This window comes from Janthinobacterium amylolyticum (genome assembly GCF_051380655.1).
Lineage (GTDB): Bacteria > Pseudomonadota > Gammaproteobacteria > Burkholderiales > Burkholderiaceae_D > Janthinobacterium.
The window spans coordinates 111,834-816,320 of record NZ_JBNYXL010000001.1; the positions used below are offsets into that span (position 1 = coordinate 111,834).

Genomic DNA, 704,487 nt, shown 5'->3' on the forward strand with positions numbered 1-704,487 from the left:
CCTGACGCGGACAGTCCCGTGGGCCATCTGCTGCACCGCGACGTGACGCGTGAAGGGCGGCGCGTGCCTGCGCGCCTGCTGATCCGCGACCTCGAGGGCGGCGCGCGCCTGTTCGTCGGGCGCGACATGGAAGAGGGCAAGTCGATCCGCGCCCTGGTCCTGCGCTCGCTGGCGTATGGCGGCGGCGTGGCCATCCTGCTGGTGGTGGCAGGCGCCTGGCTGTTCCGCCGCCAGCTCGAAGCGCGCATCGGCCAGATCCGCCGCACGGCGGGCGAGATCGAGGCGGGGGACCTGAGCCGGCGCATTCCCGTCGCCAGCGAAGATGAATTCGGCTTGCTGAGCCGCGACATCAACCGCATGCTCGACCGCATCGAACACCTGATGGAAGGCGTGCGCCATGTGTCGAACGCCATCGCCCACGATTTGCGCACGCCGCTGGGACGCATCCGCAACAAGCTCGATGGCGCCTTGCGCCAGGAGCGCACGCTGGCCGGCCATGCAAGCGCGGCGCAGGCGGCCATCGACGATATCGACGACCTGACGCGCGTGTTTGACAAGCTGCTGCAGATCGCGGCGGCCGAATCGGGCATGCGTCCCGAGAATTTCAGCGACATCGACCTGCAGCAGATCGGTGCCGACATCGTGGAAATGTATGAGGCCACGGCCGATGAACGGGGCGTGCTGCTGGTGCAGATGTATGGCGAGAGCGTGCCGGCGCGCGGCGACCGCAACTTGCTGGGCAGCGCGCTGGCCAGCCTGGTCGACAACGCCATCAAGTACGCGGGGCAGGGCGCCACGGTGGAAGTGTCGGCCGGCAGCGATGCCGATGGCCGCTGGCTGGCCGTGCGTGACAACGGCCCCGGTGTGCCGGGCGACGAAATGCCGAAGCTGACGCAGCGCTTTTACCGGCTCGACAAGAGCCGCCATCTGCCCGGCAATGGCCTGGGCCTGTCCATCGTCGCCGCCATTGCCACGCTGCATGGCGGCAAGCTGCAGATCGAGGATGCGGCGCCGGGCTTGCGGGTGCGGCTGTGGCTGCGCTGCTAGGCGCGCGTTTCGCTCCCTGCAAGGGCTGCCTGCCGGCCCGGAGGCCGGCAGCGCATCGGCAGCGCATCGGCCACTACAAGAGAATTAAATTGCAAAAATTATAAGAAAGACATTATAATGCATTTTTGGCACTGTTATCGCCTGTGCCGCGTGCATTTTCTTCATTGCCATGCGTCCGTTGCCAGGCTGTTTATCGTTGCCATTCTCTTTCAACTGACAGGGCCGTGACATGCTTGCTGCAGGCAACAAAGGACAGGGCGTCACAAGCACGCGTATCGTCTCGCTCGACGGTTTGCGGGGAATTGCCGCCATCGTTGTGGCCGTCTACCACCTGCCCGGATTGTTTGGCGTCGCGATTCCGCATGCCGACCTTGCCGTGGACTTTTTCTTCCTGCTGTCCGGCTGGGTCATGGCCTACAGCTATGAGGACCGTATCGCCCGGGGCTTGCCGGCGCACGCCTTCTTCCTCAACCGCCTGGCCCGTCTGTATCCCTTGTACATCGTTGCCCTGGCGCTGATCTTCCTGGTCTTCCTGTCGAAAATATGGTTCGGCAAGGGCGAAGGCATTGCCGAGTTGCGCTGCGTGCTGCCGAATGCCTTGATGCTGCCGTGCCTGTTCAACGACGATGGCCTGGGCTTCCCCCTGAACCACCCGGGCTGGAGCATTTTTGTCGAGGTCGTCCTCAATGTCCTGTGGTACTACGCCGTGCGCCAGGGCTTGCGCAGCCTGGGCCGAAAATTCGCGCTGCACCTCGTTTCGTACATCGTCCTGTGGGGCATGGCTGTGTACCTGGGGCGGTATTTGTACGGCTTTAATAATAGCGACTTGCTGGAAGGCATGCTTCGCGGCGTGATGGGCTTTTCCGGCGGGGTGCTGCTGTTTCAATGCAGGAAAGATCCGCGCATCATGCTGTACTTTGCCTTGCTGACGGCCCTGGCGCTGGGCGCCATCGCCCTGCATGGCGGCGTGGACAGGGTGGCACCGCTGGCGTTGACCGTCATGGGCGTGCTGCCGATGCTGATCTGGCTGTGCGCGCGCTGGCGTCCGGCCTTGCTGGAGGGCAGGGTGTCGGCGTTCCTCGGCGATATTTCGTATGCCGTCTACCTGCTGCACATCCCGCTGTCGCTGCTGCTGCAAAAGCCGCTGCGCCTGGCATTTCCCGGTACCGATTTGCTGTCCGTGCTGCTCAAGGCGGGCGTGTTCGGCTTCGTGCTGATCATCGCCAGCAGCCTCAGCTACCGTCTGCTGGAAGTGCCGGCGCGGCGCTGGCTGGTGCAGCGCTACGGCCGGCGGCCCGTGGTCCTGGGGCAGGTCACCCCCACGTAAATGCCCGGCGCCCGCCCGCTTGCCGGCACATTACCAACTTGTAACCCCCTTCCTCGACACCTCACCCTATCATCCGCTCTACCCGTCGCAGAGCGGCTGCATGCGTGCAGCCGCCTGCGCCGGGCAGTCCGCGGCCACGGTCGCGTCTTGTTTGCCAGATCCGTCCCAGAGCCGTTCGCATGCCTACTTTTACCGTCACCGGGGAACCCGCAGCGCTGCCGCAGCCGCCTTCGCGCCAGCATGGCCACCGTCTCAAGGCCGCGCTGGGCGCGCTGGTCTTTCCCGTGCAGCGCGCGCGCTGGCAGGCCTTCATCGCCGCCACGCCGGGCCTGGCGGCGCTGGCGCAAGACCATCCCAGCCTGCTGTATAAAATCTACCGGCCCTACGCGAACCGCCGCCTTGGCTGCGCGGCCAGGGTGGACCTGCTGCGCGGGCATTACCGCTTCCTGTGGCAGGCGGGTGCGCGGCCGCTGGTGGAGTACGTGGCGCGCCGCGCCCTGGTGCTGGCCAGCATCGAGGGCAAGGATGGCGCCACCTACCGCCTGCAGCTGACGGCCCTCCACGACAGCCACCGCGAGGGCGAACTGTGTTTGCGCCTGACGCGCGACGGCGTGCCGCTGTACCTGGCCAGCTTCCTGTTCCGCCCGCAGCCTGGCCAGGCTGGCGGCGTGGCCATTGCGCTGGGCGCGCTGCAGGGCTTGCGTTCGCCCGCCGGCGCGCAGGCCGTGCGCGATGCCACGCGGGCGCTGCACGGCTGCCGGCCGAAAAACCTGATGGTGGCCGCCTTGCGCGACCTCGGCGATTTTTTTGGCTGCGACCACCTTGGCCTGGTCAGCAATGCCAACCGCATCGCGCTGAACTGGCGCCGGCGCCGCCACATCTCCTGCGATTATGACCAGGCCTGGCAGGAGCTGCATGCGCTGCCCACCAGCGACGGCAATTACCGGCTGCCGTGCGGGCCATGCCGCATGCCGGATCTGCAGCTGCTGCCGTCGAAGAAACGCGCCGATGCGCGACGCCGCGGCGCCATGCTGGTGCAGCTGGCGGCCGACATGCGGCGGCAACTGGCTGCCTTGCTGAACCAGCCGGCGGTGGCGCCGCATGGCCATCGGGCGCCGCTGCGGGCCGGCGTTTCTTGACCTGGGCGGCTTTTTTGCCGGGCGGCCCTGCGCAAGCGCCTTGATCGGCGTATACTTGCGGGCGTCCTTAACCTGAAGCCAGTTACCATGCCAGCACAATTCCCCACTTCGCGCATGCGCCGCCTGCGCGCGACCCCGCAACTGCGCGAGCTCTTCCGCGAGACCGAGATCAACCCGCGCGACCTGGTCTTGCCGATCTTCGTCGACGAAGGCGCCAGCGATTTCATCGACATCACCTCCATGCCCGGCGTGCGCCGCATTCCCGAAGCGAAGCTGGCGCAGGAAGTGGAACGCTATGCGCGCGCCGGCCTGCGTTCCGTCATGACCTTCGGCATTTCGCACCACAAGGATAGCCACGGCACGGACACCCTGAACCCGGACGGCCTGGTGGCGCGCATGTCGCGCATCATCAAGGACGCCGTGCCGGAAATGGTGGTCATGTCCGACACCTGCTTCTGCGAATACACGGACCACGGCCATTGCGGCATCCTGCATGGCGACACGGTCGACAATGACAGCACGGTGCTGAACCTGGGCAAGCAGGCCGTCATCGCGGCACAGGCGGGCGCCGACATCATCGCCCCGTCTGCCGCCATGGATGGCCAGGTGGCGGCCATCCGCAGCGCGCTCGACGCGGCCGGTTTCCAGGACACGCCCGTGATGGCGTATTCGACCAAGTTCGCTTCCGGCCTGTATGGCCCGTTCCGCGACGCCGCCGGCAGCACCCTGAAGGGCGACCGCAAGACCTACCAGATGGACCCGATGAACCGCCGCGAAGCGATCCGCGAATCGCTGATCGACGAAGGCGAAGGCGCCGACGCGCTGATGGTCAAGCCGGCCGGCGCCTACCTGGACATCATCCGCGACCTGCGCGAAGTGACGCGCCTGCCGATCGGCGCCTACCAGGTCAGCGGCGAATACGCGATGATCAAGTTCGCCGCGCAGGCCGGCGCCATCGACGAGCGCCGCGTGGTGCAGGAAACCCTGGGCGCCATCAAGCGCGCGGGCGCGGACATGATCTTTACGTATTTTGCGATGGATGTGCTGAATAATCCGTATTAAACATTTCCCCGTCAAGTCAGTGCTTATCTTTACCCCAAAAGCAGGAGCCGGGGTCAGACCCGCCGGGTCTGACCCCGGAATTTAAGCGAACAATGGCGTCCTTCTTACCCCAGCACTTGCCGTTGGGTTTATTCAGCTTCCACATGCCCCTGAAAATCTCCCGCATCCTGCACGCCGGCTATGTCTTCGAATGCGAAGGCACGGCCATCGCCTTTGATCCCATCGTTGAAAATCCGTTCAGCCGCAACTGCCACGCGTTTCCGGCCGTGCGTTTCGACCTCGATGCCGTGCGCCGGCTGCGCTGGGATGCCGTCTTCATCTCGCACTTCCACGACGACCACTGCTCGCTCGACAGCCTTGATGTGCTGGACCGCGCCACGCCGATCTATCTGTACTGCGTCTTCGACGAACTGTTCGCGATGCTGCGCGCGCTGGGGTTTACGCAGGTGCAGCGGCTGCACGTTGACGCGCCGGTGCGCGTGGGCGCCATCGAGGTGACGCCGCGCCGGGCGCTCGATGACGATGTCGATTCGCTGTTCCAGGTGCGCGCGGCGGGCATGCATGTGCTTAACGTGGTCGATTCCTGGATCGGCCCCGAGACCCTGGAGCAGCTGGCCGCCCTGGGACCGTGGGACATGGTGCTGTGGCCATTCCAGACCATGCGCGAGGTCGCCGTCATCGCGCCGTCGCTGGCAACGCGCGGCCCGGTGGAATTGCCGGACGACTGGGTGCCGCAGCTGCGCGCGCTGGCGCCCCGTTACCTCGTGCCCAGCTCCTGCCAGTTCGTGCAGGAAGACTGGTCCTGGTACAACCATGCGATGTTCCCGATCAGCTACCGGCGCTTTGCCGAGGAAATCGGCAAGGCCCTGCCCGAGGCGCACATCTTCCGTCTCGATCCTGGCACGGCCGTGCTGCTCGATGCGCACAGCATCACACCGGCCGCGCCGCTGCCATGGGTCATTCCCGTGGGGCCGCAGGATGTCGATTTCGACTACCGGCCGGACGCGCCGCCGCCGGCCACGGCCGATATCGCCCGCCATTTCGCGCCCTTGAGCGAGGCCGACACGGCGCTGGTGCTGGACTTTTGCCGTCATGGCTTGCTCGAACGCTACCGCGCCATGGAGCTGCCGGACGACAGCTACTTCCAGCCACCGCGCCTGTGGCGCCTGGCCCTGTACGGCCACGACGGCGCGGCCACCGTCCTGCACTACCGCACGCATGGCGACTTGATCGACCTCGTGCCGGACACGGGGGAGGCGCCAGGATGGAGCACCGAGGTGCCGCTGGTGAAATGCCATGCGGCGCTGGTGCTGGGCGAATCGCTGACGTCGATGTACATGCGCATCAACGATGGCGATTTCGACGCCGCCACGCGTGCCGAACTGGAAGAGGCCGACATCGTTGACGACCCGCTGATCCGCTGCCTGTTCAACGACGCCATCGGCGCCTACCAGGCGGCGCAGCTGCAGCGGCTTGTGGCCCGCCCTGAAGGAAATGGCGCGACGCGGTAAGATAGCTGCTTCTGAATCAAGGGGAAAGACACCATGGCACATGACAACGAGACCGCGATCCTGGCCGGCGGCTGCTTCTGGGGCGTGCAAGACCTGTTGCGTCGCTATCCGGGCGTGATCGCCACGCGCGTGGGCTACAGCGGCGGCGACGTGGCCAATGCCACCTACCGCAACCACGGCACGCATGCGGAAGCGATCGAGATCGTCTTCGACCCGCAAACCATCAGCTACCGCAAGATCCTGGAATTTTTCTTCCAGATCCATGACCCGAGCACGGAAAACCGCCAGGGCAACGACCGCGGCACCAGCTACCGTTCGGCCATCTACTACACCAGCGACGCGCAGAAGCGCGTGGCCGAAGACACCATCCGCGATGTCGACGCTTCCGGCCTGTGGCCCGGCAAGGTGGTGACGGAAGTGGCGCCGGCCGGCCCGTTCTGGGAAGCGGAACCCGAGCACCAGGATTATCTGCAGCGCTTGCCGCACGGCTACACCTGCCATTACATCCGGCCGGACTGGGTCTTGCCGCAGCGCGCGCAATAAGGAGCAGGCATGCGTTACTGGCGCGTCGAACGGCGGCCTGCGGAAGGGCAGCTGGACTTCGGGCGTACCCTGGAGCTGATGGCCGCCATCGGCCATGCGGACGTGAATGCCGTCGCCGGGGCCATCCTGAAGACGGTCAGCACGGCCGCGCCCATTGCCCAGTGCACCATCTTTGCCTATGAATTCGGCAACCGGCCCCGCACGGTGGCCGTGGCCGACCGGCGCGGCGGACGTTTTTTGCAAGATATTGCCGAGAGCTACGCGCGCCACTATTACGCGCTCGATGGCAACCAGCGCGTGATCGCGCCGGTGCCGGGGCTGAAAATCGATCCCGCCATCGTCTTGCACCAGCAAGCGAGCGACGAGATCGACCATCCCGGCTACCGCGCCGCCTGCTATCAAAAACCGAATGTTTCGGACCGGCTATCGCTGCTGGTGCAGCCGGCCGGCGATATCTGGCTGTCCGTCAATTTTTACCGCGATAGCAGCCAGGGCCAGTTTCAGCCCGGCGAGATCGCCGCCATTGAAACGCTGTCGCCGCTGTTTGCGCATGCCGTCAAGCACCACTACGGCTTGAAGGGGCAGGCGACGCAAGGGGTCGCACCGATGATGCTGGCACGGCTGCGCCAGCATTGTCCCGCCCTGAGCAAGCGCGAACTCGATGTGCTGCGTTGCGTGCTCGAAGGCCTCACCGCAGCCGAGATCGCCGACATCATGGGCGTGCAGCCATCGAGCGTGATTACCTATCAGAAGCGCGCGTACAAGCGCCTGGGCGTTTCCAGCCAGCGGCAGCTGTTTGCGCTATGCATGGCGCCAGCACCGGCCTAGTTCCTTTGGCGTAGCGACGACTGCGCCTTTTTGACTGTTTTGCCCGCAAAATGTCCCCAAAATGGGGACAGCCGCCGGCACCGCCGTCTGCATACTGTGTTTCAAGCCGGGATCACCCGGCCGCTCTCACCCAATAAAAACAGCAAGGGGAGGGCGACACCTTATGGAGACCAGCATGACCATCGCCACCACTGCGCCCGCTCCCGACGCGGCCGCCTACCAACTGGAACAGCAGGTAATGCGCAAGGTATCGCGCCATCTGCTGGGATTTCTGTTCCTGCTGTTCGTGTTTTCCTTCCTGGACCGCATCAACATCGGCTTCGCCGGCCTGACCATGATGCAGGACCTGGGCCTGTCTGGCACCCAGTTCGGCTTTGCCACCACCCTGTTTTATATCGCCTACATCGCCTGCAGCATTCCCAGCAACATCGTGCTGGCGCGCATTGGCGCCCGCAAATGGATAGGCAGCATGATGATTGCCTGGGGCCTGGCCTCGACGGCGACCCTGTTCGCCAGCGGCCCGGCCAGCCTGTATGCGCTGCGCTTCCTGGTGGGCGTGACGGAGGCGGGTTTTCTGCCCGGCATGCTGCTGTACCTGACATACTGGTTTCCCAGCGCCTACCGCGCGCGCGCCAATGCCCTGTTCATGATCGCCATGCCCGTGACGGCCGCCATCGGTTCGGCCCTGTCGGGCCTGATCCTGGGTCTCGATGGCCACTGGGGCTTGAAAGGCTGGCAATGGCTGTTCCTGCTCGAAGGCATGCCGTCTGTATTCCTGGGCCTGGCCGTGTATGGCTACCTCGACGATTCTCCCAACAAGGCGAACTGGCTGAGCAAGCTGGAGCAGCAGGTGCTGGCGCGCATGCTGGCCGCCGAGCACAAGCCGGTTGCGGCGCAGGACGCGCCACAGCAAAAGGTCTCTGTGCTGGCGGAAATGCTGTCGCCCACGGTATTGAAGTTCGGCATCGCCTATTTTTGCCTGGTGAACACCCTGGCGATGGTGGCCGTGTGGACGCCGCTGATCGTCAAAAGTTTTAACAGCACCGCCAGCAACACGCAGATCGGCTTGCTGGCGGCCATCCCGCAAGTGTGCACCGTCATTGGCATGATCGTGTGGGGCCGCCGTTCGGACCGCCTGCAGGAGCGCCGCTGGCACATCGTCTGGCCCATGCTGCTGTCCGTCTTTGGCTGGCTGTTGACCGCATATTCCGGCAATCCCGTGCTGCAGCTGCTGGGCGTGTGCATGGCCTCGACGGGCGCCTATACCGCCATGTCCGTCTTCTGGACCACGCCGGACCGTGCCCTGAGCCTGGGTGCGCGCGCCATCGGCATCGCTGTCATCAACGCGACGGGCAATATCGGCTCGGCGCTGAACCCTGTCGTGGTGGGCTGGCTGAAGGATTTGACACACAGCTTTTCCACCGGCCTGCTGTATGCCAGCGTGCTGCTGGTGGCGGGCGCGGCCATCGTGCTGACCCTGCCCATCGCGCGCAGCGGCAAATAAGCTAGTCGAATATTGTCGAAAGGAACCATCATGAGCGCTACATTTCACCCTTATCCCCATGTGCCGAAGGTTTATCCGCCCGGCAAACCGGCCGGCGCCGCCACGCAGCACGTGCCCGTGCTGATTGTCGGCGGCGGCCCGGTGGGCCTGGCCACGGCCCTGGGCCTGGCCCGCCACGGCGTGCGCTCGGTGCTGATCGAAGCGGACGATGGCGTCTGCACAGGCAGCCGCGCCATCTGCATCTCGCGGCGCAGCCTGGAAATCATCGAACGCCTGGGCGCGCTTGACGGCTTCCTGGCAAAGGGCTTGCCGTGGGCAGGCGGACGCAGCTTTTACCGCGAAGAAGAAGTGCTGCATTTCAGCATGCCGCAGGACGCGAACCAGAAGCTGCCGCCGATGGTCAACCTGGCGCAATACCATATCGAGCAATTCCTGCTCGACGCGGCCGAACGCCAGCCCGGGCTGATCGATATCCGCTGGCAGACGCGCGTGACCGGCGTGGCGCAGCGCGCCGATGGCGCCACGGTCAGCCTGGCCACGCCGGAGCAGACCTACCAGATCGAGACGGACTGGCTGGTGGCGGCCGATGGCGGGCGCAGCGTGGTGCGCGAGGCGCTGGGCCTCAAACTGCAGGGCACCAGCTATGAAGGGCGCTATGTCATCGTCGACATCCACCTGAAGAGCGCGCGCCCGACGGAGCGCCTCGCGTATTTCGACCCGCCGTCGAATCCCGGCTCGACCGTGCTGGTGCACAAGCAGCCGGACGACATCTGGCGCATCGATTACCAGCTGCGCGACGACGAGGATGCGCAGGCGGCCGTGCTGCTGGAAAACGTGGCGCCCCGCGTCGACAGCCTGCTGGCCATGATGGGGGAAACACAGCCGTGGCATCCCGTGTGGATCACCATCTACAAAGCCAACGCGCTGACCCTGGAGAAATACCGGCACGGCCGTGTGCTGTTCGCCGGCGACGCGGCCCATCTGGTCCCCATCTTTGGCGTGCGGGGGGCGAACTCGGGCATCGACGACGCGGACAACCTGGCCTGGAAGCTCGCGTACGTGGTCAAGGGCCAGGCGCCGCACGGCTTGCTAGACAGCTATTCCGACGAGCGCGTATTCGCTGCCCATGAAAACCTGCGCCACGGCAGCAAAAGCACGGAATTCATGGCGCCGCCCACGTTTGCCTTCGAGCTGATGCGCACAGCCGTGCTGGGCCTGGCGGGCAAGCATGCACAGGTGCGCTCGCTGATCAACCCGCGCCAGACGAGCGCCATCGCGTATGCGCTATCGGCCCTGAATGTGGCCGATAGCGAGACCTTCGCCGCCGGACCCGCGCCGGGCACGGTCTTGCCCGAGTGCCCGCTGGCGCTGTTGCAAGACGGCGCGCAGCAGGCGGGGTATATTACCGATTTGCTGAAACGCCCGGATGGCGATTTCACGGGCCTGTACTTTAGCGAGGACGGCGCCGTGCCAGCCGAACTGCTGGCGCTGGGCGATGCATTGCCACTGACGACCGTGGCGATCGCCCGCAGCGGAGCGCAAGAGGGCGCCTGGGACCACACGGCGCAGGTATTCTCACTGTTTGATGCGCAGCCCGGCAGCTATTACCTGGTGCGCCCGGACGGGCACGTGCTTGGGCGCTGGCGGCAGGTGCAGGCGGGGCAGGTGGCGGCAGCGCTGGCTAAATCCGGGGTCAGTCCCTTCGGGATCGGGACATGCCCCATTGGGGCGTGCCCCCCCGGCGGGTCTGACCCCGGCACTTTGCGCAGCGGATTAATAAAAGTTATTAAGGAGGCAGCATGACCGACATCGAACTGGATAATCTTTACACCGAGCTGTGCCACACCATGGGCGGCCTGGGCGAGCAGCGTTCACCCCTGTTCCTGGCCCGCTTTGCCCTGCTGGCCATGGGCGCCATCGGCAAGGCTGACGTGGTGCAATGCTTGCTGCGCGACGCGGCCGACGGCCTGGCGGAGCGGGCATGATAGGCGCGGGCTACCAGAGCGGCTTCGGCAACGAATTTGCCACGGAAGCCGTGCCCGGCGCCTTGCCGCAGGGGCAGAATTCGCCGCAGCAGGCACCATTGGGCCTGTATGCGGAACAATTGTCGGGCACGGCCTTCACGGCGCCGCGCGCACAGAACCGGCGCTCGTGGCTGTACCGCATCCGCCCCGCCAGCCAGCATCCGCCATTCACGCTGGCCGACAACACGCGCATCGCCAGCGATTTCCATGCCATGCCGCCGACGCCGCCAAACCAGCTGCGCTGGAACCCGCTGCCGCTGCCCGACAGTGCCACGCCGGTCGACTTCATCGATGGCTGGCACACCATGGCGGGCAATGGCAGCGCGGAAGCGATGAGCGGCTGCGCCATCCACGTGTATGCCGCCAACCGTTCCATGCAGCGCTACTTTTACTCGGCCGATGGCGAACTGCTGGTGGTGCCGCAGGAGGGCAGGCTGGCGATCGCCACGGAACTGGGCCTGATCGAGCTGGAGCCGCAGGAAATCGCCGTGATCCCCCGCGGCGTGCGTTTCCGCGTGACCCTGCCCGATGGCGCGGCGCGCGGCTATGTGTGCGAAAACTTCGGCACGGCCTTTCGCCTGCCGGACATGGGCCCCATCGGCTCGAACGGCCTGGCCAACAGCCGCGACTTCCTCACGCCGCACGCGGCCTACGAGGATATCGACGGCGCATGCGAACTGCTGGCCAAGTTCGGCGGCCACCTGTGGCGCACGACCCTCGACCATTCGCCGCTGGACGTGGTGGCCTGGCATGGCAATTACGCGCCGTATAAATACGATCTGCGCCGCTTCAATACCATCGGCTCGATCAGCTACGACCATCCCGACCCGTCGATCTTCCTCGTGCTGCAGGCGCCCAGCGAAAATCCCCTGTTCGGCGCCATCGACTTCGCCATCTTCCCGCCGCGCTGGCTGGCGGCCGAGCACACGTTCAGGCCGCCCTGGTTCCACCGCAACGTGGCCAGCGAATTCATGGGACTGATCCACGGCGTGTACGACGCCAAGGCGGCCGGCTTCGTGCCGGGCGGCGCCAGCCTGCACAATTGCATGTCCGGCCACGGCCCCGATGCGCAGACGTTCGAGAAGGCATCGCACAGCGATACGGCCACGCCCGTGAAAGTGGGCGATACCATGGCCTTCATGTTCGAGACGCGCACCATCATCAAGCCCACGCCGTTCGCCATGAACAGCGGCCTGCTGCAAACGGATTACTTCGAGTGCTGGCAAGGCTTGCGCAAGCATTTCGATCCGCAGCAGTAATGGTTAGGCGGCCCGTGCCCGCGCCAGCGTATGCGGGTTGGCGGGCCGCGCCAGTCCCAGGTGGCCGCGCAGGGTGCTGCTGGCATATTCGGTGCGGAACAGGCCGCGCCGCTGCAGTTCCGGCACCACCAGCCGCGTAAAGTCCTCGAAGCCTTGCGGCAGCAGCGGCGGCACGACATTGAAACCGTCGGCGCCCCGTTCCACGAACCACTGCTCCATCAGGTCGGCCACCGTCTTGACGGAGCCGATCGCTTGCAAATGGCCACGCGCGACCTGAAAGCGCAGCACCAGCTGGCGCAAAGTGAGATTGTCGCGGCGGGCCAACTCCAGCTGCTGCTGGAAACGTCCCTTGCCGTTTTCTGTCGCCTGGTAGGGAAGGTCGGGCAGCGGCCCATCGAGCGGGTAGCCGGACAAATCGAAGCCGCCAAATTCCAGTTTGCTGAAGTCGACCAGCGTTTGCAGCTCGCCGAACTGGTCTTGCGCCTGCTGGTCCGATCCGGCCACCACCACCGATAGTCCCGGCGTGACCTTCAATTGCTCTTCGGCGCGGCCGTATTTGGCCATGCGGCCCTTCACGTCCGCGTAATACGCCTGCGCCACGGGCAGCGAGGTAGCGGAGCAGTACACCATCTCGGCCACCCGCGCGGCAAATTCGCGGCCAGTTTCGGAATTGCCCGCCTGGACCAGCACGGGGTGGCCCTGCACGGGGCGGGGCAAGTCCAGCAAGCCTTGCGAGGCGAAGTAATCTCCGCGGAAGTCCAGCCGATGGCCCGCTGCCGGCTGGTAAAACTGGCCATTGGCGCGGTCCGGCCGGTCGAAGGCGTCGTCGTCCCAGCTATCCCACAAGGCCTTGGACAAGGCGACGAACTCATCGGCGCGCGCATAGCGCTCCCCGTGGCTGCGTGCTTCACCGATACCGAAATTGCGCGCCGTGTGTTCGCCGAACGAGGATACGACGTTCCAGCCTGCGCGCCCGCCGCTCAGGTGGTCGAGCGAACTGAATTTGCGTGCCACGTGGTACGGGTGTTCGTAATTGGTGTTGACGGTGGCGATCAGGCCGATATGCCGGGTGACGGCGGCAATCGCCGACAGCAGGGTGAAGGGCTCGAAGGGCAGGCCGATGGCGGCGCGGCCTGTCTCGGGCATGACGTCGCCGGCGCGGCCGATGAAGTCGGCGATGAAGAAACTGTCGAACTTGGCCGCCTCGGCCAGCTGGGCCGCGCGCAGCCACCAGGCCAGGTCGGGCCGCCCGCTGGCGCTGGCCGATGGATGGCGCCAGGCGGCCGGATGGTGGCCGTGGCGTTGTAAAAAAACATTCAGGACAAGCTGACGTGCTGGCATGGCAGAAGCTCCGTGGTGGGTTGGCGACATGGCGTTTCCCTATTTATATGCAAGCTTCGGGCCAGCACTGGAGCGGGAGTGGAGCAGCAGCGGAGCCGCAGCCACATATGCAAAATCCGGATAAGCTAGCGCGGCACGATTCGTTCACGCCCGGAGATGGCGCGCGGTATAGTCGGCCCATGGAACTCTTAGCCCACAACTTCAGCAGCGATTTCGCGCGCAGCGCCCACCTTGCCCGTGGCGCCAGTGCCGGCGATGACGGCGCGCTGGTCGCCTTCCGTGACGCGCAGCAAATGAGCTTGCTGGTGCGCGCCACGGCCTTTGTCTTTGCCGACCCCCGCTCACGCCAGCTGCACGAGCTGATCGAACGCATCGCGCCCAGCGAGGCGACGGTGCTGATCACGGGTGAAACGGGGACTGGAAAAGAACTGATTGCGCGCCATGTGCACGGCTTGAGCGGGCGCGCCGAGCAGACCTTTGTGGCGATCAATTGCGGCGCATTTTCCGAAACCCTGGTCGAGAGCGAGTTGTTTGGCTATGAAAAAGGCGCTTTTACGGGCGCCCAGCAGGGCAAACCTGGCTGGTTCGAGACTGCCAGTGGCGGCACCCTGTTTCTCGATGAAATCGGCGACTTGCCGCTGGCGATGCAGGTCAAGCTGCTGCGCGTGCTGCAGGAGCGCGAAGTGGTGCGCCTGGGGGCGCGGCGCGCCATTCCCATCGACGTGCGCCTGATCGCCGCCACCAATGTGGACCTGGCCGAAGCTGTGCGTGCGGGGCGCTTCCGCGAAGACCTGTATTACCGGCTGCAGGTGATCGGCCTGCCGCTGCGCCCCCTGCGCGAACGTCCGGGCGACATCATGCCGCTGACGCGCCACTTCATGGCCATCTATGCGCAGCGATTGCACCTGGGCGAGGTGGAACTGGGGCCGGACGCGCAGCAAGCCTTGCTGGCCTACCCCTGGCCGGGCAATATCCGCGAACTGGAAAACGTCATCCACCGCGCGCTGCTCGTGTGCCGCAGCGGCGAAGTGCGGGCCGAGGACTTGAGCTTGTCGGGCTGGCAGCGCGCGCCGCTCTCGTCTGCTGTTGCCGTACCCGCTGCTGCCCCGGTGCCCGTACCGGACGCCTGGGCTGGCGGCGCCGACATCGCTTATGCCACTCATGGCGCGGCGGTACAGGGTGATATGCTCGCCGCCGGGCGCTTCGCCCGCGCCTGGCAAGCCTTGCTCGACTCGGGTGAAGTCGTGGCATTCGAGGCCCTGCAGCAGGAACTGGTACGCGCCGCGTGGGAGCGCAACGAGCGTAACCAGGTGCGCACGGCCAAACACCTGAACGTCAGCCGCAACATCCTGCGCACCTTCCTGAAAAAGGCGGGCGCCATCGACTAGCCGCCCTTGCGCCTTGTGCAGCCGGACCCGCAGCGATGCGGGCTCCGGTTTTTTTATGCCTGCTGCGCGCGCAGCACGCTGCTGCCATGGGTGCAGCCAATTGCTGCCAAATCAACAGCGCAGGGTGCTGGCGGGCCTGCTGCGCATGGCATGTTTTCTGCGAGGAGAGAAGGGCAGATCGCTGCGCACGATGCGCGGCGGCCTTTTTCTCGACCCACGACAGGAGTCCATGCATGACCATCGAATTCATTTGGCAATTGCCCGCCGGCGGGGACGGCCGCTACGCGGCGCCCGGCATCACGCGCCGTGGCGAACGTGCTGCCGGCGCGCCCAGTCCCTTGCAGGCGGGCGTGAGCGACCCGCGCGGCGCGCGTCCGCCGTTCAATTATTTCGACTACCTGCACCAGATCGCCCGCGCGGCCGACCTTTCCGGCTTCGACGGCATCCAGATACGTCACGATACGCAGGGCGATGAAAGCTGGATCGTCGCAGGGTTTCTGGCGCGCAGCACGCGGCATGTGAAACTGATCGCGGAATTCGACGCGGCCTGGGGTTCGGCCGTGTACGCGGCGAAGAACGCCGTCAGTTTCCAGCGCTTCACGGGCGGACGTTTCGCCTGGCAGATCGGCCACGGCGGCGATGCCACGGTGCGCCGGCGCCAGGGCGATGCCGCGCCGGATGCGGATATCTTGCCGCGCATCGATGAATTCATTACGGTGGCGCGCGGCGTGCAGAACACCGCGCCGTTCAGCTTCAAGGGCAAGTTCTTCAAGGTGCAGGACGGCGGCTTCAAGGGGCCGCTGGCAAACCACCCCGTCAACAGCATCTATCTGACGGGGGACAGCCCGGAGGCGCTGGCCCTGTCGGCGCGCCAGGCCGACGTGCACGTGTTCGACGCGGCGCCGCTGGCGGATCTGCAGCCTGTCATCGACAGTCTGCAAGCGCAGGCGCGCCAGCTGGGCCACGACGTGGCGGCGGGCTTGCGCATCGACGTGCTGGCCCGCGAAACCTTCGAGGAAGCCCTGCGCGATGCACGCCGCTACCGCAGCGGGGCAGGATTGCCCGACGATACGCCATTCGATGCCGGTGCCGCAGCCTTCTGGCCCGGCTTTGCGCAAGCGCAGACGGGTGCCCACGGCGCCCTGGTCGGCAGCTATGGGCAAGTCGCTGCGGCGCTGGAAGCCTACGCGCAGGCGGGTGTCTCCAGCTTCGTGCTGGCAGCCATCCCCCATTTTGAGGAAGCCTACCGCGTCGGCGAACACGTGCTGCCGCTGGTGCGGGCAGCGTTGAACACGCAACGACAAGCGGCCTGAATCCCCTAATTTGAAGGAGTACCACTACATGGCAATCGATTTTTTCTGGCGCATCCCCACGCATGGCGAACCGAGTTCGCACCGCGCCCGCACGCCGTTTCGCGGCGACTGGTTTCCCGGCAATGACAACCTGCGCCAGGCCGGCCTCGGTGGCGGCGGCGCCGACGGTTTTAGCTATATCGACTACCTGGCGGAAATCGCCCGCGCCGCTGAATTATCGGGCTTCCAGGGCGGGCTGATACCGTCTTTCCCGATGACGGACGAACCGTGGGCCATCTCCGCGCTGCTGGCGCGCGAGACGCGCACCTTCCGCTTCATGATCCCGTTCCAGCCCGGCTTTTTGAACCCAGTGGTGGCCGCGCGCATGACGGCCAGCCTGCAGCGGGCCACGGGCGGCCGCGCCCTGTACAACGTGATCACGGGCGGCGGCGGCCCGGCGCAGCTGTGGTGGGGGGATTCGGCCGGCCACGACGACCGCTACACGCGCACTACCGAGTTTCTCGACGTGGTGCGCGGCGTGTGGCGCGGCGGGCCGTTTTCCTACCAGGGCAAGTTCTATCAGGTGGAAGACGCGGGCCTGGCCACACCGCTGTCGGAGCAGGATTTCCCCGAGATTTATTTTTCCGGCTCCTCCGACGCGGCCCTCGGTTCCGCCTCGAAGCATGCCGATTACTACCTGACGTGGCTGGAACCGTTCGAGCAGCTGCGCGAGAAATTCGCCCGCGTGCATGAAAAAACGGCGCTCTTGGGCCGCAAGATCAAGTGCGCCGTGCGCGTCGACATCGTAGCCCGCGCCACGGAAGAAGAAGCGTGGGATGAAGTGCGCAAGGGTTTTGACGCCGTGGACCCTGCTATCTTGCGCCAGTTCCTCGGCACCGATGGCGGCGACTCGGTGGGCGCGGCGCGCCAGCGGGACAACCGTCCGACCACCTTGAACAGCTACAAGGACTTGATCACGGCGCCGAACATCTGGTCCGGCTTCAACCTGCTGCGCGGCGGCCAGACGCAGGGCATTGTCGGCAGCTACCAGCAGGTGGCCGAACGCCTGGACGAACTGGTGCAACTGGGCGCCGACGCCTTCATCCTGGCCAGCACGCCGCACCTGGAAGAAGCCTACCGCGTAGGCGAAGAAGTGCTGCCGCTGGTGCGCGGGCATACATCGGCGTTGTTGCGCGCCGCCTGAGCTTCACACCTGTTGCCGCGACAGCAGCACCACCGCCTGCTGTCGCGCAGGCAGCACGCGGCACTGCCGCTGCTGCCAAATCAACAGCACTATCAACATGATAGCCTTCCTTTGAAATCAAGCACTTAAGTTCTCTTTTGCTGCGCTGCGGCAGCGGGCATGCGCCTTGCAATGTAAGTCATCACCATCTCGCGTTTTGACTTTACTCAAGGATAATTACCCATGCGCCGTTCGACTGCACCCGCCGCCTTCTTCCCATCTCCTCTTCATTTGACGCCAGTGCGCCGCGCGCTGCGCTCGGCCTTTGCCATCGGCGGCCTGCTGCTTGCCCCCGGTCTGGCTTGCGCCGAAACGCCTGCCGCCGATGCCGTCGCCACGGCCGACGCGAATGGCGGGGGCGAGGGTGCCGCATTGCAATCGGTGACGGTGACGGCGCAAAAGCGCGAGGAATCGGCACAGAAGGTGCCCAGCGCGATCACGGTACTGAGCGGCAAGGAACTGCTCGACACGGGCATCGGGCGTTCGGCCAGCGAAATCCTCAACTACGTGCCGAACGCCTCGGCCGGCACGCAGCAGCATGGCCGCCCCCGCTGGTGGATACGCGGCGTCGGCGCGGGCCAGCAGCAGATCGATTTCCCGAACCCCGTCGGCTTTTACCTTGACGATGTCTACATCAGCAATTCCAGCGCCACGGGTTTCCCCCTTTTCGACCTGGACCGGGTGGAAGTGCTGCGTGGCCCGCAAGGCACGCTGTGGGGCAAGAACACGACGGGCGGCGCCATCAACGTCATTTCGCGCAAGCCTTCGTTCAAGTCCAGCGGCTACGCCAAGCTTGACTACGGCAGCTACGACACCAAGCTGGCCGAAGGCGCCATCGGCGGTGCGCTGGTCGACGAGGTGCTGGCGGGGCGCTTGTCCTTCCACACGGAGCAGCAGGACAAGGGCCGCTTTCACAATCAGTTTACGGGCGAGCGCGATGGAAAGCTCAAGGACAGCGCCATTCGCGGCCAGCTCAAGGCGCTGATTGGCCGCGACCTGACGGCCAATCTGAACCTGCATTACCGCGACTACACCACCAAAGGTGCCACCACCACGGTGGCCAGCTATGGCGCTAATGGCGTCTACCGCAACGGCTACATCCCCAGTACCAACCCGGATGATGTGAGCACGAACGCGCCGGCCGACAGCGACGTACAACAGGGCGGTGCGCAGCTGAACCTGGAATACGCACTTGGCGAGCTGACCCTGACGTCGATCACCGGCTATGAAAATTTCAGGAACGAAGCGACGGGTGACAGCGACAACACGCCGCTGGAAGTGGGCCGCAGCCGTTCAAAAGCCAGCAGCCGGCAAGTGTCGCAGGAGCTGCGCCTGACGTCGCCGCAGAACGGCACCGTAAGCTGGGTGGCTGGTCTGTTTTACTTCAATGAAAAGATCGATTCCGATTCGGCCGGCGCGCGCCTGCCCAACGGCACGGTGCCGGCGCTGGCGGGCAGCACGCAACCCGTCGGCTACAACCGCAGCATTTATCAGCACAAGGCGCGCAGCGCGGCCATCTTCGGCAGCACCACCGTCAACTTCAGCGAGCAGTTCCTGTCCACGTTCGGCCTGCGCTGGACGACGGAAACCAAGGACCTGGACTTGCGGCGCGTGCAGGCCGCATCGAACACGGTGACGTTCGGCGACCCGGCCAACTGGTGGAACACGGTCCAGGGCGGCAATTACACGGCCGCCTCGGTCGCCAACAACAACTTCACGTCGAAGCCGTCAACGACCTGGAATGCGCTGACCTACGATGTGACGCCGGAATACCGTTTCAGCCGCACCCTGCGCGGCTATCTGAAATACGCGCACGGCATCAAGTCGGGCGGCTACAACACCAGCGCGACGGACGTGCGGGCGCTCAATACGGTCAAGCCCGAAACCCTGAACTCCTTCGAAGCGGGCATCAAGTCGGAATGGCTGGACGGACGCCTGAACTTCAATGCCAACGTTTTTCATTATGACTACAAGAACGTGCAAGTCAATATCACGGGCGTGTACAACGGCGACCCCACGCAAAGCGTCAATTACCTGCAGAACGTGCGCAAGGCACACGTGAATGGCGCGGAATTCGAGATCGAAGCGCAGCCGACGGACAACCTGCACATCAACGCCAATATCGGCCTGCTGCGCACGGAATTCGACGATTTCGCCATCCAGAACAATGGCGGCGACCGCTCCGGCAATGAATTCGTGCGCTCGCCTCACGTGACGGCCTTGCTGGCGGCCGACTACCGCTACCCGCTGGGCAATGGCGCGCAACTGGTCTTCAGCGGCGACGTGCGCTACACGTCGAAACAGTTCTACTATGTCGACCCGCAAAGCGCCGCGCGCGACTTGCTGAACCAGGGCGGCTTCGCGCTGGCCAACGCGCGCCTGTCGTATGTGCTCGCGGGCGGCAAGCACCGGATCACCGCGTATGCGAACAACCTGGCCGACAAGGTTTACCGCAACCACACCCTGACCAGTTTCGTGCCCGGCGCCGTGAATGGCGACACCGTCATCATCGGCCAGGGCCGCACGGTGGGGGCGTCGTACACGGTGCAGTTCTGATGGCGATTGACTGATGTGAAAAGGCCGGCGTACTCGCCGGCCTTTGCGTTCTCCCGTAGGTCGGCTTGACGCAGCGGTAGGTCGGCTTAGCGCAGCGTAAGCCGACAATACCAAACTAGGCTGCCACCCGCAGCAGCGCCTCCAGCCGCCGCTGCGCCTCGGCCAAAGGCCGGCGGTCGATCCACGCATCGATATCCACGTCGCGGTCGAGAAAACCATGCTGCAGCTGGAAGTTCTTTTGCTGGCGGAACAGCGCCACTTTGTCCTCGGACAGGTCGGGCGCCAGGGCCAGATGAAAGCCGTCCCGATAAGCTTCGGCCACGGCATCGGCGCCGGCCCGCGTCTCGCCCTGCAGGATGGCCAGCACCTCGGCCTGGTGGCTGCGGGCCCAGTGCGCGGCGCGCAGGGTCTGCGTGAGAAAGCGCACGACCAGTTCGAAATGCTGTTCCAGCATGGATGCATGCACGGTGATCGGACGCGGCGTGCCATTGTTGACGCGGAAGCGCCGGTCGGGCAGGGCGTCGATGTCGATGCCTACTTGCAGCCCCGCCGTGCGGGCCGCTTCGGCCGCCGCCGCGCCTTTGACGTACACGGCATCGACTTCGCCGCGCAGCAGCGGCGCGATGCCTTGCCACAGGCCCGCGCCCGGATTGGCAGATGCCTGGGCGTCGGCCCCCACTTCCACCAGCTGCACATCGTCGAGGGTGAGGCCGGCGGACGCCAGCACGCCCTTGTAGCCGGCCAGGCTCATGCCGCGCGCGATGCTGCGTCCGCGCCGGTTGTCGCGCAAATCCTCGGCGCGAAATGCAGGCAGTGCCAGGCGCTTGCCCTGCAGCTGCGCTGGCGTCGTGATGCCGGAACCGGGGCGCACGAGGATGGCTTGCCATTCGTCGATCCAGGTCAGGCCGATCAGCCGCGTCGGCGCTCCCTGCGCACGGGCGGGCAGGGCCAGCAGGTTGCCGCCTTCGCGCACGAGCGTGGACAGGCCGTGGTCGTAATGATGGTGCGCCAGTTCACCGCCCACTTCCTGCAGGGTTTTCAGGGCGATGCCGTCGCGGGCGAATTCTTCGTCCAGCCAGCCCAGCTTGTATGCCAGGCCCGTGGCCGTGGGCACGGGGCAGCGGGTGAACCAGACGGTATCGACGGCGGGGGATGTTGCGGTGGTCATGGAATTCCTTGGTGGTGGGAGGAAGACCGAACGCTGCACGAAACATGCCTGATGCCGGGGTCTGGCCCGCCGGGTCAGACTGCGGACGCCGCGTGCTGGCTGGCCGACAGCGGGCGTCCGCAACACTGCTGCCACGCCAGCAGCCGCTGTTGCGCAGGCAGCAGCGCTCCAGCATTTCCCCGGTGCCAGCGCTGGCACGCGTCTTGCGAAAGTAGAGGCAGGACTGACCCCAACCTCAACCCCAAAGAATGGAGCATGACATGACGGACGTGGCACAAGCGGAAGCACAACAAGTACTGGCGCAGGAATTGACGGCGGCCGAACTGGCCTTCGTGGAGCAGGTGCGGCGCGATGCGCAGACGGCCTTCGATGGCTTGCGCGAGACGGGCAGCCTGACGGCCAACGGCACGGTGGGCTTTGTCGAGCGCACCCCTGGCGGCGACAAGGTGGTGGTGGTCAACGATCCGGGGCCGTTCCGTCGTGGCCAGCCGCTGAAGGCGGCCGTGCTGGCGCTCGATGGCACGGTGATCGTGGGCGACGCCAACAACGGCGGCGCGCGTTATCTGAAACTGTTCCGGGAGCGGCCGGAAGTGACGTCGATTTCGCACGTGCATTCGCCCTCCCTGGGGGCCTGGGCACAGACGCACCGCACGCTGCCCATCCGCTACGTACCCGTGCAGCGCTTCCAGCTGATCCGCGAAATTCCCATCTATATCGACCGCCGCCAGCCGGAAGTCGATTTCATCCTCGGTGAAATCGCCCGCAACACGCATGCCACGGCCATCCTGGAAGCGAACGGCGGCGCCACCGTGTGGGGCAAGCAGGGCTTGCTGAAGCTGGCTGAATTCATCCTGCTGCTGGAAGAGGGGGCAAAAATCCAGATCGCGGCCGAAGCCATCGGCGGCTCGCGCGACTTCGGCCCCGGCGTGCTGCTGCAGCAATGGAAGATGAGCAAGCTGATCGACACTGCGCGCGCGCTGTCTTTGCTGCCCGCCACCGATTTGATATAAACCTTTCAAGAACAGGCCCACGATGTCATTGCAATTCTTACGTGTGAACTGGCGCAAAATATTCGCCAGCGCCCTGGCAGCCAGCCTGCTGGCGCCAGCCATCGCGGCGGCGGCCGAGCCATTGCCGGCTGCCGTGCGCATCGCCGTCGTGGCGCGCACGGCGCCGTCCGGCAAGACCGTGTTTGCCGGTTCGGCCGCCCAGGTGGCGTCACAAGGCTGGCTGGCTGCCGAGCTGGGCAAGCTGGGCGTGAAGCTGGAATGGGTGCCTGTCACCACCAATTCCGTGGCGACACAGGTCAACGAGGCGTTTGCCAACCACTCGATCGACCTGGCCCAGTATGGCGACTTGCCATCGATTATCGCCAATGCCTCGGGCTTGCAGACGCGGCTGATTTTGCCGGGCGGCAGCGCCAACAATACCTACCTGGTGGTGCCGAACGGTTCCACGGCGAAATCGATCAATGACCTGAAAGGCAAGAAGATCGCCTTGCACCGGGGCCGGCCGTGGGAATACCCGTTCGCGCGCCTGCTGGAAGCCAATGGCATGAGCCTGCGCGATGTGAAAATCCTCAACCTCAATCCGCAGGCGGGCGCGGCGGCCGTGGCGACGGGCGGCGCGGACGCTTTTTTTACCCTCAGCGACGCATTCCTGCTGGAAGACAAGAAGGTCGGCAAGATCATCTGGTCCAGCAAGGCGCCGCCGCAGGACTGGAAGATGCGCGCCGAGCTGTGGGCCGACAGCGGTTTCCTGAAAAGCTATCCGCAACTGGCCCAGCTGGTGGTCACAGCCTATGTGCGCGAGCACCACCGGGCTGCCGGCGCCGGCGGCGAAGACGAATATGTGCGCACCGAGGCGGCCGCGGGCCAGGTGGAAAGCGTGGTGCGGCGTGAACTGGCGGGCGACCATACGCCGTGGCAGGCGCGCTGGTCGCCGTTGTTTACGGCCAGTTTGCGCCAGCATTATGTGAGCGAGGCGGCATACGCGAAGAGCGCGGGCCTGATCGCGCGGCCCCTGCAAGTGGACAGCCTGTTCGCGCCGCAGTTCGTTAACCAAGCGCTGGCGCAGCTGAAATTGCAAACCTACTGGGCGCCATGAGTTCCATCGTCAACGCCATTGCCTTGCCGCGCGCCCAGCGCAAGCAGCACCCGCCGGCGCCAGCGGCGGCCGTACGCGCGCCATGGCTGCGCCGCTTTATCCGCTCGCCCTGGTCCGTCTGGGCGTCGCCGCTGGCCTTGCTGCTGTTGTGGACGGCGGCCACCACGTTCGAGTGGATGCCCGCGCACATATTGATGTCGCCATGGCAAGTGCTGCTGACGGCCCGCGACCTGGCCGAGAGCGGCGAACTGGGCCAGCACCTGGGCATCAGCCTGTTCCGCCTGCTGGCCGGATTCGGCCTGGGCGCCAGTGTTGGCCTGGCGTTTGGCGTCTTGCTGGGTCTGTCTCCTGGCTTGCGCAGCTATGTCGATCCCACGTTCAATGTCTTGCGCCAGCTGCCGACCGTGGCCCTGATCCCCCTGTTTATCTTGCTGTTCGGCATAGGCGAGAGTTTCAAGGTGTTTATTGTTGCCAAGGCCAGTTTCTTTATCGTCGCGCTGGCCGTGCATGACGCCATCCGCAACTTGTCTGCGCGTTACTTCGAGGTGGCGCAAGTGTATTGCTTCTCGCGCTGGCAACGCATCCGCCTGATCGTCTTGCCCGCCATCGTGCCGGCCGCGCTGACGGGCATGCGCATCGCCCTGTCGCGCTCGTGGATGGTGCTGGTGGGGGCGGAATTGCTGGCCGCCGACAGCGGCCTGGGGCAGATGATGGAAATGGGCCGGCAAATGTTCCGCCTCGACGTGGTGATGGTGGGCGTGGTGCTGACGGGCGTCATCGGCTTTGGGCTGGACCGGCTTTGCCATGCGCTGGAAGCGCGGTTGATGCGCTGGAAACGCGGTGGGGAGTCCAAATGAAGCAGCGTTTGATACTGATCTTCAAGGGCGCGCTGCTGCCGCTGGCCTTGCTGGGAGCCTGGCAATGGGCTTCCGGCCAAGGCGCGGCCGCCGCCTACATTTTTGTCTCCTTGGGCGACCTGGCGCACAGCTTGCGCGACCTGGTCTTGACGGGCGAGCTGTGGGTGCATCTGCGCGCCAGCCTGGGCCGCACCCTGGCCGGCTTGCTGCTGGGCGGCAGCGCCGGCATCGTCACGGGGGCGCTGATGGCGCAGTCGCCGCTGGCGGATAGGCTCATCGGCCCGCTGTTCCACAGCATCCGGCAAGTGCCGTTGCTGGGCCTGATACCGTTGCTGGGCTTGTGGGTAGGCAATGGCGACGGCGCCAAGCTGCTGGTGATCGCCATCGCCGCCTTTTATCCGACCGTGCTCAACACCCATGCGGGCATGCGCCAGGTGGAAGGGCGCTTGCGCGAAGTGGGGCAGGTGCTGACCCTGACGCGCTGGCAGACACTGCGCCAGATTCTGTTGCCGGGCGCCATGCCGGCCATTGTCACGGGCGTCACGCATGCGCTGGCGTTTGCCTGGCTCGCGTGCCTGGGCGGCGAACTGCTGTTTTCAGCCGGCCCCGGCATGGGTTCCTTGCTGCTCAATGGCGAAGTGTCGGGCCGCATGGACGTCGTCCTGCTGGCCGTGCTGGTGATCGCGCTGCTGGCGCAAGCGATGAACGTGGCGTTTGCGCGCCTCGCGCGTTTGCTGGTGAAGGGGCGCAGCAGTGAGTGAATCGTTGCCATTGACCGTAGACGCGGCCATCAGCGCCCGAGAAGGAGAACTGCGCGCCTTCTTGCTGCGCTTTATCGGCCTGACCTTGTTGTCCGGCGTGACCATCGGCATGAACAAGGTGCTGGCCACCTTGCTGGGCTTGCATCTGCACGTGAGCAATTTCCAGCTGGCCGCGATCAGCAGCGCGGAAACCCTGGCCATGGCGCTCGGTACCATACCGGCCGGCTACATTCTGTCGCGCGGCAACCCCAGGCATTTGTATGCTTGTGTCAGCCTGAGCCTGGCGCTGGCTTTCTGCGTGCTGCCGTGGCTGCCCGGCTGGCAATGGGTGGCCCTGCTGATGTTTTTGGTAGGCCTGTGCATTTCCCTGCGCATCGTTGCCATGAGCACCGTGTTTCTCGTGCGCCTGCCGGAACTGGGGCAGGGCAAGGCGGGCTGGTACAAGGGAACCTTGATCCTCGGCATGCAGTTCGTCGGACCCTTGTGCGGCAATTACCTGATCGCGCAGCTGGGCCTGAAAGCGGGATTTTTGATCTCGGCCCTGATGTTCGCCATCCTGGCCGTGCTGGGTTGGCACGTATTACCCAACAATACTTTGCCGAGCGGTACGTCACCGCGCAAGCACGCAGCACATGCTGGCGTGCCCGGCGCCGCCAGCCTGCGCGAACTGCTGCGCCTGCCCATCGTGCGCACCACGTATCTGTTCGAGATACTCGCCAGCTTCACGGCCTCCAGTGTGGGCGTGTTTTCCATCTTGCTGGCGATGCGCGTGCTGCACTGGCCTGCGCATCACGCCGTCTGGCTGATGGCCGTGCAGGGACTGAGCTGCGTGCTGGTGCTGCTGTTCCTGGGGCGCTTCGTGCTGGCCAGCCGCTACCGCGCGCAGCTGTACGCTGGCGCGCACCTGGCCATCATGGCGGCCTTGCTGATCCTCGGCTTGTGGCCCGGCAGCATCGCCTACCTGGCCGCCTCCGTGCTGCTGGGACTGGGGCTGGGCGTGAATAACCTCGTCAATACGGACAATATCGCCCGCGCGCCCGTCGACAAGGCCAGGGTCTCGGCCCATCTGACCCTGTTCGGCATGGTCGGCGGCACGGCCGGCGCGCTGGCGGCGGGCCGCCTGGCCGACCTGACGGGCTTGCGCAATGTGTTCCTGATCTGGCTGGCTCCCTGGCTGGCCGCCTGGCTGGTGTTCCACTGCAGCCGCTGGCTGCGCCGGGCGCCGCCCGCCGCCGTTTCTTCCCTCGCCCCAACCTCAGAGAGTGCGCCATGAATGATTTCGTTTCTCCTTCGGCCTGGTCTCCTTCAGCCCTGTCGACGCACAAGCAGCACCTGAGCGGCGGCTTGCAGGTGCAGCACGTGAGCAAGTCGTTTGCGCTGAAAGGCGCGCCGCTGCCCGTGCTCGAGGATATTGCGCTGACCATCGCACCGGGCGAATTCGTTGCCATCGTGGGCGCCTCGGGTTGCGGCAAGTCCACCTTGCTGCGCCTGCTGGCAGGCCTGGACACGGATTACACGGGCTTGCTGTTGCATGACGGCCTGCCGATTCGTGGCACCGATCTGCGCCGGGGTCTTGTGTTCCAGGACCACCGCCTGTTCCCGTGGCTGACGGTGCAGCAGAACGTGGCCGTGGCCTTCAGCAATACCAAGGTGCCGCTGGCCGAGCGCGATGCCCGCGTGGCGGCGGAAATCGCGCGCGTGGGCCTCGACGGCTATGCGGATGCCTATCCGCATCAGTTATCCGGCGGCATGTCGCAGCGGGCGGCGATTGCCCGCGCCCTCGTCGGGCGGCCCGACGTGCTGCTGCTGGACGAACCGCTGGGCGCGCTCGACGCGCTGACCCGCTTGCGTTTGCAGCAGGAACTGCGCCGTTTGTGGCAGGACGAGGGCATCACCATGGTGATGGTCACGCATGACATCGATGAAGCCGTCTACCTGGCCGACCGCATCGTCGTGCTCGATGCGCGCCCCGGCAAGGTGCGCCGGGTGCAGGAGGTGCCGCTGGCCCACCCGCGCCAGCGCGGTTCGGCTGGTTTTGTTGCCATCCGCGATGGTCTGCATGCGGATTTCAGCGACCTCGACGAGTCGAACGCGCCCGTGGCGCAGGAAGAACACCCCAGCAGCTTGTGGGATGGCAATGAATGGGCGCGCAGGATGGCGCTGTAGTTTCCTTTTTGACCGGTTCACCCACTCTGGAGATACACGATGAGCAATAACAACGCACTCGACACCCTGTGGTACACGCGCTGCCCCGTCCCGACGGGCCTGGGAATTTCCCTGCAGCAGGGATGGCTGGAAGATGCCCTGCGCGCCGACGGCACCAGCTTGCGCTCCTTGCGCGAGTCGGACCAGGAAGCCGTGCGCGAATCGCATTTCGACCATACCCTGCAAAATTCCGTGCGGCACGGCGGCAATATTCCCGCCCTGTGGGCCCGCGCGGCGGGACGCGAAACGCGCGTCATCGGCCTGTCGTGGTCGGATGAAACCCAGCTGATACTGACCCTGCCCGGCAGCGGCATCCAGACGGTGCGCGACTTGAAGGGGCGGCGTTTCGGCTTGCCCCTGTGGGCCAGGGCGCAGATCGACTTTGCGCGCGCGCAAGCCTTGCGGGGGCTGGAAAACGCCCTGAGCCTGGAAGGGCTGGCGGTTGCCGACGTGGAACTGGTCGATTATGTGGTCAACACGGGCCAGAGCGAAACGGCGCCGGAGAAGGGCGCGGCAACGAATCTTTTCAGCGGCGCGCGGCGCGGCGGCCAAAGCCCGGAATTGCTGGGACTGTTGCGGGGCGAGGTGGATGCCATCTTCCTGAAAGGCGCTTCGGCCGCGCAGCTGGCGCAGCAGTTCGGCTTGCACACGGTGATCGATACGGGCATCCATCCGGAACCCTTGATCCGTGCCAACAATGGCACGCCGCGCACCTTGAGCGTCGACGCGCACCTGCTCGACAACCATTTCAATTCCGCTGTGACCCTGGTCGATCAGGTGCTGCGGGCCGAAGCGTGGGCACGCGGTCATGCGGACGAGACACGGCGTTTCCTGGCGCGCGAATCGAATGCCAGCGAGCACTGGGTGCAAGTGGCCTACGGCAAGGATGCGCATCTGCGTCTGGACACGGACCTGGCGGAAACGTCGGTCGCCGGCTTGCAGGATTTCAGCGATTTCCTGTTCCGCTGGAACTTCCTGCCCAGCAAGGTCGACGTGCGCGCCTGGCTCGATCCCCGTCCGCTTGAGGCGGCGCTGGCGCAGACGCGCCGGGCGGCTTGAGCGGGAAGCACGTCAACAGTGGCCATGCTTGATGATGAGGAGAATGCAATGCGGCGACGTACGCTGATGGGAGGGCTGGCCTTGCTGCCCCTGGCGGGACAGGCAGTGTCGGCAGTGTCGACAGCAAAAGGGGCGGGGGCGCCGCTGGCGGCCCTGCGCATCGCCTCGACGGGCTTTGCGGAAAACGGCAAGGCGGAACTGGGCGGCATCGCTTACCGGGTGCAGCAGGAAGGCTGGCTGGCACGTGAACTCAGGCAACGGGGCGTGCGGCTGGAATGGCTGCCCGTCACGGGTGACACGGGCGCGACCATGAACGAGGCCTTCGCCAGCGGGCGCATCGACATGGCCGCGTACGGCGATTTGCCGTCCGTCATCCTCAACGCGGGCGGCGTGCGCACGCAGGTGATCGTGCCGGCGGGGCGGGGCACGGACCAGTTCCTGCTGGTGCCCACCAGTTCGCGCGCCACGTCCTTGGCCGACCTGAAGGGCAAGCGCATCAGCGTGCACCGGGGCCGGCCGTGGGAACTGGGCTTGCGCCAGCTGATCGCCGACCAGCGCATGTCGCCCACGGATTTTCGCTTGATCAATATGGATTTGAAGCCCGGCACGGCCGCGCTGGCCACGGGCGCTGTCGATGCCTTGTTCATGATCAATGGCTATCCGCTGGAAGACAAGGGCATCGGCCGCATCATCTGGTCCAGCAAGGGCTTGCCGGAACGCAAAATGCGGGCGGAACTATGGGCTCGCCGCGACTTTACGCAAGCCCATCCCGACATCGCGGAACTGGTGGCCACGGCCTGGCTGCGGGCCCAGCACTGGGCGGCGCTCGATGGCAACCGCGAGGCGATCATCAAGGATGGTTCGCGCAACGGCACGCCCGACAGCGTGGTACGGCGCAGCTATGACGATCCGGGCTTGCAGTGGAAGGAGCGCTGGTCGCCCCTGTACGACGACGCCGTCTACCGGCATTACCGCCGGGTGCTGGCGTTTGCGCAGGAACAAAAGCTGATCCGCCAGCCACTGACGGCGGAAGAGTTGCTGGAACCGCGTTTTGTCGCGGCTGGCTTGAAAAAGCTGGGTCTGGGCAATTACTGGGAGCCGGCCAAGGTGTAGTGCAGGAAGGTGGTCGCGTGGCTCAGTGCGGCAGGCACACGCGTCCCGCCACATTGATCACGTCATCACCCGCATGCGCGCGCAGTTGCAGCAGCATCAGGGCCACGCCCAGCATCAGCGCCGCGGCGCAGAGTTTCTTGTGCATCGTCTTTCCTGTTTTCACTTCATTCTGAGGCTTGCGGCCGTATTATTGCTCAAATTCACCGTGCAGGATGAGCATTTTGCCAAGCGTGCTCTACAATTATGCATACCGCGCTTCGGCGCCATCGAATTTTATGCATAGTATGTGAAGGGAATGACAAGCCTGTGACTTCCAAGCCGCTCAAGATCGCCGCCACCGTTGTCGTGGCACTCGCCGCTGGCGCCGGCATTTATACGTACACGCGTTCCGCCGCCACGGCCACGCCGCCCGCGTCCGGCGCCGGCCAGCCAGCCGCCACGCCGCAGGGCGCAGCCGACACGGCCGCCGTGGCCGCCCAGTTCCGCGACTTGCTGGCCAATTTCCGCAAGATCATCGTGCTGCTGGCCGACGAACAAAGCTTGACGGAAGGGGCGCGCGACGAAGCGCGCAAGGTGGGGCAGGCGCTGTTCCATGAAAACCAGGAACGCATCGCCAGGCTCGATGCGGCGCTCGACCAGCTGACGGCGCCCACCAATCCGGGCCGCTTCGAAGCGCTCGACACTTTATTGACGTATATCGAATCCGATCCCGGCCTGTACGACGCGGACCGCCTGGCGTTCCGCGAGCTGCTGCAAAGCATGCTGGCCGACGTGGCGAAGGACTCGTCCTTGCCGGCCATCAAGCTGCACAAGCGCATTTCCGAAGACCTCGAGGCGCTGGGAGAGATCGAGCGCAATTACGAGAAGGAAATCCGGCAAATCTTCGGCAACCTGGGCCAGCGCGCCATCGAACTCAAGCGCGAACGGTGGGACGATTACGTGGCGCAGCTGAAAAAGCTCTACAGCCGCGAACAGATTCTGAAGGAAAACGGCATTGTCGTGCCGTATGCCGTGCCCCCGGCCGGTTCTGTACCCGAAGCCAAGCCCGTGCCAAAGAAAGAGGAAGCGGAAATCTTCGGCCTGGGCTTGCCGAAGAAAACCATCGTGCTGACCTTTGACGACGGCCCGCACCGCCGCTACACGGAAGAAATCAGCGCCATCCTGAAACAGTATGGCGTGCCGGCCGTGTTCTTCAACGTGGGCCGCAACCTTGGATCGCTCGACGCGGAAGGCCACGCCAAGCTGAACGCGGGCGCGGAAGTGAGCCGCAAGCTGATGAAAGAGGGCTATGCCGTGGGCAACCACAGTTTCAGCCATGCACAGTTATCCAAGCAGACGGGCGACAAGCTGAAAGGCGAAATCCTCGGCACCGACACTTTATTAAAAGCCATCAGCCCCGAACGGGCCGCGCTGTTCCGCTTCCCGTATGGCGCGCGCAACAGCGAAGGCATGGCCGCGCTGGCCGATGCGCATTTGAAATCCGTGATGTGGAATATCGATTCGCTGGACTGGGCCGACCCCGTGCCCAGTTCGATCACCAACCGGGTGCTGGCCTCCGTCGACAAGGCGGGGCGCGGCATCATCCTGTTCCATGACATCCATGAACGCACGGTAAAGGCCTTGCCGGCCGTGCTGGACAAGCTGATCGCCGAAGGCTATCAATTCGCGGGCTGGGATGGCACGAGTTTCCAGGTGGCGAAAAGCACGGCGCCTGCGCCGGAAAAAGTGCCCGTCACCACCGGCTACGCCAATTCCTGGGCCGTGGTGATCGGCATCGACGATTATGCCAAGTGGCCGAAACTGCAGTATGCGGTGCGCGACGCGCAGGGCATCCGCGAAACCCTGATCGAGAAATTCGCCTTTGCGCCCGAAAGGGTCGTGACGCTGAAGAATGGCGAAGCGACGCGCAACAACATCCTGGCCGCCTTCCACGACAAGCTGGCGCATGGCGGCGTGCAAAAGAATGACCGCATCTTCGTCTTCTTTGCCGGCCACGGCGCCACGCGCAAGCTCAGTTCGGGACGCGACCTCGGCTACATCGTGCCCGTTGATTCCGACCCGGACCAGTTCGCCACGGATGCGATACCGATGACGGAAATCCAGAATATCGCGGAAAGCCTGACGGCCAAGCATGCGTTCTTTGTCATGGATGCCTGTTACAGCGGCCTGGGCCTGACGCGCGGCGCCGGTTCCAGCTCTTTCCTGCGCGACAACGCCAAGCGCATCGGCCGGCAAATGCTGACGGCTGGCGGCGGCGACCAGCTGGTGGCCGACGGCGGGCCGAACGGCCATTCCGTGTTTACGTGGACCTTGCTGCAAGGCCTGGCGGGCAAGGGCGATCTGAACGGCGACGGCCTCATCACGGCGACGGAACTGGCCGCCTACGTGGCGCCGGCCGTCTCCAGCGTATCGAACCAGACCCCCGCGTTTGGCAGCTTGCCTGGTTCGGAAGGGGGCGATTTCGTCTTTGAATTGCCAGGCGAGACGGAATTCCTCAGCCCGAACACGGCGCAACTGTCGACGGAAGCCATCGCCCTGAACAGCAAGCTGGACGCCAAGCCGGCCACCGCCAGCGTGACGGTGAAGGACTTGCAGGGGGGCGAACAGAAGATCGTCACGCCGGGCGCCGTGCCCACTTCGGCACGCCAGCTGGCGCAGCGGGCCAACGACCGCGGCTTGCAGCTGTACAAGGAGAAACAGTATGCGCAGGCGGAAGCGCAATTTACGGAAGCGCTGAAACTGCGTCCCGACTTTGCGCTGGCGGCCAACAACCTGGGCTTTGTTTTCTACAAGCAGGAAAAATACCGCGAAGCGGCCCGCTGGTTTGAAAACACCGTCAAGATGGATCCGTCGCGCGCCATTGCCTACCTGAATCTGGGCGACGCGTATGCCAAGGCCGGCGATGCCGCCAAGGCCAAGGCGGCGTACAAGACGTATCTGGAACTGGCGCCGACGGCCTCGATGGCGCCCACCGTGCGGCAAAAAATGGAGAAGCTGTAAGCGTGGGCAACAGCTTGCCTGTCGTCCACGTGTTTGCCTGCAGCGGGCGCTTCGCCAGCTGGGAAGCGCTGCAGGCATATTTGTCGCCCGCGTACACGGAAGATGGCGATGCCGTACCGTCGCCATTCTCCGTGGAAACGGGGCTCACGCACTATGAGCCTGCCTGTTTTGAAAGCGCCATGCTGGCGTCGCCTGCCCCGCTGGCGCAATTGCTCGATGGCGTGTCGTATCCCGACAGCTGGCTGGCGCAGGCGTGCGCGGACGCGGATGGGCAACACTTGCTGGCCGACACGGCCGTCTGCGTGTTTGCACCGAATCAGCTGGCGCATCCGGAGCGCAGCTCGCTGCGCCACGTGGGCAGCTACTGTTACTGCGTCGACTGACCGCCGTCCTGGCGCTCTTCTTGCACCAGCTTGTTGACCGTGGCCAGCAGGCTGGTGCCCGAGGTGGTGATGAAGCGGGCGCCGGCCGCTTCCGCTTCCGTGCCGTAGCTGGCCACCGTATCCTTGCTGCAATACACGATGATGGGTAGTGTTGGCTGGGCCTGGCGCACTTCGTGTACCGTGCGCACGCCCGCATCCATGATGCGCCGCCCGTTTTCCATGCGCGCCATGTCCGTGATCAGCAGCGCATAGTGCCGGCGCTGCAGCATGGCCAGCGCCTGTCGCGTCGACACGGCCTGGTCCACCTTGATATTGTCCCGTTCCAGCTGTTCCACCAGCAAGGTATTGTTGCGCGGGTGGTCGTCCAGCCACAGCACCAGGCTGGCGGGCTTTTGCGCCGTTGGCATGCCGGCCAGGGCCGTGACGGCGCCGCCGTCCGGCGGATGGGCCAGCAGCAGCTGGGTGACGGCTTCCTGCATGTCGTCGAGCGACTTTTGCTGCAAGCGGCTCAGTTCCGTCACTTCGATTTCCTTGCCGCTTTCCAGGCGTACGGACTCGTTTTTCACGAGGCTGTCCGCGCGCTTGATCATGATGGAGAGATAAATGCGCGTGAGCAAATAGCCGATCAGGAAACCATGCACGGAAAAGAACAGCATGATGCCGCCCACCACGGCCATGGCCGTTGGCGTGTCCGTGGCCAGGCTGGGGGCGATGAAGGCGGCCATGCTGCGCGCGCTGCCAGGCAGGCTTTTGAGTTCGATCAAGCCCACGCCGACAATGATTTTCGTCAGCCAGTCCGACACTTCCACCAGGTTGGAATTGATTTCCATGGGCGTGGGCGTGCCGAGGAACAGGGTATTGCTGGAGGTGGCCGCATTCGTATCGGCATTGCCGGGGGCGGCGGAGGTATCGTCCGTGGTACGGCTCTTGCCGTTGCCCCGGTCCTCGGGCGGCGCCATGTTGACGGTGCCCGAAGGCAGGGTGCGGGGGATGCCGAACAAAAAGCCCAGCAGCATGCCGCTGACGCAAAAACCCAGGCTCCACAGCAGGGCCGGAACGGCGTGGTAGTAGGGCGGCAGCATGGCACCCGCCAGCACGGCCAGGAGTCCGGCCAGCAGGATGAACAGCAGGATGTAGGGCAGCACGTCGCGCTTGCGCACGGCGGCGGCCACGGTTTTCCTTGTCTTGCCGGCGCTGTCGCTCAGGTCCACGATGCGTTCCTTTGTTTTTTGCAAAAAAGGCTGAATCCGGGACGCTATCCGTTCGCGTATATATCGGATAGGCTGTACTGGGGTGTAAGCAGGCCAGTGGCCCGTACTGACATCATAAAAACTGGAGACGCGATGCGATTGATAAAAAGCAAACGGGTGGCAGCTTGTGCCTTTGCATTGTTGAGCGTGGGGCGCCAGGCCCTGGCGCAAGGCGCAGATGCAGCGGCACCGGCTGACGACGAGTCGCGTACGGTGCGCGTGGCGGGCCACTACGATAACGCTGTCGGCACCTCGGATGCGGCCAGCCAGGGCGTCATCACTACTGAATTGATTGTCAACCGGCCCGCCTTGCGCACGGGTGAACTGCTGGAATTCGTGCCCGGGCTGATCGTCACGCAGCACAGCGGCGACGGCAAGGCCAACCAGTATTTTTTGCGCGGCTTTAATCTCGACCATGGAACGGATTTCGCCACCTATGTGGACGGCATGCCCGTCAACATGCGCACGCATGCGCATGGACAAGGCTATTCCGACCTCAATTTCCTCATTCCCGAACTGGTACAGCGCATCGACTACAAGAAGGGGCCGTATTTCGCCGGCGAAGGCGACTTCGCTTCGGCAGGCAGCGCCCGCATCCGCCTGGCCGACAAGTTGCCGCAGGGCCAGGCCAGCCTGTCCATCGGCCAGCACGGTTATCTGCGCGGCGTGGTGGCCGATTCGCTTGATGCGGGATCTGGCACCTTGCTGTTCGGCCTGGAAATGAACCGCAACAACGGTCCGTGGGACGTGCCGGAGAGCGTGCGCAAGTATAGCGGCGTGCTGCGCTATAGCCAGGGCACGCAAGACGACGGGTTCAGCGTGACGGGCATGGCGTATAAAAACAGCTGGAACGCCACCGACCAGGTGCCGCTGCGGGCCGTGGAGTCCGGCCTGATTGGCCGCTTTGGCAGCCTGGCGCCCAGCGATGGCGGCGACACCTCACGCTACAGCCTGTCGTATGCCCTGCGCAAGCGCACGCAGAACCGCCTGTTTGAATTCGATGCCTACGTGATCCGCTCGCAGCTGGAACTCAACAGCGATTTCACGTATTTCCTCGCCGATGCGCAACAGGGCGACCAGTTCCAGCAAAGCGAGCGGCGCACGGTGGCGGGCGTCAACGCCAGCGAAAGCTGGACCACCGAGCTGGCGGGCCTGGCCATGCGCAACAAGCTGGGCGTGCAGGCGCGTTTCGACCGCTTGTCGCCCGTGGGCCTGTACAACACGGTGGAGCGCATCCGCCACAGCACGGTGCGCGAAGACCGGGTGCGCGAGAGCAGCGTCGGCGTGTATGGCGAAAACACGCTGCAATGGCTGCCGTGGCTGCGTTCGGTGGCGGGCTTGCGCTATGACGCCTACCGTTTCAATGTGGCCAGCAGTATCGAGGGTAACAGCGGCACGGCGAACGACCACGTGGTGTCGCCGAAACTGTCCTTGATTTTTGGACCATGGAGCAAGACGGAGTTTTTCGTGAACTACGGCAAGGGCTTCCACAGCAACGACGCGCGCGGCACGACGCAGACGCGCCTGCCGGACGGCGAAGCCTCCACGCCCGTGACGCCGCTGGTGCCGACCAAGGGCATGGAATTGGGCGCGCGCACGGAATGGCTGCCCGGCCTGCAAAGCTCGCTGGCCCTGTGGCGCCTCGACATTGCCTCGGAGCTGCTGTTCGTCGGCGACGCGGGCGAGACGGAGGCCAGCCGCGCCAGCCGCCGCCACGGCATCGAGTGGAACAATCACTATATTGCCGCGCCGTGGCTGCTGTTCGACCTGGACCTGGCAGCCTCGCGCTCGCGCTACACGGAAAACGACCCTGCCGGCAACTATATACCCGGCTCGATCGACAAGGTGGCGTCGTTCGGCGTGACCGTGACGGACCAGGGCCCATGGTCGGGCGCCTTCCAGCTGCGCTACTTCGGCCCCCGTCCCTTGATCGAGGACAATAGTGTGCGCTCCGCCTCGACCACACTGGCGTATGCGCGGGTGGCCTACCAGCTGAACCGCAAGACCCGCGTCTCGCTCGACGTGTTCAACCTGTTTGACAAGCGCGCCAGCGACATCGATTACTACTATGCTTCGCGCCTGCCGGGCGAAGCGGCAGAGGGCGTGAATGACCGGCATTTCCATCCGGTCGAACCGCGTTCCGTGCGCCTGACCCTGGCGTATGCTTTCTGACAAGGCTACACTGTGGCATGACCGATAATGTAGTACAAACCAGCAAATTCCTTTCCCTCATCCTGCGCCACGCGCCCGAGAAAATCGGCCTGGCGCTCGATCCACACGGCTGGGCCGACATCGGCCAGCTGTTGGCCCAATCGGCCCGACATGGCCGCCGCCTTTCGCGTGAACAATTGGACGAGGTGGTGGCGCGCGACAGCAAGACGCGCTACGCCATCAGCGGCGACGGCTTGCGCATCCGCGCCCACCAGGGCCACTCCTTGGCCGCCGTCGATATCGCCTTGCCGCCCGCCACGCCACCGGCCGTGCTGTACCACGGCACGGCCAGCCGCTTTGTCGACGCGATCCGCGCCGGCGGCTTGCTGCCCGGCTCGCGCAACCATGTGCACCTGTCCAGCAACCGCGAAACGGCCGTAGCCGTCGGCGCGCGCCATGGCAAGCCCGTCGTGCTGATGGTGGACGCGGCCGCCATGCAGGCGCAGGGCCACGTGTTTTACCTGGCGGACAATGGCGTGTGGCTGGCCGATGCCGTGCCCGTGGCATTCATCGGCTTTCCGTGAGCGCCCGTAGAGCGTGAGCTTGCGTTCGGCCATCCACTGGACGATGGCAGGGTACTAGACTAGCTAATCCGCATGTCCTTGTCGGGCGTGCCAATGAATCGTCGCCGTTCAAGCACTGATCAGCTTGATATCTGCTATCCGCTCCACCAGCCACACGGCCGCCACCACGGCGATGGCCAGCGAACCGACGGTCAGCACTTGCCGGTAGAACCAGGTCTTGCGCAGCAGCCAGGCCAGGGGCAGGAACGCGGCGACGATGGCCAGTTGTCCGATTTCCACGCCCACGTTGAAGCCGAACAGGCTGGCCAGCAATGAACCCTGCGGCAAGCCCAGGTCGCGCAGCACGCTGGCAAAGCCGAAGCCGTGGATCAGGCCAAACACAAAGGCGGCCACGGGGCGCTTGCCGCGGAACAGCGGCAGCAGGTTGTTCAGCGCGGCCAGGATCACCGAGGCGGCGATGGCCGACTCGACCCAGCGCGAGGGCAGGGACACGAGCGACAGGCTGGCCAGCGTCAGGGTGATGGAATGGGCGAGCGTGAAGGCCGTGACGACTTTGAAAACGTCAATAAACGCCGCCTTCAAACCCAGAGGCAAAGTCTGGGGTCGGACCCTCAGGGTCCGACCCCAGCTCTCTGCCGTCGGGTCTAAACGGTCCGTGTCATTTGGTCTTTTCAGCAGCACGGCCGGCAGCAGCAGCGACAGCAGGAACAGAATATGGTCGTAGCCGATCCAGATATGCCAGATGCCGTGTTTCACGTACGCGCCGAACTGCGCCAGGCGGTCGGGCGCGGCCAGCGAGATGTTCTGGCGCGGGCTGTCCGGGTCGAAGATGGCCGTTTGCGTATTGTCGCCGCTGGCCAGCTTCAACAGTCCCTTGTGCTGCGGGTCGAGGTCTGCGAACAAGGTGTAGCCGATGGAAAGAGTGGCCGGCGCGGCGCCGGGGCAGGTGGCCTGGAAGCGCAGCACGTTGTAGGCGCCGTCCGTATGGCTGTCGATCAGCTGCGCGACGGCTTTTAACGGGCATACGCCCTGGTTGCTGGCCACCTGCAGGCGCTGCAAGGCATAGGCGGCGATGGCGTCGTGGCGTGCGCGGATTTCATCCCATGTCAGGGCGCCGTCGCCATTGCCATCGAGGCCGATGGCGAAATCGAGGTCGCGCAGGGCGATGTCCCACTGGCCCTCGATCTGCTGGCCATGCACGGCGAGGCTCAGGTAGCTGTCGCTGGGCTTGTGCGCCTGCGCGGGCGCGAGCCAGGCGCACAGCAACAGGAACAGGACGACTACGCGCCGCTTCACAGGACACCCGCCTTCCTGGCGGCACTCACTTTTTGTCCATCCAGCGGCCCCAGTTGCCTGATCAGGCGCTGCAGGGGCACGTCTTCCACGCCATTTGCCGCCACCCAGGCCAGCACGGGTTGCGCGGCCGCGTAGTTGCGCGCGGCCAGGGCCGCTTCCAGCAGGATGCGCATGTCCGGCACTTCCTTCTGGATGGCCCAGTTTTTCTGCGCCAGCTGCAATGCGGCGGGCAGGTCCTGCTGCAGGAACAGGGCGAAACGCGCCTGTTCGCGCTGATGCACGGTGTCGCCGCGCTGCATGGCGGCGTGGAAGCGCGCGGCCAGTTCCGCTTTCGCCGCCTGGAATGGCGCTTGCTGGCCGGGCAGCGCCTGCAGGGCCAGCGCATGGCGCAGCAATAAGGCGTCGATGCGTTGCTGGTCCTTGAGCAGCGTGACGACTTCCTGCGGGCGCCGCTGGTCGAGCAGGAAATCCGTGTAGGCACCCAGCAGATAGCTGTCGCGCGGCTGCCGCGCCAGCGCCTTCTTGTAGCGCGCCTCGGCCAGCGCCGTCTCGCCGCGCCGCGTGGCCATTTCCGCCAGCAGCGTCAGGGCCCAGCTTTCCAGCTCGGGCGCGGCGCCGGCGCTCCTCTGCAAGGTCAGGTCCAGCAGGCGCTCGCTGCTGGCGGCGCGGCCCGTGACGCTGGCCACGTTGGCGATGCAGGTGACGGTAACGAGCTGCGTCGTCAGTGCCGACAGGCGCGCGCAGCTGGCCGTCGCTTGCGCGTAGTCGCCCTGCACGGTGAGCACGGTGGCGCGCGTCAGCCACGCCTGCCCATTGCCCGGTTCCTGCGCGATGACGGCGTCGAGATCCTGCAGCGCGGGGCCGAACTGGTGGGTGCTTTGCAAGATGGTGGCGCGCAGCAGGCGCACGGGCACGGGCGGCGTGGCCTGGCGCCACCAGGGCGCCAGCGCCGCCTGCGCGTAGCCCAGGTAGCGCGGGTCCGTCTCGCTGCGCGCCAGTCCGATGTAGCGCTGCGCCAGGCCGCTGGCCAGGGCCAGGTCTTGCGGGGTGGTATTCAATTGCTGGCGCAAGGCGCGCAGTTCAAGCTGCGTGGCGTCGGCGCGGCGCGGCAGCTGCTCGATGACGGCGCCGCCGTCTTTCGGCGTGTAGGGCGCGGCCAGGGCCAGCGCGGGCAGGCAGGCGCACAGCAGGGAAATGGCTATTTTCATCGTCGGCGCAGGCGAAGGTAGAAGGTAGGGGCGCCGCAGAGTTGCCTGTGCGGCGCCCGCAGGGGCTTACAGCGGTACCGGCTCCGTGTTGTCCGGCGACGTCGCCATGATGGCGTCGATGCTGACGCCTTCCTTGTCATCGCTGGTGGTCAGGATGACGTTGCTGACGGCCACATAAAAGGCGTCGAGCATGGCCACCGGTGGCGGGTTGACGCCGCCGCTGCCGCTATCGGTGTGGCTGCTGCCGCCACCGCAGCCAGCCAGCAGGGCCGTGAGCGCCAGGGCGCCGAGTGCATGGTGCTTTTTCATCGCGTTCTCCTTACATCTGTGGCGAACCGGCCACGGGATTTTTCAGGTAAGGGAAACCGGCCGTGAACGCCGTTTCGTCGAGGAAGGCGCCGTCCGTGAAGTGCAGGCCGCCGGCGGGTGCATCGGCCGGGGCGCAGCCGATGTTCAGGGTGCACAGCTTGCCCATGGCCACGCGCAGCACCACGTCCACCACGTCGTCGCCAGGGCGGCGGCCGTTCGGGAACCCCGCGTTATCGCCGCCGATGACGCCAAGGCGGTTCTGCGCGCCGACATTCGTGGCGGCGATCGAGGTATTCAGGCGCAGCATTTCGGACGCCGTCACGGTGACGGGCTGGTTCACGCCCTTGATGCCCGTGAGGAAAGTGGCCACCAGGTCATTGCGGGGGAAGTTGGTGGGCGCCTTGGCGCCGGCCGAGCCGTACAGCACTTCCACCAGGGCGGGAGCCGTCGGATTGGTGACGTAGTCGGCGAACTGCACATCGCCCGATGGCTTGCTGGCATTGAAGCGGTCCTTGTCCTTCAGGCCGATCACCAGTTCATTCACCAGCGGCATGCCGAGGCGCGACACTTGCACCCAGGCGCCGCCTTCTTTCGACGCAGCCGTGCTGGTGCCTGGCGCCGGATTGAGCAAGCGGCCCTGGCGCAGGCTGGCCGTGGTCCAGCCGCCGATGACGGGGTCGGCGCCCGCCGTCAGGCAGGCGGTCGGCACTTCCATCTCGATGGCCGTGACGTTTTTCTTCGCCAGGTCGTCCTTGGCGGCCGATTCCGCATTCGCGGCGAATTCCGTGGCGGGCGCCTTGATGTTGATCAAGTCGAACGTTTCGCCCAGGTTCACCACGAACGGATCCTTGCGCTGGCCGACAAACAGGCGTGCCGGCGTGGCGCAGCCGGGAATATTCACGGCATACACGTGCTGCGCGGCATATGCGGCGTAGTTGGGGATGGCCTTGTTGCCGATATTGTCGACCGGCTTGTCGAACGTCGTGCCGCCGCCCGTGGCATTGGTCACGCTGCTGCGCGTGCCGCTGCGGCGGTCGCCCCGCACCACGGTGACGCTGTAGGTTTCGCGCACGTTCAGGCCGGCAGGGTTGACGGTGTCGATGGCGCCGCCGTTGATCACCAGCGGGATCGAGACTTTCTTGCCGCCCACGGTGAACTGGCCATCCTTGATGGTATTGGTGAAGCGGAACTGGAAGGTGATGTCTTCCTTGCCGTCGCCATTGTTGTCGATGTGGATTTCATACAGGGCGTTCGGGTCCATGGCGAAGTAATTCGGCCCGCCATAGGCATCCTGCAGGGGAATATAGTCGGCCACCAGGGTGGTATAGGCGCCGCGGCCTGTTTCATAGCTGCGGAACATATAGAAGTCGGTGGCGTCGACTTTCGGGTTTTGCGTGATGAACGGTGCTTCGCGGTGGCTGGAAGCGAAGGCCGATGGCGCGATGGCCATGGCCAGCAGGTTGCCGAGGATGGCGGCGCCCAGTGCGGTTTTCGAGTGGAACAAAGACATGTCGATTCTCCCTGAATTGTTATGCGCAGTGACAGGACTTGCTGGAATTACGGTGCTGCAACACTTGTACGGCGCACCAGCACGATCAGATTCAAATCCTTACGATTTATTTTAGGTAGGGGAATGAACGGCCGTCGATCGTCAGGGGCTGGCGCACCGGATCAATCTACGCGTGTATTTCAGTTCAGCAAGAATATAAGTTTTGTGGATAGGAAAAGACAGGGCTGCGGCTGCTGGCGATAGCCTGTTGCCCTATGCCGTCAGGCATGGCAGGGCTGCCGCCTGCGCGTGAAAAGGCGTGGGAATGTGTGACTTTGCGGATATGAAGTCGATAGACACGAAAAAGCCGCTTGACCGGCGCCAGCGTTGCGGCGACAGTGCGCTCACCAGGCCAGCACTCTGGGGCCGATGGCGGCGCCGATGGCGGTCGGCACCAGCATGCCCAGCACATACCAGAAGCCGACGAAGCTGGCGGCCAGTTCCGGGCAGTGCAGGCAATAGACGAGGGCGGCCATGCCACCGGCGGCAAATCCGGCAGCCGCGCCCGCCTGGCGCAGCTGGGTGGGTGCCAGCTGGCGCATCAGGCGCAGCACGGCGGCCAGGATGGGCAGCGACAGCATGGCGATCAGCAAGGGGCAACTGCGCCAGGTGGCACCCCAGAACAGCTCTGCCCGCTGTTCGGCTGGCGCTTCGTTCAGGATGATGGCGCCCAGCGCCCACATCAGGAACAGGGGCATGGCAATCAGCAGGGGCAGGGCGCGGGTGGCCGCGCCCGGCACGCACAGGCGGCGGCTCACATGCCAGGCCGCCAGGGAGATGCAGATGACGAAACCGACCTTGATCCAGAAGTCGGGCAGCAGGATCAGCTGTTCCAGGTTCGGACGCACGCCCAGCAGCATGGCCATCAGTGCCACGCTGGCCAGCACGCCTGCGCCCACAGTGGCAGCGGCGCGCCAGGGGGCGCCGGGCGGCGCGGCGGCAGCCACGTCCGGGCCGCTGGCCAGCATGGCGATCAAGTCATCGGTTTTCATGATGCATTCCTTTCATTGCTTGTTCGTATGTTGGCCGCCAGTGCCTTCAAGCCGCGATGCACGGCCACTTTGACGCTGGCTTCCGACATTCCCATGGCGGCCGCCGTGTCACGCACGGACCAGCCGTCGAGTTTGGTATGCACGATGGCATCGCGCTGTTGCGCCGGCAAGGTATGCAGCAGGACGGCCAGGTCGCGGCTGGCCTCGGCAGCGTCGGCATCGGCGCTGGAAAACAGTTCCTGCGTACTATCCTCCTCGTCATATGGCAAGTGCTGCGCTTCGCGCCGCGCATGCCGGCGCAGCCAGTCGATCAGTTTATAGCGCGCGATCGCATGGATCCACGACGTCAGCGGTACACCCGTGTCATACGTCAGGCGCTGATTGTGGATGGCCAGCAGGCATTCTTGCACCAGGTCTTCCACCTCGTCCGGCCAGCGCTGCAGGCGGCGCCGCAAAAACGCGCGCAAATGGCCGCTGGTGGCCTGCAAGAAGCTGCGATAGGCCGCCGCATCGCCATCGAGCCCGCGCAGCATCAGGCCGTGCAGCCGCAGTTCCGTGCCATGCAGATGTTCGCTTACTGGTATTCGTTGCATGCAGGCCTTTGGTGACAGGCGATGAAAAAAATAAATCGCAGATTATTTACGGGCCGCTGTAACCAATCCGCACGGGGCGGCGAATTGACAGGCAAGCACCGTTGTTCACTCAACGTTTCTTGAGTCAACGTCTCTTAATTCAATATACCGGCTAACGACCATGGATATCAAGCACCGACTTGCAAGACTTTTTCTCCCCATGCTGAGCCTGGCCGTGGTCATGCCGGCCGGCGCGCAAATGGATGCCAGCCAGCGCTGCACGGTGAAAAGCGGACCGCGGACGGCGGCGCTGGTGGAACTGTACAGCAGCGAAGGCTGCTCCAGCTGCCCGCCCGCCGACCTGCGCCTGAATGCCTTGCGCCAGGAGCTGGGGGCAGGGGCGGACGCGGCCAGCCTGGTCGTGCCGCTGGCGCTGCACGTGACGTACTGGGACCAGATCGGCTGGAAGGACCCGCTGGCGCAGGCCCAATTCGACGCGCGCCAGGCCGAGCTGCTGCGCCACCAGCCCCGTCACGTGGCCTACACGCCGCAGTTTTTCGTCGGCGGCACGGAATTGCGCGGCTGGGATACGCAGCTGCCGGCCGCCATCCGCCGCATCAATGCGACGGCCGCCGCCGTGAACATCAGCCTGTCCGCCACGCCGGGCGCCGCGGGCAAGCTGCTGCTGGAAGCGGAGGCGGCGGCGCCCGACGCGCGCACCGGTGGCGAACTGTACGTGGCCATCAGCGAAAGCGGCATCGTCTCGAAAGTGCTGCGCGGCGAGAACCGCGGCGCCACCCTGCATCACGACGCGGCCGTACGCTTGTGGCTGGGGCCGGTATCGCTGGCGCAGGGCCGCGCCCAGCTGCGCCGTGAAGTGAACCTGCCCGCCAACTGGCGTGCGGAACAGCTGCACGTGGTCGCCTTCGTGCAGCGCGCCGGCGGCAGCGCCATCCTGCAAGCCGTCAGCACGGCGCAATGCGCCAAAGGAGTGCTGTGATGTCTGCCCACGCCATCGCGACCACGACCATCCACCCCGCCTGGCTGCGCATCACGCACTGGCTCAACGCCGTGGCCGTGGTGGTGCTGGCCACCAGCGGCTGGCGCATCTATAACGCGGCGCCGTTCTTCCCCTTCGAACTGCCGCGCGCCCTGACCCTGGGCGGCTGGCTGGGCGGCGCCCTGCAATGGCACTTTGCCGCCATGTGGCTGCTGGCGGCCAATGGCTTGCTGTATCTGCTCATCAATATCGTCTCGGGGCGGCTGCGGCGCCAGTTCTTTCCCCTCTCGCCGCGCCTGCTGCTGGCCGATTTTGCCGCCGCGCTGAAGGGCAAGCTCGCGCATGCCGACCCGCGCCACTACAACATGGTGCAGCGCGCCGCCTACCTGTTCGTCATGCTTGACTGCATCGTGCTGGTGCTGTCCGGGCTGGTGCTGTGGAAATCCGTGCAATTTCCCATCCTGCGCGAGTTGATGGGCGGCTACGAGAGCGCGCGCCGCGTGCATTTCATCGCCATGGCGCTGCTGGTGGGCTTTGTCGGCGTGCACCTGGTGATGGTGGCGCTGGTGCCGCGCACCTTGCTGGCCATGCTGCGCGGGCGCTAAGGAGAAACCATCATGAAAAAAACCATCATCGTGCAGGAGCAGGGCCAGGCCATGCTGGCAGACGCCCTGCGCCAGATCGCGCAGCCATCGCGGCGCCTGTTCCTGCAGCGCGGCCTGACCCTGGGCGGCCTGTCCTTGTTGACCGGCTGCAATGTCAGCGACCAGTCCAGCATCGAGACGGCACTGACGGCCGTCTCGCGTTTCAACGACAAGGTGCAGGGCTGGCTCTTCGATCCAGGCAAGCTGGCGCCGACCTATCCCGACTCCATGATGACAAGGCCGTTTCCATTCAACGCGTATTACGGCGAGGACGAGGTACAGGAAGTCGACGGCGACGCCTGGCGCCTGGAACTGAGCGGTTTGATCACGGACAAGAAATCGTGGAGCCTGCCGCAGCTGCGCGCCTTGCCGCAGGAAACGCAAGTCACGCGCCACATCTGCGTGGAAGGCTGGAGCGCCATCGGCAAGTGGGGCGGCGTGCCGTTCTCGCATTTCCTCAAGCTGGTCGGCGCCGACACGACGGCGAAATATGTGGGCTTCAAATGCGCCGACGATTACTTCACCAGCATCGACATGGCCACGGCCCTGCATCCGCAAACCATCATGGCCTTGACGTACGACGGCGCGGAACTGCCGCCCAAGTACGGCTACCCGATGAAACTGCGCATGCCAACCAAGCTGGGCTACAAGAATCCCAAGCACATCCAGGCCATCTTCGTCACCAACAGCTACACGGGCGGATATTGGGAGAACCAGGGCTACAACTGGTTCGGCGGTTCCTGAACACGTTGAGCAGCAGCCGTAGCACAGCAACAGCTTTACCACCGGGCAATTTTGCCCATCCAACCTAGAGACAAGGATTCATCATGAAAACCACCATCACCGCCATCATCGCTTCCGCCATCCTCATGTCGGGCGCCGCTTTCGCCCAGGACGCCATGAAAAAAGACGCCATGGCCAAGGACGCCCCGGCCGACGCCATGCACAAGGATGCGATGCACAAGGATGGCATGGAGAAAAAGCCGATGGCCAAGAAGCACATGAAAAAGGATCACATGGCCAAGGATGGCATGGCGAAAGATGCCATGGCCAAGGACGGCATGAAGAAAGATGAAATGAAAAAAGATGGCATGGCCAAGGATGCGATGGCCAAGTAAGACTGGCTGCCTTGCGTCGCCTTGAGTGAGGCGGCGCGAGGCCAGTTTGCCGCCAGGCCTTGACTGCGCACACTCGCGCAGTCAAGGCCTCAGGCGCTGTTACGGCTATGATGGAAATACAGATAGACCAGGCCGATGGGCGCAATGATGGGCGCCAATATCAGGCAGGCCAGCATGCTGACGATCTTGAACGATATCATCAGGACGGCGCTGACAAAAAAGACATTATCGCCAACAATAAATTCGACCATGCTTTCATACACAAAGCGCGAATACGGATACAGCGGAACGAAGACGAGCATCCACCATGGCATGGCGCGATCGGGGTGTGTCTCATTGGCAGCGGAAAACACCCAGAACAGCAGGCCAACCATCAAGGCGGCGAAGAAAAGCTGACGAAAATAATATTGTCTGGACAAGCCGCCAAAGGTTTTTGCCAGTATTGAATACATTTTTGTCATGCAAAAGTTAAATGTTGATACTACATTGCCCAGGCAGTATTTCCAATGGGAAACTTTGGCGAAAATGAATTAAGCATGCCTGCGTAGCAGGTTCAGAGTGCCGCCAGCAGAAAAAGTTTCCATGGCAAGCGTGAAGCGGCGGCAGATCAGCCTGCCACATACGGGTTTGGTGTAAGCTGAATGCCCCTAATTTCCTCCATGCACCGTCATTCATGAGCGAACCATCTGCCACCGCGCTGTCCGCAACGGCGACGACTTCCGACAAACCCCTGCGCCGCCGCGCGCTGTTCGCCGCCTGTGGCGCGCACGCCGTGCACGACGGCCTGACGGACGTCATCTATGTGTTATTGCCGATCTGGCAAGCCCAGTTCAGCATCAGCTATGCCATGGTGGGCCTGCTGCGGGGCGCGTACTCGGGCATGATGGCCGGATTTCAATTGCTGGCCAGCCGCCTGGCGCGGCGCTGGGGACGCGAACGGCTGCTGGTGGGCGGCACGGCGCTGGCCGGACTCGCCTATCTGATCGCGGGGCAGGCGGGCGGCCTGGCCGTGCTGCTGCTGGCCTTGCTGCTGGGCGGCCTGGGCGCCAGCACCCAGCATCCGCTGGCGTCGTCCATCGTCACCGACACGCACGAGGCGGGCGGCGGCGTGAAAGAAGCGCTGTCGCACTACAATTTCGCCGGCGATATCGGCAAGACCCTGATACCCGCACTCGTGGGCCTGCTGTTGCTGGTGTGCAGCTGGCAAGCCAGCGTTTCCTTGCTGGGCTTGCTGGGCCTGGCGGCGGCCGGTTTGTTGTGGTGGCTGCTGCCAAAAGCCGGCGACATCCAGGCCAGCCAGCCAGCAGTCGCCAAGCCGATTGCGGGGAATGGCGCGCCCGCCAGCTTCCGCGCCTTGCTGGCCACCGGCACCCTGGACAGCGCCGTACGCATGGGTTTTCTCACCTTCTTGCCATTCCTGCTGAAAAGCAAGGGCGCGGGCACGGCCGGCATCGGCGTGGCTTTATCTCTGCTGTTTGTGGGTGGCGCCTTCGGCAAGCTGCTGTGCGGCTACCTGGGCGCGCGCATCGGCATGATGAAAACCGTGTGGCTGACGGAATCGATGACGTCGCTTCTCATCGTGCTGGCGTTATGGCTGCCGCTGGCTGGCGTCATGGCCATGCTGCCCTTGCTGGGGCTGGCGTTGAACGGCACCTCGTCCGTGCTGTACGGCGTGGTGCCGGAACTGGCCGCGCCCGGCAAGCGCGAGCACGCGTTTGCCCTGTTTTACACGGGCAGCATCGGCGGCGGGGCGCTGTCGCCCGTGCTGTTCGGCGCCCTGGGCGACCATACCAGCGTGCCTGCGGCCTTGCTGGCGCTGGCGGCACTGTTGCTGCTGACCTTGCCGCTGGCGTGGCGCGTGCAGAAAGGGCTGGCGCGATGAGCGGGCAGCTGGCGCAGGGCGACTGGTTTGCGCGGGAACAACTGCACCGCGCCGCGCGCGATGGCGACGTGCGCGAGATGCGGCGCTTGCTGGACGCGGGTTTTTCTCCGCAGCTGTTCGATGACCTGAGCCGCACCCCGCTGCACTATGCGGTCGAGGGGGAACACTACCGCGCCGCCGCGCTCTTGCTGGATGCGGACGTGCCCGTGAATCTGCATGAAGAAGAAAAGATCGGCGAAACGCCGTTGAGCCTGGCCGTGCAGGGCGACTATGTGGAAATGGTCGCGCTGCTGCTGCGCCATGGCGCGGACCCGGATATTCCCGGCTGGATGGGGCTGACGACACGCCTGCGCGCGCACAAGCGCAAGGACCAGGTGGGCAGGCAGATCGCCGCGCTGCTGGCGCGCCATGCGCCCGCTTGCGCCAGGAAATCACCGGCTTGACCTGCGCACTTGCCCGCCAGCCGTGCCATCGTCTACACTCGCCGCATGAAAAATTTTGAAAAGCGGCGCGACCGCTATGACTTGTTCCGCAAGTTCGACAATCCGCTCGTCAACATCAACTTCCAGCTCGACGTGCCCGACTTTCGCCCATACTGCAAGGCGAATAACATACCCGTGTTTCACTTCTTCCTGTTCTGCCTGCTGAACACCGTGAAGGAGATCGACAATTTCATGTACCGCATCTACCAGGGCGAAGTGATCAAGATCGACGATTTCCCCGGCTCGTACACCGTCATCAATGGCGACCAGAACCTCAATTACACGAGTTTTGCCATGACGGACCAGCTTGATGTATTCATCGCCCGCAGCCTGGCAGCCAAGCGCATCGCCGAAGCCAGTTCAGCACTGATCAATACGGGCGAGCATTTGAGCGAACGCGAGCAGCGCAACAGCATTTTCATCACCTGCCTGCCATGGCTGGAGCTGGCCGCCATCGAGCATCCCGTCTACCGCCACCGCGACGCGGATATCCCCACCTTTACCTGGGGCAAGTTCGGCCCGGCGCAAGAAGACGGCCGCATGCGCGTGCCGTTTTCCGCGCAGGCGCATCACGGCTTTGTCGACGGCTACCACGTGCAGACACTGGCGCAGGCCTTGGCGCAGCGTATTGCCGCCATTATTGCCTAGTCCAGATAGCCGCTGGGCGCCTGCCCCAGCACGCGCCGAAAGGCGGCCGTGAAGGCGCTGGGACTGGCATAACCGAGGTCCAGCGCAATGCGGGTGACGGCCTGGCCCCCGGCCAGACGCGTGATGGCGGCCAGCAGACATGCCTGCTGGCGCCACTGGGCAAAGCCGAGGCCCGTCTGGGCGCGGAACAGCCGGGTGAAGGTGCGCCGGCTCATGCCTGCCTGCGCCGCCATTGCGTCCACGCTGATATTCTGGCTGGGCTGTTGCAGCAGTTGCGTGCACAGCCGGGCCAGGCGTGGCTCCTGCGGCAGGGGCGCGCTCAGCGGCAGCGGCGCCATGGCGGCGATTTCGTCTAACAGCAAGGCCATCAGCCGTCCCCCGCGCGATTGCTCCACATATAAAGCATCGACGGTGACGGCTTGCTGCAGCAGCTGGCGCAGCAGGGGCGAGGCATCGAGCACCTGGCAATGGCGCGGCAAGCCCGCCGTGGCGACGGCAGCGTCGTCGATGAATACATTATGCATGGTCACGGCGCCATGCATGCGCATGCCGTGCGCCAGGCGCGCCGGCACCCAGCACGCCCGCTGCGGCGGCACCAGCCAGTTGCCCTGCGGCGTGAATACGCTGATGGCGCCCCGTGCCGCGTATGCGAATTGCCCGCGCGCATGGCAGTGGCTGGCAAAGACAGCATCGGGCGCATGGTCGCGCGCCGTGGCGATCAGGGCGCGCGGTACTTCCGTGTAAAAATCATCCATGGCCCGTACTCTACAGTATTTGACCTGGCGTCGAAGGCGGGCTGGTGCGTGCGTGTCTACCATGCAGGCTTTCTTCAAGGAGGCATATGCACAATACCTGTCATCGCGTGGGCCATGGCCCCCACGCTGTCATCGTCCTGCACGGCTGGTTCGGCGACGCGCAGGCATTTTCGCCGATGGAAACGGGTCTCGATGGCAGCGCCTTCAGCTATCTCTTCATGGATTGCCGCGGCTATGGCGGCATGCGCGGCGTGGCGGGAGACTATTCGATGGACGAGATCGCCGCCGATGCGCTGGCGCTGGCCGATGCCTTGGGCCTGGCCACCTTCAGCGTGGTGGGCCACTCCATGGGCGGCATGGCGCTGGAACGGCTGGCCTTGCTGGCGCCATGGCGCGTGCGCAAGCTGGTTGCCGTGGCGCCCGTGCCCAGCTGCGGCGTGGCAATGGATGCAGCGGCGCAGCAACTGTTTCTCAACGCCAGCGGCGGTCTGGCGGCGCGGCGCGCCATCATCGACCGCAGCACGGGCGGGCGCTTGCCCGCCGCCTGGCTGGACTGGAAGGCGCAATACTCATGGGAAAGTTCGGATCAGGCCGCGTTTGCCGGCTATTTCCTGGCGTGGAGCGAAACGGATTTCAGCGGCGAAGTACAGCGGGCGGCGTCACGGCTGCCCTTGCTGGCGCTGGTGGGGGAGCATGACCCGCGTTTCGATGCGGCCCTGATGCGCCGCACGTATCTGGCGTGGTACCCGCAAGCCAGGCTGGAGGTGCTGGCCAATGCGGGACATTACCCGATGAATGAAACGCCGCTGGCCCTGGCAGCCAGCGTCGAGGCGTTCCTGTCGGCGTAAGGGGTTTATGCCGCCTTGGCGCGCAGACGCAGCAGGCTCAGGCCCAGCAGCACGAAGGCGCCGCCGGATATGCGGTTGAACAGCTTGGCGCGGCCTGGCGTGGCCAACTGGGTTTTCAGCAGGCGCGCCAGGTTGGCATAGAACAGGTGCGCCAGCATGGCGCAGGCGACAAACGAGGCCGTCAGCACGGCGAACTGAATGCCGACCGGCTCGCCTGGCGTGATGAATTGCGGGAACAGGGCCGAAAAGAACAGGATCGCCTTTGGATTGGTCAGCGCCACCGTCAAGCCCTGGCGAAACAGTTTCCAGAACGAATTCGGATTTGCCGCGCCTGGCGCTACGGGCGCGTCGGCCACGATGCTGGTCTTGCTGCGCCATTGCTTGATGCCCAGGTACACCAGGTACAGGGCGCCAGCCAGTTTCAGCAGCATGAAGGCCGTGGCCGACGTGGCCAGCACGACGCCCATGCCGGCCATGGCCACGCCGGAAATGATGAACAGGCCGAAACCATTGCCCATGCTGCTGATCATCGCGCGGCGCGGGCCGACGGCGATGGAGTTCGAGATGGCCAGCAAGACGGCCGGGCCGGGAGAAAACGTGACGAGCAGGGCGACGCTGCAGAAAAGCAGCCAGTTCGAGAGATGCATGGGTGTTCCTGGATGGGGCCGGAGCCGGATTGAGAGTCAAAACACCCGTATTGTACGAAGTTTTCGGCTCCCGCGCCGGCCGCTTTGGCCCGCATCAGATAGCCTGTCAGGCAAACAGGCTGGCCACCACATGGTTGATGGCCGCGCCACCGGCGATCAGCCAGCAGAACAGCAGGCCAGCGAGCAGCAGGGGCTTGATGCCGGCGCGGCGGATGGCCGACATGTGCGTCGTCAAGCCGAGCGCCGCCATGGCCATGGCCAGCAAGGCCGTGTCGATATCGGTGATGGCGGCGACCACGCCGCCCGACAGCAGGCCCAGCGAATTGAAGGCAACCACGGCGATGAAGATGAAGGCAAACCAGGGAATCGCCAGCCTGGCCGCTTTTTCCTTGCCGCCGGGCCTGGCCTTGCCGCGCGCCAGCACTGCCGACAGGATGACGAGGAAGGGCGCCAGCATCATCACGCGCACCATCTTGGCGATCACGGCCGCATTCGCTGTTTCCTGTCCGATCGACTTGCCGGCCGCCACCACTTGCGCCACCTCGTGCACGGTCGAGCCGATGTACACGCCAAAGGCGGATGGCGTTACCGCCAGCACATGCCAGCCCAGGTTCAGCTGGTACAGCAACGGGTACAAAAAGATGGCGATGGTGCCGAATACCACGACGGTCGACACGGCCACGGTAACGTCCTCGCTGCGGCCCTTGACGACAGGTTCGGTGGCCATCACGGCGGCCGCGCCGCAGATCGAGCTGCCCGCGCCGATCAGGATGGCGCTATTGCGCTCCAGCTTGAAGACCTTGACGCCGAGGAACATGGCCAGGCCAAACGTGGACGCCAGCACCAGCGCATCGATGGTGATGCCTGCCAGCCCGACCTGGCCGATGTCCTGGAAGGTCAGGCGAAAGCCGTACAGGATGATGCCTAAGCGTAATAAGGTCTGCTTGGAAAACGCCACACCGGCGCCGCAGGCGGGCGCCAGGCGGCCATACACGCTGTTGCCGAGCACGATGCCGAGGATGATGGCCAGGGTCAGGGCGCTCATGCCGTGGCTTTGCATCCATTCCAGCTTGCCCAGTTGAATGGCGCCATAGGCGATCACGCCGCTCAGCAGCAGGCCCGGCAGCAAACGGCCGTAGCGGTCGCTGACACTGTTTGAATTTGTTGTTGATAGGGATGACATGCCGTACTCCGTGTTCTTGTTGCGTATGGCATGACTGTACAGTTCGCCGATTAAATGGTAAAACGGATTGTTTTTGTATCTTTAACCTGAAAAATAGGTAGATAGCATGTCGCTAACGTTACGCCAGCTGCAAATCTTTCTCGCCGTGGCGGATACGGGCAGCACCAGCGCGGCCGCCGAGCACATTGCCCTGTCGCAATCGGCCACCAGCGCGGCCCTGAATGAACTGGAAACCCTGCTGGGCGCGCAGCTGTTCGACCGGGTGGGCAAGCGCCTGGTGCTCAACGACAATGGCCGCTTGCTGCTGCCGCAGGCGCGGCAGATGCGCGACGCGGCCGCCAGCATCGAGCGCCAGTTCGCGGGCGCCGACCCGTCCGTGCCCGTCAGCCTGCAGATCGGCGCCAGCACGACCATCGGCATTTACCTGCTGCCGCAGATCCTGGCGCAGGCGGCGCAGCAAACCGGGCGCAGCATCCCGCAAGTGACCATTGCCAACACGGCCGACATCGCCGCTGCCGTGGCCGAGTTCAAGGTCGATATCGGCCTGATCGAGGGGCCGTGCCACGAGGCGGGCTTGCTGGTGGAGCCGTGGCTGAAGGACCAGATGCTGATCGTGGCCGCGCCCTCGCACCCGCTGGCGCAGCTGCGCCATTTGCTCAGTTTTGTCGAGCTGAACCAGGCGGGCTGGCTGCTGCGCGAGGCGGGCTCGGGCACGCGGGAAGCCGTGGAGCAGGCGCTGGTGCCATATTTGCACTACCTGCGCGCCGCTGGCGAGTTCAGTAATTCGGAAGCCATCAAGTATGGCGCGGCGGCCGGCCTGGGCATCGCCTGCCTGTCGCGCGTCGTGGTGGCCGATTTATTGGCCAGCGGCCAGCTGGTGGAGCTGGACACCATGCTGCCGCCATTGACGCGCAACTTTTATCTGATACGCCAGTCTAAAAAAATACTCTCGCCCCGGTTGACGGGATTTTTGGAACTGTGCAGGCATGCGTCGCGCATGGCGGGGTAGCTCTGGTGGCTTGCCGGCTTCACTTCGGCCGGGGCGACTGTAGTTGCGCGTCGGGTGGCGCCAGCTTGCCGGCGCGCAGGCGCTTGACGGCTTGCGCCACGGCGCGTGCCACGTTGCGCACTTCTTCCTGCATGGCCGTGTCGCGGTCCAGCGTCTCATGGCTTTGCGCGTAGCTGTCGTAATAGCCGATGTAGCGGTCCAACCGCGACTTGGCGCCTGCGTCGACCAGGCCCATCCAGTCCAGCCAGTCGGATAAGCCCCGCCGCACGCCTTCGATGCCGGCCACGTCGCCATGCACGACGAGGCCATAGGCGCGTCCCGCCAGGTGTTTCGGATAATCCCAGCCCTGCAACTCCAGCGCTTTCGCTTCCACGGCCTTCTTGCCGTGCGTGGACGTGGGGTCGGGATTGCCGCCATCGGCGCAGACGAGGCGGTCTATCATCAGCTTGAGCACGCTGGGCGTCTGGTACCAGTACACGGGCGTGAGGATGATGACGGCGTGCGCGGCAGTCCAGCGTTCATAGATGTCCGCCATCCAGTCGCTGGTCTGGCGCTCGCCATGGTTGGGGTAGCAGCTGCATGGCCAGTGGCACAAAGGCATGGCCGTCGAGACACAGCCCTTGCACGGGTGGATGTGCAAATCATACGAGGACGTCAGCAGGCTCAGGTCCAGCACGTCCGCTTCGATGTTGTCGGCCTGCAGCACTTCCTTGCACCATTGCGTCATGCGCCAGGTCTTCGAGATTTCGCCTGGGCAGGAACCGTCATTGCGCGCCGCGCCGCAGACCAATAGCACGCGCGAGCGCGTGGCGGGGTCTTGCTGGCGCGCCTCGGCGGCCAGCAGGCGGTCGCGCGTGGCTTTCCATTCCACCGATAAATCGTAGTCGGGGTCGGCAAAACCGGGCCCGGCCTTTTGCGTGACGGGCGCCTTGCGCCCATCCTGGTAATTCTTCCACGCCACTTCTTCCACCTGCACCAGGGCGCCGCGCACGGCATCGAACGTGGGGTCGGCAAACGAGCGGATGAATTGCAAATGGAATTCGACCCGGCCCAGCGGCGCGGGCGCCTGTCCCTCGCGCGGCGCTGGAACGGCGGCCTGCCTGGCGGCTGGCGTGGTGTCGGGGGGAGTGGCGAACATGGCTTCTCCTTGATCGGATATCGCATGTTGCGCGATACCGGCTTGCCGGTCTGTGCGTTGAGCAACGATGCGGCCCTGGTGAACAGCGTCGCTTGCTATATTTCCAGTTATGGAATAAATTCCCATATATGGAAAATGCAGATGAGAATCATACCGAGCAGCGCCTGGCGCAGCGCCTGAAACAATTGCGCGTGGAGCAGGGCTGGTCGCTGGACCAGCTGGCGAAGGCAAGCGACGTCAGCCGCGCTACCCTGTCGCGTCTGGAAAATGGCGAGGTCAGCCCGACGACCGCCGTGCTGGGCAAGCTGTGCGCCGCCTATGGCCTGGCCATGTCCAGACTGATGCGCATGGTGGAAGACGATTTTCCTGCCGTGCTGCGGCGTGCCCAGCAAAGCGTATGGAGCGATCCCGAGCTTGGCTTTCGCCGCCGCTCCATCTCGCCGCCGGCACGCGCGCTGGCCGGCGAAGCGCTCGAATGCGAGCTGGACGCAGGCGTGACGATACGCTATGTGGCTTCGCCCCGTCCCGGCATGGAACACCATCTGCTACTGCAAAAGGGCAAGTTGCGCGTGACCGTCGACGGCGCCGTCCACGATTTGCTGGCCGGCGACTGCCTGCGCTACCAGTTGCAGGGCGCCAGCGCGTTTGTCACGCCGTCTGACAGCGGCGCCCGCTATTTTCTGTTCATCGTCTGAGGCCGCCATGCAAGCATCGCTCCATCTGTTCACCGCCACCGATATTCGCGCCCGCCTGCCGGCACTGGGCGCCTTGCTGCAAGCGTGCGTGCACGACGGCGCCAGCATCGGTTTTATCCTGCCCTTCGACGTGGCGGCGAGCCAGGCATTCTGGATGGACAATGTCTTGCCCGCCATCGCGCGCGGCGTGCGCCTGCTGCTGGTCGCCGAAGTCGACGGCAAGGTGGCGGGCGCCGTGCAGCTGGACTGGGACACCAATCCCAACCAGATGCACCGGGCCGAAGTGCGCAAGCTGCTGGTCGACCCCGCGTTTCGCCGGCGCGGCATCGCCCGCCTGCTGATGCAGGCGCTGGAGGCGCAGGCGCGCGCCTTGCCGCGCAGCCTGCTGACGCTCGACACGCGCAGCAGCGACCATGCGGAACCGCTGTATGTGTCGCTCGGCTACGTGGTCTCGGGCAGCATACCCGCCTACGCGCTGGCACCAGCCGGTGACAGGCTGGACGCCACCACCATCATGTACAAACAGCTGTAGCGGGGAGGCGCGGGCCAGCGCTTGCACCCATCCTCGCACGCTGCGCGCTGGCGGCATAGCGGCACAGCGGCAGTGCGACGCAGTCACGCGCAGCCGTGTCGCGGGCCGTCGCGGAGCCGATGGCGCGCATGCTTGCCGCTGCGCTGGCGTTGCCGCAGCGCTGGCTGGCTGGCTGGCGGCGCATATCGTCATGCGCCTGGACAGCCGCGCATCAGGCTGTCCGATCGGTGTTTACGCCTTCAGCCGCGCCCTGGCGGCAGGCGGGCGTGCCGGGCGCACAGGCGCTGTATTGTCTTGCACGGCGACCAGGCTGACGCCGCGCAACGCTGGCGCCGGCAGGGCCTCATTGCCCAGCTTGAAGACAGCTACCGTATCCGACAACTGATGGGCACGCTCGCGCATGGCCGCTGCCGCCGTCGAGGCTTGCTCCACCAGCGCCGTATTTTCCTGCGTCACATGCTCCATCTGCACGATGGCCGCATTGACTTGCTCGATGCCGGACAATTGCTCGCCGCTGGCCGTGCTGATCTCGCCCATGATGTCCGTCACGCGATGCACGCTGGCAACGATATCGCGCATGGTGGCACCTGCCGTATCGACCAGGCGCGCGCCCGCATCGACGCGCTCGACGGAATCGCCGATCAGCTGCTTGATTTCTTTGGCGGCGCCGGCGGAGCGTTGCGCCAGGGTACGCACTTCGGCGGCCACGACGGCAAAGCCCCGTCCTTGCTCGCCCGCGCGCGCCGCTTCCACGGCTGCATTCAGGGCCAGGATATTCGTCTGGAAGGCGATGGCGTCGATGACTGCGATAATATCGACGATCTTTTTGGAAGACGCATTGATCGAGGTCATGGTCTCCACGACTTGCGCCACCACGCTGCCGCCTTTGCCAGCCACGTCGGCAGCCGATTGCGCCAGCTGGTTGGCTTGGCGCGCATTGTCCGCATTTTGCTTGACGGTACCCGTCAGCTCTTCCATCGAGGCGGCCGTCTGCTCCAGCGAACTGGCTTGCGCCTGCGTGCGCTGCGACAGGTCCAGATTGCCGGCGGCGATTTCGCCCGAAGCAGCGGCCATGTGCGAGGTGCCGCCGCGCACGTCGCCCACGATATGGATCAAGCTGGCATTCATGTCCTTCAAGGCTTGCAGCAGCTGGCCCACCTCATCGCTGGAGTCGACGCGGATATGTTCGCTCAAGTCACCGCCAGCCACCTTGCGCGCCACCTTGACGGCGTGGCGCAGGGGCCGCACGATGCCGCTGCTGATGAACCAGGCCGTAGCCAGGCTCAGCAGGCCGCCGACCACGCCCAGTGCAATCACCAGCACGCTGGTATGTTGCGCCCGCTGGATCGCCGCGTCGGCCGCCGCGCGCATCTGCGCCGATTGCTCGGCGATCTGCCGGTCGATGCCGGCAAGGGCTTGAGGGCTGCCGGCCTGCGCTTGCGTGGCGTTGCGCAAGCCATGCAATTGCTCGATGCGCGCATAGCGCTGATTCACGCTGGCATCGATTTCGCTGCTCACGCTGGACAGCTGCTGCGTGCTGATGAGCACTACCACCGCCAGCAGGAACGAGGTGAGCAAAAAGCCTGTCATCAGGCGTACACCGATGCGTATGTTTGAAATATTCATGTCCCCTCAGCTGTTGTCCCATGGTGGCCGCCAGCCTTGCACACGGCTGATCGCGGCGCTGCATCCCCTGAAGTTGCTGGGGTGAAATGAGTGTAGCAGCGCGGTACTAAGTAATCTATAAATATTTCCATATTGGAATTTGTTGCTGCTTATTAAGCAACAGAGGGCGAAATAATGTCGGAAAAAATCACGGCTGATAATCAGGACTTTTCCTACTTGATGACTCGGGATTGTCCGACTAGCCATTTCGCCGCCCCCGCCTACACTCCAGTCCTGGCCTGCGGCGAGCCGGCTGGCGGTGTGAGGCGACGGATTTTATTCATGACCAAGGAGGCCGAGATGGCAAATATACAATCGGGTACGGAAGGCACGGTACGTGCGGAACTGGCGGCGATGCGCTTGAATGCGCTGGACTGGATCGCGATGGTCCTGCTGATCGTGGGCGGCTTGAACTGGGGACTGGTGGGGCTGTTCGATATCGACGTGGTGGCGCGCCTGCTGGGTGTCATGACGACGGCATCGCGCACCGTGTATGTGCTGGTGGGACTGGCTGCCATCTATACGATCTACCTGTGCGTGCGCAAGCTGCCCGCCAAGCCCTAGGAGAAGCGCATGCCTGTCGGTGCCAACCCCAAGCGCGAACGCGAATTCAGGAAGCTGGAAAAGGAGTTCAAGCAGGAAGGACGCTACCGGGGCCGCGAGGAAGAGGTCGCGGCGCGCATCGTGAACAAGCAAAGGGCGCAAGCGGGTGAAACCCAGGCGGCGCAGGACGGCGGCGGGGCTCCCAAGGCGCCGCGCCGCGCCGCCGCGCGCGGCGTGCCCATCGATGGCTACCAGCACCTGACGGTGGTGCAGATCCGCGACAAGCTCGATGGCCTGTCCGCCGCCCAGTTGGAGCAGGTACGGGCATATGAGGCGGCGCACAAGAAGCGCAAGGGCGTGCTGGCGGCGCTGGACGGGTAAGGACACAAGGGGGGGGATGCAGTGGTGGGGCCAGCGGTGGGCAAGCCGGTCAAGTCCGGTCAAGCCGGGTGAGTTGGGCTGGCCGGTGAGTTGGGCGGGCCAGCCGTAAGCGGCCAGTTGGGACCGATAGCTGGCTTGCGGCTTATCTGCTGGCTTGCCGCTTGCGTGCGGCGTGTTGCCGGACCTGCCGCATTTCTTGTCGCGTTACTATGCCATGCAGCATGCGAGGCGATGCTCAGCGAATGGCCGTGATTGCCTTATTGCGTGCGCAGATAGGCCAGCAAATCAGCCACTTGCTGCGTGTTGCCGATGCCCCAGAAGCGCATATTGTTGCCGGGAATGAAATCGCTGGGGGCTTTGAGGAAGGCGGCCAGGTTTTGTTCGGTCCACACGATATTCGCGTTTTTCATGGCAGTCGAGTACCGGTAGTCGCTCGTGGTGCCCGCCTTGCGGCCGATCACGCCCGTTAGCTTGGGTCCGAAGCCGGCCCGCGCCGATGGGCCCACCTGGTGGCAGGAGGCGCACTTGTAAAACGCTGCCTTGCCCGCTACCGCATTGCCTTTCAGGGAGGAAGCAGCCGCGCCAGCCACTGGCGCTGCAGCGGCTTGCACGCTGCCGCTTTGAGCCAGCAGCATGGCGCAAGCAGCAATGGCGCAAGAAGAGCGGAAATTGGACATGAAAGTCATAGGCGAGGCAATACTGCAATGCGTGGCTGGGAATGGCACATTTTACAGCTTGGTGTCAAAAACTGCGCGCCAGCACGGATGGTGAAGACCTGCCTGACGGCATACACGACAGTCAAACATGCAGACCTGCTGATGGCAGGCGCCACTAGCTGCGCTGATGCAGCCTTGCCTCGCTGCTCGACATGTACCCATGCACGACTGCCAATGCCGCTAATGCCGAACCTGCATGACCGAAACGAACCTACTAATCTTCCAACTTTCCAACTTTCCAACCTTCCAACCTTCCAACCTTCCAACCTTCCAACCTTCCAACCTTCCAACCTTCCAACCTTCCAACCTTCCAGGCGCTCGCCTTTAACGCTTGCCGCCTTGCGCCCCCAGCGCCGCCATGGCCGAGGCGAACACGATACAGCCGATGGCCAGCCACTGGGTCAGGCTCAGCATTTCCCCCAGCACGGCCATGGCGGCCAGCGCGCTGACGGCGGGCGCCGCGCTGCTGAACATGCCGAACACCCCTTGTGGCAAGCGGCGCAGGGCGAAGATTTCCAATGAATACGGCAGGGCACTGGACAGCATGGCAATCGCCAGGCCCAGCAGCGCAATCGATGGTGCCAGCAGGGCAGTGCCCGAATACACCACGCCGATGGGCACGGTCACCAGCGCCGCCACCGTCATGCCCCAGGCAACGGCCTGGCCGCCCTGCAAGCTGGACGCGCGCTTGCCGAAAATGATATACAGCGCCCAGCACAGTGCGGCACCGAGCGCGTATGCCACACCGACCGGGTCCAGGCTGCCCGGGCTGCCTTGCAAGGGCAGCAGCAAATACAGGCCAAACACGGCGCAGGCCACGGCCAGCAAGTCGCGCGGCCGGCGCGACGACAGCATGGCCACGGCCAGCGGCCCCGTCACCTCGATGGCCACCGCGATGCCGATCGGTATCAGCGCAAATGCGCGGTAAATCAGCAAGTTCATCAGTCCCAGCACGGAACCATAGACCAGCAGGTTCAGCACATCCTTGCGCGTCAGGCTGAAACGCCAGGGGCGGAAGATCGCCAGCAGGATCAAGGCGGAGAACCCCACGCGGTACGCCGTGATGCCCTCGACGCCAATGACGGGAAACAGATTTTTTGCGATTGCCGCCCCCAGGTTGACGGAAATCTGCCCTCCCAGTACGGCCAGGGAAGGGAGCAGGATGCTGTCGGGGAGGGGGGAGGTCGAGGCAGGGGAGGTCATGGGGCGCTATTTTAATATGCCTGAGGCAGGCAGTCGCTGGCAGATTGGAAACGCCGACGCAATTCGGAGACTTTGCCCCATCCCGACGGCGATGGCCGCTGGGTTGTTAACCTGACGCGCAATCTGCGGTGCCGGATTTCAGCGGCAGCAGCGTGGGATCGTATAAGCCGGCCATGAGAAGCAGACATTCCGGTGCGCAGCTTAAAATCAGGAAGTAGATGTCGCATCTCCGTGGCATATTATCTGGCGTTGCATTTCTTTCATATATATTTATTTTCTGTCACGCATTTTGAATATGACTTTCTCTTTCCGCAGGCGATCAGACAATGCCATTGACCATGCCGGCCTTGTTTTTATTAACCGTACAGAAGGGGATTGTGCGAAAATAAAAATGAATAAAATCATAAATTACTTCAATTGCATCCGCCTTGTTGCGAAATTTTCATTTTATTAATTCTTTAGTAATTATTTTTTTTCGTAATGGCTGGCGAGCATCGTCAGTTCATCGATTTTTTCTTAAATATGATAATCAAAATGATTTTATGATACTTCCTCAAGGTAAGCCGGCAGTGATGCTGTCGCTTTCCTGATGCAACCGCGAGGTAATTATTTATTCATAAACCTTGTTGTAAAAAATAAAAAAAATAATAAACCCGTGCTGCCGACATGGGTGGCCAAGGACTTCAGCGCGGCCACGGCGGCAAGATACGCCATGGGTCGCTACGCCACCAACAGCATCAGCAATCACGACCTGCTGTATGTGCTGAGCTCGAAGATCATCGGCCGCGACATGCGCCAGCTGTTCTGGATGTATGGCATCGCCTTGAGCAGCGACGCGCAAAACTCCGTCGCCGACCTGGGCCTGCCGCTGGCGCCGCGCAGCTTTTATGCGCTGCCGGCCGGCAAGCATAACCAGCTGGCAACCGGCAAGTGGGTCGACCTGGAAAGCGCCACGCCCGCCTGGCCGTTCTGATCATTGCACCACGCTGGCTCTGCCGCGCTACGTGGAGGAGCGGCGGGCTGCTACACTCGCGCAGGGGCCGCTCAGGTCCCTGCAGACAATGTTAATGAGGAGCAGTAGCGCATGGGTATTTTCAGTATCGGCGGCACCAATTTTGCGGTGGATGCGACGAAGTCGCGCATCGGGCTCGATGCGCTGGGCAACGGCATGCTGGAGGTTAACATCGATATTCATGGCGATGACGATCTGTTCATGCGCCGGCTGGAGGCGGAAGAGGAGGAGGGAGAGGAAGAGGGAGAATGGTCGTGGGCACTCTATCCACCCGTGTTTTTCCTGCACGGCCTGCGCGTGCCGGAAGGCCTGCCGGGAGCGGCCGTCACCGGGCCGCTTGGCAAGCACCTCGATGCCGCTGAATCCGGCATCTACATGATGGAGCACGGCGACCTGTCGCTGGTTGATATCGAGGAGCTGTCGGCACGGCGCCTGGCCGTGTCGGGCATGGTTGAGCTGTATGGCAAGCGGCTGCCTTTTCGTATTTCATATTGATAAGCGCCGCAGCGGGCGGAGCGCTTGACGGGCATGCGGGGACGGATCTGCCGGGTCCGTCCCCGTTTCTGCCGCCTTACTCCAGCTGCAAGGCCCTGGCCACGTCCGACCACGCCACGTACTTGAAGTTCTGCGGTCCATCGGGCAAGCGCTTGTAGCCGTCCTGTATCACCAGCATGCCTTGCGCATACGCGCCGCCCAGGTTGGCGGAGGTCACGTCCAGGCCATCCGTTTCCGAGGTGCCGTCGATGCCGCCTGCCAAGTTAAACCCCACCTTGAAGCGGCCGCGCACCTTGTACGGCGCTTGCGCGTCAAGCACCACGTAGCTGCTGTCGCCCTGGCTGGAGACGATCAGGTAGCCGGTGTTGGCCTTGGCGCCTGGCTGGCGGTAGATGGCCATGCCTTCCACGTCGGCTGCCAGGTGCTGGCCGACCGGCAAGACCATGGACAGGGCGTCCGGCCTGGCGGCGTCGGCGGACGTCGTCCAGACGCCGCGCGTTTCCTCGCCCAGGAACAATCTGCCGTTGGCATCGTCGGCCACGCAGCCTTCCGGTTGCGAGGCAACCTTGAAGCTGCGCAAGAGGGTGGCGCTGAACTTGTTGCCTTCCAGGCCGATGCTGTATTGCTGGAAAGTGCCGTCCTTGTCGTTGATGAACGCTTGCACGCCGCCGCTGGCCGGCTGATACAGGCACATGCCGTAGATGCTTTTCAGGCCCGTAGGAAAACGGCCCGCTTCGGCCACCACGCCATCGGCATTGATGGTAAACAGCATCATGCTGTTGTCATCGCGCTGGGTGGCCACGGCCAGGTCGGCCTTGCGGCCATTGAATGCGATATTCTGGCGCACGTCCACATTGTTCAAACGGCCCACTTCCAGCAGCTGGGTTTGCTTGCCTTGCAAGTCGTAGACCAATAAGCCCTGTTTCTTGTTGGTGCCCAGGATGCGCGCGTCGGCAGGGTTGCCGGACAACCAGATGGCCGGATCGTCGGCCGCGTCGCCCTGGCGCGCCATCGGTGCCGTCTGGGCCTGCGGCGCGATGATGGCGACAGGAGGCTGCGTTTCCGCCTTGCCGTGCCACTTTAACGGCCGCGTCTGCCAACCGCTTTTGCCACGCAACATCAATGAATTGCCATCGAGCGCCAGCTGGCTGTCGCCCTTGCGCACATTCAAGGCGACAGCCTGCGGTGGCAGGGCCGTCCACTGGCTGCCCTGATGCGTGTACAGGTGCAGCTTTTCCGCCTTGCCATCGAGCACGGCCACGCCACCGGGCAGCACGGCCAGGGCCCCGGCGCCGCCGTCCAGCTGGCCATAGGGCTTGCGCAGGGCCACTACTTCGCGCTTGCCCATGCCTTCGGCATCGGCGTCATACGCCCACACGCCCATGTTGGACTCGCTGACCAGCAGGCGCCGGGCGCCATCGTCGGCCCGGCAATGCTTGGCATGCGGCGGCAAGGCCAGCTTGCGCACCAGCTGGCGCTGCTCGCCGTGCATGACCCATTGTTCCGCTTGCCCATCCTTGCCGATCAAAAACAGATGATCGAGCTGCTGGGCGTCGCGGTACAAGCACGACGCTTCCACGGAAAATGTAGGCACGGGGAACGGCGCCAGCTTGAGCAGCTTGCCGGCCTGCACATCGACGGTCACGGGCAGCGGACGCTGGGTGTCGGCCTCCAGGAAGACGGCCAGCAGCGTGCCGCCCGCGACGCGGGTGTCAAGCTGCTTGGCGCGCACGGCGATGCGGTCCTGCTCCTGGCCGCTGGCGTTGAACAGGCGCAAGCCGTGTTTGTCCAGTGTCAGCCAGCCGCCGCCGGGCAGGCGCGCCAGTTCTTCCGCCTCCTGCGTGAAGGCAGGCGCGGCGGTGGAAGCAGCCGGGGCGGCGAGCGCCACGCTGCTGAAGGAAAATGCGGCCAGCAAGGCGCTGCAGAGTACGGTTTTTTTCATAGTATTGACAATCATCATCAGAAGGCATTGGCTTTCAGGCTCACCTTGAAGGTGCGGCCATATTGTTCGTTCTGCACGTTGTATTGCTTCCTGCCCTGGTAAACATAGTATTTCTCGTTGTTCAGGTTCGCCGCCTCGAACGTTAGCTGGAACTGCTTGCTGATCTGGTAGGACAGCGAGAAATCGAGCTGCTTCTGGCTGTCGACGATATGATCCTGGCTTTGGTCGAGGATGTCGCCGCCCATTTCCAGCAGATAAGGCGACTTGTAGTTGAGGGCCAGGCGGGCGCTGACCGGCCCCGTTTCATAGCCCAGCATCAAGTTCATCACCTGGTTCGACTGGCCCGGCAGGCGGATGTCGCGGCTCATCTGCTTGTTGCTGGCCTTGTCGAAGCGGCCGATCTGCGCGCGCGAGGTGCTCAGGGTGCCGTTCACGCCGACAAGGAACTTGTTGAATGGCGCCGGCAGCATGCGCAGCGGTTGCATGTAGGCCAGTTCGATGCCCTTGACTTTTGCCGCGTCGCCATTCGCATACGAGGTGGCCGAGGTGTAGCCCGCCCACGATCCCGTGCCGGCCAGGTTGGTCGTGTAGGTGAAATTCTTGATGTCCTTGTAGAAGCCGTACGCCGACATCACGCCATCGTTGCCCAGCACGCGTTCGATACCGAGGTCCAGGTTGTTCGCTTTCAGCGGCTTCAAGTCCGGGTTGCCGATGACGGCTTCCGTATTGCTGGCCAGGCTGATGCCCGGTGCCAGCTGGCTGAAGTTGGCGCGCACCACGGCTTGCGTCCAGGCGGCCCGCACGCTGGTCTTGTGGTCGAGGTCATAGCGGGTTTGCAGGTTCGGCAGCCAGTTGGTGTACGCACGTTCGCGCGTCAAGGGCGTGGCGGCACCGGCGCTGTCCACCTGCGAACCGGCCGCCTCGAAGCTGGTGCGCTCGGCGCGCACGCCGCCCAGGATATGCCAGGCGTCGAAGTCATAGCTGTTCTGCACATACATGGCGTTGATGTCTTCGTGCATGCGGTAATCGTTGATGATCGATTCCGTGGCCAGGCGCGCCTTGGCGCGGTCCAGGCCGGCAACCCGGGCGCGTATCAGTGCAGGGTCGAGCGCCACGCCGATGTTGCCCAGGTCGTAGTCGAGGGTGTGGCCCTGCACGAAATTGCTCATCGAGGTGGCGCCAGGCCCCCAGTAATTGCCGCTGCTGGCCTTGCTGCTGTTGTATGCCCATTGATCCGTGTCATTGGTCTTTTCGCGGCGGCTGACCTTGGCGCCGAATTTCAGGGTGGCGATGTCGAACTTGCGCGCCAGGTCGATGCGAGCATGGTGTTCATTGTCCTTCGAGTAGCGCTTTTGCAGGGTGATGGCGTTGAGCGCGTAGTTGGCCGGGTCGTACAGCGAGGCGGGGCCGCTCAGCTCCGGTTCCTGCGTATCCGTGAAGCTGATGCCCGTAAAGTTGCCGGTGCCGCGGAAACGGCCGTCGTTCAAGGATTCCGGCGTGTCTTCCGTGGCGCGGCTCATGCCGCCTTTCACGTCCAGGGTCCAGCCGCCCGATTTCTGCTGCGTGCCGAGGACCAGCGAGCGCACCTGCTGCGTGTATTTGCGCTGGCGGATGCGGCGCTCGGCGCGTGCCGTGCCGCTGTCTCCTTCGGCCAGGCTGCCGCCGGCGATATTGCTGATGGTCAGGCGGTCGCGCACTTCATTGTCGGAAAACTCGCTGAGGAAAGAGCGCAGGAACCAGCTGTTGCCCGCTTCCGGACGGTAGTCGAGATTGACGGCCAGCGCGCCGCGCTTGCGCACGGGCAGGTAATCGCGCAATTCCAGGCTCGACAATTTGCCCTTGCTCCAGGAACCGCCCGTTTCCACGTCGTCCGAACCGAACGAGCGCTTTTCCGCGCTCAGGCCGGCAGCCACGCCCAGTTTGCCATCGAGAAAGCGCTGGGCCCACAGGGCGCCGCCGCTGGGGCTGGTCTTGCCCGTTTTTTCGTCGTAGCTGGCGCCCACGTTGGCCGACAGCAGCTTGCCCGGCAAGTCGAAGGCGGACAGCGATTTCACCTCCACCGTGGCGCCCAGCGAGTTGGCGTCCATTTCCGGCAGCAGGGTCTTCGACACTTCCAGGGTGCGGATCAGGCCGGCAGGCAGGATGTCCAGCGCCACGGCGCGGCGGCCCGCTTCCGGCGACGGCACCAGCGCGCCATTGATGGTCACCGCATTCAGGTCCGGACCCAGGCCGCGCACCGTGATGTAGCGGCCCTCGCCCTGGTCGCGCTGCACGGACACGCCCGGCAAGCGGGCCAGCGCCTCGGCCGCGTTTTTATCCGGCAAGCCGCCGATATCGTCGCTGCTGATGACACTGATGATGTTGTCGGCTTTTTCCTGCGCCGCGATGGCGTTGCGCAGGCTGGCGCGCTGTCCGCTGACAACCACCGTGGCGGCCGGCTGGCCATCGTCCTGGACCTGGACTTGTGCCTGAGCCTGGCTGGCGCCGCTGAAGACGGCCATGATGCCGAGCGACAGGGCGGTCAGGCGCAGCGGGGAGGGGAAGGAAGTGTGCATGGTTTTCATGAAGAGCTCGGTTAGGGGGAAGGAACCGGGCGGATTCTAGGCAGCAAATATGACGGTTGCGTGACAGGCAAAGGCTTGTCGTCCTGAAAACAACGGCGGGCGGACTTTTTCCTGCCGGAAATGAAGGGCGGTGAGCTGAAATGACCTCTCGCCGCAGGGCGCATGGACAGGCGCCTGGTGCATTTGCTGCTTGTTGTGACGCAATGGTGAGCCGTTTGCACCTGCCGCGCGCCACGCCGGCGTGTCATCGTGCCGTCATGGGCGGGCGCTATCGTGGCGGCAGCACCACTTTTAAAGGTTTCCCACATGCTGCCATTGCACCGTAACAGCCTGATTGCCGCCGCACTGGCGCTGCCCCTGTTTTTTTTGCTGTATGCCACCTTCGGGCAAGTGAAACCGTTCGCCATCTGGAAGTGGATGGACATCGTCTGCGAAGGCGGCACGGCCGTCATGGCCGGCGTGTGGTTCCTGTTTACCCTCAGCAGCCGTCCGCGCGGCCTGGTGACGAGCCTGATCGCCGGCGGCCTGTGCGCCATCATGCTGGGCTCCTGGGCCGATTGTCTGGACGAATTCTTTGCCGTCGACAAGCATGATGTCTGGGATAACTGGCTCGAAGCGCTGATCCCCTTTGGCATGCTGGTGCTGACCATCGGCATGTACTATTGGCGGCAAGAACAGTTCCGCCTGAACGAACACCTGCAAAAGCGCGAGCGCCTGTTCCGCGACCACCGCGCCTTCGACCGCATCACGCAGCTGGCCGACGCCAGTTATCTGCGCACGCAGATGCGCCTGGAACAGGAGCGCCGCCCCGGCCTCGATTGCGCACTGGTCCTGCTCGACATCGACAGCTTCCATCTGATTAACCGCGAATACGGCCACCGCGAAGGCGACCGCGTGCTGCAGGCCGTCGGCCACATGCTGCTGCTGAACTTGCGCAATGACGACTTGCTGTGCCGCTATGCTGGCGACCGCTTTGCCGTGCTGATGCCGGGCGTCTCGCGCGAGGCGGCGGCTACGCATGCGCGCCACCTGTGCAGCATGGTGGGGCAGATGCGCCACCATGCGAACGACAACCGGGAAATCCGCCTGAGCCTGCGCCATGCCTGCGCGCTTACCGATGGCGTGCCGGAAGTGGTACTGGCCGAACTGAGCCGGGCGGTGGAAACCCCGCGCGCCGGTGCCGATGCCGGCGCCGCGCCGCGCACCAGCGCCGCCGCGGCCGCCTGATGCCGCTGCTCCAGCAAGGCGACCCCGGCATCGCGGCGCGGCACCAGCCGGCGCTGGTGCTCGACTACGCGCGCAGCCGCGACCTGGACACGGCGCCGCTGCTCAAGGGAACCGGACTCGACGACGGCCTGCTGCCGTCCGAGGAAAGCCAGGTCAGCGCCGCGCAATACCTGCAATTGCTGGCCAACGCGGCGCGCGGGCTCGACAGCGCTGATACCAGCTTCATGCTGGGCCAGCAAATGCTGCCCGGCCATTACGGCGCCGTCAGCCACGCCTTGCTGCAGGCGCAGAACCTGCGCCAGGCCCTGGGCATCCTGTGCGGCTTTCATACTTTGCTGTGTCCGCTGCTGCAGCCGCGCCTGCGCGAGGCGGGCGACATGCACGTGCTGTACTGGGTCGACGCCTTTGGCGCGCCCAGCCAGCTGCCCTTCCTGGTGGAAATGCACATGACGGCGCTGGCCGCCATGTGCCGCTGGCTGGCCGGCGAGTCGCTGCCGTGGCGCTTCTGTTTCAACCGGGCGCGGCCCCGGCATGTGGAGCAGCACGAAGTCCACCTGGGCCAGGCGCTGCGCTTCGATTGCCAGGTCGACGCCATGCTGATCGATTCCAGCTGGCTGGACAAGCCCTGGCCGCGCGGCAACGCCACGGCGGCCGCGCTGGCCGTGCGCGCGGCGGCAATGGCACCGGTCCCGGCGGCCAGCCTGCTGGGCGCGCTGTACGATTATTTGCTGGCCAACATCCGCTGCGCGCCCACCCTGGAGCGCACGGCGCAGGAATTCGGCGTCAGTCCCGCCACCTTCAAGCGCCACCTGGCGCGCCATGGCACGCACTTCCAGGCCGAGCTGGACCAGGTGCGCGCGCACAAGGCGATCTACCTGTTCCAGGCGCATGGCTACGACAATGACGCCGTCGCCGCCTATCTCGGCTTTCATGATGCCACCAACTTTCGCCGTTCGTTCAAGCGCTGGACGGGGCAGACGCCACAGTTGCTGCGCCATGCGCTGGCATTATTCGTGGCGGGCTGAGGACGATTTTCCGTCAACCGCGGGGCAGCGTTGTGCGCCGGCGCCACAGCGAGTGGTTCCAGAGGGAACAATTGCCCGTTCTGCTACATCCATAGTACACTCGATCAGAGAGCGAACAGACGCGCTTCGAGGCGGTCCGGCAAGGCAGCACGCGACGCCGCAGCGCCGCCATATCGATGGTGTGCCGGCGGCAGCTGACCGGCTTGCCTTGCCTTAACCCAGTCTGGCAACCGACGTCCCATCTTGGCGCGCCGGGAACCGGGCAACTTGATAATGCTCAATCGTGTATTCACAATCGCAAATCGATCCAGTCGTCAGTTTCCGCAACACCCAGGGTGAGGCGGTGCGCGGCACGATTTTCAACTTGCAGCGCAACTCGCTGGTCATGGAAATCTACAATCCCTACTCGATTGTGCAGGTCAGCGAGGTGCTCAACGAAGTGACGGTGCGCATGGGGGCGAAGAATGCCTATGTGGGCAAGGCGGTCGTCATCAGCAGCGTCAACACGGGTTTGACGGCGATCGTGTCCGTCACCCTGATCGACGAGTGGCGCGAATTGAGCGACGTGGTGGTGGTCAAGGGCGCCGTGGCGAAGGAATCGAGCGCGTTTGTGGCGGGATGGGGCGAGCGCTTCCGCATCCGCCGCGACTACCAGATCGTCGTCAATGAAATGCGCGCCTTTTTGTCGGAAGTGGCGCGCTGGGTCGAGCAGGTCGACTTGTCCGACTCGCTGCCCAAGGAAAATGGCCGCCTGCGCCCCGATATCTTCGATGAGCTGGCCCTGCCGCTGATGGAGCAAACCCAGCTGTACCTGCGCCAGCTTGAAGCGGAAGCCTCGCTGGTCGAGGAAGAGCGGGCGCCGGCCCACCGCGCGTTTGCCCAGGCGGCGCTGCACCCCTTGATCCTGCGCGCGCCCTTTGTTTTCCGCACCTTTACCAAGCCGCTGGGCTATGCGGGCGACTACCAGATGGTCAACCAGCTGCTCGACGATCCGCGCCAGGGACCGAGCACCTACTTTCAGATCGTCAATGCGGCCTTCCTGCAGGCGGCCGTGGCGACGGCGCACCGCAACCGCATCGATATCCTGACGGAATTTTTGGCCCGCAAGGCGGCCGCCGCCCGCGAGGCGGGGCGCGTCTTCAAGGTGCTCAACGTGGGCTGCGGCCCCGCCATCGAGGTGCAGCGTTTCCTGGAAACCTGCCCGGATGCCCAGTGGCTGGCCTTCGAGCTGGTCGACTTCAGCAGCGAAACGCTGGACTGGACGCGCGCGCGCCTGACGACGATCATGCAGCGCACGGGGCGCGTGGTGGAAATCGATTATGTGCATGACTCCGTGCACAACCTGCTCAAGCGGCGCCACGGTTCGGGCGCCACGGGCTTGCCCGGCAGCTTCGACGCCGTGTATTGCGCCGGCCTGTTCGACTACCTGTCCGACAAGGTGTGCGCGCGCCTGCTGCTGCACTTCGCGTCGCGCGTGGGGCCGGGCGGGCGCCTGCTCGTCACGAATGTGCACGCCGATAATCCGGGCAAGTTCGGCATGGAGCATTTGCTGGAATGGCATTTGATCTATCGCAATGAAGCCAGTTTGTCGGCCTTGTTGCCGGAACATGCCACCGACCACCTGGTCTACGTTGATGCCACCGGTGTCAATGTCTTTGCGGAAGTGAGCATTCCTTGATGGATAGTCCAGGCCTGCACGCCGGCTATACGGCCGTATTGCGCGATTTCCGCCTGGAGTTCAGCCGCGGCGGCGCCTACACGGGCATTGTCCTGATCCTGCTGGGCATGGGCCTCGATTCGGCCCTGTATCCGGACATGCAGTCGGCCTTCACCAGCGCGCGCGTGCTGGTGTCGGCGCTGATCTTCATTGTCGTGCTGGCCATGCGCACGCAGTGGGCGCAAGACCGCATCCAGGGCCTGACTTTCGTCTGGCTGATCCTGCCGCAAATCATGATCGCGTGGATGATCGCCGTCACCGAAGGCGCCACCTCGATCTATTACGTGGGCATGACCCTGGCGATCTATTCCTCGGGCATCGTGCTGGCGTTCGGCCTGTGGCAAAACATGGTCTTCGGCGCCATTTCCTGCCTGCTGTACGTGGCCGCCTGCGTCTGGCATGCGCATGGCTTCGACTTGCCGGGAACGTTTGTCGTCAATTGCCTGTTCCTCATCATGTCGGCCAGCATCAGCGCCGTGTTTACCTATTTCAACGAGCGCGCCCGCTTCATGCTGTTCCAGCTGAAGGCGGAAGTGGCGCAAAAGAATACGCAGCTGGAAGAAACGAATAAAAGCCTGGCCGATATCAAGGGACAGATGCTGCAGCAGGAGAAAATGGCCGCCATCGGTACCCTGGCCGCCGGCATGCTGCATGAGGTCAACAATCCCGTGAATTTCTGCATGATGGCCATCGAGGTAGCCATCGAAGACCCGGCCGCCAAGCAAAGCGCGCTGGTGAGCGAATGCCTGGCCGATGCCAAGCAGGGCATGCTGCGCGTCCAGCACATCGTCTCGGACTTGAAAACCTTTGCTTACCGCAAGAGCGGCAACCAGCTGGAAACGGGCCACTTCCAGTTCCGCAGCGCGCTCGACGCGGCCATCCGCCTGGTGGGCCACGAAACGAAGAATGTCGGCATCAGCCACGACTTGCCGGTCGATACCCTGGTGCGCGGCGACGAGGCGGCCATCGTCGGCGTGCTGATCAACCTGCTGGGCAATGCCGTGCTGTCCATGCGCAAGGGCAATGCGCCGCCGTTCGAGATCCGCATCACGGCCCACTGGCACGAGGAGCGCCTGCGCATCAGCGTGCGCGACAATGGCCCCGGCATCGCCCCGGAAAACCTGGCGCGCGTCTTCGAACCGTTTTTCACCACGCGCGAAGTGGGGCAGGGACTGGGACTGGGGCTGAGCATCAGCTATGGCGTGATCGAACGCCACGGCGGCACCCTGAGCGCCGAAAGCGTGCTCGGCGAGTGGGCCAGCATGAATTTCGATCTGCAGCGCTCGGACTGGGAGGGCCGCTAGATGGACAACGACAGCCGCGCCACCGTGCTCTACGTGGACGACGAGCCACTGGCCTGCAAGTATTTCGAGCGGGCCTTTGCCGCGCACTACCGGGTGCTGACGGCCCCCAGCGTCGACACGGCCCTGGCCCTGCTGCAGGATGTGGCAGGCGAGGTCGACGTGCTCGTCACCGACTACCGCATGCCGGACCGCCTGGGCAGCGACTTGCTGCAGGAAGTGGTGCAGCGCTATCCGCACATCGTGTGCATGCTGGTCACGGCGTATGCGGACAAGGATGTGCTGCTGGAACTGCTGAATGGCGGCACCTTGTTCCGCCTGCTGGAAAAGCCGCTCGACATGGCCGCCATGCAGACGGCGCTGCAGCTGGCCGTGCAGGCGGGAAGGGAGCGCACGGCGCGTCGCCAGGGCCTGGTGGCGATGGAAGAATCGCTGGCCTTCCTGGCGCACGAATTGAATACGCCGCTGGCGGCCATCGCAAACTTTGCGCGCGGCATCGAGCGGCGCGCGCAAGGCACGGCCGAAGCGCAAGCGGAGATCGCGGAAGCGGCCGCCCTCATGCATGGCAATGCCCGCTACTGCCTGTCCGTGCTGGCCAGCTTCATCGATACCGTGCGCCTGGCCAGCAGCGGGCCCGGCATGCAGGATGGCCGCCGCGCCGGCAGCGCGCGCCAGCTGCTGGCGGCCTTGCTGGACAGCTATCCGCTGAGCGCGCAGCAGCGTGCCGCCATCCAGGTCGAGGTGCAGGAAGACTTTGCCATCGCCGAGTCGCCCAACTGCGTTTCGCTGATCGTCTCTTCCGTGCTGGGCAAGGCCCTGCGTTCGGTCGAAGAGCAGGCCGAGCCGGCGCTGACCATCAGCATCGGCGCCGGCACCATCAAGGTGCGCGACAATGGCGCCGGCATCGCCCCCGAGATTGTCGAACAGCTGCTGCTCGATCCCGTGAGCGCCGACAGTGGCGAAGGCAAGGGCTGGGGCATGGTCTTTTGCCGCCGCATGATGCAGTCGTTCGGCGGCAATCTGGACATCGCCAGCGAGTTTGGCAGTTCCACCACAGTGACCCTGAATTTTCCAGTACATATAAGGAACGAGCATGATTGACGCCAATCTGCGTTTACCGGCTCAGCGTGAGCCGGCGCAAGGCTTGCCGACGATACTCTATGTCGATGACGAGGCCAACGCCCTCAAATATTTCCAGCGCGCCATCGCGCCGCTGGCCGACGTGCTGACGGCCACCTCGGTCGAGGAGGGCAAGCGCATCCTCGACGAGCAGGCCGACCGCATCGCGGTGCTGGTCTCGGACCAGCGCATGCCGGGCGCGTATGGCAACGAACTGCTGTCATACGCCTGGGACCGCCATCCGCACATCGTGCGCATACTCACCACCGCGTATTCCGAGCTGGAACACACGGTGGAAGCCGTCAACCAGGGGCAGATCCACCGCTACATCCAGAAGCCGTGGGATATCGCGGCGCTGCGCATGGAGCTGAAACAGGCGCTGGAACTGGCGCGGCTGCGCAATGAACATGCGCAACTGCTGCGCGAAAAGCTGATGGTGCGCCAGCGGCAAGCCATCGCCAACCGCATCGGCACCCTGTATACGCTGTGCGCCAGCCTGGCCGGGCCGGAGCAGCAGCTGCCTGTGGAGGCGTACCTGTCGGCGGCCCTGACGGCCGGCGTCACGCCGCCCGAACCGGACTGGCTGCTGATGGATTATGCCGACCTGATCAGTTCGGAAGCGTTCCGCAGCACGGCGTTTGCCGCTGCCGTGCGCCAGCAGCTCGAGAGCCTGGAACGCGACCATCCGGGGCGCGGCGTGGAACAAGCTGTGGACTTGCTGGTGCCCGTGTTTGGCGCGGCGCTGCTGAACCAGGGCGGCACGGCCCTGTTCCTCGATGGCCGCCTGCTGACGGAATTCCTGGAAACGCCGACCGCCACGCCCGTGTCCGCCATCCACTCGTTCTGGCTGGCCAGCCTGCTGTGGCTGGCGCGGCGCGGCTGGTCCTTGCAGCTGAGTAAATCCGAGCAAGGCTTGCAGGGCAAGCTGGTGCAGGCCGAACCTGGCCTCACGCCCGACCACCTGGCGGCCTGGATCGAACAGTTTTAAGGCGGGCAGCGAGCAGGACAGGCGCTGGCGGCACCTGACGGCGCCACGCTGTTGTCAGGGCGCCAGTTGCCAGGCATAGCTGCTGCGCGCCCATTGCTGCACGGGCGCGCCGTCCTGCCATGCGGGTGCGAAACGGCAGGCGCCGAGGGCGGCGCGGGCCGCCTCGTCCAGCTGCGGGTAGCCGCTGCTGCGTTCCAGCCGCGCTTCCAGCACCACGCCATCCGTGCCGATCAACAAGCCCAGGTAGGTCGTGCCTTGCGCGCCCTGCGCCTGGGCGGCGGGCGGGTAGTCCGGACGGCGGCAGTGGCGGATGTCCAGGGTGACGGCGCGCACGCCGGCGCTGCCGTTGACCAGCACGGGCACCGGCGCCGGCGTTGCCATGCTGACGGGCAGCGCCAGCCACACCTTGGCGGCCTTGCCACCGGTGCGGTATGGCTGGAAACGGCATGCCAAGGCCATCGCGCGCGCGGCCGCGTCGAGTACGGCGCTGCCGCTGCTGCGCTCCAGCTGCACTTGCCCGATGCTGCCATCTTCCTGCAACAGCAGGCGCAGCTGTGCCGTGCCCTGCAGCGGCGTGGGCGTGGCGGGCACGGCGATGGGCGGGCAGTGCGGTGGCGCCATGAGGGCGTCCGTTGCATGGGCATGGCCGGCGGCGGCCAGCAGGGCGGCGGCCAGCAGGCGGCCTGGTGAATTGATACGGATCAAGGCGCTTCCAGTGGTGGTACCAGCAAAGAAAACAGGGCCGCGCAGGCCCTGTCGGTGTGACGGTGGCTGGCGCCTAACGCTCGGCCGCAGCCTTCAGGCTATTCAAGCCCTTTTCAAAGTCCTTGCCGATCATGCGGTCCATGCTGACGAAAACCGTCATGACCTTGCTGACGTAGGGGCTGGGGCCCGTCATGGTCCAGTTGACCTTGGTGCTGTCGCCTTCGGGCGTCATGGTGAAGGTGGTGGTGTTGTGGCTTTCGAACGGTTTCAGGAAATCCAGCTTGATGACGGTGCGTTCGGGCTGGGCCGCTTCCGTGATTTCCATGCGGCCGGCGCCCACCTTGTCATTGCCCGTCCAGGCGTACTGTGCGCCCAGGCCGCTGGCCGGACCGCTAAACGTGCGGCGCATGGCCGGGTCGAGCTTTTCCCACGGCGACCAGGCGGCCCAGTAGCGAAAGTCCGTGATCAGCCCGGCGATTTTCTCGGGCGGGGCCTTGATGGTGATTTCACGCTGGACACTGAAGGTGTCGGGCTTGGTGGTGGCATAGCCGAGGATGGCGGCGACGACGACAACGATCAGCAGCAGGGTTTTTTTGATCATATGCTCTCCAAATCTTGAATGGTCGATGCGAACGAATCGGGTCAATCTTAGCAGATATGTATGGCTGTGCGCGGCTACCTGGCCTTTATTTGCGCCGGCTCCGCGCAGGCCCGCATGCCTGCCCGTTTCCCCTGGCGCGCAGGGGCGCACGGCAGGATTGTGGTATGGGCTCCGCGTCCGCTAAAATGCTGGCCTGCAAAGATTTCAGAGAGAAATATGATTCAACGATCGATCGCCAGGCTGACCCTGGCGTGCGGCTTGCTGGCGTCCGCCTTTGCCGCGAACCTGGCACATGCCGATGCCTGCCCATCCCATTACGTCGACGGCCGCAAGCCGGAAATCACCAACCCCAAGCTGGACGTGGCCACCAGGGAGCTGTGCTACAACGTGTTTGGCGTCATGCATTCGGGGATCACGCGCACGCCGCTGTGGTCGGCCGAGCACTTGAAGGCGAGCAACCTGGAAGCGGCGCAGGATCTGTCGCGCGAAAACTCCTTCCATGCCGAGCGCAAGCTGCCGGCCGGCCAGCGCGCCGAGCTGGCCGATTACGCGCGCAGCGGTTTCGACCGTGGCCACATGGCGCCCAACGGCGACATGCCGGATCGCCAGAGCCAGCGCGACAGCTTTACGCTGGCCAACATGGTGCCGCAAGACGCGCGCAACAACCGCTACGTGTGGGCCGGCATCGAAGGCGCCGTGCGCAAGATGGCGAAGAAGGAGGGCGACCTGTACGTGATCACGGGACCGGCCTTCATCGGCGGCAACCTGCGCAAGGTGGGCCGCGTGATCGTGCCCAGCCATTTGTACAAGGCCGTGTACAGCCCGCGCCAGCGCGCCGGCGCCGCCTATTTCATTGAAAACACCGATACCAAGGCCTACGAGGTGCTGAGCATCGCGCAACTGGAAGACAGGATCGGCATCGATCTGTTACCGTCGCTGACGCGGCAGCAGAAGCTGCGCATGCTGAGCTTGCCGAAGGTAAATAGCAAGTCCAGGAAATAATCCGTCTCAAAGGAAACCGTATGTGCGCAAAAAAATTCGTCCCGTATGCCAATGAAAGCGATGTGCTGGAGATCGGCAACCTGACCATCGAAAACCGCATTGACCGCATCAGCATCAGCGGCGACATCGACCTGACCCTCGACAAGCCGGGCCTGGCGCTGGCGAAGCAGCTGCAAAAGCTGCTGGCCGACGTGGTGGCGCAGCTGGAAAAGCAGCAGCTGCCGGACCAGCTGCCGCCGCCCGAAGTCACATCGGTGGCCAATCCCTTCGAATAAGCGGGCAAGGCCGGCGCGCAGGTCTACTGTGCCGCTTCGGCGGCGCGATAGTAGCCCTGCCTGCTGATGTCTTCCGGCGCATTCGCCACCGTGTACGCCGTCAGGGCGATGGCGATGGCGGAATATTGCTGCGCAGCGCTGAACGGCAGCACGTTCTCATAGGTGTCGCGTACCGTGTGGTGCACGCGCGCATAGTCGAAATCGCCAAGCATGCCAAAGCGCGGCGTCGGCACGCCGTTTACCGCGAAGACGGCGTCGTCGCTGCCGCTGCCCGCGCGCATGGCCATGCCGGCATCGCGCGGCGTATCGTTGAGCGTGGTGGCGTAGCCAAACACGGGATGGACGCCATCCAGCGCCTGCTCGACGCGCCGGAATACCGGCTGCCACGCGGTGGGGATGGTGATGCCGCTGATGGCGCCGGGCCGGCCGTCGCGGTTGAGCATCATGACGATATTCTTCAATTCACCGGCATGCTGCTTGGCAAAGGCGAACGCTCCCTTGCGGCCCAGCTCCTCCGCGCCGAACGCCACCATCACGATGCTGCGGCGCGGCCTCGCATTGGCCCTGGCCAGCAGGCGCATCGCTTCGAGCATGCTGGCCACGCCGGCGCCGTTGTCGGCGGCGCCCGTGCCGCCATCGTAGCTGTCCAGGTGGGCGCCGAGCAGCACGATTTCTTCCGGCTTGTCCGTGCCTGCAATGCGCGCCACGACATTGTGATAAGCCACGGGGCCAGGATAAAACCAGTTGCGGATGTCAAACTCCAGCGTGACCGGCTCGCCGCTGGCCAGGCGCTGGCGGATGTCGGCGTATTGCGGCGCGGCCAGTTTGATGTCCGGCAGGCTCGGCAGTGATTCCCAGCTGGTGGGCGCGCCGCTGGCCGCGTACAGCGGTTCCTCGCCGGACTGGATGGTGCCCAGCGCGCCGGCCGCCAGCAGCAGGCGTGTGATGGCCCTGGGCTGGTGCACGAACTCGCCGTCGCGCCCGTCGCCGCTGTTCTCGCCGCCCACCAGCACCCACTTGTTTTTGAATTGCGCGGCGCGCTCCTGCGCCTCTTCCAGAGTGGCCGGTCCCAGGATCGCCAGACCCTGCTGCACGCCCCGGGTGCCGGCCGTGTAAGCGGGCGTGGCGATGCGCAGCGGCTGCGCCACGGGCGCCAGCATGCGCGCCGACCAGGGTCCCCGGTTAAATCCCAGCGGCATCTGGCCCGCTTCTTCCAGTCCGGCCTGCACGCCCCATTGCTGCAGTTGCGTGCGCGTCCAGCGCGCCGCATGCGTGTAGGCATCGCTGCCCGTCATGCGGCCGCCGAAACGGTTGCTCAGGATATCGAGCCAGTCCATGACGCGCGGCTCGCCCGTGCCCAGCGCCACGATGGCGCGCGCCGTCGCATCGGACGCTGGCGATGGCGCGCCGGCGAGCGTGGCATGCCTGCCGGACAGCGCCGCCACGAAAGCGGGCAGGCGTCCCTGCCGGCGCGCCGCCACGGCCTGGTCCAATTTGTTTGAGCGGTAGCGCGCATCCTGGCGCAGCAAGGTGGCATAGCCGCGCAGCACGCCTTCCATGGCGGCCAGGCTGGTGGCGGCCACGTCGCCAGCCTGCTGCGGATGGGAGATCTGGAAGGCCAGCGCGCTGGCCAGGTACTGGACGCCGGCAGCCTCGCGCATGGCGGCGGCGGGCGCGACATCGAGCCAGCTTTCCAGCGGACTGGGCGCCAGCACGAGGTCGGGAATGGATTCTATCCACGCCGCAAGCCAGGCGCCATCGCGCCGCTGCACGCCCAGCGGGTCTTGCTGCGCCTCCAGCGCCATCTGCACGACGCGGGCGCGCTCGGCTGGCGTGGAAGGGCCGCGCGCCGCCTCGCTTGCCGCGGCCGCTGCCACGGCGGCGGGCGGCAAGGCAGGCGGGACATAGCGCGCCTTGAGGCGCGTGCCGCTGACCGGCTTGGGGTCGTTTTCATCGGTTTCGACCAGGCGCGTGCCGGCCAGCACGTCGCCGTGTGCCTGCAGGGTCCAGCGTATCGTCACGTCGGTGCTGCTGTCCTTGCCATTGCGGCCCGTGCTCACGCGCTTGCCGGCGTGGCGAAAGACGGTGCCTGCCGGCCCCGGAACTCCCTGCACCTGGCGCGGCGCCGTCAGCTGGCCCCGTTCGTCGAGCCAGGCGATGCTTGCCGTCAGGCGGCCGCCGTCGTCGCTGATGTCGAGCACGCCCTGATCGATCAGGTCGACCGTCACGCCGTTATTGCTGGTGCTGCCGGTGGCGGTCTGGAAGCGCCAGTGGCCGGCCAGGGCTGGCGCCGGCGCCTTGGCGTGCACGGCGGAGGGCAGCGCGGTGGCGAGCACGCAGCAGGCATATATCAGGGGGTGGAACGAATGGAGGCGCGGCGCATGCATGGTTGTCCTTGTCATGGTTTTCCCCAGGGAGCGGGAAAACCAGTATGCGGAGAACCAGATTGTCTTGATGCTATTTTCCGACCAAGGCGAGGATAGGCGGCCTGAAGGCGTGGATAGCCGTGCTGAAATGCCGGGAAACCTCATCCGACAGCCTGCATCGGATGAGGTGGCGACTGCGCGTGTTACTTGGCGAACGCCTGCGCTGCCGGCGTGACCGTCACGGCCGATGCCGGGATGCCGAGTTTCATCGCGCCGATGACCTTGTCTTCATCGAGCAAGGCCTGCGGCTTGTTGCCGTCGTACTTGATGGGCGAAAACGCGTCGCTGACGAGCTTTTCCTTCAGGCCGGCCGCATCTTTCGCAACGATCACCACGGACAGGTTTTTCGCCGACAGGTGCTGCTTGATGGCCCGGTTGACGTCGGCTACCGTCAGCTTCGACAGGCCATCACGCATCAGCTTGGTGAACTCGGGCGTGCCATACCACTGCGAATCGAGCGCGTAGCCCAGCTGCTGGTTCTGCGTCGAGGTCATGACGAAGACATTCTTCATCAGATAGTCGCGCGTGGTGGCGAAGTCGTCCTGCGTCAGGCCATTGTCGACCAGCTTGCCCAGCTCCGTCAGGGCCACGCGCAGCGCGAAGTGCGCGTTGTCCGGCGCCACGGGGCGGATCCAGATCTCGAACAGCTGCGCCTTGCGGCCCAGGTTCGGGTCCGGGAAGAACTGGTACATGCCGCGCGGGAAGGCTTCGATATACGCGTAGTCGCCATAGTTCATGCCGCGGATTTCACGGATGCGCTGGTACAGATAGGAATTCGAGGCGCGATGCTCGCCCAGCCAGGTCTTTGCCAGCCACAGGGCGGGGAAGTCCGGGTGCGTGCGCGTCACCTCCAGAGGCAGGCCGAAGGAGATGGCCGTGGCGCGCGTGTTTTTCTCGATGATTTCCACTTCCAGGCCATTTGCCTTGCGGCCCACGGGTTTCACCGTGGCCGGCAAGCCGGGGCCGGCCGGCAAGCTGCCCAGCGCCTGCGTCAGCGAGGCCGTCATGGCGTCGGAGACGTCGCCGGAAATGCCTACCTTGACGGCGCCCTGCGCGTACGCGCTCTTCCAGAACTGCTTCACGTCGTCCAGGGTGATGGCGTCGATGCCGGCCACCGTGCCCAGCACGGGGTGGCCATACGGCGTGCCCGCGTACACATTCGTTTGCAAACGCTCCTTGGCGAATTCCTCTTCGTTGTTATCCTTCAGGTCCAGCAGCAGCGCGTTCTTTTGCGCATCCTTCAGGCGGCGGAAGTCGTCTTCGCGGAAGCCGGGCGAGAGCAGCAGCGGCAGGGCGATGGCATTGAACTGGGCCCAGTTATCCTTGTGGATGGAGCCCGTAAACGTCGTCATTTCCTTGTCCGTCTGCTGGCTGAAGCTGCCGGCCAGCGGGAACAGGGCCTGGTTGACTTCGTCGATCTTGCGCTCGGACGAACCAGCGGAGGCCACCATCGAGGCCGTCAGCGCCGCCAGGCCTTCCTTGCCTTTCGGGTCTTGCGCGGAACCGGCCGTAAACAGCAGCTTGTAGCGGATCTGCGGCAGCGCGGACTTTTGCACCAGCACGTCGAATTTGGCCGTCGACGTGGCAGGCAGCAGGCTGGCCAGTTTCGGCGTGGTGGCAATGGCGGCGGCCATCGGCTGGTTCGACAGGGTGGTCACCACCAGGCCCTCGTCGGTCAGGTATTTGCGCGCGGCCGCCTGCAGGTCGGCCGGCGTGAGCGTGTCGATCAGGCGGTAGTACTCGTTGATGGTGGCGTAGGAGCGGTCGAAATGCACGAAGGACGCCAGGGTGCCGGCGATCTGCTCGGTGTTGTCCAGGGTGCGGATCAAGCCATATTTTTCCGCCGACTTGGCGTCCGCCAGGTCTTTTTCGCTCACTGGCGTGTCGCGCAGCTGGGCCACGGTTTTCAGGATCGCATCGCGCACATAGACGGCGTCATCGATGTTTTTCACGCGCGCGCCGATCACGGCCAGGGTCGGGTCAACCCGCTCCGGCGTCATGTCGAACAATTGATCGACCTTCTGTTCGTTCTGCACCAGGCGCTTGTACAGCGGCGAGGTGCGGCCGAACGACAGCGACAGCAAGGTTGCCAGGGCAGCCTGGTCCTTGTCCTTCACGGAGAAGGCGGGCGCATGGAAGCCGATGGCGACCCATGGCAGGGTCGGCGTAGGCCAGGCCACGTGCTTGTAGACGGGGCCGCGTGGCGCTGGCTCGACGGGCACGGCCGCCTGCTGCTTGCCGCGCTGCCAGGCGCTCCAGTATTTTTCCACCAGGGCGATGGCTTTTTGCGGCTCGACGTCGCCGGCGATGATGATGGTGGTGCGTTCCGGACGGTACCAGCGGTCGAAGAAGATCTTCGAATATGCGTACTGGTTCGGCATGTCTTCGATGTCCTGGATGAAACCCATCGTCGTATGCTTGTAGGTATGCGTCGTGTAGGCGCTGTCGCGCATCACCTCGAACAGTTTCGAGACGGGATTGGCGCTGTTCTTGTTGTATTCGCCCAGCACGGCGCGCGATTCCGTCTTGAACGCGTCTTCCGCATAGTCGAGGTGCTGGAAGCGGTCCGCTTCCACCTTCAGCACGGTTTCCAGGTCATCCTTGGCAAACGTCGTGTGGTAGTTGGTCAGGTCGTCGCTGGTGTAGGCGTTCTGGCGCGCGCCGGCCTTGGTGATGATTGCCTGGTATTTCTCGGGCGGATAGGCCTTGGTGCCACGGAACATCATGTGCTCGAAGAAATGCGCGAAGCCGGACTTGCCCGGCTCGACTTCATTGCGCGAACCCGTCTGCACGGGGATCTGCAGCGAAACGATATTCGGGAAACCGGTCGGCACGATGATGATCTTCAAGCCGTTGGCCAGGGTTTTTTCCGTGGCCTTGAACGGCAGCAGCTCGGCCTTGCTGGCGCTGGCGCTGTGGGCGGCGGCCGGTTTGACGGGCGCGGCGCCCAGGTTCGACGAGGCCATGGCCGACAGGGCCAGGGCGAACGCGGGTAATAAAGCGGGCATGATTCTTGACACGAGGGCTCCTTCTTTTTTGGATGTTATGAAAGTGCAACACCGCAGCATAGAATATTCGCGCCGCCGTGCATAGGGGCAGGCGTTGTTGCGCGGAAGGACGCTCAGAAGTCGGGCCGCAGGATGCGCGCCGTCAGGTGGCTGAGCAAGTCGCGCCGGGTCGGCACAAACATACGGAGGTACACGATGCCGTGCGCGCGGTCATGGTGGTAGATGACGCGGATCTCTGCGCACAGGCGTTGCCGCACATCCATGCCCACTTCGCGGGCGGCCTCGACAGGCAAGCCGCTGTCGGGAAAGGTTTTCAGGTCAGCCAGCAATTACCGGAAGGCGGCGATGAACTGCGCATGGGCTGCGGCCGTGTGATGCGCCTTGAAGTCGCTGCGCAGCTCGTTGAAATCGGTTTGCGCGCTTTTCAGCACGACGATGCGTGCCATCTCAGGCCTGGTCGAGGCTGGACAGGAAGTCTGCTTCGGATATCACGTCGCCGCGCGCGATTTCCTGGTTGCCCATGGCGATCAGCTTCATGAACGCATGCTGTTCCTGCATCTGCCGCGCCTGCCGCTTGCCTTCCTGGTACGCGTGCATGGACAGCACGACCATCTTCGCTTCGCCATTTTGCGTGATGATGATGATGATGATGATGATGATGATGATGATGATGATGGGCTCGTCCTGGCCCGCGTCAAAGCCGTTGACGATCTCGGTCGTATTCGCCTTGAGGCAGGAAATCGGCTTGATGCGTTCCTTGGGGGGCATGGCGGCTCCGCATGTGAATAAACTCTGTGAGGACTAAATTTACATCAAATTTGGTCGTGTTTCCTGATGCTGGTATTTGCTGCTTACGTCAGCGTCGTTTCCGGCAGGCTGATGCGGTTGCGGCCCAGGTGCTTGGCACGGTACAGGGCGCAGTCGGCCGTGTGGATCAACTGCCCCAGTTCCGTGCCGGCCCCGGGCAAGGCCGTGGCGGCGCCGATGCTGACGGTGACGCAGGCAGCGTCGGCGCGCTTGCGCGGCAGTTGCAGCCGCTCCACGCGCTGGCGGATGCGCTCGGCAACGATGGCCGCGCCTTTCAGCGATTCGTTGGGCAGGATGACGGCGAACTCTTCGCCGCCGTAGCGGGCCACCAGGTCATTCGTGCGCATTTCGCTGGCCACGGCGCCGGCCACCTTGCGCAGGCACAGGTCGCCGCCTTGGTGGCCGTGGTTGTCGTTGTACTCCTTGAAATTGTCGACGTCGACCATCAGCAGCGACAGGGGCTGGCGCTGGCGCTGCGCGCGCTGCCACTCGGCAAGGATGGTGTCGTCGAAGCAGCGCCGGTTCGCCAGGCCAGTCAGGCCGTCGCGCGTGGCCAGCCGTTCCAGTTCCACGTGCGCGCGCTTTTCATCGGTCATGTCGCGCAAGGTTTCCACGACCGCGATCAGCTCGCCATTGTTGTCGCAGATGGGGCTGGCATCGACGGCCAGGTAGCGGCGCCGGCCCGTGCGCGGCATGTCGCACCAGTTCTCGGCGCACAGATTGCTGCCCGTGCTGCTGCGGTATTGCTGCTGTGCATACAGTGCGCGCAAGTCGCCGCCGCGCCCGGCCAGCAGCAGGTCGGCCAGGGTGGGGCGCGGCTGGGCGTAGAAGCAGCGGCCAGGCTGCTGCGTGCCCAGCACTTCGGCGGCCGGCACGCCCGTCAGCTGCTCGCAGGCGCGGTTCCAGATCATCACCTTGCCCTGCACGTCGAGCACGAAAGTCGGCACGACCAGCAATTCCATCATCTTGACGGCGAATCCCTGGGCTTCGCCAACTGCTGCGCTGCTGGCTGCTGCGTGACTGTCCGGCATGTAGGCATCCTTGTGTAGGGGCGTGGAAAGGGTAGAGCGCCATGATGCAGGGCGGCTGGAGGAGGGTGTTGATATAGAGCAATATTTTCAGGATTGTGCCGGTGTTTCGCCATGGCTGGCGGGCAGCGGCAGGCAGATGCGCAGGGTGGTGCCGGCGCCGGTGCGGCTGTCGATGTGCAGGCTGCCGCCGGCGGCTGCCACGCGCTCATGCATGCCGGACAGGCCGCAGCCCAGGCGCGGAGGCGAGCCGCTCAGGCCGATGCCATCGTCGCTGATGCGGCATTCCAGGGTGGCGCCGCTTTGCCGCAGGTGCAGCTGCACCTGCGTGGCGTGCGCATGGCGGGCGATGTTCGCCAGCGCTTCCTGCAGCACGTGGTACAGCAGGGGGCCATGCGCGCCACCGGCTGCGGCATCGAGGCGGTAGTCGCAGCCGCAGGCCGTGCCCGTGGTGCGGCTGAAGTCGGCCAGCAAGCCGTCGCAGGCCGACTGCAGGCCGTTGTCAAGGGCTGGCGGGCGCAAGTCGTGGATGACGCAGCGCAGCGCCGCGATGCTCAGGTCGACATTGTGCGCGATCAGGGCCAGTTTCTGCGTCAGCAGCGGCGCCGCGTCGCGCGTGCTCGTCTGCAGCATGGACAGGTCGATCTTCAGGGTCAGCAGGTGCTGGCCCAAGTCGTCGTGGATGTCGCGTCCGATGCGCAGGCGTTCCTGCGCGCGCGCTTTCTGCTGAGCGCCATCCAGGCGTGCGCATTCTGCCTGCGCGTGCAGCCGCTCCTGCGCCTGCTGGTGCAGGGCCAGGCGGTGCGCGCGCCACAGCAGCAGCAAGGCCAGGGCGCCCAGCAGCACGGCGCAGGCCGCCACCAGGTCGCAGGGCGTGCCAGACACTCCCGGTGGTTCGGCGGCATGTCCCGCATGCAGGGAAAGGGCGGCGCCAGCGCCGAGGCAGCCCAGAATGCCCAGGCGCAGCGGCAGCCGTATGTTGCGTAGCATCATCCACTTACTCCCAGATGTTTTCCAACAGGCAATGTCATTACTGAAAATATATTACCTTGAAGGTATTTATATTGTCTAAACGCAAAATCTATGCGGATAGCGCGTGGCGCGCGTGCCACTGTCGTTTTCTGGCGCGGCGGGCGATGGGGCGTGAGGGCGGCAGCCGCGGCATTTGCACGGAAAGTGTCGCGGCGGCATATAATAGAGGGTTGTCAATCGGCTTTGCGGCCACGGCCTGGTGTTTTGCGCCGTGCGCGTCCGTGTCCATGCGCCCGCCATGCGCGATGGCGCCAGCCAGCTCTTAGGAAATACTGTGACTTATAGCATCAAAGAGATTTTTTACACCCTGCAGGGCGAAGGTGCGCACGCGGGCCGTCCGGCCGTGTTTTGCCGCTTTTCCGGCTGCAATCTGTGGACGGGCCGCGAAAGCGACCGCGCCACTGCCGTGTGCCAGTTCTGCGACACGGATTTCGTCGGCACCGATGGCGAACTGGGCGGCAAGTTCAAGACGCCGGCCGAACTGGCCGCGCTGATCGACAGCCTGTGGCCTGCCAGCTATCCCGCCAGCAAATACGTGGTGTTTACGGGCGGCGAACCGCTGCTGCAACTCGATGCCGCGCTGATCGACGCCATGCACGCGGTGGGCTTTACCATCGCCATCGAAACCAACGGCACCTTGCCCGTGCCGCCAGGCGTGGACTGGATCTGCGTCAGTCCGAAGATGGGTTCCACCCTGGTGGTGCACAAGGGTAACGAAATCAAGGTGGTGATTCCCCAGTTCCAGCAAGACCTGGCCGCTTATGAACAGCTCGATTTCGAGAACTTCTTCGTGCAGGCGATGGATGGTCCATTGGCCGCGCACAACATGAAGCTGGCCATCGAGACTTGCAAAAGCAACCCGAAGTGGAAGCTGAGCCTGCAAACCCATAAACTCCTGCAAATACCTTAATAACACTTATGCTGACTATCACACGCAAGCTCGAATTCGACGCGGGCCACCGCATTCCCGACCACAAAAGCCAGTGCCGCAACCTGCACGGCCACCGCTACACGGTGGAAATCACCCTGGTCGGCAAGGTCATCGAAGCGGAAGGCAATTCCGACAATGGCATGATTATGGATTTTTCCGACGTGAAAACCCTGGCCAAGCAGCACCTGGTCGATGTATGGGACCACGCCTTCCTCGTGTATGAAAAGGATACGGCCGTGCGCGATTTCCTGGCCAGCCTGCCCGACCATAAAACCGTCGTCATCGACCGCATCCCGACGGTGGAAAACCTGGCGCGCATCGCCTTCGAGATCCTCAAGGCGGCGTTTACCGACCATTTCGGCACCGGCCTGCACCTGCATAAACTGGTGCTGCATGAAACGCCGAATTGCTGGGCAGAAGTGACCGATGACTGAAATGCCTGACAGCGCCGCGCCTGCCGCGCCTGCCGCTGCTGTCGCGAGCGCGGCCGATGCGGCCTTCATGCGGCTGGCCCTGGAACAGGCCCAGCATGCGTGGGATCTGGGCGAAGTGCCTGTCGGCGCCGTTGTCGTCAAGGATGGCGTCGTCATTGCCGTGGGCTACAACCAGCCCATCGGCCGCCATGACCCCACGGCGCACGCGGAAGTCATGGCCTTGCGCGCGGCCGCCGACAAGCTGGGCAACTACCGGCTGCCCGGCTGCGAACTGTATGTGACCCTGGAACCGTGCGTGATGTGCTCGGGCGCCATGCTGCATGCGCGCCTGGCGCGCGTCGTGTATGGCGCGGGCGATCCGAAGACGGGCGCCTGCGGTTCCGTGCTGAACCTGTTCGAGCAGCCCGCCTTGAACCACCAGACGGCCATCGAAGGCGGCGTGCTGGCCGACGAGTGCGGCGCTTTCCTGCGGCGCTTCTTTGCCGAGCGCCGCCGTGCGCAGGCGGAAGCGCGCAAGCTGGCTCAGCCGCCGGCCTGAAGCATGGCAGGAGGGCCAGGAGGGCCCGCCGGGCAGGGTGGCGCGCAGCGCGCGCCCATTTCCTCTGCGTCGCGGCCGCCTTGCCGTGCTCCTTTGCCAGCCGCCAGGCTGGCATTTTTCATAATTGTTGCGAAATAACATTTGTCTAGACCACTTTGCCATTCTCAAATGAGAATGATTCGTGTTACAGTATTGTTTTCGCCAGCAAACTTCCCTTGCGTATCGTCATCGATCCGGGTTCAAGAGCCAGCCTTCACTCTTCCACCGGACCATCATGACTACAGTGCCTCTGCAGCGCTCCGCTGCACCCGTCGTATCCCCAGCCCACCTGCCTGTCCGCCGCCATAACCTGGTGCTGCGTGCCGCCTTGCTGGGCCTGTTCGCCGCGCCGTTGCTGCCGGTGCAAGCGCAAACGGCCGCCGTCAATGCGGGCACGGCCGCCCAGGAACCGGCCAAGCTGCCCGTCTTCCCGGAAATCGTCGTCAACGCCAAGCAGGATTACGAGCGCCGCGCCGGTACCCGGACGGTGATCCGCAGCGACGACCTGGAGCGCCGTGGCGTGACGGACATGGCCGGCATCGTGCGCCATCAGCCGCTGATCAGCACACCGATGGCGGCCTCGGGCGGCGGCAGCGTGTGGGATGGTTCGGGCAATACCGGCTACAACATCCGTGGCCTGGAAGGCAACCGGGTCAGCCTGGACGTGGATGGCATATCCCTGCCGGACGCCGCACCGAAGCCGGACGGCACGACCCTGAACGCCTTCGGCACGGGCCGTGACTATTTTGATCCTGAAACCTTCCGCGAAGTGCGCATCGAGTCGGGCACCACCTCCGTCAGCGGCAGCAGCCCTGGCCTGGGCGGCGGCGTGGCCTTCATCACCAAGTCGCCCGAGGATTACCTGGGCGAAGGGCAAGACCATTACGTGGCGTATAAATACGGCCGCGCCACGGCCGACCGCAGCAATGCGCATACCCTGACGGGTGCCGCGAAGATCGGCGCCAAGCTGCAGGGCCTGGCCGTGTACGTGCACCGCGATGGCGAACAGCTCGACAGCCGCGGCACGGCGACCATCAACCCCGACGACTGGCATTCGAACGCCTTGCTGTCGAAGCTGGTGTGGGCCTTGCCTGGCGAACAGAAACTGGACTTGACGGTCGACATGTTCGAGCGCAAGAACAAGCGCGATCTGCGCAACAAGGTCAGCACGTATTACCCGACCGGGGTGCAGCAGGACTCCACCACCAAGCGCACGCGCGTCAGCCTGGGCCACGATGTGGCACTCAAGGATTTCGCCCTGTTCGACCGCCTGACGTCGAAAGTGTACCTGCAGAATGCGAAAATCGATGACAAGACGCAAGGCCGCTACACCTTCGGCAGCCCGTCCCAGCGTTCGATCGACACCAGCTTCAAGAATGACAGCATCGGCCTGACCTCGGAAGCGCTCAAGCAGCTCAACGCCGACAACGCGCTGCTGTACGGCGTGCAGCTGGAAGAAACCAAGTCGCGCCGCCCGTGGGTGGAGGACCGCACGATCATCGCCACGGGCGTGCACCAGATCACGCGCAAGAACCGCATGGCCGACATGGATACAACCAGGTTGGCCCTGTATGTACGCGACGACTACAGCTTCGACCTGGGCGGCAAGAAGGCCGTGCTGACGCCGGGCCTGCGCGCCGACTACCGCAAGCTGGCGCCGAAAAACCTGCAGAACTATGTGATCGCCGTGCCCAACGCGGCCAAGGAAGTGCGCAAGGAAAGCGATACCTATTTCACGCCAAGCCTGAGCCTGTCCGTGGAAGTCTTGCCGCAAATGAATGCCTACGCCACGGTGACGCGCGGCACGCGCTTGCCGACGGCGGCCGAGCGCACCGGCACCTACGATTCCTTCAGCTACACGGGAGCGGGCACCGGTTATGCCGTGCTGGGCAATGCAAATTTGCGCAAGGAAACCAGCCAGGCTTATGAACTGGGCTTGAAAGGCGACATCGTCAAGGGCCTGAGCATGCACGCGTCCGTGTACCAGACGGAATACAAGAACATGATCGAGTATGTGGCGCAGGAAGATGATCCCGTCAATTTCCCTACCATCGTGCAGGGTCTGTTCCGTCCTGAAAACATCGGCGATGCGCGTACCTGGGGTGGCGAGCTGAGCTTGCATGCGGAGCTGGGCGCCTGGGCGCCGGCCATGCAGGGCTACCGCGTCGACCTGGCCACGGGCGTGGCCAAGGGCCGCTCCTTCAATACCCGGACGGGCCAGAGCGGCGGCCTGGCCTCGGTGGCGCCGGCCAAGACGGCGCTGACTTTCGGCTACGACCACAGCAACAAGCTGTTCGGCCTGGAACTGACGGCCTTGCATGCCGGCGAAAAACAGGCGCCGAACGACTTGCTGATGGGCACCACCGCGCCCCGCTTCAAGGTGCCGTCGTACACCATCTTTGACTTGTCGACCTACTGGAATGTGCACAAGAACGCGAAGCTCATCGTCGGCGTGTACAACCTGACGGACCGCAAGTACTGGGATTACGCCGCCTCGCGCAGCCTGGCCGCCGGCACCACGGCCGCCAGCCGTGCCGAGATCGAGCGCTACGCCAGGCCGGGCCGCAACGTCGCCGCCAGCCTCAGCATCAGCTATTGATTGTTACCGGGGAGGGGCGGCTGCCCCTCTTTTTTTCCATGTTTGATTGAATGGTCTATCTATGAAGTTATCCAAACTCGTTCTATCCCTGCTAGGCAGCCTGCTGATTGCAAACGCATATGCGGCCCCAGCCACTTTGGCGGAACGCTGGTCCACCCTGCGCACGGAACAGCCGAAACTGCAGATCCGCGACGCGGCGCGCGCGCTGGGTGTGTCGGAGGCAAAATTGCTGGCAACCAATATCGGCAACGGCGTCACGCGCCTGCAAGCGGACGGCAACCAGCCGCGCGAAATCATGCGCGCCGCGCTGGACCTGGGCGTGGTGCAAGCCATCACGCGCAATGAAAACGGCGTCATTGAAACGACGGGCACGGCCAGCAAGTTCAAGCAGGCGGGCGACAAGTCGGAGCAGGCCGATGCCAAGCAGGATCCGGAACAGGAAGCGCGCCAGCGCAATATCGCCGGTGGCTACCTGGGCGGCGCCATCGACTTGCGCTTCCACTTTGAAAACTGGAAATACGCATTTGCCGTGGTCCAGCCTGGCCGTGACGGCAAGCCGACGCGCAGCCTGCAATTCTTTGACGCCAACGGCACGGCCGTGCACAAGATCTACCTGCGCAACGAACCGGGCGTGGCCGTTTACGACAAGCTGGTAGGCGCCTTCCGCATGCCGCAGCAAAGCGCGGAATTGAACGTGCTGGCCGTGGCGCCGAAAGCGGCCGAGAAGCCGGACGCGGAGATCGACGTCAAGGAATTCCAGCTGGCATGGAAAGACATGACGGACGTGCACCAGTTTGCGCAAATCATGCGTGAATTCCACCTGTCGCGCGAACAGGCCCTGCGCCTGGCGCCAGCCGGCGTGGTCGAGCGCGTGACGCCGGAAGCGCTGCGCACCCTGCTGGAAAACGCGGCGAAGGACAAGGTCGCCATCATGGTGTTCCTGGGCAACGAAGGCTTGACGCAGATCTACAGCGGCAAGATCGAGAAAACCATGGCTGCCGGCGGCTTCTTCAACGTGCTGGACCCGGACTTCAACCTGCACATCCGCGACACGGCACTGCGCAGCGGCTGGGTCGTCAAGCGCGGCGGCGTCACTTCGGTCGAGTTCTTCGACAAGGATGGCACGCAAGTGGTCTCCTTCTTCGGCGTGCGCGAGCGCGGCAAGCCGCAGCCGCAAGCGTGGGTGGATCTGGCCGACAGTCTGCCAAAGGCAAAATAAGGTTTTTTTGCAAGTTGATGAGTATCAGCACGTGACAGAACCGTGGCGAGCGGCAGCGAATTGTGGCTGAGAAGCGCAAGCGTACTTCAGGTACGCTGAGCATCGCTGAGCGCAAGTGGCGACGCGCAGCAGGGTCTGTCATGTGCAAGCAGAGCAACACTTCAGCATGGGTGCCGCGTGCCGGTCTCATGTCTGAAGCACAATAGTGGTATGCTGATTCCAAGGCCGCAGCGATCGTGCCTGCGTGCTGGTTCCTGGAAGAGAGGCAATCATGGCAACCATCATGGCGAACGGCCTCAACATAGCCTATGAAAGCCACGGCGATCCCGATGACCCGTGCGTACTGCTGGTGATGGGGCTGGGCATGCAGCTGATCGCCTGGCCATCCGACTTCGTCGAAGGCATCGTCGAGCAGGGTTTTCGGGTTGTGCGTTTTGACAACCGCGACAGCGGCCTGTCGAGCAAGATGGCGCTGGCGGGCAAACCGTATTTGCCGCTGGCCTACGTGAAAAACCTGCTGGGCTGGCCCCTGAAAACCTCCTATACCCTCGATGACATGGCGCAAGACGCGCTGGGCTTGCTGGCTGCCCTGCACATTACGCAGGCGCACGTCATTGGCGTGTCGATGGGCGGCATGATCGCGCAAGTGATGGCGGCGCGCGCGCCGCAGCAGGTGCTCAGCCTGACGTCCATCATGTCGAGCAGCGGCCGGCGCGGCTTGCCCGGCCCCACGCGCGCGGCGCGCAACGCTTTGTTGCAAAGACCGAAACGCAAGGCCAGCCGCGCCGAACTGATGGCGCACATGGCCGCCACCGTGCGCGTCATCGGCAGTCCCGCCTATCCTGTCTCGGAACGGCTGCTGTACCAGCGCATCGAGGCGGCGCTGGAGCGGGGCAGTTGCCCGGAAGGCGTGGCGCGGCAAATGGTCGCCATCGCCGCCTCGGGCGAACGCACGGCCTTGCTGCCCAGCATCAGCTGTCCGGCGCTGGTGATCCATGGCGCGGCCGATCCCCTGATACCCGTTGCCTGCGGCATCGATACGGCAGCGCTGATCCCGGGCGCGCGGCTGGAAGTGATCGAGGGCATGGGGCACGACATGCCGCCCCAGCTGATCGAGCGCCTGCTCGCCTTGATCGATGTGCATCTGCAAGGTAAGATGGCGCCCCAGATGCGCTCCCAGCCGGCTTGAAAGCAACTCGGGCGCGCCCACAACTTTTGAAGGCACGGGCATGTTGAATACACCTGAGATTGGCATCGCCATCGTGGCGCCAGGCGGTTATGCGCCCGACGAGGCAGCTTTGCAGCGCGGCATCGCCCGCCTGCAGGCGCAAGGCGCCACCGTGCATAATTACTATGATCCCGCGCACAAATTCCAGCGTTTTGGCGGCACGGACGCAGGCCGCCTGGCGCAGCTGAACGCGGCGGCCGCGGACCCGGACGTGCAAGTGGTGCTTGCCTTGCGCGGCAGCTATGGCATCAGCCGCATCCTGCCCGAGATCGACTTTGCTGCCATGGCGGACAGCGGCAAACTGTTTGTCGGCTACAGCGACTTCACGGCTTTCCACATGGGCCTGATGGCGAAAACGGGCCGCGCCAGCTTTGCCGGTCCCATGGTCTGCGACGATTTCATCCGCGACGAACCCGAGCAGTTCACCCTCGACCAGCTGTGGTCGTGCCTGGCCGGTCCCACGCACACGGTGACGGGTGTGGCGGCGGGCAACCCGCAAGTCGAGCTAAGCGGACAATTATGGGGCGGCAACCTGGCCATGCTGGTGCATCTGCTCGGTACGCCATATTTCCCCCAGATCGATGGCGGCATTTTATTCCTGGAAGACGTCAACGAACACCCGTACCGGGTCGAGCGCATGCTGCTGCAGCTGCTGCACGCGGGAGTGCTCCAGCGCCAGCAGGCGGTGGTGCTCGGCGACTTTTCTGCCTACAAATTGAGTCCCATGGATAATGGCTACGATTTCGACGCCATGCTGGCCTATGTACGCCAGCGCTTGCCCGTGCCGGTGCTGACGGGGCTGGAGTTTGGCCACATCCGCCGCCGGGTCACTCTGCCGTTCGGCGGCCAGGCGCGGCTGCGCTCGGATGCCAATGGCTTCAGCTTGCAGGTGGGCGACTATCCCAGCCTGGCGCGGCCCTGAACGCTCTGAACGCCGCCGCCACCACGCCCGGCAGGCTGCTGCAGCTCGACGTGCTGCGCGGCATCGCCGTGTTTGGCATCCTGCTGGTGAATATCTGGGGCTTTGCCTGGGGCACCATCTCCTTGCGCTACGGCACCTTGCCGGCGCAGCCGCCCGTGCCCGACCAGCTGGGGATCTTCCTCGTGGCGGCACTGGCGCAGTTCAAGTTCTATCCCATCTTCGCCTATCTGTTTGGCGCCGGTTTCGCCCTGCAGACGCGTTCCCTGAAGCGCCAGCTGGGCAGCTGGGAGCAGGCGCAAACGGCGTATCGCCGCCGCTTGCGCTGGCTGCTGGTGTTCGGCCTGCTGCACGGTTTCCTTGTCTGGAGCGGCGACGTGCTGACCTCGTATGCGGTCGCCGGCATGCTGATCCTGCCGCTGGCGGCAGCCAGGCTGAGCCGGGTGCGCAACCGCGCCTGGCTGGTGGCGGGCGGCTTTTTGCTGTTCATGTGCCTGCTCATTCCCGCTGGCCGGCAAGACGGCGCGCCGGACACGGCGCAAGAGCTGCAAAACTTTGCCGCCCGTTTTGCCATCTACACGCAAGGTAATGCGTGGGCCGTCGCCAAGCTGCGCGCCAACGATTTCCTCGTCTCGCTGCTGTACGCCACCGTCATGCTGCCGCATATTATCGTGCTGTTTTTGCTGGGCATCCTGTCCGTGCGCTTTGGCTGGCTCACGCGGCCGCAGCGCCACCGGCGCCTGTGGCGCTGGATCTGTGGCGTGGGGCTGGGTACGGGGCTGCCGTTCAACTTGCTGGCGGCGTGGGCCGTCACGGCGCAAGTTGTCGATCCGTATCAGCAGGTATTCGATGCGGCGCTGTTCGAGGCCCTGCTGTTCGCCGGCGGCCCCGTGCTGGCGGCCGGCTATGTGGCGGCGCTGATGCTGGCCGGCCCCGTTGTGCTGCGCTGGCTGGCTGCCTGGCTGGCACCCGTGGGGCGCATGGCGCTGAGCAATTATCTGCTGCAATCGCTGCTCGGCACCTGGCTGCTGCAGGGCTCGGGCCTGGGCTGGGGCGCGGCTATACGGCCAGCCGAGATGCTGGGCCTGGCCGTGCTGGTCATGGCGGGGCAGGTGCTGCTGAGCCGCTACTGGCTGCGCTACTTTCGGCAAGGGCCCATGGAAGCGCTGTGGCGCCGGCTGGCGCGGCTGGGCTGACCCTGTCGTGCATGTGTTGCTCCGTCATGGGCCAACGCGTAGTCGCTTCTTGTTGCGCAGCTTATCTGGCCTGGGCCTGTCATGGATTGACTAAAATGCATGCTGGTGATAGTTTCCTTGTCTTCATGATTATTCGAATAATTAGAAAATGAGAAAAATTCAGTCATGGCCAGGCAATATGGCCGTACTCGCGCTCTTCTCGGTGCTGGTAGCCGGATGCGGAAGTATGTCGAATCGCGCCGATGCCAAACTTGCCGAGCCGGCCAAAATGAAACAAGACGAGGGCTATGTCGTCATCTCGACAGGCACGAATTATGTTGATCAATTCGGGGTTGGCGTGTTTTTGACGATCGCGCCTGCGCAGGCACAATACAGGCAAGACGAATTGGCGCTTTTGGCGGTGAGTTCGCAGGTTTTGAAAAGCGATTTTTCTGACCATTTTGGCTTGCTGCATGCCGTGAAATTAAAAGCGGGCGCATATCAATACTATCAAGCCAATCTGGATGTCCGGCGCTACGCGATCAGCGTGCCAAATGTACAATTTCGAGTCGTCGCCGGACAGGTGACCTATCTTGGCGAGTTTTTCTACACAATGAGCTTGAAAACAAGGGATAGAAGCGATATGCGTGACAAGGAGCAGCGCGACATGACCTTATTGCAGCAAAAAAATCCTACCTTGGCTGCATTGCCACGTATTAAGAATATTGCCCAGTATTCAGGTTATGTCCTGAAGGACGAGGCGCCTGTCGTGTACACACTACCTGCCGAGTAAGCAAGGGCATGTCGAAGGCAGGTGCAGGCGAGCGTGCCCGGGGTTAATCTGCGCCCCAGTCGAACGCAGCTTGCGCCGCAGGCGGTGAGGCTGCCCTGGGTTTGGCGGAGGGCACCAGCGGGTTGTCGACGGCATGCCATTCGAACAGTTCCGCGTCGAGCAGGCAGGTGCGCGCCAGGTGCAGCGCCTGCTCCGGCGTCAATGCGGGGTCGAGCCAGCGCCAGGCATCCTCGCGGCTGACGGTCACGGGGCGCCGGTCGTGGATGTCGACCATGCCGCCCAGGCTGTCGGCCGTCACCAGCACGAAACCCGCTTCTTCACGGTTCAGCTTGTAGGGGCCGAAATGCGCGAGCGCAAGCAAAAACAGGGGCGCGCGGTCGTGGCGGTGGATATGCCACGGCTGCTTCGCGCCTTTTTCACCCGTCCACTCATACCAGCCATCGACGCAGACGATGCCGCGCCCCGCGCGCAGCAGCGGCTTCCAGTAGGCACCGGCAAGTTTTTCCAGGCGGGCATTGATAGCGATGGGAATTTTTTTCTTGCCGGCGGCGGGCGTGGCCGCGGCAGCCCAGGCGGGGCGGTAGCCCCAGAAGACGTCGTCGACGCGACGCACGCCATCGGCCATATGCAGCACTGGCCGGTACGTGCCGGGAGCCACGTTCAGGTGCGGCTCGGCCTCGCTGTCGAACACCGCGTCGGTCCAGCCGAAGGACGACGCCAGCACGCGCGCCGTGTCATTTTGATCGAATCGTCCACACATGGCGAAATCATACCCGAAGGTCGCGGCGCACGCGGTGCGGCAGCCACGTTTGCTGAGTGTGGTCAAACGTACAGACTGCTTGCGCGCGCCGGCGCACACTGGCCACAGTCAGATAGCAGTCAGATCCCTGGCGCTCTTTGCATCGGAGGAAATATGTCTTTTGAGAATCCCACCATCCACAAAGGTTTTACCATCAGCGCCACGGCCAGCCAGCGCCGCGACGGCCGCTGGGTTGGCTCGTTCATCAGCCTGAACCAGGCCTGCGGCGCGTATGCCGATACCTGCGATTACGATGACTGCAGCAACGAAAAAGAGGCGCAGCAAGTGGCCTTGTCGATGGGCTGGCGCCTGGCCGATGGCGTACAGATGCGCTGAGGCTATTGCAGGCGCTTCATGCCTTGCGCCGCAGCGCCACCAGCAGCCCGATCAGGGGAAAGAGCAGGACAGCCCCCAGGCGCACGGCCGGCAGCGAGGCGATCTCCACGCCCAGCACATACGGCAGCATCAGCAGCAAAAGGGGCGCGGGCACGGCAACGGCAAAGAAAAACAGGTACCACGAATAGCCATTGCGCTTGGCTAGCGAGGCGATCAGCGCGCAGGCGAGCAGGAAGACCAGCGGTAAATTCACAAATTCCATCGTTCCGGGTTTTTATCGGGGAAAGCGCGTGATTATACGCGCCGTGCCGAAGGGCTGGGCTTGCTTTCCAGGCCGGCATGGACGCTGGGTTGCTGAGCCTTAATTGCCCACCAAATCCGGTGGCTGTGGCGCCTGCTTGCCAGCGACGGGCAGTTCCGCCGGCAACAGGGCCTGGATGGCGCCGTTGTAGATGATTTCCTGGGCATAGGCGGATGCCTCGATCAGCGCCGCATGCACGGATTTGAAGCTGCTGGCCGTTTCGATCAGCACGGGCTTGGCATACACCTGTTGCGTATCGCCGCGCCTGCTAATCAAAATCATGCCCCGGTAGCGCCCATCTTTCTCCAGCGCTCCCGTCACATGATATTCATAGCCCCTGATCTGATGCTTTTGTTGCTGATCCATATTCATCCCCTCCAGCACCAATTGTCGCGGTACGGGATCAACTGCACGGTTGAAACAGAAGAGTGTTTGATCTGGATCAATACCCCAATTTTTACCCAAGATCCAACTAGCGTCACAACGCCTGGCAAAATCAAGGCGAGCGGCGGTGATTTGTGGCTAAGAAGCGCAACCGTACGTCAGTACGGTGAGCATCGCAGGCCGCAAAGCGCCCCGCGCAGCCGATTTGGCCAGGCGTCCTCATACGGCGAGCATCGCCGGCGGCAAAGCGCCCCACGCAGTAGCTTGCGGCAAGCAACCTCATCCAGCGCGAATGGCGCGGATCTGCTGGGCTGTTTCTTCGATCTCCCGATACGCCTCCTGGATATAGCCATCGATCGGATGCCCATCCATCCATTCGAAATAGGCGCGCTCGTCATGTTTAATGGCAAAAGGGACGTGGTGGTCGCGTATCGATTCGGCCGTGTCGCGTACCAGCGAGGCAAAGAGCAGCTCCAGAGTTTCCATGATGGTCACCTAGCGAGGCATGAGTGCGGAGCATTTAATGTAGCACAAAGCGGGCGCTCGTCCACTCGCACGCCTGTAGTGTGCGCGCCTGGCCTCAGGCGTCGCGCGCGTAGCGACGGCGTTCGTAGCGGATGATGTCGAGCGCGCATTCGGGATACGCCTGCTCGAACAGGTAATGGTCTTTTTCGTACACGCAAAAGACAGCCGTGCGGCGTTCTTCCTGAGTGAAATAGTTGCCGTCGACACACAATACCGTCATTTCGGGGCCGCCGCATTTGACGCGCACGATATCGCCCTCGTTAAATTGCATCGTCATCGCTTCCCTTCCTCCATGCAAGGCCAGGCAATGGCGCTGGCTGAGAGCCATCATACTCCTGTGCAAGCAGCTTGCGCACGCATTTAGGGGGTGATTGCACCGCGCCTGCCATGCATCAGCCCGGATGGCCGATATGCTCGTACAGGATCACGCAACCTATGACGATCAGCACCAGGCCACCCACCAGTTCGGCACGGCGGCCGGCCACCGTGCCCAGCACGCGGCCCAGCATCACGCCCAGCGTGACCATGACGAAGGTGGAAAAGCCGATGGCGGCGGCCGTCACGACAATGTTCGCGCCCAGCAAGGCAAGGCCCGCGCCCACCACCATGGCGTCGATGCTGGTGGCCAGGCCTGTTGCGGCCAGCACCCAGAATGAATGCGACTGCGCCGGCGCTTCCTCGTCGCCGGCATCGGAGAGCGCATTGCGTATCATCAACAGGCCGATAATGCCCAGCAGGCTGAAGGCGATCCAGTGGTCCCACGCTTCCACATAGGGGGCGGCCACGCTGCCCAGGGCCCAGCCGATGACGGGCGTGATGGCTTCGATGACGCCGAAGATCAGCCCCGTGCGCAGCGCTTCGCGCCATTGTGGTTTGTGCAGGGCGGCGCCCTTGCCCACGGCGGCCGCGAAGGCATCGGTGGACATGGCAAGCGAGAGGGCGGCGGTGGCGGCGAAATTCATCGTTGGCTTTCAGTGGAAGCTGGCTGGGATGTGCATGTCAAACTACAAACCCGGCGATTTTACCCCACTGCCAGCACGACCAAGGAAGCGGCCAGGCAATAAGCGCCAAAGAAATGCCAGCGCCCTTGCTCGAGCCAGCGCGACAGCCAGCGCAGGGCCAGCAAGCCGGCCAGGAAAGATAACAGCATGCCCAGCAGGCTGGGGGCGAGCAGGTGCGCCAGGCTGTTGCCATGTTCCAGGTGATCCAGGCTGCCATTGGCGACAGCCTGGTAAAAGCGCCAGCCTTCCTTGACCAGCACGGCTGGCGTCAACACCACGGCCAGGGCAAAGCTGAATTCCTCGGCGCGGCGTTGCGGCACGCCCATGGCGATGCCGGCCGAAATGGTGGCGCCCGAGCGGGAAAAACCGCGGAACGGCAGGCACAGGCCCTGCACGGCGCCAATCACCATCGCCTTGCCGACTGACAAAGTGCCGTGCTGGCGCGCTTGCTGGCGCGACGAGACAATGATCAGTACGCCGGCGGCCGCCAGCGCGCCCGCCATCAGTTTTGCGTTGCCAAACAGATGTTCGATTTCAAAGCCGGGCGCGGTCTTGCGCATGAAGTGGGTAATGCCCTTGAGCAAGCCGAAGCCGACGATGCCCGTGAGGGCCGTGGCGGCCACCAGCAACCAGGCATTGCTGCGGAAGGCTGGGGCCGAACTGAAATAGGTGGCGCGCCAGGATTTCCAGAAGTACACGATGACGGCGAACATGGTGCCGGTATGCAGCATCACCAGCAGCATGGTCAGCTCCGGCGACGTGGGATCGAGCCCCATGAGTTTTTCCGCCATGATGACGTGGGCGGAACTGGAGACGGGCAGCAGCTCGGCGAAGCCCTGAACGATGGAAACGATGAAAAGTTGCAAAAAGCTCATGGAGGTAGACTCAGGTGGGCGAAAAAAGCTGCCGGGAAAGGGCAGCCGATTTTACCCGCCTCGCCGGGTGGACAAGCCCGGCGCACGATTACAGTTTGTCCATGTTTTACTGGGCAGCCGGCGCTTGCGGCTTGAACACGGCGCGGAAGGCCTTCAAGGCTGCCGGATGGTAAATCGTGCCATGCGTTTCTTCCGGCATCTTTTCCACGTGCCATTGCAAGCCGGGCGGCGATTGTTTCTCCAGCACCTCGGATAGGCGCTGCACTTCGCTGGCGATGCCCGCTTCAGCGCTGGTAGCCAGATAAAGGCTGTGCTTGCCTGGCGCACCCTTGGCCAGCAGCGCTGCCGCCTGGCGCGGCAGGGCGCCATGGTTCCACCACAGGCTGGGGTCGAATGCCAGGTAGTGGTCGAACAGTTGCGGCTCCAGCAGATACGTTTCCACCACGAACAGGCCGGCCAATGATTCACCGACGATGGCCGTCTCGCCCGTGGTGCGGTAGCGGCGCTTGATTTCCGGCATCAGCTCGTCGCGGATAAAAGCGCGGTAAGCCGGTGCGCCGCTGACCACGGGGGCGATCTTGCGGTCGTCCGCGTTGTCAGTCGGGCCCGTCAAATCGCGGCGGCGTTGCGTGTTTTGCATGCCGACCAGCATGAAGGGGCGCATGGTGCCGTTGGCAACGGACACTTGCAGCAAGCCGGCGACATGGAGAAAGTCTTCTGCCACGCCGCCGTCCGGCATGTACAGCACGGGTAGCGGCGCGTCGGGCGGCGTATCCCAGGCGCGCGCCATGTACACATTGATGTGGCGTTTTTCCTTCAGCGCCTGCGAATCGATGCTGAAGCTCTCGCCGATGGTCAGCGGCGTGGCCGGACTGGCGGCAACGGCGGCTGCGGCGTGGGCCAGGTGGAGGGTGCCGCCGGAGGCGAGCAGCAGGGCGGTGCTGAGGTGCAGGGTCAAACGTGAAAGGCGCATGGTTTCCTGGAATAAGTAATAGAGAACGATGGCATGTACGCGTATAGACATGCCATCGGGCAATTCTATCTTATTCCCCTCTCTATCTTGTCTTTGCTGCAGCCTTGTTTGATCGTTATCGTTTGATCGTTATCACTTGATCGTCAATAGCTTTCGTTCGCGCACGATGCCATCCCTGTCGAGGGCATACGCGACCAGCAGGGCGCCGTCGTCCGCGCAAGCGTGGCAGGTTTTCAGGGCCGTGGAAAACAGCACGCTCAGGCCGCCATCGGCCGTGGCCGTGCTGCCCATGAAATCGGCCAGCGCAAATGGTACGGCATCCGGGTGGGCGGCGGCAAAGGCGCGCCAGGCCGGCGTGGCGCGGTCTTCCTCGCTCACGGACCCTACGTCGACGTCGAAGGCCGCGCCATCGCTGCCGATCAGCAGGGTGCCTTCATTCATGTTGGCGCGGAAAGGATAGGTGACGGTGGCCAGGGCGGCCTTGCCCAGCGGCCGCCAGGCCGAAATGAAGCCGGGATTGTTGGCTTTCACCAGCATCCTGGCGGCGGCGATGGCTTGCGGGCGGGCGCCGCTGCGCCGCATGGTGCGCAGCAGGCAGACGTCGGGCGCGGTCGTCGATGTTTCGCTGCGGCAGGCCGACAGCGAGCGTTCCTGCCACACGGCACGCGCATCGACGGGGCCTAACTCCTGGGCATGGGTCGCCGGCATGGAGGCCAGACTGGCCAGCGCCAGCACCGAGCAGCTGGCAAGGTGGCGGGTAAATCGGGTGGGCATGAGAACCTTTCAGTTGCGGAAACGATCCGTCGATTATAGAAGGCGGGTGGCGTGCTTGCGCGCACGGCTGGAAGGCGGCTGGACGCCTTGCGGCCGGCCTGCGCCTTGATTAGCGCTGCCTGGCTGCGGCCTGGCGCAGCGCCCTGGCTTCCTGCTTGTTCAGGATGTGCGGGCGCGTCGCCAGCTCCGCCTTGACGGCGGCGATGGCGGCGCCGAACTGCTGCCCGGCCTGCGCCGGGCTGGCGCCCGCATAATCGCACTCGTTCGATTGTGCGGCGCGCAGCCGGCGCAGCAGCGCCAGCAATTGCTTGCCGTGCAGGCTGGCCAGGTCTTGCTCCAGCACCTGCTTGACCAGTGCGCCGTCCACGTGGTCGGGGCCGAGCAGGCGCAGCAAGGCCATGCCTGCGGGCTGGGCGACGGGCGTCAGCTTGGGTTTATCCATCGGCGTTTGTCATTGCGTGCGCGGTTACAGGTAGTCCCAGATTTCATCGAACGTTTCGCGCGCAAAATCATTGCGCCACGCTTCCGTATTTTTCTCGCGGCTGACGGCAAACACGGCGCGCCAGGTCTGCTTCGGCGAGGACGTGTACGCCGCGGCGATCTTTTGCAAGCCGGCGACGCATTGCTCGACCTTGCAGCCGCTCTTCGCCAGTTGCTGTGAAGCAGGTGCCCAGGCGACAGCGACCTTGACGAGATGGCATTCGAAACTGACGGCGGCTGTCTGTATGCCATTGTCCACCGTCACCGGATCGGCCTTGGTGGCTTGGCAGACGGCGCCATTCTTGGCGGCGATGACATTCGCGGCCAGCGACTCGGCGGCCGGCGTGAGTGCCGCGTGCATGCTGGCGGGGAAGAGGTCAACGATCAGCTTGCCGGTTTGCTTCGGGAATTGCGCGGTGGTTTCTTGCAGGCCGCTCAACGATGCATATTCGGCCGGCTGCTGGCCCGCCAGGCGGGTGGGGCGCAGATAGGCGTTGAGCCTGGCGACGCTGGCTTCATCCTGGTTGACGATAGTCTTGATGTACAGATTGGCCACGTCGATGGGCGCCAGCTCGGCGGCGGGGGCCGCCATGGCAGGCTGGATCAGCGCGGCGGCGAACGTCGTTGCCAGCGTAGCGGCCAGCAGTCTGGCAGCGGGGTGTTTCATTTGTTGCATGTTTTCTCCACGATTCAATGTCAGGCGCAAAAGATGCATAATGGCAACTCTTGCGCTGCGCATTATAGATGGTGAAAGTCATAACGTTGCACACTTCAGGCATGGCCGTTGCCGTCCTTCTTGTGCGCCGCGGCAAGCAGGGCCAGCAGCAGTTCCTGGCGCCGTCCATCCGCCTTGCGCGCCAGCGCCGCCAGTTTTTCCAGCTTGCCCCAGATGGCATACAGCACATGTTCGACCAGATAGTCTTCCAGCGGCTGCAGCTGCTGGTACAGGCAGGCCAAATGGCCCACGTCTTCGAAGTCCGCCTGAACCTTGAGCTTCACATCGTCCGTGCAGGCGCGCAGGCAGGCCACCAGCACGGGAATGCTCTGCGGCGTGATGCCGTGACGCGCCACGAAGGCTGCCGTGAACTGGTCCTGCACGGATTGATGCTCCTCGTCCACCTGTGCCATGTAGTCTTGTACCAGGGGGAAGTGGCGGGCGTCCAGCAAGCCCAGGCCAAACGCGGCGTAGCTGCCGGGCATGCAATTTTTCTCGCCTTCCGTGTCGGCATAGAATTCATATTGCGCGATGGCCGCGCGCGCATACGTTTCCAGCGCCATATGCAGGGCGGGGAAGGCAAGGGCGTTGGCAAAGAAGCGGTGCGTATCGGACTTCGCCAGGCCCTTGACCGGCAAGTAGTCCTTGACCTTCGACTTGAGCTTGATCTGGTAGCTGGGCGGAAAACCGTTGCGCAGCAAGTGGGTGATGAAGGCCAGCGCCTGCGCATAGGCCTCGGCCTCTTCGCTGGCGATGTGGATGGTCATGGTGGCGAACACGTCATTGGCACGGCATTCCAGCAGGGTATTTTTGAGGTGCACTTCTGCATTGCCGAAGGTGCCGCTGCCTTCCTGCAGCATGCGCACGGCCCGCTCGCTGCCCAGTTCACGGGCGATTTCCAGGAATTTCAGGCCCTTCGATTTGGCATAGCTGGCATCATGGCGCAAGATCATCACCGCGCCATACAGCAGCAGGTCGATCGGCTGCAGCGCGTCCGCGCCGGTCGCGGGTGGCGCGCCCGCCTTCAGGCTGTATTCCGTGGCGCGGTAGGCGGACAGGCTGCGGTCATAAAATTGGGGAAGGAAATCATCTTCCGCCCATTGCGTAATGGCACGGATGATGTTGTGGCGGTGCTCTGCCAGGGCGTCGGGGCTGGCCTTGCTCAATGCCTGGATGCGTTCGTACTGTGCGATGGTCCAGGCCGCGTCAGGCTTGGGAAACAGCAGCGGGTCGAGCAGGTGGCGCGCCAGGAAAAAAGTTTCCAGTGGCTTTGTCGGCTGCGTGCCGTGGGCCAGCTGTTGATCGACGTAGGCGTGGATGCGCGCCAGCAAGTCCTGGCGTTTTGGCTCGTTGACATAGTCGAGCAAGGTCATATGCAGCTTGCCTTGCGCCGTCTGGAACTTGCCGCGGCAAGTAAAGCGGTAGTCGATCATCCGCGTGTCCACCAGCGGGGCCAGCCGGGCCTGCACCACGGCCGTCAGCTGTGGCACGACTGCGTCGCGCATCTGCGCCTCGTCAAGGCGCTCCACCGTCTTGCGTGGCGCGGCGTCGTCGAAGTCCAGGCCCAGGTCGATATCGTCGGCTGTCGCGCGCCCTGGCTTATAGTCGAGCATGAAGTCGTTGAAGATGCCTACTTGCAAGGATGTGCGCTCGACCGCCTGTGCCAGGTCCGTGCGCTGTAGCCGTTCATCAAACCAGGCATGGATCGCCGCGCTCATTTCCGCCGTGACCTGCTCTTGCAGTGTGCTCATCGTCTGTTGCCTCTCCATTCATGTTGCGTTTGCGTCATTCTTGCGCGGCAGTATAAAACAAGCGGCTGCCCCTCGCCGCCTGCAGTGTGCGGGTGACGGCCGGGAAAGGTGATCTTTCGCATAATGTTGCATGCCTGGCCGCTTTGCGGGCGATGCGCCGCCGCTTTTGTATTTCCGCACAGATCGTCAAGTAAATGCAGGTATGGCTGGACGGAAATGTTACATCTCGGTATTCTGCGCATCTGATACTTATTTCTATACAGAAAAAAGTAAGAATACGCTCACGCTCCAGCGGCAGGAAGGCTGGCGTGGCCAGGCACCATCAGGCACCATCGGGCAGGCAAAGATGAAGTCGTCCGCCAGCTGAGCGCAACCGTCCGGTTGCGGCTCGCGGCGGGCAGGGAAGCTGTGCTGTCATCTTAAAAAAGTAAGAGAGGTTGTTCATGAATCCAGAAAAGGCAGTTGTGTACGGTACAGAAGATTTGTTGATGAGTTTGTGTAACTCGGTCGTGCGGGTGCTCAACGTGGCGACGCAAAGCAAGGTGAATTATTCGGGCATGGTGCAACGCATCACCAAGACCGGGCTGAAGCCGGACATTGGCTGCTTCGTGATGTTCGATGGCGGCTTCACGGGCCTGGTGGTCTTGAATTTCGCCGCCGACACGGCGATGGAAATCTACGAGCGCTACATGTTGCACATGGGTATGCCAAAGTCGGAACTGGCCAGCTTTTACACGTCGGACGAAGTGTCCAACATCATGGGCGAGCTGATGAACCAGATCGTGGGCGACTTCACGGGCAAGGTACGGCGTGAGCTGCAAACGAATATCACGCAGAACCAGCCGAAGATGCTGGTACTGAACAAGCAGGTGATGCTCAGCGTTGATACGCCACTGGACCGCCCGGAAATGCGCCGCGTAACGTTCTACACGGAAAAGAACAACATTTTCTACCTGGAACTGGCCATCGACCGCACGGAATTCATCAAACTGCACGATTTCGATTCCAAGGAATACGATACCGATGCGCTGATGGCCACCGAGCACGCCAGCCAGGCCAGCCAGGCAGCATCGCCGGCAGCGGCCGCGCCGGACGAGGACGACAACTCCGACCTGCTCAAGTCGCTGGGCATGTAAGTATTACCCGGCGTGGCGGCATGCTTGCCGCCACGCCATATCGACATCCGGCTGTGCCGGCCGCACAGGCCCGCGCAGCCGGTTTGCGTTGTACGCAGACTTCATTTGGATGCAGGCGCTGGTGCCGGCAGGGACGACAGCTTCAACAGACGCCGTTCTCCGGCCATGCCAGGGTGCTTGGCGTCATCGTGCCACCAGTAGGCAAGCATGTAGACCAGGTCGCCATCGGCGACGGTCAGCGTTTCCTGCTGGCGTCCGTTGGGCGCCTTGTAGTACAGGCGCCGCGCCGGCTTGCCATCGACGGTCTGGTCGAACGACTGCGGCGAAATGCTGGCGCGGTTACCGGACTTGCCCGCCATCGACATGGCCGAGATCGTCAGGTAGGCCCTGTCAGGGCAACGGGCCAGCAAGTGTCCACCGTTCAGCACGGTGGGCTGCTCGCGCGCCATGGGGAAGCCCATCGGTTGCACGCCGACAATATCCTGGCAGCCGATCTGCTGCGCCATGGCGCTCAGCGCGGCTGGCGCGATCGCGCTGGTGAAGCGCTGTTCCGTCGTCTGCGCCTGGCCCAGGGCCCAGCGGCGCTCCAGTTCCGCCAGCGAGATGTCGGTCGCTATCGGCAGCGCTGCGGGCGCATCCGGATTGGACGCTTTCGACGCTTCTTCCTGCATGCGTGCCTCGGCAGCGCGGATGCGCTCGACCTGCTTCGTTTCAAGCGGCGCGGCGTGGGTCAGGCCGGCGAGGCTGGCGGCGATGGCCAGTGTCAGAATGTGTTTAGTCAGCATGGGACCTCGGAAATGTTGAGCGGTATGGCACATGGATATCGAGACGACTCATAGGCATTCTGGCATCGAATGCCGGCTTTGCCTATGGGCGCACGGGAGGAAGTGCGTGCATGGCGAGGCGTGCCGGCAAGAATGGCGGGCGCGTCAAGGATGGCCGCGCCTGCCGTCCTATCGCCCGGCCACCGCCGGCGCAATCTCGATTGCGCTCAGCTTCCAGCCCCACAGGCCATGACGCTTCAAGAGCAGCGCGCCATGCTTCTCGCCATCTTTCGAGCGCACGGCGAAGGTGTCCCAGGCGGTATAGCCTGCAGAATAATCGGCTTTTTCCCGTGCATCGCCAGTGCTGGCGCCGGCGCCATCGTCCGCACCCGCTTGCGGGCTGATGGCGCTCTTGTTGACCAGCGCGACGACGCCGGCGGGCGACACCATGGCGTCGACCATCTTGCCCATCATGGCGCCGGCGATGGCCTGGCCCATGGCGGCGAAGGGGTTGTCGCTGCCGCCCGCAGCCTGGACGCTGCCGGCCATGGCCGTTTGCAGCTGGGTCTTGACGCTGTCGCGCAGGGCAGGGAAGTCCACGTGGCTGGCCAGGGCGTCGGCATTACGCTCGGCCACGGCGGTCTTAATCTGATGCAAGGCGTAGTACGGCGACGCATAGGCGGTAGCGACGATGGCAATGGCGGCCACGGTGGCGGCGAGGGTGATTTTTCTCAAGTGATACCTGTTGATTAGTAGGGAAAGACGATAGGGCAAAGGCGCAAGTCAATGACCGGACGCCGTCAAGTGTGGCCGTGTCCGGCGTCGCAGCGTACCTTCAAAATAGAAATGCGGCAATAGTGTTTGTCCTGGCGCAGCATTGCCGCACATCCTGAGGCGCCCAAGGCACCGGCCCGGACGCTGTTTCATGGGCGGCTATGGAGTGGGGCATGGCCGGTGCTGTATAATGGGAGAAAAGTACTTAACTAGCTGTTTTAACTGAATAAAGACCCAATATCACATGCTATCTACAGCAAATATTACGATGCAGTTTGGCGCCAAGCCATTGTTTGAGAATATCTCCGTCAAGTTCGGCGACGGCAACCGCTATGGCTTGATCGGCGCGAACGGCTGCGGCAAGTCGACGTTCATGAAGATCCTGGGCGGCGACCTCGACCCGTCGGGCGGCAATGTCATGCTCGATACCAACGAGCGCCTGGGCAAGCTGCGCCAGGACCAGTTTGCCTTTGAAGACATGCGCGTCCTCGACGTCGTCATGATGGGCCACACGGAAATGTGGGCCGCCATCCAGCAGCGCGACGCGATCTACGCGAACCCTGAAGCGACGGACGACGACTACATGCAGGCGGCCGAGCTGGAAGGCAAAGTGTCCGAATACGACGGCTATACGGCCGAATCGCGTGCCGGCGAACTGCTGCTGGGCGCCGGTGTCGCCATCGACCTGCACCAGGGCCCGATGAGCAATGTGTCGCCAGGCTGGAAGCTGCGCGTGCTGCTGGCGCAGGCGCTGTTCTCGAACCCGGACATCCTGCTGCTCGACGAGCCGACGAATAACCTCGATATCAACACGATTCGCTGGCTGGAAGACGTGCTCAACGAGCGTAACTCCACCATGATCATCATTTCCCATGATCGCCACTTCCTGAACCAGGTCTGTACCCACGTGGCCGACATGGATTACGGCACCTTGAAGATTTATCCGGGCAACTACGACGAATACATGTTCGCCTCGACCCAGGCGCGCAACCAGCAACTGGCCAACAACGCGAAAGCCAAGGACAAGGTTGCCGAGCTGCAGGAATTCGTGCGCCGCTTCGCCGCCAACAAATCCAAGGCCCGCCAGGCGACGTCGCGCGCCAAGCAGATCGAAAAGATCAAGGTTGACGACATCAAGCCATCGTCGCGCGCCTACCCGTTCGTGCGTTTTGACGGCGAGAAGAAATTGCACCGTTTGGCCGTGGAAGTCGAGAACATCTCGAAAGGCTTCGATCGCCAGCTGTTCAAGAACTTTTCCATCATGGTCGAGGCGGGCGAACGCATCGCCATCATCGGTGCCAACGGCGCCGGCAAGACCACCATGCTGCGCTGCATCGCGGGCGAGATCGCCGGCCTGCAGCCAGACCAGGGCCGCGTGAAGTGGGCGGAAAACGCGAATGTCGGCTACATGCCGCAAGACCCGACGGAAGATTTCGCCAAGGATACGAACCTGACCGACTGGATCGGCCAGTGGACGAAAGAGGGCGACGACGACCAGGCCGTGCGCTCCATCCTGGGCCGCCTGCTGTTCGGCGGCGACGACGTGAAAAAGGCCGTCAAGGTACTGTCCGGTGGTGAAAAAGGCCGCATGATGTACGGCAAGCTGATGCTTGGCCGCCACAACGTGCTGATGCTCGATGAGCCGACCAACCACATGGACATGGAATCGATCGAATCCTTGAACATCGCGCTGGAAAAATACGCGGGCACCCTGATCTTCGTCTCGCATGACCGCGAATTCGTTTCCTCGCTGGCCAACCGCATCATCGAGATCAAGGAAGATGAAGTGGTCGACTACCGTGGCAACTATGAAGACTATCTGAAGAGCCAGGGTATTGATTGATTTGTAGCTTAACGTTGCGTCGGATTACGCGCTGTGCGCTAATCCGACCTACGCCAGATGCAATCGGTTGGCACAGGCCGGTAGGTCGGATTAGCGGGGCCGCCGAGGCGGAACGTAATCCGACAATGCCGGCCAGCTGTCACCCAGCCCCACACCGACGCGCCGCGGTCCATTCGTTCCGGCGCACCTGCTTTATTGCAATCGTGCCGGTCTATCCCGTTTTTGTTTGACACAGCCATGCAAACTTTAGCCATCAAATCCGTCGAGTATGAACATCCACAAGACGGAGCCAGCTGCACTGCCCACGCCTGGGCACGCACGCCAGCGACGCCTTCCCCGGCTGAAAAAGCCGAACTCATCGCGCGCATCAAGCGCCTGCTGACCGAGCGCGAAGCCGTGCTCGTTGCCCACTACTACGTTGATGCTGACCTGCAAGACCTGGCGGAAGCCACGGGCGGCTGCGTCTCCGATTCCCTGGAAATGGCCCGCTTCGGGCGCGACCATCCGGCCAAGACCCTGGTCGTGGCCGGCGTGCGTTTCATGGGCGAAACGGCCAAGATCCTCAGTCCGGAGAAAACCGTCTTGATGCCCGACCTCGACGCGACCTGCTCGCTCGACCTCGGTTGCCCGGCCGATGAGTTCACGGCCTTTTGCGACGCGCATCCTGACCGCACGGTGGTGGTGTATGCCAACACCAGCGCGGCCGTGAAAGCGCGCGCGGACTGGATGGTGACGTCTTCCATCGGCCTCGACATCGTGGCCCACCTGCATGCGCAGGGCAAGAAAATCCTCTGGGCGCCGGACAAGCACCTGGGCGGATATATTCAGAAGCAGACGGGCGCCGACATGCTGCTGTGGCAGGGCAGCTGCCTGGTGCACGACGAGTTCAAGGGCATCGAACTCGACTTGCTCAAGGAAGAGTATCCGCAGGCCAAGGTGCTGGTGCATCCGGAGTCGCCCGCCAACGTCGTGGCCCTGGCCGACATGGTGGGCTCGACGTCGCAGATGATCGCGGCGGCGCAAAGCATGGACACGGACACTTTCATCGTCGCCACCGACAACGGCATCCTGCACAAGATGCGCGCGGCCGCGCCAGGCAAACGTTTCATCGAAGCGCCGACCGCCGGCAACAGCGCCACCTGCAAGAGCTGCGCGCACTGCCCGTGGATGGCCATGAATGGCTTGCTGAATCTGGCCGAGACGCTGGAAAACATGCACAACGAAATCCACGTCGACGCCGCCGTCGGCCAGCTGGCCGTGCGCTCGATCAACCGCATGCTCGACTTCGCCGCCGCCAAGAAGGCCGGTGTGCAGCCGGGCGCCGATCTGGCAAAAGAAACTAAATTGTTCCAAGGAATCGGTCCAGCATGAGTACCCTCGTTAATTCTTTCGCTCCCTTTGACCCGGCCCTGGCGCGCGCGTTCGAAGGCAATTTGCTGGCCGCCTTGCTGGAAGACGTGGGCCAGTGCGACCTGACGGGCGAACTGGTGCCGCCCGACCATATCGTCACGGCCCGTGTCATCGTGCGCGAAGCGGCCGTGCTGTGCGGCGCGCCATGGTTTGAAGGCATCATGAAAAGCCTGGACCGCAGCATCGACATTGCCTGGCATTATGCCGAAGGCGACATGATGGCGGCCGACAGCGTTGTCTGCACGATTGAAGCGCCGGCGCGCGCCTTGCTCACGGCCGAGCGCAGCGCCCTCAATTTCCTGCAACTGCTATCCGCCGTGGCCACGGCCACGCGCCAGTATGTGGACGTGGTGGCCGGCACCAAGGCGTCCATTTTAGATACGCGCAAGACCTTGCCTGGCCTGCGCCTGGCGCAAAAGTACGCGGTACGCGTCGGTGGCGGCAAGAACCAGCGCCTGGCCCTGTACGACGGCATCCTGATCAAGGAAAATCATATCGCGGCCGCCGGCGGTGTCAGCCAGGCCCTGGAAAACGCGCGCAACCTCGACGCGGGCGTGCCCGTGCAGATCGAAGTGGAAACCCTGGCGCAATTGCAGGAAGCGCTGGACGCGGGCGCCGTCTCCGTCTTGCTCGATAACTTCAGCAACGACATGATGCGCCAAGCCGTGGCCCTCACCAACGGGCGCGCCCTGCTGGAAGCGTCGGGCGGCATCAATGTCGATACCGTGCGCGCCATTGCCGAGACGGGCGTGGACCGCATCTCGATCGGCAGCCTGACCAAGGATGTGCGGGCCACCGATTACTCCTTGCGCATCGTCGGCTGATGAAAAGAGCGGGGCGCTTGCTGGCCCTGGCGCTGCTGTGGCCGGTGCTGGCCACCCCCCAGCAGGCGCCGGCCCGCGAGCTGCTGGCCGTGGGCGCGCAGTTCGAGCGCGTGTTCGAATACCAGGCCAGCGGCGAATATGCGGGACTGGGCGTGGAACTGCTGCGCCTGGTGGCATCGCGCACGGGCAATACCGTGCGGTTCCGCATGGTGCCGTGGGCGCGTGCGCAAGCCATGCTGGTGCAAGGCCAGGCCGATATCCTCATTGGCCCCTACAAGGCGCCGGACCGCATCGCCAGCATGGCGTTTTCCGAGAGGCCGTTTTACCAGGACCAGATCGTTTTTTATACGCGCCAGGATGCCAGCTTTGGCTGGGATGGCGATTCCAGCGTGCTGAAGAACCGCAGGATGGTGCTGCTCAATGGCTGGGCTTACGGTTCGGACTGGGAACGCGTGCGCCCCGGTTTGCAGGTCAGCGTGGCGAACAATGTGGAAAATGGCTTGAAGATGCTGGTGCACAACCACGTCGACGTGTTCGTCAGCAACCGCCGCAATACCGACCCCGTCATCGCCCGCCTGGGCTATGGCCGTCAGGTGAAACCGCTGCCCAAAGTCATCGAAGTGCAGAATGGCTACTTTGCCTTTCCCCGCTCGCCAACCTTCGACAAGCTGCGCCTGCAGTTCGACCAGGAACTGAATAACCTGATCGAGACGGGCGAATTGAAAAAGCTGGGCAAACGCTACGACGTCAGCGTGCCCTGACAGGTCGGCATGCCGCCGCGCCGGGCGGCATGCCAGGGTTTGCTCTACAGCTGGCGCGCCTCAAACGTGTTGCACTGGGAAATCTGCCCGCTCTCGATACCCTTGCTGAACCAGCGCACGCGCTGCTCCGAAGTGCCGTGGGTAAATGAGTCGGGCACGACATGGCCTTGCGCCTGGCGCTGCAGCGCATCGTCGCCGATGGCCGTGGCCGCTTTCAGGGCCGCTTCCACGTCGCCCTGTTCCAGTATCTTGCGGTCGGCGTTGGCGTGATAGGCCCACACGCCGGCGAAGCAGTCGGCCTGCAATTCCAGGCGCACGGACATGGCGTTGGCCTGCCGTTCCGATTGCGTGCGGCGCGCATTGTCGACCTTTTCGGACAGGCCCAGCAGGTTCTGCACGTGGTGCCCCACTTCATGCGCGATCACATACGCCTCGGCAAATTCGCCGGAAACCTTGAAGCGCTGCTGCATCAAGTTGAAGAAATCCAGATCCAGGTAGACCTTCTGGTCGCCGGGGCAATAAAAGGGACCGCTGGCGCTCTGGCCCGTGCCGCACGCGGTCGGGGTGCTGCCCGAGAACAGCACCAGCTTGGGCTTCACGTAGGCGCCGCCTTCGGCCTTGAACAGGGCGCTCCAGGTGTCTTCCGTATCGGCCAGCACGGTTTTCACGAAGCGCGCCATCTCGTCGGATTCCGGCGGCTGCTGCGCCGGTGCCTGGCTTTGCTGGGTGCTGATTTGTCCGCCGCCGCCACCGCTGAGCAGGTTGAGCAGGGTGAGGGGGTTGACGCCCAGCACGTATGAACCCACCAGGGCGATGACGATGGTGCCGATGCCGATCGAGCGTCCGCCAAAACCAAAGCCGCCGCCCCCGCCGCCACTGCCGCCTTCGCCACGGCGGTCTTCCACATTGTCGCTTTCGCGATTACCTTCCCATTTCATGATATTGACTCCTGCTGCGATTGCGATTAATTGATGACGCCTCAAGATGTCTCTTCAGGCGAGTCTTATCATTATCGCAGCAAACTGCGCCGCGACAGGAGCGACAGTGTTACGCTTTGCAACTTTCCACCCTGATCACAACAGCCATGAACACGATGCTTGCCAACGATACACCTATTTCGCCCTCCACGGTGGTCCAGGCCCAACTGGACGCCTACAATGCCCATGACGTGCCGGCCTTGCTGGCCATCTACGCGGATGACGCACAGCAATTCGAGCACCCGGCCACCTTGCTGGCCACGGGCGGCGCGCAGATCGGTGCGCGCTTTGTCGCCCGCTTTGCCGCCAGCCGGCCGCGGGCGCAGTTACTCAACCGCATCGCCTGCGGCAAGCTGGTGATCGACCATGAGATCGTCCACGGCGACACGGACGATGGCGTGTCCGCGCAGGAACTGGTGGCGACGTATGAAGTGGAGCAGGCGCGCATCACGCGTGCCTGGTTCAGCTTTGGCACGTTGACGCGCTTGCGCGTCGCGTTGCCTGCCGATGTGCCGGCCATGAATGCGCTGATCGCCCGCTCCGGCGTGGAACTGAGCGCGGGCTTTTATACGCCCGAGCAAGCGGACGCCGTCACCCGCCACGTCTTCGGCGTCGATACGCAGCTGGTTGCCGACCAGACATATTTTGTGATCGAACGCGATGGCGCCATGCTGGCCTGCGGCGGCTGGAGCCGGCGCGCCACCCTGTATGGCGCCGACCGCGCCAAGAGCGGGCCGGACCCGCTGCTCGACCCGGCCAGCCAGGCCGGACGCATCCGCGCCTTCTTTGTCGAGCCCGCTGCCGCGCGCCAGGGCCTGGGCAGCATGCTGATGCGCCATTGCGAGCGCCAGGCGCGGGCCGCCGGTTTCAGCACCCTGGAACTGGCCGCCACCTTGCCCGGCGTGCCGCTGTATCTGGCCAGCGGCTTTGCCGTGACGCAGGAGTTTCACCTGGACTTGCCGGACGACATACAACTGCCGCTGGCGCGCATGCACAAGCGGCTGTAAAGCCCGGCAGGCAGACATTTAGCTTGGCTGGTGCTTCATGGCCTCGCGGTAGCTGAGCGCTGACAGCCGCTGGCGGTGCGCGTTGGCAAAGGCCGCCACGGTTTCGGGCGCGTGGCGCGCATAGTCGCGCAAGGCCCAGCCGATGGCCTTGCGGATGAAAAACTCGTCTTCATGCGCCAGCGCGAGGGCCGTGTCAAATAGCCTGCCCGCATCCGTGTCGCCGCGCCAGCCCAGCTGGTGCAGCATGGCGATGCGGCGCAGCCAGAAATCGTCATGGCGCAAGGCCTCCGCCATGTGTGCATGGCCATCGCCGCCGCGCCGCCGTTCCGCCTGCAGCACCGCGCCGACGATGCCGGCCATGCCGTCGACGCTGTCCCACCAGGCGCGCTGGCGTACCAAGGCCAGCAGGGTCGGGAGGTGGGAGACGTCCAGCTGGCGCCGGTGCAGGGCCAGCATGTCGAGCGCCACGTGCTGGTACTCGCGCTGCGGCTGCTGCCACAGCCGTTGGGCGTGTTCCAGCAAGGTCGCGGCATCGATGCCCTTCAAGCTTGCCAGCAAGCCCTTGGCGGCCATCCGCCGCTGCGGCGCGGCCACGCCCAGGAAAATGAACTGGTCGCGCATATAGGCTTGCATGGGCGCCGCGCGGCCCGGTTCGGCCGCCGCTTCCAGCGCGATTTTTAATTCTGCATGTAGATTCATGGCATCTCCAGGCGTAAAAAAGGCGCTCCGTGGAGCGCCTTTTCATCTTCAACCGATATTACTGGATTTTTGCTTTCTTCATCAATTCATCGCGGTAAGCGGCGAGTTTCTTCTGTTGCAGCGACTCGGCCACCTGGCCCTTGACTTCTTCCAGTGCCGGCAGCTTCGTCGGACGGGTTTCTTCCAGCTTGATCACGTGGAAGCCGAATTGCGATTGCACCGGCGTTTGCGTGACCTGGCCTGGTTTCAGGGCCACCATGGCGTCGGCGAATGGTTTTACGTACGACGCCGGGCTAGCCCAGTCCAGGTCGCCGCCATTGGCAGCGGAACCGTCTTTCGATACTTTGGCCAGCTCTTCGAACTTGGCGCCGCCTTTCAGCTTGGCGATGATGTCTTTCGCTTCGGCTTCGGTGGCCACCAGAATATGGCGTGCATGGTATTCCTTGTCGCCGGCTTGCGCCTTGAACTTGTCGTACTCAGCCTTGATTTCCGCGTCCTTGACGGGATTTTTCTTCACGTAGTCGGCCAGCAGGGCGTTGATGATGATGCTTTGACGGGCATTGTCGATCTGCGACTTGACTTCCGGACGCGTGCCGTAGCCTTGCTTGTCGGCTTCCTGGATCAGCACTTCGCGGCCGATCAGGTCTTTCTTGATGGCTTCGCGCAGTTGCGGCGAATCCGCTTGCTTGCCTTGGGCGACGACTTGCTTGACGACCTGGTCGACGCGCGACGACGGGATGGCCTTGCCATTCACGGTGGCCACGTTTTGCGCGAACGCAGGGATCGCTACAACGGCTACCAAGGCTAAGATCAGGCGGGCTGGCTTCAAAATCATGTTCATTCCTAATAAGTATACAAAAAACCGGTACAAAAGAATGGCCTGCAATCAGGCACATTCAGACGCAGAATACACGACCGGCGCCGAAAAGGGCGCCGGGCAGGTCAGTTCTTATTGAACTTTCGCTTTTTTGATCATTTCTTCCTGATACGCTTGCAGTTTCTTTTGCTGCAGCGACTCGGCGATCTGTGGCTTGACTTCTTCCATGGTCGGCAGTTTTGCCGCGCGGGTGTCGTCCAGCTTGATTACGTGGAAACCGTTAGGCGTTTGCACGGGGGTTTCCGTGACCTGGCCTTTTTGCAGTTTCACGAAGGCGTCCGAGAACACTTTCGGGAACGACGATGGTGCTGCCCAGTCCAGGTCGCCGCCATTGTCGGCCGAACCCGCATCTTTCGATTGCTTGGCCAGGTCTTCAAACTTGGCGCCGCCTTTCAGCTTGGCGATGATGTCTTTCGCTTCGGCTTCGGTGGCCACCAGGATGTGGCGCACATGGTATTCCTTGTCGCCGGTCTGGGCCACGAAGCGGTCGTATTCCGCCTTGATTTCAGCGTCGCTGACCGGGTTCTTTTTCAGGTAATCGCCGACCAGGGCGTTGATGACGATGGCCTGGCGTGCGTTCTCGATTTGCTGCTTGACGGCTGCATCTTTGCCGAAACCTTTGTTTTCCGCTTCTTGCATCAGCACTTCACGGCCGATCAAGTCTTTCTTGATCATTTCGCGCAGTTGCGGCGAATCCGGTTGCTGGCCTTGGGCGACGACTTGCTTGACGACTGCATCAACGCGCGACGATGGGATAGGCTTGCCATTCACAACGGCAACGTTTTGCGCAAAAACAGGTACCGCGACAACGGCGAGTAGTGCGATCAGCAAGCGGGCTGGCTTAAAAGTCATTATTAAATCCTGTTAGGGAAAGTTTCGTAAAAAACGCATGGAAAGAAAAACATGCCATGGCGCCAGTTGCGGCGCACCCAAGTGATTCGGGTACGCCAAAAACGCCATCCTTATGCTACTTCGGACGGCGCCAACGCAACAATCGCCAATGCATGTATCTCATTATGCATCATATCGTGCACGGAATCATACACCAGTCGATGGCGCATGACGAGTCTGAGGCCTTCAAATTGACTAGAAATAATGCGCAGATTGTAATGGCCTCCGCCCGAGGCGGCGCCCGCGTGGCCCCGGTGGCGCGCCGAGTCGTCTTCCAGCACGCATTCCACTGGAGAAAGTGCCGTTTCCAGGCGCGAACGGATGCGCTCCATGCGCGTTGCCGGCGCGGCCGTATTGTCGATATTCATCATGCGTCTTCCTTGATATGTTTGGCCAGGAACAGCGTTTGCGCCACGATGAAGGCAAAGAAGATGCCCGTCGCGCCAAAGGCCTTGAAACTGACCCAGGCGGCCATGTCGCCCTTGTACAGCACGAAGGCAACGAACAGGTTCAGTGCGCCGATGGCGCCAAAGAAGATGATCCATGCGGCCAGCAGCTGGTCCCACACGGCATCGGGCAATTGCACTTGCGCTTCCATGGTCTTGCGGATCAGGTTTTTCTTGAATCCCACATAGGCGATCAGCAGAGCCAGGCCGGACAGCCAGTAGATCAAGGTCGGCTTCCATTTCAGGAAGAAGTCGTCATGCAGGTAAATGCTGGCGCCGCCGAACACGACAAAGATGAACAGCGACAGCCACAGCATGCCGTCCACCTTGCGCCCGCGCAGCAGCAGATAGCTGACCTGGCAGGCCGTGGCGATGATGCCGACCAGCGTCGCCAGGATCCACGGGGCCTGGTCAGCCTTGATCAGGCCGCCCGAGACAAAGCCGGACAGATATTGCTGCACGAAATCGTGCGTGGCCGCTTCATACATGCCGCCCAGCTTGAAGGCGGCAAAGAAGGCGATCAGGGGGAATAGGTCGAATAGAAATTTCATGGCGAGACTTTACTATGATCGTGGTGTAAACATCTTAGGAATGACTTAGGAGCAACATTCGCTTCCCGGGTCATTCCCGTGGCATCAAGGCTGCGGGTCGAAGCGCAGCGAGGCCGAATTGATGCAGTAGCGCAGTCCGGTGGGCGGCGGGCCGTCCGGGAAGACGTGGCCCAGGTGGGCGTCGCAGACGGCGCAGACGATTTCCGTGCGCAGCATGCCGTGGCTGCGGTCGGTGATTTCCGTCACGTTGGCCGGGTCGAGCGCCTGGAAATAGCTGGGCCAGCCGCAGCCGGAATCGAACTTGGTGTCCGACGCGAACAAGGGCGTGTTGCAGCAGACGCAGGTGTAGATGCCATGTTCATGGTGGTCCCAGAACTTGCCCGTGAAGGCGCGCTCCGTGGCCGCATGGCGCGTCACTTCGTACTGCATGGAATCGAGCATGGCGCGCCATTCGGCGTCGGTTTTTTTGACTTTATTGGTGGTCATGGTAATACCTCAGGATGAGCAACTGACTTCAAGGTGGCTGGCCCAGTCGGGCGGCAGGGCCGCATAGTGCTGGTGTTCGGGCTGTTCGTCAAATGGCTTTTGCAAAATTTCCAGCAATTTTGCCACTTCCGTGTAATCGTGCTGCTGGGCTTTCTCGATCGCCACTTGCGCCAGGTAGTTGCGCAGCACGTATTTCGGGTTGACCAGGTTCATGGCAACTTGCCGTTCCGTATCGACGCTGTGCTCCTGCAGCAGGCGCGCGCGGTAGCTTGCCGCCCACGTGTCGAACGCGGCGCGGTCGATGAACATGTCGCGCAGCGGGGCATCGCTTTCCGGCGCCGCCACCCGCAGTGCAGACAGGCTGCGGAAGAACTGCGTGAAATCCACGTGGTTTGCCTGCATCAGCGCAAACATGCCGTCGAACAGCTGGGTATCTTCGTCGTGCGCGGTGCGCAAGCCCAGCTTGGCGCGCAGCAGGGCGTTCATCTTCGCGGCAAAAGCCGGCTGGTAGCTGTCCAGCGCCGCTTGCGCCTCTTCCACTTCACCGATCAGCGGCAGCAGGGCCTGGCCCAGCGCATAGCAGTTCCAGTGGCCCACCTGCGGCTGGTTGCTGTAGGAATAGCGGCCTTGCTGGTCCGTATGGTTGCAGATGTGCTCGGCGTCAAACGCTTCCATGAAACCGAAGGGGCCGTAGTCGATGGTCAGGCCCAGGATCGACATATTGTCCGTGTTCATCACGCCATGCATGAAGCCCACGGCTTGCCACTGCGCCATCAGCTCGGCCGTGCGCACGCACACTTCCGCCAGCAAGCCCTGATATGGATTTGATGCAGCGCGCAAATGCGGATAAAAGCCGTCGATGATGTAGTCGGCAAGGATTTTCAGCTCCTCCGGCTTCTTGCGGTAGAACCAGTGTTCGAAGGAACCGAAACGCACGAAACTGGGTGCCATGCGCGTGACGACGGCCGCCGTTTCCAGTGTTTCGCGCATGATGCCTTGCTGCGAGCCCATGATGGCCAGCGCGCGCGAGGTGGGAATGCCCAGCGCCGCCATGGCTTCCGAGCACAGGAATTCGCGGATGGACGAGCGCAGCACGGCGCGCCCGTCGCCCATGCGCGAATACGGCGTGGCGCCCGCGCCTTTCAGCTGCAGCTCCATGGGGCCGTTTTGCGTGGCGATATCGCCCAGCAGGATGGCGCGCCCATCGCCCAACTGGCCGGCCCAGACGCCGAACTGGTGGCCCGAATACACGGCCGACAAGGGGATCGAGCGCTCGGCCACGGTATTGCCGCTCAGCAGTTCGACGTAGTCAGGCTCGGCCAGGCGCGCGGCATCGAGGCCGATCAGGCTGGCGGCCGGCGCGCTGGCGGCGATGAAATACGGCGCGGGCAGGGGCGTGGGCATCAGCCGCGTATAGAACGCGGGCGGCAAGGCCGCGAATGCATTGTCCAGTGGTAAGGTATGAGCGCTGATGGCAATTCCAGTCAAAGTGGATGCGCCGGCTTGAAAAGAAAGCGCCGGCCAAAAGGCGATTTTACCGCACAGCGCCAGGGCGTGCGTCGGCTCGCCAAGGGGCGCTGGCGTAGGGTGGCGGCACGCTGCAAAACGGAATCAGAAATTCCATGCTGCATCGCAATATCGAAATGCGTTGACGATTTCCGCACGACCGTACGAAACTAGTTCATCGTCGTTAACACCCAATTAACACGCAAGAAAAAAGCGGGCCGTTCCCGGCTGCTTCCCATTCGCATACCAGGAGACACGATGTCGGCATTTCCCATGAGTCCAGTAATGGGCCAGATGATGAACCAGCCCCTGCTGATTTCCAGCATTCTCGAGTTTGCAGCGCGTCATTATGGCAGTGGCGAAATCGTCTCGCGGCGGGTGGAAGGCGATCTGCACCGCTATACTTACCGCGATTGCCACCAGCGCGCGCGGCGCCTGGCAAATGCCTTGCACGGCCTCGGTATCGGCATGGGCGACCGGGTCGCCACCCTGGCCTGGAATGGCTACCGCCACCTGGAAGCGTACTATGCCGTCTCCGGTTCGGGTGCCGTCTTGCACACGATTAACCCGCGCCTGTTTCCCGAACAAATCGCCTACATCTCGAATCATGCGGAAGACCAGGTGCTGCTGTTCGACCTGACCTTCCTGCCCGTGGTGGAGAAAATCGCCGCCGACTGCACCTTCGTGCGCCATTTCGTGCTGATGTGCGACCGCGACCGCATGCCCGCCAGCAGCACCATACCCGGCCTGCTGTGCTATGAAGACCTGATCGCCACGCACTCGGACGAGTACGAGTGGCCCGTGTTCGACGAAAACTCGGCCGCCGCCCTGTGCTACACCTCGGGCACCACGGGCAACCCGAAGGGCGCCTTGTATTCGCACCGCTCGACGGTGCTGCACGCCTATGCCTCGGCCATGCCCAGCGCCCTGAACGTGCGCGCCACCGACACGGTCCTGCCCGTCGTGCCCATGTTCCACGTGAATGCCTGGGGCTTGCCGTATTCGGTGCTGCTGTCGGGCGCGCGCATGGTGTTTCCCGGCGCGGCGCTCGACGGCAAGTCGCTGTATGAACTGTTCGAATCGGAAAAAGTGACGTTCTCGGCCGGCGTGCCCACAGTCTGGCTGGGTTTGCTGAACTACGCCTTGCAGAACGGCCTGAAGTTTTCCACCTTCCGCCGCACGGTGATCGGCGGCGCGGCGTGCCCGCCGGCCATGATGGATACCCTGATCGACCAGTTCGACGTGGAAGTCATCCACGGCTGGGGCATGACGGAAATGTCGCCACTGGGCACCACGGGCGGCTTGCAGACCAAGCACCTGGCCATGAGCAAGGAAGCGCAGCGCGACATCCTGCACAAACAGGGCCATGCGATCTATGGCGTGGACATGAAGATCGTCGATGACGACGGCAAGGAATTGCCATGGGATGGCGTGGCCTATGGCCACCTGCTGGTGAAAGGGCCGTGGATCATTGCCTCGTATTACAGGAACGAGGGCGGCGACGTCTTGCAGGATGGCTGGTTCCCCACGGGCGACGTGGCCACCATCGATGCGGACGGCTACATGCAGATCACCGACCGCAGCAAGGATGTGATCAAGTCGGGCGGCGAGTGGATTGGCACCATCGACCTGGAAAACCTGGCCATGGCGCACCCGGCCGTGCTGCAGGCGGCCTGCATCGGCGTGTTCCACCCGAAATGGGATGAGCGCCCCGTGCTGGTGGTGGTGCTGCGCCCCGGCATGGATGTCACGCGCGAAGCCTTGTTGCAGTTCTTTGAAGGCAAGATCGCCAAGTGGTGGACGCCCGACGACGTGCTCTTCATCGACGCCTTGCCCATGGGCGCGACGGGCAAGATCCAGAAGAACAAGCTGCGGGAGCAGTTCAAGGGGCACAAGCTGCCGGGGCTGTGATGCATCAGCGAGCCCATGCGTGATTGATCCGGCGGCAAGGGCCGGGGGCGGAGCATCAGGGAACCCGACAGCAAGGGCCGGGGTCGGACCCTGAGGGTCCGACCCCGGTATTTTTTACGCCCTTGGCTTAATGCCTGCCTTTCACGCCGCCTGCGGCAGCGCCGAACCCAGCTTTTCCAGCAAGTGGTCAACCTGGAACACGGACAGGGTCTGGCGCTGTTCGTCCGTGCCGATGTCGATCATTTCATCCATTTCGCTGCGCAAATCCTCATGGCTGCCCGTGCGGATGATTTGCGGCGCGGCGAAGCGCTGGCTGTCGGAAATCGTCATGATGTTGTCGACCTTGTCGACCAGAAAGCCGTAGCGCTCAGTGCCCCGTTCCACGATCAGGATCTTGCCGGCGCCCGTGTCGGGCAAGGGATGCATGGCGTACAGCTGGCGCAGGTCGATGATGCTGATCATTTGCTGGCGCAGGTTCAGCATGCCGCGCATGCAGGCCGGCATGCCGGGCGGCGTGGTGATGGCGCCGCTGAAATCGATGATTTCGCGCACTTGCCCGATTTCCACGGCGAATTGCGTTTCCACGGTAAACGTGATGTACACGCGTCGCTGGGCCTTGTGCGTGGCGGCCGCCGCCGTTTCCGTCTGGTCCGGATAGAGCCGCTTGTGGCCGTCGCGCATCTCGACGATTTCCGCTCGCGACAGGATCTCCTGGTGGTGCAGGAAAATGATGTCGCCCAGGCCTTCCCTGGTGATGCAGCCGGCAAACATGGCGGCGCGCGATTTGCTCAGCAGGGGAATCGGCAGCACTTCATCGCTGAAGAAATGCACGATGCTGTCGACGGAGTCGACAAGGAAGCCCACTGTCGTGTCTTCCAGGCGCACGACGATGATGCGCTGCTCCGGCGTCGGCCCCTTGCCGCTCTGGGCCGCTTGCAGCAGGGCAGCGAAATCGACGACGGCCACCTGGCTGCCGCGAAAATGCATGCGTCCCAGGCACAGTTCGCTATTCAGGATGGAGCTGTGCAGCTCGGGCACCTTGATGATTTCCTGGATGGCCAGCATCTCGAAGGCGAACGTGGCGCCCGCCGCATGGAAGCTGACGCACTGGCGCCGCTCGCTCTGGGCATGGTAGCGGGCCGTGCTGAGCTTGCTACCGCTCGCCTGCAGGGCCAGTACATGGGGCACGTTTTCGATGCGCAGCATGGCTTGCGGGTCAAGAATTTGCAGCAGGCGCGCGCCGCCGTCGAGCAAGATCGTGCCGGCGATCACGGCATGCGCGTCGCCGGCCGCATACTGTAGGGCGCTGCGGGCGCTGGCCGGCACGCGCAGGATTTCGCCCGTATCCTGGAAAACGATGCCGATCAGCACTTGCTGGAAATCGAGGATGGCGATCTTGTCGGTGGACACGGCGCGCGGCGCCTCGGCGCGGAACAGCCGGCCCAGGTTGACCACCGGAATGACGCTGCCGCGCAAGGTGAACATGCCTTCCAGATACGCCGGCGACAGGGGCAGGGTGGTAACTTTGGCCGGGTAATTCACCACTTCGCGGATGCAGTGGGCGGGCAGGGCGAATTCATCGCCCCCCAGGTAGAAGGAGCCGAACAGTTCCGTGGCAGCGCCGCCGTCCGCTTGCGCTTGCAAGCCCGTCGCTTCATGCATGTCCATATGCGCCTTCCTTGCGTTGAATCAAGCCGGGTTGCGCCAGCACGTCCGTGACGGCAAAGCTGAGGTGGGCGCAATCGATCAGCAACTGGCGGCCATGGCGCCCGCCCAGCGCGCAAAAACTGACCTGCAAGCCGCACTGGTCCAGGTATTTCTGTGCCGCCTGCGCATTTTGCCGACCCACCTGCAGGCGGCCGCGTCCATTGTCGGGACCGAACATGCTGGCGCCACCTGCCAGCACCACTTCGATATCGGCGTAGTCGGCCTGGCGCACGCCCATCAGGCGCAGCAGCGATGGCACGGCCTGGCTCACATAGCGCGCGCCGATGGAATGGTCGCTGCCTGGCGCTTCCGGCAACAGGCAGTGGGCCAGGCCGCAGCGATGGCCTTTCTTCCAGATGAAGCCGATGCCGATGCAGGAGCCGAGCAGCGCTTGCAGTTGTTCACCGTGCGTGCCCACGCTGAGCTGTCCCATGCCGACATGCTGCAGGGGCGCCACGTGGTCATGGCTGGCAACGATACTCATGCCGTCCCCGCTTTATAGATCATGGGAAACTCGAATTGGTAGCCGGTACCGAGGCGGGCGATGGTTTCCGACTCGCCCAGGATCAGCCGGCCATCATCCTTCAGGCTGGAACGGGCCTGGCGCAGCACCGTTTCCTGGTGTTCGGCGTCGAAATAGATCAGCACATTGCGCAGGAATACCAGGTCGAACTGCTGGCCCGGCTTGAGGGGCAGCGCTTCGAGCAGGTTATGCTGTGTAAAGCTGACGTTCTGCCGCAGTTCCTCGTTGACCTTGACCCCATACGGCGAGGGCGTGAAGTATTTGCGCAGCAAGTCCGGGTGCGACAGGCGGATGCGCTCGACGGAGCGCCCGCTGTACTGGCCGGCCTTGGCCGCGCCCAGGATTTGCTGGGAAATATCGCTGGCCAGGATCTGGTAGCGGAAGGCCGGCGTCTGCAGCTTGAATTGCTCGCACAGCATGGCGATCGAATACAGCTCTTCGCCGCTGGCGGCGGCGGCCGACCACACGCGCAGGCACGCACCGGGATGGGCGCGCGCCCAGGCGGGCAGGTAGCGGTCGCGGAAATAATCCCAGATCTGCGGCGTGCGGAAGAACAAGGTGTCGTTGGTTGTCACCAGGTCGATGAAATGCGCCACTTCATCGCGGTCGCTGGCCACCCGGTCCAGATAAGCCTGATAGCTGTGCAGGGACAGCGCCTGCAGCCGGGGCTGCAAGCGCCGTTCCAGCAAGACACTTTTTCGCGGCGTCATGGCGATGCCCGTATGCTCGCGCACCAGCGCGATCAGGGTCGTCAATACCTCGGGCGTCAGGCTGGCCGCGTGGCTCATGGCTTACACCACGAAGCCGGAGACAGTCTGGTTCAGGCTGCCCGCGCGCTCGTTCAGCCCATCCGTCGAGCGGGCGATGCTGTCGCAGTTGGCGGCTGACTTCTCCGTTTCCTCGGCGATGTACTGGATCGCCGTGGACACTTCGCGCGCCGTCAGCAGCTGCTCGTTGGCCGCCTTCGAGATATCCGAGATGGCCAGGGTGGTTTTCGCCACGCCCGAGACGATCTTGTCGAAGGCATCGCTGGCCTGGCGCGAGATTTCGCTGCCGGTAGACACGCGCTTGACGGACTCGTTGATCAGCTTGGAAATTTCCTTGGTTGCCTGCGAGGAACGCTCGGCCAGCTTGCGCACCTCGTCGGCGACGACGGAAAAGCCCAGGCCATGTTCGCCCGCGCGCGCCGCCTCGATGGCCGCGTTAAACGCCAGCATATTGGTCTGGTTGGCGATCTCGCTGATGACCTTGACGATTTCGCCGATGTCTTCCGACGAGCGGTTGATCAGGTCCATCGCCTCGATCGACTTGGCGACGGCGCGCGCGCCCGCTTCGGCTTCCTGCTGCGTGGCTTTCGCCAGGTAGTCGGCGTTCGAGGTGTTTTCCGCGATGGAATTGATGGAAAAGGTCAGGCCGTCGATAGAGGCGTTCATTTCTTCCACCGTGGCGCCCAGCGCCTGCGTGCCCACGGCCACGCCCGTGGCCCGTTCGGCGATGGTGTGCGAGGCTTCGGCAAAGCCGTTTGCCGCTGCCACCACGTCACCGATCACGCCGCGCAGGTCGACGATCATCTTGCTGATGCCGCCCGCCAGCAGATCGATCGGCTCGTCGCCTTCGGGCACGATATTGCAGGTCAGGTCGCCTTGCGCGGCGCGCGCCACGCAGGCCAGCAGGGCCTCGACCTTGCGGCTGTCATTGGCAGCCTTGGCCTGGATGCCGGTTTCCATGTTGACCTGGTCGCTGATGTCGATGGCAAATTTCACCACCTTATAAGGCTTGCCGTTGAGGTCGAGGATGGGGTTGTAGGTGGCCTGTATCCACACCACCTTGCCGTGGCTGCCCAGGCGCTTGTAGCGTCCCGTGTCGAATTCGCCCCGGTTCAGCTTTTGCCAGAATTTCTTGTAGTCGGCGCTGCTGGCGTACTCGGGTTCGCAAAACATGCGGTGATGCTCGCCCTGGATGTCGCCCAGCTCATAGTCCATGACGGAGAGGAAATTTTCGTTCGCGTCCAGCACGTTGCCCTGCATGTCGAATTCGATCACGGCTTGCGCCTTGACGATGGCGCTGACCTTGCCCTCGTATTCGGCATTGCGTTTTTTCAGCGCCGTGACATCGCTGGCGAACTTGACGACCTTGAAGGGCCGGCCTTCCGCGTCGAAAATCGGGTTGTACGAGGCGTTGAGCCAGATCTCGCGGCCATCTTTCGTCACGCGCTTGTATTCGCCCGAGTCGAATTCACCCTTGGCCAGCTTTTGCCAGAACTGCGCGTATTCCTCGCTCTTGGCATATTCGGGCTCGCAGAACATGCGGTGGTGCCGGCCTTCGATTTCCTCCAGCGAGTAGCCGACGGCCTTGAGGAAATTGTCGTTGGCGCGGATGACGGTGCCGTCGAGCTTGAACTCGATCACGGCTTGCGCCTTGCTGATGGCGTCGATCTTGCCTTCGTAATCGGCATTGCGGCGCTTGCTGGCCGTGATGTCGGTGGCGAACTTGATGACTTTATAGGGCTTGCCGTCGGCGTCCAGGATAGGGTTGTAGGAAGCATTGATCCACACCTCGCGCCCGTCCTTGGTCACGCGCTTGTATTCGCCCTGGTCGAATTCGCCGCGTGCCAGCCGGGCCCAGAAGGCGCGGTATTCGTCCGTCTTGACATATTCGGGGTCGCAGAACATGGCGTGGTGCTTGCCCTGCACGTCCGCCAGGGTATAGCCGACGACGCGCAGGAAATTGTCATTCGCATGCAGGATGGTGCCGTCGAGTTCGAATTCGATCACGGCCTGAACACGGTTGAGCGCAGTATTTATCGCTTGTAAGTCCAGATCCTGGGAGTGGCTGACATGGCTGGCTGCGTCCATAAAATATCCTTCAGTGTGAGTCGAGGAATGGGTGGCGCTAATACAGTGACAATGATATAAAACGGCTCGAAAATGATATAGACATGCGGCGATGTGATAATCGGTGAGAATCTGCGCAAGATAATGCAGGCCCTCTCCGGCAACGCCGCTGCTTAATATTAAATCAATTGCAGAGTATTGATTTGAATCAATAATTTTATTATTCCCCAGCCCCTGGCGAAAAACAAGGGGCGTGAATAAATAATGCGAAAAGTGTCGTTATTGGCCAGTGCACGGATATACATGCATATTTATCGCATAATAAAACATTGTTTTTATTATTATTCTTTTATTATTTTTATGAATATCCATCCGATAGCTGCTGCACCCGGCGGGGCGGGTGCCCGCATCTGCTCGGGCGATGCTGTAAGATGACCACCACCTGTGGCGGCGCTCCATGGCGGCGTGCCCGCCACGACAAAAATAATACGAGCGTTCTTTTATGCGGTATAGTGAAGCTTCATCCCTTGCAACCACCTCATACATTGAGTAAAACCAATAAGGAAGAGACATGAGCGCTGAATATCAAGTGAACGGTGCCGTTGCCGTCATCACCCTGGCCAATCCACCCGTCAATGGCCTGGGCCTGGCGACCCGTACGGCTGCCGTGGCGGGCATCCGCCAGGCGCTGGCCGATGCGTCCGTCAAAGCCATCGTCATCACGGGCGCCGGCAAGGCATTCTCGGGCGGCGCCGACATCAAGGAATTCAATTCGCCCAAGGCCCTCACGGAGCCGACCCTGCATACCCTGATCAACGTCGTCGAACAATCCACCAAGCCGGTGGTGGCGGCCATCCACAGCGTCTGCATGGGCGGCGGCCTGGAGCTGGCGCTGGGCTGCAACTACCGCGTGGCCGCGCCGGGCGCGCAAATGGCCTTGCCTGAAGTCAAACTCGGCATCTTGCCGGGCGCGGGCGGCACGCAGCGCCTGCCTAGAGTGCTGGGCCTGGAAACGGCCCTCAACATGATTGTCTCGGGCACGCCCGTGGCATCCGAAAAACTGGCTGGCACGGCCCTGTTCGATGAAGTCATCGCCCCTGGCGCCGACTTGCTGGCCGCCGCCGTGGCCTTTGCGACGAAAGTGGCCGAGCTGCGCCCGCTGCCGAAAGTGCGCGAGCGCAAGGTCGATTACCCGAACCACGAAGCGTTCCTGCAGTTTTCGCGCAATACCGTCAAGGCCATGTCCGGCCCGTTCCCCGCACCGCTGAAATGCGTCGATGCTGTGGCCGCTGCCGTGACGATGAAATTCGACGATGGCCTGAAGTACGAGCGCGAACTGTTCATGCAGCTGGTGCAGTCGCCTGAGTCGAAAGCCCTGCGCCACGCCTTCTTTGCCGAGCGCGTGGCCAGCAAGGTGCCCGACGTGCCGGCCGATACGCCGGTGCGCCCGATTGCCAGCGCGGCCATTGTTGGCGCCGGCACCATGGGTGGCGGCATCGCCATGAACTTCGCCAACGCCGGCATCCCCGTCACGTTGCTGGAAACGCGGCAGGAAGCGCTGGACAAGGGCCTGGCCACCATCCGCAAGAACTACGAAAACACCGTCAAGAAGGGCAAGCTGACGCAGGAGAAGGCCGAGCAGCGCATCGCGCTCGTTTCCGGCACTTTGGCGTATGAAGATATCGCGCAAGCCGACATCGTCATCGAAGCCGTCTTCGAGGAACTGGGCGTCAAGGAAACCGTCTTCAGGCAGCTCGACGCCGTCATGAAGCCGGGCGCCATCCTGGCCTCGAACACCTCCACCTTGGACCTCGACAAGATCGCCGCATTTACCAGCCGTCCGCAGGACGTCATCGGCACGCATTTCTTCAGCCCGGCGAACGTCATGAAGCTGCTGGAAATCGTCCGCGGCAAGCAAACGGGCAAGGATGTGCTGGCGACGGCGCTGGCGCTATCGAAAAAGCTGAAAAAGACGGGCGTCGTTTCGGGCGTGTGCGATGGCTTCATCGGCAACCGCATGATCGAGCAATACAGCCGGCAGGCCGGTTTCCTGCTGGAAGAAGGCTGCCTGCCGGAGCAGGTCGACAAGGCGGTGGAGAAATTCGGTTTCGCCATGGGCCCGTTCCGCATGGGCGACCTGGCCGGCAACGACATCGGCTGGGCCATCCGCAAGCGCCGCTATGTGGAAAAGCCGGAGGTGACGTATTCGAAGACGGCCGACCTGCTGTGCGAACTGGGGCGGTTTGGCCAGAAGACGGGCGCCGGCTGGTATGACTACAAGGCGGGCGACCGCAAGGCCTATCCGTCGGAGCAGGTCAACGCCATGATCATCCAGCATTCCGCCGACCTCGGCGTGGCGCGCCGCAAGATCAGCGACCAGGAAATCGTCGAGCGCCTTGTGTATGCGCTGGTCAATGAAGGCGCGCGCATCCTGGAAGAGGGCATCGCCCTGCGCGCGTCGGACATCGACATGGTGTATCTGACGGGCTACGGTTTCCCCCTGTTCCGCGGCGGCCCGATGTTCTACGCGGATAGTGTGGGCTTGCCGAACGTGCTCGGCACGATCAACGGTTACGCGCAAGGCCGCCACGGCGAAGCGTGGACCCCGGCACCGCTGCTGGTGAAACTGGCGCGCGAGGGCAAGGGTTTTAATGGCTGATGCGACGCTGCCATTGAAGCCAGCAATGTTGTCGGATTACGCGCGGCTACGCCACGCTAATCCGACCTACGTCTTATGCGCTTTTACAGCTTTTACACAAGGCTCAAGAGCCGGGTAGGCCGGATCAGCGCGCAGGCGCGTAATCCGACACGACCACCGACGCCAGCAAGATGGTCGGATGACGCGGTTGTTGTACGTGGTGTTGCGCGGGGTGCCAGAACCGGGCAGGCCGGATTAGCGCGCAGGCGCGTAATCCGACACGACCACCGACGCCAGCAATATGGTCGGATGACGCGTTTGTTGTACGTGGTGTTGCGCGGGGTTCCAGAGCCGGGCAGGCCGGATTAGCGCGCAAGCGCGTAATCCGACGCCACCGCTGACGTCAACCTCACTGCCGGATGACGCGTTTTATTTCTTCCGCGTCAGCATCTTGACCGCCTCGTTGACGATGACGGGATTGTCCTTCTGGATGTAGTAGCCGGTGCCCGTGATGCGCTCGATGGCTGGCGCGCCGGACAGGCGCTGCCAATCCTTTTCCTGGGCCCGCACCAGGTTCTCGAATGAGCCCGTTTCCTCGATGCCGAATTTGTCGCGTACCAGCAGCATGGCCGGTATGCGCAGGGGGCTGGCCATGTCGACATGCTGCAGGCACTGTGCCTGGGCGTCGAATTCCGCCGATTCCGCGCTGTTGAACATCAGCTTGCGCCGCGTCTTCAGCAGCATGGCGTAGGTGCTGGCCTCTGTCTGCATGCGGCTCCATTGCTGCGGGTGCGTGGGGTCGAGCAGCACCAGGCCCGCCACGTCCTGCGGGTACAGCCTGGCATACACATACTGGTACAAGCCTCCCAGGCCATGGCCGACCAGCACATACGGCGGCTTCAGGCCCGCCTGCGCCAGCAGGGCGCGCTGCTGGGCTGCAATGGTGCAGGGATCGCGTGGCGTGCTGGTCTTCTGGCTGTCGCCGTAGCCTGGACGGTCATACACGAGCACGCGGTGCTGCTGCGCCACTTCAGGCACGACCTTGGCCCACACATCCTTGCCATCGCCCATGGCCGACTGGAACACCACGGGCACGGCGCCGTGGCCAGCGAGCGTATAGGCGATGGTGGCGTCGGGCAGGGCGGCCGTGGCCGGCACGCCGGGCGCGGCCGGTTTGGATGGCATCAGCGAGCAGGCGGACAGCAGCAGGCCGGCACTGCCCAGGAGAATGGTGCGCGCGGGGTGGCCGACAAATAAATGATGCATGAAGTTCCTTCTTGGTTCATGGACCGGGGACCGGTATGCGTGCCAGCCATTATAGGCAAATCATGTGAAAGTGAAAATGCCGAACAGAACGGGGAATGCGCCTCTGTCAGCCGGCGTCGGCGCGGTGGCAGACGGCTTCGATGCGGTTGCCGTCCGGATCGAACAGAAATGCGGCGTAATAGCTGGCGTGGTAGTGGCGCAAGCCGGGCGCGCCCAGGTCGAAGCCGCCGTGGGTCACGCCTGCCTGCCAGAAAGCATCGACGGCCGCGCGCGTGCTGGCCTTGAAGCAGTAATGGCGGCGCGGCGCGTCGTCCGGCGCCGGGCCCAGGCGCACGGAAAAATAGCTGCGTTCAGGGTGGTCGGCATCGCTGCGTTCGCCATAGCCGATCCAGGCGTCGGCATGGTCGCTGCCCACCTTGGGCACGTCCAGGGCGGCAAAGATGGCATCGTAAAAGCGCTCGGCGCGCGCCAGGTCGGCGACGGTGAGGGAGACGTGATCGAGCATGGATACTCCACAGTAAACAAGGACGGCCATAGCATAGCCCGGATCGGGACGGCCGTGGGCATTCCTGTGGGGGAGCGACCGAGTCGCACTGGCGGCGGCAAACCGGCGGTCAAGGCCGGCTTGGGGGGAAGGAGGGAAGGAGACAGTGCCGCTCAGCGGGCGCACGAACACGGAGCCGCCGGCGTGCCGGCCGGGGCAGGCGAGGCGCAGGCGGGGCAGGCAGGCGCCGGGCGCGCCAGCCTGGCGACGATGCCGCGGCTGATCAGTTGCACTCTTGGCGCGAACAGCATGACGGCGCAAAAGGCCACGGGCCAGGCGGCAAAGAAGGCATGGCGCCAGCGGGGCAGGAAATCGGCTTGCAGGCCGATATTGAGCCAGGTGACCCAGGCGCTCATCAGCAAGGTCATTATCAGCGACATCAGGAAAGCAAAGACGAGGCGCAAGCGCAGGGCATCGGACATGGGGCACTTTCAGTTATGTGATAAAGATGGCAGCGTAACGACTTGCAGCAATCTATACTAGAGCCATATTTTTAATTTCAAATTCCATAAATGCAATCATGTTAGATGACCTGGCCCTGTTTGTCTCCATCGTCGAGGCCGGTAGCCTGCACGCTGCTGCCGTCAAGGAAGACTTGCCGGCAGCGACCGTCACGCGCCGCCTGCAAAAGCTGGAAAGCCAGCTGGGCTACCGCCTGCTGAACCGCAGCGCGCGCCGTCTGCAGCCAACGGCGGAAGGCTGGCAATACTATGAGCAGTGCCGCGGCCTGGTGCATGCCTTGCGGCAAGCCACGCGGCAGCTCGACGCCAGCCTGTCCGCCATTTCCGGCAGCATCCGCGTGCTGGCGCCCGTGAATTTTGCCAGCGGCCTGCTGACGCCCGCCTGGGTCAGCTTCATGCAGCAGTATCCGGACATCCGCCTGGAGCTGGAACTGTCGAACCTGCTGCAAGACCTGGTGGGCAGCGGCGCCGACCTGGCCATCCGCGTGGGGGCGCTCGACGATTCCTCGCTGATGCAGCGCCGCCTGGGCAGCGCCTCGCTGGTGATGGTGGCCGCGCCCGCCTACCTGGCGCGCGCGGGCGTGCCGCGCGACTTGCAGGAGCTGGAGCGGCACGAGCTGATCGTGGCCGAGCCGCTGCGCAGCTGGCGCTTGCGCCGGCCCGGCGATGGCGCCGAGATGGTGATCCAGCCGCAGGCGCGCCTGCGCGTCAACGAGATGCGCCTGGCCGTGGAGATGGCGGACGCCGGCATCGGCATCTTGCTGTGTCCGCTGCTGCAATGCCGCGACGAAGTGGCCAGTGGCAGCCTGGTGCGTGTGCTGCCCGACTGGATGCCGCAGCCGCGCCATGTGTATGCCGTGTGGACGCAGCGGCGCTACCTGCCGGCCCGCGTGCGCGTGCTGCTCGAGCACCTGGCTGCGTTTGCCGCCAGTAATCCTTTGCTGAACGAGGAGCTGAACAAGGATTAGCTGGCCAGCTGCGTTGCCAGCCAGTCCGTCATCGCGCGCAACGCGGCGGCAAAGCCGCTGGCCGGCACGGCACCGGACCGGGCCTGGGCAAGAAAATAGGCGATCTGCGCCTGCATGGCTGGATGGCTGCGCAGCAACTGCGCCGCATGCTCGTCCAGGCTGGCGGGCCAGCCGCTGTCGCCGTCCTGGCGCAGCAGGTTGCATGAGCGGATCAGTTTGCGCGACGCTTCGCGCTGCAGGCGGCCGATGACGGCAGGGTCGCGTTCCGCATCGAGACACTGCGCATAGCTGGCCAGCACCTGGGCAAAGTCGCCGTTCACGGCCAGGGCGATGGCGCGCGAAGGCGCGAACGGCGCAAAGCGCGGCGCCAGGTCGTCGCCCCACAGGCAGCGGCACTGGTGCTTGAGCCAGTAGCCCCAGCTGTACAGGTTTTCCGGCGCCAGCACCTGGCTGCGGTGGCCGATATCGAAATCGACCTTCCACACCGTGTCGTGGCGCGCCTGCAGGGCCAGACGCACCGCTTCCAGCATGTTGCCCTGCCGTGGCGTGGGCGGCAGGCGCAGCACCAGCGTCAGGTCGAGGTCGGACACGCCAGGCGTGGCATCGCCACCTGCCACGCTGCCATACACATAGATGCCGTCGAGGAAATCGCCGGCCTGCGCGGCCAGGCTGGCGCAGGCGTCCCGCAGCAGGGGAGCGAAAACCGGCTGCAGCGGCGCGCAGGGCGCCGGCGGCAGGAAGGCGGGGGGAATCGTGGACATGCCTGGCGCGGATCGGTTGAAAACCGCCACCATAGCACGCGCGGCTCTGCCGTACGCTGCCATCCTTTCCATAAAGTAATTACCGAGCGCTTGTACTTCGCGCCGGGATCGCGTTAAGATAAGCCGCTCGCTGATCCAGCGGGCAATCTGGTGTTTTTCGCGCAATCCCGTCCCTATCCATGAGAGATGCAATGAAATATCTGATCGTTCCCTTCCTGCTGGCCATTACCGGCTGCGAGGTGCTGTATGACGCGAACCGGGACAAGATCGGCGAGTACTGCAACAGCCTGAATAATTTCGACGACCGCAATGCCTGCCGCAAGCGCAACCAGACCAGCTACCAGCAGTACGTGCAGCAGCGCGACCAGCAGAAACAGGGCGCCGGCGGCAAGTAGGCTTGCAACTGCCGCCGCCCAAGAAAAAACGCCGCTGACAAGTCAGCGGCGTTTTGTTTTACGTGCCCCGGCAATGCGGCCGGGGCGGGCGGGGCATCAATCGTCCGCGTAGATATTGTTGTCCTTGGTTTCCTTGACGAACAGGGTGCCGATCACGACAGTCGCCAGGGCGACGACGATCGGATACCACAGGCCGTAATAGATGTCGCCCTTGAAGGCCACCAGCGCGAAGGCCGTGGTGGGCAGCAAGCCGCCGAACCAGCCGTTACCGATGTGGTATGGCAGGGACATCGAAGTGTAGCGTATGCGGGTCGGGAACATTTCCACCAGCATGGCGGCGATCGGGCCATACACCATGGTCACGTACAGCACCAGGATGAACAGCAGCAAGACCACCATCGGCTTGTTGATCTGGTCCGGATTGGCTTTCGCAGGGTAGCCCGCTTCCTTGATGCCGGCGCCGATTTCTTTCTTGAACGCCGCTTCGTGGGCCTTGCTGTCCGCATCGAAGTTCAGGCCGTCGGCCGTCATGACGGCGTTGAACGACGTGAATTCCTTCGTACCGATGCGCACCTTGGCCACGCTGCCTGCCGGTGCATCTTCCTTCGTGTAGTTCACCGAGCTGTTCGACAGGAAGCCGGTGGCGATGTCGCACGAGGATGGGAACTTTTTGGTGCCCGTCAGGTTGAACTGGAAGTGGCAGGAGGCGGGATCGGCCACCACCACCACTGGCGAGTTCTTCAGTGCTGCTTCCAGCTGCGGGTTGGCGAAGTGCGTCAGGCCGTTGAATATCGGGAAGTAGGTGGCCGCGGCGATCAGGCAGCCGCCGAGGATGATGTACTTGCGGCCGATGCGGTCGGACAGGCTGCCGAAGAACAGGAAGAACGGCGTGGCCAGCAGCAGGGCGATGGCGACCAGCACGTTGGCCGTTGCCAGGTCCACTTTCAGGGTCTGGATCATGAAGAACAGGGCGTAGAACTGGCCCGTGTACCAGACGACGGCCTGGCCGGCGGTCAGGCCGACCAGCGCCAGGATGACGATCTTCAGGTTTTTCCACTTGCCGAACGCTTCCGTCAGCGGCGCTTTCGAGGTCTTGCCTTCGGCTTTCATCTTGGCAAACGCCGGCGATTCATTCATGGCCATGCGGATCCACACGGAAATACCCAGCAGCACCACGGACAGCAGGAACGGCACGCGCCAGCCCCACGCTTCAAATGCCTGCTCGCCCGTCGCCAGGCGGGTGCCCAGGATGACCATCAGCGAAAGGAAGAAGCCCAGGGTTGCCGTCGTTTGTATCCACGCCGTGAACGCACCGCGCTTGCCTTCAGGCGCGTGCTCGGCCACATAGGTGGCTGCGCCGCCGTATTCGCCACCCAGCGCCAGGCCTTGCAGGATGCGCAGGATGACGAGAATGATAGGCGCGGCGATGCCGATGGAGGCGTGCCCCGGCAGCAAGCCGACGATGAAGGTGGAACCGCCCATGATGATGATGGTCACCAGGAAGGTGTATTTGCGGCCGATCATGTCGCCCAGGCGGCCGAAGACCAGCGCGCCGAACGGACGCACGATGAAGCCGGCGGCAAAGGCCAGCAGCGCGAAAATGAAGGTGGTGGTGGGGTCGCCGATGAAGAATTGCTTGGCGATGATGGAAGCCAGCGAACCGTACAGGTAAAAATCGTACCATTCAAAGACGGTGCCTAGCGATGACGCAAAGATGACCTTGCGTTCTTCCGGCGTAATCGGAGTTCCCTTGGTGGAAATCTTCCGTACGTCGGCCGAGCCGGATGGTGTTGCCATGGTTTGTCTCCCTATGTTTTATAGTGAACTGTTGCCGTGGTCTTTTAGACCATTCTTGCACCAGCTGGAGGCGAGTGTGTTCTCCGAACCTTACGTCATGCTTGCTTGAAACTTACACCAAGCTTACAGTGCGCGGCATTTTGTGCCCGCCGAAAGCGTGCGCAACTTTGCGAACGACCGTACTTAAATGTGCTATTCTGGATGTAGTGCCTGCACTGGCAGTGCTTGCACCACCTAACAATTCCCACAAGGAGACACAGCATGAATGAAGCCGTCATCGTATCGACCGCCCGCACGGGCCTGGCCAAATCCTGGAAAGGCGCGTTCAACATGACGCATGGCGCCACCCTGGGCGGCCATGTGCTGGCCGCCGCCGTCGAGCGCGCGCGCATCGAGGCGGAGGAGGTGGAAGACGTGCTGGTCGGCTGCGCCTTCCCCGAAGGCGCGACGGGCGGCAATATCGCGCGCCAGGTAGCCTTGCGCGGCGGCTGTCCCGTCACCACGGCGGGCATGACCGTCAACCGTTTCTGCTCATCGGGCCTGCAGGCCATCGCGCTGGCGGCGCAGCGCATCATCGCCGGCGAAGGCGATATCTATGCGGCCGGCGGCGTGGAATCGATTTCCTGCGTGCAAAACGAAATGAACACGCATATGTACCGCGAAGTCTGGCTGCAGCAGCACAAGCCGGAACTGTACTGGCCCATGCTGCAGACGGCCGAAACGGTGGCCAAGCGCTACCAGATTTCGCGCGAGCGCCAGGATGCGTATGGCGCGCAAAGCCAGCAGCGCGCCGCCGCAGCGCTGGCTGCCGGCCTGTTCGACGCGGAAATCGTGCCGATGACCACCGTCATGGGCGTGGCTGACAAGGCCAGCGGCATGCTGCTGTCGCGCGAAGTGACGATCGCCGCCGACGAAGGCATCCGTGCCGATACGACCTACGATGGCGTGGCGAAGATCCGCCCGGCCATTCCTGGCGGCGTCATCAGCGCGGGCAATGCCAGCCAGTTTTCCGATGGCGCGTCGATGGCCATCGTCATGAATGCGAAAGTGGCCGAAGCGAAAGGGCTGCAACCGCTGGGCGTCTTCCGCGGCTTTGCCGTGGCCGGCTGCGAACCCGATGAAATGGGCATCGGCCCCGTGTTTGCCATCCCGAAACTGCTGAAAAAGGCGGGCTTGACGGTGGCCGACATCGGCCTGTGGGAACTCAATGAAGCGTTTGCCGTGCAAGTGCTGTACTGCGCCGACACCCTGGGCATTCCCATGGACCGGCTGAACGTCAACGGCGGCGCCATCGCCGTCGGCCACCCGTATGGCGTCTCGGGCGCCCGCCTGACGGGCCACGCCCTGATCGAAGGCAAGCGCCGTGGCGTCAGGTACGTGGTGGTGACCATGTGCATCGGCGGCGGCCAGGGCGCGGCGGGCTTGTTCGAAGTGCTGTGACGGCGGACTGACGGCCAGTGTGCGGGCGGCCTTGGGCCGCCCGTTTTCGTTCGGCGACCACTTTTTGCAAGGCGCGCCGATAGCGGGTACAGTCATGCTTCATTGATAAACAACCTCTGCCACCATGATCAAGCACATCGTTTTCTGGAAACTCAAAGACCACGCCGAAGGCGCGGACCGCGCCACCAATGCCTTGAAACTGAAAGCCCTGCTCGATTCCTGCGCCGGCCTGGTGCCAGGCATACTGAAATTCGAAGCGGCCGTGGCCCAGCCTGGCCTGGAAGCGAGCTACGACATCGTGCTGTACAGCGAGTTCGCCAGCCGCGAAGCGCTCGATGCCTATCAGAACCATCCCGAGCACGTGAAAATCAAGCCGTTTTTTGGGGCGGTGCGGGAAGCGCGGCAATGTATGGACTACGAAGTGTAGTGACACCGAACCAAACCTACTGCGCGTCGGTATAGGCGGCCTGCGATGCTCACCGTACTAGAGTACGGTTGCGCGTCTCGACCACCTCTCCCTTCCGCTCGCTACGGTTTTGTTCGGTGTCGTGAATATCAATAGTAGTCATCAACTTTATTGACAGGAGCATTCATGACCACCTACCAACGCATCGTCCTCGCCTCGCGCCCCGCCTCTAATGAGGAAGTGCAGCCGGCACATTTTCGTCTGGAAACTCAAGAGATTCCCGCCATCACGGATGGGCAGTTGCTGGTGCGTAACCAGTACTTGTCGCTCGACCCCTACATGCGCGGGCGCATGAGTGCGAATAAAAGCTATGCGGCGCCGCAGGCGCTCGATGAAACCATGATCGGCGGCACGGTGGGCGTGGTGCTTGAATCGAAGCATCCGAAGTTCGCCGCCGGCGATACCGTCGTGGGGACCTTGGGCTGGACGGAAGTGGCCGTGTCCGACGGCACGATGCTGCGCAAGGTCGATACGACGCATATCCCGGCATCCGCCTACCTGGGCGCCGTAGGCATGCCGGGCATGACGGCCTGGTATGGCGTGAACCAGATCATGGCGCCGAAAGCGGGCGAAACGGTGGTGGTGTCGGCCGCCAGCGGCGCCGTCGGCAGCGTCGTGGGACAGCTGGCCAAGCTCAAGGGTTGCCGGGTGGTCGGCATCGCCGGCGGCGCGGAGAAATGCGCGTATGTCGTCAAGGAACTGGGGTTTGATGCCTGCATCGACTACAAGGCGGGCAATCTGGCGGCTGACCTGGAAGCGGCCACGCCGGACGGCATCGACGCCATCTTTGAAAACGTGGGCGGCGCCGTCTTCGACGCGGCCCTGGCGCGCACCAACGCTTTTGGCCGCATCGCCCTGTGCGGCTGGATCGCCGGCTACAACGGCGAACCGACGCCGATCGACAACGCCCGCTTCATCCTCACCAACCGCCTGACGGTGCGCGGCTTTATCGTTTCCGAGCAGCCGGAATTCTGGCCGCAAGGCCTGGCTGAACTGGGTTCGCTGGTGGCGACGGGCAAGCTGGCCTTCCGCGAATCCGTGGCCGAGGGCCTGGCCAGCGCGCCGGACGCCTTCATCGGTTTGCTGAAAGGTCGCAACTTCGGCAAGCAGCTGGTGAAACTGGCCTGATCCTCCTATGAAAAGCCAGGCCGTGCGACAATTGCGGCCTGTCTCTTTCTACCGTACACCATGACCAAGCACACCATCCGCCTCGGCGACTGGGCCACTCTGGGCCCTGACGCCACCGCCATCCGTTTCGAAGTCTTCGTCGATGAACAGAAAGTGCCGGCCGAGATCGAACTCGACGACATGGACGCCATCTGCCTGCATGCCGTCGCCTATGACACCGCCGGCAACGCCATCGGCACGGGCCGCTTGCTGCCCGATGGCCATATCGGCCGCATGGCCGTGCGCCAGCCGGGCCGCGGCACGGGCGTGGGCGGCGCCATTTTGACCTTGCTGATGCAAAAGGCGCGCGAACGCGGCGACCTGGCGGTGGCGCTGAATGCGCAAACCGTCGCCGCGCCATTTTATGCGCGCCATGGTTTCGTGCAGCAGGGGGAACAATTTGAAGAGGCGGGGATTGCGCATGTGGAGATGCGGCTGGAGTTTTAGGGTGTTGTCGGATTACGGCCTGCGGCCTAATCCGACCTACGACGTCAACGGTAGGTCGGGTTAGCGTGCAGCGCGTAACCCGACAACACCGGCACAATCAGTTCTGCGCGTGCGACTGGCGCCATTTATCCAGAATCACCGCCAGCACGATCACGACACCTTTCGCCACATACTGCCAGAACGACGACAGCCCCAGGATCGTCAGGCCATTGTTCATCACGCCGATGATCAGGGCGCCGATGACGGTGCCCCAGACGGAACCGACGCCGCCCATCAGGCTGGTGCCGCCGAGCACGACGGCCGCGATGGCGTCCAGTTCATAACCTGTCCCCCAGTTGCCGTTCGCCGCATACAGACGGCTGGCCGACATGGCGCCGCCCAGGCCCGCGAACAGGCCGCTGATGGTGTAGACAAACATCAGCACGAGGCCCACTTTGATGCCCGTCAAACGGGCCGCCTGGATATTGCCGCCGACGGCGTAGATATGCAGGCCCAGGGTCGTCTTGCGCAGGATGAACCACGTCAGCACGACGACGGCCGCCGCCAGCCAGATCAGCCATGGCACGGCCAGGAAGCTGCCGTTGCCCATCCATTCAAAGCTTGGGATTTCCGTGTTCAGCACGCTGGTGCCGTCGGCCAGCAGATAGGCGGCGCCGCGCAGTGCCGTCATGGTGCCCAAAGTTACGACAAACGGGTTCAGGCCGACGAGCGCCACCAGCACGCCGTTCAGTGCGCCCAGCAGCAAGCCGACGATGAGGAAGGTCGGGATCGAAAAGCCGGCGAACTGCGCCGACAGCGACATCAGCATGCCTGCCACGGCCGAGACGGCCAGCACGGAGCCGACGGACAAGTCGATGCCGCTGGTCAAAATGACGAAAGTCATGCCGGAGGCCAGCACGATATTGATCGACACCTGGCGGAAGATATTCATGGTGTTATTGCTGGTCATGAACGTCGACGTGCCGTCGGCCGAGAAATACACGGTCAGGCCGTACATGGCCAGGTACAGCACCACCAGCACGGGCAGCATGCCCAGGCGGCGCATCAGGTTCGAGGCATTGAAGGGGTCGCCGGCGCGCGCGGCGCCGCTGGTGGTGCTAGTTGTCATCATGAGTCTCCTGAATGATTATTTAAAACGTATTCTTAAAACGCCTGGCAAAACCGTCGCGAGCGGAAGCGAGTTGCGGTTGAGACGCGGAACTGTGCGAAGCACGGGGACGCCGAGTCAGTGAGCATCGGAAACCGCGACCCGCGACGCGCAGCAGGTTTGGTTGTGCGTTCTTATGCCGCTTCCAGCTGGGTGGCATAGGCAAGGATGTTTTCCTGCGTGATTTCCTCGCCCGTGACTTCGCCGGTGAGCCTGCCTTCGCACATCACCATCACCCGGTCGCAAATGCCGACCAGTTCGGCCAGTTCGCTGGAAATGCATAGCACGGCCGTGCCCGCGTCCGCCAACTGGTGGATGATCTTGTAAATTTCGCTCTTCGCGCCCACGTCCACGCCGCGCGTCGGTTCGTCGAGGATGAGCACCTTCGGTGCGATGGCCAGCCAGCGCGCCAGCAAGACTTTTTGCTGGTTGCCGCCGGACAGTCCGCCGACGATGCCGTCCGGCCCCGAGACCTTGACGTTGAGATTGGCAATGGCCTCGCGCGTGAGCTGCGTCAGGGCACCACGGTTGACCACGCCCGCCGTCGCATGCTTGGACAGGATATTCATCGACATGTTTTCCATGGCCGACAATTGCATGAACAGGCCCAGGCTCTTGCGGTCTTCCGGCAGGTAGCCGATGCCGTGGCGAATCGCCGCCAGCGGCCGGTGGATATGCACTTCGGTGCCGTCGAGCCATACTTGCCCCGATTGCTTCCTGTCGGCGCCAAAGATCAGGCGCGCCAGTTCCGTGCGGCCCGCGCCGACGAGGCCGGCCAAGCCCGTGACTTCGCCCGCATGCAGGGCGAACGAGGCGGGCTTGACCTTGCCGCCGCCCACGTTTTCCACGCGCAGGCGCTCGGCGCCGCGCGAGGTGCGGCGCTGGTGCGAATAAAAGTCGTCGGCGGGGCGGCCCACCATCATTTGCACGACTTTCTTTTGATCCAGTTCATCCTTGCCCAGCTCGCCCACATAGGCGCCATCGCGCAGCACCGTGATGCGGCGCGCCAGGCGTTCCACTTCGGCCATGCGGTGGCTGATGTAGAGCACGGCCAGGCCCTTGTCGCGCTGTTCTTCGATGATGCGGAACAATTGTTCGGTTTCCCGATCGGACAGGGCGGCAGTGGGCTCGTCCATGATCAGGATGCGGCTTTCGTGCACCAGGGCGCGGGCGATTTCCACCTGCTGCTGCTCGGCGATCGACAGGGTCGAGACCATGGTGTCCGCGTCGAAGCGGGAACCGAGGTCGGCTAGGATGGCGTTCGTGCGCGCGCGCATTTCGCCGCCCTTGACGGTCCAGAACGGTCCTTGTGGCTCGCTGCCCATGAAGACGTTCTGCGCCACCGTCATGTTCTTGGCCACGCTCAATTCCTGGTAGATCAGGTTGATGCCCAGCGCGCGCGCTTCGCCCGGGTTGCGGATCTTGATCGGTTTGCCGTCGAGGATGATTTCGCCCGCGTCCGGCGTGTAGACGCCGGATAAAATCTTCATCAGGGTGCTCTTGCCGGCGCCGTTCTCTCCCATCACGGCATGGATTTCGCCGCTGCGCACCGTCAGGTGCACGCCGCGCAACGCCCGCGTGGCGCCAAAGCGCTTCTCGATGCCGCGCATTTCAAAAATAATATCGTCGCTCATGACTGTCCTTCCTTGCTTTTGAAACTGTTGCCCGCCCTTCGCTTCGGAACCGGGCGGGCAACACGTGGTTCAGGTCAGGCAGATCAGTTCTTTACCCAGCCCGTGTAGGTGGCGACGTTTTCCTTGGTGATGGCCGGTGTCGGCAACAGCACCATGGTCTGCTTGGGCGTGCGGCCGTTCATGATGTCGTAGCCCATCTGCACGGCATCGGTGGCCATGCGGTACGGATTTTGCGCCGAGGTGGCGGCAAACAGGCCGGCCTTGTTTTTCAGGGCGTTCTGGCCATCTGGCGCGCCATCGACAGCCGTGATCAGTTTCACGTCCGTGCGCTTCGACTGCTTGATGGCCAGTTCCGCGCCGATGCCCGTCGGGTCATTGATGGCGAACACGCCGTCAATCTTCGGATGCGCCGTCAGCAGGTTCGACATCACGGTCATGCCGCCGTCGCGGCTGCCGCCGGCGTTCTGGTTGTCCGACAGGATCTTGATATCCTTGAACGCGGCCAGGGTTTTCTTGCAGCCATTCACGCGGTCGATCACGGACGTGACGGGCGGGCCGTTGAGAATCACGACATTGCCCTTGCCGCCGATCTGCTTGGCCAGGTAGGCGCACGAGACGTCGCCGGCCATGGTGTTGTCGGACATCACGGTGGCCGAGGCACCCACGGCGCCCACGTCGACGGCGATCACCACCACGCCCGCATTGCGCGCTTTCTTGATGGCCGGTGCAATGCCCTTCGAGTCGACGGCGTTCAGGATGATGATGTCGGTCTTGTTGGCGATAAAGTTTTCAATCTGGTCCACTTGCGTGTTCAGGTCATACTTGCTGGACACGGTGGTGACTTTCACGCCAGGGCCGCCCAGCTTTTTCGCGCTTTCTTCCGCGCCGCGGCCAATGGCCACGAAGAAGGGGTTGGCCAGGTCGCCGACGCTCACGCCGATCGATTTCAGCGGTTTGTCGGCGGCGAAGGCGCCGCAGGCGGCGGACAACAGCAGGGAGGCGGTAATGACTTTTTTCATGAGGATCTCCAAGGTTTCTTATTGTGAAAAACGAACGGTGCTACGGGTAAAAAACGATCAATTCCTTAACTTTTCAATCATGGCGTCCAGCTTGCCCGCATCGACGGCAAAGCCGCGGATGCCTTCGGCCAGTTTCTCGGTGGCCATCGCATCGTCGTTCAGCGCGTAGCGGAAGGCCGCTTCGTCATACGTGATGGCTGGCTGCTGCGCGCCCAGGTCGCCGCCCAGCGCGCGCTCGAACGGCGCATCCGATGCTTCCAGCTTGGCCAGCAGATCCGGGCTGATGGTCAGCAAGTCGCAGCCGGACAGGGCCGTGATCTGCCCCACGTTGCGGAAGCTGGCGCCCATCACCTGGGTGGCGATGCCATGCTGTTTGTAGTAATTGAAGATGCGCGTGACCGATTGCACGCCTGGATCGTTGGACAGGCTGCGCGCCGCTTCGTCCCATGCCGGACCCATGGATTTCTTGTGCCAGTCGTAGATGCGGCCCACAAAAGGCGAGATCAGGCGTACTTTCGCGTCGGCGCAGGCGACGGCCTGGCAAAACGCAAACAGCAGGGTCAGGTTGCAAAAGATGCCGTCTTGCTCCAGTTCGCGCGCCGCCTGGATGCCTTCCCAGGTGGCGGCGACCTTGATCAGCACGCGCTCGCGGGAGATGCCGGCTTGCTCGTACAGGGCGATCAGGCGCCGTCCGCGGGCCACGGTGGCGTCGCGGTCAAAGCTCAGGCGGGCATCGACTTCCGTCGACACGCGGCCCGGCACGACTTTGAGGATTTCCAGGCCGAAGCGCACCAGCACCTGGTCGACGATATCGTCCAGCGACGCATGCTTGTGCGCGGCGACCGTGCTTTCCAGCAAGGGCGCGTAGTCAGGCTGCAGCACAGCCTTCAAGATCAGCGAGGGATTGGTGGTGGCATCCTGTGGCGCGAAACGCGCCAGTTGCAAGAAGTCGCCCGTGTCGGCGACGACGGTACTGTATTGCTTCAATTGTTGCAGCTGGTTCATTACTACTTATCCTTCGCTCAGTTGGTGCAAGGCCTGCACGGCAGGAAACAAGCTACGGTATCGGCCGTAGCGGATGCTCAAGGCTGCGCTTTGCGCGGCATCGGGTAAAAAAGTGTTTTTGATCGGCAAACCGGTGGCCAGCAGCCGGCGCTCGCCGATGGCGGCAAAGCCCAGCTGGGCCGCGCCCAGGCTGGCCGACAGTTCGCTGTTGTGCAGGGTGCGCATTTCGCGGCCCAGCACATTGGCCAGCAATTGCGCCCAGTACTGGCTGCGCGCGCCGCCGCCCACCAGCATGCAGTGCGGCACCAGGGCACCGGTCGAGGTGACGGCCGCCATGGCGTCGCGCAGGGCAAAGGCCACGCCTTCGAGCACGGCGTAGCCGAGCTGTGCCGGCGTGCTGTCATGGCCCAGCTGCAGGAAGGCGCCGCGCACTTGCGGGTCGTTATGCGGCGTGCGCTCGCCCGACAGGTAGGGCAGGAACAGCGGCGCCGCTGGCGCGACGGTGCTGTCGAGGGGCAGGGCGTTTTCCACCAGGGCCAGCAGGGCAGCCTCGTCGGGCAAGCCCAGCACGCCGGTGGCCCAGCGCACGCAGCTGGCGCCGGAGAGGATGGCGCCCATCGCATACCAGCGGCCGGGCAGGGCGTGGCAAAAGCTGTGCACGCCGCCGGCCGGGTTGCCCAACGGCGCTTCGGTCACGGAAACGATGGCGGCGCTGGTGCCCAGCGAGATGAAACTATCGCCGGCGTTGACGGCGCCGATGCCCACGGCCGAGACGGGATTGTCGCCGCCGCCGGCGGCCACCACCACGTCCGATGGCAAGCCCAGCTTGTCGGCCATGGCCGCCAGCAAGGTGCCGGTGGCGGTGTCGCCTTCGGCCAGGGCCGGCATCTGTTCCGGCGCCAGGCCGCAGGCGGCCAGCATGGGGCCGAACCAGGCGCGACGGGCCTCGTCCAGCCACAGGGTGCCGGCCGCGTCGGACATGTCGGTGAGTTTGTTGCCCGTCAGTTGCAGGCGCAGATAATCTTTCGGCGACAGCACGCAGGCGATGGCGGCAAAGTTGTCCGGCTCATGCTTTTGCAGCCACAGCAGTTTTGGCGCCGTCAGCCCCGCCATTGGCAGGCTGCCCGTCACCTCGGCATAGGCGGGATAATCGCGCGCCAGACTGGCCGCCTCGGCATCGGCGCGCGCGTCGTTCCACAGGATGGCGGGACGGATCACCTTGTCGTTGCCATCGAGCAGCACGGCGCCGTGCATCTGGCCGGACAGGCCGATGCAGGCGATCTGTGCATATTCTTGCGGCCAGCCGGCGCGCAATTGCGCCAGCGCCTGGACGCAGGCGGCCCACCAGTCCTGCGGTGACTGTTCGGACCAGCCCGGTTGCGGGCGGCTGACGTCGATGCGCACGGACGCCTGGCCGCGCACCGCGCCATGGTCGTCCATCAGCACGGTTTTCAGTTCGGAAGTGCCCAGGTCGATACCCAGGGAAATGGCTGGATGCATGGTTTTCAAGCTAAAAGGTCAGGGGCAACCGCAGGAATTGCGCACGCGCAGGGCAGGCGACAAGCGCTGCACATGCTGGGCGCGGCCCGGGTTGGCGATACGCTCGATCAACAGGTCGACGGCCATGGCGCCCAGCTCTTCGAGCGGCTGCGCCATCACCGTCAAGCGGGGGCTGAAATAATCGGCCCAGTCAAAATCATCGAAGCCTGCCAGCGACACGTCTTGCGGTACCGCAATATGCGCGTCGCGCAAGGCGTGCATGGTGCCGATGGTCATCAGGTTATTGCCGGCGACGATGGCCGTGGGACGCTGTCCTGCGGGCAGGGCCAGCAGTTCGCGCGTGGCCGCGCCGCTGCGCTCCAGGTTCGAGTCGCCCGAGCGCAGCAGTGCGGGGTCAAAGACGATATCGGCACGCTGCAATGCCAGGCGGTAGCCTGCGATGCGCTCGTCCGTGGTGGACAGGCCCGGCGCACCGCTGATGAAGCCGATGCGGCGGTGGCCGTGGACGGTGATCAGATGGCTGACCAGCTCTGCCGTCGCCTGCGTGTTTTCCACGCCCACCTGGTCGAACGGTTGCGGCGACATGCGGTCGACCAGCACGGAAGCGATCTTGTTACTGTTCAGATAGTCGAGCGCGCGGTTCTGCGCATCGCCGGACGGCGCCAGCACGATGCCGTCGACGCGGCGCTGGTGCAAGTTCTGCACCACCTTGAGTTCCTGTTCGGGATCGTCATGCGTATCGGAAAACAGCATCATCAGGCCATGGCGCGTGCAGGCCGCCTCGATGGCGCGCACGGTTTCGCTGAAATAATGGTTGGTGAAGGCGGAAATGGCCACGCCGATGGTGCCCGACGATGAGCCGGCCAGGGCGCGCGCCAGCATATTGGGCACATAGCCGATCTGTTGCATGGCCGCGTTGACGGCGGCGACGGTTTTCGGGCTGACCTTGCGGGTGCCGTTGAGTACGTGCGAGACGGTCGACAGCGATACGTCGGCCGCCCGCGCTACATCTTCCATGGTGGCCATGGTGTCTCCTGATGATTTTATTATTATTGTGTGCTGCGATTGGATGCGGCTGTGTCACCGCGTTGGAATCCATCGTAAACAAAAGAAAGCGCTTGCGCAAGCGCTTTCTTTTTCGTGCGTACGGATGGATACAGGTTTTTTGATGCAGCTTGGGATGCGAGCGCAGGTCGGATTAGCGCGCCGCAGGGGCGCGTAATCCGACATCGGGGACGGTGGTGATGCCGGTTGAGTGTGGTGGCGTTGTCGCTGAGACCGCTGGTGTTGTCGGCGTACGCGCTTGCGCGCCAACCCGACCTATCCGACCTACTGTATCACCAGCTCATGCAATTCCCCTGGCGAATCGGGGAACAGTTTCACGACGGTGGACGTGCGCGTGCCGTAGCCTGGCGTTTCGATGCAGACGGCGGACAGCACGCGCTCGAGGTCGAGCGGCACGCCCGTGTCCGGCAAGCGGAAATCGGGCGCGCGCGTGGTGTCGGCCAGCATGTCGAAATAGGCGTCGTCGGGGGCGCCCTGGCACAGCAGGCTGGCGAACTGGGCCTTGGTTTTCAGGACCTTCGGCCACGGCGCGTCGAGCAGGGCGTTCGACAGGCCGTAGATGCCCGGCGCCAAAGGCTGGCCATTGCGCGCATCGCCGTCGCCGCGGTTGGAAAACCAGATCAGGGTCTCGGCGTCGCCCAGCACCAGATTGAAACCGTTGTAGGCGCCACTGCCGGGGCGGATTTGCGCGATGTAGTCCTGTGGCGACATCGTGCCTGCCAGGTAGTCCGCCACCAGGGCGCCGCGCGAGGGAGCGTCCGGATTGCGGTCTTGCGGGCTGCGGATATTCGTGATGGCGGCAAAGCGCGAGCTGCCGCTGCCGGACTGGGTAATGCCCATCCAGCTGCCGCCCGCCTGCAAGTCGCGGCCCGCGTACACTTGCGGGTGCTCGGGCCAGGCGCCGGCCGGGGCGCTGGCGCGTTCATAGAATTCGTCGCGGTTGGCGGCGGCAATCAGCGGCAGGTGCGGATTGACTTTCCAGGCAAAAACGATCAGGCACATGGAGGCAAATCCATGAACACTTCCGTATGGCGCGCGCCTGCCGTCAGCGACAGCAAGCCCGCCTCATCGCCCGCGCTGGCCAGCAGTTCGGCAAAGCCTTCGCCCACGACAGGGTAGATTTCCATCCACGTCTGCAAGCGATCCTTCGCTTCCGGACGGCGCTTGAGCTGCGGCGCCACGCCGGACGTAGCGGCCAGTTTCGCCTGCATGGCGCGCACCCTGGCTTCCAGCGCCTGCGCGTGCTCTTCTTTTACCTGATAGTAAACGTACAGATCTTTCATGGCATTCTCACAAGTCGAGTGCGTCGAGCACATAGGGCATGGGCAGGAAGTGCACGGCGGCACCCTGGGCCGAGCCGTAGCGCACGGCGCCGGCCGCGCTTGAACCTTCTGCGATCGCCCCCAGCTTCATTTCAACGAGGGCGTCGATGCCGCCCGTGCCATTTGGCGCGGCGTTGACGAGCATGCCGCAAGGCTGGTCCGGATCGCTGACGGCGTACAGTTCGCCGCCGGCCACGGCAGCCGCATCATCGATGCTGACGAGGGTGGTGCGGCGCTTGAGCTTGCCCAGATACTGGCTGCGCGCGACGATTTCCTGGCCCGGGTAGCAGCCTTTCTTGAAATTGACGCCGCCCAGCAGTTCAAAATTGACCATCTGCGGCACGAATTGCTCTTGCGTGGCGGCCGTGATCTGCGGAATGCCCGCATGGATTTCCGACAGGCGCCAGCCGTCATCGCCGCTTTTTGCCAGCTGTTCAGTCAGCTGCGGCCATGCATCGCGCGCCGTGGCGGCCGAGGTGAGCCATTGATAGCGCGGCGAAGCAAACGCATCAGCCACACGCAGCAGGGTGCCCGAGGCATGCTCGACCTTGCTGAACGGCGTGGCCGGCAGCACGGGGAACCAGGCGGACAGGGCCGCGCTGGCCTGCTTGCCGCCCAGGCCCAGCACGACCTGGTTCGCTTCATCAAGGGAAGCATCGTGCAGCTTGGCCTTGGCGCGCAGCACGAACATCTGCAAGCGCTTCTGGATGGCCGGCTGTATGCTGCGCGGCAATTGCAGATAAATGGTGGTGGCACTGCGCCACATCAGGAAACTGGCCAGCAAACGGCCTTTCGGCGTGCAGTAGCCGGCCAGGCGCACTTGCTCCAGCGTCAGGTGCTCGACATCGTTGGTCAACTGGCCGTGCAGGAAACTGGCCGCATCGTCGCCGTTCAGACCGATCAAGCCCTGGTCCGTGATGGCCGCGACAAAGCCTGCTTGCAGCTGGGGCACTGTCAGGGACTGGCCAAAATCGGCGATGGGGGCAATGGCGGCGGGGACGGTACTGTCAGGCGCGCCTTCGGGAGGGACGGGACGGGCGCCTTGCGCAGCTAAAAATTGATTCCAGTTATTCATAATTTCCATTAGATCAGCGATTAAGCATTATCATTACGGGTTCATTATAGTGATGTCGCGCGGATCGCGTCGGCAGCGGCAAGAAACACAGCATTCGTGCAGGTTTGCGCAGACTTTCTTCACAAATGAACGATCATAACTAGCAAGCGTGGAGCAGCAAGGCGCGCATAACAAGAATCGGAACAATGGCTTTCTTTAAAAAACTTGTAGTCAGTTCAGTCATCGCCGCCATCGGCGTCGGTGGTACTTTTGTGTACTGGGCGCAGCAGCCCATCACGACGGAAGGTGTAGCGATTCCGTTCACGATCACCCCGGGCAGCGGCGCGCATGCGGCCGGCCAGCAGATCGCGGATGCGGGCGTGCCCATCGTGCCCATCCTGTTCAACATGCTGGCGCGCATCGAAGGCAAGACCTCGAAGATCAAGGCCGGCTCCTACGAGCTGAAACCGGGCACGACGCCGCAGCGCCTCATCACGCAACTGGCGCGTGGCGAGTTCGCGCAGGAATCGCTGACCATCATCGAAGGCTGGACCTTCAAGCAGATGCGCCTGGCGATGGCCAACCATCCGGCCCTCAAGCACGACACCGTGGGCCTGTCCGACCAGCAACTGATGGCAAAGATCAGCCCTGAGTATCCGCAGCCGGAAGGCCTGTTCTTCCCGGATACGTATTTGTTCGCCAAGGGCGCCAGCGAGATGCAGATTTTCAAGCAGGCGCACACGGCCATGATTGGCCGCCTGTCCGAAGCGTGGGACAAGCGCGATCCTGCCTTGCCGTATAAAAATCCGTATCAGGCACTGATCATGGCTTCCATCGTGGAAAAGGAAACGGGGCAAAAGTCCGAGCGCGCCATGATCGCCGGCGTTTTCGTCAACCGCCTGAAAACGGGCATGCTGCTGCAGACTGACCCGACCGTGATCTACGGCATGGGCGACAGCTACCAGGGCAAGATCCGCAAACGCGACCTGGAAGCGGACACGCCGTACAATACCTATACGCGCGGCGGCTTGCCGCCCACGCCGATCGCCTTGCCCGGCGCACAGTCGCTGACGGCGGCGCTGGCGCCGGCCCGCACGCAAGCGCTGTATTTTGTGGCGCGCGGCGACGGCACCAGCCAGTTCTCGGCCAACTTGCCCGACCATAACCGCGCCGTGAACCAGTATCAGCGTTAATCCATCATCAGAGAACAAGAAGTTTCATGACACAAGCATATCAACCGCGCTTCATCACCTTCGAAGGCATCGATGGCGCGGGCAAGTCCACGCATATCGGCTTCGTGGCCGACTACCTGCAACAACGTGGCGTGCGCCTCGTCTCGTCGCGCGAACCGGGCGGCACCAGCCTGGGCGAAAAACTGCGCGAATTGCTGCTGCACGAAAAAATGCACCTGGAAACGGAAGCCTTGCTGATGTTCGCCAGCCGCCGCGAACACATCGCGCAAGTCATCGCCCCTGCGCTCGAGCGCGGCGAGTGGGTCATTTCCGACCGCTTCAGCGATGCCAGCTTTGCCTACCAGGGCGGCGGGCGCGGCATGGACTTGCGCAAGATGGAAGCGCTGGAAGCCTGGGTGCACCCGCACTTGCAGCCGGACCTGACGTTCCTGTTCGACGTGCCTTTGGCAGTGGCCCGTGCCCGCCTGGATGCCACGCGCGCGCTGGACAAGTTCGAGCAGGAGCAAGCCGATTTCTTTGCCGCCACGCGCAACGAGTATTTGCGCCGCGCGGCCCAGTTCCCCGAACGTTTCCGCATCATCGATTCCACGCAAAGCATCGCCGATATTCAAGTACAGCTGGCAAAACTGCTGGATGTTTTGCTCGAACAAAGCCCTGCAATACACTGATTTAAAAGAATAAAATGACCAGTTCCCTCTACCCATGGCAACAGGACGCTTGGCGGCAATTGCAGGCCCTGCGCCCGCGCATGCCGCACGCCATTTTGTTCCATGGCGCGCAAGGCATCGGCAAGGCCGACTTCATCGAGCACTTTGCGCAAGCGCTGCTGTGCGAAGACGTGCGCGCCGACGGCCATGCCTGCGGCAGCTGCGTTTCCTGCGGCTGGTTTAGCCAGGGCAACCATCCCGACTACCGCCGAGTACGTCCTGAAGCGCTGGAAGACGAAGTGGCCGACGAGGGCGACGAGGGCGAAGGCGCGAAGAAAAGCGCCAAGAGCAAGACGCCGTCGAAAGACATCAAGATCGAGCAGATCCGCAACCTGGCCGACTTCATGAACATTTCCACGCACCGGCAAGGCTTGCGCGTGGTGGTGCTGTACCCGGCCGAGGCGCTCAACACGCCCGCGTCGAACGCCTTGCTGAAAACGCTGGAAGAACCGCCGCCGGGCACCTTGTTCCTGCTGGCCTCGAACAGCCTGGACCGTTTGCTGCCGACGATTTTGTCGCGCTGCCGGAAATTTGCCTTGCCCATGCCGAGCCACGAGCAGGCGCTGGCCTGGCTCAAGCAACAAGGCTTGAATGATGCCGATAGCTGGCTGCGCGAGCAGGGCGGCGCGCCGCTGGCCGCGCTGGCACAGTCCGAATCGGGTGGCCGCGAGGAAACGGAACAATTGCTGCAGGTGCTGGCCAACCCTGGCGTGGAAGCGGCGCTGAAGGCGGCGGACAAGCTGCAAAAGGCGCCGTTGGCGCCGCTGGTGGCGTCGCTGCAGCGCTGGCTGTACGACGTGTTCTCCGTCAAGCTGTCCGGCACCATCCGCTACTACCCGCGCCACCGGCGCGAACTGGAAGCGCTGGCGGGCCGCATCAACGTCAGCCGGCTGATGGCCGCCATCAAGGCGGCGAATGAACGCCGGGCCATTGCCGAGCATCCCTTGTCGCCCAAGCTGTTCCTGGAAGACATGCTGCTTGATTATGCATCCAGCTGCCAATGATTGTGAATTAAATCAATTGCTTGCGTTGATTAGTTAATCTGATGCGTGATCAATGGAGCGGCGCTGGGGCTGGGCGGTTTGCCACGCCGGGAGCATGGTGTTAAAGTAAAGTTACTTTTTGCAAACAGCGTGGACCTTGTCCCTCAGCGGAGGCGTCACATGAAACGAGTCACTGGCATCGGCGGCATCATCTTCCGCGCACAAGACCCGGCCGCGCTGCGCGCCTGGTACCAGCGCCACCTGGGCCTCGACGTCCAGCCCTGGGGCGGCGCCGCCTTCACCTGGGCGGATGCCGACGGCAAGCCCACGGGCGGCACCACCATCTGGTCCGTCAGCGCGCCCGACAGCGAGCAATTCGCCCCCGGCAAGGCGGCCTTCATGGTCAACTACCGCGTCGACAACCTCGATGCACTGCTGCAAGCCTTGCGCGACGAAGGCTGCAATGTGCTGGACAAGGCACCGGATTCCGAATACGGCCAGTTCGGCTGGGTCATCGATCCCGAAGGCAACAAGGTGGAGCTGTGGCAGCCGCCGGCGGGGCAGTAGGCAGCAGTGCTGCCGGACATCATGTCAAACGATAACCACGCCATCTGTCCAAAGTGCCATGTCGGCACGCATGTGCGTGGCAAGAAAATCTTGATTGGCAAGGCCAGCCCGCGCATGCTCTTTGCCGACGAGTGTGAAGAGCGGGCGGGCTACCGACGTACTGACCAGCTTGCAATTGACGAGTGCACGGCAGAAGCCTTGGGAATAGCGCCGTTGGAACAGTTTATCGATGGCTTTTATTGCGCCCGGTGCGAAACTGGTTTTGTTGCTGATACCGTCCGCAAGCGCGTCAGCAGAAACTGCTAAGTTCATCTTGGTGGCACGGCGCCTACTGTAAAAAAGGCGAAAGCTGATTTATGGATCATTCGTGACATTGTGCGTGTTTTTCCTTCCGGCAATTTGTTATTCTCTACGCCGCCCCGTTCAAGCAGGGCACTTTCCCAAATGACCCCGCGCTATGCGTGCCGTTGAGAGGCCATGCCATGGTCGCTTCGGCATGGCATGGGGCTGGCCAGCCGATGTCTAACAAAAGTTATTTGCACACACAGATTTTTATCTGGAAAGAAACATATGCGTCGATTTTCAACAGTATGTATTTTTGTAACCGCGTATGTAATGCTGAGCGGCTGCGCAGCGGTAAACGATCACAATATTAAAGTTCGGCAGGGTAAGACGTCGACGGTTATCGGCTGCGCGCCCGACGATATTGCAGTTGAGTTGACTGGGCCTGCCACCTGGACCGCGACCTGTCGGAAAAAGGTCTTCTATTGCCAGATCGTTCCAGGCATATTGGATACGTCCGCGACCTGTGCGCCAAAAATGGAATAGGCCACACTGATTCAGTCGATAAGCACCATCGCAATCACCGGCACTTAGCGGGTGCCGGACGCCAGCTCCAGCACAAACTCGTGCCCATCCAAAACAACCCCATCGACCACCGCAATATCGGCAACCCCCATTCCCCTTGTAAAACCGCAGCGCTCGAGCACGCGGATGGATGCCGCATTGCCGTCGATGGCGTGGGCCGTCAGGCGCGCCAGCCGCCATTGCGTGCGCGCCAGGGTGATCAGGTGGCGCAGCGCGGCCGTGGCCAGGCCCCTGCCGGCGTGCTGCTGGCCTATGCGGTAGCCGACTTCGGCGCTTTGCCGGCCGATGCCCTTCAGGTTGGCGCGGCCCATCAGGACGCCATGCTGGTCGACGATGAGGCAGGGGTGGGCATGCCCTTGTGCATGGCCCTGCAGCAATTGGGCGATGTGTTCCCGGACGCCATCCAGGCTATAAAAGTCGCCGGCGCGCGCGTCGATGTGGCGCTCGAACCAGGCCCGGTTGTCCAGTTCGAAAGTCAGCAAGGCGCTGGCGTCGTCCGGGCGCAGGGTGCGCAATGTGAAAGTGGTCATGGTGTGGTGTCTGGGCATGGAAAGGCATGAGTCTAGTGACACGCGGCGTGGCCGGTCAATCTTGATTCCGGCAATCAATGTAAAGATGCGGATACAATCGCGGCCATGAATGAAGACCTGTCGGCGTCCGAGGCGGCGCGCATCCTGGGCGTCAGCCTGTCCACCCTGTATTCCTACGTGAGCCGCGGCTTGCTGCCGTCAATGGACAGCGGGACATCGCGGCGCAAGCGCTACCCGCAGGAGGCGGTGCTGCGCCTGGCCGCGCGCAAGGACGATGCCAAGCGGGGCGGGCAGGCGGCCGTGGCTGCCATGCACTGGGGCTTGCCCGTGCTGGAAACGCATATTTCACAGATCGCCAACGGCCGGCTGCTGTACCGTGGCGTCGATGCGGCGGCGCTGGCCCAGCACGCCACCCTGGAAGCGGCCGCTGTTTTGCTATGGAACGAAGGGCAGGCCGATTATTTCAGCGCCGGCACGCCTGCGCTGGCGGATGTGGCGGATGGCTGGTTGGCCCGGGTGCTGGCCATGGCGCCAGCCGCACCGCCCCTGGCGCGCGCCATGGCCGTCATGCCGCTGCTGGAACACCAGCTGGCCACGCCAACGCACACGCCGCAAGCCATGCTGGCAGCGGGCCCCATGCTGATGCGCGTGCTGGCTGCCGTGCTGTTGCGCTCGCCGCCCGGCGTCCTGCCGCTGCATGTGCAAGTGGCCCGCGCCTGGGGTGCGGATGCGGCCCAGGCTGAACTGATCCGCGCCGCGCTGGTGCTGCTGGCTGACCATGAATTGAATGCGTCGACCTTTGCTGTGCGCTGCGTGGCCTCGACAGGGGCCAGCTTGCCAGCAGCGCTGGCGGCGGGCCTGGGCGCGTTGTCCGGCGCCGGGCATGGCGGCGGCAGCGCGGCGGCCAGGCGCATGCTGCTGGGGGCGCTGGACTCGCCCCGGCCAGGCGACGCCATCGCCGCTTTTTATCAGGCCATCGCGCCCGAGCTTGCCGGCCTGGACCATCCGCTGTATCCGCACGGTGATCCGCGCGCGGCTTACCTGCTGGCGCGCCTGGCGCCGATGGCGCAGCACGCGCCGCGGCTGGCCGCCATACTGGCCGTGTGCGCCACGGCAAGCGAGTTGCTCGACGCCCGGCCGAATGCGGACCTGGCCTTGGCCGCGATGGAGCTGGCATTCGGCTGGCCGGAAGGGGCCGGCAGCAGCCTGTTTGCCCTGGCCCGGGCGGCCGGCTGGATCGCCCACGCGGCCGAGCAGGCCGGCAGCGGCGCCATGATACGGCCGCGTGCCCGCTATGTGGGCCGTGCGTACCGGGAAGAAGCCTGATCTGGCAGGGCTGTTGCCTGCGCCATCGGCCCTGCCAGTTTTCTCCCGCTCCGGTACAATCCCGCCTTATGTATATCGATTCCCATTGCCATATCAATTTCCCCGAGCTGGCTGCTCGCATGCCCGAGATCCTCGCCAAGATGGCGGAGAACAAGGTAACCCACGCGCTGTGCGTTTCCGTCGACTTGCCGGACTTCCCGCAGGTGCTGGCCCTGGCCGAGCAGTATCCGCATATTTTCGCCTCCGTCGGCGTGCATCCCGATTACGAGGATACGCCTGAGCCGTCAGTGGAAGACCTGGTGCGCCTGGCCAACCATCCGAAGATCATCGCCATCGGCGAGACCGGCCTCGACTATTTCCGCCTGACGGGCGACCTGGAGTGGCAGCGCGAGCGTTTCCGTACTCACATCAAAGCATCAAGAATCACACGCAAGCCCTTGATTATTCACACACGGGCGGCCAGCGAAGACACCATCCGCATCATGCGCGAAGAGGGCGCGGGGGTGGCCGATGGCGGCGTGGCCGGCGTCATGCATTGCTTTACGGAATCGCTGGAAGTGGCGCGTGCCGCCATCGATATGGGTTTTTATATTTCGTTTTCCGGCATCGTCACTTTCAAGAGCGCCAAGGATCTGCAAGCCGTGGCGCTGGAAGTGCCGCTCGAGCGCATCCTGATCGAGACGGATTCGCCGTATCTGGCCCCCGTGCCGTTCCGCGGCCGCATGAACGAGCCCGGCTATGTTGCCCACGTGGCGGAATACCTGTCGACCCTGAAAGGTATCCCGCTGGACCAGGTGGCGCGCCAGACGACGGATAATTTCTTCAAGCTATTCAATCAGTTGCCGTAATTACTTAAGGTCATACATGATGAAAAAACTCGCGTTGGCAGCCTTGTTGTGCTGGGCTTCGGCCAGCCAGGCGGCGCCGGAAGCGGATGCCTTCTTCCGCGCCGTGTCGGTAAACAATGACGGCGGCGTGCGCAGCATGCTGGCGCAGGGCATGAATCCGAACCTGCCGGACGCGCAGCGCGGCGACATTCCCCTCGTGCTGGCCTTGCGCGACGATGCGGACAAGGTCTTCGCCGTCTTGCTGGCGACGCCCGGCATCGACCTGGAAGCGCGCTCGGCCAATGGCAACACGGCGCTGATGATGGCGGCCTACAAACACAAGCTCGATGCCGTCAACGCCTTGCTGGCCAAGGGCGCGAAGGTCAACCAGAGCGGCTGGACGGCGCTGCACTATGCGGCCTCGGCTGGCGACTTGCCCATCATGAAGATTCTGTTGGACCGCGATGCCGTGGTTGATGCGCGCGCGCCGACGAATATCACGCCGCTGATGTTTGCCGCCCGCGAAGGGCAGGAAGGCGCCGTCAAGCTGCTGCTGTCGTGGGGCGCCGATACCGGCCTGAAGAGCGACCATGGCTGGACGGCCATGCAGTTTGCCCAGGCGGCCGACAAGCCCGGCGTGGTGGCCATCATCACGGCGGCGCAGCAGGCCCGCGCCGCCCGCAAGTAGACTTTCCAGCATTACTTTCCATGCCAGCGCTCAAACTGGCATGGAATTGCCTCTCACCTCAGCCCTTTGTTCCCGCTCCCGATTCACGATAATGATCGTGTCGCATTAATCAGGAGATATCTCGCATGGGCAATCACACCAACGTCAGGCGCCGGCTGTATTGTCGCCGCCCCTCGCGCAGCCCGTGCGATATCACTGCTTTCTGGAATGACAAAACCGATCGGCCATCGGAGCCAGACTCCAAGAGGACACACATGCTGAATGAACGAGAAATCGAAAGTTGTTACCTGGGGCAATTTATCCCCGTCCATTACCATCACAATATGCTGATGGACCAGAACCGCATGCATGGGTTCAAGTCGGCGATCGATTACGCGGTGAAACCCGGCATGAAGGTGCTGGAACTGGGCGGCGGCACGGGTGTGCTGTCGTGGTTTGCGGCCGCGCGCGCCGACAAGGTGTGGTGCGTGGAGTTCAATCCGGACATGGTCAAGGAAGCGCGCAAGATGCTGGCGCTCAATCCGAACGGTGAAAAAGTCGAAGTGGTCCACGCGGACGCCTTTGAATATCTGCCGCCCGAGCCCGTCGATGTGGTCATCTGCGAAATGATCCATGTCGGCATGCTGCGCGAAAAGCAGGTGGAAGTGATCGAGTCGTTCAAGCGCCGCTACCTGGCCCGCTTCGGCGGCCCGCTGCCCATCTTCCTGCCCGAGGCCGTCATCATGGCCGTGCAGCCGATGCAGCAGGAATACGATTTCGAAGGCTTTTATGCGCCCATCGTGCAATTCCAGGAAACCACGGCCATTCACCCTGGCGTGCAGGAACTGGCGCCGCCGTCCGTCTACAGCATCATCGATTTCAACCAGCCGACGGACAGCGTGTTCGGCTTTGACGGCAAGTTTGTTGTCGAGCGCAGCGGCACCCTGAATGCCTTGCGCTTTGTCACGAAGAACATCCTGGCCGTGGTGCCCGAGCGCTCGACCACCATCGACTGGCTGAACCACTACATGTGCCTGCCATTGGCAGCGCCGGTGGCAGTGAAGGCGGGCGACGTGCTGCAAGTGAGCTTCCAGTACCGCGCCGGCGGCTCGATTCCTTCGCTGGAAGCGTCGATCCGCGCGCAGGTGATCTACGACGTGACTCTGCAGCCTGTTACGCAGAACGCCGTCTACGCCTGAGTGTCATTAACGTAAAGGCAACGCCGCAGCGATTTCGTCCTGCGGCGTTGGTCCATTCAGGGTATATTTCGTCTTTTACCCACTGGACAGCTTTATTATCATGGAACAGATCGATCAGCGTTACCTCGTGCAACAGAACAAAATCAGCGACGGCGAGACCCGGCCGCCCGTGTTCGCCAAGGTAATGCGCAGCAAGGAAGGCGTGTTTGAAGGCGTGTCCTTCATCAAGTCGAAGGACAAGGCGACCGTCATGACCATCGAAGACGCCAACCAGGCCATCAAATGGGCCACCAGCAAGAAGCCGAATGCACACGAATACATCACCAAGGTGATTTGCGTCGGCCAGTAAGCCCCGTTCATTCCCGTTTTTGCACCGTTCATCCCCGTAGCACGCAGTTCATCGCACGACCGTTGCCGCCGTTGCTGCGCTTTAATATAGTGCTCTCACGGTAGCGGGGCAAGCACGGCTTGCTCCGCACATTTTATTCTGGGGGAACGACATGCTGGGATTCGTGCTGTGGCTGTTATTGCTGATGCTGTGCTGGCCACTGGCCTTGCTGGCGCTCGTGCTCTATCCGCTGGCCTGGCTGTTGCTGCTGCCGTTCCGCCTGATCGGCATCGGTGTGGAAGGCGTCTTTGAACTGCTGCGCGCCATCGTCATGCTGCCGGCCAGAGTGCTGGGCGGCGGCCGGCGCTAAACGCACTGTCTGCATAAAAAATGGCGCCCAGGGCGCCATTTTTGTTTGTATGACAGTAATTACAGATCGACCATGAAACCGGCGCCGATCGATTTTTGCGAATAGTTGTAATCGATCAAGCTCTGGCCATAGCCGGAGAACAGCTGCAGATAGCCCTTCAGGTTGGCCTTGAGCGGAAACGCCCAGCTTGCCTGCATGGAGCCATGCTTCTTGCTGAAGTTGCGGCGCGCCGTCACTGCGTACTCATGGCCCTTGTTGCGGTAGCTCAAGCGCAAATCGCCGTGCCCCATGTAATCGATGATGTCGATATTGTCATTGTCGGTCTTGCCATTGTCGAGGCGGTGCCAGACACGGGCCGTGACGGCCAGATTGTCCTTCTCCATGCCCAGCTCCGCATACAGGCGGTTCCAGCTGCGCGACAGGGTCGACGTCTGTCCATTCGACTGGTGCACCAGGCCCAGGTTCAGGTAATTGAATTCCACCCCAGCGAAATTCTTGTTGATCGGCATGACCAGCATGAGTTCGGGCTGATAGTTCGTTTCGCGGAAGGGGCTGGACGCCTTGCGGTTATACGCCTGCCAAAAACTTTGCTGCGTGTAGCCGAACCACATGTCGATCGGCGTGCCGGCGATATCTTCCATCAACTTCATCTTGAAGCTCAGCTGGAAGGTCAGTTCCACGTGCTGGCTCTTGACGCCGCCTGGCGTGAAATCCTGGAACGGCTCGTCGTTGGACGCGTCGCTGTAATTGGCCAGCAGCAGATACGTGTCGCGGTGCGGACGGAAGTTGAACAGGCCGCGCTTCGATGCATCGTTGAGCTCCCACGATTGCTGGGTACGCGAAATGGGCGCTTCGGGCGGTGCCGCGCCAGCCTGAGCGATGGCCGGAATGGCGGCGTTGACGGCTTCCGGCGTGGCCACGCCGGGCGGGCTGACGGGCGTGATGGGGGCGGCGTCGGCGGCCACGGCCAGCGCCACGGCGGCTGTCGCGGGATCACCGCCGGCGGCGATGGTGGCCTTCTCCGCCGCCTTGGCCAAGGTGTCGAAACATCCCAGGCGGGCGCTGGCGTCGCCGAGCACGGCGCAGCGCTGCATTTGCTGTTCCAGTTCGCCGGCCATGGCCAGCGCGGGAGACGCCAGCAGGGAAGAGAGAATTATTTTTCTTAGTTGGATAGTCATAGGCTGAGTGGGGCATGTCGTTGGTGCGCACCTGGGCTGCATGCCGGCGGCGTCGCCTCGCACGGCAGGATACCGTGCGTATTGATACGGATTAATCTTTGTTGATTTATTACTGATGAAAGTATAGCTGAAGCACGCATTTTCCCTGCGCACCTGACGTGTGCGAGCGTAGCAGTGTTGCGCGCATGGTAAACCAGGGGCCGCCGTGCCGCGTAAAACGATGTCTGCTACACTGGAAAACCGGCGCAAACCCTGGCGTGCCGGGGCTAGCCATGGAGATTGTGATGACCCGCAAAACACCTATCGAGCGCTACCGCAATATCGGCATCAGCGCCCATATCGACGCCGGCAAGACCACCACCACCGAGCGCATCCTGTTTTATACGGGGGTGAATCACAAGATAGGCGAAGTGCACAATGGCGCCGCCACCATGGACTGGATGGAACAGGAGCAGGAACGGGGCATCACCATCACCTCGGCCGCCACCACGGCCTTCTGGAAAGGCATGGCGGGCAACTTCCCCGAACACCGCATCAATATCATCGACACCCCCGGCCACGTGGATTTCACGATTGAAGTCGAACGCTCGATGCGCGTGCTCGACGGCGCCGTGATGGTCTACGATGCCGTCGGCGGCGTGCAGCCGCAGTCGGAAACCGTCTGGCGGCAAGCGAATAAATACCGTGTGCCGCGCATCGCCTTCATCAACAAGATGGACCGGGTGGGCGCCGATTTCCTGCGCGTGCGCCAGCAGATCGCCGAGCGCCTGAAGGGCGTGGCCGTGCCCATCCAGCTGCCGATCGGCGCGGAAGAACACTTCACGGGCGTCATCGACCTGCTGAAAATGCGCGCCATCACCTGGGACGACGCCAGCCAGGGCGTGCAGTTCAGCTATGCCGAGATTCCCGCCGAGTTGCAGGCGCAGGCGCAGGAATGGCACGAGCACCTGGTCGAACACGCGGCCGAAGCGACGCCGGAGCTGACGGAACGCTACCTGAACGGCGACACGTTTACGGAAGCGGAACTGAAACAGGCCTTGCGCGCGCGCACCATCCGCAATGAAATCGTGCCCATGCTGTGCGGCAGTGCCTTTAAAAACAAGGGCGTGCAGGCGATGCTCGACGCCGTCATCGAATACCTGCCGTCGCCGCTGGAAGTGCCGCCCATCATGGGCCATGACGAGCACGACAACGAGGTGGAGCGCCATCCGGCCGACGACGAACACTTTTCCGCACTGGCTTTCAAGATCATGACGGACCCGTTCGTGGGGCAGCTGACGTTCTTCCGCGTGTATTCGGGCGTGGTGAATTCGGGCGACATGGTCTACAACCCCACCAAGGGCGCGCGCGAGCGGCTGGGGCGCATCCTGCAGATGCATGCGAATGAACGCAAGGAAATCAAGGAAGTGTATGCGGGCGACATCGCCGCCGCCGTGGGCCTGAAAGCCGTGACGACGGGTGACACCCTGTGTGCGCTCGATCACATCATCGTGCTGGAAAAGATGATTTTCCCGGAACCCGTGATTTCGCAGGCGGTCGAACCCAGGACCAAGCCGGACCAGGAAAAGATGGGCATCGCCCTGAACCGCCTGGCGCAGGAAGACCCGTCTTTCAAGGTGCATACGGATGAAGAGTCGGGCCAGACCATCATGTCGGGCATGGGCGAGTTGCACCTGGAAATCCTGGTCGACCGCATGCGCCGCGAATTCGGCGTGGAAGCGAACGTGGGCAAGCCGCAGGTGGCCTACCGCGAAACCATCACGCGCACGGTGGAAGATATCGAGGGCAAGTTCGTCAAGCAGTCGGGCGGACGGGGCCAGTACGGCCACGTGGTGCTGAAACTCGAACCGCTGGAACCGGGCACGGGCTACCAGTTTGTCGACGCCATCAAGGGTGGTGTGGTGCCGCGCGAATTCATCCCCGCCGTCGACAAGGGCATTGTCGAAACCCTCAAGGCGGGCGTGCTGGCGGGCTACCCGGTGGTGGACGTGAAGGCCACCCTGACCTTCGGTTCCTACCACGACGTCGATTCGAATGAAAACGCCTTCCGCATGGCCGGCTCCATCGCCTTCAAGGATGGCATGCGCAAGGCCCACCCCGTGCTGCTCGAACCCATGATGCAGGTGGAGGCGGAAACGCCGGAAGAATTCATGGGCAATGTCATGGGCGACCTGACGGCCCGCCGCGGCATGGTGCAAGGCGTCGACGACATCCCCGGCGGCTCGGGCCGCATCGTCAAGGCCCTGGTGCCGCTGGCGGAAATGTTCGGTTACTCCACCACCTTGCGCTCGCTGACCCAGGGCCGCGCCACCTACACGATGGAATTCAAGCACTACGCGGCCGTGCCCAAGCATGTATTGGAGCAGGTGGCGGCCGCTGGCAAAGCGAAATAATATCGCATCAAACCTTGATGGCAGATACCGGGGTCGTACCCTGCAGGGTACGACCCCGGTCGTCGCGGTTGGGAGTAAGGCCGGGGTCAGACCCGTCGGGTCTGCCCCCGGATGTCGTTTGAGTCGTAGGTCGGATTAGCGGGGCGGAGCCCCGCGTAATCCGACAACATTGTTGGCGAAGGCCGCTGGTGATGTCGGCTTGCGCGCTTTGCGCTAACCCGACGTGCGCATCAATTCAGCAGGTTCTGCGCAATGATCGTGTCGGCGATCTTCTCCGCCTCATCCACGGGCTGGCTCAGGGCCTTGGTGGTGTACAAGGTGGAGGCGACCATCGGCTGGTCCAGGGTTGCGCCTTCGCCATGGCTGGTGTCGACCGTCACGGTGGTCGACAGGCCGATGCGCAGCGGGTGGGCGGCCAGTTCCTGCGGATCCAGGGTGATGCGCACGGGCACGCGCTGCACCACCTTGATCCAGTTGCCCGTGGCGTTTTGCGCCGGCAGCAGGGAAAACGCGCTGCCCGTGCCGGCCGACATGCCCAGCACCTTGCCGTGGTACACCACCTTGCTGCCATACAGGTCTGTTTCTATCGTCGCGGCCTGGCCCACGCGGATGTTGCGCAATTCCGCTTCCTTGAAGTTGGCGTCGACCCACAGCTGGTCCAGCGGCACGATGGACATCAAGGGCGTGCCCGGCGTCACGTGCGTGCCCAATTGCACGCTGCGCTTGGCGACATAGCCTGAAACGGGCGCGAGCACGGCGTTGCGGCGCACGGCCAGCCACGCCTGCAGCACGTCGCCCCTGGCGGACAAGACAGCAGGATGGCTGGCCAGGTGCACGCCGGCCACGCCGGACTTGGCCGATTCCGCCTGGCGCTGCGCCACGGCCAATGCCGCTTTCGCGTCATCGACGGCCTGTTTCGCATGCACCAGGTCTTCGCCGGAAATCGTGTGGTCCAGCGCCAGCGGCGCGCGGCGCGCCAGGTTGCCTTGCGCCGTGGCCAGAGCCAGGCGGCGCTGTTCGATGACGGCGTCGTACTGCGCCACGCTGGCATAGCGCTCGCGCTCCTGGCGCACCACGTTGCCGAGGCGCGCTTCCGCCTGGCTCAGGGCCAGGTCCGCATCGATGCCGTTCAGGGTGATCAGGGGCGCGCCCGCTTTGACCATTTGCGTCTCGTCTGCGCGGATTTCATCGACGTTGCCCGTCACTTGCGCCGACAAGGTGACCATATTGCCGCCCACATAGGCGTTGTCCGTGACTTCTTCCTTGGCCAGCACCAGCTGGTAATAGGCGCCCCAGGCCACGCCCGCCACGAGGAAGGCGGCCGTGATGGCGATGAGGACGGTCTTGCGCTTGCCCCGGTTGTCGGGCGAGGTTGCGGTGGAAGTGGAGGAGTTATCGCTGCTCATGATGTGTTCCGTAGTCAAATGTTGGATTTCTTATTGCTGGGCGCTGGCGGCAAAATCGCTGCTGCCCCGGTAGCCGCCGCCCAGCGCCACGGTCAGGCTGATTTCCGCGTTCTGGCGCTGGTTTTGCAGCTGCATGCCCAGGTCAACCTGGCCGCGCACGGTCATTTCCGCGTTGAGCTGGCTGGCGCGGTCAGCCAGTCCCTGCTGCATGCGGGCATTCGCGTTGCGCAGCTGCGCCTCGGCAGCGCGCAGGTTTTCCTCCTGCAGGCGCAGCTGGTTTTCCACGCCCTGCACCTTGGCGCCGGCCTGCGCCACGTCGCGCACCACGTTGAAGACATTCTGGTTGTAGTCGGCGATCAGCGCATTGCGCTCGCTGCGCGCGCCGCCGAGCTGCGCCTGCAGCCGGCCGCTGTCGAACAGGGGCAGCGACAAGGCGGGGCCGATGAACAGGGTGCGGCTGCCCGACTGCAGCAGCTTGCCCAGCTTGATGGCGTCCAGGCCGAACGACGCGCCCAGGTCGATATCGGGATAGAACGACGCCTGCGCCGCTTCGATATTGCTCAGCGATGCCTGCACCCGCCAGCGCGCCGCCTGCAAGTCGGGCCGACGCGCCAGCAATTCCATGCCCAGCTTGCCGGGCAGGGCGTGCGGCAGCGGCTGCGCCTGTTTCGGCTGCAGGGTGGCAAGCGCCGAGGCATCCGCACCCAAGGATGCTCCCAACAGCGCGCGCAAGGCTTCGCGCTCCGTGACGATCTGCGTTGCCAGCAAGGTAATTTGTTGCTGCAGCAGGCTTAAACGTGTTTGCGCGGACAGATGGTCGTCGCTGATACCGAGGCCATAGGCGATGCGCTTTTCCTTGTCGGCCACCAGCTGGCGCTGCAGGCCGACCAGCGCCTGCAGGTTGTCCATGCGGGCCCAGCCGCTTTGCATGCTGAAATAGTGGCGGGCGATCTCGGCAGCCAGCATCTGTTCCGCCATCGCGTACTCTGCGCGGCGCGCATTGACTTCGCCCAGGCTGGCGGCGATCTGCGCCTTGTGCTTGCCCCACCAGTCCAGGTCGTAATGGGCTTGCACGCCCACCGTCACCTCGTTGTAGTAACTGCCGCCGATGGGGGCCGGCATCAGGCCGTTGGCGGAATAGCGCTGGCGGCTGGCATCGGCGCCCAGTTCCAGCGTCGGGCCGCGCTGCGCATGCTGCAGGTCAAAAGCAGACAGGGCCGCGCCGATGCGGGCATTTGCCACCGCCAGGCTGGGGCTGGAAGACAGGGCGTTGTCAATCAGCCGGTCCAGCTGATCGTCGTGGAACTGATGCCACCACCGGGCGGCGGGCCAGCCTTCGCTGGCCAGGTGGATGTCGGCCGCCAGTTGCACGGTGGCCAGGTCTTGCTGCGGCAGCACGTGGGTGTCGGGTGGAATGCTGGCGCAGCCGGCTAAAGCCAGACTCAACGTTAATACGCTCAGGGAAAGCTTAATAGGTGTGTGCATGAGGGTTATTCCATCGCCGCGTGGTCGACCACGACAGGCGCATTCTTCTTCGGTGGTTTGATCAGGAGCAAGAGCGGCAGCACGAGGATGGTCAGCCACATCATCATCCAGAAGTCGTCGAGGTAGGCGATCATCGATGCCTGCCGCGTGATTTCGCCATTCAGTGCCGCCATGCCCGTGCTCGTGCCCAGGTTGTAGACGCTGGCGATGGCGGGGTCGTGCAGGGCCGGATTGGCGATGTTGATGTGCTCCGTCAAGGAGGCATGGGCGATCTGCGTATTGCGCACCAACAAGGTTTGCACGAGGGCGATGCCGATGCTGCTGCCGATATTGCGCACCAGGCTGTAAATCGCCGTACCTTCCGCCCGCATCTCGGGCGACAGGGTGGCGAACGTGGCCGCGCTCAGGGGCACGAAGACGAGGCCCAGGCCGATGCCCTGGATGATGCCGTTCCACACGACGGTCTTCGGCACCAGGTCCAGCGTAAAATTGGCCATCTGCCACAGCGAGAACGCGGTGATCGAAAAACCCACGCCCAGCAGGATGCGCGTATCGATTTTCCCCGTCAGCTTGCCGACGATCAGCATGGCCAGCATCGTGCCCAGGCCGCTGGGCGCCGTCACCAGGCCGGCGATCGCCGCCGGGTAATTCATCAAGCCCTGCAGCATCGACGGCGTCAGCGCGCGGGTGGCGAACAGCACCAGGCCGACGATGAAAATAAACAGCAGGCCGCTGACATAGTTCGCGTTTTTCAGCAGGCGGTAGTCGAGAAAGGACTTGCCGGCCGGACGCAGGGCCGTGTGGGCAATGAAGTAGCACAAGCTCATGGCCAGCACGATGGCTTCGATCCACGTTTCCGTGGAAGAAAACCAGTCATTCTGCTCGCCCCGGTCCAGCAGCATCTGCAGCGCGCCGATGGACAGGCTCAAGGTGGCGAAGCCGAACATGTCGAAAGTCATGCGGCCCTTGGGCGCATCCCTGCGGATGTAGCGCCAGATGCCATAGAAGGCCATGGCGCCGATGGGGATGTTGATGAAAAAGACCCAGCGCCAGCTGTAGCTGTCCGTCAGCCAGCCGCCCAGGGTGGGGCCCAGGATGGGGCCGATCATCACGCCCATGCCCCAGATGGCCATGGCCGAGCCGTGTTTCTCGCGCGGATTGATGTCCAGCAGTACCGCCTGCGACAGCGGCACCAGCGCCGCGCCGAACACGCCTTGCAGCAAGCGGGCGGCAACGATTTCGGAAAGCGTGCCCGACAGGCCGCACAGCACGGAGGCGAGGGTGAAGCCGGCCACGGAAACGAGGAAAGTGTTTTTCTGGCCGAAGCGGTCGCACAGCCAGCCGGTGAGCGGCGTGGCGATGGCGGCGGCAACGATGAAGGAGGTCAGCACCCAGGTGATCTGGTCTTGCGAGGCGGACAGGCTGCCTTGCATGTGGGGCAGGGCGACGTTGGCGATGGTGCCGTCGAGCGCCTGGATGATGGTGGCAAGCATGATCGAGATGGTGATCATGCGCCGGTTCAGGGTGGGATCCTGTGAAGCGGGCAGCGCCGGTGCGGCGCTGGCTGTGGCCGAACTCATGCGGATTTCTCCGTGGCCGCCTGTAACGCTTCCAGCAGCTCGGTGGCCGCCAGCAACTGGATCGGGTCTATGCCTTGCAGCAGTTCCTTGCGGAAACTGTCCGCTTCCTTGCGCACGGTTTCATACACCTGCATGCCCGCCGCGGTCAGCACCACCAGCTTGACGCGGCGGTCCGTTTCCGACGGCTGGCGCTGCACGAAGCCCGATTTCACGAGCCGGTCCAGCATTGACACCATGGTGGGGTTTTCCACCCCCAGTTGGTGTGCCAGTTCGCTTTGCGAGGGCGACTGCGGCGATTTGGCGATCATGGCGATGGCCATCCAACTGGCTTGCCCCAGGTCCAGTTCCTTCAGGCGCCGGTCGATCGCATGGCGCCAGCCGCGCGCCGTCTTGTGAAGCGCGGCGGAAAAGCGCTCTTCGATAGAGGTCATAAGGTGAGTCGTCTAATAGTTAGGTATCGAACTAATATTCTAGCATGCCGCCCGGCGCGACGTGCGGGGCTTTCCCATTTCCGGCGCGGCTGTTACATTGGCAGCCAGTCCATCATTTTCAGGAGACAGCATGACGACCGCAGAACAGCAGCAGGAAGGCCAGCACCGCGACAGCAGCGACTTTGTCATCACGCAAACTTTTGACGCGCCGCGCGAACTGGTATTCAAGGCATGGGTCGAACCGGAGCGCCTGGCGCAATGGTGGGGGCCTGTCGGTTTTGAATTGAGCGTGCTGGCACTCGACCTGAAGCCGGGCGGCGTATTCCACTATGGCATGCGCGCCGAGAATGGCTACGAGATGTGGGGCAAGTTCACCTACCAGCAGATCGAGGCGCCGGAAAAAATCGTCTCCATCCTGTCGTTCGCCGACAAACAGGGCAATGCCGTGCAGCACCCCGTCAGCGCCACCTGGCCACTGGAGTCGTTCAATACCATGACCCTGACCGAGGAGGACGGCAAGACGACGATGACCTTGCGTTCCACGCCGCACCAGGCGACAGAGGAGCAGCATGAGACTTTCAAGCAGGGGTTCGAGTCGATGAAGCAGGGGTTCAAGGCTACTTTCGGACAGCTGGCCCAGTATCTGGCGCGGGTGCAGTGAGTGTTGCGTGAGTAGCGGAGCCAGCTATTAAGAAAGGCGGGCCACACTCACGGGCCCGGGTAGCCTTTGTCCGAGCCTCGGGAGTGTTCTTGCTGCCGTTGCCTGTTTGTGCCGTTGCCTGTTTGCGTTTTTTTTGGGCGTCTGCTTTCGCCCCTTGGCAGACGTTCAAAGAAGCTCCTTAATTCGTCGCAAAGCGCGCGATCCAGCAACTGAAACTTGAGGATGAACATGGTTAGCACATGTGATGGCGATCGGCAGAAGAGCCTTTGACGGTCGCTTCTCGATTTCCATGGCAACTGCCTCACCCAGAAAAAAGTCGGCGTCATTGGCGAGTAATTGAAGCAACGGCAGATCTTCAAGGTCCAGCGAAGGCAGAAGGCTGACGATTAGGTCATTGCATTCCTGACGGTGGAGCGCGTGAATGAAATTCGCTAATGCCGCCTGGTCCCTAGGGACAGGGCTCAAACGCGGATGTAGGTCAGATACAGACAGCCCTTCGGCTTGAGCCTTACGCACGGAGTCTAAGAAATCGGTCACGCTTTCAAACACCATTCGCGAATCGCCGTCGTGCGAAAGAAAAAAAACACTTCCAGCCAATGGCTCGACCGTAATTAAAAAATGATGGTTGCTTGTGTTTTCGTCATCCAATACGTAGCCGTGGAGTTCTCGTACTGTCGGATGAAACGCAAAGAGTTTGCTCTGCTCTACCACCGTCTCCGCGTCAAAGAGCGAACTGGATGTCCAGTCGGCGCGCTTTAGCTCATCGAAATACTTTTGCAGCATAGAATCCCTTGGCGATACTGAACGCCTGAAATTGGCCGGTTACCGTCGTTGCCAGGTTCCATCACATTGCAGAAGTTCAGAGACGTTCAATCGTGTAAGCCTCAACTTCGCATCCCCAGCCGCTGAAATGACCGCAACCAAACGGCCCTTGGGGCGTACGAACAACCCCAGAAATTCGGACGCGTTTTCCCTGCCAGCGTATGAGCATTTCTTGATTCGGCTGGATACTTCCCGCATCAAAGGTAATCCAAACGCTGGATTGGTAGTACGGAGGATCTACTGCTTCCGTGATCTCCCGTCGCTCTGCCTTTGGATAATGGCCGAGAGAGTGATTCTCAAATTCAAACGTCAGCAAACCAACGATTTCGACCGGCTTACCGTCAAGCTCATCTGCGCGGTCGATTACTTCGTTGACAGATAGCACATTGCTCATCATGGGATACCGTCAAATTAAGGATGTGTGGAACGACCGCTTTTGGCCGGATGCAGTCGTCGACAAGGCTCCGTGCTAAAGCAAACGCTTTCAATGAGAAAGATCAAAACTCTCCACTGAAGAATTCAGGTGCTTAAATCAAGGCGACTGATTTCGAAATCGACGTGCCCGACGCATAATGCACCCATGTCGATAAAAAATCCTTGTACCTCGACCAGGCCATCCCCATGATCGAGCACACGCCCACGCCCACGATACGCGTAATGTCCGGTACGTTCAATCCACTCCGTAGACAATGCCTCTTTTTCGCTTTCTGGCCAGTCAGTCAGGTACGTGGCGTGGACATCTGCATCCAGAACCGATAGGCGATTTTCGATAACGTCGCCTGCTGTTAAGCTGCACGGATGACAAAAAACAACGAGTTCACCTTGCTCGCCTCGCAGAGTAACTGACGCGGCTTCTTCATCTGGCGGATCGACCAAAACTACAGTGAGCTTGTCCATTTTTCAGGTTACCTTGTATATTTTAAGGATGAGATAGAAGGCCGCTTCTGGCCGATTGCCGTCGTTCATGCGCGGCAGCTTCCGCACCAAAGCAGTCGTCCGCGACGACGAACGCATGGCAACTTTACCATTGGGAGTCGAACAGCGTCATCGCTTGAAAATGGTTTCGTTCGACTGCCCAGTCACGGGGAGTTTTGTCCCCAGCGTCTGGTACGGACGGATCAGCGCAGAAATCAAGAAGCAGTTTCGTCAGGGCGGGAACTGGTGAGGCGTCAGCGTCACCGCTATCATATCGCCGACAGGCGTCTTCGCACTCAATGTCCACTGCAATGTGTAATGCGGTCGCCATCCCTACCTCTGGGTCTCTGGCATTAACGTTCGCGCCTTGCTCAAGCAAAGATCTCGCGGCCTTAATGTCCATTTGTTCAATTGCTGCATGGAGAGCGAACATTTGCAAAGGTTCCTATATTAACTAGCCCTTAATCGAAAGGCGGTTACCTCAACTGATTAATTGAACGTCCGCTTGTGGCCACTAGCTGAAGTCCAGAGGATGAAAATCCGACATTGCTTGACGCAGAAAAGGACGAGTATATACGTCTTCATCGCTACCAATTACTTGCCCTGGCTGCACATACTCGCCTTCATCAAAGGCTTGATACACCGCCCGGGTATAGGAAGGAAAATCTTCAGGTGGCGTCCTGGCGGACAGTGCATTCATCGCACAATCAGCAATGTCGAAGTCAATCGAACCCGCAATATATCGCTCCGCAATTTCTTTCGAAAAATTGTCGGAGAACGCACTTCTTGACGCCCCATTGCGTACCTCACTGGACGGCGCCCGTGTGGTACCTGGCGGAGCGACCGATACGGTGCCTGCAGGAACCCCTCTCGTTTTTTCATTTGCCGTCAGCGCTACTTCACTTGGCGCAGCACTTCGAGGATGGCGTCAATGACGGCTTCCGGCTTATCTGCGTGTATCACGTGGCCGGCGCCCGGCACGACACGCTGCGTGCCGCGCGTGGACAGGGCGGCGATCTCTTGTTGAATGGCGGCATTCTCATCTTCCATCGCCTTGTTCAAGGCGCTCTGCGGCTTTCCCGGGACGGCATAGGGGCTAACGCCGCGTGTCAGCACCACTACCGGCAGATCACCGAACGGACGTCGATGCTTGCGTAGTTGGTCGTCGCTGATATGGATTGCTTCCCATTCGTCGATGGTGGCACGCCAGTAGGCAGGCTTGCTCGTCGCAGCCGCCACGGCCGCCCCCAGCGCGGGACCGTAGCTGTCCGCCGGATTGCCGATGCAATTCATTTGTTCTTCGCTGCCGGCCTTGAAACCCTTCTGGGCGGCGGCCAGGCAATAGTTGTTCTGCTCCTTTACCATCGCGTAGACCTTGCTGATATTGCCTTGGCTAGCCTTGTCCAGGCGCCGGGTTTCATCTTCGTGTTGCGGCTCGACGAGCACCAGTCCCTTGACCGCTGCCGGGTAGCGGTAGGCGTAAACCTGGACGTTCGCGCCGCCCAGTGAATTGCCCACCATGACATAGGGCGGCTTGATGCCAGCACCGGTCAACAGTTTGTGCAAGTCCTCGACGACGTTCTCTGCAGTATTGCTGCGCTGTGCCGGGTCGCTGAACCCGAGACCCGCGCGGTCATACACGCAGGCGCGCGTGTGTCTGGCGATCTCGGGCTGCACCTTGAACCAGTTCCAGCCGGCCTCGCCCGACGGCGCATCGAATACCACCGTGGTCGCGCCTTGCCCGCTGCAATATAGATGCATCTTGCGGCCACCGATGTCGACAAGCTGATGCGGCTTCGCAAAAACGTCTCCGGCAGCCTGTTGGGCCGTTGGTGCAGCGAACGAGGAAAAGGAAGATCCGCCAGCCAATACCAACATTGCCAGTCCGGTCAAGTGTCTGCTCATCGAGTGATTCCTTTATAAAGGCGAAAAAACATGCAAAACTTCCGTTGATCCTGAAGTCACCTGAGGACTGCTTTTATCAATCAGGACTCGAACGCTAGTTATCTCTGTGCAGATAGTCTGCCCCCCCCCTGGGAGTGGCCATCACTCATCCCGCTCGGCATCGCGCTCGCGGCAACTCAGCGACGCATAGTGGGCCTTGGGCACCTTGTTCCTGATCGCCACTTCGCGCAATGCCTGCGCAAAATCAACGTTTTCGGTGAGGGTGCAGCGGTTGGCGCGGGCGAACTGTTCCAGCTTGTGCGTGCTGCCGTGCACTTTCACGGTCACGCCCGCGCCAGGACTCACGCAGCAGCCTATGTATTGCGTGATGTATTCCTCTTCGATCAGCACCAGTTCGTGACCCAGGAAGCTTGCCGGTTTCCTCAACAGATAGTAATCGGTGTAGTCGTAGCGCTGGTTCGGTTTCTTTCCCAGCAGACCCGCATGCACATAGGCCTCGATGGCCTTGCCCGAGGTGCCCGTGCGTTCGCTCGTGCCTTTTTTGAGCTGCAAGGCATGCAGCAGGCCGCTTTCCAGTTCCTGCATGGTGGCGGCGCAGGCCAACGGGAAGCACGCCGCAAGCAAGAGGCAGGCGATAGTGTGACGAAAGTTGACAGGTTTCAGCATGTGCTTATGTTGGAGTTTGAAGGTTGCTCAGATGGCTCAGGCCTCGATATGCCGCACAGGAACGCCGTGCAGAATGGCTGCCTCGTACACGCGTTTTGCCAGGTTTTCATCGTCGATGAGCAATACCCTGTTGCTCAGTAGATTGGTTGGCAGGAAGTGCACTGTGCTGCTCGGTTCTTCCAGCACGGTCAGGCCTTGCTGGCGCGCTTGGGCGGCAATGCGGCGCGCCTCCCTGGTCTCAAATTGGCCCAGAGGGAAAAGCTTGCATCCGTGCAGCCGCGTCGTGACTTGCTGGATCGACAGTGGCTTGAATTCCTCAATCGTCTTTCTTGCGGACAGGCGCTCCTGTGCCGATCCGCCAGGGACGGAAAATTGCAGCGCAAGTCCGGTATGCTGGCTATTGATGTGCGTCAGTCCCCAGCCTGGCTGGGAACCGTCCCATAGATATTGATACGGGTGCAAGTCGTCGGCTAGCGCCATGTTCAAGGCTGCATCCCCAGCATCTGCCGTATCACCGGCAAGATCAGCTGCCATGCGTTCGAGGTCGCGGCGATCTCGTCGTAATGGCTGGCGCCGGGCAGGATCAGCACTTCCGCATGGTCGCCGGCCAGCTTGGCCTTGGCCGCGTAGTCGTGCGCCACGCGGGGCGGGGAGATGGTGTCGAGCTCTCCCGTGGCCAGCACGGTGCGGCTGCCGTTGGGCATCAGGTCGGCGGCGTTGGTGTCGCTGTAGATGTCCGGGCGGTCACTGCTGGCGCTGCCTGCCAGCTGCGCGATGTCGCGCTCGCAGCTGGTCTTGATCAAGGCTTGCTCGTGGCGCAGGTCGGCCAGGCCGCCCAGGCTGAGGATGTTTTTCACTGGCAGATACTGCTCGCGGTACAGGGGGCTGCCCTTCGGCAGTTTTTCGCGCCCCGCGATCCACTGCACCAGCTGGCCGCCGGCAGAATGGCCCATGGCCACGATGCGGCTCGTGTCGAGCTGGTACTGGCTGGCGTGCTGGCGCAGGCTGTCGAGCGCCGCGTGCATGTCCTGGTAGGTGCCTGGATAGCCGCCGCCTGGCTCATCGACGCGGCGGTACTCGACATTCCACACGGCGATGCCTTGCGCGGCGAGGGCGCCGGCCACGTTGTGCATCTGCGCGATGCCGCCGAACTCCACCGTCCAGCAGCCGCCATGCACCAGCACCACGACGGGAAACGGCCCCGCGCCGCTGGGACGGAACAGCTGCGCATATTGCGACGGCGCCGCGCCATAGGCGAGCTGTACAGTGGGCGCGGGGCCGTGCAAGGCCAGGTAGTCATCCAGGCTCATGGGAGCGGCGACGGTACCCTGGCTGCAAGCGAGCAGGGCGGTGGCAATCAATGAGGACGGCAGGGACATGGTCATGACGGCTTGTGCTTGAGGAAAGAGCAATACTCTAGCATAGGCAGGCACCACTGCCGGCGCCGGGCGGTGAAGGTGCGCCGCTTGCCGGCGTGCAGGCGACAGCGGCGGTGTCGGCGGAGGCGGAAAGCTGCTCTTTTCCCCATGAAGAGCCTTGCCACATGGTATATTCCGGGCATCAGTTTTCCGCTTATCGACACGGTGCAGCCAAACAACATCATCACATTACTGGACGCCGAGCATAATGCGCTGGGGAGCATCGCGGCCGGGGTCGACCTGGCCCATGCATTGGAACATTTATTGCTGGCGCTGCAAGGCCAGGCTGAGGACAGCGCACATGCCTGCCTCGTGCTGATCGACGAGTCCGACCGCTTTTGCGGCCTCTCCGCACCCAGCGTGCCACAGGACCTGTGCCTGGCCCTGCGCCACGGCGGCGAGCAGCCTTCACCGTTCGGCACGGCGGCCTTTTCCGGCGCGCCCGCGTATTGCGGCGACATCACGCGCGACCTGGGCTGGAGCGCGGGCCGCAAGGAAGCCTTGCTGCACGGCTATCGCGCCTGCTGGGTTGCGCCCGTGTTTGGCGCCAGCGGCCATATCCTGGGCGTGCTGGGCATGCTGTTTCCCACGCCATGCCATCCCACCCAGCCCGAGATCGAGCTGCTGGCCATCGCCGCCAGGGTCGCCTCGCACGTCATCGAGCGGGGCCAGCTGGAACAGCAGCTGCGCGACAGCCGCGAACACTTTCACTACGCCATAGAAATGAATACCCAGGTGCTGTGGACGGCCGATGTCGACGGCAAGCTGGACTATGTTGCGCAGCGCTGGCGCGAATGGACGGGTGTCAACGGCCTGGGCACCGGCTGGCTGGACGCCATCCATCCGGAAGACGTGCCGCAGTCGCTGGCGGCCTGGAGCGAATCCGTGGGCAGCGCTCAGCCTTTTGATGCGGAAATGCGGGTGCGCCGGCAGGACGGTTTGTACCGCTGGGTGCATTCGCGCGCCTATTGCCGGCTAGATGCGTCTGGCAAACCACTGAAATGGTACGGTTCCTGCGAAGACATCGATGAACACTGGCAGGCGCGCAATGCCTTGCTCGACAGCGAAGCGCAATTCCGCTCGCTGGCATCGACCATGCCCAACCAGGCCTGGCTGGCGCATGGCAATGGCACCACCTACTGGGTCAACGAGCAGGTTTGCCACTACACGGGGCAATCGCTGAAGTCGCTGGTCACCAGCGGTTTTCGCCATTGCGTGCACCCGGACGATCTGCTGACCACCCAGCACAGCTGGGAACGCGCCGTGTCCACCGCCAGCGCGTACGAGCACGAGTTCCGCATGCGCGGCGCCAGCGACGGCCAGTACCGCTGGTTCCTGGCGCGCGCCTTGCCCCTGTTCGACGAGGCGGGCACGGTGCTGCGCTGGGTGGGCACCAACACGGACGTGCAGGAACAAAAGAACGTGCTGGAAAAGATGGCCTATCTGAATTCCTCGCTGGAAGTGGAAATGGCCAACCGCACGGCCGACCGCGACCGCATGTGGCGCTTGTCGACCGACATCATGCTGGTGGCGGACTTGAGCGGCATGATCATCGCCGTCAATCCCGCCTGGACGAGCATTCTAGACCGGCCCGAAATCGAATCGCTGGGCATGGATTTCATCAGCCTCGTGCATCCGGACGACCGCATGGCGGCCTTGCAGGACCTGTCGCGCCTGGCCCATGGCGCGCCCACCTTGCGCATGGAAAACCGCTACCGGCGCCGTGACGGCGGCTACCGCTGGATTTCCTGGACGGCCGTGCCGGCGCAAAAGCTGATCCACGCCATCGGCCGCGACGTCACGGACGAGAAGGAGGCGCGGCTGGCGCTGGTGCGCAGCGAGCAAGCCCTGCTGCAGGCGCAAAAGCTCGAATCGATCGGCAAGCTGACGGGCGGCGTGGCCCACGATTTCAATAACGTGCTGCAGATCATTTCCGGCAACTTGCAGCTGCTGAAACTGACGGTGGCCGACAACCCGCAGGCGGCCAGCCGCCTCGATTCGGCTGCCTCGGCCGTCGAGCGGGGCGCCAAGCTGTCGTCGCAGCTGCTGGCCTTTGCGCGCCGTCAACCATTAAAACCGCTGGTGACGGACCTGGGGCACTTGCTGCGCCGCATGCATGAGCTGATCCGCCGCGCCCTCGGTGAGGATGTTTTTGAGGAGACGTTCATCAGCGACGGCCTGTGGCACACCCTGGTCGACCCGAACCAGATGGAAAACGTGCTTCTGAACATGGCCATCAATGCGCGCGACGCCATGGAAAAGGGCGGGCGGCTGACCTTTACCTTGAGCAATGTCACGCTGGACGCGGCCTACGCCAGCCTGCATGCCGATGTGCTGGCGGGGCAGTATGTGCTGCTGACCATCACGGACACGGGCCACGGCATGGAGCGCGACGTGATCGACCAGATCTTCGAACCGTTCTTTACCACCAAGCGCGAAGGCGAGGGCACGGGCCTGGGGCTGTCGATGGCCTACGGCTTCATCCGCCAGAGCGCGGGGCACATCAAGGTGCACAGCGCCCCAGGTGCGGGCACGACCTTCAAGATTTACCTGCCGCGTTCGCTGGAAAAACTGGCCGAGCCGCCACCGGGGCTGGGCGGGCCCGTGCTGGGCGGCGGCGAAACCATCCTCGTGGTGGAAGACGATGCCCCGGTGCAGCACACGGTGGTCGACATGCTGCGCGGCCTCGGCTATGAGGTGCTGCATGCGGACGATGGCGAATCGGCCTTGTCCCTGCTGCGCACGGGCGTGGCCATCGATTTACTGTTTACGGACGTAGTCATGCCCGGGCCCGTCAGCAGCAAGGAACTGGCGCAGCAGGCCAGGCTGCTGCTGCCGGAGCTGGCCGTGCTGTATACGTCGGGCTATACGCACAACGCCATCATGCAGGGCGGGCGGCTGGACCCCGGTGTCGAGCTGCTGAGCAAGCCTTACCGGCGCGAAGACCTGGCGCGGCGCCTGCGCCACCTGCTGGCCGACCGCCGCCTGGTGGGCGCGCCCGATCCGTCCGGACGGCGCATCCTGTTGGTGGAAGACAATGACGACGCGCGCGAAATGACGACGGAAATGCTCAACATGCTGGGACATACCGTGCATGGCGTGGCCAGCGCCGAGCAAGCCTTGCCGCTGCTGGCCATGCCTGGCCTCGATGTGCTGGTGACGGATATCAGCCTGCCCACCATGTCCGGCCTGGAACTGGCGCGCCATGCGCGCGAGCACTGGCCGCGGCTGGATGTGGTCTTCGCCTCCGGCCACGACTGGGGTGCCAGCCTGATGCAGGACGCCAGCGCGCGCTTCCTGCGCAAGCCCTTCAGCCTGGAAGAGCTGGCCGGCGCCCTGAAAGCGCGGCGTATCACGGATTGATCAGCGGTCCGGCGCCAGCAAGGCTTGCTGCAGCTGTTCGATGCTGAACGGTTTCACGAGAAAACGTGCGTGCGGGTCGCTGACGCCGGAGTTGGCCGGGGCGTGGCCCGTGGAAAATACCACTTCCAGCCGCGGATAGTCGCGCGCGGCGACCTCGGCCAATTCTGCGCCCGACATCTGCGGCAGGCTGATATCGGTCAGCAGCAACTCCAGTCCCGGCGTGCCCAGCAGAGGCAGCGCTTCTTCCGCCGTGCCCACGGCCGTCACCGCATGCCCGAGCATGCCCAGCAGATCACCCGTCATGGCGCGCGCATCCGCGTTGTCTTCCACTAGCAGAATATTCCGCCCACCCGGCCGTGCGGGTGTGGGGGGCTGTGGCGCCAGCTGGGCGCGGTACTGCTGCAGCGCCGTCACGTGCTGGCCGTTGGCCAGCAAATGGCGGATGCGCCGCGCCAGGTCTTCGCGCCGGTAGGGTTTGCTCAGCAGCTCGACGCCCGGCTCCAGCCGGCCACCCTGCATGATGGCATCCTGCGTGTAGCCCGAGGTAAACAGCACGGCCAGCTCCGGCAGCAGCAGCCGGGCCTGGCGCGCCAGTTCCGTGCTGGCCACCTTGCCGGGCATGACCACATCCGTAAACAGCAGGTCGATGGGGATGCCGCTGCCGACGATGTGCATGGCGCTTTCGCCATCGCTGGCGCGCAGCACGAAATAGCCGAGGCCGCGCAGCATGTCCACCACCGTGGTCTGCACCTGTACGTCGTCTTCCACGACAAGGATGGTTTCCTTGCCACCCAGCACGGGGCCGCTCAGCTGCAGCGGCAGCTCGGTTTCCGCGTCCAGCGAGCGCGGCAGGTAAATGCGGAAGGTGCTGCCATGGCCAGGCAGGCTGTCCACCGTCAGGTGGCCGCCGCTCTGGCGCAGGAAACCATATGCCATGGACAGGCCCAGTCCCGTGCCTTCGCCTTCGCGCTTGGTGGTGAAGAAGGGTTCGAAAATCTTGTCCAGCAGTTCGGCCGGAATACCCGTGCCCGTGTCGGAAATGGCCAGCTGCACGTAGTCGCCTGGCACCACGTCCGCATGGCGGGCCGCGTAGGCACAGTCGAGCACGCTGTTGCTCAGTTCGATGGTCAGCTGGCCCTGGCCCGCCATGGCGTCGCGCGCATTGATGGCCAGGTTGAGGATGACGTTTTCCAGCTGGTGCGGGTCGACCAGGGCGCGCCAGCTGTCGTCTGCCAGCATCATCCGCGTGTCGATGGTCTCGCCCGTGGCGCGGCGCAGCAGCTCTTCCATGGAGCGCAGCAGGTGGGCCAGGTCCGTTACCAGCGGTTTCAGGGGCTGGCGCCGGGCAAACGCCAGCAGCTGGGCCGACAGTTTCGCGCCACGCTCCACGGCGGCCGTGGAACTGGCGATGCGCTTGGCGGCCAGCGGGTCGTCGCCCACGGTCATCTGCAGCAGTTGCAGGTTGCCGGAAATAATTTGCAGCACGTTGTTGAAATCGTGGGCCACGCCGCCCGTCAGCTTGCCCAGGGCTTCGAGTTTTTGCGATTGCAGCAGCGCCGTCTCGCTGTGGCGCAAGGATTCCTGCATGCTGCGCAAGGTGCTTTCCGCCTCTTTTTCCACGGTGATGTGGCGGCCCGTGGCAAAAATCAGGTCGCCTTCGGCCGCGGCCACCCAGGACAGCCAGCGGTAGCCGCCATCGCGGTGGCGGTAGCGGTTTTCAAAGCTGGGCACGCTCTCGTGCGGCGCTTGCGCCACTTGCGCCAGGGCCTGGCGCGTGGCGCCCGCGTCGTCGGGCACGATGAAATCGAACAGGCTGCGGCCCAGCATTTCCTCGGGCAGCCAGCCCAGGATGGCGGCCGCGGCAGGGTTGACCGCGGTGAAACAGTGTTCGGCGTCAACGGCCACCATCAGGTCTTGCGCGCTGCGCCACAGCCGTTCGCGCTCGCTGTTGCGCGCCGCCAGGTCCGCTTCGAGCTTCTTTTCCACGCTGATGTCGCGCGCGCTGCAATACACCTTGTCGCCTTCCGGCACGGCCACCCACGACAGCCAGCGCCAGCCGCCCAGCTTGTGGCGGTAGCGGTTCTCGAAGCGCAGCGCCGGCTGCCCCTGGCTGGCCGCATCCCAGGCCGCATAGGTGCGCGGCAAGTCGTCGGGATGGATCAGATTGAAAAACTTCGTCGTGCGGATTTCCTCTTCCGACCAGCCCAAGGTGGCTTGCCAGGCGGGATTCGAGTGCTCGAAGTAGCCGTCCAGGTTGAGCACGCCATGCAGATCGGGGCTGACTTGCCAGGTGCGGCCAAATTCGCGCGTGCGCTCGGCGATTTTGCGCTCCATGCCGGCACTGAGCAGACGCAGCTGTTCTTCGGCCTGGGCCCGTACGATGGTGGACCAGACGCGCTCCGACACTTGCACGGCCAGTTCGATCTCGTCCGCCCGCCACAGGCGCGCCGCGCGGCTGTGCACGACGAACAGGGCGGCCAGGCGGCCATCCTTGGCGATGGGAATGTTCAAGAAGGCACGGATGCCCAGGCGCGTAAAGGCGGCCAGCGCGGCCGGCAAGGCCGTGCGCGGATCGCTGGCCACGTCGCTGACGGCCACGGCCTGGCCGGCGGCCAGCGCGTCGGCCAGGCTGGCCGCATAATCTCCCAGGAAATATTCGCCGGCCGCGCCCGGCGCCAGGCCATCGCTCCACGCATGCTGCAGGGTAGGGGCGTGCAGCGCCTGGCCGATGTCGAAACAGGCTACCTGCTGCGCGCCGAGGCGCTGGCCCAGCATCTGCGCGGATAAGGCGAGGATGCCGCCCGTGTCGTGCAGCGGGCGCAGCCGGCGCTCCAGTTGCAGCAGGAAGGCCACGCCGCTGGCGCCGCCCTGGCCATCCGGGTGCAGTTGCGTCGTCATGCCGGCCTCAGCTGCCGGCCAGCGGCAGGGTGACGCTGAACAGGGCGCCATTGCCGGGCTGGCTTTGCAGGGTGATGGCGCCGCCATGCGCGTCCACCAGCTGCTTGGTGATGAACAGGCCCAGGCCCAGGCCGCCCGTGCGGTCCTGGTGCACGACGCGCTCGAAGGCGTCAAAGATGCGCTCCTGGTCGCGGCTGTTGATGCCGATGCCATGGTCGCGCACTTCGATGACGGCGCTGTTCTGCGTATGGCCCAGGCTGATCTCCACCGGCTGGCCCTGGCCGTAGCGCACGGCGTTGCTGATCAGGTTGACGACGATCTGCTCGACGCGGAAGGCGTCCCAAAAGCCGTGGATCGGCTCGAAGGCCAGCACTTCGAGCACGCTGCCCGTGGCGGCCGCGTGCGGACCGAGGTCGTCGGCCACCCTGCGTACCAGGCTCGTCAGGTCGACGGCTTCGCGGCGGATCGACAGCTTGCCGCTGCTGATGCGCGAGACGTCGAGCATGTCGTCGATCAGGCGCACCATGCTGCGGATCTGCCGCCCGTCGCGCGCCACCATCTTGTTCAGCTTGTCCGGTTCGAAGGCGGCCAGGTTGCCCCGTTCCAGGTTGACGGTGCGCATCTGTGTTTCCAGGAACAGGGTGTTCAAGGGCGTGCGCAGCTCATGCGCCACCATGGACATGAATTCATCGCGCAGGCGCAGCGAGCGCTGCAGCTCCGCTTGCGTGGCGCGCAATTCCTTCAGCAGCGCTTCCTGCTGCTGGCGGCTGTATTCGAGCGCCTGCACCTGGCGCCGGGTCTCGCTGCGCTGCTGGTGCAGGGCGACAAACACATTGACCTTGCTTTGCACGGCATTGATGTCAAGCGGCTTGTGCAGGAAATCGACGGCGCCGCTTTCATAACCCTGGAAGGCGAAGTTCATTTCCTTGCCGGCCGCCGTGACGAAAACGATGGGGATGTGGCGCGTCTTTTCCGTGCCGCGCATCAGCTGCGCCAGCTCGAAGCCATCCATTTCCGGCATTTGCACGTCGAGGATGGCCAGCGCGAAATCGTGTTCCAGCAGCAAGGCCAGCGCTTCTTCGCCGGACGAGGCCTGGTAGACGCTGCGGTCGCTCTCGCGGATCAGCGCGTTGAGTGCGCGCAAGTTCTCCGGCAAGTCGTCGACGATGAGTAATTTGGTACTGGTTTCAGTGTTCATGTTTCATTCCTGGCGCTTGGCGTCCAGCGTAGTGGGAAGCGGCGGGCGATGGCGCACGCTTGCGGTAGAGTTTTTCCTGCCCCGCCACGGGCTCGAAATCGGTGGCAAAGCGTGTAAACTGCACGCTTTCCTTGCTGCCCAGGCCCAGGAAACCCCGGTGGCACAGCGATTCGTGGAACAGGGCCAGCGAGCGTTCCTGCAAGGTCTTATTGAAATAAATCAAGACGTTACGGCACAAAACCAATTGCGTTTCGACAAAGACGCTGTCCGTGGCCAGGCTGTGATCGGCAAAGTTGATCTTCTCGAGCAGGCGCGCGTCGAAGCGCGCCGTGGCGTGCTCCAGGGTGTAGTAATCGCTCAGCTGGCCCAGGCCGCCCGCTGCCACGTAATTGTCCGCATATTCCTGCATGCGGTGCAACGGGTAGGCGCCGCGCGCGGCCGTGGCCAGCGCCTGCGGATTGATGTCGGTGGCGTAGATGCGGCTGCGTTCCAGCAAGCCTTCCTCGTGCAGCAGTATGGCCAGCGACAGGGCTTCCTCGCCCGTGCAGCAGCCGGCCACCCAGATGGTGGGCGAGGGATAGGTCTTGAGCACCGGCACCACGTGTTCGCGCAAGGCGAGAAAAAAGGCCGGATCGCGGAACATTTGCGTGACGGGCACGGTCAAAATCTGCAGCAGTTCGCCAAAGCAGGCCGGCTCGTCCAGCACGCGCTGCTGCAAGGCAGCCAGATCCGCGCAATGCAAACGTTCGAGCGCGTGGTGCAAACGGCGCAGCTGCGATGCTGGCGAATAGTCGCGGAAGTCGTAGCTGTAGCGCTGATAGATGGCTTCCATCAGCGCCTGCAGTTGTGCGCGTTCCACATCCTTCATGCCAGTAGGCATCAGCGGTACTCCGTCCGCTGGCGTTCCCACAGGCGCGCCATCAGATGCGTTCCATCTTTGGCATCCACACGCGCAGCAGCGAGTACAGGCGGTCCAGGTCGATCGGCTTGGCCAGGTAGTCGGAGGCGCCCGCCTGCAGGCATTCTTCCTGGTCGTTTTTCATGGCCTTGGCGGTGATGGCGATGATCGGCAGCTTGTTGTAGCGGCCATCGGCGCGGATCAAACGCGTCGCTTCCAGGCCGTCCATGCCCGGCATCATGACGTCCATCAGGACCAGGTCGATATCCTCCGTGCTGTTGAGCTTGCTGATGGCTTCAAAGCCGTTGCGGCCGATTTCCACCACCACGCCTTTCTGTTCCAGCGCATTCGTCAGCGCAAAGATGTTGCGCACATCGTCGTCCACCAGCAGAATCTTGCGTCCTTCAAACACGCGTTCGCGGCTGCGCACCTGCTGCAGCATGCCCTGGCGCTCGCTCGACAGTTCCGATTCCACCTTGTGCAGGAAGAGGGTGACTTCGTCGAGCAGGCGCTCGGGCGAACGGGCGCCCTTGATGATGATCGAGCGCGAATACTTCATCAAGTCCGCTTCTTCCTCGCGGCTCAGGTTGCGGCCCGTATAGACGATCACGGGCGGGAACGAGCACAGTTCCTCGTGCTCCATGCGTTCGAGCAATTCGTTGCCCTGGATGTCGGGCAGCTTGAGGTCAATGATCATGCAGTCGAAAATCTGCGTCTTCAGCAATTCCAGCGCCTGTTCGCCCAGCGCCACGGCCGTGATTTCCACGTCGTCGTCGCTGATCAGGTGCACCACGCTTTCACGCTGGCGTTCGTCATCCTCGACCAGCAGGATGCGTTTCATTTTCTGTGTGAACTTCGATTCGAGCTTGCGGAACACTTCTTTCAGCTGCTCGCGCGTGCGCGGCTTGGTGGCGTAGCCGATGGCGCCCAGCTGCATGGCTTCCTGCATCTGGTCATTGCCGGACACGATGTGCACGGGAATATGGCGGGTCAGCGGGTTTTCCTTGAGTTGCTGCAAGACCAGCAGGCCGGGACGGTCCGGCAAGCCCATGTCGAGCAGGATGGCGTCGGGCAGGAATTCTTCAGCCAGGCGCAAGCCTTCCTCGGCGCCATGCGCCACCAGGCAGCGGTATTGCATTTCGTGCGCCAGGTCGAACAGAATGCCGGCAAACGACGGCTCATCCTCGATCACCAGCACGGAACGCTGGCCGCTTCTGGCGGCGGGCACGCTGTCGCGGTCATCCTGGAAGGTGGGCAAGGGCACGGGCTTGGCGACGGGCGCTGCTTTAGGCATAGCAGCGGTGGCAGGCGCGGCATGTGCGGCCGCTTTCGCCGTTGACTGGAACGGTGCGGGCGCCGCTGCCGGCGCATCGGCCGGCGCGGCGCGTTCCGGCATGCTGGCCGGCAGCACCAGGGTGAACGTGCTGCCCTGGCCTGGCGTGCTGGACAACTCGATGCTGCCGCCCAGCAAGGCCGCCAGGTCGCGCGAAATCGACAGGCCCAGGCCCGTGCCGCCATAGCGGCGACTGGTCGTGCCATCGGCCTGGTGGAAGGCGTCGAAGACTTTCTGCTGCTGCTCGTCGGCGATGCCGATGCCGGAATCCTGTACCTGGAAGCGCACGTTGCCGGCTGCATCGGTGCCGACGTGCAGGGCCACGGTGCCCGCATCCGTGAATTTGATGGCGTTCGACAGCAAGTTTTTCAGGATCTGCTCCAGGCGCTGGCGGTCGCTGACAAAGGCGGCGGGCGCATCGGGCGCAACGCTGACGTTGAACGCCAGTTTCTTTTGCTGCGCTTGCGGGCCGAACAGCATCTTCATGCTGCTGAGCAGTTCGTCGAAGGGCACGCTCTCTGGCGTCAATTCCAGTTTACCGGCTTCGACCTTGGAAATATCGAGGATATCGTTGATCAGGGTCAATAAATCGTTGCCGGCAGAGTAAATGGTTTGCGCAAACGTTACTTGCTCTGGCGTCAGGTTGCCGCTGCTATTGTCGGACAGCAGCTTGGACAGGATGAGCGAGCTGTTCAATGGCGTGCGCAGTTCGTGCGACATATTGGCCAGGAATTCGGACTTGTAGCGGCTGGCCCGCTGCAATTCTTCGGCGCGTGCTTCCAGCTGCGCGTGCGCCTGGCCGATGGCCATGTTTTTCTGGTCCAGCGACAGCGCCTGCACGGCCAGCTGTTCGTTCGACTGCTCCAGCGCCGACTTTTGCTCTTCCAGGTGGGCTTGCGACTGTTCCAGCACGCGCGACTGTTCGCCCAGCTCTTCATTGGCCGTGCGCAGCTCTTCCTGCTGCACTTCCAGCTCTTCATTCAATTGCTGGGTTTCTTCCAGCACGTTTTGCAGGCGCTGGCGGTACAGCGCGGCTTCCACGGAAGTGCCGACATTCGCGGCGATCAGGTTCAGCAGTTCCTTGACGCGCTGGCTGACGGGATGCGTAAAGCCCAGTTCGATCACGCCATTCACCTCGCCTTCATTATTTACCGGCGTCAAGACCAGTTCCAGCGGCGCACCGCGGCCCAGGCTGGACGTCACGGTCAGATAGTTGTCCGGCACCTGCTTGATGTGCTTGAGTTTCTTTTCGCGCGCCGTCTCGCCCACCAGGCCTTCGCCCAGCTTGAAGACCTGCTTGTCTTTTACGCCAGCATCGTTGAAACCGTACACGGCCGTGCGGCGCAGGCTGCCGTCGTCATCGGTGACATACAGGGTGGCCACGGCCACGTCCAGGCGGTTGGCGAGGAAATCGAGCACCTGCCGTCCCAGCTGCGGCAAGGCCAGCTGTCCGCTGGTGTGGGCCGCCAGCTCCGTCTGCCCCGTGCGCAGCCACGCTTGTTCCTGCAAGACATCATTGTCCTTGCCGCGCTGTTCCAGCGCCTCGTTGTAGATGTCGGACAGGCGCAGCAGTTCGCGCCGGCCCAGGTAGGCCAGCATGCCGGACAGTCCCAGGCTGAGGAGCAGGAAGACGACCACCGCCTGGATGGTGCGGCTTTCCGCCGAGTCGGCCCGTTCCTGGCGCAAACGCTGCTCCATGGCCAGGAAGGACAGGAATTCGCGGCGGATCTCATCGAATTCCAGCTTGCCTTCGCCCTGGCGCACGCGCGCGAGGAATTCCTGGTTGCTGCGGCGCTGGCCGATCACGCTTTCCGCATAGTCGAGCCATTGGCCTTGCAGCGCGCGGATGCGGCGCAGCCGGTCCACCTGCATGGGGCTGTCGGACACCAGTTCGAGCAGGGTATTCATTTCCACGGCAATCTTCGCCTTGCCCGATTTGTACGGGGCAAGGAAGGTTTCATCGCCCGTCAGCAAATAGCCGCGCATGCCCGTTTCCAGGTCCACGGACAGTTTCATGACCTCGTTGGCGTTGCCGATGACCCTTTCCGAATGCTCGACCGAGCGCAGCGCGGAAAGCAGGTAGGCAATCAGGGCAACAAAGACGAGGGCGGTGACGACCCCGATGACGAGTGGCAAGGTGACGTTGCGGGCCAGGATGCGGCGGAAGCTGAAGGAGTCGATCGGAGTCTTGGTATTCATCTTGTCCGTGGAGATATGAGCGGGTGAAATAGTTTAACTGAAATGCAATATTTTTGATGCGTTCGCGTGCGGCAGGCGCTAGCATAGCAGGCAGGGAAGGGCGCGCGCCCCTGCGCGCTCGTATCGCTGTCAAAAGATGGGAGATTTATGCGTCCAACAGTCATCGCCTGCGCGCTTGTCGCCAGCCTCGTGCCCATGGGAGCCCGGGCGGTCGTGCTTGGCAACCAGCGAAGCCAGGCGCTGGCGCAGCGGGGGCTGACCTTCGTGACCAAAGGACAGTTGCCGGAGGCGCGGGAGCAGTTCGAGCTGGCGGCCAAGGCCGATCCGCTTGCCTCGAATCCCGTGGGCTCGTTGGCCTTGCTGTATTACATCGTGTCGGATGCCAACAACCTGGACGACAAGCAGCGCCAGGCGGCCCGCAAGTCCGCTGCCGAGATGGCACGGCGGGCACTCGCGCTCGATGCGCAAGATCCACTGGCACAGGAAGTGGCGCGCCGGCTGGCAGGTGGCGGCGTGCGCGCCAAGTACGCGCCGGCTGGCAATGCCATGCAACTGGTGGTGGAAGGCGAGCAATTGTTCAGCAAGAAGGAATATGCTGCCGCCTTGCAAAAGTACAAGCAGGCCATCGCCGTCGATCCCGGCTTTGCCGATGCCTGGCTGTTTGCGGGCGATTGCTATTTTGTGCAGCGCCAGTGGGAGCCGGCCGCCGAGCACTTCCGCAAGGCGGCACAGATCGAACCCCTGCACGAGCAGGCATGGCGCTACCTCGCCGATGCCTTGCAGGAACAGCAGAAATGGCCGGAAATGGCGCTTGCGCTGGTCGGTGCCATCGGCGCCCATCCCGACCAGCGGTCGGCCTGGCAGCGGATGGAGCAATTCCAGGCCAATCACGGCATCCCCATGATATCGCTGAACTTGAAGCCGGGGGCGACGGGTGGCATCGATGCGGGGACGGGCCAGGCCACTGTGCAGATCCAGGCCGAGGCGACTGCGGGCGATGCCGATGCCGGCAGCATCGACGGCGCGTTCTGGATGGCGCTGGCGGCGGGCCAGGTGAATGCGGCGGCCGCCGTGCAGCGCGGCGACAAGACGGCGTTCCAGGCAGACCTGGAGGCCTGGAACGCCGCTTTCCTGGTTCTGGACAAGATGGCAGGAACCAGGCTGGAGCGGCTGCGCGATCCGGCCCTGCGCATTCTGCGTTCCCTTTCCTTCAAGGGCGAGCTGGAGCCGGCGCTGTTGCTGCTGCAATACAAGGAAGCCTATCGCCCCGCGCTGGAAGCATGGAAGACGGCCCATCCCGGAGGCGTCGGCAAATTCATCGACACCTGGCATCTGATGCCATGATTTGATCTGCATCAAGCGCCCGCCATGGCCATCGCCTAGCATGTATGCACCGGCATGGCCGGCCCGGGATGCGACGCTTGCGTCCGCCGCTGCCGGCCATGTGCTCACATGGACATGCCAGCAAGGAGGACATCATGGCCAATCAATTGATACACCGCGATCCACAGCGTTCGCTGGCGCGGCTTGACCCGTTCAGCGACATGGAAGAATTCATGCACGACTTTTTCGCACCCGCCTTGCGCTTGCGCGATGGAGCTTCGTCACGCATGCGCGTCGACATATTGGAAACCGAGCAAGCCTATCAGGTACAGGCGGACATTCCCGGCGTCAACAAGGACAATATCAAGGTCTCCATCGACGGCAACCGCGTCTCCATCAGTGCCTAACTCAAGGATGAAAGAGTGACGCGCGACGGTGGCGGCAAGACCGTGCGCAGCGAACGCGAGTACGGGCAGCAATACCGCAGCTTCGTGCTACCGCACGAGGTGGACGAGGCGGGCGCCCGTGCGCTCTATGAAAATGGCGTGCTGCTGCTGGATCTGCCGAAGCGGGCAGGCACGGGAGGCAGGCAGCTGGAGATCCAGTGACCGGCTGATCCAGTGCGCAGGTCAGATTAGCGCAGCGTAATCTGACAATCGTCGTGGCGGCCCTGTCGGCTTACGCCCTGCGGGCTAAGCCGACCTACGAAAAACCCCCGGACGGTGGCGGCGTTTTTGGGGTGATTTGGGGCGATGTTGATAGCAGCGCGCTGCCACCCCAATGGCCAGCATATATGCGAGGTTTCGCTGCGTAGGTCAGATTAGCGCAGCGTAATCTGACAATCGTCGTGGCGGCGCCTGTCGGCTTACGCCCTGCGGGCTAAGCCGGAAACGCCGGACGGTGCCGGCGTTTTTGGGGTGATTTGGGGCGATTTTGGTAGCGGCGCGCTGCCACCCCAATGGCCAGCATATATGCGAGGTTTCGCTGCGTAGGTCAGATTAGCGCAGCGTAATCTGACACTCTGCGTGGCGGCGCCTGTCGGCTTACGCCCTGCGGGCTAGGCCGACCTACGAAAAAAACGCCGGACAGTGCCGGCGTTTTTTTTTGGGGATTTGGGGGTGGCAGCGCATTGCCACCCCCATTGCTTCTCTATATATGTCAACCTGTCTGTCAGTCGCGGATTTCCAGCGCCCGGTTCAGGCTCAACGCAGCCAGCGAGGCGACGGCGCCCGACAACAGGTAGAAGCTCACATACGCAAGGCCGAAGTTGGCCGACAGCCCCAGCGCCACCAGCGGGGCGAAGCCGGCGCCGACCAGCCAGGCCAGGTCGGACGTCAGGGCTGCACCCGTGTAGCGGAAGCGGGCAGGGAAGTTGGCCGTCACGGCGCCGGCTGCCTGGCCGTAGGACAAGCCCAGCAGGCTGAAGCCGACGAGGATGAAGACGTCCTGGCCCGTATTGCCGCCGCCCATCAGGGTCGGCACGAAGGCGCTGAAGATAGCGATCAGCACGGCCAGCACGCCCAAGGTGGTGCGGCGGCCCACTTTATCGGCCAGCAAGCCCGAGATCACGATGCCGACGGCGGCCAGCACGGCGCCCAGCATCTGGATTTGCAGGAAATCCGAAGCCGAGCGCGTCTGGTAGACGGATATCCACGACAGCGGGAATACGGTGACCAGGTGGAACAGCGCGTAGCTGGCCAGCGCGGCAAGGGCGCCGATCAGCACGTTGCGGCCCTGGCCGCGGCCCATTTCAAACACGCTCACGGGCTGCAGTTCGCGTTCATCGAGCAGGCGCGCATATTCATTCGTCGACACCAGGCGCAGGCGGGCAAACAGGGCCACCACGTTGATGGCGAAAGCCACATAGAACGGATAGCGCCAGCCCCAGTCGAGGAACTCTTCATCCGACAGCGTGATCAGCATGAAGCAGAACAGGCCGGCGGCGAGCAGGAAGCCGACAGGCGCGCCCAGCTGGCCCAGCATGGCGTACCAGCCGCGCTTGTTTTCCGGCGCGTTCAGTGCCAGCAGCGACGGCAGGCCATCCCACGAGCCGCCCAGCGCCACGCCCTGGCCGATGCGCAGCACGGACAGCCAGATGATGGCGGCAAAGCCCAGGTGGGAATAGGTTGGCAGGAAGGCGATGCCGGCCGTCGATACGCCCAGCAGGAAGAGGGCGATCGTCAGCTTGGCGCTGCGCCCCATGCGGCGCTGGATCTCCATGAAGATCACGGTGCCGAACGGACGCGCGATGAAGGCGAACGAGAAAATCAGGAAGGCATATAATGTGCCCTCCAGGCGTTCTTCGAATGGAAAGAAGACGCGCGGAAACACCAGCACCGAGGCGATGGCGTACACAAAAAAGTCGAAGTATTCGGAGGCACGGCCGATGATCACGCCGACGGCGATCTCACCGGGGTCGATGTGTGACTCGACCAGGCCGGCCCCGCGTGCGTCGCGCAGGGAGTGGGGGGAAAAGTCAGCGGGTACATCCCCGCTGTGTATGCGCGTGCTGGACATGATGATCGTCTCCAATATAGTTTCGAGTTCGGCCAACGCGTAACATACCCCGGGTGTCTCATGCCCGGAGTAGGACTATTCATCAGGTAGTTGTAGGAAAAATCCGCTACTGCCATGTGAAAGTCCGAGCAAGGGGGTGGACAAAACGTCCAATTGCCAACGCGCTCCAGTGAGAATACAGTACCATATCTTCATCCCCTGTACTGGACTTTCCTGTATGTTTTCATTAAAAGTTCGTCGCGGACTGCTTCTTTTACCTCTCGCATTGTTGGCTGGTTGCAATACGGTGGTACTGAATCCGTCCGGAGACATCGCAGTTCAGCAAGGCAATCTGATTGTCATCTCGACATTGCTGATGCTGTTGATTATCGTTCCGGTAATCGCCCTGACCCTGCTTTTCGCATGGCGCTATAGAAAAAACAACACCGCGGCCAAATACGAGCCGGACTGGGACCACTCGACTCGCCTCGAGCTGATCATCTGGGGCGCGCCTCTGCTGATCATCATCGTGCTGGGCCTGCTGACCTGGATCAGCACCCACACCCTCGATCCGTACCGCCCATTGAGCCGTATTGACGCCAACCGCCCAATTCCTGCCAGCCACAAGCCGATGATCGTCGAAGTCGTGGCCTTGGACTGGAAATGGCTGTTCATCTACCCTGAGCAAGGTATCGCTTCGGTCAATGAACTGTATGCGCCCGTCGATCGTCCGATCCGCTTCAAGATCACCGCATCGTCCGTCATGAACTCGTTCTTCATCCCCGCACTGGCCGGTCAGATCTACGCCATGCCGGGCATGGAAACGCAGTTGAATGCCGTCATCAACAAGCCTGGTGTATACAAGGGCTTTTCCGCCAACTACAGTGGTGCCGGTTTCTCGGGCATGCGCTTCAAGTTCCACGGCGTGAATGATGCGGACTTCGACAAGTGGGTAGCCTCGGCACGCGCCGGTGGCGGCGCGCTGAACCGCGACGACTACCTGTCGCTGGCCCAGCCTAGCGAACGCGACCCCGTGCGCCGCTACAGCGCTGTTCCTAGCGACCTGTACAAGGCAATCCTGAACCGCACCATCGTTTCCGACGCCCTGTGCGTGACGCCGGTCGAGCCATACAAAATGACGGTGGCAGATAGCCCGGTAGCGGCCGTAACGGCAGTAGTCGCTAGCGATGCAGTGGTTGAAAAGGGCGTTCAAGCCAAGTAACGACTGCATGAATCCCGCAGCGCATGGTTTTAGCGCTGCAGATACTGGCGCCGCTTGCCTGGCGCCTCCCTTTTTTCTCTGAGAGTAACAATGCTAGACCATATTGATCTGACGAAGCTTATATTCGGCCGTCTGACTTGGGATGCAATTCCATTTCACGAACCTATCCTGCTGGTGACCTTTGCCATGGTTGCCCTGGGCGGTATCGCACTCGTTGCGGCACTGACGTATTTCCGCGTCTGGGGTACCCTGTGGCGCGACTGGATCACCAGTATCGACCATAAAAAAATCGGTATCATGTACATGATCCTGGGCCTGATCATGCTGCTGCGCGGCTTTGCCGACGCGCTCATGATGCGTACCCAGCAGGCAATCGCCTTTGGCGACAATGCCGGCTTCCTGCCACCGCATCACTACGACCAGATCTTCACCGCCCACGGCGTGATCATGATCTTCTTCGTCGCGATGCCTTTCGTGACGGGTCTGATGAACTACGTGGTGCCGCTGCAGATCGGCGCGCGCGACGTGGCTTTCCCATTCCTGAACAACTTCAGCTTCTGGATGACCACCATGGGCGCCGTCCTGGTGATGGCCTCGCTGTTCGTCGGCGAATTCGCCCGCACGGGCTGGCTGGCCTATCCGCCGCTGTCGGGCATCGTCGGCAGTCCGGACGTGGGGGTAGACTATTACATATGGTCCTTGCAGATTGCCGGGGTCGGGACGCTATTGTCCGGTGTCAACCTGATCGCCACCATCGTCAAGATGCGCGCGCCGGGCATGACCTGGATGAAAATGCCGGTCTTCACCTGGACCGCACTGTGCACCAACATCCTGATCGTCGCCGCCTTCCCGGTGCTGACGGCTGTTCTGGCCATGCTGTCGCTGGACCGCGTTGCCGGCTTTAACTTCTTCACCACCGAACTGGGCGGCAACGCCATGATGTACGTCAACCTGATCTGGATCTGGGGCCACCCAGAGGTCTACATCCTGATCCTGCCACTGTTCGGCGTGTTCTCGGAAGTCGTCGCGACCTTCAGCAGCAAGCGCCTGTTCGGCTATGCGTCGATGGTCTACGCGACCTGCGTCATCATGATCCTGTCGTACCTGGTATGGCTGCATCACTTCTTCACCATGGGTTCGGGCGCCAGCGTCAACTCCTTCTTCGGCATCACGACGATGATCATTTCGATCCCGACGGGCGCGAAGATCTTCAACTGGCTGTTTACCATGTACCGCGGCCGTATCCGTTTTGAACTGCCTATGCTGTGGACGATCGGCTTCATGGTCACCTTCACCATCGGCGGCATGACCGGCGTGCTGCTGGCCGTACCACCAGCGGACTTCGTGCTGCACAACAGCCTGTTCCTGATCGCCCACTTCCATAACGTGATTATCGGCGGCGTGGTCTTCGGCGTGTTCGCTGCGATCAACTACTGGTACCCGAAAGCCTTCGGCTACAAGCTCGACGCGTTCTGGGGCAAGTGCTCGTTCTGGTTCTGGTTCGTCGGCTTCTACCTGGCCTTCATGCCGCTGTACGTGCTGGGCCTGATGGGCGTGACCCGCCGTGTCAACCACTTTGAAGATCCATCGCTGCAAATCTGGACCATCATCGCCTGGTTTGGCGCCGTCTCGATCGCACTGGGTATCGGCTCGCTGCTGATGCAGTTCTATGTCAGCTACCGCAACCGTCACGCCCTGCGCGATGTCACCGGCGACCCATGGGGCGGCCGTACGCTGGAGTGGGCGACCTCGTCGCCACCGCCAGACTATAACTTCGCCTTCACGCCGCAAGTGCACGAACTCGATGCATGGACTGACATGAAGAAACACGGTTACCAGCGTCCGACGTCCGGTTTCACGAAGATCCACATGCCGAAGAACACCTGGGCCGGTTTCGTGATCGCCGCACTGTCCGCACTGGTTGGTTTTGGCCTGATCTGGCAAATGTGGCTCGTCGCCGCCATCGGCTTCGTGATCATGTTGATCACCATCATCGTCCATACCTTTAACTACAAGCGTGATTACTACATTCCTGCGGAAGAAGTCGTCCGCACCGAAGACGCTTATACTAAATTGCTGAGCAGCCATGTCTGATACCATCGCCCATAACACCGGCGCCGCTGGCGCCGCACCAAGCTCGCGCAGCTACTTCGTGCGCGAGCACCACCCGGAAAACGGCAGCCTGCTGGGTTTCTGGCTCTACCTGATGAGCGATTGCCTGATCTTCGCCTGTCTGTTCGCTACCTATGCGGTGGTGGGCCGCAACTACGCGGACGGCCCGACGGGCGCCGCGCTGTTCGACCTGCCGCTGGTCGCCGCCAACACGGCCATGCTGCTGTTGTCGTCGATTACCTACGGCTTTGCCATGCTGGCCATGCAGCGCAAGAACTTGCGCAGCACCCTGGTCTGGCTGGGCATCACGGGCCTGTTCGGCCTGGCCTTCCTGTCGCTGGAAATGTATGAATTCGTGCATCTGATCCACGAAGGTGCCGGTCCGCAGCGCAGCGCGTTCCTGTCCTCGTTCTTCGCCCTGGTCGGTACCCACGGCCTGCACGTGATGTTTGGCGTGATCTGGCTCGTGACCCTGATGTTCCAGCTGAAGAAGCATGGTCTGACCCCGGAAAACGGCCGCCGCATGATGTGCCTGTCGCTGTTCTGGCACTTCCTGGACGTCATCTGGATTGGCGTCTTCACCTTTGTCTACCTGATGGGAGTCCTGCCATGAGCGACCATACACACGGCGATAGCCACCACCATGACAACCACGATCATGGCAGCCTGAAAAGCTACGCCATCGGTTTCATCCTGTCGGTGATCCTGACGGCCATTCCTTTCTGGCTGGTGATGACGAAAGCCATCACCAACTCGGGCACCATGGGCCTGGTCCTGCTGGCGTTCGCGGCGGTGCAAGTGGTGGTGCACATGGTGTACTTCCTGCACATGAACACCAAGTCGGAAGGCGGCTGGAACATGATGGCGCTGATCTTCACCATCATGATCGTCGGCATTGCCATGGCCGGTTCGCTGTGGGTCATGTACCACATGAACCACAACATGATGCCGGATCTGATGCCTGAGTACATGCATACGAAAACGGCTCCATGATGAGTAATACGCGCCCTAGCAACACCGGGCGCGCCCCTGGCGCGGCATCGCAAGATGCCGCGCCAGGCCCACGCGGCATGGCTGTGCATTATTCAAAAATTGCACTGGCCTTGCTGGCGGGGATCGTTTTTGCCGGTTTCTGTGCCCTGGGCACCTGGCAAGTCAAGCGCCTGTTCTGGAAGCTTGACCTGATCGAGCGCGTCGAACAACGCGTACATGCGCCCGCAACGGACGCACCTGGACCCGCAGTCTGGGCCAAGGTCACGCAGCAAACGGATGAATACCGCCATGTGCGACTCTCCGGTACCTATCTCCCCATTTTCAATACCCTGGTGCAAGCGACGACGGCACTGGGCAGCGGCTACTGGCTGATGACGCCCCTGCGCCTGGCCGATGGCAGCACCGTGCTGGTCAACCGCGGCTTTGTAGCCAAGCGCACCGGCATCGGCGCCAGCACCCCGGCCGGCATCGTGCAGGTCGACGGCTTGCTGCGCGTGAGCGAAACGGGCGGCGGCTTTCTGCGCGAAAACAGTCCTGCCACGCAGCACTGGTATTCGCGCGACGTGGCCGCCATCGCCGCGTCGCACATGCTCACCAATGTGGCGCCGTATTTTGTCGATGCGCAAGCAAAATCCGAAACGGCCGTTGACGCTCCCGTCGGCGGCCTGACCGTGGTTTCCTTCCACAACAATCATCTGGTGTATGCGCTGACCTGGTTCGCGCTGGCCCTGATGGTGGCGGGCATCAGCTGGTGGATCGTGCGCGAAGACAAGCGCCGCCGCGCGCGCCGCGCCGGTAATGCTGGCAACAACACTGTGGAAAGCGACCATGCCGGGCAGGATTGAGATCCTGCCCAACCGCGAGGTACTGGAACGCGGTGCGGTGGCGACCGAGATGGAACATCCGGCCGGCCACCAGAACATGAAGCTGCTGATCCAGCTGCGCTGGCTGGCCGTGATCGGCCAGATCAGCACCATCTTCGGCGTGGGCGTAGGGCTGGGCATCGCCTTGCCCGTGCCCTACATGCTCGAAGTGCTGTCCTGCCTCATCGCCTTCAACCTGGCCAGCCTGTTGCGCTGGCATGAACGCCAGCCCGTGTCCAACACGGCACTGTTCCTCGCCCTGCTGGTCGACGTCACCGTGCTGACGGCCCAGCTCTACCTGAGCGGCGGCATCAGCAACCCCTTTGCCTTCCTGTATCTGCTGCAAGTCATCCTCAGCGCCGTGCTGCTGGAAGTGTGGTCGACCTGGATCATGGTGGCCATCACCAGCCTGTGCCTGGCCGGCCTGGCCTTGCTGCCCGGCCCCTTGATCCTGCCGATCGATCCGGAGCGGGGCTTTGCCAGCCTGTATGTGCAGGGGCTGCTGATCTGTTTCATCCTGAACGCGGCCTTGCTGGTGGTGTTTATCACGCGCATCAACCGCAACCAGCGCGCCGGCGACGCCAAGGTGGCCGACTTGCGCCAGCGCGCGGCGGAAGAAGAGCACATCATCCGCATGGGCCTGCTGGCATCGGGCGCCGCGCACGAACTGGGCACGCCGCTGGCAACCCTGTCCGTGATCCTCGGCGACTGGCGCCGCATGCCGGAACTGAGCAAGAATGGCGAACTGCTGGAAGAAATCACGGAAATGCAGGCGCAGTTGCAGCGCTGCAAGAGCATTGTCAGCGGCATTTTATTGTCGGCAGGCGAGGCGCGCGGGGAATCTTCCGTCAAGACGACGATCAATACCTTCCTCAACGACCTGGTCGACGAGTGGCGCGGCAGCCGCCCGATCCATGATTTCGAGTACGATAACCGCATCGAGCACGACGTCCCCGTGGTCTTCGATTCGACCCTGAAACAAACCATTTGCAACGTGCTCGACAACGCGCTGGAAGCGTCGCCCGACTGGCTGCGCTTTGAAGCCACGCGCGAAGCGGACGCCTTGCACCTGGTGATCACCGACGCGGGTCCCGGCTTCGAGCCGTCGATGCTGACGCACCTGGGCAAGCCCTACCAAAGCAGCAAGGGCAAGCCCGGCGGCGGCCTCGGCCTGTTCCTGGTGGTCAACGTCGCGCGCACCCTGGGCGGCACGGTGACGGCGCGCAACCGCGTGCAGGGCGGGGCGGTGGTGCACCTGGCCTTGCCGCTGGCGGCCATCAAACTGGAAAGAGAAAGCGACCACCATGCAGGATGACCGTCTGTTACTGATCGTGGAAGACGACGCCGCGTTTGCCCGCACCCTGGGCCGCTCGTTCGAGCGGCGCGGCTACCAGGTCATCCTGGCCACCAATTTCGACGAGGCCAGCGCCTTGCTGGAGCAGCATTGCCCCGACTACGCCGTCGTCGATTTGAAACTCAATGGCAATACGTCGGGCCTGGCCTGCGTGCAGATGCTGCACCAGCACGACCCGGAAATGCTGATCGTCGTGCTGACCGGCTACGCCAGCATCGGCACTGCCGTCGAAGCCATCAAGCTGGGCGCCTGCCAGTACCTGGCCAAACCGTCGAACACGGACGATATCGAAGCGGCCTTCGGCCACATTGCCGGCAATGCCGACATCGAACTGACCAACCGCGCCACCAACATCAAGACCCTGGAATGGGAACGCATCCACGAAATGCTGGCCGAGACGGATTTCAATATCTCGGAAACGGCAAGGCGGCTGGGCATGCACCGGCGCACCCTGGCGCGCAAGCTGGAGAAACAGCGGGTGAAGTAGCCGCCTCGATCATGCGTCGCGGGCACGTGCGCCTGGCGTGCAATTTCCGGCCGCCTGGCTGTCCGGGCTGCACCCAGGAGCAGTCGCTGCAGCCTGCTTGACCTTTTGCGCAGCATGCTTCTGAACGAAGTCTCTGGCTTCGGCCAGGGTGGCCGGATAGCGGACGGCCTTCATGCCGCCACATGCGGGTTCGTAGACCGAGTAAAAGCGAAAGCCATGCCCGATCAAGAACCGGATCTTTGCCCATTGCGCCGCATCCCGTGCGGGAGGTGCGGAGAATTTCCGGCTCAGCATCACCAAAGCGGCGCGGCACTGCGGGCAGCAACGTTCTTCTGTCGTGGCCGGATACTTGAATGACTTCCTGCAGTGCAGGCAAACATGGGGGAAACGAAACGCTTGTATATGTTTCAGCTTTGGAAAAAGCTGGTGATGACGATATTTTCCCATCGGCGATCTCATTAAATTTTCACGCTTGCATCCACGTGGGCGCGCTGCGCATGTCGCGCGCGCATGCGCAGGAAGATGCGTTTCTGGCAGCAGGACAATTCAGCCAGATCATGCCGCCGCCAGCCACGCCATCTTCTGCACCTGGATATGCGGATGGCTTTCCAGCGCTTCCCATTCCGGTAAAAAGACAAAACCCTGTTTCTGGTAGAACGCCGCCGCGCGCGCATTTTCCTGTGCGACGTCGAGCACCAGCCGCGCGTGGCCGTTGTGCACGGCGCACTGTTTGACGGCATCGACGAGGGCCGCCGCCACGGCCATGCCGCGATATTCTTGCTGTACCCACATGGCGATCAGGTGGCACTCGCCATTGCCGGCGACCACCTGTGCGGCCAGGCCGATGGATTGCTCGCCGTCAAAGGCGAGGAAGAAGGTGCGCTGCGGCGTGCTGACCGAGCGTTGTTGCCAGTCTGCGTCGCTAAAGCGGGCCGCGCTGGCGTGGCTGGCGCCAAAGGCGGTGGGAGCGTCGACCAGGGCGGCCAGGCGCACCGCTTTCAGGGCCGGCCAGTCGGCGGCATCGGTGGGGCGGATGATGATGTTGTTCAAACCTGTGTGATTCCTTAGCTGGTGGGCGCGGCCGTGGACGACGAAATCTTCTTGTACGCTTCAGCCAGCATGGTCACGGTGGCCACGTCGTTGACGCTGCGCGCTTCGATGACCGTCTCGCCGGAAGCGATGCTGACATCGCCGTTCGCATAGCTGGCAGGAAAGCGCCGCTCGGTAATCTTGTTGGACAGGACATTGCGCGTATAGCGCAGCGCGACAAGCCGCTCGCCTTCCTGTTTGATGACGACGTAGTTCGGTACGCTGGTACGTTCCAGTTTCCAGGTGCCGATAAAGTCTTCGACAGGGGCGGCGCTGGCATTGGCAAGCAGCACGCAGGCGGCGAAGGTGCCCAGGAGCAGTTTTTTCATGGTGATGACAGTCTATGCAAAGGTGGCCCGCAGCGCAGGAAAATACGTCACATTGCCTGAATGGCGTGCTGCTGGCAAAAGAACCGCGCCGGCCATTTAAGTATTTGATAATATTAACAGGATCGCTGCCTTCTCTGCCGCCGTTCGCACAATTTTGCTCACGCCTTGTTGCAGGCTCGCCCGGACAGTTCCAGCAACGCCTTTGCCTGCGCTGCCACCAGCAGCCCGGCGCGGTAAAAGGCATCGGATGAAGAGCTGACGTCGTCGGCCAGCACTTCCGTGATCCACACGCCGTTGCTTGCCAGATACTGCGGAAGAGCATCCTGCATGCCCTCGTGCAAGCCTTGCAGAATGGCGGCCTGGTATTCATCGGGACACGCCACCTTCCAATGGATGCCAGCCTCCTGATTGTCATGACACTGAATGCGCAATCCTGCCGCGCGGAAGCGCCCGCCGAGGTGCTGGCTGAACCAGGCGAGATGTTCTATTTGCAAGGGAATGCCGATACGCTCAGTTGTCATGACTGGTCCCATATTTCAATCGTCAACACCTGCCCGGGCACGCAGGCCGCGATGCGTTCGGGGTGCACGGTGATGCTGCCTGGCCAGCCCGTGGGCTTGTCTTGCGGGAATTCGCCATCCTGCGCTTCCGCGATGCCGGCCAGCAGCAGGGGGGCAATGTCCTCCGATAGCGCCGTGTAGCGGTTGGGAAAGCCGTTCGACGACAGCTGGGTCGCCTTGCCATCGTGGCACAGCTGTGCGATCCAGTCAGCGCCGAACAGGCCCGCTTCCCAGGTGGCGAGAAACGCTTCCTTGTTGACCTGCGTCATGTCGGCCATGCGCTCCGGCGTGTCTGTCGAGATAATGGTCCACCAGCCTGACATGGGCATTCCTTGTAAAAAGTAAAATTTAACGGGTCATGGCGCGGCGTAGCAGGTAGCTGAGGCCGTCCACTGCCGCCACCATCAGCAGCATGGCGATGATGACGGTGGCCGCGCTCTGCATCTGGAACAGCGACAAATGGTATTTCAGCATCTGCCCCAGGCCGCCCGCGCCGACGACGCCGAGGATGGCGGCGGCGCGGATATTGTTTTCCCAGCGGTAAAGGGTGTAGGACATCATTTGCGGGCTGCATTGCGGCAAGGTGGCGTACAAAAACGCCACGGCCGGGCGGGCGCCATTGATGCGCAGGGTGGCGGCCGGCAGCGGCGGGCAATTCTCAAACGCATCGGCAAACAGCCGCCCCAGCACGCCGACCGTGTGCAAGGCCAGCGCCAGGGTGCCGGCGAATGGGCCCAGGCCGGCGGCGATCAGCAGGATCGACGCCCACACCAGTTCGGGAATCGAGCGCAGCACATTCAGGACCGCGCGCGTGGCATTGCGCGCCAGGGCGCCAAAGCGGCCGCTGGCGGGCAGGGCCAGCAGCGCGCCCAGGATGGCGGCGATCAGCGTGCCGATGGCCGACATGGCCAGGGTCTCGAAGGTGGCCACGCCAACTTTGATCAGGAAGTTGGGCGCCAGTTCCGGCGGCGCGAAGCCATGCAGGAAGTCGGCTGTCGTGCGCACGGCGTCGGCACTGAAGAATTCTCCCCATTTCAGGGGCAGGGTGGCGAAGCTGGCGATGACCAGCAGCAATAGGCCGGCCAGCAAGGCCCAGGTCGACCAGCGCACGGGCACAGCGGCAGGCAATGCTGGCTGCAGGCTGGCATCCAGATGCTTCATGCCAGCCTCCGGCGCAGCATGGCGGAGACGGCGTCGGCACCAGCCACCAGCAGCACGAAGACCATCAGCATGGTGGCCAGTTCGCTGCCTGCCATCATTTTCATCGATTCATCCATGCGCTGGCCCAGTCCGCCCGCGCCGACAAAACCCATGACGACGGAGCCGCGGATCGCACATTCCCAGCGGTAAATCGTGTACGACACCAGTTCGGCGGCGGACTCGGGCAGGGCGCCATACAGCAGGGCTTGCAGGCGGCCACCGCCGTTGTTGAGTATAGCGTTGCAGGCGGCCGCATCCGACGATTCAAGGATTTCCGCATACACCTTGCCCAGCATGCCGCAATAGGTGAGGGCGATGGCGATCACGCCCGCCGTCGGCCCCAGGCCCACGATGCGCACCAGCAGCAAGGCCCACACCAGTTCCGGCACGCTGCGCAGCAGCACCAGCAGGGCGCGCACGGCGTGGCGCACGCTGGCGGCCAGCGGCGATACCCGGCCTGAGCCGATGCGCGAAATCGACAATCGCTCCGTTACCAGCAGGGTCAGCGGGATGGCGCCCAGCATGGCCAGCGCCATGCCGGCCGTGGCCATGGCAATGGTTTCCCAGCTCGATACGGCCACCAGTTGCAAAAATTCCAGCGAGTGGGCCGGCGGCACGAAGCTGGCAAGGAATTGCCAGGTAGCGGACAGGCTTTGCGCGTCGAATAAAATCCACGGCTTGAATTCGGCCTGCACCAGCATCGGCCACAGCACGAGCAGCACCACGGCGGCGTCGGCCAGGCGGCCGCGCCAGGCGGGGTCGCGCGGCATGGCGGGGTTTGCGGTCTTCAGCAACGGGGCCTCGCCGCATTGAGGTCGACATCGATGGGCTCGAAGTCGGGCGACGTGTCCATCTTGTTGCGATACAACTGCTCGATCAAGGCATCGCTGACTTCGCTGCTGGGCAAGTCGAACACGACCTGGCCATCGCGCAAGGCGATGATGCGCGCAAAGCAGGCGCGCGCGATCTCGACCTGGTGCAGGCTGCAGATCAAGGTGGCGTTGCGTGCCTGCGCTTCCGCCTGCAGCACATGGATCGTCTGCACTGCGAGAGTGGGGTCGAGCGCGGACAGCGGTTCGTCAACGAGGAAAACCTCGGCATTCGAAACGAGGGCGCGGGCCATGCCGCAGCGCTGGCGTTCGCCGCCCGACAGGCGGTCGACGCGCGCATACAGTTTGTCCTGCAGCTTGAATTTGCCCAGCGCTTCCCACGCGGCGCGCGGATCGACGGGGGCCAGCAGCGAGCGGATGGCTGTCCATAGACTCCATTGCGGCAGGCGGCCCGCCAGCACGGCGTTGACCACGCGCTGGCGCGGCGGCAGGGGCGGCGTCTGCGGCGCCAGGAACATGCGCGCGCGCAAGGCGTGGCGTTCACTACTGGCAATCTGCCATGGGGAACTGCCGAGGATATGCAGGCTGCCCGATGCCGGGCGCAGCGCGCAGGCCAGGGTATGCAGCAGGCTGGTCTTGCCGGCGCCCGAGGGGCCGATCAGGGCGATCTGTTCACCTTGGGCCACGTCCAGGCTGAGCTCGCGTAGCGCCAGTGCATGAGCAGCGGCGCCCGCGTGGTGGACGCTGACCTTGTGAAGTTGGAGTGTCATGCGATGTGTCGGTTTTTCGGTGGCGGTGTCGGATTACGCGGCTGCGCCGCTAATCCGACCTACGCCATGCAACGGCAGCGTAGGTCGGATTAGGCCGGAGGCCGTAATCCGACAACATTGTTGGCATTATTGCTGGTGTCGGCTTACGCGGCCTTGCCGCTAATCCGACCTGCGGCTAACGCATCGGCCTACATTACTTCAACAGCTTCGCATCGCGCGCGGCCGCTTCGATATCCTTGTAGTTCTCGGCCTTGGTCGGGATGAACTTGGTGGCGCGCTGCAGTTCCAGGATTTCCTTGCCTTCCGGCGTGGCAGGGTCCAGCGCCAGGAAGGCGTCCGTCAGCTTCTTGCGCACGACGGGGTTCATGTCGGCGCGCACGCTCCAGTTGTAATCGTAGTAGCCGGGAGTCGTGTAGAACACGCGCACCTTGGCCGGATCGACCTTTTTCGCTTCGACCAGTTTTTCCCAAACGGAAATGTTCAAGGTGCCCGCATCGATCTTGCCGCCAGCGACAGCGGCGACCGTGGCGTCATGCGCGCCCGAGAAGGCGATGCGCTTCATGTCGGTATCCGGGTTGATCTTGGCGGCCAGCAAGTAGTAGCGCGGCATCAGGTGGCCGGAGGTCGACGATTCCGAGCCGAAGGTGAAGTTCTTGCCCTTCAGGTCGGACAACTGGTTGATGTCCTTGCTGGTGGTGACGAACACCGAGCGGAATTTCGTGTCTTCCTCGCGCTGCACCAGCGGCACGATCTTGCCGCCGCTGCGCACGTTGGCTTGCACGAAGGTAAAGCCGCCGAACCAGACCATGTCGAGCTTGTTATTGATCAGGCCTTCCACGGATGCCGCGTAATCGGTGACGGGCGTAAATTCCACCTTCATGCCCAGCTTTTTCTCCAGGTAGCTGCCCAGCGGCTTGAACTTGCGCTGCAATTCCGTCGGCGCTTCGTCGGGAATGGCGGACACGCGCAGCACTTGCTGCGCCTGTGCGATGCCGCTGTGGATGGCCAGGGTGGCGGCGACGGTGGCCAGGATGGCAGGGAATTTGGAGAATGTGGTCATGGAACGGCCTTTGAAATAGTTGTACATTAAATTACGGAAACCCCGGTCGTGCCTTCCAGCACGTCGCCAATCACCGTGGCGTCGGCAAAGCCTTCTGCGCGGAAAATCGCCAGGACGTCCTCGACAGCTTCCGGCGCGCACGCCACCAGCAGCGGGCCGGCCGTTTGCGGGTCTGTCAGGATCGCCTTGTCGATGGCGCTCAGGCTGTCGGCCAGCGCTACTTGCGCGCCGTAGCCTTGCCAGTTGCGGCTTGAGGCGCCCGTGATGTTGCCGTTTTCGGCCAGTTGCTGCACTTGCGGCAGCAGCGGCACGTCGTTCATCGCGATGCGCGCCTGCACCTTGGCGCCGCGCGCCAGTTCCAGCGTGTGGCCCAGCAAGCCGAAGCCCGTCACGTCCGTCAATGCATGCACGCCGTCCAGCAGGGCCAGTTTCTTGCCCGGGGTATTGAGTTTGGTGGTGTTGTCGATCAAGGAGGCATAGCCGTCCTTGTCCAGCGCGTTTTTCTTCAGCGCGGCCGACAGGATGCCCACGCCGATGGGTTTACCCAGCACCAGCTTGTCGCCGGCGCGCGCGCCCGCGTTGCGTTTTACCTGCGATGGATGGACCAGGCCCAGCACGACCAGGCCATAGATCGGCTCGACGGAATCGATGGTGTGGCCGCCGGCGATGGGAATGCCGGCCTGGGCGCAGATGGTTTCGCCGCCCTTGAGGATCAGGCCGATGGTTTCCACCGGCAGCTTGTTGACGGGCATGCCGACCAGGGCCAGCGCCATGATGGGCGTGCCGCCCATGGCGTACACGTCGGAAATGGCGTTGGTGGCGGCGATGCGGCCAAAGTCGAACGGATCGTCGACGATGGGCATGAAGAAATCCGTGGTGGCGATCAGCGCCTGCTCATCGTTGAGCTGGTACACGGCCGCGTCATCGGAAGTCTCTATGCCGACCAGCAATTCCTTCGGCAGGGGAAAGCCGCCGCTGCCTTTCAGGATCTCGGCCAGCACGCCCGGCGCGATCTTGCAGCCGCAGCCGCCGCCATGGGCAAATTCGGTCAATCGGATGGGGGTATTGGGTGTTGCTGCACTATCTGACATGGGAGTTCCTGCTGATGTTGTGTACTGAAATATAAATGTTAGGAGAACATGCTTTAACCCAAGGCCAAGAACCGGGGTCGGACCCTGAGGGGCCGACCCCGGCAGTTTGCCGTTCGGGCATGAGCGGTTTCTAACACTACTCCTTGACGCCGACGATAGCACATAATGCCCGTGCGGCTTGCTCAAAAGCATGTTCGGAAATATCGGGCAGGACCAGCGGCGTGGCCTGGGCGTAGCGGCTGAAGTTGCGGGCGATCGATTGCCGGTAGACGGGATCGTAGTGCTGCACCAGCAGTTCTTCCACCAGCTCTGCCATGCTGCCCGCCGTGGCCAGTTGCTGCCAGTGGGCGATTTTCTCCTTGCCATGCAGCTGCGTCAACAGGGCAAGCTGCACGTTCAGGCCGGCCGGGTCGGCCACATAATGTGCATAGTCCTGCATCAGCAGTTGCACGCGCTGGGCGGTATCGAGGCGCACGTCGGTGCAGTCGGCCGCGCGCATCTTTTCCATCAGCGCGTCGGGCACGCGCAGGCGGCCCACTTTCTTGCTTTCCGATTCGATGAAGACGGGCAATGCCGGGTCGAAATGGCGCAGCTGCTGCCACAGCGCGCTTTCAAACGCCTTTTGCGACGGCTGGGCTTCCTCGGGCAAGCCGCCCAGCACGGAGCCGCGGTGGGCCGCCAGGCGTTCCAGGTCGATCACTTGCGCGCCTTGCCGGTCCAGCACTTGCAGCAAGCGGCTCTTGCCGCTGCCCGTCGGCCCGCACAGCACGTTGATGAAATCGAAGCGCGCGGGCAGGGTGGCCAGTTCGGCGTTGACGTGGCGCCGGTATTCCTTGTAGCCGCCGTCGAGCTGCGTGACGGGCCAGCCGATGCGCGCCAGGATATGCGCCATGGCGCCGCTGCGGTTGCCGCCGCGCCAGCAATACACGAGCGGCTGCCAGTGCTGCGCGTGGCCAAGGAAACCATCCTCGATATGGCGCGCGATATTTTTCGCGATCAGCGCCGCACCCAGCTTCTTCGCTTCGAAGGCGCTGGTCTGCTTATACAGGGTGCCGACGCGCACCCGCTCTTCATCGCCTAGCACGGGCAGGTTGATGGCGCCGGGCAAGTGGTCTTCCGCGTACTCGGACGGGCTGCGCACATCGATGATGGCATCAAATTCGCTCAGGCGTGGCAGGATATCGCTGAAGGGAAGGACTGCGGGGTATTTCATCAGGGCAAGGACGCTGGCGGGGGAAACACGTATTATCCCCGATAAACGGGGCCGGCGTGGGCAACTAGCCCAACAATTTGCCTAGCAGCGGTGCCAGCAGCACCGTCACGACGCCGGAAAAGATCATCGTCAGGCTGGCCACGGCGCCTTCTTCCGTGCCGACGCGGCGCGCCACGGATAAGCCAAAACCGTGCGCGGCCGCGCCATACGGGGCGCCACGGGCGATGCGCATGCGCAAGGGCAGCAGTTTCAGCAGCGGCTTGCCCAGCATCAAGCCGAACAAGCCCGTCATGACGACGAAGATGCCCGTCAGCTGGGCCGAGCCGCCCATGTGGCGCGACGCTTCCAGCGCGAACGGCGTGGAGACGGAGCGCGCCAGCAGGCTGCGCGCCATGTCGCCGTGCACGCCCAGCAACTGGTCCAGCAGCAGGGTGGCGGCGACGGAGGCCACGATGCCGGCGCAGCTGCCCAGCGACAGGGCCAGCCAGTGTTTGCGGATCAGCTTGCGTTCCTGGAAGATGGGCAGGGCAAACGCGATGGTGGCAGGGCCCAGCAGCCACGGCAGCCAGCGCGTCTCGCCGAAATACGTGGCGAATGGCGTCGAGGTCGCTTGTACGATAACGATCAGGATCGCCGAGGTGCAGATGGCCGGCGTCAGCAGGAAGTGCGGGTGGCGCTGGTGCAGCGCCTGGTTGGCGTAGAACAACACCAGGGTCAGCAGCAGGAACAGCAGCGACAGCAGCAAGGTGTTCATGGCGCCGCCCGCATGGCGCGCTGGCGCAGCAGCTTGTTCAGGCGCAGCTTGCGTTCATAGCGGCACACCCATTCCACCGTCAGGGCCGTGGCCAGCATCACGCTGGCAAAGCCCAGGCCGATATTCAGGAACAGGGTCAGGCCCTGGGTTTTCAACAATTCCGTAAACTGCACCACGGAAACGACCAGGGGAATGAAGAACAGCAGCATGTTGGCCAGCAGCCAGTTGGCGCCCAGCTCGATGGCGGCAGGCCGCACCCAGCCCGCCAGCAGCAGGACCACCAGCAGGGCCAGGCCCACGACGCCGCCGGAAAACGGCAGCTGCAGGGCGGACGCGGCCTGGTCGGCCAGCCACCAGGCGGCAATCAGCACGCCCACCTGCCACACGGTATGCGCCGGCTGGCGCCAGGCTGGGGCACGGGGCATGGCAACGGCGGCGGGATGGTGCAAGGCTTTCACGGCGGGCTTTCAAAACGGCAGGGGAAGGTTGCATTGTAGAGAGCCAACATCAAAAGATAAAATGACTTAAACTCATAATTATCATTCGCTTTTGGAATGCATCATGGATATCCGCTCCTTGCGCTACTTCGTCGAAGTGGTCGAGCAGAACAGTTTTACGCGGGCCGCCGCCAGGCTGCACGTGACCCAGCCGACCGTCAGCAAGATGATCGCCCAGCTGGAGCAGTCGCTGGACCTGGCCTTGCTGGACCGTGCGGGCAAGCGCTTTACCCTGACGGACGCGGGCAAGGTGGTGCTGTCGCGCGCGCATGAACTGCTGGCCCTGCACGCGGAACTGAAGGTGGAGTTGCGCGACTTGCAGCAGCTGGAGCGGGGAGAATTGCGCGTCGGCGTATCGCCGCAGACGCATGCCACCCTGGCGCCGTGGCTGGCCGAATACCACCAGCGCTATCCGGGCATCGAGCTGAAAATGTACGAGAGCGGCACGCAGGCCATCGAGCGCGACTTGCGCACCGGCACGGTGGAACTGGGCACCATGCTCGACTATCCGGGCAATGCCGCCACCTGGCAGGATTTCGAGGCGCTGCCGCTCGTGCGCTCACCGCTGTGCCTGCTGGCGGCGCCCAACTCGCCGTGGCAAGGCCGCGCCAGCGTGGCCCTGGCGGAACTGGCCGGCAGTCCCTTCATTTTCTACGGCGCCGCGTTCGCCCTGAACGAGATCGTGCTCGACGCCTGCCAGCGGGCCGGCTTCGCGCCGCGCATCACGGGCCGCAGCGGCCAGTGGGATTTTATTGCCTCGCTGGTGCGCCTGGGCGTGGGAGTGTGCTTGCTGCCCAAGATGTATTGCGACACGCTCGATGCCACGCAGTTTGACGTGATTGCCCTCGACGGCCCGCCCGTGGAATGGAATCTGATGCTGGCCTGGCGCCGTGGCGGCCGCCTGTCGTTCGCCGCCCGTGCCTGGCTCGACCTGGTCAGGGCGCACGTGGAGCGGCGCGGGCGATTACAATAGGCGCTTGCCAACCACCGCCATCCCTATGAAGAACACCGGTCACGCCAGCGTTACAAGCCGATTCAAGCGCACCGCAGGCTCCTTGCTGCTGGGATTGTCATGCACCTTGGGCCTGATGGGCGCCATGGGCAGCGCCCGGGCCGCCATTCCCGTGTATGGCTACTTCGTCAAGAATGCCTACCCGCACGATCCCCAGGCCTTTACCCAGGGCTTGCTGTTCAAGGATGGCCATTTGTATGAAAGCACGGGCCAGAATGGCCAGTCGTCGCTGCGCAAGGTGGAGCTGACGACTGGTAAAGTCTTGCAGAAAACCATGCTCGACAAAGATGTGTTCGGCGAAGGCATCACCGACGTGGGCGACGACCTGGTCGGCCTCACGTGGGTTTCGCAGACCGGCTATGTGTTCGACCGCAAGACCTTCAAGGTGAAGCGCAAGTTCAGCTACAAGGGCGAAGGCTGGGGCCTGGCCAGCGATGCCAGGGCCGTCTACATGAGTGACGGCACGTCCGCCATCCGCGTGCTGAACCCGAAAACCCTGGCCGAAGTACGCCGTTTCGAGGTCAAGGCCGATGGCCGCCCGATCGAGCGCCTGAATGAGCTGGAAATGGTCAACGGCGAACTGTTCGCCAATGTCTGGGGCGCGGACGTGATCGCCCGCATCGACCCGGCCAGCGGTAAAGTCGTGGGCTGGATCGACCTGACGGGCTTGCTGCCGCCCGGCATGCGCGGCACGGCCAATCCCGACGCCGTGCTCAATGGCATCGCCTGGGATGCGCGCGGCAAGCGATTGTTTGTCACCGGCAAACTGTGGCCGCAGCTGTTCGAGATCGAGCTGATCGAAATCCAGCGGCATTGATGTTTCCAACAGGACAGTGTTGCTAACAACGAATCGTTTATGATGGCGCGATGTTGATACTCCTTCAGACCGCGCCCTCCATGTCTTTGCTTCCTTCTCCCCTCCGCCGCCTGGCGGCCGCTGCCGTGATGGCCGCCGCCGCGATGCCCTTCCTGCCAGCAGCGCAGGCGCAGACGCCGTATGTGCCGGTGGTCAAGCATTACGGCGATTTCGTCGTCACGCAAGACCGCCATACGACGGACGTCACCCTGGCCTTCCGCCAGCACGGCTACTGGCCGGGCGGCGCGCGCGAGGTGACGGAAGTGCGGCCGCTGGCCGCCACGCGCGAAGGCCAGCCCATGCTGCTGGCGTTCACCAAGGGCTACACGGGGCAGGGCACGATATTGATCGGCGTGCAGAATGGCGAACCGCTGATGCGTCCCATCAGCCCGCTACAGCCCAACAACATGGTGCGCACCGAGCGCGACCCGGAATGGGGCGTGCCGCAGCCGGGCCGCAGCGAGGTGCTGCTGTTTTCCCGCGATGCGCGCGCGCTCGACACGCGCACGGGCGAGCTGCTGTGGTTTGACATGCCGGGCGTGGTGACGGGAAATCATGCGCCTGCCACGCTGCTGGCCGTCTCGCCGGACAACGGCCGCGGCGCGTTTCTGACCAGGACGCAGGTGCTGCTGGCCACGCGCGAGGACGGCGTCGTTGCCGCCTTGCCCTTGCCGGCCGACACGCACCAGCGCTGGCTGAAACCGCTGTCCGAAGCGGCCGATGCGCAGGCGCGCGCCGCCCTGAAGGCGGGCAAGGGCCGCACGGATGCGCAGCGCATCGAACGCGAAGCGCGCCTGGCCTGGTTTGGCCAGCAATTTGAATGGAAACAGGGAAAGAATGGCTGGCAAGTGACGGGCCTGGGCGCCACGTCCGTGCCCGTGCCACCCAAAGGAGCGCAGCCATGAAACCATTGCAACTGTTGACTGGCTGCCTGGGCGCCGCCTTGCTGGCCGGCTGCGTGCACAGCGAGATCGCGCCCAGGGATTACCTGACGCAAGACCTCGACAAACAGCAGGCGCTGGTGGAAGTGGACGTGCTCTTTGCGCAAGCGCCCGACGACAGGCTGACGTCACGCACCACCTCCCGCAACAGCGTGGAATACGCGGGCGCGCCGCATATCGTCGTGCCGTTCTACCAGAAGGGCCTGGGCTTCGACCAGGGCTTCGCCGGCACGTATATCTTTGCCGTGGTGTATCCGGTAGCCAAGGTGGAAACGGCCACGGCCAGCACCCGGGTCTTCGGCCAGCAAGTGGACAAGCAGCGCTACCGTTTCCGCGTGCCGGGCAAGGCGCAGTGGAACAGCAATGAAACCTTTATGCTGAACTTCAGCCGCAAGGGCCGCCGCGAAGCCATCACCTTCCGCTTCAGCAACGAGAAAAGCTGCCCGTCCGCCTTCAAGGCCATCACGCCCACGTATGGTTTTCCCATCGAGGTCAGCGCCAGTTTCAAGGACAACAAGGGCTGCCTGAAAGTGTGCGACAGCCGCGATGGCTACGCGGGCTTCTGCGCCTTCCAGCCGCCGCCGGCTTCCTGACTATCAGCATGCCAGCCACGCGCCGCCGCAGCGCGGCGCGCGGTGTATACACGCGCGCGTTCTGAAAAATCTATTCAATTGTCATCTTTTTGGGGTAAATCAGGCCTGTTTGCCAGCGCCGCCGGGGGCAAAATTGACGCAGGTCAATTCTTCTTTTGACGCGTAAAACTTGCCGCAAAAATATCTTTCCAAGGCGTATTATGTTTCAGCCCTTAGCCGGAGATTCCCGGCGCCACGCAGCCGGGCGCGGGCACGGCATCCCCGAAACGCATCCTTCCTGTGGAGAGACAAGAATGAAAATGCCCGTTTTAGGCAGCACCCAGCCGCTCATCACCAGACAGCCGCTGGACCAGCTGGCCACCGATACGGCCGCCGTGCGCGCCATCGCCCAGGCGGCCGTCAGCGTCGAACTGTTTACCATCCCCCTGTACATGGCCACCATGTATTCGATCCAGGGCACGCACCAGATCAACTCGAAAGACATCAGCTATTACAAGGGCCGGCGATGGCCGGGCATGAGTACCAGCGCGCATCCGGCAACGCCGGAAGAGCACGCCTTCAACATCATCTTCAGCGTCTTCATCCAGGAGATGCTGCACCTGCAGATGGCAGCCAACCTGGCCACGGCCATCGGCGCGGCGCCATGCTTCACGGGCTCGGAGCTGCAAAGCCTGGAGCACGGCTGGACCTGCTACGGCAAGGATTGCACGGTGATCCCGCACATCGTCGACCTGCAGGACACGTCCGGCTACCGCCACGTGCGCGTCAACCTGGAGGAATTGAACAGCAACCAGTGCGACCTGTTCCTGGCCATCGAGCAGCCGGAACAGCAGGCGCGCGACCAGCTGGCCGAGTTCGACAAGCACAACCACACCAAGTATTTCCCCGAAGTGCCGTTCGCGGGCTGGACGCCGGGCAAGCACGTGCACGACTTGCCCCTGTTCGGCACCATCGGCTATATGTACGAATGCTATGCCCGCTATATCAGCATCGAGTACGAGGATGGCGAAACCCTGTGGCAAAAGCTGTTCGTCAACGGCTCGGTGCAGCAGGACATGTTCAACACCACGGTCAAGGGACATGAAAAGGCGGAATTCCCCCGCTTCGACACCTGTTTCGGCAAGGACGACCAGGATGGCGGACAGATCCGCTCGTTCAACAAGGCCATCGACATGATGGCAGCCATCACCGACCAGGGCGAGGGCAGCGACACGGCCATCACGCGCTACCGGCGCCGGCTGCAGGCGCAGCTGATGGCGGTGAAACCCGACTACCGCGAAGACCTGGCGGCGCTGACGGCGGATTATCCCTCCTACACCGAAGGTGGCGAGGATGCCGATTCGCGCGACGCCAGCGCCCGCCACGACAGCGCCGAGTTCGACCATTACGAGCGCTTCGGCCAGGTCAAGGCCAGGCTGCCCATCAAGACCTGGGTGCAGTGGCACCGGGAAGGCAATCGCTGGGACGAGAAAATGCTCACCAACGCCAGCTACAACCCAGGCACGGCGCCAAAGAATATCCCCGCGCCCGAGCAGGTGGCGGGCGCCCTGAACCGCCTGAAGGACAGCAGCGACACCCTGAAAATGCTGAGCACGGTGGCCACGGGCGCCATTTATGGCATCACCTCGGTGCTCGATACCTACTGGCAAAAGCAGGACACCGCCTTCCCGTATCCGTCGATGGTGGGCGCCGGCGACCGCATGGCCATCTGCTGGGCCGTGCTGGGCCAGGCGCCGAACCTGGCGACGGGCGTGCCGAAGATCGAGAAAGACGTGCTGTACCACGCCTGCCAGGGCATGCACCTGGAAGGCGAAGCATCGGCCACGTGCGCGGCGCTGGCCGTCTACCATACGTGCAAGGGCTCGAACGGCTGCCACGCGCAGGGCGGCTGCGGCTTTGCCCAGCTCGACAAGGGCGGCGGCCAGTGCGGCGGCTCCTCGTGCGGCCATGCCGTGAAGGCAGTGGCGGCGGCAGGCAACCTGTGCGGCGCGCCGAAAGGGCCGTACAGCGCGCCGAGCGACAACAAATGCGGCGGCTTCGGCGGCTGCGCCGTGCCGATCTCGGCCTCGCAGCTGTATCCGAACACCACCAGGACGACGCCGCCCCAGTCCGCCACCATGGCGCTGTACGATTTCGGCCCGGCGCCCGAGCACCACAACATCCCGCTGGGTCAGACCATGACATTCTCGCTGGGCGACAGCGTCTACGACAAGGCCTGGGAAGCGTATGGCAAGGTGATGGCGGCGCGCGGCACGCCCGTGGGCGCGGCGCCGCCACCGACCGATCTGCGCCTGGCCCTGCCGCCATCGACTTGATGGCGGCCACCAAGCCAGCGGTGCTTCCACGCCTGGGCCTGCCACATCTGGGCCTGGGCGTGGGGCTGCGCCCGCCCCATTACACGCACATCCTCGAACATGGTCCGCAGGTGGACTGGTTCGAGATCATCAGCGAGAACTTCATCGACAACCACGGCTATGCGCGCCATGTGCTCGATGTGGTGGCGGCGCAGGTGCCCATCGTCATGCATGGCGTCTCGCTGTCGATCGGCAGCAGCGATGCCTTGAACCTGGGCTACCTGCGCCAGCTGCGCCGGCTGGCGGAGGAAATCCGCCCCGCGTGGATTTCCGACCACCTGTGCTGGACGGGCGCCGCCTCGCTCAACAGCCACGATTTGCTGCCGCTGCCGCTGGACGAGGCCAGCCTGCGCCACGTGGCGGGCAGGGTGCGGCAAGTGCAGGAATTCCTCGGGCGGCCATTAATCCTGGAAAACCCCAGCACCTATGTGGAGTTTGCCCAGTCCAGCATGCCGGAATGGGAGTTTTTGGGGCGACTGGCCGAGGATACGGGCTGCGGCCTGCTGCTGGACGTCAACAACGTGCATGTGTCCGCGCACAACCACGGCTATGATGCGCAAGCCTATATCCGCCAGCTGCCGCACGCGCACATCGTGCAGCTGCACCTGGCCGGCCCCACGGATTGCGGCGAGGTGCTGATCGATACGCACGACGCCCCCGTGCCGGCCGCCGTCTGGCGTTTATACGCGCTGGCGCAGCGGCTGACGGGCGGCGTGTCGACCCTGCTGGAGTGGGATGCGAACATCCCCGCCTATCCGCAACTGCTGGCAGAACTGGGCAAGGCGCGGGCGGCAGAGCGGGGCGAATTCAGCGAAGACGCGCCAGCGGCCACGGCCAGCGCATCCGCCGCAGTGTCGGCGCCCCTGGGTTTCCATGCGGGGGCCGTGCATGGCTGAACGCGATTTGCCTGGCGCGCCGCTGGCGCAAGTGCAGGCGTGGTTCCTGACAGCCATGACGGCGCCCGGCGGCGCGGCGCGCGGCGTGCAACTGGCGGGCCAGCGCCATGGCCTGCAGCCGGAACAGGTACTCTTGCCCGTAGCGGGCGGCCCCGCCCGCCTGCATATCTATGCGGACGGCTACGTGCTGCGCCTGCTCGAATGCCTGCAGGCCGACTACCCCGTGCTGCGCCGCGTGATGGGCGACGAGCTGTTCGGCTTTTTTGCCCGTGCCTACATCTGGCGCCATCCGTCCGCTTCCACCACCTTGTATGACCTGGGCGGCGGCTTTGCCGACTTTCTTGCCGCCAGCCAGGCGGGCGCGGGTGGAGGCGCGCAGGGCGCCGCCTTGCGTTTTCCCGTCGAACTGGCCCGGCTGGAGCGGGCGCGCGGCGAAGCGAGCCGGGCGCCTGGGCTGGAAAAAATGCCTCGGCCTGCTTTGTCATTTTTGCCATCTGGCGTGGACTTGCTGCTGGGAGACACGCGGCAATGGCGGCTGGCGCCGTGCGCGCGGCTGCTATCCCTGACTTTCCCCGTGCACCGCTATTGGCAACAGGCGCAGGCGGCGCCGGACGATGGCGTGCCACCCCAGCCGGAGGAAGCCCCGGGTTTTGTCGCGATTACACGCCTGCACTACCGGCTGGCCATGCACGACTTGCAGCCATGGCAATTCCATTGGCTGCAAGCGCTGGCCGATGGGGCGCCGCTGGGCGGCTGCGCGCAGGAGGCGGCCGAGGCCAGCGGCAGGGCGCCGGACGCCGTGCTGGCCGATGCGATGCTGTGGCTGCCCATGGCGGCCGCCACAGGTTTGATTGCTTAAAGGCAATAAATTGCACGCAAAAAAGGCCGATAAAATCGGCCTCGATGGAACTGGCGGCAAGCGGTGCTTAGCGGTAGAACGCTTCGACCTTGCCTTTCAACTTGATTTGCAAAGGACGGCCGCGGCGGTCCAGCGACTTGGTGGAAGCAACCTTGATCCAGCGTTCGCTGATGCAATATTCTTCCACGTCAAGGCGTTCCTTGTCGTTGAAACGGATGCCGACGTCGTTTTCGAACACGGCTGCAACGTGGTAAGGGCTGCTCGGGTCGATCGACAGGCGATCGGGCAATGGGGGTAAGGTGGTGGTATCGTTCATGGGCGTAATTATCGCCCAGAATGCCGATCCAGACAACGGCCTTTCGCGTCCTCGCTATCGGGCAGGCCGCGATGTGGCGGGCGTGGCAGTGTCCGTGGATGCTGGCGCGCCATGCCGCATTCCCGTCGGGTCGGCCAGCTGGATCACCGTGCCATGCTGCCACGCATCGGCGCCGGGCACGATGGCGGGCGTGGGAATATCGGCCCGCTGGCGGCGTTTCTCGGCGGAATCGACCTGGAAATGCCGGTCGCGCGCGGCCACCATGGCGGCATCGGCCTGGCCATCGGCCGTAAAGCCCATCATCAGTTGCGGCACGCCCAGCGGCAGGGTCTTGTGCAAGTCAGTATGCCAGGTGTGCCAGGTCTTGCCGTAGGTGCCGATGAGCTTTTGCATCAGCGCCTTTTCCGCCACGGCGGGAATGCCGGGCGCGATCAGCTGGCCTGATCTGACTTCATGCACATGGCTGTGCCACAGGGATTTTTCCGCCGCCGGCAAGCTCTGGTACTGCCTGGCGCTGACGATGTATTCCACGCCCATCAGCTTGGCATCCTTGACATTGCCATCGTAGATCACGCACTGGATCAGCTCCGCATTGAGAATAGCGCAATAGTGGTGCGCCTCCATCTGGCCCCGCAGATTGCCGTTGTAAAAATGAAAGCCGTCCAGGTACGCATTCAGCGCCGCGATGGGCGGCTTCGCTTGCAGCGCATCGGCGCCCGCTTCCAGCACGCGCGTGGACACCCCGGCAGATGCGCCGGGCGCGTCCACGTTCGATGCCGTATTCCTGGCACCGCAGGCGGCAAGGGCCAGACAAAGGGCCAGACAAGCCAGGATGGCCAGCGGCTTCATGATGGCCACCCTGTTTTCACCCGTCAGCCGTCAGCAGGTGGCGGCATCAGGATTTGTCGTCATTCTTGTGGCTTTGACGTCCCGCTTCCACGTGCTGCTCATGCGTGCCGCCGCGCGTGCCCGAGCCGGAGCCCGACTGGTCGCTGCCGCTGCCACTGCGGCCCTGGCCCGATTGCTGCGAGCCCGACTGCTTGTCGCCGTCATTCTTGTGGCTTTGACGGCCCGCTTCAACGTGCTGCTCGTGCGTGCCGCCCTGGGTGCCGCCCGACGATTGACGGCCTCCCGATTGCTTGTCCGACTGCTGGCTGCCCGATTGCTGTTTGTCCGATTGGGTGCCTGATTTGTCATTGCTGTTCGAAGTCATGGTCGTTTCCTCTATGGTTGTATGCGTCAACATCCGCGTACTGGAGGGCAACACGGACGCTCCTGCCTGTCATCCGGCGCTGTCTTGCACCGTTGAGGCCATTCTCGCCGTCTGCCTCGGGCTTAGCCATAGGGACACTTCTTGTCGCCACGTAGGAAAACTCCGTGGTGGCAATAAACCATTTCTCGTTTTCACTTTTATAAATGCCGGCATTCCTGCGGCGGCGCATCCCACGCGTCGTGCCGGCCATCGACAAAGGTGACGGGTAGCTGCGCCAGCTCGGCGGCAGATACATCGTCGAGGCAGCTGACGCTGATGCCGACAAACGGCCCGCTGCGCGGCGAATCACCGCGGCCGAACGGTCGCACGCCGCAGTGGCGGCAAAAATAGTGGCTTTCGCGGCGGGCGCCGAAGCGGTATTCGCCCAGGTCCGCCGCGCCGGCCAGCAGGCGGAAATCCGCAGGCGGCACCAGGCTGGCCCAGCAGCGCACTTTCAGGCAGAACGAGCAGTTGCAGCGCAGGCTGGGCGCGGCCAGGTCGATCTCGGCCGTGAAGCGTACGGCGCCGCAGTGGCAACTGCCATGGCAGGTTTTTTTCATCTGCCTACTTTACAGCGTGGCCGTACTCTCATGCAACTGCTGGAATTGCGCCAGCTGCTGCTGCATCAGCCGCGCATACTGGCCGCCCGCGCGCAGCAGTTCGGCGTGCGTGCCTTGCTGGCAAATCTTGCCGTCTTCCATGACGATGACGCGGTCCGCCTTGACGATGGTGGAAAAGCGGTGGGCGATGATGATGGTGGTGCGGCCTTGCATCAAGGTGTCGAGCGCTTGCTGTACCAGCTGTTCGCTGGCGGCGTCGAGCGCGCTGGTGGCTTCATCGAGGATGAGGATCTTCGGCGCGCGCAGGATGGCGCGGGCAATCGCGATGCGCTGCTTCTGGCCGCCGGATAACTGCACGCCCCGTTCGCCCACCAGGGTTTCGTAGCCATCGGGAAAGGCCGTGATGAAATCGTGGGCATGCGCCAGGCGCGCCGCCGCCACCATCTCGTCGGGCGTCACGCTGCGGTCCGGCACGGCAAAGCCGATATTGTCGGCGATGCTGCCGGAAAACAGCGCCGGCTCCTGTTCCACCACGGCCATCTGGCGCCGCAGCTGCGCCACGCCCAGGGTGCGCGCGTCGATGCCGTCGAACAGCAGATTGCCTGCCGCCGGCTGGTAGTGGCCGAGCACCAGGCTGGCGATGGTGGACTTGCCCGCGCCGGACGCGCCCACCAGGGCGATTTTTTCGCCCGCGCGGATGGCCAGGCTGACGCCGTCAAGGGCCGTCGCCTGCGTCCGTTCAGGGTAGGAAAAGCGCACGTCGCGCAGCACGATATGGCCTGCCAGCGGCGGCTGCGGCGCCGCTTCGGGCACGTGCCGGTGGCTGCGCAGGATCTCGAAGATGCGGTCGGTCGAACCCATGGTGCGCATCCAGGTATTCCAGAATTCACTGATCGATCCGGCCGTGTCAGTCACCATGCTGGCATAGATGACGAAGGCCGTCAGCTCGCCCACCGTCAAACGTCCCTGGCCGATCAGGTGGCCGCCGAAACATAAGGTCGTCAGCAGGGCGACGAAGGCCAGCATGCCTTGCGCGCCCTGGAACACGGCCAGCAGCCGCGTGCCGGCCAGCGACACGCCCAGCAGTTGCCGCATGGCCTGCGCATAGCGGGCCATGGCGCCGCCTTGCTGGTTGAAGGCCTGCACCAGGCGCGCGTGGGCAAAATATTCCTGCGCCACCTTGCCGCTGGCCGCCAGGCTGGCGGAAATGGCGCGCGAGCGCTGGCGATAATTACTACCTGTCAACTTGCCAAGATACAGGCTGATGGGGATGAACAGGGCCAGGGGCAAACTCAGCATGGGTGACAAATGCAGCAGCATGGCGATGCCGCCGACGAACACGCACAGCGAGCGCAAGGCATTGGCCGCGCCGATGGTCAGGCTTTCATGCAGGGCCGAGACGTCGGACGTCAGCCGGCTGTTGAGTTCACCCCCATGGTGCTTGTCAAAAAAGGCGATGGGCTGGTTGATCACCACGTCGAACAGCCGGCGCCGCACGCTCATGACGATCATGTGGCCGCCCGACTGCAGCAGATAGAAACGCGCGGACGAGGCCAGCGCATATAGCAGGCTGAAGGCCAGCATGGCGGCCAGCATGCCCGGCGTGATGCCGCGCTGCGTCACGGCGGCCACGTTGTCGATGAAATACGCGATGACTTGCGGAAAACCCAGCTGCGCGGCCACCGTCAGGAGCATGCACAGCAGACCGGCGGCGATGCGCCAGCGCACGGGGTACAACAGGCGCAGGCGTTCCAGGTGGGGGGCGATGATGTTCATGCGGCGCGTTCCTCGGCAATGTCGGCGTGCAGCTGGTCGACGAGGGCCAGCCAGTTTTCGTCGCCGATCAGGCCGGCAGCTTCGACGATGCCCTCGTGATTGACGAACAGATAGGAAGGGGAGCTCATGGTGGGATTGAGCTTGCGGTAGTCGCGCAGGGCCAGGCGCGCCGTGGCCGCCCGCAGCGCGTTGGCGGGCAAAAAGGCGCGCAGGCGGCGGGCCGGCTCTTCGCTGAGCAGCCACAGCTGCAGTCCTGCGCCGCGCGCCAACGGCAGCAGCTGCTCGATGCCGGCCAGCTTTTCCTGGCATTTGGGGCAGCGGCTGGCCAGGAACAGCAGTACGGCAGGCTGGCCAGGCGCAGCGGGCTGGAAGCGTGCGCCCCCCGCCAGCGGGCGGGCCTGCACGGCGGGCAAGGTCTCGCCCGGCACGAGGACGGCGGCGGGCAGCCGTTCGCGGCGGCTGGCGCGCAGCACGGCCAGGCTCAGCCACACATTGCCGGCGATGGCAAATGCCAGCGCCGCCAGCACGCACTGTAAAGTCGTGGCATCCATCAGTGCGCCTTTGCCAGGGTGGCGATATCGTGCAGGGAAATGGTGGCCACGCAGACGATGGATGCCAGGCCCGCGGCCAGCAAGGCCGTGGAGGCAGGCAAGACCGCCTCCCGGGCCAGCGCGAAGTAGCCGAGATTGATGCCCACCACCAGCACATTGCGCAGCAGGTCGTAGTGCGAGACGGGCCGCGCCGCTTCGCCAAAGCAGCTGCAGCGCACCACGCTCTGCGTGAAGTAGCGATAGCACAGCACGCCCGTGAGTGTGCCCAGCAGCAGCAGCGACAGCAGCATGGGCAGGTACGCGCTTCCCGGCAGCAGCGGCCCGGCCAGCAGCCAGCCGGCCAGCAACAATTCGGCCGCTACCAAAGCTGGCGCGGCAAGTGTGGCGATGCCAGGCGCCAGGCCGAACGAGGTGGCCAGGTTGCCGCGAAAGTCCGCATAGCTGCGCAGCTTGCCCACGCTGGCCGCCAGCAGCAGCAAGGCGATGACATAGCGCGCCGTATGCGACAGCAACACGGCCAGGGAAGGGCCCATGGATGCATCGGGAAATGGCGTCAGCATGCGGGCCGCGCTTCCATGCTCCACAGTGGCGCGAAGCCGCCCGGGCGCTGGCGGCGCAGCTGCACGCCATCGCGCGAAGCGAGCAGCGCGTCATTCCATGGCTCGTCAGGCGCACTGCGCAGCGCGCCGCCTATGCTCGCTTGCAGCTGCGTCGAGATGGCCCAGCCCACGCGCTCGGCATGCGCATCGCGCGTCATGTTCAAGCCCAGGCTGGCCAGCTCTTCGCGTGTCAGCGCATAGTTGTGCGAGTGGTAGCCGCCGGCCAGCTGCCCGACGATGGCGCGCCGCGCCTCGGGTGTCGCCTGCGGCAATTGCCAGGCCAGCAATTCCTCGCCGATCTGCGCCAGTTCCAGGGTGCTGCGGTAGAAGGCCGTCAGCGAGGGCGGGAAGATGCTGCCGCATAACAGGGACAGCGATTGCTGGCGCGCTTCGCTGGCATCGACGCCGAACCATTGCTGGGCCATGTCGCCGAAGCGCTTGATGTCCAGGCTGGACAGGGAGCCGCCGTCGGCGCCATCGAGCTGCGGGTCGATGGGCGAAAACAGGGCCAGGTCGCCGGCGATGATCTCGTCAGCACTGAGGGCCAGCAAAGTGGCGGCCGACTCGCAGTGGAAAGGCACGATAAAGCTCAAGTGGCGCGCATGCTGGCGCAGCAGCAGGGCGATGCGGCGCGCCGCGTTGACGATGCCGCCGCGTCCGTGCAGCACCACGTCGAGCCGGGGCACCGGGCCGATGCCCTGGCACAATTCATACAGGGCTGGCAGCAATTCCATGTCCAGGTGCGACGCGGCCAGCACGATGGCGCGGCTGTCGCGCTCCTGCTCCAGTTTGCGCAATTGCAGGGGAAGCAGGCTCAGGTCTGGCTGTGGCATAGCGCTCCTTCGATCAGGGTATCGGCCACGCTTTCCAGCAGGGGCAGGGTGGGGACCAGTTGCTGGACATACAGGAACTGGCCGACCGGATTGTTCTCCAGGAAAACATATTCGCCATCGGGCGTGACGATCAGGTCCAGCGCGCCGTATTCGAGGCCATAGCTGTGCACGAAGTCGAGGCAGCGCTGCTGTATCGCGTCCGGCAAGATACACGCTTCGTAGCGGATGGGGGCCGACATGTCGCGCGAATCGACGGCCGTGCGGGCATCGTCCTGCGAATACAGGCGGGCGGCGAACAGGCGCTTGCCGATCACGGTGATGCGCAGTTCGTATTGCTTGGCGATGTATTCCTGGAACTGGCAACTCAGTTCGCTGACGGCTTCCAGGCTGTCCAGCATGGCGTCATCGACCAGGGTCGTGCCGATGCCGCGGCTGACCCGTTCATCGCCTTCCACGGCTTCGGCGGCCAGGGTGGGCGTGGACATGGCCTTGAAAATGATGGGGCCGCCAACGGCGGCGCGCAGGGCGCGCACATCGTCGGGCACGTTGGTGATCACGCTGGCGGGCACGCGAAAGCCCATGCGCGCCGCGCGCGCCAGCTGTTCGCCTTTCCATTGCGCGCCGCGCAGGGCCAAGGGATGGCTGAGCCAGTAGCAATCGAGCGCATACAGCATGCTGAAAATGGCTTGCTGCGTTTCCAGCTGCGCATACGCGCGTTCCTGCGCCGTCAGGTCGGCGCTGGCGTACGCATATTCGGCGGGTTTGCGCAGCCACACGGCGCCCACTTGCCGCAAGTCCAGCCAGTCACCCTCAGGCAGCCGGCGCACGCGCGCGCTGGCCTGGCCAGCCTGAACCGTCTGGCTCAGCTGGTAATCGCGGGGAAAGGCATCGAGGTTGATACGGAAAGGGGCATGGTCCCGCTCCGCCAGGATGGCAGTGACCAGGTCGGCATGCAGATCGCCGCTGTGGCTGATAATCAAAATCTTTTTACGCATTCAGAACCCTGCAGCGAAAGACAATAAAAAAGCCCTGCCGTGGCAAGGCTTTCAGCGGGTGCACGTATCAGCAGAAATCTCCGCCGTCACTCGAACCGACACGCGAATAGCGGTATTGCTCTTCGCTGTCGACCGCCGTGCAGCCGGCCACGGCGACACCGTCACGTACTTTCCACGGCGCAGGCAGGACAGGTTTTTCCTGTTCCTTTTTTTCCGCCAGCTTGAATGCGAACAATTTTGTTTGATTCTGTTTCTGCATGTTTCTATCCTCTTGTGATGGATGGCATGGCGCGGGTCAGAGCGCGCACAGGAAAGCTGTGCCGCAATTGGCGCCGGATTGACTGGGCGGGAATGTGGGAAAACCCCGCGCAGGGCGGGATTGATGGCGCGGCGAGGATCAGCAATAGATGCCGGTATCGTTTGGCTTCAGGCGCGAGCTGTCGCGCAGATTGTAATCTTCAGGATTGCCGTAATACGTGCAGCCGGCCGTGGCGACGCTGTCGCGCACCTGCCATGGCTGCTTGACTTCTTTTTTAACTTCTTTTTCAGCCAGTTTAAAAGCGAACAATTTGGTTTGATTTTGCATTGTACTATCCTCTTGTAATGGTTAAGTACCGCTTTACTCATTGCCGGTGATTCGGCTTTTAAATATTAAGTTCAAAAAAATACCGAGTCAACCTGTGAATGAAATATATTTAACAGGCCCGAGATATTAATACTCCGGGCAGGGAAAAGCCGCGCCATTATCGGCGCACGGCATTTATATCGGAATATAAATATCACCCCGCCGTGGACGGGGCGAAGGACGATGCTGCGATCAGCAGAATTGGCCGGTGTCGCGGGAATTGAGCGTGGAGGTGTAGCGGTACTGGAAACGCTCGACTTCGCTGCAGCCGGCCATGGCGACGCCGTCGCGCACCTGCCATTGCGTGGGTGCCGCTGCCGGCGCTGCGGGCTGTTTATCGGCCAGCTTGAAGGCGAACAGGGTGGGTGTGCTTTGTTTTTGCATTGTAGTGTCCTCGTGTGAAGGTGACATGCCGCATGGTTGCCAACTGATAGTGCAATCAATTTGGCGTATGCGCGCCGGGCATTGCCGAGCGGGCAAGCCGCAGGAAGGCAACGCGGCGCACGCCATGCAGATGGCATCAATACGGAATCATCAGGGAATCATTAGGGAATCACATGGGCGCTGAATATAACCGCGCCAGCGGCGAGCTTATGCCGCGCTGCCGTGATCAGCAATACTGGCCGCTGTCATTCGGCTGGAGGCGCGATTCGTAGCGGAAGTTTCCGCTGCCGATCATGAATTCGCTGCAACCGGCAACGGCGATGCCGTCGCGCACCTTCCATGGCTTGGGCGGCAATGCCTGCTTTTCCACCTGTTTTTCAGCCAGTTTGAACGCGAACAATTTGGGTTGTTTCTGTTTTTGCATTGTACTATCCTCTTGTGATGGTTAAGTACTGCTTGCGCTGTATGCCATGGTGTATGGCCATTCAATATTAGCGCTGGAATAAATATGCGTCAACTTGAAATTGTGGCGTGCGCGGTGTCATATATATGGCGAATACTCACCAAATATCACGCATTACCTTGATGTTATTGGTATTCAATAAATTTTAATTGCGCCATTTAAAGATTCCAAAGTCGGCATATTATTGCGCTGCACTATCGCGGTGCGCGCCGGGCGATTATCAGGCAATGGAATGGCGGGTTTGCGGACGCCCGCACTATAATGGGGCCTGATGACGCTCGAGGAGGCGAAGGATGGCAATGGAAGTGACCGACAGCCAGCGGCGCGAGGCGCATGCGCTGGCTGCGGCGTTCGCCGCGACGCTGGACCAGCGCGATCCTGTTGCGCTGCAACGCGACTGGGCCATCCCGGCGGCGGTAGCCGGCGAGATCGCCGACATGCTGGACAGTTATTTCACGGCGCACCAGGCCTTGTCCCTGGCGCCGCTGGCGCAGGCCTTCGTACCGGGCAAGAGCGGCCGGCCCGCGGTTGACGTGTATGCCACCAGTGGCGGCACCTTGGGCCTCGAATGCCAGCTGCTGGCCGATGGCAAGCCGGGCGAAGCCATCCTGCACCTGGAAATGGCGGGCCACGATGGCGCTTTGCAACTACATTACAAATATATCGGTTCCTGAATAAATTGATGAATGACACACTGATCACCCACGAGCAGCAACGCATCTGCGACAAATACCAGTTGCCCGCCCAGCCGCCGGAACCCATGGTGGCCCTGGCCATCGGCAGCCTGGAGCAGTCACCGATCTACGGCACGCGCATCGCATTGCCGGAAAACGGCACCATCAGCTGGTTCATCCATTGCGGTGAACACAGCGAGGCACTGGATTTTTATCAAGCCCTGCATGCCACCCACCTGCAGGAAATGCTGCCGCAAGTGCTCGACTACCTGGCCTTGCCCAGCGGCGCCAAGTTCATACTCGACCGGCAAGGCTACGAGGATGTGTGGCTGGAACAGTAGTTTCCTGACCGGCAAGATTGTCGTTGACCTGGCGTGGCTGGCATGGGAAGCTATCCGTCATTTTGTCTGCCGAAAGCGGCACCTTGAACACGCGATTATCCTCGACCTTGCTCGCCGTGGCGCTTGCCGCCGCCTTTGCCCCCGGCGCCATGGCAGCCACGCCGCTGCCCGCCGACGTGGTCCAGACTGCGCAAATGCAGCAGACGGAGGAAGACATCGCGGCCTTCGTGCGCAGCGAAATGCAGGAACGCCAGATTCCGGGTTTGCAACTGGCGGTGATCCAGCATGGAAAAATCATCCTGGCGCGCAATTTTGGCCTGGCCAGCGTGCAGTACGACGTGCCGGTAACGGATGCGAGCCTGTTTTCCATCAATTCGGCCACCAAGGCATTTACGGGCGTGGCCGTGATGCAGCTGGTGCAGCATGGCAAGGTCGACCTGGCCGCGCCGGTCTCCCGCTATCTGCCAGGCTTGCCCGCGACCTGGCAAGCGGTGACGGTGACTCAGCTGCTTAACCATACGTCCGGTTTGCCCGATGTGCTGGACCAGGCCACGGGCCAGCTGGTCGGCCCGCAGCCCGACAACCACGCTGCCGCCTGGACAGCCGTGCAGGCGCTGCCGGTGGAAGCGGCGCCGGGCCAGCGCTACCGCTATAACCAGACGAATTATGTGTTGCTGGCGCAATTGATCGAGAAGCAGGGCGGCGTGCCCTACACGGCCTTCGTCCAGCGCGGCCAGTTCGACGTGGCCGGCATGCCGCGCAGCGGTTTCGGCGATGCAAAGGACGTGGTCGTGAACAAGGCCAGTTCGTATGTGCTGGGCAGCGGCGGCCAGGGCTACCGCAACGTGCTCGAGGATTTTCCACCGTTCATGCGGGCCGGGGCCGGCATCAACAGCAATGTGGGCGAGCTGGCCAACTGGCTTATCGCGCTGCAGGCCGGTCACCTGCTGTCGTCCGCCAGCCTGCAGCGCCTGTGGCAGCCGACCACCGTGAATGACGGCAAGCCGGCGCCGTGGGCGCTGGGCTGGCCCACCATCCGCCGCGATGGCCACCGCACCGTGGCCGGCATCGGCGGCGGGCGTTCCGCCTTTTATGTGTATCCCGACGATGGCCTGGCCATCATTATCCTGAGTAACCTGGCCGGCGGCCAGCCCGAGCAGCTGATCGATACCGTGGCCGGTTTCTATCTACCTGCCTTGCGCCAACAGGGCGGCGCTGCGCGCGCCACGCAATTGCTGCGCCAGAATACGGCCCAGGCCGGCTTCGATGGACTGGGCGGACAGCTGGCGGCCATCCGCCGCCAGCATGCGCTGCCCGACCCGGCCGAAAACGACTTGAATGCCTGGGGCTACCGCCTGCTGGCGCGCCAGCAGCCGAAACAGGCCATCGCCGTGCTGCAGCTGGCCGTGCAGTTGTTTCCCGCCAGCGCGAATGGCCACGACAGCCTGGCCGAAGCCTATGAGGCGGACGGCGCCACGGGGCTGGCCATCACGCATTACCGCCGGTCGCTGGAACTGGACCCGGGCAACGGGCATGCCGTAGCGCGCTTGAAAGGCCTGGAATGATGTCGAGTCTGGTCAAAGCATACCAGCGGCAGGGTAGGCATGGTCGAGATAACGATGCAGTCTGATACAACATTTTCCGGCGACACCGCCTGTCGCCTGCTATTTCCGCACGCCATGGCGCCGGTTCAGGCGGCCAGGTGCGCGCGGTTTGCCTGGCCGTGTTCGGCGCCATGCATGGCCAGGTAGCCGGCCAGGTTATCGTCGGCGATGCCCAGCGCGCGCAGGACTTCGGCCGTGAAGCTGACGGGCGCCGTGCCGGGTGCCGTGATGATACGCTGGTCGGCCACGGCCCACGGCACGTCCTGATACAGGGCTGCGCCCGCATAGCCTGTTTCCAGCAGATTCGCGGCCGAGTTGGAGGTGTGGCGCACGTTGTCGAGTACGCCTGCCTGCGCCAGCACGCGGGTGCCGTCGCAAATGCCGGCCAGCACGATGTTTTTGGCCTGCGCGGCGCGCAGCAGGGCAGTCAGGTCAGGCGCCTTGCCGCTTTGCCAGCTGCTGCCGCCGCAGACCATCAGCAAGTCGAGTTCATCGAGCGAAATATCTTCCAGCGCCAGTTGCGGCGTGACCAGCATGCCGCCGGACGAGGTCACGGGCTGGCCGCCCGGCGTGGCGAACCGGGTATAAAAGCCGTAGTACAAACGCGCCGTCGAGTTGAGCAGGGCGGTTTCCCAGTCGGCGAAGTTATCGGTAAGGATGGTGATGGCGCTTGTCATTGTGTGTCCTGTCTCAGCTTGTCATGGTGATGGTAGGGGCAGCCTTGCCCGCGTGTGGCGCCAGCATACGCGTGGGCACTGACAGTTTCTGTCAGGAGCGCCTGCCGTCAGCGGGAGCTTGCCGGCAATGGGCACGCGGGGGCACCGGCACGGCTTGCTTGCGCGATGCAGAAGGCATGCTCCTCTGGATGGGCGTGCGCCTGCCCGGCGCTGCCTTGCCGCCGCAAAATGATGGTACAACTTGCAATGGACTACGCTACAATCGCTGACCCGTGCAGACGGACCAGGCCACGCTGTTTCCCTTCCACACTGACTATTCTTGCCTCCATGCGTATTCTGTTCTGCCGTGTCCTGCTGAGCGTTGCCGGCCTGCTGGTGTTCTTCCTTTCCGATCAGATCAGCGCCAATGAATGCCTCAAGCTGGGTGCCTTGCTGGCGGCGTTCCTGCTGGGCATAGGCGGCGTGCTGCATGCCTGGCGCGTGCGTGCCAGCGCCATCACCGTGCTGGTGCGTTGCGTGGTGCCGCTGTTTTACCTCGATGCGGCCGTCAAAGGCTTCTTGCGCAGCTATTTTGGCATGCGTCCGAATCCGAATGCGGTTTTACAGGCCATGTTTGCGACAGATCAAACCGAGACGGCCGAGTTTTTCCTGCATAACCGCGTCGATCTGGTGCAGGCGGCCGCCTGGTTCGTGCTGGTGACGGTGGCCGTGCTGCTGGCCGACCGCCATCTGCAGCGCCGCCTGGCCGTGCGCTTGAGCGCCAGCGCCGCCGTGCCGGGACGGGTGCAGAAGGGCATTGCCGTGAGCCTGGCCGTGTTCCTCGTGGCGCTGCACGTGAATACCACCATGCGCCGCGAAAATCCGGCCCTGTTCTGGCCGCTGCGCTACCAGCAGTACGCCCAGCAACTTGACGCCATGCAAACGATGCAGCAGGCGCTGACGGCGGCCATGGCCGCGCCGCGCGACTGGGATGTGCGCTATGCGGGCGAAGACGCGCGCACCGTCATCCTGGTCATCGGCGAGAGCACGAACCGCGCCTCGATGTCGCTGTATGGCTATCCGCGCGCGACCACGCCGCAGCTCGATGCCATGCGCTCCAGGCTGCTGGTCTTCAATGACGTGATTTCGCCCGCAGCGAGCACGGTGGAATCGATGATGACGATGCTGACGCCAGCCGACCTGGACAATCCGGATGCGTGGATGGCCAAGCCGAACCTGCTGATGCTGGCCGAGGCGGCCGGCTACAAGACCTTCTGGGTTTCGAACCAGACGCGCAACGATGGCTGGATCGGCATGCTGGCGGGCGAGGCGGATGAAAGCGACTTCATCAATTACGGCACGGGGCGCGGCGAAAACAATTTTGATGCCAACCTGTTCCAGCCGTTTGCACAGGCGCTGACTGATGCGGCGCCGAAAAAGCTGATCGTCGTGCATCTGCTGGGCGCCCATCCCAGCTATGACATGCGCTACCCCAGCCGTTTTTCCTACTTCGACAACAAGCACGATGGCGTCAGCGCGCAGATGGCCAGCCAGGGCCGCTCAGCGTGGATACGCAGGCAGCGCGACGAGTACGACAACGCCATCCGCTATGGCGACTACGTGCTGGGCAGCCTGATCGACATGGCGGAAAAGGCCAAGTCAGACCGTCCCGCCTCGCTGCTGTTTGTTTCCGACCATGGTCAGGAAGTGGGCTACAGCCGCAATCACGCGGGACATTCGGCGTCCGACAAGAGCGGCTATGAAATCCCCATGCTGCTCTGGAACAACCAGCCCATGCCGCCATCGCCGGCCGCGCGCGCCGCGCTGGAAAGCCGGCCGTACCAGACGGACAAGCTCGACGCCACCGTGCTGGGCCTGCTGAAGATCGAGACGCGCTATTACGCTGCGCACGACGATATCCTCAGCAGCACTTTCATTCCCGTGCAGCGCTACATGAATGGCGTGCGCTACCAGCCGGGCACGCTGCCACCGCTGGCCGCCGGCACGCACGGTGTCGCGCGCTGACGGCACGCCGCATCTGGCGCCACAATGCAAAAGGCCCGGCGCCGCCGCAACGCGCGGCGGGCCGGGCCCATGGAGGTGCCGCTGAACGGCTGCCGATTACTTCTCGGCGAACGCGCGCTCGACAACAAAGTCGCCTGGCGTGGAGGTATTGCCTTCCTTGAAGCCGCGCGCTTCCAGCATTTCTTTCAGGTCGCGCAGCATCTCCGAGCTGCCGCAGATCATCACGCGGTCTTCCGCCGGGTTCAGCGCTGGCACGCCCAGGTCCTCGGCCAGCTTGCCGTTCTCGATCAGTTCCGTGATGCGGCCCATGTTGCGGAAATCTTCGCGCGTCACGGTCGGGTAGTAGCGCAGCTTGTCGCTGACCATCTCGCCGAGGAATTCGTGCTTCGGCAAGTGCTCTTCCAGCAAGTCGTGGTAGGCCAGCTCATCGACCTGGCGCACGCCGTGCACGAGGATCAGCTGGTCGAAACGCTCGTAGATGTCCGGATCGCGCACGATGCTGAGGAAAGGCGCCAGGCCCGTGCCCGTCGACAGCATGTACAGGCGCTTGCCTGGCAGCAGGTAGTCGGACACCAGGGTGCCCGTCGGCTTGCGGCCGACGATGACGGTGTCGCCCACTTGCAAGTGCTGCAAACGCGACGTCAATGGGCCGCCCGGCACCTTGATGCTGAAAAATTCCAGATGGTCTTCGTAATTGGCGCTGGCGATACTGTAGGCACGCAGCAAAGGCTTGCCATCGACGCGCAGGCCGATCATGGTGAAGTGGCCATTCGAGAAACGCAGCGACGGGTCGCGCGTGGTGGTAAAGGAGAACAGGGTATCCGTCCAGTGGTGCACGCTTAATACGCGCTCTTCATTCATCGAACTCATAGTGTTTGTAGTCTGGTCAAAAAAATGGTTAGTTGCTGGCAACTGCTGGCAAAAGTGAAACCCTGCGTAGGTCCAGACGCTATTGTACCGGCCCCTACACGAAATTGTTACCGTCTATCGCCGCCAATGCTGCCGCACGCGGTGCCGACATTATAGTGCGAATGGCAAGATCGGGCTGAAATTGGCCATGAAACACGCGGGCAGCACGCGCTCTCTTGACCTGGCTCACTTTCAGGCGGCACTGCGGGCGCGCAGTTCAGCGGCCAGCAACGCTTGTATCCCGTGCAAGAGCGCGCTTAGCGTCTGCAGGCTGTGTGCCTCCGTGCCGAAGCATTGCGCCAGGCTGGCGTCCAGTGCCTGCAGTCTGGCGAGGGCGGCGTCGATGCTGTCCTGCAAGGCATGGTGAAAAGGCGCCGGCGTACCGCGCAGCACTGCCAGGAATTGCGCCGTGTCCGGACCTTCCTGCGCGCCGGCGGCCGCCTTCAGTGCTTGCTTGTGCCTTGCCTGTTCCCAGTCGGCCCAGCTGAAGTCGCCCGTGCGCCCGCCCTGCGTTAGCGACAGCAGCCGTATGCTCGGCAGCAACTTTTCATTCATCCAGCGGAAGATATTGGCCCGCTGTTCCACGTCGCCGTCCGGCAAGACTGGGTGCAGCGTGTCCCAGTAGTGCGTGCACAGTTGCCGCATCAGTTCCAGGCCAGGCGCGAGGGCGTCGAAGCCCGTGCGCTCCAGTTGCGCTTGCAGCAGCCAGGCCGCCAACTGCAAATCCTTGCTGTTATGCGCAAGCGCCTGCGCTGCCAAACTGGCGACGCGTGGCCAGTCCGCGCGCTTGAGATCACTTTCCCAGCCGCCCATCGGCAAGCTGGCGTCGTCGTGCTGGCGCGCCTGCGCGATCGCAGCGTACACGGGCGTGTGGCGCAGCGAGTGACCGGCTGGCGCGCTGGCATCGATGGGCGCGATGAGCTGCTGGAAGGAAAGGCCGCATTGCGCCTGGAAATAGGCGTCGGCACGCGCTGCTTGCGCTGGAGTCATGGTGGTGTGCTGAAGTGTTAAAAACCATAGTTTGCCACTACTGCAAGCCCAAGCGCTAAGTTTTTGTGCCGCAGCGCTGGCAGATGCAGGCCTGGCCACGCAGTGCAACGGGCACGCGGGCGCGCGCCGCCGCATCGATCGGCTGCGCCTGGCACCAGCAGGGCGTGTTGAAACTGCCAGCTTGCGCAGGCGCGCAGCCGTTCAGGCCGCCGCACTGGGGGCAGTGGTGCGCGGCAACGGGCAGGGTATTGGTGCTTGCAGACATCGCTTATTGTACGCAGGATGGCGTTGCCGTGACAGCGGGCCGGAAGCGCTGGCGGATAGCGGCATTCGCCGGTCCGGTGACATGGCGGGCCACCAGCGCCGCCGCCAGGGCCGTCGCGGCGAGGAAAAGCGCCAGCCAAGGCAGGCGTTCAGCGTAAGCGAGTCCCGCTTTGTCCACCACGTTGCGCATGCCGGCCAGCACGATGATATGGAACAGGTACAGCTCGTAGCTGTGGCGGCCCAGCCATTGCAGCGGACCTGGCCGCCGCTGGCGGGCCGGCGCGGCAACCATGCTGCCGGTGAGGAATGCGGCGCTGGCCACGGCGATCCACGTAAAGCCGAAGATTTCATGGCCGTCGATGCCGCGCACGTACAGTAGCGCCAGGGCTAGGCTTGACAGCAGGCGCAGCCACCAGGCGCTGCGCGCGCCAAGGCGCACGTTTTGCGCCAGCAGCGCTGTCAAGCAGCCGATGGCGATGGCGTCGAAACAGGCGAGATAGCCATACATGAAGTAAATCTCGTTCCCCGCGTGCAGGCTGCGGTAGATGGGGCCGGCAACGATGGCGGCGCCGCACAGCAGCATGATCCAGTGGCGCTGGCGCAAGACGCGGCAGCACAAGGGCAGCAGCAGATAAAACATTTCCTCGACGGATAGCGACCAGTACACGTTCAGGCAGTAATTGAAATAGCCGGCGCTCTGCATCAGCAGGTTATGCCAGAAGGTCAGCACGGAAGCGATGGCGATGATGAAATAGCTGGCGGGCAAATCCTTGCCGCCGTCCGAATTGGCAAAGAAGGGTACGTCGAGCGCGCCTAGCAGCACGATGATGGACAGGGCCAGCAGCAGCGCGGGCAGCAGGCGGGCGATGCGGTAGAGATAAAACGCCGCCAGGTCGATGCGCGCCAGCTCGCCCCAGCGGTGCAGCGAGGTCGAGGTGATCAAATAGCCGGAAATGACGAAAAACATGGTGACGCCGTAATTGCCCTGGTAGGCAGCTTGTATTAGCCAGCCCGGCAGAATGCCGAGCGGGCTGTTTTTCAAGCCGTAAGCCAGTGCAAAGTGCAGTACCAGCACGCACAGGATGGCGGCGCCGCGCAGGGCGTCGATGTGGCGGTTCCTCGTATTCAATCTAGATCCTGATGCTTGGTGACTAACGGGGCAATTGTGCGACACTTGTCGCGTACGCGTCAACAATTTTGCAGATAGTTGGCACAGGGCGGCGCAACGGAGCGGGGGCGGGCAAGTCTTGCGTGTATGATATTGCCGAACAGAATTGTTGGGCATCTGTCATCTTTGAACGCGCGTGTTGAGCGCGCACCAGCCCAGGATTCTGCGCGCACCATGCCGCTTGCCACGATGCCCGGCCCACAGTGAAAGGTAACAACGATGTATAAAACAGTGCGCGACATGTTCCTGCATTTCAAGGAAGCCGTTCCCTTCCGGCTCGTGCCGGCCATCATTTGCACGGTCATGCTGGTCGGCATGCTGCTCTTGCCGGCACCGGAAGGCTTGACGCCAAAGGCCTGGGGCCTGGTGGCGATTTTCCTCACCACCATCCTGGCGATTATTTTAAAGGTCATGCCGATCGGCGTGATGGCCATGATGGCCATCGTCATCGTCTCGCTGTCGCAGGTGACGTCGACCTCGTCCAAGGGCGCCATCACGGATGCGCTCAGCAGCTTTGCCAACCCGCTGATCTGGCTGATCGTCGTGGCGATCCTGATTTCGCGCGGCCTCAAGAAGACGGGACTGGGCAGCCGCATCGGCCTGCTGTTCATTTCGCTGCTGGGCAAGCGCACCATGGGCATCGGCTATGGCCTGGCCATTTGCGAACTGGTGCTGGCGCCCTTTACGCCAAGTAACACGGCGCGCGGCGGTGGCATTGTCCACCCGATCATGAAATCCATCGCCAACGCCTTCGATTCGGATCCGGCCAAGGGCACGGAAAAGAAGGTCGGCACCTACCTGGCCCTCGTCAACTACCACGCCAACCCCATCACCTCGGCCATGTTCCTGACGGCCACGGCGCCAAACCCGCTGGTCGTCGATTTCGTCGCCAAGGCCAGCGGCCAGAGTTTTCACCTGAGCTGGACGACCTGGGCACTGTGCATGCTGCTGCCTGGCCTCGTGTGTTTGCTGGTGATGCCCCTGATCATCTACTGGCTGTCGCCGCCGGAACTGAAGGCCACGCCGGACGCCGTCACCTACGCGAAGGCCGAATTGAACAGCATGGGGCCGCTGTCGCCTGCGGAAAAAGTCATGCTGGGCACGTTTGGCTTGCTGCTGGTACTGTGGGCCAACGTGCCCGCCATGCTGTTCGGTCCCGCATTCTCGCTCGATGCGACGGTGGTGGCCTTTGTCGGCCTGTTTATCCTGATCATCACGGGCACCATCAGCTGGGACGACGTGCTGTCGGAAAAGAGCGCCTGGGATACCCTGGTGTGGTTCGGCGCCCTGGTGATGATGGCCGAGCAGCTGAACAAGACGGGCGTGATCGCCTGGTTTTCGGCCGGCATGAAGGGGGCGATCATCGCCAGCGGCATGGACTGGCTGCCGATCGCCGGCGTCCTGGTGCTGGTGTTCGTCTTTTCGCATTACTTCTTCGCCAGCACCACGGCCCACATCAGCGCCATGCTGCTGGCCTTCCTGACCGTGGGCCTGCACCTGATCCCCGGCCAGTACCACGTGCCGTTCATGCTGATGATGACGGCCGGCTCGGCCATCATGATGACCCTGACGCATTACGCCACGGGCACGTCGCCCATCATCTTCGGCAGCGGTTTCGTGACGATGGGCAACTGGTGGCGGGTCGGCTTCATCATGTGCGTGGTGGAACTGCTGATCTTTGCCGTCGTCGGCACCACCTGGTGGAAGCTGCTCGGCTACTGGTAGAGCGGGCGCGTGCGCAGCCGGCTGGCCGGTTTCGGCTCAGCCGTGCATGCGCGGCAGCCACATGCCGACGATGGCAACCGCAATGCCCACGCTCATCGCCACGGTCATCAGCGACAGCACTGCCGCCATGGTCCAGCGCGCTGCCGCGCCTGCAGCGCCGTCGCGGCAGCGCAGATATCCCTCCAGCACGGCGAGCGGCAGCAGATACTGGGCAAAGGCCAGCAAGCTCAGGGCCGGTCCCGTGAACGTGTCGGGATCGAAACCCGCCGGGCCGCCATTCAAGGCCAGCCAGAACATCAGTCCCACGCGAAAGAACCACACGCCGCTGACGGCCAGGAACAGGCGCAGCGCCCAGCGCCGGTGCGCCGCGATGTCGCCCTGCAGCACCTTCCGCAAGGCCATGCCCGCGAACACCAGCACCAGCACGGCATTCAGGCTGGTCCCCACATGTTGCGTCACATCACCCACGGCGCCGCGCCACCACAGCATGATCAGGCCGGACAGGGCAGCCAGCACGGCGCCGGCCAGGTAAACTCGCCCGTTCCAGCGGTGCAGGCGGGGCAGGTGGCGGCGCACCTGCGGCAGCAGCTGCAGCGCGCCGCCCAGCATGAGGCTGGCCGCCAGCAGCAAGTGGATGCCGGTGGCGACGTTGCCAGCGCCATCGCCGGCCACATGGCCATGCGACATAACGGCGTTCCAGCCCGGCAAATCGCCGCGCGCGGCCGCGCCGCCATACAGGGCGACGATGTAGGCGGCAAAGAACAGCTGGCCGGTGACGGTGGCGAGGAACCAGAAGCGGGCGGCCGCGGCCAGCGCCGTGGCGGCCCATGGCGTCGGCGCGGCGCGGCGTCGGGCCGTTGGGGCGGGTGAGGCCGGCGTAGCTGGTGTGGCTGAAGTTGCTGAAGTTGCGGATGGCATGGCTTTCTCCTGACGGTGTTGATCAGCCGTCAAGATAGCCAGCGGCGGCCGGCCAGTGGCGGCATGGCGCGCGCGCGTGCGACGAACAGCGGTTTTCAGGGCTTGAACGGCGGACGTATCACGGGTATCGTGGCGCCATGCCATCCACGCCCGCCACCGTCCGCCGCTTGCCCGCCATCCTGCCCACCGCGCGGCAGGCACTGATCGTGACGGCGTTTACCTTGCTGCTGTCGTGGCTGCTGCATCTGTTCAGCGGCACGGCGTACCCGGCGGTGTTCGGCCGCATCGGCTTCCTGGGCGCGGCCTTGCTGCTGGCCTATTCGGCGGCCGGCGCCTTGCGGCCGCGCTGGCTGTCCCTGTCCACGGCGCGGGTGGCCGCCGTGGTGCTGACGGCTCCGCTGGCCTCCCTGGTGCTCCTGCTGGCGACGCGCCCCGGCCAGTACGCCACGCCGATGGCGAAAACGGCCGACATCATCGGCCACGTCATCATGGTCGTGCTGGCCATTATCTTTGGCCTGCTGTTTTCCCTGCTGGCCATGCGCAGCGAACGGCGCGAGCGCGAGCGGGCCGACCGCCTGCAGACCGAGCTGGCCCAGAACACCCTGGAGCGCCAGCTGCTCGATGCCCGCCTGCGCCTGCTGCAGGCGCAGATCGAGCCGCATTTCCTCTTCAATACGCTGGCCAATGTCGAGGCGCTGGTGGCGTCCGGCTCACCCAATGCGGGCCCGGTGCTGCGCCAGCTGATCGCCTATCTGCGCGCCGCCATGCCGCGCTTGAGCGATGAAGCCGCCACCCTGGCGCAGGAGTTGCAGCTGGTGCGCGCCTACCTGGAACTGATGCACATGCGCATGCCCGACCGCCTGCAGTTCGACGTGGCAGCCATTGCGCATTCGGCCAGCGTGCGCTTTCCACCGATGGCGCTGCTGACCCTGGTGGAAAACGCCGTGCGCCACGGCATCGACCCGGGCGTCGATGGCGGACGTATCGAGGTCGGTGGCAAGCTGGACGCCGCCAGCGGCAGCATGTGCGTGTGGGTCGCCGATACTGGCGTGGGCATGGCGGAGACGGCGCAGCCGGGCACGGGCCTGCAAAACGTGCGCAGCCGGCTGCTGGCCGTGTATGGCGCCGGCGCCCGCCTCGAACTGCACGCGCTGGCGCCGCATGGCGTGCGCGCCGAACTGCATTTCACATTTACAGGAGACACCGCTTGAAACCAGCTTCCGCCCTGATCGCCGACGACGAACCGCTGCTGCGCGAGCGCCTGCGCAGCCACCTGGCCGCCCTGTGGCCGGCGCTCACGGTCATCGGCGACGCGCGCAATGGCGCCGAAGCGCTGGAACTGTTTGAACTGCATCAACCGGATATCGTCTTTCTCGACATCCGCATGCCGGGCATCAATGGCATCGCCACGGCGCGCGCGCTGGCCCGCCGCGCGCAGCTGGTGTTTGTCACCGCATATGACCAGTACGCGCTGCAGGCGTTCGAGCAGGGCGCCATCGATTACCTGGTGAAGCCCGTCGACCCCGCGCGCCTGGCAGACACGGTGCAGCGCCTGCAGCGCCAGCTGGCCGCTCCGCTGCGGCCAGGCCAGGGGCTGGAGGACGGGCTGGACCACGTGCTGGAGCAGCTGGCCAGCAGGCTGGGCCAGCGCGCGGCGCCGCCCGCATGGCTGCAGTGGATCAAGGCTTCCGTCGGCAGCAGCGTGCGCCTGATACCCGTCGAGCAGGTGCGCTACCTGCGGGCCGAAGAAAAATACACCCTGGTGGCCTGGGACGAGGGCGAGGCGCTGATACGCAAGAGCATCAAGGAACTGGGCGAAGAGCTGGACCCGGCCCGTTTCGTGCAGACCCACCGTTCCGTCATCGTCAACCTCGCGTATGTCAGCGTGGTGACGCGCGGCATCAACGAAACGGCGGAGCTGCACTTGCGCGGCAGCGCCGACACCTTGCCCGTCAGCCGCAGCTATCTGCACCATTTCCGGCAGATGTAAGGGCCTTTAGCGCAGGCGCACCACCACCTTGCCGCGTGCGCGGCCTCGCGCCAGATAGGCGAGGGCGCCTTTCGCCTCGGCAAACGGGAAGACCCTGTCGATGACGGGATGGATGCTGCCCGCGTCGAGCAGGGCGGCGAGCTGCGCCAGCTGGCCACCGTCGGGCCGCACGAAGTGGAAGGCATAGCGGGCGCCGCGCCGTTTCGCCAGGCCGATGATCTTGCGGCTAAGTAAGCCAAATACCAGTTTCAGCACCACGTTCATGCCGCGCGCGCGGGCGAAGGCGGCGTCGGGCGGGCCGATCAGCGAGACGACGTTGCTGCCGGGCTGGACGATGTTCAAGGCTTTTTCCAGTCCATCGCCGCGCACGGTGCCCAGCACCGCGTCGTAGCCGTGCAGCACCTCTTCAAATTGCTGCCGCTTGTAGTCAATCACCTCGTCCGCGCCCAGGCCGCGCACCAGCTCCACGTTGGCCGTGCTGGTGGTGGTCGCCACGTGGGCGCCCAGGTGTTTCGCCAGCTGGATGGCAAAGGTGCCAATGCCGCCGGATCCGGCCGGGATGAAAATCTTCTGGCCCCGCTTGAGCTGCATGCGTTCGTGCAGGGCTTGCCAGGCAGTCAGGCCGACCATGGGAACCGATGCGGCCTGCACGAAATCGAGCGTGGCCGGTTTCAGGGCGGCCGCATGCTCGGGTACGGCGGCAAAGTCGGCCAGGCTGCCGTGTGGCGTGTCAAAAATGCTCGCATACACGGCGTCGCCCACCTTGAAGCGCGTGACGGCGCTGCCGACTTCCACCACCACGCCGGCCAGGTCGCTGCCCAAGGTGGCGGGCAGGCGCATTTTCAAGATGGGCTTGAAGTCGCCCTTGGGTATCAGGTTGTCGATGGGATTGAGGCCCACGGCGTGCACCTGCACCAGCAGCTCATCGGCTTGCAGGGCGGGGCGGGGCACCTCGGCGAAGGCCACATGGTCGAGGCCGGCGTATTTTTTCAGTTGCAGAGCGTGCATGCTGTTCTCTTGGTCAGGTTGAATGGGATGCCCGCGTTCACGCCAGGCGCAGATCCTTGCGCAAGCCCGCGTCCATCAGCGCGGCGGGCAGGAAGCGGCGCATCAGGCGCAGGCGCGAAGCCAGTGAACCGGCCGTATAGCGCAGCCTGGGCTGGCCCGCCTGCGCCGCCTGCAGGACGGTATCGGCCACCGCGCCCGGCCCTTCGGCGCCCGCCAGGATGGCTTGCAGGCGGCGCGTGATGGCGCTGCGCACCGGCTCGTAGGCGGGCAGCGGGTTGTCCGGCTGCAGCAAATTGGCCTCGAAGGCCGTCTTGGTATAGGCCGGTTCGATGACGCTGGCGCGGATGCCCCAGCCGCGCACTTCATGGTCGAGCGATTCCGTATAGCCTTCGATGGCGTGCTTGGTGGCCGCATACAGGGCGCCGTAAGGCATGGGCAGGAAGCCCAGCACAGAACCCATGTTGAGGATGCGCCCGCTACCCTGCGCCCGCATGTGCGGCAGCACGGCCAGAGTCATGCGCACGACGCCAAAGAAATTCGTCTCGAAGATGGCGCGTGCTTGTGCGATGGAACTTTCTTCGGCGGCGGCCGGGGCCACGCCGAAGCCGGCGTTATTCACCAGCAGGTCGATGCGGCCCTCGCGCCGGATGACGGTGGCGACGGCTGCCGCCACGGATTCCTCGCTGGTCACGTCGAGCGCCAGCATGGCGTATTCCTGGCCAGGGACCTGCGCGCCGCCGCGGCTGGTGCCGTACACGGTATAGCCGGCCTGCGCCAGGCGCTGCGCGGTGGCCGCGCCGATGCCGGACGAGGCGCCGGTGACCAAAGCAATCTTGTTTTTCATGGTGGTTCCCTGAGCCTGACGGCAAGTTGTCATATGACGGTCGTCATATTGTTCTGCAAAAAAAAGCCCACGGCGCGATGGCGCCACGGGCCGGTGGGTTACTTGTCTGCCTGCGGGCATTGCGCCAGCGTGGCCGCGCACAGGGCCTCGGACAGGGCCGGCTCGTCGACGGCACGCGCCAGGATGGTGGTGCCGATCATGGCACAGACCATGGCCATGGCCTGCGCGTGCGCTTCCGGCTGGCCCCAGTTGGGCAGCTGGCGCGCGAACAGGTCGATCATTTCCTTGATGTGGATGGTGGCGGCGCGCCGCACTTCGGGCGCCTGGCGCGGCATTTCCGAACCCAGCGCCGAGACGGGGCAGCCCACGTCGATGGCGGCGATATGCGCGGGCGACAGATACGCCGCCAGCATCGCCTGCAGCGCCTGGCCCGGCGGGGCGGCAGCCGCCACTTTGGCCGCCAGCGCCACGGATTCGGCGCCCGCGCGGTCGCCGGCCTCGGCCAGCAGCGCGTCGCGCGACGCGAAGTGCGCATAGAAGCCGCCGTGCGTCAGCCCCGCTTCCTTCATGATGTCGGCCACGCCCGTGCCCGCATAGCCGCTGCGGCGGATGGCGCGCGTGGCCACCTCGACGATACGCTCGTGCGTGGCTTCCTTGCGGCTCTGCGCCGCAACTTTGCTGGATGTTCTGCTGGATGAATTGTGCATGACGGTCATCATATCTTAGTTTTGAAAACACTGCACGGCTTGCGCCAGGCCGCTGCCAAATTGACCAGCTGCACGGCGCCGGTGAATAATGGACGGTCACGGCAATGAGGCACATGCTCCCATGGATACACAGACGGTTCCCGGCACCGAAGGCTATGCAGACCATGCAGGGCAGCTCATTGCCCGCTACGGCGGCGTGCCATTCCTCGATAAATACCGGCCCGTCCTGCAGCTCTTGCCGGCGCTGCCGTGCGCCGTGCTCGATATCGGCGCCGGAACAGGCGCCGATGCGGCGTGGCTGGCCAGCGCCGGCCATACGGTGACGGCGGTGGAACCGGTCGCCGCATTCCGGGAAGCGGGCATGCGGGCGCATGCGCGACATGCCATCGCCTGGGTGGACGACAGCCTGCCGGCGCTGCCTGGCATTGCTGCGCGCGGTGCGCGGTATGAGCTGATACTCGTCACGGCTGTGTGGATGCATCTTGCTGCCCAGGAACGTGTCGAGGCGATGCAGAACGTCAGCAGGCTGCTCGATCCCGGCGCGCTGCTGGTCGTGTCGCTGCGCCATGGCCCGGCCCCGGCAGGGCGGCGCATGTTCGCGGTAACGGCGCGGGAAACCATCGACCTTGCGCTGCGCAATGGACTGCAACTGTTATTGAGCACGCAGGCGCCATCGGTCCAGGCGCGCAATCGTGACGCCGGGGTGTGCTGGTCCTGGCTGGCCTTTCAAAAATGAGGCAGCCCGGGCCTGGCCCGGCGGCTCAGGCCATCACGATGTTTTGCATGCTGAACGCGAACGGCGGCGCGTTCTCGCCCGGGCCACCTCCCGTCATGACGATGTCGGCGCTGGCGATGCCCTGCAACGACAGTTCCGTGCTGACCTCCGAAAGGACGCTCGGGTGCAGCACTTCGCCTTGCGTGACCTGCGAGGCGGCGCCGATCCAGATGCTGGGCTTGAACGCGAATGCCGCCTCCTGGTTCGGCCCCAGCTGGGTTCTCAGGGCCAGCAGGCGGCCATCCTTGTAGACGCCGGCGTCAATGGCGCCTTTCTGAAGAAAGTTGAACACCTGGATTTCACGGTTGCTGCTGGCCTGGCCTGAAGGTAACAGGGTAATGCCCGAGGGCATCAGGGCGGCGTGGTACGAGGCGCCGTGCATCGCCTCGATCTGCGGCGTGTAGCCGCCCTGGTCGTCGCTGACGGCGACGGTCATCGACAAAGGGAACGTAAACGGATGGTTGTCGCCCACGCCGCAGTAGTCGATCACGCGCCAGGCGATGGGAATTTCACCGGTGTTGCGAGCGACATTCTTCTGGAAGATGACGATCCGCGCATTGTTTGTGTCGTTGGAGCGGTTGATGAAGTTCAAGTGAACGGCCATGGCGGGATCTCCGTGGTGGTGGCGGGCGGTAACAAAAAAGTGGGCAGGCGGCGCCATCGGAACGGCGCCGCATTGCGCTGCAGCGATTCTACCGAAAGTGACCGCGTATACAACTTTTACGTGAACGCCGCCTCTACGCCGGCAACTGTCCCGCATTGCGCCGCCGAATGGACGGGCATGACAGGATCACCGGGTTTTGGCAATCACGCTGCTCATGTATTGATGCAAATCGCGGAAGTCATTCACCTTCCAGGCGTATGGCGCTATCTTGACGCCATTCTCTTTCAAGGTCCTGGGTATCAGGTCGCCATTCGGGCGCAGGATGACGGATGAGACGATAACGCCCGGATAATCCTTCAAGCGTTTCTTGAAGGCGGCTGTCGTCAGGTCAGGTGTCGGGGGACTGCTTTTATTGGCCAGGGGGCCTGTACCGCGGATATCCGCGCCGTGGCATACGGCGCACCTTTGTACGTAGAGGTTTTTCCCGTTGAGGTTTTCCGCGATGCAGAGTGGCGTTTGAATGAGCGATACAATGGCCAGTGTGGCGATGAATAAGGGTTTCATTTGGTGGCAGGTACACTTGTAGTATAAAACAGCACTGTAGCGAGGGCATATGCCGCCCGCAGGCGCGCTGTCAATTCACCGCGCGCGGGCGTGGTCCGGCGGATCATGCATTGCCAGTATGTCCGCGTGCGCGGCGGGCCTGCTGGCTGGCCGGCATTGTCCCACAAGCCATCAAAATACGCTGTTCGTTTTCGTGTGGTAGCCAGCAGCTGATGGTACGCCGTGGCAACGGCGCATCCTGGCGCGCGGGCAGAAAAATGGAGTGTCCATGGCAACCCAGACAGCAATCGAGCACCTGTTTTCCTACGGCACCTTGCAACAGGCCGGCGTGCAGCTGGCCACCTTCGGGCGGCTGCTCGATGGCCGGCCCGATGCCTTGCCCGGCTACCGCCTGTCGCAGCTGGCCATCGGTGACGCGCAAGTCGTGGCGACCAGCGGCAAGACGCATCATCCTTTGGTTTCGCGCAGCGGCGACCCTGGCGACAGCGTGGCCGGCGCCGTGCTGGCCGTGACGCCAGCCGAGCTGCAACAGGCGGACGGTTATGAAGTGGCCGCCTACCGGCGCGCGCGCGTCACCCTGGCGTCGGGCACGCAGGCCTGGGCCTACGTGGATTCCCGTGATGCGGTGCCGGGAAGCTAGCGTCCGGCACTGCAAGCGTCACCGTGCAGGCAGCGGCGCAATCAGGCAGGCTTGCGCTTGCCCGCCGCGATGCGGTTCCAGCCATAGCCGGCGACGATGATGGCCAGGATGGCGCCCTGCGCCAGCAAGGTTTCCAGTGTCGGCAGGATACCCAGCAGATCGACGCGGATGAAGTCGACGGGACTCACGCCTATCCAGCCCGCTTCCTGCAGCGCTGCCACGCCTTTGCCCATCAGGATCACGGCCAGCACGGCCACGAAGGCGGACGTCCACGAGAAGAACTTTCCGATCGGCATGCGGGCACTGCTGCGCAGCAAGGCCCAGGCGATGATCACCAGCAGCAGGATCGCCACCACGAAGCCGCCCAGCAGTGCGCCGCCATTGCCATCGGCGGCCAGCGCCGAGTAGAACAGCACGGTTTCAAACACTTCGCGGTAGACGGCGATGAAGGCCAGGGCAAACAGGCCCCAGGCGGAGCGGCGCGTCATGGCCGCCGTGAGTTTCTCGTGCAGGTATTCCTGCCAGCGCCCGGCGCTGCTCTTCTGGTGCATCCACAGGCCCACGCTCAGCAATACCAGCGCCGCGAAGACGGAGCCGAGGCCTTCGCTCACTTCGCGGCTGGCGCCGCTGATCGTCACCAGATAGGTTGCCGCCACCCACGTCAGGCCGCCCGCCACCAGCGCGCTGGCCCAGCCCGCATGCACATACGGCAGCACGTCCTTGCGCTTGGCCTTGCGCAAAAAGGCGATGATGCCGATGACAATCAGCAGCGCTTCCACGCCTTCGCGCAGCAGGATCGTCAGGGCGCCGATAAAGGTTGTCATCGGCTCGGCCTTGGCCTCGCCCAGTTCCGCTTCCACGTGGGTAAACAACTGCTGCAGCTTTTCGCCCGCCGCGTCGGCCTCGGCAACGGTCCCCTTGGCAACGGCGGAGCGGTAGGACAGCATGGCGTTTTCCACGGCCAGCAGCAAGGACTTGTTGCGCGCGCCGACCATCGGCTCGATCGGCTCGAAGCCGTCCAGGTAGGCCGACAGACCCAGGCGCGTGGCCGCCGCGCGGTCGCCCGCATGCATGGCGGCCAGGCTTTCGGCCAGGCGCAAACGCGACAATGCCAGGCCGGCAGGCTTGTGCGCCTCGGCCTTGCCAGGATGGCTGCGCAGGTAGGCCGTCAATGCACGGGCATCGTCCGCGCCCAGCTTGGCGGCCGCCGCTTCCTGCGTCAGGGTCGTGACGGCAGCCAGGTCCGGGTACAGCCCCTTGGCCCGCGCATCGTCCTGCCACAGTTTTTCGCCGCGCGCGCGCGCCGCATCGTCATGCGACATGCCGCCGATAAAGAAGGCCAGGTCCCAGCGCTCGTTCTCGGACAGCTGGCCGAAACTGGCCATCGAGGTACCCGCCACGCCTTGCGAAATGACCTGGTACAGCGCCATCAGGCTGCGGGACTGCGCCCGGTCGCCATCCGTGAAGGCGATGGGCTTTGGTTCCAGGCTGGCCGCCAGCGGGCCATCGCCGCCACCGGCCACGCCGTGGCATGAAGCGCACTGGGCCGCATACAGTGCCGCCCCGCGCGCCAGGTTCGGCAGCACTTTCGGCGCCACGTGAATCGGATACGCGGCGATCAGCAAGCCGTTCGCGTGGTGCGCCAGGCGCTTGACTTCCTCGGCATCGGCCTTGGCGACCACGGCGGTGCGCAGCTCGGCGATGGCCTTGGCCACGGCATCTTTGGAGGCATGGGCGGGCAGGGCGGTGATCTGCGTGCCAGCGTTTTCCGTAAAGTCGAGCATTTCCGCATACTCGGCCTCGCTCACCACTTTGCCGTGCTCGACCGCGCCGCCGTAGTCGACGGCGACGTAATCAATCAGCTGCCACAGCTGCTTGGCGCCATCAGCCTGTCCGGTTTCCTGCGCTTGCGCGCCGCCAGCCAGCAGCAGGGCGGCCGCCAGCACGGGGTAGCAGACGAGCCATTTCTTCATATTGATGAACATGATTCTCATTCTCATTAATTTTTTGACCCGGGGACTATAGGACAGCTATTGCTGGGTGTCAACGGTGTGGGGTGTGGCGCCCCGTTGCGGGATGCCATGACGAGGCAGTTATCCGTGTTTCATTGATCTGGATGAACGCAGTGGCGCGCGCGGCGGCCCGATGCTGGAGGCCTGTGCCAATCGTATTAAAAAGAAACAACAGAACGTTGCGAATGCATGACGATTGTGCAAGAGGAAGGGCGCTTGCGTGCCCGGTGCGGCATGGATGCCACGTTGGCGCATCGATAGGGCATCCCGCAACCATGGGGCGGCGGCGAACGCCGTGGTTTCGATGCCTGTGTTTATTGGAGATATTTTTGATTAAAAATTAAGGCATCATGCGCAGGCATTGTCCTTTATCCGATGGCATTTCCAGAAAGGCTACAATTATGTCTGCGCACCCATCTTCCAATACCGGCGGCACGCGAACCGGCATGATGTCCGGCATTTACGGCGGCGGCCCGATCTACAGCCAGGGCACAACAACGATCCCCCAGCTCAAGGCATCCGGCTTTCGGGAAGTGATCGTCTGGAATATCGCCATCAATAAGGAAGGCGACCTCAACTTCAATTATGAATTTCCGCTTGCCGCCAAAGGCGAATATGTCGGCGCCGCCAAATACCCGCTTTTCGCCAGCCAGATGGCAGCGCTCAAAGCGACGCCATCGAGCGTGACACGCCTGACTTTTTCAGTTGGCTCCAGCAACACTGGCGTCTTCCAGGCGATCAGGGCGCTGGTCGAGGTGGACGGCACGGGACCGCACAGCATCCTGTACCGGAACTTCCATGCGCTGAAAACCGCCATCCCCGGGATAGACGCCATCGATTTCGATGACGAAAACTGCTACGACCATCCATCGATGGTCAGTTTTGCCGTCATGCTCGGTAAGCTTGGATACGAGGTGAGCCTGTGTCCGTACACGAACAACCAGTTCTGGATTGACGTCGCGACCAGCGCCAATCAACAACGGCCAGGCACGGTCACGGCCGTCCACCTGCAGTGCTATTCGGGCGGTGCGGGGCAGTCGCCGTGTTCCAACTGGAACTTTGGCGCAGTCCCCGTGTATCCCGGACTCGCCAGCGACAGCAGCCCGGCCGACGTCTACGGCGCCATGGCCGGGTGGGTACAATCCTGCGCCATTCAGGGCGGATTCTTCTGGCTGTTCGACGATATCTACAAGAAGGCCGATCTGACGCAGGAGTACGCTGCCGCGATCAACCGGGCCGGCAAGTAGCGTACAGGTGGACTGTCCAGTGCCAGCAAGAAGCACCAGAGAAGGTGCTTCTTGCTGGCATGATGGCAGGTGAAAACCATGGCAACAGGTAGCAGCAAACTAGTTTCATGATCAAAAGTACCTTGCACTCCCCATCATCTATTTTACATAATATAAATTATGCGAAGTTATGGATGATTTCGTCAAATCCTCGCTTTGGCCAACAATCGGATCGCAAATGCGATTTGCGCCATTTTTCAGCGTCGGTGTCTGGCTTGTGCCGGCGCAGACGAACTGTATCCTCCCGGTGACGATGATGCAGGCTGTTTATGGCGCTCAGGTGGCTTGGCGTTTCTTGCGGTTATAAGAAATGGCCCACTGCCGCTGCGCGCGCTCGATGGCCGTGCGGACCTGCTGCGTTGCCATCTTTCTGGAATTACAGCATTCCGGCAGCTCCATGCCATGCTCATGGCCAGCGGCCGTGCCGCACCGCTCCAGTACGCAGGCATTGAACAGGAATGGCCTCAGTTCCTGACGCGTAAGGTCGCCATCGTCTGGCGATCAGCATATCCGGCTCGTATTCGTCTTTTGCGCGTTCAGTTCGGTAAATACCGGTGGGTTCAGGCTGAGCATCTGGCTGGCGGCGATGATGGACGCCGGATTATTGTCGGCACCGCCACCCGCAGGATCAGGTTAAAAACCTGGATGGCTCGCTGGAAACTGTTGGCACCCTGTGCCGCCGCAAGGGATCGGTCACGGCCGCTGCCGGCGACTCCGCCAAGAACAACGCCATGGCTGATTTATCCTTTCGCGCGTCTCCAGGCCGACAGCCGCCCTTTGCCGGGGCTGCCCGGATGATCGATGCCGCATTTGGCTGAACCTGGGACCGGGCGCGGCGGCGCGCCAGTATCGGCCTGAGCCTGATGCCGCCAGTAACAACGCGTTTACGCCCATTCTTTATCGGATCAGCACCAGGAGCAGTGCTCGCAAGGAAACTGACGCCATCGTTGGCAGTGTCAAATATGCATTACTTTTCCGCCAGGCGTGCTAGGATGCGTTTCGTTATAAATTAAACAAGGAAAAATAATGAAACTGAAGGCGACAACCGCGGCTATGCTCCTCGTGCTCGCATCGCTGCCGATGCAGCAGGCATTGGCGGCCGAGAAAACTTTCCTCGTCACGGGAACGATCGTACCGCAATTCATCATGGGGGACGATGGCTCCGGTCGGCCTATTCCTGAATTGATACCGGTCGGGACAAAATTTACGGGCAGCTTTACCTTCGACGATGCGATCAGCCCCAATGCGGCAGATGGAAGCTGGCCAATCTTTGTTTCTTCAACAATTAGTGCCGGCACTTTGACGGTGAGCACCGTCGGAGGCCAACTGGATGCTTACAATGGATCAACCGAAATGAGCCTGAGCGCTGGAAGCTATGATTTTTATACGCCAGGCACGGTATCTACGAATTTATCCGGCTGGCATGCCCCATTGGTGAGCTTCAATTTTAACAGCGCGCTGTGGAACTACCCGCCGTATACCTTTCCACGCATCGAAGAGCTATGGGATCTGAATAATGGCACGACCACGGCATCGTTCGGCCTGTTTCTCTTCTATGCGTCTCCCATCGTCAGTCCCTATACCAACGTGTCCCTGATCCTCAAGGCGAACATCACCAGCATCGTTTCGACAGTTCCGGAGCCATCGCACGTCGGCATGCTGGCCGCCGGCCTGGCGCTGACGGGTTTTGCCTTGCGCCGCCGCAAGGCCTGATGTTCACGGCAGCCCTGTCCGCGTGCTCCGCAAGGCCAAGCCATGCCATGCTGCGCAGCGGCGATTGCGTGCTGGTGCGGCTTAGCCTGGCGCCGTCAACCGTCCTCCTCCCTTCCCCACCCTGCTTCCGACGCCTTTTGCGGCGTTGGAGGCTGTTCCCACGACCATACCAGCGGCAGGTCGCCGCGCCACTGGTATGGTCGCGCAACGGCTTTCTTTCGGCATGAGGCGCAACTGGTATTGTGATCTCGCGCAAAGAATAAAACCAGTTGACTACCACCTGCAATGCTTGCACTCTGAAAAATCGGACGGTGTCCAGCCGTCCGGCCATGAAAAAAACAGACAAGGAGATGCAAGTGAACCGGACAGTCATGAACACCCTCATCATCACCCTCTTCGGCGGCACCCTGGCCGCTTGCGGCGGCGGCGACGGCTCCAGCGCCGGCGCCAGCCAGTTGCTGGCCAGCACGACGGAAGCGGTGGCGTGCTTCACGCCGTGGAACAGCAGCACCGTCTACAACGGCGGCGGCAAGGCCAGCTATAACAATGTGAACTACAACGCCAACTGGTGGACGCAAGGAAATAACCCATCCACCAGCAGCGGTGCCGCCGGCACTGGCCAGCCGTGGACGGCGGTGGGAGAGTGCGGTACCCCTACTCCAACACCGACGCCGACTCCGACACCAACACCGACGCCAACTCCCACACCAACGCCAACACCTACACCGACTCCAACGCCTACGCCAACCCCGACTCCAACTCCAACGCCCACCGGCCTGGCGAAACACGCGCTGATCGGCTACTGGCACAACTTTACCAACCCCAGCGGCGCCACCTATCCGATCAGCCAGGTCAGCGATGACTGGGACGTGATCGTCGTTTCCTTCGGCGACAACGCGGGCGGCGGCAATGTCAGCCTGACCATCGATCCGGGCGCGGGTACGGAAGCACAGTTCATTGCCGACGTGGCCGCCAAACGGGCGAAAGGCAAGAAAGTCATCCTCTCGCTGGGCGGGCAGAACGGTTCCGTCTCCGTCGGCAATACGGCCGAAGCGACGAACTTTACCAACAGCCTGTACGCCATCATCACCAAATATGGCTTTGACGGCATCGACCTCGACCTGGAAAACGGCGTGGCGCAAGGCGCTGCCATCCAGACGTATCTGCCGATCGCCGTGAAGAACCTGAAAGCCAAGGTCGGCAACAGTTTCTACCTCTCGATGGCACCGGAATGGGTGTACGTGGAAGGCGGCTACACCAGCTATGGCAGCATCTGGGGCGCTTACATTCCCATCATCAACGCCCTGCGCTCCGAGCTGACGGTGCTGCACCCGCAGTACTACAACAATGGCGACATCTACACGCCGTACGCCACGGGCGCCATCAAGGCGGGCTCGGCTGACCAGCTGGTGGCCACGGCGCGCATGCTGATCGAAGGTTTTAACTACGGCGGCAATACCTTCGCCGGCCTGCGTCCGGACCAGGTGGGCTTTGGCGTGCCATCGGGGCGCAGTTCCGCCGGCTCCGGTTTCACGACGAATGCCGATGTCAGCAATGCATTGAATTGCCTGACGCGCCTGCTCAACTGCGGCACCATCAAGCCGCTGCAGGCGTATCCGGACTTCCGCGGCGTGATGACCTGGTCAATCAACTGGGACCGCCACGACAACTATAACTTCTCCGTGCCAACCAAGGCCGTGCTGAAAACCTTGCCGTAAAGCAGAAAAACAGGGTGACGCAGGCATTCCTGCGCCACCCTGGCCCGCCTTCCTTGCGTCAGGATGGGTATACGAGCCGCTCGGAGTCGCCAATCAGACTATTCATTACGCGGTCTCGCCAGCTTGGCCTGCCGTCATGCGCCAGCACATGCCGGGCGTAAGCGCAAAACTGCGCCGCATCGAGACGGCCAGAGCGCGCTGTGCCGCCGAAACGTCGGTCTACCACGAAAAATTGCAGGCGCCAGCTGATGTCGCTGCCGCCCGGCACGGCCTCTTGACGCATGTCTTCCCGCGTGACACGGAGGAAAATCGCTTCCGCATGGCCTTGCTGCAACTGGCAAAACAGCGACCAGGCCAGCATGTCTGCCTGGTAGTGGCACGTCCACGCGCCGCGCACCAGCGGATGGCGCCCCGTCTGGCGCGCGATACGGTCGCAGGCGAACTTTGCCAGCACCGTGCGGTGGTTCCCGCCGCCATTCGTATACCAGTTGCTGCCATCGATGGAGCTGAGCAGGATGCCATTGTCGAGCTCACCGTTGAAATAATAGTCGGGATGGCGCTCGTATTGGGCAAACACGGCGCGCATCTTGCCCGGCTTGTACTGCGGCGCCAAGACCGCCTCGCGCCAGGATTGGCCCGCGTAGTGCTCCGACTGTCCCACGACCGCGCGCATGTCGACGCGCACGTCACGCCGCAGGCGCTCGAGCACGACGAAATCTTGCAGGCTGGCGCCATGTTGCGATGAAAATACGTCGGCCCACTCGGCAATCCGCTGCTGCGACCAGGGTTGCGGGGTGGCCAGGATGTCATCAAAAAGGGTCGTCACTCGGTTCTCCAGATGCGCCAGGAACTACTGGCATGGTATGTCTAGCGAACGGGTCATCAGGAAATGTCCTATTTTTCAAATACAATTAAGTACAGAGGTTTAATAGCTTAGAACTATTGATTCGGTTGAAATATTTTACTTCCTTTTGTAAATGAGAATCGTTACTATCTACTCAAAGGATAAGCGAATTCAACATAAAAGGAGCGTCCCTTGTTTACAGCCATCAAAACATTCAGTCAGGTTCTCACGCATATGTCGATCGCCTTCGGCCTCGCCTACTTGCTGACGGGCTCACTGGCTCTCGGTGGCTTGGCGGCGATTATCGAACCCGTCATCAATGTCGCCCTGCTGCCATGGCATGAAAAAGCCTGGCGCGCCATCCGCCGCCGCTACGCAACCAGCCGCCTGGGCTTTGCCGCGCTGGCCGGTGAAAAGATCAGCCAGACCTGTTTACATATGGGCGTCGCTTTCGGCGTGATGTACTGGGCCACGGGTTCCATGGCTTTTGGCGGGCTGCTGGCCGTGGTCGAGCCGATCTGCAACGTGATCGTTCTGCCCTTCCATGACCGCCTGTGGCACCGCCTGCGTTCACGCATGGAAATACGTGGCGCGGCGCGCCTGGCGGCCTTGTAAGGCTTTGCTGTCAATCCGGCATTTTTCACCCCAAGAGCAGGACCCGCCCGGTTCGCCCGGCTTTTTGCCACAGGCCGCAGCCCATAGCCAATAGCCTGGCCGCATGCCGCCGCCTGGCTTGCTGTTTGCTCTCTCTACACCTTGCCTGCCCACATAGGCGGCCGCCGGTGCGCCCACGGCGCCGCCCGCTCCAGTTGTCCGGCCAGGCGCAACAGGGTCCCATCGTTGGCATGGCCCGCCATGAACTGCATGCCGATCGGCAAGCCGTCGGTCGACTGCGCCAGCGGCACGGACATGGCCGGCAAGCCCGCCACGTTGGCCAGCGGCGTGTACGGCGAGTGCTCGAACAGGCGCGCCGTCCAGCCCAGGCCATCGAGCTTGTCCTCGTTTTCGCCATAGCGTCCCAGCGGCCACGGCAGCTCCGGCATGGTGGGCGTCAGCAAGACATCGTACTGCCCAAACAGGGCGCCGGCCTGCCGCGTGACCGTGTTGCGCACGTCAAGCGCGGCGACGAAATCCACCGCCGACACCGTCTGCCCGTAGCGGTAGCACGCCAACGTGGCTGGCTCCAGCGTCTCGGGCGACACGGCGCGTCCGCTTTCCTGTGCCAGGCCGGCTATCCACGGCACCAGGTTGGCGCACCAGATGCGCGCATTGGCTTGCACGAACACTTCCCACGGCACGTCCAGCGCGGGCGCCACTTCTTCCACGTGATGGCCCAGGCTTTCCAGCAGGCGCACGGTGGCGTCCAGCGCGGCAGCGATGGCAGGCGCGGGACGGGCGCCATTGCAGGCCGCGCGCTGCACGCCGATGCGCAGCTTGCCCGGCGCCGCGTTCACTTGCGACAGCCAGCTGTGGCCGGGCGCGGCCGTGACATACGGCTCGCCCGCCGGCATGCCTTGCACGGCGTCAAGCAAGGCGGCGCTGTCGCGCACCGTGCGGCTCACGCCCAGCTGGACGCCCAGGCCGCTGAAGATCTCGTCCATGGCGGGGCCGTTCGAGACCCGGCCCCGGCTGGGCTTCAAGCCGAACAGCCCAGTCGACGCGGCCGGCACGCGGATCGAGCCGGCCGCATCCGTCGCATGCGCGAGTGGCACGATGCCGGCTGCCACGGCCGCCGCCGCGCCGCCGCTGGAGCCGCCCGCGCTCAGCGCCAGATTCCATGGATTGCGCGTGGCGCCATACAAGACGGGCTCGGTGGTGGTGGCAAACGCCATTTCCGGCGTGCCGCTGCGGCCAAACGTGGCCAGTCCGGCTTTGCGGAACAGCGTCATCAAATGGGAGTCGGACGCGCTCACGTGGCCGGCTGCCAGGCGGCTGCCATATTCGCTGCGCTGGCCCGCCATTGTCACGGCCATGTCCTTGATCAAAAACGGCACGCCGGCGAACGGCGCAGTGCCATCGACGGCGGACAGGTCAGCCGGCCAGTGCTCGGCCACGGCATTGATCTGCGGATTAACAGCGTGCAAGGCGCGCAAGGCGGCGTCCTGCAATTCCGCCGCGCTGACCGCGCCATCGCGTACCAGCTGCGCCAGTCCAATGCCATCAAAGCTAACATATTCAGATACTTGCATGAGATTGCTCCTGTAGAGGGTGAAGATTAAAAGTCACAGGAACTACTGTAGGGCTTGCGCTATCATTGTGGAAATGAATAAAGTAAATACTAGGTATAGCCATGATTAATTTGCGTAAGCTGGATTTGAACCTGCTGCTGACCCTGAATGCACTGCTCACTGAGCGCAACGTGACCCGGGCAGCCGAGCGGCTGCACCTGAGCCAGCCTTCCGTCAGCGTACAGCTGGGCAAGCTGCGCACGGCCTTCGACGACCCGCTGCTGTTGCCCGGGCCACGCGGCATGCTGCCCACGGCACGCGCGCTGGCCCTGTTTGCACCTCTGCAAGCCGTGCTGGCGCAGCTGGAGCAAGTCTTGCAGCCGGAACAGGCGTTCGAGCCGGCAACGGCCGAGGTGCGCTGGAACCTGGCGGCGGCCGATGCCACCGAATATGCGATCCTGCTGCCCCTGCTGCCGGCCTTGCGCGCCCAGGCGCCGCTGTCGCGCATGGCCGTGTTCGAAGCCGTGCCGGAGCGCATGGCGCAGGCGCTGGAGACGGGCCAGGTCGACCTGGGCTTCCTGGCGCAGGAAGAAGCGCCGTCGACACTGCGCCACCGCACCTTGTTTACGGAACACTATGTCCTGGCGGGCCGTCACGACCACCCGCTGCTGCAGGCGCAGCCAGGTCTCGAGCAGTTTTGCGCGCTGGAATTCATCGTCGTCTCGCCGAGCGGCGGCGGCTTCCGCACGGCCGTCGATACGGCCCTGCAGCAGTTGAGCCAGAAGCGCAAGGTGGTGCTGTCCGTGCCGCATTTCCTCATCGTCCCGCCCTTGCTGGCGGCCTCCGACATGGTCGCCCTGCTACCGTCGCGCCTGCTGAAAAACGCCTTGGGCTCCCTGCGCATCTGGGAGCCGCCCATCACCTTGCCCGACTATGAAATGGCCATGGTCTGGCACGAGCGCATGCACCTGGACCCGGCGCATCGCTGGCTGCGCGAGCGCATCATGGCCAGCCTGTGAATTTATTGACGTGCCTGGATGGCGCGGCAGGCAAGCGGGCCTGCTTGTCGCGCAGACAATGCGTTCACGCTTATTTCTACGCCTGTGTATGCCAGCAAACGGAAGTTTGTGGCGCAGGCGGCAATGATGGAGCACCCTCACCCATCACAAGGAAAAGCCATGTCCGCCATTCCACGCCCGCCCGTACCGTACGACAGCCGCTATGAATTCGAGGAGGAAGGCGAGCAGGAAACCTGCGCGCAGCTGCTGCAGACCCTGCGCGGCATTTCCAGCACCACCTATGCAGACTCTGGCCACGCCACGCGCAGCGTGCATGCCAAGAGCCACGGCTTGCTGCACGGCCGCCTGCAAGTGCTGGACAACTTGGCGCCCGAGCTGGCGCAAGGCCTGTTCGCCACGCCAGCCGGCTATGACGTGGTGATGCGCATCTCGACCATTCCCGGCGACATCCTCGACGACAATGTCTCCGTGCCGCGCGGCATGGCCATCAAGCTCCTCGGCGTGCCGGGCACGCAGCTGTCCAGCCTGGACGCGGACGCTGCTGTAGCGCCGGCCAGCACGCAGGATTTCGTGCTGGTCAACGGGCCCGCCTTCCTGGCGCCGAGCGCGAAGAAATTCCTCGGTAGCCTGAAGCTGCTGGCCAGTACCACGGACAAGGCGCCACGCCTGAAACAGGCGCTCTCGACCGTCTTGCAGGGTGCGGAAAAGGCGCTCGAAGCCGTGGGCGGCGAAAGCGGCACCCTGAAAAGCCTGGGTGGCCATCCGGAAACCCATGTGCTGGGCGAAACCTACTACAGCCAGGCGCCCATTTTATATGGCGCCTACATGGCCAAAGTGGCGCTGGTGCCCGTCTCGCCGGAACTGGCGGGCCTGGCCGGTGCGCCGGTCGACCTCGATGGCAAGCCCAACGGCTTGCGCGACGCCGTCGTCGCCTTCTTTGCCAGCCACGCGGCGACCTGGGAAGTGCGCATCCAGCTGTGCCGCGACATCGACAGCATGCCCTTGGAGGACGCGTCCGTTGCCTGGCCGGAAGAAGACAGCCCGTATTTGCCCGTGGCGCGCATCACGGCGCCGCCGCAGGCGGGCTGGAGCGAGGCCCTGTCGCGCGCCGTTGATGACGGCATGGCCTTCAGTCCCTGGCACGGCGTGCTGGCGCACCGTCCGCTGGGTTCCATCATGCGCGTGCGCAAGGCTGCATATGCGATGTCGGCCCGCTTCCGCTTTGAGCGCACGGGCAACGTCGTGCGCGAACCGGACAGCCTTGACGACTTCCCGCTTCACTAAGCACGCGGGGCAAGCCGCATCAGGTACGCGGCTTGAGCATGCCTTCCACAATGCCGAGCACGGTCTGGCGCGGCAGCAGGCGCGGCAGCCAGGCCAGCAGGCGGTTTTGCCGTCCCGCCACATGGCTGCTGCGGCCCCGATCGAGCGCGCGCAAGGCTTCGTCGACCACCGCCTGCGGCGCCATGCGCTTGCCCACGGCCGCTTCCGGCGCGGCCACCACGTCAAAAAAGGCCGTCTCCGTCGCACCTGGACACAGTGCCAGCACGCGCACGCCGCGCTGGCGGTTTTCCGCCCACAACGCTTCCGAAAACGACAGCACGAACGCCTTGCTGGCGCCGTAAACCGCCATGTAAGGGTCGGGCTGCAAGGCGGCGGTGGACGCTACATTGATGATGGCGCCACGTCCTTGCGCCAGCATGTGCGGCAAGGCGCAGTGCGTCAGCTCCATGAGGGCGGTGCAATTGACGGCTACCTCGGCGGACTGGCGCCTCAGCAAGGTGTTATCAAATCTGCCATGCGTGGCGAAGCCGGCATTATTGATCAGGACATCGGGTGGCATGCCCAGCGCGCAGGCCTGCGCATGCGCGGCTTCGGCGGCGCCAGGCTGGCCCAGGTCGGCAACCAGGGCATGGGCGCGGATGCCGTGGCGCTGGGCAAGTTCCTTGGCCAGCTTGTCCAGCACGGCGCCGGAGCGGGCCAGCAGCAGCAAATGGGCGCCGCGCGCGGCCAGGGTTTCCGCAAAGACGCGGCCGATGCCGGACGAGGCGCCGGTGATGAGCACGGTCTGCCCGGAGTAGTTGAATGGAAGCATGTCAACAGTGTCGTAGTGAAAGGAATTTCACTGTAAACTGTGGTCTTTAGTCCATGGTCAAGCATGGAACGCAAAAAAGTGCGCATGCTGTGTTGCATAGCTTTGCGCCGCGCAGTTTTCGCATTGCATCAATTGCAAGAAAGGTAATGACGATGCGTATCGGAGAAATCACCCGTCTGACGGGCGTGTCGAAAGACACGGTGCGCTTTTATGAGCGCCAGGGGCTGCTCGATGCCGCCCCGCAACCGGGCATGACGAATAACTACAAGCAATACTCGGCGCAGGCGCTGCGGCGCATCGAGCTGATCGGCCATGCCAAGGCGCTGGGTTTTACCTTGAGGGAAATCGCCGAAGTCATTGCCGTGTGGCAGGAAAACGCCCTCGATGGGGAAACCAAGCGCATCATGCTGGAAACGAAAATCGCCCAGATCGACGACAAGGCCCGTTCCATGGCCGTGCTGCGCGCCGGTCTTGTCGATGCGCTGGCCAAGGTGGAGACGGGCTGCGCCGACGGCATGCAGCTTGCCAGTAATTTACCAGGATAATCAATGACTTATTACACGCAATACCGGCACCTGGCGCTCGACGGTGCCAAGCCCGCGCCCACTGCGCAGCAGATTGCCGACATCGAAACCCTGCTGGAAGCGCCCTTGCCGTCCGCCTTCCTGGCTTTTTTGCAAGTGGCTAACGGCGCTTATTTCGATTACACCTGCGACGTGCCCGACGGCGAGGGTGGCGTGGAAAAGATGGGTTTCAACACCTTTTTCAGCGCGGAGGACGGTGATTTTTGCGATGAAACCCTGGTTGGGGAAATCCGCGCCGCGCGCCAGCACATGGCCATGCCCGTGCAAATCCTGCCCTTTGCCCGTGATGGCGGCAATTCCATGGTCTTTCTTGACCTGACGCCGGAAGGCGGTGGCAGAGTCGTGAGTTTTGTGCAGGAGTTGCCGGGATGGACAGCCCGTCGCGCCCATGGCTTCATCGCCCTGGCGCCATCGTTCGATGCCTGGCTGGACAGCCTGTACATCGACCGCGACACGGTGCTTGACGAACTCGAACACAGCGTCTCGCAGCCATCCCACCTGGAAGCGATGGCGGAATGGCTGGATATCGGCATGCCCGCCTGGCGCCGCGATGCCGGCATCACAGCCTTGTTTGCGCTGAAACAGGTGGAACTGTACGCTAACGAACAGGACTAGTCCTACGGGAATGATCGCGCCTGTCCTATGGGTGTGCGCAGGCTGGAAGCTTAACATTATCTTCAGCTTGCAGAAAAAACCACTCATGACATGAAAGGACTTCCCATGCGTATTTCTACCACCAGTAGCCGCGGCCCTTCCCTGAAGCACGTGGCCATCGGCGCCGCCGTAGCACTGTTGAGCGGCATCGCCATCAACAGCATCGCCGCTGCCGCGCCGGGCGCCTACGACAAGCAGTTTCTCAGCAAGGCGGCTGACGCGGGCAGCACGGAAATCGCCGCCAGCAAAGTGGCGCAAAGCAAGAGCAGCAATGCGCAAGTGAAGACCTTCGCCGATGCCATGGTGACCGACCACACGAAAGTGGCCGACGAGCTCAAGCAATTAGCCAGCAGCAAGCAGATCGAAGTCAGCGATCAGCCCGGCGCCAAGCACAAGGCGCAGATCGACAAGTTGAGCCGCCTGGAAGGCGCGCAGTTCGACAAGGAATATGCGGCCAGCATCGGTGTCGCGGCGCACAAAGATGCCGTAAAGCTGTTCACCGATGCCAGCCAGAAAGCCAGCGATCCCGACATCAAGGCATTTGCCGCCAAGACCTTGCCAGCGTTGCAACATCACCTGGAAATGGCCAACGCCCTGCACACGGCGCTGGCAAAATAGAGCGGCAATGCGCTGAATAGGCAGCGAGATACTTGCCGTACGTGCTGTACGGCAAGTACGGCACGCTTGGAATACAATGCGGCAACTCTGTTTTTGGCGACGCCATGACCTCATGCAGCTACTCAAGAAAACTGGCCTGATTACGGCCGCCTTCCTGTTCATCGTCTTGCTGGCCGCCTGGCTGTTCATCAAGGTGGCGGCTGCGCGCAATGCCACCGTGTATGCGCAGCAATGGAACGACAAGGGCACCTGCGTGATCAAGACCTTCGTGCCCCATTACGGCAATGGCGTGCCGCATAACATCGTGCGCGCGCTCAGCACGTCGACCTTTTTCCGCGTGTACCACAAGGATGGCACCTTGCTGGAAAGTACGGAATGGGTGCTGGACATGCATGAAGACGGCTTGCTCGACCATGCCCGCTGGGGCCAGAATCAGAGCCGCGCGATCTACCCGACCGACCTCGGCTACGAGGGCTGGACCCTGCCCCAATGCGCCTGAACGGGGAGCCATGATGCCGAAAATCAGACAGACAGGGCTGCGCGGCCCCTGGAGCGACGCCCCCTACGTCCCCACGCTGTACCATTTCCTCGGTCCCTTCGACGTGTATGACCGTGAAGAAACCCTGGGCGTGGAGCTGGGCACCTGGGACATGAACGATGCGGCCCAGCGCGCGGCGCTGATACGCCGCGACATCATCTCGCAATACAAGGAACTCGGCTACCGGCACCGCTACGTGCTGGTGCAGGTGCTGAAAAAAGCGCTGCAAGACCAGGCTTACGATTTTGCCGCCATCCTCGAACATGACCCGGAAACCACCTATGCGCTGCCCGCCAAGTGGGACGGGATGGACGATCCGCGCGCCTTTTTTGCGGACATTTACCGGCTGGCACAGCAGGACTGGCGCGACGACCTTGCCAGGGCCGCGGCGGAAAACCCGGCCGACTGGTAGCGCTGGGCCCGCCCGGTGCCGGGCTGCCGCTGTGCGATATTGTCGGTACCTATCCCGGTCATTCAACTGCCGGAATGGGGGATGTCATGTTACTGCCGTTGCGGCAAGTAAGCCTCGGCGCAAGCCCGCATGCGCTTGCCAGCGGCCGCCAGTGACGGGGCCGCATCTGCCTGCAAGATCCTGCCCTGGCTGTTCTGGCTGTCGTAACTGCCGAGCATGGCCGCATACAGGGTGGCCTGATCCTGTATGCGCCAGCTCTTACTGCGTGAATTGCCGGGCGCGGCAGGCATGCTGGCGCTGAAATAACTGTACAGGCCGCCGACCTGTTTCTGCTGCAGCCATTCCATTAATTGCACGATGCGATACTGTTCCAGCAGGCTTAGTTCGCTGACATTTTCGCTGGACAAGGTGTAATACAGTTCCAGGCGGGCCATCCAGTTGCCTTTTTTACCGGCCGCCACCAATGCATCCCAGGCTGGACCGGAACGTGCGCCGCGCACGGCGCGCGGTGCAGCCATCCACGCATTGACGGCAGCCTGTTCAGGCACGGGGCCGTAATAATCGGGCGCGCGGCAGACAAACTGGCGTGCGTCGGGGCCGCCCTCCTTGAGCGCGCCGGCAATCTGCGCGGCGACCTTGTCGCCTATACGCAGCAGGCGCGCGCCATAGCTGTCTAGAGTCCAGTTCGAAGGCAAGCGGCCCAGCCAGGCCAACGCATCGTCGTTGGCCCTCGCTTGCACCGCATAGGCAGCGATGTTGGCTTGCATCTTGACTTCTTTCTGTTGCTCCGCCAGCTTGATCACCTCCTGCTCTTCCTCATACCGGCTGGTGGTGTTGCTCAGCTGAACGCAGCCCACGAAGGTCTCCGGCGCGTCCTGCCAGCATCGGGTGGCCACCTTCAGTTGCCAACGCGTGCTGACGGTTTTCAGGACATAATTTTCTTCTCCGGTTTCCCCTTTGAGATAGGCGCGGCCGTCGGCCTTTGTCACGCCTCTTGCCAGCTGCTTGCCGCCAACAGTGCTCCAAGTGTACGGGTCATCGTCTTGCGGCACGCCGGGCGCCGCATACAGGATCAGGTAGTGGCCAGCGGTGGCAGGCGCATCGGTAGCATGACTCAGCGGCGACAGCAGGGATAAAGTGAGTAAGGTTTTTCTGGGCAACAGTTTCAACATGCAACAATCGCTTCGGGAAGGTCGGTATGGCAGGCACAGTCATGCCCGCTGGCCGCCTCGGACAGGTTTTGCAGGATGGCGCAGTCTTGCGACGGCTGCGGCCGGTCGCACTGGTGGCGCAAGGTCACCAGCTGCTGTTGCAGGGTTTGCAAGTTCGCCATTTGCTCGGCGATGCGCAGGATATGATGGTCGAGTAATTCATTGACGCTCTGGCAGCCTTCCGCCGGGTTGTTCTTAAATTCCAGCAAGGCGCGGATATCCGTCAGGCCGATCTGCAAGGAGCGGCAATGGCGGATGAATTGCAGCCGTTCCTGGTGCTCTTCCCGGTATTCGCGATAGCCGGCACTGTTGCGGCCTGGCTCTTGCAGCAAGCCCGCTTTTTCATAGTAACGCACGGTTTCCACGTCACAATCTGTCCGTTTGGCCAGTTCTCCGATACGCATGGCATCCCCTTTTCATTTCAACACGCAAATTCCGCTTGACCCTGTAGCGGCTACAGGGTTTCTAATGGAAGCATACACGAATCCTGAAGGATGAAGCGATGCCACACGATAGCCACGATCACGATCACAAGCATGACCACCAGCACGATCATAAGCACGATCACAAGCACGACCATGCCCAGCCGCACGCGCACGAACCAGCGCCGGCCGCCGCAGCGCAGGCGGCAAGTTGCTGCTCCAGCAAGCACGCATGCTCGTCCACGCCAGCCGCCAGCACGGCGCCTGCCCTGCCCAGCGCCCCCATCGATGGCGCGAGCACGGCCAAATACCGCATCGCCAACATGGATTGCCCCACGGAAGAACGTCTGATCCGCAACAAGCTGGGCGGCATGGCCGGCGTCGTGGGCCTGGATTTCAACCTGATGAACCGCGTGCTGGACGTGCACCACACCCTGCCCTCGCTGGCCTCGGTGGAAGCGGCACTGCATGGCATCGGCATGCAGGCGATCCCCATGGAAGCGGATGCGGTGGTTGCGCGCGACCCGAACGAAGGCAGCCTCAGCGGCCTGCAAAAGGGTCTGCTGGTGGTGTCCGGCCTGGCAGCGGCAGGCGCCGAAGCGCTGGCGTGGACTACGCATGAAGACAGCTCGCCGCTGGTTATCGCCCTGGCCCTGCTGTCGATCGCCACGGGCGGCTGGCCGACCCTGAAAAAAGGCTGGATCGCCCTGAAAACCTTTACCCTGAACATCAATTTCCTGATGAGCCTGGCGGTTTTCGGCGCCATCGCCATCGGCCAGTGGCCGGAAGCGGCCATGGTCATCTTCCTCTTCGCCATCGCGGAACTGATCGAAGGCTTGTCCCTGAACCGCGCGCGCAATGCCGTGCAAAGCCTGATGCAGCTGGCGCCCGACGTGGCCAACGTTGCTGACGCCGGCGGTGCCTGGCCGCAAGTTCCGGTCGCCACGGTGGCCATCGGCGCCCTCATGCGCGTGAAACCGGGCGAGCGCATCGCCCTTGACGGTGTCGTGCAAAACGGTGAATCGTCCGTCAACCAGGCGCCGATCACGGGCGAAAGCATGCCGGTCGACAAGGCCGCAGGCGACGTCGTGTATGCGGGCACCATCAATGAGCGCGGTGTGCTCGACGTCACCGTGACGGCCAACAGCGGCAACAGCACCCTGGCGAAAATCGTCAAGGTGATCGAGGAAACACAGGGAAAACAGGCGCCGACGCAGCGCTTCGTCGACAATTTCGCCCGCTATTACACGCCTGCCGTCGTCGTCTTCGCCATCCTCGTGGCCGTGCTGCCGCCCTTGCTGCTGGGCGCGCCGTTCATGGACTGGATATATAAAGCGCTGGTGATGCTGGTGATCGCCTGCCCTTGCGCGCTGGTCATTTCCACGCCCGTCACGGTGGTCAGCGGCCTGACGGCGGCCGCGCGGCGCGGCATTCTGGTCAAAGGCGGGCAATTCCTGGAAACGGGCTACCGCATCAAGGCCATCGCCGTCGACAAGACGGGTACCCTGACCATGGGAAAACCGGCCGTCACCGACGTGGTGGCGCTGGACGGCAGCAGCCGCGACAAGGTGCTGCTGCTGGCCGCCAGCCTGGACGCCAATTCCGCCCACCCGCTGGCCGCCGCCATCGTCAAGGCTGGCCCGCCCGCCAGCAGCCATTTGCCTGTCAGCCAGTTTGCCGCCCTGCACGGCCGTGGCGTACGCGGCAGCATCGATGGCCAGACGTATTACCTGGGCAATGCGCGGCTGATGACGGAGTTGCACGTGCTGACGCCGGAACTGCAAACGCTGCTGGCGCAACTGGAACAGCAAGCCTACACGGCCATGGTCCTGGCCACACAAACGGCCGCGCTGGGCGTGATCGCCGTGGCCGACGTGCTGCGTCCGACGGCAGCGTCCGCCATCGCCCGCCTGAATGCGCTGGGCGTGACCACCGTCATGCTGACAGGCGATAATGTGCTGACGGCGCAGCGCATCGCGCTTGAGGTGGGTGTCAGCCTGGTCAAGGCCGAACTGCTGCCGGAAAATAAACTGGATGAAATCAAGGCCTTGCAGCAGCAGTTCGGCGTCGTCGCCATGCTCGGTGACGGCGTCAACGATGCGCCGGCCCTGGCGCAGGCGGACATCGGCTTTGCCATGGGCGCGGCCGGCAGCGATACGGCCATCGAGACGGCGGACGTGGCCCTGATGGATGATGAACTGGGTAAATTGCCGGAATTCATCAGCCTGAGCCAGCGCACGCGCGCCATCCTCGTGCAAAACATCAGCTTTGCCATCGGCATCAAGGCCGTGTTCTTCGGCCTGGCGCTGGCTGGCATGGCGACCCTGTGGATGGCCGTGTTCGCCGACGTGGGCGCCAGCCTGCTGGTGGTGGCAAATGGGCTGCGCTTGCTGCGCAAAGGCAAGACCAGCTAAACCTGTCCAGGAACAGTTTCATCTGGACAAGTCATGCAAAAAAAGCTACTTTGTGGGCTTCCACCACTGCCGCAAAGTAGCCGATGACCTTTCTGCCCCGCCTGCCCCTGCTGGCCACGCTCTTGCTGGGCGCCGGCCTGCACGCCGAACCCATGCTCTTCACTCCGTGTGCCGACACGGCCCTGCCTGGCAGCCAGTGCTCGGGCTTGAACGTGCCCGGCAGCTACGACGCGCAGGGCGGCGCCGTCGGCGACGCGGACGCGGGCGCCATGCACCTCTTCGTGCGCAAGATTCCCGCCGACCTGCCTGCCGGCCAAGCGCCAAAAGGCAGCTTGTGGCTGGTGGCCGGTGGCCCCGGCGAATCGGGCGCCTCGTTCTACAGCCTGCTGCCCACCCTGCGCCGCAGCTTTCCCGGTTTTGAATTCCTCATCCCCGACCATCGCGGCACGGGCAACTCCTCGCGCCTGTGCCGTGTGGAAGAATCCGCGCAAAGCCCCGGCGGCCGTGCCCTGGCTGGCGCCGAGTGGAGCAGTTGCTTTGCTGGCATTAACGCGATGCCCGCTTACGCGGCGCAGTTTTCCATCACCACGGCCGCGCGCGACCTGAAAGCCTTGATCGAAGGCGAGCGCACCGCGACGCGCCAGCTCAGGCAGCCGCCCGTGTATCTGTATGGCGTGTCGTATGGCACGCAACTGGTCTTGCGCACCTTGCAGCTGGGCCCGCTACCCGTGCAAGGCGTCATCCTCGACTCGCTGGTGCCGCCGCAAACGGATCCGCGCTGGGACTTGAGCCAGCGCTCGCAGGTGGTCAATGCCGTCGGCATGCAGGTGCTGGCCCAGTGCGATGCGGACCCGGCGTGCCACGCGGCACTGGGGGAACCGGCCGCCACGCTGTACCGGCGCGTGCTGGACAAGGTGCAAGCCGACCCTGCCCTGCTGGCCGGCATCCCTGGCAAGAACCTGAAAAACTTCCTGGGCGGCATGCTCGACGTGCCGGCCGCCCGCGCCCGCATGCCCTATTTGCTGCGCGAGCTGGACCAGGGCGGCGAGGCGGAACTGGCCGCCGTGCGCGCCACCTTGGCCGAGGCCGCCGCCAGCCTGGGCAGCTATCCGCAGTCGCCGCCGTCGATTCCCCTGGTGAGCATCATCAGCAATGCGGAAAACAACCTGCAGCCATCGCTGCGGCCAGGCTGGAGCGCCGCCGATATCGAGCGCAAAGAAGCGGGACTGCTATTTACCAGTCCGCTGCCGCGCATCCTGCTGGGCGGCGGCTTGCCGACGTATCCACGCGATGCCTATTTCGGCCAGCTGCCGGCCCACCTGCCGCCCACGCTGGTGCTGCAGGGCACACTGGATCCGAAGACGCCGTACGCGGGCGCGCAGGCGCAGGTGCAGGCCTTGATCCAGAGCAAGTCAGGCAAGGTGGCGCTGGCCAGCGTGCGGAACGCCCCGCATTTCATCCTGTGGACGGCGCCGGCCTGCTTCGAGCAGGCGAGCCAGCGCTTTATCGCCGGCAAGCGGGTGCGGGATTGCGGCTTATAAGGTGTCAAAACCCGACAGCAAAGTCCAGGGCACACTCGCCGGGGAAATCAGCCCCGACGGGGCCTGTTCCGATTGCGAAGGAAGCGACCCCGGCTTTTAAGCCCCGCTTGAAATGCTCACGCCGCCGGCGTCGTCACGACATCATCCTGCCAGGAGTCCCATGCACACATTCTGTTCGATACTCTCGTTGCTCTCCTGCCTGGGCGTGGCCCAGGCAGCTGCATCGGCCACGCCTGGCTCCCCGGCTCCTTCCATCTGTGCCACGCCTGAACAAGCGGTGCACGAGCAAGGCTACGTGCCCATCAACGGCATCGCGCAATGGATCACGGTCAAGGGGGCGGCGTGCCGCAATCCCGTGATCCTCTTCATCCATGGCGGCCCCGGCAACGCATTGAGTCCGTTTGCCGAGGCCATCTACGACGGCTGGGAACAGCACTACACGCTGGTGCAATGGGACCAGCGCGGCGCGGGCATGACGTATGCACAACAGCGGCCAGCGGAAGATGTCCGCTTGACGGTGGAACAGATGCGCGACGACGGCATCGCCGTTGCCAGCTATCTGCGCCAGCACCTGGGCCAGGATAAAGTCATCTTGATGGGCAGTTCCTGGGGTTCGATCATGGGCGTGCACATGGCCAAGGCCAGGCCGGACCTGTTTCACGCGTATGTTGGCACGGCGCAGGTGGTCAATGCGCGGCAGAACGAAGCCGGCATGTATGCGCAAGTCATGCAACTTGCGCAAGCGGCCAGGGACACGGCCACCGTGGAAAAGCTGACGGCGCTGGGCCCGCCGCCGTGGCGCGACCCGCGCAATTTCGGCATCCTGCGCCGCTTCGACCGCAAATATGAAGGATTGGTAACAGATGCGCCACCGAAACACTGGTGGCAGCCGGCACCGTTCTATGCCACGCCGCAAGCGCTGGCCGATGCCGAGGCGGCCGATGATTACTCGTACATCCAGTTCATCGGCATGCAGGGCGATGGCATGTTTGCCAAGGTCGACTTGCCCGCGCTGGGCACGCGGTTCGACCTGCCCTTTTTCCTCATCATGGGCGAAGCCGACTTGCTCACCTCGCCCGCCATCGCGCATGCCTACTTCGACAGCATCAGCGCGTCGAAGAAAAGTTTTACGCTTGTGAAACGCGCCGGCCACGATCCGAACCAGGCTGTGCTGGACGCCCAGTGGAAGGTCTTGCGCGAACAGGTAGCGCCGCTGCTGCCCTGAACAGCCTGCCGCTGACCCGCTGCCTGTGCGGCGGTGCCAGTGGTCAAGGCAATGTCGGGGCGTAAGCCTGCATAAATCAGGCCAGCGTAGCGACGGCGCGGCGCGCCTTCAGGTGCAGATGGCGGATGGCGAATGCCGCCGCCATCAATATGCCGGACGCCGTGGCCAAGACGACAATAAATGCCTTGTCGAAGGCCGAGCGGGCCAGTTCCGACACTTGCAGGCCCAGCTCGGCCGGCAATTGCTCGGCGGCCAGCAATGCCGCGTCCAAAGTATCGTGCACGTTGGGCAAGACTCCCGCGCTTTCCGGGATTACCAGGGTGGCGCTGTAGACGGCCGACAAGATCGTGCCCAGCACCGTCACGCCGATCACGGCGCCCAGTTCATACGACACTTCCTCGATCGAGGCGGCCATGCCGGCTTGCTGCGGCGCCACGTTGAGCATCACGGCGCTGGACGCGGCCGTCATGACGGCGCCCAGGCCCAGGCCCAGGATCACCAGGCTGGCCACTTGCGCGGACACGGCGGCGTCATGCAGCAGCAAATAGGACGCCATGCCGACACCGGACAATAACAGCGAACCCCACAGGACCATGGCCTTGTCGGCGCGCGGCAGCATGAAACCCGTCAGCGGACCGGCAAACACGGACGCCAGCGGCAGCGGCAGCAGCAGCAGGCCCGCTTCCAGCGGCGACAGTTCGCGCACCAGCTGCATGTGCTGGCTCAGCGCCAGTTCCATGCCGATCAGCGCGGCGGAGGCCACCATGGCGGCGGCCACGGCGCTGGAAAACGGCAGTTCGCGGAACAGGGCGAAGTCGATCAGCGGCTTGGCTTGCCGCTTCTGGCGGCGCACGAAGGTGAGCATGAAGATGGCGCCCACGGCAAAGGCCAGCGCGGCAAGCGCATACGACGGCTGTGGTTTGCCCAGTTCCTTGATGGCATACACGCCACCGAGCAGGCCCATCATGATTTGCAGCGAACCGGCCAGATCCCATGGCTTGTCGCGGTTGCCGGCCCGTTTCGGCAGGATGACGGCGGCCAGCACCAGGGTCAGCAGCACGACGGGCACGTTGATCAGGAACACGGAACCCCACCAGTAATGTTCCATCAAGAAACCACCGAGCACGGGACCGAAGGCGGCACCGCCCGAGGCGATGGCCGCCCACACGCCGATGGCGAACGAACGCTCGCGGTTGTCGGTAAAGGTCAGGCGGATGATGGACAAGGTGGCCGGCATCATCAGCGCGGCGCCGATGGCCAGCAGCACGCGGGCAAAGATCAGCCATTCGGGCGCGGGCGAAAACGCGGCGCACAGCGAGGCGATGCCGAACACGGCCAGGCCGGCGAGGAAAACGGGTTTATGGCCGAGGCGGTCACCGAGGGTGCCGAGGCCGGGCAGCAAGCCGGAGACGACCAGCGCATACACGTTGATGATCCACAGTTTTTGCGAGGAAGATGCCTGCAAGTCGCGCGTCAGCGCGGGCAAGGCGGTGTAGAGCACGGTCATGTCGACCACGATCAGGAACAGGGCGCTGGAGACGATGGCCAGCGTCAGCCATTTTTTCATTGAATGCATGGGTAACTCATTGATTTCTATTTAACTTTTAACAACTGTCTGTTTGGATAAAGCGAGTGCTGCGCAAATATTTACGTTCCAGGCTGCCACGGGCCTGGGCTGGTCGGGGGCAGCGGGCGTCAGCCACGATCACCACCCTTGTCATCCACGGCGGCGGCATCGACTACGTCAAGTTCACGCAGCATGACGACGGACACTTGCTTGAAGCCACGGCCCTGGAAGAATTTCTGCGCCGTCAGGTTGTGCGCGCCGCATTCGAGGAACAGGCGGGCGATGCCATGGCTGCGCAATTCGCTTGCCACCCACTCCACCAGCAGGCTGCCGATGCCGCTGCCGCGCACGGCGGGCAGCAAGACCAGGTCGTCCAGCGCGGCAAACGATTTCGAGGCGCGCTGGCGTGTGTCGATCGACACGAGGGCCATGCCGACGATGTCGTCACCGGCGCTGGCGACGGCCAGCAGGGTCGAATCGCCATGCTCCCAGTCATGCGACAGGGCGGCGCGGATTTCGCCGCGTATCACTTCAGGCAAGTCCGCGCGCCAGTTGCCCGGCGCATCGGCGCGCTCGCCTTGCAGTTCCGAATGGGAAATATAGTCGGCGCTGACGTTATCAAGGTAGAGCTTGCACAGCGCGTCTTCGGCGGTGGCGTCGTGGCACCAGCTGAAGCGGATGGCGGGGGTATGGGCTTGGGCGTTTTTCATGGCGGATCTCGTGTTATTGAATTAGTAAATGCATTTTATGTCGCCCCTGGATGGCATTCAAGTTAAAATCCATCTGTAAAACAGATAGGTGGATACCATGCAATGGACTTTGGAACAAATGCGCTACTTTGAGGCGGCCGTCGCGGCCGGTTCTTTCTCGGGCGCGGCGCGCCGGCTGGGCCGCGCGCAATCGGTGGTCAGCACCTCGATCGGCTTGCTGGAAGCGGAATTTGGCGTGGAACTGTTCGACCGTTCCCGCCGCAGCGCCGTGCTGACGGAAGCGGGCAAGGTGATGCACCTGGAAGCGTGCGAACTGCTGCGCCAGGCCGAGCGCCTGCAGCTGCGCGCGCAGCTGCTGAGCGCCGCGCCGGAAGCGCAGCTGACCCTGGCCCTGGACGAAGCCCTGCCCTACCTGGCCATCGGTACCCTGGTGAAAGAACTGGCGGCGCGCTACCCGGCGCTGGAACTGGTGATGCTCAACGCGACGGCGTCGGAAGTGGCGCAGTACGTGGAACAGCAGCAGGCCGACGTGGCGTTTCACTTCGACCGTGGCCCGATTTCCCCCGTGCTGGAACAGCAGCACATCGGCAGCGTGGCGCAAGGCGTGTTTGTCGCCAAAGGCCACCCGATGGCGCACGGCCAGGAAGTCACCCGCAACGAACTGACGCGCTACCGCCAGCTGATCATGGATTCCGAGCTGAACCGCGAACACGCGTTCAGCCCCGCCGTCTGGTTCTCCGACAGTTTTTACAGCATCGCGGAAATGGTCGCGGACGAGCTGGGCTGGGCCATCCTGCCACTGAACATCGCCAACTACGACAACTACAAGGGCTATCTGCAGGAAGTGCCCTGCCCCGCGCTGGCCCTGTCGCGCCTGCCCGTGCGGCGCTTGTCGCTGCATGGGAAAAAGCTCAGCGAAACGAGTTTGTGGCTGACGAACAGGCTGGCGGAGTTGCTGCTCGATGGGCCGAGGGGATGAATCGTCCGGCCGGTATCAGCAGGATGGCGCCCGATCCGAGTGCCGCTCTATAATCGGACTTTGGTTCTGGAAATCAAGACAATGCTCAGCAAGAATGAAGAAAAATGGCTGCTCACGATGGTGTCGACCGGCCCCATGTTGCCTCTCGATGCGCTGCACGCCTACTTCGCTGAAGCGTTAGTGCGATGGAAACAATTCCACGGTTGCCTGCCGTCAAGCTGGCCGCCTGTGCTCGGCTGGACAAGAATCGCGGGAGAACTGGAAATGCCGCGGCGGGCGATGGCCATTCTTCTCGCCTGCCCGCCAGAGCGAAGGCCTCAGATTGCACGTGCTTATCTGGCCTGGAACCGGCATGTATCGACGCGCGAACATGCAAATCCGTATGAGCCATTGCTCTCATTCTTTCACCATGGCGGCACCTGGTCACGCGTTGAAAATGGCATTCTGGATATTTATGATGGCCTGGGTCAAAAGTATGGCATTGCTATTCCGGAATCATCACCAGTATTGAAGCAAAACCCGCATGTGTAAGGATCCCCGTGCGACTGGATATCGAGAACAAAGCACCGCTCCCGGCCCCCAGCGAAAAAGAGATCAGGCAGGCTACGCAGTCATGGCCCCCATTCTTATGCTTCCCTGACCGATGAGTTAGGCAATTATGTGCGGCTTGCAGGTGGCGGCATATGTGGATGGCAGCATACTGGCTTTCGGCGGCGACGACATCGCCCTGCGGTCAGATGAATGGTTCACCCACAGCGCCGTTACCGACGTTTTTATCGCTGTCCTGCATGGCCGGCCGTGGCCTGCCGGACTGCACTGGCGCGACTTGCCCCTGCCTTGAGAGATGACTTGCGCCGACAAACAGTACCGTCACACCTTGCGCCCCTGCGTAAAGAGAGAAAGATTGACATGATTCACTCAACAGTCCTGAATAACTGGTTCGCCATGGCGCAAGACGATGCCGTGGAAATCGATCCCACCGACATCAATCACGAAGCGATCAGCAATATGTGGCGCTTTTCGCCCACGGAAGAGGAAACGCCGCAGATCACTGCCGAGGATCTGGCGGTATTTATCGGCCAGCTGATCGCGGCCCGCAGCAGCGCGCTTCAAGGGGAGGAGATGCTGTTCTATTGCTGGCACGATGCGCAATGCCGCCAGTTGCGCTTCAGCCTGGTGTCGCGCGCGCATGGCCGGCTGCCGTTTCGCTGCGAACTGCGCGAAACGCAGGACCTGGCCCTGATCGCCGAGCGCGTGGTGAACGGCGACTGGCACAACGCGCACGTCATGCAGGCGCCGCCCGAGGAAGAGGATGAGCAGGAGCAAGTGCCGTTCATCCTGCCCGTGTTCGTGGTGCCCGTGCCATAAGTCGACGAAGATACAGGAATTCTAGGCCTGGAACCGCGCAGGCCGGCAGGCGCTCAACGCCGAAGCTGGTTCGCCACCGATGATTTCCGCGCTGGCCAATTGCCCGACAATCGCCGCCAGCACCACGCCCGGATGCATGGCGCACACGTACACGCCGTCCACTTGCGGCAGATAGCCGACGACCGGCACGCCATCTACCGGCATGGGCCGCAGGCCGACACAAGCCAGTTCCGGCGCCAGAAAATCCACGCCTTCAAGCTCGCCGTGGATGGCGCCAGCAGTGCGCTGCGCCATGGCGGCGGGCTGGTTTTCAGGCGCGTCGTTCACATAGTCTTCCGCCGCCAGCAGGGTGCCATCGTCGGTTTGCCGCACTTCCATCGCATGGCTGGAAATGATGCCGCGCACCAGTCCGGGCGGTGCCTGATAGCGCATGAAGATGGCGGGTGAAGCGGCGATGGGCAGGTGCACGCCCAGTTTCTGCGCCAGCGCCGCCGTGCCCGTGCCGGCCGCCAGCACGACGAGGTCGGCATCGATGGCGTCATTCGGCGTTTCCACGCCTGTCACTGTTGTGCCCCTTACGCTGAAACCCACCACCGGCGTGTGCGTGCGGATGGTCGCGCCATGGTGCCGCGCCGCATCCAGCAAGGCATGCGTTGCCGCCACCGCATCCAGGGCGCCCTGCTCCGGCTCGTACAAGGCCTGCTCCGGCGGATGGCGCAGCTGCGGCTCCAGTGCCGCAATCTTCGCCTTGTCCAGCAATACGCACGACGGCGACACGCGTCCATCCTGCGTGCCATACGACAAGGCGCCCGTCCAGCGCACCGCCAGTCCCGGCACGTGCGTTTCGAGCCGGCGATACGCCGCGATGGCGCCGGCGCGCAATGGCGCGATGGGGTCGGATCCGGCATGCGAGGTGTTAATCCAGGCGAACGAGGTGGCCGTCACGCCGGAAGCGATGCCGTGCGCCTCGATCACTGTGACGCGCGCGCCCTTGCTGGCCAGGTGGTAGGCCAGCGACGCGCCGACGATGCCGGCGCCGATGACGATAATGTGCTTTGATGCTGCATGATGCATTGCCGCTGACCTTTTATCTGATGGTTGCTGCCGCTGTCCGGGCCTGGATTATAGCGTCGGCCAGATTCATGGCGGCGAACTCGGCTACTTGAGTGCGCCCCTGCGCAGACCGGGGTGCACAGCCACGCCCGGCCCGGCTCCTGGCAACGCTTCCAGTCCCGTCACCAGCAGATTGCCAGCACGCCTTGATTTATTACGCATACGTAGTAGTATACTTCGCATGCGTACCAATATCCCTACCCCATCCGCCAGCAGCGAAGCCGCCGACATTGCCCCCTGCCCGCTGCGCGAGCGTTCGCCGCGGCTGTTCAATCTGCTCAGCCTGGCGCGCCAGAATCTGTTCCGCTCGGCCGACGCCGTGTTTACCAGTGAACTGGGCTACTCGGGCACGCAAGTGGTGGCCCTGTTTGCCCTGAAAGGCGAAGAAGGCTGCCAGCTGAAGGATCTGGGGCGGCTGCTGCAGCTGAAAAACTCCGCCGTGACGGGCCTGGTGGCGCGCATGGAAGAAAACGGCCTCATTGTGCGTGGCCAGTCGGCGCGCGATGCGCGGGCCGGCACCTTGCACCTGTCGCCGGAAGGCGCCGAGGTACTGGCCGCCGCCCTGCCCCTGCTCGACAGCCTGAATGCCCAATTGAAAGCAGGCTTCAGCGAGGAAGAGCTGGCCATCGTCGCCCGCTTTCTGCTGCATGCTTCACGCCTTCGTTTTACGCAAGATCAAGTCAACCCGCAGGCAAAAGCCGGGGTCGCAGACTGAGGGACCCGGCGTCCCCTTCCGCCCCGGTCATTGCTGCAGGGTCAAGCATTGCCATTTCCCCCACCCCACTGGAGTTTCCCATGCACCCGAACGACATGACCGGCTTGCAACTGATGCAAGCATTCGCCCAAGGCCTGTTTCCCCGCCCTGGTATTTCCAAGACCATGCCCATGGATGCGCAAACGGTCGAACACGGCCGCGTCATTTTCACGGCGACGGCGAACGAAAGCCACACCAATCCCATGGGTGGCGTGCATGGCGGTTTTGCCGCCACCGTGCTCGACACGGTCACTGGCTGCGCCACGCACACGGTCTTGCCGGCCGGTGTCAGCTATGGCACGACCGACCTGAACATCAAAATGTGCCGCCCCCTGCCCTTCAACGTAACGGTGTATGCGGAAGGCAAAGTCATCAATGCAGGACGCAACCTGGTCATTTCCGAAGGCACCATCCGCGACGAGGCCGGCAAAATCTATGCGCACGCGACGGCCACCTGCATGATCATCCGCCCGGCCGAGCGGGAACAAGCGGCCGCATGATACGCAGCGGCAGCATCGCGGACGCGGAGGGCCAGCCCGTGGGCTGCAAGCCGGCTGTGCCGCCGAGGGTGGTTCCTTGTCTGGCTGCCGGGCGGCGTGCTGCCCGCGCACTGGCAAGCTGGCATGGCGCAACGCTTGCCGGAACGGCAGGAACCCTGGGTGCGTGAGCACGGCTTTGCGGCCATCACCGTGAAATCGATGAACCGCTCGCCGGCCATGCTGCGCTTGCTGATCCTCAACGGCTGCCGGGTCCGGCTGGCGGCGCACTTTGGCACCCCGGCCAGGGAGCGCATTCATTCCATCAAACCGCTATCCAGGAACGCCTCGTGATATCAATTTCCTGTTTTTTTCCTTTTAAAAGAGCAATAATGCTACACACTTAGCTATTCTAGTAGTCCGCTATCAGCCAAGAGCGGACACTTTCCACAGGGCAGGGACCGCTACTTTGTCGCCCAACGAATAAAGACTCTTCGCCGAGACGCAAAATAAGAGGTTTGAATGAAGGAAATACGCAGACAGAATTTCGTTTATACCTTGGTGGAAGACGACCAAGGGCGATACTTCTTTGAGTTGGTCGTGCCTGCACCAATGTGCGCATGGGCAATCTATGTGCTTAAGGTTAGAGCGTCGTCGTTTCAAAAATGCATGATAAGTATCAAACCCGACCTGGCCGACCGTATAGCAGAGCGTTTGATTTGTCAGGAGAAAGTGCGTCAGATTGAACGTTTCTAAGCGTCCGCTTTGGGGCGGAAACTGCCCACGACGGCAACCGGCTAATAGCGGACGCTGCGTTAGAGCTACACCCGGCCATGATTAACTCGACAGATATTTGCAACAAGCAAGTAACGATAGATCTTACCTACGCGAAGAACGCATTGTTCGTTCGTCAATCCGTTGCGGTCGCTTTTGGCGTACCAATCGATAGGGAAATAACTTGGAAATTCCTTCAATATCTGCTCTGTAATTCCAGTGAGTTTACATTACCTGCGCGGGTGTTAGTCTATGGCCTGCCAAGTGTTAGCGGCGCGATTGGAGATGAGATTCGAATGCTCCGCACCTTTCTCCGCGCGCTTGCGACAACGCGAAGCATCGAAGTTCAGATTGTTTTGCACGATTAAACATGTAGTGCTCGCCCCCCTACTTTAGGGCCGACAGTTGCCGCACACTGTATGGCTGAGATCGGCCAAAAGCAGCCGATGAATAATCACGATAGGGCGTAAAAGGAGATGCAATGGGAGCAATACGATTGCCATCTAGAAAAATGGCGGAGAAGGCCAAACAGCCTATCATCCCACTGACGGTGTTCCTGACCATGGTGGCGGTCGGGTTCGCGTACTTTATATACGCCTCATCTGCCCGGGTTTTGGGCGTTAGCTGTGCTTTGGTCTGTATCTTTTGCGCCTATAGCACCGTTTCGAATCGGGGTGAAAAGCAGCGTCTTCAAACCCTGGTTTCCGCACGCGAAGGCGAATCGATATGCCATTTCGCCCGCAGTTTTGACAAAAGAAGAACCGACACCTGGATCATCCGCGCGGCGCATCAGGAACTGCAAGCTTTTCTAAGGCCGTTCGTCGCGTTTCCAGTGCGAGCATCGGACTCACTCATGGGCGATTTAGGTTTGGATGTCGATGACGTGGACGATCTCATAGAGGACGTTGCTATGAGGGCCGGAAGGTCACTAGAGCACACCGAGCGCAACCCGTATTACGGCAATGTGAGTACCGTTTCTGACGTAGTGCTGTTCGTGAATGCACAACCATCGGTCGAACGAATCTAGACGTCCACATCGGGACAGAGGCCACCAACGACGCCAACCGGCCAGCAGCAGACATTGAATTTTCCCTTAAATTAGGAATCCATGACATCACCACCGCTCACCTGCCGTGAATATGCCTATCTGCGTATTACTGGACCAGGAACTCACGAAGAGGTTGCACGCATCGTTGGGATTAACCCGACGGAAGCTTGGAACGTTGGCGATATGAATCCTCGGAACGGCAAACCACGCAGCTTCATGAGTTGGCATCTAAGTAGTGGCGTTGACGACACAGTCGCGCTAGATTCACACTTAGAGGTGCTTTTTCAGAGGCTCCGCCCGAAATCCGAGGCACTCCGGAAGTTACGGGTAGATTTCGACATTATGCTTCAATGTGTTGGTTATTTCCCTGCCACAGGACATGGTCAAAGTTTTAGCCGTGAACAGATTCGACAGGCCGCGCAGCTAGGTTTATCGTTGGACCTAGATTTCTACTATGTCGAAGACCATGGACACGAGGTCTAAGGCCGAAATCGGCCAAAACCCGTCCTTCGCTGAGCGCCAGAATTTGGTGAGACGCTGCAGAGTAGGGTCCCGTATATCGAGTAGTAATGACCATAAATGACCACGCCAACATCACTCAAAAAATCGCTAGCACTTGCATTTCTAATCTGGATGGCTGTGTCGGGGGGCTACGCGTACTATTACGTGAAGAGCCGTCTCGATATTCCTGACTTAGTCGGATATGAGACCGAATGGCAGTTTCAATTACTCATGTTCTGCGTTTTCCGTCTTCCATTTCTTCTCATCTTACTTGGCGCAACTATATGGTTTCTGCTTCACCACGACAAGTGAAGGTCTGATTTTTAGCCGTTCAGCTTTGGTAGCGGACCTGAGGCGCGACCGTCCGCTATGGGGCGATAACGGACGTACAACACAACGTCACGAGCATCAGGTTGGCCGTCCCGTTCACTGCTGCAATGATGCCGGCAAGGTGTTGTCGGCCCTCTCACCTCACCTCACCTCACCTCAGCGGCTTGCTCTTTGCCTTCAACAAGCTGCCCGCCGCATTTTCTTCAAACCGTCCCGCCTCTTCTATATAGCCATGCACGGTGCCGTCGTGGCGCCAGCCGCCCTGGCGCTTGATGGCCTGGAAATCGGCACCGGCGCGGTGCGCGCTGGTGGCCATGCCGCGGCGCAGGCTGTGGCTGGACAGGTCCGGCACGTAATCGAGGCCCGCCAGCCTGGCGCAGCTTGCCAGGATGGTGTTGATGCTGCTCGCATGCAGGGCTTTGGCGCTCACGTGGCCCCATTGATTCACCGTGCGCATGAGCGGCCCGGAGGCAATCTGCGCCGCCGCCAGCCACGCGCGCAGGGCGGTGGCCGGACAGCAGATGCCGTCGCCGTACGGAATCGCCTTGACGATGCCCTCGCCCAGCTGATCCGTTTTCGAGCGGGGCAAGGTAATCACCATGCCCTGCGGCTCCCAGGCCACGTCTTCCAGCCTTAATCCCGCCAGTTCGCTGCGCCGGAAACCGCCAAAAAAACCCAGCTGCAGCAAGGCGCTGTCACGCAGGGCCTTGAGGCTGCCCACAGCGTGCAATTGCGCGACGATGACTTCCAGGTCTTCCAGCGGCAGGGCCTTGGCCTTCTTTTTCGGCTTGCCGTGCAGGCGGGCGATGCCGGCCAGGGTCTTGCGCACGGTGGGCGTCGACGCTGGGTCGGCAAATGCCTGGTACACATGCCATTGCGACAGCGCCGTCAGGCGCAGGGCCAGGGTGCGCGCGTTCAGGCTGTCCGCATATGCCAGCAGGTAGTGAATGACGCTGGACTCGTCAGCTGGCAGCGCCCCGCCCCACGCCTGGAAGTGGCGGATGGCGGAACGGTAGGTGCGGCGCGTGTTATCGGAGGTGGCGGCGGCCAGAAACGCCTGGTGGCGCGCGGCCAGCTGCGCATCGACCATGGCGCCGTGTAATGAGGCCGGGGTGGCGAGCGCGTTTTTCGTCACGGCGGCACGGCGTTTCGGGACGGGCAAATCGGGCATGGCGGCAGCGACATCACGCTTTTGTACTGGGAGGTACGCAGAATACCACGCAAAACCGCTTCATAACACGCGATAAGCGATCTTATCGAGGCTTAATTTTTAAAAAAATACTTAAAATTTATATCGTAATATTATCCAATATTACGTATCATGTAATACGTTACTAAATTTCGCTCATAGGTGGTTTTATGGCCCGCACCGGCATTCTGTACTCTGATGTTATGAAAGCAGCCCAAATCGTCGCTGCCGATGGGCGCAATCCCACGGTGGACAGCGTGCGCGCAGCACTGGGCAGCACGGGCAGCAAGAGCACCATCGCGCCCCTGCTGAAACGCTGGAAGGAAGAATTCCAGGGCGCGGTCGCCGTGAAAACGGAAGCGGGCCTGCCGGCCGAACTGATGGAAGCGATGCGCGGCGTGTATGACAAGCAGCAGCGCGACGTGGCGCAGCAGCTGGAAGCGGGCATGCAGCAGAACCGCGCCGAACTCGATGCGGCCACGGAAAAGCTGAAAAAGACGGAAACCGAGCGCCTGAAACTGACGGAGGTGCGCGCCGCCCTCACCCAGGAGCTGCGCGCCACGCAGCATGCGCTGTCGCAACTGAAGGAAGAGCACCATTTCCGCGCCGTCACCCTGGCCACCCTGCACAGCGACAATGCGGGCCTGACGCAGCGCCTGGCCGACCGGGGCGAGGAAATCGCCGCCCTGAACCGCCAGCTGGCGCAAGTGCGCTCGCAGTTCGATCATTACCAGGAAGCCTCCGCCGCCCAGCGCAGCGAGGAGCGCGTCCAGGCGCAGCAACGGATCAGCCGGCTGGAACAGGATAACGCGCAACTGCAGCAGCGCCTGCAAGGCCAGCAGGCGACACTGGTGCAGCAAGACATGCGCCTGGCGCAGCTGCAGGCGGACCAGGCCCGCCTGTCCACGGAAGCGGCTGCCGACCGCGAGGCGCTGGCAAGCGTGCGCCCCGAGCGCGACCAGTTCGAGTTTCAATATCTGCAGGCGGCAGCTTCCGCCGACGCCCTGCTGGCCAAGCTCGATACGGCCTTGCAGGCGCTCAACGACGCCAAGGTGGCGCTGGCCGCGCAAGACCGGCAGCTCGACATGCTGGGAGAGAATATGCAAGCTTCCCGGCAGAAAGCCGACAGCCTGGCGCTGGAGCGCGACGGCCTGCTGCGCGAGAACGCCGGCATGGCAGCCAGGCTGGCGCTGCTCATCGAATCGAAGGAGCAACGCGATCTTTGAGCCGTGCTGACGGTAGGGGCAATGCATGACGGGCCGCGCACGGGCATCACCCTGCACCAGGGCCAGCCCCATCATTTTTCCCGCGCGGTGACGGATGACGCACGTCGGACGACGGCGAAGACCAGGCGGCGTATTTCAGCCTGACGCCAGTCGACGAGTCGCTGCTGCCCCTGGCAAGCGGGCAATGGCAGATTTGCCGGCAGTGGGCGCAGGATTTTCATGCCGGCAAGGTCGCGCTGGACAGCCATCCGCGCTGCACGCATGCGCGTCATGCCGTGCTGGACGCGGCCATTGCCACGGCGCGGGCGCAAACGGCCGGCCGCGCGCGAATCATCACTGTGCATTGCCCCAGGCATGCTGTGCGCATGGGAAGCGCGCTGGTGGCCGTGTGTTGCCCCGCTGGCAGGCGCAAGCGTACAGTGAAGGACGTGGTCGCCACACCCGGTGCGCGCCTTATCCGCTTCGCCATACCCGCTTATTTGATGGCAATGCCCGCACCCGACCCTTGTTTGGCGGCATAAATCCTGTGTGCGCCGCGCAAGGCCAGGCGCATGAGGGACGCGGTTCTCGGTCAAGCGCTTAGTGTCACCGTCTGCCTGCGCACGGCAGGCGACGCGGCGTCGCGGGCGAAACCGCCAGCGACGCCGCATAGGGCGAGCTCTTCCTGGCAGCTCAGGTATTTTCCTGCAGTGTACATCGCTGAAGCTTGCAGCAACCTTGCATCAATCCCGCCGTGCTTAATCCTGCGGCGCCTGGCAGCGCACGCGTATCCACGCGCCAACGGCATCCACGCCGCAATCCGTGTCATCTTCCACCCACCCCGCGCGCGCATAAAAGCGCCGGGCGCCATCGTTGCGCAGTTGCGTCTTCAGGCTCAGGCGCGGGCCGTAGCGCGCCACCACGGCAGCGAGTAGTTGCGCGCCGATGCCCTTGCGGCTGTGGGCCGGGTGCACATACAGGTGATGCAGGAAATATTCGGGGGTGGCGCCCGTGTACACGGCGGCAAAGCCGGCAAGGACGCCGTCGCGCTCGGCAACGAAGATGTCTTCACCCTTCGTGGCGGCCAGGAAAGCGGCGTGGTCGGCGACACCGCTGAACGCGTCCCGTCCGGCCAGCGCCAGGATGGCCACGCAGGCGGCGCTATCTGCCGGCAGGTATGGCCGCACGACGCAGGCGGTCATGCGGGCGCCCTTGCCGAAGCGGCGTGCAAGGCGGATGTGCCAATGCCGGCAGCACAGGCATGCGCGGGGTTGAATAAGGTCATCAGCCTACAGCCGGCGATTCAGCACGCTGTCGATGTCGTGCGTTTTGACTTCGGCGTGCGCCACGCCGCCCTGCAGCCAGCAGCCCGCATCGCCGCGCTGCAAGGCAGCCATGTCCAGCGTGGCAATCGCTGCCGGAACGGCGGCGGCGAGAAAGTCCGCGACGTCGCTCCATGCGCTGTAAAACAGTTTCAGATACCAGCCATCATCATGGGCGTAGGCAATAAAACGGTTGCGCAGCACGGCGATACGGGGCTGGTGTTGCGGTGTGCCGTGACGGGCGAAATAGCCGGCCTCGGCCAGCCTGGCATCGTCCGGCGGCGGCAAGGCGGCGGCGGCATCATCGGCATAATCGGCCCAGGCATGGCTGCCCCAGGCGGCGATATCCTCGCTCGCCAGCGTGGGCAATTGCTGCCGCGGTACGTGCAGCATGCCCGTTTGGGCCACCCTGGCATCGCCCTTGAGCAGCAGCACGCCACCCGCGTCCAGCAAGGCAGGCAGGAAGTCGCGGAACTCAATCCCGGACGCGACGATCATCTGTTCGGCCGGGTCGTGCCAGATGTAAAGATAGTGTCTCAAGTGGCGGGCCGTGCTGGGGCCGATGCCGACGCCGTTTGCGAGGCGGCGGTGCAGCCGGCTGGCGTGCCATCGCGGCAGACGTCAACGGTGGTAGATGTTTGTGTCGCGGCCGCCTGGCGTTCCTGCATGGCGGAGATCGCCGTCAACCGTGGCGCGGCCAGAGGAGCGATGAGCGGGTTGCCGGTGGCGCCCAGCGCTGCGGCGCCAGGGGCGGCTGTCGCAAGAAACAGGCTTGCCACATAGGCGCCGGATGCGGCGATCACGGCAAGGCCCAGCCAGGTGGAGCGCATCATGAACCTGCCATCGCGGCAACCTTCCTTGCTGCGGCGGGAATAATAAGCCCATTCACTGCCTCCCGCCATTGTCATGCGCTCGCGGTGCCTGGCGTCGATGCGATGGCGCAGGTAGCCAAAAACCAGCACAAGTAACAGGGCAACTATTTTAAGCAATGGCATAGGGAGAGACGATGTATGAAGACGACAAGTGAATGAAAGGCGCACGGCGCCGCGCTACTTTACTTCATTTGGGAAAGATTGTCATTTGAATATGCGCACTGCATGGCCGTGGCCGGTCTGCCTTGTCTCCTTCATATGAAATTCACCCATCCCCGATAGCATGGAACCTGGCAAGGCGCTCATTGTGCAGCGCCTGCCATCGACAGGTACCAACATGAACGACATTCTCCGGCAAAGCCATCCATTCCTGCTGCGGCCAGCCGCTGGCGGACACCGCCTGAAAGCGGCCCTGGGCGCCCTGTTCTTCCCCCGCCAGCGCACACGCTGGCAAGCTTTCCTCGACAGCATGCCGGGCCTGTGCGCGCTGGCGCAGCTGCACCCTTGCCTGCGCTTCAAGATTTACCGTCCCTACGCTTCGCGCCAGCTGGGCTGTGCGGCGCGCCGCGCGCTGATTGAGGGACATTACCGTTTCCTGTGGCAGGCCGGTGCCCGTCCGCTCGTGGAACGGGCGGCACAGCAGCCTGTGGTGCTGGCCAGTTTTGCCGGCAAGGATGCGGCAACGTACCGCTTGCAGCTGACGGCCATCCACGACAGCCACCGCGAGGGCGAGCTGTGCCTGCGCCTGACGCGCGATGGCCAGCCCCTGTACCTGGCCAGTTTCCTGTTTACCCCACGCGCCGACGGTGTCTCGCTGCAGCTGGGCGCGCTGCAAGGCTTGCGCTCGGAGGCCGGGGCGCTGGCCGTCAAGGCCGCCACGCGGGCGCTGCACGGCTGCCGGCCAAAAAACCTGATGGTGACGGCACTGCGCGATTTCGGCGATTTCTTTGCCTGCAACAATGTATTTTTGGTCAGCAACGACAACCGCATCGCCCTGAATGCCCGCCGGCGCCGGCATATCGCCGCCGACTACGACCTGGCATGGCAGGAATTGCGCGCCTTGCGCATGCGCGACGGCAATTATCACTTGCCCTGCGCGGCCTACCGCCTGCCCGACCTGGCCGGGGTGCCATCGAAAAAGCGCGCCGATGCGCGCCGGCGCGGCGAATTGCTGCTGGCCATGGCGGAAGAGATGCGCATGCAGCTGGCGCGCTGGCTGGATGGGGCCTCAGCGATAGCAGGCCAACCACCTTGCCAAAACAGCCACCCGGCCTGTGAAGATGCTATGCTTTCCCTTGATTAACAACCAAGCTGACGGAACCGATCATGCTGCCACGCCTGCCCTCCTTGCTGCTGCCCATCCTGTCCCTCTCCACCGCCGGTGCCATGGCCGCGCCCGCGCTCGATGCGGCCATCCGTGAACGGGCTGAAACACTGGTGCGGGACGGCAAGCATGTCAGCCTGGTCATCGCCGTGATCGAGGGCAAGGACAGTGCCGTGTACGGCTTCGGCCGCGCGCGGCCCGGCGACAAGGTCGTGCCCGATGCCGACACCGTGTATGAAATCGGCTCCGTCACCAAGACCATGACGGGTTTGCTGCTGGCCGATGCCGTCGTGGCCGGCAAGGCCCGGCTGGAGCAGCCGGTCGCCGAGCTGCTGCCCGCCTACGCCATCCCATCCTTCGGCGGGCAGAACATCACGCTGGGCCAGCTGGCCACGCATTTTTCCGGCTTGCCGCGCCTGCCCGCCAACCTGGCGCCGGCGCAGCCGAACAATCCCTACGCCGACTATTCCACGGCGCTGCTGCGCGCCTTTCTGGCGGGCCATGCGCTGGCGCGCGCGCCCGGCGCGTCGTACGAATACTCGAATTTGGGCTACGGCTTGCTGGGCACGTCGTTGGCGGAGCAATCGCAGCTGTCATACGAGGAACTGCTGCAGGCGCGCATCTTCCGCCCGCTCGGCATGGCCAGCAGCTCGGCGCTGACAACGCCCGCCCTGCGCGCCCGCCTGGCGCCCGGCCACCTGGCCGATGGCAAGCCGGCGTCGAACTGGGATTTCCAGGCTATCGCCGGCGCCGGCGCCGTGCGCTCGAGCGCACGCGACATGGTTGCCTACATGCAGTCATACATGCGCGGCACCGGCCAGGCGCAGCAGCTGGCCGTGCAGCCGCGCCAGGTTCTGGCTGGCGAAGGCGACGGCGATGGCGTGCGGAAGGCAGGCCTGGCGTGGATACTCGACCAGATCAAGGGCCAGCCATTTGCCTGGCACAACGGGCAGACGGGCGGCTACGCCAGCTTTGCCGGCTATACGCTCGACGGCAAGCGCGGCGTGGTGATACTCAGCAGTACCGCGCGCGAGGTCGACGGACTGGGCGTCGGCGTGCTGGTGCCCGGCAGCCTGCCGCCGCTGGCCAAGGCGGGCGCGGCGCCAAAGGAAATTGCCATCGCCCCATCCGAGTTGGCGCAGTATGCGGGCCAGTACGCGCTGGCGCCCACCTTCATCCTCAGCGTGCGCCAGGGACCGGAAGGCTTGCTGGTGGGCGCCACGGGCCAGGGCGAAGCGCCCGTGTACGCCAGCGCGAAGGACACTTTCTTCTACAAGGTGGTCGAGGCGCAACTGGTGTTCCAGCGCGACGCCGAGGGCGCCATCAGCGGCGTCGTCCTGCACCAGAACGGCCAGGCCGTGCCGGGCAAGCGAAAACCTTAGCAAACAGATAAAAGTGCCATAAAACTCAGGGAGCCTTCATGTTGGCGCCGTATGCTCGCAAGGCGTGCCAGCCACCTTATCCAGGCGCTGCCGCGCATTTGGCCCACACTGGAAAGGTTCCCATGACACCTGCTTTCTCCCTCCTCCCCTTCTGCCTGCTCGGCTCCGCCGCCCTGGCCGCACCCGTGCTCGATGACGCCGTGCGCCAGCGCGCCGAAGAACTGACGCGCCTGGGCATGCATGCCGGCATCGTCATCGCCGTGATCGACGGCAAGGACAGCGCCGTCTTCGGTTTCGGCAGCGCCCAGCCTGGCAAAGCAGGCAAGCCGGGCACCGATACCGTCTACCAGATCGGCTCCATCACCAAGACCATGACGGGCTTGCTGCTGGCCGACGCGGTGGCGCAAGGCAAGGCCACCCTGGACACGCCGGTGGCGCAGCTCTTGCCCGGCTATGCCATCCCCGCCTTTGACGGGCGGCAGATCAGCGTGCTCGACCTGGCGACGCACACCTCCTCGCTGCCGCGCCTGCCCGATAATTTCGCGCCGGCCAATCCGGCCAACCCGTATGCGGACTACACGGAAGAGCGGCAGCGGCAGTTTCTCGCCGGCTACCGCTTGCCGCACGCGCCCGGCACGGCCTTTGACTATTCGAATATCGGCTACGCCGTGCTGGGAACGGCCCTGGCCCGCCAGGCGGGCGGCAGCTATGAAGCGCTGCTGCAGTCGCGCATCGCCGCACCGCTGGGCATGCGCTCGACCTCGAACCAGCCCACGCACGGCATGCTGGCGCGCCTGGCGCCGGGCCACCTGCTGTCGGGCGAGGCGACGCCCGCCTGGGATTTGAATGTGGTGGCGCCTGCCGGCGGCGTGTATTCGAGCGCGCGCGACATGGTCGCCTACCTGCAGGCGTATATGTTCAAGCCCTTGCGCCCGTATGCGCTGGCCATCGTGCCGCAGCGGCCGCTGGCCCCCGGCAGCGAGACCAAGATCGGCCTGGCCTGGCTGCTGGAGCAGCGGCAAGGCCAGGGTTACGCCTGGCACAGCGGCCAGACGGGCGGCTACGCCAGCTATGCGGCGTTCACCACCGATGGCAAGCGCGGCGTGGTGGTGCTGACGAATACGGCGCGCGATGTCGATGCGCTGGGCGTGTCCGCGCTGTTTCCCGGCACGCCCTTGCCAGCGCTGAAAAAGCCGCCGGTGGCCATGGAATTGCCGCGCGCGGCGCTGGCCGAGTACGTGGGCGAGTATCCCCTGGACAAGAATTTCACCTTGACGCTGACCCTGGGCAAGGATGGACTGGAAGCGGCCGGCACCGGTGTCGGCGCGGCGCGCGTGTTTGCCAGCGCGAAAGACCTGTTCTTCTTCCGCGCCATCGAAGCGGAACTGGCTTTTACGCGCGATGCCACGGGAAAGATCGATGGCGCCGTGCTCAGCCAAGGCGGCGAGGATGTGGTGTTGCGACGCCGGCGGCCAGAGTAGCCTTGGCGCTCAGCGGCCGGGGTCGCGCATGAATTGCTCGACCCTGGCCACGAACTGCGCCTTGCCGCGCGTGCGGAATTCGCCCAGGAATACCTCACTGCCCTTGACGGCCTTGCCGTGGCGGTCGTATTCGGCTTTCGCCATCTCCAGCACGAACTCGCCGTCCGGATCGTCTTCCGGCTCGAAATGGGAATTGAAGCAGTAGCCGCTGTCGCGGCAATAGCCCCACAGCAGCAGCGCGCTGCTGAACCATTGCATGCTGTCCGGCCCTGGCTCGACCTCGAACAGGGTGTTGACGGTGATGTGCCAGCCGCCAGGCACGCGCAGCGGCTGCAGCGGGTAGGGAAAGTTTGGAGGTTTGCGCATGGTGAAATCAGCGGTTGGAATGGGTGCTCAGGCGGCCGGCCTGACGCGGCGCGGCTGGTAAAACGCGAGGAATTCGTCCGCCGGCAGGGCTTTCGCGTACAGCCAGCCTTGGCCAAATTCGACCTTGCGTTCCAGCAAATAGTCGGCTTGCTGCTGCGTTTCGATGCCTTCGGCGACGATCAGCATGTTCAGGCTGCGGGCCATGGCGATGATGTGCGGCGTGACGCTGCTGGTGGCCGCGTCCGTGCCGATGGTGTCGACGAACGATTTGTCGATCTTCAGGGCGTCGAGCGGCAGGTTTTGCAGGCTCGACAGGCTGGAATAGCCGGTACCGAAATCGTCGATGGCCACCGCGTGGCCGCGCGCCCTGGCCTTTTCGATGGTGGCGCGGGCCGCCTCGACGTTGATGAAACCCCGTTCCGTCGCTTCCAGCCAGATCTGCTGCGCTTCGATGTGCGTGCCGTCCAGCGCCCGCTCAAGCACGTCGAGCACCCTGCCGGTCTCGATATCGCTGGCGCACAGGTTGATGGCGATGTGCAATTGGCGGTCGGCCACCAGCGCGGCGCGCATGTCGGCGATGACGCAGTCGATGACCTGGTCCGTGATCGGCAGGATCAGCTCGCCTTCCTCGGCGACGGGAATGAACAGGTCGGGGCGGATCATGCTGCCATCGGGACGGCGCCAGCGGATCAGCGCCTCGGCGCCCACGCAGGCGCCCGTGTCGAGGGCGATGATGGGCTGATAATGCACAAAGAATTCGCGCCGCTCGACGGCGATGCGCAATTCGCCCATCAGCGACAGGCGGCGGCGCGACAGCCAGACAACGATGCCGACGATAAAGGCGGCCATCAGGAGGCCCATGGGTAATAGTAATAGCTGTTCGCGGCGCAGCCTGGCGTTCAGCTTGCTGCGCGGTTCGATCATCACGGCCGTCAGGCCATCGCGGTACAGCATCGCATGGATGCTGTCGTCCGGCGCCGCGCCATGCGCCGCCGGCAAGCCGGCCAGCAAGGCTTGTACCTGCTCCGGATCGGGATGGTGCAAGGTGTCAAGCACGCCGCGCTTGCCGATGGCCATGGCCATCTGGATATCGTTGTCGACGATGACGTCGGAAAAGCGCACGGGATCGATCAGCACCTTGTGCGCGCGGTACGTCAGCCCGACCATGCGCTTGCCGCCGCTGACGACGGGGCGCAGGTTGAAATCGAGGCCCATGCCATTGCCCAGGGTGAAATCGGCGGGCGTGACGGCGATGTGCGTTTCCTCGATGCCGGTGGACGTGCACTTGAGCAAGCCATTCTCGACATAGCCGATATCGTCGATGCTGCGCGTGGTGATGGTGATGCGGCGCAACTGCTGGATATGCGCTTCCGAACATGGCGCCAGTTGCAGCGCGTCTGCGCTGCGCAAGGCGGCGCTGGCCGAGGCGATCGAGCGGTGCGCGCGTTCCAGCGCGTAGCCGGCCAGCAAGCGCAAACGTTCCTGCTCGCCCTGTTCGGCGCGCACGGACGACAGATAAAAGGCCAGGCTCAGGGGAGCGGCCACGCCGATGACGGCCACCAGCACGCTGGTAACAATAATGCGTTTTCTGCGCATGGCGCCCCTCCGATGAATCGCTGTTATATGAATGCTATGTATTGCTCGATGGCATCATATTACAAGTACAGCCGGCGCACGTGAATCTTGCTGAACAGTTACACTTTTTCGAGCGGCCTGGCCAGCACGAAGACCAGCGCCGCCGAGATGGCCGCGAGCGCGCCGGCCAGGTACAGCACGCTGGCAAAGCCGTCGACAAAGGCGTGGCGCGCCGCTTCCTGCGCCACCGCCTGCATGGCTGGCGGCAACTGGCCGAACGCTTCGCCCGCATTGCCGGCCACGATGCGGCCGATCATCTGGGGCGAGGCCGTTAAGCCGTGCAGCCAGGCCAGCTGCTCGAACGCGGCGGCCGTGCGCATGGCCAGCACGGCGCCCAGGCCGCCCACGGCCAGCACGATGCCGACGAAGCGCGTGGTGGTGCTGATGCCCGAGCCCATGCCCGTGCGTTCGCGGGGGATGCAGGCCAGGATGGCTTTTTGCGTCGTACCGTTCAGCAATCCCGCTCCGCCCCCCGTGACGATCATGCCCGCCGCCACCCAGCCATACTGCAGACTGGCGGCGGCCAGGGCGGTCGCCACATTGCCTACGGCAACAATCAACAAGCCCGTCACCAGGATGCCGCGGTCGTCCAGCCGGCGCATGGCGCGCGGTGCCAGGCGCGACAGCACCACCATGGCCACGGCAAACGGCAGCATGGCGCAGCCGGCCAGCACGGCGGAAAAGCCGAAGGCGTTCTGCAGGTACAGCGGCAGGAACGTCATCATCACCTGGGCGGCGATGGCATAGCCGAACATGCCCAGCACGGCGCCGACAAACACGCGGCGGCCAAACAGCGCCAGATCGACCATGGGCGCGCGCTGGCGCCGTTCGACGACGATGAACACGGCCAGCAGCGCGGCGCCGGCCAGGAAGCGCAGACCGGTGGCGCGGCTGGACCAGCCCGCCACGCTGGCGTCGATCAGGCCCCAGATGATGCAGAACAGGCCGGCGGAAAACAGTGCCGCGCCCAGCGGGTCGAAGCTGGCGTTGGACGCATCCTTCGACTCGTCCACGTGCTTGCGCACCAGCCACATCAGCACAGCGACGACAGGCAGGTTCAAATAGAAAATCCAGCGCCAGTTGATGGCGCTCGTGATCAGGCCGCCCAGCAGCGGCGCCACCGTCATGGCCACGCCCATGGCCGCGCCCCAGACGGACCAGGCGCGCGCCCTCTCCTTTTCCGCATGGAAGGTATGGCCGATGACGGCCAGTGCCGAGGTCAGCAGCAAGGCCGCACCGAGGCCCTTGATGGCGCGCGCCACGTTGAGCACGAACGGCGTCCACGCCAGGCCGCACAGCAGCGACGCCAGCGCGAACACGGCCAGGCCAAACAGCATGACTCTGCGCCGTCCCAGGCGGTCGGCGATGCTGCCGGCCGGCAGCAGGAACGAGGCGAACGCCAGCATGTAGGCGCTGACCACCCATTCCACGTCGACGAAGCTGGCGTTCAGGCTGCGGGCGATCGACGGCAAGGAGACGGCCACGACGTTGGTATCGAGCATGATCAGGGCGCACACGCCCGAGCAGGTGTAGAGGGTCCAGTTGTTCGTTTTCATGCGCCAATTGTAAGCATGCCGGTATTATTTCTTGTTATAAGACAGGCGACTTATAATTTACCTATGGTGAATACAGACAAAGACATGGAATTGCGGCATTTCCGCTGCGTGCTGGCCGTCGCGCAGACCCTGCATTTCGCGCGGGCGGCTGCCGAGCTGGGCATTTCGCCGCCGGCGCTGACCAAGCAGGTGCAGGAAACGGAACACCTGCTGGGCACGCGGCTGTTTCAGCGCAGCAAGCGCGCCGTGGCCCTGACGGCGGCCGGCGAACTGTTCGTGGTGGAAGCGGCGCGCGCGCTGGCGCAGCTGGAACAGGCGCAGGAAGTGGCGCGGCGTGCCGGGCGCGGCGAGCTGGGACGGCTGGAAATCGGCTATGTTGCCTCGGCTGCGTATGCCGGCGTGCTGCAAGACCAGTTTGCCCGCTTTCGCGCCAGCCACCCGGGCATCCACATCAGCGCGCGCGAATATGCGATGGAAACCTTGCCGGAACTGCTGGACCAGGGGCGCCTGGACCTGGCGTTTTTGCGCCCACCCCTGCGCTTGCCCGACGGACTGGACAGCGTGGTCCTGCTGCGCGACCGCTTCGTGCTGGCCGTGCAGGTTGCCAGCCCCCTGGCGCAAGGCGCCATCATCGCGCCGGCCGCACTGGCGCAGCAGGCCTTCATCGTGCCGGAACAGGAACTGGGCACCGTGGAAGCGGGCCGCCGCGGCGGCTTCGCGGCGCAGGTGGTGTCGCGCCCGGGCAGCCTGCTGGCCGTGCTGACGGAAGTGTCGCTGGGCGTGGGCTGCGCCATCGTGCCGCATTCCGTGATGGCCAGCGTGCAATTGCCCGGTGTGTGCTTCCGCGAACTGGCTGGACCGCTGATCAACTCGGAAATCGCGGCCGCGTACCGCCGCCACGAACAGGCGCCCGCCGCGCGCGCTTTCATTGCCCAGCTGCGCGCGGCGGCACTTGCGGTGGCGTCCACGGCGGTGGCAACGGGAATGGTAAATTAAGCGGTTGCCTGCTCAGCCCTGCTTGAGCACGGCGACGGCATAGGTGCACGGGGTGGCTGTTTCGTTGCGAAAGACGCAGTCCGCAGGCGGGCCCAGCTCCAGGCAATCGCCCGCTTCCAGCACGTGGCGAATGTCGCCTTCCAGGAACACCAGGGTGCCGGCCAGCGCCCATATCAGCTGGCGCCGCGCCACGTAGGCGGCGGCCGGCATCGCGACCACGGCGCCGGGCGGCAGTTCCACATGCACGAGTTCGAGCGGCATGTCCGAGGCGGGCGACACATGGCGCCGCACGTAGCCGCTCTGCGGGTCGATCCAGACGGGCTGGTCGGCCTGGCGCAGCAGGCGCCCGGCGCGCACTTCCGCGCGGGCGATCAGGGCCGACATGCTCAGGCCGAAGGCGCCGGACAGACGCGCCAGCAAGGTGGCCGTGGGGCTGCAATCGCCGCGCTCGACCTTGTGCACCATGGCGCGCGAGACGCCGGAACGGGCCGCCAGCTCGGTCAGCGACCAGCCCAGGCGGTCCCGCTCGAGGCGCACCCTGGCGCCGATGCGCTGGTTCAATTCGTCTGCTTTAATGGACATGGGGTCAGCGTATGCAAGAAATTTTATTGGACAAGCCGGGAGCACCACTCTATGATTTGTCCATTATAGTAGACGCCCGGCGAGGAGATCAACATGCAAGTACGCGATGCCCATGCGGGCGACATCGACGCCATACTGGCCATCTACAACGATGCCGTCAGCAACACCCTGGCCATCTGGAACGAGCGCACGGTCGACGCGGCCAACCGCGCCGCCTGGCTGGCGGAGCGCCAGCGCGCCGGCTACCCGGTGCTGGTGGCCATCGATGCGGCAGGCAGCGTGGCCGGCTATGCCTCGTTTGGCGACTGGCGCGCCTTCGAGGGCTTCCGCCACACGGTCGAGCATTCCGTGTACGTGCGCCACGACAGCCGCGGTAACGGCATCGGCCAGGCCCTGATGGTGGAATTGATCGCGCGCGCGCGCGGCATCGGCAAGCACGTCATGGTGGCGGGCATCGAGGCGCGCAATGCCGGCTCGATCGCGCTGCACAAAAAGCTGGGATTCGTGGAAGTGGGACTGATGCCCCAGGTGGGCACCAAGTTCGGCGGCTGGCTGGACCTGGCCTTCCTGCAGCTGACGCTCGACGCGCGCAGCGATCCGGACGGCATTGCGCCGTCCAGATAGGGGCTGGCCAGGGCCTGGCGAAGGTCAGGGATCGATTTCCGGCGGCGGACGGCGCAAGGCAATGTGTTCCCACACGGCCACCAGGACCAGCACGCAGCTGGTGATGCAGGCCAGGGTCAACGGCGAATACAGGCGGCCAAATGCCATCGGGATCAGCGCCAGGATGATCAAAATGCCCAGCAAGTGCGACAGCGGCGGCGCGGCGCGGTCGCTGCTGACCCATTTGAACATGGCATTGCCCAGCAGATACAGGATCGGGCCGCCCAGCAAGGCGCAGATGCCGGCATAGCTGGCCTCGTCCGGATGCACGAGGGCCAGTTCATCGGCCACGGCGCTGACGATCACGCCGCCGACGATCAGCACGTGGATATAGGTGTAGGCCTTGCGCGCGATGCGGCCCGGGTCTTTCGAGTGGGCGATGCGGTGGTGGCCCGCCTCGGCGCCCGTATCAAAATAGATCCACCACATGGCGATGCTGCCAACCAGGGCCGACAGGAAACCGAGCCAGTTGGCCGCCGTCCATTCCAGGCCCGCGAAGGTGGCGCCCGTCACCAGCAGCGATTCGCCCAGGGCGATGATGACGAACAGCGCGCAGCGTTCCGACATGTGGCCGCCATCGACATCCCAGTCAGCCGTCGAGGAGCGGCCCAGGCCAGGCATGCCGAACTGCATCCATGGTCCCGCCAGGTCGATCAGCAGGGCCGCTGCCCACCAGAAGATGCGCTGTGACGGATCGGCCAGGCCGCCGGCGATCCAGAAGATGCCGGAAAACGCGGCCCACAAGGCGATGCGCTGGAAATTGCGGCGGCGCGACAGGGTTTCATGGCGCACGGCCCACCAGGCAAACAGGGGCCGGCCCACTTGCATGGCGACATAGGCGCCGGCAAACGCCAGGCCGCGCGTGCCAAAGGCTTCGGGAATCGAGGCCGACATGATCAAGCCGCCCAGCATCAGCGCAAACAGGCTGATGCGCACGGGGATGCGTTCAGGATCGAGCCAGTTGGTGATCCACGAGGTAAAGATCCATACCCACCAGACGGCCATCAGCAGCAGACCCGTCTGCAGCCAGCCCATGGCGCTCAGGTGCGCCAGCAAGCCGTGCGACAGCTGCGTGACGGCAAACACGAACACCAGGTCGAAGAACAGCTCGATCATGCCCACCTTGCCGCTGTCCTGCCCGCCGCGCGTGCGCAACAGCGATTTTCTTAATTCCATAGTTACTCTTTCATCAATTCAATCCTGGCCGTACTGGCGCTGCTGCCACTGGGCGGACGGCTCAGGTGCGTTGTAAACGCGACCACAAAAAACCGGCCAGCGTGGCTGGCACGGCAAAAATTACTGCAAAAATCGGTAGTTCTTCGGCCACGGAATAGCCGGCCGCCAGCACGCCCACGGCCAGGTTAATGCCTGCGCCCAATAGCCACAAGGGAAGGAATGCCAGGGCCGCGTGCGCCATCGCGCCCTTGCGCCAGCCCACCAGCAGGCATAGCCCCAGCAGCGCGAAGCCCGCGCCCATCACCAGCAAGGTATGCATCGCCGCTCCTTTCTCTAATACATCGTCTTGAAATAATATGTGCGGGATGCTAACGCAATTTGCCGGCACCCGGCACGCTGGTCCGCGGAGACTATTGTTTCACCGGCGTCAGCAAAGGCTGCCCGGCAAAATGCGCCGCCAGGTTGTCCACCACCAGCTGCCCCATCGCGTGGCGCGTTTCCACCGTCAGGCTGCCCACGTGCGGCGTCAGCACCACATTGGACATGGCGCGCAAGGCGGCGGGCACGTGCGGTTCATCGGCAAAGACGTCGAGTCCGGCCGCGCCCAGGTGGCCATCCTGCAAGGCGGCGATCATGGCGTCCTCGTCGATCAGCGCGCCACGGGCGATATTGATCAGCGTGCCTTGCGGGCCCAGGGCGTCGAGTATGGTGCGGTCGACGATCTTGCGCGTGGCGGGCGTGCCCGGCGCGCAGACGATCAGATAGTCGCTTTCCTGCGCCAGGGCCAGCAGCGATTCCGCGCGCGGCACCTCGGTGCCGGCGATGGCGCGGGGCTGGAAATAGCGCACGTGGATGCCGAAAGCGGCCAGGCGATGCGCGATGGCTTGCCCGATCTGCCCGAAGCCGAAAATGCCGGCCGTCTTGCCGCGCAGGCTGGATGCGGGAGCGATGGCCTCGCGGCGTTCCCAGGCGCCATCGCGCACGAAGCGGTCGAGCGCGGCAATGTGGCGGGCGCTGGCCAGCAGCAGGCCCAGCGCCGTGTCGGCCACGTCATCCGTCAGCACGTTCGGCGTGGTGGTGACGGCGATGCCGCGCTGGCGCGCCACGTCCAGCGCCACGCCATCGAGGCCCACGCCATTGACGGCGATGATTTCCAGCGCCGGCAGCAGGGCCATGTCGGTGGCGTTCAAGCCCAGCGCCCCCGTCGTGACGACGCCACGGATGCGCGGCGCCAGAGTATCCAGCCAGGCATGGCGCTCTTCCGGCGCGACTTGCCAGGCATGGTGGCAGGCGTAACGTTCTTCCAGTTGCGCGTTGACGGCAGCCGAGGGGCTGGGGGCGAGGATAAGGATGTCGGGTGGCATGGGCGTCCAGGATGGTGTCGGCGGAAAGAGGCAAAAGAAGCGCAGACGCAACTTAGCATATTTGGCGCCCAGCCGGGGACGGCAGCCCCGCAATCGCCCGGAAAACCCTGCGGCCGGCGCGGTCTTTGCCCGCGCCATTGCGCCACCGCGTTGGTCGGATTGGCGCGGCGCAGGCATGCGTAATCCCACAACTGCGTTGGCCGCCGGTGATGTCGGACGACGCGCTTGCGCGCTGATCCGACCTACGCCCTGCTTCGGCGCACGCCACTTTCCTGGCTGGCCGGGTATTTAAGCCTGCGCTACTTGCGTAATCCGGCAACAATGTTGGCCGCTGGTGATGTCGGATTACGCGCTTGCGCGCTGATCCGACCTACGGCACACAGGGGCACGCTAAAGTGCGCAGCTTGCCGCCCGTTTGAAGTGCTCTTTGCCTGCGCCCCTGCCGGAACCGCGTTGGTCGGATTGGCGCGGCGCAGCCGTGCGTAATCCGGCAACAATGTTGGCCGCTGGTGATGTCGGATGACGCGCTTGCGCGCTGATCCGACCTACGGCACACACGCCGGACACGCTAAAGTGCGCAGCTTGCCGCCCGTTTGAAGTGCTCTTTGCCTGCGCCCATGTCGGCGCCGCGTAGGTCGGATTAGCGCGGCGCAGCCGTGCGTAATCCGACAACTGCGTTGGCCGCCGGTGATGTCGGACGACGCGCTTGCGCGCTGATCCGACGCACGACCATCAGCCGGGGCACGCCACTTTTTTCAGTTTGCCGCCCGTTTTAAAAGGATCGGCGCCCGCGCCCGGATTATCTCCCATGGCGTAGCAGCTGGCGCCGCCGGGGCTGACCACGCGCGTGGCGGGCCGTCCGTCGGCCATCAGGAAGTCTTCCACCTTGATGACCGGCCCGCCACGGTAAGCCGAGGCGACGAGCTTCTGGAATGCCGTCTCGCTCTTGAGTTCCGCCATCGCCAGCCACGGTTTGCCTTTATTCTGTTCAGCGCGCAAGGCCTTGTCGGCGGCGCCTGCCGCCAGCCGCGCGCGCGTGCGCAAGTCGGCCATGGGCGCCTCGGCAGGCTGCTCGGCTGCGGGTGCGGTGATGGCTTCCGCCGTGGCGGGTTCGGCGTCAGCTTGCGCCTGCGCCGCGGGCGCGGCGGGCGGTGCCGTGGGGCCGGGCGCGCGCGGGCGCGGCATGGGCATCGGCAAGGGCATCGGTGGCGTGCGCGGCAGTGGTTTCGGCGGCATCAGGGTCATGAAGGCCACGTCCGTATAGTGGCTCAGCTTGCGCGCCGGCAGCAGCAGGAAATACAGGCCCAATACATGCATGGCCAGGATCAGGGCGACGGCCGCGCCTCTCGCGCTGAAGCGCCAGGTGCGGTGCGGGGAAGCGGACTGATCTCGCTGAAACATGGGCAGAAAGCATCTGGTGAGCGCAATGCGCGATGCCATAGTGTAGCGAGAGTGGCTCAAACTTGTTAATCAATCCGCAAGGTATCGTCTGATGCGCCTTTTTCACGCAAAATCCGGCACCTGCGCCGCAAATTGTTGCGCCGGATACCATTTTTTTTACGCGCCCTTGCACGCTTCCACACGCTTTCCGGCCGGGAGGAATATAATGATAATCATTCTCATTATTATCGAACAACAACCATGCGCACCTTCCACCTCATCCCTACCCCGTTCGCCCTGGCCGCCTTCGTGCTGGCCAGCTCCGCCGCGCAGGCGCAGACTACCGCCGCCGATGCGCAAACCATGCCGACGGTCGTCGTGAATGCCTCGGCCGATGCGTCGGCGGAAGGCTTGTCCAAGGCCTATGCCGGTGGGCAGGTGGCGCGCGGCGGACGCATGGGCATTCTTGGTTCCGTGGACATGATGGATAGCCCGTTCGGTAGCACCAGTTATACGCAGCAATTCATCGCCGACCAGCAGGCACGCAGCGTGGGCGACCTGCTGCAGAGCGATCCGGCCGTGCGCATGTCGCGCGGCTATGGCAATTTCCAGGAAGTGTATGTGATCCGCGGCTTTGCCCTCGACTCCGATGACGTGGCATATAACGGCCTGTACGGCGTGCTGCCCCGTCAATACGTGTCGCCGGAACTGCTCGAGCGCGTGGAGGTGTTCCGCGGCGCCAGCGCTTTCCTGAATGGCGCGGCACCGGGCGGCAGCGGCATCGGCGGCGCCATCAACCTGATGCCCAAGCGCGCCGGCAACGCGCCGCTGACGGAACTGACGGTGGGCGTGGAATCGGGCGGCCATGCCTATGCGGCCATCGACGTGGCGCGCCGTTTTGGCGAAAACAAGGAATTCGGCGTGCGCGTGAATGCCGCCAAGCGCCAGGGCGAAACCAGCATCAAGCGCGAAGACCATGACGTGGGCATGTTTTCTGTCGGCCTCGACTATCGCGGCCGCAACTACCGTCTGTCGGCGGACGCCGGCTACCAGAACTTCGATCTGACGGCGCCGCGCCCTTCCGTCAACGCCGGCAACCTGGCGACCCTGCCTGGCGCACCCGATGCGTCGAAGAACTTTGCCCAGCCGTGGAGCTATTCGAAGGAGCATGATGTGTTCGGGACGGCGCGCGCCGAAGTGGACGTCGCCAAGGATGTGGTGGCCTGGGCGGCGTTCGGCAGTCGCTCGACGAAGGAATCGAACAGCCTGGCCCAACCCACGTTGACCTCGCTCAATGGCGATGCCAGCGTGTACCGCTTCGACAACGCGCGCAAGCAGGAAATCCGCACTGGCGAATTGGGCATTCGTGGCAAGCTCACGACGGGCGCCGTCAAGCACAGCCTGGTAGCGAGCTGGTCCGGTCACTGGAACGAAGCGAAAAATGCCTACGCCATCAGCGATTACGCGGGCTTGCCGACAAATATCTATCGTCCCGTCGACGTGGCCATGCCGCCTACCCTGGAGGACAACTCGGGCGGCGTGATGAGCGACCCGCGCCTGACGCAAAAGACCATTCTCAACAGCTATGCCGTGGCCGATACCATGGCCTTCCTTGAGGAGCAGCTGTTGCTGACCGTGGGCCTGCGCCGCCAGCAGATCCGCGACGCAGCCTACGCGTATGGCACGGCCGTGCAGTACTCCAGCTATGACAAGAGCGCCACCACGCCGGTAGCGGGCATTGTCTACAAGGCCAGCAAGAACGTGTCGCTGTACGCCAACTACATCGAAGCGCTGGTCAAGGGTCCCGTGGCCAGCGGTACCTATTTTGATGGCAAGGATCAAGTGGCCGTGAGCAACCTGGGCGAAGTCTTTGCGCCTTACAAGTCCAAGCAGAAAGAAATCGGCGTCAAGTACGATGGCGGCAAGCTGGGCATGAGCGCCGCCCTGTTCTCGACGGCCAAGCCTTTGCCTGCCATCGTCGGCTCGCGCGCCACCTTGTCGGGCGAACAGCGCAACCAGGGTCTGGAACTGTCCATCTTCGGCACGCCGATGGCCGGCGTGCGCCTGCTGGGCGGCCTGACCTGGCTCGATACGCAACAGCGCAACACGGACAAGCCGCTGAACAACGGCAAGAACGCCATCGGCGCGCCAAAAACACAGCTGAGCGTGGGCGGCGAATGGGATGTGCCGGGCGCGCCTGGCCTGTCGCTGAACGCCCGCACCGTCTACACGTCGACCCAGTATGCGGACCTGGCCAACAGCAAGCAACTGCCATCGTGGACCCGCGTCGACATCGGCGCGCGCTACCTGACGCAGGTGGCAGGCCATGACGTGACCTTGCGCGCGCGCATCGACAACGTGGCCGACCGCAGTTACTGGGCCTCGGCCGTCTCCTCGTTCGACGCCGGCAGCCTGGTGCTGGCCGCGCCGCGCACCTTCGTCGTCTCGGGCAGCGTGGCGTTCTGACCGATCCCGCGCCTGCCTTGCCGCCAAGCTGCCCGCATCGGGCAGCTTTTTTTTCGCGTGCGCGCCTGTGCCGTCACCGTGGCTTGAGCGACAATGCCCGCATGAGACTCCCTGCCCTGCTATTGCTGTTCGCCATTGCCCTGCCCGCCGCCGCCCAGAAGCAGGCCGCCTGCCCGTACGCCGCCTGGAAAAGCGGTTTCCAGGGCGATGCGCGGGCGCAAGCCACGTGTTTGCTGCGACCCGTGCAGCGCTATGCGCGCCTCGGGGCCAGCGCGCCGCTGCCGGCATTTCTCGCCAGCCGCGTTGGCCAGCGCACGGACATCGCGCCGGCCACCCTGCGCGCCTACCTGGCGGCGCAAGGCATCAGCGAGGCTGACGCGGGCGGCGCCATCGATGCGCCCCTGTCGCGTGCCACGGGGCGCCTGGTGGCGCCCGTGGCCCGTTATTTCGTGATCCATGACACCAGCTATCCGAATTTCCTGGCAGAACCGATTCCCGCCCACATCAACGACGCCAGCTGGGATTTCAACGATTTTACGGTGCGCAATCCGGCGCTGGGCGGCGGGCCGAAAGGCCATGTGTATGTGAATCGCCTGGGCGCATCGCTGCAGGTGCGCGACTTTGGCACGCCCGGCTACGCCAGCAAGCTGGAAAAAGACAAGCCGTCCTTGACGGGCCTGTTCCTGCACGTGGAACTGGTGCAGCCGCGCAATTCCGTACCCGGCGGCGGCAAGGGCAACGATGGCCTGGCGCCCGATCCCGGCTTTACGCCGGCGCAATATGAGCGGCTGGCCCTGCTGTACGTCGCGGCCAGCGTGCGCAAGGGCACGTGGCTGATTCCCGCCTTCCATGCCGTGCTCGATACGGGCTACGCGAATGGCCACGACGATCCGCAGAACTTTTCTCTCGCGCAATGGGATGCAGTCCTCAGCCATTTGAGCACCGTCATACAAGGCGCCGGCGCACCGAATTGAACGCCCCCCGCGCGCCAAATTGGAGGATACTTTAGGTCGCGCGCCGCAACGCGCGCATGCCGACCTGCTGATGGGGAGCTGCGATGACCTATGCCTCTGACCAGAAAATGAGCACGCTGGACCTGCCGGCGCGCACGCGGCGCCTGTTCAGCATGCGCGATGCCGTGCTGACGCAATGGGAACACGAGGTGCGCGCCAAGGTACGCGGCGCCGACGCCCTGCTCACGCCCATCCTGATTAACACCCTGCCGACCTTCTTCGACAACCTGGCTGAAGCGCTGACACCGGGCTACCCCCGTGACGATGCCACCAGCAACACGAATGCGCCGGCCGTGCACGGCAATGAACGGGCACGCATGACCAGCTACGGGCCGGAACAGGTGATCCAGGAATACCAGATTTTCCGCGACTGTTTTGCCGAGGCGGCGCTCGAGGCCGGCGTGCCGCTGCGGCGCAAGGACTGGAAGGTGATCAACGTCTCGATCGATACGGGCATCCGCGAAGCCATCCTGGAATTTACCGCCATGCACGAGGGTTTCCAGCGCCGCATCGCCGCCGGCCTGTCGCATGACATGCGCAATCCCCTGTCCGTCATGCTCAACAGCGCGCAGATATTGCAACGCCTGGCGCAGCAGGCCGATGTGCCGGCGCTGGCGCAAAAAATCATCGAGCACGGCAAGCGCCTCGACGACATGATCCAGGAACTGCTCGATACGCTCAGCTACCACCGGGGGCAAAAGCTGCCGCTGCTGCTGCAGCGTTTCGACATCCTGCCGCTGGCACGGCAAGTGGGCGACAGCGTGAATACGGGCTTGCCCGGCAAGTGCGCCGTCACGGGCTGTTCCGTCACCGGCTGGTGGTGCGAAAATTCCTTGCGCCGGGCCATGGAAAACCTGGTGGGCAATGCCGTCAAGTACGGCGACGACGGCCCCATCCATATCCACGTGAATACCTTGCGCGAACGCATGATCATTACCGTGCACAACACGGGCAGCTGCATCGCGCCCGACCAGACCGAGCGCATCTTCGATTATCTGCGCCGCGAACATCCTGGCAGCGCGCCAGGCTGGGGCATCGGCCTGCCCTTCGTGCAGAACGTGGCGGAAAGCCATGGCGGCAGCGCCATCGTCGACAGCGCCCCGGAGCGTGGCACCACTTTTACCATCGACCTGCCCATCGACTGCCGGCCCTTCGTCACGCCGGACGCTTGAACGTGCCTGCCCCATGCCGGCACTATCCGCGCAGTAATGCACCAATACGGTGCACTTGACGGATTTACGCCACAAAAATGGTCATTTTTTACACATTTTCACGTGTGCCCTACTGGCATGATTTCTGCTGAGCTATAGTCAGACCAAGGCTCAAGGGGAAATCACAACATGGCAAATTTTTTCAATGAAATGACTGCAGATGAAGTGGGCACGGACAGCAAGGTGCGTGAACACTACCGTGAATTTAACAACTGGCTGGAGCAGCAATCCCCCGACACCATCGCCCGCAAGCGGGCCGAAGCGGACCTGACGTTTCGCCGGGTCGGCATCACCTTCGCCGTGTATGGCGACGATGCCGGCACGGAACGCCTGATTCCCTTCGACACCATTCCCCGCATCATCCCCGCCGCCGAATGGGCGCAGATGCAAACGGGCCTGGTGCAGCGCGTGCAAGCGCTGAACATGTTCATCCATGATATTTATCACGCTCAAAATATCATCAAGGCGGGCATCATTCCCGCCGAGCAAATTTACAAGAATGCCCAGTACCGCCCGGAAATGCAGGGCATTGCCGTCGCCTCCGACATTTACGCGCATATCGCCGGCGTGGATATCGTGCGGGCCGGCCAAGGCGAGTTCTATGTGCTGGAAGACAACCTGCGCGTGCCATCCGGCGTGTCCTACATGCTGGAAGACCGCAAGATGATGATGCGGCTGTTCCCGGAATTGTTCGCGCGCAACCGCATCGCCCCCGTCGACCATTACCCGGACATGCTGCTCGACAACCTTCGCTCCGTCGCGCCCATGGGCGTCGATGACCCCACGGTGGTGGTCATGACGCCCGGCATGTACAACTCCGCCTACTTCGAGCACGCCTTTTTGGCCCAGCAAATGGGCGTGGAACTGGTGGAAGGCAAGGATTTGTTTGTCAACGACAATTCCGTCTACATGCGCACCACGCGCGGCCCCAAGCGGGTCGACGTGATCTACCGCCGCGTCGACGACGATTTCCTCGACCCGCTGGCCTTCCGCTCGGATTCCTCGCTGGGCGTGCCGGGCCTGCTGTCCGTCTACCGCGCCGGCCGCGTGACCCTGGCGAACGCCATCGGCACGGGCGTGGCCGACGACAAGTCGATCTATCCCTTTGTTCCCGACATGATCAAGTTTTACCTCTCGCAGGAACCGATACTCAACAACGTGCCCACCTACCAGTGCCGCAAGCCGGCCGATCTGTCCTACGTGCTGGCGAATTTGCCCAAGCTGGTCGTCAAGGAAGTGCACGGCGCTGGCGGCTACGGCATGCTGGTGGGGCCGGCGTCGAGCATGGCGCAGATCGAGGACTTCCGCCAGCGCCTGCTGGCCAATCCGGGCGGCTACATCGCCCAGCCTACCCTCGCCCTGTCCGCCTGCCCCACGTATGTCGAGGCCGGGATCGCGCCGCGCCACATCGATTTGCGCCCGTTCGTGCTGTCCGGCAAGACGATTTCCATGGTGCCCGGCGGCCTGACCCGCGTGGCCCTGGGCGAAGGTTCGCTGGTGGTCAACTCCTCGCAGGGAGGCGGCACCAAGGATACCTGGGTACTGGAAGCAACATCCGCCTTTGCAGGAGAAAAAACATGCTGAGCCGCACCGCCGATCATTTGTTCTGGATGGCCCGCTACACGGAGCGGGCGGAAAACACGGCCCGCATGCTCGACGTCAATATGCAGACCTCGATGCTGCCGCAGTCGGAACAGGACGCGGAACAGGGCTGGCGCGCCACCCTGGGGATTTCCGAGCTGCAAAGCGCGTACGACCACAAATATGGCCGCTTCCACACGCGCGACGTGCTCGACTTCATGGTGCGCGACCCGAACAACCCCTCGTCCATCCTCGCCTGCCTGACGGGCGCGCGCGAAAACGCCCGCGCCGTGCGGGGCACCCTGACGACGGAAGTATGGGAAATCCAGAACGCCACCTGGCTCGACATGCAGAAGCGCCTGAAAAGCAATCTGCTGGAAACGGACCCCAGCCAGTTCTTCGAATGGGTCAAGTACCGCTCGCACCTGTCGCGCGGCGTGACGTTGGGCACCATGCTCAAGGACGAGGCCATTCACTTCATCCGCCTGGGAACCTTCCTGGAGCGGGCCGACAACACAGCGCGCATCCTCGACGTGAAATTCCACGGCGCGCGCGACACGTCGAAAGACATCACCCAGCGCGATTTTTACTACTGGGCGGCGCTGCTGCGCTCCGTCTCCGGTTTCGAGATCTACCGCAAGGTCTACCGCGATGTCATCACCCCGGCGCGCGTCGCCGAATTGCTGATGCTGCGCGGCGACATGCCACGATCCTTGCTGGCCTGCATGGATGACGTGGTGGAAAACCTCAAGCATATCCGCAATGATGTGTCCGCCGATACGGAGCGTTTCGCCGGCAAACTGCATGCGGAACTGAAATTCGGCCATATCGACGACATCATGAAGGCGGGACTGCATCTGACCCTGACGGAGTTTCTGGAAAACATCAATGACCTGGGCAACCGGGTCAGCCGCGACTTCCTCGTTCCCCTGGCGGCCTGATGCAGCTCACCATCCGCCACGAAACCCATTACGCCTATAGTGCGCCGCTGGCCTACACCATCCAGCAGCTGCACCTGACGCCGCGTATCGAGCCGCAGCAGCGGGCCCTGTCCTGGCACATTTCCACGCCGGGCCGGTGTCACGCCTACACGGATGCCTACGGCAACTTGTCGCACATGCTGACCATTAACGGCAGCCATCAGTCGCTGAGCCTGGTGGCCCATGGCGTGGTCGAAACCATTTATCCGCACAAAGGACGGCTGAACCTGGTCGATACCCTCTCGCCCTTGCTGTTTACCATGCCGACTCCCTTGACGCAGGCCAACCCGGCCATCCTGGAACTGGCCGCCGCCAGCCTGCCCGACCGCGCGGTGACGGCCGGGACCGGCCATTTGCTGCGCCTGGCCGAGCACATCGTCGGCAAGGTGGCGTATGAAAGCGGCGCCACCATGGTCACCACCACGGCAGGCGATGCGCTGGCCCTGGGGCGCGGCGTGTGCCAGGACCATGCCCACCTGTACCTGGCCTGCTGCCACGCCTGGGGCATCCCGGCCCGCTATGTGTCCGGCTACATCGATCCGGGCACCACGGGCCACGCGGCCAGCCATGCCTGGGTCGACGCCTGGGCCGAGGACCCGGACTTCGCGGGCTGGGTCAGCATCGACGTCACCCATGCGCGCCTGATGACGGATGCATATTGCCGGCTGGCCATCGGGCGCGACTACGATTCGGCCGCGCCCGTGCGCGGCGTGCGCCAGGGAGGCGGCACGGAAACGTTGCGGGTCGATGTGCAGATCGTGCCCGTCTAGCCCCTGCAAACAGGCAGGAATGAGGCTGGCCGGGCCTCGCAGGCTGGTGGCCCGGCCCGGCTGGTGTAGAATGCTCCCCCTTTGACTGAATTTGCTACGATGACTTATTGCATAGGCGTGCGCCTGAACGAAGGCCTGGTCTTCCTGTCCGACTCCCGCACCAACGCTGGCGTGGACCAGGTCGGCACCTTCCGCAAGATGAGCGTGTTTGAAAACCCGGGCGACCGCATGCTGGTGCTGATGACGGCAGGCAATCTGTCGATTTCGCAAGCCATCCGCCAGCTGGTGTCCGAACATGTGGATGCGGATGGGCGCAGCATCTGGAACGTGGGCAATATGTATGACGCGGCCCGCATCGTGGGCGAAGCCGTGCGCACCGTGCACCAGCGCGAAGCCAAGGCCCTGGCCGACTGCGGCATCGACTTCAATGTCAGCATCATCTTGGGTGGGCAGATTCAAGCCGAGCGCTGCCGCTTGTTCCAGGTGTATTCGGCCGGCAATTTCATCGAATCGCACGATGAAAACACATATTTCCAGATCGGCGAAGCCAAATATGGCAAGCCCATCATCGACCGCGTCATCAACCCGTTCACGCGCCTGGACGAGGCGGCCAAGTGCGCGCTCATTTCCATGGATTCCACGCTGCGCTCGAATGTTTCCGTCGGCTTGCCGCTGGACCTGCTCGTCTACGAGACGGGCAGCCTGGCCGTCACGCGCTTCGTCACCATCGATGAAAAGAACCAGTATTTCCGCATGATCCGCGACACCTGGGGCGAACAATTGAAACACGTGTTCGAAGGCATCTCCGACCCCGTGTGGAACGCGGCGCCGGAAACCACGACAAATGTGCTGTCGTCCACGAATATGCACAGCAAGCCCGTGCGCGTGAGCATCCCCGAGCACGTCAGCCGCGGCGGCGTGACGCTGGCGCCCCTGCAATCGCTGGCACAGCAGTTCAGCGACGACAAACAGCATTGAGCCACCGCGCGGCGCCTGCGTGCGCCGCTGGACAAGTCGCTTTACGCGTGCTTTTATGGCAATATGGGTTGACATTCAATCCAGATTGCATTGAAAGGCAGGTAGCGCATGGACTTGATCACTTCCGCCGTCGTCGCGGCCATCGAACATGGCGCGCCCGCGCACGCGCCCGAGGCCGTGCTATCCCACTACCGCCAGATCCAGGCGGCCATCGGCAAGTTCGACAGTGCATCGGCCATCCTGGCCGCCATCGCCGCGCTGGAAGCGGACCCTGCCGATAGCCGGCTGCGCCTGGCCCTGTCAACGGCCCTGGCCTCGGCCAGGGTCCCCGACGACATGGAAACCCTGTTTGCCGCGCAAGGCTTGCTCGATGGGCTGCAGCGGCCCTCGCCCCAGGCGCCCGACGTGGAAGCGCTGCCCGCAACGGCACCCGCGCCGGTCGACAAGGGCGCAGTCGCCTCGAACTATGCCGTCGTCAAAGTGTATTTCGCCACCGACCGCCAGCGCGACGTGGGCAAGCCGCCGGCCCAGCGCTTCAGCGGCGAGCGCAGCTTCACTGCCGGCCACGGCGCCGACGATGGCCCGCTCAGCTATGGCAGCTGCGACATCAGCATTCCCCGCGACCACCGCATGGGCCAGCTGGAATCGCCCTCGCTGTGGCGCCTGGAATGGCGCGCAGACCCGGACAAGCGCGTGACGCTGCTGTCCGCCGAGGTGCAGGACCACGCCAATTTCTTTGCCGCCCTGAAAACCCAGATCCGCGCCTCGGCCGGCAAGAGCGCCTTTGTCTTTGTGCACGGCTACAACGTGAGTTTCGAGGACGCGGCGCGGCGCACGGGACAGATGGCCTACGACCTGGGCTTCGATGGCGCGCCCGTCTTCTACAGCTGGCCGTCGCGCGGCGACGTTGCCGGCTACACCACCGATGAAAACAATATCGAGTGGAGCACGCCGCATATCGCCGCCTTCCTGGCCGATTTTCTCGCCCGGAGCGAGGCGGCGCAAGTCTACCTGGTGGGCCACAGCATGGGCAACCGGGGCCTGGCGCGGGCCGTGGCCGAGCTGATGTCGGCCGACCCGCAACTGGCGCAAAGGATCACCGAGATCATCCTCACGGCGCCCGACATCGATGCCGCCATCTTCAAGCACGATATCGCGCCGAAACTGGCGCGCGCGCGCAATCCCGTCACCTTGTACGCGTCCTCGCAGGACCTGGCCCTGGCCGCCTCGAAGGCCGTGCACGGCTATCCGCGCGCGGGCGACAGCGGCGCGGGCATGCTGATCGTGGCGGGCGTGGAAAGCATCGACGCCAGCGGTGTCGATACCAGTTTCATGAAACACAGTTATTTTGCGGAAAAGCGCTCGGCCCTGTCCGACATGTTTTACCTGATACGCAACCAGGCCCGCGCCGACCAGCGCTTTCTCGACCCCGTCGATACGCCGGCGGGACGCTACTGGACGTTCAAGGCATGACGCGGCATCATGCCGGGAGGCACGCGAGAGAGCACGCATGCTAAGATACGCCCATGAGGGTGCCAAAGGCGCGGCGATGACGCCGCCAGCCCGTCCACCCGTAAGCAGGCCATATTATGTTGACATCATCTTCTACACCGCAAGCCGAATCGCTGATCCGCAACACCAACGCCCGCGTCACCAAGACGCGCGTGAAGGTGCTCGACTTTTTGATGGCGCAAAGCCGTTCGCTGACCCACCATGAAATCCAGCAGGCGCTGTCGCAGGACAGCGATATCGATTCCGTCACCCTGTACCGGGTGCTGGAATGGCTGACGGAAAATGAACTGGTGCACCGCATCGCCGGCGCCGACCAGGTGTGGCGCTTCAGCGCGGGTGCCGGCCACCAGGCGCACGAGCACGCGCATTTCCAGTGCACCAAATGCGCCAACGTCACCTGCTTCAATGAAGTCAAGCTGCCCACGCCCGTGGCCTTGCCGGAAGGCTTCAGCGGCGATGAAGTCGATTACCTGATCAAGGGCCTGTGCCCGCGCTGCAAATAAGCACCTGCAACATCACTTGAGCAGCAAGGCCAGGTGGTGCTCGTCATAAAACAGCTCGCCCACGCGCATCGAGCGCGGTTCCGTGCCATACGCGATAAAGCCCAGCGATTCATACAGCCGCAAGGCCGCATTGTTTTCCGCGTTCACACTCAGGTGCACTTGCCGGATGGCAGGGTCTTGCTCCGCCTGTTCGATGCAGGCATGCACGAGACGCCGCGCCACGCCCTTGCCCCGTTGCTGTACGTCCACGAAGACGCCCCACAGCAGGGCCTTGTGCGACAGTTGGCGCAGGGGTTCGCGCCGCAAACCGGCAAAACCGACGAGACGTTCGCCATCGAAGGCGCCAAACGCCCTGTGCTGCGGGCCGGCGGCGATGCGCTGCACGTGTTCTTCGGGCGTGCGCGCCAGTTCGTCCTCGCGTGACGAGGAAAACGAACTGGGCGAATCGAGGATGGCGCGCAGGCGCAGCGCGCAAAAGGCGCTGGTATCGGCTGGCGTCAGCAGGCGGATGGTGATCGCGTTGGCGGACATGGCGGAGCTCGGAGTTTTTTTGCATTATACCCATGGCCTGCACCCGTCCGCCTTCCGTCCGTCTCTAGCGTGCGTTGACGGCGCGCAAACCGTACAGCGTCCAGCCGTACAGGGCCGCCATCAGCAGCACCATGGCCGCGCCCAGCGCCGCCATGGTACTTTCCGGCAAACTCCACTGCGGGTCCAGCTTGCCGGCCGCCATGTAGGCGGCCATGGCCACGCAGATGGCGACTATGGGCCAGCCTAGCCGGCGCCGGAACGCGCGCACGATCTCCTCCTTGCCGGTGCGCATGACTTTGGCCGTGACCCAGCCATCGAAGGTATCGGTCACGCCCATGCCCGCGGCAAACACGGCCCCTGTCAGCAAGGCCGGCCCCATGCCGCCCAGCGCCACGGCCGCGTAGCCCCAGGCTGCCGCCTGCAGCGCCGTATCGAACACCAGCGCGAACAGCATGCCGACAAGAATGCCGCCCAGCGGGCCGGAGGCGCCGCGCAACCAGCGCGGCAGCAGCAGGCCGCGCACGCTGGCCAGTTGCGCGCCGCCCAGCAAGGTGCGCGCATTCATGCCGGCAATCAATAGCAGCAAGGCGATGGGCAGCCATTCCAGCCAGGCAAACACGGCTTCCGACGGCGTGAATTGTTGCGACGCCATGGCGGCCACGGCCACGATGGCCAGCACGCTGAGGCCGTGCCCCAGCGCAAACAGCGCGCCCATCCAAGGCGCCCAGCGCGGATGCCGCGGCAGGCTGCGCAGGGTCAGGCCATCGACGGCGGCCAGGTGGTCCGGCTCCAGGCCGTGCCGCATGCCAAGCAGAAAGATCAGCGCCAGGGCGGGCAAGCCCGCTTCCACGCTCATGCGGCCACCCCGGAAGCCGCCCCGTCCATCACTTCAGCCATCAGGCTGGCCGGGCTGGCGGCGCCTGCCACGCAACGGTCGAGGCCACGGATCAGCATATCCTGCGGCAAGTCGCGGCCGATAAAGATCATGGTGCTGACGCGGTTTTCCCCCTCGCGCCAGGGCGCGCCCAGTTCCGAGCCCATCAGCATGTGCACGCCCTGGAAGACGGCGCGGCACGGCATGTCGGCCACGTGCAGGATGCCCTTGTAGCGCATCAGCTGAGTGCCAAACAGCTGCACCACGGCATCGAGGAAATTTTCCACCTGCAGCAGATCGAGGGGCTGGGCCTGGTGATACACGAACGATTGCACGCCGTCGCCATGGCGATGACCCAGTTCACCGAGGAATGCCGGTTCCAGCTCGATGATGGCGTTCAGATTGAAGCCACGGATATTCAGGATGTCGCGCAGGGGCACGTTGCCAAAACTCAGCTTCTGCATGCCGGCGCGGCCGTTGATGGCGGCCAGGCGCTGGCGCAGCGCCGCCAGTTCCTGCTTGCTGACCAGGTCCGTCTTCGACAGCAGCAGGCGGTCGGCAAAGCCCACCTGCTCCTGCGCTTCCTGATGCAGCGTCAATTGCTGCTGCGCATGGCGCGCGTCGACCACCGTCAGAATCGCATCCAGCATGTAAAACTCGCTGACGGACGGTTCCGCAAAGAAGGTCTGCGCCACGGGGCCGGGCGCGGCCAGGCCCGTCGTTTCGATGATCACGTGGTCGAAAACGATGCTGCCCGCAGCGCGTTTCGCGTGCAGCTGGCCCAGTATGCGGATCAGATCGCCGCGCACGCTGCAGCAAATGCAGCCATTGTTCATTTCCACGATCTGCTCGTCGCTATCTTGCACCAGCAAGCCATGGTCGATGCTTTCGGCGGCGAATTCATTTTCAATCACGGCGATGCGCAAGCCGTGGTCGCCCTGCAAGATGCGCTTGAGCAAGGTGGTTTTCCCGCTGCCGAGAAAACCCGTGATGATGGTGACGGGGATCAGTTCTGTCATGCTGTCTTCCTGTTCAAGGTTAGTGTTCAAGTTCTTCGTCGTCAACGCGTTGCCACTGGGGAAACGGGTCAGGCAAGCTGCGCCAGGCCGCCATGCCCTTGCGTGTTTCCGTATAGTTGAGTTGGCATTTCTTCAAGTCCGCCTCGATGGCGGCCTGGTCCATGTCCTGGCCGATGAAGACGAGCTCCTGGTAGCGGTCGCCATACGTCTCGCTCCAGCCAGAGCGCAGCTCGGCCAGCGATTCCGCATCCGTTGGCCAGCGCTCCTTCGGCACCGAGGCCCACCACAGGCCGACGGGTTCGATATTCATCAGCTTGCCTGCGCCGGATAGGCTGGCCACCCATTCCGGGCGGCTGGCCAGCCAGAAATAACCCTTGCTGCGTACCACGCCGGGAATCGGCTGGGAAATGTAGTCGTGCAGGCGCTGCGCATGGAACGGCTCTTTTGCCCGGTAGACAAAGCTGCTGATGCCATACGCCTGCGTTTCAGGCGTATGCACGCCGGCCAGTTCCTGGGCCCAGCCCGGCATGCTGGCCGCCTGCTCCAGGTCGAACAGCTGCGTGCCGAGGATGGCGTCGAGCGGCACGACGGACTGGTTTGTCTCGATGACGCGCGCGCCGGGATTCAAGGCCTTGATGACGGCCAGCACGCGCCGGCGCTCGGCAGCATCGACCATGTCCACCTTGTTGAGGACGATGACATTGGCAAATTCGATCTGTTCCGTGAGCAGGTTGGCCAGCTGGCGGTCATCGCCCTCGCCCGCGATTTCGCCGCGCTGCTCCAGGCTGTCTTCGCTATGAAAGTCGCTGAGCAAGTTGGCGCAGTCGACCACCGTGACCATGCAGTCGATCTGCGCCACGTCGTTCAGGCTGTCGCCGTGCTCATCTTCGAAATCAAAGGTGGCGGCCACCGGCATCGGTTCGCCCACGCCTGTCGATTCAATCAGCAGGTAGTCGAAGCGGTCCTCGGCTGCCAGGCGCCGCACTTCCACCAGCAGATCGTCGCGCAGGGTGCAGCAGATGCAGCCGTTCGACATCTCCACCAGTTTTTCTTCTGTGCGCGACAGGGCCGCACCGGCCGCCTCCGCGCTTTCCTTGACCAGCGCGGCGTCGATATTGACTTCGCTCATGTCGTTGACGATGACGGCCACGCGCTTGCCTTCGCGGTTGCGCAGTATGTGGTTGAGCAAGGTGGTCTTGCCGGCGCCGAGAAAACCGGACAGGACGGTGACGGGCAGTTTGCGCTGGGGCTGGAGCTGGGACATGGGGGCATTCCTTTGGATGGTCGATGGGGGCGGCAATGGGCTGGAACTTTAAATGCAAGTCGATTGCGTTTTAAATTATAATGCAGCTCACTTGCATTTGTGCGGCAATTTTGTGCCGCCCGTTTTCCGCGCCCCTGAAAGAGAATCCATGCTCCACCTCGCCTCATTGACGTATGGCTATGCCGACGCCGCTGCCACGCCTGTCCCTGTGCTCGACATCGACGCCTTTCATTTGCCCGCCGGGCGCCACGCCCTGCTGCTGGGTCCATCCGGCAGCGGCAAGTCGACCCTGCTGCATTTGCTGGCCGGCATCCTGGCGCCCCAGGCCGGCCGCCTCGAAGTGGCGGGTACCTCGCTGCCGGACCTGACGCCGCGCCAGCGCGACAACTGGCGTGGCCGCGCCATCGGTTTGCTGCCACAGCAACTGGCGCTGGTGGCCAGCTTGAATGTCCTCGATAATGTCTTGCTGCCCGCCTATGCCAGCGGCCAGCGGGCCGATGCGACCCGCGCGGCCAGCCTGCTCAATCAGCTGGGTCTGGGCGGCAAGCTCGATGTCTATCCGCATGCATTGAGCGGCGGCCAGCGGCAACGGGTCGCCATCGCGCGCGCCGTTGCCATGCGACCGCGGCTGATCCTGGCCGACGAACCGACGGCCAACCTGGACGATGTCGCCTGCGCCGCCGTCATCGCGCTGCTGGCCAGCCAGGCGCAGCAGGCGGGCGCGACACTGATCATCGCCAGCCACGACGCCCGCGTGCTGGCAGCCTTGCCGGACGCTGCCGTGCTGCGCCTGCCCCTGATGCAGGTGGCGGCATGAACGCCGTCACCCTGGCCTGGCGCGCCCTGCGCCACACACCGCTGGCATCCAGCCTGAATCTGCTGCTGGTCGCCATCGGCATTGCCATGATGACGTTCATTCTGGCCGTCTCGGCCCAGCTGGAAGAGCGCGCCGAGCGCGATGCCACGGGCATCGACCTGGTGGTGGGAGCCAAGGGTTCGCCGCTGCAATTGATCCTGTCATCCGTGTATCACGCCGATATTCCGACCGGCAATATCCCCGAAGGCACGCTGGCGGCCCTGGCCGCGCAGCCGCTGGTGAAAAGTACCATTCCCCTGGCGCTGGGCGACAACTTCCACGGTTTCCGCATCGTCGGCAGCACCACGGCACTGGCTGGGCACTATGGCGCGCGGCTGGCGCAGGGCAGCCTGTTCACGCAGCCGATGCAAGCCGTGTTCGGCGCCCGGGCGGCGCGCGAGACGGGCGCCACCCTGGGCGCCAGCTTCGCCGGTTCGCACGGGCTGGCCGCCGGTGGCGAGCTGCACCAGCATGCGCCCTATACGGTGGTGGGCATACTGCAGCCCACAGGAAGCGTAGTGGACCGATTGATCCTCACGCCGGTGGCTTCCGTGTGGCAAGTACACGAGACGGACCCCGATGAACAGGCGGCTGGCTCTGTCGCCGCGCCAGCGGCCCCGCCCGAGCGCGAACTGACGGCCGTGCTGGTGCAGTACGCCTCGCCGCTGGCCGCCATTTACCTGCCGCGCTGGGTGAATAGCCAGGCCCGGCTGCAAGCGGCCCAGCCTGCCTTCGAAGCGGCGCGCCTGTTCAATTTGCTGGGCGTGGGCATCGATGTGCTGCGGGCAATCGCCGCCGGCGTGCTGCTGGTGGCGGCCCTGTCGCTGTTCGTCGCCCTGTACGGGGCATTGGAAGAACGCCAATGGGACATGGCCATCCTGCGCACGCTGGGCGCCTCGCCCTTTAAACTGTTGCGCCTGCTGCTGGCGCAGGGTTTGCTGCTGTCGCTGGCCGGTGCGGCTATCGGCTGGCTGCTGGGCCATGCGGGTATCGGGATACTGGAATCGATGCAGGACCTGAACCTGCAGCCCTGGCGCATTCTCGCTGCCGAAGCGTGGCTGCCCGTGATTGCCGCGGCGGTGGGCTTGCTGGCCGCCGCCATTCCCGCCGCGCGCGCCTATCGCACGGATATCGCCGCCACCCTGGCACGCCCCTGAAAGGAAGCAAGCATGTGGAATATCATGATGTTGAGCGCTGGACTGCTGCTGGCAGGCAGCGCCCTGGCCGCGCCAGCCGATGAGCCGCCGTCGTTTTTCGCGCCCTTGACGGACATTCCCGGCGTGGTGTCCTGGAAACTGCTGGGCCAGGCCACCACGGTCAAGGCAAAAAAGGGCCGCATGGTGCCGAAGTACACGCCGGAAATCAGTGCGCTCGACAATACCGAGGTAAAAGTGCAAGGCTTCATGATGCCGTTGCAGCCGGGCCAGAAGCAGAAGCATTTCCTGCTGACTGTTACCTCGGCCAGTTGCCCGTTCTGCCTGCCGGCCGGCCCGGAAGGCGTGGTGGAAATCAACAGCAGAACGCCCGTGAAATTCAGCTATGCGCCTTTCATCGTCCAAGGCAAGCTGAAGGTGCTGGCCAGCGACCCCATGGGTCTGTACTACCGCATGACGGACGCGGCCGTGGTGCCGCAATGAAAGGTCTGGCGGCGGCGCTGTTACTGCTGACAGTGTCTTGCCATGCCGGCGCCGCGCCGCTGCGCTTCGACCTGCCCAGCCTCGATGGCGCCGGCCAGCTGAAGCTTCGCACCTTCCAGGGCCGCGCCGTGGTGCTGAATTTTTGGGCCAGCAACTGCCTGCCGTGCGTGCGCGAGTTGCCAATCTTTAACGCGCTGGTCGCCCGCCGGCCGGCGCTGCCCGTGATCGGCGTCGCCATCGATGATCAACAGGCCGCGCAGGCCTTCCTGCGCCGCTACCCCGCCAGCTACCCGCAGGCCGTGGCTCGGCCCAGCTTGCTCAGCACATTCGGCAATAAAATCAAGGGCTTGCCGTACACAGTGATTCTGGATTCTCAACACCAGATCTGCACCCGCCGCCTGGGCGCCGTCGATGCGGCCTGGCTCACCACGGCCGTGGCCGCCTGCCGATAAGCAAGCATCCATGCGCGCTGCACGGCTGTCATCGCCGCGTCATATGGCGGCGTTACAGTCGCGTCCTTTGCATCTATCTGAGGGCGGCAATGAAAACAAATTGGGTCATGCTGGCGGCGCTGGCAAGTGCAGGTCTGGTCGGTTGCAACGGCAGTTCGAATACCCCGGCCACGCCGGCCATTCCGGAAGGCACGACGGTGAGCGTGGCCTTGCTGGAAACCACGGATATCCATTCCAATGTCTTGAGTTATAACTACTATGCGCTGGCCGAAGACACCAGCCTGGGCCTGGAGCGCACCTCGACCCTGATCCAGGCGGCGCGCGCGGAAAACCCGAACAATGTGCTGCTCGACGATGGCGACGTCATCCAGGGTACTTTACTTGCCGACCTGCAGGCCGTGGCTGCGCCCGTGCCGTGCAGCGGCACCCTGGCCGTGCATAAAGCCATGAACGCGCTGAAATACGACGCGGGCGGCATGGGCAACCATGAATTCAACTACGGCCTGGCCTACCTGAGCCAGATCACCAACACGGATTTCGGCATTCCCGGCGTGGCCAAGCCGACTGGCACTTGCGGCGCGCCCGCCTTCCCTTCCGTGCTGAGCAACGTCGTCGGCGTGGCCAGCGGCAAGCCCATCTTCCAGCCCTACACCCTGCTGCCGCGCGATTTCGCCGCCACGGCGCCCGATGGCAGCAAGCTGACGGTCAAAATCAATGTGGGCGTGCTGAGCTTTGTGCCGCCGCAAATCCTCGAATGGGACCAGAAGGTGCTCGCCGGCAAAGTCAGCGTGACGGGCGTGCAGGAAGCGGCGAAACAGTACGTGCCGGAACTGCGCAGCAAGGGCGCCGATCTGGTGGTGGCCCTGTCGCATGGCGGCCTGGACACGAGCGCCTACAGCCCGAAGATGGAAAACGGCAGCTATCACTTGACCAGCGCGGGCATCGACGCGCTGATGATCGGCCACTCGCACTTGATCTTCCCGAAAGGCAAGGAAGCGGGCGCGGCCGCGCTGGACGCCTCGTTTGCCGCCTTCCCCGCCAGCGCCAAGATCGACGCCGTGAATGGCTTCGTCAACGGCGTGCCCACCGTCATGGCGCAAAGCTGGGGCCGCCGGTTGGGCATCATCAAGCTGACCATGGTGTACCAGGGCGGCAAATGGGTGGTGCAGCCAGCCAAGACGACGGTGGAATCGCGCGGCTTCAAGTACACGGATGGCACGACCCTGGTAAAAGCCGACCCGGCCATCGCGCCCCTCGTTGCCACCGAGCACGCGGCGACCATCGCCTACGCCAAGCAGCCGCTGGGCATCAGCACGGATTTCGAAATGTCGGCGTACTTCGCGCTGGTGGGTGACGTCAGCGCGATCCAGCTGGTGAACCAGGCCCAACTTGATTATGTAAAAAACTTCATTGCCACCAGCACGGATGCCACCTTGTCCAGCTACAAGAACATCCCCGTGATTTCCTGCAGCGCGCCATTCAAAGCGGGCCGCAACGGGCCTTCCGACTTCACCGACGTGGCTGCTGGCGCCACGCCGGCCACGCCGATCGGCTTGCAGGTACGCAATCCAGGCGACTTGTATTTATATAGCAATAACAACCTGCAAGCCGTGAAAATCAAGGGCGCGGACTTGAAGGCCTGGCTGGAAACGTCGGCCAGGCAATTTGCCCAGATCGACCCGGCCAGCAGCGCCGAACAAGATCTGGTGCCGTCATATGGCACGATTTACAACTATGACGTGTTCTATGCGGAAAACAATGCGCTGACGTACCAGATCGACGTGACGAAAAAACCTGGCAGCCGCATCGTCAACCTGACGTACAAGGGCGCGCCCGTGGCCGACGGCGATGATTTCATTGTTGCCACCAATGATTACCGTGCCGGTGGCGGCGGCGCTGTGCCCGGCATCGACGGCAGCAAGACCATCATCAAGTCGCCGGACGCCAACCAGGCGGTGGTCAGCAACTACCTGGCGTCGCTCAGCACCAAGGGCGGCAAGGTGACGCTGGCCAACAACGGCAGCGCGCGCAGCTGGAGCTTCGTCAAGACGGCCACGGCGGGTCCCGTGATCCTGCGTTCGGCGCCGGGCCACCTGGCGCTGGCGCAAGGCAGCGGCATCAGCAACGTGGCGGCCGAAGGCGGACTCGACGCCAGCGGCTTTGCCAAATACCGCATCGACCTGAGCAAATAAGGTGCATGGGCCGGGACTTCAGGAGTTCCGGCCTGCTTTGATGAAAGGTGATCAAGATGAAACAAGCGCTGTCCCTTCCCGCCGTCCTCCTGGCGGCCACACTGGCCGCCTGCCAATCCTCGCCACCGCCCACGGCAGCCGAGATCGAAGCCGTCGCCATGCATGCGCGCCAGGCGGGCGACCACAAGGCCGAGCGCAAGGTACGCAGCTGGGCCAGCAAGGACATGCCGGTGGCCGAACGCGAACTGGCGCTGATCTACCTGGCCAGGCCCGGGCGCCGCACCGAAGCCTTGAGCCTGTTCGAGCAGGCGGCCCGCGCGGGCGACACGGAAGCCGCGTTCGAGCTGGGCCAGATGCTGCGCGCCGCCACGCCAGGCCAAGCCTGGCTGTGGTACCGGCAAGCGGCGCAGCAAGGCCACGCCAAGGCGGCACTGATGCTGGGCCTGCTGGCGGCGAATGGCGAAGGCGTGCCGAAAGACCCCGTGATCGCCGCGCACTGGCTGGACAAGTCGAGCGAGTTGGGCAATCCACACGCCATGTTCCTGCTGTACAACGCCTACCGCGAAGGCCGCGGGGTGCCGCTGGACCTGGCCAGGGGCCGCGAGTTGCTGGAAGAAGCGGCCCACCATGAATACCCGCCCGCCATCCAGGAACTGGCCATGACGGTGCAAGCGGACGACGCGCTGCGCGCCGGCCACCTGATGAAGGAAGCGACGGAGCACCGGCATAATAACTGGAACAAGTTTTAACAACGGCGTAGACAACCTGGACAAAAGGCCAGTGGCGCACGCACTGCCAGGCTTTATATACTTGCAATTTGCAAGCGTGCGGGAGCGGCTGCTACTCAGCGCTTATGATGCAAGTACGCCGCCTGAGCTTGCTCGGACGGCGTGGCAAGCCATCCTGCACAAAAAAGTTTACACTGGCTTGCATTTTAGAAATTTTACTCTGGACCAGCCCCGGTGAGTGTTCATTCAACCCAGCCAGTGTTTGAGTAGCGCCGGCGCGTCCATTGCTCTGCCTAGCCACGAAAGAAAGAGTCCAATGAAAAAGCTGACCACCGCCTTTGGCGCGCCTGTTGTCGATAATCAGAACATCCAGACGGCCGGCCCGCGTGGCCCTGCCCTGTTGCAAGATGTGTGGTTCCTGGAAAAGCTGGCCCACTTCGACCGCGAAGTCATCCCCGAACGCCGCATGCATGCCAAGGGTTCCGGCGCGTACGGCACGTTTACCGTCACGCACGACATCACACGCTACACGCGGGCGAAGATTTTTGGCGCGGTGGGCAAGCAAACGCCCATGTTTGCGCGCTTTTCCACGGTGGCAGGCGAACGCGGCGCGGCCGATGCGGAACGCGACATCCGCGGCTTCGCCCTGAAGTTCTACACGGAAGAAGGCAACTGGGACCTGGTCGGCAACAACACGCCCGTGTTCTTCATGCGCGACCCGCTGAAATTCCCCGACCTGAACCACGCTATCAAGCGCGATCCGCGCACGGGGTTGCGCAGCGCCAACAGCAACTGGGATTTCTGGTCTTCGCTGCCCGAAGCGCTGCACCAGGTGACGGTAGTGATGAGCGACCGTGGCTTGCCGCGCAGCTTCCGCCACATGCATGGCTTCGGCAGCCACACTTTCAGCTTCCTGAATGCGCAAAACGAGCGTTTCTGGGTCAAGTTCACCTTTAAAACCCAGCAAGGCATCCAGAACCTGACGGACCAGGAAGCCGAGGAGCTTGTGGGCAAGGACCGCGAAAGCTCGCACCGCGACCTGTATGACAGCATCGAGAACAAGGATTTCCCCCGCTGGACGCTGTACGTGCAGATCATGCAGGAAAAAGAGGCGGGGACGTACCACATCAATCCCTTCGACCTGTCGAAAGTCTGGCCGCATGGCGACTATCCGCTGATCGAAGTGGGCGTGCTGGAACTGAACCGCAATGCGGACAACCACTTTGCCGAAGTCGAGCAAGCGGCCTTCAACCCGGCCAACGTGGTGCCTGGCATCAGTTTTTCGCCTGACAAGATGCTGCAAGGCCGCTTGTTCTCGTACGGCGACGCGCAGCGCTACCGCCTCGGTGTCAACCACAGCCATATTCCCGTCAACGCGCCGAAGTGCCCGTTCCACAGTTACCACCGCGACGGCCAGATGCGGGTCGATGGCAACATGGGCGGCACCCTCGGCTATGAACCGAACAGCGAGCAGGAATGGGCGGAACAGCCCGATTTCCGTGAACCGCCGCTGAGCCTGGAAGGCGCGGCCGACCACTGGAACCACCGCGTTGACGAAGATTATTATTCGCAGCCGCGCGCCCTGTTCCGCCTGATGACCTCGGCACAGCAGCAAGTGCTGTTCGACAATACGGCGCGCGCCATCTCGGGCGCCTCGGAGCAGGTCAAACAACGCCACATCGGCAATTGCACCCTGTGCGACCCGGCCTATGGCGCGGGCGTGGCCGAAGCGATAGACCGCTTGAGCAAGTAACGCCGATCTGGCTAGTCAAGCAACGCCAGTCGAGCCCGGCAGCAAGTGTAAATGGCAAGGCAAGGCAAGGCAGGAAAGGCCGCCAGTAGGGTCGTTCCACCGCCTTGCGGCAGGGCTCTTGCCCAACTCGGCGGCAAGCGTTACCAAGCTGCGTCATGGCATCCGGCATGGCGCAGGCTCCACTGCAGGCAAACGGACAGGAATCCGGCCGGCGTGCATGCGCTCATGCGTGCATCCGTGCATACACGCCTGACGGCGCCAGCCAGGCCGGGTCCGGCCGGCGTTCTTACCAGCGCTGGATATCGATCTGGCCCGTGATGCTCATTTCCACCGGATAGCCCTCCACCTGCAGCGGCACGCGCCGCCTGACGGATGCATCGCGCAGGTACACGACAAGTGCTTCCTTGCCGACAGCGGTCTGTCCCAGGCTGACGCCTTCCACCCCGTCGATGGCCATCAATGCCCGTTCGTTGCGCCGTTTCGCCGCTTCGAGGCGGCCGTGCGAAGCAAGATGGCCCTGCTGCACCATGCCCGCAGCACCCTGCCCTGTGGACTCGTCCGGCAGGTACGGCATGGCGGCATCCTCGAAAACGGCGTGGGGCGATTGTGTAAATTTACTGTTTGACATGACAATCTCTCCTCATACTGTCCATGATACACCCGGGCACCGGGCGCCAGCGCCTCATTGCAGGGCTGCACCACGCATGGCTGCTGTCCGGACAAGATCATCTTCGTGCAAAAGCGGGCGTTATGCAAGGCGGCACAACGCCGGCGTCTGTTGCCGCACTCAAGTATACAAATTGATATCGAGCGCCACCACCACCCTGCGCATCTGGTTGGCAAACGTGATGTTGCCACCTCCGGCAAACAGCAGGCCGACAGGATTACGCTGCTGGTTCCAGGTCCAGATGGACGACCCGGAATCGCCGCCGGCGCTGAACGCACCGCTGACGCCCGTAATGGCGATCTGGTCCTGGAACAGCGCAATGCGGCCACCGCCGTAATTGACGTTGATGGTGGCGCCCAGGCCCGTGATGCGGCCCTGCGTCAATTGCGTGGTGCGTCCTGACTTGCCCACCATCATGCCCAAGGTGGGCGCCACCAGCGCATTGCTGATGCGGAAGTAGGCCGGCACGCCGCCGCTCAGGTACACGAGTTCGCGCCGCACGCGGTCGGGCCAGGCCCAGCCGGTGGCGCAATCGACAAAATTGACGCCGCCGGTGAAATTGATGGGCACGAAGCGTTCCAGCACCGCCACCTGGTCTTGCGGACAGCGTCCGCCATCGATGGGGCCAGGCTGCACGATGCAGTCATTGAAGACGCCGCCGTTGGAATTGGCCAGCACGTGATTGTTACTCAGGATCATCAAGCGGTTGTTGCGTGGCGCGCTGCGGCCCAGGGCCAGGCAGCCTATGGTGCCGGCGGTGATCCGGAAGTGCCCGACGGACACGCCACCGGGCGCCGGACGCAAGCGGAAACGGTGGGGCTGGGCGTCGATGACGCCCGTGACGACTATATTCACAGGCACATTGTCGCTGGCCACGGCGCGCAGGCCCATGGCGCTCACGATGGCGGCCTTGGCGCGGTCGACGGAAGTGGGCTCGGCCACATACAGGGTCAGGGCCGGCATGCCCGGTTCGCCGGACGAGCTGTCGCTGGCGCCTTCGCCCAGGCCGATCGCCACGCCCTGGATATTGCCCGCGTCGCTGAAGGCGTCGGCCGCGCGCACGTTGCCCGCCTGCAGGATCGCCTGGCGCATGCCATCCTCGATGCTGCGTTTAATTTCCAGCAATTCCATGCTGACCCCGCTCAAGGCGTCGGCCACGTCCGCCACGGACGCCGTCTCGATGTCGCCATCGCCCTCCCCCGGCGCGGCAAACTGCTCCACCGCCTCTTCATCGTCGGGGCTCTGCGCCCTGCCCCCGCCGTTCCCCGGCGGTGGGCTGAAACCATTGTCATTGCCAAACATGATGTGCTCCCGGTAGTCGCTCTGGAACTGCCAGTGTGGGCCGGTCACACTGCGGCATATTGATCTGCATCGAACCGCGCGAGGGCGCGGCGGCCATGGCAATGGGTGGAATAGATGGCTGAAATAGTTCCGTTTTCAAGCTTGCGCCAGATCAGGTGTGTGAACAGGGGCGCCATCCTATACTGGGCAAACCAGCTGCAGGCCGTGGCGCGTGGACGGCAGGCATGCTCAAGGAATGGTCGATGAATGCGCGATGAATGCGCAATGAATGGTCGAGGCATGATCAAGAGATGTCGGATGAATGTCCGACGAGTGCACGAACGGCAGGTCCTGTGGCTACGCGGTAACGCCGTGCCACGGCAGGCGGCAAGCCAGCCAGGCGACGGCCGGACCAGTGTTCCTGGCCGGGGCGTGCCAGGACCTGCGCCGCAACAGGCATGCCGCAAGGGGAAAGCGAGGATGGAACAGCGATGACGAGCTTACGCACGACCACGGATGCCGCCGGCGCGGCGGCTGCGCAACCTCCGCTGGCGGACGGCGCCGCGCCGCCGGCGGCGGCAGCAGCGGCAGACACAGCAGCAGCGGGCGAAAGCCAGCGTGGGCACTTCGTGCGCAGCATGGCGGCCTACAGCGCGCAGCACCGCCTCAGTCCCTGGCGCGGCAGTTTCGCCGACTTCATCGACCAGGTGATGCCCGCCAACGCCACGCTGCTGGCGCGCAGCGCCCACCAGTATCTGTGGGACATGATGCGCTGGAATGGCCACACCGACAGCGATGGCCATTTCCGTTGCCGCCTGTTCGACGATGAACTGTTCGGCATCGACGACGCCATCGACCGCGTGGCCGCCTATTTCAAGGCGGCCGCCGCCGGCTCCGAGGTGGGACGGCGCATGCTTCTGCTGCTGGGCCCCCCTTCTGGCGGCAAGTCGACCATGGTGATCCTGCTCAAGCGGGGCCTGGAAGCATACAGCCGCAGCGAGGAAGGCGCGCTGTACGGCATCGCCGGCTGTCCCGTGCATGAATCGCCGCTGCAACTGGTGCCGCACGGCATGCGCGCCGATTTCCGCGCCAGCTACGGCGTCGACATCCATGGCGAACTGTGTCCGCACTGCAGTGCGCGCCTGGAAGAACAATACCAGGGTGACTTCCTGCGCATGCCTGTCGAGCGCATCGCCATCTCGGAAGCGGGCCGCTGCGGCATCGGCACCTATGCACCGCACGATCCGACCACGGCCGACCTGGCCGACCTGGTGGGTTCCGTCGACCTGTCGAAAGTGGCGCAGTATGGCGATGAAGGCGACCCGCGCGCCTGGTCGTGGTCGGGCGCCGTGTATGCGGCCAGCCGGGGGATGCTGGAAATGATTGAAATCCTCAAGGTCAAGCGCGAATTTCTCTACACCCTGGAACACTTCCCCAACCACCACCGGGCGCTCGCGTCCATGGCCAAGCTGGGCCTGCGGCAAAAAAGCGCGCAGCCGCACGGCGCGCGCTACACGGTCAGCTGCTATTTCGAACGGGCCATCGCCTTCGCGCCGCACGACGTGACGGCGCGCATGGTGTACGGCAACTACCTGCTGGCCACGGGCCAGGACGCGATGGCGCTGGAACAGCTGGACGCTGCCAGCCGCCTGGCGCCCGAGCAAGCCACGGTGCAGTACAACCTGGGGCTGATGTATGTGAAGAAGAAGGAATATGACAAGGCCAGCGTGCATGCGCAAAAAGCCTATGCGCTGGGTTTTCCCTTGCCCGGCCTGAAAAACAAGCTGAAGGCGGCGGGCAAGTGGCGCGAACCGCCGCCGGCGCCGGCTGCCTCCGCGCCCACCGTCACGGCACCACCAGGCGTTGAACCAGCGCTCGCCGAACCGGCCGCCCCCGAAGCGGCTGAACGGGCCAGCCCGCCCGCCGCAAAGCCTAGCGGGGCATGACGGCCGCGCGGCCAGCCACGCTCAGCTGGCCGGTGGGCGACGCGGCCAGCGCGGCGGCCAGGTCGCGGCGCGACTGCCCCTTGTCGGCTGCCCCGCCGATGAACGCCAGCTCCGCCGGCTGCAGCACGGTGACGGTCAGCAGCATCACCGTGCCGTAGGGGGTATCGAAGGACGGGGCAATCGTGGCCGTGCCGGGGGCCAGCAGCACGCCCACCTGTTCGTCCTCGTCTTCGAGGCCTGCCGGCGCCCCGCGCACGTCGAGCACCATCGACACGCTGCCGTGGCGCTGCACCAGCAAATCAATGGAACCGTGGTCGGCCACGTTCTGGCTGACCTGGTAAATCACATCGAACAGCCACGATTGCTGGATCGCGCCGCCATCGAAGGCGGCCAGCGGCGCCTCGATGCACACTTCCAGCAAATGCCCGCGCGGCACAAACACGTCGTCGTCATCCTCGAACGGATCGCTCAAGCCATCGCTGGCAATCACGATCGAGTCGGGCCGGCGGATCACCCGCCAGGCCTGGCGCAACGAGGGCCAGCGCGGCCCCCCCATGAAGGCAGGATTGACCAGCGGCGCCAGCACGTCGCCGTCGATGGCGCCCAGGCTGGCATAAAAGGCGTCGCGCGCGGCGCAGGCCGTGGCCAGCATCAGCGCGCCCGCTTCCTTGCCGACGACGGCGTCGTCCGGTTGCGGTACTTGGGGAATATTGTTTTCAGACATGTTATCAATCTATTATTTGTGACAGCTGACAAAACCGTAGCGAGCGAAAGGGAGAGGTGGCCAGGAAGCACAACCGTACTCCAGTACGGTGAGCATCGCAGGCCGCATGTACCGACGCGCAGCAGGGTCGGTCAGGCGTCAATCAGCAGGAGGAAAATCGTGATAATTGCGCGGCAAATAGCCCCAGATGCGTGCCACCCGCTCCCGCACCTCGAAATCAAAGCCGATGCGTTCCAGTTCGGGCACGATCCACACGCCATGGTCGATGATTTTTTTCGGCAGCAGCATGGCCACGTGTTCTTCCGAATACAGGCTGATGTCGAACCACTCCACCCCCATGAAGGGAAACGGCGGGTGGTAGTCCCACTCCGTGTCCCAGCGCGAGACATAGCCGCTGACGGAGCCGTAGCGGTACGACGGCGCCCAGTCGGTGCGCCCGCGCATGAAGGCCAGCAGTTCGTTCCACTTGCAGTCGTTGGCGGCGCCGCCCAGGTTGCGCCGCGCGATGTGGCCGCGCAGCTTGCGCTTGATGTCGTCGCCGCCCGCATCGGCCTGCGGCAGTCTGGAATCGCTCATCGAGTCCGCCATCAGCGCGCGACCGGCTTGACTTTCGAGGCTGCCAGCACGGCGCGCTGACGCGCCGTGTCGATATCGTCGGCCGTCGCCAGGGCCACGCCCATGCGGCGGCGGGCAAACGATTCCGGCTTGCCGAACAGGCGCAAGTCCGCGCCCGGCACGTTCAGGGCATCGGCCACGCCCTCGAAGGCGATGCCCTTCGCTTCCAGCTGGCCGTAGATGACGGCCGAGGCGGCGGGCGAGCGCAGCGCCACGTTGACGGGCAAGCCGAGGATGGCTTTCGCGTGCAGCTCGAATTCGCTTTGCACCTGGCTGGCCATGGTGACCATGCCCGTGTCGTGCGGACGCGGGCTCACTTCCGAGAACCACACCATGTCGTCCTTGACGAACAGCTCCACGCCAAACAGGCCCAGGCCGCCCAGGTTGTCCGTCACCTTGCGGGCGATCTCGCGCGAACGCTCAAGCGCCAGCGGCGCCATGCGGGCCGGCTGCCACGATTCCACGTAGTCGCCCTGCACCTGCAAGTGCCCGATCGGCTCGCAGAACTGCGTCTCGATCTGGCCCGAGGCGGCAACGGCGCGCACGGTCAGCAAGGTGATCTCGTAATCGAAATCGATGAAGCCTTCGACGATGACCCTGCCCGTATCGACGCGCCCGCCGCTGGCCGCGTACGCCCACGCCGTTTCCACGTCGGCGGCGCTATCGAGCTTGGACTGGCCCTTGCCCGACGAAGACATCACGGGTTTCACCACGCAGGGAAAACCGATGTCCTGGCAGGCCAGCTGCAGCTCCTGCAGGCTGCTGGCGAAGCGGTAGGGCGACGTGGCCACACCCAGGGTTTCGGCGGCCAGGGTGCGGATGCCTTCGCGGTTCATGGTCAGCACGGCGGCGCGCGCGTTCGGGATGCAGGTAATCTGCCCCGCCGCTTCCAGCGCGGCCAGGGTATCGGTGGCGATGGCTTCGATTTCCGGCACGATCAGGTCCGGCTTTTCCAGGTCGATCAGCTGGGCCAGCGCCACGCCGTCGCTCATGTCGATCACATGCGAGCGGTGCGCCACCGGGTGGCCGGGCGCGTTCGGGTAGCGGTCGACGGCAATCACTTCCACGCCCAGGCGCTGCAGCGCAATGATGACTTCCTTGCCCAGTTCACCGGAGCCCAGCAGCATGACCTTGATGGCGGTGGAAGACAGGGGCGTGCCGAAAGTGCGGGGCGCGATGGTGCTGCTCGTGGTGGGGCTGGTTGTCATGGCAATGTCTGCGGGCGGATGGAAAGATGGCTGGGACTATAGCAAATGCCGGCCCTCTTGGACAGGGCGCGCCGCTGGCGTGCGCAGTACGGACAAGCAGGCGCCTGCAGGCGGCGCCGGAGCGGGACACGCCGGCACATCGGCTGAAGCCTGGCTATGGCCCACCCTGCCCGCTGCGCAGATAGCGGTACAGGCGCTTGCTGACCACAATGCAGTCATCATCCCGCATGCCGCTCGGCAACGCGGCGCATTTCGCCTCTTGCGCACGGAAAGAATCGATGGCGGACGCGTCGCGCGCCAAGCAGGAGTCTGTCACCGTCCGCGCCACAGCGGCACCGGCTGGCATGGCAACGCCTGGCGCCACGCCTGTCGCACAGGCGGGGCATATGTGCTGCAAGCTGCTGATCTGCTGCTCCAGCTGGCGTTTTTTCTCGTCACAGCTTTTCTCGTCACTGAGCGCCAATCGGCCGGCGGCCACTGCCTCCACCCATGCGGGTCTCGACGGGCGCGCCCAGTCGGCGATGACAGGCGGCCTGGCGCGCTGCGCCGGCCCGCCAGGACCAGGCATTTGACACACTGCGGGGGACGATGCCAGCAAGGCGACGCACACGGCCGACAACAGCATGGGTTTGGCCGGCATAAGTCCTCCACTAAGGTGCTGAGCTAAGTTGCCAGGCCAAGTTGCAAGCGAAGTTGCAAACTAAGTTGCAAACTAAGTGCAAGCCAGGTGCTGCGGCGTGAACGCCACGTCGCCTCACTGTGCGCCTTGTCCGCCCAAGTGGCAAATCAATCCCCCTGTTGCTTGAAGCTGGTCAAGCCTGCATCCCATCAACCCGCATACGCCCGCTTGATCTCGTCAATATTGATCTTTTTCATGCCCATCATGGCCTTCATCACGCGCTGGGCCTTGACGGGGTCGGGGTCGCCCAGCAGTTTGAGCATGATGGTGGGCACGATTTGCCACGACACGCCGAACTGGTCCTTGAGCCAGCTGCACTGCTGCGCTTCCGGCGGCCCGCCTTCGGACAGCTGGTTCCAGTAATGGTCGACCTCGTCCTGGGTGTCGCAATTGACCTGGAACGAGATGGCCTCGGAAAACTGGAACAGCGGCCCGCCGTTCAAGCCCGTGAACGTCTGGCCGTCCAGTTCAAACGCCACCGTCAGCACGCTGCCCGGCTCCTGGCCGTGGATTTCCTGGCCTTCCTCGCCGTAGCGCAGGATCTGGCCGATCTTCGAATTGGGGAAAATCCCCGTATAAAACAGGGCCGCCGCCTCGGCGTGGCCGTTGAACCATAAACACGGGGTAATCTTTTGTATGCTGTGCATGATGTCTCCCTTGGCCGGTGTGGATAGGACGCCTTAATATAGTCACTTTTGCGGCGCAACGGCGCGCGAATTACGCCCATTACCGTCCCGCAATGGCCTCCCGTCCCAGCACGCCGGCGCTGGCCAGCAGCCGCAGGCGGGCCGCGCGCCATTCTGCCTGGCACCGGATGCGCTCCTGCTGCGCCTCCAGCAGCGCCGACTGGGTAGTGAGCATTTCCAGGATGTCCGCCGCGCCCAGGCCGAACTTGCGCTGCACGCTGGCCTGGGCATCGCGCGCAGCGTCCAGCCAGGCCTGCGCGGCAGCCATGTTGTCCAGCGCCATGTCCGCTTCCGCATGCGTTTTCACCAGTTCCATCAGGGTCTGCCGCCGCACTTCTTCCACCTCGGCTTCCCTTTGCCCCGCCTGCGCCTGCGCCCCGCGCACCTTGTAGCCGCGCGCAAAACCGTCGAACAGGGGGATGTTCAGCGAGACGCCAACCAGGGTTTCGCGCGTGGAAGCGGCGGACAAGCCCTGGTTCGGGCGGCCGTTCTGGTAGAAGTTCGCCGTCAGGTCGATGCTGGGACGCCCCTCCGAACGGACCATGTCGACCCGCTCCCGCGCCGCCGCCAGCTGCGCCCGGGCCGCCACGATGGCGGGATGGCGTGCCTGCGCCTGGCCCAGCCAGGCCTGCAGATCGGCGCGCTGCCCCGCCGCCGGCACGTGCGCGTCGTCGGCCACGGTCACGCTGGCGCCGGCCGGCAGGCCCAGTGCATATATCAGTACCGCGCGCGCTTTGGCGTAGTCGCCATCGGCGCGGCTGGCTCCCAGCACCGCCTTGGCCAGCGCGCTTTCCGCCTGCAGGGTGTCGCTGCGGGAACCGAGTCCCCGCTCGGCACGGCGGCGCGTCGCCGCCACTGTTTCCTGCGCCAGCGCCTGGTATTCGCGCCGCATGCGCGTGCTCGCTTGCGCCGTCTGCGCGTCGACATACGCGCTGACGGTCGTCGCCAGGGTCTGTTGCAGCACGGCGTCGTGGCTGGCCAGCGCCGCATCGAGCAAGGCTTGCGCAGAGCGCTGGCCCGCCGCGCGGCCGCCAAAGTCGAACAGGCGCCAGGAAAAGTTCAGTGACGCCGTATTGCTGTTCAAGCTGCTGGCGGCCGTGTCGGCGCCCGGATAGGCGGTGCGGTCATGCACGCGGCTCAGGCCCGCGTTCAGCGTCGGCAGGTAGGCGGCCCTGGCCTCGCCCAGGCCGGCCGCCTGCAGCCGGATGCCGGCCCAGGCGCCATGCACCTGCGGGTTATGGCACAGGGCCAGGTCGACGGCCAGCGCCAAGGTCAAGGGCACGGCCCCGTCCCAGGATGGCGGGCATGGCGCGGCGGCGCTGTCTCCCGGCAGCATGCGGCCGCCCTCGGGCAGCTGCGGCTGCGCGCGCAGGGGATCGTCGAGGAAGCGCGACAGATCGCCGGCCAGCGCGGGCGGCGCTGCCAGCAAGCCGATGGCGACGGCGACGGCGACGGCAATGGTGAAGGCGAAGGGGCGCACACTAGCGTTCATGCAGCGCCTCCTTCTGGTGCCGCACCAGCGGTGACAGCACATATTCGATCACCCGACGCGTGCCCGTGCGGATCTCCGCGCGCACCGCCATGCCGGCCGACAGCGGCACCGGCTTGCCATCGATGACGATGGCCGGCTGGCGCAGCGTGATCCTGACGGCATACACGGGGCCCTTTCGGTCATCTTCGACGGCGTCGCGCGAGACGCTGCTGACGACGGCCGGCACCGTGCCATATTTCGTGTAGTCGAAGGCGTCGACCTTGATGGCGACCGCCTGGCCTTCCTGCACGAAGCCGGCGTCGCGGTTTTCCAGCACGGCGTCGATTTCCAGCCTGCCCTGGCGCGGCACGATCTGCATCAGCGCCTGCGCGGCGGGCACCACGCCGCCCACCGTATGCAATTTGAGCTGCTGCACCGTGCCGTCGACGGGCGCCGTCAGGCGCAGCAGGCTGCCACGGGCACCGGCGCGGCGCGCATCCTGGGCACTGGCGGCCGCCACCCGCGTGCCTTCGGCCAGCGCGTCGTAGGCATCCTTGCGCGTCTGCGCCAGCAGGGCCGCGCGTTCGCTGCGGGCCGACGCCAGCTGGCCGGCCAGGTCGATGCGCGCCTGCTCCTTTTCCAGCCACGCGTGTTCGGCCACGTCGCGCGTCGCCGCCAGCGCCTGGTAGTCGCGCGCGCGCTGCGCCGCCAGCGGCAGCGCCTGGGCGTAGCGGGAGATTTCTCCGTCGAGGTGCGCCAGCCGGGCGCGCAAGCTCGCGTACTGGCCGTCCAGGTGGCCCTGCGCTTCGGCGCGCTGGGCGGCGCTGGCGTCGCCGGGCGCCAGCAGTACCGGCCGCTTCAAGCTGTCGATGGCGGCGATCAGCGCGCGCGAACGGGCCATTTGCAGCGCGGCCGCCACGGCATCGCCGGCAGCCTTGTCGCGCTCCGCATCGGGGCCGCGGCTGTCAAGCTCCACCAGCAGCTGGCCCGCCTTCACGGCCTGCCCTTCGCGCACATGCAGGGCGCGCACGGCCGCCACGTCGACGGAAGCGATGGTCTTGGTGTTGCCGGACGGGATGATCTTGCCCGCCGCATTGACGATGATGTCGACCTGGCCAAAGACCGCCCACAGCACCGCGCTGGCCACCAGCAGCATCAGCACGCCGGCCGTCAGGCGCAGCGACGGCGACACGGGCCGCTCCTGCAGCGCCAGCGCGGCAGGCAGAAAGGCCGCTTCGTCTTCGCCGAGCACGGGGCCGCCCAGCGCGGCGCGGTGGCGCCAGCCGTCCCGCAGCACCTGGCCATAGCGTTGCATCAGCTCGCCGTACGCGGCCAGGCGGTGGCCGGCGCTCATGCGGCGCTCCCTGTCGTGCCCTGCTGCAGGCCGTACAGATGCGCGTAAATGCCGTCCGCTTGCGCCAGCAGCGCCGCATGGCTGCCCAGCTGGGCTACCTGGCCCTTGTCCATGACGACGATGCGGTGCGCTTCGCGCACGGCCGACAGGCGGTGGGCGATGATCAGCACGGTGCGTCCCGCGCAAATGCCGCGCATATTGTCCTGGATAATCTTTTCCGATTCGTAGTCGAGCGCGCTTGTGGCCTCGTCGAAGATCAGGATACGCGGATCGCCGATCAGCGCGCGGGCGATGGCGATACGCTGGCGCTGGCCGCCCGACAAGCCCGTGCCATGCTCGCCCACCATGGTGTCGTAGCCTTCCGGCAGTTCGCAAATGAAGTCGTGGGCACCCGCCAGTTTTGCCACGGCGATGACGGCCTCGATGGGCAGCGCGGGGTCGCTCAAGGCGATGTTGTCGCGCACGGAGCGGTTGAACAGGATGTTTTCCTGCAGCACCACGCCGATCTGGCGCCGCAGCGATGCCGTGTCGATGACGGCGATATCCTGCCCGTCGATCAGCACCTTGCCCCGCTCGGGCACGTACAGGCGCTGCGCCAGCCGCGTCAGCGTGCTCTTGCCGGAACCGGAACGCCCGACGATGCCGATCACTTCGCCAGGCGCGATGGCGATCGACACCTCGCGCAGCACTTCGGCCGCATCGGGCCGGTAGCGGAAGCCCACTTGCTGGAAAGCGATGGCGCCGGCGATGCGCGGCAGGCGCGCCTTCTGGCTGCCCGCTTCCGCTCTGGCGTTGAGGATATCGCCAAGCCGGCTCATGGAAATGCCCACTTGCTGGAAATCGTTCCACAGCTGTGCCAGGCGCAAGATGGGCGAAGCCACCTGCCCGGCCAGCATATTGAACGCCACCAGCTCGCCCACCGTCATTCTCTCGTCGATGACGAGGGTGGCGCCGCACCACATGATGGCCGCCGTCACCAGCTTGCTGACCAGGGTCACGCCGCCGCTGGCCAGCATGCCGATGTTGTTCGCCGACAGGCCCGCCGACACATAGCCGGCCAACTGCTTTTCCCACTGCTGCTGCCAGCGTGGTTCCACGGCCATGGCCTTGACGGTGTCGACGCCGCTGATGGTTTCGACCAGGAAAGACTGGTTTTCCGCGCCGCGGTTGAATTTTTCGCTCAGGCGGCCCCGCAGCAAGGGCGTGAGCAGCATCGACAGGGCGGCATAGACGGGAATGGAGACGAGCACGACAACGCTGAGCGCCGCGCTGTACCACAGCATGGCGGCGATGAAGACGAAGGAGAACAGCACATCGAGCACCAGGGTCAGGGCGTTGCCGGTCAGAAAGGAGCGGATATTTTCCAGTTCGTGGATGCGCGCCACGGAATCACCCACGGGGCGCGCCTGGAAATAGGCGATCGGCAAGGCCAGCAGGTGGCGGAACAGGCGCGCCCCCAGTTCCACGTCGATCTTGCTGCTGGTACGCGCGAAAACATAGGTGCGGATCAGGCCCAGCACGGCTTCGAAAACGATGGCGCAGACAAGGCCGATGGCCACCACATTCAGCGTCTGCATGGCGTGGTTGACCAGCACCTTGTCCATCACCACCTGGAAAAACAAAGGCGTGGCCAGGCCGATCAGCTGCAGCACGAAGGAAATCAGCAGCACTTCGCCCAGCAGCCTGCGGTATTTGACGATGGCGGGAATGAACCAGCTGAAGTCGAATCGGGCCGTCTCGCCCGCGAAGCTGGCCTTGCTGGTGAAAAAGATCAATTCGCCCGTCCAGGCGGAAAGGAAGGCTTCGCGACCCAGGATCTGCGGCGGCTGGCCCGGATGCTGGACCAGCACCTTGCTCACGCCGCCTTCGCCCGTCTCGACCTTGCCGAGTATAAAGAAACGCCCGTCGGTATCCATGGCGATGGCCGGCAGCGGCGACTGCGCCAGCCGTTCGGGTGCCTGGCGCACCAGCTTGGCCGTCAAGCCCAGCTGTTTCGCGGCCAGCAGCACGGTTTGCCGCGTGAACACGGCCTGGCCGAAAGCGTGCCTGAGCTGGGCGCCATCGGCGGCGATGCCATGCAGGCTGGCCATCAGCAGCAGTGACAGCAAGCCCGTGTCGGGTAACGGTGTTTCAATCGGTGGCGGATCGTTGCGGTGTGGGAGGACTGTCATCGGGCGATATCAAGGAGTCAATGGCGCAGCCAGGCCAGGACCAGCGATTCCGGCCCGGCTGCGTGAGGGTGAAGCTGCTAACTCAGGCGATCAATGCGCGGCCGCCAGCTGGATCTGCATCGGCAGGCCGCCCTTTTCGGACCAGTGCGCCGAAGCGGCCACCGGCACGGCAAAGCCGGCCAGCGCCTGCACCAGCTGCGCCGGATCGGCTTGCCAAGCGGCGCCGGCGGCCTGGCTGGCGGCACTGAATTGCTGCGCGGAGCGCCAGTTCTGCGCCAGCGACGGCGCCAGAATGGCGGCCGTGGCTGGCGGCAGGGTCAGCTGGCCGGCGGGCGGCGGCGTCAGGCCCGCCATGGCCTGCACCAGGTTTTGCACGTTACTGCCCAGCAACACGCGGCCATCGGCCGTGCGGAACTCCTCGATGCTGCGCGGCGCGCCTTCGTACCAGCCGTTCACGGTGACTTTGTCGCCGCTGCCGATGGTGCTCACTTCCAGGGCCGTGCCCACCTGGCGGAACCACAGCTGTTCGGCGCTGACGCCGGCCAAAAAGGAGACCACGTCGCGGCTGCCCGCCTCGTCCGCCTCGGAAATGCTGTCGGCGCCGTCGCCGCGGGCGAAGACATAGGTATCGCTGCCCAGCGCGCCGGCCAGCGCGTCGTCGCCCTTGCCGCCTTGCAGGGTATCGTTGCCGAGGCCGCCGCCGAGGATGTTCTTGAGTTCATTGCCCGTCAGGAAGTCATCGAACGTGCTGCCGATCACCGCGTTGAAGTTAGCCAGCACGTCGACGCCGGGACGCGCTGTCATGGTCGCGCCAACGGGTGCAAAAACGGCCGTCACGCCCGCGCTGGCGCCGTTGTAATTGAGCAAGTTGCCTTCCCCTCCCCCGTCGAGCACGTTGCCGCCGGCAGTCTTGACAAAAAAATTGTTGCTCGTGTAGGCGCTGCCCGTCACTGTCAGGCCGGCAGCGTTCAGGCGCACGTATTCGACATTGTCGGCCACCGTGTAGTTGACCGTCGTGTACACGGTATCGGTGCCGCCATTGCCCCGTTCGACAATGAAGTCGCCGCTGTGGTTGACGAAATAGCTGTCGTCGCCGGCCAGCCCTTCGAGCAGGTCGGCGCCGGCCGAACCGCTGAGGATATCGGCGTTCGCCGTGCCGACAAAGGTTTGCCCCGTCGGCTGCGTGGGACCGTTGAAGTGCCAGGCCTGGGCCAGCGCCGGCGCCAGCGCGGCCGCCGTGCCTGCCGGCAGGGTCAGCTGGCCGAGCGGCGGCGGCGTCAGGTTCGCCATCGCCTGCACCAGCTGCTGCACATCGGCGCCGCGCAGGACGTGGCCGGCGGCCGTGCGGAATTCCTCGATGTTCGGCGCGGCGGCGTTCCAGGCGCGGATGGTGATCTTGTCCGTCGTGCCGATGGTGCTCACTTCCAGGTCCGCGCCCACCTGGCGGAACCACAACTGGTCGAGGCTGACGCCGGCCAGGAAGGCGATGGCGTCGTAGCCGGCATCGGCAGCGGTTTCCGTGATGATGTCGGCGCCGTCGCCGCGGGCGAAGACAAAGGTGTCGTCGCCGATGCCGCCCGCGAGCACGTCGGCGCCCTGGCCGCCTTGCAGCATGTCGTGGCCCCGGCCGCCGATCAGGGTATTGCTGGACGCATTGCCGGTCAGCACGTCGTTATAGTCGCTGCCTTCCACCGTCGAAAAATTGACCAGTTCGTCGCGTCCCTGCTGTACCGCCGGGGCACTGTTGGCGGAGACCAGGCGCACTGTCGCGCCAGTCCTGGAACCGGCATAGCTGGCGGTATTGTTCGCGCCGCCGCCTGTGAGCAGGTTGCCGCCGGCGACGTCGACATGGAACACATTGTAGGAGCCGCTGCTGCCTGCCACCATCTGGCTGCCTGCGCTGATATGCACTTCTTCGACATTGGCCGGCAGCGTGTAGCTGCTCGTGCTGACATACACGGTGTCGCGTCCGCCGTCGGCCTCTTCGATGACCACGTCATTGACATGGTTGACGTAATAGATATCGTCGTTGCCCTGGCCGGCCATCAGGTCGGCGCCCGCCGTGCCCCTGATGATGTCCTTGTTCACGCCGCCGACGAAGGGGCCGCCATTGGTCGGCTGATCCGTCCCGTCGATACGCCAGTTCTGCGCCAGCGCCGGCCACAGGAGGCTGGCGGTGCCCGGAGGCAAGGTCAACTGGCCCAGCGGCGGCGGCGTCAGGCCCGCCATCGCCTGCACCAGGTTTTGCACGTCCGCGCCCAGCAGCACGCGGCCGTCGGCCATGCGGAATTCCTGGATGCGGGGCGCGATGCCGGCGCCATACCAGCCGCTGATGGTGATTTTGTCCGTCGTGCCGATGGTGCTCACTTCCAGCGCCGTGCCCACCTGGCGGAACCACAGCTGGTCGGCGCCGACGCCGGCCAGGAAAGCGACGACATTGTGCGCGCCGCCTTCGGGCACTTCGAGGATGCTGTCGGCGCCGTCGCCGCGGGCGAAAATATAGGTATCGTCGCCTACCGTGCCGGCAAGCATGTCATCGCCCTTGCCGCCGCGCAGGATATCGTTGCCTATGCCGCCGACGAGCGCGTTTTTGAGTTCGTTGCCGGTCAGCACATCGTCGAGCTTGCTGCCTATCAGGTTGCTGAAATTGAACAGCACGTCGGTCCCGGGCGCCGCCGGCAACGGGCCATTCGCACCCGACAGGGTGGCGGTCACGCCCACGCTGGCATTGATATAGCTGACCGAATTGACGGCGCCGCCACCGTTGAGCACATTGCCGCCTGGCGCCTGCACATGAAAGGCGTTGTTGGTCGTGGCGCTGCCCGTCACCGTCAGGCCGCTGCCGATGATGTGCACGTTCTCCACGTTGGCGGCCACCGTGTAGTTGACGCTGGTGTACACGGTATCCGTGCCGCCGTTGGCCAGTTCGACGATCACGTCGCCGCTGTTGTTGACGTAATACGTGTCGTCGCCGGCCAGGCCTTCGAGCACGTCGGCGCCGCTGGTGCCGCTGAGCACATCGGCATTGGCGGTGCCGGTGAAGCGCTGCGGGGCCGCCAGCGCGGAACTGTTCAGGTACGCCTCGATGGCGGAAATGGCGTCGCCGGAGGCTGCTGGATCTGAAGCGGGGGTTGCGGTTGCTTGTGTCATGTCGCGGTGTCCTGTCCTTGAACGTAACAAATCAGATGAATGGGCCGGCGCAAGCCGGCATCAGGGCAAAAGTGGCGGCCGCATCGGCAAGCCTGTGCAGCGCGCCAACGACGGCCCTTTCCTTTCGGTGCATGCACGGCCTTGCTATCGCAGCGGCCTGCACGTACCCCCTATTGACGCTTCAACTTGGGAAACACTGTTATTTGTCATGAAAATGTCATACGGCGCGGGTGCGCGACGACAACGGCCAGGCAGCGGCGCCCCCGGCCACAGGAGACGCGCAATAAAGGAAGAAGTACGGGAAAAAAGCGCGCTGGCTAGGCGCCAGGCGCCACGGCGCGCAGGGTGCGCAGGCGGTCCATGCCGACGCTGAAGGCCGCCAGCGCATTGTCCAGCGCCTCGCCGGGCCGGCTGGCAAGAAATGCGTTCCAGGCTGGCGCATGGCGCGCCGCTGCAGCGCTGCCATGCTGGCCATCCAGATAGGCGATGGCGGCCATGGCTTGCGTCTGCTCGAAATGCAGCTGCGGCTGGCGCAAATAATGCGCGAGATAGCGGTGCAGATAATCGCGGCTGTCCGGCGTGTCGAACACGGCCAGCGCCAGGCAGTACGCGCTGCCCGCGTAGCACACTTCGCTGGCCAGCAGCAGGCCGCCCAGCTGGTCCGTGAAGGCGGAACGCTGCGTCAATGCCGCCAGGTAGGCGCCGGCCATGCGGCTGCGCCAGTCGAATTGTCCCAGCAGCCGCGCAATCAGGGCATCGTCCGCCTGGGCCAGCCGCTGCGCGCAGGCCAACGCCTCTGGCCTGTGCAAGCCCATGTAGAGCGGCCGCACCCAGTCGTCGCGCAGCGCCGCCGTCAGCGGTTCTTGCGGCGGCAGCGGCGGCACGGCAAACGGATGCGCGTGGCCCACGGTGGCGCCGGCCACATGGCGCTGCAGCGCTGTCAGGTGTGCATCGTCCGTCATGGCCGGGTCCCATAGGTTTGATCCTGCAACTGCTGTACCAGGAAATCGATGAACACGCGCAGGCGCGGCGGCAGATGGCGGCTGGCCGGCCACAGCAGCCAGAACGCCGTCACCGGCTGCGTATGCGCGTCCAGCAGCGAGACCAGCTGCCCCGCCGCCAGTTCGCGCTGCACCGTAAAGGCGGGCAAGTACGCGATGCCCTGCCCCTGCAGCGCCAGGTAGACGCGCATTTCCACGCTGTTGCACACCATGCCGGGCGCCAGCGGGGCAGCCGGCTCCAGCGTGTCGTCCAGCGGCCACGCTTCCAGCCGCCCCGTGGCGGGAAAGCGGTAGCGCAGGCGCTGGTGCCGCGCCAGGTCGGCCGGATGGGCGGGATGGCCGTGACGCGCCAGGTAGGCGGGCGAGGCCACCAGCAGGCGGCGGAAAGTGCACAGTTTGCGCCGCGTCAGGCCGGAATCGTCCAGCTCGCCCGTGCGCACGACGGCGTCAAAGCCGTCGCTGATCACATTCACCAGCGCATCGGAAAAATCGAGATCCAGTTCGATGTCGGGATAGGCCAGCATGAAGCCGGCAATCACGGGCTCGAACAAGCCGCTGTAGCGTGGCAGACTGATACGCAGACGGCCGCTGGGCGCGCCGCTGGCCGCGCTCAGCTCCTGCTCGGCCGCTTCCACCTCGGCCAGGATGCGCTTGCAGCGCTGCAGGAATTTCTCGCCCTCGTCCGTCAGCGCCAGGTGCCGCGTGCTGCGCTGAAACAGGCGCGCGCCCAGCCGCGTCTCCATGCGCGCCACGCTTTTTCCCACGGCAGATGATGACAAGCCCAGCAGCCGTCCCGTGGCGGAAAAACTGCCGCTGTCGGCCACCTGCACAAACATGGCGATGCCACCCAAGCCTTCCATTGCGCTCCCATTCAAGACATTTATATCCGATATGTTCGGCAGTTTAGCCTCTTTTTCCGGAATGCGGGGCGCGCCATACTCGCCGTCCCTCCTTTCAGGATCTCACATGATTTATCCTTCCCGTTTGACACTTGCCCTGCAAGTGCTGGCCGCCTGCCTGAGCGGCCTGCTGATTCCCCTGTGCTTTACGGGCCCGGCCGTCGTGCTGCCCGCCCTGGCCGCGCAACTGGGCGGCAGCGCCAGCGCCCTGAACTGGGTCATCAACGCGTATATCCTCAGCTATGGCAGCGCCATGATGGTGGCCGGCAGCCTGACGGACGTGCTGGGCCGGCGCCGGGTCTGGCTGGCGGGGCTGGCGCTGTTCTGCGCGGCAACCCTGGCCATCGCCTGGGCGCCCTCGGTGGTGCTGATCGCCGTGCTGCGCTTCGTGCAAGGCCTGGGCGGCGCGGCCGCGTTCGCCGCCGCCATGTCTTCGCTGGCGCCGCTGTTCCACGGCACGGCGCGCAGCCGTGTGATGAGCGTGCTGGGCACGACGTTTGGCCTGGGACTGGCCTTCGGCCCGCTGGCGGCCGGCGCCATGCTGGAACTGGCCCGCTGGCCTGCCGTCTTTTACGCCACGGCCGCGCTGGGCGCCATCGGCACGCTGCTGGTGGCTGTCAGCGTGCCGGCCGATCCGCCGCGTGGCCATGGTCGCCTGGACTGGCCCGGCGCCCTCAGCTTCAGCGCGGCGCTGGTCTTATTTACGGTCGGCATGCTGCTGGCGCCCGAACACGGCTGGCGCAGCGCGGCCGTGCTGCTGCCGCTGGTCCTGGCGGCATTGCTGTTATCGGTCTTTATCCTGATCGAACGCAGGACGGCGCACCCCATGCTGGACTTGCGCCTGTTCGGCCAGCGCCGTTTCGTCGGTGTGCAAGTGCTGGCCGCCGCGCCCGCCTTCCTGTTTATCGTGCTCATCGTCATGCTGCCGGGGCGCTTCATCGGCACCGATGGCTTGTCGCCGCTGGCGGCCGGACGGCTGATGGTCGCGCTGGCCGCACCGCTGCTGCTGGTGCCCGTGCTGGCGGCGCTGCTGCTGCGCTGGTTCACGGCGGCGACCCTGTGCGCGGCGGGCCTGCTGCTGGCCGCCGCCGGGCTGGCCTGGCTGTCGCAGGTGCTCGGCAACGGCGCCGCCCTGGCCGGGCCGCTGCTGCTGATCGGCGCCGGCATCGGCCTGCCGTGGGGCTTGATGGATGGCATGGCCCTGAACGTGGTCGATACCGAGCGGGCCGGCATGGCAACAGGCATCTTCAATACCGTGCGCATCAGCGCCGACGGCGTGGCCCTGGCCCTGGCCGGTGCCGTGCTGGCCGGCCTGATCGGCGCGGGCCTGGCGCAGCAGCTGCCCGCCGGCCTGCCCGTGCTGGCCGCCGCCAGCCGCGCCGCGCTGGGCGATATCGGCCAGGCGGCCATGCTGCTGCCGGGCCAGGAAGCGCTGCTGCGCGCCAGTTATGACACGGCCTTCCGCCAGTTGCTGGGCGCCCTGGCGGGACTGGCCGTGGCGCTGGCGGGCCTGGTGCTGTATCTGTTGAGGCAAGAACCGCCTCAAGCGTCGAGGCCGTAAAACACGGCCACCAGGATGGCGATGTTGTTGCAGGCGCGGGCGAACGCCGTCGTCGTGTAGGCGGCGGCCACGCCCGGCTCGCGGTAGCGCAGATAGACAAAGCTGAACATGGCGCCAGATCCGAGCGCGACGATGGCGTGCAGCAGGCCGCCGCTGATGAAATGCACGATGCCCCACAAAATGGCGCCCAGGAAAATGCTCAGCTGACGGCCAGCGCCCAGGCGCTTGAGGATTTCCAGCGGCAGCAGCTGGCCCAGGAAAGTTTCCAGGATGGGGGAATAGATGACCACCCAGAAGACCAGCAGGGGCAGCGACATTTCACGCTTGAATTTGGCCAGGCCCGTGTGCGCGCCCCAGTATTCGGGCGGCAGCAGCCATTTGGTGAGGAACAGGATGGCAAAGCACAGCACGCATGTGAGCAAGCCCCAGCCGAGGCCGGCCAAGGCCTGGTGCAGCACGGGCGGCGCCGGTTTGTCATCGTCCGGGCTGGAAACATCGTTGCTGCTATGCACTTGCATGAGATGTCCTGGCGGTGATCCAGCTCTCATTGTAGCGCGTAAAAGGACAGGCGGCACGCCGCGTTTCGCCGTGCCCGCCCGCGTGCCAGGCAGTCAGGCAGCCAGGCGCAAGGGGCCGCTGGCGGGCCGCGCCAGCTTGAAGATGCCCACTTCCTGCTCCAGCTGCGCCGCCTGCTGCTGCAGTTCGTGCGCGGCGGCGGCCGCCTGCTCGACCAGGGCCGCGTTTTGCTGCGTCACCCGGTCCATGTCGACGATGGCGCGGTTGACTTGCTCGATGCCGGCGCCCTGCTCCTGCGTGGCGTGGCTGATCTCGGCCATGATGCCCGTGACCCTGCCGATGCCGGCCACCACTTCGTGCATGGTGGCGCCCGCCTGCTCGACCAGCACGGTGCCCGTGCCGACCTTGCTGACGGAATCGTCGATCAGCAGCTTGATTTCACGCGCGGCCGCGCTCGAGCGCTGCGCCAGATTGCGCACTTCGGACGCCACCACGGCAAAGCCCCGTCCCTGCTCGCCCGCGCGCGCCGCTTCCACGGCCGCGTTCAAGGCCAGGATGTTCGTCTGGAAGGCAATACTGTCGATCACGCCGATGATGTCGACGATCTTGTTCGACGAAGCATTGATCAGGCCCATGGTGTGCACCACTTCGGCCACGGCCTTGCCGCCCTGCTCCGACACCTTCGACGCTTCGCGCGCCAGGCGGTTCGCCTGCTGCGCGTTGTCCGCATTCTGGCGCACGGTGGAAATCAGTTCTTCCATCGATGAGGCCACCTCTTCCAGCGAACCGGCTTGCTGCTCCGTGCGCTGCGACAGGTCGCGGTTGCCCGAGGCAATCTCGGTCGAGGCGGTGGCGATGCTTTCCGTTCCGTGACGCACCTTGCCGACGATGGCGGCCAGGTTGTCGCGCATGGTCTTGATGGCGAACAGCAGGCTGCTGTCGTCGCCCTGGCGCGTGTGCACGTCGATGGCCAGCTCGCCCTGGGCGATGCGCCCGGCAATCGAAGCCGCGTAGGCCGGTTCGCCGCCCAGCTGGCGCAGCAGTCCGCTCGTGATGACGGTGGCGACAAAAATGCAGACCAGCACGCTCAGCGCGGCCAGCGCGCCGATCCAGCGCAGCGACTGGCCATAAATGGCGCGCGCGGCCACGCTGGCCTGTTCCGATTCGCGCTGCACGGTTTTCAGCACGGCATCGATGTCGGCGACGATCTGGCGCCGCAAGGGGCTGCACTCGTCGACGAGGAAGGTGCCGTATTGCTCCATCTGCCCGGCCGCGCGGAACTGGCGCGGACGCTGCAGTTCCTGCGCCATGGCTTTCAAGCCCGTGCTGACCTTGTCGAACTGCGCGTCGCCGGCAAACTTCGGCGCCAGGATGGCCAGCGCTTCCAGGTACAGCGCCTTCTGGCTGTCGAGGATGGCCAGCTCTTTCTCGGCGGCGGCCTGGTCGTGGAAGATGTACGCATTGCGGGCGGCCAGGCCCGTCTGGTCGAGCGCTTCGCGCGCCACGTACAGCGGTTCGAGTTTTTCCAGCTGGACTTTTTCCTGCGCCTCCATGGCGCCGGCGATGGCGCCCATGCGCAGCAGCGCGAACGCGGCCAGCACCAGCATCAGGATGACCAGGACGGCAAAGCCCGCGCTCAGGCGCGCGCCTATCGTCAGACGATTAAATGTCTTCATTGTTTTGTTATTGCCCTATTTGTAAAGTTGAATGTTTTGCCCGCTCCATGGGAAGCGGGCAATCTGCCAGCCATCGTCTTGCCTGTCGTGCCAGGGCGGGCGGGACAGGCTTCCAACTGGCGTTTTTTGGGCAGTCAGCTTTTATTTCGGGCAATCCAGACGCGCGCGGAAACCCGGCGCGGCACGTGAGCACACTGAATTATAAGCGAACGGCGTTATTTATCATTCCACACGCCCACTTTTCATGCCTTGATGCAAATCAAGACGGCGCTCAAGGCAGTAATCACGCGCGGCCGGGCGCATCGATGACGGCCATCGTGATGCGCGAAATACAGCACAGCTTGCCCTGCTCGTCGACGATGCGGATTTCCCATACCTGGCTCGTGCGGCCCCGGTGGATGGGCGTGGCGCGCCCTGTCACCAGGCCGCCGCGCACGCCGCGCAGGTGGTTGGCGTTGACTTCCTGGCCCACGCTTACTTGCAGGCGGCTGTCGAGGCAGGCGTTGGCGGCCATGCTGCCCAGGGTTTCAGCCAGCAGCACGGAGGCGCCGCCATGCAACAGCTTAAAGGGCTGCATGGTGCGGTGATCGACAGGCATGGTCGCCTCGATCCAGTCCGCGCCAAAGGCCGTGAAAGCGATGCCCAGATGGCGCATCGCCGTGCCTTCGCTGGCGGCATTGAGCGTGGCCAGGTCGAGCGGTGCGTGCCAGATATCCATGTTTCCCCCATGTCAGTGATGAAATAGGGATATTGTAGGGCAGCGCTGCCCTGCGCGCCGCTTCATGCTTCCTTCACCCAGATGCAGGATGGCGATGGCAGTAACTGGTTATAATTGCCCCATTCTTAAAAAACGAGGTTGTGTATGAAGTGGGCCTTGCTGGGCATTTTTGTGTTTTCTGTTTTACATATTCATTTCCGGGGCAAGGTGCGCCTGCCGTTTCGCCGCCAGATCTTCGATCACTCCTCGTTCATGGCGCCGCTGAACCTGTTCATGCACACCTTTTCCAAGGTGCCGGCCACGCCATACCTGTCCGTCGAGCAATTCCCGGAACTGGCGCCGCTGCAGCAGAACTGGCAGATCATCCGCGATGAAGCGCTGCGCATGCAGGAAATGAAAAAGATCAAGGCGGCGGAAAAGAACAATGACGTGGGCTTCAATTCCTTCTTCAAGTATGGCTGGAAGCGTTTCTACCTGAAATGGTACGACGCCAATCACCCGTCGGCGCAACAGATGTGCCCGCAAACCTATGCACTGCTGCAATCGATTCCGTCGATCAAGGCGGCCATGTTCGCGGAACTGCCGCAGGGCGGCAAGCTCAACCCGCACCGCGACCCGTTCGCCGGTTCCCTGCGCTACCACCTGGGCTTGCAGACGCCAAATGACGACCGCTGCTTCATCGATGTCGATGGCGAGCGCCACAGCTGGCGCGACGGCCAGGCCGTGATGTTCGATGAAACGTATATCCACTGGGCCCGCAACGATGCCGACAGCGACCGCATCATCCTGTTCTGCGACATCGAGCGCCCGATGCGCTACCGCTGGGCACAAGGCTTGAACCGCTGGCTGGGCCGCACCCTGATGACAGCCGCCGCCTCGCCCAACGAACTGGGCGACCAGGTGGGCGGCGTGAGCAAACTGTTCCAGATTTCCTGGACCATGGGCCAGTACCGCCGCCGCTTCAAGGCGTGGAACAAGACCGCGTATCAAGTCACCCGCGTGGCGCTGGTGGTGGGCATCATCGCGCTGATCTATTTTATCTAGACGCCGGCCTTGCCACGTAAAAAAACCGCCTTCGGGCGGTTTTTGCGTTTCTGCATGCCGAAAAACTACATAGCCTGCTATATTGATTCAAATTATGATAGCATGCTATATTCTTTTCACCGGAGAGTTTCCGTGATCGACTTCCAGAAGGAACAGTCCGCCGGCCACATGACCAGCCGGGCGGCGCGCCTGTTTGCCAGGATTATCGAGCGCAAGCTCAAGCTGATCGGCATGGCGCCTGGCCAGCTGCCCGTGTTTTACGAACTGGCGAACGGCGCGCAGCTGACGCAGAAAGCCCTGACCGTCGCCGCTGCCGTCGAACAGCCGACCATGGCGGCCACCCTGGCGCGCATGGAACGTGACGGCCTGGTCAGCCGTCAACCCGATCCTGCCGATGGACGCAGCAGCCTGTTCGGCCTTACCCCGGCCGCATTACAGCAGTCGCCCCTGATCAAGGAAGCGATTCATGCCAGCAACCGCGAAGCCCTCGCCGGTTTCAGCGCCGAGGAAGAACACGCCTTGCTGGACATGCTCAGCCGCATCATCGCCAATCTCGACAGCAAGACCAGCACGCTAAACTCGGGCTGAATGCAGCGCGCGCCAGGCTGTGGGCGCTTGCGCTGGATGCTACCTGAGCGGCATCGCAAACTTTCACTCTCCCACCGCACTTTGCCTGCCTGCGCCCACCCCTCGCCAAACGGGGAAACCGAGTCTTGGTTTTTAGTATTACCGGGCCGCGCCTGGCTGTCCGGCCAACAATAAAAAGGAATCATCGTGAACCCTTCCAGTTCATCCTCATCTGAAGCAGCATCGCCGCTGCGCTACCTGCCAGCCGCGCTGCTCATTTTATCCGGCCTCTTCCTCGCCATCGGCGGTGCCTGCCTCATCTACCTGGGCGGCAGCTGGTTTTACCTGCCGATGGGCATCGCCACCCTGGTTTCCGGCGTGCTCGTCTGGCGCAGCAAGCCGGCCGGCGCCGTGCTGTTCGGTGCCGCCTTCATCGTTGCCCTGGTATGGGCGCCCATCGACGCCGGCTGGAACTTCTGGCCCCTGGTGTCGCGTTTGTTCGTCTTCGGCGTGCTGGCCCTGCTCGTCGCCCTCGCCTACCCGGGCTTGCGCCGCGCCGCTGGCGCGCCCGCCGGCAAGGGCGCCTTCGCGCTGGCGGGCCTGATCGCCGTCTGCCTGGCGATCACGGGCGTCAATTTCTTCCTGCCCAAATCCGTCATTGAAGCGGACGTGGTGGCGGGCGTCACGCCCGTCGCGCCCGGCGCGCAGCAGAAAAACTGGCTGCACTGGGGCAATACCACGGCCGGCAACCGCTTCGCCGCCCTGGATCAGATCAACAAGGGCAACGTCAGCCAGCTGACACTGGCCTGGACGGCGCACACGGGCGACATCCCGCAAAGCAACGGATCCGGCGCCGAAGACCAGAACACGCCGCTGCAAGTGGGCGACACCCTGTACGTCTGCACGGCCTACGGCAAGGTGGTGGCGCTGGACGCCGACACGGGCGCCGAGCGGTGGAAATACGACCCGCAGGGTTCCGCGCCGAACTGGCAGCGCTGCCGCGGCCTGGGCTACCATGAAGCGCCCGCCGCGCAATCGTTGCCGGCCACGGCTTCCGGCGATGCCGCACCGGCCGCCTGCCGCAAACGCATCTTGCTGCCGACCATCGATGCACGCCTGATCGCGCTCGACGCGGCCACCGGCCAGCCTTGCGCCGATTTCGGCGACCGCGGCGTTGTCGACCTGAAAACGGGCATGGGCGAAGTCAAGCCCGGCTACTACCAGCAGACGTCGACGCCGCTGATCGCAGGCGAGCTGGTCGTCGTCGGCGGCCGCGTGGCCGACAATTTCTCCACCGGCGAACCGCCGGGCGTGGTGCGCGCGTTTGACGTGCGCAGCGGCGAACTGGTGTGGGCCTGGGATCCGGGCAACCCGGCCATCACGAAGCTGCCGCCAGACGGCCAGACCTACACGCGCGGCACGCCGAACGTGTGGTCGGCCATGTCGTATGACGCCCAGCTGGACACCATCTACCTGCCGACCGGCAACGCAACACCGGACTTCTTCGGCGGCACGCGCACGGCCCTGGACGACAAGTACAGCTCGTCCATCGTCGCCGTCAATGCGAAAACCGGCAAGGTGCGCTGGACTTTCCAGACCACCCACCACGATCTGTGGGATTTTGATTTGCCCGCCCAGCCGCTGCTGTACGACATTCCTGACGGCAAAGGCGGCAGCCTGCCCGCGCTGGCGCAAGTGACGAAACAAGGCGAGATCTTCCTCCTCAACCGCGTCACGGGCCAGCCCATCGCGCAAGTGGAAGAGCGCCCCGTGCCGCAAGGCAATGTGCCAGGCGAGCGCTATTCGCCCACGCAACCGTTTTCTGTCGGCATGCCGTCGATCGGCAACGCCACCTTGCACGAGTCCGACATGTGGGGCGGCACCATCTTTGACCAGTTGCTGTGCCGCATCGAATTCAAGGGCATGCGCCACGAAGGCGTCTACACGCCGCCTGGCCTCGACCGTTCGCTGCAATTTCCCGGTTCGCTGGGCGGCATGAACTGGGGCAGCGTTTCCGTCGACCCGACCACCAGCTACATGTTCGTCAACGACATGCGTCTGGGCCTGGCCAACTACATGATCCCGCGCGCCGCCATTCCAAAAGGCGCCAGCGGCATCGAGATGGGCGTCGTGCCGCAGGAAGGCACGCCATTTGGCGCCATGCGCGAACGCTTCCTGTCGAAGGCGGGCATCCCGTGCCAGAAGCCGCCGTTCGGCACCATGTCGGCCATCGACCTGAAAACGCGCAAGCTGGTGTGGCAAGTGCCGGTCGGCACGGTGCAGGATACGGGCCCGATGGGCATCCGCATGAAAATGCCGATCCCGATCGGCATGCCGACCCTGGGCGCGTCCATGTCGACGCAGTCCGGCCTGCTGTTCTTTGCCGGCACGCAGGATTTCTATCTGCGCGCCTTTGACAGCGCCACCGGCAAGGAAATATGGAAACAGCGCCTGCCCGTGGGCAGCCAGTCCGGCCCGATGACGTATGTCTCGCCGAAAACCGGCAAGCAATACATCGTCGTCAGCGCCGGCGGTGCGCGCCAGTCGCCGGACCGTGGCGACTACGTGCTGGCCTACGCCTTGCCTGACAAGCAATAAGCCGTCGTCAGTGCCTGCACAAAACCGCCTACGGGCGGTTTTTTCATGTCAGGCAGCATGGCGCGCCTGCCGCCGAGATACGCGCGTTCGCACAGCGAAAGCCAGCACCGCCCGAGGGTGGCGGCCACATCGACGCCTGCAAATCAGCGATAATAGCGGCTTCAGTCACTCTCTGCTTTCTCTTATGCGCGACATCATTGCCGGATTTCTACGTTTCCAAAAGGAAGTCTTTCCCGAGCGCCGCGAGTTGTTCAAGTCGCTGGCCACGGGACAGACGCCCAAGGCCCTGTTCATTTCCTGCTCCGACAGCCGCATGGTGCCGGAACTGGTGACGCAGCGCGAACCTGGCGAACTCTTCGTGATCCGCAACGCGGGCAACATCGTGCCATCGTTTGGTCCGGAACCGGGCGGCGTCAGCGCGTCGGTCGAATTTGCCGTTGCCGCCTTGAATGTGACGGACATCGTCATTTGCGGCCATTCCGACTGCGGCGCGATGAAAGCCATCGCCACCTGCACCTGCCTCGATCACATGCCGGCGGTCAAGAACTGGCTGCGCCACGCGGATGCGGCGCGCATGATCAATGAATCCGTCGAGCACCCGACAGAGCAGGACCGTATCGATGGCATGGTGCGCGCCAATGTGGTCGCGCAACTCAACAATATCCGCACGCATCCGTCGGTGGCCCTGGCCATCATGCAAAAACGCCTGACCCTGCATGGCTGGGTGTATGACATCGAGAATGGTTCGCTCGACGCGCTCGACGAGTCGACGGGCAAGTTCGTCCCGCTGGCCGAGCACCCGGCCTCGCAGGTATAAGCGCTGACAGCTCGCGTCAAGACGCAACTTTGCGCTTGACCTTATCAAGGCAGGAAGGTTCAAGGTAGCGGTATTCAAGCGACATCAAGGAGAACCCCGCATGCCAAAAATCACCGTCCTGCCCCATCCCGAGCTGGCCCCCGACGGCGCTGTCTTTGACGCGCCGCAGAACATGAGCATTTGCGACGCATTGCTGCTCAACAAAATAGAGATGGAACACGCCTGCGGCCAGGTCGGCGCCTGCTCCACCTGCCATGTGGTCGTGGTGCAAGGTTTCGATTCGCTCAACGAACTGGGCGACAACGAGGAAGACATGCTCGACCAGGCCTGGGGCTTGCAGCCCCACTCGCGCCTGTCCTGCCAGGCACGCCTGGCCCAGGAAGACCTGACGGTGGAACTGCCCAGGTACACGCTGAACCACGCCAAGGAATAGCCCTCGCGGTTATTCTTCTGGCCCACTGGCTTATCACTTGATCATGCGCCGCCCGTGCGGCCGGGACATCGGGCCGCCCCGCTTGATGCCGGACGCCGCGTAGAACCCGGCTGCTTGCGCGGCAGGCTGCCTGCCTGCGGCGCAGCAACGACGCTTGCACCATTGCAGGGCTCAGCGAAGCAGGAGGTCAAACAGCTCCAGGCCTTGTTTATCCTGATTTTTCAGCAGGTCTGCGAGCGAACCCGGCGTTGGCCCGCCATTGCCGGCGGCATGGTTGAAATAATTAAAATCGAGCTTGATCTTGCCTTCCAGGTCGCTCGCGTAATTGGCAGGATATTGCGATTGCTCCAGAAGGGGCAATTCATTGAAATGCGCGAGCACGGATTTGAAGAAGTTGGTCTGCTTGCCCGTGGTTGCATACTCATGCATGGCTTGCGCCAGGACCTGGGTACGCCACGCCTCTTCTTCCTGATACGCCTGCATGAAGGCGGCGCGCCGCTCGTTGATGGTAAATGTCCCGCTGTCATCGTGCGAGATGGCAGCCAATTGCTCGCGCGACAAGCCGGCAAATGGATTGGGGCCTTTCCTGTCGACATAGGCGGTCGCGGCGGCGGCCGACCTTGCCGATGCCGCGTCATTCGGTTGCGGCAGCTGCTTGGCGGCCGCCGCCTTGTGTTCCGCATCCAGCGGATACAGGATGTCGTCGGTATTGCCATTCACCCACGCCCCCAGCGCTGCATGATCGAAGCCCTGGATGGTGGCGCTGGTGGCCGCCGCAGCCTTCGCCAGGCGCCCGGCCAGGGTCGAAATCACGACATCGTCCGCCACGGCGCCGGCACCGCCTGGCGCCTGGGCAGCCTGGGTTTTCTCGGTTGATGGCTTGCGGCCTTCCGTGGCGGACAACGCCCCGCGTTGAATTGCTGCTGTATTGATATGCATCACCGCTCGCCCCGAGATAAGTAAATGTTACTATTTAAGTAAATGTTACTATAGCACAATAGATATCCGTGCCGGGCCAAGCCACTGCAAAGGGGCGCGCGGTTCGGCGCCGGCCTTACTTCACGGGTTCGAACGTCACCGTCAAACCGCTGCTGGTGGTCTGGATGCGCGTCGGCACGAACTGCACGCCCGCGTAGCGCAATTCTTCGGGTTTGAAGGTGTAGATCGGCGTTTCATGCATGAGCTGGTCAGCCACCAGGCTGGCCACCTTGGCGAACTGGCGCTGCTGCGATTCGTCCAGGGCGGCGATATTCACCTTGTCCACGCTCGCTTCGCTCAGGTAGACGGCATTGCGCTGGGCATCGAGCACCAGACGGCCGGACATGGCCAGGCTGCCGCGCCACGTCTGGCGGATGAACGGCGGCATCACGCTGGCGTCGACGCTGAGGGCGACTCTTTCACGTTCTGGCTGCAGCGACAGTTGCGGCTGCGTCAGCTTGACGTCCAGCACGGACAGCACGCGCTTGTCGATGGGAAAACGGCGCTCCAGGCCCTGCTGCATCTTGGCGAGCGACACGTTCACGTCGCGCGGGCCGATCAGGGTGGAACACGAGGCCAGGACCGCGCAGGCGATGGCGGCGATGGCGGTGGTTTTCAGCAAGGGGCGAAAAGCGGTCAGGGTCATGGTGTATCCCGGTGGAAGAATGGCGCCATCTTACACACGCGCCCGCTTTCACGCAAAAACCGGCGCCCACCTTGCAGCGGGCGCCGGTTTGTGTACCTGTTAGCGCACGAACAGGGCGATCAGGATGACGATGGGCAATGGAATACCCAGCAAGAGCAAGAGGATGGAACGCATGGCAGACTCCTAGTATTGGTTGGGGGTTAGATGCTGACGTGGCGCAACACGCGCTCGTGGTCGCGCTGGCGGCCGCCAAAGGTGGCTGCCAGGCTGGCAACGAAGGCGCCCAGCAGCAACGCGACGAACATCCACAGGGCCGTGTGGGCACCGGCCTTGCGCGCCGTTTCGGCCGCTTGCTGCGCGGCAGCCTTGGCATCGGCTGCGGCCTTGGCGGCGCGGCCGTAGACGGCATCGACGCGGGCTTCCGCTTCCGCCTGGCTCAAGCCCATGCGGCTGGCAACGATCTGGCCCAGGTAGGCGCGGTCATCGGCGGCCAGGCTGCCGGTGGACAGGCCCGTGGCGAAGATCCTGCCGATTTCCACGCGCTGCTCGGCGAGGCTGGCGCCGCTGTTTGGCGCAGGTGCGGCCAGGGTGCCAGTGGCGGCAGGCGGCAGCGTTGCCGGCGTGGCGCGCAGCAGCATGTCGGAGAAATAGTCGAGCGGATTGGCGCCGCCGCCTTCGCCAGCCTTGGCGCCGGCCGCATTGCCAGCCGCACCACCGGCAGCCGCGGCGCCGGCTCCGACGGCCGGGGCCACTGCCGCCGCCACGCCGCTGCCCGCGTCGATGGCACCGCTGAGCACGGCGCGCGTGCCGCCGGCCAGGATGGCGACGGTAACGAGGGTCGCCACGGCCCAGGCCAGCAAGCCGTGTGCCGTGTCGCGGAAGTGCACCTCATCCGTATGGATGGAGCTCCATTTCACGCGCAGGCGCCCCGCCATGTAGCCGCCAATGCCGGACGCGGCCAGCTGCATGAAGGCCAGCCAGGCGATGGTCGACACGCCGATCGCCGTCGCGTTGAACGACCATGGCGAGACGGATGACAGGCCCAGGCCCACGCCGAGGATCAGCAGAATGAAGGACAAGGCGGCGGCCGCCGCAGCCCCTGCCAGCACGGCGCCCCAGGAGACGCCCGGGTTGTTCAAGTCCGAGACGGACAGTTGTGTAGCTTGCATGGAATTCTCCCTGTTGTGTAATGTGATGGTATTCAGGCGTGATGGCATTCAGGCAGGCTGGCCCGTCAGCTGCTCCTTGCGCGCGGCCATTTCCTGGCCCAGCGCATCGAGGTCGACGGCCGTATGCCGCACCTTGGGAAACATGTCGCCCTCTTCTTCCTTGACGTGGTGCTCGATCTGCTCGGACAGCACCTTGACCTTGGCGTCATACAGGTCATCGGCCGGGTCCATGGCCATGATTTGCGCGATGAGCTCCTTGGCGCTGGCGTGCTCGACGATGGCTTCATCCATCAGGTCGCCATCGTGGATGGGGCGGCGCACGGCCGGATAGAAGATTTCTTCTTCCAGCTGCGTGTGCACGGTGAGTTCCTGGCAGATCTGGTCGGCCAGCTTTTTCTTGGTGGCAAAGGAGCGGTCGCTCAAGCCTTCATATTGGGCAAACAAAGCCTTCACGGCTTTATGGTCCTGCATCAATAAACTGATCGCGTTCATGGCGCCTCCTTGTTGTCGATGAGGCTAGGATGCGCCGAGGCCGCGCAGCCGTATGTGCGACGCCATACACAATCTTGATTTTTAATACACGTGCTTGCCTGCCTGTCTACTTGATGCCGTGATGCCCCATCAGGTCGTACAGGGTGGGCCGGCTCACGCCCAGCAGTTCGGCCGCCTTGACGATATTGCCGTCCGCGCGGGCCAGCGCCCGCACCATCACCCGGTATTCGGCCGCGTCGCGCGCCTGGCGCAGGTTGATGGCGTCGTCGGCCGGCGCCGCCTGGGCGCTGGCGGGCAGGCCCAGGTCGTCGGCGGCGATTTGCGGACCATCGCTCATGATGACGGCCCGCTTGATGCAGTTTTCCACCTCGCGCACATTGCCGGGCCAGCCATAGCTTTCGATCAGCTGCAGCGCGCCGGCGCTGAAATGCAGGTTGCTGCGCCCTTCGCTGGCGCAGAATTTGTTCTTGAAATGGTGGGCCAGCAGGGCCGCGTCGCCGGCCCGCTCGCGCAACGGCGGGATGCGCAGGACGATTTCGCTGAGGCGGTAAAACAGGTCTTCACGGAAACGTCCCAGTTCGGCCAGCGCCTTCAGGTCCTGGTGCGTGGCGCAGACGATGCGCACGTCGACGGCAATCTCTGCCCGGCCGCCCAGGCGCTCGATCACACGTTCCTGCAGGAAACGCAGCAGTTTCGCCTGCAGCCCCATCGGCATGTCGCCGATTTCATCAAGAAAGAAAGTGCCGCCGTGCGCCAGCTCGATCTTGCCCAGGGTTTGCCGCGCCGCCCCCGTGAAGGCGCCCCGCTCGTAACCGAACAGCTCGCTTTCCAGCAGGTTTTCAGGGATGGCCGCGCAGTTGATGGCGACAAAGCGCTGCGCATGCCGGCTCGACAGCGCATGCAAGCCCCGCGCAATCAGTTCCTTGCCGCTGCCCGAGTCGCCCAGCAGCATCACGCTGGCCGAGGATGGCGCCACCTTTTCCACGCTGCGGCACAGTTTCAGCATGCCCGGGTCGCGGCTGACGATGCCGGCCAGGGGCGAATCGGCCTGGGTTTGCAGCATGCGGCGGTTTTCCTGCTGCATGGCGTGCAGGTAGAAGGCGCGCGCGATGACCAGGCCCAGCATGTCGGCGTCGAACGGTTTCTGGTGAAAATCATAGGCGCCCAGCGCGATCGCCTTCAAGGCATGCGCGCGCTCCTGGTTGCCCGAAAGGATGATGACTTTCGTGTCCGGCGCCAGCGCGAGGATTTGCTGCAAGGTGGCCAGCCCTTCCGTGGCGCCGTCCGGGTCGGGCGGCAAGCCCAGGTCCATCGTCACCACGGCCGGCTGGTGGCGCCGCACCAGCGCCAGCGCCGCCTCGCGCTCGCCCGCCAGCAAGACCTCGTAGGCGTCAAAACTCCAGTGCAGCTGCTTTTGCAGGCCGGGATCGTCTTCGATGACCAGCAGTTTTTGTTTCGCCATACGATCACCTACTGTCAGTGGATGACGCTGCGGAAATTTGCGTCAGTCCTTGCGGATTGGCATGCGCATCATTGAGGCGCATTTCCGCCGGCCGGTCTGCCCCCACAGGCGCATGCAGCGGCAGGATCACGCGAAACGTCGTGCCCACCTGCGGCGCGCTGCGCACTTCCAGGCTGCCGCCCACTTCGCGCAGGTATTCGCGGCTTTCAAACACGCCGATGCCCATGCCCGCCGTCTTGGTGGTGTCAAACGGCTTGAACAGCCGCTCGCGGATGAATTGCTCGCTCATGCCCTGCCCCGTATCGTCAAGTTCGACGACAGCGGTCTGGCGTTCGCGCAGCAGCCGCACGTCCACCTTGCCATCGCTGGCGGTGGCCTCGATGGCGTTCTGGATCAAATGACCGAGCACCCGTTCCAGGCGCGCGCGGTTGGCCAGCACCGTCAGTTCTTCATCGACAATTTCCAGCCGTGGCGCGGGCGCCAGGCTGGCCTTAGCCGCCACGGCCTGGCGCAGCAAGCCGTCGAGGCGCAGTGGCACGGGCGCTTCCGGCGCCTCGCCGCGCGCCAGCTTTTGCAGCAAGGTCGTCATTTTCTGCACGGAATGCTCAAGCGTGCCCAGCATGTCTTGCTGGAACGCGGGATTGGCACGGTGCTTTTCGGCATTGCTGAGCAACAAGGACAGCTGGAATACCAGGTTCTTCAAATCGTGCACGATGAAGGTCGACATGCGGTTGAACGACTCGAACTGGCGCGACACCATCAGCGAATCGAGCGATTCGCGGTGCGCCAGGTAGCTGGCGGCCTGGCTGCCGGCAATCTTCAGCACGTCGCGGATTTCCCAGTTCAGGCCGATGGGCGTGCGCGGCCGCGCCAGCGCCACCAACGCAAACAGCTGGCCGTGCAGCATCAGCGGCACCAGCAGCCACACGTCCGGCAGCGCCAGCAGCGCGGGCGGCAAGGCCAGGCCGCCGTACTGGCGCGGGTTCTGTTGACAATCGGCCACGTCGATCACCCAGTGGCGTGCCTCCAGGAACTGGCACAGGGACCCGGACGCCGCCTCGCTCCAGGCCGGCAGCGGCCAGTTCCAGCTGGCGGCGGGCGCGAATTGCCCCTGTTCGCGCAAAATCCACAGGGCGCCGGCGCGGCTTTCCACCAGTTGCGCCACGGCCTGTATCGTGCGTTCACCCAGCGCCGGGCCATCTTCGGACAGCGCGCGCGTAAAGCGCAGCCATTCTTCGCGGTAATCAAAGATGGCATTATAAAAATGTTTATTGATGTACACCTTGAGCTTGGCGCGCAGGCTGCCGGAAAACAGCACGCCGGCCAGCAGCAGCACCGCACCGCCCAGGTAGGCCATCTGCATCAAGGCGCCCCAGGTGCCGCCGAAGTAGCGCAAATAGTAGGCGCTGGCCGCCATCGCCAGCAGGTAGATGGCCGAGCCCAGCAAGGCGGCTGAGCGGTACAGCATCTGGCGCGAGACGGACAGGCCCAGCGCCCAGGCCGGATTGCGCGCGGCCGAGATGGCCAGCAGCGGCGCGCACAGGGCGTTGACCGTGCCGCGCGCGGCCCAGATGTCGCCGTTAATCGCGCGAAACAGCAAGGCATCGCTGTACAGATAGAAATCATAGGCAAACAGGCCGCCCACGCCCAGGCAGGCAAATTTGATGCCCCAGCGCTTCAAGGGCGGCGTGTTGCGGTACCACTGTTCCACCAGCAACATGCCCAGCACGGCCAGCAGCACGCGGCAGACGCTGGCGATGTTACGCGCCGGCAAGGGCAGCGCCAGCCAGGATGAGGCCACGGAGCACAGCCAGGGCGCCAGGGCCGTCAGGGCGATGCCGGCCAGCACCATGCGCAAACGCGCAGGCGACGGCTCGATCAGCAGCAGCAAAAACACCAGCCAGGCCAGGGTGCGCAGCATTTCCAGCGCATCGCCGGCCAGCGAGACGCGCTGGCCCAGCAGCACCAGCACCACCGTGCCCGTCGCCCACGCGCCCGTCGCCAGGCAGGCGGCCAGCAAGGCACGCACATTTTGCCGCGCGCGCCAGTTGCTGATCAAGAGCAGCGCCAGCACGAAGAAGGCCAGCGAGGCCAGGCCATGGCTGAGCGCCGCCGCGTCCGCCGCCGCCAGCCAGTCCGACTGCGGCCGCATCATCGGCTACCCTTGCCAAACAGCACCACCTGCACCGTATCGAGCAGGATCAGCAAGTCGAGGAACAGGCTGTTATTTTTTACATAATACAAATCGTATTGCAGCTTTTGCACGGCATCCTCGATGGAGGCGCCATATTGATAGCGCACCTGCGCCAGCCCCGTGATGCCCGGCTTGATGCTATGCCGAATGTTGTAGTACGGAACTTGTTCCTTCAACTGCTCGACAAAATAGGCGCGCTCGGGCCGCGGCCCCACGAAACTCATCTCACCGCGAAACACATTGAGCATCTGCGGCAGTTCGTCGATGCGCAGCGTACGGATCAGCTGCCCCACGCGCGTGATGCGCGCATCGTTGGCCAGCGCCCAGACCGGCGTGCCGTCGCGCTCGGCGTCACGCCGCATGCTGCGAAATTTCAGCACCTTGAACGGCATGCCGTCGCGCCCCACCCGCTCCTGCTGGTAAAACACGGGGCCGCCATCTTCCAGGCGGATGCAGATGGCCGTCAGCAGCATCACCGGCAGCGCGGCCAGGCAGATGACGCCGCTGGCGGCCAGGTCGAACAGCCGCTTCGAGGCGGCGCGGAAAAAGCTCTGGTCGAAGCCGCCGCCATAGATCAGATAGCTGGGCTGCAAGGAATCGATGCGGATCTGGCACGCTTCGCGCTCGAAAAAAGTGGCCGCGTCGATCACCTTCACGCCGCCCAGCACGCATTCAAGCAATTGCTTGACGGGAAACGCGCCATTGCGCCGGTCGCTGACGGAAACGACGATTTCATGCGCATCGTGGCGCTGGGCCATGGCCAGCAGCGACGCTTCGGCGGGCAGCAGGGCCGAAGCCGGCACACAGCGTTGTTCGCCAGCCACGTCGATGCAGCCCACCACCGTGAACTGGTGGAAACCGATCTTGCTGGCCGCCAGCTCCATGCATTCGCGCGCCAGCGCCCCGCCGCCGATCAGGATGAGCCGCCCCTCCATCAGCGCCGATTGCGACGACTTGAACACCACCAGGCGCGCCAGCAGCACGCCGATGGCCCCCAGGCCAAAGATCAGCACGCCGCCACGTCCGAAATGCAAAGCGGGAATGAAGCGCACCAGCAAGCTCAGCACCGCAAAGCCCAGCGCGAACGACGGCAGGATGCGCAACAAGGTGTCGCGGATATCGTCGCGCGAGCGGTGCTGGTACATGCCCAGCGCACTCATGCTGAAAACGATGACCAGGGCAAAGATCAGCGACGACAGATAGACCTCGCCCACGCGCACCAGGCGGCTGCTGTCCGCCAGCCAGAGCAAGGATGTCAGCGTGGCCGACAGCAGCAGGATCATGATTTCCAGCAGCAGCAAGACAAACGCTGTTTTCGAGACGTAATGGCTGAAGATACGGATCATGGGTCCCCCTGCGGCAAGAAACAAGCCGAGCAGCGGCACCGTGCGCAAGGCGGTCTGCTACCGGTCTTGCCATCATGGCGGACTGTTCCACGCAGACATTGATGCGTCACAAGCTGCGGCCCCGACTATCTGTCGTCGGCAGAATTTATCTCAACACATTACCGATTGATGTGAAATGCACTATAGTATGCTTCCCCTAAAAGAGATAAATGTCATGAAATTTGATGTAGCGATTGTCGGCAGTGGCCTGGCGGGTTTATCGGTTGCACTGCATTTAGCTGAAACGCGCACCGTCGCGATCATTTCCAAACGCGCGCTGCAGGATGGCGCCAGCAACTGGGCGCAAGGGGGCATCGCGGCCGTGCTGGACTCGGGCGACAGCCACCAGCAGCACATTGAAGACACCCTGATCGCCGGCGGCGGCCTGTGCGACGAGAGCGCCACGCGCTACATCGTCGAGCATGGCCGCGAAGCGATCGAATGGCTGATCGAGCAAGGCGTGCCGTTCACGCGCGATGCGTCGGCCGAACTGGGCTTCCACCTGACCCGCGAAGGCGGCCACAGCCAGCGCCGCATCATCCACGCGGCCGACGCCACTGGCCACGCCGTGCAAGTGACTCTGGAAGAAAAAGTCCGCGCCCACCCGAACATCAGCCTGTTTGAACACCATTGCGCGATCGACCTGATCACCTCCGACAAGCTGGGCATGAAACCCACCCAGCGCAATGCGCAGCCGCATTGCCACGGCCTGTATGTGCAGGATGAGCAAACTGGCAAGGTGCTGACTTTTGCCGCCGAGCACACCGTGCTGGCCACGGGCGGCGCCGGCAAGGTGTATTTGTATACCACCAATCCCGACACGGCCAGCGGCGACGGCATCGCCATGGCCTGGCGCGCCGGCTGCCGCGTGTCGAACATGGAATTCATCCAGTTCCACCCGACCTGCCTGTACCACCCGTACGCCAAATCCTTCCTGATTACCGAAGCCATCCGTGGCGAAGGCGGCTTGCTGAAACTGCCGCCGGAAGCGGGCGCGGCAGCGGGCACCCGCTTCATGCTGGCCCACGATGAGCGGGCCGAGCTGGCGCCGCGCGACGTGGTGGCGCGCGCCATCGACTTCGAGATCAAGAAACGCGGCCTCGACTACGTGCACCTGGACATCAGCCACAAGCCGGCCGAATTCCTCATCGAACATTTCCCCACCATCTATGCGCGCTGCCTGGAACTGGGCATCGACATCACCAAGCAGCCGATCCCCATCGTGCCTGCCGCCCACTACACGTGCGGCGGCGTGGTGACGGACCTGTCCGGCCGCGCCGACCTGCCGGGCCTGTATGCGGTCGGCGAAACAGCCTGCACCGGCTTGCATGGCGCCAACCGCCTGGCCTCGAACTCCTTGCTGGAATGCATCGTCATCGGCCGTGCCTGCGCGCAAGATATCGAAAGCAAGGAAAAACTGGGCACGCCCTACCTGCCGGACTGGGATGAAAGCCGGGTCACGGATGCCGATGAAGAAGTGGTGATTGCCCACAACTGGGACGAGCTGCGCCGCTTCATGTGGAATTACGTGGGCATCGTGCGCACCACCAAGCGCCTGGAGCGGGCCCAGCACCGCATCGCCCTCTTGAAGGAAGAGATCGACGAGTACTACCGCAACTTCCGCATCACACACGACTTGCTGGAATTGCGCAATCTGGTCGACGTGGCCTCGATGATCGTCAACAGCGCCCTGTCCCGCCGCGAAAGCCGCGGCCTGCACTTCAGCCGCGATTATCCGGAGACCCTGCCGAAAGCCATCGCCAGCGTGCTGACGCCGCCGCATCGCTAATGTTACGCCGCAGTCCCCGCCTGGGTGCAAGCCGATAGCACCACCAAACCCACAGGCAAGGAGCCGGGGTCGCACCCTCAGGGTACGACCCTAGTCCTTGCTTTGGCTTAAATATGGCCCATCACTGCTGCGGCATCTGAAACGCGATCCCATCTTCCGTATAAGAAAACTCGGCGGACGCTCCCGTGCACTCGCCCTGCGCCACGTCGGCTACATAGCGGCATTCGCTTTCCAGGCTGCCATCCTCGCGCCAGTGCCGGGTCCAGCCGTGGCGCTCCCCATCCACATACTCGATCAATTGACGAGGCTTGCCATTCGCATGCCAGGAACGCAGCGCGCCCTCCTCGCGGCCGCCCTCGTTCCACTGTTTCTGCACCATCAATATGCCAGCCCGGCTAAAGCGCTGTTCGCTGCGCAATACGAAGTGGCCGCTGTGGCTGCGCTTGCTGGCCACTGTGCCATCCGGGTAGTATTCGACGCTGTCGCCGGCCGGCTTGTCGTCCACGTACTGTGTTGTGCGCTGCACCTTGCCATCCGGGAAATAGCCGGTGCTCGGTCCTGACCGGATGCCATTCTCGTAGCGGCTGCGGCTTTCCACGCTGCCATCTGGATAGAACAACAGCAGCTCGCCTTCCGTCTGGCCCTTGACCTGGGTCATGCGCGTGCGCAGCTTGCCGTCTTTATCAAACGACTCCACCACGCCATCGGCGCGGGCGCCGCTTGCGTACTGGCTGGCCTCGTTCAGCTTGCCCGTCTTGTGATAGGTGCGCTGTTCGCCTTCCTGCACGCCATTGCGCCACGTATTGCGCATGGAAATCTTGCCTTCGGGGTAATACAGCGTCTGCGTACCCTGCTGTACGCCGCGCCCATCCTGCTCCACCTGCATTTCCAGCTGGCCATACGGGTAATACATGCTGTAGTTGCCCACCAGCTTGCCGCGCAGGTAATCGCGATCGTTGACCTCGCCTACCAGCCGCTTCGGTTCGCCTTCGCGCGCGTGGTAAATCTCCACTTTCCAGGTGCCTGGTGTCTTGCCTGGCGGCAGCGGCAGCACCAGTGCGTAGCGCGCCTGATCCATTTCCTCGCCGCGCGACAGATTGTGGTTCAGGTACAGGCGCGCCTTGCCGTCGGCGCAGTGCGCATCGCAGCCGCGCAGCATGTGTATGACGGGAATGGCCTCGGCGCCAGCCCGGTCTGGCGCGGGGCAGGCATGCAGGCGCACGAGCAAGGGATTGCTGTCGCGTATCATGTTGGCCAGCTCGACCTTCATGACGCCATACTGCTCCTCGCTCAATCCGAGCGAGCCGGCATCCATGCGCAGCTGCCGGCCGCCGCAGCCCGTGTCATCGGCCACGCTCAGCACATCGCCGCCGATATTGGCGGGCGCGGCCTGGATGGCCGTGACCACTTGCCGCTGCACGATCTCGGCATGGGCCAGCGCCGGCAACAGCAGCACGGCGCCAAGCCAGCGCTTCAATTCAATGCGCGCCATGCCTGCTCCTTGCGCTCCAATTCCGGCGAGCGCAGCGTGTCCGCGCATACACCCTGTGCCTTGCCTGCCACATATTTGCATTCATTCTTCACGCTGCCATCCTCGCCCCAGCTGCGGCTCCAGCCGTCGCGCTGGTCATTTACGTATTCGATCGCCAGTTCGGGCTTGCCATTGGCGTACCACGAACGCGACGTGCCCTGTTCGCGCAGCTGCGTGTCCCAGTTTCTTTCCAGCACCAGCACGCCTTGCTGGGTGTAGCGCTGCACCTTGAGCAGCGCGCCATTGCCCGCATACTGCTGGCGTGTTTTTACCTTGCCGTCAGGATAAAATTCCAGCGCCTCGCCCGTGGGCAAGTCATTGAGCATTGTCATGGTGGAGCGCACGGCGCCATCGGGATGGTAATAGGTCGCCAGGCCATGGAACTTGCCCTTGCTCATTTGCGTACGGCTGGAAATTTTACCGTCAGGGAAATACGTAATGAGTTCGCCTTCCAGTTTGCCATCGCGCAAGGTCTGGCGTGTCCTCAGCTTGCCGTTCGCGTCAAAGGTGTCGACAGTACCGTCAACCTGGCCGCCATGGCGAAATTCCACGGCTTCGCGCAACTTGCCCGTGCTGTGATAGCTGCGCTGTATCCCTTCCGGCATGCCGTCGCGCCATTGGCTGCGCGACTCCAGCGTACCGTCGGGATAGTAGCTGCTGGCCACGCCCTGCTGCCGGCCCCTGGCGTCCTGCGGCACCTGTTTTTCGATCTGGCCGTCCGGGTAGTAATAAGTGTAGCCGCCCACCAGGCGGCCCGACACGTAATCAGCGGCATCGACCTGCCCCGCCAGCCTTACCCGGCCGCGCTGTACCGTGCTGAGCACCGCTACTTCCCACGTGCCCGGCAGCTTGCCTTTCGGCATCGGCAGCACCAGCACGTAGGGCGCCCTGCGCTTTTCTTGCGGGAACAGCTTTTCATCGAGATACAAGCGCGCCTTGCCGTCGGCGCAGGCGCCCGGGTCGCAGCCCGCCAGCTTGCGGATCACGGGCACGGCCGCCTCACCCGTCTCGCCCGCAGGGCATTGCGCCAGGGTGACCAGCAGCGGCGTCCTGGCGCGGATGCGTTCGGCAAGCTGTGCTTTCATCTCCTCGTATTGCTTGTCATCCATGCTCACCGAGCGCGCGTCCATGCGCAGCTGCCTCCCGCCGCAAGCGGTATCAAAGGCTACCGTCAGCACGTCGGCGCCTTCGCTATCCTGTTCGGCGGCGATGGCTGACAGCACCTGGCGCTGCACGATCTCCGCCTGCGCCAGGCCCGGTGCCAGCAAGGAAGCGCCTATCAGCGCACTTAACATCTTGATTTTCATGTGATTCCCTCATTCTTCCGGCGAGACACGCACTTCGGCCGGTACAAAGCTGACCCTGCCATTGCGGTAGCGCACCAGCACTTCCGCCTTGGCATCCTGCAACTGGCCATGCTTGACGGCCGGCAAATAAGTCCAGCGCTGGATGCTATCAAGGATGACCTTGTTCAACTGGGGTTCCATCGGCAATTGCGCCGCCGCATACGTCAGGGTGCCATCGGCGGCAATCGACAGGGTCAAACGATTTTCGCCCGTCGCCTGCTCTTCATCGAGCGCGCCATAGCCCACCGTCGTCATCGTCTCGCGCAGCACGCTGGCAGGCTGATCCGGCAACGGCGGCAAGGCCTTGAGTTTTTCCGCCAGCAGCGCGCCATCGGCCAGCGCCTTGTCCCAGCGCTTCTCGTAGGGACCCGCCTGGACCATGCGCAGCACATTGGCGGCCCGCGACATGCGCTCGGCGGTGCGCACCGCGCCGTTGTCGGCCGGTTCACCCGGTTCCGTCGGCATGGCGTTTTCCACCGCATAGCGGTATGCCGTCAACTGCGCCAGCGCCACCAGGTTGACGGCATCTTGCTCATCGCCGCCGCGCATCAGGGCCGTGGCGGCGATGCCCAGCCAGGCCACGCCATCGGTCGGGTGTGCCCACACGGCTTGCTCGAAATACTGGCGCGCCGCCTGCGGTTCGTTCAGGCTCAGGTGCATGCGCCCCATGGCAGCGGCCGCCAAGTGGTCGAGCGGGTCGGCCAGCAGCTGATCCTGATAAGTATCGGCCAGCTTGGAATCGTGGCCTGGCATCGCTCCCAGCCCTTCCATCAGGGTGGTGCGCAGCCGCGCGCGCGTGGCGTCGCCCTTGTAGCTGGATGACTTTTCCTGCGCCGAACGGTACAACAGTTGCAAACCGCGCGTGACGGCGCCATCGTCGCCCTTGCTGACTGCCTGCGACAGGCTGCGCAAGGCCTTGCGCGCGTCCGATGGCAGGTAGCCGCCCGTCTTGCGCTGGCGCCAGCCGAACACTTCCAGGCCAGCCGCCTGCCTGGCTTGCGCCTGCAGGCGTGCCCTGTTGCTGCTTTCATCGGAGGACGAGATCCAGGCCGTAAAGCCGATCAGGAACAGTACGATCAGCAGCACCACCACGGCCCAGCCTTTACCTGTGATGCCCCCGCCCGTGTTGCCGGCTAATGGGATGGGGATGGGGATGGAAACAGGCGCCTGGCCCGGCGCCGTGCGGCGCGTGCTGCGCGGCTGCGGCTGGGACCGCGATTGCGACTGCGCCAGCATCTGCTGCTGGGCAACGACGGACGCCTGCGCGGCCGCACCGATGACCTTGTCGCGCGCGCAGGCCGCGCAGCCCAGGCCCGCGAAATGCTGGTGCTCGGCATTGACGCCGCACACCACCAGCTTGCCGCCGCTGCGCTGCGCATAGCCGCGCAGCAACTGCGCCCAGTCCGCCGCCGATGGCCGCTGCGGCTTCGGCGATGGCGAAAACGCGCGGTCGAACATGGCGCGCAGTTCGGGCGGCATCAGCGCATGGCCGCTGGTGGCGTTCGGTGCCAGCAGCTTGTGGCGCTTGATGCCATACGCATAGCAGCCGTCGCGGATGCGCCCGGGAATATCGGTCGCCACTTGCGCATTGGCGGGCCGCCCGCTGTACGGGTGGATGCCAAAATTGAGCAACTGGAAGATGACCACGGCCAGGGCGAAGCGGTCCTGCGCCATTTCCGCGCCGGCCGGCATGCCTTTGCGCTGGAATTCCGGCGCCAGGTAATCGACGGTGAACTGCTCCGCAGGAAAGCGCTCCGCATGGCCCTGGATGCTGAAGCCGTCGCAGTCGAGCATGGCGATGTACAGCGAATCGCGGTAAAAACGCAGATTCACGGGTTTCAGGTCGACCACGTAATGCTGCTGCTGGTGCAAGGCATCGATGACGGCGGCCAGGTTGGCGGCCAGGGTCAGCTTGGGGCCAAGCCCCGTGGGCAAGCCGGCCGCGCGCGCCTGGCGCTCCTGCAAGACCTGCTCCAGCTCGGCCGTCTGCGCCATGTCCAGCAAGGGCATGACGAAGCCCGCAAAGCCGCCCTGGCCGTCGAACACGGCCGCCTGCGGCCAGGCGATCTGCACGTAGCGCTTGCCGTTTTCCAGCTGGTCGGGCAATTCGGGGGTCAGCTCCAGCATGGCTTCGAGCTTGCGCCGGTTGGCGGCCCGGTCCAGGTGCGGATGGTACAGCTTGGCAACCTGCGCGGGCGCGCCCGGCAGCAGATACACGCTGCCCGCGCCGCCGCTCTTGATGAGTTTACCCAGCACCAGGCTGCGGACTTTATCCAGCCAGATTTTTCCACCCGGACTCAGGCCCGGTGCCACGCCCTGCTTCTGGCTCATGGACGCATGGCCAGCAGCAGGGTCTTGTCATCGCCCGTGATCTGGTGCGTGCGCGGGTCGGCCAGGGTGGAGGCCAGCGCCGTATTGCCCAGCTCGACACTGTCGACCGTGCGCAGATAGCCTTGCACGGCATCCATGAACGGCGCGTACAGGGCACCGTTATTCTTGCTCATGGCAAAAGGCATGCAGCCATCGGACATCAGCACGACGCCGCGCACGGCGTGCGGAATCGCAAGCAGGCGCAGCTGTTCGCGCCAGCGTTCGCCGCTGATAAAGTAGGTTTCGTTCGCGTATTCGCCGTTCGCGGGCAGCGAGATCAGTTCGCCGCCGTCCGGCAGCTGCGCCACGCTCAGGCCATCGCCCAGGTGGAAAAAGAAACCGTTGTCGGCGCCCATGACCACGCCCACCACGGTGGTGGCGTAGTCATCGAGGGTGGCATTGGCGGCACTGGCAATGTCATCCAATGCGGCGCGGACCTGCGCCAGGGTGCCCGCCAAGGCGCCGTCATGCAAATCCTGCACGCTGGCGCCCTGCTCCAGCCGCCCGGCCAGCGCCAGTACGCTTTGCTTCGCCACAAACTGCGCGCCCTGCTCGCTCAGCCTGGCCGAACCGGCGCCATCGCAGACGATGGCCACCAGCACGCCGTTGACTTCCGCATACGCGTGCGCGTCCTGGCAAGCGATATTGTTGTCCAGGTGCGCCTTGCCCGTGACGGACGCGCCAAACACGCGCCAGGTATCCTGTGTTGCCTGCACTGCTGCCATCGATCAGGTGCTCACGACAGACCAGCCGTCCGTCGAGGCCAGCTGGGCCTGCGCACCGGGGCGCGACTGCGACACCACCTGCATGCTGGCGCTCAGCCACAGGAACAGTTCACGGAACTGCAGGCCTTTCAGCTGCTTTACGCCCCGCTCGCCCCGGCTGGAAAACTGGCCCAGGGAATCGATATTCGCGTTGTCGCCCACGGCAATCGGGAAGATCGCCACCTTGTTCGACTGTTCCGCCGCGCGCGCCTGCTCGGCGCCGCGCTGCCAGCGGTCCGTCGGCTCGCCGTCGGACATCAAAAACAGCCATGGCCGCGTGTACGCCACGCCGGCCTGGCGGAAGCGCTGCTTTTCCTGCTCGATTTCCGCCAGCGCCAGTTCCACGGCCGCGCCGGTCGGCGTGGTGCCATTCGCGGCCAGGAGGGGCGCCGTGAAATCCATGGCGTCGCACCAGTTGCTGGCCACCACGGCTTCATCGTGGGCGCCATATTGAATCACCAGAATGCGCACGCGCTTGGAAGCGATCACGTCGGACTTGAGTTCCTGTTCCAGCAAGGCCAGGCCTTCGTTCAGCAATGAGACGGGCTCGCCGTCCATGCTGCCGGAGCAGTCCAGCACGAGCACCAGCGGCGTGCGTTGTTCGGTGTTGTCGACCAGGGCGACGTCGGGAATCATTATTGAACTCATGGGCAATCAGTAAATGTGAAATCGGACATAGTGCGAATCTTACATCATGGGCGGCAATTTCCCGCGCGAGATTGCACTGGAACAAGATTTCCTTGGTGCCAAGCTGGCACCAGCTGCCACACCCGCGCACCCTGAGCGGCCACGCAAAAAATCCATCGCCATCTCATTCGGATGAATGATGCGCGGCGCCGCCCCCTTGCCTAGACTGGCTCCAGCCTCACGCCCCGCCCGACCGGGCGCGCGCCAGGGGCGATCAACCATCGAGGGACGACATCATGAAAACCATCATTCTGAGCACATTATTGGGCCTGGCCGCCACCTGCCTGGCGGCGCACGCGCAAACCCTGCCGCAAGATAAAACCGTCGAAGTGCCGGGCCATTCCTTGCGCATCGAGGTGCCAGCCCAGCCGCACTACATGATGCGCGACGACTTCCTGCCGTTCGCTGGCACCTATGACCTGTCGAATGGCGACACCCTGCAGCTGCGCCGCAGCGGCACGCTGATGTATGCGCGCATCGGCAACCAGGACGAGCACCGCATCGTCGCCGCCGGCCGCAACGCCTTTGTCGCGCTGGACCGCCAGCTGAAGGTGCGCATCGATCATCATGCCGACGGCAGCGTGGGCGGCGAACTGGTGATGGTGGTGCCGGCGCGCCAGCTGGCGGACGGCACGACGCAGGGCGAACACGTAGCTTCGCTGGCTTTCCCGGGCCGCTGACAGGCAGGCCGGGGCCAACAGCGCCATGGGCAATCCGCTGACAGCGCGGCAGGAAGCACTGATCGCCCGGCTGTATGACGCCGCGCTGGATGACGCCCTGTGGCCGCAGCTGTGCCGCGACCTGGCCGAGGCGTTTGGCGGCGCCGGCGACACCAGCCTGATCCTGCAAAGCGACAGCGGTGCGCAGCTGCTCAATCCGCTGGGGCAGTTCGGCAAGGACGCCACCAGCGCCTATGAAAGCTACTACTGGCGGCACGACATCTGGGCGCAACTGGCCTACCGGCTGGGCGTGGGCCAGGTGCACGGCAGCGCGGAGCACATCCAGCCGCGCGAGTTCGAGCGCACGGAATTCTATGCCGACTTCTGCCGCCCGCATGACCTGTGCCACGTTATCGGCGCCGTCTTGCCCATGGCGCCAGGCGAAGTGGCCCTGCTGGGCGTGCACCGCCAGCGCGCGCGGGGGCCGTTTGCGGACAGCGCGCTGTTGCAGGTGCAATTGCAGGCCCTGCTGCCGCACCTGCAGCGCGCCCTGCGCGTGCGCACCCGCCTGGCGCAAAGCGGCATGCAGGAACGCACCACGCGCGCCGCGCTCGACGCGCTCGGCACGGCAGTGCTGCTGCTCGACAGCCGGCTGGAGGTGGTCTACGCCAACGCCAGCGCGCTGGCCCTGTTCGGCCCCGGCCTGGAGCGCAGCCTGCACATCAGCGGCAGCGGCAGCGGCGGTCCGCGCTGTAACGCGCCGCCGCAACTGGTACAAGCCGTGCGTCTGGCCATCGGCGGCGCGCCGGGCAAGCGGGCGGCAGCGCCAGTCGCCAGCGCCGTGCGCCTGCCACGCCCGGGCGCACCTGACCTGTGCCTGACGGTGGCGCCATTCCGGCCGCAGCAGCATCGACACAATCGGCTGCATGTGCGCCCCTGCGCCCTGGTGCTGGCGCGCGACCCGCAGGCGCCAGCCGTGGCAGCGCCCATGCTGCAGCAGCTGTTTGACCTGACGCAAGCCGAAGCGCAGGTGGCCCAGGCGCTGGCGCAAGGCAGCGCCATCGACAGCATCGCCACTGGCGCCAGCGTCTCCATCAACACCGTCAAGACGCATCTGCACCACATCTACGACAAGACGGGCACGGCGCGCCAGGGCGAACTGATCGCCCTGATCCACCAGAGCAGCGGTGGCGCGGCCTGGCCCATCCCCCATTGAGCAAGGAGAGCCATCATGAAGAACCGCATCATCTCGTGCATCGTCATCGCCGCCAGCACCCTGGCCACGGCCCAGGTGCTGCCGCCGGAGCGCACGGTGGAAGTGCCTGCCCTGTCGCTGCGCATCACGCCGCCGGCCCAGCCCCGCTATATCAGCCGCGAAGATTTCCAGCCCTACGCGGGCGAATACACCTTGGCCAACGGTCAGGCCCTGCGCCTGCGCCAGTACGGCGGTTTGCTGTATGCCAAGGTGGGCGACGGCGAAGAACACCGCATCGTTGCCGCCGCGCCCAATCTGTTTGTCGCGCTCGACCGCAAGCTCAAGGTGCGCATCGACCGACGCGACGACGGCACGCTGAACGGAGAACTGGTGATGATGGTGCCGCCGCAGCGCATGGCCGACGGCAGCATGCGCCTGGAACGGGTGGCGGCGCTGCCGATCGCGGCGCGCTAGCGTTGCCGCAGGCGTGCTCGGGGGAAAAATAGTTGCATGCTATGATCGCCGCCTTCGGCGCGACGCCGCCGCAGCCATTTTCCATGGAGCACCATGTCCCAGACTGAAAAGATTCCAGCCCGCTTGCTGCGACGCACCCTGCGCCTGCTGGCCTGGCCATTGCTGGCCCTGGTCAGCGCCGCCTGCACCACCACCACGCGCCATCCGGCCAGCGAGCCCACGCAAGTGACCCTGCGCTTTACCTATGACGACGGCAAGCCGATGCGGCATGACGATTACCTGGCCAATGCGCGCCAGCAAACGTATATCAAGCACTGCAGCAAGATAGGTAGCACCACTGTCTGCGACGTCGGCTCGGATCCACTGTTCATGGGTGGCGACGCGCCGCTGGACGCCAACGGCGAAGTGCGCGTCACCCTGCACTCGACCGGCCCCATCGGCAACAATCCGACCACTCATTGTATCAAGGGCAAAGGCTACGTCTTTGATTCCGGCGACTGGCGACGCGGTCCGTTTCAACATGGCCAGGTGATAGAGATCCGTTACCGGATCAGCGAATTGGAAATGGCGTGCCCCTGGTCTTCGGGCACGCCGCCGTGGTGGGACAAGAGTTAAGTCTGGCCAGCCGGGGTTGGCTGGCTTAATAGTTACTGCAACTCGAACTCCGCCGGAGTCAGGCCCAGCTCGCGCGCGATCTTGCTGGCCACGCGCTGTTCGTTGGCATCAAAATTGCCGTCCGACGAAGCGACGGCGATAATCATGCGCACCAGCAGGCGCGACGCCTCCACATTCGACTTCATCTTGCCCAGCGCCTGATACGCCTTGGCCTCGCCGATATCCTTGTCGAATTCCAGCTGGCCGACATATTCCTGGAAAGCCTTGATCACATCGCTGGTGGTAAACACCGACAGCGCGTCATTGCTTTCAATGAATTTGACCATCTTCTGCTTCTCTTCCGCACTGACACTGCCGTCCGCCATCGCGATCAGAGCCGACCCGGCCATCGCAGCATTCAGGAAATCCTTGTTCTTGTACTTCAGCGCTTCGGTTTTCAGTTCGCTTGCTTTGGTCTTCAGCTTGGACAGAAAGGAATCAAAACTCATGGCGGTTCTCCTGGTTGGTTCGAATGAGGCAGCGCTACAGGCTACCACTCCCACATAGCTGAGGGCGCGGGGCTGGAATGCAAGCAAGTAACTACGATGGCAACGCCATTGAGGCTATTGCGCCAGTGGCGGCATGGCTCACCCCACAGGCAAAGGGCCGGGGTCAGTCACTTCGTGATCGAAATATCCCCCATTGGGGGACATTTCCCCTAAGGGGCTGACCCCAGTTCCTGCCTTGGGGTCAAAGACAGCCTACCGTACACAAACACCAAAAACACCACGAAAACCACTTAACTTGATAATTAACTTATTTGCAGTTGAAAAATAAGTAACTTCATGGCAGCATGGAATAACATTTTCTTCACTGCAAGGCTGTGATGAACAAGCAATTGCTGCAGATTTGCGCACTGACGTTCATCATCCACATCATCGGCACCCACGCCTGCTGCGTGCGCATCGCCGGCATCCGCACACGGCGCATCGCCGTCTCGCTGGCCCTATTCAGCATTTTGATATTGCTGGCGCGTACCTCAAATTCCTTTTTGCAACCATTCCTGGCCGAACGACTCGGAATAGGCATAGCCCGGCACCTGGCCGCCAGCACCTTATTGGGCAACTTCCTCTGGCTGCTACTGTGCGCCAGCCTGGCAACCATCCTCGGCGCGATACTGATCCCCACCTTCCAGCGCGCCTTCTGTCGCGCCGTCGAGCACTTCCAGATGCACAGGTCTGCACAGAAACTGCTGTTGCACCCCGTCTTGAAAGGCGGCTTGTCCTACCTCAAGACTTCCGCCAGCCTGCCCAAGCCCGAAAACGTCACGGGCCTGGGCGAAAAAACCGGCGTCTCCGTTTCGATGACCGCCATGAACGTTATCGCCACTGCCTTGTGGGCGGTGGGAGCATCTTTGTCCCCCTTACATCGCCGCCTTGTACGCAGGCGTCTTGATCCCGAGCGGGCGCCTCACCTCCATAACCCATTCCTCCATCATCAACGGCGGCGCCACCATCATGATGGCGATCTTCATCGACCCGCACATTTCGGGCATGACGGATGACGTCATCGAGGGCAAGATCGAAGAATCGCAATTCCGGCGCGCGGTAATGTGGCTGGCGGGAACGAGATTGGCGGGGACGCTGATAGCGCAGTTTTTATTGGTGCCGTCGGCGGTGGTGATTGTGGGGGGGGGGTGACGAAGGCGCTATAAACAGCATTAATGGTCAACAAATAGGAACAATTGGAGAACACCAATGGGCGAATACATAGACTCAGCAATAAATATGATTTACGAAGGTGAAAATGATCATATTGTCATTGGCTTAACTGGACGAACAGGCAGCGGTTGCTCAACAGTGGCTAAAATTCTCCAATGCAAATTAGAAGATTTACACCATAGCCTGTATAAAGGCGACAACCCTACCAGTAACGATGAAAGAAAACAAAAAATAATATATCGCCACTTGCTTAAAACTTGGCATCAATTTCAATTAATTCAAGTTAGATCCATCATAACTCTATTACTTATAGAGAGTGGCGTGGATTCGGCAATGAAATTCATAAAACACACATCATCAATCAGTGACGAACTACATAATAACACAAAAAATATACTTACCGAACTAAAGAAAAAAACAGATGATATAGATAAAAGCAGGAAATCTCAATACATCATTGATTTTTACACCAATTACTTACCAAAAAAAAGTGAAGAAATAAAGAAAACATTGGGTGAGACGATTATGGTTCCACTATATCAATCAATAGGAAAAAACATAAGACTTTCCGGATCACCTTTCGATGATAAAGTAGTAGATGGTGCATTTTTCTCAATCTCAAAAAAAATACATGAAATAATAACAAAGCTCACTAAACACAATCAAAAAGTCGGAATAAAATCATTAATAGTTGTAGATGCACTAAGGAATCCACTTGAGGCCATTTTCCTGCAAGATAGGATAACAAACTTTCATCTTGTAGCTGTATCTTGTCCAGATGATCAGCGTCTAAGTAGACTAGCATCGCAAAATTTCTCGGCAAAAGAAATAAAATCTATAGATGAAACTGAATATACAAATAGAGACATAGAAGTAGAATCCACTTATTCAATGCAAGATATTCAAGGCTGTCTACAACGAGCTGATATTTATTTAAGCAACCCAGATGGCGATAGCAAGGTTGGCAAATTAATAAATTTAACAAACCAACTAGTTAGGTTGATTTCTTTAATGAAAAGACCCGGAATAATTACGCCTACAGCACTGGAACGATGTATGCAAATTGCATATACGGCGAAATTGAACTCCGGATGTATATCTAGACAAGTTGGTGCCTTAGTAACTGATATGCATTTCTCGGTGAAAGCAGTTGGCTGGAATGATGCGCCGCATGGACACGTACCTTGCAATCTAAGAAATAGGGATGACTTGCTAAATGGCTTGGACAAAAATGCTTTTAGCAATTTTGAAAAAAATGATGAAAAATACTTGAATCACTTCAAAAAAAGAAATATTAGATATATAAAAATAGCTAGCACAGGAAGAAACGTATCATATTGTTTCAAATCTGAGTACAACTCAATAGATGGCAAAAGCAATCAAGTTCACACCCGATCTTTACATGCTGAAGAAAACGCCTTTCTGCAAATATCAAAATACGGCGGACAAGGAATTTATGGAGGATTCCTATTTACCACAGCAAGTCCATGTGAACTATGTGCGAAAAAAGCCTATCAACTTGGCATTAAAAAAATATACTACATTGACCCATATCCCGGAATATCAATAAATCACATACTTGAAGGTGGCACGTCAAACCCATATATGGAGCTTTTCTCAGGAGCAATTGGTCGATCTTTTCACAAGCTATACTCTCCAATTATGGCCTACAAAGATGAATTAAATGCGCTTGCTCCAGAGATATGATTCTGAACTTGATATAAAAAAGCCGCTGTCTCCCGACAGCGGCTTTATCATTCCTACCCCAGCAACAGCGCCTTGAACTTCAGCGCCGCCCTGAAAGCGAACTAATTACCCCACAAACTTCCGCGCATTCCTGAACATGCGCATCCAAGGCGAATCCTCGCCCCATGCCTCAGGGTGATACGATTGCTGCACCGAACGGAATACCCGTTCCGCATGCGGCATCAGCACCGTGAAGCGGCCGTCTGGCGTGGTCACGGAGGTGATGCCTTCCGGCGAGCCGTTCGGGTTGTACGGATACGCTTCGGTGGCGGCGCCCTTGTTGTCGACGAAGCGCATGGCTTTGGTGACTTGGGTGATGTCGCCCGTTTGCGAGAAGTCGGCGTAACCTTCGCCGTGGGCGATGGCGATGCCGGCTTGCGTGCCGGCCATGCCGTTGAAGAAGATCGATGGGGAATCCATCACTTCGACCATGGCAAAGCGGCCTTCGAATTTCTCCGACTTGTTGGTCGTGAATTTCGGCCAGGCGTGGGCGCCGGGGATGATGGATTTCAGGTTGCTCATCATCTGGCAGCCGTTGCAGATGCCCAGGCCAAAACTGTCGGTGCGGTTGAAGAAGCGTGCGAACTGTTCCGCCAGGCTGGCGTTGAACAGGATGGTTTTCGCCCAGCCTTCACCCGCGCCCAGCACGTCGCCGTACGAGAAGCCGCCCACGGCGATGACGCCTTGGAAGTCGTCCAGTTTCACGCGGCCGGCAATCAGGTCGCTCATGTGCACGTCGACAGCCGTGAAGCCTGCCTGGTGCATCACGTAGGCCGTCTCGATGTGCGAGTTGACGCCCTGCTCGCGCAGGATGGCGACGCGCGGACGCACGCCGGTGGCGATGAATGGCGCGGCGATGTTGTCGTTCTGGTCAAACGTGACGATCGGCGACATGCCCGGGTCTTGCACGTCCAGCAGGCGGTCGTATTCGGCGTCCGCGCAGGCCGGGTTGTCGCGCAGGCGGGCGATGCGCCAGCTCGTTTCGCTCCACAGGCGGTGCAGCTCGGCGCGCGGCTGGGTGTAAATCAGCTTGGCGTCGCGCGTGAATTCGATCACGTCGCGGTCATTCAGTTTGCCGATGATATGGCTGCAGGCGCCCAAATTGAACGTGCGCAGCACGTCCATGACGAGCGACTTTTCTTCCGCGCGCACCTGGATCACGGCGCCCAGCTCTTCGCTGAACAAGGCGCGCAGGGTCAGTTCGTTGCGGCGTTCCGCTACCTGGCCGGCCCAGTTCTTGGCGTCGCCCCAGTCGCTGGAATGCTCGCCTTCCATGGTCAGCATGTCCAGGTTGACGGACATGCCCGTGTGGCCGGCGAAGGCCATTTCCGTCAGGGTGGCATACAGGCCGCCGTCCGAACGGTCATGGTAGGCCAGCAGCTTGTCGTCGCTGTTCAATTTCTGAATGGCCGCGAAGAAGCCTTTCAGGTCTTCCGCGCTGTCGACGTCCGGCGTGGCGTTACCCAGCTGGCCCATGACTTGCGCCAGGGCGGAGGCGCCCAGGCGGTTCTTGCCGCGACCCAGGTCGATCAAGATCAAGGACGTGTCGCCCTTGTCCGTTTTCAGCTGCGGCGTGAGCGACTTGCGCACGTCGGTCACTGGCGCGAACGAGGACACGATCAGCGACACTGGCGAGGTGACGGATTTCGCCGCGCCCGTGCTCTCGTCTTTCCACGTCGTGCGCATCGACAGCGAATCCTTGCCGACGGGGATGCTGATGCCCAGCGCCGGGCACAGTTCCATGCCGACGGCTTTCACCGTGTCGTACAGGGCCGCGTCCTGGCCTGGCTGGCCGCAGGCGGCCATCCAGTTGGCGGACAGTTTGATGTCGCTGATATCGCCGATGGCTGCGGCGGCGATGTTGGTGACGGCTTCGCCCACGGCCATGCGGCCGGAAGCTGCCGCGTCGATGACGGCCAGCGGCGTGCGTTCGCCCATGGCCATCGCTTCGCCCAGGTAGCCTTCAAAGCTCATGGTGGTAACGGCGCAATCGGCCACCGGCACTTGCCATGGTCCCACCATCTGGTCGCGCACGGTCATGCCGCCCACGCTGCGGTCGCCGATGGTAATGAGGAAGGATTTGTCGGCCACGGTCGGCAGCAGCAGCACTTTTTGCGCCACGTCCTTCAAGTCCATGCCGGTGAGATCAATGGCAGGGAAATCGTTGGCCACGTGAACCACGTCGCGCTGCATCTTCGGCGGTTTGCCCAGCAAGACGTCCATCGGCATGTCGACCGGCTCGTTGCCCAGTTCCGGGTCGATCAGTTTCAGCTGGCGTTCTTCGGTGGCCACGCCCACGGCGGCGAACAGGCAGCGTTCGCGTTCGCACATGGCTTTGAACAGCGGCAGGCTTTCCGGCGCGATGGCCAGCACGTAGCGTTCCTGCGATTCATTGCTCCAGATTTCTTTCGGCGCCATGCCCGATTCTTCCAGCGGGATCTTGCGCAGGTCGAAAATCGCGCCGCGCTTGGCGTCGTTGGTGATTTCCGGGAACGCATTCGACAAGCCGCCCGCACCCACGTCGTGGATGGAGATGATCGGGTTATCGGCGCCCATTTGCCAGCAGGCGTTGATGACTTCCTGGGCGCGGCGTTCCATTTCCGGGTTGCCGCGCTGGACGGAATCGAAGTCCAGGTCGGCCGTATTGCTGCCGGTGGTCATCGACGAAGCGGCGCTGCCGCCCATGCCGATGCGCATGCCAGGGCCACCCAGCTGCACCAGCAGGCTGCCGACGGGAATGTCGTTCTTGTGCGTGTGCTGTGCCGAGATATTGCCGATGCCGCCCGCGATCATGATCGGCTTGTGGTAGCCGAATACGGCATCTTTATCAGCGCCGACGTTCTGTTCATACGTGCGGAAGTAGCCGCCCAGGACGGGACGACCGAATTCGTTCGAGAACGCGGCGCCGCCCAATGGACCTTCGATCATGATCTGCAGCGGCGAAGCGATGCGCTCGGGTTTGCCATATTGATTGCCGTATTGATCCGCATCCGTCCGGCCAGCCAGCGGCGCCGTCACGGAAGCGGCCGTTTCCCAGCTGCGCACGGCGTCCGGCAGGGACAAATTCGATACGGTGAAACCGGTCAACCCCGCTTTTGGCTTGGCGCCACGACCTGTCGCGCCTTCGTCGCGGATCTCGCCGCCCGCGCCCGTGGAGGCGCCCGGGAATGGAGAAATGGCCGTCGGGTGGTTATGCGTTTCCACCTTCATCAGGGTGTGCGTCAGTTCCGTCGACGCCGCATATTCATGGTTTTCGCCGCGCGGGTAGAAGCGCGACACGGTCGCGCCTTCCATGATCGAGGAATTGTCGCTGTAAGCGACGACGGTGCCCTTCGGCTGCAGTTCATGCGTGTTCTTGATCATGCCGAACAGCGACTTCGGTTGCGCCACGCCGTCGATGGTCCAGTCGGCGTTGAAGATCTTGTGGCGGCAATGCTCGCTGTTCGCCTGCGCGAACATCATCAGTTCCACGTCCGTCGGGTTGCGGCCGGCCTTGGTAAAGGCGGCTTCCAGGTAGTCGATTTCGTCTTCCGACATCGCCAGGCCCAGTTCCACGTTCGCCGTTTCCAGTGCGGCCTTGCCCTGCCCCAGCAAGTCGATCGATTCGAGCGGGCGCGCTTCCAGGGTGCGGAACAGGTCCTTGGCGTCGTCGGCGCTGCGCAGCACGGATTCCGTCATGCGGTCGTGCAGCAGGCCGGCCACGGCCTGTACCTGTTCGCCCGTCAATTTGCCGGCGCCGATGGCGCTGCCCAGGATGCCCGATTTCAGGTTGATGCGGAAAGCGATGCCGCGTTCGACGCGCTTGATGTGCGCCATGCCGCAGTTGTGCGCAATGTCGGTGGCTTTCGATGCCCACGGCGAGATCGTGCCAAAACGGGGGATGACGAAGAATTCTTCGGCAGCGCCTTCCGTATTGTCTGCCTGTGCCGGCTCGCCGTACGTCAGCAAGGCGCCGAGGCGCGTGCTGTCGTCGTTGGTGAGAGGCGCGCTGGCATCGATGAAATGGACATAGCGTGCTTGCACGGCAACAATCGCAGGCGAAACGGCTTGCAGTTGGCTTAACAGACGGTGGCTACGGAAATGAGACAGGGCATTGGAACCCGGCAGTATCAACATGATTGGAAGGTGGTTGATGCAGCGTGGCTGCGGGTTAAAGGTAGGTATGACAATATCTTTCGTACGGCAAATTTCCTTTGCGCGCATTATACCCGTTTTACCCCTGCTTTATTACCGGAACTTATGGCTTTGCGGCCATTTTGCCCTTGAAACCGGTAGTTTTTGCCAACTTGCAACAACCAGCGCCAGGCATGCACCAAGCGACCACGCCAGACGGCCGTCAGGCGATCACATAGCGGTTCTTGCCCTGGCGCTTGGCCAAATACAGCGCTTCGTCAGCCAGGCGGTAGCTGTGGCCCAGTTCCTTGCCGCGGTCCAGTTCGGCCACGCCCACGCTGATGGAGACGAAACGCGCGGCCAGGAACGCCTGGCTGACGGCGTCCACCAGAGCGCCCGCAAACGCGCGCACCTCTTCACGATTGCCCGCGTAGACGATGCCGAACTCCTCGCCGCCCAGGCGCCCGCACAGGTGACCGTGCGCCTTGGCAGCGATGACGGCGGCCGTGCGCACCAGCACTTCGTCGCCTGCATCGTGGCCCTGCTGGTCGTTGATGATCTTGAAATCGTCGATATCGATCATCAAAAAGTGCAGCATGCCGCCATGCGGCGCACCATGCATCTGCTGCGCGCGCTGCGTGAACATGCGGCGGTTGTTCAGGCCGGTCAGGCTGTCCTGGTAAGCCAGCCGCGTCAGTTCCTGCCTGGCGTGGTAATTGCGCAGCCGCAATAAGCTGAAGCTGACATTCAGCGCCAGGCCGAACAGCACACTGACGGCGATCATCAGCGGCGCCCACGGCTGGTCGGGCAAGCCCGCGTTGACGGGATACAGGCCATGGCCCACGTTCCACCACACGCCCGCCACCACGGCCAGGTAGCTGAGGCCGCCATTGAAGATGGAAGCGATGGCCAGGGTCATGAAGACGCCGACGGGCAAGACCCAGAAGCTGGCGTGCTCGACAGCATCGGCCATGGTGCGCAAGCCGAAGGTCAGCGCCAGCACGGCGCAGGCGCCCGTGATGGTGAGCACGGGCAAGGTGGTGCAGCGGTAGCGCGCCACCAGGCTGGCCAGCATGCCCAGCAGCGCCAGCACCGCGTGCGTCAGGTTCGGCTCGTAGGGTGGCGGCATCAGTATCCAGGTCAGGCTGTAGGCGATGATGCCCAGCAGCTGCGTGACCATGCCGACGCGGTGCAGCTCCGCGAAATACGTGTGCTGCTGTTCGCTGTTGCCGCCAAATGCGAGGGGAACGGCAACGCGCCGCAGGGAAGAAAGGTCAGGAATGCGCATGACGGGTATCGACACCAGAAAGAAAGAAGCGCCCGGTAAAGCCTTGCGCATGCCTGGCCGCAAGATTACACGGCGTTCAACATTAGTTGTAATTAGGATACTATCATGCAAGTGAACTATCTGCAGGAAAAAGCCGCGCCCGCTGCCGCGACAGGCCTGCCGGTTGTCATGAAATACAACGCCGGCAACCAGCGGAAGCGCCGGCCGCCCTGCCCTGCGTTCGATAGCTTGCATTTTGCTGGCAGTGTCGGGCGGCTTTGCAGTATGCTGATAAAAAATAGTACTAGCAGGCACATATATAAGAAGAGTTCCCGCAAATGACCGAACAGATGAACGAGAGCTGAACAATGCCAGAACATAGCGACTTATCTGTCCTGATCGTCGACCCGAACCCCAGCATGCGGGGCAATCTGCACAATATGCTGAACCAGGCGGCCATCACCAAGGTGGAATACGCAGTCAATTCCGGCACGGCCATCCGCCTGCTGACAAAGAAACCGTTCGACATCATCCTGTGCGAATACGATCTTGGTAGTGGCACGGACGGCCAGGACGGCCAGCAATTGCTGGAAGACTTGCGCCATCATAAGCTGATCGGCCTGTGGACGATCTTCATCATGCTGACCTCCGAAGCCATCCACAGCAAGGTGATCAGCGCGGCCGAGCTGACGCCGTCCGACTACATATTAAAACCGTTTACCGTCGATGTGCTGAGCGGGCGCATCGAACGCGCCATCGAGCGCCGCGCCCTCTTCCTGCCCACCTACCAGCTGATCGACAAGGGCGACTTGCGCGAAGCCGTGAAAAGCTGCCGCGCGGCGGAACTGCAGCACCCGCGCCTGGCGGCCGATTTCGCCCGCCTGCGCGCCGAACTGCACCTGACCCTGGGCGAGTGGAAGGAATCGGAACAGATCTACGCCGACACGCTGGCCACGCGCCCCATGGCCTGGGCACACCTGGGACTGGCGCGCACGCTGTTCGAACAGCAGCGCCACGAAGATGCGCAGGACGCGCTGCTGGAACTGGTGGAAGTCAATCCCCGCTTCATGGCCGCCTACGACCTGCTGGCGAAGAACCATGAAGCCATGGGCCAGCAGATGCAGGCAAAGAAAATCCTCGAAGACGCGGTGGCCATCTCGCCGCACATGGTGCGCCGCCTGCGCCACCTGGGCGGCATCGCTTTCGACACGGGCGACATCGGCGCAGCCGAACGGGCCTACAAGCAGGTGGTGACGAAGGCGAAGTACTCGGAATTCCGCGACCCGGAAGACCATGTCAACCTGGTCAAAACGCTGGTAAAAAAAGGTGACGCGCCGCAGGCGAGCGGCGTGCTGCGCGACATGGAACGTTCGCTGCGCGGCGGCGCCAACGTCGAAGCGTGCCGCGCCATCTCGGCCGCCATGCTGCATGAATTGTCGGGCAACGACATCGCCGCCGCCAGCGAGCTGCAGCTGGCCGCCGCCGCCCTCGACGGCGCGCGCGGCCTGTCGACGCAGCTGAAGGTGGGCCTGGTGCAGAGCTGCCTGAAGAACAACCTGGAGCAGGCCGCGTCCGACGTGATGATGAAACTCGTCAACGAGGCGGACAGCGAAGTGACGATGGAAGCGGCCGTGGACGTGTTCGAGAAAGCCGGCCGCCACGACCTGGCGCAAGGCATGGGCCAGCAGATCAAGAACCAGGTGCAGGAACTCATGCAGGACGCGGCCAGCAAGTCGGAAAGCGGAGAGCTCAAGGGAGCGGTATTCGTGCTGCGCCAGGCCCTGCGCAAAACGCCGGGCAACCTGCCCGTGCTGTTCGCCTCCGTCGACGCCATCCTGCGCCAGCTCAACATGCTGGGCTGGGAAGCCCCGCTGGCCGAACAGGCGCAGCACCAGATGCAAGTGATCCGCAAGATCGACCCCAAGCATCCGAAGCTGGAATCGCTGAAGCAGCAGTATGCGGCCACGCAGCACAAGTATGGTATTGCGACTTGAGTCTTGCCGGCGCCGGACCTTGGGAAGCGTGACGCCCGCGAAGCCCTCTTCCTTGGCCAGAAAGTAATAGTATTGTGGACTGGACCATGCCGAGAAATGATATCGGCCAAAGCAGTCACGTAGGTCGGATTAGCGGAGCGTAATCCGACACCATTGTTATCCCTGCAGCGTCGGATTACGCGGCGTTCCGCCACTAATCCGACCTACGCGCCGTGGCTCTGGTGGTCCATCGATTGGTACTCGGCGTCCTCAACAGGCCAACAGCAGCGAGTCAAGTAGGTCGGATTAGCGAAGTGTAATCCGACACCATTGTTGGCACTGCAGCGTCGGATTACGTGGCGTGCCGCCGCTAATCCGACCTGCGCGCTAAGCGCTATGGCTCTGGTGATCCATCGATTGATTCTCGGCGTCCTCGAGAGCCCAACAGCAGCCAGTCACGTAGGTCGGATTAGCGAAGCGTAATCCGACACCATTGTTGGCCCAGCAGCGTCGGATTACGTGGCGTTCCGCCGCTAATCCGACCTACGCGCTAAGCGCTATGGCTCTGGTGGTCCATCGATTGATTTTCGACATCCTCGAGAGGCCAACAGCAGCCAGTCACGTAGGTCGGATTAGCGAAGCGTAATCCGACACCATTGTTGGCCCAGCAGCGTCGGATTACGTGGCGTTCCGCCCCCCTCCCACAATTATCCAGGCGCATTCGGCCCACCGTTCCGCACGTAAAAACATGGACGCAGCGATCGCCGCAGGGCCACCGGGCGCGAGGCCAGTTGACCGCAGAAGCGCAAACTTGCGCTGACAGCCACTGTCAAATGATTTACAGTCTCAATGCCCATCACCTAGCCCAGGGAGACGCCATGAAAGAACAGATCATCCTCAACCTGCCCGTGAAGGACCTGGACAAATCCAGGACCTTCTTTTCCGCTCTGGGTTTCACCTTCGATCCCCGCTTCAGCGGCGAGAACGCGGCGTTCATGCACATCGCCGGCGACACCATCCAGGCCATGCTGACGACCGAAGCCTTCTTCCAGTCGCTGATCGACAAGCCCGTCGCGAATGCCAGGGAAAGCAATGAAGTCGTCATTTGCCTGAGTTGCGAAAGCCGGGAAGAAGTGGACAGCCTGATCGCCAGGGCCGTTGCCGCCGGTGGCCGCACGCCGCATCCGCCCGAGGACCATGGTTTCATGTATGACCAGGGCTTCGAGGATATCGATGGCCACCTGTGGAATTTGGTGTGGACGGCGCCGGAAGACTGAAGGGACGAGCAAATTCTCTTGCTCTTTTGACTGGCATTGGCGGAGCAGTCGGATTACGCGCTGCGCGCCACGCGCGCCACCACCAATTCAATCAGCTCCACAATCAATGCCCGGAACGTGGCCGCATTGCCGCCCTGCCCCAGCATCACGGTGCGCGTGGTCAGGTGCGAAAAGACGGCGTCGAACAAAATCTGCGGCAGGTTGGAAAACGCGGTATCGGGGGCGATGCGGCCTTGCGCGCGCTGCTGTTCCAGCAGGCGCAGGATCAGCGCGTGCCACACTTGCGGGCCGTGTTCGTACCAGGTCTGGCCCACGGCCGGCACGGCGGCCGCGCCCGTGACGACGAGACGATAGAAATCCACGTGGCGGGGGCTGGTGACGACTGCCACCAGTTCATCGAGGATCAGCTGCAAGCCCTGTTCCAGGCCAGCCTCCGAAGTATCGAGCTGGCGCAGGGCGATGATGAAATCGGCGCACAGGTATTCGACCACCGCCACCAGCAGCTCCTGCTTGCTGCCAAAGTAGCGGTAGGCGGTGGCTTTCGAGCCGCCCGCCTCGGCCACGATGGCATCCATGCTGACGCCATCGTAGCCGGAGTCAAGAAAGAGTTTGGATGCCGCCACCAGCAGCTTGCGGCGCCGCTCCTCGCTTCGGGTACTGGGGGAAGCGGGAACGGTGCGCAACTGGGGCATGAAGCAAACTCTTACTGTGTCTTGGGAAGCGCGTATGCTATCACGTAATCCCCACGGTCCGGGCTCTGGCGGGCACCACCCGCGACCACCACCACGTACTGGCGCCCCGATGTGGGCGAGACATACGTCATCGGCGTGCCTTGCGAGCCGACTGGCATGCGCGCCTTCCACACTTCACGGCCGGTGGCGATATCCATGGCGCGCAGATAGTAATCCTGCGTGCCCGCATAAAATACCAGGCCTGACGCCGTGCTGACGCCGCCACCCAGGGTCGGCATGCCCAGCGGGATCGGCAGGCTCGCGCGCACGCCGTTGATGACGGCATCTTGCACCGTCCCGGCCGGACGCTCCCACACCTTCTTCTGCGTTTTCAAGTCGATGGCGGCGAACACGCCCCATGGCGGACTTTGACAGGGAATGCCCAGCGGCGAATTGAACGCCTTGTGGTCGATGACGAACGGCGTGCCATCCATCGGATAGGTGCTGCCCACGCCGTGGCCCGAGGTCAGCTTGGCCACGTCGACCGTTTCGCGCGGCACCAGCTTGACCACTTGCGGCATGCGGATATCGTTGACGAACATATAGCCATTGCTTTCATCGACGGCCGCGCCACCCCAGTTGAAGCCACCATAGTAACCAGGGTAGATCAGGGTTTCGCGGGTAGCAGGCGCCGTGAACTCGCCCTGGTAATTGAGCTTGCGGAAGCGGATGCGGCAGGCCAGCTGGTCGAAGAATGTGGCGCCCCACATGTCGCGCTCCGTGAGCGTTTGCGCGCCGAAGGCCGGCATGCCGGTGGAGTATGGCTGCGTTTTGGCCACCCAGTCGCCGGCCGCATGCTCCTGCGGCACGGGTTTTTCCACCACTTCGGCGATCGGCGTGCCCGTGCGGCGGTCCAGCATGAAGATCTGGCCACGCTTGGTCAGCTGCACCAGCGCCGGCGTCTTGCCGCCCTTGCCATCCGGGACGTCGTACAGGGCCGGCTGCGCGGCCACGTCGTAATCCCAGATATCGTGGTGGACGGTCTGGAAGGTCCAGCGTTCGCGGCCCGTGGCCATGTCGAGGGCGACGATGGCCGATGAATACTTTTCCGTCAGCGGCGGACGCTTGCCACCCCAGAAATCGGGCTGCTCATTCCCCAGCGGCAGGTAGACCAGGCCCAGTTCATTGTCAACGGCAGGCGTGGACCACATGTTCGGCGTGCTGCGCGTGTACGTCTGCCCTTCCGGCGGCAGCTTGGTGATGGCCGGGTTGCCGAGGTCCCAGGCCCATACCAGTGCGCCCGTGTCGGCGCTGTAGGCGCGCACGACGCCGGACGGCTCGTCGATGGAGCGGCCGTCAAAGACCCAGCCGCCCAGGATGATCAGGTTGCGCACGATGGTCGGCGCCGACGTGTAGGCGTAGTACGGCACGTTGACGCGCACCTTGCCCAGGCCCGTCATCAGGTCGACGGAACCCTTGTCGCCAAAACCTTCGCACAGATTGCCCGTCTGCGCATCGATCTGGATCAGGCGCGCATCCATGGTCACTTGCACGATGCGCTTGGCGCACGCGCCGGCCTGCGGTGCGCTGGCCGTCTGCATGCCCTCAAAACGGAACGGTTTATCAACCTTGGCCGGCTCGTAATAGCCGACACCGCGGCAACGGTTCCACGTCTTGGTATTGGCTGGCCGCGAATCGTAGCTCCAGCGCTCCTTGCCCGTATCCGCATCGAGCGCGATGACCTTGCTCGTTGGCGTGCACGTATAGACAGTGTCGCCGATCTGCAGCGGCGTATTCTGGGACTCGGACGCGCCTTCGGCCAATTCGCCCATGCGGTAGCTCCATGCCACCTGCAGCTGGCCGACGTTCTGCCTGTCGATCTGCGTGAACGGCGCGAAGCGCGTGCCTGCCAGCCCATTCGCATAATGCGCCCAGTTGGCGCTGCCGTCATTGGCCAGCCCCACGGCATCCTGCTGCGGCTGCACGGTGGCCTCCAGCACGCCGTGCGGCTTGAACATGGAGGCAAAACCGGCCACCAGCAGCACGGCGAACAAGGCGGCGAAACCGCGCGACTGGCCTGAGTGCGCGCGGCCGGCCAGCCACGGATGCACGAGGGCGGCGACCAGGCCGATGACAAGGAACGGTGCCAGGCGCGGCACCATGGGCCAGAACGCAAAGCCGATCTCCCACACGGCCCACAGCAAGGTGGCGACGACCAGCGCAGCGACGATGGCGCTGGCCAGCGGTTTGCGGCGCAGATACAGCACGCCGGCGAGGGTCAGGCCGAGACCGGCCAGCAGGTAATACCAGGAACCACCGAGGGTGATCAGTTCCATGCCGCCGGCCGCCAGGGCCAGCCCCGAAAACCCGAGAAAAACGCCAAAAACGGCCAGCGCCACGCGCTTGCCCCTGGAGTCCGGCGGGATCGCCGCCGCTCCATTTTTTGTTGAAATGTCCATTTTTTATCCAAGACGCCTCCCCTGCCCAGGCAAACACGTCGGGGATGGCTGATTTTTAGAACTACGTATTGAAACTGTACTGTACGGTTTCATTTTATGCCGATTTTTGACGCAAGGAAAGAAAAATTGATCAGGGAGCTTGATTTTTGGTGGGGATGGGTGTTTTGGTGGGCTTGTCGGATTACGCGCTTGCGCGCTAATCCGACCTACCGGCCTGCCTGACTTGGCTTGGTTTAATGCGCAAAATCCGCACCCAAAGAAAAATGCCGGGGTCGGACTCTCAGGGTCCGACCCCAGTCCTTGGCGGGGTTGAGTGCGTAGGTTGGATTAGCGCAAAGCGCGTAATCCAACCAACACAGGTCGGCCGATATTACCCGGTGTTGCCTTTAAAGCATACCGGTCGGAACGCTCGAAAAATGCCCGGGGCCAGGCGCCGCCTCGAAGGCAATACGAATAGTACGGCGAGACGCGGCGACAACGCCCCGGGCTTTTTCTCGAACGTTACAAGGAGGCCATGTCGATCACGAAGCGGTACCGCACGTCGCTCTTGACGACGCGCTCGAACGCCTCGTTGATATCCTGGATGCGGATGATCTCGATGTCGGACACGATATTGTGCTTGCCGCAGAAATCCAGCATTTCCTGGGTTTCCTTGATCGAGCCGATCATCGAGCCGGACAGGCTGCGGCGCGCGCCGACCAGGCCGAAGGCGCTCACGGGCGGCACGGCGCCGTCCGGGATGCCGACGATGACCATGTTGCCGTCCACTTTCAGCAGGTTGATGTACTGGTTCCAGTCGATGGCTGCGCCCACCGTGCAGATGATCAGGTCAAACGTACCTGCCAGCTTGGTGAACGTTTCCGCGTCGTTGGTGGCGTAGTAGTGGTCGGCGCCCAGGCGCAGGCCGTCTTCGCGCTTCGACAGGGTCTGGCTCAGCACCGTCACTTCCGCGCCCATGGCGTGGGCGATTTTCACGCCCATGTGGCCCAGGCCGCCCATGCCCAGGATCGCCACCTGCTTGCCGGGGCCGGCTTTCCAGTGGTTCAGCGGCGAGTACAGGGTGATGCCGGCGCACAGCAGCGGCGCGGCGGCGTCCAATGGCAGGTTGTCGGGGATCGACAGCACATAGCCTTCCTTGACCACGATGCTGTCCGAGTAGCCGCCCTGCGTGGCCGTCTTGCCGTCCGCTTCCAGCCCGTTGTAGGTCTGGATCAGGCCTGGCATGTACTGTTCCAGGTCGACGTTGCGCGTTTTGCACGTGGTGCACGAATCGACGAAGCAGCCCACGCCCACGTGGTCGCCCACCTTGAACTTGGTGACGTCGGCGCCGACGGCGGTGACGACGCCGGCGATTTCATGGCCGGGCACCATCGGGAAGGCGGAGCCGCCCCATTCATCGCGCGCCTGGTGGATATCGGAATGGCACACGCCACAGTATTTGATCGAGATGGCCACGTCGTCGGCGCGCGGGGCGCGGCGCTCGAACGAGAATGGCTGCAGTGCGGAAGTCGGGCCCAGTGCGGCATAGCCTTTGGCGATGGTGGTCATGAAAACTCCTATGTTTATCTATGTATGTGACAGGCGGAGACGCGTGCCGTGCATGCGAAGGCACCAGTGTGCGGCAAATGCGCCGCGCGCGTTACCGCGATCCTGCAAGACCTTTGCACGATCCTCCAAATCTGCGTAAGATCATCCCCTGCCCTTCCTCGCCTGATGCATACTCGCCCACATGTCTACCCTGTCCATACAGATTCCCCCGCAAGATGAAATCGCCGCCCTGATCAGCCGCCACGCGCCGCGCAATGGCGACTACGCGACGGCCATCGGCAACCTGACCTTCCACCGCCAGTCCTCGGTCACGGAATCGCTGTTCCACGCGGCGCGTCCCAGCGTGGCGCTGATCGCGCAAGGCGGCAAGCAAGTCACCCTGGGCAGCGACACTTTCCACTACAGCCGCATGCAGTATCTGCTGACCTCCGTCGACCTGCCGGTGCAGGTGCGCGTGGTGGAAGCGAGCGTCGAGGCGCCGCACCTGTGCGTGGTGCTGGGCATCGACATCGCCGACGTGGCCGCGCTGCTCGACAGCGAAAGCGCCGGCGCGGCGCAGCAGCAGCCCATCCCCGCCACGCGCGGCATTTCCGTCAGCGACGTGTCGCCCGAGCTGCTCGACGCCATGCTGCGCCTGGTGCGCCTGCTGGACCAGCCCGGCGACATCGCCACCCTGGCGCCCCTGATCCGCCGCGAACTGACCTACCGCCTGCTGAATGGCCCCGTCGGCGCGCGCCTGCGCCACATGGCGCTGGCCAGCAGCCAGTCGCACCAGGTCAAGCAAGCCATCGACTGGATCAAGGTGCACTACGCACAGCCTCTGCGCATCGAGCACCTGGCCGGCATGGCGAACATGAGCATGTCGTCGCTGCACCATCACTTCAAGGCGATTACGGCCATGACGCCGATGCAGTACCAGAAGCTGCTGCGCTTGCAGGAAGCGCGGCGTTTGATGCTGGTCGAGCAGATCGACGCGGGTACGGCCGGCTACCGCGTCGGCTACGCCAGCGAATCGCAGTTCAGCCGCGAATACAGCCGCCAGTTCGGCCGCGCGCCCATGCGCGACGTGGGACAGGTGCGCGCCCAGCTCAGCGGCACGACGGCCTACGCCACGCCGTGATCCGCCTGACTTGCTGCAGCGGCGCGGCGTGCATTAGAATCTGCCCTCCCCACACTGGATACTGCATGAACCTGGCTCCATGACCGACTCCTGCGCCACCGGCAGACGCAAGCTGCTGCGCCGCCTGCCAGGCTTGCTGGCCATCGGCATCGTGCCGGTCCACGCGCATGACGGTCCCGCCAGCGAGCATGCGCCTAGCGCCCCCGCCAGCCGCGATACCCTGACCGTCGTCGGACCGTGGGAGCTGACAGGGTTGGAGCCGTCGCGCGGCGGCTACATGTTTACCCGCATGGAAGTGGCGCAAACCCTGCTCGATGCGGACGACCAGGGCCGTTTGCTGCCGGCGCTGGCCAGCGACTGGGAAGTGTCGAAGGATGGCCTGGTGTGGCGCTTCTTCATCGCCCAGGGCAAGCTGTTCCACGATGGCACGCCGCTGACGGCAGGCACGGTGCTCGTTTCGCTGCAGCGCGCGCTGGCCGCGCCAGGCGTGCTGCGCCTGGCGCGCATCCGCGGCATGACGGTGGCGCGCGGCGCCATTGTCGTGACCCTGGCGCAGCCCTATGCACCGCTGCCCTATTTGTTCACGCATGCGGGCACGCAGGTGCTGGCGCCGTCATCGTATGGCGCGGATGGCCGGGTGCTGCGCATCATCGGCAGCGGGCCATACAAGATCACGGCGATCTCGCTGCCGCAGCAGTTCGACGTGGCGTTTTTCGACGGCTGGCGCGGCGAACCGCCCGCCGTGCGCCGCGCGCGCTACATCAGCGTCTCGCGCGCGGAAACGCGTACCCTGATGGTGCAAAGCGGCCAGGCCGACCTGGCCTTTTCGCTGGACCCGCCCAGCATCCGCCGCCTGCTGCGCCAGCCTGCCGTGCAACTGGTGGCCGCGCCGCTGCCGCGCACCACGTTTTTAAAGCTCAACGCCGGCCATCCGCTATTGGCCGACGTGCGCGTGCGGCGCGCCATCAGCCTGGCGCTGGACCGCGACGGCATTGCCCGCGCCCTGCTGCGCGACGCCGACCTGGCCGCCACGCAGCTGTTCCCGCCGGCGATGGCGCTGTGGCATCAAGGTGCCATGGCGCCCCTGCGCAGCGATCCGGCGCAAGCGCGCGCGCTGCTGCGCCAGGCTGGCTATATTCCCGGCGCGGACGGCATCGCGCGGCGCAACGGCCAGCGCCTGGCCTTGACCTTGACCACTTTTGTCGACCGCCCGGAACTGCCGCTGATCGCCACGGCGGTGCAGGAAGAATTGCGCCAGATCGGCATCGCCATCAAGGTGGTGGTGGGCAATTCCAGCGACATTCCCGCCGGCCACCGCAGCGGCGCGCTGGAAATCGGCCTGGTCGCGCGCAATTTCGGCAACCTGCCCGATCCTACCGCCACCCTGGCCGACGACTACGGCGACCAAGGCGGCGACTGGGGCGCGATGGGCTGGCATAGTCCCGCCATCGGCGCGGCCCTGGCGCAGCTGTCCGGCGGCGGCGTGGCGCCTGGAAGCGCCGAAGCGGCCCGCCTGCGCGCGGCCATCGCGGCCGAACTGCAGCAAGGCTTGCCCGTGATTCCCGTCGTCTGGTACCGCCAGACGGTAGCCGTGGCGCGCAGGATCGAAGGCGTCAGCATCGACCCGTTCGAGCGCAGCTACCGGCTCAGCGCCATCGGCTGGAAAGCCGGCGCATGAAAATCCTCCTCAAAGCCTTGCTGCAAGCACTGCTGGTAGCACTGCTGGTGGGCACGCTGTGCTTTTTCATGACGCGCATGCTGCCCGGCGATATCGCCTACCGCATCGCGGCCGGCCGCTATGGCTATGACATGGTCGACGCAGCCGCGGCGCAAGCCGTGCGCGTCGAACTGGGGCTGCACCGCGCGCCGCTGGCCGCGCTGGCCGACTGGTGGGGGCGGCTGCTGCGCTTCGACCTCGGCATCTCGCTGGTGACGGCGCAGCCGGTCATCGATGAAATCCGCATGCAGCTGGGCCAGACCCTGCGATTGTCGCTGTTCGCCGTCGTGCTGTCGCTGCCGCTGGGACCCTTGCCCGGCGTGCTGGCCGGCCTGCGACCGGGCGGCTGGTTCGACAAGGCCAACCTGCTGCTGTCCGTGCTGCTGCGCGCCCTGCCGCCGTTTGTACTGGCGCTGCTGCTGGTGCTGGCCTTTGCCGTGCAGCTGCAGGCGCTGCCCGCCGCCGGCCACGCCGACCATGGCAGCCTGATGCTGCCCGCGCTGACCCTGGCGCTGGGCCTGGCCGCCGTGTCCTCGCGCGTGGCGCGCGACGCCATGGCCGACGTGCGCGCCTCGGCCTACTATGCCTTTGCGCTGACCAAGGGCCTCTCCGCCAGTCAGGCCTTGCTGCGCCATGGCGCGCGCAATGTCGCCACGCCCGTCGTCGCCTACACGGCCGTGCAGCTGGTGTACCTGGTCGAAGGCGTGGTGCTGGTGGAAACCATCTTCGCCTGGCCCGGCATCGGCCACGCGCTGGTGCACGCCATCTTCGCGCGCGACGTGCCGATGATACAGGGCACGGCGCTGGTCCTGGGCCTGCTGTTCGTGCTGTTCAACTGCCTCGTCGACCTGGCCTGCGCGGCGCTCGACCCGCGCGCGAGGCAGGCATGAAAAACCTTGCCGCGTCACAGCGCGCCGGCTGGCTGCTCCTGCTGCTGGTAGGCGCCTTTGCCCTGTTTGGCCCCGCGCTGGTGGGCATCGATCCGGCCCGCCAAACCCTGGCGCGCTTCCTGGAAGCACCGAGCCTGGCGCATCCGCTGGGCCTTGATCACCTGGGCCGCAGCATGCTGGCGCGCCTCGCGCATGGCGCGCAGCTGTCGCTGTCCATGGCCGTACTGAGTGTGTTGAGCGCGGCGATCCCCGGCACGGCCCTGGGATTGCTGGCCGCCTGGCGTGGCGGCTGGACGGACCGCATTCTGGGCGCGCTGGCCGACGCCGTGCTGGCCTTGCCGGGACTATTGCTGGTGCTGCTGCTGGCGGCCTTCGCGCCGGGCCAGTTCTGGCCTTTGTACCTGGGCATTTCGCTGGCCCTGTGGGTCGAATACTTCCGCGTCACGCGCAACGCCGCGGCCATCCTGCTGGCCAGCCCGCAGGTGGAAGCGGCACGCATGCTGGGATTCGGCCCGGCCTATATCGTGCGCCGCCACCTGGCGCCCGTGCTGCTGCCGCGCCTGGCCACCCTGATGCGCTTCGGCTTTGGCGGCGCCGTGCTGGCCATGGCGGCCCTGGGTTTTATCGGCGTCGGCCTGCAGCCGCCGACGGCGGAGCTGGGCGTGATGATGATCGAGCTGCTGCCGTACTACAGCGAAGCGCCGTGGCTGGTGGGCGCCCCCGTGGCGCTGCTGTTTTTCACCATGCTGGGCCTGATGCTGGCCGGACGCGCACGGAGGCTGCCATGAACGGCACTTTGTACCTGGAACTGGACCAGCTGGCCGTCATCGACACGGCCAGCGGTACGCGGCTGGTGAAAGGCGCCAGCGTCGGCGTGGCGGCCGGCGGCGTACTCACCGTGCTGGGCGAAAGCGGCTCGGGCAAATCCCTGCTGGCGCAAGCCATCATGGGCACCCTGGCCACCGGCTTGCGCGCCGAAGGCGGCTTGCGCATCGGCGAATACCGCTTCGATGCGGCCGACCAGCACTCCAGACAGGCGCTATGGGGCCGCGAAGTGGCGCTGCTGCCGCAGGAACCGTGGCTGGCCCTCGATCCCACCATGCGCGTGCGCCAGCAAGTGGCCGAGACACATGAACTGGTGGCGGGCTTGCCGCAAGCCGATGCGCGCGCGGCAGCCCTGCGCGACCTGGCGCAGCTGGACGTGCGGCATGCCGCGCCCCTGTATCCGCACCAGATTTCGGGCGGCATGGCGCAGCGCGTGGCTTTCCTGGCCACGCATGCGGCAGGCGCGCGCCTGCTGATCGTCGACGAACCGACCAAGGGTCTCGATGCCGGCCGGCGCGCCGACATCCTGGCCATGCTGCGCGCCGCGCAGCATGATGGCATGGCCGTGCTGTGCATCACGCACGACGTGTGGCTGGCGCGCGCGCTGGGCGGCGCGGTTGCCGTCATGCTGGACGGTGCCATCATCGAACATGGTGAATCGGCCAGCGTCCTGGCGCAGCCGGCGCACGCCTACACGCGCGCGCTGCTGGCGGCCGATCCTGCCAGCTGGCCTGCGCGCGCGCCGGCAACGACGCCAGACGCCATCGTCGCCACGCTCGACCAGGTGGCCAAGGGCTTTGGTCCGCGCCCCCTGTTTACGGGCGTCAGCGCGCAGATACGCCGTGGAGAAATCGTCGCCATCACGGGCGAGAGCGGCGCCGGCAAGACCACCTTCGGCAATTTGCTGCTGGGCCTATTGCGCCCCGATGCGGGCACGGTGACGCGCGCCGCCGGCTTGCCGCGCACGGCCTTCCAGAAGCTGTACCAGGACCCGGCGGCCGCCTTCGCCCCCATCGCCAGCGTGGAAACGGCGCTGCGCGATGTGGTGAAACTGCATGGCCTGGCCTGGGACAGCGTGCCGCCGCTGCTGGCGCGCTTGCGCCTGGGCGAGCACTTGCTGGCGCGCCTGCCGTCGCAAGTGTCGGGCGGCGAGCTGCAGCGCTTCGCGCTGGCGCGCGTGCTGCTATTGAAACCGGCGCTGATCTTTGCCGACGAACCGACGTCGCGCCTGGACCCCATCACGCAGCAGGAAACCTTGTCGCTGCTGCTGGACACGGCCAGCGCCAGCGGCTGCGCCGTGCTGCTGGTCACGCACGATGCCGACATCGCGCGCGCCGTGGCGCAGCGGCGCATCAATTTGCACGCTGGCTGAAGGGTGCTTGCGTCATTCCGTGCCTCCTTCAACCCAAGGAAAAAAAGGACCGGGGTCTGCGCTAGGGTGAAAATGCCGCTCAGTCGCAGGTCGCATAAGCCGGCCAAAGGAAATGCCGGCGCACGCGCTCGGGCGTCACTGCGCGCCGAAGCCGCCGCCACCGGGCGTCTCGATGACGAACACGTCGCCCGCCTGCATCTGCGTCTTGCCTATGTGCGGCAAGTGCTCGACCGTGCCGTCCGCACGCTCCACAATATTGCGCCCCAGCGCACCGGGCGCGCCGCCATCCATGCCGAACGGTGGAATGATGCGGTTGTTCGACAGGATGGCCGCCGTCATCGGCGCCAGGAAGCGCACCCGGCGCACGCCGCCGTTGCCGCCATGCCAGCGCCCGACGCCGCCGGAACCGGCGCGGATGCGGTAGCTGTCCAGCCGCACGGGAAAGCGCCATTCCAGGACTTCCGGGTCCGTCAGACGCGAATTGGTCATGTTCGTCTGCACCACGTCCGTGCCATCGAAACCGGGACCGGCGCCGGAGCCGCCTGAAATCGTCTCGTAATACTGGTATTTTTCGCTGCCAAACGTGAAATTGTTCATCGTCCCCTGCGACGCGGCCATCGCCCCCAGCGCGCCATACAGGGCATTCGTGATGCAAGTCGAGGTTTCCACGTTGCCCGACACGACCGACGCAGGATACTGCGGGTTGAGCATGGAAGCGGGCGGGATGATCACCGTCAAGGGCTTCAGGCAGCCCGCGTTCAGCGGTATCTCGTCGTCGACCAAAGTGCGGAACACGTACAGCACGGCCGCCATGCAGACGGCCGACGGCGCATTGAAGTTGTTCGGCAACTGGGGCGACGTCCCCGTAAAGTCGATGGTGGCGCTGCGTCCGGCCACGTTGACACGCACGGCTACCTGGATGCGCGCGCCATTGTCGAGATCCAGGGTGTAGCTGCCATCCTTCAGGGTCGTGATGACCCGGCGCACGGCTTCCTCGGCATTGTCCTGCACGTGGCGCATATACGCCTGCACCACGTCCAGGCCGAAATGCGCGACCATGCTATGCAGTTCATCGGCCCCCTTCTGGTTGGCCGCCACCTGCGCGCGCAGGTCGGCCAGGTTCTGCTGCGGATTGCGTGCAGGCCATCGCGCACCGGCCAGCAGCGCCAGGGTTTCACCCTCCGCCAGCTGCCCCGTGGCGCCGTCGACCAGCTTGAAATTGTCGATCAGTACGCCCTCTTCCTCGATATGCGTGGAATCGGGCGGCATCGAACCTGGCGTGGTGCCGCCAATGTCCGCGTGATGGCCGCGCGAACCCACGTAAAACAGGATGGCCTTGCCGTCCGTATCGAAGACGGGCGAGATCACCGTCACGTCGGGCAAATGCGTGCCGCCGTGGTATGGATCGTTGAGCATATACACGTCGCCGGGCCGCATGGCACCGGCATTGCGCGTCATGACGGTGCGGATGCTCTCGCCCATGGAACCCAGGTGCACGGGCATGTGCGGCGCGTTGGCGATCAGATTGCCTTGTGCATCGAAGATGGCGCAGCTGAAGTCCAGCCGTTCCTTGATGTTGACGGAATGGGCCGTATTTTGCAGGCGCAGGCCCATCTGCTCGGCGATCGACATGAACAGATTGTTGAAAATTTCCAGCATCACGGGGTCGGCATTGGTGCCGATGGCGCGGCGCTCGGGCAAGGCCGCCACCCGGCGCAAGATCAAATGGCCATGCGGCGTGACCCCGGCGCGCCAGCCCGGTTCGATGACGGTGGTGGCATTGGCATCGCTGACGATGGCCGGGCCGTCGATGGCGTCGCCGGGCCGCAAACTGTCCGCCGCATACAGGCCGCTGGGCCGCCACGCGCCCGCGCAGTACATGTCCACCGTCTGCACGGGCGCCAGCGCGCCTGCGCGCTGCGCATACGCGGGTGCCGCCGGCTGCGGCGCATCGGAAGCGCCGACGGCTTCCACGGAGATCGCCTCGACGATCAGCGCGCGCGCCGGCATCAGGAAGGAAAAACGCTTCTTGTACGCCGCTTCGAACTGCGCCTGCATGCTGGCGACCGTATCGAACAGCACCACCAGCGGGGAATCCGTGCCTTCGTAGCGCAGGTGCGCGCGCCGCAGCAGCGCAATGCGCTCAGTCGCCACGCCCTGGCGCAGCAAGTCGTTACGCGCCAGTTCGTCCAGCGCGCCGAAATCACCCGCCAGCTCCACGCCCAGCGTCGCTTCGATGGCCCGCTCGCGCATGGCGCTCTGGTCGGCCAGGCCCATGCCGTAAGCCGACATCACGCCCGCCAGACTGTGGATGAACACCGTGCGCATGCCCAGAGCATCGGCCACCAGGCAGGCGTGCTGGCCGCCTGCGCCGCCAAAGCTGGTGAGGGTGTAGGCCGTGACGTCGTGGCCGCGCTGCACGGAAATCTGCTTGATGGCGTTGGCCATGTTCCCCACGGCGATGGCGACATAACCTTCGGCCACCTGCTCCGGCGTGGAGTTCACCGTGCGCGCCAGCGCCTCGAACTGGGCCCGCACCGTGGCGGCATCCAGCGCTTCATTGGCCTGCGGGCCGAAGACGCGGGGGAAGAATGCCGGCTGCAGCTTGCCCAGCATGACATTGCAGTCGGTGACGGCCAGCGGGCCGCCGCGCCGGTAGCTGGCGGGGCCGGGATTCGCGCCCGCGCTGTCCGGCCCCACCCGGTAGCGGGCGCCATCGAAATGCAGGATGGAGCCGCCGCCCGCCGCCACCGTGTGAATGCTCATCATGGGCGCGCGCATGCGCACGCCGGCGATCTGCGTCTCGAACACGCGTTCGAATTCGCCCGAATAATGCGACACGTCCGTCGAGGTGCCGCCCATGTCGAAGCCGATGACTTTATCGAAACCGGCCAGCGCGCTGGCGCGCACCATGCCGACGATGCCGCCGGCGGGACCGGACAGAATGCTGTCCTTGCCCTGAAACGCATGCGCATCCGTCAAGCCGCCGTTCGACTGCATGAATTGCAGCGGCACGCCAGGCAGTTCCCGCGCAAGCTGGTCGACATAGCGGCGCAGAATCGGCGACAGATAGGCGTCGACCACCGTGGTATCGCCGCGCGCCACCAGCTTCATCATCGGGCTGACCTCGTGCGACACGGACACCTGCGTAAAACCGGCTTCGCGCGCCAACTGCGCCACGCGTGCCTCGTGCGCCTGGTGGCGGTAGCCGTGCATCAGCACGACCGCAATGGCGCGCACGCCGCGCGCATGCGCCTGTTCCAGCGCCGTACGCGTGGCAGCTTCATCGAGCGGCGTGACCACCTCGCCATGCGCACCCATGCGCTCATCGACTTCGATCACCTCGCCGTACAGCAGTTCGGGCAACACGATCTGGCGCGCGAACAGCTGCGGGCGGTTCTGGTAGGCGATGCGCAAGGCATCGCGGAAACCACGCGTGATGGCCAGGACAGTGGGCTCGCCCTTGCGTTCGAGCAGCGCGTTGGTGGCGACCGTCGTGCCCATCTTGATGGCGCCCAGCTGGTCCACCGGCAGCGGCATATCGGGCGCAAGCCCCATCAGCTGACGCATGCCGGCCAGGGCCGCATCGCGGTACTGGCCAGGATGCTCCGACAGCAGCTTGTGCGTGGCCAGGCTGCCGTCGGGACGGCGCGCCACGATGTCCGTAAAAGTGCCGCCCCGGTCGATCCAGAATTGCCAATCCATCGCCTTGTCCCCTGTTTAAGTGAGATGGCTATTGTAGCCGCCAAACAGGCGCGCGTTTCAGGCGTGCGCGCCTTGCCTTCCGCACCGATCGGCCTTATGTTGAACACATACCGACAAATGGAACAAACACATGCACCTGACCGACTCCGCACATCCCCTGTATTCCATCGCCGAGCTGCGCGCCATCGAACAGGCGGCGCTGCAAGACCTGCCGCAAGGCTTGCTGATGCAGCGCGCCGGCCAGGCCGCCGCCAGCGCCGCCCTGAAACTGCTGCACCGGCTGGAAGAAGGCGACAGCGCGGGCCACAGCCGGGTGCTGGTGCTTGCGGGCCCAGGCGACAATGGCGGCGACGCGCTGGAAGCGGCCATGCACCTGGCCGGTAGCGGCATCGAAGTGCTGGTGTGGCTGGCGCCCGAGGCGCGCGCCACCTCGCCGGAACGGGAACTGGCCCTGAGCCGTGCCCGCAACAGCGCCGCGCGCTTCATCGACGCCGGTACCAGCATGGCGTCGGCTGCCGTGGGCGCGGCGCCGTGGGACCTGGTGATTGATGGCCTGTTCGGCATCGGCGCTTCGCGGCCGCTCGACGGCGAATGCCGCGAGATGGTCCAGCTGGTAAACAAGCTGGACTGCCCCGTGCTGGCGCTCGACGTGCCCAGCGGCCTGCACGCGGACACGGGCGCCGTCGACGGCGCGGCCATCCGCGCCACGCACACGCTCACCTTCATCGGCGACAAGCCGGGCCTGCACACGGCGAACGGCCGCGATCATGCGGGCGAAGTGGAAGTGGCGGCGCTGGCCATCGATCCAGCCCTGCTGCCCACGGCGAAGGCGCAGCTGAACGGCCTGCACCTGTTCACGCGCCAGCTGCAGCCGCGCCGGCAGAACACGCACAAGGGCAGCTACGGCAGCGTGGCCATCATCGGCGGCGCGCAAGGCATGGCGGGCGCGCCCATCCTGTCGGCCCGCACGGCCCTGCATGCGGGCGCGGGCCGCGTCTTCATCGCCTTTCCCGACACGCCGCCCGCGTTTGACAGCGGCCAGCCGGAGCTGATGTGCCGCCGCGCGCGGGACGTGGATTTCTCGGGCCTGCACTTCGCCGCGCTGGTGGCGGGACCTGGCCTCGGCGGCGACGTCGATACGGTGGAACTGCTGCAGCGGGCGTTTGAAAGTGACAGCCCCCTGCTGCTGGACGCGGATGCGCTGAACCTGATGGCGGCCGAACCGGAACTGCAGTCGGCGCTGGCCGTGCGCACGGGCGCGGGCGCGACGATATTGACGCCGCACCCGCTGGAAGCGGCCCGCCTGCTCGACATGACGGTGGCCGAAGTGCAGGCCGACCGCCTGGGCGCGGCGCGCCAGCTGGCGGCGCAGCTGGGCGTCATCGTCGTCCTGAAAGGCTCGGGCACGGTGATCGCCGCGCAGGATGGCGGCGTGGTGGTCAACAACACGGGCGGCCCTGCCCTGGCCACGGCCGGCACGGGCGACGTGCTGGCAGGCCTGTGCGGCAGCCTGCTGGCGCAAGGCTGGCCCGAATGGGAAGCGGCCATCGGCGCCGTCTGGCTGCACGGCGCGGCGGCAGATGCGCTGGTGGCATCGGGCGCAGGTCCGATCGGCTTGACGGCGGGCGAATTGATACCGGCCATACGCAGGTTGATCAATGCATTGTCGGCGTAGCCGCGCGGTGCGGTTGTGTTGGATTATGCTGCGCTGATCCAAGTTGCGGATGTGGTGCATGATGCGCGGTGGCGTTGGATTACGCTGCGCTAATCCAAACTACGGATGTGGTGAATGAGCGCCGGGTGTGTTGGATTACGCTGCGCTGATCCAAGTCGCGGATGTGGTGAATGATGCGCTGTGGCGTTGGATTACGCTGCGCTAATCCAACCTACGGATATGGTGAATGATCGCCGGGTGTGTTGGATTACGCTGCGCTGATCCAAGTTGCGGATCTGGTGAATGATGCGTGGTGGCGTTGGATTACGCTGCGCTAATCCAACCTACAACCCCGGAAGCCGGGTAGCCGGGTAGGTCGGATTAGCGCGCAAGCGCGTAATCCGACAAGCGCACGCAGCGATTACACCAATCTGCCTGCGGCAATCGTGATGGTCCGCCCGCAGCGCGCGGCGATCGAGCTGTCATGGGTCACCAGCACCAGGGTCGAGCCCCGTTCGCGGTTCAGCTCGAACATCAGCTGGATCACGGCTTCGCCGGTGGCCGCGTCTAGGCTGCCCGTCGGTTCGTCGGCGAACAGCAGCGGCGGTTCCGTGACGAAGGCGCGGGCCAGCGCCACGCGCTGCTGCTCGCCGCCGGACAGGTATTTCGGGTAGTGCTTCAGGCGGCTGCCCAGGTTCACGCGGCCCAGCATGGCTTGCGCCTTTTCCTTCGCAGCGGGGTCGCCGCGCAGTTCCAGCGGCAGCATGACGTTTTCCAGCGCCGTCAGGTGGGCCAGCAGCTGGAAGGACTGGAAGACGAAGCCCAGTTTTTCCTTGCGGAAACCGGCGCGGCCGTCTTCATCGAGGGCGAAGATATCCGTGCCATCGAGGATGACCTTGCCTTCGCTGGGCGTGTCCAGTCCCGCCAGCAAACCGAGCAAGGTGGACTTGCCGGAACCGGAGGCGCCGACGATGGCCAGCGTCTCCGCCGTTTGCACGGTAAAATCGACGCGGTGCAGGATGGTGAGCTCACCATCGGCATCGGGAACACGCTTGGCCAGCTGCACCACTTCGATGGCTGGCCGGGCATTTTGGCTGTTTTGGCTGTTGCTTGCGGCGGGCTGCTGGGCTGCTCGCCGTGCTGCTGGCTCGGACGGGAGGAAATTGGTGGAAGTCGCTTTAGGGAATTCGGGCATGCTGATCTATCTTAAAAAATTTCGTGAACAAATAAGTGTCAAGGGCGGCGACCGCATGCGGCGGCGCACCCTGTCCTTGCTTCCTGCGGCAGCCCTGCTCCTGGTGTCAGGCATGACGAACGCCTATTCTGCACCAAAAACGCTGCTGGTGCTCGGCGACAGTCTCTCGGCCGAGTACGGGCTGGCACGGGGTACGGGCTGGGTGGCGCTGATGGAGCAGCGCCTGAAGGCGCAAAAGAACGACACGCGCATCGTCAACGCCAGCATCAGCGGCGAGACCACCAGCGGCGGCCGCGCCCGCCTGCCCGCCCTGCTGGCCAAGCAGCAGCCGGATGTGGTGCTGATCGAGCTGGGCGCCAATGACGGCTTGCGCGGCCTGTCGCTGGCCGCCACCGAGGCCAACCTGCGCGCCATGGGCGAGGCATCGAAAAAGGCAGGCGCGCAAGTCGTGCTGGTGGGCATGCGCATGCCGCCCAACTATGGCCGCGACTATGGCGACAAGTTCTATGCCATGTATGGCAAGCTGGCAAAAGAATGGAAAGCGCCGCTGGTGCCCTTCATGTTCGAAGGCATCGCCGACCAGCCACAGCTGTTCCAGGCCGACCGCATGCACCCGAACGCGCAGGCGCATCCAGCGATCCTGAAAAACATCTGGCCGCGGTTGGCGCCGTTGCTGAACGCGAAGTAAGCAAAAGGCAGGTGTTATTTCTAGCACGAGGCAGAATCCGGGGTCAGACGGGGTCGCCGAGACCCGCCGGGGGATATGCCCCAGTGGGGCATATCCCGATCGCGAAGCGACTGACCCCAGCTTTATGCTGCATATCCTGGTCAGGTCCATGGCACGCACATTCCGCAGACAAAAAAAATAGCCGCTCAAGAGCGGCTATTTTTATGCGTGCTAACTGATCACGGCGCTTCTGGCGCTGCCGCAACCGGTGCAGTCACCGGCTTGACGATCTTCACCTTGGCCTTGGCTTTCAGGTATTCGACGTAATCGAACATTTCCTGTTGTGCCAGGATGCCGCTGATCTGGTCTTTCTCTTGCTGGCGGCGCGCCGCGTCAATCTGCTCGGGCTGCTGCACCTTGGCGATACGGTAGATACCGTAGCCCAGGGCCGGCAGCTCGACGCCCACATACGCTGGCAGCTTGCTGATGTCGGCTTTCATGACTTGCGCGATGGCGGCACGGTTGATGCCGTCGAGCTTGCTGCGCGAGACCCATTGCGCGGCGCCGAAACCGGTGGCGTCACCCGAGGCTTTCAAGGCGGTCAGCTTGGCTTCGCCGGCTTTCTTCGCCAGCTTTTCCGCTTCTTCCATGGTCACGCGCTGACGGATCATCGCTTCGACTTCAGCCAGCGGACGCTTGCTTGCCGGCTTGAATTCCACCACGCGGCCAGCGATCAGCACGTTTGGTGCGACGGTCACGGCTTCCGTGTTGCGCTTGTCCTTCAGCGAGTCATTCGAGAAGATGGCCGCCAGGAACTTGGCATTGTTGAACGGTGCATTGCCCAGTGCCGGCGACGGCGTGCGCGACAGGTTGGCGACGGTTTCCACTTTCAGTTTCAGCTTGTCGGCCACCGGCTTCAGGCTGTCCGATTGCTCGTACACGGTGTTGGTGAAAGTTTCCGCCATTTCCGAGTATTTCTTCGCGGCGAACTGCTTGCGCAGGTCGGCCGTGATTTCGCCGCGCACTTCGTCCAGCGCCTTGACATGCTGTGGCTTGAGCGAGGTCACGGTCAGGATGTGATAGCCGAAATCGGAAGCGACGACATCGCTGATTTCGCCTTGCTTGAGCTTGGTGACGGCAGCCAGCATCGGCGCAGGCAGGCCATCCTTGCCGATCACGCCCAGGTCGCCGCCTTGTTCGGCGGAAGCAGGATCTTCGGACTTGGCTTTTGCCACGGCAGCGAAGCTGGCAGGCGCCTTGCGCACTTCAGCCAGGATGGCTTCGGCCTTGGCCTTGGCGGCGGCCTTGTCGGCGGCGGAAGCATCTTTCTTGACGGCTACCAGAATATGGCTGGCCTGGCGCGCTTCTTCCGTCGTGTAGGCTTTCTGGTTTTTCGCGTAGTAGCTGGTCACGTCGGCGTCGCTGACGTCGATCTGTTCGCTGGCGGCGCTGTCGTCGAGCACCACGTATTCGATCTTCGCCTGTTCCGGGATTTCAAAGAACTTGCCGTTCTTGTCGTAGAAAGCCTTGACCATGGCATCAGTCACTTTGACTTCCGATACGTACTGGGCGATCGGCAGCAGCAGTTCCTGCACTTCACGCTCTTCCGAGGTGATTTCGGACAGGCGCTTGGTGACGGCGTTCGGCGCGAAGGCGGTGCCTTGCACGGCGCCGGCCAGTTGCTGCAGGGCCAGGTCGCTGCGGCGGCGCGCATCGTACATCTGCGGCGTCATGCCTTGGGCGGCCAGCATGGCCTTGTAACGCTCCAGGTCGAATTTACCGTCCGGCAAGGTCAAGCCTGGGATTTCCAGCACTTCCTTTTGCAGCACGGCATCGCTGATGACCAGGTGGCTACGGCCCACTTCGGCGGCCACGGCGCGCTCGGCGATCAGGTTGTCGAGGATGCTCTGGCGCGCTTCCGGCGTGTCGAACATTTTCTGGTCGAACTGCTCGCCCATCATCTGGCGATAGCGGTCGATCTGCTGGCGTTGCGCCTCTTCATATTGCTGCTGCGTGACCACCTGGTCGCCGACCTTGGCGATGGTGTTCGCGCCGTCGCCGAAGCTTTGGTAGCCGCTGATACCGACCAGTGCAAAAGACGGGACGATCACCAGCATCAAAAGAAACTGCATGAAGCGTCGATGGGTACGAATAAATTCAAACATGGTCAGCCAATTCGGGATGAGTGGATCACTATAAAAAAAGGCGAACATGCGTTCGCCTTGATTTCTTCGGCGGAATGGACGGGACAGATGTCCACTTCCCCTTTAGATTCAACAACTTGGCGCTGGAACTAAAGCAGGATTCTGACGCCCAAGCCATTATCTCCTGATTCTACAATGCCCATAGCGCTATAGCAAGAGTAAATCAGGCTGCGCGCCCTGCCCCCGCGCCGCCTGCGGCGCTGCCACAGGCATTGCCGGCGCGGCGCCAGGTCCGGCCATTAAACCCCGTCCAGCTTAAAGGTGATTTAAATACGCGCGCCGTGCTGATTCAGCATGGCATGCCGGAGATTCAAAAAAGGATGGCGGGAAGATAATCGGGCGCATAAAAGAAAAACCCGCGCTACTTATTCAGCAGCGCGGGCTTCTATATTCTGGCGGAGCGGACGGGACTCGAACCCGCGACCCCCGACGTGACAGGCCGGTATTCTAACCAACTGAACTACCACTCCTTAAGAGCGTATTTTTTTGGCGGAGCGGACGGGACTCGAACCCGCGACCTCCGACGTGACAGGCCGGCATTCTAACCAACTGAACTACCACTCCGAAAAATACACAGTACTACTTGCATTTGCATCCAAGGTTGTTATTCGAAGAACCTCAACCTTGAAATCGCGGCACCCGAAGGCGCCGCCAAATGTTTCCGGTGATTGTCACCTCACCGAAGTCCGTTAGTTTACAGCATCCTTCAAAGCTTTACCAGCTTTAAATTTCGGGACTTTTGCAGCTTCGATCGTGATCGCTTCTTTGGTACGCGGATTGCGGCCGGTACGCTCAGCGCGTTCGCTGACCGAGAAAGTACCGAAACCAACCAGCGTCACGCTGTCGTTGTTTTTCAAAGTTTCCGTCACGCCGCCGATAACAGCGTCGAGTGCGCGCGCAGCGGCGGCTTTGGAAATGTCAGCTTTTTCAGCAATGTGGTCGATCAATTCAGTCTTGTTCACTAGCATCCCCAATTACAAAGGTATAAAACGTTTACCGTATCGTTGCGGCACTTTTGGCACCACAGCTGTCCGGCGAAAAAAATGTGCAGGCGTATTAAACAAGCCACACTGTATATGTGTCAAGCGCTTTGGGGGCGCAATTCACGTTTCAATATAAAACAAGCGCTCTAAAAGCGCTTGTTTGGGAAAAACAGGGGTAAAACGTTAGTGTTTTACTACCTCGCCGGCCGCATCGGGCTTGGCCGCGGCGGCCGTGACAGCCTCCACGGCTGCGACTTCCGTCAACGGTTCCGGCAGCCTTTCGAGGGCGATTTCCAGGACTTTATCGATCCAGCGCACCGGCACGATCTCGAGTTTGTTCTTGACGTTGTCCGGAATGTCGGCCAGGTCCTTCACATTCTGCTCGGGAATCAGCACCGTCTTGATGCCGCCGCGATGGGCCGCCAGCAGCTTTTCTTTCAAGCCGCCGATCGGCAACACTTCGCCGCGCAAGGTGATCTCGCCCGTCATCGCCACGTCGGCACGCACGGGGATACCCGTGAAGACCGACACCATCGCCACCGTCATGGCGGCGCCAGCCGAAGGACCGTCCTTCGGTGTCGCCCCTTCCGGCACGTGGATGTGGATGTCGCTCTTCTCGAACACGTCCGCCTTGATGCCCAGGCGCTGTGCCCGGCTGCGCACCACCGTGCGGGCTGCCTCGATCGACTCTTTCATGACGTCGCCCAGGGTACCCGTGCGGATGACGCCGCCCTTGCCCGGCATCGACACGGCTTCGATGGTCAGCAGATCGCCGCCCACTTCCGTCCATGCCAGACCGACCACCTGGCCCACCTGGTTTTCTTTCTCGGCGACACCAAAATCGTAGCGGCGCACGCCAAGGAATTTATCCAGGTTCTTCGAGTTGACGATGACTTTCTTGTCGGATTTCTTCAGCAGCAGCATCTTGACCACCTTGCGGCAGATCTTCGACACTTCACGCTCAAGCGAACGCACACCAGCTTCCCGCGTGTAGTAGCGGATGATGTCGCGCAGCGCCGATTCGGCCACCGAAATTTCTTCTTCCTTCAAGCCATTGTTCTTGATCTGCTTCGGCAGCAGGTAGCGCTGCGCGATGCTGGTCTTTTCATCTTCCGTGTAACCGGACAGGCGAATGACTTCCATGCGGTCAAGCAAGGCTGGCGGGATGTTGTACGAGTTCGACGTGGCCACGAACATCACGTCGGACAAGTCGAAATCGACTTCGATGTAATGGTCGGAGAACGTGTGGTTCTGTTCCGGATCGAGCACTTCCAGCAGGGCCGACGAAGGATCGCCACGGAAATCGGCGCCCATCTTGTCGACCTCATCGAGCAGGAACAAGGGATTGCGCACGCCGACTTTCGACAGCGATTGCAAAATCTTGCCCGGCATCGAGCCGATGTAGGTGCGGCGATGGCCGCGGATTTCCGCTTCGTCGCGTACGCCGCCCAGGGCCATGCGCACGAACTTGCGGTTCGTCGCGCGGGCGATGGACTGGCCCAGCGAGGTCTTGCCGACGCCAGGAGGACCGACGAAGCACAGGATAGGCGCTTTGAGCTTGTCGACGCGCTGTTGCACCGCGAGGTATTCCAGGATGCGTTCCTTGACCTTGTCGAGGCCGTAGTGGTCGCCTTCGAGCACTTTTTCCGCATTCGACAGGTCGTTATTGACCTTGGATTTCTTTTTCCATGGCAAGTTGACCAGGGTGTCGATGTAGTTGCGCACGACGGTGGCTTCGGCCGACATCGGCGACATCAGCTTGAGCTTTTTCAGCTCGTTGGTGGCCTTGTCGAGCGCTTCCTTCGGCATCTTTGCCGAAGCGACTTTTTTCTCCAGCTCGTCGAGGTCGGCGCCATCTTCGCCCTCGCCCAGTTCTTTCTGGATCGCCTTGACTTGCTCGTTCAGGTAGTACTCGCGCTGCGACTTTTCCATCTGGCGCTTGACGCGGCCACGGATGCGCTTTTCCACCTGCAGAATGTCAAGCTCGCCTTCGAGCTGGCCCAGCAGGTGCTCGAGGCGCTTGGCCACGCTGAAAATTTCCAGGATGACTTGTTTCTGCTCCAGCTTCAACGGCAGGTGCGCAGCCACGGTGTCGGCCAGGCGGCCGGCATCATCGATACCGGACAGGGAAGCGAGGATTTCCGGCGGGATCTTTTTGTTCAGTTTGACGTACTGGTCGAACTGCTGCACGATCGCGCGGCGCATGGCTTCGACTTCCGACTCGTCGCCCGGCTCGGACTCGAGCGGCGTCAGGTCGGCGATGAAGTGCGTCGGCGCATCGCTGATGTGGTTGATACGGGCACGCTGTGCGCCTTCGACCAGCACCTTGACGGTGCCATCGGGCAGCTTGAGCATTTGCAGAATATTGGCGACGCAGCCAATTTCATAGATATCCGAAGGAGACGGCTCGTCCTTCGCGGCTGCTTTTTGAGCGGCAAGCATGATGCTCTTGCCCTGCTCCATCGCAGCTTCCAGCGCCTTGATCGACTTTGGACGGCCAACGAACAGCGGTATCACCATATGCGGGAAAACGACGACATCCCGCAGCGGCAATAACGGCAGTTGAGTTTGCTCAGTTAATTTGGAAGTTGTCATGGCGTACCTTATAGAAAGCGTGTTTACGATGTTGGCGCTCGCTGCCAAAACACAAGACCGGCGAGAATAAATAATTCTGTGAAACAAACATTTTGTTCATTTCGCAAAACACACCCGCATGACTGTAACAAGTGCAGTCCGAATAATAAAAAGCCACGCGCAGCTAAGCGCCGCGAGTGGCTTTCCGATTGAAGCCTGCACTCATTGATTTAAATTGTACTGCCATGCATTAAGGAATCAAAACCCTTTTTATGCATTTGTCTCAGCAATAATCAATTTTCTCCGGAGGCCTTGGCAGTCTCTTGATAAATCAACAAAGGTTTGGCACCACTGGTGATGGTATTTTCGTCGATGACGACTTTCACCACATTTTGTTCGCTCGGCAGTTCATACATGACGTCCAGCAAAGCATGTTCCAGGATGGAACGCAGGCCACGGGCACCGGTCTTGCGCGCCAGCGCCTTCTTGGCGATCGCATGCAGGGCGGCCGGACGAATCTCCAGTTCCGCGCCTTCCATCTCGAGCAGCTTCGAATACTGCTTGATCAGCGCATTCTTCGGCTCGACGAGGATCTGGATCAGCGCCTCTTCCGTCAATTCTGCCAGGGTGGCGATGACAGGCAGACGGCCCACCAGTTCCGGGATCAGGCCGAACTTGACCAGATCTTCCGGTTCCGCCTGCAGCATCAGTTCGCTAGCCGTGCTTTGCGACTTGCTGCGCACCGTGGCAGAGAAGCCGATGCCGCTCTTTTCGGAACGGTTGGCGATCACTTTCGACAGGCCGTCAAAGGCGCCGCCGCAAATGAACATGATGTTGGTCGTGTCGATCTGCACGAAGTCCTGGTTAGGATGCTTGCGGCCGCCTTGTGGCGGCACGGACGCCATCGTACCTTCGATGAGCTTCAGCAAGGCTTGCTGCACGCCCTCGCCCGACACGTCGCGCGTGATGGACGGATTGTCGGACTTGCGCGAAATCTTGTCGATCTCATCGATGTAGACGATGCCGCGCTGGGCCTTCTCGACATCATAGTTGCAGCTTTGCAGCAGCTTCTGGATGATGTTTTCCACATCCTCGCCCACATAACCGGCTTCGGTCAGGGTGGTGGCGTCGGCGATCACGAACGGCACGTTGAGCATGCGCGCCAGGGTCTGTGCCAGCAGGGTCTTGCCCGAGCCGGTAGGACCGACCAGCAAGATGTTGCTCTTGGCCAGTTCGATGTCGTCTTTCTTGCCCAGGTGCTTGAGACGCTTGTAATGGTTGTACACCGCCACCGACAGGATGCGCTTGGCAGTCTGCTGGCCGATCACGTACTGATCGAGCAAGGCGGCAATTTCTTGCGGCGTCGGCAAGTCGGATTTGGTACCGGTCACCGTCTCGATGCTCGACGTTTCATCACGGATGATGTCGTTGCACAAGTCGATGCACTCGTCGCAAATGAAGACGGACGGCCCGGCGATAAGTTTCTTCACCTCGTGCTGGCTTTTGCCGCAGAACGAGCAATACAGTAATTTTTCGCCGCTAGAGGATTTTTTGTCTGACATAAGGCATTTTGGTTGGAACTGCATTAACAATATTGCAAAATCGCAAGCCGGAGTGCGGTAATTGCCCACAAAGGCTATTACCCATGGCGCAAGTCAACAACGTGCACAAGCTCCATGCTACCCGAAATAAAAGCGAAACGCCCGAACGTTTGATCGCCCGGGCGTTTACTTACATGCTTAGCAATACCGGTAGGGACTCATCAAGCGCGGCTGGTCAACACTTTGTCGATCAAACCATACTCAACGGCCTCGTCGGCGGACATGAAACGGTCGCGGTCGGTGTCCTTGGCGATCTGTTCGATCGACTGGCCCGTGCGCTCGGCCATGATGCCGTTCAAGCGGGTGCGCAGGTAAAGGATTTCCTTTGCCTGGATCTCGATATCGGACGCCATGCCTTGCGAACCACCGGACGGCTGGTGAATCATGATGCGCGAGTTCGGCAGCGAGAAACGCTTGCCCTTGGCGCCAGCGGCCAGCAGGAAAGCGCCCATCGATGCGGCCATGCCCGTGCACAGGGTCGACACGTCCGGCTTGATGAACTGCATGGTGTCGTAGATGGCCATGCCGGCCGAGACCGAACCACCTGGCGAGTTGATGTACAGCGAGATTTCCTTTTCCGGATTTTCGCTTTCCAGGAACAGCAGCTGGGCGACAACCAGGTTGGCCATCTGGTCATTGACCGGGCCGACCATGAAAATCAAGCGTTCCTTCAGCAGGCGCGAGTAAATATCATACGAGCGCTCGCCGCGACCGCTTTGTTCCACCACCATCGGTACCAGGCCGAGCATCTGTGTGTCCAGCGCTGGATTACGGTTCATACCTGTCATTTCATTTCCTTGTGAAGCAGTTAGGGGGTGCCGCCACTACCTCGCGGCGGCGGCGGCATCCGGATACCAACTGGTTTACGCTTGTGCGTTGCTTCCCATCAGTTCGTCGAAAGCAACTGCTTTCGTCGTGACTTTCGACAGGCCCAACACGTAAGTGACGACGTTTTCTTCCAATACAAGGGCTTCGATCTCACCCAGACGACGACGGTCGCTGTAGTAGTACTTCAGCACTTCGCGTGGATCTTCGTAGCTTTGGGCGAAATCTTCGATCTGCGCCTTGACTTGCTCAGGCGTTGCCTGCAGGTTGTTGTCGCCGACCAGCTGCGACAGGATCAGGCCCAGGCGTACGCGACGCTCGGCTTTTTCCGCGAACAGTTCTGCTGGGAAAGGCACGTCCTTGACGTTCATGCCGCGCTGCGCCATATCCTGGCGGGTCATTTCGGCCAGGCGCTCGGAATCCTGAGCGATCAGCGTTTTTGGCACTTCCAGCTCAGCAACTTTAATCAGCGCGTCCATGACGGCTTCCTTGTTGCGTGCTTTCACGCGGCCAGCGACTTCGCGCTGCAGGTTGACTTTGATGTCTTCGCGCATTTTGGCCAGGTCACCATCGGCAACGCCCAGCGACTTGGCGAATTCGGCATCGACTTCCGGCAGGTGCGCCCATTCCAGCTTTTGCAGGGTGATGGTGAACGAAGCGGTTTTGCCGGCAACGTCTTTACCATGGTAGTCCTCTGGGAACGACAATGGGAAGGTCTTGGACTCGCCCACTTTCAGGCCCAGGGTCGCGGCTTCGAATTCTGGCAGCATGCGGCCTTCGCCCAGCACGAAAGCGTAGCCTTCAGCTTTGCCGCCCGGGAATTCAACGCCGTCGATCGAGCCGACGAAGTCCACGGTCACGCGGTCGCCGTTCGCAGCGATCGGCTCGCCGCCGTCGCCGTGTTCGCCAGCTTCGCCCTTGGTGTGGAAGTGCACGCGCTGCTTGCGCAGGATGTCGATGGTCTTGTCGATTTCGGCTTCCGACACGTCGGCTTGCACGGTTTCGATTTCAACGGCCGTCAGGTCGCCGATGACGACTTCCGGATACACTTCGAAGGTTGCGTCGAAAGCCAGCTGGCCTTCTGCTGCTTCTTCTTTCGGCACGATGTTCGGGAAACCGGCGACGCGCAGGTTGTTTTCGTTGGCGGCGTCGTTGAAAGCGCGGCCGACTTTGTCGTTCAGCACTTCCGATTCGATCTGGTAGCCGTATTGTGCTGCGACCATTTTCAACGGCACTTTGCCCGGACGGAAGCCCGGTGCCTTAGCCGTACGGGCTTGCACTTTCAGGCGCTTCTCAACTTCCGTGCGGACGTCCGTCAGCGGGAAGGAGATCGTGATACGACGTTCGAGTTTGCCCAAGGTTTCGACTGCAGTTGCCATGTAAAAAATCGTCCAAAAAATAAGATACTGTTGTTGCGAGAAAAGAAGACCCGACCCCTTGCGCCATCACTGGCGACAAGACATGGGTCCAGCTTCACTCGCTCGCATATTCATCTGTAACGTACTGAAGGCAGGACGATGGACCTGGTCTACCCGGCATGGGGTTGCCCCCACCAGGCACCAAACAATCCGCCGCCTTCAATACCGCGACAGGGCTCCGAGCGTCCAGCCATGCGTCTAGGTAAATGCAGGGCCGGCCATCATTCGGTAAAGCGTGGCATTATAACAAAGGACTACGGAGAAGTGGCTGGCTTTGCGGCCCGGCCACAGAGGATGCCAGCGGCAGCGAACGAGTCGCTACAGCCTGGGTGTGCCCTGTCTTTACTCTTGCCCCGGCATTCTTCATTTCGCCAGAGACAGGCTTTCCAGCCTGCTTCGTTCATTAGTATATGCGAACTGTCGCCCCGTCCGAAACAAAGAAATGCGCTCCAGACGAAGATTTCAGGCAAAAAACCTTTGATTTGCCTCAATTTGGCCATTTTTCAGGCAAACCTGAGCGCTATCTCTCCCCTCCAAGTGAATTTAAGGGAGAAAACATCATGAGTGACAGCATACCCGGCGGTTCCAGCAACGCCAAAGCCAAGCTGCAAATGGTCCTCAGCCGCCTGCTCGACGGCGTTTCCGATGACGATCTGCAAAAAATCCAGACGGAAGTCGATGAAATGGAATTGCGCATGCGGGGCGATGGCCACCACGACCACGACCACCCCACCGTGGCTTGAGGCGGCCATGGCTGCGCCTGCCCTGCGCGCCACGCCACCGGACCCCGATGTGCTGGGCGCCGTGGAAACGGCGCTGGTGCGCCACCGCGCCTTCGGTGACAGCGATTACATCCGCGGCCAGCTGGCTGTCGCCTATCGGCGGCGCCTGCACAAGCTCGGCAGCCCCCTCCCCGAGGCCGCACGCCTGGCGCGCCTGCTGGACGCGGCGCCGGCCGTGCGCCAGCGCCAGCTGCTGGGCGACACGGCACTGCGCTGCGCCGTGCAGCACGCCATGCGCCAGTTGCACCTGGGCGACGACTACGGCTTGCCCCTGCCCCAGTGCGTCGCGCTGTTCCAGGCGGCTGGCACGCATCTGCAGTCCGGCTTGCCCGGCGGCCCGCTGACGGCGCACCTGCCCACCATGGCGCGCCTGCACGTCGCGCCTGCGCATCAGCAAGAGGAAAGCGCTGCCGGAGCGGGCGAGAACGGGGTGGACGACACCTTTAGCGATACCTATGCCTATAACGTCCCCTATAACGACACCTATATATGGCACGCCTGGCACCAGGGCACGCCGTATGCGACGGCCTTCCTCGCCGTGATGGAAGATAATTATGGCGCGCCCCTGGCCACGCCCACGCCGCACGAGCGGGCCCTGCTGCGCCGCGGCCTGCGCTTGCTGGAAACCCTGCTGCCCGATCTGGCCGCCAGCGCCCTGTCGCACGTGCAGCTGATCGCCCTGTTTCCCAAGCTGGGCAGCTGGCGCGGCAAGGCGTCCAGCTCGCAGTTCCGCGTCAATGGCAGCGTGTTCCTGAACCAGGAACTGATCGGCAACCCGTGGTGGCTGGCCGAGCATTTGCTGCACGAAGCGCTGCACCAGAAACTCTACGACTTTCGCCACGGCCACAGCCTGCTGGCGCCCGACTATGCGCGCGACGACGGCGCCAAGGTCTGCTCGCTGTGGAACGCGCCCGATGATGACGGCAATCACTACTGGGATGCGCACCGCGTGTTTGCCGCCTTCCACGTGTATGCGCACCTTGCCTTGCTGTGCCTGCAGGCCGAGCGGCAGGAAGCGGCGCTGGCGCCCGAGTATGGCTGCATCGGCAACAACATGAGCGGCAGCCGGCGCGCCATCGACCGGGCGCGCTACCTGGGCGAACAATTGCTCGGCACCACCTGGCCGGAACTGGGGCTGGCCGGGCGCCAGATGACGCGCTGGCTGCTTGATGTGCTCGACACAATCGACACGCAGCCACGGCCGGCAGGCGCCACCCTGCACTTGCTGCTCGACCTGTACGAACGCCAGAGCCGCAAGCTCGACACTTTCCTGGCGCGGCAACCGCCACCCCGGGACGACACCTTGCAACGGCAGGCGGAACACGAGCTGGCGGCGGCGCGCGCGGCACTGCGTTTGCTGGACAGGGAGATGCCTGTGCCAACGCCAGAAACGGAGGGGCTGGACATGGCGCAGCGCTGGCCGCAGGCGCGGCAATGCGTACTCACGGCGCTATGGCCGCTGACACACGAGGAAACACTGCTGAAAAGAACAGGCTACCCGCAGGCGCAGGCGCTGGTGACGCACATGGTGCAGGAATCGAGCCGGCAATTGGCGGCGCTGGGCGCACTGGGGTGATGACAAACTGATGGCGGGCTGACGTAGCCCTGACGACTCTCTTGATGGTGCTGCACGTCCGGGCTGGAACAACCCCGACTGGTGCGGATGGGGAGACTCGAACTCCCAAGCCGAAGCACTGGCTTCTAAGACCAGCGTGTCTACCAATTCCACCACATCCGCATTTTGTACGCAGCTTGTACATACCACTTGACTGCTGCTGCCGATTTTAACAACTCGGGAGCATTCTGGCTACCATGGACTTGTCAACCAGGCCCGCAGCAAAGCAAAGGCGGCATTCTACTGGATTTCCCAGAGGAATGCCGCTTTTTTTTACCGCCCGGCACAGGGCGCCGCCGGGCCAGCCGGCGACATTTTCCAAGGCAGAAGCAGAGACCGGGGCCGTCCCTCCAGGGTACGACCAGGCCCTTTTGCCGTCCGGGCACATGGGCGAAGGCGCCAGGCGGCCCCGCCCTGCGCCATCACACGGCTGGCGTACCCGCTTGCCGGGCGTCAGGCTCCGGCTTTTTGACCCGGAACCAGGCCGCATACAGTGCCGGCAGGAACAGCAACGTTAACGCTGTCGCCAGGATCAGGCCGCCCATGATGGCGACAGCCATCGGCCCCCAGAAAACGGAGCGCGACAAGGGTATCATGGCCAGCGCGGCGGCGGCGGCCGTCAGCACGATGGGGCGGCAGCGGCGCACGGCCGAGTCGATGATGGCATCCCAGGGTGCCGAACCATCCTTGATGTCCTGCTCGATCTGGTCGACGAGGATCACCGAATTGCGGATGATCATGCCGAACAGCGCGATGATGCCCAGGTTGGCTACGAAGCCCAGCGGCCGGCCCAGCGCCAGCAAGGCAAAGGCGGCGCCTGCCACGCCCAGCGGACCCGTCAGGAAGACCAGCAAGGCGCGCGAGAAACTGTGCAGCTGCAGCATCAGCAGGGTGAAGATGATGAAGATGGCCAGCGGCAGGTTCGCCGCGATCGACGCTTCGGCCTCGCCGCTGTCGGCCGCCACCCCTTTCACGGTGATGCGGTAGCCGGCCGGCAGCTTGGCGCGCAAGACGTCGAGCTGCGGCGCCAGCTGCGTCGACACCGTCGCGCCCTGGATGCCGTCAATCACGTCCGACTGCACGGTAATGGCCCATTCACGCTTGTCGCGCCAGACCACACCCGGCTCCCAGACGAAATGCACGCGGGCCAGCTGCGAGATGGGCACGGACTTGCCTGTTGCTGTCGGAATATTCGTGTCATTCAGCACGGAAATCGTCGCCCGCTCGGCCAAAGGCTGGCGCACCTGGATATCGATCAGTTTATTGTCTTCGCGGAACTGGCCGATGACCGTGCCCGACAGGATAGTATTGGCCGCCTGCATCACCGTTTTCGAGGTGACGCCCAGCGCGCGCATCTTGTCCTGGTCCAGATCCAGGCGCAGCACCTTCACCGATTCATTCCAGTTGTCATTCACGCCCAGCGTATTCGGATTGGCGCGCATGATGTCCTTGACCTGGTCGGCAATGGCGCGCACGCCAGCCACTTCCGGCCCCGTGACGCGGAACTGCACCGGATACGGCACCGGCGGTCCGTTCGGCAACAGCTTGACACGCCCCCGCACTTCCGGGAAATCCTTCTTGAAAACGTCGACGATTTGCTGGCGCAAGCGTTCGCGGTCCGCCAGGCTCTTCGGCAACACCACCACTTGCGACACGTTGGTCTGCGGGAAGATCTGGTCCAGCGGCAGGTAGAAACGGGGGCTGCCCGTGCCCACGTAGCTGGTCACGCTTTCCACGCCATCGAGCTTGCCGACAAACGCTTCGAACTTCTTGACCTGCTTTTCATTCGCGGCAAAGGTCGTGCCTTCCGGCGACCACAGCTCCACCATCAGTTCGGGCCGGCTGGAATCGGGGAAGAATTGCTTCTCGATAAAATTAAAGCCGTAGATGCCCAGCGCAAAGATGGCCAGGGTGGCGGCAATCGTCGTCTTGCGCCATTCCACGCACCAGGTCACGGCACGGCGGAAGCGGCGGAAGTTCGGCGTATCGAATAGTTCATGGTCGTTATGTGCGTGCGGCTTGACCTTCAGCAAGATATAGCCGATGTAGGGCGTAAACACCACGGCCACCACCCAGGAAATGACCAGCGCCAGTGCATTGACGGAGAACAGGGAAAACGTGTATTCGCCGGCGGTCGACTTGGCCAGGCCGATGGGCAAAAAGCCCGCCACCGTGATCAGGGTGCCCGTCAGCATGGGCATGGCCGTCGACGTGTAGGCAAAGGTAGCCGCGTCGAAGCGCGACATGCCCTCCTCCATCTTGCGCACCATCATTTCAACGGCAATGATGGCGTCATCGACCAGCAAGCCCAGCGCAATGATCAGGGCACCCAGGGAAATCTTGTGCAAATCGATGTCAAGCAGGCGCATGCACAGGAAGGTGACGGCCAGCACCAGCGGAATGGTCAGCGCCACCACCAGGCCGGGGCGCACGTCGATGCGCAGCGGCTTGGTATGCAAGCCCAGCGCGACAAAGCTGACGGCCAGCACAATCAGGATCGCTTCGATCAGGGTGTGCACGAACTCGCCCACGGAAGCGGACACGGCTTCAGGCTGGTTCGACACGCGCTGCAGTTCTATGCCAACTGGCAACTCGCTCGTCATGCGCGAGACGGTCTTTTGCAAGGCCTTGCCCATGTCGATGATGTTGCCGCCCTTTTCCATCGACACGCCCAGGCCGATCACTTCCTTGCCGTTGAAACGCATCTTGTCCTTCGGCGGATCGACGAATTCACGTTTCACCGTGGCAAAGTCGCCAAGGCGGAAGGTGGTGCCGTTGGCGCGCAGCTCGAGGTTTTCCAGATCCTTGACGGTGACCATGGCGCCCGTCACGCGCACTTGCAGGTTGTCCGTCGGCGTCACCAGCACGCCGGTGGCGTTGATGGAGTTTTGCTCGGACAATTGCTGCACGATGGCATCGAAGGGAATGCCCAGCTGGGCAAATTTCTTGTGCGAAAAGATGATATTGATCTTTTCATCCTGCACGCCAAACAGCTCCACCTTCGAGACCTGTCCCACGGCAAGTAATTCCTGGCGTACCTTGTCCGCGTAATCCTTCATTTCCGCGTAAGTAAAACCATCGCCGGACAAGGCGAAGATGGAGCCATACGTGTCGCCGAACTCGTCGTTGAAGAACGGACCCACCACGCCGGACGGCAAGGTGCCCTTGATGTCGCCGATTTTCTTGCGCACCTGGTACCACGCAGCGGCCGTTTCCTTCGGCGGCGCCGATTCGCGCAATTCCAGCAAGATCAATGTTTCGCCGGGCTTCGAATAGCTGGTGATCTCATCGATATACGGCGTCTCCTGCAGCTTTTTTTCCAGCTTGTCCGTCACCTGCTCGGCCATCTGCAGGGCCGTGGCGCCCGGCCAGTACGCTTGCAGCACCATGGCGCGGAAGGTAAATGGCGGATCTTCGTCCTGGCCCAGGCTGGTATAACTGAGCATGCCGCCGATCAGCAGCACGGCCATCAGGTAGCGTGTCAGCGGTATGTGTTCCAGCGCCCAGCGTGACAGATTGAAGCCGCCCTTCATTTGGCGGCCCCAACCGTGATGGCGGAAGCGACGGGCGCGGCCGCTGCGGCCGTTTCCGCCCCGAGGATGGTGACTTTCTGTCCAGGCTTGAGCAAGTTGACGCCGGCCGTGACCACGGTCTGGCCCGGCTTCACGCCCGAGGTCAGCAACAACTCGTTGCCCGCCACGCCGCCGACAGTGACGGGCACCAGTTTCACGGCGCCATTGTCCACCACCCACACGGAGCTTTGCGATTTCTCATTGAACAGGGCCGTCAGCGGCACCTTGATCTGCGGCGTCGCCGTTTGCGAGGAGAACTGCACCACGGCCGTCATGCCCAGGCGGGCTTGCGGCGCGTCCGGGATGCTGACCTTGGCCAGATAGGTGCGCGTGGCCGGATCGGCCACGGGCGACACTTCGCGGATCTTGCCCGGCAGCGCCTGTTTCGGATCGGCCCACAGGCGCACCACGACATCCTTGACCTGGCGCAAGGTATCGACCTTGTCTTCCGGCAAGCCGATCACGACTTCCTTCTCGCCGCTCCTGGCCACCACCACGACGGGCGTGCCGGGCGAGACCACCTGCCCCACTTCCGCATCGATGCGCGTGACGACGCCATCGGCATCCGCCACCAGGCTGGCATAGCCGGACTGGTTGGCCTGGCCACGGTAGGCGGCCTGGGCTGCTTCCACGTTGGCCTGCGCCGCCTTGTAGGTGGCATCCTTGCTGTCGAGCACGGCCTGGCTGACGAAATTTTTCTCGCGCAAGTCCTGATAACGTTTCAGTTCGGCGCGCGCCAGGTCGCGGTTCGTTTCCGCGCTGGCCAGCGCCGCCTTCGCCTGCGCCTGCGCCAGTTGCAGGTCGACGGGGTCGAGCTGCATCAGCAGCTGACCCTTGCGGACGGCTGCACCCACGTCAACCTTGCGCGCGACGATCTTGCCGCCCACGCGAAAGCCCAGCTGTGACGCCACGCGGGGCACGACCTCGCCCGCCAGTTCCGCACTGACGTCAACATTACTGCTGGCTAACACGATCGCGCGCACGGGACGCACATCTTCCACCTTGGGTACCGGCTTGGAACAGGCGGCCAGCGCCATGGCAACAACAGTGGCCAGGGCAGCGGCGGCGATCAGCCGCAAGGCGGGAAGAGCTGGCGCGCCGGTCTCGCGGCGCAGGGTTTTCAGGGCAAACAAGGTATTTTCCTTTACTATGCGGGCTGTTAGATTTTTACGTGAAGAAACTTTTTGCTTGCCGTAGGGGGTGAGCCAAACTTTTTTGCACGCGATATCCTTAAATTTGTGACAATATCGGTCTGGTCATGGCGGGGCGCGCTGCACCCTTAATGACTTTCTGGTTATTAATTATAATCGCGACGAAAAGTTTTTAGTGACTTTTGCGTCATTAATGTTGAAACGTACAACGTCCGGCAACACCGCGGTTTTGCGCGGCACCGGACAAAAACTGCAAGACTAGAGAAGTGTGTTCATGCCTGTAGACCATTACGAGAATTTCCCTGTAGCATCATTTTTACTGCCGCGCCGCCTGGTGCCTGCCGTCGAAGCCATCTATGCCTTCGCCCGCAGCGCCGATGACCTGGCCGACGAAGGCGACGCCACGCCGGCCCAACGCCTGGCCGCCCTGCACGCCTACGAAGAAGCGCTGGGCCGCATCGCCCGCCATGAAGGCCATGCGGGCGACGGCGCCGCCATGTTCGAGCGCCTGGCCGCCGTCATCGCCAAACACCAGTTGCCGCTGAAACCGTTCCACGATTTATTGTCGGCCTTCAAGCAGGATGTGCAGACGACGCGCTACGCGCGCTACGAAGACGTGCTCGACTACTGCGCCCGCTCCGCCAATCCCGTGGGCCTGCTGATGCTGCACCTGTATAGTGCGGCCGATGAAGAGAATGTACGCGATTCCGATGCGATATGTTCAGCTTTGCAACTAATTAATTTCCTGCAAGACGTCGCCATCGACCAGCAAAAGGAACGCATCTATCTGCCGATGGAAGACCTGACACGCTTTGCCGTCTCGCCCGCCGCCTTCGAGCGGCCCGAGGCGCACGGCAAGTGGAGCGCGCTGATGCGTTTTGAAGTGGCGCGCACGCGGGCGCTGATGCTGTCCGGCGCGCCGCTGGCCCTGCGCCTGCGCGGGCGCATCGGCTGGGAACTGCGCCTGGTGATCCAGGGGGGACTGCGCATCCTCGAATGCATCGAGGCCGTCAATTACGACGTCTTCCGCCGCCGCCCGAAGCTGGAGAAACGCGACTGGCTGATCATTTTCTGGCGCGCCCTGCGCATGTCGCGCAAAAGCCTGCGTCAAGAGACGCAAGTAAAAACGGCTTTTCCCCCGTCGCCCACTCTGTAAGGCGATAGAATAGCGGCTTCGATCTGCAACCCTTGCTCTTTTGCCTATGTCTCCCGACGAATACTGCCAACAAAAGGCCGCCCAGAGCGGCTCCAGCTTCTATTACAGCTTCCTGTTCCTGCCGGCCGAACGCCGCAAGGCCATCACGGCCCTGTACGCCTTCTGCCGCGAAGTCGACGACACGGTCGACGAATGCACGGACGAAGCCGTGGCACGTACCAAGCTGGTCTGGTGGCGCAAGGAAGTCAGGGCCATGTACGAGGGCAATCCCACGCATCCCGTGATGCGCGCGCTGCAGCCGCACCTGGACATCTATGCACTGGAAGAAAAGCATTTGCAGGCCATCATCGATGGCATGGAAATGGACTTGAACCAGACGCGCTACCTCGATTACCAGGCCATGAGCCGCTATTGCTGGCACGTGGCCAGCGTGGTGGGCATCTTGTCGGCCAGCATCTTTGGCGCGACCCGCCCGGAAACCCTGCTGTACGCGGAAAAGCTCGGCCATGCCTTCCAGCTGACCAACATCATCCGCGACGTGGGCGAAGATGCGCGCAAGGGGCGCATCTACCTGCCGATCAGCGAATTGCAGCAGTTCAATGTGACGGCGGCCGATTTGCTGAACGCGCGCCACAGCGAGAACTTTGAAAACCTCATGCGTTTCCAGGTGGCACGCGCGCAACAGGCGTACGACGAAGCCTTCGCCCTGCTGCCGGCCGAGGACCGCCGCGCCCAGCGCCCGGGCCTGATCATGGCCGCCATCTACCGCACCCTGCTCAACGAAGTCGAGCGCGACGGCTATCACGTGCTGAAACAGCGCATTTCCCTGACCCCGATCCGCAAACTGTGGCTGGCATGGAAGACCTGGGTCCGTGGCTGATCCTGGCGTGACACAGCGCTACGCCGTCATCGGCGGCGGCTGGGCCGGCTTCGCGGCGGCCATGGAACTGGCGCGCGCCGGCCATGCCGTCACCGTCTACGAAGCGGCGCGCACCCTGGGCGGCCGCGCGCGCAAGGTCGACCGAGCAGTTGGGCAAGAGCATACCGTACTCGACAACGGCCAGCATATCCTGCTGGGCGCCTACACGGAAACCCTGCGCCTGATCAAGCTGGCGGGACAGGATCCAAGCGAACTCATTCTTACCCTGCCCCTGCAGATGCGCTATCCGGCCGGCTCAGGCGGCATGGATTTCGTCGCGCCGCGCCTGCCCGCGCCGCTGCACCTGGCGTGGGCCTTGCTGCGCGCCAAGGGGTTATCGCGTGCCGACAAGCTGGCATTGATGCGCTTTTCCACGGCCATGCGGTGGATGGGCTGGCAACTGTACAACGATTGCACGGTCAGCGAACTGCTGCAGCGCTTCGACCAGACGCAGCAATTAAACCGCCTGATGTGGCATCCGCTGTGCCTGGCAGCCCTGAACACGCCGCCCGAGCGGGCCTCGGCGCGCGTCTTCATCAATGTGCTGCGCGACAGCCTGGGCGCATCGCGTCGCCGCGCTTCCGACATGCTGATCCCGAAAGCGGACCTCTCCGCCCTGTTTCCCGAGGCGGCCGCCCGCTACGTGGAACAACGTGGCGGCGGCGTGCGCCTGGGCGCCAAGGTCGATGCGCTGCAAGCGCTGCCTGGCGGGCGCTGGCGGCTCGACGATGGCGAGGCCTTCGACGGCGTCGTGCTTGCCACGGCTTGCGCGCAGGCGGCCAGCCTGCTGCAAGGCGTGCACGATGCGCGCCTGGACGCCGTCATTACCCAGATGCAAGCATTGACCCCGGAAGCGATCAGCACCTGCTACCTGCAATACGACGCCTCGGTGCGCCTGGACCTGCCTATGCATGCGCTGGCCGATGCGCCGGAGAGCGGCCACTGGGGCCAGTTTGTCTTCGACCGTGGCCAGCTCGACAGCAAGCAGGCGGGCTTGCTGGCCGTCGTCATCAGCGCCTCCGGCCCTGCCGCCGAGCAAGGCCACGGAGCGCTGGCGCAAGCCATCGCGGCACAACTGGCGCAAGTGTTACGCCGTCCCGAACTGGCGCAGCCCCTGTGGACCCAGCTGATCACGGAAAAGCGCGCCACCTTTGCCTGCACGCCCGACCTGGCGCGTCCGGGCAATGCCAGCGGCGTGCCTGGCCTGCTGCTGGCCGGCGACTACACGGCCGGCGACGACCGCACGCTCGACTATCCGGCCACCATCGAAGGCGCCGTGCGCAGCGGCGTGGCGGCCGCCAAGGCCGTGCGTGCAAGGGTGCAGGCCGGGAAATTGGCAAAGTAGACTTGACGGTGCATCCCGCCCTGGTGTCGCTGAGCCCCGCCAAATTGCATTCTGTCGCACCGCGCTGGTGCGCACTGCCGTGCTTGGGTACAGTCTGACCATCGACCAACCGCACGCCACGAGGACCACCATGCACACCACCTTGCACCTGAAAAACAGCTTGAAAGCCGTGGCGCTGCTGGCGCTCGTGGCCGTGGCCACCGTGCTCGTCATTGACGTGCAGCAAGTGCAACAGGTACAACAGACGCAGCATGCCCCCTTGCTGCTGAGCCAAGCCAGCATGCTGCTGGCGGCAGTCGGCTGAGCGGCATACGGGAGGACAGGAAAAATATGATGAACAAGCAAGACTATCTCGACGCGCTGCGGCGCGCACTGGCGGGCTTGCCACCGGACCTGGTGGCCAAGACGCTCGATTACTACGAACAGACGTTCATCGAAGGGGCTGCGGCCGGCCGCAGCGAGCAGGAAGTTGCCGACGACCTCGGTGATCCGAAGAAGATCGCCATGACCTTGCGCACCAGCACCCATCGCCAGGCCTTCGAGCAGAAAAAAAACCCCGTCAACCTGCTGCGCCTGCTCGTCTCGCTGGTGGGACTGGCCATTTTCAACCTGTTCATGGTCGTGCCCGCCGCAGTGTATGCGGCCCTGCTGGCCACCCTGTATGCCGTGGGCCTGAGCTTTTATCTGGGCGGCATCGCCATCACGGCCAGCGGCCTGTCCGGCGCCAACGAACTGGTGCTCGACGGCCCCATGCGCCACATCTTCATCCAGGACGACGATGCCGATGGCGACCCACGCCGCGAAACACGCATCACCATTGGCGACACGGGCATTCGGGTGCAGCATGTGCCCGGCCCCGTCCAGGACGACGCTGAGGCCGCATCGCCCAGCGCCTCGTCGCGCGTGATCGAACGGGCCGAGGCGCTGGCCGGCAGCGGCATCCGCATCTCGACCGACATGGACCGCGATGCGCGCACCACGCAAACCGTCTTCGGCATGGGCATGTTATTGGGCGGCATCGCCATCTTTCTGCTCAGTCTGGTGGTCACGCGCTATACCCTGATCGGCATCAGGCGCTACGCCGCCATGAATGTTTCCCTGCTCAAAGGTCACTAGAAAGGCTGCCATGAAACGCTTGCTCAAAGTTGGCCTGTCCATGTTCCTGCTGGCCCTGGTCCTGATCGCCATGTCGTATGCGGCACTGCGCGCCAAGGGCATCAGCAGTCCCAGCAGCGCTGCCGGACGGGCCGTGCGCAGTGAAACGCGGCCCATTGCCGCAAATATCACCAGCATCGACCTGGCCGGCCCCATCGACCTGGTGCTGCGCCGCGGCGCCACGCCCTCGCTGAAAGTCAGCGGCGAACAGCGCTTGCTGTCGAACGTGGACACCAGCGCCGACGGCACGACCCTGCATATCGGCCCGAAAGGCATGCTCTTCCACCATCGCCAGCCGCTGCAGGTGGAACTGGTGCTGCCCGCCCTCGTGCGCCTGGATGTGCATGGCAATGGCGACAGCAAGGTCACGGGATTTTCCGGCGACAGTTTCATCCTGGAATTGATGGGTTCGGGCAACGTCAGCTTCACTGGCCGCTACAAGCAGGTGCAAGCCACCGTCAACGGCAGCGGCGACCTCGACATCAATGCGGGCAACAGCGACAGCGTGGTACTGGAAATGGTGGGCTCTGGCCGCATCTCGGCCAGCGGCAATACCAAGTTCGTGCGCGCCGACCTGAGCGGTTCGGGAGATATCGATGCCGAGCACCTGGCCGCCGACAAGGCCAGCGTCAGCCTGCAGGGCTCGGGCCAAAGCAGCCTGTTCGTGCGCGACGCCGCCAACCTGACCCTGCGCGGCAGCGGCGACATCCACGTCTACGGCAACCCGCGCCAGCGCGAAGCGCAAAAAAGCGGTTCAGGCGACATCATCTGGCATTGACGAGGACAGCCGCTCACAATCTGCTACGCGGCGCGATTTGCGGCTGGCGATGCTCGCTGCCTCGGCGGCCCCGTACTCGCATACAGCTGCGCTTTTCAGCCACAACTCGGGGCCGCTCGCTACGCTTGTGAACGGCGTCGTGGCGCAAACGATTCAATGCCGTTGTGATTTCAAGAATTCTCTTCCAGCCAACGCACCGCCTGCTCCCCAGCCGCCTTGCCTTGCGCCAGGCAGGCCGTCAGCAGGTAGCCGCCCGTCGGCGCTTCCCAGTCCAGCATTTCTCCCGCCACGAAGACGCCCGGCATGGCGCGCAGCATGCTGCCGTCAATGCCGTCGAACGCCACGCCGCCGGCGCTGCTGATGGCTTCATCGATGGGCCGCGGGCGCTGCAAGGTGACGGGCAGCAGCTTGATGGCGTCCGCCAGTCTGGCTGCATCGGCAAAATCGGCCGCGCTCAGGCATTCGCGCAGCAAGCCCGATTTCACGCCCTTGATGCCGAGGCGGCTGTTCAGGTGGCTGGACATGGAACGCGAACCGCGCGGGCGCGTCACTTCCTCGAACACGCGTTCATGCGTGTGGTCGGGCGCCAGGTCGAGCCAGATGGTGGTGCTGCCTTCCTGCGCGATCTGCTCGCGCAGCGCGGCCGACAGCGCATAAATCAGGCTGCCTTCCACACCGCCTTCGGTGATGACGAACTGGCCCTGGCGCTTGATCATGCAGTGATCGATGTTGCGCGCCGAGATGGCCACCGTCGTCAGCGGTTCGCCCGCATGGCGGCTGCTGAAATGGCTGCTCCAGTCCACGTCGAAGCCACAATTGGCCGGTACCAGGGGCGCCACGGCCACGCCGCGCTCGCGTAGCAGCGGCACCCAGGCGCCGTCCGAGCCCAGGCGCGCCCAGCTGCCGCCACCGAGCGCCAGGATCACGGCGTCGAAGGCGCGCAGGCGCTCGCCATCCGGCGTGGCGAAGACCAGCTGGCCGTCGCGCCAGCCCGTCCAGCGGTGGCGCATGTGAAATTGCACGCCCGCTTCGCGCAGGCGGTGCAGCCAGGCGCGCAGCAGCGGCGCCGCTTTCATATCCGTGGGGAAGACGCGGTTCGAGGAACCGACGAAGGTCTCCACGCCCAGGCCGTGTACCCAGTCGCGCACTTTTTGCGGACCGAACTGGTCCAGTGCAAGCTTGATGCGCGGCGCCTGACTGCCGTAGCGCGAGACGAAGGGCTGGTAGCCTTCCGCATGCGTGATGTTCATGCCGCCGCGCCCCGCCAGCAGGAATTTGCGGCCGACCGATGGCATGGCGTCGAACAGTTCCACCCTGGCGCCCTGGCCGGCCGCCTCCTGGGCTGCCATCAGGCCGGCAGGGCCGCCGCCGATGACGGCGATGTGAAACGGAAGGGGACTGGAGTTGGTCATGGCAAGCCGGGAGGACGGTGTAAACCCCGGCATTTTAGTCGAGATAGGGCCAGCAGATGGCAATAATGCCGAAAAATGATGCATACTGCGCTGAGATGCCGCAGCGATCAGCGGCCAGACTTCACCAGACAACGAGACGACAAGAGGAGAAACACATGGGTGCAGGATTCTGGATTTCCCGCTATTTGCTGGCCAGTTCGATTTTATTCATCATCCTGACGGTGGTCGAGTACAGCAAGGGCACCACCAGCCAGGCGGACATACTCAGCGCACTGGCCTGGTCGCTGGTGGCATCGGCCATCTTCATCGGCTCGAAATACTGGCGCTACCGGAAAGCCGTTGCCTGTGCCACGTGCAGCGGGGACAAGCCGAAAGCCAAGTCTTCATGAAAAAACGGCCACTTCAATGAAGTGGCCATCTTATTTGGGGAGCGGGATCAGCCGCCCGTCACAGGCGGGAAGAATGCCACCTCGTCGCCATCGCCGATCACGGTATCGGCGCCACACATCACCTGGTTGTGCGCCATGCGCAGCGCGCGGCCCTGGGCCAGCGCGTATTCCCAGTTGCCGCCACGGGCAATCAGGTACTGGCGCACGTCGCCCACGGTCCGCAGCGGTTCGGCCCCCTCTTCCACCACCAGCACTTCCTGTGCCGTGCCCAGCAGCTCGCGCACGCTGGCAAAAAATCGCAGATTGATCTTCATCGATGCTTCCTCAGTACAGCAATTCGTTAAACGGGATAAAACGCAGCATGTCGCCGCGCGCGATCGACAGGCCCGGCGGGCAATCGATCAGGCCATCGCCCCACACGGTGGACGTCAGCACGCCTGAGCTCTGGTTGGCGAACAGTTCCAGCTCGCCGTCATCATTGATCTTCGCGCGCAAGAATTCATTGCGCTTGTCCGCCTTCAGGCGCTCGAAGGCGGCCGGCAGCTTGTAGCTGCGCGGCGCCAGCGGACCTGCCACGCCTTGCAGGCGCAGGATGAACGGGCGCACGAAGAGCAAAAACGTGACAAAGCTGGAGACGGGGTTGCCGGGCAAGCCGACAAAGAACGCGTCCTTGACTTCGCCAAACGCCAGCGGTTTACCCGGCTTGACGGCGATCTGCCACATGTTCAAACGCCCCTCCGCTTCCACGGCCGGCTTGATATGGTCTTCCTCGCCCACGGACACGCCGCCCGAAGTGATGATCAGGTCATTGCCTTCGGCCGCCTGGCGCAGCACGGCTTTTGTCGCTTCCAGGCTGTCGGGAACGATGCCCAGGTCGGTGATTTCACAGCCCAGGTTTTCCAGCAGCCCCCGCAAGGTAAAGCGGTTCGAGTTGTAGACGGCGCCCGGCGCCAGCGGTTCTCCCGGCATGGCCAGCTCGTCGCCGGTGAAAAAGACCGCGACGCGCAGCTTGCGCAGCACAGGAACTTGGGCCAGGCCCACCGAGGCGGCCAGGCCCATTTCCTGGCTGCGCAGGCGGCGCCCGGCGCCCAGGATCACGCCGCCGGCGCGGATATCCTCGCCCTGGCGGCGCACCCATTCGCCGGCTTTCGGCACGTGATTGACCGTTACCACGCCATCCATCACACTGCACTGCTCCTGCATCACCACGCAGTCGGCGCCGTCCGGAATCAGGGCGCCCGTGAAGATGCGCGCGGCCGTCCCCGGCTGCAGGGGCTGGCCCACGTGGCCGGCCGCGATGCGCTGCGACACGGGCAAGCTGGCCGCGCCGCTGGCGCAATCCTGGGCGCGCACGGCATAGCCATCCATCTGCGTGTTGTCGCGCTCGGGCACGTTCAGGGTCGACGTCTGCGCGGCAGCCAGCACGCGGCCGTTGGCGCGCATGGTGTCGACCAGTTCGATGTCCGTCACCGGGCGCGCCGCGCCCAGCATGAAGGCTTGCGCTTCGGCCACCGACAGCATCGGTTTGCGTACAGTGCTGGCGTCTGTCATCACAGTCCCGCTCATCACAAGCCCGTATTTGCGGCGATATACGCCTTCATCTTTTCCACATCGGCGTCCATCACGACGAACTTTTGCGGCAAGTCTTCGATGTTCTCGAAGCCGGCTGGGCGTTCCGCGTCCACGCCCAGCGCTTCGAGGATGGTTTCGTTGAATTTGGCCGCCAGCGCCGTTTCCAGCACGATCATCGGCACGTTCGGCTCCAGGTGCTCGCGCGCCACCTTGATGCCGTCGGCCGTATGCGTGTCGATGGTGATGCCGTAATCGTCGGCCACGTCGCGGATGGTGTCGAGACGGTCCTGGTGCGTGGACTTGCCCGACTTGAAGCCGTACTTGGCGACGAGCTTGAATTCGTCGCCGTCGCTGCCAGGTTTACCCGACAAGTCGAAGCCGCCGTGGGTTTCCACTTTGCCAAACAGCGCGCGCACGCGGTCGCTGTCGCGGCCCACGAGGTCGTAGACGAAGCGCTCGAAGTTCGACGCTTTCGAGATATCCATCGACGGGCTGCTCGTATGGTAGGTTTCGGCGGACTTGCGCACGCGGTAGACGCCCGTGCGGAAAAATTCGTCGAGCACGTCGTTTTCATTCGTCGCGGCCACCAGTTTCGAGATAGGCAAGCCCATCATGCGCGCGATATGGCCGGCGCAGATATTGCCGAAATTGCCCGATGGCACCGTGAACGAGACTTTCTGCTCGTTGCTGGTGGTGGCCGCCAGGTAGCCGCGGAAGTAGTACACCACCTGCGCCACGACCCTCGCCCAGTTGATGGAATTGACGGTGCCGATCTTCTGTTTCGCCTTGAACGGCAAGTCGTTCGACACGGCCTTGACCATGTCCTGGCAGTCGTCGAACACGCCTTCGACGGCGATGTTGTAGATATTCGGGTCTTGCAGGCTGAACATCTGCGCAGTCTGGAAGGCGCTCATTTTCTTGTGCGGCGACAGCATGAAGACGCGGATGCCCTTCTTGCCGCGCATCGCGTATTCGGCCGCGCTGCCCGTGTCGCCCGAGGTGGCGCCGAAGATATTGAGTTCGGCGCCCGTCTTGGCCAGGGTGTATTCAAACAGATTGCCCAGCAACTGCATGGCCATGTCCTTGAAGGCCAGGGTCGGGCCGTTCGACAGGGCCTGCAGGATCAGGGTGGTCGATCCGCCCTTGACGACATTTTCTTCCAGCACGCGCAGCGGCGTGATGTCGGCCGCGTTTTCGCCGGCGCGGGCGTTCTTGTAGACTGCCTTGGTATAGGTTTTCGCCGTCAGTGCCTTCAGGTCCGCGGCCGGGATATCGGTGGCGAACTTCTTCAGGATTTCGTAGGCCAGGTCGGCATACGACAATGTGCGCCAGGCGTTGAGCTCGGCACCAGTGACTTGCGGGTAGTGTTCAGGGAGATACAGTCCGCCATCGGGGGCCAGGCCGCCCAGGAGGATGTCGGAGAATTGCTGCAGATTCGATGGCGCTTTGTCAGCGCGGGTAGACACGTAATGCATAGATTTGAAGAGTCCAGTTGAGCTGAGTGCGGTTGATCATGAATGGCAGCGGATATTATAGTGCCAGCCGCCGTCCAAGGCGAATCGCGTGGCGCGGGGCTGCTCAGGATGTGACAATTGGAGAGCCTGAATATTGCCAAACAGGCCATAATGCATCAGATCAAGCCAGGCGGACATGGCTGGCGTGCGCACTGGCGCGCGCCGCCGATTTGCGCCACACTGTGCCTGCCTCCCCGTCACGTGACTATGAAAATCGAGAAACCTGGAGTCGAAAGCCGGCCATGTCGCTGAATAAAAAACCGTACCTGCAAAGCGCCGCGCTGCGTCCCGACGCCGTCGTCGACCTCGAGCACTACCCGTTCACCATCCCCGCCATCCGCGACTTCGTGCACATGGACTTCCACCGCGACGTGACGTTTTTCGTGGGCGAGAACGGCAGCGGCAAGTCCACCATGCTTGAAGCGCTGGCCGTGGCGCTGGGTTTTGGCAAGGATGGCGGCACGCGCAATGTGCGCATCGAACTGCCATCGGACGAGGAGTCGGGGCTGCACGCGCATCTGCGCCTGAGCAAAAGCTACAAGAAGCCCGACGACAGCTATTTTTTGCGCGCCGAGAGCTTTTTCAATGTCGCCACCTATATGGACACCATGCCGGCATACCTGGGCAGCTACGGCGGCAAGTCGCTGCACGCGCAGTCGCATGGCGAAGCGTTCATGGCGACCCTGATCAACAAATTGCGGGGCAAGGGTTTATATCTGCTGGACGAGCCCGAGGCGGCCCTGTCGCCGAGCCGCCAGCTGGCGGCGCTCTCCGTGATCCACCAGCTGGTGCAGGACGATTCGCAGCTGATCATCGCCACCCACTCGCCGATCCTGCTGGCCTACCCGAACGCGAAGATTCTGATGTTTACGGGCGGCGGCATCCACGAAGTGGCGTATGAAGACACCGAGCACTTCGCCGTGACGCGCGATTTTCTGAATAACTACCCGAGGAGGCTGGAGCAGTTGTTTGAGGAGGAGTGAGTTTGTCGGGAGACTGCTGTGGTGATGTCGGCTTGCTGCTGTGTTGATGTCGGCTTGCTGCGGTGGTGATGTCGGCTTGCTGCTGTGGTGATGTCGGCTTGCTGCTGTGGTGATGTCGGCTTACGCGCTTTGCGCTAAGCCGACCTACGCCGACCTGCGCCAGCCTGCGCCGACCTGTGCCGACCTGCGACATTGCCACTCGCCGTAGGTCGGATTAGCGCTTGCGCGCGTAATCCGACAACACCACCGGCGCATCAGCAAGCCGCGTGGTTGACTGTGATAACGTGGACGGCCAGCCCGCCCAGCGACGTTTCCTTGTACTTGTCCTGCATGTCCGCGCCCGTCTGGCGCATGGTTTCGATGACTTCGTCGAGGCTGACGAAATGCGTGCCGTCGCCTTTCAGCGCCAGCGAGGCGGCCGTGATGGCTTTCACGGCGCCCATGCCATTACGCTCGATGCACGGGATCTGTACCAGGCCGCCGATCGGGTCGCAGGTCATGCCCAGGTGGTGTTCGATGCCGATTTCAGCCGCGTTCTCGATCTGTTCATTCGTGCCGCCCAGCGCCGCCACCAGGCCGGCCGCCGCCATGGCGCAGGCCACGCCCACCTCGCCCTGGCAGCCCACTTCGGCGCCCGAGATCGAGGCATTGCGCTTGCACAGCATGCCGATGGCGGCCGCCGTCAGCATGAAGCGGCGCACGCCGCCTACCGGATCGCTGGGGCGGCAGTCTTCCGCGTAGTAACGCAGCACGGCCGGGATGATGCCGGCGGCGCCATTCGTCGGCGCCGTCACGACCCTGCCGCCGGCCGCGTTTTCCTCGTTGACGGCCATCGCGTACAGGCTGACCAGGTGCACGGCGTCGTGCGGCAAGTCGTTGGCGCGGTTGTCCGATTCTTTCGCATCCTGCGCCAAACGCCACAATTTGGCGGCGCGCCGCTTCACGTTCAAGCCGCCGGGCAGGTTGCCCGTCGTTTCCAGGCCGTGCGCGATGCAGTCGCGCATGACGTGCCAGATGCGGTCCAGTCCTTCATTGAGTTCCGCATCGCTGCGCTTGACACACTCGTTCGCGCGCAGCATTTCCGGGATCGACAAGCCGCTTTCCACGCCGTGCGCCAGCAACTGGTCCATCGTGTCGAAGGGGAAGACGACGCGCGCGGCGGCGGCCGATTCCACGGCCGCTTCCGCCTGCGCCTCGCCCGCTTCGCGGATAAAGCCGCCGCCGATCGAGTAATACACCTTGTCGACCCGGCTGCCGTCCGCCAGTTTCAGGGTAAACAGCATGCCGTTCGGGTGTTCCGGCAGGGATTCGCTCTTGTGCCAGATCAGACCGGTAGCGGCCGTGAATGGCACAACGTGGGTGCCCAACAGCGCGATCTCGCCAGCCGCTTCGATGGCGGCCAGCTTGCTGTCGACTTCATCGGGCGCCACGCCTTGCGGCGTCTCGCCCATCAGGCCAAGGATGGCCGCCTTGTCGGTCGCGTGGCCTACGCCCGTCAGCGCCAGCGAGCCATACAAGGCCACTTCCACGCCCACTACCTGGTCCAGCGGACCGTATTCGACCAGAAAACGCCGCGCCGCCACCATCGGCCCCACCGTGTGGGAACTCGACGGCCCGATGCCGATCTTGAACAGGTCAAATACGCTCATATCCATGTAGTGTCTCTTTATATTAGTATGTTTTTATGAATGCCGGTGCAGGACTCAGGCCGCCTTGGCAGCCTGCCCTGCATCGACGTTGGCCAGCATGTCCGTGACCATCTGTTCGACGCCGATTTGCGCCTTCCAGCCCCAGTCGGCGCTGGCGGTGCTGTCGTCCAGGCTTTGCGGCCAGCTGTCGGCGATGGCCTGGCGGCTGTCCGGCTTGTAGCTGATCTTGAAGTCCGGCACCATGTGCACGATGGCTTTCGCCAGCTGCTCGGGGTTGAACGACACGCCGGCCACGTTGTACGACGAGCGGATCTTGATCGACTCCGCCGGCGCGTCCATCAGTTCGATGGTGGCGCGGATGGCGTCGGGCATGTAAATCATCGGCAAGGTGGTATTCGCATCGAGGAAGCAGTCATAGCGCTCGCCGCGCAAGGCCGCGTGGAAGATGGCGATGGCGTAATCGGTGGTGCCGCCGCCCGGAGGCGATTTGTAGCTGATGATGCCCGGATAGCGGATGCTGCGCACGTCCACGCCATACTTGTTGAAGTAGTACTCGCACAGGCGCTCGCCGGCCAGCTTGCTGATGCCGTACATCGAGGTCGGGTCCATCACCGTCATTTGCGGCGTGTTCACCTGCGGCGTGTTCGGGCCGAAGGCGGCGATCGACGACGGCCAGAAGATGCGCAGCGGCTTGCCCGCTTCGCCACGCTCGCGCGCCAGCTCCAGGATATTCAGCAAGCCATCCATGTTCAGGCTCCAGGCCTTCAATGGCGCCGCTTCGCCCGTGGCCGACAGCATGGCCGCCAGCTGGTACACCTGGGTGATGTTCTCGTCGGCGATGATGCGCGCCAGGCCGTCCTTGTCCAGCACATTGAGCTGCGCGTAGCGCTTGGCCTGGTACAGATTGTTCGTGCCGATGTCGCTGGCGATGACGTTGTCCGCGCCATGCTGCAGCGCCAGCGCGCCCACCAACTCACTACCGATTTGACCGTTTGCGCCAATGACTAAGATGCGTTCCATGCTATTTTCCTGAATTCTTGTTAATTGGTAGTGGTAGTGGTCAGCAAACCGAGTTCCTTGCCAGCCTGCTCGAAGGCGGCCAGTACCTTGACCAGCTGTTCGCGGGTGTGGGCAGCGGACAGCTGCACGCGGACCCTGGCCTGGCCCATCGGCACGACCGGATAGAAGAAGCCCGTCACCAGCACGCCCAGTTCATACAGGCGGGCGGCGAATTTCTGCGCCACGGGCGCATCGAACAGCATCACGGGAACGACAGGGTGCGTGCCCGGCTTGATGGTAAAACCGATGCGTTCGATTTCGCTGCGGAAGAAGGCCGTGTTTTCATGCAGGCGGTCGCGCAGTTCCGTCGACTTGGCCAGGCGTTCCAACACCGACAGCGAGGCGCCGGCGATCGATGGCGCCAGGGTGTTCGAGAACAGATAAGGACGCGATTTCTGGCGCAGGGTGTCGATGACTTCCTTGCGCGCCGACGTGAAACCGCCCATGGCGCCGCCCAGGGCCTTGCCCAGGGTGCCCGTGATGATGTCGATGCGGCCCATCACATTGTGGTGTTCGTGCGTGCCGCGGCCCGTCGCGCCCATGAAGCCGGACGCGTGGCATTCGTCGATCATCACCAGCGCGCCGTACTGGTCGGCCAGGTCGCAGATCTTGTCAAGCTGCGCGATCGTGCCATCCATCGAGAAGACGCCGTCCGTGACGATGACTTTATGGCGCTTGCCGGCGGCGATGGCCGCTTTCAGCTGCACTTCCAGGTCGGCCATGTCGTTGTGGGCGTAGCGGTAGCGGCCAGCCTTGCACAAACGGATGCCGTCGATGATGGAGGCGTGGTTCAGCGCGTCGGAGATGATGGCGTCGTTTTCATCAAACAGCGGTTCGAACACGCCGCCGTTGGCGTCGAATGCCGCCGCGTACAAGATCGTGTCTTCCGTGCCCAGGAACGCGGAGATGGCCTGTTCCAGTTCCTTGTGCACGGTTTGCGTGCCGCAGATGAAGCGCACGGACGACAGGCCGTAGCCGTACTTTTGCGTAGCGGCGATGGACGCCTCTTGCGTCTGCAGGTCGCCCGACAAGCCCAGGTAGTTGTTCGCACACATATTGATCAGGGTACGGCCATCGTCGCACACCACTTCGGCGCCCTGGCGCGAGGCGATCACGCGCTCGGGCTTGTACAAGCCCTGCTGGCGCAGTTGATCGAGGTTCTGTTGCAGACCGCTGAAAAAGGTGTTCTTCGCTTGCTCGCTCATGATGATCCTTGTGTGTCCCTGTTGTATGTATGGCATCCGGGTAACCTCAACCGCCATAGGGGAAAGCAGCCGCTTGACCGGTGCGCGCACTATGCTGTACCGTGAAGCGCTGTTTGAAGTCTACACGTTTCCGTGTTTTTCCTCAAAATCCACTATTTCGAACTGAAATTCAATATAGTGGATATTACCCAAGCCTTTTGAACTTTGCAAGCCAACTGCCGATGAAAACCAGCGTTTCGACCAATTCCCCCCCTGAAGTGGGTGCCACACTGCAACGCTTGCGCCTGGCGCGTGGCCTGACACTGGAGGATTTGTCGCGCATCGCCGGCGTATCGAAGTCCATGCTGTCGCAAATCGAGCGCGAAAAAGCCAATCCCACCATCGCCATCACCTGGCGCCTGGCCAATGCGCTGGGCGTGCAGATCGGCGAACTGCTGTCCAGCGCCGAGAAAGCCGTGGAAACCATCCGCGTCACGGATGCCCACGAAACCCCCACCCTGCCCGGCGACCACGCGGGCTACGTGCTGCGCATCCTCGGACCGATGGAACTGGCCGGCAAATATGAATGGTATGAAGTGACCCTGGCGCCCGGTGGCGAACTGGCGTCCCAGCCGCACGACCCGGGCACCACCGAGCATTTGACGGTCATCCACGGCAACCTGGAACTGGAAGTGGGCACGGCGAAGAAAAAGGTCAAGAATGGCGGCACGGCCAGGTATCCGGCAGACCAGCCGCATACCATCCGCAACCTGGGCAAGACCGAGGGCAAGGCTTTGCTCGTGGTCATCCACAGATAAGCATCTCCTGCAGTGCGCAATATGCCTAAATGTCTATGCTAAGATTTTAGAATAAACAAGATTTCCAGGCCTGGATGTCTTCGCAGAGCGTCGCGGCACATCCCGGCTCGTCCAGCATCGTCCAGCAGCGCTGCCACACGCGCGGCATCCAGGCCTCCAACGCTAACACGGAGCCACAGCGATGACCATTTCCGACAGCACCACCACCTTCCACAATAAAAAAGTCGTGCAGTACGACCCGGACCTGCCGTTCGACGGCTCGCCGGACATCGTCTACCGCCTGTCGCTCGAGTACGACGACGAGCGCAAGATGGACGAGCTGATCGCCGGCTTCCTGGACAAGGCCGACAAGGGCGCGCTCGAAGCGCTGGTCATCGGCATGTGGGGCGACCCGTACGAATCGGGCGCCGACGAAGTGATGGCCGCGCTGATCGCGCGGGCCGGCGAGCTGCCCAACTTGCGCGCCATCTTTGTTGGCGACATGACGTACGAGGAATGCGAAATCTCGTGGATCGTGCAAGGCAGCTACAAGCCGCTGCTGGACGCCTTCCCGCTGCTGGAAGAATTGCGCATCCGCGGCGGCAATGAACTGGTCATCGAACCATTCGCACACCAGCACCTGCGTCGCTTCACCATCGAATCCGGTGGCCTCGACCAGAAAATCGCCGAGGCGCTGGCGCAATCGAGCATGCCGAAGCTGGAACACCTGGAACTGTGGCTGGGCACGGACGACTATGGTTTCTCGGGCGACGTGGAGCTGTACCGCAAGGTGCTGGCGCAGCTGGCCGTGCCCACCCTGAAATATCTCGGCTTGCGCGACGCGGAAATCGCCGACGACCTGGCCGTGTGGCTGGCGGAAGAGCCGCTGGTGGCGCAGCTCGACATCCTCGACCTGTCGCTGGGCACCATCGGCGACCTGAGCGCCGTGGCCGTGCTCAATCACACGCAGCTGGGCAAACTGAAACGCCTGGATCTGTCGCACCACTATATTTCGGCAGAAAACCAGGCCAAGCTGAAGGCGCTGCCGTTCGAGGTGGTGCTGGACGACCCGCAGGAAGCGGACGAGGACGACGGCGAAAGCTACCGCTACGTGGCCGTGGGCGAGTAAGCGCCAGACTAGCGGAGCGTCATCCTTGTCTTTCACTCTCACCCTGCTGGCCACGGCTGGCAGCAAGCGCGTGCGCCTGATGCAGGCGGCGCGCGCACACCTGCGCCTGCCGCCCGCGCAGGTGCTGGAGTGGCGCGACTGGCTGGCGCGGCCGGCCCTGCTCGGCGACGCGCTCAGCCAGCCTGGCCTGCTGAAGATCGAACCGCCGGGCGACGACCCCGCCGCCCACCGCCTGCTGCTCGATGCCGGCCGCCGCCTGCAGGGCCGCGCGCCCCTGCGCACGCCCGAACATGGCGAGCTGCTGGCGATGGATGCCTGGTTTGCCGGTTTTTCCAGCGCCATGACTGATCTGGCGGCGCAGCTGGCAGCCTTGCCGCACGTGCGCGTCTTCAATGCGCCGCCCGACATCATCTGCATGACGGACAAGCTGGCCTGCCAGCGCCACCTGGCCGCGCGCGGCGTGCCCGTGCCCCGGCTGCTGGGCCCCGTGCACGGCTACGCGCACCTGCAGGAACTGCTGCGCGGGCATGCGCTGGACCGCGTGTATTTAAAACCGCGCTATGGCTCGTCGGCCTCCGGCGTGGTCGCCTACCGCAGGAACAAGACGGGGCGCCAGCAAGCCACCACCTCGGCCAGCTTGTTGTGCGCGAACGGGGAAACGCGCCTGCTGAACAGCAAGCGCCTGTCGCGCTATGAAAACGAGCACGACATCGCCGCCCTTGTCGACACGCTGGCCGCGCAACATCTATATGCGGAAGCCTGGCTGAACAAGCCGCGCTGCGGCGACAGCCATTACGACCTGCGCGTCGTCACGCTTGGCGGCCGGCCCGCGCACCGCGTGGCGCGCATCGGCGACCAGATGATGACCAATCTGCACCTCGATAACCGGCGCGGCGACGCGGGCGGCCTGCTGAGCGAGGCCGACATGCTGGCGCTGGAAGATACCGCCACCCTGGCGGCGCGCGCCTTTTCCCGCAGCCACGTGACCGGCCTTGACCTCGTCGTGCGCCATGGCCAGGCCCGCGTGCTGGAAGCGAACGCCTTCGGCGACCTGCTGCCTGGCCTGTTGTGGCAAGGCGCGGACACCTACGCGGCGCAACTGGCCCAACCGCCCCACTTCACGCATCATGCCTAAAGAAACACCCAATATCCCCGACATGCACGCCATCGTGGGCAGCCACGACATCGTCTTCATCACCCTCGACACCCTGCGCTACGACGTGGCGCAAGCCCTGTACCAGGCGGGCGAACTGCCCGTGCTGGGGCGCTTGCTGCCGCCGGGCGGCTGGGAATGCCGGCATAGCCCCGCCACGTTCACCTATGCGGCGCACCAGGCTTTTTTTGCCGGCTTCCTGCCCACGCCCGCCGCGCCAGGACGCCACGCGCGCCTGTTCGCATCCGCCTTCGCGGGCAGCGAAACGACGTCACCTCACACCTTCACGTTCGAGCAGGCCGACCTTCCCGCCGCGCTGGCCGCGCGCGGCTACCGCACCATCTGCATCGGCGGCGTGGGCTTTTTCAACAAGCAGACGGCCCTGGGTACGGTGCTGCCGTCGCTGTTCCAGGAAAGCCACTGGAGCGCGGCCATGGGCGTGGCCAGCCGCCACTCGACGCAAAAGCAGGTGGCGCTGGCCGTGGCCCGCCTGGCCGAAGGCGAGCAGCGCACCTTTTTGTTCATCAACGTGGCCGCCCTGCATGCGCCGAACCGCGCCTACCTGCCCGGCTGCCGCAGCGACACTTTGGACAGCCATGCTGCCGCCCTGCGCTACGTGGATGGCGCGCTGGCGCCCTTGTTCGCCGCCTGCACGGCGCGCGCGCCCACCTTTGCCATCGTCTGTTCGGACCACGGCAGCGCGTACGGCGAAGACGGCTACCGCGGCCACCGGTTGGCGCATGACAGCGTGTGGCAGGTGCCGTACGCGCACTTCTTCCTCACGCCACATACCATTTCCCAGGAGTCCCCATCGTGAACCCTTCCGAACAGCCGGGCACCCTGGCGCAGCGCATGCGCCACACGCCCTACCAGGCGTATTCGTACTCGTATCCGCACAAGGCGGCCTACCGCGCCTTGCCGCAAGCGACACCATTGGCGCCATTGTGGGCGCAGCAGGACCGCTCCGCCCTCTTCGCCTACATCCACATCCCGTTTTGCGAGATGCGCTGCGGCTTTTGCAACCTGTTCGCCATGGCCCGTCCCAGTGCCGACATGGTCGAGCGCTACGTGCAGCAGGTGCTGGTGCAGATGCGCGCGATGGACGGCGCCCTCGGTGAGCGGCGCTTTGCCCGTTTCGCGCTGGGCGGCGGCACGCCCACCTATCTGTCGCCCGCGCAGCTCGACACCTTGCTGTGCGGCGCGCGCGACACCCTCGGCATCGATTTGCAGCAAACGCCGGCCGGCATCGAAGCCTCACCGGAAACCATCACGACCGAGCGGCTTGCCGTGTGCCGCGCGCATGGCATCGACAGGGTCAGCCTGGGCATCCAGAGCTTCGCCGCCGGCGAGATGCGCGCCCTGGCCCGCCCGCAGCAAAACGCCACCGTGCATCACGCCATCGGCCTGATACGCGCGGCCGGCTTTCCCACCCTGAACCTGGACCTGATCTACGGTATCGCCGGGCAAACCGTAGCCAGCCTGCTCGCCTCCATCGACAGCGCGCTGGCGTTTACGCCCGAGGAAATCTACCTGTACCCGCTGTATGTGCGCGAGCAAACAGGGCTTGGAAAAGTGGCGCGGCGCCAGGGCGCCGAAACACTCAACCCCATCATGCTGGCCCGTGACGGCGACAGCCGCCTGGCGCTGTACGCGGCCGCGCGCGACCATTTGCGCGCCCACGGCTACGAGCAGGTCTCGATGCGCATGTTCAGCGCGCCCCATGCACCGGAGCAGAACGGCCCATCGTACTGCTGCCAGAACGACGGCATGGTGGGCCTGGGCGCGGGCGCCCGTTCCTACACCTCGCGGCTGCACTATTCGAGCGAATACGCGGTGGCGCGCACGGAAACCATCGGCATCATCGACAACTACCTGGCACTGGACGAGGCGCGCTTCGCGCAGGCCGAACATGGCCATGTGCTGGACGGGGAAGAACAGCGCCGCCGCTACGTGATCCAGTCGCTGCTGACGCAGCCAGGCCTGGACCGCGACGCCTACGCGGCGCGCTTCGGCACGCGCTGCGAGCTTGACCTGCCGCAGCTGGCCGAACTGCACGCCCTGGAACTGGTGGAAGAAGTGGGACCATTGCTGCGCCTGAACGACCATGGCTACAGCTATGCCGACACCATCGGCCCGTGGCTGGCCTCGGACAAGGTGCGCGCGCTGATGGCCGAAGGCGGCCAGGCGTGCTGACAGCGCCGCCGGGCTTCGCGCAAGCGGGGACGCTGTCGCTGCTGTACCGGGGCACCCTGGCCAGCTGCAACTACGCCTGCGGCTACTGTCCCTTCGCCAAGAAGCGCGACAGCCGCGCCGCGCTGGCCCGCGACGCGCGCGAAGTGGCGCGTTTTGCCAACTGGGTGGCGGCACAAAAGCGGGACATCAGCGTACTATTCACGCCCTGGGGCGAAGCGCTGGTACGGCGCCACTACCGCACGGCCATGCAAGCCTTGGCCGCCTTGCCGCATGTGCGCCAGGTGGCGCTGCAAACGAATCTGTCCGGCCCCCTCGGCTGGCTGGATGACATGCCGGGACGGGAAAAGATTGGCCTGTGGTGCACCTACCACCCCGGCCAGACGACACTGGTGCGCTTTCTCGAACGCTGCGCGCGCCTTGACGCCATGGGCGTGCGCTATTCCGTCGGCGTGGTCGCGATGCGCGAGCAACTGGACGCCATCCGCGCCCTGCGCGCCGCCCTGCCCGTCCACGTCTACCTGTGGCTCAATGCCTATGACCGGCGCGGCCCCGGCTACTACAGCGAAGCTGACCTGGCCGAGCTGGACGCCATCGACCCGTGGTTCGCGCACAACCGCCGACCGTCCCCCTCGCGCGGCAAACCCTGCCTGGCGGGCGAACTGGCGCTGTCCGTCGATGGCGACGGCGAACTGGCGCGCTGCCACTTCGTGCCGCAGCGGCTGGGGAATCTGTACGCGAATGACCTGGCGGATGTGCTGCAGGAACGCCCCTGCCCGCGTTTCAAATGCGATTGCTATATCGGCTACGCGCAGCGCAAGGATCTGCCGTTCCAGGCGGAGTTTGGGGAGGGGGTGCTGGCGCGGATTGTGGACGCAGGCCGGCGTAGGTCGGATTAGCGGCGGCACGCCGCGTCATCTGACAACATTGCTGACGCCGGCACCGGCGTGTCGGATGACGCGCTGCGCGCTAATCCGGCCTACCGGTCAAGTGCTATCGGCCATGTTTTGGGCAGGTGTGCGGGCGAGAATACCCCCAGCCCCGGTCCTGGCTTAAAAGTGCTGCGACAGGCGCAAAAAAGCGCGGGTCAACCTCACCCGCGCTTTTCGATGTGCAACGGTTACAAGATTACTGCGCCGCCACCTTGGCCGGTTCCGCCGGTGCGGCTGGCGTCATCTTCAAGGAACGGCTGAGGAAGCCCCAGCGGTCCGCCACTTCTTCGATCTGCTTGGCCGTCGGCTTGCCGGCGCCATGGCCCGCCTTGCTGTCGATGCGGATCAGCACGGGTGCTGCGCCGCCTTGCGCTGCCTGGGCGGCGGCAGCGAACTTGAAGCTGTGGGCCGGCACGACGCGGTCGTCATGGTCGGCCGTGGTGATCATGGTAGCCGGATAGCAGCCGCCCGCCTTCAAATTGTGCAGCGGCGAGTATTTCACCAGCGCCTTGAACTGCTCGGCATCATCGGACGAACCATAGTCAGGCACCCAGCCCCAGCCCACGGTGAACTTGTGGAAGCGCAGCATGTCGAGCACGCCCACTTGCGGGATGGCTGCGGCGAACAGGTCCGGACGCTGCGTCATGGCCGCGCCCACCAGCAGGCCGCCATTGCTGCCGCCGCCGATCGACAGTTTCGCCGGCGACGTCACCTTGTTGGCCACCAGCCATTCGGCCGCGCCGATGAAATCGTCAAACACGTTTTGCTTGTTCAGCTTGGTACCTGCCTGGTGCCAGGCTTCGCCGTATTCGCCGCCGCCGCGCAGGTTGGCCATCACGTAGACGCCGCCCATTTCCACCCAGGCAAGATTCGCCACCGAGAAGCTAGGCGTAAGCGAAATATTGAAGCCGCCATAGCCGTACAGGTAGGTCGGGTTGGAACCGTCGAGCTTCATGCCTTTTTTCGAGACGATGAACATCGGCACCTTGGTGCCGTCGCGGCTGGTGAAGAATTGCTGGCGCGTTTCAAAGGCGTTCGGGTCGAAATCAACCTTCGGCTGGCGGTACACCGTGCTCTTGCCCGACTTCATGTCGTAGCGGTAGATCGTCGCCGGGGTGGTAAAACTGGTGAACGAATAGAACGTTTCCGAATCGCCACGCTTGCCCGCAAAACCACCGGCCGAACCGATGCCTGGCAAGGCCACTTCGCGCACCAGCTTGCCGTTCAGGTCGACGATCTTGATTTGTGTTTGCGCATCCTTGAGGTAGTCGAGCACCAGCTGATTGTTGATCAGGTTGACGGCGACCAGGGTTTCCTCGCTTTGCGGCACGACTTCTTTCCAGTCGGCAGGCGCAGGCTTGCGCGTATCGATGGCGATCACGCGCGACTTCGGCGCCTTGTTGTCGGTCTTGAAGAAGAAGACCGGGCCGTCATTGTCGATGAACGAATACGAGGCATCGAACGCTTCCAGCAAGCCCACCACCTTGGCGTTCTTCTGGCGCAAGTCCTTGTAGAAGACGCGGTTCTTGCGCTCCGTGCCTTGCGTGGCCGTGATGATCAGGTAATTGCCGTCGTCGCTGACGGTGCTGCCGCCAAATGCCCATTCCTTCTGGTCGGGACGGTCGAAGACCAGCACGTCATCGCTTTGCGGCGTGCCGATTTTGTGGAAATACAGCTTCTGGAAATAATTGATATCGGCCAGCTTGGTGGCTTCGTTCGGCGCGTCGTAGCGGCTGTAGAAGAAACCGCTGTTGTCCTTGGTCCACGAAGCGCCCGAGAACTTGGCCCACTTGATGTGGTCTGCCAGATCCTTGCCCGTGTCAATGTCGCGCACCTTCCACTCGTTCCAGTCGGAACCGGAAGCGGCCGTGGCGTACGCCAGGTATTTGCCGTTCGGGCTGATCGAGGTGCCGGCCAGCGCCACCGTGCCGTCCGACGACAGGGTGTTCGGGTCCAGCAGCAGGCGCGGCTCGTCCGCCAGCTTTTTCACCGTGTACAGCACGGCCTGGTTTTGCAAGCCGTCATTGCGGCTGTAGAAGTAACGGCCGCCCTGCTTGGTCGGCGTAGAGAAACGCTCATAGTTCCACAGCTTGGTCAGGCGCTGCTTGATCGCTTCGCGCTCGGGGATGGTGCCCAGGTACGATTGCGTCAGCTTGTTTTGCGCCGCGACCCACTCGCCCGTTTCCGCGCTGTTGGCATCTTCCAGCCAGCGGTACGGGTCGGCGATGGTGGTGCCGAAATAGCTGTCTTGCTGGTCGACTTTCTTGCTGACCGGATAGGTAACGGCGGCGCTGTCGCCAGCCGGGCAGGATTGTGCCATGGCATTGCCACCGAAAGCGGCCAGCAGGCTGAATATGAGGGTTGCACTACGTAATTGCATGGGTTGTTTGTCTCATTGTTGGATGTCGAGGAAAGCAGGCCGCTCAAGCAAGCACGGCAGCTGCCCATGGTGACTTTCGCCAAGGGAAATCATAGCGCGGATTGCCACTTTTAATGCACAGTTATCACCGGAATTTGCCATCTTTTATTTGGACAATTTCCATGTATTGCCATGATTAATCGCGCTTTCGACGTGGATCGGCAAACGCGATGTCTTTGGCCACCTGGCAAGAAACATTGTCAAAATCAAATACATTTCATCAAGCTGTCATAAATCTTCTTTACTATCGGCAACATGTTCATGGCCCGCCCAGCGGCCGTGCCGACCGCCGCCCATGCCCGCCTATGCACACTCTCGCCCTCCCAACCACCGCGTCCGCGCGTGACGCCGCGACGCCATCGAATGTGGCCTACCTGAAGACGCCGCCTGCCGGCGCCATGAGCATCGAAGGGACGGACGCCTTGCACGACATCCTGGCCGGCCGCAAGCTGAGCGCCCTGTTCCAGCCCATCATCCAGATGCAAAGCGGCGATATCATCGGCTACGAAGGCTTGATACGGGGACCGTCCGACAGCCCCCTGCATGCGCCCATGAATCTGTTCAAGGTGGCGCGCGCGAATGGCCTGACCCTGGAAGTGGAACACCTGTGCCGCCAGGTGGTGCTCGAACGCTTTGCCGAATTGCAGCTGCCAGGCAAGCTGTTTCTCAACGTTAGCCCGGAATGTCTGCTGCTGCGCAATGCGCGCCATGGCGAAACCCTGGAATACATCGAGCATATCGGCATCAATCCGGACCGGGTCATCATCGAGCTGACGGAAAACCAGCCCACCTATGACTATGAACTGATGCGCGAGGCCGTACTGCACTACCGCAACATGGGTTTCCAGATCGCCATCGACGACCTGGGCGAAGGGTTTTCCAGCCTGCGGCTATGGTCGGAGCTGCGCCCCGAATACGTCAAGATCGACATGCATTTTATTCAGGGCATCAATAATGACCCCGTGAAACTGCAGTTCGTGCGCTCGATCCAGGAAATCGCGGAAAAGTCCGGCACCCTGGTGATCGCCGAAGGCATCGAGGCGCAGACGGAATTGCTGGTCTTGCGCGACCTGGGCGTGGCGTTTGGCCAGGGCTATCACCTGGGCCGTCCCAACATGGTGCCGGCGCGCGCCTTGCCCGCCGAAGTGATGCAGGCGCTGGGGCGCCATGGCGTGGCCGTGTATCCGCAGCGCAGCAGCCTGGAAAAGAATGGCGCCAGCATCCGCAAGCTGCTGCACCGGGTGGCGGCCGTGTCGCCGGAAAAGAACAATAACGAGGTCTACGATATTTTCCTGAAGGAACCGAAGCTGATGATCATTCCCGTCGTCGACGACGGCGTGCCGCTGGGCCTGATCAGCCGCTTCGAGATGATCGACCACTTCGCCCGGCCTTATCAACGCGAACTGTATGGCAAGAAATCGTGCAGCCTGTTCATGGATGCCAATCCCCTGATCGCTGACCATGAAACGAGCTTGCAGGAACTCAGCTACACCATGGTGCAGTCTGACGCCCACCATTTGTTCAACGGCTTCATCATCACCGAGCACGGCCGCTACCTGGGCATGGGCACGGGCCACGACCTGATGCGCGAAATCACGCAGATGCAGATCAACGCGGCCCGCTATGCCAATCCGCTCACGCAGCTGCCCGGCAATGTGCCCATCAACGAACACATCGACCGCTTATTGCACAGCGGCAGCCGCTTCTGGGTCTGCTATTGCGACCTCGACCACTTCAAGCCCTTCAATGATGTGTACGGCTACCGCAAGGGCGACGACGTGATCCAGCTGACAGGTGAAATACTCAGCAGCCATTGCGACCCGAACCGCGACTTCATCGGCCATATCGGCGGCGACGATTTCATGATCCTGTTCCAGAGCGAAGACTGGGAAACGCGCTGCCAGGCCATGCTGGACGACTTCGCGGCCGCCATCCTTGCCTACTACAGCACGGGCGACTGCGAGCGGGGCGGCTATATCAGCGAAGACCGGCAAGGCAAGAAAGTATTCTACTCCCTGATCAGCCTGTCGCTGGGCGTCATCAAGGTGGAAGCGCACCAGTACTACACGCACCACCAGATCGCCACGCGGGCGGCGGAAGCGAAGAAACAGGCAAAGAAAATCCACGGCAACAGCCTGTTCCTGGACCGGCGCCAGGGCATGGGCCTGGCGCGCATGGATGCGTAGCCGGCCTGGTTTTTGCGCTGCATGCCGAGCGGCATGCGGTCTTGGCCGCGAGACGCCAGGCGCAATCGAGCGCCGGGTTCAGATGCGCACCAGCTCGCTGAAGGCATTGACGCCGCGCGCATCCGGCACGAGTGCCAGGCGGATGCAGGCGCCATCGCGCCGCGCCTGCACGCGGTAATTGCCGGCAGGTACATCGAGGAACAGGCCGCCGCACGCCGCGTCCGGCTCCAGCCCGCCGCCCGTCACGTCTTCCCCGGCACCGATGTAGATGCGGCCCGACACCACGGCCAGGTGCACGCTCGCGGCGGGCTCGGCAATTTCCGTATGCAGTTCCAGCGCATACGCGCCATCGCCGCCCACGTTGAAGAACGCCGCCTGGCCCGCATTCACGGCCGCCAGCTCGGCGCTGGGCATGCTCCACCAGTCGCAATCGTCATCGAGTTTGTGGCGCAGGACGGCCGGGTCGAACACGCACAGGGTGGCTGTGCCGGTGCTCACGGTGCAAGGGCGCCCGGCCAAAGTTGCGGCCGGCATCAATCCTCCGACGGTGCCGTCCCCAGCAGGGGTTGGGCCGCGACATATGCGGCGGCGGCATCGGTATCCCAAGGAAAATGGCCGTCGCGCGACGGCCAGACGATCTGGTACAAGGTAAAGTCATTGCCCTCGTAATACCAGCGTGCGTAGCCGACATAATCGCGGTACTGCGCTTGCGGCACGCGCACGAAGGCGCAAGCATGGCCCTTGAGCAAAAGGTCTGTCGTCTGCGTAAAATCCGCGATGCTGCCGCTGCGCGCGGCGTCGAGCGCCAGGTCGAGGATCTGCATGGCCGTGGCATACGGCAAGCCCATGATCAGGAACTCGGGCAGGCCGAAACTGTGATAGGCGCCAATGGTGAAGGCATAGCCGGGGCCTTCCTCGTCACCGCTGATCTGCACGCCATGCCAGCCATGCGTGGCGATGTCGTCTATGACTCTTTGCTCGGATGCATCCTCACCTGCCAGCCTTACCATACTCAACCTTTCAATGTGCCGAAAAATGGGCAGGCAAACAGGCCGGCAATCAAACCGGACTGTGACATGCCCAAAGGCAATTATCGCATGCAGGGCGCGCGCACGGCAGCGGCGCGTCAGTCGCGCGGCAAGGGCGCGGGCGCCACATGCGCCTGGCGCCACAGCCGCGCCCGCTCCTGCGCAGCCAGCAAGGCGTCCGGTGCCAGCTTGCCGGCCGCCGCTTCACGGGCGCTGGCCGCCGCGCTGTCGCCGCCTTCGGCCGCCAGCGCCAGCCACATGTAGCCGCACACCCTATCCCTGGGCACGCCGCGGCCGCCGTTATACATGCCGCCCAGGTTGTACTGGGCCAGGGCATGGCCCTGCTCGGCCGCGCGCGCATACCAGTGCACGGCCAGGCCGTCATCCTGCGGCACGCCATGGCCATTCGCATACATCACGCCCAGATTGTTTTGCGCGCTGGCGTCGCCCTGCTCGGCGGCCGTGCGGTACCAGCGCACGGCGCACGCATGGTCGCGCGCCACGCCATGGCCGTTGGCATACATGACGCCCAGGTTGAACTGGGCATTCGCCGCGCCCTGGGCCGCCGCCCTGGCATACCAGTCCAGCGCCTGGTGCAAGTCGCGTTCCATGCCGCGCCCGCTGGCAAACATGCCGCCAAGATTGTATTGCGCCATGCAATGGCCCTGCAGGGCGGCGCGCCGGTACCAGGCGACGGCACGGGCTTCGTCCTTGTCCACGCCCAGGCCACGCGCCAGCATCACGGCCAGGTTGAACTGGGCATCCGCATCGTCCTGCTCGGCGGCGCGCTGCAGCCAGGCGTAGGCGCGCAGCTGGTCGGGCGCCACGCCCAGCCCTTCCGCATAGGCCACGCCCAATTGCCGCTGCGCCACGGCCAGGCCCTGGGCCGCAGCCTGGCGGAACCACGCCACGGCCTGTGCATCGCTTTGCGGCACGCCCTGGCCCCGCTTGTAGACCAGGCCCAGGTTCAATTGCGCCTGCGCATCGCCCTGCAAGGCGGCCTTGCGGAACCAGGCCAGCGCCAGCGCATCGTTCTTTTTCGCCCCCAGCCCCTGCGCATAGGCTTCGCCCAGCAGCGACTGCGCGCTGGCCACGCCCTGCTCCGACGCGCGGTAAAACCAGGCCAGGGCCAGCTCGTCGCTTTGCAGCACGCCGCGGCCCTTGCGGTACATCTGCCCCAGGTTTTGCTGCGCGGAGGCATCGCCCTGCGCAGCGGCCCGGCGAAACCACAGCACCGCCTCGTCGTCGCTCTGCGCCACGCCGCGGCCATGGTAGTACAGCGCGCCCAGATGGTTTTGCGCAAACGCCAGCCCCTGCAGCGCGGCCAGGCGCAGCCAGACAAAGGCGCGCGCGTCGTCCTGCGCTACGCCTTCGCCCTTCTTGTACATCAGCCCCAGATTGAACTGGGCATAGACATTGCCCTGCTCGGCCGCCGTGCGAAACCAGATATAGGCCTGATGGCTGTCTCTGGCAATATGGTGCTTGTCCATGTGCGCCCCCATCTACATTGCGCTTGCCGGCAGCGCGCGCAAAACGGCGGCCTGGGGCGGCGTAGCGTGTGTTGCTTAAATTTTAAATTCGATGCGGGGAAAGGACTTGAGCGAACTCAAAGGAAATAACAAAATTACATCGTTTTGATGAGCCCGCTTCGAGGGGAAACGGGCTATTGCACGCCAGAACTGGCGCGCGGCTGGCGCGGCTGAAAAATCAGCGGCGCGACGGGTGTTTTTGCAGGAACTGCGGCACCTTGGCAGCGGCCAGCTTGTTCAGCGACACGAGCAAGTCGGCGTCGACATCGGCGATGCCATAGTTGCTGCGCAAGTGGCGGCCGATATGGATCAGCACTTGCGCCGCCACTTCCGCATCGGACTCGGCCCTGTGGGCGGCGCTCTTGAAAGCGATGCCCAGCTGGCTGGACAGCAAGCCCAGCTTGTAGCTGGACATGCCGGGAAACACGCGACGCGACAGTTTCAGCGAGCACACAAGCGACTGGTGCGCCGGCGCCAGGTTCAGGCGGGCGCTTTCCGCGCGCAGGAATTTCTCATCGAAGCTGGCGTTGTGCGCCGACAAGGCATCGCTGCCGATAAAATCCAGCAACTGCGGCACCACGTCGGCCACGGGCGGCGCCTTGTCCACCATCGATTGCGTGATGCCCGTCAAGCCCGTGATGAACGCGGGAATGCGCGCATTGCAGTTGATCAGGGTCACGTAGCGGTCCGTGATCTGCCCGCCCTCGATGCGCAGCGCCGCCACTTCCGTGATGCGGTCGCCCATGTCGGGCGACAGGCCGGTCGTCTCGAAGTCGATCATGACGATCGGTTTGTCAAACACATGCATGGAGCGCTCTTTCTTAGGTGCAACGATGGGAATATCGATAAAATGCGCAGGGCAAGGCGCCGCGTTGCAGACAGTACACTAGGACGGCAAGGCGCGGCAACGCCGCCATGCGCATTTTATCAGCCGAACTTGCGCACGGCGTCCAGCGCCAGACCGGCACCAATGCTGCCGAACAGATCGCCTTCGACCTTGCGGGCCGCCGGCACCAGGGCCGCGATCTTTTCACGCAGCAAGCGCACGCCGCTGGAGCCGCCCGTGAAGAACACGGTATCGACGGCTTCCGGCGCCACGCCCGCGTCGCGCAGCAGGCGCAGCACGGTTTCTTCCACGGAACCGCACAGGTGGCCGATGGCTTCGTCGAATTGCGTGCGTTTCAGCAGCAGGCTTTGCGCAGGCGACAGGCGGTCCAGCTCCAGCTGCACTTCGGCCGCGTCGGACAGGGCGATCTTGCCCTCTTCCACTTTCATGGCCAGCCAGTGGCCGGCGCGCTCGTCGATCAGCTTTTGCAGGCGCCCCATCTTGTCTTGCTCGCGCGCATCGCGGCACACGTCGGCCAGCTGCACCCAGATCTTCTTGGTGTAAGCCAGGTTGATGGTGTGCCAGGTCGCCAGGTTGAAATAGTAGCTGGACGGCACTTCGCTATTATTGTTCAGGCGGCTGCCATAGCCGAGCAGAGGCATGACGGAGGACAGGCTCAGGTATTTGTCGAAATCCGTACCACCGATGTGCACGCCGCCCGTGGCCAGGATATCCTCGCGCCGTTCCGTCTTTTTCGCCCGCTCGGGCGACAGGCGCACCAGCGAAAAGTCGGACGTACCGCCGCCGATGTCGGCGATCAGTACCAGCTCTTCCTTGTCGATCTGCGACTCGTAGTCGAAGGCGGCGGCGATCGGCTCGAACTGGAACGCCACATCCTTGAAGCCGACGGAACGGGCCACTTCGGCCAACGTGTCTTGCGCCAGCTGGTCGGCTTGCGCATTGTCATCGATAAAGAAGACGGGACGGCCGAACACGGCGGACGAGAATTCGCGCCCGGCGGACTGCTCGGCGCGGCGTTTGACTTCGCCAATGAATTGCGCCAGCAACATGCGGAACGGCAGCGCGCGGCCGCCCACTTCCGTCTGCCCGTCGATGAGACTGGTACCCAGCAAGCTTTTCAACGAGCGCATCAAACGCCCTTCATAGCCGGCCAGATAACCGGCCAGCGCCGCGCGGCCAAAACTGACTTCCTCGTCTTCCGCATTGAAGAAGACGACGGATGGTAAGGTTGTCTTGCCGTCTTCCAGGCCTAGCATCGTGCTCTGCCCGGGACGCGCCCAGCCTACCGTGGAATTTGACGTGCCGAAATCGACGCCGCAAGCATTGGCCATGTCGACCCTTCCCTGAATAAAGGGGCGTTATGTTATCAGAAGGCACGCCTTTGCACTAGCCATCCGCAAAGAAAAAGACAGAGGGCCGTGCAATTAACTTGAGCTTGCCCAAAGGCAAGCTCTCGCTGGCACCGGACGGGCACCTGCGGCGTGTGGCGACCACTTCGCCATGGCGCACGCAATGGCGGGCGCGGCAGGCGTACCACTTGCCAATTAATCATATTTTTTGCAACATGGATAAGAAAACAGTCTTGCCACTCGGCAATCTTTTACGCTATGCTCAATCTCCCGTCCTGGCTGCCACAAGCGGCCGGGCCTGCAGGAATACTTTGAGACAGGTTGCTTGCCAGACCAATATGCGAAAAAAGAATACTGTAGCCCGGATCATCAGCAGCACCGCCGCACCGCGCCCCTTGCCTGCCGCGGCACGGCGCGTCACCTCCTATGACGTGGCCCTGCTGGCCGGCGTGTCGCAGTCGGCCGTGTCGCGCTGCTTCAAGCCCGGCGCCAGCATCTCGCCCGCGACGCATGCCAAGGTCATGCAGGCGGCCATCAGCCTCGACTACATCCCCAACGCGGCCGCGCGCAGCCTGATCACGCGCCGCTCGAACCTGGTGGCCGTCATCATTTCCAACCTGGCCAATCTGTACTATCCGCAAGTGCTGTCCGACCTCAGCCAGCAGATCGCCCGCCAGGGCAAGCGCCTGCTGCTGTTTACCCTGGAGCGCGAAGCCGATATCGGCAAGGTCCTGAGCGACGTGTGGCAGTACCAGGTCGATGGCGCCATCGTGGCCGCCGGGCTGTCCGACGAGCAGATGGCCGAGTTCGGCCGGCGCGAAGTGCCGCTGGTGCTGTTCAACCGCAGCCCGCGCGGGCACGCCGTGCATGCCGTGTTGTGCGACCAGGCGGAAGCGGCGCGCCTGCTGGTGTCGCGCCTGGCCGAGGCGGGCCATCGCCAGTTCGCCATTATCGACGGCCCCGGCGACTCGGCCGTGGCGCAGGAGCGCAAGGCGGGCGTGCTGGACCGGTTGCTGAGCCTGGGCTTGCCCGCGCCCATCGTCGTCAGCGGCAACTACGATTACGCCAGCGGCGGACGCGGCTTGCGCAAGGTCATCGATCGCCTGGGCCGGGTGCCGGACGCCGTCATCTGCGGCAACGACATCATGGCCATTGGCTGCCTGGACACGGCGCGCCACCAGATGGGCATCCAGGTGCCGCTGCAAATGTCGGTGGCCGGTTTCGACGCGCTGGAAGCGTCTGGCTGGCTCAGCTACGACATCACCACCCTGCGCCAGCCCGTGCAAAAAATGGCCACCGATGCCGTCGCCATGCTGGGCGAACTGATGGAGCGGCGCGGCGGCAGCGCCGAGCGGCGCCGCTATTGCTCGTATCTGGTGGAGGGCAGCACGGCCAGGCTGACTGGCGCCCCCCTCCATTTCGGCATGATGGCCGCGGCCTAGAACGCCTGAGAAAAATGCCCGTGGCGTTGTTGCCCCTGGCGTTGTGGCTGGGTTTCGCTCACTTTTGCCGTACTCGTCGCACTGTCTTCGGCACGGCGCCTGGCAATGGGCGTTTTGCAGGCATTCTTGCTACGTGAATGTTCTTGCCGCATAAAAAAACCTCGCATCGCTGCGAGGTCTTTTTGTTTGGCGTGTGCGGGGAATCAGCCGAAAATCTTGCCCTTCAGCATATTCAAGCCCTGGCTGACCAGGTCATTGCCTTCCGGCACTTGACCGTCCGGTGTCAGCTTGTCGATCAGCTGGGGCAGCAAGGCTGCCAGGCCGCCCGACGCCGCGTCCGGGGCGACGCCGGCTTTTTCGGCGATCTGAGTGATCGTGTCGGTGCCCAGGGCATCCTTGATCTGCTCGCCGGATACGGGCGCGTTCGCGCCGGTGCCGATCCAGCTGGCCACCTGGTCGCCGAGACCGCTTTCCTGGAATTTTTGCAGCAAGCCAGGCAGGCCGCCGTGCTGGTTGACCAGTTCCATCACACTGGCCATCAATCCCGATGACGCCTCGCCATCCGCACCCTTGTTGCCCAAAGCGCTCATCGCCTGTCCTGCAAGTTGATCTAGCAAACTCATCATAATCTCCTGAACGCTGTCAAAGTAAGGCCGCACGCTGGCGGCGCCAAACATGGCGCAGATTATTCTCCGCCATGGAAAATCATTATACTATGAATAATAACAATGCTATAATTGCAATTTCGAGGCAAGCGCAATGACAGGCACAACTGTTGAGCCACCCACCTCCATCATATTTACTTCGGCATAACATGCAAGCGTAAATTGACGGTCCACAAAAACGTGTAGAATAATTTTTCCTACTTACTGAGGAGTATCAAGATATGAACATCAATAAAGCGGTAGACAAGGCCTACGAGAAAAAGACGTTCAAGGAAATCGCCGATGCCCCCGTCGATGCGCTGCAAGGGGTGAGCGAGAAGGATGCCGAGCTCCTCAAGCAAGCGTTCAATGTCAAGACCGTGCGCGACCTGGCGAACCTGAAGTATGCCAAGTGGGCGCGCGCCATCGTGACCCTGGCCGATACGGAAGAATAAGACCGGGCCATGCCCAAGGCAATCGAGCCAGCACAACCCGCCCCTGACGGCGGGTTTTTACCTTCTGGCCAGCCGGCGCCTGGCAAGCCGGTAGCCGCCATGAGCAGCGCCCTGACCCTGCCCGGCATCTGCTGGCCTTTGCACGCAAGCACGGGCGATCTGGCCGTGACCAGCCCGCACATCACCGGCCATTTTCACGCGGGCGCGGGGCTGGACGCCACCATCGGCTGCGATATGCAGCCGGCCGGCAAGTTTCGCAACGGCGCGCCACGCCACTGGTGCCGCACGCACCAGTGCTACTGGGGCACGCTGGCCGACCTGGCCGACCTGGCTGGCCCGCAGGCACAGCAGACGCCGCGGCGCTGCCGCCAGCATGCCAGCCCCATGGGCTATATTCTGTACCCCGAACTGTTCGACCCCGCGCAATTCCACGCCACCAGCGTGCGCCTGGGCGCGGACGGCTTGCTGCAATTGCGTGCCAAAGCCGACCTTGGCGGCGCCCTGCATGCGCGCGATCTGGCCGTGCTGGCCATCGATTGCCGCGCCCTGCCCGGCCTGTTTCATCCCGACATCGTGCAACTGAACATCACGCCGCCCGCCGCGCAGGCCTTCGCGCTGGCGCTGCAAGCCGGCGCGCCGCTGGGCTGCAGCGACTGCACACGCTGCGGCCATCCGCACCTGGACCTGGGCGATTTCGCGCTGGCGCCGCACCGCCGCCATACCTGCGGCCACTGCGGCCACGACGCCAGCCACAGCGCCACCGCCATCGTTTCCAGTCCCTTGTGGCGGCTGCGCGAGTTTGCCATGCGCAATCCCCAGCGTATCGCGCAATGTTTCTGAAGGTGCGCCCGCCCACAGTCAGCCTTGCCTCTGCAGCGTAGACTGGCTACCTTGACCATCACGAGGACCACGCCATGCCGCACGCTCACCCCAGGGACGACGATGACCAGTCAGGCGAGGAAGGCGACCTGTCCGACCTGCTGAGCGAACTGCGCATCCTGCTGCCCGGCGCCCAGATGCTCACCGCCTTCCTCATCATCCTGCCCTTCAATGGCGGCTTTGCAAAGATCGTGCAGGCGGAAAAGGTCGTCTTCCTGCTGACGTTTTTCCTCTCCATGACGAGCCTGGTCCTGCTCAGCGCACCGGCCATCCAGCACCGCGTCATGCGGCCCCTGCAGGACCGCGAGCGGTTTAAAAGAGTGGCCGACCGTATCATGATGTGCGGCGCATTCTCGCTGGCGCTGGCGTTTATCCTGGGGACGAACCTGGTGATGTCGGAAGTCTTCGGCCATATCGCCGGCATCATCGCCGCTGTGCTGATGGGATCGCTCATCATCTGCATGTGGTGGTGGCTGCCGCTGCACCTGAAACGCCACCGGGATATCTGACGCGGCCGCCTGACGAGGCCGCTTACTTTTGCAAAATGGTGATCTTGCCATCCGCTTCCAGGAACGCGCATTTCATGTCGGCCAGCGGGCAGTCCGCCTCGCGCAGCGCCTGCTCGACATCGCCGCCGGCCACGCGGCATTTCTTGACGACGTCATCGAAAATCCGCCCGTCGCGCCCCAGCAGCACGGGCGTGCCATCCACCAGGTCGGCCAGCTTGCGGCTGCGCGACGTGATCCACGCAATCAGCATGTTGAGGCAGATCAGGGTCAGGGCCAGTATCAGGCCGGCAGGTACGGAATCGTCGCCGCCCGACAGGGAATTCGATACCGCCTCGCTCAGCAGCATGACGACCAGCAGGTCGAAGGGCGTGAACTGCCCCACCGTCCGCTTGCCCGTCATGCGCACCATCAGCAGCAAGGCAAGGTAGATGATGACCGCGCGCACAACCAGCTCCCACACCGGCACTTGCATGGCAAACATGGCAATCCTCCCAATAGATGATTGCCTTATTTATACGTCTTTTTACGCGGCGATGGCCACACCGCTGGCCTGCTCCAGCAAGGTTGCGCGGAAGATGCCCACCAGCGGACGCAAGTTGACCTTGTGCCAGGCCAGCCACAGGGGCGTACGGTAGCTGAACCATGGCAACTCGCGCACGACAACGCCGGCCGGCGCGTGCTGGCGCAGGCTGTGCTGGATCATGACCATGCCCAGTCCGGCCGCCACCAGGCCCAGCGCCGTCAACGGCTCCGTGGCCTGCAGGCGAATATCGGGCGTAAAGCCGGCGCGGGCGCAGGCGGCGATAAAATTGTCGTGCTTCAGCACGCTTTCCTTATGCAGCACGGCAATCCACTCCTGGCCTGCCAGGTCGTCCGGGGTCAGCTCGGCCGTGGCCGCCAGCGGGTGTGTCTCCGGCAAGGCCAGCAGCATGGGATCGCTCAGCACTTGCGCGCAATCGAGGTCGGGATCGTTCGGCAACGGCGGTTCGCACAGCAGCGCGATATCCAGGCTGCGCTGGCGCAAGCCCTCGATCTGCTCGGCCGAATGCAGGTTGTACAGGGCAATATGCACCTGCGGCCGCGCGGCGCGCAAGGTGCGCAAGCCGTCCGGCAAGACGCCCGCATGCATGGCATTCTCGATATAGCCGATGCACAGCCCGCCTTCGTCGCCACGGCCCAGGCGCTTTGCCAGCGCTTCCAGACGATTTCCGTGGGTAATGAAGGCGCGCGCCTCGGCCAGGAAGGTATGGCCGTCGCGCGTCAGGCGGATGCGTTGGGCGCTGCGTTCGAACAGGGTCAGCCCCAGCTTGTCTTCCAGCTGGGCGATTTGCCGGCTCAGCGGCGATTGGGAAATATGCAGGCGCTCGGCGGCGCGTCCCACGTGTTCTTCTTCGGCGACGGCGATGAAGTATTGCAATTGACGCATGTCCAGCATATCAGACCTTTCAGGACTCAAGTTGCGCCAATTATGTCTTGGACAGGCTTAACTTGTCCAGCTATTCTGTTTTCACTCTTCCCAACATTGAAAGAAAACACCATGACAATCAAACACTTACTGACGGGCAAACTGGGTTTCGGCACGGCGCCGCTGGGCAATATGTTCCGCAACATTCCTGAAGAAGAAGCAATGGCAACGGTCGACGCGGCCTGGGACAGCGGCATCCGCTATTTCGATACGGCACCGTTCTATGGCGCCGGCCTGGCCGAACTGCGCCTGGGTGCCGCCCTGAAACAGCGCCGCCGCGACGACTACATCCTGAGCACCAAGGTCGGCCGCCTCATCCTCGACGAACTGGAAGACCCGGCAGCGCGCGAACTGGGCGAAAAAGGCGGACTGTTCGAATTTGGCCGCAAGAACAAGATCGTCGACGACTACTCGGCCGACGCCACCCTGCGCTCGATCGAGGCAAGCCTGAAGCGCCTGGACACGGACCACCTCGACATCGTCTGGGTCCACGACATCGCCCAGGATTTCCACGGCGACAACTGGCTGGCGCAATTTGAGGCGGCCCGCACGGGCGCCTTCCGCGTGCTGACCCGCCTGCGCGAAGAAGGCGTCATCAAGGCCTGGGGCGTGGGCGTGAACAAGGTGGAACCGCTGGAACTGCCCCTGGACCTGGCCGAAGCCCAGCCGGACGCCTTCCTGCTGGCCGGCCGCTACACCCTGCTTGACCATGAACGTGCGCTGCAGCGCTTGATGCCTGCCGCCGCGAAACAGAATGTCGACATCGTCGTCGGCGGCCCCTACAGTTCGGGCATCCTGGCCGGTGGCGCGCACTTTGAATACCAGAAAGCCTCGCCCGAGATCATTGCCAAAGTGGAACGCATCAAGGCGATTGCCGCGCGCCATGGCGTCAGCGTCAAGGCCGCTGCCCTGCAATTCTCGCTGGCCAACCCCGCCGTCGCCGCCGTGATCCCCGGCGCCAGCCGTCCGGAACGCCTGGCCGAAGACCAGCAAGCGCTGAACAGCGTCATCCCCGCCGCCTTCTGGCAAGACATGCGCGCCGAGCAACTGGTGTCGGCATTCGCGCCCCTGCCAACGGGCAGCAACTAATACAGAAAGGAATACCCTCATGGCGCACACCACCACCTCCATCGACATCGCCGCCACGCCGGCGCAAGTGTGGCAACTGATCGGCGGCTTCAACTCGCTGCCCGACTGGCTGCCGTATATTCCCAGCAGCACCTTGAGCGCAGGGGGCCGCATCCGCCACCTGGCCAACCCGGCCGGCGACGTCATCGTCGAGCAACTGGAAGCGTATGACAACACGGCCCGCAGCTACAGCTATTCCATCCTGCAGGCGCCGTTTCCCGCCAGCGACTACTTGTCGACCCTGCAAGTGAGCGCGATTGCCGACAGTCAGCACGCCAGGGTCACGTGGTCCGGCCGTTTCACACCCGTGGGCGTGAGCGATGAGGAAGTCACGCAACTGTTCCACGGCATCTATGTGGCGGGGCTGGAAGCACTGCAGCAAGCATTGGCCAGGTAACAGGCAAGCAGGACCATTTCCGCCACAGCCGGGCTTTCTTCCCGTCCCTGTGGCGGAATCGCGCAGATTCCGTGTTATCGTTAACAACAAGGGCATTCCTTGTGGTGTGCAGTGCAGCAGATTTTTGCCATCGCCCAGCACATCTAGCCCGAATCTCTTACAATGTTGTCTGTGGGCAGCTCTTCTGGCCCGAAATGCGGGGCGCTTGCCCGCCCCTGCCTTTCTTCACTTCGCATCCGGTGGCGCGTTGCCACCCCTGCGGCTGAGCCACAGCACGCAACTTCACCCGGTCTCACCCTTACCCAACCAATAAGAACATGCACGCCTCCGTAGATCCCCTGATTCCGCGCGTCACCGCGCCTTTTGGCGCTGGATACGCCGACCTGGCCCTGGCCATCGGCGGCCTCGCCATCGGCACGGGCGAATTCGCCTCCATGAGCATCCTGCCCGTCGTCGCCGACGACCTGGGCACCACCTTGCCACAGATGAGCCACATGATCAGCGCCTACGCGCTGGGCGTGGTCATCGGCGCGCCCCTGATCACCATTTTCCTGGCGCGCATGCCGCGCCGCTTGATGCTGATCTGCCTGATGCTGATGTTCGCGGGCGGCAACTTGCTCAGCGCCATCGCCCCCAACTACGGCTTGCTGGTGGTGGCCCGCTTCGTCGCCGGCATTCCGCACGGCGCCTATTTCGGCGTGGCGGCCCTGGTGGCGGCCGCCCTGGCCGAACCGGACAAGCGGGGCCAGGCCGTGGCCAGGGTCCTGATGGGCTTGACGGTGGCCAATATCTTCGGCGTGCCGCTGGCCACGTATATCGGCCAGACCCTGGGCTGGCGCTCGGCCTTTTTGCTGGTCGCCGCGCTGGGCTTGCTGACCATGCTGATGGTGCGCATCTTCGTGCCCATGGTGGCCGCCGGCGACTCCAGCCCGCGCCGCGAACTGGGCGTGTTCCGCCGCCTGCAAGTGTGGCTGACCCTGCTGATGGTGGCGATCGGTTTCGGCGGCATGTTCGCCGTCTACACGTTTATTACGCCAACCTTGCTGGAAGTGACGAAAGTGTCGCCGCTGGTGATTTCCGTCTTGCTGGCCATTATCGGTATCGGCATGACGGTAGGTAATCTGATCGGCGGCTGGCTGGCCGACCGCTCGCGCCTGTGGACCATCTTTGGCGTGCTGCTGTGGAACGTGGCCGCGCTGGCCGCCTTTACCTATACCAGCAGCAATGTCTGGCTGACAGCCATCAACCTGTTCGCCATCGGCGCCGGCATCGCCGTCGCCCCCGCCGTGCAGACGCGTCTGATGGACGTGGCAGGCGACGCGCAAACCGTGGCCGCCGCCCTCAACCATTCCGCCTTCAACATCGCCAACGCGCTCGGCGCCTGGGCCGGCGGCATCGCCATCGCCATGGGCATGGGCTTGCGCTCGACGGGCTGGGTCGGCGCCATGCTGGCCTGCGGCGGCATCGTCGTGCTGGGCATTTCCGTACTCGTGGAAAACCGCAGCCGCAATGTGGGCGGCGCACAGCCGGCCTGAGCTTGAGTACGGCGGCCGCGTGTCCGGGCCGCCGCCGCTTTACGCTTCAAGCCACAGGAGCACGGCTTTGCCCGGCGTCGCGCAGCGCTGCCAGTTCGCTTGCAACTCCAGCAGAAAGCCCGCCAGGTCGAAGGGATTGACAGCCGACCCCGCCCAGGGGGCCATCGCTGACCACGCCACTGCAAGCTCGTTCACCTCATCGGCGGCCAATTCGCCCAGCGCTTGCGCCATATCCTCCCTGAACATGCACAGATCGCGCCCGGCGATGTTTGCGGGCAACAGCGCGGGCGCGGCCGAGCCGGTCAGCAACAGCGCCAGTGAGGCGAAATCGAGTTCGCCCGGCAAGCTGATGCCGGTGACGGGAAAAGCGTCAACCGCCTCCGTCCAGCTGGCACACGCGCGCATGGCCGGCAGGGAACAGACAAACATATCGACTTTTTTCATCATGCGCTCAAGCATCAGCCCACATCGTGCCCGTTCGACGTCGCGCGGGAATAGCGCTGCTCAAACTCGGCGACGCTGTCCGCCCCTGCCCACAGGCCGGCGAGGTACGCGAATTCCCGCTCGAACGGCTGCACAAATTCAGGCACGTCCGTCGCATACTCGCAATTGCGGCTCAGCATGACCAGCCAGTCGGGATAGGCGAGCGCCAGATACAGCCGGGTCAGGATGACGTCGAGCGACTGCACGCTTTCGCGCCCCGCCAGATAGGCATCGCGCAGCTCCACCAGATATTTGCCAGCCAGAAATTGCTCCGACAGCCATTGCGTGCTTCCGTAGCGTTCAATGATGGCCTCGACCAGCGGCAGCGCCTCGTCTGCGCCGCGCGCGCTGGCCAGCAGGACGATATCCAGATCGTCGCCTTCCTGGTCCAGGCGCAGGCGCTCCACGGCCCAGTCGACACAGCGGTCGGGCTGGCCGTAGCCGTGGCGCAGCTGGAAATACGCCTGTTCAAGTTCTGACAATTGGTGCATTGCATTTCATCCAGGAATCGTGACGGCCACGACCTTACGTCAACTGCAGCATTTTCTGCAACACCGCATCGAGCTCATAAAAATCCACGGGCTTGGTCAGGTGCAGATCGAAGCCTGCGTCGGACGCCATCTTGCGGTCCCTGTCCTGGCCCCAGCCCGTCACCGCCACGAGGATGGCCAGTTCACCGCATGGCAGCTCGCGCAAGAGGCGCGCCACGTCGTAGCCGTTCATGTGCGGCAAGCCGATGTCGAGCAGGATGACGCGCGGCATGAAGCTTTGCGCCGTTTCAATACCAGCGGCGCCGTCGCAGGCCGTGCGCACTTCGTAGCCGAGGATGTCGAGCGCCAGCGCCAGGCTTTCGGCGGCGTCGGCGCTGTCGTCGATGACCAGCACTTTCCCTTCGCGCGTGCCGGCCAGCAGGCGCCGGTTCACCTCGGGCGGCGGCGCCAGCGGCACGGCCGGCAACGGCAGGCGCAATTCGAAGGTGCTGCCCCGCCCCACGCCATCGCTGTGCGCGCTGACCGTGCCACCGTGCAGTTCGGCCAGCCCGCGCACCAGCGACAGGCCGATGCCCAGGCCGCCCTGGGCGCGCGACAGCGCCGGTTCCAGTTGCGAAAACATGTCGAAGACGGTGTCCAGGTGCTCGGCAGCGATGCCGATGCCCGAGTCGCGCACGGTAATGTGCACCTCGTCCGCCGTGCACGCCACATTCAGCCAGATGCTGCCATCCGGCGGCGTGTACTTGACGGCATTGGTCAGCAGGTTGGCGATCATCTGCCCCAGGCGCGTGGCGTCGGCATCGAGCCAGATGGCGTGCGGCCACTGCGCCACGTGCACCTCGTGGCCGGCTTGCGCCGCCATGGCCGCCACGCTGTGCAGGGCCGCTTCCACCACGGGCGCCAGTTCCACGCTGGCGCAGCGCAATTCCAGGCGGCCCCGCGTGATGCGCGACACTTCCATCAGATCGTCGACCAGGTGCGTCATGTGGCCCACCTGCCGTCCCAGCACGTCGCGCACCCAGCACAATTGCGGGTCGTCCAGCTGCGCCAGGCGCAACACTTCCAGCACGTTGCGCATGGGCGCCAGCGGGTTGCGCAGCTCATGCGCCAGGGTAGCCAGGAACTCGTCCTTGCGCCGGTCGGCGGCGGCCAGCTGCTCGTTGAGCTCGCCGGCCTCCCTGCGCGCCAGCTGCAGCTGCTGCTCGTATTTGCGGCGGTCGCTGGCGACAAAGACGGCGATCTCGTCATAGCGCACGCCGCCATGTTCGCGCCGCACGGCGTTGAACAGCATGGGAATCGATTGCCCCTGGCGCTGGCGCATGTCGAGCAGCACTTCCGACACGCTGCCCTGCACCTGCATCAGCGGCAGCCAGTGCGTCTGATGGAACACGCGCCCGCCGATGGTCAGCAAGTCCTGCAGCGTCTTCTTGCCGATCAATTCGCCGGCACCATAGCCGAGCCAGCCGCAAAAGGTGGCGTTTGCCTGCACGATGGTGCCGTCGCTGGCACACAGCAGCAGGCCGCAGGCCGCGTGCTGGAACAGGGTTTGGGCGTCGGGCAAAAAAGGCGTGGACATGGAGTCGCGCATCACAGGTGCAGGCCGTCGAGAAAACGGCGGATGGCGCGGTAGCTGGCGTCGGGCGCGCTCATGTGCGGGCAATGGCCTATATTCTCGACCACCTGCAGGCTGCTGGACGGCAGCATCGCATGCAGGTAATCGCCCACCGGCCGCGGCGCGATGAAGTCGTCGCTGCATTGCACGATCAGGGCCGGCGTGGTGTTACGCGGCAGGATGGCCCGGTGGTCGGACAGAAAGGTCGCCTGGGCAAAATGCCGGGCGATGGCCGGGTCGGTGCGGCAAAAGCTGCGCGTCAGGTCTTCGCCCAGCGCCGGCTGCCCGGGCGCGCCCATGATGGCGGGCGCCAGCGTGCCGGCCCAGCCCAGGTAATTGCTGTCCATGGCGCTGAGCAGATCGTCGATGTCGGCGCGCGTAAAACCGCCGCGGTAGCCAGTGGCAGGTTCATCTATATAGCAGGGCGATGGCGCCAGCATGACTTGGGCGGCGAACAGCTCGGGCGCGGCGATGCTGGCCAGCAAGCCGGTCATGGCGCTGACGGAATGACTGATGCACACCACGGGACCGCCGGTGGCATCGGCCACGGACGCCACCACGGCGCGCAAGTCGTCCGCGTAGCCGTCGAGCGTCGCGTAGCGCCGCGTGTCGTAGGCGGCCAGGTCCGACTGGCCGCTGCCCACCAGGTCGAACAATACCGTACGGTAGTGCTGGCGGAACTGCGGTTCCAGGTAGCGCCACATTGTCTGATCGCAACCGAAACCATGGACAAACACCAGGGTCGCCGGCCCTTCACCAGCGACACGGACGTTGTTGCGAATCTGAATATGCATGCCCACCCCGTTCACTTGTTTCCGCAGATTGTTTCCGCAAAAATACATTTCTTATTAAATTTCTACGCAAGAATACCCCAGCCGGCCACAATGCGCCACCCTTGAGCCCGCATCAGCCACGTGCGCTTCCTCGTGGCGACAGCACGCCAGCCCGCCATCGCCTTTCTGCCAAGTGACTTTCATTTTAATAGTCACTGTCATTCCGGCATGCAGCTTAATCCCGCGCCCAGCTCCGCACATAATCCAAAACCAGGCAGATCCGGCCGCGCAGATAATGCCTGTCGTCAATACGGCAGAAAACTCACAGATATTCACACCCCGCCATTTCATTTAAGCCTAAAGCATTTTTATGCGCAGATGGCGGCCACTTCATGAAAGTTAGCGATTCCGCCTTTCGACATTCATATTTTCCGCCTCATCACATACCATAGTTTTGATAGTAAATATCTACCGAGTCACATTAAATTATTTTATTTTCATATGCGCTTTCCTTATTTTGCAATTTGAATATAGGAAATCACTTATATCAAAAATGAATGATGAAGATGATAATTTCCGTGAATATATGGAAACGATGTTTAATACTTAAGCAATTATTAAATTGCTGACTATTGGTATCTTTTTCTGCGATCAGGCGACTGTGAAATGCCGAATGCATAGGGCTTGCGACGCTTCGCAACAACATTCAGACCGGCAGCGTGCCACAACTAGAATGCACTTAGCCCCTGTCACGATCGTAAATTTTGCTCATCCACATTATGACAGAATTTTTCATTAATATTTCATACATTTCAGTACATTATTTCATCATTATGAATATTTAAAATATTTTCCATGCTTTTGATAATTACTAAAAATTACAAGTAGTTAACATGGTTTCATGGCTGACATCTGCATCTATTATCAATTTACCCACTGTCGTAACCCTGCCTTATTCTCGTGCACTGCACCATTTTTTTCCACCCCAGTATTTCTCCATCGCCGCATCGCTGCAGCCCGCATTAGGGCTTGCGCAGCTGCTAAATAATTCTTATCGGCAAGCCAGTCATTGCACCAGGATTGTGCATCCGCGTGACCGTCCGGATATTCACGTGCCGATATAAGCACCGTTTCGCGGCCTCACCGAGATTAGCAAAACAACCTTGATCATGGCGCCCGCCCGTGCGCACGAATAATCGAAAACTTAGCCAAAAAATCATTATCAGGCCCAAGTGTTGTTATTAAGTTGAAAACACCAAGATGCCCGGGAAATGAAAATCCCGATGCTATATTCGCAACGCTGATTTCCCGCCCCGATCCCGTACCAGCCTCTTTTGGCACGGACCGGACTGACTCACCGCCCCATTTTTCGGTGTACACCATGGCTCTGACAGACTATTTCGACACTCTTCGGCTAAGCCGCCAGGCAAGTGCCACGCCTGGCCCCGGCCTTCTCCCCGCCCTGACGCAGGAGCAGGCCGGCATCTGGCGCCAGCATTTGCACGGCGCCCCCGTCCTGCTGGAACTGCCCGGCGAACGATCCCGCCCGGCCCGCCAAAGCTGGCGCATGGGCAGCGTGCCCTTCGCCCTCGATACGGATACCGCCTCGCGGTTGCGGCAACTGGCTCAAAGGACCGGCACGCAGGTGCCGGCCGCGCTGCTCGCCGCCTGGAGCGCCTTCCTGTGCCGTCTCAGCGGCCAGCAAGACCTGGTCATCGGCGTGGCCGGGCATGGCGGCATGGCGCCGCTGCGTTTGCGCCTCGACGACGCCAGCACGGGCCACAGCCTGCTGGCGCAGGCCGCTGCCGCACTGGCCATGGCCGAGCGCCACCCCGTGTGCCTGGCGCAGCTGACCGAAACGCTGCAGCCGCCGCGCAGCGAGAGTTTCCACCCGCTGTTCCAGGCCGTGCTGGCCTACGGTTCGCGGGCGATGGCAGAAGCGCAGGAAACGCCGTTCGACCTGGCGCTGGTGCTGGCGGACGCCAGCGGCGATGGCCGCCTTGCGGGCCGCATCGACTTTGCGCTGGACCTGTTCGACGCGGACGGCATCGCCGGCTGGGCGCAGAATTTCCAGCAGCTGCTGCGCTCACTGCTGGCCGATCCCGCCCTGCCGCTGGTGCGACTGGACCTGCTGCCGCCCGCGCAGCGGCAGATGCTGCTGCACGACTGGAACGCCAGCGGCCTGACCCTGGGCCAGCTGCGCAATGCGCACGATTTCGTCGATGCACAGGCGGTCCGCACGCCGCAGCGCACGGCCATCGTGCATGGCGGCCATCGCGTCAGCTACGGCGAGCTGGCGCGGCGCGCCGACGGCGTCGCCGCGCGCCTGCTGGAACTGGGCGTGCAGCCGGGCGACCTGGTCGGCCTGCATTTGCACCGCGGACCGCAACTGGTGGCCGGCCTGATGGGCATCCTCAAGGCGGGCGCCGCCTACGTGCCGCTCGACCCGGCCTATCCGGCCGAACGGCTGGCCTTCATGCTCGACGATTCCGGCGCGCGCCTGGTGCTCGGTGAACACGCGCTGCAGGCGCAACTGCCAGCCGGCGCGCGCACATTCGTCGCCATCGACGACATCGCCGAGCGGGCGGTGGACGCGCCAGCCGTCAGCGTGGCCGTCGATCCCGCCTCGCCCGCCTACGTGATCTACACGTCCGGCTCCACTGGCCGCCCCAAGGGCGTGCTGCTGCCGCACCGCGCGCTGGTGAATTTTTTCGGCGCCATGCTGCACCAGCCGGGCATGACGGACGGCGACACCATCTGCGCCGTGACCACCCTGTCCTTCGACATCGCCGTACTGGAGCTGCTGCTGCCGTTCACCGTCGGTGCCACCGTCGCCATCGCCGACACGGCCACGGCGGCCGACGGCCTGGCGCTGGCCGAACTGATCGACGCCTGCGGCGCCACCCTGGTGCAAGCGACGCCCGCCACCTGGCGCATGCTGCTCGATTCGGGCTGGAAGGGCCGCCACGGCTTGCGCATCATCAGCGGCGGCGAGCCGATGACGCGCGAACTGGCCGATGGCTTGCTGGCGCGCGTGGCCCAATTGTGGAATCTGTACGGTCCCACCGAGACGACCATCTATTCGACGGGCGAACAGGTGCTGCCCGGCGATGGCCTGATCACCATCGGCAAACCGGTCAGCAATACCCAGGTCTACCTGGTCGACCGCCATTTGCAGCCGGTGCCCGTGGGCGTGCCCGGCGAACTGCTGATCGGCGGCCTGGGGGTGGCCATCGGCTACCATGCGCGGCCCGAACTGACGGCGGAAAAATTCATCGCCGATGCGTTTTCCGGCGCGCCGGGCAGCCGCCTGTACCGCACGGGCGACCTGGTGCGCTGGACGCGCGACGGCCGCCTGGACATGCTGGGCCGCATCGACAACCAGGTCAAGCTGCGCGGCTTCCGCATCGAACTGGGCGAAATCGAGGCCGTGCTGGCCAGCCATCCCGCCTGTCGCCAGGCGGTGGTGGTGTGCCGCGAAGACCGTCCCGGCGACAAGCGCCTGGCCGCTTACGTGCGCGCCGATGCCAACATGACGCAGGCGGACGTCGCCGCCTTCATCGCCAGCCTGCGCGCGCAGCTGGCGCAGGCCGTGCCGGCCTACATGGTGCCGCCCGCGTTCGTGCTGCTCGAGCAGTTTCCCATGACGCCAAACGGCAAGGTCGACCGCCGCGCCCTGCCCGTGCCTGGCCGCGCCGCGCTGTCCGGACGCCAGGTGGAAGCGCCGCTGGGCCTGCAGGAAATGCTGGTGGCGCGGCTGTGGCGCGAACTGCTGGGGCTGGAACAGGTGGGCCGGCATGACGATTTCTTCGAACTGGGCGGCCATTCGCTGCTGGCCGGCCAGCTGGTGTCGCGCCTGCGCAAGGCCAGCGGCACGGCCCTGACCCTGGGCCAGCTGTTTGGCGCGCCCACGGTGGCCGGCCTGGCCGCCCTGCTCGACAGCGCGCCCGCCGGCGCCGTCCTGCCGCAGCTGACGGCACAAGCCACGCCCGCCGGCGAACAAGTGGCACTGTCGTACACGCAGCAGCGCCTGTGGTTCCTGAACCAGCTCGACGCGGCCGCCGGCGCCGCCTACCACATGCCGGTGGCGTGGCGCCTGCGCGGCCCGCTGCAGGCCGATGCGCTGCGCCTGGCGCTCGACGCCCTGCTGCGCCGCCATGCCATCCTGCGCACGCATTTCGGCGCCAGCGACGGCGTGCCGCACCAGATAGCCGGCGCGCCGTTCGCCTTCCCCCTGCGCCAGGCGGACATTTCCCACCTGCCGCCAGGCCAACGCGAGGCGGCCGCCGCAGCCCTGCATGCGCAAGAAATCGCGCAGCCCTTCGACCTGGCGCGCGGCCCGCTGCTGCGCGCCCTGCTGCTGCGCCGCGCGGCCGACGAGCACGAGCTGCTGCTGGTGCAGCACCACATCATCAGCGACGGCTGGTCGCTGGGCATCCTGTGCGGCGAACTGGCGGCGCTGTACGCGGCCTTCAGCGCCGACCTGCCCGACCCGCTGCCGCCGCCCGCGCTGCAATATGCCGACTACGCGCGCTGGCAGCGCCATGCCGCGCATGCGGCGCCGCTGCAGGTGCAGCAAGCGTACTGGCGCGCGCAGCTCGACGGCGCGCCAGCCCTGCTGGAGCTGCCGCTCGAGCATCCGCGTCCCGCGCGCCAGAGCTACCGGGGCGCGCGCCTGGCCTTCGCCCTCGATGCGCCGCTGGCCGAAGCGCTGCGCCGCCTCAGCGCCCGCCATGGCGCCACGTTGTTCATGACCTTGCTCGCCGGCTGGAGCGCGCTGCTGGCGCGCCTGGGCGGCCAGGATGACATCGTCATCGGCACGCCCGTCGCCAACCGTCCGCTGCCCGAACTCGAAGCGCTGCCGGGCTTTTTCGTCAATACCCTGGCCCTGCGCGTGCGCCTGCACGGCGACCCCACGGTGGCGGAACTGCTGGCACGCATCCGCGCCACGGCGCTGTCGGCCTACGAACACCAGGACCTGCCGCTGGACCAGGTGGTCGATGCCGTCAAGCCCGTGCGCAGCCTGGCCTACAGCCCCCTGTTCCAGAGCGTCATGGCGCTCAACAACACGCCGGCGCCGGACGGCGACCAGCTCCTGTTCGACCCGCGCCCGCTGCCGCTGCCGCAGGCCAGCACGCACTTCGACCTGTCGCTGCTGCTCGACGACGACGGCCAGCATGTGTCCGGGCATATCGAATATGCGAGCGATTTGTTCGAGCATGACGGCATCGCGCGCCTGGCTGCCAGCCTGCAGGCCGTGCTGGCGGCCATGGCGAGCGACGAGACCATGGCCCTCAGCCGCCTGCCGCTGATGGATGCGGCGGCGCGCCGGCAAGTGCTGCTGGACTTCAACCGCGGCACGGTCGCGCCCACGCTGCAGTCCACGGTGCATGCGCGGTTCGAGCAGCAGGCGGCGCGCACGCCGCAGGCGCCGGCCCTGCGCCACGGCGCGCGCAGCCTGACGTATGCCGCGCTCGACGCGCAGGCCAACCGCCAGGCGCACGCCCTGCTGGCGGCCGGCGTGCAGCCGGGCCAGCGCGTGCTGGTGCTGCTCGAACGCAGCGATGCGCTGGTCTCCACCTTGCTGGCCATCCTCAAGGCCGGTGCCGGCTACGTGCCGGTGGAAGCGAATTGCCCGCCGCAGCGCCTGGCGCATATCCTTGCCGACGCCGCGCCGGCGCTGGTAGTCAGCAGCACCGCGCTGGCGCAGCGCCTGCCGGCCGGCGGCCCGCCGCTGCTGCTGGTGGAAGCGGGCGTGGAACTGGTGCAGGGCTTGCCCGATACCGCGCCTGCCGTCAGCGGTATCGATGCGACAGCGCTGGCCTACGTGATGTATACCTCGGGCTCGACGGGCATGCCCAAGGGCGTGATGGTCGAACACCGCAACATCGTGCGCCTGGCCGTCGACAGCGGTTTCGCGCCGCTGGCCAGCGGCGACCGCGTGGCCCATTGCGCCAACCCCGCGTTCGACGCCGCCACCTGGGAACTGTGGGCGCCGCTGCTGAACGGCGCCTCGGTGCTGGTGCTCGACCACGACACCGTGCTCGATCCCGCCCGCTTCAACCGCGCGCTGGTCGATGGCGGCGTGACGGCCCTGTGGCTGACGGCGGGCCTGTTCCATGAATACGCGGACGCGCTGGAAGAAGCGTTCGGCGGCCTGCGCTGGCTGCTGGCCGGCGGCGACGTGCTCGATCCGCAGGTGGTGGCGCGGGTGATGGGCAAGGCGCATCCGCCGCGCCAGCTGCTCAATGGCTATGGCCCGACGGAGACGACGACGTTCGCCACCACCTATGCCGTGACGGGCGCGCCGCACGAGGCGCGGGCCATTCCCATCGGCCGGCCGATCGGCAACACGCAGGTGTACCTGCTCGATCCGCTGGGCCAGCCCGTGCCGGTGGGCGTGCCGGGCGAACTGCATATCGGCGGCGACGGCGTGGCGCGCGGCTACCTGAACCTGCCGCAACACAGCGCCGAGCGCTTCATCGCCGACCCGTTTTCCCTGCAGCCGGGCGCGCGCCTGTACCGCAGCGGCGACCTGGGCAAGTGGCGCGCCGACGGCACGATCGAATTTGCCGGGCGCAATGACTTCCAGCTGAAGATCCGCGGCTACCGCATCGAGCCGGGCGAGATCGAGACGCGGCTGGCCGCCTGCGCCGGCGTGCGCGAAGCGCTGGTGCTGGCGCGCGAGGACAACCCCGGCGACAAGCGCCTGGTGGCTTACCTGACGCTGGCCGTCGGCGTCGACGTGGCCGGTTTTGACGTGGCCGGCGTGCGCGAAGCGCTGCGCGCCCAGCTGCCGTCCTACATGCTGCCATCGGCCTTTGTCGTGCTGGAACGCTGGCCGCTGAACGCCAACGGCAAGGTGGACCGCCATGCCTTGCCCGACCCGGCCGGCGTGACCGCGCCGGCGACAGCTGCCGTGCCCCTGTCGGCCGAGCAGGAGGTGCTGGCGCAGCTGTGGCGTCCCCTGCTGCGCCTGGCCAGGGTGGCGCCCGACGACAGCTTTTTCGACATCGGCGGCAATTCGCTGCTGGCGACGCGGCTGGTGGCGCGCATCGGCCAGCACTACGCCATCGATTTTCCGCTGCGCGCCATATTCGACTCGCCGCGGCTGGCGCAGATGGCCGATGCCGTCGCGCTGCAGCTGGCCAGCCAGCATGCGGACGCGCTCGACGAACTTCTCAAACAACTTGACAACCTGAGCGACGAACAGGCCAGCGCGCAATTGCAGCATGCGCCCGCGCCCGCCGGCAGCTCGCCTATCCTGGGATGATGACATGACCGATTTGAACCAACGCCTGGCCGGCCTTTCGCCGGAAAAACGCGCGCTGCTGATGCAGCAGCTGAGCAAGCAGACGGCGCCCGCCGCGCGCAAGGAAATCACGCGCCAGCCACGGCCCGCGCGCATTCCCGTCTCGCATGCGCAGAACCGCCTGTGGTTCCTGGAACAGATGGACCCGAATTCAGCCACCTACAACGTGCCGTCGGCCATGTGGATGCGCGGCCGGCCCGACTGCGCCATCCTGCAGCGCAGCCTCGATGAAATCGTGCGCCGCCATGAAGTGCTGCGCACGGCCATCGTCACCGACGACGTCGGCCCGCAGCAGCACATCCTGCCGCCGGCGCCCGTGCCGCTGCGCCGCGTCAGCCTGGAGCACCTGCCGGCCGCGCAGCGGCGCGAGGAAGCGGCCGCGCTGGCGCAGCAGGAGGCGGGCACGCCGTTCAATTTCAGCACGGGGCCGCTGCTGCGCGCCGTGCTCATCAGCCTGGACGAGGAACAGCACCTGTTCGTCATGAACGGCCACCATATCGCGCTCGACGGCTGGTCCTACACCATCATCTACACGGAACTGTGCCAGCTGTACGACGCCTATTACGCGGGCCTGCCGTCGCCGCTGGCGGACGTGCCGCTGCAATACGCCGACTACACGCTGTGGCAGAACGCCCTGCTTGACGACGAAGGCGAAACCATGCGCAAGCAGTTCGCCTACTGGCAGCAGCGCCTGGTCAGCCATCCGCCCGTGCTGGAACTGCCCGGCGACCGCCCGCGCCCGGCGCAGCAAAGCCGGCGCGGCGCGGCCTCCGTGCACCGCCTCGACCCGACCCTGTACGACGGCCTGAAACGCCTGAGCCGCCAGGAAGGCGCGACGCCGTTCATGGTGTTTGCCACCGCCTTCAAGGTGCTGCTGGCGCGCTACACGGGCCAGCTCGACCTCATCATCGGCATGGGCGTGGCCAACCGGCCGCGCCAGGAACTCGAAGCGCTGGTGGGCTTTTTCGCCAATACCCTGGCGCTGCGCACGGACCTGAGCGGCGACCCCACCTTCCGCGAGCTGCTGGCGCGCGTCAAGGATGGCACCCTGGGCGCGTACGCGCACCAGGACATGCCCGTCGAACGCCTGCTCGACGTGCTGAAGATCGACCGTTCGCTGAGCCACTCGCCGCTGTTCCAGGTGATGCTGTTCTTCCAGAACTTCCCGTCCGAGGAAATCCGCCTGCAAGGGCTGGTGCTGTCGCCGATCGAGCCCGGCGTCATCTCGTCCGGCACCTCGCGCGTCGACCTGACCCTGTTCGCCAGCGAGGAAAACAATGGCCTGGCCATGTACATCGAGTACGCGACCGACCTGTTCGACGCGTCCACCATCGCCGCCATGGCAGGCCACCTGCAGCAGCTGCTGCAAAGCGCGCTGGGCGACCCGGACCGCCGCCTGTCCGAACTGGAACTGCTCACGCCCGCCGAGCGCCGCAGCGTGCTGCATGACTGGAACGACACGGCGCGCGCGCTGCCTGCCGGCGGCCCGCTGACGGCGCACGCGCTGTTCGAGGCGCAGGCGGCGCGCACGCCGCAGGCCATCGCGCTGTCGCACCTGGGCCGCGAACTCAGTTATGCGGAACTCGACCAGCGCGCCGATGCGCTGGCGCGCCACCTGCTGGCGCGCGGCGTGCAGCCGGGCGAGCTGGTGGGCCTGTTCGTCAAGCGCTCGCCCGACATGCTGGTGGCGCTGCTGGGCATTCTCAAGGCGGGCGCCGCCTACGTGCCGCTCGACCCGATCTACCCGGCCGAGCGCATCGCCTTCATGCTCGACGATGCGCAGACGCGCTTTGTCGTCACGCAGCGCGCGCTGGCGCCGCTGCTGCCGGCCAGCGGCCCGGCCCTGGTGCTGCTGGAAGAAGCGCGCCTGAACGAAGTGGCGCCGCCGGCGCAGGTGCCGGCCGGCGAGACGGCCTACGTGATCTACACCTCCGGCTCCACCGGCCGTCCCAAGGGCGTGCGCCTGCCGCACAGTGCCGTCGTCAACTTCCTGCTGGCGATGATGGAGCGGCCGGGCATTACGGCCGCCGACCGCCTGTGCGCCGTGACCACGCTGTCGTTCGACATCGCCGTGCTGGAACTGCTGCTGCCGCTGGCCGTGGGCGCGCGCATCGAGATCGCCGACCCGGCCACGGCGGCCGACGGCATGGAGCTGGCGCGATTGCTCGACAGTTCGCAGGCCAGCATGCTGCAAGCGACACCCGCCACCTGGCGCATGCTGCTCGACGCCGGCTGGCAAAGCCGTCCCGGCATGGCCATGCTGTGCGGCGGCGAAGCGCTGAGCCGCGAACTGGCCGACCGCCTGCTGGCCGGTGGCGGCACCTTGTGGAATATGTACGGCCCCACGGAAACGACGATCTGGTCCAGCGTGGAAAAAATCGCCGCGGACGGCGCGCCGATCGCCATCGGCCGCCCCATCGCCAATACGCGCCTGTATGTGGCGGACGCCTTCCTGCAGCCGCTGCCGCCCGGCATTCCGGGCGAACTGCTGATCGGCGGCGCCGGCGTGGCGCAGGGCTACCATGCGCGGCCCGAGCTGACGGCGGAAAAATTCCTCGCCGATCCGCATTCGCCGGAACCGGGCGCGCGCCTGTACCGCACGGGCGACCTGGCGCGCTGGAGCCGCGACGGCAACATGGAAGTGCTGGGCCGCATCGACAACCAGGTCAAGCTGCGCGGCTACCGCATCGAACTGGGCGAGATCGAATCCGTGCTGGCCGAACAGCCGGGCGTGCGCCAGGCAGTCGTCATCTGCCGCGAAGACCGGCCTGGCGACAAGCGCCTGGTGGCCTACCTGCTGTCGCACGCGGACCAGGTGCTGCAGGCGGCCGCCCTGCGCGACGCCATCGCGCCGCAGCTGCCCGACTACATGCTGCCCTCGGCCTACGTGATGCTCGAGCACTTGCCGATGACGCCGAACGGCAAGGTCGACCGCAACGCCCTGCCCGTGCCCGACATCGAGGCGGCCCCCGGCGACAGCTATGTCGCGCCGCGCAACGGCGACGAGGAGCTCCTGTGCGGCCTGTGGCAGGAGGTGCTGGGCCTGGAACGCGTGGGCATCGAGGACAACTTCTTCAAGCTGGGCGGCCACTCGCTGCTGGCCACGCAGCTGGTGATGCGCGCGCAAAAAGCGTTTGGCGGCGAACTCAGCCTGCGTCTGCTGTTCGAGGCGCCCACCGTGGCGGCCTTCGGCGCGGCCCTGATGCGCAACCGCCTCGACAGCGTGGATGCGGGCGACCTGGCCAGCATGCTGGACCAGCTTGAAGGTCTTTCGGACGACAACATCGAAGCGCTGCTGGGCGGCGCACTGGAAAACACATGAGCCAATCCCCGATTCACGACGACCCGCGCCTGGCGCGGCTCACGCCGCAGCAGCTGGCCCTGCTGCGCCAGCGCCTGGCCGCCGGCGCCGCGCCGCAAATTTCCCTGCGCGACGCCGTGCGCGCGCTGCCGCCGCTGGCCGACGGCACGCCGCTGCCGCAGTCGCCGGCACAGCAGCGCATGTGGTTCTTCGAACGGCTGCAGCCGGGCACGGGCGCGTATCACCTGTACCAGCACTGCCGCCTGAGCGGCGCGCTGGACGCCGCCGCGCTGGAAGCGGCGTTTGCCGCCATCGTGGCCCGCCATGCGGCGCTGCGCACGGGCTTTGGCGAAGCCGGCGGCCAGCCGCTGCAGACGGTGGCCGCGCACGCGCCGTTCACCTTGACGCGGCTCGACCTGTCGCACCTCGATGCCGCCGCCGCGCAGGCAGCCGCGCTGGACTACGCGGGCGCCGAGACGCAGCGCCCGTTCGACCTGGCCCGCCCGCCGCTGCTGCGCGCCAGCCTGGTAACCCTGGCGCCGCAGGAATACGCGCTGGTGGTGGTGCTGCACCATATCATCGCCGACGCCTGGTCGATCAACGTGCTGTATGGCGAACTGCAGGCGCTGTACCGCGCCCACGCCTCGGGTGCGCCAGCGCCGCTGGAGGTGCTGCCAGCGCTGCCGCTGGCCTTCCCCGACATCGTGCGCTGGCAAGCCTCGCCGCCGCGCCAGGCCGCGCTGGCACGCCAGGTGGCGTTCTGGCACCAGGCCCTGGCCGGCAGCAGCGGCTTGCTGGAACTGCCGGCCGACGCGCCGCGCGGCCCCAGCCTGTCGCCCGTCGGCGAGCGCTACGCCTTTGCCGTGCCGCCCGCCCTGTCGCAAGCCGTGAAAGCCCTGGCGCAGGCCGAGGGCGCCACCCTCTTCATGGCCCTGCTGTCGGCCTTCCAGGTGCTGCTGGCGCGCCTGGCCAACCAGGACGACGTGGTGGTCGGCACGCCCGTGGCCAACCGCAATGCGCCCGAATGCGAACCGCTGATCGGCCTGTTCGTCAATACCCTGGCCCTGCGCGCCGACCTGTCCGACGATCCCGCCTTTAACGCCCTGCTGGCGCGCAACCGCCAGCACTTCCTCGACGCGCTCGCGCATGCGGAAGCGCCGCTGGAGCGCATCGTCGACGGCTTGCAGATCGAACGCGTGCCGGGCCGCAGTACCCTGTTTCAGACCATGTTCGTGCTGCAGGCGCCAGCGGCCAGCGCCAGTGAAGAAGAAGCGCAGGCGGCCTGGCACGGCTTGCGGCCCGGCCCGTTCGAGCCGCCGTTCAAGGCGGCCCGCTTCGAGATCACCCTGTCGATGATGGAAGCCGACGGCGCGCTGTGCGGCGTCATCGATTACAGCGTGGCGCTGTTCGAAGCGGCCACCATCGCCCGCATGGCGGAACAGTTCACGCAGCTGCTGGCCTCCATCGTCGAGGCGCCCGCCACGCCCGTGTCGCGCCTGGCCCTGCTGCCGGCCGCGCAGCGGGCACAGCTGCTGGCCCTGGGCGACGGCGGCACACCCGTCGATGCGCAGGACTTGCCCGATGGCGGCCTGTATGCGCTGGTGGCGCGCCAGGCCGCACGCGCGCCGCTGGCCGTCGCCATCGCCGATGACGGCACCAGCTTGCGCTACGGCGAACTGGTATTGGCCGTGAACGCGCTGGCGGCGCGGCTGCAGGCGGCGGGCGCCGGCCCTGGCAGTCACGTGGCGCTGCTGGCCGACCGCTCGGCGGCCGCGCTGGTGGGCCTGCTCGCCATCGTGGCGTGCGGCGCCGCCTACGTGCCGCTCGACCCCGCGCTGCCCGAGGCGCGCCTGCGCTTCATGCTGGACGACGCCGGCGCCATCGCCCTCGTCGCGCCGCCGGCCGCGCAGGCACAGGCGCTGAGCATTGCCGGCCAGCTGCCCGTGCTGGCCACGGATGCGCCGCCGGACGCCACGCCGTTCGCCGCGCCCCGCATTTACGGCGCCACGCCCGCCTACCTGATGTATACGTCCGGCTCGACGGGCACGCCGAAAGGCGTGCGCGTCAGCCAGGCCAATGTGCTTCATCTGCTGCACGCGTTTGCCCACGTCCACGACCTGGCCGGCCAGCGCGTGCTGATGATCCCGCCGCTGCAGTTCGACGCTTCCGTCGGCGACATCTTCCCCGCGCTGGCCGCCGGCGCCACCCTGGTGCTGCACGGCGCGCCGAACCAGCTGGGCGCGGCGGAACTGGAAGCGTATTGCGCGCGCCACGCCGTCACGGCCATCGACGCGCCGGCCGCCCTGTGGCGCCGCTGGACGGACGCCTTCGACGGCGCCGGCAATGCCACGGGCAGCGTGCTGCCCGGCCTGCGCCTGATGATGTTCGGCGGCGAAGCCGTGCCCGTGGAACAGGTGCGCCGCTTCGCCCGCCTGACGGGCAAGCGCGTGCGCCTGTGCAACCACTACGGCCCCACCGAGGCCACCGTCTGCGCCACCACCTTCAGCAGCGTGGACGGCGCCGGCCTGGAAGGCAGCGACTTGCCCATCGGCCAGCCGCTGCCCGGCGTGCGCGCGTATGTGCTGGACCGCCATCTGCAGCTGGCGCCGCGCGGCGTGGCCGGTGAGCTGGCCATCGGCGGCGCTGGCGTGGCGGCCGGCTACCACCGTGCCCCCGAATTGACGGCCGAACGCTTCGTGCCCGATCCCTACGCTCCGCAGCCAGGGGCGCGCATCTACCGCAGCGGCGACCTGGCGCGCTGGAACAGCGACGGCAGCCTGCAGTTTCTGGGCCGGCGCGACCACCAGGTCAAGCTGCGCGGCGTGCGCATCGAACTGGGCGAAGTGGAAAGCGCGCTGCTGACCTGCGACGGCGTGCAGGCGGCCGTCGCCACGGTGCTGGAAGTGGCGCCCGGCGACAAGCGCCTGGTGGCGTATTTCACGGGTCCCGGCGTGACGGCCGCCGCCCTGCGCAGCGACTTGGCCGCGCGCCTGCCGGACGCCATGCTGCCGGCCATCTTTGAACGCCTGGAAGCGCTGCCGCTGACGGGCAACGGCAAGATCGACCGGCGCGCCCTGCCCGCCCCCACGCAGGCGCTGCACGCGCTGGCGGCGCGCAGCATCGTCGCGCCGGCCACGCCCACCGAACAGCGCATGCTGGACGTCTGGCAGGCATTGCTGGGCCGCGAAGGTCTCAGCACGGACGATGAATTCTTCAGCGCCGGCGGCGATTCCCTGCTGACCCTGCCCCTGGTATTCCAGCTGCAGCGCGCCTTTGGCGTCGACGTGCCGCTGACGGCCGTGTTTTCCGCGCCCAGCATCGCCGCCCTGTCGCGCGTGGTGGACGACTTGCTGGCCGGCGTCGCCGCGCCCGCGCTGGACCTGGCCGCGCAAGCCGTGCTGCCGACCGACATCGACGCGGCGCGCGCCACGCCGCGCCATGCGGGTGCGCCACGCGCCATTCTCGTCACGGGCGCCACGGGGTTCCTGGGCGCCTGGCTGCTGCGCGACCTGCTCGACGCCAGCGCCGCGCAGCTGCTGTGCCTGGTGCGCGCCGACGACGCCATCGACGGCGCGCGGCGCCTGCGCGCCAACCTGCGGCAGTACGGCCTGTGGCAGGACAGCGATGCGGCGCGCCTGACGCCCTTGCCGGGCGACCTGGCCGCGCCGCGCCTGGGCTTGACGGACGACGGCTACGCCACCGTGGCCAGCCAGGCGGACGCCATCGTGCACAACGGCGGCCAGGTCAACTTCCTCGCGCCGTATGCCAGCCTGGCGCCGGCCAACGTGGGCGGCACGCTGGAAGTGCTGCGCCTGGCCACCACGGGTCCGCTGAAAGCCGTGCACATGGTCTCGACCCTGGGCGTGTATGTCAGCGCCGACTACCTTGATGCCACGGTGCGCGAAAGCGACGCGCCGCCCACGTCCGACAGCCAGCAAGGCGGCTACAACCAGAGCAAATGGGTGGCGGAACAGCTGGCCCTGGCGGCGCGCGCACGCGGCGTGCCCGTGGCGCTGTACCGGCCGGCCCGCATCACGGGCGACAGCGGCAGCGGCAGCGCCAACCTGGGCGACTATTTCAGCAGCTGGGTCAAGGGCTGCGCGCAGCTGGGCATGGTGCCCGACATCGCCGGCGCCAGCTACGACATGGCGCCCGTCAACCATGTCAGCGCCGTCATCGCCTGCCGCGTGCTGGCGCAGAACGGCGCCGGCGCCGACGGCACCTGGCATTTCCTCAATCCCGCGCGCCTGCCGACCAGCGCCCTGGTGGAAGGCTTGCGCGCCGCCGGCCACCCGGTGCGGCTGGTCGATTACCCGCAATGGCGCGCGGCCCTGCAGCAGGCCGTGAGCGCAGGCCAGGCAAATGCCCTGGCCAGCTTCGCCGCCCTGTTCCCCGAGCAGGCGGACGCGCGCGAGCCGGGCTTCGACTGCGGCGCCACCGAACGCATGGCCGCCGCGCTGGGCCACGTCTGCCCGCCGGCCGACGGCGCCCTGTTCGCCACCTACCTCGCCTATATGCAACGGCAGGGCTACCTGCCGGCCATCGGCGCCACACCACAAGAAAGGGCCTGCGCATGACCACCTCCACTCGCCGCTATGCGGGCTTGCGCGACTTTTTGCTGATCTGGTTCGGCCAGATGACGTCGGGCATCGGCTCGCGCCTGTCCAGCTTTGCGCTGGGCATCTGGGTCTTGCGCACGACGGGGTCGACCACCCAGTTCGCGCTGATCTTCGTTGCCATGGCCGTGCCGGCGCTGCTGATCGCGCCGTTCGCTGGCGCCCTCGTCGACCGCTGGGACCGGCGCCGCATCATGCTGTGCTGCGACATCGTCTCGGCCAGCGCCCAGCTGGTGCTGGCAGCCCTGCTGATGAACAGCCAGCTGGCCATCTGGCACATTTACCTGTGCGTGGGCGCCACGGCGCTGGCCAACGCCTTCCACGGCCCCGCCTACGCGTCGAGCATCCCGCTGCTGGTGCCGCACGGCCAGCTGAGCCGGGTCAACGGCCTGGTGCAGACGGGCGGCGCCATCGCCCAGGTGGCCGGACCGCTGCTGGCGGGCGTGCTGGTGAGCCTGATCAGCCTGCCCGGCGTGCTGCTGATCGACGCCCTGTCGTTTGTGGCCGCCTTCATCGCCATGCTGATGGCGCGCATCCCCCGTCCGCCGCGCAGCAAGGAAAGCGAGGGACAAAGCCTGTGGCGCGAAGCGGCGACGGGCTGGCGCTATGTGCGCGAACGCAACAGCCTGTTCGGCCTGCTGCTGGTCTTCGGCACCTGCAACTTCCTCTTCGGCATCGCCGCCATCACCATCACGCCGCTGGTGCTGTCGATGGCCGATCCGGCCCTGCTGGGCGTGCAGATGTCGATCGGCGGCGCCGGCCTGCTGCTGGGCGGCGTGCTGATGGCGGCATCGGGCGGCATGAAGAAGCGCATCAACGGCGTGCTGGGCTTTTCCCTGCTGGCGGGACTGGCCCTGGCCGCGCACGGCCTGGCGCCATCGTTCGTGCTGGTGACGGCGGCCGGCTTCATCTTCTTCCTGACCCTGCCCGTGATCAGCGCCTCGAACGATTCGCTGTGGCAAAGCAAGGTGCCGCCCGGCCTGCAGGGGCGCTGCTTCGCCATCCAGCGCGTGCTGTCGGAAGCGGCCATGCCCATCGGCTACTGCCTGGCGGGGCCGCTGGCCGAACACGTGTTCGAGCCGCTGCTGATGCCGGGCGGCGCCCTGGCCGGCTCCATCGGCCAGCTGATCGGCACGGGCGCGGGGCGCGGCATGGGCCTGATGTTCATCGTGCTGGGCTTGGCGATGAGCCTGGTTGCCATGCTGGCCTACAGCATCCCCGCCCTGCGCCGCGCCGACGAGCTGCCCGACGCCTGGACCCAGCCGCCGCCGGCGGCCGAAGGGGACGCGCAGCCCGCCTGATTCTTTCCCGGTAGTACCAAGCTGAATGAAAAAGCGCTGCCACGCAGCGTTGTGGGGACGCTTTTTCTTCAAAAACGCAATGCAATAACAAATAAACAACGATGTTGACCACGACCTCGCAACAACCACGACCCACTGGAGCAAGCAAGATGACTGACACAGACATGCTGCACACGGCACCGGCGCCCAAAAAGTGCCCGGTCGCCCATCACGACAACCAAGCCGCCGCGGCGCACGGTCCAGGTTACGGACTGATGCGCGTTTCCCAGGTGGCGCGCGACTATCCCAGCCATACGGCGCTGGCCAGCGTGCTGGAATGGATGCGCGCCTTCCTCGCCCGCAGCCACCCTGAACTGGGCCGCAAGGGTGCCGTTTGCCCCTTCGTGCCCGTGGCGCTGGAACAGGACAGCATTTGGATGGCCGAGATCGCCGAGCGCGAACCCACGCTCGACAGCATCTCGCGCGTGATCCTGTATTACCGCGACCTGTTCCTCGCCACCGAACCGACCAGCGGCCCGGACGCCATCAACAAGGCTTTCCTGGTGATCTTCCCCAACCTGGGCGCCGAGGGTGCGGGGGTGGTCGATGAAGTGCAGCAGCTGCTGAAGAAGGATTTCGTGGAAAAGGGCCTGATGCTCGGTGAATTCCACGCCAGCAACGAAAGCCCCGGCTTGCGCAATGCCGAATTCCGCCCGCTGCGCAGTCCCATCCCCATGCTGGCCATGCGCCACATGGTCGATTCGGACTTGCCTTTCCTGCTGCGCACGGCCTACGCGGCGCCCGTGCGGGCCGCCTATCTGCGCGCCTACCTGTTCCGCCTGGCGGGCAGCCTGGGCTGGTCGCGCTTCGAGCAGGCGCTCGACGGCGTGGTGGCCGCTGAAATCGAACAGTGGCAGGCGCGCCTGGGCGAACCCGATACCGATGCCGACGCTGCGGGAGAGATGGCATGAGCGCCGCCAACCACGTCCATCACGCCCACGACGCCCGCAGCGGCCGTATCGCCATCGTCGGCGGCGGCCTGGCCGGCTCCTTGCTGGCGCTGGCGCTGGCGCGGCAAGGCCATGGCGTCGACGTGTATGAACGCCGGGCCGACCCGCGCCGCCAGGACAGCGCAGCGGGCCGCTCGATCAACCTGGGCCTGTCCAAGCGCGGCATGCAAGCGTTGCAGATGGTGGGACTGCTGGAACAGGTGCTGGCGCATGCCGTCGTCATGCGCGGGCGGGTCATCCACGCGCCGGACGGCAGCACGCGCTACCAGGCGTACGGCAAGGATGACAGCGAAGTGCTGCATTCGATCGACCGCAACCTGCTCAACCACCTGCTGCTGGACCAGGCCGAGCAGCATCCGCAGGTGAAACTGCATTTCGAGCACCGTTTGCTGCGCGCCGACAAGGCGCAGCGCGAACTGGAACTGGAAGCGCCGGGCGGACGCCGCATCAGCGCCCATCCGGCCTGGGTGGTGGGCGCCGATGGCGCGTTTTCCAGCATGCGCCGCGAATTGCAGCACGGCATGCGCGCCGACTACCAGCAGGAATACCTGGAATGGGGCTACAAGGAGCTGACCCTGGCGCCGCGCGCGGACGGCAGTTCGGCCATCGAGCTGACGGCCCTGCACGTGTGGCCGCGCAGCCACTGCCTGTTCGTCTCGCACCCGAACCAGGACGGTTCGCACACGCTGACCCTGTTCCTGCCGTTCGAGGGCGAAGACAGTTTTGCCAGCGTGCGCAGCGAGGCCGACGTGACGGCGCTGTTCGCCAAGTACTTCCCCGACCTGCTGCCGCTGCTGCCGGGCCTGCTGGAACAGTGGTCGCGCCACCCGACCGGCACCCTGATCACCACGCGCACGGCGCCCTGGCGCTTTGGCGACTGGGCCGTGCTGGTGGGCGACGCCTGCCACGCCGTGTACCCGTTCTATGGCCAGGGCATGAATTCCGCATTCGAGGATTGCTGCACCCTGATGAACGCGCTGGAAACGGCGCAGGGCGACACGGCCACGGCGTTTGCCAGCTACGAGCTGGCGCGGCGCCGGCACACGGATGCGCTGGCGCAGCTGTCGAAATCCAACTTCACGGAACTGCGGCAAAAAGTGCAATCGCCGTGGTTCGTCGCCCGCAAGAAGCTCGACCTGCTGCTCAACCGCGTGTGGCCGCGCGGCTGGCTGCCCCTGTACACCATGATCGCCCACACCACCATGCCGTATGGCGACGCGCTGCAACGGGCGCGCCGCCAGGAAAGAGTCCTGCACGCCTCGGGCGCGCTGGCCCTGGCCGTGCTGGGCATCGCCGCCGTCGTCCTGTCCCTGACCCTGATTGGAGGTAACTGATGCATCCTGTACATTCACAAGGCCGCGCGTGGGAGCGCCTGGCCGTGGCGCTGCTGCTGTGCGCCTTCTTCGGCATCTGCGCGGCCGTCGCCGCCACTGCCCTGCAAGCGGCGCCGTCGCCGCTGGCGCTGCTGCCGCTGGCCATCGCACTGGGACTGAGCCCGGTGCTGGCCCGCCGCCTGCCGCGCGCGCTGGACGGCCTGCTGCGCGCGCATCCCGTGCTCAGCCTGCTGTGGCTGGCGCTGGCCGCGCTGGCCGTGGCGCGCATCGCCGGCGTCGCCCTGTTCATGGCCGACCCGCAGCAGCCGCAGCTGTCGGCCATCTGGTACGACCCCTTCTATGTCAACCACAGCTGCTTTTCCTCGTACTGGAAAGCTTCCGAGCTGGCCAGCGCGGGGGCGTCCAACATCTATGACAGCGCCCATTACGCAGGCAACGAGGGCCGCTTCAAGCTCGACGAGTACCTGTATCCGCCGCCGTTCCTGATCCTGCCGCAGCTGGCCGCGTCGCTGGGCGCAGGTTTTGTTGCCATGCGCGCCGTCTGGTTCGCCGTCGACGCGGCCCTGGTGGCGGCCATCATGCTGGCCGTCTGCGCCTGGATAGGCGGGGCCACGGGACGCCGCGCCGCCCTGCTGCTGCCGGCCGCCTGGCTGGCCCTGCCCACCCTGATCACCATGCAGACGGGCAACTTCCAGCTGGCCGCCATCGCCCTGGCCCTGCTGGCCATGCTGCTGTTCCAGCGCGGCAGCGACGAGGCCGGCGGCGCCGTCATGGCGCTGGCCCTGTTCAAGATCTTCCCCGGCGTGCTATGCGCCTATCTGCTGTTCTGCAAGCGCTGGCGCGCGCTGGCCTGGAGCATCGCCTTCTCGCTGCTGTACGCGGCACTGGCGTATGCCATGCTGGGCGCCCAGCCGTTCCGCGACTTCATCGGCTATGAAATGCCGCGCATCGCCAGCGGCGAAGTGTGGAGCTGGATGCAGCTTGAAGGCCTGGAAGCGGTGGTCGCCATCAATTACTCGGTGCCGGCCCTGGTGCTGAAGCTCAAGCTGTTTGGCGTCGACGGCATCGAATACCGCCACCTGGCCGCCGTGGCCCTGCTGTGGAGCGTGGTGGTGGTGGCGCTGGCCTGGCTGGCATCGCGCCGCGCCAGCGCCTATTCGCGCCTGGAACTGGCCGCCGTCTGGCTCGGCCTGCTGGGCCTGGCCGCCGTGCGCAGTCCCTTCGTGCCCGACGACTACGCGCTGTTCCCCGCCCTGTGGCTGTGGTGCCTGCTGGCCGCCGGCCAGCGCAACGGGCAAATGCACGGCGGCGTGCGCTCCGCCATGTTCGGCGTGCTGTGGCTGGCCTTTGCCATCGTCATGCCGATCGGCCTGGTGCAGCCGCAGCACCTGCCCCTGCTGCTGGCCGTCTCCACCGTCAGCCAGCTGCTGGCCCTGGCCTTCTGGCTGTGGCCCGTGCTGCGCCGCCCCGCTGCCATGCGCAGCGCCCCAAGCAATCCGTCCGCGTCGCCCGCGGCCGCCTGAATCCATTCCGAATAGAAAGCACATCATGAAACAAGCCATCCTGACCCCGTTGCGCCGCACCGCCCTGTGCCTGATGCTGGCCTTTTCCGCTCCCGTCCTGGCCGACGAGCGCCTGCAAATCCCCCGCGCCGCCCGCGCGCCCGTGCTGGCCGACTATGTCGGCAAGCTGCCGGCCGACGCCGGCGTGGAAATCAAGGGCTTCCGCCAGTACGCGCCCGGCGACGGCGAACCGTCGCTGCTGGAAACGAAGGCCTACCTGTCGTATGACGACGAACACCTGTACGCCGTCTTTGTCTGCAAGGATGACCCGGCCCTGGTGCGCGCGCGCATCGCCCGCCGCGAAGACTTGCCCGGCGACGACGCGGTGCAGCTGGAAATCGATTCCTTCAACGACAAGCAGCGCTCGTTCCGCTTCTATGCCAACCCGTATGGCGTGCAGATGGATGCCAAGCACACGGAAGGCCTGGGCGACGATTTCAATTTCGACACGCAATGGCAGTCGGACGGCAAGATCACGCCCGACGGCTATGTCGTCACCATGGCCATCCCGTTCAAGAGCCTGCGCTTCAGCCGCGCCGACGTGCAGAACTGGGGCATCGCCGTGGGCCGCATCGTGCCGCGCCTGAACGAGTTTTCCTACTGGCCCTACATCACCAAGCGCCAGGCCGCCTTCGTGCCGCAGCTGGCGCCCGTGCAGATACCCGAGCCGATCACGTCCGGGCGCAACATCCAGCTGATTCCGTACGGCTATGTCGGCCGCAGCCGCGCCCTGAACGGCCGCGACCCGGCCAATACCTTCTGGGAACGCGACGACAAGAACCAGGCGGGCCTCGACGCCAAGCTGGTGCTGGCCGACAAGTTCGCGCTCGACCTGACCTACAAGCCCGATTTCAGCGAAGTCGAGTCGGACGAGCCGCAAGTGCTGATCGACAAGCGCTATGAAGTGCTGTTCCCGGAAAAGCGCCCGTTCTTCCTGGAAAACTCGGGTTTCTTCACGACGCCGCAGCCGCTGTTCTTTTCGCGCCGCATCGCCGAACCCCGCTACGGCGCGCGCCTGACGGGCCGCGAAGGCCACTGGTCCGTCGGCGGCCTGCTGATGGATGATTTGGCGCCGGGCGAAGCGCTGCCGCGCGACAGCCGCGACTATGGCAAGACGGCGCGCATCGCCGTGGCCCGCGTGCAGAACGACTTCGCTGGCGATTCCAACGTGGGCGTGCTGCTGTCGGACCGCAAGTTTGGCCAGCAGAGCAACCGGGTGGCCGGCGTCGACCTGCGCTACAAGATCGATGAAAACTGGGTGCTGAGCAGCCAGCTGGCGCACAGCAAGTCCAGCCTGGAGGGCCAGCCCGACCACAGCGGGCGCCTGGCCTTTGTCGAAGCGAGCCGCTCGGACCGCAATTTCAACTATGCGGGCCAGTACCTGGACATCACGCGCGACTTCGATCCCGCGCTGGCCTTCATCCCGCGCACGGATATCCGCCAGACCACGCAGACGGCATCGTATTTGTGGAACTTCCCGGACGCGCCATGGCTCGTCAGCGCCGGTCCCAGCATCAAGGCCGTGGGCACCAGGGACCAGGAAAACGTGCTGCAGGACTGGTCCAGCGACGCGTTTTTCAGCGTCAACGGCTTGCGCGCCACCACCTTCGAGGCGCACAAGCTGGACGGCTTCGAGAAATACGCGGGCCTGGACTTCCGCAAGTCCGGCTACTCGCTGGCGGCCAGCACTGAATGGCTGAGCTGGCTGACGGGCTGGGTCACCGTGGGCCAGAACGAGGTCATCAACTACCAGCCGGCGCCCGGCATCGCGCCCTTCCTGGGCGACGCGCGCAGCGTCTCGGCCAACCTGAAGTTCACGCCCGTGGCCCAGTTCCGCGTCGAGCAGACCCTGTACTGGAACGACTTGCGCACGCAGGCGGGCGTGGCGGGCATGCCCACGGGCAGCATGGTGTACCGCGAACTGCTGTCGCGCACCAAGCTGCGCTACCAGCACAGCCGCTTCCTGGCCGCGCACTTGATCCTTGACTACAGCCACCTGAAGACCAACCGGGCGCTGACGGGCATCGAGGGCGGCAAGCGCCTGACGGGCGACCTGCTGTTCAGCTACGTGCTCAGTCCCGGCACGACGGCGTATGCGGGCTACACGGACCGCCAGGAAAACCTGCAGCTGATCGGCAATCCGCAGCTGCTGCAGCGCACGCGCGACCTCGACATGCACACGGGCCGCAAGGTGTTCGTCAAGTTCAGCTATCTGTTCCAGCTGTAAGGCAGGCCACCTCTTCCGGGGCGGGCCGTGCCTACGCTCGCCCGCCCCGGTATTTGCACGCAACGGGAGTTTGATCATGCAAGCACTTATTTACGCCGCCACCGGGAGCGCCCCATGCGCGCGCTGATCCGGCTGCTGCGGCCGCACCAGTACATCAAGAACGGCTTCGTCCTGCTGGGCCTGCTCTTTGCCACGCAGCGCGACGCCGCCATGGCCACCCACGCGGCGCTGGCCTTTCTGGCGTTTTGCGCCATGGCCAGCGCCGTCTACGTGCTCAACGACCTGCTCGATGCCGAGGCGGACCGCCAGCATCCGCAGAAATGCCGGCGCCCCATCGCCAGCGGCCAGGTCAGGGTGCCCGTAGCCTGGTCCGCCTGCGTGCTGCTGGCGGGCACGGCGCTGGCCCTGGGCGCGGCCATCGGCGTGGCCGTGCCGGCCCTGCTGCTGACCTACCTGGCGCTGAACGTGGCGTATTCGCTGTACCTCAAGCACGTGGTGATACTCGACGTCTTCGTCATTTCGGCCGGCTTCATGCTGCGCATCCTGGCCGGCACGGTGGGCATCGGCATCGCGCCCTCGCAATGGCTGCTGCTGTGCGGCCTGATGGTGACCCTGTTCCTCGGCTTTGCCAAGCGGCATGCGGAACTGATGCAGCTGGCCGCCGCCGGCCCCCGCGCCGGGCCGGGCGGCGCCTGCGCGCGGCCCGTGCTGGACGACTACAGCGGCGTGATGCTGGGCCAGTTCATCGCCGTCAGCGCCGCTTGCACCGTGCTCAGCTACAGCCTGTACACGGTCAGCCGCGACACGATCGCCGTGCACGGCACGGCTAACCTGATCTACACGGTGCCGTTCGTGGTGTACGGCATCTTTCGCTACCTGTTTCTGTTGCACCTGCGCGCGCAGGGCAACGACACCGCGCACGACCTGCTGACCGACCGCCACTTGCTGCTGACCGCGGCATGCTGGCTGGCGGTCACTTTCGGTGTGCTGCCATGAGCGGCGCACTGCTGTCGGGATGGCGCTACCGCGCCTTCCTGCTTTCCATCGCCATGGGCGCCGCCGGCTACCTGGCATTCTCGCTGTGGGGCGGCCTGCCCGCGCTGGGCGACGCGGCCGCGCGCGTGGGCGTGGCCGGCGCGACGCTGATGCTGGCGCTGTCGCTGCTCAACTACGGCCTGCGCTTCTGCCGCTGGCAGCGCTATTTGCGCGCCATGGGCCATGACGTGCCGTGGCGCGCCAGCGCGCGCATCTACCTGGCCGGCTTCGCCCTGACGGTGACGCCCGGCAAGGCGGGCGAGGCGCTGCGCGGCGTGCTGCTGGCGCGCCTGGGCGTGCCGCATGCGCACAGCCTGGCGGCGCTGCTGAGCGAGCGCCTGTCCGATTTGCTGGCGATTATCTGCCTGGCGCTGTTTGGCCTGAGCCAGTATCCGCCGCTGCTGCCGCTGGTGGCCGCCGCCAGCGCCGCCGCGCTGGCCGGCGTGTGGCTGCTGACGCGCGCGGCGCCGGCCCGCTGGCTGGCGGCCTGGAGTACAGCCAGGCCGGGCGACCCCGGCCTGCGCCTGCGCGCCCTGGCCGGCCACCTGGCCCGGCTGCTGCGCCAGGCGCAGGCTTGCCACGCGCCACGCCTGCTGGCCCCCGCGCTGGCACTCTCGCTGGCGGCCTGGGCGGCGGAGGCCCTGGCCTTCTACTGCCTGCTGCAGTGGCTGGACGCGGGCGCCAGCCTGCCGTTTGCCGCCCTGGCATTTGCCGGCGCCATGCTGGCCGGGGCGCTGAGCTTCCTGCCGGCCGGGCTGGGCGGCATGGAAGCGGCCATGGTCAGCCTGCTGCTGTGGCAAGGCATGGCGCCGGCGCAAGCCGTGGCCGCCACCATCCTGATCCGCCTGACGACCTTGTGGTTTGCCGTGGCCCTGGGCGTGGCCGCCCTGTCGTCGAGCCGCGGCCCGCAGGCGCAGCCGTCATGAGCGCGGCCGTGCGTTCCTGGAACGGCTTGCCGCAGGCGGCCCATGCACAGCAGCTGGCCCTGCATGCGCGCGATGCCGTGCTGCCGTCCGTTGCCGGCAGCCTGCTGGCGCACGGCAATGGCCGCAGCTATGGCGATGTATGCCTGAACGACGGCGCCAGCCTGCTGATGACGCGGGGCCTGGACCGTTTCATCAGCTTTGACCGCGCCAGCGGCGTGCTGCGCTGCGAGGCAGGCGTGCTGCTGGGGGAAATCCTCACCCTGGCGCTGCCGCAAGGCTGGTTCCTGCCCGTCACCCCCGGCACGCGACATGTCACGGTGGGCGGCGCCATCGCCAATGACGTGCACGGCAAGAACCACCATGTGGCCGGCAGTTTCGGCCACCACGTGCGCGCCTTCGAACTGCTGCGCTCGGACGGCAGCCGGATGCTGTGCGGGCCGCAGCAGCAGCCGCAGTGGTTTGCCGCCACCGTGGGCGGGCTGGGCCTGACGGGCTGCATCGTCTGGGCCGAATTGCAGCTGATGCCCGTCGCCAATGCCTACATGCTGGTCGAGGAACAGCGTTTCACGGGCCTGGAGCGGTTCTGGGAACTCAACGGCGCGGCCGAACGCGACATGCCCTACACCGTCGCGTGGATCGACTGCCTGGCGCGCCAGCCGCGCGGCATCTTCAGCAGCGCCTGCCACGCGCCGCCGCAGCAAGCCTTGCCCCTGTACCGGCACGTGCACCGCTGCATGTCCGTCACGCCGCCCGTCTCGCTGGTCAACGGCCCCAGCCTGCGCGCCTTCAATGCGCTGTACTACCACCGGCCCCTGCCGGCGTCGCCGTCGCTGCGCCATCACGGCAGCTTTTTCTATCCGCTCGACGGCGTGCGCGACTGGAACCGCATCTATGGCCGGCACGGCTTTTACCAGTACCAGTGTGTGCTGCCGCCGGCCAGCAGCCACGACGGCATCGCCGCCATCCTTGCGCGCATCGCCGCCAGCGGCCAGGGTTCCTTCCTGGCCGTGCTCAAGACGTTCGGCACGCGCCCGGCGCCCGGCATGCTGTCGTTCGCCCGGCCCGGCGCCACCCTGGCGCTGGACTTTCCCAACCGGGGCGCGGATAGCCTGCGTCTGTTCGCCAGCCTCGACGCCATCGTGGCGCAGGCCGGCGGCGCCCTGTACCCGGCCAAGGATGCGCGCATGCCCGCCAGCCTGTTCCGCGCCGGCTTTCCCGCCTGGCAAGCATTCAGCGCCTTTGTCGATCCGCAATTTTCATCAAGCTTCTGGAGAAGAGTCAACCCATGAGATCCTTGCAACGCACCGTCATTTTCGGCGCCACCTCCGCCATCGCCCACGCCACCGCGCGCCGCCTCGTCGCCAGCGGCGCCAGCGTCCATTGCATCGCGCGCAACCGCGCCAAGCTCGATTCCCTGCTGCAAGACCTGCGCGTGCGCGCCGGCGCCGATGGCCCGTACATCGGCGGCGAATGCGCCGACCTCGACGACTACGGCCTGCATGCGGGCCTGCTGGCGCGGGCCGACGCGGCCCTGGGCGGCATCGACGCCGTGCTGGTGGCCCACGGCTGCCTGCCCGACCAGCAGGCGTGTGCCGCCTCCGTGCCGCTGATGCTGGCCCAGTGGACCACCAATGGCGGCAGCGCCATGGCCATCCTGGCACTGGCCGCCAACCTGCTGCAGCCGCGCGGCCAGGGCGTGCTGGCGGCCATCGGTTCCGTCGCGGGCGACCGTGGCCGCCAGAGCAACTACATGTACGGCACGGCCAAGGGCGCGCTGGCCATCTACCTGCAGGGGCTGCGCCACCGCCTGGCGCCGCACGGCGTGGCCGTGCTGACCATCAAGCCGGGCTTTGTCGACACGCCGATGACGGACGGCCTGGACAAGGGCGGCCCACTGTGGGCCAGCGCCGACACGGTGGCGGCCGGCATCGTGGCGGCCATGCGGCGCGGCCAGGCGCAAGCCTACCTGCCCGGCTTCTGGCGCTACATCATGCTGGCCATCCGCCTGGCGCCGAACGCGGTATTTCACCGCACCCGCTTATGAACGCGGCGCGCAGCGTGCCGGAGCCGGCCGTCTTCCTGTGGCTCATCAACCTGGACGACCCGGCGCTCGACACGCTGGCGCCGTGCCTGAGCACCGAGGAGCAGGCGCGCGCGGCGCGCTACCGGGGCCACGCCTTGCAGCGCGGCTACCGGCGCGCGCGGGCCGCCCTGCGTCACATCCTGGCGCACCACACGGGGCAGCCGCCGGCCAGCCTGGCGCTGGCCGAAGGGCCGCTGGGCAAACCCGTGCTGCAACAGCATGCGCTGCATTTCAACCTCAGCCACAGCGGCGCGCTGGCGCTGGTGGCCGTCGCGTGCGTGCCCGTGGGCATCGACCTGGAGCAGGCGCGCCCGGATGTCGATGCGGCCGCGCTGGCGCCGCTCGTCTGCCACCCTGCCGAACGCGCTGCCCTGGCCGCCCTGCCGCCCGGGCAGCGCCAGCAGCACTTTTTGCAGCTGTGGACGCACAAGGAAGCGTATAGCAAGCTGCTGGGCACGGGCTTGCACAAGGATCCGTCCCTGCTGGCGTTCGGCCCGCCGCAGGGGCCGGCGCCCGTCACCGATGCGCAGGACGCCGGCTGCACGGCCTGGGTCTATCCGCTGTATCCGGCCGATGGCTACGCGGCCAGCCTGTGCCTGGCAAAACAGGGCGCCAGGCCAGTGTGGATGCGCTTTCGCGCCTGGCACGCCGCGGTGTTGCAGTCTGGACAAGCGCTTGCATAAAAGCCCCTCACCCTCGATAATGAGAATGCTTCGCATTTGTAGCCATGCGGATTTTTCAACAAGTTTTGCAGGGTTTCATCACGCATGCGCGCATTCTGGACTGTCATACACCGCTGGGCCGGCCTTACCGTCGCCCTCTTCCTCATCGTCGCCGGGCTGACGGGCGCCGTCACTTCCTGGGACCATGAGCTCGACGAGTGGCTCAACGCGGACATCATGGAAACGCCGGGCCGCGGCCCGCTGCAACAGCCATTTGCCCTGGCGCAAAAAGTGGCCGCCGCCGACCCGCGCGTGGAAGTCAACTACATCACCCTGGGCCTGGAAGAAGGCCATGCGGGCGCCTTCATGGTGCGCCCGCTAACCGATCCGGCCACGAACAAGCCGTTCGTGCTCGACTACAACACCGTGTATATCGACCCCGTCACGGCGCAGATCACGGGCACGCGCGATTCGACCGCCATTTCCCTGTCGCGCCGCAGCCTGATGCCGTTCTTGCGCCATTTGCACTACAGCCTGCACGTGCCAGCCTTCTGGGGCACGGACCGCTGGGGCTACTGGCTGATGGGCACGGTTGCCCTGATCTGGCTGCTCGACAGCATGGTGGCGTTTTATCTGACCACGCCGCGCCGCCTGCGCCCGCGCGCGCAGGACGAAGCGCCGCGCCATCGCGACGCCGCCAGCTGGTGGCAGCGCTGGAAACCATCGTGGGTGGTGCGCTGGGCGGCCGGCGGCTACAAGCTCAACTTCGATCTGCACCGCGCGGGCGGCCTGTGGGTATGGGGCATTATCGTCGTCGTGGCCTTTACCTCGTTCTCGCTGAACCTGTACCGCGAAGTGTTCTATCCCGTCATGTCGCTCGTCTCCACCACCACGCCGGGACCGTATGAAACGCAGACGCCGGCAGCGTATGGCACGTACATCCAGCCCGTCATCGGCTTCGAGCAGGCCGTGGACATCGCCAGGCAGGCGGCCGTGCAGCGCGGCATCACCTCGCCCATCGGCGGCATTTATTATGGCGGCAACTATTCGTTCTACAACGTCTCGTTTTTTGATCCCGCCGACGAATTCGGCACGGCCGGCATGGGCCTGTCGAACATCTATGTCGACGGCATGGATGGCAAGATCATCGGCCAGCACAAGCCATGGGAAGGCACGGCCGCCGACGTCTTCGTGCAGCTGCAATTTCCCCTGCACTCGGGCCGCATCCTCGGCATGCCGGGACGCATCATGATGTCCTTCATGGGCGTGATGGTGGCCATGCTGTCCGTCACCGGCATCGTCATCTGGGAACGCAAGCGGCGTTCGCGCCGGCTGCAGGCGAAAAAAGCCCGTGACATGCAACTGAATTAAGACCTGCGCCAGGCGCAAGCGGGCTGGCCGCCTCCGGGCCCCCGGCCCGCCAGCCCGCCTCGCCACACCTTGCCGCCGCATGCGCCCCCCAGCGCGCAACACGCACCACCATCCCCCCTCATCACCTTGCACCGAGTCGCTGGCATATGCCGGCCGCTTGCCGTGCGCCAATTTGGCAACTGGCCTGTCACGCCAGGCCCGGCCCCCGTAAATGCAGTTTACTTGCAATAGCGTCGAGCGCCAGCTATTATCGCAACTCACTTGCAACTCACTTGCAACTGGATTGCAAATAAGTTGCAACCAGGTTGTACGTGGATCGCCGCACGTCTGCAGCCTCCAGCGCCAGCAGCCCTTCCCGCCTTTTCAGAGAGACCTATGCGCCATCACGTATTCGCAGCCGCCATGCTGTCCACTTCCCCGCTCGCTTACGCGGCGGACGACGTCACCCTGCAGACCATCAAGGTCAGGGCGGACAGGCCCGCGACCATCGACAGCGTCGTCACCGTCGACAACGAGCAAGCCAATAACAGGACCCTGGGCGGCATGCTCGAACATGTCTCTGGCGTGCAAAGCAGCGCCTTCGGGCCGAATGCGGGCGCGCCCGTGATACGCAGCCTGAGCGGCAGCCGCGTGCAGATCCTCGAGGATGGCCAGTCCATCCTCGGCATGAATGCCATCAGCGGCGATATCAACATTCCCTTCGATCCCCTGTTTGCACGCAGCGTGACGGTCAACAAATCGTCCGACAGCGTGCGCTTTGGCGGCAATGCGATCGGCGGCAGCGTCGACGTCGATTCCGGCCTCATTTCGCGGAAGATGGAAGCCCAGGAGAAAGACGTGGAACTGGTCCTGCGCAAGGGCCACAACGATGCCGACGCCCAGGGTTTCCGCATGAACGTCAACGATGGCAAGCATTTCTCCACCAATCTGCAGATGTCCTTCCAGAAGATCGGCCATTACGACATTCCCGGCAACAGCAAGGCCGGCGTGTGCAACAGCCAGCTGTTTCCCGCGAAAGGCGGCGTCAATACCTTCCTGGCCGACAGTTGCCAGAAGGAAGCACGTATCCAGCAGGTCTACAACAAGTCCTCGCAGCCGTATATCGACCAGTTCATGACGGAAAACCCGGACTGGGCGGACGGCGATTTTTCCTTTTATACCAATGACCCGACGTCCGTCTGGCAGCGCAAGACCTACGTCAATCCCGCCAATCCCGCCTACGTGCCGGGCACGCCCAGGACGGTGCAGAACAAGATCAACAAGGACGTGACCCCGAACTACCGCAGCACCCTGGGCAACAGCTACGCCAGCAATTCCCACTTTGCCGTCGGCAGCACCTACTTCTTCAACCAGGGCTACGTGGCAGTCAGCCTCGACACCAAGGACAGCAAGTACGGCGTGCCCGGCTTTTCCATGGAGAACCAGTCGTTCGGCGCGAACTACGCCGAAGGCCAGCCTGTCGGCGTCGTCATCAAGCAGGATAAATATGCGCTGGAAGCCCTGCTGCGCGACCCGTTCCCTTACCTGGAAAGCGCGCAGCTGCGCATGTCGCGCCTGAACAATGCGTCGGGAGAGCGCCTGGGCGCAGCCAAGGCCAACGACTACCGGTTCGATACGCATCAGGCCGAGCTCCTGCTGTCGCACCGGCGCGCCGGCCCGTTGAGCGGCATGCTGGGCCTCGCCTACCAGGCCAGGGAAGTCAGCGGCACTGGGCCGCAGCTGTACCTGCCCAATGTCGACACAGGCAGCCACGCGCTATTCCTGAAGGAAAACCTCGACGCCGGCTGGGCTTCGTTCGATGCGGGGTTTCGCCATGAAAAAGTAAAACATGAGGTCCAGCAGAGCGGCTTCAAGACGGCGCGCAATGCGGCCAACGGCAAGCTTGAGGACAAGGAATTCAGCCTGAACAGCTATAACCTGGGCGCCTCCGCCAAGCTGGGCCAGCTGTTCGGCGTGAAGCTGCGCTACGCCTCCTCGGAGCGCGCACCGGAAATCAACGAGCTGTACGCCAGCAACCGCCACTATTCCATCATGACCCAGGAAGAGGGAAACCAGAAGCTCAAGGCCGAACGGGCGAAAAACACGGAACTCACCGGCCTGTTCGGCAAGGGCGGCTTTACCTTGTCCGCCACCGGCTACGTCATGAAGTATGAAAACTTCCTGTATCTTGGACATTCGGGACTGCAGACGGCCAACCGCCTGCCCCTGAAGTACTGGAAGCAGACGGATACGACGGTCAAGGGCTTCGAGGTCGATGCATCGCAGCTGATTCAACTTGGCGCCTTCGGCAAGCTGAACCTCTCGGCATTTGCCGACCTGGTCAAGAACAAGGCGGACTATCCGGACAAGCTGCGCGCGCACAACGACGGTGAATACCTGCCCAACATGCCCACCAACCGCTACGGCGCCAATGTGCTGTGGGAAAACCAGGGCTGGAAGTCCCGGCTGTCGGGCACCCGCTATGACAAGCAGAAGTATCTGGGCAAGAGCGTCAGCACCGAAGTGCCGCTCGATGGCTACACCATGGTGAACTTCCAGGTCAGCCGCGCCTTCCAGCTGCCCAATTCGCCCGTGCGGGAAATCGAAGTCTTCCTCAGCGCCTCCAACCTGCTCGATGAAGATGCGCGGCCACATAATTCCCCGCTCAAATACATCGCGCCCTTGCCGGGCCGGGGGTTTCAGCTGGGGGTGACGGGCCGGATGTAAGCACGACAGTTAGCACTTAAGTAAGCACGTCAGCAAGCACGTCAGTAAGCACGCAAGGCCAGGCGCCGGCAGCACGCCGCATGGCGCCTGGGCCATCAGCGCCTGGCTCCCCGATGCCATATACGCGGTGCAAATTTGCTTCAGTTATGCAATCATATTGCTTACCAACAAGCAACACGCTGACTATGAGCAGAAGGGAAGCAGATGGAGACAGCCGATGAAGTACGCCATATTTTGACTTATTTGCATGGCTATTTTGCCATGTTCCGTGCGCAGGACGGGCAATGGGGAAAACTCACCAGCAGCAAAGCCTTTGAAAAATTACCTGAGACTAGCGCACTAAGGAAAATTGCTGATCACACTCATCAGACCGTTCAGTATCTGAGCCGAAAGCTGTCGCACTACAGCGGCAGCTTGCAAGAGGCAAATCATCTCGACCAACTGCGGGCAATGCTCCAGCGCCTGTCCGAGCCAGCCGACCATGCCGACCTGATACGGGATGCCAAGGCGGAAGTCTTGAAAAGCAGCCAGATCGAGCTAAGGGAGACGATCATTGCTCATCACGAACACCAGGTGCAATGCTTTGAAGGGCTGCGTCGCCTGCTCGTGAACTTGACAGCGCCATCCTGAGGCGAAAGGCGCCGCGCCGGCAAGCAAGCGATGGCGGCGGATGATCCAAGGCGCTGCCAGTGCCTGCTGCCGCTTCCGCCGCCCATCCTCCCCTCCGTCCTAGACGGCGCTATCCCACGGCGCCGACAAGCGCACCGCGCAATTGATCAGCCCCACCATCGAATACGTCTGCGGGAAATTGCCCCACATTTCACCCGTCACGGGATGCGTGTCTTCCGACAGCAGGCCAAGGTGGTTGCGTGCCAGCAGCATGGTCTCGAAGATCTTGCGCGCCTCGTCCTTCCTGCCGATGCGGGCCAGCGCGTCGATGCGCCAGAAGGTGCAGATATTGAAGGCCGTTTCGGGCTTGCCGAAGTCGTCGGGTGCTTCGTAGCGGCGCATATAGGGGCCGTCGCACAGCGATGCTTCGAGCGCGTCGACGGTGGCGATGAAGCGCGGATCCATGGGGTCGATGAAGTTGACTTCTGCCATCAAGAGCACGGAGGCGTCGAGGTCGCGCCCGCCCAGGCTTTCCGCGAAGGCCTGGCGCTCCTCGCTCCACGCTTCGCGCAGCAGGCGCTCGCGGATCAGCACGGCGCGGCTGTTCCAGTGTTCGGCGCGATCGGCCAGGCCCAGCTTGTGCGCGACTTTCGCCAGGCGGTCGCAGGCGGCCCAGCTCATCAGCATGGACGAGGTGTGGACGCGCGCGCGCGTGCGCAGCTCCCACATGCCGGCGTCCGGTTCCGCGTGCAATTTGAAGGCCTGGTCGCCCACGGCTTCCAGCGCGGCAAACTCGGCTTTTCCCGCCCGGTGGAACAAGCGGTGGTCAAGAAACGCTTGCGCGGCGCCCAGCACGATGTTGCCGTAGACATCGTGCTGGAAATGTTCCTGCGCCTGGTTGCCGACGCGCACGGGGCCATTGCCACGGTAGCCGGGCAAGTGGTCGAGCATGGATTCGGGCAACTGCTCTTCCAGGCCGATGCCGTACAGGGGCTGGATGTGCCCGCCTTTCGAGCGGGCGACGATATTCGTCAGCCAGCGCAAATACTCTTCCATGGTGCCCACTTCCGACAGGCTGTTCAGCGCGCGCACGACAAAGAAGGCGTCGCGCAGCCAGCAGTAGCGGTAATCCCAGTTGCGGCTGCTGCCGGGCGCTTCGGGAATGCTGGTGGTCATGGCGGCGATGATGGCGCCCGTGTCTTCATACAAGGACAGTTTCAGGGTGATGGCCGCGCGGATGACCACGTCCTGCCATTCCAGCGGCACGGCCAGGCGCCGCGTGTAGGTGCGCCAGTAATTGATGGTTTCCTTCTCGAAGATGCGCGCCGTCTCGTCGATGCCGCCGGCCAGGGTTTCATCCGGGCCCAGCAGGAAGTTGGCCGTGCTTCCCAGCACGAAATACGTTTCGCTCAGCACATAGTTGAGCGACACATCCGTGTTCAGGCGCAAGGTCTGCTCCGGTCCCACATAGCGGATGTGGTGGCTGCCCTGCGTGATCTGTGGCGCCAGCCGGCCCCAGTCGTAGCGGGGGCGCAGGCGCACGCGGATGCGCACGGCGCGGTCCAGCGGGCGCACCCTGCGGATCAGCATCAGCGGGCGGAACATGCGGTCGCGGCTGAGGAAACGGGGGGCGAAATCCGTGATTTCCACGCCGCGCCCATCCGTGTCGTACAGGCGCGTGCGCAGCACCGCCGTGTTGGGCTCGTAGAATTGCTCGCTGCGCGCGAAGTTCTCAATGTCGATGGCCCAGACGCTGCCATTTTCGGTGTCGTCCAGCAAGGTATTGAAGACAGGATCGCCATCGAAACGGGGCAGGCACGACCAGACGACCTGCCCTGCCTGGTCGATCAGGGCGCTGAAGGCGCAATTGCCCACCACGCCGCAATTGAGCGACGCCTGCGCGGGCGGCTTGCTGGCGGTGGGCGCGTTGGCGCCGCTGGGGGTGTCATACGATGTCGTCATCATTTACTCCTTCAGGGGGGCTACGGCGGCGGCCAGCAGCGCGGTGCGCAAGGCGCCCGGGCTGGCCAGGCGCAGGGTGGCGGCGCTGGGACCGCTGCCTACTTTCACGCCCTGCCCGCCAACTTGTTGTACATAGGCAAAGCCTGCCTCGTCGGTCGTGTCGTCGCCGGCAAACACGGGACGGCGGCCGGCGAACGGCGCCTCGCCCATGAAGGCGGCGATGGCGCCGCCCTTGTCGGTGGCGGCCGGTTTGGCTTCCAGAACCATTTTGCCATGCAACAGCAAAATGCCGGGGCACGCTTGCACGGCGGCTGTCATTTCCTGCAGGCATAGCTGTTCCAGCTCGGGCGCCAGGCGGTAATGCAGGGCCACGGCGCCGCGCTTCTGTTCCACCAGCAAGCCCGGATGGCGCCGCGCCAGGGACTGCGCGCAAGCCAGCACGGGCGACACGTCCCGCGTGGGCGCCACGTGCAGCGCGCCATCGGCGCCGCGCCGTTCCACCCCATGCACGCCCGCCACCGGCAAGCTCAAGGGCGCCAGCATGGCGTCGATCTGCGCCACGGGACGGCCGGAAATCAGGGCCAGCGCGCCGCCATGGCGCTCGGCCAGCAGCGCCAGCGCTTCCACCACGCCCGGCTCCAGGCGCACGCCGTCAGGCGTGGGCGCCAGGTCGACCAGGGTGCCGTCAAAGTCGAGGAAGACGGCTGTTCCAGGCGCACTCAGCAGTTGCAGCAGGGCCGCGCTATCGTCAGAGTCCTGCGTCATCAAAGCCCCTTGCGCCGCTTGATGCGGCTGTGGGCGTCGATCTTCGTCATGACCTTGTCGCGCTGGCGCAAACGGGCCGCGTCCAGCAGCATGCGTCCGGCCCAGCGGTAGACATTGAAATGCTTCACGCGGGCACGCATGCTCTTCATGCGCTCGCGCTGCTCCACGGGCGGCATCACGAGGGCACGGTACAGCGCATCGGCGCCCTGCTCGATGTGGTAGGGGTTGATGATCAGCGCTTCATGCAATTCGCGCGCGGCGCCCGTGAACTGGCTGAGCACCAGCACGCCCAGTTCGTCGTCGCGCGCGGCGATGAATTCCTTGGCCACCAGATTCATGCCGTCATGCAAGCTCGTCACCATGCACACTTCCGAGGCGCGGAAATAACGCTGCAAGTCGTCCTGTCCATGGTGCTCGGCCTTGAGCAGGATGGGCACGTAGTTGCCGCTGCCGAAACGCCGGTTGATGCGCTCGACCATCTTGCGCACGCGCGCATCAAAACTCTGGTATTCATCGAGCGAAGCGCGGCTGGGAGCGGCGATTTGCACGAAAGTAAAATTGCCCACCATGCCAGGCTGCTGCTCCAGCATGCGCTCGACGGCCTGGAAGCGCTCGACGATGCCCTTGGTGTAATCGAGGCGGTCCACGCCGATGCCCAGCAGGTGGTCGGCTGCCACGCCCAGCTCGGCGCGGATTTGCGCGCGGCAGGTGGCCACGTCGGGCTGTCCGGGATTGTCGTCCGGCCAGGCGATGGAAATCGGATAATCCTCGACCTGCGTCATCTCGCCGCCGTAGGAAATGGTCGATGCTTCCGGTTCGATGCGCGTTTCCAGGTAGCGGTCCACCGTTTCCAGGAAATTCTTGCGGTGGAATGGCGTGTGGAAACCGAGGATGGTACTGCCCAGCAAGCCGTCGAGGATTTCCTCGCGCCACGGGCAAATGCCGAACGATTCCGAGTTCGGCCAGGGGATATGCCAGAAGGTAATGATCGTCGCCTTCGGCAAGGCTTCGCGCACCATGCGCGGCAGCAAGGCAAAGTGATAGTCCTGTACCAGCACGACGGGATTGTCCGTCTTCGCCTCGGCGATCACGGCATCGGCGAAGCGCCGGTTGACTTTCACGTACTGCTCCCAGTCGGACGAGCGGAACACGGGGCGCACGTGGGCGATATGGCACAGCGGCCACATGCCCTCATTGGCAAAGCCATAATAATAGCCCTGCTCTTCCTCTTCCGTCAGCCACACGCGGCGCAAGGTATAGCTGGGGTTATCGGGCGGCACGGGCACGTGGTCGAGCTTGTCGACCGTCTCGCGGTCGGCGGAACCGGCGCCATGCGCGATCCACGTGCCGGAACAGGCGCGCATCACCGCTTCCACTGCCGTCACCAGGCCGCTGGCGGGGCGCTGCACTGCAACACCAGCGTCTGTTTTCGTGTGGATATACGGCTCGCGGTTCGATACCACCAGCACCTGGTCGCCGGACAGGTCCGCTTCGAGCAAGGCGCGCAGCTTGTCCGGCGTCCAGTCGGACGACCAGCCATTGTCGCCTTGCCGTTCCAGGTGATACTCCTGCAGCAGTTCGCGCAAGTCGCCGATCAGCGGCTGCATTTCCGGCGGCGGCGCGGGCACGGCGGCAGGCGCCGCGGCGGCCACGGCGGGATTGTTCTTCGACAGCAGTTCACCGCGCAGGATGTCCTTGACGGCGGCCAGCCAGCCGCGCCAGCTCAGGTGCGCCACGAACACGGTCATCAGGGAAATCAGCACGGCCAGCACGGCCAGGAAGGCAAAGATAAAGCGCTTGGTATCGGTATTGCGGCGCTCGACAAAGCTCATGTCCTGCACCAGCACCAAACGGCCCAGCTGCGAGGCGTCCTGCATCACGGGTGTTTCGCTGATGTGGACTTGCCCTTGCGGCAATTGCGCCAGGGATTTGTACAGGCCGCCCGTGGAAGGCGTGCTCCAGCAGCCGATCGAGGCAGGGTATTCCAGCGAGTGGTACAGCAGATGGCCCGCGTTGTCGCAAAAGCCGATGGCGATCAGGCGCTCGTCGCGCGTGGCACCCTGGAACAGTTCGCCGATGCGCGTGGCGTCCTGCGCGGGCAGGTATTCGGTCAGGGAAGGACGGAGGGTTCCAGCGAGCAATTCCGCCCGGCTGTCGAGGTCGCGCACATACCAGCGCAGGGTAATATTATCGAGCAGGGGTACCACGATATAGGCAAACAGTCCCAGCACCAGGGCCAGTGGCAGGATGAAGCGCAAGGACATTCTCAGTGAACGTACTATCATCGATTTCCTTTGCAAAAACAAAAAAGCATGGCAAGTATGACTATGTTTCCAAGCTGGCGGCGCCCGTTTGCTTTCCGTATTGAAACGTCAACGGCGCATGGCGCAGCGCAGCAATTCATGCCAGTATCCACCTTGATGCAAGTCTTATCCGTTCGGCAACGCACGTCGCCGCTACGTCATCTGCACGTAAAATAGCCGCTTCCGATATCCATTTCACCAATACACAAGGAGTTTTCGCCTATGGATCTCAGCACGTTCCACTCGCTGATGGGAGGCCCGCTGCGCTCGGCGCTGACCGTGCTCGTTTCCGCCCTGCTCGTCACCGTGGTCGCCATCGGCGTGCACCGTGCCGGCATCAACCTGCTGAAAAGACTGGCCAATGGCCGCCCGTTCACCACCAACGCCACCCGCGTGGCCTTCCGCGCCAGCCAGCTGTGCGTGATTGTCTTCGGCCTGCGCATGGTGCTGGCCGGCGCGCCCGACGATACGCCGGGCCTCGTTGCCATGTCGCACCTCACCAGCGTGGCGCTGATCGTGGCGCTGACGTGGCTGGCCATGAAATGCATCGAAACCCTGTCCATCACGATTTCCGAAATCAACCCCGTCGACGTGGCCGACAACCTGCGCGCGCGCCGCCTGATCACCCAGGCCCGCGTGCTCACGCGCAGCGCGCACGCCATCGTCGTCATCCTGGGCCTGGCTTTCGTGCTGCTGACACTGCCCGGCGCGCGGCAGATCGGCGCCAGCCTGCTGGCCTCGGCCGGCGTGGCGGGCCTGGTGGCCGGTATCGCCGCCCGCCCCGTACTGGGCAATTTCATCGCCGGCCTGCAAATCGCCTTCTCCCAGCCGATCCGCATCGACGACGTGCTGATCGTCAACGGCGAATGGGGCAAGGTCGAGGAAATCAAGGGCACCTACGTGGTCGTGCGCGTGTGGGACGAGCGTCGTTTGATCGTGCCGCTGCAATGGTTCATTGAAAATCCGTTCGAGAACTGGACGCACAGCTCGTCTACCCTGCTGGGCACGGTATTCCTGTGGCTCGATTTCAGCATCCCGCTCGAACCGCTGCGGGCTGAACTGGCGCGCATCTGCGAAGCGGCGCCGCAATGGGACAAGCGCGTGTGCACGGTGCAAGCGACGGATTCGAACGAGCGCGCCGTGCGCGTGCGTTTTCTGATCAGCGCCGCAGATTCGGGCCTGGCCTTCGAGCTGCGCTGCATCGTGCGCGAACAGATGCTGGCGTTCATCACGGCCCACTATCCGCACGGCCTGCCCCGCCTGCGTTCCACGCACGACCCCCTCACCGTCTACGACAGCCCCTTGCCGGACGAAAAAATCAGCCTTGCCAAGCTGTGACTTCCAGCGGCGCGCTGCCCATCGCCGCGCGCCGCTAGAATGGAATGCCTGCAAGCACGCGCGAAGGGCTGGCACGCATGAGCACCACCGCCTGGTTCATCCTCATCGGTTGCCTGATGCTGGCGCGCGGCCTGGCCGCCGACAGCATCGCGCGCCTGCCCATGACCTCGGCCATGGCCTACCTGGGCGTGGGCCTGCTGCTGGGGCCGATGTTCCTCGGCCTGTTCGCCTTCGACCTGGTCGAGCAGGCGCCCCTGCTGGAAACCCTGACGGAAATCGCCGTCCTCATCTCCCTGTTTTCCGCCGGCGTCAAGATGCCGGTGCCGTTCAGCCTGGCGCGCTGGCTGCCCTCGCTGCGCCTGGCCTGGCTGTCGATGGCCATCTCCGTGGCCCTGGTGGCCGCCTTCGCCCACTGGATGCTGGGCCTGCCGCTGGGCGCGGGCGTGCTGCTGGGCGCCATTCTCGCCCCCACCGACCCCGTGCTGGCCACCGACGTTCAGCTGCGCCATGCGGGCGACAGCGACCAGCTGCGCTTCATGCTTACCAGCGAGGCGGGCATGAACGATGGCAGCGGCTTTCCCTTCGTCATGCTGGGCTTGGGCTTGCTGGGCCTGCATGAACTGGGGCCGCACGCCGGCACCTGGCTGTGGCGCGATTTGCTGTGGGCCAGCGTGGCCGCCATCGTCCTGGGCGCGGCCGGCGGCGCGCTGCTGGCCTGGCTGGGATGGCAACTGCGCGGCAAGGAGCCGAAACATGCGGTGCTGGACGACCTGGCGGGACTGGGCCTGATTGCCCTCGTGTATGGCGTGGCCACCTGGCTGCACGCCTGGGGCTTCCTGGCCGTGTTCTTTGCCGGCGTGGCCCTGCGCCAGACGGAACTGGTGCTGGCCGGCGCGCCGACGGACCGCCAGGGCTTGCTGCAGGCCGAAGAGGCGCATGCCGCCTCGGCCACCCAGGCGCACGACAGCACGGCGCCGCTCACCGTCAGCGGCGAAGCGCTGGTCTTCAAGGAACACCTGGAGCGCCTGTCGGAACTGACCCTGGTCTTGCTGCTGGGCGGCGCCGTCACGGCTGCCGCCTGGAGCTGGCAGGCGTGGAGCGTGGCCCTGTTCCTGCTGCTGGTGGCGCGCCCGGCCAGCGTGATGCTGGGCTTGCTGGCGTCCGGCACCAGCGTGCGCCTGCGCGGCCTGGCCGCCTGGTTTGGCGTGCGCGGCATCGGTTCGCTGTACTACCTCAGCTATGCCATCGCCCACGGCTTGCCGCACGGCCTGGCGCACGAACTGGCCGACATCACCATCGTCGTCGTCATGCTGTCCATCATCGCGCACGGCTTGACGGTGACGCCCCTGCTGCGGCGCTACTGGCGCAAATAGGCCCCGTCGCCGCCCCGTTTGTCATTGCTACACAGCAACGTTTCGTCAATTGGCCCTGGCTCTGGCGGAAATATTGTTAAGATAATTAAAAATGCCGCGCACGCTACAGCGTATGTGCGGATTCAACAGCAAAGAAAGAAGACTCAATGAAACGTAGAAGCGTGCTGGGACTGGGCGTCTCGCTGGCCCTGCTGCAAACGGGCTGCGCCACCGATCCCGTCAGCCTGGCCTGGGAAAAGGACTTTGACGCTTTCATGCACAAGGGCCTGGCGCGCACGGAAACGCCGGGCATGAGCGTGGCCGTGGTGCGCGGCGAACAGACGCTGTTCGCGCGCGGCTATGGCTGGGCTGACATCCAGGCGGGCAAGAAGGCCGATGCGAACACGGTCTTCCACGTGGCTTCCGTCAGCAAGCTGGTCACGGCCACGGCCGCCATGCAGCTGCTGGAACAGGGCGCCTTCCGGCTCGACGACAAGGTGGCCGCCTACCTGGACTTCCCGCTCCTGCATCCGAAGTTTCCCGACGTGCCCATCACCTTCCGCCACTTGCTCAGCCACACGTCCGGCATTTCCGACGCCGTGTACGACAAGACGGCGGCGTTTGCCGTCCAGGGCGACCCGCGATTGCCCCTGCGCGACTTCGTCAAGGGCTATCTGTCGCGCGGCGGCGCCTGGTACGACGCGGACCTGTCGTTTGCCGCCCGCCCCGGCACGGAATGGCGCTACAGCAATGTCGGCATCGCGCTGCTCGGCTATCTGGTAGGCCGCTTGCATCCCGATGGGCTCGACGCCTATGCGCAGGCGCAGCTGTTCGAGCCCCTGGGCATGGATAACACGGCCTGGAGCCTGGCCAGCCTGCCGCGCCGCGCCGTCGTCGCCACGCCATATGCGCACAAGGAGCCGGGCCTGCAGGCGCTGCCGCCTGTCGGCTATCCGGACTGGCCGGCCGGCTTGCTGCGCAGCTCGGCCAACGACTTCGCCCGTTTCCTGGCCATTTTCAGCAATGGCGGCCGGGTCGATGGCCACCGCTACCTGCAAGATGCCACCCTGCAATTGTTTTTTGCCCCACAAGCGGCTCCCGTCGTGCCGGCCGATGTGTCCGTGCGCCAGGCCCTCGTCTGGCTGCTGCGCGACGTCGACGGCAAGCCGCTGGCCACGCACAGCGGCGGCGACCCGGGCGCCGCGTCCGTCGTCTGCGTTGACCGCGCCAGCAAGACAGCCGTGCTGGCTTTCGCCAACGTCAGTGCCGATAAGGAGTTTCGCTCATTCCAGAAGGAAGTCGTGCTGCGCCTGCTGGCGCATGGCGGCAGCGGCGTGCCGGCGCGCTAGGCATGGCGTTTGTGTGAGCGGGCGCACGGTAGCGCCCGGGCAAGAACGTATGCTGTGCTGGTCAGACTTGACGCTCAACAAGGAGAACAGCATGACGAATCGCATCGGCAACAAGGACGTGGCGCAGCAGCGCAGCAAGAGCGAAAAAGCCCGCATCAAGGCGCAGAACATTGCCAGCGAGGCGGTCAAGAAAGCCGCGGCCAGCGCCAGATACCGCAACGCCGTCAAGGGCCAACCGGGCCGGCCGGGCCAGCCCGCGCCAGGCGACTAGGCGCCGAACCAGCCGCGCAGCTTGTCGGCCGCGCGTTGCTTCACGTCGGCCGTGATGTAGGTGGCCACCGTGGCGACGGCGGCCGCCAGCACGGCCAGGTCATCCGCATAGCCGACCACGGGCGTGATGTCGGGAATGGCGTCGATGGGCGAAATGAAATAGCCAAGCGCACCGTAGATGGCCGTCTTGGCCCACAGGGGCGTGTTCGGCTGCTGCGCCGCGTAGTACAGCCACAGGGCCTTCTCGATGACTTCACGCCCCGCCGTCCTGGCGAACTTGACGACCTTGTCCCAGAAGCTGTCATCCGTGTATTTTTTTTCGTACTGCTTGTCCGCCTGGGGGGCGTGGTCTTCTTCCAGATTCTTTTTTCTGCCAAACATCCGCTGCTCCTGTCTGCCGTGTACGGCGATACGAATGCGCACCTTAGCATAACGGCGCGCCATGCGCGCGGCGGGAAAGGTAAGCTATCAATATGGAAATATCTGCCACTGCCACCGCCACCGCCCGCGCCGCCGGCCTGCGCTATACGGGCGACCACCAGAGCGGCATCGCGCGATTGGGCAAGCCCGGCAAGTTCCGCTACGTGGACGGCGACGGCCAGTCCGTGCGCGACGACGACGTGCTGGCGCGCATCAAGACGCTGGCCATTCCACCGGCCTGGACCGATGTGTGGATCTGCGCGCGCGCCAACGGCCACCTGCAGGCGACGGGCCGCGACGCGCGGGGCCGCAAGCAGTACCGCTATCATGCGCGCTGGCGCCAGGTGCGCGATGACGTCAAGTACGAACGCATGCTCAGCTTCGGCAACGCCCTGCCCGCCATCCGCGCCGCCGTCGCGCGCGGCATGCAGCTGCCCGGCTTGCCCCGTGAAAAAGTGCTGGCCACCATCGTGCATCTGCTGGAATTGACGATGATGCGTATCGGCAACGAAGAATATGCGCGCGCGAACAAGTCCTTCGGCCTATCGACCCTGCGCACGCGCCACGTCGACATTGACGGCAGCGCCGTGCAATTCCACTTCAAGGGCAAGAGCGGCGTGCGCCACGACATCCGCCTGAGCGACCGCCGCCTGGCCCGCGTGCTGCAGCGCATGCGCGAACTGCCGGGGCAGGAACTGTTTCAATACATCGACGAAGCGGGCGAACGCCATGGCGTCGATTCGGGCGACGTCAACGATTACCTGCGCGAAGTGACGGGCGAGGACTACACGGCCAAGGATTTCCGTACCTGGTCCGGCACCTTGCTGGCCGCGCTGGCCCTGCAGGCGTTCGAGCAAGTCGATTCCGAAGCGCAGGCGAAGAAAAACATCGTGCAGGCCATCGAGTCTGTGGCGAAAAAGCTGGGCAACACGCCGACCATCTGCCGCAAGTGCTATGTGCACCCGGCCGTGCTCGATTCCTACCTCGATGGCAGTTTGCTGGAAGGCATGCGCGCGCGGGCGCAGCAGCAATTACAAGAGGATTTGCCGGCCCTGGCGCCGGAGGAAGCGGCCGTGCTGGCCTTGCTGCAGCAACGGCTGCAGGCACAGTCCCCTGTCAAGCCTGGCGGCCAGGCTGGCAATGCGCGGACAGCTTGAGCGCGTCGGTATTACACACTGGCAACGTAGCGTGGCCAGCCTCGCGCGCCATCGGCGCCGCACCCATGACCGCTTCACCGCCGTCGGCGGCAGGCATCAGGCTGGCCGCCAGGGTCGAGCAGGTAAACAGGCAGATCAGCACGAAAGGCTTGTTGCGGTAAATAGGCTGGGCTGGCTTGTGCATCGCATACTCCGTTCTGGCTGGTTGATTGTTGCATCATGAACACGATGATCGCGTGTTTCCGCAAGGCATACAATCAGACGGTACCGACGCAATCGGTAGGACAGCGCTGACAGGCTCAGCCATAGTCATCTGTCGGAAAATTTGACAGTCGCACGCTGGCACGCCGGCAACTCCTTGTTTTATCGGAACAATCTGTACAGGAACACTTCCTGCTTATGCTCAAGCCCGGGGTCGCTTGGCGACAAAACAGGGAGAGCGATGATGGTACGCATGCAACGGGCGCTGGTAACGCTGCTGGCCTGGCTGGCAATTCTGCTGTACGCAATACCGGCCGCGCACGCTTCCCGCATCGGCTACACGGCCACCGCACTGGGCGGCACGCAGTGGCGCTACGATTATTCGGTCGGCAATACTAGCCTGGACGTGCCCATCGCGGAGTTCACGCTGTTTTTCAGCGACAGCCTGTATGCCAATCTGCTCGCCGGGCCGGTACCGCCAGGCTGGGACGTGCTGGTAGCGCAGCCCGATGCCGGCATTCCCGCCAGCGGATATGTCGATGCCCTCGCCTTGCTGGGCGGCATCGCCCCCGGCGCCACAGCCACTGGCTTTTCCCTCACCTTCGACTACCTGGGTGGGGGCAGCCCCGGCGCCCAGCCGTTTGTGATTGTCGACCCCGTCACTTTTATTCAACTGGAAACAGGCGTGACGCAGGCCGTGGCCATTCCCCTGCCCGCCACGCCCTGCCTGCTGCTGGCAGGCGTGCTGGCCCTGGCCTGCCTGCGCCGCCGGCAGCTGGCCGCCGCCGCGCTGGCCTTGAGCCTGTGCGCCTGCGGCGGCGCGAACGACCCGCCGCAGCCGCCCACGCCGAAGATCAAGCTGGCGGCGGGCACCCAAGCGGCCGGGCCTTACGAAGTCACCGCGTTGCGCAAGACGGCGGAGCGGCGCGTCAGCCGCACAATCTACGAATACACGTTTCGCGTCAGCATCCGCAACAATGGCGGCGACACGGGCAAGCATGTGCGTGCCGTCCTTGCCGACACGCCGCCCGGCACCAGCATCATCGATGGCGAGGTGCAGGCCGGCAGCATCACGCCAGGCGCCACGGTCACGCCCGCCGACGCCATCGTGCTGCGCGTCGAGCGTACGCGGCCGTTTGTGCCGGGCGGCCTGGTGTGGGACATCACGGCCAGCGCCAGCGTGGCGCTGCCCCCCGTGCGGCCAGCGCAAGTGGTGCTGCTGCCGCTGGCGGACCTGGGCATGCCGGACGGCGCCGACAGCGTCAGGGCCAGCGGCGCCATCAGCGACGTGCTGCTCAGGGACGGCAGCGTGCGCTTTTCCACGCCCGGCGACACGGGCAGCGACCAGCACGCGCAATTGGTCGTCAGCAAGGGCAAGCGCGCCGCCGTCTTCGACGTGCTGATCCGCACGGAAATACCGACGGCCGTGCAAACCCATGTCGAAGCGCTCGACGATGGCAGCCTGCCCGCCCCGCCGCCCGCCCTTGCCATCACGGGGCTGGGGCCGAACAACAGTTTGCTGCCGGGCGGCCTGGCATTACGCCTGGCTGGCCCGCCAGCGCTGGACTTGCAGCACGACAGCGACGGCTTCCTGGCGGCGCCCGGCGGCGCGGCCATCGGCTTGAAGCCGTACTGGGTATTCCATCCGGACACAGGCAGCTTCAGCATCAGCGCCACGGCCATGTGGCAATTGCTGGCGGCGCTGCCGCCGGGCGCGCTCGACATGCACCTCAACTTCGTCTCGCGCGACGGCGCATTTGCCGCATCCTATGCCTTGACCGTCCTCCACGCCAGCAGCGTGCTGAAGGGACAGATGCGCACGCCAGCGGGCGGCAATGCCAGCGGCCTGGCAGGCAAGAAAATCTTGCTGACCGGCTATAACTTCCACCAGCGCCGCGTGGCCGTGATCGACGCCACGGGCGCCTTTTATGCCGAGGGCATCCTGCCGGATACCTACCAGCTGACCTTGAACGACCTCGAACATCCGAATGCCGTCAGCATCAGCGCCGCCGTCTTCCCCGACAGCACGAGCGTCGATGTCGGCATCGTCTATCCGTATGCGCTGGCGCAGGGCCGGCTGGCCGCAAGCGGGCCGATTGTCAGCGGCACGGTGACGCAGGACGGCGCGGCGCCGCCCGCGCGCGGCGCCGCCCGCGCGCGGCGCCGCCGCCGGGCCAGGCCCGCTATCGGCCGCCGCGCCATTCGCTGCAAGCGGCGCTGACAGCCAGGCATTTACCGCCACGGCGGGCGCGCAGAACTGGACCGTCAGCACGCCGATCGCCTTTGCCGTGCCGAAAGGCACGCGCTACGTGGGTGTCAGGATCAGCGTCAACACGGCCGAATATCCCGTGTACACGACGCAGCAGAGCCGCTACAACGACACCTGGTCGTATGCCGTGCTCGGCTTGCCCGGCGCCAGCCTGGCCGCCACGGGCGCCGTCAACCAGTCGCACTTTACGCAAGGCAGTATCGCCAGCACCGATTGCATCGATGTCAGCCAGCACACCGCGCAAGGCGCGCTGGCCATCGGCGGCAGCGTCAGCGCCACGAATATCGGCGATGATCAATTGCCGACCAGCATCCGGGTGGAGCTGAGCCTGGCCTGCACGGGGTTGAAAGTCAGCAAGGCGCAATGGCTGTCGCCCAACCAGGATGGCCATGCCGTGCTGCAGCCGCTCAAGGCGAGCGCCAACTTGCCGGGACCTTACCTTTCCATCGCCCAGGACGCGGTCACGCCGGCCCCCACCCTGCCGCTGGAACTGCAATACACGCCAGTGACCGCCACGCTGACGGACGTCAGCATCGGCATTTCCGCCAGCGGCGGCGACCCTGCGTTCAACAGCGGCAACCTGCTGGCCCAGGCCAGCATCCAGCAGCCCGGCAAGGTCACGTTCCCGGGCCTGGTGCTGCCCGCGTTCGAAGGGGGCAAGATCGACAAGAAGGCCGTCGTCACCATCCGCCTGAAGGGGCGGATCAACGGCAGCGAGGTGGTTTCCGACCCGGCCGAAGGGGGGCAGGTGGCGCTGAGGGGCGACACGGCCTTCATCCCCCTGTACCTGGCGGGCAACGCGCCGGCGCTGGCGGCGCGGCGCTACGGCGGGCGTACGCCGGACAATGCGGGCGGCGACTCGTGGGCCACGCGCCTGGCAACAGACTGGCTGCTGGACAAGCCCTACCGCTTCGGCGGCATCAGCGGCCAGCACGTGGCGCAAACGGCGGCGGGCCGCTCGCTCCTCGGACACAGCGGCCACGGCGACGGCCAGCAGATCGACATGCGCTACGCGGACGGTGCGGGCGGCTACACGGATAGCCTGGGCGGCGCCGGAAACGGCGCTGCCATCCTCCAGCTGATCAACGACGCGCAGGCGGAAGTGGCGGCCGGCGCGCCGCAAAAGCCGAAACTGGCCCGGCTGGTGGCGTGGATCGCGGCCAACCGGGCCATGCTGGCGCTGGAAGCGGCAGACGCCGGCACGCGCGTCATCTACGTCGGCCACAGCTTCGTCAAGCTGGCCCTCGTCGACGGCCGTTTCGCCGCCCCGCCCCACGCCAGGATACCGGGCGTGCCGCCGTGGGCCAAGCCCGCGAGGGTGAGCATCGACCCGGCCCACCTGGGCCACTGGCACATCAGCCTGACGGCGCATCCGTGAACGCCAGGGCGGCGGGCCTGCACGCCATCAGGCAGGCAGGTCGGACAATTCCAGTTCCGAAAACCCGGCCCGGCGCCGCGCTTCCAGGTTGAACGGGCCGCGAAGGACGGGCGCCGCGTAGCGCAGGGCCAGTTCCGCGTAGGTGGCGCGCAATTCCAGGCCGCGCTGTTCGCACAGGTAGCCGTACCAGCGGTTGCCGATTTCCACGTGGCCCACTTCATCGCGCAGGATGATGTCGAGGATGGCGGCGGCAGCCAGGTCCCCCGCCTGCGCCAGCTTGGCGCGCAGCGGCGGGATCGCGTCCAGGCCCCGCGCCTCCAGGGTGCGCGGCACCAGCGCCATGCGCGCCAGCACGTCGCCGCGCGTCTTGTCGACCATTTCCCACAGGCTGTCGTGGCCGGGGAAGTCGCCATACGTGTGGCCCAGCACCTGCAGGTGCGCCTGCAGCATGGCGAAATGCGTGGCTTCCTCCTTTGCCACGCGCAGCCAGTCCGCGTAGTACTCGGCCGGCAGGTCCGGGAAGCGCCACAGCGCGTCGAGCGCCAGGTTCATGGCGTTGAACTCGATGTGCGCGAGCGCGTGCACCAGCATGGCGCGGCCTTCCGGCGTGATCATCGAACGCCGCCCGACCAGGCGCGGCGGCACCAGTTCCGGCCGCTCGGGCCGGCCCGGCACGGCGGAGGAAGGCGCCAGCGGCGCCAGCGCATCGAGCGCCGGTGGCGCCGCGGCCATGGCCGCCACCATGGACACCTTCGTCGCCGGGTCCGGCTCCAGCAGACAGGCCAGCGCATACGCGCGCAATTCCTGCGGCGCGTTGGGGGTCAATGGGGAGGGTGCGTGCATGGTGCTTCCTTCGTGCGCTGATGCCAGTAAGGGGCGCAGTGTATCAAACTTACGCGACGCTCAAATACCGCTGTCCGAGCCACCGGTCCGCACCCCGCCCTGCCCCGCCAGCCAGTCGACCAGCGCCTGCACTCTTGCCGGCAGCGCAGCACGCGCGCTGTGCACGAGGTAATACGCTTGCGGGCTGGCCAGGGCAAAGCCGCCAAACGGCAGCACCAGCTGGCCGCTGTCGAGCCACGGCTGCACCAGCTGGCGCCGGCCCATGGCCACGCCTGCATGGTGGATGGCCGCCTGCGCGCACAGGTCGGCGCGGTCGAAACGCAGGCTGCGCGCGGGCAAATTGATGCCTGGCGCCTGCGCGTCCAGCCACAGCCGCCATTCCGCGTCCGGCGCGCAGGCGGGCCAGGCCAGGGTGTCGTGCAATACCGTCGCGCTGGACAGCTGTGGCGGCATATCGAGCAAGCCGTGCTGGCGCGCATAGTGCGGGCTGCACACGGGCGCCAGCCATTCATCCATCAGCTTGCGCGCTGCCAGGCCGGGAAAATGGCCATCGCCGTAATGCAGGGCCAGATCGGCCTGGCCGGCGCGGAAGTCCACGGCATCGTTGCCCACACGCAGGTCCAGCGTGAGTTCCGGATACCGCGCCGTGAAACCGGCCAGGCGCGGCACCAGCCAGCATTGCGCCACGGACGGACGCGCATGCAAGGTGATTCCCCCCGTGAGCGCGTCGCCGCCGGCGATGGCCGCGTGCAAATGTTCCCAGCCCGTTTGCAGGGCGGCAAAGATGCGTACGCCATCCGGTGTCAGCTTCACTTGCCGCGTCAGGCGGTCAAATAGCTTCAGGCCAAGGCCCGCTTCCAGGCGGGCGATGCGGTGGCTGACGGCGCTGGGCGTGAGCGCCAGTTCCTGCGCTGCCAGCGCGAAACTGGCGTGGCGCGCCGCCACGAGAAAGGTGTGCAGGTTGGCGAACTGGCTGGCCGTGAGCGTGGCCCCGGGCGCGGCCCTGATGAGCGCGCCAGACGGCATCACGCGGCTCCGGCCGCCAGCAAGGCGCGGCCACGCGCCACATAGGCGGCCATTTCCTGCTCCGGCACCATGCTGCCGCCCGTGCCCCAGACCAGATGCGTGCCGCCATCCAGGCTGGCTTGGTACCGCGGCGCCGCCAGCACGGGAGCAATGCCCGCAAAGCCGGCCACGGCCGACGGCTCCAGGCACAGCTGCTGCGTCTGTTCCAGCAAGGCCAGCAAACGGTACAACTCTTCATCGCTGACGGTGGCGTAGCCGTCGATCAGGCGCTGCATGGCGCGCCCGACAAAACCGGAAGGCCGGCCCACGGCCAGGCCATCGGCGGCCGTGATGTTGTCGATGCCGATATCCTGCACGCTGATCTGCTCGTGCAAGCCCGTGTGCACGCCCAGCAGCATGCATGGCGAGTGGGTCGGTTCGACAAACACGCAGTGAACAGCGTCGCCAAACGCCAGCTTCAAGCCAAACGCCACGCCGCCGGGGCCGCCGCCTACGCCGCACGGCAAATACACGAACAAGGGGTGCTGCGCATCGACCTTGACGCCGGCCGCGGCCAGCTGCGCTTTCAGGCGTTCACCGGCCACAGCGTAGCCAAGAAACAGATCGTGCGAGTTTTCATCGTCGACGAAGTGGCAGCTGGGGTCGCCCTGCGCCTGCTTGCGCCCCGCTTCCACGGCCACGCTGTAGTCGGTCGCGTATTCCACCACCGTGACGCCATGCGCGCGCAATTTGTCCTTCTTCCACTGGCGCGCGTCGGCCGACATGTGCACGGTGGCGCGAAAGCCCAGGCGCGCGCTCATGATGCCGATCGACAAGCCCAGGTTGCCGGTGGAACCGACGGCGATCGCGTACTGGCCGAAGAACGCCCGCACGGCCTCGCTGGCCAGCAGACTGTAATCATCACCCTCCCTCAGCAAACCGGCATCCAGCGCCAGCATTTCCGCATGTTTCAGCACTTCATAGATGCCGCCGCGCGCCTTGATGGAACCGGAAATGGGCAAATGGCTATCCTGCTTGAGCCATAGCTGACCGCTGGTCATGCCAAGGGCCGCCTGCATGGCCGGCAGCGGCACGACGGGCGATTCGATGACGCCGCCGCTGGCCTGGGTTTCCGGGAAGGCCCTGGCCAAATAGGGCGCAAAGCGCGCCAGGCGCGCGCTGGCCTGCGCCACATCGCCGGCCGTCAAACCCACGTCACCGAGCGCCTCTGCCGCTGGCGCGATGCGGGGATTGAACCAGCTCAAGGGCTGCAAGGCCATCAATTCTGCAATTAACGGAAATTTTTCGCGCAAGGCGGCGATGGCGGAAGTGGGCAGCATGGCAAGCTCGTAAAGGAACAAGCCATGATTAAACCGCATCTGGCGGCCGCTGGCAAAGGATGACTGATCAGGCAATGGATGACGGAGCGTCACCTGTGTTGCGGCGCTACCGCTGTTCCTGCTGCCTGGCCAGCAAGCGGGATAGTTAAATTTAATTCCCATGGGCACTATCGATTAAAGAAAAGTTTCCACAAAGGCATAAAAATAAGTTATCTTTAATGCAAACAAAAGGAGACATTTTTTCTCTTTATGACCGAGGCAAGAATGCGCTCCAAGAATGACAAACCTGTAAACAAGACTACCAGCACGAACAACAGCGCCAGCACCAGCGTCAGTCCCCTGGACTGCACGCGGCACGATGATTTGACGGCCCAAAAGGTAGAGGTCGGAATTATCTTCCAGGAAATGCTCGATACGGCCGCTGCCGCCGCCTATCTGGCCAAGAACAAGGTGCCGATCAGCACCGCGCTGCGCGTCCTGACGGGGTCGCGGCGCAAAAAGAATGCATCTGAAAACTGATGCATTGCACTTTACATATATTTGGATGAAATCCATGTATAATTTCTGACAAGCAATCCCATCACTCAGTCACAGCCCCTGACTGCCCGACTTCCTGCCGCCCTGAACCTGCCGGCTTACCGCGCTACCCTATCCGGGCAGGCAATGCAGCAGGTTCTCATGGCAAAGCAACTTCCCCCACTGCGCATCATGGTCGTCGACGATAATCGTGACGCGGCCGACCTGGTCGCCGAATTCCTCGTGTTCAGCGGCCATGAAGCCATTCCCGTGTATGGCGGCGCCGAGGCGCTGCAAGTGGCAGAGACATTTGAACCGGACGTGGTGTTTCTCGACTTGGGCATGCCCGAAGTCAGCGGATTCCAGGTGGCCTCCCGCCTCCGGCAAGCGTCCAAATTCCAGAGCACAAAGATGATTGCCTATACCGCGTGGAGCGATGAACTGACCCGCGCCAAGACCAGGAATGGCGGCTTCGACCACCATCTGGTCAAGCCTGCCACCCTCGATGACATACTGGGCCTGCTGGGCCCCGCCGCATAAAGCCGCCGCATGCGCATGTGCCGCTCGCCGCGTTACCCCGGCAAGCCCCGGGCCTAGCTGACCTGGCCATGTTCATCATACAGCTCGCCTTCGTTGCCCTGGACGACAGCTGCTAGCTGCTGGGCAATGCGCCACATTTTCCGCACGATTTCAGCGTCAGGATTATTGCAAGTGATACTGCCGCCATAAAAACTGAACCATGCCCGATCGCCGTTTTCCTGATGGGCGCAATAGGCCGTCCATACAGCCAGGCCTTCTGCTTCCATGCGTATGGTCGTGCCGTCGGGCGCCCTGACTTCGGCGTAGCCGTCGAGGCGCATTTCCCCGTCCCGCGCAAGCAGCTTGGTCCATTCCTCGATCGAGATCGCCGCCTCTCCGTGCGCAAGGCCCGCTTCGCTTCTTGTAATATGCAGGGCATATCCCATCATGGCTCCAGCGTTGATTCAACCTTGTTATTCACGTTATCCATCAGGATGGCGGTCCACCTAGCGCCAGAACAGATGGTAACTGCCATGGTAGTTCTTATCCACGTTTTCCCTGGAGTCGAACCGGAAGTCTATCTCTGGCAATTCGAGAAAAGAAAAACGCAGCTTCGAAGCGCGCAGGCATTGCGCCAACCGCGATTGTATTTCCGCACTCGTGCCATCCCTGGCATAAAGATCAATATCCACATCGTCCGCATAAAACACGCCTACACAAAAATGGCCGTCCGACCCGAGTATCTCGACATTGTTCAAGCGTAGCTGTTTCGGCCGCATTATTTCCAACACGTCGACCAGCGCCTGCTCCAGCGCAATATATGGTGGGTATGTCGTGGCCGCTGACATGGTCATCCTGTGTAATGCGTGCCTTATCTTCCAAAACCTGCCCGTTTACTTCCGCTCCCGCTTCTCGCCGCTGTGCATCGCTGTCAATTGCGCGCGCACTTTCTTCGGCACAAAAAATTTCCTGAGAATCAGCATCGGCATCAATACCACCGCCACCAGGGTGGCCCCATTGCGTTTCAACTGCAGCAGGAAAAGGATCAGCACGCCGGTTCCAATCAACCATGCCGTGGCCTTCAGGATTTCCCATCCGCCTGCAAGCGCGGACAGGCCCGCAACAAGGGCAATGACAATACCGCCAATGAGTACATCGTTTTTACTTTTATGCATCTTCACGCCTTCGTTTCGCCGGTGGCGGCATGCCCGCCATCCGCTCTCTTGTGATCGCCAGTGCGTGCATGCACGAGCATCCGCACTATTTTGAACAGCTCGAGTCCGGCAGCGAGTCGAGATCCACTTCGCCAGGCTCGACCTGATAGCTGATCAGCTCCGCCTTGTTCTCGCGCACCTGCCATACCAGTTTCTCCGTTCCCTTGCCATTCTGAAACTCGGTCTGATACAGCAGTCGCACCTGATTTGGAAAACAGGCGGCCCTGAGCTGGCGCGCCACTTTCATGGGGCCATAGATTTGCATTCCCTGTTCGGCAGCCTGGACAAATTCCTGCTCGGTCTGTTGCTGTTTCATCAGCGCGCTGCCCATGCCGTACATGGCAGAGAACTTTCCTTGCGCCGCATACTGGTGAAAAACATCGGTGGCCGCATCGGCGGTTTTCCAGTCGTTGGCAAAAGAACCAAAATGAATGTCGCAAGCGCCCAGCAAGACAGCCAGTGATAACAAGCCAATTTTTTTCATTGCCAGGGTACGCTTCCTTGATGTGCTGTAGCTTGCTGCCACGTTAATAGTTGGCCGAGTCTGGCCAGCCCATGCATGGCATCAGAAGCTGGGCCGTGCGCTGCCGGTCGCCTGGGACGGGTGACAAACACGGGTAACAAACGCAGGTAACAAACGCCAGTGGCAAACGCGGGTGGCAAAGCTGGCAACAAACAGCGGCGGCAAACAGCATAGCAAATTTCCAGGAAAAAATATGCACATATTGTCACGCGCAGCCAGCGCTGCTTGCCGCCGATGCACTCAATCAAGCATGCGCCCTCCCGTCCGGCAAGGGAAAGGCGCCGCTCCTGACGCTCGCCCTTAGAACGTCAGCTGCAGCCCCAGGTCAATCGAACGCCCCTCGGCCGGCAAGGCTTGCAGCGCCCCGCCGTTCGCTTTCAGGCCCGACAGGTAGACGCCGCCCAGCGGGTCCGCATACGCACGGTTGAACAGGTTGCTGACGCCCGCGCTCAGGCTGGCCATCTTGCTCAGCGCCACGCTGCTGCGCAGGTTGACGAGCGCATAGCCGCCCGTTTCCGGCTCCAGCCGGCGCGCGTCGACGGTGTCCTTGCGGGCCACGATCTTCGTTTCGATGCGGCTGCTCCAGGCGCCCAGCTTGTGCTCGACTGCCAGCATGGCGTTAAGCGGCATCATGCGGTACAGGTCACCGCTGTCGCTGCGCTTGCCCCGTGTATAAGCGGCGTTGCCGGTCGCCATGAAGCGGCCCCAGCGCGCGCTGCTGGTCAGTGGCAACTGCCACGCCAGGTTGACGCCGTACAGCTTGGCGTCGTGGTTGGCGAATTGCAGCAAGTTGCCCTTGGCGCCCATCTGCATGTAGGGCTTGAACGGCGCCAGCACGTCGACGTCGATGTAATTGTCGACCTTGCTGAAATACGGGTTGACGCGCAGGAACCAGCCCTCCTCGCCGCCGCCGTGCCAGTCGGCCGTCAATGCCGCCGTGTAAGCCGTCTCCGGCTTCAGGTCGATATTGCCCACATAGCCATTGCCGTCGCCAAACCAGTTGGTCATGGTCATGGCCATCGAACCGCGGCCCCACGAGTAGCGCTCGTACACATTCGGCGAGCGCACCTTGCGCGCCAGCGCGAACTCGTAGCTGCTGGCCGCGTCAGGCGTGAAGGTCGCTTGCGCCGATGCATCGATGTTCGTGTCGCGCTGGCTGCGGCTGCGCGCATTGAAGGCCCGGGCGGCCATCACGTCCGGCATGTTCATCATGTTGGTGCCATACGATTGCACCTCGCCCGAGTCCATGCGCACGGATTCGCCACGCAGGCCCAGCACGCTTGTCCAGCGCGCGTCATGGCGCGTTTCCAGCTCGCCAAACAGCACCGTTCGGTCCCGCTTGCCGTCATTGATGTTCAGATAGGTGCGCGGCCCCATCATCATGGAACCGGGCACGGCCGGCCAGTAGTCGTCGAGGCGGAAGCCATGCCACTCCTGGCCCAGGCGCAACTCGCCCGCCGCCGTCGGCAAGCTTGCCATCAGCGCATAGCCCGTGTTGCGCCCGTGCGTGATCATCGGCATCGTGCCCTTGCGCTCGGGCGTGAAGAAGCCCATTTCGTGGTCCGTCCGCTGCCAGTAGGCGCGCCCGTCGAGTACGCCCCAGGCAAATGTGCCCTGGTAAGCCAGATTGGCGAACTGGCCATGGTTATCCGTCATGTCCATGTACTGGTTGGGAAAACCCTGGTAAGGGATATGCTGCACGCCGGCGCGCAGGATCAGCTGCTGGCCATCGCCCTTGGCCGCCAGCACCATGGACTGATTGATGCTTTCGTACATGCTGGCCAGCACTTTGTTGCCGCGCCCATCTTCATAGCTGTGGCCGCGCGTGGTGGCGCCGCTGTAGCCGATGCTGAGCACGTCGCTGGCTGCCGAGACGTTGAGGCTGGTCGCCACGCTGTTGTTGACGCTGCGCCCCGAGACGGCGAAGCTGCCTTGCGTCAGCAGCGGCGCGCCGCTCTGCGCGAACACGGGCGCGTTGGACTGCACTTCGATGGTGCCGGCGATGCTGTCGCCGCCGGCGCTGACGGGGGTCACGCCCGCGATCAGGCGGATGCGCTGCACCTGCTGCGGATCGATATACGACAAGGGCGCATTCATGTGGTTGGCGCAGGCGGACGTCAGTTCCATGCCGTCGATGCGAATCTTGATGCGGTCATCGGCAAAGCCATTAATCACTGGCAAGCCGGACACGCCGCCACCGGCTGCCACGCTGTAGCCGGGCGTGCTGGAGAGCATCAGCGCCGTGTCGGCGGCGGGACGGTAGCCGTCCTTGACGCCCGTGACGATGACTTTCATTTCGGGTAAAACCGCTTCAGTGCGCGCCTGGCCCAGGGCGGGCATGGCGATGGCGAAGGAAATAAGTAATGGAAAATGTTTCATGGTGCTGCTTTCTGTCAGATAGGCAAGACGAACGGCCACAGCGCAGCACGATGCGGCTGGGCGATGGACGTTCACGGAAAAACCAGGATCAGAAAGCGGCAGGCGGCCCGCGCGGCTGGACGGGCGTCCAGGCGAACAAGGGAGTGGGCGACTGGTAAAACAGCAGGGGCAGCAAGCCCGTGATCAGTTCACCGGATGCAAGCACCAGGGTGGCGGGGATAATGTCCAGGGTGGCCGCATGCATGCTGCAGCACGGGCAGTCGCCCATGCGCATGCCGCCCTTGGAAGGATCGGGCGCCTGCTTGGAGAGCGTCGCGGGCAACATGTTCATGCCGCCCGCCACCGAGCAGATCTCGAAGCTGGGCACGGCCTTGCCGCTGGCGACAGTGAAGGCGCGCGACAGGGTTGGGGCGAGCGCGGCCATGAGGATGGCGAGACACGCGATCCACAGGGCGATGACGGCGCGGCCTTGGCTGATAAACATGCCGCCATTATAACGGCCGCCCTGCCCCTGGGCCAAGGCCGCAGATCAAGCCGTCGTGCAGGTATGGCTACAGATCGACCTTCATTGACAGCTTGATGGCGCGCGGCGCGCCCGACGCCAGGCGCGTGCCGGCGCCGGCCCAGTAGCGCTTGTCCGCCGCGTTTTCCACGTTGAGCTGCCAGACAACTGCCTTGTCCATCACCCGGCTCGCATAGCGGGCGCCAGCGCTGAACAAGGTCACGCCGCCCAGGAAAGCCTGGTTCAAATCGTTGACGGGACGGGCGCTGTAGTAATACGCGCCGCCGTTGACGGACAGGCCCGGCACGCCGTCAAACGCGTAGGCGAGGAAGGCGCTGGCCGTGCGCTTGGAGGCGTTTTCCGGCGCCTTGCCGTTGTAGTCGGCATTGATGTTGGCAAACTTGGGATCGAGCAGCTGGGCCGACGTCTGCCACGACAGCTGGCGCGTCAGCTTGCCCTGGGTCGACAGTTCCAGGCCACGGTAGCGCTGTTCGCCATCCGAGGTGAAGACATTGCTGGCATTCGTGTAATAGCCGGGGCGCGTGATGTCGAACAGGGCCGCCGACAGCAAGGTGCCGCCAGGGCTCAGCCAGCGCGCGCCCAGCTCCTTTTGTTGACTCACGCCGGGCGCCATCTTGACGCCTTGGTTGGCGGTGCCCGTCGGGCCCGTTTCACCCTCTTCCAGCCCGCGCGCCGTGGATGCGTAGAACGAGAGCTCGGGCGTGGCCTTGTAGATCAGCGAGGCCATCGGCGTGGTCTTGCTGACGTCATAGTGGCTGGCGCCCTGGTCGCTTTGATAGCTGCTGCGGCGCACGCCGATGACGCTTTGCCATTGCGGGCTGAAGACCATGCGGTCAAGCGCGTACAGGCCAGTGTCGCGCGTGTCGAGGGCGGCCGTCGTCGGCGTGGCCGGCTTGGGGCCGAACACAACATTCGTCACGGGCACGGGCTGGTACAGGTTCTGCGAGGCGATCGTGTAATTGCTCTGGTAAATCGGATCTTGCGACTTGTCCGTGCGCGAGGCGCCCAGGGTCAGTTCATGGGCGATGAACCCCGTGTTGAAATTGCCGGCCAGTTCCGCGCGCAGCAAGTCCGAGGCCGTCACGCTGTGCTGGATATTGCCCGTGATGCGGCCCGCGCCCGTCTGCACGGCGGCCGCGTTGTTCAAGCGGAAGATGGCCAGGCGGCGGTCGCGCGCCGTTTCCGAGTGGCCCGCCTCGACCGTCAAGGCCCAGCCATCGGCGATGGCGTAATCAGCGCGCAACTGCGCGTTTTTTGTCTGCGTTTCGAAGTTGGACCAGTCCGGGCCGATCAAGTTGCGCGGATCGACGGCGCGCGGCAAGGTGATCACGCCTTTCACGGCCGTGGGCAGGGCCACGCCCGCCTGCTCCGTCACCCTGCGGCGGTCATATTCCAGGTCCGCTTTCAGCAGCAGTTTGCTGGTCACGCGCCAGTCCAGCGCCGTGGCAATGAAGCGGCGGTTGCCATTGCCGACATTATCCAGGTAGGAACCCAGGGTGCCGCCGGCCGCGTTCACGCGCACGCCGAATTCCTGCTGCGCGCCAAAGCGGCGGCCGACATCGATATTCGCCACGGCACTGCCACGGTCATCGAGGCTCAAGCCCATGCTGGTGACGGGCCGGCTGCCGGCCCGCTTGGTAACGAAGTTGACCACGCCGGCCGGCGAAGTAAAACCGTAGTACAGGGCCGAGGCGCCCTTCAGCACTTCCACCCGCTCCTTGTTTTCCATGGGCACTTGCGAGAAGTTCATGATGGGCATGGAACCGTTGAGGCGGTAATTCGTGCGGTTTTCCACGGCGATGCCGCGTATCACCAATTGATCCCAGGTTTCGCCGCCGTTCTGCTGGCGCGTCACGCCGGCCGTATTGCGCACGGCGTCGTACAGGCCGGAGACGGCTTGCTGCTCCAGCAATTCGCGCGTAATGACGTTGACGGTCGATGGCACATCCATGATGTTGGCGCCACGGAAACTGCCCGCCTCGGTGGTGAGCGGTACCAGGCCTTGCGCGCGCGCCCCCGTCACCTGCACGGCCTGCATGACTTTCTCGTCGCCAGCCGTCAGCTCGTCCTGGCCGCTGGCTGCATTGGCCGCCAGCGCGGCGTGGGAAGCGAAGGCCAGCGAGAGGGCGGCGGCGACGGGAAGCAAGCGGAGGCGAGGAGTTACGGCAGGCATGAAATCGGCTTTCAATGAGAAAAAGTTGCGAATGAGAACTTACGGTTAGCGGACATGATACCGATAATGAGAATCATTATCAAGCAAGAGTGAGTTTGTGTGAGTTTTATAGAAGAAACAAGCCTCCTCCGGCGCCTGTTATCACTTGAACACGTTTGGATTTTGCAGACGAGCCCGCAAAGAGGCATACTGACAGTCACGGCGCGCACGACGCGCCGCCTAACAAGATCAAAAGGTAAGTTCGTGAACACAATCGACAAGAAAAGCGTGCAGACGAAATCATTTCGCTGGAAACGCTGGCAGCGCTGGGCCGTCGGCACAGGCTGCGTCCTGGCCGCCTACAGCGCGGCCGGCTTCTGGCTGGTGCCCTACGTCATCAAAAACCAGTTGCCAAAATTTGCCGAGAAGGAACTCGCGCGCCAGGCCAGCATCGCCGACGTGCGTTTCAACCCGTTTACCCTGCGCCTGGAAGCGGACAAGATTGCTTTCAAGGAAGCGGCCAGCGCCGATGGCAAGGGCGGCGCACCGCTGCTGTTCATCGGCGCCCTGGCCGTGCAGCTGGAATGGAAATCCATCGTGCGCCGCGCCTGGAGCCTGGCGGAAATCCGCATCACGGCGCCCCAGGCGCAGCTGACCGTCACGCCGGACGGCAAGTTCAACCTGGCTGAAGTGCTGGCCACCTGGCAGCGCAAGCACCCGGAAAAGAGCGAAGGCGGCATGCCGCGCCTGATCATTGGCCACTTTGCACTGGAACAAGGCAAAGTCGACTGGCAAGACCAGAAGGCCGGCTATGCGGACAATTTTACGCCGATCAATTTCACGCTCGACAATATCTCGACCCTGCCCGACGCCAATGGCAGCTATAGCCTCAGCGCCGACGCGGCGCGCGGCGGCAAGCTGCACTGGCGCGGCACGGCGTCGCTCACCCCCATCCGGGGCGAAGGCGAACTGATACTGAACGACGCTTCCCTGCCCGGCCTGGCCGCCTACCTGAAAGCCTACACGCGCGCCGAAGTGACGAGCGGCAAGCTGTCGGCGCGCCTGCCCTATGCTTTTTCCTATGCGGACGGCAAGCTGGAAGCGAGCCTGAAAGGCGCGGGCCTGGCCTTGCGCGGCCTGTCGCTGGTGCGCGACGGCAAAGGCGACGCTTTTACCTCGCTCGATACCCTGGGCGTCGCCGGCGTCAACGCCGACCTGGCGCGCCAGAGCGTCACGGTAGATAAAATCAATCTGTACGGCGGCAAGCTGGCCGTGCGTCGCGACAGCAAGGGCGAGATCGACGTGGCGAACCTGATGCTGCCGGGTAATCCCGCAGCCGCCGCCGCTCCGGCCACCCCCGCCGCACCAGCCAAGCCAGGCAGGTGGAAGGTCGACTTGAAGCAGCTGGTGCTGGCCAAGGTGGACGTCTCGGCCATCGATGAAACCGTCTCGCCCGCCCTGCAATTGAGCGCGAAACAGTTGCAACTGCAGCTGCAACTGGGCTTGCAGCAAGGTCAGGCAGGAAACAGCGTGCTGGTCGACAACGCCAGCTTTGCCCTGGCCGATCTGGCCATGCGACGGGGCGCGCAAACGCCATTCAAGCTGGCGCAACTGGGTTTTACGGAAGGCAAGATCGACCTGGCCGCGCGCAGCGTGCACCTGGGCGCCGTGACGGCCAGCGGCGCGCAGATCGACCTGGCGCGCAACCGCCAGGGGGAATTTGCGATTGCGCAAAAGCTGCCCGTGTTTGCCTCCGGCAAAGCCGACCCTGCCAAGGATGCGCCCTCCGCGCCCTGGTCCACCAAGGTAGACAAGGTGGAGCTGAACAAGTTCGGCGCCCGCTTCGACGATGCGGGCACGGGAATTAAAGGCAATCTGCAGGATGCCCGCCTGTCCCTGCACAACGTCAGCAACGACATGACGCAGGCGCTGCCGTTCGAGCTGGGCGTGGGCCTGCGCGAAGGTGGCTTGCTCACGGCGAATGGCAAATTCGTGCCGGGTACGGGCGCCGTCGATGCGCAGCTGAATCTGAAACAGCTGACGCTGGCGCCCGTGCAACCGCTGCTGGCACAGCACGTGAAACTCAAGCTGGCGGGCGGCAGCCTGTCCGGCAGCGGCCGCCTGACGACGGGCGGCGGTGCGCCGAAAGCACCGAAAGTGCGCTATGTGGGCGGCGTGGATATCGCGGGCCTCGTGCTCAACGAAACGGATGGCAAGCGTTTTGCCTCATGGAAAAGCGTGCGCGCCGACAAACTGACGGCCAGCGTTGGCCCGGACTTTGTCGACATCCCGGAACTGCGCGTGGTGGAACCGAACGCCCAGCTGATCATTGAAAACGACCGCAGCCTGAACGCGCAGCGCCTGCTGGTGAAAGCGCCGGAACCGGCGCAGCCCGCTGCATTGCCTGCCGCCGCTGCCGCTCCCGTGGCCACCGCCACGCCGGCCACCGCAACGCCGGCCGCTGACGCCGCCTTCCCCGTGCGCGTGCGCCGCGTGCGCCTGCAAAACGCCAAGCTGGACTTCGCCGACCTCAGCCTGAGGCCCCAGTTCGCCGCCAAGATTTATGAACTCAATGGCGTCGTCACGGGCCTGTCGACGAAACGCGATGCGCGCAGCCAGATCGAACTGGACGGCCGCATCGACGAATTCGGCCTGGCCCGCGTGCGCGGCCAGCTCAATCCCTTCGCCCCCACCGACAATACGGACTTGAACGTGGTCTTCAAGAACGTCGACATGGTGTCCGCCTCGCCGTACACGATGAAATTCGCCGGCTACAAGGTGGCCGAAGGCAAGATTTCGCTGGATTTGCAATACAAGGTGCGCAACCGCCAGCTCGACGGCACCAACCAGATCGTGCTCGACAAGCTGACCCTGGGCGAGCGCATCGACAGCCCGGACGCCCTGAAGCTGCCGTTGGAACTGGCGCTGGCCATCCTCAAGGATAGCGACGGGCGCATCGACCTGGGCTTGCCCGTGTCGGGCGACATGAACGACCCGCAATTCAGCTATGGCGCGCTGATCTGGAAAGCCGTGGGCAACGTGCTGACGAAAATCGTCACGGCGCCGTTCCGCGCGCTGGGCAACTTGCTGGGCATCAGCGCCGACAAGCTTGAATCCATCGACTTCGATCCGGGCAGCGCCGTGCTGCTGCCGCCCGAGCGGGAAAAGCTCAAGCAGGTGGCGCAGATCCTCGCCAAGCGCGAACAGCTGAAGCTGGCCGTGCCGGGCCAGTACAGCGACACGGATGCGGCCGCCCTGCGCGCCCAGGCCGTGCGCCGCGCCGTCGCCGCCAAGGCCGGCATCAAGCTGGAGGCTGGCGAAGAGCCGGGGCCGCTGAACCTGGGCGAGCGCAAGGTGCGCGGCGCCCTGCGCGAGCTGTACGCGGAACGCTTCGGCAAGGCGGAGCTGGACAAGCAGAAAAAGGCGGCGGAGGCGGCTGTGCCAGGGGCGGCGTCAGCAGCCTCGGCGGACGCTGCCACGCCGGCGACGGCGGCCAAGATCCCCGTCTTGCAACGTCTGGGCAAGCTGATCGAAGGCGAGCCGCAGGTGGCCGACACGGGCGCGTTCTACAACGGCTTGCGCGAGCAGCTGGAAGCCAAGCAGCCGCTGCCTGCCGATGCCTTGAACAAGCTGGGCACGCAGCGCAGCGCGGCCATCCTGGCGGCCCTGCAGCAGGATGGCACGCCAGCCACACGTGTCAGCGCCGGCGCGCCGGAAAAGACGGAGGCTGCGCCAGGCAAGCTGGTGGGACTGAAGCTGGGCTTGGCGGCGAAGTAAACGGGTATTGAAACGGGCATTGAAACGGGCATTGAAACGGACATTGCCGTAGCATATGTGCGGCCGTGCCATTCCGGGCGGATAATGTGTCCAGGCGCTGTGCGGCGCCTGGCACAAGCTTGATGACGTTGACAACAATGACAAGGAGACGCAGCCCCTCATGCAAATCGAAGAACGCATATACATCCCCGTCCCGCCCATGCTCATCGACCAGATCTGGAGCGAGGTCGACCAATGGCACCGCTGGGACCCGGATACGAAACAAGCCCGGCTCGACGGGCCATTCAGTGTCGGTAGCAAGGGCCGCATCGTTCCCAGCAAGGGACTGGGCATTCCCATGGTGGTCACGGAACGCTCAGCGGGCCGCTCGTTCACCGTCGAAGGCTACATCCCCTTGTTTCGCCTGCACTTCGAGCATACCGTCTCTGCCGTCGATGGCGGTTCGGACGTCCTGCACCGCGTGTGGTTTACCGGCCCCCTAGCGTTTCTGTTCGGGCCAGGCGTGGCAAAGCAGGTCAGAGAGGGGCTTCCCCGGACCATGCAATCACTGAAAGACTACGCCGAGCGACGCCACGCGACTGCCGGCAACGAAGCCTGACAAGCCAGCGCCGTTCAAGGCTTTCTCCTCCAGCTGGACCACTTCCGGCACTGGCGGCAGCATCAGCATCATGCTGCCGCCCCTCCTGCATCGCTATTTCGTCTTCGCCCCCTCCTTCACCACCGCATCCGGCAAGGCAAACGCCACCAGGCTATCGCCCATCTTCGTGCCCAGCGATCCATGGCCGCCAGCCATAACGACGACATATTGCTTGCCCGTCTTGTCGGAGACATAGCTCATCGGCGTGGCCTGGCCGCCGGCTGGCAGGCGGGCTTTCCACACGGTCTTGCCATTGCGCACGTCGTAGCCGCGGATGTAGTAGTCGAGCGTGCTGCTCAGAAATGCCACGCCGCCGCCCGTAGTGCTGATGCCGCCCAGGCTGGGCACGCCCAGCGGCAGGGCGATCGGCACGGGGGCGCTGTCGCGCGTGGTGCCATTCTTGTGCATCCATACTTTCTTCATGGTGCGCAGGTCGACGGCGGCGATATAACCCCACGGCGGCGCCTGGCAAGGGAAGCCCAGCGGCGACAGGAAGGGTTTGATTTCCACGGCGAACGGCACGCCCGTCTGCGGCTGCAAACCCATTTCCGACCCCGTGCCGCCCGGCGCATTGGCTTGCGCGCGCGGCACCAGGCGTTCCAGGAAGCCCATGTAGTCGGGATTGACCAGCAGCAACTGGCGGCCCGGATCGACGGCCGCCCCGCCCCACTCGAAGATGCCCAGCGGGCCGGGCGAAATGATGGCGCCCTTGATCTTGCCTTCGGCCACGGTTTGCGGCGTGAACGGGCCTTCGTAGCGGTGCTGGCGGAAGATGATGCGGCATGCCAGCTGGTCGAACGGCGTGGTGCCCCACATGTCCGTTTCGCTGATGTTTTTCTCGGGCAGGAAGGTCAATGCCGAGAACGGCTGCGTGGGCGACAGCGTGTCGCCAGGCGCGGCGTTGGCGGTCGGCACGGGTTTTTCCGGCGCCGGCACCACCAGGCTGCCGTCGCGCCGGTCGATCACATAGATGTCGCCCCGCTTGGTGGTGGCCACGACGGATGGCACCTTGCCTTTCGGCGTGTCGATATCCACCAGGGTGGGCTGGCCGCCGATATCCATGTCCCAGATGTCGTGGTGCACGGTCTGGTAGACCCAGCGCACCTTGCCCGTCGCCAGGTCCAGCGCGACGATGGCGCTATTGTATTTTTCGCCAGAGGGGTTGCGGTTGCCGCCCCAGGTATCGGGCGTTTCGTTGCCCATCGGCACGTACACCATGCCCAGCTTCTCATCCACGCTGGACACGCCCCAGGAGTTCGGCGAGTTGTTGGTATACGTCTTGCCGTCGGCGATCGGCGCCGTGTCGTCCGGGTTCGAGGCATCCCAGTTCCACATCAGCTTGCCCGTCACGGGATCGTAGCCGCGGATCACGCCGGACGGCTCTTCGGTGGAAAAGTTATCGGTGACGCTGGCGGCCATCACCACCACGTTCTGCGCCACGGCCGGCGGCGAGGTCGGCATCAAAAAGCCCCGCTTCTTCATGCCCATGCCGTGGTACAGGCCGATCACGCCATTTTCGCCAAAGCTTTTGCAGGCCTCGCCCGTATCGGCGTTGACGGCGATCAGGGTGGCGTCCATGGTGGGGGCGAAGATGCGGCGCGGGCATTCCATGCTTGCCGCTTCAGGCGCCGGATTGTCCTTGGCGCGGCCCGCGTTCACGTCCCAGTAAGCCACGCCACGGCAGATCATGTGCTGGTAACTGGAGGCGTCGCGGTTGATCTTCGGATCGTGGCGCCAGATTTCCTTGCCCGTGTCCGGGTCCAGCGCGATGACGATGTTATGCGGCGTGCACAGGTACAGCATGCCGTTTACTTTCAGCGGCGTGACTTCGTTGGCGATCTCGCCCGGGTCGTTCGGCCCCTTGAAGTCGCCCGTGTTATACACCCAGGCCTGTTTCAGCTGCGAGGCATTGGCCGGCGTGATCTGCGCCGCCGGCGCGTAGCGGTCGCCATAGCCGGAGCGGCCATACGCGGCCCAGTCATTGGGCGCCACGCCGGGCGCGTAGTCGCCTTCGGGCGTGGCCGCCATGTTTTCAGCTGGCACTTCGCCGTGCAGGGTGTAGTAATCCTGGAACAGGGAAAACACGCCGACGGCGGCAGTCACCACGACGGCGGCCAGCAGCGCGCTCTTGCCGGCGTCGCGCGGTTTCGCGCCAGGTGACAGGGCCGGCTCGAGACGTCGGTCGATGAAGGGCAGCAGCAGCCAGACGGCGGCGGCGAACCAGATATCGAGGCGCGGCAGCAGTTGCCACCAGTCGAACTTCACTTCGATCACGGACCAGATCAGGGTGGCGAACAGCAATAGCGCAAGAAAAGGCTGGGCGCTGCGCCGTCTTTTCCACACGAGCGCACCGGCAACTATCATGCCGATACCGGCCACGAGGTAATACCAGGAGCCGTCAAGGCTGACGAGCCAGGCGCCGCCGCCGGCAAGCGCCAGGCCAAGCAAGATGAAGATGACTGCGGTGAGGGTGAGCAAGGGTCCAGGCCGGGGAGAGGCACTCATGATGCTCCTTTACTAGGCGTTGTCATTCGGCGATGCGCACCCGCGCATCGTATTGATGGCGATCAATGAGATTCCATTTTTTCACTAATTAACAAAGCGTGGCACACGCCAGAACGCACTCATGACGTGGCGTTGCTTTTTGTCACACAGCGCCAGTCACCGGTTACGGCTGAGCTTGGCCACAAGAAAAATAAATTTCTCAAATAAAATGAATATTGCCTTAAAATGAATTAATCGTGATTTTTGTGAAAAACGTTTAATTCGCTGCAACGCGACGCAGCCGGACGTATTCAACAGGAGTTCCACCATGCGGCACGCCCTCTCCCCTTGCGCATCCCTCCGGCAGGCACTGTCATGAGCGCCTTCATCTACACCTATCTGCTGGCCCGCAGCGACGGCATGACCCTGGTAAGGCCGGGGCTGGCGTTGGCCGGCCTGTTCCTGCTGCTGGCCGCACTGCTGTGGCGGCGTCCCAGATGGCACCGCCATGCTGGCGCCACGCTGGCAGGCAGCGCGGGCCAGGGCAGCCTGCCTGCCCTGCTGCAGGCGCACAGCGCGCCGCTCGCGGCGGCCGGACACGCGGCGGCGCCAGCGCCCAGGGAGCGCCGCACGCCCCCGTTCCAGCAGGCGCGGCTCGATGCGATGTTTGGCGAAGACCGGCTGGTGCAGGGCGAGATCCTGGCACTCTTCGTGGCCGAGACGCGCGACCGCCTGGCAGGCATCGCGCATGCCCTGCGCTATGCCCGCATGGCATCGGCCCGGGTACTGGAACAGGAAATCTTCGACACCAGCACGGCGCTCGGGCTGGTGCAGCTGCGGCAGCTGTCCGGCGCCGCCGTGCATGCCAGTTTCAACAACGACATCGAAGCACAGCGGCGCCTGCATGCGGACTTGCTGATGGCGCTGGAAGTGCTGTCAAGCGCGGTAACACAGTTGCAGCAGCCGCAGCTGTACGAAGACCGCCGGCGCGACACGGAAAGCCAGCGCTGACGATAATTCATGAGATTTGGCAAATTTGATTTTCACGCATCGCCTGCGTATGATGGCCACATCCTCATCCATCCCGGCCCCCGCCATGCAAGCAGCTGACGTCTGTACCACGCAACAAGCTGCCGAGCTCCTCGGCATTTCCGTCACGTCCGTGCAGCAGCTGGTGGAAGCGGGGGTCATCGAAGCATGGAAGACGCGGGGCGGCCACCGGCGCATTCCCCTCGCCGCCGTGCATGCGTACAAGAGTGGCTACGCACAACATAGTCAGGAAGGACGCGCGCCACGCCCGTCAAGGCCGCCTGGCGACGCTTCCCCGCCCTCGATCCTCGTGATCGAGGATAATCCCATGGAACGGGCCCTGTATCAGCGGCAGCTCGCGTCCTGGGGTTTGCCCGCCAGCGTGCGCTTTTGCGAGAACGGCTACCAGGCGCTGATGGAAATCGCCCGCGACCAACCCGACATCCTTTTGAGCGACATCATCATGGACGGCATCGACGGCTACGAAGTGATACGCACCATCCTGGCAGACCCGCTGCTGGCGGACATGCATATCGCCATGCTGTCGAGCTTGCCGCCGGAAGCGCTGGAAGACAGGGGCGGCGTACCGCCAGGCGTGGTGTTCTTCGCCAAACCCGTCAATTACGACGAATTGCACGGCTACCTGCGCGCCTGCTGCGCCAGCCATGCGCGGCGCGGCTTCGGCACCTGACCTCCTGCGCCCGGGGCTACCGATGCAAACCTGCCGCCACATCGACCCCGCCCTGCTGCTGCACGCCGCCTGCCACGACCTGCCCCTGTTCCGCTCACTGTGCCAGACCTATCTGGACACGGCGCCGGCCCAGGCGACGCAGCTGGAGCTGGCCATCCGCAACGGCACGCCACAAGCCATGCTGCACGCCAGCCATGGCTTGCGCGGCAGCGTGGCGCTGCTGGGCGCCACGGCGCTGGTCAGGCGCCTGGCCGCGCTGGAAGCGCTGGCGCGCCAGCAGCACCGGCCCGAACCTGGCTGGTTCGACGAGACGGCGCTGCTGCTGGCCGAAGTGGAAACGGAAGTGCGGCGCAGCATGACTGAATACCAGGGCGCGCCGGCCTGAAGGCCGATGCGCCGAGCATCGGCAAGCGATGTTCGAATAAGCCGTGTGTTTAAAGCAATCGGATAATGGAGGCGACGATGATCTGCTACCGCGACCTGCTGCTGAAAGCCTTTATGCTGGGCATGCTGATCTTCTTCGTCGGTGAATCGCTGTCATACTGGGTACCCGACATCAAGAGGCTGCTGGCCTGACGCCGTTCTGACGCAGCGTCAGCCTTCGCGTCCATCGACACGGGGCCGCCATAGCCAGGGCGCATACACCAGCACAAACAGGGCGAATGCCAGCGACCAGCACAGCCCCGCCGCCAGCAGCAGAGGCAGGTGCAGCTCTGCGGATCCCACTGCCGCCAGCAGGCGCGCCAGCGCACCGAGCTGTATCAGCCAGTACATCCACGCCTCCGCCCTGCCCGCCTTGAGCGGCCGTCCCGTGTGGCCCAGGGTGGTGCGCGTCATCATGCCGATGATCAGGCCCGCCATCGAGCCCACCGTCAGCGCGTGAAACGCGGCGCTGGCCGGCAGCGCGCCCAGGCTGGCCAGCGCCAGCAGCGCGAAGCCGATGCCTATCCACGCATACGACAGGTGCAGTATCCACAGCAGCGGCACGCGCCAGGTGCGCTGCGGCTGCCAGGCCAGCAGGTTGGCCAGCGACAGCGCGCTCGCCGCCAGCGCCAGCGGCGCCGTGAGCCATCCTGGCGCGCCCGCCAGCCAGGCGATGCCGGCCGCCGCCATGCAGGCCACGGCGATCAAGGCCCGCCGCGGGCTGGCCACGGGCGTGCTGCCCGGCGCGCCATTGCGCGTAAACATGGGAATGACCCTGGCGCCGAGCACCGATTCGATCAGCACGATGATCAAAATGGCCGCCTGCACGGGGATGAACAGCGACAGTGGCAGCCAGTCCAGCACGGCCGCGTGGTACAGGCCATTGGCCAGCGCCAGCAACGCCAGCAAGCCGACAAGGAACAGGTTGCGCGTATTGCCCGAGCGGCGCAGCACGCGGTACAAGGGCCAGGCGGCCAGCGGCAGGAACAGCCAGTCCAGCAGCGCCGCCACGAGGCCGGGCCCGCACAGCATGGCGATGCGTCCCGCCAGCCACAGTGCCGCCAGCGCCATCAGCGGCGCGCCGTGCGGCGTGGGCAAGCCCGTCCAGTTGCGCCCCGCCGTGTATAAAAAGCCCACGACGACGGCCACGGCGAAGCCGAAGACCATCTCATGCATGTGCCAGCCCAGCCCCGCTTGCAGGCCGTCCGGCAGCAAGCCTAGGTAGCTGGCCAGCCACAGCGGAATGCTGACGGCCGCGAACAGCGCGGCCAGCAGGTAGAACGGGCGGAAGCCCAGCTGCCAGACGGGATGTGCCGCATGCCAGGGGGCGGCACGTTTGCTGTGCTCGGGACGGGTGGCTTCGCTGATGGGGATAAGGGCCATGATGTGCTCGCATTTAAAGATATATTCAATATACTACTTTAAATGCGCAAAGCCAGGCATAGGCAAAAAGGACTAGACCACTACGTGGCGACGGCCATGGGGTCTGACCAGGCGGGCATGGGGTCTGACCAGGCGGGCATGGGGTCTGACCAGGCGGGTCAGACCCCAGCTATCTCGGGCTACTTGCCCTGCCGGTGCTCCACCGCATACACGGCAGCCTGCACGCGGCTGTTCAAATTCAGTTTCTTCAGCACGTTCTGCACGTGGATCTTGACCGTGCTTTCCGCCAGGTCCAGGGTGCGGGCGATGCCCTTGTTGCTCTCGCCGCGCGACAGGCAGTCGATGATCTCCTTTTCGCGCGGCGTCAGCTTGTCGAGTTCCGACACCGGTTCCTCGCGCCGCGTGCCTGCCTGCAGCTGCGCCACCAGCTTGCCCGTCATGGCTTCGGCGATGACAACCTCGCCGGCGGCCGCGCGGCGGATGGCGCGCACCAGGTAGTCGGCGTCGATATTCTTGATCAGATAGCCGCAGGCGCCCGCGCGCAGGGCCGTGGCCAGGTCGTCGGCGTCTTCGGACACGGTGAGCATGACAATGGCCGTGTCGGGGCAGTCGTGCTGCATCAGCTGCAGCGCTTCCACGCCCGACATGCCGGCCATGTTCAGGTCCAGCAGCACCACATCGGGCTGCAGCTGGATGGCGCGCTTGATGCCTTCCACGCCATCGGCCGCCTCGCCCACCACGGAAAAATCGGTATGGCGCTGCAGCAGCGAGCGTATGCCGCTGCGGAACAGCGCGTGGTCGTCCACCAGCATGACGGTGATCGGCTTATCGGGTGTCTCCATTTTTTACTTTCAGATAGTTACTTAGGCGGCGCGCCGCTGCTCGCGCGACAAATGCAGTTCGACGGTGGTGCCGCCGCCAGGGCAGGCATGCACGTCGAACGTGGCCTCGATGCGCTGCGCGCGTTCGCGCATGATGTGGATGCCGACATGGCTGTCGCCTTTTTCCAGGACGGTGGCGGCATCGAAGCCCACGCCGTTGTCGCTGATCGTCAAGGTGAAGTCCTGGTCATCGGCCAGGCGCACTTCGACGTGGCTCGCCTGCGCGTGCTTGCGGATGTTCGACAACGCTTCCTGCACGATGAATAATAGCTGCAATTGCTGTTCGCGGGGGAACGGCGCGCCATCGACATCGGCCAGCAGGTCGGCGGCGATGCCCGTCTGGCGGCGGAATTTTTCCAGCGCCGCGCGCAGAGAGCCGATCAAGTCGTCTTCCATCAGGCGGCTGCGGAAATTCGCCAGCAGCTCGCGCACGTCTTCGTAGCTCTCCTTCACGCCGGCATGCAGGGCCGGCACGATACCGGCCACTTCCTCGAAACGCGCGTTGCGCACGGAGTCGTCAAGCATCTGCACCTGCAGGTTGAGGAAATTGAGGCTTTGCGCGATGCTGTCATGCAGTCCTTGCGCCACCAGGTTGCGCTCTTCGGAGATGGCCATTTCGCGTTCGCGCGCGGCCAGGCGCAGGTTTTCCAGGGCGATGCCCAGCAACTGGCCCAGGGTTTCCAGCAAGGCCAGTTCACGTGCGGAAAACACGCGCGCATGGCGGAAATGCAGGTTGAAGAAGCCCAGGTGCTGTTCGTGGGCGTGGATGTGGAAGACGGACACGGTGGCAAAGCCCTCGCGGTGGCATTTCAGTTCATGCGCGCGGTCGATGCGGCGCATGTCGTGCACCTTCGCCACCTTCATCTCGACGGCCGTGCCGCACAGGCAGTCGCCCACCTTCAGGCAGTGTTCCGACGCCACCAGTTCCTCGGACAGGCCCGTGTGCACCACCATGTGCAGGTTGCCGCGCTCGGCGTCGAGCACGCGCACGGTGGAGCCATCGGCCTCGAAATAATCGACGATGCGCTGCATGAAGCCGCCGCAGATATCTTCCAGCGGCTGCGGGCGCTGCAAAAAGGCCGCGCTTTCGTACAGCAGCGCCAGTTCGCGGTTGCGGTATTCCAGGGTCGCTGTCTTGCTGCGCACGCCCTCTTCCAGGTTGCCGTACAGCGCCTGCAGGCGGTCGGCCATCTGGTTGAAACCACTGGCCAGCTGGCCGAATTCATCATTGCTTTCGACGGCCAGGCGCACGCTGAAATCGCGCTCCTTCATGCGCTGCATGCCCAGGCGCAGGCGCGTGACAGGCTCGATGATGAGCATGAACATCAGGTAGATCATGCTGACCGTGCCGAGGATGGCCATGGCCAGCAGCACCATCTGCGAAGCGCGCAGCCAGAAGGTGCGCTGCTCGCTATCGTGCTCGATCAGGCGCACCAGTTGATCGACCTGGCCGACAAAGGCATCGGCTTCATGCTCGAACTGGCGTGCCTTGATGCTGGAATCGGCCGCCAGCGCGGCCGGACGCAAGGAACTGCGCCAGGCCAGGCCGATGCGCTCGAATTCCGTCTTGATGGTGGCGCTCGGGGGCAGGAACAAGGGGCGCTGCGGGTCGCCATGGCCGATCTTGGCCAAGGTGTCGTCGATCAGCAGCGCCTGCTGCTGCGCCTGCACGCGGGCGTCGCTGGCGATCAGCAGGGTCAGGCGGTAGGTCTGCATGCGCAGCCGGCCCGTCTCGTTGATGGCGGCCGAACTGCCTTCGAGCTGCCACGAGAGGAACAGGGTGCAGCCGATGGCACTCAAGGCCAGCACCAGCATGAGCAGCAGCGCGCCGACGATCTTGGTCGACAGCTTCTGCCAGGAGGAAAACATCGCCTTGAATTTCATAGATCCTTTTGCTTTAACAAGCGCACCCCAAGCGCCACGACACCTGGCAAAACCGTAGCGAGCGGCAGTGATTTGTGGCCGAGAAGCGCAACCGTACTCTAGTACGGTGAGCATCGCCGGCCGCAAAGCGCGACGCGCAGTAGGTTCGGCCAGGTGTCCATCCTAGCCACCCGTCTGCGCCATGAAGCGGATAATTTTATCCGGCTGCGTATTGAAATCATGCTGCTGCGGCTTGAGTTCGATGGCGGCGCGGATCGCCGCCTCGATCTGCGCATCCGTGGCGCCGCCGCGCAGCATGGGGCCGAGGGCGAATTTCTCTTCCTGGCCCAGGCACAAATACAGGGTACCATCGACGGACAGGCGCACGCGGTTGCAACTGGCGCAAAAATGCTGCGACATGGGCGTGATGAAACCGATGCTGGAAAGCCCATCCGCTGTCGCCAGGTAACGCGCCGGCCCGCCGCCCAGTTCGGCCGCTTGCGGCACCAGGCCGAAACGCGCAGCCAGGCTTTCGCGCACGGGGCCCAGCGGCATGTAGCTGGCATTGCGGCCCGTGCTGCCCATGGGCATGGCTTCGATCAGGCGCAGGATGAACTGCTGCTCGATGCAGAAGGCCGCCATGGCCTCGATCTGGCCGTCATTGACGCCGCGCATGGCCACCATATTGATCTTGATCGGGTCGAAACCGGCCGCCTTGCCCGCCATCAGGCCATCGAGAATCAGTTGCAGGCTGTCGCGTCCCGTGATCTCCTGCATGCAGGCACGGTCGAGAGAGTCCAGGCTGACATTGATGCGGTCCACGCCCGCCGCGCGCAAGGCCACGGCGTGCTTGCCCAATTGCGTGGCATTCGTCGACAGCGACAGGTCCTGCAAACCAGGCAATGCCGTCAGCCGCTGCGCCAGTTCCGGCAAATTACGGCGCAACAGCGGTTCGCCGCCCGTCAGGCGCACCCGGCGCGTGCCGAGACGCACGAAGATGCCCATCAGGCGCTCGATCTCGTCGAACGTCAGCCAGTCCTTCGGCTCCTCGAAACCGCGAAAGCCCTTGGGCATGCAGTAACTGCAGCGCAAATCGCAGCGATCGGTGACGGACAGCCGCACATAATCGATCGAACGGCCAAAACGGTCCTGCAACTTGACGCACCCCATGACGCTACTCCTGTTTCTTCCTTGATTGTAAAGGCTGGGGCACGATCTGGCTGTGCCCCAGAAGGCCTAGCGGCCTACGCCTTTCGGCCTACGCATTTCTACCTACTGAACCAGCGGGCTGGCCGCGCCTTCGAGCTCGATGCCGGCGATGTCGGCGCGCCCCACCAGCAAGTGCAGATACTGGTGCACGGCCCGTTGCCAGGCGGCGCGCGACAGGCGGTCGGCGATCTGCGCCTGCACGGCCTCGTAGGCGATGGCCTGGCCTTCGACCCGGCGCAGCACTTGCACGATGTGGTAGCCAAAGCGCGTTTCCAGCAGATGGCCGGCCAGCGCACCCGCTTCCAGGCGGAACAGCAGCGCGTCGAACTCCGGCACGCTCTGGCCCGGCGACAGCTGGCCCAGATTCCCCCCCAGGGCGCCAGACGGGCAGTTCGAATACTGCGCCGCCAGTTCTCCAAAGCGTTCGGGCGCCAGTTTCAAGGCGTCGAGCACGGCTTGCGCCGTCGTGCGCAGCAGTGCCAAAGGCGCCTCGGGCGTCACCTGGAACAGGATGTGGCGCGCCTCGACCAGCGCCCCGCTGCAAAACAGCTGCGGGCGCTGCGCATAAAAGCTGCGGCAAGCCGCGTCGTCGGCGGGCGGCACGCGCACTTCCTGCGCGAACAGCGCTTCGATGCGGTCATCCTCGCTGCCGCCCTGCACGCCCAGGCGGTCGGCTTCGTCCAGCAGCAGCCGGCGCAGCACCAGTTCATGCACGGCCTGTTTCAAAGGGTTGCCGGCACCATCGTGATGCGGCAGTTCCTGCGCGATGTCGGCATCGTCGATATCGATGCCATTGACGGAGATTCCCATCTTGCTTTCCTTCCATAAGTAGCCTGAAAAATCGTCGCGAGCGGGGATGAGTTGCGGCTGAGAAGCGCAGCTGTGCGGATGCACAGCGAGCATCGGAGGCTGCAAATCGCTGCGCGCAGCAGATTTTTCATGGCGTTTTTTTAGCGGCGGCGCACCAGTTGGTAAGCGCGGCCCAGGTACCCGATGGCGCCAAAGCCGCTCCACACGTGCACCAGGCGGGTGAACGGGAAGATGACGAACAGCGACATGCCCATGAACAGGTGCAGCTTGAACACCAGCGGCGCATCGACTATGAAGCTGGCCGCGTCACCACGGAAGGTCACGATGTGCTGCGCCCAGTTCATCAGCAAGACCATCATGTGGCCATCCATGTGCGAAGCCGAGACGAAGATCGACGACAGGCCCAGCAGCAAGGTCAGCAGAATCCACAGCATCACCAGCTTGTCGCCGGCCGTGGTGACGGCGCGCAGCCGGTCGTTACTGAAGCGGCGCACCAGCAGGATCAGGATGCCGACCAGGCACAGGCCGCCCATCACGCCGCCGGCCGCCATGGCCACGCCCTGCTTCAGGCTGTGCGACACGCCCAGGGTATCCCATACCCAGACGGGGGTCAGCAAGCCGGCCGCATGGCCGAACAGCAGGCCGATGATGCCGATGTGGAACAGAATGTTGCCGAGACGCAGGCTGCCACGGTGCAGCAGCTGGCTGGAATCGGACTTCCACGTGTATTGCTCGCGGTCGAAACGGATCAGGCTACCCAGGAAAAAGATGGCCAGCGCGATGTATGGATAAATGCCATACACAAATTGATGCAGATAATTACTCATGATGTACTCTCCTCATGCGGGCGCAAGCGGCCAATTAGGCAGCGCGCCGCGGCTGCGGGTGAAAATGCACGGGATGGACGCCGCCCGGAACTTGGCCTGGACCTTGGCGCAGCAGCGGCTCGACGCCGTCCGCACCGGGACCGAAGGTTTCCAGCGCTTCATCCATGTCGCGCACCGGCGGTTCGGCCAGCATTTCCGCGGCCACGGGGCTCAGGCGTTCGAGCACCGTGAAGACGGGCGCATACGGGCTGCCGTTGGCCGTCAGCTTTCGGCCGATGTGCGCCAGCACGTGGACGGCGTCGCCCAGCAGCGGCGCCGAAGCTGCCTCGTCCAGCTGCCCCAGGAATTCCAGGAACAGGGGCACGAAGTCGGGCAAGTCGTCGCCCACCATTTGCAGGCCGTGGCGCTTGTATTCCTCCATCAGGTCGACCATGGCCTGGCCCCGGTCGCGCGATTCGCCGTGGATATGCTCGAACAGATGCAGCGAGTGCGAGGGGTTGCGGTCGAACGTGGCCACGTACTGCTGCTGCAGGTCGATCAGGCTGCTGCTTTCCAGGTGCGCCAGCAAGGGCCGCAACAGCGCGTGCTGTTCCGGCACGGCCGCCAGCGCGGCATCGAGCTGCGGCAGGTGGGCGATCAGCTCGGGCTCCGGATACAGCAGCAGGCGCGAGAGGATTTGGTAGTGATGCATAGCGTGTTCCATATCAGCTCCTTAAGCGCCTGGCGCCGTTTTGCGCGACTTCGGCATCTGCATGAAGATTGCCGAACCGTGTTTTTTCTTGCCGAACAAGGTCGGTTCGCTGGTGCCGTCCGAGCAGCCGTTGCCGAAGCTGAAACCGCACGAACCCTTCTCGTTGAAGCTGTCCTCGGCCATTTCCTTGTGGCTGCTGGGGATGACGAAGCGGTCTTCGTAATTGGCGATGGCCATGATGTGGTACATGTCCTCCACCTGCGCTTTGCTCAAGCCCACCTGCTTCAGGACCGTGAGGTTTTCCACCTTGTCCACCGTCTTGCTGCGCATGTAGGCACGCATGGCCAGCATGCGGTCCAGCGCCGTGACGATGGGCTGCTGGTCGCCGGCCGTCAGCAGATTGGCCAGATACTGCACGGGAATGCGCAGGCTTTGCGTATCCGGCAGCATGCCGTTCACGCCCAGCTTGCCCGATTCCGCGGCCGCCTGGATCGGCGACAAAGGCGGCACGTACCACACCATCGGCAAGGTGCGGTACTCGGGATGCAGCGGGAACGCCACTTTCCACTCGACGGCCATCTTGTAGACGGGCGACTTGACGGCCGCTTCCAGCCACAGGTCGGGAATGCCCTGGCGGCGCGCCTCGGCGATGATGGCCGGGTCGTGCGGATCGAGGAACAGGTCGAGCTGCGCCTGGTACAGGTCCTGCTCCTGCGGCACCGAGGCGGCAGCCTCGATCTTGTCGGCGTCGTACAGCAGCACGCCCAGGTAGCGGATGCGGCCCACGCACGTTTCCGAGCACACGGTAGGCTGGCCCGCTTCGATGCGGGGGAAGCAGAACGTGCACTTCTCCGCCTTGCCGGACGACCAGTTGTAGTAAATCTTCTTGTACGGGCAACCGGAGATGCACATGCGCCAGCCGCGGCACTTGTCCTGGTCGATCAGCACGATGCCGTCGTCTTCGCGCTTGTACACGGAGCCGGACGGGCAGGACGCCACGCACGTCGGGTTAAGGCAATGCTCGCACAGGCGCGGCAAGTACATCATGAAGGTGTTCTCGAAGGTGCCGTACATCTCCTTCTGCATATTGTCGAACAGCTTATCCTTGCTGCGCTGGGCAAACTCGCCGCCCAGGTCATCTTCCCAGTTCGGACCCCACTCGATTTTTTCCATCTTTTTCCCCGTCAGCACGGAGATCGGACGGGCCGTCGGCGGCGTCTGCGACAGCGGCGCGCTTTGCAGGTGCTCGTAGTCGTACGTGAACGGCTCGTAGTACTCGTCGATGGCGGGCAGGTTCGGGTTGGCGAAGATATTCGCCAGAATCTTCAAACGGCTGCCCTGGCGCGGCTCGATCTTGCCCGCATCCGTGCGGCGCCAGCCGCCATTCCACTTGTCCTGGTTTTCCCACTGCTTCGGATAGCCGATGCCCGGCTTGGTTTCCACGTTGTTGAACCATGCGTACTCGACGCCGTCGCGGCTGGTCCACACGTTCTTGCAGGTGACGGAACAGGTGTGGCAGCCGATGCACTTGTCCAGGTTCAGCACCATGCCGATTTGCGCTCTGATTTTCATACTATGCTCCTTCTTCCTGCAACGGGCCTTCAAGCCAGTCAACCTTGTTCATCTTGCGCACCAATACGAATTCATCGCGGTTGGAGCCCACCGTGCCGTAGTAATTGAAGCCGTAGGCCAGCTGGGCGTAGCCGCCGATCATGTGCGTCGGCTTGGGCACGGCCCGCGTCACCGAGTTGTGGATGCCGCCCCGCTTGCCCGTCATCTCCGCGCCAGGCACGTTGATGATCTTTTCCTGGGCGTGGTACATCATCGTCATGCCGGCCGGGATGCGCTGGCTGACGATGGCGCGCGCCGTCAGGCTGCCGTTCACGTTGAAGACTTCGATCCAGTCGTTGTCGACGATGCCGGCAGCTTGCGCGTCCGTCTCCGACAGCCACACATGCGGTCCGCCACGCGACAGGGTCAGCATGCGCAGATTGTCCGAATACGTGGAGTGGATACCCCACTTCTGGTGCGGCGTGAGGAAGTTCAGCGCCAGTTCCTTGTTGCCGTTCGGCTTGGTGCCCAGCAGCGCTTCCGTCGTCTTCGTGTTGATCGCCGGCTTGTACACGCACAGTCCCTCGCCGAAATCGCGCATCCACAAATGATCCTGGTAGAACTGCTGGCGGCCCGTCAGGGTGCGCCAAGGGATCAGTTCATGCACGTTGGTATAGCCGGCCGTGTAGCTGACTTCTTCGCTTTCCAGTCCCGACCAGGTAGGCGAGGAAATGATCTTGCGCGGCTGCGCCTGCACATCGCGGAAGCGGATGCTGTCATGCTCGCGCGGCAGCGCCAGGTGCGTGTGATCGCGTCCCGTGATGGAGGACAGCGCGGCCCAGGCTTTCACGGCCACATGGCCATTCGTTTCCGGCGCCAGCGACAGGATCATTTCGGCCGCATCGATGGCCGTATCCAGGCGCGGCTGGCCCTGCGACACGCCTTCTTCCAGCACCGTGCGGTTGATGCCGCGCAGGACGTCCACTTCATGCCCGGTTTTCCAGGAAATGCCCTTGCCGCCGTTGCCAATGGTTTCCAGCAGCGGGCCGATCGAGGTGAACTTCTTGTAGACGTCGCGGTAATTGCGCTCGACCACCGTCATGTTCGGCATGGTCTTGCCGGGAATCGCGTCGCATTCGCCGGCGCGCCAATCCTTGGGATCGAAAGGCTGGCCCAGTTCGCCCGGGGTGTCGTGCATCAGCGGCGTGAGGATGATGTCTTGCTGGGTACCCAGCAGCTCGCCGCCGATTTCCGAGAATTTCTCGGCGATACCCTTGTAAATTTCCCAGTCCGACTTCGATTGCCACAGCGGCTGCACGGCTTCGGACAGCGGATGGATGAACGGGTGCATGTCCGACGTGTTCAAGTCGTCTTTTTCGTACCAGGTGGCCGTCGGCAGCACCACGTCGCCATACAAACAGGTGGTCGACATGCGGAAGTCCAGTACCACCAGCAGATCGAGCTTGCCTTCGGCGGCCGGGCGTACTTTCACCTGTTTCGGCGTGAGGCAGTCGTCTTCGTCGCTGAGCAAGCCGTTTTGCGTGCCGAGCAGGTATTTCAGGAAGTACTCGTGGCCCTTGCCCGAGCTGCCGAGGATATTCGAGCGCCAGACGAACATATTGCGCGGGAAGTTGGCCGGGTTGTCCGGATCGTCGCACGAGAACTGCAGCTGACCCGCCTTGATCTGGTCGAGCGCATACGCGGCCGGCTTCTGGCCTGCGGCGGCGGCGGCCTTGGCCACTTCCAGCGGATTGGTTTGCAGCTGCGGTGCCGATGGCAGCCAGCCCATGCGCTCGGCCTTGGCGTTGTAGTCGAGCAAGGTCAGGTCGCCCGTGCCGCCGGCCGCCGATGGCGAGGCGATGTCGCCCGTTTCCAGCTTTTCGTGGCGCCACTGGCTGGTGTGCGCATAGAAGAACGAGGTGCCGTTCATCTGGCGCATCGGACGCACCCAGTCCTGGGCGAAGGCCAATGGCGTCCAACCCGTTTGCGGACGCAGTTTCTCCTGGCCCACGTAATGGGCCCAGCCGCCGCCCGACTGGCCGATACAGCCGCACATCATCAGCATGTTGATGATGCCGCGATAGGTCATGTCCATGTGGTACCAGTGATTCAGGCCGGCGCCCACGATGACCATGCTCTTGCCGCGCGTCTGATCCGCGTTTTCCGCGAACTGGCGCGCCACGGTGATGACGTCGGCGCGTTTCACGCCCGTGTGCTTCTCTTGCCATGCGGGGGTGTACGGCACGTCGTCGTCATAGCTTTCCGCCACGTTGGCGCCGCCGAGGCCACGGTCGATGCCGTAGTTGGCCAGGGTCAGGTCGAACACGGTGGTGACCAGGCCCGTCGTGCCGTCGGCCAGGCGGATGGTTTTCACCGGCACCTTGCGCAGCAGCATGTCGGACGCATCCTTGCCGCCGAAGTAGGCAAAGCCCACTTCCGTGACGGCGTCGCTGTCGTTGATCATGGAGAGCATCGGCACGATGGGCGCGCCGCTGCCGCCGGCCTTTTGCTCCAGGTTCCACTTGCCCGACTCCCCCCAGCGGAAGCCGATGGAGCCGGCCGGCGCCGTGATGGCGCCCGTGGTCTCGTCGATGACCAGGGTTTTCCATTCCGGGTTATTCGTTTCGTCGAGGTTGTTGTCCAGGTGCGAAGCGCGCAGGAAGTAGTCGGGCACGAGGGTGCCGTTATGCTCCTTGAGCAACACCAGCATGGGGAAGTCCGTGTACTGGCGCGCATAGTCGCGGAAGTAGGCGCTCTGCCCTTCCGAGTGGAATTCCTTGAGGATGACGTGGCCCATGGCCAGCGCCAGCGCGGCGTCCGTGCCCTGCTTCGGCGCCAGCCAGATGTCGCCGAACTTCACCATTTCGCCATAGTCGGGGGAGATGGCCACGGTTTTCGTGCCCTTGTAGCGCACTTCCGTATAGAAGTGGGCGTCCGGCGTGCGCGTCATCGGCACGTTCGAGCCCCACACCATCAGATAGGTCGAGTTGTACCAGTCGGCCGATTCCGGCACGTCCGTCTGCTCGCCCCACACTTGCGGGCTGGCCGGTGGCAAGTCGCAGTACCAGTCATAAAAGCTCAGGGCCACGCCGCCGATCAGCGACAGGTAGCGCGTGCCGGACGCGTAGCTGACCATGGACATGGCGGGAATCGGCGAAAAGCCGATGATGCGGTCCGGGCCGTATTTCTTGATCGTCAGCGCGTTGGCGGCGGCGATGATTTCATTCGTCTCATCCCAGCTGGCGCGCACGAAGCCGCCCAGGCCGCGGATCGATTTATATTGTTTCGAGCGTTCCTCGTCCTGGCTGATCCAGTCCCAGGCCGTGACGGGGTCCATGGTCTTGCGCGCCTCGCGCCACATTTCCATCAGGCGGCCGCGCACCATCGGATATTTCACGCGCTGGGCCGAATACACATACCAGGAATAGCTGGCGCCGCGCGGGCAGCCGCGCGGCTCGTGGTTGGGCAGGTCGGGCCGCGTGCGCGGGTAATCGGTTTGCTGGGTTTCCCAGGTTATCAGGCCATTCTTGACATACACCTTCCAGCTGCACGAGCCGGTGCAGTTCACGCCATGCGTGGAACGCACGATCTTGTCATGCTGCCAGCGCTGGCGGTAGGCGTTTTCCCACGTGCGGTCTTCATCGACCACGGTGCCATGACCGTTCGAGAACGGTTCGGCGGGCTTGCTAAAAAACTTCAGACGGTCCAGAAAGTGACTCATGCTACCTCCACAATGCGCCGCGGGCAGCGGCGCCAGGTCATTAAAACGCTATCAGCCGGATGGCCCTAGCGTCGATGCAACCAGTCTAGCGATGCGCCCCGCGCCACGGTATTGGCAAGAAGTCGGTTTCGCGCACCAGGAATGCATAGATGGCTAGTCACCCGGCTAGTCACTTGTGCCTATGGGCGCGGCGCGCGCGCTGCGGTATACCTGTCGCCATCGCAATCACCATCAATCAACCAGGAGAAAAACCATGTCCATTACCGACTACGCCAGCCTGCTGCACAGCGCCCGCAGCCAGCAACAGCCGCAGCGCCTGCTGTTCACCTTTACCCAGGCGCAGGCCCAGCCTGGCGGCCAGGGCAAATCGCTCACGCCCGTGATGTGCGCCGACAAGCTGCCCGATGAACTGGACAGCTTCGAGACATTGAAAGAGGAATCGACACAGATGCAGACGCACTGGGACGTGGTCTTCGTGGCGGGCCTGGCGGGCAAGGAAGGCCAGCCGCCCGCACCGCAGGATTGCGAAGCTCCCCTGCGCGCCATGGTGACGGCCATCGAGCAAGGCCGCATCGACAGCCTGCTGGCGTTCGACCGCAGCGGGGATTTGTTGCGTTTTAGCTGAGGAAATTTGTCGGATGACGGCCTGCGGCCTGATCCAACCTACATGACTGATGTAGAGTGACGTCGGATTAGCGGGGCAACGCCACGCGTAATACGACACCATGCTGGCGGCGCCCTGTTGGATTACGGCCTGCGGCCTAATCCAACCTACATGACTGATGAAGAACGGAGTAGGTCGGGTTAGCACGGCAACGCCGTGCGTAATCCGCCACCTTGCTGGCGGCGCCCTGTTGGATTACGGCCTGCGGCCTGATCCAGCCTACATGATTGATGTAGAGCGACGTAGGTCGGATTAGCACGGCAACGCCGTGCGTAATCCGACACATTGTTGACGGCGCCTTGTTGGATTACGCTACGCTAATCCAAGCTACCTGCCTGCATCCGGCCAAGGGCGCTCATGCAAATGCCGCGCCCGCTCTATCGGGCACACGAGCGGCAAAAACTGCTGCTGGCGCGCCGAGTATGCCATCAGGGCGCCGCTGTCGATGTCGAAATACCAGCCATGCAATTTCAATGCCCCCTGCTCCACCCTGCGCTTGAGCCACGGGTAGGTCAGCAGGTTGTCGAGCGACTGCAAAATGCTGGCCAGTTCGCACGCATGGTGTTGCTCTTCCGATGAGCGGTGCGCCAGTTCGCGCCGCACGCGCTGCGCCACCGGTTCGGCGATGCGCATCCACTGCCCCACGAAGTCCGTTTCCTGGTCTTGCGCGCGCGGCTGCGGCTGCAGCAGCGCGCGGATGCCGCCGCAGCGCGCATGGCCCAGCACGATGACCCTGGCCACTTCGAGCTTGCAGACGGCGAACTCGATGGCCGAACTGACGCCGGGCGGTGCCTCCGGCGTGCAAGGCGGCACCAGGTTGGCGATATTGCGCACGACGAACATGTCGCCCGGGTCGCTGCCTGTCAGCAGCATGGGGTCGACGCGCGAATCGCAGCAGCCGATCAGCAAGGTGCTCGGGTGCTGGCCATCGCGCAGGTTGTCGTACAGGGTTTGCGGCTCGCTGAAATACTGCTGCTGAAACAGGCTGAAGCCGTTGACGAATTTTTCCAGTTCTTCCATGACTACCTCTTACGGTGTTCAACGCCGGGCAAGCAGGACTCGCCCGGCGTTCTGACGCTAACTAGCAAGGCATAGCCGCATTCTTGCGCGCATAGCACCACCAGGTGATCGCGATGCAGCTGACATAAAAGCCGATGAAGCACCACAGGGCCGCGTCCGGGCTGCCCGTCAGCGCGATCGAGGTGCCGTAGCTTTTCGGGATGAAGAAGGCGCCGTAGGCCGCCACGGCCGACGTGAAGCCCAGGACAGCGGCGCCTTCCTTGTTGGCGTCGACGATGGCTTGCTCCTGCGCCGCCTTGCCCTTGCCTGCCGCCGCGCGCTGGTGTTCCGTCAGGAAGATCACGGGGATCATGCGGAAAGTCGAGGCGTTGCCGATGCCCGTGCCGGCGAACAGCAGCATGAACATCCAGAAGAAGCCGTTGAAACTGCCACCCACTCCGGCTTGCGGCATGAAGTACAGCACGCCCAGCACGGCGCCTATCATCAGGAGGAAGGACCACAGGGTGACTCTGGCACCGCCCAGCTTGTCGGAAATTACGCCGCCGGCCACGCGCGCCAGGGCACCGACGAGGGGGCCGAGGAAGGCGTAATCGAGCGGGTTCACATCGGGGAACTGGATCTTGATCAGCAGCGGAAAGGCGGCCGAATAACCGATGAAGGAGCCGAAGGTGCCCGTGTACAGCCAGCACATGAGCCAATTGTGCTTGCGCTTGAAGATCACGGCCTGCTCCGAGAACGAGGCCTTGGCCGAGGCCAGGTCATTCATGCCGAACCAGGCCAGCAAGGTTGACAACGCAATGAACGGCACCCAGATGAAGCCCGCGTTTTGCAGCCACATTTCCTTGCTCACGCCATTTTTCACCCAGGTGAGCGACTCGCCGCCCCAGGCACCGAAGACGGCAAAGGTGATCACCAGCGGCACGACGAACTGCACCACCGACACGCCCAGGTTGCCCAGGCCCGCATTCATGCCCAGCGCGAAACCCTTGCTGGCTTTCGGGTAGAAAAAGCTGATGTTGGCCATCGACGAGGCGAAATTACCGCCGCCGAAGCCGCACAGCAAGGCCAGGATCAGCATGGTCGGGTAGCCCGTGTTCACGTCCTGCACGGCCAGGCCGATGCCGATGGCGGGAATCAGCAGCGAGCCGGTGGAAATGGCCGTCCAGCGGCGCCCGCCGAAGATCGGCACCATGAACGAGTAAAAGATGCGCAAGGTGGCGCCGGACAGGCCCGGCAAGGCCGTCAGCCAGAACAGCTGGTTGTTACTGTAGGTGAAGCCGATGTTGGGCAGGTTCACAACCACCACGCTCCACACCATCCACACGGCGAATGCCAGCAGCAGCGCGGGAATCGAAATCCACAGATTGCGCGCGGCCGTGGCCTTGCCCGTGCTTTGCCAGAAGCTCGGGGTTTCCGGCTCCCAGGTATTGATCATGTATCTGCTCATTGGTTTGTTCACAGCGTTGCTCCTGCAGGTTGAGTAGTGGGTGCCGCCGCTTGCGGCTTGAACGAGAAATGCATCCAGACGAGAGAGACGCAGACGGTGCCGTACAGGAGCATGAAGGCGCTCGAACGCACGCCCGTCAAATCCACCAGGGCGCCGAACATCACGGGCAGGATGAAGCCGCCCAAGCCGCCGGCCAGGCCGACGACACCCGAGACGGCGCCGATATTGTGGGAAAAGTCATCGCCGATGAACTTGAACACGGACGCCTTGCCTACGGCCATGGCGATACCGACGATGAACAGCAGCACGGTGAACCACAGTGGCGACAGGCCGATATGGAAGGCCAGCGGCCCTGTGACGGTTTCCACCACCATCTGCGTCTGCGGATACGAGAGCAGGAAGAAGCACACCCAGCACACCCACATCACGGCCCACGTCACTTTCGCCGCGCCGTATTTGTCGGAGATCCAGCCGCCCACGGCGCGCAGCACGCCGCCCGGCAGCGAGAAGCAGGCGGCCAGCAGCGCCGCGTGTTTCAAATCGAAGCCGTATTCGGCCACGTAGTACTTCGTCATCCACAGGGCCAGCGCCACGTAGCCGCCAAACACCACCGAGTAGTACTGGCAGTAGCGCCATACGCGCGGGTCCTTCAGCACTTTCATCTGCTGCGTAAAACTTTCGCCCGATGGCGCCAGATGCGATTTGTCCGTGTACGAAAACAGCCAGAAGATGATGGCCGTGGCCAGCATGGTTACCGCATACACCTTGGGCAGCATCTGCCAGCCGAAGGCGGCAACGATGCCGGGGGCGACGAACTTGGTCAGCGCGGAACCGGAATTGCCGGCGCCGAAGATGCCCATGGCCAGGCCGCGGCGCTCCTTCTCGTACCAGCGCGCCACATAGGGCGTGCCGACGGAAAAAGAACCGCCCGCCAGGCCGACGAACATGCCGAGCAAGAGGAAATGCCAGTAGGCGGTAGCGTAGGCGATCAGGTAAATGGGCAGCACGCTGGCCAGCATCAGCCAGAAGAAGACGCGGCGTCCGCCGTATTTGTCCGTCCAGATGCCTAGCGGCACGCGCACGAGGGAGCCCGTCAGCACGGGCATGGCGGCCAGCAGGCCGAATTGCGTTTCGCTCAAGCCCAGACTGGTCTTGATGGGGATGCCCAGTACGGCAAACATCATCCATATCGCGAAGCAGATGGTGAAGGCAAAGGTACTGCTGACCAGCACGAACGCCTGCTTGCGCCGCCTGCCCGGTTCAACCGCCTGGGGATTGTTGTTACTGTTCTTGTTGGTGCCATCTAGGGTAGCCACGATGTTTCTCCATGAATGCACTGGCCGTCTGGCCAGCCGTCCCGACCAGCTTACGTGGCGACCGCTCAAGACACTATCGGCCACAGGGTCATTCTGCGAAGGCAATCTGGATAGCCGCATCGGCAAAAGTGACTAGGCCGCGCGCTGGGCAGCTAGGCTGGATGGCGGCTGTTTTACAAAACGACACGGTTTTGGCACACTCGGCATCTGGAGAAAAAGGAGCGCCATGGAAAACAGAACGGAAGCAGACCCGATCATCACCCGCGTGGCCTTGCCCGGCGATGTGCCCGCCATGCTGGCATGCGATACGTATGCGCATATCCACGCCTGCCGGGGCGATACCGTGCGTGCGGCCGCCGGCAAGGGCCAATGCCTGCTCGCGCTGCACGCGGGCCAGGTGGCCGGCTACGTGCTGCTGCACCACGAGTTTTTCGAGCACGGCTTCGTGCCGCTGGTGGTCGTCTCGCCCGCGCAGCAGCGGCGCGGCGTGGCATTGCGGCTGCTGGCTGCCGCTGCGGCGGCATGCCGGACGGAGAAGCTGTTCACGTCGACGAACCAGTCCAACCTGGCCGCGCAACGGCTGTTCGCCAGCGCGGGCTTCGTGCGCAGCGGGCAGATCGACCACCTCGACGAGGGGGATCCGGAGCTGGTGTACGTGAAGTGGTGCCGCTGAGCGTGCTTCCTCCCGAAGGCGTATGGCGCGGCGCGGCAAAGGCGGCTATGCTGGCGCCACTTTCAATCAAGACAGCATGGACACATGGACTACCTGAGCCTCAAGCATTTCCACATGGGTTGCGCCGCCGCCAGCGGCCTGCTTTTCCTGCTGCGCGGCGCATGGATGCTGCGCGCGCCCGCAAAGCTGCAGCAGCGCTGGGTGAAAGTGCTGCCGCATCTGGTCGACACGGCCTTGCTGGCCAGCGCCATCACCCTGGCCGTATGGAGCGGCCAGTCGCCGGGCGGCCAGCCATGGCTGGCCGCCAAGCTGTGCGCGCTGGTGGCCTACATCGTGCTGGGCACCATCGCCCTGAAACGCGGCAAGACGCCGGCCGTGCGCGGCACCGCCTTCGTGCTCGCCGTGCTGGTCTTCGCCTACATCATCGCCGTGGCCATCACCAAGCAGGCCTGGCCGCTGTAAGGCCAGGCCCGCAAGCCCGTCAGAAAATATAGCGCAAAGTCACGCTGGCATTGCGCGGCGCGCCCCGAAAGCCGCGCAATGGCCTGCGTCGCGAGTTGCCTGCAAACTGGCCCCCGTCCGAAGGTTCTGGTCATCCACCTGCTGGCGCATGACCATGTTGACGGCCTGTGGCGTTTCGCGCACGGACAGGCCGAGGCCCGCGGCCCGAGGCGACGGTCGATAGCAAACACGGTTGCGGGCAGAATCACTTGCGCCCCGGGAACGGGACGCACCGCGCAACGTGCTTACTTGGCGCGGTTTCGTTCCAGAATTTCCTTGCCAAGGGCGTCCTGTAGCCACCATTCACGCACCTCGAGCGCCTTGTTCTCGATGCTGGCATTGGCCAGCAAGGGATTTTTCTTCAGGTAGACGATATCTTCCTCGAAATTGTCATGTATCGACGCCACTTCCAGGGAACGGTTGGCATCCAGACGTCCCAGGTAGATGACCTTGCCAGCCACGACGTCAAACTCGATCGGCTTCGGCGACGCTTCGGAGTACCTGGACCTGAATCCATAGTCAAGCAGCCAGATGATAACGCTGTAGCGTCCCGGCGTCAGCTGCAGCGCAAAGGTGCTGCCCTTGCCCGTAGGCACTTTTGGCAAGACATTCAGCAAGGCTACCTGGCCGGCGGGAGCATGGCTGGATAACCACAGACTTTTGCCCTCGAGGGCCGCAGGGTCGCTGCTGACAATGCCGAACCTGGCGCCATGCGCCTCGAAGACGGCGCTCTCGAACACGGTGCCGACGACAACGCCCTTGGCAAGGTCGGGTGTCGTGTAGGTAAACGCAGGCGCGCTATTGCGGCCGGTGACGCAGCCGGACAACAGCGCAGGCAGCAGGACGGCGCACGCCAGCGCGCGCAGCATGGTGGTTCGGACAAACATGGATGATCCTGAATAAAATGAAGAAATGGGTGACAAGTAATGGGCAAAGGGCAAAGGACGGCAAGCGCGCCTGTGCCTGCGTGGGCATCGAAAATATTTCTACATGGGAATATTTTCAGTGTATCCGCCTGCCACAAAAATGTCTAGTTGATAAGTAGACGAAGGACGCCGTACGCGTTCTGCGGAACGCGGCAAGCTGCACGGCAATGATAGTATTGGCAACTTCATCGACAAGGCAGCTACCCTGGCCATGCCCCTCGCCTGAAAGGCAACCATGCTCTTATCCGAACTATTGACCAAGCTGACCTGCGGCGACCTCGAAGGCGAGGAACTCGACGATGCCGTCGCCGCCATCACGCATGCCCCTTCCGCGCCGCGCGACGAGTGGATCGACAGCGATGCGCAGGCCTATGCACTGGAAATGCTCTCGCAGCTGGCCGGCCATATGGCGTCAAGCGACAAGCTCGATGAACTGCACGAGCAGATACAGGACATGTTCGACGAATTTCCCGACTTCCCCTACGCACTGCTCAAGGACAGCGCGCGTGGCATGCTGCCCTATTTCGAGTGGCTGGACACGGAACTGGCGCAGCGCGCCGTGGACGAAGGCGGCTATGACCTGATCCAGATCGATGGCAGCGGCAGCGATGAAATGGATGCGCTGGTCGTGTACCGGCGCGATACGAACGACATCATCCAGGCGGCGGCACTGATGGGCGTGACGATCAATCGGCCGCTCACCTACTATCGCGGCATCGAAGCGATGGTGGGCAAGCGGCCGGGATAAGAAGCAAGCCCTATTGCATCGGCAAGGCGCTCACGTCGACGGTGGGCGCCTGGCCCGTGGCCGGGCGCGTGAAGTTCTGGCTGGTTTTCACATAATCAGCAAAGAAGCCGCCGTTATGCAGGTAGAACTTGCCGTTTTCCAGGCCGCCCGCGTAATCCATGCGCTGCGCATTGGTGGCCGTGGCGTCGCCCGTGAACCTCCCGGCCGTCACTTCCGACCATGTGCCCGATGCATTCCTCGCCCACTGGTTGCCAAACTGGACGCGGCGCTCCGTGTAGCCCAGGGTGTCGATAAAGTTTTCGAGGAAGGAATGCACGCCCGTCAGATACGTGGAAATCGCCGGCCGCTTCCACGTGGCGATGTAGCGCCACTTGCCCGTCTCGGGCGCGAAGAACCAGGCCGAGTAGTCGCTGCCGCCATTGCCGTCGGGCCGCGCGCGCGTGATGAAGCGGTAGGTCGTGCCGGCCGCCCAGTTATACGATAAATACGTCTGCCCGCCCGTGCCCTCGCCGCCAAACGCGTTGTCAACCACGCCGGCGCCCTTGCTGACCAGGCTGGTCTTCGCGCCATTGTCCGCATCCCACACGGAGAACAGGATCCAGCGCTCGCTCGGCGATTTCACCTGGATGCCCATGTAGCCCTGGCTGAAGCCATTGGCCATGAAGTAGGAGCCGATGGCGTCCTGGCCCTTGGGAATCGTCATCTCGTTATAAAAATACTCGGTATTGGCCGGCACCGTATAGCCCATGTGCACGGAGGGTCCGCGCCGCGACCAGTAGTAGTTGGCCGGGTCGTTGGCATACGTGAGCGCGGCGTTCGCAGTCACCTTCAGCGCCGCGACGTCGCCGAACGTGCCCTTCACGCGCTTCAGGCCCTGCATGTCGACCTTCACGTAGCCGGCCGCCGGCACATTGACCGTGCCGACGGCATAGGTCTTGCGCTCCTTGCCGGCCAGCTTGACGTCAAACGGCGCGCCGTTGATCTTCACGCGGATGGTGCTGTTGCCGCCATCGGCCAGGCTGGCGTCCAGCGCCACCTGCACAGGCCCCGCTTCGGCCACGCGGAAATACGTGCTGGCGACGGCATTCGGATCGCTCCAGCCGGCCAGGCCGCGCTCGTTGATGACGGCGCCCGCGTTCGCGCTGGTGATGAAGGTGTTGCCGGCCAGTTCCACGGTGGACGTCGCGGCTGGCGCGGCCACGCTGGCGGCCCGCAAGGCCGTGTTGCCGTTGCCCGTGGCGGTGGCGCCGCCGCAGGCTGCCAGCAGCAAAGGCATGGCGGGAAGGATGGCATGGAGTAATGCACTTCTGTGTTTCATCGACGTCTCCTGGTGGTACGGCTTTGCGGCGGGCGAACAAGGGCCTGCGCACCTGCGCCGCGGTTGAAAAACGGATCGGGATGGAAAAAACCCGCTACGGCGGCAGGCGCGGTAGCGGGTTCTGAAGGTTTAGTACTTGCCGTCGAGGGCGAAGATCGGCTTGCGCGATTTCCACTGGCCGCCCGTGAAGTCGGGGAAGTCCAGGGTCTGGAAGTTGGCGGCGATTGACTGCTCGGACAGCGGCGTGATGGCGCTCCATGTCACGGCATCGTAGATGTCGATCGGCATAGGCGCGTTGGCTTTCAGCGCTTCGACAAAGGCGTGGATGACGAAGAAGTCCATGCCGCCGTGGCCCGCGCCTTCGGCTTGGGCCGCGTATTTGCGCCATACCGGGTGGTCATATTTGTCCTGGTAGGTCTTGAAGTCATCCCACTGGTGCGGCTTGCTGACGCCTTCGATGTGGATCGAATTGTTCAAGTCCATCCACAGGCCATCCGTGCCCTGCACGCGGAAGCCCAGCGAGTATGGGCGCGGCAAGCTGGTATCGTGCTGCAGGATGATGGTTTCGCCGTTTTCGCACGCCAGGGTGGTGGTGACGATGTCGCCCAGCTTGAATTTCACCTTGGCGTTCGCATGCTGCGCGCCGCCCGGCTGCTTGACGATGTAGTCGTGCAGGCCACGCGCCTTGCTGGCGAAGGCGTTGATGCGCGTAAAACGGTTGCCGCGGTTGATATTGGTATACATGGCGCACGGGCCGATGCCGTGGCTCGGATACAGTTCGCCATTGCGCTCGACCGAGTGCTGCGTGCGCCAATGTGCTTCGGACCAGCCCTTTTCGCCGAATTCCACTCCGCCGCCATACGGCTTGGCCGGATTGCCGCTGTTGAATTTCACGGCGCGCAAGTCGTGCTGGTAGCCGCCCTGCAAGTGCAGCAGTTCGCCAAACAGGCCCGCGCGCACCATCTGCAGCGCCGCCATCACGTCGCGGCGGTAGCAGACGTTTTCCAGCAACATGTACGGCGTGCCCGTCTTCAACTGCGTGTTGAGCACATCCCAGTGGTCCTGCAGGGTGATGCCGGCCACCACTTCGCAGCCGACGGCGATCTTCGCCTGCATGGCGGCAATCGCCATCGGCGCATGGAATTCCCATGGCGTGGCGATGATCACCCCATCAAGGCCGCCCGCGTCCAGCATGCGCTTGTAGGCTTGCGTGTCGCGGTCTTCGCCGAAGGTGCGCGGACGCGGCTTGCCGGCCTTGGCCACCTGGCCCAGCGCGTGCTTCAGCATGATCGGTTCGATATCGCACAGGGCAACCACTTCCACGTCATCGCGGCGCACCAGTTCCGCCAGCAGCACCTGTCCGCGCATGCCCGTGCCGATCAGGCCCAGGCGGACTTTGTCGCGGCCGGCGGCAGGCGCGGCGGCGGCTTCGCCAGGCAGCAAGGCGCTGCCGGCCATGGCGCTACCGGCCAGCGCTGCGCTGGCGGACAGGAAATTGCGGCGATTGAATTGTGTCGTCATTGGTCTCTTCTCACTTCCGTTGGTAATCATGGTCGCCAGCCCGCCGCAAGGCAGGCCGGCATGCATATTAATAGGTGTATTCAGCCGTGAAGCGGATCGAACGGGGCGCCGTGCGGCCAGCCACCTGCAGGTAGTTGCGGGCAATGGCGCCATGGTCTTCGCGCGTCTCGCTGTAGCGGGTCACGGTCTGGGTGTTGAACACATTGAATACGTCCACTTTCAGGCTCAGACCCTTGATGGCGCTGGGAGTATAGGCCACATTCATGTCCAATTGGGCTTGCCATGGCAGGCGGCCCTGGCTGCCGCGCGGCGCCGGCTTGCCATTGCAGTAGAAATAGGAATCGCCGTAGTCGTTGTCGAACTTCAGGTCATCGGGCAGCGCGCCGATGCAGTTGCGCGGCGCGCCCGAGATCAGCGTCATGTTGGCGCCCACCGTCACGTCGGCGACGACCTGCATGAAGCCATAGGCCTTGAAGGCGTGGCGATGGTCGCCCGGCAGGTAGCCATAGGCGTTGTACATCAGTTCCTTGTGATCGGCGCTGATCGTCAGGCCCACGTCGCCGCCGCCGATGCTGTCCGTCTGGCCTTCCATATTGCCCTTCAGGCCGGACAAGGTGTAGGTCAGCTTGCCGTACCAGCCATTCGTGTACGGGTGCTCGACGAACAGGTTCAAGGCGCGGTAGGTGCGTGCCGGTTTCGGATTGCCCCACTCAGCCGCCGAAATGTCCACGCGGCGCAAGCCCTTGCCGTCGTCGAAGTCCACCATCAGGCTGTTGTCGCGGCCCGGGTTGATGATGGCGCACTGGAAGCCGCTCCAGTTGCTGGTATCGACGCTGTTGCGCGTGGCCCAGGCTTGCAGCGGACGCTCGTCGCAGGTATCGTCATTGGTGTCGTTCATCTTGCGGTACAACATGCTGGCGCCGACTACCAGCTTCTTGCTCAGGGCGCGCTCGAAACCGAGCGAGAATTCATCCTGCGACAGCGGTTTCAGGCCAACGGCCGTCACTTCGCGCGCATCGCGGCTCTGGCCATACGCGTTATTGGCCGAATACGGCTTGCTGATGGCGTGAAGGCCTGTCGGCGCACCCGTGACCGGATCGACACCCGTGTAGGTAAACATTTCGCTGGTGGCCAGGAAGGGGCTGGCCATATTGCTCGACAAGTTGGACGGCACCGGCAGGTGGTAGCGCCCGCCGTTGGCGAAGAATTTCAAGGTGCCGTCGCCCAGGTAATCCCAGGTGGCGCCCATGCGCGGGGCGATCATGTTGCGCTGAGAGATAAAGGCCACGCCATCGGTGCTGTAGTTGGTGAACTGCTCGCGGCGCAGGCCCAGGTCCAGCAGCACGCGCTCCGTGACCTGGTAGTGATCCTGGATGTACTGCGCCGATTGCACGCTGGTGGGACGCGCCAGGTTGGCGTTCAGGTCCTTGCTGACGTAATAGCCCTGCGCGCCATAGCCGCCGCCCTGTGCCGGCGTTTCAAACGCGCCGTTGATGGCGCGGTTCGGGTCTTCCGCCTTGCGGTAGCTCCAGCGGTAGCCGCCGGCCAGGCTCAGGCCCACCTGCGACTCCACGTCGATGCGGTCGATGCCGCCACGCAGCGAGTGCTTGCCCAGCTTGTATTCCAGGTCCAGGCGCTTGGCCTTCTGGCGGTCTTGCGACGACGGATCGATCAGGGTGCCCGTGACGGTTTGCGGATTGGCATAGCTCAAGCCCGGCACCTGCGTCGATGCGGTCGACGAGGTCTGGGCGAAGCTCGGATCGTAGCCGTTCGGCGTACGCCGGTGCGAAGTGCGCGACTGCCCCATCATCGCCGTCACGGTCAGGTCATCCGTCAGGTAGCCCGTGTACTTGAAAATGTCGATATTCGCGCCTGGCGCAGCCGAGGAACCGCAGCAGTTGATGGTGCTCTCGCCCTTGCCGGACTGGATCCCATTGCTGGCATGCGTGTCGTAGCTGTAGCCATACGACTGGCTATCCGTTTTGGTGCGGTCGTACAGCTTGGTGTATTCGAAGTGATGGTTGTCCGTCAGGTTGTAATCGAGCTTGGCCATCATGCGGTCCACCCTGCTCTGGCTGGTGCTCCAGCCACGCGCCAGCGACGTGCCCGAGTCGGCGGCTGCTGCCACGGCCTGGCCGTCGGTGCGCGTCTGCTCCAGCGCCACGAAGGCAAACAGCTTGTTCCTGATCAGCGGACCGCTGCCATACAGGCCAACCACCTTGCTGGTGCTGCCGTTGTCGCGGTTCCAGTACTGCAAGGCACCGTCCGTGCCAGGATTGGCGCCCGTCTGCGGATAATAGGTGTTCTCGGGCGCGCCTTTCAGCGAACGGGGAATGATGGAAACCTTGCCGCCGAATTCCACCTTGTTGCCACCGCTCTTGGTGGTGATGTTGATCACGCCGCCCGTCGAGCGGCCAAACTCCGAACCGTAGCCGCCCGACAGCACCTGCATGTTCGAGATGGCGCCGAATGGCAGTTCCGAGGCACCCACCTGGGTCAGGATGTTCGTGATGGGGAAGCCGTTGACGTAGAACGCGTTTTCCGACTGGCCCGAGCCGCCGATCGATGGCGCATTGCCATACACGCTGTTGGTGCCGCGCGTGACGCCTGGCGTCAGCTGCACGATGGAGGCGACATCATTGCCGACTGGCAGCGCCTTGAGTTCCTTGGCCGTGAAGATCACGCCATTGTTGGTATTCGACACGTCGATCGGGTTGCGCGAGGCTTTCACGACGACGGTCTGCTCCTGGCCCGCTGCACCAGCCGCGCTGGCCGGGCCGAAGTTCGCCTCGGCGCCGGCGCCGATCAGGGCTTCGACTTCCTGCTTCGCTTCGACCGCACCGGCGCGCAGCACCCGCACTTCATAACGCCCAGGCGGCATGGAGTTGGCCACATAGCGGCCCGACGCATCCGGTGTCAGGGTGCGCTGCACACCCGTCGCCAGGTTTTGTAATACCACGGTGGCGCCGGCCGGCGCGCTCACTTCGCCGAAAATGGTGCTGGTGGCGTTCGACTGCGCCCAGGCCTGGCCTGGCACGCCGGCCGCCAGCGCGATGACGATGGCGGCGGCGCGGCTGATGTCGCGCAATTTGAGTCGGGTGCTATGCATGATGTCTCTCCGTCTATTTCGAGGGTTATCAGCGCCCTTCCCGCTCCGGGCGGAACTGCGGCGGGCGCCATTTTTATGGTGATCGTCGGCAGGTGCGGCCAGCCAGCCGCGCCTTCCGGAAAATCAGTCCGTGTCGGCCAATTTTCGTTTCCTTGGGAATACTTTAAAAAGAAAAATAAGTATCGTCAATAAAAAGAAAGTTATTACAGAAATTTATCGTCAAAATCATTAAAAAATGCCGTTTTATCTTTCGTTTTATTGCAGGAGATCACGCAAAACTTTCGTTACCGTGGTATGACAGATACATGAAAACGAAGAACAGCTTGTAACCAGGGCGAAATCAGCATGGCGCACAGTGAAAATACGCGTGTAAATCGCATGCTCCTCTTCCCTTGCTTACGTTTCTTCTTTCGTATTGCATGTTTCGAAATAATGTTTTTTGCTTTATGGCAATGCCCGGCCCGCGACGACGGCATCCGCCGGCGGGCCGGGGCAAGCGCTGCTACGCTGTCCTCACGCCTTAAAAGAATTTGTAGCTGGCCGACAGGGCGAACTGGCGGCCGAACAGGTCCTGGCTATGGTTGTAGCCTTCCCAGCCATTCGGGTCGTAGTACGGCTGCTTGTTGAAGGCGTTTTTCACGTTCAGGCCGATGTCCAGGTGCTTGATGGGCTTCCAGCTGAAGGCCAGGTTGACCGTCGTGTACGAGGGCGCGCCCTTGCACTGGCTGGCCGGCAGCGCCACCGAGGCGGCGGTGCAGTTTTCCGGCGTGTTGTCCTTGTCCCAGGGGCCGTAGGCCCAGCGCGTCTTGCCCGAATAGTTGATGAAGACGCTGCTGACGAAGTTGCGGTAGCTCCAGTCGGCATTCACCGTGGCGCGGTAGCGCGGCGAATCGTAGTAACCGACGGTGTTGCCCTTGATCTCGCTGCCGTCTTCGCTGTCGTGGGTGTCGCGCTTGCGGATGGTGGCGGCGATGCCGGTACTCAGCTTGCCCCAGTCGCCCAGCGCAAAGCGCGTGCGCGCGTCGATATCCACGCCGTCCATCAACGTGCGGCCGCGGTTCGAATACGAGTTGATCAAGCCGCCCAGGTTGCCCACCGAGTAGCCTGGCGCGCCGCCCGTGCACACGCCCGCGTTGGCGGGATTGGCGCACATGGCCGCCACCGCCGCGACGTTGGCGCGGTCCGCGTCCGTCAGATCGTTGCGGATGGCGTTAGGCGCGCCGGCCAGGGTCGGGCCGTACTTGTCCACCAGTTCCGTAAACAGCTCATTGAAGTCCTGGCGCACGATTTCGTCGCGGCGGTTGATGAACCAGTAATCGATGGAGATGCTCACATCCTTGGCCGGTTGCAGGACCAGGCCCACGGTGGAAATCTTGGCTTTTTCCGGACGCAGGTTCTGGTTCGGCGGCGTCAGGCCGCCCACCGTCGTGGAGCAGTTCGAATTGAGCAGGCTCTTGCCCAGGTCCGCATCCGTCGCCACCCTGGATTTCAGCAGGGCGCGCGCCATGGCGTTGGTTTCATCGCAGCGCACCGTGTCGCGGATGCCGCCCACCTGCGCAAAAACGCCGCCCGTGCCCGATTCGGCCAGGTTGGGCGCGCGGAAGCCTTCGGAATACGTCCCGCGCAGCATCAGGTCGGGCCGCGCGCGCCAGATCACGCCCACCTTGGGCGCCAGGTTGGCCGAGAAATGCGGATACTTGTCGAGGCGCGCCGCCGCATTGACTTCCAGGGTATCGCTGAGCGGCACCACCACTTCGCCAAAGACGGCGGCGATGGTGCGCCGGCCGTCGAACCAGGAACCGCCCTGCTGCGTGATCAGGCCATTGGCCGCATCCGCATTGCCGGGCGTGAGGAAGCTTTCGCGCATCACGTTGGTGCCCACGGCGGCGCGCACTTCGCGCTCGCCCAGCTTGAACAGCGTGCCTTCCACCTTGGCGTCCCACGTCATCAGCTTGGTCCACGACTCGATGGCAAAGGTCGGGTAGGCTGCGCGCAACAGCGCCGCATTCGCCTCGCTGATTTCGCCGAACTTGTAGGCGGGATTGTCCGAGATATACGTGCGGCCGCTGACAGGGTCTTTCGTGAACGGGCCGAACGCCTGCTCGAAACCCTTGATGTTGATGTTCGCCGTCTGGAAAAGGGTCGAATGGCTGCCCGCCACGCTGAGCGCCGTCTCGAAATCCCAGCCGCCGCCGATGCTGCCGCGCAGGCCGACGAGTGCGCGGTAGTTTTCATCGACATTCTTCTGGCCGAAGTGGCCTGTCGCATCCTGCAGCAGATAGTTCAAGCCGGCCGCGCCGCCCATCTTGGCCGCCATGTCGGCATCGAGCTTGCCTTTCAGGTAGACGTTGTTGGGGCTCAGGAAAGGCGTGGCAAAGGTGTTCAGGGTATTGCCGGTGTTGCGCGCGAACCAGTTGTTCGTGCTGCCGCTATTGAAGCTGGACGGGCCGTTCTCGCCGCGCATCTTGATATGGGTGAACGCCCCTTCCGCGAACGCTTCCATGTCGCCGCCGAGCTTCAGCCGGCCGCTCAGGTAGGCCGTGGCGCGCTCGGAGGTAGGGCCCGTGTCGAGCTGGTTGGGCAGCGCATTCCATACGCAGCGCGTGCCCGAGGCTTCGGTGATGCTGGTGTTGCAGCCGGGCGCGGCGCGCTGGGTGCGCGCATTGTTGCTGGCCTTGTCGAAGACAAAGAAGGTCCCCGGGTTCATCACGCCAGGCTCGCTGCCCACGCCCACGCGCATGTTGGGAATGAAATTGGGATTGTTCACATAAAAATGCGAAGGACGCTTCTGGTACGTATCGGCCAGGGCGATGCGGTCGCGCTGGTAGACATTCACGGAAGCGTAGACGTTGTAGCCGTCGCTGGCCAGGTCGCCCAGGCCATACAACAGGCTGGCCTGGCGCTCGCCATAGGCTTTCACGCTGGGCGAAAACTCGCCGTTGGCGCGCGCTTCCAGCCCCTGGTACGATTTCTTGGTGATGACGTTGATCACGCCGGCCACGGCATCGGAACCATACACGGCCGAGGCGCCATCCGTGAGGATTTCCATGCGCTCGATGGCGGCGGCGGGAATCGCGTCGATATTGACGAACATGGTCTGGAAGCCGGCCGGGGCACCATAGAACGACAGGCGGCGGCCGTTGAGCAGCACCAGGGTGCCCTGCGCGCCCATGCCGCGCAGATTGGCTTGCGAGCCGCCGTCGGAACCCGTAAACATCGAGCGGAAATCCTGTTGCGCCGGGCGGGCGGCTGGCAGGTTGTCGAGCACCTGCAGCAAGGTGAGCGCGCCCATGTTCTCAATCTGCTTGGCGTTGATCACCTGCACCGGCGACGCCGTTTCCGCGTTGATGCGCTTCAGGCTGGAGCCTGTCACCTCGACCCTCGCCAGCTTCTCCTCCTCCGCCGCCAGCGCCGTTGAAGCCAGCCCCACCGCCACCATCGCGGCCATCAGTTTTTTCAAGTGCATTCTCAACTCCCTTTATAAGTGATTTGTTTTCGGCAGGTTGCAAGAGCCCCTCCCCGGTCCGAAGAGGGGCTCTTTTTTAATGAAATGATTGAATGTCTAGCGCGGCTTGACTGTCGCGCCTTGCGTACCGGTCAAGACAGCATTGGCCCAGTTGCCGCAGACCTGGGCCGGGTGGGCGCCGCGCGCGCCCAGGGTGCGCAAACTGAGCTGGCTCAGGCCGCGCACGTCGATTTCGGGCTTGACCACCCCGGGAGCCGTGACCAGGCCGCTGTCGTACAGCAGCCGCTCACCGCTCCACACCTGGAATTGCAAGCCGCCCGCGCTGCGGCAGCTATCGTCCACGCCCAGGTCGGCGCGCAGCAGATTCCAGTTGCCCGCCAGCTGCAAGTCGATGCGGCTGGCCGGCCCCACGCCGAGGCCCTTGCGGAACCACAGCCCGTTCATGCGCATCTCGGCCGCCTTGCCGGCCGGCCGGTCTTTCGCGATATTCTTCGGCAGCGCCAGGTCCGACAAATAGCGCTGCACCTCCTCGCCTTCGGCCACGCGGTGTTCGAGCACGCGGAACTCGGACAAGGTCACGGGCGCCACGTCGGTGGCCAGCGCCGCGTCGAAGGCGCGCGCCACGGGCGCACCTTGCGCCGCCGTCACCATTGGGTCCAGGGACGCCGCGCCATCGCCTTCGGGATTCTGCGTGCTCATGACGCGAAAGCGCAGCAGGCGCCCGGCCGTGGCGGGGAAACTGATGGTCTGTGTGCCCGGCTCCAGTTTGAGCGTGCCGCGCAGCAGCGGCGCACCCCACTCGCCGTTGTTGTCGCCGATGTAGATTTCATAATCGCGCACCTGGCCATGTTTCCAGTGCTGGTCATTGCGCGGTGCCAGTTCGATGCCATCGATCAGCCTGCGCTCAGTGAAGCCGAGCACCCATTCATGCGGCCCGCTTTTCACGGACGGGCTGCGCACGGTGCGGAACCACGTCTCCGGCTTGCCATCGAAGGCGTTTTCCAGCGCATAGCCGCTTTCTTCCGCGGGACGCGCCACCACCTGCATGGCGTCGGCCGGCAAGGCGCGGCCCGGCACGGGCGCGGCGGGGAACTCGGCGTCCAGTCGCGCCACGGCCAGCGCGCCAGCCACCTGCAAGGCCAGGGGCTGGCGGATATCCTGCGCCGCCACCTTCACGTGCAAGGTGCCCTGGCGGTCTGCAGGGTCGAAGAACCAGCCCTCGCTTGCGCTGTCGTAGGCGGCACGGTCGGCCGATGCCGTGATCAGGCGCCCACCCGCCTTGACGGCGGCCGGACGCTGGCCCGCCAGCATGCGCAGCGCATAGCCGCGCCGCGCTTCCTGGCCCGCGTACTGGCCATCGACGGCGCCGATATCGACCTGCACGTCGCCGCCCGTTTGTTTCATGCGGATGATCTGCTGGCTGAAGGCGCCGCCCTGGTACTGGCGAGTGTTGCCATCGTCTTCATACAGGGTGTATGCGGAGTCGCCGTGCGGATAGACATCCAGGGTCAGCTGATCCTTCGGCTTCTGGCCGTCGTACAGCATTTCCGGATACATGGGCAGGATGGCGCCGGCACGCATGAACACGGGCAGTTTATCCAGCGTGACCTGTATATCGAGTTCGCGCCCTTGCGCGCCGGCCGTGGCCTGGCGGCCATCCCAGTAGTCGTACCACGTGCCCTGCGGCAGGTGGATGCCCTTGCGCCAGCCGCCGCTGACGGCCTGGCTGCGGTAGACGGGCGCCACCAGCACGTCGCGGCCCAGAAGAAACTGGTATTTGTAGGCTTCCGTGTAGGCGGCCGGGTCTTGCGGATAATCCCACATCAGGCCGCGCACCAGCGGCGCGCCCGATTGCTCCGCTTCGCGCACCAGGGTATACATATAGGGAGTGAGGCGCATCTTCAGCTTCAGATAGCGGCGGTTGATGTCGCGGTACGGCTGCTCGAACCACCACGGATGCTTGCGCTCGGCGGCGGCCCAGCCGGACATGCCCATCAGGACGGGTGTAAAGCTTTTCCACTGCAAGTCGCGCAGATAGGTTTCCGGGCTGCCGCCAAAGATGGCGTCGACGTCGCCCGACGCATACGCCTGGCCGGACAGGCCCGAGCCGATCAGCGTGGGAATGTGCCAGCGGATGTAGTCCCAGCTGGCGCTCTGGTCGCCCGTCCACGCCACGGCGTAGCGCTGGATGCCGGCCCAGCCCATCACCGTCCACAGGAACGGCCGGCTGTCGGAGTTGTTCAGGATGCCGTCGTAGGCCGACTTGTTCGCATCCATGGCAAACTGGTAGCCCTTGCCCGTCCACGCCACGTCCAGCTTTTGCACGCGGCTGCCCGCCTGGCCCACTTCCCAGGCGATCTTGTCGACGCCGTTTTCCGTCCACAGACCCGTGCGAAAACCGTAGCCGGCCAGGCCTTTCACGGTTTCCGGCAAGTTGGTGTAGCCGCAGCCGTAGCCGTCGTTGGGCAAAATCCAGCCGCCCGGCATGTCGTGTTCGCGGTACTGGCGCGCCACCGTTTCCACCACGTCCGGCGTCTTGCCCGTCGGGCCATCGCTCCAGCCCTTCGGCACGGAGCCGGGCTTTTTCACGTTGTCGCCATCGTTGTAGCAATCGGCGTCGCCGTATTCCAGCGCCCAGCGGGGCAGCATGCGCGCGCGGCCCGTCAAGTCCGTGTAGCGGGCGACGACGTCGCGCAAGTCCTTGCCGACAAAGAAATACGCATCGAAACGCCCTTCCGCGTGCTGCAGCGAAATCTGCTCCTGGTCGCGCAAGTCGTAGTTGCCGTCGGACCAGGTATTGCGCAGCATGCCCCAGCCGCGTGAACTCATGAGGAATGGCGCGGGATTCGGGCGGTCACCCTCTTCCCAGCCGCCCGAATACGATACGGGCACCTGCTTGCCCTTGAATTCAAAGCGGCCATTTTGCTGGCCGCCGCCAAAGTAACGCTCGCCCGGCAGGCTCGATAGCACTTGCACGCCCTGCTTGTCGTCCAGCGACAGCGGCTGCACCTCGCGCCACAGCGGCAGCGTGTCGCCCTGGCGGAACAGGGTAAGGCGCAAAGGCTTGCGATCGATGCGCAGGCTCAGGGCCGAGGTGCTGATGACAATATGGTCGGCCTCTTCCTTGACCTGGTAGGCTACCTGCGCGGCCGGCTGGCCCACGACGATGGGCGCCGCCTTGTCACCAGGGCCAGTCAAGCCGGCCTTGCCGCCCGCCTCTATGCGCAGCACGTCCACTTGCGGCAGGCTGATACGCAACTGCATGCCCGTGTCGCTGCGCAGGTCCCAGCCCAGCGCCTCGCCCCTGGCCACGTCGGCCGCCTGCACGGCGCTCACGCTGGCCAGGTTGCCGATAGGCGCGGCGTGCAGGCGTGGCACGGCCAGGGTGGCAAGGGCGGCGACGACACAGGCGGCAAGGGCGCGGCGGGGAAGCGGGAGCGGTTTCATCTGTCAGCTTTCAGAAGTGATTCAATGAAATTACTTTAAGAAAAAAAATAAATATCGTCAATCAAAAGAAAGTTAAAGCGCCAATTTATTAATAAAATGCCCAAAAATGGCGCATTTATCTTACGTTTCACCAGAATGTCACAAAACATACTTTCGTTATCGTGGCATTTCAGCGACAGGCCGCAGCGGCACACGGTTTCATGCGGCACCGCAACACGATTCAGGCCTTATAAAACGACATTATTTCGCAAGCGAGCAAACAATTTACTTTCGTTTTACTTTCGTATTTGACTTTTCGAAATTTAGTATTTATGCTTTCTCCCAACAAACACTTTACTGACCTCACATGACTACCCTTCTTCAGCGTGACATTCAAACCTGGCGCGACATCGGCGGCCTGCACACGGCCGAGGAAATCGCCCACCAGCCAGCCATCTGGCGCGCACTGGCCGGCATTTTGCGCGACGAGCAAACAGCGCTGGCCGCCTTCCTTGGCGACGCGTTGTCCAATCCGCAGCAACGCGTGATCCTCACGGGTGCCGGCAGCTCGGCCTACGTGGGCGAAATCGTCGTCGACACCCTGAACGCGGCCTGGCCCGCGCAGATCCGCGCCATCGCCACCACCACTTTGCTGACGCACCACGAGCTGTACCTGGAAGCCGATGCCCCTACCCTGCTGGTGTCGTTTGCCCGCAGCGGCGACAGCCCGGAAAGCCTGGCGGCCGTCGAATTGCTGCGCCAGGTCGTGCCCGGCGCGCGCTTCCTGAATATCACCTGCAACGCCGATGGCAAGCTGGCGCGCCAGGGCGCCAATGACAGCAATACGTATAACCTGCTGATGCCGGCCGGTAGCTGCGACCGCGGCTTCGCCATGACCAGCAGTTTCAGCAGCATGCTGCTGGCGGCCCTGTCGGTGCTGGGCAAGGACACGGACCTGGCTCGCCTGGACACCCTGGCCGGCCTGGGCGAAGATGCGTTGCGCGACTGGTCGGCGCCCGTGGCGGAGCTGGGCTCCACACCCGTGCAGCGCGTCATGTACCTGGGCAGCGGCCCGCTGGAGGCGCTGGCCAAGGAAGCGGCATTGAAAATCCTGGAATTGACGGGTGGCCGCGTGATGGCCATGGCAAATACGCCGCTGGGTTTCCGCCACGGTCCGAAATCGGCCGTCACCACGGAGTCGCTGGTGATCCTGCTACGCAGCAGCAAGCCGCTGGCGCGCCAGTATGAAGACGATTTATTCAAGGAACTGCAGCGCGACAGCGTGGCGCAGCGCTGCCTGACGGTGGGCATCGGCGGCGACCTGTCGGCCGATGCGCCGGCATGGCCCGACGCCTGGCTGGCCCCGTTGTGGCTGCTGATGGCGCAGCAATACGCGCTGCACCAGTCCGCGCTGCTGCAACTGCGTCCCGACAATCCATTCGCCGGCGGCATCGTCAACCGTGTCGTGCAGGGCGTCACCATCTATGGCCATGAGCAATTCTAATCACACCGCAGGCTTTCACGGCATCGACATCGGCGGCAGCAAGATCGAGCTGGTGGCGTTTGCCGACCGCGATGGCGCGCTGGAAGAAGTCTTCCGCGAACGGGTCGCCACGCCGGGCGACGATTTCAACGCCTTCGTGCAAGCCATCACCGGTCTCGTGGCGCGCGGCGACGCGGCCCTGGGCACGGCGGCGCCCGTCGGCATCGGCTTGCCTGGCGTGATCGACAGCGCCAGCGGCCGCCAGCTCAGCTCCAACGTGCCGGCCCTGAACGGCCGCCTGGTGGCGCAAACCCTGCAGCAGGCCTTGCAACGCCCGGTCGCCATCGGCAACGATTGCCAGTGCTTCGCCCTGTCGGAAGCACAGGGCGGCGCGGCCGACCAGGCACCCAGCATGTTCGGCGCCATTCTTGGCACGGGCGCCGGCGGCGGCTACTGCGTGGGCGGCCAGCTGCTGCGCGGTTTCAACGGCGTGGCCGGCGAATGGGGCCACTGGAGCCTGCCCGCCACCCTGCTGGCGCAGCACGGCTTGATGGATTACGCCTGCCCATGCGGCAAGGCGGGCTGCCTGGAGCGCTATGTCTCCGGCCCCGCCATGCGTAAACTCCACGCGCATTTCGGCGGTGATGGCGCGGAGCCCTTGGCCATCGTGGCCCGCGCCAACATGGGCGACGCCGTGGCCGAACGCACGGTGGCCGTGCACCTCGATTTGCTGGGCCACGCGCTGGCCGGCCTGGTGCTGGCCTACGACCCGCATGCCATCGTGCTCGGTGGCGGCCTGTCCAAGCTGCCGCATTTGTATGACAAGCTGCCGGCCGCCGTGAAGCGCCACCTGTTCCCCGGCGTGCATGTGCCGCCCATCCTGCCGCCGCGCTTTGGCGACGCCGGCGGCGCGCGCGGCGCGGCCCTTTTGATCCGACAACAAACAAAGGCTTGAGAACAATGATGCCAGTGGAAACCCCGACATTTACCTTGTCACCGATCCAGCAAGTGATCAAGGCGCACCGCCGCGGCGAGCCTGTGGGCCTGTACGCCGTCTGCTGCAGCCACCCCAGCGTGCTGCGCGCCGCCATGCGCGTGGCACTTGACTACGACACGGTGCTGCTGGTCGAAGCGACGTCGAACCAGGTCGACCAGTTCGGCGGTTACACGGGCATGACGCCAGCCGTCTTCCGCGACAGCATGCTGGCCATGGCCAGGGAACAGGGTTTCCCCGCCGAGCGCCTGGTGCTGGGCGGCGACCACCTTGGCCCGAACGCCTGGCAGCACCTTGACGCGGCCACCGCCATGGACCACGCCGAAACCCTGATCGCCGCATACGCGTCGGCCGGTTTCCACAAAATCCACCTCGATTGCAGCATGCGCTGCGTTGATGACCCTGCGGTGCTCGACGACGAAACCGTGGCAGCCCGCTCGGCACGCCTGTGCAAGGTGGCCGAAGCGGCGGCGGCTGCCGCCGGCTTCACGCCGCCCGTCTACGTGATCGGCACGGAAGTGCCGATTCCCGGCGGCGAAGCATCGCTGGCGCAAGCTGGCGCCGTCACCAGCCCGCAGGCCGCGCGCCGCACCCTGGACGTGCATTGCCGCGCCTTCCTCGACAACGGTTTGCACGGCGCCTGGCGCCGGGTCATCGCCATGGTGGTGCAGCCGGGTGTCGATTTCGACCAGAGCAGCATCCAGCATTACGACGCCGATGCCGCCGCCGAACTGTCGGCCTTTGTCGCCGAGCAGCCAGGCCTGGTGTTTGAAGCCCACTCCACCGACTACCAGCGCGAAACGGCGCTGCACGCCATGGTGCGCGATCATTTCGCCATCCTGAAAGTGGGCCCGGCCGCCACCTTCGCCCTGCGCGAAGCGCTGTTCGCGCTGTGCCAGATCGAGGAAGAACTGCTGCCGGCGCACGCCACCTCGCAGCTGATGCAGGTGCTCGACGACGTGATGGTGGCCAAGCCGAAGAACTGGATCAAGCACTACCTGGGCACGCCGGACGAGCAGCGATTGATGCGGCGCTACGGCTTGAGCGACCGTTGCCGTTATTACTGGGGCGAGCCGGAAGTGGCGGGCGCCGTCGCCAAGCTGCTGGCCAACCTGGACACCGTGGCCATTCCGCTGCCGCTGCTGAGCCAGCATCTGCCGGAACAGTATCTGGCCGTGGTGCAGGGCAGCCTGCAAGCGCAAGCGCCGGCCCTGATCGAGCACAAGATCGGCAGCCTGCTGGCGCAATATGCGCGCGCCTGCAACCGCAATGCGGCGGTCGCCGCCATTGCCGAAGCGGCAATCTGTTAAGCTCGGTCTTTTCATTTTTTTACCGAGCCCGCCACCATGCGAAATACCAGCCAACGCCGTGAATCCATCCTCCAAATGCTTGCCCAGCAGGGCTCGGTGCAAGTGACCGATCTGGTGGAAAAGCTCGGCGTGTCCGCGGTCACCATCCGCAGCGACCTCAATGCGCTGGAAGCGCAAGGCATGGCCACGCGCAGCCACGGCGGCGCGACCCTGACGCGCACGCCGCCGCCCGAGCATACGATACGCCAGAAGGATGCCATCAACCACGAGCAGAAGGAGCGCATCGGCGCGTATGCGGCGCGGCTGGTGGAACCGGGCGACAACATCATCATCGACTCCGGCACCACCACCATTTCGCTGGCGCGCCACCTGCGCGACGCCACCGGCGTGACGGTGGCGACGAATGGCCTGAACATCGCATGGGAGCTGGCCGACGCGCCCGGCGTGGACCTGATCCTGACGGGCGGATTGCTGCGCAAGCAGTCGCTGTCGATCCAGGGCAGCCAGGCCGAAACCTGTTTGCAGGCCTACAGTTTCGACAAGCTGTTTTTGGGCGTGGACGGCTTCGACCTGCAGTTTGGCGTGACCACCCACCACGAAGCGGAAGCAAGCCTGAACCACAAGATGGTGGAACGGGCAAAGAAAATCATCGTCCTCACGGACGCCTCCAAGTTCGGCCGCGTCAGCCTGCACCGCATCGTGCAGCTGGACCGCGTCGATACCGTCATCACCGATGCCAGCATCAGCCAGGAGTACCGCGAAGGGCTGCACAAGCTGGGCATCGAACTTTTTATAGCGGAATAACACATGCTGAGCGGCAGAATCCTTACCCCATCTGGCTGGATCACGGGCACCATCACCTTTGACCAGCGCATCGTCCAGATACAAGAAGACCCTGCCGCCGACAGCGCGCTGACCATCCTGCCCGGCTTCATCGACCTGCACGTGCACGGCGCTGCCGGCGTCGACATCATGGAAGGCGGCAACGCGGGCGCCACGGTGGCGCAAGTGCATGCGCGCCACGGCACCACGGCCCTGCTGGGCACCACCCTGACGGCGAAGGAGCCGTCGATCCTGCGCGCCCTGCAAGGCCTGGCCGGCGTCATTGCCGAGCGCCCCGCCAACGGCGCGCGCATGCTGGGCGTGCACCTGGAAGGCCCGTTTTTGAACTTGCACCGCCTGGGCGCGCAGCCGCCCGACGTGGTGCAGGCCAGCCTGGCGCTGGTGCAGCGCTTCCACGCCATCGCGCCCATCAAGGTGCTGACCATGGCGCCGGAAATCCCCGGCCACCTGGAACTGATCCCGCAGCTGGCGGCGATGGGCATCCGCGTGCAGATCGGCCACAGCGCCGGCACGTATGACGAAGGCGTGGCGGCGCTGAACGCCGGCGTCTCCGGTTTTACCCACCTGTACAACGGCATGACGGGCATGACGCATTACGACCCGGGCATGGTGGGCGCGGCGCTCGCGCATGCCGAGTATGCGGAAATCATCCCCGACCTGCAGCACGTGGCCAAGGGCGCACTGCGCGCGGCCCTGCGCGCCATCCCGCGCCTGTACGGCGTGACGGACGCCACTTCGGCCACCGGCATGCCCGATGGCGAATATGGCCTGGGCACGCAGCGCGTGTATAAATGCCTGGGCTGCGTGCGCCTGGCCACGGGTTCGCTGGCCGGCAGCGTGCTGACCATGGACCAGGCCCTGCGCAATTTCGTCGAGCTGGGCCTGGACCTGGCCGACGCCTCCAACCGTTTGTCACTGTATCCCGCCGACTACCTGGGCGAAACGGCACGGGGCCGATTGGCGCCGGGCGCCTGGGCCGATATCGTCGTCCTCGACGCCAATTTGCAGCCAGTGTCCGTCTTCGTCGAAGGCGCGGCCATCGATCTTTCCACTCGCTAGACCCGACCACCCACCTCAACCCCGTCCCGGAGTTTTCATGCACGACACGTCACACAAGGCCCCCGTGTGGGCCATGCGCTACCTGCTATTTATTGCCGGCATGGGGGGATTGCTGTACGGCATAGACATCGGCATCATCGCCGGCGCCCTGCCCTACCTGGAATCGACGGCCTCGGTGGCCTGGAAACTGACTGCCCAGCAGCTGAGCTTTATCGTCGCCGCCGTGCTGCTGGGTTCCGTCCTGTCATCGCTGTTCGCCGGCGCCCTGGCCGACCTGCTGGGCCGGCGCTGGGTGATGTTCCTGGCCGGCGCCCTGTTCAGCGCCAGCATTCCGCTGATCGCCCTGGCCGACGGCTATACGCCGCTGCTGCTGGGCCGCCTGCTGCAAGGCATCAGCGGCGGCTTGATCGGCGTCGTCGTGCCCCTGTACCTGGCCGAATGCCTGCCGGCGCAGCAGCGCGGGCGGGGCGCCGCCCTGTTCCAGTTGCTGCTGACCATCGGCCTGGTGGCCGCCGCCCTGATCGGCCTGCTGCAGGCGCAGACGGTGGAAACGGCCACGCAGGCGGCGCAAGCGTTGCCTGAAGCGGGCCGCGCCGCCGCCATCTTCACGGCCAAGGACCAGGCCTGGCGCAGCATCTTCTGGGTGTGTCTGACGCCTGGCCTGGTGTTTACCGTCGGCGCCCTGCTGCTGGCCGAGTCGCCGCGCTGGCTGGCGCAACGGGGCCGCATCGAGCAGGCGCGCCAGTCGCTGCTGCGCACGCGCCTGCCCGCCGCCGCCGACATCGAACTGCGCGAGATGCAGGACACGCCGGAAAATACGGCCAAGGCCAGCGGCAAGGCGAAAGATCCGCTGCTCAGCCGCCGCTACGTGCTGCCCTTCCTGCTCGCTTGCCTGATCCTCGCCTGCACGCAGGCCACGGGCATCAATTCCATCCTCGCCTATGTCGTCAACATCCTGAACCAGGCGGGCCTGTCCGGCGCCTCGGCCAACATGGCGGACGTGCTGCTGAAAGTGCTGAACGCCGTGATGACGGTGGTGGCCGTGCTGCTGGTGGACCGCAAGGGCCGCAAATTCCTGCTGATGCTGGGCACGGGCGGCATCGTCGTCTCGCTGCTGGCGGCCGGCCTGCTGTTCCGCGGCGCCGAAGCGCACCTGGCCGACGTACGCCCGGCCATCGCGGCGCAAGTGCAGGCCGATGGCCTGAGCCTGCACCTGGATGCGGCCACCCTGACTGCCCTGGGCGCGGCCGCCGACGGCACGCCGCAGCAGCTGACCATCGCCTACGCCTACGGCCCCTTCACCAACGTGAAGAGCCTGCGCAGCGACGACCCGGTGCTGCGCCAGGTGACGATTGCCCGTGAAGATGCCGTGCAGGCCGACAGCGTGATCGGCGTGTTCTTCCGCAAGCTGCATCTGAACCCGTTCGCCGATCCGGCCGCCGGGCGCGAGGCGCCGCTGCGCATCGAGAAGGCCAGCCTGGGCCCCGTGCCCTCGTCCACGCATGGCTGGCTGGTGGCCATCGCCATCTGCGTGTTCGTTTCCAGCTTTGCCGTGGGGCCGGGCGTGTGCGTGTGGCTGGCCCTGTCCGAGCTGATGCCCACGCGCATCCGCTCGAACGGCATGAGCATTGCCCTGCTGGTCAACCAGTTCGTCTCGACGGTGATCGCCGCCATCTTCCTGCCGACCGTGGGCTTGCATGGGTATTCGACCCTGTTCTTCTTCGGCGCCGGCTGCACCGTGCTGTATTTCCTGGCGGCCGCGTTCCTGCTGCCCGAAACCAAGGGCAAGACGCTCGAAGAGATCGAAGCGCACTTTGCCAAGTAAGCCAGAGTAACCAACTGTAGCAGTCTCCTTTGTGGCCCCGGTCCATCATCCCGGGGCTTTTTTTTGCCTGCAGGACAAGTTTCCAGGGCTGGCGCACATGGCACTGTACGGTTTTCCTTCAGGAATCACGGGCGCGTGGGCTAGAATCTGGCTGCGTCGTGCCACTCACGAGGCGGCAATGGCGCCATGACAAAAAACCACCAGGAGACACAGTGAGCTTATTTAGAACCAAGAATTTGGATGACATGATCGCCCACAGCAAGAAACCGGGAGGCCTGGCGAAAGTGCTGGGGCCGTTCGACCTTGTCCTCATGGGCATCGGCGCCATCGTCGGCACGGGCATTTTCGTGCTCACCGGCACGGGCGCGCTGACGGCCGGCCCCGCCCTGTCGCTGTCCTTCGTCGTGGCGGCCGTCGCCTGCTGTTTCGCCGCCCTGTGCTATGCGGAATTCGCGTCCACCGTGCCCGTCGCCGGCTCCATCTATACCTACAGCTATGCCACTTTGGGCGAGCTGGCCGCCTGGATGATAGGCTGGGACTTGCTGCTCGAGTATGGCCTGGCCGCCGCCGCCGTTTCCGTCGGCTGGTCCGGCTACTTCCAGTCGCTGCTGTCGGGCTTTGGCATCGCCTTGCCCGTCGCCCTGACGGCCGCCCCTGGCGCGCTGCCGGGCGTGACCACCTTCATCAACCTGCCCGCCCTCGTCATCATGCTGCTGCTCACCGCCATGCTGGGCTGGGGCGTGCGCGAATCGGCGCGCCTGAACAACATCATGGTGGCCATCAAGGTGGGCGTGGTGCTGCTGTTTATCATCTTTGGCGCACGCCACGTGCAGCCGGCCAACTGGCAGCCCTACATGCCCTTCGGCTACCACGGCATGCTGAGCGCCGCCGCCCTCGTCTTCTTTGCCTTCATCGGCTTTGACGCCGTCACCTCGGCCGCCGAGGAAGTCAAGAAGCCGTCGCGCGACCTGCCGATCGGCATCATCGGCTCGCTGGCCGTATGCGCCGTGCTGTACGTGGTGGTCTCGGCCATCATGACGGGCATCGTGCCGTATCAAAAATTCCTCGGCGTCGACCACCCCGTCTCGCTGGCCCTGCAGTATGCGGGCGAAAACTGGATCGCCGGCTTCGTCGACCTGGGCGCCATCCTCGGCATGACCACCGTCATTCTCGTGATGGCCTTCGGCCAGACGCGCATCATCTTCGCCATGTCGCGCGACGGCTTGCTGCCCAAGCGCCTGTCGACCGTGCACCCGCGCTTCCACACGCCGTTTTTCGCCACCTGGCTGGTGGGCATCGTGTTTGGCCTGATCGCCGCCGTGATCCCGCTTAACATCCTGGCCGAGCTGATCAACATTGGCACGCTGGCCGCCTTCACCATGGTGTCCGTGGCCGTCGTCGTGCTGCGCAAGCGCCGTCCCGACCTGCCGCGCGCCTTCCGCTGCCCCGGCGTGCCCTACGTGCCGGCGCTGGCCGTGATCCTGTGCGTGGGCCTGATGACCTTCCTCAGCTGGGTCACCTGGGTGGCGTTCTCCATCTGGCTAGTACTGGGCCTGATCATTTACTTTGGCTACGCACGCCGCCGTTCGCTGCTGCACCCGCAACAGTAATCCTCCCGCTGCGCCATCGCAGTAAGATGGCGGTCTCGCAACCCTGCAGGCCGCCATCCATGCAACGTTCCCCCGACCTCATCAAACAGCTGGACCACAGCACGGACCAGCTCAAGCGCGCCCGCCTGCGCAGCATGCAGTGGCTGGCCGTCGGCTTGCTGCTGCTGGCCGCGCTGGTATTTGCCGTGGCCCGCTCGCAGCGCGGTGGCCACCCCGCCTGGGGCTACGTGGAAGCGTTCGCGGAAGCGTCCATGGTGGGGGCGATCGCCGACTGGTTCGCCGTCGTCGCCCTGTTCCGCCATCCGCTGGGCATCCCCCTGTGGCATACGGCCATCATCCCGAACAGCAAGGCCGACATCGGCCGCAGCCTGGGCGCCTTCGTGGAAAACCACTTCATCACCGAGCAAGGCATCGCCGAACGCATCATGCAGGCCGACCCCGCCGCGCGCCTAGGCGCCTGGCTGATAGATGACGCCCACGCGCGGCAGCTGGGCATGGCCAGCGCCGGCGTGGTGAAGCAGCTGCTGGCGATGGCCGACCACGACAAACTGGGCGAGCTGCTGCGCCAGCAGGCCAGCGGCTACCTGGGACAACTGAATGTGTCAGACGTGGCGGCCGACTGCATCGACGCACTGATCGCCGACGGCAAGCCGCAGGAACTGCTGGACTTCCTGCTCGACCGCAGCGCCGCCTACCTGGACGACGAAAAACACCACGCGGCCATCGGCGACTTCGTGCTGGGCGCCTTCCAGATCGAGAACGCGCTGATAAAAAAAGCCGTGAGGGCTTACGAGCCGCGCATGATCGCCTCGCTGCAAAAGTTCGCCCTGGCCGTGCGCCTCGACCCGGCCCACCCGCTGCGCCAGCGCATCGCCGGCTGGATCGCCGACAGCGCCCTGCACCTGAAGGCCGACCCGCAGTGGCAGGCAACCGTGCGCCATTACCAGCTGCAGCTGGTGGCCAGCGACACGGTGCAGGCGATGCTGAGCGAGCTGTGGCAGCACATCCGCACGCGCGTACTGGCCGACCTGCACGCGGAACAGCCCGTGCTGGCGCAAGCCATCGCCGGCGTCGCGCGCAACACGGGCACGGTGCTGGGCACGGACGGGCATGCGCGGGCATGGCTGAACAACGCCATCGTCGCCGGCAGCGGCGCATTGGTACGCCGCTACCGTGGCGAGGTGGGCACCTTCATCGCCAGCCGCCTGGACCTGTGGAGCAAGGAAGAAATGAGCGAGCGCATCGAGCTGGCCATCGGGCGCGACCTGCAATTCATCCGCATCAACGGCACCATCGTGGGCGGGCTGGCCGGCTTGCTGATTTACTCGCTCAGCCAGGCGTTCTAAGCGGATCAACGCCGCGCGCGCATCCGGCCAAACTTGATGTAGATCATAATTTTTTAAACAAGCTCTTGCTATCCTGTAAAAAAATGACAGGAGTCGTGGATGAGCACAAGGCCGCAGGCAATCGAGGGAAAAACAGCGCAGCAGGAGCGCCAGGGCAGCGCCTGGCAAGACGTGCCGCCAGCGCAAGCGGGCGGCGGCGCGGCACAGACCCGCATCGCGCCGCTGCCGCAGGACCGGCGCTTCGACGATCCCGCCTGGCAGCGCTGGCCCTGCCACCTCCTGTACCAGGGCTTTTTGCTGCAGCAGCATTGGTGGCACCGCACCACCACGGGCGTGCGCGGCGTCTCGCCCCATCACCCGGAGATCGTCACGTGCACCGTGCGCCACGGCGACTCCTGCCTAAAGGCGGACAACTGGCAGCGCGACACGCCGCACCATGACGGTTCATGGTGGCCCGCCTGGCAAGCCTGGCTGGCCGAACGCTCCGGCCCGCAGACGGCGCCGCCGTCCATGAGCGCGGCTTTGGGCAACCCGCCGGGCAGCTACATGCCGCAGCCTTGATTGCCCATTTTCGCTCCCGACTTTCTCCACCTTCCAGGAAAACGCCATGCCCTACACCACCCTGCTGGTCCATGTAGACAATTCACGCCATTGCGCCCAGCGCGTCCGCTTCGCCGTGTGCCTGGCGATTGCCGAAGGGGCGCACCTGATCGGTTCGGCCATGAGCGGCCTCTCGCGCTACGCCTACGGCGGCGGCGTCAACGCGCTGCAATTCGCCCCTGCGCAAATGCAGGCGCTGCGCAGCCAGGCCAGCGAGGCGCTGCACGACTTCGAGCGCATCGCCCGCGAAGAGGGACTGGGCACTTACGAAACGCGCTTCGTCGACGACGACGCGCAAGGCGCGCTGCTGCTGCAGGCCCGCTATTGCGACTTGCTGATCCTGGGGCAGACGGACGCGCAGGACACGCCCTCGCGCGTCATCGCCGGCACGGCCGAATACCTGATGCTGCATTGCGGACGGCCCGTGCTGATGGTGCCGCACACGCCGGCGGGCGTACCGGCCAGCGTCGGCCAGCACCCGCTGCTGGCCTGGAATGGCAGCGCCGAAGCGCTGCGCGCCATCACCGACGCGCTGCCGCTGCTGCGGCGCGCGCGGCAAGTCACCCTGGCCGTCGTCAATTCCTACCAGCAGAGCGCCACCCACGGCGAACAGCCGGGCGCCGACCTGGCCCTGTATCTGGCGCGCCACGGCGTCAATGTCGACGTGCTGCAGCACGACACGCCGCAGGGCCAGGACGTGGGACAGGCCTTGCTGGCCATGGCGGCGCAGCGCCAGTGCTACTTGCTGGTGATGGGCTGCTACGGCCACATGCGCCTGCGCGAAACGCTGCTGGGCGGCGTCACGCGCACGGTGCTGCAGGAGATGACCTTGCCGGTGCTGGTATCGCATTGACGCACGCCGATGCCGGCGCCGCGTTTGTCACCTGAGCTGCGCCGCCGCACGCGCCTCGCCCAGACGCCGCAGCATGGCCATCACGGCCGCCATCTGCGGCGCCTGGCGCGTCTGGAAGTCCGGCATGGCCGGGTGCTCGCTGGAATAGCCCCAGAAATCCCAGCATCCCTTCGGATTGGCGGGCACGCCTTTTGACGCCATCACTTGCGGATACAGCACGATCATCGCGTTGGCATCGGCAAATTCGTTGTAGCCCGCGTGCCGATAGAAACGCTCGCCAACCTGGGACGCACCCTGCAGGCAGCCGTGGAATACCACGTGCACGGCGCAGGACTGCTCGCGGCAGGCGGCGGGAACATAGGCATACGCGCTGTCATCCATGCTGCTGCGACGGCCCCTGACGAATTCGCGCTGGTCGAACTCGATGATCCGGCCCGTCAGCTCGCCCGTGGCCGCCGGCTTGGCGCCGCTGCCCGCCAGGTGCCGCAGCAGTTCCGCCGCCTGGCTGAAACCGCAGTTGTTCATATACGGCGCGCGCGTATCGCCGCAGGGGCTGTCCCCGGCGCGCGCCGTCAGAATCGCATGGCCCGCCTGGACGTCCTTGGCATAGCGGATGGCGGCCGGTGCCACCCCGGCCAGCTGATAGTATTTCTCGACCTGGTTCACCACCACGGTCTTCACAACAGGGTCGGCCGTGCCGCTGAACAGGTACACGCGCTGGCGCGCCAGGTTGGCCACCGGATCGATGCTACCTTCCTGCGCCCGCCGCTGGGCGCTACGCCAGGAGGCCGCCGCATCCGGCACCTCCGCCGGCGAGGTGGGCTGCATGCAGACAGTGGCGGCGGTCACGAGGGGCGATTGCCCGGGATGGGTCGAAGCACAGTCATACGGCCCGCCGGCGATGACGCCCACGCCCTTGAACGTGGCGGAGTACGCGGTGGCGATCTGCGCCGCCATGAAGGCGCCGGACGACAGTCCGGAAACGGACACCTGGCTCAAATCGGCGCCCAGGCCGGGCAACGGGGCGGCGACGCCGGCGGCCAGCACGGGGTGGGCGGCCAGCGCGAGGGAAAATGGCAGGGCAAGCAGGAATGGCTTCATGGGGGACCTTTCATCACAATGCAGATGGCGCATTGTAGGATGGCGCATGGCCGCTTGCACGCAAATTATTGCCTTGTAGCCACTATTGTCGCCTCGCTGACACGCGCAACGCGCGCCGCCCGGTCAGCGTGCCGCGTGCAGGCGCCAGCATTGCCGGCACCTGCCCTTCAGCATTCATTCAGCCGCGCTTCATGCGCGCTTTATGCGCGGCGCCGATACTGGCCATGCCCTCAACCCTGCCAGGAGTCCCGCATGCACAGTACATCCGACGCCGTTCTTCCGTGCCAGGCGCGCCGCCGCTGGCTTCTGGGCGCGGCCAGCCTGGCCGCCGTTTCCAGCCTTTCCACCCTCGCCGCCTGTGGCGGCGGCGCCCGCACCTGGACCGTGACGGACCGGCAGGTCGGCGTCGCCCCCGGCGTCAGCCTGCATGTGCGCGACTGGCCATCCGCGCCCGGTGACAACGCCGACGTGATCGTCCTGCTGGCGGGCCTGGGCGGCAACGCGCACGCCTTCGACAGCCTGGCGCCCGCGCTGGCGCGCCGCCACCGCGTGCTGGCCATCACGCGGCGCGGCTACGGCGCATCGGGCAAGCCGCTGCCGGCCGGCGATGCCAGCGATTCGACCTACGCCCCCTCGACCCTGGTGGCCGACTTGCTGGCCGTGCTCGACGCGCTGCGCATCGACCGCGTCATCCTGGCCGGCCACTCGGTCGCCGGCAACGAGCTGACCCTGTTCGCCGGCAGCCACCCGCGGCGCGTGCGCGGCCTCGTCTACCTCGACACGAGCTGGGACTACCTGGCCACCGGCGGCTATGAGGAAAGCCCGCCTTCACCCCTCGATGAACCGCTACCCGGCCAGGCCGACCTGGCGTCCATGGCCGCCTCGATCGCCTTTGCCAAACGGCTCAACAAGCGCTGGTGGCCGGCACAGGAAGCGAACTGGCGCGCCAGCCTGGAAGTGCTGCCCGGCGGTGCCGTGCGCCCGACTACCCCGCCCGCCATCGCCAGGGCGATGGACATGGCCGCGCACAATTTCTCGCCCGACTACCGCCGCGTGCGTGCGCCGGCGCTGGTCGTCACCGTCGACCCAGGCAATGTGCGCAACCTGATGCCCTGGCTGACACCGCAATCCGACCCCGCAGTGCTGGCGCAAGCACTCGCGTTCCTGGAAGTTTTCCGCCCGCTGCGTCTGGCCGATGGCGAGCGCCTTGTGGCCGCCCTGCCCGGCAGCAAGCACCTGGTCATCCGCGACGGCTTCCACAGCGATTTCTTCATCGAATATGAACGCACGGTGGTCGACGCCATCGAGGCCATGCGCTGGGAAAAATAAGGCGAGACGCGTACGGCGAGACGCAAGGATGACGCTGCCACCGGCGCGCAGCAGGACTACAATGCATGAGCACCTGCCCGCCGCGCGCTGCCTTGCAGGCAAAGACAGGCAACAGCGCGGTCTCCGTCGTCCCCCTCGTCCAAGGAGTGTCTGCATGAGCAATCCAACAACCATCGTCCTCGTCCACGGTTTCTGGGGCGGTGCCGCCCACTGGAGCCGCGTCATCCTCGAACTGCGCCGCCAGGGCCACACGGCCATCCGCGCCGTGGAATTGCCGCTCACCTCGCTGGCCGACGATGCCGAGCGCACGCGCAAGATGGTGGCGCAGGTCAACGGTCCGGTATTGCTGGTGGGCCACTCTTACGGCGGCGCCGTCATCAGTGTGGCGGGCAATGCGCCGAACGTGGCGGGCCTCGTGTACATCGCCGCCTTCGCGCCCGACGCGGGCGAAAGCCCGGGCAGCATCACGCAGGAACACCCGCCCATCGGCGTGCCCAACCTGGAAGGCGACAGCGACGGCTACCTGTGGGTCAAGGCCGACAAATACCATGAGAGCTTTTGCCAGGATCTGGATGCGGAAGAAGGCGCCGTGCTGGGCGTGGTGCAAAAGGCGCCGCTGGCCAGCACCTTTGGCGATAGCGTCAGCGATCCGGCCTGGCGGCACAAGCCCAGCTGGTACCAGATTTCCAGCGCCGACCGCATGATTTCCCCCGTCAACCAGGAGCGCATGGCGGCGCGCCTGGGCGCCCGCAAGGTCATCACGCTGGACGCCAGCCACGCCTCGCTGGCCTCGCGCCCCGCCGAGGTGGCGGCGCTGATCCTGGAAGCGGCGGCGGCGATCACCACCGTGGCGGGGTAGTCGACAAAAAAAGGCTCCTGCATGACAGGAGCCTTGTGGCGTCGGATACGCCTTGCTGTCCTGGCCGGCGCCTCTGGGGTGCGGCGACAGCCGGACACGGCATCCACGCCAAGGAGGTTCAGCCATCAGCCAGCCACCGCCTTCACAGGAATGATTTCATCGTAGCAGCTAATTCGGCGGCAAAACTCTCCAATGTTTGCATGCGGCCAGCTTGCCGCGCTACAGCCAGCCATCCTTCTTCAGCCGCCGGTGCAGCAGGTAGCAGCCGACAAAGATGCCGACGATCACGGCCGGATAGCTGCCGCGCCATTTCAGCTCCGGCATGAATTCAAAGTTCATGCCATACAGGCTGAAGACCATGGTGGGCACGGCCAGGATCGCGCCCCAGCCGGCCAGGCGCTTGACGACTTCGTTCTGGCGGATGGAAATCTGTCCCAGCGCCACCTGCATGGCGGAATTGACCAGTTCGCGCATCTGGTTGGCCGTGTGGGTGACCCTTTTCACGTGGTCGAGAATGTCGCGGTAGTAGATGCGGTTTTCCTTGGGCACGATATCGCCATGAAAACGGATCAGCTGGGTGCAGATGTCATGCAGGGGATTGACGGCCGCGTCCAGCTTCAGCAGTTCCGTCTTGAGCTGGTAGAAATCCTGCAGCTTGTCTTCGGACAGGCTGGGCTTGAACAGCTGCTGTTCATATTGCTGGAACCTGGCCTGCAGCAGGTCGATGCAGGGCTGGTACTGGTCGACGATGAAGTCGATGATGGAGTACAGCACGTAGCCGGGGCCGCTGGCGAGTTTTTCCGGCACGCTTTCCTTGCGTTCACGCAATTTCGAATAGCCGGCCGAGGGGCCATGGCGCACGGTGATGATGAAGCGGCAACCGAGGAAAACGTGGGTTTCGCCATACACGATGGCCTCGCCATCCAGGCTGGCCGTGTGCAGCACCATGAACAGGGTGTCGCCGTATTCTTCCAGCTTGGGCCGCTCATGCGCCCCCTGCGCATCTTCGACGGCCAGTTCGTGCAGGCCGAACGCCGTTTGCAGCGCCTGCATGGCGGTGGCGTCTGGACTGGCCATGCCGATCCAGACGAAACAATCGGGGTCGCCAAGAAAGTCGCCCACCTTGTCGATATCGAAGTGGGCGATCTTCCTGCCATCGCGATAAGCTTCGCAATTGACGACGGCGGCGTGGTTACTGAGGTCCATGATGATTCCGGAGAGCGGCATAAGGGCCGCCAGTATAGCGGAGCGGAAATATCTGTTCCGTTCCCCAGCGCACCCTGCCGACCATCAGCCGGGACCGGACGGCATGATTAAAACACGCCGAACAGCGGCTTTTCCGGCGCCACGCAGACGACCGTCACGCACCGCGACCGTTTGCGCGGTCGCGATGAATGGCAGCAGCTTTTCGCGCAGGCTCGTGGCGCCATGCAACTGGCCTGCCAGCAAGATTCATGGCAAGAGGCGAGCGGCGAGCGGCGAGCGGCGGCATTCACCATAATGCTGGCCTGCATCTCGCAGGAGCGGCGGCATGGCTTTGACATGGGCGCATGTTGGCATACACTAGCGGCCAGACCAAAGACCATCGCAGCATGAATAACATATCAATAGACACCCTCTCCGTGATCGCCCGGCAATGCCTCGCCGTGACCTGCCTGCAGCGCTTTTGCCAGCGCCATGCGATCAGCCACCCCGCCCTGTCGGCATTCACCGAACACGTGTGGCAAATAGCACAAGTGGAAACGGGCAATTTCGCCTCCTGGGAACAAGGCTGTGCGGCACTGGCGGTGAACGGCATGGGCGACCCGTGGCCGGAGGACGTCTGCGCGGCCATCCCGGGCGAGCTGCTCGCCCCCTTGATGCGACTCACCGAGCATGTGCTGGAAACGGGCGCCGCCACCTGGTACGGCGACGACCTTCCCGCCAGCAGGCGGCAGCTGGAAGCGGTGTTGCGCCTGTGCGCCGAGCATGATGTGGGCGTGCCCGCCTTCGTCCATTATGTGCAGGCGGATGCGCGGCTGCGCGGCGGCTGGGGTCCCGTGCTGACTGACGGAGAAGTGCACGCCTGGCGGGCGCTGGTCGCGGCATAGCATTGGGGCCGGTTTTGAGCGATGGGACGACGCCATGCGCCGCCCCATGCGGTCCACATCCGTTGATGCCGCCAGGAGAGCGCGCGGCGCTGCCTGGCGCTGCTCTTAGCGCGACGCCGCCCTGGCGCGCGCCACGTGCAGTTTCTTGAAACTGTCGATCAAACGCTGGTGCCTGTCGAGACCTTCGAGTTTCATGCTCGTCGGCGTCAGGCCATAGAAGCGCACGCTGCCGTCCACGGAACCCAGCACGGCATCCATGCGCTCGTCGCCAAACATGCGGCGGAAATTCACGACGTAGTCGTCCAGTTCCAGCTCGTCGTCCAGTTCGACTTCCAGCACCACGTTCAAGGCTTGATAGAACAGTTTGCGCTCGACCGTGTTGTCGTTGTACTGCAGGAAGGTTTCCACCAGTTCCTTGGCGTCCTCGAACTGCTGCAAGACCAGCTGGATCAGCAGCTTCAATTCCAGGGTCGTCAGCTGGCCCCATACCGTGTTTTCGTCGAATTCGATACCGATCAGGGTGGCGATGTCGCCGTACTCGTCGAGCTCGCTGTTTTCCAGGCGGTCCAGCAAGTCTTCCAGGCTGGCATCGTCCAGTTTATGCAGGTTCAGGATGTCGGCGCGGAACAGCAAGGCCTTGTTGGTGTTGTCCCAAATCAAGTCCTCGACCGGATACACTTCCGAATAGCCGGGCACCAGGATGCGGCAGGCCGTAGCGCCCAGCTGGTCATATTCGGCCACGTAGACTTCCTTGCCCATCTCGGCAAGGATGCCGAACAGGGTGGCCGCTTCCTCGGCATTCGAATTCTCGCCATGGCCGGAAAAATCCCATTCGACAAAATCGTAGTCGGCCCTGGCGCTGAAAAAGCGCCACGAGACGATGCCGCTGGAATCGATGAAGTGTTCGACAAAATTGTTCGGTTCGGTGACGGCTTCGCTGGCAAAGGTCGGCTGTGGCAAGTCGTTGAGACCTTCAAAGCTGCGGCCCTGCAGCAGCTCCGTCAGGCTGCGCTCGAGCGCCACTTCCAGGCTCGGGTGCGCGCCGAACGAGGCAAACACGCCGCCCGTGCGCGGGTTCATCAGGGTCACGCACATCACCGGGTAGACGCCGCCCAGGGACGCATCCTTCACCAGCACGGGGAAGCCCTGCTCTTCCAGGCCCTGAATGCCGGCCAGGATGCCCGGGTATTTCGCCAGCACGTGCTGCGGCACGTCCGGCAAGGCGATCTCGCCTTCGAGGATTTCACGCTTGACGGCCCGCTCAAAAATTTCCGACAGACACTGCACCTGCGCTTCGACCAGGGTATTGCCGGCGCTCATGCCATTGCTGACATACAGGTTTTCAATCAGGTTGGACGGGAAATACACGACCTCGCCATCGGACTGGCGCACATACGGCAGCGAGCAAATGCCGCGCTCGGCGTTGCCGGAATTGGTGTCGATCAGGTGCGAGCCCAGCAGTTCGCCGTCGGGATTATAGATGTCCAGGCAATATGCATCGAGTATTTCCTTCGGCAGCGCATCCTTGCGGCCAGGCTTGAACCAGCGCTCGTTCGGATAGTGGACGAACGGCGCGTTGGCGATATCCTCGCCCCAGAACGAACCGGCGTAGAAATGGTTGTTGCTGAGGCGCTCGATATACTCGCCCAGGGCCGACGCCAGCGCGCTTTCCTTGGTCGCGCCCTTGCCGTTCGTAAAGCACATGGGCGAATGCGCATCGCGGATATGCAGCGACCACACATTCGGGATGATGTTGCGCCACGAGGCGATTTCAATCTTGATGCCCAGGCCGGCCAGCAGGCCGGACATATTGGCGATCGTCTGTTCCAGCGGCAGATCCTTGCCCGCGATATAGGTGTTCGCGCCGGGCGCCGCGCTCAAGGTCAGCAGTGCCTGGGCATCGGCGTCGAGGTTCTCGACTTCTTCGATCACGAATTCGGGGCCCGTCTGCACCACTTTCTTGACGGTGCAACGGTCGATCGACCGCAAGATGCCCTGGCGGTCCTTGGCCGAGATATCGGCCGGCAGTTCGACCTGGATCTTGAAAATCTGCTGATAACGGTTTTCCGGATCAACGATATTGTTCTGCGACAGGCGGATGTTTTCAGTGGAAATATTGCGCGTATCGCAATACAATTTCACGAAATAAGCGGCGCACAGTGCCGATGACGCCAAAAAATAGTCGAACGGGCCAGGTGCCGAGCCATCGCCCTTGTAGCGGATGGGCTGGTCGGCGATGACCGTGAAATCGTCGAACTTGGCTTCGAGACGCAGCTTATCGAGAAAGTTGACTTTAATTTCCATGAGGCAATCCAGTATTATGCATAAGTAAGATAGGCGCTATTATCCGTCCTTTCCGGCATACGGCAAAGGCCGCTGGCCGCAGCCCTGGCGCGCCAGAGCCGCCGGGACAGCCTGGACTGCTGAAGGCCCGATCTTTTTTTGGCGGCCTGGCAAGCGCTTGAAACGCCAAACCGGCCTGGAGACCGGTGCCGGCGCAAGAGCCAGAAGTCCGCAAGCCGATTTCCTGAGCACCAGCGTGAAAAGCTGAACAGATAATCGTGGCAATTCACCGCCACCTTCCAAGATTCAATAATGAATACTTTTTCTAATGACGAGCTATATCATTACCATCACACGACGGGCATGCCATTGCTGCAGGCGAGAGAACTACTGCACTCAATGGAACCGCTACTATGTTTGCGTGTCCTGGAGGCGCTTCAAAAAGCTGCGTGCGTGCGTAACGGCCACTTGATGGATCCGCTGGCAGTTGCTGCGGATACCAAGACCATCGTAGCCGATGCCGCGGCGGCTGCGGACGCCGCCTGCGCACTCATTATTGGTCGAGGTAAATGTCACGCCGTTTGGAAAGAGCAAGCGCGAATCTTGAAGGTAAATCACGGCCTTATATGGTTTTCGCCACAGGAAATGAATCCGCTTATCATTTATGACTGACAGGCAAGCAAGTAGGCGGGAATCAATCTGCAGCGGCGGCAAAGGCTGCGTAACGAAGAACGGCATGGCCATGAACATACCTCATGCCATGCTGCCGCTGTGAATATTGAGTCATGGTTGTGATGTAATTTGGCCCGAAAATTCAACGGTCGAGTTCCTAATGCCCAATGAGCCGCGCGCGAAAGCTCGCCCGTGCGTTTTTCAGGAAAGTCCATGCCCTTGCTCCCTTATGAAGGCTGTTATCACTGCCAGCTTTAAAACATTCCACACCTGATCGCCTCCATGAAAACTCTGCATATTACTCTTGCAACTCTTGTCGCCATTTTATTGCAGCCAGTGCTGGCCTTGGTCACCTTCTTCCCGTTAATGGGCGCCAAATTTTCCATCAGCAATTTTCCGCCCTTTGACCTCCTTGCCGTATTTGGGCTCGCGGTGATGGCCGTGTCGATACTGCCCATCCTGCTGTTCGGCATACCCTGCTTTGATGCACTGAACAAGACACGAAAACTCAGCTTCCTCAGCCTGAGCGGCTGCGCCGCCGCCATGGCGATGCTGCCTTATCTTGTCATCACCTACCCCAAGCCCATACCCGGTTTCACGGCGAATCTGTCATGGCACGGGCATGTCTTGCCATATTATGACAATGGCCAGCCCATGGCATACGCCTGGCTGAGCTATGCTGAAACGGCCCTGGGGTTCGGTGCGCATGGCTTTCTTTGCGGTACAGTTTTTTACCTGTTCTGGCGCAAATACCGGACGCAGGAGGTGTAGCCTGATGCCTTATGCGCAGGAAGCCGGGGGGCATGGCACAGACAGCCCGCCACACTCCCCGCTCACCACAGCTACGCCGTCACCTTGTCGCTGAGCCTGTCACCAAGCTTGCCAATCAGCTTGTCCAGGGTCACCGGATACGTGCGCACCCGCACGCCCGTCGCGTTGTAGACGGCGTTGGCGATGGCGGCCGCCACGCCGCAGATGCCCAGTTCGCCCACGCCCTTGGCTTTCATGGGCGAGGACATGGGGTCGGTTTCATCGAGGAAAAGCACGTCCTGGTGCGGGATGTCGGCGTGCACGGGCACTTCGTAGCTGGCCAGGTCGTGGTTGACGAAAAAGCCGCGGCGCTGGTCGACCACCAGTTCCTCCATCAGGGCCGCGCCCACGCCCATGGTCATGGCGCCGATCACCTGGCTGCGGGCCGCTTTCGGATTGAGGATGCGGCCGGCAGCGCAGACGGCCAGCATGCGGCGCACGCGCACTTCGCCCGTGTCGCTGTCGACGCCCACTTCGACGAAGTGCGCGCCGAAGGTGGATTGCTGGAATTTTTTATCCAGGTCGCCGTATTCCATGTGGTCTTCCGCGACAACCTCGCCATGGTAGGCGGCCGCCGCCAGCGGCACGCTGCGCTCGCCCTGGCTCACTTGCCCATCCGAAAAACGCACCTCTTTTTCATCGAAGCCCAGCTTGCCCGCGATGGCCTGGCGCAGGCGCACGCAGGCCGCATACACGCCGGCCGTGGAACTGTTGCCGCCCCATTGCCCGCCGGAGCCGGCCGACACGGGAAAATCCGAGTCGCCCAGGCGCACGACCACCCGCTTCAATGGCACGCCCAGCATTTCCGCCGCCGTCTGGGCGATGATGGTGTAGCTGCCCGTGCCGATGTCCGTCATGTCCGTTTCCACCGTGATGATGCCGTTGCCATCGAGGCGCACCCGGGCGGCCGATTGCATGACCAGGTTGTTGCGGAAGGCGACCGCCACGCCCATGCCGACCAGCCAGCGGCCGTCGCGCCGCGTGCCGGGCTGGGCTGGCCTGTCTTTCCAGCCGAATTCCACGGCGCCCGTGCGCAGGCAGTCGATCAGGCGGCGCTGGGAAAATGGACGGCTGGGTTTTTCCGGGTCCACCTTGGTGTCGTTGAGGATGCGGAAAACAATGGGATCCATTTTCAATTTTTCCGCCATCTCGTCCATGGCGATTTCCAGCGCCATCAGCCCCGGCGCCTCGCCCGGCGCGCGCATGGCGTTGCCTTCAGGAAGATCGAGCACGGCCAGGCGCATGGCCGTCATGCGGTTGGCGCCCGCATACAGCAAACGCGTCTGCATCACGGCCGTTTCCGGCTGGCCGCCTTTCAAGTCGCCCGACCACGATTCGTGGCCAATGGCCGTGATCTTGCCGTCGCGCGTGGCGCCGATGCGCAGGCGCTGGATGGTGGCGGGCCGGTGCGTCGTGTTGTTGATCATCAGCGGGCGCGCCAGGGCTACCTTGACGGGACGCTGCGCCGCCCGCGCCCCCAGCGCCGCCAGCAAGGCTTCCGCGCGCACGAACAGCTTGCCGCCGAAGCCGCCGCCGATGTAGGGCGAGACGATGCGCACCTTGTCTTTCGGCACGCCCAAAGTGCGGGCCAGGTCGCCACGCCCCCAGTCCACCATCTGGTTCGCCGTCCACACCGTCACCGCATCGCCGTTCCAGCTGGCAATCGAGGCGTGCGGCTCCATCATGGCGTGCGACTGGTCCGGCGTCGTATAGGTGGCGTCCAGGCGCACGGGCGCACGGGCATAGGCGCTGGCGAAGTCGCCCGCCTTGCTGTCGGGCTTGCCATCCTTCGGCTTGACGGCGCCGCTTTTCGCTTTTGCCAGGTCGAACGCACCCTGCTGCTCCACATATTTCACGTCAAGCAGCTGCGCGGCCGAGCGGGCCTGTTCAAACGTTTCCGCCACCACCAGGGCGATGGCCTGGTGGTAATGTTCGATGTCCGGGCCGGCCAGCAGCTTGGCCGTATTCATCTTGCCCTTGCCCAGCTTGCCCGCCGATTCGGCCGTCACCACGGCCAGCACGCCCGGCGCGCGCCGCGCGGCGCCGGTGTCGATGGCGGCGATGCGCCCCTTGGCAATGGCTGCGCCCACCACGTAGCCATACGCGGCGTTCGGTGCGGCGGCATGCTGTTCATACGCGTACGGCGCCGTGCCCGTAGTTTTCAGGGGGCCGTCGATGCGGTCCGTGGCGCGGCCCACGACTTTCAACTGGTCGATGGGATTGGTGGTGGCAGGTGTGGAAAATTTCATGGCATCAGCCTTTCTTCGCTTGTGCTTCAGCCATCACGGAAGCAATCGTGCGCTGCGCCAAGGTCACCTTGAAGGCGTTGTCGTGCGTCGGCTTGGCGCCGGCCAGCAACGGCTGTGCCACGGCGGCGGCGCCATTCGGCAGCGCCTGCTCGGCGCCGGCCACGCGCCACGGCTGCGGCGCGACGCCGCCCAGGGCCAGCCTGCCCGTACCGTTCGGCAAGATCACGGCCGCCACGGAGACCAGCGCGAACGCATACGAGGCGCGGTCGCGCACCTTGCGGTAGATATGCGTGCCGCCCAGCGGCGGCGGCAAGACCACACTGGTGATCAGCTCGCCCGGCTGCAGCACGCTTTCCAGCTGCGGCGTGTTGCCCGGCAGACGGTAAAAGTCGGCGATGGGGATGCTGCGCACGGCGCCGTCGGGACGCACGGTGTCGATGCTGGCGTCCAGCAGGCGCATGGCCACGGCCATGTCGCTCGGGTGCGTGGCGATGCAGGCCTCGCTGCCGCCCAGGATCGCCAGCGGCCGGCTGAAGCCGCCGATGGCGGAACAGCCGCTGCCTGGCACGCGCTTGTTGCAGGCCTGGTTCGTGTCATAGAAATACGGGCAGCGCGTGCGCTGCAGCAGATTGCCCGCCGTCGTCGCCTTGTTGCGCAATTGCGCCGAGGCACCGGCCAGCAAGGCGCGCGACAATACGCCATAGTCGCGCCGCACTGTGGCATGGGCGGCCAGCGCCGTGTTGCGCACCAGCGCGCCAATGCGCAAGCCCCCATCACGGGTAGCTTCCACCTTGTCCAGCGCCAGGCCATTGACGTCGATCAAATGCGCGGGCGTTTCGATTTCCAGTTTCATCAAGTCGAGCAGATTCGTGCCGCCGGCGATGAACTTGGCGCCCGGCGTGCGCAAGGCGGCAGCCGCCGCTTCGGCAGGCGTGGCCGCCTTCTGGTAGCTGAAGACTCTCATGCGGGCCTCCCCGCCACTTCGGTGATGGCCTCGATGATATTGGAATAGGCGCCGCAGCGGCAGATATTGCCGCTCATGCGCTCGCGCAATTCTTCCGGCGTCACTTGCGGCCGGGCGTTCAGGTCCGCGCTGACGTGGCTGGGGATGCCCTGGCGAATTTCTCCGAGCGCGGCGACGGCCGAACAGATCTGCCCCGGGGTACAGTAGCCGCATTGAAAGCCGTCATGTGCGATGAAGGCGGCCTGCATCGGATGCAATTTCTCGGGCGTGCCCAGCCCTTCGATGGTGGTCACTTTGGCGCCGTCATGCATCACGGCCAGGGTCAGGCAGGAATTGATGCGCTGGCCGTCGAGCATGACGGTGCAGGCGCCGCACTGGCCATGGTCGCAGCCCTTCTTGGTGCCCGTCAGGTGCAACTGTTCGCGCAGGGCGTCCAGCAAGCTGGTGCGCGTGTCGAGCTCCAGTCCGTGGCGCTGGCCGTTGATGTCCAGGCTGACTTTCATCAAAACCGGTGGCGCCTGCCCGGCCTGGCTGGCTGCGGTGGCTGTATTGGCCGCTTCGGCCGCTCCCGCCACGCCGGGGACGGCCACGGCGGTGGCCGACAGCGCGCCGGCGATCAGCAGGCCGCGCCTGCCGGCATTGATGTGATTAGGCTCCGTCATGTCGCGCTTCCTCCTGGCTGTGGTCTGGCTGGGTGGGCGCATGCAGGCCCGAGGTTCCAGCCTGACAGGAGGATAGCCATGCGTCTGTACGCTAACGAACGTTCAAATCACGCGGCTGGCGGCGGGCAAAAGCGGATCGCCTTTGCATCAGGGGCGGCAGCTTACACCGCAATCATGACGGCTTCGTGACATGCCGGCACCGCGTAAATTTCGTCATGCGGGACGCAGGGAACGGGCAAGATTTCGGCTACACTGGCTGTCACTCTCTCTTTCAGACGCCTGATGATCGAAAAGAATCTGCCCGAACTGGTCATGCTCAAGCGCCTCATTGACGAGGGCGGCAACCACCTGGAAGTGGCCACGGCCTGCAGCATCGCCATGGATGGACGCCAGTTTCCCGTGTACACCATTGCGCTGGGCAACCCCAGCCCCGACGTGCCCGCGCTGGGCTTTTTTGGCGGCATCCACGGCCTCGAACGCATCGGCACGCAAGTGCTGCTCTCTTTTCTGGAAAGCCTGATCGCCCGCCTGCGCTGGGACGCCACCCTGCACCAGCAGCTGGAAAGCATGCGCCTGGTCTTCATGCCGCTGGCCAATCCGGGCGGCATGTGGCAAGCCACGCGCAGCAATCCGCGCGGCGTGGACCTGATGCGCAACGCGCCGCTGAGCGCCCGCGAGCGCGTGCCCTTCATGCTGGGCGGGCAACGCTACAGCCCGCGCCTACCCTGGTACCGCGGTGCCTTTGACGCGCCGATGGAGGCGGAAAGCCAGGCCGTGTGCGACCTCGTCGAGCGCGAACTGCTGTCGCGCCAGTTCAGCATGGCCCTCGATTGCCATTCCGGCTTCGGCTTGCGCGACCGCATCTGGTTTCCCCACGCGCATACCAAGGTGCCGATCGAACACCTGGCCGAGATCGGCGCGCTGGAGGAACTGTTCAGCCAGAGCTACCCGAACCACAATTATGTGTTCGAGCCGCAAAGCCGGCAATACCGCACGCACGGCGACCTGTGGGACTATCTGTATTTGAACGGTACCGGCTACAGCGAACGCGTGTTCCTGCCGCTGACCCTGGAAATGGGCTCGTGGCGCTGGGTCAAGAAAAACCCGCGCCAGCTGTTCAACCGGGTCAGCATCTTCAATCCCACGGCCGCGCACCGCCTGCAGCGCGTGCTGCGCCGCCACCTGGTGTGGTTCGACTTCCTCATGCGCGCCGCCAGCAGCCATGGCCGCTGGCTGCCGGACGGCCTGGCCCGCAAAGCCCAGCGCCGGCGCGCGCTGGTGCAGTGGTACGAATCATGAAGCCGCCGGTCTCGCCAAGCTCGGTCTCGCCAAGCTGGGTCCTGCTGCGCGGCCTGATGCGCGAACAGCGCCACTGGGGCGATTTCCCCGCCACCCTGGCCGGCACCCTGCCCGGCGCCCGCATCATCACGCCCGACCTGCCCGGCAATGGCACGCGCCACCAGCAGGACAGCGCCACGCGCGTGGCCGGCATGGTGGAATGCTGCCGCCAGGAGCTGCTGGCGCGCGGCATCCCGGCGCCCTACCACTTGCTGGCCCTGTCGCTGGGCGGCATGGTGGCCGTGGAATGGGCGCACCGCTACCCGCGGGAAGTGGCCCGCTGCGTGCTGCTCAACACCAGCATGCGGCCGTTCAACCCGTTTTACCAGCGCCTGCGCTGGCAGAACTACCCGTCGCTGCTGCGCCAGTTGTGCTTCGGCGACGCGCGCAGCCAGGAAGCGCTGATCCTGCGCCTGACCAGCCGCCGGCATGCGGCGGGCAATCCTGCGTTGCTGGACAATTGGCTGGCATTCCAGCAGGAATTCCCGGTCAGCCGCCGCAACGCGCTGCGCCAGTTGCTGTCAGCCGCCCGCTACCGCGCGCCGGCCAGCCGTCCGGCCATGCCCGTGCTGGTGATGGCCGGCGCGCAGGACTGTCTCGTCGACCACCGCTGCTCGCAGCGCCTGGCGCGCGCCTGGCAGGCCGATTGCCTGATCCACGGCGAGGCCGGCCACGACCTGCCGCTCGACGAGGGGACTTGGGTGGCGCAGTCGGTGGCGCGCTGGCTGGGGGTGGCAGCGGCAGAGCAACACCCAACAAACACCGTACCTTCATCATGCCAATAACACACCTTACAGACTTGACGGACCAATTAACGACGCTGCTTGCGGCCGGCGTGGAACAACAGATTTTTCCAGGTGCAGCCTGGGCCGTGGGCAGCCTGGAGCACAGTGCGATGGGCGCGGCCGGGCGCCTCACGCCCGACCCCGCCAGCGCCGCCATGCGGGCCGATACCCTGTTCGACATCGCCTCGCTGACCAAGATCATCGGCGTCTGGTCGCTGGCCGGGTGGCTGGTGCACCGCCAGCGCCTGCACCTGGACGACCGCCTGGCAGACCTGCTGCCCGGCACGGCAGGCTATGCCCTGGGGCCCATCACGATTTTCCAGCTGCTGACCCACACGGCCGGCTTGCCGCTGCGTGCCCGCCTGCGCGCCAGCTATGGCGAGGTGTACGACGATATCGTGCGCGGCGTGCTGCGCGAACCGCTGGAAGGCGTGCCGGGCCAGGCCGTGACCTACACGGACCGCGCCGCCCTGATCCTCGGCTGGGTCATCGAACGCCTGCTGGGCATGCCCCTGGACCAGGCTCTAGACGAGTACATTGTGCGCCCGCTGGGCATGGCCGCCACGCGCTTCGGCCCCTTGCCGCCACCGCTCGCCCACCTGGCCGCGCCCACCGAATACTGCGACGCTGCGGGCGCCCACCTGTGCGGCACGGTGCATGATTTTTCAACCCGGCTGCTGGGCGGCGTATGTGGCATTTCCGGTCTGTTCTCCAATGTGCCCGACCTGCAGCGCTTCCTGCGGGCCATGCTGGCGGCCGCAAGCGGCCAACAGGGCGGCGTGTTTGACGCCGGCTGGGTGCGCGATTCGCTGAGGGTACAGACCGGTACCTTGAGCCCGTCGCGCGGCCTGTTCTGGCACCCGGCGGCCGGCACCGCGCCGCAGGACGACATCTGGTGCCACCTGGGCTTCACCGGCACTGCCATGTGGCTCAGCCCCCGGCGCGGCCGCTACGCGGTGCTGCTGACGAACAAGCTGTATTACACGCGCGAGTTCGACAGGATCAACGACATCCGGCGCGACTTCATGCGCTGCGCGTTCGGCGTTTAAGCGGCGGCCTGCATGCGCCGGCGCTGAAGCGGCGCCACCCGCCACACCGGCATCCTCGCCGTCTTGCCGCCTCGGCGAGCGCCGCCCCTGCACGGCTGCGGGCCATCCGCGCCGCCGCTTTTCAGAACATTCCGATTTCTTGCAGTAAACGCCCTGCCTATACTTCCTGCATCTCCAACCCTTCGGGACAACGCCATGAGCGCCTCCGTGTATGCCATTCCTTCCATCACGGTGCGCCAGCGCCTGCCCTTGCCCTATCTCTCGGTGCCGGGCGAGGCGGCGCATGACTGCAAGCAACCCGTGTACGCGCCCGGCCATCGCCCGTTGGCATTGCCTTCTGAAGCAGACATCATCCATGCCATCCATACGGGTGAAGGACTGCGCATCGTCTACCAGCCCCAGTACGACCTGCACAGCCGGCGCATCGTCAGCGCCGAGGCGCTGCTGCGCTGGCGCCATCCCCGCTATGGCGAGGTGGCGCCAGCCGTGTTGATTCCCATGGTCAACCGGCTGGGCCTGCATCTGCCGCTGTTCGACCTGGTCGTCAGGGAAGTCATCGATGTGCTGCACTACCTGCGCCGCCATGGCGCGGAGGTGCCGCTGGCCGTCAACGCCTCGATCGATACCGTGTGCGAACCGGGCATGGCCGAGCAGCTGGCCGCCAGAATGTGGGATGCCTGCCTGCCGACGCGCCTGCTGAAAGTGGAAGTTACCGAAGACTTGCCGGTACTCGATGAACTGTGCCTGTCGGCATGCCTGAACACCCTGAAGGCCAAGGGCTTTACCCTGTCGCTCGACGATTTCGGTGCCGGCTCCGCCACCTTCAACGTCCTGTCCAAGATGCCTTTCGATGAAGTCAAGATCGATGGCGCCTACATCCGCGATATGGAAAACAATACCCAGTCGCACGCCATCATCGCCACCCTGATTGCCCTCGCACAAAGGCTGAACCTCAAGCTGGTGGCCGAAGGCATCGAGAATGAAATGCAGCTGGCAGCCTTGCTGGGCATCGGCTGCCGCGTCGGCCAGGGCTATGCGCTGGCAAGGCCGCTGGAACGCGCGGACTTCATCCAGCGTCAACTGGCCAAGCCAGTGGCAATGACAGTGAAGGCGATATGACATGACCGATATGAAGCAATTACCACTGATCTTGAGCACCGATGCAACGGGTACCGGAACAGCCGTTCACACGCATGATGCCGCGGCACTGGTCGAACGCCTGCTCGCCTACATGGGATTGCACAATGATGCCTGCCTGGCACGCGAGCTAGGCGTGCCGCCCTTTGCGATCAGCAAGCTGAGAAGAGGAAGCACCGCGCTTGATACGGACATGCTGATACGCATGCACGAAGCATCGGGTCTGTCCATCGGCGAACTGCGGGCACTGTTGTCCCCCTGCCGGCATCGCTTGCCGTCCTGAAGCTCTGGAGGCCGCATGGTCATACACGACAACGCGCTCTCACCGGCGTATTGACGTTCAGTCAAGGTCTCGTTGCAAGAGCCGGACGGTGTAACGCCGAGGCACGGCTTTGACGGCCCGGTCGAATTGGCGATCGGGCCGTTCTTCATTCAGCGACCTGGTTAGCCGCTGACGCAGGCATTGCATCAAGGCTGGCAACTTGTCCTGGGAACGCACGATGGCGACCAGGGCAGCTCATATTGGATGACGTGGATCGCCAGTACAACGCTGATTTCAGTGGGATCGCATTTCACCGCCAATGCCGCTTTCGCCATTGGCCATCGACCACGGCAATGGTGCGTGCCCGCCAAGATGGTGGCAGATCCGGCCATTTTTTGCGAACCTGCTGTGCCAGCTTCATCTCGATCAGCACATCCCCCCTGCCAACGCCAGCGGTCTCCGCGTCGTATTCGATTTGGCGGGAATGATGAAGTGTCGATTATTTCCTGATCGCCCCACTCGAGCGACAAATGTTACCCCAGACGCCCTCAATCTGGCGCCGTTTGGGTCTCCGTCAAAAAATGAATCGTGTCCTCAAGCATGTCCCAGCATGTCCCGCGCGTTAGCAGCCTCTTCTGACGGTTACAACCCGGAAAATAAAAATGCCGTTCAGTCTTAACTGAACGGCATTACGCTTGCGAGTCGTTTTTTTCGTCTGGCCACCAGCCTGCGTACACGCAATTGGCGACCTTTCAACCCAGCAAGAAAGCTACTGATAATTCAGCGTGTACGTCGCCACGGCATTGGCCAAGCCGGGCGTTACCTTGGCTGCCGTTTGCAGATAGCGCGCGCTCAGCTTGATGGTCAACGAAACGGTATTGGCCTCGAGATTCGGCACGCCGACTTCCTTCGACAATATCCAGGGTTGACCTGACTCGTCTAACAGTTGTACTCCCACGCCAGTGGCAGCCCGTTTCTCCGCCGTCAGACTCAGCACGCCTTTGCTGGCATCGATCGCCGCTGCCATCGGGTCTATACGTATCTTGAGGGTATTCGGCGATCTGCTGGGGCCAATGACGCCACCATTTTGCGAAGAAAGTGCGCCACCGCCCCCGCTCGAAATACTACCAGGAAACCCTGGGCAATTGGTCAAGCGGATTTCGAAGTTGACCGCCGGCAGGGACATGCCTGCCCCTTTCAGGGGCATTATCTTGCTACGGTCAAGTGGTACGCTGACATCAGACGTCGTGCAGGTTTTACTGACAACGCGTATGCTGCCTGTCAATCCCAGTGTCACGACGTCAACTTCGTTGCTACTAGTGCTACCGGATAAATATGAAAATCGTATACGGAGAATCGCCCGGCCCAAAGCGCTTGCCTGTATAAGGCCTATGCCCACCGGTCCAGTCTTTACGAGCGCGACCCTGAAAGTAGTTGGTACTCTCACCGACCCGGACCTGCCTGTATAGCATTCAGCCCGTAAGTTGTTAGAAGGCAGGCACTTAATGGGCAAGTAAAAGTACGTACCTTTGCCGACATTCAGCGAGGTATCCGAGGTGACCTGCCACACCACACCGATGCCGGGCACCCCGGTTTCATAAATTTTCCCGGCCATTGCTGGGACAGCGCTGGAGCTGACACTGCCAAGTACGCCTGCAACATACCCGTATCCCTCGCCTTCTGACTCGATCGCATCGGTGCAGCCAATCCGTTGGATACCAGCATCGGCATTCTGAAAAGCCTGGGTGTAGAGATAAGTGCCGTTGGGTGCATCACGCGGCACGGTAAGGCTGCTGATCTGGAGGGCCATCGTTGCAGTGGTAGCAGCGCCATCGGTGATGCGGCATTCGAACGCCTGAGCCAGCTGCGGCGCACCACAAACGAGCAATACGGCCAGCAGAGACAGCACTTTACGAACGTTCATGGTTTTCTTTTTTGGTTGATTTTAAGCGCGGTGTCTTCATATTTTCTGGCTGCGGCGACCTGCAAATCCTGGCGTGGTACCAGCGCGGCCAGAAATGCAGGCGGCACCTGCAGATCGAGACGCTGCACGGCTGCCTCATGACTCCAGCTGGCGCCGGGAATCGACTGCAGCACCAGCTGGCATGGCTGCAGCAACTGCTCTTTGGAAAGCTGCACTCCATACGCCTGCAAATCAACCGTACTCATGCAAGGAGACGCATCTTGTCCCCCGGGCATAGGAAGGAACGCCACGTCGCGCCGCTCCATGCGCTGGCCATTCACGAAAATATCGACTGAATACGTGCCGCCCAGCAAGTCAGCGCTGCGTTCTTCGGCGGGCGCCGCCTTGGCATTGATCAGTTCCGGCACGCACACGGCATCGGCTTGCTGCAGCTGTCCGCCTTCGCCCTGCAACAACGACGCTGGCACCGGCAGCGAGCAGCGCTCATGCGCCCTGCTGCCCCACGAAATCGACAGTTGCCGGCTGTTTTCCTGCAGGCGCGCATACAACTGGCCATCCTGGCCCACCATGCCCACGGACTGCCCTTGCTCGTCCTTGACCGTGGCGCCAAACGGCAGCACGTCGCCGCCCGCCAGGCGCACATGGAACAAAATTGCGCGGCCCGTGCTGGTGCTGTATTTGAGGAAGACGACGGCGCCGTCGCGCGGTGCCACCTGCTGGCTCGTTTCGCGCATTTCCACGTCCATCGACGAGCCCACGGGATCGATCGCCACGTCGTTCAGTTCATATGGACGCAGATACGGCACCACCGCATTGCCGCTGGCGTCCAGCCTGAGACCCGGATAGCCGGCCACCCTGGCACCGGCGGCGCCAGGCGCATGCACCACGGCCATGGTGTCGCCACGGTGCGGCGACAACGTCACGCCGCCAGGATGGGCAACCACGCTGCCGCTCATGTTGAACGAGGCGCTCGTATAGTCCTGCCCGCGCCCGATCGAGGCGCCAACGAAGGTCCGCGCTCCCGTGTACTGGCCACTCAGGGTGCCGCTGCTGCTGCCGCTGCTGCCATCGCGGCTGAGCGACGCGCCATAGCCGAACTGGCGTTCTTCACCGGCCGTGCCGCTGACGGTGGCCAGCTGGCTGTAGCGGCCATCGGCGTTGCGCTCCAGCTGGGCCGACACGTGCGGCATGTCGACGCTGGCGCTGCTGCCCAGCGGCAGGTTGACGGACAGCAGCAAGCGGTTTTCCATGACGCCTGACGACGTCTTGCCGCGGTTGGCACTGATGCCATAGCTGATGCGCCCGACCCGCTTGTTATAGCTGAGCTGGTATTGCAAGTCCTGCCCTTCCCGGTTCCAGTAATTTTGCGTATAGCCGCTAACGCTGAGGTTGCCCCACTCGCCCAGGCTCTGGTCGGCCGTCAGCGACAGCCGGTTGCGGGGGCGGTCCAGCATGGTCGTGGCATAGCCCTGCCGCTCGGCGTCAAGCGCCTGCATGGCGTTGGCGAAATCCAGGTAGCCGCTGGTGGAAAAGCGGTAGGCCGCCATCGAAAAATTGCTGCCGGTGCTTAGGATATTCTTGCTGTACGACACGCGCATACTCTGGCCCTTGGCCTTCTCGGCGTCCAGGGCAGTCTGCGCATGGCTCAGATCGACGGACATGGCGCCGATCGGCGTGGCAAACGCCATGCCGCCCAGCAGCGAAAAATAGTCGGCGCTGGCTTGCACGCCGCCGTAGCCCGTCAGGCTGTTATTCAAGCCATATTGCACGGTGCCTTGCATGAAACCTGCCTGCTGGCTCAGGTAATTATTGCGCGTCACGCCGGCCGTGGCGCCGAAACGCAGCGTTCCCGGACGCAGCAGCTGCGTCACGGCGGCATACGGCACCACAAAGCGCTGTTCGCTGCCGTCCGCTTCGGACACGGTCACGTTCAGGTCGCCGCCATAGCCGGTGGCGTACAGGTCGTCGATGACGAAGGCGCCTGGCGCCACCGTCGTTTCCAGCAAGATATTGCCCGCCTGGCGTATCGTCACACGGGCGCTGGTGCGGGCGATGCCGCGTACCACCGGCGCATAGCCGCGCAGCGAGTTCGGCAGCATGCGGTCATCGCTGGCCAGTTGCACGCCGCGGAAGGATTGGGTGTCGAAAATCTCGCCACTGGTATTTGCGTCGCCCAGGGTCAGCTGGCTTTTCAGCGAGGTGATGTCGCGCCGGAGATAGGTGTCGAGCACCTGATAGTGGCTGCCGCCCGCTTGCTGCCAGCTCAGCGCACTCTTGTGGCGCAGACGCCAGGCGCCGAGATTGAAGCCGCCGTCAAGGCCCAGGTAGGCTGAGTTGAAGGCGCTGTCGCCACTTTTATTGTGATTGCTGTTGAAACTGTAACCGAGCATGCCGGACGTCACGCCGCTATCCCACAGTTCCGGGCTGACATAACCGCGCGCATCGCGGCGCAGCGCAATCTGCGGAATGCTGATGTCGACTTGCTGGCTCTCCGGCACGAACTTGGCCGTCGCATTCTCGATCAGCTTGCCCAGTTCGGCGCAGTTGTCCGCTTCCAGCAAGGCCGTCGCTTGCGGCGACAGACGCGTCATGTCGACGCCAAGCAATTCAAGCAGCTTGCGCGATACGCACACTACCGGATGGCTGCCGTCGTCATTCGCGTGAATCCTGATATCCTGGCGGTTTTTCAGCTGGCCGTTGAGGGCGATATCGGCACGGTAAGTGCCTGGCAAGACGGGATTGCCATTCTGATACGCGGCCAGATCCAGGCTGCGCGAGCCTGCCGGCAGGAACGCGCCATTGAATTCGACCTGATCGGCATGCGCCGCCGGCATGACCAACGCACATGAACTGAACGCCACCGCCTTGACCACGCTGCCAACGAGCGCATTGACGCCCGGACCAGGCATTACTTGAGGAAAATAGCGAATATGGCGATGAGTATGCATGATTCAGACCTTAAGGAGCGGGCCGGCCGGTGGGCGCAGAAAGGGTGCGCCGCACCGGCATCGGGACACCATAATCATTGATGGCGCTAAACTCCACCTGTGCACCGGCGCCAGGCAAGGCTTTCACGGTGGGTAGCGCAAATTGTTTGGTCTCGCCTGGCGCCACCATGCCGCCATCACTCTCGCTGCGCACGGCGCCGACCATCAGCGACAGCGACGCCAGCGACACGTGAAAGGCGGACGGGTTATATGCTTCCAGGGCAAAGCCCTTGCCATTGCTGGCGGGCACGGCACGCCATTGCAGTTGTTCCATCGCGTCGACCGGATTGCCAGCCAGCCCCTCTGGGCGATAAAAAATCTTGACGCGTGAGCGGAACGCCATCTGCAGCGAATTCACATCGGCCTCTTGCGACTTGGGCGGAATCTCCAGCACATTCAGCCAGAACACCGATTCCTTCGCAGCCGGCAAAGCCGGACCGACAAACATCAGGCGCAGGCTCTGCCCCTTGCCGGGATCGATGCGGGCCAGCGGTGGCGTGAGCACAAAAGGAACTTTGGCCGCAGCCGGCGTCGATGCGACATCGCCGGCATCGACCCACGCCTGCACCAGCGCCGGCATTGCGCCATCGTTATTGAGCTTGACCGTGATTTCTTTTTGCTTTGCCGGATAAATCTGCCGCGTTCCCGTGATCACCACGCTGGCCATGGAGGAAGAGCAAAACAGCAAGGCCAGGCTGAGCAACAACGAACTGCGCAATGAATGATATGGGGACATGGAAGACCTCAGAATGTAGACGGGAAGCGCGTCCCGCCTGGGCGGCGAGGACGTGCTTCCCTGGCGAGTGGATTACTCGTAAGTGATGGAATAGGTAACGGTGCTTTCGACCTTGCCGGCGGTGGCAAGGCCGGTGGCAATGTATTGCACGGCATACGGCAGAACCGTCTCGCCAGTCGTATTCTTCGTGACCTTGCTGGTATCGGTGACTTGCGCGAAATCACCGGCCTTGATCGGCTTGCTGTTGGTGCCATCGAGCAGTTGCAGCTGAACATTCTTGGCGCCGGCGGCGTCGTTATTTTTCAGGTTATGGGTCACCGGATCAACACCGGCGCCCGGTTCGAAAAATGCGGCAGCCGTGGTGGTGGTACCGGTACAAGCGCTGAGCGTGATGTTAAAACCTGTCTTACCTGCAACTTCTGTAGCAGTTTTCAGCTGGGCAGCCGAGATTTTTGGCAATTGCACGGTCGCAGGTGCAGGGCCGGCAGCGCCGTTGACAGCAACCGTGCAAGTCGAATCGGACAATTCACCTTTGAAAATGATCGTGCCATCGGCGGCGAAAGCGGACTGGGTTGCAGCGGCGGCCAGCAGAACGGCGAAGATACGGGCTTGGGATTTCATTGAGACTACTCCTGAAAGATAAAGGTAAATGCGCACCAGTTAATGTAGGAACGCGGCTGTTGTTGCAGATTCGTACTTTACAGAGACGCGATACTTGTCGATATGAGAATGGTCTTAAAAATCCGCCCGAGCGGATAAGATGCGCTTTTTAGGCGGCAACCGCGGACGCAAGACGCCAGCGCTGGCAATACAGCGCTGCGGTGTGACTGGACAGGAGGGGAAACGACGTGAAATGTAGCTGCGGGGAAAACCTGCAAGGCGGCGCTTGCAGGCAAGATGAAAGGCTGCCGGCTGATCAGTCTGGCAGCACCGTCTGATCGTCAGGCGTCATGATGCGCTGCGCCAGCCAGACCAGAACGGTCGCCAGCACCAGGGGCAAGACCAGCTGCAATAACACCAGCGTTGTCCAGCCGACCATCTCCTTCAGGTGGGTGAAAAGCACATCCGCGGCAAGAATGCCAAGGTTGAAGGCCACATAAAACAAGCCCACTGCCCGCATGTTCTGCATGGGCGGCACCGATTGGATCAGGGCCGCCAGAATATTGATATAGAACACGGCGGTCAGAGCAAAGCCAATCAGGAACACCAGCAGCATGAGTACCTCCACTGGCAGCTGCCATCCCAGGGAGATCAGGCCGCCGATAGCGGCCGTGATGGGCAGCGTGATCAGCAGCATTTTCACGGCGCCGTGGCGGTCCCCCAGCCAGCCAGCCAGCGGCGACAGCAAGGTGGCACTCATGGCAATGCCTATCACCACCCCTACCGTCTTGATGGGAAATCCCAGTATCTCGCGCATGTACAGGCTATACAGATAGTCAAAGTTACCCGCGCTCAATGGCAGGCATATGGCGGCCAGAAACAGCAGCAAGGGGCCGCGGGACCAGACCGAACCGACCGGGTTCCTGGCTTCAGGACGGATGAAGCGCGGCTCGCCGCTGGCGCTGATCTGCTGAAAAAAATGCCAGATCAGGAGATACAGCAGGATCAGGATGAGCATGCCCGCCAGCGCAGGTAACACAGGTAGTTCCCCCTGTTCATTGATGGCGTGCTGAATGGCGCTGAGTTTGTTCGCAAAAATGTTGCTGACTGCGGTAAAGCAGATCATGAGTCCCACCACCAGGGCGCAATGGCGGGGGAAATACGTGACCCCGATACTGACCCAGGCACAGATATTCATCGTGCATCCGATACCTCCCAGCAAACTCCAGCAGCACAGTTCAAATAGCGTGCGGGAATACAGGCCCATTAACGCAGCCACGGCCAGCAGCAGGAAGCCGGCCAGCAAGGCTTTCCTGCGCGACAGGGTTTCCGGCAGGAGTGCCAGCACCAGCCCCGTCAACCCCATGCTGACGTAAAAGATCGCCGAGGCTATCGGGATATTGCCTAGCGAAGCAGGCACGCCGAAAGGCAGGGCTTCGGAAGCCAACGGCAACTTCGTCGGATCCATGCCGGACAATACGAGAAACAGCAAGGTGGTTGGCAACATCAACGCCAGCATCCCCATCGCTTGTTTTTTATTCTTGTGCATGCTACTTGACATGTTGCTCCCTTAAGTTGAAATCAATGCTGGCCGCTGTTGCGCCAGGCGGCCACGACATGCTGCAGCAGCCCGCCGCAGCGCGCATCGGCGAGCGCTGCGTCGCTGCGCAGCAGGCTTTCCAGCTGCCCTGCCGGCTGCGCCATCTGCGTCCATTGCATGGACAGGGCTGCGCCATGCAGGCGATGCGCGGCGCGCAAGGCGGCATCGCGTTCGTGCATGGCCATGGCCTGCAGCAGCTCGCCCATGTCGCTGGCGAACGCGGCGCGCACCTGCGGCATGTCAAATACGCCGGTCGTCGCCATCGGCGGTGCCTGCAGCGCCAGGCTCACGTCGCACCAGAGTTCGACGATATCCTGCAGTTTGGCCAGGCGGATCGGCTTGCTCAAGATGCCATCCATGCCTGCTTCAAAGCAGCGTTCGGCATGATCCGCCCCTGTGGAGGCGGAAATGGCGATGACCGGGCAGCGCGCCTGTTCAAGGTCCGCTTCGCGCCTGCGCCATTCGGCCGTCAGGCTGTAGCCGTCGATGTCGGGCAAATCGCAATCCATCAGCACAAGGTCATATTCGCGCAGGCTGAAGCTGGCCAGTGCCCTGGCGCCATTCTCGGCGATGTCCGCGTCGCAGCCCAGGCTGGCAAGCTGGGCCCGCAGCACGGCCTGGTTGGCCGGTACATCTTCAACCACCAGTATCGACAGGCGCTGCGCCGCCGTGCCGCCCACCGGGATCGGACGGGCCGGCGCCACCGCGGCCGCCAGGGCGGCAGCGGGCGCCGCGTCCGCAGGCAGGGAAATCACCATGCGCGTCCCCTTGCCCACTTCGCTATCGATAGTGATCGTACCCTGCATCAGATTGACCAGTTCACGGCAAATGACCAGTCCCAGTCCCGTGCCGCCCGAGCGCTTGTAGGTGCCCTCCACCTGCACGTAGGGCCGGAACAGGGTGGCCTGCACGGCGCTGGCGATGCCGATGCCGGTATCGGCAACGGTCATTTCCAACCGCGCCTGGCCCTGCCCGTCTTCCAGCATGGCAATCTGAATCTCGACGCCGCCTGTTGCCGTAAATTTGATGGCGTTTGAAACAAGGTTATGCAGCACCTGCAGCAGCCTGGCCTCGTCCAGCATCAACGGCGGCAGGGCCTGGCGCACTGCCACATCGAGCGTGATGCCCTTCTCGCGCGCCCGCAGCTGCTGCAAGGCAACCACATCGTTGGCCAGGGCCACGACATCGACCGCATCGAGGCTCAGCGTCAGTTGACCCGCCTCCAGCTTGGAGACGTCGAGCACGTCGTCAAGCAAACGCAGCAGGATATTCCCGCCATTGCTGGCCAGGTCGACAAAGTGACGCTGCTCGGTATTGATGGGCGTGGCGCGCAGCAATTCCACGGCGGCCAGCACGGCATTCATGGGCGAACGGATTTCATGGCTCATCACGGCCAGGAACATGGCCGCCCTGCGTTCATTGCGCAAGGCGCGCCGGTGCGCGCTGAAGGCCTGGTATGCCAGGCCCGCGAGGATCAGCAGCAAGGCGGCGGCAAGGCCCACATGCTCGCCAAAGTGATCGACCGAAAACAGCATGCCTGCGTGCTCATCGCCCTCGGCCTCCAGCCAATCCTGGCGCACCAGGCGGATCTGGGCCGGGGTCATCGCGGCCAGCGATTTATTCACGATCGATACCAGCAAGGGGTCGCTGTCGCGCAGCGCCATGCGCACGTCGGACGTCATCGCCAAGGGAAGCTCGGTAAAATGCAGGTTCTCCCCCGCTTCGCGCATCAACCCCGGCATCAGCTGCGCCCGGGTGCCGATGGCAAGGTCGGCGCCGCCCTTCGACAGCAGTGCCAGCGCCTGGCGCATGCTGGGACGGACAACGATGCGCATGCCGTCGTGGCGTTCGCGCAGGAAAACGCCGAGCAAGTCCGCTTCCGCCGCCGGCAGCGCCACGGTCTTGCCATCGAAGGCGATGCCATCGGCACCCGGTTCAAGCTGTTCTCGTGTGGCGGCGATGGCCGTGGTCGAGAGGTAAGGCAGGCTGTAGTCGATACCGGGCGCCTGCGGCGGCGTGCCGATGCTGCGCACCGCAGGAAGACAGTCGATGCGCCGTTCGCGCAGCGCGGCCAGGCCATTGTCCGTGTCGGCCAGGGTCACGATGTCAAACACCAGGCCACTATGCCGTTCAATGATGTTGATGTAATCCGTGCCGATGCCCCTGCGTACCGCGCCGCGCTGGACGATTTCAAACGGTGGCCGGTTCTGCCGCAGGCCCAGCTTCAGCACCGGATGCGCGCGCACCCAGGCCTGCTCAGCGCCGCTGAGCGCAAACGCCTTTTCCTGCCCCTGCCCCTGCCCCTGCCCCTGCGCCGCGATGCAGCAGACGGCCAGCAGCAACGCGGCGATACCGGCACGCCAACGCCTCATGCTTCTCCTATGGTATGGCGGATCTTGAACAGTTCGTTGTTCGACGTAACGCCCAGCTTGCGGAAGGCGGTGGCCTTTTGCGAGCTGATGGTCTTGATGCTGCGCTTGAATTTTTCCGCGATTTCCGTCACCGTCATGCCCGCCAGGTAGCAGCGGATCACCTCGCGCTCGCGCGCCGACAGTGCCGCTCCCAGCAGCAATGCATCGGCGCCGTCATCGCCGCCGCGCGCATCGAAGGCGGTGGTGGCCTCGGCCACCCGGTACGACATTTCGGCGCTCAGGTACACGGCGCCCGACTCCACCTTGCGCAAGGCCTTGACCAGCTCCGCCATTTCCTCGCCCTTGCCGACGAAACCGCGGGCACCGACGCGCAGGGCCAGCGCCACCGTGGCCGGTTCATGATGCGTGGACAGCACGAGGATGGGGCAATCGGGAAACTTGGCGCGCAGCGCGCGGATCAGCGACACGCCGTCGAGCTCGTCCGGCCCCAGCGCATAGTCGAGCAACAGCACGTCGGCAGGTTCCAGCAGCAGGCCCGCCATCAGCTCGCGGCTGGTGCTGTAGGCGCCGACGACGGCGATATCGGCTTCGGCCGTGAGGCGGGCCACCAGGCCATGCCGCACCACCGCGTGATCGTCGAGCAAGGCAATACGTAAGCGTTTCATCGGCAAGGGCGAAGACCAGGCGCTACACGAAAAAAGGTACTTTTGATGAGGTTACTCCTATTTTTGCCATTCACATCATCAGTGATGTAATTTATCAACATTGTTGTTCCTGTGCAATAACATGGTTCCGGTGCAAGATGCACTTGGCATACGTCCCGCCGATGCTGTTTTTCATGCAGCGAGCATCGCGTTCCTCCTCACTCCAACCGCCGCCCCGCTGGGCGAAGGCGCCTTTCCTCACTTGCTGCACACGCTGTCAAAAAAGTCGCGCAGCTCCATGGGACGCGCCAGCGCATAGCCCTGGCCCGCCGGACAGCCCAGCTTGACCAGTGCCTCGATGCATGCGGCATCCTCGATGCCTTCGGCCACCACTTTCAGGTTCATCAAACGCGCGAGATGGACTGTCGCACCGATCACGGCCCGCGCCGAGGCGCTCGTTTGCATGTCGCGCACGAATGCACCGTCGATCTTGACTTCGTCGAACGACATCCTGGCCAGAAGATTCAAGGTCGCCGAACCTTGTCCAAAGTCATCGAGCGACACGGGAAAACCCTTGGTGCGCAGCGTATTGAGCGCGGCGGACAGTAACAGCTCGTCGGGGATCTGCAAATCTCCCGTCAATTCAATTTTCAGCCGTTCCGGCGGCAGGCCGGCCCGCTGCATCTTCTCGGCCAGCCGCTGCGCCAGTCCCGGCGTGCACACGGTTTCAGCCGAGGCATTCAGGGCGATGGGCAGCGCCACCTGGCGGCTCTTGAGCACCAGCAGCACGTCGATGACCCGCGTCTCGATAAAGCTGAACAGCAGCAGATGCAGGCCGAGGCGGTTGACCATCGGAATCAGCACCGATGGCGGCACCTCGCCCACGTCATGGTGATGCCAGCGCAGCAGCGCCTCGGCGCCGATGATGCGCCGCGTGCGCAAGTCGTACTGCGGCTGCAGCATCACGCGCAGGTTCTTGCCGGTGGTTAGCGCCTCGATCACATCGGCCTCCGTCGGACCTGCGGCTGGCGCGGCGCCCGATGCCTGCCGCCTGACGGGCGCGACCTGCAGCAAGGCGCGCAAGGCCTCGGTAAAGGCCGCCTTGCCGCCACCGTGAACCATGCCGACATGGATGCCGGCGCGCCGCGCCAGACGGGCATGCGCCAGCAAGGCCGTCACCGACAGGCCGCCGATGCGCGACAGCGCCGGCGTCTCCTGCGTCGCCGCCACTGGCCCATGCAGCAGGTTGAGCAGCGTTGGCTGGCCGACCCACAGCACATGCGGAAAGCGCACCAGCGGGCTGGCCGCGTCCAGCGTCTTGAGCAGGGTCGGCACCATCAGGCCGCCGTGTTCGACATCGGCCACGATCACGTCGACCTCCCCTGACTGCAAGAGCGCCGGCAGCATGCTCAAGGTACGGACTTTGCTTACATTGACAATTTCCATGGCGCTCAGCATCGTGTCCAGCCAGCGCGCGCCATCTTTGCCCGCATCAGGCGTCAAGGTCGTCACGCGCAAGGTGTTAAATTCGCTGCGCACAGGGGGTCGGAGGGTTTTCACGGCATTTTTCCTAGGGTTGAAGCGTAGGGAAGGACCAGGCAGGCAAGTGCCGCCGAACGGCATGGCGCACGCGAACGCTGCGCCAGTCCTGTGGCGGCAGGCACACCGTCAGTCGCTTTCCTGCGCATCGAGCATGCCGAAACGATTGCGGTGATCGCCCATGCATGCACGCAATTCGTAGATGCTCAAACCGCTCACCTCGTGCATGCGGATGAGGATGGCGGCACTGACGGGCAATGCGCCATGCCGGATCTTCGACAGGATGGGCGGCGACACCTGCAGTTCGCGCCCCAGGGCCGCATCGTTCTTCAAGCCGAGGAAATCGATCAGCGCGTCGAGCAGGTCGGCGCTGCGAAAGCGATTGGACTCGAGCACCGGTGGGTGGTTGCGCAATCCGGTCACGCGGGGTGGATGCTGCTGTACTTGCTTTGTCATTGCCGTTACTTTCAAATAAGGGGGTACCAGGGACGGCGCCCACCCTCCATGCCGGACGGTGAGCACTGCTGCCTTATTGAAGTGTAGCCACGGCGTTTCTTGACTGAAATCAGAACAGTCCTAAAAATGCCGATAAGAATTGAATACATGCATGCCGCGAGCGCGCATCGCGCAACATCGGGTGCGTGTCATTGCCGCCTGCCGGCCGCGTGCCTGTGCATCACTCGGTGGCGGCCCACCAGTGCGGGAAGTACAGTGACGGGGGCATGTGCGCCTGCATGGTGGCGCAGGTGGGATGCCGGACGTACGCCTGCCACTGCTGTCGCGCCCGTTCCAGCAACAGGGAAAATGCGGACCAGTCGTGGGCCCGGTACACCTGCTGGCTGTACAGGCGCAGCAAGGGGATGCCATGCAGGCGGAAAAACGCGCTTTTCATGAGGTCGTGCGTGATTTGATCGTCCTGCGCATGGTACTCGCTGTCGACTTCCAGGCCGAAGAGGATGTCCTGGCTGAGCTTGTCGATCACCAGCAGGTCCACGCTCTTCTGGCCAATTTGTCCTTCGACCTTCAGGTGGGCAAAGGCGCGCTGCGACGGCGAAAAGCCGGCAGTATCGAAGAAATGGTCGAGCGCCTTGCCGTCGATGGCAAAGATCGACGACAGCGGCACGTTGGACAGCACTTCCTGCGCCGGGGATTGCGGCATCTGCAGCAGCCGCTGGTAGGCCTGCAGTTCCACCTGCGAACAAAAACCTCCCGGCGCCGGCTCGCTGGACACCGACGGCCATGTGGCCGGCCTGGGCACCTGCCGCGCCAGCCGGGCATTCCACGCGAGCTGGCTCAGGCCAAACTGCAGGATCAACGGTGCCGAAAAGACGGTGGAGATGGGAAACTTCAGAAAATCCTGTGGTGTCATCGTGTCAATTTTCTATGCCTTGGGTGGTCCGTTACTGATCGTTCACGCAGCCAGTGGCAATCCGCATCGGGGCTGTGGCATGATCGCATGACCAGACCAGAACTGACTATGCCTGTATCGCCAGATATTCATGCGCCACCGCGAAGGCCAGCAGCATGTCCACGCCTTCCTGGTCGTCGCAGTCCAGCAGGAGCTCGCCTGCATCGAGCACTGCGGAGATCGGGAAGGTCACGTCGACCTGATCGCCCAAGCCCATGCAGAGCGTCATTCCCGGGAAAACCGCGCCCGCGGACACGGCGCCGTGCACGATGGCCAGGCGCTGATTGCCATAATCCTGAATCGACGTGCAATAAAATTGTGACTGCATATACCCTCTTGCGTTAAAAGACCGGGCCTTGCAGGCTTGCTATGCGGGCCTGCAGGCATGCGCCCGCAGCGTGCCTGCCAGCCTGGCGCCGCAGAAAACCAGCGCCGCATAAGCCACCAGGAGCGGCAGCGCCAGCAGAGCAAAGCCATAGGTCGCCACCACCACTGGCAGCCACAAGATCAGCATGCCGATCAAGGTAGCGATGGCGATGGACCTGTGCCGTGCGCGGTGGATAAAACATCCCTGCACCATCCCGATGAGCAATCCGCACAAAACAATGGCGCAGAGATTCACCGTGCCGGAGAAATGTTCCAGGCCGATATAGACCAGCCATACCGCAAGCATGCTGGCAAGGGCACTGCAAGCCCCGATGAGTCCGCTCCTGGCCGTGCTCATGTACATTTCTCCAACAAAAAATCCCGCGTCTATACCCAGCACCGCCCCCCTGGACGACGGCTGGCGTGGCCATGGACTACCTGGTGAACAGGTGCACGGCCAGATAGGCGAGCGTGGCCACCACGAGGCCGATCCCGCAGTACGTCGACCACACCATGAACTTGCCTTCCGCATTCCCCTCCTTGCTGAGCCTGGAATAATATGCCCAGGCATCGCCAGGTTCATAGGACTTGTTCTTGCGGTGCTTGTAATCGATGATCTGGTTGGGTATGCCAAAGACGATGGCAAAGACCAGTACCAGAAATTTTATCAACAGCATATCCTGATTCCTCGGCAAGGCTGATCGAATGGGACTCGGGCCGGCCAGCCTTCTTTACGGCAGCCGGTGCCGGAAGGTCGGTTCGATATGCCGCGCATGCAGCCAGCGCACGATGTCTTCCAGGGTGGCGTCCTGCAGCAGCAAGCCTGGCTGAGCGCTGGCGGCGGGAACGGGCGCGGGTACCAAAGGGGCCACGGCTGCTGGCATGTACGTTGGCACCGCAGCTGGCACGGCAGTTTGCACGGCAACATCCAGCCCCGCATGTCCCTGCAGCTTGGCCAGCGCCTGCGCGAACTGGGCCGGGTTGATGCTGCGCAGACTTTCCAGAAAGCCCAGCTGCGCGGCCGGTGGCGGCGGCATGTCCAGGCCCGGTTCGTCGACAAAGGCGGCGCCCATGCTGGGATGGATGAAGGCGGCCCACTTGCCCGCTGCCTGCAGGCACGGCGGCAGCGCCGCCTGCTCCACGTAGGCGGGCGGCGCGACGGCGAGGATGTCGGTCGATGCGGGTAAAAAGGTCGAGCGCAGCAGTTGCACGAACTGCTGCGCCTGGGCCAGAGGCACGGGCGTGGCCAGGGACAGCCACAGCTGGAACGCCGTGCCCGAGATGCTGACGGCGGGCGCCGGCAAATCCAGCTCGTGCTGCACGGCATTGGCGATCGTGCACAGCGCGCTCCAGTGCGCCTCGCCGCCGCCCTTGCCGCCAAACTCCAGCAGCAGCGTGCGCGCCAGGCCCTGCTCGCTGACCAGCCGCACCACCACCGTCTGCTCGCCTGCCAGATGACGGGCCAGCACGGCTGGCGTCAGCGGCAGCGCGCCGCCTTCCGCATCCACGTATTGCTGTTGCTCGTCGAACAGATACAGGCGGGTGAGTTCGGAAATCAGTTTATGCATGTCGGCTCCGTGATGACGTTGCGCAACACTTGCCAACGTGCCCGGATTATAGCCGAGCACCAGCGTCCATTCCGCACGCCTTCGGGCGGCGAGCCTCGTCACGCGTTCGATCGACCTCCCGCAGCAGCCTAGTCATAACTGATCGTGAATGTCGCCGAGGCGTTTGCCGGTCCCGGCGTCACCCTGCTGCCGGTCTGCAGGTAGCGGGCGCGCAGGGGGATGGAATAGCTGCGTTCGGAATCGCTCAAGGTCAGGTCGCTGCTCTGCAGGGTTGCCAGGAATAGCGTGCTAGTACCCTGGCTACCTATCTGCAGGGCAATACCGGCTGCGGAGGGAGGGCCGCCAGGGGCACCGCGATCGAGACCCAGTACGCCGTTGCCGAGGCTGGCGACCGTGCCCACGGGGTCGATGCGGTAGCGCAGTCTGTTGATTTCACGCACTCCCGTCGTTCCCGTGCCGCCCGGAGAGTTGCCGCTGTCCGACAGCCAGCTTGCAGCGATCTTGGTAAGTGTTCCATGGAACGCCGGACAATCGTTCAAGCGTATGGAGAAATCCTTCCAGCCGGTGGCGCTGTTGATCCCGGTAAAATCCTTGGATGTATACGTGCCCATGGGCACCGAAACATCCGGCGTACTGCAGGTCCGCGAGACTATCTGAAGGTTGCCGGAGATGCCCATCTGGAAGCCCAGCATTCTGGCATCGCCGAAATTGCCGAACAAACTGACGATCGGCAAGGAGCTGCCGCTCAGCACCCCGGGCGTGACCGCCCCAATCTTAATCAATATCAATTCAAAATTGGCCGGCCCGGTATTGGTGGACGGATTGGCAAAAGGAACCTGGCAGTGATTGCCCGACGTGCAAGTACTCGGCTGCGTAGAGGTCCGTCTGGGCAGCAGACCACCGGTACTATTGAAAACGGCACCCAGACCGTCAATGCTGGTTTTGTAGACCTTATTGGCATACTGCCCGGTGGACCATGCGGCCATACCCGAGCTCGCATCAACCGTCCACTCGGTAGACATCTGGAACGGCGCATACAGGCAGTCGAGTGTCACCGTCTGGCCGGACCGCGCCCTGTATGTCTGGCGATACACCTCCGTGCCCACCGGGACATCGCGTCCGACGCTGATCGCCGATGCCTGAAAAGGCATGGAGCCTTTGGCCGGCTGGATGCCGTACATATAGCTACAGCTGATGGCGAAAGCCGGATTGGCGACCGCCCACAGCAGCGCAATAGCTACCGCGGATTTGAGCAAAGAACCTATATGCATGACGCGACCTTATCTATGTTGATTGATGCAACTGGCGGACGATGGATGAAGTAATCATGGCGCTGACGACGGCACGCGAAGCTGTTGCGGCCAGGGCGAAACACTGAACGGCGCATGGGCATCAACGGCGCCGCTGGCGTCAAGGAAAGCAACCGTCACGGTGAAGACGGCGCAGCCATCGCTCGAATGGCTATTCAAACCGGCCCGTGGCACCCCGAACCGGGAATGGCCGACATCCAGCTGGAAAGCATCGCTGCGCGCAAGCGCTGCCGTGCAGTTACGGGATCAAGTGTATGGCCCCCACGGCATACGCCATATAAGAGCACTCCGAAAAACGGATACATGGCAAAAAACGTCGTGACAAGCCAGCCAGGACAGTCGATCAGCCCGCTGGCGGCGCCTTAGGCCTTACGCCATGCGCGTGCGCCCGCCAGGCAGCACGACGTGCGATTGCAAACGAAAGGCAAGGTAGCGGTGGAGGATGATGCAGGCAGCCTCGGCGGGTGCGCCTGCTTGCTGATCAACATGCCCGGCACCAGCGCGATGCCCTTGGCATCATCGCAGCGCCCGCACGCAAGCCGTTCTGCTGCGTGCCCCTGGCGCGTCCTTCATGTAGTTATTCATAACTTATCGTAAACGTTGCCGACGCATTTGCCGGACCGGGCGATATCTTGCCGCCCGTCAGCAGGTAGCGTGCCCGCAGGGGAATGGAATAGCTGGTTTCGAAGCTACTCAGGCCCAGGCCGCCGCTCTGCAAGTTTGCCAGCGGCAGCGCGTTGCCGGCCTGGGTGGCTATTTGCAGGCCAATGCCGGTGGCGGCGGGAGGACGGCCTGCGGCGCTGGGGTCGAGGCTCAGCACGCCATTGCCTGCGTTGATGGGCGTGCGAACGGGATCGATGCGGTAGCGCAGGCTGTTATTGTCGCGGCTTACGGCGCCAGCCGTGCCGCTCGGTGACGTGCCGCTTTGCGATATCCAGCTGACAGCGGTGGTGCTCACTGTTCCATAGAACGCCGGGCAATCATTCAAGTTTATGGAAAAGTCCTTCCAGCCCGTAGCGCCGTTGATCCCGCTAAAATCTTTGGCTTTATACTTGCCCATGGGCACCGCGACATCGGGAGTACTGCAGGTCTTCGAGGCTATCCGAAGGTTGCCGGAAATGCCCATCTTGAAACCAAGCATTCTGGCATCGCCGAAATTACCGAACAGGCTGACGCCCGGCAGCGTATCGCCTCTCAGCACCCCAGGCGTCACCTCGCCTACCTTGATCAGCAGCAGTTCAAAATTGGACGGCCCGTCAAAAGGAACAATGCAGTTTTTGCCTGCCGTGCAAGCGGTCCATGTCTTGCTTGACTGTCTGGGCAGCGGACCGCCGACACTGTTGAAGGCAATCCCCAGCCCAGGAAGGTTGGTGCTGTAGACTTTATTCGCATACTTCCCGCTGGACCAGTTTGCCAAGAGGAAGCCGCCATCAACCGTCAGCTCGGTATACTGTTGATACGGGGCATACAGGCAATCCAGTTTCACTGCCTGGCCGCTGGCCACTTTGAATGTCTGGCGATACACCTCGGTGCCCAACGGCACCTCGCGCCCGACGGTGATCGCCGACCCCTGCAAGGGCATGGCGCCCACGGCCGGCCGGATGCCATCCAGGTAAGTGCAGGTGACCGCGAAGGCCGGATTGCTCACCGCCCACAGTAGCGCGACTGCCATCCCCGGTTTAAGTAAATAGCCCATATGCATAACGCAACCTTTTATATATTGATGGGAGCAACTGACTGATGATGCATGAAGTAATCACGATGCCGCCGGCGGCGCCAGCACCTGTCGCGGCTAGCTAGCGCGACATACTGAACGGTACACGCTGATCAGGGGCGCTAGCGGCATCCGGGAAAGCTGCAGCAGTGATGACGGCGACGCAGCAATTGATATTGCAACCGGTCAGTGGCAACCGCGAGCCGGGAACGTCCGGCACGCTTCTGGAACGCATGCTTGCGCGCAAGCGCTCCTGTGTTGTTGCGGGATGAAGTGTAGGGCTCGCACGGTCCATGCCATATCAGAGCACTCCGAAAAACACCCACATTGCAAAAATATAATGCGCTGGCAAAGCCTGCGGCACGCGGCAGCAAAGCATGCAATGGCAAAAGCGTAGCCTTCCCAGAGGTTCATTTTCAGGCTTGAGGAAATCCTCTCCCATGACATCCCGCACTTTTCTCGTCACTGGCGCGACACGCGGTATCGGTTATGCCGTCAGCCCCCTGCTGCACCGGCAAGGTCATCGGGTCGTCGGCATCGCCCGGCACATCGAGGGCGTGGACTTTCCCTGCACCTTGGCAGCCTGCGACCTGGCAGATCTGGCGCAGACGGCGCAGGTTCTCAACGCGCTTAACCAAGAGTTTGACATCGATGGCATCGTGAACAATGCAGGCATTGCCTCGCCCCAGCCACTGGGGCAGATCGACTTTGCCACATTGTAGAATGTCTTCGATCTGAACGTGCGCGCCGCCATCCAGGTGACGCGGCAGTGCGTGGAGGCGATGAAGCTGCGCCGCTATGGCCGCATCGTGAATATATGCAGCCGTGCCATCCACGGCAACGTGAACCGCACTGCCTATTTCGCCGCCAGCAGCGCCCTGGTCGGATACACGCGTACCTGGGCCCTGGAATTGGCCAAGCACGGCGTGACGGCCAATGCGGTGGCGCCCGGCCCCGTGGAAACGCAACTATTCCGCAAGACCCGTCCCGTCGGCAGCGAGATGGAACGCCAGGTGCTTGCAACGATACCGATGCGGCGGCTCGGGCAGGCCGATGAAATTGCCGCCGCCGTCGGCTTCCTGCTATCGGAGCAAGCCAGTTACATGCCAGGCCAGGTGCAGGCGGTCGATGGCGCAGGCAGCCTGGGCGGCCGCGCCTGAGCAGCCATCAGAAAAACCAGGGCCAGCGCGACGATGGCGGCAGACTGCCCGGCGCCGGCGGCCATTTGAGCCAGCGCAAGCCTCCTTCGAGCGTGAACGGCGAATTGCGCGAACACGCATTTACCCACAGCCTGCACGGGTCTATAGTGGCGTCTTCCCCACCTGTTCAAGGATAGGATCGCCATGAAACTCTTTTACTCTCCCGGCGCCTGCTCGCTGGCGCCGCACATCCTCCTGCGCGAAACGGGCACGCCGTTCACCCTCGTCAAGGTCGACCTGGGCCAGCACAAGACGCTGGAAGGCGGCAGTTACTATGAACTCAACCCGAAAGGCCAGGTACCGCTGCTGGCGCTCGACGATGGCAGGACTTTGAGCGAAGGCCCCGTCATCGCCCAGTACATCGCCGAGCAGGCCGGCAAGCATGACCTGCTGCCGCCCGTGGGCGACTTTGCCCGCTACAAGGTGATGGAATGGCAGAATTACATCACGTCCGAGCTGCACAAATCGTTCAGCCCCCTGTTCGATTCCCGCATCGACACGGCGACCAAGGCCCTGTTCATCGAGGCACTGGGCAGGAAATATGCGTGGATCAACAGCCGCCTGGAAGGCCAGGCCTACCTGGCCGGCGACACGATGACCGTGGCCGATCCTTATCTGTTCGCCGTGACAGGCTGGGCCCCGCAGCTGGGCGTGGACCTGTCGCAGCTGACCAATGTGCAGGCCTTCCTCGGCCGCATGACCGAGCGCGACAGCGTCAAGGCTGCTTGGGAAGCGGAAGGACTGGCCAAGGCCGCCTGAGGGCCGTTGCCCGAAGTGCCCCTGGGCTGGCGCCGCGCGACAGTCCCGTGCTAAGATCGTGGCGTCGAAAAAGGTGGACCGGCGTGGTGAGCCCCGGTCAGCCGTCCGCCTGCGGACGGTGATATTCCAGCCCAGGGGGCCGCGGACCACGACGAAAAGCGGACGTGCGCCGTTTTTTCGTCGGCGTGCGTTCCGTCACCCTGCTGCCTGAACGGCGTTGCGCCTGCCGCGAAAATTCACCACGTCCTTGACTGAGTGTGCTCTGCACAACACCTGGGACGACATCATGAAACCTGCTTCAATCCACACCCCTGTACTCATTATCGGCGGCAGCCTCGTCGGCCTTTCAGCCTCGCTCTTCCTCGCCTGGCGGGGCGTGCCGCATATCCTCGTTGAGAAACACCACGGCAGCGCCGCGCATCCGCGCGCCACGGGCTTTACGGAACACACGCTGGAATTTTTCCGCGCCGCCGGCATCGCCGAGCGCATTCCACAAGTACCGCCGGGCGCCAGCGTGCGCCGCGCCCGCGTGGCAAGCCTGGCAGGACAGCACTACGAGGAATTGCCGTGGACGCCAGGCCAGCCGGAAGAGCGCGACGGCAAGGCCTCGCCCACGACCGGCGCCGCCATTGCGCAGGATCTGCTGGAACCGATACTGCGCGAGGCCGCCCGCGCACGGGGCGCCGACCTGCGCACGGGCGTGGAACTGTTGTCCGTGCAGCAGGACGCGCAGCGCGTCACGGCGCAGCTGCGCCAGCGCGACACGGGCGCATGCTATGCCGTCACGGCCGATTACCTGATCGCCGCCGATGGCGCGGCCAGCCCCATCCGCGAACAGCTGGGCATCGCGCGCCAGGGCGCCGGTCCCCTGCGCGTGCTGCGCAGCGTACTGTTCCGCTGCGCCGAGGCGGACGCCTTTCTGGAACGGGGCATCCGCCAGTTCGACATCGACCAGCCGGGCTTCCAGGGTTTCCTGGGCACGTATTCGGACGGGCGCTGGTTCCTCATGTTTGAAGAACAAAGCGACAGCACCGAGGAGCAATTGCGCGCGCTGGTCCGCCAGGCCCTGGGCAAGGACATGGCGTTCGAGCTGATCACCACAGGGCGCTGGGAGCTGGCCGGCCTGATCGCGGACAGGTTCAGCGAGGGGCGCATTTTCCTGGCCGGCGATTCGGCCCATCAATTGCCGCCCACGCGGGGCGGCTACGGCGCCAACACGGGCATCGACGACGCCTACAACCTGGCATGGAAGCTGCAAAGGGTGCTGCGCCGGCAAGCGCGCCCCGCCCTGCTCGACACCTACACGGACGAACGCCGGCCCATCGCCTGGCTGCGGCACCAGCAAACCTTCGCCCGGCCGGACTACGCGAAATGGGTCGGCGACGGCTACCAGGACACGCGCTTGTATGGCAATCTGGCGATGGAACTGGGCCAGCTCACGCGCTCTGGCGCCATCCTCGGCGCCGACGCAGCACTGCCGCCAGCTGCCCACCCGCGCGACTGGGCCGGCCAGCCAGGCACGCGCGCGCCCCACGTCTGGGTCCGGCATCGGGGCAACAGCGTCTCCAGCATCGACCTCCTGACCGAGGATTTCGTGCTGCTGACAGCCAATCCGCGCTGGTGCGCCGCCGCCGCGCATCTGCAGCTCAAGACCCTGCTGGTCGGCGCCGACGTGATTTTCCCCGCCGAGCAGCCGTTCCGCGACAGCTTCGGCACCGGGGATGACGGCGCCGTGATCGTCCGGCCGGACGGCATCATCGCCTGGCGCTCGGCCCCCGCGGCCATACCGGAGGCCATGCTGCTGCGCACGGTGATGGAAAAAATCGCCTTGCCGCACGGCTGACGGCAACGGCGGCGCCACGCTGTGCGAAAATGCCCGCCTCTGCCATTGCCGGACTTTGCCCATGCCGCACGCTGCCCTTGCCAACCCTGCCAACTTTGCCATCGTTTCCGGGCGCGACGCGCGGCGCATTGCGCGCCATGCGCCGGCAGCCGATGCGGCCCGCTTCCTGCATCCGGCCCAGCAGGCGCTGCTGCACCGGCGCGGCTGGCTAACGATGCTGGCGCCGCGCAGCGCGGGCGGCGCCGAGCTGCCCCTGCCGCAAGTGGTACGCCTGGAGGAAGCCGTGGCCGCCATCGACGGCAGCATGGGGTGGGTACTGACCCTGTGCGCGGGCGCCGGCTGGTTCGCGGGTTTCCTCGAACCTGAACTGGCAAAGACCATCATCGGCACGCCGCGCGCCTGCCTGGGCGGCAGCGGCGCGGCCACCGGCTACGCGGACGAGGCAGGCGACGGCTACCGCATCACCGGCAGCTGGGACTACGCCAGCGGCGCGCCGATGGCCACCCATTTCACCCTGAACGCCGGGCTGCGGCGCGACGGCCAGCCGCTGCTCGATGCGCACGGCAAGCCGTGCATCCGCGCCTTTCTGGTGCCGGCCGCGCTGGTGCAGCTGGTGCCTTCGTGGAACAGCCTGGGCATGCGCGCCAGCGCCTCGCACAGCTACCGCATCGATGGCCAGTGGCTGGCCAAGGAACACGGCTTTACCATTCACCCGGACGCCGCGACGGCCGGCGGCCCCTTGTACCGCTACCCGTTCTATTCGCTGGCCTACGTGACCCTGGCCGCCAACGTGGCCGGCATGGCCGCGCATTTCATGCGGCTGGCCGAGGCATGCATGCGCCACCGCCGCCACGCGCGCGCCGGCCTGCCGCTACTGGAGGTGCCGGAAGTCGTGACGTTCCTGGAAGACAAGCAGCAGGCATTTGCCGCCGCCCGCAGCCATTTTTATGCCGTGCTCGATAACAGCTGGGCAACGGTGGCAGGCGGCGCGGCGCTGGAAGAACAAGACATGCAGTCCGTGCAAAGCAGTTCCCTGGCCCTGGTCGCCGCGTGCCGCGCCGCCGTCGACGGCCTGTATCCGTATTGCGGCCTGTACGCGGCGCGCGAAGACACGGCCATCAACCGCGTCTGGCGCGATTTCCATACGGCCAGCCAGCATTCCCTGCTGCTGCCCTGACGCTCAGCGTGCCGGGACTGGCCCCGCGCGTCTGCCGCCCTTCACCCGCATGGCCGGGAGCCGGGGCGCGGACGCTGATGCATAGCGTGCAGGAGCGCAATGGCTTGTGTGCGCTGCCGAACGCCATGCCAGGCTGAATTGCCTGATAATATCGGGCATCGCTATCTTCCCGGCCCCTATCCATGCACGTCAACACGCTCAGCAACCTGGCGCAGCTCCTTGCCAGCGCCGAAACGGAAACCCTGGCCTTCCCCACCAGTATCAATACCGCCCTGCTCCTGCAAAAGGAGCTGGCCAATCCCGACTGTCATTCGGCCGACATCAGCCGCCTGCTGTTGTGCGAGCCCACGCTCTCGGCGCGCGCCGTGGCGATGGCCAACTCGGCCCTGTTCGCGCGCGGCCAGGCGCCCGCCGTCACCAGCGTGCGCGCCGCCGTCGAGCGCCTGGGCCACCGCAACCTGTATTCGCTGGCGACGGCGGCCGTCATCCGCCAGCTCAATGCCGGCATCCGCGACACCGCCTTGCGCGCCAGGGCCACCCAGCTGTGGGCACACACCGTGCACGTGGCGGCGCTGTCGCACGAAATCGCCCGTGCCGTCACCCACGCGGATGCCGATACGGCCCTCTTTGCGGGCATCGTGCATGAAGTGGCGGGCTTTTATCTGCTGGCCCAGGCCGACAAGACGCCGGGCCTGTACGCGCAGCTGGAAACGCAGATGGCGCCCGCGCTGGAAGTCATCGGCCGCGCACTGATGCAGCAGCTGGGGGTGCCACCGTCCGTGGCCGACGCCGTCAACGCCTTGCCCGGTTCGACCATCATGCTGCCGCCCGAAGGCTTGCGCGACACCTTGCTGCTGGCCAAGGCGCTGGCGCCCGTACCCTCCCCCCTGCCGCAGGCGCCCGTCACCATCAGCCGCCAGCTGCGAGCCTACCTGGACAGCGACCCCGTGCTGGAGGCGCTGCGCGAGCAACCTTCGGCCGAGGCGAAAGGCCTGATCGCGGTACTCCTCAGCTGACGGGCCATCTGCTATGATGGCGCAGGCCGGGATGGTCCCGGCGTGCACTTTGCATATGCATTTGTTATTGCCACTCAGTTGACTGGAAAACTGCCTTGACTACCTCCTTACGCATGCTCGGCCTGGCCGCGGCTCTGACCGTGGCGTGCAACGCCAATGCCGACAGCTTTGTTTCCTCGGCCTCCAGCGCCGGTTCCCAGTCCAGCGGCAGCATTTCCGATTCGCTCAAGGGTTCAAGCAACAGCTCCTCGCGCGACAACAAGGTGGCCAACGGCCCTTACCGCATCATCGACGTGGCAGCCGTGCCGGGCCGCGACGGCATGACGCGCTTGACCCTGCGGGCGGATGCCGCGCAGGCACCCGTCGTGCTGGACTTGCCGCAGGCGGCGCTGGACAAGCAGCAGCTGGCGCAAGGCGACATGGTGCATGCGCAAAACCGCGCCTACGGCCTTGAATTCTCGCGCAACGACACGCGCGCCGCCTTCTTCCTGGTGCTGGCCGACGACTGGCACGGCGAACTGGCCACGCGACCCGTCAGCCTTTGATTGCTTGCTTGACCCCGCGCTTGAGCGCGCGCCGCCTGGCGCTGCTGCTGGGCGCCTGCGCCATTGCCGGCTGTAGCGGCGCCGCCCACGCTGGCACCTCGCTGGCTTCCTCGCGCTTTTGCGACCGCGCGCAGGAACTCACGGCCACGCAGCAGGACCGTCTGTTGCGCTTTGCCGCCGTCGTGCGCGACGAGCTGGCCGCCAGCGAAGGCAGCGTGGCCCTGATCAGCCGCTCGGGCCTGGACCTGGCGCGCTTCGGCATCCGCTATTCGCATGCGGCACTGGCCTGGCGCCACGCTGGCGACGACGGCTGGTCCGCGCGCCAGCTGTACTACGCCTGCGATGAAGGCCGCCCGCGCATCTTCGACCAGGGCACGGCCGGTTTCGTCATGGGCACGGAAAACCCCGCGCTCGGCTACATCTCGCTGGTGAAACTGCCGGCGGAAACCACGCCGGCCCTGCGCCGCGCCCTGCTCGATCCATCGCGCGTGCAGCACCTGCTGGCGGGACGCTACAGCGCCAACGCTTATGCCTACAGCTTGAAATACCAGAATTGCAACCAGTGGGTGGTGGAACTGATGGCCGCCGCCTGGGGCGAACTGGCGGACGGCGCCGACTTGCGCGCCCGCGCCCAGGACTGGCTGCGCGACGCGCCCTATGCACCAGCCCCCGTCGACGTGGGCGCGCGCTGGCTGATGCTCGGCTCCCTTTTCGTGCCGCTCGTGCACATGGACGACCACCCACGCGACGCCATCGGCACGATGCAGCTGGCGGTGAGCCTGCCGGCCAGCCTGGAAGCGTTCGCGCGCGAGCGCCTGCCCGCCAGCGAGCGCGTGGAAATCTGCCACGACGGCAAGCAGGTGGTGGTGCACCGGGGCTGGGAAGCCATCGCCGACGGCTGCATTCCCGGCGCAAACGACACGGTCATCGCCCTCGACTGATCATTTGTCCGCGTCGAGCGCTTCGCCGATCGCATAAAAACGCCCGCCGGCGATGTAGTGCAGGCTGCGCCATGCCGGATCGGCATTCTCGAAATGCCAGTGCCCGTCACGGAACACGCGTGTATCGGCCCAGGCGCCCGTCACTTCGCCGATGAACAAATCGTACGCCTGCTGGTTATGCGGCTCGGGCAGCAGCCGGCAAGCCAGCCAGGCGGAACACCCGGCCACGAACGGCAAGTCAAACCCTTCCATCTGAAACAGCCGCACGCCGGCGCGCGCCAGTTTATCGGGCTGCGCGTCGAGGCTGTGCGTGCCCACCGCGTGCGTCAGTTGCAATTGCGCCGCCGTCGGCACCTGGATGACGAACGTGCCGCTGCCCTCGACCAGCGCGCGCGTGCGCGTGGCCTTGTCCAGCACCACGGTCAATTTGGGCGGGGCGAAATCGAGGGCGCAGGCCCAGGCCGCGGCCATCACGTTGTCCACGCCCGCATGGCGCGCCGAGACGAGGATGGACGGACCGTGATTGAGCAAACGGTAGGCTTTTTCCAGCGGCACGGCGGCGATATGGCTGTCAATGGATGTCATTCAATTCCTTGTGCTGGCAATGGCAATACCATGTCCCACTGGTCGAGGCCGGGGCCGATGCCGTCCGGCGTCACCTTCACGGCGGCGAAGCCGAAGCGCGCATAGAAACCCTGCGTGTGCTGGCTGGTATTCATGGTCACGCTGGTCAGCCGCGGCATGGCGGCGATGGCGTCCAGGCGCGCCTGCGTCAGCGCCTGGCCCAGCCCCTGGCCGTGCAGGTCATGCGCCACCATGCCCCAGCACAGGCAGGCCGTCACGCCGTCCGGCTCGATCGCGTGGCCGCCGCAGGCGACGATGCGCGCGCCGCCATCGGTGACGCGCTCGATGACAACATAGGGGTGCACCGATGCATCGAGCCAGGCGGCAAAGCGGGCGCGCTCCCAGGTGTCGAAAAAGCGCGGCGTATTGCCGTCGAAGAGGGCCAGGCAGGCGTCGCGGTCGCTGTCCTGGTAATCACGTACTGTCTGCATTGTCGGTACTCGCCATTAGATGAAGGCAATTATACGGGGTGCGCGCTCACAAGAGGCGCTCGGACGTCACCACGTGCAGGCCCGGCGCGGCGGCCAGCGCCGCCTCCAGCAAGGCGCTGGCGATGCGCGGCGCCGGATTGATGCGCCAGCGCGCCGGCAGCACGGGACCCAGCACGCGCAGGACGCGCAGCGCGGCGCCCTCGCCCGCGCGCGCCTCGTCGCGTTCACCGCCGATCAGGCCCGGGCGCACATGCGTGAGCGAGGCAAAGCACAGCGCTTCCAGGTCGCGTTCCAGCTCGCCCTTGACGCGGTTGTAAAAAACGCGCGAGGCCGCATTCGCGCCGGCGGCCGAATTGAGCACATACGTGCGCGTGCCGGCCGCCAGCGCCAGGCGCGCCACGGCCAGCGGATAGTCGTGGTCGACCCGCCTGAACACTTGCCGCGTGCCGGCCACCTTCATGGTCGTGCCCAGGGTGCAGATGACGGCGTCCGCCTGCCACCAGGGCGCCTGCGCGGGCAACCGGTCGAAGTCGACGACGGGCGCTTCCAGCTTGGCATGCGCCGGCAAGGCCTTGCGCGCCGGCGCGGCGACGGCGCTGACGCGCGCGTCGGCCAGGGCCAGCGCCAGCACATGGCGGCCCACCAGGCCGGTGGCGCCTATGAGTATCAATTTCATTGTTTCTCCCGCTTGCATTGGACGCCACACGATACAGCATCGGGCGCCCGTGCACTGCCTCAGGCGCCCGCGTGCGTGTGATAGATCTTGCTGACGATGCTCCACTCGCCCTGCACCTTGAGCAAATTGAAAAAGTCGGTGAAGCGGAAGCCCGAGATGTCGTCCGTATCGACGCGCGCGATGGCCGCCTGTGCCTGCGGCGATGGCCGGAAGGCGCTGTCGATGATTTCAAACAGGCCTTCGATGGGCCCGCCCGTCAGCTTGCCTTCGCCGTCGACGCCGAAAATCGTCGCCTCGCTGCTGAAGGCCGGGCGCATGATGCTGCTGTCGGCCTGCGCCCCGCCCGCATTGTATTGATTCAGCACGGCGACGATGGCCTGGTAATCCTGCACGTAAGTGGTGGTGTTCATGTTGCGCTCCTTGGGTGGGTGAAAAAAATCAGGTCGGACTGGCGGGCCAGTCGGTGTAGCCTTGCGCGCCGCCGTAATACGCCGCACGCGGCGCCTCGGCCAGCGGCACGCCATGACGCAGGCGGGCAACGAGGTCCGGGTTGGCGATGAAGGGGCGGCCGAAGGCCACGGCATCGACCTTGCCTTGCGCGCGGCGCGCCAGCGCCAGCGGCAGGTCGTATTGGTTGTTGCCAATGTAGGGGCCCTCGAACAGCGCGCGCAACGCATCGAGGTCGACGCCGTCCGGCACGTCGCGCGAAGTGGCCGTGGCGCCCTCGACAAAGTGCAGATAGGCCAGGCCATGGCGGTTCAACTGTCCGATCAAATAGCCATAGGTGGCCATCACGTCGCTGTCGACGGGCGTATTGCCCGCGTCGGGCGTGACGGGAGACAGGCGGATGCCTACCCTTGCTGCGCCCCACACGTCCACTACGGCTTGCGTTACTTCCAACGTCAGGCGCGCGCGGTTTTGAATACTGCCGCCATACGCATCCGTGCGCCGGTTGGTGGAATCGCGCAGGAACTGGTCAAGCAGGTAGCTATTGGCCGAATGCACCTCGACGCCATCGAAACCAGCGCGCAGCGCGCATGCGGCGGCATGCGCGTACTGCGCCACGATGCCGGCGATTTCCTGCGTTTCCAGCGCGCGCGGCATCGAGACGGGCTGCATGCCGCTGGCCGTGTAGGTGCTGCCCTCGGCCTGGATGGCGGAAGGCGCGACTGGCGCGGCGCCATCGGGCTGCAGGCTGGCGTGGGAAAAGCGTCCCACATGCCACAGCTGGCAAACGATCTTGCCGCCGGCCGCATGCACGGCATCGGTCACCAGCTTCCAGCCTGCCACCTGCTCGTCGGACCAGATGCCGGGGGTCAGGGCATAGCCGCGCGCCTGCGGCGAGATATTCGTCGCCTCGCTGATGATCAAGCCGGCGCTGGCCCGCTGGGCGTAGTACTCGGCGTGCATGGCGTTCGGCACGCCATCGTCGCCCATGCGGCTGCGCGTAAGCGGCGCCATGACGATGCGGTTGGCCAGGGCCAGCGCACCGAGGCCGACTGGAGAAAATAAATCGTTTTCATGCTGTTCGCTCATTGTATTGCTTTCGTGTCCAGTGAGAAAACCGGAAATAACTGACCGGTCGTCTAGTTTATAGTTAAAAAAAAACGGCTACGCCAGCAGCTGTTGCGTGGTCGACATGGCCGCGTCGAACGGCCCGCCGTTCCTGGCCACCTTGACCATCAGGGAAGCGCCCAGCCACAGCTGGTACAGCGATTCGGCCAGCACGCGCGCCGGCGTTTGCGCCGCCAAGGAACCGTCGAGGTGTCCCGCTTCGATACACTGCGTCAGGCGGGCCAGGATGGCTCCCGTGCCCTGCTGCAGCACGGCGCCCATGTCCACGGAGAGGTCGCACACTTCGGCGCCCAGCTTGACCACCAGGCATTTGCCTTCCGGCGCGCTGCCGGCCTGGGTCGCGCTCCAGTAGTCAAAATACGCCAGCAGGCGCTCGCGGGCGTTGCCCGGGCCACCCAGCAAGGCGTCGACTGTCTGCAGATAGGTGCTGAAGTAATCGTCGAGCAAGGCTTGGCCAAACTCTTCCTTCGACTTGAAGTAATAGTAGAACGAGCCTTTCGGCACGCCGGCCGCCGCCACCAGTTCGGCCAGGCCCACGGCCGTATAGCCCTTCTCGGCCATCAGGGCCTTGGCGATGTCGATCAGGTGCTGGCGCATGTCAGCGGAGGATTTTTTGCTCATGCGGCCAGTATAGCAAAAAATCTGACCGGTCGTCTAGTAAGCTATCCCCTGCTCCGCCATCACCCGAGGCGCAGCGCCAGCGCGCCCAGGGTCACGAGCAGCACGGGCACGGTCAGCACGATGCCGACGCGGAAATAGTAGCCCCAGGAAATATGGATATTCTTGCTGTCGAGCACGTGCAGCCACAGCAAGGTGGCCAGGCTGCCGATGGGCGTGATCTTCGGTCCCAGGTCGCTGCCGATGACGTTGGCATAGATCATGGCTTCGCGCACGGCCCCCTGCGCCGTCGTCGGGTCGATGGCCAGCGCGCCCACAAGCACGGTCGGCAGGTTGTTCATTACGGAAGACAGCAAGGCCGTCAGCACGCCCGTGCCCATGGCCGCACCCCACACGCCGTGCTGCGCGAAGTGATTCAGCAGGCCCGTCAGGTAAGCCGTCAAGCCCGCGTTGCGCAAGCCGTAGACAACCAGGTACATGCCCAGCGAAAAGACGACGATCTGCCACGGCGCATGGCGCAGCACGTGGCGCGTGGAAATCACCTGGCCCTTGCCGGCCACGGCCAGCAGCAGCGCGGCGCCGACGGCGGCGATCAGGCTGATGGGCACGCCCAGGTGCTCCTGCGAGAAAAAGCCCGCCAGCAGCAGCGCCAGCACCAGCCAGCCGGCGCGGAAAGTGGCCAGGTCGCGGATGGCGGCGCCGGGCGGCTTGAGCTGCGCCAACGCATAGTCGGTTGGAATATCCTTGCGGAAAAACAGCAGCAAGGCCGCCAGGGTCGCCAGCACGGCCACCACGTTGACGGGCGCCATCACGGAGGCATACTCGGCAAAGCCTATCTTGAAATAATCGGCCGAGACGATATTCACCAGGTTCGACACCACCAGCGGCAAGCTGGCCGTGTCGGCGATGAAGCCGGCCGCCATCACATAGGCCAGGGTGGCCCTGGCGGAAAATTTCAGGGCGCGCAGCATGGCGATGACGATGGGCGTCAGTATCAGCGCCGCGCCATCATTGGCGAACACGGCAGACACGAGCGCGCCCAGCAGCACCAGCAGCACGAACAGTTTCCTGCCGCTGCCGCCGCCCCAGCGCGCCACATGCAGCGCCGCCCATTCAAAGAAGCCTGCCGCGTCCAGCAGCAGGCTGATGATGATCACGGCGATGAAGGTGCCGGTGGCGTTCCACACAATATGCCAGACGACGGGAATATCCGTCCAGTGGATCACACCGGCCAGCAAGGCCACGCTGGCGCCGATGACGGCGCTCCAGCCGATGCCCAGGCCGCGCGGCTGCCAGATGACGAGGGTTAAGGTGGCGAGAAAGATCAGGAAAGCGCTCAGCATGAGGAAAAGGCCCGTGAATGCGGCGTCGCGGGCACCATGCGCCGCAGCCTGTGAATATCAACAATAATTCCATAATACTGGAATTATTGAATCAATGCAAAGCTGCGGCGCATTTCCTTACTTGAGCGCGATGGCGATATCCACCAGCCCCACCGTCCCGTTGCCGATGGCGGACGCCGCCGGCGCGGCCGCTCCACCGCTCAGCACCGCCGCGCCCGTCGCCAGGTCGATGCGGTACAGCGAGCTCGGACCCGTGGCGGAAGTGCGCAGGGCCGCCAGGACCAGGCCGTTGGCGCCGCCGGCGATATCGAAGCCGACATCGCCCGCCACGGCCACGCCCAGGGCACCCACATTCACCAGAGTGCCGTCATTCGGCGGATTTTGCAGGGCGAGCGCCGCGCTGGCCGTGTCGATATCGAACAGCATGGTCGCCGTGGTGCCGGCAAAGCTGTTGCTGTAGGCGGCAGCCGTGACGGTCGGCGTTGCACCGGCGCGGTTGACGCTACCGTCGGTGGTGGTGGCGCCCGTGTCGACATTGATGCGCAGGCTTTGCCCCGTGTTGCCGATCACGCGCAGGCGGTCGGCGACGGGGTTGAAATCGACGCCAAAGGCCGTGCCGGCAATGGCCGTGTACGGCGCGCTGGCGTCCGCCGCATCGGCGGCCAGCGTCGCCTTGACGGTGGCGGCGCCAGTGGCCGGATCGATGGTGACGATGCGCCCCGTCGACGATACCCCGTACAGCAGGCCGTCTTTCGGACGGATGTCAAAGCCCAGCAGGCGCTCGCCCGCCGCCAGGCCCGTCACGGCCACGTTGGCGTCCAGGGTATTCGGCGTGGCCGTCTTGAACGTGACGATGCGGGCGTCGTCCGTCAAGCCGTAGGCGACGGGCGCGCCAGGCCCTTTCAAGGCGATGCCGCGCAATTCCTCCGTCACGCCGATGGCCGCCACCAGGGTCGCCGGTGCCGTGGCCGCGGCCAGGTTCAGCGTGTACAGGTTGCGCACGCCGGCCACCGTCATGACGGCGTAGCCCGTATTGGTGCGCGCGTCGATGTCGAAGCCGGCCACGCCGGTGGCCGCCACGCCCAGCGGCACGGCGCTGGCCAGGGTGCCGTTATTTGGCGGATTTTGCGTGTACAGGGTGGCATTGGCCGCATCGATGACGAACAGGGTGGTGCTGGCCGTGCCGGCAAAACTGTTGGTGTAGGCCGCCGCCGTGATGGCCGTATTGGCCGCGCCACCGTTGATATTGCCATCCGTGGTGGTCGCACCCGTGTCGACATTGATGCGCAGGCTCTGGCCCGTGTTGCTGACGATGCGCAGGCGGTCGGCGACCGGGTTGAAATCGACGCCGAATTCCGTGCCGGCCAGTGCCGTGTATGGCGCCGTGGAATCGCTGGCATCGGCCGCCAGCGTGGCTTTGACGGTGGCCACGCCCGTCACGCCATTCAGGGTATAGATGCGCCCCGTGCTGCCGACGCCATACAGCTGGCCATCGGCGGGACGGAAATCGATGCCCAGCAGGTTTTCGCCGGCCTGCAAGCCCGTCACGCTGGCCGTGCTGCGGATGGTGGCCGGCGTGGCGCGGTCGAACGACAGCAGCTTGTTGCTTGTAGTCAGGACGAAGACATCGCCGGCCACCACCACGGGCGGCGGCGGTGGCGGCGGCGTGACGACTTCATCGTCATGGTCGCTGCCGCCGCCGCAGGCGGTGAAGGTCATGGCGATGGCGGAAACAAGCAGCAGCTTGGCGAATGGCAAGGATGGCAAAGTTGGCATGGTCGTGGCCCCTGTAAGAGTGAGTGGAGGTGACGCTCATGCCGCCGTTTGCGGCGAGCGCACCCCTGTACTACCCGCCATGCCCGCGTTTGGATGCAGCCATGCAAAAATTTATTTCGGCATCTTTGATACTTGTGTTTATGCAACTTTTCCAGTGTATAGTCGCAGGAACGACAACAAGCGGAAATGAACGAGTGGCGCGCATATTTCAATCAGAGACCATGGGAGAGGCCGACGTGCGGGTGGCCATCGTGCCACGCGACAATGCCGATTTGCTGGTGCACCGCGTGAGCAGCCGGGGCCTGGCACGGGGCGACGCCGTGTGGTACATCACCCGCGACCGGCAAGAGGCCACGGCCCGCGTGTTTTTTGTCTCGCAAGGCATGGCGCAGCTGAAAATCTGTTTTGTCGACAGCCACGGCGAAGCGGGCTGGCAAGTGCCACGCCCGCGCCACATCCAGCTGTAGCGCAAAAGGCCCGTACACACTGACTTGAAGGGAGCATCGCCATGGATTTGATCTTGCTGGAACCCGGCAACGGGGAACTGGTGTTCGGCAAGACGCCGGACGGCGGCAGCGGCGGCAGCCTTGTCGACAACAGCTGGCGCGATGGCGGCGCCCTGCAGCACCTCGGCCCATGCATCGAGCTGGTCTCGCTACACCAGGGCATGAAGCAGCAAATGACGACGGACGTCAGCAACCTGGCACGCACGTCGGGGCGACCCGTGATCACGGAATTTACCTGCGTCAAATATGTCGACCGCAGCTCGGTCAACTTGTACGACCTGTGCCTGCGGGCCAAGCCGCTGGGCACCGGCGCGGAACAGCCAACCAGGCTGTACATCGCCCGCCACTCGGGCGACAGGGCGGCCAGCATCATCACCATCTCGCTGCGCGATGCCCTGATCAGCGAAATCGAGCTGCAAACCCACGCCGACGACATGCCGACGGAGCAGTTCAAGCTGAGCTTTACGGAAATTCTCTGGAGCCATAGCGTGCAGCAGGCTGACGGCAAGCCCGCCGCCCGGCACACGACGGGCTGGAGCCTGGCGCGCAACCGCCCGATCGGCGCTTTTACGGCATGATAAAGATGACCTGCGCCTGCTTGCCACGGCAGTCCCGGCTTCTGGCATCTGACATCTGGCATGGCAGCCATACAGCAAACCGATACGCGACAAGGATACCCGCATGAGCAACTACATCCGCATCGCCGGCAGTCCCGCCAAGGGCATCGTCCTGCTGGGCGACGATGGCACGCTGCGCAGCCTGGCCCAGGTCGAGCGGAACTTGTACTGGCAGGACTGCACCAAGGCCCCTGGCTTCGTGCCTGGCGACACGGCGTTCGCCTGCCTGCTGGGCGATGGCGCGGGCTACACCACGCTGGTGCATGGCACGGCCATCCGTTTTCTCGCCGCCCTGGGCCAGCCGGAGGCGCGCTGGAAAGACTTCGCGGGGCCGCCTGCCGGCACCGGCATGGCCGGCCTGGCCGGCGACCACCATCACGGCGACCTGCTGCTGGCCGCCGATGACCACGGCCTGTACCGGCTGGACAGGTCGGCCAATGGCAATGGTGAGTGGAATGCATGGGAGCGCTGCGCCGCCCTGCCCCCGCCATTGCGCGGCGAGGCCACGCTGATCGCCGGCGACTGGCAGCATGGCATGCTGGCGGTGGGCGACGCCGCGGCAGCAAAACTGTCACGCGGCGGCGACGCCTGGACGGCGCTGCCGCCGCCACCGCTGGCCATCGAGATAGTAACGGGCAATTTCCACGATGGTTTCATCGCCTATGGCGAGGGGCAGCTGTGCATGCTGGACTCGGGCGCCCAGCCAAGGTGGAGCCGCCTGGGCATGCCAAACTGCGACTTGCGTGCCCTGTCCGGCGATCCCGTCCACGGCGTGGCGGCCGTGCTGGCCGATTCCAGCGGCAACGGCACCCTGGTCGCGTATGCCCTGCGTCCGGGACGGGAGCCGTGGTCGCTGGCACTGGCGCCGCCAAGGCCCGCCGCCTAACCCTACTCTTCCAGCCCGCCCCCCAGCGCCTTGTACAGCGCCACGGCCGACTTGAACTGGTCGCGCCGCACGTCGAGCAGCGCTTGCTGCGCCGCATACGACTGGCGCTGCGCGTCGAGCAATTCCAGGCGGCTATCCTGGCCCGCGTCGTAGCGCAGCTGCGACAGGCGCTGGCGCTGCTGCGCCGCCGTCACCACGCGTTCTTGCGCAGCGATCTGCTGGCCGTACGTGGCGCTGCCCGCCAGGCCGTCGCGCACTTCGCGGAAGGCCGTCTGGATGGCCTGCTCGTACTGCAGCACGGCCACGTCCTTGCGCAGGCGCGACAGCTGCAGCTCCGCGCGCAGCTGGCCGCCCTGGAACAGCGGCTGCGTCACTTGCGGCGCGAACGACCAGCTGCGCGCGCCGCCGCGGAACAAATCACCGAGCTCCGGGCTGGCAAAACCCAGCGACGCCGTCAAGGACAGGCGCGGAAAGAAAGCAGCGCGCGCGGCGCCGATTTCCGCATTCGCTGCCACCAGCGCATGTTCCGCCTGCAGGATGTCGGGCCGGCGCGCCAGCAAGTCCGACGGCAGGCCGGCCGGCAGCCGGGTCAGCACGGGCTGGCCATCGAGCGCGCGTCCAGCGGGCAAATCGGCGGGCGGCGGCGCGCCGAGCAGCAACTCCAGGTTGTTGCGCGAAAGTAGACTGGCCCGCTCCCGGGCCTGCACGTCCGCTTCCGCCGTGGCGGCCTGCCCTTGCGCTTGCGCCACGTCCAGGCCGCTGCCCTGCTGCGCGCCGTGCAAACGCTGCGTCAAGACCAGTGCCTGGCGCCAGTCAAGCAGCGTCTGCCGCGCCAGCGCCAGCTGTTCCTCGGCCAGGCGCTGCTCCAGGTAGGCGTCGGCCACGGCGCCGATCAGGGCCATGTGCGCGGCGCGCTGGCCCTGCTGCGTGGCCAGGTAACGGGCAAACGCCGCGTCAGACAGCGAGCGCAGGCGGCCGAACAGGTCGATCTCGAATGCGCTCATGGCGATGCCGGCACTGAACTGGTTCTGCGTCAGCGCATCGGCGCCCCGCTGGCGCACGCCGCCCGCATTGGCGCCGATGGCCGGAAAGCGGCCCGCATCCTGGATCTGGTACTGTGCCCGCACGGCTTCCACGTTGAGGGACGCCACGCGCAAGTCGCGGTTGTTTTCCAGCGCGATATCGACCAGGCGCTGCAGGCGCGCATCGAGCAGCATCTGGCGCCAGCCCAGGTCGGCCGCAGTGCCGCCCATGCCTGGCGCGGAAACCTCCGCATACGCGGCAGGAATAGGCGCCGCCGGCTTGACCAGCGGCGGTGTCAATGAACACGCCGACAAGGCCAGCGCGGCCAGGGGCGCGATAAAGAATAAACGCATTACAACTCTCCTTCCACCGCTTTCACCGCGGCGGCTTGACTGCTTTTCTTGAAATAGCTGCTTGCCTTGTCGACGGCGCCCAGCACCACGACAAAGAACACGGGCACGAAAAACACGGCCAGCACGGTGGCGGTGATCATGCCGCCAAACACGCCCGTGCCGATCGCGTGCTGCGTCTCGGCGCTGGCGCCGGTGGCCAGCATCAGCGGCACCACGCCCAGCGCAAACGCCAGCGACGTCATCAGGATCGGGCGCAAGCGCAAGCGGGCCGCCTCCACCGTCGCCTCGACCAAGCCCTTGCCTTGCGCTTGCAGCTGGCGCGCATACTCGACGATCAAAATGGCATTCTTCGCCGACAGGCCAATGATGGTGATCATGCCCACCTTGAAGAACACATCGTTCGGCATGCCGCGCAACATCACGGCCAGTACGGCGCCCAGCAAGCCCAAAGGCACGACCAGCATCACGGACACGGGAATCGACCAGCTTTCATACAGGGCCGCCAGCACGAGGAAGACCACCAGCATCGACAGCGCCATCAGCATGGGCGCTTGCGAAGCCGATTCCTTCTCCTGCAGCGACTGGCCCGTCCACGCCAGCGCGAAACCCGGTGGCAGCTGCTTCACCAGGCGCTCCATTTCCAGCATGGCGTCGCCACTGGAAACGCCCGGTGCCGCGCTGCCCGAAATGCGCGCCGCCGGATAGCCCTGGTAGCGCACCAGCTGCAGCGGCGATTCGCTCCACACGGGACGCACCAGTTCACCCAGCGCCACCATGCCGCCCGCGCTGTTGCGGATGCGCAGTGCCAGCACGTCGTTCAACTGCATGCGCGACGGCGCATCGGCCTGGATGATCACCTGCTGCATGCGGCCGGCATTCGGGAAATCGTTGACATAGGTCGAACCCATGGCCGCCGTCAGCATGTCGGCAATGGCCGTAAACGACACGCCCAGCGCTTCGGCCTTGGTGCGGTCGATGTCGAGGCGCACGCTGGCGCCGGGTGGCAAGCCGTCCGGATACACACCGGCCACTTTGCTGCTTTGCGCGGCCAGGCCCAGCAGCTGGTTCTGCGCCGCCTGCAAGGCAGCGATGCCCTGGTTGGCGCGGTCTTGCAGGCGCATGGAAAAGCCGGACGAGTTGCCCAGTTCATCGATGGCGGGCGGCATCAAACTCATGATCACGCCCTCCTTCGCCTGCGACATGGCTTCCTGCGCCAGCGCCACTTCTTCCTGCGCCGTGGCGCCGTTGCGCTCTTTCCAGTCCTTCAGCATGGTGAAGGCCAGGCCAGCGTTCGGTCCCGCGCCGGAAAAGCTGAAACCAAGAATAGACTGGTTCACTTCGATGCCGGGGCGCGTGGCCACGTGCTGCTCGTACAGCTTGACGACATCGAGCGTGCGCTCCATGGTGGCGTCGGACGGCAGCTGGATCGAGGTGATGAAATATCCCTGGTCTTCTTCCGGCAAAAAGGCCGATGGCAGCTGCATGAAAGCGACGCCCAGCGCGGCCACGATGGCGCCATACAGCACCATCGAGCGGCCCGCGCGTTTGACCATCGCCACCACGCCTTTTTCGTAGCGCGCCGTCATGCGCTCAAACTGACGGTCGAACCACAGGAAGAATCCCTTCTTGTCATGGTCGTGCGGACCGATCGGTTTCAACATGGTGGCGCACAGGGCCGGCGTCAGGCTCAAGGCCAAAAACGCCGAGAACAGGATCGACACGGCCATGGCCAGGGTGAACTGGCGGTAGATGGCGCCCACGGAACCGCTGGCCAGCGCCATCGGAATGAACACGGCCGTCAGCACCAGGGTGATGCCCACTACCGCTCCCGTGATTTCGCGCATGGCTTTTGACGTCGCTTCCTTCGGCGACAGGCCTTCGGTGGCCATCAGGCGTTCCACCGCCTCCACCACGACGATGGCGTCATCGACAATGATGCCGATGGCCAGCACCATGCCGAACATGGTCAGCACGTTGACGGAATAGCCGGCCAGCAGCATCACGGTAAATGTACCCATCAGGGCGATCGGCGCGACGATGGCGGGTATCAGGGTGTAGCGTATCTTTTGCAGGAACAGATACATGACGAGGAACACCAGCACCATCGCTTCGAGCAAGGTGACGATCACCTTTTCGATCGAGATCTTGACGAACGGCGCCGTATCGAACGGCACCGAATACTTGATCCCGGCCGGCATGGTGTGCGCCAGTTCGGCCATGCGCGCGCGCACGGCGCTGGCCGTCTGCACGGCGTTGGCGCCGGGCGACAGCATGATGGCGGCGCCCGACGCGGCCTGGCCGTTTTCGCGGATGCTGAAATTGAAGCTTTGCGCGCCCAGCGACACCTTCGCCACGTCGCCGATGGTCACTTTCGAGCCGTCCGCATTCGCGCGCAGCACGATGGCGGCAAATTCGGCCGGCGTTTGCAGCTGGCCCTGCACCGTCAGCGGGATGGTCACGCGCTGGCCTTCCACGGCCGGCGAGTCGCCCAGGCGGCCGGGCGCGATCTGCGCATTTTGCTGCGCCACGGCCGCCGTCAGTTCGCCCATGGCGATGTTGTACGACACCAGCTTGGCCGGATCGACCCAGATGCGCATGGCCCGTTCGGAACCGAACAGCTGCACCTTGCCCACGCCGGGAATGCGGCGCAGCTCTTCCGTCACGTTGCGCGCCAGGTAATCGCCCAGCGCCACTTCATCGTGCTGGCCGGTGTCGGAAATCAGGCTGACGATCATCAGGAAGCCGGACGACGCCGACTCCACCGTCAAGCCGTTTTGCCGCACGGCCTGCGGCAGGCGCGGCTCGATGGCTTTCAAACGGTTCTGCACGTCCACCTGCGCCATTTCCGGGTTGGTGCCCGGCTGGAAGGTGACGGTGATCGAGGCCGAACCCGAGGTATCGGTCGACGACTCGAAGTACAGCAGGTGCTTGACGCCGGACAGTTCGCGCTCGATCAGGCCGACCACGGAATCGTTCATGGTTTGCGGCGTGGCGCCGGGATAATTGGCGCTGATGCTGACGCTGGGCGGCGCCACTGAAGGGAAGCGCGCGATCGGCAATTGCGGTATGGCGATCAGTCCGAAGAGGACGATGAAGACCGCCACCACCCACGCAAAGACGGGGCGGTTGATGAAAAATTGAGGCATGTCGTTAAACTTTCAAGGTATTCAAGGTGGGCATCAACGGGCCTTGGCGGCAGCCGCCGTTGCCACGACGGCCGGCTTCCACGGCTGCGGCGCGGCGCTGGCGCCCGGCTGCAGACGTTCCTGGCCTTCGATGACGACGGTGTCGCCCGCCTGCAAGCCGCCGCTGACCACGTACTGGTGGTTGACGACATCGCCCACGCTGATCGGTTTCAGGCTGGCCTTGTGCCGGGCATCGAGCACCCAGGCCTGCGCCTGGCCATCGCTGCCGCGCAAGACGGCTTGCTGCGGCAGCAGCACGCCGTTTTCCTGCACGGCGCGGGCGATGCGGGCGCGCACGAACATGCCAGGCAAGAGCTGGCGCTGCGGGTTGTCGACCAGTACGCGGATGGTGGCGTCGCCCGTGCCGGCATCGATGCTGATGCCGGAGAACAGGATGCGCCCCGTGACGGGGTGCGGCTGGCCATCGGCGCCCAGGATGGTGACGGGCAGCTTGTCGGCGCCGCCGGTCCCCGAGGCTTGCAGCGCGGCCAATGCGGCGGCCGGCTGGCGCACGTCGACATACACTTTGTCGATCTGCTGGATGCGCGCCATCGGCGCCGCATCCGTCATGCCCACGAGCGCGCCTTCCGTCACCAGCTCGGAGCCGATGCGCCCGGCAATCGGCGCCTCGACGCTGGCAAAGGCCAGGTCCAGGCGGCGCCGCGCCAGGGTCGCGCGCGCCTGCGCCACGGTGGCCACGGCTTGCTCGCGCTGTGCCACGGCATCGTCATACGCCTGGCGGCTGATGGCGTCCGCCTCGACCAGCGGCTTTAACCTGTCGGCCTGGCTGCTGGCGCGCTTCGCCGTGGCCACCGCATGCTGCAGGGCGGCGGCGGCCGAATCGACTTCCGCCTGGAATGGCGCGGGGTTCAGCTGGAACAGCTTCTGCCCCGCTTTGACGTCGGCGCCCTGCTCGAACTGGCGGCGCAGCACGATACCGCCCACTTGCGGGCGGATGTCGGCCGTGCGGAAGGCGGCCACCCGGCCCGGCAACTCGTCGCTGAGCACGACGGGCGCCGCTTGCAGCTTGAGCACGGTGACGGCGGCGGGCGGCGTGGCCGCCTCTTCCGGTGAGGGTTGGGAACAGGCGGCAAGGCTGAGCAGCGCCGCGGCGATCAAACTATTTTTTTGGGTGAAGAAGCTCGGATGCATGGTCTTTCTCTATGGCAGATCCCAACCGGCGGTCCGGTCGACAGATAAGCGCAGCATAAAAGCCTTGCGTGGATGTTCCGTCAAAGAAATGTGGAGATTCGATGGAGACAGCGAAGAATGCTAGACTCCGCGCATGAACTATCTCCACAGCGCCAGCCAACCGTCGTTCCTCGCCACCACCCCGCCCGCCGCCCTCGTGCTGATCGCCGAAGATGAACCGCAGATCGCGCGCATCCTGGCCGGCTACCTGGAGCGCGACGGCTACCGCACGGCCTTCGCGATGGATGGCCAGGAGGCGCTGCAGCAGCACCTGGCGCTGGCGCCCGACCTGCTGCTGCTCGACGTGCAGATGCCCAGGATCGACGGCTGGGGCGTGCTGACGGAAGTGCGGCGGCGCGGCGAAACGCCCGTCATCATGCTGACGGCGCGCGACCAGGATGCCGACAAGCTGGCCGCCCTGCGCGTGGGCGCGGACGACTACATCATCAAACCCTTCAATCCGGCCGAAGTGGTGGCCCGCGTGGCCGCCGTGCTGCGCCGCTCGCGCGTGCGCCACCACCCGGTGGGCGGCCAGCGCCTGCGCTGCGGCCCCATCGAGATCGACCAGGAAACCTATGTGGCCAGCGTGCTGCGCGATGGCATGGCCCAGCCTCTCATGCTCAGCCTGACGTTGACTGAATTTCGCCTGCTGGCGCACCTGGCGCGCACGCCGCGCCGCGTCTGCACGCGCCTGGAACTGCTGGAATCGTGCATGCCCGAGAGCAATTCAATGGAGCGCACGGTGGACAGCCACGTCAGCAAGCTGCGCAAGAAGCTGGAGGAAGCGGGCGTGATGAACATGCCGGCCAGCCTGCGCGGCGTCGGCTACCGCCTGGAAAGCGACTGATGCGTTTCACGGGCCTGAACCGGCAGATCATCCTGTCGATGTCCGTGCTGATGGTCAGCAGCATCCTGATCATCTGGATCGGATCCTGGATGTTTTTTGCCATCGCCTTCAAGATCGACCCCGGCATGCTGTCCGAGCCGGACGACTGGTCGCCCAGCACCGTCGAGTGGCTGTGGATCTTCGCCATCACCATCTTCGGCCTGCTGCTGGCCGCGTTCTTCGCCATCAAGCTGGCCTCGCGCATCCTGAAACCGATCAATTCCGTGATGGACAGCGTGCGCCGCGTGGCCCACGGCGACCTGTCCGCGCGCGCCTTCGCCGGCGACCGCAGCCTGGGCGAGACGGCCATGCTGGTCGACGATTTCAACAGCATGGCCGAACGCCTGCAGCGCGCGGCCAAGGAAAGCGAGACGTGGAACGCGGCCATCGCGCACGAGCTGCGCACGCCCGTGACCATCCTGCGCGGCACCTTGCAAGGTGTCGTCGACGGCGTCTTCAAGCCCGAGGAAGTGCCGTTTTCCAGCCTGCTGTCGCAAGTGGAAGACCTGGGCCGCCTGATCGAGGACTTGCGCACCCTGAGCCTGGCCGACAGCGGCCACATGCAGCTGCGCATGGCGTGGACCGACCTGACACTGGAAATCGAGGAAGTGCGCCGCCTGCTGGCGCCGGAGATGACCGCGGCCGGCTTCACCCTGCAACTGCACCTGTCCGACCATCCCGTCTGCTGCGACGCGGCGCGCATCCGGCAAATCGTGCTGGCCCTGCTCGACAACGCACGCCGCTACGCCCATCCTGGCCTGCTGCGCGTGCGTACGCGCGTGCAGGCCGGCCAGTACTACCTGAGCGTCGAGGACGCAGGCCCCGGCATTGCGGAGGATTTGGCGCCGCATGTGTTCGAAGCGTTCCGCCGCGGCGACAGCGCACGCGACGACGTCAGCGCGGGCAGCGGCCTGGGGCTGGCCGTGGTCGAGGCCATCGCCCGCGCCCACGGCGGCGGCGCCGTCTGCACGCGCGCCAAGGCGGGCGGCAGCTTGTTTACCATCAAGTGGCCGGTGGAGCAAGACGCGCCGCAGCACAGCGCCTGACTACGCGGGCGTGCGCAGCAGGTCGACAAACGCGCGCAGCACGGCCGGCATCTGCCGCCGGCTCGGGTAATACAGGAAGTAGCGCGACGGCGGCGGCAGGCAATGCTGCAGCACGCACACCAGGCGCCCTGCCGCGATATCGGCGTGCGCATCGGCTGCGTACACATACGCGAGTCCCGCGCCATCGCGCGCCGCGCCCAGCATCAGCGCATCGTCGTCGAACACCAGCGGCCCGCCGACGGCGATGCTGACACTCTCGCCCGCCGCCCCGAACTCCCACGCATACTGGCGCCCGCTGGGAAAGCGCCGGCCTATGCAGGCGTGGCCCAGCAAGTCGCGCGGCGTGCCTGGTGCGCCATGCGCCTGCAAATAGGCGGGCGAGGCCACCACCACGAACGGTTGCGGCGCGCCCACGGGCACGGCGATCATGTCGGCCGCCACCTGTTCGCCGAAGCGGATGCCCGCGTCGAACCCGTCGCGCACGATATCGATCATGCCGTCATCCGTGACCACTTCCACCTGCACGCGCGGATAGCGGGTCACAAAACTGGCCAGCATGGGCGCCAGCAGCAGCCGCGCGGCGGGACGGGGCACGTTCAGGCGCAGCTTGCCAGCGGGCACATCCTGCAAGGCGCTCAAGTCGAGCAAGGCATCGTCGATTTCGCGCATGGCCGGCGCCAGCCGCGCCAGCAGCATCTGCCCCGCCTCCGTCGGCGTGACGCTGCGCGTGGTTCGGTTCAGCAGGCGCACGCCCAGGCGCTCTTCCAGCGCGCGCAGCGCATGGCTGAGGGCGGAGGCGGACACGCCACGCTCCAGCGCCGCCTGGCGAAAACTGCGCAGGCGGGCGACGGCGGCAAAGGCCGTCAATTCGTTCAGGTCAGCCATTATTCATGAGTTTCATTCAGCAATACATGCAGGATAAGCGATCTTATCGCATGCTGTGCGCCCGGCCATACTGTGTGTTCCAACTTTTACGAGGAATGCGATGGACAATCACAGAACACTGGGTAACGCGGGCTTGCGCGTGGCACCGATCGGCCTGGGCTGCATGGGCATGAGCTTTGCCTATGGCGGCGCTGACGAGGCCACCTCGCTGCGCGTGCTGCAGCGCGCCGTGGAACTGGGCGTGACCCTGATCGATACGGCGGAAGTCTACGGCCCCTACGCCAACGAGGACTTGGTCGGCCGCGCCCTGAAGGAACTGCGCGGCAAGGTCCAGATCGCCACCAAGTTCGGCTTCAGGATCCTGCCGCACGGCCAGGGCGTGCAACGCATGGCCGGTGTCGACAGTCGCCCGGAACACATCGTGCGGGCCGTGGAAGCATCGCTGTCGCGGCTCGGCATCGAGTGCATCGACCTGCTGTACCAGCACCGCGTGGACCCCGCCGTGCCCATCGAGGATGTCGTCGGCGCCATGGCGCAACTGGTGCGGGCCGGCAAGGTGCGCCACCTGGGGCTGTCGGAAGTGTCAGCCGCCACCCTGCGCCGCGCCCACGCCGTGCATCCGATCGCCGCCGTGCAGTCCGAATACTCGCTGTGGAGCCGCGACGTGGAAACCGAGGTGCTGCCCGCCTGCCGCGCGCTCGGCATCGGCTTCGTACCCTACAGCCCGCTGGGCCGTGGCTTCCTGACGGGCCAGCTCGCGTCCAGCGCCACCCTGGCAGCGGACGACTACCGCCACAGCCTGCCCCGCTTCCAGCCGCCGGCGATGGCCGCCAACGCGCACCTCGTTGCCGAACTGCAGCGCCTGGCGGCCGCGCGCGGCGCCACGGCGGCGCAGCTGGCCCTGGCCTGGCTGCTGGCGCAAGGCGACAACATCGTGCCGATTCCCGGCGCCCGCAGCCTGGCCCACCTGGAAGAAAATACCGCCGCCGCCCAGCTCACCCTGAACGACAGCGAGCTGGCCGCCATCGGCGCGTCCATCGCCCCTGCCAGGGTGCAGGGCGCACGCTACCCGGACGCGGAGCTTGCCATGCTTGGCCTGTAGACAACGATGCTGGCGTACGCCAAGTTGAGTACGCACTACCGCTTCTTTTTTGGGCCGCGCACTTGAAATGGCGGAATCCGCTATCATTTCCAATCTGAACTATTCATTATGAAAGGGATTTACATGTCCGCACTGCTCGAAACACTGCAATGGCGCTACGCCACCAAGAAGATGGACCCCAGCAAAGTGGTGCCGCAAGATAAGGTCGAGCGCATCCTGGAAGCCGTGCGCCTGACGGCCAGCTCCAGCGGACTGCATCCTTACGAAGTCTTCGTCGTGACGAATCCGGCCCTGCGCGAGCAGATCAAGCCGCATGCGTGGAACCAGTCGCAAGTGACGGACGCCTCGCATTTGCTGGTGTTTGCCGCCTGGGACAACTACACGGTGGAACGCATCAACGCGATGTTTGACCTGGTCAACACCGTGCGCGGCTTCAAGAACGAAGGCTGGGAAGCCTACCGCCAGCAGATCCTGGCCACGTATCCACAACGCGATGCGGAAACCAACTACCAGCACGCGGCGCGCCAGGCCTACATCGGCGTGGGCACGGCCCTGATCGCGGCAGCGGAAGAAAAAGTCGATTCGGTGCCGATGGAAGGCTTTGATCCGGCCAAGGTCGACGAGATCCTGGGCTTGCGCGAAAAAGGCCTGCGCTCCGTCGTCATGTTGCCGCTGGGCTACCGCGCCGGTGAAGGCGACTGGCTGGTCGACCTGAAAAAAGTGCGTCCTGCGCGCGAGCAATTCATCACCGAGCTGGCATAAGCACCTCGCCTCTCAAAAAAAGCGGATGCCTTCAGCGGCATCCGCTTTTTTTCGTTCAAGCCGCTTGCGCAAAACGCACCGTCACCCGCAGTCCCCGCCCCGCCTCGCCATCGGCCAGCGCGATGTCGGCCTGGTGGTGTTCGGCGATATGGCGCACGATGGACAGGCCCAGACCGCAGCCCCAGGCGTCGTTGCCGTCTGGCCGGAAGAAGCGGTCGAACAGGCGCGCATGGTGCTGCCGCGGCACGCCGGGGCCGTTGTCGGACACGCGCAGCAGCGGGCGGCCCCCTTCCAGCGCCGCCTGCAGATCCACCCTGCCGCCCCGCTGCGTGTAGCGCAGGGCATTGTCGATCAGGTTATTCAGCAGCACTTGCAGGCCGTCGGGGTCGGCGTTCACCAGCACGGGCGCGGCGGCAGCGTGTGGTTCCAGCACGCCCAGGTCGATCTCGCGGCTGTCGGCCAGCGCGCTATGGTCGGCCACGGCCGCTTCCAGCAACTGCCCCAGGTCCACCGGGCGCAGCTGGCTGGGCGTCAGCGCCGTCTCGTGGCGCGCCAGGCTCAGCAACTGGCGCACCAGGTGCGTGCTGCGGTCCAGGCGGCCGTGCAGCTTGGCCAGCGCGGCGCGGCGCTCGTCTTCGCTGGTGGCCCGCTCGGCCACCTGCAGCTGCAATTTGAGCGCCGTCAGCGGCGAGCGCAATTCATGCGCCGCATCGGCGACAAAGGTGCGCTGCGCCGCCAGCGCCGCCTCGAATTGCCCCATCAGGCCATTCAGCGCCAGCACCACGGGGCGCAGTTCGGGCGGCATGTCATCAGCCGGCAGCGGCGTGAGCGCGTCCGGCGAACGGCCGGCCACGGATGCGGCCAACCGGTGCAGCGGCGCCAGCGCGCGCCGCACCACGGCGACGATCAGCAGCCCCAGGATCAGCGCGAACACCAGCAGCGGCGCGCCCGCGCGCATGGTCATCTGCCAGGCCAGCTGGTCGCGCACGGCTTGCGCCTGCGCCACTTGCACGTAGCGTCCGCGCCGCGTCTCGCCGTACAGGCGCCAGTCCTCGCCACGCAAGGTGACATCGGCAAAGCCGGCCAGCGCGTAGCGCGGCAATTGCGGCTGGCCCGGCAGGACGGACAAGGACTGGCCCGCTTCGTCCCACGCCTGCAGCACGAACGCTTCTTCCGGGTCGTGCGCGGCGGGCAAGCCCGTCTGCGGCGCGAATTCGTCGGGCAAGGCCACGGCCAGCTGGCGCAGCTGCAAGTCGGCCAGTTCATTGGTTTCTTCCAGCAGGGAACGGAACAGCGAAATGCCCGCGCCCAGCACGCACAGCAAGGTGGCGGCCAGCAAGCCCAGCAGCAGCTGGCGGCGGATGCTCAGCATGGCGCCACCGGCATCTTGTAGCCCACGCCGCGCACTGTCTGGATGCAGTCAGCGCCGAACTTCTTGCGCAGCTGATACACATACACGTCGACGGTATTGCTTTCCACTTCGTTATCCCAGCCATACAGCTTCTCGCCCAGCTGGCGCTTCGACACTACCTTGCCCGGATGGTCGAGCAAGGCGCGCAGCACGGAAAACTCGCGCGGCGGCAGCTTGATCAGCTCGCCCTCGAAGGTGACGTCGTGGCTGGCCAGGTCGAGGATCAGCGCGCCATGCTCGATGACGGAACGCGAACGGCTGACCCGGCGGCGCAGCAAGGCGCGTATGCGCGCCAGCAATTCATCGAGGTCGAACGGTTTCACCAGGTAGTCGTCGGCGCCGCTGTCGAGCCCTTCCACGCGGGCCGGCGTGCCATCGCGCGCCGTGATGATCAGCACGGGCAAGTCGCCGCCGCGCGCGCGCGTGGCGCGCAGCACGTCCATGCCCTGCTTGCCGGGCAAGCCCAGGTCCAGCAGCATCAGGTCGTAGGCAAAGCCGGCCAGCGCCAGCTCCGCATCCCTGCCATCGCGCACCCAGTCGACGGCATAGCACTCACCAAGCAGGCCCGCGACCATGCTTTCCCCGATCATCGGATCGTCTTCCACCAGCAATACGCGCACCCGGGTGTCCTCACAACGGCTGAAAATGCCGTATCTTACCGTGGATGGCGCCACGCCGCCGGCATGGCCGCTGGGCGCCGCTGCGCAGTTCAGGCCATCACAGGCGTATCCCCAGCACATTCACCAGCCGGTTCAAGTCGCCCTCCTCGCGGATGATTTCCGCGATCACCTCGGGCAGCGGCATGCGGCCCCAGTTGACGGCGCGGCGGATCAGAAACGGAGTCGGACTGTGCGGCTCGATGTGCGCCAGGTATTCGGCCAGCGCTTCGAGCGTGGCATAGGCTTCCGTGCGGTTGCGCCAGCGCGGGGACGCCGGCGCGGGACTGGCGGCCGCCGGCGCCAGCGGGAGCGCATCGCCCTCCTCCTCGCCGCCGGCCAGCCCGGCCGGCTCCGGCGCCTCGTCCTCCGGTGCTTCGTCGTGCGCCTGTGCATCCTGCAGCTGCAGCAGCACGCGCTGCACGGCTTCGAGCACGCCGCGCAGCTTGAGCAGCCGGGGCGCCTGCTCGCCCAGGCGGGTATCGAGCCAGGCGGCCAGCCCCTCCAGGGTATCGAGGCTGTGCACGACGGCGGCGCCGGCCCTGGCCAGCTCGCCGCCCATCTGCGCCGCCGCGAACACGATGTCGGCGCGCGTCAGCGGCGCCTCGTCGCCGCCCTGCGCCATCCCGCGCGCCGCGCCAAGGCCGGGCGTCACGTCCAGGGCCGTCATGCGCTCCCAGTCGGCCAGGGCCAGCGGCGGCAGCTTGCCGCCCAGGACCAGCAAGGGCGCATGCACGCGCACGCTGGCACTCAGCGATTCATTCAGCCATTCGAGCGGCGCCAGGCGCGCGTCGGCGTCGCCATCGTCCTCGATGACGGGATGCAGCTCCTGCCAGTAGGTGCGCAGCAGGGCATCGACCAGGCGCAAGCCGTGGAACAGGCCGACAAAGCCCCGCTGGCGCAGCCACGCCTCGAGCAGCCAGGCGGCGAGCTGCAAGTCCTTCGAGCGCGTCGCCAGGGTTTCGCCGCAGCGCTGCTCGATCAGCGGCCAGTCGGCGCGCTGCAGCGGGCGCTCCCACTGCCCCATCGGCAGGCTGGGGTCGTCTTCCTCGCGCAATAGGCGGATTTCCATGAAAACGGCGTCGTAGCGGGCCGCCTCGCCGCACGGCGCCGCGGGGGAAATCGGCGCCAGCAAGGCATCCAGGCGCTGCTGTTCGGCGGGACTGAGGAGGAAATCAGGAATGGCGTGCATGAGCGTGTCTAGTCCAGTAAGCGGGATTTGCGGGAAAGTAAAACGGGCGCCATCATCAGGCGGCCGCATGCTGCGCCTGCGGCGCCTCGATCAGCCTGGCCACGTGCTGCGCCAGGAGCTTGGCCGCCAGCGGCGACGTAATCTTGTGCAGGTCGACCACCGAGGCCGTGGGCGGAAAGTAAATTTTCTCGGACAGCGCCAGCAGCCGCCCCGTATCGAAGCCGTCGTCGACTTCATGCAGGGCGATGACGGCATGGTCGGCGCCGTCGTCGAGCAGGGCCTGGAACGGATTCGGCCCCGCATACGCCGAGGGCCAGCCGTCGTCCACGCACGGGTGCAGGTTGTAGAAACCATGGCAGGGAAAGCGGTGCAGGCGAGCGTCGAACTGCTGGCCGAAGGTGGCGGCGATGCACAGCTGGGGGCGCCATTCGCGCTCGTACAGGCGATAAAACTCCTCGCTCTTCACGCGCCCCCGATAGGCGGGCAAGCCGTGCGCCGCCGCCAGGCGCGCCACCATCGTTTCTTCCTCGGCGCTGTGCGGATACGCCCAGACGCGCCGTTCGCGGCTGACGAAGCTGGCCTGCGGGTCATCCGTGGCCACGCCGACCACCTCGATGCGCGCGGCCAGCGGCCCCTTGAGCAGTTCGCTGAGCACATGAAAGCCCCGGTAAAAACTGCCGAAGACGGCCACGCGCAGGGGCGCCGCGCCACCGTGGCAGGCCTGGACGCCATGACTGACATGGCCCGCACTCACCGCTCGCCCCTGTCCGCCTGCATGCTGAAGCGCTCCGCCGTGCCGCCGGCAGCGGGCAAGGCCGCTTCCTGCCAGGCCGGCGCCTGGGCCGGGAACACGGCGGGCCACGCCAGCGGCGCGCGCTTGCCCGGCGCGCTGACGGCCAGGCGCACGAAGACGCGGGCGCGGCTGTCGGCGGCGGGCAGTTTTCCCGTGGCGTCCGTATTTGCCAGCGGAAACTCGAAGCGCAGCAGCGGCGCGCGCCCTTCGCTGCCCGGCGCCTCGTCTTCGCGGAAGGCGCCGATGAAGGAGAACAGGGCCCACGGGTCGTCGAAGCGGTAGCTGACGGTGCGCTCGGCCACTGTCATGTGCGCCTGGCCAGGCTCGGCCTTCGGCGTGGCCGTGCCGTCGCGCGCCAGGCGCATGCTCAGCAGCACGGGCATGCCCGGCTCCCAGCGCAGCGCGCGCGCCGGCTCGTTCTGGCGCACGCTGGCGCCGCCGATCGCCAGGCTCCATTCGATGATCTTGTTGCCTTCCGCTTCGGCGCCCGGGTTGGCGCGGAACTGCGCCGTCACATCGAGCCCGCCCACCTGGCCTTCCTCGGCCGGATACAGGGGCGCCAGCACGTCGCGCACGCGGCGCAGCTGCACATTGGCCTTGCGCACGGCGGCGCTGACGGCGGGCCGGCCCGGTTCGCGCTCGGCCTGCGCGCTGGCGGCGCTGGCGCGCTCGTACAGCTTCATCACGGCGCCCACTTCCTCGCGGTCGGCCGGCACGGCGTCGCCGCTGCGCACGCGGCCCGCCGGCGCGCCGGACAGGGAAACGAACGGCAGGCGCCGGCCCAGGTCGCGGTTGTAGACTTCCGCGAAGCGCTCCCACTCGCCCTGGTAATGGCTGGCCGACAGTTCGCGGCAGCGCGCCAGCAAGCCGCTTTGCAAGCTGTGCAGGCGTTCGGCGAAGACGTCGCTGCCGCGCCGCTGCGCCATGCGCGCGCCCAGCTTGTCGGCGCAGTTGCCCAGGTCGATGTCGGCGCTGCCATTGAGGATGAACTGCTCCACCGCCAGCAGCGAACTGCCGGGGCTTTTCAGGCGGTAGCGGCGCAAGTCGGCCAGGATGGCTTGCCAGCGCGCCACCAGCGGCTGGCCCGCCGCCGGCCCGGACAGCTGCGTCAGCACGCCCTCGACCTGCTTGCCGAGGATCTCGATGAATTCCTGCTGCTGCGCCAGATACGCGTTCAGGCCGGCGCTGTCGCCGGCCGCGAAGGCTTCGATCAGGGCGCCCTTGTCTCCCTTCCAGCCCTGGAAGGCGCGGTCGCGCGGCAGGAACACCTCGGCCGCCGTGAATACCTCGTCCATGCGGCGCAGGCGCGACATGGCATCGCGCGCCAGCGCCGTATCGAGTTCGGCCACGGCCTGGCGCGCGCCCAGTTCCTCGAGCCGGGTGCGCAAGCGCAGCACCGCCGCATATTCGCCGTCGCTGGCGGCGCTGGGCAGTTCCGCCGCCGAAAAGCTCAGCGCCTGCGCCAGCGCGGCGTGCACGCTGCCGGCCAGCGCCTGGTCGACCAGGGTGCCGGCCGGCTGCTGCAAGCGGCCCGGCAGGCGCGTGTACGGCCCCGCCAGGAAAGCCTTGCGCGCCTCGGCCAGGCTGGCGGCCCGCTCCAGCTGTCCCTTGTCCCAGTGGATGGTGGCGCCGGACGGCACCTCGGGCAGGCGCACGGGCGTCTCGGCCCGCATATACGACGGTGCCAGCATGGCCGCCACGGCCTCGTGCAGCACCTTGCGTTCGGGCGTGAAAGCCCAGCTGGCGGCGCTGCCGGCACCGCTCCAGACCAGGCCCGCCCCGCCCGTATCGAGGGGATTGGGCGCGGCCAGGGTGGTGTCCCATGCCATGACGAAGCGGCCGAAACCCTGCGTGGCCAGCTGCCGGCTGTCGTCCTGGGCCGCCCTGCCCAGCAGCGAATTGGCGCCGATGCGCTCAAGCATGGCTTCGTGCCCCGCGCCCAGGTTCATGCTGCTCTGATGCATCCAGGCGCCCTTGCCTGCCATCAGCTGGCCCTGCTGTGCGTCGAGCGCCGTGCGCAAGGTCTGCCACAGGCGCAGCTGGCCGTCGAGGTCGCCGCCGCGCGGCCCGCCTTCGAGCAGCGCGCCCGTGCTGGCGGCCACCGCCTGTTCCGCGCGCAGCAAGCCATTGTCGTCGAACAGGCGGCGATACATGGCGCCGCTGGCCAGGTGCAGCGAGCAGCGCGCCGCTTCCTGCATCGGTTCGATGGCCAGCGAGGGCACGCTTTGCGCCACGGCGCGGAACAGCGCGGCCGTGCGGGCCGGCGTACCGTTCAGTTCCGTGCCCAGCAGCACGCGCACCACCAGCGCCAGGTCGTCGCCCGAGGCCGGCACCGAGCTTGGTCCCTTCAGGCGCAGCATGGCGCTGATGACGCGGTCCAGTTCATCCATGCGCGCCAGGTATTGCAGCATCGCCTGGTAGTGCGGCAGGTCTTCCAGGTTCAGCGCATTGGGCGCCGGCACGCCCGCCAGCTCATGCCAGCGCGCCGGCAGGGTGCACTGGGCGCCCGCGATCAGGCTGCCCGTGGCCGGATCGTGCGGCACGCCCGTCAGCCGGCCCAGCTGCGCAAAGGCCGAGCGGCGCAGCGCTTCGAAGGCGTTGTCGGCGAAGCCCTGCTCCAGGCGCTGCTGCACGCGGTCGTGCAAGTCGTCGAAGATGGCCCAGGAGCCGGGCATGAAGACGGAGCTGAAATGCGCCTCGCCCAGCTGTTCGATATTCAGCAGGGCATCGACGGCGCGCTGCTGGCTGCGCTGGCCATTGCCCGTGCCGGCGGCGCTTGCGGCCACCCAGCCGGCCGCCGCGCGGCCGCTTTGCAGGCTGGCACGCGCGTCGCCGTTCAGCGCTTCCAGGTACACCACCATTTCGCCTGCCAGGCGGTGCAGCTGGAAGCTCGACACCACCAGTCCCAGCGCCCACAGGACGGGCAGCAGCAGCGCCGACCAGTACGCGAGGCGGTTGACGGCCGGGCGCCGCATGCGCTGCGACGAGGCCTGCACCAGGCCCACTTCGGCAAAGATCTTGCGCTCGAAAATATCGCGCAGGAAGACGGGCATACCGTCCTGCGGCGCCAGGGCCGCCTCGTCCTGCGCGCCGGCGCTGGCCAGCGCCAGCTGCGTATGCTCCGTCTCGTTCGCCAGGGCCGGCTGCGGCGCCAGGCTGGCCGTGGCGGCCAGCAGCGCGGCCGCGTCGCTGCAGTCGCCCGTCAGATAGATGCCGCGCAGCAGGAAAGGCTCGTGGTAGGCGCTGGGGCGCATCAGCTCTTCGCAAAACACTTTCAGGCCCGCGCGCAGGCGTTCCACCTCGCTGGGCAGGAGGAAATACGCGCGGCTGTCGGCATCGGCCTGCTCCAGCGCGCACAGTTCGGCGCAGCTGTCGGCCACCGCGCCGGCGATCTGGTCCATTGCCGCGTCGACCCACTGCAGGCGGAACGGCGCCACCAGTTCATACGGCGACGCCCAGCCCAGGATGGAGCGGCGCATCGGCTCGGGCAAGGCCGTGCCGAAGGTGGAAAAGCCGGGCAGCACTTCGCATTCCGTCACCACCAGGTGGATGGGGAAACGCAGCGCCAGGCGGTTCTGCGCCAGCCACAGCCGGCGGTGGATGGCCTTGGCGCGCGCCACCAGTTCCAGCTGGCCTTGCGGATCGCTGGCCAGCAGCGCCGTGCATGGAATGGCCAGTACGATGCCGTCGAAGGGGCGCAGCGGCCGGTAGGCACGGCACAGGCCCAGGAAATCGTCCCAGATGCCGCTGCTGGCGGCGCTGTCGGGATCGGGCGATCCCAGATACTCGGACTGCAGCTGCACCACCACGCCCTTGTCGAAGAAGTTCCAGGTGATGCCTTGCGCGGCGGCCGTCAGGCTGCTGTCGGTGCTCAGCGCGCTGGGCAGGCCCGACTGCGCCAGCGACACGGCGCGGTTGCCGCTTTCATTGAGCAGCAAGGTCCACGACAGGTTGTAGCGCTCGGCGCGCTCGGCCAGGTTGGCCTCGATCAGTTCGATGGCGCTGCGAAACGAGCGGCGCAGCGATTCGGAGCCCAGCAGGCGCAGCTTGCTGCCGCCGTTGGCGTTCGCGCCTTGCCCGCCGCTGCGCAGTGCGGCGCTGATGACGACGGCCAGCAGCACCAGCACCAGCAAGGTCACCACCAGCAACACGGCGATGACGAGGTTGTCGGACAGGAAATTCAGCATGGCGCCACCTCGCCGCGTGCGGCATGCCCGGGAATGACGGGCAGGTGCAGCGCCAGCGGCGGCGCCACGCGGAAGTGCACGACGGCCGGCGCCACGGGCGCGCTCAGGGCCTTGCGCACGGACCACGACTGCCACAGCCACAGCACTTCCGACACGCCCAGCAGTATCAGCAGCACCAGCACCAGGATGGCGCCGCGCCGGCTCAGGCGCGAGAGGCGCCGCCCGCCGCCGTACGACAGGGTGCTCGCATACGGCTGCTCGGTAAGCACGGCGTCGCGCGCGCGCATGTCGGGCGCGCGCTGGTAGACGAACTGGAACAGCTCGCGCCGGTAGTCGGCGATCTGCGCCAGGCCCGCGCTGTCGCGGTAGCGGCCCTGGAAGCCCAGCGACAGCAGGTACAGATACAGGCGCGCGACGCCCCGGCGCGCCGGTTCGCGCTCGCGCAGCAGCTGGTCGATGTCGGCAAACACTTGCTGGCCGGCCTGGCCCGAATTGAACAGGGTCGCCTCCAGCAGCACGTGGCGCCAGTGCGTGCGCCCGGCCCAGTCCAGGTGCAGCAGCACTTCGTCGGCCAGGGCCGCCTTCAGGAAACGTCCCTGCAATTCCGCCTCGGCGCCCGCCTTGCCGCCCTGGCGCCCTGCCTCCAGGGTCTGCAGCTCGATCAGCTGGCTCAGCTTGCGGCTCAGCGCTTCCGCGCCCGCGCGGCCATCCGCCTCGCCCAGGGCCGCGCCATCGGCCACGGACTGGTTCAGCAACGCCACGAAGGCGCGGAACTGGATGCTGGCAAGGTCGTTGCCGTCGCCGCCGAGATGGCGGGCGGCGCCTGCCGCCGCACCGCTGGCGCCGTGCGCGCCATGGACTTTATCCTGGAGTGTCATGCTTCATCCCTTGATGAACAAAACGACTTCCTGCGGGCGCTGCGCCAGCAGGTGTTCGTTGATGTTACTAATGAGCAAATCCTGGCCGGCCACGATGAACTGGTCGCTGACCTCGATGGCATACAGGCTGCAGCCCTGGCTGCCGCGCAAACCCAGTTCCGGCGCGCCATCGATGGCATTGCGCGTGGCGCCCAGCACGCGGCGGTCGCCCAGCGACGCCGAGACGGTGCGCGAGCCGATCACGGCGCCCGCCATCCAGGCCGCCAGTTCGCGTTCGCCCTGGCCGCGCAGGCCCACCACCAGGCGCGCGCCCTGCCCGCCCAGCCATTCGGCCCGCAGCGGCAGCGAGAACACCTGGCCGTTGAGGTTGAAGGTGCAGGTCTTCCATTCCTGGCTCACTTCGCCCACCAGGTCCACCAGATTGTCGAGCACACTGTCGAACGCCGCCTGGCTGTCGCCATGCACATAGGCGGGCGGCGCCAGCGGCACGGCGCCGGGGCGCAAGGCGGACAAGGGCCCCAGCTGTGCGCACAGGGCCAGGTACAGGGGCTGCGGCTGCACCGGCCCCGCATTCAGCGCCGCTTCCAGCAGCGGCAGGTGCAGGGTCAGGCTGGACAGGCGGGCGCGCTGTTCCAGCATGGCCAGCCGGTCTTCCAGGCGCGACGAGCCGCCGGCCGTCTGGCGTCCCAGGAAAACGGCCTTGTTGCGCATCAGGGCGGCCAGCGCCTGCGCCCGCTGCAGCAGGGCCGAACCGGCCGGCACCTCGAGCTGGGCCGGCCAGAACGCGCAGCGGCGCACGCTCTCGTTTTCCTTGCGCAAGGTCATCAGATGCAAATGCACCCACGCCGGCCCCGGCACTTTGCCGGCCATCAGGCACAAGTTGGCCGCCATGCGCGGCACCTCGTCGGCCAGCGCTTCGGATACCTCATCCTCGACGAGCGGGCTGTCGACGCGGCGGAACATGGCCGGCTGCCCCGACAGGCGCAGCGAGCGCGCGGCGCCGACGGCCAGGTAGACGGGCAAGTCGCCCTGCTCCATCGCTTGCGCGTACGGCGCCAGGTCCAGTTCCAGCACGAAGTCCTGCGCCTGGCGGCCATCGTGCGCCACCGCCATGCCGTTGGGCAGGATGGCTTCGAGCGCCAGGATGCGCAGCTTGCCGCCGCTGAGCCGGGCCTCGTCGATGGCGAGCCGGCGCACGCCCCAGGCGGCCGGCTGGGCGGCCAGCGCCTGCCAGCCCACCAGGGCGTCCACGCGGGCGCTCTCCTGCTGGAAATGCTGCGGGGTCAGCAGCATGCCCTCATGCCACTGGATACGGTCATACAACATTGCTTCGGCCATGGCGGATAGATCCTCGGTTAGCGGGCGGCGCCCGTCTTCATGTCGCTGGCGGCAAAACCCTGCGCGTTCAGCTGCAGCACATACGCGCCGCTGCCAGGCAGCAGGCGCTCGCGGTGGTCGCCGGGATTGGCATAATTGGCAAAGGCAAAGGCGGCCCAGATGCGCTGGCCGGCGTAGCGTTGCGCATCGAGCTGCAGCGCCTGGCCCGGCGTGATTTCCACTGACAGCACCGTCAAGGCCTCGGGAAACGTGCGCTGCAAGTCGGCCTTGGCGGCAAAGTAGCGGGCGGCCGGCATGGCAGCCAGGGTGTCGAGCATGGCCTTGTCGCGCACCAGCACCACGTCCACCGCCAGTGCGCTGTTGCTGTTGGCGTCAGGCGCGGCCACCAGGGTCAGGCTTTGCCAGTCGGGCTTGACGGGCCGGGGATCGCCGCGCATCAGCGCCAGCGCGCCGCAGCCGGTCAGCAAGCTGGCCACCAGCAGGGCCAGTGCCGCCAGCAGCATCGCGCGGTGCGCGCCGGCCTGCGTCGATTCGGTCTTGAATGCCATGGAATATCCCTGTACGGTAAATAATGTGAACATCAGGACAGCACCAGCATCTTGCGCAGGCCCGCGCCGATGCCCGCGCCAAACACCAGCACCAGGGCGGCCGCCAGCAAGCCCGCACCCAGCCAGGCCTGGCGCCGCCCGATCACCAGCAGCAGCGGTGCGGCCGCGGCGCTGCCGGGCGCCACGGCATCGCGCGGCAGCGCCGCTTCGCAGCCCAGCGCGATCAGCACGGCCGCCGCCAGGTAGGACACCAGGTTGCGCGCGCCTTCGCACAGCACTTCGAGCAGCAGCAGGACGGGCAGCATGGCGTCGAGCGGCAAGCCGAGCGAGGCCTGCAGCACGCCGGCCCACAGCGCCGCCTTCACGCCGGGCACGCCGACGGACCAGAGCGCCGTCCAGCCGGCCAGCAAGCTGATCAAGAGCAGCTGCGCCACTCCGGGCGGCTGGCCGTACACATTGGCGACAAACACGGCCAGCACGGCGAAATACAGCGCCTCTCCCGTGCGGATGAAGACGGGGCAGATCGACGCCATCAGCTCGACCGTGCCGCGGCTGAAGCCGAGGCGCACGCTGAGCGCCTCGATGAATTCGGGCAGCGCCGCCGCGCCCACCGGCGCGAACAGGCAGACGGTGACGGGTTCGCGCAGCGCCGTCAGCACCTGCCACGGCTGCGCCTTCAGGCGCCAGGCCAGCAGCGCCACCACCAGCGCGCAGCACAGCAGCACGCTGCCGTACCAGGTGGCCAGGAAGCCCGTCAGCAGGCCGATGGACTCGCCCCCCGCCGCGCTGGTGGCGGCCGCCGCCAGGATGCAGGCCGTCAGCGGCAAGCCGGTATTCACGCAGCGGATGGACAGCTCCATGCCCCGGTACACGGCTTCGAGGATGGCGCTCAGCTGCTGGCTGGCCTCGGGCCGCTGCACCGCGACGGCGGCGCCAAACAGCAGCACGCCGATCAGCACCGAGGGCGCCGAGCCGAAGGCCATCACGGCATACAGGTTGTGCGGCACCAGCGGCGGCGCGGCTGGCGCGGCGGCCGGGGCCTCCAGGGCGTGCAGGCTGACGACGGCGGGGGCCTCGGCATGCATGGCCATGCGGCCCAGCGATGCCTGCTGGCCCGCGTCGAGGCCGGCGCCGGCCGCGGCCAGGCTGGCCAGCAAGGCGCCGCCCAGCGCGCACAGCAGCATGAGCAGCACGCCCAGCAGCGCCAGCACGCCCATGCGGCGCCACTGCTCGCCGGCCGCCGCCATGCGCTGCAGGCCGAAGTACACGGCCAGCACGAGAAACGGTAAGGCCGCCACCTGGATCAGCGACAGATAAATGGTCGCCAGGGCGCCGAACAGGGGCGCGCCCTGCGGCCACAGCATGCCCGCCCAGGCGCCAAGCAGCACCGCGCCGAGCAGCGCGGCGGGATGGTGGAGCATGTCGCGCAGCAGGTTCATGGCTGCAAGGTCACGGGCCGCGCGCAGATCAGCGAGACGGCCGCGCAGTTGGCGATGACGGTGAGCGCCGTGCGGGCCATGGCGCAGACGGGATCGACGGCGACGAACAGCACGAAGGCCGCCTCGAACGGCAGCGACAGGCTGGCGCACACCACGCCCATCAGCGATACCGTCACCACGCCGGCCATGCCGGACGAGGCAAAGCCCGTCAGCGCGGCCAGCCCCGCCAGCAGGGCCAGGTCGGCGGCCGACAGGCTGCGGCCGTACAGGGCGGCGATGAACATGCTGCCGCAGACAAAATACGCCACCGGTCCGGCGCGCAGCAGGGCCACGCTGAGCGGCACCAGCAATTCCACGCGCGAGCGCGAAAAACCCAGCCGCCCCACCAGCGCATTGACCATGGCCGGCATGCAGGCGGCGCTGTTGTTGGTGGCCACGCCCAGCGCGAACGGTTCGCGCATGGCCTTCATCACGTCCCGGGCGCCGACCCCGGCGCGGTGGCGCACGACGGCCATGGCCACGCCGATCAGCAGCGCGCTGACGGCCAGGAAGCCGCCGACGAAACCGGCCATGGCCGCCAGCGGCGCCAGGCCCGTGCGCGCCACCTGGCCGGCCGACATGCACACGAGAATCAGCGGCAGCGGCAGGTTGATCCAGCCCGTCAGGGTCTGGCAAGCCTTGTAGACGGTTTCCAGCGCATCCTGCAAGCCCGTCGAGATGCGGCTGGGCACCTGCCCCACGGCAAAGCCGAACAGCAGCGCGAAGACCAGCGCCTTGAGCGTTTCGCCGTTGGCCAGCGCGGCGAAGATGTTCGACGGGATCAAGGTGCGCAAAATCTCCTGCGCGCTGGCCGAGGCGGGCGCCGGTTCCGGCGTCAGCAGGGCCATGGCCGTGTTGCTGCCATCCGCATCGCCGCCGACGATATGCCCGAGCGCGGCGCGCGTGCCTTCGGACATGCCGCCGCCAGGATGCAGCAGCCAGGTGGCGAGGGTGGCCAGCACGGCCGCCGCCAGCGCCAGCAGCACGAACACCACCACCACGCGCTGCACGATCTTGCCCGCCCCGCCCTCGCGGTACAGGTTTTGCAGGCTCAGCACCACCGCCGACATCATGAACGGCAGCACCACCATCGTCAGCAAGTCCACGTAGACGACGCCGACCAGGCCCAGCGGACGCGCCACGCCGGGCGCGGCCCAGCCGATGGTCGCGCCCAGCAGCACGCAGGCCAGCACCATGAAGGGGTTGATGGCCAGCGCGCGGAAGCGGCGCAGGGTGGCGCCCCGCTCTGGCGCGGCCACGGGGGAGATGTTGCCGGTGTCGCTATTGAGAGGGGTATGCATGCTCTACCTCGCCAGTTTCAGGGCGCTGGCCACGCTGGGCTTGTCGGCGCGCGTGCCGATCACCTCGTTGACCAGGGACAATAAAGTGCTGTCGCCCACGCCCACCATCACGCTCAGCACGGACTGCGCGTCGCTGAAGGTGACGGTGCGCAGGGTCAATGCCAGGCGCGGGTCGCGCTCCAGCACGGCGCGCACTTCCAGCTCGTCGCGATACGCGCCTGCCACCTCGCCGCGGCTGACGGCGTCGACCAGCGCCGCCCAGCTGGGATACGGCTTCACGCTGGCCTGCGGAAAATGCCGGCGCGCGAACTCTTCCCACGAGGTGCGTTCCATGACGCCGATCTGCCCCTTGAAGTCGCGCATCACCTGTTTCAGGGGACGCTCGCCAGCCATTTCCGCGAAGCGCACGCGGTTCAGCAGCATGGCGTGGCCCAGCAGCATGTAGGGCGTGGAAAACTGCACCATCTGGCTGCGCTTGAGGGTGCGGCCCAGGCGGCCGATGGCGATATCGGCCTGGCCCAGGCCCACCAGTTCCACCACGCCGTCGATGGTGGCGCCGCTGCGGTCGAAGCGCACGGGCACGCCCAGCTCCTTGCCGATGCTGCGCGCCAGGTCGACGTCGATACCGCTCAGCACGCCTTTTTTCTCCGTGTAGAACGGCGGGCTGTCGCCCTTGAACATGGCCACCACCAGTTCGCCGCGCGCGACGATGCGGGCGATGTCGGGCGCCATCAGACGGCCATCGGCGCCGCGCACCATGCTTGTCGCGGCCGGCGGCAGGCTGTCGGCGGCCAGCGCGGGGCTGGCGACAGCCGCGCAGGCGCAGGCGACCAGCAGCACAAGTGCGCGCCAGCTGCGCTGCACGCGCATCATGGCGCCACCCCGGCTGGCGCGGCGGCCGACAACGGTGCGGCGGTGACCGCCGTGGCGGCCCCGCGCGCCGCTGGCGCCGTGGCATGCGCGCGCGAGACGCCGGGCGCCTCTTGCGCGGCCAGCCCCTGGCCCAGCTGGAAACCCAGCGCGAACAGCAGCACCAGCAAGGCCGCCACCGCGAAAAACCCGACTGCCACCAGGCGCGGGGTAAGACTCAAGCGATATTCCATGGTTCACTCGGCAAGGTTAAGGTGCATCGGTCATAGCGGGCATAGCGGGTACTCAAGGCACGGCCACGGTCATCTGCCCCGGCATGCAGATTTCAATCACGCCGCCAAACATGCACATCAGCTTGGAAGCGTTGTTCAGGGTGGGCATATTGCCCAGCAAAACCGTGGGCGAACCGGGCATCCACGGCGCGCTGGTCATGGGAATGCATGGCATGGGCACCAGCACGCCCAGCGCCGCCGCCGTGGCCGCCGCCACCTGCGGGTTGGCCATGGACATGCACATGCCAAACGGCAAGATGTTGACCATGGGTTTGTTGTCCATGATGTTGGCGTCGGGCATGATCGTCATGACCTTGTTCAGCGGCAGCACCATCAAGGTGCCGGGCGCCATGCCGAACGAGCATTTCAGCATCGCCCCGGCGCAGACTTGTTGTCCCATCAGTCCCCCCTCACGAGTTTTTTCAGGCGCGCGAGCAGGGCCGGCGCCGCCTCGGCGTTGCCCTGGCGCCGGCCCTGCGCATCGAAGCGGACGGGCGCCGCCAGCGGCACGCCATCGCGGTAAATCACTTCTTCCATCAGCGCGCCACCCGGCCAGTAGCGGCGCAGCGGCCCGTGCAGCAGGTTGGCGCGGTAGCTGCAGCGCTGCAGCACCTGGCCTTCGGCGTCGTAATCGGCGCTCTCGCCCTCCAGCAGGCCGGCGCGGTACCAGGCGCTGCGCACCTGCCGTCCCTCGTGGTAGAACAGGGCCTGGCCATCGAGCTGGCCGGCCACCAGCTGCAGCCGCGCCGTCATCTGGCCCGCCTCGTCGAACGACAGCGAAGGCCCGCTGGCCACGCCGCCCGACATGGTCTGCGCCGCGATGCGCCGGCCGTGGATGAAAGTTTCGATCAAGCCATGCGCCAGGCCGTGCTGGAAGGCGCTGCGCTGCACCACCACGCCGTCGTCGCCAAACAGGGCCACCGTGCCGTGCAGCTTGCCGTCGATAAAATGCGCCGTCATGGCCGGCTGGCCGTCCGGCCCATATTGCTCCAGCGGGCCATGCAGCACGCCGCCGGCCATGGTGCTGCGCAACAGCAGCACGCCAGCGTCATCGTGCTGCTCGACCACGCTGCTTTCGCGCGCGGCGGCTGGGCTGGCGTCAAAGTCGGTCGTCATCTAGTTCACCTTCGCCATGGCGCCCTTGAGCGTCAGCATGGCGCCCGCTTCCACCGTCTGCGTGGCGTCGGCCTTGCTGTTGATGACGGGCGCCTTATGGTCGATCTGCACGCCAGCCTTGGTGCTCAGCTTGGTTCCCGCCTCGCAGGCCAGCTCCGTGCCCGCCTTGTTGCTCAGCGCCGTACCGGCCTTGGCCGCCAGGGTGGTGCCCGCTTCCAGCGCCACGGCGCCGTCCGAGACGATCTTGATGGCGCCCTTCACCGTGATGCTCAGGGTGCCGTCGATGGTCAGCGCATAATCGCCCTTGACCGTGTGCTTGAACGCGGCTTCGTTGGCGTGCGTCTCGGCGCCCGTCACGGCCACGCCGCGCGTGCCGGCCACCTTGTGCGTTTCCTTGCCCTTCTTGACGTCCACCGTGCGGTCGCCCTCGTCCAGGGTATGCAGCTCGGCGCCCTTCTTGACGGTCGTCGTCAGCGCGTTCTCGATTTCCACCAGCATGTCCTTCTGCGCGTGCAGGTAGAGCTGTTCGGCGTCCTTCTTGTCCTCGAAGCGCAGCTCGTTGCCGGCACTGCCCTGCTTGGACGACAGGGTGCGCAGGATCGATTGCGTCTGGTTGGCCGGCAAGGTGGCCGGCGTGACATTCGTGCCGTTGTAGACGCTGCCCGTCACCAGCGGCCGGTCCGGATCGCCGTTCATGTAGCTGATCACCACTTCATGCCCCACGCGCGGCAGGAAAAAGGCGCCCACGCCCTTGCCCGCCGTCGCCTGCGCCACGCGTATCCATGGCGCGCGCTTGTCGTCGGCCGCGTCGCGGTCCCACGGAAAGCGCACCTTGATGCGGCCGTATTGGTCGGTCCAGATTTCCTCCCCGGCCGGCCCCACCACGCGCGCCGTCTCGCAGCCGGCCGCGCGCGGGCGCATGGTCACAACGGGCGCGCGGAACGGCACGCTGGCGGGAAACGCTTCAAAGGAATTGCTGTAGCCGTCACTATGCGCCGTGTGCTGCACGCGGCGCAGCACGAACGTGGCGTTCAGGGCCGCGACGAAATGGCCGGACAGCGCAAAGCGCGTGCCGGCCGCGAACGGATAGCAGTAGCTGTCGCCGCGCAGCACTTCGGCGCTGGCCTGGCCCGCTTCCACGCGCAGCTGCGCCAGGGCCTTGGCGGCGGCCACCGTCGGGTGGCCGCTGGCAAATTCATAGCTTTTTCCCTTGCCGCCCGTGGCCGCGTAACTGCCTTCGAGAGTGGTGTCCGGCGTGACGAAATCGTAGTCATTGACGGTCATCTGCTGCAGCGCGATGCGGTGCTCGCTGGCGAAGCGCGTCACCGTGTCGAGCGGGCGCTGCATGCCCGTGTCGGGCCAGAAGCGGGCCTTGGCAGCGCCTGGGCAATCGGCGAAATGGGCGGGCGCGTCGGCCAGCACCATGGTGTGGCCGCTGCTGCTGAAGGTGAAAAAGTAGCAGATGCCCGCCTGTTCCATCAGGCGCGAGATGAAATCGAAGGCCGTCTCGTCGTACTGCACGCAGTATTCGCGCACGGCATAGGTGCCCGCCAGCTTGGAATCGAATTTCACGCCAAAGCTGGTCAGCACGGCCTTGATGACGGCGTCCACGCCCTGGTTCGGGAAGATCTTGCGGTCGCGCGCGAGGGTCAGCAGCCACAGGGCCGGCGCCAGTTCCGCCTCGTAGGTGGCGAAATCGCGGTCCTGCCCGCTCTGGATAAAGCGCGTGACAATGCCGCTCACATAGCGCGATGGCCCGTCCGGCAGCGCGATGGTCACGGTCATGTCCTTGCCGACCACGGCGGCGGCGCTCAAACTGGTGCTGGGCGAGCGCATGTGCAGGCTGAAGCGGAACAGCTCGGACAAGCCCTCGCTGCCTGTCATGCTGTCGAGTAGCAGGTCGTCGGCACCCAGCGGAGAAGCCACGCGCAGCAGGCCTGTCTGCTTGAAACCGGCCTTCATGCGGCACCCCGCACGGGGCTGTCGCGGAAGCTGTAGGCGAACTGCTGGCCCGAGCCCATGGCCATGTGCACGGCAGAAAAAGCCGAGGCCGTGGCGATGCGTTCGAGTACCAGGCCGGACAATTGCGGCAGGACCGTCTGCGTGAGGATGTAATCGATGTTGCGCGCGCCGCTGTCGACTTCCGTGCAGCGCGCCGTGATGGCCGCCGTCACCGCGTCGTCCCAGCTGAAGCGGGCGTGGTGGTTGGCGGCAAAGCGCTCGGCCAGGCGCGCCAGCTTCATTTCGACGATGACGCTGATTTCCGCATCGCCCAGCGGGTAGTACGGCACCAGCACCACGCGGCCCAGGAAGGCCGGGCTGAACTGGCGCAGCAGGGCCGGACGCAATTGCGCCACCAGCGCCTCGGGATCGGGCAGGCGCTGGCCGCGCGCCTCATGGCAGGCGCGCGTGATGACATCCTGCGCCGCGTTCGACGTCAGCAGGATCAGGGTGTGCTTGAAGTCGATGCTGACACCCTCGCCGTCTTCCATCGTGCCCTTGTCGAAGACCTGGAAGAACAGTTCCAGCACGTCGGGATGGGCTTTTTCCATTTCATCGAGCAGCACCACGCTGTACGGACGGCGGCGCACGGCTTCCGTCAGCACGCCGCCCTTGCCATAGCCGACATAGCCGGGCGGCGCGCCCTTTAAGCTGGAGATCGTGTGCGCTTCCTGGAATTCCGACATGTTAATCGTGATCATGTTGCGCTCGCCGCCATACAGCATGTCGGCCAGCGCGCATGCCGTCTCCGTCTTGCCCACGCCGCTGGGACCGACGAGCATGAATACGCCCACCGGCTTGCCCGGGTCGTCCAGCTCGGCGCGGAAGGTGCGCACGCGGCGCGCGATGGCGTCGAGCGCCTGGTCCTGTCCCACCACGCGCTCGCACAGGCGCTCATGCAATTGCAGCACCGTGTGCACTTCGTCGGCCAGCATCTTGCCGACGGGGATACCGGTCCAGCCCGAGATCACGCCCGCCACCATGGCCGAATCGACGCAGACGGGCACCATGGCTTCGTCGTCCTGGATGGCTTCGAGGCCCTTTTGCAAACGCTGCAGCTGGGCCGCCTGCGCCTGTCCTTCGTCGGCATCGGCCTCGGCGCCACCGCTGCCGGCACCGGCCTGGCCCACGCGCGCGGCGATGGCGCGCCGCAGGGCCAGGATTTCCTGCACCGCGCGGCGCTCCTCGGCCAGCTTGGCCACCAGCCCCGCATGCTGTTCGCCCATGCGCGCCAGGCTGGCCGCCTGCCGCTCGCCCTCGGCCGCCTCGCCCTCGCCGCGTCCCAGCTGCTGGCGCACGATGCGCAAGCCTTCCGTCGCCTGCACCATGTCGTATTCCAGCGCCTCGAGCTGCGGCGGCGTGCCGGCCAGCGCGATGGCCACGCGCGCGCAGGCCGTATCGAGCACGCTGATGGCCTTGTCGGGCAGCTGGCGCCCCGTGATGTAACGCTGCGACAGGCGCACGGCGTCGCGCACGGCTTCGTCGAGAATCTCCACCTGGTGGTGGCGCTCAAGGGTGGCGACCATGCCGCGCAACATGCCGATGGCCGCCTCCGGCGTCGGTTCCTCCACCTTCACCACCTGGAAACGGCGCGCCAGGGCCGGGTCGCGTTCCACGTGTTTCTTGTATTCGGCCCAGGTGGTGGCGGCGATGGTGCGCAATTCGCCGCGCGCCAGCGCCGGTTTCAGCAAGTTGGCGGCGTCGCCCTGCCCTTCGCTGCCGCCCGCGCCGATCAATTGGTGCGCCTCGTCGATGAAGAGGATGACGGGCGTGGCTGCCGCGCGCACTTCGGCGATCACCGATTTCAGGCGCTGCTCGTACTCGCCGCGCACGCCGGCGCCCGCCTGCAGCAAGGCCAGGTCCAGCGAGCAGACGCGCACATTGGCCAACACGGCCGGCACGCTGCCCTCGGCCACGCGCAAGGCAAAGCCTTCCACCACGGCCGTCTTGCCCACGCCCGCCTCGCCCGTCAGGATGGGATTGTTCTGGCGGCGGCGCAGCAGGATGTCGATGATCTGGCGGATTTCCCCGTTGCGCCCGCGCACGGGATCGATGCGCCCGGCGCGCGCCTGCGCCGTCATGTCCACCGTGAACTGGTCCAGCGCCGGCGTGCCATTTTGGCCGCCATTTTGCGGGCCGCCGGCGCCGCCCGGCGCGGCGGGCATGGCCTGTGCCACGCCACCGGCGGGGCCGGCGTCCTCGCTGGAGCCGGCCAGCAGCGACGCCAGTTGCCCCTTCAAGGTGTCGCGCGGCAGCGTCAGCAGCGCTGGCGCCGACTCGATCAGCATGCCGCGCAGGCTGTCCAGTTCCAGCAGGGTCAGCAAAATGGTGCCGGAGCGGATCTGCCCGCTGCCCAGCAGCATGGAACTGGTCAGCCAGGCTTCGCGCAGCAGCGGCACGAAATGCGGCGACATGGCCGGCGTGCGGCTGTTGCCCCGCTTGAAGCCGTCGAGGCAAGCCTGCACCTGCGTGCGCACGGCATCCGCGTCCACGCCGTAGTGCCCCAGCAGCAAGGACCAGTCGGGCGCACCACCGTCGAGCAGCGCCAGCAGCAAATGCTCGACTTCCACGTTGAAATGCGTCTGCTTGACGCACAGTTCCGCCGCACTGCCCATGGCCCGCTTGCATTCGGGATTGAGGTGGGACAGCAAGGTGCGGATATCGATTTCCATGGGGCTCAGTTCCATTCGTCTGCGGGGAAGGTGGTGCTCGATTGGGCGCCGGCCGCGTTCAGCACGAAACGCACCGGCTGCACATGCTGGTGCGAGGCCTGGCTGGCGCGGCCGCACAGCCAGGCGCTGTGGCCCAGCCGGGGTGCCAGCACCTGGGTGGCGGGCCGTTCCAGCGTGCTGGCCGGCGGCGCGGCGAGGGTCAGTTCCAGGGTCACCGTCATGCCCCGCTGCAGGTGGCGCGCCACCAGCCAGGCCAGCAGCGCGCATTGCGCACCACCGGGCAGCAGCGCGGCAAACTGCGCTGGCGCCAGCGCCGGTGCCACGAGAGCGATGCCGGCCGACTGGTCCCACGCGCGCGCCCCCAGGCAGGCGCCTCCGCCCAGCGGCTGCGCCCCCATGCCGCGCCGCGCCTGGCGGCCTTGCAGGCTGGCGCGGTCGCTGGCCGCCAGTTCCTGCCAGGCGCCGATGAATTGCTGGCCGCGAAAGGCGATGCCCATGCGGTCGCGCAGCAAGGTCAGCAAGGTGGCCATGGAACGCGGCGCGGCCCCTTGCAAGCCCGCGTGGCGCAGCCAGGCCAGCTCGCCGCCGGGCGCCTGCGCGCCCTCGGCGCGGCCCAGGCCAGACAAGGCATCGAGGCTGCGCGGCAGCGGCGCCGTCGGGCGCTGGCCCGGCTGCGGCACGGGTGCCGCGCTGCCCGGCTGCAGCGCCAGATGGTGCTTGCCGCGCCCGCGATACCAGAAACCCAGCAGGCGCTGGTTGAAGATATCGAGAAAATCGAGGCCGGCGCCGTCGCGCTGGCGCCGGCCCGACAGCAGCAGTTCCGTGAACGGCGCGGCCAGCGGGCCTTGCGCGCCGGCCAGCGACAGCGCCGCCGTGCGCAGGGTCAGGGACGGCCCCGGGCGCGTGCTGTCATCCAGGCTGGCGATGTCGCTGGGCGCGAAGGCCATGTCCACGTGGGCGCCCAGGCGCAGCGCTTCGTCCAGGCCCTGGCCGTGGCCGACTGGCGTGCGCGCGGGAGCGCTGCGTTCGAGCAGGCTGATGGCCTGGAACAGGTTGAAGGTATGCGGCGCGCGGCGCAGCAGTGCGATCAGGTCAGGCATTGTCGTCCCGTCATGGCAGGCCATTGCATCCAGGGTTCGCCGTGGCGCACGACGGACAGGCGCACGAAGGAATTGGCCGTGGTGTACAGGGCGAAGAAGCGCGCCAGCACGCCCGCCAGCACCAGCGGCGAGGTGCCGGCGAAGGCGTCGGTGTCGAATTCGAGCACGATGTCGGTGCCGCGGCAGTGGCCGCGCCAGCCTTCGCTGCCCACGCGCGCCGTGCCGGCGCGGGCCGCCAGGCGCTTGATGCCGCGGATCTGCACCTGGTCGCGCGCGCTGCCGCCGGCAAACAGCAGCAGCATGTCGCGCAGGGTATCGGCGCCCGTGCTGCCGTCGACCAGCGAGCGGTGGTTCAGGCGCAGCAGCGACACCAGCGACCACAGGGCGTGGTTGGCCATGGTGGGCGGGCGCTGCACGCTGGGCTGGTACAGCGCGCGGATGGTGGTGGATGCGGCCACGCCGTCGCCGTAGAAGCGCGTGCCCGGCCCGATCTGTTCGGCCAGCAGGCGGTTGGTGCACAGCAGGCGCGCATAGGCGACCGGTTCGCTCAAGGCCGCCTGCACGTCGCCCCGGTCGACAAAGCCCAGGTACACATCGGTGCCGCTGATGCCCTTGCGCAGGCTGGTTTCGCGGCGCATGGTCCAGCTCAGGGCGACGCCGTCCTCGCCGCCCTCCTCGGCAAACGCGCTGGGAATGTCCACGCTGCGCTCGCCACGCGGGTCGGACACCGTCACGCCCAGGATGGAATGCACTTCCATGACGGCGTCGCGCCGGCGGTCGGGCACCAGCAGGTATTCATAGTGGCGCCGGTCGACGACGACAGGTTCGCTGGTGACGGGAAAGAGATTCAGGGCTGGCACGCAGCCGAGCAGCACGTTGCCCGCGTCGAGCAGCGCCAGCACGGGTGCGCTGTGGCCAAACACCAGGCGCAGCGCGAAGCCGCCACCGCTGCCCAGGCGCCCGCGCAGGCCGCTGACGTCAAAAAACTGGAACTTGCGGGGAAAGGCGAAGTATTCCTGCAGCAAGCCATACGCGGGATGGGCGTGGGCCGGGCCGCCCAGCATGGCCTCGTCCTCGGCAAAGCCCACTTCGGCCAGGTGGCGCGCGGCCAGGTGGTGCACGCCGCCGCTCGACACCACTTCCAGGTGATCGAGGCCGCTGATCAGCATTTCATGCAGCGGCATGGTGGTCAGCAAATCGCCCGACAGGTGCAGGCGCAGGGTGTCGAGTTCCAGCTCGGCCACGTCAACGCCCTCGTCGCAGCGCATGTCCAGGCGCAAGGTGCGCGGGTCTTCCTGCGCGATGGCATGCACGCGCAGCGGCCACAGGGTCGTCTCCCACGCCACCTGGAAGCGGCACTGCTCGCCCGTGGCGGCCGTGGCCGACAGCATGGTGCCGCGCGCCACCCGCGCGCCGACCGTGACCTTGCCTTCCATGGGGTCGAGCGCCATCTGCATCACCGTCATGGCCGGCACGGGCTGCGTCAGACTGGGGCACAGATTGTCCAGCATGGCGGCGGCCACGCTGGGGAAGTCGCGGTCGAGTTCCCGGTGCACGCGGGCGTTCAAAAAGGCCACCGACTGGATCAGGTGTTCCGTGTGCGGGTCGGCCGTCTCGGCCCCCGTCAGCACCAGACGCTGCGCCACCTTCGGATAACGCGCGGCGAAGTCGGCCGACTGCGTGCGCAGGTAGGCCAGTTCGCGCCGGTAGTATTCGAGCAGCTCGTCCTGGGTATTCATGCGCATCGCGCCCCCGTCTGGGCGGCGCGGTCGTCGAGCACCACGTCGAACCGCACCTGGCACAGCTGGCGCCCCAGCATGGCCGCCGCCGCGATGGCCACGCGCGCCGCCGCCGGCTTGTGTGCGTCGGGCGTGACCCGCACCGTCACGCCCGACAGGCGCGGTTCGTACAGGGCGATGGCGCGCGCCAGCACCTGCTGCCACAGGGCCAGGTCGGCGGCCGACTGCGGCGACAGCGCCAGGGTATCGGGCAAGCCGTAATCGAGCACCGTGGGCGCCTCGCCGAGGAACTGCGCGATGCTCAAGCCATTGCGCACATTGAATAGCCGCACCAGGTCCAGCTGCAGCGAATGGCGCAAGCCATCCACATCGAGCACGCGCCCATCGGCGGACGCGGCCAGCTCGCCGCCGAGGCGGTCGAACAGGGGAACTAGCGAACCGGCAGGCGTGGCATGCATGGGAAGCCCATTCAGGTGGTACGGGAAAGTCCAGCGCCCTGCCGTGGCAAGGCGCGCCTGGGGAAACGGAGAGTGCGGATTGATGGTAGGACCGGGGGATGGCGTAACACAAGTAACAGGTGGGTATCAGGGCGGTGGCGGAAGCGGCGACTGTGGGCAGGGCGGGTTCGGCAGCACTGCGCTGCCAGGCGCCGCCGAGGCTGGCGCAATCACGATGACGGGTGGATAAAAATACCGTCGGCGGAGCAGAGCTTGTCTGCATGGCGGACCTGCCCCTCACACCGCCCTGCACACCATCAGGCCAGTGTTACTTGTTTACCACCTGCGGCTTGGTTGCCACCTGCGGGACATAAAAATTCTGATATGGCATGACATAAAGATCTACAGAGGTAGCTGCATCATTTTCTAATGGCACGAAAATAAATGTGCCAGATTTATTATTCATGGAATTGCCACCATTTTCAAATGCCACGATGATCGTCTTGCCATGTTTCATAGCCATGCCAGAAAATGACTTTTGACAAGGACCGCAAGGGGCATGAGATTGCCGAATCAAAACAATCCAGCTCGCATCCAGATATTGGGTAAAAACATAACTCTCATGACATGCACCAGTATCAATTTTTTTTCCGCGACTATTTGTCATTACTGGCTTTACAATCTGGTATGGCTGGCTCCCCACGGAATAACCTGTATAAATAAACTCCATGCCATCCTTTGGAGAACTTGTAACCGTTCCTGCCAACTGGAAATCCGCACCATTATGCACAGCATCAACAAGAACAGGCCATGTCATGGTTTCTGGCAAGACATCGGCTGGCAGTTTACCAAGCTCGGTTATTTTGACTACTTTCATCTTTGCACCGACAGCCGCCAGCTCATCCCAGCTAGGAAGCGCTGCACCAGCAGCAGCTCTGGCGACTGTTTCAGGCTTATGTATGGAACACCGCTCCATCCCAGTGACCTTGTCATATACTGCCTTTTTTTCACAGCCTTTAATTTGACAATAACCATAAGGATTACATCCAGGTTGACTTGACATCCTTACCCCATTTCATTGTATTTTTTAAACGCAAACCTGCACCGGAAGCGGCTTACGGACATTTACAACGCCTAAAAAACCCCAACGATCGGGGAGGTGTTTGTTATGGTTGAGAAGCGCTACGATACGAAAGGACGGGGGGCGTCGAGCCATTGAGCATCGCACACCGCGAATGATGACGGACAGCAGGTTTTGATAGGCGTTCTTCGCCAAACACATGTCGGAATACTGGAAAGGTCCCTCCCTGCTGGCCGTCACTGCCACCTTCAACCCAGCCGCCTTAAACCCCAAGTCCCATATTGCGTAAATGCTGCCGATAAGCGGCAAGCCTCGTTGTCACATTCAGCAGCGAAGCGTAACCCGTTGCTATTAGTGTTGCCTTCGGATTATCCACCTGCGTTCCGCCAAAATCACCGGTGTGATCCGGCCAGTAAAATAAATTTCGCGGATCGTTTGCCAGATTGGCGATCAAATCATCCACTTCCTTGTCCAAATTCGCCTTGGAATAGAACGGCACGCCATTCTTAATTTTCATCTTTATATCTATCATGGGTATTGCGCCGACAGAGAAACTCCAGCCATTGGGGTCATGCAGGCCAAAATAACTGTCCCGGTATGTGAAGCTTTTAGGCAAATTGGGGTTGAGTCCATTCAGAAAATTGACGACAGCCTGCAAATTTCCCTGTTGTGCAAGCGCCCCCTCCACTGCCTTCGCCACGTTGGAGTAGGAAATTGAGTGATTGCAAACCGCACATCCCCTGGCTACCGCGTCGCCATGGCTGTTGTACCCACTCAAATATGCCGCCAGATCCTTTTGCACCACCGCGTGAGCATTACGCGCATGATGCATGCCGGTGACAATGTCGGTGCCGGGACGAACATCGTTGTCAAACGTAAGGTTGGTTTGACACTGTATTGTTCGCCCAGCCATTTTTGATGTTATTTTTTTCAGATTTTGACGGCTGGCCTTGATCTCCGTTTTACCATGTGCGGGCCTACTTGCCAATCCAGCATCGCCGAACCCCGCTCTGCCTTGAATTTGTAGCGCGGCCTGCAAGCCCATCCAGTCAGCCTCAGCTTCCAATAATTCATCTTGGACAAGGCTGATGCCGGTGGGGCATGTAGTCTTCACTCTGCCTGCGCATTGCTGCAGCACATGTGCGAGTTCGTGGCCAAGTAGCTGCTGTCCCGATGCGCTGTCAGGCTGGAATTGGCCTGGCGCAAAATAGATATCAAATCCTAGCGTAAATGCGTTTGCCCCCATTTTTTCCGCCTGAGGCCCCTGATGCACCCGAACCTCGGAAAAATCCACGCCGAAGAAGTGCTCCATACGAGTCTTCACGGGTTCGGGCAAAGGTTCGCCGATACCGCTTTCCAACCCCTGCAGCGTATTTTCAATTGAAATGAAAGTCTGTGCCATACTCGTCCCATCGTTCGAAATTGAATATTCATCATGCACATGGTCATCGGCATACAACGATACCTTGGCATTGCGCGCCCGGATATTACTTCAGGGAAAACAGCCAGGAATATGGGGACCACGCCATTTTTCCACGCTGCCAGTAATGCGCAGCATATGAAGCTACTTTTTTCACAAGCATGAACTCTTCAAAATGGACGGCGGGCCGGACATTCGAATATTTAGCCAAATGTATGTCGGAATAATGGATCTGCCGCCATCGCTTGCTGGCCGCCGCAATTAAATACATCCAGGCAGAAAATGCCCGAGGCTAAATTCGTGTCTGAATGGCAGACCTGGGCCAATCTGTAAGCCGTGTGACATCGATCCGCCATTCAGAAAAGTTGCTCAGTCTAAACGCCTATCAGTTTATCGACGCGACTTCACTATGCCGCCAGTACACTCTGCCAGAGGACATCTTTTTTTCAAATTTCCCGTGCGCTGGTATCAAAATACAATAGTTGCTAGCCTCGCCGCTACCTGGCGCTTAGACATGCGATTCAGTACCCGACGCTACCGTGACGAACTGATGTCCGATATCAATTTACCATCTATATGCGCGGCTAGCGAACAGGATCAATCCGCCTTCATCGTCTCCAGGTTCCAGTTCCACGTGCCCGTGCCCTTGGAGGTGGAATCCGTTTTCTGCTGCGTGAAGTCGGCCTTGATCTTGGTGAAGTTGATCGAGAACGAGTCGTTCGGGATACCGCCGCCGCCGCTGCAGCTCATTTGCGAAATCATGGCGTTGTCCATGACGTAGGTCATGAAGTTCATGTACACGCCGTTTTCCACGCGGCCGATGTTCAGCTTGGCGGGACCGATCTTGGTGCCCTGGGTGCAGGCCTTGAACAGTTCCGTGGTCGACAGGTCGGACGACTTGGAGAATGACATTTCCGACAGCACGGCGCGGCCCATGGTGCGTTCCGTGTTGCCCGCGTCGCTGCCCATCGGCAGGTAGGCATTGTGGGAGAACGAGCTGACGATGATCTTGTCGGGATAGCCGGTGATGGTGCAGTTGCCCTTGATGGTGGCGCCCAGATCGAGGATGAGTACGTCTGACATGAATAGCTCCGTAAGGTGAACGCGGCGGCGGCATCATGCCGCTGCCGTGCGTCGATGCGTTGGAAAAGTACGATCAAGCGGCCGAGGCCGGCAATTCCGCCACCAGGCGTATCGAGGTGGTCAGCTCCTCCATCTGGAAGTGCGGCTTGAGGAACACGGTGGCCGAGTAGGCACCCGGCTTGCCGGCCACTTCAGTCACGTCGACCCGCCCCTCGGACAGCGGGAAGCGCGCCTTCTCGCCCTGCGAGGCGTTGGAACTGAGCAGCACATAGTCGCTGAGCCAGTTGTTGAGGAAGTTTTCCACGCTCGAGCGCGTCTGGAAGCTGCCTACCTTGTCGCGCATGATCACCTTGATGTAATGGGCGAAGCGCGAGGCGGCCAGCACGTACGGCAGCCGCGAGGACAGCGCCGCATTGGCGTTGGCCGCGTCCAGGTTGTACAGTTTGGGCTTGTTGACGGACTGGCCGCCAAAGAAGGCCGCCATGTCCGAACCTTTGGAATTGACCACCGCGATGAAGCCGAGATCGTTGAGTTCCTTTTCGCGCCGGTCCGTGATCGCCACTTCGGTCGGGCATTTGAGTACCACGTCGCCCTCGTCCGTCTTGAACGAGTGCGCCGTCAGGCCCGTGATCTTGCCGCCGCCTTCGACGCCGCGGATGGCCGTCGTCCAGCTGTGCTTGGCGAAGGAATCCGTGATGCGCAGGCCCAGCTGATAGGCCGCATTGGCCCACAGGTATTTGCTGTGGTCCTTGCCGTCGACATCTTCCTCGTAGGCAAACGACTCGACCGGGTTGGTCTTGGCACCGTACGGCAGGCGCGCCGCGTAGCGCGGCAGCACCAGGGCCACGTAGCGCGAGTCTTCCGTTTCGCGGAAACCGCGCCAGGTGGTCAGCTCGGCGCTCTCGAAGATTTTCGACAGGTCGCGCGGCACGCCCAGTTCTGTAAACGAGTTCATGTCGAACAGCGATGGCGACGCGGCGGCGATGAATGGCGCATGGGCGGCGGCGGCCACCTTCGACAGGCGCTGCAGCAAGGCCATGTCGGCCGCATCGCGGCCAAAGTAATAGTCGCCGATGAACAGCGAGTAGGGATGGCCGCCAAAGGTGCCGTATTCCTCTTCATACACTTTCTTGAAGAGCACGCTCATGTCGTGGTCGACGGCACCTTCGAGGTCTTTCAGCAATTCCTTCTTCGACACGTTGAGCAGGCGCAGTTTCAGCTTGCTGCCCGTTTCCGTGCCCATCACCATGTCGTGCAAGCCGCGCCATGAGCCTTCCAGCGCCTGGAAATCCTTGTCGTGCACGATGGCATTGATCTGCTCGCTGAGGATCTTGTCGATCTGCGCCACGCGCTCGTTGATCATGGTGACGATGCCCTTGTCGGGCGCTTTTTTCATGCCTTCGTCGAGCACCTGGGTGGCGAACTGCCCCAGGAGCGTGCGCGCGTAGGCGTTTTGCGATGGCTCGACTGCCATTTTTCCTTCCTGGACGATGCGATCCAACAGGCTGATTTCCTGGTTGGTGGTGCTTGCACCGGCCTGTACCGCTTGCTTGCTGGCCATGATGGTTTCTTTCTCTGAATGTGGGAGAAAACAGCGCGTGGGCGCTATCAGGATGCGGCGGGCTCGGCGCTCTCGGCGGCCGCTTCCGGCGCCGGCGACGTGGCGGCCGGAGTGGCCGCGCCGCCCTCCGCTTGCAGGGTCTTGAGCTCTTCCGTGTTCTGCACGATGTTTTCCAGCAAGGAGTCGAGCTCGTCGTTGCCATCGAGCTTGCCCAGCAGATCGCGCAATTGCTGGCGCGCTTCCAGCAGCTTGGCCAGCCGCGGGATCTGCCTGGTGATGGCTTCAGGATGGAAATCGTCGAAGTGCTTGAAGTTCAGTTCGATCTTCAGGTTGCCGTCCTTTTTATACGTATCCGGCACGGACAGGTCGAGGCGCGGCGCGATCTTCGCCATGACTTCGTTGAAATTGTCGCGGTCGATATCGACCAGGCGGCGCGCCTTGAGTTTCGGCGGCGCCACCAGCGGCTGGCCGGACAGGTCGGCCAGCAGGCCCACCACCAGCGGCAATTCTTTCTTCTCGATGGCGCCACCTACTTCCACGTCGTAGGTAATCTGCACGCGCGGCGGACGGTTGCGTCCCACCCATTTTTGCAAGCTGTCTGACATCACACCCTCACTAGAAATTTTATGCAGCGGAGAGACGGCCTGGTGGGTGGGTGAAGCGCCGTACAGCTTGCGCAAGCCCGGGCCAACCGTTGAAGATACCGTCCACACATGGGGTAAATCGGGTAGTTCGGAAATGATGGTAGGACTGCGTTGCGGCGTAACACAAGTATCAACGCGGTATCACATGGCGCCGGCCACGCCGCTCCTTAACGGGAAAACAGCATGCGCGTGCGTGCGACGGCGCCCTGTTCAATCACATTGTCCGACTTGGAGCGGTTCCAGCGCCCGCTGACCACTTGCGCATTGCTGAATGCATCGATGCCGTTTCCCACCCCGGCCTTGGCAACTACATGGTCGACCTGCGGCGCAAACGCCGTGGAATTCAGGAAAAGCGCACCCCGTGGCACCTTCAGGCCCGGTGCCAGGTTGACGGCCCGCACCCACTCGCGCACGGCATATTCGTAGCGCCCCATGGTCGCGACCTCGCCGGAACGCGAGGCGTAATCCACCACTACTTGACGATAGACTTCGTCGTCCTCGTGGTCCGAGATAATCAGCTGGCGATTGCCATGCAGGATCAGGTTTGCGGCAAAGATCAATTCGCGCTGCCAGTCTGAAAAGCCCTTGGACTGGAAACACCGGCCCAGGGTTTTCCTTTCCAGCCGGGGATGGACGCCCTGCAGCTCCCCTCTCTCCAGCATGTAGTCCAGCACGGCATAAGGACGGCGGTGCGCGGGCGGCAGCTGGAAGGTGTGGCGCAACGCCTGCCCCGTATCTTCCAGCGTCCAGTTCGCATGCAACATGGCGCGGCGGGCGTCGAGCATGGGAACGCGCAAGGTTTCGGCCAGTTCGCACAGGCTGGCCAGCGTCAAGGTTCCCACCACCGATTCGTGTTCAGGCAGGATGGGACTTGGCAAGCCCGGGCTGAGATTGCGCGTCAGAATGTGGGCGTAGTTGAACGGGTTGAACAGCCGCCCTATGTTTTCCTGGTAGCCGCGCGGGATATCACCGAACAGGGCATTTGGACGGGCCAGAACGTTTTCCCAGCCAACCATCTCACGCAGCGCATCTTTTCTCCCGAAACTGTACAGGTTGACGGCGTAGCGCGACGGTATGCGCGGATCTTGCCCGGCGTATTCGCAGTCGATTTTCATGCCCAGCATGGTGCCGGGGTGCTGCAGGCCGAGCGCCTTCAGCGTCCCTTCCACCTCGTTCTTCCAGGTTTGCTGGTTGAACGCACGCGGCATGGGAACAAGGTTGCGTTCATTGTCTTCACCGCCGAACACATCGGCCAGCAGATGCCCGCGCTCCGTATGCGGCGGCATTTCGTCATAGTCGTCGCCGAGATGGAACGGTCCGCCACCGGCCACGCGCAAGGCCAGCGGATAGGAGATCAGGCTGCTGCGTTCCTGGCCATTCCCGGCGCTGGCGTCGAGCAAGGCGTACATCTGCGTGACGCGTTCGCGCAGCTGCGTGACGGAAGCGAGGCCAACGGGCATGTGCAGCGCAGGCTGATGCATGAAAGTCTGTATTTCCACACTCCAGGCTAAGATTTTTGGCATCGCTTCACGCTCCTGTTGACGCTTCCGTCGGCGAGAAAAGTCTAGTTGGCGGCGTCCGCGTAACACAAGTAACAACAGCCGGCTGCCTGCCGCGGAATTGCTGGCGATACGGGAAATAACCGTGATAAGATATAAAAATTGCATCTAAGTAACATATCGCCATGTTCCCGTTACGCACCTCTCCCCTGCCCCTTGCCGCCACATGAAAAGCCGCTTCCGCTTTGGTGCCTGGTTCGTCCATCCATCCACCAACAGCATCGATAATGGCGACGAGCGGCGCCAGATGGAACCGCGCACCATGGATGTGCTCCTGGCGCTGTGCATGGCCAAGGGCGACATCGTCAGCGCGGATGAGCTGCTGGCGCAATGCTGGGGCAGCACCCTGTACGGCGACAGCCCCGTGCACAAGAATATCGCGCAACTACGCCGCATCCTCGGCGATAACGCCACTTCTCCCGTCTACATTGAAACCATACGCAAGCGCGGCTACCGCGCCCTGGCGCCCCTGGAATTTGATGTGCGGGACAGCGCGGCACGCAAGAACTGGCGGACAGGCTCGCCGTTTCGCGGCTTGCTGGCCTTCGATGAAAGCCATGCGGACGTGTTTTTCGGGCGCGATGAAAGCATCCGCCAGCTGTGCGACGCCGTGCAGGCGCAAGTCAACAGCGGCTTTGCGCTGATGCTGGTGCTGGGCCCCAGCGGCTCTGGCAAGACTTCGCTGATCCAGGCAGGCCTGCTGCCCGCCTTGTCGCGCGAACGCGCGGGCGCCGAAACGCGCTTGCTGGCCAGCACTACCTTCGACCTGATCGACCAGGGCGAACAGACCCTGTTTACGGCACTGGCGGGCACACTGCTGGACTTGCAATGGGAAGACCGCTGGGCGTTTCCCGGCGAGAACGCCGTCTCCCTCGGCACGCGCCTGGAACAGGGCTGCGCCAGCGTCATCGCCGAACTGGCCGCCGCGCTGGCCGAGCGCAAGCCGCCTGGCACGCGCTTTGGCATCTTCATCGACCGCTTCGAGGCGCTGTTCAACGTCACGCGCATCAGCGAGCCGCAGCGGCGCGCTTTCCTGCACACGCTGGAACAGCTGGCGCGCAGCAGCGTCGCCGTGCTGGTGCTTGCCTGCCGCAATGATTTCTATCCCAGCCTGGCCCGCTATGCCCTGCTGACCGAAGGCAAGCGTCACGGCGGCCACTTCGACCTGGGCCCGCCTGGCGTCAGCGACTTTGCGGAAATCATCCGCAAGCCGGCGGCGGCGGCCAGGCTGACGTTCGGCGTCGACCCCGTCTCGCTGGCGCGGCTCGATGATGTGCTGTGCAAATGCGCGGCCGACAGTCCCGACGCCCTGCCCCTGCTGCAATACTGCCTGCAGGAGCTGTACCGCATGCGCATGCCCGACGGTGAACTGAGCTTCGATGCCTTCCACCAGCTGGGTGATCTGGAAGGAGCCATCGGCCTGCGCGCCGAGCAGGTCGTGCTGGCCATGAGCGAGGCCCAGCAGGCATTCCTGCCGCACATCATGTCCCTCGTCAGCGTGCTGTCGATCGATGAGGAAAATGTCAGCAGCCAGCGCGCGCCGTGGTCGGCCCTGCGCGGCGAGGCGGCGCGCCAGGCGATGGATGCGCTGGTCGAATCGCGCCTGTTCGTCAGCGACCTGGTGGGCGGCGTGCCCGTGTTCGGCATCGCCCATGACGCCATCCTGCGGCGCTGGCCACGCATGACGGACTGGATCACGGCGCACCGCGGTGCCTTGCGCGCGCGCGGACGCCTGGCACAGCAGGCGGGACGCTGGCGCGACGAAGGCCGGCCCGTGGACTTTTTATTGCCACAAGGAAAGCCACTCGATGAAGCGAAGGAGCTGCGGCAGGCGGGCGTGCTGTCGCTGACGGAACTGGAAAGCGAATTCATCCGCAGTTCCGAGCGGCGCGCGCGCCAGCGCGACCGCGTGCGCGTGCTGGCCCTGGCGCTGATCGTGGTACTGGCGCTGCTGGCGTCGATCCTTGGCCTGAGTGCGCTGGCGGCCAAGCGCACGGCGGAATTGCGGCGCGGCGAAGCGGAAAGCCTGATGGACTACATGCTGGGCGACTTCGCCGACAAGCTGCGTCCGCTGGGACGCCTGGAATTCCTCGAATCGGTCAGCCTGAAGGCCCTGCATTACCTGAGCGGCTCGCAAGGCGATGACCTGAGCCCGAACGCGCTGACCTTGCGCGCCCGGGCCTTGCAAGTCATCGGCGAAGTAAGCCGTTCCCGAGGCGACTCGAAGCACGCCATCGATGCCTTGCAGCAAGCAAACGCCATCCTGATGCGCCAGCACCGCATGGCGCCGCAAGATACCCAGGTGCTGAAGAACCTGGGCGCGAACGCCTACTGGGTGGGGCAAATGCACAAGGACCAGAACAACTGGCAGGCGGCCGAAGATGCCTGGCGCGAGTACCAGAAGTTTGCCGACCTGCTGCACCGGCTGGAACCGGAAAATGTCGAGTGGTGGGTGGAGCAATCGTATGCCCACAACAACCTGGGCGCACTGGCGCAGACGCGCGGCATGCCGCAGCAGGCCGTGCCGCAGTTCGTGCAATCGATCGCCCTGAAACGGCGCGCGCTGGAACACGCGCCCAACTCGCACAGCGTGGCCGCCGAGCTGGCCGACAGCTATTCCTGGCTGGCCTCGGCCAAGGAGTCGCTGGGCGAACTGGACGAGGCACAGCAGCTGTATGCGCACGAAATGCAGCTGGCGCTGGGCCTGCGCGAACGCTTTCCCGGCGAATCGATGTGGATCTACCGCCTCGTGCGTGCCTTGCAGCACCGGGCCATGCTGGGCGTGGCGCGCGGCATGGATGCCGAAGCGCTGCGCGACTACGACGAAGCGAAGCAACTGTTTACCCAAATCGTGGGGCAGGACCGCAACAACCGGGCCTGGCAGGGAGAGTTGACGAACCTGGAACAGGAACGGCTGCGCGTGCTCGCCCGTGGCATGCCGGCGGAGAAGGCACTGCCGAGGCTGACGGCCGTGCATGCGCAGCTGCAAGCCATGCTGGCGCTCGATCCGAAGAATGCGTCCTGGGCGCGCCGCGAAGCGCTCGCCCGCGCCCGCATGGGGGGCGCGCTGCGGGCAACGGGCCAAGTGCAAGCGGCACAGAAAGAGATCGGCAAAGCAGGCGCGGCCCTGCAACAACTGTACGCTCGCAACCCCTCCAGCCTGAGCGGCCGGCTGGCGCTGATCGAAACCTTGCTGCTGCAGGCAACGTTGCAACACGAACAAAAAGATTTCATATCATTAATGATGACTTGTAAACAAGCGTATGGCATGATCAAGGAGGAAGGCGCTTCAACGATGAACCATCAAATCCTCGATCCCTGGGTGCGCGTGAATGCCTGCCTGCAGAACGATGAGGCAGTCCAGCTGGCGGCCAGCCGCCTGAAGCAGATCGGTTATCGCGAACAATCTTACGTCCACTTCATCTCCACCCGATAGGAAGGAAGCATATGAAATTTGCCACACCGCAGCGTACCATCACCATCAGCATCCTCGGCACCGACCACAACGCGCAAGCCCTGTACAGCTTCTGGTCGCCTCTTTCCGGCCTCAGCTATCAAAACAGCCCCAGCTGCGACATCAATTGCAACCAGCCCACCGATTGCCTGTTCATCCTCGACTTCGAAGCGACGCGCCATGGCTGGACGATCGTCAACACCACGCCAAAAGGCAGCTCGCCTGTGCTGGAACAAGTACCTGGCGCAAGACACCTGTCGGTGATGACCATCAATCCGTACACCTCGCTCGACACCTACAACTTCTATATCAACTACCGCAACACCATCACTGGCGCCGAGCTGGCGATCGATCCCCAGGAGGGCAATATCCCCCCGCTCCAACCAACCATGTAATGCTGGAGCTGGCCACAGATTGCACTGGCCAGCTCTTCCTGCAAATGCATGCCCAGTTCGCCCTCGCGATCGAACTGCGACAGCCACGCGATCTGCCCCGCATCGGCATCGACGAGGCGCATGCTGACGCGCACATGGCTGTGCTCGACGCGGATGCTGCCCTCCAGGCGGTGCGCCAACCCCAGCCTGGCAGCGCCAGCCGATACCGGACTCGCCTCGACCAAGCGGACGGCTGCGCCAAAAGTCTGATACAGCTTGTAGCCCAATTCTTCTTCCAGGCCGCTGACGAAGGCATTGCCACCGTTCTCGCAGGTCAGGTTGCGCAGTGGCGCCAGTTGCAACTGCTGTTGCGGCGGGGGCCGCGACGCTGGCTCGCATGGCGTCAACACGGGTATATATTTGCCTAGCGGAATACTGATCCGCACGCCGGGCGACGTTGCCAGGCAGGCGTAATACGCTGCCAGGCGCCCGCGCAAGCGGCCCATCTGTACCCGCACGACAGGATCGAGGCCCGTGTCATACAGGTGCGCGTCGCGGCGAAACACTTCCAGGCCGATCGCATATTCGCTGATCTGATGCTCGAGGCCGCCCAGCTTTTTTTCCACCAGGTAGGACAGCAGCCGGCACATGCGCGGCGCCTTGACAAACGTGGGACTGGCCAAAAGTTGCCGCACTGACAACCAAACCGCATCTTGCGAAACAGGGATATCATGGGCTTGCGCCGGCAGCTTGAGTCGAGCATTCATGAGAGATTCCGGTGAGTAGCATTTTCCAAAGGGAGTGTGTTGCGTGTTGGAAATTACTCTAACGGAAGCGTTGAATGCTTACCTTACGATCACCTTACGGTGCATTTTTCCTTGATTTGGCCCGTGCACGCGGGGCAAAGGGCCTCAGCGGCCACGCAAAAATTGCCGCAGGCGCGCAAGGGAAGAAAGCGGGGGTCGCCCTCCAGCTTAGCGTGCACGTCCGCCAGCAAGGGTGCCAAGGCGCGAGGCACCGGCGCAGCGACATAGGCTTGCGCCAGCCCGAAGGGATCGACCGGCATGGCCGCCTGTGCGGGTTTGGCAAACTTCCCCACCGCGTATCGCGCATGCAGCGGCGACCCGGGCGCGTCGTTAACATACCAGCAGCCATCATATTGCTGCACAAACACTTCGCCGAGAAAATAGGCGATGCGCGCCGTCAGCCAGGTCCGGTCCGCCTCATCGGCAACGGCCATGTCGCGCAGGGCCTGTTCGACCAGTGGCACGTACTGCGCCGCCTGCTTCAACACGGGTGCAGCGGGCTCGATGCCGATGCGGCCGATGAAATCGACCAGCACTTGCGCCAGTTCCTGATGGAAAACGGTGAAATTGGCCTGTCTTGCGGAGAGTTGCGCTGCGTTCTCGTTCGGCATGTTGCTCTATGATAGGCGTGATTAGTCAGCAAAGGATTATTCAGTAATGTGATGCCTGCCTAGCTGGAACGGGCATTCTTTACTCGGAACGGGCTGGTCCACGCTACCGCGCGGCAAACGCCACCGCGCGGCAAGGCCCGGCAGGGCCCGCGCGCGGTGGTGCGACGCGCTTACTGCGCCAGGTAGCGTTCCGAACGGGGACCGTACAGCAGGCCGTTGGGGACCCCGGCCGACAGCAGGCGCGCATTCGCCGTGCCGGCGATAGGATGGCTGGCATCGGTCGTGGTGTTGATGATCTGCTTGACCGCCGCCGTCACCAGCGCGCCGATCAGGCCGCCACCACCGTTATTGTTGCCTTCATTGCTAGATGCGCTGGCCGCGCCCTGCCACAGCAAGACGCCCGTCTTCAGGTCGACCAGCTTGGCATCAACCGACACCACCGTCACGCTGTCGATCACGGCGTACGTCGTGCCGTACTTGGAAATCGTCACGTACAGGCCCGCATCGGCGCCAAAGATCTCGTTGAGCTTCTTGGCATCGACGCCGTGGATATCGGCGGCGTTCGTCAAGCCGTTCTGCTTGAAGGTCTCGCCCACCACGGCCACCGGCAGCACATAATATCCCGCTTCGGCCAGCGGATATGTCACTTGCGCGTAGACGCTGTTGCCGGCATTGACTTCCGGTGAATTGTTCAACGGCGGCAAGACCACGATCGAGCGGGGCTTGGCCGCCTTGAAGGCCGTATAGTCATAGGCCGCCTGTTTGGTGGCGCAACCGACCATGAAGATGGCGGGACCCAGGCACAGGGCCATTTTCAACATGCGCGACATCATAATTTTTCGCCTTTTTTCATTTTACCCAACAGGAAGTCCATGTACGGCGCCGATTCCGGGAACAGCTTCTTCTCGTCTTCGAACTGCGCGGCGACCTGTTCCGGCTTGCCGGCGATCGAGTACAGCATGCCCAGGTGGGCGTGGAAACCCGGCGGCGCGTGGTTGCCCTTCGCGGCTATCACTTGCAAGTCTTTTTCCATGGCGGCAATCTGCTGCTCCGGGCTTTCACCCTTCAGGTATTCATACACTTGCGGCTGGTAGCCTTCCCATTGATACAGGGTCTTCGATTGCGTGGCGCAACCGGTCAGTGCGGCGCAGGCGAGCAGCGCCAGCAGGGCAGCGCCCTTGTTCATCATTGTCTGTTTCATGGGATACCTTATTGTTTGCGCAGTGCGCCCGCTTCGACACCGGCAACCAGGCGCTCGACGGCTTCGCGCATGGCCAGATCCAATACCTTGCCGTTGAGGGTGGCGTCATAGCTGGCGGTGCCGCCAAAGCCCAGCACTTCGCGGTTCGACAGGCTGTATTCACCGGCGCCGCCGGCCGAAAACACGACTTCGGACGTAGCGATGTTGACGACGTTCAAGGTGACCTTGGCGTACGCCACTTGCGTCTTGCCGCGGCCCATGATACCGAACAACTGCTTGTCGCCCACTTCCTTGCGGCCGAATTCGGTAACGTCGCCCGTGACGACGAAGTCCGCGCCCTTGATGTTCTGGCCCTGCTTCTTGAAGTCCGCTTCCTGCTTGAGTTCGGCCATGTTGTCACGGTCGAGCACGTTGAAACGGTTGGACGTCTGCAGGTGCGCAATCAAAATCGTCTTCGACTGGCTGCCCAGGCGGTCGACGCCGTCGGAAAAGATGCCGCGCATGAAATTGGAGCGGTTGTCGAATTTTCCGACCGCGATCAGGGTGCGTGGACCAACGTAGGGACGGGCGGCGCTGGCGACCGTGGGAACAGCCAGGGCTTGCGACGATTCGGAAGCGCAGCCAGCTAATGCCGCGCCAATCAGCGCTGCGATCAACAACGCGCCAGGTTTATTCTTATTCATAGTGCCCTTATGAGATATAGGATCAGGAGTAACTCGCGAAATTGAATTTAGGCAAGTTAATTTCCTAAATGCAATTATATGAGATTGCATGTCTCACAATTCTCTCCAAAAGTCACAATGATAATAATTGCATTATTGCCAGCAACAATTCCTGTTCTCTACGTCGCCAGCGATTGCTTGACTTGTAAACTGATATTCATTAACTTACTAGTAAATTATTGCTAAACAAGAATGTGCGGCACGCTGCGTAGCGCGCCGCCGCCAACAGACCCTGCCAGCCGGCAAACCGCAGTGCGGCGGCCGGCTTCACCGCACGCTGCCACCTACACGGGTCTCCATGCCGTCACACGACCACTCTCCTGCCCATCCGCTGGCCACCGCCCTGGCGCTCTCGCTGGGCGCCGCCATCGCCCTCGGCCTGTCGCGCTTTTCGTATGGCTTGCTGCTGCCGCCCATGCGCGACGACCTGGGCTGGTCCTACCTGCTGGCGGGGGCCATGAATACTTTCAATGCGCTCGGCTACTTTCTCGGCGCCCTGGCCACGCCGCCCCTGATGCGCCGCCTGGGCGTGTGGCGCCTGCTGATGGCCGGCTGCGTGCTGGCGAGCATCTTCATGCTGATCTCGGGCCTGGTCAGCGACACGGCCGCCCTGTTCCTGCAGCGCGTGTGCGCGGGCGTGGCCAGCGCCTTCATTTTCATCGCCGGCGGCGTGCTGGCGGCGCGGCTCGGCTCCATGCACAGCCAGCGCGCCGGCTTCTATATCGGCCTGTACTACGGCGGCACGGGTTTCGGCATCGCGCTGTCGGCCCTGCTGGTGCCGGTCGCCTTGGGTGCAGCGCATGACCACGGTGCCGCGCACGCCTGGCAATGGCCATGGCTGGCACTGGGCGTCGCCTGCCTGCTGGCCACCGCCATCATGGCGGCACCGGCCAGGGCCATCGGCGAAGCGCCGCGCGCTCCCGACAAAGGACGGCGCTTCGCCTGGCGCGACTTTGCCCCCAGTCTGGCCGGCTACTTCATGTTTGGCGTCGGCTACATCGGCTATATGACCTTTGTCATCGCCCTGCTCAGGCAGCAAGGCATGACGCCCACCCTCGTCACCATCTTCTACACCTTGCTGGGGCTGGCGGTGGTGGCGTCGTCGCGCATCTGGGCGCGCATGCTGGACCGCTACAAGGGCGGCGAATCGCTGGCCATTTTGAATTGCCTGCTGGGCGTGGTAACCGTGCTGCCGGCGCTGACCAGCTTTGCCCCCGTGGTTTTCCTCTCGGGCCTGGTCTTCGGCGGCGTATTCCTGTCCGTCGTCGCCTCGACCACGGCGCTGGTGCGGCATAACCTGCCGCAGGCATCGTGGACGGCCGGCATCAGCGCCTATACGACGGTGTTCGCGCTGGGGCAGATCGCCGGCCCCATCGTCGTCGGCTGGATCGCCGATGGCCCGGCGGGCCTGGAACGGGGCTTGATCGCCTCGGCCATCGCCTTGTTCATCGGCGCTGTGCTGGCCGCGCGGCAAAAAGCGCTGGCGCCGCCGGTGGCCGGGGTGCATGGCTAACGGCAAGCGGGCGCGGTAAATCCAGGCACGATGCGACAATGTCCACGGCAAGGGGCCTGGCCCTGTTCGACAAGCGAGATTGAGGAGATACGCATGAAACTAGTATTGACGGCAGTGCTGCTATGCGGCGCGCCTTTGGCGCAGGCGCAAACGGTGGAATTGTTCTTTGCCGGGCCGAATGGCGCCGAACAGGCGGCAGGCACCATCAGCATCACGCAGACGCCCTACGGCGCCCTGCTCACGCCGGACCTGAAGGGCTTGCCCGCAGGCACGCACGGCTTCCACCTGCACGAAAAACCGTCGTGCGACGCCACCGTCACCGACGGCAAGCCGACGCCAGCCGGCGCAGCGGGCGGCCACTGGGATCCGGCCAAGACGGCGGCGCACAAGGGACCGTACGACGCGACCGGCCACCAGGGCGACTTGCCCGCCATCTACGTCGCAGCCGATGGCACGGCTACCTACCCGGTGCTGGCACCGCGCCTGAAGGCCGATGCATTCAAGGGCCACGCCCTGATGGTGCACGTGGGCGGCGACAACCACAGCGACCACCCGGAAAAACTCGGCGGCGGCGGCGCGCGCATGGCCTGCGGCGTGGTGAAGTAAGACAGGCGGGGCGCAGGCATAGTAAGCTGGGCGCCCCGACCACTTTTGCGGAAAGAACCCCATGAACGCCGAAACACCGACAACCCCGCCGACGATGGATGCCGAGACGCTGGCCTTCATCCAGGGCCTGTTCGCCCTGGTGCGCGAAGGCGACACGCAGCAGCTGGGCGCCATGCTGGCGTACGGCGTGCCCGTCAACTTCCGCAATGAAAAAGGCGACAGCCTGATCATGCTGGCCGCTTACCACGGCCACCTGGAAACCTCGCGTCTGCTGCTCGAAGCGGGTGCCGACGCCAACGTGCCCAACGACCAGGGCCAGACGCCGCTGGCCGGCGTGGCCTACAAGGGCTACCTGGAGATCGCCGAGCTGCTGCTGCGGCATGGCGCCAGCGTGGAAGGCGCCAGCCCGGACGGCAAGACGCCGTTGATGATGGCCGCCATGTTCAACCGCCTGGCCATCCTGGAACTGCTGCTGCGACACGGCGCCCGCATCGACGCCGCCGACAGCCGAGGCATGCGCGCCGTCACCCTGGCCAAGTCCATGAATGCGCAAGATACCCTGGGCAAGCTGGTCAGCCTGGGGCAGACGGCTTAGGCTACGCGCCCAGTCCGGCAGTCCGGCAGTATTGCCGTTGCATGGCCGTGATCGGCCTTGCAGCGCAAGGTACATGCCCCTGCAGTGCGATGCAGGAGGCAGCATGCCGTGCGCCTCTATAATCCGCTCATACCTGCAACTTTTTCATGCGCGCAATGACCCACCCATGAACATATTATCCTCATACCCCAATCGCATGGAGAACTTTCCGGTAGCAACCGTCACCGTAAAATCGCAGCGCGTCCACGCGGGTTGATTCTGGCTGACCATCAATCGTTGATGCGAGCTCAACAATTCATGCATCTTCATCATGTCCTCATCATTGGTGAAAAATTGCTCTTCCTTGACGCCGTCGTTTGAATACGTTTCCTGCTGACCGACATCGCCTTCCGGCGACAGCGCCGCGATCAGCAAGATGGTCTTGGCCTGGCCTGGTGCGATATTGTACAAATACAGGGCAAGTTCCTTGCATATTTCAATGTCCTTCGATTCCACGCTTCCTCCTCCGGTTCGTCGTTCAATCCGGCCACAATGCGCCAATATGTATTTCAAAAGCGATGCGTCCACTCCCTCGCTCTGTTTAAAATTTTGCCTGGCATAAAAAAGTGCCGACAAGGCGCGCAGGCGGGCGGCCATCACCTGCACGTCGCGCAGCGCCATCCTCCCATAGGCGGTGGTCGATCGTCTTGAGCATGGAGACCCCAGCAGCAGCGCGAAAGCCCGCGCGGCCCCTCATCAAAGAATCGGCGATTTTGATCTGGCAGCGGCGGCTATGCTGCATGCTCATGGACGCCGCATGGCCTGGTCCTGCCCCCGCCTGATGCCCGCGCCTTGCGCACCGCGTGCCCGGCCATGAAAAACCTGAAATTCAAGCATCAGGATGAGGCATTACATACTTATAAAATCCGGTACAGCGCCACCGGCCCGTCCTGGTACACCAGCGCAAACGACTGCTCGAAGCCCGCCTGGGTGGTAATGCCCGGCCAGCGCGTGACATGCACCAGCATGCTGTCGTTGCCGCGCTCGCGCAAGGCTGCCGCCAAGGCCGCCGGCGCCAGCGTGGCGAAATCGCGGTAGCGGCCCGGCCCGAAATGGTCACCCGAGGTCCGCAGTGGCGCGTAGTACAGCGCATCTTCCAGGCCGAACTGATAAGTTTGCCCCATCGGATGCTGGCGCAAATACGCCAGCACAGGATAGCCGGTGATCTTGCGTTCCAGGATCGCCTCGCGCGCCGCCGGGGCCGCTGCGATCATGGCCCAGTTGCCCGCCCATTTGTTGGCGACATTAGGCAGTAGGGCCAGCAGCGTCAACACCGCCAGGGTCGCAGCCGCACGACGCTGTATATTGGCGATGCGCGCCGGCGCCGGCGATCTTGCCAGCGCGCCGATCTTCTCGATTCCTGCCATGAACACCCAGCGCCATACAGCCGCCGCGAGCAATGCAAGGATGGGGAAATACGGCATCAGGTAGCGCGCATAATGCGACGTCAGATACCAGACCATCAGTGCATACGCGCTCAACATCATTGCCGCGCGCGCCGCAGGCGATTGCCGCAGGGCGGGAACCAGGGGCGCGAGCAGGGCCGGCCAGAGCACGAAGTGCGGCCAGTCCGCATTCATCTTGAGGTCGATGAATTGTCCGGCATAATCCCCCGGGTTCCAGTCCGTGAAGCCGAACAGTTTGCCGCCAACAGGCGCGAATGGATCACCTGTCATCAGATAATTACGGACGTACCAGTAAATGCAGGGTAACAGCAGGCTGATGCTGGCAACCAGCCACGCACCGGGCTTGCGGGTCCGCAGCAACATGGCAACGGCCAGCGGCAGCAGCACCGTCAGGGACTGGTATTTGGCGCCCACAGCGACGCCGAACAGAAATGCCGCGCTGGCCAGCCAGCCAAGTTGCTGCGGCTGTTCCATCCAGCGCAGAAAGCCCAGGCAGCCGGCAAACATGAAAGCTGTCACGCCAAGGTCGATCATGGCGCTGTCATAGTCCCAGCGCGTCAGCACCAGGAAAATGATGGTTGCCAGGCATGCCAGTCCGGCACCGCCATGACGCTTGCCGGTCTGGTACACCAGGACGGTTGCCAGCCAGCCCATCAGCGCGTTGAGCATGTGGGGCATCACATCGTCCTGCATCAGCATGCCGCCGGCAAACAGCACATCGATATTGTAGGGAAACCATGGATAGCGCAGCCAGGCGTTGACCGTGAGTTTGCCGTTGAGTACCCACTGCTGGGCATGCGGCAAGTGATACATTACTTCGTCCCATGCCAGCGGCGGGCACAGCGGCGCAATCAGCGTAGGCAACAGCAGCAATGCGATGATCAGGCCGGCGCCACGCAAGGGCCAGCTGGCGGCGCGCCAGGGCTGGCCCCATGACGGCCAGGCCAGTGGGCGTAGCGCGCGTAGCTGCACGGCGCCCATCAGCGTGCCCGCCAGTACGATGCCGAGAACTGGCGCGTGGCGAAATTGACCGGCAATTGCCAGCCATTGCAGGAAGCAGATCGAGATGCCGATGCCAACCACGGCGCTGTACGCATGCAGGAAGGGGCCATCAGAAACAGTCGCTTCAGACGCCAGTGTCGATGGCGACGACAGTCGCGTAAAACGCCGCACCAGGAAATGGCCATAACCCCAGCTTGAGAACAGGAAGGCAAGCAGCGTCAGGTAATGCAGGGCGGCATAGCCGATTTTGTCCATCATGAATATGCCACAACAAGATGGGTCATCGTATGCTCACCAGTACACTAAAATTATCAACTATAATTATTGATGATGCATATCATCGCGTCAAGTGCGCTGCACGATACACCCCGCGCACTGGCCGGCCTTGCTCGGTACGCTTTCGCCCCATGGCTATCCCCCCACAGGAACAACTTAATGATCCACCAGCAGCAAATCGCCGTACTCATTCCTTGTTACAACGAAGAAGTCGCCATCGGCGCCGTGGTCCGTGATTTCGTGGCGGCCCTCCCCGGCGCCACCGTGTATGTGTTCGACAACAACTCCAGCGACCGCACCAGCGAAATTGCCAGGGAAAATGGTGCGGTCGTGTATAGCGTGCCCCTGCAAGGCAAGGGCAACGTGGTACGCCGCATGTTTGCCGACATCGAAGCGGACGCCTACGTGCTGGTTGACGGCGACGACACCTACGCTGCCGCGAGCGCACCGGCAATGCTGCACAGCCTGTTCGCCAATCAGCTCGACATGGTGGTGGCGCGCCGCATCACCGAAGAGGTCGCGGCCTACCGTGCCGGACACCGGCTCGGCAACTGGCTATTGACCGAGTGCGTGGCGCGCCTGTTCGGCCGCTCCTTCAGCGATATCCTGTCCGGCTACCGCGTGTTTTCACGGCGCTATGTGAAGTCCTTCCCTGCCCTTGCCAACGGTTTTGAAATCGAGACCGAGCTGACGGTACACGCGCTGGAACTGCGCATGTCGGTAGATGAAATCGCCTCCGCGTACAAATCGCGTCCCGTCGGCTCGCACAGCAAATTGAACACCTATCGCGACGGCGTGCGCATCCTGTTTATGATCATCAAGTTGTTCCGCATGGAGCGTCCATTGGCATTCTTTGGCGGCATCGCCGGGCTGTTGGCAGCACTGGCGACCTTGCTGGCCATCCCCTTGTTCATCACCTACGCGGAAACGGGCCTGGTGCCGCGCTTCCCGACCGCCGTGCTGGTAACGGGCATGGGTATCACGGCAGCACTGTCGGCCGCCTGTGGACTCATACTCGACACCGTCACCCGTGGCCGCCAAGAAATCAAACGTCTGATCTACCTGCAAATCGCCCCACCGCAACGCCCGCGATGAACCAATTCGTCCGCTTTTGCCTGATCGGTGCGCTGGGCTTCGTCATCGATGCGGGCGTGCTGCAATTATTGCTGCAGACGGTAGCCACAAACCCGTACAAGGCGCGCATTTTCTCGTTCCTCGCGGCCGCCAGTTTCACCTGGATTTGCAATCGGCACTACACCTTCCGCACCACCAACCGTGCCAGCCGCGCGGAATGGCTGCGTTACATTGGCCTGATGACGATGGGCGCCCTGGTCAACTACGCGGTATATGCGCTGTGCATCGCCAGCGTGGCGTATGCGCAGGCGCAGCCATGGACTGCGGTGGCGGCAGGTTCCGTGGCCGCCCTGGGAGTTAATTTCACCCTGTCGCGTTTGCTGTTCCGGCCTGAATCGTCCGGTAACTGATGCAGAAGGGACGAGATTGCCTTTAGCGGCACCCAGCCATCCACTTTGCCGCAGGACATGCTGGAGAAAAAGAGCCCCTGATAAATCAAAGGCTTAAGCTGTTTCATTGACCCGGCGTTACCTTAATCTACCGGAAGGGCGATCCCACTCAATTGTCAACGAGCTGGCTAAGCGCTTGATTTTCAGTATTTTCCAAACCATTTAGTTACCGATCCCCTTATAAATACCCTTGCCAGAAAAATCCGTCATTGCCGGTTTAGCATGCGACTGGCTTTTGAGCCAGTTCGGCGACACGCACGACGAGGCAATCGCCAACTACTCTCGGTTTGTCGCGGCCGGGATAAACGAGGCGAGTCCGCTCGCTCGCACCTGCCACCAGATTCTACTAGGCGATGAGGCCTTCATTTCAGCACATCAGCAATCGCAGCGCACCGAGACGCCCGGAGATACGCCAAGGTCGCAGCGCCGCGCTGTCACGCTGTCATTAGAGCAGTTTCGGGCGCGCTATAGCGACAGAGACGAGGCGATGGCACGCGCTTATCTGTCGACCGCTTTTACCATGACCCATATCGCCTCCGTATTTCTCGTCTCGAGCAGGACAGTCAGTCGAGCCGTATCGGCATTTAAGAAAGCGCAACTTGCTGCAGATCGAGACGACCAAGGCTGAGATCGTGTACGAATGCCGGACCTGACCCCGGCTCCCGTGCGAATGCCAGACCTGACCCCGGCTCCCGTGACCCCGGCTCCCGCACACCTCTCGAGCAGAACAGTCCGTCGAGCTGTATCGGCATTTGGTAAAGCTCAACTTGTCGCAAATCCAGACGGCAATGGCTGAGATCGCTTACGAATAGCGGACCTGACCCCGCCGGTGCCCCGCAGATCAAGATAGCCAAAGCTGAGATCGCGTAAGGATGCCGGATCTGACCCCGGCCTACAACCAGCGCCTGAGCACCCGATTTGGTTTCCAATCGTCACTGGTCATTTATACCGCGCACATAATCCGATTAAACAATCCGAACACCGCTGTTCATTAACCCAGCGTTGCAGTTCGCTCTTGAAACCGCCGGAAAACTTCCAGTCAAAATAGATTTATGCAACAACGCCACGAAACGGCATAGACCCCTCAAACATTACGAAAAGCAAGATCACCTAGCAATTGAGTTCGAATTTGATTCTTTCTTATCAAATTCAACCCTCCTGGAATACCTTTTTCTGCCAGCGAGGTCTCCACAATCAAATCAGCGCCACTGTCGTTAACCATCCACAATCCGCGTTCATTTTTGAATGATCTTATATTTTCTCGATCAACCGAAAGGGATATGATCTTCATTCCAGAAATTTTTGTTCCAATAAAATCCGCCCAATACGACTCACTATATGTCTCATCCGAACATTCGATATATTTCTGGCCACTGATATTATTGACTTCAGAATCTGGAAAAACCTTCAATCTTGTCAATTCATCAAATTGCCACATGACAATTGAAAGTTCTCGCTCGCACTCAGCAAACGCCACCCATCCCAAGACTTCAAATTTAATGAATAACGAATAGCCGCTAAAAGCAAAAATTTCTCGCTCCTGAACTCTTGGGAAGTTTTTCATAAACAGATCCACATCACCATAAAATGGCCTAATCATTCTAATAATATTTAGACCTTTGATTCGCTCTAATAGCTCAATTGATTCACTAAGATATTTTTTCATCTCTAGTTCCGTTATTTTTTTGCTTTTGCGATTAAGATCAAGCGATCTATCAACTGCAAATTGGACGGCTTGACCGAGTTAGTCACTGACATTGGATCATTTACAACAACTCTCCCATCCTTCCCAATCAGGAACTGCAGGTCATTAACTCCAATGTCCTTATCTATTAGCAATGACCGGATATTTTGCAAATCCATCACACTTTTTGAACTAAGGAGAGAAGTAGCACCTTTATTTCCGGTCACGTATCCATCACTAGGCACGCCAGTAATACCTTCAATATAAATATCCCTTGATGACATACCGGGTATATTTTCAAGCACGATCGCAGGCTTACCATCCACCATTACTGATCCATAGTTTTTGACAACTGGCATCCCATGATCGCTAAGGTGATTCAATGCATTAATCTCTTGATCGATCAACGATTGACTGCCAGAATTCTGAACAGCAACAACTAAATTCCTGTTTCCAGTCAACGAATAAACGGTTTTCTCGGCTCCACTTCCAAGTTCAACACCAAGATCCGAGTGTGAGATCACTTTCGGAAGATTAAACGTTCCAGCACTGCTATTTGCCCCGCCACCCAATAGAAGAACACCTGGTTTTGCGGTGCTCGCCACTGGCGAATTTCCTACGCCAGGCCCTTGTGGTAACGCAGGAACCTGGGCACCAGTGGTCTGCTGCGCCACTGCCTCATACCCGCCTGTCTTGGTATTTTGGATTGCGACAACAACACCATTGCGATCCAATATTTCAGCATTCCGGATGATGGTCGTGGTGCCGCCAAGCATATCGGCGCCGGCCTTCGATACATTCACAGCAATGCGTACACCACCGGCAAGCGCCGCACCGCCAAGTTCCGCTGTGAGTACGTTGACAGGTGCAGTCCGGACCAGATCCTCCATCTTCCGACCAGCAATGTAACCCATTTCAGACTGCCGTCCCTGAATTGCCAGCAGCGTACTGTACGCAGCATTTTCGCGCATTTCATCGAACATTCCTACCTTGTCACTCGTCGCCGATTGAATCAAGTACTTGGGAATCGATACAATACCGCCGATGAAATTGCCGACGTCACCGAGGATCGTTGAATCTCTGCGCGCGTCCTTTTGCCCCTTCGCAAAGCCAGCGTCGTACCGAAGCTGCGAGCTGGCATCCCGGCGGGTATTGATCTGGTTATTCAGGAACGCGGTGACGTTGGCATTGGCGCCGCCGATGTCTATCATTGTCCTGAGGTTAATTCGTTCGTCACGATATTCGTTCAGCGATTTCACCACGAAGCCAGCGTGCCGGCCGGCATCATCGGCGTAGCTCAATTTGGCCGAAGCGGCTTCCTTTTTGATGAATGCCTCGGTGCCTGCATCGCGACCGTTGAGTGCCGCCCAATGCTCGTCAACCATCGCGGCGCCGAAACGGTCGAGTGCCTGACTGGCCTGTGCTTCCGTCAACTTCTGGCCTTTTCCCTCCATATAGGCGATATACCGCCCGATACGCGATTTGTCGTGCAGGAAATCTATTTCGCTCAAGTGCAGCTGACGGTTATTGAGGTCCACCGTCTGCGCCGTGCCTGCGCCCTGCGCCACGCCGGTCAGCGTGCTAGCGCCACCCTGGCCACCTGCGGCCGAAGCCACAAGTCCTCCCAGCGCTCCACCCAGCGTGGCGAAAGTTTCCTGATAGGTGTTGACGAGCGTTGTTCTGGCCTCGTCCGTCAAGTCCAGTTTGGCGGCCGCAGCTTCGCCTAGTGACTTACCCAGTTGCTGGCCCTGATTGCCCGCCACGACGCCACCAGCGGCGCCTAACGCGCCCCCACTACCGTTCGCAGCGCCACCAATCAAACTTTGGGCAGCCACGTGCAAGCCGATCCGGTAGACGCCGTTGTCGCCCCAGTTGTCGGCTGTCCGCTTTGCTTCCGCAGCTTTAGCGGTGTAATCGTTCGCCTGCTCGATATCGCCATTCGCCTTCGCTTGCTCGCTCAGTTCGTCATACCTCAGGACGTCGCGCAGCGCAGCATCTTGTTTCTCCTTGCCAATTTCGCCCACCAGGTTCGCCGCCAGCGGCGCCGCTGCCTTGACGAATTCCTTGGTCACGTCCATCGTCGCCTGCAGCTTGGCCTTATCGAAGTTGTTGCCAATCTTGCCGCTGCTATCCACTCCGGTCGTCACATCGCGGTTCACACCCGCGATGGCTTCTTCCACCCCCTTGCCCGTCGCCGAGCGCTGGACCGCGTCATCGGTGATGACAAGTGTGCCGCCGCTGATGCCGCTGCGCGTGGTGCTGCTGGAATTTTCGCTAGTCCCTACGATAATTGGCAAACCTGCGGTTTTGGCATCCTTCTCGCCGCCGACATTGGTGAGGTTATCGTTTTTAGGCCCCGTACCTGCGAACGACATTCCACCCGACATCCCCACACTGCTGCCCTTCGAAATCGCATGATTGGCAATATCGCTATGCGTCAAGGTCGAGGTGATCAAGCTGCTGTCCAGCTTGCCCGCCTCCGTCGCGCTGATGACGGCGCCCTTCAGGTCCGTATTGCCGCCCACCTTGATCTGAAAGCCGCCGTCGCCCGCCTTGATGCCGCTTTGTTCCTGCACGCTGGCATAGTCGTTGTGCATCTTGCTCTGGCTATAGCTGCCGCTAAAGCTTGCGCCAAAGCCGACGGTACCGCTGGCGGAGAAACTCTGGCTCTTGCTGTCGAACTTGGCCGTGTCCTGCAGGCTTTCCAGGTTCAGGTTGCCCTTGATGTCGGCAATGACCTGATTGGCGCTGGCGACGGCGCCCTTGATGTTGGTGTCGCCACCGCTTGTGATGACCAGCTTGTCGCCCGCATTCACATGCGTATTGAGCTGCGTCGTGCCATCGCCGTCCTCATGCCCCTTGCTGCCGCTGACGCTGGCCGTGAAGCCGAAGGACATGCCCTTGCTGCTGACGCTGGCCGCCACGCCAGCCGACGCGCTCATGCTGGAACTCTTGCTGTGCTGGCTTTCCGTATCCTGTGCCGCCAGCAGGTTGACATTGTTATCGGCATGCAGGCGAATATCATTTTTCGCGTTCAGGTCGCTGCCCAGGATATTGATGTTGCTATCCTTGCCACCGGCCATGGCCGTGATGTTGATATTATTACCCGTCAAAACGCTGCCGCTATGCGTGGTGCTAGCCGTGTTTTGCGTCTGGATGCTTTCCGAATGGCCCGCCGTCAGGCTGATGCTGATGCTTGGACCGCCTTCCTTCATCATGTCCTTGGCAGCGTCCTTGGCGGCCATGGCCGCCGTGGCCGCCGCCATGGCCGTAACGCGGCCATCCTTGGCCGTGCTGGCCGCCGAACTCATGGTTTGCAAGGTCTGGATGGCGCTGATCACGCTGCCACCCAGGGCCAAGGTCAAGCCATCCTGCGTCGTCTTGACTTCGAATTTGCCCTTCTCATTGTCTTGCCCCGGCTTGATGGTGACGCTCTTGCCGATGATGTCGAGATCGGTGGCGGCAAGAATATCGCTGCCGCCTATCGTCACGTTATTGCCGGCGACCATCGTCAGCGCGCCGCCCGTGGCGCCGATCGAACTGCGCGCCTCGCCGCTTTGCAAGGTGGCGTCCCGTTCCTGGTCTACGGTCGTGGTCTTGGTGCCATAGCTGAAGCCGATGCCGCCACTGCTCATGAAACCGCTTTTCTTGGTGCTGGAATGGTGCAGCTCGTACACGGTATTGGTGGCCGCATCGATAGTGATGTTGTTACCCGCAAGTAATTTCGTCGCATCGTCGCTCAAGATGCTCGAACCCGTAACTTGCAAATCATGCCCGGCCTGCACCGTCACGCTGCCGCCGCCAAGCGAGGTGCCGATGACCGTGGTGGTATCGACCACATCGTGCTTGGTGGTGGTAGTCTTGTTCCAGAAACCCTTCTTCGTCGATTTGCTGGCAACATCGGTCACTTCGTTCTGGAAGCCATTGACCAGGCTGATGTCATTGCCCGCCACCAGGCCCAACGTTCCCTGTGCCTGCACATCCGCCGCGCGTGCCGTCAGATCATGGCCCGCCTGCAAATTGACGTTGCCGGCGCCCATGATCTGGCTGCCTACTTCGCTGGTCTTGCTCTGTTTGCTGTAATTGTCAGCGTTGCGCACGTTATCGTGCGTCGAGGCGACGGCGACGGTGTTGAGGGTCAGGTTATTGCCAGCAACCATGCTGGTCAGGCCATTCACGCCCGCGTTGGCGATGACACCGCCCGTCACCGTGACATCGCGCCCTGCCTGGGCGATCAGGGCATTGCCTTCGCCCGTGCCCGTCACGTACATGCCGGCGACTTTATCAACGACTGTGCTGGTATCTGTAACAATACTGCTGTCGGTACGTCGCTCTCTGCCGGTGCTGACTGTGGTCGTAACAATGTTGATATCACGTCCGGCACTGGCCAGCAATTGCGTTTCGGCCACGATGCTACTACCGCGGTTATTGATATCATTGCCTGCAATCAATGTCACTTTATCGCTTTGCACCTCGCTCGCCATATCCTTGACGCGCGCCGCTGAAAGGCCTTCACTGGCAGACGCAACGACTGTGGTCACGCTCAGGTCACGCCCAGCAGAGATGGTGGTTGCACCGCCTTTGCCGGTATTGCTGACGATGGCGCCGGCGATACTGACGTCCCGCCCGGCCGATAGCATCATGTTGCCACCGCCTGATTCGCCTCCGCTGACATACAGGCCCGCCACGCGGTCAAAATCGCGTCCTTGACCAAACGTCGCTGTGGCGATATTGATATCGCGTCCGGCGCTTGCCTGCAAGGTGCTGTTGGCCGAGATGGTACCGCTGATGTTATTCAAATCATTACGCGCTGCAATGCCAACGGCATCGCCGTCAATGCGGCCGCCCAGATTATTCACATTCTCAGCATTCAGCAATACCACATTGCGTCCGGCGATGGTGCCACTATTGGTCAGATCTCCCTTGATATTGATGTTGACGTCCTTGCCTGCCAATAGCGCGCCCGTGCCATCGATATCATCGGCGCGCAAGCGCACATACACTTGCGGCACAAGCGCCTTCTGCGTGCTGCCATCGGCCAGCGTCACTTCGCGTTCAACCAGCCAGACAATGTCACTGGTCAGTGCCGCCATCTGTTCCGCCGTCAACGCCACGCCGGGACGGAGACCCCATTGCTGGGCATAACCGACGCCGGCGTCCATCAGACCACGGTATTGCTCCTCGTCGTTCGTATAGTCGCCAGTGAAACGGTGGCCGGTCAGGTCGGCCAACTGCTCCCTGACCAACTGTTGTTCATAGAAGCCATCGCCCAGGCGCTTCTGTGTGACAGCCGGGTCAAGCTGTACCTTGCTGCTCATGTAGTCGGACCCCGTCCAGGTACGGTAGCTGGCGAAACGTGGATCGGTCTCGACCAGATAATGCGCCGAGGCCGACGGGCTGATCTTGAACAGGCTGGCGTTCGGCAACTGCACGGGCTTGGCGCCCGTCCTGACCACCTCGGCCTTGCCATGCGGATTCGTCAGCGCCACCTGCTGTATCTGCGCGGATCGTGCCTGGCCTACCGTGGCGCCGGGAGCAGCCTTCGCCGCCGCTCCCATGGCCGCACCAATGCTGGCGGTTTCGCCACCCTTGATATCAGTCTGGGCGACAGCGGCCACCCCATCCGCCTTCAATACCGCTTGGACGGCGACCGCGGCGATACTGTTTGACTTGCCGGCATTGCCTGCCCGATCGCTGCCAACCGGCCCGGCGCCATTTGCGATCCCTGCGGCGCTTCCCACTGCCGCCACTGCCAACTTGCCGGCATTGGCAACACCACCAGCGCCACTCACCGCCTGCACACCGTTGTTGGCAACTTCGCCGATATTGGCGACCAAGCCCGCATTATCCGTTCGGTCGCTACCGTGTATGCCTGCAGCGGCATGCACGCTTTGTGGGCCGCTCTGAGTACCGGCCTCCAGCTTGCTGGGATCCGCAATACCGGCAACAGGCACTGTTCCCGAGGCCGCTCCGGCCGACGCACCCGACACCCTGTCAATACTGCCCTGTTGCCCGGCCGTACCGGCACGGCCGGTAGCATCAGGGGCCTGGACGGCTTTTGCCTGATCAGCGCGGATTGCGGCGCCGTTCGTCTCCAAGGACGTCTGATCGATAGTCGAGACATGACCGGCTCCACCTGCACCAGAGACCCGATCAACGACGCGGCCGCCTACCGTCCCCATTGCCCCGGCTTTGCCCGCCTCACCCAGGGCATTGCTACCAGACGAACCGCCAGAGCCGGTTACAGCACTGGCGGATTCTCCACTAGTAGGGTTAACGCCTGCCATCGTCAAGGTGGCGCTGCTGACGTTGTTCAATGAAACCTGCACATTGGTAGCGCCAGCCGCATTGGGAGCATCGCTGGAAGTCACTCCCTGCCGGCTTGCTACGCCATTGACAGGTGCAGGTACCGGATTGACGCCGGAAACAGGGGCACCATTAATGACTTCTACCTCGTAGACTTTTTCAGTACGGAAATCGTTACTTGGTCCAATGTTCGATCCCAAATCTTCGACGACATCCAAATGCTCATACTCATAGTAGGTGTCTGAACCTACTTTGGTGATCAACGTCTGGTTCCCTGTGTAACGATTCTCTATCTTGTTTTCAACGTTCAACGTCTTGCCAGCGATAAAACGGCTATTTTCGTTAACGCCCGTATTCGCGATCACCGTCAGATTTCCACCTGCCGTTATTAACGCTGGATCTGACTCGGTCACTGTGCTGGTAGTGATCGTACGACTATACGTTCGCCAGATAAATTTGCTGAACATGTTTCCAGGCACATAGAGTTCGAGTTCACGGCTGGAATTGATCTTGGTATAGACTCCAGGATCTCCTTCTGTATAGGTGTTACCGTCATAGGGCATGAACTCTGAGAAACGCTCTTTCTTGCCTTGCGTCGTGAATTCAACCTTGAAGTGATTGTTCAGCAAATAGACTTCATTGGACCATAAGGTTAGATCGCCAAGCGCCTGAATCGTCGCACTGGCATTAGTCAAGCTCTCAGCCCGGCCGCTGGCCCGCCGATTGGCATCCAGGCTACCGCCGATGGCCATATCGCCTGAGCTGAAGATCAGCGCATGCTCGCGGTTGCTGATTGTCGTGGCACCGATATCCAGGCTACCACGCGAAGCGATGGTCGCGGCGAGGCCGCCTTCAACATCGTTATTCAACGTGCCTGCGGCGATGCTCAGCTCACTACCGTAGATGCGTCCGCTACCGATATTATTCACGGTGCCCGCGTCGATCTGCGTGTACACGCCATCGATCACCCCGCGGTTAATCAGCGTGCCGCCTACCCTCACCTGGCTGAGATTGGCATTGATGTCGCCGCTCGCGGTGTTATCGAGATTGCCGGCATTGATTGCCAGCGTGTTGCCTGCCTGTACTTTGCCTGCATTGACGAGATTGCCCGAAACCGCCAGCGTAGCGTTACGATTGGCAATTACCTGCGCCCCGGCATCGACCGTGTAGTTGCCAGCCAGGTCGAGATTCAAGTCGCCTTTCGACATCACGTTGCCGGCGCCGCTCAAGGTCGCCGCCCGGATGGCGGCCAGTTGGCCGCCAATCAAGGTACCGCCGGCATTCGCTATCGCCAGGGTACGGTTGCTGCCATCGTCCCGCACACCGACGGTATTGTTTGCGCTGATGAGACCAGCAGTGTTGTTCACGCTGCCGCTGCTGCGGATAGTCAAATTATTATCAGCACGCAAGCCACCCTGGCTATTGTTCACGCTTGCCGCATACAGATTGACGTCCCGCCCCTCTATTCCCTGGCTGGCACCCTGTGTGGATTGATTGACAATCGCGCCTGCGCCGAGGGTTACCGTGGCGCCGCTGCGGATCAGGCCGGAGGTATTGTCGATCGTGCCGCTCCCTGCCTGCAAGCCCAGGTTACCCACGACTTGTACTTGTCCACCCTGATTTCCCAATCCTCCAATAGCAAGATCGAGGCCAGCAGTCGAGACTATTTTGCCGTTGCGGTTATCGATATAGCCGCTGCTGCCGCTGACCTGGCCGGCAGAGCCGAAGTACCCGCCAACGTTGTTCCAGCCGCCCGTCGCCAAGGTCACGCCAGCGCCGCTGCTGATGCCGCCCGCCGCACCCGGATGACGTACCGCATAGGCCGACGCATTGCTGTTATTCAAGGTCTGACCTTGCGTGTTGAGCACCAGCGGACCTCCTGCCTGGAGCAGGCCGCCTTCATTGTTCAGCGCCCCCGTCTGCAAATTCAGTGTTTGCGTAGCGGCAATAGTCCCCAGGGAATTTCCCAGCGTCTGGCCGTTTGTATCAATACTGACATTGCGGCCCGTGATGCTACCCGCCTCCGCATGGCCTGCCGCCAGAGAATTGCTGAGGCTCGCGCTATGCACGGTGATGTCGCCACCTGCCTGTATTTTCCCGCTATCGTTGAGCAACTGGCCCGTACTGGCGATCAGATTGCCCGTGATACTGGCCAGTTTGCCGCCCGTATTGTCGAGACTGGACGCGTTCAGGTCCAGATTGCCATTGGCCGCCAACAGGCCAGCCGAATTGTCGAGCGCCTGTGCAGCCGTTACCGTCATGGCACCGCTGGCGGTCAGGGAGCCACTTTGATTGAGCAGACGTCCCACCTGCAGCGTGGCACTGCCGCCGGCTGCGATCGTGCCGCTGGTATTGTCGAGGCTCGCGCCAGCAGTCAGATGCAGCGTGGATATGCCTGCAGCCTGCAAGGTGCCGCCCTGGTTATTCAGCGTCTGTGCGCTCACCATGGCATTGCCATTGCTGGCGATCTTGCCACCTTGATTATTCAGTGTCTGCGAGACAGCGATGCTACTCGCATCCTGCCCCAGCTGAATCAGCTCGCCTTGATTGTTATCCAGGTTGCCTGTCTTGATCGTCAGTTGTCCAGCTTGCGTGCTGGCATTGCGATGATCGATGCTCGTTGCGGTAATATCCAGTTTCCCGTTGGCCGTGATCTGGCCCCGTTGCCCATTGAAGGCCCCCACATCGATGGCCAACAAGCCGTTGCTGGCGTGCTCAATTTTTCCGCCCACATTGGCCAGGGTGCCCGCCCCCAGTGTCAAGTTGGTACTGTTGACGGCAATACGGCCATCGGTATTGTCAAGAATGCCGCCCGGTGCCCGCATCACGATGGAGGTATCGCCACTACCGCTTTGCACGATACTGCCCTTGTTGTTGCTCAAGTTCGCTGTTTGCACCTGCAACTGCCCGGCAACAATCTCGCCCGAGCTGTTATTCCAGCGCTGCCCACTATTGGACTGTGCGTCAACACTCAAAGTGCCGATGGTATTGACGATGGCGCCACTGGTACTGATGTTGCCGCCGGTAGCTGTCAGTGCGATATTGGCACCGTTGCTGAGACTACCGTCCAAGTCAAGCGCACTCCCCTTGAGAACGATATTTCCCGCCGCTAAATTCTGTCCTGCAGCGCGCAAATCCTGTCCTGTCGTGATCGCAAGATTGCCCGTCGCGGCCAGTTTCCCATCCGCCTGCATGCCTGCAGCAATCAAGCCACCCTTGCTGCTGTCCAGGCTGGCTGCGGAAATGCTGGTGTCGCCCAACGCAGCAACCACACCGCTGTTGCTGAGCTTGCCAATAGCGGTCAGTGTCTGAGTACCGCCCGCGTACAGGCTGCCCGTGCTGATGACATTGGCTGCTTGTGTCAACAAATTAGCGCCGGCAAATACACTGCCGCCAATATTGCTGAAATCCTTCACATGCAAGCTGGCATTGCCAGTCAACGCCTGCAAGCTGCCGCGCGCATTATTGACATCGCCCGCCGTCAGCGACAGGCCCTTGCTGCCGGCTACGGTACCATCGCTGTTATCCAGTCCACCGCTTGCACCCACCTCCAGCGAGCCGCCGGACACGATGCGCCCGAATTGGTTCAACAACAGGCCCGTGTCCAGCACAGCGCTGCCGTTGCTTTCAATCTTGCCGTTTCCGTTATCCAGGCTGATGCTGGCCGTAATCGATGCCTTGCCGGTTCCCAATTGCAACAGTTCGCCGTGGCGGTTGTCCAGCGTCCCGGTCGCAAAATTTACTTGCTGTGCAATTGCACTGCCGTTGCGGTGATCCACATAATCAGCCCGCACGTCCAGTGCGCCGTTGCCCGTAATCTGGCTCCGCTGCGCATACAAGTTCGCCGCGCTGATCGTCAGTGTGCCGCTACCGGCGTGCTCGATCTTGCCATCCGTATTCGTCAACTTCGCTGCTTTTAATTGCAAGTTCTGGCTGTTGGCGGCAATGCGTCCGCCTGTATTGTCCAGGCTACCGTCAGTTCCTGTCAGTACAATGGCGCTATCGCCGCTCCCTGTCTGAATAATGCTGCCGCCGGCATTGTTTACATTGGCTAAGCGGAAGTCGAGCTGTCCGGCGTTCAAGCTACCTTGCTGGTTGAGCAAGGTTTGACCGTTCTGCACACTGGCCATGATGCTCAGCAGGCCCGGCGTGCTGACCGTCGCGCGCGCGGTGTTGATGTCACCGCTACCGGCGGCCAAGGCGATACTGACACCGCTGGTCTGGCTGCCCGAAAGATCAAGCGCCGCACCGTCCAATACGATGTTGCCGGCAGCAAGATTTTTCCCGCCTAGCTGCAGGACACCGCCAGCGCGGACACTCAAGTCCCCCGTTTGCGCCAACGTCCCGTCCGTCTTCAATCCCGCAGCAAGCAACCCGTTGCCCGTCATGCTGCCCACTGCCACAGTGGTGCTGCCCAGCGCCGCAATGGAGCCCGTATTGACGAGCGCACCCGACACCTTCAGCGACTGTTCGCCCCCGGCATACAACAGGCCGGCATTATTCATGTCGCCGTGTACCGTCGCCGTCAGATCTGTCCCGGCGCTGATTTCACCGCCAATATTAAGGAGGCTGCCGGCATCGATCCCCAATTTTCCTTTCCCCGCCTGCAGCACGCCATGCGTATTGTCGATGGCTTGCGCTGTCAGCTGCGAGGTTTCCCCGCCAGCAATCACGCCCCCCGTATTGTTGAGCGCACCGAGCACCAGGATACTGGCATCGGCGGCAGCATTGATGCTGCCCTTGGCATTATCGAGTCTGGCGGCCGTGACTTGCAACAGACCATTTGCCGCAATGATGCCGCCACCGTTTTCCAGACCTTGCTGCACGTGCACTTCGGCCTTGCCGGTCGTCTGCAACTTTCCGCCCTGGTTATTCATCGCCTCGGCGTGAACAAGCAGCTGGTTTGCCGATGTAATTGCCTTACTGTGATTAAATTCCCCAGCAGCGATATCAACAAGACCATTACCGATAATCGTGCCCCCCCTACCATCGAGTGTTGGCGTCTTGATAGCCAGGCTTCCCGTACCCGCATGTTCAATCTTGCCGTCCTTGTTGGTGACGGTGACGGCATCGATTTTCAAGTCTTTGCTGTTGACGGCAATGCGGCCCGCTGTATTGTCCAGATTGCCGGTGGCGATGTTCGTGTCACCCGTGCCTGTCTGCAAGATGGTGCCCTTGGCGTTATCCAGATTGCCCACGTGCAGGTCGAGCTGGCCCGCCTGCAACGTGCCTTCCGTGTTGTGCAAGGTGGCATTGCTCGTGATGCTCAATGTGCCTGACGTCGTCACCAGCGCCTTGTTGGTATTGACATCGACCTGGGTCGCGGTCAGGCCGATGTTCGCGGCGCTGGTCTGACTGCCTGCCAAGTCTACGCTGGCGCCTGTCAGGGTTGCCTTGCCTCCCGCCAGGTTCTGGCCATGCGCGGCCAGCGCCTGTGTTGTGCTGATCGTCAGGTCGCCACTTGTGCCCAGCTTGCCATCAGCCTGCATGCCCGCGCCAATCAAGCTGCTTGCGCTGCTGTCGAAGGTCTTTGCCGTGATATTGCTGTTGTCCTGTGCGGCGATCACGCCCGTGTTGACGATGGCGCCACTGGCGTTCAAGGTCTGGTTGCCGGCTGCGTACAGGCTGCCCGTGTTGTTCAGGCTGGCCAGCGTCACGTTCAGGTTGGCGCCGGCAAATACATTGCCTGCGGTATTGTTCAAGTTCGCCACATTCAAGATGGCGTTACCCGCCACTGCCTGCAGCTGGCCCTTGGTATTGTCGATGTCGCCACCGGAAAGGTTCAGGTGACGGCCCGCCGCCACCGTACCTTGCGTATTATCCAGGCTGCCCACGTTCAATACGGCATCCTGCGCCGCCACAATGCGGCCCGTGCTGTTCAGCAAGGTGGAGGCCCTTACCAGCGCATCGCCATTGCCCTCGATCTTACCGTCCGTGTTGTCCAGCTGGCCGGTAACCGCCACCGTCATCAGTCCGGTACCCGTCTGTGCCAGGCTACCGGCACGGTTGTCCAAACTGCCGGCGTTGATGGTCAGCTGATTGGCCACCGTCATCGCATTGCGGTGATCCAGCGTTGCAGCAGTGATGTCGACCTTGCCATTGCCCGTGATCTTGCCGAACTGGTTGTGGAACTGGCCCGCGTTGATGGCCAGCACACCAGCGCCAGCATGCTCCAACTTGCCATTGATGTTCGCCAACACCGTCGCGTTCAGGGCAAGATTATTGCTGTTGACGGCGATGCGGCCGGCCGTGTTGTCCAATTTTCCAGTGGTGATAACGGTGTCGCTCGTGCCCGTCTGCACAATGTCGCCGCTGGCGTTGTTCAGATTGGCCACGTTCAGCTGCAACTGTCCTGCCACCAACTGGCCCTGGTTGTTCACCAGTGACTGGGCGTTGTTTGCATTGGCCGTGATGGCCAGCACATTGCTGGCCGAGATGACGGCTTTGTTCGTCAGTACATTGCCGCTGCGTGCGGTGATGACGATATTTCCTGCGCCCGTCTGGCTGCCCGACAGGTCCACATTCGCGCCCGTCAGCACGGCATTGCCCGCCGCCAGGTTCTGGCCGCTCGCCTGCAGCACGCCATCGGCATTAACCGTGAGATCACCAGCCGAGCCCAGGCTGCCATCGGCTTTGACACCCGCGCCCAGCAGGCCGCTGCTGGTGACTTTTCCAGCCGTAACATGGGTGTTGTTGACGGAAGCAATCGATCCCGTGTTATTCAACAGGCCGCCCACCGTCAGTTGCTGGTTGCGGCCCGCATACAGCAGACCCGCGTTGTTCAGGTCAGCGGTCACTTTCGCCGTCAGGTCCGTGCCGGCACTCACCGTACCCTGCTGGTTCAGCAAGGTGCTGGCATCCAGACGTAAATTGTCCGCCTGCAAGACGCCGCGCGTGTTGTCGATATTCACGCCGCCAACATGCAAGTCGGCAGTCGCTGCCATCACGCCATCGGTATTGTTCAGCACACCTTTGCTGACGACAGAAGCTGCTGCCGCCGACGTGATGCGGCCTTTGCTGTTGTCCAGCATACCCGCCTGCACATTCAGCGTCCCCGTGCCCGCATGCTCGATCTTGCCATCCTGGTTCGTAACCTTGACGGCATCGATATTCAAGTTCGTGCTGTTGACGGCGATGCGGCCGGCCGTGTTGTCAAGATTGCCCGTCTGGATGCCGGTATCACCCGTGCCCGTTTGCAAGACGGTGCCCTTGGTGTTGTCTAGATTGCCCACATGCAGATCCAGTTGGCCCGCCTGCAAGGTACCGTCAGTGTTGTGCAACGCGGCGCTGGTCGTCACATTCAACGTGCCTGGCGTCATCACCACCGCCTTGTTCGTGCCGACATCGCCCTGAGTGGCCGTCAGGCCGATGTTCTCCGCGCTGGTCTGGCTACCAGCCAGATCCACGCTGCCACCTGTCAGATTGGCGCTGCCCGCCGCCATGTTCTGGCCATGCGCGGCCAGCGTTTGCGTTGTGCTGATTGTCAGGTCGCCGGTTGTGCCCAGCTTGCCATCGGCCTGCATGCCCGCGCCGATCAAGCTGCTTGCGCTGCTGTCGAGGGTCTTTGCCGTGATACTGTTGTTGCCCTGCGCCGCGATCACGCCCGTGTTCAAGATAGCGCCACTGGCGTTCAAGGTCTGATTGCCAGCCGCATACAGGCTGCCGGTGTTGTTCAGGCTAGCCAAGGTGGCGTTCAGGTTGGCGCCGGCAAACACGTTGCCTGCGGTATTATTCAAGTTCGCCACGTTCAAGGTGGCGTTGCCCGCCACGGCCTGCAATTGACCTTTTGTATTGTCGACATCATCGCCTGACAGTGCCAGATGACGCCCAGCCGCCACCGTGCCATCCGTGTTGTCCAGGCTGCCGAAGTTCAACGCAGCATCCTGCGCCGCCACGATGCGGCCATTGTTGTTCCGCAACGTATCCGCTTTCACCAGCGTATCGCCATTGCCTTCAATCTTGCCGCCAGTGTTATCCAGCAAGCCGGTCGCATTGATACTCATCAAGCCGCTACCCGTTTGGGCCAGGTTGCCGGCGCGGTTGTCCAGGCTGCCCGCGTTAACCGTCAGCTGATTGGCGATGGTGGTGGCATTGCGGTGGTCCAAGGCCGACGCCGTGATATCAAGCTTGCCATTACCCGTAATCTTGCCGGACTGGTTGTTGAACTGGCCTGCGTTGATAGCCAGGATGCCGGCGCCCGCGTGTTCCAGCTTGCCATGGATGTTCGTCAATACCGCGGCGTTCAAAGCCAGGTTCGCGCTGTTGACGGCGATGCGGCCGGCCGTGTTGTCCAGTTTTCCAGTGGTGATGACAGTGTCGCTCGTGCCCGTCTGCACAATGTCGCCGTTGGCGTTGTTCAGGTTGGCCACATTCAGCTGCAACTGACCGGCTACCAGCTGGCCCTGGCTGTTCACCAGCGACTGCGCGTTGGCCGCGTTGGCCGTGATGGCCAGCACGTTGCTGGCGGAAATCACGGCCTTGTTCGTCACGACATCGCCAGTATTTGCCGTGATGGCGATGTTTGCTGCGCCCGCCTGGCTACCCGAAAGATCCACACTGGAACCCGTCAGCGTCGCACTGCCTGCCGCCAGGTTCTGCCCGCTCGCCTGCAACACGCCATCCGCATTGATGGTCAAGTCGCCTGTCGTACCCAGGCTACCGTCCGCTTTCACGCCAGCGCCCAGCAAGCCGCTGCTGGTGACTTTGCTCGCCGTAATATGGCTGTTGTTGACGGAAGCAATCGATCCCGTGTTGTTCAGCAAGCCACCCACCGTCAGTTGCTGGTTGCGGCCCGCGTACAGCAGGCCCGCGTTGTTCAGGTCACCGCTCACTTTCGCCGTCAAGTCCGTGCCGGCGCTGATCGTGCCTTGCTGGTTCAGCAAGGTCACAGCATCCAGACGCAAATTGTCTGCCTGTAACACGCCGCGCGTGTTGTCGATATTCACGCCACCCACATGCAAATCGGCAGTCGCTGCCATCACCCCATCGGTATTATTCAGGACGCCCTTGCTGACGATGTCGGCCGATGCAGCCGAGGTGATGCGGCCCTTGCTGTTGTCCAGCACGCCAGCCGGCACGGACAAAATGCCCGTGCCGGCATGCTCGATCTTGCCTTCGCGGTTCGTCAGCATGGCCGCATCGATGTTCAAGTCTTTGCTGTTGACGGCAATGCGGCCTGCTGTATTGTCCAGCCTACCGGTGACGATGCTCGTGTCACCCGTGCCTGTCTGCAAGATGGTGCCCTTGGCGTTGTCCAGATTGCCCACGTGCAGATCCAACTGCCCCGCCTGCAAAGTACCTTCCGTGTTGTGCAGGGAGGCGCTCGTCGTCACATTCAGCGTGCCCGCCGTTGTCATGACCGCCTTATTCGTGTTGACGTCACCCGTTGTTGCCGTCAGGCCGATGTTCGCGGCGCTGGTCTGACTGCCTGCCAAGTCTACGCTGGCGCCTGTCAGGGTTGCCTTGCCTCCCGCTAGGTTCTGGCCATGCGCGGCCAGCGCCTGTGTTGTGCTGATCGTCAGGTCGCCACTTGTGTCCAGCTTGCCATCAGCCTGCATGCCCGCGCCAATCAAGCTGCTTGCGCTGCTGTCGAAGGTCTTTGCCGTGATACTGCTGTTGCCCTGTGCGGCGATCACGCCCGTGTTGACGATGGCGCCACTGGCGTTCAAGGTCTGGTTGCCGGCTGCGTACAGGCTGCCCGTGTTGTTCAGGCTGGCCAGTGTCACGTTCAGGTTGGCGCCGGCAAATACATTGCCTGCAGTATTGTTCAAGTTCGCCACATTCAAGATGGCGTTACCCGCCACGGCCTGCAGCTGGCCCTTGGTATTGTCGATATCGCCACCGGAAAGGTTCAGGTGACGGCCCGCCGCCACCGTACCTTGCGTATTATCCAGGCTGCCCACGTTCAATACGGCATCCTGCGCCGCCACGATGCGGCCCTTGCTGTTCAGTAATACCTGAGCGTTGACCAGCGCATCGCCATTGCCCTCGATCTTGCCGCCCGTGTTGTCCAGCTGGCCGGTAGCGCTCACCGTCATCCGTCCGGCGCCCGTCTGTGCCAGGCTGCCGCTGCGATTGTCCAGGCTGCCAGCGTTGATGGTCAGCTGGTTCGCCACCGTCGTCGCATTGCGGTGATCCAGGGTCACTGCCGTGATATCCAGCTTGCCATTGCCCGTGATCTTGCCGGACTGGTTGTTGAATTGCCCTGCGTTAATCGCCAGGATGCCCGCGCCGGCATGCTCCAGCTTGCCATTGATGTTCGTCAAGACTGTCGCATTCAGGGCCAGGTTCGCGCTGTTGGCGGCGATGCGGCCCGCCGTGTTGTCGAGTTTGCCGGTGGTGATGACGGTATCGCCCGTGCCCGTCTGCACGATCTCGCCGCTGGCGTTGTTCAGATTGGCCACGTTCAGCTGCAACTGTCCGCCCACCAGCTGGCCCTGGCTGTTCATCATTGACTGGGCGTTATTTGCGTTGGCGGTGATGGCCAGCAGATTGCTGGCCGAGATGACGGCTTTATTCGTCACGACATCGCCAGTAGTTGCCGTGATGGCGATGTTTGCCGCACCCGTCTGGCTGTTCGACAGATCCACACTGGACCCCCTCAGCGTCGCACTGCCCGCAGCCAGGTTCTGTCCGCTCGCCTGCAGCACGCCATCGGCGTTGATGGTCAAGTCGCCTGCCGTACCCAGGCTGCCGTCCGCTTTGACGCCGGCGCCCAGCAAGCCGCTGCTGGTGACTTTGCCAGCGGTAATATGGGTGTTGTTGACGGTAGCAATCGATCCCGTGTTGCTCAGCAAGCCACCGGCCGTCAGTTGCTGGTTACGGCCCGCGTACAGCAGGCCAGCGTTGTTCAGGTCACCGCTCACTTTCGCTGTCAGGTCCGTACCGGCGCTCACTGTTCCCTGCTGGTTCAGCAAGGTCACAGCGTCCAGACGTAAATTGTCCGCCTGCAATACGCCGCGCGTGTTGTCCAGCGCAGTACCGCTCACTTGCAGGCCAGTGGTTGCGGCAATAACGCCATCGGTATTATTCAGCGCATCTTTGCTGACGACAGAAGCGGCCGCCGCCGAGGTGACACGGCCCTTGCTGTTTTCCAGCACGCCAGCCTGCACCTGCACGCTGCCATTGCCCGCAATGCTGCCGCGCGTATTGTCCAGCGCCTGCGCCACGTCCACGCGCATCTGTCCGGCGCCCGTCTGCTGCACGGTGCCGTCGCGGTTGTCCAGCTGACCGGCTTGCACTGTGACCTGCTGCCCGGACGTGACGGCATGACGGTGGTCGATCATACCCGCATGAATGTCGACCAGGCCATTGCCTGTCACCTTGCCGCGCTCATCATCGAAGCGCGCTGTCTCAATGTGCAAGTTGCCCGTGCCCGCGTGTTCGATGCTGCCGTCGCGGTTAGTCAGCTGTTCCGCCGTCAACGCCAGGTTGGCGCTGTTGACGGCAATGCGGCCGCCCGTGTTGTCCAGGGTGCTGCCTGTGAATTTCGTATCGCCAGTGCCCGTCTGGATCAACGTGCCGCCGCGGTTGTCCAGCGATCCCGTTTTCACTTCCAGCTGGCCCGCGCTCAAGGTGCCGCGCACGTTCGACAGCGCCTGGCTGCTGCCGGCCGCCGTCACGGACAGCAAACCCGTGGTCGTCACCAGTGCGCCATCGGTGACAACATGGCCGGTACCGGCGTGCAACTCGATGGCCGCGCCACCCGTCTGGCTGCCGCTCAGGTCAATAACGGTGGCGTGCATGCTGGTCTTGCCGGCCGCCAAATTCTGGCCATGGGCGCTGATCGCTTGCGTGGCCGTCAGTTGCAACTGACCACTGCCGGCCAGGCTGCCGTCGGCGCGGATGCCGGCTCCCAGCAGGCTGCCGGTCGCGCTGTCGATGCGGCTGGCGTCAATGCGGTTATCGCCCTGCGCCGCGATCACGCCGCTGTTGCTGATCGCGCCGCTCACCTGCAGCGCGTGGCTGCCGGCCGCATACACGTTGCCGCTGTTGAGCACTTCGCTGGCTTGGGTAGTAAGATTGCCACCAGCAAACACGCTGCCAGCCGTATTGTTCAACTTTGCGACCGTCAAGGCCGCATCGTCCGCCAACGCCTGGATCTGGCCGCGCGTGTTGTCGACGTCGCCACTGTCCAGGCGCAGCTTGCCGCCGGCCGCCAGGGTCGCTTCGGTGTTGTCCAGCACGCCCGTCGACAGCACTACATCCGTGGCCGAGACGATGCGGCCCTTCTGGTTTTGTACGCTGCCCGCCTGCACCGTCAACGCGCCATTGCTCTCCAGCGCGCCACCGCGATTGTCCAGCCCGCCGCGCACCTGCACGCCGGTCGCCCCCTGGCCGCTCTGCGCCAGGCTGCCGCCCCGGTTGTCCAAGGTACCGGCATTGATGCTGAGCTGCCCCGCCACCGTGCGCGCATCGCGGTGGTCGACCTTCTCTCCCGTCAGCGCCATGGCGCCGTTGCTGATGATGCTGGCGCGCTGCAAGTTGATTTGGCCCGCGCCGATCTCCAGCGCACCCGTGCCCGCATGCTGGATCTGGCCATCCTGATTGCTCAGGCTGGCGGCGTGCAGGCGCAAGGCCTGGCTATTCGTGGCGATGACGCCGCGCGTGTTGTCCAGGGTGCCCGGCAATTGAATCGCCAAATCGCTGCCACCCAGTTGCGTGATCTGGCCACCCACGTTCGACAGGTCGTGCGCATTCAGCCCCAGCTGTTGGCCCGTCAATTGTCCACCATCGTTGCGCACGGTACTTGCCGCGTCCAGCTGCAGGCGTTCGCGCGCGCTGACCTGCGCGCGGCTGGCGTCGAGGTCCCCAGCGCTGGCGCGCAGGCTGATATTCGCTCCCGACACTTGCGCATCGGCGAGATCAAGTCGGCGCGCCGCCAGGCTGCCATCACCACCGGCCACGGCCGTGCCGTGCGCGGCAATGCTGTCGCCGGCAGAAACATTGAGCTTGCCGCTGGCGGTCAAGGTATTGTCCAGATTCAGGCCCGCCGCCAGCACCGAGCCAGCCGTGGCATCGATACGCGAAGCCGCGCCTGTGGCGTGCACCTCGACATGATTCTGCGCGCCAATCACGCCGCTGTTGGCAATATTGCCCTGCGCCTGTACCTGGCTGTCGCCGCCCGCATACACTGTGCCGCTGTTGGCCACGTCGCCCGTCACGGCAATGCTGGTCTGGCTGCCCGCGCCGGCCGACTGGATATTGCCGCTGTTGCTCAACCAGCCATTCGATTGCAGCACCAGGTTGCCGGCCGTGGCCGCCATCACGCCCGCATTGCGCACGCCCAGGCCCGCTTCCGTGCCGATCAAGGTAATCTTGCCAGCATACATGCCGCCCAGCTGCGCCACGTCCAGCGCGTAGGCTGGAGTGGAACCCGTAGCGGCAATGCCACCGGCCACGCCATGTGCCGCATCGAGCTGATTGCTACCCGTCACCAATTTCAATTCCTGCGCCCAGATGCCGCCGTTGATCTGCGCGGCGCGTGCCAGGATGGCCGTGTAATCGCTCAGCGACGTGTCGAGGCCGCGCCCGTTGATGCTGACCACGCCGCGCTGCACCATGTAACCGTCCAGGCTGCCGCCATTGAGAATTGGCGTACCCGTCGTCAGCACGACCCGGCTGGCATTGATGAAGCCTCCGCCATCGATGGCCACGCCGGACGGATTGGCGATGACCACTTCCGCGCGCTGGCCCGCCACCTCCACATAGCCGCGCAGCTGGCTGGGGTTGGCCGAATTGACTTCATTGAGGATGACGCGCGCGCTGCCGCCGGCCAGCCATGGGTTGCCTTGTACCCAGCCGCCCGTCTGCGTCTGCACGTTGCCGCGGCTGTTATTCAGAATCGCGCCATTCGCCGTCACGTCGAACTGGCTGTAGGTATTGCGCGAGACGCCCGCCGCGCTTGGCGTCTGGATATTCACCTGCGTGACGCCATTCGCGCTTTGCACCACCGTCGGACGCTGCCTGCCCGGCGCGTTCGGGTCGGCAACGATCTGCCCCATGGCCGGGCCGGACACAAAAGCCACCATGCCCAGCGCGCCAAATATGGCCAAGGCCAGCGGCCGCAACTTGCCATTGATCCCGCCACCGCCATCGCCCTGAAATACGCCGCTGTCCAGGCTGCCCTCCCCCTTGGCCGCTTTGCCTTGCGAAGAAGCATTCTCGGCGACGACCATCAGCTGGCCACGGCGTTTGTTGAAGATGATGCGGTACAGGTTCTTGTTCATGACATGTCCTACTGACTAGCAAATAATGCAATAAATGGAAGAACGGCTGGCGGATGGCGGCGTCTTAGATTGTTATTTCTTAATAACTGGCGTTCAGGCTGAAGCCGGCCGTGTGGCTGGCCGTGCGGAACAGCTCGGGTTTGCGCACGGGCCAGCCGACAAAGGCGTCGTACTGCACTCCCAGCCACTGGCCGCGCAAGCCGACGAAGCCGCCGGTCAGGCGGCGGGCGATCAGCCAGGCGGCGGACGGTCCCGACACTTCGCCGTAGTCCAGGCCGGCATACGCTTCCTGGCCGCTGCTGCCCAGCGGCACGCCCAGCTCGTTGCGCAGCAGCCAGCCCCGCTCGGCAGACAGGCTGCTTTCGCCGTCGTAGCCGCGCACCGTGTAGCGTCCACCGATGGCGAAGCGGTCCTGCGGCACCAGCGGCGTGCGGTTGTGCTGAATGCGCCAGCTGCCCGAGTAGCGCAGCGGCTGGCCGGCCAGCTTGAACGGCGCCGAGAGGGCCGCATCGGCCAGGATCAGTTTGAAACGCGACGTCCCCTCGCCAAACGCTTCCTCGGGCGCCGCCATCGCGTCCATCGCGCCCGTGCCGCGCCGGTATTGCAGGTTCAGGTCCAGCGTCGCCTGGCCCAGGAATTCGCGATGGCCGATACCCAGTTCCCAGCCCGCCATGCGGCGGCGCTGCACTTCCACTTCCGTATCGTCGATGAAATTTTGCGCGGAACGCTGCCAGCCGCGCAGGGACAGCGTCGTCTTGCGGGAGGCATCGCGGTACACCAGACGCGACAATTTGACTTCCTTGTTCTGGCTGGCGCCGCTGTAGTTATAGTCTTGGCTGATGCCGGCCACGGACTGGTGGTAATGGCTGTCGCTCACCGTGAAGGCCAGCAGCCAGTAGGCGTAGGGAATCGAATAGTGGGCCACCATGCCGGCCGTGCCGCGCGGACCGTTGCGGTCGCCGTCGACGTTCTGATTCAGGCTCAGGTAAAACAGGTCGTTCAGGGTCAGCCAGTGGTCGTACGACAGGGTCAGGCTGCCCTGCAGCTTGCCTGTCGAGCGCGAGCCACCATCGTCGAGGCCCAGCGCCAGGCGAAATGGCAAGCCCTGCTTCCATTGAATTTGCAGGTCGCTCTCGCCCGGCCTGGCATTGCCGCCGTCGGCCGGCATGATCTGGATATCGGCTTCGGCCGTCGGCACGCGCTTGAAGTTCTCCAGCGCCTGTTCCGTGTCGCGCACATTGAGCAAGTCGCCCGGCCGCGCCGGGACGGCGTTCCACCATGTGGCGCGGGGATGCGTGCCGGGCGCAAAACCGATCTGACGAATGCGTCCCGGTATCACGCTCAGGGCCAGGGTGCCACGGCTCAGGTCTTGCGGCTCGGCCAGCACGCGCGTGGTGACGTAGCCGCGCGCGATGATGGCGTTCTGCAGCCGCCCCATCAGCGCATTGATGGCCTGCGTGCCCAGGCAGCGTCCCAGCGGAGAATCCGGCGCGCCCAGATCGTCGCGCCCGGCGGCGGCCAGCGCCCATTGGAACTGCGCAGCGCCCTCGCCCCGCAGTTCCAGATGATCGATGGTAAAACACGGCGATTCGCCATCGGGCAGGCGATTGGCGGACGCGGCAGCGGGCGCGTCGAGCAGGCGCACGTCGGGCGTGCGTTCCTGCTGCTGGCGCAGGAGGCGTTCACGTTCTTGCTGGCGTATCAATTCTTGGCTGGCATCGTCGCGCTGGCTGAGGCCAGGCGTGGCAGGAAGGGGCGGCGCGATTTCAGGACGGGTCTGCGCGGACACGGCGGCACACAAGGTACCGCTAAACAAAAATACACCGCACCATGGCGTCAAGCGCAGGTGCATATGTTGCCTTACGTAATTATTTTCTTAAGTAGATTATAAAATAATTATTTCCGCATGGCAATTTTATTTATTTCTTGAGAACTTTATGCACTAGGTAACTGTTTTTTAACTATCACATTACCACCAGTAAACGGCGCCATTGATCTATCCGCTGCCACAGGTCAACGAAGCGCTGATGGATCTGCACGCTGTGCGCTTTGATGCCGCAACCTTGCTGCGGCCCGGTATCAGGCTCTAAGCCATATTCGCCGGCTTGGCTGCTGCCATTGATCCAGGGCCACCGGAAGGAATACGAGAAAAGGGATGACGCGCTGTCGCTCCCAGGCGGTAGAATCATTGCCGTTGACCAGATTGTGGCTGGCAAAGCGCTCTCGTTCCTTCATGATGGCGGCGACATGTGCGTCACAGCCGGTCACTCACGAGCGATGTATATTGAAAGGCACTATGTATGTCTGGTAACACCCATATTTCTGAGCGACTCAAAAGCTGCCGTGAGGATCTTCACATGTCACAAGTGCTACTTGCCGAACTGGCGGGCATCAATCCCACGCAACTGTATTGCTATGAATCAGGCAAAGCCAAACTTCTTATGGAAGCGGCAGAGAAAATTGCCGCTGCCCTTGGCGTCAGCACCGCCTGGCTTATGCATGGGACGTCGCCCATCGCCCGAGGGACGCAAATCGACCCGCCAGTGCCGGCCTGACCTCGCTCCCGGTCGCCGTTATGGCTGTGGACGTATACGAAAGACAGACCTGGCCCCTGCCCTACCAGCCCTACGTGTTACCCAGTCCTAAGCTGCCTCTCTCTATCAGCCTCCGCTCGATCTCAATTTTCGACGCGATAAATCGCTTCCCATTAGCAACATTGCTTATATAAAAACCATTGCAAACCGGACATAGTTGAGTGACATATCGAAGTGAATGGATCTCGCAGTATCGTGGGCAATCTGAGGGACGATAAGAAGACTGGGTAATAATAAAAGTGTGTTTCTGCACAAAATCCGGAAGCTTCAACAGCAAACCAGGAATATCATCCAAGCCACACCTCATGAAAATTTGTATACAGCCATCTATTTTCATAGAATTACGAACAATTTTGAATGATTCGATTATATGTAGAGAATTAAAATTTGCAGTCCAGGTCGCCGCAAGCTTTTGACTACCATCCTCTATGCTGCACCAAACATCAAAATCAACAGGACTATCCATAATTAAAACGTCCATAAAAAATTACCTCCTCCGCACGGTGACACATACGATAAAGCATCTAGCGTTTATACCCAGCATTTCAATCGACGCCACAGGCTTGTCGGGCACGTCTTGCAAAACCGTTACAAAGCCATCTTGGTACAGAAAGAAAATTATCTGCTGGAATTGGCCAGCCGCATCATCTTGAATCAAGTCCGTGCGCACATGGCGGCATCACCCGACGACTGGCACTGGAGCAGCGATCACTACGTTTTGGACAATGCACCGCCTCCATGCTGGTAGACACGTGACTGGACCTTGAGCCAGTCTGGCACCACGCGCGACCAGGCGGTCGCCAACTATTCTTGGTTCGTCCCTGCCGGGATGAGCGAAACTAGTCCGCTCGCCCGTACCTGCCACCAGATGCTTCTGGGCGATGACGACTTCGTTTCGGCACATCAGCAATCGCAGCGTTCCGATGCATTCAAAGATACGCCAAGGCAGCAGCGCCGCTCGGTCACACTGTCACTCGCGCAATATCACGCCTGCTATAGCGACAGAAACGAGGCAATGGTACGCGCTTATCTGTCACAGGAGAAGCATTTCAACCTTAACAACAACTGCATCAGAGTAATTGCAGTCATTCTTAAGAGGTAAATATTCAGGAAAATCAAAAGCATAAAGAATTCTTATTCTACACCCTTCTTTATAAAGAAAAAATCTTCTTTTTCATTGCAATATACCCCCTCCTTTACCACACAGCCATTATCCATAAAAAAATTAAAGGCATTGACCTCGCCATCAAGACGATCATCTTGTCCAGAAAAAAAAGTACGTCCAATAACACCAGAGACAAGCACCGTTGGAATTTCCCCCACCCTTAAATATTCCTTCCAACGCGCAGAACCAAATACACCAAAAGTTTTAAAATTATCATCCCCCTCATCCTCAAACAAATCCTCACGCCCACCATTCTTCTTCTCCCTCTCAAGAAAATTAAACAAAGAATATACGACCTTAAAACAATGACCCTCATTCAAGCCATCACTGTAAATCGTCATTTCCTCGATTCCCCTTCCCCAACCTTCTCAATCATAAGTATATTATCATTGAATATTTTCAATCCAGGGCCAATCCCAATCTGCGCATTCATAACACCATAATTAATTTTCATTTCTTTAAAGGATAATCTTTCTTAGTAACTGTTCGATTTCGCTCAGGTTGCCAGTCGGCGGCCGGCCCGGCAAACGCAAGGCTTCCTCCAAGGATTGCTCATCGAGCTTCTTCGCCCATCTATAGAGCTGGTTGCGACATAGCCCTAGCTCTACCGCCAAATCAGTGGCGCGTTGATTGCCTGCGCGCAGCCGTGATACCGCATCGCGCTTGAATGCATCTGTGAATGTGGCGCGCCACTTCGGTGTTGATTCCGGTGAAGTGGGAATGATCTCCCGCTTCGAAGGCAGTTGTTTCTTCTTCATGAGTATCCTGCAGGGCACATTGTCCCCTATTAGAATGTCCATGAAAACCGGACTAGCTCAGGCGCTGGACTGAGTATTCAGCCTTGTTGTACACAGCTCTCACTCCCTTCTGCTCGTGTGCGAGACATTTTTCGATCCAATCGGTGTTGTAACCGGCTTCATGCAGCAGGGTCAATGCCGTTCGCCGCAAATCATGCGGCGAAAAGTCGGCCAGCGGCTTCCCGCAGTGTCGCGCCATGGCGCAGACAGACACCAGAATACGATTGAGCGAAGCGCCATTCATCGGCACATCTGGGTCATAGCGCGACGGCAAAATGTAAGGGGACGTACCATCACGATCCGGCACCTTGTAGGCTTTTTCTGCAGGTTTCAGATTTTTCAATTTCGTATCGGTCAACATGGGCACCTCCCATTCATTCACAAGTCTGTACCGGCACCGGACGAATTTCAAACAATCAATCACTGAGTACGAAAAAGTCACCTTGACCACCATCGACGAGGCCCAGATACCCTCACACCGCCGAGGTTTCCAGGCACCTAAAATTAACTTTAAAATCAACTACTTAACACAAAAAATACCCTTATTTATACCCTCACCGTGGAAATGGACAGTAAGAACCAAATGTTAAATATTCCTTACGGCAATTTGAGTGTAAGCGTCTTCCCAGCGCCGTCTGGACTCCCTGACCACCGTCATTCATGATCGAATTTTGGCACAGCATTTGTGCCCACAAATTCTGATTATGGACACAAATTTTCAACCAATCACTTCGACGAATGCGCGCGGCCATTATCGGCAGCATTCTTTAGAGTTCAAGCGCGCATTGGTGGCGTTGTCGCTGGAACCGGGCGTCTCGGTGGCTCGCATTGCACGCGAACACGGCGTCAACGCCAACCAGGTGTTTAGCTGGCGCCGCCTCTATCAACAAGGACGCCTCGGCGTGCCTGCGTTGATTCGCGACGATGGCCTATTGCCAGTGGTGCTGGCGCCAACGGCGCCTGCTCCGGGCAACTCCACCGCCGACGCCGACGCCGACGGCACGATCATGCTGGAGCTGGGCGAAGTGCGCGTGCGAATCGAAGGCCAGCCCAACGCGGCCGCGCTGGCGCAGGTGCTCGATCGGGTTCTACGATGATCGGCCTGCCCGCCGGCACCAAGGTATGGCTTGCCGCCGGCACCACCGACATGCGCTCCGGCTTCAACGGCCTGGCTGCCAAAGTGCAGACGGCGCTGGAGGAAGATCTGTTCAGCGGCCACGTATTCGTGTTCCGGGGCCGGCGCGGCGACCTCATCAAACTCCTGTGGTGGAGCGGCGATGGCCTGTGCCTGCTGGCCAAGCGGCTTGAGCGTGGTCGCTTCATCTGGCCGCAGGCTACCAACGGTTCGGTGGCGTTGACGCAGGCGCAACTGTCGATGCTGCTTGAAGGCATCGACTGGCGGCGGCCGGAACGGACCTGGAGACCAACGTCGGCCTTGTAAACGACACAAGGCTCGCGTAAACTTGGCACATGCTCAGCCCAGCCGACCTGCCCAACGACATCGCCGCCTTGAAGGTGCTGCTGCTCGCTCAAAACGAGGTGGTTGAAGGGCTGCGCGAACAGCTGAACACGCGCGCCGTCGAGATCGAGCACCTCAAGCTGCAGATCGCCAAATTGCGGCGCATGCAATTCGGCCGCAAATCGGAAAAGCTGGATCATCAAATCGAGCAGCTGGAGCTGCAACTGGAAGACCTGCAAGCCGACGAGGCCGAGGCGGCGCGCGAGATGCCGGCGGCCGACCAGGCGCCGCGAAAGAAGTCTGTGCGCCGGCCGTTGCCCGATCATTTGCCGCGAGACGAAAAGGTGTATGCGCCGCCGGCCGATGCTTGCCCGGCTTGTGGCGGCGGCCTGCGGCCGCTGGGCGAGGACGTGGCCGAGCAACTGGAGTTCGTGCCGGCCAGCTTCCGCGTGATCCGCCATGTTCGTCCGAAACTGGCGTGCTCCTGCTGCGACGCCATCGTCCAGGCGCCGGCGCCAAGCCGGCCGATTGAGCGCGGCATCGCCGGCCCCGGCCTGCTGGCGCATGTGCTGGTTGCGAAGTTCGCCGATCATCTGCCGCTGTACCGCCAGGCCGTCATTTACGCCCGCGAAGGCGTCGACCTCGATCGTGCGCTGCTGGCGGACTGGGTCGGCGCCGCTAGCGCATTGCTGCGTCCGTTGGTCGATGCCATTCGCCGCCACGTGCTGACGGCGTCGAAGCTGCATGCCGACGACACGCCGATCCCGGTGCTGGCGCCCGGCAATGGCAAAACCAAGACGGCCCGTCTGTGGACTTACGTGCGCGATGACCGGCCCGCCGGCGACACCACGCCAGCGGCGGTTTGGTTTGGCTACACGCCCGACCGCAAGGGCATCCATCCGCAAACCCACTTGGCCAAGTTCGAGGGCGTGCTGCAAGCCGATGCCTACGCTGGCTTCAACGCTTTGTTCGAAGACGGCACGATCCAGGAAGCGGCTTGCTGGGCGCACGCGCGGCGCAAATTCCACGACCTGCACGCGGCGCGCGCGACGCCGCTGACCACCGAGGCGCTGCGCCGGATCGCCGAGCTCTATGTGATCGAGGCCGAGATCCGGGGCAAGCCGCCCGACGAACGACGACAAGTTCGGCAAGCCCGCTCGCGCCCGCTGCTCGAGGACTTGGAGCACTGGCTGCGCTCCACGCTCGATACGCTGTCGCGCAAGTCCGACACGGCGGCGGCGATCCTGTACGCGCTCAAGCTCTGGCCGGCGCTGCTGCGCTACTGCGACGACGGCGCCATCGAGATTGACAACTCGGCGGCCGAACGCGCCTTGCGTGGTGTCGCCATTGGTCGGCGCAACTATCTGTTCGCCGGCGCCGACAGCGGCGGCGAACGGGCCGCCGCGATCTACTCGTTGATCGGCACGGCCAAGCTGAACGGTGTCGCACCCGAAGCCTGGTTGCGTCACGTGCTGACGCATATCACCGATCATCCCGTCAACCGGATTGATGACTTCTTGCCTTGGAACTGCAAGCTGCCAGCAGCCCTTTGAGATCACGCCGCTTCCCAGCGGTGTTGTGACTTTCTGAAATAGACGCGACGAAAGGTATTGCGGCACAGGGCTAGGCCAACTTGATTTTGCTAAAAGCTGCGACGATTTTTCGCTGAATAGCTGCGACTAATCCAAAGGGATAACGAAATGGCTGCGAACGACGTCGTCCCTGAACTGACAACTTCCGTAACGCCACCAGCAGAGGCAGGGAGCGGCTGGTTCCGCCCCAGGCTGGGTGAAAACTCCAAATCTCAAAATATTCGTGGGTAGGGTTACCATTCCCGCCACCGAGAAAACGGGGTAGCGCGCGTTTTGAGAGGCCGATTTTTGAAGAACCAGAATTTTTCTGCGTTTCCACACAGCCTGGCCTCAAAGCAGAAGTTCAGCTTGGCGGCAGAGGTCTCCCTAAGCGCACCCTCCCCACACTGTCATTTTCGAAATGTTGAGTGATGAGGAATCCATATATACCTAGAGATCGGAGAATGTAGTGTAGGACGGGAGCGATTCGCATAGCAAAACTAATATGCGGTTTACTTGCACACAGGACACAGATATAGTCTAGGCAACAAATTAGTGCGGACCTGATTGGAGCATTTAGGCATGAACTCATCTTATACCCGTCCCATCAGGCCTGTAATCCTTGTCGTGGACGACACGCCGGATAATCTTCTGTTGATGGCCAACTTGCTCAAGGATAGTTATACGGTCAAAGCAGCGAATAACGGCGAGAAAGCACTGCGCATCGCGCGCGATGCACCGCCGCCCGACCTCATCCTGCTTGACATCATGATGCCTGGGATGACCGGCCACGAAGTGGCGCAGGCACTGCAGGGCGACCCGGCCACGCGCGACATACCCATCATCTTCTTGACCGCTATGGCCTCCAGCGAGGACGAGACGCACGGTCTGGAGCTGGGCGCGGCCGATTACATCACCAAACCGATCAGCCCGCCCGTGGTGCTGGCGCGCGTACGCACCCAACTCAAGGTCAAAGACGCGGCCGACTTCCTGCGCGACAAGAACGAGTACCTGGAACAGGAAGTCCAGCGCCGCACGCGCGAGCTGGGCGCGATCCAGGATGTCACGATCCACGCCATGGCCTCGCTGGCCGAGACGCGTGACAACGAGACCGGCAACCACATCCGCCGCACCCAGCACTACGTCAAGGTGCTGGCCGAACATCTGAGCGAGCATCCGCGCTTCCGCGCTTTCCTCGACCCCGACACCATCAAGCTCTTGTTCAAGTCGGCGCCGTTGCACGACATCGGCAAGATCGGCATCCCCGACCGCATCTTGCTCAAGCCTGGCCGCTTCGAACCCGAGGAATTCGAGATCATGAAGACCCACACCACGCTCGGGCGCGACGCCATCGCCCACGCCGAACAACAACTGGGCATGGACGTCGACTTCCTGCGCCTGGCCAAGGAGATCGCCTACTCACACCAGGAAAAATGGGACGGCAGCGGCTACCCCGAAGGCCTGGCCGGCGACGCCATCCCGATTTCGGCGCGGCTGATGGCGGTGGCCGACGTCTACGACGCCCTGATCAGTCGTCGCGTCTACAAGGAAGGCATGCCGCATGAAAAGGCAGTGCAGATCATCGCCGAGGGGCGCGGCTCGCACTTCGATCCCGACGTCTGCGACGCCTTCCTGGCCAACCTGCCCGCCTTCCAGCAGATCGCCGCGCGCTACGCCGACAGCGACCAGGACATGGCCAAGCAGGCTGCCGCCATCGCACACACCCTGCCTGCACAGTGAGCGCCGGCATGCGTTCGCCCCTGGCTTATCTTGAACGGCTGCGCCTGCGCCAGAAGCTTGCGGCCGGCTTTTGCGCAGTGCTGCTGCTGGCCCTGGCGCTGGGGTTGCAAAGCCTGCGCACCCAAGACCAGTTGAGTAGCGACATGCAGCGCCTGCTCAGCGAGGGCATGATCGGCATCGTACAGGTCAAGGAGGCCCGCATCCAGCTCAACCGCTTCGAGCTAATGCTGCACAAGGTGGCCAACGCCCCGGACCCTGTTGCCGTCGACAAGGCGCTCGAACAGCTAGACAAGACGCGCGAGCAGCTACACTTTGCCGTCGACGAGGCCCGCGCCACCCTGCTGCGCATCGACAACCAGCAACGCCATAACGTCTTTGAAAGCATGCTGGCGCGCGCCGAGCGCATCGCCGACGAGGCAATCGAACTGGCGCGGCTGCACCGCAACGCCGAAGCCAACGCCCTGCTCAACAGCGAGCGCTTCCAGCATGCGATGCGCACCGCCGACCGGCAGATGGCCGAGATCGCCGCCGTCAAGGATTCCAACGCCCGCAGCACCATCTACCAGATTCGCCAATTCGCCCTCACCAGCAGCACCCTCACCTACGCCCTGCTGATCGGTGGCCTGGCGGTGGCGCTGCTATGCGCCTGGTGGATCAGCATCTCGATCCGGCGCCCGGTCAACCGCCTGCGCGAGGCGGTCGATGCGCTGGCCGCCGGCCAGCTAGACAGCGTGATTCCGCATACTGACTACCAGAACGAAACGGGCGACCTGGCCCGCGCCATCGCCAAGTTGCAGGTCGAATCGCGCCAGCTCGACATGCAGCGCTGGATCAAGTCGCAGGAAGCCTCGATCCAGGCCGAACTGCAGCAAGCGGCCAGCCTTGACCAGGCCGCGCAGCGCCTGTTGACGCTACTCGCGCCGCTGGTGCAGGCTGGCCAGGGCGCGCTCTACTTGCTTGACGAAAACGCCGCCGCATTGCGCCTTGCCGCCAGCTACGCCGCCGATCCGGACCATCCGCCGGCGCCGCAACTGGCGTTGGGCAGTGGCCTGCTGGGTCAGTGCGCGCAGGACCGCCAGCCGCTCCGGCTCGACGCCCTGCCGGACGACTACGTGCAGATTCACTCGCAACTGGGGCGGTCGCGCCCACGCCACCTGCAGGTGCTGCCACTGCTGCACGGCGAGCGCCTGATGGGCGTGCTGGAGCTGGCCGGCTTCGACGCTCCCAGCGAATCGGGCCGGGTGCTGATGGACGAGCTGCTGCCCAAACTGGCGATGTCGCTGGAAATCAAGGCACGCAGCCACGCGGTGCAGGCCATGGCGATCGAACTCGAAGCGCAGCAGGTGGTGCTGAAAGCCACCGAGGCCTGGTATCGCGGCATCATCGAGGCTGCGCCGGACGGCATGCTGGTAATCGATGTGCACGGCCTGATCATGATGACCAACCCGCAGCTCGACCAGCTGTTCGGCTACGAGGCCGGCGAATTGGCCGGCTTGCCGATCGAAACGCTGGTGCCGCCGGAGGCGCACGGGCGCCACGTCGGCTCGCGCAATGGTTTCATCGAGCAAGGCACGGCACGCCAGATGGGCATGACAGGCGCCGACCTGCACGGTATGCGCAAGGATGGCAGCCGCTTCTCGGTCGAGATCGGCCTGTCGCGGCTGCCGGCTATCGCCGAGCGCGGCGTTTGCGTGTGCGCCTCGGTGCGCGACATCAGCGACCGCAAGCTGGCGGAGGCCGAGGTTCTGCGCGCCAAGGAGATCGCCGAGGACGCTACGCGCGCCAAGAGCGATTTCCTGGCCAACATGAGCCACGAGATCCGTACGCCGATGAACGCAATTATCGGCATGAGCCATCTGGCGCTACGCACCGATCTCGACAAAAAACAGCGCAACTACATCGAGAAGGTGCACCGCTCGGCCGAGAACCTGCTGGGCATCATCAACGACATTCTTGACTTCTCCAAGATCGAAGCGGGCAAGATGAACATAGAGCAGGCCCCGTTCCGGCTGGAGGACGTGCTGGAGAATTTCGCCAGCATGATCGGCCTGAAGGCCGAGGAAAAAGGCCTGGAACTGCTGTTCGCCACTTCGGCCGACCTGCCGACCGCATTGGTAGGCGATTCGCTGAGGCTGGGTCAGGTATTGGTCAACCTCGGCAACAACGCCGCCAAGTTCACCGAACGCGGTGAGATCGTGGTCGGGATCGAGATGGCTGCCGACGCCGGGGATCAAGTCGAGCTTCACTTCTGGGTGCGCGACAGCGGTATCGGCATGACGGCCGAGCAGTGCGAACGCATGTTCCACTCGTTCAGCCAGGCAGACAGCTCGACCACGCGCAAATACGGAGGCACCGGGCTAGGTCTGGCCATCTCCAAGAAGCTGGTGGAGCTGATGGATGGCCGGATCTGGGTCGAGAGCATGCCGGGCGAGGGCTCGACCTTCCACTTCAGCGCCCGTTTCGGACGCCAGACCGAGGTGCAGCCGCGCCGCATGTTCCACGCCGACGAGCTGCTCGGCCTGCGCGTGCTGGTGGTCGACGACAACGCCAGCGCGCGCGAAATCTTGTCGACCATGGCGCGCAGTTTCGGCTTGGAGGTGGACCTCGCCGACAGCGGCCACAGCGCGCTGCGCACCATGGTCGAGGCTGAGCGCAAAAGCCTGCCCTACGACTTGGTGCTACTGGACTGGCGCATGCCGGGCATGGACGGCGTCGAAACGCTGCAGCGCATGCAGAGTGGCGCCGTGACTCACATCCCTTCTGTCATCATGGTGACTGCCTTCGGCCGGGACGACGCTCAGGAAGCGGCGGCGCTCCAGCAGGTGGCGCTGCCAGCCGTGCTGACCAAGCCAGTCACCCCGTCGACGCTGCTCGAAGCAATCGGCGAGGTACTGGGCAAGGGCGTGGTGGCCGAAACGCGCCAGGCAGAGCGACAGGACCGCAGCGCGGCCGACCAGGCCCGCATGGCCGGCGCCCGCCTGCTGCTGGCCGAGGACAACGATATGAACCAGGAGCTAGCGCGCGAGCTGCTTGAAAGCGCTGGCATCGTGCTCACCATCGTAGGCGATGGGCAACAGGCGCTGGACCTACTGGCTCAAGCCGGGACCGTCGCCTTCGACGGCGTGCTGATGGACTGCCAGATGCCAGTGATGGATGGCTACGAAGCCACCCGCCGCCTGCGCGCCCAACCCCGCTACGCTCAGCTGCCGATCATCGCCATGACCGCCAACGCCATGGCCGGCGACCGCGAAATGGCGTTGACTGCCGGCATGAATGACCACATCTCCAAGCCGCTGAACGTCACCGCCATGTTCGCCACCATGAGCAAGTGGATCCGCCCGGCGCAGTCGGCATTAGCAGCGCCCCCAGCGGGGCAGCCAGATTCCGCAGGCAAAGTGGTTGCGGCCCTACCTGCCGAACTCCCCGGTATCGACCAGCGCGCCGGCCTGGCGACCAGCATGGGCCGGCAGGACCTTTACCTGCGCATGCTGGTGCGCTTCCGCGACGGCCACGCTAGACTGCGGGGGGAATTTGAGGCTGCGCGGCAAAGCGATGACCCCACAGCGGCGGCGCGGGTAGCCCACACCTTGCGCGGCACCGCCGGCAACGTCGGTGCCAAAGGCGTGGCGGCGACAGCTAGCGCACTGGAACTGGCATGCAAAGCTGGTGTAGCCGAAGCCGAACTGGCTGTGCTGCTGACGGCGGTCGAAAACGAACTGGCGCCGGTGCTGCTCGGCCTGGCGGCACTGGGCAACTATACTGCAGCGGCAGAGAACACCCGGGCCGGGGCCATCGCAGCGGCTCCCGCCCTGCCGCCGGACGCGGCCGCCACACTTGCCCAGCTGCGCAAGCTGCTGGCCGACAGCGACACCGCCGCGCTGGATGTGCTGGAGACATTGGAATCGCAAGCCGCCGGCCACCCGCTGGCGCGACAGCTGCGCAAAGTCAGCCAGGCAATTGAACGCTTCGACTTCGACGCTGCGCTGGAAGCGCTTGATGCCGTGGTGCAGCCAGCCTGACAAGCAAGGCCGCCGCGCGATTCGCCTTAGGCCGGGGGCGGCACCGACGGCAGGCTGACAATCAGGGTGGTGGTCTGGAGCTCGTCATCGACGGCGAAGGCCACCTCGCCGTATTGCGCGCGCGCCAGTAGGCGTGCCGAATAAGTGCCCAGGCCGGTGCCGCCGGACTTACCGTCGGTGACGAACTTGTCAAAGAAGCGTTCGCGTATCGGTTCCGGGATCACACCCTTGTTGACTATCTCGATGCGCAACGGGCTTCCGGTGTACAGCGTGGCAATGACACGGGTGCGCTCTGGCGCTGCCTCGCAGGCGTTCTTGATCAGATTATTCAGCAGCGAATAGGTCAGCATGGCATCGCCCAGCGCTAGCGGAGCGTCGATGCCGACATCGAAATCGGTGTCGACCGCCAACACCAGCTGCTTACCCGCGTAAGTGGCGCGTGCCGTCTCAACCACCCGCCGCAACATGTCGCTGATGGGCAGCGGCGCTGCATGGAGCACGTATTTTCCCGTCTCGATCTTGTACAGCTCGGTGGACAGGTTGACCATGTCGGTCACCTGCAGCATGGCCTGCTCGGCCAGCCGCAAATTCTCAAGCTGTCGGCGGTCCATGTCGGCGGCGTCGATCAGCGACTGCACTATGCCGATGGCGCCGGCCAGCGGTCCCTTGAGGTCGTGCCGCGTCATGGCCTCGACGTCATCGCGCAGGCGGGCGATGGCGAGCATGTTGTCGTAATCGGCTTGCAGGTGGCGGCGCAGCTCGACGTAGCGCATGAAGTTGTCGACCCGCAGCTTCAGCTGGGCCGGGTCGATTGGCTTGGTAATGAAGTCCACCGCGCCCAACTCCATGCCTTGCAGGCGCGCGGCGTCGTCGGTAAGGGCGGTGACGAAGATGATGGGTACATTTTCTGCGCTGGGATGCTCGCGCATGCGGCGCGCCACTTCAAAACCGTCCATGCCGGGCATCATCACGTCCAGCAGCACTAGGTGTGAAGTTGCAAGAGGTTATTCTGGCCGGATCTGAGCCGTGACATTGGGGCTTTGCCAGCAATGCCCTGATGCGGCCGGTGCCAGTTGTAGTGATGGTTCCATTCTTTGAGCATGT

608 protein-coding genes, 3 tRNA genes and 5 pseudogenes (1 of these 616 cut by a window edge) are annotated in these 704,487 nt (G+C 63.9%); 290 read left to right on the plus strand and 326 right to left on the minus strand.

Features of this window, described 5'->3' with window-relative positions; all coding sequences use genetic code 11:
* From ACQ4WR_RS00525 to hmgA, 11 genes are all read left to right on the plus strand, one after another.
* On the plus strand, positions 1-1,047 hold the 3' portion of the coding sequence (locus ACQ4WR_RS00525; protein WP_436484566.1) for a sensor histidine kinase. 306 nt of this gene lie to the left of the window's left edge; only the last 1,047 of its 1,353 coding nucleotides appear in the window; its start codon lies off the left edge, out of view; the stop codon is at positions 1,045-1,047.
* Between the two features lie 229 nt (positions 1,048-1,276).
* Positions 1,277-2,374 (plus strand): acyltransferase family protein, encoded by a 1,098-nt coding sequence (locus tag ACQ4WR_RS00530; RefSeq protein ID WP_436484568.1) that lies wholly within the window; start codon positions 1,277-1,279, stop codon positions 2,372-2,374.
* Between the two features lie 179 nt (positions 2,375-2,553).
* Positions 2,554-3,513, plus strand: coding sequence for a VirK/YbjX family protein (locus tag ACQ4WR_RS00535; RefSeq protein WP_436484570.1), 960 nt, complete (start codon positions 2,554-2,556; stop codon positions 3,511-3,513).
* A gap of 87 nt (positions 3,514-3,600) precedes the next feature.
* Positions 3,601-4,575, plus strand: coding sequence for a porphobilinogen synthase (gene hemB, locus ACQ4WR_RS00540; RefSeq protein ID WP_436484572.1), 975 nt, complete (start codon positions 3,601-3,603; stop codon positions 4,573-4,575).
* 143 nt (positions 4,576-4,718) lie between these two features.
* Positions 4,719-6,086 (plus strand): MBL fold metallo-hydrolase, encoded by a 1,368-nt coding sequence (locus ACQ4WR_RS00545; RefSeq protein ID WP_436484574.1) that lies wholly within the window; start codon positions 4,719-4,721, stop codon positions 6,084-6,086.
* Positions 6,087-6,119: 33 nt separating this feature from the next.
* Entirely contained in the window at positions 6,120-6,629 is a 510-nt protein-coding gene (gene msrA, locus ACQ4WR_RS00550; protein WP_102293526.1) for a peptide-methionine (S)-S-oxide reductase MsrA, read from the plus strand.
* 9 nt (positions 6,630-6,638) lie between these two features.
* On the plus strand, positions 6,639-7,457 hold the full coding sequence (locus tag ACQ4WR_RS00555) for a helix-turn-helix domain-containing protein (protein WP_436484576.1): 819 nt from the start codon (positions 6,639-6,641) through the stop codon (positions 7,455-7,457).
* Positions 7,458-7,632: 175 nt separating this feature from the next.
* Positions 7,633-8,961: an MFS transporter gene (locus ACQ4WR_RS00560; protein ID WP_436484578.1), complete on the plus strand. Its 1,329-nt coding sequence runs from the start codon at positions 7,633-7,635 to the stop codon at positions 8,959-8,961.
* A 30-nt stretch (positions 8,962-8,991) separates the two neighbouring features.
* Positions 8,992-10,764: an FAD-dependent oxidoreductase gene (locus ACQ4WR_RS00565; protein ID WP_436484580.1), complete on the plus strand. Its 1,773-nt coding sequence runs from the start codon at positions 8,992-8,994 to the stop codon at positions 10,762-10,764.
* Positions 10,761-10,946, plus strand: a complete 186-nt coding sequence (locus tag ACQ4WR_RS00570) for a hypothetical protein (RefSeq protein ID WP_102293523.1) — start codon at positions 10,761-10,763, stop codon at positions 10,944-10,946. The genes ACQ4WR_RS00565 and ACQ4WR_RS00570 overlap by 4 nt, the downstream gene beginning before the upstream one ends.
* Positions 10,943-12,244: a homogentisate 1,2-dioxygenase gene (gene hmgA, locus ACQ4WR_RS00575; protein WP_436484582.1), complete on the plus strand. Its 1,302-nt coding sequence runs from the start codon at positions 10,943-10,945 to the stop codon at positions 12,242-12,244. The genes ACQ4WR_RS00570 and hmgA overlap by 4 nt, the downstream gene beginning before the upstream one ends.
* 3 nt (positions 12,245-12,247) lie before the next feature.
* Here hmgA and ACQ4WR_RS00580 read toward each other — a convergent pair whose 3' ends face one another.
* On the minus strand, positions 12,248-13,585 hold the full coding sequence (locus ACQ4WR_RS00580; protein ID WP_436484584.1) for an LLM class flavin-dependent oxidoreductase: 1,338 nt from the start codon (positions 13,583-13,585) through the stop codon (positions 12,248-12,250).
* Between the two features lie 179 nt (positions 13,586-13,764).
* Between ACQ4WR_RS00580 and ACQ4WR_RS00585 the strand changes: the two genes are divergently transcribed.
* From ACQ4WR_RS00585 to ACQ4WR_RS00600, 4 genes are all read left to right on the plus strand, one after another.
* Positions 13,765-14,973, plus strand: coding sequence for a sigma-54 interaction domain-containing protein (locus ACQ4WR_RS00585; RefSeq protein ID WP_436484586.1), 1,209 nt, complete (start codon positions 13,765-13,767; stop codon positions 14,971-14,973).
* A 233-nt stretch (positions 14,974-15,206) separates the two neighbouring features.
* The gene (locus ACQ4WR_RS00590; RefSeq protein ID WP_436484588.1) at positions 15,207-16,286 is read left to right on the plus strand and encodes an LLM class flavin-dependent oxidoreductase; all 1,080 of its coding nucleotides are present in this window, start codon (positions 15,207-15,209) and stop codon (positions 16,284-16,286) included.
* A gap of 28 nt (positions 16,287-16,314) precedes the next feature.
* Positions 16,315-17,469 carry an LLM class flavin-dependent oxidoreductase gene (locus ACQ4WR_RS00595; protein ID WP_436484590.1) on the plus strand — a complete coding sequence of 385 codons (1,155 nt, stop codon included), beginning with the start codon at positions 16,315-16,317 and terminating at the stop codon, positions 17,467-17,469.
* Positions 17,470-17,691: 222 nt separating this feature from the next.
* Positions 17,692-20,064: a TonB-dependent receptor gene (locus tag ACQ4WR_RS00600; protein WP_436484592.1), complete on the plus strand. Its 2,373-nt coding sequence runs from the start codon at positions 17,692-17,694 to the stop codon at positions 20,062-20,064.
* Positions 20,065-20,179: 115 nt separating this feature from the next.
* On the opposite strand, the gene ACQ4WR_RS00605 is transcribed toward ACQ4WR_RS00600, so the two are convergent.
* Positions 20,180-21,232: an ABC transporter substrate-binding protein gene (locus tag ACQ4WR_RS00605; protein ID WP_436484594.1), complete on the minus strand. Its 1,053-nt coding sequence runs from the start codon at positions 21,230-21,232 to the stop codon at positions 20,180-20,182.
* Between the two features lie 260 nt (positions 21,233-21,492).
* On the opposite strand from ACQ4WR_RS00605, the gene ACQ4WR_RS00610 reads away from it, so the two are divergent.
* Genes ACQ4WR_RS00610 through ACQ4WR_RS00645 form a run of 8 tightly spaced genes read left to right on the plus strand, consistent with a single transcriptional unit; the run spans position 21,493 to position 29,333 of the window.
* Positions 21,493-22,242 carry a class II aldolase/adducin family protein gene (locus ACQ4WR_RS00610; RefSeq protein ID WP_436484595.1) on the plus strand — a complete coding sequence of 250 codons (750 nt, stop codon included), beginning with the start codon at positions 21,493-21,495 and terminating at the stop codon, positions 22,240-22,242.
* A gap of 22 nt (positions 22,243-22,264) precedes the next feature.
* Positions 22,265-23,338: an ABC transporter substrate-binding protein gene (locus tag ACQ4WR_RS00615; RefSeq protein WP_436484597.1), complete on the plus strand. Its 1,074-nt coding sequence runs from the start codon at positions 22,265-22,267 to the stop codon at positions 23,336-23,338.
* Positions 23,335-24,195, plus strand: coding sequence for an ABC transporter permease (locus ACQ4WR_RS00620; RefSeq protein ID WP_436484598.1), 861 nt, complete (start codon positions 23,335-23,337; stop codon positions 24,193-24,195). The genes ACQ4WR_RS00615 and ACQ4WR_RS00620 overlap by 4 nt, the downstream gene beginning before the upstream one ends.
* Positions 24,192-24,956 (plus strand): ABC transporter permease, encoded by a 765-nt coding sequence (locus ACQ4WR_RS00625; RefSeq protein WP_436484600.1) that lies wholly within the window; start codon positions 24,192-24,194, stop codon positions 24,954-24,956. Before ACQ4WR_RS00620 ends, ACQ4WR_RS00625 begins: the two co-directional genes overlap by 4 nt.
* Before the next feature lie 4 nt (positions 24,957-24,960).
* Complete coding sequence (locus ACQ4WR_RS00630; RefSeq protein ID WP_436484602.1) at positions 24,961-26,229, plus strand: MFS transporter; 1,269 nt, start codon at positions 24,961-24,963, stop codon at positions 26,227-26,229.
* On the plus strand, positions 26,226-27,122 hold the full coding sequence (locus ACQ4WR_RS00635) for an ABC transporter ATP-binding protein (RefSeq protein ID WP_436484604.1): 897 nt from the start codon (positions 26,226-26,228) through the stop codon (positions 27,120-27,122). The genes ACQ4WR_RS00630 and ACQ4WR_RS00635 overlap by 4 nt, the downstream gene beginning before the upstream one ends.
* A 39-nt stretch (positions 27,123-27,161) precedes the next feature.
* Positions 27,162-28,220 carry an ABC transporter substrate-binding protein gene (locus ACQ4WR_RS00640; RefSeq protein WP_436484606.1) on the plus strand — a complete coding sequence of 353 codons (1,059 nt, stop codon included), beginning with the start codon at positions 27,162-27,164 and terminating at the stop codon, positions 28,218-28,220.
* Positions 28,221-28,268: 48 nt separating this feature from the next.
* Positions 28,269-29,333: an ABC transporter substrate-binding protein gene (locus ACQ4WR_RS00645; RefSeq protein ID WP_436484608.1), complete on the plus strand. Its 1,065-nt coding sequence runs from the start codon at positions 28,269-28,271 to the stop codon at positions 29,331-29,333.
* A 22-nt stretch (positions 29,334-29,355) separates the two neighbouring features.
* On the opposite strand, the gene ACQ4WR_RS00650 is transcribed toward ACQ4WR_RS00645, so the two are convergent.
* Positions 29,356-29,478, minus strand: a complete 123-nt coding sequence (locus ACQ4WR_RS00650) for a hypothetical protein (protein ID WP_255206395.1) — start codon at positions 29,476-29,478, stop codon at positions 29,356-29,358.
* Positions 29,479-29,639: 161 nt separating this feature from the next.
* Between ACQ4WR_RS00650 and ACQ4WR_RS00655 the strand changes: the two genes are divergently transcribed.
* Both ACQ4WR_RS00655 and ACQ4WR_RS00660 read left to right on the plus strand, forming a co-directional pair.
* Positions 29,640-32,333, plus strand: a complete 2,694-nt coding sequence (locus ACQ4WR_RS00655; protein ID WP_436484610.1) for a polysaccharide deacetylase family protein — start codon at positions 29,640-29,642, stop codon at positions 32,331-32,333.
* A 2-nt stretch (positions 32,334-32,335) separates the two neighbouring features.
* Entirely contained in the window at positions 32,336-32,716 is a 381-nt protein-coding gene (locus tag ACQ4WR_RS00660) for an immunity 22 family protein (RefSeq protein ID WP_436484612.1), read from the plus strand.
* Here ACQ4WR_RS00660 and ACQ4WR_RS00665 read toward each other — a convergent pair.
* Positions 32,701-33,927, minus strand: coding sequence for a response regulator (locus ACQ4WR_RS00665; RefSeq protein ID WP_436484614.1), 1,227 nt, complete (start codon positions 33,925-33,927; stop codon positions 32,701-32,703). The genes ACQ4WR_RS00660 and ACQ4WR_RS00665 overlap by 16 nt on opposite strands.
* Before the next feature lie 132 nt (positions 33,928-34,059).
* Here ACQ4WR_RS00665 and ACQ4WR_RS00670 point away from each other — a divergent pair, with 132 nt between their 5' ends.
* Positions 34,060-36,138 (plus strand): TonB-dependent receptor, encoded by a 2,079-nt coding sequence (locus ACQ4WR_RS00670; protein ID WP_436484616.1) that lies wholly within the window; start codon positions 34,060-34,062, stop codon positions 36,136-36,138.
* A gap of 17 nt (positions 36,139-36,155) precedes the next feature.
* A complete protein-coding gene (locus tag ACQ4WR_RS00675) occupies positions 36,156-36,701 on the plus strand; it encodes an RNA 2'-phosphotransferase (RefSeq protein WP_436484618.1) in 546 nt (181 codons plus the stop codon).
* A gap of 108 nt (positions 36,702-36,809) precedes the next feature.
* On the opposite strand, the gene ACQ4WR_RS00680 is transcribed toward ACQ4WR_RS00675, so the two are convergent.
* From ACQ4WR_RS00680 to ACQ4WR_RS00705, 6 genes are all read right to left on the minus strand, one after another.
* Positions 36,810-37,997, minus strand: coding sequence for a HupE/UreJ family protein (locus tag ACQ4WR_RS00680; protein ID WP_436484620.1), 1,188 nt, complete (start codon positions 37,995-37,997; stop codon positions 36,810-36,812).
* Entirely contained in the window at positions 37,994-39,205 is a 1,212-nt protein-coding gene (locus tag ACQ4WR_RS00685; RefSeq protein ID WP_436484622.1) for a hypothetical protein, read from the minus strand. The genes ACQ4WR_RS00680 and ACQ4WR_RS00685 overlap by 4 nt, the downstream gene beginning before the upstream one ends.
* A gap of 66 nt (positions 39,206-39,271) precedes the next feature.
* Positions 39,272-39,514: a hypothetical protein gene (locus ACQ4WR_RS00690; protein WP_436484624.1), complete on the minus strand. Its 243-nt coding sequence runs from the start codon at positions 39,512-39,514 to the stop codon at positions 39,272-39,274.
* Positions 39,515-39,524: 10 nt separating this feature from the next.
* Positions 39,525-41,024 carry a DUF4331 domain-containing protein gene (locus ACQ4WR_RS00695; RefSeq protein ID WP_436484625.1) on the minus strand — a complete coding sequence of 500 codons (1,500 nt, stop codon included), beginning with the start codon at positions 41,022-41,024 and terminating at the stop codon, positions 39,525-39,527.
* A 383-nt stretch (positions 41,025-41,407) separates the two neighbouring features.
* On the minus strand, positions 41,408-42,055 hold the full coding sequence (locus ACQ4WR_RS00700; protein ID WP_436484627.1) for an NrsF family protein: 648 nt from the start codon (positions 42,053-42,055) through the stop codon (positions 41,408-41,410).
* Positions 42,052-42,648 carry a sigma-70 family RNA polymerase sigma factor gene (locus ACQ4WR_RS00705; protein WP_102295586.1) on the minus strand — a complete coding sequence of 199 codons (597 nt, stop codon included), beginning with the start codon at positions 42,646-42,648 and terminating at the stop codon, positions 42,052-42,054. Before ACQ4WR_RS00705 ends, ACQ4WR_RS00700 begins: the two co-directional genes overlap by 4 nt.
* 199 nt (positions 42,649-42,847) lie before the next feature.
* Between ACQ4WR_RS00705 and ACQ4WR_RS00710 the strand changes: the two genes are divergently transcribed.
* The 4 genes from ACQ4WR_RS00710 (at position 42,848) to ACQ4WR_RS00725 (ending at position 45,389) form a co-directional block, all read left to right on the plus strand.
* On the plus strand, positions 42,848-43,627 hold the full coding sequence (locus ACQ4WR_RS00710; RefSeq protein WP_436484629.1) for a DUF1223 domain-containing protein: 780 nt from the start codon (positions 42,848-42,850) through the stop codon (positions 43,625-43,627).
* Positions 43,627-44,232 (plus strand): cytochrome b/b6 domain-containing protein, encoded by a 606-nt coding sequence (locus ACQ4WR_RS00715; protein ID WP_436484631.1) that lies wholly within the window; start codon positions 43,627-43,629, stop codon positions 44,230-44,232. Before ACQ4WR_RS00710 ends, ACQ4WR_RS00715 begins: the two co-directional genes overlap by 1 nt.
* Positions 44,233-44,283: 51 nt before the next feature.
* Positions 44,284-45,015, plus strand: coding sequence for a molybdopterin-dependent oxidoreductase (locus ACQ4WR_RS00720; RefSeq protein WP_436485366.1), 732 nt, complete (start codon positions 44,284-44,286; stop codon positions 45,013-45,015).
* A gap of 83 nt (positions 45,016-45,098) precedes the next feature.
* On the plus strand, positions 45,099-45,389 hold the full coding sequence (locus tag ACQ4WR_RS00725) for a pentapeptide MXKDX repeat protein (protein WP_436484633.1): 291 nt from the start codon (positions 45,099-45,101) through the stop codon (positions 45,387-45,389).
* Positions 45,390-45,478: 89 nt separating this feature from the next.
* Here ACQ4WR_RS00725 and ACQ4WR_RS00730 read toward each other — a convergent pair whose 3' ends face one another.
* Positions 45,479-45,841, minus strand: a complete 363-nt coding sequence (locus tag ACQ4WR_RS00730) for a hypothetical protein (RefSeq protein ID WP_436484635.1) — start codon at positions 45,839-45,841, stop codon at positions 45,479-45,481.
* A gap of 221 nt (positions 45,842-46,062) precedes the next feature.
* On the opposite strand from ACQ4WR_RS00730, the gene ACQ4WR_RS00735 reads away from it, so the two are divergent.
* Genes ACQ4WR_RS00735 through ACQ4WR_RS00745 form a run of 3 tightly spaced genes read left to right on the plus strand, consistent with a single transcriptional unit; the run spans position 46,063 to position 48,401 of the window.
* Positions 46,063-47,271, plus strand: a complete 1,209-nt coding sequence (locus ACQ4WR_RS00735) for an MFS transporter (RefSeq protein WP_436484637.1) — start codon at positions 46,063-46,065, stop codon at positions 47,269-47,271.
* Entirely contained in the window at positions 47,268-47,714 is a 447-nt protein-coding gene (locus ACQ4WR_RS00740; protein WP_436484639.1) for an ankyrin repeat domain-containing protein, read from the plus strand. The genes ACQ4WR_RS00735 and ACQ4WR_RS00740 overlap by 4 nt, the downstream gene beginning before the upstream one ends.
* 45 nt (positions 47,715-47,759) lie before the next feature.
* Positions 47,760-48,401 (plus strand): CatA-like O-acetyltransferase, encoded by a 642-nt coding sequence (locus ACQ4WR_RS00745; protein ID WP_102295615.1) that lies wholly within the window; start codon positions 47,760-47,762, stop codon positions 48,399-48,401.
* Here ACQ4WR_RS00745 and ACQ4WR_RS00750 read toward each other — a convergent pair.
* Positions 48,398-49,156: an AraC family transcriptional regulator gene (locus tag ACQ4WR_RS00750; RefSeq protein WP_436484641.1), complete on the minus strand. Its 759-nt coding sequence runs from the start codon at positions 49,154-49,156 to the stop codon at positions 48,398-48,400. The genes ACQ4WR_RS00745 and ACQ4WR_RS00750 overlap by 4 nt on opposite strands.
* A gap of 86 nt (positions 49,157-49,242) precedes the next feature.
* On the opposite strand from ACQ4WR_RS00750, the gene ACQ4WR_RS00755 reads away from it, so the two are divergent.
* Positions 49,243-50,004, plus strand: a complete 762-nt coding sequence (locus ACQ4WR_RS00755) for an alpha/beta fold hydrolase (protein ID WP_436484643.1) — start codon at positions 49,243-49,245, stop codon at positions 50,002-50,004.
* Between the two features lie 5 nt (positions 50,005-50,009).
* Here ACQ4WR_RS00755 and ACQ4WR_RS00760 read toward each other — a convergent pair whose 3' ends face one another.
* Entirely contained in the window at positions 50,010-50,651 is a 642-nt protein-coding gene (locus tag ACQ4WR_RS00760) for a LysE family translocator (RefSeq protein WP_102295604.1), read from the minus strand.
* Between the two features lie 106 nt (positions 50,652-50,757).
* The gene (locus tag ACQ4WR_RS00765; protein WP_436484645.1) at positions 50,758-51,834 is read right to left on the minus strand and encodes a YeiH family protein; all 1,077 of its coding nucleotides are present in this window, start codon (positions 51,832-51,834) and stop codon (positions 50,758-50,760) included.
* A 106-nt stretch (positions 51,835-51,940) separates the two neighbouring features.
* Here ACQ4WR_RS00765 and ACQ4WR_RS00770 point away from each other — a divergent pair, with 106 nt between their 5' ends.
* Positions 51,941-52,843 carry a LysR family transcriptional regulator gene (locus ACQ4WR_RS00770; RefSeq protein ID WP_436484647.1) on the plus strand — a complete coding sequence of 301 codons (903 nt, stop codon included), beginning with the start codon at positions 51,941-51,943 and terminating at the stop codon, positions 52,841-52,843.
* A 19-nt stretch (positions 52,844-52,862) separates the two neighbouring features.
* Here the strand turns inward: ACQ4WR_RS00770 and ACQ4WR_RS00775 are convergent, their stop codons facing one another.
* Positions 52,863-53,981 (minus strand): flavodoxin family protein, encoded by a 1,119-nt coding sequence (locus ACQ4WR_RS00775; protein WP_436484649.1) that lies wholly within the window; start codon positions 53,979-53,981, stop codon positions 52,863-52,865.
* A 128-nt stretch (positions 53,982-54,109) separates the two neighbouring features.
* Between ACQ4WR_RS00775 and ACQ4WR_RS00780 the strand changes: the two genes are divergently transcribed.
* Both ACQ4WR_RS00780 and ACQ4WR_RS00785 read left to right on the plus strand, forming a co-directional pair.
* Entirely contained in the window at positions 54,110-54,676 is a 567-nt protein-coding gene (locus tag ACQ4WR_RS00780) for a helix-turn-helix domain-containing protein (RefSeq protein ID WP_436484651.1), read from the plus strand.
* A gap of 7 nt (positions 54,677-54,683) precedes the next feature.
* Positions 54,684-55,208: a GNAT family N-acetyltransferase gene (locus ACQ4WR_RS00785; protein WP_436484653.1), complete on the plus strand. Its 525-nt coding sequence runs from the start codon at positions 54,684-54,686 to the stop codon at positions 55,206-55,208.
* Positions 55,209-55,439: 231 nt separating this feature from the next.
* Here ACQ4WR_RS00785 and ACQ4WR_RS00790 read toward each other — a convergent pair whose 3' ends face one another.
* Positions 55,440-56,834: a methyl-accepting chemotaxis protein gene (locus tag ACQ4WR_RS00790; protein WP_436484655.1), complete on the minus strand. Its 1,395-nt coding sequence runs from the start codon at positions 56,832-56,834 to the stop codon at positions 55,440-55,442.
* A gap of 339 nt (positions 56,835-57,173) precedes the next feature.
* On the opposite strand from ACQ4WR_RS00790, the gene ACQ4WR_RS00795 reads away from it, so the two are divergent.
* Both ACQ4WR_RS00795 and ACQ4WR_RS00800 read left to right on the plus strand, forming a co-directional pair.
* Complete coding sequence (locus ACQ4WR_RS00795; protein ID WP_219726835.1) at positions 57,174-57,437, plus strand: DUF378 domain-containing protein; 264 nt, start codon at positions 57,174-57,176, stop codon at positions 57,435-57,437.
* 9 nt (positions 57,438-57,446) lie between these two features.
* Positions 57,447-57,797 carry a hypothetical protein gene (locus ACQ4WR_RS00800; RefSeq protein WP_436484657.1) on the plus strand — a complete coding sequence of 117 codons (351 nt, stop codon included), beginning with the start codon at positions 57,447-57,449 and terminating at the stop codon, positions 57,795-57,797.
* 257 nt (positions 57,798-58,054) lie between these two features.
* Here the strand turns inward: ACQ4WR_RS00800 and ACQ4WR_RS00805 are convergent, their stop codons facing one another.
* Together ACQ4WR_RS00805 and ACQ4WR_RS00810 are read right to left on the minus strand one after the other, a co-directional pair.
* Positions 58,055-58,474, minus strand: a complete 420-nt coding sequence (locus tag ACQ4WR_RS00805; protein WP_436484659.1) for a c-type cytochrome — start codon at positions 58,472-58,474, stop codon at positions 58,055-58,057.
* A 363-nt stretch (positions 58,475-58,837) separates the two neighbouring features.
* Positions 58,838-59,716, minus strand: coding sequence for an EamA family transporter (locus ACQ4WR_RS00810; protein ID WP_436484661.1), 879 nt, complete (start codon positions 59,714-59,716; stop codon positions 58,838-58,840).
* Positions 59,717-60,371: 655 nt separating this feature from the next.
* Between ACQ4WR_RS00810 and ACQ4WR_RS00815 the strand changes: the two genes are divergently transcribed.
* Together ACQ4WR_RS00815 and ACQ4WR_RS00820 are read left to right on the plus strand one after the other, a co-directional pair.
* Positions 60,372-60,689 carry a hypothetical protein gene (locus tag ACQ4WR_RS00815; RefSeq protein WP_436484662.1) on the plus strand — a complete coding sequence of 106 codons (318 nt, stop codon included), beginning with the start codon at positions 60,372-60,374 and terminating at the stop codon, positions 60,687-60,689.
* Between the two features lie 111 nt (positions 60,690-60,800).
* Positions 60,801-61,223: a hypothetical protein gene (locus tag ACQ4WR_RS00820; protein ID WP_436484664.1), complete on the plus strand. Its 423-nt coding sequence runs from the start codon at positions 60,801-60,803 to the stop codon at positions 61,221-61,223.
* Positions 61,224-61,299: 76 nt separating this feature from the next.
* On the opposite strand, the gene ACQ4WR_RS00825 is transcribed toward ACQ4WR_RS00820, so the two are convergent.
* Together ACQ4WR_RS00825 and ACQ4WR_RS00830 are read right to left on the minus strand one after the other, a co-directional pair.
* Positions 61,300-63,165: a phytase gene (locus tag ACQ4WR_RS00825; RefSeq protein ID WP_436484666.1), complete on the minus strand. Its 1,866-nt coding sequence runs from the start codon at positions 63,163-63,165 to the stop codon at positions 61,300-61,302.
* 17 nt (positions 63,166-63,182) lie between these two features.
* Entirely contained in the window at positions 63,183-65,729 is a 2,547-nt protein-coding gene (locus ACQ4WR_RS00830; protein WP_436484667.1) for a TonB-dependent receptor, read from the minus strand.
* Between the two features lie 306 nt (positions 65,730-66,035).
* On the opposite strand from ACQ4WR_RS00830, the gene ACQ4WR_RS00835 reads away from it, so the two are divergent.
* From ACQ4WR_RS00835 to ACQ4WR_RS00860, 6 genes are all read left to right on the plus strand, one after another.
* Entirely contained in the window at positions 66,036-66,956 is a 921-nt protein-coding gene (locus tag ACQ4WR_RS00835; protein ID WP_436484669.1) for a GGDEF domain-containing protein, read from the plus strand.
* Positions 66,956-67,981 carry an AraC family transcriptional regulator gene (locus ACQ4WR_RS00840; RefSeq protein WP_436484671.1) on the plus strand — a complete coding sequence of 342 codons (1,026 nt, stop codon included), beginning with the start codon at positions 66,956-66,958 and terminating at the stop codon, positions 67,979-67,981. The genes ACQ4WR_RS00835 and ACQ4WR_RS00840 overlap by 1 nt, the downstream gene beginning before the upstream one ends.
* A gap of 283 nt (positions 67,982-68,264) precedes the next feature.
* On the plus strand, positions 68,265-69,659 hold the full coding sequence (locus ACQ4WR_RS00845; protein WP_102296899.1) for a class I SAM-dependent methyltransferase: 1,395 nt from the start codon (positions 68,265-68,267) through the stop codon (positions 69,657-69,659).
* Positions 69,659-71,002 (plus strand): sensor histidine kinase, encoded by a 1,344-nt coding sequence (locus ACQ4WR_RS00850; RefSeq protein ID WP_102296896.1) that lies wholly within the window; start codon positions 69,659-69,661, stop codon positions 71,000-71,002. The genes ACQ4WR_RS00845 and ACQ4WR_RS00850 overlap by 1 nt, the downstream gene beginning before the upstream one ends.
* Positions 71,003-72,100, plus strand: coding sequence for a hybrid sensor histidine kinase/response regulator (locus ACQ4WR_RS00855; protein ID WP_436484674.1), 1,098 nt, complete (start codon positions 71,003-71,005; stop codon positions 72,098-72,100).
* The gene (locus ACQ4WR_RS00860) at positions 72,093-73,106 is read left to right on the plus strand and encodes a response regulator (protein ID WP_102296890.1); all 1,014 of its coding nucleotides are present in this window, start codon (positions 72,093-72,095) and stop codon (positions 73,104-73,106) included. The genes ACQ4WR_RS00855 and ACQ4WR_RS00860 overlap by 8 nt, the downstream gene beginning before the upstream one ends.
* 54 nt (positions 73,107-73,160) lie before the next feature.
* Here the strand turns inward: ACQ4WR_RS00860 and ACQ4WR_RS00865 are convergent, their stop codons facing one another.
* Together ACQ4WR_RS00865 and ACQ4WR_RS00870 are read right to left on the minus strand one after the other, a co-directional pair.
* Positions 73,161-73,811: an energy transducer TonB gene (locus tag ACQ4WR_RS00865; RefSeq protein WP_436484676.1), complete on the minus strand. Its 651-nt coding sequence runs from the start codon at positions 73,809-73,811 to the stop codon at positions 73,161-73,163.
* 73 nt (positions 73,812-73,884) lie between these two features.
* Positions 73,885-74,412, minus strand: a complete 528-nt coding sequence (locus tag ACQ4WR_RS00870) for an SRPBCC family protein (protein ID WP_436484678.1) — start codon at positions 74,410-74,412, stop codon at positions 73,885-73,887.
* A gap of 216 nt (positions 74,413-74,628) precedes the next feature.
* Between ACQ4WR_RS00870 and ACQ4WR_RS00875 the strand changes: the two genes are divergently transcribed.
* Together ACQ4WR_RS00875 and ACQ4WR_RS00880 are read left to right on the plus strand one after the other, a co-directional pair.
* Positions 74,629-75,414 carry a DNA/RNA non-specific endonuclease gene (locus ACQ4WR_RS00875; RefSeq protein ID WP_436484680.1) on the plus strand — a complete coding sequence of 262 codons (786 nt, stop codon included), beginning with the start codon at positions 74,629-74,631 and terminating at the stop codon, positions 75,412-75,414.
* Positions 75,415-75,434: 20 nt separating this feature from the next.
* Positions 75,435-75,689, plus strand: coding sequence for a nucleotidyltransferase family protein (locus ACQ4WR_RS00880; RefSeq protein WP_102296876.1), 255 nt, complete (start codon positions 75,435-75,437; stop codon positions 75,687-75,689).
* A 23-nt stretch (positions 75,690-75,712) separates the two neighbouring features.
* Here ACQ4WR_RS00880 and ACQ4WR_RS00885 read toward each other — a convergent pair whose 3' ends face one another.
* From ACQ4WR_RS00885 to ACQ4WR_RS00910, 6 genes are all read right to left on the minus strand, one after another.
* A complete protein-coding gene (locus ACQ4WR_RS00885; RefSeq protein WP_436484682.1) occupies positions 75,713-78,091 on the minus strand; it encodes a M28 family metallopeptidase in 2,379 nt (792 codons plus the stop codon).
* Positions 78,092-78,258: 167 nt separating this feature from the next.
* Positions 78,259-81,123 (minus strand): M16 family metallopeptidase, encoded by a 2,865-nt coding sequence (locus tag ACQ4WR_RS00890; protein WP_436484684.1) that lies wholly within the window; start codon positions 81,121-81,123, stop codon positions 78,259-78,261.
* A gap of 113 nt (positions 81,124-81,236) precedes the next feature.
* On the minus strand, positions 81,237-81,452 hold the full coding sequence (locus ACQ4WR_RS00895; protein ID WP_436484686.1) for a hypothetical protein: 216 nt from the start codon (positions 81,450-81,452) through the stop codon (positions 81,237-81,239).
* 118 nt (positions 81,453-81,570) lie between these two features.
* Positions 81,571-81,891, minus strand: a complete 321-nt coding sequence (locus tag ACQ4WR_RS00900) for a hypothetical protein (protein ID WP_436484688.1) — start codon at positions 81,889-81,891, stop codon at positions 81,571-81,573.
* Positions 81,892-81,974: 83 nt separating this feature from the next.
* Positions 81,975-82,961: a sensor domain-containing diguanylate cyclase gene (locus tag ACQ4WR_RS00905; RefSeq protein WP_436484690.1), complete on the minus strand. Its 987-nt coding sequence runs from the start codon at positions 82,959-82,961 to the stop codon at positions 81,975-81,977.
* Between the two features lie 87 nt (positions 82,962-83,048).
* The gene (locus tag ACQ4WR_RS00910) at positions 83,049-83,951 is read right to left on the minus strand and encodes a sensor histidine kinase (RefSeq protein ID WP_436484692.1); all 903 of its coding nucleotides are present in this window, start codon (positions 83,949-83,951) and stop codon (positions 83,049-83,051) included.
* A gap of 313 nt (positions 83,952-84,264) precedes the next feature.
* Here ACQ4WR_RS00910 and queE point away from each other — a divergent pair, with 313 nt between their 5' ends.
* The 9 genes from queE (at position 84,265) to ACQ4WR_RS00955 (ending at position 93,865) form a co-directional block, all read left to right on the plus strand.
* Positions 84,265-84,900, plus strand: a complete 636-nt coding sequence (queE, locus tag ACQ4WR_RS00915; RefSeq protein ID WP_102296909.1) for a 7-carboxy-7-deazaguanine synthase — start codon at positions 84,265-84,267, stop codon at positions 84,898-84,900.
* A gap of 8 nt (positions 84,901-84,908) precedes the next feature.
* Positions 84,909-85,355, plus strand: coding sequence for a 6-carboxytetrahydropterin synthase QueD (gene queD, locus ACQ4WR_RS00920; RefSeq protein ID WP_035819191.1), 447 nt, complete (start codon positions 84,909-84,911; stop codon positions 85,353-85,355).
* 1 nt (position 85,356) lies between these two features.
* Positions 85,357-85,893, plus strand: coding sequence for a tRNA adenosine(34) deaminase TadA (tadA, locus tag ACQ4WR_RS00925; RefSeq protein ID WP_436485368.1), 537 nt, complete (start codon positions 85,357-85,359; stop codon positions 85,891-85,893).
* A 274-nt stretch (positions 85,894-86,167) separates the two neighbouring features.
* Positions 86,168-88,531, plus strand: a complete 2,364-nt coding sequence (locus ACQ4WR_RS00930; RefSeq protein WP_436484694.1) for a TonB-dependent hemoglobin/transferrin/lactoferrin family receptor — start codon at positions 86,168-86,170, stop codon at positions 88,529-88,531.
* 61 nt (positions 88,532-88,592) lie between these two features.
* Positions 88,593-89,750, plus strand: coding sequence for a hemin-degrading factor (locus tag ACQ4WR_RS00935; RefSeq protein ID WP_436484696.1), 1,158 nt, complete (start codon positions 88,593-88,595; stop codon positions 89,748-89,750).
* 271 nt (positions 89,751-90,021) lie between these two features.
* Entirely contained in the window at positions 90,022-90,939 is a 918-nt protein-coding gene (locus tag ACQ4WR_RS00940; protein WP_436484698.1) for an alpha/beta fold hydrolase, read from the plus strand.
* Between the two features lie 43 nt (positions 90,940-90,982).
* Positions 90,983-91,900 carry a muramoyltetrapeptide carboxypeptidase gene (ldcA, locus tag ACQ4WR_RS00945; RefSeq protein ID WP_436485370.1) on the plus strand — a complete coding sequence of 306 codons (918 nt, stop codon included), beginning with the start codon at positions 90,983-90,985 and terminating at the stop codon, positions 91,898-91,900.
* A gap of 50 nt (positions 91,901-91,950) precedes the next feature.
* A complete protein-coding gene (locus ACQ4WR_RS00950) occupies positions 91,951-93,093 on the plus strand; it encodes a DUF418 domain-containing protein (RefSeq protein ID WP_436484700.1) in 1,143 nt (380 codons plus the stop codon).
* A gap of 178 nt (positions 93,094-93,271) precedes the next feature.
* Entirely contained in the window at positions 93,272-93,865 is a 594-nt protein-coding gene (locus ACQ4WR_RS00955; RefSeq protein WP_436484702.1) for a hypothetical protein, read from the plus strand.
* Between the two features lie 43 nt (positions 93,866-93,908).
* On the opposite strand, the gene ACQ4WR_RS00960 is transcribed toward ACQ4WR_RS00955, so the two are convergent.
* Entirely contained in the window at positions 93,909-94,625 is a 717-nt protein-coding gene (locus ACQ4WR_RS00960) for an SOS response-associated peptidase (protein WP_436484704.1), read from the minus strand.
* Positions 94,626-94,778: 153 nt separating this feature from the next.
* On the opposite strand from ACQ4WR_RS00960, the gene ACQ4WR_RS00965 reads away from it, so the two are divergent.
* Positions 94,779-95,000, plus strand: coding sequence for a hypothetical protein (locus tag ACQ4WR_RS00965; RefSeq protein WP_102296849.1), 222 nt, complete (start codon positions 94,779-94,781; stop codon positions 94,998-95,000).
* Positions 95,001-95,016: 16 nt separating this feature from the next.
* Here ACQ4WR_RS00965 and ACQ4WR_RS00970 read toward each other — a convergent pair whose 3' ends face one another.
* From ACQ4WR_RS00970 to ACQ4WR_RS01020, 11 genes are all read right to left on the minus strand, one after another.
* Positions 95,017-95,253, minus strand: a complete 237-nt coding sequence (locus ACQ4WR_RS00970) for a hypothetical protein (RefSeq protein ID WP_146012456.1) — start codon at positions 95,251-95,253, stop codon at positions 95,017-95,019.
* Positions 95,254-95,361: 108 nt separating this feature from the next.
* Positions 95,362-95,766, minus strand: a complete 405-nt coding sequence (locus ACQ4WR_RS00975; protein WP_436484706.1) for a hypothetical protein — start codon at positions 95,764-95,766, stop codon at positions 95,362-95,364.
* A 198-nt stretch (positions 95,767-95,964) separates the two neighbouring features.
* Positions 95,965-96,171, minus strand: coding sequence for a hypothetical protein (locus tag ACQ4WR_RS00980; protein WP_146012454.1), 207 nt, complete (start codon positions 96,169-96,171; stop codon positions 95,965-95,967).
* A gap of 94 nt (positions 96,172-96,265) precedes the next feature.
* Positions 96,266-96,487, minus strand: a complete 222-nt coding sequence (locus ACQ4WR_RS00985; protein WP_102296839.1) for a DUF2158 domain-containing protein — start codon at positions 96,485-96,487, stop codon at positions 96,266-96,268.
* Between the two features lie 115 nt (positions 96,488-96,602).
* Positions 96,603-97,172, minus strand: a complete 570-nt coding sequence (gene mntP / locus ACQ4WR_RS00990) for a manganese efflux pump MntP (RefSeq protein WP_102296838.1) — start codon at positions 97,170-97,172, stop codon at positions 96,603-96,605.
* 59 nt (positions 97,173-97,231) lie between these two features.
* Complete coding sequence (locus tag ACQ4WR_RS00995) at positions 97,232-98,086, minus strand: undecaprenyl-diphosphate phosphatase (RefSeq protein ID WP_436484709.1); 855 nt, start codon at positions 98,084-98,086, stop codon at positions 97,232-97,234.
* A 106-nt stretch (positions 98,087-98,192) separates the two neighbouring features.
* On the minus strand, positions 98,193-99,059 hold the full coding sequence (locus tag ACQ4WR_RS01000; RefSeq protein ID WP_436484711.1) for an alpha/beta hydrolase: 867 nt from the start codon (positions 99,057-99,059) through the stop codon (positions 98,193-98,195).
* A gap of 132 nt (positions 99,060-99,191) precedes the next feature.
* Positions 99,192-99,833: a hypothetical protein gene (locus ACQ4WR_RS01005; RefSeq protein ID WP_436484713.1), complete on the minus strand. Its 642-nt coding sequence runs from the start codon at positions 99,831-99,833 to the stop codon at positions 99,192-99,194.
* Between the two features lie 109 nt (positions 99,834-99,942).
* Positions 99,943-100,275, minus strand: coding sequence for a hypothetical protein (locus ACQ4WR_RS01010; RefSeq protein WP_436484715.1), 333 nt, complete (start codon positions 100,273-100,275; stop codon positions 99,943-99,945).
* Between the two features lie 24 nt (positions 100,276-100,299).
* Positions 100,300-100,989, minus strand: a complete 690-nt coding sequence (locus tag ACQ4WR_RS01015) for a hypothetical protein (RefSeq protein ID WP_436484717.1) — start codon at positions 100,987-100,989, stop codon at positions 100,300-100,302.
* 95 nt (positions 100,990-101,084) lie between these two features.
* Positions 101,085-102,779: a DUF6138 family protein gene (locus tag ACQ4WR_RS01020; protein WP_436484718.1), complete on the minus strand. Its 1,695-nt coding sequence runs from the start codon at positions 102,777-102,779 to the stop codon at positions 101,085-101,087.
* Between the two features lie 443 nt (positions 102,780-103,222).
* Here ACQ4WR_RS01020 and ACQ4WR_RS01025 point away from each other — a divergent pair, with 443 nt between their 5' ends.
* Positions 103,223-103,915, plus strand: a complete 693-nt coding sequence (locus tag ACQ4WR_RS01025) for a DUF3334 family protein (RefSeq protein ID WP_436484720.1) — start codon at positions 103,223-103,225, stop codon at positions 103,913-103,915.
* A gap of 101 nt (positions 103,916-104,016) precedes the next feature.
* Here the strand turns inward: ACQ4WR_RS01025 and ACQ4WR_RS01030 are convergent, their stop codons facing one another.
* On the minus strand, positions 104,017-104,700 hold the full coding sequence (locus ACQ4WR_RS01030; RefSeq protein WP_436484722.1) for a hypothetical protein: 684 nt from the start codon (positions 104,698-104,700) through the stop codon (positions 104,017-104,019).
* Positions 104,701-104,868: 168 nt separating this feature from the next.
* Positions 104,869-105,414: a DUF2939 domain-containing protein gene (locus tag ACQ4WR_RS01035; RefSeq protein ID WP_436484724.1), complete on the minus strand. Its 546-nt coding sequence runs from the start codon at positions 105,412-105,414 to the stop codon at positions 104,869-104,871.
* A 283-nt stretch (positions 105,415-105,697) separates the two neighbouring features.
* Between ACQ4WR_RS01035 and ACQ4WR_RS01040 the strand changes: the two genes are divergently transcribed.
* The 4 genes from ACQ4WR_RS01040 to ACQ4WR_RS01055 all read left to right on the plus strand — a co-directional run bounded on the left by ACQ4WR_RS01040 (position 105,698) and on the right by ACQ4WR_RS01055 (position 110,291).
* Positions 105,698-107,296, plus strand: a complete 1,599-nt coding sequence (locus ACQ4WR_RS01040; RefSeq protein WP_102296814.1) for an ABC-F family ATPase — start codon at positions 105,698-105,700, stop codon at positions 107,294-107,296.
* 237 nt (positions 107,297-107,533) lie between these two features.
* Positions 107,534-108,667: a quinolinate synthase NadA gene (nadA, locus tag ACQ4WR_RS01045; RefSeq protein WP_102296901.1), complete on the plus strand. Its 1,134-nt coding sequence runs from the start codon at positions 107,534-107,536 to the stop codon at positions 108,665-108,667.
* Positions 108,664-109,530, plus strand: coding sequence for a carboxylating nicotinate-nucleotide diphosphorylase (nadC, locus tag ACQ4WR_RS01050; RefSeq protein WP_436484726.1), 867 nt, complete (start codon positions 108,664-108,666; stop codon positions 109,528-109,530). Before nadA ends, nadC begins: the two co-directional genes overlap by 4 nt.
* Positions 109,530-110,291 (plus strand): substrate-binding periplasmic protein, encoded by a 762-nt coding sequence (locus ACQ4WR_RS01055; protein ID WP_436484728.1) that lies wholly within the window; start codon positions 109,530-109,532, stop codon positions 110,289-110,291. Before nadC ends, ACQ4WR_RS01055 begins: the two co-directional genes overlap by 1 nt.
* A 44-nt stretch (positions 110,292-110,335) precedes the next feature.
* Here the strand turns inward: ACQ4WR_RS01055 and ypfJ are convergent, their stop codons facing one another.
* The gene (gene ypfJ, locus ACQ4WR_RS01060; protein WP_102294567.1) at positions 110,336-111,229 is read right to left on the minus strand and encodes a KPN_02809 family neutral zinc metallopeptidase; all 894 of its coding nucleotides are present in this window, start codon (positions 111,227-111,229) and stop codon (positions 110,336-110,338) included.
* A 146-nt stretch (positions 111,230-111,375) separates the two neighbouring features.
* Here ypfJ and ACQ4WR_RS01065 point away from each other — a divergent pair, with 146 nt between their 5' ends.
* On the plus strand, positions 111,376-112,275 hold the full coding sequence (locus ACQ4WR_RS01065) for a GNAT family N-acetyltransferase (RefSeq protein WP_102294565.1): 900 nt from the start codon (positions 111,376-111,378) through the stop codon (positions 112,273-112,275).
* 18 nt (positions 112,276-112,293) lie between these two features.
* On the opposite strand, the gene ACQ4WR_RS01070 is transcribed toward ACQ4WR_RS01065, so the two are convergent.
* From ACQ4WR_RS01070 to ACQ4WR_RS01100, 7 genes are all read right to left on the minus strand, one after another.
* Positions 112,294-112,974 (minus strand): DNA alkylation repair protein, encoded by a 681-nt coding sequence (locus ACQ4WR_RS01070; RefSeq protein ID WP_436484731.1) that lies wholly within the window; start codon positions 112,972-112,974, stop codon positions 112,294-112,296.
* Between the two features lie 58 nt (positions 112,975-113,032).
* Positions 113,033-113,809 carry a peptidylprolyl isomerase gene (locus tag ACQ4WR_RS01075; RefSeq protein ID WP_102294561.1) on the minus strand — a complete coding sequence of 259 codons (777 nt, stop codon included), beginning with the start codon at positions 113,807-113,809 and terminating at the stop codon, positions 113,033-113,035.
* A 114-nt stretch (positions 113,810-113,923) separates the two neighbouring features.
* Positions 113,924-114,703, minus strand: coding sequence for a peptidylprolyl isomerase (locus ACQ4WR_RS01080; RefSeq protein WP_436484733.1), 780 nt, complete (start codon positions 114,701-114,703; stop codon positions 113,924-113,926).
* Between the two features lie 110 nt (positions 114,704-114,813).
* Complete coding sequence (locus ACQ4WR_RS01085) at positions 114,814-115,113, minus strand: BolA family protein (RefSeq protein ID WP_258002966.1); 300 nt, start codon at positions 115,111-115,113, stop codon at positions 114,814-114,816.
* Positions 115,110-115,739, minus strand: coding sequence for a septation protein A (locus ACQ4WR_RS01090; RefSeq protein WP_436484735.1), 630 nt, complete (start codon positions 115,737-115,739; stop codon positions 115,110-115,112). Before ACQ4WR_RS01090 ends, ACQ4WR_RS01085 begins: the two co-directional genes overlap by 4 nt.
* 84 nt (positions 115,740-115,823) lie before the next feature.
* Entirely contained in the window at positions 115,824-116,225 is a 402-nt protein-coding gene (gene msrB / locus ACQ4WR_RS01095; RefSeq protein WP_070288499.1) for a peptide-methionine (R)-S-oxide reductase MsrB, read from the minus strand.
* Positions 116,226-116,234: 9 nt separating this feature from the next.
* The gene (locus tag ACQ4WR_RS01100; RefSeq protein ID WP_436484737.1) at positions 116,235-117,713 is read right to left on the minus strand and encodes a protein adenylyltransferase SelO; all 1,479 of its coding nucleotides are present in this window, start codon (positions 117,711-117,713) and stop codon (positions 116,235-116,237) included.
* 276 nt (positions 117,714-117,989) lie between these two features.
* On the opposite strand from ACQ4WR_RS01100, the gene ACQ4WR_RS01105 reads away from it, so the two are divergent.
* Complete coding sequence (locus ACQ4WR_RS01105; RefSeq protein ID WP_436484739.1) at positions 117,990-119,642, plus strand: 3-(methylthio)propionyl-CoA ligase; 1,653 nt, start codon at positions 117,990-117,992, stop codon at positions 119,640-119,642.
* 141 nt (positions 119,643-119,783) lie between these two features.
* Here the strand turns inward: ACQ4WR_RS01105 and ACQ4WR_RS01110 are convergent, their stop codons facing one another.
* From ACQ4WR_RS01110 to ACQ4WR_RS01125, 4 genes are read right to left on the minus strand one after another with little or no spacing between them, the layout of a single operon-like run.
* Entirely contained in the window at positions 119,784-121,310 is a 1,527-nt protein-coding gene (locus ACQ4WR_RS01110; protein WP_436484740.1) for a chemotaxis protein CheW, read from the minus strand.
* A complete protein-coding gene (locus ACQ4WR_RS01115) occupies positions 121,297-121,833 on the minus strand; it encodes a chemotaxis protein CheD (protein ID WP_102294554.1) in 537 nt (178 codons plus the stop codon). Before ACQ4WR_RS01115 ends, ACQ4WR_RS01110 begins: the two co-directional genes overlap by 14 nt.
* Positions 121,830-122,660 carry a CheR family methyltransferase gene (locus ACQ4WR_RS01120; protein ID WP_436484741.1) on the minus strand — a complete coding sequence of 277 codons (831 nt, stop codon included), beginning with the start codon at positions 122,658-122,660 and terminating at the stop codon, positions 121,830-121,832. Before ACQ4WR_RS01120 ends, ACQ4WR_RS01115 begins: the two co-directional genes overlap by 4 nt.
* 3 nt (positions 122,661-122,663) lie before the next feature.
* The gene (locus ACQ4WR_RS01125; RefSeq protein WP_436484743.1) at positions 122,664-124,727 is read right to left on the minus strand and encodes a methyl-accepting chemotaxis protein; all 2,064 of its coding nucleotides are present in this window, start codon (positions 124,725-124,727) and stop codon (positions 122,664-122,666) included.
* Between the two features lie 550 nt (positions 124,728-125,277).
* Here ACQ4WR_RS01125 and ACQ4WR_RS01130 point away from each other — a divergent pair.
* Complete coding sequence (locus ACQ4WR_RS01130; protein WP_436484745.1) at positions 125,278-127,365, plus strand: 3-hydroxyacyl-CoA dehydrogenase NAD-binding domain-containing protein; 2,088 nt, start codon at positions 125,278-125,280, stop codon at positions 127,363-127,365.
* Between the two features lie 408 nt (positions 127,366-127,773).
* Here ACQ4WR_RS01130 and ACQ4WR_RS01135 read toward each other — a convergent pair whose 3' ends face one another.
* From ACQ4WR_RS01135 to ACQ4WR_RS01145, 3 genes are all read right to left on the minus strand, one after another.
* Positions 127,774-128,610 (minus strand): alpha/beta fold hydrolase, encoded by an 837-nt coding sequence (locus ACQ4WR_RS01135; protein ID WP_436484747.1) that lies wholly within the window; start codon positions 128,608-128,610, stop codon positions 127,774-127,776.
* A gap of 106 nt (positions 128,611-128,716) precedes the next feature.
* Positions 128,717-129,115 (minus strand): VOC family protein, encoded by a 399-nt coding sequence (locus ACQ4WR_RS01140; protein ID WP_436484749.1) that lies wholly within the window; start codon positions 129,113-129,115, stop codon positions 128,717-128,719.
* 152 nt (positions 129,116-129,267) lie between these two features.
* Positions 129,268-129,576 carry a DUF2798 domain-containing protein gene (locus tag ACQ4WR_RS01145; protein WP_436484751.1) on the minus strand — a complete coding sequence of 103 codons (309 nt, stop codon included), beginning with the start codon at positions 129,574-129,576 and terminating at the stop codon, positions 129,268-129,270.
* Positions 129,577-129,674: 98 nt separating this feature from the next.
* On the opposite strand from ACQ4WR_RS01145, the gene ACQ4WR_RS01150 reads away from it, so the two are divergent.
* Positions 129,675-130,583, plus strand: a complete 909-nt coding sequence (locus ACQ4WR_RS01150; protein ID WP_102294474.1) for a LysR family transcriptional regulator — start codon at positions 129,675-129,677, stop codon at positions 130,581-130,583.
* Here ACQ4WR_RS01150 and ACQ4WR_RS01155 read toward each other — a convergent pair.
* Positions 130,580-131,344 carry a nucleotidyltransferase domain-containing protein gene (locus ACQ4WR_RS01155; RefSeq protein WP_436484752.1) on the minus strand — a complete coding sequence of 255 codons (765 nt, stop codon included), beginning with the start codon at positions 131,342-131,344 and terminating at the stop codon, positions 130,580-130,582. The genes ACQ4WR_RS01150 and ACQ4WR_RS01155 overlap by 4 nt on opposite strands.
* A 191-nt stretch (positions 131,345-131,535) precedes the next feature.
* Between ACQ4WR_RS01155 and ACQ4WR_RS01160 the strand changes: the two genes are divergently transcribed.
* Positions 131,536-131,739 carry a hypothetical protein gene (locus ACQ4WR_RS01160; RefSeq protein ID WP_102294473.1) on the plus strand — a complete coding sequence of 68 codons (204 nt, stop codon included), beginning with the start codon at positions 131,536-131,538 and terminating at the stop codon, positions 131,737-131,739.
* A 96-nt stretch (positions 131,740-131,835) separates the two neighbouring features.
* Here ACQ4WR_RS01160 and ACQ4WR_RS01165 read toward each other — a convergent pair whose 3' ends face one another.
* Complete coding sequence (locus ACQ4WR_RS01165; RefSeq protein WP_102294472.1) at positions 131,836-133,536, minus strand: MFS transporter; 1,701 nt, start codon at positions 133,534-133,536, stop codon at positions 131,836-131,838.
* Between the two features lie 261 nt (positions 133,537-133,797).
* On the opposite strand from ACQ4WR_RS01165, the gene ACQ4WR_RS01170 reads away from it, so the two are divergent.
* The 4 genes from ACQ4WR_RS01170 to ACQ4WR_RS01185 all read left to right on the plus strand — a co-directional run bounded on the left by ACQ4WR_RS01170 (position 133,798) and on the right by ACQ4WR_RS01185 (position 137,056).
* Complete coding sequence (locus ACQ4WR_RS01170; protein WP_436484755.1) at positions 133,798-134,976, plus strand: acetyl-CoA C-acyltransferase; 1,179 nt, start codon at positions 133,798-133,800, stop codon at positions 134,974-134,976.
* Positions 134,977-135,100: 124 nt separating this feature from the next.
* Positions 135,101-135,403, plus strand: coding sequence for a Dabb family protein (locus ACQ4WR_RS01175; RefSeq protein WP_102294470.1), 303 nt, complete (start codon positions 135,101-135,103; stop codon positions 135,401-135,403).
* A 165-nt stretch (positions 135,404-135,568) separates the two neighbouring features.
* Positions 135,569-136,570, plus strand: coding sequence for an NADP-dependent oxidoreductase (locus ACQ4WR_RS01180; protein WP_436484757.1), 1,002 nt, complete (start codon positions 135,569-135,571; stop codon positions 136,568-136,570).
* Positions 136,571-136,630: 60 nt separating this feature from the next.
* On the plus strand, positions 136,631-137,056 hold the full coding sequence (locus tag ACQ4WR_RS01185) for a GNAT family N-acetyltransferase (protein ID WP_436484759.1): 426 nt from the start codon (positions 136,631-136,633) through the stop codon (positions 137,054-137,056).
* 97 nt (positions 137,057-137,153) lie between these two features.
* On the opposite strand, the gene ACQ4WR_RS01190 is transcribed toward ACQ4WR_RS01185, so the two are convergent.
* The 9 genes from ACQ4WR_RS01190 to ygfZ all read right to left on the minus strand — a co-directional run bounded on the left by ACQ4WR_RS01190 (position 137,154) and on the right by ygfZ (position 146,832).
* On the minus strand, positions 137,154-138,164 hold the full coding sequence (locus ACQ4WR_RS01190) for an ABC transporter permease subunit (RefSeq protein WP_436485371.1): 1,011 nt from the start codon (positions 138,162-138,164) through the stop codon (positions 137,154-137,156).
* A gap of 173 nt (positions 138,165-138,337) precedes the next feature.
* Positions 138,338-139,837: a sugar ABC transporter ATP-binding protein gene (locus tag ACQ4WR_RS01195; RefSeq protein ID WP_436484761.1), complete on the minus strand. Its 1,500-nt coding sequence runs from the start codon at positions 139,835-139,837 to the stop codon at positions 138,338-138,340.
* Between the two features lie 83 nt (positions 139,838-139,920).
* The gene (locus ACQ4WR_RS01200) at positions 139,921-140,856 is read right to left on the minus strand and encodes an ABC transporter substrate-binding protein (protein WP_077404737.1); all 936 of its coding nucleotides are present in this window, start codon (positions 140,854-140,856) and stop codon (positions 139,921-139,923) included.
* Positions 140,857-140,913: 57 nt separating this feature from the next.
* Positions 140,914-141,861, minus strand: coding sequence for a transaldolase (gene tal / locus ACQ4WR_RS01205; protein ID WP_436484763.1), 948 nt, complete (start codon positions 141,859-141,861; stop codon positions 140,914-140,916).
* A gap of 6 nt (positions 141,862-141,867) precedes the next feature.
* Entirely contained in the window at positions 141,868-143,349 is a 1,482-nt protein-coding gene (xylB, locus tag ACQ4WR_RS01210; protein WP_436485373.1) for a xylulokinase, read from the minus strand.
* A gap of 30 nt (positions 143,350-143,379) precedes the next feature.
* On the minus strand, positions 143,380-144,387 hold the full coding sequence (locus tag ACQ4WR_RS01215; protein ID WP_102294464.1) for a LacI family DNA-binding transcriptional regulator: 1,008 nt from the start codon (positions 144,385-144,387) through the stop codon (positions 143,380-143,382).
* A 303-nt stretch (positions 144,388-144,690) separates the two neighbouring features.
* A complete protein-coding gene (locus tag ACQ4WR_RS01220; RefSeq protein WP_102294463.1) occupies positions 144,691-145,428 on the minus strand; it encodes an NRDE family protein in 738 nt (245 codons plus the stop codon).
* A complete protein-coding gene (locus tag ACQ4WR_RS01225; RefSeq protein WP_436484765.1) occupies positions 145,419-145,709 on the minus strand; it encodes a DUF4936 family protein in 291 nt (96 codons plus the stop codon). Before ACQ4WR_RS01225 ends, ACQ4WR_RS01220 begins: the two co-directional genes overlap by 10 nt.
* Before the next feature lie 7 nt (positions 145,710-145,716).
* Positions 145,717-146,832, minus strand: coding sequence for a CAF17-like 4Fe-4S cluster assembly/insertion protein YgfZ (gene ygfZ / locus ACQ4WR_RS01230; RefSeq protein WP_436484767.1), 1,116 nt, complete (start codon positions 146,830-146,832; stop codon positions 145,717-145,719).
* Positions 146,833-147,008: 176 nt separating this feature from the next.
* Here ygfZ and mltG point away from each other — a divergent pair, with 176 nt between their 5' ends.
* From mltG to ACQ4WR_RS01255, 5 genes are all read left to right on the plus strand, one after another.
* Complete coding sequence (mltG, locus tag ACQ4WR_RS01235) at positions 147,009-147,995, plus strand: endolytic transglycosylase MltG (protein ID WP_102294460.1); 987 nt, start codon at positions 147,009-147,011, stop codon at positions 147,993-147,995.
* A 26-nt stretch (positions 147,996-148,021) separates the two neighbouring features.
* A complete protein-coding gene (tmk, locus tag ACQ4WR_RS01240) occupies positions 148,022-148,663 on the plus strand; it encodes a dTMP kinase (protein ID WP_102294459.1) in 642 nt (213 codons plus the stop codon).
* Between the two features lie 14 nt (positions 148,664-148,677).
* Positions 148,678-149,706 carry a DNA polymerase III subunit delta' gene (locus ACQ4WR_RS01245; protein ID WP_436484770.1) on the plus strand — a complete coding sequence of 343 codons (1,029 nt, stop codon included), beginning with the start codon at positions 148,678-148,680 and terminating at the stop codon, positions 149,704-149,706.
* A 159-nt stretch (positions 149,707-149,865) separates the two neighbouring features.
* On the plus strand, positions 149,866-150,252 hold the full coding sequence (locus tag ACQ4WR_RS01250; protein WP_436484772.1) for a VOC family protein: 387 nt from the start codon (positions 149,866-149,868) through the stop codon (positions 150,250-150,252).
* A 21-nt stretch (positions 150,253-150,273) separates the two neighbouring features.
* Positions 150,274-150,558, plus strand: a complete 285-nt coding sequence (locus ACQ4WR_RS01255) for a hypothetical protein (RefSeq protein WP_436484773.1) — start codon at positions 150,274-150,276, stop codon at positions 150,556-150,558.
* A gap of 566 nt (positions 150,559-151,124) precedes the next feature.
* Here ACQ4WR_RS01255 and ACQ4WR_RS01260 read toward each other — a convergent pair.
* Positions 151,125-151,649, minus strand: coding sequence for a GNAT family N-acetyltransferase (locus tag ACQ4WR_RS01260; RefSeq protein WP_436484775.1), 525 nt, complete (start codon positions 151,647-151,649; stop codon positions 151,125-151,127).
* Between the two features lie 105 nt (positions 151,650-151,754).
* Here ACQ4WR_RS01260 and ACQ4WR_RS01265 point away from each other — a divergent pair, with 105 nt between their 5' ends.
* The 6 genes from ACQ4WR_RS01265 (at position 151,755) to ACQ4WR_RS01290 (ending at position 156,366) form a co-directional block, all read left to right on the plus strand.
* The gene (locus ACQ4WR_RS01265) at positions 151,755-152,975 is read left to right on the plus strand and encodes a citrate synthase (protein WP_436484776.1); all 1,221 of its coding nucleotides are present in this window, start codon (positions 151,755-151,757) and stop codon (positions 152,973-152,975) included.
* A gap of 68 nt (positions 152,976-153,043) precedes the next feature.
* Positions 153,044-153,823, plus strand: coding sequence for a TatD family hydrolase (locus ACQ4WR_RS01270; protein ID WP_102298710.1), 780 nt, complete (start codon positions 153,044-153,046; stop codon positions 153,821-153,823).
* A 16-nt stretch (positions 153,824-153,839) separates the two neighbouring features.
* Positions 153,840-154,490 carry an ankyrin repeat domain-containing protein gene (locus ACQ4WR_RS01275; protein ID WP_436484778.1) on the plus strand — a complete coding sequence of 217 codons (651 nt, stop codon included), beginning with the start codon at positions 153,840-153,842 and terminating at the stop codon, positions 154,488-154,490.
* Positions 154,491-154,744: 254 nt separating this feature from the next.
* Entirely contained in the window at positions 154,745-155,668 is a 924-nt protein-coding gene (locus ACQ4WR_RS01280; protein ID WP_102298713.1) for a class I SAM-dependent methyltransferase, read from the plus strand.
* Between the two features lie 100 nt (positions 155,669-155,768).
* Entirely contained in the window at positions 155,769-156,017 is a 249-nt protein-coding gene (locus ACQ4WR_RS01285; protein WP_034784592.1) for a hypothetical protein, read from the plus strand.
* A 151-nt stretch (positions 156,018-156,168) separates the two neighbouring features.
* Positions 156,169-156,366 (plus strand): hypothetical protein, encoded by a 198-nt coding sequence (locus ACQ4WR_RS01290; protein WP_071323562.1) that lies wholly within the window; start codon positions 156,169-156,171, stop codon positions 156,364-156,366.
* Positions 156,367-156,425: 59 nt separating this feature from the next.
* On the opposite strand, the gene ACQ4WR_RS01295 is transcribed toward ACQ4WR_RS01290, so the two are convergent.
* Positions 156,426-157,544, minus strand: a complete 1,119-nt coding sequence (locus tag ACQ4WR_RS01295; RefSeq protein WP_436484780.1) for a phospholipase A — start codon at positions 157,542-157,544, stop codon at positions 156,426-156,428.
* A 284-nt stretch (positions 157,545-157,828) separates the two neighbouring features.
* Between ACQ4WR_RS01295 and fusA the strand changes: the two genes are divergently transcribed.
* On the plus strand, positions 157,829-159,937 hold the full coding sequence (gene fusA, locus ACQ4WR_RS01300) for an elongation factor G (protein ID WP_436484782.1): 2,109 nt from the start codon (positions 157,829-157,831) through the stop codon (positions 159,935-159,937).
* 230 nt (positions 159,938-160,167) lie between these two features.
* Here the strand turns inward: fusA and ACQ4WR_RS01305 are convergent, their stop codons facing one another.
* From ACQ4WR_RS01305 to ACQ4WR_RS01320, 4 genes are read right to left on the minus strand one after another with little or no spacing between them, the layout of a single operon-like run.
* Complete coding sequence (locus ACQ4WR_RS01305; protein WP_436484784.1) at positions 160,168-161,343, minus strand: HlyD family secretion protein; 1,176 nt, start codon at positions 161,341-161,343, stop codon at positions 160,168-160,170.
* Positions 161,344-161,373: 30 nt separating this feature from the next.
* Positions 161,374-162,789 (minus strand): efflux transporter outer membrane subunit, encoded by a 1,416-nt coding sequence (locus tag ACQ4WR_RS01310; protein ID WP_436484786.1) that lies wholly within the window; start codon positions 162,787-162,789, stop codon positions 161,374-161,376.
* Positions 162,790-162,833: 44 nt separating this feature from the next.
* Complete coding sequence (locus ACQ4WR_RS01315) at positions 162,834-164,408, minus strand: DHA2 family efflux MFS transporter permease subunit (protein WP_102296994.1); 1,575 nt, start codon at positions 164,406-164,408, stop codon at positions 162,834-162,836.
* Positions 164,405-164,839, minus strand: a complete 435-nt coding sequence (locus ACQ4WR_RS01320) for a MarR family winged helix-turn-helix transcriptional regulator (RefSeq protein ID WP_436484788.1) — start codon at positions 164,837-164,839, stop codon at positions 164,405-164,407. Before ACQ4WR_RS01320 ends, ACQ4WR_RS01315 begins: the two co-directional genes overlap by 4 nt.
* Positions 164,840-164,969: 130 nt before the next feature.
* Between ACQ4WR_RS01320 and ACQ4WR_RS01325 the strand changes: the two genes are divergently transcribed.
* Positions 164,970-165,500 (plus strand): SRPBCC family protein, encoded by a 531-nt coding sequence (locus ACQ4WR_RS01325; RefSeq protein WP_102297000.1) that lies wholly within the window; start codon positions 164,970-164,972, stop codon positions 165,498-165,500.
* 165 nt (positions 165,501-165,665) lie between these two features.
* Here the strand turns inward: ACQ4WR_RS01325 and ACQ4WR_RS01330 are convergent, their stop codons facing one another.
* The 9 genes from ACQ4WR_RS01330 to ACQ4WR_RS01370 all read right to left on the minus strand — a co-directional run bounded on the left by ACQ4WR_RS01330 (position 165,666) and on the right by ACQ4WR_RS01370 (position 171,193).
* Positions 165,666-166,283, minus strand: a complete 618-nt coding sequence (locus ACQ4WR_RS01330) for a hypothetical protein (RefSeq protein ID WP_436484790.1) — start codon at positions 166,281-166,283, stop codon at positions 165,666-165,668.
* Between the two features lie 76 nt (positions 166,284-166,359).
* Complete coding sequence (locus ACQ4WR_RS01335) at positions 166,360-166,719, minus strand: hypothetical protein (protein ID WP_436484792.1); 360 nt, start codon at positions 166,717-166,719, stop codon at positions 166,360-166,362.
* A gap of 122 nt (positions 166,720-166,841) precedes the next feature.
* Positions 166,842-167,219, minus strand: coding sequence for a hypothetical protein (locus tag ACQ4WR_RS01340; RefSeq protein ID WP_436484794.1), 378 nt, complete (start codon positions 167,217-167,219; stop codon positions 166,842-166,844).
* Positions 167,220-167,343: 124 nt separating this feature from the next.
* A complete protein-coding gene (locus tag ACQ4WR_RS01345; RefSeq protein WP_436484795.1) occupies positions 167,344-167,670 on the minus strand; it encodes an ankyrin repeat domain-containing protein in 327 nt (108 codons plus the stop codon).
* A gap of 81 nt (positions 167,671-167,751) precedes the next feature.
* The gene (locus ACQ4WR_RS01350) at positions 167,752-167,937 is read right to left on the minus strand and encodes a hypothetical protein (protein ID WP_436484797.1); all 186 of its coding nucleotides are present in this window, start codon (positions 167,935-167,937) and stop codon (positions 167,752-167,754) included.
* A 194-nt stretch (positions 167,938-168,131) separates the two neighbouring features.
* Positions 168,132-169,142 (minus strand): alpha/beta fold hydrolase, encoded by a 1,011-nt coding sequence (locus ACQ4WR_RS01355; RefSeq protein WP_436484799.1) that lies wholly within the window; start codon positions 169,140-169,142, stop codon positions 168,132-168,134.
* 141 nt (positions 169,143-169,283) lie between these two features.
* On the minus strand, positions 169,284-169,808 hold the full coding sequence (locus tag ACQ4WR_RS01360) for a hypothetical protein (protein ID WP_436484800.1): 525 nt from the start codon (positions 169,806-169,808) through the stop codon (positions 169,284-169,286).
* 36 nt (positions 169,809-169,844) lie between these two features.
* Positions 169,845-170,342 (minus strand): hypothetical protein, encoded by a 498-nt coding sequence (locus ACQ4WR_RS01365; RefSeq protein WP_436485388.1) that lies wholly within the window; start codon positions 170,340-170,342, stop codon positions 169,845-169,847.
* A complete protein-coding gene (locus ACQ4WR_RS01370; RefSeq protein ID WP_102297017.1) occupies positions 170,291-171,193 on the minus strand; it encodes an alpha/beta hydrolase in 903 nt (300 codons plus the stop codon). The genes ACQ4WR_RS01365 and ACQ4WR_RS01370 overlap by 52 nt, the downstream gene beginning before the upstream one ends.
* 141 nt (positions 171,194-171,334) lie before the next feature.
* On the opposite strand from ACQ4WR_RS01370, the gene ACQ4WR_RS01375 reads away from it, so the two are divergent.
* Complete coding sequence (locus ACQ4WR_RS01375; RefSeq protein ID WP_436484802.1) at positions 171,335-174,589, plus strand: PAS domain-containing protein; 3,255 nt, start codon at positions 171,335-171,337, stop codon at positions 174,587-174,589.
* Here the strand turns inward: ACQ4WR_RS01375 and ACQ4WR_RS01380 are convergent, their stop codons facing one another.
* From ACQ4WR_RS01380 to ACQ4WR_RS01395, 4 genes are read right to left on the minus strand one after another with little or no spacing between them, the layout of a single operon-like run.
* Entirely contained in the window at positions 174,590-177,487 is a 2,898-nt protein-coding gene (locus ACQ4WR_RS01380; RefSeq protein WP_436484803.1) for a hybrid sensor histidine kinase/response regulator, read from the minus strand.
* Between the two features lie 7 nt (positions 177,488-177,494).
* Complete coding sequence (locus tag ACQ4WR_RS01385) at positions 177,495-178,685, minus strand: hybrid sensor histidine kinase/response regulator (RefSeq protein WP_102297024.1); 1,191 nt, start codon at positions 178,683-178,685, stop codon at positions 177,495-177,497.
* Positions 178,675-179,565 (minus strand): CheR family methyltransferase, encoded by an 891-nt coding sequence (locus ACQ4WR_RS01390; protein ID WP_436484806.1) that lies wholly within the window; start codon positions 179,563-179,565, stop codon positions 178,675-178,677. The genes ACQ4WR_RS01385 and ACQ4WR_RS01390 overlap by 11 nt, the downstream gene beginning before the upstream one ends.
* A 40-nt stretch (positions 179,566-179,605) precedes the next feature.
* Positions 179,606-183,115, minus strand: a complete 3,510-nt coding sequence (locus tag ACQ4WR_RS01395) for a response regulator (RefSeq protein ID WP_436484808.1) — start codon at positions 183,113-183,115, stop codon at positions 179,606-179,608.
* A gap of 147 nt (positions 183,116-183,262) precedes the next feature.
* Between ACQ4WR_RS01395 and ACQ4WR_RS01400 the strand changes: the two genes are divergently transcribed.
* Positions 183,263-184,459, plus strand: coding sequence for a tetratricopeptide repeat protein (locus tag ACQ4WR_RS01400; RefSeq protein ID WP_436484809.1), 1,197 nt, complete (start codon positions 183,263-183,265; stop codon positions 184,457-184,459).
* A gap of 266 nt (positions 184,460-184,725) precedes the next feature.
* Positions 184,726-185,046: pseudogene (locus ACQ4WR_RS01405) on the plus strand (Hsp20/alpha crystallin family protein).
* A 562-nt stretch (positions 185,047-185,608) separates the two neighbouring features.
* On the opposite strand, the gene ACQ4WR_RS01410 reads toward ACQ4WR_RS01405, so the two are convergent.
* On the minus strand, positions 185,609-186,955 hold the full coding sequence (locus ACQ4WR_RS01410) for an MFS transporter (protein WP_102297091.1): 1,347 nt from the start codon (positions 186,953-186,955) through the stop codon (positions 185,609-185,611).
* Positions 186,956-187,172: 217 nt separating this feature from the next.
* Here ACQ4WR_RS01410 and cyoA point away from each other — a divergent pair, with 217 nt between their 5' ends.
* From cyoA to ACQ4WR_RS01445, 7 genes are all read left to right on the plus strand, one after another.
* Complete coding sequence (gene cyoA / locus ACQ4WR_RS01415) at positions 187,173-188,156, plus strand: ubiquinol oxidase subunit II (RefSeq protein WP_258003110.1); 984 nt, start codon at positions 187,173-187,175, stop codon at positions 188,154-188,156.
* A 90-nt stretch (positions 188,157-188,246) separates the two neighbouring features.
* Complete coding sequence (gene cyoB / locus ACQ4WR_RS01420) at positions 188,247-190,250, plus strand: cytochrome o ubiquinol oxidase subunit I (protein ID WP_102297038.1); 2,004 nt, start codon at positions 188,247-188,249, stop codon at positions 190,248-190,250.
* Positions 190,243-190,881 carry a cytochrome o ubiquinol oxidase subunit III gene (cyoC, locus tag ACQ4WR_RS01425; RefSeq protein WP_436484812.1) on the plus strand — a complete coding sequence of 213 codons (639 nt, stop codon included), beginning with the start codon at positions 190,243-190,245 and terminating at the stop codon, positions 190,879-190,881. Before cyoB ends, cyoC begins: the two co-directional genes overlap by 8 nt.
* The gene (gene cyoD, locus ACQ4WR_RS01430; protein WP_102297044.1) at positions 190,878-191,261 is read left to right on the plus strand and encodes a cytochrome o ubiquinol oxidase subunit IV; all 384 of its coding nucleotides are present in this window, start codon (positions 190,878-190,880) and stop codon (positions 191,259-191,261) included. Before cyoC ends, cyoD begins: the two co-directional genes overlap by 4 nt.
* Positions 191,258-192,106: an SURF1 family protein gene (locus ACQ4WR_RS01435; RefSeq protein ID WP_436484814.1), complete on the plus strand. Its 849-nt coding sequence runs from the start codon at positions 191,258-191,260 to the stop codon at positions 192,104-192,106. Before cyoD ends, ACQ4WR_RS01435 begins: the two co-directional genes overlap by 4 nt.
* The gene (locus ACQ4WR_RS01440) at positions 192,090-193,439 is read left to right on the plus strand and encodes an ATP-binding protein (protein WP_436484816.1); all 1,350 of its coding nucleotides are present in this window, start codon (positions 192,090-192,092) and stop codon (positions 193,437-193,439) included. The genes ACQ4WR_RS01435 and ACQ4WR_RS01440 overlap by 17 nt, the downstream gene beginning before the upstream one ends.
* Positions 193,429-193,965: a response regulator transcription factor gene (locus ACQ4WR_RS01445; RefSeq protein WP_102297051.1), complete on the plus strand. Its 537-nt coding sequence runs from the start codon at positions 193,429-193,431 to the stop codon at positions 193,963-193,965. The genes ACQ4WR_RS01440 and ACQ4WR_RS01445 overlap by 11 nt, the downstream gene beginning before the upstream one ends.
* A 9-nt stretch (positions 193,966-193,974) precedes the next feature.
* Here ACQ4WR_RS01445 and ACQ4WR_RS01450 read toward each other — a convergent pair whose 3' ends face one another.
* The 13 genes from ACQ4WR_RS01450 to ACQ4WR_RS01510 all read right to left on the minus strand — a co-directional run bounded on the left by ACQ4WR_RS01450 (position 193,975) and on the right by ACQ4WR_RS01510 (position 203,319).
* Entirely contained in the window at positions 193,975-194,412 is a 438-nt protein-coding gene (locus ACQ4WR_RS01450) for a hypothetical protein (RefSeq protein WP_436484818.1), read from the minus strand.
* Between the two features lie 108 nt (positions 194,413-194,520).
* Positions 194,521-195,015, minus strand: a complete 495-nt coding sequence (locus ACQ4WR_RS01455; RefSeq protein ID WP_436484820.1) for a GNAT family N-acetyltransferase — start codon at positions 195,013-195,015, stop codon at positions 194,521-194,523.
* Between the two features lie 14 nt (positions 195,016-195,029).
* The gene (locus ACQ4WR_RS01460; RefSeq protein WP_102297055.1) at positions 195,030-195,383 is read right to left on the minus strand and encodes a DUF2147 domain-containing protein; all 354 of its coding nucleotides are present in this window, start codon (positions 195,381-195,383) and stop codon (positions 195,030-195,032) included.
* Between the two features lie 158 nt (positions 195,384-195,541).
* Positions 195,542-195,916: a hypothetical protein gene (locus ACQ4WR_RS01465; RefSeq protein ID WP_436484822.1), complete on the minus strand. Its 375-nt coding sequence runs from the start codon at positions 195,914-195,916 to the stop codon at positions 195,542-195,544.
* Entirely contained in the window at positions 195,901-196,266 is a 366-nt protein-coding gene (locus ACQ4WR_RS01470; RefSeq protein ID WP_102297061.1) for a hypothetical protein, read from the minus strand. Before ACQ4WR_RS01470 ends, ACQ4WR_RS01465 begins: the two co-directional genes overlap by 16 nt.
* A gap of 25 nt (positions 196,267-196,291) precedes the next feature.
* Positions 196,292-197,104, minus strand: coding sequence for a phosphonate ABC transporter, permease protein PhnE (gene phnE, locus ACQ4WR_RS01475; RefSeq protein WP_436484823.1), 813 nt, complete (start codon positions 197,102-197,104; stop codon positions 196,292-196,294).
* The gene (locus tag ACQ4WR_RS01480; protein WP_436485375.1) at positions 197,101-197,913 is read right to left on the minus strand and encodes a PhnE/PtxC family ABC transporter permease; all 813 of its coding nucleotides are present in this window, start codon (positions 197,911-197,913) and stop codon (positions 197,101-197,103) included. Before ACQ4WR_RS01480 ends, phnE begins: the two co-directional genes overlap by 4 nt.
* A 17-nt stretch (positions 197,914-197,930) precedes the next feature.
* Complete coding sequence (locus ACQ4WR_RS01485) at positions 197,931-198,743, minus strand: phosphonate ABC transporter ATP-binding protein (protein ID WP_436484825.1); 813 nt, start codon at positions 198,741-198,743, stop codon at positions 197,931-197,933.
* Positions 198,744-198,936: 193 nt separating this feature from the next.
* Positions 198,937-199,803, minus strand: a complete 867-nt coding sequence (locus ACQ4WR_RS01490) for a putative selenate ABC transporter substrate-binding protein (protein WP_436484826.1) — start codon at positions 199,801-199,803, stop codon at positions 198,937-198,939.
* 26 nt (positions 199,804-199,829) lie between these two features.
* Positions 199,830-200,894, minus strand: a complete 1,065-nt coding sequence (gene selD / locus ACQ4WR_RS01495) for a selenide, water dikinase SelD (RefSeq protein ID WP_436484827.1) — start codon at positions 200,892-200,894, stop codon at positions 199,830-199,832.
* Between the two features lie 136 nt (positions 200,895-201,030).
* Entirely contained in the window at positions 201,031-202,107 is a 1,077-nt protein-coding gene (gene mnmH / locus ACQ4WR_RS01500; protein ID WP_436484828.1) for a tRNA 2-selenouridine(34) synthase MnmH, read from the minus strand.
* A gap of 64 nt (positions 202,108-202,171) precedes the next feature.
* Complete coding sequence (locus tag ACQ4WR_RS01505; RefSeq protein ID WP_102297071.1) at positions 202,172-202,861, minus strand: LrgB family protein; 690 nt, start codon at positions 202,859-202,861, stop codon at positions 202,172-202,174.
* Positions 202,858-203,319: a CidA/LrgA family protein gene (locus tag ACQ4WR_RS01510; RefSeq protein WP_436484830.1), complete on the minus strand. Its 462-nt coding sequence runs from the start codon at positions 203,317-203,319 to the stop codon at positions 202,858-202,860. The genes ACQ4WR_RS01505 and ACQ4WR_RS01510 overlap by 4 nt, the downstream gene beginning before the upstream one ends.
* A gap of 103 nt (positions 203,320-203,422) precedes the next feature.
* Here ACQ4WR_RS01510 and ACQ4WR_RS01515 point away from each other — a divergent pair, with 103 nt between their 5' ends.
* The 7 genes from ACQ4WR_RS01515 (at position 203,423) to ACQ4WR_RS01545 (ending at position 210,869) form a co-directional block, all read left to right on the plus strand.
* Complete coding sequence (locus tag ACQ4WR_RS01515; protein WP_436484832.1) at positions 203,423-204,331, plus strand: LysR substrate-binding domain-containing protein; 909 nt, start codon at positions 203,423-203,425, stop codon at positions 204,329-204,331.
* Between the two features lie 25 nt (positions 204,332-204,356).
* Positions 204,357-205,187, plus strand: coding sequence for a glutaminyl-peptide cyclotransferase (locus ACQ4WR_RS01520; RefSeq protein ID WP_102297075.1), 831 nt, complete (start codon positions 204,357-204,359; stop codon positions 205,185-205,187).
* Between the two features lie 80 nt (positions 205,188-205,267).
* Complete coding sequence (locus tag ACQ4WR_RS01525) at positions 205,268-206,131, plus strand: hypothetical protein (RefSeq protein ID WP_436484834.1); 864 nt, start codon at positions 205,268-205,270, stop codon at positions 206,129-206,131.
* Complete coding sequence (locus ACQ4WR_RS01530; protein WP_436484835.1) at positions 206,128-206,760, plus strand: hypothetical protein; 633 nt, start codon at positions 206,128-206,130, stop codon at positions 206,758-206,760. The genes ACQ4WR_RS01525 and ACQ4WR_RS01530 overlap by 4 nt, the downstream gene beginning before the upstream one ends.
* Before the next feature lie 293 nt (positions 206,761-207,053).
* Positions 207,054-209,075 (plus strand): ferritin-like domain-containing protein, encoded by a 2,022-nt coding sequence (locus ACQ4WR_RS01535; RefSeq protein ID WP_436484837.1) that lies wholly within the window; start codon positions 207,054-207,056, stop codon positions 209,073-209,075.
* Positions 209,075-210,010 carry an MNIO family bufferin maturase gene (bufB, locus tag ACQ4WR_RS01540; RefSeq protein WP_436484839.1) on the plus strand — a complete coding sequence of 312 codons (936 nt, stop codon included), beginning with the start codon at positions 209,075-209,077 and terminating at the stop codon, positions 210,008-210,010. The genes ACQ4WR_RS01535 and bufB overlap by 1 nt, the downstream gene beginning before the upstream one ends.
* A complete protein-coding gene (locus ACQ4WR_RS01545) occupies positions 210,003-210,869 on the plus strand; it encodes an HvfC/BufC family peptide modification chaperone (RefSeq protein WP_436484841.1) in 867 nt (288 codons plus the stop codon). Before bufB ends, ACQ4WR_RS01545 begins: the two co-directional genes overlap by 8 nt.
* 67 nt (positions 210,870-210,936) lie before the next feature.
* On the opposite strand, the gene ACQ4WR_RS01550 is transcribed toward ACQ4WR_RS01545, so the two are convergent.
* From ACQ4WR_RS01550 to ACQ4WR_RS01610, 13 genes are all read right to left on the minus strand, one after another.
* Complete coding sequence (locus tag ACQ4WR_RS01550) at positions 210,937-211,185, minus strand: DUF3297 family protein (RefSeq protein WP_010398340.1); 249 nt, start codon at positions 211,183-211,185, stop codon at positions 210,937-210,939.
* 54 nt (positions 211,186-211,239) lie between these two features.
* Positions 211,240-212,034 (minus strand): OBAP family protein, encoded by a 795-nt coding sequence (locus ACQ4WR_RS01555; protein WP_436485376.1) that lies wholly within the window; start codon positions 212,032-212,034, stop codon positions 211,240-211,242.
* A 46-nt stretch (positions 212,035-212,080) separates the two neighbouring features.
* Positions 212,081-212,398, minus strand: coding sequence for a hypothetical protein (locus ACQ4WR_RS01560; RefSeq protein WP_436484843.1), 318 nt, complete (start codon positions 212,396-212,398; stop codon positions 212,081-212,083).
* A 197-nt stretch (positions 212,399-212,595) separates the two neighbouring features.
* A complete protein-coding gene (locus tag ACQ4WR_RS01565) occupies positions 212,596-212,997 on the minus strand; it encodes a GFA family protein (RefSeq protein ID WP_436484845.1) in 402 nt (133 codons plus the stop codon).
* Between the two features lie 9 nt (positions 212,998-213,006).
* Positions 213,007-214,773, minus strand: coding sequence for an ABC transporter ATP-binding protein (locus ACQ4WR_RS01570; protein ID WP_436484846.1), 1,767 nt, complete (start codon positions 214,771-214,773; stop codon positions 213,007-213,009).
* Positions 214,770-215,324: a thioredoxin domain-containing protein gene (locus tag ACQ4WR_RS01575; RefSeq protein WP_436484847.1), complete on the minus strand. Its 555-nt coding sequence runs from the start codon at positions 215,322-215,324 to the stop codon at positions 214,770-214,772. Before ACQ4WR_RS01575 ends, ACQ4WR_RS01570 begins: the two co-directional genes overlap by 4 nt.
* Positions 215,324-215,884 carry a MauE/DoxX family redox-associated membrane protein gene (locus ACQ4WR_RS01580; RefSeq protein WP_102298388.1) on the minus strand — a complete coding sequence of 187 codons (561 nt, stop codon included), beginning with the start codon at positions 215,882-215,884 and terminating at the stop codon, positions 215,324-215,326. Before ACQ4WR_RS01580 ends, ACQ4WR_RS01575 begins: the two co-directional genes overlap by 1 nt.
* A complete protein-coding gene (locus ACQ4WR_RS01585; protein ID WP_436484849.1) occupies positions 215,878-216,756 on the minus strand; it encodes an SDH family Clp fold serine proteinase in 879 nt (292 codons plus the stop codon). The genes ACQ4WR_RS01580 and ACQ4WR_RS01585 overlap by 7 nt, the downstream gene beginning before the upstream one ends.
* Complete coding sequence (locus ACQ4WR_RS01590) at positions 216,738-217,751, minus strand: ATP-grasp domain-containing protein (RefSeq protein ID WP_436484850.1); 1,014 nt, start codon at positions 217,749-217,751, stop codon at positions 216,738-216,740. The genes ACQ4WR_RS01585 and ACQ4WR_RS01590 overlap by 19 nt, the downstream gene beginning before the upstream one ends.
* Positions 217,752-217,818: 67 nt before the next feature.
* The gene (locus ACQ4WR_RS01595; protein ID WP_436484852.1) at positions 217,819-218,010 is read right to left on the minus strand and encodes a hypothetical protein; all 192 of its coding nucleotides are present in this window, start codon (positions 218,008-218,010) and stop codon (positions 217,819-217,821) included.
* A gap of 138 nt (positions 218,011-218,148) precedes the next feature.
* Positions 218,149-218,337 (minus strand): hypothetical protein, encoded by a 189-nt coding sequence (locus ACQ4WR_RS01600; protein ID WP_102298393.1) that lies wholly within the window; start codon positions 218,335-218,337, stop codon positions 218,149-218,151.
* Positions 218,338-218,568: 231 nt separating this feature from the next.
* Positions 218,569-218,760, minus strand: a complete 192-nt coding sequence (locus tag ACQ4WR_RS01605; RefSeq protein WP_436484854.1) for a hypothetical protein — start codon at positions 218,758-218,760, stop codon at positions 218,569-218,571.
* 226 nt (positions 218,761-218,986) lie between these two features.
* Complete coding sequence (locus ACQ4WR_RS01610) at positions 218,987-219,184, minus strand: hypothetical protein (RefSeq protein WP_102298396.1); 198 nt, start codon at positions 219,182-219,184, stop codon at positions 218,987-218,989.
* A gap of 338 nt (positions 219,185-219,522) precedes the next feature.
* Between ACQ4WR_RS01610 and ACQ4WR_RS01615 the strand changes: the two genes are divergently transcribed.
* The 3 genes from ACQ4WR_RS01615 (at position 219,523) to ACQ4WR_RS01625 (ending at position 221,803) form a co-directional block, all read left to right on the plus strand.
* Positions 219,523-219,897, plus strand: coding sequence for a hypothetical protein (locus ACQ4WR_RS01615; protein ID WP_436484856.1), 375 nt, complete (start codon positions 219,523-219,525; stop codon positions 219,895-219,897).
* Between the two features lie 8 nt (positions 219,898-219,905).
* Positions 219,906-220,238 (plus strand): immunity protein Imm33 domain-containing protein, encoded by a 333-nt coding sequence (locus ACQ4WR_RS01620; RefSeq protein WP_102298416.1) that lies wholly within the window; start codon positions 219,906-219,908, stop codon positions 220,236-220,238.
* Between the two features lie 83 nt (positions 220,239-220,321).
* A complete protein-coding gene (locus tag ACQ4WR_RS01625; protein ID WP_436484858.1) occupies positions 220,322-221,803 on the plus strand; it encodes a serine hydrolase domain-containing protein in 1,482 nt (493 codons plus the stop codon).
* Between the two features lie 125 nt (positions 221,804-221,928).
* Here the strand turns inward: ACQ4WR_RS01625 and ACQ4WR_RS01630 are convergent, their stop codons facing one another.
* Positions 221,929-222,519: a type 1 glutamine amidotransferase family protein gene (locus ACQ4WR_RS01630; protein WP_436484860.1), complete on the minus strand. Its 591-nt coding sequence runs from the start codon at positions 222,517-222,519 to the stop codon at positions 221,929-221,931.
* Between the two features lie 327 nt (positions 222,520-222,846).
* On the opposite strand from ACQ4WR_RS01630, the gene ACQ4WR_RS01635 reads away from it, so the two are divergent.
* Entirely contained in the window at positions 222,847-224,523 is a 1,677-nt protein-coding gene (locus ACQ4WR_RS01635) for a phosphoethanolamine transferase (protein WP_436484861.1), read from the plus strand.
* A 96-nt stretch (positions 224,524-224,619) separates the two neighbouring features.
* On the opposite strand, the gene ACQ4WR_RS01640 is transcribed toward ACQ4WR_RS01635, so the two are convergent.
* From ACQ4WR_RS01640 to ACQ4WR_RS01655, 4 genes are all read right to left on the minus strand, one after another.
* A complete protein-coding gene (locus tag ACQ4WR_RS01640; protein ID WP_058051074.1) occupies positions 224,620-225,393 on the minus strand; it encodes a ferredoxin--NADP reductase in 774 nt (257 codons plus the stop codon).
* A gap of 231 nt (positions 225,394-225,624) precedes the next feature.
* On the minus strand, positions 225,625-226,422 hold the full coding sequence (tssA, locus tag ACQ4WR_RS01645) for a type VI secretion system protein TssA (protein ID WP_436484863.1): 798 nt from the start codon (positions 226,420-226,422) through the stop codon (positions 225,625-225,627).
* Positions 226,423-226,477: 55 nt separating this feature from the next.
* Complete coding sequence (locus tag ACQ4WR_RS01650) at positions 226,478-226,687, minus strand: cysteine-rich CWC family protein (protein ID WP_436484864.1); 210 nt, start codon at positions 226,685-226,687, stop codon at positions 226,478-226,480.
* A 3-nt stretch (positions 226,688-226,690) separates the two neighbouring features.
* Positions 226,691-227,815: an acyltransferase family protein gene (locus ACQ4WR_RS01655; protein ID WP_436484866.1), complete on the minus strand. Its 1,125-nt coding sequence runs from the start codon at positions 227,813-227,815 to the stop codon at positions 226,691-226,693.
* 258 nt (positions 227,816-228,073) lie between these two features.
* Here ACQ4WR_RS01655 and ACQ4WR_RS01660 point away from each other — a divergent pair, with 258 nt between their 5' ends.
* Entirely contained in the window at positions 228,074-229,579 is a 1,506-nt protein-coding gene (locus tag ACQ4WR_RS01660; RefSeq protein WP_102298407.1) for an anion permease, read from the plus strand.
* Positions 229,580-229,615: 36 nt separating this feature from the next.
* Here the strand turns inward: ACQ4WR_RS01660 and ACQ4WR_RS01665 are convergent, their stop codons facing one another.
* Positions 229,616-230,497: a DUF2306 domain-containing protein gene (locus tag ACQ4WR_RS01665; RefSeq protein ID WP_436484867.1), complete on the minus strand. Its 882-nt coding sequence runs from the start codon at positions 230,495-230,497 to the stop codon at positions 229,616-229,618.
* Positions 230,498-230,634: 137 nt separating this feature from the next.
* On the opposite strand from ACQ4WR_RS01665, the gene ACQ4WR_RS01670 reads away from it, so the two are divergent.
* Positions 230,635-231,708: a sensor histidine kinase gene (locus tag ACQ4WR_RS01670; protein ID WP_436484868.1), complete on the plus strand. Its 1,074-nt coding sequence runs from the start codon at positions 230,635-230,637 to the stop codon at positions 231,706-231,708.
* Positions 231,705-232,487 carry a LytR/AlgR family response regulator transcription factor gene (locus ACQ4WR_RS01675; RefSeq protein ID WP_436484870.1) on the plus strand — a complete coding sequence of 261 codons (783 nt, stop codon included), beginning with the start codon at positions 231,705-231,707 and terminating at the stop codon, positions 232,485-232,487. The genes ACQ4WR_RS01670 and ACQ4WR_RS01675 overlap by 4 nt, the downstream gene beginning before the upstream one ends.
* Positions 232,488-232,493: 6 nt before the next feature.
* Here the strand turns inward: ACQ4WR_RS01675 and ACQ4WR_RS01680 are convergent, their stop codons facing one another.
* The 3 genes from ACQ4WR_RS01680 to ACQ4WR_RS01690 all read right to left on the minus strand — a co-directional run bounded on the left by ACQ4WR_RS01680 (position 232,494) and on the right by ACQ4WR_RS01690 (position 235,058).
* Positions 232,494-233,495, minus strand: a complete 1,002-nt coding sequence (locus tag ACQ4WR_RS01680) for an NADP-dependent oxidoreductase (protein WP_436484872.1) — start codon at positions 233,493-233,495, stop codon at positions 232,494-232,496.
* A gap of 37 nt (positions 233,496-233,532) precedes the next feature.
* Positions 233,533-234,339, minus strand: coding sequence for an oxidoreductase (locus ACQ4WR_RS01685; protein ID WP_436484873.1), 807 nt, complete (start codon positions 234,337-234,339; stop codon positions 233,533-233,535).
* Between the two features lie 98 nt (positions 234,340-234,437).
* Entirely contained in the window at positions 234,438-235,058 is a 621-nt protein-coding gene (locus tag ACQ4WR_RS01690; protein ID WP_436484874.1) for a TetR/AcrR family transcriptional regulator, read from the minus strand.
* A gap of 109 nt (positions 235,059-235,167) precedes the next feature.
* Between ACQ4WR_RS01690 and ACQ4WR_RS01695 the strand changes: the two genes are divergently transcribed.
* Positions 235,168-235,782, plus strand: a complete 615-nt coding sequence (locus ACQ4WR_RS01695) for a class I SAM-dependent methyltransferase (protein WP_436484876.1) — start codon at positions 235,168-235,170, stop codon at positions 235,780-235,782.
* Positions 235,783-235,807: 25 nt separating this feature from the next.
* Here ACQ4WR_RS01695 and ACQ4WR_RS01700 read toward each other — a convergent pair whose 3' ends face one another.
* Both ACQ4WR_RS01700 and ACQ4WR_RS01705 read right to left on the minus strand, forming a co-directional pair.
* Positions 235,808-236,425 carry a RhiA family protein gene (locus tag ACQ4WR_RS01700; protein WP_436484878.1) on the minus strand — a complete coding sequence of 206 codons (618 nt, stop codon included), beginning with the start codon at positions 236,423-236,425 and terminating at the stop codon, positions 235,808-235,810.
* 186 nt (positions 236,426-236,611) lie between these two features.
* Entirely contained in the window at positions 236,612-236,989 is a 378-nt protein-coding gene (locus tag ACQ4WR_RS01705) for a c-type cytochrome (RefSeq protein WP_102297878.1), read from the minus strand.
* A gap of 268 nt (positions 236,990-237,257) precedes the next feature.
* On the opposite strand from ACQ4WR_RS01705, the gene ACQ4WR_RS01710 reads away from it, so the two are divergent.
* Positions 237,258-237,629, plus strand: coding sequence for a gamma-glutamylcyclotransferase family protein (locus ACQ4WR_RS01710; RefSeq protein WP_436484880.1), 372 nt, complete (start codon positions 237,258-237,260; stop codon positions 237,627-237,629).
* Positions 237,630-237,670: 41 nt separating this feature from the next.
* On the opposite strand, the gene ACQ4WR_RS01715 is transcribed toward ACQ4WR_RS01710, so the two are convergent.
* A complete protein-coding gene (locus ACQ4WR_RS01715) occupies positions 237,671-239,614 on the minus strand; it encodes an FTR1 family protein (RefSeq protein ID WP_436484882.1) in 1,944 nt (647 codons plus the stop codon).
* A 428-nt stretch (positions 239,615-240,042) separates the two neighbouring features.
* Here ACQ4WR_RS01715 and ACQ4WR_RS01720 point away from each other — a divergent pair, with 428 nt between their 5' ends.
* Positions 240,043-240,888, plus strand: a complete 846-nt coding sequence (locus tag ACQ4WR_RS01720) for a hypothetical protein (protein ID WP_436484884.1) — start codon at positions 240,043-240,045, stop codon at positions 240,886-240,888.
* Positions 240,889-241,203: 315 nt separating this feature from the next.
* On the opposite strand, the gene ACQ4WR_RS01725 is transcribed toward ACQ4WR_RS01720, so the two are convergent.
* On the minus strand, positions 241,204-241,326 hold the full coding sequence (locus ACQ4WR_RS01725) for a hypothetical protein (RefSeq protein ID WP_436484885.1): 123 nt from the start codon (positions 241,324-241,326) through the stop codon (positions 241,204-241,206).
* A gap of 627 nt (positions 241,327-241,953) precedes the next feature.
* Here ACQ4WR_RS01725 and ACQ4WR_RS01730 point away from each other — a divergent pair.
* Together ACQ4WR_RS01730 and ACQ4WR_RS01735 are read left to right on the plus strand one after the other, a co-directional pair.
* The gene (locus ACQ4WR_RS01730) at positions 241,954-242,640 is read left to right on the plus strand and encodes a PEP-CTERM sorting domain-containing protein (RefSeq protein WP_436484887.1); all 687 of its coding nucleotides are present in this window, start codon (positions 241,954-241,956) and stop codon (positions 242,638-242,640) included.
* Positions 242,641-243,011: 371 nt separating this feature from the next.
* Positions 243,012-244,358 carry a chitinase gene (locus tag ACQ4WR_RS01735; protein WP_436484889.1) on the plus strand — a complete coding sequence of 449 codons (1,347 nt, stop codon included), beginning with the start codon at positions 243,012-243,014 and terminating at the stop codon, positions 244,356-244,358.
* 58 nt (positions 244,359-244,416) lie between these two features.
* Here ACQ4WR_RS01735 and ACQ4WR_RS01740 read toward each other — a convergent pair whose 3' ends face one another.
* Positions 244,417-245,184: a hypothetical protein gene (locus tag ACQ4WR_RS01740; RefSeq protein ID WP_436484891.1), complete on the minus strand. Its 768-nt coding sequence runs from the start codon at positions 245,182-245,184 to the stop codon at positions 244,417-244,419.
* 210 nt (positions 245,185-245,394) lie between these two features.
* On the opposite strand from ACQ4WR_RS01740, the gene ACQ4WR_RS01745 reads away from it, so the two are divergent.
* Entirely contained in the window at positions 245,395-245,817 is a 423-nt protein-coding gene (locus ACQ4WR_RS01745) for a DUF2061 domain-containing protein (protein ID WP_436484893.1), read from the plus strand.
* Between the two features lie 134 nt (positions 245,818-245,951).
* Here ACQ4WR_RS01745 and ACQ4WR_RS01750 read toward each other — a convergent pair whose 3' ends face one another.
* Complete coding sequence (locus ACQ4WR_RS01750; protein ID WP_436484894.1) at positions 245,952-247,391, minus strand: amidase; 1,440 nt, start codon at positions 247,389-247,391, stop codon at positions 245,952-245,954.
* Between the two features lie 101 nt (positions 247,392-247,492).
* Here ACQ4WR_RS01750 and ACQ4WR_RS01755 point away from each other — a divergent pair, with 101 nt between their 5' ends.
* Both ACQ4WR_RS01755 and ACQ4WR_RS01760 read left to right on the plus strand, forming a co-directional pair.
* Positions 247,493-248,389, plus strand: a complete 897-nt coding sequence (locus tag ACQ4WR_RS01755; protein WP_436484896.1) for a LysR family transcriptional regulator — start codon at positions 247,493-247,495, stop codon at positions 248,387-248,389.
* A 159-nt stretch (positions 248,390-248,548) separates the two neighbouring features.
* On the plus strand, positions 248,549-249,673 hold the full coding sequence (locus ACQ4WR_RS01760; protein ID WP_436484898.1) for a catalase family protein: 1,125 nt from the start codon (positions 248,549-248,551) through the stop codon (positions 249,671-249,673).
* A 19-nt stretch (positions 249,674-249,692) separates the two neighbouring features.
* Here ACQ4WR_RS01760 and ACQ4WR_RS01765 read toward each other — a convergent pair whose 3' ends face one another.
* Positions 249,693-250,484, minus strand: coding sequence for an SDR family NAD(P)-dependent oxidoreductase (locus ACQ4WR_RS01765; RefSeq protein WP_436484900.1), 792 nt, complete (start codon positions 250,482-250,484; stop codon positions 249,693-249,695).
* A 146-nt stretch (positions 250,485-250,630) separates the two neighbouring features.
* Here ACQ4WR_RS01765 and ACQ4WR_RS01770 point away from each other — a divergent pair, with 146 nt between their 5' ends.
* The 5 genes from ACQ4WR_RS01770 (at position 250,631) to ACQ4WR_RS01790 (ending at position 253,290) form a co-directional block, all read left to right on the plus strand.
* Positions 250,631-251,029 (plus strand): MerR family transcriptional regulator, encoded by a 399-nt coding sequence (locus ACQ4WR_RS01770; protein WP_436484902.1) that lies wholly within the window; start codon positions 250,631-250,633, stop codon positions 251,027-251,029.
* Between the two features lie 3 nt (positions 251,030-251,032).
* On the plus strand, positions 251,033-251,683 hold the full coding sequence (locus ACQ4WR_RS01775) for an SMI1/KNR4 family protein (RefSeq protein WP_102295881.1): 651 nt from the start codon (positions 251,033-251,035) through the stop codon (positions 251,681-251,683).
* Between the two features lie 105 nt (positions 251,684-251,788).
* On the plus strand, positions 251,789-252,340 hold the full coding sequence (locus tag ACQ4WR_RS01780; protein WP_180979458.1) for a DUF4142 domain-containing protein: 552 nt from the start codon (positions 251,789-251,791) through the stop codon (positions 252,338-252,340).
* Between the two features lie 112 nt (positions 252,341-252,452).
* Positions 252,453-252,839 (plus strand): hypothetical protein, encoded by a 387-nt coding sequence (locus ACQ4WR_RS01785; RefSeq protein ID WP_102295884.1) that lies wholly within the window; start codon positions 252,453-252,455, stop codon positions 252,837-252,839.
* A 10-nt stretch (positions 252,840-252,849) separates the two neighbouring features.
* Positions 252,850-253,290, plus strand: coding sequence for a hypothetical protein (locus tag ACQ4WR_RS01790; protein ID WP_436484905.1), 441 nt, complete (start codon positions 252,850-252,852; stop codon positions 253,288-253,290).
* 89 nt (positions 253,291-253,379) lie between these two features.
* Here the strand turns inward: ACQ4WR_RS01790 and ACQ4WR_RS01795 are convergent, their stop codons facing one another.
* Positions 253,380-254,462: a hypothetical protein gene (locus ACQ4WR_RS01795; RefSeq protein WP_436484907.1), complete on the minus strand. Its 1,083-nt coding sequence runs from the start codon at positions 254,460-254,462 to the stop codon at positions 253,380-253,382.
* Positions 254,456-254,905, minus strand: a complete 450-nt coding sequence (cadR, locus tag ACQ4WR_RS01800; RefSeq protein WP_102295888.1) for a Cd(II)/Pb(II)-responsive transcriptional regulator — start codon at positions 254,903-254,905, stop codon at positions 254,456-254,458. Before cadR ends, ACQ4WR_RS01795 begins: the two co-directional genes overlap by 7 nt.
* Positions 254,906-255,003: 98 nt before the next feature.
* Here cadR and ACQ4WR_RS01805 point away from each other — a divergent pair, with 98 nt between their 5' ends.
* From ACQ4WR_RS01805 to ACQ4WR_RS01815, 3 genes are all read left to right on the plus strand, one after another.
* Entirely contained in the window at positions 255,004-257,337 is a 2,334-nt protein-coding gene (locus ACQ4WR_RS01805) for a heavy metal translocating P-type ATPase (protein WP_436484909.1), read from the plus strand.
* A gap of 83 nt (positions 257,338-257,420) precedes the next feature.
* Positions 257,421-258,878, plus strand: a complete 1,458-nt coding sequence (locus ACQ4WR_RS01810; RefSeq protein WP_436484911.1) for an alpha/beta fold hydrolase — start codon at positions 257,421-257,423, stop codon at positions 258,876-258,878.
* 160 nt (positions 258,879-259,038) lie between these two features.
* Positions 259,039-260,103, plus strand: coding sequence for an alpha/beta hydrolase (locus tag ACQ4WR_RS01815; RefSeq protein WP_436484913.1), 1,065 nt, complete (start codon positions 259,039-259,041; stop codon positions 260,101-260,103).
* 76 nt (positions 260,104-260,179) lie between these two features.
* Here the strand turns inward: ACQ4WR_RS01815 and ACQ4WR_RS01820 are convergent, their stop codons facing one another.
* Together ACQ4WR_RS01820 and ACQ4WR_RS01825 are read right to left on the minus strand one after the other, a co-directional pair.
* Positions 260,180-261,670, minus strand: coding sequence for an MFS transporter (locus ACQ4WR_RS01820; protein WP_436485378.1), 1,491 nt, complete (start codon positions 261,668-261,670; stop codon positions 260,180-260,182).
* Between the two features lie 128 nt (positions 261,671-261,798).
* Complete coding sequence (locus ACQ4WR_RS01825) at positions 261,799-262,380, minus strand: GNAT family N-acetyltransferase (protein WP_436484915.1); 582 nt, start codon at positions 262,378-262,380, stop codon at positions 261,799-261,801.
* 97 nt (positions 262,381-262,477) lie between these two features.
* On the opposite strand from ACQ4WR_RS01825, the gene ACQ4WR_RS01830 reads away from it, so the two are divergent.
* The 3 genes from ACQ4WR_RS01830 to ACQ4WR_RS01840 all read left to right on the plus strand — a co-directional run bounded on the left by ACQ4WR_RS01830 (position 262,478) and on the right by ACQ4WR_RS01840 (position 264,727).
* Entirely contained in the window at positions 262,478-263,359 is an 882-nt protein-coding gene (locus ACQ4WR_RS01830) for a LysR family transcriptional regulator (protein ID WP_180979459.1), read from the plus strand.
* A gap of 81 nt (positions 263,360-263,440) precedes the next feature.
* Complete coding sequence (locus ACQ4WR_RS01835) at positions 263,441-263,890, plus strand: hypothetical protein (protein WP_436484916.1); 450 nt, start codon at positions 263,441-263,443, stop codon at positions 263,888-263,890.
* 378 nt (positions 263,891-264,268) lie between these two features.
* The gene (locus ACQ4WR_RS01840; RefSeq protein ID WP_436484918.1) at positions 264,269-264,727 is read left to right on the plus strand and encodes a hypothetical protein; all 459 of its coding nucleotides are present in this window, start codon (positions 264,269-264,271) and stop codon (positions 264,725-264,727) included.
* A 21-nt stretch (positions 264,728-264,748) separates the two neighbouring features.
* Here ACQ4WR_RS01840 and ACQ4WR_RS01845 read toward each other — a convergent pair whose 3' ends face one another.
* The gene (locus tag ACQ4WR_RS01845) at positions 264,749-265,801 is read right to left on the minus strand and encodes an NAD(P)/FAD-dependent oxidoreductase (RefSeq protein WP_436484920.1); all 1,053 of its coding nucleotides are present in this window, start codon (positions 265,799-265,801) and stop codon (positions 264,749-264,751) included.
* A gap of 220 nt (positions 265,802-266,021) precedes the next feature.
* Between ACQ4WR_RS01845 and ACQ4WR_RS01850 the strand changes: the two genes are divergently transcribed.
* The 5 genes from ACQ4WR_RS01850 (at position 266,022) to ACQ4WR_RS01870 (ending at position 269,375) form a co-directional block, all read left to right on the plus strand.
* Positions 266,022-266,555, plus strand: a complete 534-nt coding sequence (locus tag ACQ4WR_RS01850; RefSeq protein ID WP_436484922.1) for a MarR family winged helix-turn-helix transcriptional regulator — start codon at positions 266,022-266,024, stop codon at positions 266,553-266,555.
* An 80-nt stretch (positions 266,556-266,635) separates the two neighbouring features.
* A complete protein-coding gene (locus ACQ4WR_RS01855; RefSeq protein ID WP_436484924.1) occupies positions 266,636-267,094 on the plus strand; it encodes a PaaI family thioesterase in 459 nt (152 codons plus the stop codon).
* A gap of 123 nt (positions 267,095-267,217) precedes the next feature.
* Positions 267,218-267,424: a hypothetical protein gene (locus ACQ4WR_RS01860; RefSeq protein ID WP_436484926.1), complete on the plus strand. Its 207-nt coding sequence runs from the start codon at positions 267,218-267,220 to the stop codon at positions 267,422-267,424.
* A 901-nt stretch (positions 267,425-268,325) separates the two neighbouring features.
* The gene (locus ACQ4WR_RS01865) at positions 268,326-268,871 is read left to right on the plus strand and encodes a hypothetical protein (RefSeq protein ID WP_436484927.1); all 546 of its coding nucleotides are present in this window, start codon (positions 268,326-268,328) and stop codon (positions 268,869-268,871) included.
* Between the two features lie 81 nt (positions 268,872-268,952).
* Positions 268,953-269,375, plus strand: a complete 423-nt coding sequence (locus tag ACQ4WR_RS01870) for a DUF4279 domain-containing protein (RefSeq protein ID WP_436484929.1) — start codon at positions 268,953-268,955, stop codon at positions 269,373-269,375.
* A 499-nt stretch (positions 269,376-269,874) separates the two neighbouring features.
* On the opposite strand, the gene ACQ4WR_RS01875 is transcribed toward ACQ4WR_RS01870, so the two are convergent.
* Entirely contained in the window at positions 269,875-270,894 is a 1,020-nt protein-coding gene (locus tag ACQ4WR_RS01875) for a tyrosine-type recombinase/integrase (protein WP_436484931.1), read from the minus strand.
* 221 nt (positions 270,895-271,115) lie between these two features.
* Here ACQ4WR_RS01875 and ACQ4WR_RS01880 point away from each other — a divergent pair, with 221 nt between their 5' ends.
* Complete coding sequence (locus ACQ4WR_RS01880; RefSeq protein WP_436484933.1) at positions 271,116-272,138, plus strand: DNA-binding protein; 1,023 nt, start codon at positions 271,116-271,118, stop codon at positions 272,136-272,138.
* Positions 272,139-272,209: 71 nt separating this feature from the next.
* Here ACQ4WR_RS01880 and ACQ4WR_RS01885 read toward each other — a convergent pair whose 3' ends face one another.
* The 4 genes from ACQ4WR_RS01885 to ACQ4WR_RS01900 all read right to left on the minus strand — a co-directional run bounded on the left by ACQ4WR_RS01885 (position 272,210) and on the right by ACQ4WR_RS01900 (position 274,272).
* Complete coding sequence (locus ACQ4WR_RS01885) at positions 272,210-272,482, minus strand: hypothetical protein (protein WP_436484935.1); 273 nt, start codon at positions 272,480-272,482, stop codon at positions 272,210-272,212.
* Positions 272,483-272,875: 393 nt separating this feature from the next.
* Complete coding sequence (locus tag ACQ4WR_RS01890) at positions 272,876-273,319, minus strand: GNAT family N-acetyltransferase (protein WP_436484936.1); 444 nt, start codon at positions 273,317-273,319, stop codon at positions 272,876-272,878.
* An 87-nt stretch (positions 273,320-273,406) separates the two neighbouring features.
* Positions 273,407-273,979 (minus strand): hypothetical protein, encoded by a 573-nt coding sequence (locus tag ACQ4WR_RS01895; RefSeq protein WP_436484938.1) that lies wholly within the window; start codon positions 273,977-273,979, stop codon positions 273,407-273,409.
* Positions 273,976-274,272: a hypothetical protein gene (locus tag ACQ4WR_RS01900; protein WP_436484940.1), complete on the minus strand. Its 297-nt coding sequence runs from the start codon at positions 274,270-274,272 to the stop codon at positions 273,976-273,978. Before ACQ4WR_RS01900 ends, ACQ4WR_RS01895 begins: the two co-directional genes overlap by 4 nt.
* A gap of 376 nt (positions 274,273-274,648) precedes the next feature.
* Here ACQ4WR_RS01900 and ACQ4WR_RS01905 point away from each other — a divergent pair, with 376 nt between their 5' ends.
* The 3 genes from ACQ4WR_RS01905 to ACQ4WR_RS01915 all read left to right on the plus strand — a co-directional run bounded on the left by ACQ4WR_RS01905 (position 274,649) and on the right by ACQ4WR_RS01915 (position 278,498).
* Positions 274,649-275,614 (plus strand): VirK/YbjX family protein, encoded by a 966-nt coding sequence (locus ACQ4WR_RS01905; protein ID WP_436484942.1) that lies wholly within the window; start codon positions 274,649-274,651, stop codon positions 275,612-275,614.
* A gap of 23 nt (positions 275,615-275,637) precedes the next feature.
* On the plus strand, positions 275,638-277,017 hold the full coding sequence (locus tag ACQ4WR_RS01910) for a serine hydrolase (RefSeq protein ID WP_436484944.1): 1,380 nt from the start codon (positions 275,638-275,640) through the stop codon (positions 277,015-277,017).
* A gap of 122 nt (positions 277,018-277,139) precedes the next feature.
* Positions 277,140-278,498: a serine hydrolase gene (locus tag ACQ4WR_RS01915; RefSeq protein ID WP_436484945.1), complete on the plus strand. Its 1,359-nt coding sequence runs from the start codon at positions 277,140-277,142 to the stop codon at positions 278,496-278,498.
* Between the two features lie 9 nt (positions 278,499-278,507).
* On the opposite strand, the gene ACQ4WR_RS01920 is transcribed toward ACQ4WR_RS01915, so the two are convergent.
* The 3 genes from ACQ4WR_RS01920 to ACQ4WR_RS01930 all read right to left on the minus strand — a co-directional run bounded on the left by ACQ4WR_RS01920 (position 278,508) and on the right by ACQ4WR_RS01930 (position 282,055).
* On the minus strand, positions 278,508-278,864 hold the full coding sequence (locus ACQ4WR_RS01920) for a hypothetical protein (protein ID WP_436484946.1): 357 nt from the start codon (positions 278,862-278,864) through the stop codon (positions 278,508-278,510).
* Positions 278,865-278,891: 27 nt separating this feature from the next.
* Complete coding sequence (locus ACQ4WR_RS01925; protein ID WP_436484948.1) at positions 278,892-280,460, minus strand: EAL domain-containing protein; 1,569 nt, start codon at positions 280,458-280,460, stop codon at positions 278,892-278,894.
* A gap of 98 nt (positions 280,461-280,558) precedes the next feature.
* The gene (locus tag ACQ4WR_RS01930) at positions 280,559-282,055 is read right to left on the minus strand and encodes an MFS transporter (RefSeq protein WP_436484950.1); all 1,497 of its coding nucleotides are present in this window, start codon (positions 282,053-282,055) and stop codon (positions 280,559-280,561) included.
* Between the two features lie 63 nt (positions 282,056-282,118).
* Between ACQ4WR_RS01930 and ACQ4WR_RS01935 the strand changes: the two genes are divergently transcribed.
* Positions 282,119-283,051, plus strand: coding sequence for a LysR family transcriptional regulator (locus ACQ4WR_RS01935; RefSeq protein ID WP_436484951.1), 933 nt, complete (start codon positions 282,119-282,121; stop codon positions 283,049-283,051).
* A gap of 12 nt (positions 283,052-283,063) precedes the next feature.
* Here ACQ4WR_RS01935 and ACQ4WR_RS01940 read toward each other — a convergent pair whose 3' ends face one another.
* A complete protein-coding gene (locus tag ACQ4WR_RS01940; protein WP_102295924.1) occupies positions 283,064-283,633 on the minus strand; it encodes a helix-turn-helix domain-containing protein in 570 nt (189 codons plus the stop codon).
* A 93-nt stretch (positions 283,634-283,726) separates the two neighbouring features.
* On the opposite strand from ACQ4WR_RS01940, the gene ACQ4WR_RS01945 reads away from it, so the two are divergent.
* A complete protein-coding gene (locus ACQ4WR_RS01945; protein ID WP_436484953.1) occupies positions 283,727-284,257 on the plus strand; it encodes a GNAT family N-acetyltransferase in 531 nt (176 codons plus the stop codon).
* 24 nt (positions 284,258-284,281) lie between these two features.
* Here ACQ4WR_RS01945 and ACQ4WR_RS01950 read toward each other — a convergent pair whose 3' ends face one another.
* From ACQ4WR_RS01950 to ACQ4WR_RS01965, 4 genes are all read right to left on the minus strand, one after another.
* Positions 284,282-285,472 (minus strand): low temperature requirement protein A, encoded by a 1,191-nt coding sequence (locus ACQ4WR_RS01950; protein ID WP_436484955.1) that lies wholly within the window; start codon positions 285,470-285,472, stop codon positions 284,282-284,284.
* Between the two features lie 61 nt (positions 285,473-285,533).
* Positions 285,534-285,791: a hypothetical protein gene (locus ACQ4WR_RS01955; RefSeq protein WP_102295928.1), complete on the minus strand. Its 258-nt coding sequence runs from the start codon at positions 285,789-285,791 to the stop codon at positions 285,534-285,536.
* A gap of 91 nt (positions 285,792-285,882) precedes the next feature.
* On the minus strand, positions 285,883-286,836 hold the full coding sequence (locus tag ACQ4WR_RS01960; RefSeq protein ID WP_436484956.1) for a 2-hydroxyacid dehydrogenase: 954 nt from the start codon (positions 286,834-286,836) through the stop codon (positions 285,883-285,885).
* Between the two features lie 732 nt (positions 286,837-287,568).
* Complete coding sequence (locus tag ACQ4WR_RS01965) at positions 287,569-288,237, minus strand: hypothetical protein (protein WP_436484958.1); 669 nt, start codon at positions 288,235-288,237, stop codon at positions 287,569-287,571.
* Between the two features lie 240 nt (positions 288,238-288,477).
* Here ACQ4WR_RS01965 and ACQ4WR_RS01970 point away from each other — a divergent pair, with 240 nt between their 5' ends.
* The 9 genes from ACQ4WR_RS01970 to ACQ4WR_RS02010 all read left to right on the plus strand — a co-directional run bounded on the left by ACQ4WR_RS01970 (position 288,478) and on the right by ACQ4WR_RS02010 (position 299,230).
* Positions 288,478-290,682 (plus strand): TonB-dependent receptor, encoded by a 2,205-nt coding sequence (locus tag ACQ4WR_RS01970; RefSeq protein WP_436484959.1) that lies wholly within the window; start codon positions 288,478-288,480, stop codon positions 290,680-290,682.
* 101 nt (positions 290,683-290,783) lie between these two features.
* Positions 290,784-291,656, plus strand: a complete 873-nt coding sequence (locus ACQ4WR_RS01975) for a hypothetical protein (RefSeq protein WP_436484960.1) — start codon at positions 290,784-290,786, stop codon at positions 291,654-291,656.
* Between the two features lie 83 nt (positions 291,657-291,739).
* The gene (locus ACQ4WR_RS01980) at positions 291,740-292,867 is read left to right on the plus strand and encodes a sensor histidine kinase (protein ID WP_436484962.1); all 1,128 of its coding nucleotides are present in this window, start codon (positions 291,740-291,742) and stop codon (positions 292,865-292,867) included.
* 168 nt (positions 292,868-293,035) lie between these two features.
* On the plus strand, positions 293,036-294,490 hold the full coding sequence (locus tag ACQ4WR_RS01985) for a circularly permuted type 2 ATP-grasp protein (RefSeq protein ID WP_436484964.1): 1,455 nt from the start codon (positions 293,036-293,038) through the stop codon (positions 294,488-294,490).
* Complete coding sequence (locus tag ACQ4WR_RS01990) at positions 294,484-295,428, plus strand: alpha-E domain-containing protein (protein WP_102297111.1); 945 nt, start codon at positions 294,484-294,486, stop codon at positions 295,426-295,428. Before ACQ4WR_RS01985 ends, ACQ4WR_RS01990 begins: the two co-directional genes overlap by 7 nt.
* Positions 295,428-296,237, plus strand: a complete 810-nt coding sequence (locus ACQ4WR_RS01995) for a transglutaminase family protein (RefSeq protein ID WP_102297114.1) — start codon at positions 295,428-295,430, stop codon at positions 296,235-296,237. Before ACQ4WR_RS01990 ends, ACQ4WR_RS01995 begins: the two co-directional genes overlap by 1 nt.
* A 99-nt stretch (positions 296,238-296,336) precedes the next feature.
* Positions 296,337-297,215, plus strand: a complete 879-nt coding sequence (locus ACQ4WR_RS02000; RefSeq protein ID WP_436484965.1) for a proteasome-type protease — start codon at positions 296,337-296,339, stop codon at positions 297,213-297,215.
* Positions 297,216-297,323: 108 nt separating this feature from the next.
* A complete protein-coding gene (locus tag ACQ4WR_RS02005; protein ID WP_436484967.1) occupies positions 297,324-298,688 on the plus strand; it encodes an alpha/beta hydrolase in 1,365 nt (454 codons plus the stop codon).
* A gap of 116 nt (positions 298,689-298,804) precedes the next feature.
* Positions 298,805-299,230 carry a Fur family transcriptional regulator gene (locus tag ACQ4WR_RS02010; protein WP_076572177.1) on the plus strand — a complete coding sequence of 142 codons (426 nt, stop codon included), beginning with the start codon at positions 298,805-298,807 and terminating at the stop codon, positions 299,228-299,230.
* A 12-nt stretch (positions 299,231-299,242) separates the two neighbouring features.
* Here ACQ4WR_RS02010 and ACQ4WR_RS02015 read toward each other — a convergent pair whose 3' ends face one another.
* The 4 genes from ACQ4WR_RS02015 to zigA all read right to left on the minus strand — a co-directional run bounded on the left by ACQ4WR_RS02015 (position 299,243) and on the right by zigA (position 302,918).
* Entirely contained in the window at positions 299,243-299,761 is a 519-nt protein-coding gene (locus ACQ4WR_RS02015; protein ID WP_102297121.1) for a GNAT family N-acetyltransferase, read from the minus strand.
* A 64-nt stretch (positions 299,762-299,825) separates the two neighbouring features.
* Positions 299,826-300,617 (minus strand): HoxN/HupN/NixA family nickel/cobalt transporter, encoded by a 792-nt coding sequence (locus ACQ4WR_RS02020; RefSeq protein WP_436484969.1) that lies wholly within the window; start codon positions 300,615-300,617, stop codon positions 299,826-299,828.
* Positions 300,614-301,654: a CobW family GTP-binding protein gene (locus tag ACQ4WR_RS02025; protein ID WP_436484971.1), complete on the minus strand. Its 1,041-nt coding sequence runs from the start codon at positions 301,652-301,654 to the stop codon at positions 300,614-300,616. The genes ACQ4WR_RS02020 and ACQ4WR_RS02025 overlap by 4 nt, the downstream gene beginning before the upstream one ends.
* 19 nt (positions 301,655-301,673) lie before the next feature.
* Positions 301,674-302,918 carry a zinc metallochaperone GTPase ZigA gene (gene zigA / locus ACQ4WR_RS02030; RefSeq protein ID WP_436484973.1) on the minus strand — a complete coding sequence of 415 codons (1,245 nt, stop codon included), beginning with the start codon at positions 302,916-302,918 and terminating at the stop codon, positions 301,674-301,676.
* 148 nt (positions 302,919-303,066) lie between these two features.
* On the opposite strand from zigA, the gene ACQ4WR_RS02035 reads away from it, so the two are divergent.
* The 7 genes from ACQ4WR_RS02035 to ACQ4WR_RS02065 all read left to right on the plus strand — a co-directional run bounded on the left by ACQ4WR_RS02035 (position 303,067) and on the right by ACQ4WR_RS02065 (position 310,536).
* Positions 303,067-303,735 (plus strand): ABC transporter ATP-binding protein, encoded by a 669-nt coding sequence (locus ACQ4WR_RS02035; protein ID WP_436484975.1) that lies wholly within the window; start codon positions 303,067-303,069, stop codon positions 303,733-303,735.
* Entirely contained in the window at positions 303,732-304,931 is a 1,200-nt protein-coding gene (locus tag ACQ4WR_RS02040; protein WP_436484977.1) for an FtsX-like permease family protein, read from the plus strand. The genes ACQ4WR_RS02035 and ACQ4WR_RS02040 overlap by 4 nt, the downstream gene beginning before the upstream one ends.
* 24 nt (positions 304,932-304,955) lie before the next feature.
* The gene (locus ACQ4WR_RS02045; RefSeq protein WP_436484978.1) at positions 304,956-305,411 is read left to right on the plus strand and encodes a DUF3299 domain-containing protein; all 456 of its coding nucleotides are present in this window, start codon (positions 304,956-304,958) and stop codon (positions 305,409-305,411) included.
* Complete coding sequence (locus ACQ4WR_RS02050; protein WP_436484980.1) at positions 305,408-305,863, plus strand: TlpA family protein disulfide reductase; 456 nt, start codon at positions 305,408-305,410, stop codon at positions 305,861-305,863. Before ACQ4WR_RS02045 ends, ACQ4WR_RS02050 begins: the two co-directional genes overlap by 4 nt.
* An 89-nt stretch (positions 305,864-305,952) precedes the next feature.
* The gene (locus ACQ4WR_RS02055; RefSeq protein ID WP_436484981.1) at positions 305,953-308,055 is read left to right on the plus strand and encodes a bifunctional 2',3'-cyclic-nucleotide 2'-phosphodiesterase/3'-nucleotidase; all 2,103 of its coding nucleotides are present in this window, start codon (positions 305,953-305,955) and stop codon (positions 308,053-308,055) included.
* A 56-nt stretch (positions 308,056-308,111) separates the two neighbouring features.
* Entirely contained in the window at positions 308,112-308,804 is a 693-nt protein-coding gene (locus ACQ4WR_RS02060; RefSeq protein ID WP_436484982.1) for a tetratricopeptide repeat protein, read from the plus strand.
* Between the two features lie 295 nt (positions 308,805-309,099).
* A complete protein-coding gene (locus tag ACQ4WR_RS02065) occupies positions 309,100-310,536 on the plus strand; it encodes a catalase (RefSeq protein WP_436484984.1) in 1,437 nt (478 codons plus the stop codon).
* Between the two features lie 286 nt (positions 310,537-310,822).
* Here the strand turns inward: ACQ4WR_RS02065 and ACQ4WR_RS02070 are convergent, their stop codons facing one another.
* Together ACQ4WR_RS02070 and ACQ4WR_RS02075 are read right to left on the minus strand one after the other, a co-directional pair.
* Entirely contained in the window at positions 310,823-311,164 is a 342-nt protein-coding gene (locus tag ACQ4WR_RS02070; RefSeq protein ID WP_436484985.1) for a hypothetical protein, read from the minus strand.
* A gap of 159 nt (positions 311,165-311,323) precedes the next feature.
* Positions 311,324-312,553 (minus strand): chymotrypsin family serine protease, encoded by a 1,230-nt coding sequence (locus ACQ4WR_RS02075; RefSeq protein WP_436484986.1) that lies wholly within the window; start codon positions 312,551-312,553, stop codon positions 311,324-311,326.
* Between the two features lie 422 nt (positions 312,554-312,975).
* Here ACQ4WR_RS02075 and ACQ4WR_RS02080 point away from each other — a divergent pair, with 422 nt between their 5' ends.
* Positions 312,976-314,430, plus strand: a complete 1,455-nt coding sequence (locus ACQ4WR_RS02080) for a hypothetical protein (RefSeq protein ID WP_436484987.1) — start codon at positions 312,976-312,978, stop codon at positions 314,428-314,430.
* Here ACQ4WR_RS02080 and ACQ4WR_RS02085 read toward each other — a convergent pair.
* The 10 genes from ACQ4WR_RS02085 to ACQ4WR_RS02130 all read right to left on the minus strand — a co-directional run bounded on the left by ACQ4WR_RS02085 (position 314,417) and on the right by ACQ4WR_RS02130 (position 328,349).
* Positions 314,417-315,154 (minus strand): hypothetical protein, encoded by a 738-nt coding sequence (locus tag ACQ4WR_RS02085; RefSeq protein WP_436484988.1) that lies wholly within the window; start codon positions 315,152-315,154, stop codon positions 314,417-314,419. The two genes, ACQ4WR_RS02080 and ACQ4WR_RS02085, sit on opposite strands and share 14 nt — an antisense overlap.
* Before the next feature lie 138 nt (positions 315,155-315,292).
* Entirely contained in the window at positions 315,293-315,730 is a 438-nt protein-coding gene (locus tag ACQ4WR_RS02090; protein ID WP_436484989.1) for a DUF6678 family protein, read from the minus strand.
* 11 nt (positions 315,731-315,741) lie between these two features.
* A complete protein-coding gene (gene purT / locus ACQ4WR_RS02095; RefSeq protein ID WP_102298953.1) occupies positions 315,742-316,977 on the minus strand; it encodes a formate-dependent phosphoribosylglycinamide formyltransferase in 1,236 nt (411 codons plus the stop codon).
* Between the two features lie 828 nt (positions 316,978-317,805).
* Positions 317,806-318,303, minus strand: coding sequence for a VOC family protein (locus ACQ4WR_RS02100; RefSeq protein WP_436484991.1), 498 nt, complete (start codon positions 318,301-318,303; stop codon positions 317,806-317,808).
* 79 nt (positions 318,304-318,382) lie between these two features.
* Complete coding sequence (locus tag ACQ4WR_RS02105) at positions 318,383-319,834, minus strand: TolC family protein (RefSeq protein WP_436484993.1); 1,452 nt, start codon at positions 319,832-319,834, stop codon at positions 318,383-318,385.
* Positions 319,824-321,167: an HlyD family type I secretion periplasmic adaptor subunit gene (locus tag ACQ4WR_RS02110; protein WP_436484994.1), complete on the minus strand. Its 1,344-nt coding sequence runs from the start codon at positions 321,165-321,167 to the stop codon at positions 319,824-319,826. Before ACQ4WR_RS02110 ends, ACQ4WR_RS02105 begins: the two co-directional genes overlap by 11 nt.
* Positions 321,164-323,338 carry a type I secretion system permease/ATPase gene (locus tag ACQ4WR_RS02115; RefSeq protein WP_436484996.1) on the minus strand — a complete coding sequence of 725 codons (2,175 nt, stop codon included), beginning with the start codon at positions 323,336-323,338 and terminating at the stop codon, positions 321,164-321,166. Before ACQ4WR_RS02115 ends, ACQ4WR_RS02110 begins: the two co-directional genes overlap by 4 nt.
* Positions 323,339-323,428: 90 nt before the next feature.
* Complete coding sequence (locus ACQ4WR_RS02120) at positions 323,429-326,488, minus strand: calcium-binding protein (protein ID WP_436484998.1); 3,060 nt, start codon at positions 326,486-326,488, stop codon at positions 323,429-323,431.
* Between the two features lie 317 nt (positions 326,489-326,805).
* Positions 326,806-327,450, minus strand: coding sequence for a DUF6000 family protein (locus tag ACQ4WR_RS02125; protein WP_102299302.1), 645 nt, complete (start codon positions 327,448-327,450; stop codon positions 326,806-326,808).
* On the minus strand, positions 327,447-328,349 hold the full coding sequence (locus ACQ4WR_RS02130) for a LysR family transcriptional regulator (protein ID WP_436485000.1): 903 nt from the start codon (positions 328,347-328,349) through the stop codon (positions 327,447-327,449). The genes ACQ4WR_RS02125 and ACQ4WR_RS02130 overlap by 4 nt, the downstream gene beginning before the upstream one ends.
* A gap of 106 nt (positions 328,350-328,455) precedes the next feature.
* Between ACQ4WR_RS02130 and ACQ4WR_RS02135 the strand changes: the two genes are divergently transcribed.
* Complete coding sequence (locus ACQ4WR_RS02135) at positions 328,456-329,949, plus strand: MFS transporter (RefSeq protein WP_436485002.1); 1,494 nt, start codon at positions 328,456-328,458, stop codon at positions 329,947-329,949.
* On the opposite strand, the gene ACQ4WR_RS02140 is transcribed toward ACQ4WR_RS02135, so the two are convergent.
* The 3 genes from ACQ4WR_RS02140 to ACQ4WR_RS02150 form a co-directional block, all read right to left on the minus strand.
* Positions 329,931-330,467 (minus strand): hypothetical protein, encoded by a 537-nt coding sequence (locus tag ACQ4WR_RS02140; protein WP_436485004.1) that lies wholly within the window; start codon positions 330,465-330,467, stop codon positions 329,931-329,933. The two genes, ACQ4WR_RS02135 and ACQ4WR_RS02140, sit on opposite strands and share 19 nt — an antisense overlap.
* 93 nt (positions 330,468-330,560) lie before the next feature.
* Complete coding sequence (locus ACQ4WR_RS02145) at positions 330,561-332,141, minus strand: methyl-accepting chemotaxis protein (protein ID WP_436485005.1); 1,581 nt, start codon at positions 332,139-332,141, stop codon at positions 330,561-330,563.
* Between the two features lie 283 nt (positions 332,142-332,424).
* Positions 332,425-332,859, minus strand: coding sequence for a hotdog fold thioesterase (locus ACQ4WR_RS02150; protein ID WP_436485007.1), 435 nt, complete (start codon positions 332,857-332,859; stop codon positions 332,425-332,427).
* Between the two features lie 144 nt (positions 332,860-333,003).
* Between ACQ4WR_RS02150 and lpxO the strand changes: the two genes are divergently transcribed.
* The 5 genes from lpxO (at position 333,004) to fdx (ending at position 338,318) form a co-directional block, all read left to right on the plus strand.
* Entirely contained in the window at positions 333,004-333,903 is a 900-nt protein-coding gene (gene lpxO / locus ACQ4WR_RS02155) for a lipid A hydroxylase LpxO (protein ID WP_046685160.1), read from the plus strand.
* Between the two features lie 132 nt (positions 333,904-334,035).
* Positions 334,036-334,491: a MarR family winged helix-turn-helix transcriptional regulator gene (locus ACQ4WR_RS02160; protein WP_436485009.1), complete on the plus strand. Its 456-nt coding sequence runs from the start codon at positions 334,036-334,038 to the stop codon at positions 334,489-334,491.
* Between the two features lie 228 nt (positions 334,492-334,719).
* Positions 334,720-337,068 carry a glucose/quinate/shikimate family membrane-bound PQQ-dependent dehydrogenase gene (locus ACQ4WR_RS02165; protein ID WP_436485379.1) on the plus strand — a complete coding sequence of 783 codons (2,349 nt, stop codon included), beginning with the start codon at positions 334,720-334,722 and terminating at the stop codon, positions 337,066-337,068.
* Between the two features lie 184 nt (positions 337,069-337,252).
* On the plus strand, positions 337,253-337,885 hold the full coding sequence (locus ACQ4WR_RS02170; RefSeq protein WP_102299030.1) for a carbonic anhydrase: 633 nt from the start codon (positions 337,253-337,255) through the stop codon (positions 337,883-337,885).
* A gap of 100 nt (positions 337,886-337,985) precedes the next feature.
* Positions 337,986-338,318, plus strand: coding sequence for an ISC system 2Fe-2S type ferredoxin (gene fdx / locus ACQ4WR_RS02175; protein WP_102299032.1), 333 nt, complete (start codon positions 337,986-337,988; stop codon positions 338,316-338,318).
* 171 nt (positions 338,319-338,489) lie between these two features.
* On the opposite strand, the gene ACQ4WR_RS02180 is transcribed toward fdx, so the two are convergent.
* From ACQ4WR_RS02180 to ACQ4WR_RS02210, 7 genes are all read right to left on the minus strand, one after another.
* Positions 338,490-339,257, minus strand: a complete 768-nt coding sequence (locus ACQ4WR_RS02180) for a hypothetical protein (RefSeq protein ID WP_436485010.1) — start codon at positions 339,255-339,257, stop codon at positions 338,490-338,492.
* 115 nt (positions 339,258-339,372) lie between these two features.
* Positions 339,373-339,942 (minus strand): DUF1439 domain-containing protein, encoded by a 570-nt coding sequence (locus tag ACQ4WR_RS02185; protein ID WP_102299036.1) that lies wholly within the window; start codon positions 339,940-339,942, stop codon positions 339,373-339,375.
* A gap of 200 nt (positions 339,943-340,142) precedes the next feature.
* Positions 340,143-341,111: a hypothetical protein gene (locus tag ACQ4WR_RS02190; RefSeq protein WP_436485012.1), complete on the minus strand. Its 969-nt coding sequence runs from the start codon at positions 341,109-341,111 to the stop codon at positions 340,143-340,145.
* A 48-nt stretch (positions 341,112-341,159) separates the two neighbouring features.
* Positions 341,160-341,603, minus strand: coding sequence for a hemerythrin domain-containing protein (locus ACQ4WR_RS02195; protein WP_436485014.1), 444 nt, complete (start codon positions 341,601-341,603; stop codon positions 341,160-341,162).
* 106 nt (positions 341,604-341,709) lie between these two features.
* Entirely contained in the window at positions 341,710-343,065 is a 1,356-nt protein-coding gene (prsR, locus tag ACQ4WR_RS02200) for a PEP-CTERM-box response regulator transcription factor (RefSeq protein WP_436485016.1), read from the minus strand.
* A gap of 4 nt (positions 343,066-343,069) precedes the next feature.
* Positions 343,070-345,220, minus strand: coding sequence for an XrtA/PEP-CTERM system histidine kinase PrsK (gene prsK / locus ACQ4WR_RS02205; protein ID WP_436485018.1), 2,151 nt, complete (start codon positions 345,218-345,220; stop codon positions 343,070-343,072).
* Positions 345,217-346,605 (minus strand): TIGR03013 family XrtA/PEP-CTERM system glycosyltransferase, encoded by a 1,389-nt coding sequence (locus tag ACQ4WR_RS02210; protein ID WP_436485019.1) that lies wholly within the window; start codon positions 346,603-346,605, stop codon positions 345,217-345,219. Before ACQ4WR_RS02210 ends, prsK begins: the two co-directional genes overlap by 4 nt.
* A 214-nt stretch (positions 346,606-346,819) precedes the next feature.
* Here ACQ4WR_RS02210 and nadB point away from each other — a divergent pair, with 214 nt between their 5' ends.
* A complete protein-coding gene (nadB, locus tag ACQ4WR_RS02215; protein ID WP_102295445.1) occupies positions 346,820-348,433 on the plus strand; it encodes an L-aspartate oxidase in 1,614 nt (537 codons plus the stop codon).
* 121 nt (positions 348,434-348,554) lie between these two features.
* On the opposite strand, the gene ACQ4WR_RS02220 is transcribed toward nadB, so the two are convergent.
* The 5 genes from ACQ4WR_RS02220 to ACQ4WR_RS02240 are packed head-to-tail and all read right to left on the minus strand — an operon-like array spanning position 348,555 to position 355,092.
* Positions 348,555-349,925 (minus strand): toxin-antitoxin system YwqK family antitoxin, encoded by a 1,371-nt coding sequence (locus tag ACQ4WR_RS02220; RefSeq protein ID WP_436485021.1) that lies wholly within the window; start codon positions 349,923-349,925, stop codon positions 348,555-348,557.
* Positions 349,907-351,271: a toxin-antitoxin system YwqK family antitoxin gene (locus tag ACQ4WR_RS02225; protein WP_436485023.1), complete on the minus strand. Its 1,365-nt coding sequence runs from the start codon at positions 351,269-351,271 to the stop codon at positions 349,907-349,909. Before ACQ4WR_RS02225 ends, ACQ4WR_RS02220 begins: the two co-directional genes overlap by 19 nt.
* 9 nt (positions 351,272-351,280) lie before the next feature.
* Complete coding sequence (locus ACQ4WR_RS02230) at positions 351,281-353,641, minus strand: hypothetical protein (protein WP_436485025.1); 2,361 nt, start codon at positions 353,639-353,641, stop codon at positions 351,281-351,283.
* Positions 353,638-354,405: a PP2C family serine/threonine-protein phosphatase gene (locus ACQ4WR_RS02235; protein WP_436485026.1), complete on the minus strand. Its 768-nt coding sequence runs from the start codon at positions 354,403-354,405 to the stop codon at positions 353,638-353,640. The genes ACQ4WR_RS02230 and ACQ4WR_RS02235 overlap by 4 nt, the downstream gene beginning before the upstream one ends.
* A gap of 3 nt (positions 354,406-354,408) precedes the next feature.
* Entirely contained in the window at positions 354,409-355,092 is a 684-nt protein-coding gene (locus tag ACQ4WR_RS02240) for a vWA domain-containing protein (protein WP_436485027.1), read from the minus strand.
* 275 nt (positions 355,093-355,367) lie between these two features.
* On the opposite strand from ACQ4WR_RS02240, the gene ACQ4WR_RS02245 reads away from it, so the two are divergent.
* The 4 genes from ACQ4WR_RS02245 (at position 355,368) to ACQ4WR_RS02260 (ending at position 358,074) form a co-directional block, all read left to right on the plus strand.
* Complete coding sequence (locus tag ACQ4WR_RS02245; protein ID WP_436485028.1) at positions 355,368-355,811, plus strand: hypothetical protein; 444 nt, start codon at positions 355,368-355,370, stop codon at positions 355,809-355,811.
* Between the two features lie 25 nt (positions 355,812-355,836).
* Entirely contained in the window at positions 355,837-357,006 is a 1,170-nt protein-coding gene (locus ACQ4WR_RS02250) for a helix-turn-helix transcriptional regulator (protein WP_436485029.1), read from the plus strand.
* Between the two features lie 15 nt (positions 357,007-357,021).
* Positions 357,022-357,459: a hypothetical protein gene (locus ACQ4WR_RS02255; RefSeq protein WP_436485030.1), complete on the plus strand. Its 438-nt coding sequence runs from the start codon at positions 357,022-357,024 to the stop codon at positions 357,457-357,459.
* Between the two features lie 93 nt (positions 357,460-357,552).
* The gene (locus ACQ4WR_RS02260) at positions 357,553-358,074 is read left to right on the plus strand and encodes a hypothetical protein (protein ID WP_436485031.1); all 522 of its coding nucleotides are present in this window, start codon (positions 357,553-357,555) and stop codon (positions 358,072-358,074) included.
* A gap of 32 nt (positions 358,075-358,106) precedes the next feature.
* On the opposite strand, the gene ACQ4WR_RS02265 is transcribed toward ACQ4WR_RS02260, so the two are convergent.
* Positions 358,107-358,562, minus strand: coding sequence for a tellurite resistance TerB family protein (locus ACQ4WR_RS02265; protein WP_046685140.1), 456 nt, complete (start codon positions 358,560-358,562; stop codon positions 358,107-358,109).
* A gap of 377 nt (positions 358,563-358,939) precedes the next feature.
* Between ACQ4WR_RS02265 and ACQ4WR_RS02270 the strand changes: the two are divergent.
* Positions 358,940-359,753, plus strand: a pseudogene (locus ACQ4WR_RS02270) (lipid II flippase family protein).
* A 57-nt stretch (positions 359,754-359,810) separates the two neighbouring features.
* On the plus strand, positions 359,811-361,481 hold the full coding sequence (locus tag ACQ4WR_RS02275; RefSeq protein ID WP_436485032.1) for a hypothetical protein: 1,671 nt from the start codon (positions 359,811-359,813) through the stop codon (positions 361,479-361,481).
* A 105-nt stretch (positions 361,482-361,586) separates the two neighbouring features.
* Here the strand turns inward: ACQ4WR_RS02275 and purL are convergent, their stop codons facing one another.
* Positions 361,587-365,636, minus strand: coding sequence for a phosphoribosylformylglycinamidine synthase (gene purL, locus ACQ4WR_RS02280; RefSeq protein ID WP_436485034.1), 4,050 nt, complete (start codon positions 365,634-365,636; stop codon positions 361,587-361,589).
* 220 nt (positions 365,637-365,856) lie between these two features.
* Complete coding sequence (locus ACQ4WR_RS02285; protein WP_436485036.1) at positions 365,857-366,921, minus strand: GGDEF domain-containing protein; 1,065 nt, start codon at positions 366,919-366,921, stop codon at positions 365,857-365,859.
* A 105-nt stretch (positions 366,922-367,026) separates the two neighbouring features.
* Between ACQ4WR_RS02285 and ACQ4WR_RS02290 the strand changes: the two genes are divergently transcribed.
* From ACQ4WR_RS02290 to ACQ4WR_RS02300, 3 genes are all read left to right on the plus strand, one after another.
* Positions 367,027-367,242 (plus strand): hypothetical protein, encoded by a 216-nt coding sequence (locus tag ACQ4WR_RS02290; RefSeq protein ID WP_436485037.1) that lies wholly within the window; start codon positions 367,027-367,029, stop codon positions 367,240-367,242.
* Between the two features lie 26 nt (positions 367,243-367,268).
* Complete coding sequence (locus ACQ4WR_RS02295) at positions 367,269-368,894, plus strand: response regulator (RefSeq protein WP_436485039.1); 1,626 nt, start codon at positions 367,269-367,271, stop codon at positions 368,892-368,894.
* An 857-nt stretch (positions 368,895-369,751) separates the two neighbouring features.
* A complete protein-coding gene (locus ACQ4WR_RS02300) occupies positions 369,752-370,150 on the plus strand; it encodes a VOC family protein (RefSeq protein ID WP_436485040.1) in 399 nt (132 codons plus the stop codon).
* Positions 370,151-370,203: 53 nt separating this feature from the next.
* Here the strand turns inward: ACQ4WR_RS02300 and ACQ4WR_RS02305 are convergent, their stop codons facing one another.
* The 3 genes from ACQ4WR_RS02305 to ACQ4WR_RS02315 form a co-directional block, all read right to left on the minus strand.
* Complete coding sequence (locus ACQ4WR_RS02305; RefSeq protein WP_436485042.1) at positions 370,204-370,842, minus strand: TetR/AcrR family transcriptional regulator; 639 nt, start codon at positions 370,840-370,842, stop codon at positions 370,204-370,206.
* 11 nt (positions 370,843-370,853) lie between these two features.
* On the minus strand, positions 370,854-373,280 hold the full coding sequence (locus ACQ4WR_RS02310; RefSeq protein ID WP_436485044.1) for a membrane-bound PQQ-dependent dehydrogenase, glucose/quinate/shikimate family: 2,427 nt from the start codon (positions 373,278-373,280) through the stop codon (positions 370,854-370,856).
* Between the two features lie 501 nt (positions 373,281-373,781).
* Complete coding sequence (locus ACQ4WR_RS02315; protein WP_102297384.1) at positions 373,782-374,828, minus strand: NAD(P)-dependent alcohol dehydrogenase; 1,047 nt, start codon at positions 374,826-374,828, stop codon at positions 373,782-373,784.
* 181 nt (positions 374,829-375,009) lie between these two features.
* Between ACQ4WR_RS02315 and ACQ4WR_RS02320 the strand changes: the two genes are divergently transcribed.
* The 5 genes from ACQ4WR_RS02320 (at position 375,010) to ACQ4WR_RS02340 (ending at position 380,752) form a co-directional block, all read left to right on the plus strand.
* On the plus strand, positions 375,010-375,948 hold the full coding sequence (locus ACQ4WR_RS02320) for an AraC family transcriptional regulator (protein ID WP_436485046.1): 939 nt from the start codon (positions 375,010-375,012) through the stop codon (positions 375,946-375,948).
* A gap of 79 nt (positions 375,949-376,027) precedes the next feature.
* Positions 376,028-377,626, plus strand: a complete 1,599-nt coding sequence (locus ACQ4WR_RS02325; RefSeq protein ID WP_436485048.1) for an ABC transporter substrate-binding protein — start codon at positions 376,028-376,030, stop codon at positions 377,624-377,626.
* Positions 377,623-378,555: an ABC transporter permease gene (locus tag ACQ4WR_RS02330; RefSeq protein WP_436485049.1), complete on the plus strand. Its 933-nt coding sequence runs from the start codon at positions 377,623-377,625 to the stop codon at positions 378,553-378,555. The genes ACQ4WR_RS02325 and ACQ4WR_RS02330 overlap by 4 nt, the downstream gene beginning before the upstream one ends.
* On the plus strand, positions 378,552-379,343 hold the full coding sequence (locus tag ACQ4WR_RS02335; protein ID WP_436485050.1) for an ABC transporter permease: 792 nt from the start codon (positions 378,552-378,554) through the stop codon (positions 379,341-379,343). Before ACQ4WR_RS02330 ends, ACQ4WR_RS02335 begins: the two co-directional genes overlap by 4 nt.
* Positions 379,340-380,752 carry an ABC transporter ATP-binding protein gene (locus tag ACQ4WR_RS02340; RefSeq protein WP_436485052.1) on the plus strand — a complete coding sequence of 471 codons (1,413 nt, stop codon included), beginning with the start codon at positions 379,340-379,342 and terminating at the stop codon, positions 380,750-380,752. The genes ACQ4WR_RS02335 and ACQ4WR_RS02340 overlap by 4 nt, the downstream gene beginning before the upstream one ends.
* 135 nt (positions 380,753-380,887) lie before the next feature.
* Here the strand turns inward: ACQ4WR_RS02340 and ACQ4WR_RS02345 are convergent, their stop codons facing one another.
* On the minus strand, positions 380,888-384,457 hold the full coding sequence (locus tag ACQ4WR_RS02345; protein ID WP_436485054.1) for a hydantoinase B/oxoprolinase family protein: 3,570 nt from the start codon (positions 384,455-384,457) through the stop codon (positions 380,888-380,890).
* Between the two features lie 130 nt (positions 384,458-384,587).
* Between ACQ4WR_RS02345 and ACQ4WR_RS02350 the strand changes: the two genes are divergently transcribed.
* Entirely contained in the window at positions 384,588-386,132 is a 1,545-nt protein-coding gene (locus tag ACQ4WR_RS02350) for an NAD(P)H-hydrate dehydratase (RefSeq protein WP_436485056.1), read from the plus strand.
* Between the two features lie 400 nt (positions 386,133-386,532).
* Here the strand turns inward: ACQ4WR_RS02350 and ACQ4WR_RS02355 are convergent, their stop codons facing one another.
* Entirely contained in the window at positions 386,533-387,306 is a 774-nt protein-coding gene (locus tag ACQ4WR_RS02355) for an ABC transporter ATP-binding protein (protein WP_374755266.1), read from the minus strand.
* 55 nt (positions 387,307-387,361) lie between these two features.
* On the opposite strand from ACQ4WR_RS02355, the gene ACQ4WR_RS02360 reads away from it, so the two are divergent.
* Positions 387,362-387,994 (plus strand): arylesterase, encoded by a 633-nt coding sequence (locus ACQ4WR_RS02360; protein WP_436485381.1) that lies wholly within the window; start codon positions 387,362-387,364, stop codon positions 387,992-387,994.
* Between the two features lie 218 nt (positions 387,995-388,212).
* Here ACQ4WR_RS02360 and ACQ4WR_RS02365 read toward each other — a convergent pair whose 3' ends face one another.
* From ACQ4WR_RS02365 to tig, 8 genes are all read right to left on the minus strand, one after another.
* Entirely contained in the window at positions 388,213-390,138 is a 1,926-nt protein-coding gene (locus tag ACQ4WR_RS02365; RefSeq protein ID WP_436485057.1) for a SurA N-terminal domain-containing protein, read from the minus strand.
* Between the two features lie 432 nt (positions 390,139-390,570).
* A tRNA-Asp gene (locus tag ACQ4WR_RS02370) sits at positions 390,571-390,647 on the minus strand.
* Between the two features lie 17 nt (positions 390,648-390,664).
* Positions 390,665-390,741: transfer RNA gene (locus tag ACQ4WR_RS02375), tRNA-Asp, on the minus strand.
* Between the two features lie 125 nt (positions 390,742-390,866).
* Positions 390,867-391,139, minus strand: coding sequence for an HU family DNA-binding protein (locus ACQ4WR_RS02380; RefSeq protein ID WP_010398442.1), 273 nt, complete (start codon positions 391,137-391,139; stop codon positions 390,867-390,869).
* A 204-nt stretch (positions 391,140-391,343) separates the two neighbouring features.
* A complete protein-coding gene (lon, locus tag ACQ4WR_RS02385) occupies positions 391,344-393,755 on the minus strand; it encodes an endopeptidase La (protein WP_102297405.1) in 2,412 nt (803 codons plus the stop codon).
* Positions 393,756-394,027: 272 nt separating this feature from the next.
* The gene (gene clpX, locus ACQ4WR_RS02390) at positions 394,028-395,296 is read right to left on the minus strand and encodes an ATP-dependent Clp protease ATP-binding subunit ClpX (protein WP_034787303.1); all 1,269 of its coding nucleotides are present in this window, start codon (positions 395,294-395,296) and stop codon (positions 394,028-394,030) included.
* A gap of 200 nt (positions 395,297-395,496) precedes the next feature.
* Positions 395,497-396,114 (minus strand): ATP-dependent Clp endopeptidase proteolytic subunit ClpP, encoded by a 618-nt coding sequence (gene clpP / locus ACQ4WR_RS02395; protein WP_374106380.1) that lies wholly within the window; start codon positions 396,112-396,114, stop codon positions 395,497-395,499.
* Between the two features lie 84 nt (positions 396,115-396,198).
* Positions 396,199-397,539, minus strand: coding sequence for a trigger factor (gene tig, locus ACQ4WR_RS02400; RefSeq protein ID WP_102297407.1), 1,341 nt, complete (start codon positions 397,537-397,539; stop codon positions 396,199-396,201).
* Positions 397,540-398,138: 599 nt separating this feature from the next.
* On the opposite strand from tig, the gene ACQ4WR_RS02405 reads away from it, so the two are divergent.
* A complete protein-coding gene (locus ACQ4WR_RS02405; protein WP_146012474.1) occupies positions 398,139-398,321 on the plus strand; it encodes a hypothetical protein in 183 nt (60 codons plus the stop codon).
* A gap of 7 nt (positions 398,322-398,328) precedes the next feature.
* Positions 398,329-399,936: a hypothetical protein gene (locus ACQ4WR_RS02410; RefSeq protein ID WP_436485058.1), complete on the plus strand. Its 1,608-nt coding sequence runs from the start codon at positions 398,329-398,331 to the stop codon at positions 399,934-399,936.
* Positions 399,937-400,015: 79 nt separating this feature from the next.
* Here the strand turns inward: ACQ4WR_RS02410 and ACQ4WR_RS02415 are convergent.
* The 3 genes from ACQ4WR_RS02415 to ACQ4WR_RS02425 form a co-directional block, all read right to left on the minus strand.
* Positions 400,016-400,098, minus strand: a tRNA-Leu gene (locus ACQ4WR_RS02415).
* A gap of 299 nt (positions 400,099-400,397) precedes the next feature.
* Complete coding sequence (locus ACQ4WR_RS02420) at positions 400,398-403,508, minus strand: efflux RND transporter permease subunit (protein ID WP_436485060.1); 3,111 nt, start codon at positions 403,506-403,508, stop codon at positions 400,398-400,400.
* On the minus strand, positions 403,505-404,680 hold the full coding sequence (locus ACQ4WR_RS02425) for an efflux RND transporter periplasmic adaptor subunit (protein ID WP_436485061.1): 1,176 nt from the start codon (positions 404,678-404,680) through the stop codon (positions 403,505-403,507). Before ACQ4WR_RS02425 ends, ACQ4WR_RS02420 begins: the two co-directional genes overlap by 4 nt.
* Positions 404,681-404,972: 292 nt before the next feature.
* Between ACQ4WR_RS02425 and hpnC the strand changes: the two genes are divergently transcribed.
* From hpnC to ACQ4WR_RS02455, 6 genes are all read left to right on the plus strand, one after another.
* The gene (gene hpnC / locus ACQ4WR_RS02430; protein ID WP_436485063.1) at positions 404,973-405,854 is read left to right on the plus strand and encodes a squalene synthase HpnC; all 882 of its coding nucleotides are present in this window, start codon (positions 404,973-404,975) and stop codon (positions 405,852-405,854) included.
* Between the two features lie 46 nt (positions 405,855-405,900).
* Entirely contained in the window at positions 405,901-406,734 is an 834-nt protein-coding gene (hpnD, locus tag ACQ4WR_RS02435; protein ID WP_102296350.1) for a presqualene diphosphate synthase HpnD, read from the plus strand.
* Positions 406,727-408,118 (plus strand): hydroxysqualene dehydroxylase HpnE, encoded by a 1,392-nt coding sequence (gene hpnE, locus ACQ4WR_RS02440; protein WP_436485065.1) that lies wholly within the window; start codon positions 406,727-406,729, stop codon positions 408,116-408,118. The genes hpnD and hpnE overlap by 8 nt, the downstream gene beginning before the upstream one ends.
* Before the next feature lie 130 nt (positions 408,119-408,248).
* Entirely contained in the window at positions 408,249-408,422 is a 174-nt protein-coding gene (locus ACQ4WR_RS02445) for a hypothetical protein (RefSeq protein ID WP_180979479.1), read from the plus strand.
* A 26-nt stretch (positions 408,423-408,448) separates the two neighbouring features.
* Positions 408,449-409,234: a DUF1700 domain-containing protein gene (locus ACQ4WR_RS02450; protein ID WP_436485067.1), complete on the plus strand. Its 786-nt coding sequence runs from the start codon at positions 408,449-408,451 to the stop codon at positions 409,232-409,234.
* A 10-nt stretch (positions 409,235-409,244) separates the two neighbouring features.
* The gene (locus ACQ4WR_RS02455; RefSeq protein ID WP_102296355.1) at positions 409,245-410,051 is read left to right on the plus strand and encodes a head GIN domain-containing protein; all 807 of its coding nucleotides are present in this window, start codon (positions 409,245-409,247) and stop codon (positions 410,049-410,051) included.
* A gap of 170 nt (positions 410,052-410,221) precedes the next feature.
* On the opposite strand, the gene ACQ4WR_RS02460 is transcribed toward ACQ4WR_RS02455, so the two are convergent.
* Positions 410,222-411,463, minus strand: coding sequence for a TIGR03862 family flavoprotein (locus tag ACQ4WR_RS02460; protein ID WP_436485069.1), 1,242 nt, complete (start codon positions 411,461-411,463; stop codon positions 410,222-410,224).
* A 155-nt stretch (positions 411,464-411,618) separates the two neighbouring features.
* On the opposite strand from ACQ4WR_RS02460, the gene ACQ4WR_RS02465 reads away from it, so the two are divergent.
* A complete protein-coding gene (locus tag ACQ4WR_RS02465; RefSeq protein ID WP_102299123.1) occupies positions 411,619-411,852 on the plus strand; it encodes a hypothetical protein in 234 nt (77 codons plus the stop codon).
* A gap of 47 nt (positions 411,853-411,899) precedes the next feature.
* Here ACQ4WR_RS02465 and moaD read toward each other — a convergent pair whose 3' ends face one another.
* From moaD to thrC, 3 genes are read right to left on the minus strand one after another with little or no spacing between them, the layout of a single operon-like run.
* Positions 411,900-412,166 carry a molybdopterin converting factor subunit 1 gene (gene moaD, locus ACQ4WR_RS02470; protein ID WP_102299124.1) on the minus strand — a complete coding sequence of 89 codons (267 nt, stop codon included), beginning with the start codon at positions 412,164-412,166 and terminating at the stop codon, positions 411,900-411,902.
* A gap of 10 nt (positions 412,167-412,176) precedes the next feature.
* Positions 412,177-413,403, minus strand: a complete 1,227-nt coding sequence (locus ACQ4WR_RS02475; protein ID WP_102299132.1) for a molybdopterin molybdotransferase MoeA — start codon at positions 413,401-413,403, stop codon at positions 412,177-412,179.
* A 14-nt stretch (positions 413,404-413,417) separates the two neighbouring features.
* Positions 413,418-414,899 (minus strand): threonine synthase, encoded by a 1,482-nt coding sequence (gene thrC, locus ACQ4WR_RS02480; protein WP_436485071.1) that lies wholly within the window; start codon positions 414,897-414,899, stop codon positions 413,418-413,420.
* A gap of 281 nt (positions 414,900-415,180) precedes the next feature.
* Here thrC and ACQ4WR_RS02485 point away from each other — a divergent pair, with 281 nt between their 5' ends.
* On the plus strand, positions 415,181-415,921 hold the full coding sequence (locus ACQ4WR_RS02485) for an AAA family ATPase (protein WP_102299127.1): 741 nt from the start codon (positions 415,181-415,183) through the stop codon (positions 415,919-415,921).
* A 254-nt stretch (positions 415,922-416,175) separates the two neighbouring features.
* Here ACQ4WR_RS02485 and ACQ4WR_RS02490 read toward each other — a convergent pair whose 3' ends face one another.
* From ACQ4WR_RS02490 to kbl, 3 genes are read right to left on the minus strand one after another with little or no spacing between them, the layout of a single operon-like run.
* On the minus strand, positions 416,176-417,576 hold the full coding sequence (locus ACQ4WR_RS02490) for an L-serine ammonia-lyase (protein WP_436485073.1): 1,401 nt from the start codon (positions 417,574-417,576) through the stop codon (positions 416,176-416,178).
* Between the two features lie 48 nt (positions 417,577-417,624).
* On the minus strand, positions 417,625-418,590 hold the full coding sequence (locus tag ACQ4WR_RS02495) for an NAD-dependent epimerase/dehydratase family protein (protein ID WP_102299129.1): 966 nt from the start codon (positions 418,588-418,590) through the stop codon (positions 417,625-417,627).
* A gap of 20 nt (positions 418,591-418,610) precedes the next feature.
* Positions 418,611-419,834, minus strand: coding sequence for a glycine C-acetyltransferase (gene kbl, locus ACQ4WR_RS02500; protein ID WP_102299130.1), 1,224 nt, complete (start codon positions 419,832-419,834; stop codon positions 418,611-418,613).
* A gap of 221 nt (positions 419,835-420,055) precedes the next feature.
* On the opposite strand from kbl, the gene ACQ4WR_RS02505 reads away from it, so the two are divergent.
* From ACQ4WR_RS02505 to ACQ4WR_RS02530, 6 genes are all read left to right on the plus strand, one after another.
* Positions 420,056-420,631, plus strand: a complete 576-nt coding sequence (locus tag ACQ4WR_RS02505) for a helix-turn-helix domain-containing protein (protein ID WP_102299134.1) — start codon at positions 420,056-420,058, stop codon at positions 420,629-420,631.
* Between the two features lie 181 nt (positions 420,632-420,812).
* Positions 420,813-421,739 (plus strand): STM4015 family protein, encoded by a 927-nt coding sequence (locus ACQ4WR_RS02510; RefSeq protein WP_436485075.1) that lies wholly within the window; start codon positions 420,813-420,815, stop codon positions 421,737-421,739.
* Positions 421,740-421,764: 25 nt separating this feature from the next.
* Positions 421,765-422,874: an STM4014 family protein gene (locus ACQ4WR_RS02515; protein ID WP_436485077.1), complete on the plus strand. Its 1,110-nt coding sequence runs from the start codon at positions 421,765-421,767 to the stop codon at positions 422,872-422,874.
* Positions 422,867-423,709, plus strand: a complete 843-nt coding sequence (locus tag ACQ4WR_RS02520; RefSeq protein WP_436485079.1) for an STM4013/SEN3800 family hydrolase — start codon at positions 422,867-422,869, stop codon at positions 423,707-423,709. Before ACQ4WR_RS02515 ends, ACQ4WR_RS02520 begins: the two co-directional genes overlap by 8 nt.
* Positions 423,706-425,085 carry an STM4012 family radical SAM protein gene (locus tag ACQ4WR_RS02525; RefSeq protein WP_436485081.1) on the plus strand — a complete coding sequence of 460 codons (1,380 nt, stop codon included), beginning with the start codon at positions 423,706-423,708 and terminating at the stop codon, positions 425,083-425,085. The genes ACQ4WR_RS02520 and ACQ4WR_RS02525 overlap by 4 nt, the downstream gene beginning before the upstream one ends.
* Positions 425,079-425,981, plus strand: coding sequence for an STM4011 family radical SAM protein (locus tag ACQ4WR_RS02530; protein WP_436485083.1), 903 nt, complete (start codon positions 425,079-425,081; stop codon positions 425,979-425,981). Before ACQ4WR_RS02525 ends, ACQ4WR_RS02530 begins: the two co-directional genes overlap by 7 nt.
* A gap of 229 nt (positions 425,982-426,210) precedes the next feature.
* Here ACQ4WR_RS02530 and ACQ4WR_RS02535 read toward each other — a convergent pair whose 3' ends face one another.
* Positions 426,211-428,394: a prolyl oligopeptidase family serine peptidase gene (locus ACQ4WR_RS02535; protein ID WP_436485085.1), complete on the minus strand. Its 2,184-nt coding sequence runs from the start codon at positions 428,392-428,394 to the stop codon at positions 426,211-426,213.
* Positions 428,395-428,831: 437 nt separating this feature from the next.
* On the opposite strand from ACQ4WR_RS02535, the gene ACQ4WR_RS02540 reads away from it, so the two are divergent.
* Positions 428,832-430,619 carry a GGDEF domain-containing protein gene (locus ACQ4WR_RS02540; RefSeq protein WP_102299175.1) on the plus strand — a complete coding sequence of 596 codons (1,788 nt, stop codon included), beginning with the start codon at positions 428,832-428,834 and terminating at the stop codon, positions 430,617-430,619.
* Between the two features lie 78 nt (positions 430,620-430,697).
* Here ACQ4WR_RS02540 and ACQ4WR_RS02545 read toward each other — a convergent pair whose 3' ends face one another.
* The 5 genes from ACQ4WR_RS02545 to ACQ4WR_RS02565 all read right to left on the minus strand — a co-directional run bounded on the left by ACQ4WR_RS02545 (position 430,698) and on the right by ACQ4WR_RS02565 (position 435,354).
* Entirely contained in the window at positions 430,698-431,117 is a 420-nt protein-coding gene (locus ACQ4WR_RS02545; RefSeq protein WP_146012563.1) for a DUF6386 family protein, read from the minus strand.
* A 35-nt stretch (positions 431,118-431,152) separates the two neighbouring features.
* A complete protein-coding gene (locus ACQ4WR_RS02550; protein WP_436485382.1) occupies positions 431,153-431,629 on the minus strand; it encodes a DUF4262 domain-containing protein in 477 nt (158 codons plus the stop codon).
* Positions 431,630-431,745: 116 nt separating this feature from the next.
* A complete protein-coding gene (locus ACQ4WR_RS02555; protein ID WP_436485087.1) occupies positions 431,746-433,137 on the minus strand; it encodes a tetratricopeptide repeat protein in 1,392 nt (463 codons plus the stop codon).
* Positions 433,138-433,354: 217 nt separating this feature from the next.
* Positions 433,355-433,984 (minus strand): 3'-5' exonuclease, encoded by a 630-nt coding sequence (locus ACQ4WR_RS02560; protein ID WP_436485089.1) that lies wholly within the window; start codon positions 433,982-433,984, stop codon positions 433,355-433,357.
* 119 nt (positions 433,985-434,103) lie between these two features.
* A complete protein-coding gene (locus ACQ4WR_RS02565; protein WP_102299135.1) occupies positions 434,104-435,354 on the minus strand; it encodes an Hsp70 family protein in 1,251 nt (416 codons plus the stop codon).
* A gap of 356 nt (positions 435,355-435,710) precedes the next feature.
* Between ACQ4WR_RS02565 and ACQ4WR_RS02570 the strand changes: the two genes are divergently transcribed.
* Complete coding sequence (locus tag ACQ4WR_RS02570) at positions 435,711-436,814, plus strand: LacI family DNA-binding transcriptional regulator (protein ID WP_436485091.1); 1,104 nt, start codon at positions 435,711-435,713, stop codon at positions 436,812-436,814.
* Positions 436,815-437,017: 203 nt separating this feature from the next.
* Here the strand turns inward: ACQ4WR_RS02570 and ACQ4WR_RS02575 are convergent, their stop codons facing one another.
* A complete protein-coding gene (locus tag ACQ4WR_RS02575; RefSeq protein WP_308410654.1) occupies positions 437,018-437,491 on the minus strand; it encodes a YidB family protein in 474 nt (157 codons plus the stop codon).
* Positions 437,492-437,700: 209 nt separating this feature from the next.
* On the opposite strand from ACQ4WR_RS02575, the gene ACQ4WR_RS02580 reads away from it, so the two are divergent.
* The 3 genes from ACQ4WR_RS02580 (at position 437,701) to ACQ4WR_RS02590 (ending at position 439,301) form a co-directional block, all read left to right on the plus strand.
* Complete coding sequence (locus ACQ4WR_RS02580) at positions 437,701-437,913, plus strand: hypothetical protein (protein ID WP_102299139.1); 213 nt, start codon at positions 437,701-437,703, stop codon at positions 437,911-437,913.
* Between the two features lie 9 nt (positions 437,914-437,922).
* The gene (locus ACQ4WR_RS02585) at positions 437,923-438,753 is read left to right on the plus strand and encodes a hypothetical protein (protein WP_436485093.1); all 831 of its coding nucleotides are present in this window, start codon (positions 437,923-437,925) and stop codon (positions 438,751-438,753) included.
* Between the two features lie 74 nt (positions 438,754-438,827).
* A complete protein-coding gene (locus ACQ4WR_RS02590; protein WP_102298829.1) occupies positions 438,828-439,301 on the plus strand; it encodes a DUF6328 family protein in 474 nt (157 codons plus the stop codon).
* A 22-nt stretch (positions 439,302-439,323) separates the two neighbouring features.
* On the opposite strand, the gene ACQ4WR_RS02595 is transcribed toward ACQ4WR_RS02590, so the two are convergent.
* Entirely contained in the window at positions 439,324-439,782 is a 459-nt protein-coding gene (locus tag ACQ4WR_RS02595; protein ID WP_102298831.1) for a DUF421 domain-containing protein, read from the minus strand.
* A 42-nt stretch (positions 439,783-439,824) separates the two neighbouring features.
* Positions 439,825-440,736 carry a LysR substrate-binding domain-containing protein gene (locus tag ACQ4WR_RS02600; RefSeq protein WP_436485094.1) on the minus strand — a complete coding sequence of 304 codons (912 nt, stop codon included), beginning with the start codon at positions 440,734-440,736 and terminating at the stop codon, positions 439,825-439,827.
* 102 nt (positions 440,737-440,838) lie between these two features.
* Between ACQ4WR_RS02600 and ACQ4WR_RS02605 the strand changes: the two genes are divergently transcribed.
* From ACQ4WR_RS02605 to ACQ4WR_RS02615, 3 genes are all read left to right on the plus strand, one after another.
* Complete coding sequence (locus ACQ4WR_RS02605) at positions 440,839-441,855, plus strand: aldo/keto reductase (RefSeq protein ID WP_436485096.1); 1,017 nt, start codon at positions 440,839-440,841, stop codon at positions 441,853-441,855.
* A gap of 19 nt (positions 441,856-441,874) precedes the next feature.
* The gene (locus ACQ4WR_RS02610; RefSeq protein WP_436485097.1) at positions 441,875-442,291 is read left to right on the plus strand and encodes an SRPBCC family protein; all 417 of its coding nucleotides are present in this window, start codon (positions 441,875-441,877) and stop codon (positions 442,289-442,291) included.
* Between the two features lie 317 nt (positions 442,292-442,608).
* Complete coding sequence (locus ACQ4WR_RS02615; RefSeq protein WP_102298836.1) at positions 442,609-443,826, plus strand: MFS transporter; 1,218 nt, start codon at positions 442,609-442,611, stop codon at positions 443,824-443,826.
* A 39-nt stretch (positions 443,827-443,865) separates the two neighbouring features.
* Here ACQ4WR_RS02615 and ACQ4WR_RS02620 read toward each other — a convergent pair whose 3' ends face one another.
* From ACQ4WR_RS02620 to ACQ4WR_RS02635, 4 genes are read right to left on the minus strand one after another with little or no spacing between them, the layout of a single operon-like run.
* A complete protein-coding gene (locus ACQ4WR_RS02620; protein WP_436485099.1) occupies positions 443,866-444,273 on the minus strand; it encodes a hypothetical protein in 408 nt (135 codons plus the stop codon).
* 11 nt (positions 444,274-444,284) lie between these two features.
* Positions 444,285-444,800 carry a hypothetical protein gene (locus ACQ4WR_RS02625; RefSeq protein WP_436485101.1) on the minus strand — a complete coding sequence of 172 codons (516 nt, stop codon included), beginning with the start codon at positions 444,798-444,800 and terminating at the stop codon, positions 444,285-444,287.
* Positions 444,801-444,834: 34 nt separating this feature from the next.
* Positions 444,835-446,376, minus strand: a complete 1,542-nt coding sequence (locus ACQ4WR_RS02630) for a hybrid sensor histidine kinase/response regulator (protein ID WP_436485102.1) — start codon at positions 446,374-446,376, stop codon at positions 444,835-444,837.
* An 11-nt stretch (positions 446,377-446,387) separates the two neighbouring features.
* On the minus strand, positions 446,388-447,206 hold the full coding sequence (locus ACQ4WR_RS02635; protein WP_436485103.1) for an alpha/beta fold hydrolase: 819 nt from the start codon (positions 447,204-447,206) through the stop codon (positions 446,388-446,390).
* Between the two features lie 1,360 nt (positions 447,207-448,566).
* On the opposite strand from ACQ4WR_RS02635, the gene ACQ4WR_RS02640 reads away from it, so the two are divergent.
* The 16 genes from ACQ4WR_RS02640 to ACQ4WR_RS02715 all read left to right on the plus strand — a co-directional run bounded on the left by ACQ4WR_RS02640 (position 448,567) and on the right by ACQ4WR_RS02715 (position 479,240).
* A complete protein-coding gene (locus ACQ4WR_RS02640) occupies positions 448,567-454,458 on the plus strand; it encodes a non-ribosomal peptide synthetase (protein WP_436485104.1) in 5,892 nt (1,963 codons plus the stop codon).
* A gap of 4 nt (positions 454,459-454,462) precedes the next feature.
* Positions 454,463-457,819 (plus strand): non-ribosomal peptide synthetase, encoded by a 3,357-nt coding sequence (locus tag ACQ4WR_RS02645; RefSeq protein ID WP_436485106.1) that lies wholly within the window; start codon positions 454,463-454,465, stop codon positions 457,817-457,819.
* Positions 457,816-462,375, plus strand: coding sequence for a non-ribosomal peptide synthetase (locus ACQ4WR_RS02650; protein ID WP_436485108.1), 4,560 nt, complete (start codon positions 457,816-457,818; stop codon positions 462,373-462,375). The genes ACQ4WR_RS02645 and ACQ4WR_RS02650 overlap by 4 nt, the downstream gene beginning before the upstream one ends.
* Positions 462,372-463,715 carry an MFS transporter gene (locus ACQ4WR_RS02655; RefSeq protein WP_102299373.1) on the plus strand — a complete coding sequence of 448 codons (1,344 nt, stop codon included), beginning with the start codon at positions 462,372-462,374 and terminating at the stop codon, positions 463,713-463,715. The genes ACQ4WR_RS02650 and ACQ4WR_RS02655 overlap by 4 nt, the downstream gene beginning before the upstream one ends.
* Before the next feature lie 149 nt (positions 463,716-463,864).
* The gene (locus ACQ4WR_RS02660; RefSeq protein WP_146012575.1) at positions 463,865-464,665 is read left to right on the plus strand and encodes a DUF6875 domain-containing protein; all 801 of its coding nucleotides are present in this window, start codon (positions 463,865-463,867) and stop codon (positions 464,663-464,665) included.
* Positions 464,662-466,038, plus strand: coding sequence for an FAD-dependent oxidoreductase (locus tag ACQ4WR_RS02665; RefSeq protein WP_436485110.1), 1,377 nt, complete (start codon positions 464,662-464,664; stop codon positions 466,036-466,038). Before ACQ4WR_RS02660 ends, ACQ4WR_RS02665 begins: the two co-directional genes overlap by 4 nt.
* Positions 466,038-467,561: a glycosyltransferase family 87 protein gene (locus ACQ4WR_RS02670; RefSeq protein ID WP_436485111.1), complete on the plus strand. Its 1,524-nt coding sequence runs from the start codon at positions 466,038-466,040 to the stop codon at positions 467,559-467,561. The genes ACQ4WR_RS02665 and ACQ4WR_RS02670 overlap by 1 nt, the downstream gene beginning before the upstream one ends.
* A gap of 25 nt (positions 467,562-467,586) precedes the next feature.
* A complete protein-coding gene (locus tag ACQ4WR_RS02675; RefSeq protein ID WP_436485113.1) occupies positions 467,587-469,827 on the plus strand; it encodes a carbohydrate binding family 9 domain-containing protein in 2,241 nt (746 codons plus the stop codon).
* 114 nt (positions 469,828-469,941) lie between these two features.
* Positions 469,942-470,823, plus strand: a complete 882-nt coding sequence (locus ACQ4WR_RS02680) for a decaprenyl-phosphate phosphoribosyltransferase (protein ID WP_436485115.1) — start codon at positions 469,942-469,944, stop codon at positions 470,821-470,823.
* Positions 470,820-471,788 (plus strand): lysylphosphatidylglycerol synthase transmembrane domain-containing protein, encoded by a 969-nt coding sequence (locus tag ACQ4WR_RS02685; protein ID WP_436485116.1) that lies wholly within the window; start codon positions 470,820-470,822, stop codon positions 471,786-471,788. The genes ACQ4WR_RS02680 and ACQ4WR_RS02685 overlap by 4 nt, the downstream gene beginning before the upstream one ends.
* On the plus strand, positions 471,785-473,077 hold the full coding sequence (locus ACQ4WR_RS02690; protein ID WP_102299650.1) for an FAD-binding oxidoreductase: 1,293 nt from the start codon (positions 471,785-471,787) through the stop codon (positions 473,075-473,077). Before ACQ4WR_RS02685 ends, ACQ4WR_RS02690 begins: the two co-directional genes overlap by 4 nt.
* Complete coding sequence (locus ACQ4WR_RS02695) at positions 473,074-473,832, plus strand: SDR family NAD(P)-dependent oxidoreductase (RefSeq protein WP_436485118.1); 759 nt, start codon at positions 473,074-473,076, stop codon at positions 473,830-473,832. Before ACQ4WR_RS02690 ends, ACQ4WR_RS02695 begins: the two co-directional genes overlap by 4 nt.
* Positions 473,829-474,554: a 4'-phosphopantetheinyl transferase family protein gene (locus ACQ4WR_RS02700; RefSeq protein ID WP_436485119.1), complete on the plus strand. Its 726-nt coding sequence runs from the start codon at positions 473,829-473,831 to the stop codon at positions 474,552-474,554. The genes ACQ4WR_RS02695 and ACQ4WR_RS02700 overlap by 4 nt, the downstream gene beginning before the upstream one ends.
* Positions 474,555-474,638: 84 nt before the next feature.
* Positions 474,639-475,904, plus strand: coding sequence for a PepSY-associated TM helix domain-containing protein (locus tag ACQ4WR_RS02705; RefSeq protein ID WP_102298631.1), 1,266 nt, complete (start codon positions 474,639-474,641; stop codon positions 475,902-475,904).
* 402 nt (positions 475,905-476,306) lie between these two features.
* On the plus strand, positions 476,307-478,610 hold the full coding sequence (locus tag ACQ4WR_RS02710) for a TonB-dependent receptor (protein ID WP_436485120.1): 2,304 nt from the start codon (positions 476,307-476,309) through the stop codon (positions 478,608-478,610).
* Between the two features lie 204 nt (positions 478,611-478,814).
* Complete coding sequence (locus ACQ4WR_RS02715; protein WP_436485122.1) at positions 478,815-479,240, plus strand: hypothetical protein; 426 nt, start codon at positions 478,815-478,817, stop codon at positions 479,238-479,240.
* Positions 479,241-479,339: 99 nt separating this feature from the next.
* Here the strand turns inward: ACQ4WR_RS02715 and ACQ4WR_RS02720 are convergent, their stop codons facing one another.
* The 3 genes from ACQ4WR_RS02720 to ACQ4WR_RS02730 are packed head-to-tail and all read right to left on the minus strand — an operon-like array spanning position 479,340 to position 484,231.
* Positions 479,340-481,181, minus strand: coding sequence for a glycoside hydrolase family 15 protein (locus ACQ4WR_RS02720; protein ID WP_436485384.1), 1,842 nt, complete (start codon positions 481,179-481,181; stop codon positions 479,340-479,342).
* A 3-nt stretch (positions 481,182-481,184) separates the two neighbouring features.
* Complete coding sequence (otsB, locus tag ACQ4WR_RS02725; RefSeq protein WP_436485124.1) at positions 481,185-481,946, minus strand: trehalose-phosphatase; 762 nt, start codon at positions 481,944-481,946, stop codon at positions 481,185-481,187.
* Positions 481,946-484,231 carry an alpha,alpha-trehalose-phosphate synthase (UDP-forming) gene (locus ACQ4WR_RS02730; protein ID WP_180979583.1) on the minus strand — a complete coding sequence of 762 codons (2,286 nt, stop codon included), beginning with the start codon at positions 484,229-484,231 and terminating at the stop codon, positions 481,946-481,948. The genes otsB and ACQ4WR_RS02730 overlap by 1 nt, the downstream gene beginning before the upstream one ends.
* Positions 484,232-484,471: 240 nt before the next feature.
* Between ACQ4WR_RS02730 and ACQ4WR_RS02735 the strand changes: the two genes are divergently transcribed.
* The 4 genes from ACQ4WR_RS02735 (at position 484,472) to ACQ4WR_RS02750 (ending at position 488,559) form a co-directional block, all read left to right on the plus strand.
* A complete protein-coding gene (locus ACQ4WR_RS02735) occupies positions 484,472-485,587 on the plus strand; it encodes a mechanosensitive ion channel family protein (protein WP_436485126.1) in 1,116 nt (371 codons plus the stop codon).
* A 44-nt stretch (positions 485,588-485,631) separates the two neighbouring features.
* Positions 485,632-486,960, plus strand: coding sequence for a cation:proton antiporter (locus ACQ4WR_RS02740; RefSeq protein WP_436485128.1), 1,329 nt, complete (start codon positions 485,632-485,634; stop codon positions 486,958-486,960).
* Positions 486,961-487,106: 146 nt separating this feature from the next.
* Positions 487,107-488,288 carry a serine hydrolase domain-containing protein gene (locus tag ACQ4WR_RS02745; protein ID WP_102298645.1) on the plus strand — a complete coding sequence of 394 codons (1,182 nt, stop codon included), beginning with the start codon at positions 487,107-487,109 and terminating at the stop codon, positions 488,286-488,288.
* Between the two features lie 91 nt (positions 488,289-488,379).
* Positions 488,380-488,559: a hypothetical protein gene (locus tag ACQ4WR_RS02750; RefSeq protein ID WP_102295963.1), complete on the plus strand. Its 180-nt coding sequence runs from the start codon at positions 488,380-488,382 to the stop codon at positions 488,557-488,559.
* On the opposite strand, the gene ACQ4WR_RS02755 is transcribed toward ACQ4WR_RS02750, so the two are convergent.
* Positions 488,556-488,939, minus strand: coding sequence for a YkvA family protein (locus ACQ4WR_RS02755; RefSeq protein ID WP_258003058.1), 384 nt, complete (start codon positions 488,937-488,939; stop codon positions 488,556-488,558). The two genes, ACQ4WR_RS02750 and ACQ4WR_RS02755, sit on opposite strands and share 4 nt — an antisense overlap.
* Before the next feature lie 92 nt (positions 488,940-489,031).
* On the opposite strand from ACQ4WR_RS02755, the gene ACQ4WR_RS02760 reads away from it, so the two are divergent.
* Positions 489,032-490,135 carry a DNA topoisomerase IB gene (locus tag ACQ4WR_RS02760; RefSeq protein ID WP_436485131.1) on the plus strand — a complete coding sequence of 368 codons (1,104 nt, stop codon included), beginning with the start codon at positions 489,032-489,034 and terminating at the stop codon, positions 490,133-490,135.
* Here ACQ4WR_RS02760 and ACQ4WR_RS02765 read toward each other — a convergent pair.
* Positions 490,095-490,319, minus strand: coding sequence for a hypothetical protein (locus ACQ4WR_RS02765; RefSeq protein WP_436485132.1), 225 nt, complete (start codon positions 490,317-490,319; stop codon positions 490,095-490,097). The two genes, ACQ4WR_RS02760 and ACQ4WR_RS02765, sit on opposite strands and share 41 nt — an antisense overlap.
* A gap of 258 nt (positions 490,320-490,577) precedes the next feature.
* On the opposite strand from ACQ4WR_RS02765, the gene ACQ4WR_RS02770 reads away from it, so the two are divergent.
* Both ACQ4WR_RS02770 and ACQ4WR_RS02775 read left to right on the plus strand, forming a co-directional pair.
* Positions 490,578-492,557: a hypothetical protein gene (locus ACQ4WR_RS02770; RefSeq protein WP_436485134.1), complete on the plus strand. Its 1,980-nt coding sequence runs from the start codon at positions 490,578-490,580 to the stop codon at positions 492,555-492,557.
* A gap of 67 nt (positions 492,558-492,624) precedes the next feature.
* Positions 492,625-493,983 carry a hypothetical protein gene (locus tag ACQ4WR_RS02775; RefSeq protein WP_436485136.1) on the plus strand — a complete coding sequence of 453 codons (1,359 nt, stop codon included), beginning with the start codon at positions 492,625-492,627 and terminating at the stop codon, positions 493,981-493,983.
* A 27-nt stretch (positions 493,984-494,010) separates the two neighbouring features.
* Here the strand turns inward: ACQ4WR_RS02775 and ACQ4WR_RS02780 are convergent, their stop codons facing one another.
* Genes ACQ4WR_RS02780 through dsdA form a run of 3 tightly spaced genes read right to left on the minus strand, consistent with a single transcriptional unit; the run spans position 494,011 to position 497,171 of the window.
* On the minus strand, positions 494,011-494,826 hold the full coding sequence (locus tag ACQ4WR_RS02780; protein WP_436485138.1) for a ferritin-like domain-containing protein: 816 nt from the start codon (positions 494,824-494,826) through the stop codon (positions 494,011-494,013).
* 60 nt (positions 494,827-494,886) lie between these two features.
* On the minus strand, positions 494,887-495,852 hold the full coding sequence (dsdC, locus tag ACQ4WR_RS02785) for a DNA-binding transcriptional regulator DsdC (RefSeq protein ID WP_436485140.1): 966 nt from the start codon (positions 495,850-495,852) through the stop codon (positions 494,887-494,889).
* Positions 495,852-497,171 carry a D-serine ammonia-lyase gene (gene dsdA, locus ACQ4WR_RS02790; protein WP_436485142.1) on the minus strand — a complete coding sequence of 440 codons (1,320 nt, stop codon included), beginning with the start codon at positions 497,169-497,171 and terminating at the stop codon, positions 495,852-495,854. The genes dsdC and dsdA overlap by 1 nt, the downstream gene beginning before the upstream one ends.
* A 249-nt stretch (positions 497,172-497,420) precedes the next feature.
* On the opposite strand from dsdA, the gene ACQ4WR_RS02795 reads away from it, so the two are divergent.
* Both ACQ4WR_RS02795 and ACQ4WR_RS02800 read left to right on the plus strand, forming a co-directional pair.
* Positions 497,421-497,690, plus strand: a complete 270-nt coding sequence (locus ACQ4WR_RS02795; protein WP_436485143.1) for a hypothetical protein — start codon at positions 497,421-497,423, stop codon at positions 497,688-497,690.
* A gap of 159 nt (positions 497,691-497,849) precedes the next feature.
* The gene (locus ACQ4WR_RS02800; protein WP_436485144.1) at positions 497,850-498,227 is read left to right on the plus strand and encodes a response regulator; all 378 of its coding nucleotides are present in this window, start codon (positions 497,850-497,852) and stop codon (positions 498,225-498,227) included.
* A 53-nt stretch (positions 498,228-498,280) separates the two neighbouring features.
* On the opposite strand, the gene ACQ4WR_RS02805 is transcribed toward ACQ4WR_RS02800, so the two are convergent.
* The 7 genes from ACQ4WR_RS02805 to ACQ4WR_RS02835 form a co-directional block, all read right to left on the minus strand.
* Positions 498,281-498,655, minus strand: coding sequence for a hypothetical protein (locus tag ACQ4WR_RS02805; protein WP_436485146.1), 375 nt, complete (start codon positions 498,653-498,655; stop codon positions 498,281-498,283).
* Positions 498,656-498,712: 57 nt separating this feature from the next.
* Positions 498,713-499,054 (minus strand): hypothetical protein, encoded by a 342-nt coding sequence (locus ACQ4WR_RS02810; RefSeq protein WP_436485148.1) that lies wholly within the window; start codon positions 499,052-499,054, stop codon positions 498,713-498,715.
* A 45-nt stretch (positions 499,055-499,099) separates the two neighbouring features.
* Entirely contained in the window at positions 499,100-499,381 is a 282-nt protein-coding gene (locus ACQ4WR_RS02815; protein WP_436485150.1) for a hypothetical protein, read from the minus strand.
* A gap of 85 nt (positions 499,382-499,466) precedes the next feature.
* Positions 499,467-499,904, minus strand: coding sequence for a hypothetical protein (locus tag ACQ4WR_RS02820; RefSeq protein ID WP_436485390.1), 438 nt, complete (start codon positions 499,902-499,904; stop codon positions 499,467-499,469).
* A 339-nt stretch (positions 499,905-500,243) separates the two neighbouring features.
* Positions 500,244-502,322, minus strand: a complete 2,079-nt coding sequence (locus ACQ4WR_RS02825; RefSeq protein WP_436485151.1) for a TonB-dependent receptor — start codon at positions 502,320-502,322, stop codon at positions 500,244-500,246.
* A gap of 88 nt (positions 502,323-502,410) precedes the next feature.
* Positions 502,411-502,806, minus strand: a complete 396-nt coding sequence (locus ACQ4WR_RS02830; protein WP_436485153.1) for a DUF2946 domain-containing protein — start codon at positions 502,804-502,806, stop codon at positions 502,411-502,413.
* 67 nt (positions 502,807-502,873) lie between these two features.
* Positions 502,874-505,018: a TonB-dependent siderophore receptor gene (locus ACQ4WR_RS02835; RefSeq protein WP_436485155.1), complete on the minus strand. Its 2,145-nt coding sequence runs from the start codon at positions 505,016-505,018 to the stop codon at positions 502,874-502,876.
* A 243-nt stretch (positions 505,019-505,261) separates the two neighbouring features.
* Here ACQ4WR_RS02835 and ACQ4WR_RS02840 point away from each other — a divergent pair, with 243 nt between their 5' ends.
* A complete protein-coding gene (locus ACQ4WR_RS02840; protein ID WP_436485157.1) occupies positions 505,262-508,774 on the plus strand; it encodes a DUF748 domain-containing protein in 3,513 nt (1,170 codons plus the stop codon).
* Positions 508,775-508,934: 160 nt separating this feature from the next.
* Complete coding sequence (locus tag ACQ4WR_RS02845; protein ID WP_436485159.1) at positions 508,935-509,372, plus strand: SRPBCC family protein; 438 nt, start codon at positions 508,935-508,937, stop codon at positions 509,370-509,372.
* 93 nt (positions 509,373-509,465) lie between these two features.
* On the opposite strand, the gene ACQ4WR_RS02850 is transcribed toward ACQ4WR_RS02845, so the two are convergent.
* A complete protein-coding gene (locus ACQ4WR_RS02850) occupies positions 509,466-511,916 on the minus strand; it encodes a membrane-bound PQQ-dependent dehydrogenase, glucose/quinate/shikimate family (protein ID WP_436485161.1) in 2,451 nt (816 codons plus the stop codon).
* Between the two features lie 354 nt (positions 511,917-512,270).
* On the opposite strand from ACQ4WR_RS02850, the gene ACQ4WR_RS02855 reads away from it, so the two are divergent.
* The 4 genes from ACQ4WR_RS02855 (at position 512,271) to ACQ4WR_RS02870 (ending at position 514,191) form a co-directional block, all read left to right on the plus strand.
* Positions 512,271-512,906, plus strand: a complete 636-nt coding sequence (locus tag ACQ4WR_RS02855; protein WP_436485162.1) for a hypothetical protein — start codon at positions 512,271-512,273, stop codon at positions 512,904-512,906.
* An 85-nt stretch (positions 512,907-512,991) separates the two neighbouring features.
* Positions 512,992-513,615 (plus strand): excisionase family DNA-binding protein, encoded by a 624-nt coding sequence (locus ACQ4WR_RS02860; RefSeq protein WP_436485164.1) that lies wholly within the window; start codon positions 512,992-512,994, stop codon positions 513,613-513,615.
* Between the two features lie 22 nt (positions 513,616-513,637).
* On the plus strand, positions 513,638-514,000 hold the full coding sequence (locus tag ACQ4WR_RS02865) for an Hpt domain-containing protein (RefSeq protein ID WP_436485166.1): 363 nt from the start codon (positions 513,638-513,640) through the stop codon (positions 513,998-514,000).
* Positions 514,001-514,065: 65 nt separating this feature from the next.
* Positions 514,066-514,191 carry a hypothetical protein gene (locus tag ACQ4WR_RS02870; protein ID WP_436485168.1) on the plus strand — a complete coding sequence of 42 codons (126 nt, stop codon included), beginning with the start codon at positions 514,066-514,068 and terminating at the stop codon, positions 514,189-514,191.
* An 18-nt stretch (positions 514,192-514,209) separates the two neighbouring features.
* On the opposite strand, the gene ACQ4WR_RS02875 is transcribed toward ACQ4WR_RS02870, so the two are convergent.
* From ACQ4WR_RS02875 to ACQ4WR_RS02915, 9 genes are all read right to left on the minus strand, one after another.
* Positions 514,210-515,421, minus strand: coding sequence for an NnrS family protein (locus ACQ4WR_RS02875; RefSeq protein ID WP_436485169.1), 1,212 nt, complete (start codon positions 515,419-515,421; stop codon positions 514,210-514,212).
* Positions 515,422-515,600: 179 nt separating this feature from the next.
* Positions 515,601-516,263 carry a response regulator gene (locus ACQ4WR_RS02880; protein ID WP_102297915.1) on the minus strand — a complete coding sequence of 221 codons (663 nt, stop codon included), beginning with the start codon at positions 516,261-516,263 and terminating at the stop codon, positions 515,601-515,603.
* 21 nt (positions 516,264-516,284) lie between these two features.
* Entirely contained in the window at positions 516,285-518,186 is a 1,902-nt protein-coding gene (locus ACQ4WR_RS02885) for a type IV pili methyl-accepting chemotaxis transducer N-terminal domain-containing protein (protein WP_436485171.1), read from the minus strand.
* Between the two features lie 162 nt (positions 518,187-518,348).
* The gene (moaA, locus tag ACQ4WR_RS02890) at positions 518,349-519,335 is read right to left on the minus strand and encodes a GTP 3',8-cyclase MoaA (protein ID WP_436485173.1); all 987 of its coding nucleotides are present in this window, start codon (positions 519,333-519,335) and stop codon (positions 518,349-518,351) included.
* A gap of 102 nt (positions 519,336-519,437) precedes the next feature.
* Positions 519,438-520,184, minus strand: coding sequence for a peptidylprolyl isomerase (locus ACQ4WR_RS02895; protein WP_436485174.1), 747 nt, complete (start codon positions 520,182-520,184; stop codon positions 519,438-519,440).
* 140 nt (positions 520,185-520,324) lie between these two features.
* On the minus strand, positions 520,325-521,011 hold the full coding sequence (gene narI, locus ACQ4WR_RS02900) for a respiratory nitrate reductase subunit gamma (protein WP_046685050.1): 687 nt from the start codon (positions 521,009-521,011) through the stop codon (positions 520,325-520,327).
* 34 nt (positions 521,012-521,045) lie between these two features.
* Complete coding sequence (gene narJ / locus ACQ4WR_RS02905) at positions 521,046-521,702, minus strand: nitrate reductase molybdenum cofactor assembly chaperone (RefSeq protein ID WP_436485176.1); 657 nt, start codon at positions 521,700-521,702, stop codon at positions 521,046-521,048.
* Between the two features lie 21 nt (positions 521,703-521,723).
* A complete protein-coding gene (narH, locus tag ACQ4WR_RS02910) occupies positions 521,724-523,274 on the minus strand; it encodes a nitrate reductase subunit beta (protein ID WP_436485177.1) in 1,551 nt (516 codons plus the stop codon).
* Between the two features lies 1 nt (position 523,275).
* A complete protein-coding gene (locus ACQ4WR_RS02915) occupies positions 523,276-526,974 on the minus strand; it encodes a nitrate reductase subunit alpha (RefSeq protein ID WP_436485179.1) in 3,699 nt (1,232 codons plus the stop codon).
* 253 nt (positions 526,975-527,227) lie between these two features.
* Between ACQ4WR_RS02915 and ACQ4WR_RS02920 the strand changes: the two genes are divergently transcribed.
* Complete coding sequence (locus ACQ4WR_RS02920) at positions 527,228-527,599, plus strand: ribonucleotide reductase subunit alpha (RefSeq protein ID WP_102297933.1); 372 nt, start codon at positions 527,228-527,230, stop codon at positions 527,597-527,599.
* A gap of 366 nt (positions 527,600-527,965) precedes the next feature.
* Here ACQ4WR_RS02920 and ACQ4WR_RS02925 read toward each other — a convergent pair whose 3' ends face one another.
* From ACQ4WR_RS02925 to ACQ4WR_RS02935, 3 genes are all read right to left on the minus strand, one after another.
* Positions 527,966-528,658: a carbonic anhydrase gene (locus ACQ4WR_RS02925; protein WP_102297935.1), complete on the minus strand. Its 693-nt coding sequence runs from the start codon at positions 528,656-528,658 to the stop codon at positions 527,966-527,968.
* A gap of 61 nt (positions 528,659-528,719) precedes the next feature.
* The gene (locus tag ACQ4WR_RS02930; RefSeq protein ID WP_102297937.1) at positions 528,720-530,105 is read right to left on the minus strand and encodes a NarK family nitrate/nitrite MFS transporter; all 1,386 of its coding nucleotides are present in this window, start codon (positions 530,103-530,105) and stop codon (positions 528,720-528,722) included.
* Positions 530,106-530,113: 8 nt separating this feature from the next.
* Positions 530,114-531,337: an MFS transporter gene (locus ACQ4WR_RS02935; protein WP_102297940.1), complete on the minus strand. Its 1,224-nt coding sequence runs from the start codon at positions 531,335-531,337 to the stop codon at positions 530,114-530,116.
* 310 nt (positions 531,338-531,647) lie between these two features.
* On the opposite strand from ACQ4WR_RS02935, the gene ACQ4WR_RS02940 reads away from it, so the two are divergent.
* Both ACQ4WR_RS02940 and ACQ4WR_RS02945 read left to right on the plus strand, forming a co-directional pair.
* Positions 531,648-532,094 (plus strand): GNAT family N-acetyltransferase, encoded by a 447-nt coding sequence (locus ACQ4WR_RS02940; RefSeq protein WP_436485182.1) that lies wholly within the window; start codon positions 531,648-531,650, stop codon positions 532,092-532,094.
* Positions 532,095-532,178: 84 nt separating this feature from the next.
* Entirely contained in the window at positions 532,179-532,556 is a 378-nt protein-coding gene (locus ACQ4WR_RS02945; RefSeq protein WP_102297945.1) for a SirB2 family protein, read from the plus strand.
* A gap of 284 nt (positions 532,557-532,840) precedes the next feature.
* On the opposite strand, the gene ACQ4WR_RS02950 is transcribed toward ACQ4WR_RS02945, so the two are convergent.
* Entirely contained in the window at positions 532,841-533,482 is a 642-nt protein-coding gene (locus tag ACQ4WR_RS02950) for a hypothetical protein (RefSeq protein WP_436485183.1), read from the minus strand.
* A gap of 274 nt (positions 533,483-533,756) precedes the next feature.
* On the opposite strand from ACQ4WR_RS02950, the gene ACQ4WR_RS02955 reads away from it, so the two are divergent.
* Positions 533,757-534,269, plus strand: coding sequence for a hypothetical protein (locus ACQ4WR_RS02955; RefSeq protein WP_436485185.1), 513 nt, complete (start codon positions 533,757-533,759; stop codon positions 534,267-534,269).
* Between the two features lie 10 nt (positions 534,270-534,279).
* Here the strand turns inward: ACQ4WR_RS02955 and ACQ4WR_RS02960 are convergent, their stop codons facing one another.
* The 5 genes from ACQ4WR_RS02960 to ACQ4WR_RS02980 all read right to left on the minus strand — a co-directional run bounded on the left by ACQ4WR_RS02960 (position 534,280) and on the right by ACQ4WR_RS02980 (position 547,130).
* Positions 534,280-535,587, minus strand: a complete 1,308-nt coding sequence (locus tag ACQ4WR_RS02960; RefSeq protein WP_436485187.1) for a DUF3472 domain-containing protein — start codon at positions 535,585-535,587, stop codon at positions 534,280-534,282.
* Between the two features lie 129 nt (positions 535,588-535,716).
* Positions 535,717-537,108 (minus strand): Gfo/Idh/MocA family protein, encoded by a 1,392-nt coding sequence (locus ACQ4WR_RS02965; RefSeq protein ID WP_436485189.1) that lies wholly within the window; start codon positions 537,106-537,108, stop codon positions 535,717-535,719.
* A gap of 67 nt (positions 537,109-537,175) precedes the next feature.
* Entirely contained in the window at positions 537,176-540,217 is a 3,042-nt protein-coding gene (locus ACQ4WR_RS02970; RefSeq protein WP_436485191.1) for a TonB-dependent receptor, read from the minus strand.
* A gap of 520 nt (positions 540,218-540,737) precedes the next feature.
* Complete coding sequence (locus tag ACQ4WR_RS02975) at positions 540,738-543,683, minus strand: TonB-dependent receptor plug domain-containing protein (RefSeq protein ID WP_436485193.1); 2,946 nt, start codon at positions 543,681-543,683, stop codon at positions 540,738-540,740.
* 96 nt (positions 543,684-543,779) lie between these two features.
* Positions 543,780-547,130 (minus strand): TIM-barrel domain-containing protein, encoded by a 3,351-nt coding sequence (locus ACQ4WR_RS02980; protein WP_436485195.1) that lies wholly within the window; start codon positions 547,128-547,130, stop codon positions 543,780-543,782.
* 346 nt (positions 547,131-547,476) lie between these two features.
* Here ACQ4WR_RS02980 and ACQ4WR_RS02985 point away from each other — a divergent pair, with 346 nt between their 5' ends.
* The 10 genes from ACQ4WR_RS02985 to ACQ4WR_RS03030 all read left to right on the plus strand — a co-directional run bounded on the left by ACQ4WR_RS02985 (position 547,477) and on the right by ACQ4WR_RS03030 (position 559,032).
* Positions 547,477-548,613, plus strand: coding sequence for an AgaS family sugar isomerase (locus ACQ4WR_RS02985; RefSeq protein ID WP_436485196.1), 1,137 nt, complete (start codon positions 547,477-547,479; stop codon positions 548,611-548,613).
* Entirely contained in the window at positions 548,600-549,547 is a 948-nt protein-coding gene (locus tag ACQ4WR_RS02990) for an ROK family protein (protein ID WP_436485198.1), read from the plus strand. Before ACQ4WR_RS02985 ends, ACQ4WR_RS02990 begins: the two co-directional genes overlap by 14 nt.
* Positions 549,548-549,552: 5 nt before the next feature.
* Positions 549,553-550,896, plus strand: a complete 1,344-nt coding sequence (locus ACQ4WR_RS02995) for a D-tagatose-bisphosphate aldolase, class II, non-catalytic subunit (protein WP_436485200.1) — start codon at positions 549,553-549,555, stop codon at positions 550,894-550,896.
* A gap of 36 nt (positions 550,897-550,932) precedes the next feature.
* Positions 550,933-551,700: a DeoR family transcriptional regulator gene (locus tag ACQ4WR_RS03000; RefSeq protein WP_070223655.1), complete on the plus strand. Its 768-nt coding sequence runs from the start codon at positions 550,933-550,935 to the stop codon at positions 551,698-551,700.
* A 3-nt stretch (positions 551,701-551,703) separates the two neighbouring features.
* On the plus strand, positions 551,704-552,798 hold the full coding sequence (locus ACQ4WR_RS03005; protein ID WP_102292976.1) for an N-acetylglucosamine-6-phosphate deacetylase: 1,095 nt from the start codon (positions 551,704-551,706) through the stop codon (positions 552,796-552,798).
* Between the two features lie 37 nt (positions 552,799-552,835).
* Positions 552,836-554,623 (plus strand): MFS transporter, encoded by a 1,788-nt coding sequence (locus tag ACQ4WR_RS03010; protein ID WP_436485203.1) that lies wholly within the window; start codon positions 552,836-552,838, stop codon positions 554,621-554,623.
* A gap of 212 nt (positions 554,624-554,835) precedes the next feature.
* Positions 554,836-556,233 (plus strand): branched-chain amino acid transporter BcaP, encoded by a 1,398-nt coding sequence (gene bcaP / locus ACQ4WR_RS03015; protein WP_102292974.1) that lies wholly within the window; start codon positions 554,836-554,838, stop codon positions 556,231-556,233.
* A 59-nt stretch (positions 556,234-556,292) separates the two neighbouring features.
* Positions 556,293-557,579, plus strand: a complete 1,287-nt coding sequence (locus ACQ4WR_RS03020) for a DUF445 domain-containing protein (RefSeq protein ID WP_436485205.1) — start codon at positions 556,293-556,295, stop codon at positions 557,577-557,579.
* A gap of 99 nt (positions 557,580-557,678) precedes the next feature.
* Positions 557,679-558,140: a hypothetical protein gene (locus ACQ4WR_RS03025; RefSeq protein ID WP_436485207.1), complete on the plus strand. Its 462-nt coding sequence runs from the start codon at positions 557,679-557,681 to the stop codon at positions 558,138-558,140.
* A gap of 46 nt (positions 558,141-558,186) precedes the next feature.
* Positions 558,187-559,032 (plus strand): universal stress protein, encoded by an 846-nt coding sequence (locus tag ACQ4WR_RS03030; protein ID WP_436485209.1) that lies wholly within the window; start codon positions 558,187-558,189, stop codon positions 559,030-559,032.
* Positions 559,033-559,059: 27 nt separating this feature from the next.
* Here the strand turns inward: ACQ4WR_RS03030 and ACQ4WR_RS03035 are convergent, their stop codons facing one another.
* Positions 559,060-560,133, minus strand: a complete 1,074-nt coding sequence (locus ACQ4WR_RS03035) for an extracellular catalytic domain type 2 short-chain-length polyhydroxyalkanoate depolymerase (protein ID WP_436485211.1) — start codon at positions 560,131-560,133, stop codon at positions 559,060-559,062.
* Between the two features lie 252 nt (positions 560,134-560,385).
* Between ACQ4WR_RS03035 and ACQ4WR_RS03040 the strand changes: the two genes are divergently transcribed.
* Together ACQ4WR_RS03040 and ACQ4WR_RS03045 are read left to right on the plus strand one after the other, a co-directional pair.
* Complete coding sequence (locus ACQ4WR_RS03040; protein ID WP_436485213.1) at positions 560,386-561,462, plus strand: alpha/beta hydrolase; 1,077 nt, start codon at positions 560,386-560,388, stop codon at positions 561,460-561,462.
* Positions 561,463-561,616: 154 nt separating this feature from the next.
* Positions 561,617-562,321, plus strand: a complete 705-nt coding sequence (locus ACQ4WR_RS03045) for an alpha/beta hydrolase (RefSeq protein ID WP_436485214.1) — start codon at positions 561,617-561,619, stop codon at positions 562,319-562,321.
* Between the two features lie 219 nt (positions 562,322-562,540).
* On the opposite strand, the gene ACQ4WR_RS03050 is transcribed toward ACQ4WR_RS03045, so the two are convergent.
* Positions 562,541-563,527, minus strand: coding sequence for a magnesium and cobalt transport protein CorA (locus ACQ4WR_RS03050; protein ID WP_102297648.1), 987 nt, complete (start codon positions 563,525-563,527; stop codon positions 562,541-562,543).
* A 386-nt stretch (positions 563,528-563,913) separates the two neighbouring features.
* On the opposite strand from ACQ4WR_RS03050, the gene ACQ4WR_RS03055 reads away from it, so the two are divergent.
* Positions 563,914-564,411, plus strand: a complete 498-nt coding sequence (locus ACQ4WR_RS03055) for a hypothetical protein (protein ID WP_436485216.1) — start codon at positions 563,914-563,916, stop codon at positions 564,409-564,411.
* A 105-nt stretch (positions 564,412-564,516) separates the two neighbouring features.
* Here the strand turns inward: ACQ4WR_RS03055 and ACQ4WR_RS03060 are convergent, their stop codons facing one another.
* The gene (locus ACQ4WR_RS03060; RefSeq protein ID WP_436485218.1) at positions 564,517-566,715 is read right to left on the minus strand and encodes an OsmC domain/YcaO domain-containing protein; all 2,199 of its coding nucleotides are present in this window, start codon (positions 566,713-566,715) and stop codon (positions 564,517-564,519) included.
* Positions 566,716-567,006: 291 nt separating this feature from the next.
* Here ACQ4WR_RS03060 and ACQ4WR_RS03065 point away from each other — a divergent pair, with 291 nt between their 5' ends.
* Complete coding sequence (locus ACQ4WR_RS03065) at positions 567,007-567,366, plus strand: hypothetical protein (RefSeq protein ID WP_436485220.1); 360 nt, start codon at positions 567,007-567,009, stop codon at positions 567,364-567,366.
* Between the two features lie 282 nt (positions 567,367-567,648).
* On the plus strand, positions 567,649-568,137 hold the full coding sequence (locus ACQ4WR_RS03070; protein ID WP_436485222.1) for a hypothetical protein: 489 nt from the start codon (positions 567,649-567,651) through the stop codon (positions 568,135-568,137).
* Positions 568,138-568,208: 71 nt separating this feature from the next.
* Here ACQ4WR_RS03070 and paoC read toward each other — a convergent pair whose 3' ends face one another.
* Genes paoC through paoA form a run of 3 tightly spaced genes read right to left on the minus strand, consistent with a single transcriptional unit; the run spans position 568,209 to position 572,051 of the window.
* Positions 568,209-570,425, minus strand: a complete 2,217-nt coding sequence (gene paoC / locus ACQ4WR_RS03075; RefSeq protein ID WP_436485224.1) for an aldehyde oxidoreductase molybdenum-binding subunit PaoC — start codon at positions 570,423-570,425, stop codon at positions 568,209-568,211.
* Positions 570,426-570,429: 4 nt separating this feature from the next.
* The gene (locus ACQ4WR_RS03080; protein WP_436485225.1) at positions 570,430-571,389 is read right to left on the minus strand and encodes an FAD binding domain-containing protein; all 960 of its coding nucleotides are present in this window, start codon (positions 571,387-571,389) and stop codon (positions 570,430-570,432) included.
* On the minus strand, positions 571,386-572,051 hold the full coding sequence (gene paoA, locus ACQ4WR_RS03085; RefSeq protein WP_436485226.1) for an aldehyde dehydrogenase iron-sulfur subunit PaoA: 666 nt from the start codon (positions 572,049-572,051) through the stop codon (positions 571,386-571,388). Before paoA ends, ACQ4WR_RS03080 begins: the two co-directional genes overlap by 4 nt.
* 282 nt (positions 572,052-572,333) lie before the next feature.
* Between paoA and ACQ4WR_RS03090 the strand changes: the two genes are divergently transcribed.
* From ACQ4WR_RS03090 to ACQ4WR_RS03110, 5 genes are all read left to right on the plus strand, one after another.
* Positions 572,334-573,350 (plus strand): M14 family zinc carboxypeptidase, encoded by a 1,017-nt coding sequence (locus tag ACQ4WR_RS03090; protein WP_436485228.1) that lies wholly within the window; start codon positions 572,334-572,336, stop codon positions 573,348-573,350.
* Positions 573,347-574,174, plus strand: coding sequence for an alpha/beta fold hydrolase (locus ACQ4WR_RS03095; protein ID WP_436485230.1), 828 nt, complete (start codon positions 573,347-573,349; stop codon positions 574,172-574,174). Before ACQ4WR_RS03090 ends, ACQ4WR_RS03095 begins: the two co-directional genes overlap by 4 nt.
* On the plus strand, positions 574,165-575,223 hold the full coding sequence (locus ACQ4WR_RS03100; RefSeq protein ID WP_436485231.1) for a serine hydrolase domain-containing protein: 1,059 nt from the start codon (positions 574,165-574,167) through the stop codon (positions 575,221-575,223). Before ACQ4WR_RS03095 ends, ACQ4WR_RS03100 begins: the two co-directional genes overlap by 10 nt.
* A 195-nt stretch (positions 575,224-575,418) precedes the next feature.
* Positions 575,419-576,342 carry an EAL domain-containing protein gene (locus tag ACQ4WR_RS03105; protein ID WP_436485233.1) on the plus strand — a complete coding sequence of 308 codons (924 nt, stop codon included), beginning with the start codon at positions 575,419-575,421 and terminating at the stop codon, positions 576,340-576,342.
* Between the two features lies 1 nt (position 576,343).
* Positions 576,344-576,643 carry a transcriptional regulator gene (locus tag ACQ4WR_RS03110; RefSeq protein ID WP_258003044.1) on the plus strand — a complete coding sequence of 100 codons (300 nt, stop codon included), beginning with the start codon at positions 576,344-576,346 and terminating at the stop codon, positions 576,641-576,643.
* A gap of 748 nt (positions 576,644-577,391) precedes the next feature.
* On the opposite strand, the gene ACQ4WR_RS03115 is transcribed toward ACQ4WR_RS03110, so the two are convergent.
* The 15 genes from ACQ4WR_RS03115 to ACQ4WR_RS03185 form a co-directional block, all read right to left on the minus strand.
* Entirely contained in the window at positions 577,392-578,546 is a 1,155-nt protein-coding gene (locus ACQ4WR_RS03115; RefSeq protein WP_102295758.1) for a fimbrial protein, read from the minus strand.
* Positions 578,543-581,380 (minus strand): fimbria/pilus outer membrane usher protein, encoded by a 2,838-nt coding sequence (locus tag ACQ4WR_RS03120; RefSeq protein ID WP_436485236.1) that lies wholly within the window; start codon positions 581,378-581,380, stop codon positions 578,543-578,545. The genes ACQ4WR_RS03115 and ACQ4WR_RS03120 overlap by 4 nt, the downstream gene beginning before the upstream one ends.
* Before the next feature lie 124 nt (positions 581,381-581,504).
* A complete protein-coding gene (locus tag ACQ4WR_RS03125; RefSeq protein ID WP_436485238.1) occupies positions 581,505-582,269 on the minus strand; it encodes a fimbrial biogenesis chaperone in 765 nt (254 codons plus the stop codon).
* A gap of 72 nt (positions 582,270-582,341) precedes the next feature.
* Entirely contained in the window at positions 582,342-582,890 is a 549-nt protein-coding gene (locus tag ACQ4WR_RS03130) for a fimbrial protein (RefSeq protein ID WP_436485240.1), read from the minus strand.
* Positions 582,891-583,185: 295 nt separating this feature from the next.
* The gene (locus tag ACQ4WR_RS03135; RefSeq protein ID WP_436485242.1) at positions 583,186-584,418 is read right to left on the minus strand and encodes an MFS transporter; all 1,233 of its coding nucleotides are present in this window, start codon (positions 584,416-584,418) and stop codon (positions 583,186-583,188) included.
* Positions 584,419-584,450: 32 nt separating this feature from the next.
* Entirely contained in the window at positions 584,451-586,841 is a 2,391-nt protein-coding gene (locus ACQ4WR_RS03140; protein ID WP_436485244.1) for an ATP-binding protein, read from the minus strand.
* The gene (locus tag ACQ4WR_RS03145; RefSeq protein WP_102295750.1) at positions 586,838-587,506 is read right to left on the minus strand and encodes a response regulator transcription factor; all 669 of its coding nucleotides are present in this window, start codon (positions 587,504-587,506) and stop codon (positions 586,838-586,840) included. The genes ACQ4WR_RS03140 and ACQ4WR_RS03145 overlap by 4 nt, the downstream gene beginning before the upstream one ends.
* A gap of 237 nt (positions 587,507-587,743) precedes the next feature.
* A complete protein-coding gene (locus tag ACQ4WR_RS03150) occupies positions 587,744-589,045 on the minus strand; it encodes an EAL domain-containing protein (RefSeq protein WP_180979453.1) in 1,302 nt (433 codons plus the stop codon).
* Positions 589,046-589,153: 108 nt separating this feature from the next.
* On the minus strand, positions 589,154-589,480 hold the full coding sequence (locus ACQ4WR_RS03155) for a hypothetical protein (RefSeq protein WP_258003043.1): 327 nt from the start codon (positions 589,478-589,480) through the stop codon (positions 589,154-589,156).
* A gap of 220 nt (positions 589,481-589,700) precedes the next feature.
* Entirely contained in the window at positions 589,701-590,393 is a 693-nt protein-coding gene (locus tag ACQ4WR_RS03160; RefSeq protein WP_436485246.1) for a DUF2726 domain-containing protein, read from the minus strand.
* 106 nt (positions 590,394-590,499) lie between these two features.
* The gene (locus ACQ4WR_RS03165; protein ID WP_436485248.1) at positions 590,500-590,760 is read right to left on the minus strand and encodes a hypothetical protein; all 261 of its coding nucleotides are present in this window, start codon (positions 590,758-590,760) and stop codon (positions 590,500-590,502) included.
* A gap of 39 nt (positions 590,761-590,799) precedes the next feature.
* Positions 590,800-591,156 carry a hypothetical protein gene (locus ACQ4WR_RS03170; RefSeq protein ID WP_436485250.1) on the minus strand — a complete coding sequence of 119 codons (357 nt, stop codon included), beginning with the start codon at positions 591,154-591,156 and terminating at the stop codon, positions 590,800-590,802.
* A 76-nt stretch (positions 591,157-591,232) separates the two neighbouring features.
* Entirely contained in the window at positions 591,233-591,475 is a 243-nt protein-coding gene (locus ACQ4WR_RS03175; protein WP_102295741.1) for a hypothetical protein, read from the minus strand.
* 54 nt (positions 591,476-591,529) lie between these two features.
* Positions 591,530-592,366, minus strand: coding sequence for a hypothetical protein (locus tag ACQ4WR_RS03180; RefSeq protein WP_436485252.1), 837 nt, complete (start codon positions 592,364-592,366; stop codon positions 591,530-591,532).
* 128 nt (positions 592,367-592,494) lie between these two features.
* The gene (locus ACQ4WR_RS03185; RefSeq protein ID WP_436485254.1) at positions 592,495-593,637 is read right to left on the minus strand and encodes a fimbrial protein; all 1,143 of its coding nucleotides are present in this window, start codon (positions 593,635-593,637) and stop codon (positions 592,495-592,497) included.
* A gap of 114 nt (positions 593,638-593,751) precedes the next feature.
* Here ACQ4WR_RS03185 and ACQ4WR_RS03190 point away from each other — a divergent pair, with 114 nt between their 5' ends.
* Positions 593,752-594,042 (plus strand): hypothetical protein, encoded by a 291-nt coding sequence (locus tag ACQ4WR_RS03190; protein ID WP_436485256.1) that lies wholly within the window; start codon positions 593,752-593,754, stop codon positions 594,040-594,042.
* Positions 594,043-594,253: 211 nt separating this feature from the next.
* Here ACQ4WR_RS03190 and ACQ4WR_RS03195 read toward each other — a convergent pair whose 3' ends face one another.
* Positions 594,254-595,378 carry a fimbrial protein gene (locus ACQ4WR_RS03195; RefSeq protein ID WP_436485258.1) on the minus strand — a complete coding sequence of 375 codons (1,125 nt, stop codon included), beginning with the start codon at positions 595,376-595,378 and terminating at the stop codon, positions 594,254-594,256.
* Positions 595,379-595,830: 452 nt separating this feature from the next.
* On the opposite strand from ACQ4WR_RS03195, the pseudogene ACQ4WR_RS03200 reads away from it, so the two are divergent.
* The 7 genes and pseudogenes from ACQ4WR_RS03200 to ACQ4WR_RS03230 all read left to right on the plus strand — a co-directional run bounded on the left by ACQ4WR_RS03200 (position 595,831) and on the right by ACQ4WR_RS03230 (position 602,870).
* Positions 595,831-596,550: pseudogene (locus tag ACQ4WR_RS03200) on the plus strand (SDR family oxidoreductase).
* Positions 596,551-596,733: 183 nt separating this feature from the next.
* Positions 596,734-597,348 carry a glutathione transferase GstA gene (gstA, locus tag ACQ4WR_RS03205; RefSeq protein WP_436485260.1) on the plus strand — a complete coding sequence of 205 codons (615 nt, stop codon included), beginning with the start codon at positions 596,734-596,736 and terminating at the stop codon, positions 597,346-597,348.
* Between the two features lie 286 nt (positions 597,349-597,634).
* Positions 597,635-599,191 (plus strand): FAD-dependent monooxygenase, encoded by a 1,557-nt coding sequence (locus ACQ4WR_RS03210; RefSeq protein ID WP_436485261.1) that lies wholly within the window; start codon positions 597,635-597,637, stop codon positions 599,189-599,191.
* A 61-nt stretch (positions 599,192-599,252) separates the two neighbouring features.
* Entirely contained in the window at positions 599,253-600,368 is a 1,116-nt protein-coding gene (locus ACQ4WR_RS03215; protein ID WP_436485263.1) for an acyl-CoA dehydrogenase family protein, read from the plus strand.
* A 182-nt stretch (positions 600,369-600,550) separates the two neighbouring features.
* Positions 600,551-601,384 carry an HDOD domain-containing protein gene (locus ACQ4WR_RS03220; protein ID WP_436485265.1) on the plus strand — a complete coding sequence of 278 codons (834 nt, stop codon included), beginning with the start codon at positions 600,551-600,553 and terminating at the stop codon, positions 601,382-601,384.
* A gap of 113 nt (positions 601,385-601,497) precedes the next feature.
* A complete protein-coding gene (locus tag ACQ4WR_RS03225) occupies positions 601,498-601,929 on the plus strand; it encodes a hypothetical protein (protein WP_102295729.1) in 432 nt (143 codons plus the stop codon).
* A 20-nt stretch (positions 601,930-601,949) separates the two neighbouring features.
* Complete coding sequence (locus tag ACQ4WR_RS03230; RefSeq protein ID WP_436485386.1) at positions 601,950-602,870, plus strand: DUF2145 domain-containing protein; 921 nt, start codon at positions 601,950-601,952, stop codon at positions 602,868-602,870.
* On the opposite strand, the gene ACQ4WR_RS03235 is transcribed toward ACQ4WR_RS03230, so the two are convergent.
* From ACQ4WR_RS03235 to ACQ4WR_RS03270, 8 genes are all read right to left on the minus strand, one after another.
* Positions 602,871-603,446, minus strand: coding sequence for a flavin reductase family protein (locus ACQ4WR_RS03235; RefSeq protein ID WP_102295770.1), 576 nt, complete (start codon positions 603,444-603,446; stop codon positions 602,871-602,873).
* Between the two features lie 5 nt (positions 603,447-603,451).
* On the minus strand, positions 603,452-603,925 hold the full coding sequence (locus ACQ4WR_RS03240; RefSeq protein ID WP_436485267.1) for a GNAT family N-acetyltransferase: 474 nt from the start codon (positions 603,923-603,925) through the stop codon (positions 603,452-603,454).
* Between the two features lie 46 nt (positions 603,926-603,971).
* Positions 603,972-604,601 (minus strand): NAD(P)H-binding protein, encoded by a 630-nt coding sequence (locus tag ACQ4WR_RS03245; RefSeq protein WP_436485269.1) that lies wholly within the window; start codon positions 604,599-604,601, stop codon positions 603,972-603,974.
* Positions 604,602-604,660: 59 nt separating this feature from the next.
* On the minus strand, positions 604,661-605,011 hold the full coding sequence (locus ACQ4WR_RS03250; RefSeq protein WP_436485271.1) for a nuclear transport factor 2 family protein: 351 nt from the start codon (positions 605,009-605,011) through the stop codon (positions 604,661-604,663).
* A 28-nt stretch (positions 605,012-605,039) separates the two neighbouring features.
* Complete coding sequence (locus ACQ4WR_RS03255; RefSeq protein ID WP_436485272.1) at positions 605,040-606,137, minus strand: alkene reductase; 1,098 nt, start codon at positions 606,135-606,137, stop codon at positions 605,040-605,042.
* Between the two features lie 75 nt (positions 606,138-606,212).
* A complete protein-coding gene (locus tag ACQ4WR_RS03260) occupies positions 606,213-606,797 on the minus strand; it encodes a TetR/AcrR family transcriptional regulator (RefSeq protein ID WP_436485274.1) in 585 nt (194 codons plus the stop codon).
* A gap of 59 nt (positions 606,798-606,856) precedes the next feature.
* Complete coding sequence (locus ACQ4WR_RS03265) at positions 606,857-608,137, minus strand: arsenic transporter (protein WP_436485276.1); 1,281 nt, start codon at positions 608,135-608,137, stop codon at positions 606,857-606,859.
* Positions 608,138-608,254: 117 nt separating this feature from the next.
* The gene (locus tag ACQ4WR_RS03270; RefSeq protein WP_436485278.1) at positions 608,255-609,913 is read right to left on the minus strand and encodes a DUF4394 domain-containing protein; all 1,659 of its coding nucleotides are present in this window, start codon (positions 609,911-609,913) and stop codon (positions 608,255-608,257) included.
* A gap of 140 nt (positions 609,914-610,053) precedes the next feature.
* On the opposite strand from ACQ4WR_RS03270, the gene ACQ4WR_RS03275 reads away from it, so the two are divergent.
* From ACQ4WR_RS03275 to ACQ4WR_RS03285, 3 genes are all read left to right on the plus strand, one after another.
* Positions 610,054-610,380: a 7(1) septoil knot domain-containing protein gene (locus tag ACQ4WR_RS03275; RefSeq protein ID WP_258003045.1), complete on the plus strand. Its 327-nt coding sequence runs from the start codon at positions 610,054-610,056 to the stop codon at positions 610,378-610,380.
* A 41-nt stretch (positions 610,381-610,421) separates the two neighbouring features.
* Positions 610,422-610,997, plus strand: a complete 576-nt coding sequence (locus ACQ4WR_RS03280; protein WP_436485279.1) for an Hcp family type VI secretion system effector — start codon at positions 610,422-610,424, stop codon at positions 610,995-610,997.
* A 103-nt stretch (positions 610,998-611,100) separates the two neighbouring features.
* Positions 611,101-611,922, plus strand: coding sequence for a hypothetical protein (locus ACQ4WR_RS03285; RefSeq protein WP_436485281.1), 822 nt, complete (start codon positions 611,101-611,103; stop codon positions 611,920-611,922).
* Positions 611,923-611,924: 2 nt separating this feature from the next.
* Here ACQ4WR_RS03285 and ACQ4WR_RS03290 read toward each other — a convergent pair whose 3' ends face one another.
* From ACQ4WR_RS03290 to ACQ4WR_RS03300, 3 genes are read right to left on the minus strand one after another with little or no spacing between them, the layout of a single operon-like run.
* Positions 611,925-613,298, minus strand: a complete 1,374-nt coding sequence (locus tag ACQ4WR_RS03290) for an efflux transporter outer membrane subunit (RefSeq protein WP_436485283.1) — start codon at positions 613,296-613,298, stop codon at positions 611,925-611,927.
* A complete protein-coding gene (locus ACQ4WR_RS03295; protein WP_436485285.1) occupies positions 613,298-616,444 on the minus strand; it encodes a multidrug efflux RND transporter permease subunit in 3,147 nt (1,048 codons plus the stop codon). The genes ACQ4WR_RS03290 and ACQ4WR_RS03295 overlap by 1 nt, the downstream gene beginning before the upstream one ends.
* Before the next feature lie 33 nt (positions 616,445-616,477).
* Positions 616,478-617,635 carry an efflux RND transporter periplasmic adaptor subunit gene (locus ACQ4WR_RS03300; RefSeq protein ID WP_436485286.1) on the minus strand — a complete coding sequence of 386 codons (1,158 nt, stop codon included), beginning with the start codon at positions 617,633-617,635 and terminating at the stop codon, positions 616,478-616,480.
* Between the two features lie 133 nt (positions 617,636-617,768).
* Here ACQ4WR_RS03300 and ACQ4WR_RS03305 point away from each other — a divergent pair, with 133 nt between their 5' ends.
* Together ACQ4WR_RS03305 and ACQ4WR_RS03310 are read left to right on the plus strand one after the other, a co-directional pair.
* Positions 617,769-618,521, plus strand: a complete 753-nt coding sequence (locus ACQ4WR_RS03305) for a response regulator (RefSeq protein ID WP_102299584.1) — start codon at positions 617,769-617,771, stop codon at positions 618,519-618,521.
* A complete protein-coding gene (locus tag ACQ4WR_RS03310) occupies positions 618,521-619,606 on the plus strand; it encodes an ATP-binding protein (protein ID WP_436485288.1) in 1,086 nt (361 codons plus the stop codon). The genes ACQ4WR_RS03305 and ACQ4WR_RS03310 overlap by 1 nt, the downstream gene beginning before the upstream one ends.
* On the opposite strand, the gene ACQ4WR_RS03315 is transcribed toward ACQ4WR_RS03310, so the two are convergent.
* Positions 619,607-620,491 carry a LysR family transcriptional regulator gene (locus ACQ4WR_RS03315; RefSeq protein ID WP_436485290.1) on the minus strand — a complete coding sequence of 295 codons (885 nt, stop codon included), beginning with the start codon at positions 620,489-620,491 and terminating at the stop codon, positions 619,607-619,609. It lies immediately after the preceding gene.
* Positions 620,492-620,591: 100 nt separating this feature from the next.
* Between ACQ4WR_RS03315 and ACQ4WR_RS03320 the strand changes: the two genes are divergently transcribed.
* Entirely contained in the window at positions 620,592-621,593 is a 1,002-nt protein-coding gene (locus ACQ4WR_RS03320) for an aldo/keto reductase (protein ID WP_436485292.1), read from the plus strand.
* Between the two features lie 123 nt (positions 621,594-621,716).
* On the plus strand, positions 621,717-622,355 hold the full coding sequence (locus tag ACQ4WR_RS03325) for an NAD(P)H-dependent oxidoreductase (RefSeq protein ID WP_102299529.1): 639 nt from the start codon (positions 621,717-621,719) through the stop codon (positions 622,353-622,355).
* 55 nt (positions 622,356-622,410) lie between these two features.
* Here the strand turns inward: ACQ4WR_RS03325 and ACQ4WR_RS03330 are convergent, their stop codons facing one another.
* The 25 genes from ACQ4WR_RS03330 to ACQ4WR_RS03450 form a co-directional block, all read right to left on the minus strand.
* On the minus strand, positions 622,411-623,727 hold the full coding sequence (locus ACQ4WR_RS03330; protein WP_436485295.1) for an ATP-binding protein: 1,317 nt from the start codon (positions 623,725-623,727) through the stop codon (positions 622,411-622,413).
* The gene (locus ACQ4WR_RS03335) at positions 623,721-624,386 is read right to left on the minus strand and encodes a response regulator transcription factor (protein WP_436485297.1); all 666 of its coding nucleotides are present in this window, start codon (positions 624,384-624,386) and stop codon (positions 623,721-623,723) included. Before ACQ4WR_RS03335 ends, ACQ4WR_RS03330 begins: the two co-directional genes overlap by 7 nt.
* Positions 624,387-624,483: 97 nt before the next feature.
* Positions 624,484-625,614: a type VI secretion system protein TssA gene (gene tssA, locus ACQ4WR_RS03340; protein WP_436485298.1), complete on the minus strand. Its 1,131-nt coding sequence runs from the start codon at positions 625,612-625,614 to the stop codon at positions 624,484-624,486.
* Positions 625,615-625,669: 55 nt separating this feature from the next.
* Complete coding sequence (locus ACQ4WR_RS03345) at positions 625,670-626,368, minus strand: formyltransferase family protein (protein ID WP_436485300.1); 699 nt, start codon at positions 626,366-626,368, stop codon at positions 625,670-625,672.
* Complete coding sequence (locus ACQ4WR_RS03350) at positions 626,365-630,594, minus strand: type VI secretion protein IcmF/TssM N-terminal domain-containing protein (protein ID WP_436485301.1); 4,230 nt, start codon at positions 630,592-630,594, stop codon at positions 626,365-626,367. The genes ACQ4WR_RS03345 and ACQ4WR_RS03350 overlap by 4 nt, the downstream gene beginning before the upstream one ends.
* A complete protein-coding gene (locus ACQ4WR_RS03355; RefSeq protein ID WP_436485303.1) occupies positions 630,588-631,472 on the minus strand; it encodes a DotU family type IV/VI secretion system protein in 885 nt (294 codons plus the stop codon). Before ACQ4WR_RS03355 ends, ACQ4WR_RS03350 begins: the two co-directional genes overlap by 7 nt.
* Before the next feature lie 3 nt (positions 631,473-631,475).
* Complete coding sequence (gene tssK, locus ACQ4WR_RS03360) at positions 631,476-632,810, minus strand: type VI secretion system baseplate subunit TssK (protein ID WP_436485305.1); 1,335 nt, start codon at positions 632,808-632,810, stop codon at positions 631,476-631,478.
* Positions 632,811-632,827: 17 nt separating this feature from the next.
* On the minus strand, positions 632,828-633,358 hold the full coding sequence (locus tag ACQ4WR_RS03365; RefSeq protein WP_436485307.1) for a hypothetical protein: 531 nt from the start codon (positions 633,356-633,358) through the stop codon (positions 632,828-632,830).
* 32 nt (positions 633,359-633,390) lie between these two features.
* Positions 633,391-634,797, minus strand: coding sequence for a cation:dicarboxylate symporter family transporter (locus ACQ4WR_RS03370; RefSeq protein ID WP_436485309.1), 1,407 nt, complete (start codon positions 634,795-634,797; stop codon positions 633,391-633,393).
* Positions 634,794-636,137: a dicarboxylate/amino acid:cation symporter gene (locus ACQ4WR_RS03375; protein ID WP_436485310.1), complete on the minus strand. Its 1,344-nt coding sequence runs from the start codon at positions 636,135-636,137 to the stop codon at positions 634,794-634,796. The genes ACQ4WR_RS03370 and ACQ4WR_RS03375 overlap by 4 nt, the downstream gene beginning before the upstream one ends.
* Before the next feature lie 3 nt (positions 636,138-636,140).
* Entirely contained in the window at positions 636,141-637,010 is an 870-nt protein-coding gene (locus tag ACQ4WR_RS03380; protein ID WP_436485311.1) for a substrate-binding periplasmic protein, read from the minus strand.
* A complete protein-coding gene (locus ACQ4WR_RS03385; RefSeq protein WP_436485313.1) occupies positions 637,007-637,228 on the minus strand; it encodes a hypothetical protein in 222 nt (73 codons plus the stop codon). Before ACQ4WR_RS03385 ends, ACQ4WR_RS03380 begins: the two co-directional genes overlap by 4 nt.
* A 64-nt stretch (positions 637,229-637,292) precedes the next feature.
* The gene (locus ACQ4WR_RS03390) at positions 637,293-637,679 is read right to left on the minus strand and encodes a DUF4280 domain-containing protein (RefSeq protein ID WP_102299423.1); all 387 of its coding nucleotides are present in this window, start codon (positions 637,677-637,679) and stop codon (positions 637,293-637,295) included.
* The gene (locus ACQ4WR_RS03395) at positions 637,679-638,395 is read right to left on the minus strand and encodes a toxin-antitoxin system YwqK family antitoxin (RefSeq protein ID WP_436485315.1); all 717 of its coding nucleotides are present in this window, start codon (positions 638,393-638,395) and stop codon (positions 637,679-637,681) included. Before ACQ4WR_RS03395 ends, ACQ4WR_RS03390 begins: the two co-directional genes overlap by 1 nt.
* Positions 638,396-640,357 (minus strand): type VI secretion system Vgr family protein, encoded by a 1,962-nt coding sequence (locus ACQ4WR_RS03400; protein WP_436485317.1) that lies wholly within the window; start codon positions 640,355-640,357, stop codon positions 638,396-638,398. It lies immediately after the preceding gene.
* Positions 640,354-643,068 carry a type VI secretion system ATPase TssH gene (gene tssH / locus ACQ4WR_RS03405; protein ID WP_436485319.1) on the minus strand — a complete coding sequence of 905 codons (2,715 nt, stop codon included), beginning with the start codon at positions 643,066-643,068 and terminating at the stop codon, positions 640,354-640,356. Before tssH ends, ACQ4WR_RS03400 begins: the two co-directional genes overlap by 4 nt.
* A gap of 5 nt (positions 643,069-643,073) precedes the next feature.
* Positions 643,074-644,168 carry a type VI secretion system baseplate subunit TssG gene (gene tssG / locus ACQ4WR_RS03410; RefSeq protein ID WP_436485320.1) on the minus strand — a complete coding sequence of 365 codons (1,095 nt, stop codon included), beginning with the start codon at positions 644,166-644,168 and terminating at the stop codon, positions 643,074-643,076.
* The gene (gene tssF / locus ACQ4WR_RS03415) at positions 644,156-645,907 is read right to left on the minus strand and encodes a type VI secretion system baseplate subunit TssF (RefSeq protein ID WP_436485322.1); all 1,752 of its coding nucleotides are present in this window, start codon (positions 645,905-645,907) and stop codon (positions 644,156-644,158) included. Before tssF ends, tssG begins: the two co-directional genes overlap by 13 nt.
* Positions 645,904-646,365 carry a type VI secretion system baseplate subunit TssE gene (gene tssE, locus ACQ4WR_RS03420; protein ID WP_436485324.1) on the minus strand — a complete coding sequence of 154 codons (462 nt, stop codon included), beginning with the start codon at positions 646,363-646,365 and terminating at the stop codon, positions 645,904-645,906. The genes tssF and tssE overlap by 4 nt, the downstream gene beginning before the upstream one ends.
* Positions 646,366-646,672: 307 nt before the next feature.
* On the minus strand, positions 646,673-647,407 hold the full coding sequence (locus tag ACQ4WR_RS03425; RefSeq protein WP_436485326.1) for a hypothetical protein: 735 nt from the start codon (positions 647,405-647,407) through the stop codon (positions 646,673-646,675).
* A gap of 280 nt (positions 647,408-647,687) precedes the next feature.
* Positions 647,688-648,827 (minus strand): eCIS core domain-containing protein, encoded by a 1,140-nt coding sequence (locus tag ACQ4WR_RS03430; RefSeq protein WP_436485328.1) that lies wholly within the window; start codon positions 648,825-648,827, stop codon positions 647,688-647,690.
* Positions 648,828-649,442: 615 nt separating this feature from the next.
* Positions 649,443-649,928 (minus strand): Hcp family type VI secretion system effector, encoded by a 486-nt coding sequence (locus tag ACQ4WR_RS03435; protein ID WP_102293667.1) that lies wholly within the window; start codon positions 649,926-649,928, stop codon positions 649,443-649,445.
* A 73-nt stretch (positions 649,929-650,001) separates the two neighbouring features.
* On the minus strand, positions 650,002-651,489 hold the full coding sequence (tssC, locus tag ACQ4WR_RS03440) for a type VI secretion system contractile sheath large subunit (RefSeq protein ID WP_102293668.1): 1,488 nt from the start codon (positions 651,487-651,489) through the stop codon (positions 650,002-650,004).
* Between the two features lie 47 nt (positions 651,490-651,536).
* On the minus strand, positions 651,537-652,094 hold the full coding sequence (tssB, locus tag ACQ4WR_RS03445) for a type VI secretion system contractile sheath small subunit (RefSeq protein WP_102293669.1): 558 nt from the start codon (positions 652,092-652,094) through the stop codon (positions 651,537-651,539).
* Positions 652,095-652,300: 206 nt separating this feature from the next.
* Positions 652,301-653,800 (minus strand): DNA/RNA non-specific endonuclease, encoded by a 1,500-nt coding sequence (locus tag ACQ4WR_RS03450; protein WP_436485330.1) that lies wholly within the window; start codon positions 653,798-653,800, stop codon positions 652,301-652,303.
* Between the two features lie 58 nt (positions 653,801-653,858).
* Here ACQ4WR_RS03450 and ACQ4WR_RS03455 point away from each other — a divergent pair, with 58 nt between their 5' ends.
* Together ACQ4WR_RS03455 and ACQ4WR_RS03460 are read left to right on the plus strand one after the other, a co-directional pair.
* On the plus strand, positions 653,859-657,128 hold the full coding sequence (locus tag ACQ4WR_RS03455; protein ID WP_436485332.1) for an nSTAND1 domain-containing NTPase: 3,270 nt from the start codon (positions 653,859-653,861) through the stop codon (positions 657,126-657,128).
* An 11-nt stretch (positions 657,129-657,139) separates the two neighbouring features.
* The gene (locus tag ACQ4WR_RS03460; RefSeq protein ID WP_102293673.1) at positions 657,140-657,541 is read left to right on the plus strand and encodes a hypothetical protein; all 402 of its coding nucleotides are present in this window, start codon (positions 657,140-657,142) and stop codon (positions 657,539-657,541) included.
* Here ACQ4WR_RS03460 and ACQ4WR_RS03465 read toward each other — a convergent pair.
* From ACQ4WR_RS03465 to ACQ4WR_RS03485, 5 genes are all read right to left on the minus strand, one after another.
* On the minus strand, positions 657,460-658,203 hold the full coding sequence (locus tag ACQ4WR_RS03465) for a hypothetical protein (protein WP_436485333.1): 744 nt from the start codon (positions 658,201-658,203) through the stop codon (positions 657,460-657,462). The genes ACQ4WR_RS03460 and ACQ4WR_RS03465 overlap by 82 nt on opposite strands.
* A 173-nt stretch (positions 658,204-658,376) precedes the next feature.
* Entirely contained in the window at positions 658,377-658,937 is a 561-nt protein-coding gene (locus ACQ4WR_RS03470; RefSeq protein ID WP_436485335.1) for a hypothetical protein, read from the minus strand.
* A gap of 170 nt (positions 658,938-659,107) precedes the next feature.
* Entirely contained in the window at positions 659,108-659,770 is a 663-nt protein-coding gene (locus ACQ4WR_RS03475) for a DUF799 domain-containing protein (RefSeq protein WP_102293676.1), read from the minus strand.
* Positions 659,767-660,138 (minus strand): DUF4810 domain-containing protein, encoded by a 372-nt coding sequence (locus ACQ4WR_RS03480; protein ID WP_258002864.1) that lies wholly within the window; start codon positions 660,136-660,138, stop codon positions 659,767-659,769. Before ACQ4WR_RS03480 ends, ACQ4WR_RS03475 begins: the two co-directional genes overlap by 4 nt.
* Positions 660,139-660,146: 8 nt before the next feature.
* The gene (locus ACQ4WR_RS03485; protein ID WP_046684981.1) at positions 660,147-660,821 is read right to left on the minus strand and encodes a CsgG/HfaB family protein; all 675 of its coding nucleotides are present in this window, start codon (positions 660,819-660,821) and stop codon (positions 660,147-660,149) included.
* Positions 660,822-661,158: 337 nt separating this feature from the next.
* Between ACQ4WR_RS03485 and ACQ4WR_RS03490 the strand changes: the two genes are divergently transcribed.
* From ACQ4WR_RS03490 to ACQ4WR_RS03500, 3 genes are all read left to right on the plus strand, one after another.
* Positions 661,159-662,373, plus strand: a complete 1,215-nt coding sequence (locus ACQ4WR_RS03490) for a YbfB/YjiJ family MFS transporter (protein WP_436485336.1) — start codon at positions 661,159-661,161, stop codon at positions 662,371-662,373.
* Between the two features lie 93 nt (positions 662,374-662,466).
* On the plus strand, positions 662,467-662,979 hold the full coding sequence (sodC, locus tag ACQ4WR_RS03495; RefSeq protein WP_436485337.1) for a superoxide dismutase [Cu-Zn] SodC: 513 nt from the start codon (positions 662,467-662,469) through the stop codon (positions 662,977-662,979).
* 61 nt (positions 662,980-663,040) lie between these two features.
* The gene (locus ACQ4WR_RS03500) at positions 663,041-663,574 is read left to right on the plus strand and encodes an ankyrin repeat domain-containing protein (protein WP_436485338.1); all 534 of its coding nucleotides are present in this window, start codon (positions 663,041-663,043) and stop codon (positions 663,572-663,574) included.
* A 144-nt stretch (positions 663,575-663,718) separates the two neighbouring features.
* Here the strand turns inward: ACQ4WR_RS03500 and ACQ4WR_RS03505 are convergent, their stop codons facing one another.
* Positions 663,719-664,234, minus strand: a complete 516-nt coding sequence (locus tag ACQ4WR_RS03505; RefSeq protein WP_436485339.1) for a hypothetical protein — start codon at positions 664,232-664,234, stop codon at positions 663,719-663,721.
* A 236-nt stretch (positions 664,235-664,470) separates the two neighbouring features.
* A complete protein-coding gene (locus tag ACQ4WR_RS03510; RefSeq protein ID WP_436485340.1) occupies positions 664,471-666,279 on the minus strand; it encodes an ArnT family glycosyltransferase in 1,809 nt (602 codons plus the stop codon).
* A 177-nt stretch (positions 666,280-666,456) separates the two neighbouring features.
* On the opposite strand from ACQ4WR_RS03510, the gene ACQ4WR_RS03515 reads away from it, so the two are divergent.
* The 3 genes from ACQ4WR_RS03515 (at position 666,457) to ACQ4WR_RS03525 (ending at position 668,448) form a co-directional block, all read left to right on the plus strand.
* Complete coding sequence (locus tag ACQ4WR_RS03515) at positions 666,457-667,392, plus strand: glycosyltransferase family 2 protein (RefSeq protein ID WP_436485341.1); 936 nt, start codon at positions 666,457-666,459, stop codon at positions 667,390-667,392.
* The gene (locus ACQ4WR_RS03520; protein WP_436485342.1) at positions 667,389-667,781 is read left to right on the plus strand and encodes a GtrA family protein; all 393 of its coding nucleotides are present in this window, start codon (positions 667,389-667,391) and stop codon (positions 667,779-667,781) included. Before ACQ4WR_RS03515 ends, ACQ4WR_RS03520 begins: the two co-directional genes overlap by 4 nt.
* Before the next feature lie 229 nt (positions 667,782-668,010).
* Entirely contained in the window at positions 668,011-668,448 is a 438-nt protein-coding gene (locus tag ACQ4WR_RS03525) for a hypothetical protein (RefSeq protein WP_436485344.1), read from the plus strand.
* Between the two features lie 456 nt (positions 668,449-668,904).
* Here the strand turns inward: ACQ4WR_RS03525 and ACQ4WR_RS03530 are convergent, their stop codons facing one another.
* The 3 genes from ACQ4WR_RS03530 to ACQ4WR_RS03540 all read right to left on the minus strand — a co-directional run bounded on the left by ACQ4WR_RS03530 (position 668,905) and on the right by ACQ4WR_RS03540 (position 691,890).
* Positions 668,905-669,486: a hypothetical protein gene (locus ACQ4WR_RS03530; protein ID WP_436485346.1), complete on the minus strand. Its 582-nt coding sequence runs from the start codon at positions 669,484-669,486 to the stop codon at positions 668,905-668,907.
* An 11-nt stretch (positions 669,487-669,497) separates the two neighbouring features.
* Positions 669,498-690,038 (minus strand): two-partner secretion domain-containing protein, encoded by a 20,541-nt coding sequence (locus ACQ4WR_RS03535; protein WP_436485348.1) that lies wholly within the window; start codon positions 690,036-690,038, stop codon positions 669,498-669,500.
* Between the two features lie 79 nt (positions 690,039-690,117).
* Positions 690,118-691,890, minus strand: coding sequence for a ShlB/FhaC/HecB family hemolysin secretion/activation protein (locus ACQ4WR_RS03540; protein WP_436485349.1), 1,773 nt, complete (start codon positions 691,888-691,890; stop codon positions 690,118-690,120).
* A gap of 448 nt (positions 691,891-692,338) precedes the next feature.
* Between ACQ4WR_RS03540 and ACQ4WR_RS03545 the strand changes: the two genes are divergently transcribed.
* On the plus strand, positions 692,339-692,593 hold the full coding sequence (locus ACQ4WR_RS03545; protein ID WP_436485351.1) for a helix-turn-helix domain-containing protein: 255 nt from the start codon (positions 692,339-692,341) through the stop codon (positions 692,591-692,593).
* Between the two features lie 802 nt (positions 692,594-693,395).
* Positions 693,396-693,734, plus strand: coding sequence for a hypothetical protein (locus ACQ4WR_RS03550; protein ID WP_436485353.1), 339 nt, complete (start codon positions 693,396-693,398; stop codon positions 693,732-693,734).
* 32 nt (positions 693,735-693,766) lie between these two features.
* Here the strand turns inward: ACQ4WR_RS03550 and ACQ4WR_RS03555 are convergent, their stop codons facing one another.
* The 3 genes and pseudogenes from ACQ4WR_RS03555 to ACQ4WR_RS03565 all read right to left on the minus strand — a co-directional run.
* Complete coding sequence (locus ACQ4WR_RS03555; protein WP_436485354.1) at positions 693,767-694,138, minus strand: immunity protein RhsI2 family protein; 372 nt, start codon at positions 694,136-694,138, stop codon at positions 693,767-693,769.
* Between the two features lie 117 nt (positions 694,139-694,255).
* A complete protein-coding gene (locus ACQ4WR_RS03560) occupies positions 694,256-694,555 on the minus strand; it encodes a transposase (RefSeq protein WP_436485356.1) in 300 nt (99 codons plus the stop codon).
* A gap of 52 nt (positions 694,556-694,607) precedes the next feature.
* Positions 694,608-694,886, minus strand: a pseudogene (locus ACQ4WR_RS03565) (tyrosine-type recombinase/integrase); the annotation flags it as partial.
* A gap of 379 nt (positions 694,887-695,265) precedes the next feature.
* Here ACQ4WR_RS03565 and tnpA point away from each other — a divergent pair.
* The 5 genes from tnpA to ACQ4WR_RS03590 all read left to right on the plus strand — a co-directional run bounded on the left by tnpA (position 695,266) and on the right by ACQ4WR_RS03590 (position 703,383).
* A complete protein-coding gene (gene tnpA / locus ACQ4WR_RS03570; protein WP_235194276.1) occupies positions 695,266-695,691 on the plus strand; it encodes an IS66-like element accessory protein TnpA in 426 nt (141 codons plus the stop codon).
* Positions 695,688-696,035, plus strand: coding sequence for an IS66 family insertion sequence element accessory protein TnpB (gene tnpB / locus ACQ4WR_RS03575; RefSeq protein WP_436485358.1), 348 nt, complete (start codon positions 695,688-695,690; stop codon positions 696,033-696,035). Before tnpA ends, tnpB begins: the two co-directional genes overlap by 4 nt.
* A 29-nt stretch (positions 696,036-696,064) precedes the next feature.
* Entirely contained in the window at positions 696,065-697,606 is a 1,542-nt protein-coding gene (tnpC, locus tag ACQ4WR_RS03580) for an IS66 family transposase (protein ID WP_436485360.1), read from the plus strand.
* A 600-nt stretch (positions 697,607-698,206) separates the two neighbouring features.
* On the plus strand, positions 698,207-699,364 hold the full coding sequence (locus ACQ4WR_RS03585; protein ID WP_051959249.1) for a response regulator: 1,158 nt from the start codon (positions 698,207-698,209) through the stop codon (positions 699,362-699,364).
* An 8-nt stretch (positions 699,365-699,372) separates the two neighbouring features.
* Positions 699,373-703,383, plus strand: coding sequence for a response regulator (locus ACQ4WR_RS03590; protein ID WP_436485361.1), 4,011 nt, complete (start codon positions 699,373-699,375; stop codon positions 703,381-703,383).
* A 26-nt stretch (positions 703,384-703,409) separates the two neighbouring features.
* On the opposite strand, the gene ACQ4WR_RS03595 is transcribed toward ACQ4WR_RS03590, so the two are convergent.
* Entirely contained in the window at positions 703,410-704,339 is a 930-nt protein-coding gene (locus tag ACQ4WR_RS03595) for a hybrid sensor histidine kinase/response regulator (protein WP_436485362.1), read from the minus strand.
* A 26-nt stretch (positions 704,340-704,365) separates the two neighbouring features.
* Positions 704,366-704,487: pseudogene (locus tag ACQ4WR_RS03600) on the minus strand (IS481 family transposase); the annotation flags it as partial.

What these genes read in the sequence shown, in the direction of transcription:
- ACQ4WR_RS00530 (WP_436484568.1), top strand. Translation starts at nt 1,277, where the DNA reads ATGCTTGCTGCAGGCAACAAAGGACAGGGCGTCACAAGCACGCGTATC.
- ACQ4WR_RS00535 (WP_436484570.1), top strand. Translation starts at nt 2,554, where the DNA reads ATGCCTACTTTTACCGTCACCGGGGAACCCGCAGCGCTGCCGCAGCCG.
- hemB (WP_436484572.1), top strand. Translation starts at nt 3,601, where the DNA reads ATGCCAGCACAATTCCCCACTTCGCGCATGCGCCGCCTGCGCGCGACC.
- ACQ4WR_RS00545 (WP_436484574.1), top strand. Translation starts at nt 4,719, where the DNA reads ATGCCCCTGAAAATCTCCCGCATCCTGCACGCCGGCTATGTCTTCGAA.
- msrA (WP_102293526.1), top strand. Translation starts at nt 6,120, where the DNA reads ATGGCACATGACAACGAGACCGCGATCCTGGCCGGCGGCTGCTTCTGG.
- ACQ4WR_RS00555 (WP_436484576.1), top strand. Translation starts at nt 6,639, where the DNA reads ATGCGTTACTGGCGCGTCGAACGGCGGCCTGCGGAAGGGCAGCTGGAC.
- ACQ4WR_RS00560 (WP_436484578.1), top strand. Translation starts at nt 7,633, where the DNA reads ATGACCATCGCCACCACTGCGCCCGCTCCCGACGCGGCCGCCTACCAA.
- ACQ4WR_RS00565 (WP_436484580.1), top strand. Translation starts at nt 8,992, where the DNA reads ATGAGCGCTACATTTCACCCTTATCCCCATGTGCCGAAGGTTTATCCG.
- ACQ4WR_RS00570 (WP_102293523.1), top strand. Translation starts at nt 10,761, where the DNA reads ATGACCGACATCGAACTGGATAATCTTTACACCGAGCTGTGCCACACC.
- hmgA (WP_436484582.1), top strand. Translation starts at nt 10,943, where the DNA reads ATGATAGGCGCGGGCTACCAGAGCGGCTTCGGCAACGAATTTGCCACG.
- ACQ4WR_RS00580 (WP_436484584.1), bottom strand. Translation starts at nt 13,585, where the DNA reads ATGCCAGCACGTCAGCTTGTCCTGAATGTTTTTTTACAACGCCACGGC.
- ACQ4WR_RS00585 (WP_436484586.1), top strand. Translation starts at nt 13,765, where the DNA reads ATGGAACTCTTAGCCCACAACTTCAGCAGCGATTTCGCGCGCAGCGCC.
- ACQ4WR_RS00590 (WP_436484588.1), top strand. Translation starts at nt 15,207, where the DNA reads ATGACCATCGAATTCATTTGGCAATTGCCCGCCGGCGGGGACGGCCGC.
- ACQ4WR_RS00595 (WP_436484590.1), top strand. Translation starts at nt 16,315, where the DNA reads ATGGCAATCGATTTTTTCTGGCGCATCCCCACGCATGGCGAACCGAGT.
- ACQ4WR_RS00600 (WP_436484592.1), top strand. Translation starts at nt 17,692, where the DNA reads ATGCGCCGTTCGACTGCACCCGCCGCCTTCTTCCCATCTCCTCTTCAT.
- ACQ4WR_RS00605 (WP_436484594.1), bottom strand. Translation starts at nt 21,232, where the DNA reads ATGACCACCGCAACATCCCCCGCCGTCGATACCGTCTGGTTCACCCGC.
- ACQ4WR_RS00610 (WP_436484595.1), top strand. Translation starts at nt 21,493, where the DNA reads ATGACGGACGTGGCACAAGCGGAAGCACAACAAGTACTGGCGCAGGAA.
- ACQ4WR_RS00615 (WP_436484597.1), top strand. Translation starts at nt 22,265, where the DNA reads ATGTCATTGCAATTCTTACGTGTGAACTGGCGCAAAATATTCGCCAGC.
- ACQ4WR_RS00620 (WP_436484598.1), top strand. Translation starts at nt 23,335, where the DNA reads ATGAGTTCCATCGTCAACGCCATTGCCTTGCCGCGCGCCCAGCGCAAG.
- ACQ4WR_RS00625 (WP_436484600.1), top strand. Translation starts at nt 24,192, where the DNA reads ATGAAGCAGCGTTTGATACTGATCTTCAAGGGCGCGCTGCTGCCGCTG.
- ACQ4WR_RS00635 (WP_436484604.1), top strand. Translation starts at nt 26,226, where the DNA reads ATGAATGATTTCGTTTCTCCTTCGGCCTGGTCTCCTTCAGCCCTGTCG.
- ACQ4WR_RS00640 (WP_436484606.1), top strand. Translation starts at nt 27,162, where the DNA reads ATGAGCAATAACAACGCACTCGACACCCTGTGGTACACGCGCTGCCCC.
- ACQ4WR_RS00645 (WP_436484608.1), top strand. Translation starts at nt 28,269, where the DNA reads ATGCGGCGACGTACGCTGATGGGAGGGCTGGCCTTGCTGCCCCTGGCG.
- ACQ4WR_RS00650 (WP_255206395.1), bottom strand. Translation starts at nt 29,478, where the DNA reads ATGCACAAGAAACTCTGCGCCGCGGCGCTGATGCTGGGCGTGGCCCTG.
- ACQ4WR_RS00670 (WP_436484616.1), top strand. Translation starts at nt 34,060, where the DNA reads ATGCGATTGATAAAAAGCAAACGGGTGGCAGCTTGTGCCTTTGCATTG.
- ACQ4WR_RS00675 (WP_436484618.1), top strand. Translation starts at nt 36,156, where the DNA reads ATGACCGATAATGTAGTACAAACCAGCAAATTCCTTTCCCTCATCCTG.
- ACQ4WR_RS00685 (WP_436484622.1), bottom strand. Translation starts at nt 39,205, where the DNA reads ATGAAAATAGCCATTTCCCTGCTGTGCGCCTGCCTGCCCGCGCTGGCC.
- ACQ4WR_RS00690 (WP_436484624.1), bottom strand. Translation starts at nt 39,514, where the DNA reads ATGAAAAAGCACCATGCACTCGGCGCCCTGGCGCTCACGGCCCTGCTG.
- ACQ4WR_RS00695 (WP_436484625.1), bottom strand. Translation starts at nt 41,024, where the DNA reads ATGTCTTTGTTCCACTCGAAAACCGCACTGGGCGCCGCCATCCTCGGC.
- ACQ4WR_RS00700 (WP_436484627.1), bottom strand. Translation starts at nt 42,055, where the DNA reads ATGAAAACCGATGACTTGATCGCCATGCTGGCCAGCGGCCCGGACGTG.
- ACQ4WR_RS00705 (WP_102295586.1), bottom strand. Translation starts at nt 42,648, where the DNA reads ATGCAACGAATACCAGTAAGCGAACATCTGCATGGCACGGAACTGCGG.
- ACQ4WR_RS00710 (WP_436484629.1), top strand. Translation starts at nt 42,848, where the DNA reads ATGCTGAGCCTGGCCGTGGTCATGCCGGCCGGCGCGCAAATGGATGCC.
- ACQ4WR_RS00715 (WP_436484631.1), top strand. Translation starts at nt 43,627, where the DNA reads ATGTCTGCCCACGCCATCGCGACCACGACCATCCACCCCGCCTGGCTG.
- ACQ4WR_RS00720 (WP_436485366.1), top strand. Translation starts at nt 44,284, where the DNA reads ATGCTGGCAGACGCCCTGCGCCAGATCGCGCAGCCATCGCGGCGCCTG.
- ACQ4WR_RS00725 (WP_436484633.1), top strand. Translation starts at nt 45,099, where the DNA reads ATGAAAACCACCATCACCGCCATCATCGCTTCCGCCATCCTCATGTCG.
- ACQ4WR_RS00730 (WP_436484635.1), bottom strand. Translation starts at nt 45,841, where the DNA reads ATGTATTCAATACTGGCAAAAACCTTTGGCGGCTTGTCCAGACAATAT.
- ACQ4WR_RS00735 (WP_436484637.1), top strand. Translation starts at nt 46,063, where the DNA reads ATGAGCGAACCATCTGCCACCGCGCTGTCCGCAACGGCGACGACTTCC.
- ACQ4WR_RS00740 (WP_436484639.1), top strand. Translation starts at nt 47,268, where the DNA reads ATGAGCGGGCAGCTGGCGCAGGGCGACTGGTTTGCGCGGGAACAACTG.
- ACQ4WR_RS00745 (WP_102295615.1), top strand. Translation starts at nt 47,760, where the DNA reads ATGAAAAATTTTGAAAAGCGGCGCGACCGCTATGACTTGTTCCGCAAG.
- ACQ4WR_RS00750 (WP_436484641.1), bottom strand. Translation starts at nt 49,156, where the DNA reads ATGGATGATTTTTACACGGAAGTACCGCGCGCCCTGATCGCCACGGCG.
- ACQ4WR_RS00755 (WP_436484643.1), top strand. Translation starts at nt 49,243, where the DNA reads ATGCACAATACCTGTCATCGCGTGGGCCATGGCCCCCACGCTGTCATC.
- ACQ4WR_RS00760 (WP_102295604.1), bottom strand. Translation starts at nt 50,651, where the DNA reads ATGCATCTCTCGAACTGGCTGCTTTTCTGCAGCGTCGCCCTGCTCGTC.
- ACQ4WR_RS00765 (WP_436484645.1), bottom strand. Translation starts at nt 51,834, where the DNA reads ATGTCATCCCTATCAACAACAAATTCAAACAGTGTCAGCGACCGCTAC.
- ACQ4WR_RS00770 (WP_436484647.1), top strand. Translation starts at nt 51,941, where the DNA reads ATGTCGCTAACGTTACGCCAGCTGCAAATCTTTCTCGCCGTGGCGGAT.
- ACQ4WR_RS00775 (WP_436484649.1), bottom strand. Translation starts at nt 53,981, where the DNA reads ATGTTCGCCACTCCCCCCGACACCACGCCAGCCGCCAGGCAGGCCGCC.
- ACQ4WR_RS00780 (WP_436484651.1), top strand. Translation starts at nt 54,110, where the DNA reads ATGGAAAATGCAGATGAGAATCATACCGAGCAGCGCCTGGCGCAGCGC.
- ACQ4WR_RS00785 (WP_436484653.1), top strand. Translation starts at nt 54,684, where the DNA reads ATGCAAGCATCGCTCCATCTGTTCACCGCCACCGATATTCGCGCCCGC.
- ACQ4WR_RS00790 (WP_436484655.1), bottom strand. Translation starts at nt 56,834, where the DNA reads ATGAATATTTCAAACATACGCATCGGTGTACGCCTGATGACAGGCTTT.
- ACQ4WR_RS00795 (WP_219726835.1), top strand. Translation starts at nt 57,174, where the DNA reads ATGGCAAATATACAATCGGGTACGGAAGGCACGGTACGTGCGGAACTG.
- ACQ4WR_RS00800 (WP_436484657.1), top strand. Translation starts at nt 57,447, where the DNA reads ATGCCTGTCGGTGCCAACCCCAAGCGCGAACGCGAATTCAGGAAGCTG.
- ACQ4WR_RS00805 (WP_436484659.1), bottom strand. Translation starts at nt 58,474, where the DNA reads ATGTCCAATTTCCGCTCTTCTTGCGCCATTGCTGCTTGCGCCATGCTG.
- ACQ4WR_RS00810 (WP_436484661.1), bottom strand. Translation starts at nt 59,716, where the DNA reads ATGACCTCCCCTGCCTCGACCTCCCCCCTCCCCGACAGCATCCTGCTC.
- ACQ4WR_RS00820 (WP_436484664.1), top strand. Translation starts at nt 60,801, where the DNA reads ATGGGTATTTTCAGTATCGGCGGCACCAATTTTGCGGTGGATGCGACG.
- ACQ4WR_RS00825 (WP_436484666.1), bottom strand. Translation starts at nt 63,165, where the DNA reads ATGAAAAAAACCGTACTCTGCAGCGCCTTGCTGGCCGCATTTTCCTTC.
- ACQ4WR_RS00830 (WP_436484667.1), bottom strand. Translation starts at nt 65,729, where the DNA reads ATGAAAACCATGCACACTTCCTTCCCCTCCCCGCTGCGCCTGACCGCC.
- ACQ4WR_RS00835 (WP_436484669.1), top strand. Translation starts at nt 66,036, where the DNA reads ATGCTGCCATTGCACCGTAACAGCCTGATTGCCGCCGCACTGGCGCTG.
- ACQ4WR_RS00840 (WP_436484671.1), top strand. Translation starts at nt 66,956, where the DNA reads ATGCCGCTGCTCCAGCAAGGCGACCCCGGCATCGCGGCGCGGCACCAG.
- ACQ4WR_RS00850 (WP_102296896.1), top strand. Translation starts at nt 69,659, where the DNA reads ATGGATAGTCCAGGCCTGCACGCCGGCTATACGGCCGTATTGCGCGAT.
- ACQ4WR_RS00855 (WP_436484674.1), top strand. Translation starts at nt 71,003, where the DNA reads ATGGACAACGACAGCCGCGCCACCGTGCTCTACGTGGACGACGAGCCA.
- ACQ4WR_RS00860 (WP_102296890.1), top strand. Translation starts at nt 72,093, where the DNA reads ATGATTGACGCCAATCTGCGTTTACCGGCTCAGCGTGAGCCGGCGCAA.
- ACQ4WR_RS00870 (WP_436484678.1), bottom strand. Translation starts at nt 74,412, where the DNA reads ATGATCAAAAAAACCCTGCTGCTGATCGTTGTCGTCGTCGCCGCCATC.
- ACQ4WR_RS00875 (WP_436484680.1), top strand. Translation starts at nt 74,629, where the DNA reads ATGATTCAACGATCGATCGCCAGGCTGACCCTGGCGTGCGGCTTGCTG.
- ACQ4WR_RS00880 (WP_102296876.1), top strand. Translation starts at nt 75,435, where the DNA reads ATGTGCGCAAAAAAATTCGTCCCGTATGCCAATGAAAGCGATGTGCTG.
- ACQ4WR_RS00885 (WP_436484682.1), bottom strand. Translation starts at nt 78,091, where the DNA reads ATGACAAGGACAACCATGCATGCGCCGCGCCTCCATTCGTTCCACCCC.
- ACQ4WR_RS00890 (WP_436484684.1), bottom strand. Translation starts at nt 81,123, where the DNA reads ATGCCCGCTTTATTACCCGCGTTCGCCCTGGCCCTGTCGGCCATGGCC.
- ACQ4WR_RS00900 (WP_436484688.1), bottom strand. Translation starts at nt 81,891, where the DNA reads ATGCCCCCCAAGGAACGCATCAAGCCGATTTCCTGCCTCAAGGCGAAT.
- ACQ4WR_RS00905 (WP_436484690.1), bottom strand. Translation starts at nt 82,961, where the DNA reads ATGCCGGACAGTCACGCAGCAGCCAGCAGCGCAGCAGTTGGCGAAGCC.
- ACQ4WR_RS00910 (WP_436484692.1), bottom strand. Translation starts at nt 83,951, where the DNA reads ATGATGCTACGCAACATACGGCTGCCGCTGCGCCTGGGCATTCTGGGC.
- queD (WP_035819191.1), top strand. Translation starts at nt 84,909, where the DNA reads ATGCTGACTATCACACGCAAGCTCGAATTCGACGCGGGCCACCGCATT.
- tadA (WP_436485368.1), top strand. Translation starts at nt 85,357, where the DNA reads ATGCCTGACAGCGCCGCGCCTGCCGCGCCTGCCGCTGCTGTCGCGAGC.
- ACQ4WR_RS00930 (WP_436484694.1), top strand. Translation starts at nt 86,168, where the DNA reads ATGACTACAGTGCCTCTGCAGCGCTCCGCTGCACCCGTCGTATCCCCA.
- ACQ4WR_RS00935 (WP_436484696.1), top strand. Translation starts at nt 88,593, where the DNA reads ATGAAGTTATCCAAACTCGTTCTATCCCTGCTAGGCAGCCTGCTGATT.
- ACQ4WR_RS00940 (WP_436484698.1), top strand. Translation starts at nt 90,022, where the DNA reads ATGGCAACCATCATGGCGAACGGCCTCAACATAGCCTATGAAAGCCAC.
- ACQ4WR_RS00955 (WP_436484702.1), top strand. Translation starts at nt 93,272, where the DNA reads ATGGCCGTACTCGCGCTCTTCTCGGTGCTGGTAGCCGGATGCGGAAGT.
- ACQ4WR_RS00960 (WP_436484704.1), bottom strand. Translation starts at nt 94,625, where the DNA reads ATGTGTGGACGATTCGATCAAAATGACACGGCGCGCGTGCTGGCGTCG.
- ACQ4WR_RS00965 (WP_102296849.1), top strand. Translation starts at nt 94,779, where the DNA reads ATGTCTTTTGAGAATCCCACCATCCACAAAGGTTTTACCATCAGCGCC.
- ACQ4WR_RS00980 (WP_146012454.1), bottom strand. Translation starts at nt 96,171, where the DNA reads ATGGAAACTCTGGAGCTGCTCTTTGCCTCGCTGGTACGCGACACGGCC.
- ACQ4WR_RS00985 (WP_102296839.1), bottom strand. Translation starts at nt 96,487, where the DNA reads ATGACGATGCAATTTAACGAGGGCGATATCGTGCGCGTCAAATGCGGC.
- mntP (WP_102296838.1), bottom strand. Translation starts at nt 97,172, where the DNA reads ATGAATTTCGCCGCCACCGCCGCCCTCTCGCTTGCCATGTCCACCGAT.
- ACQ4WR_RS00995 (WP_436484709.1), bottom strand. Translation starts at nt 98,086, where the DNA reads ATGAGCTTTTTGCAACTTTTCATCGTTTCCATCGTTCAGGGCTTCGCC.
- ACQ4WR_RS01000 (WP_436484711.1), bottom strand. Translation starts at nt 99,059, where the DNA reads ATGCGCCTTTCACGTTTGACCCTGCACCTCAGCACCGCCCTGCTGCTC.
- ACQ4WR_RS01005 (WP_436484713.1), bottom strand. Translation starts at nt 99,833, where the DNA reads ATGCCCACCCGATTTACCCGCCACCTTGCCAGCTGCTCGGTGCTGGCG.
- ACQ4WR_RS01010 (WP_436484715.1), bottom strand. Translation starts at nt 100,275, where the DNA reads ATGGATAAACCCAAGCTGACGCCCGTCGCCCAGCCCGCAGGCATGGCC.
- ACQ4WR_RS01015 (WP_436484717.1), bottom strand. Translation starts at nt 100,989, where the DNA reads ATGCAACAAATGAAACACCCCGCTGCCAGACTGCTGGCCGCTACGCTG.
- ACQ4WR_RS01020 (WP_436484718.1), bottom strand. Translation starts at nt 102,779, where the DNA reads ATGAGCACACTGCAAGAGCAGGTCACGGCGGAAATGAGCGCGGCGATC.
- ACQ4WR_RS01025 (WP_436484720.1), top strand. Translation starts at nt 103,223, where the DNA reads ATGAATCCAGAAAAGGCAGTTGTGTACGGTACAGAAGATTTGTTGATG.
- ACQ4WR_RS01030 (WP_436484722.1), bottom strand. Translation starts at nt 104,700, where the DNA reads ATGCTGACTAAACACATTCTGACACTGGCCATCGCCGCCAGCCTCGCC.
- ACQ4WR_RS01040 (WP_102296814.1), top strand. Translation starts at nt 105,698, where the DNA reads ATGCTATCTACAGCAAATATTACGATGCAGTTTGGCGCCAAGCCATTG.
- nadA (WP_102296901.1), top strand. Translation starts at nt 107,534, where the DNA reads ATGCAAACTTTAGCCATCAAATCCGTCGAGTATGAACATCCACAAGAC.
- nadC (WP_436484726.1), top strand. Translation starts at nt 108,664, where the DNA reads ATGAGTACCCTCGTTAATTCTTTCGCTCCCTTTGACCCGGCCCTGGCG.
- ACQ4WR_RS01055 (WP_436484728.1), top strand. Translation starts at nt 109,530, where the DNA reads ATGAAAAGAGCGGGGCGCTTGCTGGCCCTGGCGCTGCTGTGGCCGGTG.
- ypfJ (WP_102294567.1), bottom strand. Translation starts at nt 111,229, where the DNA reads ATGAAATGGGAAGGTAATCGCGAAAGCGACAATGTGGAAGACCGCCGT.
- ACQ4WR_RS01065 (WP_102294565.1), top strand. Translation starts at nt 111,376, where the DNA reads ATGAACACGATGCTTGCCAACGATACACCTATTTCGCCCTCCACGGTG.
- ACQ4WR_RS01070 (WP_436484731.1), bottom strand. Translation starts at nt 112,974, where the DNA reads ATGAATCTACATGCAGAATTAAAAATCGCGCTGGAAGCGGCGGCCGAA.
- ACQ4WR_RS01075 (WP_102294561.1), bottom strand. Translation starts at nt 113,809, where the DNA reads ATGATTTTGAAGCCAGCCCGCCTGATCTTAGCCTTGGTAGCCGTTGTA.
- ACQ4WR_RS01080 (WP_436484733.1), bottom strand. Translation starts at nt 114,703, where the DNA reads ATGACTTTTAAGCCAGCCCGCTTGCTGATCGCACTACTCGCCGTTGTC.
- ACQ4WR_RS01085 (WP_258002966.1), bottom strand. Translation starts at nt 115,113, where the DNA reads ATGATGAATATCGACAATACGGCCGCGCCGGCAACGCGCATGGAGCGC.
- ACQ4WR_RS01090 (WP_436484735.1), bottom strand. Translation starts at nt 115,739, where the DNA reads ATGAAATTTCTATTCGACCTATTCCCCCTGATCGCCTTCTTTGCCGCC.
- msrB (WP_070288499.1), bottom strand. Translation starts at nt 116,225, where the DNA reads ATGACCACCAATAAAGTCAAAAAAACCGACGCCGAATGGCGCGCCATG.
- ACQ4WR_RS01105 (WP_436484739.1), top strand. Translation starts at nt 117,990, where the DNA reads ATGTCGGCATTTCCCATGAGTCCAGTAATGGGCCAGATGATGAACCAG.
- ACQ4WR_RS01110 (WP_436484740.1), bottom strand. Translation starts at nt 121,310, where the DNA reads ATGGACATGCATGAAGCGACGGGCTTGCAAGCGCAAGCGGACGGCGGC.
- ACQ4WR_RS01115 (WP_102294554.1), bottom strand. Translation starts at nt 121,833, where the DNA reads ATGAGTATCGTTGCCAGCCATGACCACGTGGCGCCCCTGCAGCATGTC.
- ACQ4WR_RS01120 (WP_436484741.1), bottom strand. Translation starts at nt 122,660, where the DNA reads ATGAGCCACGCGGCCAGCCTGACGCCCGAGGTATTGACGACCCTGATC.
- ACQ4WR_RS01125 (WP_436484743.1), bottom strand. Translation starts at nt 124,727, where the DNA reads ATGGACGCAGCCAGCCATGTCAGCCACTCCCAGGATCTGGACTTACAA.
- ACQ4WR_RS01130 (WP_436484745.1), top strand. Translation starts at nt 125,278, where the DNA reads ATGAGCGCTGAATATCAAGTGAACGGTGCCGTTGCCGTCATCACCCTG.
- ACQ4WR_RS01135 (WP_436484747.1), bottom strand. Translation starts at nt 128,610, where the DNA reads ATGCATCATTTATTTGTCGGCCACCCCGCGCGCACCATTCTCCTGGGC.
- ACQ4WR_RS01140 (WP_436484749.1), bottom strand. Translation starts at nt 129,115, where the DNA reads ATGCTCGATCACGTCTCCCTCACCGTCGCCGACCTGGCGCGCGCCGAG.
- ACQ4WR_RS01145 (WP_436484751.1), bottom strand. Translation starts at nt 129,576, where the DNA reads ATGTCCGATGCCCTGCGCTTGCGCCTCGTCTTTGCTTTCCTGATGTCG.
- ACQ4WR_RS01150 (WP_102294474.1), top strand. Translation starts at nt 129,675, where the DNA reads ATGTTAGATGACCTGGCCCTGTTTGTCTCCATCGTCGAGGCCGGTAGC.
- ACQ4WR_RS01155 (WP_436484752.1), bottom strand. Translation starts at nt 131,344, where the DNA reads ATGTCCACGATTCCCCCCGCCTTCCTGCCGCCGGCGCCCTGCGCGCCG.
- ACQ4WR_RS01160 (WP_102294473.1), top strand. Translation starts at nt 131,536, where the DNA reads ATGAAATATCTGATCGTTCCCTTCCTGCTGGCCATTACCGGCTGCGAG.
- ACQ4WR_RS01165 (WP_102294472.1), bottom strand. Translation starts at nt 133,536, where the DNA reads ATGGCAACACCATCCGGCTCGGCCGACGTACGGAAGATTTCCACCAAG.
- ACQ4WR_RS01170 (WP_436484755.1), top strand. Translation starts at nt 133,798, where the DNA reads ATGAATGAAGCCGTCATCGTATCGACCGCCCGCACGGGCCTGGCCAAA.
- ACQ4WR_RS01175 (WP_102294470.1), top strand. Translation starts at nt 135,101, where the DNA reads ATGATCAAGCACATCGTTTTCTGGAAACTCAAAGACCACGCCGAAGGC.
- ACQ4WR_RS01180 (WP_436484757.1), top strand. Translation starts at nt 135,569, where the DNA reads ATGACCACCTACCAACGCATCGTCCTCGCCTCGCGCCCCGCCTCTAAT.
- ACQ4WR_RS01185 (WP_436484759.1), top strand. Translation starts at nt 136,631, where the DNA reads ATGACCAAGCACACCATCCGCCTCGGCGACTGGGCCACTCTGGGCCCT.
- ACQ4WR_RS01190 (WP_436485371.1), bottom strand. Translation starts at nt 138,164, where the DNA reads ATGACAACTAGCACCACCAGCGGCGCCGCGCGCGCCGGCGACCCCTTC.
- ACQ4WR_RS01195 (WP_436484761.1), bottom strand. Translation starts at nt 139,837, where the DNA reads ATGAGCGACGATATTATTTTTGAAATGCGCGGCATCGAGAAGCGCTTT.
- ACQ4WR_RS01200 (WP_077404737.1), bottom strand. Translation starts at nt 140,856, where the DNA reads ATGAAAAAAGTCATTACCGCCTCCCTGCTGTTGTCCGCCGCCTGCGGC.
- tal (WP_436484763.1), bottom strand. Translation starts at nt 141,861, where the DNA reads ATGAACCAGCTGCAACAATTGAAGCAATACAGTACCGTCGTCGCCGAC.
- ACQ4WR_RS01215 (WP_102294464.1), bottom strand. Translation starts at nt 144,387, where the DNA reads ATGGCCACCATGGAAGATGTAGCGCGGGCGGCCGACGTATCGCTGTCG.
- ACQ4WR_RS01220 (WP_102294463.1), bottom strand. Translation starts at nt 145,428, where the DNA reads ATGTGCCTGATCGTTTTTGCCTGGAAAGTCAATCCGCACCTGCCGCTG.
- ACQ4WR_RS01225 (WP_436484765.1), bottom strand. Translation starts at nt 145,709, where the DNA reads ATGAAAGATCTGTACGTTTACTATCAGGTAAAAGAAGAGCACGCGCAG.
- ygfZ (WP_436484767.1), bottom strand. Translation starts at nt 146,832, where the DNA reads ATGGAAATTATGAATAACTGGAATCAATTTTTAGCTGCGCAAGGCGCC.
- mltG (WP_102294460.1), top strand. Translation starts at nt 147,009, where the DNA reads ATGGCTTTCTTTAAAAAACTTGTAGTCAGTTCAGTCATCGCCGCCATC.
- tmk (WP_102294459.1), top strand. Translation starts at nt 148,022, where the DNA reads ATGACACAAGCATATCAACCGCGCTTCATCACCTTCGAAGGCATCGAT.
- ACQ4WR_RS01245 (WP_436484770.1), top strand. Translation starts at nt 148,678, where the DNA reads ATGACCAGTTCCCTCTACCCATGGCAACAGGACGCTTGGCGGCAATTG.
- ACQ4WR_RS01250 (WP_436484772.1), top strand. Translation starts at nt 149,866, where the DNA reads ATGAAACGAGTCACTGGCATCGGCGGCATCATCTTCCGCGCACAAGAC.
- ACQ4WR_RS01255 (WP_436484773.1), top strand. Translation starts at nt 150,274, where the DNA reads ATGTCAAACGATAACCACGCCATCTGTCCAAAGTGCCATGTCGGCACG.
- ACQ4WR_RS01260 (WP_436484775.1), bottom strand. Translation starts at nt 151,649, where the DNA reads ATGACCACTTTCACATTGCGCACCCTGCGCCCGGACGACGCCAGCGCC.
- ACQ4WR_RS01265 (WP_436484776.1), top strand. Translation starts at nt 151,755, where the DNA reads ATGAATGAAGACCTGTCGGCGTCCGAGGCGGCGCGCATCCTGGGCGTC.
- ACQ4WR_RS01270 (WP_102298710.1), top strand. Translation starts at nt 153,044, where the DNA reads ATGTATATCGATTCCCATTGCCATATCAATTTCCCCGAGCTGGCTGCT.
- ACQ4WR_RS01275 (WP_436484778.1), top strand. Translation starts at nt 153,840, where the DNA reads ATGATGAAAAAACTCGCGTTGGCAGCCTTGTTGTGCTGGGCTTCGGCC.
- ACQ4WR_RS01280 (WP_102298713.1), top strand. Translation starts at nt 154,745, where the DNA reads ATGCTGAATGAACGAGAAATCGAAAGTTGTTACCTGGGGCAATTTATC.
- ACQ4WR_RS01285 (WP_034784592.1), top strand. Translation starts at nt 155,769, where the DNA reads ATGGAACAGATCGATCAGCGTTACCTCGTGCAACAGAACAAAATCAGC.
- ACQ4WR_RS01290 (WP_071323562.1), top strand. Translation starts at nt 156,169, where the DNA reads ATGCTGGGATTCGTGCTGTGGCTGTTATTGCTGATGCTGTGCTGGCCA.
- ACQ4WR_RS01295 (WP_436484780.1), bottom strand. Translation starts at nt 157,544, where the DNA reads ATGACTATCCAACTAAGAAAAATAATTCTCTCTTCCCTGCTGGCGTCT.
- fusA (WP_436484782.1), top strand. Translation starts at nt 157,829, where the DNA reads ATGACCCGCAAAACACCTATCGAGCGCTACCGCAATATCGGCATCAGC.
- ACQ4WR_RS01305 (WP_436484784.1), bottom strand. Translation starts at nt 161,343, where the DNA reads ATGAGCAGCGATAACTCCTCCACTTCCACCGCAACCTCGCCCGACAAC.
- ACQ4WR_RS01315 (WP_102296994.1), bottom strand. Translation starts at nt 164,408, where the DNA reads ATGAGTTCGGCCACAGCCAGCGCCGCACCGGCGCTGCCCGCTTCACAG.
- ACQ4WR_RS01320 (WP_436484788.1), bottom strand. Translation starts at nt 164,839, where the DNA reads ATGACCTCTATCGAAGAGCGCTTTTCCGCCGCGCTTCACAAGACGGCG.
- ACQ4WR_RS01325 (WP_102297000.1), top strand. Translation starts at nt 164,970, where the DNA reads ATGACGACCGCAGAACAGCAGCAGGAAGGCCAGCACCGCGACAGCAGC.
- ACQ4WR_RS01330 (WP_436484790.1), bottom strand. Translation starts at nt 166,283, where the DNA reads ATGCTGCAAAAGTATTTCGATGAGCTAAAGCGCGCCGACTGGACATCC.
- ACQ4WR_RS01335 (WP_436484792.1), bottom strand. Translation starts at nt 166,719, where the DNA reads ATGATGAGCAATGTGCTATCTGTCAACGAAGTAATCGACCGCGCAGAT.
- ACQ4WR_RS01340 (WP_436484794.1), bottom strand. Translation starts at nt 167,219, where the DNA reads ATGGACAAGCTCACTGTAGTTTTGGTCGATCCGCCAGATGAAGAAGCC.
- ACQ4WR_RS01345 (WP_436484795.1), bottom strand. Translation starts at nt 167,670, where the DNA reads ATGTTCGCTCTCCATGCAGCAATTGAACAAATGGACATTAAGGCCGCG.
- ACQ4WR_RS01350 (WP_436484797.1), bottom strand. Translation starts at nt 167,937, where the DNA reads ATGAATGCACTGTCCGCCAGGACGCCACCTGAAGATTTTCCTTCCTAT.
- ACQ4WR_RS01355 (WP_436484799.1), bottom strand. Translation starts at nt 169,142, where the DNA reads ATGAGCAGACACTTGACCGGACTGGCAATGTTGGTATTGGCTGGCGGA.
- ACQ4WR_RS01360 (WP_436484800.1), bottom strand. Translation starts at nt 169,808, where the DNA reads ATGCTGAAACCTGTCAACTTTCGTCACACTATCGCCTGCCTCTTGCTT.
- ACQ4WR_RS01365 (WP_436485388.1), bottom strand. Translation starts at nt 170,342, where the DNA reads ATGGCAGCTGATCTTGCCGGTGATACGGCAGATGCTGGGGATGCAGCC.
- ACQ4WR_RS01370 (WP_102297017.1), bottom strand. Translation starts at nt 171,193, where the DNA reads ATGACCATGTCCCTGCCGTCCTCATTGATTGCCACCGCCCTGCTCGCT.
- ACQ4WR_RS01375 (WP_436484802.1), top strand. Translation starts at nt 171,335, where the DNA reads ATGAAGAGCCTTGCCACATGGTATATTCCGGGCATCAGTTTTCCGCTT.
- ACQ4WR_RS01380 (WP_436484803.1), bottom strand. Translation starts at nt 177,487, where the DNA reads ATGACGACGCAACTGCACCCGGATGGCCAGGGCGGCGCCAGCGGCGTG.
- ACQ4WR_RS01385 (WP_102297024.1), bottom strand. Translation starts at nt 178,685, where the DNA reads ATGAACACTGAAACCAGTACCAAATTACTCATCGTCGACGACTTGCCG.
- ACQ4WR_RS01390 (WP_436484806.1), bottom strand. Translation starts at nt 179,565, where the DNA reads ATGCCTACTGGCATGAAGGATGTGGAACGCGCACAACTGCAGGCGCTG.
- ACQ4WR_RS01395 (WP_436484808.1), bottom strand. Translation starts at nt 183,115, where the DNA reads ATGAATACCAAGACTCCGATCGACTCCTTCAGCTTCCGCCGCATCCTG.
- ACQ4WR_RS01400 (WP_436484809.1), top strand. Translation starts at nt 183,263, where the DNA reads ATGCGTCCAACAGTCATCGCCTGCGCGCTTGTCGCCAGCCTCGTGCCC.
- ACQ4WR_RS01410 (WP_102297091.1), bottom strand. Translation starts at nt 186,955, where the DNA reads ATGTCCAGCACGCGCATACACAGCGGGGATGTACCCGCTGACTTTTCC.
- cyoA (WP_258003110.1), top strand. Translation starts at nt 187,173, where the DNA reads ATGTTTTCATTAAAAGTTCGTCGCGGACTGCTTCTTTTACCTCTCGCA.
- cyoB (WP_102297038.1), top strand. Translation starts at nt 188,247, where the DNA reads ATGCTAGACCATATTGATCTGACGAAGCTTATATTCGGCCGTCTGACT.
- cyoC (WP_436484812.1), top strand. Translation starts at nt 190,243, where the DNA reads ATGTCTGATACCATCGCCCATAACACCGGCGCCGCTGGCGCCGCACCA.
- cyoD (WP_102297044.1), top strand. Translation starts at nt 190,878, where the DNA reads ATGAGCGACCATACACACGGCGATAGCCACCACCATGACAACCACGAT.
- ACQ4WR_RS01435 (WP_436484814.1), top strand. Translation starts at nt 191,258, where the DNA reads ATGATGAGTAATACGCGCCCTAGCAACACCGGGCGCGCCCCTGGCGCG.
- ACQ4WR_RS01440 (WP_436484816.1), top strand. Translation starts at nt 192,090, where the DNA reads ATGCCGGGCAGGATTGAGATCCTGCCCAACCGCGAGGTACTGGAACGC.
- ACQ4WR_RS01445 (WP_102297051.1), top strand. Translation starts at nt 193,429, where the DNA reads ATGCAGGATGACCGTCTGTTACTGATCGTGGAAGACGACGCCGCGTTT.
- ACQ4WR_RS01450 (WP_436484818.1), bottom strand. Translation starts at nt 194,412, where the DNA reads ATGGGAAAATATCGTCATCACCAGCTTTTTCCAAAGCTGAAACATATA.
- ACQ4WR_RS01460 (WP_102297055.1), bottom strand. Translation starts at nt 195,383, where the DNA reads ATGAAAAAACTGCTCCTGGGCACCTTCGCCGCCTGCGTGCTGCTTGCC.
- ACQ4WR_RS01465 (WP_436484822.1), bottom strand. Translation starts at nt 195,916, where the DNA reads ATGGGACCAGTCATGACAACTGAGCGTATCGGCATTCCCTTGCAAATA.
- ACQ4WR_RS01470 (WP_102297061.1), bottom strand. Translation starts at nt 196,266, where the DNA reads ATGTCAGGCTGGTGGACCATTATCTCGACAGACACGCCGGAGCGCATG.
- phnE (WP_436484823.1), bottom strand. Translation starts at nt 197,104, where the DNA reads ATGAAGCATCTGGATGCCAGCCTGCAGCCAGCATTGCCTGCCGCTGTG.
- ACQ4WR_RS01480 (WP_436485375.1), bottom strand. Translation starts at nt 197,913, where the DNA reads ATGCCGCGCGACCCCGCCTGGCGCGGCCGCCTGGCCGACGCCGCCGTG.
- ACQ4WR_RS01485 (WP_436484825.1), bottom strand. Translation starts at nt 198,743, where the DNA reads ATGACACTCCAACTTCACAAGGTCAGCGTCCACCACGCGGGCGCCGCT.
- ACQ4WR_RS01490 (WP_436484826.1), bottom strand. Translation starts at nt 199,803, where the DNA reads ATGACCACATTCTCCAAATTCCCTGCCATCCTGGCCACCGTCGCCGCC.
- selD (WP_436484827.1), bottom strand. Translation starts at nt 200,894, where the DNA reads ATGTCAGATAGTGCAGCAACACCCAATACCCCCATCCGATTGACCGAA.
- mnmH (WP_436484828.1), bottom strand. Translation starts at nt 202,107, where the DNA reads ATGAAATACCCCGCAGTCCTTCCCTTCAGCGATATCCTGCCACGCCTG.
- ACQ4WR_RS01505 (WP_102297071.1), bottom strand. Translation starts at nt 202,861, where the DNA reads ATGAACACCTTGCTGCTGTCGCTGCTGTTCCTGCTGCTGACCCTGGTG.
- ACQ4WR_RS01515 (WP_436484832.1), top strand. Translation starts at nt 203,423, where the DNA reads ATGGATATCCGCTCCTTGCGCTACTTCGTCGAAGTGGTCGAGCAGAAC.
- ACQ4WR_RS01520 (WP_102297075.1), top strand. Translation starts at nt 204,357, where the DNA reads ATGAAGAACACCGGTCACGCCAGCGTTACAAGCCGATTCAAGCGCACC.
- ACQ4WR_RS01525 (WP_436484834.1), top strand. Translation starts at nt 205,268, where the DNA reads ATGTCTTTGCTTCCTTCTCCCCTCCGCCGCCTGGCGGCCGCTGCCGTG.
- ACQ4WR_RS01530 (WP_436484835.1), top strand. Translation starts at nt 206,128, where the DNA reads ATGAAACCATTGCAACTGTTGACTGGCTGCCTGGGCGCCGCCTTGCTG.
- ACQ4WR_RS01535 (WP_436484837.1), top strand. Translation starts at nt 207,054, where the DNA reads ATGAAAATGCCCGTTTTAGGCAGCACCCAGCCGCTCATCACCAGACAG.
- bufB (WP_436484839.1), top strand. Translation starts at nt 209,075, where the DNA reads ATGGCGGCCACCAAGCCAGCGGTGCTTCCACGCCTGGGCCTGCCACAT.
- ACQ4WR_RS01545 (WP_436484841.1), top strand. Translation starts at nt 210,003, where the DNA reads ATGGCTGAACGCGATTTGCCTGGCGCGCCGCTGGCGCAAGTGCAGGCG.
- ACQ4WR_RS01550 (WP_010398340.1), bottom strand. Translation starts at nt 211,185, where the DNA reads ATGAACGATACCACCACCTTACCCCCATTGCCCGATCGCCTGTCGATC.
- ACQ4WR_RS01555 (WP_436485376.1), bottom strand. Translation starts at nt 212,034, where the DNA reads ATGAAGCCGCTGGCCATCCTGGCTTGTCTGGCCCTTTGTCTGGCCCTT.
- ACQ4WR_RS01560 (WP_436484843.1), bottom strand. Translation starts at nt 212,398, where the DNA reads ATGACTTCGAACAGCAATGACAAATCAGGCACCCAATCGGACAAACAG.
- ACQ4WR_RS01565 (WP_436484845.1), bottom strand. Translation starts at nt 212,997, where the DNA reads ATGAAAAAAACCTGCCATGGCAGTTGCCACTGCGGCGCCGTACGCTTC.
- ACQ4WR_RS01570 (WP_436484846.1), bottom strand. Translation starts at nt 214,773, where the DNA reads ATGAACATCATCGCCCCCCACCTGGAACGCCTGCGCCTGTTGTACCCC.
- ACQ4WR_RS01575 (WP_436484847.1), bottom strand. Translation starts at nt 215,324, where the DNA reads ATGGATGCCACGACTTTACAGTGCGTGCTGGCGGCGCTGGCATTTGCC.
- ACQ4WR_RS01580 (WP_102298388.1), bottom strand. Translation starts at nt 215,884, where the DNA reads ATGCTGACGCCATTTCCCGATGCATCCATGGGCCCTTCCCTGGCCGTG.
- ACQ4WR_RS01585 (WP_436484849.1), bottom strand. Translation starts at nt 216,756, where the DNA reads ATGCCACAGCCAGACCTGAGCCTGCTTCCCCTGCAATTGCGCAAACTG.
- ACQ4WR_RS01590 (WP_436484850.1), bottom strand. Translation starts at nt 217,751, where the DNA reads ATGCGTAAAAAGATTTTGATTATCAGCCACAGCGGCGATCTGCATGCC.
- ACQ4WR_RS01595 (WP_436484852.1), bottom strand. Translation starts at nt 218,010, where the DNA reads ATGCAGAAACAGAATCAAACAAAATTGTTCGCATTCAAGCTGGCGGAA.
- ACQ4WR_RS01600 (WP_102298393.1), bottom strand. Translation starts at nt 218,337, where the DNA reads ATGCAAAATCAAACCAAATTGTTCGCTTTTAAACTGGCTGAAAAAGAA.
- ACQ4WR_RS01605 (WP_436484854.1), bottom strand. Translation starts at nt 218,760, where the DNA reads ATGCAAAAACAAAGCACACCCACCCTGTTCGCCTTCAAGCTGGCCGAT.
- ACQ4WR_RS01610 (WP_102298396.1), bottom strand. Translation starts at nt 219,184, where the DNA reads ATGCAAAAACAGAAACAACCCAAATTGTTCGCGTTCAAACTGGCTGAA.
- ACQ4WR_RS01615 (WP_436484856.1), top strand. Translation starts at nt 219,523, where the DNA reads ATGGAAGTGACCGACAGCCAGCGGCGCGAGGCGCATGCGCTGGCTGCG.
- ACQ4WR_RS01620 (WP_102298416.1), top strand. Translation starts at nt 219,906, where the DNA reads ATGAATGACACACTGATCACCCACGAGCAGCAACGCATCTGCGACAAA.
- ACQ4WR_RS01630 (WP_436484860.1), bottom strand. Translation starts at nt 222,519, where the DNA reads ATGACAAGCGCCATCACCATCCTTACCGATAACTTCGCCGACTGGGAA.
- ACQ4WR_RS01635 (WP_436484861.1), top strand. Translation starts at nt 222,847, where the DNA reads ATGCGTATTCTGTTCTGCCGTGTCCTGCTGAGCGTTGCCGGCCTGCTG.
- ACQ4WR_RS01640 (WP_058051074.1), bottom strand. Translation starts at nt 225,393, where the DNA reads ATGAGTTCGATGAATGAAGAGCGCGTATTAAGCGTGCACCACTGGACG.
- tssA (WP_436484863.1), bottom strand. Translation starts at nt 226,422, where the DNA reads ATGACTCCAGCGCAAGCAGCGCGTGCCGACGCCTATTTCCAGGCGCAA.
- ACQ4WR_RS01650 (WP_436484864.1), bottom strand. Translation starts at nt 226,687, where the DNA reads ATGTCTGCAAGCACCAATACCCTGCCCGTTGCCGCGCACCACTGCCCC.
- ACQ4WR_RS01660 (WP_102298407.1), top strand. Translation starts at nt 228,074, where the DNA reads ATGTATAAAACAGTGCGCGACATGTTCCTGCATTTCAAGGAAGCCGTT.
- ACQ4WR_RS01665 (WP_436484867.1), bottom strand. Translation starts at nt 230,497, where the DNA reads ATGCCATCCGCAACTTCAGCAACTTCAGCCACACCAGCTACGCCGGCC.
- ACQ4WR_RS01670 (WP_436484868.1), top strand. Translation starts at nt 230,635, where the DNA reads ATGCCATCCACGCCCGCCACCGTCCGCCGCTTGCCCGCCATCCTGCCC.
- ACQ4WR_RS01680 (WP_436484872.1), bottom strand. Translation starts at nt 233,495, where the DNA reads ATGCACGCTCTGCAACTGAAAAAATACGCCGGCCTCGACCATGTGGCC.
- ACQ4WR_RS01685 (WP_436484873.1), bottom strand. Translation starts at nt 234,339, where the DNA reads ATGAAAAACAAGATTGCTTTGGTCACCGGCGCCTCGTCCGGCATCGGC.
- ACQ4WR_RS01690 (WP_436484874.1), bottom strand. Translation starts at nt 235,058, where the DNA reads ATGATGACCGTCATGCACAATTCATCCAGCAGAACATCCAGCAAAGTT.
- ACQ4WR_RS01695 (WP_436484876.1), top strand. Translation starts at nt 235,168, where the DNA reads ATGGATACACAGACGGTTCCCGGCACCGAAGGCTATGCAGACCATGCA.
- ACQ4WR_RS01700 (WP_436484878.1), bottom strand. Translation starts at nt 236,425, where the DNA reads ATGGCCGTTCACTTGAACTTCATCAACCGCTCCAACGACACAAACAAT.
- ACQ4WR_RS01705 (WP_102297878.1), bottom strand. Translation starts at nt 236,989, where the DNA reads ATGAAACCCTTATTCATCGCCACACTGGCCATTGTATCGCTCATTCAA.
- ACQ4WR_RS01710 (WP_436484880.1), top strand. Translation starts at nt 237,258, where the DNA reads ATGGCAACCCAGACAGCAATCGAGCACCTGTTTTCCTACGGCACCTTG.
- ACQ4WR_RS01715 (WP_436484882.1), bottom strand. Translation starts at nt 239,614, where the DNA reads ATGTTCATCAATATGAAGAAATGGCTCGTCTGCTACCCCGTGCTGGCG.
- ACQ4WR_RS01720 (WP_436484884.1), top strand. Translation starts at nt 240,043, where the DNA reads ATGTCTGCGCACCCATCTTCCAATACCGGCGGCACGCGAACCGGCATG.
- ACQ4WR_RS01725 (WP_436484885.1), bottom strand. Translation starts at nt 241,326, where the DNA reads ATGGAGCTGCCGGAATGCTGTAATTCCAGAAAGATGGCAACGCAGCAG.
- ACQ4WR_RS01730 (WP_436484887.1), top strand. Translation starts at nt 241,954, where the DNA reads ATGAAACTGAAGGCGACAACCGCGGCTATGCTCCTCGTGCTCGCATCG.
- ACQ4WR_RS01735 (WP_436484889.1), top strand. Translation starts at nt 243,012, where the DNA reads ATGAACACCCTCATCATCACCCTCTTCGGCGGCACCCTGGCCGCTTGC.
- ACQ4WR_RS01750 (WP_436484894.1), bottom strand. Translation starts at nt 247,391, where the DNA reads ATGCAAGTATCTGAATATGTTAGCTTTGATGGCATTGGACTGGCGCAG.
- ACQ4WR_RS01755 (WP_436484896.1), top strand. Translation starts at nt 247,493, where the DNA reads ATGATTAATTTGCGTAAGCTGGATTTGAACCTGCTGCTGACCCTGAAT.
- ACQ4WR_RS01760 (WP_436484898.1), top strand. Translation starts at nt 248,549, where the DNA reads ATGTCCGCCATTCCACGCCCGCCCGTACCGTACGACAGCCGCTATGAA.
- ACQ4WR_RS01765 (WP_436484900.1), bottom strand. Translation starts at nt 250,484, where the DNA reads ATGCTTCCATTCAACTACTCCGGGCAGACCGTGCTCATCACCGGCGCC.
- ACQ4WR_RS01770 (WP_436484902.1), top strand. Translation starts at nt 250,631, where the DNA reads ATGACGATGCGTATCGGAGAAATCACCCGTCTGACGGGCGTGTCGAAA.
- ACQ4WR_RS01775 (WP_102295881.1), top strand. Translation starts at nt 251,033, where the DNA reads ATGACTTATTACACGCAATACCGGCACCTGGCGCTCGACGGTGCCAAG.
- ACQ4WR_RS01780 (WP_180979458.1), top strand. Translation starts at nt 251,789, where the DNA reads ATGCGTATTTCTACCACCAGTAGCCGCGGCCCTTCCCTGAAGCACGTG.
- ACQ4WR_RS01785 (WP_102295884.1), top strand. Translation starts at nt 252,453, where the DNA reads ATGCAGCTACTCAAGAAAACTGGCCTGATTACGGCCGCCTTCCTGTTC.
- ACQ4WR_RS01790 (WP_436484905.1), top strand. Translation starts at nt 252,850, where the DNA reads ATGATGCCGAAAATCAGACAGACAGGGCTGCGCGGCCCCTGGAGCGAC.
- ACQ4WR_RS01795 (WP_436484907.1), bottom strand. Translation starts at nt 254,462, where the DNA reads ATGTTGAAACTGTTGCCCAGAAAAACCTTACTCACTTTATCCCTGCTG.
- cadR (WP_102295888.1), bottom strand. Translation starts at nt 254,905, where the DNA reads ATGCGTATCGGAGAACTGGCCAAACGGACAGATTGTGACGTGGAAACC.
- ACQ4WR_RS01805 (WP_436484909.1), top strand. Translation starts at nt 255,004, where the DNA reads ATGCCACACGATAGCCACGATCACGATCACAAGCATGACCACCAGCAC.
- ACQ4WR_RS01810 (WP_436484911.1), top strand. Translation starts at nt 257,421, where the DNA reads ATGACCTTTCTGCCCCGCCTGCCCCTGCTGGCCACGCTCTTGCTGGGC.
- ACQ4WR_RS01815 (WP_436484913.1), top strand. Translation starts at nt 259,039, where the DNA reads ATGCACACATTCTGTTCGATACTCTCGTTGCTCTCCTGCCTGGGCGTG.
- ACQ4WR_RS01820 (WP_436485378.1), bottom strand. Translation starts at nt 261,670, where the DNA reads ATGAAAAAATGGCTGACGCTGGCCATCGTCTCCAGCGCCCTGTTCCTG.
- ACQ4WR_RS01825 (WP_436484915.1), bottom strand. Translation starts at nt 262,380, where the DNA reads ATGAAAAACGCCCAAGCCCATACCCCCGCCATCCGCTTCAGCTGGTGC.
- ACQ4WR_RS01830 (WP_180979459.1), top strand. Translation starts at nt 262,478, where the DNA reads ATGCAATGGACTTTGGAACAAATGCGCTACTTTGAGGCGGCCGTCGCG.
- ACQ4WR_RS01835 (WP_436484916.1), top strand. Translation starts at nt 263,441, where the DNA reads ATGCTCAGCAAGAATGAAGAAAAATGGCTGCTCACGATGGTGTCGACC.
- ACQ4WR_RS01840 (WP_436484918.1), top strand. Translation starts at nt 264,269, where the DNA reads ATGATTCACTCAACAGTCCTGAATAACTGGTTCGCCATGGCGCAAGAC.
- ACQ4WR_RS01845 (WP_436484920.1), bottom strand. Translation starts at nt 265,801, where the DNA reads ATGCATCATGCAGCATCAAAGCACATTATCGTCATCGGCGCCGGCATC.
- ACQ4WR_RS01850 (WP_436484922.1), top strand. Translation starts at nt 266,022, where the DNA reads ATGCGTACCAATATCCCTACCCCATCCGCCAGCAGCGAAGCCGCCGAC.
- ACQ4WR_RS01855 (WP_436484924.1), top strand. Translation starts at nt 266,636, where the DNA reads ATGCACCCGAACGACATGACCGGCTTGCAACTGATGCAAGCATTCGCC.
- ACQ4WR_RS01860 (WP_436484926.1), top strand. Translation starts at nt 267,218, where the DNA reads ATGGCGCAACGCTTGCCGGAACGGCAGGAACCCTGGGTGCGTGAGCAC.
- ACQ4WR_RS01865 (WP_436484927.1), top strand. Translation starts at nt 268,326, where the DNA reads ATGGGAGCAATACGATTGCCATCTAGAAAAATGGCGGAGAAGGCCAAA.
- ACQ4WR_RS01870 (WP_436484929.1), top strand. Translation starts at nt 268,953, where the DNA reads ATGACATCACCACCGCTCACCTGCCGTGAATATGCCTATCTGCGTATT.
- ACQ4WR_RS01875 (WP_436484931.1), bottom strand. Translation starts at nt 270,894, where the DNA reads ATGCCCGATTTGCCCGTCCCGAAACGCCGTGCCGCCGTGACGAAAAAC.
- ACQ4WR_RS01880 (WP_436484933.1), top strand. Translation starts at nt 271,116, where the DNA reads ATGAAAGCAGCCCAAATCGTCGCTGCCGATGGGCGCAATCCCACGGTG.
- ACQ4WR_RS01885 (WP_436484935.1), bottom strand. Translation starts at nt 272,482, where the DNA reads ATGCACAGTGATGATTCGCGCGCGGCCGGCCGTTTGCGCCCGCGCCGT.
- ACQ4WR_RS01890 (WP_436484936.1), bottom strand. Translation starts at nt 273,319, where the DNA reads ATGACCGCCTGCGTCGTGCGGCCATACCTGCCGGCAGATAGCGCCGCC.
- ACQ4WR_RS01900 (WP_436484940.1), bottom strand. Translation starts at nt 274,272, where the DNA reads ATGATGCGCTCCACCTGGCTGGGCCTTGCCGTGATCGCCGCATCCGGC.
- ACQ4WR_RS01905 (WP_436484942.1), top strand. Translation starts at nt 274,649, where the DNA reads ATGAACGACATTCTCCGGCAAAGCCATCCATTCCTGCTGCGGCCAGCC.
- ACQ4WR_RS01910 (WP_436484944.1), top strand. Translation starts at nt 275,638, where the DNA reads ATGCTGCCACGCCTGCCCTCCTTGCTGCTGCCCATCCTGTCCCTCTCC.
- ACQ4WR_RS01915 (WP_436484945.1), top strand. Translation starts at nt 277,140, where the DNA reads ATGACACCTGCTTTCTCCCTCCTCCCCTTCTGCCTGCTCGGCTCCGCC.
- ACQ4WR_RS01920 (WP_436484946.1), bottom strand. Translation starts at nt 278,864, where the DNA reads ATGCGCAAACCTCCAAACTTTCCCTACCCGCTGCAGCCGCTGCGCGTG.
- ACQ4WR_RS01925 (WP_436484948.1), bottom strand. Translation starts at nt 280,460, where the DNA reads ATGCGCAGAAAACGCATTATTGTTACCAGCGTGCTGGTGGCCGTCATC.
- ACQ4WR_RS01930 (WP_436484950.1), bottom strand. Translation starts at nt 282,055, where the DNA reads ATGAAAACGAACAACTGGACCCTCTACACCTGCTCGGGCGTGTGCGCC.
- ACQ4WR_RS01935 (WP_436484951.1), top strand. Translation starts at nt 282,119, where the DNA reads ATGGTGAATACAGACAAAGACATGGAATTGCGGCATTTCCGCTGCGTG.
- ACQ4WR_RS01940 (WP_102295924.1), bottom strand. Translation starts at nt 283,633, where the DNA reads ATGTCCATTAAAGCAGACGAATTGAACCAGCGCATCGGCGCCAGGGTG.
- ACQ4WR_RS01945 (WP_436484953.1), top strand. Translation starts at nt 283,727, where the DNA reads ATGCAAGTACGCGATGCCCATGCGGGCGACATCGACGCCATACTGGCC.
- ACQ4WR_RS01950 (WP_436484955.1), bottom strand. Translation starts at nt 285,472, where the DNA reads ATGGAATTAAGAAAATCGCTGTTGCGCACGCGCGGCGGGCAGGACAGC.
- ACQ4WR_RS01955 (WP_102295928.1), bottom strand. Translation starts at nt 285,791, where the DNA reads ATGCATACCTTGCTGGTGATGGGCGCGGGCTTCGCGCTGCTGGGGCTA.
- ACQ4WR_RS01960 (WP_436484956.1), bottom strand. Translation starts at nt 286,836, where the DNA reads ATGCCACCCGACATCCTTATCCTCGCCCCCAGCCCCTCGGCTGCCGTC.
- ACQ4WR_RS01965 (WP_436484958.1), bottom strand. Translation starts at nt 288,237, where the DNA reads ATGTTTCAGCGAGATCAGTCCGCTTCCCCGCACCGCACCTGGCGCTTC.
- ACQ4WR_RS01970 (WP_436484959.1), top strand. Translation starts at nt 288,478, where the DNA reads ATGCGCACCTTCCACCTCATCCCTACCCCGTTCGCCCTGGCCGCCTTC.
- ACQ4WR_RS01975 (WP_436484960.1), top strand. Translation starts at nt 290,784, where the DNA reads ATGAGACTCCCTGCCCTGCTATTGCTGTTCGCCATTGCCCTGCCCGCC.
- ACQ4WR_RS01980 (WP_436484962.1), top strand. Translation starts at nt 291,740, where the DNA reads ATGACCTATGCCTCTGACCAGAAAATGAGCACGCTGGACCTGCCGGCG.
- ACQ4WR_RS01985 (WP_436484964.1), top strand. Translation starts at nt 293,036, where the DNA reads ATGGCAAATTTTTTCAATGAAATGACTGCAGATGAAGTGGGCACGGAC.
- ACQ4WR_RS01990 (WP_102297111.1), top strand. Translation starts at nt 294,484, where the DNA reads ATGCTGAGCCGCACCGCCGATCATTTGTTCTGGATGGCCCGCTACACG.
- ACQ4WR_RS01995 (WP_102297114.1), top strand. Translation starts at nt 295,428, where the DNA reads ATGCAGCTCACCATCCGCCACGAAACCCATTACGCCTATAGTGCGCCG.
- ACQ4WR_RS02000 (WP_436484965.1), top strand. Translation starts at nt 296,337, where the DNA reads ATGACTTATTGCATAGGCGTGCGCCTGAACGAAGGCCTGGTCTTCCTG.
- ACQ4WR_RS02005 (WP_436484967.1), top strand. Translation starts at nt 297,324, where the DNA reads ATGGACTTGATCACTTCCGCCGTCGTCGCGGCCATCGAACATGGCGCG.
- ACQ4WR_RS02010 (WP_076572177.1), top strand. Translation starts at nt 298,805, where the DNA reads ATGTTGACATCATCTTCTACACCGCAAGCCGAATCGCTGATCCGCAAC.
- ACQ4WR_RS02015 (WP_102297121.1), bottom strand. Translation starts at nt 299,761, where the DNA reads ATGTCCGCCAACGCGATCACCATCCGCCTGCTGACGCCAGCCGATACC.
- ACQ4WR_RS02020 (WP_436484969.1), bottom strand. Translation starts at nt 300,617, where the DNA reads ATGAGCGTGGAAGCGGGCTTGCCCGCCCTGGCGCTGATCTTTCTGCTT.
- ACQ4WR_RS02025 (WP_436484971.1), bottom strand. Translation starts at nt 301,654, where the DNA reads ATGACAGAACTGATCCCCGTCACCATCATCACGGGTTTTCTCGGCAGC.
- zigA (WP_436484973.1), bottom strand. Translation starts at nt 302,918, where the DNA reads ATGTCCCAGCTCCAGCCCCAGCGCAAACTGCCCGTCACCGTCCTGTCC.
- ACQ4WR_RS02035 (WP_436484975.1), top strand. Translation starts at nt 303,067, where the DNA reads ATGCTCCACCTCGCCTCATTGACGTATGGCTATGCCGACGCCGCTGCC.
- ACQ4WR_RS02040 (WP_436484977.1), top strand. Translation starts at nt 303,732, where the DNA reads ATGAACGCCGTCACCCTGGCCTGGCGCGCCCTGCGCCACACACCGCTG.
- ACQ4WR_RS02045 (WP_436484978.1), top strand. Translation starts at nt 304,956, where the DNA reads ATGATGTTGAGCGCTGGACTGCTGCTGGCAGGCAGCGCCCTGGCCGCG.
- ACQ4WR_RS02050 (WP_436484980.1), top strand. Translation starts at nt 305,408, where the DNA reads ATGAAAGGTCTGGCGGCGGCGCTGTTACTGCTGACAGTGTCTTGCCAT.
- ACQ4WR_RS02055 (WP_436484981.1), top strand. Translation starts at nt 305,953, where the DNA reads ATGAAAACAAATTGGGTCATGCTGGCGGCGCTGGCAAGTGCAGGTCTG.
- ACQ4WR_RS02060 (WP_436484982.1), top strand. Translation starts at nt 308,112, where the DNA reads ATGAAACAAGCGCTGTCCCTTCCCGCCGTCCTCCTGGCGGCCACACTG.
- ACQ4WR_RS02065 (WP_436484984.1), top strand. Translation starts at nt 309,100, where the DNA reads ATGAAAAAGCTGACCACCGCCTTTGGCGCGCCTGTTGTCGATAATCAG.
- ACQ4WR_RS02070 (WP_436484985.1), bottom strand. Translation starts at nt 311,164, where the DNA reads ATGTCAAACAGTAAATTTACACAATCGCCCCACGCCGTTTTCGAGGAT.
- ACQ4WR_RS02080 (WP_436484987.1), top strand. Translation starts at nt 312,976, where the DNA reads ATGACGAGCTTACGCACGACCACGGATGCCGCCGGCGCGGCGGCTGCG.
- ACQ4WR_RS02085 (WP_436484988.1), bottom strand. Translation starts at nt 315,154, where the DNA reads ATGTCTGAAAACAATATTCCCCAAGTACCGCAACCGGACGACGCCGTC.
- ACQ4WR_RS02090 (WP_436484989.1), bottom strand. Translation starts at nt 315,730, where the DNA reads ATGAGCGATTCCAGACTGCCGCAGGCCGATGCGGGCGGCGACGACATC.
- purT (WP_102298953.1), bottom strand. Translation starts at nt 316,977, where the DNA reads ATGACAACCAGCCCCACCACGAGCAGCACCATCGCGCCCCGCACTTTC.
- ACQ4WR_RS02100 (WP_436484991.1), bottom strand. Translation starts at nt 318,303, where the DNA reads ATGCACAGCATACAAAAGATTACCCCGTGTTTATGGTTCAACGGCCAC.
- ACQ4WR_RS02105 (WP_436484993.1), bottom strand. Translation starts at nt 319,834, where the DNA reads ATGAACGCTAGTGTGCGCCCCTTCGCCTTCACCATTGCCGTCGCCGTC.
- ACQ4WR_RS02110 (WP_436484994.1), bottom strand. Translation starts at nt 321,167, where the DNA reads ATGAGCGCCGGCCACCGCCTGGCCGCGTACGGCGAGCTGATGCAACGC.
- ACQ4WR_RS02115 (WP_436484996.1), bottom strand. Translation starts at nt 323,338, where the DNA reads ATGACAGTCCTCCCACACCGCAACGATCCGCCACCGATTGAAACACCG.
- ACQ4WR_RS02120 (WP_436484998.1), bottom strand. Translation starts at nt 326,488, where the DNA reads ATGACACAAGCAACCGCAACCCCCGCTTCAGATCCAGCAGCCTCCGGC.
- ACQ4WR_RS02125 (WP_102299302.1), bottom strand. Translation starts at nt 327,450, where the DNA reads ATGACGGACGATGCACACCTGACAGCGCTGCAGCGCCATGTGGCCGGC.
- ACQ4WR_RS02130 (WP_436485000.1), bottom strand. Translation starts at nt 328,349, where the DNA reads ATGGAAGGCTTGGGTGGCATCGCCATGTTTGTGCAGGTGGCCGACAGC.
- ACQ4WR_RS02135 (WP_436485002.1), top strand. Translation starts at nt 328,456, where the DNA reads ATGATTTATCCTTCCCGTTTGACACTTGCCCTGCAAGTGCTGGCCGCC.
- ACQ4WR_RS02140 (WP_436485004.1), bottom strand. Translation starts at nt 330,467, where the DNA reads ATGCAAGTGCATAGCAGCAACGATGTTTCCAGCCCGGACGATGACAAA.
- ACQ4WR_RS02145 (WP_436485005.1), bottom strand. Translation starts at nt 332,141, where the DNA reads ATGAAGACATTTAATCGTCTGACGATAGGCGCGCGCCTGAGCGCGGGC.
- ACQ4WR_RS02150 (WP_436485007.1), bottom strand. Translation starts at nt 332,859, where the DNA reads ATGGATATCTGGCACGCACCGCTCGACCTGGCCACGCTCAATGCCGCC.
- lpxO (WP_046685160.1), top strand. Translation starts at nt 333,004, where the DNA reads ATGAAGTGGGCCTTGCTGGGCATTTTTGTGTTTTCTGTTTTACATATT.
- ACQ4WR_RS02170 (WP_102299030.1), top strand. Translation starts at nt 337,253, where the DNA reads ATGCGCGACATCATTGCCGGATTTCTACGTTTCCAAAAGGAAGTCTTT.
- fdx (WP_102299032.1), top strand. Translation starts at nt 337,986, where the DNA reads ATGCCAAAAATCACCGTCCTGCCCCATCCCGAGCTGGCCCCCGACGGC.
- ACQ4WR_RS02180 (WP_436485010.1), bottom strand. Translation starts at nt 339,257, where the DNA reads ATGCATATCAATACAGCAGCAATTCAACGCGGGGCGTTGTCCGCCACG.
- ACQ4WR_RS02185 (WP_102299036.1), bottom strand. Translation starts at nt 339,942, where the DNA reads ATGACCCTGACCGCTTTTCGCCCCTTGCTGAAAACCACCGCCATCGCC.
- ACQ4WR_RS02190 (WP_436485012.1), bottom strand. Translation starts at nt 341,111, where the DNA reads ATGCAAGCTACACAACTGTCCGTCTCGGACTTGAACAACCCGGGCGTC.
- ACQ4WR_RS02195 (WP_436485014.1), bottom strand. Translation starts at nt 341,603, where the DNA reads ATGAACGCGATCAGTTTATTGATGCAGGACCATAAAGCCGTGAAGGCT.
- prsR (WP_436485016.1), bottom strand. Translation starts at nt 343,065, where the DNA reads ATGGCGAAACAAAAACTGCTGGTCATCGAAGACGATCCCGGCCTGCAA.
- prsK (WP_436485018.1), bottom strand. Translation starts at nt 345,220, where the DNA reads ATGATGCGGCCGCAGTCGGACTGGCTGGCGGCGGCGGACGCGGCGGCG.
- ACQ4WR_RS02210 (WP_436485019.1), bottom strand. Translation starts at nt 346,605, where the DNA reads ATGATCCGTATCTTCAGCCATTACGTCTCGAAAACAGCGTTTGTCTTG.
- nadB (WP_102295445.1), top strand. Translation starts at nt 346,820, where the DNA reads ATGAAATTTGATGTAGCGATTGTCGGCAGTGGCCTGGCGGGTTTATCG.
- ACQ4WR_RS02220 (WP_436485021.1), bottom strand. Translation starts at nt 349,925, where the DNA reads ATGGCGCGCATTGAATTGAAGCGCTGGCTTGGCGCCGTGCTGCTGTTG.
- ACQ4WR_RS02225 (WP_436485023.1), bottom strand. Translation starts at nt 351,271, where the DNA reads ATGAAAATCAAGATGTTAAGTGCGCTGATAGGCGCTTCCTTGCTGGCA.
- ACQ4WR_RS02230 (WP_436485025.1), bottom strand. Translation starts at nt 353,641, where the DNA reads ATGAGCCAGAAGCAGGGCGTGGCACCGGGCCTGAGTCCGGGTGGAAAA.
- ACQ4WR_RS02235 (WP_436485026.1), bottom strand. Translation starts at nt 354,405, where the DNA reads ATGGCAGCAGTGCAGGCAACACAGGATACCTGGCGCGTGTTTGGCGCG.
- ACQ4WR_RS02240 (WP_436485027.1), bottom strand. Translation starts at nt 355,092, where the DNA reads ATGAGTTCAATAATGATTCCCGACGTCGCCCTGGTCGACAACACCGAA.
- ACQ4WR_RS02245 (WP_436485028.1), top strand. Translation starts at nt 355,368, where the DNA reads ATGAAAACCATCATTCTGAGCACATTATTGGGCCTGGCCGCCACCTGC.
- ACQ4WR_RS02250 (WP_436485029.1), top strand. Translation starts at nt 355,837, where the DNA reads ATGGGCAATCCGCTGACAGCGCGGCAGGAAGCACTGATCGCCCGGCTG.
- ACQ4WR_RS02255 (WP_436485030.1), top strand. Translation starts at nt 357,022, where the DNA reads ATGAAGAACCGCATCATCTCGTGCATCGTCATCGCCGCCAGCACCCTG.
- ACQ4WR_RS02260 (WP_436485031.1), top strand. Translation starts at nt 357,553, where the DNA reads ATGTCCCAGACTGAAAAGATTCCAGCCCGCTTGCTGCGACGCACCCTG.
- ACQ4WR_RS02265 (WP_046685140.1), bottom strand. Translation starts at nt 358,562, where the DNA reads ATGAGTTTTGATTCCTTTCTGTCCAAGCTGAAGACCAAAGCAAGCGAA.
- ACQ4WR_RS02275 (WP_436485032.1), top strand. Translation starts at nt 359,811, where the DNA reads ATGGGCGAATACATAGACTCAGCAATAAATATGATTTACGAAGGTGAA.
- purL (WP_436485034.1), bottom strand. Translation starts at nt 365,636, where the DNA reads ATGTTGATACTGCCGGGTTCCAATGCCCTGTCTCATTTCCGTAGCCAC.
- ACQ4WR_RS02285 (WP_436485036.1), bottom strand. Translation starts at nt 366,921, where the DNA reads ATGCGCATTCCTGACCTTTCTTCCCTGCGGCGCGTTGCCGTTCCCCTC.
- ACQ4WR_RS02290 (WP_436485037.1), top strand. Translation starts at nt 367,027, where the DNA reads ATGCAAGTGAACTATCTGCAGGAAAAAGCCGCGCCCGCTGCCGCGACA.
- ACQ4WR_RS02295 (WP_436485039.1), top strand. Translation starts at nt 367,269, where the DNA reads ATGCCAGAACATAGCGACTTATCTGTCCTGATCGTCGACCCGAACCCC.
- ACQ4WR_RS02300 (WP_436485040.1), top strand. Translation starts at nt 369,752, where the DNA reads ATGAAAGAACAGATCATCCTCAACCTGCCCGTGAAGGACCTGGACAAA.
- ACQ4WR_RS02305 (WP_436485042.1), bottom strand. Translation starts at nt 370,842, where the DNA reads ATGCCCCAGTTGCGCACCGTTCCCGCTTCCCCCAGTACCCGAAGCGAG.
- ACQ4WR_RS02310 (WP_436485044.1), bottom strand. Translation starts at nt 373,280, where the DNA reads ATGGACATTTCAACAAAAAATGGAGCGGCGGCGATCCCGCCGGACTCC.
- ACQ4WR_RS02315 (WP_102297384.1), bottom strand. Translation starts at nt 374,828, where the DNA reads ATGACCACCATCGCCAAAGGCTATGCCGCACTGGGCCCGACTTCCGCA.
- ACQ4WR_RS02320 (WP_436485046.1), top strand. Translation starts at nt 375,010, where the DNA reads ATGTCTACCCTGTCCATACAGATTCCCCCGCAAGATGAAATCGCCGCC.
- ACQ4WR_RS02325 (WP_436485048.1), top strand. Translation starts at nt 376,028, where the DNA reads ATGACCGACTCCTGCGCCACCGGCAGACGCAAGCTGCTGCGCCGCCTG.
- ACQ4WR_RS02330 (WP_436485049.1), top strand. Translation starts at nt 377,623, where the DNA reads ATGAAAATCCTCCTCAAAGCCTTGCTGCAAGCACTGCTGGTAGCACTG.
- ACQ4WR_RS02335 (WP_436485050.1), top strand. Translation starts at nt 378,552, where the DNA reads ATGAAAAACCTTGCCGCGTCACAGCGCGCCGGCTGGCTGCTCCTGCTG.
- ACQ4WR_RS02340 (WP_436485052.1), top strand. Translation starts at nt 379,340, where the DNA reads ATGAACGGCACTTTGTACCTGGAACTGGACCAGCTGGCCGTCATCGAC.
- ACQ4WR_RS02345 (WP_436485054.1), bottom strand. Translation starts at nt 384,457, where the DNA reads ATGGATTGGCAATTCTGGATCGACCGGGGCGGCACTTTTACGGACATC.
- ACQ4WR_RS02350 (WP_436485056.1), top strand. Translation starts at nt 384,588, where the DNA reads ATGCACCTGACCGACTCCGCACATCCCCTGTATTCCATCGCCGAGCTG.
- ACQ4WR_RS02355 (WP_374755266.1), bottom strand. Translation starts at nt 387,306, where the DNA reads ATGCCCGAATTCCCTAAAGCGACTTCCACCAATTTCCTCCCGTCCGAG.
- ACQ4WR_RS02360 (WP_436485381.1), top strand. Translation starts at nt 387,362, where the DNA reads ATGCGGCGGCGCACCCTGTCCTTGCTTCCTGCGGCAGCCCTGCTCCTG.
- ACQ4WR_RS02365 (WP_436485057.1), bottom strand. Translation starts at nt 390,138, where the DNA reads ATGTTTGAATTTATTCGTACCCATCGACGCTTCATGCAGTTTCTTTTG.
- lon (WP_102297405.1), bottom strand. Translation starts at nt 393,755, where the DNA reads ATGACAACTTCCAAATTAACTGAGCAAACTCAACTGCCGTTATTGCCG.
- clpX (WP_034787303.1), bottom strand. Translation starts at nt 395,296, where the DNA reads ATGTCAGACAAAAAATCCTCTAGCGGCGAAAAATTACTGTATTGCTCG.
- clpP (WP_374106380.1), bottom strand. Translation starts at nt 396,114, where the DNA reads ATGAACCGTAATCCAGCGCTGGACACACAGATGCTCGGCCTGGTACCG.
- tig (WP_102297407.1), bottom strand. Translation starts at nt 397,539, where the DNA reads ATGGCAACTGCAGTCGAAACCTTGGGCAAACTCGAACGTCGTATCACG.
- ACQ4WR_RS02405 (WP_146012474.1), top strand. Translation starts at nt 398,139, where the DNA reads ATGAGTGACAGCATACCCGGCGGTTCCAGCAACGCCAAAGCCAAGCTG.
- ACQ4WR_RS02410 (WP_436485058.1), top strand. Translation starts at nt 398,329, where the DNA reads ATGGCTGCGCCTGCCCTGCGCGCCACGCCACCGGACCCCGATGTGCTG.
- ACQ4WR_RS02420 (WP_436485060.1), bottom strand. Translation starts at nt 403,508, where the DNA reads ATGAAGGGCGGCTTCAATCTGTCACGCTGGGCGCTGGAACACATACCG.
- hpnC (WP_436485063.1), top strand. Translation starts at nt 404,973, where the DNA reads ATGCCTGTAGACCATTACGAGAATTTCCCTGTAGCATCATTTTTACTG.
- hpnD (WP_102296350.1), top strand. Translation starts at nt 405,901, where the DNA reads ATGTCTCCCGACGAATACTGCCAACAAAAGGCCGCCCAGAGCGGCTCC.
- ACQ4WR_RS02445 (WP_180979479.1), top strand. Translation starts at nt 408,249, where the DNA reads ATGCACACCACCTTGCACCTGAAAAACAGCTTGAAAGCCGTGGCGCTG.
- ACQ4WR_RS02450 (WP_436485067.1), top strand. Translation starts at nt 408,449, where the DNA reads ATGATGAACAAGCAAGACTATCTCGACGCGCTGCGGCGCGCACTGGCG.
- ACQ4WR_RS02455 (WP_102296355.1), top strand. Translation starts at nt 409,245, where the DNA reads ATGAAACGCTTGCTCAAAGTTGGCCTGTCCATGTTCCTGCTGGCCCTG.
- ACQ4WR_RS02460 (WP_436485069.1), bottom strand. Translation starts at nt 411,463, where the DNA reads ATGACCAACTCCAGTCCCCTTCCGTTTCACATCGCCGTCATCGGCGGC.
- ACQ4WR_RS02465 (WP_102299123.1), top strand. Translation starts at nt 411,619, where the DNA reads ATGGGTGCAGGATTCTGGATTTCCCGCTATTTGCTGGCCAGTTCGATT.
- moaD (WP_102299124.1), bottom strand. Translation starts at nt 412,166, where the DNA reads ATGAAGATCAATCTGCGATTTTTTGCCAGCGTGCGCGAGCTGCTGGGC.
- ACQ4WR_RS02475 (WP_102299132.1), bottom strand. Translation starts at nt 413,403, where the DNA reads ATGACAGACGCCAGCACTGTACGCAAACCGATGCTGTCGGTGGCCGAA.
- thrC (WP_436485071.1), bottom strand. Translation starts at nt 414,899, where the DNA reads ATGCATTACGTGTCTACCCGCGCTGACAAAGCGCCATCGAATCTGCAG.
- ACQ4WR_RS02485 (WP_102299127.1), top strand. Translation starts at nt 415,181, where the DNA reads ATGTCGCTGAATAAAAAACCGTACCTGCAAAGCGCCGCGCTGCGTCCC.
- ACQ4WR_RS02490 (WP_436485073.1), bottom strand. Translation starts at nt 417,576, where the DNA reads ATGGATATGAGCGTATTTGACCTGTTCAAGATCGGCATCGGGCCGTCG.
- ACQ4WR_RS02495 (WP_102299129.1), bottom strand. Translation starts at nt 418,590, where the DNA reads ATGGAACGCATCTTAGTCATTGGCGCAAACGGTCAAATCGGTAGTGAG.
- kbl (WP_102299130.1), bottom strand. Translation starts at nt 419,834, where the DNA reads ATGAGCGAGCAAGCGAAGAACACCTTTTTCAGCGGTCTGCAACAGAAC.
- ACQ4WR_RS02505 (WP_102299134.1), top strand. Translation starts at nt 420,056, where the DNA reads ATGAAAACCAGCGTTTCGACCAATTCCCCCCCTGAAGTGGGTGCCACA.
- ACQ4WR_RS02510 (WP_436485075.1), top strand. Translation starts at nt 420,813, where the DNA reads ATGACCATTTCCGACAGCACCACCACCTTCCACAATAAAAAAGTCGTG.
- ACQ4WR_RS02520 (WP_436485079.1), top strand. Translation starts at nt 422,867, where the DNA reads ATGCCTAAAGAAACACCCAATATCCCCGACATGCACGCCATCGTGGGC.
- ACQ4WR_RS02535 (WP_436485085.1), bottom strand. Translation starts at nt 428,394, where the DNA reads ATGCAATTACGTAGTGCAACCCTCATATTCAGCCTGCTGGCCGCTTTC.
- ACQ4WR_RS02540 (WP_102299175.1), top strand. Translation starts at nt 428,832, where the DNA reads ATGAGCATCGAAGGGACGGACGCCTTGCACGACATCCTGGCCGGCCGC.
- ACQ4WR_RS02550 (WP_436485382.1), bottom strand. Translation starts at nt 431,629, where the DNA reads ATGGTAAGGCTGGCAGGTGAGGATGCATCCGAGCAAAGAGTCATAGAC.
- ACQ4WR_RS02555 (WP_436485087.1), bottom strand. Translation starts at nt 433,137, where the DNA reads ATGGACAAGCACCATATTGCCAGAGACAGCCATCAGGCCTATATCTGG.
- ACQ4WR_RS02560 (WP_436485089.1), bottom strand. Translation starts at nt 433,984, where the DNA reads ATGCATGTGTTTGACAAACCGATCGTCATGATCGACTTCGAGACGACC.
- ACQ4WR_RS02565 (WP_102299135.1), bottom strand. Translation starts at nt 435,354, where the DNA reads ATGGCCAATGCTTGCGGCGTCGATTTCGGCACGTCAAATTCCACGGTA.
- ACQ4WR_RS02570 (WP_436485091.1), top strand. Translation starts at nt 435,711, where the DNA reads ATGCGAAAAAAGAATACTGTAGCCCGGATCATCAGCAGCACCGCCGCA.
- ACQ4WR_RS02575 (WP_308410654.1), bottom strand. Translation starts at nt 437,491, where the DNA reads ATGTTTGGCGCCGCCAGCGTGCGGCCTTACTTTGACAGCGTTCAGGAG.
- ACQ4WR_RS02580 (WP_102299139.1), top strand. Translation starts at nt 437,701, where the DNA reads ATGAACATCAATAAAGCGGTAGACAAGGCCTACGAGAAAAAGACGTTC.
- ACQ4WR_RS02585 (WP_436485093.1), top strand. Translation starts at nt 437,923, where the DNA reads ATGCCCAAGGCAATCGAGCCAGCACAACCCGCCCCTGACGGCGGGTTT.
- ACQ4WR_RS02590 (WP_102298829.1), top strand. Translation starts at nt 438,828, where the DNA reads ATGCCGCACGCTCACCCCAGGGACGACGATGACCAGTCAGGCGAGGAA.
- ACQ4WR_RS02595 (WP_102298831.1), bottom strand. Translation starts at nt 439,782, where the DNA reads ATGTTTGCCATGCAAGTGCCGGTGTGGGAGCTGGTTGTGCGCGCGGTC.
- ACQ4WR_RS02600 (WP_436485094.1), bottom strand. Translation starts at nt 440,736, where the DNA reads ATGCTGGACATGCGTCAATTGCAATACTTCATCGCCGTCGCCGAAGAA.
- ACQ4WR_RS02605 (WP_436485096.1), top strand. Translation starts at nt 440,839, where the DNA reads ATGACAATCAAACACTTACTGACGGGCAAACTGGGTTTCGGCACGGCG.
- ACQ4WR_RS02610 (WP_436485097.1), top strand. Translation starts at nt 441,875, where the DNA reads ATGGCGCACACCACCACCTCCATCGACATCGCCGCCACGCCGGCGCAA.
- ACQ4WR_RS02615 (WP_102298836.1), top strand. Translation starts at nt 442,609, where the DNA reads ATGCACGCCTCCGTAGATCCCCTGATTCCGCGCGTCACCGCGCCTTTT.
- ACQ4WR_RS02620 (WP_436485099.1), bottom strand. Translation starts at nt 444,273, where the DNA reads ATGATGAAAAAAGTCGATATGTTTGTCTGTTCCCTGCCGGCCATGCGC.
- ACQ4WR_RS02625 (WP_436485101.1), bottom strand. Translation starts at nt 444,800, where the DNA reads ATGCACCAATTGTCAGAACTTGAACAGGCGTATTTCCAGCTGCGCCAC.
- ACQ4WR_RS02630 (WP_436485102.1), bottom strand. Translation starts at nt 446,376, where the DNA reads ATGTCCACGCCTTTTTTGCCCGACGCCCAAACCCTGTTCCAGCACGCG.
- ACQ4WR_RS02635 (WP_436485103.1), bottom strand. Translation starts at nt 447,206, where the DNA reads ATGCATATTCAGATTCGCAACAACGTCCGTGTCGCTGGTGAAGGGCCG.
- ACQ4WR_RS02640 (WP_436485104.1), top strand. Translation starts at nt 448,567, where the DNA reads ATGGCTCTGACAGACTATTTCGACACTCTTCGGCTAAGCCGCCAGGCA.
- ACQ4WR_RS02645 (WP_436485106.1), top strand. Translation starts at nt 454,463, where the DNA reads ATGACCGATTTGAACCAACGCCTGGCCGGCCTTTCGCCGGAAAAACGC.
- ACQ4WR_RS02650 (WP_436485108.1), top strand. Translation starts at nt 457,816, where the DNA reads ATGAGCCAATCCCCGATTCACGACGACCCGCGCCTGGCGCGGCTCACG.
- ACQ4WR_RS02655 (WP_102299373.1), top strand. Translation starts at nt 462,372, where the DNA reads ATGACCACCTCCACTCGCCGCTATGCGGGCTTGCGCGACTTTTTGCTG.
- ACQ4WR_RS02660 (WP_146012575.1), top strand. Translation starts at nt 463,865, where the DNA reads ATGACTGACACAGACATGCTGCACACGGCACCGGCGCCCAAAAAGTGC.
- ACQ4WR_RS02665 (WP_436485110.1), top strand. Translation starts at nt 464,662, where the DNA reads ATGAGCGCCGCCAACCACGTCCATCACGCCCACGACGCCCGCAGCGGC.
- ACQ4WR_RS02670 (WP_436485111.1), top strand. Translation starts at nt 466,038, where the DNA reads ATGCATCCTGTACATTCACAAGGCCGCGCGTGGGAGCGCCTGGCCGTG.
- ACQ4WR_RS02675 (WP_436485113.1), top strand. Translation starts at nt 467,587, where the DNA reads ATGAAACAAGCCATCCTGACCCCGTTGCGCCGCACCGCCCTGTGCCTG.
- ACQ4WR_RS02680 (WP_436485115.1), top strand. Translation starts at nt 469,942, where the DNA reads ATGCGCGCGCTGATCCGGCTGCTGCGGCCGCACCAGTACATCAAGAAC.
- ACQ4WR_RS02685 (WP_436485116.1), top strand. Translation starts at nt 470,820, where the DNA reads ATGAGCGGCGCACTGCTGTCGGGATGGCGCTACCGCGCCTTCCTGCTT.
- ACQ4WR_RS02690 (WP_102299650.1), top strand. Translation starts at nt 471,785, where the DNA reads ATGAGCGCGGCCGTGCGTTCCTGGAACGGCTTGCCGCAGGCGGCCCAT.
- ACQ4WR_RS02695 (WP_436485118.1), top strand. Translation starts at nt 473,074, where the DNA reads ATGAGATCCTTGCAACGCACCGTCATTTTCGGCGCCACCTCCGCCATC.
- ACQ4WR_RS02700 (WP_436485119.1), top strand. Translation starts at nt 473,829, where the DNA reads ATGAACGCGGCGCGCAGCGTGCCGGAGCCGGCCGTCTTCCTGTGGCTC.
- ACQ4WR_RS02705 (WP_102298631.1), top strand. Translation starts at nt 474,639, where the DNA reads ATGCGCGCATTCTGGACTGTCATACACCGCTGGGCCGGCCTTACCGTC.
- ACQ4WR_RS02710 (WP_436485120.1), top strand. Translation starts at nt 476,307, where the DNA reads ATGCTGTCCACTTCCCCGCTCGCTTACGCGGCGGACGACGTCACCCTG.
- ACQ4WR_RS02715 (WP_436485122.1), top strand. Translation starts at nt 478,815, where the DNA reads ATGGAGACAGCCGATGAAGTACGCCATATTTTGACTTATTTGCATGGC.
- ACQ4WR_RS02720 (WP_436485384.1), bottom strand. Translation starts at nt 481,181, where the DNA reads ATGACGACATCGTATGACACCCCCAGCGGCGCCAACGCGCCCACCGCC.
- otsB (WP_436485124.1), bottom strand. Translation starts at nt 481,946, where the DNA reads ATGACGCAGGACTCTGACGATAGCGCGGCCCTGCTGCAACTGCTGAGT.
- ACQ4WR_RS02730 (WP_180979583.1), bottom strand. Translation starts at nt 484,231, where the DNA reads ATGATAGTACGTTCACTGAGAATGTCCTTGCGCTTCATCCTGCCACTG.
- ACQ4WR_RS02735 (WP_436485126.1), top strand. Translation starts at nt 484,472, where the DNA reads ATGGATCTCAGCACGTTCCACTCGCTGATGGGAGGCCCGCTGCGCTCG.
- ACQ4WR_RS02740 (WP_436485128.1), top strand. Translation starts at nt 485,632, where the DNA reads ATGCCTGCAAGCACGCGCGAAGGGCTGGCACGCATGAGCACCACCGCC.
- ACQ4WR_RS02745 (WP_102298645.1), top strand. Translation starts at nt 487,107, where the DNA reads ATGAAACGTAGAAGCGTGCTGGGACTGGGCGTCTCGCTGGCCCTGCTG.
- ACQ4WR_RS02750 (WP_102295963.1), top strand. Translation starts at nt 488,380, where the DNA reads ATGACGAATCGCATCGGCAACAAGGACGTGGCGCAGCAGCGCAGCAAG.
- ACQ4WR_RS02755 (WP_258003058.1), bottom strand. Translation starts at nt 488,939, where the DNA reads ATGTTTGGCAGAAAAAAGAATCTGGAAGAAGACCACGCCCCCCAGGCG.
- ACQ4WR_RS02760 (WP_436485131.1), top strand. Translation starts at nt 489,032, where the DNA reads ATGGAAATATCTGCCACTGCCACCGCCACCGCCCGCGCCGCCGGCCTG.
- ACQ4WR_RS02765 (WP_436485132.1), bottom strand. Translation starts at nt 490,319, where the DNA reads ATGCACAAGCCAGCCCAGCCTATTTACCGCAACAAGCCTTTCGTGCTG.
- ACQ4WR_RS02770 (WP_436485134.1), top strand. Translation starts at nt 490,578, where the DNA reads ATGATGGTACGCATGCAACGGGCGCTGGTAACGCTGCTGGCCTGGCTG.
- ACQ4WR_RS02780 (WP_436485138.1), bottom strand. Translation starts at nt 494,826, where the DNA reads ATGCACGCACCCTCCCCATTGACCCCCAACGCGCCGCAGGAATTGCGC.
- dsdC (WP_436485140.1), bottom strand. Translation starts at nt 495,852, where the DNA reads ATGCCGTCTGGCGCGCTCATCAGGGCCGCGCCCGGGGCCACGCTCACG.
- dsdA (WP_436485142.1), bottom strand. Translation starts at nt 497,171, where the DNA reads ATGCTGCCCACTTCCGCCATCGCCGCCTTGCGCGAAAAATTTCCGTTA.
- ACQ4WR_RS02795 (WP_436485143.1), top strand. Translation starts at nt 497,421, where the DNA reads ATGACCGAGGCAAGAATGCGCTCCAAGAATGACAAACCTGTAAACAAG.
- ACQ4WR_RS02800 (WP_436485144.1), top strand. Translation starts at nt 497,850, where the DNA reads ATGGCAAAGCAACTTCCCCCACTGCGCATCATGGTCGTCGACGATAAT.
- ACQ4WR_RS02805 (WP_436485146.1), bottom strand. Translation starts at nt 498,655, where the DNA reads ATGATGGGATATGCCCTGCATATTACAAGAAGCGAAGCGGGCCTTGCG.
- ACQ4WR_RS02810 (WP_436485148.1), bottom strand. Translation starts at nt 499,054, where the DNA reads ATGTCAGCGGCCACGACATACCCACCATATATTGCGCTGGAGCAGGCG.
- ACQ4WR_RS02815 (WP_436485150.1), bottom strand. Translation starts at nt 499,381, where the DNA reads ATGCATAAAAGTAAAAACGATGTACTCATTGGCGGTATTGTCATTGCC.
- ACQ4WR_RS02820 (WP_436485390.1), bottom strand. Translation starts at nt 499,904, where the DNA reads ATGAAAAAAATTGGCTTGTTATCACTGGCTGTCTTGCTGGGCGCTTGC.
- ACQ4WR_RS02825 (WP_436485151.1), bottom strand. Translation starts at nt 502,322, where the DNA reads ATGAAACATTTTCCATTACTTATTTCCTTCGCCATCGCCATGCCCGCC.
- ACQ4WR_RS02830 (WP_436485153.1), bottom strand. Translation starts at nt 502,806, where the DNA reads ATGTTTATCAGCCAAGGCCGCGCCGTCATCGCCCTGTGGATCGCGTGT.
- ACQ4WR_RS02835 (WP_436485155.1), bottom strand. Translation starts at nt 505,018, where the DNA reads ATGCCTGCCGTAACTCCTCGCCTCCGCTTGCTTCCCGTCGCCGCCGCC.
- ACQ4WR_RS02845 (WP_436485159.1), top strand. Translation starts at nt 508,935, where the DNA reads ATGCAAATCGAAGAACGCATATACATCCCCGTCCCGCCCATGCTCATC.
- ACQ4WR_RS02850 (WP_436485161.1), bottom strand. Translation starts at nt 511,916, where the DNA reads ATGAGTGCCTCTCCCCGGCCTGGACCCTTGCTCACCCTCACCGCAGTC.
- ACQ4WR_RS02855 (WP_436485162.1), top strand. Translation starts at nt 512,271, where the DNA reads ATGAGCGCCTTCATCTACACCTATCTGCTGGCCCGCAGCGACGGCATG.
- ACQ4WR_RS02860 (WP_436485164.1), top strand. Translation starts at nt 512,992, where the DNA reads ATGCAAGCAGCTGACGTCTGTACCACGCAACAAGCTGCCGAGCTCCTC.
- ACQ4WR_RS02865 (WP_436485166.1), top strand. Translation starts at nt 513,638, where the DNA reads ATGCAAACCTGCCGCCACATCGACCCCGCCCTGCTGCTGCACGCCGCC.
- ACQ4WR_RS02870 (WP_436485168.1), top strand. Translation starts at nt 514,066, where the DNA reads ATGGAGGCGACGATGATCTGCTACCGCGACCTGCTGCTGAAAGCCTTT.
- ACQ4WR_RS02875 (WP_436485169.1), bottom strand. Translation starts at nt 515,421, where the DNA reads ATGGCCCTTATCCCCATCAGCGAAGCCACCCGTCCCGAGCACAGCAAA.
- ACQ4WR_RS02880 (WP_102297915.1), bottom strand. Translation starts at nt 516,263, where the DNA reads ATGGAGACACCCGATAAGCCGATCACCGTCATGCTGGTGGACGACCAC.
- ACQ4WR_RS02885 (WP_436485171.1), bottom strand. Translation starts at nt 518,186, where the DNA reads ATGAAATTCAAGGCGATGTTTTCCTCCTGGCAGAAGCTGTCGACCAAG.
- moaA (WP_436485173.1), bottom strand. Translation starts at nt 519,335, where the DNA reads ATGGGGTGCGTCAAGTTGCAGGACCGTTTTGGCCGTTCGATCGATTAT.
- ACQ4WR_RS02895 (WP_436485174.1), bottom strand. Translation starts at nt 520,184, where the DNA reads ATGGGAATCTCCGTCAATGGCATCGATATCGACGATGCCGACATCGCG.
- narI (WP_046685050.1), bottom strand. Translation starts at nt 521,011, where the DNA reads ATGAGTAATTATCTGCATCAATTTGTGTATGGCATTTATCCATACATC.
- narJ (WP_436485176.1), bottom strand. Translation starts at nt 521,702, where the DNA reads ATGCATCACTACCAAATCCTCTCGCGCCTGCTGCTGTATCCGGAGCCC.
- narH (WP_436485177.1), bottom strand. Translation starts at nt 523,274, where the DNA reads ATGAAAATCAGAGCGCAAATCGGCATGGTGCTGAACCTGGACAAGTGC.
- ACQ4WR_RS02915 (WP_436485179.1), bottom strand. Translation starts at nt 526,974, where the DNA reads ATGAGTCACTTTCTGGACCGTCTGAAGTTTTTTAGCAAGCCCGCCGAA.
- ACQ4WR_RS02920 (WP_102297933.1), top strand. Translation starts at nt 527,228, where the DNA reads ATGTCCATTACCGACTACGCCAGCCTGCTGCACAGCGCCCGCAGCCAG.
- ACQ4WR_RS02925 (WP_102297935.1), bottom strand. Translation starts at nt 528,658, where the DNA reads ATGGAAGAACTGGAAAAATTCGTCAACGGCTTCAGCCTGTTTCAGCAG.
- ACQ4WR_RS02930 (WP_102297937.1), bottom strand. Translation starts at nt 530,105, where the DNA reads ATGAGCAGATACATGATCAATACCTGGGAGCCGGAAACCCCGAGCTTC.
- ACQ4WR_RS02940 (WP_436485182.1), top strand. Translation starts at nt 531,648, where the DNA reads ATGGAAAACAGAACGGAAGCAGACCCGATCATCACCCGCGTGGCCTTG.
- ACQ4WR_RS02945 (WP_102297945.1), top strand. Translation starts at nt 532,179, where the DNA reads ATGGACTACCTGAGCCTCAAGCATTTCCACATGGGTTGCGCCGCCGCC.
- ACQ4WR_RS02950 (WP_436485183.1), bottom strand. Translation starts at nt 533,482, where the DNA reads ATGTTTGTCCGAACCACCATGCTGCGCGCGCTGGCGTGCGCCGTCCTG.
- ACQ4WR_RS02955 (WP_436485185.1), top strand. Translation starts at nt 533,757, where the DNA reads ATGCTCTTATCCGAACTATTGACCAAGCTGACCTGCGGCGACCTCGAA.
- ACQ4WR_RS02960 (WP_436485187.1), bottom strand. Translation starts at nt 535,587, where the DNA reads ATGAAACACAGAAGTGCATTACTCCATGCCATCCTTCCCGCCATGCCT.
- ACQ4WR_RS02965 (WP_436485189.1), bottom strand. Translation starts at nt 537,108, where the DNA reads ATGACGACACAATTCAATCGCCGCAATTTCCTGTCCGCCAGCGCAGCG.
- ACQ4WR_RS02970 (WP_436485191.1), bottom strand. Translation starts at nt 540,217, where the DNA reads ATGCATAGCACCCGACTCAAATTGCGCGACATCAGCCGCGCCGCCGCC.
- ACQ4WR_RS02975 (WP_436485193.1), bottom strand. Translation starts at nt 543,683, where the DNA reads ATGCACTTGAAAAAACTGATGGCCGCGATGGTGGCGGTGGGGCTGGCT.
- ACQ4WR_RS02980 (WP_436485195.1), bottom strand. Translation starts at nt 547,130, where the DNA reads ATGAAACCGCTCCCGCTTCCCCGCCGCGCCCTTGCCGCCTGTGTCGTC.
- ACQ4WR_RS02985 (WP_436485196.1), top strand. Translation starts at nt 547,477, where the DNA reads ATGACTACCCTTCTTCAGCGTGACATTCAAACCTGGCGCGACATCGGC.
- ACQ4WR_RS02990 (WP_436485198.1), top strand. Translation starts at nt 548,600, where the DNA reads ATGAGCAATTCTAATCACACCGCAGGCTTTCACGGCATCGACATCGGC.
- ACQ4WR_RS02995 (WP_436485200.1), top strand. Translation starts at nt 549,553, where the DNA reads ATGATGCCAGTGGAAACCCCGACATTTACCTTGTCACCGATCCAGCAA.
- ACQ4WR_RS03000 (WP_070223655.1), top strand. Translation starts at nt 550,933, where the DNA reads ATGCGAAATACCAGCCAACGCCGTGAATCCATCCTCCAAATGCTTGCC.
- ACQ4WR_RS03005 (WP_102292976.1), top strand. Translation starts at nt 551,704, where the DNA reads ATGCTGAGCGGCAGAATCCTTACCCCATCTGGCTGGATCACGGGCACC.
- ACQ4WR_RS03010 (WP_436485203.1), top strand. Translation starts at nt 552,836, where the DNA reads ATGCACGACACGTCACACAAGGCCCCCGTGTGGGCCATGCGCTACCTG.
- ACQ4WR_RS03020 (WP_436485205.1), top strand. Translation starts at nt 556,293, where the DNA reads ATGCAACGTTCCCCCGACCTCATCAAACAGCTGGACCACAGCACGGAC.
- ACQ4WR_RS03025 (WP_436485207.1), top strand. Translation starts at nt 557,679, where the DNA reads ATGAGCACAAGGCCGCAGGCAATCGAGGGAAAAACAGCGCAGCAGGAG.
- ACQ4WR_RS03030 (WP_436485209.1), top strand. Translation starts at nt 558,187, where the DNA reads ATGCCCTACACCACCCTGCTGGTCCATGTAGACAATTCACGCCATTGC.
- ACQ4WR_RS03035 (WP_436485211.1), bottom strand. Translation starts at nt 560,133, where the DNA reads ATGAAGCCATTCCTGCTTGCCCTGCCATTTTCCCTCGCGCTGGCCGCC.
- ACQ4WR_RS03040 (WP_436485213.1), top strand. Translation starts at nt 560,386, where the DNA reads ATGCACAGTACATCCGACGCCGTTCTTCCGTGCCAGGCGCGCCGCCGC.
- ACQ4WR_RS03045 (WP_436485214.1), top strand. Translation starts at nt 561,617, where the DNA reads ATGAGCAATCCAACAACCATCGTCCTCGTCCACGGTTTCTGGGGCGGT.
- ACQ4WR_RS03050 (WP_102297648.1), bottom strand. Translation starts at nt 563,527, where the DNA reads ATGGACCTCAGTAACCACGCCGCCGTCGTCAATTGCGAAGCTTATCGC.
- ACQ4WR_RS03055 (WP_436485216.1), top strand. Translation starts at nt 563,914, where the DNA reads ATGAATAACATATCAATAGACACCCTCTCCGTGATCGCCCGGCAATGC.
- ACQ4WR_RS03060 (WP_436485218.1), bottom strand. Translation starts at nt 566,715, where the DNA reads ATGGAAATTAAAGTCAACTTTCTCGATAAGCTGCGTCTCGAAGCCAAG.
- ACQ4WR_RS03065 (WP_436485220.1), top strand. Translation starts at nt 567,007, where the DNA reads ATGAATACTTTTTCTAATGACGAGCTATATCATTACCATCACACGACG.
- ACQ4WR_RS03070 (WP_436485222.1), top strand. Translation starts at nt 567,649, where the DNA reads ATGAAAACTCTGCATATTACTCTTGCAACTCTTGTCGCCATTTTATTG.
- paoC (WP_436485224.1), bottom strand. Translation starts at nt 570,425, where the DNA reads ATGAAATTTTCCACACCTGCCACCACCAATCCCATCGACCAGTTGAAA.
- ACQ4WR_RS03080 (WP_436485225.1), bottom strand. Translation starts at nt 571,389, where the DNA reads ATGAGAGTCTTCAGCTACCAGAAGGCGGCCACGCCTGCCGAAGCGGCG.
- paoA (WP_436485226.1), bottom strand. Translation starts at nt 572,051, where the DNA reads ATGACGGAGCCTAATCACATCAATGCCGGCAGGCGCGGCCTGCTGATC.
- ACQ4WR_RS03090 (WP_436485228.1), top strand. Translation starts at nt 572,334, where the DNA reads ATGATCGAAAAGAATCTGCCCGAACTGGTCATGCTCAAGCGCCTCATT.
- ACQ4WR_RS03095 (WP_436485230.1), top strand. Translation starts at nt 573,347, where the DNA reads ATGAAGCCGCCGGTCTCGCCAAGCTCGGTCTCGCCAAGCTGGGTCCTG.
- ACQ4WR_RS03100 (WP_436485231.1), top strand. Translation starts at nt 574,165, where the DNA reads ATGCCAATAACACACCTTACAGACTTGACGGACCAATTAACGACGCTG.
- ACQ4WR_RS03105 (WP_436485233.1), top strand. Translation starts at nt 575,419, where the DNA reads ATGAGCGCCTCCGTGTATGCCATTCCTTCCATCACGGTGCGCCAGCGC.
- ACQ4WR_RS03110 (WP_258003044.1), top strand. Translation starts at nt 576,344, where the DNA reads ATGACCGATATGAAGCAATTACCACTGATCTTGAGCACCGATGCAACG.
- ACQ4WR_RS03115 (WP_102295758.1), bottom strand. Translation starts at nt 578,546, where the DNA reads ATGAACGTTCGTAAAGTGCTGTCTCTGCTGGCCGTATTGCTCGTTTGT.
- ACQ4WR_RS03120 (WP_436485236.1), bottom strand. Translation starts at nt 581,380, where the DNA reads ATGCCGGCGGCGCATGCCGATCAGGTCGAATTCAATGGCGCGTTCCTG.
- ACQ4WR_RS03125 (WP_436485238.1), bottom strand. Translation starts at nt 582,269, where the DNA reads ATGTCCCCATATCATTCATTGCGCAGTTCGTTGTTGCTCAGCCTGGCC.
- ACQ4WR_RS03130 (WP_436485240.1), bottom strand. Translation starts at nt 582,890, where the DNA reads ATGAAATCCCAAGCCCGTATCTTCGCCGTTCTGCTGGCCGCCGCTGCA.
- ACQ4WR_RS03135 (WP_436485242.1), bottom strand. Translation starts at nt 584,418, where the DNA reads ATGCACAAGAATAAAAAACAAGCGATGGGGATGCTGGCGTTGATGTTG.
- ACQ4WR_RS03140 (WP_436485244.1), bottom strand. Translation starts at nt 586,841, where the DNA reads ATGAGGCGTTGGCGTGCCGGTATCGCCGCGTTGCTGCTGGCCGTCTGC.
- ACQ4WR_RS03145 (WP_102295750.1), bottom strand. Translation starts at nt 587,506, where the DNA reads ATGAAACGCTTACGTATTGCCTTGCTCGACGATCACGCGGTGGTGCGG.
- ACQ4WR_RS03155 (WP_258003043.1), bottom strand. Translation starts at nt 589,480, where the DNA reads ATGACAAAGCAAGTACAGCAGCATCCACCCCGCGTGACCGGATTGCGC.
- ACQ4WR_RS03160 (WP_436485246.1), bottom strand. Translation starts at nt 590,393, where the DNA reads ATGACACCACAGGATTTTCTGAAGTTTCCCATCTCCACCGTCTTTTCG.
- ACQ4WR_RS03165 (WP_436485248.1), bottom strand. Translation starts at nt 590,760, where the DNA reads ATGCAGTCACAATTTTATTGCACGTCGATTCAGGATTATGGCAATCAG.
- ACQ4WR_RS03170 (WP_436485250.1), bottom strand. Translation starts at nt 591,156, where the DNA reads ATGAGCACGGCCAGGAGCGGACTCATCGGGGCTTGCAGTGCCCTTGCC.
- ACQ4WR_RS03175 (WP_102295741.1), bottom strand. Translation starts at nt 591,475, where the DNA reads ATGCTGTTGATAAAATTTCTGGTACTGGTCTTTGCCATCGTCTTTGGC.
- ACQ4WR_RS03180 (WP_436485252.1), bottom strand. Translation starts at nt 592,366, where the DNA reads ATGCATAAACTGATTTCCGAACTCACCCGCCTGTATCTGTTCGACGAG.
- ACQ4WR_RS03185 (WP_436485254.1), bottom strand. Translation starts at nt 593,637, where the DNA reads ATGCATATAGGTTCTTTGCTCAAATCCGCGGTAGCTATTGCGCTGCTG.
- ACQ4WR_RS03190 (WP_436485256.1), top strand. Translation starts at nt 593,752, where the DNA reads ATGGGCATCAACGGCGCCGCTGGCGTCAAGGAAAGCAACCGTCACGGT.
- ACQ4WR_RS03195 (WP_436485258.1), bottom strand. Translation starts at nt 595,378, where the DNA reads ATGCATATGGGCTATTTACTTAAACCGGGGATGGCAGTCGCGCTACTG.
- gstA (WP_436485260.1), top strand. Translation starts at nt 596,734, where the DNA reads ATGAAACTCTTTTACTCTCCCGGCGCCTGCTCGCTGGCGCCGCACATC.
- ACQ4WR_RS03210 (WP_436485261.1), top strand. Translation starts at nt 597,635, where the DNA reads ATGAAACCTGCTTCAATCCACACCCCTGTACTCATTATCGGCGGCAGC.
- ACQ4WR_RS03215 (WP_436485263.1), top strand. Translation starts at nt 599,253, where the DNA reads ATGCCGCACGCTGCCCTTGCCAACCCTGCCAACTTTGCCATCGTTTCC.
- ACQ4WR_RS03220 (WP_436485265.1), top strand. Translation starts at nt 600,551, where the DNA reads ATGCACGTCAACACGCTCAGCAACCTGGCGCAGCTCCTTGCCAGCGCC.
- ACQ4WR_RS03225 (WP_102295729.1), top strand. Translation starts at nt 601,498, where the DNA reads ATGCTCGGCCTGGCCGCGGCTCTGACCGTGGCGTGCAACGCCAATGCC.
- ACQ4WR_RS03240 (WP_436485267.1), bottom strand. Translation starts at nt 603,925, where the DNA reads ATGCAGACAGTACGTGATTACCAGGACAGCGACCGCGACGCCTGCCTG.
- ACQ4WR_RS03245 (WP_436485269.1), bottom strand. Translation starts at nt 604,601, where the DNA reads ATGAAATTGATACTCATAGGCGCCACCGGCCTGGTGGGCCGCCATGTG.
- ACQ4WR_RS03250 (WP_436485271.1), bottom strand. Translation starts at nt 605,011, where the DNA reads ATGAACACCACCACTTACGTGCAGGATTACCAGGCCATCGTCGCCGTG.
- ACQ4WR_RS03255 (WP_436485272.1), bottom strand. Translation starts at nt 606,137, where the DNA reads ATGAGCGAACAGCATGAAAACGATTTATTTTCTCCAGTCGGCCTCGGT.
- ACQ4WR_RS03260 (WP_436485274.1), bottom strand. Translation starts at nt 606,797, where the DNA reads ATGAGCAAAAAATCCTCCGCTGACATGCGCCAGCACCTGATCGACATC.
- ACQ4WR_RS03265 (WP_436485276.1), bottom strand. Translation starts at nt 608,137, where the DNA reads ATGCTGAGCGCTTTCCTGATCTTTCTCGCCACCTTAACCCTCGTCATC.
- ACQ4WR_RS03270 (WP_436485278.1), bottom strand. Translation starts at nt 609,913, where the DNA reads ATGCCAACTTTGCCATCCTTGCCATTCGCCAAGCTGCTGCTTGTTTCC.
- ACQ4WR_RS03275 (WP_258003045.1), top strand. Translation starts at nt 610,054, where the DNA reads ATGCAACTTTTCCAGTGTATAGTCGCAGGAACGACAACAAGCGGAAAT.
- ACQ4WR_RS03280 (WP_436485279.1), top strand. Translation starts at nt 610,422, where the DNA reads ATGGATTTGATCTTGCTGGAACCCGGCAACGGGGAACTGGTGTTCGGC.
- ACQ4WR_RS03285 (WP_436485281.1), top strand. Translation starts at nt 611,101, where the DNA reads ATGAGCAACTACATCCGCATCGCCGGCAGTCCCGCCAAGGGCATCGTC.
- ACQ4WR_RS03290 (WP_436485283.1), bottom strand. Translation starts at nt 613,298, where the DNA reads ATGCGTTTATTCTTTATCGCGCCCCTGGCCGCGCTGGCCTTGTCGGCG.
- ACQ4WR_RS03295 (WP_436485285.1), bottom strand. Translation starts at nt 616,444, where the DNA reads ATGCCTCAATTTTTCATCAACCGCCCCGTCTTTGCGTGGGTGGTGGCG.
- ACQ4WR_RS03300 (WP_436485286.1), bottom strand. Translation starts at nt 617,635, where the DNA reads ATGCATCCGAGCTTCTTCACCCAAAAAAATAGTTTGATCGCCGCGGCG.
- ACQ4WR_RS03305 (WP_102299584.1), top strand. Translation starts at nt 617,769, where the DNA reads ATGAACTATCTCCACAGCGCCAGCCAACCGTCGTTCCTCGCCACCACC.
- ACQ4WR_RS03310 (WP_436485288.1), top strand. Translation starts at nt 618,521, where the DNA reads ATGCGTTTCACGGGCCTGAACCGGCAGATCATCCTGTCGATGTCCGTG.
- ACQ4WR_RS03315 (WP_436485290.1), bottom strand. Translation starts at nt 620,491, where the DNA reads ATGGCTGACCTGAACGAATTGACGGCCTTTGCCGCCGTCGCCCGCCTG.
- ACQ4WR_RS03320 (WP_436485292.1), top strand. Translation starts at nt 620,592, where the DNA reads ATGGACAATCACAGAACACTGGGTAACGCGGGCTTGCGCGTGGCACCG.
- ACQ4WR_RS03325 (WP_102299529.1), top strand. Translation starts at nt 621,717, where the DNA reads ATGTCCGCACTGCTCGAAACACTGCAATGGCGCTACGCCACCAAGAAG.
- ACQ4WR_RS03330 (WP_436485295.1), bottom strand. Translation starts at nt 623,727, where the DNA reads ATGCTGAGCATCCGCCGCCAGCTGCTGCTGGGCTTGCTGGCCGCCACC.
- tssA (WP_436485298.1), bottom strand. Translation starts at nt 625,614, where the DNA reads ATGCACGCCATTCCTGATTTCCTCCTCAGTCCCGCCGAACAGCAGCGC.
- ACQ4WR_RS03350 (WP_436485301.1), bottom strand. Translation starts at nt 630,594, where the DNA reads ATGCTGAATTTCCTGTCCGACAACCTCGTCATCGCCGTGTTGCTGGTG.
- ACQ4WR_RS03355 (WP_436485303.1), bottom strand. Translation starts at nt 631,472, where the DNA reads ATGACACTCCAGGATAAAGTCCATGGCGCGCACGGCGCCAGCGGTGCG.
- tssK (WP_436485305.1), bottom strand. Translation starts at nt 632,810, where the DNA reads ATGGCCGAAGCAATGTTGTATGACCGTATCCAGTGGCATGAGGGCATG.
- ACQ4WR_RS03365 (WP_436485307.1), bottom strand. Translation starts at nt 633,358, where the DNA reads ATGGCATTCAAGACCGAATCGACGCAGGCCGGCGCGCACCGCGCGATG.
- ACQ4WR_RS03370 (WP_436485309.1), bottom strand. Translation starts at nt 634,797, where the DNA reads ATGAACCTGCTGCGCGACATGCTCCACCATCCCGCCGCGCTGCTCGGC.
- ACQ4WR_RS03375 (WP_436485310.1), bottom strand. Translation starts at nt 636,137, where the DNA reads ATGCATACCCCTCTCAATAGCGACACCGGCAACATCTCCCCCGTGGCC.
- ACQ4WR_RS03380 (WP_436485311.1), bottom strand. Translation starts at nt 637,010, where the DNA reads ATGATGCGCGTGCAGCGCAGCTGGCGCGCACTTGTGCTGCTGGTCGCC.
- ACQ4WR_RS03390 (WP_102299423.1), bottom strand. Translation starts at nt 637,679, where the DNA reads ATGGGACAACAAGTCTGCGCCGGGGCGATGCTGAAATGCTCGTTCGGC.
- ACQ4WR_RS03395 (WP_436485315.1), bottom strand. Translation starts at nt 638,395, where the DNA reads ATGACGACCGACTTTGACGCCAGCCCAGCCGCCGCGCGCGAAAGCAGC.
- ACQ4WR_RS03400 (WP_436485317.1), bottom strand. Translation starts at nt 640,357, where the DNA reads ATGAAGGCCGGTTTCAAGCAGACAGGCCTGCTGCGCGTGGCTTCTCCG.
- tssH (WP_436485319.1), bottom strand. Translation starts at nt 643,068, where the DNA reads ATGGAAATCGATATCCGCACCTTGCTGTCCCACCTCAATCCCGAATGC.
- tssG (WP_436485320.1), bottom strand. Translation starts at nt 644,168, where the DNA reads ATGCCTGACCTGATCGCACTGCTGCGCCGCGCGCCGCATACCTTCAAC.
- tssF (WP_436485322.1), bottom strand. Translation starts at nt 645,907, where the DNA reads ATGAATACCCAGGACGAGCTGCTCGAATACTACCGGCGCGAACTGGCC.
- tssE (WP_436485324.1), bottom strand. Translation starts at nt 646,365, where the DNA reads ATGCATGCCACGCCTGCCGGTTCGCTAGTTCCCCTGTTCGACCGCCTC.
- ACQ4WR_RS03425 (WP_436485326.1), bottom strand. Translation starts at nt 647,407, where the DNA reads ATGTCAAGTCAACCTGGATGTAATCCTTATGGTTATTGTCAAATTAAA.
- ACQ4WR_RS03430 (WP_436485328.1), bottom strand. Translation starts at nt 648,827, where the DNA reads ATGGCACAGACTTTCATTTCAATTGAAAATACGCTGCAGGGGTTGGAA.
- ACQ4WR_RS03435 (WP_102293667.1), bottom strand. Translation starts at nt 649,928, where the DNA reads ATGTCAGACGTACTCATCCTCGATCTGGGCGCCACCATCAAGGGCAAC.
- tssC (WP_102293668.1), bottom strand. Translation starts at nt 651,489, where the DNA reads ATGGCCAGCAAGCAAGCGGTACAGGCCGGTGCAAGCACCACCAACCAG.
- tssB (WP_102293669.1), bottom strand. Translation starts at nt 652,094, where the DNA reads ATGTCAGACAGCTTGCAAAAATGGGTGGGACGCAACCGTCCGCCGCGC.
- ACQ4WR_RS03450 (WP_436485330.1), bottom strand. Translation starts at nt 653,800, where the DNA reads ATGCAATTTTTATATCTTATCACGGTTATTTCCCGTATCGCCAGCAAT.
- ACQ4WR_RS03455 (WP_436485332.1), top strand. Translation starts at nt 653,859, where the DNA reads ATGAAAAGCCGCTTCCGCTTTGGTGCCTGGTTCGTCCATCCATCCACC.
- ACQ4WR_RS03460 (WP_102293673.1), top strand. Translation starts at nt 657,140, where the DNA reads ATGAAATTTGCCACACCGCAGCGTACCATCACCATCAGCATCCTCGGC.
- ACQ4WR_RS03470 (WP_436485335.1), bottom strand. Translation starts at nt 658,937, where the DNA reads ATGCCGAACGAGAACGCAGCGCAACTCTCCGCAAGACAGGCCAATTTC.
- ACQ4WR_RS03475 (WP_102293676.1), bottom strand. Translation starts at nt 659,770, where the DNA reads ATGATGTCGCGCATGTTGAAAATGGCCCTGTGCCTGGGTCCCGCCATC.
- ACQ4WR_RS03480 (WP_258002864.1), bottom strand. Translation starts at nt 660,138, where the DNA reads ATGAAACAGACAATGATGAACAAGGGCGCTGCCCTGCTGGCGCTGCTC.
- ACQ4WR_RS03485 (WP_046684981.1), bottom strand. Translation starts at nt 660,821, where the DNA reads ATGAATAAGAATAAACCTGGCGCGTTGTTGATCGCAGCGCTGATTGGC.
- ACQ4WR_RS03490 (WP_436485336.1), top strand. Translation starts at nt 661,159, where the DNA reads ATGCCGTCACACGACCACTCTCCTGCCCATCCGCTGGCCACCGCCCTG.
- sodC (WP_436485337.1), top strand. Translation starts at nt 662,467, where the DNA reads ATGAAACTAGTATTGACGGCAGTGCTGCTATGCGGCGCGCCTTTGGCG.
- ACQ4WR_RS03500 (WP_436485338.1), top strand. Translation starts at nt 663,041, where the DNA reads ATGAACGCCGAAACACCGACAACCCCGCCGACGATGGATGCCGAGACG.
- ACQ4WR_RS03505 (WP_436485339.1), bottom strand. Translation starts at nt 664,234, where the DNA reads ATGGCGCTGCGCGACGTGCAGGTGATGGCCGCCCGCCTGCGCGCCTTG.
- ACQ4WR_RS03510 (WP_436485340.1), bottom strand. Translation starts at nt 666,279, where the DNA reads ATGATGGACAAAATCGGCTATGCCGCCCTGCATTACCTGACGCTGCTT.
- ACQ4WR_RS03515 (WP_436485341.1), top strand. Translation starts at nt 666,457, where the DNA reads ATGATCCACCAGCAGCAAATCGCCGTACTCATTCCTTGTTACAACGAA.
- ACQ4WR_RS03520 (WP_436485342.1), top strand. Translation starts at nt 667,389, where the DNA reads ATGAACCAATTCGTCCGCTTTTGCCTGATCGGTGCGCTGGGCTTCGTC.
- ACQ4WR_RS03530 (WP_436485346.1), bottom strand. Translation starts at nt 669,486, where the DNA reads ATGAAAAAATATCTTAGTGAATCAATTGAGCTATTAGAGCGAATCAAA.
- ACQ4WR_RS03535 (WP_436485348.1), bottom strand. Translation starts at nt 690,038, where the DNA reads ATGAACAAGAACCTGTACCGCATCATCTTCAACAAACGCCGTGGCCAG.
- ACQ4WR_RS03540 (WP_436485349.1), bottom strand. Translation starts at nt 691,890, where the DNA reads ATGCACCTGCGCTTGACGCCATGGTGCGGTGTATTTTTGTTTAGCGGT.
- ACQ4WR_RS03545 (WP_436485351.1), top strand. Translation starts at nt 692,339, where the DNA reads ATGTCTGGTAACACCCATATTTCTGAGCGACTCAAAAGCTGCCGTGAG.
- ACQ4WR_RS03555 (WP_436485354.1), bottom strand. Translation starts at nt 694,138, where the DNA reads ATGACGATTTACAGTGATGGCTTGAATGAGGGTCATTGTTTTAAGGTC.
- ACQ4WR_RS03560 (WP_436485356.1), bottom strand. Translation starts at nt 694,555, where the DNA reads ATGAAGAAGAAACAACTGCCTTCGAAGCGGGAGATCATTCCCACTTCA.
- tnpB (WP_436485358.1), top strand. Translation starts at nt 695,688, where the DNA reads ATGATCGGCCTGCCCGCCGGCACCAAGGTATGGCTTGCCGCCGGCACC.
- tnpC (WP_436485360.1), top strand. Translation starts at nt 696,065, where the DNA reads ATGCTCAGCCCAGCCGACCTGCCCAACGACATCGCCGCCTTGAAGGTG.
- ACQ4WR_RS03585 (WP_051959249.1), top strand. Translation starts at nt 698,207, where the DNA reads ATGAACTCATCTTATACCCGTCCCATCAGGCCTGTAATCCTTGTCGTG.
- ACQ4WR_RS03590 (WP_436485361.1), top strand. Translation starts at nt 699,373, where the DNA reads ATGCGTTCGCCCCTGGCTTATCTTGAACGGCTGCGCCTGCGCCAGAAG.
- ACQ4WR_RS03595 (WP_436485362.1), bottom strand. Translation starts at nt 704,339, where the DNA reads ATGGACGGTTTTGAAGTGGCGCGCCGCATGCGCGAGCATCCCAGCGCA.